This window comes from Dietzia maris (assembly GCF_036287335.1).
Lineage (GTDB): Bacteria > Actinomycetota > Actinomycetes > Mycobacteriales > Mycobacteriaceae > Dietzia > Dietzia cinnamea.
The window spans coordinates 1,822,573-2,741,254 of sequence record NZ_CP143053.1 but is presented as its reverse complement, the minus strand read 5'-3'; the positions used below and the strand labels follow the sequence as shown (position 1 = coordinate 2,741,254).

Here is a 918,682-nt window from a genome sequence, read left to right as displayed (position 1 = left end):
TGGGTGATGCCGATGATGTCCGGGCTGGCCAGCGGATTGCGGGTGAGCGCGCAGAACAGCGCGCCCGACGTCGCCAGAGCCGCGCCCACCGCCAGCGCGACCAGCGCCCGGGGCAGGCGGCGTTCGTGGATGAAGAAGTTGGTGGTGCGGTCGGGTGCGTCGCCGAGCAGGGTCGCCACCGCGTCGGGGACCGAGATGATGAACTCGCCGATCACCAGCGAGGCGGCCACGAGTATGACGACGACGACGGCGAGGATCGCAGTGACCCACGCAGTGCGCAGGTGCAGCCGCACCGAGAATCGGCCGGCGGCGAGGAGGCGTTCGTCGCTGGGCAGGGCTGTTGCGGGGCGCGGTGCGGTTATCGTCATGCGACACCCACCCGTCGGCCCGCGGCCAGGTACGCCACCAGCAGCGGCGCGCCGATGAACGCCATGACCACGCCCGCCGGGGTCTCCGAGCCGCTCGCGATCACGCGGCCGACCACGTCGGCCACCAGCAGCAACGCCGGGGCCACCACAATGGACAGCGGCACCACCCGGATCAGGCTCGGGCCGACGAGACCGCGGACGAGGTGGGGCACGACCAGTCCCACGAAGCTGATGGGGCCGGCCAGCGCCGTGGCGGTCCCGGCGAGCAGTGCGACGGCGACGAGCGACCACACCCGCACCCACCCGGGGCGCACGCCCAGCGCCACCGCCGAGTCGTCGCCCAGGGCGAGCGCGTCCAGGCCGCGCAGGAGCAGCAGGGCGATCACCGCGCCCGCGACGACGAGCGGGATCACGCCGGTGACCTCGTCGATCGACCGCGCAGTGAGCGAGCCGACTTGCCAGAAGCTGTACGCCTGCAGGACGGTCTCGTCCAGCACGACGAACGTTTGGCTGAGACCGGACAGCACCGCTGCCAGCGCGACGCCGGCCAGGGTGAGCCGAACAGGGGAGGACGCCGCGAGCGCCGAGGTGCTGAGCAGGAGGATGATCGCGGACGCCACACCGGCGCCGGCCAGTGCGAACCACACCGTGGAGGCCAGGCCGAGGCCGCCGGTGAGCGTCGCTCCGGCGACCACCCCCAGCGCGGCGCCGGCATTGACGCCGAGGATTCCCGGGTCGGCGATCGGATTGCGGGTCATTGCCTGCATGAGCGCCCCGGACGCGCCGAGCGCCGCACCGCACACCAGCCCGAGCACGGTCCGGTTGGCCCGCAGTTCGCCGACGATCCCCACCACGCTCTGCGTGCCCTGGCCGAGCAGCGCACCCACCACCTCGGCGGGCGGGATCGGGCGGGCACCGATAGCGAGGCTGGCCACGACCGCGGCCGCCAGGGCCAGGACGGCCACGATCAGTCCGGGGAACAACCCGGCTCCGCGGCGGGGCTGCTGGCCAGCGCTTGCTGCCGGGGCGGCTGCCCGGTCGGCGGCCGGCACCGCGGGCCGTGCGTCGGCGTCGGAGTCGGGGAGAGGTCGTGGGGCCACGGTGGAACCCTAGACCAGACTCATTGTTAGGTGAGCCTTGCCTGTGTGGTTTGATCTGTAGTCATGACCAGAATCTCACGCCGGCGCCGCTCGGTGCCCGCCCTGATCGCCATGGCCCTCGCCTCTGCGGTGGCTCTGTCCGCGTGCTCCGGCAGCAGCGACACCGCCGAGGCACCTTCGGACGAGGCCTATACCGTCACCCACGCGATGGGCGAGACCGTGATCGACGGGACGCCCGAGAGGGTCGTCGTCCTCGACTCTCCGCACCTCGACGCGCTCGTCGCGCTCGGCCACACGCCCGTCGGGATCACCGAGTCCGGCGCCGGCTCCGGCGCCCCGCCGTACCTCGGTGACGTGGACGCCGAGATCGTGGGCCTGACCTCCGAGCCCGACATCGACGCGATCGCCGCCCTTGCCCCTGACCTCATCATCGGCGCCAAGGTCCGCCACGAGGCCATCTACGACGAGCTCTCCGGCATCGCCCCCACCGTGTACTCCGAGAACTCCGGCACCGACTGGCAGGAGCAGGCGCGGATCACCGCCGCCGCCGTCGGTGAGGACGAGGAGATGGAGCAGCTCATCGACGACCTCGACACCCACATCGCCGAGGTCGGCGAGCAGGTGGGCGCCGAGGGCACCACGCTGTCGATCGTCCGGTTCCGCCCGGACAACTTCCGCCTCTACGGACCCGAGACGTTCTCCGGCTCGATCCTGTCCCAGATGGGCTTCGACCTGGGCGAGCGCGAGTGGAACGAGTACTCCATGGCCGAGCTCTCCCCGGAGCTGTACGAGCAGATCACCGGCGACGTCGTGTTCTTCACCAACCCCGGCGGCGACCCGTCGGCGACGACCATGGCGACCGTGACCGGGCTCTGGGGCGACCTGCCCGCCGTGAAGTCCGGCCAGACCTACGAGGTCGAGGACGAGACCTGGATGGTCGGCATCGGCGTCCTGGGCGCCGGCGAGATCCTCGACGACGTCCAGGAGATCCTGGGCTGATGCGCCCCACCTCCCTCGACCGTGATGCCCGCGCCGGCGCCCAGCTCGAGCGCGGGCGCGGGCTCACGGTGGAGGGGGCGCGGCTCGCGTACGAACGGCGCGTCGTGGCCACCGACCTCGACCTGGAACTGCCCGAGGATGCGTTCACGGTGATCGTCGGCCCCAACGCCTGCGGCAAGTCCACGCTGCTCAAGGCCCTGGCTCGCGTGATCGCTCCCGGCGAGGGACGGATCCTGCTGGACGGACACGATCTGCACCGGCTGCGGACCAAGGCGGTCGCCCGCCGGATCGGGCTCCTGCCGCAGGGCGCCGTCACTCCGGAGGGGATCCGGGTCGACGACCTGGTGGCGCGTGGCCGGCACCCGCACCACAGCCCACTACGCCAGTGGAGCCGCGCCGACGACACCGCCGTGACCGCCGCGATGGCCTCCACCGGGGTGTCCGATCTGGCGACCCGGTTCGTCGACGAACTCTCCGGCGGCCAGCGCCAACGCGTGTGGGTCGCCATGCTGCTGGCCCAGGAGACGCCCATCCTCCTGCTGGATGAGCCCACCACCTACCTCGACATCGCGCACCAGTACGACCTGCTGGACCTGCTCCGAGACCAGCACGAGAGCGGTCGCGCGGTGATCGCCGTGCTCCACGATCTCAACCAGGCCGCCCGCTACGCGACGCACCTGGTCGTGATGAAGGACGGCCGCGTGGTGGCCACCGGCGCCCCGGCCGAGGTCCTCACCGCCGAGCTGGTGGAGCAGGTTTTCGGGCTCCCGTGCCTGATCGCCGCCGACCCGGTGACGGGAACGCCCACCGTGGTGCCGCTCGATCGGCGCAGGCGGAGCTGATCGCACCGCTACGCTGACCGGACCTCATCCGCTCACCCTGGGAGATTCATGTCCGCACTGCGCACGTCCATGGCTGCTGTCGGTGCCGCGATCGCGGCAGGCGTTGCGGGAAGTCTGATCGGCGCGGCGCCCGCCACCGCACAGCCGGCCGCCCCGCCGATCCCGCGGGGTATGCCGCAGGTGGTGACCGATGTGCTCGGCCCCCGGGACCCCGGGTTCTGGAACCCGGCGGTGAACGGCACCCGCGTCCTCACCCCGGTCGAGCCTGGTGTCGAGGTGGCGTGCGCGACGGGCTTCGAGCCGGTGATCTCGTGCTCGACGCTCGACATGCGCGACTTCACGCCGCAACGCAGCCTGGGGTTCATCGACGTGCCCACGCTCGGAGGGCCCGCACTGCGGATGTGGTTCGACTATCCGCGGTGGGGCGACGGCTCGACCGGGGACGTGAACCGGCGGGTGATCGAGTGGTGGGAAAGCAGGAACTGACGTCACCGACGGCGACTGACCCGCCGCAGACAGTCGTACCCGGCCCTACCGGTCGGGCTTGAGGCCGTTCTCGATGCCCCACGCGACCGCCTGCGCGCGCGTGGCCACGTCCATCTTCCGGTACGCCGAGCGCACGTAGGTTTTCACCGTGTTGAGCGAGAGGTAGCACTGCTCGGCGATCTGCTCGTTGGACAGCCCCTGCACGATCAGGCTGACCACCTCGGCTTCTCGGTGTGAGAGGCCGGCCTCCTTGGCGGGCCACTTGTCGGGACCCATGATCGGCAGGCCCGCTCCCGTCAGGGTGACGCGCTTGCCGGCGGCGATCTGCTCGATGCCACTCACCAGCTCGGGAGCGGTCAGGGACTTGGACAGGAACCCGTGGGCGCCCGCGTCGAGGCTGTCGCGCACCGCGGCCGGGTCAGAGGTGAACGAGTAGACGGCGACCGCCGCGATGGTCGGATCCTGCAGGAGCTTCTCGAGGCGGTCGTCCTTGCCCAGGGACGAGGCGAAGGAGTCGTATAGGGCCACGTCCACGGTGGCCGATCCGCTGGAGACCAGGTCCTTCTCCACCATCTCGATCCGGTCGGAGTAGGGGGCGAGAAAGGCGTTGACGCCGGCGACGACGACGAGGTAGTCATTGACCACTGTGACCTTGATCGGCATCCGCAGATCTTAGCAACGGGCTCTGAACGGCCACGCCCTGCTAATACACCCCTAGGGGTGAAGTGTGCCCGGGTGGACCCGGGAGACAATTCGACGTTGATCTTCCGCCATCTGCGACAGGAGCACGAGTGCCACGGTTCAGGAATCTGAAACCCACATCGGAGTTCTGGGCCTGGAGGGACGACGGAGCGTGCGTCGGCGACCCCGATCTTTTCTACAGTGCCGAGGACGAGCCGAAGGGCGTGCGCCGTCGCAAGGAGAAGGCGGCCAAGGAGATCTGCGCCCGCTGCCCGGTCCTCGAAACGTGCCGCAAGTTCGCGATCGAGGCGGGCGAGCTCTACGGCGTCTGGGGCGGGATGACCGAACTCGACCGGCACAAGCTGGCCGGGCGGCAGCGGACCGGCTGAGACTCCCGCCCCCGCCCCCAGTGGAGTGACCGTCGCGCGCTACGGCGGCATGCGCCTGAAAAGCCCCGGATCAGTGCGGCGATGGTGCGCTGATTATCACGCCGGATCAGGCCCGACAACTGATAACCAGATGAGCGCTGGGCCCACGATCCGCGCCAGGCGCGTCGATAGGTCGCACCTGCTCACGTTGTCCCAGGACGGGTCACGGAGAAGTCAGTGTCTGTGACCACTCGACGAACAGCGGGCGCCGGACGGGCAAGGGCTCGCGTATCTGGCGCGCGGGCGCCGAATCTCGTGTGCACGGCCCCCACACACCGGGCGCGCGGACCCCGCTAACGAAGAATGTCCCGGGCCATCGACGAACGATGATCCGGGACATTCACTCTGAGCGGATGACGAGATTCGAACTCGCGACCCTCACCTTGGCAAGGTGATGCGCTACCAGCTGCGCCACATCCGCATCGCATTCCGGCCCGCCGGGGCGTTCCGTGCTGCGAGAAAGAACAATAGCGCACGCCGTGGAGCGGTTCCACGCGGGGTCCCCGAGCGCGCCGGACGGGGTCCTCGAGCGCGTCGGACGGGGTTCACGATGGGGCCGATCGCGGGCCCGACCACGGCTGCGCTGCGCCCGCACCGCCCCGGATGTCGAAATCCGGCGGACGGTTCCGTCCCCCTCGTGAAGCGACCACACTGGGTCGCACAGCGTGAGGAGGACCATCATGGCCAAGTACCTGTTGCTCAAGCACTATCGCGGCTCGGCGCCGGAGGCGCCCACCTATCCACCGCTGGGCGAGTGGGCGCCCGAGGAGATCTCCGCGCACTTCGAGTACATGGAGGATGTCGCCAACCGGCTTCGAGAGAGCGGGGAGTACGTGGACTCCCACGCACTGTCGGAGTCGGGGACGTGGGTGCGGTACGACGGCGAGGGCAAGCCCCCGCTGACCGACGGCCCCTTCGCCGAGACCAAGGACCTCATCGCCGGCTGGATGATCATCGACGTGGCCGACTACGACCGTGCGGTCGAGCTGGCCGGCGAGCTGTCCGCGGCACCCGGCCCCGGCGGCGCGCCGATCCGGGAGTGGCTCGAACTGCGGCCCCTGCTCGCGGCGCCCACGGAGATGGAGGACTGACCGATCGTGGCCGGGCACGATGCCGTGGCCGGGCCCGGCTCACCGTCCGGCCTGGACCTGCGGGCGCTCATCCCGCAGGTGATCGGCGTCCTCGTCCGCCGCGGAGCCGACTTCGCCGCGGCCGAGGACGCCGTGCAGGACGCCCTCGTCGAGTCCCTGCGCAGCTGGCCCGCCGACCCGCCACGCGATCCCCGGGCCTGGCTGATCGCCGTGGCGTGGCGCAGGTTCCTCGACGCGGCCAGGTCGGAGTCGGCCCGTCGGCGCCGCGAGGGCCTGGCGACGGCGGAGCAGGCGGTGACCTCGTCGTCGTCGTACTTTCCGCTCGTCCCACGCGACCGGGGTGACCGGGGTGACCCACGCGACCGGCGCGACCGCGACGACACCCTCTGGCTCTACTTCCTGTGCGCGCATTCGGCGCTGTCGATGCCGTCGGCGATCGCGATGACCCTGCGCGCGGTCGGCGGCCTGACGACGCGGCAGATCGCGCGGGCGTTCCTCGTCCCCGAGGCGACCATGGCGCAGCGCATCAGCCGCGCCAAGCGCACGCTGGCCGGCCAGCGGCTCGACCGGCCCGGCGACGTCGCGACCGTCCTGCGCGTGCTCTACCTGGTGTTCAACGAGGGCTACACCGGTGAGGTCGACCTGGCCGCCGAGGCACTGCGCCTGACCCGGCAACTGTCGGCGGCGATCGACCACCCCGAGGTGCGTGGGCTGCTGGCGCTGATGATGCTGCACCACGCGCGCCGGGCGGCGCGGTTCGGGGGCGACGACGACGAGCTCATCCCCCTCGCCGAGCAGGACAGACGCCTGTGGGACGCGGACGCCATCGCGCAAGGGACCGCGATCCTGCAGGCGGCGCTCGCGCGCGATCAGCTGGGGGAGTACCAGGCGCAGGCCGCGGCGCTGGGTGGGCGACGGTCAGCGGGGCCCCTCCGGCCGCCGGCGTAGCCGCACACACTCTGGCGTCTGCGCGCAGCCGCTCCTGCGGATGGCGTCTCGCTCCCGGGGCTGCGCTCCCGCGCGGGCGCGCACCTGCGCAGCCGCTCCTGCGGATGGCGTCTCGCTCCCGGGGATGTGCGCGAATTCCGCAGCCGCCTCTGGCCATGGCGTCTGGCCTGCGCTTCGGGGCGCGCGAGACGCCATGGCCGGAGGCGGCTGTGCAGCGGTCGGTGGTCCGCTCATCCGGCCCGGCGTAGCGTGCGGGCATGACCGATTCCCAGCAGACCCCGAGCAGCGACAACGGACAGCGGAGCGGCGATTCCGGTGGCGAGACCCTTGGCGCCCCGGTCCCCGAGGGGCGGGCGACCGGCGGTGGGTCGCTGCAGCGTGACCCCGACGACTGGGTCACCGGCGACGAGCCCATGACCGAGGCGCAGAAGAGCTACCTCGACACCCTGGCCCGCGAGGCCGGCGAGGAGCTCCCGGCGACGCTGACCAAGGCGGAGGCGTCCGAGCACATCGACCGCCTGCAGAAGGGCAACCCGCGCACCGACCAGTCGTAGGCGTCCCGAACCGTGGAGCACCGCGTCCGGACGGCACCGACGCGGTGCTTCGTGGATTCACGAGTGCGCGAAGGCTAATGCGGCTAACATTGTTGGTGGCCGTCAGGTGTGTACTCCTTGGCGGCGTCTACGTGAAGAGGGTGCGAGGGGCGGGCCCGCACGAGTCGCCCGAGTCACGCAAGTGGGTCTCGCCCCGCGGGCTGAACAGGTTGTAAAATTCCGCCCAGAAGGCGGGTGGTCGCGATGACTGTTCAGAATCGGGTGATGTCGCAGAAGGCCGTGTCGGGAGACCGCGCGGAGCGTGCGCTGCGAGAGCTCGACGACCCGCTGTTCGCCGACATCGTCGTGAAGGAAATGCGTCGGCGCAGCTCGTTCACCGGCGTCGCCGGGCAGGTCGACGGGACCCTGCAGGCCGCGCGTTCCCGGGCCCGGGGTCCGCTCCGCGGGCCGGCCGGCGCGCCCGCCAACAGCCGCCGGTCCGTGATCCCCTGCGTACCGCGAAGCGCCGCGTTGCAAGTGCCCCACGTCTGCTCGTACGAGGCGGGCGAGATCCTCATCCAGCGCGGCGTCCTGCCCGACTCCGCGCCCACCGATGCACTGCGGACCTTCGCCCGCCAGGGCCGGTTAATCGTTCTGCGCGGCGACCGCAGGTGGGTCTACCCGCGTTTCCAACTCGACCACTTCGACCCCCGTAGGGCGGACGACATCGTCGCAGTGGTCAACCGGATGCTCGACGCCGGGCACGCCCCGGAGGCCGCCACCGTGTGGTGGACCACGCCGACCAGCTCGCTGCCCGGGCGGCGCGCGCCCATGGACCTGCTGGGTCAGGATCACACCGCGCTCCGCGAACTGGCTGCGGCCTACGCCGCCGGCACGGAAGTCTGAGCACGACTTCTGTTGTCGGCGGGGAGGTCTGACCGCGCTCGACCGGATCGGATTGCCGCAGGTCCGGGGGTGAGGCCGGCCGCTCGCGGACGCTCCGACCTGCCGCCGCTCCCTACACTGCCCACATGATGGTTCTCGCCGCGTCGCCTCCGATCGACCCCTCCGCCGGGTACGACGGGTTCATCGGTTGGGTCCTCACCCTCATGGAGACCCTCGGCGAGCTCGGCGTCGGTATCGCGATCCTGCTCGAGACCTTCCTGCCGCCCATCCCGTCCGAGGCCGTCCTGCCCGGCGCCGGGTTCCTCGCCTACGACGGCCGGATGAGCTTCTGGCTGGCCTGGGCGGCAGCGACCGCGGGTGCGCTGCTCGGCGCGTGGATCTGGTACGTCGTGGGCGCGGCGCTCGGCCGGGACCGCACCCGCCGCCTCGTCGGCCGCATCCCGCTGCTGGACCACGACGACTTCGACAAGTCGGAGGCGTTCTTTCAGAAATGGGGCGGTGTCGCCGTGCTGGTGGGACGCTGCGTACCCCTCGTGCGGTCGTTCATCTCCATCCCCGCGGGCATCGAGCGGATGTCGTTCGCCCACTTCAGCGCCTACACGCTCCTCGGGTCCGGCGTGTGGAACGCCATCTGGATCGGCGCCGGATACCTCTTCGGCCCCGCCATCAAGCCCGCGCTCGAGCAATGGAGCGGAGTGTTGTCCAACGCCGTGCTGGCGGTGATCGCGATCGCCTTCGTGTGGTTCGTGGTCAAGCGCGTGCGCCGACTCTCGCGGACGGCGGCCGCGGAGAAGGAGTCGGTCGGTAGCGACCACTGAGACGCGACCGCAGGTGGGCCGGACCGGCCCAGCGAGCGTTCCGGGGGCGGTGCGAGCGCGATCGACCTCGTCGTCGTCGCCATGTCCATCCGGTCGGGACGGCGCTCCGAATCCCTCGTGGCCGCCGGGACCACCGACGCGGCCCCTGACGCCACCCGCGGACGCGGCGTACGTTGGGCCACACCCGCACCACACGACCAGAGGAGATCGCCCATGTCCGATGCGCTCTACACTGTCGAGGCCCTGTCGACCGGCGGCGGCCGGGACGGCCACGTGGCCACCGCCGACAAGGCCGTGGACCTGACCATGGCCCCGCCCGAGGAGCTCGGTGGCTCCGGCGAAGGCAACAACCCTGAGCAGTTGTTCGCCGCCGGGTACGCCGCCTGCTTCCACTCCGCCCTGAAGAGTGCGGCCAGGCAGAAGAAGGTCGAGATCGACGGCTCGTCCGTCGGCGCACGGATCTCACTGGTGCGCTCGGGCGAGGAGAGCATCGACCTGGCCGTGCAGCTCGAGGTGATCATTCCCGGCCTCGAGGCAGAGCAGGCCGATGAGCTGGCCACACTCGCCCACCAGATGTGCCCCTACTCGCGCGCCGTCGAGGGCAACATCGAGGTCAACGTCTCGGTCGGCGAGGACTGAACGCCACCGTCTCGCGGGAGCGTGTCAACAAAATGCTTTTCTCAGCAACGGCGCTGAGCTGGCGTTGCTCGGACGGTCGGCGTCGTCCAGCAGATCCGGGAAGTCACGGGGGACCTTCCATACGGAGCACATCGATCAGACACGGCATCGTCCTTCTGGCCGGCTCGATCGGCCTGGCTACCTCAGCGTGCAGCACCGTCGGGGCCGAGTCCTCGGACAAATCGGAGATCGCGGCCCCGCCGCCGCCCGCATCGCAGATCGCCGGCAAGCAGCCGGTCCTCGGCGTCGACATCGTGCAGGGCCTTCAGGAACAGCCCGTCGACGTGAACGTCCACGACGACCAGGGCGTGTCGGTGACGTTCCGCGAGATCACGGTCGCCGTCGGTACCAGCACGGGGAGGCACTGCCATCACGGTCAGCTCATCGCCGTGGTGAAACAGGGCGAGATCACCCACTACTCCGACATCTTCCCCGGAGGCAAGCGCACCTACCGGGCGGGGGACTCGATAGTCGAAGGCGCCGGTTACACGCATGAAGTGCGGAACCAGGGCACCGAGGACGTCGTCCTCATGGTGACGTACGTGACCCCGGTCGGGAAGCCGATCGTCGAAGAGGACCTCTCGCAGTGTGAGTGACGGTGGGATCAGCGGTGGATCTGGCCGTCGTCGACCTTGATGACCGTCCCGGTGACCGCGTCCGAGGCGTCGGAGACCAGGTAGAGCAGGGTCGAGTCGAGCTGATCCTGACGACCGATGCGCTTGCGCGGGAAGCCCGGGGCGATGTCGCCCATCCGCGAGAGCATGCCGTCCATCATCTCCGACTCGAACGCCCCCGGCGCGATCGCGTTGACGTTGATGAAGTTGCGGGCCCACTCGACGGCGAGCGTCTCCGTCATCCGGTTCACCGCCGCCTTGGTGGTGGCGTACAGGGCGGCGGCCTCACCGGCGTAGTGGAATGAGTTCATCGACGAGATGTTGACGATCCGGCCCGGCGACCCGGCCGCGATCAGACGACGCGCCACCCCGGTCGCCATGAGCCACGGGCCCCGGATGTTGGTGTCCAGGACCGCGTCCACCAGCTCGAGCGGCATCTTGTGCGCGCGCTGCGCGTCCGGAATGCCCGCGTTGTTGACGAGGATCTGCGGCGTGCCGTACTTCTCGGTGACCTCGCCGAGGCAGTCCTCGATCGACGCCGCGTCCGCCACGTCTAGCCGGACGCCGTGAGCCGTGCCCCCGCCCTCGGTGATCGACCCGACGACCTCCGCGATCCGCTCGGTGCGACGTCCCGTCACGATCACCGTCGCGCCAGCCTCGGCCAACACGTGGGCGAAGCGGGCGCCGAGTCCGGCGGTCGATCCGGTGACGATGGCGACACGTCCGGCGAGGTCGACAGCGGTCATGGTGGGCTCCTTCTGGGCGGGTCGGTTGGCTGGGCGGCTGGGTTGGCTGGTCGGCGGGCTGGGTGGCGGGCCTGGATGCGGGCCGGCGCGCGGGTTATGGGGCGGGCTGCCGGTCAGGTGAAGAGGTCGGGCAGCCCGTCGGAGATACGGTCCGAAAAGTCCGGTTCCTCCTTGGCGAGGAACGCCGAGACCCCGGCGCGGATATCGGCGGACCTGCCGCGGGTGTAGATCCCGATCGACTCCGCGCGGTGCGCGACCTCCGGGTCGGGTGCGCCGAGCATCCGCCACATCAGCTGCCGGGTCAGTGCCGCCGACACCGGAGCCGTACCTCGGGTCATCTCGCGCGCGATCTCGATGGCGCGGGGGAGCACCTCATCGGCGGGGAGCAACTCCCGGACCAGGCCCCGCTCCAGTGCTTCGGTCGCCGGGATGGTCCGGCCACCGACCGTCCACTCGACCGCCGCGGAGATGCCCACCACGCGGGGCAGGAACCACGTCGAACACGCCTCCGGAACGAGCCCGCGGCGGGTGAAGACGAAGCCGAACCTGGCGTTCTCCGCCGCGATGCGGACGTCGGTCGGGAGGGTCATGGTGACGCCGACCCCGGCCGCCGATCCGTTGATCGCCGAGATGATCGGCTTGGTCATCCGATAGATCCGCAGCGCCACCTGACCGCCCGTGTCCGGTGGCGCGGCGCCCGTGTCGGCATCGGGTTCCGCGACGAATGTGTCCTCGCCACCCGAGAGGTCCGCCCCGGCGCAGAACGCCCGACCCGTGCCGGTGAGGACGACGGCGCGGACGTCGTCGTCGGCGTCGCAGGCGTCCCGGGCGGCGATGATGTCCGCCAGGTTCTGCGACGTCACCGCGTTGAGCTTGTGTGGTCGGTTGAGCCGGATGACGGCGATCTCGTCGTGGCGCTCGAGAACGACCTCCGGCTGCGCGGAGTCGGTGCCGGCGGCCTGGTCAGGCGAGGTCTGCATATGAGCGGACGCTACCCGGGATAGCAGACCGGTAGGTCCGAACCGGATGCGAACAATGCGGGCGACGTCGCGGCCCCGGGTGAGTGCTGATCGGGATGTTGCTGTCGTAGACGCATGTCAGGCTGAGTGCATGGACGAGCCTTACACCACAGCAGGAATCACTCTCGCCGACATGCGAACCGGGCCCTTCGTCCCCGGTCGCAACGCCGACGCACACGCTTTAGCGCTGAAGAAGAGCCACCTGCGGGACCCTCATGTCGCGGCGGTCAACGCGCTGGCGGATGCGATCGCGGACGCGGAAGGCATCGATCGCGGGTCGGTACCGTACGTGGACCCGCAGCTCGGCGGCGTCGAGGCCCGGGTCCTGGTGCTGCTCGACAATCCCTCGACCAAGGCGGAGGCGGGTACCGGTTCCGGTCTGCTCAGTCTGGAGAACGACGACCGGACAGCGAGGAACTGCGCGGCCTTTTACAACGACCTCGAACTGGCACCGGGTCTCTTCGTGCACTGGAACGTAGCGCCCGCACCGATCGCCGGAGTTAAGAACGGCGGTTCGTCACCCGACGAGCGCGAACGCGGCGCTGCCTGGTTGCGTGAACTCGTCGACCTCCTTCCGGACCTCCGGGTGGTCTTGCTCATGGGCGAGCACGCTCGGGACGGGTGGAAGCGCACCGGGCTCTCGCTGCCCGGGTTGCATATCCCGGAGGACGTCCCTCATCCGTCGCAACGCGGACTCAACAACCGTGAAGGGAGGGTCAGATTGCGGCGAGCGCTTCTCGAAGTCGCTGAGGTCGTGGGTGGGAAGAGGCCTGTCGCGAGTAGCGACACCGGACAAGGCACCTCGCCGGATCCGACCGTCGCCCCAGCCATGGCCGAGTCGCTGGTGTGGGCGTGGTGGCCCACGTTCGAGCACTACTGCGCGCCGGGGTCCTCTCCCCGGGGAGTCTCGTCAGACTTCAAGACGATTGAGCGTGCGATCGATCACTCCGAACTCCCGACAGGGAAGTGGGGAGTTATCGCGCGACGGTCAGGACCCGACTGGACTATCGTCGCCCGCCGGAAGAACGGCAGGACGGTCGACCTCGCCGACTACCAGGCCGTCAAGTACGACGGCGCGCGTAACGGTGGCTCGCGCGGCAACCTGGGCCCCGTCCCGCCAGGCCACGAGCTCACGATGCGCACGCGCGACCTCGACACATGACGCGTCGGTGAACCCCCCTGCGGGCAAACCCCGCAGGGGCGGACGCGGCCAGTCGGCCGAGTCCGGTCCCAGCGAGGCCTCGGGCGTGGAAGCTCTCGTCGTCGCCCCGTTCTTTCCCCGTGGGCGGCTCTACCGTCCGAGTCAGAGCATCTGCCGCAGCATGTACGGCAAGATGCCGCCGTGCTGGTAGTACGTCTCCTCCGCCGGGGTGTCGATGCGAACCTTCGCGGTGAACTCGATCGCGTCGTCGCCCTCGCCCGCGCGGACCGTCACCTCGCCCGGGACGGAATCCTGGCCGTCGAGTCCGGTGATGGAGAAGACCTCGTCGCCCTTCAACCCGAGGCTCGAAGCGGACTCGCCCTCGGGGAATTGCAGCGGCAGGACGCCCATCCCGATGAGGTTCGACCGGTGGATCCGCTCGAACGATTCCGCGATCACGGCCCTGACCCCGAGGAGCTTCGTGCCCTTGGCCGCCCAGTCGCGCGACGAGCCGGAGCCGTACTCGGCGCCGGCGATGACGACCAGCGGCACGCCCTCCTCGGCGTAGCGGATCGACGCATCGTAGATGCTGGTCTGCTCGCCGCTGGGGAAGTGGGTCGTGACGCCGCCCTCGGTGCCGGGCGCCAGCTGGTTGCGCAGACGCACGTTCGCGAAGGTGCCGCGGATCATCACCTCGTGGTTGCCGCGCCGCGACCCGTACGAGTTGAAGTCCGCCGGCTCGACGCCCTGCTCCTGTAGGTACTTCCCGGCGGGCGAGGAGGCCTTGATGGCACCGGCCGGAGAGATGTGGTCGGTCGTCACCGAGTCGCCGAGAAGCGCCAGCACGCGGGCGCCAGTGATGTCGCCGATGGGCTCCGGCTCTGCGGACATGCCGTCGAAGTACGGTGGCCGCCGGATGTACGTGGAGTCCTCGTTCCAGTCGAACTTGTCGCCCTCCGGCACGCTCATCCCGCGCCAGTTCTCGTCGCCCGTGAAGACGTCGGCGTAGCCCTTGGTGAACATGTCGGCCTCGAGGTTGGCGTCGACGACCTCCTTGATCTCGGCCGAGCTGGGCCAAATGTCGCGGAGGTAGACCGGCTCCCCGTCGGAGCCGGTCCCCAACGGGTCCTCGAGCAGGTTCTTTCGCATGGTCCCGGCGAGGGCGTAGGCGATGACCAGCGGTGGGGACGCCAGGAAGTTCATCTTGACCTCGGGGTGGATGCGCCCCTCGAAGTTGCGGTTGCCGGACAGGACCGCCGCGACGTTGAGGTCCTTGTCGTTGACCGCCTTACTGACGGCCGGCGTCAGAGGCCCAGAGTTGCCGATGCACGTCGTGCAGCCGTACCCGACCAGGTCGAAGCCCAGCTGCTCCAGGTACGGGGTGAGGCCGGCCCGCTCGTAGTAGTCGGTCACCACGCGGGAGCCGGGGGCCAGGGTCGTCTTGACCCACGGTTTGGGCGCGAGTCCCTTCTCGACCGCCTTCTTGGCGAGCAGTGCCGCGCCGATCATCACCGAGGGGTTTGACGTGTTGGTGCACGAGGTGATCGCCGCGATGACGACGTCCGCGTGGTCGACGGTCACCGGGGAGTCGCCGCCGAGTAGGACCTCCGCCGGATCACTGGGCCAGCCGAGCTTGGCGTTGGCGGTGAGCTGCTCCTCGGAGTAGTGGCGCGGCGGCTCGTCCGTCGCCGTATCGGGATTGAAAGCGATCGGGTCGCTGGCCGGGAAGGTGTCCTCCGCGGCGTCGTCCACGCTGCCGGGCCGCCCCCCGGACCGTTCCTTCTCCTCCGCGAGGTTGCTGATGACCACGGCCGGCGCCTCGCTCAGCTCGATCCGATCCTGCGGGCGCCGGGGACCCGCGATCGACGGCTCGACGCTCGTCAGGTCGAGCTCGATGACCTGGGTGTACTCGGCCGGATTGTCCGGGTCGTGCCAGAGCCCCTGCTCCTTGGCGTAGACCTCGACCAACTCGATCTGCTCCTCGGACCGGCCGGTCAGCCGCAGGTAGTCGAGCGTCTCCGAGTCGATCGGGAAGATCGCGCACGTCGCCCCGTACTCCGGGCTCATATTGCCGAGCGTGGCCCGGTTGGCCAGCGGCACGCTGGAGACGCCGGGTCCGAAGAACTCGACGAACTTGCCGACCACGCCTGTCTTGCGCAGCAACTCCGCGACGTGGAGGACCAGGTCCGTCGCGGTCGTGCCCTCCCGCAGTTCACCGGTCAGCTTGAGTCCGATGACCTCCGGGATGAGCATGCTCATCGGCTGGCCGAGCAGAGCCGCCTCGGCCTCGATGCCGCCGACGCCCCAGCCCAGCACGCCGAGGCCGTTGACCATCGGTGTGTGCGAGTCGGTGCCCACCAGCGTGTCCGGGTAAGCCTGGATCATGCCCTCGGTGCCCTCGCGGGTGAAGACGACCCGGGACAGGTACTCGAGGTTGACCTGGTGGCAGATGCCCGTATTCGGCGGGACCACGAGGAAGTCGGCGAACGACTCCTGCGCCCACCGCAGGAGCTGGTAGCGCTCCTGGTTCCGTCCGAACTCGAGGTCGGCATTGACCTGGAAGGCGTCCGGACGGCCGAAGACGTCGGCGATGATCGAATGGTCGATCACGAGCTCACCGGGGATCAGCGGGTTGATCTTCTTGGCGTCCCCGCCCAGATCGGTGATCGCGTCGCGCATCGCGACCAGGTCGACGACGCACGGCACTCCGGTGAAGTCCTGCATGAGGACGCGGGCGGGCGTGTACTGGATCTCCCGATCCACCTGATTACGGGGATTCCACTGCTGGAGCGCCTCCACCTGCTCGGCCGTCACCACGCGGCCGTCCTCGTTGCGCAGAAGATTCTCCAGCAGGATCTTCAGGCTGTAGGGGAGTGGTACCTCGGCGGAGACGCGGTCGAGTCGGTAGATCTCGTAGTCGACGCCTCCGACTGCAAGCGCGTCTCGCGAATTGAAACTGTTGACACTCATGATCGGCCCCTTCCTTAGATGGCGCCGATGGAGCCGTGCGAGTGAGGGGCTCACCGGCGTTGAGCCCGACCCTACCCCTGTCGATGAGAAGTTATAAGCCGTCACGCGTTCCGCGGAGCGGGCCGAGAACCGCAGTCGCGAAGTCGGTCCCGAACGGCTTTCGCGGCCGCTTTCATCCGTCAGCGTGGCGGTCCGGCGGCGGGACGTTCCGAGCGATGGCGGGAGCGCGCGCGGCCGAACAGCGGCTCGAGCTCTGCGTCCTCATCCGGGGTCGCGATGCGGAACGGCGGCTCGGCCGGGGTCGGGAGGCTCCGCCGGTCTTGCCCGCGCGTCGCCCTCAGGCTCGCCACGACCGACACGGTGAGGATCGTGGCGATGACGGCCAGCGAGAGCGGGGTCGGGATGTAGTAGACGTCGATCTTCAGCAGCATCTTCACGCCCACCCACATCAACACCAACGCCAGGCCGAGCTTGAGGTACACGAACCGATGGACCAGATCGGCGAGTAGGAAGTACATCGCGCGCAGCCCCAGGATCGCGAACGCGTTGGCGGTGAAGACGAGGAACACCTCGTCGGTGACGGCGAAGATGGCGGGAATGGAGTCGACGGCGAACACTATGTCAGTCGTCTCGACCAGCACGAGCACTGCCAGCAGGGGAGTGGCCATGATCAGTCCGCCCTTGCGGACCAGCAGTCGCTGTCCGTGGAAGGTGTCGGTCATCGGCACGAACCGGCGGAACGCCCCGAGGACCCTGGACTGGTCGGGGTTGAGGTGCTCGTCGCGCTGACGGATCATGCGGAAGCCCGTGTACAGCAGGAACGCGGCAAAGATGTAGAGCACCCAGGAGAAGTTGGCGATCAGCACTGCGCCGCCGGCGATGAAGATCCCGCGGAAGATCAGAGCGCCCAGCACACCGAGGAACAAGACCCGGTGCTGGAACTGTGGGGGCACCGCGAAGTGGGCGAAGATGATCGCCCAGACGAAGACGTTGTCCACGGCCAGGGACTTCTCGATGAGGTAGCCGGCGAAATACTGTTGGCCGAAGTCAGCGCCCCAGACGGCCCAGACGATCGCGCCGAAACCGACTCCGAGCGCGATCCAGACCGCCGACCACGTGGCCGCTTCCTTCACGCCGATGACGTGTGCCCGGCGGTGTGCGACGAGGTCGATCGCAAGCATCACGACGATGAAGGCGATGACGGCGAACCAGAGCCAGAGCGGGGTGTCCATAACGGGGACCTTTCGATCAGTGGGTGATCGAAGGTCTCTCCCGGCCACTGACGATGTGTGGCCCGCTCCGCCGGGCCCGGGGCCGTAGTGACGACGATGCGTGTGAGGGATACTCCCCTTCTGGTGGAGTCAGAGTAGCGGAAAAGACGAGTCGCGCGCAAAGGTGGCCGCCGATCAACCGGGGGGCCGGCGTGAACGCGCGGCCCCCCCCGATGCCGGTCGGCCGGGAGTCAGACGACCTCGTCGTCGTCGCCTTCAGAGTCGCCGTCGTCGTCGGGTAGTTCGATAGCCTGCTCCGCGACGTCCGCCGGGTCGGCCTCGCGGAAGGGGTCGTCGACGGTCACCTCGGGCTCGTACTCCTCGGGAGCGGTGACCGAATCAGGGCCCGGGGTGTACTCGTCCGGGTCGATGGGGTTCTCGGTGATCATCTCGTCCTCCTCGTGGCGTGGGGGCGCGTGGACCTCCACGTCTAGCAGCCTCTCGCCGGCCGCGCCACTGGACAGCGCGTCGGACCGCGCGAGGCAGCGGTCGACCCAGGCGTGCGGGAGGACTTCCGTGCGCTGGCCGGGGCGCGTCAGGAGTTGGCGATCGCCAGGATGATCCACACCGGAAGCCAGAGCCCGAACGTCACTATCGTCAGGACCAGGTGCAGGGCGTGGTTGACCCGCTTCGCCGGGGCACCGTGCACGTAGACGGCCTGTTGCATCGGCGGGTAGCCGAACTGCTGCGGGTACGGGCCCGGTCGGAACTGCGGAGGGGGCACGTGCAGGTGTTGCGGGATGTACGGGTCGCCGTACCCGTACGGCGAGGGTGCCCCGTACGGCGCGGCCGGCGGCATGCCGTAGGGGAAACCGCCCTCGTGGGCCAGCGGCTCGACCGGTCGCGCGAACGGCGGGCGCTCGGTAGGGAACTGCTCCGCCGGGTACGACGCCGTGGGGAACTGCTCGGTGGGGTTCAGATGGTCCGGCAGCGCCGAGCGGCCCCGGTCGTCGTGGCCGTCCTCGGTCCACGGCCCGTCCTGCCGCCGCGGGTACTGCTCGTTCATGGTGACTCGATTCGAGACTCGGGGCCGGGTGGGACTCCCACCAACATAACCCCCACCGCCGCATGTCCACGCCGTGCGGACCGAAGATCCGGGTCGGGATCAGGGTCACCCCGACCCACGTCACGCGAGTCTCGGGGGGACACCCCCCGGTCACCGACTCATCCCGACGCGGAAGGACTCCGAATCCCTGACGGTCACCTGGATGCTGCCCCTCGCACGACTCCTGAAAGCCCCTCCTGGGAGGGCGAGCTCGTCGTCGTCATCCACGCCGCCCGGTGAGCGCGGAGATGGCGCCCGCGGCCGCGGTGTGCGGACCGGCGTGTGCTACCTGTGGCGCACCGACGGCACCGGCGGGGGACTGACCCCCTGCTGGACGCACACGGTCGACCCCTCCAGGAGCACGCGCTGTAAGCCGTTCGCGCAGCGGTTCCGCTCCGCCCGCGCCGGTCAGCCGATCGCGGCGAGGAGATCAGCGCACGCCTTCTCGCACCGACGGCACGCCTCGGCGCACAGTCGGCAGTGCTCGTGCATGTCGGCGTGCTGCTCGCAGTCGTCGGCGCAGGCCGCGCAGGCGGTCCGGCACGCCACCAGCTGCGCCTTGACCACCTCGAGGTTGCTGCCGGTGCGGCGGCTGAGCAGCGCTGCGGTGGCGGCGCAGACGTCGGCGCAGTCGAGATCGGTGCGGATGCAGTCGCGCAGGTCAGCGACCGACTCCTCGCCCAGGCAGGCGTCCGCGCATGACGAGCAGATCGTCGCGCACGCTGCGGACGCCTCGAGGGCCTCTGCGAGCAGCTTGACGTCGAGCCCGTCGGTCGGATTCGGATGGGACCTGATCATCTCGGAAGTGCTCATGCGCCCACGCTACCGTTGTGAGCAGCTGTGACAAGGTCCGAAATCGCGGTGGAATCCGCGAGATGAGGAGTGCGAGTGAAGCTGGCGAACTCGCCGAAGGGCTTTCGCGCCCGACGCGGCCGCCCGCCGACGGTCGCACGCCCTGTTGGCCGAGGCATTCGTCCGGCGGTAACGGAGACTCGATCGTGTCGTCGGGCATGCGGGGTTCGCCGGCAGGCACCGATTCGCACCTCGGCGAGGGGCGCGTGGAAGGCGATCAGTCGAGGTCGGGGCGTCGGCGATTGCGCTTGATTTCGGCGCGTCGACGTTCGCGCTGGAGTCGTCGGCGGCGCGAGCCGAGGGTGGGCCTGGTCGGTCTCCTGGGGGCCGGCGGCGCCACGGCGTCGCGCAGCAGGTCGGCGAGTCGCTGCCGTGCCGTAGCGCGGTTGCGCCGTTGGGAGCGGTTCTGCTCCACGGCCACGGTGAGGACGGAGCCCGACAACCTCGCGGCGAGCGCCTGAAGCGCCCGGGTGCGCTGAGGCTCGTCCAGGGCCGTCGTCGTGGCGAGATCGAGGCTGAGCTGGACCCGCGAATCGGCGGTGTTGACGTGCTGCCCGCCCGGGCCCGACGACCGGGAGAACCGCTCGAGCAGTTCTCCGGTCGGGATCACGAGACCGCGGGAAGCGCCGGGCCCCGGGGGGACTCGCAGGTCGTCCATGACGTCAGTGTCCCGCATAGGGGCGCGGGACGGTGGGCCGACTGGGCCGCACCTGGCCTCACCGGACTCCCGGGCGTGCGGCGACACTCAGGGGTCGGGCTGCTCCACGTCCAGCGTGCTGGTTTCGTCGGCCAGCCGCGGCTCGACGCGTCTGTCCGGGTGGAAGCCGGCCTTGTCCGCGTAGAACGCGCGGATGCGGTCCATGTCCGCCGCGACGTCGCCTGTCAGCTCGATCGTGGGCCCCAGCCCGGTCGTCATGGTGGCCCGATCGACGTACCCGAGCGTCACCGGGAGGCCCGTCTCCCGCGCGATCCGGTAGAAGCCGGACTTCCAGCGTGAGTGCCCACTGCGCGTGCCGTCCGGCGTGATGACCAGGCAGAACGTTTCTCCGGCGTGGACCTGCCGGACCATGTCCTCCACGACCCGGGCCGGGCTCCCGCGGTCCACGGCGACCCCGCCGAGCGCCCGCATGAGCGGCCCGCGCCAGCCGGAGAAGAGGCTGGCCTTGCCCAGCCAGTGAACGTCGATGCCCAGACGCCATGCGATGCCGAGCATCAATACGAAGTCCCAGTTGGACGTGTGTGGGGCGCCGAGGAGGATCGTCGGTCGATCCGGGCCGGGGCTGGTGGACAGCGTCCAGCGGCTGAAGCGCCAGAAGAGGCGAGCGGCAAGGGAACGGATCACCCCGCCACCCTAGGTGAACGAGGGGGCGCGGGCTGAGGGATGAGGCTGCGGGGTTCGCGGCGGTGACGGCGAGTTCAGCGCTCGCCGGTGACGACCCTGGCCAGCAGATCGGCGAGGCGTTCGTCGATGCCGTCGCGCTCGGACTCGGGGATATCGAGCGCGTCGAGCAGGGCCCCGCGCAACACCGGCCACCCGTAGACGGCAGTGAACGCCAGTAGCAGCTCGACGTCACCGGCCGGCGGGGGAGAGCTCATCCGGCGCAGCGCGGCGGCCGGCCGCTGGGAGGGATCTAGCATCGGCGGGAACGCGGCATCGCGGTCCAACGCCAGCCATGCCAACAGCCTGCTGATCTCCGGGCGTGAGGAGGCGCCGAGCAGCATCCCGCGCACGGCCTCGCCAGCGTCGTCGAGGTTCTCGAGTCGCGCCGCGCCGAACCGCACCGCGTCCTGCATCACCGCGGTGATCAGCGCGTCCTTACGGCCGATGTGCCGGTGGATGAGCCCGAGGTTCACCTGCGCCGCGTCCGCGATGTCGCGCAGTGGGACGTGTGGCCCGCGCTCCGACAGCAGTCGACGGGCCTCGCGCAGGACCGCCGAGCGGACCTCGTCGCGACCGGTCGGGCGGGCATCGGCGGCGTTCTTCCCGGTTTCCATTCCCGGACTGTACACAATTGACTACAGTCTGGGGGAGCGCGCGATCCGTGCGCCCCCACCCGTGCGAAAGGCCCTCATGACCACCACCGGCCGCCGCGACGACATCGACGCCATCAAGGCCCTCAAATACCGCTACCTGCGCTGCGTCGACCTCCGGCTGTGGGACGAGCTCGCCCAGACCCTCGCGCCCGAGGTCACCGCGTCATACGGCAAGCGCCTGAGCTACACCGGCCGAGACGAGGTCGTGGCCGGGCTGCAGCAGCAGATGACCGACGGTGTCATCACCGAGCACCAGGCCCACCACCCCGAGATCGAGATCGACGGCGACACCGCCAGCGGCCGCTGGTACCTGCAGGACCGGGTGATCGTGCCCGAGTACGACACCTTCATCTTCGGCAGCGCCTTCTACGACGACGCCTACGCCCGCGTCGACGGCCGCTGGGTGATCACCCGCACCGGTTACACGCGTACCTACGAGGCCATGATCAACCTCAAGGACGTGCCCAGCTTCCGGCTCAACGACAACCACCTGGCCCCCGCCGACGAGAAGTGACGGCGGCGCAGACCTCCCGGATCGACAGCGCAGCCGACGGCCGTGACGGTGACGAGTGGACCTGATCGTCATCGCCGCCCTGTGCGTGGCCGCAGCCTCGGTGATCGGCGGCGCCACCGGGTTCGGCACCTCGCTCATCGCCACGCCGCTCATGCTCACCGCGAGCATCGGCCTCGCGGAGACGGTGGTGGTCAACCTGGTCGTCGCGCTCATCACCCGCGTGGGCGTCACCGTGCAGTTGCGCGAGCACATCGACTGGCGGCGCGTCGCCGTCTTGGGTTCGGCGTCCGTGCCCGGGGCCTGGCTGGGCGTGCAGACCGTCACGCTGCTCCCGGATCAACACCTCAAGCCGGCCGCCGGCGCGATCGGCGGGTACTTCTCCACCACCACCTCGCTGAACGGCCCACCCGTCGTCCTGCTGCTGGGCCGCGCGAAGATCCCGCCGCTGAGCTTCATCGCGGACCTCGCCGGCTACTTCGTCATCACGAGCATCGTCTCGCTCGCGCTGCTGTGGTCGGGCACGGGGATCGCGTTGCCCGGCCTGTGGCCGCTCCTCGCGGCGTGCGTCGTCGCGGGGATCACGGCCAACCAGCTGGGCATCGCGATCGCCCGACGCCTGCCCACCCACCTGTTCCGCTCGGCCGTGATCGTCCTCGTGGTGATCGCAGGCCTGCTCACCATCGTCACCGCGTGAGTGTCACCCGCCCGTCACCGCACGACCCACCCGTCACCGCACCACCCACGGAGGACCCCATGACCGACACACCGCAGAGCCCCGCAGACCAGAGCCCCGCGAACCAGAACGCCCCGGCCCAGGACACCTCGACCCGCCTGGCCGGCAAAGTCGCCATCGTCACCGGCGGCGGGCAGGGCGTCGGCCGCGGTATCTCGCTCGGCCTCGCCGAGTCCGGCGCCGCCGTCCTGCTGGTCGGCCGCAAGATGCACAAGCTCGAGCGCGTCGCCGAGGAGATCCGTGCCGCCGGCGGCACCGCCGAATGCCTGGCCACCGACATCACCGCCGAGGACGCCCCCGAGACCATCATCTCCACTGCAGTCGAGCGACTCGGCGGCGTCGACATCCTCGTCAACAACGCCAACATGGCCATGCCCCTGCCGCTGTCCGACTACCCGGACGACGACTTCCGCACCGCCTTCGAGGGCGGCCCCCGCGTCACGCTGAGCCTCATGAAGCTCGCCCGCCCCGAGATGGCAGAGCGCGGCGGCGGCACCGTCATCAACCTCGTCACCTCCGCCGCCGTGCGCTGGGACGCCGCCAACTACGGCATCTACGCCGCCGTGAAAGAGGCGGTCCGCGCCCTGACCCGCGCCGCAGCCTACGAATGGGCCGCCGACGGCATCCGCGCCCTCAACGTGGCGCCCCACGCCCACAGCCCCGGGCTCGACTGGTGGATGGACAACAACCCGGAGGAGGCCGCCGAGTTCATCGCCGGCATCCCCGCCGGCCGGGTGGGTGACCCCGTCGCCGACATCGGCCGACCCGTCGCCTGGCTCTGCTCGGCAGAGGCCTCGTATCTGACCGGCGCGACCATCCCGCTCGATGGCGGGCAGTCGCGCTGGGGCTGACCTCGTCGTCGTCGCCGTCGTCCCCCGACCCGCCCCCCCGGGCGCCTGACGCCCCGCACCGAAAGGCCCCCGCCGTGACCGACACCCCCGCCGCCGCCGGCGGCACCGACACCCCCGTCGCCCCGAGCGGCACCGACACTCCCGTCGCCCCGGGCGGCTCCGATGCCGCTGGCCGCGATGCGCTCGCCCTGGCCGCCGACATCGCCTCCGGAGTCACCGCCGCCGCCGAGGTGCTCGAGGACGCCATCGCGCGCATCGAGGCCCTCGACCCGCAGCTGAACGCGATGGTCGCCACGCGCTTCGACGCCGTCAGGGCCTCGACATCCTCGGCGGCCTGCTCTACGGCGCCAGGGTCTCCATCACCGTGGGTATCGGCGGCGTCGTCATCGGTGGTCTGATCGGCGGCACGCTCGGTCTCATCGCCGGCTACAAGGGCGGCTGGGCCGACCGCGTCGTGTCCATCATCAGTGACGTGCTGCTCGCGTTCCCGTCCCTGATCCTGCTCATCGCGATCGTCACGGTCCTCGAGCCGACACTGCTCAACGTCACGCTCGCCCTGGGCGTCATGGTGGTGCCCTCGTACCCGCGACTCGTGCGCGCCAACGCCATGAGCTTCGCAGGCCGCGAGTTCGTCACGGCCGCCCGCTCGCTCGGCGCCGGCGAGATCCGCATCATGCTGCGCGAGGTGGCCCCGAACATCGTGGCGCCCGTGCTGTCCTACAGTTTCATGCTGGTCGCGGTGCTCATCGTGGCCGAGGCGTCGCTGAGCTACCTGGGACTGAGCATTCCCCGCCCCGAACCGACCTGGGGCAACATGATCAGCGCCGGCCAGCCCGACTTCGAGCGGTATCCCTACCTCGTAGGTATCCCGGCGTTCGTGCTGTTCCTCACCGTCCTGAGCTTCAACCAGCTGGGCGAGGCGGCCGGCCGCAAGTGGAGCCCCGGCGCGGCCAAGACCTGATCCGAACCGCCGGCCCGCCGGGGCCGGCCGACGCGGCCGTGACGCAGTCGGTCGAGGATGAAGGCGTAGAGGAGTGGGTCCGATGGAGCGGACGAACGAGGTCCCGGACGACGCCGGGGCGAACGGCGCCTCCCAGAGCAGGGACGCCAAGACGGCGATGATCGAGATCGCCGAGAAGCTGATCGGGGAACGCGGCCTCGACCGCGTGTCGATGCGCGACGTCGCGACGGCCGCCGGGCAACGGAACAACTCGGCGGTGCAATACCACTTCGGGGGCCGGGACGGGCTCATCCGGCAGGTGCTGCGGCGCAGGCTGACCGCCCTGGACTCGGTGCGGCAGCAGCGGCTCGCCGAGATCGACGAGCACGGCCTGGGCACGGACCTCGCCTCGCTGGTGCGGGTCCTGTTCGAGCCGATCGTCGAGCTGTTGCGGGCGTCGCCGGACGCCACCCACTACGCGCGCTTCCTGCAGCGGGTGGGTCCGGTGATGGGCCCCGAGGCGCCGGAGGTGCGGCTGCGCACGGCGACCGACGACGTGGTGGTGCGGCTCATCGACGTGTGTTCACACCTGCCGCGGCGGGTGGCGTTCGAGCGGATCGATCTGGCCACGCAGATGTTCACCGGCGCGCTGGCGGTCTACGAGGACCGTCGCGACGCCAGCAGCACGGTGGTCAACACCGACTTCGAGAAGGTCGTGGCCCACCTCTACGACATGGTCGAGGCGGCGCTGCGGGCCGGGCAGGGTGCGGCCGGTCCAGGCTCACACGTCGCGAACGCAGCGGAAGCCGAGGTTGGCGGTCGCTGACCCGGCCGTATTGGCCGACCGTGCCGCCACCCGGTAGCGGTAGCAGTACGAGTCGTGGCACAGGTAGGACCCGCCGCGCATCACCCGCCAGGTGTCGCCGTCCGGGGCAGGGTCCGCGGCGGTGGCCGCGGCACGGTCCGGGTCGGGGCCCCCGCCCGGGAGCGGGCCCCGCGGGTCCTCGCGTGGTGAGACCGCGTAGTAGCCCGGGTCGAACACGTCCGCGCACCACTCCCACACGTTGCCGACCATCTGGTGCAGCCCGTAGCCGTTGGGGCGGTACGCCCGCACGGGCGCGGTCGTGAGGTGGCCGTCGTCCAGCGTGTTGTGCGTGGGGAACCGCCCCTGCCACACGTTGAGGTTCCAGCGCCCCCGCGGGGTCAGCTCATCGCCCCACGGGAAGCGGGCCCCGGCCAGGCCGCCTCGGGCCGCGAACTCCCACTCCGCCTCGGTGGGCAGGCGCGCGCCCGCCCAGTCGCAATAGGCCGTCGCATCGTTCCAGGACACCTGGACGACCGGGTGGTTCTGCAGTCCCGTGATGGAGGACCGGCGGCCCCCGGGATGCCGCCAGTCCGCCCCGCGCACGGCCACCCACCACGGCGTCGTGTCGAGCCGGTGGAGGACGTCACCGGGGGCGGCCTCGACGGCGAGGTGGAACACCGGGGACACCCCCACGCGCTCAGCCTCGGTGACGTACCCCGTGTCCTTGCAGAACGTGGCGAACTGCGCGTTGGTCACCGCGCACTCGTCCATCCGGAACGCGCGGACGCTCACCTCGTGCACCGGCAGCTCGCCGTCGTCGGGATACCCCTCGTCGAAGTGGTCGCCCATGAGGAAGGTGCCCGCGGGCACCACCACCTGCCGCCGGGGTCGGTCCGCGCCCCGCCCCGCGGTGCTGCGGCCCTCGCGGCCGCGGGTCGACTCCCGGGACCGCGTGGCCGGACGGTCCGGCTCCTGCTGCCCGGGCGGGCCCGCCGGTGCGCAGCACGAGCTCGTCGTCGTCCTCGTCGTCGTCATCACGGTCGTCCCTCCGCGCTCACACCGGTGACCACCTCGGACAGCAGCGCGGCCATCCGGTCGTCCACGTCCGCGCGCTCGGCGGGCGGGATCTCCAGGACGTCGAGGATCTGGTCGCGCAGCACGGGCCAGGCGTAGATCACCGTGAGCGCGAGGGCGAGGTGCAGGTCCCCGGCGGGCGGCGGATCGGTCATGCGGGCCACCGCGCGGGCGGGGCGGGTCGAGGCGTCGAGGAGCGGGCGCGCCACCGAGTCGGGGTCCAGCGACAGCCACACCAGGAGCCGGCTGAAGTCCGGGTTGGCGGTGGCCCCGGTGAGCATCGAGCGGACGGCCCGGCCGGCGTCATCGTGCTCGGCCACCCGGGCGGCGCCGTGGCGCAGCCCGTCCTCGAGCACCGCTGCCAGCAGGTCGTCCTTGTTGCCGATGTGCCGGTGGATGAGGCCGAGGTTGACCCCAGCCGCCTCGGCCACCAGGCGCAGTGGCGCACGTGGTCCGCGGGCGGCGAAGACCCGTCGGGCCGTGCCCAGGACGGCGCGGCGGACGGCGTCACGGCCGACGGGGCGATCTGGTGTGGGGCGTTCCATGGACACGACTGTAGACGAACGTCTACAGTCTCGATAGGTCCGGCTGTAGACAGATGTCTACGGTCGCTGCCGACTCCCGCCCACCGCCCGCGCACCGCGGCCACGAGAGGAACCCCCATGCAGGTCACCATCGGCGATCACCAGATCGAGTTCGGTCCCAAGCGCCTCCGGCTCCGTGCCGACGATGCGCCGCCCGCCACCTACGAGCACATCGGCGTGCGGCCGGTCACGCCGTTCATCGGCGCCGACATCGAGGGCGTGGACCTCGCCGCCCCGACGCCCCAGCAGATCGCCGAGCTCAAGACCACGCTCCTCGAACGCAAGGTCCTCTTCTTCCGCGACCAGCAGCACCTCACCGCCCACCAGCATCGCGACTTCGCCGCCCACTGGGGCGAGCTGGAGGTCCACCCGATCCTCGACCAGGGCGGGATCCCCGAGGTCGTCCGGTTCGACCGCGGCCAGGACAACCCGGGCATGGAGAACATCTGGCACGTCGACGTGACCTGGAAGGATCGCCCGCCCCTGGGCTCGGTGCTCCGGGCGATCGAGGTGCCCGACGCCGGCGGCGACACCCTCTGGTCAGACATGGGCAACGCCTACGACGCCCTGCCCGACGACATCAAGGAGCGGATCGACGGGCTCACCGCCACGCACGACTTCACCCCGTCGTTCGGCCTCGGGATGACGCCGGACAAGCTCGCGCAGATGCAGGCGCAGTACCCGCCGCAGCACCACCCGGTGGTCCGGACGCACCCGGAGACCGGCCGCAAGCTGCTGTTCGTCAACAGCCTCTTCACCACCGAGATCGACGGTGTGGATCCCGTCGAGGGGCGGGAGCTGCTCCGGCGGCTACTGGACCAGGTGAAGATGCCCGACTTCCAGGTCCGCCTGCGCTGGGCGCCCGGCACGGTCGCGTTCTGGGACAACCGCGCCACGCAGCACTACGCGTGTAGCGACTACTTCCCGAACCGACGCGTGATGGAGCGCGTGGCGATCGTCGGGGACGTGCCGGCGTGAACGCGTGCCCTGACGACCCGAGCCTCGACCGCCACGTCCTGCCGGTCCGCCGACTCGCGCCCCGCGTCGCGGCGGAGGTGGACCGGCGCCACCAGCAGGATCCCTTCCCGGGGGTCGAGCAGGTCCGGCCGCCGGAGTCGGCGCCCAACATCCTGCTCGTCATGCTCGACGACGTGGGCTTCGGCACCTCGTCCGCCTTCGGCGGGCCGACGGCGAGCAGGTCGGGCAGGGACGCATCGCCGTGACGGCCCCAGCGATGTTCAGCATGAACGAGACGCTGGACATCGGCCGCAGTCGCGGCAGCGCGGTGAGCACCGCCTACGAGGGGGCGTTCCTGGTCCGGGGAGCGACCCTGCACCACGTGCGCGTGGACCTGCAGCGCGGCAGCGAACTGCCGCGGGCACGGAGGGAGAGCATCGAGCTGGCGACGCACTGAGCAGCGCGGGGTCGGCGGGCGTGGCGAAGGGCGCGTCCGGCCGCGCCCGCCGACCCGGGCACGCCCGCCGGCTCAGACGCGTCCGCGCAGGAGCTTGCGGAAGTACACGACGGGCTGGACGAACCGGTCGAACGCGTACGTGATCCGCCGTGGGACGGTGACGTCGATCCCGCGCACTGAGGGGGCTGGCCGACCGTCCCGGTCGTGCTCGTCGAGCACCAGTCGGTTCCTGCTCACGGCGACGGGGATGACCGTGTAGCCGTCGTACTCCCGTAGCGCCCCACCGTCGCGGGCGGCGCGGAGATTGTCGGCCACCACCCCGACCTGCGCGCGCAGTGCGCCACCCGACGGGCGGGTCCCGACCGTCGCGGCGTCACCCAGGCCCCACACCGTGTCGACGCGCGAGTGGCGCAGGGTGCCCGGGTCGACATCGACCAGGGCGGCGACGTCGTCGGTGGCGAGCCCCGAGTCGGCGACGAACCGGGGCGCACGGGTGTGCGGGGTGACGTAGGCCAGGTGGACGTCCTCGATGGCCGCGGGCGTCGGGCCGTCCACCGACACCGTGCGGGCGTGGTGGTCCACGGAGTCGACGCGCGACTGCTCGTGAACGGTGATGCCGTACTGCTCGATGAACGGGCGCAGCCTCCGATCGGCGTGCTCGAGCCCGAGGAGCCCGCGGAACGGGGTCACGAGATGCACATCGATACGGTCGAGGACGCCCTCGCGCAACCAGCGGTCACACGCCAGGAACATCGCCTTGAGCACGGTCCCACCGCAGGAGGCGGGTTCGGGCGGAACCGAGAACACCACCGTGCCCTCACGGACGCGGACCAGGGCGGCGCACGCCCGGCCAGCGTACTCGGGTACGTGCGCGGACACCGCCCACCCGTCGACGTAGCCCTCCCGCAGTCCCGGGATCGCGTCCCAGTGCGGTGTCAGGCCGGGGCACAGCACGAGGTCGCGGTAGCCGACGGTGGCTCCCGTGTCGAGGGTGACCGTGCGTTCGGCCGGGTCGACACGGGTCACCGCCCGGGGGAGGAGCTCCACGCCGTCGGGTACGACGGTCGCCATCGGTCGTTCGTACCGGGACATACGGGCCCGCCCGGCCGCCGCGTAGTTGAGCATCGGTCGGTACCGGTGCACGGGGCTCGGGTCGATGAGCGCGACGCTGTGTAAGCCGTCGCGCCTGAGGCGGGCGGCCAGGGAGACCCCGGCGTTGCCCGCCCCGACGATCACTGTGTCGAACGCGGCGGGCATTGCGTCAGAACACTTCGAACGCGTAGCCGACGAGGCCGATGACGACGAGGAGGACGACGACGGCGATGACCGCGATCCACACGTAAGCGCTCTTGTTGCCCGGCTGGGGTGTCGGGCTCTGCTGTTCCGTCGGGCCCTGCTTGCTGGTGGCGCTGTCCGACTGCAACGAGGTGGAGTCGGAGTCCGGCGTGATGCCGGCTGGGGCCGCGCCGTGGCTGTCCACGTCGGGGCTCTGCGCGGGGTCGGGGTCTGACGGTCGGGCGTTGGCCATGAGGCACCTCTCGATCGACTGGAACCCACACGTTAGGGGCTCGTCGCATGGCCTTCCACCGGTCTACCACCCGTGAGCACCACGACCCCCGGTCCGGCGCCCGCCGCGAGGGCACCCAGGACGTCCGCCACCGACCAGGCGGTGATCGCGGACGTGCGGCCGCCGGAGTCGGGGTCGACGGAGTTCTCGAACTGCAGCTCGTAGCGGCCCACCGGCGACTCCCACTCGACGACGTGGCGGGTGCGTCCGACGTCCGGGTCGGCGACCACGATCACCTCGGTCCGGTCCAGGCCGAGGGTGGCCAGCGCGAGCGCGACGGACGCGTTGGAGGTGCGCGGGAAGCCGAGCGCCGCCCGGCGGGCCGAGCCGCGGAACACCTCGCGAGGCTCGGTGAGCTGCTCGTCGACGTCCAGGGCCGTGGGGCGCTTGATCGTGTAGTGGCGGACCGTGGCATCGGAGGCCCCGGCGCGGGCGGCCGCCCCGAGGACGTCGAGTCCCCCGATGGCCCCGGCCGGTACGAGCACACGACCGGTGTCCGGTCCTCCGGCGAGGAGGTCTCGGGGGTCGTCGTGGCGGGCGAACACGCCGCACGAGCACACCACGATGTCCGTGCCGGTGGCGGTGACCCCCGGGATGTACTCCGCCGCCGCGTCGACGCTGCCGGCCTCCACCACCACGTCGGCCGCGTCGACGGCGGCCTCGATCTCGCTCTCCGTGCTGCTCGAGCGGAGCACCGCGCCGAGCCTCGCACCCGGGACCCGGCCCTGCTCGAGCGACTCGATGACGGCGCCGCCGATCGCGCCGGCGCCGACTACGGCGACCTGCAGTTCCGCGGGTGTCGGTCGGGTCGGGGACGAGGGGAGAGGGGGCATGGTCCTGACCGTACCCAGCCACGAACGGGCCCGCTCTTCTGTGAAGCCGTGAACCGGATCGGAGATCAGACGAGCTGGACGTCGTCGCCTTCGCGGATCGTGCCCGGAGTGAGAGCGCGCAGGTAGGCCTCGTCGACGGCGAGGCGCCGGTAGTGCTCGTGGTGGTCCGCCGGCCGGCGCGGATGCAGGCTGACCCGACGACCCAGCGCGGCCGAGAGCAGCTCGTGCACCCGGTCGTCGTCGCTGCACATCGACTTCACGGGGTAACGCCACAGCTCCGAGACCGTTCCCACTCGCATGAACGCCACCTTGGATAGCGCGACTTATCGAGGTGACGGACCTGATGTTGTCCGCGACCACCGGGACTGTCACCCTGGGGATCAGAGCCCCGGCCCGGGGCCTCCGGAAGAGGGGTGCCGTACCCGGTGTGCGACAAGACGGCCCGCAGGAGGCCGTCATGGCATGGGTCGTACTCGTTCTGTCCGGAGTTCTCGAGGCCGTGTGGGCCAGCGCGCTCGGCCGCTCGGAGGGGTTCACGCGGCTGTGGCCCTCGGTGGTGTTCGGCGTCGCGCTTGTCGTGAGCATGGCCGGTCTGGCCTACGCGATGCGCGAGCTGCCCGTGGGCACCGCGTACGCGGTGTGGGTCGGCATCGGTGCCTCGCTGACCGCCGTCTACGCCATGGCCACCGGGGCGGAACCCGCCTCTACGATGAAGGTGCTGTTCCTCGTCATGATCATCGGCGGTGTGGTCGGGCTCAAGGCCGTCCGCTGATCCGCTGGCCGTACACGATGCACCGCATGATGTCGGAGTGCGGTCGTACGGTGGGGTGAACAGCATCCGAGCTCGCCGCCAGGCCGAGTCCAACCGGAAGGTCTCACCTCACCATGACCGCCATCAGCACAATCGACCGCGGACCGCGCGTGGTCGCCCGCAGCGTGACCGTGAACGCGCCCGCCGACGAGCTGTTCGCCCTCCTCAACGACCCACGCAAGCACGGACTCGTCGACGGGTCCGGAACGGTCCGCGACAACGTCCGGGGGCCGACCACCCTGCGCCCCGGTGCCAAGTTCACCACCGCGATGCGCATGTACGGCGTGCCGTACCGCATCACCTGCACGGTCACCGAGCACCGCGACACCCCGGTGGAGAAGGTGATCGAGTGGGCGCACCCCGCAGGTCACCGGTGGCGCTGGGAGTTCACCCCGGCCGGCGACGGGAAGACGAAGGTCGTCGAGAGCTTCGACAACCGGCCGTCCAAGCTCGGCAGGTTCTTCGAGATCGTGGGTATGTCCGAGCGGAACGCGGCGGGCATCACGGAGACGCTGTCTAAGCTGGCGGCGAGGTACGAGACCGCTGGATGACCACGGGATGACCACCACCGAGCGGATCGACGTGGTCACCGCTCGCCCTGTCGGCTGGTGATCTATGGTGGTCGGCGACACGGGGTGCTGCCCGCCCGGGCGGCTGAGATCACACCCGTCGAACCTGATCTGGGTCGTTCCAGCGAAGGAATGTCGATACGGCACCCGCCCCACCGCAACGGGGCTCCCGGTGCCGTCGCCGATCCGCCGCGCCCTGCGCAGTCGAGGAGCGGAGCCGCATCGTCACCCTCGCCGGGACCACCGGGAAGTGAGTGGCAATGGATATCGGCAACAGCATGCGGATAGACGAGCAGGTCGTCCTCGTCACCGGCGGCGCCCGCGGGCTCGGCGCGGACATCAGTCGCGCCTTCTCCAGAGAGGGCGCTCTCGTCGTCGTCAACTATCACCGCAGCGAGTCGGCCGCCGCCGACCTCGTCCGTGAACTCGGCGAGGACCGCACCGTCGCACTCCGCGCCGACGTCACCGACGACGAGGTGCACGCCCTCGTCGACGCCGCCCGTCGCCACTTCGGCGCGCCCGTCACCACGGTCGTCAACAACGCGCTGGTCGATTTCGAGTTCAACGGTGACGCCCGCCCGCGACCCGAGACGCTGACCTGGCGCGACTTCGACTCGCAACTGCGCGGCGCCGTGAAAGCCACCCTCGCCACCACCCAGGCGACGCTGCCGGGCATGCGGGAGGTCGGCTTCGGACGGATCGTGAACATCGGCACCAATCTGTTTCAGCACCCCGTCGTGCCGTACCACGACTACACCGCAGCCAAGGCCGCCGCGCTGTCGCTGACCCGGACCCTCGCCACCGATCTGGGACCGGACGGCATCACGGTGAACATGGTCTCCGGCGGTCTGCTGCGCACGACCGCCGCGAGCGCCGCTACGCCTGAAGAGGTGTTCGACCTCATCGCCTCGGGGACGCCGCTGCGGCGCGCGATCACCCCGGCCGAACTCGCCGACGCGGTGTTGTTCTTCGCCTCCCCGTGGGCACGCGCCGTGACCGGGCAGAACCTCATCGTGGACGGGGGACTGGTCAAGGGGTGAGGCGCGGCGGCGCCGATCGCACGGAGGGCGCGCCCTCACACCCGCGCGCCCGCGCGCCCGCGCGCCCTCACACGTGCGCGCCCGCGCGCCCGCGCGCCCTCACACGTGCGCGCCCGCGCGCCCGCGCACCTTCACACGTGCGCGCTCTTGCCGGTGCCGGTCGGGTGGGGGAGGCTGGAGTCATGCAGTTCCCCTCGGTGGTCTTCTCGCGGACGGCCGAGGGCCGCCGGATCGCCGAGGCCGAGGCCGCTGTCGCCGAACTCGACCAGCGCCTCGCCGAATGGGACGAGCAACGAGCCCTCCTCGCCGCCGACGACCTCGGCAGCGACCCGCACCGGCACGTCCCGCGAACCTGGCCCGCCGTCGCCGAGTCCGCGGCCTCCGCCGCCGGACGCCTCGCGGCTCCGCTGTCACCCGCGGCGCTGGAGGCCGAACGCTCCGAACTCCGATGGTCGGGCGTGGGCAAACTGATCGGGGCCGGCCTCTCGGCGGCGGTGCTCCTGGCTGTCCCGCTGACGCTCGTCCTCAACGCGGTGATCTGACGTGCCGCTGATCCTCGCGCTGGTGGTGTTCGCGGTCCTCGCCGGTGTGGTCGCGTGGATCGCGTCGACCGGATGGCTCGTGCGCTCCGGACTGGAGGACCTCGCCCGCCACCGTCGGCTCAGCCGGGGGACCGACCCGGCGCAGCTCACCGCCGAGCGCGCCGTCGACACCGCGCGGCGCACCCACGCGCTGGCCTCCGAGGCGCTCGCCGCGACCCTCGACCGCTGGTATGAACTCCGCTCCACGCTCGGCATCGGCACCCCGCTCGAAGCCGAGTACCCCGCCGTGAGGGACGCCCTCGACGGCGACCCCGCGTTCGCCCGCCTACTGGAGCGGGCGAACGACGCCCTGGTCGACAGCACCACCGACCGTCCGAGCAGAGTGGCCGACCTTCTCGCAGAGGCCGCCCGCCTGGACGCGCTGACGCTGGCCGTGCGCGACCGCATCTATCGGGCGAGACGCGCGCCGTGACCGGGCAGAACCTCATCGTGGACGGGGACTGGTCAAGGGGTGAGCCTGTCATGCCTTCCGAAATCCGCTACTCCGCTTCGGATTCCGCTACTCCCGTGGAGGTAGCGGATCCGCAGGCGGAGTAGCGGATCTCGAGCGGGGCGGGCCGACTGCCCGTCGTGCGGGCTCCCAGATCAGGGGGTGCCGGTGCCCTCGTCGGCGGCGGGGGAGGTGTTGGTGCCGCCGTCGTTGATCTCGAAGCGGGTCCACTTGCCGTCCATGTCGACCTCCATGGCGTACCCGAGCGCGTCGTCGGGGACCTCGACCGTCTTGAACCAGTCGTACGCCTTGGTGTCGTCAGCGAACTCCTTCTCCTCGATGACGTTCTGGTCGGGGTCCACTACGCGGTAACGGGGCATGCTTGCTGCTCCTTCGAATCGATGGAATCCGGTCGTATCCGCAGTGTGGGTGATCCGGCGTCATCTCGCATCCGGTCAGGACGCGTACGGTCGGAATCCCCGACGTCTCAGGAGGCCTGCCGTGACCACCGATCCCAACGCCCAGCCGCTCGTCGACCCCAGCACAAAGTACGAGGTCGACATCCCGATGCAGTCCCAGCCGGTGCCGGGGCTCGCCTCCGAGCTTCAGCCGCCGGCCGATCACGGTGAGACGTCCTACATCGGTCACGGGAGGCTCACCGGCCGACGCGCGCTCATCACCGGCGGAGACTCGGGCATCGGTCGCGCGGTGGCGATAGCGTACGCGCGCGAAGGGGCCGACGTGGCGATCGGATACCTGCCCTCCGAGCAGTCCGATGCGGACGAGGTCGCCCGGTTGGTCCGCGAGGCCGGCCGCACCTGCGTCCTGCTGCCTGGCGACGTCGGAGACGAAGAGGTGGCGCGGGGGATCGTCCGTGACGCCGTGGCCGGGCTCGGGGGCATCGACGTGCTGGTGCTCAACGCCGCCCGGCAGACCTACGTCGAGAACCTCGAGGACCTGAGCTCCGAGCAGTGGGCGGAGACCATGAACGTCAATATCTCGGCGCCGTTCTGGATGATGCAGGAGGCGCTCGGTCATCTGCAGCCGGGGGCGAGCGTCATCTTCACCTCGTCGGTTCAGGCGTACACCCCGTCGCCGGGCTTGGTGGACTACGCGACCTCCCGGGCCGCGGTCAACACGATGTCCAAGGCGCTGGCGCAGCAGCTCGCGCCGCGGGGGATCCGCGTGAACGCCGTCGCGCCGGGCCCGTTCTGGACCGCGCTGCAGGTGACGGGCGGGCAGAAGCCGGAGAAGCTGCCGTACTTCGGGCAGAAGAACCCGCTCGGTCGGCCGGGGCAGCCGGTCGAGATGGCCGGCGCGTACGTGTACCTGGCCTCGGAGGAGTCGTCGTACACGACCGGCAACACGCTCTCGGTGACCGGCGGCGCGCCCACACCCTGACGCAGCCGCCCGGCCACAGCCGCGCGCTGGGATGGCGTCTCGCGTCTCACGATGCGCCGGGACCACAGTCGCTCAGCCACAGCCGCCCGCCGGGATGGCGTCTCGCGCGCACCGAAGGGTGGGCGAGACGCCATGGTGAGGAGCGGCTGCGGGCTGGGTGGGCAGCGGCGGGAGCGAGACGCCATCGGCGGGAGCGGCTGCGGCAGGCCAGCCACACAGCGGCGGGAGCGGCTGCGGCAGGCCAGCCACACAGCGGCAAGAGCGACTGCCGGCTGACGCACCGACGCGCGCCGCCCAGGGGGTGAGGCGACGCGCGTCGGGGGGAGGAGCCGATCACCGAGAAGGCGGGGGCGCCGTCCCGCGGGGTCGACCGGCTCCGGTCTGTGGGGGTTGTGGGAGATCAGGAGTCGTGGATGATCACGCCGCGCATGATCTTCCCGGCCTGCAGATCCTGGTAACCCTGGTTCACCTGGTCGAGCGTGTACGTGGTGGTGATGAGTTCGTCGAGCTTGAGCTTGCCCTCGTCGTACAGCCGCAGGAGCTTGACGATGTCGTACTGCGGGTTGGCGGAGCCGAAGAGCGTGCCGGTGATGGTCTTGCCGAACAGGGCCATCATGGTGCCGCTGACCTGCACGGTCTTGTCCGTCATGTTTCCCAGGCCGGTGATGACCACCCGGCCGCCCTTGCCGATCACGTCGAACGCGTCGGAGACGACCTGCTCCTCGACGGTGCCCACGAGGATCAGCGCCTGGTCGGCCATCTGACCCCAGGTGAGCTTCTCGACCTCGGCGTGGGCCTCGGCCGCACTCGCGAACGCGTGGGTCGCGCCGAACTTCAGCGCCTCGTCGCGCTTGAACTGCACTGGATCCACCACCACGACGTGGCGGGCGCCCGAGTGGACGGCGCCCTGGACCGCGTTGATGCCCAGGCCACCGATGCCGTAGATCACCACGGTGTCGCCCTGACGGACGCCGCCGGCGTAGACCGAAGTGCCCCAGCCCGAGGGCACGCCGCAGCCCACGAGCACGGCCTTGTCCAGCGGCAGCCAGTCGTCGACCTTGACCACCGAGTGCTGCGAGATGACCGAGCGTTCCGAGAAGGTGCCGAGCATGCACATGGCGCCGAAGTCCTGCCCGCCGGAGTGGAAGCGGAAGGTGCCGTCGGGCATGTGGCCGTCGAGGATCGTGGCGCCCATGTCGCACAGACTCTGCCGGCCGGTCGAGCAGTAGCGGCAGACGCCGCAGTTGGGGATGAACGAGCACACCACGTGGTCGCCGGGCTTGACCTTGGTGACGCCCTCGCCGACGGCTTCGATGATCCCGGCGCCCTCGTGACCGCCGACGATCGGGAAGCGGGGCGGCAGTGAGCCATCGGACAGGTGTAGATCCGAGTGGCACAGGCCCGCGGCCGTGTACTTGATGAGCACCTCGCCGGGGCCCGGGTCGTCCAGGTCGAGCTCGATGATCTCGAACGGCTTGTGGGTGTCGAACAGTACGGCGGCCTTGGTCTTCACGGTGGTGGTCCTTTCGGGGGCGTGCGGGAAGGGGACGGTGCGGGAACGGCGACGGTGTGGGAAGGGGGGGACTCCGGCGTCCCCGGAGTGGTCACGGGGACGCCGGGTCCCGGTCTGGGGGTGGTCCGGTCTGGGCGGGCCGGTCGGGTCAGAGCTGGATGTTGACCGACCGGGTCTGGGTGTAGAGGTCGAGCGCGCCGGCGCCGAGCTCGCGACCCCACCCGGACTGCTTGAACCCGCCGAACGGCATGGCGGTGTCGAAGCCGTTGTACTGGTTCACCCACACGGACCCGGCCTGCAGGCGGCTGGCGACATGGTGGGCCTTGGACAGGTCCTTGGTCCAGACGCCGGCGGCGAGCCCGTACATGGAGTCGTTGGCCTGGCTGACCGCGTCGTCGACGTCGGAGAACCGCAGGGCGGCCACGACGGGGCCGAAGATCTCCTCCTTCACGACCCGGTCCTCGGGCTTGACGTCGACGAACACCGTGGGCTGGATGAAGTAGCCGGTGTCGCCGTGGCGGGCGCCGCCGGTCAGGGCTCGGCCGCCGTCCTCGATGCCGGCGCGCAGGTAGTAGGAGACCTTGTCGAACTGGTCCTGGTCCACGACGGGCCCGAGCACCGTGTCGGGGTCGAGTCCGTGGCCGATGGTGGCCTGGGACGCGGCGTCGGCCACGGCCTGGGTGAACTCCTCGTAGATGGAGTCCTCGACGTAGAGGCGGGTGCCGGCGGTGCAGGTCTGGCCGTGGTTGAACATCCACGCGGCGACCGACCCGGCCACGGCGGCGTCCCAGTCGCAGTCGGCGAAGACGATGTTGGCGCTCTTGCCGCCCAGCTCGAGGGAGACCTTCTTGAGGTTGCCCTTGGCGGCGTCCACGATGAGCTTGCCGACCTCGGTGGAGCCGGTGAAGGCGACCTTGTCCACGTCGTCGTGGCCGGAGATGGCGGCGCCGGCGTCGCCGAAGCCGGTGATGATGTTGACCACGCCGTCGGGCACGCCTGCCTCCTGGCAGATCTCGCCGAGCAGGAGGGCGGTGAGCGGGGTCTGCTCGGCCGGCTTGAGGACGAGGGTGTTGCCGGTGGCCAGGGCGGGGCCGAGCTTCCACGCGGCCATGAGCAGCGGGAAGTTCCACGGGATGATCTGCCCGCACACGCCCACGGGCACGCGCTGGGTGTAGGCGTGGAACTGCTTGTCACCGGCGAACGGCATGGACACCGGGACGGTGGAGCCCTCGATCTTGGTGGCCCAGCCGGCGTAGTAGCGGAACACGTCCGCGGCCCAGGCCACGTCGGCGGCGGTGGCGATCGCGACGGACTTGCCGTTGTCGAGCGCCTCGATCTGACCGAACAGTTCGGCCTTGGCGTCGAGCAGGTCGCCGATGCGCCACAGGATCTGCTCGCGCTCGCGCGGCTTCATGGTGGCCCAGGCGCCGTCGTCGAAGGTGCGGCGGGCGGCGGCCACCGCGCGGTCCACGTCCTCGGGCCCGCCGTGGGCGACCCGGGTGATCTCGGCACCGGTCGCAGGGTCGTGGGTGGCGAAGGTGCGGCCGTCGGCGGCGTCGACCCACTGTCCGCCGATGAGCAGGCGATGCGGGCGGGCCAGGAAGTCGCGGGCCTCGGCGCCCAGGCGCTCGTCGACGTGCGCGCCGGAGTCGGTGCCCGAGCCGGTGTCGCGGGAGAGTGTGCCGGTCATGTTTACCTCCGAAGATCCGACCGCCTCGGTTGTGAGGCCGATCACAACTCATCCTGGGGGTGCGTCCGCCCTCCGGAGTGTTCAGATTCTGGACACGCAGGTGGACACGGTGGAGGACGGCGGGCGCCGTGTGCGCGTCAGGACAGCCCGAACTCCCGCATCCGGGCGTACAGCGTGGTCCGGCTGATCCCCAGCCGCCGGGCGGCCCGCGAGCGCACCCCGCCGCACTCGGTGAGGGCGGCGACGATCGCGTCGTACTCCCCGCGGGCCAGCTCTCCGGGCCGTGGCGGGCGCGCCGAGCGGGACCGCGACGGCAGCGCGTCCACGTCGAGGGTCGCGGCGCACTTCTGCTCGAGCCGGGTCAGGCAGTCGCCGAGGACCGCACGCAGGGTCACCAGGCCGTTGGGCAGGTCGAGCACGCAGGCCGCCTCCACGAACCGCGCCGTCACCGTGGGTGGCCGCATACCGCGCCGCGCGGCCAGGTCGGCGACCATGCGGCGGACGATCTCCTCGCCCTCGGTGCCGCGCTCGTGCAGGGGGCGGACCTCTGTCCGCCGGTCGCACAGGTCGAGTATCGCCGTCACCGCGGGGCGCGGGTCGTCGCGACTGGTGACGACGACGAGGTGGTCTCCGGCCGATTCCATGCGCGCGGCCAACCGGCGCAGATCGGCGTCGTCCAACAGGTCGATGTCGTCCAGGATCACCGGCCCGGAACGTTCACGGAGTGCGGGCGCGACCATCTCCCGCCATGCCGTCGCGGCGTCGTCCGCCTCGGCGAGCCGGAGATGGCGGGCCCCGGGGCCGGCGATCGCCCTCGCCGTCGTCGACCTCCCCGACCCCGACGGGCCCCGGACGGCGTGACTCCGCACCACCGTCGCGGGGGCGGCGACGACGATCCGGGGCGCGAGCGTGGGCGCGGGTGTGGGCGCGGGCGCGGGCGTGGGCGCACCGGGCGACTCGGGGAACGTGAGGTCCAGCAGGTGCCCGCGGCGCCCCACGCGGCTGGTGGCCACCCCCACGGTGCCCACCGACAGCTCGACGGCCTCACCCATCTCGTCGCGCTCGACCAGTCGGCGGAGGGTGACGAGGTCCCTGGAATCCAGTCGCTCCAGGCTCGAGTGCGAGGCCAGCACCACCTCGTCCCCGAACGCGCACGTCGCGGTGTCGGAGGAGCGGGTGCGCTCGACGAAGCGGCGCCACAGTAACCGGTCGTCCGCGCGGGCGGTGTCGACGTAACGGGCCTCGATGTCGGACACGACCTTCCGGACGAAGGGCGCGAACAGTCGGGATGCGTCCGCGGTCATGCCCGTGAGGTTGACCGCGCCCACCAGGCGTCGGGTGAGCGGGTCGATGATCGGGTGGCCGTAGCAGACGAAGTCGCGCAGGACCTCGGCGAAGTGCTGCTCACCGTGGATGAACACCCCGGCCCGCGTCTCGAGCGCCGTGCCGATGCCGTTGTTGCCCAGGGCCTCCTCCGTGAGCGTGGCGCCGTCGTCGACGCCCCGCCGGAGCAGCATGCGGGAGATCCGCGCGTTGTCGCGGGCCGTCCTGATGACCCGGCCCTCGCGATCGGCCAGCACGAGGCTGGCGCCGGTGTCCCGCAGGACGGTGTCGAGCCCGTCCATCACCGGGCGCGCGGCCTCGGTCAGGCGGTGGGAGCGGGCGGCCCGCGGGTCGGGCGCCCCCGGCCGGGCGCTCTGCGGGGTCAGGCCGCTGAGCTCGGACCGACGCCACGCCAGGTCCAGCGGGTCCGCATCGGGCGAGGGGGGCGGGTGGGCGGTCCGGGGCACGATCACCTCCGATAGGGCAGGGAATGTGATCCACATCATACGGCCGCGCTGGCGAACGTGCCGCCACGGCAGACCGGGGCCCCGCGGCCGGGGTGGGGGGAGCCGTCAGGAGCGGCTCGCCGCGTGGGCCGGGTGGACGAGGTGGGAGGGGAGGGCGGCCGTCCGCGCCGCGGGCGGACGCGAGGCGAGGCGGGCGGAGACGTCGGCCGCGCACTCCGTCACGGCCTCGACAGCCCGGGAGACCGCACGGCCCGTCATCCGGCGACCCGGGGCGACGGCCACGGACCCGACCGCCCGCCCGTCGGCCCGCAGCACCGGTGCCGCCACCGAGGCCACGGCCAGGTCCGCGGCGCCGCCGAGTTCGGCGTCGGTCACGTCGATCTCCGAGAGTTCGACGAACAGCTCGGACACGCGGTCGCGGACCAGGGCGCCGATGCCGGAGGTCTCCAACGAGTCGGCCATCCGAAGCAGCTCGCGGCGGGCGGGGGTGAGCCGCTCGATGGACCAGCCACGTCGCGCGATCTGCGGGAGCACCACCTCGAGCCGGTCGCGCGCGGCGGTGGTCAGCCCCGCCGCGTCGGCCAGCCACTGACGTTGCTCGCCCAGGGGTAGTCGGGCCGCCAGCTCGCGGGCGAACGGGGCGCGCACCGGCACCACGTGGCCGACGGGCAGCGCCTCCCGGGAAGCGGTGCGCATGCCGGCGCCGACCGAGTCGACGACCTCGGCCATCCCGTCGCGGACCTCGAACACCACCGCCGCGATCCCGGTGGCGTCCGCCAGGGCCTCGAGCGGCTGGCGCGCGGCCCGGACCAGGTCGACCTCCGTGGCCAGCGCCGCGCCCACCTCGCGCAGTGCCGGCCCGGCCCGCCACCCGGCCCGCGTCTTCTCCGCCCACCCCTGGGCGTCCATCTCCGCGAGGACCGCGTGGAGGGTGGATCGGCTGGCCCCGGTCAGTCGCGCGATCTCTGACAGGGGCAGGGGCGGGCCGTCGGTGGCGAGCGCCTGGAGAACCGAGATCACCCGATGGGTCGGCTCGTGTCGCATATGCGGCATCTTATGTCGAATAGCCGACGATCCGGGGGTGATTGGCCTCACCGAGATGGAAATCCGGGCGGGGCGGGCGCAGGATGGGGCGGACGCCCGAAGGTAGACAGACCTGTCTGCCCCGCTGTCCGGTCCGCCGGGCCAGCCCACGACACTGGAGGTCGCATGACGACGAGGTCGGCGGTGACGCTCTCGCATCTCGACGCGCTCGAGGCGGAGTCCGTCCACATCTTCCGCGAGGTAGCCGCGCAGTTCGAACGCCCGGGGATGCTCTTCTCCGGCGGCAAGGACTCGGTGGTGATGTTCCACCTCGCCCGCAAGGCCTTCTGGCCCGCGCCCATGCCGTTCCCGCTCATGCACGTCGACACCGGGCACAACTTCGACGAGGTCATCGAGTACCGCGACCGCGTGGTCGCCGAGACCGGCGTCCAGCTGCTCGTCTCCCACGTCCAGGACGACATCGACGCCGGCCGCGTGGTCGAGGACACCGGGGTGGGCGCGAGCCGCAACCGCCTCCAGACCACCGCCCTGCTGCGCGGGATCCAGGAGAACCGCTTCGACGCCGTCTTCGGTGGCGCCCGCCGCGACGAGGAGAAGGCCCGCGCCAAGGAGCGCGTCTTCTCCTTCCGCGACGCGTTCGGCGCCTGGGACCCGCGCGCGCAGCGGCCCGAGCTGTGGAAGCTCTACAACGGCAAGCATCGCAAGGGTGAGCACATCCGCGTGTTCCCGCTGTCCAACTGGACCGAGCTGGACATCTGGCAGTACATCGAGCGCGAGGACATCGACCTGCCGCCGATCTACTACGCCCACGAGCGCGAGGTCATCGAGCGCGACGGCATGCTCCTCGCCAAGACCCGCTTCCTGGAGACGCTGCCGCACGAGGAGGCGCGCACCGAGCTCGTGCGTTTCCGCACCGTCGGCGACGCCACCTGCACGGGCTGCGTCGAGTCCGACGCCGCCGACAACGCCGCCGTCGTCGCCGAGGTCGCGGGCACCCGCGTCACCGAACGCGGCGCCACCCGCGCCGATGACCGGATCTCCGAGGCCGGCATGGAAGACCGCAAGAAGGAGGGCTACTTCTGATGAGCACCCCCACCACGGACACCGCGCCGGCCACCGCCGAGAGCGCGGCCGACCAGTTGCAGACCATGGCCGAGCACGCGCAGCTCCTGCGCATCGCGACCGCCGGCTCCGTCGACGACGGCAAGTCGACGCTCATCGGCCGACTGCTGTTCGACTCCAAGGGCATCTTCGAGGACCAACTCGCCTCCATCGAGGCCACCTCCGCCAAGCGCGGCGACGAGTACACCGACCTCGCGCTGCTCACCGACGGGCTGCGGTCCGAGCGCGAGCAGGGCATCACGATCGACGTCGCCTACCGCTACTTCTCGACCCCGCGGCGCAAGTTCATCATCGCGGACACCCCGGGCCACGTGCAGTACACGCGCAACATGGTCACCGGTGCCTCGACCGCGGACGTGGCGATCATCCTCGTCGACGCCCGCAAGGGAGTGCTCGAGCAGACCCGCCGCCACGCCTTCCTGTCCGCACTGCTGGGCATCCCGCGCCTGGTCGTGGCGGTGAACAAGATGGACCTCATCGACTACGACGAGGCCACGTTCGAGGCGATCCGCGCCGAGTTCACCGACTTCGCCGCCAAGCTCGAGGTCCACGACGTCACCTTCGTGCCGCTCTCGGCGCTCAGGGGCGACAACGTCGTGGAGCGGTCGGACGCCATGCCCTGGTACACGGGCCCGGCGCTGCTCGACCACCTCGAGAACGTGCACATCGCCTCGGACCGCAACCTCACCGACGTCCGGTTCCCGGTGCAGTACGTGATCCGCCCCCAGCGCGCCGACGGGTTGGATCACCGGTCCTTCGCCGGGACCGTCGCGGGTGGGATCATCAAGGTCGACGACGACGTGGTGGTCATGCCGTCCGGTCGGCAGTCCACCGTCAAGGCGATCTGGGGCCCGGGCGGAGTGGAGCTCGACGAGGCCGCCGCTCCCGCCGCGGTGACGATCGCGCTCAACGACGAGATCGACATCGTCCGCGGCGAGATGATCGCCCGGCCCGGCAACCGGCCGCACCAGGGCACCGAGCTCGAGGCCATGGTCTGCTGGTTCGCCGACGACACGACCCTCGAGACCAACAAGCGCTACATCGTCAAGCACACGACGCGCGAGACCAAGGCGATCGTGACGGGGATGGAGTACCGGCTCGACGTCAACACGCTGCACCGTGACCCCGACTCCACCGAGCTCCAGCTCAACGAGATCGGGCGCATCGGGCTTCGGACGCAGACGCCGCTGATGTACGACCCCTACCGTCGCAACCGCGACACGGGCGCGTTCATCCTCGTGGATGAGATCACCGGGAACACGGTGGGTGCGGGCATGATCATCGGGCCCGCCACCACCGGGTCCAACGTCGTCTGGCACGCCGGGGCCGTCCAGCGCGGCGACCGCGGCCAGGGCCGCACCCTGTGGCTGACGGGCCTGTCGGGCTCGGGCAAGTCGACCATCGCCTCCGAGGTCGAGCGTCTGCTCATCGAGTCCGGTCATCCGGCGTACATCCTCGACGGCGACAACCTGCGTCACGGCCTCAATGCCGACCTCGGGTTCTCGGCCGAGGACCGGGCGGAGAACATCCGCCGCACCGCCGAGGTGGCGGCGCTGTTCGCCGATGCCGGCGTCGTCGTCATCTGTTCCCTCATCTCGCCCATGCGCGCCGACCGGGACGCGGCGCGCCAGGTCCACGCCAAGGCCGACCTGCCGTTCACCGAGGTGTTCGTGGACACCCCGCTGGCCGAGTGCGAGGCCCGCGACCCCAAGGGCCTCTACGCCAAGGCGCGCGCGGGCGAAATCGCCGAGTTCACCGGCGTCTCCGCGCCGTACGAGCCGCCGCTGACCCCGGACCTGCACATCCGTCCCGAGGACGGCACCGCAGAAGAGGTCGCGCAGCGGATCCTCAGCTCCATCCTGGGAATCTGAGCCGGTGCCCGAGGCCCTGTGGACCTACGACTCGCTCGGCCTGCTGGTCGTCAGCGCCGTCATCGGCGTGGTGATCGGCCTGACGGGGATGGGCGGCGGCGCACTCATGACGCCGGCGCTCATCCTCGTGGGCATCCCACCGACGGCGGCCGTCGCCAACGACCTGGTTGTCAACGCGGTCAACAAGGTCGTGGGCGCGGGCGTGCACTGGAGGCACGGTAAACCCAATCTCAAGATCGCCCTCTGGCTGATCATCGGCTCGGTGCCGACGGCGTACCTCGGCGCGTGGCTCGTGCACGCGTTCGGTGCCGAGGACGTGCAGGGGATGCTGAAGAAGGCCATCGGCGCGACCCTCATCGTGGCGTCGACGGCCTACTTCCTGCGGGCGTTCTTCGAGATGTCCGGGCGCATCCGCACCGGTGACGATCCGGACCCGCCGGTCAAGCCGGTGCTCACGCTGCTCGTCGGCGTGATCGGCGGACTGATGGTGGGCATCACCTCGGTGGGCTCGGGCACCGTCATCATGATGTGCATCATGCTGCTCTACCCGACGCTCGCCGCGCTGCGGCTGGTGGGTACCGACCTCGTGCAGGCGGTCCCGCTGGTCATCGCGGCCGCGATCGGGCACGTCATGGTGACCGGCGTCGACTGGAATCTGCTCGTGCCGCTGCTCATCGGCGGGGCGATCGGCACGTTCTTCGGCTCCAGGTTCGCCGGGCGCGTGCCGGGTGGGCTCATCCGCCGCGGCATCACGATCGTGCTCGCCGTGACGGCCTCGGCCATGCTCGGCGCCTCGCCATTGTTGATCGGAATCATCACGCTGGTGCTGGTCGTGGGCGGCCCGTTGGTCTGGAAGGCGCTCGTGCGCCGGTTCTCGGTGCACCTCGACCGGCCGGCGGTGCAGCAGCCCGGGGCGTCGACTCACGCCTGAGCCGGGCATCGCCGGGCCAGCCGCACCCCTACCCGCAGCCGCTCCCCGGGATGGCGTCTCGCGCGCACCAGATGCGCAGCCGCTCCCCGGGATGGCGTCTCGCGCGCACCAGATGCGCAGCCGCTCCCCGGGATGGCGTCTCGCGCGCACCGCGGGGTGGGCGAGACGCCATGGCGAGGAGCGGCTGTGTTGTGGGCGGGCAGGGGCTGGGGCGAGACGCCATCTTCAGGAGCGGCTGCGGTACGGAAGCTGTGCGCGGGCGTACCGCGGGGCGGGCGAGACGCCATCTTGTGGGGCGGCTGCCCATTGGGCCGGTTCCGGCTGCGCATCGGGCTAGTGCCGACTGCGCATGGGCCGGTGCCGGGCTGCGATGCGGGCCGTGGGTCGAGCGGTGTCTAGCGGGGCTCCCAGGCGTCGGTGTCCAGCGTGAGCTCGTGAACCTCTCCCGGCAGGTGCCCGGCGGCCAGGTCGGCGATCGTCACCGCGTCCATCACCCGGCGCAGCGCCGCCCGCGACGCGATCCACACGTGCTGCAGCACCGCCGCGCGCTCGTTGTAGACCACCGCCTCCGGCCGGACGTCGTAAACGCTGACCAGTGGCCCGTCGACGGCCCGCATCACGTCGGCGACCGTGATCTCGCCGGCGTCCCGGCCGAGGAACCACCCACCGGTCTTGCCGCGACGGCTGGCGACCAGGCCCGCGCGACGCAGGTCCGAGAGGATCGCCTGGAGGAAGCCGTGCGGGATGTCCTGCAGCCGCCCCAGTTCCTCCGCGCTGACCGGGCTGTCCCTCGGGTCGCGGGCGGGGTCGTCGCTGCGGGCCGCCGCGAGTTCGACGAGCGCACGCAACGCGTAGTCGGACTTGGCGGTGACCCTCATGGGACACAGTCTCCCAGAGCCCCCGCCTCGGGCGAGTGGGGAGTGGCGTGGGAGAAGTGGCCGGGGTCGGCGTGAGCTACTCGGTCGACCGTCCAATTGGACGAACGACCAAGTGGCACCGCCAGGGAGACAGGCATTGTGCGCGCTCACATCTCAGGCGCGAACGGGAGCCTGTCCCGCGCTATCCGTGGGGGCGGGGCGGTCGGAGGTGCTGAGCTCGTCGTCGTCGCCCCGGCTTCTCCTCTCGGCGAGAACGGCCCACGCGATCAGTCCGAACCAGACGGCGACCAGGGCGAGGAGGATCGGGTTGGTGGCCGCGGACGGCACCTCGGCCCAGAGCAGCAGGGTGCGCGCGTTGGTCACCACGATGAGGCCGCCGGCTGCGGTGCCGAGCACGCGCGCGGGCAGGTGCTTGACCAGCCACGCGGCAAACGGCGCGACGATCACGCCGCCGACGAGTAGCGCCAGCGCGTAACCCCAGTCGATCCCGGCGGCGCCCAGGCCGAGGAGAAAGCCGAGCGAGCCGCCCACGGCCACCACGAACTCCGAGGTGTCGATCGAGCCCACGACCTTGCGGGGTTCGACCCGGCCCGACGACAGTAGCGAGGTCGTCCCGACCGGGCCCCACCCGCCGCCACCGAGCGAGTCGAGCGTCCCGCCGACGAGGCCGAGGGGGACGAGGAAGCCCGTGCGAACGCGACCCTTGAACTCGGGGCGTCGGCCGCCGAGCGCGAGGAAGCGGTACAGGACGTAGAGGCCCAGCGCGAGAAGGATGACGCCCACGACCGGCTTGGCCACGTCGGCCGGGAGGCTGCTGAGGATGGTGGCGCCGGCGAACGCGCCGATCGCGCCCGGGACGGCGAGGATGCGCACGATCCGCCAATCCACGTTGCCGAGTTTGTGGTGGGAGAAGCCCGACGCGAGGGTGGTGCCGATCTCGGCGAAGTGCACGGACGCCGACGCGGCCGCGGGTGCGATACCGGCCGCGACCAGCAGCGTCGTGGAGGTGACCCCGTAGGCCATGCCCAGGGAGCCGTCGATGAGTTGGGCTATGGCGCCGACCATGCCGAGCACGATGAGAGTCTTCACGGGCATCCCTTTGAGGTAGTGGGTTGATTAAGTCGAGTAAAACAGTAGACATAACGGTGCGGCCTTGTCTAGACCGATCTGTCTGTTCGCCCGACTCCGCCGTCGCCCCGCGGGGTCGGAGCCGGTCGGTGCGATGCAAACGCATGACACCACTTCCGCCGATAAGAGATTTGTGACAATATAGGCGGACCGCGCTGGCTAGGGGGCCGGCGCCATGCTCGAGGAGACCCATGAACGAGGTCGGAGAGCGCGTGTGCTTTGTCGAGGAGACCGCAGACGGGGCCATCTGGGGTTGCCAGCGCTGCGGGGCCCGGAGCGGCACGTTGCCGTCACGGGGGGCGGCCCGGGTGGCGGCCGACGCGCATCGTTGCCCGGATCAGCCCGCCCGCGTGGTGCGCGAGTACGGACACGGTCGGCGCAGGGGACTCCGGTCGCGCTGGCGGTGATCCTCCTAGTCTGGAGGCCATGACCTCCGCCACGCGCACCCCGGACCAGCAGCTCGCCGTCGACCTCGCCACGGACGCCGGCCGTCTGCTGGTGGAACTGCGGTCCTCCGGGCCCACCGGGCGTACGCTCGGCGACATCGGCGACCGCCGGGCCAACGAGCTCCTGCTCGAGCGGCTCGCCGACGCACGTCCGGAGGACGCCGTCCTGTCCGAGGAGTCCAAGGACGATCTCTCCCGCGTGGACGCCGACCGCGTGTGGATCATCGACCCCGTCGACGGCACCCGCGAGTACGGGCTCGGCGACCGCCCCGACTGGGCCGTGCACGTGGCGCTGTGGGAGCGCGACGGCGACCCTGCGACATCACGACTCACCGCAGCCGCGGTCGGGTTACCGGCGCTCGGGGTGGTGTGTGGGGTCGACGACGACGAGATCTACGCCGCACCCGTGGGCAACGGCGGGGTGCACGGGGGAGGCCTTCTTCCCCCTCGTACGGGCTCCCGGCCGAGGATCGTCCTCTCGGCCTCCCGCCCGCCCGCGTTCGCCCGTGCCGTGGCCGGCGCGGTGGACGGGGACCTGGTGCCGTTGGGCTCGGCCGGCGCCAAGGCGGCTGCCGTCGTCCGCGGCGAGGCCGACGCCTACATCCACGCGGGCGGGCAGTACCAGTGGGACTCCGCGGCCCCTGCCGGGGTCGCACTGGCCCGCGGGCTCGTGGCGGTGCGGATCGACGGCTCCCCGCTCGAGTACAACGTCGCGGAGACCTACCTGCCTGACCTCGTCGTGTGCCGCGCCGACCTCGCCGACGCGATCCTCGGTGCGATCGCCGACACCGACCCGGCCTGAGTCGCAGCGGCTACGGCAGTCGCCGGACGTCGACCGCGCCGCCGCGGCGCAGCCCCGCCAGCGCGCCGAGCAGGGTCCGTCTGCGCAGCGGTGGTGACGAGCCGGACCGGCCCGCGACGATCGCGTCGATCACCTCGCGCAGTGCCTCGTCCGCCGCGACCGTGGGGCGCCAGCCGAGTTCCGCGCGGGCGCGGGTGGTGTGCATGAGCGGGGCGCCGAACGCCAGATCGACCCATCCGATGCTGACCGGCTGGAGGTGCAGCAGCCAGCTGATGTGGACGAGCTGACGCAACACGCGATAGGGCAGGTGTACCGGCCGCGCCCGGAGCGACCGCGCGGGAGTGAGCGCCGGAGTGAAGTAGCGGAGCAGACCCGAGGCGGCCTCTGCGTGAACGATGAAGGCGGGCCGGATGCGGGCGATGGTCGGGGTGCCGGGATGGTTGCGCTCGTGCCGGTCCAGCAGTTGTTCCGCGGGTGCGGCACGCCCGCCAGTCGGCAGGCGCGTACGAGAGGTCGACGCGATGCCAGGAGGCACCGCTGTACGGAGGGGTGGCGGGTGGGATGCGGCGACACAGGCCCACCACGTCGTGGCCGTCGGCCAGCAGCCTCCGCACCAGCGGGGTGCCCACGTTGCCGCTCGCGCCGGTGACGACGATCCGCATCCGGCGGGCCGGGGAATCTGGCTCCGGGTTCTGCGTCATCGCCCCATGGTCGGATACGCGAATGGGCTTCGCATCCGGACCGCGTCGGCACCCGGTCGCGGGACGACGGCCCGGCCCCGCGGGGGCGGGGCCGGGCCGTCTACTCGGCTTTCCGGCAGGCGTTCATCACCGCGCCCCGCCGGCCGGATCTCAGGAGTTGTCGATGACCAGCGCGCCGGCGATGGCGGCCATGAACGCGTCCTTGGCCAGGGACATGCCCTCCTGGCTGGGGCGAATGCCGTCGGACTCGGTCATGTCCGGGTTGCGGAAGTACATCGCCAGCAGGCCCGCCGAGAAGACGCCGAGCGCCGCGCCGGCGATCCGGCGGGGTACCACCGGGGTGAGCAGCGCGGCACCGATGCCGATCTCCGAGTAGGCGACGAACTTGCCGAAGGTGTCCGGATCCATCTGGTTCACGGCGGGCACGCCCGTGGCGGCGAAGCCCTGCAGGCCCTGCGCGGCCTCGGTGGGCATCCCCCGCTTGCTCAGGCCGGAATTGAGGACGAAAGCGCCGGTGACGCCGCGGAGGATCGCGTTGGACAGGCTCATCGGTTTCTCCTTTGATCGTTGTCGCGTGTGCGTTCGTGCACCACTTTGGTGACGTGACACCGAACAGGGTAGCCCACCGAGTCCGGACGCCACATCACAGGGGAGCCACGGTATCCCTCGGCGCTCCCGAGCGCACGGCCGCGCGCGTCCGCGACGATGCGGGCCGCGACGCGGATGCGGAACGCCCCCGGTGGTGCGAGAGTCTGAAGATATGAGTACGACGAGTCGCAATATCACCAACAAGCCCGGGTCGGATGCCGACCCCGATCACGGTAAGCCCGAGTCGCCCACCAAGCTCACCGGTGGCGCCTGGAAGGTCGGCCTCAAACGCGCCGCCGGGGAGTTCTCCAAGGACAACTGCACCGACCTCGCGGCATCGCTCACCTACTTCGCCGTCCTGTCGCTGTTCCCGGCACTTCTCGCCGTGGTCTCCCTGCTAGGCGTGTTCGGTCAGGGGCAGGCCACGGTCGACGCCGTGATGAGTCTCGTCGAGGGCTCGGTACCGGAGCAGACCCTCAACGAGCTCCGCGGGCCCATCGAGGGCCTGGTCAACACCCCGGCCGCCGGGATCGCCCTGATCACCGGTGTTCTCGGCGCCCTCTGGACGGCCTCCGGGTATGTGGGCGCCTTCGGTCGCGCCATGAACCGCATCTACGAGGTCGAGGAGGGGCGCCCCTTCTGGAAGCTCAAGCCCATGATGATCCTGCTCACCGCCGTGTTGCTGATCCTGGTCGCCCTGGCCGGCGTGATGTTGGTCGTCAGCGGGCCGATCGCCGAGTGGGTGGGTGACCTGATCGGCCTCGGCTCGACAGCGGTCACCGTGTGGGGCATCGCCAAGTGGCCGGCGCTGGTCCTCATCGTCGTCGTCATCCTCGCGGTCCTCTACGGGTTCGCCCCGAACGTCAAGCAGCCCAAGTTCCGCTGGATCTCGGTCGGCGCGGTGGTCGCCCTGGCGGTGTGGGGGCTCGCTACTGTCGGCTTCTTCTTCTACGTGTCCAACTTCGGCAGTTACAACGCCACCTACGGTTCGCTGGCCGGCGTCATCGTCTTCCTGCTGTGGCTGTGGATCACCAACAACGCCTTCCTGTTCGGTGCAGAGGTCGACGCCGAGATGGAGCGTGCCCGCGAGCTCCAAGCCGGCATGCACGCCGAGGAGAACATCCAGCTCCCGCCGCGCGACACCACCGCCAGCGACAAGGCGGCCGAGAAGCAGCAGAAGGCCATCGACGAGGCCGCAGACGTCCGGCGCGAGGCCCAGGCGGAGCAGGCCCGCAACCGCGACTGACCCGCCCGGCCCGGTGCGCCTGCGTTCGGTCAGGTTGTCGCCTGCGTTCGGCCCGCCCGCGCACCCGGTCCGTCACGCGCGCGCATCCGCTCCTGGCGATGGCGTCTCGCTCCCGCGCATGTACGCGACATCTGCAGCTGCTCCCGGGCATGGCGTCTCGCACACCCCGCGGTGCGCGCGAGACGCCATGCCCGGGAGCGGCTGTGGGCGGGCAGGCGAAATCGGGCCACGGGTCCGCCGGCTTCGGGCCTGCCGACCCCGGGCGGGCAGGTTCGCGGCGAGGCTGGCGCGGGACGGGTCGACAGCGACCACAATCGGGGTATGACTACTTCGGACCGGCCCGCTGCCACCATCCGCAGAGGACTGCGCACCGTTCGCATGGTGCTCGTCCGCTCGGTTGCTGAGTTCCTCCGCGACCGCGGCCCAGACCTCGCCGGTTCGCTCACCTACTACGGCGTCCTCTCGCTGTTCCCGGCGGTGCTGGTGGTGGTGTCGTTGCTCGGCGTTTTCGGGCAGGGCTCCAGAACGGTCGATGCGGTGATGGACATGCTCTCCGACGTCGCGCCGCCGGAGGTGCTCGATCCCGTCCGCGAGCCGGTCGAGGCGTTGGTCACGACCCCGGCCGCGGGCACCGCGCTCATCGTGGGTACGGCGGTCGCGCTGTGGTCGGCGTCGCGATACGTGCGGGCGCTCGGCAGAGCCATGAACGCGATGTTCGGCATCGAGGAAGGGCGGCCGCCGTGGCGACTGCTGCCCGCTGGTCTCGCGCTGACCGCTCTGCTGGTCGTCCTGGTCGCCATCGGCGGGGTGGCCCTGGCGTTCAGTGGCCCGGTGGCGGAGACGGTGGGCGGCTGGATCGGGCTCGGGAGCACGGCGCTGGCCGTGTGGGGAGTGGCCAAGTGGCCGGCTGCCGTGGTCGCAATGATCTTGGCGTTGGCGATCCTCTACCGGTTCGCGCCCAACATCTCCGGGCGCCCTTTCTCGTGGGTATCACTGGGGGCCGCGGCCGCGTTGGCGATCATGGGCGTCGCCACGGCCGGTCTGAGCTTCTTCGTCTCCAACTTCGGCAATTTCAACCGTGTGTACGGCTCGCTGGCCGGCGTCATCGTCTTCCTCCTGTGGCTATGGCTGGTCAACATGGCCGTGGTCTTCGGGGTGCGACTCGACGCAGAGGTGCTGAGGGTCCGGCAGCTGCGATCCGGCATCGCGGCCGAGGAGGTCATCCAGGTGACGCCGCGTGACACCCGGGCTTGCGAGTGGAAGAACCGCCGCCGCGAGAAGATGGTCGCGGAGTACCGGACGCTCCGGCGCGAGCGCGATGACGAGACCCGTCGCGACGGCGACACGACTCCCGACGACGAGGCAGGCGCCGATGGCGAGTCGACCGATCCGCCGCCGAGCGCGATCGCCGGGGCCGGCGGAGAGCAGCGCCGGGCCGAGTAGGGTGCGGGGCTGACCGCCGGCCGAGGAGCCCGCGATGACCGAGAACCGGCCAGCGCCCGACCTGCCCGCGATGACCGAGAACCGGCCAGCGCCCGACCTGCCCGTCCCCGAGGCCCCCACCACCGACGGCGTGCCGGAGATCTGGCGCCTCGACCATCCCGAGCACGGGGTCCTCGAGTTCGCGGTGGGCTCGCCGGAGGAACTCCGCACCGTCGACCCCGGGTACCCGCAGCGGAAGCCGCCGAAGAAGGGTGCCACCCCAGCGGCCGTCGCATCCCCGGGGTGTGCCCTGCTGCGTGACGGCGAGGTGGTCGCGCGCGCCCGGCAGATCAGTGACCGGCGCTTCTCGCTCACCGCGGACCCGCCGAAGCCGGGCGAGCACACCACCGCGCCGCCGATCTCGAGCCCGCGCATCCAGGTGCGCACGAACATGCTCCACACGGCGGTCCGCCAGGTGACGTTCCGCGAGGGCCGCGACGTCGTGCACTTCGACCCGCCGCCCGGATCCGCCGCCGAGGCCCGGCTGGAGGCGATCGCGTCGACGCCGTCGAAGCGCGCTGTCTACCCGGTCGCGGCGGGCATCGGCAGGTCGGGGTGGGCGATCGCGATGATCGTGCTGCTGCCCCTGATCGGCCGCCTCCTCGAGCCGGTGCTCGACTGGATCCTCGAGCGCATCCCGGACATTGACATCCCGTGGCCGGAGTTCTCCCTGCCGAGCATTCCGTGGCCGGACATCCCCTGGCCGGACATCACGTTGCCGTCGATCACCCTCCCGGAGATCTCGGTCCCGGGATGGGTGGAGTTCCTGATCGAGTACAGCAAGGTGTGGGTGCCGTTGCTGGCGGGCGTGGCGTTGGCGGTGGTGGCGGTGCGGCAGTCGCGCAGGTCGCGCGAGACCAAGTGTCGCTGGGCGGCAGGGCACCCGCCTTCGCAGGGCGGCGACGAGTCGTCGGGCGGCGGTCCGGCCGGGCGGTAGGGTTGTGCCCATGCGCCTCGTCGTCACCGGGGGAGCCGGGTTCATCGGCGCCAACTTCGTCCGCTCCGTCGTCCGCGAGTACCCGCAGGCCCACGTCACGGTGCTCGACTCCATGACGTACGCCGCCAATCGCGCGAACCTGGACGGGCTCCCCGCCGACCGGGTCCGGCTGGTGGAGGCGGACTGTGCGGACGCCGCGATCACGGACCGGTTGGTCTCCGAGCTGACGGGGCCGCGCGACGCGGTCGTGCACTTCGCGGCGGAGAGTCACAACGACAACTCGCTCGCCACGCCGTGGCCGTTCGTGCACTCGAACATCGTGGGCACGTACACGATCCTCGAGGCCTGCCGGCGCCACGACGTGCGCCTGCACCACGTCTCGACGGACGAGGTCTACGGGGACCTGGAACTGGACGACCCGGCCACGTTCACCCCGGCCACGGCGTACAACCCGTCGAGTCCGTACTCGGCGACCAAGGCGGGCGCGGACATGCTGGTGCGCGCGTGGGTCCGCAGCTTCGGGGTGCGCGCCACGATCAGCAACTGCTCGAACAACTACGGGCCCTACCAGCACGTGGAGAAGTTCATCCCGCGGCAGATCACCAACATCCTCGACGGTAGGCGGCCCCGCCTCTACGGCAGTGGAGCCAACGTGCGGGACTGGATCCACGTCGATGACCACAACTCCGCGGTCCTGCGCATCCTCGAGGCGGGCGAGCCGGGACGGACGTACCTCATCGGCGCCGACGGCGAGCGCTCCAACCTCGAGGTCATGCGGATGATCTGCGAGCTCATGGGCGTCTCGGGCACCGGCGGTGACCCGGGGTTCGACCACGTCACCGACCGCCCGGGCCACGACCTGCGCTACGCGATCGACGCCTCCGCCACCCGGGAGGAACTGGGCTGGGAGCCGCAGCACACGGACTTCCGCGAGGGCCTGCGGCAGACCATCGAGTGGTACGCCGCTCACCGCGACTGGTGGGAGCCGGTCAAGGAGCGGGTCGAAGCGACGTACGCCCGAACGGAGAAGGTCCTGTGACGGCGGGGGTGACGCGGTGAAGGGCATCGTCCTGGCCGGTGGCAGCGGCACCCGGCTGCGGCCGCTGACGTTGGCCACGAGCAAGCAGCTGGTGCCGGTGTACGACAAGCCGATGATCTACTACCCGCTGTCCACGCTCATGCTGGCGGGGATCCGCGACGTCCTCGTCATCACCACTCCCGAGGACGCCCCGCAGTTCCGGCGGTTGCTGGGCGACGGCAGCCAGTTCGGCATCACGCTGAGCTACGTCGAGCAGGCCGCTCCGGAGGGCCTGGCGCAGGCGTTCGTGCTGGGCGCGGACCACATCGGCGACGAGCCGGTCGCGTTGATCCTGGGCGACAACATCTTCTACGGCCCCGGCATGGGTACGCAGCTGCGCCGGTTCGCCGACCTCGACGGCGGCGCGGTGTTCGCCTACCGGGTGGCCGATCCGAGCCGGTACGGGGTGATCGACTTCGACGCCGACGGCCGCGCGATCAGCCTCGAGGAGAAGCCTGAGAACCCGTCGTCGGACTTCGCCGTGCCGGGCCTCTACTTCTATAGCGCGGACGTGGTGGACGTCGCGCGCGGGCTGGCCAGGTCGGCGCGCGGGGAGTACGAGATCACCGACATCAACCGGCACTACCTGGAGCAGGGCCGCCTGCAGGTCGAGGTGCTGCCGAGGGGTACCGCCTGGCTGGACACGGGCACCCACGATTCGCTGCTCGACGCGGGGAACTACGTCCGGACCATCGAAGACCGGCAGGGCCTGAAGATCGGCTGCCCGGAGGAGGTGGCGTGGCGGATGGGATATATCGACGACGACGAGCTCACCGATCGCGCGCACGCCCTGCAGAAGTCGGGGTACGGCCGGTATCTGCTGGATGTCCTACGCCGGGAGAAGGGGCGGAGACTGTGAACGCCGACGACGAGGGCGCCGCCGCCCGCCGGGACGCGCTGCCGCGCGTGCTGGTCACCGGCGGGCGCGGACAACTGGGTACGCACCTGCGGCTGGCCCACCCGGGCGAGGTGCTCGCGCCGGGCCGCGACGAGCTGGACATCACCCGGGCGGAGTCCGTGGCCGGGTATCTGGACCGTCACCAGCCGGCGGTGGTGATCAACGCGGCCGCGTACACCGACGTCGACGGCGCGGAGACCGACGAGTCGGGGGCGCACCTGGTCAACGTCGAAGGGCCGCGGATCCTCGCCGAGGCGTGCCGGGAACGCGGGCTGCGGCTGGTGCACGTCAGCACCGACTACGTCTTCTCCGGCGAGGTGCCGCGCGGCCGCGGCGGGGCGGGGCGGCCCGATCCCGCGACCGCGCCGGCGCTCGAGCCGACCGACGCCACCGACCCGGCCACCGTGTACGGCCGCACCAAGCTGGCCGGCGAGCACGCCGTCCTGGCCGCCCACCCCGAGGCGACGATCCTGCGCACGTCGTGGCTGTACACCGGGCCGGAACGGGAGCGGTGGGCGATCCCGGGCGGAGACTTCGTGGCGACCATGGCCCGACTCGAACGGGAGCGGGACGAGGTCAGCGTGGTCGACGACCAGTGGGGCTCACCCACGCACGCGCCCACGCTGGCGGCGGCGATCCTCGAGATGCTCGCCCGCGAGGCCGCCACCCGAGAGGCCGCCACGCACCACGCCGCCGGCGAGGCCGCCGCGCACGCGGGCACCGGAACCGACACCGCCGCTCCCGCCGTCGACAGCCCTGGGGTCGACACCCGTGGCCTCGTCCTGCACGCCGCCGGCGCGGGCCGCGCCACCTGGTACGAGGTCGCGCGCCGCACGTTCGCCTACCTCGGCGCCGACCCCGCCCGCGTCCGCCCCTGCACCACCGCCGACTTCCCCCGGCCCGCCCCGCGACCCGCGTTCTCGGTGCTGTCCGGGCGGGCCTGGGCGGCCGCCGGCCTGACGCCGCTGCCGGACTGGGACGACAGCCTGCGCGTCGCACTCGGAGCCGGGCCCGGGTCCAGGGGAGGGGACACCTCGTCGTCGTCACCCACACCGCGGTGACCCCGCGCCTCCACCGCCGATCCCGCCGCCGCGCCGTCCGCCGGGTCGCGATCGGCGTCGGCGCGGCCGTGGTCGTCGCCGCGCTCGCCCTCACCGCCTGGGGCGCGTTCCTCCTGCAGCCCCACGGCGACGAGCCGGTGCGCGCCGACGCGGTCGTCATGCTCGCCGGCGCCGACGACGGCCGACACCTCTACGCCCGCGACCTCGTCGAGGCCGGCTACGCCGACACCCTGCTGGTGAGCAACCCCGGCGGCAACTCCGAGACCGTCGCCCGCCGACTGTGCACGGGCATCGCCCGCCCCGCCGACGCCGAGGTGGTGTGCTTCTCGCCCGAGCCGCGGACCACGTGGGGCGAGGCGCTGACGGTGGACGCGATCGCGCGGGCCCGCGGGTGGGAGCGCGTCCTCGTCGTCACCAACCGCCCCCACACACTCCGCGCCGGGACGTGGATGCGCAACGCCACCGACCTGGACGTGCGGATGACGCCCATCGACCGGGTCGACCGCGCGATGCTGCCCGTGCACCTGGTGTGGGAGGTCGCCGGGTGGATCAAGGGCCGCGTCAACGGCCACTGGTGACGCGGGGTCAGGCGCTCTGGGACCGCATCGACGACGGCACCGCGATCGGCGCGCGCGTGGTGAGCCGCGGCGACGTCAGCCCCTCGTGCGCGCGGGCGATCCGACCGAACACGGCGCTGCGGTCCATCGGCCGGTGCGGCAGATCCAACGCCCGCCGCACGTCCGACGGCACGAGGCTCGCGGCCGCGTCGACCACCGTCGTACACGACCGGTGCGCGGTCACCGAGTTCTCCGACACGCCCCGGCACACCCGGGCGGTCTCCCGCAGCCGACGCGCCGCGCGACGCCCGGCGACAGTGGCGCGAGCGCGGCCACGCGCGCCCCGCAGCAGCTGCTCGAGCTCGCGCACGGTGGTGGGGAAGGCCCGCGCGCCCTGCAGCCGGGCCAGGCCCGCCCACTGGCACACGTACCGGTCCGACTCGGCCGGGGTGAGCGGCCGACCCGAGAACCGCTGGAACGCCGCGAGCAGCGCCCACGCCAGGGCGGCCTGCGCCCACTCCACCAACGCCGGGTCGGAACCGTAGTAGTAGTCCCCGTGCTCCGTGGTGCCGTTGAACGAGCTGCGGTCGCGGTGCGCGTGCTCGATCGTCACCATCGCGTCGTCGACGGTGCCGAACGTCGAGATCTCCACCAGGTCGTGCAGGTAGTCGTCCATCGTCCACGGGTTCTCGTCCGCACCGCACGCCACCATGACCGAGGCGTACGCGGGATCGGCGGACAGCATGAGCAGGCCGGTCGTGATGCCGATCGGCGTGGACGCGTCGCCGTGGACCCGCCAGATGGGGTCGCTCGACTGGAACCAGCGGGGGCCGGGGATGTCGAGGATCGAGCACACCGGCGAGTCCGCCGTACCGCGTGGAACTAGTGGGCATCTCCGTTAGTTCGTCGGGGGTCATGCTGCGCGGAGGGTGCCGTCGTTGTTGAGGCGGTCGAGGTGGCGGTTGAGGTCGTCGCGGGTGTACTTCCAGCCGAACGGTTCGGCGCTTCGGTTGTAGCGATCCTGGAACGCGAGGATGCGTGCGGCGAGATCGTCGAGGTCTGCGAAGTCGCCGGTGGCGATGGCTTTGCGCTGCAGGATCGAGAAGTAGATTTCGACCTGGTTGAGCCACGAGGCGTGCACCGGAAGGTGCACCAGGACCGCGTTGGGAAACGCATGACGCATCCGGTCTTTCGAGGCCTGACCTGCGTGGGATGAGCCGTTGTCGACGACCCAGAACACTCGCTTCGCGGATGCGTATGGCTCTTGGGTCATCACCTGCTCGACCAGTTCGGTGAACGGGGCGATCCCTGTCTTGGGTGCGGTCATCCCCATCACGCGGGCCTGGTGGACGTCGTAGGCGGCGAAGTAGGCCAACGTCCCACCGCGGCGGTACTCGAACTCCACGCGCCGCGGCTGACCGGGCCTGGCGGGAGTCTCGGCGTGACGGCGTTTGAGGGCTTGGAGCTGTGATTTTTCGTCCGCACTGATGACGTACTCATCGTCGCCGAGAGCAACGCCGTTCCATCGGCGGTGGTACAGGTCCAGCACCCGGGCGGCCTTGGCGGCGAAGTCCGGGTCGCGGGGGAAGATCCACGATCGGTGCTGCCACGGCTTGATCGCATCTGCGGCCAGCCAGCGCCCGATCGTCGACGGCGCCACGGGCCTCACCAGCCCTGTGGCCACGGCGTGGGCTCTCAACTCGGCGGCCGACCATCGGGTCAGCGGCAGACCGTGGTCAGCCGGACGCGTACACGCCAGCGCTTTGACCTGGGCGACCTCGACGGGGGTGAACACTCGCGGTCGTCCCGAGCGGGGCCGATCTTTGAGCCCCTCAAGGCGCTCGAGACAGAAGCGATGCCGCCACTGGCGCACCGTGTCCTGACATACCCCGACCTCGCGGGCGATCGCAGCGTTGGCGTCACCGTCGGCGGCGGCGAGGACGATCCGGGCTCGCAGTACGTCACGGTGAGCACAGCGGGCAGCGTTCGCGCGGCGGGTCAACGCGTCGCGTTCCTTGGCGGTGAGGACGACGATATCGGCGCTGGTGGGAGGCATATCCATTTCTGACCCATCCAGCGGCGCCCGCCGAGCCGCCACGCCGGAACACCCCGAAAGCCGAGGGCGAAAACTGGTGGAGGCGATGATGGAGATCATGGCCAAGATCCCCGAGTCGACCCAGACCTCATTGCGACAGAAGTTGCTGGCCCGCGCTGCCGAACGGTGGCCCCAGATCCAGGCCCTGCACACCCGTTACCGGGCCGGATTCGCCTACATCGATGCCACCTTGACCGACGGGGACGAAGTCAAGCTCTGCCGGCTGCGCTACGCCGGATCAGCCAGCCAGTGGGGTTTTGCGATCTACCGCGCCAGCCACGACGACTACCAGCAAGCCGCCCTGCCAAACGGATGGCCCTCAGGCACTCCCGCAGAAGCCCTCGACACCGCCTGCGGCCTCTATCTCGGCGACCCCACCGCCTGGCTCACCGACCCCCGACGAACTAACGGAGATGCCCACTAGTGGGCATCTCCGTTAGTTCGTCGGGGGTCATGCTGCGCGGAGGGTGCCGTCGTTGTTGAGGCGGTCGAGGTGGCGGTTGAGGTCGTCGCGGGTGTACTTCCAGCCGAACGGTTCGGCGCTTCGGTTGTAGCGATCCTGGAACGCGAGGATGCGTGCGGCGAGATCGTCGAGGTCTGCGAAGTCGCCGGTGGCGATGGCTTTGCGCTGCAGGATCGAGAAGTAGATTTCGACCTGGTTGAGCCACGAGGCGTGCACCGGAAGGTGCACCAGGACCGCGTTGGGAAACGCATGACGCATCCGGTCTTTCGAGGCCTGACCTGCGTGGGATGAGCCGTTGTCGACGACCCAGAACACTCGCTTCGCGGATGCGTATGGCTCTTGGGTCATCACCTGCTCGACCAGTTCGGTGAACGGGGCGATCCCTGTCTTGGGTGCGGTCATCCCCATCACGCGGGCCTGGTGGACGTCGTAGGCGGCGAAGTAGGCCAACGTCCCACCGCGGCGGTACTCGAACTCCACGCGCCGCGGCTGACCGGGCCCGGAGGGAGTCTCGGCGTGACGGCGTTTGAGGGCTTGGAGCTGTGATTTTTCGTCCGCACTGATGACGTACTCATCGTCGCCGAGAGCAACGCCGTTCCATCGGCGGTGGTACAGGTCCAGCACCCGGGCGCCCCTTGACGGCGAAGTCGGGGTCGCGGGGAAAAATCCATGACCGGTGCTGCCACGGCTTGATCGCATCTGCGGCCAGCCAGCGCCCGATCGTCGCCGACGCCACGGGGCGCACCAGCCCTGTGGCCACGGCGTGGGCTCTCAACTCGGCGGCCGACCATCGGGTCAGCGGCAGACCGTGGTCAGCCGGACGCGTACACGCCAGCGCTTTGACCTGGGCGACCTCGACGGGGGTGAACACTCGCGGTCGTCCCGAGCGGGGCCGATCTTTGAGCCCCTCAAGGCGCTCGAGACAGAAGCGATGCCGCCACTGGCGCACCGTGTCCTGACATACCCCGACCTCGCGGGCGATCGCAGCGTTGGCGTCACCGTCGGCGGCGGCGAGGACGATCCGGGCTCGCAGTACGTCACGGTGAGCACAGCGGGCAGCGTTCGCGCGGCGGGTCAACGCGTCGCGTTCCTTGGCGGTGAGGACGACGATATCGGCGCTGGTGGGAGGCATATCCATTTCTGACCCATCCAGCGGCGCCCGCCTAGCCGCCACGCCGGAACACCCCGAAAGCCGAGGGCGAAAACTGGTGGAGGCGATGATGGAGATCATGGCCAAGATCCCCGAGTCGACCCAGACCTCATTGCGACAGAAGTTGCTGGCCCGCGCTGCCGAACGGTGGCCCCAGATCCAGGCCCTGCACATCCGTTACCGGGCCGGATTCGCCTACATCGATGCCACCTTGACCGACGGGGGCGAAGTCAAGCTCTGCCGGCTGCGCTACGCCGGGTCAGCCAGCCAGTGGGGTTTTGCGATCTACCGCGCCAGCCACGACGACTACCAGCAAGCCGCCCTGCCAAACGGATGGCCCTCAGGCACTCCCGCAGAAGCCCTCGACACCGCCTGCGGCCTCTATCTCGGCGACCCCACCGCCTGGATCACCGACCCCCGACGAACTAACGGAGATGCCCACTAGTGGTGACATGCACACACCCCGGGGTAGTGACGCCGCCCGAGGGGGGCGGCCGGATGGGTCCTGTCGCAGACTCTAGCGCCCAGCCGCGCGCCAGAGAAGAAAAGACGGAGGGATCGCTGAGGAAATCCCATGAACGACCGACACACCGCTTACATCTAGGCTGGGCGGCGCACGCCACACGCATTCCGACCCCGAGGAGACGGCCGTGACCGCCACCCCCCTTCCCGCCCCCCGCACCGGCCCCGTCGTGCCCGACCGCTTCGCCGGACGCACCGCCCTCGTGACCGGCGCCAGCCGGGGGATCGGCCTGGGCATCGCCCGGCGACTCCTCGCCGAGGGGGCGTCCGTGGTCATCACCGCCCGCGGTCAGGAGGGGCTCGACGCCGCCGTCGCCGAGCTCGGAGCGTCCGACCGGGTGCTCGCCGTGGCGGGGAAGAGCGACGACGAGGAGCACCAGCGCGAGGTCGTGGCCCGGGCCGAGCAGACGTTCGGGCCGATCGATCTGCTGGTCAACAACACCGGGATCAATCCGGTCTACGGCCGCACCGTCGACATCGACCTCGCCGCGGCCCGCAAGATCACCGAGGTCAACGCCCTCGGCACCCTGTCCTGGACGCAGAAGGTCTACCACTCCGGGCTCGGCGAGCGCGGCGGCGCGGTGGTCAACATCGCCTCCATCGCCGGCCTCGCCCCGTCGCCCGGGATCGGCTGGTACGGCGCCACCAAGGCGCTCGTCATGCGCCTCACCCAGGAGCTCGCCGTGGAGGTCGGCCCGTCGGTGCGCGTGAACGCCGTCGCACCGGGCGTGGTCAAGACCCGGTTCGCCGAGGCCCTGTACGAGGGCCGCGAGGAGGCGATGGGCGCCGCCCTGCCCACCGGCCGCCTCGGCGTGCCCGACGACATCGCCGGCCCCGTCGCGTTCCTGCTGTCCGACGACGCCCACTGGATCACCGGCCAGACGCTCGTCGTGGACGGCGGCGCCCACATCGTCGGCGCCGGGCTGCAGGGCTGAGGCGGGCCGCACATGACCTCGATCCAGGAGTACTGCGCCTCCACCGGTCGCGCCCTCGAGGCGAGCCCGCCCATGGCCGTCGCCGCCCAGCCGCTGACCTGGGTGGACAGCCCGCCGTGGCAGCGCATCGAATCGCCCGAGCCGTCCGCGGTGATCTACGTGGACCCGGGCGCCCACCGCGACGGCTTCTCGCCCAACGCCGTGGCGACCTGCGCCCGCGTCGCCCCGGCGATGGACACCGAGCAGGCGGTCGAGATGATCGTCGCCACCGCCGACGCCCTCGCCGACTGGACCCCGCTCGAGCAGGTCGCCGGCGAGGGCGACGAGTCCGCCGGGGCCGTCACCAGCATCTATCGCTACCTGCGCGGCACCTACACCGCCGAGCCGGGTGAGATGGCCACCTCGAGCCTGATCGTGGGATGGAGCGACGACGAGGCCACCTATGTCTTCCAGTTCGTCGTCACCGGGTGGCGCGAGGACGCCTCCGTCCACGACGACGCGATGAGCTGCCTGCTCATCGGCGAGTGGACGGCCGGGCAGATCGTCGACGCGATGCGCGGATAGGGTGGTCGGCGCCGCGGGTGGGCAACCCGCGCCGGGCAGTGCCCGCGCTGGTGGGCGCGGCGCGGAGACGGGTCACGATCGACGAGGGGAAGGCGGGACGGACGTGCAGCTGCGCGAGCTCAGTGTGACGGGGGCATGGGAGATCACCCCGCGCCAGATCTCCGACGACCGCGGGGTCTTCCACGAGGCCTTCACCGACCCCGCCTTCCGCGAGATGACCGGCCACCGCTTCGACCTCGCGCAGGTCAACGTGTCCGTCTCCGGAGAAGGCGTCCTGCGCGGCCTGCACTACGCCGAGGTACCACCCGGGCAGGCGAAGTACGTGCTGTGCCCGTCCGGCACCGTCTTCGACGTCGTCGTGGACGTCCGCGTGGGCTCGCCGACCTTCGGCGAATGGGCCGGCGTCCTGCTCGACTCCGTCGAGCAACGGGCCGTCTACATCCCCGAGGGCGTCGCCCACGGATTCCTGGCCCTCGAACCGCAGTCCACCGTGATGTACTTCTGCTCGGAGGGCTGGCGGCCCGGCGCCGAGCACGTCATCGACGCCTTCGATCCGAAGATCGCGATCGACTGGCCGCAGATGGCACTCGACGGCACCGCGATCGAGCACGTCATGAGCGACCGCGACCGCGACGCGCCGAGCCTGCTCGACGCGGCCGCCGCCGGGCGACTGCCGCAGTGGGACGCCTGCCGCTCGCACGTCGAGCGGTTGCGCGACGCCACCCCCCGTGTCGACGCCGAGTGGCGCCCCGCCGAGGCCTGACCTACCCTCGGCGGTCTGCCCCCGCCGACCCGCGCACCCACGACTCGTGCATTGTCAACCTATGCACCGTCGACTTGTGCACCGTCGGACCGTGCGCTGACGGCGCGGTGGGCCGGCCGATATCCATCCGACGATCGAGGAGATCCCCATGTGCTACCCCGTCACCTGCCCCGTCTGCGGCAAGACCACCTGGGAGGGCTGCGGCGAGCACGTCGACCAGGTCAAGGCGGCCGTGCCCGCCGAGCAGTGGTGCGACGGACAGCACCGCGCCGCCGCCAACTGATCGTCGTGGGCTCTCCGGGCCGGGCCGGCGTTGGCGTGAGCTGATCCGGCGGGGCCCGGCCGGCGTGCTGATCTCTCGGACTCGGCCCGACCGCGCCCACGGGGGCGTCCTCGCCCGGTCCCGGCCCGCGCGCGCCGATCGGACGGTAGAACCGGGGGAGGTACCCCTCACCCCTGACGGAGGCCCCCAGTGAGCACCCCGTTCGTCCTCGTCGAGAACACCGGCCCGATCGCCCGCGTCACGCTCAACCGGCCCGAGCGCCGCAACCCGCTGTCCCTGCAGATGATGCGGGAGGCCACCGCGGCAATCCGCGCACTCGGCGACGATCCCGACTGCCGGGTCGTCGTACTCACCGGTTCCGGGCCGGCGCTCTCGGCCGGGCACGAGATCAGCGAGATGGTCGAGCGCACTCTCGAGCAGGAGCGTGAGGTCTTCTCGGTCTGCGTCGACCTCATGGAGAGCATCCAGGCCATCCGCCAGCCCGTGATCGCCGAGGTCCAGGGACACGCGGTGGCGGCCGGCTGCCAGCTCGTCGCGACCTGCGACCTGGCAGTCGCCGTCGACACCGCCCGCTTCGGCACCCCCGGCGTGAAAATCGGTCTGTTCTGCTCGACGCCCATGGTGGCGGTCTCCCGGAACATCGGCCGCAAGCGCGCCATGCAGATGCTGCTGACCGGCGAGACGATCGACGCGACCACCGCCGTCGAATGGGGGCTGATCAACGAGTCGGTTCCCGCCGACCGGCTGCGCGCCCGCGTGGACGAGCTCGCCACGCGGATCGCCGACGCGAGCCCGCTGACGCTGGAGATCGGCAAGCAGGCCTTCTACCGGCAGATCGACCTGCCGCAGGACGAGGCCTACCGCGAGATGGCCGAGACGATGGCCACCAACGCCGTCACGTGCGACGCGCAGGAGGGGATGAGCGCGTTCCTCGAGAAGCGCACACCGCAGTGGCGCGGTGAGTGAGCCGTAGCGTCGCGCGCGGCCGCTGCCGCGGGGTCGTGGCTCGCGTGACTCCGCCCCGCACCTGCGGCTAGTGGGCATCTCCGTTAGTTCGTCGGGGGTCATGCTGCGCGGAGGGTGCCGTCGTTGTTGAGGCGGTCGAGGTGGCGGTTGAGGTCGTCGCGGGTGTACTTCCAGCCGAACGGTTCGGCGCTTCGGTTGTAGCGATCCTGGAACGCGAGGATGCGTGCGGCGAGATCGTCGAGGTCTGCGAAGTCGCCGGTGGCGATGGCTTTGCGCTGCAGGATCGAGAAGTAGATTTCGACCTGGTTGAGCCACGAGGCGTGCACCGGAAGGTGCACCAGGACCGCGTTGGGAAACGCATGACGCATCCGGTCTTTCGAGGCCTGACCTGCGTGGGATGAGCCGTTGTCGACGACCCAGAACACTCGCTTCGCGGATGCGTATGGCTCTTGGGTCATCACCTGCTCGACCAGTTCGGTGAACGGGGCGATCCCTGTCTTGGGTGCGGTCATCCCCATCACGCGGGCCTGGTGGACGTCGTAGGCGGCGAAGTAGGCCAACGTCCCACCGCGGCGGTACTCGAACTCCACGCGCCGCGGCTGACCGGGCCTGGCGGGAGTCTCGGCGTGACGGCGTTTGAGGGCTTGGAGCTGTGATTTTTCGTCCGCACTGATGACGTACTCATCGTCGCCGAGAGCAACGCCGTTCCATCGGCGGTGGTACAGGTCCAGCACCCGGGCGGCCTTGGCGGCGAAGTCCGGGTCGCGGGGGAAGATCCACGATCGGTGCTGCCACGGCTTGATCGCATCTGCGGCCAGCCAGCGCCCGATCGTCGACGGCGCCACGGGCCTCACCAGCCCTGTGGCCACGGCGTGGGCTCTCAACTCGGCGGCCGACCATCGGGTCAGCGGCAGACCGTGGTCAGCCGGACGCGTACACGCCAGCGCTTTGACCTGGGCGACCTCGACGGGGGTGAACACTCGCGGTCGTCCCGAGCGGGGCCGATCTTTGAGCCCCTCAAGGCGCTCGAGACAGAAGCGATGCCGCCACTGGCGCACCGTGTCCTGACATACCCCGACCTCGCGGGCGATCGCAGCGTTGGCGTCACCGTCGGCGGCGGCGAGGACGATCCGGGCTCGCAGTACGTCACGGTGAGCACAGCGGGCAGCGTTCGCGCGGCGGGTCAACGCGTCGCGTTCCTTGGCGGTGAGGACGACGATATCGGCGCTGGTGGGAGGCATATCCATTTCTGACCCATCCAGCGGCGCCCGCCGAGCCGCCACGCCGGAACACCCCGAAAGCCGAGGGCGAAAACTGGTGGAGGCGATGATGGAGATCATGGCCAAGATCCCCGAGTCGACCCAGACCTCATTGCGACAGAAGTTGCTGGCCCGCGCTGCCGAACGGTGGCCCCAGATCCAGGCCCTGCACACCCGTTACCGGGCCGGATTCGCCTACATCGATGCCACCTTGACCGACGGGGACGAAGTCAAGCTCTGCCGGCTGCGCTACGCCGGATCAGCCAGCCAGTGGGGTTTTGCGATCTACCGCGCCAGCCACGACGACTACCAGCAAGCCGCCCTGCCAAACGGATGGCCCTCAGGCACTCCCGCAGAAGCCCTCGACACCGCCTGCGGCCTCTATCTCGGCGACCCCACCGCCTGGCTCACCGACCCCCGACGAACTAACGGAGATGCCCACTAGCCGCTCCCGCCGATGGCGTCTCGCTTCTCGCGATGGCGTCTTGCTCTTGCGGCCGTTGCGCGTCCGCTCCCGGCGATGGCGTCTCGCTCCTACGGCAGTGGCGCATCCGCTCCCGCCGATGGCGTCGTGCTCTGGGGGATGTACGCCACGGGCATCGACGCTCCTGTCCATGGCGTCTCGCCTGCCCGCCGGGCGGAGCGAGACGCCATGGTCGCGCGCGGCTGTGGTGGGCCGCTGAGCCGGGCGTGGTCGAGCGGACGCAGGCGCCAGGAGAGGAGAGGCGACCTCGCCGCCGACTAGGATCGACGCATGGCGCTTTCCGTGATGACGGTCTGTACAGGCAACATGTGTCGCTCCCCGCTGGCCGAGCGGCTGCTGGCCGCACGCACCGCCGCGGTCGGACTCGACGTGACGGTCGACTCCGCCGGGACCCGCGCCGCCAACGGAGCGGAGATCCACCGCGAGACCCTGCGGGTGCTGCAGGGCTACGGCGGTGAGGGCGACGGGTTCGCGTCGCGGCTGCTCACCACCAACCTGCTCGCCGGGAGGGACCTCGTCCTCACCGCGACCCGCGCACACCGCGACGCCGTCCAGGAGCTCGCGCCCCTGCTGTGGAAGAAGACCTACACGCTCCTCGAGGCGGCGCGGCTGGCCGACTCGGACGAGTCCGTCACGCTGGCGGGACTGTCGCGCGCGCGGCTGAACATCAACACTGACGATCCAGCGCTCGACGTGGAGGACCCGATCGGGCGGGAACCCGAGGTGTTCGACCGCACGGGCGCACAGATCAGCGACGCAGTGGACTCCATCGTCCGCCTGCTGGCGCGCAGCTGAACGAGGCGCCTCACGCGGTCCGCGCGACCGGTGTGTCGTCGTCCCGCCCGCGCCCGTGGGGCGTCAGGGGTCCAGCGGTTTACGACGGTCCAGTTCCCGTAGGAATTCCGGATCGTCGTCGGGAGCGATGACGCGCGGGGGTGCCGACCGTGAGCCCGGCCCGAAGGCCCGCCACAGCAGGATCGCCACTGTCACCACCCCGATGAGTGCGAAGAGCCAGATCACTCGAACCTCCTTTCCACCACGATACGTATCCTGGAGACCATGAGCGAGCGAGACGAATCAACACACCCCACGGACGGGTCGACCATGCCGGCCACCACCCCGAAGGGGAGCTCGCCCGGTGCCCGCCTGGCCCGGAACATGGTCTTCTACACGATTGTCCGGCTGCTGTTGGTGCTGGCGCTGACCCTGGTGATCATCGGGCTCGGCGCCCTCGCCGGGGTGCAGATCCCGGTCCTGGTCGCGGCGATCATCGCCGTGGTGATCGCGCTGCCGCTGTCGATGGTGCTGTTCAGCCGATTGCGCGCGCAGATCAACTCCGGCATCGCGGAGGTCGACGCCGGGCGTCGCGAAAAACGCGAGGACCTGCGGCGGCGCATGAACGAGGCCTGAGCCCACCCCGGAAGGGGGCAGGCACGGCGGGGAGCGCGGTGCCGGGCGGGCGTGTCAGCTGCGCGGGCCGCCCGGCCAGAACGACCCCGGCCAGCGGAAGCCCGGGATGCGGACGGAGCTCCGCGGCTCGCCGGAGGCGTCCGACCCCGCGGACCCCAGCGATCCGGAATCGCGGGTCGGCGGGACGGACGTCTGCGGAGCCGGCGGCTGCAGTCGACTCCTATCCGCCTCCGTCGGAACGGAGGTCGGGTCGGACGAGCGCGTCGTAGGGGGCTCCGCCCCGCCCGGAACGCTCGGGTCGGGCAGCCCGGGCTCGCTCTGGCCCGGCTCGGTGCCGCCCGGTTCGGTCCCGCCGGGTCCGGTGGTGGGCGGAGGTGACGTCGGCGTCGTCGCACCGGGTGAGGTCGTGGTGGAGCCGGGCTCGTCCGTGGCCGGTGTGCCGCTGTCCGGATCGTCGGTGCCGGGCGCGTCCGGCCGATCGGTGGTCGTCTCGTCATCGCGAGTGTCACGGTCATCGATTCGCTCGGTCTCGAGCGGATCGATGTCGGTGCGCGGCTGGGCGGGTGTCCATTGCTCACCGGTCGGCTGAGCTGTCGCGGTCTCGCTCGGGGGAGCGTAGGTGCCGGCCTCCTCATCGGGGACGTACAACGCCCCGGGCGCCGGCTGGACCCCGATGTAGTAGCGGCTCAGGCAGTGATCGGTGACGTCCTGGGACCCGTCGGTGAAGATGGTCATTCCCGGGGTGCCCCCGTCGGCATCGGTCGCACACCGGGCGATGAACTTCCCCGACTGCTCTTCGCGGTCCGTCGTCGCGGTGGGCGACGTCAGTTCGATCGCGGGCGCGGAGCGTGGCCCCTCCGAAAGCACCTGCGGTTCCGGCTGCGCGCACGACGCCGCAACCAGCGCGATTGCGCCGGCGGAGAGGAGCACCCGATTTCGCATAACGATAGTGTCTCAGTTCTGTCAAAGGATGGCCACCGGATGAGGGCGGCGGGGTCGATTTCGCAGGTGATCAGCTCGTCGTGACCCTGGTACGGACAGCGCCCAGGGCTGCGACACCGGCCGCGAGGAGTGCGGCGAGCACTCCGCCGACCCCCACCATCACCAGATCGGACACGGGCAGGTTCTCGTTACCGCCCACTCCGGCGGCGCCGGTCAGTCCGCGGAAGACACCGCCGATCCCGCCACCGGCACCGGTCAGGGCCTCCGCTCCCGCGGAGCCGAAGGCCGCGCCCAGCACCACGCCCAGGGCGGCCGCGCACACCGCGACCAGCAGCGTCTCCAGGACCAGCATGAGCCAGACACCGGTACGGGTCACGCCCACGCCGCGCAGCAGCGCGATCTCCCGCGTCCGCTCCCGGACGGCGAGCGTGAGGGTGTTGGCCACGCCGACCAGCGCCAGGGCCACCGCCACCGCCAGCAGCAGCGCACTCGACGTGAGGACGGTCCGGACGGACGTGGCGATCTGCTCGCGGGAGGCGAAGCTCTCGGTGACGGCCAGGTCGGGAGCGGCGTCCACCACGGCCGAGCGCACGTCCTGCAGGGCGGCGTCGAGCTGCTCGCCCTCCAGGGCGTCGTCCATCCGCAGCCACAGCTCGGTGCGGGGCACGAACTGGCTCGGCACCTCCACGCCCTCAGGCCAGGGCGAGCCGTCGGGCAGTTGCGCCACGGGCCAGGCCGGCACGCTGTCCGGAGCGGCGAGGGCCCACTGGTCGCTCGTCCGGCGCACCACGAGGTCGCGGCCGTCGTCGTCGGAGAAGAACGTGAACCGGACGGTGTCGCCGTCGCGGGCGTCCGCGGCCACGGGGGAGGACTCGGGCAGCACGATCTCGCCCGGCCCCGGCAGCACCACGTCGCGGCGCATGACCTCGCGGATGCGGTCCGGGTCGGCAACCCGCAGCACCGTGCGCCTGCCCTGCGGGTCCTCCGCGTACATGTCCGTCACGACGAGCGACTCGGCCACACCCCGGGTGTCGGCCAGGGTCTCGGGCAGGCCGACGGGCAGGAGACCGTCGGGCGCGGTCACGGCCACGTCCAGGGGGACCCGGTCGACGAGGCGGGCCTGGATCGCGGGCCCGAGCAGTGCGATGCCGGTGACCATCGTCGCGGTGAGCGTCACGCCCACGAGGACCGCGGACGAGGTGGCGGCGGTGCGCCGCGGGCTGCGGGCGGTGTTGCGCGCGCCGAGGAGCCCCACCGGGCCGAGCACTACACCCACCACCGTCCCGAGCGCGCCCAGGAGGGTGGGCAGGGCCCCGGCGGCCACCGCGAGGACGCCGAGGAACGCCAGGACCCCCCACGCTCCGGCGGAGACCACGTCGCGCGCGGCCACCGCGTCCGACATGGAGTGCCAGCCGAACGCCGCCAGCGCCGCGCCCACCACGACCATCGCGAGTCGCCGCCACCACGGGTCGGGTCGCACGTCCGCCGGGCGCATCGCCTCGAGTGGACTGCCGGAGGTGGCCCGCCACAACGACGGCAGCGCGGTGAGTACGGTGACGCCCATGCCCACCGCGGCGGCGAGCAGGTACGCGCGGCCGGGCACGGTCACCTCCTGCAGCGGGATGGTCACCCCGAGCCGCGGGGCCTCCCGGGACGCCAACGAGACCGCGAACCGGCCCAGGGCCAGCCCGGCCGCGGTGGCCAGCGCGCCCACCGCCAGCGCCTCGGCGATGCCCGAGACACGTAGCTGCAGCCGAGAGGCGCCCAGGCACCGCAGCAGCGCCGTCTCGCGCACGCGGGCGGCGAACACCACCGCGAAGGTCGTCCCGATCACTAGCGCGGCCACGGCCACGGCCAGCACGGTGAACGCCAGCAGGGCGCGTGTGTAGACGTCGCGACCGCCCATGAACGACTCGGCGAGCGCGTCGGCCTCGGCGGCGCCGGTGGACACCTCCACCGCGGACGTGCCGGGCACGTCGGCCAGCCGCCGTTCGATCTCCGCGGCGAGTGCGGCGTCGGGCACGGTCCCGTCGGAGGCCACGCGCACGTCCCCGCCGGCGCCGTTCGGCGCCCACTGCTGCACCTGCTCGTCGGTCGCGTACAGCGGGAACGCCGACTTCATGTCGGGCTGCCCGGCCAGGTCGAACAGGCCCACCACCGTGACGGGGGCGGGGTCGCCGCCGCCGGTCGGCTGTACCTCGAACGTGGCGCCCACCGGCAGGTCCGCGTCCGCGCGGATCGCCACCTCGCCAGGAGTGGCGGGAAGCCGCCCGTCCGCCAGCGGCTGCCAGCGCAGGCCGTCGTCGGTGGCGAGCGTTGTCGTCGTCGTCATCTGTTGGGCGCGACCCTCCACCCGGACCCGCACGTAGGTCTGCGCGTCCACGGTCACCGCACGCACGCCCGGCGTGGCGGCGATGGCCTCCAGGCCGAGCCGCTGTGATTCGGCCGCCTCCTCCCGCGCGGCCTCGCTGCCGGCGGAGGTCCGGTCGCCGAGGTTCTGCACGAGCACCGCGGTGTTCTCATAGCGCATGCCGAAGGTGGCGTCGGCGCTCGCCGCCATCGTCCGCAGGACGCCCACGGAGGCGAGTACGAACGCCACGGCCACCGCGATCGCCAGCAGCGTCCCCAGGTAGCGGCCCGCGTGGACGCGCAGCTGACCGAGGACCAGGCGGGCGCTCACGCGGTGGCCGGCCGGCGACCGGCGATCGAGCGCATGGCCGCGTCCACGGCCTCGGCGGTGGGGGACGTCACCTCGTCGGCGATCCGGCCGTCGGCCAACACCAGCACCGTGTCGGTGTGGGCGGCCGCGTGCGCGTCGTGGGTGACCATGACGACCGTCTGCCCGGTCTCGCGCGCGCACGCGCCGAGGAGCCCGAGCACGGCCTCGCCGGACTCGGAGTCGAGGTTGCCGGTGGGCTCGTCGGCGAAGACCACGTCGGGGCGGGGCAGCAGGGCGCGCGCGATGGCCACCCGCTGCTGCTGACCGCCTGACAGCTCATGGGGTCGGCGCCTGAGGAGGTCCCCGATCCCCAGCTCGCCGACCAGGGTGTCCAGGCGCGCACGGTCGGGTCGGCGGAACGCCATCCGGACGGGCAGCACGATGTTCTCCCGCACGGACAGCGCGGGCACGAGGTTGAAGGACTGGAACACGAAGCCCACGCGGGTGCGTCGCAGTCGGGTGCGGCCGGCGTCGCGCAGGCGCGTGACCTCGGTGGACCCGATCGTCACGGTGCCGGCGTCGGGGGTGTCGAGGCCCGCGAGGCAGTGCATGAGGGTGGACTTCCCGCTGCCGGAGGGGCCCATCACCGCGGTCCAGCGGCCCTTGTCGAGGGCCACGTCGACCCCGTCCAGCGCCCGCACCGTCACCCGCCCGTGGGAGTAGGTCTTGCGCAGGCCCTTGGCCCGGATGGCGATCTCGGGGGGTGGGGTCACGTGGGTCCTTCCGTCGCGGCTGGCGTCCGAGAGGTGAGTGTAGGGATCGCCGCGGCGCGCTGAGAATGTCTGTGGCTCGTGTGACTGATGTGACGTACGATGCGTGTGTGACTGGGCCTGGCCCGGTCGTGCCCAGCTCCCGGACGACAAGGTGACCTCATGTTCCAGCGACGCTCGCACCGCACCGCCCCCCGTTCCCGCACGCTCGCCCTCGGTGGCGCCCTGGCCGCGCTCGCCGTGGTCGGTGGCGGCACGGTCGTGGCCGTGACCGACCCGACCGCCGTCGACGCCGGCGACATCCAGCTCGCGCAGAACGCCACCGATCAGGCCGCTGCGCAGGAGATGCCGCTCGGGACGCCCGTGAACCTCGACCTCGAGCCCGTCGTGGCTCGCGCGGCCGGCGGCGCCATCCCGGCCGGCACCACCATCCAGGTCACCGGCCTGCCCGACGGCCTCACCCAGGACGGCTGGGTCATCTCCGGCACGCCTACCCGCGCCGGGGAGTACGAGGTCCTCGTCACCGTGTCCAACGGGGCGCTGTCCCAGTCGCAGAAGGTCGCCATCACCGTCGTCGACGGCGCCGGGGCGGCCGGGCAGGCTGCAACCACCGACGGCGCCGGGGCGGACGCGGAGGGGGAGACGGGTCCCTCCACCACCGAGCCGTCCACCACCGCCGACGAGCCCACCACGGACGAGGCCACCACCGACGACGCCCAGCCCGATCCCACCCTCTCGGCGGCCCCCGGCGATCCGAGCCTGGCCGACAGTGCCCCCGGAACGGAGAACGAGGACGGCGACGACGGCGAGGCCGGCACCAGCCCGGACGTGTGCTCGGTCCTCGGGGACGGCGAGATGGACGGCGCCTCGCTGGCCCAGCTGCTGCCGCTGGTGACCGGCGACCAGGACGGTGCCTCGTCGGGCCTCGTCCTGATGCTGGTCAACGCGGTCGTGGGGCTGCTGCCGTCCGTCCTCGGCGACAGCGGGTCGCTCGAGGGGATCGGGTCGGTAGGGGAGATGCTCTGCACGATCTCGCCCGAACTGCTCGGCGGCCAGTCCGCCGGCGCCACCGGCGACGACGCCACCACCGGTGGGGCCGCGGCCACGACCGGCGCGGCCACGACCGGTGGGACGACGACCACCGCCGGGCAGGCGGCCGGTGCGACCGGCCTCGCCGCCGACCCCACCGCCCTGCTGGGGCTCCTCACCACGGGGGCGGGCAGCCTCGGACAGTGACGCCCGCCGCGCCCGGGGCGATCTCCACCCCGGGCGACGGTCTCCGCGTTACAGTTCTCCCGTCGACGTCCGGCGCCCTGGAGGGGGACGCGGGGGTTCGACCCCGTCCGCCGTCGTCGAAGAGGGTTCATCACACATGTTCACCCGCAAGGCCGTTACCGTCTCCGCCGCCGCGTTCGCGCTGGTCGCCCTCTCCGTCCCCGTCGTCAACGCGCAGGGTGACGGAGCGGCGCCCGACGGGGCGGGTGCGGGCAGCATCCCGCCCGGCAGCCTCAAGTCCGAAGGTCTCGATGCCGGGAGCCTGTCCGACGGCTCCGCCGACGTCGGGGGTGACGACGACGAGGGCGGCAACGGCGGGGAGGACGGCGACGCCCCGGGCGACGGGTCCGGCTCGCCGGACAGCGGCTCTCTGGGCAGCCTCGAGGGCGTCACCGGCGAGGACTCGAGCGTCGGTGATCTGACGCCGGAGTCGGACGCCGTCTGCGAATTGCCCGCGCTGGGCGGTTCGGTGGCCAAGTTCTATCCGCTGTTCGGGATCGACGGCGTGCCCACCGGGGTCCTCGACCTCATCACCACCGCCCTGGACTCCTTCCCCAACCTGCTCGACGTGGTCGCGGGCGAGGGCGGCGGAACGGCGTCGCTCGAGCAGACCGGATCACTCGCAGAGGGGCTGTGCGACACGTTCCTCGGAGGCGAGATGGTCCTGCCGCCGGTCACGGTGATCGTCGACGGCGCCGGTAACCCGATCAGCACCGTCACCGGCACCACCACTCCCAGCAGCTCCGCCGTCACCTCCACCCTGACGGCCGCCTCGGTGTCCGCCGGCGAGGACGCCGACGACGCGGGCGCCGAGGCCTCCGGCGCCGCCGCTGCGGCCGCGACCCCGGGCGAGCCCGCCGTCGCGCCGGTCCCGACCTCCGTGCCCGTTCCCTGATGGCCTGACACCCCGAGTTCGCCGCGGCGGCCCGATCCCGACACCGGGATCGGGCCGTTCGTCATTTGCGGTGTGGCGCCGGGGAGTACGGGCCGGATAAACGTCCGCCCATGGCCGGGCTGATACCCAGGGGGGTGTGTTACCGGTGTGGTTTGTGTGTTGTGAGTGACTTATGTGACAGCAGTAGACAGTTGGTGTGCATGTGGTTAGAGTGGCACGCGTAATGGTCTGCGCTCCCGTTCCGGGGAGTGAGCGATCTGAACCCCTCCGGAAGGAACCAGCCGATGCGTGCTCGCCTCGCCCGTCCTCGTCGTATCGTCCGGGGTCGCCTCGTCGCCCCCGTCGCAGCAGCTGCCGCGGTCGCTCTCGTGGGCGGAGTCGTCGTCGCCGCTCCCGACGCCCCGACCGTCCGCGGCGACGTCCAGACCGTCGCCGGCTCGTCGTCCTCGGCGTCCCCGCTGATCGTGAGCGGTTTCACCGCCGGTGGCGCGGAGTTCTCGTTCGATATCCAGGAGCTGGCCAGCGGCGTGTATGCCGGGATCGAGATCGAGAACGTCGTGGGGCTGCCCGAGGGGCTGACGTACGCCGACGGCGCGATCTCGGGTCAGGCGGCGGTCGGCGGCACGTACGAGCTCACCGTCATCGGCAAGGTCAACGGCGCCCCCGTCAGCATCCCCGCCACGCTTGTGGTCAACAACGCCGACGGCACTGCGCCCACCGGCGCCTCGGGTGGTTCGACGGCAGCGGTCGAGGGCAGCCTCGGTGGCGGTCAGGTGGAGGCCGGCGGTCAGGTCACCACGGGCTCCGACGGCACCGACGCGATCCTCGGGGCCGTCGCGGGCATCGTTTCCGCGCTCGGCGGCGACGCCGGCTCGGTCACCGAGCTCGCGACCGGCTCCACCGGTCAGGGCGGGGTCACCCCGGAGAACCCGGGCGCCCCCGAGGGGCCGACCGGCCCGCTGGGCAGCGCCGCGAACGGCGAGCTCGGCCTCGGCAGCCTGTCGAACGGCGCCCCCGAGACCCCGGGGACCGAGACGCCTGATGCGGAGACGCCCGCCCCCGGTTCGCTCGGCCTCCCGGGCTCCTCGGCCACCGCCGAGGGTGAGGCGACCGGCGGCATCGACACCTCCAGCCTGGGCCCGCTGGCCCCGCTCGGCTCGTTGATCGACGCCGGCACCGAGACCGGATCGACCGCCGACGGCGGCACCCAGCCCACCGGGTCCACGACGACCGGCGGTACTACCACCGGAGGCGAGCTGACCACGGCCGCCGAGCTGACCGGCGGCGGCGAGATCACCATCCCGGGCTCGTCCTTCCCCGCCGACACCGGCTCGCTCGGTGCCCTGGCCCCCGGTCTGGCGCTCACCGGCGCGGCCATGCTCGGCCTGGCGGGGCTGACCATGGCCCTCAACGGCGGGTCCTCCACCCCGGGCTCCACGGCGATCCTGCCGGCGCTGCCCGGGTCCACCACCACGGGCGCGACCACGAACGGCGGCTCGTCCGGCTCGACCGCCCCGACCGTGGCCGCCGGTGCTCCGCGCACCGTGCAGGCGCCCGGCCCGACGGTCGCGAACGGCCGCGGCTGACCCCGGAAACTCCCGGCGGTCGCGCAGGCCGCCGGTGACCACGTCCACCCCGGGGCCCTCTCACATCTTGAGATGGCCCCGGGGTGACGTGCTTTGGTGGGTTACCGTGGGTCAGCCGCGAGTCCGCGGCGGTGTCCACGAAAGGCCTGTATGCGTATCTCCCGTCCTGTCATCGCTTCCGCCGTCGCACTCGCCGCCATGGCCGCGGTCGGGGCCGCGTCAGGACAGGCGGAGGCACCCGACACCACGCCCGTCGTCGTCGAGGCCACCGACGTGGCGCCCGCCGCCCTCCCGTCGCTCACTCTGCGGGTGGGTGAGTACATGGAGCGCCGGGTCAGTGACTACGTCACCCCGCCGCCCGGCGCCTCGATCCAGTTCCAGGGACTACCGCCCGGGCTGACCTATGACCCGACCACCACCGCGATCAAGGGCACGCCCACCACCGCGGGCGTCTACAACCCCGTCGCGACCGCCTACATCTTCGGCGTCCCGGTTCGTACCGAGACCACGCAGGTGACCGTGACCGGAGGCAGGGGAGGCGGAGCCGCGCCGGCCCCTGCACCGGCGCCCGCCCCCCGTCCGGCACCCGCGCCCGCACCGGTCGCCCCGCCGGCGCCGGGCACGATCAACATCGCCGACATCGACGGGCTGCCCCTGCCCGAGCCCGTCAAGGACGCGCTCCGCGGTGCCGCCCTGGCGATCAACGACGGCATCCAGAACGCCTGGAACGCGGTCCCCGCCGGCTCGCTCGGCAAGTAGACCCTGCCGGGCCACGCACCGGCCCACGGACGACGGCGGCGGCCGGCCCCCGGTGAAGGGGATCGGCCGCCGTTGTTCGCGCGGGGCGCGTCTACAGCGACGCGATCACGAAGCCCGCGCTCACCAGGACACTCCACGCGAGCATCGCCATCCCGGCCGTCGCGAGTGCCGGGATGAGGTCGGCGCCCGTGGCCCGCGCCCGCACCGGGCCGTTGGCCTTCCACGCCACGGGCAGTGCGAGCAGCCCGAGCAGCGCCCACCAGGTCGCCGGGATCAGCGCGAGGGTCGCCAGCAGCGGGACCAGCAGCTCGAGCACGGCGTGCAGGCCGCGCGTCCGCGAATCACCCAGGCGCACGGCGAGCGTGATCTTGCCGGCCTCGGTGTCCGAGGGGATGTCCCGCAGGTTGTTGGTGAGGTTGACCGCGCACGAGAAGCTGCCCACCGCGACCGCGGCGACGACCGCGTACCAGGTCACCGACCCGAGCTGGGTGTACTGCGTTCCGATCACCGCGACCAGCCCGAAGAACACGAACACCGCGACCTCGCCGAGCCCGCGGTACCCGTACGGGGTCTTCCCGCCCGTGTAGAACCACGCGGCGAGGACGCACGCCACGCCCACCAGGATGAGCCACGGCTGCGAGGTCGCGCTGAGCACGAGCCCGGCCAGACCACCCAGGCCGAGGAAGCCGAATGCGGCCCGCTTGACCGTCGCGGGGCGGGCCGACCCGGAGCCCACCAGGCGCAGAGGACCGACGCGGTCGTCGTCGGTGCCGCGGACGCCGTCGGAGTAGTCGTTGGCGTAGTTGACGCCGATGATGAACGACCACGCCACCACCAGCGCGAGCAGCGCCTGCCACCACACGAACCCGCCCGCGAGCGCCGCGGCCGCCGAGCCGACGAGCACGGGCGCGAACGCGTTGGGCCAGGTCCGCGGGCGCGCGCCTTCCAGCCAGTGGGAGAACGTGGCGCCACCGGGCCCGGCGGCGGCGTCGGCGGCGGAGGGTGCGGGGTCGGTCTCGCGGCTCATTCCCCGATTGTCCCATCGACGAACCCGGCCGCGACGCCGCGCCGGTCGACCTTGCCGCCCGGCAGCACGGGCAGCGCGTCGAGCACCGCCACCCGCGCCGGGGCCGCGTGCTCGCCGAGGACTCCGGTGACGTGCCGACGCAGCTCGTCGGCCGTGGCGGTCGCGCGCAGGGTCACCGCCGCGACGGGCCGGGTCCCCAGCCGGGCGTCCGGGATCCCGACGACGACGACGTCGACGACCGCGGGATGCCTCCGCAGCGCGTCCTCCACGGTCTGCGGGAGGAGCGTCAGCCCGCCCACGCTCAACGCCTCGTCCAACCTGCCCAGGACCCGGAGCCTGCCGTCCGGGCCGATCTGCCCCGCGTCGTCAGTGCGGAACCACCCCGCCCTGGCGAACGCCGGATGATCAGGGGCGTTCCGGTATCCCTCGGCGAGCTGCGGGCCCGCCAGCCAGACGCGGCCCTCGTCGTCGTCGACCTCGACCCGTACCCCCGGCAGCGGTGCGCCGTCGTACACACACCCGCCCGCTGTCTCGCTCATCCCGTACGTCCGGATAACGCGGACGCCGGCGTCGGCGGCGCGCGCGAGGAGTTCCGGCGCGGCCGCCGCGCCCCCCAGCAGGACGGCGTCGAGCGCGGCGAGGGCCTCGACCGCCGCGGGGGAGCCCTCGTCGAGGACCTTGGCCAGCTGGCCCGGCACGAGCGAGGTGTACGCCCGGTCGGCAGCGCGCCCGGCCCCCGCGCTCGTCCCCGCCCGGCACGCGTCCACCGCGGCGGGCAGCGTCTCGGGATCGAACCCGCGCGTCACGTCCACGACCACCGGCTCGTGACCGGCGCGCAGGGACCGCAGGATCACCTGCAGCCCGGCGATGTGATGCGCGGGCAGCGCGAGCAGCCACCGGCCGGGCCCGCCGAGCACGGTGTCGGTCGCCGCGGCCGAGGCGGCCAGCGCCTCCGCCGAGAGCATGGCGCCCTTGGGCGTCCCCGTGGAGCCGGACGTGCTCACCACCAGGGCGACGCGGTCGTCGATCGGCTCGCCGGGGCGCTGACTGTCGGCGAGGATCCGGGTGCGCGGGGGGTCGTCTGCGGGCACCGGCAGCAGGGCGGGCCCGCGGTCGGCGAGCATCTCCTCCAGAGCGGGGAGGACCTCGGCGACCGCCGGGCCGCCGGGGACGGGCAGGGTGCGCAGCTCGCGGGAGGCGGGGGAGTCGGCCATGACCAGACGGTTCGCGCGCGTCAGTAGTAGTAGGGGTAGTCGTCCCAGTTGGGCTCGCGCTTCTCGAGGAACGCGTCGCGGCCCTCCACGGCCTCGTCGGTCATGTACGCCAGGCGCGTGGCCTCGCCGGCGAACACCTGCTGGCCCATGAGGCCGTCGTCGGTGAGGTTGAACGCGAACTTCAGCATCCGCTGCGCGGTCGGGGACTTGCCATTGATCTGCCGCGCCCACTCGATGGCGGTCGACTCCAACTCGGCGTGATCCACCACCCGGTTCACGGCACCCATCTGGAACATCTCCTCGGCGGTGTACGGCTGGCCGAGGAAGAAGATCTCGCGCGCGAACTTCTGGCCCACCTGCTTGGCCAGGTACGCGCTGCCGTAGCCGGCGTCGAACGAGCCCACGTCGGCGTCGGTCTGCTTGAACCGGGCGTGCTCCCGCGAGGCCAGCGTCAGGTCGCTCACCACGTGCAGCGAGTGCCCGCCGCCCGCGGCCCAGCCGTTGACCAGGCAGATCACGACCTTGGGCATGGTGCGGATGAGCCGCTGCACCTCGAGAATGTGCAGGCGCCCGCCCTCGGCCTTCACGCGCGCCTCGTCCACCTTGTCCGCCGTGGCGCCGGCGACGTCCGAGTCGTGCTCGGTGGAGTACTGGTAGCCGGAGCGGCCGCGGATGCGCTGGTCCCCACCGGAGCAGAACGCCCACCCGCCGTCCTTCGGGCTGGGCCCGTTGCCGGTGAACAGGACGGTGCCCACGTCGGGGGAGCGGCGCGCGTGGTCGAACACCCGGTACAGCTCGTCCACCGTGTGCGGGCGGAACGCGTTGCGCACCTCGGGCCGGTCGAACGCGATGCGCACGATCCCGTTGACACGGCCCTCGCCGACGTGCCGGTGGTACGTCAGGTCGGTGAGGTCGACGCCGCTGCGGAAGCCCTCGACCTCCCGCCACTGCGACGGATCGAAGGGGTTGGCGGTCTCGTCCTGCGCGGCGCTGCCGGAACGGGTGCTGCTCTGCTCGGTCATGGCTCCGACGTTAGCGTGGACCCATGACATCCGTACCGGGCCCCGAGTCGATCGACGATCTGCTCGCGCGCGTCCACGTGGTGGCCCTGCCGATGCGGGTGCGGTTCCGCGGCGTCACCGAGCGCGAGCTCGTGCTGATCGACGGGCCCGCCGGGTGGGGCGAGTTCGGGCCGTTCGGGGAGTACCACGATCGCGAGGCCGCCCACTGGCTCGCCTCGGCGATCGAGATGGCGTGGCAGGGCCCGCCGCCGCCCGTGCGTTCGCGGGTCGCGGTCAACGCCACGGTCCCGGCGGTGTCGGCCGGCGAGGTCGGCGCTATCCTCGACCGCTTCCCGGGGTGCATGACGGTCAAGGTCAAGGTGGCGGAGAAGGGGCAACAGCTGGTCGACGACGTCGCCCGCGTCGCCGCCGTCCTGCAGGCCCGGCCCGGCGCGCGGGTGCGGGTCGACGCCAACGGGGCGTGGTCGGTGGCGGAGGCCGCCCACGCCGTGCGGGTCCTCGACCAGGCGGTGCGTGCCGCCGACGTCTCCCGCACCGGTCCGGTGTCGTTGGACGGGCCGGGCCTGGAGTACGTCGAGCAACCGTGCGCGACCGTCGACGAGCTGGTGGAGCTGCGGGAGCGCCTCGCCGCCGACGGCGTGCACGTGGACGTGGCCGCCGACGAGTCCATCCGCCGCGCCGAGGACCCCCTACGCGTCGTTCGGGCCGGGGGCGCCGACCGGGCGGTGGTCAAGGTCGCGCCGCTCGGTGGCCCGCGGCGTCTGCTGGCCGTGGCCGCCGAGCTCGGGGTGCCGGTGACGGTGTCCAGTGCGCTCGACTCGGCGGTGGGGGTCGCCGCTGGCGTCGCGGCTGCTGCCGCCCTTCCGGGTGTCGGCGCGGGTGGCGGGCCCGGGGGCGACGACGACGAGATCCCCGCCGCAGGTCTGGGCACCGGCGGGTTCTTCGTCGAGGACGTCGTCGACCCGGGGGTCTTCGTCCTGGAGGACGGGCATCTCCCGGTCCGCCAGGTGGCCCCGGACCCGGCGCGGATGGAGAACCTGCGTATCGGCGGCGAGCGGCGCGACTGGTGGCTGGATCGCATCCGCCGCTGTTACGGACTTCTCTGAACCAGCCGTGCTGGGCAAACCCGTCCGCCGGCTTGTCGGCAGCAGCTCCGGGCCCGGCCTGCGCGCAGCCGCCCGCCGGCTTGTCGGCAGCGGCCCCGGGCCCGGTCCCCACACAGCCGCTCCTCGCCATGGCGTCTCGCGCGCACCGCGGGGTGTGCGAGACGCCATGCCCAGGAGCCGCTGCAGAAATCGCGTGCATCCGCGGGAGCGAGACGCCATCCCCGGGAGCGGCTGCGGGGCGCGGCCTGGGGCGAGACGCCATGCCCAGGAGCGGCTGCAGAAATCGCGTGCATCCGCGGGAGCGAGGCGCCATCGCCGGGAGCGGCTGTGGGAGTTGCTAACTCGGCTGTGGTGCGCGGCTTGGGGCGAGACGCCATGTCGGGGAGCGAGGCGCCATCCCCGGGAGCGGGATCACGCGACGCGGCCCGGACCCCGGCCGAGGGACTCCTGAATCCTCATCGCCTCGCGGATGACCGGCACGACCCGGCCGCACTGATAGTCCTCCCACTGCCACCGCCGGACGATGTTGCCCAGAGATTCGATGTCGTTCTGCCGTCTCTTCTCGTCGCGGAGCTTCTTGCGGACGTCGACCTCGTCGTCGTCGATCCCGTACTTCCCCGTCCCGTCGGCCTCACCGACGAGCCCCCACTCCTCCCAGTACATGTCCACGAAGGCCGACGTCCCGTCCGAGAGGATGAACTCCCGTTGGAGCTCGGGCATCGGCAGACCGGCGCGACTGATCATCACCCTGCTGGCCGACTCGAGGACCGACTGGGCGCCCGCGTTCGCGAACGCCACCACGGCCCGGGCTCTGGCGATCCCCACCCGGCCGGCGGCGGCCTCGAGTTCGACCGCCAGATCGGTCGGGCTGCACAATTCGCGACGCAACGCCTCGTCCGCCGCACACACCGCGCCGGTGAAGGGACTCGTCCGCGCGACATCGACGATCGTCCGCGCCGGAGCGGTGACCGGGATGCCGTCCACCTCGACCACGGCGTCCGCGAGATCGAGATTGTGGCAGATCGTGCTCCTTCCGCGCCTGCTCCCGCTGCCGGGTCGATGCCTGGTGGTGGTGACCCGCCGGGTGTCCATCTCGTGGACGGGCAGACCGTGGAGGACGAGCGCCGAGGTATGCGACAGGGCGGTCCCGGGGCCGACGCTCTTCGCCGCGGCCCGCGATCTCATCTCGAGCATCGCCTCGGCCTTGTCGGGACCGGTGGGGAGTTCCGACGCGAGCGTGTAGATGCCGTGGCGGACGCGGTAGAGCTGACCGGTGCGTTCCGCGTGCTCGCGCGCTCGGCGACTATAGCCACGGGCGAGGAGCTCGGCCGCGGTGATGACGACTGGACGGGACTGATCAGTGCTCATGGGCAGGCAGTATTGCCGTGACGGGCCGGCCGTTCCCGTCGCGGAGGCCGGTTCTGCGCCCGGCCTGTGGAGAGGGGCGGGGCTGTGAGTTTCCGGCGGCTGCTGGGCCGCGGTTGTTCATGGCAGTAGCTGGAAGCGGAGCCGTTGTCAGGCGCTGGCAGCTGCCGCTGATCCAGCCGGAGCACCAGCCGCCCGCCGCCATGGCGTCTCGCGCGCACCGCGGGGAGGGCGAGACGCCATTGCCGGGAGCGGCTGCCCCGTGGGCCGCGGCTGCCGGCGGGGCTGGATAGGAACGGGAGCTCCGGACCTACTTCCGCGGCCGCGGCAGCTCTCGCGTGCCTGGGGCGTAGCCCCACTGGTGGCGGCCGAGCCGGGAGGGCGGCAGAAGGATGTCGAAGTCGGGGAGTCCGTCGTCGGCCATGATCTCCTCGTCGGCTGTCACGCTCACCACGCGACCGAGCAGCATCGCGCTGGTGCCCAGGTCGATCACGTCGTGACGCACGCACTCGAACGCGATCGGGGCCTCCGCGACCCGCGGCGGGGAGACGATGTCCGACGGATCGGCGGTCAGCCCCTGCATCTCGAACTCGTCGACCTCCGGCCCGACGGGTGCCGACGTGGCGTTCATCGTCTCCATGAGCGACTCGGTGCCGATGTTCACCACGAACTCGCCGGTCTCCATCACGTTGCGGTACGTGTCTTTGCGGCCGATAGATGTCACGGACAGGATCGCCGGATCCGCGCACGCGACGGTGAAGAACGAGTACGGCGCCAGGTTGAGCACTCCGTCAGCCGAGACGGTCGACACCCACGCGATCGGCCGCGGCGCGATCGAGGCGGTGAGCAGTGCGTAGAAGCCCTTGGCGGGTGGGTCGTCCGGCGCGTGCACGATGCGCATCCGCCCATTGTGCCGCCGGGTGCGGCCATTGCGCGGCGGCGGATGTCATCACTGTTCTAGCGTGAGCCGCGAGGCGCCCCGCGCTCGAGGAGGCGGGCACCCGGCGAGCGGGAGGAACGGAGCCATGGCGGCGACGGACGGTGCAACGGGCAGCGTGGCGGGCAGTGCGACAGGGGGAAAGACGGACGGGGTGCGGATCCCGCTGCGGGACCAGCTCTGGCTGCTGATGGACCGACCGGACAACCTCATGTACATCAACTCGCTGATGTGGTTCTCCCGCGTGCCGGACTGGGACGCCGTCACAGAGGCGATCCGCACCCGCATGGTCGAGCCGTACCCGGTGTTCCGTCGGGTGGCCAAGCGCAGGGGTCGTCGGTGGTACTGGGTCGACGACCCCGACTTCGATTTGTCGAACCACCTGGTCCACCGGCGTCTGCCCGAACCCGGCGGACGCGCGGAGGCCGAGGCGCACGTCGCCGAGCAGATGGGCGTGCCGCTCCCCGGCGGCAGTCCGCTGTGGCGGGTCGAGTTCATCGAGGGGTACCACCCGGACGGCGCGGAGGATGACGGCGCGGAGGACGAGGGCGCGGCCGAGGAGGGCGCGCTCATCCTGTTCCGCGTCCAGCACGGGGTGGTCGACGGGGTCCGGCTCACGCAGCTGGTCCTGGACCTGTGCGATCACGAGGACGACACCCCGCCGCCCTCGGTCGGCCGCGACCTGTCGCCCCGGACGAAGGGTGTGCTCGGCGCGATGAGCGCGGTCGGAGGGGTCGGCGCCGACGTGGCCAAGGACTCGTTCGGCATCGCCCGCGGGGTGACCGGTGCAGTCCTGGGGCTCCCGGAGACGCTCGGCCGGCTGACCCGCGACGTGCTGGCTCCGGGTCGCCGACTCTCGCGCGTGCCCACGCGCGCCGTGGAATCCCTGACCGACGCCATCGGTCCGACCAATCGCATGGCCAACACCTACCGCTCGGTGTTCCGGCTGCTGTTCGAGCCGCGGTCCGCCGACCTTCCGTGGAGCGGCAAGGTGCACCGCGAGAAGAAGGTGGCGTGGGTCTCCGGTCTGGACCTCGCGGCGATCAAGGAGGTGGCGAAGTCGCACGACAGCACCGTCACCCCGGTGATGATCGCCGCCGTGTCCAAGGCGTTGACCGGGTATCTCGACGCCCATGGAGACCGCCGTGTCTCGGATATCAACCTCATGGTCCCGGTGTCGGTGGGCTCGGGCGACGACGAGGCGGGAGAGCTGGGCAATCACATCACGCTGGTGCTCATGCGGTTGCCGCTGGGGATCGACGACCCGGAGGAGCTGCTCGGCGCGATCACCACCTCGATGACGCGCGTGCGGTACTCGCTCGAGCCGCACGTGACGTTCGCGACGATCCTCACCGTGGCCGCGGCGCCCGGACCGGTGGCACGGGCGGTGATCGACCTGTTCGCCAACAAGACCGTCGGTCAGCTCACCTCGGTGCCGGGTCCGGTCGGCCCGGTCTCGTTGGGCGGGTCGACCGTCGACGGCATGCTCGGGTGGGTGCCGATGAGCGGCGACCAGGCGCTGGGGATCTGCATCTTCAGCTATGACGGCACGGTGACGGTCGGGATCGCCACCGACGCCGAGCTCATCCCCGAACCGGGCGAGGTCGCCGGCCGGATCGAGGAGCAGTTCGCGGAGCTCGCGGGCGGTGCCGGGGAGACTCCGCCCGCGTAGACGGCCGCCGCGGAGCCCCTGGCGGCCACCGCGCCGCCCCCGTCACCACTGCGGCGCGGGCACCTCGGGATGGGCGGCGAACCACTGCCCGATGTAGGACATGTCGATCTGCTGGTCCTCGGCGATCAGCTCGTACATCGTCCGGCCGTCGATCGCCTCTCGCAGGATGTCGGCGTGACCGGAGTGTCGCGCGATCTCGTTGAGCGCGTGGAGGGCGGCCCAGCGCCCGTTGAAGGCGGGCAGCCCCGGCGGGAACCACGGCATCTCCTCGGGCACGGGAACGGGCGCGTCGAGGTCGGCCGCGCGCAGGTGGGCGAGTCCGGCCGCGCACCGCCGGTCGTACTCGGCGAGGATCTCCTCGGCGGTGGCATCGGGGTCGACCCGGTTCACCGCCTCGGCCCAGGCGAACTGCTCGGGCAGGGACCGACCGGTCTCGGGCGCGTTCGGCGCGGCGGCCGCGCGGCCGAGCCAGCCCTCCGCGACCTCGCCGATGTGCAGGATCAGCCATCCGAGCGTCAGTTCGCTGGAGGGCAGCGGTCGTGCGTGCAGTTGGTCGGCGTCCAGGCCGTGGACGATCGACCGGGCGTTGACCAACGCGACGTCGATCCACTCGAGCAGGTTCTCGCGCTCGGTGGGGCAGGTGGCGGGGAACAGTGGCATGACGACTCCTCGGTGTGTGTGGCGGGCGGCGCGTTCGAACGGATCAGTGGGTGTGCGCGTACACGTCGCGCAGGAGGCACATCTCGGCGCCGTGGTGGATGACCTCGCGGTTGATGTGCAGGACCAGGGCGGCCATGGGGTACTCGGCCCACGGGCCCTCCGCCTCACCGATCGGCCGGGCGAGCGCCTCGGCGTCGAGCCCTCGCACGCCGTTCATCCAGGCGGCGTAGGTGAGGTCGAGCTGGGCCAGACCGCCGGCGGCGTCGCCGGCGTAGGTGTGGGTCATGTAGTCGTGCGGGGGGCCGCCGAAGTGGGAGTGCCACCGGGCGCCCAACACGCCGACGACGAGGTGGCCGATCCGCCACGCGATGGTCGTCAGCGGCGCGGGCACGGGTTCGGGGAACTCGAAGTCGATGGTGTGATCGCCTGCTCCGCCCTGCATCGGTGCCCGGCTGGTGCCCCGCGGACGCACGTCCCAGGTCCGCTCGTCGGGCGCGGGCGAGAAGTGGTACTCGTCGTCGGTCATCCCCTCGAGGCGCGGGCGGAGCTGGGTGGTCCAGTGTCGGTCCATCTGGTCGACGAGCTGGTCGGTCCAGTCGAGGGTGTGGGTGGCGGTCATGGCTTTCTCCTTGCGAGGTCGGCTGCGGACAGCGTCGCACCCCATCCGGACAGTTCCGGTCCGCTGGCCGTGGAACACTTCCGTCATGACGGATGACCCGGCGACGAACGGGGGCTCGCGATGAGCGAGGACCGGATGCCCACCACCCAGCGCGTGTTGTGTCTGCTGGACCTGCTGCAGCGTCGGTCGGTGTGGACGGGCGAGGAGTTGGCGGCGGAGCTGGGCGTGACGACCCGCTCGGTCCGCAGGGACGTGGACCGCCTGCGGGACCTGGGCTATCCGGTGGAGTCCGAGCGCGGTGCGGGCGGCGGCTACCGGCTGGGATCGGGTCGTCGCCTGCCGCCGCTGCTGCTCGACGACAGGGAGGCGGTGGCCGTCGCGATCGCCCTGCGTCTGGCGGCCGGCGGCGCGGTGGCGGGGGTCGGGGAGCACGCCCTGCGCGCGCTGACCAAGCTGGACCAGGTGATGCCCGGCCGCCTGCGGGAGCGGGTCGCCGACGTCACCGAGTCGATGGTCGCGGTCGCCGGCGCGGACACCCCGGTGGAGCCGGGTCTGCTGCTCGACCTGGGCCACGCGGTGCGGGGCACGGAGCAGGTGCGGCTCGACTACCGCGACCGCGCGGGGCGGGAGACCGAGCGGCGGGTGGAGCCGTACCGGATCGTCGTGCTGGGCCGGCGCTGGTACCTGCTGTGCTTTGATCTCGAGCGCGCGGACTGGCGCACGTTCCGGCTGGACCGGATCCGCGCGGTGCACCGCAGCCGGTGGCGCTTCACGCCGCGCGCCGACGTGCCGGACCCGGCGGCGCACGTCCAACACGCGGTCACCGCGGCGCCCTACTCGCACGTGGCGCGGGTGACGGTGTTCGCGCCCTCGGAGGAGGTGGTCGAGCTGTTCCCGCCCATGTACGCCACGGTCACCGAGCTGCGCCCCGCGGAGCACCCGGACGGCCCGGCGTGTCGGCTGGAGGCCGGGGCGGCCGACCTCGACGTGCTGGCGTGGTACCTCGCCAGGCTGCCGGGTGAGTTCGTCGTGGAGTCGCCGGAGGCGTTGCGCGAGACGCTGGCGGCGATGGGTGGGCGGCTCACGGATGCGGCGGGGCGGTCGACCTCGCCCGACTAGGCTGGGGGCGATGACTGCCACGCCGAGCAACCCCAGTACCGCGCAGGCCCGTGTCCTGGTGGACGAGATGGTCCGCCACGGGATCACCGACGCGGTCCTGTGCCCGGGTTCGCGCAGTGCCCCGCTCGCCCTCGCGCTGGCCGCGGCGGAGCGGGCCGGTCGGATCGCGTTGCACGTGCGGATCGACGAGCGCGGTGCCGGGTTCACGGCGCTCGGACTCGCGCTGGGCTCGAAGCGGCCGGTCCCCGTCGTCGTCACCTCGGGCACCGCGGTCGCCAACCTCCATCCGGCGATGGTCGAGGCGGCCCATTCCGGCGTGCCGGTGCTGGCGCTCACGGCCAACCGTCCGCCGGAACTGCGGGGGACCGGCGCCAACCAGACCATCGACCAGGTGGGCCTGTTCGGTCCGCACGCGCGCGCGGTGATCGAGCTCGGCGCGGCCGGCGACCCCGTCACCGAGCACCGCCACTGGCGCTCCGCGATCGGCCGCGCGATCCTCACGGCCACCGCGGCCGCGGACCCGGGCCCGGTGCAGGTGGACATCGCGTTCCGCGAGCCGCTGGTGCCGGGCGAGGGCGACGAGGAGTTCGTCCTCGGTGGCGGCCCAGGGGGGTACGACGACGAGGTGGACCCCGGCGACGGCTCCCGCGGTCTGCCGGAGGGGCGCCCGGGCGGTCGTCCGTGGGTGCAGCGGGCGGGCGCGGGGGTCGATTCCGCTCCCGCCGCCTCGGCGGTGGCGGTGGACCTCACGCGGCCCACGTTGGTCGTCTCGGGGGTGGGGGCGGCTCCGGTCTCCGGGCTGGTGGGCGTCCCGACGGTCGCCGAGCCCGGGGCGCCGGTCCCGCTGCATCCGGTGCACCCGCTGGCGATATCGTCGCTGCGGCCCGAGCAGGTGGTGGTCACCGGCCGGCCGACGCTGCACCGCTCCGTGACGCGGTTGCTGGCCGACCCGGAGGTCGACCTGGTGATCCTCGACGCGGGCCCGCGCTCGCCCAATCCCACGGGCAGCGCCGCCGAGCTCGCCGACTCCGTGCTCACCGGCTGGGGGGTCGAGCGGTCGTGGACCGAGACCACCGCCCGTGCCGACGCCCACGCCCGCGCGGCCGTCGACCGGCTGCTCGACGAGCACCTGGACGCGGGCGCCCCGACGGGCCTACACGTGGCCCGCGCCGTGGCCCGCGGCGTGCGGGCCGGGGACAACCTCGTGGTGGGCGCCTCCAACGCCGTGCGGGACCTGTCCTTCGTGGGGCCGATCGACCCCGACGTGTCCGTGTACGCCAACCGCGGCGCCTCGGGGATCGACGGGACGGTGTCCACGGCGATCGGTGTCGCGCTGTCGGCGCCCGGTCGCACCGTGGCGCTGCTGGGTGACCTCACGTTCCTGCACGACATCTCGGGGCTGCTGCTCGGTCCCCGTGAGCGCCACCCGTCGGATCTGCTCATCGTGGTGGCCGACGACGACGGTGGCGGCATCTTCTCCCTGCTCGAGCAGGGCGATCCGCGGCTGGCCGCCGACTTCGAGCGGGTCTTCGGCACCCCGCACGGCGCGAACCTCGGTGCGATCTGCGCGGGCGCCGGGGTGCCGTTCACCGACACCGATCCCGCCGGGCTCGAGGCGATCCTCGCGCAGCCGTCGGTGCCGGTCGCGCACCACGACATCGTCCCCGAGGGCCTGCGCGTGGTGCGGGTGGGCACCGACCGGCAGGGCCTGCGTGAGCTGCACGCGGCCCTGCGCTCGGAGGCCGTCGAGCCCGGGGCCTCGGCGCCCGGTACCACCGCACCCGGCGGCGCGGGGTCCGGCGCGACCGGGCCCGGGGCCTCGGACCCCGAATGACCACGGGCACCGTCTCCGCGCGTCGGGCCCGTCGCGCGGTGTACGCCCGGCAGGGCGTGCGGGTGGTGGCGGCGGCCGCGGCGGCGTTCTCCGTGCTCACGGCCGTCCTCATCCTGCTGGCGTGCTTCGTCAACGACCAGCGCATCGACCGGGACATGGGCAGCGCCACGGCCACCGTCACCGAGGTCACCGACCGGCGGGCCGCGGTGGAGTTCGACGCCGGCGGCGGCCGGACGGTGCGCCCGGTGACCGGCGTCTTCTACCCGACGGGCCTGGTGGAGGGGCAGCGCGTGCAGGTGGAGTTCCGCCGCGCCAACCCCGACCTCGTCCGGGTCTCCGGCCGCAGCTGGACCGTCGCCGTGGTGCCCGCCCTGTCGGTCCCGGCGGTGGTCGTGCCGCTGGCCGCGCTCGCCTACGCCGCCGCGTCACCGGGGGTTCACCGGGCGATTCCACGAATTCCCCGCACCGACCCGCGCTGATCACCGGCCCGTGGCCGGGCCGGGCGACAGTGAGGGCGTGCGCGTAGCCATCGTCACCGAATCGTTCCTGCCGAACGTCAACGGCGTCACCAACTCCGTCCTGCGCGTGCTGGAGTACGCGCGCCGACACGGCCACGACTGCCTCGTCGTCGCCCCCTCCGACCAGGTCGGCTTCTGGCAGGGCGCGGCCGGTGCCGTGCAGGCGCACCCGCTCGTCAGCGCCGTCTCGCCCTACCTCGGCCGGCCGGCGTCCGACGGGCCCGACCCCGACCACCACCTCGGTTACCCCGTCCACCGGGTCACGGCCGTGCGGGTGCCGGCGGTGTCCTCGCTGCCGGTCGGGGCGCCCAGCCCCAGCGTGTACAACGCCCTGCGCGACTTCGCACCCGACGTGGTGCACCTGGCGTCCCCGTTCGTGCTCGGCGCCGCCGGTGCCGCCGCGGCCCGCGCCCTGGGCGTGCCCTCGGTGGCGGTGTACCAGACCGACGTGGCCGGCTTCGCCGACGCCTACGGGATCGGCGTCCTCGCCGACGCCGCGTGGGCCTGGACCCGGGCGATCCACGCGACCTGCGACCGCACCCTCGCCCCGTCGACCGCGGCGATGGAGGACCTGGCCGCCCACGGCGTCCCACGCCTGTACCGGTGGGGGCGGGGCGTCGACGCCGAGCGGTTCTCGCCCACCCGGCGCAGCGCGGCCCTGCACCGGCTGTGGTCCCCGGACGGGCGGCCCGTCGTCGGATTCGTCGGCAGGCTCGCGCCGGAGAAGCGCGTCGAGCGCCTCCGGCCACTGGCCGACGGTTCCGGCCCGGGCGGCGACGTCCGACTCGTCGTCGTCGGCGACGGACCCGACCGCCCCGTACTCCAGGCCGCCATGCCCCACGCGGTCTTCACCGGCGAGCTCCACGGCGAGGCCCTCGCGCGTGCCTACGCCACGCTCGACGTGTTCTGCCACCCCGGCGAGTTCGAGACGTTCTGCCAGTCCATCCAGGAGGCCCACGCCTCGGGCGTGCCGGTGATCGGCCCGGACGCCGGCGGCCCGCGCGATCTCGTGCAGGCCGGCGTCAACGGCGTCCTGCTCGACCCGGGCCGGTACGCCGCCGAGGTCTCCGCGGCCCTCGACGCCGTGCTCGCCGACCGCGATCGGCTGGCCGCCGCCGCCCGCGCCACCGTCGCGGGGCGCACCTGGGACGCCGTCTGCGGACAGCTGTTCGACCACTACGCCGCCGCCGGCGCCCGCTCGTCCACGGGCCGCGTCGGCTCCTCCGCGGGCCGGGTCCGCGTGGGCCTCGGCCGGGCCGGGTAGCGTCGGGGGCGTGTCCCGCGCCAATCTCGACAAGCAGCCCCGCGACGTCGCGTCGATGTTCGACGGCGTCGCGAAGCGCTACGACCTGACCAACACGATCCTGTCCGGAGGCATGGACCACGTGTGGCGGCGCCGGGCCCGGTCGCTGCTCGCGCCGCGGCCGGGGGAGCGGATCCTCGACCTGGCCGCCGGCACCGCCGTGTCGACCGTCGAGTTGGCCAAGTCCGGCGCGTGGTGCGTGGCCGCGGACTTCTCGCTCGGCATGCTGCGCGCGGGCGCGGGTCGTGACGTGCCCAAGGTCGCGGGCGACGCGATGAAGCTGCCGTTCGCCGACGCCTCCTTCGACGCCGCGACCATCAGCTTCGGCCTGCGCAACGTCCAGGACACCGCCGCCGGTCTGCGGGAGATGGCGCGCGTGGTCAAGCCGGGTGGGCGGCTGGCGGTGGTGGAGTTCTCCACGCCAGTCTTCCCGCCGTTCCGTGCGCTCTACATGAACTACCTCATGCGGGCGCTGCCCAAGATCGCGACGAGCGTGTCCTCCAACCCGGACGCGTACGTCTACCTGGCCGAGTCCATCCGCGACTGGCCGGACCAGCAGGCACTGCTCGAGATGGTTGAGGCCAGCGGCTGGGAGCGCTGCAGCGTCACTAACCTCACCGGCGGCATCGCCGCGATCCATCTGGCCCGCCGCCCCGCCTGACGCCGTCCGCGCCCTCGGTCCGCCGGCGGAGGCCGTCCGCCCGGGGTGCGGCGCGCTGTCAGTCGGCGAAGAGCGGGCGCCGGTCGAGCCTGCGGGCCACCGACCCGGCCGCCCGCCACGCCCGCGCCACCACGTCGCGGTCAGAGTCCGCCACCGTGTTGGACATGCAGCGCACCGCCGCAGTCATCAACGTCTGCGAGCGCATCCCCACCGGGCCGGCCATCGGCAGGAACCGCGGGTAGGTGAGCAACCGGGCGGCGTCCCGGGCGATCGCGAACGCCTCGCCGTACGTCCGCCGCAGCACCTCCGGCCACGCGTGCGTGAGCGGCTCGGTGCGGGCATCGACGCCGCCCGAGCCCGTGCCGTGGCCGGCGAGGATCAGCTCGGCGAGCAATCTTCCGCCCTCGAGTGCGTAGTCGATGCCCTCGCCGTTGAGCGGGTTCACGCACGCCGCCGCATCACCCACCGCCGCCCAGTTGCGACCCGCCACCCCCGACACCGCGCCGCCCATCGGCAGTAGCGCCGACGTCACCGCCCGCGGCTCACTCTCCAACGCCCAGTCGTCGCGAACGCTACGGGCGTAGTGCCGCAGCAGCTCCTTGACGGCCACGTTCGCCGGGCGCGCCGACGTCGCCAGCGCCCCCACCCCGAGGTTGACCTCGCCGTCGCCGAGCGGGAACACCCACCCGTAGCCGGGCTGGATGGCACCCGCCTCGTCGCGCAGCTCGAGATCGGACCCGATCCACGGATGGTCGTGCCGAGCGGATCCGACATACGACCGCGCCGCCACGGCGTAGACCGTGTCGCGATGCCAGGTGCGACCCAGCAGACGACCCACCGGCGACCTCACGCCATCGGCCACCACCAATGTCCGGCACTCCACGCGATCGTCCCCGGCCAGGACGGCGGCCACCTCGTCGTCGTCGCCCCTCTCCACGCCCGTCACCCGAACGCCGTCGTGCACCACCGCGCCGGCCTCGACCGCCGCCTGCCGCAGCCGGTCGTCGAACACCGTCCGCCGCACCGCCGACCCCGTGCCGCCGTGCTCGCCCGCCGGCCACGGCACCCGCCGCTCGTGGCCGAAGCCCCGCAGTTCGAGGCCGCGGATGGTGATCCGGTCCCGCGCCCAGCCGCCCAGGCCCAGCCGGTCCACCTCGAGCATCGCCCGCGGCGTCAGGCCGTCCCCACACGTCTTGTCGCGCGGGAACTCCGCGGCGTCGAGCACCGTCACCTCGCGACCCGCCCGCGCCAACCACGTCACGGTCGCCGCCCCCGCCGGGCCACAGCCCACCACGAGGACATCGGTCGAAGAGGGAAGACGCCGCCGGGACTCCATACGCACCATGGTGGCAGGTCGGCGGGCGCGACGGTCGCCGGCACCTCGGGCGGGGTGGGGTGCCGCAGCCGCCGGGCCGGGACCGTAGTCTGTCGGGAAGGGCCGGTCGATGCCGACCCGCACCAGGCGACGAGGACGAGTGGGGATGTCGAGCGATTCAGTGACGACCGGCACCGCGGACACGGCGACGGACCACGTGGTGGCCGGCGTGGACGTCGGTGACGCAGACCTCGCCGCCGCCCTGCGAGGGCGACTCGACGAGGTTGAGAAACTGCTGGTCAGCCGGCTCGAGAGCGGCGAGGACTTCCTCTCCGAGGTCGCCCTTCACCTCGTCACCGCCGGCGGCAAGCGCTTCCGGCCGATCGTGACCCTCCTCGCCGGCGAGATCGGGCCCGAGCCCGACCACGAGCGCCTGGTCAAGGCCGCCGTCGTCTGCGAGATGATCCACCTCGCCACCCTGTACCACGACGACGTCATGGACGAGGCCAGCATGCGCCGCGGCGTCGAGTCCGCCAACAGCAGGTGGGACAACTCCACCGCGATCCTCGCCGGCGATTTCCTCTTCGCCCACTCGTCCATGCTGCTGGCAGACCTCGGTCCCGCCGCCGTCCAGCTCATCGCCCAGACCTTCGCCGAACTGGTCACCGGGCAGATGCGCGAGACCGTCGGGCCCGGCGTCGGCGGCCGCGACGAGGACGCAGCCCAGCACTACCTGCGCGTCATCTGGGAGAAGACCGGGTCGCTCATCGCCGCCGCCGCCCAGTTCGGAGGCGAGTACTCCGGCGCGACCGGCGAGCAGATCGCGCGGCTGCGCAGGTTCGGCGACGCGGTGGGGATCGCGTTCCAGATCGCCGACGACATCATCGACATCGCCTCCCCGTCCGCCGAGTCCGGCAAGACCCCCGGCACCGACCTGCGCGAGGGCGTGCACACCCTGCCGATGATCTACGCGATGGAGGCCGGCTCGCCCGACAGTCCGCGACTGCGCGACCTGCTGGCCCAGCCGCTCACCGACGACGCCGAGGTCGCGGAGGCGTTGGAGTTGCTCCGTGTCTCCGACGGCATGCGACGCGCGCGGGCGACGCTGGAGAAGTACGTCGACGACGCCATGGCCGAGCTCGACGCCCTGCCCGCCGGCCCCGCCAACGAGGCGCTGCGCCGACTGGTGCGCTTCACGGTCGACCGCGTCGGCTGAGCTGCCGCGGCGGCTGAGAGACCGCGGCCGGCGCTGACCGGGCGTGTGCGTGCGGCGGTCCGCGTGCGGCGGTCCGCGTGCGCGGCCGGTGCAGCGCAGCCGCTCCCGGGCCTGGCGTCTCGCTCCCGGCGATGCACGGCCCGTGGACAGCCGCGCGTCACGATGGCGTCTGGCCTGCCCGCCGGTGCGCGCGAGACGCCATCGCGAGGGGCGGCTGTCGGGCGGGATGTGCGGGATGAGCGAAGCGCGCCGGATTCGCCTCTGAGCGGTCCAGCGGGCAGTTCCGTGGCGGGGGTTGTGGCACGCGACGGCCCGAGAGGGCGTTACTACTCGATACGGTCGTAACCACTGCGATTTTAGGTCGTAGCCATCTCGCTCCGAAGGCCGATTCAGCACGATGACTACCACCAATTCCTGGATGGTGACGACCACACTGCAAGGGCGGGCGAACAGGCGCTGTCGCGGGCCGGTGGTGCGGCGGCGGGGCTGCGGCGCGGCGGGCCGGGTCAGCCGCGCGGGTAGAGCACCACCTGGGTGGCCTTGACGACCAGCGTGACGGGCACGCCCGGCCCGAGCGCGAGTTCGGCGGCCGATCGCGTCGTGATCTCCGCGTCGACCCGCTGGCCGTCCCGGAGTTCCGCGGTCACGCGCGTCAGCGCCCCGGCCGGAGCCAACGACACGACGCGGGCAGGCCACGCGTTCCGCGGGCTCGCGGCAGGCGAACGCGCGGACGCAGGGCTGGCTGGGCCGAGGAGACCGGCGGGAGCGGCAGGGCCGGCCGGGCCCGGATCCGAGACTGACGGGGTGTCGGCGGGGGCGGCGTGCACGGCCACCGCCCGCGGATCGACCGTCGCCACCGCCCGCACCCCGCTCCGCCAGCCGGTGGCGGCATTCGCGCGGATCCCGGCCACGGCGTCGCCTCCGGGGGTGCGTACCTCGTCGTCGTCGACGATCCCCTCCACCAGTGAGACGCCGGCCAGTCGCGCGGCGAAGTCCGACGCCGGGCGCGACAGGACCTCCTCGACCGTGCCCGACTGGGTGGCGCGGCCGGAGAGGACGACGACGACATCGTCGGCCAGCGCCCACAGGTCGAGCGGATCGTGGGTCACCATGACCACGGCCCGGCCGGTGAGCCGATCGGCGAGGAGGCGCCGGATCTCCGGGGCGACCTCCACGTCCAGTGCGGCCAGCGGCTCGTCGAGCAGCACGAGTTCCGGGTCGACGGCCAGCGCGCGCGCGAGCGCCACTCGCTGGGCCTGCCCTCCGGACAGTTCGTGCGGGCGGCGGCCGGCGAGGTCCGCGCAGCCCACGGCCTCGAGCTCGGTGCGGGCGCGGGCGAGGGCGTCGCGCCTGCGGACGCCGCGGGCGCGGGGGCCGTACGCCACGTTGTCGAGAGCGGTGAGGTGCGGCAGCAGGCCGGGACGCTGCTCGAGCGCGACGACGCGGCGACGGTGCGCCGGCACATGGGTGCGGGGCGAGCTGACGACGCGGCCGTCGAGGCGGACCTCGCCCGAGTCGGGGCGCAGGTGCCCGGCGAGCAGGGACAGCGCCGTGGACTTGCCCGCGCCGTTGGGTCCGACGATCGCCAGGCGGCGGCCGGCGGGGACGGTGAGTCGGAGGTCGACGTCGCGGGCGGTGACCCGGCAGGCGAGCTCGGCGGCAGGCGCGGCGGCAGCCGCGGCGGGGGACGGGTCAGTCACGGCCCGACACCGCCCGGCGGGCGACCAGCGCCGAGAGCACCATGAGCACCGCCGCCACCGCGATGAGGACGACGGCCAGGGCGAGGGCGGTCTCGGTGTCGGTCTCGCGGCTGAGATAGATCTCCAGCGGCAGGGTCCGGGTGGTGCCCTGCAGGGAGCCGGCGAAGGTCAGGGTCGCGCCGAACTCGCCGAGCGCGCGGGCGAACGACATCGTCGCCCCGGCGACCAGGGCGGGCAGGACGAGCGGCAACGTCACGGTCGCCAGGACGCGGGACGGGGAGGCGCCCAGCGAGGCGGCCGTGCGCTCGAGCCGCGCGTCCACCGACCGCAGCGCGCCCTCCAGCGCCACCACGAGGAACGGCATCGCCACGAAGGTCTGCGCGATCACCACGGCCGCGGTCGTGAACCCGACCTCGACCCCCAGCACTGACAGATGCCGGCCCACCACGCCCGTGCGGCCGAACGTGATGAGCAGCGCCAGGCCCGCCACGACCGGGGGCAGCACCATCGGCAGCGCCGTCACGGTCCGGGCCACGGCCGCCAGCGGCCCACCACTTCGGGACAGCAGCACGGCCAGCGGGGTCCCCAGCAGGACGCACAGCACGGTGGAGAGCGCACACGTGCGCAGGCTGAGCCACACGGCGTCGCGGGCGGCCTCGGAGGTCAACAATTCGGGGACCCGGGTCCACGGCACGCGCACCGCCATCCCGGCCAGCGGCAGGGCCGCCACCAGCACGGCCACCGCGGCGGCGACGAGCAGCCACCGGGGAAGCGGCGGCCGGGTCACGGCGGGCCGAACCCGTGCTCGGCCAGCACCGCACGCCCGGCGGGACCCGTGACGGCGTCGACGAACCGGCGGGCGGGCCCGGAGTCCGCAGCGCGGTCGACGACGGCGATCGGATACACGTTGGGCACGGTGTCGGCCCCGGCGATCGGGACCTGCTCGACCCGGTCGGCGGCCGCGAGCGCGTCGGTGACGTAGACGATCCCGGCGTCGGCCTCCCCCGAGGCGACCTTGCCGCGCACGTCGGTGACCGCGGACTCCTCACTCACGGGACGCAACTCGACCCCGGCCGCCTCGGCGAGCTCCCGCGTCGCGGACCCGCACGGCACGCCGTCCGCGCAGACGACCACCCGGGCGCCGTCCAGGGACGCGTCGAGCCCGGTTATCCCCGCGGGATTGCCCGGCGGGGTGATGAGCGTGAGCACGTTGGTGGCGAAGGGGGCGGGGTCGCCGGAGACCAGCCCGGCGTCGACGGCACGGTCCATGGTCGCGACGTCCGCGGCGGCGAACACGTCCGCGGGGGCGCCGCCGGCGAGCTGGTCGACCAGGCCGTTGGACCCGCCGAAACTCAGCCGGATCGACACACGGGGCTCGGACCTCTCGACCTGCTCCGCGATCTCCGTGAACGCCCCGCTCAACGAGGCGGCGGCGAACACGGTCAGGTCGCCGCCCTCGTCGTCGTCGCCACCGGACGCGCACCCCGCGAGCAGGGACAGGCCCACCACGGCGACCATCGCGGCGGCGCGGCACTGGCGGCCGACCGCGCCCGGGGAGCCCACGGCCCGGCCGATCAGCGGTAGTTGGTGAACTGCAGCGCCACGTCGAAGTCGGCGCCCTTGAGCAGCGCGATGCACTCCTGCAGGTCGTCGCGCTTCTTGGACGACACGCGGATCTCCTCGCCCTGGATCTGCGCCTTGACGCCCTTCGGCCCCTCGTCGCGCAGGAGCTTGGTGATCTTCTTGGCGTTCTCCTTGTCGATGCCCTGCTTGAGCGACCCGACCAGGCGGTAGCCCTTGCCCGACGCCATCGGCTCGCCCACCTCGAGGGCCTTCATGCTCAACCCGCGGCGCACCAGCTTCTCGATGAACACGTCCTTGGCGGCCAGGACCCGGTCCTCGGAGTTCGCGGTGATCTCGACGGCGTCCTCGCCCTTCCACTCGATGGCGGCGTCGGTGCCGCGGAAGTCGTAGCGGGTGCCCAGCTCCTTGGCGGCCTGGTTGAGGGCGTTGTCGACCTCCTGGCGGTCGAACTCCGAGACGATGTCGAACGAGGACTCCGAGGCCATGGGCGCACTCCTGACGTAGGGGGTGGTGAACCGACCAGGCCAGGCTACCCGCCCCGTCGGACCACCCCTGACCACCCCGATTTGGCACCCGGGGGCGTGTGCGTTGTATCGTGTCGTAGCGCCCTTGAGGGTGCACGCCAGATTGCCCGAGCGGCCAAAGGGAGCGGATTGTAAATCCGTCGGCTTATGCCTACGTTGGTTCGAATCCATCATCTGGCACGCGAGACCCTGCCACAAGCGGGGGTCTTCGTGCATTTCGGGGCACGTCGCGCGCACATCCGTGAAAATGTGGGCACGCGCGGCTCCGGTGACACGTCCCCGACCCGTCACGCCGCATCTCGTCGAGCAGAATCGAGGTGAGACGTATCCACGACGGCCCCGGCTCCGAACAACCCGACATGACACTCGTTTCGATGACCGCCGCCCATCGGATCACCGCCCGCGCGCTGCCGCCCGGACTGGGGCGGGGGGTGGACGACTGGCTCGGCGACCTGGGACGGACCACGCGCGCCGGCAAGGGCATGCGGTCCACCCTGTTCGACGTCGTGTACACCACCACCGGCGGGTGCGACGAGGCCGTGCGCGCCGCCGCGGGCCGGGCCCTCGAGCTGCTGCACGAGGCGTTCCTCGTCCACGACGACCTCGCCGACGGGGACGACCACCGCCGCGGCCAGCCGAACCTGCAGGGCCGCACCACGGCGCGGGCCGCCGAGCGCGGACTGCCCGCCGAGTCGGCCGCGCACCTGGGAATGGTCGGCGGGCTGCTCGGCGGGGACCTGCTGCTCGTGGCGGCGATGTCCGAGTTCGCGCGCCTGCCCGTCCCCGCGCCGACGCTGCACCGTGTGCTGGACGAGGTGCACCGGGCGGTCGTCGCGTCGGTGGCGGGGGAGTACGCCGACGTCCACGGCGCGTCGGAGGACGCCCCCGCCGGGTGCGAGCGGGCGCTGGCGATCGGCACGGCCAAGACCGCCGCCTACTCGGTGTGCCTGCCGCTCGTGCTGGGCGCGGTCCTCGCCGGCGCGCCCCGGGAGATCGTCGACCCGCTGCGGGAGACCGGCCGCCACCTCGGCACCGCGTACCAGGTGGTCGACGACGTGCTGGGCGTGTTCGGCGACCCGGCCGTGACGGGCAAGTCCAACTCCGGCGACCTCGTCCGCCGCGCGCCGACCGTGCTGCTCGCGTACGCGCGAACGACCGGGGCGTGGCCGCGGATCGACGCCGCGCTCAACCGGTCCGACCCCGACCCGGACACCGCGCGCGAGCTGCTGCGCGAATGCGGCGCGCGGGAGTACGCCCTGGGGATCGCGGAGGACCTCGTCACCGCCGCCCGCGCCGCCCTGGACTCGCCGGCCGTACCGCCGGCCGTCCGCGAGGCGCTCGAATCGCACCTGGCCACCGCCCTGGAGAGGACCCGATGACCCAGCAGAGCCCGCACGCGGAGTTCACCGAGGCGGCACGCCGCTGCAGCGAGGTGATCCTGCGCCGGTACTCGACGTCGTTCGCGCTGGCGTGCCGTCTGCTCGCGCCCGCGACCCGCCCGCACGTCGCGGCGATCTACGCGTGGGCGCGTGTGGGTGACGAGGTGGTCGACGGCGCGATGGACGACCCGGTCGCCGCGCGGGAGCTCATCGCGGAGGCGCGGCGCCGCACGCACCGCGCGATCGACCGGGGCCTGGACCCGGATCCGGTGACGCACGCGTTCGCCGACACCGCGCGTCGGTTCGGGATCGACGCACGCCTGGTGGACCCGTTCTACGACTCGATGGAGGCCGACCTAGAGGTCACCGAGCACACCGAGGAGTCGCTGCGCCGGTACATCCACGGGTCGGCGGAGGTGATCGGGGAGATGTGCCTGCGGACGTTCGCCGGAGGGGGACTGGGTGACGACGACGAGATGGCCGCGGGAGCGCGCGCACTCGGTGCGGCGTTCCAGAAGGTGAACTTCCTCCGGGACATCCGGGAGGACTCGCTGGAACTCGGTCGCAACTACCTGCCGGGTCGGGACCCGCGGGCCCTGACGGAGGAGGACGTGCGCGAGCTGGCCGACGACGTGGACGCGGACCTGCGCGTCGCGCGGGCGGCGATCGACCGGATCCCGGGCCGCGACCGCCTGGCGGTGGCGGCAGCGCACGACCTGTTCGCCGAGCTCAACGACCGCATCCGCGCGGCGGGCGCGGCGGGCGTGAGCGCGGGCCGGGTGCGGGTGCCCGATCCGGTGAAGCTCGTGGTGTTCGGGCGGGCCGCCGCGGGCCGCGGCCGGGCGGCTGCCGGCCGTGGCGGCGCCGCGCACGGCGGCCCGGTCGGCGACGGGGCGGTGGCGCGATGAGCCCCCGGCACGCCCCGGACGGGCCCGTCGTGGTGGTGGGCGGCGGCATCGCCGGCCTGGCCACCGCCGCGTTGCTCGCCCGCGAGGGCCGCGACGTCACCCTGGTCGAGGCCACCGATCAGGTCGGTGGCCGCGCGGGCAGCTGGTCGGCCGGCGGGTTCCGCTTCGACACCGGGCCCTCCTGGTACCTCATGCCGGAGGTGTTCGACCACTTCTTCCGACTGTGCGGCACCTCCGCCGACGAGCAGCTGGACCTGGTGCGCCTGGACCCCGGGTACCGCGTGTACTTCGAGAACCGCCCCGAGTCGGTCGACATCCGCTCGGATCGCGCGGCCTCGACCGCCTTGTTCGAGTCGCTCGAGGCCGGCGCCGGACGGGTGCTGGGGAAGTACCTCGACTCGGCGCGCACGACGTACGACCTGGCGCTCAAGCGGTTCCTCTACACCAACTTCACGTCGTACCCGGCGCTCGTGCGCCCGGACGTCGTGGCCCGGGCCGGCAGCCTGGTGGCGAGGCTCGTGCAGCCGCTGCATTCGTACGTGTCGCGGCGCTTCTCCGACCGGCGCATCCAGCAGATCCTCGGCTATCCGGCAGTGTTCCTGGGCTCCTCGCCGTACCTGGCGCCGTCGATCTACCACCTCATGAGCCACCTCGACCTCACGGACGGCGTCCTCTACCCGCGGGGCGGGTTCACCGAGGTGATCGCCGCCGTGCGCAGGGTGGCCGAGGAGCAGGGGGTGCGCATCCACACGGGCACCGAGGCGATCGAACTGGTCACCACATCCGCCGGCGCCGCCGGGCGTGGGGGCGGCCGGGCGCGCCCCCGTGTGCAGGGGCTGAGGGTGCGCGACCGGGAAGGGGCGGAGCGGACGCTGCCGGCCGGCCTCGTCGTCGGCGCCGCCGACCTCCACCACCTCGAGACCCGGTGGCTCCCGGAGGACCTCCGCACGTACCCGCAGAAATACTGGGACGCCAAGACGCCCGGGCCGGGCGCGCTGCTCATCCTGCTCGGCGTGCGCGGCGAACTGCCGCAGCTCGCACACCACACCTTGCTGTTCACCGACCGCTGGGAGGAGGGGTTCGACGCGATCTTCGGCGACGACCCGCACATCCCCGACCCGGCGTCGCTCTACGTCTGTCGACCCAGTGCCACCGACACCGACCCGGCAGCCGGGATCGCGCCGGAGGGCCATGAGAACCTCTTCGTCCTGGTCCCCATCCCCGCCGACCCGTCCCTCGGCCACGGCGGGGTGGACGGGGCCGGTGACGCGGTGATCGAGGCCGCCGCCGACCGCGCGATCGCCCAGATCGCCGAGTGGACGGGCGCCGACGACCTCGCCGAGCGGGTCGTCGTGCGGCGCACCATCGCGCCCGCCGACCTCGAGGCCGACCTCGGCGCCTGGCGCGGCACGGCGCTGGGGCCCGCGCACACGCTCGCGCAGAGCGCGTTCTTCCGTACCCGCAACCTGAGCAAGCACGTGGACGGCCTGTTCTACGCGGGGGCCTCGACGATCCCCGGAATCGGCCTGCCGATGTGCCTCATCAGCGCCGAGCTCGTGCTCAAGCACGTCCGCGGGGACACGAGCACGGCGCCCGTGGCCGAGCCCGGCGGGGGCACGGTGTTCGATCGGGCCGCCGCCGGCGGGGGCGCGGCGTCGGGCGGGGGCACGGTGTTCGAGCGGTGATCGGGTTGGCGTACCTGGCGGTCCAGGCCATCTCGTTCGCGGGCATCCTCGTCATCGACCACCGCTGGAAGCTCGCGGCGTTCCGCGCCCCGGCGGCCACCGCGCTCGCCGTGACCGCGTCGGTGGCGCTGCTGCTGACGTGGGACGTACTCGGCGTGCGCAGCGGCGTGTTCTTTCGCGGGCAGACCGACTTCATGACCGGGCTGCTCGTGGCGCCGGAGATCCCGCTCGAGGAGGTCGTGTTCCTGGCGTTCCTGTCGCACCTGGCGCTCGTGTGCGCGACGGGTGTGGTGACGGCGGTCGAGCACGTCTCGGCGCGGCGCGCGGGGGAGCGCCAGTGAACATCTACTCGACCATCAACTTCACCATGGCCATCCCCGTGGTCGCGGCGGCGCTCATCGCCCTGTGGCGCCTGCGCGGCGACGACCGGCGGCGCTGGCTCATCGGGGTCGGCGGCTCGCTCGTGGTGCTGCTCGTCCTCACGGCGATCTTCGACAACATCATGATCGCCGCCGGGCTCGTGGCCTATGACGACGCCCTCACCAGCGGCATCCGCCTCGGCGTGGCGCCGATCGAGGACTTCTCCTACGCGATCGCCGCGGCCGTGTTCGTGCCGTCGGTGTGGTTCACGCTCACCGCCCGGCCTCGCGCGCTGGCGGCGGGCCGGGCCGCCCCGAGCTCCGCGGCCGCCGCCGTCGGGGGCTCGCCAGCGGCCGCTCCCGGGGGTGGCGCCGTGGTGGGTGACGCGCCGGGACGAGGCGGCGACGACGACGAGGTCCGCAGCCCCGGCCGGCCCGCGCCGCCCGGACTGCTCACCACCCTCTTCTGGTCGTCCCGCCCGGTGTCGTGGGTGAACACCGCCGCCCCGTTCGCGCTAGCGTACTTCCTTGCGACGGGTGGGTTCGACCTGCTGGGCGTGATCGGGACGGTCTTCTTCCTGGTGCCGTACAACCTCGCGATGTACGGGATCAACGACGTCTTCGACTACGAGTCCGACCTGCGCAACCCCCGCAAGGGCGGCGTCGAGGGCGCGGTGCTCGACCGCTCCCTGCACACGCCCACTCTCGTGGCGTCCGCGGTGACGACGGTGCCGTTCCTGGTCTACCTCGCGGTGGTCGGGACGCTGGAGTCGTCGCTGTGGCTGGCGGCGAGTGCCTTCGCGGTGATCGCCTACAGCGCCAAGGGGCTGCGGTTCAAGGAGATCCCGTTCCTCGATTCGGTGACGTCGGCGTTCCACTTCGTGTCCCCGGCAATCGTCGGCTGGACCATCGCCGGGGCCGAGCTCAGCGGCGGCGTGTGGGCGTGCCTCATTGCGTTCATGCTGTGGGGCGCGGCCTCGCAGGCGTTCGGGGCGGTACAGGACGTGCGCTTCGACCGCGAGGCGGGCCTGAAGTCGGTCGCCACCGTGCTCGGCGCGCGGGCCGCGGTGTGGTTCGCGCTGGCATGCTACGCGGCCGCCGTGTTGGTGCTGCTGATAGCGGCGCCGTGGCCGGCCTCGGGGGCGGCGTTCGCGATCCTGCCGTACCTCGCCACGGTGGCCGCCTACGGGCGGGTCACCGACGCCACGGCCGAGGCGACCAACGAGGGCTGGAAGCGCTTCCTGGTGCTCAACATGCTCGCGGGCTTCTGCGTGACGCAGTTGATCCTCTGGTCGGTGCTCGTCTGGGCGTGAGCCGGGCGGGCAGTCCGGCAGCGCGTGTGCTGGCGGAGTGCTCGAGCCGTTGGAGCCGCCCGCCCCCGCCCGCCCCGCTGTGGCCGGCGCCGCGCCGGATCAACGCTGGACGCGCTCCAGCCACCGCTGCGACGGCGGGCTCGTGCGCCAGTTCCGGAAGATCGTGCGGAACGCCCGCGAGAAGCGACGGCGCATCGCGGCGGGGTCGTCGAACGGCCTGGCCGAGATGCCCACGGCGAGCGAACGGTCCACCCACAGCCGGTCGCGGGCGCCGAACTGGAACGACAGGTCGATGTCATCGTGCAGTTCCGGATCGGTGCGGTCGACCCCGTCGCGGACCCGCTCCCACGCGCTGCGGCGCATCGCCAGGTTCGAGCCGAACAACACCGGGTGGGCCATCGCGGAGCCGACGGACAGGAAGAACGCGTCCATGTAGAGCAGCTTCGCCGCCCGGGCACGCCACCCGATGAGCCCGATGAACTCGCCCGGCCCCGAGACCGCCACGAGCTCGGTATCGGCGGCGAACGCGGACTCGATCCGTGCCAGCCAGTCGGGGCCGGGGCGGGAGTCCGCGTCGAGTCGGGCGATGACGTCGCCCGTCGCCGCGTCGTAGCCGGCGGCGGCCGCTGCGGGGATGCCGCGCACGGGCTCGTCGACCACGCGGGCACCGGCGGCCCGCGCCACCGCGACGCTGTCGTCCGAGCAGCCGTTGTCCACCACCACGACCTCGTCGGGGGCCCGTGTCTGCGCGGCGAGCGCGGCCAGGCAGCCCTCGAGCTCGCGGGCGTCGTCGAGAACGGGGATGACCACGGAGATGCGCACCCGCCCATCCTGCCAGCGGCCGTGCCGGGCCACCCTGCAGCGGTCCCGTGGCCGTGCCGTGGCCGTGTCCAAACGGACTGCGGATCGGGCCCCCGACCGGCCGATTTGTGCCGCGTTCGACGGTGTGTGTAATCTGCTAAAGGCTTCAGCGCCGAGCGGTTGGGAGATCAACCGCAGAGCGTAGCCCGCCCCCTTAGCTCAGTCGGCAGAGCGTTTCCATGGTAAGGAAAAGGTCGTCGGTTCGATTCCGACAGGGGGCTCGCACTGTGCGGGGCGGCTCGATCGCCCGACTGGCAGGGCATGCCGGTGTAGCTCAGCTGGTTAGAGCGCACGACTCATAATCGTGAGGTCGGGGGATCGAGTCCCCCCACCGGTACTCTCAACACGAAGGCCGCCCGCGTACTGCGGGCGGCCTTCGTCGTATGCCTCACCTCTCCGGGGCCCGGTCTCGAGCTCGCGAGGTGGTCACACGCTGCCGCATCACGCCCTGACCGTCGCCTGATCCCCGATTCCGAGGTCGAGGCTCTTTCCCCGTCGCGGCGTCCCCGCCCCGCCCTTCGCGAGGGTGGGTCGCAGGAGCAGCATGGCGATCGCGATCACCGCCAGTACCGACACCTCGTGGACCAGCATGCCGACCGACATGGTCACCCCACCCAGGAACAGCCCCGCCAGCAGGGCGGCCACGGTCATGAGCGCGATAGCGATGTTGACCCGCATTGTCCGGACGGTGCGCTTGGCGAGTCCCAGCGCATACGGCAGGCGGGGGAGGCGGTCGGCCATCAGCGCGATGTCGGCGGTCTCGATCGCGGCGGGCGATCCGGCGGCCCCCATCGCCACGCCGATGTCGGCCAGTGCCAGCGCCGGGGTGTCGTTGACCCCGTCGCCGACCATGGCCACGGTGTGACCGCGGGATTGCAGCTCCCTCACGATCTCGACCTTGTCCTCCGGCATCAGCTCGGCGCGGATCTCGTCGACCCCGAGTTCGGTGCCGACGTTGCGGGCGACCCGCTCGGCGTCCCCGGTCGCCATGACCACGCGGATCCCGGCGTCGTGCAGGGCGCGGATCGCAGCCGGGGCATCGTCCCGGATGGTGTCGGCCACCGCGACGATGCCGACGGCCCGGCCGTCGACCCCGACGAACATCGCGGTCCTGCCCTGTTCGTTGAGCTCGAGGATCCGTGCGTTGTCAGGTCGGTGGTCGAGCAGATCCGCGGAGCCCACCGAGACCACACGGCCGTCCACCTCGGCGCGGATGCCCTTGCCGGCGACGGGCGCGGCAGCCTCGACCAGGTCGACCTCCAGTCCGGCCCCGCGGGCGCCCGAGATGATCGCCTCTGCGAGCGGGTGCTCGGACGCGGTCTCTGCGCGGGCAGCCAGCAGGAGGACCTGTTCACGGGAGTAGTCGTCGTCAAGTATGTCGACGTCGGTCAGCACCGGTCGGCCGTTGGTGAGGGTGCCGGTCTTGTCGACGACGACGGCGTCGACCCTCGCTGAACTCTCGAGGTACTCGCCGCCCTTGATGAGGACGCCGTCCTTGGCGGAGCGGCCGATGCCGGCCACGATCGAGACGGGGATCGAGATCACCAGGGCGCCGGGGCAGCCGATCACCAGCAGGGTCAGCGCCAACTCGATGTTGTCCATGGTGGCGACCAGCGGCCAGGGGAGCAGACCCACGATCAGCGCCGCGAGCATCACCGCCGGGGTGTACCAGCGGGAGAATCTCTCCATGAACGTCTGGGTGCGGGCCTTGTCGTCCTGGGCGTCTTCGACGCGGTGGACGATCCGGGCCAGAGTGGTGTCCGCCCCGATGCCGATGGCCTCGACCCGCAGGACTCCCGAGCGTAGCCAGGTTCCGGCGAATACCTCGGCACCCTCGGACTTCTCCGCCGGGACGGACTCGCCGGTGATGGTGGCCTCGTCCACTCCGCCGTTGCCGGAGATGACGCGGCCGTCGACGGGGACCTGCTCGCCGTTGCGCACCACCACGATGTCGCCGGGTTCGAGTTCCCACACCTCGACGGTCTCCGGTTCCCCGTCACGCAGGACGGTGGCGGTCTCGGGCGCGGAGTCGACCAGGTCGGACAGCGCCCGCCGGGTGCGGTTGAGGGTCGCCCGCTCCAGCGCCTTGCCGAGAGCGAACAGGAAGGTGACCGCCGCCGACTCCCAGTAGTTGTCGATGAACATCGCGCCGACGGCCGCGACCACGACGAGCAGGTCGATCGAGATCATCCGGACGCGCAGTGCCTGGACCGCCGAGACGGCGATCCGGTAGCCGGCCACGACGGCGGCGGCGATCATCAGCCCGTCCGCGACCGTCTCGGCCGAGGTCAATCGACCGACCAGCCACGACGCGATGATGAGCAGACCCGAGGCCGCGACCACGCCCCATGTCCCCCGTGACTTCAACATTGCCTGTTCTCCTCTTCTGACGTGCGGCCGGTGGTGGGTGTCAGAACGCCGACGGCTTGACCGCGTAACCGACCTCGGCGACTGCTGCGACCAGATCCCGCACGGAGACGACTCCCGGGTCGTAGTCGACCAGTACCCGTCCGGAGGCGAACTTGACCTCGGCGGACTCGACGCCGTCCAGGCCGTTCAGTTTGTTCTCGATCTTCGCGATACACGACGGGCACGAGAACTCGTCCGAGCGGAGGACGATGCTCTTGATCTGTTCGCGGACACTCATGGTGATCCCTCTCCTTCGAGGCTGTGGTTCTTGCACGTTCCCTACGTGCACCACTGACGTTAGAAGGAGGGGGAGCGGACTTCCTTGACCCCGGTCAATCAACGAAAAACTCGAGGTGAGCGGCTAGTTGCCGTCGATCACACGATCGAGTGCGGTGCGGTCGAGGATCGACACCCATTCGCGGCCGGAGTCGATGATGCCCGCCTTCTTGAGGCGAGCCATCACGCGAGAGGCGGACTCGACCGTCGTGCCGGCGAGTCCCGCGATGTCGTCGCGTCGCAGTCGGACCTGGAGCAGGCTCGAGCCGTCGCTTTGTCTACTGCCGAGTTTGTCGTCGAGGTACCGCAGCACCGAACCGACCCGCTGTTCCACCGGTCGGGTGGCGTGCCGGATCTCCCGCTCGCGCGCCTGCTCGAGGCGCTCCTGCTGCTGCAGCAGCACCGCCAGCGCGAAACGGGGGTGGTTCCCGACGACCTCCGCCAGGGCCTCGGCGGGGAGGAACAGCGCACAGGTGGTCTCCATCGCCCAGGCCGAATCCATCGCGACGGCGGTCTCGGTGCGCAGCGGGCCCACGGGATCGCCCGGGGCGGCGATGTCGACCGTGATCTCGTTCCCCTCGACGGTGTCACGGGTGACCCGTACGCGCCCCGAGACCACCAGGTATGAGCCGTGGACCTCATCCCCGGCGATGATCAGCGGATCGCCCTCCGCCCAGGACCAGGCGGACAAGTGTCTGTCCAGGGCACGGTGTTCGGCCGGGGTCAGACTGCCGGTAAGCGGGGACTCGGCCAGGACCTGCAGCCGGGTCTCCTCCGAGCAGGAGTGGGGATGGGCGCAGTTGCGCCGGACCGGGTTGCGGGCCATGACCGGGTCTCTTCTCGTGGCGGTCGGTTCAGTCCGGCGAATGGAGCCGGGAGGAGACGACGCGGAAATCGCCCGCCCGAGCGAGGGCGCGGTCGATGATCTCCGGGTCGGGGCGGACGGTGTCGACGTGTTTGACCACGAGCTGCGCGTGCTGGCCCGCGGTGATCTCGAAGGTGGCCTGGCCGAGGCCGTGGTCGGCGAAGATGTCGTACAGCGTCTGCAGCGCCTTCTTGACGTCCTTGTCGGTCCGGACCCCGCTGACCTCGAAGCGGCACGACACGATCTCGGGCACGTCAGATCCTTCCGTTGAACGCCTGGAGTGCGGAGTCCTCGCGGGTTCCGCCCCGGCCGTCACCGTAGTCGGCGTAGTCGCCGATCCACCGGATGGAGCGGACCCACTTGACGTGTTTGTATCCGTGGTTGGACTCCGCCCGCAGGCGTGCCGGGGCGCCGAGGTGGGTCTCCACGGGGTGCCCGTTGCGCTCAAAGGCCAGGATCGTGTCGTCCTCGTAGACGGTCTCGAGGTCCAGGACCGCGTAGAACGGCTCCCTCGGCCGGTTGTCGTACATCTTCTGCGCCAATCCGTAGGAGTCGATCAGCACGTAGTTCGCACCCTCGGGCCTGGGGCCGAGCAGCTCGAGCAGGTCGCGCAGACGCACCCCGGTCCAGCGGGATGTGGCGGACCAGCCCTGCATGCAGGTGTGCACGGCCACGTAGGAGGTGCGCGGGAGCTCCGCGAGATCGTCGAGGCTCAGGGTTCTCGTCGCGCCCGAGAGGTCGTCGCCGATGGTCACGGTGTAACCCGACCAGTCGTCCTCCCGGGCCGCCACCCACTCGGGTGACTCGTCCGCGGTGGGCGGTAGGCCGTTGGTCCAGTGGAATTCCGAGATGTCCTCGTCGGTGTAGGTCGTCTGTCGGCTCATCCGCGGCCGCAACCGGTTGAGGAATATCCGCCGCCCGATCTCGCTGACTCCGGCGGTGAACCGCTGCGCCCGGGCCCGGTCGGCCAGTGACCAGTAGCTCAGCGCGATCCAGAACGCCACCACCGCGACGATGGTCGCGATGGTGATGGTGAAGGCCTGCGCGGCGCGTGAGGTGTCGGTGGTGCCGAACACCATGTGCACCAGGTTGTGTTCGGCGTGCACGAGGAATACCAGGCCGACGTGCATGACGATGAACGCCGTGATCAGGACCATCAACAGGAAGTGCAGCGATCGGGCTCCCTGGTGTCCGCCCCAGAGCTTGACGTACCCGGGGAACCGCGAGCGGACCGCCGGCGCCATGGCCACGCCGGTGAGGATGAGCAGCGGGGCGAGGAGGAAGACGACGGCGGTGTAGGCGAGCATCTGGGCGGCGTCGTACGGGTCGAAGTGCTCGATCGCGGGAGCCCGGAGCCCGATATACATCCGGATCGACTCCCAGGCCTGCGGGAAGACGTCCCACGAGGTGGGGATGATCCGACGCCACAGCCCGGTCGCGAACAGCAACACCACGTAGATCAGACCGTTGAGTACCCACAGCATCACTGAGATCCCGTGCCAGTGCCGTCCGAGCCCGATGTTCTCCCGGCCCGGTAACCCGATGAGCGGGGACAGCGACTTCTCGTCCATCAGGGACGTGTAGACGCCCTCCTCCTTCGGCAGCCTGCGGCGAGTGAAGCGCAACCACTCGGTTCCGGGCTTGCAGTCGTTGCGCCACCACAGCCGCGGCATCGAGGACAGGATCTCCCAGCCCGAGCGCAGCAACATGCCGATCAGGATGAAGTTGATCAGGTGCGAGGCTCGCAGCCACAGGGGGAAGTCGGGATTGATCACGTCCTGTCACACTCCAAAGGTCGAGCGCGGGTACATGGCCTCCACGTCCGTCACCACGTTCACCAGATACGGCACGTCGCTGGCGAACGCGCGATCCAGGGCCGGACCGATCTGCGCGGGATCCGTCACCATCTCGCCGGCACCGCCCAGCGCGCGCACCACCTCGTCGTACCGGGTACGCGGAGCGAGGTCGGCGATCACGTCGTAGCCGTACAGCATCTGCATGGGCCCCTTCTCCAGCCCCCATGCCCCGTTGTTGCCCATGATCATCACCACGGGCAGCCGGTGCCGCACGAGCGTGTCCACGTCGATGAGCGAGAACCCGGCGGCGCCGTCGCCGAGCAGCAGCACCACCTGGCTCGAGGGGCGGGCTATCCGGGCCGCGATCGCCGCCCCCAGGCCCGCGCCGAGGCAGCCGAACGGGCCGGGGTCGAGCCAGTTACCGGGCCGGGCGGGATCGATGAACCTGCCGGCGTAGGAGACGAAGTCACCGCCGTCGCCGACCACCACCGCGTCCTCCGCCAACCGCGGCAGCAGTTCGCCGTAGATCCGCGCGGGGTGGATCGGGTCGGCGGCCGCGGAGAACAACTCGAGGTCCGCGGTGTGGGCGGCGTCGGCCTTCTCCCGCAGCGCTGTCGCCCACCCGCCCCAGTCCGGACGCCGCGCGCCGGTCCGGACCTTCCGCTCGACGGAGCTGACCAGCGCGTCCAGCACGAGTTCCAGGTCCCCCGCGGTCGCGACGGCGGGCGAGGCGTGATGGCTGAGCTGACCGGGGGAGTCGGCGATGTGGACGACGGTCGCGGGCGTGGCGCCCTCCTTGCCGCCGAACACGCCGTAGCTCAGCCGGAAGTCCAGGGGCGTACCCACGACGATCACCACGTCGGCCACGCCGAACGCCATGCCGCGGGCCTTGCCCACGAGCAGCCGGTGGCCGGCGGGCACGATGCCGCGGCCCATCCCGTTGGGGATCACCGGCAGCCCGAGCGTCTCCACGCAGCGCAGCGCCGCGTCCTCGGCGCCGTCCGCCCACACGTCCGAACCTAGCACTAGCACCGGCCGCTCCGCGCCCAGCAGCAGGTCGGCGATGCGGTCGACCGCGTCGGTGTCGGGGAGGCGGTCGGTACCCGGGGAGTGGTCCGGCCCGGGTCGCACGGAGGTGCACCGGTCGAAGAAGTGGTCCATGTGCACGTCGAGGAACGCGGGCCCGCGGTGCGCGGTGCGGGCGGCGGTGAACGCGCGGTGCGTGGCGGCGGCGATGTCGGCGGTGTCGCGCGCGGTCTCGGCGGACACGGTCACCGGCGCGACGACGGGCACGTGGTCGAACTCCTGGAGGCTGCCCGTGCCCCAGCGCCCGGCCGGGGCGCGTCCGCCGATCACCACCATCGGCGCGCCGGAGAAGGACGCCTGGGCCATCGCGGACACCCCGTTGGTGACGCCCGGCCCGGCGGTGAGCACGGCCAGCCCGGGGGAGCGGGTGAGCTTGCCGGTGGCCTCGGCGGCGAACGCGGCGGTCTGCTCGTGCCGCACGTCCAGCAGTGCGATGCCGTGGTCCTCCTTCTCCGCGGCGTCGTACATGGGGAACACGTGCGCGCCGGACAGGGTGAACATGGTCCGTACCCCGTGGGCGGCCGCGACCGCCGTGGCATGGGACCCGCCGTGGCCCTCCACCGGCGTCACCGCGCCGGGCGCCCGTCCGGACCGCTCGCTCGACTCGTCATGGCTCACGCCGCACCTCCTGCTGGACTGCCCTCACCGTAGGAGGCCCCACCCGCTCGCATGGGCGGTTCCGCGCACACGCCCTCGGGTAGCGTCAGGGGCTGTGAGCACAGACAACGCTGATGACCTCGTCGTCGTCGCCGATCCCGTCACCGTGACCGACGCGGTGGTGTCACGGTTCGCCGAGGCCGTCGGCGCGCCCGCCGGTCAGGTCCCCGCGACGCTGGCCGCCGCCCTGACCGCCCCGGTCCAACGCGCGGTGATGGAGCACCCCGCGCTGCGCATCGACCTCGCGCGGACCCTCCACACCGCCCAGTCGAGCGAGCACCACCGGCCGATCCGGGTGGGTGACGTCCTCACCGCCACCGCGACGGTCACCGGCGTGCGGTCGGCGCGTGGCGGGCGCATGATCGGCTTCGACACGGTGCTGCGCGACGCCGATGGCGAGCCCGTCCAGACCCTGACCAGCGCGTTGCTCACCGCGGAGGTGGAGGCGTGACCGGGCCGGAGGAGACGACCGGGCCGGAGGGCACGACCGGGGCGACGGGGGCGACGACGACGAGTCCCGCGGCCGGCGACGCCCTGCCCCCGCGGACAGTGCCGGTCCGGCGGGAGGACCTGCGTCGCTACGCCGAGGCGTCGGGGGACCACAACCCCATCCACCTCGACGACGGGGCCGCCCGCGCGCTCGGTCTGCCCGGTGTGGTGGCGCACGGGATGCTGACGTCGGCCCTGGCGATCGGGGTCGTCGCCGAGTGGGCCGGGGGCGCCGACCGCGTCCTGGCCACCTCGTTCCGGTTCGCCGCGCCCGTGGTGGTGCCGGCCGACGCCCCCGCGCTCCTGGAGGTGGCGGGGACGGTGAAGAAGGTCGCCGAGGACGGCTCGAGCGCCGACGTCGCGCTGGTCGTCACCAGCGGCGGGGCCAAGGTGTTCGGCAAGGCGATCGTCACAGTCGCGCTCGGGGACTGAGAGGTCCGGGGGAGCCGATTTCGGGGCGCCGGGGCGGCTGTCGTACACTGAGATGCCCGACCGAACGTGGTCGCGACCCGAGCTGCCCCCGGGCAGTCGCCGACACTGTAGAGTCGAGGCGACCGTGCGGTCCGCTACGCGGGACGGTACGGGTGGTCGGGAAACCGGCCGAAGGGGCGTAGCTCAACTGGCAGAGCAGCGGTCTCCAAAACCGCAGGTTGCAGGTTCAAGTCCTGTCGCCCCTGCACTTCCCCGCAAGCCAGACGACCCGGAGGTAGCCGCGTGAGCCAGGATCGCGACGACGACGTCGACACCCGCGGCGCTCGCGACTCCGAGGCCGCCGCCGTTCCCACGGGTAAGGCCGGTCGTGGTGACACGGCCGTGGCGGGCCGGGTCCGCACGGACGCGGACAAGCCGGAGGACACGCGGACCGCCCGCGCGAATCCCTTCCAGTACCTCAAGCAGGTCGTCGAGGAGCTGCGCAAGGTCATCTGGCCCACGCGCAACCAGATGGTCACCTACACCATCGTGGTGTTCCTGTTCCTCATCTTCATGACCGCGCTCGTCTCGGGCGTCGACTTCGGCGCGGGCAAGCTCGTCGAGCTCGTCTTCGACCGCTAGAGACCTGCCGCTGAAGGTCCGGGGTGAGATCCGGACCGCCGACTTCGAGAGGACCGCATTTTCCGTGAGCGACATCGATCAGAGCCCCGGGGCCGAGGACGCCGAGCAGGCCGCCGCCGAGCAGGCCGCGAGCGAGGCCGACGCGGTGCCCGGTGACACGACCGCGGATCCCGCCGAGTCCGTCGACGCCGGGCCCACCGATCCCGAGGCCGAGGACGAGACCGTCGCGGCCGGCGCCGAGCTCGACCAGGACGCCGCCACCGACGCCGAGCCCACCGAGCTCGACGAGGACGTCGAGGGCGACATCGTCGAGGAGGGTGACGAGGACGTCGCCGAGGCCGAGCTAGACGAGTCGGCCCTGCAGAGCGACGATGCCCCGGCCGAGGAGGCTCCGGCCGCGCCCGCGATCGACCCGGTCATCGCGTTCAAGCGCCAGCTGCGCAAGCTGCCCGGCGACTGGTTCGTCATCCACTCGTACGCCGGGTACGAGAACAAGGTGAAGGCCAACCTCGAGACCCGCGCCGTCACCCTCGGCGCCGAGGACAAGATCTTCCAGGTCGAGGTCCCGGTGGAGGAGTACACCGAGGTCAAGAACGGTCAGAAGAAGACCGCCAACCGCAAGGTCCTGCCCGGCTATGTGCTGGTGCGCATGGAGCTCGACGACGAGTCGTGGGGCGTCGTGCGCAACACCCCGGGTGTCACCGGCTTCGTCAGCGCGACCGGTGGCCAGGGCGGCAGCCCCACCCCGCTCTCCCTGAGCGACGTGGCCAAGTTCCTGGCGCCCAAGCCGGAGAAGAAGGGCGCCGCCGACGGCGACGCCGGGCTGGTTCCGCAGAACGTCGAGGTCGAGTTCGAGGTGGGCGAGTCGGTCACCGTCATGGACGGCCCGTTCGCCACCCTGCCGGCGTCGATCTCCGAGGTCGACCCGGCCGCCCAGAAGCTCAAGGTGCTCGTGTCGATCTTCGGCCGCGAGACCCCGGTCGAGCTCGGCTTCAACCAGGTCGAGAAGATCGACTGACCCGCAGCGACCTCCGGCGACCCGCCCCGCGCCCAGCGTGGGGCGGGTTCGTCGTCTCCGCACCGGAGGTGTCCAGGGGAGCGGTCCGCGCCCACGATTAGTCGTTGCGTGCGTGCAACACGTAAACTCTCCTAGGTTGCGCTTGTGTCGCCGCATGCCCGCCTCACGGTGGGACGGCGGGGACGGGGTGCACACGACAGTCGGCCTCCCGCGTGTACAGCGCGGTGCCGAGATCCAGTCGAAGAATCAGGAAGACGATGCCTCCGAAGAAGAAGAAGGTCTCAGGGCTCATCAAGCTCCAGATCCAGGCCGGCGCTGCCAACCCGGCCCCGCCGGTCGGCCCGGCTCTGGGTGCCCATGGTGTCAACATCATGGAGTTCTGCAAGGCCTACAACGCCGCCACCGAGAACCAGCGCGGAAACGTCGTGCCGGTCGAGATCACGGTCTACGAGGACCGGTCGTTCGACTTCAAGCTGAAGACGCCGCCGGCCGCCAAGCTCCTCCTCAAGGCCGCCGGCCTGCAGAAGGGCTCCGGCACGCCGCACTCCGCCAAGGTCGGCAAGGTCACCATGGACCAGGTTCGTGAGATCGCGCAGACCAAGCTGGAGGACCTCAACGCCAACGACATCGACCAGGCCGCGAAGATCGTCGCCGGCACCGCACGTTCCATGGGCATCACGGTCGAGGGCTGACCTCCACCCCCAAGCACTGCGTGGGAGGGCAGCTCAGGCCCGAACCACACCCGACCGCCGCGTGAGTGACGCGGCAGGAATGGATGAGACATGAGCAAGAACAGCAAGGCCTACAAGGCCGCCGCTGAAAAGGTCGACCGCACCAAGCTGTACTCGCCTCTGGAAGCCATGGCCCTGGCCAAGGACACCTCCTCGACGAAGATGGATGCCACCGTCGAGGTCGCCATGCGACTTGGCGTCGACTCCCGCAAGGCGGACCAGATGGTCCGTGGCACCGTGAACCTTCCGCACGGTACCGGTAAGACCGCCCGCGTGATCGTCTTCGCCGCGGGCGAGAAGGCCACCGAGGCCGAGGCCGCCGGCGCCGACGCCGTGGGCTCCGACGACCTCATCGAGCGCATCCAGGGCGGCTGGCTCGACTTCGACGCAGCGATCGCCACCCCGGACCAGATGGCCAAGGTCGGCCGTGTGGCCCGCGTTCTCGGCCCGCGTGGTCTCATGCCCAACCCCAAGACGGGCACCGTCACCATGGACGTGACCAAGGCCGTCAACGACATCAAGGGCGGCAAGATCACCTTCCGCACCGACAAGGCCAACAACCTGCACTTCATCGTGGGCAAGGCATCCTTCACGCCGGAGCAGCTCACGGAGAACTACCAGGCCGCGATCGACGAGATCATGCGCCTCAAGCCGTCCTCCTCCAAGGGCCGCTACCTGCAGAAGATCACCATCTCCACCACGACCGGCCCCGGCATCCCGGTCGACACGCAGGCGATCTCGAAGCTCCTCGAGGCCGGCACCGACTCGGAGTGAGCTAGGAGCGTGGGTCAGTAACACGCCAGTTCAGGTCCGCTGATGGGGCGGGTTCGGCGGGATAATTGTCGTCATGGGCGAGGAAGGGTTGTTCGCCGCCGAGGAGTTCCGCGTCGAGCGGGCTGACCGGCAGGGCGAGGTCGAGCCGGTGGGCGCAGGCAAGACATTTCGGGCGTTCGACCCGGGCCAGGGGTTGTTGCTGCCGCCGTCGCTGGATGACTGGCTTCCGGCCGATCATCTGGCACGGTTCGTGGCGGATTTGGTCGATGAGCACCTGGATTTATCGCGGATCTACGTCTCCTACCAGGAGGGGCGCGGGGCCCCGCCGTACGATCCGCGGTTGATGGTGCGGTTGCTGATCTTCGGCTACACCACGGGGGTGCGCTCCTCCCGCGGGATCGAGAAGGCGTGCACCGACATCGTCGCTTTCCGGTGGTTGGCGGTCGGGGCGGCCCCGGACTACCGCGCGATCGCCAGGTTTCGCAAGAGGCACCTGGCCGCGCTGGGCAGCCTGTTCTTGCAGGCGTTGGCGTTGTGCCAGGCCGCCGGGATGGTCACGCTTGGACAGGTCGCGCTGGATGGGACGAAGCTGCGGGCGAACGCCTCCAAACGCAAGGCCATGTCGTACGCGCGGCTGACGGACAAGGAGAAGGTACTGGCCCAGGAGGTCTCCGATCTGCTGGCCGCCGCCGAGGCCATCGACAAGGCCGAGGACGCCAAGTTCGGCAAGAACCGGCGCGGGGACGAGCTGCCCGATGAGCTGGCCCGCCGAGAGTCTCGCCTGGTCAAGCTGCGCCAGGCCAAAGCTGCTCTGGAAGCCGACGCCGCCGCCGATGCGGCGGAGAAGGCTGAGGCTAAGGCCCGCGGTAAGGGCGAAGACGAAGACACCGTCGCGCAGAAGGCCGCTGAGGCCGCCGAGCGCGCCACGCCCAGGCCGAAGGCCCAGCGCAACTTCACCGACCCGGAGTCGAAGATCATGCTCACCGGGGACGGGTCGTTCGCTCAGTGCTACAACGGCCAGGCCGTGGTCGATGCCGCCCATCAGATCATCGTGGCGGCCGAGGTCAACGACTGTGCCGCCGACGTCGGCAACCTCATCCCCATGACCGAGCAGGCCATCAGCAACACGGGGCAGGCCCCGAAGCAGATGCTCGCCGATGCCGGGTACTGCTCAGCCGCGAACCTCGCCGCCTCCGCCGAGATCACCGGCGAGCAGGGCACCGAGTTCTTCATCGCCACCGGACGACAGCGCAGCGGGGAACCGGCGCCGATCGCCCCCCGGGGACCGATCCCGGCCAGCGCCACGGACAAGCAGCGCATGGCCCGCAAGCTCGCCACGAAGAAAGGCCGAGCGGTCTACGCCCGGCGCAAAGCGATCGTCGAACCGGTCTTCGGACAGATGAGCACCCTGCAGAACGGCAAGCAACTCCTGATTCGCGGTCTGGACGCCGCCCGCGGTGAATGGCTACTGCTCGCTGCCTGCCACAACCTGCGAAAGCTCCACGGTCATATCGGCGCCACCGGGCTCGGCGGCCTCCAGATCGCCTGAACCGGCAGGCCCGGGCGACCTACAGGCTGACCCGCGGACTGAACGCCATCACCGCGGCTTCGCAAACCGAATACCTGGCCGCCAGTGACGCCGGCCCGAGCGCAACGCTCTCACGCACTCCGCCGTACTCTCGGCGCGCTTCGAGCCATTACTGACCCATGCTCCTAGCCAGCTCGGCCGAAGGCCCCGCGACCGGAATCCCCGGCGCGGGGCCTACCGCTTTTCCGGATCCGCGCCGTCCTCGCGCTCCTGATCCGTCGGGACCCCTGATGCGCGTCCGAGGCCCGGCGGTGCGTTCAGTACGCGACGCGGACCGCGAGGCCCCTCCGCTTGATCCGGGCGGAGAACTCGGCGACTGTTCCGCAGTCCTCGCCGTCGATCTGGAACGCGGCCGGCTTCTCGAGGATGCGCGCGATGACACTCACGCCCTGGCGGAAGTCCACCGGGCGGGTCTCGTGACGCTCGGGCTCGTGGGACGAACCGCCGCCGCGGCGCAGCGCGCTGAGGCGGTGGCGGACGGTGTGTTGCGCGAGGACCGCGCCGGCCTTGGCCCACCCGATCGCGCCCTTCGCGCGCAGGGCCATCACGTCCAGCAGGCCGTCGTCGATCACCGCGTCCGGCAGCAGTACCATCCCCGCCTGCAGCATCCCGCAGTTCGCCACGAGCAGGGTCCTCGCGCGGGTCTGGATCCGCGGGCCGTCGTCGAGGGAGTAGTCCACCCTGATCCTGTGGCCGCGCAGCAGGGTGGAGGCGAAGGCGCCCACGTAGGCGAGCCAGCCCACCCGCGCCTTGAGGTCGTCGTCTGTGCCGGCGATCATGTCGGCGTCCATCCCGGCACCGAGCATCACCAGGAAGACGTCGTCGTGGGAGTCGCCCTCGCCGTCCGTGTAGCGGACCTCGCCGATGTCGATGGCGCGGCTGCGTCCGGTCATGGCCACCCGCAGCGCGCGGTCGACGTCGTCCAGGGGGATGTCGAGATTCCGGGCCAGCAGGTTGCCGGTGCCGAGGGGAACCACGCCCATCGGCACCGTGGTGCCGATCAGTCCCTGTGCGACCGAGCGCACGGTGCCGTCGCCGCCGCACGCGATCACCAGCCCGGCGCCCTGCGCCGCCGCCTCGGCGGCCTGACCGGTGCCGGGGTCGTCCTCCGTGGTCTCGAGGAAGACGGGGTCGGTCCACCCGTGCCGGGACGCCCGTGCCGTGGCGCGACGGCGCACCTCGTCGACTCCGACCTTGGTGGGGTTATAGACGACGGCGAGGCGGGAGGAGGCTGGAGACACGGGACCAATCTGTCAGAAAGCCGGACCTGCCGCCATTCGCGGCCGGCCCGGGCGATTTGGTATGCGGCGTCCGCCGCCTATACCCTTGGATCCGAAGTTTGAACGCTCGGAGGTCCAGGCTCCCGGGCGCCTGATCAAGTTTCACCGAAGACCGCAGGTCGCCACTCCCGCCGGGGGTGGTCGAAGGGTCCGGGAGCGCCCGGACGGCCCGCGCAGGAGAACACCGGTCAGCGTAGACGACAGCGCGCCCGCGGGCCCGCCTCCTCCGCGCCCCGTGCCACCTGCGCACGGGGCGTTCGTGTCTCTCCCGGGCGAGATGATGCAGAAAGGAGGCGAAACATGGCAAAGCCCGCAAAGGTCCAGGCCGTCGAGGAGATCAAGCAGCACTTCCAGAACTCCTCCACCGCCGTGGTCACCGAGTACCGCGGACTCTCCGTTCCCCAGGTGACCGAGCTGCGCAAGACGCTGGGTGACGCGGCCACGTACACCGTGGCCAAGAACACCCTGGTCAAGCGTGCGGCCGAGGAAGCCGGAGTCGAGGGTCTCGACGACCTCCTGTCCGGCCCCACCGCCATCGCGTTCGTCACCGGTGAGGTCGTGGACGCCGCCAAGGCGCTCAAGAACTTCGCCAAGGACAACAAGGCGCTCGTCATCAAGGGCGGCGTCATGGACGGCGCCCCGCTGTCCGCCGACGAGCTCGACAAGATCGCCGAGCTCGAGTCCCGCGAGGTCCTGCTCGCGAAGATGGCCGGTGCCCTCAAGGGCAACCAGGCCAAGGCCGCCGGCCTGTTCAACGCGCCCGCCTCGCAGCTGGCACGTCTGTTCGCGGCGCTCCAGGACAAGAAGAACTGATACACCCCACCTGCTTCCGGGCCGTCTGACGGCACCGGGACCAACAGAAAGGACGCCACCATGGCGAAGCTCAGCAACGACGAGCTGCTCGAGGCCTTCAAGGAGATGACTCTTCTCGAGCTCTCCGAGTTCGTGAAGCTGTTCGAGGACACCTTCGAGGTCACCGCGGCCGCTCCGGTCGCCGTCGCCGCCGCCGGCGCCCCGGCTGCCGGTGGCGAGGCCGCCGCCGAGCAGGACGAGTTCGACGTCGTCCTGGAGTCGGCCGGCGACAAGAAGATCGGCGTGATCAAGGTCGTGCGCGAGATCGTGTCGGGCCTGGGCCTCAAGGAGGCCAAGGACCTCGTCGAGTCCGCCCCCAAGGCGATCATCGAGAAGGCCGACAAGGAGGCCGCCGAGGCCGCCAAGACCAAGCTCGAAGAGGCCGGTGCCACCGTCACCCTCAAGTGACCTGACGCACCACCGTCCACAGGGGCGGCCCGGCGACATCGCCGGGCCGCCCCTGCGGCGTCTGTACGACCGGCACATCCCCACGCCCGCGAGCACTCTCGACGATCCGAGCGGAACACTTTTCCGGGTCATGTAACAAAGCACGCCTACGGAGCGGTAGTTTACAGTGACCGTGGCCACAGATGATGGCTGCAGTGAGGAGTGGTTGACGTGGGTGTCGAGGTTTCCGTCGAGGGTCTGACCAAGTCCTTCGGTTCGCAGAAGATCTGGGAGGACGTCACGTTCACCCTCCCCGAGGGTGAGGTCAGTGCGCTCCTCGGCCCGTCGGGCACCGGTAAGTCCGTCTTCCTCAAGTCGCTCATCGGCCTGCTGCGGCCCGAGCGCGGCAAGATCATCATCGACGGCACGGACATCCTGCAGTGCACCGCCAAGGAGCTCTACGAGATCCGCAAGCTGTTCGGCGTCCTCTTCCAGGACGGCGCGCTGTTCGGCTCCATGGACCTCTACGACAACGTGGCGTTCCCCTTGCGCGAGCACACCCGTAAGTCCGAGTCCGAGATCCGCGACATCGTCATGGAGAAGCTGGAGCTCACCGGTCTGACCGGTGCCGAGGGCAAGCTGCCGGGCGAGATCTCGGGCGGTATGCGGAAGCGGGCCGGCCTTGCCCGCGCGCTGGTGCTCGACCCGGAGATCATCCTCGTCGACGAGCCCGACTCGGGCCTGGACCCGGTCCGCACGACCTACCTCGCGCAGCTGTTGATCGACATCAACGCGCAGATCGACGCCACGATCCTCATCGTGACGCACAACATCAACCTCGCGCGCACGGTCCCCGACAACCTGGGCATGCTCTACCGCAAGAACCTCGTGATGTTCGGCCCGCGCGAGGTGCTGCTCACCAGCGAGGAGCCGTCGGTCCGCCAGTTCCTGCGCGGGTCGAAGCTCGGGCCCATCGGCATGTCCGAGGAGAAGGACGACGCGCAGATGCGCCAGGAGCAGGCCCACGCGGAGGCCGGTCACAACGACGGCTCCCCGGGCGAGGACGAGGTCAAGGGCGTCCCGCCGCAGATGCAGCCGACCCCCGGTAGCCCGCAGCGTCAGGGCGAGCTTCGCCGCGAGAAGCGGGTCGCCGAGATGCTCGACACGCTGCCGCCCGAGGCCCAGGAGGCCATCCGGGCGGAGTGGGCCGCCCGTGGGCACGGCAACGGACGCTCGACCGCCCCCGCCCACGCCCAGGAGTCCGCGCCCGCGGAGTCGGCCCACGCCGCCTCCGCGACCACCGCCGCGGAGCCCGCCACGACCCCCGCACACGCCGCCACGCCGGGAGGCGCGAGCCCCTCGGGGCTCGACGACCACTACGGTTCTGATCAGAACTGAGGCGGGAGAGGCCGGGGGAGAATAGATGGCGGAGGGCACGACCCAGCAGCCAGAGAGAAGGACCGGGGTGTCGCCGTCGGACGTCGGCGGCGGCGTCCGCACCGCGTTCGGCGAGGCCGGCAAGGTGTTCCGGCTCTTCCTCGAGGTGCTGCGGGGCATTTTCAGGCGACCGTTCCAGTTCCGTGAGTTCATCGGGCAGTCCTGGTTCATCGCGTCGGTGACGATCCTGCCGTCGGCGCTCGTGGCGATCCCGTTCGGCGCGGTCGTCGCGATGCAGACGGGCTCGCTGGTCCAGCAGCTCGGGGCCGAGGCCTACACCGGGGCCACTGGCGTCCTCGCCGTCGTGCAGCAGGGGGCGCCGCTGGTGACCTCACTGCTCATCGCCGGTGCGGCGGGGTCCGCGGTCGCCGCCGACCTCGGCGCCCGCACCATCCGCGAGGAACTCGACGCGATGCGGGTGCTGGGGATCGACCCGGTCCAGCGGCTCGTGGTCCCTCGCGTGCTGGGCATGATGCTGATCGCCGTCCTGCTCAACGGACTCGTCTCGATCGTCGGCATCGCCGGCGGCTACGTGTTCAACATCCTGCTGCAGGGCGGCACGCCCGGCGCGTACCTCATGTCGTTCGGAGCGCTCGCCCAGCTGCCCGACTTCATCATGTCGTCGCTCAAGGCCCTCGTCTTCGGGCTCATCGCCGGAGTCGTCTCGTCATACTGCGGTATGAATCCCAAGGGCGGTCCCAAGGGGGTCGGCGACGCCGTCAACCTGGGCGTGGTCCTGACCTTCCTCCTGCTGTTCTTCGCCAACCTCATCCTCACGGCGATGTACCTGCAGATCGTCCCGCCGAAGGGGTCGTAGATGGCGATCCACACCGACGTCGGTCCCACCCGGGCCCGGATCCGGGCCATGATCCGTGGTCCCATAGCCTCGTTCGACTCGCTCGGCGACCAGCTCGCCTTCCACCTGCGCGCGATCCGGTGGATCCCGCAGACGATCGTCCACTACCGCAAAGAGGTCCTGAGGCTCATCGCCGAGGTGACCTTCGGCGTGGGCGTGCTCGCCGTCCTCGGCGGGACCATCGGCGTGATCGTCATGATGAGCGGTTTCACCGGCGTGGTCGTGGGGCTGCAGGGCTACGCCGCCCTGGACCAGATCGGCAGCTCGGTGCTCACCGGCTTCCTGTCGGCCTACGTCAACACCCGTGAGGTCGCACCGCTGGTGGCCTCACTCGCGCTGTCCGCCACCGTGGGATGCGGGTTCACCGCCCAGCTCGGCGCCATGCGCATCTCGGAGGAGATCGACGCCCTCGAGGTGATGGCGATACCCAGCGTGCCGTACCTGGTGACCACCCGGATCATCGCCGGGTTCATCGCGGTCATCCCGCTCTACGTGGTCGGTCTGCTGTCGTCCTACCTCGCCACCCGGGGCGTCAACACGATGGTCCAGGGGCAGTCGACGGGCTCCTTCGACCACTACTTCCATCTCTTCCTGCCACCCGAGGACGTGATCTACTCCTTCGTCAAGGTGATCATCTTCGCGTTCGTCCTCGTGATGATCCACTGCTACTACGGGTTCACCGCCACCGGCGGGCCCGCCGGCGTGGGCGTCGCGGTCGGCCGAGCGGTGCGCACCACGATCGTCGTGGTGGCCATCCTCAACTTCTTCGTCGGACTCGCCCTGTGGGGCACGACCACGACGGTGCGGGTGGCCGGATGAACGAGACGTCATCGACACGCAAGCGACTCCTGGCGACCCTGTTCGTCATCATCGCCGTGGCGTTCGTCGCGACCACGATCGCGATCTACAACCGCGCGTTCACCGCGTCCGACAGCGTCACCATGGTCACCGACGACATGGCCTACTCGCTGCCCGTGGACGCCGACGTCAAGGCCCGCGGAGTCCTCGTCGGACGGGTCTCCGGGGTCGAACCCGACGGCGACCTGGTGCGCGTGAACATGGAGTTCGATCCGGACTTCATGGGTCAGCTCCCGGCCAACATCAGCGGCAGGCTCCTGCCCAAGACGCTGTTCGGCGAGCGCTACGTGGACCTCGGCTTCCCCGACCAACCGACGGGCGCGCTCGAACCCGGCGACACCATCGAGCAGGACACCCGGGGCAACGCGGTCGAGCTCGGCCGGGTCCTCGACGGGTTGCTGCCCGTGCTCGAGGCCGTTCCCCCGCAGAAGCTCGCGGGCACCCTCGGTGCGCTCAACCAGGCGCTTGCCGGCCGCGGCGACGAGATCGGGGCGAGCCTGGTGGAGATCGGCCAGGTCTTCGAGGGCATCACCGAGGAGATGCCCGCCCTGGAGTCCGGACTGCAGGACCTCGCGACCTTCTCCCAGACGTACTCCGAGGCGCTGCCGGATCTCATCCACGCCCTCGACGCCCTGCGGACCACCGGCGACACGGTCATCCAGCGGCGCACCGACATCGCGGACGGACTGCAGCGCATCAGCACCTCCGCCGACGTGCTCACCGGGTTCCTGGCGAACAACCGCACCGACCTCATCGCCCTGGCGGCCGACTCGCGGACCTCGCTGGAGTACCTCGCCGAATACTCGCCGGCCCTGCCGTGCACCGTGGAGAACTTCATGGTCGCCCTGGACCGTTCCGATGCGATCCTCGGTGTGGGGGACCCGCACCCGGGCATCCGGGTGACCATCGAGGTGGTGAACCCGAAGGGGCGGTACGTGCCCAATCAGGACGAGCCGCGGTTCTTCGACACGCGAGGCCCGCGCTGCTACGAACCGGCCCAGGAGCCCGACATCTTCCCCATGGCCCCCGGCGGGGCGATCGCCGACGGCTCCTTCCAGCCGCCGTCGCGTAACCCCGGCCCGCAGAGCATGCCGACGTTGCCCAACCCGCTCGACCTCGACGGTCCGGTCCCGTCGCTCCGGACCAGGGGCTCCGTCCCCGCGGCGCCCGGACGCGCGGTGCCCGAGCAGCCGAACCGGCCGTTCCCGTCGACCGTGACCGCCGGACGGGACGCGGACGTCATGGCCATGGCCTACGCCGGGTCCCCGCTGGAGACCGACACCGTCCGGACGGTCTACGGCGTCGCCTCCGCCCGTGACGCCGCCGAGATCCCGGGCTGGGTCGGTGCCCTCGGCGCCCCGGCGCTGCGCGGGACGGAGGTGGCGTTCGAGTGAAGACCAAACTCAGAGCGCTGTTCCGCGGGGGCCTGCTGTCCTCGTTCGTCAAGCTCGTCATCTTCATCGTGGTCACCGGACTGCTGTCGACGATCCTCGCCACGACCATCCGCGGCGGTACGCGCGAGGACGGCACCGAGTACTCGGCGATCTTCTCCGACGCGACCATGGTCGAGGAGGGCGACGACGTCCGGATCGCGGGCGTGGTGGTGGGTCACGTGACCGGCTTCGAGATCCACGAGCGCGACCAGGCCAAGGTGTACTTCACCCTCGCCGGTGACCGCACCCTGCCGGCGAACGTGCACCTCACCCTCCGGTTCCGCAACATGATCGGCCAGCGGTACATGAACATCTCGCGCGAACCGGGGCCGGTTCAGCCGACGCTTCCCGAGGGCACCACCATCCCCATCGAGAAGACCTCGCCCGCCGTCGACCTCACCGCCCTGTTCAACGGCTTCCGGCCGCTGTTCACCACCCTGCAGCCCGAGGACGTCAACGCCCTCGCCGACTCGCTGGTGCGCGTCCTGCAGGGCGAGGGCGGCACGGTGACGAACCTCGTCCGTCAGACCGGCCAGCTCACCAACCACCTGGCCGACCGCGATCAGGTGATCGGAGAGGTCATCGACAACCTCACCAGGGTCCTGGAGACGATCAACGAGCGCGACGTCCAGTTCCAGCAGCTCGTGGTGACCACCAGGCAGCTCGTCGAGGGACTGGCCGCCGAGCGGGACGCGATCGGCGGTTCGCTCGAGTCGATGGCCGATCTGACGTCCTCGGCCGAGAACGTCGTCACCGCGACGAGGCCGGCCGTCACCGAGTCGCTCGACCATCTCAAGCTGGTCACCGACGACCTCGCCGACAACGAGGACAAGCTCAGCGAGGTCCTCACGAACATGCCGCTCAATACCGACAACCTCATCCGGATGGGTTCGTTCGGTTCCTGGTTCCAGTTCTATCTGTGCGGCGCCGACCTCGTGCACGGCCCGGGAAACAACGTGCCGAACCTACTGCCCAGCGGAGGACCCACCCTCAACCACGTCCTGTACACCAACGTCGCACCGCGATGCCATGAAGGAGGGATCCCGTGAGCAGGCGCACGCCGGGCGAGCCCCGGTTCGGAAACGCCACCATCGGGGCGATCGGCGTGATCACGATCCTCGTGCTCACGCTCGGCTCCTTCCGACTGGACGCCCTGCCCATCGTCGGGGCGGGGCCCAAGTACGAGGCCTACTTCTCCGAGGCGGCGGGTCTCACCGGCGGCAACGAGGTCCGCGTCGCCGGCATTAAGGTGGGCGTGGTCACCGACGTCGAGCTCGAGGGCGACAAGGTGCTCGTGGGCTTCCGGGCGAAGGACGCGTGGCTCGGCGACGACACCCGGGCGAGCATCCAGGTCAAGACCGTCCTGGGGCAGAAGTTCCTCGCGCTCGACCCCGCGGGAACTGGCGAGCTGGACCGGTCCGAACCGATCCCGCTCGAGCGGACGGTGGCCCCGTACGACGTCGTCACGGCGTTCTCCTCCGCGGCCGAGACGCTCGACGAGATCGACGACGTGAAGCTGGCGGAGAGCCTGGACACCCTCACCGACGCGATGCAGGCCTCACCCGAGGAGTTCCGCGGCGCGGTCGACGGCGTCGCGCGGCTGTCCCAGACCATCTCGAGCCGGGATGCCGAACTGCGCCAGCTGCTCGAGGCGACGCGGACGAGCTCGCGGATCCTCGCCGAGCGCAACGACGACTTCCGCCGGCTCATCATCGGCACCGGTCAGCTGCTCGGCGAGCTCAACGAGCGCGCGGAGACCCTCAAGCTGGTCCTGGCGTCGACCCGGGGCCTGTCGAGCGAGCTGCGGCTGTTCGTGGCGGACAACGAGGCGAAGTTCGGCCCGACCCTCGACAGCCTCGACTCCGCGCTGGAGATCCTCACCGACCACGAGGAGGACCTCAAGAAGTCCATCCACAACCTCGCGCCCTTCTACCGGCTGTACGCCAACATGCTGGGCACCGGTCGGTGGTTCGACTCCGTGGTCACCAACCTCATCCCGCCGGGAGCGCCGGAGCCGCCCTTCTACCCGGGCGCCCGGACGCCGGCCCGACAGAGTGGGATCAAGTGATGCACAAGAAGCTGCCGTACTGGCTGGTGGCGCTGCTCCTCGTCGTCGTCGTCGCGGTCGTCGCCGTCACCTACCTCGCGGTGACCCGTCTCGGGCGCACCACCATCACCGCGACGTTCCCGTCCGCGGTGGGCGTCTCCGAGGGCACCGACGTCCGGATCCTCGGCGTGACCGTCGGATCGGTCGAGGAGGTGACCCCCATGGGTGACACCGTCGAGGTGCGACTCCACGTGCGCCGCGGTATCGACATCCCCGCCGACGCCAAGGCCGTCCAGGTCACCCCCTCGGTGATCCCGGACCGCAACATCCAGATCGTGCCCGCGTACTCGGGCGGCCCGACGATGGAATCGGGCGCGCACATCCCGATCGAACGGACGGCGACGCCCGTCGAGGTCGACAAGCTGTACGCGTCGGTCAAGGACCTCACCGAGGCCCTCGGCCCCGACGGTGCGAACCGCGACGGTGCCCTCGACCGCTTCGTCGCCACCTCCGCCGACACCCTCGCCGACAACGGCGCCGCCCTGGGGCGCTCGATCGACGAACTGTCCCGCGCCGCGACCACGCTGGCCGACTCGAGCCAGGACATCAGCGAGACCGTGGTCAACCTGCAGTCCTTCGTCACCATGCTGGCGGAGAACGACGCGCAGGTGCGCGAGTTCAACTCCCAGATGGCCTCCTTCAACCAGACGGTGGCCGGGCAGCGCGAGGATCTCCAGGGTGCGCTGGGCGAACTGAGCTACGCGTTGGCCGACGTCGCGCGGCTCGTGCGGGACAACCAGGACGTGATCCGCAGCAACGCCGACCGCCTGGTGACGATCAGCCAGATCACCGCCGACCAGCGGGACGACCTCGAGGAGATCCTCAAGACCGCGCCCCTGGCGCTGGCCAACCTCATCAACGCCTACGACGCGGAGTCCGGCACCCTGTCGATGCGGCCGAACATCCCCGAGAAGCAGAATCCGGCCGGGATCCTGTGCCAGATCATGAAGCTGGGCCGGCTCAACCCCGGCAACGAACTGTTCCAGGAGCTGGACAACCTCCGTCGCGCCGACATCCAGGCGTGTGAGGCGCTCGCACCCCAGCGCAACCAGGAACTGCGCACGTCCAACCCCGACCTGCCGCTGGGCATCCTCGCCGGCGAGATGAAGCAGTCCATCCCGGTGCCGGGAACGGTCGAGGGCAACCGCGGGTGGCCCATGACGCCCGCCTCGGAAGGAGGACGGGGATGAGGCGACACCTCACCTCGGCGGCCCGAGCGGGCCGCGCGCTGGGCGCGGCCGCCCTCGTCGCGGCCGTGGCCGCCGGCTGTTCCATGAACCTCGAGGACTACACGCTGCCCGGCGGCGCCGACGTCGGTGAGGACCCCATGGAGGTCTCCATCAGGTTCGACGACGTGCTCGATCTGGTGCTGCAGTCCACCGTCAAGGTCAACGGACTCGACGCCGGGCGCGTCACCGGGATCTCGCTGGCCGAGGACGGCTGGACGGCCCAGGTCGACATCGTCCTGCGGGACGACCTGGAGCTGCCCGCCAACACGGAGGCGTCCATCCAGCAGACCAACCTCCTGGGCGAGAAGTTCGTCCAGCTCACCCCGCCGGAGGACGAGCCGCCCACCGGTCAGCTCGCGGACGGGGACGTCATCTCCACGTCCAACACCCGGACCGCCACCGACATCGAGCAGGTCCTCGGCGCCCTGTCGCTGCTGCTCAACGGCGGCGGGGTCGACCAGCTGCAGCCGATCGTCGCCGAGCTGCGCAAGGCCACCGACGGCCGCGAGGACGGACTCACCGAGACGCTCCGGTCCGCCGACGAGCTCATCTCCGGGCTCAACCGGCAGCGCGACAGCATCACCGCCGCGCTCGAGGGCGTCAACCTCATGACCGCCCGGGCCAACGACCAGCGCGAACAGATCCAGGCCGCGCTCGACGAGCTCCCCGCCGGCGTCGCGGTCCTCGAGGAGCAGCGGCCGCAGCTGGTGGAGATGCTGCGCCGCATCGACGCCCTCGGCCAGGTCGGGTCCGACATCCTGCTCACCAGCCGCGAGGACCTCATCGCCGACCTGCGCGCCCTCCGGCCCGTGCTGCAGTACCTCGGCGAGTCCACGCCGGACCTCATCGAGCTCACCGGCTTCGTGCCCACGTTCCCGTTCCCCGACTCGTCGATCCGCTCGACCATCGGTGGCTCGGCCAACGTGTTCCTGTCGATCGACGCGACGATCTCCGAGACACTCCGCAACCTCGGGGCGAACCAGGGCGACCCGGTTCCGCTGCGTCCGACCACCACCCGCGGGCCGTACAACGTCGACCCCGGCAACCCGTGGGAGGGCGACAACGGCCCGGACCGGAGGACCACCATCGTGCTGCCGTTGTTGCCGGTACCGCCCGTCATGGACCGGGCCGTCGAGCCCAGGCCCGCGCCGGGGACCTCGGAGTTCTCCGAGAACTACCTGCCCGAACCAGGGGAGCCCGGATTCCGATGAGCAAGACACTGAGAACCCAGCTCATCGCCTTCTGCGTGATCGCAGCGGTGGGCATCGCCTACGTCGGCGCCAACTACGTCCGACTGCCGTCCCTGCTGGGGATCGGGCAGTACAAGGTCTACCTCGACCTGCCGGACACCGGCGGCGTGTTCACCAACGCGGCCGTCAACTACCGCGGGACCGCCGTCGGGCGCGTGGGAGAGCTGACTCTTACAGACGACGGGGTGCGCGTCGAACTCGACCTCGACTCCAGCGCCCCGGGGATCCCCGCCGACACGGTGGCCGTGGTCGCCAACCGCTCGGCGATCGGCGAGCAGTACGTGGACCTCAGGCCCAACAGCTACACCGAGCCGCACCTACAGGACGGCGACGTCATCTCGGCCGGGAGCGAGGCGCTGCCCGTGCGGGTCGAGGACCTCCTGGCCTCGGTCGACGACCTGTCCCGCTCGGTCCCGCTGGACGACCTCGAGGTGATGGTCGACGAACTCGGCGACGCCTTCGAGGGCCGCGGGCCACAGCTCCAGCGGCTGTCGGACTCGCTCATCCGCCTCTCCGAGGAGGGGATCCGCACGATGCCGCAGCTGCAGGCGCTCATCCGGGACGGGGCGACGGTGCTCGACACCCAGGCCGATCAGTCCGGGGAGATCATCTCCTTCTCGCGTGACCTGCGCACCGTGACCGAGGCCCTGCGGGACTCCGATTCGGACCTCGAGCGGCTCATCACCACCGCCCCCGAGTTCGCCGACGAGACGCGCGCACTGATCGACAACTCGGGCGAGCCACTCACCCGGGCGGTGGGCAACCTGTCCACGACCATGAAGACCGTCGACCCGCTGGCGCCGTCGTTCGTGGTGCTGCTGCAGTTGCTGCCCGCACTGTCCGCGGGCGGTCTGTCCGTGGCACCGGGCGACGGGACCATCCACTTCGGTCTGGTGCTGGAAATGGACAACCCCACACCCTGTACGCAGGGCTACGAAGGGACCTACGAGATCATCGAGCAACTCAAGGCGCAGGACCCGTCCTTCGACCCGCAGGAGCAGAACTTCCCGCCCAACTACGAGGCGCGCTGCACGGTGCCGTTCGGCAGCCCCACTGCTGTCCGCGGGGCCGACCGGGTGGAGTACGCACACCCCGATGTCCCGCAGCCCTGGGACAGTAAGCCGAAGATCGACCCGGACCGCCTCAACCTGTCCGTGGCCGCAGAGCAGCTCGCCGTCCTCCAGGGGCTGATCCCACGGTGACGGGGCGACCGGGCGATCACCCGTCAGGACGCCCGTCCGGTACCGTCGCCGCCATGAGTTCGCAGGAGACGAACGAGGACCCCACGCCCGCCGCGGCCGACCGCACGAGGGCCGGCGTCCCCGTCTGGATGGCCGTCGTGGCCGTCCTCGTGTTGGTGGCCGGGCTCGCGGTCCTCGGAGTCGGGGGGACGCGATACCTCCAGGCGCGGTCCGCGCACCAGGTGGCGCAGGAGCGCGAGGAGGTCGCCGAGACGGCCGCGCAGGTGATCATCAACGCGTTCAGCTTCGACCACCGCGACGTGGACCGGTCGCTCGAGCAACTCGCCGCCGCCTCGACGGGCGATTTCCTCGCCGAGCAGGAGCAGTGGGCGCAGGACGTGCGCACGCGCGTGGTGGAGCAGAAGGCGGTCACCACGGCCACCGTCTCCCACACCGCGGTCGCGACCCTCGACCGGGACGCCGGCGACGCCGCCGTGCTGGTCGTGTTCACCGCGCACTCCGAGCGCGAGGGCCAGGACGACATCACGGGCCGGCAGGCCATGCGCGTCGACCTCACCCGTGTGGACGGGCAGTGGAAGGCCGACGCGGTCAACCAGGTCGGCGTGACCGTCCCCGTCGGTCAGTCCAGCGCCTCGGTGCAGGACCTGGCGGTGCCCGAGGAGGGCGCCGGCGAGCAGGGAACCGACGGGCAGGGAGACGGCGAGCAGCCGGCCGACGAGGACGCGGGCGCGGCGAGGGAGACCGACGACGCGCCGGAGGCGGGGGAGACCACTCCGGCGCCGACGACCACCGCCGGCCGATGACGAAGGGCGGGAAGAACTGATGCCACCCATCAAGAGAACCCAGAAGCAGGCCACCCCGCAGGCCCGGCGACGCCTCGCCGGCCACTCCGGGCCGGTCCGGCCCGCGACCACCGCCGGGACCGCGGACCCGGCCACGGAGGACTCGCAGGACGCGGCGACGGGCGGCGACACGGGGGAGCGCACGCCTCGTCGTCGTCGTCCCTCCGGGGTCGTCCTCGCGTCCGCCGCCGTGGCGGTCGGCCTGGTCGCCGGCGCCACGGGGGCGTTCCTGGCGACCGAACCCGGCGTCTCGGTCGAGAACCGCGCGTTCGTGGACCAGCAGGCCACCGACGAGGTCCTCGCCGCCGCGACGACCAACGTGCAGCGGCTGGTGGCGATCGACCACGAGAAACTCGACGAGTACCACGCGTCGCTCGGCGAGTTCCTCACCCCGGGGCTCGTGGAGGAACTCGAGCGGAACTGGCCCGCGCTGAGGGACAGCTACGAGCAGACCGCGACCACCGTCGACGCGCTCGTCCGTGAGGCGGGCCTGTCCTACCTGCATGGTGACAAGGCCGAGGTCCTGCTGGTCCAGGACGTGTCCATGAGTCGCGACGGCGCGGCCGCGGGCAGCACCAGCGGCACGTACCTCGTCGGTCTCGACAAGGTCGACGGCGTGTGGAAGCTGTCCAGGATCCCCGACCTCCCCTCCTGACGGCGCCTGCGCGAGCACCGATCCGAGACCCGACCGAGTCTGATCCTTGACGAACGGGCTTTCACCCGTCACCCTTTAGGAGCGTCGGGCGTGATCCACACCGCCCGGGCGCGACGTCCCGACCGGGGGCCGATGAGGCGAGAGCCACGAGGGCAACCAGCGCAGAGACGGACGACGCGCCGTGTATATGAGCAGCCTCCGGGGCTTTCCCGTCGAAGGCTGGACTTCGTCGCCGCCTTCCGCTAGATTAGGTCGTTGCGCTGGCTGCTATTTGCCCACTCGTCCGTCCGTGACGGCTCGTCCCCGGTTTCCCGGGCGATTTCCGAGCCTTCCATCCGGCCGCGGACCTGGGGGGATAACCGTCGGCGGACCGCTCGCAGATACATCTGTGGTCACCGCCCGTGGTGATCACGTGAGGTGCTGGAAGGACCCATCTTGGCAGTCTCCCGCCAGACCACGTCAGTCTCCACCGTTCCCGGTGCGCCCCGGAGAGTCTCGTTCGCGAAGCTCTCCGAGCCGTTGCCGGTCCCGGGGCTGCTCGACCTCCAGACGGAGTCGTTCGAGTGGTTCATCGGTTCGGAGGAGTGGCAGCAGAGGGCCGCCTCGCGCGGTACCACGAACCTCGAGGGAGGTCTGGAGTCCATCCTCAAGGAGATCTCCCCGATCGAGGACTTCTCCGGCTCCATGTCCCTCTCGTTCTCGGAGCCGTACTTCGAAGAGGTGAAGGCGTCCCTCGAGGACTGCCGCGAGAAGGACCGCACGTACGAGGCGCCCCTGTTCGTCACCGCGGAGTTCGAGAACACCGAGACCGGTGAGATCAAGTCGCAGACCGTCTTCATGGGCGACTTCCCCATGATGACCGACAAGGGCACGTTCATCATCAACGGCACCGAGCGGGTCGTCGTGTCCCAGCTCGTCCGGTCGCCGGGCGTGTACTTCGACCGTTCACGCGACAAGTCCACGGAGAAGGACGTCCACTCCGTCAAGGTCATCCCGTCGCGTGGCGCATGGCTCGAGTTCGACGTCGACAAGCGCGACACCGTCGGCGTGCGCATCGACCGCAAGCGTCGCCAGTCGGTCACCGTGCTGCTCAAGGCGCTCGGCTGGACCACCACCGAGATCAAGGAGCGCTACGGCTTCTCCGAGATCATGATGTCCACGCTCGAGAAGGACACGGTCGAGGACACCGACCAGGCCCTGCTGGAGATCTACCGCAAGCTGCGTCCGGGCGAGCCGCCGACCCGCGAGTCCGCCGAGGCCCTCCTGGAGAACCTCTTCTTCAAGGAGAAGCGCTACGACCTGGCCCGCGTCGGCCGCTACAAGGTCAACCGCAAGCTCGGCCTGCCGGATCCCGAGGGCGACGCCACCACCACGCTCACGCGTGAGGACATCGCCGCGACCATCGAGTACCTCGTGCGCCTCCACGCGGGCGAGACGAGCATGCAGGTCGCCGGTGGCCGTGAGGTGCCGGTCGAGGTCGACGACATCGACCACTTCGGCAACCGTCGTCTGCGCACCGTCGGCGAGCTCATCCAGAACCAGGTCCGCGTCGGCCTGTCCCGCATGGAGCGCGTCGTCCGCGAGCGCATGACCACGCAGGACTCCGAGGCGATCACCCCGCAGTCGCTGATCAACATCCGGCCCATCACCGCGGCGCTCAAGGAGTTCTTCGGAACTTCCCAGATGTCGCAGTTCATGGACCAGAACAACCCGCTGTCGGGCCTGACGCACAAGCGTCGCCTCTCGGCGCTCGGGCCCGGCGGCCTCTCGCGTGAGCGCGCCGGTCTCGAGGTCCGCGACGTCCACGCCTCGCACTACGGCCGCATGTGCCCGATCGAGACCCCCGAGGGTCCCAACATCGGTCTCATCGGTTCGCTCTCGGTGTACGCCCGCGTCAACCCGTTCGGGTTCATCGAGACCCCGTACCGCCGTGTCGTCGACGGCGTCGTCACCGATCAGGTGGACTACCTGACCGCTGACGAGGAGGACCGCTACGTCGTGGCGCAGGCAAACTCGGAGATCGACGCCGAGGGGCGCTTCGTCGAGGACCGCATCCTCGTCCGCAAGAAGCACGGCGACGTCGAGGTCGTCGAGGCCGGCGACGTCGACTACATGGACGTCTCGCCGCGGCAGATGGTCTCCGTCGCCACCGCGATGATCCCGTTCCTCGAGCACGACGACGCCAACCGTGCCCTCATGGGTGCGAACATGCAGCGTCAGTCCGTCCCGCTCGTGCGCTCGGAGGCGCCGCTCGTCGGCACCGGCATGGAGCTGCGTGCGGCCGTCGACGCCGGCGACGTCGTCGTCAACTCCAACCCGGGCATCGTGGAGGAGGTCTCGGCCGACTTCATCACCGTGATGGACGACGATGGCGGTCGCCAGACCTACCGGCTGTCCAAGTTTGCGCGCTCCAACCAGGGCACCTGCTCCAACCAGAAGCCGATCGTCGACGAGGGCGACCGCGTCGAGGCCGGCCAGGTCCTCGCCGACGGCCCCTGCACCGAGAACGGTGAGATGGCGCTCGGCAAAAACCTGCTCGTGGCGATCATGCCGTGGGAGGGCCACAACTACGAGGACGCGATCATCCTCTCGCAGCGCCTGGTGGAGGAGGACGTGCTCACGTCCATCCACATCGAGGAGCACGAGATCGACGCCCGCGACACCAAGCTGGGCGCCGAGGAGATCACCCGGGACATCCCCAACGTCTCCGACGAGGTCCTCGCCGACCTCGACGACCGCGGCATCGTGCGCATCGGCGCCGAGGTCCGTGACGGCGACGTGCTGGTCGGCAAGGTCACCCCGAAGGGCGAGACCGAGCTGACCCCGGAGGAGCGCCTCCTGCGCGCGATCTTCGGTGAGAAGGCGCGCGAGGTGCGCGACACCTCGCTCAAGGTGCCCCACGGCGAGTCCGGCAAGGTCATCGGCGTGCGCGTGTTCTCGCGTGACGACGACGACGACCTGCCCCCCGGCGTCAACGAGCTGGTGCGCGTGTACGTGGCGCAGAAGCGCAAGATCCAGGACGGCGACAAGCTCGCCGGCCGCCACGGCAACAAGGGCGTCATCGGCAAGATCCTCCCCGCCGAGGACATGCCGTTCCTGCCCGACGGCACGCCGGTGGACATCATCCTCAACACGCACGGCGTCCCGCGCCGTATGAACATCGGTCAGATCATGGAGACCCACCTCGGCTGGCTGGCCAAGGCGGGCTGGGAGGTGCCGCGCGAGGCGGACGGCTCCCTGCCCGACTGGGCGACCAAGCTGCCGGAGGAGATCCACCACGTCGAGCCCGGAACCAACACCGCCACCCCCGTCTTCGACGGCGCGGCCGACACCGAGATCACCGGTCTGCTCGGCTGCACCCTGCCGAACCGTGACGGTGAGCGGATGGTCAAGGCCGACGGCAAGGCGACGCTGTTCGACGGCCGCTCCGGCGAGCCGTTCCCGTACCCCGTCGCAGTGGGTTACATGTACATCCTCAAGCTGCACCACCTGGTGGACGACAAGATCCACGCCCGCTCGACCGGTCCGTACTCGATGATCACCCAGCAGCCGCTCGGCGGTAAGGCCCAGTTCGGTGGCCAGCGCTTCGGTGAGATGGAGTGCTGGGCGATGCAGGCCTACGGCGCGGCGTACACGCTGCAGGAGCTGCTCACGATCAAGTCCGACGACGTCGTGGGCCGCGTGAAGGTCTACGAGGCGATCGTCAAGGGCGAGAACATCCCCGAGCCGGGCATCCCGGAGTCCTTCAAGGTCCTCCTCAAGGAGCTGCAGTCGCTGTGCCTCAACGTCGAGGTGCTCTCCAGCGACGGCCAGGCGGTCTCCCTGGGCGAGGGTGACGACGACGACCTCGACCGCACCGCCGCGAACCTCGGGATCAACCTCTCACGCGACGAGTCCTCGGCGGCCGACGAGCTGGCCCAGTAGGCGGGAGGGCGGCAGCCGCCGCCCCGCCCCGCACCCGACAGATTCGAGTTCCACCACGGCGGGCCCCACCGGCCCCACCCCGCGAGGGGCCCGCCATCATCCCACCCGGGAAAGGACGCCTACGTGCAGGACGTCAACTACTTCGACGAGCTGGTCATCAGCCTCGCGACCGCCGAGGACATCCGTAACTGGTCCTACGGCGAGGTCAAGAAGCCGGAGACCATCAACTACCGCACACTCAAGCCGGAGAAGGAGGGCCTGTTCTGCGAGAAGATCTTCGGCCCCACCCGGGACTGGGAGTGCTACTGCGGCAAGTACAAGCGCGTGCGCTTCAAGGGCATCATCTGTGAGCGCTGCGGCGTCGAGGTGACCCGCGCCAAGGTGCGTCGTGAGCGTATGGGCCACATCGAGCTGGCCGCGCCCGTCACCCACATCTGGTACTTCAAGGGCGTCCCGTCGCGTCTGGGTTACCTCCTGGACCTCGCGCCCAAGGACCTCGACAAGATCATCTACTTCGCCGCCTACGTCATCACGGGCGTCGACACCGAGCTGCGTCACAACGAGCTCAGCACCCTCGAGGCCCAGGTCCTCGAGGAGCGCAAGATCATCGAGGACGAGCGCGACTCCGACATCGAGGCCCGCGCGCGCAAGCTCGAGGCCGACCTCGCCGAGCTCGAGGCCGAGGGCGCCAAGGCCGACCAGCGCCGCAAGGTCAAGGACGGCGGCGAGAAGGAGATGAAGAAGATCCGCGAGGCCGCCCAGCGTGAGCTGGACCGCCTCGAGGAGATCTGGAACACCTTCGTCAAGCTCGACGTCAACCAGATCATCGTCGACGAGGGCATCTACCGCGAGCTCGAGGACCGCTTCGGTGAGTACTTCTCCGGCGGCATGGGCGCCGAGGCGATCCAGGCGCTGCTGGAGAACTTCGACCTCGAAGCCGAGGCCGAGTCCCTGCGCGAGATCATCCGCAACGGCAAGGGTCAGAAGAAGATCCGCGCCCTCAAGCGGCTCAAGGTCGTCTCCGCGTTCCTGCAGTCGGGCAACCACCCGGCCGCGATGGTGCTCGGTGCCGTCCCGGTGATCCCGCCGGAGCTGCGGCCGATGGTCCAGCTCGACGGTGGCCGCTTCGCCACCTCGGACCTCAACGACCTCTACCGTCGCGTGATCAACCGCAACAACCGCCTCAAGCGACTGATGGACCTCGGCGCGCCCGAGATCATCGTCAACAACGAGAAGCGGATGCTGCAGGAGTCCGTCGACGCGCTGTTCGACAACGGCCGCCGCGGCCGGCCGGTCACGGGGCCGGGCAACCGCCCGCTCAAGTCCCTGTCTGACCTCCTCAAGGGTAAGCAGGGCCGGTTCCGTCAGAACCTGCTCGGCAAGCGTGTCGACTACTCGGGCCGTTCGGTCATCGTCGTCGGTCCGCAGCTCCAGCTGCACCAGTGTGGTCTGCCCAAGCTCATGGCGCTCGAGCTGTTCAAGCCGTTCGTCATGAAGCGGCTCGTGGACCTCAACCACGCGCAGAACATCAAGTCCGCCAAGCGGATGGTCGAGCGTCAGCGCGACCAGGTGTGGGACGTGCTCGAAGAGGTCATCGCCGAGCACCCGGTGATGCTCAACCGTGCGCCCACGCTGCACCGTCTCGGCATCCAGGCGTTCGAGCCGCAGCTCGTCGAGGGTAAGGCCATCCAGCTGCACCCGCTCGTGTGTGAGGCCTTCAACGCCGACTTCGACGGTGACCAGATGGCCGTGCACCTCCCGCTGTCCGCGGAGGCGCAGGCCGAGGCGCGCATCCTCATGCTCGCGTCGAACAACATCCTGTCGCCGGCGTCGGGTCGTCCGCTCGCCATGCCGCGACTGGACATGGTCACGGGCCTGTACTACCTGACCCGTCTGGACGAGGGTGCCGAGGGCGCCTACGAGCCCGCCACCGACGACGCGCCGGCGACCGGCGTGTACGCGACCCCGGCCGAGGCCATCATGGCCGTCGACCTGGGTGTGCTCGACATCCACGCCCCGATCCGGGTCCGGATGACGCAGCAGCGCCCCAGCGCCGAGATCGAGGCGGAGCAGTTCCCCGAGGGCTGGACCCCCGGGCAGGAGTGGCTGGCCGAGACCACGCTCGGCCGCGTCATGTTCAACGAGCTGCTCCCGGCGGACTACCCGTTTGTTAACGAGCAGATGCCGAAGAAGCGTCAGGCCGTCATCATCAACGACCTGGCCGAGCGCTACCCGATGATCGTCGTGGCGCAGACGGTGGACAAGCTCAAGGACACCGGCTTCTACTGGGCCACCCGGTCGGGTGTCACGATCGCCATGTCCGACGTGCTCGTGCCGCCGGCCAAGAAGGAGATCCTCGCCTCGTACGACACCAAGGCCGCGCGCCTGGAGTCGCAGTACGACCTCGGCAAGATCACCGACGAGGAGCGCAAGAGCGACCTGGTCAAGCTCTGGCAGGAGGCCGCCGACGAGATCGGCCAGGCCATGGAGGCCAACTACCCGGACGACAACCCGATCCCGACGATCGTGAAGTCGGGCGCGGCGGGCAACATGACCCAGATCCGGTCGCTGGCCGGCATGAAGGGCCTGGTGACCCGTCCGAACGGCGAGTTCATCCCGCAGCCCATCAAGTCCTCGTTCCGCGAGGGCCTGACGGTGCTCGAGTACTTCATGAACACGCACGGTGCGCGTAAGGGCCTGGCCGACACCGCCCTGCGTACCGCCGACTCGGGCTACCTCACCCGTCGTCTCGTCGACGTCTCCCAGGACGTCATCGTCCGCGAGACCGACTGTGGCACCAGCAAGGGCGTGGAGACGACGATCGCCCGTCCGATCATGGACGCCCAGGGCAATTCCACGGGTGTTCTCGAGCGCGACGAGCACGTCGAGACCTCGACGTTCGCCCGGACGCTCGCGGAGGACGCGGTCGACGCGAACGGCACGGTCATCGTGTCGGCGGGCACCGACCTGGGTGACCCGACCATCGAGGCGCTCATCAACGCCGGCGTGGAGAAGGTCAAGGTCCGCTCGGTGCTGACCTGCACCACCGGCACCGGCGTCTGCGCGACCTGCTACGGCCGCTCGATGGCGACCGGCCAGCTGGTCGACATCGGCGAGGCCGTCGGCATCGTCGCCGCACAGTCGATCGGTGAGCCCGGTACCCAGCTCACGATGCGTACGTTCCACCAGGGTGGCGTCGGCGACGACATCACCGGTGGTCTGCCGCGTGTGCAGGAGCTGTTCGAGGCGCGCGTGCCCAAGGGCAAGGCGCCGATCGCCGAGGAAGCGGGCCGGATTCGCATCGACGAGGAGGAGCGCTTCTACACGATCACGATCGTGCCCGACAACGGTGCGGACGAGATCGTCTACGAGAAGCTCTCCAAGCGTCAGGGCCTCGCCCACATCACCCTCGACGACGGCTCCTCGCGGCCGATCGCCGACGGCGACCATCTCGAGCGCGGTCAGGCCCTCCTCGAGGGCCCGGCCGACCCGCACGAGGTGCTGGCGATCCTCGGCCCGAACGGTGTCCAGAAGCACCTCGTCGACGAGGTGCAGAAGGTCTACCGCTCGCAGGGCGTGTCGATCCACGACAAGCACATCGAGGTCATCGTCCGCCAGATGATGCGCCGCGTGGCAATCAACGAGTCGAACAGCACCGAGTTCCTGCCGGGTGCCCTGGTGGAGCGTGCCGAGCTCACGGCGGAGAACCGCCGCGTGCTCACCGAGGGCGGTTCGCCGGCCTCGGCGCGCCCGGTCCTCATGGGCATCACCAAGGCCTCGCTCGCCACCGACTCGTGGCTGTCGGCGGCCTCCTTCCAGGAGACCACCCGCGTCCTCACCGACGCCGCGATCAACAAGCGGTCGGACCGGCTCGTGGGCCTCAAGGAGAACGTCATCATCGGTAAGCTCATCCCGGCGGGTACCGGTATCAACCGCTACCGGAACTCGACGGTCGAGCCCACCGAGGAGGCCCGCGCCGCCGCCTACTCCATCCCGGACTACGGCGACGGCTTCTACGGCCCCGAGGACGGTTTCGGCGACGCCACCGGCGCGTCCGTCCGCCTCGACGACCTGGGCTACTGATCGGCTGGCGCGGCAGGATCGCCGCCGCGCCCAGCCAGTCTCACCGGACCCCCGAGCACCCCGCGTGCCGGGGGTCCGGTGTTTCGGCGGGTCGGCTGCCCGGCCGCGTCCTTGCTGTTGGGGAACGTGTTCTAGACTTGCCCGATGTGCCCGTCGCCACTCACGGCAGTCGCGACGGCGGGGCCGATGACCGTAGAAGGAGGCGATCGATCGTGCGGATCGCGTTGCTCTCGTACAGGAGCAAACCCCACGGCGGCGGGCAGGGTGTCTACGTACGCCACCTGAGCCGTGAGCTGGCGGCACTCGGCCACACCGTCGAGGTGTTCTCCGGTCAGCCGTACCCCGAGCTGGACCCGGGGCCCACGCTGACGAAGGTGCCGAGCCTGGACCTGTACAACGACGCGAACCCGTTCCGTACGCCGCGTCCCCGCGAGATCCGGGATCTCATCGACGTGCTCGAGGTGGTCACGATGTGGACCGCCGGGTTCCCGGAACCGCGGACGTTCAGCCTGCGGGCCGCGCGCACGCTGAAGGACCGGCTGGACGACTTCGACGTGGTGCACGACAACCAGTGCCTGGGCTCGGGCCTGCTGGACCTGGAGAAGGCAGGCTTCCCCGTGGTGGCCACCGTGCACCATCCCATCACCCGCGATCGCGCGCTGGCCATGAAGGAGGCCCCGCTCCGCAAGAAGATCACGACGTGGCGATGGTTCGGCTTCCTCGGCATGCAGATCCGCGTCTCCCGCAGGCTGCAGGAGATCATCACGGTCTCCGGCAACTCGGCGGAGGACATCGCGGGGGACTTCGGGGTCGACCCGGACCGGATCGTCACGATCCCGCTGGGTGTCGACACCGACCGATTCCACGACGGGCGGCGTCGCGAACCCGGCCGTCTGGTGTGCGTGGCGAGCGCCGACCAGCCGCTCAAGGGTGTCCCCGTCCTGCTGCGCGCGCTGGCGAAGGTGCGTGAGGAACACCCGGGCGTCCGCCTGACGTTGATCTCCAAGCTCAAGCCGAAGGGCGAGGCGTCGCGCCTGCTCGACAGGTTGAGGTTGCGCGATGCGGTGGACCTGGTGTCCGGGGTCGACGACGACGAGCTCGCCGAACTCGTGGGGTCCGCCGAGATCGCGGTCGTGCCGAGTATGTACGAGGGGTTCTCCCTCCCGGCGGTGGAGGCGATGTCCAGTGGCTGCGCCCTCGTGGCGACCCGGGCCGGCGCACTGCCGGAGGTGGTCGGGACGGACGACTCGGCGGCCCGCCTGGTCGAGCCCGGGGACGTCGACGCGCTGGCCCGGGAGATCAGTGCGCTGCTGTCCGATCCCGCCGAACGGGACCGGCTGTCGAAGGGTGGCCGCGCGAGGGTGATGGAGCGTTACAGTTGGGCGGCCGTCGCCCGCCGGACCGTCGAGGTCTACGAGGCGGCGATCGCCCGGGTCCGCGGCGAGGCGCTGCCGGACCTGTCGGCGGGGCCGGTCCTCGGGCCGGATCAGGCCGAGATCGACGAGCACGTCACCGACGACGCGCCCGAGGTGCTCCCGGAATCCGGTGAGTACGACATCCGTGAGCAGGAGGACGCCGCATGCTGACCGCTGACTTCGACCGTCTGGGGGTCACCCCGGGCATGCGAGCCATCGACGTGGGGGCCGGCCTCGGCCGCCACACGTTCGAGCTCTACAGGCGTGGGGCGGACGTCACCGCGTTCGACCAGAACGCCGACGAGATGCAGCAGGTCTCGGACATGCTGGCGGCCATGGAGGCCGAGGGTGAGGGTCTGCCCACCTCGAAGGGCGAGGCCGTCACCGGCGACGCGCTCGACATGCCGTATGAGGACGCGACGTTCGACCTGGTGCTCATCTCCGAGGTGCTCGAGCACGTGCCGGAGGACACGAAGGCGATCGCCGAGCTCGTCCGCATCCTCAAGCCCGGCGGGGTCGCCGCGGTGACCGTGCCGCGGGAGTGGCCGGAGAAGCTGTGCTGGAAGCTGTCGGACGCCTACCACTCCAACCCCGGCGGCCACTGCCGGATCTACACGGCCGAGGAGCTGGGCTACAAGCTCCGTGCCGCGGGCCTCGAGGTCACGGGTACCGGTTACGCGCACGCCCTGCACGCGCCCTACTGGTGGCTCAAGTGTGCGGTGGGCACGGAGAACGAGGATCATCCGCTGCCCAAGGCGTACCACAAGCTCCTCGTGTGGGACCTCATGAAGGGTCCGTGGATCACGCGCACCGCCGAGAAGGTGCTCAACCCGGTGATGGGCAAGTCCATCGTGTTCTACCTGCGCAAGCCCGCGGAGGCCTGATCGTCCGTGCAGTCACACAACAACGGTGTGTCCCGCCCGGGGCCGGTGACCGTGGGGATCGGTGACCGGCCGGTGCCCAGCGTGCCGGGCGTCCTCGACGCCGACGCGGTCCGGGCCACCGGCGAGTGGATCGCCTCGGTCCAGAAGCCCACCGGCGAGATCCCGTGGTTCACCGGTGGGCACACCGACCCGTGGGATCACGTCGAGTCGGCGATGGGCCTGTCCGTCGCCGGGCAGTGGGAGGCCGCGGAGCGGGCCTACGGGTTCCTCCGTGACACCCAGCGGACCGACGGGTCGTGGCCGGTGAAGTGGGAGGACGGCCGGGTGGTGGACTCCGACGTCGACTCCAACTTCTGCGCCTACGTCGCGGTGGGCGTCTGGCACCACCACCTGGTCACCGGGGCCCCGGGTTTCCTCGAGTCGATGTGGCCGACCGTGCGGCGCGCGCTCGACCTGGTGCTGACGTTCCAGGGACCGGAGGGGCAGATGTGGTGGGGCGCGGGCCCCGAGGGTTTCTGCGAGGAGGCCCTGGTCACCGGGTCGTCGAGCGTCCACCACTCACTGCGCTGCGGTGTCGCGATCGCGGAGGAACTGGGGGAGACGGCGCCGGACTGGGACGCGGCAGCCGACCGGCTGGGCCACGCCCTGCGCGCGCACCCGGAGCTGTTCACGCCCAAGGACGAGTTCTCCATGGACTGGTACTACCCGGTGCTGGCCGGCGTCATGGTGGGGGAGCAGGCGCAGGCCCGGCTCGACTCCCGCTGGGACGACTTCGTGGTGGACGGCCTCGGCATCCGCTGCGTCGACCACCGTCCGTGGGTCACGGGGGCGGAGACCTGCGAGCTGGTGCTCGCGCTCGAGGCCGCGGGTCGGCACGAGCAGGCGCTGCAGCAGTTCACCCACATGCAGCACCTGCGGGACGACGACGGTTCGTACTGGACGGGCCTCGTCTTCGCCGACGGCAAACGGTGGCCCGTCGAGCTGAGCACGTGGACCGCCGCGGTGATGCTGCTGGCCGCCGACGCGTTGTCGCGCACCACGCCGGGCAACGAGATCTTCCGGTACGTCTCGGACCACACCATGCAGCGTCTGCGGTCGCATCCGGGCGACCCCGCGGACTGTGCGCCGGGCGAGACCTGCCCGACCGCCGTCGTCGTGCGCTAGCTAGTCTGTCGGCACGCCACCGCTGGACACCTGTCTGATCAGGTGTCGGCGCAGGTGGCGACCCGGACGAGGGAGTGCGTATGGAATTCGGACTGACGCTGTTCACGAGCGACCGGGGTATCCGGCCACACACCGCGGCGCTCGCCGCTGAGCGGACGGGCTTCTCGGCCTTCTACGTGCCCGAGCACACGCACATCCCCGTGCGACGCGAGGCAGCGCACCCGGGCACCGGGGGCGCCGAGCTCCCCGACGAGCGCTACGGCCGGACCCTGGATCCGTGGGTCGCGCTGGGCGCCGCCGCGGCGGTGACCTCGACCATCCGGCTGGGCACGGCCGTGTCCATCCCGGTGGAGAGCGATCCCATCACGCTGGCCAAGACCATCGCCTCCGTCGACCACCTCTCCGACGGCCGGGCCGTCCTGGGCGTGGGCTACGGCTGGAACCTCGACGAGATGGCGGATCACAACGTCCCCCCGGGTAGGCGCCGCACGATGTTGCGGGAATACCTCGAGGCCATGCGGGAGCTGTGGACGGAGGACGAGGCCGAGTACCACGGCGAGTTCGTCGACTTCGGTCCCAGCTGGGCCTGGCCCAAGACCGCCCGGAAGCCCGGCCCGCTCACGCTGGTGGGCGCGGCGGGGAACGAGAAGAACCTCAAGTGGATCTGCCGCAGCGCCGACGGCTGGATGACCACGCCCATCTCCCAGGACATCTCCGGCAGCGTGCGCAGGCTGCGCGAGCTGTGGGCGGAGGCCGGGCGGGAGGGCGAGCCGTACATCGTCGTCCTCGACCGCAAGCCGGTGCCGGAGAAGATCGAGGCCTACCGCGAACTCGGCGTGCACGAGCTCGTCTACGGCACCCCGGACCGGTCCGAGGAGGAGGTCCTCGGCTACATCGACCGACTCGCCGGCAAGCTCGGCCTCGGGGCCACGGTCTGAGCCGTCGGTGGCGCCCCACCCGGTCCGGTTCCGCCGGTACCGTCGTGGTATGGACCACAGTGATTCCGCCGCTCCCGTCGTCGTCATCACCGGGGCGGGCGGTGGCCTCGGCGCCGCCACGGCCGCGCTCTACGCCGGTCGCGGCTGGCGGGTCGTCGCGGTCGACCTGACGGCCCCGCCCGGCGCGACGGGGATCACGCCCGTCGCCGCCGACGTCACCGACCCCGACTCGCTCTCCGCACTGGCCGACCGCGTGCGGGCCGACTTCGGTCGACTCGACCTCGTCGTCACCTTCGCGGGGGTCCTGGGGATCGGCCCGCTCGCCGAGACCGACCCGCAGCGTGTGCAGCACGTGCTCGACGTGAACGTCATGGGCACCGTCCGCACCGTCCACGCTCTGTGGGACCTGTTGCGTGAGACCGGCGGACGGGTGGTGCTCATCAGTTCCGAGACCGGCCCGCAGCACGGGATGCCGATGAACGGCGCCTACGCGATGAGCAAGCACGCGATCGAGGCCTACGGTGACGCCCTGCGCCGCGAACTGATGTTCCTCGGGATGGACGTCGTCCTGGTCCAGCCGGGCCCGTTCCGCACCGGCATGACCGCCTCCATCCGGCGCCGCTTCCAGGAATCGACCGTGCCAGGCTCGCCGTTCGCGGCCATGGCCGCGGTGATGGGCGAGATGGCCGCCGGGGAGGACGACAAGGCCACCGACCCGTCCGTGCTCGCCGAGGCCGTGTGGCGGGCCGGCACCACCGCCCGGCCGCGTCACCGCTACGCCGTGCGCTGGGAGCTGACCCGCCGCCTGCTGGACCACCTGCCGGTGCCGCTGGTCGACAAGGCGCTCGTCCTGGCGCTGGGCGGGAAGATCAACGCCCGGAAGCTCGAGATGCGGCGGCAGGAGGCCGATGCCCGCGAGCAGATGCGGGAGGTGGCCGAATGACCAATCTCGACCCCCGGCCCGAGGAGATCGAGTGCGAGGCCGGCGGCGCGCCCGACGGGTCACGGCCCGGCGGCGCCGCCGTGGAGATCATCACGGCCCGCGACGTCCCCCTGGGCGGACCGCGAGCGATGACCGTCCGCCGGACCCACCCGCAGCGGCAACGGTCCCTCATCGGCGCCTTCTGCTTTGTCGACCACTACGGGCCCGACGACGTCTCCCTCAGCGGCGGCATGGACGTCCCCTCGCACCCGCACACCGGCCTGCAGACCGTGAGCTGGCTGTTCGAGGGCAACATCACCCACCACGACTCCGGCGACAACCACGCCGTCGTGAGGCCCGGGGAGGTCAACCTCATGACCGCCGGGTCGGGCATCTGCCATACCGAGGTGTCGACCCAGGACACCACCATGCTGCACGGAGTGCAGCTCTGGACGGTGCTCCCCGAGTCGCACCGCGAGGTGGGCGGCCGCGGGTTCGACCACTTCGTGCCCGACACGGTCCATCTCGAGGGCGGATCGATGCAGGTCTTCATGGGGTCACTGATGGGCTCGTCGTCGTCGGTCTCCACCTACACGCCCCTCGTCGCGGCGGAGATCCGGCTCGACCCCGGCGCCGAGCTGACCCTCGACGTGGACCCGGAGTTCGAACACGACCTGCTCGCGGACAGCGGCGACCTCACGCTCGAGGGGGTGCGCGTCGCGGTGACCGAACTCGCCTACACGGGCGTCGGTGAGACCACGCTGACCATCCGCAACACCGGGTCGACGCCCGGACGCGCGGTCCTCATCGGTGGCACGCCGTTCTCCGAGGAGATCATCATGTGGTGGAACTTCATCGGGCGGACGCACGACGCGATCGCCCGTTACCGCGAGCTGTGGGAGGCCGGCTCCGACCGCTTCGGCCGCGTGGACGGCTATATCGGCCACGACCCGCAGGGTCTGACCCGGCTGCCCGCGCCCGCACTGCCCAACACCACGCTCAGGCCGCGGGTCAATCCCGACCCGCGCGCACGGACCACCGAGTAGGGGAGGACACCGATGACCGAGTACACCGACAGCAGCGGCACCACCGTGACCGTGGAGCGCTCCGACTCGCGCGAGGCGTTCGAGATCCGGGACGCCTCCGGCGAGGTCGCCGGCCACGCCGACTTCCGCGATATCGGCGGGGAGCGCATCTTCCACCACACCGTGGTCGGGGAGGAGTTCGGGGGCCGGGGTCTCGGTACCGCGCTCGTCCGCGGAGCGGTCGAGGCGACCCGCGACGAGGGGGTGACGATCGTCCCCGTGTGCTCGATGGTGGAGGGGTTCCTCGGCAAGAACGCCGACGAGTTCGCGGGGGCGTACCGTGACGCCACCGACGACGACCGCGCCCGGGTCGGCGCGGAGGACGGCTGACGTGGGGGTCCCGCAGCTGGACCGGACCCAGCGCGAGGTCTACAAACAGCTCGTCCGCACCGCCGTCGCGTCCCGGCAGGCGTCCCGCGAGGCCGGGCTGGAGGAGGCGCTGCTCGAACTGGTCAACGTGCGCGTGTCGCAGATCAACGGCTGCGCGGCCTGCCTGGCCACCCACGTCCCCGCCGCCCGCGAGGCCGGGGTGTCGCAGGGGCGGCTCGACCTGCTGCCCGCATGGCGAGAACTCGACGCCTTCGGCGACGCCGAGCGGGCGGCGTTGCGCCTGGCCGAGACGTTGACACGCCTGGACGACGTCGACGAACGCGCTGCCGCGACGGCGGCCGCCGCCGACCACTTCTCCGACGAACAGCTCTCGGCGCTGGAGTGGACGATCGTGCTCATCAACGCCTTCAACCGGGTGTCGATCGCCAGTCACCACCAGCCGGGTATCGAGGACTGAGCCGGCCGCCGGCCCCGGGCACGGAGACCGCCGCCGCCCGGGGACGGCGCCGCAGGCCCGGGCGGGTGGTCAGCGAGAGGCGACCGGCACCATCGCCGCCCGGTCGGAGCGCACGATCTCCTTGCCGAACGGGAAACACGTCACCGGGATGAGCTTGAGGTTCGCCCACGCCAGCGGCAGCCCGATGATCGTCACCGCCTGGGCGAGCGCCGTGGCGACGTGGCCGATCGCCAGCCACAGTCCGGCAACCAGGAACCAGATGACGTTGCCGACCGTGCTCGCCCCACCGGGCCGGCCCCGGTCGACGACCTCGCGGCCGAACGGCCACAGGACATAGGCGGCGATCCGGAAGCTCGCGACCCCGAACGGGATCGTGATGACGAGGAGGCACGCCAGGATCCCGGCGAGCACATAACCCAGGAACAACCACACGCCCGCGGTCACCAGCCAGATGATGTTGAGGATCGCGGTCAGCACGGAACGCATACCGGCCACTGTAGGTCGGAAGCGGAAGTCGCGTCACAGGGTTACGGTGGGCGATGTGAGCGACAAGCCGGACGTCAGGACCCTCGGCGAGCTGCGCGCCGCCGGTTACACCAGCCGCACCCTCCGCGAGGAGCTGCGCGAGAACCTGCTCGCGGCCCTGGCCGCCGGGCGCGACCCGTGGCCCGGGATGCACGGGTTCGACACCACCGTGATCCCGCAGGTCGAACGCGCCCTCATCGCCGGGCACGACATCGTGCTGCTCGGTGAGCGAGGGCAGGGCAAGACCCGACTCCTGCGCACCCTCGTCGGGCTGCTCGACGAGTGGTCCCCCGTCGTGGCCGGCTCCGAACTGGGGGAGGACCCGCTCGCCCCCATCACCGACCCGACCCGCGAGCGGATCGCCCGCGAGGGCGACGCGCTGCCCGTCGAGTGGCGCCACCGCACCGAGCGGTACGTGGAGAAGCTCTCCACCCCGGACACGTCCGTGGCCGACATGATCGGCGACGTCGACCCCATGCGCGTGGCGGAGGGCCGCCGCCTGGGCGACCCGGAGACCATCCACTACGGACTCGTACCTCGCGCCAACCGCGGGATCGTGGCGCTCAACGAGCTGCCCGACCTGGCCGAGCGTATCCAGGTCGCGCTGCTCAACGTCATGGAGGAGCGGGACGTCCAGATCCGCGGTTATGTGCTCCGCCTGCCGCTGGACGTGCTGGTCGTGGCGTCGGCGAACCCGGAGGACTACACCAACCGCGGGCGGATCATCACCCCCCTCAAGGACCGGTTCGGCGCGGAGATCCGCACCCACTACCCGCTCGATCTGGCCGACGAGATCGAGGTCGTGCGGCAGGAGGCCGAACTCACCGCCGAGGTGCCCGACGCCCTCATGGAACTGCTCGCCCGCTTCACCCGCGAACTGCGCACCTCCGACTCGATCAACCAGGCCTCTGGGGTGTCGGCGCGTTTCGCCATCGCCGGCGCGGAGACCGTCGCCGCGGCGGCCCGCCGGCGGGCCGCCGTCCGCGGGGCCGACGACCCCGGCGAGGCGGTGGCCCGGCTCGTGGACCTCGACGTCGCCGTGGAGGTCCTGCGCGGCAAGATCGAGTTCGAACCCGGCGAGGAGGGGCGCGAATCCGAGATCCTGCGGTACCTGCTCCGCACCGCGACCGTGGACGTGGTGCGCGGGCTCTTCCGCGGCATCGACATGGCCCCGCTCGTCGAGGCGTTCGACGGCTCGGTGACCCTGACCACGGGGGCGAGCGTCACGGCCGCCGAGTTCCTGGCCGCACTGCCCGAGCTGTCCGTACCGGGGCTGTACGACGAGATCGCCGACCGGGTCGGCGCCACCAACGCCGGCCAGCGGGCCGGTGCGATCGAGCTGGCGCTGGAGGGGCTGTACCTCTCGCGGCGCCTGTCCAAGGAGACCGGGGACGGCGCCGCCGTCTACGGCTGACACGTCCCGGTGGCCACGCGGCCGCCGGAGCAGGAGGTGCGCGATGCCGCGACCAGAACCCCGCGCCCGCTACGGACGCTACGTCGGCGGGCCGGACCCGCTCGCGCCCCCGCTCGACCTGTCCGAGGCACTCGACGCGGTGTCCGAGGGCGTCATGGCCGGCTACTCGCCCGAGCAGTCGATGCGCGAGTTCCTGCGCTCCGGCGGCCGCGACCACACCGGGCTCGACGAGCTCGCCGGGCGCGTCCACCGCCGGCGGCGTGAACTGCTGAAGGGCCACCGACTGGGCGGCACCCTCGACGAGGTGTCCAAGCTGCTCGACGAGGCGCTGCTCGCCGAACGCGGGCAGCTCGCCCGCGACACCGAGATGGACCCCATGGACCGCACCCTGCGGGAGATGACCATCGAGAACCTCCCCGACAGCCCGGCGGCCGCGGTGGGGGAACTCAAAGACTATGACTGGGCCTCGCCCGACGCCCGCGAGGCGTACAAGCGGATCCAGGACCTGCTGGGTGCCGAGGCCCTCGACGCGCGGTTCGCCGGCATGAAGCAGGCGCTGGAGAACACCACCGACGCCGACCGGGCGGCGGTGTCCGAGATGCTCTCCGACCTCACCGACCTGCTGGACAAGCACGCCCGCGGGGAGGACACCGACGAGGACTTCCGCGAGTTCATGGACAAACACGGTGATGCGTTCCCCGAGCAGCCGCAGAACGTCGACGAGCTCATCGACACCCTCGCCAAGCGCTCGGCCGCAGCGCTGCGGATGATGCGCTCGATGACCCCGGAGCAGCGGGAGGAGCTCATGGCCCTGTCGCAGCAGGCGTTCGGCTCCCCCGAGTTCTCCGAGCAGCTCGGCAGACTCGACGGATTGCTTCAGACACTGCGACCCGGGGAGAACTGGGACGGCTCCGAGGACTTCGAGGGCTCCGAGGGGCTGGGCATGTCCGAGGGGACGGCCGCGATGGCCGAACTCGGCGACCTCGACCGCCTGGCCGAGCAGCTGTCCCGCAGCGACCGGTCGCCGCTGTCCGAACTGGATCTGGAGGCCGTCGCCCGCACCCTCGGCCGCGAGGCGGCGGTGTCCGTTCAGACCCTGGCCCGTCTCGAGCAGGCCATGCGGGACTCGGGCTACCTCAGCCGCCGGTCGGACGGCGACCTGCGACTGTCCCCGGCCGCGCTCCGCAAACTGGGCAGGTCGCTGCTGCGGGACGCCGCCCGCCGGCTGTCCGGCCGCTCGGGCGCGCGGGAGACCCGCGCATCGGGGGCGGCGGGCGACCAGACGGGGTCGAGCCGGGCGTGGGAGTTCGGCGACGTCGAGTCGTGGGACGTGCCGCGGACGATCGGTAACGCGATCTCCCGCATCGCCGCCGAGGGCGGTGACCCCGCCGGCGGGGTCCGGCTCCTGCCCGAGGACATCGAGGTCCGCGAGACCGAGGCCCGGACGCAGGCCGCGGTCGCGCTGCTCGTGGACACCTCGTTCTCCATGGCGATGGAGGGCCGCTGGGTGCCGATGAAACGCACCGCGCTCGCCCTGCATCATCTGGTGAGCACCCGCTTCCGGCAGGACCGGCTCCAGCTCATCTCGTTCGGGCGGTTCGCCCAGTCCCGCACGATCGAGTCACTGTTGTCACTGGACGCCCAGTACGAGGCCGGGACGAACCTGCACCACGCGCTGCTCCTGGCGGGGCGCTTCTTCCGCGAGCACCCGACCATGCAACCGGTCCTGCTCATCGTCACCGACGGCGAACCCACCGCGCACCTGCTCAGTGGCGGCGAACCCTGGTTCGCCTACCCGCCGGACCCGGACACCATCCGCACGACCGTCGACGAACTCGACAGGGTCGCCCGGTTCGGCGCGCAGACCACGTTCTTCCGCCTGGGCGCGGACCCCGGCCTCTCGCGGTTCCTCGACGCGCTGGCCCGGCGGGTCGAGGGCACCGTGGTGGCGCCGGAAGTCGACGACCTCGGGGCCGCCGTGGTGGGGCGGTTCCTGCACACACGCCGCGGCCGCCCGGGCTCCGGTGACGCGTGGAACGCGGGCGGCCGCTGGGCCGTGTGACCCCTCTCAGGGCATCGGCGCGCCGACCTCGCCGGAGTCCCGGCGCAGGACACGCAGCGAGTCCACGGCGGCCACCTCGGTGAACTGCCCGGACTCCAGGGCACGGCAGTAGATCTCGTACGGCGGGCGACCGCCGTCCTCGGGGTTCGGGAACACGTCGTGGATGAGCAGCGCTCCGCCGATCTTCACCCACGGGGCCCAGCCGGAGTAGTCGGCCTGCGCGGCCTCGGAGGAGTGGCCGCCGTCGATGAAGACGAACGACGCGGGAGTGCCCCACACCCGGGCGACCTGCCGGGAGCTGCCCACCGCGGCGGTCACCACCTCGTCCAGACCCGCGTCCCACATGGTGTGACGGAAGGCGACCAGGGTCTCCAGGCGCCCGGTGTGCGGGTCGACGAGCGAGGTGTCGTGGTACTCCCAGCCCGGCTGGTGCTCCTCGGACCCGCGGTGGTGGTCGACGGTGACGATGCTGCCGCCGGTCACGCGCGCGGCCGCGCCGAGGAACACCGTCGAGCGGCCGCAGTAGGTGCCGATCTCCACGCCCACGCCGTCGCCCAGGTACTCGCAGGCGATCTCGTAGAGAGTCGTGCCCTCCTCCAGTGGCATGAAGCCGGGGGCCGCGAGTGCGACGGCGAGCAGCGAGGGTTCGATCTCGGGTGCGGTCATGACTGTCAACCTAGCGCCCACCCCTCGGCCCTCGGTGCGGCGGGCGGCCTTGCGGGCGCGGCGCTCACGCCGTTGTCGTCGCGGTCAGCGCAGCGCCTCCTCGCGGAACTCGCCGGGGAAGTCCACCGACGGGCCGTTGCCCGACTCGCCCCGCCGGAGTTCCACCCGCCGGATCTTGCCCGAGATGGTCTTGGGCAGGTCCGTGAACTGCAGCCGGCGGATCCGCTTGTAGCCGGCCAGGTGGGTGCGCGAGTACTCGAAGATCTCCCGCGCCGTGTCCTCGTTCGGCTCCCAGTCCCCGGCCAGGACGACGAACGCCTTGGGCACGCTCAAGCGCACCGGGTCGGGGGAGGGAACGACTGCCGCCTCGGCCACGGCCGGCTGCTCGAGCAGGACCGACTCGAGCTCGAAGGGCGAGATCCGGTAGTCCGAGGACTTGAAGACGTCGTCGGTGCGGCCCACGTAGGTGATGTAGCCGTCCGCGTCCCGGGAGCCCACGTCGCCCGTGTGGTAGAAACCGTCGGCGTACGCGGCGGCGGTCCGCTCGGGGTCGCCGTGGTAGCCGACCATCAGGCCGAGCGGCCGCGGGTCGAGGCGCAGGCAGATCTCACCTTCGGCCCCGTCGCCGGTGACCTCCTGCCCCGTGGCCGGGTCCACCAGTGCCACCTCGAAGCCCGGGCACGGCCGGCCCATGGAGCCGTCCTTGATGGGCTGGCCGGGGGTGTTGGCGATCTGCACGGTGGTCTCGGTCTGGCCGAAGCCGTCGCGGATGGTCACGCCCCACGCGTCGCGCACGCGGCCGATCACCTCGGGGTTGAGCGGCTCACCGGCGCCCACCGCGAGGCGGGGCGGGACCTGCAGCTGGGTGAGGTCGGCCTGGATGAGCATCCGCCACACGGTCGGCGGGCAGCACAGGCTGGTCACGCCGCAGCGGTCCATCTCGCGCATCATCGCCGTCGCGTCGAAGCGGGAGTAGTTGTAGATGAACACGCACGAGCCGGCGATCCACGGGGTGAAGACGTTGGACCAGGCGTGCTTGGCCCAGCCGGGCGAGGAGACGTTGAGGTGGACGTCACCGGGCTGCAGGCCGATCCAGTACATGGTCGACAGGTGACCGGCGGGGTACGAGGCGTGCGTGTGCTCGACGAGCTTGGGCTTGCTGGTGGTGCCGGAGGTGAAGTACAGCAGCAGGGTGTCGTCGGCGTGCGTGGTGTGGCTGGGCTCGAAGTCGGGGGAGGCGTCCATCGCACCGGCCAGATCGGTCCAGCCCTCGGGCGCGCCGCCGGCGGCGCCACTCACGTCGGCCCCGCCGACGGGGCCACTCACGTCGGCCCCGCCGACGGAGATGCGCTGGTAGTCGCCGGAGATGGCGGAGAACCGGTCGGCCAGTTCGGCGCGGGCGATCACGTGCTTGATGCCACCGCGGGCGATCCGGTCGCGCAGGTCACCCTCGGCCAGCAGGGTGGTCGCGGGGATGACGACGGCGCCGAGCTTGATCACGGCGAGCATGACGTCCCACAGCTCCACCTGGTTGGCCAGCATGAGCAGGATGCGGTCGCCGGGCTCCACTCCGTGGTCGCGGAGCCAGTTGGCGGTGCGGTCGGAACGGATGCGCATCTCGTCGAACGAGTACTTGGCCTCGGTGGGTGCACTGCCACCGTCGTGCTCCTCGACGATCCACAGCGCGGGATCGTCGTTGCCCTCGGCCTGGACGTCGAACCAGTTCAGCGCCCAGTTCCACTCGTCCAGCTCGGGCCAGGCGAAACCGTCCCGGGCCCCCTCGTAGTCCTGCGCGTGGGCCTGGAGGAAGTCGCGGGCGGCGCGGAACCGGACGGTGGCCTCGGTGGGCAGCGGGGACATGGGTACTCCTGTCGACGGACGTGCCAGTTGTGTAGTGAGTCAGCTCACAGTAGGTCCGTCGTCCGCGGTGGCGGTACACCCGAAAGGGGAGGGTGCGAGCCCGGGTGGCGCCCCGATATGGATTACTAGGAGTTGCAAGTATAGGGTGATGGACATCACGGGAGAGGGGCGCTGGGCAACCCGGCCCAGGCGACCCCGCTGACGAAGGGACGGTCATGTCGGATCTCAGGCAGGTCGAGCACTACATCAACGGCGCGCGCGTCGCGGCCACGGGCGGCCGCACCCAGGACGTGCTCAACCCGAGCACGGGGAAGGCGCAGGCGGTCGTGCCGCTGGCCACGACGGCCGAGGTCGACGACGTCATCGCCAAGGCCGCCGCCGCGCAGAAGGCGTGGGCCGCGCAGAACCCGCAGAAGCGCGCCCGCGTGCTCATGCGGTTCGTCGACCTGGTCAACCAGAACATGCAGGAGCTCGCGGAGCTCCTGGCGATCGAGCACGGCAAGACGACCCCGGACGCGAAGGGCGACATCCAGCGCGGCCTCGAGGTCATCGAGTTCGCGATCGGCATTCCGCACCTGCTCAAGGGCGAGTACACCGAGAACGCCGGCACCGGCGTGGACGTCTACTCGATGCGCCAGCCGCTCGGCGTGGTCGCCGGCATCACGCCGTTCAACTTCCCGGCCATGATCCCGCTGTGGAAGGCCGGCCCGGCCATCGCGTGCGGCAACGCGTTCGTCCTCAAGCCCTCCGAGCGCGACCCGTCGGTGCCGGTCCGCCTGGCGGAGCTGTTCACCGAGGCCGGTCTGCCGGACGGCATCTTCCAGGTGGTGCACGGCGACAAGGAGGCCGTGGACGCCATCCTGAACAACGACACGATCCAGGCGGTGGGCTTCGTCGGCTCGACCCCGATCGCGCAGTACATCTACGAGAACGCGGCCCGCACGGGCAAGCGCGCGCAGTGCTTCGGTGGCGCCAAGAACCACGCGATCATCATGCCGGACGCGGACATGGACCAGGTCGCGGACGCCCTCGTCGGGGCCGGTTTCGGCTCGGCCGGTGAGCGCTGCATGGCCATCTCGGTGGCCGTGCCGGTCGGCGAGGGCACCGCCGAGAAGCTGATCGAGAAGCTCCTGCCCAAGGTCAAGGAGCTGAAGGTCGGCCACAGCCACGACCCGCAGTCCGACTACGGCCCGCTGGTGACCCCGGAGTCCAAGGAGCGAGTGCTCGACTACATCTCGCAGGGTGCGGACGCGGGCGCGGAGGTGCTCGTCGACGGCCGCGGTGTGGGCGCGTACACGGACTCCTTCAACGGCGAGGACATCTCGGGCGGCTACTTCGTCGGGCCGACCCTGCTGGACAAGGTCACGACCGACATGAGCGTGTACACCGACGAGATCTTCGGCCCGGTGCTCTCCATCGTCCACGCCAAGGACTTCGAGGAGGCCCTCGCGCTTCCCAGCGACCACGAGTACGGCAACGGCGTGGCCATCTTCACCCGTGACGGTGACGCGGCTCGCGAGTTCGTCTCCCGCGTCGAGGTGGGCATGGTCGGCGTGAACGTCCCGATCCCGGTGCCGATCGCGTACCACACCTTCGGCGGCTGGAAGAAGTCCGGCTTCGGCGACCTCAACCAGCACGGCCCGGAGTCGATCAAGTTCTACTCCAAGGTCAAGACGGTCACGCAGCGGTGGCCCTCGGGGATCAAGGACGGCGCCGAGTTCGTCATCCCCACGATGGACTGACGCCTACCGGGCGTAGGAGAGGAACTTCGATGTTCACGCTTGATGACGACGACAAGGTCATCGTCGACGCCGCACGCGAATTCTCGGACAAGCGGGTCGGGCCCATGGCGCAGGAGTGGGACGAGACCCACCACTTCCCGAAGGACGTCCTGCGCGAGGCCGCCGGGATGGGCATGGGCGCGATCTATGTCTCGGAGGACGTCGGGGGCAGCGGGATGCGTCGCCTGGACGGTGTCCGCATCTTCGAGCAGCTCGCGCGGGGGTGTCCGTCGGTGGCGGCGTACCTGTCGATCCACAACATGTGCGTGTGGATGGTCGACGAGTTCGGCACGGACGAGCAGCGGCAGGAGTGGATCCCGCGGCTGGCCTCGATGGAGCTGTTCGCGAGCTACTGCCTGACCGAGCCGGGCGCCGGTTCGGACGCGGCGGCGCTGCGGACGAAGGCGGTGCGGGACGGCGACCACTACGTGCTCACCGGGACCAAGCAGTTCATCTCCGGTGGCGGGCAGTCGGACGTCTACCTCGTCATGGCGCGGACCGGGGACGCCGGCCCCAAGGGCATCTCGGCGTTCCTGGTCCCTGCGGACTCCGAGGGGCTGAGCTTCGGCGCGGACGAGCGGAAGATGGGCTGGAACGCGCAGCCCACCGCGCAGGTGATCATGGAGGGCGTGCGCGTGCCGACCGCCAACCTCATCGGCGGTGCGGATTCCGGCGGGGAGGGGCTGGGCTTCACCATCGCCATGCGCGGTCTCAACGGCGGCCGCATCAACATCGCGGCCTGTTCGCTGGGCGGCGCGCAGGAGGCCTATGCGCGGGCGGTGGCCCATGTGCGGGACCGTGAGGCGTTCGGTGGGGCGCTCATCGACGAGCCGACCATCCGTTTCACCCTCGCGGAGCTGGCCACCGAGCTGGAGGCCAGCCGGCTGATGTTGTGGCGGGCGGCGGCGCTGGACGCCAAGGAGCCCGACCACGTCGAACTGTGCGCCATGGCCAAGCTGTTCGTCACCGACCGCTGCTTCGACATCGCGGACCGGTCGCTGCAGCTGTTCGGCGGCTACGGATATCTATCCGAGTACGGAATCGAGAAGATCGTGCGGGATCTGCGGGTCCACCGCATCCTTGAGGGCACGAACGAGATCATGCGTGTCGTCGTCGGCCGGGCCGTCGCCGCTCGCGGACTGGGAGCGTAGTAGATGAGCAACGTGGACACGAGCAAGCCGACCGTGGCGTTCCTCGGGCTGGGCAACATGGGCGGGCCGATGGCCGCCAATCTGGTCGGGGCCGGTCACGAGGTCCGTGGCTTCGATCCGGTCGAGGCCGCGCAGCAGACCGCCCGTGAGGCCGGGGTGACGGTGTGCGGGTCGCCGGCCGAGGCGGTGCAGGGCGCCGCCGTGGTCATCACGATGCTGCCCAACGGGGAGCTGGTGACCTCGACCTACGCTGACGTGCTCGGTTCCGCCGAGGCGGGCACGCTGTTCATCGACTCGTCCACCATCTCGGTCGACGACGCCCGCGCGGTCCACGAGCAGGCGGTGTCGGCCGGGATGCTGCAGGTGGACGCCCCCGTCTCGGGCGGGGTCAAGGGCGCCACCGCCGGCACCCTGGCGTTCATGGTCGGTGGTGAGGACGAGGCGTTCGCGGCCGCGCAGCCGGTCCTCGAGCCGATGGCGGGCAAGATCATCCACTGCGGCGGCGCCGGTGCGGGCCAGGCCGCGAAGGTCTGCAACAACATGGTTCTGGCCGTGCACCAGATCGCGATCGGTGAGGCGTTCGTCCTGGCGGAGCGGCTGGGGCTCGAGCACCAGGCGCTGTTCGACGTCGTCACCGGGGCGACCGGCAACAGCTGGGCGCTGCACACCAACTGCCCGGTGCCCGGCCCGGTCCCGACCTCGCCGGCGAACAACGAGTTCAAGCCCGGGTTCGCCACCGCACTGATGAACAAGGACCTGGGCCTGGCGCTGGCCGCGCTGGAGAGCACCGGGACCGTGGCGCCGCTCGGCGCGGCGGCCGCGGCACTGTACGACGAGTTCGCGCAGGACAACGGCGACAAGGACTTCAGTGCGATCATCACCAGCATCCGCGACTCCGCGCGGAGCTGACCCGTCAGTACGAGGAGAGTTGCCATGACCACCCTCCGGCCGAGTGATTCGGACGCCGTCCTGGGCGCACTGCGCAGGGCCCGACAGGAGTCCGGGCTCCCGATCGTCTTCGCGGGGGAGGGGAACGGCGAGACCGCCCAGCTCAGCCGGTTCATCGGCGCCCGGACCACCTCGATGCAGGGTCTGCAGGTGGCCAAGGGGCGCGGGCTCGGCGGTCACGTCATGGCGTCCGGGCGACCGGCGACGGTCCGCGACTACGAGGACTGCTCCGGGATCACCCGGCATTACGCCGAGGCGGTGGGGCAGGAGGGCCTGCGGGCCATCATCTCGGTTCCGGTGATGGTCTCCGGCGTCGCGCGCACGATCCTCTACGGGTCGGCGCGCGTGGCCACCCAGCTCGGCGACCACGTCACCCGGACGTTCAACTCGGTGGCCGCCGAGCTGGCCTCGGAGTTCCGGGTCCGCGACGAGGTCGACCGTCGACTGCGCATGGCCGATGTCGCCGCCGCCGAGCACACGGTCGGCCTGGAGGCCTCGGATCGTGAGCAGCTGCGGGTGCTGCACGGTGAGCTGCGCGCGATCGCCGCGGAGCTGGGCGACCCGGCGCTGCGTGACAGGCTGCTGGCAGCCGGGTCGGCCCTCGCCGGGGTCGGGCGCTCGCCTGACGTCGGCGAGGTGCCGGCCTCCGCCAAGTCGGTGCTCTCGCCCCGGGAGATCGACGTCCTCGCGCAGGTGGCGCTCGGGTTGTCCAACGCGGAGGTGGGCGCGCGGTTGTCGCTCTCGCCGGAGACGATCAAGGCGTACCTGCGCAACATCGGCACCAAGCTCGGGACGCGGTCGCGAATGGAGTCGGTGGCCCGGGCGAGGCTGCTCGGCTTCCTGCCCTGACCCGCCCCCGCCGTACCTCCGCCGCCCGCCCCGCCGTCGCGACGGCGGGGCGGCGGCGCGGCTCTACGTCGTCGCGGTCTGCGGCTCCTGCCACGTCACCCGCACGCCGGTAGCGGGTCGGGTGAGCATGTGGGTCCACGGGAACGTCATGTCGTCGGGATCCCGACTGATGCGCACCTCGGGGCGGCACAGGGCGGCCACGGTGGCGGACAGCGCGGTCACGGCGATCTTCTCGCCGGGGCAGCGGTGGCCCGTGCGCACCCCGGCCCCGCCGTGGGGGATGAACGCCTCGAGCGCCTCGGCGTCGTCGACACCCATGAAGCGCCCGGGGTCGAAGGTGGTGGCGTCGGGCCAGTGGTTGGGGTCGGTGTCGGTGCCGAGGAGATCGAGCAGGACGAGCTGGTTCTTGCGGACCGGGCAGCCCTGGACCTCGAAGTCCGTCGTGGCCAGGGCGGGCAGCATGGGAACGAACGGATAGACCCGGCGGACCTCCTGGGCGAACGCCACGGCCTCCGGGATGTCCGTGAGCCGACCGGTCGTTGACGCCGCCTCCCGGATCCGGTCCGCCCACCGCGGATGCTCGGCGAGGGCGACCGCCGCGAACGCGGCGAACCGGGCCACCGCCACGGTGGGTCGGGTCAGGTTCTGCAGTTCCACCGCCGCGGTGCGGTCGTCGACGGGCGCGCCGTTCTCGTCGCGCAGGTCCGCCATGGCCGACAGGACGGAGCCGGGCTCGGCCCGCAGGTCGTCAGAGCGCACCGCGCGGATCAGTCCCGTGGCCCAGCGGTCCAGTCGCACGCGCTCGAACTCCGCGACCGGGTTGGTCGCGACGCGCCCGAACGTGTCGAGCAGCCGGCTCATCTGCCGTGCGCGACGGTCGGCCTCCGGCGGCGTGAGCGGCAGCCCGGCCCACCGGAACGCCGCCCGGCCGAACGCGGTCGACGTGTCGTCGTAGACGGTGCCGCCGCCGCTGCGCGCCCACCGGTCGAGCATCTCCTCGAGCTCGTCGGCCACCAGCTGAGCGAACCGGGCGACCCGGTCGTCGTCGTAGGCCATGTCCGCGAGCGCGTTCTTCCGAGCCGCGTGCGCGCGGCCGTCGAGCTTGTGGACGGAGCCGGGGCCGAACAGCGGCAGCCGGATGAACGACGGCATGGCCCCGTCTCGCTTGACCTTGTCGGCGTCGTAGAAGGCGCGGACGCCGTCGATGCCCCGCAGCAGCACCGTGCTGCGGCCCATCAGCCGGAGGCGGACCGGGGTCTGCGACTCGGGGGAGACGCCCGCCCGCTGACGCACCCGGGAGGCGAACAGATAGCCGGAGCGGAGGAAGTCGAGGGACTGGTCACCCATTACTCGGGCGGTGGGTCGGGTCATCGGGCGCTCTCCTTCGTGCTCGGGTGGGAACTCGCGGTCGGCGTCCCGGCCACACTAGAGCGACTCGCGCCGACGCGCTTCCGGTCGCGACCGCAGCGCCTCCATCAGGTCGTCGAGCATGTCGTCGGACGGCCGGTCGTCGGCGCGTCGGTGGGCGGTGGCGCGGCCGTCGGGGGACAGGCACCAGCGCCACCAGTGGTCGAGAACGGTTTCACCGGGGCCGGGGGCGCCCAGGCCGTCGGCGGTGAACGCGTCCGCGCCGGGGGCGCCCGCGCCGAGGTCGTCGGCGCCGACGACCGCCGGCCAGTCCCACGCGGCGGCCTGCGCGGACACCTTGCCGCCACCGCTGATCGGGTCGATCGCCAGTGCGGGCACACCGGCCTGCAGGGCCAGCACGAGTCCGTGCATCCGCATCGTCACCACGGCGTCCATGCGGGCGATCACCGAGCTCACCTGACCGGGCGTCGAGGGCAGTCGCCAGTCGCGGGGGTCGAGTCGGGTCTCCAGCGGGAGCAGCGCCGCGTCCAGGCCACCCAGCCAGTCGGTGAGTGCGCCGATCACGGCCTCGTGGCGCCGCCGGTCGCCGTACTCCTGTTGGCCACCGGTCAGGTACACCCCGACGACGGGCACCGCCGGTGGCGGGACGTGTGTGGCCAGGTCGGGTCGCGCGGTCGAACCGGGGGCGTCGCGGGCGATCACGGCGTCGAGCCGGTCGAGCAGTGGATCGGCGTGGTCCACGACGCTGACGCCGACAGCGATCCGTCGGCAGCGGGGGAAGCGGTCCAGCATCTCGACCGCGGCGTCGCCGCTGGCGGGGCCGCAGACGAAGACCACGTGGGTGTAGCGGGCGGGGTCGACGTCGTCGAGGCGGAGGCCGCCGGGCGGGCACATCACCGCGCTCCAGGCGGTGTCGTGACCGATCCCGTCGGCGGTGAGGCGACGGGCCACCGCCTCCATCGCCAGGACGTCGCCGGCCGTGGCCTCGCCGTGCAGGGGACTGGACCAACCGACGATGAGTACGCGCACCCCGTCGAGCCTGCCCGACGCGGCTCCGCCCCGCCAGCCCCGGCTCGTCGGGCTAGCCTCGGGCCGGTGAACACCAACGTGACCGTCGTGGTGGCCTCGAGGAACCGGCGAGAGGACCTCAGGGCCACCCTGCCCCGCCATGACGCGCCCGTGATCGTCGTGGACAACGCCTCGGACGACGACTCGGTGGAGGTGTGCCGCGCCGCGGGCGACCACGTGAGTGTCATCGCGTCGCCCGAGAACCTCGCCGCGAGGGCCCGCACCGTCGGTGCGCGGGCGGCGCGGACCGAGCTCGTCGCGTTCGCCGACGACGACTCGTGGTGGGAACCGGGCTCCCTCGAGCGGGCGGTGCGGCTCTTCGCCGAGTATCCGCGCCTCGGCCTGGCCGCCGGCACCATCCTCGTGGGGCCGTCGAACGAGCCGGACCCGATCAACGCGGTCCTCGCCGACTCGCCCCTGGGCACCGCACCCGACGCCCCGGGCCCGGCCCTGCTGGGTTTCGTCGGATGCGGTGCGATCGTCCGCCGCGACGCGTTCCTCGGGGTGGGCGGGTTCGACGACGTCATCCGTTTCCCCGGCGAGGAGGAGCGGGTCGCCCTCGACCTGCACGACGCGGGCTGGCAGATCTGTCACGTCCCGGACCTCGTGGCCCACCACCACCCGTCGCCGGTGCGGGACGCGCCGGGGATCCGCCGGGCCGGCCTCACCCGCAGCCGGCTCCTCACCGCGGTCCTCCGGTTGCCGGCGGGCGCGGTCGCGGGTGAGGTCGTGGACGGGATGCGCAGCGCGGACGGACGGAGAGGGCTCCTCAGCGCGGTGCCGCGGATCCCCGCCGCACTCGCGGCGCGCCGGGTCGTCGGGGAGCCCACCCTGCGCGCGCGGGGGCGGCTCCGCGCGGCGGACGACGGGTAGAAGCCCCACAGGGGACGCGTGGACGCACACGGGAGAGGAGAGTCGGATGAGCAGCGTACCGGAGCCGGAAGGTCGGGATCCCAGGGTGAGCGTGGTGATGATCACCTGGAACCGCCGCGAGGAGGCGCTCGCCGCTCTGGACCGGCTGGCGGAGCTGCCCGAGCGCCCGGAGGTCATCGTCGTCGACAACGGCTCCACCGACGGCACCGCGGACGCCGTCACCCGCCAGCACCCGGGCGTGCGGCTCATCGCCAGCCCCACGAACCTCGGCGCGGTCGGCCGCAACCTCGGGGTGGACGCGGCGACCACCCCCTACGTCGCGTTCTGCGACGACGACACGTGGTGGGATCCGGGTTCGCTGCGCGCCGGTGCGGACGCCCTCGACGCGCATCCGCGGCTGGGCGTGGTCACGGCGCGGATCGTCGTGGAGCCGGGCGGTGAGGACGACCCGATCGTGCCGGAGCTGGAGAACTCGCCGGTGCGCGGCCCGGACTGGCTCCCCGGGCCGGCGCTGGGCAGCTTCCTCGCGGGGGCGAGCATCGTCCGGGCCGAGGCCTACCGGGAGGTCGGCGGCTTCCACGAGCGTCTGTGGCTGGGGGGCGAGGAGGAGCTGCTCGCGGCCGACCTCGCCGCCGCCGGCTGGGAGCTGTGTTACCTGCCCGAGATGACCGTGCACCACCAGGCGTCGGTGCTGCGCGATCCGCATCTGCGCCGCCGTCACGGCATCCGGAACACCCTGTGGTTCACGTGGCTGCGCCGGCCGCTGCCCGCCGCGCTCCGGCGTACGCGGGACGTCCTCGCGGGCGCGCCGCGGGATCGGGTCACCGCGGCGGGGGTGCTCGACGCCCTCCGCGGCGCGGCCTGGGTGGCGAGGGATCGGCGGGTCCTGCCACCGCACGTCGAGGCGCGTTTCCTGGCCCTCGAGGAGAGCCAGAAGTCCAGCGCGGCAAGGCGCTACGAGAGCTGAGGCTTCGCGCGTTCGGTGGCCACTTCCCCCCGATCGGGCCTAAGGTCGCGCCATGATCGTCTTGGGAGTAAATGCCACCTTCCACGATTCGTCCGCCGCGCTGGTCGTCGACGGGCGAGTGGTCGCCGCGGCTGAGGAGGAACGCTTCTCCCGCCGCAAGCACGCCAAGCGGCCGGTGCCGTTCTCGGCGTGGGAGCTGCCGGAGCTGTCGATGCGCTGGTGTCTCGAGGAGGCCGGCATCACCGCGGCGGATCTGGACGCAGTGGGGTACGCCTTCGACCCCGAGCTGGCGGCGCTGCAGCCCGACGACCCCTTCGACCCGGTGCGCATCGACTACGTGCGGCGCGCGCCGGAGTTCCTCGCCGAGGCGCTGCCCGGGCTGGACCCCGACCGGGTGCGGTTCGTCGAGCACCACGTCGCGCACGCCGCCTCCGCCGCCCTGGCCGGGCCGCACCGCACGTGTGCGGTCCTGGTCAACGACGGCCGAGGGGAGCGGCACTCCCAGCTCGCGGGGCATTACCGCGACGGCGAGCTGGAGATCTGTCACCGCCAGGACCTGCCCGATTCGCTGGGCCTGTACTACGAGTCGCTCACCGAGCACCTGGGCTTCCTGCGCTCGAGCGACGAGTTCAAGGTGATGGCGCTGGCCTCCTACGGCGAGCCGCGGTTCCTGCCGGAGCTGCGTGAGAGCCTGCACGCGAACCCGGACGGGGGGTTCACCGCGCGCGCCCCGGAGTGGGAGCGGTTCGCGCCCCGCCGCGTCGACGACGGGACGTGGGGAGGCGTGCACGCCGACCTCGCCGCGTCGGTGCAGGCCGGCGTCGAGGAGGTGCTGGTGGAGAACGCCCGGTGGCTGCACCGGCAGACGGGGGAGCGGGTGCTCACCATGGCGGGCGGGACCGCGCTCAACTGCGTGGCCAACACGCGGATCTGGCGCGAGGGGCCGTTCGACGAGGTGTGGGTCCAGCCGGCGTCCGGCGACTCCGGCACCGCCCTGGGGGCGGCGCTGCACCTGGCGCGCGAGCAGGACGAGCTCGCCCCGGGTGCCGTGGACCCCGCTGCGGGGCGTGGATGGGACGACGACGAGCTGGCGCAGTGGCTGACCGCGGCCCGCGTGCCCTTCACCACCCCGGATGATCTGGTGGGCGAGGTGGCCGATCTGCTCGCCGACGACGGTGTCATCGCGTGGTTCGACGGGCGTAGTGAGTTCGGTCCCCGGGCGCTGGGCCGCCGGTCCCTGCTGGCCAACCCGACGCGGGCCGCGAACGTCGAGCGGCTCAACGACGTCAAGGGGCGCGAGCAGTTCCGGCCCGTGGCCCCCATGATCCTCGCCGAGCGCGCCGCCGACATCGTCACCGACGGCCCGCTGCCGAGTCCGTACATGTTGTTCGTGCACACCGTGCGGCCCGAATGGCGGGACAGGTTGCCCGCGGTCGTGCACACCGACGGCACCGCGCGGGTCCAGACCGTCTCCGACGCGGACACGCCCAGGGTCGCCGACCTGCTGCGCGCCTTCGAGGCGCGGACAGGCGTCCCGGTTCTGGTCAACACGAGTCTGAACACGGCCGGCCGACCCATGGTCGACGATCCCCGTGACGCCCTCGAGTTGTTCGGGTCGGCGCCGGTCGCCGCGCTCGTGCTCGGCCCGCACCTCGTGCGCCGCGCGGACTTCGTGGTCGGCGGTGACGCATGAGCCGAGCCCCCCGCTGGGCGATCGTCGTGCCCACCATCGGTCGACCGTGCCTGCAGGCGATGCTCGACTCCCTGGCCGCGCAGCGGACCGACGACACTCACCCGGCACCCGTGGAGGTCGTGCTCGTCGATGACCGGCCGGGACGGGTCGACCCGCTGACGGCGAGCCTGCCGGGAGTCGACTGGCCGCTGCGGGTCGTCCGCGGCTACGGGCGCGGGCCCGCCGCCGCCCGCAACCGTGGCTGGCGGGCCACGCACGAGTCGGCCCCGGAGTGGATCTCCTTCCTCGACGACGACGTGATCCTGCCCGACGGGTGGCTCTCCGGGCTCGTGGACGACCTCGCGGCGTGCGGCCCGGACACGGGTGCCACGCAGGCCTCGATCCGCGTGCCGCGTCCGACGGATCGCCCGCCGACGGACTGGGAGCGCAACGTCGCCGCGCTCGAGGGTGCGGACTGGGCGACCGCGGACATGGCGTACCGCCGTGCGGCCCTCGAGCAGGTGGCGGGCTTCGACGAGCGGTTCCCCCGGGCCTTCCGCGAGGACGCCGATCTCGCGCTGCGGGTCCGCCGCGCGGGCTGGTCGCTCGCCCGTGGTGCGCGGCACATCATCCACCCCGTGCGCCCGGCCGACGACGGGGTGAGCCTGCGCCTGCAGGCCGGCAACGCCGACGACGCCCTCATGCGGAGGCTGCACGGCCCGCGCTGGCGCGAGGTGGCACAGGCCCCGGGCGGCGGATTCGGCTATCACGTGGCCACCGTGGCCGGGGCGCTGGCCGCCACGGGTGGCGCCGCCACGGCGGTGGCCGCGGGCGCGTGGGCGCGCACCGCCCCCGCCGCGGGCCTCGCGACCGGGACCGATGCCGGCGCCGCCCGCGCGGCCTGTACCGCCCGTGTGGCTGGCGCGGCGGCCGGAGTCGGTGCGCTGGTCTGGGCGGGCCTCACCGCTCGTTTCCTGGCCATCCGGCTCGGACCCGGGCCCCGACCCGGCCACCCGGAGTTCCGGGCCGAGCTGCGCCGGATGGTCCCGACCTCCCTCACCATCCCGTTCGCGGCGGTCCGCCACCGGATCGACGGGTGGCGACGCCACCGTGACGCGACACCGTGGCCGCCGACGCCCCGCGCGGTGCTGTTCGACCGCGACGGCACCCTCGTGCGGGACGTGCCCTACAACGGGGACCCGGCGAAGGTCGAGCTCATGCCCGGCGCCCGCGAGGCCGTCGACCGGGCCCGCGCCGCCGGCCTGGCGGTCGGCGTGGTCTCCAACCAGTCCGGCATCGCCCGGGGACTGCTCGACGAGGCGGCGGTCCGCGCGGTCAACGCCCGGGTCGACGAGCTCGTCGGCGGGATGGACACCTGGCGGTACTGCCCGCACGGACCGGAGGACGGGTGCGGCTGCCGCAAGCCCGAACCCGGTCTCGTCACCGGCGCCGCCGCCGACCTCGGAGTCGACCCGCGTGAGTGCGTGGTCATCGGGGACATCGGCGCCGACGTCGAGGCCGCCCTGGCCGCACGCGCCCGGCCGGTCCTCGTGCCGACCCCGGTGACCCGGCCCGAGGAGGTCCGCGACGCCCCGTGCGTCGCCCCCGACCTGCTCACGGCGGTGGGGGAGGTGCTGCGCTGATGGGACGCACCCTGGCCGTCCGGCTCGACTCCGACGGCGACGTGCTGCTCTGCGGCCCCGCCCTGGCCCTGCTCGCCGAGACGGGCGACGAGGTGGACCTGCTGGTCTCCTCCCAGGGCCTCGCGGCCGCCGGGCTCCTCCCGGCGGTCTCCGAGGTGCTGGTGTACGACGCCCCCTGGTCGGGCTTCCGTCCGCCGCCGGTCGACCGCGCCGCCACCGCGGACCTGGTCGAGCGGATCGCGTCCGGCGGCTACGACCGGGCGGCGGTGTTCACCTCGTTCCACCAGAGCCCCCTGCCGATGGCGCTGCTGCTGCGGCTGGCCGGGGTGCCGTTCATCGCCGCCGCCAGCGTCGACTACCCCGGTTCTCTGCTCGACGTACGCGTCCGCCGCGACGACCCGCCCGGCGGCGGGCACGAGGTCGAGGCCGCGGTCGAGATCGCCGTCGCGGCCGGCGCCCGGCGGCCTGACCGGATCCCCGGCCTCGCCGTGCGACACCCGCTCCCCGACGTGACCGATCTGCTCCCGGGCGACGGGCGCGACCTCGTCGTCGTCCACCCCGGCGCCTCCGTCCCCGCCCGGTCGCTCACGCCCGCCCACGCCGGGCGCATCGTCGCGGCGCTGCGCGACGCCGGGTACCTCGTCGCGGTCACCGGCGGCCTCGGCGAGCGTGACCTGGTCGCACGGACCCTCGCCGCGTGCCCCGGCAGCACCGGCGGCGACGTCCTCGACCTCGCCGGTCGCACCGACCTAGCGCAACTGGCTGCGGTGCTCGAGAGCGCGGCCGTCGTCGTCGTCGGCAACACCGGCCCCGCCCACCTGGCCGCCGCCGTCGGCACCCCCGTCGTCTCGCTGTTCTCCCCGGTGGTCCCCGCCGACCGCTGGGCGCCCTGGGGCGTGCCCGTGCGGCTCCTCGGCGACCAACACGCGCCGTGCCGCGACACCCGCGCCCGCGAGTGCCCCGTCGACGGGCACCCGTGCCTGACCGGCGTCCCGCCGGACGAGGTGGTCGCCGCCGTCACCGGACTCGCCACGGAGTGGAGGGCCCGATGCGCATCCTGATCTGGCACGTCCACGGCTCCTGGACCACGTCCTTCGTCCAGGGGGACCACGAGTACCTCGTGCCCGTCCTGCCGGACCGGGGCCCCGACGGCCGCGGCCGCGCGCAGACGTGGGACTGGCCCGCCTCGGTGTCCGAACTCGACCCCGGGCAGCTGCGCGAGCAGGCCTCGGACGGCGGGATCGACGTGGTCATCCTCCAACGCGCCCACGAGGTCGACCTGCTTCGCGAGTGGACGGGACTGCGGGCCGGCGTCGACGTGCCGGCCGTCTACGTCGAGCACGACACCCCCCGCGAGCACGCGGCCGGGTCCCGGCACCCGATGGCCGACCAGGACCGGGTGCCCGTCATCCACGTGACCCGCTTCAACCGCATGATGTGGGACTGCGGATCCGCGCGCACCGGCGTGGTCGAGCACGGCATCGTCGACCCGGGGCGGTCGTGGACGGGGGAGGACGCCAGCCTCGCTGTCGTCGTCAACGAACCGGTACGCCGTGGCCGCATCGCCGGCACCGACCTCGTCGTGGACCTGGGACGTCAGGTCCCCCTCCACGTCTACGGCATGGGGATGGACGAGCTCGCCGAGCTCGCGCCGCACCTCGCGCCGACGCTGCACGAGAACCCGCCCCAGGCAGAACTGCACCGCACGCTCGGCCGGCACCGCGCCTACTTCCACCCGTACCGGTGGACCAGCCTCGGCCTGGCCCTGCTCGAGGCCATGACGCTCGGCATGCCGGTCCTGGCGCTGAGCACCACCGAGGCGCCCCACGCGGTGCCGCCCGAGGCCGGCCTGCTCAGCAACGACCCCGACGAACTGCTCGCGCGCGCCCGGGACTGGCTCCACGACCGCGACGCCGCCGCGGCGGCCGGTGCCGCCGCCCGGGACCACGCGCTGCGCCACTACGGACTCGGCCGCTTCCTCGCGGACTGGGACACCGTCCTGCAGGAGGTGACGACATGAGGATCGCCCTGGTCTCGGAACACGCGAGCCCCCTGGCCGCACTCGGGGGGGAGGACGCCGGCGGGCAGAACGTCTACGTCGCCGAGCTGGCGACCGGCCTCGGCGCGCGGGGCCACGACGTCACCGTCTACACCCGCAGAGAATCGGCCTCGGCGCCCGAGACGATCCAGCTCGCCGAGCGGGTGCGGCTGGTCCACGTCACCGCCGGCCCCCCGGCACCGCTGCCCAAGGACGAGCTCGCCCCCTACATGGACGAGTTCGGGCGCGCGCTGGCGCGTCACTGGCTCTCCGACGGCGTCCCCGACGTCGCACACGCCCACTTCTGGATGTCCGGGCTGGCCGTGCAGCGCGCCCGGCAGACGGTCGACGTGCCCTTCCTCCAGACGTTCCACGCCCTCGGCGTGGTCAAGCGGCGCCACCAGGGTAGCGCCGACACCAGCCCGCCCGGCCGCCTCGCCGACGAGGTCGCGCTCGCGACCGGGGCCGACGCCGTCACGGCCAGCTGCCGCGACGAACGCCGCGAGCTCGTCGACCTCGGCGCCGACCCCGACCGTATCCACGTCATCCCCTGCGGGGTCGACCTCGAGCTGTTCCACCCCGACGCCCACCGGACGCGCGCGGATCACCTGCCGCCGCGCCGCGACGGCCACCGACGGATCGTCTCCCTCGGCCGGATGGTGCCCCGTAAGGGCATCGACCACGCCATCCGCACGCTCACCTCCATCCCCGACGCAGACCTCGTCGTGGCCGGCGGGCCCGACCGTGCGGAACTCGACCGCGATCCCGAGGCCGTGCGGCTGCAGGCGCTCGCGCGCGAGCTCGGGGTCGACGACCGGGTGACCTTCACCGGGCGGCTCGACCGCCCGGACGCCGCCGCTCTCCTCGCCTCCGCCGATGTCGTGGTGGTGACCCCGTGGTACGAACCCTTCGGCATGGTCCAGCTCGAGGCCATGGCGTGCGGCCGCCCCCTCGTCGGCACGGCCGTGGGCGGGCTGCTCGACTCCGTCGACGACGGGGTCACCGGGCTACTCGTGCCACCCGGCGACCAGGCCGCCGTCACCCGCGCGGTGACCGAGCTGCTCGACGACCGCGACCGCGCGGAGGCCATGGGCGTCGCCGCGCGCCGCCGGGTCGAGGCGCTCTTCTCCTGGGACGGCGTCGTGGACGCGACCCTCACCGCCTACGCGGACGCCGCGCGGACGGCCGCCCCCCGCACGGCAGGGGACGCGGCCCCCGCCAGCGGGTGGCTCGAGTCGCACCTCGGGGGACTGCGTGCGGCGCTCGACGACGTCGCCCGACACGGGCCCACCCTCGACCGGTGGGCGGGCCGGCTCACCTCGCGCCTGCTCGCGGGCGGGAGGCTCCTGGCCGCCGGCAACGGCGGCAGTGCGGCCGAGGCCCAACACTTCACGGCCGAGTTCGTCGGACGGTTCATCGAGGACCGGCGTCCCGTCTCCGCGATAGCCCTGACCTCCGACCTGTCCGGACTCACCGCGATCGGCAACGACTACGGCTACGCGGAGGTCTTCGCCCGCCAGGTCGAGGCGCACGCCTCGCCGGGTGACATCCTCGTACTGCTGTCCACGAGCGGCACCAGCGAGAACGTCATCGCCGCCGCCCGCCGGGCGCGCGAGCGCGGCGTCACCACATGGGCCCTCACCGGAGGCGGACCCAACCCGCTCGAGGAGGAATGCGACGAGTCGATACGGGTCGCCTCCTGCAACACGGCGGTGATCCAGGAGTGTCACCTGGTGCTCCTGCACGCCCTCGCGGCCGCCGTGGACACGCGGCTGCCCCGGAGCCGAGAGGTGGACAATGCACGCTGACCCCGTGGCCGTCGTCGGAGACGTCGTCCTCGACCGTGACCTCGAGGGCACGTCGACCAGGCTGTGCCCTGACGCCCCCGTCCCCGTCGTGGACGCCGATCACACGCGCGTGAGTCCCGGCGGCGCCGGGTTGGCGGCGCTCATGTGCGCGCGCATCGACCGCGTGCCCCGCGTCCGGCTCGTCGCGCCCCTGGCCGACGACGCCGCCGGGGAGACGCTGCGCTCCGAGCTCGCCGACATCGACGTCCGTGCGCTCGGGCACGAGGGCGGCACCCGCACCAAGACCCGTATCCGGGCCGGCGGCCAGACGCTGCTCCGCGTGGACGACGGCGGGCCGGCCACCCCGCGCGACGTCGACCCCGCCGGGTTGGCCGACGCGCTGGCCGGGGCGGTCGTGCTCGTCAGTGACTACGGCGCGGGGACCACCCGCGACCCGGCGGTGCGCGCGGGGCTCGAACAGGCCGCGCGGGACGGCGACGTGATCTGGGACCCGCACCCCCGGGGCGGGCCGCCCGTGCCCGGGTGCGCGGTCGTCACCCCGAACCTGGCGGAGGCCCTCGACGCGGCGGGCGCCCTCGGCCTCGACGCCGACCCGGAACGGCCGGGCGACCTCGCCCGTGCGCTCCGCCGCGCGTGGGAGGCCCGTGCCGTGGTCGTCACCGTCGGCTCCGAGGGCGCCTGGCTCGCCGAGGGGGACGACCTGAGGCAGATCCCGTCCGGCGGGCGCGAGGCCGGCGACCCGTGCGGCGCCGGTGACCGCGTCGCGGCGTCGATCGCCGCGTCGTTGAGCCGGCGGGAGTCGGCGGCCACCGCGGCGGCCCGGGCCGTGGCCGACGCCTCCAGGTGGGTGGCGGAGGGTGGCGCCGCGGGGTTCCGCGGCCGGGGCAACCAGCCCGCCCCGAGCACCCTCGACGGCTTCGCCCACCGCATCGCCCGCACCCGCGAGGCGGGCGGGGTGATCGTCGCGACCGGCGGCTGCTTCGACGTCCTGCACGCCGGACACGCGCAGTACCTGCGGGCCGCCTGTGAGCTGGGCGACCTGCTGGTGGTCCTGCTCAACTCCGACGCCTCCGTACGCAGGCTCAAGGGGCCCGGCCGGCCGGTCAACCCGGTCGCCGACCGGCGCGCGCTGCTCGAGGCGCTGGCCAGCGTCGACGCCGTGGTGGTGTTCGACGAGGACGACCCGCGTGAGGCACTGGACACACTGCGGCCCGACGTCTGGGTCAAGGGCGGTGACTACCGCGTGGCCGACCTGCCGGAGGCGCCGCTCGTCCACAGCTGGGGCGGCCGGGTCGAGATCCTCCCGCTCCTGTCCGGTCGGTCCACGACCTCGATCCTCGATCGGATCAGCGATGCCGGTTGAGCCGTACACCGCCGAGGCGCTCCGGGCGGCCGGGGTGCCCACGCACGTCGACGTCGCCCGCGAGGAGCCGTGGGCGGTGCGGCCGGAGGACATCGGATCCGGAGACGTGCTCGCCCTCCGTGCCCTCGGGATGGGGGACGCCCTCACCGGCATCGCCCCGCTGCGGGGCCTGCGACGTCTGGCACCGGGGTCCCGGCTCGTGCTGGCGGCCCCCGCAGGGGTCGGCGGGTGGCTGGCGCGCCTGGGCGTCGTCGACGCGGTACTGCCGACCCCCGGCCTGGTCCCGCTCGGGCCGATCCGCGGGGGACAGATCGCCGTGGACCTGCACGGCAACGGCCCGGCCAGTCGCGGCCTCCTCACCGCCACGGACCCCGGCCGCCTCATCGGGTTCGACTGCCCGGAGGTGGGGCACGCCGGCCCGCCCTGGCGCCGTGACGAACACGAGGTCCACCGGTGGTGCCGCCTGGTGAGCGACGCCGGCGGACCGTGCGGCCCCGAGGACCTCCGCCTCACCGACCCCGACCCCGACCCCGCCCGCGCCGACCGCTCGCCCGGCGGATCATCCGGCCGGGCACCCGGGGGGCCGGTCGTCGTCCACCCCGGCGCCGCCGCGCCCGCACGACGCTGGCCGGTCGGGCGGTGGGCGGCCGTCGCGCGCGTGCTGGCCGAGGACGGTCACCGCGTGGTGGTCACCGGCTCGGCCGACGAGGCGGAGTTGACGGCCGAGGTCGCCGGGCCGACCCCCGGCGCGACCGACGTCGGGGGAGCACTCGACCTCGACGCCCTGACCGACCTCGTCCGCGGGGCCGCACTCGTCCTCAGCGGGGACACCGGCATCGCTCACCTCGCGACGGCGCTGGCCACCCCGTCGGTGGTCCTCTTCGGCCCCGTCCCGCCCCGCTGGTGGGGCCCGCTCATCGACCCTCATCTGCACCACGTCCTGTGGCACGGCGACCCGGACGCCGACTCGTGGGGCGACCCCCACGGTGACGTCGTCGATCCACGACTGGACGCCGTGCGGACCGACGAGGTGCTCGGATCCGCCTTCGACCTACTCAGCCACGACACGGGGAGGACCACATCATGACCCGAACCATCACACGGGCCGTCGTCACCGGAGGCGCCGGTTTCCTCGGCAGCCACCTGTGCACCGAACTCCGCCGCCGCGGCGTCGAGGTCGTCGCCCTGGACAACTTCCTCACCGGCACACCGGACAACCTCGCGCACCTCGCCGCGGATACCGGGTTCCAGTTGATGGAGCGTGACGTCACCGACTACGTCCACGTCCCGGGCCCGGTCGACCTCGTCCTGCACTTCGCGTCCCCGGCCTCGCCGATCGACTATCTCAAGCTACCCATCCACACCCTCCGGGTGGGGTCGCAGGGGACACACAACGCCCTGGGCCTCGCCCGCGACAAGGGCGCCCGGTTCGTCCTGGCCTCGACCTCCGAGGTGTACGGCGACCCACTCGTACACCCGCAGCCCGAGACGTACTGGGGCAACGTCAACCCGGTCGGCCCCCGCGGGGTGTACGACGAGGCCAAGCGGTACGCCGAGGCGCTCACCGAGGCCTACCGCACCACCCACGGAGTCGACACGGCGATCGTGCGCATCTTCAACACCTTCGGCCCCCGCATGCGCCCGCACGACGGGCGGGCGATCCCGACCTTCATCCGGCAGGCGCTGCGCGGAGAGGAACTCACCGTGGCCGGCGACGGGTCCCAGACCCGGTCGGTGTGCTTTGTCGACGATCTCGTGCGCGGGATCCTCGCGTTGGCCGAGTCGGGCCACGCGGGGCCGATGAACATCGGCAACCCCAACGAGCTCGAGGTGCTGCGCATCGCCCGCGACGTCATCGAAGCGGTCGGCTCGTCCTCGCGGATCCGGTACATCGACCGCCCCGTCGACGACCCGCAGGTCCGGCGCCCGGACACCGCGCTGGCGACCGAGGCGCTCGGCTGGGAGCCGGCCGTCCCGTGGGCGGACGGTCTCGCGCGCACTGTCGAGTGGTTCCGGACCAGGACACCGCACGAGCTCTCCGCACCCACCGCGTGAGCCAGATCACCCACCCTCCACTTTCGGGTGTATGAGGGTGTGGCAGTCATCACATACCTTGTCCGTCAATCGACGTTCACGCGTCGGGGACCACAGCGCCGGGACTCCACCCGGCGGCCCCTCACAGGACTTGGAGTTGTCTTGACTGCCACGAACCTCCCCGCGGGCGATCCGGCGCCGTCGCCGGATCAGCCCCCGGCCACCCAGAAGACCTCGCTCGCGAAGGTCGCCGCGGCCTCCTCGATCGGCACCACCATCGAGTGGTACGACTTCTTCATCTACGGCACCGCCGCGGCCCTCGTCTTCCCGACCCTGTTCTTCCCGGATCAGAACCCCGCCACGGCGACCCTGTCGTCCTTCGCCACGTTCGCCGTCGCGTTCTTCGCGCGGCCCGTCGGCGCGGCGGTCTTCGGGCACTTCGGTGACCGGATCGGTCGCAAGCGCACGCTGGTCTGGACGCTCATGATCATGGGCGTCGCGACCGTGTTCATCGGCCTGCTGCCCGGCTACGACACCGGGGCCTTCGGGGCGTTCGAGAACGGCATCGGGATCCTCGCGCCGACCCTGCTCGTGGCGTGCCGCTTCTTCCAGGGCTTCGCCGTCGGCGGTGAATGGGCCGGTGCGACGCTGCTCACCGCCGAGTACGCACCCAAGGGCAAGCGCGGGCTGATGGGCATGTGGCCCCAGCTCGGCGTGGCCTTCGCCTTCTTCCTCTCCTCGGGAACCTTCCTGCTGTTCTCCCTCATCGCCGGCGACGGCGCGGACATCAACAGCCCGTTCATGCAGTACGGCTGGCGCATCCCGTTCCTGCTGTCCGCCGTCCTGGTCCTCATCGGCCTGTGGATCCGCATCTCGGTCGAGGAGACCCCCGTCTTCAAGCAGGACCGCGCGCGTGCCGCCACGGAAACCGCGCCCCGGACGCTGCCCTTCGCCGATGCGATCCGCTTCCAGTGGAAGGAGATCCTCATCGCCGGTGGCGCGCTCACCTCGCTGTTCTCGCTCTTCTACATGGGCACCTCGTTCCTGACGAACTACGCCACCAAGAACCTCGAGCACCCGCGGCCGTTCGTCCTGGGCATGGGCATGCTCGCCGCGCTGATCTTCGGTGCCGCCATCGCGGTCTCCGCCATCTACTCCGACCGGATCGGACGCAAGAAGGTCATCGGTACCTCGGTCGCGCTGGCCGTGATCTGGACGCTGTTCGTGTTCCCGATCCTCGACACCGGTTCGCCGATCGCGTTCGCCCTGGTCCTGTTCGTCACCCTCATCATCTTCGGCATCGCCTACGGCCCGGCCGGCGCCCTGCTCCCCGAGCTGTTCCAGGCCCGCTACCGCTACACCGGCGCCGGGCTCGGCTACAACCTCGCAGGCATCCTCGGCGGTGCGCTGCCGCCGCTGGCCGCCGCCGCGATGGTCGCCGAAGGCAACACGCTCGGGGTGGGCATCATGCTCTCGCTGCTGTCGGTCATGTCGATGCTGTGCGTGTGGCGCATGACCGAGTCGAGCAAGAACGACATGGACGCCGACGCGGAGATCACCGCCGACCGCGTCCTCGCCGCCGAGGTGCCGTGATCCGCACCCGGTGAGAGGGGCTCCACGCCCGGAGGACCCCGCCACGACCCGCCGCGCCCGGCCCCACCCGAGAGGGGGCCGGGCGCGGTGTCGTGCGCCCGGCCGTACACGCGGGGCGCGGACGCGTGTGGTTCGTCCCGGCCACCCGCGCGGGACCCGGGGTCAGAAGTCGCCGGCGGACCGGCGCAGGGAGGCGATCGCGTCGATGAGGGCCACCTGCTCGTCGGGGCTCATCCCCGGGTCGGCGAACACGCCGGCGTTGAGCGCCGCGGTCGCCTCGGCCACCACGCGCCGACCGTCGTCCGTGATCTCGACCAGCGTGGTGCGGCCGTCGGTCGGGTGCGGGCGACGTTCGACCAGGCCCGCGTCGAGCAGGCGCTTCATGGCGCTGGTGACGCTGGTGACGTGTACCTGGAGGCGCTCCGACGCCTTGGTGATGGGCAGTGCCCCGGAACGCGAGAACGCGAGCAGCCGCAGGAGCTCGTAGCGGGGGAACGACAGGTTCCAGGGCCTGAGGGTCTCCTCGACCCGGGCGAGCAGGATCTGGTGCGCGCGCATCACCGACGTCACGACGGTCATGCCCTGCGCGGCGTCTGCCCATCCCTCGCGTTCCCAGTTGGCGCGTGCCTGGTCGATGCGATCGGGGATCGGGGTGGTCCTGGGGGGCAAGGGCACACTCCTGGAGGGCACGACGGTCGGGCGGTCAGGAGAGTCTATCCGCCCGACGGGTCCGCGCAGGGAGGACCTGGCACGTCCGCGCCGGCGGGGTCCGGCGCACGTGCGCCCCACCATGTTGGGGGGACCGCGGCGATCCGGCGACGCGGGTTCGCGGTGTGACCGACGCTATGGTCACCGCATGAGATCTGCTGTCCAGCAGTCGGGAACGACTTTCGACCCGGCGCGTATCCGTCATCCGCACTTCCGGGACCTCGTCACCGACGCCGCCACGGCCGTCTCCCGCATCGAGGACGGCGACACCGTCGCGATCAGCGGGTTCGCCAGTGCTGGCACCCCCAAGGCGTTCGCGCCGGCGCTCGCCGAGCGGATGCGGGCCGTCCGCGCGGCGGGCGGCCGGCTCCGCGTCAACCTGCTCACCGGCGCCTCGGTGAGCAACGAGGCCGAGGCGATGCTCGCGGAGGTCGACGGCGTCGACCTCCGGATGCCGTACCAGAGCGAGCCCACCGCGCGGCGGGCGATCAACGAGGGCCGCGTGGACTACGTGGACATCCACCTCTCGCACGTCGCGCAGCAGGTGTGGGAGGGCTACTACGGGAACGTGGACGTCGCCGTGGTCGAGGTGGCCGCGGTGACGGACGACGGCAAGCTCGTCCCGGCGATGTCCGTGGGTAACAACAAGACCTGGCTCGATGTCGCGGACAAGGTGATCCTCGAGGTGAACTCGTGGGTGCCGCTGGGCGTCGAGGGCATGCACGACGTCTACTACGGCACCGCGCTGCCGCCCGAGCGTCGGCCGATCATGCTCACCCGTCCCGACGACCGGATCGGACAGGCCCATCTGGAGGTCGACCCGGCCAAGGTGATCGCCGTGGTGCCCACCGACCGGCAGGACTCCGCGAGCGCGCTCACCGAGCCCGACGAGATCAGCCGGGCCATCGCCGGGCACGTCGTGGAGTTCTTCCGTCACGAGGTCGAGCGCGGGCGTATGCCCGCGGGCAGCCTCCTCCCGCTGCAGGCCGGGATCGGCAACGTCGCCAACGCCGTGCTCTCCGGATTGGAGGCCGGGCCGTTCGAGAACCTGACCTGCTACTCGGAGGTCATCCAGGACTCCATGCTGCGGCTCATCCGCGAGGGCAAGGTCGCGCACGCCTCGGCCACCTCGCTGGCCCTGTCGCAGGCGGGTCTCGAGGAGCTGGTCGACAACATCGATCTCTACCGCGATCACATCACGCTGCGCCCGCAGGAGATCAGCAACCACCCGGAGATCGTCCGGCGTCTGGGCATCATCGGGATGAACGGCATGCTCGAGGCGGACGTGTACGGCAACGTCAACTCGACCCACGTGTGCGGCACCCGGATCATGAACGGGATCGGCGGTTCCGGCGACTTCACCCGTAACGGGTACGTCTCCATGTTCCTGAGCCCGTCCACCGCGAAGGGCGGTGCGGTGTCGGCGATCGTGCCGATGATCCCGCACGTCGACCACACCGAGCACGACGTCCAGGTGATCGTCACCGAGCACGGGCTGGCCGACCTGCGCGGGCTCAGCCCCCGCAAGCGGGCCCGCCTCGTCGTGGACAACTGCGCCGACCCGGCGTACCGGCCGCTGCTCCACGATTACCTCGACAGGGCGAACGCCCGGCCCGACGCCGGCAACACGCCGCATATGCTCGAGGAGGCGTTCTCCTTCCACACCCGTTTCGCCGCGACGGGAAGCATGCTGGAGTAGAGGAGCACCATCCCGACAGACGCACCCGGAGGATCGATGACGACCAGCCCGAGGCCCCTACGCATCGGCAACGTCTCCGCGTCGCGGACCGATCGTTCCAGCGCGACTGCCGAGTTCCTCGCGGCGGCGTCCATCGACGTCCTCGCTCTGGACATGCTCTCCGACGAGGCGGTCGAGGCACTCGCCGAGCAGCGGGCGGCGGGCGGCCCGGGTTACGAGCGCGCCGCCCTCGTGCAGATCGGCGAGTGCCTCGACCGCCTCGTCGCGGGCCGGGCCGGCGAGGACGGTGCCGGCGGGAACCGGGCCGGCGAGGGCGGGGCCGGCGGGGTCCGGATCGTCACCAACGCGGGTGCGCTCGACCCGGCCGGCCTCGCCCGCGAGCTGCGGGCCCTGGCCGCGGACAAGGGCGTGGAGCTCGCCGTGGCCCACCTCGATCCCGGCGAGGTGACCGACCGGGCGTCCGCGCTCGGACTCGGTGACGTCGACGTGGCCACCGTCCGACACGGTGCGTTCGGGATCGCCCGCGCGCTGGCGGCCGGCGCCGTCGTCGTCGTCACCGGGCGCGTCAGTCGCGAGGCCCTCGTCGCCGGCGCCGCGGCGGCGCACCACGGCTGGACCCCGTCCGCCCTCGACGCCCTCGCCGGCTCCGTCGCGGTGGGGCACGTGCTCTCCGGTGGCCCCGGCGCGACGGGGGTCGTCGACTCCACCACCGACGTCACCCGCACCACCGACCCCGTCACCGGCGGGTACCCGATCGCCGAGATCGCCGACGACGGCTGCTCGGTGATCACGCGGCACCCGTCGGCGTTCGGCTCGGTCACCGTCGGCACCGTCACCGACCAGCTCCTCGACGGCGTCGCCGGCGCCCGGTACGCGGCGCCCGACGTCGTCCTGCGGCTCGACTCCCTCCGCCTGGCGCAGGAGGGCACCGACCGCGTCCGCATCAGCGGCGCCCGCGGTGAGCAGGCGCCGCCGGTCGTCGCGGTGGTGGGCATGAGCCGGGGCGGCCAGGGCGGCGCGGACGGCCGTCGCCCCGCCCGGGTGGCCCGCCCGCTGCCGCAGGACGAGTCCGGGCACACGGTCGTGCTGCCCGACGGCGAGCGCGTCCGGGTCCCCGTGCCGCGCGAGACCGCACCGATCGGACCGGGGGAGCTGCCGGTTCCGTGGTCGGCGGGCGCCGTCCCGGGCGGGGAGCCCGTCACCGCGACCCTGGGGTCGGTGGCCGGCGTCCGCCGCGGCGTCGTCGGACGCGGGGTCAACATCGCGGTGTGGACGTGGGACGACTCGGCCTTCGCCTGGCTCGCGGAAGAGCTCACCGCGGAGCGCTTCCGCCAGCTCGTCCCCGGGCTGGAGGGCATGGACACCAGGCTGTACCTGCTGCCCAACCTCCGCGCGGTCAACCTCGTGGCGCGTCCGCCGCGCGGTGAGGCGCTGCGCCCGGGGCTGGGTGCCGACCTCGCCGCGGCGCGACTGGAGATCCCCGGCGAGCTGCTCGAGGTCGGCCCCTAGGAACCGGCGCCGCCCCGGCCGTCAGGCGAGCGCGCGCAGCTCGACCTTGCGGATCTTGCCGGTCGCGGTGCGGGGGATCGAGTCCACCACCACGACGTCGCGCGGTCGGTGCGACGAGGGGAGCCGCTCGGCACCGAACTCCCTCACCGAGGCCTTGAGTTCGTCCTCGGCCGGGGCGTCCTCGGCGGGCACGACCACCGCCACGACCAGCTCGCCCCACGTCGGGTCGGGGCGCCCGACGCAGGCCACCTCCGCGACATGCGGGTGGTCCATGAGGACGCGCTCGACGTGCAGTGACGAGACGTTCTCACCGCCGGACTTGACGATGTCCTTGACGCGGTCGGAGAACCACACCACGCCCTCGTCGTCGATGCGCCCCAGATCGCCCGAGTGCAGGCGCCCGCCCACGAACGCCTCCGCGTTGGCCCGCGGGTTGTTCCAGTAACCCTCCATGACGGTCGGACCGCGGTAGACGATCTCGCCGTCGGTGCCGGCCGGCAGCAGTTCGTCGGTGCCGGGTTCGGCGATCCGGTTCTCGGCGATCGGGGTGGGGTAGCCCCACGAGTCGGACTTGTCCGGGTTGAGCTCGGGCCACTGCATGACGGTGGCCGGCGTGCACTCGCTCATCCCCGAGGCCAGCACCATCCGCGCGTCGGGGAGCGCGGTCTCGAGGCGTCGGCGCATCTCCTCCGACATCGGGGCCATGGCGTAGAGGAGGAACCGGACCGAGGTCAGGTCGAGTCCCCGGTCGGTGCCGTCGGCGAGCGCCTCCAGCATGAGGGGCAGGCCCACGAGGTGCGTGGCGCGGACGCGGGCGACGGTGTCGGCGTACCCGACGGGGTCGAACCCCGGCAGCAGGTGCACCGTCGCGCCCATGGTCACCGCGGACAGCAGGACGCCGTTGAGGCCGGCGGTGTGGAACAGGGGGAGCGGGCACACCGTGACGGACGGCTCCGCGCCCCAGTTCAGGCCGAACACCGCGCCGTTGCCCAGGGCGGCGACGGTCACCGCGAGGTGGGACGTGAGGACGCCCTTGGGGCGGGAGGTGGTCCCGGACGAGTAGAGGCACTGGACGACCTGGCGGTCCGCGATCACGGTGTCCGGGTTGGAGTCGTCGTCGGCCAGCAGGTCGTCCCAGCCGATCAGCGTGGGTCCGTCGGGCGCGGCCTCGAGTCCGTCCGGGACCCCGCCGACGACGACGAGGGTCTCGACGCCGGGGATGGCGGCGGTCGCTCCGAGGACGAGCTCCGCGAGTGAGCCGTGGACGACGACGATGCGCGTCCCCGAGTCGGTCAGGGCGTGCGCGATGTTCTCGAGCCCGGACAGCAGATTGACGGGCAGCGAGACCATCCCGGCCTTGGCGGTCCCGAAGTAGGTGGCGACGAACTCCCGGCAGTTCGGGGAGAGGATCGCGACCGGTTCGGACTCGCGGATGCCGTGCTCGACCAGCCCGTGCGCGAAGCGGTTGGCGGCGGACTCGAGCTCGAGATACGTCCACGAACCGGTCTCGTCGGTGAGGGCGGTGCGGTGAGAGAACGTGGCGGCCGCGCGGGTGGGGATGTCCCCCACGGAGCAGCGGCGGGCGAGGGCGTGGTCGGTCGGGTCGATGCCGGTGGGGTCGAGTCGCACGATGTCTCCAGGGGCTCGGGGGAGGGGTGAGGGGAACGCGTGTCTGTGACACGGGTCACCGTATGTCAGGCTCGCAGAGGTCCGGCGGGAAAGCAAACAATCACGCTTGCTTTTTTTGCGGCGAGGTGTCATCGTGATCACATGACGAACCCCGAGACCTCCGTCACAGAGGACCCGCACGCGGCCCTCGCCGCGCTCAACACCCGACTGGACGAACTCGTCGAGTGCGCGGGCGCCGACGGCTGGAACACCGACACGCCGGCCGCGGGCTGGGATATCGGCATGCAGATCGCCCACCTGGCCTGGACCGACGAGGTCTCGGTCACCGCGATCCGCGATCCGGACGCCTTCCGGTCGGTCGTCGAGAGGGCCGAAGCCGACCCGACCGGGTTCGTCGACGTCGGCGCCGCCGAGATCGCGGCCACCGGCCGCGACGTGGTCCTCGCGCGCTGGCGCCTGGCCCGCGGTGAGCTCGCCGACGCTCTCGAGGCCGCGGACCCGGGGGAGAAGATCCCGTGGTTCGGGCCGCCCATGCGTCCCAGGTCGATGACCACCGCGCGGATCATGGAGACCTGGGCCCACGGGGTCGACGTGGCCGACGCGCTCGGCGTCCCGGTCGACTCCGACCCGGCGTTCGTGGGAGCCCTCCCGCACGTCGCCCGGCTGGGGTGGAAGACCCGCGCCTTCGCCTACATGATGAACGGCCTCGAGGCCCCTGCCTCCGAGGTGTACGTCGGGCTCACGCGGGCCGACGGCACCGTCGTCGAGTTCGGCCCCGCCGACGCCGAGCAGCGTGTCACCGGGCCGATCCTCGACTTCTGCCTGCTGGTCACCCAGCGCGTCCACCGCGAGGACACCGCCCTCGAGGCGGTCGGCGCGGACGCCGAGGAGTGGCTGCGCATCGCCCAGGCCTTCGCCGGCCTCCCCGGCGGCGGCCGGGAGAAGGGGGCGCGGGCATGACCGGGTCCACCACGCCACCGCCCCTGCGCGTGGGGCCTGAGTCGACGGTGCCTCCGCTGCGCGTCGGCAACATGTCGGGGTTCTACGGCGACCGCATCTCCGCGATGCGCGAGATGCTCGCCGGCGGCGAGCTCGACGTCCTCACCGGCGACTACCTGGCCGAGCTGACCATGCTCATCCTGGGACGCGACCGGCTGAAGAGCGCCGAGCTCGGCTACGCCAAGACGTTCCTCCGCCAGCTCGAGGACTGCCTCGGGCTCGCGCTCGAGAAGAACGTGAAGATCGTCGCCAACGCGGGCGGCCTCAACCCGGCCGGACTGGCCGACGCCATCCGCGAGCTGGGTACGCGCCTCGGACTGTCACCGGTCGTCGCGTACGTCGAGGGTGACGACCTCATGTCCAGGGTCTCCGAACTCGACATCCCGGCCGACGCCGGCGTCCCCGTCACCGCCAACGCCTACCTCGGAGCGTTCGGCATCGCGCGCTGCCTCGACGCGGGCGCGGACATCGTCGTCACCGGTCGCGTCACCGACGCCTCGGTCATCGTGGGGCCGGCCGTCAGCCACTTCGGGTGGGGCCGCGACGACCTCGACGCGCTCGCCGGTGCCACGGCGGCGGGCCACGTCATCGAGTGCGGCACCCAGGCCACCGGAGGCAACTACGCCTTCTTCAACCGCGGCGAGATCGCCGACCCGGTGACCCCCGGGTTCCCGATCGCGGAGATCTCCGCCGACGGCACCTCGATCATCACCAAACACGCCGGCACGGGCGGCGCCGTCACCGTCGGCACCGTCACCTCGCAGCTGCTGTACGAGGTCACGGGTGCGCGCTACGGCGGTCCCGACGTCGTCACCCGCCTCGACACCGCCGTCGTGGAGCAGGAGGCCACCGACCGCGTCCGCATCTCCGGAGTCGTCGGCGAGCCCGCCCCGCCCTCCACAAAGGTGTCCGTGACGTGCCTCGGCGGATTCCGCAACGAGGTCACGTTCCTGCTCACCGGCCTCGACATCGCCGACAAGGCCGCCCTGGTCGAGCGGCAGTTCCGCGCCGGCCTCGAGCGGGAACCCGCCCAGCTCGACTTCCGTCTGCACCGGACCGACCACCCCGACGCCGACACCCAGGCCGCCGCGACCGCCATGATGACCATCGTCGCCTGGGATCCGGACGCCGACGTGGTGGGCCGGGCGTTCTCCGACGCCGCCGTCGCGATGACGCTGTCCAGCTACCCCGGGGCCACCCCGAGCGGACCGCCCGGCCGCGGCGGACCGTACGGCGTCTACATCCCCGCCTACCTCCCGCAGACCGAGGTGCCGCACGTCGCCGTGTTGCCCGACGGCACCCGCGTCGACATCGAGCCGCCGCAGCGGACGCAGGAGATGGGCGACGGCCACGCCTCAGACGGACTCGGCGCCGACGGGGCCCCGCTCGACGCCTACGTCCCGCCCTCCGGCCCCGTCCGCCGCCGCCCTCTCGGCGACGTCCTCGGCGCCCGCTCGGGAGACAAGGGCGGCACGGCCAACATCGGACTGTGGGCCGGTGACGAGGAGGCCTACCGCTGGATGCTGGCCACGCTCACCGTCGACGAGTTACGCCACCTGCTGCCCGAGGCCGCCGACCTGCCGATCGAGCGCTACGAGCTGCCGCGCCTGCACGCGGTGAACTTCGTCATCGACGGACTCCTCGGCAAGGGCGTCGCCCACGGCTACCGCTGGGACCCGCAGGCCAAGGGCCTGGCCGAGTGGCTGCGCTCCCGACACGTCGACATCCCCGACTCCCTCACCGCCCCAGTGCCCACCGCCCCAGTGCCCACCACCGCCGATGCCGCCCGCGCGGCCGCCGAGGAGAACGCGTGACCATCCCACGCAGTACGGCCCCCGCCGCCCCACGCAGCACCGCCCCCACCGTCCCACCCCACGCACCAGGGGACCCCTGGTACACCGACGAACGTCTCGCCCTGCGCGACACCACGACCCGCTTCGCCGAGCGCGAGATCCTGCCGCACCAGGACGAGTGGGAGGCCGCCGGATCGATCCCCCGCGACCTGCACCGCGCGGCCGGGGACCTCGGCCTGCTCGGCGTGTCGTTCCCGGAGGAGGTCGGCGGCGGCGGGGGAGACATGCGCGACTCGATCATCGTGTGCGAGGCCCTCCACGAGGCCGGCGTGTCCGGCGGGGTCTTCGCCTCCCTGTTCACGTGCGGCATAGCCACCCCGCACCTCGCCCAGTCCGGACGCCCCGACCAGATCGACCGGTGGGTCCGGCCCACCCTGGCCGGCGAGATGATCGGCTCCCTGGCCATCACCGAGCCCGGCGGGGGCTCGGACGTCGGGCACCTGACCACCACCGCGCGCCGGGACGGCGACCACTTCGTGGTCAACGGGGCCAAGACGTACATCACCTCCGGCACCCGCGCCGACTTCGTCGTCACCGCGGTCCGCACCGGGGGCGACGACCTACCCGGTGCGTCCGGCGTCAGCCTCCTGGTCATCCCCACCGACACCCCGGGATTCCACCGATCGGCCCCGCTGGAGAAGCTGGGCTGGCGCGCCTCCGACACCGCGGAGCTGACCTTCACCGACTGCCGGGTGCCGGTCGAGAACCTCGTCGGCGCCGAGAACGACGGGTTCGCCCAGATCGCCATCGGCTTCGTGGGCGAGCGGATCGCGCTGGCCGCCCAGGGCTACTCGCACGCCCAGCGCTGCCTCGACCTCACCCTGGCCTGGGTCCGCGAACGCGAGACCTTCGGCCGCCCGCTGCTGTCGCGCCAGGCCGTGCAGAACACGGTCACCGAGATGGCCCGCCGCATCGACGTGGCCCGCACGTACACGCACCGCTGCGCCGACCTCGCCGTCGCCGGGCACGACGCCATCGCCGAGGTCTGCTTCGCCAAGAATACCGCCGTCGAGTGCGCCGAATGGGTCGCCAACCAGGCGGTGCAGCTCTTCGGAGGTCTCGGCTTCATGGCCGAGTCCGAGGTGAGCCGCCAGTACCGCGACGTCCGACTCCTCGGCATCGGCGGCGGCACCACCGAGATCCTCACCACCCTCGCCGGACGACGTTTGGGGTACACGGCATGACCATCCTGCGGTCCACACTGGACACCACGAGCGCCGAGTTCGGCGCAGCGAGAGAGGCCATGGAGGGCAAGCTGGACCAGCTCGCCGCCGACCTCGAGCCGGCGCTGGCCGGCGGCGGCGAGCGCAAGGTCGCCCGCCACCGCGAGCGCGGCAAGTTCACCGCCCGCGAGCGGATCGACATGATCCTCGACCGCGAGTCCCCGTTCCTCGAACTGTGCGCGCTCGCCGCGTGGGGGTCGGACTTCCAGACCGGCGCCTCCGTCGTCGCCGGCATCGGCGTGGTCTCCGGCGTCGAGTGCCTGCTCATCGCCAACGACCCCACGGTCAAGGGCGGCACCTCCAACCCGTGGACCCTGCGCAAGATCCTGCGACTCAACGACGTCGCCATGAAGAACCGGCTCCCGGTCATCAGCCTCGTCGAGTCCGGCGGCGCCGACCTGCCCACGCAGAAGGAGGTCTTCGTCCCGGGCGGCGGCCTGTTCCGTGACCTCACCCGGCTGTCGAAGGCCGGCATCCCCACCATCGCCGTCGTGTACGGCAACTCCACCGCCGGCGGCGCGTACGTGCCCGGCATGAGCGATCACGTCGTCATGATCGAGGAGCGGTCCAAGGTCTTCCTGGCCGGCCCTCCGCTGGTCAAGGCCGCGACCGGGGAGATCGCCGACGAGGAGACTCTCGGTGGCGCCGACATGCACGCGCGGGTCTCCGGGCTCGCCGACCACCTCGCCGTCGACGAGTCCGACGCCGCGCGCATCACCCGCGGCATCGTCCGCCGCCTGGGCTGGACCAAGGCCGGGCGCGCACCGCGCGCCGACGTGGTCGAGCCGCTCTACGACGCCGACGAGCTCCTGGGCATCGTGCCCGACGACCTCAAGATCCCCTTCGACCCGCGCGAGATCATCGCCCGCATCGTGGACGGCTCGGACTTCGACGAGTTCAAGCCCCTCTACGGCGCGAGCCTGTGCACCGGGTGGGCCGAGATCCACGGCTACCCGATCGGCATCATCGCCAACGCCCGCGGCGTGCTCTTCAGCGAGGAGGCCCAGAAGGCCACGCAGTTCATCGAACTGGCCAACCGCTACGACACCCCGCTGCTGTTCATGCACAACACCACGGGCTACATGGTCGGCTCGGAGTACGAGCGCGGCGGCATCATCAAGCACGGCGCCATGATGATCAACGCGGTCTCCAACTCCGAGGTCCCGCACCTGTCTCTCATCACGGCCGCGTCCTACGGCGCCGGCCACTACGGGATGTGCGGCCGCGCCTTCGACCCGCGGTTCCTCTACTCCTGGCCCAGCGCCAAGTCCGCGGTGATGGGCGGCCAGCAGCTCGCCGACGTCGTCACCTCGGTGGCGGCCGCCGCGTCGGCCGCACGTGGAGAGGAGATGGACCCCGAGACCGTCGAGGGGCTCAAGGCGGCGATCGCCGACCAGATCGAGTCCGAGTCGTTGCCGGCGTTCCTGTCCGGGATGCTCTACGACGACGGCGTCATCGACCCCCGAGACACCCGGACGGTGCTGGGCCTCAGCCTGTCCGCGATCCACTCCGGAGAGGTCGCCGGAACCGACCGCTTCGGCGTCTTCCGGATGTGAGGAACGAGACCATGAGCACCACACCCATCACGTCCGTCCTGGTGGCCAACCGCGGCGAGATCGCCCGGCGCGTCCACCACACCGCCCGCGCGCTCGGGATGAGCACCGTCGCCGTCTTCTCCGACGCCGACGCGGACGCGCCCCACACCCGCGAGGCCGACGCCGCCGTCCGCCTGCCGGGCAACACCCCGGGAGAGACCTACCTGCGCGGCGACCTGGTGATCGAGGCCGCGAAGGCCGCCGGCGCCGACGCCGTCCACCCCGGGTACGGCTTCCTGTCCGAGAACGCCGGGTTCGCCCGCGCCGTCATCGACGCCGGCCTGACCTGGGTCGGCCCACCCGTCGCCGCCATCGAGGCGATGGGCTCGAAGATCGAGGCCAAGAAGATGATGGCCGGCGCGGGCGTGCCGATGCTCACCGACCTCGAACCCGCCGACGTCACCGCCGACATGCTCCCCGTCCTGATCAAGGCCTCCGCCGGTGGCGGTGGTCGTGGCATGCGCGTCGTCCGCACCCTCGACTCGCTGCAGGACGAGATCGCCGCCGCGCAGCGCGAGGCCGGGTCGGCCTTCGGTGACGACGCGGTGTTCTGCGAGCGCTACCTCGAGCGCGGCCGGCACATCGAGGTCCAGATCATGGCCGACGCCCACGGCACGGTCTGGGCGGTCGGGGAGCGCGAGTGTTCCATCCAGCGCCGACACCAGAAGGTCATCGAGGAGGCCCCCAGCCCGCTCGTCGATCGCACCCCCGGCATGCGGGAGAAGCTCTACGAGGCGGCGCGCAGCGCCGCCGCCGCGATCGGGTACACCGGCGCCGGCACCGTGGAGTTCCTGGCCACCGACGACGGCGAGTTCTTCTTCCTCGAGATGAACACCCGCCTCCAGGTGGAGCACCCGGTCACCGAGGCCACCACCGGTCTGGACCTCGTCGCCCTCCAGTTCGACGTGGCCGCAGGCCTGCCGCTGCCGTCCGCCGAACCGCCGGCCGCCCACGGATGGTCGCTCGAGGCGCGCCTGTACGCCGAGGACCCCGCGAACGACTACGCGCCCGGGTCGGGGACCCTGTGGGCGCTCGACGTTCCGGGCGTCTCCGCGCGGTTCTCCGGGCCGCACCGCCCGGGAATCCGCCTGGACAGCGGTGTCGAACCGGGCCCCGACGGCGCCCTGATCGGCGTGCACTACGACCCCATGCTGGCCAAGGTGATCTCCTACGGACGCACCCGCGCCGAGGCCTGTGCCTCCCTCGCCGGGGCACTGTCCCGCGCGAAGGTCCACGGCCTGACCACCAACCGCGCGCAGCTCGTCCGCGTACTGCGTCACCCCGAGTTCATCGCCGGCAACCTCTCGACCGCGTTCCTCGACGATCACGGCACCGAGTCGCTGGCCGCCCCGCTCGCGGACCCCGAGGCGGTGCGGATCTCCGCCCTGGCTGCCGCGGTCGTCTCCGGCACCGCCGATCACCTCGCCGGACCGGTGGCTCGGGCACAGCCCGGGTTCCGCAACGTCGGTCGCACCCTCCAGAAGCGCACGTTCCGGATCGGCGAGGACGAGCTCGAGGTGAGCTACCTCCGCGACCGCTCGGGCCCCCGTCCGGACGGTGAGCTCGCCGACGTCGTCAGCATCGAGGACGTGTCCGCCGACTCCGCCGTCCTCGCGATCCGGGGGGTGCGCCGGGTGTTCACCGTGGCGCGCTACGAGACACCCGGCGCCGACACGGTCGTCGAGGTCGACTCGCCGCTCGGCCCCGTCTCGCTCACCGAGCCGCCCCGGTACACCGACCCGGCCACCGAGGTCGCGGCGGGGTCCCTGCTCGCACCCATGCCCGGCGCGGTCATCCGGGTGGCCGTCTCCGTCGGGGACACCGTCACCGCAGGCCAGCCCCTGTTGTGGATGGAGGCCATGAAGATGGAACACACCATCGCGGCCGCCGTCGACGGAGTCGTCACCGAGCTCCCCGTGGAGGTCGGCACCCAGGTCGAGTCGGGAACGGTCCTCGCCGTCGTCACCGAACCCGGCACCCACACCGACAGCACCGACGCCACCACGCAGGAGTAATCACGATGACCGACGTCTCACAGATCCCCAACCCCGTGATCGACACCGACGAGCAGGCCCAGCTCCGGAAGGTCGCCTACGACCTGGGCTCGCGCTACGGGCTCGAGTACATGCGATCCAAGTCCGACGCGGGTGAGACCACAGACGAGCTGTGGACCGAGGCCGGGAAGCTCGGCCTGCTCGGCGTGAACCTGCCCGAGGAGTACGGCGGCGGCGGCGCCGGGATGACCGAGCTCTCGATCGTCGAGGAGGAGCTCTCCGCCGCCGGCGCCGGGCTGCTCATGATGGTGGTCTCTCCGGCCATCAACGGCACCATCATCTCGCGGTTCGGCACCGAGGAGCAGAAGAAGCGCTGGCTGCCCGGCATCGCGTCGGGCGAGACGATCACCTCGTTCGCGATCACCGAACCCGACGCCGGGTCCAACTCGCACGCCATCACCACGACGGCCCGTCGCGACGGCTCCGACTTCCTCATCTCCGGCCGGAAGACGTACATCTCCGGCGTCGACCAGGCCGACGCGATCCTCGTCGTGGCGCGCCTCGAGGGCTCCACCTCCGGTCGGCTCGAACCGGCGTTGTTCATGGTCCCCACCGACGCGCCCGGCCTCGAGCGGACGCACATCCCCACCGAGGTCCGCACGCCCGAGCGGCAGTTCCAGCTGTACTTCGACGACGTCCGCGTGCCCGCCGAGGCGCTCATCGGCGACGGCGACACCGCCCTGCTCATGCTGTTCGCCGGCCTCAACCCCGAGCGCATCATGGCCTCCGGGATGGCGTGCGGTACCGCGCGCTTCGCCCTGGACCGGGCCGCGAAGTACGCCAACGAGCGCGCCGTGTGGAAGACCCCCATCGGCGCGCACCAGGGTGTCGCCCATCCTCTCGCGCAGTGCAAGATCGAGCTGGAACTCGCGCGGCTGATGATGCGCAAGGCCGCCGCCCTGGTCGACGCCGGCCGCGACGACCTCGCCGGGGAGGCCGCGAACATGGCCAAGTACGCCTCCGGAGAGGTCTCGGCCCGCTCGGTCGACCAGGCCATCCAGACCCTCGGCGGCAACGGACTGTCGGTCGAGTACGGCCTGGCGGGGATGCTCGCCGCGTCCCGGCTGCCCCGGATCGCGCCCGTCAGCCGGGAGATGATCCTCAACTACGTCGCCCAGCATTCGCTCGGGCTGCCGAAGAGCTACTGAGGGGCGTGACATGAGTGACCAGGCGATGAGTGATCGGACCATGAGTGATCAGGCCGGGGCCGGTCGGTCCCTGGTGCGCTACGAGGTCTCCGGCGGTGCCGCCCGCCTCACCCTCGACTCGCAGCACAACCGGAACGCCATCTCCACGGCTCTCGTCGAGCAACTCCATGCCGCGCTCGATCGCGCGGCCGGCGAGGACGCCGCCCGGGTGGTGGTGCTCGGGCACGCGGGCGGCACGTTCTGCGCCGGGGCGGACCTCTCGGAGGCCTCGGCCGCCGGTTCGGAGAGCACTCCGGAGGAGCAGGCGGCCGAGCGGACCCGGATCTTCCTGAACCTGCTGCGGGCGATCGTGTCCCATCCCAAACCGGTGATCGCGGCCGTCGACGGACACGTCCGTGCAGGCGGGATGGGACTGGTGGCGGCATGCGACTTCGCGCTGGCCGGCCCGGCCTCGACGTTCGCACTGACCGAGGTCCGCCTCGGTCTCGCCGCGGCCATGATCTCGGTACCGCTGGCGGCGCGCGTGAACTCGCGTGACCTCACCCGGGCACTGCTGACGGGCGAGAAGTTCGATGCCGCCCATGCACGGGCGATCGGGCTGCTCTCCGAGGCCGTGGAGGACCTCGACCCCGCCGTCGACGAGCTCGTCGCGGCGTTCAGGCCCTGCTCACCACAAGGCCTCGAGGAGAACAAGGCCCTGCTCAGCGCACCATTGCTCGCCGAGTTGGACGCCCGGGGCGAGGACCTGGCGGGCATCACGGCCCGCCTGTTCGGTACCTCCGAGGTCGCCGAGGGGATGACGGCGTTCCTGGAACGCAGACAGCCCTCCTGGGCAGCAGAGTCGGAGTAGGTTGGGCTGTGACACTGGTCACGTGACCGGTGTCACATCACCCTTTCTCGCTCATCACCCTTTCTCATCCGAGGAGACACGAATGCGCACCAAGGCCGCCATCATCCGGGAGCCGAAGCAGGACGGCTGGGAGATCGTCGACGTCGACATCGACGATCCCAAGGCCGGGGAGGTCCAGATCAAGCTGGCAGCGTCAGGCCTCTGCCACTCCGACGAGCACCTGCTCACCGGCGATCTGCAGTTCGAGTCCTACCCGATCATGGGCGGTCACGAGGGGGCCGGCGTGATCACGAAGGTGGGGGAGGGGGTGATCGGACTCGAGGAGGGCGATCACGTCGTCCTGGCCTTCATCCCCGCCTGTGGGACCTGCCCGCCCTGCTCCGAGGGGCTGCAGAACCTCTGCGACAACGGCGCCGGCCTGCTCAGCGGGCGGGCGATCAGCGACGGCGGGTACCGGGTCCACACCGCGGACGGGACCGACGTCGCCACCATGTGCGTCCTCGGCACCTTCGCGCCCCACGTCACGGTGCACCAGTCGTCGGTCATCAAGATCGAGAAGGACATCCCCCTCGACAAGGCGGCCCTGCTGGGTTGTGGCGTGTGCACGGGCTGGGGATCCGCCACGGAGATCGGCGGCGCCAAGGAGGGCGACATCGTCGTGGTCGTCGGCGTGGGCGGCATCGGCATCAACTCCGTGCAGGGCGCGGCGGCCGCGGGCGCCCGCGCCATCGTCGCGGTCGACCCGGTCGAGTTCAAGCGGGAGAAGGCCGTGGAGTTCGGCGCGACCCACACCTGCGCCTCGATGGACGAGGCGATGGGGCTGGTGGGGGAGATCAGCTGGGGCCGCATGGCCGACCTCGTCATCCTCACCATGGGCGTCGTCGAGGGCAAGGACCTGCTCCCGGGGCTGCTGCTCACGGGTAAGGGGCGGCGGTGCGTGGTGGTGGGGCTCGGCGACATGAACGCGGTCGACGCCCAGATCTCGATCCTCGACCTGGCGATGCAGCAGAAGACCCTGCAGGGGGCTATCTTCGGCGGCACCGGTCCGCGCAAGCAGATCCCACACCTGCTGCACCAGTACCGGGCGGGCAACCTCAAGCTCGACGAACTCATCACCAAGACCTACCGGCTCGAGGAGATCAACCAGGGCTACCAGGACATGCGTGACGGCAAGAACCTCCGCGGTGTGATCATCTACGACGAGCAGGACTGGTAACAGGAGGACCGATGACGGCACCAGAGCAGCGCGCGCCAAAGCAGGACCGCAGCCGCATCACGCGGGAGCGACTGCTCGGTGCCTCCATCGACCTCCTCGCCACCCAGGGCTGGGCGGCCACCACCGTCGGGGCGGTGGCCGCCGCCGCCGGCGTCTCACGGGGCGCCGCCCAGCACCACTTCCCGACCCGCGAGGACCTCATCACCGCCGCGCTCGGGCACATGATCGAGGAGCGCATCTCCGACGTCCGACGTGGCGGACTCGACCTGCCCGAGCCCGGCCCCGAGCGCACCGTGGCCGTGGTGGGTTTCATCGTCCAGCACTACACCTCGGATCTGTTCAAGGCCGCCCTGCACGTATGGACCGCCGCGGCGAGCGATCCGGCGCTCCGCGACAGGGTCCTGCCCCTCGAGAACCGCATGTCCCGCGAGGTGCTGGCCATCGCCGCGGCGGCACTCGGCCGCGACGCCGGCGACGTCCGCGTGCGACGCGGGCTCCAGACCACCCTCGACCTCGCCCGCGGGCTCGGCCTCGCCGACGTCCTCTCGGATGACTCCGAGAGACGTGAGAAGATCGTGCGGTTCTGGGCGCAGACCCTCGACGGCGTCCTCGCGGAGACCCCCGGGTCGCCGGCCGGGGACGTCGCTAATGCCTCATTTTGACCGCCACTCCTTCCGGCGGTTACGCTTCACCATCGTGCTCGCAGTATGCGAGCTGGAGGATCGTGCCCTGTAGGCCAGCGAGAGCGGCTGACGAGGTCGCCCGTGCGCGGCGACAGGTGCGCGAGAGTCCGGATACGAGCCATGTCCCAGAGACCGGTGGTCGCCCCCGACGGAGGCCGCCAGCTAGAGAAAGTCGGTTCATGCCAACCATCAACCAGCTGGTCCGCAAGGGCCGCCAGGACAAGAAGTCGGCGACGTCGACGGCTGCCCTCAAGGGCTCGCCTCAGCGTCGCGGCGTGTGCACCCGCGTGTACACCACGACCCCCAAGAAGCCGAACTCCGCGCTCCGTAAGGTCGCCCGAGTGCGCCTGACCAGCGGCGTCGAGGTCTCCGCCTACATCCCCGGTGAGGGCCACAACCTGCAGGAGCACTCGATGGTGCTCGTGCGCGGCGGTCGTGTGAAGGACCTCCCGGGTGTCCGTTACAAGATCATCCGCGGCTCGCTCGACACCCAGGGTGTGAAGGACCGCAAGCAGGCCCGCTCCCGCTACGGCGCCAAGAAGGAGAAGTAATGCCTCGTAAGGGTCCCGCCCCGAAGCGCCAGCTCATCAATGACCCGGTCTACGGGTCGCCGCTGGTCACGCAGCTCGTGAACAAGATCCTCCTCGACGGCAAGAAGACCACCGCCGAGCGCATCGTCTACTCGGCGCTCGAGATCTGCCGCGAGAAGACCGGGACCGACCCGGTCATCACCCTCAAGAAGGCCCTGGACAACGTCCGCCCGGCCCTCGAGGTCCGCTCCCGTCGTGTCGGCGGCGCCACCTACCAGGTGCCCGTCGAGGTCCGCCCCGGTCGTTCGACGACCCTGGCGATGCGCTGGCTGGTGACCTTCTCCCGGCAGCGTCGCGAGAACACGATGGTCGAGCGCCTGGCCAACGAGATCCTGGACGCCTCCAACGGCCTGGGTGCCGCGGTCAAGCGTCGCGAGGACACGCACAAGATGGCCGAGGCCAACCGGGCGTTCGCGCACTACCGCTGGTGATCCGGTGGGGCCGTGGCCGGGGCGGCGTCGATGACGACCCCCCGGCCAGGGTCCCGTGGTCACCCGCCGGGTGGCATCATTGAACAAGGCCCGTACCGGCCGCACCGAGTGCGGGTACCGGCAGTAACACCGACCCGGTTCGGACGGTCGACACCGACCGCACGGGCCACCGACGACTCACAATCGGGAGAATCCGTGGCACAGGACGTGCTGACCGACCTCAACAAGGTCCGAAACATCGGCATCATGGCGCACATCGACGCCGGTAAGACCACCACGACCGAGCGCATCCTGTTCTACACGGGTGTCAACCGCAAGGCCGGCGAGACCCACGACGGCGCGTCGACCACCGACTGGATGGAGCAGGAGAAGGAGCGCGGCATCACGATCACCTCGGCCGCGGTGACCTGCTTCTGGAACGACAACCAGATCAACATCATCGACACGCCGGGTCACGTCGACTTCACCGTCGAGGTCGAGCGCTCGCTCCGCGTGCTCGACGGCGCCGTCGCCGTCTTCGACGGCAAGGAGGGCGTCGAGCCCCAGTCCGAGCAGGTCTGGCGCCAGGCCGAGAAGTACGACGTCCCCCGCATCTGCTTCGTCAACAAGATGGACAAGCTGGGCGCGGACTTCTACTACACGGTCCAGACCATCATCGACCGTCTCGGTGCCAAGCCGCTGGTCCTGCAGCTGCCGATCGGTGCCGAGGACCAGTTCGACGGCATCGTCGACCTGCTCACCATGAAGGCCCACGTCTGGCCGGGCAAGACCGAGATCGGTTCCGAGGCGCAGATCCAGGACATCCCGGCCGAGCTCCAGGAGAAGGCCGAGGAGTACCGCGAGAAGCTCCTCGAGACCGTCGCCGAGAGCAGCGAAGAGCTCATGGAGAAGTACTTCGGCGGCGAGGAGCTGACCCTTGACGAGATCAAGGCGGCCATCCGCAAGATGACCGTCAACTCCGAGGTGTACCCCGTTCTGTGCGGTTCCGCGTACAAGAACAAGGGTATCCAGCCGATGCTCAACGCGGTCATCGACTTCCTCCCGACCCCGCTCGACATCGGTGAGGTCCACGGCCACAAGGTCGGCGACGAGGAGACCGAGATCCTGCGGAAGCCGTCCAAGGACGAGCCGTTCTCCGCGCTGGCGTTCAAGATCGCCGTGCACCCCTTCTTCGGCAAGCTCACGTTCGTGCGCGTCTACTCGGGTCGGATCGAGCCGGGTGCCCAGGTCGCCAACTCGACCAAGGGCAAGAAGGAGCGCGTCGGCAAGCTCTTCCAGATGCACGCCAACAAGGAGAACCCGGTCGACGAGGCCGTGGCCGGCAACATCTACGCCTTCATCGGACTCAAGGACACCACCACCGGTGACACGCTGTGCGACCTGAACAACCAGGTCGTCCTCGAGTCGATGACGTTCCCGGACCCGGTCATCGACGTCTCGATCGAGCCCAAGACCAAGGCCGACCAGGAGAAGCTGTCGACCGCCATCCAGAAGCTCGCCGAGGAGGACCCCACCTTCTCCGTGCGTCTGGACGAGGAGACCGGTCAGACGGTCATCGGCGGAATGGGCGAGCTGCACCTGGACGTCCTCGTGGACCGCATGAAGCGCGAGTTCAAGGTCGAGGCCAACGTCGGTAAGCCGCAGGTCGCGTACCGCGAGACCATCAAGGGCTCGATCGACAAGTACGACTACACCCACAAGAAGCAGACCGGTGGTTCCGGTCAGTTCGCGAAGGTGCAGATCGCGCTGGAGCCCCTCGACCAGGAGGCCGTCGAAGAGGGCTCGACCTACGAGTTCAGCGACAAGGTCACCGGTGGCCGCGTGCCCAAGGAGTACATCCCCTCCGTGGACGCCGGCATCCAGGACGCGATGCAGTACGGCATCCTCGCCGGGTACCCGATGGTCAACGTCAAGGCGACCCTGGTCGACGGTGCGTACCACGAGGTGGACTCGTCCGAGATGGCGTTCAAGGTCGCGGGCTCGATGGCCTTCAAGGAGGCCGCCCGCAAGTGCCAGCCCGTGATCCTGGAGCCGCTCATGGCCGTCGAGGTCGTGACGCCCGAGGACTACATGGGTGACGTCATCGGCGACCTCAACTCCCGCCGCGGCCAGGTCAACGCGATGGAGGAGCGCTCCGGCGCCCGCGTCGTGAAGGCCAACGTGCCGCTTTCCGAGATGTTCGGCTACGTCGGCGACCTCCGGTCGAAGACGCAGGGCCGGGCGAACTACTCGATGGTCTTCTCCCACTACGCCGAGGTTCCGGCGAGCGTGGCCAAGGAGATCATCGCCAAGGCGACCGGCGAGTGACCGGTACGGCTCCGGTGCGTCTGTGAAGGTGCACCGGGGCCGATGCCGGCGGCGCACGGTCGAACCTCCGGGTGGCCGCCGGTTCGTGCCTCACGGCACGATGAGTAAGATCAGACCCCACACAATGCAGTGCCCACCTCGACGGGTGGGGACAGACCAGTCCAGGAGGACAACAAGTGGCGAAGGCGAAGTTCGAGCGGACGAAGCCGCACGTTAACATCGGCACCATCGGTCACGTCGACCACGGTAAGACCACCACCACCGCGGCCATCACCAAGGTTCTGGCGGACACCTACCCCGAGCTCAACGACGCCTTCGCGTTCGACGAGATCGACAAGGCGCCGGAGGAGAAGGCTCGTGGTATCACGATCAACATCTCCCACGTCGAGTACCAGACCGAGAAGCGTCACTACGCGCACGTCGACGCCCCCGGTCACGCCGACTACATCAAGAACATGATCACCGGTGCCGCCCAGATGGACGGCGCGATCCTGGTCGTGGCGGCCACCGACGGCCCGATGCCCCAGACCCGTGAGCACGTGCTGCTCGCCCGTCAGGTCGGCGTTCCCTACATCCTCGTCGCTCTCAACAAGTGCGACATGGTCGACGACGAGGAGATCCTCGAGCTCGTCGAGATGGAGGTCCGCGAGCTGCTGGCCTCGCAGGAGTTCGACGAGGACGCCCCCGTCGTGCACATCTCGGCGCTGAAGGCGCTCGAGGGTGACGAGAAGTGGGTCCAGGCCGTTCGCGACCTCATGCAGGCCTGCGACGACTCGATCCCCGATCCCGAGCGTGAGACGGACAAGCCGTTCCTCATGCCCGTCGAGGACGTCTTCACGATCACCGGTCGTGGCACCGTCGTCACCGGTCGTATCGAGCGTGGCCAGATCAACGTCAACGAGGACGTCGAGCTCATCGGTATCCGTGACAAGGCCACCAAGACCACCGTCACGGGCATCGAGATGTTCCGTAAGCTGCTCGACTACGGCGAGGCGGGCGACAACGTCGGTCTGCTGGTCCGTGGCCTCAAGCGCGAGGACGTCGAGCGTGGCCAGGTCGTCATCAAGCCGGGCGCCTACACCCCGCACACCACGTTCGAGGGTCAGGCGTACATCCTGTCCAAGGACGAGGGCGGCCGTCACACGCCGTTCTTCAACAACTACCGCCCGCAGTTCTACTTCCGTACCACGGACGTGACCGGCGTCGTGACCCTCCCCGAGGGCACCGAGATGGTCATGCCGGGCGACAACACCGAGATGAGCGTCGAGCTCATCCAGCCGGTCGCCATGGACGAGGGCCTGCGGTTCGCCATCCGTGAGGGTGGCCGCACCGTCGGCGCCGGCCAGGTCACCAAGATCATCAAGTGATCGAGTGATCCCGCGGCGCGGGTGAGCAACCCGCACCACGTGTGAAGGGCGTCCCACCGCGAGGTGGGGCGCCCTTCACGCATTTCGTGGGAGGCGGTGGGGCGGCGTCGATCACCTACGGCGGCCGAGGATGCTCATGGCCACGGACAGGCCGACCGCGGCGACTCCCGCGAACGCCGTCACCGCGACCGCGGCGACCTGCTCGGCGCTGGCGCCGTGATCGGCGCGACCGGTGCCGATGACCCCGTGTCGCCTGTCCACCTCCTCGAGAGCGCGCAGGAGCGCGTCGGGGTCACCTCCCTTGTCGGGATGATGGCGGAGGACCGCCTGCCGCCTGTCCCTTCGATAGGCGACAGGGTCGCGGGGTTCACGTCGACTGTTCACGGGCAGCTCTCCTAGGCGCGGACGGGGTCGCTGATCTCCCCGACGGTACCCAAGTCGGGGCGCGCGCCGTGGCGCCGTCCGGGACGACACGGCGTGGGCGTCGGATGGCCGGGGCGCGCCGATTTTGCCCCCGGCGACGATGTACTGCATACTGGTCAAGTTGCCCGGACAAGGCGGCGTCTGCGTATGGGTCCTCACGGATCGGTTCGTGGTGCCGGGTTGGTCGGGCGAGCACGACAAGGGCGGGTGAGCGATCACCCGCCGGAAAAGCGGGAGGGCGACACGCCCGACCGCGTGGACGCTTCGTGACATGTCAACAGCGGCAGCGGATCGGTCCGCCGTCATCCTCGCCTCGCGCGAGTGGGCGGTATCCCGTCCTCTGGAGGTCTCGTAGTCGTGTCATGTGCGTGCACGGGGGAGCCCTCCACGACGGGCACCGATGCACGAGACCGGGTTATCGACGGTCTGACGGTGTCACGTATGACAAGCGAACACAGCAGTGTCCCCGCGCGGCGAGGGCGCTCACGACAGCCGCCTTCATGGGCGGGAGGAGAAGAGGACGAAGTGGCGGGACAAAAGATCCGCATCCGGCTCAAGGCCTATGACCACGAGGCCATCGACGCCTCGGCGCGCAAGATCGTCGAGACGGTGACCCGTACGGGTGCTCGTGTCGTCGGCCCGGTGCCGCTGCCCACCGAGAAGAACGTCTACTGCGTCATCCGCTCGCCGCACAAGTACAAGGATTCGCGTGAGCACTTCGAGATGCGTACCCACAAGCGGCTGATCGACATTCTCGACCCCACGCCGAAGACCGTGGACGCGCTCATGCGCATCGACCTGCCTGCCAGCGTCGACGTCAACATCCAGTGACCTCCGACCGCGTAGCGGTCAGCAAGCAACGTGCAGCGGAGACAGTGAACAGATGAGTAACACCGAGATCAAGGGCATCCTGGGCGCCAAGCTCGGCATGACCCAGGTCTTCGACGAGAACAACCGGGTGGTCCCGGTGACCGTCGTGAAGGCCGGGCCGTGCGTCGTGACCGGGATTCGTACCGAAGAGAACGACGGCTACAACGCCGTCCAGATCGCGTTCGGCGCGGTCGACCCCCGCAAGGTCACCAAGCCGGTCGCGGGTCAGTTCGAGAAGGCCGGGGTCACCCCGCGCCGCCACATCGCCGAGATCCGCCTCGACAACGCCGAGCAGGCCGCCGGCTTCGAGATCGGCCAGGAGATCGGCGCCGACGTGTTCGAGGACGGCGCCTTCGTCGACGTCACCGGCACGTCGAAGGGCAAAGGTTTCGCCGGCACCATGAAGCGCCACGGCTTCGCCGGCCAGGGTGCCTCGCACGGTACCCAGGCCGTGCACCGTAAGCCGGGTTCCATCGGCGGCGCCTCGACGCCCGGCCGCGTCTTCAAGGGCAAGGCCATGGCCGGCCGCATGGGCAACGAGCGTGTGACCACCATGAACCTCAAGGTCCACAAGGTCGACGCCGAGGCCGGCGTCCTCCTCATCAAGGGAGCCATCCCGGGTCGCAACGGCGGCCTCGTGATGGTCCGTTCCGCTGTGAAGGGCGGTGCGCGCGCATGACCTCGACGGAGAACACCGTGAACCTCAAGCTGGATGTCCGTACCCCGGCCGGCTCGACCGACGGCTCGGTCGAGCTCCCCGCCGAGATCTTCGGCGTCGAGCCCAATCTGCCCCTGATGCACCAGGTCGTGGTGGCGCAGCTCGCCGCGGCGCGGCAGGGCACCCACTCGACCAAGACCCGCGGCGAGGTCAGCGGCGGCGGTCGTAAGCCGTTCCGCCAGAAGGGCACCGGCCGCGCCCGTCAGGGCTCGACCCGCGCTCCCGCCTACACCGGCGGCGGTACGGTCCACGGCCCCAAGCCGCGTGACTACTCGCAGCGCACCCCCAAGAAGATGAAGGCCGCCGCTCTCCGTGGCGCCCTGTCCGACCGGGCCGCCAGCGAGCGCATCCACGTGGTCACCGAGTTCGTCGAGGGCCAGAAGCCGTCGACCTCCGGTGTCCGTGACTTCCTCGGCACCCTGTCCGACCGGAAGAAGTTCCTGATCGTGGTCGGTCGTGAGGACCTCGCCGCATGGCGCTCCGCCGCCAACCTCGATCATGTCCACCCGATCGCTCCGGATCAGCTCAACACCTACGACGTCCTGAACGCCGACGACGTCGTGTTCTCGGTCGAGGCTCTGGACGCGTTCGTCACGCAGGCGAGCCGTTCGCTCGCCGGCAAGGCTGCGAAGGAGGCCGACAAGTGAGCACCGTCGCCGATCCCCGGGACGTGATCCTCGCCCCGGTCGTCTCCGAGAAGGCCTACGGCCTGCTCGAGCAGGGCGTGTACACGTTCCTGGTGGCCCCGGACGCCAACAAGACGCAGATCAAGATCGCCATCCAGGAGATCTTCGGCGTCACGGTGGAGTCTGTGAACACCGCTAACCGTCAGGGCAAGCGCAAGCGCGCCCGCACCGGGTACGGCCAGCGCAAGAGCACCAAGCGCGCCATCGTGACCCTCGCGGCCGACAGCAAGCCCATCGAGATCCCGGGTCTGACCGCCTGACGGCGGGAAGAGTTAAGGACGAGAGAACCTCATGGCTATCCGCAAGTACAAGCCCACGACCCCCGGTCGTCGCGGCTCGAGCGTCTCGGACTTCGCCGAGATCACCCGCTCGACGCCCGAGAAGTCGCTGCTGCGCCCGCTGAGCAAGACCGGCGGCCGCAACGGCCACGGCCGCATCACCACCCGTCACAAGGGCGGTGGGCACAAGCGCCAGTACCGCGTCATCGACTTCCGTCGGAACGACAAGGACGGCGTGCTCGCCACCGTGGCGCACATCGAGTACGACCCGAACCGCACCGCGAACATCGCGCTCCTGCACTACGCGGACGGCGAGAAGCGCTACATCCTCGCCCCCCGCAACCTCAAGCAGGGCATGAAGGTCGAGTCGGGCGCAGGCGCCGACATCAAGACCGGCAACAACCTGCCGCTCCGCAACATCCCCGCCGGCACGATCGTGCACGCGGTGGAGCTGCGCCCGGGCGGCGGCGCCAAGATGGCCCGTGCGGCCGGCGCCGGTATCCAGCTGCTCGGCAAGGAGGGCGCCTACGCGTCCCTGCGTATGCCGTCCGGTGAGATCCGCCGCGTCGACGTGCGCTGCCGCGCCACGATCGGCGAGGTCGGCAACGCCGAGCAGGCCAACATCAACTGGGGTAAGGCCGGCCGTATGCGGTGGAAGGGCGTCCGCCCGACCGTCCGTGGTGTGGTCATGAACCCCATCGACCACCCGCACGGTGGTGGCGAGGGCAAGACGTCCGGTGGACGTCACCCCGTCAGCCCGTGGGGCCAGCCCGAGGGCCGGACCCGCAAGCCCAACAAGGCGAGCGACAGCCTCATCGTCCGTCGCCGTCGCACCGGTAAGAAGCGCTAAGGAGGGAAACTAGGATGCCTCGTAGTCTCAAGAAGGGTCCGTTCGTCGACGAACACCTCCTCGCGAAGGTGGACGTGCAGAACGACAAGGGCACTCATCAGGTCATCAAGACCTGGTCGCGTCGCTCGACGATCCTGCCCGATTTCATCGGCCACACGTTCGCCGTCCACGACGGCCGCAAGCATGTGCCCGTGTTCGTGTCCGACTCGATGGTGGGTCACAAGCTCGGCGAGTTCGCGCCGACGCGCACGTTCAAGGGGCACATCAAGGACGATCGGAAGAGTAAGCGTCGATGAGCACTGACACCCAGAAGAACGAAGCGCAGGCCGAGCAGAAGCTCACCGCCCGCGCCACCGCTAAGTTCGTCCGCGTGACGCCCATGAAGGCGCGTCGCGTGATCGACCTGGTCCGGGGCAAGGACGCCTCTGACGCGCTGGACATCCTGCGGTTCGCCCCGCAGGCCGCCAGCGAGCCGGTCGCCAAGGTTCTGGCGTCGGCTATCGCGAACGCCGAGAACAACCTGGATCTGGATCCCCGGACCCTGGTCGTCACCACGGCGTACGCCGACGAGGGGCCGACCCTGAAGCGGTTCCGTCCGCGCGCCCAGGGCCGGGCCTTCCGCGTGCGGAAGCGCACGAGCCACATCACCGTCGAGGTGACCAGCGTGCCCGAGAAGGCCGGGTCCGGCCGGGGACGTCGTAACCAGGGAGGTGCCCGCTAAATGGGACAGAAGATCCATCCGCACGGCTTCCGTCTGGGCATCACCTCGGACTGGACGTCCAAGTGGTTCGCCGACAAGCAGTACGCCGACTACGTGTCCGAGGACATCAAGATCCGCCAGCTCCTGTCGAAGGGCATGGAGCGGGCCGGCATCTCGGGCGTGGACATCTCGCGTACCCGTGACCGGGTCCACGTGGACATCCACACCGCCCGTCCCGGCATCGTGATCGGTCGTCGTGGCGCCGAGGCCGACCGCCTGCGTGGCGAGCTCGAGAAGCTCACCGGCAAGCAGGTCCACCTCAACATCCTCGAGATCAAGAACACCGAGGCCGACGCCCAGCTCGTTGCCCAGGGCATCGCCGAGCAGCTGTCCAACCGCGTGGCCTTCCGCCGCGCGATGCGCAAGGGCATCCAGTCCGCCATGCGCCAGCCGCAGGTCAAGGGCATCAAGGTGGTCTGCTCGGGTCGTCTCGGCGGTGCCGAGATGTCCCGTTCGGAGCGCTACCACGAGGGTCGCGTCCCGCTCCACACCCTCCGTGCCGAGATCGACTACGGCGCGTACGAGGCCAAGACGACCTTCGGTCGCATCGGCGTCAAGGTGTGGATCTACAAGGGCGACGTCGTGGGCGGTCGCCGCGAGTCCGACCAGTACGCCCAGTCCAGCAACCGCGGTGGCGCTGACCGTGGCCCGCGCCGCGAGCGTGGTGCCGGCCGGCCCCGTCGCTCCGGCGCCCAGGGCACCACGGCCACCAGCACCGAGACCGGCCGCGCCGGCTCGGCTGCCCCGGCCGAGGCGCCCGCAGAAAACAAGGAGGCCTGACCGTGCTGATCCCGAAGCGCGTCAAGCACCGCAAGCAGCACCACCCCGGCCGCAGCGGTGCGGCCAAGGGCGGCACCAAGGTGACGTTCGGTGACTACGGCATCCAGGCCCTCGAGCCGGCGTACGTCACCAACCGTCAGATCGAGTCCGCTCGTATCGCCATCAACCGCCACATTAAGCGTGGCGGCAAGGTCTGGATCAACATCTACCCGGACCGTCCGCTGACCAAGAAGCCCGCCGAGGTCCGCATGGGCTCCGGTAAGGGTTCGGTCGAGTGGTGGGTCGCCAACGTCAAGCCGGGACGCATCCTCTTCGAGATGTCGTACCCGAACGAGGAGACTGCTCGCGAGGCGCTTCGCCGCGCGCAGCACAAGCTCCCCTGTAAGACCCGCATCGTGACCCGGGAGGAGCAGTTCTGATGGCTAGTGGAACCACCGCCCCCGAGCTGCGCGAGCTCGACGCGGAAGCGCTGACCGCGCGTCTGCGTGAGGCCAAGGAAGAGCTGTTCAACCTGCGCTTCCAGATGGCCACCGGTCAGCTGACCAACAACCGTCGCCTGCGTGTCGTCCGTCACGACATCGCTCGCATCTACACCGTCATGCGCGAGCGCGAGCTCGGGCTGTCGGCGGCGCCGGGTGATGCCAAGTGAGTGACAAGGAAGCAGTTGTGACTGAGTCCAACGAGAACACCGAGCGCAACAGCCGCAAGGTGCGGATCGGGTACGTCGTGTCCGACAAGATGGAGAAGACCATCGTCGTCGAGCTCGAGGACCGCGTGAAGCACCCGCTGTACGGCAAGATCATGCGTCGTACCGAGCGCGTCAAGGCGCACGACGAGACCAACACCGCCGGTGTCGGCGACCGCGTGCGGATCATGGAGACCCGCCCGCTGTCCGCCTCGAAGCGGTACCGCCTCGTGGAGGTCCTGGAGCGCGCCAAGTAGGTCCGCCCCGCTCCACACGAGCAACCCGCCCCTGGGATTCCCGGGGGCGGGTTGTTCGCATTTGTCACATGAGTAGACGCTGATACGACGGGGAACGTACTGTGTCATCGGCCCGGGTACGGACCGGAGCCTCACACACGACAGCGACATCGCCCAGCCAGGACAGGACGCCACATGACCGTACGAGTGGATATCCACCAGCGGAAGGAAGTGCGAGCCGGGGCCGCCCGCGGATTGCGCGCCCTCGCCGCGTCGGCAGCCGCGGTGGCTCTGATCGCCGGCGGGGCCGTGCCGGCCGCCGCGCAGAGCCCCGACGCCGGATCGATCGGGCCGGGGTCCGTCGACCCTGCGTCCCTGGCGCCGAGCGTCGTGCCCGGGAGCCTGTTCGGGGTCCCGTCGCTGAGTATTGCCGCCTCGACCCATCTCGGCGCGCCGATCCCGTTGACGGGCGTCCTCGGATCACTCGCGGACGCCGGGTCCGGGGATTTCGCTCGGCCCGGCAGCTCGCTGCCGCCCGGGCAGCCGATAGCGGTCCGCGACAAGTCGATCACCCGGTCCGAGGTGCGGAGCATAGATCCGCTCTTCCCCGCGTCCCCACACGAGGTCGACGGGCGCGCCGAGGTCTGGACGGTCACGTCGGCGACGATGCAGCGGGTCGTGCGGGTGGAGGTCTACCGCGCTCCCGCGGGCGTCGACGCCCCCAACGTCTACTTCCTCGACGGTGTGGGCAGCGAGTCACCCTCGGGCTGGAGCGGCGGCATGGGCTGGGGCGATCCGGCCGTGCGCGACCTCGACGTCAACGTGATCGCGCCGACCGGCGCTCCGTCATCGATGTGGTCCGACTGGCGGACCGACGATCCGGTCCTCGGCCCCAACAGCTGGGAGACGTTCCTGACCGAGGAGCTGCCGCCGCTGCTCGAGCAGGGTCTCGAAGGCACCGCCGACGGGCTCGCGCACAACGGGGACTGGGGCGTGTTGGGCGTCTCGATGGGGGCGGCGTCGGCGCTCCACCTGGCCAACACCACTCCTGAGATGTTCGGCGGGGCAGGGGGAGTCTCGGGCGCCTATTCGACGCTGGACGAGCTCGGGTACCAGTACGCCCGTCTGACCGTGGCCGCCCGCCACGGTGATGTGACCAACATGTGGGGGCCGCGCGGATCGCAGGCGTGGGAGGACCACGACACCGTCGCCGACCCCAGCGGGCTCGCCGGACAGTCCGTGTTCCTCAGTGCCGCCACCGGCCTCGTCGGATCGACCGAGCTGGGGTACTTCGGGAGTAACGAAGTCGTGCTGCTCGACGGCCACATCCTCGAGAAGGGGTCCTACGAGAGCACCCGCGCGCTCGAGGGCGCACTGCGCGGGGTCCCAGATGTCGATCTGCAGGTCGTCTACATGGACGCCGGTATCCACAACTGGCCTACCTTCGTCCCGCAGATGCTTCCGGGGCTGCAGCACATCCTCTCCGGGCTCGATGCCGCCGTTCCCAACTCCCGGGCCACGACCGGGGGACTGGCGGACCGCGGACACGGCCCGGTCGGCTCGCTGGGCTCGGCCGGGTCCTCCGGCGCTACGGGCTCCGCCGGGTCTTCCGGCTCGGCCGGCTCCTCCGGCTCGCTCCGCATGGAGGGCGCGGGGTCGGTGGGGTCGGGCGGCAACTGACCGGGATTTGGGCCACGCAGGGGCAGCACCCTACACTGGAACAGTTGCCCGAGCTGGCGCGTACGTTTCGCGCGCCCGGGCGGCATGACCGCGTGTGTCGGGTCGGTATCCGGCACACATCGAACAGACCTGGTCAGGAGAACCATGATCCAGCAGGAGTCGCGGCTGAAGGTCGCCGACAACACGGGTGCCAAGGAGATTCTCTGCATCCGCGTTCTCGGCGGCTCCAAGCGTCGCTACGCGGGCGTGGGCGACATCATCGTCGCCACCGTCAAGGACGCCATCCCCGGCGGCAACGTCAAGAAGGGTGAGGTCGTCAAGGCCGTCATCGTGCGCACCGCCAAGGAGCGCCGTCGCCCGGACGGGTCGTACATCAAGTTCGACGAGAACGCCGCCGTCATCATCAAGAACGACAACGACCCGCGTGGCACGCGCATCTTCGGGCCCGTCGGCCGCGAGCTGCGCGACAAGAAGTTCATGCGCATCGTCTCGCTGGCTCCGGAGGTGCTCTGACATGAAGGTTCACAAGGGCGACACCGTGCTCGTCATCTCGGGCAAGGACAAGGGCGCGAAGGGCAAGGTCATCCAGGCCTTCCCCGCGCAGGAGAAGGTCCTCGTCGAGGGCGTCAACCGCATCAAGAAGCACACCTCCAACTCGGCTGCCGAGCGTGGCGCCTCCTCCGGCGGCATCGTCACCCAGGAGGCCCCGATCCACGTGTCCAACGTGATGGTCGTGGACGCCGACGGCACCCCGACCCGGGTCGGAATCCGCACCGACGAGAACGGCAAGCGCGTCCGTGTCTCGCGTAAGACCGGGAAGGACCTGTGACCATGACCGATACCGCTCTTCCCACCGGCTACACCCCGCGCCTCAAGGCGAAGTACCGTAGCGAGATCAAGCCGGCGCTGAACGAGACGTTCGAGTACGCGAACGTCATGCAGATCCCGGGCGTCGTCAAGGTCGTCGTCAACATGGGTGTCGGTGACGCCGCTCGCGACGCCAAGCTCATCAACGGCGCGATCAACGACCTCACCCTGATCACCGGCCAGAAGCCGGAGGTCCGTCGGGCCCGCAAGTCCATCGCGCAGTTCAAGCTGCGTGAGGGCATGCCCATCGGCGCGCGCGTCACCCTCCGTGGCGACCGCATGTGGGAGTTCCTGGACCGTCTGACGACCGTCGCCCTGCCGCGTATCCGCGACTTCCGCGGCCTCTCCGGCAAGCAGTTCGACGGCCACGGCAACTACACCTTCGGTCTCAACGAGCAGACGATGTTCTACGAGATCGACGTCGACAAGGTCGATCGTCCGCGCGGCATGGACATCACGGTCGTCACCACCGCGACGAACGACGAAGAGGGCCGAGCGCTTCTCAAGCACCTCGGTTTCCCCTTCAAGGAGAACTGATCCTCTCCTGACAGGCCGGACCGGCCGTCCTCGCCGGGGCACCGCATCGCGGGTTCCCGGCGACGGGCAGACGGCCCAGTCGTCTGGTCGTGAGCAGTGAGAAGAGCACTGTGAACGGCGGGACACCCGAGCGCCCCACGGGGAGCCGGATCCCATACAAGAGAACATTCGCACTCTTCGTGATAGGCCCACGGCGTTCGCGGGCGGCCCACAGGTCGCCGGACGGGCGTGTTGCATGGGAACCGTTACGAGAAAGGAACATGGTCCATCCATGTCGATGACCGATCCCATCGCGGACATGCTGACGCGTGTGCGTAACGCCAACTCGGCGTTCCACGACACCGTGTCGATGCCGCATTCCAAGCTCAAGGGCAACATCGCGGCGATCCTCAAGCAGGAGGGTTACATCGCCGACTACGCCGTCTCCGACGCCGAGGTGGGCAAGAAGCTCACCATCGATCTGAAGTACGGCCCGTCCCGCCAGCGGAGCATCCAGGGCATCAAGCGCATCTCGAAGCCGGGTCTGCGCGTGTACGCCAAGTCCACCGAACTGCCCAAGGTCCTCGGCGGACTGGGCGTCGCGATCATCTCGACGTCCCAGGGGCTGCTCACCGACCGTCAGGCGAACAACAAGAAGGTGGGCGGGGAAGTCCTCGCCTACGTCTGGTAAGGGGGCGACGAAATGTCACGTATCGGCAAGGCTCCGATCACGGTCCCGTCCGGTGTCGACATCAAGGTCGACGGCCAGACCATCACGGTCAAGGGCCCCAAGGGTGAGCTCACCCAGGTGCTGCCCGAGCCCATCTCGGTGACAGTCGAGGAGGGCACCATCACGGTGAACCGTCCCGACGACCACCGCGACAACCGCTCCCTGCACGGCCTCTCCCGCTCGCTGGTCAACAACATGGTCGTGGGCGTGACCGAGGGGTACAAGCAGGACATGGAGATCTTCGGCGTCGGTTACCGCGTCGTGGCCAAGGGCTCGGACCTCGAGTTCGCCCTCGGTTACTCGCACCCGGTGCCGGTCGCCGCCCCGGCGGGCATCACGTTCGCCGTCGACGGTGCGACCAAGTTCTCGATCTCCGGTATCGACAAGCAGCAGGTGGGCCAGATCGCCGCCAACATCAAGCGACTGCGGAAGCACGACCCGTACAAGGGCAAGGGCATCCGCTACGCCGGCGAGCAGGTCCGTCGCAAGGTCGGAAAGACGGGTAAGTGATCATGAGCAGCACCAAGAAGCGTTCCCCGCTGGGAACCGACGCCTCGACCGCACGTCGCGAGGGTCGCGCCCGGCGCCATTACCGCCTCCGCAAGAAGGTCTCCGGCACGCCGGAGCGCCCGCGGTTGGTCGTCAACCGCTCCTCGCGCCACATCCACGCCCAGATCGTCGACGACCTGGCGGGCCGCACGCTCGCCGCCGCGTCGACCATCGAGGCCGATGTGCGGTCCCTCGAGGGCGACAAGAAGGCCCGCAGCGCGAAGGTCGGCCAGCTCCTGGCCGAGCGCGCCAAGGCCGCCGGCATCGACGCCGTCGTGTTCGACCGTGGTGGCAACAAGTACCACGGTCGGATCGCGTCGCTCGCCGACGCCGCCCGCGAGGGTGGGCTGGAGTTCTGATGATCAACACCACTGCACTGACCGCGAATGGAAGGACCGTCTGATGCCGGGACGTCAGCGTCGTGACGGCGGAGGCAACGGACCCGCCGCAGACAACAAGAACACCAACGACAACGCTCAGGGGCGCGGCGGCGACCGCGGCCGCGGGCGGGGCCGCGACGACCGTCGTGGCCGCCACGACGACGAGAAGTCGCAGTACATCGAGCGCGTCGTCACCATCAACCGCGTCTCCAAGGTCGTGAAGGGCGGTCGGCGTTTCAGCTTCACCGCGCTCGTGATCCTCGGTGACGGCAACGGCATGGTCGGCGTCGGCTACGGCAAGGCCAAGGAAGTCCCCGCGGCCATCCAGAAGGGCAACGAGGAGGCCCGGAAGAACTTCTTCCGCGTCCCGCTCATCGGCTCCACCATCCCGCACCCCATCCAGGGTGAGGCCGCCGCCGGCGTCGTCATGCTGCGCCCGGCGTCCCCGGGTACCGGTGTCATTGCCGGTGGCGCCGCCCGCGCCGTGCTCGAGGCCGCCGGCGTCAACGACATCCTGTGCAAGTCGCTCGGGTCGGACAACGCCATCAACGTCGTTCACGCGACCGTGGCCGCCCTCAAGGGTCTGCACCGCCCGGAGGAGGTCGCGGCCCGTCGCGGCCTGCCGATCGAGGACGTCGCGCCCGCGGGCATGCTCCGCGCGCGTGCCGGACAGGGGGCCTGACCATGGCGAACCTCAAGATCACCCAGGTCCGTGGGACCGTCGGGACCAAGAAGAACCAGCGGGACTCCCTGCGTACGCTCGGCCTCAAGGGCATCCGGAAGTCGGTCGTGCGTGAGGACAACGCGCAGACCCGGGGTCTCATCAACGTCGTGAACCACCTCGTCGTGGTCGAAGAGACGGAGTGAGAATGACCATCAAGTTGCACCACCTGCGTCCCGCGCCGGGCGCCCACACCGACAAGATCCGCGTTGGTCGCGGTGAAGGCGGCAAGCGGGGCAAGACGGCCGGCCGCGGTACCAAGGGCACCAAGGCGCGTAAGAACGTCCCCGCGGCGTTCGAGGGCGGCCAGATGCCGATCCACATGCGGCTCCCGAAGCTCAAGGGCTTCAAGAACCGCAACAAGGTCGTTTTCCAGGTCGTCAACGTGTCCGACATCCAGCGGCTGTTCCCCAACGGCGGCGAGATCGGCGTGGCCGAGCTCGTCGACGCGGGCGCTGTCCGCAAGAACCAGCCGGTCAAGGTTCTCGGTGACGGGGAGATCTCCGTCGCCGTCACCCTGACCGTCGACAAGGTCTCCGCGTCGGCCAAGAGCAAGATCGAGGCCGCCGGCGGAAGCGTGTCGGAGGCCGGGGCCTGATCCCCGGCAGGCCCGTCGAGGGCCGCTGAGGTGCGCAGGGGTCGGGTCCGAGAGTCTCGGATCCGGCCCCTGCCCTCGTCTTGATAGAGTTTTCCCGTTGTGCGCTCCGGGCCCGGCATCCGCCGTGCGGTCCATCCGACCCGCTCCCGGCGCATCTGCTTTCGACGACCGGCGGCCCACGGCCGACCACGACCAGGAGGACATGTGCTCTCCGCACTCGCGTCCGCGATCAAGGACCGGGACCTGAGGAAGAAGATCCTCTTCACCCTCGGGATCATCATCCTCTACCGGATCGGCGCGCAGATCCCGTCGCCCGGCGTCGACTACCCCAAGCTCCGCGGGTTGCTTGACACTGCGATGACAGGGGAGAACGCGCAGCTGTACTCGCTGGTCAACCTGTTCTCCGGTGGCGCGCTACTGCAACTTTCGGTGTTCGCGATCGGCATCATGCCGTACATCACCGCGAGCATCATCGTGCAGCTGCTCACCGTGGTCATCCCTCATTTCGAGCAGTTGAAGAAGGAAGGACAGTCGGGTCAGGCGAAGATGACGCAATACACGCGTTATCTCACCATCGCCCTGGCGGTCCTCCAGTCCTCGGGCATCGTCGCCCTCGCCGACCGTGGACAACTCCTGGGTAACGGCCAGTCCGTCCTCATGGACAACGAGATCATCACGCTTGTCACCATCGTGATCGTCATGACCGCGGGTGCCGCCCTCGTGATGTGGTTCGGCGAGCTCATCACCGACCGCGGCGTCGGCAACGGCATGTCGCTGCTCATCTTCGCCGGCATCGCGTCCCGCATCCCCGCCGAGGGCGTGAACATCTATCAGAACTCGTCGACCATGAAGTTCGCCGCGGTCATGTTCGCGGTGGTGCTCATCGTCGTCGCCGTCGTCTTCGTCGAGCAGGGGCAGCGGCGGATCCCCGTCCAGTACGCCAAGCGGATGGTCGGTCGCCGTCAGTACGGCGGGACCTCGACCTACCTGCCGCTGAAGGTCAACCAGGCGGGCGTCATCCCCGTGATCTTCGCGTCGTCGCTCATGTACGTGCCGATCCTCATCACCCAGCTGGTGCAGGGCCCCGAGCCGTCGGGCGACGGGTTCTGGCAGCGCTACGTGATGCAGTACCTCCAGAACCCGTCGAGCTGGGGCTACATCGTCCTGTACTTCGCCCTCATCATCTTCTTCGCGTACTTCTACGTGGCCATCCAGTTCGATCCGATGGAGCAGGCCGAGAACATGAAGAAGTACGGCGGCTTCATCCCGGGGATCCGGCCCGGCCGTCCGACCGCCGAGTACCTGGGCTACGTCCTCAACCGGATCCTGCTCTTCGGCTCGCTGTACCTCGGCCTCATCGCCGTGCTCCCGAACATCTTCCTCGACATGGGCAGCGGGGGTGGCGACATGCAGAACATGCCGTTCGGCGGCACCGCCGTGCTCATCATGGTCTCCGTGGGCCTCGACACCGTGAAGCAGATCGAAGCCCAGTTGATGCAGCGCAACTACGAGGGCTTCCTCAAGTAGCCGCGGCCTCGTCCGAGCAACCCCACTGTAGAAAGGCTGGTCCCCACCATGCGTCTCGTCCTCCTCGGCCCTCCCGGTGCCGGTAAGGGAACCCAGGCGGCTCTGTTGTCGGAGAAGCTCGGCGTGCCCCACATCTCGACCGGTGACCTCTTCCGTGCCAACATCTCCCAGGGCACCGACCTGGGCAAGGAGGCGAAGGGCTACATCGACGCGGGCAACCTGGTCCCCGCGGAGGTGACCAACCGCATGGTCAAGGCCCGGATCGCCGAGCCCGACGCCGAGGAGGGCTTCCTGCTCGACGGGTACCCGCGCAGCGTCGCGCAGGCGGACGCCCTCAAGGAGATGCTCTCCGAGGCGGGGTGCTCCCTCGACGCGGTGCTGGAGTTCAAGGTCGACGACGACACGGTGGTCCAGCGGATGCTCGCCCGTGGTCGCGAGGACGACACCGAGGACGTCATCCGGAATCGCATGTCCGTGTACCGGTCCGAGACCGCCCCTCTGCTCGAGTACTACGCGGGCGACGTCAAGAGCATCGACGCCGTCGGTGAGGTCGAGGAGATCAACGCCCGCGCGCTCGCCGCGCTGGGTCGCTGACGCCCGCCGTGTTCGGCCGGTCGCGCAAGGGCGTCGTCACCGCCCGCACAGCGGGGGAGCTGGACGCCATGGAGGCGGCGGGCCGCATCGTCGGCCGCACGCTCATCGCGGTCCGGGACGCCGCCGTCCCGGGCGCGACGACAGGCGACCTCGACGAGGTCGCGGAGCAGTTGATCCGCGAGTCCGGCGCCATACCGTCCTTCAAGGGCTACGAGGGCTTCCCGGGTTCCATCTGTTCCTCGGTCAACGAGGTCGTGGTGCACGGGATCCCCGGACCGGACACGGTGCTGCGCGACGGCGACCTCGTCTCGATCGACTGCGGCGCCATCCTCGAGGGATGGCACGGTGACTCGGCGTGGACGTTCGGCGTGGGTTCTCTCGCGCCCGATGTCGCCGCCCTCAACGACGCGACGCGTGAGGTCCTCGAGGAGGGCATGCTCGCGATGCTCCCCGGGAACAGGCTGACCGACGTGTCGCACGCACTCGAGGTGGCCACCCGGCGCGCCGAGGAACGGCACGGCGTGGCCCTCGGGATCGTCGATGGTTTCGGCGGCCACGGTATCGGCCGTGAGATGCACGAATGGCCGTTCCTCGCCAACGAGGGCAAGCCCGGTAGGGGACCGCGCCTCCAGGAGGGTTCGGTCCTGGCGATCGAGCCGATGCTGGTTCTCGGCGGAGAGACCGACACGCGGACCCTTTCGGACGACTGGACGGTCGTCACGGTCGACGGCTCGCCGGCCTCGCACTGGGAACACACCGTCGCCGTTACCGCCGACGGTCCGCGCATCCTCACGCCGCGGCCACTCGGCTGAGGCGGGTCGTTCCGCGCCTCGGAGGGCGCAGGCCGGCCCGGGGGCCGGCCACGGACGACCGCGGTCGGGTTAGCATGTTCTCTCGGTTCAGATCGGCCTGAAAGGTCAGGGCATGCCCATACCCGTCCGCGTTCCCCGAGAACTCCCCACGTCGGTGCGTCCCGCGGTCGCGGTCCTGGTGATGCTCTCCCTCGTGCTGGCGCAGGCCCTGCTCGTACCGCAGGGAGCCGCCGCACAATCCGTGGCGGAGGGCGGCGCGGGGTCGATCGCGGAGGACCCGCAGCCCGGACCCTTCTACCACGCTGACCCGCAGGCGCTCGCGGATGCGGCGCCGGGCCGGGTCATCAACTCCAGGACCGTGACGATGCCGGTCTTCCTCGGGTACGGCGTCACCGAGATCGCGTACCGGTCCACGGACACTCGGGACCGGCCGCTGCTGGCCACCGCGACCGTGGTCCGACCCCATCACGCCCGCCCCGACGGCCCGGTCCTGAGCTACCAGCACTACCTCAACGCGTTGGGGCAGCGGTGTGCGCCCACCGAGACCCTCGTGCACCCCACCCTCGAGACCTTGCAGGACAACGCCATGGTCTTCCTCCGGTCCCGTCTGGACCAGGGCTGGACCGTCATCATCCCGGACCATCTGGGACCCAAGGTCGCCTACCCGGGGGGACAGCTGTCCGGGCGCATCGTCCTGGACGGCATGCGGGCGGTGCGGGATGACCCTCGTTTCGATTCCCGGAACAGCCGGTTCGGCGCGCTGGGGTACTCGGGGGGCGGCATCGCCAGTGCCTGGGTCTCGCTCCTGCACGACGACTACGCCCCCGACGTGAACCTGGTGGGCGTTGCGCAGGGCGGCGTCCCGACGGACATGACCACGATGGCGCGGATGATCGGCAACCAGCCGCACCCGGCGTTCGGGTTGGCGTTCGCCGCCGCGGTGGGGATGGCCCGTGAGTACCCGGAAGCGATCCGTCTCGAGGAGAAGCTCACCCCTGACGGTTGGCATCTCTACCAACAGCTGAAGGGCCGGTGTACCGCAACGCTGCTGACCTTCGGCGCGTTCCGGTCGGTCCCGATGGTCCTGCGTGGCGGCGACCTCATGGCGGAGGAGGGGCTCATGCGCGCATTCGCCGAGAACAGCGTCCGCCTCAGTCCGGATGTGCCGCGGGTGCCGGTGTTCATGTGGCATTCCGGCACCGATCCTCTCGTGCCGTTCTGGGACGCGGAGGAGACGGCGAAGCGGTACTGCCGCGAAGGTGCGCCGGTCACCTGGGAACCCGGCCTGGCGCCCGAGCATCTGTTGGGCGCGGTGGAGAAGCTCCCGGCGGCCATGAACTGGCTGCAGCAGCGGTTTGAGGGCGCCCCCGACGGTCGCGCCTGCTACGTCTGACAGGTGGCCGGGCGGGCCGGTTCGTCGTGATTGGCGCTGACCAGCGACCTCGCGTAGGCTTATACGTCGGTGTGCCCACCAGCGCACCACAATCCGGTAGACGTCATCCGGGGAATCGTGGAGGACCGTAACCAGCATGGCAAAGAAAGACGGAGCCATCGAGGTCGAGGGCCGTGTCGTCGAGCCGTTGCCGAACGCAATGTTCCGCATCGAGCTCGAGAACGGGCACAAGGTCCTCGCCCACATCAGCGGGAAGATGCGGCAGCACTACATCCGCATCCTCCCGGAGGACCGCGTCGTCGTGGAGCTCTCGCCCTACGACCTGACGCGTGGTCGGATCGTCTACCGCTACAAGTAAAGACGCTCAACTCCCCGTACCAGCCGCCGCCTCCGCGAAAGGGGTCGGCGGGTTCGTACCCCCGGTTGCGGAGGCCGGGGCCCCGGACGGTTGCTCATCGAGAGATGACCATCCGGATCGGGGACGGTCGGGGAGCAGACCTACCGCACGACGAAAGAGATACGCCACATGGCACGCCTTGCCGGCGTCGATCTCCCACGCGACAAGCGCATGGAGATCGCGCTCACCTACATTTTCGGCATCGGTCGCACCCGGTCGCTGGAGATCCTGGAGCGTACGGGTATCAGCCCCGATCTGCGCACCAAGGACCTCTCCGACGAGCAGCTGACCGTCCTTCGTGACGACATCGAGGGCAACTACAAGGTGGAGGGTGACCTCCGCCGCGAGATCCAGGGCGACATCCGCCGGAAGATCGAGATCGGTAGCTACCAGGGACTGCGTCACCGTCGTGGACTGCCCGTCCGTGGTCAGCGCACCAAGACCAATGCCCGTACCCGTAAGGGTCCGAAGAAGACCGTCGCCGGAAAGAAGAAGTAATGCCCCCCAAGTCACGCGCTGCGGGCCCGAAGAAGACGGGCCGTCGCAAGGATAAGAAGAACGTGCCCCTGGGCCAGGCCCACATCAAGAGCACGTTCAACAACACGATCGTCTCGATCACCGACCCGTCCGGTGGCGTCCTCGCATGGGCGTCCTCCGGCCACGTCGGCTTCAAGGGCTCGCGTAAGTCGACGCCCTTCGCCGCCCAGCTCGCCGCCGAGAACGCGGCCCGCAAGGCGCAGGAGCACGGCGTCAAGAAGGTCGACGTGTTCGTCAAGGGCCCCGGCTCGGGACGTGAGACCGCGATCCGCTCCCTCCAGGCCGCCGGCCTCGAGGTGGGCACGATCTCCGATGTCACCCCCCAGCCCCACAACGGCTGTCGTCCGCCCAAGCGGCGTCGAGTCTGAGCCGGAAGGAACGCACTAGACCATGGCACGTTACACCGGCCCCGTCACCCGCAAGTCCCGCCGTCTCGGCGTGGACCTCGTGGGTGGAGACACCGCATTCGAGCGTCGGCCCTTCCCGCCCGGTCATCACGGCCGTGCGCGGATCAAGGAGTCCGAGTACCGCACCCAGCTGCAGGAGAAGCAGAAGGCCCGCTTCACCTACGGCGTGATGGAGAAGCAGTTCCGCCGCTACTACGAGGAGGCCAACCGCCGCGCCGGTAAGACCGGTGAGAACCTCCTCCAGATCCTCGAGTCGCGACTGGACAACGTCGTGTACCGCGCGGGTCTCGCGCGGACGCGCCGCCAGGCCCGTCAGCTCGTGGCGCACGGCCACTTCCTGGTCAACGACCAGAAGGTGACCATCCCGAGCTACCGCGTCTCGCAGTACGACATCATCGATGTCCGTCCCAAGTCCACCAAGATGGACTGGTTCGAGATCGCCCAGGAGACGCTCGGTGAGCGTCCCGTCCCGGCGTGGCTGCAGGTCGTCCCCACGACCCTGCGGATCCTCGTCCACCAGCTCCCCGAGCGCGCCCAGATCGAGGTGCCGCTGCAGGAGCAGCTGATCGTCGAGCTCTACTCGAAGTGATCTGTCCTCCCTCGTCGCCGGGCGGGCCGCACACCGCGGCCCGCCCGGCGACGGTGGGTTCCCACGGCGTCAAATAGCGGGCGCCGAGAATCGAAAGAGGTAGCACATGCTCATCTCCCAGCGGCCCACCCTCACCGAGGAGGTCGTCTCCGAGAACCGCTCGCGGTTCGTGCTCGAGCCCCTCGAGCCCGGTTTCGGCTACACCATCGGCAACTCGCTGCGGCGCACGCTGCTGTCGTCCATCCCGGGCGCGGCCGTGACCAGCATCCGCATCGAGGGCGTCCTGCACGAGTTCACCACCGTGCCGGGTGTCAAGGAGGATGTCACCGACATCATCCTCAACCTCAAGGGCCTGGTCGTCTCGTCCGTCGAGGACGAGCCGGTCACCATGTACCTCAAGAAGCAGGGGCCGGGTGCCGTCACCGCCGGTGACATCGTCCCGCCCGTCGGCGTCGAGGTGCACAACCCGGACCTGCACATCGCCACTCTCAACGAGAAGGGCCGTCTGGAGATCGAGCTGGTCGTCGAGCGTGGCCGTGGCTACGTGCCCGCCGGGCTCAACAAGGACGCGGGCCACGAGATCGGCCGGATCCCGGTCGACTCGATCTACTCGCCCGTCCTCAAGGTGACCTACAAGGTCGAGGCCACCCGTGTGCACCAGCGCACCGACTTCGACCGCCTGGTCCTGGACGTCGAGACCAAGAACTCGATGACCGCCCGGGACGCCCTGGCGTCCGCCGGCAAGACCCTCGTCGAGCTGTTCGGCCTCGCCCGTGAGCTCAACGAGGAGGCGGAGGGCATCGAGATCGGGCCCAGCCCGGCCGAGGCCGACCACATCGCCGCCTACGGCATGCCCATCGACGACCTGGACCTGTCGGTCCGGTCCTACAACTGCCTCAAGCGCGAGGGCGTCCACACGGTGGGCGAGCTCGTGGCGCGCAGCGAGTCGGACCTGCTCGACATCCGCAACTTCGGCCAGAAGTCGATCGACGAGGTCAAGGTCAAGCTCGTCGAGCTGGGCCTGTCGCTCAAGGACGCGCCCCCCGGATTCGATCCCGCCTCGGTCGCCGGCTACGACGCCGAGACCGGGACGTGGACCGACGAGGGCGGCGAGGATTACGCCGAGACCGAGCAGCTCTGACGAGCGGCCGGAAAACCATTCCTAGGAGAATCTGATGCCCAAGCCCAAGAAGGGCGCCCGCCTCGGCGGATCCGCCGCCCACCAGCGGCTCATCCTCTCGAACCTGGCCACCCAGCTGTTCGAGCACGATGCCATCCGCACCACGGAGACCAAGGCGAAGCTGCTGCGCCCCTACGCGGAGAAGCTCATCACCAAGGCCCGCCGCGGCACGCTGGCCGACCGTCGTGAGGCCGCCAAGGTCATCCGCGACAAGGACGTCCTGCACAAGCTGTTCGCCGAGATCGGCCCGCGTGCGGCCAACCGCGACGGTGGCTACACCCGGATCGTCAAGCTCGAGAACCGCAAGGGCGACAACGCGCCCATGGCGATGATCGCGCTCGTCACCGAGGAGCTCGCCTCCGCCGAGGCCTCCCGCGCCACCCGCGCCGCCGCCTCCAAGGCCGCCGCCGCGCCGGCCGCCACCGAGTCGACCGACGACGTGACCGCCGAGGCCGAGGCCAACAGCCCGATCGCCGACCAGGTCGAGGCCGCCGACGACGCCCAGGTGGACGCCGCCGAGGAGACCGCCGAGGCCGTGTCCGAGGACGCGACCCACGCCGAGGGTTCGGACGCCGACAAGGCCTGATCCGCCCCGGCACGCGATGCAGGGCCCCGTCACCGCACCCGCGGAGACGGGGCCCTCGTCGTACGCGCCGGCGGTCAGAGCACGTCGGCGACCGCCTCGGCCATCGCCCGGTGCCCGGCCGCCGTGGGGTGCATCGGGTGCGAGGCGGTCTCGATGCCGGTGAAGTCGGTGTAGCGCCGGGCCGCCGGCGCGCAGGCGTGGCGGCTCGCGGCGTCGTCGGGCAGGACCGCCTCGGCGCCGGCGCGGTCCGCCGCGTCCACGACGACCCGGTTGATCCGCTCCGTGACGGACCGGGTCCAGTCCACGTCGCCCGGGCTCATCCGCGCCACGAAGTCGCAGCCTCCGCGCTCGGGAACCAGCGGGAGGTACGCGGTGGTGACGATCGTGGCGTCGGGCGAGCGCTCCCGGATGCCGGCGTACACGGCGTCCAGTCGGTCCGGCAGCCCGGCCAACGCGTCCGAGGTGACCTCGTCCAGCCGCTCGCGGCAGGGCGCCCCGTCGGCGACGCGGGGTGCCCGCACCACGCAGCCCACGATGTCCCCGAACCCGATGTCGTTTCCGCCGATCGACAGCGTCACCAGGTCCGTGTCCGCGGTGAGGGCGTCGAACTGCGGCGGGGTCCCGGCGATCTGGGGCGCGGTCATGTCGACCGTCCGCGCGCCGCCGCAGGTGACGTCGACGAACTCGCCCGGCCCGATGTCGCCGGCGAGCAGTGCCGGGTAGTTGCGGGTGGAACGCAGGCACGCCTCCGGCCCGCTCGTGGGGGCGTCGGTCGGCCCCAGGGCGGCGAACGAGTCGCCCAGCGCCACGTACCGGGTCACGACGGGACCGGGCCGTTCCGTGGCGTCGGTGGGCGCGGGAGGGGACGCGACGGGCGGGGCCTCGTCGTCGTCCCCGGAACAGGCCCCCAGCGCGAGGGCGAGGGCCACCCCGGCGGCGAGGAGCGCGGCGTCGTGGGGGCGGCCGCGCAGGGCGCGGCGCGGGGGACGGACCGACGGGGCGGACGGCCCCGGTGCCGGCCGGGACGGGGACGACGGCGACGACGACATGGACCCATCGTGCCGGACCGGGCGGCGGCGGGCTGGTGTGGCGGGCGCGCGCGGGCGTGGTCTAGCGTCTGTAGGCCGTGAGCACCCGCCGGATCCGCCTCGACGTCGCCTATGACGGTACCGACTTCTCCGGGTGGGCGCGTCAGCCCGGGCTGCGGACGGTGTGCGGGGTGCTCGAGGCCGAACTCTCCACGGTCCTGCGCCACCCCGTCGTGCTGACGGTCGCCGGACGGACCGACGCCGGGGTACACGCCCGCGCGCAGGTCTGCCACCTCGACGTGGATCCGGCGTGGCTCGACCAGCGTTCGCTGGGCGGGCGCCCCGAGGCGCTGGTGCGCAGGCTCGCACGGCTGTTGCCCGCGGACATCGCGGTGATGGACGCCCGCTGGGTGCCGGACGAGTTCGACGCCCGCTTCTCCGCCCTGCGCCGACACTACGAGTACCGCCTCACCACCGCGCCGTGGGGCGCCGAACCCACCCGCGCCCGCGACACGGCGGCGTGGACCCGCACCGCGGACCTCGAGGCGGTGCGCGCGGCCTCGGAGCGATTGCTGGGCCTCCACGACTTCGCCGCGTTCTGCCGCCGCCGCGAGGGCGCCACCACCATCCGGGAGCTGCAGCGCTTCGAGTGGCGGACCGAGCCGGATCCGCGCGGCGCCGACGCGCCAGGTGCGGCCGAGGTGTGGGCGGCGTCGGTGAGCGCGGACGCGTTCTGCTGGTCGATGGTGCGCAGCCTCGTGGGCGCCGTGATGGCCGTGGGGGAGGGCCGGCGCAGCCTCGAGTGGATCAGTGGGTTGCTGGCCGAGACCGAGCGGTCCTCCGCGGTCCCCGTGGCGCCCGCGTGCGGGTTGTCGCTGATCGGGGTCGACTACCCGGCCGACGACGAGCTCGCCGCGCGTAACCTCGTCACGCGCGAGGTGCGGCCGGGCCCCGCCGGCGGCGCGGCGGGGTGCTGCGGAGGATAGCCGCACAGAGCGGCGAGGCGGGGGTCAGGGGGGTCAGCCGCGCGCGGCGTCGAGGATCGGGCCGAGCGCGAACAACATCACCATCGACCACGCGACGTGCGTGATCGCCGGCCCCAGGACACCGCCCGTCGCGCGCCGCTGGAGCGCCGTCACGACACCCACGATGACGGCCGCGAGCACCAACAGCGGGATCCCGGCGGTGGCCGTGACCGCGGCGTACACGACGGTGGTGGTGAGGACCGGCCGCACGCGTGAGGCCGCCGAGTACACCGCGCCGCGGTGGAAGCACTCCTCGGCGACCCCGTTGACCGCCGTGAGGACCGCGACGAGCGCGAGGTTCCCCACGGTCGCGTGGGCGAGGAGCGCGTCGACCGGGTCGCGGAGCGGCTCGATGCGCGCCACGACGAGGGCTCCCAGGCAGAACACCAGCGCGAGCGCGGCGGCCGTGAGCACCGACGACAGCACCGGTCGGCGCGGGCGGTACGGCTCGCAGCCCACCCGGATCGGGCCCGAGGCGAACGCGCCGGTCAGCCACACCGCGGCGAGGAGGGCGGTGGCGGGGTAGAAGAGGGCGTCCCCGGCGGGGATCCGGAGCGCCCACGCGCCCACCGCCGCGCCGACGACGAGGGTGACGACGACGACGAGGACGCGCCGCCGGGACGGGTGCGACGGCGCGGTGTCCATGTCACCGGTCCGCAGCGCCCGCAGGTACCGACCGGTGGGCGTGTCCCGGTCCCGCTGTCCGGACGTCACGGCCGGGATCGCGCGCGCCCGAGGGTGGGCGGGCGGACCCCGGCCCAGTCGGCGTCGGACGGCAGCAGGCGTGCGGGATCGCCGAGCGGATCCGCGCCCTCCCACAGGGGTGGCCGCGCGGGACCGTGCGGCACCCGGAGCGCCTCACGCAGGGCGTCGCGGTAGGTCGTGCGCCCGCCCGGCGGGGGACCGAGCACCTCGTCGGCGTCGTCGACGCCCACCACGGCCTCGCACCGCAGTGACTCCACGAGCGGCTTGGCCAGGCCGGTGTCGAGCGGTGTCACCAGTCCCAGCCACAGCGCCGACAGTTCGGGGGTGAGCACGGGCACCGGGACCATGAGGCGACGACGCAGGCCGGCCTCCTCGGCGAAGACCTGCATCATCTCGCCGTAGGTGAGCACGTCGGGTGCGCCCACGTCGATCGCGCGGCCGCCCGCGAGGTCGCCCTCGAGCGGGCGCGCGGTGGCGGCGTCGAGGTAGTGGACCACGTCGCGCACGGCGATCGGCTGGATCCGGTTGTGCACCCACCTGGGCGTGACCATCGCCGGGAGCCGGGTGGTGAGGTGCCGGATCATCTCGAACGACGCCGAGCCCGACCCGATCACCTCCCCGGCCCGGATCACGAGCGCCGGCACGGAGGAGGCGAGCATGATGTCCGCGACCTCGGCGCGCGAGCGCAGGTGCGGGGACAGGTCGTCGTCGTCCTCGGGATGCAGCCCGGACAGGTGCACGATGCGCCCGACGCCCGCCTCCTCGGCGGCGCGGACGAACTGGTCGGTGGTCTCGCGCTCCTCCCGTTCGAAGTCCCTAGAGCCACCCATCGAGTGCACGAGGTGGCACGCCACGTCCACCTCCTGCAGCGCCGCGAGCAGCGCGTCGGTGTCCCCGAGCCCGCCGGAGCGCACGGTCACCTCGTCCCGCCACGGCACGTCGTCGAGTCTGGCGGGGGTGCGCGCGAGCACGGAGACCTCGGCGCCGTCCGCGAGGAGCCGGGGCACGAGCCGCGATCCGATGTACCCGGTCGCGCCGATCACGAGCACCCGCCGGTCGTGCCGCGCTCCGGAGGACAGCCCGGCCAGGTCCTGGGAGGAGGTCATGGCCTCGACCCTGCCACCGTCGCCGCCCCCTCGCACCCGCTCCACGATCGGCCTTCTGACCTGTCCGGGTGTGTCGGCGCGGGCGCGATCGGCGGGTTATCCGGATACTGGGGGAGACAGGCACTCACGGACCGCGGCCACGGGAGGAGAACACATGGCGATTCGCGCGGCTCGACCCCGGCAGCTCTCGCGATCGCTGGACTTCTCCGGCGTGCGCATCGAGACGGCCCGCCTGCGATCGGACCGGGCCATCACCACCTTCTGGCGCTGGTGGTCGGCGGACGGCAGGCGCCGGGCCACCGCGGCGATCGACTCCGGCGACACCGGGCGGGTGGTCCCGGAGATCAGTTCGCTCATCGAGGCCATCGACCCGGGCCTGTCGTGGGAGTTCGTCCCGGGCTGCGAGGACGTGCCCCACCGGCTGACCGTGACCGCGGCGGGAGTACCCGAGCTGCGGGGCGCCGCCCGTCGGTGGCTGGCCGCCGCGCCGCGGGCCGACGAGACGTGGTCGTTCGCCGACCTGCGTGAGCCGGTCCGGGGCTGCGCGATGTACTTCCGCGATCACCGGCTGGGGTTCGACGACGCCGAGGCCGTGGTGGACCTGGGGCTGTCCCGGGCCGACGTCACCGTGCACCACCCGGCGTTCACCGCGCTGACCGGGGCCGATTCGTCGATCGCCGCCTACCTCCTGCTGGACGCCCTGTGCGGGGAGGAGCAGGTGGAGACGTGGGTCGGGCTCATCAGGGCCAACGCCACCGCGCCCGGCGTCGACGCGGTCCCGCTCGCCGACCTGCCCCGGATCCTGCGCGAGCTCGCCGCGGACAACACCGACGAGCTGGGTGACCCGGCGTGGCAGATCCTCCACGGGGACACCGACCGTGGCCCGCTCGTGGCCGTCGTCCGCGTCCCGCTGGTCGCCCTGTCGGCGCCGGAGTTCGACCGCCACGTCGCCGTCCACGTGCCGTACACGGACGTCGAGGACGGGGGCCTGCCCGGCTCGCGCTCGCTGCCCGGCCTGCGGGACCTCGAGGACCACCTCGTCGAGCGCCTCGAGGGCAACGGCGAGTGCGTCGGGGCGGAGAGCTGCGACGGCCGCCGTCTGCTGCACTTCTACGTCGACTCCACGACCCCAGCCCACGAGCAGCTGCGCGTGGCGGCGTCGGGCTGGGATCAGGGCGAGGTGACGGTGACCGTCACGGATGATCCGGGCTGGCGGAAGGTGCAGCACCTGCGGGTGTGAGCTCGCCCGGCACGGTGAGGGGGCCGACGAACGCCTCCTCGCCGGGACCGGCCACCACCGAGACGCGGCGGGACTCGCCCGCGCGCGGCTCGACCGAGATCCACCCGTCGATCCGCCCGTCCAGCACGAGGTCCGGAGGGGCCGCGGTGTCCGCGTGCCGCTCGCCCCGCAGGTCCCAGTCGGCGTCGACCCGGATGACGGTGGGCGGGGTGACGTCCGGACCGCCCGGCCCGGCGAGGGCGTCGATGCGCCCCTCGGTCAACGGACCGTCGACGTCCCACATCACGGCGTCGACCGGGGCTCCCGCATCGGAGGCGTCGGGCTCGACGATCCGGTAGCGGGACTCGTCGCCGATCGCGGTCAGCGGCCGCCACCGGTCGGGGACGTCGGTGACCACGGCGACCCGGTACCCGGCCGCGACCGCGCGGAACGCGACCTGTCGACAGACCGCGGGTCGCGCGGCGAGCAGCACCGATCGCAGGTGCGGGCCGGCCAGCTGGACCGCCGCCGCGCCCCCGGTGCGTGTCGCGCCGAGGATCTGCCCGCAGCCGTGCGCCGGCGGCGCGAGGGCGGCGAGGTCGTCGACACGTCGCCGGGCCAGGGACCCGGCGACGGCCACGGGCATCTCCTCGCCGGGGACGGGCAGGACGCCCGCCGACGGCAGCCGATGGCAGGTGTCCGCGGTGGTCGGCAGGACCCGCTCGGCCACCGCCTCCGCGGCCACGCCGGTCAGGCCCACGGTGGTCACCACGTCCACCACGTCGTCGCGGCCCTCCACGCGCCGCAGGCGGAGCACCTCGGTGACGCGCGCGGCCCGCACGGTGGTGAGCCCGTCGATGACCGCGCGCGGGTCGGCGGACGGGCGCACCACCACCCCGACGCCCGGCTCCGGGTCGGCCTCGGCGTCCAGGTAGAGGCCTGCGAGTCCGGCCGCGTCGAGGACCCGGCACGGCGCCCCGTGGTGCACCAGCGACCGGCGCAACCGCTCGGTGGCCACCGTGACCACCTGCTCGAGTGAGCCGTCGGCCCGTCCGGCGGGCCCCAGCGCGAGCCGTGCGAGGTCGAACCGCAGCAGCAGGTGGACGCGCCGGTGCGAGATCAGCGCGAGCGGGCCGACGAGCGCGTCGTACACCTCGCCGTCGTCACCCGTCGCGGCGCGGCGACCGTCGACCACCACGTCGATCCCCTCGAGACGCACCCCGCCCTGCTCGAGCTGGCGTGCCACCACCGCCAGCGGGAGGCGGACGCCACGATGCGCGGCCGGGTCGTCGCGCCCCACCTCGGTGGTCACGAGCGCGCCGGCCGAGATCTCCACGGCGGTCGTCACCACCCGCTCGCCCTCCACGCATCCGACGGGGGAGCGGTCCGGGGCGACGAGGTCCACCACGTCGACGGGCCGCTGACGCGCGGTCCCCGGGCGAGCCAGCACCGGACGGCCGCCGCGGCGCGCGGTGATCACGGCGGCGACGAGCGCGACCGCCAGGAACTGGGCCCACGGTTGCGCCTGCGGCGGGCAGACCACGGTGAGAACGACCGTCGCCACGAGCGCGGCGACCAGCCCGGCCAGGGTGGGAACCGCCGTCATCCACGCGCCCCCTTCACGCCTGTCGCGAGCTCTCGGGCGCGTGCGGACGGCGCCCCGGATGACCGGCCACGGGGGCCGGATCCTGGCGTACCCTACCCCCGGTGCCCCCGGCCGCGGGGGTCCCACATCCGTGGAAAGGGGGCCGCGCCGGTGCCGCTCAAGCCGACGACCAGGGCGCAGGTGGACGGCCACCGCTTCCTCGCGCGCCGGGCCCGCCACGCCGTGGTCTCCCGCGACGTCCGGATGTTGCACGACCCGCTCAGGCGTCAGTCGACGGGGCTGACGATCGGCGCGGTCGCGGCGGTCCTCGGTGTGGCCGGCGCCGCGGTGTTGGCCCTGTTGGACCCCGCCCCGGACGTCGGCAGCACGACGATCATGGTCGGGCGGGACTCCGGGCAGATGTACGTGCGCGCCGGCCAGACGGTGCACCCGGTGCTCAACCTCGCGTCCGCGCGGCTCGTGCTGGGCGAACCCGCGGAGCCGCGGACCGTGCGCGACGCCGACATCGCCGGCACCCCGCGCGGCGGCCTGCTCGGCATCCCCGGGGCACCGTCGGCGTTACCCGGTCACCGGGACGCCGAGGCGGCGGCCGCCGTGTCGTGGACGGTGTGCGACGAGGTCGTCGACGCCGACCGCGGCCGCCCGCGCGTCGCCGGCACCAGCATCGTCGCGCGGGAGGACGCGGACGCCGGGGCGGCGCCCGGGCGCGAGACGGGCCCGGACGAGATCGTGCTGGCGGACCAGGACGGCACCGGCTGGCTGCTCCGCGACGGCACCCGCGCGCGCATCGACCTCGGGGACGGCGACCTGCTGGAGATCCTCGGCCTCGGCGGGGTCGACCCGCGTCCGGTCACCGCGGCCCTGGTGGACCCGCTGCCGGAGGTGGACCCGGTGCGCCGGCCGGTGATCGAGATGGCGGGCGAGCCGGTCGACTACGGACTCGACGGGCTGCGGATCGGCCAGGTGTTCACCGTGGAGACGGCCACGGGGACGCGGACCCATGTCGCGCTGGCCGACGGCGTGCAGGAGGTCGGACCGGTGCTCGCGGACGTGATCCGGTCCACCGCGACGGTGGGGGCGGTCGCGCAGGTGCCGCCGGACCGGATGGGCGTGCCGCGGTCGGTGGCGCTGGATGTCGAGGCCTTCCCCGGCGAGCGCCCGACGGTGCTGGAGACGTCCGCCTCGCCGGTGCTGTGCGTGCGCGACGCGGGTGGGCCGGGCCCCGCCGCGCGCCGGGTGTCACTGGTGGCGGGCGCGCCGACTCCCGGACCCGGGGAGGCGCGGGCGGTGGCCGGCGCAGACGGCGGGGGCCCGGCGGTCGACGCGGTGGGCGTGCCGGGCGGCGGGCTGCTCGTCGCGGCGACGGGGCGGGGCACGACGACGCGCACCGCGGTCACGACGATCGTGGCCGACACCGGGGTGCGGTTCGACGTCCCCGACGCGCCGACCGCGGCGGTGCTCGGCCTGGGTGGCGCGCCGGTGCCGGTGGACACCGCGATCCTCGACCGTCTCCCGGCCGGGCCGCGCCTGGACCGCGGGTCGGCGCTGGTCGCGCGGGACGGTTCGGAGCTGGAGCCGGTGGGTCAGGACGACGCGACGCGCTGACCCGGGCGCGTGGCGGGCGTCGGCCCGCGACGGGTGGCAGGTCCGCGACGGGCGGCGGGGCGCCGTCAGTCCGCGCGGGGGTGCCGGCCGCCGCGGCGCCCGGCGTCGCGGGGCCCGGCGGCGCGGGGCGTGTGACGGTCCGGCGCGGTGTCGCGGGACCCGAGCAGGGTGACGACGACGAGGGCGATCGCCCCCAGGGTCAGCGCGCCCGCCGCCACGCCCGCGCCGGCGCCCGCACCCGGTGGGCCGGGGTCGGGCGGGGGAGCGGCGATCGTGGTGGTCGACGGGGCGGGCCGGCCGGCTCTGCGGACGCCGGTCACGGCGGCAACCGGGTCCACCACCCCGTGGCCGATCGCATGGTCGTGCCCGCCCGCGGCGGGGATCGCGGTGTCCTCGATCCGGGCGATCACCTGGCGCGCGGTGAGCCCGGGATGGGCCTGACGGACGAGCGCGGCGGTGCCGGCGACGAACGGCGCGGCGAAGCTGGTGCCGCTGATCGGGGTGCGAGAGCCGTCGCCGGCCACGACGAAGTCGGACACGCCCGCGCCGTCGGCGCCCACGGACCGCAGCCCCACGGCGGGCGCGGCGACGTCCACCCACGGGCCGCGCAGCGAGAACTCCGCGGGGGCGCCGTCCGCGTCGACGCCCCCGACGGTGAGCACGTGGTCGTCGTACCAGGCGGGCGAGGCGATCGTGAGGACGTCGTCCCAGCCGTCGTCGCCCGGTACCGACGGGTCGGCCGCGGGCGGGTTCTGCTCGCCGCACGCCTCGCCGACGTTCCCGGCGGCGGCGACCACCACGACGTCGTGGTCGACGGCGGCGTAGCGGATCGCGCCGCCGAGGGTGGCGTCGGCGAGCACGGTGCCCGCGGGGACGCAGGCGACCTCGGAGATGTTGATGACCCCGGCGCCGGCGTCGACGGCGGCCCGGATCGACCGGGCGAGGGTGGACAGGGTGCCGACCCCGGCGCCGACCGTCGGGCCGCCCGGGCCGGGGCTCTGGGCGCGGAGGACGCTGCTGGACTGGCGGATCGAGACGATCTCGACGCCGGGCGCGATGCCCGAGTGCCCGGTGGCGTCCTCGGTGGCCGCGAGCACGCCGGCCACGAGCGTGCCGTGGGCGTCGCAGTCCTCCGTGCCGTCCCGGCCGGGCACCACGTCACCGGCCCCGCGGACCCGGGGCAGCCGCGGCCCGGGGTTGACCCCGGTGTCGATGACGGCCACGACCTGCCCCTCCCCGCGGCCGTGGATCCACGCGTCGGCGAGCTCGGCGGCGGTCGCGGAGGCGGGCGGGGCGGTCGGGTCGAGGACGGCGGCTGTGGTGCGGCACGGGCCGTCCAGGCGCAGCGGCCCGGACTCCAGCCCCGAGCCCTCGGGGACCGGGCCGTCGATCGACGGGCGCTCCACCGCGGACGCGGCGGGCATCCCGGCCGGGTTGGCGAGCAGCTGACCGGCCACCACCGCGGCCACGGCTGCCGTGGCCGCCGCCCGCCGGACGGCACGGACCGTCATCGCTGGCGGACGAGGGAGTAGACCTCCATGGCACCCACCGCGAGGGGGACGATCGCGCAGAGGGCGACGGCCTCGACCACGCCCACGGCCCGGAGTGCGCCGGGGGAGAGGTCGACATGCGGGAGGACCGACGCGGCCACGACGACCGCCGCGGCGACGGCCACCGCGGCCGGGACGACGACCCCCACCGGCGAGTCGACGGTCACGCCCGCGCCCACCAGGACGCCGGCGGTGAGCACGAGCGCCGAGACGAGCAGCACGGCCGTGTGGACCCGGTCGGCGTAGCCCAGCCCGCGGAGCACCAGCACGACGATGAGGACGAGCGCCATCGGAGCCGACCAGCGGGTGGTGTCGCCGTCGCCGGTCAGGGACGTCAGCGATCCGGCCGTGCAGACCGCGCCCGCCGCGGCCAGCAGGCCGGTGAGCCAGGACCGCGAGGTGAGGAACCGGTGCCGGAGCACGTCCGGCGTGGGCAGGGGGCCGCGGGCGCGACCGCGCACGTCGTGGTCGATGTCCTCGAGGTCTCCCGCCTCCACGTCCTCGCCCGGGGCGGGCACCGGCGGGATGGGGATCCGGGCGGCCCAGACGGCGATCCGCGGGGCCGCGGTGAGCAACAGGAGCCCGACGAGCACGGCACCGGCGCCCACCGCGGGGGCCGGCGTCGGGGTCGTCGCCGCCACGAGCGCACCGACCGCGCCCGTCGCGAGCGCCACGCACGCCGCGAGGTACCCGGCGGCGGTGTCGTAACCGCGGGCCGGCCCCGGGCGGAAGACGGTCGATCGGAGCACCCCGGCGAGGACCGCCCCGGCCGTGAGTCCGCCCAGGAGGTGCCCGGCGCCGACGGGAGGGCCACCCACGGTGGTCCCCGCGAGCACCGTGAAGCCCACCGCACACGCACCCGCGACGGCGTCCGCGGACCCGGGGACGGGGGCGCGACGCAGGGCGAGGGCCGCGGTGAGGCCGAGCAGCGCGAGCAGAACCGACACCAGCGGGGTCGTGAGCCCGCCGTCGAGCCACCACTGCCGGGTCGCCGCCACCGCGGCGGCGACCGCCACGACAGCGGTCGCGGCGGTCGCGGTGGTGACCGCGTCGCGGCGGCCCCACGAGGCGGAGCGGGCCACGTCCGGCTCGGTCAGTCCCTGCAGGACGTCGTCGAACAGCGGGGCGGGCGTCGGCACCGGGCGGTGGTCCAGCACGAGGATCTCGCCGTCGTGGACGCGCTGCTGGGCGAGGGTCTCCGACACGGCCAGCGGGCCGCCGGCCAGTCGGGACAGCTGCCAGGACCCGCCGGTGCCGCCGCCCATCCGGGCGTCGACGTCCACCCCCGACGCCGGACCCGCGGCCGCGCGGATGTGGTCGCGGACGAGGTCCACGACCTCCGGGATCACCGCGACCAGCTCGAGGTGGGCGGGCAGGCTCAGGTCCACCCGGGTGGATCGGCACACCACCGACACCCGGCGCTGGTCCAGGGGCTCGACGCCCGCGGCGACGCCCCTGATCTCACTGTCCGCCGACATCCCGCCGACCTCCCGCTCGCTCCCGGTTGGTGCCCCCGCCAGGACGTGTACTGCCCTAACATCGCCACCCGATACGCCGATCATTGTCGGGGTGGGAGGGCGCTCGTGGGGGCCCCAACTCCCGGCGGCGCGCCGCGCGCCCGGCGGCAGTGGAGAGGACGATCGCTGGTGACGCACACGGGTGCCGCTGATGGGTGACGTGGTGTTCGCGCGCGCCGAGAAGCTCGACGCCCCGCCCACGCCCGGCGGCCAGATCGCGCTGCAGGCGCCGCCCGCCCTGCCGCGGCCGACCCCGCGTCCGCTCATCCAGATCGTCCTGCCCATCGTGTTGGTGGTGGCCGTGGGCGGGATGGTCGTGGTGATGATGCGCACGGGGATGATGCGCAACCCCATGTTCATGCTCTTCCCGGTGATGATGGCCGTCTCGGCGGTGGGCATGCTCGCCGGCACGCTGACCGGCGGGAACAAGACCGCCGAGACGGACGAACTGCGCAAGGACTACCTGCGCTACCTCGGCCAGACCCGGGACACCGTCCGTGAGACCGCGGCCGCGCAGCGGGCGGCCGCCCTCTGGCGCCACCCGGATCCCGTCGAGCTGCCCGCGCTCGTCGGTACGCCCCGCATGTGGGAGCGCGACGAGTCGGACCCCGACGACCTCACCGTCCGCGTGGGCCCCGGCCGCCAGTCGCTCGCGACCCGGCTCGAGGCCCCGGACACCGGCCCCGTCGACGACCTGGAGCCGGTGTCGGTGGTGAGCATGCGGCGCTTCGTCCGCGTGCACTCGGTGGTCGACGACCTGCCCGTCGCGCTGGAACTGCGCGCGTTCGCCGCCCTGTCCCTCGACGGCGACGTCGAACTCGTACGCGCCGCCGTGCGCGCCATGATCGCCGGCCTCGTGGTGGCCCACGGTCCCGACCGGGTCCGCGTCGCGGTCGCCGCGAGCGAGGGCGACGCCCGCCGGGCGTGGGAGTGGCTCAAGTGGCTCCCGCACCACGAACACCCCGTCTACACCGACGGAGGCGGGCGGGTCCGGCTCACCGAGTTCTCGCTCGCCGGGGTCGAGTCGATGCTGGGGACCGACATCTCGGACCGTCCCGCCTTCTCCCCGAGCGCGGCCGGTGTCCCGGGGCGGGCCCACCTCGTCGTCGTCGTCGACGGGGTCGGCGTCACCGGCGCCGAGCGTCTCCTGGCCGAGGACGGTCTCGACGGCGTCACCGTGCTCGAGGTCTCCGGCAGCCGCGCGGGGCAGCTGCGCGACCTCGCGCTGCGCCGCGGCCTGTGCATCCGGGTCGGCGACGACCGCGTGGCGCGCGTCCGCACCGAGGCGGGGGAGGAGGAGGTCGCGCGGGTCGACGCGATGAGCCCGCCGGAGGCCGAGCGCCTGGCCATGGCGCTGTCCCGGTACCGGCCCGCCGACACGGTGACCCACGCCGACGGCTCCACCTCGACCCGCCGCGCGCCCGGCCTGCCCGACCTGCTGGGGATCGGCGTGGCCACCCAGGTCGACCCGGCGGTCGCGTGGCGGCGCCGCGGCGAGCGCGACCGGTTGCGCGTGCCCGTGGGCGTCAGCCCCGACGGCGCGCCCGTCGAGCTCGACCTCAAGGAGGCCGCGCACGGCGGCATGGGACCGCACGGGTTGTGCATCGGCGCGACCGGGTCCGGCAAGTCGGAGTTCCTGCGCACCCTCGTGCTGGGTCTGGTCGCCACCCACGACCCCGATTCGCTCAACCTCGTGCTGGTGGACTTCAAGGGCGGCGCCACGTTCCTCGGGCTGGAGCCGCTCGCGCACGTCGCCGCGGTCATCACCAACCTGCAGGCCGAGATCACCATGGTCGACCGCATGCGGGACGCCCTCGAAGGGGAGCTCACCCGGCGCCAGGAGGTGCTCCGCGCGGCCGGCAACTACTCGAACGTGGCGGAGTACGAGGCCGCCCGCGCCAAGGGCGCGCCGCTGGATCCGCTCCCCGCACTGGTGATCGTGGTCGACGAGTTCTCCGAGCTGCTGTCCTCCAAGCCCGAGTTCGCCGAACTGTTCCTCACGATCGGACGGCTCGGGCGCTCCCTGCACATCCACCTGCTGCTCGCCTCCCAGCGCCTCGAGGAGGGGCGGCTGCGCGGACTGGACAGCCACCTGTCCTACCGGATCGCCCTCAAGACGTTCTCGGCGACCGAGTCCCGCACCGTCCTGGGCGTGACCGACGCCTACCACCTGCCCGCGACCCCGGGCGCCGGCTACCTCAAGGTGGACGCCGGCGACCCGGTGCGGTTCGACGCCGCCTACGTCTCCGGCCCGTGCACCGAGGACCGCCGCCTCGACGGTTCCACGGTGGCCACGGTCGCCGCCCGCGCGGCGGTGCGGCCGTTCACCGCCTGGTACATGCCGGTGCCGACCCCACCGGTGGTGGTCGGAGGCGACGACGACGAGGACCTCGTTCCCGGCGACGCCGCGGACGCCGACGGCGCGGGGGAGTCGGCGAGCCTGCTCGACGTCCTGGTGGGCCGACTCGCCGGGCACGGCCGACCCGCGCACGAGGTGTGGCTGGCCCCGTTGGGGGAGGGCGCCCCGCTGGACTCGGCCGTGGGCACCGAACCGACGGGCACCGAACCGACGGGCACCGAGCCGACCGGCTCGGACCCGGCGGGGGCCGCGATCGCGGCCGTCCGGCCGGTCGGGCTGCGGTTCCCGCTCGCCGAGGTGGACCTGCCGTTCGAGCAGCGCCGCGACACCTGGTACGTGGACCTGTCCGGGGCCGACGGCAACGTCGCCGTCGTCGGCGGAACCCGCTCCGGCAAGTCGACGACGCTGTGCACCCTCGTGCTGTCCGCGGCCGCGACCACCGAGCCCGACCGGCTGTCGGTATACGTCGTGGACCTCGGCGGCGGACTGCTGCAGTCGGTCGCGGACCTGCCGCACGTGGGCGGGGTCGCCCGCCGCGGTGAGGAGGAGAGGATCCGGCGCACGATCGCCGAGGTGGACGCCGAGCGTCGCCGTCGCGAGGCCGCCTTCCGTGAGGCGGGCATCACCTCCGTCGACCAGGCGCGCCTCCGGGTCGTCGAGCGGAACGGGCGCCCCGTGACGGAATACCCCGACGTCCTGCTGGTGCTCGACGGGTGGCAGGCCCTGCGCACCGAGTTCGAGGACCTCGAGGCCGTGGTCCTGGGCTTGGCCGCGGACGGGCTGTCCTACGGCATCCACGTGGTGCTGTCCGCCTCCCGCTGGGCGGACCTGCGGCCGGCGCTGCGCGACGCCCTGGGCACGAGGGTCGAGCTGCGGCTGGGCGATCCCACCGACTCCATGATCGACCGGCGCGCGGCGATGACGGTCCCGGCCGCCCCGGGGCGGGGACTCACCCGCACCCGCGATCACATGCTGGTCTACCAGCCCCGGCTCGACGGTCGGGTCGACCCGGAGGGCATGGCCGACGCGACCGCCGAGGCCTCGCGTCACCTCGCCCGGCGGTGGCGCGCCCGGGTGGGCGACGTCGGCGCCGCCCCCGTCCGGATGCTGCCCGAGGTGCTGCCCTACGCGCAGGTCGCGAGCCTGGCCCGTCCCGACGCCGACGGTCGTCGCACCCGCGTCCCCCTCGGCGTGGACGAGGTCGACCTCACGGTGGTCTACGCCGACCTGGAGGGCGACCCGCTCATGCTGGTGCTGGGCGACTCGGAGTGCGGGAAGACCTCCCTTCTGCGGTCGCTGTCCCGCGGGCTGGTCGCGGGGAACACCCCCGAACACGCCAAGCTCATCGTGGTGGACTACCGGCGCACGATGCTCGGCGAGGTCACCGGGGACCACCTCGCTGGATACGCGCCCACCGAGACGGCCCTCGTGCCCATGGTCGAGCACCTGGCGCAGGTCCTCGAGGAGCGCATGCCCGGCGCCGACGTCACGGCCGAGGAGCTGCGCGCGCGGTCGTGGTGGAGCGGACCCAGGATCTACCTCCTCGTCGACGACCTCGACCTCGTCATCACGGGCGGGGGCAACCCGCTGCAGCCCCTGGCGCGCTTCCTGCCGCACGCCCGGGACATCGGCCTGTCGGTCGTCCTGGCCCGGCGCAGCGCCGGCGCCTCGCGCGCGCTGTTCGACCCGTTCGTCGCCCGGATCCGCGACCTGGGCGGCGCGGGTCTCGTCATGTCCGGCAGCCGCGAGGAGGGGCCGCTGCTCGGAGGGGTGCGACCCGGCCCGCTGCCCGCGGGGCGGGGACGGCTCGTCACCCGCGACGGCGGCGTGCGGCTGGTCCAGACCGCCCTGTCCGAACCGTGACCGACGCGCGCGCGGCGACCCTGGCCGTGGACCTGTCCTGCTCGGGGCTGGCCGTCGCGGCGGCGTCCGCCTCGGCGGTGCTGTCCCCGGTGGTCGCCCCCGCCTCCGTCCTCGCCGGCCTCGACGGATCGGCGCTCCCGCCCGGTGGCGACCGCATCGAGTGCTCGGATCGGGCCGACGAGGCCGCCGCCCGCTTCCCGGCCCGGTGCCTCGCGGACCCCGTCGCCCACGCGCACCGCGACCGCGTGGACGTCGCCGGCCTCTCCGTGCCGGTCTCCGAACTCCTCGCGGCCCCCGTCGCGCGCGCACTGCGCTGGGCCGGGGCCTCAGCCGGCGACAATGACGGTGACGGCGACGCCGCCGTGCTGGTGGTGCCCAGCGACTGGGGGACGAGCCGCACCACCCGGCTCGTGGCCGCCGCCGGGGACGTGGGGGTCGCCGCCCGCGTGGTCCGCTCAGCCCTGGTCACGGCCGAGGCGCTCCCGTCGTCGTCGGCGCGCTGGGCGGTGTGCGTGGAAGCCTCCCGCACACGCACCACGGTCTCACTCGTCGAACGTGCGCGCGGCGGACTGACCCTGGTCGACCGCGCCGTGGTGCAGCGCCGCGACCCGTTCCGCGACACCGCCGCCGACGACGAGGTGCCGCGCATCCTCGACGCGGTCACCGGCCTGCGGCGCCGGCGGCGCGAGGCGGCCACCGGGTCCGCGGAGGTCCTCGTGCGCGGACGGGTCGCCGAGCGGGTCGTGGACGCGTGCGACCGGGCCCGCCTGCTGTCGTTCGTCGTACCCGAGGTCGCGCCGGTCGAGGCGGCGGCCCGGCTCTACGCCACCTCCTGACGAGCCCGACGGAGATTTTCCCGATCCCGTGGAACCGAACGACCTCCCGGCCGCGTCGAACACTGTGACGGACCCAGAAGGGGAGTCCGCAGCGACCACAGGGGAGGACGAGATGACCGGGTTCAACACCCACATCGGGACCATGGACACGGCGGCCAGGAGGGTCGACGACGTGAACCTCGAGATCGACCGGCTGCTCGGTACCGTGCGGGACTCGGTGTCCCAGCTCGGCGGCTCGGTGTGGCGCGGCGCCGCGCAGGCACGCTTCACCCAGATCATGACCGAGTGGCAGCAGCAGAGCGCCAAGCTCAACAACGCCCTCGCCGGGATCTCGGAGACGATGCGGACCAACAGCTCGTCGTTCGACGCCGCGGACCAGGACTCGGCCGCCCTCATCACCCGGGCCGGCGGCACCGGCCCGCTCAACCTCTGATCGCCGACACCACCACCACCGGAAGGGACCGTCATGACCTCTGGACAGATCACCTACAACCACGGCCCGATCGAGGCCCTCGTCGGTCAGGTCGCGCAGGCGTCCACCAGCCTGCGCACCACTCTCGACGACCTCGAGGCCTACCTCGCCCCGCTGGTCGCAGAGTGGGAGGGTGACGCCGCGGTCGCCTACCAGGCGCACCAGAACGACTGGGACCAGGCCGCGGCAGCGCTGCAGGCGATGCTCGCCGAGATCTCCCGTGCCGCCGCCCAGGGCAACCAGGGCATGGCCGACGCGGATCGTCGTGCCGCCCAGGGCTGGGGCTGACCGACCGGCCCCGACAGCCACGTCCGACCTCCTGCGACCCCGTCCCGCACCACTGCGGAGGCGGGGTCGGGGCGCACCGACCGGATGCACCGGTCCGACCCGCCGCCTACCGCCGCGGGACACGACCGGGCACCACCACCGGCCGCCGCGAGAAGAGGGAGGACCGCATGTACGTCACGCACGACCCGTCCACCGGTCGGACCGACCGCGCATACGAACAGATCCGCGACGTCGACGGCGTCCTGGACACCGTCACCGGGGGATTCGCCACCTGGCGCGCCACCGACCTGGCCGAGCGGGCCCGCATCCTGGTGGCGATCGCCGACGCCTTCGACGAGCACCGCGAAGAACTCGGTAAGGCGATCACCACCGAGATGGGCAAGCTGCCCGACCAGGCGCAGGGCGAGGTGGAGCTCGCGGCGTCGATCTACCGCTGGTACGGCGAGCACGGTCCCGCCCTCCTGGAGCCCGAGTCGCTGGACGTGCCCGAGGCGCGTCTCAACCGGGTCACCTACGAGCCCGTCGGGCCGCTGGTGGGGATCATGCCGTGGAACTACCCCTACTACCAGGTCGCCCGGTTCGCCGCGCCCAATCTGCTGCTCGGCAACACCGTCGTGCTCAAGCACGCCAGCATCTGTGCCCGGTCGTCCGCGGCCATCGAGAAGGTGCAGCGCGCGGCGGGCCTACCCGAGGACGTCTTCGTCAACGTCTACGCCTCCAGCGACACGGTCGCCGAGATGATCGCCGACCCCCGGATCAAGGGCGTCTCCCTCACCGGGAGCGAGGGAGCCGGCGCCGCGGTGGCCACGGTGGCCGCGGAGAACCTCAAGCCCAGCGTGCTGGAACTCGGCGGGTCCGACCCGCTCATCATCCTCGACGCGGACGACCTCGACGAGCTCACCGAGACCGTGGGACGGGCACGGCTGTCGAACTGCGGGCAGGCGTGCAACTCGCCCAAGCGGATCTTCGTTCCGTCGCAGCTCGAGGACGACTTCCTCGGTCGGCTGAAGAATCTCTACGAGGAGCTGACCGTCGGGCCCGCCGCCGACGAGGGCACCGAGCTCGGGCCACTGTCGTCCGAGGACGCCCGCGACGGCGTCGTCGAGCAGGTCGAGACGGCCGTGCGGCAGGGCGCGACGCTCGTCACGGGCGGCGCGGCGATCGACCGGCCCGGCGCGTTCATGCAGCCCACCATCCTCACCGGTATCACCGAGGAGATGGACGCCTACCGCGAGGAGATCTTCGGCCCCGTCGCGATGGTGTACACCTACGACTCCGTCGACGAGGCCGTGCGCATCGCGAACGACACCCACTTCGGGCTGTCCGGATCCGTGTGGGGGACAGACACCGAGCGCGCCTCCGAGGTGGCGGAGCGTCTCGAGGTGGGCATGGCCTACGTCAACGAGCACGGCACCACCATGCCGGGGCTACCGTTCGGCGGCGTGAAGCGCTCCGGGTACGGGCGTGAGCTGGGCCGATGGGGCCTGACCGAGTTCGCCAACGTGCGGCTCCAGCGCGTCAGCTGAACAGATCTGTCTATTCTCGAGGGGCGTACCCCATCGAAAGGACGAGACATGACGACTCCGCTCACCGTGAGCCCCGAGTGGCTGCACGACCACCTGGGTGAGGCCGACCTCGTCGTCGTCGACGCCACCACCCACCTGACCGCCGACGCGGACGGTACCCCGCGCCCGGTCTCGGGCCTCGAGACGTACCGGCCCGAGCACATCCCCGGTGCCCTCTTCGCCGACCTGCTCGGCGACTTCGCCGACCCGGGCAGCCCCCTGCCCGCCACCGCGCCGGATCACGAGCGCTTCGCGGCCGCCGCGAGCGGGCTCGGCATCGGGGACGGCGCGACCGTGGTGGTCTACGACCAGCATGAGGGATTCTGGGCCACCCGGTTCTGGTGGCACCTGCGCTTCGAGGGCTTCGACGACGTCGCGGTCCTCGACGGCGGCCTACCGGCGTGGAAGGCCGCGGGCTACGAGGTCACCGACGAGATCGCGGTGCCGACGCCGCGCACCTTCACGGGCGTCCGTCGGCCGGAGCTGATCCGGTCCACCGAGGACGTGGCCGCAACCCTCGACGACGAGAACACGATCCTCGTCAACGTCCTCGACGAGGCCACGTACCGCGGCGACGTCGACTCGTACGGTCGCCCCGGCCACATCCCCGGCAGCATCAACCTGCCGGTGGCCCGCCTCCGGAACCCTGAGACCGGCAGGCTGCGTCCGCTCGAGGACCTGCGGGCCGAGTTCGAGGCCGCCGGGCTGCTGGACGAGGACCGCACGGTCGTTACCTACTGCGGCGGTGGCATCGCGGCCACCGGAGTCGCCCACGCGCTGGCGCTGGCCGGCCGCGAGGACGTGGCGGTGTACGACGGTTCGATGACCGCGTGGGCCGGCGATCCCGACCTGCCGCTGGTCACCGGCGACTCACCCCGCTGACCGAACCGACCAGCTGAACGACCCGGAGCGACGACAGGGCCCCGACCGCATCGCGGCCGGGGCCCTGTCACGTCCGCGACGAGCCAGGTACCCGAGGCTTCCGTCAGCGCGCGACGGCGTACGCCTGCGCGAGCCGGGCGATCTTCTGCGCGCGGGCCAGGCGCGGCAGGTCCGACCCGTCGTGGCAGCGCTCGCCGCCGTTACCGAGTTCGTCGATGACCGACTCGGCCCACGAGACGTCCGCGGCGGAGGGGGAGAGGACCTCGTTGATGTACGGCGCCTGGTCGACCCGGAGACACAGCTTGCCGGTCATGCCCATCTCGACGGCGTGCTCCGCCGCGTCCATGAGCACGCGGGTGTCGTTGGAGATGGTCGGCCCGTCGATCGGAGGGGCCACGCGCGCGATCCGGCTGGCCACCACGAACTGCGAACGCGTGTAGGCCAGGGCGATCTGGGAGGACCCGATCCCGGTGTCACGTCGGTAGTCCCCGACGCCGAACGCCAGGCGCACCACCTGGTCGGTCTTGGCGATCTCCGCCGCCTGTGCCAGGCCGTCCGCGGACTCGACCAGGGCGACGATCGGGGTGCCCTCGGCCAGGCGGGACGCGGTGAGGGCGACGTGTTCGGCGTTCTCGGTCTTGGCCAGCATCACGCCGTCCAACCCGGGGCAGTGACCCAGCGCCATGAGGTCCTTCTCCCACTCCGGGGAACGGACGTCGTTGATGCGGATCCACGCGTGGTTGCCCGCCTCGAGCCACTGGCGCACCTCGCGGCGCGAGCGCTCCTTCTCGGACTGCCGCACCCCGTCCTCCACGTCGAGGACGACCACGTCCATCTCGGAGTTCACGGCGTCATCGAACAGTTCGGACTTGTCCGCGGGCAGCAGAAGCCACGAACGGGCGATGGTCGGTGGGATGGTCGACTGGGGGCTCACGGGTACCGGTCATCCTTTGGTCGTTGGGGCGTCGGAAGGCGCTGGCGCGGCCTCCCCACGATACGTCGACGAGCCGGGTACGGCTCCGGCGAACCGGACCTCAGACGTCCGCGGCGGTGACGAGTTGGACGAGGTTGCCGCAGGTGTCGTCGAGGATCATCGTCCACACCGGACCCGCCTCGGTGGGCGGCTGCACGATCCGCGCGCCCCGTTCCTGCAGCTCGGCATGCGCCCGGTGGATGTCGTCCACCTCGAACTGGGCGGCGGGGATGCCGTCGGCGTGCAACGCGGTGGCGTAGGCCCGGGCGGCGGGGTGCTGATCGGGCTCGAGCAGCAACTGGGTACCGTTCGGGTCACCCGGGTCGACCACCGTGAGCCAGCGGAAGTCGCCTGCGGGGAAGTCGTGTTTGAGGACGAACCCCAGGACCTCGGTGTAGAAGGTGAGCGCACGCGACTGGTCGTCGACGTGGACGGAGGTGATGGCGATGCGGGGCATGGCACGACGGTAGGCGCCTCGGAGCCCGCCGGCATCCGATCCGAGCGAGCGCGATCCCATTGATGACAGAGGCTGTCCGCATACCGGCTCGGGGCTGTTGACTCCGCCAGAGGCGAGGGCCACCCTTTGAGAGTGAGTATCCGATCCAGCTCCGCACCGGCGATCGAGGCCGAACACCTCGTCAAACGATTCGGCGACTTCACCGCCGTCGACGACATCTCCTTCTCCGTCCCCACGGGGTCGGTTCTCGGACTGCTCGGCCCCAACGGCTCGGGCAAGACCACCACCATCCGGATGATGACCACTCTGAGCCCGCCGACCTCGGGAACCGCGCGGGTCGCCGGCCACGACGTCGTCGCCGAGCCCGCCCAAGTCCGCAAGAAGATGGGGCTGACGGCCCAGTCGGCTACGGTGGACGAGCTGCTCACCGGGCGGGAGAACCTCCGCCTGATCGGCGACCTCTACGGGCTGCCGAAGAAGGCGGTGAAGGCGCGGGCGGACGAACTGCTCGAGAAGTTCTCGCTCACCGATGCGGCCACCCGCGTCGCCAAGAGCTACTCGGGCGGGATGCGGCGCCGCCTCGACCTGGCGGCCAGTCTCGTCGCGGCCCCGCCGGTGCTGTTCCTCGACGAGCCGACCACCGGTCTGGACCCGCGGTCGCGCAACGAACTGTGGGACGTGCTGCGCGGACTGGTCCGTGACGGCACCACGCTGTTGCTCACCACCCAGTACCTCGACGAGGCCGATCAGCTCGCCGACCGGGTGATCGTGATCGACCACGGACGCGTCATCGCCGAGGGCACGCCGCTGCAGCTCAAGGACCGCTCGGGGGCGGCCAGCCTGGTGATCACTGTGTCGCGCCCGGAGGACGTCGACGAGGCCGCGCGGGTGTTGACGACCCGCATCGCCGACTTCCACGTCGACCGGGACGCGCGCCGTCTCACCGCGCCGTCGGAAGGTGTCTCCGCGCTCGCGGGCATCGCCGCGGCGTTCACGGAGGCCGGTATCGAGCTCGACGACATCGGCCTGCAGCGCCCGAGCCTGGACGACGTCTTCCTCTCGTTGACCGGACGCAAGGCGGAGGACCCCCGGCTCGAGTCCGCCGGGGACGGGGCCGCCGAGTCCGAGACCGACGGACCCGAGACACACAGATCCGAGACCGCCAGAGCCGAGACCGCCGGTCTCGGGACCACTGAGGAGGAGCACCGGGTATGAGCACCGTCGCGGACCCCGCCGTGGGGACCACCAGCGCGGACGGCTTCGTCGTCCCTGCCCGCCCGGACGGCCCCTCGTTCGGCCGGCAGGTCTCGGCGCTGGTACGCCGCAATCTGTTCCACATCCGGCGGCAGCCGGAGAACCTGGCGGACGTCACCATCCAGCCGGTGATGTTCGTGCTGCTGTTCGCGTACGTCTTCGGCGGCGCGATCGCCGTGGCGGGCGGGGTGAACTACCGCGAGTGGCTGCTGCCGGGGATCATGGCGCAGACCATGGCGTTCTCGTCGTTCGTCGTGGCGTCGGGGCTGTGCAACGACCTCAACAAGGGCATCATCGACCGTTTCCGGTCGTTGCCCATCCAGCGGGCGTCCATCCTCATCGCGCGGAGCGCGTCGAGCCTCATCCACTCCTCGATCGGGGTGGTGGTGATGTCGTTGACCGGGTTGATCGTGGGGTGGCGGATCCGTTCGAACCTCCTCGACGCCCTGCTGGGCTACGTCGTGCTGGTCGGGTTCGGGTTCGTCATGATCTGGATCGGGATCGTCGTGGGGTCGCGGCTGAAGACGATCGAGGCGGTCAACGGGGTCATGTTCACGACCACGTTCCCCATCACCTTCCTGGCCAACACGTTCGCCCCGCCGGAGTCGATGCCGGACTGGCTCCGGGTCTTCGCGGAGTGGAATCCGCTGTCGTCGGTGGTGCAGGCGATGCGCCAGCTGTGGGGCAACGCCCCGGCCGTGGGGCCGGAGGCGGCGTTACCGCTGCAGTACCCGCTGCTCTCGTCACTGCTGTGGATCGTCGGCCTGACCGTGCTCATCGCTCCGATCGCGATCCGGGCCTTCGACGCCCGCACCCGCGACTGACGCGCTCCGGGCGAGCGGCTCGCCCTCCGCGGCGGCGGCGAGTTCGCGCAGTGCCTCGAGGTGACCGGCGAAGGCCTTGCGTCCGGCGCGGGTGAGGGCCAGCCACGTGCGCGCGCGCCCGGTTGGGGCGGCGGCTTTGGAGGTGGTGGCGTAGCCGGCGTCGGTGAGGACCTTGAACTGCTTGGACAGGACCGAGTCGGCGACGCCGAGTTCGTCCCGGATGGTGCCGAACTCCATCGACTCAACGGGGGCGAGCAGGGCGCAGATCCGCAGCCGGTGGGGGGCGTGGATGATGTCGTCGAACCGGGCGGCGGCGCGCCTGGCCATCATCGACGCGCCTTCGGGAGGGCGGCGGCGCCGGTGCGGATCTCCTCACGCATCGCGCTGTCGACGCGGCGGCCCAGGACGATCGTGGCGATCAGGGTGACGGCGGCGAGCAGGACGGCCAGCCAGACGGGGAGCGCCCGGCCCGAGGCGGTGGGGATGAGCGAGGACCCGGTCACCACCAGCACGATCACCGCGTAGGCGAACCACCACTTGCGGGAGGTGGGGCCGAGGTTGCGCATGTCGACCCACAGGCCGGTGGTGCGCTGGTAGGCCCCGACCAGCAGGCCGATGCCGATCGCCCCGCCCAGGGAGACCACGAGGCGGACGATGTTGTGGAGGTCGAGAGCGCCCACCAGCATGATCGCGGCGAGGATCGCGCCGAGGGCGGGGTGGTACCACCACGGGGTGGTGAGCCTGTCGGCCACGGAGCGGCGGGCCGAGTCGACGTCGGCGAGGGCGGCGGCGGGATCGTACGGCGGAAACGCGTTATTTTCCATGACGGAAACGATAGGGGTCTCTTTCCGTTTCCGCAACGGAAAAACTAAAGTGGTCCAGGCTCACGTCTTCTTCTTGGGCGAGACCCGGATCGTGATGCTGCCGACCACGGGCTCGACCCCCGCGTCGTCGACGAACCGCAGCGGGACCTCGACGTCCTGCCCGGTGGTCATCGACGCGAAGTCGGGCAGCTCGGTCCATTCGGCCGTGACGGTCATCCCGCCGGTCGACTTCGCGGGGTAGCGCACGTTCATGCCCACGGGGATCCAGCGGTGGGTCGCGGGCACGGTGGCCTCGGCGAGCATCCCCATCGCCATCTCCGCGAGGTTGCACGCGGCGATCACGTGGAAGGTGCCGATGTGGTTGCGGTTGCCCCACCAGCCCGGCCCGCGCACGACGCAGCGTCCGGGCCGGAGCTCGGTGACGTGCGGGTACGCGGTGCGGAAGTACGGGGCCTTGAGGCTCACCGCCGCGCTGAACAGGCGGGACCCGAACGGCAGGCGGGTGGCGGTCTTCCACAGGCGGTAGGTGGAGGTGTCGGCGGCGGGGCTGGGCGAGGTATCGGTCACGACGACGAGGTTACCCGTCGGTAAGTTGTCCCGCGGCCACCGGGGCGCGCGAGTGCCCACCTCGTCAGGCCAGTATCTGCGTCCCGCGGCGCAGGAGCTCGTGGAGGCGATCCTGGTCCGCCCCGGGCTCGGCCACCCACAGGCGGTAGGCGGACAGCGCTATCCCGAGAGCAGCGTGCGCGGTGGCGGCGGGCACGAGGTCGTCCACCGTCTCGCCCCGCCGGTCAGCGACGAATCCGGCCACGGCCCGCCGCCAGTCGGCGTACACGAGCGTCGAGTGGGCCTGGAGTTCGTCCACGCTTAGGAGGAGGCGCATCCGGAGACGGTGGACCTCGGTCTGCGACGGCGGGAACGTGTTGAACGCGATGAGGGCGTCCACCAGCGCGTCGCGCAGCGGCGTGTCCTCCGGGACGCCGGCCAGGTGCCCCAGCATGAGCTGGATCTGCTCGTCGAACTCGCCCCACGCTATGGCGGCCTTGCCGGGGAAGTAGCGGAACAGGGTGCGCCGCGAGATGTGGGCGGCCTCGGCGATCTGGTCGGCGCTGGTCGCCTCGTAACCCTGGCGCGCGAACAGGTCGAGGGCCACGTCGACGATCGACGCGCGGGTGGTCGACGGGCGACGTCCGGGCGTCCGTCCCGAGGTCATTCCCGTCGTTCCCATGACACTAGAGCCTAGATCAGTGATCCTTGCCACTGGCACCAAGTGCCAATATGATTCGGGTCTCACCACGCCCGTGGTGGGGTTCCCGTAGTTCCGGAGGGAAGGACGCGAGATGGACAACGCGCAGAACACCGAGGTCGTGCTGGAGGAGGCCCTCATCGAGGAGGTCTCGATCGACGGCATGTGCGGGGTCTACTGAGATGACCTCCGCAGCAGCGCCGGCCGGCGCCGGGCAGACGGCCGCCCCGGCGGCATTCGATCTCGACGCCGGCTGGCGCCTGCACCCCGGGGTGGCGCTTCGGCCCGAACCGTTCGGGGCCCTGCTCTACCACTTCCACACCCGCAAGCTCAGCTTTCTCAAGTCGCCGACCATCGTCGAGGTGGTCCGCACGCTCGCGGACCATCCCACCGCCCGCGCCGCGTGCGCGGCAGCGGGGGTGCCGATCGACGACCCGGGCACGGCCCGGCTGTACCTGCACGCGCTCGGCCAGCTCGCCGCCTCGCGCATGATCGAGGAGATCTCATGACCAGCATGCTCGACCGCCCGGCCACGTCCGGCGCGGCGCCCACCACCGCGGCGCCGGCTCCCGTCGGCCGACTCGTGGACCAGTTCGAGCGCGGGCTCGACGCGCCGATCTGCCTGACCTGGGAGCTCACCTACGCCTGTAACCTCTCGTGCGTGCACTGCCTGAGCTCCTCGGGCAAGCGCGATCCGCGGGAGCTGAGCACCGAGCAGTGCAAGGCGATCATCGACGAGCTGCAGAAGATGCAGGTCTTCTATGTCAACATCGGCGGCGGCGAGCCCACGGTCCGCTCGGACTTCTGGGAGCTCGTCGACTACGCCACCAGCCACCAGGTGGGCGTGAAGTTCTCCACCAACGGCGTGCGGATCGACGAGAAGGTCGCCCGGCGCCTGGCCGCGAGTGACTACGTCGACGTGCAGATCTCCCTCGACGGCGCGACCGCCGAGGTCAACGACGCGGTCCGCGGCCCGGGTTCGTTCGACATGGCCGTGCGGGCGCTGCAGAACCTCAAGGACGCCGGCTTCACCGACGCCAAGATCTCGGTGGTCGTCACACGCGAGAACGTCACCCAGCTCGACGAGTTCAAGGCGCTCGCCGACCGCTACGACGCCACCCTGCGCATCACGCGACTGCGTCCGTCCGGTCGCGGTGCCGACGTGTGGGACGACCTGCACCCGCTGCCCGAGCAGCAGAAGGACCTCTACGACTGGCTGGTCGCGCACGGCGAGAACGTGCTCACCGGCGACAGCTTCTTCCACCTGTCCGCGTTCGGCGACGGCCAGGGTTCGCTGCCGGGTCTGAACCTGTGCGGCGCCGGCCGCGTGGTGTGCCTGATCGACCCGATCGGGGACGTCTACGCGTGCCCGTTCGCCATCCACGACAACTTCCTCGCCGGCAACGTCGTCGCCGACGGCGGGTTCGAGTCGGTGTGGCAGACCTCGGAGCTGTTCCGCGAGCTGCGCGAGCCCCAGTCCGCGGGCGCGTGCGGGTCCTGCGGGTTCTACGACAGCTGCCGCGGCGGCTGCATGGCCGCGAAGTTCTTCACCGGCCTGCCGATGGACGGCCCGGACCCCGAGTGCGTCCAGGGCCACGGGGAGGGCCTGCTCGCCGCCGAGCGCGCCATCCCGGCCCCGTCGCAGGACCACTCGCGCACCAAGGGGCTGGCGGCGCGCAAGCAGCCCGCCGGCCCGGTGCCGCTCACGCTCATCACCACCCCGCCGCGCCGGCCCACCAGCCTGTGCGACGAGTCCCCGATCTGACCGCGCGTCCCGAGCCGATCCGCGGCCCCCGGACCGAATCCCGTAGGAGGAACCCCCACCGTGTCCCGTCTGTCCAAGATCGCCGAGGCCAACCCCTGGCGGCAGAACCCGTGGTTCGAGTCCGTCGCCGAGGCACAGCGTCGAGCGAAGAAGAAGCTGCCCAAGAGCGTGTACATGGCGCTCGTCGGTGGCAGCGAGGCGGGCGTGACGATCCGCGACAACATGGACGCGTTCTCCGAACTCGAGCCGAAGCCGCACGTCATCGGCGCCAAGCAGGACCGCGACATGGCCACCACGGTGATGGGTCAGCCCATCAGCCTGCCGGTGATGATCTCGCCCACCGGCGTGCAGGCGGTCACCCCGGACGGGGAGGTCGACGTCGCCCGTGCGGCGGCCGCCCGCGGCACGGCGATGGGCCTGAGCTCGTTCGCCTCCAAGCCGATCGAGGAGGTCATCGCGGCCAACCCGCAGACCTTCTTCCAGGTGTACTGGCTGGGCGGCAAGGAGCAGGTCCTGCGCCGGCTCGAGCGGGCCAAGGCCGCCGGTGCGGCCGGGGTCATCCTCACCACGGACTGGTCGTTCTCGATGGGACGGGATTGGGGGAGCCCGGCCATCCCCGAGACCCTCGACGCCGGGGCGTTGATCACCCTCGCCCCGCAGATCGCCGTGCGGCCGCGCTGGGCGGCCGAGTGGGCCCGCGACGTGGTGGTCAACAAGCGCTTCCCGGACCTGACGACCCCGAACCTGGTCGACCGGGGCGAGAAGGGGCCCTCCTTCTTCGGCGCCTACGGCGAGTGGATGAACACCCCGCCGGCGACGTGGGAGGACATCGCCTGGGTCGTGGAGAACTACGACGGCCCGGTCATGCTCAAGGGCATCACCCGCATCGACGACGCCAAGCGGGCCGTCGACGCCGGGGTCACGGCGATCTCGGTGTCCAACCACGGCGGCAACAACCTCGACGCGACCCCCGCCTCGATCCGCTGCCTCGCGCCGATCGTCGACGAGGTCGGCGACCAGGTGGAGGTGCTGCTCGACGGCGGTGTCCGCCGCGGCTCGGACGTCGCCAAGGCGCTCGCGCTCGGCGCCCGTGCCGTGATGATCGGCCGCGCCTACCTCTGGGGCCTGGGCGCCAACGGGCAGGCCGGCGTGGAGAACGTCCTCGACATCATGCGCTCCGGTCTGGACTCCAGCCTCATCGGACTGAGCAAGTCGTCGATCTCCGAACTGAACCGCGACGACTACGTCATCCCCGAGGGCTTCATGCGCCGCCTCGGCGCCTGATTCGCCACCACTCCACGAGAACCCAGAGAAAAGGACACCTCCTCCATGGGAGATCTCGACGGCAAGGTCGTCTACATCACCGGCGTGGCCCGCGGCCAGGGCCGCAAGCACGCCATCCGGTTCGCCCGCGAGGGCGCCAAGATCATCGGCCTCGACCTGTGCGCGGCGCCGTCCGAGTACGTCAAGTACCGGACCGCCACCGAGGATGACCTGGCCGACACCATCGAGCGCGTCGAGGCCGAGGGCGGGCAGATCTACGCCGAGATCGGGGACGTGCGGGACCTGGCGTTCCAGCAGGACCTCGTCGCGCGCGGCGTGGAGCGCTTCGGCGGGCGTCTGGACGTGGTGATCGCCAACGCCGGTATCTGCAACTGGGGCAAGGTGTGGGAGCTCGACGAGCAGCAGTGGCAGGACACCATCGACATCAACCTCACCGGGTACTGGAAGACCCTCAGGGCCACGATCCCGCACATGCTCGACGCGGGCAACGGCGGCTCGATCATCCTGGTCAGCTCCGTGGCGGGCCTCAAGGCCATGCCGGTGCAGTCCCCGTACTCGGCCTCGAAGTACGGCGTGGTGGGCCTCGCGCAGACCGCCGCCAAGGAGCTCGGTGAGCACGGCATCCGGGTCAACACGATCCACCCCTACGGCGTGCGGACGCCGATGGGTGCCGAGGACCCCGACGCGCTCGAGGTGTTCAACAACATGCCGCAGTTCATGCCGCACTTCACCCCGATCCTGGGCATGGGCATGGCCAGCACCGACGACATCTCCGACTCGGTGATGTTCCTCGCGTCGGACGCCTCGCGAACCATCACCGCCTCGACCTTCACCGTCGACATGGGCGCGATCAAGGTCTGACCCGACATGACGGGCGCGACCGGCGCGGACGGACGGCCGGGCGGCGGCGTGCTGGCGGTGCTGCCACTCGGGGCCACCGAGCAGCACGGTGCGCACCTGCCGCAGGAGACCGACACCCTCCTCGCGGAGGCCGCGGCCCGCGCCGTCGCCGACGCGGCGGCCGGTGCCCCGGCCCCCGCGGCGACCGGCGACACCGTCCGCGTGCTCCCGGCCCTGGCCTACGGCTCGAGCGGGGAGCACCAGTCGTTCGCGGGGACCGTCTCCATCGGGACCGGGGCGCTCGCCGAGGTGCTCCTCGAGCTGGGCAGGTCCGTGTCCTCGTGGGCGGACCGACTGCTCGTGGTCAACGGTCACGGCGGCAACGTCGACGCCCTCCGCCGCGCGGTCCCGCGGCTGCGCAGCGAGGGCCGCGACGCCGCCTGGCTGTCCTGCCGCACCGCCGAGGACGCCCGCGACACCCACGCCGGGCACGCCGAGACCTCGCTCATGCTGCACCTGCACGCGGACCTCGTCCGCATCGATCTCGCGACCCGGGGCTGTGTCCGGCCGCTGCCGCAGATCCTGCCCGCCGTGCGCGACGGCGGGGTCGCCGCGGTGAGCCCGTCCGGTGTCCTGGGGGATCCCACCACCGCCACGGCCGCGGACGGCGAGCGGCTGTGGGGTTCGCTGGTGGCCGACGCCCGCGCGCGCCTCGACGGGTGGCGGCCGGGCGACGACGGGATGCTCCGATGACGCCCTCCGGACACCGCGCACCCGCCACCGACCGGCCGCACGTGTTGCTCGACCGCCGGACCCGGATCCTGCGACGCGGCGGCGTCGTGCGCGTCCTGGGCGGCGACCCGGTCACGCTCATCACGCCCGCGCCGTCGGTGGCGGGCCTCCTGGACGGGGGCCGGGCCGTCGCGACGGACACGCCCGCGGGGGCCGCGCTCGCCCGCGCTCTCACCGATCGCGGGATGGTCCATCCCGCCGGCCCGGTGTCGGCGGACCGCCCGCTGGACGGCGTCGCCGTAGTGGTCCCCGTCCGTGACGACGCGGACGGGGTCGCCGCCCTCGCGCGGGCCCTCGCCCCCGAACTCGCGCGCGGCGTCCACCTCGTCGTCGTCGACGACGGCTCCACCCCGCCGCTGACGGTGCCTCTCAGTCCCGCGCGGGCCCCCGATCCGCCCGTCACCGTCCTGCGCCACGACCGCTCCCGCGGCCCGGCGGCCGCGCGCAACGCCGGCACGTCCGCGGCGGTCGCTTCCGGCGCCGAGGTGGTGGTGTACCTCGACGCCGACGTCCTCCCGCTGCCGGGCTGGCTCGACATCCTTTTGGCCCGACTCGACGATCCGCTGGTCGCGGCGGTCGCGCCGCGCGTCGTCGCCGCCGAGCCCGGCCGGTTCTGGGTGCGCGGCTACGAGACGGCGCGTTCGGCGCTGGACATGGGGCCTGAGCCGGCGCGGGTGCGGCCGCGCACGCGCGTGGCGTACGTGCCCAGTGCTGCTCTCGCGGTCCGCCCCGACCGGCTGCCCCCGGTCCCCGCGGGCGGGGGCGAGGGGCCGTTCGACGAACGCATGCACGTCGCGGAGGACGTGGACCTGTGCTGGCGCATCGACGACGCCGGGGGCCGGGTCCGCTACGAGCCCGCCGCCCGCGTCGCCCACCGGCACCGCACCGGGCTGCGCGCGCTGCTGACCCGCCGCGCCTACTACGGGCGTGGAGCCGCGCCCCTCGCCGCGCGCCACGGCGCCGACGTCGCGCCCGCCGTCGCCGCGCCGTGGTCGCTGGCCGTGGCGGCCGGGGTATGGAGCGCGAGCCCGCTCGGCACGGTGGTCGCGCTCGGCGCGGTGGCCAGGGCGTGGTGGCGGACGCGCGCGCTGACCGGCGACGGACGCGCGGCCGCCGAGCTCGTCGCCCGCGGCGCCGGGGCCTCGATCAGGCAGCTGCCGGAGGCGTTACTACGCCCGTATGGGCCGGTCACCGCGACCGCGCTGGCGCTCACCGCCGGGTCGCGGGGCCGGATCGCGCGGGCGCTGCGCCGGCGCCTCGCGGTCGCGGCCACCGCGGAGGGGCTGTGGCACTGGTGGAGCGCGCGGGAACCGGGCCGATGGCCGGCCGACGAGCCTGTCGGGCACGTCCTGCTGCACCGCCTGGACGACCTGGCCTACGGCGTGGGGGTCTGGCGCTCGGCGGTGGCAGAGCGTTCCCCGGCCGCCCTACGCCCGGAACTCACGCGATGACCGGCGGTTCGGGCGGCGACGCCGATGTCGTCGTGGTCGGGGCTGGCGCCGCCGGGTGCGTGGTGGCCCGGCGGCTCGCCGACGCCGGCGCGGACGTCCTGCTGCTCGAGGCCGGCACGGCCGCCGCCTCCCCGCGCGCGGGCCTGCTCGACATCGGCCCCGACTCCCGCGTGGTCGCGCGCCACCCCGCCACGCTCGGGGACGCGGCCCTGGAGCTGCCCCGCGGCCGGACGCTCGGCGGGTCGGGCGCGGTGAACGGGGGGTACTGCGCGCCGGCCCGGCCGGCGGATCTCGAGGCGTGGGGACCGGACTGGCCCCGGCGCTACGCGGTGGGGATGGCGCGCGCGGCCGAGCGTCTGTGCCCCCGCCTGGCGCCGATGGGGCCGGTCGCCTCGTGGGTCGCCGCCGCGTTCCCCGGCCGCGTGTCGGCCGTCCCGCAGGCGCGCAGCGGGGGGCGGAGGGTGACGGCGTCCGACGCGTGGGACCCCGCCGGCGCGGGCGTACGGGTGCGCACCGGCGCCGCCGTGCGCGAGCTGTCGTGGGCTGGCGGGGCGGGCGGGGCCGGTGGGGGAGCGGGGGACGTCCGGCGGTGTGTGGGCGTGGTCCTCGACGACGACGAGGAGATCACCACCCGCCAGGTGGTGCTGTGTGCGGGGACGATCGGGACGACCGTTCTCCTCCTGGGCTCCGGCATCGACCGGGCCGGCGGGTGCCCCGTCGGCCGCGAGGTGCAGGAGCATCCCGAACTGTTGCTGGACGCGCCCGCGGACCCGGCCGCCGGGGCCGGCGCCGGGCTCGGCACGGGGGCTGACGCGGGGGCGGGCGCCGGGCCCGACGCGGCCGGCGGGCTGCCGCCCCTGCTCTCCCACGTGGCGCGGCTCGCCCTCCCTGTGCGGGAGCGCGGGTGGGTGCCGGAGATCGAGGTGCGCCCCTACGCGGTCCCGATGCACCGCGTGATCCCCGGCCTCGGCGAGGTGCCGCACCGTGTCGGGGTGGCACTGATGAACCCCGTCGGACGGGGGCGGGTGCACGCCGACGGGAGCGTGGACCTCCCGGACGACCCGCGCGACGCGACGGCGCTGGCCGAGGCGACGGCGTTCGTGGCGGAACGCCTGGCCATCGACGGCGCCGTCACCCGCTCGACCTCCCACCACCTGTCGGGCGCGGCGCGGATCGGGGAGGTGTGCGACGACTCCGGTCGGGTGCTCGGGGTGGAGGGAGTGCGGGTGGCCGACGCGTCGGTCCTGCCGTCGCTGCCGCGATGCGGTCCGTATTACACCGTCCTGGCGGTGGCCGAAGACCTCGCCGCGCGGATGGTCGCCGAGCGGGCGTGGTAGAACACAGATAGAACACGTTCCGCCGAGAGGGTGGGCGACGGCCCGGGGGGGCACGCACATGCCGAGTACTGAGACCACCGTCGAGCCACAGCAGTTCGCGGTCGAGCGCGAGGACGGCGTCCGACTGGTCGGCGAGGTGTGGGATCCGCACGGGCCGGACGGCCGGCCCACCGAGGCGGTCGACGAGATCCTCATGCTCCACGGCGGTGCGCAGACCCGCCACGCCTGGAGCCGGGCCTCCCGCCGCCTGGCCGCCGAGGGTTACCGCGTCACCGCGATGGACGCGCGCGGACACGGGGACAGCGACTGGGACCCGGAGGGTGACTACGACATCCATCGCCTCGCCGCCGATCTCGAGGCGATCGTCGCAGAGCGGTTCCCCGAGCGGCGTCCGGTCGTCGTCGGCGCGTCACTCGGCGGGATGACCGCGATGCTCTCGCTGGGCACCGGAAAGGACGTCGCCCGCGCGCTCGTCCTGGTCGACGTCACCCCCAGACTCGAGGCCAAGGGCGTCGAGAGGGTGGGGGAGTTCATGCGCTCCGGGTTCAACGGGTTCGCGAGCCTCGAGGAGGCCGCGGACGCGATCGCCGCCTACCAGCCCCACCGCAAGCGGCCCCCGAACCCAGAGGGGCTGCGCAAGAACCTGCGGCTGCGCGAGGACGGGCGGTGGCACTGGCACTGGGACCCCCGCTTCGCCGGCAACGCCTCGGCCGACAACACCGAGATCGGCAACGCCTTCTTCGAGGAGCTCGTCCCGAAGATCACGCAGCCCACCCTGCTCATCCGCGGGTCGGCCTCGGACATCGTCAGCGACGAGTCCGTGCAGCATCTGCTCGAACTGCTCCCGCACGCCCACACCACCGAGGTCGCCGATGCCGGTCACATGGTCGCCGGCGACGACAACGCCGTGTTCCTGGACCAGCTCGAGTGGTTCCTGGCCGAGGTACTCGACTCGCCGCCCCTCCGCTGAGTCGCGGGCGGACCGCGACGCGGGGGTGTCCGGGGAATAACCCCACTCCGTGTACGTTGCCCTGGATGAGCGGCCGTCGATACCCAGACGGGTATCGGTGGCCGGGGAATCTCGTCGTCGGCCCACGCGATCCGTAGGCTGGCGACGAGCAGACGGGTCGAGAGTCGCCCCGTACGCGCAAGGAGGGCATTCGTATGAGCACCGTCGACATCACGACCGCCGAGTTCGAGAAGACCGTCACCGAGAACGACATCGTCCTGGTGGACTTCTGGGCCGAGTGGTGTGGCCCGTGCAAGGCCTTCGGCCCGGTCTACGAGAAGGTCTCGGGCAAGAACCCCGAGGTGACCTTCGCCAAGGTCGACACCGACGCCGAGCAGCAGCTCGGCGCGATGCTGCAGATCCAGTCGATCCCGACGCTCATGGCGTTCCGTGAGGGCATCGCCGTGTTCCGTCACTCGGGTGCGATCCCGGAGCAGGCCCTGGACGACCTGGTTGAGCAGATCAAGGGGCTCGACATGGACGAGGTCCGCAAGGCCGTCGAGGAGGCACAGGCCCAGCAGGGCGACGCGCAGGTCTGAGACCCCGCACGGGCCCGGGACCCCGGGTCCGCACCGCGCTCCCTCCGGGGCGAGAACACGTTCTTGTAGCCACCCCACAGATGTCAGTACCGGGGTTAGTGTGACGAGAACACGTTCCAGTGACGGGGATCACCCCGCCGCGCCCGGAGGGAGTCGCAGTGAAGACCAAGGCCGTAATCGCCCGTGAGCTCGGTAAGCCGTTCGAGATCGTCGAGGCCGAGCTCGACGGGCCCCACTTCGGTGAGGTGCTGGTCAAGTGGAAGGTCGCCGGCCTGTGCCACTCGGACCTGCACATGCGGACCGGGGATCTGCCCGGTCGGCTCCCGATCGTCCTGGGGCACGAGGGCGCGGGCGTGGTCGAGGCCGTCGGTGAGGGCGTCACGCACGTCCAGCCCGGTGACCACGTGGTGGGCTCGTTCATCCCCGCCTGCGGCAAGTGCCCGGCGTGCGCCCGCGGCATGTCCAACCTCTGCGACGGCGGACTGAACGGCACGTTCGGCGTCATGGCCGACGGCCGGTACCCCTTCGCCCTGGACAACGGCGAGACCGCCGGCGCCATGTGCACGCTCGGGACGTTCTCGCAGTACACCGTCGCCAACATGAACTCGGTGGTCAAGATCCAGGACTGGATCCCCTTCGAGGTCGCCGCGCTCGTCGGCTGCGGTGTCACCACGGGGTGGGGCTCGGCGGTCTACTCCGCCGACGTCAAGGCCGGCGACACCGTCGTGGTCTTCGGCATCGGTGGCATCGGCATCAACGCGATCCAGGGGGCCAAGCACGCCGGCGCCCGCTTCATCCTCGCGATCGACACCGACGAGACCAAGCTCGCCAAGGCCAAGGAGTTCGGCGCCACCCACGTCTACACGGACGTCGAGCAGGCCAAGGCCGAGCTGCCCGGGATGACCTGGGGCCTCATGGCGGAGAAGGCCATCATCACGATCGGCGTGGCCGACGCCAAGGTCACCGCCGACGCCGTCGACATGGTCGGTAAGCGCGGCGTCGTGGTGCTCACCTCGATGGGCGGCCTCGACAACCAGTCGATCAACCTCACCGGCCTGTTCGTCTCCCAGTACGAGAAGGTCATCAAGGGATCGCTCTTCGGGTCGGCCAACGCGTTCCACGACATCCCCAACATCCTGCGACTGTGGGACGAGAAGCAGCTCAAGCTCGAGGAGCTCGTCACCCACCGCTTCACCCTCGACCAGGTCAACGAGGGCTACGAGATGATGGAGGCGGGCGGCGAGGGCATGGTGCGCGGCATCATCGTCCACGAGGACTGACCACGGTGGCCCGCGCTCCGGGCCCACACGCACCCCGCGGGTTCGCCGGCGCAGTCGGCGGGCCCGCGGGGTCTCGCGTTCCGGGCCCTCCCACCGGGCATCCGGTCGCTGGGTAATCTGTGGCCATGGATCCGGAGCAGGACAACGACCCCAGAGCACTGGCCCAACGGCGACTGGAGGCGATGGTGGGGCGCGGTGAGCTCTCGCTCGCCGAGTTCTCCGACCGTGCAGCCAAGATCTGGGCGGCCACCTGCCCCGCCGAACTAGAGGTCGCCCTGAGCGGACTGCCCGCCGATCCCGACCCGGCCGCCCCACCCGCCGCGCACCGCGCGGGCCCGCCCGCCTCCCGACCCGGCGCCGCCATCGTCGTGGACGAGGGCCAGAAGACCACCTCGATCTTCGACACCCTCAAGCGCGAGGGGCGGTGGATGCTACCGGACGACTACCGGCTCACCTCGTGGATGGGGGAGATCTACCTCGACGCCCGCGAGGCCGTCGTCGACCGCCCCCGCACGCACCTCCAGCTGGACCTGTGGGCCGCCAACGCCCGGGTGCTGCTCCCGCCGGGCGTCTCGGTCACGATCACCGGGAACCGGACGATGACCGATCTCAAGATCGACGAGGGACGCTACGAGGTCCACGGCGGCCCGCACCTCGACATCGAGATCAACGGCTTCATGGCCACCGCCAAGATCAAGATCCTCGCCGCGGGGGAGAAGATCCCCAAGACGTGGAAGTGGTTCTAGCGCTCCCGGCGACGCCACACGGTATGCCGGTGCCGCACCTCGTCGTCGTACCCGTCGACGCGGCTCCGCGGATCGGTGATCCACTCGCCGACCTCCACCCGCTCCCACGCCGCGTCCAACGTGGGCGCCAGCACGGTCCCGGGCGCGTCGGCGTCGATCTCGGTCACCAGGCACTCGTCGGCCGCGTGCAGCGCGGCGGCGTAGACCTGACCGCCGCCCATCACGACCGCGTCGAGGCCCGCCGAGGCCAACGCGGCGTCCACTGACCCGGCGCGCTCGGCGCCGTCGGCCGCCCACCCGACGTCCCGCGTGCACACGATGTTGCGGCGCCCCGGCAGGGGGCGGAAGCGCTCCGGCAGGGAGTCCCACGTCGCGCGGCCCATCACCACGGGACGCCCGACGGTGGCCTGCTTGAAGAAGGCCAGGTCCTCGGGGATGTGCCACGGCATGTCCCGGCCGTCACCGATCACCCCGCCGCGGGCCTGTGCCCACACCATCCGCACCGCCACGGCGCCGGCTCAGACCGCGACCGGGGCCTTGATGCCCGGGTGGTGCTCGTAGCCGACGACCTCGAAGTCCTCGAACCGGTAGTCGAAGATCGACTCCGCCTTCCGCAGTCGCAGCTCCGGGTACGGGTACGGCTCACGCTCCAGCTGGGTGCGCACCTGCTCGAGGTGGTTGTCGTAGATGTGGCAGTCCCCGCCGGTCCAGATGAACTCGCCCACCTCGAGGCCCACCTGTTGGGCGACCATGTGTGTGAGCAGGGAGTACGAGGCGATATTGAACGGCACGCCCAGGAAGAGGTCGGCGCTGCGCTGGTAGAGCTGGCAGCTGAGCTTGCCGTCGGCCACATAGAACTGGAACAGCAGGTGACACGGCGGCAGCGCCATCTGCGAGAGTTCGCTGACGTTCCACGCGCTGACGATGTTGCGCCGCGAATCCGGATCCGTACGCAGCAGGTCCACGGCCGCCGCGATCTGGTCGATGTGCCGGCCGTCCGGGGTGGGCCACGACCGCCACTGGACGCCGTAGACCGGGCCGAGCTCGCCGGCCTCGTCCGCCCACTCGTCCCAGATGCTCACACCGTGGTCCTGCAGCCACCGCACGTTCGAGTCACCGCGCAGGAACCACAGCAACTCGTAGGCGACCGACTTGAAGTGGACCCGCTTGGTCGTGAGGAGGGGGAAGCCGCGGGACAGGTCGTAGCGCAGCTGGTGGCCGAACAGGCTCCGCGTGCCCGTTCCCGTGCGATCCGCCTTCGGGGTGCCCTCTTCCAGGACGAGCCGGAGCAGATCCTCGTACGGGGTGGGGACGGTCATGAGGCGGAGTCTACTGAAATTCCGGGGGCCGACCCACTCTGCTCACGTCGACCCACTGGAGCTCACACCGACCAGCCCGCCGTGGCGGCCAGCACCTTCTCCGTGAGATCCGGCCGACACACGAGGATGTCCGGGGAATGGGCGTCGGACTTGTTGAACTCGATCGGCGAGCCGTCGGGCCGGGACGCGTGCAACCCGGACGCCAGCGCCACCGCGACCGGAGCGGCCTGGTCCCACTCGTACTGCCCGCCGGCGTGGAGATAGACATCGGCGTCGCCGAGCAGCACCGAGAGCATCTTGGCCCCGGCGGAGCCCATCGGACGCACGCGCAGCCCGAGCTCGTCGGCGATCTCGTGCACGCCGGCCGGCGGGTTGTTGCGGCTGATCACCATCGTGCCGGAGGGCGGCCCGTCGACGTGGTCGACCTGATCCGACCGGAACACCCGGCCCGAGTCGGGCAGACCCACCGAGGCGAGGGCGGGACGGCCGTCCACCACCAGCGCCACGTGCACCGACCAGTCCGAGCGGCCGGTCGAGAACTCCTTGGTCCCGTCGATCACGTCGATGATCCACACGCGCGACTTGTCCAGGCGGCTCAGGTCGTCGGTGACGCCCTCCGACAGGGTGCCGTCGTCCGGCCGGTGCACCGCGAGCACCTCGTCGGTCCAGCTCTGGGCGACCTCGTTGGCGACCCGCGCGAGCGACCGCCCGTGCAGCAACCCGCCGGCCCGGGTGCCCCGGACGATGTCCCCGATGCCCGTGGCGAGGTGGTAGGCCAGGTCGTGGTCGCTGAGTTCGCGCATGCCCTCACTCTACGGAGCAGTCGGCGCGTGGCGGCTTGTGTCGTAGGCGTAGGCCATCATGAGTTCATGCCCGCCGCCCTGGACCGGTTCCACCCGGCCACCGCCTCCTGGTTCCGCGGTGCGTTCGACGCGCCCACCGCAGCCCAGGAGGGGGCGTGGACCGCGCTCGCCGGCGGATCGCACACCCTGGTCGTGGCGCCCACCGGCTCGGGCAAGACCCTGTCGGCGTTCCTCGCCGCGCTCGACGGTCTGCTGCTGGGCGACCGGGACGGCGCGCCGGACCCCGGACCCGGCACCCGAGTCCTCTACATCTCGCCGCTCAAGGCCCTCGCGGTGGACGTCGAGCGCAACCTGCGCGCGCCGCTCGCGGGGATCGCCCGCGAGGCCGCGTCGATGGGGGTGCCGACGCCGGACGTCACCGTCGGGATCCGCACCGGTGACACCCCGCCGGACGAGCGTCGCCGCCAGCGCGCTCGGCCGCCGCACATCCTCGTGACCACCCCGGAGTCGCTGTTCCTGCTCCTCACCTCCGCTGCGCGGGAGACCCTCGCCACGGTGGACACGGTCATCATCGACGAGATCCACGCGGTCGCCGGCAGCAAGCGCGGGGCGCATCTCGCTCTCAGCCTCGAGCGGCTCGACGAGCTGCTCGATACACCCGCGCAGCGGGTGGGGCTGTCGGCGACGGTGCGGCCGCACAGCGAGGTCGCCCGCTTCCTCGCGGGGGAGCGCCCCACCACGATCGTGGCGCCCGGGTCGGACAAGGGCTTCGAGCTGTCGGTTCGCGTGCCGGTGGAGGACATGGCGGACCTGTCCTCCTCGGCCCCGGAGGTCACCGCGCCGCCCGGCACCCCGGGTCAGGGCTCCATCTGGCCGCACGTGGAGCGTCAGGTCGTGGACCTCGTGACCGCCCACCGTTCGACCATCGTGTTCGTCAACTCCCGGCGCCTGGCCGAGCGGCTCACCGCGAGGCTCAACGAGATCTACGCCGAGGACACCGACCCGGGCTCGCTCCCCGAGCCCCCCGCCCGGCCGCCCGCGCAGCTCATGGTGCCGTCGGAGGTCTCGCGCGGGGCGCCGCCGGAACTGGCCATGGCCCACCACGGGTCGGTGTCCAAGGAACGCCGGGCGATCATCGAGGACGCACTCAAATCGGGCCGGCTCCGCGCGGTGGTGGCGACCTCCTCGCTCGAGCTGGGTATCGACATGGGAGCGGTGGACCTGGTCGTGCAGGTCGAGTCCCCGCCGTCGGTGGCCTCGGGACTGCAGCGCGTGGGCCGCGCGGGCCACCAGGTCGGCGAGGTCTCACGGGCCGTGGTCTACCCCAAGCACCGCGCGGACCTCGTGCACAGCGCGGTGACGGTCGAGCGGATGCTCGCGGGCGCGATCGAGGAACTCACGGTGATCGCCAACCCGCTCGACGTGCTGGCGCAGCAGACCGTGGCCGCGTGCGCGCTCGAGCCCATCGACGTGGAGGAGTGGTTCTCGGCCGTCCGGCGCACCGCCCCGTACGCCGGTCTGCCGCGGTCGGCGTTCGAGGCCACCCTCGACATGCTCGCCGGCAAGTACCCGTCCGCGGATTTCGCGGAGCTCAAGCCGCGCCTGGTGTGGGACCGCGACGCCGGCACCCTCACCGGCCGGCCCGGCGCCCAGCGACTGGCCGTCACCTCCGGCGGCACGATCCCGGACCGCGGCCTGTTCGGCGTGTTCATGGTGGGGGAGAAGGCCACCCGCGTCGGCGAGCTGGACGAGGAGATGGTCTACGAGTCGCGGGTCGGTGACGTCTTCGCGCTCGGGGCCTCCAGTTGGCGTGTCGAGGAGATCACCCACGACCGCGTATTGGTCTCGCCCGCGCCCGGCGGCACCGGCCGACTGCCGTTCTGGCTGGGCGACGACCAGGGCCGTCCCGCTGAACTCGGCCGCGCCCTCGGCGGGTTCCTGCGCGAGGTGTCGGCCGGGTCGGAGGCGGAGGTCACGGCGCGCCTCGACGCCGCCGGCCTCGACACCTACGCCGCCGCCAACCTGCGGCGGTATCTGGCCGATCAGCGCGAGGCGACCGGCCACGTGCCCAGCGACACGACCCTGGTCGTGGAGCGGTTCCGCGACGAGGTCGGGGACTGGCGGATCGTGCTGCACTCGCCGTTCGGCGCGCGCGTGCACTGGCCGTGGGCGGAGGCGGTACGCGCCCGGCTGGCCGCCGCGCACGGCTTCGACGCGGTGCCGGTGGTGTCCGACGACGGCATCATCCTCCGGGTCCCCGACACGGGTGACGACGGCGAGGGGGGCGCGCGCCCGGGAGCCGAGACGTTCGCGATCGGCGCGGAGGAGGCGGTCGATCTGGTGACCCGGCACGTGGGCGGGTCGGCGCTGTTCGCCTCGCGCTTCCGCGAGTGTTCCGCACGCGCCCTGCTGTTCCCGCGGCTGGATCCGGGCCGGCGGGCCCCGCTGTGGCAGCAGCGTCAGAAGTCCGCGCAGCTGCTCGACGTCGCGCGGAGGTATCCGGACTTCCCGATGATCCTCGAGGCGGTGCGCGAGTGCCTCCAGGACGTCTACGACGTGCCCGCGCTCGAGCGGCTGCTGGGGGAAATCGAGTCGCGCACAGTGCGGATCGTCGAGGTGGACACGCCCGGCGCCTCGCCGTTCGCGCAGTCGCTGCTCTTCGACTACGTCGGCGCCTTCCTCTACGAGGGCGACTCCCCGCTCGCCGAGAAGCGGGCCGCCGCGCTGAGCATCGATCCCGGCCTGCTCGGTCAGCTGCTGGGCCGCGTCGAGCTGCGCGAACTGCTCGACGTGGAGGTGCTCGACTCGATCGAGCGACGCCTGCAGCACCTCGAGCCCGAGCGCGCGGCGCGCGACGCGGAGTCGGTGGTCGACCTTCTCCGGCTGCTCGGTCCGCTCACCGTCGACGAGATCACCGCACGGTCCGCCGATCCCGACGCGGTCCCGGGCTGGCTCGACGACTTGGCCCGGACGTGGCGGATCGTGCCGGTGGAGCACTCCGGCCGCAGCTGGTGGGCCGGGGTCGAGGACGTGGCCCGGCTCCGCGACGGCCTCGGCGTCCCGCCTCCGCCCGGTGTGCCGTCGGCCTTCCTGGGCGATGTCGACGACCCGCTGGGTGAGCTGATCCGCCGCTACGCACGCACCCACGGCCCCTTCTCGGTCGAGGCGGTCGCCGAGCGATTCGGACTCGGCGTGGCGGTCGTACGCGGCGTGCTCGACAGGCTCACCTCCTCCGGCACGCTGCTGGCCGGCGAGTTCCGCCCCGGCACTACGGGACCCGAGTGGTGCGACGCCGAGGTGCTGCGCCACATCCGCCGCCGATCGCTGGCGGCGCTGCGCTCGCAGATCGAACCGGTGTCCCACTCCGCGCTGGGCCGCTTCCTGCCCGGGTGGCAGAGCCTGGGCTCGGGCGCCGAATCCGGCGTCGACGGGTTGCTCGCGGTGATCGAGCAACTCGACGGGCTCGCGCTTCCCGCCTCCGCCCTCGAACCGCTCGTCCTGGCGCCCCGGGTGAGCGACTACTCCCCGGCGATGCTCGACGAACTCCTGGCCGGGGGAGAGGTCATCTGGAGCGGGCGCGGACGTGCCGGAGCCCGCGACGGCTGGGTCTCCCTGCACCCGGCCGATTCCGCCGGCGCCACCCTGCCCCTGGAACGACCGCAGCCGGAGGGGCCGGTCCACCTCGCCGTCGTCGACTCCCTGCGCGGCGGAGCCCTGTTCTTCCGCGACATCGTCCCCGCGGTCAAGAACGCCCTCACCGACCCCGCCCCCTCCGACCCCGCGCCCGCCGTCACCGAGGCCGCGGTGCGCGACGCCCTCTGGGACCTCGTGTGGGACGGGGTCGTCACCAACGACACGCTCGCACCGCTGCGCGCGGTGCTCGCCGGCGGCGGCTCCTCGGGGTCGGGGACCGCGCACCGGTCGCCCCGCGCCTCCGCCCGCCCACGTCGCGCCAGGTTCGGCCGCACCGCGATGGCGCAGCTCAACGGCGCGGTCGCGGCGGGGACGAGGACGCCACCCGTGCTGGCGGGCCGCTGGTCCCTGGTCCCGGAGCCGATCACCGACGCCACGCTGCGGGCGCACGCCTGGGCCGAGACCCTTCTGCTGCGCCACGGCGTCGTCACCCGGGGCGCGGTCGAGGCCGAGGAGATCCCCGGCGGGTTCGCCGCCGTGTACAAGGTATTGGCGCAGATGGAGGACTCGGGCCGCTGTCGCCGTGGGTACTTCGTCGACGGCCTCGGCGCAGCGCAGTTCGCGGCCGGCAACACGATCGACCGCCTGCGCACGTTCGACGACACCGCCGACGACGCCCACTGGCCCTCCGGCACCGACGAACCCTCGGTCCGGGTCCTCGCCGCCACCGATCCCGCCAACCCCTACGGCGCCGCGCTGCCCTGGCCGGCCGCCGCGCCCACCGGTGGCGGCGCGGCGGGCGGAGGCGACGCGGCAGGCGTGGGCGGTTCGGGTCACCGGCCCGGCCGGAAAGCCGGCGCGCTCGTGGTGCTGGTCGACGGGATCTGCGTGCTTTTCGTCGAACGCGGTGGACGCACCGTCCTCGTCTTTGACGACCGCACCGGAGCGGTGCCTCTCGCCGCCGGTGCGCTCGTCGACGCCGTCCGCTCGGGAGCGGTCGGCTCGTTGACCGTCACCACGCTCGGCGGAGAGCCCGTGCACGGCTCGCCGCACGCCGCCGCGTTCGAGGCCGCCGGTTTCGGTATCACACCCAAGGGACTGCGAATCCGACGCTGACGCCCTTGAGGCCCCACGCCCGATTAGTTAGAATATGCGCATTGGTGCATATATGGGGGGGTCGTCGGATGGGAGTCGGTCACGCGCACGGCACGCGCGGCGGTCACGGCCCGGGGCACACCCACGCCCGTCCCGCCGGACATGCCGGTGGACGCCACCGCGCCAGGCTGGCGATCGCGTTCGCGCTGACGGCGGCGTTCTTCGTCGTCGAACTGGTCGCCGGCCTGCTCTCCGGCTCCCTCGCCCTGCTCTCCGACGCCGGTCACATGGGGGCCGACGTCGTCGCGCTCGGCGCGGCTCTTCTCGCGACGATCATCGCCACCCGCCCCGACCACACCGGCCGGCGGACGTTTGGCCGCTACCGCGTGGAGATCTTCGCCTCCGGTCTCGCCGTGCTCATCATGCTCGGAATGGGCGTGTACGTCCTGGTCGAGGCGCTCGGCCGCGTCGGCTCCGATACGCCCGTCGCCACCGGGACGATGCTCCTCGTCGGCGTGCTCGGCCTGGTCGTCAACGTCATCTCCCTCCTGCTGCTCCGTAGCGGATCCGACGAGAGCCTCGCGGTACGCGGCGCCTACCTCGAGGTCCTCGCCGACGCCGCCGGGTCGGTCGGGGTGATCGCGGCCGCGCTGCTGATACGCACCACCGGGTCGACGGTCTGGGACCTCGTGGTGGCCGTGGCGATCGCCGTGTTCATCGTGGTCCGCGCGGTGGCGCTCGGCCGGCAGGTGCTCGCCGTCCTGGCCCAGCACGCCCCGGCCGGTGTCGAGCCCGCGGCGGTCGAGGCCCAGCTCGGCGATCTGCGCGACGTGAAGGAGGTGCACGACCTCCATCTCTGGACTCTCACGTCCGGGATGGACGTGGGGACCGTCCACCTGGTCGTCGCCCCGGACGCGGACCACGCCGAGGTGCTTGACGACGCCCGACGTGTCCTGTTCGACGAGCACGGGATCGAGCACGTGACCGTGCAGATCGAGACCGCCGGCGTCGGCGGCTGCCGCGAACTGGGGTGGTGAGCCGTGCCCGAGGGAGACACGGTCCACCGCGCGGCCGCGCGGGTCCACACCGCACTCGCCGGGCGGTCCCTGGACAGGGCCGAGCTCCGGGTGCCGAGGTTCGCGGCGGTCGACCTGCGAGGTAGGACCGTGGAGGCGGTCCGGTCGCGGGGCAAGCACCTCTTCGTCGACATCGGACCGGACGACCAGGGGCGCGACCCGGTCACCCTCCACCTCCACCTCAAGATGGAGGGCCGGGTCCTCGTGCTCCGCGCCGGGGAGCGGTGGCGGTTCCCTGCACATACCGCCCGCCTCGTGCTGCGCGCGGGCGACGTCGAGGTGGTGGGGACCGAACTCGGTTTCCTGCGCGCCCTGTCGCCCGCGGAAGCCGACGAGGCCGTCGAGCACCTCGGGCCCGACCTCCTCGGTGCCGACTGGGATCCGGCGGCGAGCGTGGCCGAGGTCGTGCGACGCATCGAGGAACGTCCCACCCGCACTATCGGCGAGGCGCTCCTCGACCAGCGCAACCTCGCGGGCATCGGCACCGTCTACCGCGCCGAATTGTGTTTCGTGCGGGGAGTGGACCCGCGCGATCCCGTCGAGACGGTCCGGGACCTCCCGGCGATGGTGAAGCTCGCGCGCAAGATGTTGGTGGCCAACTCCGACCGTGTCGTCAGGGTGACCACCGGCGAGACCCGGCGCGGCCGCGAGTTGTGGGTGTACGGCCGCGACGGCAAGCCGTGCAGACGGTGCGGGACCGAGGTGGAGACCTTCCGCCTCGGCGGCCGCGCGAACCCCGACGAGCCGAGCGATTCGCTCGATCGCATCGCGTACCGTTGCCCGTCCTGCCAGCCGCGACGTGCCACACTGGGCGCATCGCCAACGGAGGAGAACTCGTGACCGACCGCAAGACGATCCTGATCACCGGCGCCAGTTCCGGACTCGGCGAGGGTATGGCCCGCCGCTGGGCGGCGCAGGGGAAGAACCTGGCACTGTGCGCGCGGCGTCTCGACCGCCTCGAGGAGCTGCGCGCCGAGTTGGTGGCCGCCAAGCCGTCGATCACCGTCGCCGTCCGCGAGCTCGACGTGGCCGACGCGGATGCGGTGGAGCGGGTCTTCGGCGAGCTGGACGCCGAGCTCGGCGGGATCGACCGGTTCGTGCTCAATGCCGGGCTGGGCAAGGGAGCTTCGATCGGCACGGGCAAGGCGCACGCCAATCGCGAGACCGCGATGGTGAACGTGATCGGCACTCTCAACCAGGCCGAGGCGGCGACTGAGCTGCTGCTCGCCCGCGGTGAGGGACACTTGGTGTTCATCTCGTCGGTGAGCTCGCTGCGGGGGATGCCCAAGGCGCAGAACACGTACGGCGCCACCAAGGCGTTCGTCTCGGCCCTGGCGCAGGGGATGTACGCCGAGCTCGACAGCGCCGGCAGCCGCATCAAGGTGACGGACATCCTGCCCGGTTACATCCGGACGGACATCAACCGATCGGTGAAGACGGCGCTGATGACGGAGTTCGACGAAGGCGTCGATGCGCTGGTCAAGACGATCGATGCGGAGCCTGTCCGCGCGCTCGTCCCGGCCAAGCCGTGGAAGGCGATCGGCCCGCTGCTCACGCTGCTTCCGGAGAAGGTCAGCCGTCGCTTCGTCTGAGGTCGCCAGGTCGCCGCGGCATCACCTCGGGCTCGCACTTCCTCCCGCCTCAGAAGGGTGGTGGTGGTTGGAGGAGTTCGTCGAGGTGCTCGTGGAGGGCGTGGAGGATGGCTTTTTCCAGGGCGCTGTCGGTGGGTTTGTTGCGTTGCCACCAGCGACTTGCCTCGGCTGGGGTCACCCTCCCGCGCGGGGCCGGGGCCGGGCTCGAGTCCGGGGTGGTGGGGTCGGGTGCGGGCGCGCTGCCGGTGGGCGTATCCGCGGCCTCAGGTGGCGGCGTGGTCGACTCGGCTGCGTTGCGGGCGGCGGTGCGGGCGCGTTCGCGGGCCAGGCGTTGGGCGCGGCGGGCGAAGTAGGTCGCCTCGTCCAGGACCCCGGCCCCGTAGACGGGGCTGGGGTTGCGGCGTTGCTGACGGCCCCAGGCCTCGGCCTCGTCGCGTTGGTGCTCGCGCCGATGCTGGGCCAGCGGCCCGTCGGGGCGGGTGAGCATGACGGTGCCGTCGGGGGTGGTCACGATCAGGGTGCCGTCGGGTTGGAGCTGGTAGGTCCAGTCGGAGAAGGTTTTGAACCGGTGATGGCGCCGGCACTGGGCCACCAGATTCGCCTCCACCGTCTGGCCGCCGGCGGCGGGGTCGGCATGATTGAACGGCACCACATGATCCAGATCACAGTCATCGGCGGGGATCGCGCACCCGGGGTGGCGGCAGGTGCCGTCGCGGAGCCGGACCCGGCGCGCCAACTCGGCGCTCGGCCGGTATCTCAGGGCCGCGCTCGCCTCGTCGGCGGCGCCGATGCGGGGATCGACCTGCTCGAAGGTGGCCCCATCCGAGGTGGCGAGCATCTCCATCAGGGTCTGCAGGGCCGCCTCGCCGGTGCGGGTGAACTCCACCCGCGCCCCGTGTTCGTCGCGGCCGTTGTCTCCGGTGGCGATGACGGTGACCTTCGGCCGCAACACCGGCGCCTGACCGGTGCCGCCGGTGGCGGGCGCGCTCGCGCCGCCGTCAGCGCCGTCGGTGGTGGTGTCGGGGTGGGTGGGGGTGTCGCCGCAGATCAGGGACATCAGGGCGTCGGCGCGGCGTTCTGCCTTGGAGTAGTTCGGCTCCGGCTCAGGCCCGTCCGGGGCGGCGGCCGTGTCGTCGTCGGCGGCCTGGTGTTCGGCGACGCGTTGGTCGAGGGCTTCGGCCAACACGGCGGCTTCCTCGGTGGCCAGCAGGGCGGAGACGCTGGACATGCCGTCGACGCCCTTGCCGATGCGCACCCCGCGGGTGCGGCTGGCGTCTTCTTTGCGCAGCCGGATGGCGTCGGGGTCGTGGCGGCCGATGACGGCGTCGACCTCATCGCGCAGGGCCTTGTCGCCCAGGCGGATACCGGCGGCGACACCGTTGAGGTAGTCCTCGACGACCTGGCGCTGGACCTGCTCCAACACGTCCCCGCGGACGGTGGCCATCTGCCGGGCCAGCAGTTCGGCGACGCGTTGTTCCATCAGTCCGGCGGCCATGGCCTCGAGGATGGCCGGGTAGCGGGTGTGCAGTTCCCAGGAGAAGGACAGCATCTTCTCCGCGCGCCTGGCGGAGATGGACATCGCCGCCACCACATAGCCGGCCGCGGCGACGAGCCCGTCGACGACGGCGTGGCCGGGGCGGGCCTCGTGGCTGCCGTCGATACCGTGGCCGTACTCGCGCCAGCATTCCTGCAGCAGCGCGTAGCAGGCGACCAGGCGCTGCGCGGCCGCGCGGTTCTCCGCCGCCCACCCGGCCCGCGCCGCCGCCGTCAACCCCGTCAACGCCGCCGGGCCGGACGAGCCGGCAGGGTCGGATGAGCCTGCAGAGCCGGACGAATCGGCAGGGCCGGCAGGGGACGCGGGGCTGCCGGCCGTGCGCTCGGAATCGCCGTCCATGCCCCACCCCCTGTGGTCGACTGTGCGGCCGCACCGCGGCCGTCTCGAATACATGTTCTATCCTACGTCCACGTGTTCGACACCACAAGGGGTACGTGTCAGTCGAAGGCGGCGACAGTGCGTCGGGAGATTCTGGGCGGTGACGAGGGCCGACGGCCAACAGGGGAGAGGGTTCGCGGACTCGCGGCGCGGCGCGGGACACGCCGGTGCGAGCCGGGGTCGCCCGGGGTGAAGAGCTGGGCGGTGGTGGCGCCGGCCGGGCCCACGTCAGCGCCGGCCGAGCCGCCGTCAGCGCCGCCCGCGGGCCTCTCGGTAGATCTCGACGAGTGAGTCCGTGGAGGAGTCGAAGCCCGGCTCGGGGTGGGTCTCGGCGGTGAGGGCGGAGAGCAGCTCACCGGCCTGCGCCTTGCCCAGCTCCACGCCCCACTGGTCGAACGCGTTGATGCCCAGGATCGCCGCCTGGGTGAACACGACGTGCTCGTACAGCGCGATGAGCTGGCCCACGACGCTCGGGGACAGGGACGGCGCGAGGATCGTGGTCGAGGGCCGGTTGCCGGGCATGACCTTGTGCGGGGCGAGGGCGGGATCGACGCCGTCGGCGAGAACCTCCTCCTCGGTCTTGCCGAAGGCCAGCACCCGCGACTGGGCGAAGAGGTTCGCCATGAGCATGTCGTGCATCGAGACGGGTCCCGCCGCGCCGGGGACGTCGGCGTCGAGGTCCGCGGCCGGCCGCGCCACGCCGATGAAGTCGACGGGCACGAGCTGGGTGCCCTGGTGGAGCAGCTGGAAGAAGGCGTGCTGACCGTTCGTGCCGGGCTCGCCCCAGTAGACCTCGCCCGTCGGGTAGGTGACGTCCGAACCGTCGAGGCGCACGGACTTGCCGAGGGACTCCATGGTGAGCTGCTGCAGATAGGCGGGGAACCGGTGGAGATCCTGAGCGTAGGGGATGACGGCCTTGGACTGCGCGCCGAGGAAGCACGTGTACCAGATCCCCAGCAGGGCCATGAGGACGGGCGCGTTGTGCTCGGGCGCCTCGGTGGCGAAATGCAGATCCATGGTGTGGAAACCCTCGAGCATCTCGATGAACGCCGGCGGGCCCGCCGTGATCATCACCGACAGCCCGATCGCGGAGGACACCGAGTAGCGGCCGCCGACCCAGTCCCAGAAACCGAACATGTTGTCCGGGGCGATGCCGAAGTCGGCGACCTTGTCCGCGGCGGTCGAGACGGCGACGAAGTGAGAGGCGATCGCGTCCTCCGACCCCAGGGCCTCGATGAAGTGCCGCCGCGCCGCATGCGCGTTGGCCATGGTCTCCTGCGTCGTGAACGTCTTGGAGGCGACCACGACCAGCGTGGTGGCCGGGTCGATCTCGGCGAGGGTGGCGGTGAGGTCCGCGGGGTCGACGTTCGAGACGTAGCGCGCGCGGATCCCGGCGGTCTGGAGATCGCGTAGCGCGGCGTCCACCATCACCGGGCCGAGGTCCGAGCCGCCGATGCCGATGTTGACCACCGTGTCGATCCGCTCGCCCGTGTACCCGGTCCACTCGCCCGAGCGGACGCGGTCGGCGAGATCGGTCATGCGCGCCAGGACCGCGTGGACGTCGGCCACCACGTCGGAGCCGTCGACGACGAGCTCGGCATCGGCCGGGAGCCTGAGCGCCGTGTGGAGGACGGACCGGTCCTCGGTCGTGTTGATGCGGTCGCCCCGGAACATTGCCGCTCGCTGCGCCGGAAGCCTGGCGGCGTGGGCCAGTTCGGTGAGGGCGTGCAGGATCTCGTCGGTGACCAGGTGCTTGGACAGGTCCACGTGCAGGTCGCCCGCCGTGACCGACATCCGGCGACCGCGTTCGGGATCGGCGTCGAACAGTTCGCGCAACGTCACCTCGCCGATCGAGGGGACCAGACCCTCGACCGCTGCCCACTGCTCCGTCGTGCTGATGTCGGTCATGGCTGCGAGATTAGCCGGGAATACGAACGCGCTGCCCACTGTTCAGGGGATGTGACCCCCGTAACTCCAGCCGATTCTGCACCGGCCTTCCCCATCGCCTCCTCTGTTACCGCGCAGGCCGAGCGCCTCGTCGCACTCCGCGTGCCGGAGTTCGCCGGGATCGGTGCCGATCAGCTGCGGGACCACGCCCGCGCGTTGGCCGCCGGACCCGGTGACGGGCGGATCGGTGGCGGAGCCGTGCTGGCCGTCCACCCCTCACTCCTGTCGGCCGCGCGACTGGCGGCACTCATGCGCCGCGACGGGAGGGCGGGCTTCGTCGTCGTCGACATGACCGACCTCGCCGACTTCACACCCACCGACGACATCACCCTCCCCGACGCGCCGCTGTACCTCCTCGACGACGTCACCCGCGGCGACGACATGCTGGACTGGACCCCCACCGACGCGCACGCGGCTCTGACCGCCCGCGGACGCACTCCGCTGACCGTCTCCGAGGGGATCAGCTGGGTACTGCAGCAGCCCGACGCGTTCGAGCCGGGCGCGTGCTTCATGTGTATCGGCTCGCGCAAGCCCAAGCCGACCGGCGGACTGGACTCCCGCACGCCCGCGCTGTGGATCAGCGGCGGCACCGGCCGCGACGGCAAGGAGAACAAGGGCGCGCCCAAGGTGGGGTGGTGCTGGGCGGGCAACCACCACACCTGGCTGGGCTTCGCGTCGACGTCCGGCAGGCGGGGACCGGTTCAATAGGCGGGTCGCCTAGTACCCCAACCGGCCGCGGCCCAGGCGGAGGAGCATCCCGGCGAGCGTCTGGCCCTCCTCGCCGAGGGATGCGAAGCGCTCGTAGACCTTGAGCTCGCGCGTGTGCACGAGCTTGGTGCCGCCCGACTGCATACGCGTGCGGCCGATGCGGCGCGAGATCTCGCTACGGCGCTGGATGGCATCCAGGATCTCGGCGTCCAGACGGTCGATCTCCAGACGCAGTTCCTGGATCTCGGCCTCGGACAGCGGATCGTCGGTGCCGGCGGGGTCGGTGCTCATGGAGCGAATTATCCCACTGCACCCCGGAGCGGCCGAACAACCGTCTAATGTTTGCGCCCGTGGAAGAATTCAACACGTTTCTCGCCGACATCGGATCGGTGATCTGGGGGCCGTTCGTCCTCATCCCGCTGCTGCTGGGCACCGGCCTGTTCCTCACCGTCCGACTGCGGGCGTTGCAGTTCCGCAAGCTCGGCCCCGCACTGCGGCTCGGCCTGCTCAAGCGGCACGACAGCGGCGGCGAGGGCGACATCTCGCAGTACCAGGCGCTCACCACGGCGCTGGCGGCCACGGTCGGCGTCGGCAACATCGTCGGCGTCGCCACCGCCATCGCGCTCGGCGGGCCGGGGGCGCTGTTCTGGATGTGGATCACCGCGCTCGTCGGCATGGCGTCCAAGTACTCGGAGGCGTTCCTGGGCGTGCGGTTCCGCGTCACCGACGCCCGCGGCGAGCAGTCCGGCGGCCCGCAGTACTACCTGCACCGCGGGTTCGCCGAGATCTTCGGCCGATCAGGTGCCAGGGTCGGCCTGGTCCTGTCGATCGTGTTCGCGGTGTTCGCCGTGCTGGCCAGCTTCGGCATCGGCAACATGACGCAGGGCAACGCCGTGGCGACCCAGCTGGAGAACTCGTTCGGCGTCTCCCACGTGACCACCGGCATCGTCCTCTTCGTCCTCACGGGCGCCGTCCTCCTCGGCGGCATCAAGGCCATCGGGCGGGTGACCGCCGGGTTCGTCCCGCTCATGATCCTGCTCTACATCATCGGCGGGCTCGTGGTGCTGGTCGTCAACGCCGATCAGATCCCGGCCGCGTTCGGCCTGATCTTCTCGGACGCCTTCACCGGAACCTCGGCGGTCGGCGGCTTCGCCGGCTCGGCGATCCTGTACGCCATCCAGATGGGTGTCGCGCGCGGCATCTTCTCCAACGAGTCCGGCATGGGCTCGGCGGCGATCGCGGCCGCGGCAGCCCGCACCACCCACCCGACCCGGCAGGGCCTGGTCTCGATGACGCAGACGTTCATCGACACCATCATCGTCGTCACCTTCACCGGCCTCGTCCTGGTCACCACCGGGGTGTGGCAGGGGGGCGGTGACAACGCGGGCACGATGACCGCCGACGCGTTCGCCTCCACCATCCCCGAGGGCGACAAGCTCGTCGCGGTGTCCATCGCGTTCTTCGCCTTCTCCACGATCCTCGGCTGGTCGTACTACGGCGAGCGGTGCATGGAGCGACTCGTGGGCGCGCGCGGCGTCATCCCGTACCGCATGGTCTTCACCTGCGTGGTGTTCATCGGCGCCGTCACCGAGCTCGAGGTGGTGTGGAACTTCGCCGACGTGATGAACGGGCTCATGGCTATCCCCAACCTCATCGGCCTGCTCGTCCTGTCCGGGCTGATCGTCCGCGAGACGCGTCACTACCTGGACAACGACCCGCGTCTCGACGCCACCGCCTCGCAGGTCGAGGAGTTCATGGGGGCCCGCACGCGCTGACCCCGGGCGGTGTCGGACCGGGTGGGTAGATTGGACCCACGATGACCGACACCGCTTCCGCCCCCGCCCGCCAGCACTCGCCCCACTCGCCGCTGCTCGACGGGCTCAACCCCCAGCAGGCCGCCGCGGTCACCCACCGCGGCGGCCCGCTGCTGATCGTCGCGGGCGCGGGGTCGGGCAAGACCAGCGTGCTCACGCGGCGGATCGCCTACCTGCTGGCCGAGGGCGGCGCCCACCCGGGGCAGATCCTGGCCATCACGTTCACCAACAAGGCCGCGGCCGAGATGCGCGAGCGCGTCGCGGCGCTGGTCGGCCCGCACGCCGAGCGGATGTGGGTGGCCACCTTCCACTCGATCTGCGTGCGCATCCTCCGGGCCCAGTCGGCGCTGCTCGGGACCCGCAACTCGAACTTCACGATCTACGACTCGGACGACTCCCGGCGGCTGCTGGGGATGATCGCCAAGGAGCAGCAGCTCGAGGTCAAGAAGTTCACCCCGCGCATGCTCGCCTCGGCCATCTCCAACCACAAGAACGAACTGCGCGACCCGGCCGAGGCCATGGACCGGGCGCTCGAGGACTCGGATCGCACCGCGCAGACCGTGGCGGCCGTGTTCACCGAGTACCAGGCGCGGCTGCAGGCGGCCAACGCGTTCGACTTCGACGACCTCATCGGCGAGACAGTCGCCCTGTTGCGCGCGCACCCCGAGGTCGCCGCGTACTACCGGCGACGCTTCCGCCACGTCATGGTGGACGAGTACCAGGACACCAACCACGCGCAGTACGTCCTGGTCCGCACCCTCGTGGGCGGCGCGGAGGGGGACGACGACGAGGTGGGCGTCCCCCCGGCCGAACTCTGCGTGGTGGGTGACGCGGATCAGTCGATCTACGCGTTCCGCGGGGCCACGATCCGCAACATCGAGGACTTCGAGCACGACTACCCGGATGCCCGTTCCATCCTGTTGGAGCAGAACTACCGGTCCACGCAGACCATCCTGTCGGCCGCCAACGCCGTGATCGCGCGGAACGCCGGGCGGCGCGAGAAGAACCTGTGGACCGCCGAGGGCGCCGGCGAGCTGCTGGTGGGGTATGTCGCGGACAACGAGCACGACGAGGCGCGGTTCATCGCCGGCGAGATCGACCGGCTGGTGGACTCGGGCGAGGTGTCCTACTCCGACGTCGCGGTGTTCTACCGGACCAACAACTCGTCCCGCGTGATCGAGGACGTGTTCGTCCGCCTGGGCCTGCCCTACAAGGTCGTGGGCGGGACCCGGTTCTACGAGCGCAAGGAGGTGCGCGACGTGGTCGCCTACCTCAAGGTGCTGAACAACCCGGACGACGCGGTGGCGATCCGGCGCATCCTCAACACACCGCGTCGCGGCATCGGCGACCGGGCCGAGGCGTGCGTCGTGGTCCACGCCGAGCAGCGCGGCATCGGCTTCGCGCAGGCCCTGCGCGACGCGGCGGAGGGGAAGGTCTCGCTGCTGCCCACGCGTTCGGTCAAGGCGATCGCCGGGTTCGTCGAGATGCTGGACGACCTGCGCGGACGCCTCGACGGCGACGACCACGCCGGCGGGCACGACTCCGCGCCCGACGTGGGTGCGCTCGTGGAGGCGGTGCTCGAGCGCACCGGCTACCGCGCCGAGCTGGAGGCGTCCAACGATCCGCAGGACGCGGCGCGCCTCGACAACCTCAACGAGCTGGTGGGCGTGGGCCGGGAGTTCTCGTCGGAGGCCGCGCTGCAGCGCTCAGCGCGTGAGCAGGGCTTCGTCGAGGAGGCCGACGCGGACGCCGACCTGGACGAGGGTCTGGCCGAGCCGGGGTCGCTGGCGGCGTTCCTCGAGCGCGTGTCGCTGGTGGCCGACGCGGACGAGATCCCCGACGACGACCAGGGGCAGGTCACGCTCATGACCCTGCACACCGCCAAGGGCCTGGAGTTCCCGGTGGTGTTCCTCATCGGCATGGAGGACGGACTCTTCCCGCACATGCGGGCGCTGGGCGATCCCGCGGAGCTGTCCGAGGAGCGGCGGCTGGCCTACGTGGGCATCACCCGCGCCCGCCGGCGGCTGTACCTGACGCGGGCGATGATGCGCTCGTCATGGGGCCAGCCCATGACCAACCCGGGGTCGCGGTTCCTGGAGGAGATCCCCTCCGAGGCGATCGAGTGGCAGCGCGAGGAGCCGGCCGGCGGCGCCGGGTTCGGGGATGACGACTCGTACGCCCCGCGGCGGCGCTTCGGCGGCGGCTCCGGTGGCTACGGCTCGGGTGGATACAGCTCCGGCGGATATAGTTCCGGCGGCGGCTCCGGTGGACGCTCGCCCGGGATCCCGCGCGCGAAGCCGTCAGCTCCCGCGCTGGAGTTGGCGCCGGGTGACCGGGTCACGCACGACAAGTACGGCCTCGGCAAGGTGCTCTCCTGCGACGGCAGCGGGCCGCGCGCCACGGCGACCATCGACTTCGGTGCCTCCGGGAAGGTGCGGCTCATGCTCATCGGGGGCGTACCCATGCAGAAGCTCTGAGGCGGGCGGGAGCTCAGACGCGGAAGGGGCCGAGCGCCGCGGCGGGCTACGCGGATGCGTCCGCCCACTCCGCCCGGAACACCTCGTGGGGGATGCTGTCGGACCACGGGCCGCGGGCGAGCATCGCGGCGAGTCTGCCGATCTCGTCCGCTGACATCGCGCCCCGCTCCGCCTCGACGGCGACGGCGGTGTGTTCGTCCACGCGGTCGATGTAGGGCCGGTCGCCGGGCGTCGCCGCGACCAGACACGGCCGGGTGCGGAAGGTCGTGAACCGTTGGTGGGGGAGCAGGTCGCGGAGGACGTCGGCCGCCTCCTCGATGTCCGCCCGGTTGCCGCCGGAGCGGACCCACTCCGCCGTCTGGGCAGCGGTCTCGAGTCGGGTGTCCAGCAGGCTGGAGCCCGAGAGTTTGAGGTACCACCGGCCGTCCGGGTACGGGCGCGGGGCCATGACGATCCCGCCGTAGAGGCGCTCACCGTCGCGGTACTTCAGCAGCATCATGGTCGGCATGTTCAGGCTTCCCGGGTCCTCCACCTCAGCGAGGACGACGGTGGCGCCGAACGCGGAGAGGGCGAGGGGGCGCGGGAGGAGGCCGGTCATGGTGGTCGCCGCCCCGGTGGCCAGCACGACCTGGTCGGCTGTCCACGTGTTACCGGCTCGCCCGGTGAGGCGGACTCCGTCATCGGCCCTCCGCATCGAGACGATCTCGTCACGGAACAAGTGGGCGCCGTCCAGACAGGCGGCGGTGAGTTCCGCCCGGACCAGCGCCCGTGGGTTGAGGATGTACGCGTCGGGCTGGACGAGCGCGACGTGACCGGGCTCGAAGCGCAGGTCGGGGTAGTGGGCCTCGAGGCCCTCCTCGTCGAGTTCGTGCACCGTCACCCCGAGGTCGCGAGCGTTGGCGGCGAGGAGGTCGCGGTCGAACCACGTCGAGGCCGAGCCCGCGCCGAGGTTCTCGGGCATCACGGTGACGGAGTGGGTGGGCGTCGTGAAGTCGATGGCCGTCCTCGCGTGTAGGGCGTCGAAGCGGCGGATCGAGCGCATGGTGAGCATCGAGGTCATCAACGGCACCTCGAGGACGTGACAGAGTCGGCCCTCGTCGTAGTAGCCCGCCCAGGTCCCCTCGTGGCCTTCGGGCGTGGCGGGTTCTTCGGGGCCGACGATCGCGACGTCGACGCCCTGTTCTGCCAGGTGGCGACCGGTCGCGGCGCCGATCGGGCCCGCGCCGACCACGACGACGTCATGATGATTCGTGTCCACGTGAGCGTGTTCCCCTCCCGGAGCAGCGGTGACCTGCCCGAGTGGAGCATGACATGCGTCAGATCAAAAAACTCAGGGGTGTCGACAAGAGTGTGTAAACTCTTTTATTGTTCGAGCGGGGGCGGAGGTGCGGCCGGGTGGGCACCACGAACGGGCGGGTACGGGTACGGGCAGGTGGGCGCAGCGAGAAGGTGCGTCAGGCGGTGGGGGAGGCGACGCTCGGCTTCCTGGAAGAGGGGCGACTGACCTTCAGCATCGTCGACGTCGCGGCGCGGGCGGGCGTGGGTCGGCGGACGGTCTACCGGTGGTGGCCGACGCGTCACGATCTGCTCGTCGAGGCCCTGCGGACCCATGTGCGGCGGGCGCCGGTCGTCGAGGCCGCCGGCTCATGGGAGGAGAACCTCCGGGCGCTCGCGCACCGGCTCGCGGAGTTCGCCGCCGGGCCGGTCGAGGTGGCGATCGCCGCGATCATGGCGGGCGGCCAGCATCCGGAGTTCAACCAGGCTGTGCTGGATCAGTGGCGGCCGGCGATCGAGTCATGGCATCGGCTGGTGCACGTCGCCGCGGAAAGGGGCGAGGTCGCGGAGGGGCTCGACCCGCGCACGGTGGTCGACACACTTCTCGTGCCGATCGTCTTCACGCCTCCTGCTCACCGGAACGCGGGCCCGGTAGCGCCGTAGGGGCCGGGCAGTGGTGGCGGGTGTGCTCAGCTGCCGAGCGAGCCGTGGGCGTGGTCGTGGGAGCCGCCGGCGAGGCTGCCCGCCGCCAGGTCGAGACCGTGCTGGGCCAGCCACATGACCGGGTCGACGTAGTCCTTGCCGCCGTTGACCAGGACCTCGAAGTGCAGATGGGTGCCGGTCGAGAACCCGAGGTTGCCCATGCCGGCGATCTTCTGGCCGGCGTACACGCGCTGGCCTTCCTGGACGTCGAGCGTCTCCATGTGCCCGTAGACCGTCATCGTCCCGTCGTCCGACATGATGCGGATCCAGTTGCCGAAGCCCTGAGCGGGCCCGGCGTCGATCACCACGCCGTCGGTCGCCGCGAGGATCGGGGTGCCGTTGACGTTGGCGATGTCGATGCCGTTGTGCATCGCCCCCCAGCGCATCGCGTACGGCGAGGTGAACGCACCGAACGCGGGGAGGGAGATCTTCGGACGTCGGGCCTGCTCCTCGGCGATCTCGCGCTGGGCGTTGATCTCCGTGCCGGCGTAGAGCATGGCCGACTGGATGTTCTCGGTGCCGGCGTCCTCGACGGAGGCGGGGACCACGACGGGCTCGGGCGCCGACGGGGTCGCCGGTGCGGAGGTGCCGGGCGCAGCCGGGCTCGTGGTGGCGGGGGCCGGCTCGCCGTTGGCCAGCAGGGCGATGTCGCCGGCCTCGGCCGAGTGGGTACCGGTAGCGTTGAGCGCGGAGCCCGCCGAGGCGGCGGAGACCGCCGCGCCCGCGGCCACGGCCAGGACGGCGGCGCGACCGCGCAGGGCGGTCGGCGGCGCGGGCATCCGGTGGCGGCCGACGCGATGTGCACCGGCCGGAGGGACGACGACGGGAGTCGCTGCTACTTCCTGATGCGACTCTCTCACCGTGGTCGTTTCCCCTCTGTCGTCGCGCCGTGATCTTTTCGTGATGAACGTCGTCCAAGGTAACGGACAGGCAACGGCCCCGCAAGGCAGTGGCGGCTCGCCGGGGGAGGGGTGCATCACACCGGTGTGACTCGTGTGGCCCCGGGGGCTCGAAGGCCCGCGAGGGGGCCCAGTGACCGCGCGGGCCGCGCGGGGGCTGCGACGCACTGTGATTCAATGCACATGCATACCCCCGGGGTGCGACGGGCGACACACCGCGCGCCTAGGATGAGGCAGGACTCGGCTTTACAACAGGGCCGGGCGAATCTACCCACGTCAAGATGGTGAGCTGATGGATCTCTTTGAATACCAGGCAAAGGCTCTTTTCGCGAAGCATGACGTGCCCACCACCCCGGGGCGCGTCGCGGACACCGCGGAAGAGGCCGAGAAGGTCGCGGCCGAGATCGGCAAGCCTGTCGTCGTCAAGGCGCAGGTGAAGGTCGGTGGCCGTGGCAAGGCCGGCGGCGTCAAGCTGGCGGAGGATGCCAAGGAGGCTCGAGCCCGGGCCGAGGACATCCTGGGCCTGGACATCAAGGGCCACATCGTCAAGAAGCTGCTGGTCGCCGAGGCCAGTGACATCGCGGAGGAGTACTACATCTCCTTCCTCGTCGATCGCGCGAACCGCAACTACCTGGCCATGTGCTCGGTCGAGGGCGGCGTCGAGATCGAGCAGGTCGCCGAGGAGTCCCCGGACCGCCTCGCCCGGATCAACATCGACCCCACGGTCGGTGTCGACGTGGCCAAGGCCCGCGAGATCGCGAAGGCCGGCCACCTGCCGGAGGAGGTGCTGGACGCCGCTGCGGTGACCATCGCCAAGCTGTACGAGGTCTTCGTCAAGGAGGACGCCACCCTGGTTGAGGTCAACCCGCTCGTGCGCACGCCGAACGACGAGATCCTCGCGCTCGACGGCAAGGTGACGCTGGACGAGAACGCCGAGTTCCGTCACAAGGACACCTTCGCCGACTTCGCCGATGCGGGCACCACCGATCCGCTCGAGCAGAAGGCCGCCGAGAACGACCTCAACTACGTCAAGCTCGACGGCGAGGTCGGCATCATCGGCAACGGCGCCGGCCTGGTCATGTCGACCCTCGACGTCGTCGCCTACGCGGGCGAGAACCACGGTGGGGTCAAGCCCGCCAACTTCCTCGACATCGGTGGCGGCGCCTCGGCCGAGGTCATGGCCAACGGCCTCGACATCATCCTCGGTGACGAGCAGGTCAAGAGCGTCTTCGTCAACGTCTTCGGCGGTATCACCGCCTGTGACGCGGTGGCGAACGGCATCGTCAAGGCCCTGGAGATCCTGGGCGACGAGGCCAACAAGCCGCTCGTCGTGCGTCTGGACGGCAACAACGTCGAGGAGGGTCGCAAGATCCTCGCCGAGGCGAACCACCCGCTCGTCACCCTGGCCGACAACATGGACTCCGGCGCCGACAAGGCCGCCGAGCTGGCCGCCAAGTAAGAAACAGAGGACCTTACACACATGTCGATCTTCCTCAACAAGGACAGCAAGGTCATCGTCCAGGGCATCACCGGCGGCGAGGGCACCAAGCACACGGCCCGCATGCTCGCGGCCGGCACCCAGATCGTCGGCGGCGTCAACGCCCGCAAGGCCGGCACCACCGTGTCCCACAAGGACGCCGACGGCAACGACATCGAGCTGCCCGTCTTCGGTTCGGTGAAGGAGGCCATGGAGGCCACCGGCGCCGACACGACGATCCTGTTCGTGCCGCCGCCGTTCACCAAGGACGCCATCATCGAGGCCGTGGACGCGGAGATCCCGCTCGCCGTGGTCATCACCGAGGGCGCCCCGGTCCTGGACACCGCCACCGCGTGGAACTACAACCTCGCCAAGGGCGGCAAGACCCGCATCATCGGCCCCAACTGCCCGGGCATCATCACGCCGGGTGAGTCGCTGGTCGGCATCACCCCGGCGAACATCGCCGGCAAGGGTCCGGTCGGACTCGTGTCCAAGTCGGGCACCCTGACCTACCAGATGATGTACGAGCTGGCCGACTACGGCTTCTCGACCGCCATCGGCATCGGCGGCGACCCGATCATCGGCACCACGCACATCGACTGCATCGAGGCCTTCGAGAACGACCAGGAGACCAAGGTCATCGTGATGATCGGCGAGATCGGCGGCGACGCCGAGGAGCGTGCGGCCGACTACATCAAGGCCAACGTCACCAAGCCGGTCGTCGGCTACGTCGCGGGCTTCACCGCCCCCGAAGGCAAGACGATGGGTCACGCCGGCGCGATCGTGTCCGGCTCGGCCGGCACCGCGCAGGCCAAGAAGGAGGCCCTCGAGGCCGCGGGCGTGAAGGTCGGCAAGACGCCGTCCGAGACCGCCCAGCTCGCCAAGGAGATCCTCGACGCCATGTGACCACCCGCGGCGGCCCCGTGAGGGGTGGCCGTGCGTGAGCGTTCCCGCGACCCCCGTCATCCCCGGATGGCGGGGGTCGCGGCGTGCCGGGGGTGGGCATGTCGGACCGGCTCTCTACGGTGGTCAGCGTGAGCCCCCCACGCGTCATCCGCCCCGCCGCCCGACGGTCTCCCGCGGGCGCCCGTTCGCTGCTGTGGACGGCGGCGGCTGCGGCACTTCCCGTCATCGTCACCGTGCTCGTGTTGGCCGCCTCGACCCTGGGCGTGCTGGTGTTCACCTCCGACGGGTTCGACTCGTTGTTCGCCGTGGTCGCCGTGGAGTGGTTGGTGCTCAACCGCGTCCCGCTGGTGGTGGACACCATCGAGTTGGGATTCCTCCCGCTGCTGCCGCCGGTGCTCTACGCGGCGGTGTTGGCGCGTCAGACCCGCGCGGTGCTGGCGGACGTGGAGCAGCCGGGCGCGCGCGAGGCCGGAGCGGCGGTGGCCGGCGTGACGGTGGCGGGTCTGCTGCTCACCGGTCTGGCGACGCTGCTCGTGGGCTCCGCGGCGTCGGACTTCGCGGTGCGGGAGTCGTCCCTGCCGTCGGCGCTGGGGTGGACGGCGGCCGTGGCGATCGCCGGGGCGGGCCTGGGGGTGTGGCTGTACTTCCGGCGCGACCTGCGCGAGGTCGTGCCGCTGTGGGTCCGCGGCGGCATCCACCTCGGAGCGGCGTTCGTCGCCGCGGCCTGGGCGGTCGCGACCCTGCTGGTCCTGGTCGGCCTCGTGGCGGCGTGGGAGCCCGTCGCGGCGGCGCTGGGGATCGGTAAGGACCTCGTGGGGACGGCGGCGCTCACCGCGATCTCGGCGGCGTATCTGCCCAACGTGGTGATCGGCGCCGCGTCCCTGCTCGTGGGCGGGGAGGCGCATCTGGGCCAGGCCTCGTACAGCGTCTTCGCTGTGTCGCGCGGCCCGATGCCGGAGGTCCCGCTGGCTGCCGTGCTGCCCACCACCACCCCGCACTGGGCGGTGCAGGGGCTGTTGCTGGTGACGGTGGTCCTGGCGGCGGCGTTGGCGCGGTCGGTGGCGCACTGGTTCCGGACGACCGGCGACGCGGTGAAGGCGGCGTGGCTGGCCGCGGCGATCGTGGCCGTGGTCATCGCGGTGAGCCCGGTCGTGGCCGGGGGCGAGCTCGGTGTGCTCGGCACGGTGGGCACGGGGTCGCTCATCGCGGCGGGCATGGGTCTGTTGTTGTTCGGCATCATCGGGTCGGCGACCATCGCCCTGTCCCTGGCGGGCCTGACGCGACGCCGGGAGCGCGCGGAGAGCGAGCTCGAGCGTCGCCGCCGCCGTGCGGGGACGGTGTCCGACGGCGTGATCGCCCCGGCCGGCGTCGGCGGGGACGACGACGCCCGGGAGGGCGACGACGACGACGAGGTCGATCCCCTCGGAGCCGACACGGATCACTCCGAGGGCGCGGCGGCCGACCTCGTCGGGGCTCCGGATACCGACACCGCGGTGGAGACGGACCCGCCATCGGGTGCGGCAGCCGAGGACCCGCCTGTCGCGGACGAGACGGAAGACGAGCAGGAAGGGGAGACGGCAGGGGAGTCGAGTGAGGAGCCGGGGCCCGCTGAGGAGCCCGACGCCGAGCCCGCCGCGGACGATTCGGCCGGTCTGCCTGACGAGGAGCCGAGACCGGCCGACTAGACTGTCCTGACGAGGCCCGCGCGACCGGCGGGCCGCCGGATCGACGGGCGGGAGCGCAGCAGGTGGCGGGTACCGAGTCCTCCGGCGACGGGTCCTGCGGGATCGTGCTGCTGGCCTCCGGCTCCGGCACCCTCGCCCAGAGTGTCCTCGACGCCGCCGCGGCGGGCGACTGCCCGTACCGCGTCATCGCGCTGGTCTCCGACCGCGCCTGCGAGGCCGTCGCCCGCGCCGACCGCGCCGGCGTACCCACCGCCGTCATCCGTCCCGGAGACCATCCCGACCGCGCCGCCTGGGATCTCGCCCTCGCCGAGGCCGTGGGACGGTTCGCGCCCGACTGGGTCGTGTCGGCCGGGTTCATGCGCATCCTCGGCGCGGAGTTCCTGGGCCGCTTCGCCGACCGCGTCGTCAACACCCACCCCGCGCTGCTGCCGTCGTTCCCCGGCGCGCACGCCGTCCGCGACGCGCTCGCCTACGGGGTGCGGGTCACCGGCTGCACGGTGCACCTGGTCGACGCCGGGGTCGACACCGGCCCGGTGATCGCCCAGCGCGCTGTCGAGATCCTCCCCGACGACACCGAGCCCACCCTCCACGAACGCATCAAGGTCGTCGAGCGCGAACTGCTCGTCGACGTCCTCGCGGCCGCCGCCCGCGGCCTACTCCACATCGAAGGTCGAAAGGTGCACCTGAAGTGACCGACTCCCGCAGGCCCGTCCGCCGTGCCCTCATCAGCGTCTACGACAAGACCGGGCTGGAAGAACTCGCCCGGGGGCTCGCCGACGCCGGGGTCGAGATCGTCTCCACCGGCTCGACCGCCCAGCGCATCGCCGACGCGGGGATCGCCGTGACGCCCGTCGACGCGCTGACCGGGTTCCCGGAATGCCTCGAGGGTCGGGTCAAGACCCTGCACCCGCGGGTCCACGCCGGCATCCTGGCCGACACCCGCAAGCCCGAGCATCTCGAGCAGATCGAGGACCTCGGCGTGCACCCGTTCGAGCTCGTCGTCGTCAATCTCTACCCCTTCACCGACACCGTCGCCTCCGGCGCCGACTACGACGCCTGCGTGGAGCAGATCGACATCGGCGGCCCCTCGATGGTGCGCGCGGCGGCCAAGAACCATCCCTCCGTCGCGGTCCTGGTGGACCCCGCCGGGTACGGCGAGGCGCTGGAGGCCGTCGCCGCGGGCGGGTTCACCCTCGAACAGCGCCGCCGCCTCGCCGCCGCCGCCTTCCGCCACACCGGCGCCTACGACGTGGCCGTGGCCACGTGGATGACCGAGCAGACGTCCGGCGAGGACGAGGGCTACCCGGTCTGGCAGGGCCAGAGCCTCGACCTCGTGGCCACCCTCCGCTACGGCGAGAACCCGCACCAGAGCGCCGCCCTCTACACCGACGCCGCGGCCGCGCCCGGGCTCGCCCAGGCCCGCCAACTGCACGGCAAGGAGATGAGCTACAACAACTACGTCGACGGCGACGCCGCCTGGCGCTCGGCCTTCGACCACGCCGAGCCGTGCGTCGCGATCATCAAGCACGCCAACCCGTGCGGCATCGCGATCGACGCCGACATCGCCGCCGCCCACCGCGCCGCCCACGAGTGCGACCCCGTCAGCGCGTTCGGCGGCGTCATCGCGGCGAACCGCGAGGTGACGGTGGAGATGGCCGAGCAGGTCGCCGAGATTTTCACCGAGGTCATCATCGCCCCGTCCTACGCCGACGGCGCCGTGGAGATCCTCCAGCGCAAGAAGAACATCCGGATCCTCGAGGCGCAGCCGCCCGCCGGCGAGGAGGTCGAGCGCAAGCAGATCTCCGGCGGCGTGCTCGTGCAGCAGCGCGACGCCCTCGACGCCGACGGCGACGTCGTGGCCGGCTGGACCAAGGCCTGCGGCGACGACGCCGACGAGCAGACCCTCCGCGACCTGCTGTTCGCGTGGCGGGCCTGCCGCGCGGTCAAGTCCAACGCCATCCTGCTCGCCCAGTCCGGCGCCACCGTCGGCGTGGGCATGGGTCAGGTCAACCGCGTCGACTCGGCGCGGCTCGCCGTGCAGCGCGCGGGGGACCGGGTCACCGGGGCGGTCGCCGCATCCGACGCCTTCTTCCCCTTCGCCGACGGCCTCGAGGTCCTCGCCGACGCCGGCGTCCGCGCGGTGGTCCAGCCCGGTGGCTCCGTGCGCGACGCCGAGGTGATCGAGGCCGCCGAGAAGGCCGGCATCACCATGTACTTCACCGGTGCCCGGCACTTCTTCCACTGAGATGGCGGGCACCGGCGCCGCGGGCAACGGGGCGGACGACGGAGGGGTGGTCGGCGGGGGAGCCGGTGCGGCTCCGCTGACGCCACGCGCGCAGGCCAAGGCGCGGCGGCGGGGGGAGATCCTCGCCGCCGCCGCCCGGCTCATGGCGCGCCGCGGATTCCACGCCGTGCGCCTCGACGACATCGGTGCCGAGGTGGGCATCTCCGGCCCCGGCATGTACCGCTACTTCTCCTCCAAGGAGGACGTACTCGCCGAGATGCTGCTCGACATCTCCCGGCGGCTGCGCGACGGCGGTCGCGCGGCGGTGGAGCGCGGCGGCGACCCGGACCGGGTGCTCGACGCCCTGCTCGCCGTCCACGTCGATTTCGTGGCCACCGAGCCCGACCTCATCAGCGTGCAGTTCCGTGACCTGGGCTCGCTGCCCGCCGCACCGAGGCACGAGGTGCGGACCCTGCAGCGCGAGTACGCCGAACTGTGGGTCGACGCCCTCGTACGCCTGCGGCCCGAACTGTCCTCCACTCAGGCGCGCGCGCACGTCCACGCGGTGTTCGGGCTGCTCAACTCGAGCCCGCGCCTGCCCGCGATGGCCGAGGCCGACCTGCGCGCCGTCCTCACCACGATGGCGTCGGCGGCCCTGCGGTCGTGACCGCGGGGTGGGGAGCGGCGGCGGGTCGGGCGTCAGCCCAGGGCTGCCCGGAGGCGGGCCAGCTCCTCGCGGTAGCGCTCGACGTTCGCCAGTTTGACCTCCTCGTAGCCGCGGACCATGTCCGGTAGCTCGGCCAGCGCCACCGCGGTGCCGCGCCAGGTCGCGTCCCGGCCCGCGGGGCCGGCTCGCCGCAGGTCGTCCACGAGCTCGTCGACCAGGGTGCGGTACTCGTCCAGCAGCTCCCGCTCGACCCGGCGGACCCCGGCGTAGCCGAAGACGTCCAGCGGCGTGCCGCGCAGGCGCTTCATCCGGGCCAGTGCCCGCATCGCCGGCATGGCCTTCGGCCCGAGCGAGATCTTCTTCTTCATCCCCAGAGCGCGCAGCGCCGGCGGGTGGAGCTGCAGCCTGGCCACCGCTCCCTCGCCCCAGTCCTCGTCCAGTTGTGCGGCGAACTCCGGGTCGATCGCCAGGCGGGCGACCTCGTACTCGTCCTTGTAGGCCATCAGCTTGAACAGGTTCCGCGCCACCGCCAGGGCGAGCGGCTCGGGCGCCGGGCCTGTCGGGGTGCCGTCCTGCAGTGACCCGTCCTGCAGTGACTCGGCGTCGCGCACCGCCTCCACCCGCCGGACGTAGTCGGCGGCGTACGCCTCGTCCTGGTAGGCGACGAGCTCGTCGACCCGCCGGGCCACCACGGCGCGCAGCTCGTCGGTCGCCTCCGCGCCGAGCCCGGCGAGTACCCGCCCGGCCCCGGGGGAGGGCTGGTGCGTCCCGGAGGTGGCCGCGGTCGCCGGGCGGTGGAGCGTGTCGAGCAGCGCGGACAGGGCCTGCGGGTCCGCGACGGCCTGCCGGCCCCGGCGGAACGCCTGGAGGTTCGACTCGACCGCGACGCCGTTGAGTTCGACGGCCCTCTCGATCGATTCGGCCGAGATGGGCAGGGCCCCGCTCTGGTACGCCGCGCCCACCATGAACATGTTGGCCGTCTGCGTGGAGCCGAAGAGCTTCTCCGTGAGCTCGCCCGGGTCCAGGTAGATGCCGCGTGCGGAGGCCCGGTCGATGGCGGCCTGGATGTCCGACGTGGCGGGGTAGTGCTCGGAGGTGTCGATCACCATCTTCCCGGTGGGAATCCGCGTGGTGGACACGACCGCCGTCGTGCGATCGGGGTGGGCGACCTTGAGGTGCTTGTCGTCGGCACCCACGAGCCCGTCGCAACACAGGTAGAGATCGCAGTCCCCCGCGCCGATCTTGGGGGGCTGCTCCACGGGCGTCCGCGAGACGCGGACGTCGGAGACGACCGCGCCGCCCTTCTGCGCGAGGCCGGTCATGTCGAGGGTCCTGGCCGAGTTGCCGTCGAGCACGGCCGCGGTGGCCAGCACCGCCGAGACGGTGACGATCCCGGTCCCGCCGATGCCCGTCAGCCGCAGCGAGAATCCGCGCTCGGCGTCGATGTCTGCGCGCTCGGGTTCGGGCAGCTCCGCCGCGTCCAGGGACGGCGCGGTGGCCACCCGCTCGGTGCGGGCCCCGGGCACGACGGTCACGAAGGCGGGACAGTCACCCTGCAGACACGAGAAGTCGAGGTTGCACGTCGACTGGTCGATCTGCGTCTTGCGCCCGAACTCGGTGTCGACCGGGTGCACGGACAGGCAGTTGGACTTCTTCCCGCAGTCGCCGCACCCCTCGCAGATGCGCTCGTTGATCACCACGCGCTGATCCGGCGTGGGGTAGTCGCCGCGCTTGCGGTGGCGGCGCTTCTCCGCAGCGCAGTACTGGTCGTGGACCAGCACCGTCACACCGGGCACGGCGGCGAGCTCCTGCTGGACCTCGAGGGTCTCCGTGCGGTCGCGGACCTCCACACCGCGCGGCAGTCCGCGGGCCCTCGTCGCCTTGACGTCGTCGGTGGTGACGACGATCTTCGCGACCTTCTCCGCCTGCAGCAGGCGCAGGATCTCGGGCAGGCTCATCTCGCCGACCGGGTCCTGCCCGCCGGTCATGGCGACCGTGCCGTTGTAGAGCAGCTTGTAGGTGATGTTGTCCCCGGAGGCCACCGCCGCCCGCAGCGCGAGTGACCCGGAGTGCATGAAGGTGCCGTCGCCGACGTTCTGCACCATGTGCCGCTCGTCGAGGAACGGCGCCATCCCCGTCCACTGGATCCCCTCGCCGCCCATCTGGGTGACGCCGGTGACGTGGCCGACCTGCTGCTCGTCCATCATGAGCACCATCGCGTGGCAGCCGATCCCGCCGCCGACGAGAGTCCCGTCCGCGACCTTGGTCGAGCTGTTGTGCGGGCAGCCCGAGCAGAAGTACGGGGTGCGCGACGCGGCGAGGGGCAGCGCGATGCGGGTGCGGACGCGCCCCGGGCCGTCGAGCCAGGCGCTGGCGGAGGCGATCCCGTGGACGGTGCCGAGCCGCTGCGCGAGGCCGCGGGTCACCGAGTCAACATCGAGCTCGCCGAAGCGGCTGAACAGGGTCGACCCGTCCTCGTGGGCCTTGCCGACGACGTTGGCCACCCCGGGCTTGCGGAACTGGATGTCGCGGATCATGGTCTCGATGAAGTCGCGCTTCTCCTCCACGACGATCACCTCGTCGAGCCCGGACATGAACTCGTCGAGGATCGTGCGCTCGAGCGGGTAGATCATTCCGAGCTTGAGGATCCGGATCCCTTGTCGGCCCAGCTCGTCGTCGCCGATCCCGAGTCGGCGCAGCGATTCCCGCACGTCGAGGTAGGTCTTGCCGGCCGCAACGATCCCGATCCGGTCGTCGGCGGTCGACTGCACGACCCGGTTGAGCCGGTTGAGGCGGGCGTACTCCAGGGCGCGGGGGAGGCGGATGGTGAGCTGGTTCTGCTCGAGCTCCATGAGGTTCGAGCCGAGGAGGTGCCCGGAGGGCACGTGCGGACTGGTGCCGAGATCGCCGTAGACGGGCAGGATCCGGTCGGGGTCCACGAGCGCGGTCGACGAGGCGTCCGCCACGTGCGCGGAGATCTTCAGCGCCGACCAGAGCCCAGAGACGCGGGAGAGGATCGCCGCGTGCACGCCGAAGTCCAGGACGTCCTGCGAATCGGCCGGGTAGAGGGTGGGCATGTAGAGGTCGGCGAGAGCGAGCTCGGAGGCGCACGGCACGGTCGAGGACTTGGCCCCGGGGTCGTCGCCCACCATCACCACGGCGCCCCCGTTCGGATCGGTGCCGATGAGGTTGGCGTGCCGTAAGGCGTCGGTGGCGCGGTCCAGGCCCGGCGCCTTGCCGTACCAGTAGCCCACCACGCCCTGCAGCGGGGCGCCGCGGGTGTGGGCGGTCGCGCGCAGGGTGCCGGTGCGCCGTGCCAGTTGCGAACCCATCACCGCCGTCGCGCCGGCCTCCTCGTTGAGGGCCGGACGGTGCACGATGTCGAACGGGTCGAGGAACTCCGCACGCCGGGCCAGCTCGAGGTCGTAGCCGGCGAGAGGGGATCCCTCGTAGCCGCTCACCAGGCTCGCGGTGAGCAGGTTCTGGCGCCGGTCCAGCCGGGCACGGTCGCGGACCGTCCTTACGAGCGCCTGGATTCCCGTCAGGTAGATGGTGCCGCTCTCGCGCGTGTAGCGGTCGGAGAGGGAGAACGATCCGGCGTCCGCCCGGCCGAACCGGGGGAAGTCGTCGTGGGTGCCGCTCGAGGGGCCGAGAAGAGAGGTCATGATCAACACCTGGCCTGTGTGACGTCGTGGGTCTCTCCCTCAGGCTAGGACGGAATGTGAGGCGCGTCACGCGGTCATCGATCGGGCGCACACTCTGCACAACCGGAAGCGTCGGTTCCTGTACTAACTGGGCCAGTTGCCCTCTCGTCGTCGTCTACCGTGGACACATGGAACACGCACCCCAGTTGGACGATACGGACCGACGCCTCCTCCGGGTGGTCATGGCCGACCCCCGGGTCGGCGTGCGCGAGTTCTCCCGACGGCTCGGGGTGGCCCGGGGCACCGCGCAGGCGCGGCTCGACAAGCTGGAGGCCCGCGGCGTCCTCGCCTCCTGGGCGCCCCGGCTGGACCCCGCCGCCCTCGGCTACCCGCTCGGCGCGCTGGTCCACATCCAGCTGGCGCAGGCGGAGCTCGAGTCGACGTGCGCGGGCCTGGCGGAGGTCCGCGAGGTGCTCGAGGTCATGAGTGTGGCGGGGGAGTTCGACCTCGTCTGCCGCGTGGTGGCCCGCGACCACGCGCACCTCGAGGAGGTGTTCAGCGCGATCATCTCGACCCCGGGGGTGCTCCGCACGCGCACCGAGGTGATCCTGCGCCAGCGCGTGGGGCCGCGCGCCACGCAGCTCCTCGGCGACTGAGCCGCGGGGCGAGCGAGCACCCGCCCGCGCGCCATGCTCAGCTCGCCGGGGTATCCCGTCGCAGGACCAGGTAGGCCAGGGCGCCGGCGAGCACGGCGATGACCGTCAGGTAGGCGCTCCCGCTGAGGACGGTCTGCGCCGCGAACCACTCGGCGATCCGCGGCCAGCCGATGTTCTGCACGGCCAGCAGCAGCGCGACGGCGAGGCCGGCGATGACGGCGATCACCGCGGTCCAGAACCCGATGAGGGACAGGCGCCGGAACGCCGCGGCCGCGAGGAAACCCACCAGCATCACGGCGAGGGTCAGCGTCCCGGCCAATAGGCCCGCACCCGCCAGGCCGTGACTGCCGGTCATGAACGGCAGGTCGAACTGGTAGGCGTGGATGCCGAACCCGTCCGTGGCCCGCTCGATCGCGGTCCCGGCCACGAAGGCGACGCCGAACGCCGCCGACACCACCGCGAACGCCAGGTAGGCGCCGAGGACGAACGTGCGCCGGCTGAAGCTCAACGCCATCGCGAACGGCATGGTCTGGGTGACCGTGTAGGCGGCCATGAATCCGAGCGTCCAGATCGCGGACTGGGCGGCTCCGCTGTACATCGGTTCGCCTGCCGTGCGGCCGTCGGCGATCGCGGCGATCCAGAACGTGATGCCCACGGACACCGCCCACGACAGCAGGAAGACCATCACCGGCACCACGACGAAGTTGCTTCGCACGATGAACTGGAGCCGGAACGCGGACAGGATCCGTGAGGAGGTGGCGGACGGCGTGGTGGTGCCGGTGGAGGCGGCGGCCTCGGCGGTGGCGGGCATCATGACGAGACCTCCGAGCTGGGTCCGGTGGTGGTGACGGCCGGGGCGTCGGGCCCCGGTCGGGTCGGTGACGGTGGTGGCGGTGAGGAGGGTGACGACGAGGACGACGACGAGGTCGACGACGACGAGGCGCCCGCCGACGTCAGGTGGACGATCAGCTGCTGGAGCGAGACGGGCAGGACCTCGACGCCGTCAGCCCGCGCGCGCTGGTCCTCGAAGGGGTCCTCGGGCTGGCCCGGGGCCCGCAGGACGGTCGCCCGGAGGGTCCGCCCCATCGACTCGGAGTGGAGCACCTGCCGCGATCCCGCCAGCGAGCGCACGGCGTCGGCGGGGCCGACCAGCGTGACCGCCCGCCCGCGCAGCGACTCGACGGGCTCGTCGAGCAGGATCCGGCCCCGGTCGATCACCACCACGTTCTCGAGGAGGTGGGCGAGCTCGTCGATGAGGTGCGTGGACAGGATGATCGTGCGGGGATGCTCGGTGTAGTCCTGCAGGAGACGGTCGTAGAACAACTGGCGGGCGACCGCGTCGAGGCCCATGTAGGGCTCGTCGAAGAAGGTGACGTCCGCACGCGAGGCGATCCCCAGGATCACCGCGACGGCGGAGCGCTGTCCGCGCGACATCTTCTTGATCCGCGTCCGGGCGGGGACCCGGAAGTCCTCGGCGAGGCGCTCGGCGAGGTCGGCGTCCCAGTTGGGATAGGCCATCGCCGCGGCCTTGAACGCGTGTCGGGCGAAGGAGTCCTCGATGTAGCGCTGGTCCTCGCGGACGAAGCAGATGCGGGGGAGCACCTGCTCGTTCTCGTGGGGACGCAGGCCGAACACGCGGACGTCGCCCGCGCTCGGCCAGTCCTGGCCGGAGGAGATCGACATGAGCGAGGTCTTGCCGGCGCCGTTGCGTCCCAGCAGGCCGTGGATGACTCCTGCCTCAAACGAGACGGTCACGTCGTCGAGGGCCGTGGCGTCGCGGTGATGGCGCGAGAGACGGGTGATGTCGATGGCGTTGGTCATTGCGCCCTCTCCTTGGGTGGGCTGGGGTGTGCGGCGGAGCGCGGGAACGTGTCGGGGTGCGGGTACGTGTCAGAGTTCGGGTAAGCGACGGTGCGCGGGTAGGCGGCGCGGACCATGTCGACGATCTCCTCGACGTCGAGCCCGATGGCGCGGCCCTCGGCGACCATCGCGGCCACCACGTCGTCGGTGAACCGCTGTCGTCGTTCCGCGTGCAGGAGTTCGCGGGCCCCGGGCGTGACGAACATGCCGAGTCCGCGGCGCTTGGTCAGGATGCCGCGGTCGACCAGGAGGTTGATCCCCTTGGCGGCCGTCGCCGGGTTGATGCGGTGGAAGGCGGCGAGTTCGTTCGTGGACGGCGCACGCTCGCCCTCGGTGAGAGAGCCGTCCAGGATTGACGATTCGATCTGCTCGGCGATCTGCACGAAGAGCGGTCTGCCGTCGTCCACCTGGGCGTCCCCTCGGGTTGGTGGGTTAGTTACTTAACTAGTGAACCACTTGACCTGCGCCGACGTCAATGGTCGCTTCGGCTGTCGTTGCGGGGGCGGGGCCGTGGCCGCGGGGCGGGGCTGTGGCCGCGGGGCGGGGCTGTGGCCGCGGGGCGGGGCTGTGGCCGCGGGGCGGGGCTGTCAGTCCCAGATGCGGGCGAAGGGGTGGGCCGCCTCGTACTCGGAGGCCAGCTCGAGGAGGACGCGATCGTGCCCGCGGCGTGCCGAGAGGTGAACGCCGATCGGCATGCCGTCCGGTGCCCGGCCCGTGGGCAGCGACACGGCGGGGGAGCCGGCGACGTTCTGCAGCGGGGTGAAGGTGACCCAGTCGGAGACCCGCTCGAGGTGGGTCTCGAACGGTTGGTCGGCGTCCAGGTATCCGACCTCCGGGGTCTCGTGCGCAACCACCGGGCTGAGATAGAGGTCGAGGTCACCGAAACTCGCGTCGAACCGGCGGCGAACTCTGGCCAGCCGCGCGAGTCGGAGGGGCAGGGTCGGCAGGTTCCGCCTGGCCATCGCGGCCAGTCCGAGGGTGAACGGGTCGAGCCGGTCGTGGGCGAACAGCGGGTCGAACAGGCGCGTCCCGCCCGCGGCGGTGCTCAGTGCGAGTAGTCCCCAGTAGGCGATGAAGTCGTCGCGGAACGACGCGGCGACGGGCGCGCCCACGGGGAGGATCTCGTGCCCGAGCGCGGTCAGTCTCTCGGCGGTCTGCCGCAGCACCGCGAGGCCCGCGGCGTCGGTCGGCCCGCCGGCAGGGCTGGTCTCGACCAAGCCGATCCGCAGGCGCCGCCGCGGCGCGTGATGGACGTGGCCGATCGGCGGGACGCCGACCGGGCGATACGCGGACTCGAATGCCGTGAGGAAGGCGACGGTGTCCCGCACCGACCGGGTCACGACCGACTGGGAGATGAGCTTGACGGGCATGGAGGCGGAGAACGACTCGTCGGGGTGCCGACCTCTGCTCGGCTTGAAGCCGACGAGCCCGGTGACCGCGGCCGGGATGCGGATCGATCCGCCGCCGTCGTTGGCGTGGGCGATCGGCAGCGCGCCGGCGGCGACGAGCGCCGAGGACCCGCCCGAGGATCCGCCGCTGGTCCGCCCGGTGTTCCACGGGTTCCGGGTGACCAGCCCGCCCTGTCTCTCGGTGGCGGCGGTCCAGCCGAACGGTGGCATCGCGGTGGTCCCGACCGGGTTGAGTCCCGTCGCTCGGAACAGCGGCGCGTAGGGGCCGTCCCGCAGGGCCGGGGTGGCGGGCACCGCGAGCGAGCCCATCCGCATGGGTGAACCGGCCACCCGGACGGCGTCCTTGAACGCGCTCGGGACGCCGGCCAACGGGGCGGACAGCTCCGAGGAATCGTGCCGGGCGGCCCGCGCGCGGGCGCGGTCGAAATCGGTGTGGACGAGAGCGCCGAGCGCGGGGTCCACAGTTGCGCAGCGATCGATCGCCGCCTCGAGGAGTTCGGTGGGCGAGACCTCGCGCCTGCGCACCCGTTCGGCCAGGGCCGCGGCATCGTCGTAGCCGAGCGCGTCGTCGCGGAAGGCGTGCAGTCGCCGTGGGCCGGCGGACGGGTCCGCTGCCGGATCGGCCGTGTCTGTGGCGTCGCTCACGCCCCCACAGTAGGGCGGTGCGGGCTGGAATATCGGGTCCACCTCTTGACAGATCCCGCGCGGCCGTGGATCTTAGGAGGAGCTAACTAAGGCAAGGGTCACCTAATGCGGTACTCGCATCAGGATCCGAATTTGGAGGTCTCATCGATGGCAGCGCACCCGATCGTGTCGAATCCGGTCACCACGGGCGCGCGTCGTCTACTCGACGGATCGGGCGTCGCCACCGTCGCCGTTCGCGGCACCAAGGATCGCTCGGACGTCATGGTCTCGGCGGGGCATCGCTGGATCGGGGAGGGGACGATCGTCGTCACCGGGACCCCGGCGCCCTGGTCCGGCCTGATGGTCGCGCCCGGCGACTCGGTCGAGGTCGTGGTGATGATCGACGAGTTCGCCCCGATCGTCGAGGCCAAGGTGCACGTGGCGAGCCTCTACGGCTTCGGGGTTGCGCGCGCCGCCCGCCAGGGCGAGGGGTGGATCGTCGAGATCGAGATCGAGCTCGGGGAGGTCAACGTGCGCCGGCTGGGGCATGAGGGCACGGTCGACGCGGCCCATCTGGACACGGTCCCGTCGGACCCCCTGGCATGCGAGACGCCCGGTCTCGCGGACGAGATCCGGGCGCGCTTCGGCTCCGACCTGGCGATGCTGGCCGGGTCCGGGGACCCGGCGCAGCCGCCGTATGTGTTGGGCGTCGATGCCGACGGTCTGCATCTGCTGACCGCCCTCGGCACCGATGCCGATGTCATCCACCTGCCGTTCGTGACCCGGGCGGAATGCGTCAACGACGTCGTCCGCGAGATGGGTCAGTACGTGGCCCGCGCCAGCTGAGAGGCGATTCGCCGGCGCGGCATCACGCTGATCAGGCCGGGGTGTAGGTGAGGCAGTCGGCGGTGTCGGCGCCGGCGCCGATCTTGACCGACTCCGCGGAGCAGAGCAGGTCCTTGTTGTAGGTGCACTCGACGCGCTGGCAGGCGCCCACGTGAGCACTCGCGGTGGGCAGGCCGCCGCGGACGTCCAGCGAGATGAAGGTGCCGCACTCGGCGTGGTCGGGGGCGCCCGCCACGGTGATCGCGCCCGCGTTGCAGCTCTGGTCGCTGTTGAACGAGCACGCGGTGACGGTGCAGGTGCTGATTCCGGTGAGAGTGGCCATGACGATCGCTCCTCGTGTGGCTGTGGCTGGGCGGTATGCCTCAGAGTCAACACCGAACGGCGCGGGCTTGCAAGCAAGTTGAGGCTGTGCTAAGTCAGGCAAGCCTAAACTCTCTACCTGCACGTATGCGCCCGATGGCATGGTTTCCGGCTCGCCGCAGTCGCGTCGTGGGGTGTCGTCGTCGGGGCCGGTTGCCCCTCGTCGTCCGGCCGGAACTCGCCGCCGCGCTGCCGGTGGGCTCGCAACGGATGCGGCCGCTCCCGCGCATGGCGTCTCGCCCCTCTTCATGGCGTCTCGCCCGCGCCCCTGCCGCGCCACGCTTGGCATTCGCTCCCGTGCCTGGCGTCTCGCTCCTCTCCATGGCGTCTCGCTCGCGCTCCCGCCGCGCCGCTCCTGGCATCCGCTCCTGTGCCTGGCGTCTCGCCCCTCTCCATGGCGTCTCGCTCTTGGCGTCCGCTCCCGCGCATGGCGTCTCGCTCCTGCGGATGCACGACTGGGGCATAGCCGCCCCTCGGCATGGCGTCTGGCCTGCGCATCGGTGCGCGCGAGACGCCATGGCCGCGCGCGGCTGTATCCGGGCTGGCGGCGCCGCTGCGTCTGTACCGGCGGCGCGCGGCTGAGTCTGCGTTGGCGGCGCGCGACCGGGTCTGCATCGGCGGCGCGCAGCTGTCCCGGCGGCCGGCCGGGTGTTCCGGAACGGCTGCCGCCGGCTCTGGACTTTTGTGAGCCGCGGCACTATCGTCGTTTTCAGTTAATCCGACTTAACTGAAAGGGAGCGGCGCTGATGACTTCCGCGACCACCAATCGCCAGGCCCACGAGGAACTGCTCGCCGACCTCCGCGAGCGCCTCGAGCGGGCCGCGCAGGGCGGCGGGGAGAAGGCCCGCGCGCGCCACCTCGAGCGGGGCAAACTCCTCGCCCGGCAGCGCGTGGACGTCCTGCTCGACCCGGGCAGCCCGTTCCTCGAGCTCTCGCCGCTGGCCGCCGAGGAGATGTACGGCGGCAAGGCGCCCGCCGCGGGTGTCGTCGCCGGGATCGGGCGGGTCTCGGGCCGTGAGTGCCTGATCATCGCCAACGACGCGACGGTCTCCGGCGGCACCTACTACCCGATGACCGTCAAGAAGCACCTGCGCGGCCAAGAGGTGGCGCTGGCCAACAACCTGCCGTGCATCTACCTCGTGGACTCGGGCGGGGCCATGCTGCTGCAGCAGGACGAGGTCTTCCCGGACCGCGACCACTTCGGCCGGATCTTCTACAACCAGGCCACGATGTCCGCCAAGGGCATCCCGCAGATCGCCGCGGTCATGGGCTCGTGCACCGCGGGTGGCGCCTACGTGCCGGCGATGAGCGACGAGGCCGTCATCGTCCGCAACCAGGGCACCATCTTCCTCGCCGGACCGCCGCTGGTGAAGGCCGCGACGGGGGAGGAGGTCACGGCCGAGGAGCTCGGCGGCGGCGACCTGCACGCCAAGACCTCGGGCGTGGTGGACCACCTGGCCGACGACGACTACGACGCACTGATGAAGGTCCGCGAGATCGTCGCCACGTGCCCGCCGGCCCCCGAGCCGGACTGGGAGGTGCTCGAGCCCCGCGAGCCCGCGCGCCCCCAGAGCGACCTCTACGACCTCGTCCCTGTCGACTCCCGTAAGCCGTACGACGTGCGCGACATCATCGGCACGATCGTCGACGGCGGCGAGTACACGGAGTTCAAGGAGAACTACGGCACGTCGATGGTCACCGCGTTCGCCCACATCCACGGGCACCCGGTGGGGATCATCGGCAACAACGGCGTCATCTTCTCCGAGTCCGCGCTCAAGGGCGCGCACTTCATCGAACTGTGCGACCGCCGCAAGATCCCGCTGGTCTTCCTGCAGAACATCACGGGCTTCATGGTGGGCCGCCAGTACGAGGCCGGGGGCATCGCCAAGAACGGCGCCAAGATGGTCACCGCGGTCGCGTGTGCCCGGGTGCCCAAGTTCACCGTCGTCGTCGGCGGGTCGTTCGGCGCCGGCAACTACTCGATGTGCGGCCGTGCCTACTCGCCGCGCTTCCTGTGGATGTGGCCCAACGCGCGCATCGCCGTGATGGGCGGCCCGCAGGCGGCGGACACCCTCGCCTCGGTGCGTGCCGCGCAGGTGACCAAGGCGGGAGGGGAGTGGACGGACGAGCAGCAGGCCGAGTTCACCGCCCCGATCCGCGAGCAGTTCGACGAGCAGTCGACGGCGTACTACTCGACGGCCCGCCTGTGGGACGACGGGATCATCGACCCCGCCGACACCCGTACCGTCCTCGGCCTGGCCCTCGCGGCCGCGGCCAACGCCCCCCTCGAGCCGGTCAACAACGGCGTCTTCAGGATGTGAGCAGCGCCATGTCAGAGAAACTGTCACAGAAACTCCACACCGTCCTGGTGGCCAACCGGGGTGAGATCGCGTGCCGCGTGATCCGCTCGCTGAGGGCAGCCGGGATCCGTTCGGTCGCCGTCTACTCCGATGCCGACGCCGACGCGCTACACGTGCGCATGGCCGACGCCGCGGTCCGCCTGGGACCGGCGCAGGCCACGCAGTCCTACCTCGACATCGACAAGGTCATCGACGCCTGCCGCCGCACCGGCGCGCAGGCTGTGCACCCGGGCTACGGCTTCCTGTCGGAGAACGCACGGTTCGCCCGCGCGCTCGACGAGGCTGGCCTGATCTTCATCGGGCCGCCGGCGTCGGCGATCGAGACCATGGGTGACAAGATCACCGCCAAGGCGGCGGTGTCCGAGCGCGACGTGCCCACCGTGCCGGGGATCTCCAGGCCGGGACTGACCGACGACGAGCTCATCGCGGGCGCGGAGGAGGTCGGCTACCCGGTCCTCGTGAAGCCCTCTGCGGGTGGAGGCGGCAAGGGGATGCGCCGCGTCTCCGATCCCGCCGAGCTGCCGGCCGCGCTCGAGTCCGCCCGGCGGGAGTCCGCGGGCGCATTCGGCGACGACACGCTGTTCCTCGAGCGGTTCGTCGACACCCCGCGCCACATCGAGGTGCAGGTCCTGGCGGACACCCACGGCAACGTCATCCATCTGGGTGAGCGTGAGTGCTCGCTGCAGCGGCGCCACCAGAAGGTCATCGAGGAGGCGCCCAGCGCGTTGCTCGACGAGGCGACCCGCGAGCGGATCGGTCAGGCGGCGTGTGACGCGGCGCGGTCGGTGGGTTACGTGGGCGCGGGCACTGTCGAGTTCATCGTCTCGGCCCACGCCCCGGACGAGTTCTTCTTCATGGAGATGAACACCCGCCTCCAGGTCGAGCACCCGGTCACCGAGATGGTCACCGGCGTGGACCTCGTCGGTTGGCAGGTGCGCATCGCCGCGGGCGAGGAGCTGACGCTGCGCCAGTCCGACATCACCCTTACGGGACACGCGATCGAGGCGCGCGTGTACGCCGAGGACCCGGCGAGGGGCTTCCTGCCCACCGGCGGCACGGTGCTCGGCCTCGAGGAGCCGTCCGGGGACGGGATCCGCGTGGACTCCGGGCTGCGGGTCGGCACGGTCGTCGGCAGTGACTACGACCCCATGCTCGGGAAGGTCATCGCCCACGGCGCCGACCGGGTCGAGGCGCTGGCCCGGCTCGACGCCGCGCTGGCCGGGACCCACGTGCTGGGCCTGCGGACGAACATCGACTTCTGCCGCTTCCTCCTGTCCCGCCCCGAGGTGATCGCGGGGGACCTCGACACGGGTCTGCTCGATCGGTCGGTCGACGGCTACGTCGCGACCCCGGCGCCCGAGGGAGCGCTGGTCGCCGTGGCGATGCACCGGACCGAGGAGCGGTGGGCCCGGGTGCCCGCGCGGCGCCGCGGTCCGTGGGACGTGCCCAACGGCTGGCGGATCGGCGGCCGGGCGGAGGTGTGGACGCGGCTCGATTCCGGGGCCGGCTCCGAGGCCGTCACCGTGGGACTGAAGGGCACGCCCGACGACGCCGAGGTGACCATCACCGACGCGACCATCGGTTCCACCGAGGAGCCGAGGGTCGCGGCCCGCCATCACGCACGGGTCGCGCGCGACGGCGCCGCCCTGCGGCTGACGGTCGACGGCACGCAGCAGCGATGGACCGTCGTGCGCTCGCGTGACCCGAAGGCGTCGGACACGTTCTGGGTGGCCGGCGACGGCGGCACCTGGGATCTGCGGCTGCTTCCGCTGATCGACTCCCGGATCCACGACGGCGGCGCGGCGGACGGCCAGATCCTCAGCCCCATGCCCGGCTCGGTCATCGCCTGCTTCGCCTCCGACGGCGACGAGGTCACGGCCGGGCAGAACATCCTGGCCGTCGAGGCCATGAAGATGGAGCACTCGCTCACCGCGCCGATCGACGGGGTGGTCCGGGTGCATGTCACCACCGGCGAGCAGGTGCCCGCCGACCACCTGCTCGCGACCGTCGAGCCCCACCCCTCCACTGATGAATCCGAAGGAGCAGGCGATGCCTGAGTTGGAAGAGCACTACGCGGACCTCAAGTCGACGGTCGCCGACTTCGCCGACAAGGTGGTCGCCCCGGCCTCCGCCGAGCACGACCGCAATCACACCTTCCCGTACGAGGTCGTGGCCCAGATGGGCGAGATGGGCCTGTTCGGCCTGCCCTTCCCCGAGGAGTTCGGCGGGATGGGCGGCGACTACTTCGCGTTGGCGCTGGCCCTGGAGGAACTGGGCCGCGTGGACCAGTCCACGGCCATGACCCTCGAGGCCGGCGTGGGACTGGGCGCCATGCCCATCTACCACTTCGGCACCGACGAGCAGCGCGAGAAGTGGCTGCCCGACCTGGCCGCCGGCCGGAAGCTGGCCGGGTTCGGCCTCACCGAGCCCGGCGCGGGATCGGACGCCGGCGCCACCAAGACCACCGCCAAGCGGGACGGCGACGAGTGGGTGATCAACGGCAACAAGCAGTTCATCACCAACTCGGGGACCGACATCACGTCCCTGGTCACCGTCACGGCAGTGACCGGCACGCGGGACAACGGCAAGAAGGCCATTTCGACGATCATCGTCCCGGCCGGCACCCCCGGCTTCACCGCCGAGCCGGCCTACGACAAGGTCGGCTGGAACTCCTCGGACACCCACCCGCTGACGTTCGCCGACGCCCGCGTGCCGGTGGAGAACCTGCTCGGTGAGGAGGGCCGCGGGTACGCGAACTTCCTGTCCATCCTCGACGAGGGCCGCATCGCGATCGCGGCCGTGGCCACGGGCGCTGCGCAGGGCTGCGTCGACGAGTCGGTGAAGTACGCGCGTGAGCGCGAGTCGATGGGCCGCAAGATCGGCGAGTTCCAGGCCATCGCGTTCAAGATCGCCCGCATGGAGGCCCGCGCCCACACGGCCCGCTGCGCCTACCACGACGCCGCGCGCCTCATGCTGGCCGGCAAGCCCTTCAAGAAGGAGGCCGCCATCGCCAAGATGGTCGCCTCGGAGGCGGCCATGGACAACGCCCGCGACGCCACGCAGATCCACGGCGGTTACGGCTTCATGAACGAGTACCCGGTGGCGCGGCACTACCGCGACTCGAAGATCCTCGAGATCGGCGAGGGCACTACCGAGGTGCAGCTCATGCTCATCGCCCGGGGGCTCGGGCTATGAGTGAGGCGCGTAAGGAGATCGTCCAGCGCGGCCTGTGGTTCGAGGAGTACGAGGTGGGCACCGCCTACCTGCACCGCCCGGGCCGCACGATGACCGAGGCGGACAACGTCCTGTTCACCACGCTGACCATGAACACGCAGGCGCTTCACCTGGACGCGGCGTGGGCTGCCGAACAGCCCGGCTTCGGCGGCCAGCGGCTCATGAACTCCATGCACACGCTGTCCACGCTGGTCGGCCTGTCGGTCGCGCAGCTCACCCAGGGGACGATCGTGGCCAACCTCGGTTTCTCCGAGGTGAGCTTCCCCAAGCCGGTGCTGCACGGCGACACGCTCTACGCGGAGACCGTCTGCACGGACAAGCGCGAGTCGAAGTCGCGGCCGGGCGAGGGCATCGTCACGCTCGAGCACATCGGCCGCAACCAGCACGGCGACATCGTGGCGCGCGCGGTCCGCAAGACCCTCGTGCGTAAGCGGCCGGCGGGGGAGGAGACGGCATGACCCCCGCCCCGACCTGGATCCCGCCCGGGCCCGCGCTGCTGTTCTGCCCGGCCGACCGGCCGGAGCGCTATGGCAAGGCCGCCGACCGGGCGGACGTGGTGATCCTCGACCTCGAGGACGCCGTCGCGCCGGCCGACCGCCCGGCGGCCCGGGACGCGCTGCGGGCCTCGGCGCTGGATCCCGAGCGCACGATCGTGCGCGTCAACCCGGTGGGCACCGAGGACCACGCGGCCGACCTCGAGGCCGTCGCCGGGACCGCGTACCGCTGCGTCATGCTCGCCAAGAGCGAGTCGGCCGCGCAGGTGACCGACGTTCACACCGCGACCGGGGCGGCGGTCCTCGCGCTCGTGGAGACGCCGCTCGGCGTGGTCCGCGCCGAGGAGATCGCCTCCGCGCCCGGGTGCACCGGGATGATGTGGGGCGCCGAGGACCTGCTCGCCGCGATGGGCGGCTCGACCAGCCGCTTCTCGACCGCCGAGGCGGGCGGCCCCCGCGTGGCGGGCGAGTACCGCGACGTGCCGCGTCACGCCCGCGCGCGGGTCGCGCTCGCCGCGGCCGCGTTCGGTCGGTGGGCGGTGGACTCCGTCCACCTCGACATCGCCGACGAGGCCGGTCAGCGCGCCGAGGCCCTCGACGCCGTCGCGCTGGGGTTCGCGGGTACCGCCTGCATCCATCCGTCCCAGGTGGCGGTGGTGCGACAGGCCTACGCGCCCGACGACGACGAGGTGGCCTGGGCCCGGAAGGTACTCGCCGCCGCGGAGCACAACCAGGGCGTGTTCCAGCTGGACGGTCGCATGGTCGACGGTCCCGTCTTCCGCCAGGCCGAGGCGACGATGCGTCGCGCGGCCGCCGCCACCGAAGTGACAACCCCCCGGGCCTGATCCGGCCCCGCCCCCGAGGAGCACCGAGATGACCACCTCAAGTCTCGATTCCACCCCACTCGACCCCGCGCTGTCCCACACGCGCGGGGAGACCGACGTCCCTCTCCTCACCCAGACGATCCCCGAGAACCTCGCGGCGACCGTCGAGGAGTTCGGCGACCGCGACGCGCTCGTCGACGTGCAGGCCGGTCGGCGCTGGACCTACAGCGAGTTCCTCGCCGACGTGCGCCGGCTCGCCTCGGGCCTGCACCGTCTCGGGATCCGCGCGGGGGACCGGGTGGGGATCTGGTCACCCAACCGGTGGGAGTGGGTGATGGTCCAGTACGCCACCGCCGAGATCGGCGCCGTGCTGGTCAACATCAACCCGTCCTACCGCGTCCACGAGCTCGAGTTCGTCCTCAAACAGGCCGGGATCAAGGCCGTGATCGCGGCGCCGCAGTTCAAGGACTCGGACTACACCGGGATGCTCGCGCAGGTGCAGCCGAACTGCCCGGACCTCGAGCTGGTGGTGCTCTTCGGCGACGAGGAGTGGGAGTCGATGGTCTCCGGTCCCACCGACGCCGACGTCCTCGCGGAGATCCGGGCGGGGCTCACGAACCACGACCCGATCAACATCCAGTACACGTCCGGCACGACGGGGTTCCCCAAGGGGGCGACGCTCTCCCACTCGAACATCCTCAACAACGGGTACTTCGTCGGTGAGCTCATCAACTACTCGGAGGTCGACCGGGTGTGCATCCCGGTGCCCTTCTACCACTGCTTCGGCATGGTGATGGGCAATCTCGCGTGCACCACCCACGGATCGTGCATGGTCATCCCGGCCCCCGCGTTCGACCCGGTCGCCTCGCTTAAGGCGGTGGAGCAGGAGAAGTGCACGAGCCTGTACGGCGTGCCGACGATGTTCATCGCCGAGCTCGCGCTCGAGGACTTCGACTCCTACGACCTGTCGACGCTGCGCACCGGCATCATGGCCGGCTCGCCGTGCCCGGAGGCCACCATGCGCCAGGTGATCGACCGGATGAACATGGAGGAGGTGTCGATCTGCTACGGCATGACCGAGACCTCGCCGGTGTCCACGCAGACCCGCGCCGACGACTCGCTCGACCGCCGGGTGTCCACCGTGGGCCGGGTCGGCCCGCACCTGGAGATCAAGATCATCGACCCCTCGACCGGGGAGACGCTGCCGCGCGGGGAGGCCGGCGAGTTCTGCACCCGGGGCTACAGCGTCATGCTCGGGTACTGGGAACAGCCCGACAAGACGGCCGAGGCCATCGACGAGGCGGGGTGGATGCACACCGGCGACATCGGGGAGATGGACGCCGACGGGTACGTGAAGATCACCGGCCGCATCAAGGACATGGTGATCCGGGGCGGCGAGAACATCTACCCGCGCGAGGTGGAGGAGTTCCTCTACACCCACCCGGACATCCTCGACGCCCAGGTGATCGGTGTGCCCGACCCCAAGTACGGCGAGGAACTCATGGCGTGGGTCCGGCTCAAGCCGGGCCGCGACGACCTCACCGCCGAGGAGGTCCGCGAGTTCGCCACCGGCAAGCTCGCGCGGCACAAGATCCCCAAGTACGTCCGCGTCGTGGACGAGTTCCCCATGACCGTCACCGGCAAGGTCCGCAAGGTCGACATGCGCAAGACCGCCGTCGAGATCCTCGGTATGGCCTGACGGCCCCGCCCGACTCACCCAAGGAGTGCGTGAATGTCCAGCAAACTCATGACCGCGGCGGAGGCCGTCGCGGACATCCCCGACGGGGCGTCGATCGCCGCCGGCGGGTTCGGCCTGTGCGGGATCCCGCAGATTGTCATCGAGGCGCTTGCCGCGCGTGACGTGGGGGACTTCGAGGTGTTCTCCAACAACGCCGGCGTCGACGGCAAGGGTCTGGGGATCCTGTTGGAGACCGGCAAACTGCGGCGGATCGTCTCCTCCTACGTGGGGGAGAACAAGGAGTTCGCCCGGCAGTACCTGTCCGGTGAGCTCGAGGTGGAGCTCACCCCGCAGGGCACCTTGGCCGAGCGGATGCGGGCCGGTGGCTCGGGGATCGGGGCGTTCTACACCCGCACGGGCGTGGGCACGTTCGTCGCCGACGGCGGCATGCCGTGGAAGTACGACTCCGACGGCGGCGTGGCCGTGGCGTCCCCGCCCAAGGAGACCCGCGAGATCCGCGGCGAGACGTACGTGCTCGAGCAGGCGATCGAGGCGGACTACTCGCTGGTGCGGGCCGCGGTGGCCGATCGCAGCGGCAACCTGCGGTTCCACCTCACCGCCCGCAACTTCTCGCCGCTGGCCGCGATGGCAGGGCGTGTGTGCATCGTCGAGGCGGAGGAGGTCGTCGAGGTCGGCGAACTCGCGCCCGACGACATCCACCTGCCCGGCATCTTCGTCCACCGACTGGTCGAGCTGACCCCGGAGCAGGTCGCGCAGACCAAGTGGATCGAGAAGATGACCACCAACCCGCCCTCGGAAGGACAGCGCTGATGAGCACCGCCGCCACGCCGGAGTCCACCCCCGCCCGGCTGGGCCGGGACCGCAAGGCCATGGCCGCCCGCGCGGCCCTGGAGCTGGAGGACGGCCAGTACGTCAACCTCGGGATCGGCCTACCGACCCTGGTGCCGAACTACGTGCCCGAGGGGGTGACGGTGACCCTGCAGTCCGAGAACGGGCTGCTGGGCATCGGGCCGTACCCGCACCCCGACCATGTCGACCCGGATCTCATCAACGCCGGCAAGGAGACCGTCACGACCCTGCCCGGGTCGGCGATCTTCGACTCCGCGATGAGCTTCGGCATGATCCGCTCCGGCAAGATCGACGTCGCGATCCTCGGGGCGATGGAGGTCAACCCGGCCGGGGACATCGCCAACTGGATGGTGCCCGGGGCGATGGTCAAGGGCATGGGTGGCGCGATGGACCTCGTGGTGGGCGCGCGCCGCATCGTCGTGGTCATGGACCAGGTCGCCAAGAACGGCTCGTCGAAGATCGTCTCCGAGATCACCCTCCCGCTCACCGGCCTGGGCTGCGTGGACCGGATCATCACTGAACTCGGTGTCTTCGACCGCGACGCCGACGGGCTCACGCTCATCGAACTGGTCGACGGCGTGACCCTCGAGCAGATCACCGCCGCCACCGACGCCCCGTTCCGGGTGGCCGACCACCTGACGTGACGACGCCACCGCACGGGGAACCGCACACCGGGCCCCCGCCCGGACGTGCCCCACGCGGCCACAGCGCGCCCGGACTGTGGACCACACCGGTCCGCGGCCGGGTGGCGCTGTCGGCGTTGGCGTGGGTGCTCGGGTACGTGGTCGCCCTCGTCGTCGTCGTCATCCTGGGACTCCTGGCCGTGCGCGCGACGGGCGCCGGCCGACCCGAGCCCGCGAGCCTCGCCCTCGTCGTCCTGGCCGGCACCGCGGTGGCCGCGCTCGTCGCGGTGCGGGTCCATCTCCTCCGACGCCGGGGACTCGACTGGGCGGACGTGGGGCTGCGGCGGCCGGACCGCTCGCCGTTGCATCTGGCGTGGCAGATCCCGGCGGTGATGGCCGCCGGCGTCGCCGTGTCGATGCTCGTGCTCGTCCCGCTGGGCGCCGGGCCGGGCGAGGCGGACGACACCGGCGGAGACGCGATCGCTGACTTCATCGCCGGCGGGCCAGTCCTCGCGGTGCTCGGACTGCTCACCGTGGCTGTGCTGGTCCCCGTCGCGGAGGAGGTCGTGTTCCGCGGTGTCGTGCTGCCCGCCGTGCGCGCGAGGCTGCGGGCCGGCGCCGGCATCACGCTCGCGGGGGCGGTCTTCGCGGTCGTACACATGGTGCCGCCCGCGCTGCCGTACCTGCTCGTCGTGGGGATCTCCCTGTGCGCGATGGCGGAGTGGTACCGCTCGATCGTGCCCGGGATGGTGCTGCACGGCGTGAACAACGCGACCGTGTTCGCCGGGGTGCTGGCCGCGGCCGGCGCCGCCTGATCGCGGGTGGGCGCCGTCAGGCCAGGAGCGCGGAGACGAGCAGCAGGACGGGCAGGGCGCCGAGGGTCGTCAGCACCGCGGAGTCGCGGGCCAGCAGCGTCCCGTGGCCGTAGCGGGTGGCCACCACCAGCACGTTCTGCGCGGTGGGGAGCGCGGCCGCGACGACGACGGTGAGGAGTTCGTGGTCCCGCATGCCCAGCATCCAGGCACCGATCGCGTACGCCAGCACCGGGTGGGCGATGAGCTTGAGCGCGCTCGCGAGGAAGATCTCCCGGCGCGGGGAGGCGCCGGCCTCGAGGACCTTGACGCCGTAGAGCGACATCCCGAACACCAGCAGGGCGCCGGGCACGGAGATCTGGCCGACGAGGTGCACCGGCTCCAGAAGGGAATCGGACGGCGTCCAGGGCAGCGCGGCCACGACGACGCCGGCGAGCGCGGAGAGGACGATGGGCGACCTTACCGACTGGAGAAGCGCGCCGAGTGCACCGCCCCCGCTTTCCGCGCCCTCCGCGCGGGCGGCCCGCTCCAGCACCGCGATGGCGATCGGCTGCAGCACCACCACCTGGAAGAGCAGCAGCGGCATGACGAAACCCAGGTCGCCGAGGACGTACAGGGCGATCGGGATGCCGAGGTTGGCCGAGTTGACGTAGCCGGCGGACAGCGCGCCCACCACCAGGTCGGCGGACGGGCGTCTCAGCCAGAGCCGGGCGATCGCCATATAGAGCACGGCGATGATGATCGCCGACACCGCGGACACCACGAACACGCCGGTGAACACCTGGTCGAGGGTGGTGCGGGCGAGGGAGTCGAACAACAGCGCCGGCGTCGCCACGAAGAAGACGAGCCGGTTGAGCACCAGGCGAGCGTCCGTGCCGAGGACGAGGGTCCGGGCGAGCAGCCAGCCCAGCGCGACGAGCGCGACGATGACGGCGAAGCCGTTGAGGACGCCGGCCACTGGTGGACTCCTAGATCAGGGGAGGGGCGGTAACGCCGATCGGGGTCGTGCGCTCCTTCTCGAAGAGGAGACACGACCCCGATCGGGTTGCTGTTGTCCGGTCGGCGGCTAGACGCCGCGGGCGGGACGGGCGGTTCGGTTCGACCGCGCCGAGCGGTGACTCAGCGGCTGGTGAACGGCAGCAGGGCCATCTCGCGGGCGTTCTTGACCGCGACGGCGACCTGACGCTGCTGCTGCGGCGTGAGGCCGGTGACGCGGCGCGAACGGATCTTGCCGCGGTCGGAGATGAACGTGCGGAGGGTGTTGACGTCCTTGTAGTCGACCGTCTCGATACCCGCGACCTTCAGCGGGTTCTTCTTGGGTCGACGGCCCTCCTGGGCACGGATCTTCTTGGACGGGGTGCTACGTGCTTTAGCCATGGTTACCTACTCACCAGCTCGACTTCGTGACACCGGGGAGCTCGCCCCGGTGGGCCATCTCGCGCATGCGGACGCGGGAGAGGCCGAACTTGCGGATGTAGCCGCGCGGGCGGCCGTCGGCGACGTCGCGGTTGCGCACCCGCACGGGCGAGGCGTCACGCGGCATCTTGTTGAGAGCGGTCTGGGCCTCGAGACGGGCCTCGTCCGTGGTCTCCGGGTTCTTGATGATTGCCTTGAGCTCGGCGCGGCGCTCGGCGAACCGGGCGACCTTGGCCTTGCGCTGCTCGTTGCGCGCGATCTTGGACTTCTTGGCCACGGGTCAGCGCTCCTCTCGGAATTCGACGTGCTTACGGACGACCGGGTCGAACTTCTTGAGGACGATGCGGTCCGGGTTGTTACGACGGTTCTTGCGGGTCACGTAGGTGTACCCGGTGCCGGCCGTGGACTTCAGCTTGATGATGGGGCGGATGTCGTTACGGGCCATCTCAGATCTTCTCCCCACGGGCACGGATGCGGGCCACGACGGCCTCGATGCCATCGCGGTCGATGGTCTTGATGCCCTTGGTGGAGACGGTCAGCGTGACGCGACGACCCTCCGAGGGCAGGAAGTAGCTACGACGCTGGATGTTCGGGTTCCAGCGACGGTTGGTCCTGCGGTGTGAGTGCGAGACGGACTTGCCGAAACCCGGCTTCCGTCCCGTTACCTGGCAATGCGCCGACATGGCGTGGTTCTCCTTCCGCCCCGTCCATCGGTGGCGCGCGGCGGGGTTCGCGTCCCGACACGGCCTGAGCCGTGCGGGGGGCGTACCGCCACGTCGCGAACACCGTGAGGGGCGATAGCAAACGTGCAGACAACAGCGATGGTCTAGTTTACGGCCCGACCGCGCGAAACGGTAATCGGCACGTCAGCGCCGCATTCGGTGCCCGGAGGCGCCATCGCGTGACGCTCGAATTGGGTGCCCGGCCATCCTACGGGTACGATCTTTCGATGCGTGTGCTGACACCGGAATCCCCGGTTCGGCCACTGGCACTTGCGCGCCCCTGCCGGGGCGAGCGCCAGACCCACAGACTTCTACCGAGCTAGAGGGATCCAGTATGAAGAACGACATCCACCCCGACTACCACCCGGTGGTCTTCCAGGACTCGGGCACGGGCACCAAGTTCCTCACCCGTTCCACCGCGACGAGCTCCCGCACGGTCGAGTGGGAGGACGGTCAGACCTACCCGCTCATCGTCGTGGACGTGACCAGCGAGTCGCACCCCTTCTGGACCGGTGCGCAGCGCGTCATGGACACCGCCGGCCGCGTCGAGAAGTTCCAGCGCCGCTACGGCAACCGCGCCCGTCGCGCCAAGTGAGACGCGGGGCGTCCGCGCCCCGGTACACCTCCTAGACCCCGAGGACGATAACCATGGCAGTTCCCAAGCGCCGCCTCTCGCGCGCCAACACCCACTCCCGCCGCTCCCAGTGGAAGGCCGACAACGTCGCCCTCCAGGAGACCAAGATCGACGGCCGCCCCGTGGCGCTGCCGCGTCGGCTGGTCAAGGCCGCCAAGCTCGGCCTGATCGACCTCGACCGCTGAGTCGCCCCTGAGCGCTGACAGTCGAGTACTGCGGCGCTGACAAGCGCCGCACGCACACGCCGGTCACGAGCCCGGCAGGTCCCCACGGGCCTGCCGGGCTCGTCGGCGTATAACCACCTGCCTGAGGCTTCCTCAGCCGGGTTTCAGCCGGGTGGGCGAGACTTTCCTCTATGAAGATCCTCGTGGTGGACGACGACCAGGCCGTACGCGAATCGCTCCGGCGTTCCCTCACGTTCAACGGTTACGACGTGGAGTTGGCGGGTGACGGGGTCGAGGCGATCGAGAGGGTCGACGCCGACCGGCCGGATGCCGTGATCCTCGACGTCATGATGCCGCGTCGCGACGGCCTCGAGGTCTGCCGGATCCTGCGCAGCCGCGGCGACGATCTCCCCGTGCTCATGCTCACCGCGCGGGACGCGGTATCCGAGCGTGTCGCCGGCCTGGACGCCGGTGCCGACGACTACCTGCCCAAGCCCTTCGCGCTCGAGGAGCTCCTGGCCCGCCTGCGCGCCCTGCTGCGTCGTCGCGGTCCCGACGCCGAGGAGGTGGACGAGGTCCTGGAGTTCGAGGACCTGCGCATGGATCTGGCGACCCGTGAGGTCAGCCGGGGCGAGCGTCGTATCCAGCTCACCCGCACCGAGTTCTCCCTGCTCGAGTTACTCATGCACCACCCGCGTCGGGTGTTGACCCGCAGCCACATCCTCGAGGAGGTGTGGGGCTACGACTTCCCGACGTCGGGTAACGCGCTCGAGGTCTACATCGGCTACCTGCGCCGCAAGACGGAAGGCGAGGGTGAGAGCCGGTTGATCCACACCGTCCGCGGTGTGGGGTACGTGCTGCGCGAGACGCCGTAGTGCCGGCCCGCGCGATGCGGACGGGAACCGCTCCGATCTCGCTGCACCAGCGGGTCACCCTGCTGGCCGCGAGCTCGGTGGGGGTCGCGGTGGCCCTGATGGCCGTCGCGGCGTACTTCGTCGTGTCGGGGTCGATGTACAGCGACGTCAACAGTCGGCTGAAGCAGCAGGCCGATCAGTTGGTGAACAGTCAGCTGGCGTCCGAGTTCGCGCTGCAGTCCCGCAGCACCCTGATCGCGCTCCGGGCGTTCAATCCGAACCTGGACGCGCAGATCGTGGCGCCGTCGGGCGTACGTACCGCGACCGGCGAACCGTTCCAGATCGGCGGTCCGGAGATCTCCGTCGTGCGCGGGGAGTCCGACTCGAGTCTTCGGACCTCGAGCGGCAAGCAGATCTACGCGGTCGCCGTCCGGGACGGGTCCACGCTCATCCTCGCGCAGGATCTCGGCCCCACGAGGGCGGCCCTCAACCGTCTGGCGATCGTGCTCACGCTGGTCGGTGCGGCCGGTATCGCGCTCGCCGCGGTGGCGGGAACGGCGGTGGGGCGGACCGGGCTCGCGCCGGTCGCCCGCCTGACCAGGGCGGTGGAGCGCATCGCCCGGACGGACGACCTGCGGCCCATCCCCGTGGCCGGTGACGACGAGATCGCGCGCCTGACGAGCAGCTTCAACCAGATGCTCGTCGCCCTGGGGGAGAGCCGCGAGCGCCAGGCGCGCCTCGTGGCGGACGCCGGGCACGAACTCAAGACCCCCCTCACGAGCCTCCGGACGAACGTCGAGTTGCTCATCGCCGCCAGTCGCCCGGGCGCACCGTCGATCCCGGATGCGGACAGGCGATCCCTCGAGGAGGACGTCGTAGGGCAGATCTCCGAGCTCAGCCAGCTGGTCGGGGATCTCGTCGAACTCGCCCGCGAGGACTCCGGCGAGGTCGAGTTGGAGCCGGTCGCGGTGTCCGAGGCCGTCGAGCGCGCGCTCGAGCGGGTGCGCCGCCGCCGCCATGATGTGGAGTTCGACGTCGAGTTGAGGCCGTGGTACTCGTACGGCGATTCGGCGGGGATCGAGCGGGCGGTGCTCAACGTGTGCGACAACGCAGCCAAGTGGAGTCCCGCCGGCGGCACGGTGACGGTGCGGATGCGGCCAGTGTCCGACGCGGTGATGGAGCTGACGGTGTCGGATGAAGGGCCCGGTATCCCCGAGGAGGACAGGGAGCTCGTGTTCGAGAGGTTCCACCGATCCAGCGAGGCACGCGGCATGCCGGGGTCCGGTCTGGGTCTGGCGATCGTCCGCCAGGTGACGACCCGACACGGCGGGACCGTGGAGATCGGTGACGCCGAGGGTGGTGGCGCGCAGGTGCGCCTCACCATCCCCGGCAGTGAGCAGTTCCCCAACTGACGGGCGCCGGTGCCGTCGCTGCCGCCCACAGTGGGCCGTCCGGCCCGGGTGGGTTTCAGCGGACGCACAGCGCGGTTCAGCGGACGCACAGCGCGGTCAGGGACGATGGGGGCCATGGAGAACGAGAACGGTCGGGGCCCGGGCGACCGGGGCCCCGGAGACGAATGGGCGGCCGGATCGGCCGCAGGCCTCGGCAGATCCCCTCAGTGGCCAGCGGGACAGAACCCGTACACGGGCCGCGGCCCGTATCCCGGCCGGTACCCGTACGGAGAGCAGCGTCCAACCGGACCCGGCGGACCGGCCGGGCCCGGCGGTCAGGCTGGCCCGGCCGGAGCGGCTGGTCCTCCTCAGGGGTGGGGCGACGACGCCCGCGCCACCGCCGCGTTCCCTCCGCAGCAGCCGCAGCCGGGTCAGGCGGGCCCCGCGGGACCGGGAGCGCCGACGGGCGCAGCCTTCCCTGGCGGACCGGAGCACGTGGGCGGCGAGCTCGGGTCGGCGTCGCGCAAGGCCGGTAAGGGGCTCGTCGTGGCCGGCATCGTGGCCGCGATGCTCGTCTCGGGCGGACTCGGCGGCTGGATCGGCGCGACGGTGGCCGGTGGATCGGGAGAGGGGCTGTCCTCGCCGATCAGCGCCACCCAGCCGGTGAGCCAGGCGCCGGACGGCACGGTCGAGGCGGTCGCCGACAAGGTACTGCCGAGCGTCGTCTCGATCGACGTGCGCTCTCAGACCGGGCGGGGCGAGGGGTCCGGGGTCGTGCTCACCGCGGACGGGCTCATCATCACCAACAACCACGTGATCGCGATGGCCACCGCCGGCGGCTCCATCCAGGTGCGCTTCGATGACGGCTCGAAGGCACCCGCGAGCATCGTGGGCACCGACCCCGCGACGGACATCGCGGTCATCAAGGCCGAGGCGCCCCGCCCGCTGACGCCGGTCGCGCTCGGTACGTCCGCCAACCTGAACGAGGGGCAGGCCGTGGCCGCCATCGGCTCGCCGCTCGGGCTGTCCGGGACTGTCACGACCGGCATCGTCTCGGCACTGGAGCGCCCGGTGCGGGCCGGTGGCGCGCAGTCCGATCAGAGCACGGTGATCGACGCGATCCAGACCGACGCCGCGGTGAACCCCGGCAACTCCGGTGGCGCCCTGGTGAACATGAACGGCGAGCTGATCGGCATCAACTCGGCCATCGCGTCGCTGGGCTCGGGCAACTCGGGCTCGATCGGGCTGGGTTTCGCGATCCCGGTGGACCAGGCCCGCCGGATCGCCGATCAGATCATCAAGCAGGGCTTCGCCACCCGGGCGGTGCTCGGGGTGACGGTGAGTGACTCCCCGGCCGGAGACGGCGCGCTGGTGCGGTCGGTCGAGCCCGGCGGCCCGGCGGACCGCGCGGGCATCGAGGAGGGCGCCATCGTCACGCGCGTGGGCGAGCGGCTCATCGAGAACGGTGACGCGCTCGTCGCGGCGATCCGGTCCCGCGCTCCGGGGGAGACGGTGTCCGTCACCTATGCTTCTCGTGAGGGCGAACCGCCGAACACCGTCGACGTTGCACTGGGAGAGGCCAGATGAGCACCAGATTCGATCCGAGGGCCCTGCCCGGAGGCCGCAAGCTCCCCACGAACGTGGACTTCGACCCGACGGCCGTAGAGCCGCCGGAGCCGGCGATCGCCGGCCGTGCGATGGTCGTGGTGGTCACGGACCGGATGCCGGAGCGGGAGGACTTCATCGGTCCACTGGTCACCGAGCTGCTCGAGGAGGAGGGCTTCCTCGTGGGCGGGGTCGTCGGCGTGGCGGCCGACGAGTCGGAGGTCCGCAAGGCGCTCGAGACCGCGGTCGTCGGCGGGTTCGACTTCGTCGTCACCATCGGCGGGACCGGCGTCGGCCCCCGCGACATCACGCCGGAAGTCACCGAGGAGATCCTCGACCAGCGACTGCCCGGCATCGCCGAGGCCATCCGCTCGTCCGGCCTCACCGCGGGCGCCGTCGACTCGATCGTCTCCCGCGGGCACGTGGGCGTCTCCGGCAGCACGGTGGTCGCGAACCTCGCGCCGAGCCGGGCCGCCATTCGCGACGGGATGGCCACGCTGTGCCCGCTCGTGTCGTACGTGGTCGCGCAGCTGTCGGGCTTCGACGGTCTGTGACCGGCTCGCGGGACTCCGACGGCGATCGGCGGGCCGGCACCCGGGGGAGCACTCCCGATAGTGCCGACCGCCGCGCCGCGGACCGCAGGCGCATCGACGAGGTGTTCGGCGAGACGCTGCCGGAGACCACCTCAGACGAGGCGCGCGGGAGAGACACCCGACTCCGGGACGACTGGTGGCGCGAGCAACGCCCGCCTCACCACGACTGAACCGGTCCCTCCACGACCGACCTCGTCCGCCGCTCCGGCAGCGCCCGCCACATCGTCTACAGGGCACGCGGCCGCTGCCGGATGTGCCCCTTAACGCTCCGCCGCTCCACCGCCGGGGCGGTGCCGTCAGGACTCGTTGGCCGGGTTCTCGGGGTCGGAAGGGTGCGCGAGCGGCCGCCCGGCGAGCAGGTCACGGATCTCCACGAGGAGTTCGTTGTCCGTGGCGGGGGCCTCGATGCCCTTCCGGCGAGCGGCGGCCTCCTTCATCTTGTTCATGGGTCCCACGAGCACGAAGTAGATGATGGCGGCGATGAGCAGGAAGTTGATGACCGCCGAGATGAGCGCCCCGAAGTCCATCAGTGTCTCGGGGTTGTTCTCCAGGAGCTGGACGGCGAAGCCGATCTCCTTGTCGCCGCCGAGCAGCGCGATGAGCGGGTTGATGATCGCGCTGGTGAACGCGTCGACGATGGACGCGAAGGCGGTGCCGATCACGACGGCCACGGCCAGGTCGATCACGTTGCCCTGCATGATGAAATCGCGGAAACCCTTGAGCATCGCTCGCCCCTGTCAGATGTAGTCACCGTGCTGCCGAATCGGCACGGAGAATATCAGCAGGACGCGCCACCGTGGAATACCTCGCGCGGCCGCTCAGCCGTGCACGACGACGGCGAGCGGGTTCGTGGCGGCCGTCGCGGCGAGGTGGGCGGCGAGGTCCTCGGGGACTTCGACGAGAACGGAGCGGGCGCCCGACCGTCCGGCCGGGGTGTCGCGTACCCGGGCCGCGCGCGCGACGACGAGATCGGGCGCGGCGGCGTGAGCACCGGGGTCGTGGGCGTCGGCGTCGATCGTCGAGACGAGGTCGACGAGGTCGCCGGGCTGCAGCAGGTCGGCCACGGCGGGATCGGCGAGGGCGACGGGGACGACCCGCACGGGTAGCGCCGGGCCGCCGTCTGCGGCGGTGACCGAGGCCGCGGCGTCGGGCTGGGGACCGGTGGTCTCCGCGGGTTCGGACCGGCCGACGAACGGTGCTGCCACCACGAGCGCGGCCGCGAACGCCATCCGGGCCGTGCGTCGCCGCCGCCACCGCCCGGGCGTGGTCACCGAGGCGATGGTGCGGCGCATGGGATCCCCCGTCGGTCGGCGCGCCCGCGGCGCGATCAGCGATGCCGCCGTCGCCCGGCGGTGTCGGTCAGACCGTAGCCGCGCGCGACAGGCGACGGCCGCGCCGCGAGCGCCTACGCGAGAGACCTGTGGAGGCGGACGGGGGTGTGGAGAAACGCCGCGTCACGGTCGTGGGGTCGGGAAGCAGCGGGGGCCCGAGCGCGGGGCCGGGGGGAATAGCGGGCTCAGACCGTGAACCGTCGCGAACACAGCCGCTACCCGCCATGGCGTCTCGCCCACCCCGAAGAGCGGGCGAGACGCCATCCCCGGGAGCGGCTGCGTTGCGGGGTGTGCAGGCGCGGGAGCGAGACGCCATCCCAGGAGCGGCTGCGTTGCGGGGTGCGCAGGCGCGGGAGCGAGGCGCCATGCCCGGGAGCGGCTGCGCTCCGGGTGCGCAGGTGCAGGGGCGAGGCGCCATGCCCGGGGGCGGCTGCGTTGCGGGTGCGCAGGTGTAGGGGCGAGACGCCTTCCCCGGGAGCGGCTGCGTTGCGGGTGTGCCGGCGCGGGAGCGAGGCGCCAGGCCGGTTACGACGACGAGGACGACGACGAGCTGGCCGAGCCCGAGGAGGAGCCGGCACCGGCTGTGGCGCTCGAGCCGGAACCGGACCCCGATCCCGAGGACCCGGTGGGCGAGGACCCGCCGCTCGACGAGCCGTTCGACGAGCCGCCGTTCGAGGAGCCAGACCCGGACGAGGCCGAGCCGGACGAGCCGCCCTCGCCGGCGCCGCGGCTGTCCGTGCGGTAGAAGCCGGAGCCCTTGAAGACGACACCGACCGTGTTGAAGAGCTTGCGCAGGCCGCCGTTGCACTGCGGGCAGACCGTCAGCGAGTCCTCGTCGAAGGACTGCTGGATGTCGAAGGCGACGTCGCAGTCGCGGCACCGGTAGGAGTAGGTGGGCATCTGGCCTCCCGAGACGTATCGGATTGTGATTGGCACTCTACTCCGGCGAGTGCCAAGTTCCGAAGTCGAGAACCCCGTCCGGCGTGATCACGCCGTGTACGGGGCGGTCGTGGGCCTCGGCGGGGATGTGCTCGAGGACGTTCTCCGTGTCGGCCAGCGCGAGGAGTCGGGTGCGGGGACCGGCCAGTGCGAGCGAGCGGTCGTAGTAGCCGCCGCCCCGCCCGAGCCGCGTGCCGGAGCGGTCGACGGCCACGGCCGGCACCAGCACGAGATCGGCGTCGGCGATGCGCTCGGGTCCCTCCGGCGGTGCCGACGGCACGAGGATGCCGAACCGGCCCCGAACCAGATCCGCCGGCCCGGCGTACGCCGCCCACTCCACCGGGCCGCGCGCCGGGGAGACGGGCAACAGTACCCGCGCACCGCGGCGCGCCAGCTCCTCCGGCAGACCCCGTCCGCCGGCCTCGTCGTCGTCGGGCACGTACGCACAGACGACCATCCCCGCGGTGACGATCCGCGCCAGGTGGTCGAGGATCGCCCGGTCACGTCGGACACGCACCGGCGCGGGCACGGCGGCGCGGCGCGCGAGGACCTCCCGGCGCAACCGTGCCTTCACGGTGGCGTCGGTGGTGGGCCCCGCGCCGACGTCGGGGTCGTCCTGCGACATGAGCCACAGTCTGCCGCGCGTGGCGTCACACGTGGGTGCCGGGTACGCGGTCTAAGGTGGTCGCCATGACGTCCGACACCTCACCCGCGCCGCAGTTCCGGACCGCCGTCGTCCCGGCGGCCGGTCTCGGGACCCGGTTCCTGCCCGCCACCAAGACGGTGCCCAAGGAGCTCCTGCCCGTCGTGGACACGCCGGGGATCGAGCTCATCGCCGAGGAGGCCACCGAGGCGGGGGCCGGGCGGCTCGCGATCGTCACCTCCGAGCGCAAGGTCGGCGTGATGGCACACTTCGCCGAGGACACCGTCCTCGAGGACACGCTCGAGGACCGCGGCAAGGACGTCCTCCTGCATAAGGTCCAGCGCGCGCCCGGGCTCATCGAGGTCGTCGACGTCCGTCAGGACGAGCCCCTGGGGCTGGGACACGCGATCGCGCAGGTCGAGTCGGTGCTCGGCGACGAGGAGCAGGCCGTGGCGGTGCTGCTGCCGGACGACCTGGTCCTGCCGTTCGGGATCCTCGGTCAGATGAACGCCGTCCGCGCCGAGCGCGGCGGCAGCGTGCTGTGCGCGTTCGAGGTGGACCCGGACAACGTCTCCTCCTACGGCGTGTTCGAGGTGGAGGACACCGACGACCCGTCGGTGAAGAAGGTGCTCGGCATGGTCGAGAAGCCGGCCGCCGAGGACGCGCCCTCCAACCTCGCCGCGGCCGGGCGGTACGTGCTCGACCGCGCGATCTTCGACGCGCTGCGCCGGACCGAGCCGGGCGCCGGCGGGGAGATCCAGATCACCGACGCGATCGACCTGCTCATCGACGAGGGCCACCCCGTGCACGTGGTGGTCCACGACGGCACCCGCCACGACCTGGGCAACCCCGGCGGCTACATCAAGGCGTGCGTGGACTTCGCGCTGGACAACCCGGCGTACGCGGACGACCTCCGCGAGTGGCTCTCGGGCCGACTGGGGTCGTAACCCCTTTTCCACTGGTGAGGCGGGTCCGCTCGCGCGGGTGACGGGTACGGGAAAGGAGCACCTGGTGCGCTCCGTCGAGGAACAGCTGGCTCTGGTGACGGCGGCCGCGGTCGCCCCGCGCCCCGTGCGCGTGGCGATCTCCGAGGCGCAGGGTCTGCTGTGCGCGGAGGAGGTCGTGGCCGAGCGCCCGCTCCCGTCGTTCGACCAGGCCGCGATCGACGGCTACGCGGTGCGTAGCGTCGACGTCCGGCCCGACGGCCCCGGCGACCGCGGCGGTGACGCTCCGGACGGCCCCGTCGCCCTGCCCGTGGTGGGCCAGATCTCCGCCGGCTCCCGCCAGCCCATCCGGCTGCAACCCGGTCAGACCGTGCGCGTCGACACCGGCGCGCCGCTCCCGACCCTCGCCGACGCCGTCCTGCCGGTGGGCTGGGCCACCCCCGACGGCCGACAGATCGTCCCGACCCGCACCGTCCGCACCGGTGACTACGTCCGCCGCATCGGCGACGACGTCCAGCCCGGCGACGTGGCCGTCCGCGCCGGCAGCATCATCGGTCCCGCCCAGGTCGGCCTTCTCGCCTCCGTCGGCCGCGCCAAGGTGCTCGTGCACCCCAAGCCGCGGATGTCGGTCATCTCCGTGGGCGACGAACTCGTGGACGTCGACGGTCGACCCGGCACCGGGCAGGTCTACGACGTCAACTCCTACGCCCTCACCGCCGCCGGCCGTGACGCCGGTGCCGACGTCCACCGGGTGGGCATCGCCAGCACCGAGCCGTCACGACTGCGTGAGGTGCTCGAGGGTCAGCTCGTCCGCAGCGAACTCGTCGTGGTCTCCGGCGCCGCCGGCGGAGAGGCCACCACCCGGATCCGCCAGGTCATGGCCGAGCTCGGGCAGATCGAGGTCAACCGCGTCGCCATGCACCCCGGGTCGGTGCAGGGCTTCGGCCGGCTCGGTCGCGACGAGGTCCCCACCTTCCTGCTGCCGTCCAACCCGGTGAGCGCGCTGGTGGTCTTCGAGATCATGGTGCGGCCCCTCATCCGCATCGCGCTGGGCAAGCGTCAGCCCATGCGCCGCACCGTCCGCGCCCGCACGGTGGCGCCGATCTCGTCGGTCGAGGGGCGTCGCGGCTACCTGCGCGGGCAGCTCATGCGCGACACGGACACGGGCGAGTACCTGGTCCGCGCCCTCGGCGGTGCCCAGGGGTCCTCGACGCACCTGCTCGCGTCGCTCGCGGAGGCCAACTGCCTCGTCGTGATCGATCCCGGCGTCACCGCCGTGAGGGCGGGTGACGAGGTCGACGTGATGTTCCTCGCCCAGCGGGGGTGAACCGGGGCGTGAGCGGCGTGTGGGACGCGTTGACCGCCGACACGGCCGCCCACCCCGGGTGGCCCCTCGAGGCGGGGCCGCTGCGCGTGCCCGCGGGCGTCGTCACCCTGAGGCCGGTACGCCGACGGGACGCGCGCGCCTGGTCGGCGCTGCGGCTGTTCGAGCGGGACTACCTCGAGCCGTGGGAGCCGACCGTCGAGGGCCGGTGGCACGAGAACAACTCCGCGCGCGCCTGGCCTCCCATCCACGCCCAGCTCCGGCGCTACGCCCGCGCCGGGGCGACCCTGCCCGCCGCCATCGAGCTCGACGGCCGCTTCTGCGGGCAGCTCACCGTGGGCGGCATAGTGCGCGGCGCCCTGCACTCCGGGTGGATCGGCTACTGGGTCGGCCGCCCGTTCGTCGGCGGCGGGGTGGCCACCGCGGCGCTGGCACTGGGCGTGGACCACGCCCTGGGGCCGGGTGCTTTGCACCGCGTGGACGCGACCGTCCGGCCGGAGAACACGGCCAGTCGCGTGGTGCTCGAGAGGTGCGGATTCCGCGAGGAGGGGCTGCTGCGGCGCTACCTCCACGTGGACGGCGCGTGGCGCGATCATCTCCTGGTCGCCCGCACCCGCGAGGAGCACGGCCGGGGCGCGGTGGCGGCGCTCGTCGAGGCCGGCCGGGCCCGGCGCGCCTGAGGATGTCCTGAGCATCGTGACCTGCGGCGCGCCGCCGCTTCACGGGGCTCGCGCGCCGTTACGGTTGGATCCTCACCACGACGTCCCGAGTCGGGGTAGACGCTCGAGGAGGCCTGATCGATGTCGAGCTCGCTGCTGATCATCCTGCTGGTGGTGGTCTGGCTGTTCGTCCTCGCGCCGCTGCTCATCCGGTCGCGCAATCCCATCCGCCGCACCGGTGACGCGCTGGCGCAGACGCGCACGCTGTACTCCGGCGGCTCCGGCCGCCTGGTGCCCAGTCGTGGGCGGGCCGCGGCCGACCCCGTGCAGGCCGAATCCGAGGAGTCGGTCTTCGGGCTGCCGACCGGGGCGGGCGCGACGGACGCCGAGCTGCTCGACACCGAGACGTGGGAGCACCTGCTAGAGCAGACCCTGCGCCGCGAGGCCGCGGGCCGCCGTGGCGAGGCCGTGCGCCGCGCCATGGAGGAGCGGCGCGCCGCCGCGACCGGGGGCGAGCGTGTCCACGGCGACGAGCAGGCCTCGGAGGAGATCACCTCGGAGATCCCGGCGGTCGTGGTGGCGGACGAACGCGACGCGGTGCGCGCGGTGGCCGCCGTGTCGGAGCGGAGCGCGTCGGCCGTGGCCACCGATGTCGGTGACGTGCGCGTGGACGACGCCGGTGTGGACGCGGACGAGGACGCGCGTCGGCCCGTGGTCGTCGACGGCGAGCTGGTCGAACGCTCCGCGGGGGAGCGGTCGGCCGGGTCCACGGGTCATGCCGAGGACGCGGCGGGCATCGACGAGGAGGCCGTGCTCACCCACCGCGGTCGTCGGCGTCCGGCCGAGCCCGAGGTGGAGCTCACCGACGCCGATCTGGACTTCGCCGAGCGGCGTCGTGGGCGCGGGGCCTACGACCCGATGGCGGACCGTCAGGCCGCCGAGCAGCGCGCGCACGCCCGGCAGCGCACGGCCCTCATCCTGGTAGGCCTCTCGGTGGTCGCCGTGGTCCTGGCCCTGCTCACCGTCCCGGCGGTGTGGTGGTTCGCCGGCGGCTCCGTCCTGCTGCTCGCGGCCTACCTCACGTACCTGCGTCGTCAGGTGAAGCTGGAGGAGAGCCTGCGCCGCCGCCGCATCGAGCGCCTGCGTCGCGCCCGGCTGGGCGTGGAGTCCCGCGAGGACGACGAGCTGTCGATCGTGCCGCCGCGGCTGCGCCGGCCCGGCGCGGTGGTGTTGGAGATCGACGACGAGGACCCCGCCTTCGACGTGCTCGACACCTACCGCGAGGACCTGGACACCGACCCCGGTCACCACGCTCAGCGGCGTCATCACCGCGAGCCGCTGCGGCGCGCGGTGGGCTGATCGGACCCCCGATTTGGTCGGCTGCCCGACCATGCTGGTAAGGTGTTCCACGCTGCTCGAGAGGGCGGCACAGCCTCTTGGAAGAGTTCGGAAGAGGGGCATCGCGGCCCGCGAGGGCGGCGAGGGGCTATAGCGCAGTTGGTAGCGCGTCTCGTTCGCATCGAGAAGGTCAGGGGTTCGATTCCCCTTAGCTCCACAAAGTTGAGAGTATCGATGCCTGCCCCGCCTGAGTGCGGGGCATGTTCGTTTGTGGGGAATCTGGCTCGGGGACGTCGGTGTTGGCATGGGCGAGGACGCTGGCGGCGGGCTCGGCAGGGACGACGCTGATTCTCGTGCTGGTCGACGATGATGCGGTCAAACAGGGCTCGATTGAGGATGCAGCCTTCAGCGGGTTCGCATTAGTTGTCGAGACCGCCGAGGTCGGTGAGCAGGTCGCGAATCTCGTCGCGACCGTCTCGGCACTGTATATGTGGCCGTCGTGGTATCGAGACATCTGGTGATCTAGGTGTGGCCGGTGTGAATGCGTTCCTGCTCACTTCTGAGGAGGTCCAGCGGGATCGCGTCGGCGTAGTGGGCCAAACGAGCTTCAGTCGTTCTGCGTCGAGCATGTCCTTCTGGGGTCCGAGGAGCTACCGTTGGTCGACGCTTGCGGCTTCGAGCTGGTCGAACACTCGGTGCAGCACGTCCTGTAGCCGTTCGGTCGCTCGACCTGATCCTGCGCCGCGACGGTGTTGGCGGGGCGCAAGGCGACGTGTCCGAAACGGGTCATGGTGGCACCGAGGCGTTCCTCGATGATGTCGGACATGGTGCCTGCCTGAAGAGGTTATACACCGGTCGTCTGATCGACAGCGTGTCCTGCGTGCCGCCGTGATGAGTCAGCTGGGCGGTAGCGAGTTGGTCGAGTGGCTGCCGCAACGACCGCACCCCGGCCAACAGTTCGCCCAGGATCGAGTCCGTGTAGGCCGGTGCTCCATCGCACGGCTGGCGTCTGCGAGGCCGCGCAGCGCTTCGTGTGCCTCAATGGGACCGCGGCGAGGATCGGTATGGGTCGGCATGGGGCCTCCTCAAACGGGCGAATCTTGGAGGCGCCCTGTCGCGTCCCTGCAGCGGTGTCAGTGCTTAGCCGTACCGTTGTGGCTATGGCCTATGTTGCGAATGTACTGCGCGTGATGATCGCGTCTCCGTCAGATACCGCTGAAGCTCGGGACGCGGTCGAAGCTGCGGTCTACGGGTGGAACGACGCGAATGCCCGCAACAAGCAGGTCATCCTGCAGCCCTGGCGGTGGGAGACGTCATCGGTGCCTCAGCTGGGTGACCACCCACAGTCGCTCATCAACGCTCAGGGCGTGGACGACTCCGATGTCGTCTTCGCGCTCTTTGGCAGTCGGCTTGGCTCTCCCACGCCGGGCGCGGTCTCTGGAACGGTCGAGGAGATCGAGCGCGCCGTAGAGCTGGGCAAGCCCGTTCACCTGTACTTCTCGACAGCGCCGCTGCCCACCGACGTTGACACGAAGCAGTTGGAGGGGCTGCGGGCGTTCAAGCGACAAATCCAGGACCGAGGTCTGCTCGGCGAGTTCAGCAACGTGTCCCAACTCGAACATGAGGTCTGGAAGGCCATCGAGTTCGACATCGCGAACCTCGACTTGGGCGTACCGGTGCTGAACCGGCCCGCCGGCGGGGTCCAGTTCCAGGTACAGCCGCAGCAAGAGCGCGAGATCCGGGACTATGACAAGAAGGGCAAGCCTCGCTACAAGACCCGCCACTGGATCGACGTGACGAACACCGGTGATCAGGACGCAACAGATGTCACCTTCGACGCCGTCGGCGAGAACCCCGGCATTTTCGTCCTCAGCTATGCCACGCCCACGACCATCCACGCCGGTCAGACCCGCCGCGTCAATGTCGAACACATGATGGGTGGCGATGATCCTGATATTCTGCGCATCCGCTGGACCGAGAACGGAGAGGCCAGAGAACGCGAGTTCCATGTTGGCTGACTAGTCTCGGAGGCGCCCGAATGACTTTCAGTTCTCCGACAGGCCACCGTTCAATCTCGAACGCGAGGTGGCAGCACGCCAGCGACCTCACGTTCGCAGACGACGTGGCACGAGAAGCTGCAGGCGCCCCAGATGCCGTCGAGGAATGTATGCAGCGCGGCGTCCCTCGCGAGTTGCCCTCTTCGCCAGCCGCAAGCGCTGCCTAGGAATTGCCCTGGAGCGCGTCCTGGATCCGCTCGTCGATGAGATCCAGACGCTTCATGCCCCAGCGTCCGTACGTCGAGGTTTCCGAAGACGTCGTCCCAGGCCGCGTCTGATGGCATAGATCGAACCTACTTAGAGTGAGGGGCTGAGGCGTCATGAACGAACGACATCAGCGGTCACTTCCTGGCGCGGTAGCGGCAGCGCAGCGCGCTCCAGGCGCCCAGACGACGCGACACGAAGGATCCCCCGGACTAGGGGCGATACGGTACGCGCAAAGTGATGTCAGAGGTGGCTGGCAGAATCACGCGCATGGCTGACCAGGACTGGCCGGACCTCGAGTCCGTGCGTGAAGAAGCAGGGCTGCACCTCCACTGGCAGGGGCGACGCTCCTACAAGTCGCAGGTGCCTGCCCCGCGCGTGCTCGAGCGGCACGATGAACTGTCGTTCCAGCCCGATGACGGTAGCAACCTCGTGATCGAGGGCGACAACCTACAGGTGATGGTGTCGCTACGATCGCAGTACTCGGAGTCCTTCGACGTCATCTATATCGATCCGCCATATAACCGTGGGGGCAACGACTTCCGCTACAGCGATGCACGTTTCCAAGACCCAGATGCTGACGGAAGCGACGCCGTCTACGTGTCCAACGTTGATGGAGGTCGGCACACCAAGTGGCTCAATTACATGGCACCGCGTCTGGTCGCTATGAAGTCGCTGATGGCCGAAAACGGCGTGATTTTTATCTCAATCAACGACATCGAGCTCGGTCGTCTCCTGATGCTCATGGATGAGATATTTGACGAGAAGAACCGTATCGGTGTCATCACCTGGCGAGGTTCGGCCGACAACAACCCATCTCGTATCCAGATCGAACACGAGTACATCGTTTGCTACGCGAAGAACATCACTCATGTCCCGAAAGTGTGGACTTCCCCCGCTGACGAGATGCGCGATGTTCTCCTCGAGCGCTATGAGGAGTTAGTCGCTTCCGAGCTTGAAGGTACTGCTCTTGCCAAGGAATGGGCGTCGATGGTTCGCGCCAACGGTCGAGATTCTCTGGGCAGGCTCGCTCGTTACACGCATCTCGATGAGCATGGCCCCTATCAGGTTGCGTACCGAGTCCATAACCCGAAGAAGGGTGGCTACCAGTACGGTGTCACAAAAAAGGGCGTAGTGGATAAGCCGACAGCTCGGGGCTCGTACCGGATGCCGGCGAACGGGTATCGCTTCCCGCCGCAGACGATGCAGCGGTACATTGACGAAGGTTTGGTCGTCTTCCCGAAGCGACTCGATCAAATCGTCCAAATGAAGGACTATCTCAAGGACTTCCGCGGTACGTTGCGGAGCGTAATCGATCTGGATGCGCGGGCAGGAAGCTACCGGCTTAAGCAACTGTTTGGAGAGGACTTTGACGGCTTCCGCTACGCCAAGCCTGTCGAACTCATCGAGCTTCTCGTCGGTGCTGCCGGTTCGAAGGACGCCTTAGCCCCGCTGATTCATGGGGCGTGATGGAGTCGGGTTTCTACGGATGTTGTGTCCGGCGGGTCGTGTAGACGTGTTTGGGCGCCGGCTGGCGCTGCCGGTGGGCGGGTCTCCGGGTGGTGCTGTCGTGGGTGGGCAGGTGGGGTCAGGCCGGTTTGGGGATCGCGGCGATCGTGTGGAACACCGCTTCGATGGCGGTGGCCCAGGGCCAGGTCTCGGGGATTTTGACCCGTCTACGTCGGCTGCTGCGGGTCAGTAGGGCGGCGACGTGGAGGAAGCGGTAGCGCATCGCTTTGGGCTCGCACGCTGCGAGGATGGTGGCGGCGCCGGTGCAGGCCAGCATCCGGGTCCAGGCGACGAGGTCGGCGGCGATCATCACCGCCACCAGCCATGCCTGGTTGAGAGCGAACTCTCGCGAGGGAAGCCTGCCCAGGCCGGTGTCTTTGGCGTGGCGGATGCGGTCCTCGACCCGGGCGTGAGCCCGATGCCTGGCCTCGAGGAACTGCAGTTGACCGGTGGCGGTGTTGGTGACGAACGCCTGGTAGCGCCACCCGTCGAGTTCCTCGAACATCGACAACTGGGCGCCGGGGTGGGGCCGCTCGCGGCGTACGATGACCCGCATCCCGTCGGGCCACTTGGCGAGCATCCTGGGCGGCAGCAGTCCAGTCAGCTCGGCGATCTCCGCGCCCGGCCTCAGGTCGCCGTCTTGATTCACCGCTGGCCCCCACGCGGTGTCGGGGGCGATCGCGATGGCCCGGCGGATTCCGGCGGTGATCGAGAAGCCGACCGAGTACTCCACCCGCCGACCACGGATCCGATTCTGCTCGGAGATCCACTCCAACAGGTCATGGGAGGCGCCGGCGCCGTCGGATCGGATCAGCACATCACGCCGATGGGCGGCGGGAATCTGGGCGATGGCTTGCCCCAGGACGTCGATGTGGTCGGCCGCGGTGTTCGACCCCGCGTTGCCCGGCCGCAAGCTCGCAGCGAGGAACTCTTCTGTGTTGTCGCACCACACGCCGATCGGGTGGTAGCCGAAGGTGCGCTTGTAGGTCGGCGCGCTCTGTTCTTTCTCGCTGTGGGTGACCACGATGGTGGCGTCCACATCGAGCACGACCGTGTCCCCCAGATCCCGGCCCGCGCACTTGGAGGCCGGCACCCCGCCGGGCAGCTGGGACCACACATGCCGCCGCGTACGGGCCCGCGCGACCTGGATCTTTTTGCGTTTACCAGCGGTGACCTCGTCCAGGGCGCGCCACACCGTCGGAGAGGAGGCGACCGGACCCAGGACAGTGGATTGGTGGCGCAGGACGCGGATGTCGGCGATGGACGTGCCGCCACCTGTGAGCATCACCGCGACATCGGTCAACACCCTGCCACGGTCATGGATCGGGATGGATCGGCGCTGCGCCATGGCCCCCGACAGCTCGGCGGTCAGGCCGACGCGATCAGCCAGAAGACGCGGCGCGATGACCCCGGCATGAGCAATCACCCCGACATCCTCGACGGAGAACGACAGACCAGACGACCACGAAGTACGCTTCACCTACCGAGTGCTTTCTGCTTGAGGATCAGGAACCTTAGACAAGTCCCAGTTTCCCCTGTTCAGGAAGCACTTCGGTCTATTTTCACCCAGCGATCCGCAGATCCCCGTGAACTACCGGGGCTAGACTCCCTAGTGGTCACCTACTGTGGTGCGGTCCTGCTGAGGCTGCTGAATATACTCGTTGGCGATGCACCAGACATCACACTCTCACTGGGTTGGCCCGCTCCGGAAGGTCTGCCCGTGGATCAGGATCGGTTAGCTGGTCGCCTGGTATTTGACGCTTCACTGTCCATTCTGCATTTTCCCGTTGACGCGGTCAATCACGTCTGCCGGTTCTCTGACCCCGTGGCGTATCGACTCGCTATCAGTGACTTGCAGCGAAGGCTCGACGAGCGGAGTAAAATCGCCTCGTATTCGGACAAGGTGAGACGTCTGATAGAGAAGCGTCCCGCAGATTGTGGAAGTCAGTGGATTGCAGACGAACTCTCCATCTCTACGAGCACACTTAAGCGGCGCCTCTCTGAGGAAGGGATGACCTATCGCGGACTGCGCCAGTCGGTCATTCGTGAGTACGCGATTCTTCGTTTACTGGACGGATCTGTGTCCGCGAGCGAGATCGCCACGGACCTCGGATATAGCGACCTCGCCAGCTTTTCACACGCTTTCAAGCACTGGACCGGCCACCCGCCGACGGGGTTCCGTCGTAGGTAGCGCTGCCACTTGGTTGACTCGTACAGGGCAACTGGCAATGCACGGTGCCTTCAGCTTCGCCCTTTCTTTGGGCGTGGCGTTCAATAGCTTCAGGCTCCGCCGACACCCTCGACGTATTCGGGCCTGGTGCTCGCGGCGGTGAGTTTGGCCTAAGCCCTCGAGTTTCTCTGTGACTGCAAAAAGTGTTCAACCTCGACCACGATGAACAGGGCAGTGGCAGTAATAACAGTGCGGCCCTCTGCATCCTCCATCGTGGACTTGAGGTCCAATTTCCGGCCATCGCGAGACCGAACTGCAGCGCGCAGGATGTACGGGGTGTCGAGTAGTGCTGGCGCAAGATACTCGAGCTCGAGACGGCGCGTCACGGCGAGCTCGCCGACCGAATACAGCAAGAAGCCGAAGAGGTCGTCAATCACGGTCGCTACCGCGCCGCCGTGTGCAATGCCCGGTGCCCCGACGTGGCGCTGGTCGAACTGGTGGTGTGCGACGACGCCGTCTCCGTCACGCCGTACCGAGAGGAAGTGACCATTCGGGTTCTCTGGTCCACAGCCAAGGCAGTTGGGGTGGTGGGGAGGAAGCTCGGAGGAACCGGATTCCATGTGAGTATTCGCTCTTCTGAGGGCCAGTCATATCGGGCCTGGGAGCCAGCGGCGGCTTGACGCGTTGGACGCCGTCGGAGCCACCGTTATTCGGCTTCAGAGCCACCTTCTTAGGCTCCTCCCGCTGGGTGTAACGGGCACCTGGCGGAAGGAGCGGTTCCCAATGGTAAGGAAGATCAAGGCGAAACTCGTCTTGCAGTTACGGGCCGAAGGCCTGTCCGGGCGGGCGATCGCGGCCTCGCAGCAGATCTCGCGCAACAGCGTCGCGGCAGTACTGGAGGCCGCCGATGCCGCCGAGCTCAGCTGGGACGACGTCGCAGACCTACCGGACGGCGAGGTGTACTCGCTGTTGTTCCCCGGACGGGGTGAGCACGACAGCGTGTTCGCCGAGCCCGACTGGGCCGAGGTGCATCGGGAGATGGCCCGGGTCGGCGTGACGATGAAGCTCCTGCACGGCGAGTACACCGACCTCTGCGCCAGTTCGGGCTCCCCGGCGATGGGCTACGACCGGTTCTGCAAGCAGTACCAGCAGCACGTGCAGGTCGCCGGGTTGGCCTCTCGGGTCGGGCACAAGGCTGGGCAGACCGTCGAAGTGGACTGGTCTGGCCCGACGATGCACCTGACCGATCCCGTCACTGGCGAGGCGAGGCGGGTGTATCTGTTCGTTGGGTGCCTGCCGTTCTCCCGCTACGCCTTCGTCGAACCCACCCTGGACATGAAGCAGGACACCTGGCTGCGCGCTCACGTGGGGATGTTCGAGTTCTTCGGCGGCTCGGTCCCGCGGATCGTGCCGGACAATCTCAAGACCGGCGTGATCACCCATCCCCGTGAGGGCGAGATCGTCCTCAATGACGCCTACCGGGAGATGGCGGCGCACTACTCGGCCGCGGTCCTGCCGGGCCGGGTGCGCAAACCCAAGGACAAGCCGAGCGTGGAGAACACCGTCGCGCACGTGGCCACCTGGGTCATCGCCGCCCTCCGGACGCGGCAGTTCGCGACGCTTCCGGAGCTCAAGTCGGCGATCGCCGACCAGCTCGAGGCGTACAACGCCGAGCCGTTCCAGAAGCGAGCTGGCTCGCGGACCAGTGTGTTCACCTCCGAGGAGAAGGAGCTGCTGCGGCCGCTGCCGGCCACCGGGTACGAGATCAGCCGCTGGTTCTACGGCCGAAAGGTCGGACGCAACGGCCACGTGTCGTTCGCCCGCAACTACTACTCCGTGCCGTACCCGCACGTGGGCGCCAAGGTCGACCTGCGCATCACCGAGTCGATGCTGGAAGTGCACCGCGGACACCAGCGGCTATCGAGCCACGTGCTGCTGCCCGAGACCGTGGTCAACGAATACCGCACGAGCGATGCCGATCTGCCGGACGGGCCGAAGTACCGGCAGTGGGACCAAAGCAGAGTCCGTGAATGGGCCGAACGAGTCGGCCCCTCGGCGCTGGTCGTCACCGATCGGATCTTCGAATCGGTGCCCGTCGCCGAGCAGGGCATCAACCCCGCTCTGGCCGTCTTGCGGTTGACCCGCCGCTATTCAGCGGAGCGGGTCGAGGCCGCGTGCCGGATCGCGTTGGCCGGGCCGATCCGCTCCCCGCGGTACGCCCACCTGCGCCCGATCCTGGAAACCGGGCAGGACAAACCCACCCCACCGGCCGGGGATCCGCCCGCGGAGGCCGGCGGCTACGTGCGTGGAGCCGACTACTACGCCGCAGGAGGTGCCCGATGACCCGGCTCGACCCAGAGACCCGCCGCAAGCTGCGCGAGATGGGCGCCACCGCGCTGCTGGAGGCGTTCGAGGCCCGCGATGAAACCCTCATGCTCGGCATGGGATTCGAAGACCAGGTCAAGATCGTCGTCGACGAGGCCCACTCCACGTTCACCCACGCCAAAGTCGAGGGCCTGATCCGGCGAGCCGGCCTGCGCTATCCCAACGCCGACCTCAGGCGGCTGGACATGCTCCACGAGCGCGGCCTGGACCAGGGCGTGATCGCCCAACTGGGCACGGGCTCGTTCATCGACCGGCACCAGAACGTCGTCTTCCAGGGCTTCACCGGCTCCGGCAAGTCCTACCTCGGGTGCGCCCTGGCCAAGCAAGCCTGCACCCACCGAATCCGGGCGCACTACATTCGGATGCCGGACCTGGCCGAGACGTGGGCGCTGGCGCAAGACAAGCCGAACGGCAAGACGACGTTCCTGAAAAAGTACGCCGCCTTCACGCTGCTCGTACTCGACGAATGGCTACTCGACCCGCCCGACGAGGGCATGCGCAGCATGCTGCTCGAACTCCTCGAGCGCCGCTACGGACACGCCTCCACCGTGTTCTGCACCCAGTACGCCCAGAAAGACTGGCACCAGCGCCTCGGCTCCGGGGTTCACGCCGACGCCATCATGGACCGCATCGTCCACAACACCCTCTGGATCGAAACCGGCACCTTCAACATGCGAGAACACACCGCCGTGAACTAACCGGTAGGAGCGGCCCGAGAGAGCCGGTGGCTCCCACCCCATCGGCCACCGGCTCTCAAAGTCAATAACGGTGGCTCCCAACCTCAATATCCAGTGGCTCCCAAACCCTCAAATACTCATCCATGCGCGTGAACGAGGCCACCCAGTTGTCGATATCGGTACCTATCGGCTCGCCGGCCTTGTCGCGAAATGTGTCCATGTCCAGACCTTCCTGTCGATGAAGTTGTGCTGGGTGCGATACCTCGGCTTGTGGCGACGGAGATATCGCCGACACCCGTACGTCCGACCCGTGACCCAACCTCCACCTGGCGTCCAAGGGGCCGGGAGGCCGATGCGGGTGGCCTGAACAACTGGCTGCCGACGGCGCGATAGTCAGGTCGACAAGGCCGACTGAGCCGGGACACCTTGTACTGTACGAACATACAGTAAGCGGTACCGACGTATAGTCTAGTTTGGGGGCTCTTCCGGATCCGGAGTGCGTAGCGGGGATGCTGCGGTGATGCGGTGAGGCACAAGATGTAGGGGTCCTGGGGGTGTGAGGATTGCGGTTCCTACACCTGCACCCAGAACCACCCAGGACCCGCTTTGAACGCTACCGCCAGCCTGCTTGCCGACACCATCTGCCGCACCGTCGAGCTCGGGGTCACCATCACCGACGCCGCGGTGGCCGACGAGTTCACGCACCTGTTCTGCTCCCCGGTCACGCTGGACCCGGTGTGCGCCGACTGCGGGACGGAGGGGAGGCTGCGTGACCACGTCCAGCGGAAGGTCACGGATCTACCGATCGTCGGCCATCCCACCAGACTGCACGTACGCATACCCCGCTTCACCTGCGACAACATCGAATGCGAGACGCGGATTTTCCAGCAGCGGATGCCGGCGTTGGCTAAGCCGCGGGCCAAGACCACCCGCCGCTGCAGCCGCTGGATCCTGCAGCGCCTGGCGATCGACCGCACCAGCGTGTCCGCCGTCGCGAAGGCCCTCGGGCTGGGCTGGGACCTGGTCAACGACCTGGCGGTCACCGAGACCCGCGCCATGGTCTACGACCAGCCCGGACACTTCGACGCGTCCGCATTCTCGGGGTCGATGAGCACAAATGGAAGCACGTCCGCGGCGACGGCACGTCCTCATTCGTCACCGTTCTCGTCGACCTCACCCCGGTCGTGGACGGCACCGGCCCGTCTCGTCTGCTGGACATGATCCCCGGGCGCTCGGCGAAGGTCCTCACCGAGTGGCTCAACGCCCGCGACCAGGCTTTTCGAGACCGAGTCAAGGTGGTCACGATGGACGGATTCGCCGGCTACCACACCGCCGCCGCCAAAGCCGTCCCCGAAGCACGCACGGTGATGGACCCATTCCACGTCGTGCACCTGGCCGCCGACAAGCTCACCGTGTGCCGCCAACGCATCCAGCAGGCCACCACCGGACACCGGGGACGGACCGGCGATCCGCTGTACGGCATCCGCCGCACCCTGCGCACCCGCGCTGAGCTACTGACCGACAAGCAGAAGGTCCGCCTGTTCAAGGCGTTCACCGCCAATGACGCGCACGCGGCGGTGGAGGTCACCTACAGCGTCTACCAGCGACTCATCGCCGCCTACGAGGCCTCGGGCAAGCGGGAGGGCAAGATCGCGATGTACAAGCTCCTGCGCTCGATCCGGGCCGGGGTGCCCACCGAACTGTGGAGTGTTCCCGCTAAAGTGGCCACTGCAATTAAGCGGCGAGTTCGTATATGTCTCTGAATCCTAGTTCAAACTCGGCTGGTGTCAAATAGCCCAGTGTGGAATGTCGTCGGGCCCTATTGTAGTACTCCTCAATCCAGGTGAATGTGCTCTTTTTGAGTGCTTTTAGAGTGGGCCACGGGCGCGTGTGAATGAGTTCCTTCTTGTAGCTCGCGAAGAATGATTCTGCGACCGCGTTGTCGAAACAAATGCCAGTGCGCCCCAATGATCGTCGGATATTGTTTTTCGTGCAGTACTTATCGAAGTCGGTGGACGTGTATTGAGTTCCGCGATCGCTGTGGAATATGACTTTTCCGGGTGGTCGACGACGAGCGATGGCCATGTCCAGTGCGTCGGTGACCAGCTCGGTTCGCATGTGGTCGGCCACGGCCCATCCGACGACCATCCGGGAGTGCAGATCGATGACGGTGGCCAGGTACGCCCAGCCGTTCCAGGTCCGTACGTAAGTAATATCGCCGCACCATTTGGTGTTCGCCTCGGCCGCCGTGAAGTCGCGGCCGATGAGGTCAGGTGCCCCAACGGGGCTGTCTCCGGCGACGGTGGTGCGTTTCCACGCCTTCGGGTGGCGGCCTTCCAGACCTGCGACCTTCATGAGCCGCCACACCCGCTTGTGCGAGACCCGGTGGCCGCCGGCGGCGAGTTCCGCACGCATGCGCCGAACGCCGGGACGGCCGTTGAGGTGCTCGTAGTGGTACTCGATCAGCGCTGTTAACTCGTCGTCTCGGAGGTCTCGAGCTGAGCGCGACTTGCCGCGCCACTTGTAGTAGCCAGAAGTCGATACGCCGAGTTGAGCACACATGAACGTGACCGTATATGAATCGGATTCAGCCCAGTCCGCGATAGCCGCGAATTTCACCGCGGGTCTTTCGCGAACCAGGTCGCTACTTTTTTTGCGAACTCCACCTCCATCCGGGCGTGCTTCACTTCTTCGCGAAGGCGCTCGAGTTCCGCCCGCTCGTCCTCATTCAACGGGCGGTCAGACTCACCGTTTCCCTCGTCTCGAGTCTTCTTCACCCATTTCCCCAACGTCATCTCGTGAACGCCGATACTGCGTGCAACTTCGGCGATCGCACGGCCATCATCGATGACCAAACTTACCGCGTTGGCCTTGTACTCGGCAGTGAAGCTCCGACGAGTAGATCCCATAATCCGCTCCCTCTATCTTGGGGGAACTCACCGCTCATCTCCGGGTGTCCACCAGAGCGGGAACGGTCCACTGCCCGAGCTCGCCCAGCTGGGCCGGTCGCTATGGAAGCGGCACCGCGAGATCCTCGCCTACTTCGACGTGGGCGCCTCCAACGGCCCCGTCGAGGCCATCAACGGACGCCTCGAACACCTCCGCGGAATCGCCCTGGGCTTCCGCAACCTCAAGCACTACATCTTGCGGTCACTGATCCACTCCGGTCAGCTTCACGACCGGATCAATGCACTCTGATTCCGGAAGGGCCGGATAAGGGGCTCTTCGCATCTGAGTGTGGGGTCAGGTCCGTAGCCCGCCGGCGATGAGGAGCATCCGCAGGCGGTAGTTGTCGCGGTTGCGGTAGCCGCGGGCCAGGCGCCGGTGGAGTTCGATGAGGCCGTTGATCGCTTCGGTTCCACCATTGTTGGATCGGTCAGTGGTCCAGTAGGCGAGGAAGGAGTCCTTCCACTTGCGAAGAGTGCGGCCGAGGCGGGCGATCTCTGGGATCGGGCAGGACGGCAAGGTCGCGAGTATCTTCTCCGCAGCGCTGCGCCCGGCTGGCAGGTCTTTATGGTGGTAGGCCTGTCGGAGTTCGTGGGCGATCTGCCAGGCGAGGAACAGTTCCTCGTGCCGGGGGTCGGCGGCCAATGCGTCATTGAACCGTCGCCACTGCCGCTCGGTCAGCCGTGCCGGGTCGCAGCGGATGATGGTGCGGATCCCGTAGAGCGGGTCGCCTTTACGTCCGCGGTGGCCGCAGATTTGCTGCTGCAACCCGGCAGTGGTGCTCGCTTGCTGCGTTCGCCGACTTGCCTACAATGGGTCACCCATCCCCAGTTCCCCCGCCGCTTTGCGCATGTGAGAGATGGCATGGCCTTCGTCGCGGGGAAGCGTCGCGGCGAGTTCATTGACCCGTCGCCAGCGATCGAGCGTCGATCCGTCGCTACGGCCGGCCGCAGCCAGAGCCGACCACGTGTCCGCGCAGCGCAAGAGCGCAGTTCCGGCCTTCGCCATCTCCGCGGACTCCGTTAGCCGGGCCACGTCGCCACAGAACTGTGCCTGCAACCGGCGGAACAGGCCGCCGCCCGTGCCTGCCTTCTCTACAAAGGCGTGGAGAGAACGCAGCGCGATGTCCAGTTCCGGTTCGGGCATGAGCCCCGGCCACCGGTCGACATCCTCGGCGAAGACCGTGACTCCACTGATCCCGGCAGCGGCAACGGCATCCGGCGGTAGCACCGACGCGTCCGGAATAATCGCGGTTGTCGCCGCCTGCATGTTTTCGACCGAGGCCACGAGGGCCGAAGCCGCAGTCTGGCGGAGATCGGGCAGGATCTGGGGCCAGTTCACGAAGTACGTGGTGTGCCTCGTGGGCACGGGGAACGATCGGGACGCGCGCGCCCGCGCAAGAGCCTCGTAGGGGACTTTCTGCATCTCGGCTCGGTCGTTGTCCACCACGAAAGCCGTCTCGGTGTCGTCTTCGTAACCGATCACGACGATGTCGTGCCGACTCATCTGAAGGCGGACATTGAGGTAGGGCAGCTCAGAAATGTCGGCCCACATCAGCACGGGACGGCCTTGCTGGAGTTCGCGGCGGACCCAGCCCCAGCCGGTCTCGGGATCGTCGGTTCCCCGAACGTCGACCTCTGCACCCAGCCTGGCGAGAAGGTCGACCTCGAGGTCGCTGCTACGCCCGACGAAGTAGATGGGAGGGGCGAGACCCGGTGCCCGCAGGTAGGTGAAGCCGAGACCACCGCCCATTCCGAAGACCAGACCTTCGCTCGGCACCTCGTCCCAGCCCAGACCGGCCCACTCCAGGAGGTCTCTCAGCGCTCCGGAACCACAATGCCCTGCCTGACGGTGGGGATAGTCCAGTAGGACTCGTCGCGGCTCTGGATGACGGGTAGGGACCTCGACTGACATGACATCTCCTGAATCGGCGTCGCAGCAATCTGCGCGGTTTCCGGTTGGACGGGCATGCGGTTACGTGACTATACATTCGTTCATGCAGGCATGTACCTACCTCAGCGGTCCATCGAAAGGATCCTTCGTTCCTGCGCCGCCCGCCGAGTGATAGCTCAAGAAATGCGCTGGGCGAGGCAGCCCCGGGCGTCCGCCAGACAATCACCACCGCTCTCCTCCACGAGCCGGCGGCCGGGGGGTTCAGTCTGGGAGATGGCCGCGTGCCGGTCGTCCTGCCCCGGCACGACAACCTCCTCCACTCGACCGCTCCCGGCGCGGTGCCCGGAACGCAGGTAGCAGTCCGCCACGACCGTGATCAGCGCGGACTCGGCCCGCTTGCGGCGCTCGAGCAGCCACTCGGGGAAGTAGCTGCCCAAGCGCAGCTTCGGGACGGCGACATCAACGGTGCCGACCCGCGTATCCAGGGGCCGGTGGCGGTAGCCATTGCGGTGGTTGGTGCGCTGCTCCGAGCGGGCGTTCCACTCGGCGCCGCAGACGGCATCGGCGTCCGCGGACAGCAGGGCGTTGATCATGGTCTGCTGCAGCTCACGCATCAGATCTGGAGACGCCTCTGTGAGGGCTTGGCCAAGCAGGCCTGCCGGGTCGACAATATGGGGTGCGGTCATCGTGATGACTCCTCGAGGATTCTTTGGAAGGTTGACTCGATGGATCACACGGTGGCCGCTCTACATCCGTCAACGACACGGATGTCGGAGACGATCTCGGCCACCGAGTTACACCACTCTAACCCCGCTGATTCACGGGCCGGTGTGACTGCTGCTGTCGGGTGACGGCGGGCTTGTTTTCGCGTGTGGGCGTGCGTGTGTGCCGGCTGGCGCTGCCGGTGGGCGGGTCTCCGGGTGGTGATGTCGTGGGCGGGCAGGTGAGGTCAGGCGGGTTTTGGGATCGCGGCGATCGTGTTGAACACTGCGACGATGGCGGTGGCCCACGGCCATGTTTCGGGAATCTTCACGCGCCGCCGCCGGCCACTACGGACCAGTCGGGCTGCCACGTGAAGGAAGCGGTAGCGCAGCGCTTTGGGCTCGCACAAGGCCAGAACTGCGGCGTCGCCGGTGCAGGCCAGCATCCGAGTCCACGCCACCAGATCTGCGGCGATCATCACCGCCACCAGCCAAGCCTGGTTGAGAGCGAACTCCCGCGAGGGAAGCCTGCCCAGGCCGGTGTCTTTGGCGTGGCGGATGCGGTCCTCGACCCGGGCGTGAGCCCGATGCCTGGCTTCAAGAAACTGCAGCTGGCCGGTGGCGGTGTTGGTGACAAAAGCCTGGTAGCGCCATCCATCGATCTCCTCGAACATCGACAACTGGGCGCCGGGGTGGGGCCGCTCGCGGCGTACGATCACCCGCATCCCGTCTGGCCACTTTGCGAGCATCCCGGGAGCGAGGAACCCGGTCAGCTCCGCGATGTCGGCCCCGTCGCGGATGTCCCCGTTGGGGTTGAGCGCTGGTCCCCACGCGGCTTCGGGGCAGGTCGCGATGGCCCGGCGAATCGGGGCAGTGATAGCGAAGCCGACCGAGTACTCCACCTGTCGACCACGAACGCGGTTCTGCTCGGTGATCCACTCCAGCAAGTCGTGGGAGGCGCCGGCACCGTCGGAGCGGATCAGCAGATCACGCCGATGACTGGCGGGGATCTGCGCGATGGCCTGGCCCAGGACGTCGATGTGGTCGGCAGCGGTGTTCGACCCGGCGTTGCCCGGGCGCAAGCTCGCGGCGAGAAACTCTTCTGTGTTGTCGCACCACACGCCGATCGGGTGGTACCCGAACGTGCGCTTATATGTCGGAGTTGCATGTTCCTTCTCGCTGTGGGTGACCACGATGGTGGCATCCACATCGAGCACGACCGTCGATCCCAGATCCCGACCCGCACACGCCGATGCGGGTACTCCGCCGGGCAGTTGGGACCACACGTGCCGCCGCGTGCGGGCACGCGCGACCTGGATCTTCTTGCGCTTGCCGGCAGTGACCTCATCGAGTGTGCGCCACACCGTCGGCGCCGAGGCGACCGGGCCCAGGGCCCCGGATTGGTGGCGCAGGACGCCGATGTCGGAGATGGACTCGCCGCCATCGGCGAGCATCACCGCGGTGTCGATCAGCACACGGCCGCGGTCGTGGATCGGGATGAATTGTCGGCGAGCCATGGCCCCTGACAGCTCGGCGGTCAGACCGACCTGATCAGCCAGAAGTCGAGGCACGATGGCCCCGGCGTGGGCGATCACCCCGACACCATCAGCAGTAACGGACAGACCGGCCGACCACGAAGTACGCTTCACCTACCGAGTGCTTTCTGCTGGAGAACATGGAACCTTAGACAAGTCCCAGTTTCCCCTGCTCAGGAAGCACTTCGGTCTATTTTCGCCCAGCGATCCGCAGATCCCCATGAAACACCCAGGTTAGTGCTCGATGCGTTCGCAGGTAGCGGTACGACCGGTGATGCGGTGATGCGCTTGAACCAGCGGGACGATGGTCGACGCCGGTTCGTGCTCATTGAGGAAGGCACCGAGGAAGATCCGTATGCGCGCACCCTGGTGGCCCCGCGGCTGCGTGCGGCGATCGACGCGGACGGCTTCGACTCCGGCTTCGCCTTCTTGACCGCCGGAGCGCAACTCGACCGCGAGGCGATCCTCAGCCTTGAGAAGGACAAGATCACGGCGGTGATCTGTCAGACCGATCGTTCAGGAACTCGGGCGGGCATCAAACGTATCGACGGCAAGAAGTGGGTCATCGGATCAAACCAGCGGGGCGAGGCGCTCGCTCTCGTGTGGCGAGGGGTGACGAACAGTCAAGTGAACGCAGAAGTCATCAACGAGGCGCTCATCGAGGCTAAGGAGCTTGGTCTTAAGACCCCGATCCGTATGTACGGAACTACCTGCAACATCAGCGAAACGCGGTCGTTCGTCTTCTGTCAGATTCCGGATGAGATCTTAGCTGCGCTGCAGATCGAGGAACTGGAACCCGATGAGTCGGTCAGCGACCTTCAGGGGGTGCCGGTCTCGTGAGCAACTCGCTTCGCCTGTTCGAGTTTCAGGAAGCTGCCGCGAATCAGATTGCGGAAGCTGCTTCCGACTGGATTCAGTACTACGCGGAGGATGGCCCACTCTTCTTCGGGAAGACGCCGATCCCGTTTATCGGCCACCTGAAGGCGGTAACTGGTGCCGGCAAGACGCCGATATTGACGAAGATCGTTCGCGATCTGAGCCCTGCGATCGTACTGTGGACGTCGAAGTCCAGCGCCGTTGCCGACCAGACCTACCGAAACCTCAACGGCAAGTATTCTCACCTCCTCCCGCCGGATACGCGCGTAGTTCGCGAGCGACCGAGCAAGTCGGAGTGGGAGGAGCTGATCGAGTCGACCTCCGGCCTGACTATCTGGGTGACGACGGTTGGCTCCTGGAACGAGGCCGAGTTCGCTGATTCCGAGGGCAGCGAAACCGCTCGACTCAACATGCATCGACCCCACAAGGATTGGGGCGGTGACCGTTCACCCTGGGATCAGCTTCGTTCCGACCCGCAGCGGCCGCTCTGGGTGGTCTACGACGAGAGTCATAACCAGACCGTGACGCAGCTCGAGCAGCTTATTGGGTTGCGTCCGGTGGGCTTCCTGCTCGCCTCCGCTACGCCGCCAACTGGCGGCCAGTTCGACAGCTTCGCTGAAGTCGTCGCCAACGATTCGCGCGCCAACGAGATTGCGGTGCGTGGCCGGTACCAGGTGCAAACCCGTGATGTCGTCGAGAACCAGCTACTCAAGCACACCATCATGGTGGAGAACTACGATTCCGACCCGGATCAGTTGCTTGACGCCACCGTGGCTCTCCACAAGGAGTTGACCGAAGCCGCCCTCGCTGAGGGAGGACCGCTCAACCCCAAGGCCCTCTACATCGTTGAGCGATCAAATCCCGCAAAAGACGAGATCGTTTCCCGGCCGGTAGCGATCTGGGAGCATCTCCGCGGCCGCGGAGTACCCGCTGAAGAGATCGCCATCTATACGCAGACCCGTGTCATCCCCGATGATGCCGTTCGTGTTTCCTCGCTCGCAGAACTTCAGCCCCATCACACGCACATCATCTGCAATCGAGCGCTGCAGGAGGGGTGGGATGACCCGGAGGCCTACATCGAGTACTTCGATGACGAGTCGAACTCGTATGTGCGTATCGCTCAGGTGATTGGACGAGCGCTTCGCCAGCCTGGTGCGCGCCACTACGAGGATGACCGCCTCAACACTTCGACGCTCTTCGTGCGCGTTCCAAACCGAACGTTCGAGGGCATCGTGGAGGGGTTGAAGGCGGAGCTGGCACTATATGCGATCGATGAGACGAACCCAGCTGCCAACCCGTCGATACGTCTGAAGACCCGTAAACAGCCGCTTCCCGATGTGCCGGTAAAGCGCGATGCGGTCGGGCAGATTTCACTTCCTCAGTACCAATTGGGGGAAGCGGAGTTGGAGGACGAGAAGAAGAAGGTCGAGACGATGTCTCGCCAGCCCTTTGCAGACGAGGATCTGCTCGCACGGGGTCGCAAGAGCATCCAGAAGATCTCGCTCCGGGGCGAAGATGACGCGACCCGTTACGAACAGATCGCAGCGAGTATGCGTCGGAAGAACGGCGAGTACCTCCGCCGTCGTGTGCAGATGAGAAGTCGTCACTGTGCTCACCTCCTCGAGCCGGAGTTGTTTACTGGCCCAGCGTTCGACCAGTGGTCGTGTTCGGGGTCGGCTGCGCAGCTCCTACTGTCGGAGCGTGCCGACGCGATCGTGGAGGCGTTCGAGGCGACCGTTGAACTCGTGCAGAACAAGATCCATGGCGAGGAGACATGGGCGCCGTCAGCTCACACTCCGACGGTCGACAAGTACTATTCGTTCGAGAACGCTGTGCATGCGAAGTACGCCCAGAATCAGTTCAACAACGAAGAACTTGAGTTTGCGCGAGCGCTCGACTCTCTTTGCCGTGGCTTCTGGATGCGTAACCCGACGCGCGGAGACGGATACGGAATTCAGCTGCCGGTCAAGGTGGGTTCGTCAACGACGTTCTACCCGGACTTTCTCTGGTGGACCAACGATATCTGTATCGCGATCGATCCAACAGGAAAGCACATCCTTGAGGAGAAGGTTCGAGGCAAGCTTCTGACGATTGATGACCCGAAGATCGCGCTCCTCACCAAAGGGAAGGTCTCCAGCGACTTTAGGTCGATATCCGATACAGACGGATACACGTTGGTACGTCCACGCAGAACCCGGGCTGCCGCCCCAGAGTATGTGAACACCATCGTCGATGCATTGAACCGTCTTGCCCCTGAAAGCAGCGATATGAGCAGTGCCGCCGAAACGGCCAGCGCCTGAGGTCGCCTCGCGGGGAGGGCTAGCGGAGGCCTGTCGGAACTTGCCCCATCGCTGGCGCGGTTGGTCGCGAGCCACAGGATTATTCGGAGGCGTGCCTGTCCACACGCCGCGGAGACCGCAGAGCTGCTCGACATCACGGCCCCGGAGGACCAGGACCGCCCGCTGCCTCGCCGGCAGCCGCTGGATCGCCGCGACGGAGGCGAGCCGCACCCTCTCGTTGGCGAGGAGGCGCGCCTCGGGATCCCAGCCAGCGGTGTGGTCGAGCCGAGTGTCGGGGATCGGCTCGAGCCACGGTGTCTCGCGTGAGCCCTCCCGGCCGAGGTCAGCCGGAAGTTCTCGTCGCCCGCGCTGCTCCGCCGCCGTCAGGCAGCGGTGCGTCACGATCCGGTACAGCCAGGCCCGGAAGTACCCCTGCTCCCGGTACCCGGGCAACCCGAGCCAGGCGCGGGTCAACGCTTCTCGGAGGCAGTCCTCCGCCTCGGTGGTGGAGCCGAGGAGCCGGTACCCATGCACGAGCAATTCGTCGTAGTAGGGTCGCACGAGCGTGGCGAACGCGTCCTCGTTGCCGAGGCGCGCCCGCTCGACCAGATCAGCGGTGTCGCCGCCCATAGTCGGTGCAGTGTACCGCCGCCACGTACCGCCGGACCAGCGGCGACGTCGCTGTTGACGACACCCGGGAAGGGATCCGGATGTGGACGGCGGCACGGGACTCGGGACGCCGGCGGAGTGCGGATGCGGCTTCGGGGAGGTGCGGGGTGGCACATCGAGACCACGGGGCGGCCGGTCGTGTCCCCGGGATCCGAGTGCGGTTCTCGGCGGACCCCGCTGACGTCGTGGCGTTGGCCTCCGACCCCTCACGATGGCGCGAATGGGCCGGTCCGCTGCCGATCTGGCGCTCCCACCGGCGTCTCGGTGCCCCCACGGTTCGGGCGCTTCCCGACGGCGGCGGAGAACTCGAGTGGAGTCTGCCGGCGCAGTCCGCCGCTGTGCTGCCGCGGCCGGTCCTACGGGCGGGCCTCTCACTGCTCGCGCGGCGGCTCGTCGCCGAGGCGGACCGGCGGATCGCCGTCACCCGCCGGCCCAGCCTGTCGTCCCGGTTCCAGCGCGCCGGGCTGCAGCTGGTCGTGCGGCCCGTGCTAACCATCGCGCCCTTCGACGAGAAGTGGATCCGGGCGTTGCGGGCGGTCGCGACGACCGCCTCCCGTGCGACGGGGGCGCGCCGGCGGACGCGGCCCGCGCACGGTGCGCCGGTGCCGGGTCTGTGGATCGACGGGGCGGACGACGCGCCCGGCCTGCTCGTGCTGCACGGGGGCGGCTATGTCGCCGGCTCGCCGGACACGCACGCCACCATGGCCAAAGCGCTCGCCCGCCTCACCGGCACGACCACATATGTGCCCGACTACCGGCTGGCGCCCGAGCACCGGTACCCGGCCGCACTCGACGACGCGGAGGCCGCGTTCCGGCACCTCGCCGAGCGCGTCGGCGGCGCCGAGAGGGTCGCGATCGCCGGCGACTCGGCGGGCGGCGGCCTCGCGCTGGGACTGCTCGACCGTCTGCGCGGGTGCGGCGAGCGGCCGGCGGCCCTGGCCCTGATCAGCCCGTGGGTCGACCTCACCGAGCCCCTCGGCGGGGAGCGATCCGGTGGCGCCCTCGATCCGCTCACGCCCCCGTCCATCGCCGCCGACTGCCGCGACGCCTACGCGGGCGACACCCCAGTCGACGACCCGGGGATCTCCCCGGCCCGCCGGCCACTCGACGCGAGCGCGCCGCCGGTCGCGATCGTCTGCGGGGGAGACGACTTCGTGGTGGACGACGTCCGCGCCTTCGTCGACGCGAGCACCGCGCGGGGAGCGACCGTCGACCTGCGGGTGTGGCCCGGGATGGTCCACTGTTTTCCCGTGGTCGCCGGGACGCCCGAGGGCGCGTCGGCGCTCGCGGTGCTGGCCGGACACATCGCGGCCGCGCTGCGGAGTCCCCGCGGGGAGTAGGCCCCGGCGGCGCGGCCGAGGGCGACCGGAGCGCGAGGGGGCCGGCCCGTAGACTTCTCGCGGCGACCCGGCCGGGTCGGGGAGGGGAGCGCGCCGATGCCGGGTACCGCGGGTGGATGGCCGTACCTGGCCGCGGCGATCGTCTGCGAGGTCGCGGGATCGCTCGCGCTCAAGGGCGCGTTGGACCGGCCCGCGCTCTACGTCGTGGTGGTGATCGGCTACCTCGGCGCCTTCGTGTTCCTCGCCCGGACCCTGAAGGCGGGGCTGCCGCTGGGCGTGGCCTACGGCATCTGGGGAGCCACCGGGGTCGCGCTCACCGCCGGTCTGTCCGCGCTGATCTTCGCCGAGCCACTGACCCCGCTGACGGGGGCCGGTATCGCGGTCATCATCGCCGGCGTCCTGTGCGTCGAACTCGGATCCCAGCGCGCTCGCGCCCGGGCGGCAGGGGCCGCGTGATGGCATGGGGTTACCTCGTCGTCGCCATCTGTTGTGAGCTCGCGGCGACCCTCTCCCTCCGCAAGGCCGTCGACGACGCCCGGTGGTACGCCGCCGTCGCTCCCGGGTACCTGATCGCGTTCGTGTTCCTGTCCCTCACGCTGGCCGCCGGCATGCCGCTCGGCGTGGCCTACGGCATCTGGACCGCTGCGGGCGTCGCGCTGGCCGCGGTGCTCAGCCGCCTGCTGTTCCGCGAGCCGCTCACGCCGATGATGGGTGCCGGGATCGTCCTCATCGCCTGCGGCGTGCTGCTCGTCGAACTCGGCGCGGACGTGCAGTAGCGGTTAGGAGACCCTATGCCCCGCAGGTAGGCGGGGTGAGCGCCCGACACCCGCCGCGAAACGTGCACGCGCTGTGCATAAGCGCAGGCCAAGGCCGTGACAGCGCTACTAGAACGGGTTACAGTCTGCGCATGACTCTCGCGCCCGGAACACCCGCCCCCGACGTCTTCAGCCCCGGCAGCATCGGCAACGTGACGCTGCGGAACCGCATCGTCAAGGCCGCCACCTTCGAGGGCCGGTGTCCACGTGGGCGGATCACCGACGAGCTCATCGAGTTCCACACCGAGTACGCCCGCGGCGGGGTCGGGATGACGACCGTGGCGTACCTCGCGACGTCCCCCGAGGGCCGCACCGACAAGCACCAGTACCACTGGGGCATGGACGACGGCGGGATGCTGCGCAAGCTCACCGACTCGGTCCACAACGAGGGTGCAGCGATCTCCGCCCAGGTCGGCCACGCCGGCGCGGTGGCCAACGGTGCCTCCAACGGGATGACCCCGCTCGGTCCGTCGCGCATCCCGGCGCCCACCGGCCTGGCCATCACCAAGGCGTGCACCCCGGCTGACATCGACCGGATCGTCGAGGACCACGTCCGTGCAGCGCGCGGTGCGTACGAGGCCGGTTTCGACGCCATCGAGGTGCACTTCGGTCACAACTACCTCGTCAGCGAGTTCCTCAGCCCGCGGCTCAACCGCCGCAAGGACGAGTACGGCGGGTCGCTGGAGAACCGCGCCCGCTTCGCCCGCCGTATCGGCCGCGCCATCCGTGACGCCATGGGCGACAAGATCGCCGTCACGATGAAGCTCAACATGGACGACGGCGTGCCCGGTGGCTTCTGGATCGACGAGGCGCGGCAGGTCGCCCGGTGGCTGGAGCAGGACGGCTCGGCCGACGCGCTGGTGATGACCGTCGGCAGCTCCCTGCTCAATCCCATCTACCTGTTCAAGGGCGACGCGCCGCTGGAGGAGTTCGCCGCCACCCAGCCCCCCGTGATCAAGATGGGCATGAAGGTCGTCGGACCGAAGATGTTCAAGGAGTACCCCTACACCGACGCGTACATGTTCGACGACGCCCGCCAGATTCGCGAGGCCGTCGACCTGCCGATGATGCTGCTCGGCGGCATCGTCGACCGCCCGTCCATCGACAAGGCGATGAACGCGGGCTTCGAGTTCGTCGCCATGGGCCGCGCTCTGCTGCGCGAGCCCGACTTCCCCAACAAGCTCAGGGAGGACGAGCGTCGCCGCTCGCTGTGTGTCCACTGCAACCGGTGCATGGCCACCATCTACAGCGGGAGCCGATGCGTGCTGCGCGAGTACGTGCCGCCGATCCCGCCGCGCGGGGGCCACGACACGCTCCAGGCGACCAAGCTCACGCCGCAGGTCTGAGAGAGCAGGTTGGAGAGGAGGGCTGAGAGAGGGGACGCGCCCGACCGACACCGCCTCGACGGCACCCGCGGCCCGCTACGGTTGGCACATCAGGCGGTCCGCTGCCGACGACGCGGGCCGGGACAGGGGAGCAGATGTCGAGGCGACGCATCAGGGAGTACAGAGGCAAGGTCTGCGTGGTGACGGGCGCGGCCAGCGGGATCGGCCGGTCGACGGCGATCCGACTCGCCCGTGAGGGAGCCAGGCTCGTCCTCACCGACCGCGACGCCGACGGACTGGCCTCGGTCGAGCAGGCTTGCCGCGACGCGGATGCGCCCGTCCTGGCCGCCGAGGCGCTCGACATCACCGACCACGACGCCGTCCTCGGTTTCGGCGAGCGCGTCATCGCCGCGCACGGGGCCCCCGACGCGGTCTTCCACGTCGCGGGCAACTCGGCATGGGGACGGCCCGACCTGCTCGAGCACCGGGTGTGGCGGTCGATGGTCGAGGTCAACCTCATGGGCACCGTCCACGTGGTGGAGGCGTTCGTGCCGGCCATGATGACGGCCGGCAAGCCCTCGGCCCTCGCCCTGGTCTCCTCGGCCGCCGGACTACTCGGACTGCCGTGGCACGCCGCCTACAGCGCCGCCAAATTCGGCATCCGCGGGATCGCCGAGGTACTGCGCTTCGACCTGGCGCCCTACGACATCGGGGTGCACCTGGTCTGCCCCGGCGGCGTCGACACCCCGCTGGTCGAGACCATCGAGATCGCGGGCGTCGACCGCTCCACCCCTGAGGTCGCCAGGACCGTGGACCAGTTCCGGCGTCACGCGGTCACCCCGGACGAGGCGGCCGAGAAGATGCTCGAGGGGGTGCGCAGGGGCCGCTACATCGTCTACACCTCGCCGGACGTCCGCGTGGGGTTCGCGGCCCAGCGGTTCGCCCCACCGCTGTACAACCTGGCGATGACGCTGCTCAACCGCCGGATCACCAAGGTCGGACAGGGCATCCTCCCGTGAGGGGGATGGAGACCCTCCGCGACGCCGCCATCCTGCTGGCCCGCGTGGGCATCGGCGTGGTGTTCGTCGCGCACGGGTGGCAGAAGTTCTTCACGCTCGGGTTGGCGCGGGTGGGGGAGCAGTTCGCGGGCTACGGCATCCCGCAGCCGGAGATCACCGCGGCGATCGTCGCCGGGGTCGAACTCGTGGCCGGGGTCGCACTCGTCGCCGGCCTGCTCACCCCGCTCGCGGGGATCCTCCTCGGCGTGGACATGGCCGGCGCCCTGTACTTCGTCCACGCCACGCACGGGCCGTTCGTCACGCAGAACGGCTGGGAGCTCGTCGTGGCGCTCGGCGTGGGGGCGCTGCTCATCGCCGCCGTGGGCGCCGGGAGGTTCAGTACCGACAGGGTGCTGGGCGGCTGACGCCGGCCGGGTGCTCACTCGGCCGCCATCGCCCGCATCGCCGAGACCGGCAGGCCCTCGGGGTAGGGCGCGTCGATCCCGGCCTCGTCGAAGGCGTTGCGGATCCGGCGGCGCAGCTCCCGCTCGGTGGCCCACTGCGCGTTGGCCTGCGTCACGGCGGTCATCCGCAGCGACCAGAAATCCGCGTCCAGTGCGTTGACGCCCTGCAGCTCCGGCCCCGAGATGAGGTTCGAGGCGATGGGCTCCTCGGCCGCCGCCTGCTTGGCGGTCTCGATCGCCACGGTGCACGCCCGGTCGACGTCGGCGGTGTAGGACACGGGGATCTCGAGGAACGCCACGCCGAAGTCCTGGCTGTAGTTGCCGACGCGGGCGATGTCGCCGTTGCGGCAGTACCACAGCGTTCCGTGCAGGTCGCGCAGCGAGGTGATGCGCAGGCCGACGTGCTCGACGGTGCCCTCGGCCTCGCCGAGGTCCACCCAGTCGCCGACGCCGTACTGGTCCTCGAAGAGCATGAACAGTCCGGACAGGAAGTCGCGGACGAGGGTCTGGGCGCCGAAGCCGAGGGCGACGCCCACGATCCCCGCGGAGGCGATGAACGGCGCGACGTTGACGCCGAGGATCGCCAGGGTCTGCAGGACCACCCAGACCAGGACGACGAACGACACGAGCGACTTGAGTACCGAGCCGATGGTGGCCATCCGCTGGGCCCGCCGCTGCGCACGGCGCTGCTCGGCCCGGACGTGCTCGGCGTCGCGGCGGCGGTCGTGCCTTTTCAGCCTCGCGGCGGTGAGGCCACCGCTCTCGTCCGCGCTGACCTCACCGTCGTGGCCGTCCGGGTCGTGCGCCGACCCGGCCTCGTCGTCGCGCCGGTCGGCCCTCTCCTGACGGCGTCGCCGCCACGCGGAGACCGACCCGTCTCGGGAGGGGGCGGTGACCCGGTCGATGCCGCGGTGCAGCAGCAAGCGCACCACCAGGGCCAGCACGATGTAGATGGCGATCGTGACCGGTTTCTCGACCAGCCACTGCTGGGTCACGTCGCTCATCGGGAGATCGGCGAAGGGAATGGGTAGCTCGTTCACTCCCGCGACGCTACTGACGGCCCACCCGGCCCGTCACCACGAAATGGGGGCCCGGGCGCGATGCACAGCCGCTGCTCAGGACGGCCTGGGCGGGCCGAGGCGGCCGGTCAGCGCCAGGACGGCAACCAGAGCTGGAGATTCCATTCGGTCTGCGTGATCGGCAGCCCCGCGAGGATCGGCAACATGTAGATGAAGTTCACGATCACCAGCGCGAGGTACACGCTCACGATCCCGCGCCCGATGAGCTGCCGCTGGCGGGAGTCGGTGGCGCTGCCGGCGATCTCACCGAGCGCGAGCGCGATGAGCATGACGAAGAACGGCACCATGACGGAGGCGTAGAAGAAGTACATCTGCCGGTCGTGCTGGAAGAACCAGGGCAGATACCCGGCCATGTAGCCGACCAACGGGAAGGCGTAGCGCCCGTCGCGGGAGACGACCGCGCGCCAGAACGCCCACGCCAGCACAGGGATCGCCAGCCACCAGATCGCGGGAGTACCGATCAGCATGATCGCGCGGACGCACGTGGTCTCACCGCACCCGACCACGTCCTCGCCCTGCTCGACGTAGTAGAGCATCGGCCGGAGGCTCATGGGCCAGGTCCACGGCTTGGACTCCCAGGGGTGCCGGTTGCCGGCGGACGTGGTCAGCGAGGAGTGGAAGTCCAGGACCGACGACTGGTAGTACAGCCACGACTGCAGCGCGTCGGGTAGCCAGGTGTCGGCGACCTTCTCGGGGACGGCGTGCCGGTACACGGAGTTCTCGCCCGCGAACCACGGGAGCCACGTGAACAGGTGCAGTAGCGCGGGCCAGATCACCAGGGTGAGGAAGGCGGGCACCGCGTCGCGCACCAGCGCGCCGGCGAGCGGGCGGTGGATCCCGTAGCGGCTGCGCAGGGCCCAGTCCCAGGCGACGGTCATGAGGCCGAAGAAGGCGATGAAGTACAGGCCGGACCACTTCACGCCGAGCGCGAGGCCGAGCATCACGCCGGCGGTGAAACGCCACCAGCGGAACCCCAGGCGGGGGCCGAGCTCGGACAGGTGGAGCCGGCCCTCGACGGCGGCGCGGTGCATGCGACCGCGCATCTGGTCGCGGTCCACCAGCAGTGCGCCGGCGGCGGCCACGACGAAGAGCACCTGGTAGATGTCCAGCATGCCGATGCGGGAGGTCACGAAGGTGACGCCGTCCAGGCACAGCAGCAGGCCGGCGACGAACCCGAGCTGGGTGGAGCGGGTCAGCCGCCGGGTGATGCGCATGACCATGAGCACCACGAGCACCCCCGCCAGCGCGGCGGTGAACCGCCAGCCCATGGGGGTGTAGTCGAAGAGCAGCCCGCCGAGGGACTGGATCTGCTTGGCGACGGGCGGGTGGACGACGAGGCCGTAGGCGGGGTTCTCCTCGATGCCCAGCCGGGCGATGTCGTACGACTGCGGCGCGTAGTGCTTCTCGTCGAAGACCGGGGTGCCCTTGTCGGTTGCCGAGGCCAGTCCCCAGAACCGCGAGACGAACGCCAGGACCAGGATGACGCCGGTGACGATCCAGTCGCGGGCCGTGTCGACCGGGCCGGTGTCGGGGGCGGGCAGCGGACGTCCGGGGGACCGCACGCCGGGGGTCGAGGTCACGAGCCGAGCATAGTGTGGCCCCCGCGCCGCCAGGGGACACGCCTCACCCGGCGGATAGGGTGGTCGGCATGACGTCCGGACGTGTCGTGTTGGCGGCCACCCCCATCGGGAACCCGGGTGACGCCTCGGATCGCCTGCGCGACGTGCTGGCCACGGCGGACATCGTCGCCGCGGAGGACACCCGGCGGCTGCGGTCGCTCGCGACGGCCCTGGAGGTCACCATCCGCGGCCGGGTGATGAGCTTCTTCGAGCACAACGAGGCGGGCCGCGTGCCCCAGCTGATCGACCGCGTGCGCGCGGGCGACACCGTGGCCGTGGTGACCGACGCGGGCATGCCGGCGGTGTCGGATCCCGGGTATTCGCTGGTGGTGGCGTGCATCGAGGCGGGCCTTCCGGTGACGTGCCTGCCGGGGCCGTCGGCGGTGACCACCGCGCTGGTGCTCAGCGGCCTGCCGGTCGACCGCTTCTGCTTCGACGGGTTCCCGCCGCGGCGGGCCGGCCGCCGCCGGACCTGGTTGGCGCGGCTGGCGGCGGAGGAGCGCACGTGCGTGTTCTTCGAGTCCCCGCACCGGCTGGCCGACACCCTCGCCGAGGCCGCGCAGGTGCTCGGCGCGGACCGCCGGGCGGCGGTGTGTCGCGAGCTGACCAAGACGTACGAGGAGGTCCTGCGCGGCACGCTCGGCGAGCTCGCCGAGCGCACGGCGCCCGGTGTCCTGGGGGAGATCGTCGTGGTGGTGGCCGGGGCGGACGCGGCCGACTCCGCCGCGACGCTCGAGGACCTCGTGGAGATCGTCGAGGAGCGGGTCGAGGCGGGGGAGCGGCTCAAGGACGCGTGCGCGGCGGTGTCGGAGGGGTCGGCGGTGACCAAGCGGGAGCTGTACCAGGCCGTCCTCGACGCGCGCGGCTGACGGGCCCGACCCGCCGCTCCCCCCGCCTGGCGCCCTCCGCTCAGCCCACCCAGGGCGCGTCGCCGCCGCCCCACGTGAAGGCGGCCTTGTGCACGCACTCGTCCCACTCGGCGTCGGGGTCGGAGTCGATCGTGATGCCGCCGCCCACCCCGAACTCGCAGCGCCCGTCGGGGCCGATCTCGAGGGTGCGGATGGCCACCGACAGGTCGAGCACGCCGGGCCCGGCCAGGCCGATCGCGCCGCAGTGCAGGCCGCGGGCGCGCGACTCCCACCCGGAGATGAGCTCGCGCGCCCGGAGTTTGGGCGTGCCGGTGACCGAGGCGGGCGGGAACGTCGTCTCCACCAGCTCGTCGTGGGGCACGCCGGTGCGCGCGGCGACGGTGGACACGAGGTGCCACACGCCGGGCGCGGGGTGCACGGCGAGCAGTTCGGGCACGGTCACGGTCCCGAGGTCCGCGGTCCGTCCGAGGTCGTGGCGGACGAGGTCGACGATCATGATGTTCTCCGCGACGTCCTTGGTGGACGCGCGCAGCAGGGCCGGATCGGCGTCCAGCGGCAGGGTGCCCTTGATGGGCGCCGAGCGCACGTCGCGTCCGCGGCGGGTCAGGTACGTCTCCGGCGACAGCGAGACGACCGCGCCCCACTCGCCGGCCAGGTACGCCGCCCGCCGGGCCCGCGTCCGCCGCCACAGGGCGCTGAACAGCGCGATCGGCTCGCCGTGCAGGCGGCCGTCCAGCCGCGTGGACAGGCAGGCCTGGTAGATCTCGCCGGCCCTGATCGCCTCGAGGCAAGCCGTGACCGACGCCCGGTGCGCCTCCCGATCCGGTGCGTCCCAGTCGAGGGTGGGGACCTCGTCGTCGTCGCCCCCTCCCCCCGGTCCGGGGGCGAGCTCGCGCGCGTCGGGGACCGTGCCCCGCGCGGTCCACCGGCCGTCGCGGCCCAGGACGAGCACCCCGTCGGCGCGCCCGGAGACCGCCTCGGGCAGGAGTCGCCGGGCGCCGGCGGGGACGTCGGGGTAGGAGCGGAAGCCCAACGTGAGGCCGGGGTCGGCGTCGGTGCCGGGGGAACCGTCGGCGCGGGGGGTGGTGTCGGGGTCGACGACGACGAGGGCATCGGTCCCGAACGCGTCGGCCGGGGCGACAGGAGCCAGTCTTGCCGACGGGGCGATCACCGCGGCCGCGCCCAGCCAGTCCCCGAGGAACGCGGCCGGTGGCGGCAGGCCCTCGCGCTCGGCACGGCGCGCGCAGGCGTTCAGGACTCTGAGCGGATCCGGCGGCATCTCCGCCCACGTGTGCACCCGTCCAACCTGGCAGATCGCCCGCGGCGAGGTGGAGCCGGGGGCCGGGTGAAAGGGAGTTTAACCCTCCCTCGGGTCAGATCCGTGCTAGGCCTGTCAGGGTGACCACCAACGACGAGAAGACTCCATCTCCTCCGCCCTCCGATCCCCCCGTGGCCGGCGACGCCGTGTTCCCGCGGGGCCTCAGCCTGGGCGTGTTCGTCCCCGCGCTCGTCCTGGTCGGCGCGGTGCTCGTCTGGGGCCTGGGCTTCACGGACTCCTTCCAGGCGGCGGCCACCGCCGCGTTCGACTGGACCGCCCGCAGCGTGGACTGGCTGTTCGTGGGCGCGGCGACCATATTCGTGGCATTCGTGCTCTGGCTGGCGCTCAGCAAGTACGGCAACGTGCGCCTGGGCGGTGACGCCGAGCGGCCGCAGTTCCGCACCACCAGCTGGATCTCGATGATGTTCGCCGCCGGCATGGGCATCGGCCTGATGTTCTACGGCGTGTCCGAGCCGCTGAGCCACTACATCGACACCCCGCCCGGCGCCCGCCCCGGCGTGACCACCGCGATGGCCACCACCACCTTCCACTGGACCGCCCACGCGTGGGCGGTGTACGCGGTGGTCGGGCTGGCCCTGGCGCTCACCGCCTACCGCTACGGCGGGCGGCACCTCATCTCCAGCGCCTTCGTCCCGCTGATCGGGCCGAAGCGCGCGCTGGGCTGGCAGGGAAAAGTCCTCGACATCCTGGCGATCTTCGCCACCGTCTTCGGCACCGCGGCCTCCCTGGGTCTGGGTGCGCTGCAGATCCGCGCGGGTCTGGCCGAGACCGGCACCGTCTCCGCCGAGAGCGCGGCCGTCGCCGTGGGCATCATCATCGTCCTGGGCCTGTGCTTCGTGGCCTCGGCGGTCTCCGGCATCGACCGCGGCATCCAGTTCCTGTCCAACACCAACATGGTCCTCGCCGTGGCCCTGGCGCTCTTCGTCCTGGTGGCCTCGGGCTCCGCGGTGTTCATGCTCGACCTCGTTCCCACCTCGCTGGGCGGGTACATCGGCACCTTCTTCGACATGGCCTCGCGCACCGGCGCGAGCGTCGACGGCACGGCCGGTGAGTGGCTGTCCGGCTGGACGGTCTTCTACTGGGCGTGGTGGATCTCCTGGTCGCCCTTCGTCGGCATGTTCCTGGCCCGCATCTCGCGCGGCCGCACGATCCGCGAGTTCGTGATCGGCGTGATGATCGTGCCCAGCGTGCTGAGCATCCTGTGGTTCTCCATCTTCGGCGGCGCCGCCCTGGACCTCGAGCTCAGCGGGCGCAGCATCTACGGCGACGGCGACTCGACCCTGCAGCTGTTCGCCCTGTTCGGCGAACTGCCGTTCACGACCATCCTGTCGTTCGTCGCGATCGTCCTCATCTCGATCTTCTTCATCACCGGCGCCGACTCGGCCTCGATCGTCATGGCCGGCATGTCCGAGAACGGCGCGGAGGAGCCCAAGCGGTGGCTGGTCGTGCTGTGGGGCGGGCTCACCGCCGCCGTCGCGATCCTCATGCTGCTGCCCGGCCTGCGGGAGGGTGAGCCGGAGACCGCGCTCAACAGCCTGCAGAACCTCACGATCATCGCCGCGTCCCCGTTCGTGCTGGTGCTGGGCGCGCTGTGCGTCGCGATCGTCAAGGCGCTGACCAGCGACCCGTTCATCACCGAGAAGGTCTACCTGCTGCCGAGATCGGAACGCCGCCGCCGCGACAAGCGGCTGTTGCGGGCCGATCGGGAGGCCGCGGCGCCGACCGCCGCTCCAGCCGCCGCCGCGGACCCGGGTGCCGCTTCCGCCGGATCCGGCGCGGCTCCCGCCGCCGGGGGGGACCTCCACCTCCGGTGACGGGTCCACCACCACCTAGTCTGTAGGTATGGCGAAGACAGTCCTCACCGCGGTCGCATGGCCGTACGCGAACGGCCCCCGACACATCGGACACGTCTCGGGGTTCGGGGTGCCGTCGGACGTCTTCTCGCGCTACCAGCGCATGGCCGGCAACGACGTCCTCATGGTCTCGGGCACCGACGAGCACGGCACCCCGCTGCTCGTGCAGGCCGAGAAGGAGGGCGTGCCCGTCCAGGAACTCGCCGATCGCTACAACCGCGTGATCGTCGACGACCTGGCCGGGCTCGGCCTGAGCTACGACCTGTTCACCCGCACCACCACGCGGAACCACTATGCGGTGGTGCAGGAGCTGTTCCGCGGGCTGCACCGCAACGGCTACATGGTCGCCAAGACCACCACCGGCGCGGTGAGCCCGTCGACCGGGCGCACCCTGCCGGACCGCTACATCGAGGGCACCTGCCCGATCTGCGGCGACGACGGCGCGCGCGGCGACCAGTGCGACAACTGCGGTAACCAGCTCGATCCCGCGGATCTGAAGAACCCGCGCTCGCGTATCAACGGCGAGACGCCGAAGTTCATCGAGACCGAGCACTGGTTCCTCGACCTGCCGGCGCTGGCCGACTCGCTGGGGGACTGGCTCAAGGGGCGAAAGGACTGGCGGCCCAACGTCCTGAAGTTCTCCCTCAACCTGCTCGAGGACCTGCGCCCCCGCGCGATGAGCCGCGACATCGACTGGGGCATCCCCATCCCCGTGGACGGCTGGGCCGACCGCGGCGACAAGAAGCTCTACGTGTGGTTCGACGCCGTGGTGGGGTACCTGTCCGCGTCCATCGAGTGGGCGTGGCGCTCCGGCGAGCCCGAGGCGTGGCGCAAGTGGTGGACCGACCCCGAGGCCGTGTCCCACTACTTCATGGGCAAGGACAACATCACCTTCCACTCCCAGATCTGGCCGGCCGAGCTCATCGGCTACGACGGCCGGGGCGCCCGCGGCGGCGAGCCGGGAGCGCTGGGCGCGCTCAACCTGCCCACCGAGGTGGTCTCGAGCGAGTTCCTCACGATGTCCGGGTCCAAGTTCTCGTCCTCGCGCGGCGTCGTGATCTACGTGCGGGACTTCCTGGCCGAGTTCGGCCCCGACGCGCTGCGCTACTTCATCGCCGTGGCGGGGCCGGAGAACCAGGACACCGACTTCACGTGGGACGAGTACGTGCGCCGCACCAACGCCGAGCTCGTGGGCGGCTGGGGCAACCTCGTCAACCGCACCGTGTCCATGGCGCACAAGAACTTCGGCGAGATCCCGCGGCCCGGCACCCTCACCGACCTCGACGCCGAGCTGTTGCGCGACGCCGAGTCCGCTTTCGCGACCGTCGGCGCGCACCTCGAGCGCTCCCGGTTCAAGGCCGGCGTCACCGAGGCCATGCGGATCGTGGGCGCGGCGAACCGCTACATCGCCGCCACCGAGCCGTGGAAGCTGGCCAAGGAGCCCGAGCAGCGCGAGCGCCTGGGCACCGTCCTGCACACCGCCCTGCAGGTGGTCTCCGACGCCAACACCCTGCTCACCCCGTACCTGCCGTCCGCCGCGCAGCAGATCCACGGCGCGATCGGCGGGCAGGGCGTGTGGGCCGCCGCGCCAGAGGTCCACGAGGTCACCGACGACATGCCGGTCGAGCTCGTCGGCGAGGGGCTGCCCGCCGCCGGCCGCACCTATCCCGTGATCATGGGCGACTACGCCGCCGAGCAGGCCCGCTGGGGACGCACCGATATCGCGCCCGGCACGCCGCTGGCCAAACCGAGCCCGCTGTTCGCCAAGGTCGATCCCGAGCTGGCCGAGACCGGCCCGACCTGGGCGCCCATCCAGCACCCGACCGACGGTGGGGAGGGCTGAGCGCCCGCCATGGGTAAGCGTAAGTCCCGCCCGACCCCTGTCCTGCCCGAGGCGCTGCCCGGGCTCGTCGACGCGCACACGCATCTGTACTCCTGCGGGCACCGCACCGCCGACGAGGTGCGCGCGGCCGCCGACCGGGCCGCGCTCGCCGGCGTCGCCGCCATGGTGACCGTCGGCGACGACCTCGCCGAGTCCGAGGCCGTCGTGGCGGCCGCCGAGGCCGACGATCGGGTGTACGCCGCCGTCGCCGTGCACCCCACCCGCGCCCGCGAGGCCACCGACCCCGAGCGCGGCGAGCAGGTCCGCGCGCGCCTGCGCGAGCTCGCCGCCCACCCCCGCGTCGTGGCGGTGGGGGAGACCGGCCTCGACCACTACTGGGTGGGGAAGATGGACGACTGCGCGGACCCAGCCGAGCAGGAGGAGTCCCTGCGCTGGCACGCCGGGCTGGCCGCCGAGCTGGGCAAGAGCCTGATGATCCACAACCGCGAGGCCGACGCCGACCTCATGCGCGTCCTGGGCGAGGTCGCCGGCCCGGACTCCGGCATCCCGCACGTCATGCTCCACTGCTTCTCCTCGCCGCTCGACGTCGCGGAGCAGGCACTCGAGCGCGGGTACGTGCTGTCCTTCACCGGCAACGTGACGTTCAAGGCCAACGAGCACCTGCGCGAGGCCGCCCGCCTGGCGCCCGCCGGGCAGCTGCTCGTGGAGACCGACGCCCCCTACATGGCCCCCGAGCCGTTCCGGGGGGCACGCAACGAGCCCGGTCTGGTGGGGTACACCGCCCGGGCGATCGCGGCGGTCCGCGGGCAGTCGCCGGAGGAGTTCGTCGCCGAGGTCGCCGACACCGCCCGCGCCGTCTTCGGCCTCACCCTCTGACCCGTACGCTCGGCGGGGCCCGTGTGACTCGAGGTACGAACGGGACTCCCGGGGACCGTGTAACGAAACGTGACCTGAACACCTTGTCGTCGTCGTCACATCAATGCACGTCAGGGGGTGGCGCGTTGCCGACGCTCCACCGCCTCGTTACGCTACCGTGATGAAACGCGGACGGCCGTACGGTCGTTCACGGGCGATACGAGGAGAGAACCGACCAGTGGCTGACGACGCACGGACCGACACCCCCACGGGCGCCCGACCCGACGGGACGCGGGGCCTGCTCGACCCCATCCACCGCCTCCACGGATCCCGCTCCACCATGTTGCGGCTGTCCGTGGCCGGGATGCTCACCACCCTCGTCGTGGGCGGTGTCGCGGCGCTGGACCAGCGCACCACCTACACCCTCGAGGTCGACGGCTCGCCCGTCGAGCTCGTCACCTTCAGCTCCGACGTCCACGCCGCCCTCGAGGAGGCCGGCTACAGCGTCGACGAGCGTGACGTCGTGATCGCGCCCGACGACCGGCTCGGCGACGGTGACACGGTCACCCTCCTGCGCGCCCGTCCCGTCACCCTCGAGGTCGACGGCCGCAGCGAGCAGGTGTGGACCACCGCCACCACCGTGGCCGACCTCGTCTCCGAGCGCGGCGACATCCCGCCGCGCAGCTACGTCACCCCGCGCATCGACACCGACGTCCCGCTCGACGGCGCGACCGTCTCCGTGGTGACCCCGCGCGAGCTGCTCCTGTCCGACCACGGCGGCCCGGCCACCCCGTTCGCCTCCCCGGGCGACACCGTCGGGGAGTTCCTCGAGCGCGCCGGCATCACCCTCGGCCCGCAGGACACCGTCTCCCCGCCCGCCGACGCGCCCGCGGAGCCCGGCACCGCCGTCACCATCACCCGCGTGGCCGTGGCGACCGAGACCGCGGTCGAGCCCTACGACGCGCCCGAGCAGACCGTCGAGGACCCCGAGGCGTTCGAGGGCGAGCGCACCGTCACCGAGCCCGGCACCCCCGGCGAGCGCGAGGTGCACTACACCGTCACCCGAGTCAACGGCGTCGAGACCCAGCGCGAGCGCAGCGCCGAGAACGTCCTCACCGAGGCCCGCCCCGCGGTCGTGCGCGTCGGCACCAAGCCGCGCCCGGCCGTGCCCGAGTCCTCCCGCGGCGGCGTGTGGGACTCGATCGCCGCCTGCGAGTCCGGCGGCGACTGGGCCATCAACACCGGCAACGGCTTCTCCGGCGGCCTCCAGTTCCACCCGCAGACGTGGATCGGGCACGGGGGCGGCCAGTACGCGCCGAGCGCCCACCTCGCCACGCGCGAGCAGCAGATCGCGATCGCCGAGAAGGTCCAGGCCTCGCAGGGCTGGGGAGCCTGGCCCGCCTGCACCGCGAAGCTGGGACTGCGCTGACCGGTCCGGACGCGACCTTCCGCGGGGAGGCCGAGCCACTCGGTCCGCAGGAGGTGCGCGCACTCGCCGCCGAGCTGGGCGTCACGCCCACCAAGACGCTCGGGCAGAACTTCGTCCACGACGCCAACACGGTCCGCAAGATCGTCACCGCGTCGGGCGTGGGCCGCGACGACACCGTGATCGAGGTCGGCCCCGGCCTCGGGTCGCTGACGCTGCCGTTGCTCGACGCCGCCGGACGCGTGGTGGCCGTGGAAATCGACCCGGTCCTCGCCGCGCGGCTGCCGCGCACGGTGGCCGAGCGGGCGCCGCGGCTGGCCGAGCTGCTCACCGTCGTGGGCGCCGACGCCCTGGCCGTGTCCGCCGCCGACCTGGGCGAGCCGTCTCCCACCGCGCTCGTGGCGAACCTGCCGTACAACGTGTCGGTGCCCGTGCTCCTGCACCTGCTCGCCGAGGTGCCCACCCTGCGCACGGCGCTGGTCATGGTGCAGCTCGAGGTGGCCGACCGCCTGGCCGCCGCGCCCGGCTCCCGCGTGTACGGGGTGCCCAGCGTCAAGGCCGGGTTCTTCGGCACCGTCCGCCGCACCGGAGTGGTGGGCCGCAACGTCTTCTGGCCCGTGCCCAACGTCGAGTCCGGCCTCGTGCGCATCGACGCGTACCCCGAGGCGCCGTGGGACCTGGGCGCCGAGCATCGCCGGCGGGTGTTCGCCGTGGTCGACGCCGCGTTCGCGCAGCGGCGCAAGACCCTGCGCGCCGCGCTGTCCGGCTGGGCGGGCTCCGGCGCGGACGCCGAACTCGCCCTCACCGAGGCCGGGGTCGACCCGCGGGCCCGCGGCGAGCAGCTCACCACCGCCGACTTCGTGCGCGTCGCGGCGGCGGCGGCGCGGCTCGGGATCGGGCCGGGGCACCGCGAGCCGTAGGCTGGTGGTCATGCCCCGCGACGTGTTCACCCCCGACGGCGCGCGCGCCGTGACGGCCGTCGCCCCCGCCAAGATCAACCTCCACCTGGGCGTCGGCGACGCCCGCCCAGACGGCTTCCACGACCTGCTCACCGTCTATCGCGCCGTGGACATGTGGGAGCGGGTCACCGTGTCGTTCATCGGAGACGGCCCGGGGCCGGGCGCCGCAGGACGCGGTGGCGCGTCCGGCGCCGGGGCGCGCGGTGCGGGACCCGACGACGACGAGATCACCGTCACCGGGCCGGGGGCCCCGCAGGTGCCCACGGACCGGACCAATCTCGCCGCCCGGGCGGTCGATCTGCTCCGCGAGGAGGCGGGGGCGGACGCCCGGATCGCCATCCGGATACACAAGGGCGTCCCCGTGGCCGGCGGGATGGCCGGCGGGAGCGCGGACGCCGCGGCCGCCCTGGTGGCCACGGACCGGCTGCTCGGTCTGGGACTCGGCCGGGCGGCGCTGGAGGAGCGGGCCGCGCGGCTGGGCAGCGACGTGCCGTTCTGTGTGCGCGGCGGGACCGCGCTGGGAACCGGGCGCGGCGAGAAGCTCGCGACGCTGCTGCACGCGCGTGCCGAGCAGCACGTGGTGGTGGCACTCGCCCACGGCGGACTGTCCACCCCGACGGTGTTCGCCGAGCTCGACCGGCTCCGCGCCGAGCGGTCAGTGCCGCGTGCGGGCGGCGTCGAGTCGCTCGTCGAGGCCCTCGCCGGCGACGACCCCACCGCCGTCGCCGCCCTGCTGGCCAACGACCTGGAACCCGCCGCGCTCTCCCTGCGGCCCGCCCTGCGCAAGACGCTGCGCACCGGGCAGGAGGCCGGCGCCCTGCACGGAATGGTCTCCGGCTCCGGTCCCACCTGCCTGTTCTTCTGCTCCGACCGCGACCACGCGATCGCCGTGGCCGCGGAGATCAGCGAGTCCGGCGTCGCCCGCGAGGTACGCGTCACCCGCGGCCCGGTCGGCGGCGCCCACATCATCAGCGACGACCCGTCCGGCGTCACCGGCCCCTGCGTCGACCCCACAGGAAAGTAGAGATGGCCCCCACCAACCTCATCAACCTCGAGCAGGGATCGATCTCCTTCGGCATCCGCCAGGTCCTCGACAACGTCTCCCTGGGCGTCAACGCCGGCGACCGCATCGGCGTCGTCGGCCTCAACGGTGGCGGCAAGACCACCCTCCTGGAGATCCTCACCGGCGTCGCCGAACCGGACTCCGGGCGCGTCTCCCGCGTCTCGGGCCTGCGGATGGCCGTGGTCACGCAGCGCACCGAGCTCGCCGCCGACACGGTGGGGGAGGCCGTCGTCGGCGGGCTCGGGCTGGCCGTCCACGAGTGGGCGGGGGACGCCCGCGTCCGCGCGGTCCTCGACGGCATCGGCATCCACGACCTGGGGCTCGAGACCCCCGTCGCGGACCTGTCGGGCGGCGAGCGACGGCGGGTGTCGCTGGCCGCGGCGCTCGTGCAGGACCTGGATCTGCTGGTCCTCGACGAGCCGACCAACCATCTCGACGTCGAGGGCGTCCAGTGGCTCGCGGACCACCTCGTCGGGCGATCGAGCGCGCTCGTCGTCGTCACCCACGACCGGTGGTTCCTCGACACGGTGGCCACCCGCACCTGGGAGGTCGTCGACGGCCGCGTCGAGCAGTACGAGGGCGGCTACAACGACTGGGTCTTCGCGCGCGCCGAGCGCGACCGGCAGGCCGCCGCCACCGAGTCGCGGCGGCAGAACCTCATGCGCAAGGAGCTCGCCTGGCTGCGCCGCGGCGCCCCCGCCCGCACCTCCAAGCCCCGCTACCGCATCGAGGCCGCCGAGGCGCTGATCAAGGACGTGCCGCCGCCGCGCGACTCCCTACAGCTGTCGAGCTTCGCGGCGCGGCGGCTGGGCAAAGTCGTGGTGGAGCTCGAGGACGCGCGCCTCGACGCCCCCGACGGCCGGACCCTCGTCGACGATCTCACCTGGCGGCTCGCGCCCGGCGAGCGCATCGGCCTGGTCGGCGTCAACGGCTCCGGCAAGACCACCCTGCTGCGCGCCCTCGCGGGGGCGGCTCCGCTGGCGGCCGGCCGGCGCAAGGAGGGCAAGACCGTTCGCATCGGCTGGCTCAAGCAGGAGCTCGACGACCTGCCGCTCGACCAGCGCGTGCTGGAGGCGATCGAGGACGTCGCCACCCGCGTGGCGTTCGGCAGGGACGAGCTCACCGCGTCGCAGCTCGCCGAGCGGCTCGGCTTCTCGCCCGCCCGCCAGCGCACGCCCGTCGGTGACCTGTCCGGCGGGGAGCGGCGGCGGCTGCAGCTCACGCGGGTGCTCATGGACGAGCCCAACGTGCTGCTGCTCGACGAGCCCACCAACGACCTCGACATCGACACCCTGCGGCAGCTCGAGGACCTGCTGGACGGCTGGCCCGGCACGATGGTCGTGATCTCCCACGACCGCTACCTCGTCGAGCGCATCTGTGACTCCGTATGGGCGCTGTTCGGCGACGGCCGGCTGACCAACCTGCCGCGGGGGATCGACGAGTACCTCGAGCGCCGGCGCGCCGCCGGGGCGGCGGGGGACTCGGGGAAGGTCGGTCGCGAGTTGTCCGCTGGCTCCGCGTCCTCGCCCGCCGCCAGCGGATCGGGTGCGGGTTCGGCGTCGGGCTCCGGCGGCGGCTCCGGCTCGGCGACCGGTGCGGGCAGCGCGGGCTCCGGCTCCGGTTCGGCGGCCGGCTCGGGCGGCTCGGCTAGCGCGGGCGGTGCGGTCGGCGCGGGCTCGGGGCTGAGCTCCGCCGAAGAGCGCGCGCTGACCAAGGAGATGTCCAAGATCGAGCGCCAGATGGGCAAGCTCGACTCCCGCGAGGCCGAGCTCCACCGCGAGATGGCGGCGGTGTCCGAGGGTGCCATGGACACCGAGAAGCTGGCGGCCCTCGATCGCGAGCTCAAGGATGTCTCGGCCGAAAAGGACGCGCTCGAGGAGCGGTGGATGGAGCTGGGCGAGCAGCTCGAGGGCTGAGCCCGCCCGCCGTCCGCCAACTTTGCTGTAGCTACTGCGAAATCAGGGCCGGGATTTCGCAGTAGCTACACCAAAATCGGGTTAGTGGTGGGACGCGGGCCGGGGACGACGGCCGGGGAGGTGAGCATGCGGGTGCGCGGGCGAACATTCCGCGCCTCGGGCATGTGGATGGTCGTCGTCTCTGTCCACAGCAGCGCTCGCAGCCGGGTCAGGACGGGCCGAGCGGGTCGACTATGAGCACGTGCCAGCACCTCGAACCGGAGATCCGTTCCTCGGCAGCGACGCCGTCTCGTCGGGTCGGCTGACTCCCTATCAACTGCGGACGACCCAGCGTCGACTCTTTCCCGACGTGTATATCGATGCCGCGGTTCCTCTGCGGGCTCGAACACTGGTGGCCGGGGCGTTCCTATGGGCGCCCGCGGAATCGGTGATCGGCGGGCTCGGTGCGGCGTTGTTCCATCGCGAGCGCTGGTATGCGCGGGAAGCGGTGAGTCGGTCGATCGACGTGTACTCGGCGGGGACACCGCGCGCGACGACCGGCGTGCGCATCCGCAGACTGACCCGGGAACTGCCGACGGAGCACGTGGTCACCGTCGGCGGAATCCGGGTCACCTCTGCCGCACGGACCGCGGTGGACGTGGCGCGCTGGGAGTGCGACGACGACATCGCGATCGCCAAGATCGACGCGATCTGCAACAGGGCTGGGATCGACGTGGACGCCGTGGCAGCAGCGGCAGAGCACATGAAAGGGCTGCACGGGGTCCAGCGCGTGCGCGATCTCCTCCCGTTCTGTGACAGGCGGGCGGACTCGCCGCCGGAGACCAGACTCCGTTTGATGCTCGTACGCGGCGGCCTGCCGGCGCCGACCCCGCAAGTGGTGATCTACAACGAGTACGGGGAGAAGATCGCGACAGCCGACCTGGCGTACGAGGGGCAGAAGGTCGCGATCTTCTACGACAGTGAACTCCACCGCGAGAAATCCGCCTGGGAGTTCGACGCGTGGGCGAACGCAGAACTTCTCGAACTCGGATGGGTGCCGCTTCGGGTCACCGCCCAGATGATGCGCCACCCTCCGATGCTCCTCAGGCAGGTCCGGGCGGCTCTCATGCGGCAATCGCGGCAGACGTGAAGAGCACAGAGGGGTGGTCTGACATCTGCCGCCGCGCGAGGGGTGAGTGAGCCGCGAGGCAGCGATTCCGGTAAGCCCCCTGGAGCGAGCTGAACGGTGCCCTGCCCCCGAGGTTTGGTGGCACCACTGCGAAGTAGCCGGTCGATTCTCGCAATGGTGCCGACAAAGCTTGGGGCGGGCGGCGCAATGGTCGGCGGGCTACATAACGCTCGACGCGCGGCGAGGGGCCGGTGAACGGCGGCGGGTTCGAGCAGTGATCAGCCGGCGGCGGAGTGGATCGCCTCCAGGAGGGCGTCGGTGTCGGTGAGGTTCGGCAGGACGGTGTGGGCCCCGGCGGCGGCGAGGTCGTCCGCGGTCACCCGACCGGTCGCGACCGCCACGCAGCCGGCGCCCGCGTCGAGCGCGCCCCTGACGTCATGGACGTGATCGCCCACGACCACCGCGCGCGCCGGTGACACGTCGAGCCCGCGATCCGCGGCCGCGGCGACCGCCTCCCGCACGAGGTGGGCACGGTCGGCGTGGTGGTCACCGAACGCGCCGAGGTCGGGGTCCGGCAGCCCGTTGAACCCGCAGAGCCGCAGCTTGAGCAGTGCGGTCCGGCGCATGTTGCCCGTGACGATCCTCTGGTGCAGCCGCGGGTCCGCGGCCAACGCGGCGACCGCCTCGTGGGCTCCGGGCAGGGGACCGCCCCCACCGGCCAGGAGATCGCCGGAGAAGGTCTCGCACCGCCGGGCCACGGCGTCCATCAGGGAGGTGACCACCTCGTCGTCGTGCCCGCTCATCCCGTTCAACTCGAGCAGGTCGGTGAGGATCGCGCGGTCGGTCCGCCCGGCGAACGACGCGCCGAGTACGGGCTCGCGACCCAGGAAGTCGGCGAGGGTCGGTGTGATCATGCGGGCGCCGAAGCCGACCGGGTCGAGCAGGGTGAGGTCGAGGTCCCACAGGACCAGCACGGCGGTCACGCCTCGCCCGACCCCGCTCCGCCCGGCCCGGCGCCCGGCCCCGCTCCGCCCGGCCCGGCGCCCCACGCCGCACCGTCCCGGCTCGCGCCGTCCGACCCCGCCTTCGTGAACGTCTGCATCAGCGGCGCGAGCCAGGTGGTGAGGAAGGCGCGCAGGTCGTCGTCGGAACGGGCGGCGGGCGAGTCGAGACACAGGACGGACCAGCCGACGTGCATGCCGACATCGGCGACGAGGTCCAGTCTCCCGGCCAGCTCGGGGAAGCGCTCGGCGGCGGGGGCGAGGAGCGCCATGCAGTACTCGTGGGTGCGGGCGGCCGCGCCCGGGTCGAACATCGGGTTGGCGCCGCCGCCCAGCGCGAGCACCCGCAGCAGGGGGTCACCGAGGACGCGGTTGCGGCCCTCCACCGCGATCCCCACGATCAGCTCGAGCGGCGAGTCGGAGTTCTCCAGCAGGTCGGCGAAGGCGCCGGTCAGCATGGTGAGCCGCTCGGCGACTGCCTGGGAGACGAGTTCCTCGCGGGAGCCGAAGATGGAGTAGATGGTCTGGCGGCTGACATTCGCCTGCTTGGCGACCGCCGCGATCGTGACGCCGCCGAAGCCGGCCCGCCCGATCACTTCTCGGGCGGCTTCGAGGATCGAGTCACGGGACCGCATCTTCTTACCTTAGAAGACAAAGTCGACGTCGCGTCGCACGATGCGGTCGAGAGACCTCTCGGCGTCGATCGGCCCGGTGAATCGGGTGGCCGGGTGGCCACGGGTCCGTAGGATCGTGCCCATGAGCGACAAGAAGTCGTCGGGCAAGGGCGGCGCCAAGAAGAAGGACCGGCTGCCGAGCGGGCTGGAGAAGCTACCGAAGAAGGCCTACGAGTCCGAGCTGAAGCGGCTGCAGGCCGAGCTGGTCGAGATGCAGGCGTGGCTGCGCGAGACCGGCAACCGGCTGGTGGTCGTGTTCGAGGGCCGCGACGCCGCGGGCAAGGGCTCGGCGATCAAGCGCATCACCCAGTACCTCAACCCCCGGCACGCCCGGGTGGTGGCGCTGCCCGCACCGACGGAGGTGCAGCGGACCCAGTGGTACTTCCAGCGCTACATCGAGCACATGCCGGCGGCCGGGGAGATCGTGATCTTCGACCGGTCCTGGTACAACCGGGCCGGCGTCGAGAGGGTGATGGGCTTCTGCACGACCGACGAGTACCGGCGGTTCCTCCACCAGGCCCCGATCTTCGAGCGGCTGCTGGTCGAGGACGGGATCATGCTCCGCAAATACTGGTTCTCGGTGTCCGACGAGGAACAGGAGCGCCGCTTCCGCTCGCGGCACTCCGACCCGATGCGCCGCTGGAAGCTCTCGCCGATGGACCTCGAGTCCATCACGCGGTGGGAGGATTACAGTCGGGCGAAGGACGAGATGTTCATCCACACCGACATCCCCGAAGCCCCGTGGTTCACCGTCGAGTCTGAGGACAAGAAGCGGTCGCGGATCAACGTCATCTCGCACCTGCTGTCCACGGTGCCGTGGGAGCAACTCGAGCCGCCGGAGCTGGAGATCCCCGAGAGGCCGGAGGGCTCAGGCTACGAGCGCCCGCCGCGCGAGGAGTTCAAGTACGTCCCCGACGTGGCCGCGCGTCTGCTGAAGGGGTGAGGTCGCCGGGGCGTGGGGGGGCATTGAGGTAGGATTTCCTAGTATCTGCGGGTCGGTCGGCGCGCGGCCTGACACACTGGGGCCATGAGTGAATACGTCATCTCCCGGCGCGAAGGCCGGATGCAGCACATCGTCCTGGACCGCCCCAAGGCCCTGAACTCGCTGGATCTGCCCATGTGTAGGGCGCTGCACACGGCACTCGACGAGGCCGCGCAGGATCCGGGTGTGGAGGCCGTGGTCACCACCAGCACGTCCGAGAAGGCGTTCTGCGCGGGCGGTGACATCCGAGCGCTGCGGGACGCGGCGGCGTCGGGGGATCACGCGGCCAACCGGGAGTTCTTTTCGGAGGAGTACGAGATGGATCTGGCGTACCACACGCACCGCGTGCCGACGGTGGCCGTCATCCACGGCGTGGCGATGGGCGGCGGCCTGGGCATCTCGATCAACGGCTCGCATCGCGTGGTCACCAAGAAGGTCATGATGGCGATGCCGGAGACCGCGATCGGCTTCATCCCCGACGTCGGCGCGAGCCACTTCCTGCCGCGCCTGTGCGGCGGCGGCGCGCGCGGCCTGGCGGTGGCGATCTACCTGGGCACGACGGGCGTGCGGATGAACTCCGCCGACGCCCTCTACACCGGTCTGGCGACGGACCTGATCGACGACGACGAGCGCAACGCCTTCGTCGACGCCATCGGTGCGAACGGTCTGCCGGAGGCGCTCCGGAGGTTTGGTCTCGAGCGCTCCGCAGCGGGGGAGTCGGCTGTCGAGGCGCGGATCGAGCGGATCGAGGACGTCTTCTCCCGCGGGACCGCGCAGGAGATGATCGCGGCCCTGGAGTCCGGCGAGCAGGACGAGTGGGCCACGGAGACGCTCGGCATGCTGCGCTCGCACTGCCCCACGTCGATCGTGGCGACCATCGAGCTGCTGCGTGCCGGTGCCGAGGCAGCGGACCTGCGGGAGTGCCTGGACAATGAGCTGGCGTTGGGCGCGTGGATCACCGCCCGACCGGACTTCGTCGAGGGTGTGCGCGCCGTGGTGATCGACAAGGACCGCAACCCCACCTGGGATCCCGCGGATCTCGACGCGGTGGACGTCGACGGGATCCGGGCGGCGCTGGCCGGGAACTGACCCGGCTACTCTGGGCGGCGTCCGGCGCGCTGGGCGCCGCCCACGAGGAGGACCATGACCACGACCGGTGACAGCCCCGCGACGTCAGCACCTCACGAGGAGCCCAAGGGCTGGGGCATCGCGGGCGTGACCGTCGTGTCACTCGCCGCCGCGGTCGTGGTCCTCTGGGGGATATCGGAGCACGCGAGCCTGCTGATGCCGGCGTTCCTGGCGCTGAACCTGGTCATCGCCGCCCAGCCCCTGCAGCGGCTGCTGCAGCGGGCAGGGCTGCCCCGCTGGGGGGCGATGATCATCGTCCTGCTGGTGCTCTACCTGCTGCTGGCCGCGCTGGTCGGGATGCTCGTGTGGGCGTTGTGGGTCGCCGCGGAGGAGATCCCGCAGTATCAGGACAAGTTCGTCGCCCTCTACGAGCAGAGCCTCGAGCTGCTCGGCGGGTTCGGCGTGAGCCAGGACCAGGTCGCGTCGAGCCTGCAGGGTGTCCTGGACCCGGGGACCATTATCGGCACGGTCCAGAACGTCGCAGGCCAACTGTCCGCAGCCGGCGGTCAGCTCACCGTCCTGATCATCGCGCTGACCTTCCTCGTGTTCGACATCCCCGGCATCTTCCGCCGCCGGGCGGCGATCGCCCGCCAGCGGCCCCGGTTGGCCGACGCCCTGGGCTCGTTCACCGACGGGGTGAAGTCGTACTGGATCGTCTCCACGGTGTTCGGGCTCATCGTCGCGGTGATGGACGCGGTCGCCCTGTGGATTCTCGGAGTGCCGCTCGCCCTGGTGTGGGGCGTGCTCGCCTTCGTCACCAACTACATCCCGAACATCGGCTTCGTGTTGGGCCTGGTGCCGCCGGCGCTGTTCGCGCTGCTCACCGGCGGGCCGGGCGATGCCATCTGGGTGGTGGTGATCTACAGCGCCATCAACCTCGTGATGCAGAGCTTCATCCAGCCCAAATTCACCGGTGACGCCGTCGGGCTCACGCCCACCGTGACGTTCCTGTCGTTGGTGTTCTGGTCGGCGGTCGCCGGCCCGCTCGGTGCGATCCTCGCGGTCCCGCTCACGCTGATGGTCAAGGCGTTCCTCGTGGACGCGGACCCGCGGATGGGGTGGTTCTCGACGTTCCTCACGACACCGGACGCGGACGGCCGGCGGGGGAGGCGCCGCGCGGAGAGGCTGGACGCCGCCGCCCGCTGACCGGGCCTCGTCTAGCGCTGCCGGCGATCTGTCGCCCGCCCGCCTGCTTCGGCGAGTGGTCGCATATGCCGCCCTGGGTGGCGCGCCACCTGGGAAGACGTGGGCGGGTGTGACCGCTCGCTGTCGGGCGGAGGGCTGGCGCGCAGGCGCGCACGCGGACCCGGCCCGGAGCGGGTGCTGCGTCGCCGCTACCGTTCGCTCATCGGGCCTCGTCGCCGGTCTCCGCTGCCTACCTCCCGCCCGCCCCGACGCCGCCTGCTTCGGCGAGTGGTCGCAGATGCCGGCCTGGGCGGCCCGCCGCCTGGGAAAACGTGGGCGGGTGTGACCTCTCGCCGTGGGGCTGTGCGTAGGCGCGCGGGTGAGCGTTCGGGTCCTGGCCCTGGTGCGCGCGTGGGGGCCGATCAACGCGGCACGCGGGCCGGGGTGCGCGGCGGGAAGCACGCGGGCGCGGCGGAAGCCCGTGGTGCGCGTCGAGCTCGGCGGCCGTCGGGTCGCTAGTGGGCATCTCCGTTAGTTCGTCGGGGGTCATGCTGCGCGGAGGGTGCCGTCGTTGTTGAGGCGGTCGAGGTGGCGGTTGAGGTCGTCGCGGGTGTACTTCCAGCCGAACGGTTCGGCGCTTCGGTTGTAGCGATCCTGGAACGCGAGGATGCGTGCGGCGAGATCGTCGAGGTCTGCGAAGTCGCCGGTGGCGATGGCTTTGCGCTGCAGGATCGAGAAGTAGATTTCGACCTGGTTGAGCCACGAGGCGTGCACCGGAAGGTGCACCAGGACCGCGTTGGGAAACGCATGACGCATCCGGTCTTTCGAGGCCTGACCTGCGTGGGATGAGCCGTTGTCGACGACCCAGAACACTCGCTTCGCGGATGCGTATGGCTCTTGGGTCATCACCTGCTCGACCAGTTCGGTGAACGGGGCGATCCCTGTCTTGGGTGCGGTCATCCCCATCACGCGGGCCTGGTGGACGTCGTAGGCGGCGAAGTAGGCCAACGTCCCACCGCGGCGGTACTCGAACTCCACGCGCCGCGGCTGACCGGGCCTGGCGGGAGTCTCGGCGTGACGGCGTTTGAGGGCTTGGAGCTGTGATTTTTCGTCCGCACTGATGACGTACTCATCGTCGCCGAGAGCAACGCCGTTCCAGCGCCGGTGGTACAGGTCCAGCACCCGGGCGGCCTTGACGGCGAAGTCGGGGTCGCGGGGAAAAATCCACGACCGGTGCTGCCACGGCTTGATCGCATCTGCGGCCAGCCAGCGCCCGATCGTCGCCGACGCCACGGGGCGCACCAGCCCTGTGGCCACGGCGTGGGCTCTCAACTCGGCGGCCGACCATCTGGTCAGTGGCAGACCGTGGTCAGCCGGGCGCGTACACGCCAACGCTTTGACCTGGGCGACCTCGACGGGGGTGAACACTCGCGGTCGTCCCGAGCGGGGCCGATCTTTGAGACCCTCCAGGCGCTCGGTGCAGAACCGATGCCGCCACTGGCGCACCGTGTCTTCGCACACCCCGACCTCGCGGGCGATCGCAGCGTTGGCATCACCGGCAGCGGCCGCCAGGACGATCCGGGCTCGCAGTACATCGCGGTGCGCACAACGAGCAGCGTGCGCGCGGCGGGTCAGCACGTCGCGTTCTTTGCCGGACAGGATGACGATAACGGCGCTGGTGGGAGGCATGTTCATTTCTGACGCACCCAGCGGCGCCCGCCAAGCCGCCACGCCGGAACAAGCCGAAAGTCGAGGGCGAGAAACGGCGGCGGCGATGATGGAGACCATGGCCAAGATCCCCGACTCGACACAGACCTCACTGCGACAGAAACTCCTGGCCCGCGCTGCCGAACGGTGGCCCCAGATCCAGGCCCTGCACACCCGCTACCGGGCCGGATTCGCCTACATCGATGCCACCTTGACCGACGGGGACGAAGTCAAGCTCTGCCGACTGCGCTACGCCGGATCAGCCAGCCAGTGGGGTTTTGCGATCTACCGCGCCAGCCACGACGACTACCAGCAAGCCGCCCTGCCAAACGGATGGCCCTCAGGCACTCCCGCAGAAGCCCTCGACACCGCCTGCGGCCTCTATCTCGGCGACCCCACCGCCTGGATCACCGACCCCCGACGAACTAACGGAGATGCCCACTAGGAGCGTGGGTCAGTAACACGCCAGTTCAGGTCCGCTGATGGGGCGGGTTCGGCGGGATAATTGTCGTCATGGGCGAGGAAGAGTTGTTCGCCGCCGAGGAGTTCCGCGTCGAGCGGGCTGACCGGCAGGGCGAGGTCGAGCCGGTGGGCGCAGGCAAGACATTTCGGGCGTTCGACCCGGGCCAGGGGTTGTTGCTGCCGCCGTCGCTGGATGACTGGCTTCCGGCCGATCATCTGGCACGGTTCGTGGCGGATCTGGTCGATGAGCACCTGGATTTATCGCGGATCTACGTCTCCTACCAGGAGGGGCGCGGGGCCCCGCCGTACGATCCGCGGTTGATGGTGCGGTTGCTGATCTTCGGCTACACCACGGGGGTGCGCTCCTCCCGCGGGATCGAGAAGGCCTGCACCGACATCGTCGCTTTCCGGTGGTTGGCGGCCGGGGCGGCCCCGGACTACCGCGCGATCGCCAGGTTTCGCAAGAGGCACCTGGCCGCGCTGGGCAACCTGTTCTTGCAGGCGTTGGCGTTGTGCCAGGCCGCCGGGATGGTCACGCTTGGACAGGTCGCGCTGGATGGGACGAAGCTGCGGGCGAACGCCTCCAAACGCAAGGCCATGTCGTACGCGCGGCTGACGGACAAGGAGAAGGTACTGGCCCAGGAGGTCTCCGATCTGCTGGCCGCCGCCGAGGCCATCGACAAGGCCGAGGACGCCAAGTTCGGCAAGAACCGGCGCGGGGACGAGCTGCCCGATGAGCTGGCCCGCCGAGAGTCTCGCCTGGTCAAGCTGCGCCAGGCCAAAGCTGCTCTGGAAGCCGACGCCGCCGCCGATGCGGCGGAGAAGGCTGAGGCTAAGGCCCGCGGTAAGGGCGAAGACGAAGACACCGTCGCGCAGAAGGCCGCTGAGGCCGCCGAGCGCGCCACGCCCAGGCCGAAGGCCCAGCGCAACTTCACCGACCCGGAGTCGAAGATCATGCTCACCGGGGACGGGTCGTTCGCTCAGTGCTACAACGGCCAGGCCGTGGTCGATGCCGCCCATCAGATCATCGTGGCGGCCGAGGTCAACGACTGTGCCGCCGACGTCGGCAACCTCATCCCCATGACCGAGCAGGCCATCAGCAACACGGGGCAGGCCCCGAAGCAGATGCTCGCCGATGCCGGGTACTGCTCAGCCGCGAACCTCGCCGCCTCCGCCGAGGTCACCGGCGAGCAGGGCACCGAGTTCTTCATCGCCACCGGACGACAGCGCAGCGGGGAACCGGCGCCGATCGCCCCCCGGGGACCGATCCCGGCCAGCGCCACGGACAAGCAGCGCATGGCCCGCAAGCTCGCCACGAAGAAAGGCCGAGCGGTCTACGCCCGGCGCAAAGCGATCGTCGAACCGGTCTTCGGACAGATGAGCACCCTGCAGAACGGCAAGCAACTCCTGATTCGCGGTCTGGACGCCGCCCGCGGTGAATGGCTACTGCTCGCTGCCTGCCACAACCTGCGAAAGCTCCACGGTCATATCGGCGCCACCGGGCTCGGCGGCCTCCAGATCGCCTGAACTGGCAGGCCCGGGCGACCTACAGGCTGACCCGCGGACTGAACGCCATCACCGCGGCTTCGCAAACCGAATACCTGGCCGCCAGTGACGCCGGCCCGAGCGCAACGCTCTCACGCACTCCGCCGTACTCTCGGCGCGCTTCGAGCCATTACTGACCCATGCTCCTAGTCGGCGGGTTCGTCGGCGTCGACGCGCGTGAAGGTGCCCAGGCCGTTGGCGTCGAGTAGCTCCACCGTGACGGTGTCGCCCTCGAAGGTCACGCTGCCCCTGGACCCGCGCGGCCAGTTCTCGCCCACCGGGCTCACGGCGAACGCGTCCCCGTCCCAGTGCTCGAGTGGCCAGACCAGCGGGCCCGGTCCCACGGCGAGCGCGAGCTCGGGGCCGGATGCCCCGATGGCGGCGCCCGAACCATCCGCGGCCCCGTCGGCCCCGTCGGCCCCGTCGGCCCCGCCGTCCGCGTCCTGCGCGACGCGTCGGACCTCGATCTCTCCGAAGTAGTCATTGCGGTAGAGACCCAGCAGCTCCTCGGCGGGCCGGGGCGGTGCCGGCGCGGACGGCTGGCGCGTCGACACCAGATCGCCCACCGGGTCGAGCAGCGGGCCGAACTGCTCGGTGTAGAGCTCGCGCCACTCCAGCGCCGGGTCCCCGTACTGCGCGTAGTCGGCGAACCGGGCGTTGATCGTCTCCGCCACCCCCGTCGGCGCGGCGTTGGTCAGGGTGATGATGCCTAGATCCAGGGACGGCATCATGAGCATCGCCGTGCCCGCGCCGAGCGCGAACGCCCCCGAGTGGCTCCACTGGACGCGGCCCGAGGAACTCGTGCCGATGTTGAAGCCGTAGCCATAGCTCCCGGTGCGGTCCGCCGCGGCCTGCGGGGGCGCGGACACGGACTGCGGGGTCAGAGCCTCCCTGAGTGCCTCGGAGGGGACCACCTGTGCGCCACCGGGGCCCTTGCCGTCGTCAAGGACCATGGACATCCACCGCGCCATGTCCGTCACTGACGAGCTCAGGCCCCCCGCCGGGGCCTGGGCGTCGGGGTCACGCGCGGGGTCCGCCGGGATCCACTCGCCGGACGACTCGCCCGACTCGGCGGCCGGCGCGCGCACGTGACCCACGGCGCGGTTGCCGCGGTCGAGCAGCTCCTCGTAACTGAACGAGGTGTCCGACATGCCGAGGGGGTCGAAGAGACGCTCGCGGCCCAGCTCGGCCCACGGGGTGCCCGCCGCCGCGGCGACGGACTCGGCCCCCGCGGTGAGCCCGAAGTTGGTGTACGCGTACGACGTCCGGAACGGCTCGAGCGGCAGGTGGCGCAGGCCGTGCAGGATCGCGGGCCGCTCATAGCCGAGGTCCTCGAGGTCGTCGCCCGCGTGCTCGGGCAACCCGGAGCGGTGCGCGAACATGTCGCCCACGGTGACGTCCTCGGTGACCCGGGGGTCGGAGAGCGCGAACCACGGCAGGTGCTCGCGGACGGGGGTGTCCCAGCCGACCTCGCCCGCGGCGCTTTCGGCGGCCACGACCGTCGCGCTGACCGACTTGGAGATCGAGGCCAGCGGGAACACGGTCCGCGCGTCGACCTCCTCCCCGGTCTCGGTGCTGCGCACGCCGAAGCCCTCGGCCAACGCGACCTCACCGCCGTGGACGACCGCCACCGCGGCGCCCGGCACGCCCGAGGCCTCGAGTTCCTCCTCGGCGATGTCGGTGACCTTGCCGATCGCGTACTCGATGCGGTCCTCCGAGACCTCGAGCCCGGAGTACGCCGCCGGGCTCTGGCCGGGCACGGGGTCCGGAAGGGGGGTCCCGCACGCGGAGGCGGACAGCGTGAGGGCGGCGCCGAGGGCCGCGACCATCAGCGGGCGCCGCGTGGGGCGCGGGACCCGACGTGAGGGGGCGCCTCGGCGCGGGCGGGGCGGAACCGAATCCGTGAGCACCCCCTCAGATTAGCCCCCTGACGGCGGCGGATCGTGCGGGCGCGCGGTCGCGGGTGCGGGCCTCCGATCGGCCCGGGCGCGGGACCGGGAGCGGGACCGGGCGCGGGCGCGTCGCCAGAGCGCGAACGCCAGCACCGCCACGGCGAGGATCACCGCGCCGTCGACGACCGGGTTCGCCAGGGCCGCGCTGCGGTGCTGGATCCAGGCCTGCGCGCCGGTGGGGAGGAGCTCGGGCATCGTGATGAACCCGTTGGTCGCCCAGAACAGCACCCCGATCGCCGCGATGAGCAGCCCGGTGATCACGCTCGTGCTGTGGAGGTCACGCCCGAACACGGTGACCGTGCGGCCGCGCAGGAGCGTGCGGGTGCGGGCGCCGATCCGATGCCACAGTCCGGCGAGGACCAGCAACGGGACGACCATGCCCGCCCCGTAGATCGCGAGGAGCGTGCCGGCGGTGACGACGTCGCCCTGCGCGGCCGCCAGGGTCAGGACGGCCCCCAGGATGGGTCCCGCGCAGAAGCCGGCCACGCCACTGGCCGCGCCGAGAAGCGCGGTCTTGACCAGGCCCGCGCGCGCGGCCGCCCGGCTCCGGAGGGCGTCCGCCCCGGGCAGCATCCGCGCGGCGTCGAATCCGAATCCGAGCGCCTGGGCCAGGCCCAGCGCGATGAGCAGCACCGACGCGGCGATGATGACGGTCTCCCGATGCGAGACGAACACGCTGCCCACCGCACCCGCCCCGACGCCCAGGGGGACCAGGATGACCAGCAGTCCGGCGTAGAAGACCGCCCCGTGCAGCCACAGTCGTGGACCCGAACCGACGGTCGAGGCGAAGAAGGCCGGCAGCAGGAGCGCCCCGCACGGGCTGAGCAACGCGAGGATCCCGCCGACGAACGCGCTGAGCAGGCCGACGTCCACGCCGTCACCCGCCGCTGGAGTCGAGGGCCGACTGGTACGCCTCGAGGAAGACCTCCGGTGGCTGCGCGCCGACCAGCGGCTTGCCGCCGAGCAGGAAGACGGGGGTCGCCATGGCCCCGTGGTCGATGCCGAGTTGCTCGTTGCGCGCGATCTCCTCCTCGGCGGCGGGGGAGGTCATGTCGGCGGCGAACCGGTCGGTGTCCAGTCCGAGGTCGCCGGCCAACGCCACGAGGCCCTCCCGGGACAGCTCGTCACCCGAGCGGATCCGGCCGTCGGCGAACAGGGCGTCGTGGTAGTCCCAGAAACGGTCCTGGGCGGCGGCGGCGAAGGAGGCCATCGCCGCCCGCCTCGAGTCGGGTCCGTAGACGTTGACGTCGCGCCACTCGATGCGCAGGTCCCCGATCTCGGCCCGGTCGACCATCGAGGGCAGCGTGTCGCGGCTCCACTGCGCGCAGAACGGGCACTGGTAGTCCGAGAACACCACCAGTCCGACCGGCGCGTCGACGGGTCCGAGCGCGAACGGGTCCGCGGGGTCACGCCGTTCGGCGTGGGAGTAGTCGGGCTGCTGCTGGATCTGCCCGCTGTCCTGCCCTGCGGCCGTCGCGCTGTCGCCTCCGAACGACGTGCGCCACATCGCCACGACGAGCAGGACCAGGACGCCCAGCACGAGCACGCCGGGGATGGTGCCCACGGGCAGCCGGGAAGACCTCGGGGGGTGTGACATGGGAGCTTCTCGTCAGATGGGGAGGGTGGTGTCGCTGATCGCGAAGTCGCGGAGCCAGCCGATGAACAGCGCCCACGCGCCGCTGACCAGCAGCAGGCCGACGACGATGAGCATGACGCCACCGAAGATCTGGATGGCGCGCGTGTGCCGGCGCAGCCACCCCACGGTGCGCAGCGCCCGGGTCGATCCGAACGCCACCACCACGAACGGCAGCCCGAGCCCGAAGCAGTACGCCACGATGAGCAGCACGCCGCGCGTGGCGTCGAGGCCGGTGCCGGCGGCCACGGAGAGCGCGGCCGCCAGCGTCGGGCCCAGGCACGGCGTCCACCCGAGCGCGAACACGCCGCCGAGCAGCGGGGCGCCGAGCCAGGTGGACAGGGCCTTCGGCTGCAGGCGTGTGTCCCGCTGGAGGACCGGCACCGCCCCGATGAACACGAGCCCCATGAGGATCGTGACCACCCCGCCGAGCCGCTGCAGCAGTTCCTGCTGGGGGGCGATGTACTGCACCGTACCGAGGACCATGGCCGAGAGCAGGACGAAGACGGTGGTGAAGCCGCCGACGAACAGCAGGGAGGCCGCCACGACGCGTCGCCTGCCGGACCGCTGCTGGCGCCTGGCCTCGAGGGTGAGGGTGCCGGCCTCGGCGCGGCGTCTCTCCGCGGCGGCGACGGTGGTGGCGGGTCGTTCCGCGCCCACGACCCCGGCCAGGTAGGCGAGATAGCCGGGTACCAGCGGCACGACGCACGGGGACGCGAAGGACACGAGGCCGGCGAGGACGCACGCGCCGAGCGCGAGCAGGATCGGTCCGGACGCGGCGGTCTGTTGGAACGTCTCACCGATCGACTGGGCGAGCAGCGCGGTGGCGTCGCCGCTCACTGCGTCTCACCGCGAGTCGGGCTGATCGTCGACGGCATGGTCACCGTGGGGAAGGGCAGGTCGGGGCCGGGGGACGGGCGCGCGCGGCGGGTCCGGGCGACCAGCCATCCGGCCAGTGCGACCGCGAGGACGATGAGGACGACGACGAGATCGGGGATTCGATTCGCCCAGCCGAGGACGCTCCCCTCGAGTTCGGCCTGGGTACTCGCGCCGAGGAGACCGGTCAGCTCGGTGGTGCCGGCGGTCACCAGCAGGAGGACGCCCACCGCGACGGTGAGGGCGCCACCGATGAGGCCGGTCCAGGTGTTGCTCCAGCGTCCGATCTTCACTTCGCGCGGCCGGACGAGGTTCCGGACGGCGGGGAAGCGTCCCCACAGGAGCGAGAGGACGAACAGTGGCAGCGCCATCCCTGCGGCGAAGACCAGGACGATGATCCCGCCGGACAGTGGCGTGCCGGAGACGGCGGCCACGGTGAGGACGGCGCCGAGCAGCGGGCCCGCGCAGACGCCGGCGAGCCCGTAGACCGTGCCGAGGGCGTAGACGGCCGTCATCGAGGTGCCCTCGGTGTTGGTCCCCCGTCGCAGGAACGGCACGGGGACGTTGAGCAGCATGAGGAGGCCGAGCACGATCACGAGGACGGAGGCCACGGTGACGAAGGTGAACCGGTGCTCGTTGACGAAGGCCCCGAGCGTCCCGGCGAGGACGCCGAGGGGGACGAGCGTGGTGGCCAGGCCCAGGTAGAAGACGCCGGTGCGGGCGAGGAGCTCCCGCGGGGCGGCGAAGGCGTAGGAGAAGAACGCGGGCAGCAGCATCGCCGAGCACGGGCTGAGCAGGGTCAGGACGCCGCCGAGGAACGCTCCGAGTAGTCCGATGTCCACGGCTCACTCCACCGCGGCGAGGGCGTCGTCCAGGTAGGCCCGGAAGTTCTCAAGGGGCTGTGCGCCCGACATGGCGATCTGGCCGGCGACGAAGAACGGGACGGCGGTGACGCCCAGCTGCTGTGCGGTCCGGGTCTCGTTCTCGGCCTGCGCACGCACGCCCGGGTCGTCGAGGTCGGCGCGGAACGCGTCCATGTCCGGCATGTCGACCTGCTCGGCGAAGTCGATGAGGACGTCACGGGTGAGGTCGGGATGGCCGCTGTCGGGGGCCGCGTCGAAGACGGCGGTGATGTAGTCGACGTACTTGTCCTGGTTCGCGGCGGCCTGCGCCGCGATCTGGGCGTCCTCGGACTGCTCGCCGAAGTAGGCGACGTCGGTGAACTCGATGCGGACCCTGCCGGTGTCGACGTACTCGTCGATGAGGGTCGGGAGCGTGTCGCGGCTGAAGGAGGCGCAGAACGGACACCGGAGGTCGATCCACTCGGTCAGGACCACCGGGGCGTCGACCGCGCCGATGGCCTTGGGGTCGTCGGCGTCGCGCCGGACGAAGTCCATGTCCCCACCGGCCTGTGCGTCGGGTCCGGCGGTGTCGCCGGAGGCGGAGGCCGTCTCGGCCGCGGCAGGGGCCCCCGACGTCGGGGACTGCCCGGGCAGCATCTGGGCCACGACGACGACCGCGAGGAACGCGACCACCGCCCCGAGGACGCCGTTGAGGATTCTCGAGCGCCGGTACTTCCCCTCGAGGGTGTGGCGGGAGGTCGCTGGGTCGGTTGTCACAGGGGGAGTCCTTCTCGTCGCGGGGGCCGGTAACCGGATCGACTATGACACATAGTCGACTATCGGGGTTAGTTGACTATGTCGGATAGTCGGTTGTGGCATGATCGGGGACCATGCAGCGCATCTCGTGGACTCTCGCGTCGGTCCGACAATCCGTGGACCTGGCGGCCCAGGGGCTGCGGACCCTCTCGCCCCGGCAGTGGGGCGCCGCCGCGGTGGCGACCGTCCTGTTCGGGGGCCTGCTGGGCCTGGCCACCGTCCTCATCCCCAATTCCTTCTTCGTCCGCGAGATCCCGCCGGTCTGGTGGAACTACCCGGTCTGGATACTCACCTCGGTGTTCTCCGGGTTGCTCTTCGCGACCTATGTCCGGGACGGCAGGCCCGAATCCGGGGGAGCGTCCGGCTCGGAGACGCCCGCGACGGGTGGGCCGGACGGCGCCGAGGACCGCCGGACGAGTCGCGTCGGCGTGGTCGGCGCCTTCCTGGCCTGGTTCGCGGTCGGCTGCCCGGTGTGCAACAAGTTCGCGCTCCTGGCGCTGGGCTACTCCGGCGCGCTCACGTGGTTCGCGCCGGTGCAGCCCGTGTTGGCCGTCATCGCGCTGGTCCTCACCGCGGTCGCGCTGGTCGTGCGGCTGCGGGGCCGGGTCGCCTGCCCGCTTCCGCGGGTTCGCGTGGCCGAGGCGGTGGGATGAGCGCGCGGCGGAGCGCCCGGCAGGACGCGCCGCGCCTGGGCGCGCTGGAGACCCAGGTGATGGATTTGCTGTGGGACCACGGGCCGTCCACCGTCCGGGGGCTCATCGACCGACTCGACGGCGAGCCGGCCTACACGACCATCGCCACGGTGCTGACCAACCTCCAGCGCAAGGGCCTGGTGTCCACGAGTAAGGACGGCCGGTCGACCGTGTACGGGGCGTGCACCACCCGAGAGGAGCACGTGGCGACACTCATGACGCACGCGCTCGGAGGTAGCCGCGACCGTGCGGCGTCGATCCTGCACTTCGCGCAGAGCGTCCCGGACTCGGACCTCGAGCTACTCCGCGACTACCTGCGCCAGCGTGACGGGAGCGACGCGCCGTGACGGCCGTCTACGTGCTGATCACGCTCGTGTTCGCGGGTCTGCTGCTGCCCGCTGTCGCCGGGCCCCGCGTCCTCCGCAGCGCCGCGCCGGTCCTCATGCGGATGCCGCGCGTGGCGGTGGGGCTGCTCAGCTCCGCCGTGGTCTTCTGGACCCTCGCCGCGTTGTCGGTGGGTCCGTTGCTCGCCTGGGTGGTCACCGGCCCGGACCTGCTGCCCGCGGACGCGGCGGCCGTGTGCAGCCGGTGCCTGGCCGCCGCCGACCCGTTCGGCCTGGATCGCATCGATACCGCCGTGCCGGTGGCCCTGCTGCTCGTCGTCCCGGTCGCGGTCTCCGTGGCCCACGCCGTCAGGGTGGCGCTCGAGGCGCGGCGCCGCCGGAGCACCACGCTGCGCACGGCCGCGCTCTACCGCCACCGGGGAGTGCCCGCGCGGCTCCACGGCCACGCGGTCCGACTGATCGACGACGCGCACCCGTTCGCGCTCGCGCTTCCCCGGCGGCACGGCGGCATCATGGTCTCCACGGCCGCCGTCGAGCTGCTCTCGGACGAGGAACTGGGGGCGGTCCTCGCGCACGAGGACGCCCACCTGCGGCAGCGGCATCACGCGGTCTCGACTCTGGTCTCCACGCTCACCACCGGGCTGCGGTGGGTGCCGCTGTTCGCCGCAGTGGAGGACGCCCTCGGGCACTATCTGGAGATCGCCGCGGACGACGCCGCGCGCCGGACCGCCGGTACGACCGCGTTGGCCGGCGCACTGCTGACGCTCGGTCGGTACGGCCGACACCGTGATCACAGCGGCGAGGAACTCGCGGGGGCGTTGCACGCCCTGGGGCCGGACCGCATCCGGCATCTGGTCCAGCCGGCCAGCGGGTCGAGGGGCGTGGCGGCGGCGGTCGCCACGGCGTTCTGCCTCACCTCGCTGGCGATGCTCGCCGCCGCGGTCCACGTCCCCTACGTGATGGCCGTGATCACCGGCTGCTACTGAGGCGGGCCCGCTCCCAGTTGGCCGTCCACGCCTCGGCGCCGCCCATGAGCTGGCGCTCCAACTCGGCGCGGTCGGGCCCGGCGCGGTGGAGCACGTCGGCGGTCCAGTCGGCGTACAGGCCGTACTGGGCCACGCCGTCGATATTGAGGTCATAGACGCGGTCGCCGAACCTCCAGCGGTCCATCACCTCGCCGCTGGGCGCGGTGAACGGGTAGACGAGCGGATCGGTCGCTGCGCTCGGGCGGGGTTCGGCCAGCGCCGCGAGGCCGTTGACGTCCGAGCCCCACCCGTACCCGTCGAAGGGCCGGATCGCGCCGACCGTGTTGGTGCGCCACTGCTCGAGGAAACCCACCTCGAAGTTCTCGGTGGCGTCGGCGGGCCAGGCGAACGCGGCGACGAACCCGCCCTGCTCGTGCACCCGGCGCGTGTTGCCCTGCGTGGCCCAGGCGTGGTCCACGACGAGGCCGGTGTATCCGGCCTCGGCGGCCATGTCGAGCGCGCGGTGGGCGGTCTTGACGCCCATGTGGTCGATGTTGATGACCATGCCGCGCGCCATCATCCCGCGGATCGCGTGCTCGCCCAGCGCCGTCAGCCCGCGCACGTTGCACAGCGGCGCGTCCGGGTAGACGGGCAGGGCCGCGCCGGCGGGCGCGCCGGAGGACGCCGCGGCGAGTCCGTCGGCGACCGGCGTGCTGGCCAGCGGCTGGGCGTGGTCGGCGTCGGGGCCGGCGCACGGCTCGGTCTCCCAGAACCGCTGGGTGCCGAGCTTGTTGCCGATGTTCACCGCGAGCCCGGCGAGCTCCTCGTCCATGCGCGCCCCACCGAGGGCGTTGTCGAACTTGTGGACCGGGAAGACCGTGGAGACGCCCCACGAGGCGAACTCGTCGAGGCCGCGGTCGATGTCCTCGGGAGTGCACATCGGCGCGTCGTCCACGACCCGGCACCCGAACGGTTCGGAGGCCTCCACGCCGAGCGTCACGGCGAGCTTGCCCTCGGCGGCGATCGCCCGGACGTCTTCGGGGGAGCGCGCGATCCGGAACCAGCCCCGCCCGGGCCCGCCGTGCTCGGCGTCGATGTGCGCCTCCATGCGGTTCAGGTAGTCGACCTGGCTGCGCAGCTGCTCCATCTCGTCGCACGAGGTGCGGGCGGGGACGCCGAGCCCGACGAGCGCCTCGCACAGCACCCGGTTGGCCACGAGGTGGTTGGTGAGCACGCGGAGTCCGCCGCGCCACGCCCGTTCAATACCGCTGTAGTGGGCCTGTTCGTGGAGCTGCGAGTCGTGCGACGGCCACTGCGCGAACGTCGGGAACCCCTGGTTACCGCCGGGCAGGTCGGTGCCGCCGAGCACGGATTCGAGCAGGGCGAAGTGGCCGGTGCCGGAGTGCGTCGAGCAGTCGGCCAGGGCCTCGGCGATGCCGCCCGGCGCGAACGGCTCGCCGCACCGCAGGCCGCCGCCGAAGGCCTGGGAGGCGGTGATGTGCGCGTGGGCGTCGACCATGCCGCGGATGGGCGGAGCGCCGCCCGGCACGGCGGCGCGGGCCTGTCCGCCGCCGGAGATCCCCGCACCGAGGGAGGTGGTGACGGCGGTGGCGAGGGCGACGACGAGGACGACGACGAGAGCCGCCGGCGCCCCCGTCGTTCGCCGGCCGGGATGGGCGGGTCGGGCCGAGGGATCTGACTGCGCCGTCATGGCCCGACACTAGCCCTGCCGCCCGGCCTGACGAGGGCGTTTCGTCAGCCGGGCGGCTGCCATCCGGTCAGAGCTGGCGGGCGACCTCCGAGGCGACGAGGTCGAGGTGGTCGAGGTCGGACATGTCGAGCACCTGCAGGTAGATGCGGCGGGCGCCGATCTCGGAGTAGCGGCCGATCTTCTCGACCACCTCCGCCGGGGTGCCGGCCGCCCCGTTGGTGCGCAGTTCGTCGACCTCGCGGCCGATGGCGTCGGCTCGGCGGGCGATCTCGGCCTCGTCGCGTCCGCAGCACAGGACGAGCGCTGCCGAGCGGATGATCTCCTCGGGGGCCCGGCCGCGTTCGGCGCAGGCCTCGTCGACGCGTCGGTACTGGGTCGCGACGGTGTCGACGTCGGCGAAGGGCACGTTGAACTCGTCGGCGAACCGTGCGGCCAGCGCGGGGGTGCGCTTCTTGCCGTGGCCGCCGACGATCACGGGCGGCGGCGACTGCACGGGCTTGGGCAGGCCGGGGGAGTCGAGGAGATCGATGCGCTTGCCCCGGACCGTGAGGGTGTCGCCGGCGGGCGCGGACCACAGCTGCTCGAGCGCGCCGAGGGTGTCCTCGAGCAGGTCGAACCGCTCGCCGAGCGGAGGGAACGGGATGCCGTACGCGGTGTGTTCGTCCTCGTACCACCCGGCGCCGAGGCCGACGTCGAGTCGGCCGCCGGACATCTCGTCGACCTGGGCCAGGGAGATCGCCAGGGGGCCCAGGTGCCGGAACGTCACCGAGGTCAGCAGCGTGCCGAGCCGGATGGTGGACGTCTCCCGGGCCAGGCCGGCGAGCGTGAGCCAGGCGTCGGTGGGGCCGGGCAGGCCGCTGACGTCGCCCATCTTGAGGTAGTGGTCGGAGCGGAAGAACGCCTCGTAGCCGAGATCCTCGGCGGCGCGGGCGACGGCGAGCTGGTCGGCGTACGTCGCGCCCTGCTGGGGTTCGACGAAGACGCGGAGGGACACGCGGGAATCACTAGGCATGGGTCCAGCTTGCCCTCGGTCCGCGGCTGCGCGCCAACCGCGACCCGTTCAACAGCGCCAACCAGCCTGCCCGGCCAGCAATCCACCCACCAACCGCCCGACGACCACCCGACAGCCCCGCCCGACCTCCAGATTTGGTCGTAATCATCGAGCCGAATCCGCCACTTCGCCTCGATGGCTACAACCATTCCCGAGACGATTACGACCATTGCAGCGCGCCGGGGTGGGCAGGCTGCGGAGTTGCCGCGAGTGCCCGGCCCGGGCGGTGTGCCGCGTGTGCGAGGAGCGCGGGGCTAGTTGGTGTCGGCGACGAGCGGCTCGATGGTGAGGTGCTCCATCTCCTTGGTGATGTACTGCAGGCGCCACTTGTCGCCGAACAGGGCCAGCAGTTCGCCGTCGGTGCGCTCGAACACCTCGACACCGCGCTGGCGGCCCAGCTCGTCCGCGGAGTCGGCGTCGGTCCGGCGCGCGATGGTGTACGGCAGGTTGTCCACGACCACCTCGACGTTGAACTCCGCCTTCATGCGGGCGGTGACCACCTCGAACTGCATCGGCCCGACCGCCGCCATCACCGGGTTGGCGTCGCCGCGCGTGTCGTTACGCAGGATCTGCACGACGCCCTCGGCGGCGAGCTGGTCGATCGCCTTGCGGAACTGCTTGTACTTGCCCAGCGACTGCGCACGCACCACCGCGAAGTGCTCGGGCGCGAACTGCGGGATGGGCGGGAACTGCACTTTCTTGCCCGTGTAGAGGGTGTCACCGGGCGCCAGGGCGGTGGCGTTGACCAGGCCCACGACGTCGCCGGGGTAGGCGGTCTCGACGGTGGACCGGTCGCGGCCGAACACGGTGAGCGCGTACTTGGTGGTGAACGGCTTGCCCGTCTGCGCGTGCTGGACCACCATGCCGCGCTCGAACTCGCCGGAGACCACGCGCATGAAGGCCAGGCGGTCGCGGTGCGCGGCGTCCATGCCGGCCTGCACCTTGAACACCACGGCCGAGAACGGGTCGGTGGTCTGCCGCGGCTCACCGGAGACGGTGGGCCACTCCCGCGGCGGCGGCGCCAGCTCGACCAGCGCGTCGAGGATCTGGTGCACGCCGAAGTTGAGCATCGCGGACGCGAAGATCACCGGGCTGGTCTCGCCGGCGAGGTACAGCTCCTGATCGTGGTCCTGGCCCATCGCGGACAGCAGCTCGGACTCCTCGACCGCGGTCTCCCAGACGTCGCCCTCGCGCTGGGCGGCGGTGTCCGGGTCGTAGTGCTCCTCGGGCGCGATGGTCGAACCGCCGGCGGTGCGGGTGAAGTGGACGTACTCCTCGGGCGCGCCGTCCTCACCGCGCCGCAGGAGGCCGCGGTAGTCACCCGCGATGCCGACCGGCATGTAGAGGGGCGTGGGGACGAGGCCGATCTGCTCGGTGATCTCGTCGAGCAGCTCCAGCGGCGCGCGGCCGGGGCGGTCCCACTTGTTGATCACCGTGATGATCGGCAGACCGTTGTGCTTACACACCTGGAACAGCTTGAGCGTCTGCGGCTCGAGGCCCTTGGCCGCGTCGATGAGCATGACCGCCGCGTCGACGGCCGTGAGGACGCGGTAGGTGTCCTCGGAGAAGTCGGCGTGGCCCGGGGTGTCGACCAGGTTGATGACGTATGGATCGTCGGCGTCCGAGCCCTCGGGGGCGTACGTGAACTGCAGTGCGGTGGAGCTGACGGAGATGCCGCGGGCCTTCTCCATCTCCATCCAGTCCGAGACCGTGGAACGGCGGCCCGACTTGCCGTGCACGGCGCCCGCCTCGGTGATCACCCGGGCGTGCAGCGCGAGCGCCTCGGTCAGCGTCGACTTACCGGCGTCGGGATGGGCGATCACGGCGAACGTCCTGCGGCGCGCGACCTCGGACGCGACGTCCCCGGCGGTGTCCGCACCCGAGGCGTGTCCGCCCGTTCCGGTGTCCTCGGCGGTCTCGGTCACGCGTACTCCTCACAGCAGTCGACGGCCCTCGTCGTCGTCACCCAGGGTACGTCCGCCCTCGTCCGCGCACCGAATCCGCCCACGTCACCCCCGTGCCCGGCGGGGCCAGTGAAAGGCGAGGTCAGACGTGGCGCGCAGCGCGGCGGCGATGCGGCTCCTCCGGCACCGGCGGCCCTACCGGGGCGCGGACCCGGGCGCGGGCATCGAACGAGTACTGTTGTCGCCGTTCACATCTCGCGGTGCCGCCGCGGAGCGGTAACGGTGAGCGGCTAAGAGCCCGATTATCTAGGCAGGTGCCGTAGCCGGAGAGTGTCGGACCCGGCCGCTACGGTGCGCGGAACAGAGATCAGGGACGAGCCGAAGGGGGATGGGGAAATGGGGGAGGACGACAGTCACCATCCGGTGAGCGAGGGGGGCCGGGGGCAGTGGGAGGAGCGCAGGGGGGCGCTCCGCCGGTTGCTGCCCGCGGTCGAGCGGCTGCGTGGGCTCCGCGAGGCCGGGCGGCCCGGCGGCGCGTGGGCGGCGCACCGGTCGCTGCTGCGCTATCCGGGTGTCGAGGACGACGCCCGGGCGGTGATGGCGGCGTTCGACGGGGGCGTTCTCACGCGGCACGGGAGGAGCTGACGCGGGCGCTCATCACGTGGGTGGCCCGGTCCGAGCGCTTCGAAGGGGGTGGGATGGCCGAGGCGCTGAGGGAGGGCACGCTCGTGGCGCTGCTCGATCGGCTGCGGGAGCTCTACTACCTGTGATCGTCGGGCCGCAGCGCCGCCAGGTAGCGGCGCGTGAGCCGGTCCTGCTCTGCCCGGGCCAGGGGTGCGCCGAGCCTGGCGAGCAGGGTGGCGTGCGCGGACTCGGCGGTGATGGTCAGCGACACGGCGTCGGTGGCGGGGTCGCGCCGCACGAGGAAGCGCTCCCATCCGCGTTCGGGATGACCGGGCAGGGCGCGGTAGGTGAAGCCGCGCGCGTCGGGCCGGTCGGTGACCTCGGTGACCTCGCACGGTGCGGTGAGTCGGAGCCACGCCGCGGGGCCCGTGCGGGGCCGGAGTGTCACCGTCCGGCCGGGGGTGGCGGGTCCGTCGGCGACGACGACGAGACCGGCGCGACGATGCATCTGCCAGTCCATGAGTTGGTCGCCGGCGCGGTCGAAGAGGGCGGCCCCGGAGCCCAGGTGGGCCTCGCGCTCGAACCGCCGGATCCGGCTCACGCCGAGTGGACCTGGTTCTGGGCGGTCTCCAGCCCGTGCTTGAGGAGCAGTTCGACGGCGTCGGCGGCGTCCTGGACGAGGAACGGCACGTCGGGCTGCTCGAGCTTGGAGAAGCGCTTGAGGACGAAGTCGGCCACCGCCATCCGGCCCGGCGGGCGGCCCACCCCGGCGCGGACCCGGATGTAGTCGCGGGTGCCGAGCGAGCTGGACACCGAGCGCAGGCCGTTGTGGCCGCCCTCGCCGCCTCCCCGCTTGAGTCGGACCTGGCCGAAGTCGATGTCGATCTCGTCGTGGATGACGATCACGTCGGTGGGGGCCACGGAGAAATACTTGGCCACCGCCGCGACCGGGCCGCCGGAGAGGTTCATGTAGCTGCGGGGGCGGGCCAGCACGACGGGCGTGTCGGCGAGGCGCGTCTGGGCGATCTCGCAGTTGGTCTTCTTGTGGGTGGAGAAGCTCGCCGGCATGGGCAGCGCCCGGGAGGCGAGTTCCTGCAGGACGTCCCAGCCGATGTTGTGGCGGGTGCCCTCGTAGTCGGGTCCGGGGTTGGCCAGGCCCACCACGAGTGTGGGGCCGGACGGCTGGTCGGCGGTAGTCACGCGCCCATGATCCCAGACGCCGGGTGGGGGCTCATATCCGCAGTTCGGTGCGGGCGGTGCCGAGCACGGCGGCGGTGAGGGCGTCGAGATCGGGGGACTGGAGTTTCCAGTGCTGCCAGTACAGGGGTACGTCGAGTGGGCGATCCGGGGAGACCTCGACGATCTCCCCGGAGACCAGCCACGGCGTGGCCAGTTGTTCAGGGATGAGGCCCCAGCCCAGCCCGGCGACGATCGCGCGGACGTGGTCGTGCGAGCTGGGGATGAAGTGCCGGGGCCCGGTCGGCTCGCGTCGGGCCAGTCGGCGGTAGTGGTGGTTCTGGTGGCCGTCGCTGCGGTCGAAGTCCACGATGGGGGCCCGCCCGAGCGCGGCGGTCGTCGTGCCCTCCCGCAGGTGCCGGGCCACGAACCCCGGGCTGGCGCAGGCGAGGTACCGCATCGACCCCAGCGGGAGTGCGCGGCAGCCCTGGACCGGGCGCGACTGGCTGGTCACCGCGGCCATCACCTCGCCGCGGCGCAGGAGCTCACTGGACAGGGACTCGTCCTCGCGGCGGATGTCGAACACGACGCGGCCGCCGTCGTGGACCTCGGTCATGGCGTCGAGGAACCAGGTCGACAGGGAGTCGGAGTTGCACGCCACGGCCAGGACGACCGGGTCCTGCCCGGAGCCGAGATCGTCGAGCTCCCCGGCCAGCGATTCTTCGAGGTGCAGCATCTGCCGGGCCGTGCGCAGGACGGTCTCGCCGGACTCGGTGGCGGTGATGGGGCGTTCGCGGCGCACGAGGATGCGACCGGCGGACTCCTCGAGAGCGCGGATCCGCTGGGACACCGCGGACTGAGTGATGTGCAGGTGCGCGGCGGCGGCCTCGAACGAGCCGAGATCGACGACGGCGACGAGCGTGCGGAGCTGGTCCAGCTGGAGCGCGTTCATAAGTACAGCTGATGCTAGTGCAGAAACTGTAGTCGCACTACTAATGGACGCGTGCCTAGATTGAGGGTGTGACAACCACTTCCACTCTCTTCATGGGCGCAGGTATCGGACTCGGCCTCATCGCCGCCGTCGGCGCGCAGAACGCGTATGTGCTGCAGCGCTCGATCCGCGGGGACGTGTCGATGGTGCCGATCGTCGTGTTCTGCGTGCTCTCCGAGGCAGCGCTCATCCTGCTCGGGGTGGCCGGGGTGGGCGCGCTCATCGAGACGGCGCCGGGTGCGCTGACGGTGATGACGTGGATCGGCGTGGCGTTCCTCGTGGCCTACGGGACGTTCGCGGCGGTCCGCGCGATCCGCCCGGGCGAGGGGCTGCGGGCCGACGGCACCGGCCGCGTCCCGTCGACGATGGGGGCGGTGGCGGCGTGCGCGGCGTTCACCTGGCTCAACCCGCACGCCTATCTGGATTGTGTGGTGTTTCTCGGCACGCTCGCCAACCAGCACGGGGCGGAGCTGCGATGGGTCTTCGCGGCGGGGGCGTTCCTCGCCGGCGCGGTGTGGTTCTCGCTCATCGGCTTCGGCGGTAAGGCTCTGCGCGGGCTGTTCTCCAGGCCCGGGGCGTGGCGGGTGCTCGACGGGGCGATCGCGGTGATGATGTTCGTCCTGGCGGTGGGGCTCCTCCGCGGCTAGTCCGCGAGCCCGCCGGTCCCCCGGCAGCCGCGCTCAGCCAGCCCCCGCGGCCCCTCGCAGCCGCGCCCGGCCTCTCGCAGCTGCCCCGCGGCACGCCCCTCGCAGTCGCCCCCGCGGCCCGCCCGCCGGCCATTCGGCCGTTAGCAGAGCCCTCCGCGGCCGGCCCCTTTACAGCCGCGCGCGTCGATGGCGTCTCGCGCGCACCGGCGGGCAGGCGGGACGCCATGCCGGGGAGCGAGGATGGGGTGTGGCGTGCGGGCGCGGGAGCGAGACGCCATCCGCAGGAGCGAAACGCCATCGGGGGGAGCGGCTGCGCGAGCAGGAAATAGGGAACGGGCCCGGGACGACACAGTGGTCGTCCCGGGCCCGTGACCTGTTCGCCGTTACTGCACGGCGGTGGGGGATCAGCCCTCCTCGGCGGCCTTCGCGGCGTCCTCGGCGGCCTCGCCCTGGGGAGCGGACTCCTCGTCGGCCTCGAGGTCGGCGCTCGACGGGGCCTCGATGACGTTGACGAGCAGCGTCTCCGGGTCGGAGATCAGGGTCGCGCCGGAGGGCAGCTGCACGTCGGCGGCGGTGATCTGGGTGCCGGCCTCGACGCTCTCGACGGAGACCTCGAGGTCCTCGGGGATGTTGGTGGCCTCGACCTCGACCTCGATGACATCGGCGTCGGTGGTGACCAGGGTGCCGGGGGCGGCCTCGCCGGTGACGAGCACGGCGATCTCCACGACGACCTTCTCGCCCTTCTTCACGACGAGCAGGTCGGTGTGCTCGATGACGCGGGTCAGCGGGTGGATGTCGATCTGCTTGGGCAGTGCGAGCTGCTCCTCGCCCTCGATGTCGAGGGTCAGCAGGGCGTTGGTGCCGTTGTGGCGCAGGATGGCGGCGAACTCGAGCGCACCCAGCAGCAGGTGGCGGGGCTCGGTGTGGTGGCCGTACAGCACCGCGGGGACCTGGCCCTCGCGGCGGGCGCGACGGGAGGCGCCCTTGCCGAACTCGGTCCGGACGGCGGCGGCGATCTTGTTCTCAGACATGCGATGACCTCTGTGTGGGTATTTCGGGCCCGGCGCGAAGCGCACCCGAGGCCGAGACCAGAGGTGATCGCGTCGATAACGGAGCGGCCCTTGCGGGTCCTCCCTCGCCGAGATGACCCGACCAGCCTAGCGGCGCCGGGGGTTCGCACCCAAATCGGACGAGCCGGGTCGGGCGGGAGGTTCACATCGCGGGGGAGCCGACGGCGAGACCCGGAATGCGCGGGACCCGCCGCCCCTCGGAAGGGAACGGCGGGCCGGGGTGCGCGTGGGGTGCCGGTGTTCGTCAGGCGCGACGCGGGCAGGGTGGTGTCAGAGGATCTCCTCGACCTCCGCCGTGGGGCGCGCGAGGCGGGTGCCCTTGTCGGTGACGACGAAGGGCCGCTCGATCAACCGCGGGTGGGCGACCATCGCGGCGAGGAGCTCGTCATCCGAGGCGTCGATCAGGCCGAGCTCGGTGAACTCCGCCTCCTTGACGCGGACGGCCTGCCGCACCGTGAGCCCGGCGTCCGCGATGAGCGTGCGCAGTTCCTCGACCGTCGGCGGGGTGTCGAGGTACTTGATGATCGTCGGCTCCACGCCCCGCTCCCGCAGCAGCTCGAGAGCCTGCCGCGACTTGGAGCAGCGGGGGTTGTGGTAGATCGTCGCGTCCATGGTCGCCCCTACGCGGAACCGTTGAACAGGCTGGTCACCGAGCCGTTCTCGAAGACCTCGTGGATGGTCCGGGCCAGCAGCGGCGCGATGGACAGCACGGTGAGGTTCTCGAAGCGCTTCTCCGGCGGGATCGGCAGCGTGTCGGTGGTGATGACCTCCTTGGCGCCGCAGGAGGCGAGGCGCTCGGCGGCCGGGTCGGAGAAGATGCCGTGCGTGGTGGCGATGATGACGTCGCCCGCACCGGCGTCCTTGAGGACCTTGACCGCGCCGGCGATGGTGCCGCCGGTGTCGATCATGTCGTCCATGAGCACGCAGGTCTTGCCCTCGACGTCACCGACGACGCGGTTGGACTTGACCTGGTTGGGCACGTTGGGATCGCGGGTCTTGTGGACGAACGCCAGCGGGGCGCCGTCGAGCGCGTCGGCCCACTTCTCGCCCACCTTGACGCGGCCGGCATCGGGGGAGACCACGACGATGTTGTCGGTGCCGTAGTGCTGCCGCACGTAGTCCGACAGCTGACCCTGGGCGTGCATGTGGTCGACCGGACCGTCGAAGAAGCCCTGGATCTGGTCGGTGTGCAGGTCGACCGTGATGATCCGGTCGGCGCCGGCGGCCTTGAGCAGGTCGGCGATGAGGCGGGCCGAGATCGGCTCACGCCCGCGGTGCTTCTTGTCCTGGCGCGCGTACGGGTAGAACGGCAGGACCGCCGTGATCCGCTTGGCGGAGCCGCGCTTGAGCGCGTCGATCATGATGAGCTGCTCCATGATCCACTTGTTCAGCGGGGCAGGGGCGCTCTGCAGCACGAACGCGTCGCAGCCGCGGACCGACTGTTCGAAGCGGACGAAGATCTCGCCGTTGGCGAAGTCCCGGGCAGTCTGCGGGGTGACCTCGACCCCCAGCTCTGCGGCGACCTGATCGGAGAGCTCGGGGTGCGCGCGCCCCGCGAAAAACATCAGGTTCTTCTGGTTGTCGATCCACTCGCTCACTGCGTGAGTCCGTCCTTCTGGGAGTCGTTCCGGGCACGACGGGCGGCCTCGGCCGAGCCGGAATCCGGCCGGTTCTTGATCACCCAGTCGTCGATGTTCCTCTGCCGTCCTCCGGACACCGCGAGGGCGCCCGGCGGGACGTCGTCCTTGATCACGGTACCCGCGCCCGAATAGGCCCCGTCTCCGACGGTCACCGGTGCGACGAACATGGTGTCCGAACCGGTGCGGCAGTGATCGCCGATCACTGTACGGTTCTTGTTCACGCCGTCGTAATTGACGAACACGCTCGACGCCCCGATGTTGGTGTGCTCACCGATGGTCGCGTCCCCCACATAGGTCAGGTGCGGCACCTTGGTGTTGGCGCCGATCGTCGACTTCTTGACCTCGACGAACGTACCGATCTTGCTGTTCGCACCGAGGTCCGCGGCGGGCCGCAGATACGCGAACGGGCCGACCTCGGCGCCAGCCCCGACTGTGGCGCTCACCGCATGTGAACGCACGACCGTGGCACCCTCGCCGACGGTCGTGTCCTGCAGGGTGGTGTCGGGGCCGATGGTCGCGCCGTCGTGGACGACGGTCGCGCCCGCCAGGTGCGTGCCGGGCAGGATCGTCACGTCCCGTCCGATCTCCACGCCCACGTCGAGCCACGTGCTGGACGGGTCGACGATGGTCGCCCCGGCGCGCATGGCCGACTCGCACAGACGGCGGTTCATCTCACCGGCCAGCGCGGCCAGCTGCACACGGTCGTTGACGCCCGCCACGAGGTCCGCGTCCTCGACGCGGTGTGCGCGGATGAGTCCGTTGGCCTGCCGGGCCAGCTGGATGACGTCGGTGAGGTACAGCTCGCCCTGCGAGTTGTCGGTGCTCAGCTGTCCGAGCTTGTCCCGCAGGACCTGCGCGTCGAACGCGTAGATGCCCGAGTTGACCTCGCTGATCGCCTTCTCGTCCTCCGAGGCGTCCTTGTGCTCGACGATCCTGAGCACCTCGCCGTCGTCGTTCCTCACGATGCGGCCGTACCCCGTGGGGTCGGGCGCCGTCGACGTGAGCACGGTGACCGCCGCCCGTGGCCGCATGTCGTGGCGGCTCACCACCTCGCGCAACGTCTCGGCGTCGAGCAGCGGGATGTCGGAGGTGGTCACGAGGACCGTGCCGGAGAAGTCGGCGGGCAGCCCCGACATGCCGGCCGCGACCGCGTCACCGGTGCCCTTCTGCTCCTCCTGGACGGCCGTCGACACGGGCACCCCGAGGTCGGCCGACAGCTCCGCCACCGCGGCCGAGACCTGCTCGCGCTGGTGCCCCACCACCACGACGACCGCGTCCGGCTCGATCCCCGCCGCGGCGTGCAGGGCGTGACCGAGCATGGTCCGCCCGCACACGCGGTGCAGCATCTTGGGAGTGGCGCTCTTCATCCTGGTGCCGGAGCCGGCGGCCAGGACGATGACCGCGGTCTGGGGGCGATCGGTCTGCGGTGTCGTCATCAAGTCTCCTCGGGCGTGGCAGCGCCGTGTGGGGGATAGGTGGCTGCGCAACATCTGCGCAATCGCCATCGGTTTTGTGCACGTTCCGTCCGAGGATAGAGGGTGACTCCGACCAATCGAACCGTCTCGGGAGACGAGTAGCCTCACCCGGCGTGTCAGTTCTCAGGCGGCAGCTCGCCGATACCCGGCCCCTGCGGCAGCCGGACTTCCGCAGACTGTGGCTCGCCAACATCGTCACGGTCATCGGCGCGCAGCTGTCCATAGTCGCGGTGCCGCAGCAGGTCTTCGAGATCACCCGCAACTCCGCCTATGTCGGCCTCACCGGCGTGTTCGCGCTCGTGCCGCTCATCGTGTTCGGCCTGTGGGGCGGGGCGCTGGCCGACGCGTTCGACCGGCGCAAGCTGCTCATGATCACCACCACCGGCCTCATCGCGACCGCCGCGCTGTTCTGGTTGCAGGCCGCCGCCGGGAACCAGAACGTATGGCTGGTGATGGGGCTGCTCGCCGTGCAGCAGGCGTTCTTCGCGGTCAACCAGCCCACCCGGTCGGCGATCATCCCGAAACTCGTCCCGTCCGACCAGTTGGCCTCCGCCTCCGCGCTGAACATGACCGTCATGCAGTTCGGCGCGATCGTCGGGCCGCTCTCGGCGGGCATCCTCATCCCGGTGCTCGGGCTGGAGTCGCTGTATCTCCTGGACTCGGTCGCGCTCCTGGCGACGCTCTATGCCGTCTACCGGCTCCCACCCCAGCCGGTGTCGGGGGAGCGTCCCTCGGTCGGGCTGCGGTCGGTCATCGACGGGTTCGCCTACCTGGCCACCCGCCGCATCCTGCTGGCCTCGTTCCTCGTGGACATCATCGCCATGGTCTTCGGCATGCCGCGGGCGCTGTTCCCGCAGATCGCGACCGAGTCCTTCGGTGATCCCGCGACCGGCGGGACCGCGCTCGGGTTGCTGTTCGCAGCGATGAGTGTCGGCGCCGTGTTGGGCGGCGTGTTCTCCGGCTGGATCCCGCGCGTGCGACGGCAGGGCCTGGCGGTGCTGGTGTGCGTGGCGCTGTGGGGTCTGGCGATGGTCGCATTCGGCGTGTTCGTCGGCGCGGCCTCACCCGAGGGCTCGGCCTGGTGGTTGTGGCTGGCGCTGGCGGCCCTCGCGTTCGGCGGTGCCGTGGACATGGTCTCGGCCGCGTTCCGTCAGGCCATCCTGCTCGAGTCGGCCACGGACGAGATGCGCGGTCGGCTGCAGGGCGTGTTCATCGTCGTGGTGGCCGGCGGACCGCGCATCGGCGACGTCGCCCACGGCGTGGCGGCGGCGTCGGTGGGCACCGCGGTCGCAGCGGCCGGCGGCGGCGTGCTCGTCGTGATCGGGGTGGTGATCTGCGCGGTCGCGTTCCCGGCGTTCCTGCGCTACACCGTGCGCAGCGCGGTCGAGCGGGGCGCGAGGGGCTAGCCCAGGAACGACACCCGGTCGCCCGGGGACGCCGCCTCACATCCGGCCGCCAGCGCCCGGACGACGCCGGCGAACTCCGTCAGGCCGATGTGCATCCGGCCGCCCTGAAGCCCGTGCCTCTTGACGCCCATCTCGTCCCCGCTCACCACCACGTCCGCCAGCGGCATCAGCCGGGGGCGTGCGGTGTTGACCCACGGCCACCGCTGCCCGGATTCGACGCCGATCTGCTCGGAGACGAACTCCGGATCGTGCGCGGGCTCGTCGAGGACCTCGAGCACCCCCACGCATCCGCCTTGCTCCTTGGAGTAGAGCAGTACCAGATCGCCGGGCGCGAAGCCCGGGCGGTTTCCGGAGTGGGACGAGAACCAGCCATCCGGGTCCCAGTCGCGCGGCTCCGGCGTCCCGTCGACGGCCTTGATCCAGAGGCCGGCATCGGTATCACGCGCGTCACCGAGGATCTGCTCCACGACGGCGGCCAGATCCTGGTTCGAGAGCTCACCGGGGGTGTGGGAACCCCGAGGCGGGCGGGGCAGGGAATCCACCTGCTTTTGGAGAGCGGTCAGCTTGTCGGCTCCGACGTCCGACCCCTCATCCCACCACTCGTCGAGGATCCGTTGGACTCTCCGTACCTCGGACCGGGGCAGCCTGACCGCCAGCTCGCGGTTCGAGGGCTGCGCGAATCCGAGTCCGGCGTTGGTGAGGTTGCCGGATCCGACCATCGCGAACCGACGGCCCACCACGAACGCTTTTGCGTGCAGACCGGTGCAGTTCCGAATCTCGACCCCGGCGTCGAGCAGTAGGCCCAGCCCGGCGATCGAGAGGTACCCGCCCGCAGCCGCATGGGCATCGAGGCGGGTGAGGAGGTACCAGTAATACTCGGAGTCGGCGGCTCTGGTCGCCAGCTCCTTGGCGACCGCGTAGGAGAGGAACGGACTGGCCAACGTGACCTGCCCGGGGTCGGCGTCGAGCGCCTCGTAAAGTTCCGAACCCATCTCGTCGACGATCACGGCGGTCTCCTCGGGTCCTGTCGGTGTGTCCTCCCAGCCGGGAGCGCCGGGGAAGTCCATCCCGGGGTTGAGCGCCCGGACGGATTCGAGCTCTGCGGTGTAGATCCGTCCGTCGTCGCCGATGAGATCGCAGACGGAGGCGGGCCCGTCCCACGCCGGGGTCGGCGCGTCCTTTCCCGGGAACAGTAGGCGGCCCATGACCAGACGCCCCGCGGTCAGCAGGGCGGGGTGGGCACCGCCCCCCACCCGTGCGGAGGCCGCAAGCCGGGCGCGGACGCGCTCGTCCGGACCTGCGTCGGGGATCCGCGGAAAGTAGGAATCCTCCTCGGTCCACCACTGCCCGCAGTCGGGGCGAACTCCTCGGGTACCGCTGGAGGAGCGCACCCCGCGACCGTGTACCCCGGGAGTATCGGTAGTACCGGCATGCCCCAGATGATCCGGTGGGTGCGCATGGCGGAGCAGCAAGGGCACGGCGGACGATTCCGTCCGATGAGATCGTCCAGCGCGGCCGGAAGCGGGGCGTGCAGGAGATCGTGGCAGGACTCGCACACCTCGATCGACGTGGCGTGCTCCTCGGGAACGCGGCGGACGAGGATGTGGGTTTCCAGCGGGACGCCGTCCGCCTCGCAGAGCGGGCACCCGTACTCGAGGAGGTGGCCTTCCGGATTCCGCGGCGTACGGCAGGCCTCCGGCTCGAGCTTCCTCCATGGGGTCGGTGATGCGGCCTCCGCCGCGACGGCGTCCAACACCTCCCCGGCGCGCGGTGAGGCGACGGTGCCCGGGAGAGCGGGGAGCGGGTGGCCGAGTCGCCGCTCGACCGCCAGCAGGGAGACCCCCGAGGGGAACAGCTCCACCGGGTCGAGGTCGAGCCCGTCCTCGTTCTGCGGCCCCTCGATTAGCAGGTCCCACCCGACGACGGCCGGCTGGTCACCGCCGGCCACGTGGAGGATCATCTCGCCGGGCACGCAGCCATCCGGGAAGTCCCAGTCGAGATCGTCGACGTCTACTCGGTCGTCACCGGTCAGGACCGGTAGGGCGGCCGAGCCCGGGGTGATCAGCGAGAGGTGCAGCCGCTCCGGGCCGCGGGAGGTGTCCACACCGGTCATCAGTTCTCAGCCTCTCGTCGGTCGGGGCCCGCGGCGGGACCGCCCGCCGTGACGAGAGCACAGCACCCTCGTACGACATCCGGGGTGTCCACCTCCGCCGGGCGACCGGAGGGCAGGACTAGACCGCCGGGTACTGCGTGCCCTTGAGGAACCGCGCGAGATGCACCGCATTGGACGAGAGCGTGGTGATGGTCGAGGCCACGGCGGAGGGCGTCTCGTCGAGGTCCTTGTAGTCCTTGGGGTTCATCGCCTCGTGGTTCCAGTAGGTGCCGCCCTGGGCGGGGATCGTGAACCCGATGTCGTTGAGCCCCTGGAACGTGTCGGCGACGATCTTGTGCGCGCCGTCCTCGTTGCCCACCACCGAGACCACGGCGACCTTGCCGAACATCGCCGGCCGGCCCTCGTCGTCGGTCGCGGACAGTTGCGCGTCCAGACGCTCCAGCACGCGCTGCGCGATGCTCGACATGTGACCGAGCCACGTCGGCGTGGAGAAGACGAGGATGTCGACACCCCGGATCTTCTCGAGGATGGCGGGCCACTGGTCGCCGTCGCCCATGTCGTCGTCGACACCCGGGCGCACGTCGTAGTCGGCGACGCGGACGGTCTCACCGGTCACGCCGTGACCGGCCAACTCGTCGAGGATCTGCCGGGCGATGAGGTCACTGCTCGACTCGGCGGGAGAGGCCTTGAGCGAGCACACCAGTGCAAGGGCTTTCAGGTCCGTGTCCATGCCGCGCACGGTAGACCCACCCCGCCCGCCGGACAACCGCTGTCGCGGGTCCGCTACCAGACCGGTGGAGCGTGTCGGAGGCGACCCCTACGGTGGGGGCCACTCACGGACCGACGAGTGGAGAGGACACGCGTATGAGCACGGACAGGACGGTGGCCGACCTCGTCGTCGAACGACTGGTGGCCTGGGAAGTCGAACGGATCTACGGATACGCCGGGGACGGCAACAACCCCCTGCTCGGCGCGTTGCGCCGTTCCGACATCGCCCCGGCGTTCGGGCGCGCGCGGCACGAGGAGTCCGCGGCGTTCATGGCGGTGGCCGACGCCAAGTACTCGGGCGCCGTCGGCGTGGTGACCTCCACCCAGGGTCCGGGCGCGATGCACCTCATCAACGGCCTGTACGACGCCAAACTCGACAGCGTGCCGGTGGTGGCCCTGGTCGCGCAGCAGCACACCAGCGTGCTCGGCTCCGGCTATCAGCAGGAGATCAACCTCGGTGACGTCTTCTCGGACGTGGCCGGGCCGTACCTGCAGACCGTCGCGTCGGCCGAGCAGGTGCCGTTGGTGCTCGACCGGGCGTTCCGGTCCGCGCTCACGCACCGGACCCCGGTGGTGGTGATCCTCCCGCACGATGTGCAGAACGCGCCCGCGCCGGAGTTGGGGGACGACCTCGACCAGGAGCACGGGGTGGTGGTCACCGCTCCCGAGTGGACCCACGGGGTCACCACGCCGCGTGACGACGATGTGGCGCGCGCGGTGGACGTGCTCGACGCGGGGGAGCGGATCGCGATCCTCGCCGGGCGCGGTGCGGCCGGGGCACAGGCCGAGCTCATGGAGTTGGCCGACCGCCTGGGCGCCGGCGTGACGATGAGCCTGCTGGGTAAGCCGTACGTCGACGAGTCGTCGCCGCTGGTGGGTGGGACCATGGGGCATCTGGGGACGACGGCGAGCGCGCGCATCCTCCAGAACTGCGACACCCTCTTGATAGTCGGATCGAACGACCCCTGGACCGAGTTCTACCCGACACCCGGGCAGGCGCGGGCCGTGCAGATCGACCTGGACCCGGTACACCTGGCGAACCGGTACCCGATCGAGGTGGGCCTGGTCGGCGATGCCGCGCTCGCGCTGCGTGAGCTGCTCGGGCGGGTAGCCGAGAAGGACCGCTCCGCCTGGCGTGGCGACGTCGAGACATGGGTGCGGCAGTGGCGGGAGATCTCCCGGATGCGCTCAGAGGTGCCCACACGCGGACTCAACCCCGAGCTGGTCGCCCGGCGACTGGCCGACCACATACCGCACGACGCGCGCCTCGCCGTGGACGTGGGCAGCAGTGTCTACCACTACGTGCGGCAGATGGATCTGCCCACCTCCGTGCCCGCCCACCTGTCGTCGACGCTGGCCTCGATGGGCTGCGGCATCCCGTACGCGATCGCCGCCAAGGCCGCCGCACCCGCCAAGCCGGTGGCCGTGCTGGCCGGCGACGGCGCGGTGCAGATGCTCGGTATCAACGAGCTGATCACCGTGGCCGAGGCGTGGCCCGCCTGGGAGGACCCGACCATGGTGATCGTGGTGCTCAGCAATCGCGATCTGGCCGAGGTGAGCTGGGAGCAGCGGGAGAGCGAGTCGCAGCCGCGGTTCGCGCGCTCCCAGGAGGTGCCGGAGTTCGACATGGCCGCCTACGCCGAGCTGCTCGGCCTGCGGGGGATCCGGGTCGAGGAGCCCGACCAGCTGGTGCCGGCGCTGGAGGAGGCGTTCTCCGCGGACCGGCCCACGGTCATCGACGCGATCACCGATCCGGACGTCCCGCTGCTGCCGCCGTTCCCGCACGGCCGCGAGATGCTCGAGTCGATGCGCACCGGCCTGCAGGCCGAGGGCGCCGCAGGCGAGCACGCCCTCGAGCTGCTGGAGACGTACGCACGGATGGAGGAGGAGCGGTTCACGTGACGGGGATGAACGGACCAGGCCGACCCGACAACGACCCGGCGTTCCGGCCCGATGCCGAGGTGGAGCGCAGGCCGCGCCGCTCGCGCCAGCCCGCGCTGACGGTGCTGGCAGTGGTGGCGATCCTGCTGCTGGTTCTGGCGGTGGGGATCTTCGGCGGCATCTTCTAGGCGGAGGCCGACTGGGCAGCGGCTACGTGTTCATCCCACCGCGGGGGAGTAGGAGCGCTGCGACACCCATCGCGGTCCGTTCTCTGAGTACATCGCGGATACGCGAAAATGCTCAGCGAGCGTGTGCCTCTGCCTAACATCTGGCGCACCCATGAAAGGTCCGATATGCGCTCTGCTCTTTTCGCTGCGGCGGCGGCCGTCCTGGTTCTTGCCGGATGTTCCGCTCAATCCGACTCGGAATCCGAAGCGCTGCCCACGCCGATCACCTCGAGTTCGGCTCCGGCTGGGCCCGCTGAAGTACCTATCGCTCTCGGGGAGGTGTTCACCATCAGCGGGCCGAGTTACACCGCTGACGTCACGATCGAGCGAGTATTCGTTCCCGGGGCCTGCAGTGGGGCACCGGACGACTCTGTTGCCATTCAGGTCGATGTAGACGTGAAGTCCGGCGACGGGACCCGGAAAGTACTTAATACGGGCACGATCCGCGAACGCACGCGCGACGGCTACATCGAGAAGGAGCGGACGATCTCGCGGAGTTGCGGCGATATTGACGAGCTCGACGCCGTGAACGTCCAGACCGGTGACAAGTATCGAGGAGTCGTCTGGCTCAAAGACGACGTCGACCCTGAATCCGAGCTGCTGATCAACGCTCCGACTGGTGGCGGGCCGATTACCGAAGTCTTCGTGTTGAATCTGAGCGACATCGAGATAGCAACAGACGCCCCGGCGCCACCAGCCGACGACGAACCTACTGCGCCGACAGCGGCCGCTGTACCGACAACGGCGGCGCCGACGGTCGTCGAGTGCCTGTTCGGGACCCCCGGGCCGTCTCGCATGTCAGACGGGACGATCCAGAACACCGAGTTCTGTGCCAATCAGCCGGGTGCAGCCGAGAGTCGATACCTGGAATCGAACTGCTCGGACATGGCGTGGCGTCAAGAGATGGGTTTCGAGGGCGACCGTCTGTGCGGGTCGTCCCTCTTTGAGGATGGAGCATTGGGCGGCAACTAGTCGGCTGGACTGATGAGAAGGTCCGCGTCCGACAACGCGCTGGCTTCCAGGAGTCATCCTCCGCGCGACCCGCGGCACCTTCACGTGCGCGGCGAAGGTCGGGAGTGCTCGAGCTCCCCCGCCAGGACTCGAACCTGAAATGCCTGAACCAAAATCAGGAGTGTTGCCAATTACACCACGGGGGAACGGCCCGCGCGCGGGCCACTCCCCAGTCTGGCATACGAGCACGGCCCCACTGTCGCCTACCTGTTCCCGGATGGGTGGCCTGGCCGCTAGCAGCCCACACGGGGGAGTCCGACCCCTGATCGGTCGGCCGCGTTCAATGCTCCGACTAGGCTTTTCCGTCGAGGGAGGCGACACCACATGACAGGTCAGTCGGAAATGACGCCGGCGCCGCGTACCAGGATGTCAGCGGCGAAACGCCGGCAGCAGTTGGTCGAGGTGGGCCGCCGGATTTTCGCCGAGTACGGTTACGACGCGGCCACTGTCGAGGAGATCGCGTCGGTCGCAGGCGTGTCCAAGCCGGTCGTCTACGAGCACTTCGGCGGCAAGGAGGGCCTGTACGCGGTGGTGTGTGACCGCGAGCTGGCCTATCTGGGTGCCGAGATCACCGAGGCGTTGGAGGGCGAGGGGTCGCGCCGCCGCATCGAGCGCGCCGCGATGGCGCTGCTTCGCTACGTGGAGGAGCGCACCGACGGGTTCCGGATCCTGGTGCGTGATTCGTCGCTGAACAACGGTGGCTCGTACTCGACGCTGCTCAACGATGCCACGGCCAGTGTCACCTACATCCTCGAGGAGGAGTTCGTGGCCCGCGGGTTCGACCCGGTCACCACGAACGTCTATGCCCAGGCCCTGGTCGGCATGGTCTCCGGCACCGCGCAATGGTGGCTTGATGAGCGCACTCCGCCCAAGGAGGAGGTGGCCGCGCATATCGTCAATCTCTGCTTCAACGGCCTGTCGCACCTCGATCCCGCGCCGTCGCTCGAGTCAGGTGTCATGGCGAAGTACTCCAGCCGCAGTCATCCGGCCGGCGACTCGGCCGGGCGCGATCTGCGCCCGGGGCCGGCTCGGCCCTGAGCGCACCGTAAGTGACGCGGGCCCGTGAGCGCACGTGAGGTCCCCGGTGAGTCCGCCACCCTCTGCGAGGCACCGGCCGAGAAGAACAGGGCCCGCCGGAAAGAACGAAGCCCCCGCGGCCCTCGAATAGCGGGCAGCGGGGGCATTCGTGTCGGCAGGTTCGGCAGTCACGGCCTGCCGGAACGGTCGGCCCGAGAATCAGACTTCGTCGGCCACCGGGGCGCTCGAGAGCTTGGCGGCATCACTGCGTAGACGGAACGAGACGGCGATCATGATCAAGCCGACGATCACGCCGAACCAGCCGGCGAACGGCAGGAAATTCTCGATGGTCGACGGCCCGAACAGCGCCAGGCCGAGTCCCACCACGGCGATCACAACGCCGACCGCACCCATGATCCACGCGTTGGCGACGACGGTCCGGAGGGTGGACGCGCCGTAGACCAGCAGCGCACCGGAGGCGATCAGCCAGATCGCGAAGAGCAGCACCAGCGCGGTCACGGTGATCGACGGCCAGAACAGCACGACCAGGCCGAGCACGATGAAGAGCGCGCCGCCTCCGATGAACAGGCTCGACGAGCCGCTGTGTCCGCGCAGCCCCAGGCCCGTGGTGATGGTCATAGCGCCGTCTGCGATCGCGAACGCCGCCACGAGGAACACCGCGAGAATGAGGCTCGAGCCGGGGGCGATCAGCGCGGTGATGCCGAGTACGAGCGCCAGGACACCGCGGATCAGCTGGACCCACCAATTTCGGGTGAGGGACGTGATCATTGTTTCCACCTCTCTGTCAGCGGGCTCTCGGCCCGTACGCCTAGAGATCATGCCCGCACTTCGGATTTGCGGCAGTCCACTGTGAGGCATTGGACTCTAATAGGTATCCGCCGGTGTTCGTGGGTGCCAGCAGCGCGCGCCAGCGCCTGCAGGTGGCCGCCGACGCCGACGGGGTGCAGGGCGAGGGCCGCCGGATCAGAGGTTCGCGAAGAAGTCCGCCCAGTAGAAGTCCCAGAACGCCCACAGGATGACGCCCGCCACGGCGAGGAACCACACGACCACCGGGACGAGGTGCCACTGCTGCAGAGTGCGCACCCAACGGGCCGCCGTGAGCTTGGCCAGCACGTGCAGCAGCGTGTACCAGAACATGGGGATGGTGGTGGCCCACACGACCATGCACCACGGGCACAGCACCTGGATCTCGAAGATGGACTGGAACGCCAGCCAGTGCACGAACCCGGCGGCGAACGTCAGACCGAGCAGCGCGCCCACCCAGTACCAACGGGGGAACCGCACGCCGGAGGCGGCGGCGACGCCGATCGCGATCACGATGCCGTACCCGACGAGCCCGATGAACGGGTTGGGGAAGCCGAACGCCGCGCCCTGCTCCGAGTTGATGACGCTCTTGCAGCTCATGAGGATGGAGAAATTGCACGCGGGCGTGTAGTCCGGGTTCTCCAGCAGCCGGATTTTGTCCAGGCTGAGCTGGAACGACGCGACCAGCGCGATGGCCGAGCCGATCGCCAGCAGCACGCCGATCCACCGGTCGGTGAACACCCGCGAGCCGACGATCGTCGCGCCGGCGTCCGGTCCGTCGTCGCGGGGGCCGGGGGCGATCGTCACCGGGGCGGCGGGCTCGCCGGGAGCGGTGTCGCCCGCGGCTGGCCCGGGGGTGTCCCGTCCGGCGTTCCCGGCGGCGGCGTCTGTGGTCTCGCGCATACGCACAGGCTACCGGGGCCGCCGCGCCGTTAGAGTGGGAGATCTGGCACACCGGCCCGCCTGTCGTGCCCCGCCGCGCACCGCCGGTCCGATCACGGCCGACCTGCGCGTGCCGTGCGCCCGCGCCCGCCCAGACCGAGTCCGACCACCTCGCCCCGACCCTGAAGGACCCTCACGCGTGACCTCCACCGCCCCCGCCGTCACCTCCACGACCGCCGCGCTGTCCGGTCTGGCCGGTGCGGTCATCTCCAACCCGGCGCTGGCCGACCTGCGCGCGGGCCTGGACCGCGACACCGCGGTGGTGCGCGCGCCGGAGTCGCTGCGCCCGTTCCTGGTGGGCGCGCTGGCCGAGCGCGCGCCGCTGCTGGTGGTCACCGCCACCGAGCGCGAGTGTGAGGAACTCGCCGACGAACTGTCGGGGATGTACGACGGCGAGGTGGCGCAGTTCCCGAGCTGGGAGACGTTGCCGCACGAGCGTCTGTCGCCGGCGGCCGACACGATCGGTCGCCGCCTCGAGGTGCTGTCCGCCGTGATGGCCGGACGGGCGCCGAGGATCATCGTCGCGGCGGCGCGATCGGTGGTGCAGCCCATCTCCCCGGCGGCCGCCCGCCGCGAGCCCGTGCGCCTGACCCGGGGTGACGAGGTCGACCCGACCGAACTCATGGCCCGCCTGGCCGAGTTCGCCTACACCCGCGAGGACATGGTCGCCCGCCGCGGCGACATCGCCGTGCGCGGCGGCATCGTGGACGTCTTCCCGACCACGGCCGACCACCCGCTGCGCATCGAGTTCGACGGCGACGAGATCGCCGAGATCCGCGAGTTCTCCGTCGCCGACCAGCGCTCGCTGCCCGACGGGGAGGTCGAGCAGGTCGTCCTCTACCCGTGCCGCGAGCTGCTGCTCGACGACGACGTCCGCGCCCGGGCGGGTCAGCTGGCCGCCGAGCACCGCGCCAACCCGACGCTGGCCGAGCTCCTGGACTCGTTGGCCGAGGGCATCCCGCGCGACGGCATGGAGGCCCTGACCTCCGTGCTCGTGCCGGGCGAGATGGCCACCCTGCCGATGCTCATGCCGGACGACACCCGCGTCGTGGTGTGCGACCCCGACAAGGTGCGCCGCCGCGCCGCCGACCTCGCCTCGGCGGGCCGGGAGTTCCTCGAGGCCTCGTGGACCGCCGCGACCATGGGCGGCGACGCCCCCGTCGACAGCGAGACCCTCGACCTGTCCGGCTCGGGCTACCGCACGTTCTCCTCCGTGCGCGAGGAGGCCACCGAGGCGGGCCGCGCCTGGTGGCAGCTCGTCCCGCCCGGATTCCTCACCGACCCCGAGGACGGCCTCGTGGTGACCGTCGAGGCCGGCGATCCGCCCGCCCCGCGCGGCAAGGACTCCGAGATGGAGGCCATGTTCGTGCGGCTGCGCGCGCTCGTCGGCGCCGGCGGCCGGGCCGCGATGGTGGTCCCCGGCCACGGCACCGTGGCCCGCATCCTGGAACGCCTGTCCGAGGCCGAGGTCCCCGCCACCGCCGCGCAGGCGGGATCCGAGCCCGCCGACGGACTCGTGTCGGTCTACGAGGCGGTCCTGCACGCCGGGTTCGCGCTCACCGGGGGCGCCGACGGGGCGTCCGGCGACCTCGTCGTCGTCTCCGAAACCGACCTCACCGGCAACCGACTCGGTTCCACGGCGCGCCCCAAGGCCCGCCACTCCAAGCGCCGCAACCAGGTCGACCCGCTCGCCCTCAAGGCCGGCGACCTGGTCGTCCACGACCAGCACGGCATCGGCCGGTTCGTCGAGATGGTCGAGCGGCAGGTGCGCGGCGGCGACGGCTCCTCGCGGCGCGAGTACCTGGTGATCGAGTACGCGCCCGGCAAGCGCGGCGCGGCCGGCGACCGGCTCTACGTGCCGATGGAGTCGCTCGGCCAGCTCAGCCGCTACGTCGGCGGCGAGGCACCGACGCTGTCCAAGATGGGCGGTGCCGACTGGCAGAACACCAAGCGTAAGGCCCGCAAGGCCGTCCGCGAGATCGCCACCGAGCTCGTCCAGCTCTACGCCAAGCGGCAGTCCGCGCCCGGCCGCGCCTTCGGCCCCGACACTCCGTGGCAGCGCGAGATGGAGGACGCGTTCCCGTTCACCGAGACCGTCGACCAGCTCAGCGCGATCGAGGAGGTCAAGGCGGACATGGAGAAGTCCGCCCCCATGGACCGCGTCGTGGTGGGCGACGTCGGCTACGGCAAGACCGAGGTCGCCGTGCGCGCCGCGTTCAAGGCCGTCCAGGACGGCACCCAGGTCGCCGTACTCGTGCCCACGACGCTGCTCGCGCAGCAGCACCTCGCGACGTTCACCGAGCGCATGAACGGCTTCCCCGTGACCATCAAGGGGCTCAGCCGCTTCACCTCGGACGCCGAGGCCAAGGAGATCCTAAAGGGCCTGGCCGACGGGACGGTCGACGTGGTGATCGGTACTCACCGCCTGCTCGCCACGGGTGTGCGGTGGAAGAACCTCGGCCTGGTGATCGTGGACGAGGAGCAGCGCTTCGGCGTGGAGCACAAGGAGCACATCACCTCCCTGCGCACCCACGTCGACGTGCTCACCATGTCCGCCACGCCGATTCCGCGCACGCTCGAGATGTCGCTGGCGGGCATCCGCGAGATGAGCCAGATCCTCACCCCGCCCGAGGAACGGCTGCCCGTGCTCACGTACGTGGGCGCGTACTCGGACAAGCACGTCGCCGCCGCCATCCGGCGCGAGCTGCTGCGCGAGGGGCAGATCTTCTACGTCCACAACCGGGTGCGGACCATCGACTCCACCGCCGCGAGGATCCGGGACCTCGTGCCCGAGGCGCGCGTGGTGGTGGCGCACGGGCAGATGGGGGAGGAGCAGCTCGAACAGACCGTGGGCGGGTTCTGGAACCGCGAGTACGACGTGCTGGTGTGTACGACCATCGTCGAGACCGGCCTGGACATCTCCAACGCCAACACGCTCATCGTGGACCGCTCCGACCAGCTGGGCCTGTCGCAGATGCACCAGCTGCGCGGGCGCGTGGGCCGGTCGCGCGAGCGCGGGTACGCCTACTTCCTCTACGACCCGGAGAAGCCGCTCACCGAGACCGCCTACGACCGGCTCGCCACCATCGCGCAGAACAACGACCTCGGCGCGGGCATGGCCGTGGCGATGAAGGACCTCGAGCTGCGCGGCGCCGGCAACGTGCTGGGCGCCGAGCAGTCGGGCCACATCGCGGGCGTCGGGTTCGACCTCTACATCCGTCTGGTCGGTGAGGCGGTGGAGGCGTACCGCGCGATCGCCGACGGCGAGAAGGTCGAGGTCGAGGAGGAGCTCGGCGAGATCCGCATCGAACTGCCCGTCGACGCATTTATCCCGCCCGACTACGTCGACGGCGACCGGCTGCGGCTCGAGGCCTACCGCAAGCTCTCGCAGGCGCGCGAGCCCGGCGACATCGACGCCGTGGTGGAAGAGCTGCTCGACCGCTACGGCCCGCTGCCGGCGGAGGCCCGCCGCGTGGTGTCGGTGGCGCGGCTGCGGCTGGTCGCGCAGAAGTACCGCGTGCGCGAGATCGTCCTGGCCGGGTCGCGCCTGCGCGTGGGCCCGCTTGACCTGCTGGACTCGCAGCAGATGCGGCTCAAGCGCATGTACCCGGCTGCCCAGTACCGGGCCACGCAGAAGACCGTCCTGCTCCCGCTGCCGAAGGCGGCAGGCGCACGCGCGGGTGCAGGCGGCGAGAAGGCCCGTGACGACGAGATGCTCCAGTACGCCGCCGACTTCCTCACCGCCATGGCCGGCGACCCGGAGGGCTCGAACCCGGTGATCCAGCCCGAGACCGCGCCGGCGCGATGAGCCCGGGCGGCGGGGACTCGGGCGGCGCGGCGCGCGGCCACGGAAGCCCCGGCGGCCCCAGTGGCCCCGGCGGCGCCCGCGGCGCCCGCGATCCCCGCCGAGAAGGGGATTTCGCACGAGTCCACTCGACCGATACGGGCGAAACCCTCTTCTCGACGGGCGGCGGGGACCGGCTGGCCGAGGCAGTGGAGGTGATGGCCCGGATCCGCCGCGACGGCCGGTGGGAGTCCGCCCAGACCCACGCCTCGCTCCTGCCGTACCTGCTCGAGGAGTCGTGGGAACTGGTGGACGCCGTGGCCGACGGCGACCGCGATGAGCTGGTCTCCGAGCTCGGTGACCTGCTGCTTCAGGTGTTGTTCCACGCGGCGATCGCCGCCGAGCACCCCGAGGAGCCGTTCGACGTCCAGGACGTGGCCGGCGCACTGCTCGACAAGCTCCGCCGCCGGGCGCCGTACTGGTTCACCGACGGATCCGGTCGTGGGCCCGGGGCCCTCGATGCCGCCGAGCAGGATCGCCTGTGGCAGGAGGCCAAGGCCGCCGAGCGCGCCGGCCGCCCACCGCGCGGCGTGGTCGAGGGGATCTCCTGGGGCATGCCCGCGCTGGCGCTGGGGCAGAAGGTCCTGGAGCGCGTCCGCTCGGCCGGGATCCCCGACGACCTCGTGCCCGCCGGGATGCGGGTCGTCCACGTCGACGCCGTGGGGTTGTTTCACGCCACCGACGCCGCCACCGCTACCGCCACCGCCGATGCCGACGATGCGACCGACGCCGGCGGTTCCGGCTCGGCGGAGGTCGAGTACCGACGGGTGGTCCGCGACTTCGCCGGGGCCGTCCGCGCCGCGGAGTCGCGTCTGCCCATGCCTGCGGCCGAGGCGGGAGCGGACGACTGGCGCGCCGCCTGGCCCTACCGCACCGACCAGCACTGATCCGCTCGTAAGCTCACACTTAAGTTGACGCCGCTCCGTTCGCGGAGCGAACGCCTGCCGACCGCAACTGCTGCCGCCCGGCCCGGCGCCATCGGCGCAGGCAGGGGCCGCAATTTTTGCATTCGTCCGCAACTTTCTGGCCATCCGTGACCGGGGAACTTTCATCCACAACGTTCCCTGAGCATCCCCCACGCCACCGGGCCCGTTTGGGGTTTCCCTCCATCCCGACGCGGGATCCTGGGCCGTCGAAGGGTGGGGAGCGGGCTCCATTTTGGACCTCCCGACAATGCCTCTCACCTTGGCGATTCTCAGTTTCCCGTCAGGGTTCTCTATGCTGGGCCCGTTGTTCTGACAATAAAAGAGAGAAAGGCAGATATGGATTTGCTCGGCTCTCCCGCGCTGAGTGCGACTGCGCTTGTATTGCTACTGCTGCTGTTCTACGGCGGCACCATGGTCATGTCCATGCGGATCGCTCGCAAGGACGAGAACGCTGACAACTACATGACGGCCGGTCACCGGATCGGATTCGGTATCTCGGCCGCGTCGATGACGGCCACCTGGATCTGGGCCTCGTCGATGTACGCCTCGGTCAACTCCGGCTACCTCTACGGTGTGTCGGGACCGATCCACTACGGGCTCTGGGGTGCCCTGATGATCCTGTTCATCTACCCCTTCGGTCGACGCATCCGTAAGGTCGCGCCCCAGGCTCACACCCTGGCCGAGGTCATGTTCGCGCGCCACGGGCGCTCCTCCCAGCTGATGCTGGCCGGCTCCAACATCCTGGGCTCGGTCATCTCGCTGACGTCGAACTTCATCGCCGGTGGCGCCCTGATCGCCATGCTCAGCCCGTTCAGCTTCATGCAGGGCATCATCGTGATCGCCGCCGGTGTGCTGCTCTACACACTGTGGTCCGGCTTCCGCGCCTCGGTGCTCACGGACTTCGCCCAGGTGCTGGCCATGCTCGGCGCGGTCATCATCATCGTGCCGTCGATGTTCTTCTTCCTCGGCGGTGTCGAGGTGTTCTCGAGCGGTGCGGCCAACCTCACCCCGCAGCAGAGCAACTTCTTCTCCTCGGACGCGTTCCTCAACCAGGGCGCGCCCTACATCGCGGCCGTGCTGGCCTACGCGATCGGCAACCAGACGATCGCCCAGCGACTGTTCGCGGTGCGCGAGGACCTGATCAAGCCGACGTTCATCACGGCGACGATCGGCTACGGCGCCACGATCATCGGCATCGGCATGGTGGGCGTGCTCGCCCTGTACGCGGGTATCGATCCCGTGGACGGCGACCCCAACAACATCCTGCCGCAGGTGGCCGCCGAGTACCTGCCGGGCGTCCTGGTCGCGGTGTTCTTCATCATGATCATCGGTTCGCTGTCGTCGACCGCGGACTCCGACCTGTCGGCCATGTCGTCGATCGCCATGACCGACGTCTACGGACAGAGCCTGCGCAGCAAGGGCAAGGTCCCCAATCCGCGCACGATGCTCATCGTGGGCCGGCTCACGATGGTCGTCGCCACCGCTGCGGCGCTGGTGTTCGCCAACATCCGCTTCAACATCCTCGACCTGTTGGTCTTCGTGGGTGCACTCTGGGGCGCCCTGGTATTCCCGGTGATCGCGAGCTTCTACTGGAAGAAGGTCACCAACATGGCCTTCACCGTGTCCGTGCTCGCGGCGCTCGCGGTGTTCCTGCCGACCCGTTTCGGTGCCATCCCGGACAGCGGCGTGCTCGCGTACGGCATCGAGGCGCTGGCGGTGATCGGCGTGGGCGTGGTGCTCGGGCTGATGGTCTTCGGGTTCTTCGGCCTGCGCCCGGCGCTGGTCGTCGGCGCGATCGCGGCCCTGGGCAGTGCGCCGTTCATCTTCGGCTTCCTGCGTGACTACGACACCCTGACCGCTTCGCTCGTGGCGTACGCCGTGAGCACCATCGTCTGTGCCGCGATGTCCTTCCGTAGCTCGATGGACTTCGACTTCGCCAAGATCGCCGCCCGCACCGCCGACTACGACACGGCGGAGTCGGCGGAGGCCCTCGAGGCACAGTCCGACGACGACGGCCGCGACCAGAACGTCCGAACCGATGACGACGACGACCTCGTCCGCGTCTAGGAAGGAAGGCAGCTGACAATGACACCGATCCTTCTCACGATCTACGTCCTGATCTGGCCCGTCATCGTGGCCGGCGTCCTCGCCGTCCTCGTTCGTGGCTTCGTCAAGGAGGCCGCCGAGGCCAGGCGCGAAGGCGACCCGATCATCTAGGTCGCCACAGAGCCGGCCCGATGCAGTGCTGGCCCGCCACAGAGCTGGCCCGTTGCAGAGCAGAGCCCCCGGTAGGCAGTCGCCGACCGGGGGCTCTTCTCATGCCCGAACCACGACCGCGCCGAGAGCGAGCATCACCCCGGGCGCGAGTCTCAGGCCAGGAGCGCGGCGTCGACCTCGTGCCACGAGCTGGCGCCGCTCAGCGACATGGTGAGGTCGATCTCGGCGAGCAGGTTGTCGAGCACCTCGCCGACGCCGTGTTCGCCGGCGATGGCCAGGCCGTAGACGTGGGGCCGGCCGATCGTCACCGCGTTCGCGCCGCACGCCATGGCCTTGACGACGTCGGTGCCGTTGCGGACGCCCGAGTCGAGCAGCAGTGTCGGCTCCGGGCCGACCGCCTCGCGGATCGCCACGAGGGCGTCGAGGGTGCCGATCGACCCGTCGACCTGGCGGCCGCCGTGGTTGGACACCATGACCGCGTCGACACCGGCATCGAACGCCTGCCGGGCGTCATCGGGGTGCAGGATGCCCTTGAGGACGATCGGCAGCCTCGTCCGGTCCCGCAGGGTCGCCAGGTGGTCCCAGCTCAGTGCCGGGTTGGAGAACGTGTCGAGGAACGTCTGCACGGCGGCACGGGTCTCGGGGGCGCGCAGGTTCTCCCGCGTCGAACCCGGGTGGTTGCGCGCCATCTCGAGCAGCGTCAGCGCCGCCTGCGGGGTGACCTTGACGGCATCGGCGTCCGCGCTGGCGCCCGCCGCGGCCTCGCGGTCGACCCGCTCGGCGACCAACTGCCGGAAGCGCGGGTCCGAGGTGTACTGCGCTATCCCGACGCCGCGGGTGAACGGCAGCGAACCGAGGTCGAGGTCCCACGGCCGCCAGCCCAGCGTGGTGGTGTCGAGGGTGACGACCAGGGCGCCGGCGTCGATCGCCTCGGCGCGGGCGATGAAGCTGTCGACCAGCTGCTCGTCGCTGCTCCAGTACAGCTGGAACCAGCGGGGGCTGTCCTGCATCGCGGCGGCCGTCGCCTCCATGGGCGAGGAGCCCTGCGAGGAGAAGATGTACGGCAGTCCGCGCCGGGCGGCGGCCCGGCCGACCATGACGTCGGCGTCGCGACGAATGAGTCCGGCGGCGCCGATCGGGGCCACCAGGACGGGCGCGGGGAGCGTCTGCCCGAGCACCGTGGTGGAGATGTCGCGCCGGGAGGTGTTGCGAAGCATGCGCGGCACCAGTCGCCGGCGGTCGAAGGCCTCGCGGTTGGCGGCCATCGTCTGCCCCGAGCCGGCGCCTCCGTAGACGTAGGCCCAGGCCTTTTTGCCGCCGGGTCGTCGCAGGAGCGCGCGGCGGGCGGCGGCTTCGAGCTTCTCGGCGCCGGTCGGTACCGCGGGGGTGATCCCGGAGACTCCGGAGCGGTAGATGATGTTCTGGCGCGCGCGGCCGAGGGTGTCTGTGATGGGGGTCACGAAGTCTGCCGTCATAGCCGTGAGCGTACTGAGGCCTTCGTCGCGTGCGCGGAGGAGGTGCTGCCCGGCGGGTCTACTCCGCGCGTCCGTCGGGCCGGTCGGACCGGTCCGCGCTGTCGACGGGCCGACGGACCATGGCGGTCGAGGACTGACCGGGCAGCGTCGGCACGGAGCCCACTGCCTCGAACCCGAACCGCTCGTAGAGGCGACGGCTCGCCGGGGTGGTGGATTCGAGGAACGCCAGCGGGTTCGCGGAGTGGTCGACGACCCTCAGGCGGTGCTCCAGCAGTGCCGATCCGACGCCCTTGCCGCGGGCTCGGGGACCGGTGCCGATGTCGCGGATGTACCAGTGCGGTTCGGTGGGCCGGTAGGCCTCGATCTGGAGGGTGTGCCGGGCACCGCGGCCCAGGGGGAGCCGGCCCAGCGTCCACAGGGCCGCACCGGAGATCGCTCGCCGGGCGGTCCCCAGAGCGCCGGGGGCGGCAGGGTGCTGCCACAGGACCGCTCCGACGACACGGCCGTCGTCCATCGCGACGTCGACCCACTGGGGGTGTCGCCGCACCCGGCGGAGGTAGTACGAGGTGAGTTTGGTGTGCCGGGTCTCGTCCTCGGGCAGCGTGACCGACCATGCGGGGTCGTCGCGGAACGCGTCGCTGAGGATGCGGGCGATCGCGGGCGCGTCGGCACGCGTGGCGGTTCGGACGGTGACCATGGGCGGGCTCCTGGCGGGTGCGGGTCGGGTGCGGCGTCGGGCTCTTACGTCAGGTGCGCCGTGGTCAGACAGGTGAGGTCGTCGTCGCCGGTGGCGATCGGCACCGTCGAGGACTTTCCGTCGTGCTCGACGGTGAGGGTGCCGGTGAGGTCGCGGGGGAGCCACAGGCCGACGAACCCGTTGTCGTAGGCCGTGCGGGTCTCGTCGACGACCGTCCGCCCCGTCTCGTCGGTCACGGTGATGTCGACGGGCTCGCCGGCCATCTCGCCGCGGCAGGTCGTCAGACTGTGGAAGAGACAGTCATGGGTCTGGTCCTCGTAGGGCGCGACGGACAGGTAGAACTGCTCGTCCGGCATCGGCAGGGTCGCGATGGAGCCGCCGGCGGTGTCGGTGAGGACGAGCTCGGTCGGCTGGACCGAGGCGAGGAGGGTGGTGGGGCGCTCGGCGACGGGCATCGTGTCGAGGTGCTCGATCACCCCGCGGGCGTCCATATCGGCCAGCCCGTACTGGTCGAGGATCTCGACCGCCGCGACCTGGCTCGCCTCGGCCTGGTTCTGACCACTGTGGTCTTGTCCGCCCTGGTTCTGCGCGCTCTGGTTCTGCCCGCTGGGGCTCTGGTCCGCCTGGTCCGATTGTGTGGTGCCACAGGCGGAGAGGGTGAGCCAGCTCGCGGTGACGACCGCGGCGAGGGCCCGGCGACGCAGTCGAGGGGTGGTGGTCATTGCTGGGCGGGCTCCTTGTCGGGTATCACGCTGTCGGGTATCACGCCGTCGGGTGTCGCGTGGCCGGTCAGGCCTCACATCGCGGCGAGCATCTCACGCATGCGCGCGATCTCCTGCTGCTGGGTGTCGATGATCGACCGGGCCAGGGCGACGGTCGGCGGGTAGGTGCCGTCCGCCACCTCCCCCTGTGCCATGTCGATGGCGCCCTCGTGGTGGGCGATCATCTGCTCCAGGTACAGCCGCGCGGCGTCGGTGCCCTCGGCGTCGAACAACTGCTGGAGCTCGTCGGCGGAGAGCATGCCGTCCATCATCGACATGTCGTTGCCCATCACGGGCATGCCGCCGCCACCGTGGCCCCGGTGGCCGTCGCGCGGGCCGGGCGGTTGTCCCCACTGGTCGAGCCAGGTCGTCATCTGATCGATCTCGGGAGCCTGTTCGGCCTTGATCTTCTCGGCGAGGGCTGTGGTGTCGGCGGGGATGTCTGATTTGGCCAGGATGATGTCGCTCATCTCGATCGCCTGCTCGTGGTGCGGGATCATCATCCGCACGAACATGACGTCGGCGGCCGAGCGCTCACCCTCATCGGCGGGAGCGTCGGCGCCGGGATCGGCCGGGGCGTTCGTGCCGGACTCCGCGCTGGCGTCGGCGGAGGTGCCGGCCGGGGCAGCCGCGGTCGCGGTGTCGTCCCCGCCCCCGCTGCATGCGGTCAGGGCCAGCGCGGACGCGGTCACGGCGGCGGAGACCAGGAGCGTCGTGCGGGTCATGGCGGGTGTCCTCTCCTCGGGGATCGGCAGGCGTGCTCAGCCCAGGGTATGCAGAACCGCGAGTCCGAGCGCCCCGCACGCGGCGGCGACGAGCAGGGAGGCGAGCGTGCCGATGATGAATCGCTCGCTCACCGCGGGGTTCTCGCGGATCTCGGGGTAGCGGCCGAGGGCCTTGATGGCCACGACCACCGCGGCGAGCTCGAAGCGCCCGGCGAGGATGGCGGCGGTGAGTCCGACGCGTTCGAGGATCCCGATCCACATCCCCCCGCGCAGGACCTCGCGGACAGCCGGGGCGGGATCGTCTCGTCGGCGCATCACCGGGGTTCGCGCGTCACCGCTGACCTCGATGGTCGGGGGTTCGGGCACCCGTGCCGAGCGCAGGACGAGCGACGCGATGGGCGAGCCGAGCGCGGCGGAGGCGATCAGGCTCAGCGCGACGACGATCGCGACCAGGATCCAGGCGGGCCAGCTGCTCATCGGTCGGCCTTCCCACGCGCGCCGTTCGTGGCCTTACCGCGTTGGCCGCTCGCCGGGCTGCCGGCCCCGCCCACGGCCGCGTCGTGTGCGCCGCCGAGCAACCGGTCGAGCACGGGGTACGCGGCGCGCTCCTCGCGGATCTGCGACAGCCGCAGCGCCCCGGTGACCGAGGCGGGCGTGATGCCCAACTCCTCGGCGGCGGCGACCTGGGTGGGGGAGCGGTCGACGGCGTCCACCACCCGCCACTGCGCGTCGGTGCGTCCGAGCACGAGTGGCGCCACCAGTGCCCATACCGCCTCGCAGTCGGCGGCCCACGCCGTCGCCGAGCCGCGGTCGTCCCGCGATCCGGGGTCGCCCGGCACCCGTATGGCCACCGAGCCGGGGAGGCCCTTCGCGGCGTCGACGGCGTCGCGGGCGGCGAGGTAGGCGTCCCCGCGACCGGCCCTGGTCCCGGAGGAGTAGGACTCGTCGTCGACCTCCCCCGCCCCGACACCGCAGTGCCAGTCACCTTCGCGCAGGGCGACGAGCAGCGCCGACCGCACCGCGGCAGGGTCGTCGAGCAGGCCCTGGACCTCGTCGCCGGCCGTGCGCTCGAACGCGGCCGCGGTCGGGATGCCGCCCAGGGCGTCGAGCAGGGCGGGCACCCGGTCCGCGCTGCTGCGGCTGCGACGCTGGTCGATGGTCACCACGTACATGAGGCGATGGTGCCACAAAGTCAAAAATGAGGCGAAAAGACCTAATACCTCCAAGTTAGGCGATGTTGCCTAATGCTGTGGAGGGACTTGCCTACCGTCGCGGCGTGCATTGTCCTTGGGGAAGTGGGCATCCAGTCTCGATGCCGACTCCCCGGGGCGGAAGCGCTGCCGATGTCCGAGGCACAATCTAGAGTCTCAGCGATGTTGTCTCCAACTACTGACGCAGGAGCCCGCTGAAAATGATGGAAACGATCCAGATTACTTACGAAGTTCCTAGCGCGATCGCTAGGGGGTTAGCGTCGGGCGAGCTCAAGACGCTTGGAACGGCGGCAGTCCGAAACAGAACTGCCATTGCTGCGCACATTCGAGAAATAGGGATGGAAGTCGGCGGTCAAGACGAGGCGCTGGGGAAGCTGATCGCAAAGGGGCTCAAAGACCCGCGCGTCGTTGTAGGCGGCATCAGCATCCTGGCAGTGGCCGCTGTGGGAGGCGGGGCGATCCGTTGGGCAGCGAACCGAAAGCGCGCGGCCGCCGAACTCGAGGTTCCGGAACCGGTGAGACGTTTCAACACTTCGTTGGGCGCCTATGTGGACTCGATTGGCAAGGGGGCCCTGGATGCCCAGCTGATCTCGCGCCTGCTGGAGGACTTGGACTCGTTCAGGGACCACATCGCGAGGGGCGAGATAGCCGACTACGCCACGGCGGACGTCTCAGAAGAGTTGGTCGCAGCAATCGCGGACTATACGAGCAAGCTAGCGAAGGCCAACTCCGTCGAAGTCTCAGCGATCGAAACTCGGAATTCTGAGCCGGTGGGGGCGCAGGTGTTGGACCTGCGTAGCTACTTAGTCACCCAGCAGAAGATCTTCTCCGGCCGAAGAGAATTAGCGTAACCTCCTCGTCCAAATTGTGAGCAAGACGAATGCCGCTCGCCGTCAATCCGGTTCGAACTGGATGCCGCCATTCGACCTACGCCGTAGTCGCGGGCCTGCCGATGTCGGGGCGGGCGTCGCCGAAGGTCTCCTTGCGCTCGCGGTCGCGGACCCGCTCGCCCCACGCGTCGAGCCGGGCGCGGCCGAACGGCGTGCGGTAGCGCAGCGTGTTGAGCGCGACGAGGTAGGCGTGGGCCCACGGCGGGCGGACGGGCAGGCCGAACTCGCGCATCGACTCGCGGCCCAGCAGGACGGTGAGCATGCTCAGTAGTCGCTCGTGGCCGACGCGGGCGCGCAGGCGGGGGAAGGGGCCGCTGCGATGCCGCGTGCGCTGCGCCTCGACCAGCGCCTGAGTGAGCTGCGGGCCCGCCTCGGACAGCCCGGCCTGCGCGAGGAGGATGTGGTAGTTGATCCGGTGGCGCTCGCTCTCTCGCTCGACGAGGAAGTCGTCGTCGACGCCGAGCAGCCACCCGACGTAGCGCCACACGTGCATGACGTCGGCCGAGTCCTGGCGGCTCACCGGCACGCCGAGCGTTCGCACGCCCAGCAGGACGACGGCGTCGAACAGGCCCAGGGTGGCGGCGAGGTCGCTCTGGTTGATGGGCAGGCCCCAGCGGCCCGTGTCCCAGCGGGGCTCCATGGCGTGGTTGACCACCGCGTGCATCGCCCGCACGTGGCCGGTGAGCCGCCACGCCTCTCCGCCCGGCCGCAACCCGTCGGGGATCGAGAGCGACATGGTCCAGTGGCTGGTCTCGGCCAGTCGCCGCAGGGTCGTGTTGCCGGTGAGGCCGCCGGTCGCCACGAGCAGGTCGGTGGGGCCGCCGAAGCGGTAGCCGCCGATGAGCGAGAGCTGCAGCAGGATGTCGGCGGCGTTCTGGCCCAGCCGCAGGTACACCTTTTGGCCGCGCTCGATCTTCTCCCAGTCGACCCAGTCCGGGGTGTCCTCGAGCCGGGCGATGTACTCGCGCAGGACGGCCGGGGCGTCGCCGGGTAGTCCGGCGGTGCCGGTGGTCAGAGCCTCGTCGAGCTGGCGCCGGCTCACCGCGCCGGGCTCGCCCGAGCGCAGGCGCATCGCGGCCGCCAGCCTGTTGCCGAGCTCGTCGCGCTCGAGGTAGGCGCGGCCGAGGCGGTCCATGAGCTGCTCGTCGACCTCGTCCACGCGCGCGACGGCCTTGAGCGTTCGGCCGATGCGGCGCGATCGGTCCTCGGCCTCGCGGAAGCGCGTGGGGTACGGCGAGGTCGCGGTGGGGGCATGACGTTCAGGCGCTGCGGTCATGACACGACTATGACGCGAGTATTTACTCGCATACAATTCGCGTTTATGAGAAGGGTGCCCCAGCAGGCCAGATCTCGCGCGATGGTCGAGCGGATCGTGGAGGCGGCTCGCGTCGTGCTCGTGCGCGACGGCTACGAGTCCTTCACCACCAACCGGGTGGCCGACGAGGCCGAGGTGAGCCCGGGGTCGCTGTACCAGTACTTCCCCGACAAGTCGGCGCTGGTCACGGTGGTGATGGATCGCTGGTCGGCGGAGATCTCCGACCGGGTGGCCGCCTCACTCGCGGCCTCCGGCCCGGTCGATGTGCAGGACCCGGACGCGGTCCGCGGGATCGCCGATGCGCTGCTGTCCGCCTTGGAAGCAGACGCCGGGCTGCTGCGGATCGTGTGGGAGGAGCTGCCCGCGGTGCGGCATCGGGCCGCGCAGCACGCGCTGGAGACCCGGGTCCGCGAACTGCTGGCGGTGTACCTCTCCGCGGCCGGCCTGCGCTCGACGGATCCGGCGGCCCGGGCCTGGGTGATCGTCATGGCCGTGGAGAACATCGCCGTCCGCTGGGTGCTCGACCGGCCCGCCATCAGCCGCGACGCCCTGCTCGACGAACTCACCGCGCTCGCCGGCGGCTTCGCGGCGCGTGGCTGAACCGCCGCGGGCTGCGGGGCCCGACCAGCGTGGTTGATATCACGCCCGCGCTGCGCCGGATCAGGGGATACCCTGACGCGCTGCGGAACCGGGCTCCGGCAGGATGGCAGGCGATGCCCACCCTGACCCCCCGCACCACCGCGAGTCTCGCGGGCCTGCTCGCGGCCGTGCTCTTGTCGTCGTCGTGCTCGTACGAGGCCACCCGCCCCGCGCCGACACCCATCCCCCCGGGCATCCCGCCCGCGCCGGGGGTCCCCGTGCCGACGATCGACATCAATGCGCCCGGTCGCACCTCCGACCAGCTGCGGGAGTGGGCGGCCGGCATCAACGAGCCGATGAACATCCCCGTCGCCGCGCTCGCCGCCTACGGCAACGCCGCCGAGACCATGCGGCAGACCCGGCCCGAGTGCACCCTCGCCTGGACGACGCTCGCCGGGATCGGGCACGTGGAGACGCGGCACGGCCGGTACCGCGGGGCGATGTTGAACGACGACGGCTACGCACTGCCCCCGATCATCGGGATTAAACTCGACGGATCGCCGGGTTTCGCCGACATCCCCGACACCGACGGCGGGCGCTGGGACGGCGACACCGAACACGACCGCGCCGTGGGACCCATGCAGTTCATCCCCGAGTCGTGGAACAAGTACGGCCGCGACGCCAACGGTGACGGCGTGGCCGACCCCAACCAGATCGACGACGCCGCCGTGTCCGCCGCCCGCCTGCTGTGCGAGACCGGGGGAGACCTCTCGGTGGCCGAGAACTGGCAGCGGGCGATCCTGGCCTACAACGCGTCCGGCGAGTACGTCATGAACGTCCGCGACGCCGCCGCCGCGTACTCGGTGGGGACGACCGCGCCGTAGACCGTCACCCGGCGGGTCCGGCATGACCCCGGCCTCGTGGTGGACGCACCCGTCGAGGGTGATGTTGATCGAGTAGCGCAGTGGTCTCCTCTCACCGCTCCCCGTGCAGGCCTGAGACGTTGAAATCTGGCACCGCCGTCCGGTGAGGTCGACGACGAAATCGGCCGCTGGCATAGAGTCGTCGGGGCCCCTGGGCCGGCCTCACCCACCCTGGGCCGACCTCACCTACAGCGGGAGTCGCACACCTATGTCAGCACCGACGTCTCCATCGGCTCGGCCGCGCCGCCGCGCCGCGGACTCCCCGGGCGGGCCCGCCCCGACCACGGCCAACGGGCTTTTGCTCCGCGCGGTCGGCCGCCGCCGGCACCTGTGGGCGCCCGGGCTGGTGCTCATGACGCTGTGGCAGCTGTGCGAGGCGCTGGTGCCCATCGCGATCGGCGTGATCGTGGACGCCGCGATCATCCCGCTGGACCGCTGGGCGATGCTGTGGTCGGTGGTCGGCCTCATCGGGCTGTTCACCGTGCTCAGCCTGGGGTACCGCTTCGGCGCGCGGATGAGCAACCGCGCCCTGCAGGAGGAGGCCCACGACCTGCGCGTGGAGGTCACGCGGGTGCCGCTGACCCGCCGCCGCGCGATGGACGGCGCCAGCTCCGGTGACGTGCTCTCGGTGTGCTCGGCCGACGCCGACGTGGCCGCGTTGGTCTTCCGGCAGATAGCGCTGGGCGGGTCGGCGGTGATCGGGATCGTGGGGATCTCGGTGTATCTGCTGTGGACCGACTGGGTGGTGGGGCTCATCGTGCTCATCGGCGTGCCGCTCAGCCTGGTGCTGGTCGCCCTGCCCAGCCGCGCCATCTCCCGCCACAGCACCGCGCAGCAGGCCGCGATCGGCATGGCGAGCAGCCGCGCCACCGACATCATGGCCGGTCTGCGCGTGCTCAAGGCCGGCGGCGGCGAGCGCTGGGCGGCCGAGCAGTACCGCGCCGCCTCCGAGGACGCGGCCGCCGCAGGCATAGTCACCGCCGAGCGCTCCGGGCGCGTCCAGGGCATCGGCTCGCTCGGCATGGCCGTGGTCCTGGCGCTGGTCCTGCTGGCCGCCGGCTACCGCGTGATCCAGGGCCAGATGGAGATCGGCACGCTCGTCTCCGTGGTGGGCGTGGCCGTGTTCTTCGAGGAGCCCGTCCGGATGATCACCCAGATGGTCGCCGTCTTCGCCCGCTCCCACGGCGCCGCGCAGCGACTGGTCGATCTGCTGCAGTCCGCGCCGGTCGACGACTCCGGCGCCGAGGTCCCCGCCGGCGCCGAGCTGCGCGTGGAGGGCCTGGCGCTGCCCGACGGCCGCGCGTTCGACCTGGTGGTGGCCGAGGGCGAGGTGGTCGCGCTTGTCGCCGATCAGCCGGCCGCCGCCGATGCCGTCACCCTGGCGGTCGCCGGTCACGGCGACGGGGCCGACGCCGTGCGCGTCGGTGGTCGCCGCCGCAGCCAGCTAGCCCCCGCGATCGCCGAGCACCTGGTGGCCGCGCCGCACCGCGTGGACCTGTTCGTGGGTACCGTCCGCTCGAACATCACCATGAGTCACGACGACGACGAGGAGCCCATCTCCGAGGCGGTCCTGCAGGCCTCGGCGGTCGCGGAGATCCTCGAGAACCTCCCCGACGGCCTGGATCACGCGGTCCGGGAGGGCGGCCGGAACCTGTCCGGGGGCCAGCGACAGCGGATCGCGCTCGCCCGGGCCCTGCACGCCGATCCCGACATCCTGGTCCTGCATGAGCCGACCAGTGCCGTCGACGCCGTCACCGAGTGGGGGATCGCGCAGGCTGTGCGCCGCCTCCGGACGAGCCGGCCGGGCCAGGCCACGCTCGTCGTCACTTCGTCGCCGCCGTTCCTCGCCACCGCCGACCGGGTGGTCCACCTGCCCCGCAGCGGCGACGTGCGCACGGGCACCCACCTCGAGCTGCGCGAGGCGTCAGCCACCTACCGGACGGCGGTCGACCGATGAGCAGCGGCGAGCCCGGCACCATCACCTCCACCGACGCCGCCGTGCCCGAGAGCGCCGCCCAGGCCGGCGGCCCCGACCGGCACGACCAGGCTGGCGTCACGGCGGCGCTTCCCCTGGCCAGCGGCCGCGAGTCGCTCGCCGTGCTGTGGCCACTGCTCCGCGAGCGCCGCGGCTACCTGCTGCTGGTGGCCGTGGCGGGCCTCGTCGGCGCGGTCGCAGGCCTGGTGGCGCCGTGGGTGATCGGCCGACTGGTCGACGTCCTGCCCGGCAGCGACGACTACTCCGCCGTGTGGGCGGCGGCGGGCGCGATCGCCGTGGCCGGCGTGGTGGGCGCGGGCTGCACGTGGGCGGGCCAGGCGTGGCTGGCCCGTCTCACCGAGCCGACCGTGGCGCGCCTGCGGGAGATGGTCATGGACCGCTCCCTTCGCCTGGGCGCCGCGCAGATGGAGACCACCGAGACCGGCGATCTGGTCTCGCGCGTGGCCGAGGACGCCCGCGAGATCAGCCAGGCCGCCACCGCCGTGATCCCGCCGGTGGTGCAGTCGCTGTTCACGGTGGTCGTCTCCGGCGTCGGCCTGGCCACGGTCGACTGGCGACTCGGCCTCGTGGGCCTGGTGGCGCTGCCCATGTACTGGACGACGCTGCGCTGGTACCTGCCCCGGTCGGGCCCGATCTACGCCGCCGAGCGTGCCGCGTTCGGCACCCGCGCCAGCCGACTGCTCGGCGGGATCACCGGCTCGCGGACCCTGCACGCGTACGACGCCCAGGACGCCGAGCTGCGCCGCATCACCGCCGCGTCGGCGCAGGCGCGGGACCTGTCGATCCGGGTGTTCTACTTCGTCACCCGCGCCTTCTCCCGCAACAACCGGGCCGAGGTCACGGTCCTCGGACTGCTGCTGGTCGTGGGGTTCTTTCTCGTGGACGCCGACATCATCACCGCCGGCGCCGTGACCACCGCCGCGCTGCTGTTCCGCCGGCTGTTCAACCCCATCGGCGCGCTCGTCGGAATGGTTGACCAGGTCCAGTCGGCCGGCGCCTCGCTCGTGCGGATGGTCGGCGTCATCACGATGCCGGTGCCCGAGCGCACCGCCGCTCCCGAGCCCGGCCCGCTCGAGCTGGCCGGCGTCTCCCACTCGTACGGCGAGTCTTCCCCCGGCGGGGCCGCCCCTGCCCTCATCGACGTGGACCTCACCCTGGCCCCCGGCGAGGTCGTCGCGGTGGTCGGCTCGACCGGCGCGGGCAAGAGCACGCTGGCCCTGGTGGCGGCCGGAACCCTGACGCCGTCGGGCGGCAGCGTCCGCATGGGCGGGGTCTCACTGACCGAGGTCGACCCGGTGGCCCTGCGCCAGCGCATCACGATGGTCTCGCAGGAGGTGCACTCCTTTGCCGCGACGATCGCCGAGAACGTGCGGGCGCCCCGCCGCGAGGCCCCCGAGGCCGAGGTCCGCGCCGCCCTGCGGACGGTGGGCGCCGACTGGGTGGACGACCTGCCCGACGGCATCCACACGGTCATCGGCGAGGGCGGCCACCCGCTCGATCCCATGCAGTCCCAGATGCTCGCCCTGGCTCGCGTCGAGCTGGCCGACCCCGATGTGGTGATCCTCGACGAGGCCACCGCCGAGGCCGGGTCCGCGGGGGCGCGCCGCCTCGACGACGCCGCGGCCGCCGTCCTGCGCGAGCGCGCGGGCCTGGTGGTGGCGCACCGGCTGAGCCAGGCGGTGTCCGCCGATCGAATTCTGGTGATGGAGCACGGCCGGGTCGTGGAGTCCGGCACGCACGACGAGCTGCTGCGGGCTGACGGTCGCTACGCCAAGCTGGCAAGGGCGTGGTTCGGGGTGTGAGGTAGCGGCGGCCGCGCCCCGACCACCGCCACGCAAGGTGACCCCGTGGCGTCCCCACCGATCCGCCCCTTGGATTGCGTCTTGCCCTAGGAACTCCTGGAGCAAGACGCAATCCGAGGGGCGGATTGTCGCGAGCTAGGAGGGCGCCGCGAGGCGGGTAGCTGGCATATCCGCCCGCTCTGCCGGGCCCGACCGAAGACAGTCACCCCGAGCCGGCAATGACGTCGATCGGGATGCCCATCGACCCGGGCGTGAGCAGCCCGATGCCACCGCCGATTGCCGACAGCGCGTTGAAGCCGCCGACGCCGATCAGCGCGCCACGCACCAGCCGGGCGGGAATCCACGGGTCACTGTCGGTCATGGCGCGAAGGTACCCACTGCGCACCTGTCCGTCGGGGGGTGAGGTCGGCGCGCGGGGGAGAGGCGCCGACGGCGTTGACGACGACACTGACGACGACGACAACGCCCGCCGCCCCGCCGCGCCTCTACCGGGCTTTCGTTTCGCACTACCACCCGGTGGGTCGCTCGCTCACCGATTTCTCTCCCCTCGGGAAGGCACGTCCGGGTAGGTGACGGGTTCGACGATTCGCACCCGGCTGTGCGCTGAGTCACATAGGTTTCGAGTAGCTGACACCTGTCAGCTACTCGAGTCGCGCCCGGCGCCCACCCCTCAGAAGAACCGATGAGACGCATTCCCACCGCCGCCGCTGCCCTGGCGATCACCGCCCTCGCCCTGTCCGCGTGCGGTTCGAGCGAGGCCGATCCCGCTGCGGCGGCCGATCGGGACACGCTGACGATGCCCGCCGACGACGCCCGGTGCACCGAGAACAAGGCCGGCGGCACCATCACGATGGGCACCTACGTCATGCTGCCGTCGTTCTCGCCCGGCCAGGGACAGGTGGGCGTGCGGGGTGGCGCGGAGTCGGCGGCCGTCTACGACCGGCTCGTGCGCTGGGACGCCCGGACCGAGACGTTCGAGCCAAAGCTCGCCGAGTCGCTCGAGAGCTCCGAGGATCACACGGTGTGGACGTTGACGCTGCGAGAGGGCGTGACGTTCTCCAACGGCGACCCGCTCACCGCGCAGGACGTGGCCTTCACCATGGGCCTGCACAAGGACCCGGCGACGCGCTCGACGGCGATGACCGACGTCCAGCAGATCGAGCGGACGCGGGTCGTCGATCCGTTGACCGTCGAGTTCACGCTCGCCGAGCCGTGGTCCACGTTCCCGGTGCTGCTCGCCGGGTCGGCGGGCGAGGTGATCCCCGAGAAGGCCTACACCGAGGCGGGTCCGGAGAAGTGGGCCCGCGAGCCGGTGGGCGCCGGGGCGTTCACGCTCGCCAGCTACACGCCCAATCAGGAGATAGTGCTGGAGCCGAATCCCGACTACTACGGCGGCCCGGTGTGCCTCACGCTGAGGTTCATCCAGATCCCCGGCTCGCAGTCCACGCTCGAGGCGTTCCAGAACGACGAGGTGGAGGTCGCGTTCCTGCGCGGGTCCAAGTTCGCGGACATGGCCCGCGAGGCCGACGCGCAGGGCTACGAGGAGATCACCAGCGCGGGCCGGTTGATCTACATGAACAACGGGGCAGCGGGGTACGACGGGATCCTCACCGATCAGCGCGCACGCCGGGCCGTGACGCATGCGATCGACAGGGAGCTGCTGCTCGGCCGGCTGGGCGACGATCCGGCCCAGGCCACGTCCGCGCTACTGGCCGACTCGTCCCGCTTCTTCGACGGGCAGGAGGGGCCCGCGCTGGATGTCGAGCGTGCGACCGAGCTGGTCACCGAGCTCAAGCAGGAGACCGGCTGGGACGGCTCGCTCACGCTGCTCGTGTCCGACGTGCCGGAGAACCGCGAGGCGGGGATCGTCATCAAGGCGATGCTCGACGCCGTCGGCTTCGACGTGACGGTCGAGGTAGCACCGGCCTCGGCGGCGAGCGCGCGTCAGTTCACGGGCGACTACGAGATGGCCATCGGCGGCTTGGCCACCTCCGACGCCGACCCGGCCTCCACGCTGGCGAGTTCGCTCATGCCGGGCGGCGCTCTCAACGTGTCGGGCGTGGACGATCCCGCGTTCGCGGACGCCATCTCCACGCTCAAGGCCGCCCCGGACGTCGACTCGCAGAAGAAGGCCTACACCGACCTGCAGGAGGTCCACAACGAGGTGGCGCCCTACGCGGTCCTCGGCAACGGCGTCGAGCTGGTGACGATCGACGAGTCGGTCAGGGGCATCAGCCCGACCACCTCCTCGACAATGCTCTTCGACGGCGCGTTCATCGAGGAATAGGCGCTCGCCGAGGAGTGGGCGCTTGCCTCGCAGTAAGCGCTTGCCAGAGGAGTGGCCGACCGCCTGAAACAGACCGCCTTAGCCGAGTTCCTCAGCCAGTTTCGCGGCGGGGATCCAATCGATACCGAAGACCCGGGCCACCTCGGAGAAGGTGGACGCGTCCGCGTCGGTGCTGGTCGCCGACGCGATGAGGCGGGACAGCATGACCGTCCCGGCTCGTTCCTCGATCGTCCCCGCCGCTGCCAGGAGCGACCAGGAACAGACCTGGTGGTTCCGGTGCGCGCGGCCCATTGTCTGCTCGGCCAGAAGACCGCTGTAGCGGGCCTGGTGGAAGAAGCCCCTCCGCGGGGTGTCGGTGGCGAACGTCCCGTCGGCGAACTGCTCGCCTGCCTGCAGGTTGATCGCGGTGGGCGTGTTGAACACCACCACCGGCGCCTCGCCCCGCTGAAAGCGCATGCGCTCGGCCTCGGCCTCCGGATTGGAGCCGTAGATCCGCGCCACCGGGATGCCGTCCGCCTCGAGCATCTCGGCCACCGGATGCGCGGCGGTGGACACCATCTCGGTGGCGATCAGCACCTGGTAGCCGCGGGCGAGTTCGGCCTTGGCCGCGGCCACCGTGTGCTCGACTCGGATCATGGACGCCTTCTGACGCAGTCGCACCAGGGCGGCCAGTCCGCGGGCGACGTTGTTGCCCGTCCGGGCCAGCTGCATCTCGCGCTGGAAATCGCCCCACTCCAGCTCGTAGACCCGCCACTGGTCCGGGGTCAGCTCCACCAGGTCCACGTCGAAGGGCGGCGGCCCCCACGGCGCGGACCGGGTGAGCATGAGCGGCGGATCGTGCCGCAGCAGGATGTCGCGCACGTCGCTGATGGCGGCCTGCTGCGTCTGCAGCGACTCCTTGGCCTCCGCGCTCCACGTCCACTTCCCGTAGGAGGGTTCCAGGGGCACGCCCCGGTCGGCCAGCGCTCGACCGAAGTCCGCCCACTGGGCCGGCGGATCTCCGTGTACCTGGGCGTACAGCGACGACATGTAGCCCCATTCGCCCGGGTGATGCCCCGGGGTGGCGGTGATCGTCAGGACGAACGGGGCATTCTCGTGCGGTGAGTCCATGCGGGTCAGTCGCCGCATGTAGCTCGTGCGCTTGCTGTCGTGTCGGAACTGGTGGGCCTCGTCGATCACCGCGACATCGACCTTGAGCCGTGGCCGCACGTTCCGGGCCATGAGTTTGCTCAGGCTGTCGGAGGACATGATGATCCAGCGCAGGTCGTCGTCTCCCAAGGCGGCAATGGTGCGACGCCATGACGGGATGGTGATGCGGGCCGGCCGGTCCACCGTCACCAGGATCGTGCGGGCGCCGCGCATCGTCGCGATGGCCTTCGCTGCGGCCACCGCCACCAGCGTCTTACCGGTGCCCACGTCGTTCGCAAGATGAACCTGCCGGAACCCGTGCTCGGCGGCAGTGGCGATCGCGTCCACATCCGCGCGTTGCTCCGGGCGCAGCGTCATCGGCGCGGCGGTCGCACCCGGGCCCGTGCTGCCGTTGAGCTCGTCCTCCCGCCACCGCAGGTAGGAGTACGGCTTGCTGGCGTAGGGCTCCAGCGCCGCGGGCAGCGAAGTGCCGACGTAGGCGTGCGCCGTGAGCGACTTGTAGTAGGTGACCCCGGCCGGCATCCCGCCGCCCAGCCCTCCCCACGGGAGCTCCAGCAGCCACACCCGCTGGCCGGGCGGGATAGTCGGAACCGCCATCGCCGCGCTGGGCCGCTTCTTGGCCGACGGGGCGCGTTTCGAGCTCGACCTGCGCCTGGTCGTGCCCGACCGTGTGGACCGGGTCGCCATCAGACGCCGCCGCCATTGCGGGCGGTGACGAGGGCGGGTGAGTCCACGGCGTTCTCCTGGCTGGTCCTGACGGGGTCGGGCCCACTGTAGGGGCCGGGTACGTCACCACCGGGGTCAGGCGGCCCGGGACGCAGAAGGGGAGGGGAGGTGGCCGGGGCTGGGCGCGTGTCCGACGGTCAGCCCGGCGCCTCGGGTTCGGCGATGACGACGACGACATCGACGCGCCGCGGCCGGATTTCCAGTTGCCGGCCAGCGCACTTCAGCAGGCCCTAGGAGACTGCTGAACAAGGCGCTATTGGGGTTGGCGGTCGTGTGAGCGGCGGGCCCGGGCGTCACCGGTGGGATGGCGAGCGGCGTTTTAGGTGAGCACTCTGGGTGCGACGACCGAGGGCCTTCGGTCCACTTGATGTGATTATGCGCGGTCTCACCGGCCATCGGCGAGAGGCGGCTCCCCTAACTGCTGGTCAGGCCAGGGCCCAAGCTCCGTTCTGGTGGGTCAGGCCCATGGCTAGCAGTCGACGTAGGTTGAGGGCGGCGGCGCGGTGGTGGAGCCAGCTGTTGTTCTTATCCACCCCGCGATAGGGCACTCGTCGGGCGCCTCGGGTGAGCCAGGCGATGGAGCGCTCCACCATCGGGCGATGCTGCCGGTAGGTGGCCCGGAAGTCCTCGCCCTGTGCGCGCTGGCGGTGCTGGCGTTGCAGCACATGGTGCTCGCCCAGCAGCACCGAGCGGCCGGATTGTGAGGTGGTGCACCGCTGGCGCAGCGGACACTGCCGGCAGGCCGCACCGAACTTCGCCCGGCCCTGCGGCGACACTGTCCGCGTGACATCAGCCGGGCAGGTCAACGTGTTTGCCGCGGCATCGAAGGTGAAGTCATCCAGACCAAACCCGCCCTCCACAGCGGGCCTGGTCGGCCAGGGTTTGACCAGGGGCAGCCACTGCTTTCCGGCGAGGGTGGCCAGCATGTCTCCGGTGGCGTACGCCGAGTCTCCGAGCACTTCAATGTGTTCGACGTCTGTAGTGGTGGGATCTGTGGTCACCAGGTCCGCACCGACGGCGGCGTCGGAATTGTCCGGACCGCTGGCCCGAGTCAGCCGGGCCGCAGTGGTCAGCCCGGTATCGGGTTCGACCACGATGTGGGCTTTGAACCCGTCCTGGCGACGCTGCTGGGTCTTGTGCGCGTGCCGGGCATCGGGGTCCACGGTAGAGATCACCCGGTCCGGGACGGTGCGGCGGGCGATGCGCCACCGGCCGTCGGTGCCATCGGAATCCTCGGCGGGCTCGACGTCCTGGCCGGCGACCAATGCCAGCAGCGCCACCGCCTCGGCTGGTCTGCCGCCGGCGGCGGTGATCGCCTCAACATCCAGAGCCTCAAGCAGTGCCAGAGCGTCTGCGACCAGGGCCGAGACCAGCTCGTCCCGGGCGGCCTGGTCATCCCAGGCGATACGCGGCTTACCGGCCTCGGAGTAATCGTGCCCGCACACCGCCGCCAACCGGGTGCACTCGGAGGCGATCAGCTCTTTCGCGCCGGGCACTTCGCGGCCGACCCGCCTGATCTGGGCGATGAGTTGGGTGATCGTGTCCTGACGGGCCACCGCATCATCCAGAACCGTCGAGTCCAGTGCGCGGCGGGTCTTAGTCTTGACCGCTCCGGTCTCGGCGATGACCTGGCGCACCACCTCGAAGATCCGCTGCGGATTCTCGCTGGCGGCCAGCCGGCGCCGCCAGTAAGTCAACGTCGACGAGTCGAAGCCCTTGGCATCGACCGCGTACCCGCACGCGGCCTTCCACCGCAGGTCAAACGTCAACGCATCCACGGCCTCCCGGTCGGAGTGCCCAAACAGAGCCTGAAGCACGATGACCGAGGCGATCACCTCCCCCGGGATCGACGGCCGGCCCCGGCCCGAGGGAAACAGATCGGCGAACAACTCCGCCGGGAACAAGCGGTCCCGATGCTCGGCCAGCAACGCGAACACGCTGCCGGGCTCGAGCAGATGCCCCGCCACCGACTCCACATCCAGCAACTCACGCTGCCGATCCCACTCACCCTGCATGAACCAAGTATTTCAGGCCCGGGTCACCCCGCGGGGCGGACACCCTGATTGTTCAGCAGTCTCCTAGCCGGACTGTGCAAATTGGCATATTCTGCCAACAGAGGTGATGTGTATGCCAACGCGGAACGTCGTTCTCGGTCAGCAGCAGCACGAACTAGTTGATCGGCTGGTGGCATCAGGGCGCTACCAGAACGCGAGTGAGGTCTTGCGCGAAGGGCTCCGGTTGCTGGAACGTCGGGACGCTGAGGACGCAGCCAGACTCGCCGCACTTCGTGCAGCTGCCGATCAGGGGTGGGCTGACGTCGCGGCGGGTCGCTATGTGGATGTCGATGACGCGGGTCTTGACGAACTCATCGCAGACATCGGAGCACGGGCTGTGGCCGACGGTCGATCACCCGGCTGATGGCGACGTTTCGACTCTCAGAGAGCGCACGCGACGATATCGCATCGATTTTGTGGTGGTCGTTCGAGCAGTTCGGTGACCAGGCCCGTAAGCGGTATGAAGCGCTGATCGTTGCCGCAATCAGGGATGCAGCGTCTGCCTCGGACGTTCCCGGACTGGTTGAGCGACCGGAGCTCGGCGACGGGGTCGTATCGTGGCACCTGTCGAACAGCCGCGGTCGATCAAGCGGTGGATGGACGTGTCGGCCGGCCCCGGCACTTTCTCGTCTGCCGCTTCGACGGGGGCGTTCTCGTGGTCGGCAGAGTTCTCCACGACGCGATGGACGTGGGCCAGCACGTCGATCCGGCACACGATTGGGATTGAGCGGGGACGGCAGAGGAACCGGCGTGGCCGAGAGCGCTTCAGCCCAACCCCCGGCGCCGCCTCGGCACGCCGCGGAGAGGCTCGTGGAACAATGGGCCGCGGACTGCGCCCGCCCACGCGGCGCCGGCCACGCACACGAACCCACGAACTTCCCCCAAGGAGCACAGATGGCGCTTATCGAGCAGGTCGGAGCCCGGGAGATCCTCGATTCGCGAGGCAACCCCACCGTCGAGGTGGAGGTGCTTCTGGACGACGGCTCGTTCGGCCGCGCCGCCGTGCCCTCCGGCGCGTCGACCGGCGCCCACGAGGCCGTCGAGCTGCGTGACTCCGACGAGCGCTACCTGGGCAAGGGCGTCACCAAGGCCGTCGAGGCCGTCCTCGACGTGCTCGCCCCCGCCGTGATCGGCATCCCGGCCGAGGACCAGCGCCTCGTCGACGAGGCCCTGCTCGACGCGGACGGCACGCCCAACAAGTCGACCGTCGGCGCCAACGCGGTCCTGGGCGTCTCGTTGGCCGTGGCCCGCGCCGCCGCCGAGTCTGCCAACCTCGAGCTCTACCGCTTCATCGGCGGCTCCAACGCGCACGTCCTGCCCGTGCCCATGATGAACATCCTCAACGGTGGCGCCCACGCCGACTCGGGCGTCGACGTCCAGGAGTTCATGATCGCCCCCATCGGCGCCCCGACCTTCCGCGAGGCCCTGCGCATGGGCACCGAGGTCTACCACCACCTCAAGACCGTCATCAAGGACCGTGGCCTGTCCACCGGCCTGGGCGACGAGGGCGGGTTCGCCCCCTCCGTCGAGTCCACGACCGCCGCGCTGGACCTGATCGTCGAGGCCATCGGCAAGGCCGGCTACGAGCTGGGCACCGACGTTGCCCTGGCCCTGGACGTGGCCGCCACCGAGTTCTTCTCCGGCGGCAAGTACCACTTCGAGGGCAAGCAGCTCTCCGCCGCGGAGATGGCCGACGTCTACGCCGAGCTGGTCAACAAGTACGCGCTCGTCTCGATCGAGGACCCGCTCGACGAGGACGACTGGGACGGCTGGAAGACCCTCACCGACATGATCGGCGACAAGGTCCAGCTGGTCGGCGACGACCTCTTCGTCACCAACCCGCAGCGCCTGGCCGACGGCATCGAGAAGGGCCTGGCCAACGCTCTGCTGGTCAAGGTCAACCAGATCGGCACCCTCACCGAGACGCTGGACGCCGTGGACCTGGCCCACCGCAACCGCTACGCCTCGATGATGTCGCACCGCTCGGGCGAGACCGAGGACACGACCATCGCCGACCTCGCCGTGGCCTGCAACTGCGGCCAGATCAAGACCGGCGCCCCGGCCCGCTCGGAGCGCGTGGCCAAGTACAACCAGCTGCTGCGCATCGAGGAGATGCTCGGCGACGCCGCCCGGTACGCCGGTGCGGGCGCGTTCCCGCGCTTCAAGGCCTGAGTAGTCGAGAGGAGGGCTCATGGCTCGCCCACCGCGCCCCTCGGACCGCCGGGGCGACGGCCGCGATCGCGCGTCGTCCCGGCGGCCGGGGGAGGCGTCGGGGCCCATCCGCCGGACCCCGCAGCGGGGCCGCACGCGCGGTGAGTCCTCCCTCGACCCCACCCGCCGGGAGCCGCCCCGCCGGCGGACGCCGAGCCGCGAACGCGACCGGCCCGTCCCGGCGTCCGCCCGCTCCGGCAGGATCGGCATCACCGCGCATCCGGAGGCCCACCGTCTCACCACGCGCACGGACCTGTCCGACACCCTGTTGGGCCCGCGGAACTACACACCGCGGCGGATCGGGCTCCTCGCCGTCGTCGCCATCATCCTCCTGGTCACCGTCTCGTTCCCGCTGCGCAACCACTATCAGTTCCTGCGCGACGAGAAGGCCGTGGCGCAGGAGCGGGCCGCGCTCGAGGCGACGATCGCCGAGCTCGAGGCCGAGCAGGAGCTGCTGTCCGACCCGGCGTACATCGAGCAGCAGGCCCGCATCCGCTTCGGCGCCGTGAAGCCGGGGGAGACTCCGTACCGGGTGTCCATGGTGGATCCGGTGGAGCAGGCGGCGGCCGAGCAGCGGGCGGCGGAGATCGCGGCGCTGCCGTGGCAGACGCGGGTGTGGCGGTCGATCTCCGAGCCGACCGCGCCGATCATGCCGGAGGACTCGGCGCTGCTCGAGGGCACGTCCATCCCCGGCGGGCCCGACACCCCGGCCGTACCGGTCGTCCCCGACGGCGTGCCCGGCGGTGACGACCCCGCCGCCCCCATCCCGGGCGGCGTCCAGGAACAACCACAGGAGAACCCCTAGCGTGAGCGCCGAACAGAGCGTGTCCAGCGAAGACCTCGACGCGATCGCCGCCCAGCTGGGCCGGCCGCCGCGCGGGGTGCTGGAGGTGTCCTACCGCAGCCCCGACGGCAAGCCCGGCGTGGTCAAGACCGCGCCGCGCCTGGAGGACGGCACCCCGTTCCCCACGCTGTACTACCTCACCGATCCGCGGCTCACCGCCGAGGCGAGCCGTCAGGAATCCGCGGGGATCATGAGGGGTATGACGACGAGGTTGGGCGCAGAGCCCGAGCTGGCCGCGAACTACCGCGAGGCTCACGAACGGTATCTGGCCGAGCGGAACGCGATCGAGGACCTGGGCACGGACTTCAGCGGTGGCGGCATGCCCGAGCGCGTCAAGTGCCTGCACGTGCTCATGGCGTACGCGCTGGCGGAGGGGCCGGGCGTGGTCCGGCTGGGCGATGAGTCCGTGGCGCTGGCCTGCGAGGCCGGGTTGCGCGGCACCGCCCTGCCGTCCGACTGGCCCACGCCCGAGGAGCTGGGGATCCCCGACTACCTCGCTATGGACGAGCAGTGACCGCTGCTGTGCGAGTCGGGGCGATCGACTGCGGCACCAACTCCATCCGGCTGCTCGTCGCCGAGGGCGTACCGGGCGAGCCCGGGTTGACCGACGTAGTGCGCGAGATGCGGATCATCCGGCTCGGGGAGGGCGTCGACGCGACCGGGCGGCTGTCCGAGGGCGCGATCTCACGCTGCCGCACCGCGCTCGCCGACTATGCGGCGACCATGGCCGAGCTCGGCGTGCAATCCGTGCGCATGGTGGCCACCTCCGCCACTCGGGATGCGGCGAACAAGGACGAGTTCTTCGGCATGACCGCCGAGGTGCTGGGTGCTCACTTCCCGGGCGCGTTGGCCGAGGTGATCTCGGGGCAGACCGAGGCCGAGCTGACCTTCGCCGGCGGGGTGTCCGACCTCTCGCCTTTTGATGGGCCATTCGTGGTGACCGACCTCGGCGGCGGGTCCACGGAGATCGTGGTGGGCGAGCTCGTCCGCGGCGAGGTACGTCTGCTCGGGGCGCGGAGCCTGGACATCGGGTGCGTGCGGATCACCGAGCGGGTGCTGCACTCGGACCCGCCCACGGCTGACGAGATTGCTGAGGCTCGCGCGGTGGTGTCGCAGGCGCTGGCGGAGGCCGGCGACGTGCCGGTGGGTCGCGCCGCCCGCTGGGTGGGCGTGGCCGGGACCTTCACCACGATGAGCGCGCTGGCCCAGAATCTGGGGGAGTACGACCCGGAGCTGATTCACGGCAGCGTCATCTCGCTGGACCGGATGCGTGAGGTGTGCGACCGCCTGGTGGCCTCGTCGGTGACCGAACGCCGCAGCATGGGACCGATGCACCCGGGCCGCGCGGACGTGATCGGTGGGGGAGCGATCGTGGTCCAGGCGTTGTGTGATGAGATGTTTGAGCGCGCGGGGTTGTCCGAGCTCACGGTGAGTGAGAAGGACATCCTGGACGGCATCGCGATGTCGGTGCTGACGCGCCTGGCCGGTTAGCTCGGCCCGGCGCCCTGCGCGCCACCGGTCCCGCTGCGGCGGAGCCGGTAGGCCCCCATAGCCCAATTGGCAGAGGCAGACGGCTTAAAACCGTTTCAGTGTCGGTTCGAGTCCGACTGGGGGCACGGGCAGCTTTCGCTTGTCACCGGCGACCTACTCTTTCACCGAGGTGAGCCTTCACCCTCGGGTCAGGTCGAGAGCCTCTTTCAGGCCGGGGTGCACCCGGAAGGAGTTTGCCGACGGGTCGAAGCGCGCGCGCGGATCCTTGTAGCGCCAGATCCAAGCAGATCCACCGCCGCGCCCACCAGGCTTTAGGTAGCTGACTACTGAGAACTCGAACAAAGTTGACATTGCAGAATTGGTTGGTTCTACTACCGCTAAGTCTCGCAATTGCAGATTTGACTCAAACTGGGCTAGCGTGAACTGCTCGGTGCCGATGGATTTCAGCACCTCAAGATATGTATTGAAATTTGGAGAGTGCTTTGCAACTTCGTCGTCAAGTTCTCTCAATAGGTAGTCTGAGTATTCTTCTCGCGCCTCGTGGACGCTCGAATTTGTGAACTGGCTACCATCCAAGCCCGATTTGTGCGCGTCCAGCACAGTATTGCAGAATTTGATCATGTCTCGGGGGCGGAGAAAAGTGCGGTCGCAGATGTGCTTATATTTGTTCTGTCGACTCGGCATTTCCTTGGTCTCATCAAACACGTCACTCCAGTTGACGAGGTCGTCGTCCCCGGCTTCGGCGAGCGCGTTTGTAAATCGTTTCTCCATTAGCTCCTTGAGCGTAGGGCTACTGCCGGAGTCTGACCAGACCACTCTCGTAGAGTAATTCTCGGCTATTTTATTCTTATCTTCGAATTGCAGGTCTTCGAATATGTCATCTCGCAGGAATACGGCGGGGCAGAAGTTCTTTCCGCTGTGCCTACCCTGTATAAAGAGATCTCGTGCCGCCATTATCAATCCGGAAAGCCTTGCGGAGTAGGACGCGTCATCTGGGTCGAATCCGAGATCAAGTTGGTCGAAACAGATAAAGTACGACAGTGTCGGATTGAGTGCGCTCATCACTGTCGAGGCGAGAGTTCGGTTCACATCTTGGATGTGGATCGGAAGATCTCGCACTCGGATGCGTGCGATGTCGCCTGCCGCTGCCCCTAGGCTCAGGCGCCCCTTTACCTGGAGCACTCGCTCGGGAGAAAACAGCTGGGTCATGTCTGGATTTCGAGAACCGTAAGAATCAACCATAAAAGCCTCGAGCCGGGCGAGGCTCTCATGGGCCTCTTCGCTCCAGGGCTGGCTTCCATCTTGGTTTAGGAGAATTTTCGAAACGGCAATTAAGATTAAGTATTTCCAACTGTGAATGTACCTTCTCTCGACTGGTACTCCGGTTTCTTCCTGGAGCTTGTGGTGCGCCCACGGGTAGTCGTCGAATGAGTAGCCAAAAGAAAATTGGTCGAAGGACTGCTCGGTAATTATCCGCTTGTAAATAGCCGTTTTTCCGGCCCCTTTTCGGCCAAGAACCAAGAAACGTCGTTGGGCTTTCAGTTCAAGGTATGCAGGATGGTCCTCAAAGCAATCTCGAAGCAGTTCATCGGCGTCCGCATCGATGGCTCCAAAGGAGTCTATCTGGACCAGTTCTTTCATTCGGTCTCCTAGGTGCGAGGTTCACTTTCTCGGAACGTGCGATGGCCCCTGCGCGTCGGCGGCAATGACTCGTCGCCGCTGTGCTCTTAGACTAAACCTACTGAGTAGATGTGGGGGACGACTGGAGCTCCCCGCGCGGAAAGCCTTTCACTCTGAGCATCTCCAGCAGCGGCTATGAAGACGGAATGTCCGAGGCCCCAAGGGGATGGGTAGCCGTCTTGTAAGACCGCATCTGGTCGAGGAGTCGCAGCGCGTCCGCACGCTTGAGCACTTCGTGGTGCCTGTCGTTGAACGCGTTGCGAAGGCATCCGAAGCAACTGGTCTCTAGGCCGCAGTCGCAGTTGTCCACCCGCTTGTACGCCTCGTCCAGCACAGTGGTGATGTGCTCGGTGATCTTTCGCGCCGCGCCTGCCCCACCGGGGACCGTGTCATAGAGAACTATCGATCGGGTGCGCTGAGACCAGGAAAGCGTGGCGTCGATGTCATCTCTCGAGATCTCCAAGCCCTCCGATGCTCCCTCCAGGAGGGCGTACATCAGCGAGTGCATGGCGTCCGAGTTCGCGTCGACGAGGCCGCGGGGGACGATCTCTGCGGTGTCTGTTTGATACCTGTGACCGAGCGCGACCAATTCGAAGCTGCCCTTGCAGTCGGCACCGGTGAGCGGGTTGGTGTGCGTGGTCGACCTATCGCCCATGTGCGGCTTGGCCCAGCCGCAATTGCTACACACTCGATACCCGGCGCCCTTCCCTTCGGAGAGGACGACCATCTGGGCACGCACTCCCGAGGTGGCCGTGGTGGTGGCCGTGCCGCCGATGAGCTGGACCTGAGAGATCGAGTCCCCCGGGTATTCGACATACGACGAGCCGACAGTCCCTCGCGAGGGAGGCGCAGATCCGACGGGGTCGGGAACGGGATCTGCGACGAAACCCCACTCGGGGATGATGAACTTTTTGATCGCCTTACTACTGAACTCGGCGTCGCAGACCGTGCAGGTGGGATCCGCGCCCTCCAGCGTCAGGCCGGTCTGGAAGGCGCCACAGCTGGGGCAGACCCTGTACTCGTGCCGGACGAACGCCTTACCGGGCTTCTTGGCCACGGCGCGGGACGTCCAGAGTTTGCCGGCAGCCACGACCTGATTGCCCGGTGCGTAGTCGAGGATGGCCAAGGCGAGATCGCGATCCAGCTCGAGCTTCTGTCCGGCGGGATCGGGCGAATGGTTGGTGCGCAGGCCGACAGTGTCGACCGGGAACCCGTACTTGGGAAGGATGTTCTTCTGTGCCAGCACGGCGAGGGTCTGGCGGCTCTCCACCGTGCGCAGGGTCCGGTCCAGCAGGCTCGCGTACTTGTAGTTCTTCTCGGCCGCCGCGTTTTCCTGAAGCTCGGTGAGCTGCGACCGCTCGAGACGGAGCTCTTCGGCCACGGTCTCGAACCGCTCGATCAGGTGACGGACCCACCCGTCGTCGGCCACTCCGAGTTCTTCGTGGAGCTCGTCGGGTACCACGCGCGCCACTGCGTCGGCGAGGTGCGACGGAACCGGGGTGAGGAACGGCTCGATCTGCCGCCATGCCTCGTCGACCGAGTTTTCGGCGCAGAGGAGGTCAGCGACGTGGGGGAACTCCCGTCCGTAGCTCTCGAACTGCTTCCGCAGGAAGTCGGCGAGCACGATCGAGTGGATGTGTCTCCGGGCGATGCGCTCGTTGTCGATCGGGACCCACGGTACCCGCATGATGCCGCTGATCATGTCCGTGGGGTCCTGGAAGCGGGCGAGGTCACGCGGCCGCCGCTGAGCGTAGGTGGTGACGAAGGCGGCGGAGTCGGACCGTCGTCCCGCCCGGCCGGCCCGCTGGACATAGTTCGCGGTGCGTGGCGGCATATTGCGCATCACCACTGCCTGCAGGTCCCCCACGTCCACACCGAGCTCAAAAGTAGTGGAGCATGAGAGCACGTTGATGTCGCCCCGGATGAATCGGTTCTGGATCTCTAGCGCTTCCTCTGCAGTCCATTGCGCCGTGTGTTCGCTGGCGGACATGGGCGCGAGCGCCATGGACCGGTAGAGGTGCCGGTAGTGGTTTTCTTCCTCGTCGAGTGACGGGATCGGGGCAGTTTCAAGCACACCGTCGCAGTTCAGCGTCGGGCACACCTCTAGTGCGTTGTGGGCGGTACGCGACCGGCAGACGGAGCACCGCCACCACCGTGTTGCGATACCGGGCCTAAGGTCGATCATCCGGTGATCGAGCTGCCTTGTGCCCACGGTAGGCGTGTTGTCCTTGAGCCAACCGAGTCCGTTTCCGCGACTTCCGGCCGGGCCGAGAACCAGCCACAGCCTGTCGAGAAACTCGCGGGCCTGGTCGCGCTTGCCGACCTTCTCCAGGACACGTTCGAGGTAGTTGAGCCGCTTGTTTGTGCCGCGGGTGGGAGCCCAAGACAGTTGCTTGCGCCGACGGTCGGAACCATCGGAGCGCATAGAAATCACAACATTGCGCGGGGCGAACAATTCGTCGGTGGCGTCGACCCCGTCGGGCATGGTCACTGCACCCTGGCGTCGGACCATCGCCGCCAGCTGCTGCAGGACAGCTCGCGCGCCTTCGGCACCGAGCGCCTTGACGAGGGGCGGAGGAAGCTGGGCACCCTCCGGCAAACGCATGCTCACATGGAGCAAGCCCAGACCTTCCAACGATTGACGGGTGTCTGTGCCGATGAGATCGGACATGAGCCACGTGGCTACGGCCCGGTCGGTGTGTCGCTTGGAGTCTGTCGCTTCGAAGAGGTGCGCCTTGCGTCCCACGGGCACGGCGTCGGCCACCAGGTCATCGATAGTGGCCGCCCCGTCTCGGTAATACGGGGAGTCGATGGTCTGGGTGAGTAGGCGACGCTGGACCAGCCGGGAGTAGGTGCCGTTGAGGTATGGGGCGGCGTACGCGGCGGCCTGCCTGGAGTCGCTGAACATGAGGAGCTTGCGGCCCTGTCCGACCAGGTCCCGCGACTCGTCTTGAGCGATCGGAAGTTGCTGATACAGCGACGTGGTGACCACCGCAGCCGGCGCGTCGCTGCCGAGATCGAGACGCCGGATCAGGTGGTTCTTCTGCGCCCCGCAGTGGATGCACGTCGACAGTCCGGCCTTACTAGTGTGCAGGTCGAAGATCGGGCGGATGGTGCCCTTGCCGCATCCGGAGTGGCAGGCGGTGACCTGGCTGTCGGAAAGGGCCCCGCAGCCGGTGCACAGCCAGGTGGCGGAGGTGTCGAGTCGCTCCTCCTCAGCGGCGAGGACCGAGTCGTCCTCGTCCTCCACGACGTCGGCGGAGTCGAGAAGGGCGAACCACCGTGCGTGGTGGGATCGCCCGGTGACGGGGGTCAGCCGGTCGTCCTCGACCTGTCCGGCGAGGTGCACGGTCCCGCACGAGGTGCAGGTGGCGAATTCGAACATCGCTGCCGCGCACGTCGGACACTCCTCGTGCCTGGCCAGGGCTACGTGGGGTCCGGTTTCGGACAGGCAGGCGAAGGCACCTTCGGTGGCGCGGACGAAGAAGTGGTACCGGGCGGACAGCACCGGGTGCCCGTTGTCCGCCTTCACCCGGCCGCCCAATCGAACGAGGGTCTCGAGAAGCCGCTCGGCTTCCGGGTGATCCGGCCAGATTTGCCTGGCCAGAACGAGGATGTCGACGGGGCCGTCGGCGAGCGCGGCACGCAGAGTGACGACGTGAAGTTCGTGGTCGAGTGCCTCACCGGCGCTCGACATGCCTGAGAGCTCGACCAGCCGGTCCAGGTCGGGGCCATCGTCATGTCCTCCGAATCCCCAGTCGTCGGTGGGGCCGGCCACCACATCGAGGAGCTGCTCGGGAGTGAGCTCCCAGGTGGCGGCGTCCGGGGAGGCGATCCGCACCGCGTGGACGACATCCTGCCGGGCGGGATCTGACGAATACTCAAAATTGGCGTTGAAAAGTTCCGAGGCGAAGGTGGTCACCTCTGAAGGCTCACCGTCGAGGGAGGCCGAGGTGGCGATGTACTGGAGTCGATCGTACGGGGCGACGCGATCCTTGAGCCGACGAAGCAGCATGCCGACCTCGGCTGCCTGGGCGCCGTCGTAGACGTGGGCCTCGTCGAGAGCCACGAACCGCCAAGTCTGGGAGCCGTGGTTGGCGAACAACTCGATGTCCCGGGGCCGCAGGAGAAGATACTCGAGCATCGCGTAGTTGGTGAGGAGGATATGCGGGGGCTCGGCCTGCATCTCCTCGCGGCTGAGCTTCTCGTTCGGCAGGAGTGGCTCCCCGGGGTGCAGGGACCGGAAGTGTCGCTGGGCATCCTTCGCGGTGTGCTTGGTCTCGCCGGTGTAGCGGCCGAAGGTGATCTCAGGGACGTCCGCTAGAAGTGCCCGCAGTCGTTTGAGCTGGTCGTTGGCGAGGGCATTCATCGGGTAGAGGAGCAAGGCCCTAACCCCGGGGCCGAGGGTTCCCGCGGCCTTCTCCGCCATGAGGTGGTTGAAGATGGGCAGCAGAAAGCTCTCGGTCTTGCCCGAGCCGGTACCGGTCGTCACCACCACGTTGCGGCCGGCCACGACCTTCCGGATCGCGTTCTCCTGGTGCGCGTACAGCGGCCTCTCCAAAGGCAGCTGGGGGCCGGCCAGGCGCGTGAACGTCGGATCCAGCACGCCCTCGTCAATGAGATCGCTCAGTGATTTGCCCGGGGCATAGGGCGGCGTCGTTTCGAGGAGCGGCCCCTTGGTGAGGTCGCGCGATCTGCCCACCTCGCCCACGAACTCCTCGCGAAGACTCGCATCTTTCGGGTGGAGGATCGTGGTGAGGTACCGCTTGTACGTCGTCTCGATGGACCGGGCGGTGATCAGCGGGTCGAGGATGTCGGTCACTGTTCTCCTAAGGGGTTGACGATGAGATCGACGATGTCCTCGTCGGTCATAGAGCCGAATGCGGAATAGGGATTGCGTTTACGGTCGGGCAGTGTCATCCGGGTGACCAGGGCCTCCGCGACGAGTAGATCGATCATTGTCTGTTGGGGCTCCCGTGCGGCGAACCAGGCCCATGCCGTGTCCGTGCCCGGGGGCGGGTCCAGTCGGATTTCGTCTGCGGCAGCCAGACGGGCGTAGAGGCAGAAGGTCAGACTGGCGAACGGCGCGTTGGCCCAGGGGTGCTCGTTGGTGACGTTCCCCAGCTTCCGGGTTCGGGCGGTCACCGCCCGCCAGAGGACTCCGAAGCGTTTGACCTCGCCTATTGGTGGGAAGCGCCCCTCCAGCAGCACGCCGTAGAACTCTCGGAGCCTGTCGATCTCCGAATCCTTGTTCCGGAACAGGGCGCGGTAGGCGTCGTACCTGGAGGCCGCGTCGGTGAGTCCCCCGGGAACCAGTCGTTTGGTGTCAAGGACTCTGCTCACCTCGTCGGGCTGGTTGCTCCGTAGAACCAGCTCCGCGTCGAGGGACGCCGAGATTGCCAGCGGATCACTCCCGGTCTTGAGGATGTCGATCAGGGTGTGTCCGCCCACGCCTTGGAGGCGGTTCCGCAGCGCCATGCGCTCTTCCACGCTCGCGGCGGGGACGTCGGCGATGGTGATGAGGACGTCGAGCCAGGGCTCCGAGGAGAGCGCGGTGCTGGCGGCCCTGGCCAGCAGGTCCTCGCGGCCGTAGGGCTTGAACGAGTGGAAGACCAGGCCGGATCGGATGAAGAGGGCGAGCTTGTCGGAGGAGTCCAGTGGTGCGGCGGCCAGGGACAGTGCAGCTCGGCGGGGAGAGTTGCCGAGCAGCCGGGACAGTTGGCGGAATCGCTGATCGTCGCCGGCCTCGAGTCCGCGGGCGAGCAGGCCGAGCGTGGACCACACCTCCGGGCGTGTGGGGTCGATGTCGTCGGTACCGGCCAGGCCGAGGAGGAAGCGGGACAGCCCACGCGTCGCGGGGTCAGTGAAGTCGCCCGGTCGGGAGAACCGAACGCTGTCTCCGGACGGCAGGGGCGAGGGCGGAACGGGGTCCCAGTCGTCGTGGACGGCGGGGGCGATCCGCAGGTCACCCACCTCTCTGGCGGACGCGGGTAACGACGCCTTGCCTCTGACGAGTGGCACGGTGAGGACCGGGCTCCAGGGGCGGGCGACCTTCCAGATGTGGACTGTCGTGTCAGGGTGCAGGTTGCGTCCCCGGACCACGATCTCGTCCTCCTCGATCGTGATCCTCACGTCTGCGGCGACGGTGTGGAACCGGATGATCGGAGCCGCGTAGGTGCCGTCGGGGTACTTCAACTGGAGCACCACTTCACCGGACTGGGCCTGGCGAGCGGCCCCGGCGAGGCGATCCGCGGTCATGGTCTGAACGCCGCCGCGGGACCGGGAGGCGAACTCCTCCCTCGCTCGTACCGAACCGGTGTGGTCACGGACCTCTGACACCACGTCGATGTCCTCGGGTATCCCGCGGACGGCGAGAACCGCTCCCGTGAAGTCGTCCGGGCGACGCCCGATCTGCCTGTCGCTCCATGAGGGAACGCCGCCAACCGGTGTCATCCGGAATTCCATCCGCGGGGGCCGGACGGTGACCATTTCGGAGGCTGCTCCCCGACGGATGCGGAGTGGCCGCTTGGAATCGTCGGGACCGAAATGCAAGTTCGGGTCGAGCACCACCAGCGTCGGGTCGTCGGACCAGACCGTGGCGGTGACCTCGGTGAGTCCGTTGTCGGTGGGAATGCGGAGCGTGTCGTCATAGAAGATCTCCAGCCCTTCGGCGACGAAGACGCTCGTCTCGAACCTCGCGCCGAAGGGTCCCGTGACACGCACGTCGAAGCGGCCGAGCTGCGCGGGTTCCTCAGCGAACAGGGGAACCTCGCCGCCGTCCGGAGAGATGTAGTCGCCCTGGACGACCCATTCGGTGGCGCCGGCTCGCCGATACCGGATCGTCCACGTCGCCTCGGACCCGCCGAGGGCGGGCAGCACGATCCACGGACGGGCGTGAAGGACGGGGAGCTTCTCACTGAACACCCCGGGGAGAACGGGGAGCGGGTCGTCGGGTTCGTCGAAGAGAGCAGGAAGCGCCTGGCTGCCCACCGGGAGGTCGCTTACCTCGCCCTGGGAGGTCCGGGTCCGCAGCGAGGTGGTCTCTGTGAGATCCCACTGGCGGATGGTCCAGCCGGCCCAGCCCAGGGGCGCGCCGAACTCGTCGATCACACGGGGTGCGTGGGGATGCTCGCCCAGAACGGTGAGATCGCCCGGCAGGACCGTGAGCACTTCCGACCTGGGCAGGCGTGCGGTGTCCGGGATGTGTTCGCCCTGTGTGGTGAAGAGGATGAGTGGCTTGGACGCGTCGTACAGACGGAGTTCGATCGGGTGCGCCAGGGAGGGATGCGTCACCACGACACGGCGGGTGGGGTGTTCGAGGGGGACCTCGACTGAGCGATCACTACTGAACTTCTCGGCGGCGACCCGCACCACGTGGTTGTCCAGCGTGACGGTCCACGGAGCTGAGGTGTGGCTCGACGGGGCCGGGATCCGCACCACCATCGAATCGTCGGCCTCCAGGTGGAGGGTGGGCGAGAGCCGCGACCTGCGGCGCTGAGAGCGGACCGATCCGGAGACGTCCGCATCCTGGAGCGCCCGACGGAGTGGATCGACGAGCAACTCGGGCAGGGATGTCTGGTCGGTGGTGAGTGTGGAAGCGTCGGCGGCTGGGTTCTCGGCGATCTCGGCCACGATGCGGGCCATCTCGCTCAGCAGCTCGGCGCCGCGTGCTCCGCTGTAGCGGACGAAGTTCCTGGTGGGGTAGTCCAGGCGCTCGAAGACGTGCTCCTGTCCCGGCTGCCGCACCCAGTCGACGAAGGGCTGGGTGTCACGTGAGGAGACCGAGCCGATGTAGGTGCTGAGCACCTCGATGAGTCGGCCCGCACTGGCCGCCGGGGTGCCGGCATGGATCGCGAGTCGCTGGACGTGACTGGACTTCGACAGGCCTTCGATCGGGTCCAACCCGAATCTCTCCAGCAGTGGGAGGACGAGGTGCCGGAGGTGATTCTCGTCGTTGTTGCCGTGCTCGACCTTCAGTCGGCCCCAGTACCGGTCCCAATAGGTGTTGTCCTCCAGACCGATGGACGCCATGCCCACCAGGGACATGAGCGTGGCGGCGGGAAAGTGGTGGGCGATCTGGGCGACGGTGGTGCCCCGCCCGCGGGACAGGCGGTAACGGTCGCCGTACACGTCCAGGAGGACGTCGAGTTCCAATGCGGACAGGTCGGTGTCGACAGCGAGCGTGGACTCGGCCAACCTGTCGCGCAGCGTGGCTTCCCACGCGTCGAGGTCGTCGTCCGACGTCAGGCCGAGTCCCGAATGTTGGCTACCGGATGCGGGGGTGGTGTGCTCGTGCGGGCGGATCGTGGTGGTGTCGGCGTCCGTCGAATCCTCGTCCGCGGGTGGCGTGACCGCCTGGGTAGGTCGAGGGAGAACCGGCTCGCCGCCGGTGGGCGCGCCGCCCTCCTCCAGGCCGGTCGATGGGGAATCGACTGTCGAGGTCGAGGTACCGGGGTGGAGATGACCAACGTTCTCGTCCGGCGACGGTTCCCTCTGCGGTGCGGGATGATCAGTCTCGCTGGAGAGGTCTCTCACGTCGTGACCGAGGAGCTCCGCCGCCTGTGCGAGGGTCACGTCGAGCAGCCCCAGCCGCCTGCGCAGCTGCGGGTGCGTGGAGAGGGCGACCTTGCCGTCCGGGGAGATGAGGGTCTCCAGCCAATGCCGCATCTCCGGGGAGTCCGCGGCCTCACGCGCCTCGGTGACGGCGGCCTCAAGGATCGTGTCGAGGTCGTCCTGGAATTCCCGTCTGACGTACGCGTTCGCGGCGTCGGCGTCGCCGCCTCCGAGCCGTATGTCGATGAGTGCGTAGAACCTCTCGGGCGGGAGCGCGAACACCGCACTGCTCACCGCCCGCAGAACGGGATCCCGGGGCCAGGTGGGTTCGGGCACCGCCGCGGCCGCGGCGTTGACCTGGGCGAGGGTGCGGTGAAGTCGTCGTCCGTCGGCTCGCGTGAGCGGGGTGGTGACGTCCTGAGAGGGCCGGACGGCGAGGGCAGCGAACGTCACCGGTGGTTTCGCGGAATCCAGCACCAGCCCGAACTGGGACGGGATGAGCGGATAGAGCTCGCCGAGTGCCGCGTCGCCGGCCACCCGGAACGCCGAGGCCAGTTCGAGCACCGTCTCGACGCGATCCGCCGGCGAGGTCTCGGCGATGAGCGTCTCGCCCGATACCGGGACGTGGTCTGCGACCTCGTCCCAGAAGGGGAACGCGAGCCGCCAGGTGTACGTGCCGGTGCTGCTCGCGTCTGTCACGATGCGGAGTCCTCCGTGGAGATGCCGGGTAGGAGTGTGGACGGCTGGGCCCCGGTGGTGACGACGAGCTGATCGCGGGCCCGGGACGCGGCCACGTAGAGCAGGGACCGTTCACGCCTGCGCAGGTGCTCCTGGTCCTCGTCGGTCAGTCCGTGGCGGACGGGCGCGGGGACGGTTCCCTCGCTCACGCGGGCCAGCACGACGTGGGTGAACTCCATCCCCTTGGACGAGTGCATTGTGGTCACGTGCACCCCCGAGCCCTCGCCGGAGCTGATCTCGATGCCGCGGGACTCAAGCCCGTCGATGATCCGGTCCACGTCCCGACGATTGTGGGTGAGCACACCGATCGACGCCTTGGGGTTCTCGGCCAGCCAGGAGCGGATGTGACCCTCAGCGATGTCGAGCTCGCCACGGAGGTTGTCGGCATGGCCCACCTGCGGCGCGGGACCGCTGCGGGCCGAGCGGTAGCCGGTGAGATTCTCCGACTCGCCGTCGGTGTCGACGAACGTCTCGCCGGCGAGGATACCCATCGCGAACCGCAGGTTCTCGTCGGTGGTGCGGTAGTTCAGGGTGAGCCGCGAGGCCCGGCCGCGGATGTTGATCCCGTAGTGAGACAGCACGGTGGGACGGCCGTAGATCCGCTGGTGGCCATCCTCGGCGATAAACAGGTCGTTCGGGCCCTCCGCGACGAGCGCCCGCAGCAACCGCCAGTGACCGACGTGGAAGTCCTGAGCCTCGTCCACCACCACGTGGTCCAGCAGCCGACCCCCGCCAGCGACGGCAATCCCGTCGAGTACGGCGGCGGCGAGGCACCCGAGGACCTGGAAGGTCTGCTTGTTCTCGCGACGGGTGATGGCGAGGTAGGACTCGATCGCCGACCACACCGCGGTGCGGGCCTTCCGGTTCAGAGGCGTGCCCCGTCCGCCGCGGTCGCCCTTGAGGTAGCCGACCTTGGTGGTGATGCCCTGCGCCAGGACGACGGTCTCCAGCTCCCCACGGAGAAACTCGGGGGTCGCGGTGGAGCCCTCCGGCTGCACCGCCGCCCGCTCGACGGCCTCGAACCACAGCTCGCGCTCGTCGTGGTCGCTCAGCGGGGAGGGGACCGAGGAGAGGGACTGGCCGATGACGGCGGGCCCGGCGGCAGCGAGTTGGGCGGGTGTGGCCCGGTTAAGCACAGTCATGGCGGTCTGGTCGATACCGGCTACGGCCACGCCGTCGCCACCGATGGCCGAGGCACGGGGCAGGCCGGCGTCGAGGATCTTGAGCTGCGCCGAGAGCGACGCCGCCAGGACCCGGGTGAAGGTGGTGAGCAGCACCCGAGGGGTGGCGGTGTCGGCTGCGTACTCGGCGGGGGCGCCGGTGAGCGATCGGGTCGCCAGGGCGCGGGTACGGTGCAACGCCACCACGGTCTTGCCGGTGCCCGCGCCGCCGGAGACCCGGTAGGCGCCGTTGCGGTAGCGGGTCGCCAGCACCTCCTGCGAGGGGTGCAGGAAGGTGGTCCACGCCTCGAAGTCACCGTTCTCGATGATCTCGCGCATGATGTCGGTCGAGTCGCCGCCGCTGCCGAGGAACGTGAACTGCATCCGCGCGGCCGGGGCGGTGACCGCGCGGATGAACTCGTCGGTGTCGTCGTCGGACACCTCGGCGTCGTTTGCCGTGGCGCCGAGCCGCAGCTCGTCGCGGACCTGGTCGAGGGAGTAACCCACCGCCAGCCCGAGGAGGGCGTCGCGTTCCCACGGGGCTGCCGCCTCGAGTGCGGCCTCGAGTTCCGACAGGGTCGTGGACGCCAGCGCCGGACCGGAGACGGCGGGGTCGATCCCCAGTTCGCGTGCGAGGACGTCGGCGTCGATCCCGTTCGCCGCGAATTCGGGGGTGGGGTCCTCGACCACCGCCGCGGCCGGGGCCGCCTCAGCCGGTGTCGACGCCTCGGTGCCAGCACCGGCCTCCGTCTCCGCGCCCCCGGTCGCGGCCCCATCCTCAGTTACCTGCCCGGCCTTGGCCGCGGCCTCGAGTGCGGCGGCCTTCTTGGCCTGCTCGGCGGCCAGCTTCGCGTCGAGCGCCGCGGCCTGCTCGCGGACGAGGGTGAGCACACCATTGACCGGGTTGACCCGGAGCTGCATGGTCGCGGCCGAGTCGTAGGCGTCGTCGTGCGGGTAGGTGCCCACATAGACGTAGTGGGTCTCGGCGCCGCCGTCGATCTTGAAGACCAGGGCCCGGAACTTGTCGTTGACCCGCACCGACCGGATGCGACCGTCCACGGCGTTCTTGATGGGCTCCACGTGCGCGCCTACTGCGGTGTCGTCGGCCTGCAGCTTGGAGAGCATGTCGAACACGCGCTTGCGCAGAGAACCGTCGAGGTTCTCCTTCTTGTTGATCAGCGTGATGGTCGCCATCTCAAGCCCTCTCTTCGCTGCGTTGTGCCAGCGCGTCCCTGACCGCCGCGGCCGCGGCCTGGGGGTCCCCGTTCTCGATTCCGGCGTCGATCACGGTCCAACCCGCCTCGGCGATCGGCCGGACCTTATCCGACGACTGCGACACGAACACCGCGATCCGCGCGTCCGGCCAGGAGACGTTGGCGATCACGCCTTGGACCTCCTCGCCGTAGTCGGGCAACGGCACGTCCAGCTCGGCCAGCGCCCGGATCAGCGCGCTCTCGACCTCGGCGTCGGGGTCGTCGGGGTCGATCTCTTCGGCGAGCCCGCGCCACGGTTCGGGCAACTCGTCGACACCCGGATCCTCCGAGCCGTCGGCGTCGCCCGCAGTGGGGGCCCCGGCACCCGGATCGGCCACCGACACCCCGCCGGCCGCCGACTCCGCACTTTCCGTCTCGACAGCCCCGGCCCCCTCCGACTCCGCGATCATCGCCTTCAGCTCGGCCTCGATGTCCTCGGCCCGTGCCACGCCGCGCCGCGTCCCGATCGCCGTGTTCTGTCCGCGCAGCGAGAGTAGGTTGGCCACGCGCAGCCACCACTGCCAGTCCTCGCGGTATCCGTCGCTCGCCACGGCACGGTCGGAGTCGTCGATCACCAGCTCGGCGTTCAGTGACGACGGCTGGCGCGGATGCCCGTGCACCACGAGCTGCGCGAACCGCCGGGCGTGCTCGGACCGCGCCTTGACGCGGTCGCCGGTGGCGAACCAGTACGCGGCACTCGCGTGGCCGACGTTCCGCCACACGTCGGGCGTGGGATCGGTGAGGATGCGCGCGAGCACGCTCACGGGGTCCTTGGCGGCGTCGTTGAGGCGCCCCGGGGAGATCCCCAGCGGCGCCGCGAAGGCTTTGACGAAGTTCTGGTGTTCCCACGTCGCCGGCGGCCCGGCCGAGTCGTGTTCCTCGAGGTCGGCGTATGTGATGGCCCAGGGGATCCAGCCCAGGTCGCGAAGCGCGGAGCGCTTGCTGGCGTCGTCGTCGACCCGGTTGTGCACGGGGCTGGCGTGGTAGGTGTAGCCGTCGGTGTAGACGGCGAACCTCATCTGGTGCGGGTCGTCGGCCTCGAGTACGTAGTCGGGCGTCGTCCCGGCCTCGTGGATGTGGTTCTGGGCCCGGAGCATCCAGGTCAGTCGAGAGCCGGGCATGCGGATCCGCAGGGCGGTGTACTTGCCGTCGGGAACGGTGGTGATGGTGCCGCCCGCGGCCTCGAGGGATGTCCGCAGTGCGTGCCGGAAGCGCACCTCCAGCGCGGAGTCGCCCTCGGTGTCGATCGTCTGGGTGGTGACCACCGTCCAGTCGTCGCGTGTCGGTTCGGCGTCGTCGTCTTTGTCCGCCCCGTGTAGGAGAGCGAGCAGCGCGCTCTCCGCGGCGGCGCGGGAGGTGCGGTCGGCCTCACCGCCACTGGCGTGGGCCAGCAGGCAGCGCGGGCAGGCAAGCCGGTTCTCATCGGCGCAGGAGCAGTCGCGCACGGCGAGGTAGGCGGTGTGGAGCAGGTCCCACACGCGTTCGGGCGTGGTGAAGTCCGCCAGGTAACCGGTGCCGCCGGGCACGGTGTCGTGGAGCAGGAGAGCGGGGGAGGGCTTGCCCACCTGGGGGACGGTGACGGTGGCCACGTCGAGGTGGCTGGGGTCGCCGCCCAGGACCCGCCGGAAGCCGAGCCGCAGCGCAGCGGTGAGGCTGGGCAACACCATGGTGTCGTACGTGGACACCGCGGGTGGGAGGTAGAGCAACACACCTTCGGTGGACAGGGCTCGGCCCAGGGAGACGTGGACGCTGGGTTCCTCGGACGCGGTGGTGTGGGGGCACCAGGGGCGGTGGTCGCGGCGGCTGTTGGCGCCGGCCTCGGAGTCGAGGTGCCCGCAGTAACCGCACACCCGGAACTGGGGCGCAGACGGTTGGGTGCCGCCGATGAGCCGGGTGCTCCCGGCACCGGTGCCGAGGTTAATCCACCGGATGTCGGCGCGTCGCAGGTAGCGGGCGCCGAACCCGTTGTTGTCCACGAACCAGGCGGGGGCGGCGTCGGGGGGGTCCCAGGCGAGGGTGCGGGCCACGGAGTAACGACGACGACGACGTTCGTCATGCCGTTCGTCGACGGTGGCCGAGTCGCGCATGACCTGCGCGGACACCGTACGCAGGGGCACCACGTCGAGCACCTGGTCGGTGTCGGCGAACCCGGCGGCCCCGCACGCGGGGCAGGAGCCGGGGCCGGTGCCGGCGACCTCGGTGCGGGCGTAGCTGCAGGCGGGGCAGACCCGCCAGCGTTCCACGGCGTCGCCGTCGGCCCCCATGGCCACGGCCGAGATCTCGATGCGCATCCGATCGGCGTAGAAGGAGTTCCCGGGGGCGAGTTCGGTCAGGGCCGAGGAGATCGATCGGGTGAACGTCGCCGAGGTCGCGTCGAACTCCATGGTGTCGGGGTCGTACGTGGTGATGGATGCCTGCAGGTCCACGGTGTCGTCGAGGAGCTGGTATCCGGGCAGCAGCCCGTAGCGTTCGAGTGCGCCGATCCAGTACTCGTCGCGCTGGGCGGTCTTCTGGGCCACGGTGGCCTTGCGGGAGGCCTGGGCCGCGCGCAGGTCGTCTTTCTCCTGATCGGTGGCGCCGGGGCTCTCGGCGCGTTCGCGGAGGCCGTCCAATACCGCGTCCAACGCGTCGAGCCGGGAGGACAGCTCGGCGTAGTCGGTCCGCCAGCGGTCGCCGGCGAGTTTGAGGCTCGAGTCCAGCGTGACCGGGGCCGGGTCACCGTCGGCGGTGATGCCCGTGGCCCACTCCCGCAGGTCGCGGGCGGCGGCCTCGCCCACGTGCGAGCCGAGGCTGGCCAGGAACCGGTCAAGCATCGCCGGGGCCCGCTCCGGCAATTCCTTGCGCAGGAGGGCAAGGAACGAGCCGGGGTGCGAGGAGAACACAGCCCGGGCCCGCGTGTCGGTGGGGTGGATCCCCTCCAGCACCAGGCTGTCGATCGCGTGGGCGATGAACTGCCTGCGCAGGATCTCCGCGGCCGAGAGGAACGCCGCCGGGGGCTGGACGCTCCCGTTGATGAATGAGAGCGGGTCATGGACTACTGGCAGAGCGGCACCGCGGCCCTGGACCAGGGCCACTACGAGTGAGTTGCCGGTGAGGCGTCCCGCGCGGCCCACGCGCTGCACGTAGCTGGCCACGGAACCGGGCAGCGAGGAAAGCATCACCGAGGACAGGTCACCGATGTCGATGCCCATCTCCAGGGTGGGGGTGGCCACCAGCACGTTGGGGGCGCCGGGGGCGTCGGAAGCAGACTTGAACTGGGTCTCGATCAGCGCCCGCTCGGCGGGCTGCAGCAGGCCGGTGTGTTCGCGCGCGACCACCGAGCGGCTGTCGCGGGAGTGGTAGAGGCGCCGGTAGTAATTGCGGGTGTCGATCTGCTCCACCCTCAGATGCCCGGAGCAGTCCACGGTGAGGCACGGGGCGCCCTCCACCACGTCGCGGACCGGGGCGGCCGCGGGGGTGGCGTTGTGGCACACGTCGCATCGCAGCTCGGCGGGCTCGGCCTCGGTGGTCACGAGGATGCTCGCCGGATCGAGCGCGTAGATGGTGGCACCGGATTCGGTGGTCACCGCCTCGAGGTGCGCGTCGGCGGCGAGGTTCTCCATGAGGGTGGCCACCAGCTTCTGCGCGGTGTCGGGCGTGACGCCCAGGTGGCGGGCGGTCCATCGGGCGTACCAGGAGCGGTTGCTGGCCACCGCATCCGTGCCGTCGCGGTAGCGGTCCTTGGCCAGGGTGGATCCCACGCGCGGGAAGGTGGGCCAGCCACCCACCGGGAAGCCGGGCACCCCGCGGGCGCGGGCGCGGCGGTTGGTGAGGTGGAAGGTGTTGCCGTCGGTGCTCAGATACGTGGCGAGCCACGGGTGGTTGATGCCGCCGCGCTGGCGGATGCGCTCCACGATGATCCGCGCCCACGCCTCCAGGTCGGTGTCCCACGGCTCGGCCTCGGTGAGGGTGGACTGCACGGCGAGGGAATCCCAGACCCGGCGCGCGGTGACGAGCAGAGTGGCGGAGGGGATGTTCACGCTGGGGACGGCGGTCCCCGTCAGGGCTAGCGTGCGGCCGACGGTCGAGCGGAGCCCGAACTCCAGGCACAGGTCGAACAGCACCCTCTCCCGCACCCGCCGCGAGGCGCTCCGGCGCTGCGCGACCGTGGCGGACGAGTCCCAGAACGCGGTGAAGGTGGCTCGCTCCACGATCGACGGGTGCAGCAAGTGGTAGCGCTCGACCGGGCTCTCGGCGCCGGACACCACGTCGCGGGCCAGGTCGTCGAGGAACGCCTCGCCACCGTCGAGGGCGGTGGTGATGGCGGTGCGTAACGCGAAGGCGTGGGAGCGGGCCTGGACGAATCCCGCGCGATGGGAGGCGTCCTGGACCGAGTCGCTGAACACCAGGGTGCGCTTGTCGGCCGGATCCAGGCCGCGGAGGCCGAAGAGGTTGGACAGGGCCACCGAGAGCAGGGTGGCCACCGCCGAGCCGATGAAGCGGATGGAGTCGCGGGTGCCGCAGGCCGGGCAGGTCCGGCGCTCGGAGTTCTCCTTGGCCGCCAGTCCCGTGTGGAGCAGCACGGGGACAATGCGATCGTCCTGTTCCGAGGCGTCGTGGGCGTCGGCACCGTGCAAGGTGGCCTGGGTGGGGTCGAGCCACATGAGCGAGGTGCCCGAGTCGCGGGAGACCCGCACCTGGGACAGGGGCAGCTCGGCGTCGTGTGCGGCGCTGACCTCCTGGTCCGCGGCGATGAGGGCGCGGTTGGCCGAGGGATCGTTCACCGACTGGCGCCTGATCGCCGCGGGTTCGAAGACCGGCTTCTCGGTTCCGGATTCGAAGGCGGTCATCCAGCCGGCCCGGCCGCAGTGACGGCAGTAGATGGCGGGGAGGTAGTCGCGATCACCGAACCCGTGGTCCTCGCGCGAGGCCGCGGCGGCGAGATCCGGCCCGTCGTCGTGCCAGTGGAAGGCGACACGGGACTGGACGGCGCGGTCGAGGCGCGACAGCTCGCGGACCCACAGATGGGCCTCGATGCTGGGCAGCCGGCGACCGGCGTTCGGGTCTGCGGCGGTGATCTCCGCCCGGACGTGACTCATCGCCCCCAGAACGTGGACGAGGAACGCCTCGGCCTCCGCCGGGCTGCGCCCGTGATCGGCCGGCAACACTGCGGCGGTCAGATCGGTGATGCTCACCGCGCGGGAGGAGTGGGCTAGGATGCGGGCGGTGAGTTCGTGACGGCGAAGCGCCTCCACTGCATCGCCCAGCTCCGCGTCGGGAGTGAGACCCCAGACGCGGGTCGCGACCTCTGAGTAGGTGGCCTCCGCCGGGGCGTCGCCCGACTCGATCCGATCCCGAATTGCCTGGTCGAGCTCGGCCATCACCGCGCGCGAGACAGCGGTTTCCACCGGGATACGCCCTTCGGCGTCCAGCCCGGTCCATTGGTCCACGGTGAGGCGGGACTCGATGAGGACGGATTCCGAGGGGAAGTCCTCGCCGAACACGGTGGCGGCGAACGTCCGGACGGCGGTGGCGTCGCCGTCGTCGCCGAGGGTGGCCGAGGTGGCCACGGGGGTGATCCGACCTAATGGCCGGGCGCGGTCGGCCTCCGTGCGGGGGACGGGGGAGGTGGTGGCAGCGTCGAGGTGGGCTCCCACCACCAAGCCGAGCCGACGCAGCAGCAGCGCCACGTCGGTGCCCTGTGCGCCGTCGTAAGTGTGGAACTCGTCCAGCACCACGTACTGCAGTCCGGCGGCAGAGATGCGCCAGATGTCGGCGTCCTCGGCACGGAGTAGAAGCTGGTCGAGCATCTTGTAATTGGTGAGCAGCAGGTCCGGCGGGTCTTCGCGCATGGTGGCGCGGTCGGTGATGAGCCCGGCCTCGCTCACGGTGGTGCGCCCCGATCCGGAGGCCTCACCCGTGTACAGGCCCGCGGTGATCCCGGAGAGTGCCGGTTCGGTGGTCAGCAGCCGGGTGAGACGCTCGGCCTGGTCGGTGGCCAGGGCATTCATCGGGTACAGCAGCAGAGCTTTAACCCCCCGGACGCCCTGGGCGCGGGCGCGGCGGGCGTGATCAAGCACCGGGTAGAGGAAGGACTCGGTCTTACCGGAGCCGGTGCCGGTCACCACCAGGGTGGGGTCGGGACGCCGCCACGGCTCGGCCGAGTCTGGCGCGGGCTTGCTCGACAGGCGGGCGAAGACCTGCGCCTGGTGGACGTACGGGCGGAACGGGAAGTTGGTTGGCGTCCAGTCCAGATTGTCGATGGCACCGTCTGCGGCGGGAGTGAACGGCATGCGAGTGCGCACATACGGGCCGTGGAACATGCCCGTGCTGGCGCTGGACACGAAGTCCGTGAGCGCGGAGAGCGTTGCCTTGTCCGACAGAGCGAACGTAGTGGAGAGAAACTCGCCGATTCCATCCTTGAGCTGCTCGGCGGCCTGCAGTGGGAGGAGCGCGCTCACCGGAGCGTCCCTTCGGCCAGCTCACGCTCGAACCGCTCGTAGGCGGCCCGCATGTCGGTCTCGCGGTCGAGGGTCCGGAAGGGGTACTCGAACACGTAGGTCGCACCGGACTGGGGGTGCGTCCAGGTCCGCTCGTCTACGCTCAGCTCCTGCCCGGGCCTGAGCTTGCGTTCAAGTTGAATGATTTCGTTTCGAACTTTGCGCCCGTTTGAATCGAACAGGATGCGCGACTCGTTTCTTGCAAGTTTCGAGAAATGGCTCCTGAATAGATTGCACAGGTCATCAATTCCTACGCCGAGGGAAATTGCGACGAGAACGTCAACTGAAATTTCAGCTTTTCGCCTCTCTTCGGCTGCTCGAAGCGGTATTTCCTTGCTCCACTTGGTGCCAGTGCATTCCTCCCAAAGAGGAGCATACGCTTCTGTCAAGCAGTTCAGTCGAAGGAAGTGGCTGGCCGCCAGCTCTAATGCCTCGCTTTCGATATTGAAGTGCATCCTCCCGATCACTTCGTTATAAATGTTCAGTATGCCGAGTGATCTTAATTGAAAATCAACCAGCAGGCTGGAAGCTGCCGTGGCGATGAGTACATCTCTCTTGGTGTCTAGGGTTGTTGCAGAGTGCATCCCATTTATGTGCCCGGCTAAGGGGGGTATGAGTGCAATGAAAAGGGTGCGGGCACTATCATTTGCTGCCATTGTCCGCCATGCGAGCCGGAATCGATCCCTGATATCCTCTGCGGCAGTTCCGTTCTTGCCCTTCGGGAACGAATTATTGTATGACAGTAAATTGGATGTTGGTCGGTATGAGACGCCGGGGATGAAGTGATCGCCGATAGCTTCCAGGTCAACCTCGAGCATTCGCTCGCGACCGTTTGGTCCTAATACAGGATACTTTGAGAGAGGGTTGGAGTTCGATATGTGTCGGCCAAGAAGAATTACGTCTTTCCAGGTGGCCGGGATGTGATATTCGGTTTCGAAGAAGCCCTTCTTCTTATCTATCGACTCATCCCAGCATCTCGACGCGTAAAGTCGGAAATTGTCGATTGATTCAAACGATGAAACTGCCGACAATAAGCGATTCTCTAGATTCGATGTGGTGTAGACCATTCGCGAGTCTAGAATTGGGGTGGCGCTCTCTTCGAGAAGTTTGTGCCAAACCTCAATATTTTCAGTCCGGATGGTGGAAATGCGATCCCGATGAGGTCGGAGGGCTTCGGTTGACGCTTCTGGGCCATGGCCGGGAAGGGGGCCTGTGCCATCGTGACTTATGGAATCAATAACCGTCTTTGGGTGAACTAAGTTTGACGCGTTTAGGAATGTTGGCTCACTAAGCTTGGAACCGTAGATATGAATTCCGTAAGTTCGAGACTTTCCAATATCGAATAGTTGGAGATCGTTATTGAACTTCCAATGACGACGCAATCGGAGGTAAGATGCTCGTCTTAGTGGAACGGCATCCTTTTCTGTTAGATGAGATTCGGGGTGGATGAGGGTGACGATTCCGGCGTCGCCGGCCGAGCGCCATGCTCGCTGAATGAACGCCCGATAGAGATCCGGCTGTTGACCAGTGAGCAGCGGATACTGTGTGGTGTCGTTGAGGTACTTGGACGTTACAACTGTTTCTGCAATTCCTGTAGTAAACGTGTCCACAGCCCCGGACCGGGTCACCGTAAGTTCGCGACGCTCAGCCTTGGCGGCTTGAGTTGGCTTGTGAGCGAGAATCCACCAGGGATCGGACTCGCCCCAGAGCGCATCTTCGTCAGTGCGGGGCCGCACCCAGGGCGGGTTACCCACTTGGAGGTCGAAGCCGTCGGCGGCGAACACGGTGGCGAAGTCCAATTCCCAGTGGAAGAAGCCCTGGTCGCGAGTAACCTGCTCACAGACTGATAGCCACAGATGGTTCGCCAGGACGGTTTCGACCGGCTTCTCTCCCGCGAAGACTCGGTCGAAGTCCTCGGCTTGGTCGATCTGCTCCCAGGTGAGATTTGCACCCAGAACTATCTGCCCCTCCCCGGGGGCCCGGCGTCCGCGGCCCTTCGGGGTGTCCGAGTAAGCGCGCCCGAGGAGAGCTTCCAGACCGCCGATCCACTGTTCTAGAGTCGGTGGTTCGACCTTTTCTCCCGCGACGGTCACGTTGGCCTGGGTGAGCGGCCAGAACCACAGCGCGCACCACGCGTCCATCGCCAGCCGGAGGCGGCGGAATGCGCTATCGCGATCAGCGAACGACCTCTCGATCTCCGCCCGAGGGACCGGGTTGATTGGAGCGGTGAGCTCGGCTCCGTAGACATCGATCTCCCGCCGCACCTGGTCCTCGGCGATACGCATTCTCACGAGCGACAGTTGCCACAGCTTCTCCGCGCGCTCGGCAAGGTCCGTCAGCCGCTGCACCTGGGTCTTGGTGGGCTTGGCGGTGATCTGCTTACGCCACGCCTTGAGCTCCTTCTGCGCTTCTCCAACGTACGGCGCGAGGTCCTTGGCATCTGCGGCGGCGCCCCAGCCGGCGGCGGGCAGGAGGAAGTGGTGGATGCGTCCGCGGACGGCCGGATCGAACCCGGACTCGTCGTCGACTGCCGCCGCGAGGGCACCCAGCGGGGCATCCTGGGGTTCGGCGGTGAGCCACTGCTTCTTCTCCACCTGGGTGGGGGAGTAGGTGGCCCGCCGGGCGCCGATCAGCGAGTTGCCGCGGCGCAGGTGAAGGCCGAACCACGGGGCCTTGAGCCCCGGGGTCATGGTGTCCAGCCACAGGGCGATCTCGGCAAGCTCTACGGCCGTGGCATTGAGGTCCACCCCATATACGCGGTGCAGGGCCAGGTAGGCCTTGACCTTCTGCAATTCGGCGGTCCGCTGCTCCGGATCGATCTCCGTGCCCAGCTCTCGTTGACGGCGCTTCAGATAGAGCTCGGCCAGCTGGCGGACGGCCTCCACGGCGAACGCGCCCGAGCCCATCGCCGGCTCGCAGATGGACAGCGTGAGGATGTCCTCAGCGCGATCGATCCGGCCCGTGGCATCGAGTTCCTCGATGGCCTGGCCCACCACGAACTCGCTGAGCACCTGCGGTGTGTAGAACGAGGCTGACCGCTCCCGGTCGCGCGAGGACTGGCGGAACACGAACGACCCGCGCGGGTGCCGCACCCACTCGTCCTCGCCCGTCACCGGGTTACGACGAACCACCCGGTCGGAGGCCGAGACCTCCAGCGAGTCGTCGTGGTTCACCACCCACGAGCCCTTCGAGTCGTCGCCCCCGCGGGCGACCTCCCACAGGTCCTCGGTGGCGATGAAGCCTGTGTAGGACATCAGGCCCTCGTACACCTGCCCCAGCTCGGTCACCCCGAGCGTGGCGTAGGAGATGAACCCGCGGTCCTTGCCCGGCTGCTCGGGGGTGAGCAGGAGGTTGCCCAACACCCGGTACAGGGCCATGTTGGACAGCTGCACCTCGTCGATGAACGCGGTCGCCACCGGCGAGAACAGATCCGCCGAGAGCTCGTTGAACTCCAGCCCCGGCGCCACGCCCGGTTCGTCCACGGGATGGTGGCCGCCGTCGACCAGCCGGAACAGGAGCGCCAGCGAGTCGTAGAGGTAGGTGCCCTGTTCCTCGCGCGGGGTGGCCGGCGGGGTGAGGATCTGGTCCCGCAGCCGGGTGAGCCCGTAGCCGTCGTCGTACTCCGTCGATCCCACCGGGAGGATCCGTAGCTCCGGCGACGCCTCGGCGAACAGCAGGAACAGGATCCGATACAGGTACCGCAACGACTGACGAGCCAACACCTGCCCGTCCACGTCCTCCACGGACAGCCCCCGCGCCCGGCGGCGGTCCAGGACGTCGTTGGCGATGATCTCGATCGACTCCCGCACCGCCCCGCGCAGTGACTCGGAGACCTTGACCGAGTGCTGGCGCGAATCCTCCAGCGTCTCGGTCCACCAGACCGTTCCGTCGGGGCGACGCTCGAGTGACTCGCGGCAGACCGCCGCCGCCACGCGCTCGATCTCGCCGCCCGATCTGGTGTCGCCGCGCTCGAGGGCAAGCAGCAGGTCCACCGCGAGGAACCGGCCCAGCGGCCACGACTCCCGCTCGGCCAGCAGGAACCACCGGCCCGCCAGCGCCGCCACGAACGCCGGCGGCGCGTCGGAGACGAACAGCTCGCCCACGGCCTTGCCCACGGCCGCCTCCACCGGCTTGCCGTCGGCCGACACTTCGCCGAGCACGGGCGCCGACCGCAGGTCCTCCACCGTGTCCACCGGGGCGGCCTCCAGCAGCACCACGCCGTCGCCGGCCCACGCCTGCGCGTGCCACGTGGTCTCCCCGCGCATCCACGAATGGTCGCCGGGTGTGCCGTACCCCAACGCCCGGCGCAGTTCGGCCCGGTCCTCCTCGGACGCGGGCAGGGCCTCCTCGCCCTCGTCACCGGCGGAGAGTTGCGAGAGCGACACCAGCAGCGACTGCCGCGCCGAGGTCAGGCGCTTGAGCGGGGCCACCGCCCCGTCGCCGGCGTCCTGCTTCCAGCCCTTGACCAGTGCCCGCACCCGGGCCAGGTAGGACTGCTTGGTCTCGTCGGTGGTGAGGTAGTGCTCGCTGATCCACTCGTCGACGTTGACGATCGCGCTGTCGGCGGCCATGTCAGCTGTTCTCCTGCGAGGTGGTCGGGGCGGACGTGTCCGCGATGGGATGGTCGAGGGGGACGACGACGAGGAGGGGCCGCACCAGCCGCTGCTCCGGCCGGAGTTGCTCGGCGAGCTCGGCCTCCTCCTTCACCCGCCGGGACAGGGTGGTCAGGCGGGCACTGCTGATCAGCTCATCGGCCTGGTTCTCCCACTCGTGGGAGCGTTCGCGCCAAGCGGTGATGCGGCGGTCGGCCTCGGCGCCGGCCTGAGCGAAGACGGCCTCCAGCGAGCCCGTGGTGGACTTGACCGCCCGGGGGATCAGGGTGGAGAGCTCCGCGGCGTCGGCCACAGGGCCGGGGTTGGTGGCGCCGACGGCGAGGCCGATCTCCGTCAACCAGGCGTACGGGTCCTCGATGGGCTCCGCGGCGGCCAGCTCGGGGGCGGGGAACTCCACGGCGGAGAACGCCCGGGTCACCACCTGACCGCGGCGGTTCATCAGCGTGCCGATCACCAGGACGGTGGGGCAGTCCACGCGGCCGCGGACCGCGGGTACCTCCTGGCGCGCCATCGACGCCAGTGCCCGGTCCGCAGCCCAATCCGAGACCGGGTGCAGCGGACCGAGGAAGTGGGCGATCGGCCACGTGGTCTCCGAGGCGCCCTCGCGGGCCTCCGCCAGCGATTGCTTGCCGCGGTTCACCGACGTGGCCAGGATCAGCTCCTTCCGGACCCGGCGTGCGCGGACGTAGTCCTCCGGCAGTAGGTCAAGCCGTCGGGCCAGGTCATCGGTCGGTTCGAGCTGGGCGGTGTCGTTGGCGTTGCGACGCCATGCCACGCCCCCGCGGGCCCTGGGGAACTGCGGTTCGTTGTGGAACGCCTCGGTGAGCGCGTCCTCGAGGTAGTCCACCTCCGACTCGTACACGCTGTAGCGGCGCGCCTGCGTCGCCGCCGAAGCGCCGGACTCGTCAGTGCTGCTCATCGAGATCTGTTCGAGGAAGGCGTCGATGTCGTCGAAGTCCAGCTCGTCGTCGTCATCCACCTCCCCGGCCGCGGCGAGGACATCCTCGGGGCGACGCACGGCGTCCTCGAAGTCCTTCTTGCCCGCCAGCACCTCGCGGATGGTGTCCTCCTCGCGGGCTTCCGAATGCGCGCCCATGAGTGAGGCCACGTCGCCGAGCTGCGAATGGGCCTCGTACTCGCGCTCCATGAGCCGGGTGAGGACCTGCAGGTCGCCGGGCGCGGCGTCCTCGGGCGGATCCAACAGCAGCGTGGTGATGACCGGGGGCGTGCGCTGCCCGTAGCGGTCCACACGGCCGTTGCGCTGTTGGATGCGGATGAGCGACCACGGGATGTCGTAGTGCACCAGGTGATGGCACTGGGTGTGCAGGTTGACGCCCTCCGAGGCCACGTCGCCCGTCACCAGGACGCGCAGGGGGCTCGACGCGCGCTTGAAGCCGTCCACCAGGTCCATCTGCTCCTGGTCGGACAGCCCGCCGTGCATCACCGCGACCGCGTCCGACTTGAGCTTGAGGTCCTTGGCCAGGTTCTCCGCCAGCCAGTGCAGGGTCCGCACACGCTCGGAGAAGATGACCACCCGCTGCTCGCTGCGCGGGGAGATACCGATCTCGCGGAGGTAGGACAGCAGTCGCTGGTATTTGGCGCTGGAGGCCGGTGTGACCTGCTCGGCCAGCTCCTGCAGGCGGTCCAGGGCGGCGAGCTCGACGGGGTCGGACGCGTTCTTACGGCGGTTTGTCACCGACTCGATCAGCGCGGCGGGGGAGGAGAGGTAGGCCTTGGCCAGGGTCCACGGGAACAGGCGGTTGTCGCCCGACGGAGGCTGGACGCCGGGGCGGGTCCACGTGTCGCGGAGCTCGCGGGCGAGCGCGGTCTCCTGCGGTGAGGCCGGCACGAGGATGTTGTTCGGCTCGGCGCGCACGGCCCATTTCGAGCCCACCTCGTCGTCGACCTCCGGGCTGTGGCGGTGTCGGCGGATGATGAGCGGCTGCAGGTCGCGGGGGTTGATGGTGCCGTCCGGGCCGACCGCCGTGGGGTCGAGCAGACGGATGAGTTCCGCGAAGCTCTCCGCGCGACCGTTGTGCGGAGTAGCAGAGGCGAGGATGAGCGCCTCCGTGGTGGGGGCGAGGAGGCGGGCGAGCTCGTTGTTCTGAGTGGCCGAGTTGGTCGCGTTGTGGACCTCGTCGATCACCACCGCGTCCCACCGCACCCGCTCCAGCTGTGCGCGGTACTTGGCGGACTTGAGCGTGTCGATCGAGACGATCACGCGGGGGAAGAACGTGAAAGGGTTGCGCGTGGCCGGCAGCGTGCGGCGCACCTTCTGAATGCCCATCGAATCCAAGCGGACCAGCGGAATGGCGAACCGGGTCCACAGCTCCTGCTGCATCTGCTCCAGCACGTGCCGCGGGGTGACCACCAGGATGCGCTCGCCGCGGCCGCGGCGGATGAGTTCCGCGAGGATCATGCCGATCTCGAGTGTCTTACCCAGGCCCACCGCGTCAGCGATGAGCAGGCGCGGGCGGAGCGTCTGGTTGGACAGCGCCTTGCGGACCGCGCTGAGCTGGTAATCGAGGTGATCCGCCAGCATCTGAGTGGAGACCACCAGGGACTCGTCGTACAACGGCACCGGGGTGCGGCGCAGCGTGGACTCGAGCCACAGGCGCGAGCGGCGGTAACCGGGGGAGGGGTCCGCCACGACGGTCGACTTGCTGGGATCCAGCGGCGTCACGTCGTCCAGGTCGGTGTAGAAGGTCGCCGTGGTGTCGCGAACGTAGGGGCTCACTCCGCGGACCTTGAGCAGGTAGGCGTCGCCCTCCGCACCGGGGGTGCTGGCCGCACGCTCTACGGCTGTGACGAGCCACTCCTCGTCGCGAACCACCACTGTGACGCCCGGGGCAAAGGGGACCTGGCCTGTGGGAGTGGGTTGGGAGACGGCAATACTGCTCACAGGTGGGCGTCCTTCGTAGTGCACTCGGTTAAGGAACCTCTGAGGTTAGCGATGCTCACCGCGTCGCGCACGCGAACATGGACATGTGTCAGGCTGCGCACGTTCCGAGGAGTGTATTGACTGAACTTAGGGTTCAAGAAGGCGGAAGGCGTGCTGAAGGGCGACCCTCGTGGACAGAGAATGTCAGCCCCAGAGCTGAATCGGCAGCGGGGCCCGTTGTGGCGTGAGGAAGGTGGGTCGGCGCCATGGACCGCAACTGCCGGGGGCCGACTCCTACCGAATTGACTCGATCCGAACGAACCCGTGCAGGTCCTTAAGTTCATTCTCGAGTGATTCACGATCGTTGGAATTGATGATCATGGATCCGAACGTAAATACGCAAAGGAACTTCAACTTACTCCCAACGTCTAACAAGCTGTACAGCAGCCAACGGAGGAATGGGACAGGCGCAGACCTTGGGGCGTTCCCCAGTCTCGACAGAGTTGTCTTTGGGTCCTGAGCTGCGAGCGATAATACGGGTCTCCGTGGTGATCGGTCAGGATTCGTGTCAGTTCAATGGAGCCTGGCAGACAAGTGGGCGGCCTTAGCCGAGGGGCGGCTGTGGACTGCGAGCAAGGCCTTATGCGACCCCTGGGATCGAGGCTCGCCGGCATCCGTTGAGACGGTCGGCCAACCCTCGGGTAAGCATGAGGCGACGCCCGGTGGCTCACCATGACGGGATATCGACCCGAATGGTGACGGGAGACGAGACTTCCCCGGTCGGCTGAGCGGATTACGCGCCCCCACTCCCTCGCCCCGCCGCGGCCTCATCACCCCCCACTCCTAGACTGTCCCCCCGGCGCACGAGCCGCCGTCACCGACATTCCATCCACCGCGAGGAGTCCCACGTGGAGTACGCGCAGATCGAGGCGCTGCGCGAGCGGCATCCCGCCTGGCGGATGCTGCGCGCCACGCACGCGCCGCTGCTGCTCACGGTGTTGGGCCGGTTCTTCGTGGAGGAGGGCCGCGGGGCCAGCCCGGAGGGGCAGCTCGTGGCGGCGCTGGACGACCAGCTGTACGCGATCAACTCCCAGGATCCGCAGAACCCGCGCTTCGTGCGCACGGCCGCGGAGTACCTCGCCGACTGGGCCGCGCCCGAGTCGGGCTTCCTGCGTCGCTTCTACCCGCTGGGCGCCGACGAGATCCACTACGACGCCACCCCGGCCCTGGAGAAGGCCTACGCCTGGGTGCAGGGGCTGGCCGAGCAGTCGTTCGTGGGTACCGAGTCGCGCCTTCAGACCGCGGTGGACCTGCTGCGTCAAATCGCGCAGGGCACTGAGTCCGACCCCGCCAAGCGTCTGGATCAGCTTGAGCGCCGTAAGCAGGACATCGAGCAGGAGATCGACCAGCTCCGCCAGGACCCGCAGTCCGGCCTGCTGGACCGTACTGCGGTCCGCGAGCGCTACCAGCAGTTCGCCACCACCGCCCGCGAGCTGCTGGCCGACTTCCGTCAGGTGGAGGAGAACTTCCGCGCCCTGGACCGCTCGGCGCGCGAACGCATCGCCACGTGGCAGGGCAGCAAGGGCGAGCTGCTGGCCGAACTCGTGCACGGCCGCAGCATGATCGACTCCTCCGACCAGGGCCGCAGCTTCCAGGCGTTCTACGACCTGCTGCTGTCCACCTCGGGCCAGGAGGAGCTGTCGATGCTCCTGGATCGCATGACCGGCATCGAGGAGATCGGCGCCGACCGCCGCCTGCGCACCGTCCACCACAGCTGGGCCGAGGCCGCCGAGCGCACCCAGAACACCGTCCGCAGCATCTCCGAGCAGCTGCGCCGCTTCACCGACGACCAGGTGTGGCTGGAGAATCGCCGCGTGCTGGACCTGGTGCGCCAGATCGAGACCACCGCCCTACACGTTCGTGACGGGGAGCTGCCGGGCTTCGGCCTGGAGCTGGAGGAGACCAGCATCGACGTCGCCCTGCCCACGGATCGCCCGCTGTTCACCGTGCGGCCGGCCTCGGAGGTCAACAGCGACCTGGAGCCGGTCGAGGCCGAGGAGGTGGACACCTCCGTCCTGGCCAACCAGGTCGTGGTGGATCCCGCGCGCCTGGCCACCCGCATCCGCGCGCTGATCCCGGTGCACGGCACCGCGCGGCTGGAGGACATCATCTCCCTGTACCCGCTCCAGCACGGCGCGGCGGAGATCGTCGGCTACCTGGCGTTGGACGAGGACGATCTCGAGGTGACCACCCACGAGCATGAGGAGACCGTGATCGAGTACCACGAGGCAGGCAGGCCCATGCGCGCGACGATGCCGCGGGTGGAGGTCACCCGCCGATGACCGCCTCCGGATCCAGCACCTCCGACCATGCCGTCGGGGACCGTGTCACCACCGGCCGTGTCACCCCCGAGCGCGCCGTGGCGGTCAGCGCCATCCGCCTCATGCAGGGTGTCGTGTACCAGGAGTCCGACGCCTGGGACGACCTGGTGCGTCACCAGGGCGCCGTCCGTGACCACTTCGCCGTCGTGGGACTCGAGGTTGTTGTCGACGACGACGAGGGCTACGCCTACCTGCGGACCGCTGACACCCCGGAGGGCGAGAACGCTCTTCCCCGCGTCATCCGGCGACGAACGCTGACGTACGCCGACAGTCTCTTGCTGGTTCTCCTTCGGAAGCGCCTGGCCGAGTTCGAGTCGGCCGGTGATCCCGGGCAACTGGTACTCACCCACGACGAGATCGTGGAGATGATCCAGCTCTTCCTTCACCGCAGCACCGACGAGGCGCGCGAGCAGCACCAGATCGACGCCTCCATCAACCGGCTCGTGGGCATGGGTTTCCTGCGCCAGCTTAAGGACCGCAAGGGGGAGTGGGAGGTGCGCCGCATCCTCAAGGCCTACGTGGACGCCGAGACGCTCTCGGACTTCTCGGCCAAGCTCGCCGAGTACGCCGACGCGGGCGCCGCGGACGAGAGCACCGCCGGCGCCGACGCGGCCGAGACCCATGACAGCGCCCACCACGCGAGCGAGGACATCTGATGACCAGCGGCCTGTTCTCCTCGGTGGAACTCGGCAGCGGCGAGCGCCCCGGCTTCCGCCTGGCCCGCCTGGAGGTGCTCAACTGGGGCACCTTCGACTCCCGGGTATGGAACCTCGAGCCGGCGGGGGAGACCCTGCTGCTCACCGGCGACATCGGCAGCGGCAAGTCCACCCTGGTGGACGCGGTGAGCACGCTCATGCTGCCCTCGCACCGGATCGACTACAACAAGGCCGCCGGCGCCTCCCGCAAGGAGCGCACTCTGCGCTCGTACGTGGAGGGCCACCACAAGACCGAGCGCAACGAGGCCACCGGCAGCGTCCGCTCGGTGGGCCTGCGCGACGGGCACTCGTACTCGGTGATCCTCGGCGTCTTTCGCAACGAGGGGTACGGCGAGGAGGTCACCCTCGCGCAGGTCTTCCAGCAGCAGGAGGCCACCGGCCAACCGTGGCGGCGCTTCATCACCGCCGACCGGGCGCTGTCCATCGACCCGGACTTCACCGGCTTCGGCTCCGACCTCGGCGCCCTCATCACCCGCCTGCGCGAGGGCGGCGCCGTGGTGGACAAGGACTTCCCGACCTACGGCCGCGCCATGCGCCGCCTGCTGGGCATCCGCTCCGAGCAGGCCATGGAGCTGTTCCACCAGACCATCTCCATGAAGTCCGTCGGCGACCTCAACGAGTTCGTCCGCACCCACATGCTCGAACCCGTGGACGCCTCCGCCCGCATCGAGGGCATCCTGCGCCACTTCGAGGACCTCACCCGCGCCCACGACGCGGTGACCCGCGCCCGCACCCAGCTCGCTGCCCTCGAGCCGCTGGTCGAGCAGATCCACACCTACGATTCCGCCCTCGCCCGCCGCGAGCGGCTTCGCGAGGAACGCCTGGCGATCCGGCCCTACTTCGCCGAACTGCGCCTCGCGCTGCGCCAGGCCGAGATCGACACCCTCACCACCGAGGTGGCCTCCGCCAACACCGAGGTCGTGCGCCTGCGGGAGAAGGCCAGGGAACTGGCCACCGAGCGCGAGGCCCTGGTCACCGCGCGCGCCGAATCCGGAGGAAACCGCATAGGCGACCTCGAGCGCGACGCCACCGCCGCGCGCGAGCAGCTGGACGAGCGTCGTCGTCGTCGGGATCGTTTCACCGACGCGGTGACCCGCGCCGGCCTGGACCCCGTCACCGACGAGGCGGCCTTCGCCCGGCTGCCCGAGGCGATCGCCGCACGTGAGGCGGAGCTGGACTCCCACGGCGTCGACCTGGCCACCCGCTACAACGCGCTGGTCATGGAACACGGCGAGCGCAAACGGCAGCTGCGCGAGGTGCAGGAGGAGCTGACCGGCCTGACCGGGCGGACCAGCAACCTGCCCACCGAACAGCTGCAGGTGCGCGCGCAGCTGTGCGACGAGCTCGGCCTGGACGCCTCCGAGCTGCCCTACGCCGGCGAGCTGATGGACATCGCCGCCGAGCACGCCCAGTGGCGCGGCACCGCGGAACGCGTCCTGCGCGGATTCGCCCTGTCCCTGCTCGTGCCGCAGGAGCACTACGCCGCCGTGGCCGACTGGGTGGACTCGCGCCGTCTCACCTCCCGCCGCGCCGACGGCCGCGAAGTGGGCGTGCGGCTGGTCTACGAGCGGGTCCCCGAGAAGCACGTCCCGCTGCAGCGGCCCCAGACCGACGGGCTGCTGCTCGCCGACACCGTGGAGATCGCCGACTCGCCGCTGCGCGGGTACCTCGCCAAGGAGCTCTACGCCCGCGCCGACCACCTGTGTGCGCAGACCATGGAGGAGTTCCGCCGCGCCGACCGCGCCGTGACCGTGCAGGGGCAGGTCCGCTCCCGCAACCGGCACGTCAAGGACGACCGCAGCTCCACCACCGACGCGCGGAACTGGGTGCTGGGCTGGCGCAACGAGGACAAGGTCGACGCCCTGCGCGCGCGGTGCAGCCGTCTCGAGGCCGAGGTCGGCGAGCTGGCCACCCGCCTCGACGCCGCCACCGCCGAGCAGAACGACGCCGGCCAGGCCCGCACCGCCCTGGTGCGGTTGGCCGAGTACCCGTCCTGGCGCGACCTGGACTGGGCCGAGGCCCAGCAGCGCGCCGACTCCGCCGAGGCCGAGCGGCAGCGGCTGGTCCGCGGCAGCGACGAGCTGTCCGAGATCGACCAGCGGATCGCCGACCTCGACGCCCGCGCCGCCACCGTGGCCGACGATGAGCGGGAGCTGTCCGACCACCGCAGCCGCTGGCAGAGCAGCATCGACCACGAGCAGCGCCAGATGCTCCGGGACCAGCGGGTGATCGACGAGCTGGACGAGGCCCTGCTCGAGTCGGCGCGCGAGGTGTACCCGCGGCTGCGCGAGCGGCTCGGCTATGGCGAGGACCCGGGGGCCGAGCTGGCCCAGACCGCCGACGAGGCGCACTCCGCCGAGGTGGCCCTGTCGGATGCGATCGATGCGGACGTCGAGCGCGCCCAACGCGAACTCAACGGCCTCACCACGCGGATCCACCAGGCCATGGCCGAGATCCGTCGCACCTGGCCGGAGCAGACCAAGGAGATGGACGCGGCCGTGGCCGCCCGCGCCGAGTACGTGCGGTTCCACGCCCGACTGGCCGACGACGACCTCCCGCGGTTCGTCGACGAGTTCGAGAGCCAGCTGCGCAAGAACACCATCCGCGAGCTCGCCGGCTTCCACAACTGGCTGCTGCGTCAGGCCGACGACATCGGGCAGAAGATCGAGAAGACCAACGAGGCGCTGGGCGCGATCGACTTCAACCCGGGCCGGTTCGTGCGCCTGGACTGTGAGAACACGGTCAACCAGGAGGTGCGCCAGTTCCGCGCCGACCTACGCGGCGTCACCGACGACGCCTTCGGCGGCGACGGGCAGTACTCCGAGAGCCGGTACGAGCAGGTGCGCGCCATCCTCGAGCGGCTCCGCGGCCGCGAGGGCCACAGTGAGTCGGACCGCGCGTGGCGCTTGCGGGTCACCGATGTGCGCAACTGGTTCACCTTCTCCGCCTCCGAACGCGACCGCGAGACGGACCGGGAGTTCGAGCACTACCGCGACTCCGACGGCAAGCCAGGCGGGCAGAAGGAGAAGCTGGCCTACACCATCCTCGCCGCCTCGCTGGCCTACCAGTTCGGCCTGGAATGGGGAGCGGCCAAGGCGCGCGACTTCCGGTTCGCGGTGATCGACGAGGCGTTCGGCCGCGGCTCGGACGCCTCCACCCGCTACGCGCTGGAGCTGTTCGCCAAGCTCGGCATCCAGCTGCTCATCGTGACCCCGCTCCAGAAGGTGCACGTGATCGCGCCCTACGTGCGGACGATCGGCTACGTGGACAACGTGGAGGGCCGCTACTCGCGGCTCGTGCAGATGACGACCGAGGAGTACCAGAAGCAGAACGGGCTGGGCTGAGGGGCGGCCCGTGAGGGCCGATCTCAGTCAGTTCGTCGCGCGCTATCTGGCCGTCGGCGGCAGTAGGTTGGCTTTCATGGCCCCACGTCAGAGCGACTCGGCAGTCCAGAGGGATGCCGAGATCGCGATCGTCGACGCCCTGGCGACCAAGCTCAAAGTGGCGCTGGTCCGTGGGGGATCGCTGACGCTCAGCGGGGGAGTGCGCATCCACCTCGACGCTCGGAGCGAAGACGGGAAGTTCGCGGTGGAGGCGTACGCGCGACAGGGAAGGCTCAAGGGCGGCCAGCTCAAGAAGATCGCCCAGGACGTTCTGAAGCTCGCGCTACTTCGGAGCGAACCGGACTACAGCGACGTTCGGCCGATCATCGTGTTCGCGAGCGAGGAAGCGCGGTCGTCGATCACCGGCTGGGTCAAGCATGCCGCCAGCGCCTTCGGCGTCGAGCTTCACGTGGTCGACATCGATCCGGGTCTACGCCACGCCATACTCGCGACCCAGCGTCGGCAGAGGATGGTCAACGTCGACCTGACGGCCGTGGCAGACGACCTCACCATTGACGAATGAGACGGGTCGCCCACCGCCCGAATGATCATGGCCGATTCCACGGACTTTCCCTGTCGCGGAGAATCCACGAGCCGAAGGCGCGTCAGGGCGTAGCTGAAGGCCCACGCGCCGAAACTATCGCTGACCTGGACAAACGGCCGCGATTTGGCTTTGCAGACAGGCCCGTGTAACTTTATCGGAGCCGCCAGGGAGCGGGGCCGGAACGAGAAGGACCGGCTCGGCGAGTTGGGGGCGGGCCAGAGTGGGAAGTGGTTCACCCGGTTTGACTGGGGTGGGCGAGTGGCTTACTCTGTAGAAGTTGCCTCGAAAGGGGCAGCGAGCCCCGCGAGTCGGTGACTGTGAGGTCGTCGGTGAGCGGTGTGTGGGTGTTGTTTGAGAACTCAACAGTGTGTTTTGTTTGTGATAGTGCCAAATTTTTTGTTTGGTTGCGACCCTTTCACATCCCTGTCGTGGGGGTCGCGTTTTTGTGGAACAGCCAGTTTTGGTTGTTCTGTTGCTTGGATTGTGCTTTTCTAAAGTGCTGAGAAGCTTTTATGGAGAGTTTGATCCTGGCTCAGGACGAACGCTGGCGGCGTGCTTAACACATGCAAGTCGAACGGTAAGGCCCTTCGGGGTACACGAGTGGCGAACGGGTGAGTAACACGTGGGTAATCTGCCCTGCACTTCGGGATAAGCCTGGGAAACTGGGTCTAATACCGGATATTCAGCTTTCACCGCATGGTGGGGGTTGGAAAGTTTTTCGGTGCAGGATGAGCCCGCGGCCTATCAGCTTGTTGGTGGGGTAATGGCCTACCAAGGCGACGACGGGTAGCCGGCCTGAGAGGGTGATCGGCCACACTGGGACTGAGACACGGCCCAGACTCCTACGGGAGGCAGCAGTGGGGAATATTGCACAATGGGCGAAAGCCTGATGCAGCGACGCCGCGTGGGGGATGACGGTCTTCGGATTGTAAACCCCTTTCAGTAGGGACGAAGCGCAAGTGACGGTACCTGCAGAAGAAGCACCGGCCAACTACGTGCCAGCAGCCGCGGTAATACGTAGGGTGCGAGCGTTGTCCGGAATTACTGGGCGTAAAGAGCTCGTAGGCGGTTTGTCGCGTCGTCCGTGAAAACTCGGAGCTTAACTCCGAGCTTGCGGGCGATACGGGCAGACTTGAGTACTACAGGGGAGACTGGAATTCCTGGTGTAGCGGTGAAATGCGCAGATATCAGGAGGAACACCGGTGGCGAAGGCGGGTCTCTGGGTAGTAACTGACGCTGAGGAGCGAAAGCATGGGTAGCGAACAGGATTAGATACCCTGGTAGTCCATGCCGTAAACGGTGGGCGCTAGGTGTGGGGTCCTTCCACGGATTCCGTGCCGTAGCTAACGCATTAAGCGCCCCGCCTGGGGAGTACGGCCGCAAGGCTAAAACTCAAAGGAATTGACGGGGGCCCGCACAAGCGGCGGAGCATGTGGATTAATTCGATGCAACGCGAAGAACCTTACCTAGGCTTGACATATACAGGACGACGGCAGAGATGTCGTTTCCCTTGTGGCTTGTATACAGGTGGTGCATGGTTGTCGTCAGCTCGTGTCGTGAGATGTTGGGTTAAGTCCCGCAACGAGCGCAACCCCTGTCTCATGTTGCCAGCACGTTATGGTGGGGACTCGTGAGAGACTGCCGGGGTCAACTCGGAGGAAGGTGGGGATGACGTCAAATCATCATGCCCCTTATGTCTAGGGCTTCACACATGCTACAATGGCTAGTACAGAGGGCTGCGATACCGTGAGGTGGAGCGAATCCCTTAAAGCTGGTCTCAGTTCGGATTGGGGTCTGCAACTCGACCCCATGAAGTCGGAGTCGCTAGTAATCGCAGATCAGCAACGCTGCGGTGAATACGTTCCCGGGCCTTGTACACACCGCCCGTCACGTCATGAAAGTCGGTAACACCCGAAGCCGGTGGCCTAACCCCCTTGTGGGGAGGGAGCCGTCGAAGGTGGGATCGGCGATTGGGACGAAGTCGTAACAAGGTAGCCGTACCGGAAGGTGCGGCTGGATCACCTCCTTTCTAAGGAGCACTCACCACACTGTTGGTGTGGTCAGAGTCTGGTGCCGGCCTGCGGTCCCGAATGTGGATCGGGCTGGCCGCTCATTGGGTGGAACACTATCGCGCAGGATCTCGCCTGGATCCGATCCGGTGAGCTCAGGGCTCACTCGGTGTCGGGGAGCGAGGGTCCGGGACGAAACACACTGTTGGGTGTCTGAAACAACACCGTCTGACCCGCAGAGCGGGTTGGGTTGTTTCTGGTGGCACTGATTCCCGATACATCCTGTTGCGCCCTACGGGGCCGGGGTGTGGGTGGGGTTGGTGTGTGTTGTTTGAGAACTGCACAGTGGACGCGAGCATCTTTAATTGTTTGTGAATGTAAGTGTGTAAGAGCACACGGTGGATGCCTTGGCACCAAGAGCCGATGAAGGACGTAGTAGGCTGCGATAAGCCTCGGGGAGCTGCCAAACGAGCTGTGATCCGAGGGTGTCCGAATGGGGGAACCCAGCACGCGTGATGGCGTGTTACCCGCATCTGAATACATAGGGTGTGTGGAGGGAACGCGGGGAAGTGAAACATCTCAGTACCCGCAGGAAGAGAAAACAATAGTGATTCCGTCAGTAGCGGCGAGCGAACGCGGAGGAGGCTAAACCGCATGCGTGTGATACCCGGCAGGGGTTGCGTGTGTGGTGTTGTGGGGCGCGATGTCCTTGGTTCTGCCGGACCGGGCGCTGATTGACCGTGGGTTAGGGGAACGACTTGGAAGGGTCGGCCGGAGAGGGTGAGAGTCCCGTACCTGAAAACTGCGCGGCGGGGCGATTTGTGTACCCAAGTAGCAGCGGGCCCGTGAAATCTGCTGTGAATCTGCCGGGACCACCCGGTAAGCCTGAATACTCCTTGGTGACCGATAGCGGATTAGTACCGTGAGGGAATGGTGAAAAGTACCCCGGGAGGGGAGTGAAATAGTACCTGAAACCGTGTGCTTACAATCCGTCAGAGGCTTTTAGGGCTGATGGCGTGCCTTTTGAAGAATGAGCCTGCGAGTTAGTGGTATGTCGCGAGGTTAACCCGTGTGGGGTAGCCGTAGCGAAAGCGAGTCCGAATAGGGCGATGTTAGTGGCATGCTCTAGACCCGAAGCGGAGTGATCTACCCATGGCCAGTGTGAAGCGACGGTAAGACGTCGTGGAGGCGCGAACCCACTTAGGTTGAAAACTGAGGGGATGAGTTGTGGGTAGGGGTGAAAGGCCAATCAAACTCCGTGATAGCTGGTTCTCCCCGAAATGCATTTAGGTGCAGCGTCCCATGTTTCACCTCGGAGGTAGAGCTACTGGATGGCCGATGGGCCCTACAAGGTTACTGACGTCAGCCAAACTCCGAATGCCGAGGTGTGAGAGTGCGGCAGTGAGACTGTGGGGGATAAGCTTCATAGTCGAGAGGGAAACAGCCCAGATCGCCGGCTAAGGCCCCTAAGCGTGTACTAAGTGGAAAAGGATGTGGGATCGCTGAGACAGCCAGGAGGTTGGCTTAGAAGCAGCCATCCTTGAAAGAGTGCGTAATAGCTCACTGGTCAAGTGGTCCTGCGCCGACAATGTAGCGGGGCTCAAGTACACCGCCGAAGCCGCGGCACTCACACGTATATCCTCCTCCGGGCAGGTGTGTGGGTGGGTAGGGGAGCGTCGTGTGGCCATAGAAGCGCCGGAGTGATCCAGGTGTGGAGGCCACACGAGTGAGAATGCAGGCATGAGTAGCGAATGACGAGTGGGAAACTCGTCCGCCGGATGACCAAGGGTTCCTGGGTCAAGCTAATCTGCCCAGGGTGAGTCGGGACCTAAGGCGAGGCCGACAGGCGTAGTCGATGGACAACGGGTTGATATTCCCGTACCCGTGTATGCGCGCCCATGGTGAATCAGTGATACTAACCGCCCAGAACCACCGAGACGGTCTTCGGACCGCGTGGTGGGGATGCGCGGGACCTGATCTGGTAGTAGCCAAGCGATGGGGTGACGCAGGAAGGTAGCTGGGCCAGTCAGTGGTTGTACTGGTGTAAGAGTGTAGGCCGTGACAACAGGCAAATCCGTGTCACACATAAGGCTGAGACTTGATGCGTACCCGTTGTGGGGAATTCAGTGATCCTATGCTGCCGAGAAAAGCCTCTAGTGAGTTCATACACGGCCCGTACCCCAAACCAACACAGGTGGTCAGGTAGAGAATACCGAGGCGATCGAGAGAACTGTGGTTAAGGAACTCGGCAAAATGCCCCCGTAACTTCGGGAGAAGGGGGACCACGCCCGGTGAACACCCTTTGCGGTGGGAGCTGGGGGTGGTCGCAGAGACCAGAGAGAAGCGACTGTTTACTAAAAACACAGGTCCGTGCGAAGACGTAAGTCGATGTATACGGACTGACGCCTGCCCGGTGCTGGAAGGTTAAGAGGACCGGTTAGCCGCAAGGCGAAGCTGAGAATTTAAGCCCCAGTAAACGGCGGTGGTAACTATAACCATCCTAAGGTAGCGAAATTCCTTGTCGGGTAAGTTCCGACCTGCACGAATGGCGTAACGACTTCTCTGCTGTCTCGACCACAGACTCGGCGAAATTGCATTACGAGTAAAGATGCTCGTTACGCGCGGCAGGACGAAAAGACCCCGGGACCTTTACTATAGCTTGGTATTGGCGTTCGATTCGGTTTGTGTAGGATAGGTGGGAGACTGTGAAGCATGCACGCCAGTGTGTGTGGAGTCGTTGTTGAAATACCACTCTGATCGTATTGGACGTCTAACCTCGGCCCATGATCTGGGTTAGGGACAGTGCCTGGTGGGTAGTTTAACTGGGGCGGTTGCCTCCCAAAGAGTAACGGAGGCGCCCAAAGGTTCCCTCAGCCTGGATGGCAATCAGGTGTTGAGTGCAAGTGCACAAGGGAGCTTGACTGTGAGACTGACACGTCGAGCAGGGACGAAAGTCGGGACTAGTGATCCGGCACCGGCATGTGGAAGCGGTGTCGCTCAACGGATAAAAGGTACCCCGGGGATAACAGGCTGATCTTCCCCAAGAGTCCATATCGACGGGATGGTTTGGCACCTCGATGTCGGCTCGTCGCATCCTGGGGCTGGAGTAGGTCCCAAGGGTTGGGCTGTTCGCCCATTAAAGCGGCACGCGAGCTGGGTTTAGAACGTCGTGAGACAGTTCGGTCTCTATCCGCCGCGCGCGTAAGAAACTTGCGGAAGGCTGTCCCTAGTACGAGAGGACCGGGACGGACGAACCTCTGGTGTGCCAGTTGTTCCACCAGGAGCATCGCTGGTTAGCTACGTTCGGAAGGGATAACCGCTGAAAGCATCTAAGCGGGAAGCCTGTTCCAAGATGAGGTTTCTCACCACCTTCGCGTGGTTAAGGCCCCCCACAGACCATGGGGTTGATAGGCCGGAACTGGAAGCGCAGCAATGCGTGCAGGTGACCGGTACTAATCGGCCGAGGACTTACACACAAACAAGTCAACGAAGAATCGCAACGCGTCCACTGTGCAGTATCTGAAACAACACACCCACACCCCACGGTGTGGGCCTTGTTTCACAGAGTTACGGCGGCCATAGCGGCAGGGAAACGCCCGGTCCCATTCCGAACCCGGAAGCTAAGCCTGCCAGCGCCGATGGTACTGCACTCGCGAGGGTGTGGGAGAGTAGGACACCGCCGAACACAACTTCACAAAGCCGGAACCCCCGAACCCACCGTTCGGGGGTTCCCGCCATCTCACCCACCCGACTGCCGGACCGAACCTGACCGGAGTCGCGATCGGCTCCCTGGAACCGCCGCAGCGGCAGAGCGCGCCCCCGCAGCCACCGCCCACCGGTCCGCGCCCGCTCACCTCGTCGTCGTCGCCCGTAGCACGTCCCCCGCGCGGCGAGGGAACTCCCTCCCACCTGGATTCCCCACAAAGTTCTGACACGCGTCAACACGGGCGTATTCTCACTACCGTGACTACCCGCACCTCTTTCCCCCGTCTCACCTCGCCGGGCCGGATCGGCCCCATGGAGACCCCCAACCGCATCGTCCTTCGGGCCATGGACATGAACGTCTCCGAGGACGGTGAGATCGAGCAGCGGGAGATCGACCACTACGTGGCCCGCGCGGCCGGGGGAGCGGGCCTGATCATCACCGGCGCGTGCGCGATCGCGTTCCCCGTCGGCGCCGCCTCGCTCAAGGAGCCGGGCCTGTCCGACGACAAGTACATCCCCGGCCTCAAGGCCCTCGCCGACGCCGTGCACGCGGCCGGCTCCAAGCTCTGCCCTGACTTCCACAAGTTGACGCTGTTCTGCTGGTTGGGATTCCGGTTTGCGCTGGTAGGGCGAGTTCTGTGCTGGCGTTTGTGACACTAAACGGCCCGGTAGTTTGGGCGTGTGGGGCTGAAATTTCGGAAGGTGCCGACGGGGTCGGGGGCCACGGGCGTGCAGTTGGTCGAGTGGGTCGGCGGCCGGTTGGTGGTGCGCGAGCACCTGGGTTCGGCTCACACCCCCGGCGAGTTGGCGGCATTGATCGAGGTCGCCAAGCAGCGCATTCAGGGCGATCAGCAGGCGTTTGACCTGGAGTTGAGCGATCACGGCGGGGCGGTGATCGACGTGCCGGCAGCGACGGCCGCGCGGATCCAGCAGTCCACGGCGCGGATCTTGTGGCAGGGGTTGACCGGTACGTACTCCAGGCTCGGCTTCGACGTGGTTGGCGATACGGTGTTCCGCGACCTGGTGCTGTGCCGTGTGGTGGAGCCGACCAGCAAGTTGGACTCGGTTCGGGTCCTGGCCGAGTTGGGGACCAAGCCGCCGCACGTCAATACGCTCTACAACTGTCTACAGCGAGTGGTCGGCCGGGACTACCGCAGCCTGATCGCCACCGCATGTTGGGCCCACGTCACCCGCACCGGCGGCCCTGGCGTGGCGTTGGTGCTCTACGACTTGACCACCTTGTACTTCGAGGCCGAGAAAGAAGATGACCTGCGTAAAGTCGGCATGAGTAAAGAGCGCAAGGTCGACCCGCAGATCACCGTGGGCCTGCTGGTGGCCCGGGATGGGTTCCCGCTGGACGTGCACGTCTTCGAGGGCAACAAGGCAGAGACCAAGACGCTAATCCCGGTCATCACGGCCTTCCAAGAGCGCCACCAGATCAGGGACATGGTCGTGGTGGCCGATGCGGGAATGCTGTCGGCGGCCAACCTCAATGCGCTGGAGGACGCGGGCCTGTCGTTCATCGTCGGCTCCCGCACTTGAAAAGGCGCCCAAAGAGCTCGAGGACCACTTCGGCCGCCGCGGCAACGCAATCGCCGACGACGGCGTCGTGGAGCTGATCCGCCCCATGGGACAGGGCCGGGACCGGCGCGACCGGCGGGTGGTGTGGCACTACAAATGGGAGCGGGCCAAACGAGACCGGCGGACGCTGAACGCGCAGATTGACCGCGCTCAACGCGTCGCCGACCGGGCAGAGCCACTCAAGAAGCAGCGGTTCGCCCGTGGTCACCGACCAGAAGGTGATCCTGGACGAGGTCTCGATCCAGCGGGCCCGAGAATCTGCAGGTTACAAGGGGTACGTCACCAACATCGCGTCGGAGGTCATGGACGGCCATGCCGTCGTGGCGGCCTATCACGATCTCTGGAAGGTCGAGCAGTCCTTCCGTATGGCCAAGGCTGACCTGAGGGCGCGCCCGATCTTCCACCGCACCCGCGACGCGATTGAAGCTCACCTGACCGTCGTGTTCGCCGCCTTGGCAGTATCCCGGCACCTGCAAGATGCCACCGGCATGTCGATCAAGAAGATCGTCACCACCCTGCGGCCCCTGCGCACGGTCACCGTCGCCATCGGCGATCACGAAATGCTTGTCGAACCCACAATCCCGGACGCCGCGCGAGCCGTCATCGACGCGATCAACGCAGGGTGACACTAAAACTTGTGGAAGTCAGGTCTGCGTGCAGTCCACCCACCACGGCAAGGTCGCGCGCGTGGATGTGGCGGGTGGCCGCCCGGTGATCGCCCCCAACGAGCCGGACTACAGCTACGACATGTCCGCGTTGGCCGACAGCACCCCCGAGGAGCTCGGCAAGATGGGCGCCGCCACCGCCGGCAAGCAGATGGTCTACAAGGAGATGGACTACTCCGACGACATCGCGCGGCTCATCGACACCTGGGCCGACGCCGCCGAGCGGATCGCCAAGGCCGGCGCCGACGCGATCGAGATCCACGTCGCGCACGGCTACATCCTCGGCGTGTTCCTCAACAAGCGCGACAACCAGCGCACCGATTCCTACGGCGGGCCGCTGGTCAACCGCGCGCGGCTGGCGTGCGAGGTCATCACCGCCGTCAAGGAGCGCGTGGGGGACAAGCTGGCCGTGCTGGTGCGCGTGTCCGGCGAGGAGTACGGCCAGGAGGGCGGGCTCGAGCTGGACGAGGCGATCCTGGCCTCGCAACTGTTCGAGAAGGCCGGCGCCGACGCCATCCACGTCACCGGCTGGGGCCGCAACCCCTTCGACAACTTCACCGACGGCCCCCTGCCCGACACCATCGGCGCGTACCTGGACAATGCCGCCGCCGTGAAGAAGGCCGTGTCGATCCCGGTCATCGCCGTGGGTCGCATGCTGCCCGAGGTGGCGGAGAAGGCGATCGACGACGGCAAGGTGGACTTCGCCGCCATGGGCCGGCAGCTGCTCGCCGATCCGGACCTGCCCAACAAGCTGGCCACCGGGCGGCGGTCCGAGGTCCGGCCGTGCATCAACTGCTACCTCTGCGTGGCCGAGAACTTCTTTGACGACACCCCCTTCTGCGCGGTGAACCCCGCGCTGGGTAACGAGAAGCTCCTGCCGCTCACGCCCGCGCCGAAGCGCGAGCACGTCGTGGTGGTGGGCGCCGGACCCGCCGGGCTCGAGGCCGCGGTGGTCCTCACCGAGCGCGGGCATCGCGTGACCGTGCTGGACAAGGCCGACCGGCTGGGCGGCACCATGTGGTTCTCCACCCTCACCACGCCGGACAACGAGCCGCTGATCCGCTTCTTCGCCGCCGAGATCGACCGGCTGGGCATCGACGTGCGCCTGAACACCGAGGCGACCGTGGAGATGATTCGTTCGCTCGGCGCCGATCGGGTGATCGTGGCGACCGGTGCCAAGCGTCCCGCCCCGGCCATCCCGGGCGGCGACCTGCCGCACGTGCACACCGGCGATTCGCTCCGCAACACCATGCTGGGCACCGCCACCGCCGACGAGGCCGGGCTGTTCCTGCGCCTGGTCGGGCGGCTGGGCAAGCTGTCGACGATCACCAAGCGGCCGGCGTGGATCCGTAACCTCACCAAGATCGCGCTGCCGATGGGCAAGAACGTCGTGGTGATCGGCGGGTCGCTGGTGGGCCTGGAGCTGGCCGAGTTCCTCGCCGAGCGCGGGCGTCGCGTGACCCTGCTCCACGAGTCGCAGCAGCTGGGCCTGCCGCTGGCGATGCCGCGCCGGTGGACCGCGGTGCGGCACGCCAAGGAGCACGGCGTGGACATCCAGCGCCGCGTGTCGGTCACCCGCATCACCGAGTCGGGCGTGGAGTGGACCGACGCCAAGGGCAACGCCAAGTCCGCCGCGGCCGACATGGTGATCTACGCCGACGGCACCATGGCCGCCGCGCCGCTGGCCGATGAGCTGCGCGCTGCGGGCATCGACTGCGAGGTCGTGGGCGACGCCGGCGAGGTGGGCTACATCCACGGCGCCATTCACTCGGCGTTCACGGTCGCGCCGGTCGGCTGCGCGATGCCGGGGCGCGGACTGCGCCGCGAGAGAGGTCGCCTCGGGTCGATACCGGTCCGCCAGCGAGGTCGTACAGGCCGGCCTACGACTACTCGAAGACCAACAGACGCGGATGGCCTCACTGTGGAGCGCACTCGCTAACGGAGAAGCAAGCGGAACTCCGGAGCCCTTCGACTTCGACACGTTCGTCGCAGCAAAGGGGTGATGACGGGCCCTGAACGACCGAAGACCGCCCGGCGAACCGGGCGGTCTTCGTGATTCCGGCGGGTCAGGCCAAAACCGCTTCGCCCCTCTGGCGATCCGCAGACCTGCCCAGCGTGCAACGGTCCTTTAGTCCGAGCAGGCACACCGCCGCGGCCGCGGCCAGGATCACGACGACGCCGAGGATGATCGGCCCGGAGGGGAACGGCAGCTCCTGCGAGAGAACGAACGCGCCCATGAGCAGGACGAAGACCCCGAAGCCCTTCCGCAGCGCCCGCTCCGGGACCACGGAGGTGAGCCGGATGCCGACGAAAGAGCCGGCGATGGCGGCGGCCGTGACGGCGGCGACGAGTGGCCAGTCGAGGCTGACCGACGTGAGGTAGCCGCCGAGACCGGCGAAGGACTTCATCGCGATGACGAGCAGGGAGGTGCCCACAGCAGCCGTCATCGGCAGACCCGCCAGGAGGACGAGGGCCGGCACCACGAGGAAGCCGCCGCCCGCACCGACCAGGCCGGTCGCGGCGCCCACGACGAGTCCGTCCAGGAGGATTCGCCAGAGCGGGTGGTGGTGCGTCTGGCTATGCCCGTCACGGTCCTTGCGGCCCCTGATCATCGCGCCGGCGGTGGCGATCATCATGAGCGCGAAGGCGATCATGAGGAGGGTGCCGGGGATGTAGCCACCGGCCAGGCCGCCGAGGAACGCGCCGACCATCCCGGCCGCGCCGAAGATCAGGCCCGTGCGCCACCGGACGTTGCCCTTGCGGGCATGTCCGATGAGGCTGACCAGCGAGGTGGCGCCCACGACGAACAGTGAGGTCGCGATGGCCTCGCGGGGGTCGAGCCCTCCGATGTAAGTGAGCAGGGGGACCACGAGGATGGACCCGCCCCCGCCGAGAAGTCCCAGGGACAGGCCGACCAGGACGGCCAGGGCCACGACGACGATCGTGGTGATCTCCATGGAGGGTGCCTTTCTCCGGCGGGGGCGCCGGGGTCGCGGGCGGGGTGGTGGGTCAGGACCGGGTCGGCAGCGAGTCCAGGACGGTGCCGAGCCCGGGCTCGTCGGCCGGGCGGTTCCACGGCATCTTCGACAGCGCGGCGGCCATGGCGCACGAGTTGCTCGCGGCGGAGTAGGTCAGCCCCGCACCGATCGCGCCGGCGAGGTAGGCGAACTTCGGGGAGATGAGCTTCGAGGCGGTGACGCCGACCAGGACCAGCGAGCCGGCGGCCATGCGGACCTGCCGGTCCATCGCCCAGACGCCCTTGCTCCGGACGACCTCGCCGCCGGCGGACTCGTAGCCGGCGATCCCGCCGTCGAGCACGGTCACCGAGTCGCGGTCCACGCCCACAGCGCTGAGCCGCTCGCACGCCTGGCGGGCGCGGTTGCCGGACTGGCAGATGAGGACGACCTGGCCGGGGAGCCGCGAGGCGAACTCCTCGCCGTGCTCGGCGAGCAGCGGTAACGGCACGTTGTAGGAGCCGCGGATGTGGACCGAGGCGTACTCGGCGCCGGAGCGCACGTCGACCACGGTGGGCGGGGTGCCGCTGCTCATCGCATCGCGGAGCTCGGCGGGGGTCATGGTCGGGGTGCTGGTGAGAGTGGATGACACGGGTGATTCAGACCTTTCGGGTGAGGTGCCTGGATGTGGCGGTGGGGCGCCGACGGTGGCGGGGGCCGGACGGACGGTCCGGCCCCCGGGGTGTGCGGGTGTGGTCAGACGGCGGCGAGGTTGCGCTCGGCCCAGGCGTTGTAGCTGCCCTCGAGCTCGACGACGCGGTATCCGGCTCGCCGCAGGGCGCTGGCCGTGACCGAGTTGCGGACGCCGCTCTGGCAGTAGGTGACGATCGGACCGTCGGTCGGCAGTTGGTCGAGGTTCCACAGGACGCGGCCGCCACTGAGTTGCTCGGAGCCCGGGATGTGGCCGTCCGCGTGCTCGGTCTTGTTGCGCACGTCCAGCACCATCGCCGCGTCGAATGTGGCGAGGTCGTCGGGCCCGATCATCTCGGGGGTCGTCATCGGCAGCCCGTCGAAGCTGGTGGTGTAGCCGGTGACCGTGTCGATGCCCACCCGGATCATGTGGTCGCGGTACCGCTCGGCGGTCTCCTCGTCCTCGGCGAGGACGACCAGGGGTGTGTCCTCGCGCTCGGGGTCGTAGACCCACGCGCCGTACGAGGCGGCCTTGTCGACGCCGGGGACGTTGAGGGCCCCGGGGACGGTGCCGGTGTGGACCTCGTCCTGGTCGCGGGTGTCGACGACGACGAGGTCGTTCTTCTCGAGCGCCTCGGCCAGCTCTCCGGTGCCGAACCGGCGGAGGGGTGCCAACGCTCCGAGGATCGCCGGGCCCTCCTTGTTCTGCCGCTTCATGCGGCCGAAGTAGGCGTGCGCGTCAGGTTGGCCCTCGAGCATCTCGTCGATGAAGCCCTGCTCGTCGTCGCGCTCGACGTAGTCGGCCCACCAGGCGAACCGGCGCTCGTAACCGACGGTGGTCGAGGGCAGCGCGCCGAGTGCCTTGCCGCACGCGCTGCCCGAACCGTGGCCCGGGAACACCTGGACGTGGTCCGGCAGCGAGACGAAGGACTCCTTGAGGCTGCGGAAGATCTGTGAGGCGCCTTCGAAGCGGGTGTCGACCCCACCGGCGGCCTCGTCGAGCAGGTCCGGTCGGCCGAGATCGCCGGCGAAGACGAAGTCGCCGGTCAGCATGTAACCGGGGGAGTCGGCGAACGCCCCGTCGGTGACGAGGAACGATAGGTGCTCGGGCGTGTGTCCCGGGGTGTGGACGGCCTCGACGGTGATGTTGCCCAGCGTGAGCTGGTCACCGTGGTGCAGGCGCTCGGCCTCGAAGCCGTACTGCCAGTCCGTGCCGCCCTCGCCGGACACGTAGATGGTCGCCCCGGTCGCCTCTGCCAGCTCGCGGGTGCCGGACAGGTAGTCGGCGTGGATGTGGGTCTCGGTGACGGCGGTGATCGTCATGCCGTGGCGGGCAGCCAGCTCCAGATACTCGTTGATGTCGCGGCGGGCGTCCACCACCATCGCCTCGTTCTTCGCCTGGCAGCCGATGACGTACCCGGCCTGGGCGAGGTCCTCGTCGTAGATGCGCTCGAGAAGCACGGTGCTCTCCTTGTCGATCGGGGTCCCGGTCTCGGGGTGTGCCCCGAACATACATACCCCGGGTGGTATATGCAACATGCCCCGGGGGGTATGCGGCGAGCGGGCGGCAGGGGGTGGCGAGCGACGTACAGGGGCTGGAGCGAGACACCCCAGGGGGTATAGACTGTGGTGACTTCTCGCCGATTACAGGGGGCCCGATGCAACTCGACACAGTCGAACTGGCGCCGACACTCAACCGCCTCAAGCGCGCACAGGGCCAGCTCGCCGCCGTCGTGCGCATGATCGAGGACGGCCGCGACTGCAAGGACGTCGTCACTCAGCTCTCGGCTGTGTCCAAGGCTCTGGATCGGGCAGGGTTCGCGATCATCGCGAGCGGCCTCGAGCAGTGCCTGACGAACCCCGACGAGACCCTGGACAAGAAGGACCTGGAGAAGCTGTTCCTCTCCCTGGCCTGACCCACCGCAGCCCTACACTTCCGGGCCAGGGACACCTCAACGCCGTCGAAGAGATATCGAAGGAGTCGGTCATGACCTACACCCGCACTGTGACTGTCGACATGCCCTACGAGCAGGCCATGGAGCGCACGCGCGCGGCCCTGGCGGAGCAGGGCTTCGGCATTCTCACCGAGATCGACGTCAACGCGACGTTCGCCGCCAAGCTGGGTGACGAGGCCGCGGACAAGGTGGGCGCCTACACGATCCTCGGAGCCTGCAATCCCGGCCTGGCCAGCAAGGCCCTGGCCGCCGAACCGGAGCTCGGCGCCCTGTTGCCGTGCAACGTCGTGGTGCGCCGCGGAAAGAACGCCGAGCAGACGACCATCGAGGCCATCGACCCGCAGACCATGGTCCAGCTCAGCGGCAGTCCGCAGGTGCGGGAAGTCGCCGACGATGCCGACGTGCGACTGCGTGCTGCGCTGTCGGCGATCAGCGACGCCGCCGCCGGCAGCTAGCCCGGGCGCGCCGTACCCTCGCCGTGTCGGCGGCCTACTGGTAGCCCTCAGCGGCCGGGCGCGGCGGGTACCCTAGGCGCATGACGAGCACCGCCCCGACTCCTGAGTCTCGCGTACTGCGCGAGCTGATCGAGGCGCGTAGTGATGAGTTTCGAGCCCTGCTCGCAAAGTACTCGGCGACCAGGCCGAGACTGTTCGGCTCAGTCGCCCGCGGCACGGCCCAAAGCGAAAGCGATGTTGACATCGTGGTCGACATGGACCCGGCCGACGGCAATCTTCTGATGCGGGCTTCTGGATTGATGGAGGAAGTCCGAACGCTCTTCGGCCGCGATAACATCGACATCTTTCCAGCCCAGCTGCTCAAACGTCCGATCTCCGACGCTGCGATCCGCGACTCCGTGGCGATATGACTCGCGAGATCGATCGGCGCATCGGCGACATCCTGCAGGCGATTGATCGCTGCCGGAGGTACGTTGCCAGCCTCGATCATGAGAACATAGATCTCGTCTTCATGGCGGAGGACGCCATCGAGCGCAATCTGCAGATTATCGGGGAGGCCGCGAACCACCTGCCTCCTGCGATTAGGGACGCGCATCCGGAAATCGCTTGGCCGCAGATTCGCGGGTTCCGCAACATCCTTGTTCACCAGTACTTCGGCGTCGAGACCGACGTGGTTCGCGACGTGGTGATGACACACCTGCCTCCACTGGCCCAGGCCTTGAGACCTCACGCGCCCGAGCAAGATCGACGCGCCGGCACCGGCCTCGACGATTGATTCGTCCCACAGAGCCCGCCTCAGACCACGAGCCCGGCCGTGCGCTGGTAGCCGCCGGCGCCAGGATCGAAGGCGCGGTAGTGCTGCCAGCTTCCAGAGAAAATGTCGGTCATGTGCGCCTACCGTGAAGGCGTGGACATCGCGGAACTTCTGGAGCTCGAGCACCAAGGGTGGTCCTCGTTGTGCGACCGCTCGGGGGCCGCCTTCTACGGTCGCCTCATGACTCCCGACGGGGTGATGGTCCTGGCCCACGGTCAAGTACTGGACCGTGCGGAGGTGGTCACCTCCCTCAACGACGCGCCGCCGTGGCGGACCTACGAGATCAGCGACGAGCGCCTCGTCGAGCTCAACGACGACGCGGTCGCGCTGGTCTACACAGGGCGGGCGTCCCGCGGTGACGGCGACGAGTTCCACGCACTGATGTCCACCGTGTACAGGCGCCGTCACGGGCGGTGGCGGTTGGCGCTCTACCAGCAGACACGCATCCCACCCACCGGGTGATCCTGCGGTGTCAGCAGTCCACGCCCTCCAGTCGTAGGCACGCCGGCGGGAGCTCTTGGTCAGGTCCGTAACCATCGGCCGAGTCCGGGTCGAACGTCGGCCTCGGGTGCGTCCGCCAGTACTCTTCGGCGAACTGCTGGTTGTACGCCTCCTGATCGAAGGTCTGAACGGGCGGCGGCGGGACATAGGTAGCCAGCATCTGGTTCTGACACGTCTGCGTCCACCCGGATGTGCCATCGGTGAAGAACGTCGTACCGGTCTGGTGGTTCGCGGTGCCGCACGACGCGATCTGCTTTCCCAGGCAGTGGGGGCTCTCGTGGCCGGGCGCCCCTGGTACCCGACGGCCCCGCACGTGTCGGCGGCCGGCCCTGCTGCCGTCGGGCTCGGCGGCGGTTCGCTGGAGCTGGCGGTGGTGGACGTCGATTCGGTGGAGCTGGCTGTCGTCGACGCCTGCACGGTGGTGGTGACGGTAGCCGGCGTGGGCGCCGGATCGTCTGCGCTGCAGGCGGCGAGGAGGAAGATGATCGCGGCGAGAGCGGCGAGTGCCGCAGCGATGCGAGAGTGCATATCGAGCCTCACGAGGAAGCGCGTGACTCCCTCCGGTTGAGGAGGCCGGCGCGCGGGGTGGTGGGAGAATGTTAAACCCGTTACCACGCGTTCGTCGCCACAATGAGGCACTGAACCACGGCAGTCATCGCTACGGCCGGAGCTCGATCAACTGCCGCGTCGCGCGGGTCATCGCCACGTACCGGTCGACCGCTCCGGTGATGCCCGAGTCGGTGTCGCCCGAGCCGAAGGACCCGGGATCGACGACGACGACGAGGTCGAACTCCAATCCCTTGGCCTCGGCCGGGGTCAGTGTGCGGACGCGGTCCGAGAAGGCGAACGTGCTGGTGGCAGGGCGTGGCGTCGCGCAAGTGTGCGCCGCCATGGGGGTCTTGCCGCAAGCCCCCCTACCAGCTACAAGCTGAGAGTGGGAGGGAGTTCGAGGGCCGTGAGGTCGGCTTCGGCGCACGCCCCCTGAGACAATGGCCCCGTGCCCACTCACCGCGCCACCGACCTCGCCCCGACGACCGTCGAGTGGCGCGAGAACGACACCGACCGCACCGCGGCCTGGCGCTCCGAGAACGGCGCCCCCGCACCCCGACGCATCGTGGTGATCCACGACGACATCGCCGCGGACAAGGCCTTCAAGATGATCCGATCGGGCACGGCGCTGCTGTGGCGGGGCGACTTCCAGAACGCCCGCCAGCTCATGCGCGCGCTCGACCGGCGCCTGGGCAAGCGCGCGTCGGGGGCGCCGCAGGGCTCCGATCCCGGCGCGATCTTTCACGCCAACCGCAGGGCCCGCGCCGAGCGGGCGACCATCCTGGGACGGATCCTCGTCCCGCTGGAGCCCGACTACTCGATCAGCCTGCGGCGGGCGCCCGACGTGCGCGACGCCTGCGTGCACGCCTATGGCCCACCGCCCGGCGGCGCCGAGGAGGCGTCGGGTGGGTCCGACGAGGTCGGCGGGACGCGGGGCGGGGAGACGCTGGTCTCGCTGCCCGAGGTGCTGGGTGTGATCAGCGCGTACGAGTGGCACCGCAGCGGCATCGAGATCGCGGCGCTGGGCGCGCGCTTCCACCCCGCCTACGGCGTCTTCGCCCCGACCCGCGACGAGTACATCGACCTCGTCGCCGACGCCGGGTGGCCGCCGGGCGTCGACCAGCCGGTCGTGTGGGATATCGGCACCGGCACCGGGGTGCTCGCCGCGGTCCTGGCCCGGCGTGGTGCCCGGGCGGTGGTGGCGTCCGACATCAACCCGCGCGCCGTGCAGTGCGCGCGGGGCAACGTGCGGCGGCTGGGGTTGGAGGACCGCGTCACCGTGACGCGCGGCGACCTGTGGCCCGGGGGCGACGACGACGAGGCGGGCCACCGCTCCGGGCGTGCCGACGTCGTGGTGTGCAATCCGCCCTGGATCCCCGGCCGGCCGACCTCGGCCCTGGAGCAGGGGATCTACGACCCGGACTCCGACCTGCTCCACCGCTACCTGGCCGAGCTGCCGGAGCACCTCACGCCGCAGGGGGAGGGGTGGCTCATCCTGTCCGACCTCGCCGAGCACCTGGGCCTGCGCACGCGCGACGAGCTGCTCGCGCGAGTCGCCGACGCGGGCCTGACGGTGGTCGGGACGCACGAGACGACGCCTCGGCACTCTCGCGCTGCCGACACCGCCGACCCGCTGCACGCCGCCCGCGCTAAGGAGCGGACTGTCCTGTGGCGGCTGGCCGCGCGGGGCTCCAGTCCGAGCGCCGCAGCGCGCGGGTAGCCCCGATGAGGAACCCGGTCGCAAGCAGGGGCGCGGTGTGCATGCCCGGGGTTCGGCGCGGTGTCCTTTTCGGATGGCTCAGTCGGGCTGCGTGGTCGAGGCGGCGCCCTCATCGTGCGGGGTCGTGGAGGCCGTGGGTGTCGACGTGGCGCTCGTGGGGGTCGCGGCCTCGGAGTCCCGCGATTTCTGCCAGGGCCACCGGCCGGAGAGCTCCAGCTCCAGTGACCAGCTGAGGAACGTCCGGATCACGACGATCGCCGCCAGTACCGCCAGGAACTCCGCGCAGTCTCCCTCCGGGGCTCCGCGAGTCCTGTTCCCGCACTCGCGCGTCCGCCCACACATCTGATATCCCGGAAGGGTAGATCAGTCCCGATCCCCAGGAGAGAGATCATGATCCCCACCGGTTCGCTCGAGAATCCGCTGCGCTTCATCTTCGGCCCAGGGCCGGGGGAGGCGGCCTGCATGGCCCTGACCCCGGAGTGCATGGGCTGGCTGCCCTACCTCGCGGCGAGGTTCGGCATCGGGTCCTGACGGGGCCTGCCGATCGGGTCCTGACGGGGCCTATTTTTTGGTGTAGTCACTGCGATTCGGCGGGAACTTTCTCGCAGTAGCTACACCAGAGTTCGAGGCGGGGCCGCGGGCGGGCATTCCGGCATCACACCACCGCCCGGATGCGCTGCCGCATCGGCCTGCGCTGCGAGAATGGTCCATCCCGCCAGCGTGAGCCCGGTCGAAACGTGCAGAAAGGCAGCGTAGGGCAGAGGGGCAGCGTATCCGGCGGCACTCGCGCTGGCTCTCTGCAGAGATCGCCCGCCCGGGCGAGAGCTGCGCCCGGAGTTCAGGCCTCCCGCACCCCCTAAGACGGTACGACGACGCTGGTCAGCGGCGCAATCTCTTGATCAGGACGCGCGGTGTAGCGCTTCGGACACCCCGAGTTCGCGGAATCGGCCCGGGGTCAGGCCGGTGGTCCGGCGGAACGCCGCTCCGAACGCGCTGGCGGAGCTGTACCCGACCCGCGCGGCCACCACGTCCACAGTCATCCCGCGGCCCATGAGCAGCGCGGCCTGCTGAGCGCGGAAGACCGCCTGCCAGGCGCCGAAGCTCAACCCCGTGTCCGCGCGAAAGGCCCGGGTGATGGTCCGCTCGCTCACGCCCAGCCTCGCCGCCCACTCCGTCAGCGAGCGCGTGTCGCCCGGGCTGGCCTCGAGTGCGGTGACGATCGGCCGGAGGAGTTCCGAACCCGGACGCTGCACGAGCAGAGCGTGCGGGGACGGCTCGAGTAGGTCGAACACCATCTGCTCGGTGAGCTCGCGCGAGCGGGCCTCAAGCGACTGGTCGACCAGTCGCTCGAGGAGCAGGGTGAGCAGGGGTGTCATCTCCACCGCGACGGGCCCGCCCGGCAGCGGCGAGTCGGTACGCGGGTCGACGTGAGCCGTGCGGTACCACGTGCCCGCAGGTGCGGTCGCCGAGTGCAGCACGCCGGCGGGGATCCACAGGCCGACGGACGGGGTGATGGTCCAGGTGCGGGCGCCGATGGTCGCGGTCGACGCGCCGGCGCGGTTCCACAGCAGCTCGTGCGTGGGATGCGAATGCGGCTCCCACACCGGCAGCGTCCGCGTCTCCACGGGCTCCAGGGTAGACCTGTTGCCGGGCGGGTCCGGCGGTCGGACGCGCTGGACGGACCCGCGGCTGCGCGGCGAGGGGAGGGGCATGCGCTCGAGCGTGGACTGGATGGAGCGCCACCAGGTGGCGCTGTACCTCGCGGGCCTCGTGGCCGGCGGGATCGTCGGCCTCCTCGTACCCGCGGTGGCCCGCCCGGCGGAGTTCGCGATCCAGCCGGTGCTCGCGCTGCTGCTGTACGCGACGTTCCTCGGGATCCCGTTCGGCGACGTCGGCCGGGCCCTGCGCGACCGCCGCTTCCTCGCGACCATCGGCGTGGTCAACTTCGTCCTGGTCCCACCCATCGTCTGGCTGCTCTCGCGCGTCGTGGCCCACGACCGCGTGCTGCTCGTGGGCGTGCTCTTCGTCCTGCTCACGCCGTGCATCGACTACGTCCTCGTGTTCTCCGGACTCGCCGGTGCCGACACACGGCGGCTGCTGGCGGCCACGCCCCTGCTCATGCTCGCCCAGATGGTCCTGCTGCCGCTGTACCTGTGGGCGTTCCTCGGCGCCGAGTTCGTCGACGCGGTGGACCCCGGCCCGTTCGTCGAGGCGTTCCTCCTCCTCATCGCGCTGCCGTTGGCCGCCGCGGCGCTCACCCAGCGCGCGGCCCCCGGTCGCGCTGCCGGCCCGGTCGGCGCCGCCGGTCCCGTCGCCCGGGCCGCCGGCGCGGTCGAGCGGGGAGCGGTCTCCGCGATGGTCCCGCTCATGGTCGCCACCCTCGCCCTGGTCGTGGCCTCCCAGATCGCCGCGGTCAGCGAGCAGCTCGGCACGCTGACGCTGGTCGTGCCGGTGTACGCGGTGTTCTTGGCCGTCATCGTGCCCGTGGGCGTGCTCGCCGGGCGGCTGGCCGGACTCGATGTGCCCGGCAGGCGGGCGATCGCCTTCAGCGGAGCTACCCGCAACTCGTTGGTGGTCCTCCCGCTCGTGCTGGCACTGCCGGCGGAGTTCGAGATGGCGCCCCTCGTCGTCGTCACCCAGACCCTCGTCGAGCTCGTCGCCATGGTTCTCCTGGTCCGCCTGGTCCCGCGGCTCGTCCCGGAGGTATCTCGCATCACGTGAGGCGGCGCGCCGGACGAACGTTCAAGTACAGTGCGAGGGTTCCCGTGCGCGGCTTCCCGGCGCCGGATTCTGCTCTCTTCTCACACCGCGATCCCAGAGGACGACCGTGACGTCTGAAGTCTCCGCCAACCCCAACGCCGCCGCGCCGACCGCTCCAGAGGCCTCGCCGCCGCTGCCCGCCGCGACCGTGCGCCTCGTCGCCCTGCTCGTCGGCGCCGCGTTCGTGGTGATCCTCAACGAGACCATCATGTCCGTGGCGCTACCCGAGCTCATGGTCGAGTTCGCGGTGACCGCCGCGACCGCGCAGTGGCTCACCACCGCCTTCATGCTCACGATGGCCGTGGTCATCCCGTTCACCGGGTGGCTGCTCGTCCGATTGCCGCTGCGGATCGTGTTCGTCATAGCGATGAGCACGTTCACCGGCGGGACGCTGTTCGCCTCGTTGGCCGTGGTTTTCCCGATGCTGGTCGCCGGCCGGGTCGTGCAGGCCGTCGGCACCGCGATCATGATCCCGTTGCTCATGACGACCGTCCTCAACGTGGTGCCGGCCGACCGTCGCGGCCGCACGATGGGAGTCATCTCCATCGTGATCGCCGTCGCGCCCGCGATCGGTCCCACGGTGGGCGGTCTCGTCCTCGAGGTCCTGAGCTGGCGGTGGATGTTCTGGTCGGTCCTGCCCATCGGGATCGTGGCGCTCGTCGCCGGCGCAGTGCTCATCCGCAACGTCACCGAGCCGCGCCCCATCCCGCTCGACGTCCTCTCCGGCGTGCTCTCCGCCATCGGCTTCGCCGGACTCATCTTCGGTCTCAGCTCGATCGGCGAGGCCGCCAGCGGCAATGCCCTCATCTCGCCGTGGATCCCCGTCGGGATCGGCGCGGTCGCCCTGGCGGTATTCGTGTGGCGCCAGCTCGCGCTCAAGGACTTCGCACTGCTCGACGTGCGGGCCTTCCGCTTCGGGGCCTTCACCGTGAGCCTCGTGCTCATGCTCGTCTCGATGATGTCACTGTTCGGCACCCTCATCCTGCTGCCGATGTACATGCAGCAGGTGCTGGGCACCAGCACCCTGAGCTCCGGGCTCGCCCTCCTGCCCGGCGGCCTGATCATGGGTGTCCTCGGCTGGTTCGTCGGTCGCGCGTTCGACCGGATCGGCCCGCGCCCCCTCATCATCCCCGGCTCGATCCTGGCTTCCGCCGGCCTGTGGGGCATGTTCACGACCTTCTCCGACGACAGTTCGTTGGCCCTCGTCATGACGTGGCACATCGTCCTCAGCGTGGGACTGGCGTTCCTGTTCTCGCCGCTCATGACCTCCGCGCTCGGGTCGCTGCCGCCGCACCTGTACTCGCACGGTTCCGCACTGCTCAACACCCTGCAGCAGGTAGCGGCAGCCGCCGGGACCGCGCTCTTCATCACCGTCATGACGCTGGGGATCGTGTCCGGTGCCGAATCCGGACTGGGGGACGCCGCGGCGCAGATGACCGGAGTGCACAACGCGCTGCTGCTCGGTGCGGTCATCTCGCTCATCCCGGTCATCGGGGTGTTCTTCGTCCGCAACAGCGCCCAGACCGAGGGCCCCGCGACAGCGCCCGCGTCCGCGCACTGACCCGTGTGAGCTGCGTCATATGATGACGCCATGAAGGTCGATCTGACGGTCCTGGCGATCCCGGCGTTCGTGGCGTCGATGGCGGCCGAGTACGCCTGGCAGAAGCGCAACCCGGCGCCCGACCGGCGGGCCGGCGACTACGAGTTCGCCGACACCATGGCCAGCCTGTCGATGGGCGTCGGGAGTCTGATCGCGCCGTACATCACCGACAGGCTCCTGGCGCCGCTCACCCCGCGGACCGGCCGCTATGCCAAGGCGCTGATGGGCTTCTCCCTGGCCTCGGCCGCCGTGGCCACCGCCGGGGACGTGCTCCGGCGACACCGCGGGTCTGGCCTGCCCGAGGCGGGAACCTTGTCGTCGTCGTCATCGTCGTCGGCACTGCCCGACGGCGAGGGCGGGGCAACACCCGAGCGCGACGCCGCGATCCCGCCCGCACTGCGCCGGATCACCGGCGGGTCGGCGGTGTCCGCCGTCGCGTCCACGGTGGTCATGGTGTCAACGCTGTGGAGCGCCCAGACCGCCAGCTCGGTCCTGTTCCGCCGGTCCCCGCTGGACCTGGGCTCGGGACCGCTCGCGTACGCGGTGGGCATCCTCGGGTGGGACTTCCTCTACTACTGGAACCACCGCTTCGACCACGAGAGCCGCTGGCTGTGGGCCATGCACGTCGTCCACCACTCCAGCGAGCGGTACAACCTCTCGACCGCGCTGCGCCAGCCGGTGGCCGAGGCACTGACCATTTACGTCCCGTACGGGCTGCTGTCGCTGCTGGGCGTGCGGCCGGCGATCGTGCAGGACGCCCGCGCGGTGAACCTGATCTACCAGTTCTGGGTCCACACCGAGGCCATCCGGACGATCGGGCCGCTGGAGAAGGTGCTCAACTCGCCTTCGCACCACCGCGTGCACCACGGCAGCAACCGCCGCTACCTCGACCGCAACCACGGCAGCATCCTCATCATCTGGGACCGCCTGTTCGGCACCTACGAGCCGGAGGGCGAGGACGTGGTCTACGGGCTCACCACCAACATCAACTCCTATAACCCGCTGCGCATCGCCTCGCACGAGTGGATCGCGATCGCCCGCGACGTCTTCCGCTCGGAGACGTGGAGCGACCGCGTGGGGTATCTCGTGCGCGGGTCGGGCTGGGCCGGGGCGCGGCAGAGCTAGCCAGGGGGCGGGCTGGGCTAGGAGACTGCTGAACAAGGCGCTATTGGGGTTGGCGGTCGTGTGAGCGGCGGGCCCGGGCGTCACCGGTGGGATGGCGAGCGGCGTTTTAGGTGAGCACTCTGGGTGCGACGACCGAGGGCCTTCGGTCCACTTGATGTGATTATGCGCGGTCTCACCGGCCATCGGCGAGAGGCGGCTCCCTAACTGCTGGTCAGGCCAGGGCCCAAGCTCCGTTCTGGTGGGTCAGGCCCATGGCTAGGAGCGTGGGTCAGTAACACGCCAGTTCAGGTCCGCTGATGGGGCGGGTTCGGCGGGATAATTGTCGTCATGGGCGAGGAAGGGTTGTTCGCCGCCGGGGAGTTCCGCGTCGAGCGGGCTGACCGGCAGGGCGAGGTCGAGCCGGTGGGCGCAGGCAAGACATTTCGGGCGTTCGACCCGGGCCAGGGGTTGTTGCTGCCGCCGTCGCTGGATGACTGGCTTCCGGCCGATCATCTGGCACGGTTCGTGGCGGATCTGGTCGATGAGCACCTGGATTTATCGCGGATCTACGTCTCCTACCAGGAGGGGCGCGGGGCCCCGCCGTACGATCCGCGGTTGATGGTGCGGTTGCTGATCTTCGGCTACACCACGGGGGTGCGCTCCTCCCGCGGGATCGAGAAGGCCTGCACCGACATCGTCGCTTTCCGGTGGTTGGCGGCCGGGGCGGCCCCGGACTACCGCGCGATCGCCAGGTTTCGCAAGAGGCACCTGGCCGCGCTGGGCAACCTGTTCTTGCAGGCGTTGGCGTTGTGCCAGGCCGCCGGGATGGTCACGCTTGGACAGGTCGCGCTGGATGGGACGAAGCTGCGGGCGAACGCCTCCAAACGCAAGGCCATGTCGTACGCGCGGCTGACGGACAAGGAGAAGGTACTGGCCCAGGAGGTCTCCGATCTGCTGGCCGCCGCCGAGGCCATCGACAAGGCCGAGGACGCCAAGTTCGGCAAGAACCGGCGCGGGGACGAGCTGCCCGATGAGCTGGCCCGCCGAGAGTCTCGCCTGGTCAAGCTGCGCCAGGCCAAAGCTGCTCTGGAAGCCGACGCCGCCGCCGATGCGGCGGAGAAGGCTGAGGCTAAGGCCCGCGGTAAGGGCGAAGACGAAGACACCGTCGCGCAGAAGGCCGCTGAGGCCGCCGAGCGCGCCACGCCCAGGCCGAAGGCCCAGCGCAACTTCACCGACCCGGAGTCGAAGATCATGCTCACCGGGGACGGGTCGTTCGCTCAGTGCTACAACGGCCAGGCCGTGGTCGATGCCGCCCATCAGATCATCGTGGCGGCCGAGGTCAACGACTGTGCCGCCGACGTCGGCAACCTCATCCCCATGACCGAGCAGGCCATCAGCAACACGGGGCAGGCCCCGAAGCAGATGCTCGCCGATGCCGGGTACTGCTCAGCCGCGAACCTCGCCGCCTCCGCCGAGGTCACCGGCGAGCAGGGCACCGAGTTCTTCATCGCCACCGGACGACAGCGCAGCGGGGAACCGGCGCCGATCGCCCCCCGGGGACCGATCCCGGCCAGCGCCACGGACAAGCAGCGCATGGCCCGCAAGCTCGCCACGAAGAAAGGCCGAGCGGTCTACGCCCGGCGCAAAGCGATCGTCGAACCGGTCTTCGGACAGATGAGCACCCTGCAGAACGGCAAGCAACTCCTGATTCGCGGTCTGGACGCCGCCCGCGGTGAATGGCTACTGCTCGCTGCCTGCCACAACCTGCGAAAGCTCCACGGTCATATCGGCGCCACCGGGCTCGGCGGCCTCCAGATCGCCTGAACTGGCAGGCCCGGGCGACCTACAGGCTGACCCGCGGACTGAACGCCATCACCGCGGCTTCGCAAACCGAATACCTGTCCGCCAGTGACGCCGGCCCGAGCGCAACGCTCTCACGCACTCCGCCGTACTCTCGGCGCGCTTCGAGCCATTACTGACCCATGCTCCTAGCAGGCGACGTAGGTTGAGGGCGGCGGCGCGGTGGTGGAGCCAGCTGTTGTTCTTATCCACCCCGCGATAGGGCACTCGTCGGGCGCCTCGGGTGAGCCAGGCGATGGAGCGTTCCACCATCGGGCGATGCTGCCGGTAGGTGGCCCGGAAGTCCTCGCCCTGTGCGCGCTGGCGGTGCTGGCGTTGCAGCACATGGTGCTCGCCCAGCAGCACCGAGCGGCCGGATTGTGAGGTGGTGCACCGCTGGCGCAGCGGACACTGCCGGCAGGCCGCACCGAACTTCGCCCGGCCCTGCGGCGACACTGTCCGCGTGACATCAGCCGGGCAGGTCAACGTGTTTGCCGCGGCATCGAAGGTGAAGTCATCCAGACCAAACCCGCCCTCCACAGCGGGCCTGGTCGGCCAGGGTTTGACCAGGGGCAGCCACTGCTTTCCGGCGAGGGTGGCCAGCATGTCTCCGGTGGCGTACGCCGAGTCTCCGAGCACTTCAATGTGTTCGACGTCTGTAGTGGTGGGATCTGTGGTGACCAGGTCCGCACCGACGGCGGCGTCGGAATTGTCCGGACCGCTGGCCCGAGTCAGCCGGGCCGCAGTGTCAGCCCTGGCGGCGGTTCGTCACGGCACAGCGGGCGCTGTCGATCAGCGCGGACTTCTCGGACTTCGGCTCCGACCTCGGCGACCTGGTCAAGCGTCTGCGCGCCGGCGGGGCGAGCGTGGAGAAGGACTTCCCGGCCTACGGGCGCACCATGCGGCGGCTGCTGGGCATCCGCTCCGAACAGGCCATCGAGCTGTTCCACCAGACCATCTCCATGAAGGCGGTCGGGGACCTCAACGACTTCGTCCGCGTCCACATGCTCGAGCCGGCCGACGCAGACGAGAAGGTGGACAAGATCCTCGCCCACTTCGAGGACCTGACCAAGGCCCACGAGGCCGTGCAGCGTGCCCGCGCGCAGCTCGACCTGCTAGGCCCGCTGGTGGAGTCGGCGCAGAAGTACGACGCGGCGGTGGCGGCGCGGACCTCGCTGCAGGAGGAATCCGTGGCCGTGCGCCCGTTCTTCGCCGACCTGCGCATCGCACTGCGCACCGCGGAACGGGAGCGACTCCGGGCGGAGATCGCCGGTGCCACGGCGGACCTGGAGCGGATCCGCGGCGAGCAGGCCGCACTGACCGTGGAACGGGACGAGCTGATCGAGGCCAAGGCCCGGGCCGGCGGGGACCGCATCGGAGAACTGGAGCGCGAAGCCCGGGAGGCGCGCGCTGCGGCCGAGGACCGACGTCGCCGTCGTCAGGGGTTCGACGCGACGGTGACCAACGCCGGCCTGGGCGAGGTGTCCGACGCCGGCGGCTTCGCCTCCCTGGCCACCGAGGTGGAGCGGCGGCGCGCGGAGCTGGAGGCGGAGGCCGCGGAGATCCAGGAACGGCATCGTGCCGCCGTACTGGACCACGGGCGGCGGAACACCGAGCGCAGGGAGATCGCCGAAGAGCTCGAGGAGCTGGCGTCGCGGCGCAGCAACCTGCCTCGGGAGCAGCTGCAGGTGCGGGCCGAGCTGTGCGCAGACCTCGGGATGAACGAGGACGAGTTGCCGTTCGCCGGCGAGCTGCTCGACGTGGCGGAGGAGAACGCGGTCTGGCGCGGCGCGGCCGAGCGGGTGCTGCGAGGTTTCGCACTCTCGCTGCTGGTGCCACAGGGTCGATACGCGGATGTGGCCGGCTGGGTCAATGGTCGGCACCTCACGGCGCGGCACGGCGACGGCTCCAGGGTCGGCGTGCGGCTGGACTACCTGCGCGTCCCCGAGCGGCACGTGGCGCTCCAGCGACCCGACGCAGCCGGACTGCTGCTGGCGGACACCATCGAGATCGCCGAGACACCCTGGCGCGACTACCTTCGCACCGAGCTCTACAGGCGTGCGGACCACCGGTGCGCCGAGTCGATCGAGGAGTTCCGGGCAGCCGACCGCGCCGTGACCAGGGAGGGCAGGTGCGCTCGCGGGAGCACCACGTCAAGGACGACCGGCGGCGCGTGGACGACCCCCGCGGCTGGGTGATGGGCTGGCGTAATGCGCGCAAGATCGAGGCGCTCACCGCGCGGCGGGAGGAGCTCACGGAACTGGTGGCCGAACTCGCCGAGGTCGTGGACGAGCTCGCCGACGTGCAGCGGGTGGTGACCGGCCGACTGCAGGCTCTGGCGACGCTGGCTGCCTACGACTCGTGGCGGGACCTGGACTGGGCCGAGGCGCTACAGCGGGCCGAGGCGGCGGAGGCCGAGCGCGCACGATTACTCGACGGCAGCGACGAGCTGGCGGAGATCGAGCGGCGCATGGAGGAGGTGGGCCGGCGCCTGGGCGAACTCACCGACCGGGAGCGTGAGCAGGTGGGCGCCGTGAGTCGTCTGAAGACCCGCGAGGCGCACGAAGCCACGCAGATCCAGCGCGACGGCCGCGTGCTGGCCGAGCTCGAGGCGGCCCAGGCCGGGGCGCTCGACGCCGCGCGTGCGGTGTTCCCGCGGATCGAGGTCCGGCTGGGCTCGGTCCCCGCGACTGCCGACGACGCGACCGACGCCGAGTCCCGGATCCGCGACGCCGTGGCAAGAGAGACCGAGTCCACGCAACGCGAGATCAACGGGCATACCACCGGCCTGCTCCAGCGGATGGGGGAGGTCCGCCGCCGGTGGCCCGAGCAGACCACCGAGATGGACGAGTCGGTGGAGGCCCGCGGTGAGTACGTGCGCTTCCACGAACAGGTGGCGGGCGACGACCTCCCGCGCTTCGAGGGCGAGTTCGCCCGGCAGCTGCGTACCAACGCGATCCGCGAACTGGGCGCGTTCAACAGCTGGCTGCAACACCAGGCCGCCGAGATCCGGGAGAAGCTGGACCGGATCAACGAGGCGCTCGGCGCGATCGACTTCAACCCCGGCCGGTATGTGCGACTCGACCCCGAGAACACGGTCAACCAGGACGTCCGTGACTTCCGCGCCGACCTCCGCGCCGTGACCGACCACGTCCTGGGAGAGGACGAGCAGTACTCCGAGGCGCGCTACGAGGAGGTGCGACGCATCCTCGAGAGGCTCCGAGGCCGCGAGGGCCACACCGAGACCGACCGCACCTGGCGGGCCCGCGTCACCGATGTCCGCAGCTGGTTCACCTTCTCCGCCACCGAACGCGACCGCGACACCGACGAGGTGTGGGAGTTCTACCGCGACTCGGACGGCAAGTCCGGCGGCCAGAAGGAGAAGCTGGCGTACACGATCCTCGCGGCCTCGCTGGCGTACCAGTTCGGGCTCGACTGGGGCGTCGACAAGGCCCGCGACTTCCGCTTCGCCGTGATCGACGAGGCCTTCGGCCGCGGCTCCGACGCCTCCACCCGCTACGCCCTGGACCTGTTCGCCAAGCTGGGCCTCCAGCTGCTCATCGTGACCCCCTTGCAGAAGGTGCACGTGATCGCCCCGTACGTGCAGGCGATCGGGTTCGTCAACAACATCGAGGGGCGCTATTCGCAGGTGGTCACCATGACCACCGAGGACTACCTCGAGCAGAGCGGCCGGTCATGATGCCCACCGCCCCGCGCCGCTGGCGCACGCCCGCCGACATCTGCGCCGCCGTCGAGCGGCGCTGGAAGGACGGGTCGCTCCTGCGGGCCCACGCGCGGGGCGAGGCCTTCCCCGTCGTCGACCTCCCCCTGAACGGGCCGCGGGCAGGTGAAATCGGGGACCGGCTCGGCGAGGTCGAGGAGTGGATGACCTCTCTCGAAGTCGGCAGCCGCGCCGGCACCCGCTACGGGCTCGTCCACACCGAGGTCGGTGGGCGAGCTGTCGGGCGCAACCGCCTTCCCGCCCGGGCCGTGATCGGCGATTTTGCGCAGGCCTGGGCGCTCCTCGGAGTCCGAGACGACGTGGCGGCCTACGAGGGCATGCTCGCCGCCGCGGACGAGGAGAGCAACCCCGCGGTCCGCGCCTGGCTGCTGGCCAAGCCGCTCACCGCGCTCCGTTACGCGCCGGAGTGGCCGCAGATCCTCGCCGCCTATCACTGGCTCAGCGCAGCCCGCGACAGCGGCAGGTACCTCCGGCAGATCGACGCGCCCGGCGTGGACACGAAGTTCGTGGAGAACCGCCGCGGCGTGCTGGCCGCGCTGCTCGGGGTGTCCGGCACAGCCGCCGGGTTCCTCCGCGACCTCGGCCTGGCGGTCAAGCCGGAGTACCTCCGACTGCGCGTCGCCCCAGGGCTGCTCGACCTGCCGGCGACCGAGCTGTCCCTGCGGTGCGAGGAGCTGCCCGGGCTCGACCTGCCGATCCGCACGGCGGTGATCGTGGAGAACGAGGTCACCTACCTCACCGTGCCCGTGCCCGGCGACGGTGTGGTGATCCGGGGCGCCGGTTTCGACGTGGCCCGCCTCGGCCGCTGGCCCGCGCTTGCCGGGGCCGAGGTGCATTACTGGGGCGACCTGGACACGCACGGCTTCGCGATCCTGCACCGGCTCCGCGCCCACCTGCCCCGGGTCTCGTCCTTCCTCATGGACGAAAAGACCCTTCTCGCGCACCGCGACCGGTGGGGCAGCGAGTCCGCGCCGACGCACGTCGCGCTCGGACTACTGACGCCCGCCGAGGCCGCGGTCTACGACGACCTGGTGACCGACCGCCACGGCGAGAGGATCCGGCTCGAGCAGGAGCGGATCGACTGGGCGTGGGTGCTCGGCCGACTTCCAGGCTCGCGACACGGCCCTTAGCGGGACTGGGTCGCGTGGTTTCCACCCTCGGTGATCATCCTGACGATCAGAGCCGTCATGAGGTCCTTCTCGCGCGGGTCGCTCATGGCGACCAGAAGTGTGATCGCCGCGAGCGCGTTGTTCGAGATCGCCGGACTGCCCCGGGCGCGGTCGAGGATCCCGTTGCGTTCCAGGAAGGTGACGAACAGCGCTGCCGCACTTCGCTTGTTCCCGTCGGAGAGCGGGTGGTCCTTGACCACGAGGTACAGGAGATGGGCGGCTTTGTCCTCGACCGTGGGGTACAGGTCCTGCCCAGCGAAGCTCTGATAGAGGGCGGCGAGGATGCCGTCCAGTGCGTCGCCACGCTCGTTGCCCAGGAGCCGGTCCTCAGGGAATTGGAGCGCGACCCGGTCTATGACCCGACGAGCCTCGTCCAGCGTGAGCGTCCATTCCGGCACGGCACTCGGTGCCGGGTCGAGGCAGCCCTCGTCGTAGTCCCGCAGAAGCGTGAGCCCAGGAAGATAAGCGGCGAGAACGTCAGCGACACCCGCGACCAGCGCGTCATCGGAACGGGCCAGGATCTGCACGACGGAACCAAGTTGCTCCAACCTCCGGGAGTTCAGCGTGTATCCCTGGACAAGATGCTCTCGCAGACGTGCAGTCGCCCACATCCGGAACCGAGTGGCCGTGCGGCTCTTGACCCGGTATCCGACGGAGATGATGACGTCGAGATTGTAATGAGACACGTCACGAGCGACCCGCCTCGGGCCCTCGAGTCGAACCTGTCGGAATTTCCGACAGGTTGCTTCTTCGATGAGCTCGCCCTCGTCGTAGACATGCTGGATGTGCTCCACGATGTTCGTCCGCGAACTCTGGAACAGCTCGGCAATCTGCTGCTGACTGAGCCAGACGGTGTCCGCCTCGAACGTCACCTCGACGGCGGGCAGGCCGTCTTCTCGCTGGTAGAAGAGTATTTCTCCGGTGCGCTCAGTGCTCATGTCCCGCATCATTCCACGACGGTCGGACACCGCTGGCTCCAGTCAGTCCAGCACGAACTCCCACTCGATCCAGCCGCGCCCGCGGCGCCCGTCGGAGGCGGCGAAGTCCGCCATGGCGCGCACGAAGTGGGCGACCCTGCCCTCCTCGGAGACCAGCAGGATGTTGCCGTAGGCCAGCGGCTCCACGGTGAAGCTCAGGTCCACGTCCGCGAGCGTGAACTCGGCGCGGGTCAGGCGGCCGTCGCCGTCGTACTCCTCGATGCTCGACCCCTCGCCGAGCTCGGTGATCGCATCGCCCTTCTGGACGTAGCCAAAGGCGAAGGGCATGTCGCGCGTCACCACCGAATGGACCTTGGTCCCGGCGGTGAACCCCTCGCCGTCATCGAGCCGGAAGGCGTTCCACATCCACGGCAGCCCCCACCAGTCGCGGTTGGCCCACGAATGGTCGCGCTGACCGTCGCCGGCAAAGGGGACCTCCTCGCCGTCGATCGTCACGGTGCCGGTGACGCGGCACGGCATCTCGTAGCGGGTGGTCACGGTCCACTGGTAGTCGATGCCGTCGGTGACCCACGTCAGCTCGGCGCGCACCCGGGTGGGCGTGCCGGGCTCGCCGCGCAGGATCGCGCCGGGGTCCGGGTAGGTGTGCGCGGTGCCGTCGACGACGACGCGATACGTCCGTAGAGGCTCGACGGTCTCGAAGGTGGCTGTGTAGTCGCCGGCCTCCACGGTGTACGTCAGCCCCTCGCGGACCGGCAGCGGCGCCTGCGGATCGGACAGGATGATCGACGGCATCCCGGGACGGACGATCGCGGCGGGGGAGCCGCTGCTGCTCGAGGTGGAGACCCTGGGCTTCGTGCCCCTGGCCCAGGGCTGCGGCTACGTGGGCGACACCCGCTGGACGCACGGGCAGTGGAAGGGCCGCGGCTGGTCGGAGTCGGTGGAGTACGACCTCACCGCACCCGAGCACGTCTCGATGTTCCCCTACGGCGTGCTCGACCACATCGCCCGCGCCCGGCTCGGCAGCGACGAGGGCTGGGGCATGTTCGAGCACGCCTCCATGGGCCGCCACGACCCCTCCGGTTTCCGCGACTACCTGCACATGGCGGAGTGAGGGGCCGGGGCGCACTGAGGGCCGGAGGCGGGACGTTTCCTGAGAAATCATTGACCATCGGGAACATCCGTCAACTCCGGCGCGTTCCACATGTACGAGTGATTCGTCGGTGACCCGGCGGGGACTCTCGATACCGACCTTCCCCGACAAACTCGAAGGGACCTCGATGCGCAGCAGCAGCAACCCGGTCTTCAGCTCACTGTCCGAATCCAGTGCGCGCGGAGCCACCCAGTTCGGCGGCGCCAACCGCGCCGCGTTCCAGCAGGGCCAGTACGGCCAGCCGGGCTTCGGCCAGCCGGGCTACGAGCAGGGCTTCGGTGCGCCGCAGGCCCGAGCCGACATGCGCCCCATGACGATCGACGACATCGTCACCAAGACCGCCGTCAGCCTGGGCTTGCTCAGCGTCGTCGGCCTCGTCGCCTTCTACTTCGCCTCCCTCAACCCGGGACTGACCCTCCCGCTGCTGCTCGTCGGCGGCCTCGGCGGCTTCGTCGTGGTGCTCATCGCCACCTTCGGTAGGAAGATGGACTCCGCGCCCATCACCCTGACGTACTCGGCGCTCGAGGGCCTGTTCGTCGGCGCCGCCACGTTCCTCTTCACCGCGGGCCTCGACGCCGGCGGCGTCCTGGGCGCGGTCGGTAGCGCCATCCTCGGCACCATCGGTGTCTTCGTGGGCATGCTGTTCGTCTACAAGACCGGCGCCATCCGCGTGACCCCCAAGTTCACGCGCTTCATCACCGCCGGCATCGTCGGTGTCCTGTTCGCCGCGCTGGGCAGCATCGTCCTGAGCTTCTTCACCGGCGGCAGCAACCCGCTGTACGACGGCGGCCCGCTCGCCATCGGCTTCTGCCTCCTGTGCATCGGCCTCGCCGCGTTCAGCTTCCTGCTGGACTTCGACAACGCCGATCGCCTCGTCCGTGCAGGCGCCCCGGCCACGATGGCGTGGGGCGTGGCCCTGGGCCTGGTCGTGACGCTGGTCTGGCTGTACATCGAGATCCTGCGCCTCATGAGCTACTTCCGCGACTGACAACCCGGTCGGCACGCACCCCGCGCGCAGCGCGTCCGCGGCCCCGGCACCCTGCCCCAGGGAGGCCGGGGCCGCGGCGATTCTGGGGTCGGGGAGGCCGTCCCGCGGTGGTTGTGCACCCCTTTCGTCGCCTGGCGCCGGGGTTGTGCATCCGTTATGTCGTCGAACGGAAGCGCAACCGGGCGGGGTGCCGACGAATCGGAAGCACAACTGCCAGAAGCCCCCTGGCCGGACGCGCTCGACCGGCGACCGGCGGAAGCGACCCCGTCGTGGCCGCTCGCGGAGTAAAGTAGCGCCCCGTCACATCCCGCGACGAGAGGAACTCACCATGATGCCCACGCGTCCGACCGGCCCCCTCGGCGGCTTCCTGGCCGACCTGTTCGACGCCGCCGTCACCGGCCTGGCCGCCGCGAGCTCGGCTGTCGGGAGCGACTTCGAGCAGGTCGTGTACGACAACGCGTCGGTGGGGATCGCCCTCATCCCGTTCGCCGTGGGCAGCGGCCTGCTGGACCAGGCCGGTATCTGAGACGGCACGGCCCACATCCGCGCGACCGGACAGACGACGAGCCCCGCACCTGCTCAGAACAGGTGCGGGGCTCGGGCGTACCGCCCGCGGGGGATCAGCTCAGGCGCTCGAGCACCATCGCCATGCCCTGGCCGCCGCCGACACACATGGTCTCGACGCCGAACTGCTTGTCCTCGGCCTGCAGGTTGTTGATGAGCGACGCGGTGATGCGGGCGCCGGTCATGCCGAACGGGTGGCCGAGCGCGATGGCGCCGCCGTTGACGTTGAGCTTGTCCTCGTCGATGCCCAGCTCGCGGGCGGAGCCGAGCACCTGGACGGCGAACGCCTCGTTGATCTCGAACAGGTCGATGTCGGAGATCGACTTGCCGGCGATGCGCAGGGCGTTCTTGACGGCCTGGATCGGCCCGAGGCCCATGATTTCCGGCGACAGGCCGGACACGCCGGTGGAGACGACGCGCGCGAGCGGGGTGAGACCGAGCTCCTTGGCCTTGGTGTCGGACATGATCACCAGGGCGGCGGCGCCGTCGTTGAGCGGGCAGCAGTTGCCGGCCGCGACGGTGCCGTCGGGACGGAAGACCGGCTTGAGCTGCGAGATCTTCTCGTAGGTGGTGCCGGGGCGCGGGCCGTCGTCAGCGGTGACGACGGTGCCGTCGGGCATGGTCACAGGGGTGATCTCGTTGGCGAAGTGGCCACGCTCGACGGCCGCGACCGCGCGGTTCTGCGACCGCACACCCCAGTGGTCCTGCTCCTCGCGGGTGATGCCGGTGATCTGGGCGACGTTCTCGGCGGTCTGGCCCATCGGGATGTACACGTCCGGCAGGACTCCCTGGTCACGCGGGTCGGTCCACACGTCGGCGCCACCCTCGGCGCGCTGGGCGGTGCGGGCCTCGGCGTCGGCGAAGATCGGGTTGTGGGTGTTCGGGATGTGGTCCGAGGTGCCGTACTGGAAGTTGGAGACGGTCTCCACACCGGCGGAGATGAACACGTCGCCCTCGCCGGCCTTGATCGCGTGCAGCGCCATGCGGGTGGTCTGCAGCGACGACGAGCAGTAGCGGTTGACGGTGGTGCCGGGGACGGTGTCCATGCCGGCGAGCACCGAGACGACGCGGGCCATGTTGAAGCCCTGCTGGCCGCCGGGCAGTCCGCAGCCCAGCATGAGGTCGTCGACCTGGGCGGGGTCGAGCTCGGGCACCTTGGCCAGTGCCGCCTTGACCATCTGGGCGGTGAGGTCGTCCGAGCGGATGCCCACGAGGGAACCCTTGTTGGCGCGCCCGATGGGGGAACGGGCGTAAGAGACGATCACGGCTTCCGGCATGGAAGGCTCCTTCGTGTCTGGTGGCTGCTTCGTGTGCGGCAGGTGAGGGTCAGGTCTGGTCGGTCGGTTCGCCCGGGTGGGGGTCGTCCCGGGTGAGGCGTGCCAACCGGAGGATCCGGCTCCGTCGCCGGAGGGTGTCCGCGGCCTCGCGGGCATCCCCCGTGCTCTCCGGATCGGCGTCCACGTCCTCATTATGCAGGAACGCGTTTTCGCCCTCGTCGCCCGTGTCCTCGTGGGTGCGGACGAAGTCGGTGAGGCGTTTGGTGAGGCGGGCGACCACGGACTCACGGTGTTCGGCAGGGCCGGAGGCGTCGGCCGGTTCGGCGGCCTCGGCGGCGACGTCCGCGGCCTCGAGTGACGCGGCGGCCTCGGCGGCATCGTGCGGCAGATGCTCCTCGGGCACCTCGTCCCACACGCCCAGCGCCACACACACCGCGGGCAGCAGCAGGCCGGCGGCGAGCTCGTAGCCGGCCGAGTTGGGGTGGAAGCGGTCGGGGGAGAACAGGCTCTCGCCGCGGCGGTGGAACTCGGGGGCCAGGGTCTCGGCCAGCGACACCGGAACGCCCCCGGCCCGGCGGACCTGCACGGCCTGCGCGGCGGCCAGTCGCCGGCTGAGCGTGGCCATGACCGACCGCAGCGGCTGCGGCACCGGCTTGATGATGCCCAGGTCCGGACACGTGCCCACCACGACGTGGGAACCGCCATCACGCAGAGCCTGCACGGCCTCTCCGACGCGGCGGGCCGACGGGCCGATCGCGTTGCGCGAGGTGATGTCGTTGCCGCCGATGAGGATCACGGAGATGTCCGGCCGACCGTGCGCGACCTGCATCGCTTCGACCTGCCCCGCCAGCCCCTTGGAGGTGGCGCCGACGATCGCCTTGATGCTCAACCGGACGTCCCAACCGGCCTCCTCGGCGAGACCGCGGGCCAGCAGGACACCCGGTAGTTCGTCGGGAGAGTCGGCGCCCAGCCCGGCGGCCAGCGAGTCGCCGAAGATCATCATGTGGACGTCGCACGTCATGCCCGGCCGCCACGGATCTGGAGACGCCGCCCCGGGGCGGTACAGCCCGTCGCCGTCGTAGGGGCGGGAGGTGGGCTTCGGGATCACCCGACGGGCGATCCTGGCCTGCTGCGCGAGCACCTCGTACGCGCCGCGATACGCGCCGACCGTCCCCACTGCGGCCAGCGCGAGACTCACCACGAGTCGGCGGGCGGGATCATCGGCGTCGCTCATCTGGCGTGTCGTCTCCCTTCCGTGCGGTGGCGGGCGGCGGGTGCACACGCGAGGGCGCGCGCGTGCTCGGCCAACTCGACGATAGCCCGACGGCTGTCGGCGGGGCCGCCGGAGAGGTCGACGGGGTACTCGACGATCGAGATGTCCGTGTGCACGATCCGCCGCGGCTGAGGAGAATCGTCACGCCGCTGGGCGGGATACACCAGGTACGCGCGGTCGACGCCGAGCGCCGTGCAGGCGGCCAGCAGCCGGTAGTGCTCGGCCGCGCGGGTCCGGCGGTCCGTGGGATAGGTCGGTACGAACGTGGCGACCGGCTCGCCGTCGACCTCGAACACCAAGCCGGTCCGCACGGAGATGTGGTCACCGTCCCCCGCGGCGGCGCGGTGACGGCCGGACGAGGTGTCACCGTCGGCCTCGGTACCCGAGTCCAGATTGACGACGGGGTTGTGCAGCAGCCGCCCGCCCCGCCCGTCGAGGGCGGCGGTCAGCTCGGCCTCCACGTACCGTTCGAACAGCTCCGGCATCTCGGTGACGAACGCCGCCGACGCCGCATGGCCGTCCTCGACCTCCACGGAGATGCGCCGCACGATGCGGTCCGCGAGCGACAGCGCGTCCTGGAACCGGGCGTTGAGCCGGCTCGGCGTCCACGCGGGCACGGGCGCGCCCTGACCGATGAGCGAGGCGTCGGACAACCTGGCATCGACCATGGCGAGCCGACGGCGGGTCGCGTCGGGCAGCTCGGGCAGGAACTGCAGGCGGTGTGCGGCCGTGCGCAGGATGCGGTTCTCGGCGATGTCCGGCGTGAACTCGGAGTATGTGACCTCGAGCGGGATGGTCATGCCCGGATGGCGGCGGATCTGGTCGCCGAGCCGGATCCTGCCGCGAACGGTGGTCAGCGCCTCGTCGACCCTGCGGTACCCCCGCAGCAGCCCGGCGGCCAACGCCTGGTGCGCCAGCCGGGCCATCGACTCGGCGACGGAGGACCACAGCTCGTCGTCGTCCCGCGCCTGGACCGCCGAGGACAGGAACGCGTCGTCGGCCGCGTGATCCAGCAGGAAGAACAACTGCGTCAGCCCGAGGCTCGCGGCGGGCAGGACCCGCACGGACAGGCCCTCGACCCGCACCGACCCCACGGCACCGCTGGGGATGAGCCGCCACGTGTCGCGGCCTGCGGGCAGGACCTCCACCAGCCCGGTCTGCGACAGGTGCTGCGCGCCCTCCCAGCTCAGGGTGACGAGCCTGCCCCGACGGTCGAACTCGTCGAACTCCAGGGACATCAGCTCGGACGCCCCCGGACCCGTCGAGGTCGCGGTCACGCCCGCCCGATCTTGCGGCGCAGCGCCGCCAGGCCGAACCGCTCGTGGACCTCGGCGCGGGTGAGCCGCCCGTAGTAGTGCTCCTCGAGGAGCGGCAGCAGGTCGTACCGCCAGATCGCCTCGAGGCCGCCGGGCTCGGTGGCCTGGTCCTTCATGAAGTACGACGGCCCGATCCGCAGGTCGCGGTCGGAGTCGTCGATCTCCGAGTTGAGCGCCTCGAGCAGCTCCGCCGGCTCGGTCGACGCGCCGCGTGCCTCTAGGTGACGGCGCAGCACACCGGCGACCGGCGGGGTGTCGGGGTGCAGTTCCATGAACGCGAAGCGGCGGCGGATGGCCGCGTCGACCATGGCGATCGAGCGGTCCGCGGTGTTCATGGTGCCGATGATGAACAGGTTGCGCGGCAGCCGGAACGACGTGTCGGGGGAGTACTGGGGCAGGACCGTGCGGTCGCGGTACTCGAGCAGGAAGTACATCTCGCCGAACACGCGAGCGAGGTCGGCGCGGTTCATCTCGTCGATGATGAGGAAGCTCGGGTGCTCCCGGCCCGACTCCGACGTCGCGCGCGCGGCCTGCCGACGCAGCGGGCCGGCCTGCAGCGCGAAGCCCGGCTGACCGGATTCGGTGAGGGTGGGGCGGTAGCCCTCGAAGAAGTCCTCGTAGGCGTAGCTCGGGTGGAACTGCACCAGCTGGACGCGGCTCGGGTCGTCGGGACCGGCGAGGAAGCGCGCGAGCTCCTGGGCGAGATACGTCTTGCCGGTACCGGGCGGGCCGTAGAACACGATCTGCTGACGCTGCTGCAGCGTGTCGACGATCTCCTGCAGTTCTTTGCGCGGCATGTGCAGGCCGTCGGCGAGCTCGTCGGTGACCTCGGGCAGCGTGGGCACCGCGCCCGCGGCGGGGGCCTCCGCGACCTGCGACTCGGTGGAGTGGCGCCCCGGGTGCATGGCCGAGAGCAGCGCGTCGAGCCCGTCGGTGAGGTCGACGACCGTGCCGGGCTCGCCGATCAGCTCGGACAGGGGGCTCGGCAGGGACTCGAGATCGAGGGTGACGGCGCTCCACAGCACCGACCGCTCGAGCTGCTGCCCGCCGTCCTCGACGTACCCGAGGTCGTCGGTGAGGGTGCCCAGGTGCAGCTTGGCGTCGGCGACGGTGGCCACCACGTCCTGCGGGCTCATCCGGGACAGGAACGTGTGCAGCTCGGCGGTGAGCTGGAAGCGCGCCTGGTAGTCAAGGTGCGGGTAGCCCTGCTCGACGGCCTGGGAGACCTCTAGCCGGCTGGCGTGGGCGGGGATACGCGGCAGGTGGGAGGCGGGCAGCGCGATGCGGTTCTGCGCGACCCACTGCCCGGACTGGCCGACGCCGCCCCTGCCGGGTCGCACGAGCCACGCGCGGCGGGAGTGGTCGTCGCGGTGCCGCTGCCACTGGTTGGCCACGGAGCCGCGGTACCAGTCCACGGGCTGACCGAGCTGCGCGGACAGCACCTCCGAGATCCGGTGGAGGTCCTGGTCGATGTCGAGCTCGTCGATACCGGACGGCCCGCCGATGAGGTCGGCGAACGCGTCGCGGATCCGTGTCTTGTGCTCGTGCTTGACGATCGGCTGGAAGTAGCCGGGCCACACCAGGTACTGGAGGCTGTAGCGGATGGCCCGCCAGTCGCCGGGCGTCGAGCGCGCGGCCCGCTGGAACTCCCACGGGTCGGACAGGGCCGCGTCGCGGACGGAGGCGTCGAGCTCGGCCCAGTGGATGATGAACGAGCACAACCAGCGCAGGTGCTCCCGCATCTGCACGTTGAAGCCCAGGCCGCCGGTCAGCGGGCCCTTCTCGGTGAGGACGTCGTCGAGGTCCGCGGGGATCTCCGGCGCCTCGTCCATCCAGGACAGCACGTCGCGGACGCGGCCCCGCTTGAGGCGCGCGGTGACGGTGCTCAGCGGAAGTTGCTGGATGTACAGCAGCTCGGCGGCCAGCAGCACCACCGGCCGCGGGGCGCCCTCGAGCTGGTCGTGCAGCGCCTGCATGACCGGGGAGCGGGTCGACCCGGACGCCGCCGTCCCGGTCGTGCCCGCCCCGCCGCCGGCGCCGGCCGCGTCGTCCGCGGGGTCGGCGTCCAGGCGGCGGGCGAGCTCCTCCGCGACCTCGGGGGTCCAGGTGTAGAGATCGTCCTCGAAGGGTGACTGGCCGGTCCGGAGTGCCGGACCCAGGACCCTCGCTGCGGCCGCCTCGATCGTCGGGGCAGGGCCGTGGGGCCTGTCCTGGGAACCGTCTGACACGTTGGAACTCCTGCTACGCCGGCGCTGAGTCGGGCGCGTCTGGGCGACCCGACATTCGTGAAGAACCTACCACCGGGGTCTCCACGGAGCAGGTCAGCTCTGGTACGGCTCCGCGGTCACGACGGTGACGGAGACCTTCTTGCCGTTGGGGGCGGTGTACTCGCGGGTCTCGCCGTTCTTGGCGCCGAGCACGGCCTTGCCGAGCGGCGAGTCGGGCGAGTAGATCTCGAGGTCGTCCTTGCCGGAGCCCTCGCCGCGGGTGCCGATGAGGAAGGTCTCCTTGGTGTCCTCGTTGCCGTTGTAGTACGCGCGGACGACGGAACCGATGAGCGCGACGCCGGACTCGGTGGGCGTCTCGCCGACCTGGGCGTTGGCCAGCAGGTCGTCGATGGTGCGGATCCGCGCCTCCTCCTGGCCCTGCTGCTCGCGCGCGGCGTGGTAGCCGGCGTTCTCCTTGAGGTCGCCCTCCTCGCGCCGTTCGTTGATCTCGGCGGCGATGACCGGACGGTTCGCGATCAGCGCCTCCTTCTCGGCCATGAGGCGGTCGTACGAGTCCTGGGTCAGCCAGTGGACCTGGGTGTCGTTCGCCATGAGCGCACTCCAATCTGTTCGCGTGCGTGAGTTAATAAAAACACGGCCCCGCGGAACCGGAGCCGTGCTGAAGCGCCAATACTAACACAGACACCGCCGCGCCAGGGCGGCGGTCGGTCGGGTTCGCAGGCGCTCTACCTGCGCAGGTAGTCGGGGACGTCCTCGCCGCAGCCGTAGACGTCGGCGATGAACGCACGGTCGGTGGTGAACACCGACGCGGTGATCTCGACGGTGCCGTTCTCGGACGGAGGAACGTAGACCTCACGCCGGCCCAGCTCGCCCTTCGACTCCTCCTGTGCGCGGATGATGCAGTACGCAGGCGTGCCCGGCTCCTCGCGCGTGACGGTGAACGTCAGGTCGACCCGGCCGGAATCCACGACCTCCACGCCGGTCGCCTCGCCCGAGATGTCGGGCGTCTGGTTGAGGCGGTACATCGTCACCACGCCGGCCACCAGCAGGGCGCCCACGAGCAGGACGAGGAGAACCGCGACGACCTTGCCGGCCAGGCCCGAGCCGCGGTCGGCGTCGGCGTACCGGTCGGCGGGCGGCCCCACGGGGCGCTGCGACGGGGCGTCCGACCTCGGCTCACTCATGGGGGCCAGGGTATCCGGGCGCGTCGGCGACGACGGTCGGGGGTCCACCGGGGCACGGGCCGGGGGCACGCCGCGCGACGACGCCCATAGAATGGTGCGGTCCTCCACCTACTCGAGAAGAACGGCAGGTGCACCCGATGGCCGGTCTGCGGCTGATGGCGGTCCACGCCCACCCCGACGACGAGTCGTCCAAGGGGTCGGCGACCATGGCCAAATACGTCGCGGAGGGTGTCCACGTGCTGGTCGAGACGTGCACCGGGGGAGAGCGGGGCGACATCCTCAACCCCGCGATGGATCGCCCGGACATCGTCGCGGATCTCCCAGCGGTGCGCGTGCGCGAGATGGCGCGCGCCGCCGACATCCTGGGCGTCGACCACCACTGGCTGGGCTACGTGGACTCGGGGCTGCCCGAGGGGGATCCGTTGCCGCCCCTGCCGGAGGGGTGCTTCGCCCTGGCCGACGACGACGAGGTCACCGAGGCCCTGGTCCGCAGGATCCGTGAGTTCCGGCCACACGTGATGATCACCTACGACGAGAACGGTGGTTATCCCCACCCGGATCATCTGAAGGTGCACTCGGCGTCGATGGCCGCCTACGAGGCCGCCGCGGACCCCACCCGGTATCCGGACGCGGGCGAGCCGTGGGCCATCGCGAAGGTCTACTACACGCACGGCTTCCCCAGGCGCCGCCTCGAGCTGCTCGACGAGGAGCTCTACGCCCGCGACGGCGTCCGCCACTTCGACGAGTTCCTGTCCCGCTGGAAGGACCGTCCGGACGTGATGGAGCGGGTGACCACCCGGGTGGAGTGCGCGGACTACTTCGAGCAGCGCAACTCGGCCCTCCTGGCGCACGCCACCCAGATCGACCCCAACGGCTGGTTCTTCGCCGCGCCGGTGGAGATGCAGCAGCGGGTGTGGCCGACCGAGGAGTTCGAACTGGCAGCCAGTCGGGTGGGCTTTCCTCAGCTCGGTGAGGGAGAATACGAGACAGACCTCTTCGCGGGAGTCGACCCGTCGGTCGAGCTCCCTGTCGGACCGAGCACGAGTGAGGACCCGAGATGATCACCCTGGGACCGGACGTCCAGATCCTGGCGTACGAGTCGGCGATGATCTTCGCTCAGAACCAGTCGCCCGGCACCCCCGGGTACAACGACAACCCGGTCGGTCCGGAGTTCGGGAAGGCCTCGCCGCTCGGCATCCCCCTCGTGCTGTTGCTGCTCATCGCCACGGTCCTGCTGGTGCGCAACATGAACAAGCACATCAAGAACCTGCCGGAGAGCTTCGACGTCGAGAACCCGGCGCCGGACCAGCTCGCCGACGAGGGCACCGACCGCTCGGGAGTGATCGGTGCCCCCGGTAGCGACGAGGTGGGCGACCCGCGCTGACGTCCCGCGGCGTCAGGCGGGCCGGCCGGGTGCCCGGTGCCGCTGCCGGTTCAGCGTCCCAGGAGATCGCCCATCGGGACGAAGTCGCTGAACTCGTCGTCGTCGCCCCGTCGTCCCCGCTTGTCATCCGCGCGCGTCGGCTCGACCGCGCCGGCGGTGACCCCCGCGAACCGCAGCATGTAGTCGCCCAGTTCGGTCCCCACCCGGACGGCGCGCGTCCGTAGCGAGTTCTCGTCGCCCGCGGTGGACACGGCGCCGAAGTCCTCGGCGGCCGCGAACACGGTGGTGGGCACGACGTCGGCCTTGAGGTAGGCGAACATCGGCCGCACCGCGTAGTCGACCGCCAGCGAGTGCCGCGCCGTGCCGCCGGTCGCGCCGAGCGCCACCGGCACCCCGGCGAGGGTGCCCGGCTCGATGACGTCGAACAGCGACTTGAACAGGCCCGAGAACGACTGGTTGTAGATGGGCGTCACCGCGATCAGCCCGTCCGCGCGGCCGATCGCGTCGATCGCCGCGCTCAGCTTCTCGCCGGGGAAGCGGGTGAACGTCGCGTCGACGACCTCGTGGGCCAGCTCGTGCGCCTCGAGTACCGTCACCTCGACGCGCTGCCCGTGGCGGGCGAGGGCGTCGCGGGTGGCGGAGGTGAGGTGGTCGGCGAGCATCCGCGTGCTGGAGGGAACGGAGGTTCCGGCGGCGACGACGACGAGGTTGAGCGGCCGCTCGTCAGGGGCGGTGTGGTCGGTCAGGTGCTCGGAGCTCACTTGGACTCCTTTCCGGCCGGCGCTTCGGCGAGGCGGGCCTGGGTGCGGCGGTTGCGGGCGAGCGACTCCTGCTGTGCCCGCTGCCCGCCCTCGGCGGTGAGGCCCGTCCAGTTGTCGCCGGTGCCGAAGCGGTAGGCGTCGGAGTAGGCGGGCTCGCCGGCGGCGGCCAGCTCGGCGTCACGGGCGGCGACCCGCGCGGCGTGCGTGGGGCCGTCCGGCACGTGGGCCGGGCGCAGCGCGTCGAGCTCACGGCGGAGGGTGGGGACGATCTCGGTGCCCAGGATCTCGATCTGCTCGAGCACCGTCTTGCGCGGCAGGCCGGCGTGGTCGACGAGGAACAGCTGGCGCTGGTAGTCGCCCACGTGCTCGCGCATCGTCATGTAGCGGTCGATGATCTGCTGCGGCGAGCCGACCGTGAGCGGGGTCTGCGCGGTGAAATCCTCGAGCGACGGGCCGTGGCCGTAGACCGGGGCGTTGTCGAAGTAGGGGCGGAACTCGTTCACGGCGTCCTGGCTGTTGGCACGCGCGAAGAACTGGCCGCCCAGTCCGACGATCGCCTGATCAGCCGAGCCGTGGCCGTAGTGCTCGTAGCGGCGGCGGTACAGCTCCACCATCTGCTTGGTGTGGTGGATGGGCCAGAAGATGTTGTTGTGGAAGAAGCCGTCGCCGTAGAAGGCGGCCTGCTCGGCGATCTGCGGCGAGCGGATCGAGCCATGCCACACGAACGGGGCGACGCCGTCCAGCGGGCGGGGCGTCGAGGTGAACTGCTGGAGCGGCGTGCGGAACTTGCCCTCCCAGTCCACCACGTCCTCGTGCCACAGGCGGTGCAGCAGCTCGTAGTTCTCGATGGCCAGCGGCAGGCCCTGGCGGATGTCCTGTCCGAACCACGGGTACACCGGGCCGGTGTTTCCGCGGCCCATCGTCAGGTCGACCCGGCCGCCGGACAGGTGCTGCAGCATGGCGTAGTCCTCGGCGATCTTCACCGGGTCGTTGGTCGTGATGAGGGTGGTGGCCGTCGAGAGGATGATCTCGCTCGTGCGACCCGCGACGTAACCCAGCGTGGTGGTGGGGGAGGACGTGACGAACGGCGGGTTGTGGTGCTCACCCAGCGCGAACACGTCCAGGCCCACCTGCTCGGCCAGGGTCGCGTACTCGACTATCGCCTCGAGCCGCTCGTGCTCGGTGGGTATGCGCCCGGTGGTGGGGTCCGGGGTGATGTCCGCGATGCTGAAAATTCCGAACTGCATGGTGGTTCCTCTCGTTGTCGATACGCCCAGCCGTGTGTCGATGCGCCCAGCGTACGTTGCTGACATGTCAAACAAAAGGGGGTCCGGCCGTATTCCCCCTCATCCGGCGGTGCCGTGGCGACCCGCGCGCTGCGTCCGCCTACGCGCCGCGCTTCGCGCTCGCACCGCGACTCGCAGCCGCTCCCGCCCCTGGCGTCTCGCGCGCGGGAATGTTTGCCGACCGCTACAGCCGCTCCCGCCCCTGGCGTCTCGCTCCCGCGGATGCTCCCAAAACTCGCAGCCGCCCCTCGACATGGCGTCTCGCACCCGCCGCGGTGCGCGCGAGACGCCATGGAGAGGGGCGGCTGTGCGCCCGCCGGCAGTGGCCGCAGGAGGGTAGGGCCTGAAGGGTCAGGTGTGCGAGCAGGAGTTCATCCGCGCGAGCGCACGCCGGACCGGGGCGGCGGATTCCGGGGGCGATGCGGTCTCTGCTATGGTCGCTGTCATGTCGATCGCTCGCGCATATTGGCGCTTTATGTGGGCTCCGGGTGGAGCCCGCGCCGCGAGCGCACGCGTCCGCTAGACGGATCGTCGACACCCGGAGCCCAGAGGCGGTGACCACCATGGTCGCCGCCTTCCGCCTTTCAACAGCGGCGGATCCGGGTGCGACATGGGCACCGAAGAGGATCACGGCACCCGGCCCGCCACCACCGATTCGTCAGGAGCGACCGCCGTGACCATCACCGCCGAGAACCCCACCCAGACCGCCGACAGGCGCGTCCTGTCGTACTCACCGCTGCCGACCCCGACCGAGATCCTCGGCGAGCTCCCGCTGGGGCAGGCCCGCGAGGCGCTGGTCGAGCGGAGCCGGTCCGAGATCGCCGACGTGCTGGCCGGCCGCGATGACCGCCTGCTCGTCGTGGTGGGCCCCTGCTCGGTCCACGACACCGACGCCGCACTCGACTACGCCGGTCGGCTGGCCCGGCTCGCCGAGGAGACGGCCGAGGACCTGCTCATCGTCATGCGCGTGTACTTCGAGAAGCCGCGCACGACGGTCGGCTGGAAGGGCCTCATCAACGACCCCGCGCTCGACGGGAGCTACGACATCCCGCGCGGCCTGCGCACCGCCCGCAAGCTGCTGCTGGACGTGCTCGACCTCGGACTTCCCGTCGGCACCGAGTTCCTCGAGCCGACCAGCCCGCAGTACATCGCCGACGCCGTCTCCTGGGGTGCGATCGGCGCCCGCACCACGGAGAGCCAGGTGCACCGCCAGCTCGTGTCGGGCCTGTCCATGCCGGTCGGCTTCAAGAACGGCACCGACGGCGAGGTCCAGGTCGCGGTGGACGGGTGCCGGTCCTCGGCGGCGGGACACGTGTTCTTCGGCACCGACGCCGACGGCCGCGCGGCGGTCGTGGAGACGGCGGGCAACACGGACTGTCACGTGATCCTGCGCGGCGGCACCCGCGGGCCGAACCACGACGCCGAGTCCGTCGCAGCCGCGGTCGCGGCCGTGGGCAAGGTCGGGCTGCCGGGTCTCGTGATGGTCGACGCCAGCCACGCCAACTCGGGCAAGTCGCACGAGCGCCAGGCCGAGGTCGTGGCCGAGTTGGCCGAGCGCATCGGCGGGGGAGAGCAGGGCATCTCCGGGCTAATGATCGAGAGTTTCATCGAGCCCGGCGCCCAGTCCGTCGAGGCCGAGGAGCTGGTCTACGGGCAGTCCGTCACCGACGCCTGCATGGGATGGGACACCACCGCCGAGGGGCTGCGTGCCCTCGCCGCGGCGGTGCGCGCCGGCCGACGGAACTGACTCCCGCCGGCCGACGGAGCCGAGCGCGCAGCGGGTCAGGGGCACCACAGAGGAGGCGGTGCCGCGCGGTACTCTTTCCCGCGTGGCCACCTCCCCCCTGTACAAGTTCTACGAGTCCCGACTGCGGTCGTCGCTCGAGGGCAAGAGGCTGCCGCGGCACGTCGCCGTGATGTGCGACGGCAACCGCCGGTGGGCCAAGGAGGCCGGGTTCACCGACGTCGCGCACGGCCACCGGGCCGGCGCGGTGAAGATCGCCGAGATGCTGGGCTGGTGTGACGAACTCGGCATCGACGTCGCCACCATCTACCTCCTGTCCACCGAGAACCTCGGCCGCGACGCCGACGAGCTCGGCGAACTGCTGCAGATCATCGCCGACGTCGTGGACGAGATCACCAGGCCGGAGCGCAACTGGGAGGTCCGCATCGTCGGGCGACTGGAGCTCCTGCCCGAGTGGCTGGCCGATCGCCTGCGTCACGCGGAGCAGGTGAGCACCGGCCGACCGGGCGTCAAGGTCAACGTGGCGGTGGGCTACGGCGGGCGGCAGGAGATCGCCGACGCGGCCCGTGAACTGGTCGAGCAGCTGATCGACGAGGGCCGGACGGGCGCGGACCTCGTCGACGGGATCACCGTCGAGGGCATCGGGGAGCACCTCTACACGTCCGGGCAGCCCGACCCCGACCTCGTGATCCGCACGTCCGGCGAGCAGCGCCTGTCGGGCTTCCTGCTGTGGCAGAGCGCGTACTCGGAGATCTGGTTCACCGAGGCCTACTGGCCGGCGTTCCGCCGCGTGGACTTCCTGCGCGCACTCCGCGAGTACAGCGCCCGCAACCGCAGGTTCGGGCAGTGAGCACTGCGGCGAGCACGCCGGCGGGATCCGCCGTGCCCGCGTCGTTCACCGTCCGTGCCGTGTGCGTGGTCGACCAGCTGCTGGCCGTGCCCGGCCGGGTCGGCGTGACGGCGATCGACAAGCGCCCGGTCGAGGGCCCGGTCCAGGTCCGCGAGTACGGCCTCCACGGTGACGTCCAAGCCGACCGCAAGCACCACGGCGGCGTGTGGAAGGCCGTCTACCTGCTCTCCGACTCCGACGTCGAGCAGTGGGAACCCGAGTTCGGCGGCCCGATCCCACCCGGCTATTTCGGCGAGAACCTCCGCGTCACCGGGATCGACACCTCGCAGCTGCAGATCGGCACCGTGCTGGAAGTGGCCGCTGTAGGCGCCGCCGGCGCGGGCGGCACCGCCGGGGCTCCCGCCCTGCGCATGGAGGTGACCACGCCGCGCATCCCGTGCCAGACCTTCGCCCACCGTGTCGGGAAGCCGCGGTGGGTGCGTCGCTTCACCGAGGGCGGGCGGCCGGGCGCGTACGCGCGGGTGCTCGCCCCGGGTCCGGTCGGGGCGGGCGACGAGATCCGGGTGGTCAGCGAGCCCACGCACGGTGTCACCATCGGGAGGGTGCTGTCCGGGGTCGACGACGACGAGGTCAGCCGCCTCCTCGCCGAGTACGACCTCTCCGAGCTCGCACCGAGCCTCGTCCGGAAGCTGGATCCGGCCACAGACGACCGCCCGGTCGACGCGGACTGAGACAACGCCGGCCGGCCGGATATGGGACGCTGATCCGCATGGGACTCCTCCGGCGATACCGGGCGACCGGTGCAGACCTGCCCTTCGGCGATCCGCTCCGCGCGCACGGCGTGGCCATGGAGGGGTACTTCCTCCGGATCACGGACCGCGAACGCGGGCGCGTGGCCATCGCGCTCATCGGGGTCAACCGGGGACCCGACGGGCACTGGGCGACGCTCGGCCTGGCCTCCGACGAGGTGATGATCCCGCTCGAGGCCGGTGGCGCCCGCCGGCCCGGTGACGGGGACTCCTCGTCGTCGTCCTCCGCGGCGGTCTCCACGCTCCGCCTCGCCGCCGCGCCGCACGGGTGGGCCGACCCCTCGCGCATCGGCGCCCGGTCCGGCGGACAGTTCGAGTACCGCCGCGACGGCATCCACGTGGACATGGGGGAGGGCGCGCGGCTCCACGTGGACATCACCGACCCCGTTGAGTGGCCGCATCGCGCCGTCGGCGGCTCGAGCGTCTTCCAGTCCGTCCCAGCGCTCAACCAGTACTGGCACCCGTGGCTGCTCGGCGGGCGCGCCAGCGGGTGGGCCGAGCTCGACGGCCGGCGCTGGGACTTCGACGACGCCGAGGTCTACGGCGAGAAGAACTGGGGCGCGGAGGGCTTCCCCGACTCCTGGTGGTGGGGGCAGGCGCAGGCGTTCTCCGAGCCCGACACCTGCGTCGCGTTCGCCGGCGGTCAGATCCACTCCGGCCCGCTGCGCACCGAGGTCACCGCGCTCGTCGTGCGGCTCCCCGGCGGGCGCGTCGTGCGGCTCGGCAACCCCGTGGTCTCGCCCGTACGTGCCGACGTCACCGACAAGAGGTGGGAGCTCGAGGGACGCGGCTACGGCTGGGACATCCGCGTCAGCGGCCGCTCGCCGCTCGACCGCGCGCACGTCCTGCCCGTGCCGCTGCCGTCGGAGAATCGCAACTCCGCGGGGTCGATCGAGCACCTGACCGGGGAGCTCGAGGTGGAGGTACGACGGCGAGGGCGGCTGGTGTGGTCGGATCGCAGCTGGCTGGCCGCGCTCGAACACGGAGGTCTCGACCGGGCCGAGGCCGAGCTGCGGAGGCGCGGCGTGCCGGAGGGGGAGACGGGCGCGCCGCCGGTGTAGGCGAGGTCGGGGAGTGCGCGCGGGTCGCTGCCTCAGATCTTCCGCAGGCGCAGCCGCTGGATGGAGTGATCCGAGTTCTTGCGCAGTACCAGCGTGGCACGCGGCCGGGTGGGGAGGATGTTCTCCACGAGGTTCGGCCGGTTGATCGAGTTCCAGATCTCGCGCGCGGCCAGGCGCGCCGCGTTGTCGGACAGGTCGGCGTAGTGCGCGAAGTGCGACCCCGGGTTGGAGAACGACGTGCTGCGCAGTTCGAGGAACCGCTCGATGTACCACTGCTCGATGTCCTCGATCCGCGCGTCCACGTAGAGCGAGAAGTCGAACAGGTCCGAGACCATGAGCCGCGGGCCGGTCTGCAGGACGTTGAGGCCCTCGACGATGAGGATGTCCGGCCGCTGCACCTCGATGTGCTCACCCGGCACGATGTCGTACTTGGTGTGTGAGTAGACCGGCGCGCGGACCACGGGCGCCCCGGACTTGACCTCGGTGACGAAGCGCAGCAGCGCGCGGCGGTCGTACGACTCCGGGTACCCCTTGCGGTGCATGAGCCCGCGACGCTGGAGCTCGCGGTTGGGGTAGAGGAACCCGTCGGTCGTCACCAGGTCGACCCGGGGGTGCGAGTCCCAGCGGGTGAGCAGCGCGCGCAGCACACGGGCGGACGTGGACTTGCCCACCGCCACCGAGCCGGCGACCCCGATCACGAACGGCATCGGTGCGTCGACGGTCTCGCCGAGGAACAGGTTGGTGGACTGGAACAGCCGCTGACGTGCGGAGACCTGCAGGTGGATGAGGCGGCTGAGCGGGAGGTAGATCTCCGCGATCTCGTCCAGGTCGAGGTGTTCGCCCAGGCCGCGGAGCCCTTCGAGATCCTGCTCGGTGAGGACCATGGGCATCGCACGCCGCAGCCGCCGCCAGCTCCGGCGGTCGAACTCCACGTACGGCGTGTAGTCGCCGGCATGTCTGCTCACGGGTTCCGATTGTGGCAGGTGGCCACGGGGGAGAGGGTGTCAGGGTGCGTGGCACTAGACTGACGACGACGACGAGACGAGCCGTGGCCCACACGATTCGTACGAAGCGAGAAGCCCACGCGCGAGGAGCAACGATGACCGACCCGAACACCGACGTGTTCTCCGCCTCCCTGTCCGAACTGGATCCGGAGGTCGCCGAGGCGATGGCCGGCGAGCTGGCCCGTCAGCGGGACACGCTCGAGATGATCGCGTCGGAGAACTTCGTGCCGCGCTCGGTGCTGCAGGCGCAGGGCTCCGTGCTCACCAACAAGTACGCCGAGGGCTACCCGGGACGCCGCTACTACGGCGGGTGCGAGCACGTGGACGTCATCGAGAACCTGGCGCGCGATCGCGCCAAGGAGGTCTTCGGCGCCAAGTACGCCAACGTCCAGCCGCACGCCGGGGCCCAGGCCAACGCCGCCGTGCTCATGGCGCTCGCCGCGCCGGGCTCCAAGATCATGGGGCTGTCTCTGGCCCACGGTGGGCACCTCACGCACGGCATGAAGCTCAACTTCTCCGGCCAGCTGTACGAGGTCGCCGCCTACGAGGTCGACGCCGAGACGATGCTCGTCGACATGGACGCCGTCCGTGAGATGGCGCTGGCAGAGAAGCCCGACGTCATCATCGCCGGCTGGTCGGCCTACCCCCGGACGCTGGACTTCGCGAAGTTCCGCGAGATCGCCGACGAGGTCGGCGCCAAGCTGTGGGTGGACATGGCGCACTTCGCCGGTCTGGTCGCCGCGGGCCTGCACCCGAGCCCCGTCCCGCACGCCGACGTCGTCTCCACGACCGTGCACAAGACGCTCGGCGGGCCGCGTTCCGGCATGATCCTCACCAACGATCTCGAGCTGTTCAAGAAGCTCAACTCCACCGTGTTCCCGGGCCAGCAGGGTGGGCCGCTCATGCACGCGATCGCCGCCAAGGCCACGGCCATGAAGATCGCCGGCACCGAGCAGTTCCGGGAGCGGCAGCAGCGCACCCTCGAGGGCGCGAAGATCCTCGCCGAGCGGCTCACCGAGCAGGACTGCAAGGACGCCGGCGTCTCGGTCCTCACGGGCGGTACCGACGTCCACCTCGTGCTGGTGGACTTGCGCGACTCGGAGCTGGACGGCCAGCAGGCCGAGGACCTGCTGCACGAGGTCGGCATCACCGTGAACCGTAACGCCGTGCCGTTCGACCCCCGGCCACCGATGGTCACCTCCGGCCTGCGGATCGGCACGCCCGCCCTGGCGACGCGCGGCTTCACCGCAGACGACTTCCGTGAGGTCGCCGACATCATCGGCGCCGCCCTCGCCGCGGGTAAGAACGCCGACGTCGCCGCCCTGCGCGAGCGCGTCACGGCGTTGGCCAGGTCCAAGCCCCTCTACGAGGGCCTCGAGGACTGGACGATCCTGGGCTGAGGACTCCGAGACACACGACGACAGGCGGGGGTCGATGACCGACGAGAGCGCGGGCATCGGCCCCCGCCTGCGCGTGGGATACGTTCCCGGCGTGCAGCCCGACAAGTGGCTCACCCGGTGGCGCGAGCGCAACCCCGGAGTGCCGATCACGGCACGACGAGTGGGGGACCCGCAGCCGGATCTGGCACGGTCTGCCGGCGACGACGGGTTCGACGTGATCTTCCTCCGCGAGGCCGATGATGCGCCGCGGTCTGCGCCGCCGGGACTCCTGCGGATCCCCCTGTACACCGAGACCATGGCCGTGCTCGCCGGGAAGGACCACGAGCTCGGGGCGTTCGACTCGTTGAGCGTCGAGGAGCTCGAGACCGAGCGCTGGCTCGATCCGGTCGACGCGGTCACGGCGACGCCGGAGGAGGTGTCCGCCGCCGTCGACCTGGTCGCGGCCGGGGTCGGGCTGCTCGCGCTGCCGCTGCCGTACGCACGGTCGCTGAGTCGTCGGGACGTGGTGGCCCGGCCGCTCGAGGGCGTCCCGGCCACGCGCATGGGCGTGGCGTGGTCGCCCGCCAGGGAGGGCGACGAGCTCATCGACGAGTTCGTCGGGATCGTGCGGGGCCGAACGGCATCGACGTCGCGGGGTGCGGGGGAGCCGCCGCGTGAGAAGCGCAAAGCCCGCGAGAAAACGGCGGCGAAGGCGCGGGCGCGCGCCGAGCGCGGGACGCGGCCAGCGGAGCGGGGCATGTCCCCAGCGAGGGGTAAGCGGCGGCGCTGACCGCCGCTGGTCAGCGGGCTGTCGCCCCGACCATCCGGCGGGCGAACTCGACGTGGCGGCAGACGACGTCGTCAGCGCTCAGGGGCCCGTCGGGTCGGTACCAGTTCGCGATGGAGACGCACAGTGACGCGATCGCCCGCGCGGCGTCCTCGGGGAACTCGCAGGCGAAGTCGCCGGACTCGACGCCCGCGCGGATGGCGTCCTCGATCATTTTCTGCTGGGCGTCGCGTTGACTGACGTGATGGGCGCGCACTTCCGGCTCCATGCTGCGCATCTCGGTGGAGGCGACGAACGCCTGGTCGCGCCGGGCCATATGGAAGCGGGCCAGACATTCCACCACGTTCTCGAAGCGGGTCACCGGATCGTCGCCGGCGTCGTCGGCGGCAGCGGCGGTGTTGGCGAGCATCTCGGCCATCGCGGTGTCGACCAGAGCGGCGAGAATCGCCTGCTTGGAGCGGTAATGGTGGTACAGGCCGGGCACCGACAGCCCGGCGGCCTCGGCGATCATCCGGATAGATGCCCCGTGGTAGCCGTGGCGCGCGAACACGCCCAGCGCGGCGCGTAGGGGAGGGGAGAGCGCGTCGTCTCCGAATTCGCGCCAATCCGCCGTGGTCGCGATCTCCTCGCTCATCTCCATCACCCTATAACCGCCCTCCGCTTGACACCCAATGTGGTGTAAGCAACACTATGACACACCGAGCGATCGCTCGGTCGGCTACGTCGGAACCGGCGCTGACGGGAGGAGCGAGATGAGTCAGAGCGACCCGCGACCATGGCGGGAGCTGTACCGTCCAGGGCTCGACGAGAGCGCGGTCGCGCGACGATCGAGCCTGGTCGAGGCGTGGCGCGAACGCGTCACCGCGGCGCCGGATCGGGCGGCGATCGCCTACTTCGACACCGAGCTGTCCGCGACCGAGGTCGACGAGATGTCCGACGCGCTCGCCACCGCGCTCCAGGTCCGCGGCGTGGCGCCGGGCGACCGGGTGGGCATCCACCTGCAGAACATCCCCCAGTACGCACTGGCGATGCTCGCGCTGTGGAAGATCGGCGCCGCTGCCGTGGTGCTCAATCCGATGTACTTCGGGCGCGAGCTCCGGCTCCCGGTCGCCGACTCCGGTGCCGTGGGGATCATCGCCACCGACCGGGACGTGCCCGCGGTCCGGGAGGCCGTCAGCGGCACGGACGTGGCCTGGGTCGTCAGCACCAGCGAGCGGGATCTGCAGACGAGGAACGACCCCCGAGCGTTCGGCGACGAGCAGCCGGCGGAGCCCTCCGCGGACGGGGACCTCGTGGACCTCATCCGCCGGTTCGAGGGGCGCACGCCGGAGCAGGTCACGGTCACGCAGGACGATCTGGCGCTGCTCACGTACACGTCGGGCACGACCGGGCCGCCGAAGGGCGCCATGAACTCGCACGGCAACGTCGTCGCGGTCGCCCGGAGCTTCGCGGACTTCGTCGACGTGGCGCCGGGCGACGTCGTCCTGGCCATCGCGCCGCTGTTCCACATCACCGGCGCCGTCATCAACGCCACGCTCGCCCTCATCGGTGACGCGACGCTCGTCTTCGCGGGCCGGTTCCGACCCGAGGTCATGCTGGACGCGTTCCGTGAACACGGCGTCACGTTCACGATCGGTTCCATCACCGCGTACAACGCGCTCATGCGCCTGGACGACGCAGGGCCGGAGCACTTCGCCGCGGTCAAGACCCTCTACAGCGGTGGTGCTCCCATCCCGCCGTCGACGGTCGAGCGGTTCGCCGAGCGGTTCGGGCACTACATCCACAACGGCTACGGCATGACGGAGACGACCTCCGGCGTGATCGCCGTGCCGCCCGGCCTGCGGGCGCCGGTCGACGCCGCGAGCGGCACCCTGTCCATCGGTGTGCCACTGCCGGGGATCGACGCCGAGGTCGTCGACGCGGACGACACCCCCGTCGCGCCCGGCGAGCAGGGCGAACTCGTGCTGTCCGGGCCGCAGATCGTCTCGGGCTATTGGCGCAATGAGGCCGCGACCGAGTCGACCATGCCCGGCGGGCGTCTGCACACCGGTGACGTCGCCGTCATGGACGCGGTCGGGTGGGTCTACCTCGTCGACCGGCTCAAGGACCAGATCAACGCCTCCGGCTACAAGGTCTGGCCGCGCGAGGTCGAGGACGCTCTCTACGAACACGACGCCGTGTTCGAGGCCGCTGTCGTCGGCCTGCCCGACGAGTACCGCGGGGAGAAGGTCGTCGCGTTCGTCTCGCTCAAGGCCGGCGGTACCGCCACGGAGGACGAGCTGATCGCGTTCGCCGCCGCTCGGCTCGCCGCCTACAAGCGACCGGCCGAGATCCACCTCGTCCCCGAACTTCCCAAGACCCAGACCGGCAAGATCCGCCGTCGCGAGCTCCGAGACGCGCATGCCCCCGACCAGCCCTGACCACGCGCCCCGAACCTCCCCTCACACCGAAGGACACTGACATGGCCGAGGCCACCCTGAACCCCGGCGACAACGGCGCCATTACCGCCGACGCCGCACCACCCGTGCAGACGGCACGGGGAAACCGCAGCAGCATCCGGTCCCTGGCCGCCAGCACCACCGGGCAGCTGTTCGAGTGGTACGAGTGGACCGCCTACGCGGTCTTCGCGCCCTACATCGCCGCAGCGATGTTCAACAACGACAACCCGGTGTCCGCGCTGCTGGCCACCCTCGCCGTCTTCGCGGTCGGCTTCCTCATGCGCCCCCTCGGCGGGATCGTCTTCGGCCGGATCGCCGACGTCAAGGGACGCAAGTTCGTCCTCATCACCACCATGCTCATGATGGCCGGCGCGAGCCTGCTCATCGGCCTGCTGCCGACCTACGGAGCGCTCGGGATCGTCGCCTCCGGCCTGCTGCTGCTGTGCCGCATGGTCCAGGGCTTCGCACACGGCGGTGAGTCGGCGACCGCCTACAGCTACGTCGCCGAGATCGCGCCCCCGCACCGTCGCGGCATGTGGGGCAGCCTCGTGTTCGTCGCCATCATGGGCGGCACCGTGATCGCCTACGGCATCGGCGGCGGCATCACCGCCGTGCTCTCCGAGTCCGCCGTCGGCGAGTGGGGCTGGCGCGTGCCGTTCCTACTCGGCGCCGTGTTCGCGCTGTTCGTGCTCTACCTGCGCCGCGGCATGGAGGAGTCCGACGTCTTCGACAAGGCGGCGGCCGAGGCCGAGGCGTCGGGCACCACGGTCACGTTCTCGCGGCGCAAGCTGGCCGGCGCGATCGCCCTCGTCGTGGCTATGGTCTCCGGCATCACGGTCGCGCACTACACGTGGAGCTCCTACGCGTCGACGTTCGCCATCACGCAGCGCGACATGGACTCCGAGTCCGCCTTCTGGATGATCTTCGCCAGTCAGCTCATCGCGCTGGGCACCCTGCCGCTGTGGGGTCTGCTCTCGGACCACATCGGTCGCCGCCCGGTGATCTTCATCTTCGGTGTGGGCACCATCATCACCACGCCGGTGCTGATGGGGATGATCGACGAGCGTCCGTGGACGCTGTTCGTGGCCTCTCTCATCGCGATGACGCTCGTCGCCGCCGCCGGGTCGATCCTGTCCTCGTTCATGTCCGAGGCGTTCCCCACAAAGATGCGCACCGCCGGGATCGGGTTCGCCTACTCCCTGTCGGTCGCGGTGTTCGGCGGCAGCGCCCCGTACCTCAACGCCCAGTTCATCGAGTGGGACCTGTACTGGATGATCAGCGCATACATCATCTTCCTGTGCGTCTGCACCATGGTCGCGACCGCCTTCATGAAGGAGACCCGGGGTCACGACCTGCACCGGGTCGGCCAGCACTGACACGGCGCCTCCGACCCACGCAGCCCAGGACTGCTCCGAACCGTTCACCCGGCCGCCCATCAACAGCGAGGATCGAACTCCATGACCCCATCATCGTCAGAGGCCACCGGCCTGTCGCTCGACCAGCTGCTCCGCCCCGACATCGTGGGTCCGAAGATCGCCGAGGCCACCGGCGACCGGGCGTGGACCGACTTCGACGCCGAGCTCATCGCCGGCGGCAAGTCGAACCTCACGTTCACGCTCCGCTCGGACGCCGGTGAGCTCATCCTGCGGCGGCCGCCCACGGGGAAGCTCCTGCCGAGCGCCCACGACATGGGCCGCGAGGCGCGCATCCAGCTCGGACTCGCGGACACGGACGTGCCGGTCGCGAAGGTGGTACTCAACGAGACCACCGGTGACGACCTGGGCGTGCCGTACTACGTGATGGAGAAGGTGGTCGGCCACGTCATCCGTGACGTGCTACCGCCGGGCTTCGCCGAGTCCGACGACGACAAGGCGGCCATGGCCGACGCCCAGATCGACGCCCTGGTCGCGCTCCATGCCGTGGACCAGGACGCCGTGGGCCTGTCCGATCTCGGACGCCCGGAGGGTTATCTGGAGCGACAACTCCGACGCTGGCTGGGCCAGTCGGAGAAGTCCAGTGCCTCCGTCCGGGCCGAGCGCCTGCCCGACCTGGCGGCGCGTCTCGGCGAGAGCATGCCCACCTCGCCGTCGTCGCGGATCATCCACGGTGACTACCGCCTGGACAACTACGTCGTCGACCCCGACGACCCCGGGCGCATCAAGGCGATCCTCGACTGGGAGCTGTCCACCCTCGGTGACCCCGTCGCCGACCTGGCGCAGACCGTCCTGTACTGGGGCGATCCCGACGGGCCGACGGTGCCGCTCATCCCCACCATCACCACCGAACCCGGGTGGCCGGGGCCGCAGCGCCTCCTCGACCGGTACTGCGACGCCACCGGCACGGACCCGTCCCACATGCCCTGGTACCTGGCGTTCGCCACGTTCAAGTTCGCCGCCATCGCGCAGGGCGTGGCCACCCGCTCCGAGGCCGGCGACATGGCCGGACAGGACTTCGGAGACATCGGCCCGCAGATCCGCGAGCTGGTCGACCACGGCCACTCGATCCTCGACTCCCGGAAGGGGACCACGTGATGACTGATCCCACCCCCGGCGCCTCCGATCCCGGTGCGCCGGCCCCCGTCGACCCGCGCACGGGACCGCAGTCGGCGGTGCCCGTTCTCGACCGCTTCCGGCTGGACGGCCGCGTCGCCGTGATCACCGGCGCGTCCTCCGGACTCGGGGCGGGATTCGCCCGCGCGCTGTCCTCGGCCGGCGCCACCGTCGTGCTCGCCGCCCGGCGCCGGGACCGGCTCGAGGCGCTCGCAGACGACCTGCGTGCGTCCGGCGGCACCGCGATGACCGTGGCCTGCGACGTCGCGGACCCGGAGGCCTGCGCGGCGATGGTCCGCGCGGTGATGGACGCGCACGGGCGCATCGACATCCTGGTCAACAACGCCGGTCTCGGCACCGCCGTGCCCGCCCTCAAGGAGACGCCCGAGCAGTTCCGCGGCGTGGTGGACGTCAACCTGAACGGCGCCTACTGGGCGGCCAAGGAGTGCGCGGCCGTCATGGGGCCCGGCTCGAGCATCGTCAACGTCGCCAGCGTGCTGGGACTGACCGCCGGCTTCGCGCCCCAGGCCGCGTACTCCGCGACCAAGGCGGCCGTTCTCGGCCTGACCCGAGACCTGGCGCACCAGTGGGGCAGCCGCCGCGGCATCCGCGTCAACGCGCTCGCCCCCGGGTACTTCGCCTCCGAGATGACCGACGAGATCCCCGAGAAGATGCTCGCCGACATCACCGGCAGCACCATCTTCGGGCGGCTCGGACTGCAGCCCGAACTCGACTCAGCGCTGGTCTTCCTCGCCTCCGACGCCTCGTCCTTCATCACCGGCGCGACTCTCGTGGTCGACGGTGGCATGACCCTGCACTGACCGCGTCCGCGCCGACAACCTTTACAGGAGTAGAAACAATGGAATTCGCTCACAGTCAGCGCAGCCTCGAGCTGCAGGAGAACATGTGGGAGTTCATGCGGGAGCATGTCTTCCCGGCCGAGCCCGTGTGGTCCGCGTACCTGCGCGAACACGGCGACAACGCCTACCCGCCGATCATGGAGGACCTCAAGGCCGAGGCCCGCCGCCGCGGCCTGTGGAACCTCTTCCTGCCCGAGTGGTCGGGCATCTCCAACCTCGAGTTCGCCGCCGTTTCGGAGATCACGGGATGGTCGCCCGTCATCGCCCCCGAGGCGATCAACTCGCAGGCCCCCGACACCGGGAACATGGAGACCTTCCACCTGTTCGGCACCGATGAGCAGAAGGCCAGGTACCTCGAGCCGCTCAAGGAGGGGAAGATCCGCTCGGCGTACGCCATGACCGAGCCCGATGTCGCCTCCTCGGACGCCACCAACATCCAGACCGTGATCCGCCGCGAGGGCGACGAGTACGTTATCAACGGCCGCAAGTGGTGGATCACCGGCATCGCCGACACCCGCTGCGAGATCCTCATCGTCATGGGCAAGACCGACCCCGACGCCGAGACCCACCGTCAGCAGTCCATGGTCCTCGTCCCGCGCGACACCCCGGGCCTGCGGATCGAGCGCAATCTGCCCCTCTTCGGCTACCAGGACCAGCACGGGCACTGTGAGCTGGTGTTCGACAACGTGCGGGTGCCCGCTTCGAACCTGCTCGGGGAGGAGGGGGCCGGCTTTGCGATCGCCCAGGCGCGCCTCGGACCGGGCCGCATCCACCATGCCATGCGCGCCATCGGGATGGCCGAGCGGGCGCTCGCGCTGATGGTGGACCGCGCCAAGTCGCGCCACGCGTTCGGCGGGTCGCTGGCGAGCCAGGGCGTGGTGCAGGAGCACATCGCCAACTCGCGGATCGAGATCGACCAGGCGCGCCTGCAGGTCCAGCACTGCGCGTGGATGATCGACACCGTCGGCGCCAAGGAGGCCCGCTTCGAGATCTCGGCCATCAAGGTCATCGCGCCGCAGGTCGCGTGCGCGGTCATCGACCGGGCCATCGAGGTCTTCGGCGGCGCCGGCGTCTCCGACGACACCCCGCTCGCGTACTTCTACGCCTGGGCGCGCGCCCTGCGGATCGTCGACGGCCCGGACGCGGTCCACCGCCGCACGATCGCGCGAGGCGAACTGAAGAAGACCCCGCCGTACATCGGATAACCCTAGGCTGTCCTACCAGTAGCCGGGGCGACCGGCACCGGGGGACGCACGAGAGAGAAGGAAGAACCTACATGGGTGCAGTGATAGTGGAGGCCGTGCGTAGCGCGGTGGGTAAGCGCAACGGCGGCCTGGCCGGGGTGCACCCGGCCGACCTGTCGGGCGTGGTGCTCAACGGGCTCGTCGAGCGCGCGGGGATCGACCCGGCGGTCGTCGAGGACGTCATCTGGGGCTGTGTGACGCAGGCCGGTGAGCAGGCCGGCGACATCGCCCGGACCGCTGCCCTGTCCGCCGGGTGGCCCGAGACGGTCAACGGCGTGACGATCGACCGGCAGTGTGGGTCGTCACAGCAGGCGCTGAGCTTCGCTGTCGCGGTGGTCGAGTCCGGCTACCACGACGTGGTCGTGGCCGGCGGCGTGGAGTCGATGACCCGCGTGCCGATGGGCTCGCACGTGTCGTCCGATTCGTTCCCCTACGGGCAGCAGTTCATGGACCGGTACAACGGCATCGCGCCCAACCAGGGCGTGGGCGCCGAGATGATCGCCGAGCGGTGGGGCTTCTCCCGCACCCAGCTCGACGAGTTCGCCGTGGCCTCGCACGAGAAGGCCGCCGCCGCCCAGGACGCCGGCTTCTTCGCCGGGCACATCGTGCCGGTGACCACCCCGGACGGCGTGTTCGACACCGACCAGGGCATCCGCCGCGGCAGCACCGTCGAGGCACTGTCCGGGCTCAAGACGCCGTTCAAGGAGGATGGCGTCATCCACGCCGGTAACGCCTCGCAGATCTCCGACGGCTCGGCGGCAATCCTGGTGATGAGCGAGGAGGCGGCCGCGAAGTACGGCTGCACCCCGCTGGCGCGCGTGCACACCGCGACCCTCGCCGGCGACGATCCGGTCATCATGCTCACCGCGCCGATCCCCGCCACGGCCAAGGCGCTGACCAAGTCCGGCCTGTCGATCGACGACATCGGGGTGTTCGAGGTCAACGAGGCCTTCGCCTCCGTGCCGATGGCGTGGCTGGCCGACACCGGCGCGGACCCGGCCAAGCTCAACCCGAACGGCGGCGCGATCGCCCTCGGGCACCCGCTCGGCGGCTCCGGCGCGCGTATCTTCGCCGACCTGGTCCACCACATGAAGGACGAGGGCATCAAGTACGGCCTGCAGACGATGTGTGAGGGCGGCGGCCAGGCCAACGCCACCATCATCGAACTGCTCTGACCGGCTCGATCAGCGCTACCCGACCCCCGGCCCCCGCCACGACGGCGGTGGGCCGGGGGTCGCTGCGTGTGCGGGTCATCCGGCGTGCGCGCGGTACCCGGCGGCCGCCGCACCGCCTATTGCCGTTCGCCACCATCCAGAAGACGATTTCGCCTGTGTCGACCGAGTAGATCTGTGCGAAAGGCTCTTCTCGACGCGTGAGTTCAGTCGCCGGTGAGGACGATGGCGCGCCCGAGCACCTCGCCACGGTCGAGCGCCTCGTAGGTCCGCGGCGCCTCGGCCATCGGGACACGCCGCGAGATGACCTGGCCGAGGTCCAGCTTGCCGGCGGCCAGCAGGCGGATGAGGGCGGGGACGTCCTGTCGGGCCCGCGCTCCGTACGAGCCCTTGATCTGGATCTTCCGACGGACGATGCGCGCCAGGTCCGCGTCCAGCGACGTCCCGGCCGACGGGATGCCCACCACGACGACGCGCCCGCCCTCTCTGGCGACCTCGGTGGCTTGGCGGGTCGTGACCGCGGAGCCGAGCGCCTCGAATGCCGCGTCGACGCCCCGTCCGCCCGTGATCTCCATGACGGCGGCCGTCGCGTCGGTCTGCGCCGAGTTGATGGTGTGGGTGGCGCCCATACGGCGGGCGAGCGCGAGCTTGTCGTCGTCGACGTCGATCGCGATGACCGATTCCGCGCCGCTCACCGCGGACAGCTGGACGATGTTCTGGCCGACGCCGCCGACCGCCACCACCGCGACCGACTCCCCGGTGCGGACATCGCCGACGTTGCGGACCGCCCCGTATGCGGTGAACATCGAGCACCCGAGGATCGCCGAGTCGGTCAGGTCCAGTTCCTCGGGGAGGGGGAACACGGCCGTGGCCGGGGTGACGCTGTACTCGGCCAGCCCGCCCATGGAGTACATGGACAGCGGTTCGCCGGAGGCCCGGCGGAGCCGGCTCTCGCCGTCGTACAGGGTGCCCCGCAGCCGGTTGTACTCGAAGAACGTGGAGCAGATGTCCTCCATGCCGCGCGCGCAGTTCTCGCAGTAGCCGCACGGCATGATGAACGAGCCGACCACGCGGTCGCCGGGGCGAACGGTGGTGACGCCGCGGCCGACCTCGGCCACGACGCCCGAGATCTCGTGGCCGAGCACGCCGGGGAGCGGGAATCCGACCTCGCCCTTCATGACGTGGAGGTCGGTGTGGCACACCCCGCAGGCGTGGTTGTGCACGAGGACCTCGCCCTCGCGGGGTTCGGGGATCGGGATGTCCTCGATCACCAGCGGGGATCCGGTCTCGACACACACGGCGGCCTTCATGGCGCCGACTGTACTCAGGCGCCGGCGCCCACCTCAGCAGATCCGATGGCACTCAGGGGCGGATGAAGCTCCCCGCTAACGATGATCATAGTTGGTAGCATCCAGGCGACGCGCTGGAAGCGGCGGAAGGCGGGCGATGAACACGACGGTGGCGGACCCGGAGGTCTCCGGGGACGATTTCGCGGACATCCTCGCGACCACGCGCGACTACATCCGCACGGTGGTGCTGCCGCGTGAGCAGGAGATCGCGGACGCCGACGAGGTCCCGGCGGACATCCGCACGGGGCTGGCCGACCTGGGCCTGTTCGGTTACGCGATACCGCAGCGCTGGGGCGGCCTGGGGTTGGACCTGACCCAGGACGTCGAGTTGGCGATGGAGTTCGGGTACACGACCCTCGCGATGCGGTCCCTGTTCGGTACCAACAACGGGATCGCCGGGCAGGTGCTGGTGAACTTCGGGACGGACGAGCAGAAGGCGAGGTGGCTGGGGCCGATCGCCTCCGGGGAGGTGATCGCGTCGTTCGCCCTCACGGAAGACGGCGCGGGGTCGAGCCCAGCGGGGCTGACCACTAGGGCGGTGCGCGACGGAGCCGACTGGGTGATCGACGGGACCAAGCGTTTCATCACCAACGCGCCGCTCGCCGGCCTGTTCGTCGTGTTCGCCCGGACCCGCCCCGCCGACGCCGACGGCACCGGCATCGCCGTCTTCCTCGTCCCCGCGGACACGCCGGGCGTGACGGTGGGGCCCAAGGACGAGAAGATGGGTCAGGAGGGTGCCTGGACCGCCGAGGTCAGCTTCCAGGCCGTCCGCGTACCTGACGATGCGTTGGTCGGCGGTGACGAGGACACGGGCTACCGGGCCGCGATGACCTCGCTGGCGCGGGGCCGCGTGCACATCGCCGCGTTGGCGGTCGGTGCCGCGCAGCGCGCATTGGACGAGTCGCTCGCGCACGCCTCCACCGCAACCCAGGGCGGGACGGTGATCGGTGAGTTCCAACTGGTACAGGCGATGTTGGCGGATATCCAGGTGGGCGTGATGGCGGGTCGCGCGATGGTCCGCGAGGCCGCCGCGAAGTATCACTGTGGTGAGGACCGCCGGATCGCCCCGTCGGCAGCCAAGCTCTACTGCACCGAGATGGCCGGTCGGGCCGCCGACCTGGCCGTCCAGATCCACGGTGGCAGCGGGTACATCCGCGGCGTCTTCGTCGAGCGGATCTACCGGGACGTCCGGCTGCTGCGCCTGTACGAGGGGACCAGCGAGATCCAGAGGCTCATCATCGGTGGCGGCCTCGTCCGGGCGGCCACGCGGGCGGCGGGTAGCCGGTGACCGCCGCGGGGTCGGTGGGTGGTTCGCCCGACTCGGCGGAGCGGGCCGACAGTCCGGACCGGTTCGGTGTGCCGGCGGCGCGGCTCAACGACGTCGCCGGGCTGATCGAGCACCCGCAGCTCGAGGCCCGGAACCGCTGGCGCGAGGGGGAGACCCCGGCCGGCCCGGTCCGCGGACTGCTGCCGCCGATGACGTTCTCGGACGTCGAACTGCCGATGGGACGCGTGCCGGCGCTGGGCGAACACACCGAGGCGATCCTGGCCGAACTGGCCGGGGCACTGGACGAAGGGGACACATGATGGGACTGCTCGAGGGTCGGACCGCGGTCGTCACGGGGGCCGCGCGCGGGATCGGGCTGGAGATCGCCCGGACGTTCATCGCGAACGGGGCCCGGGTGGTGATCGGAGACATCGACGACGAGGCCGGCACCGCGGCGGTCGCCGACCTGGGGGGCGAGGACAACGCACGGTACGTGCACTGCGACGTGCGGGACGGCGCCGCGGTCGAGGCGATGATCGACGTCGCCGAGGAGGCGTTCGGGCCGCTCGGGGTGTTCGTCAACAACGCCGGGGTCACCCGCGACGCCACGATGCGCAAGATGACCGAGGAGCAGTTCGACGACATCATCGCCATCCACCTCAAGGGAAGCTGGAACGGCACCCGCGCGGCGGCGGGGCGCATGCGCGGCCACGGGGGCGGGGCGATCGTCAACATCTCCTCGATCTCCGGGAAGGTCGGGCTGGTGGGCCAGACCAACTACTCGGCGGCCAAGGCCGGGATCGTCGGACTGACCAAGGCCGCGGCCAAGGAGGTCGCCTTCGCGGGCGTGCGCGTCAACGCCGTCCAGCCCGGGCTCATCCGGACCGCGATGACGCTCGCGATGCCCGAGCACATCTGGGAGGAGAAGATGGCCGAGATCCCCATGGGGAGGGCGGCCGAACCGAGCGAGGTCGCGCAGGTGGTGCTGTTCCTCGCCAGCGACATGTCGAGCTACATGACCGGCACGGTCCTGGAGATCACCGGCGGTCGGCACATCTGACACCGCGCCGCGCCCGTCACCAGGCGAGGTCCCATCGGATCGGCTGCTCCAACGCCGCGCGGAACTTCTTCTTCAGATAGTGGTGGTGGTCCGTGATGTGCTGCGCCATGAGGTCGTGGGCCGCCACGGCGTCGCGGTCGGCGATCGCCCGGTAGATGTCCTCGTGGATCGCGCACGTGTGATCGCGCTGTCGCTTCGGGTAGGCCACCCCCATGGATGCGCCCGCCAGGATCCCGAGCAGCGCGTCGAAGAGATAGCCGAACAGGACGTTGCCCGACCCCCACGCGATGAGGGCGTGGAACCGCTCGGAGTCGTCGGTGAAGTACTCACCCCCCTCGGCCCCCTCGCGCGTGGCCTCGACGTTGAGGCGGAGCTCCTCCAGCGCCTCGCGGCTCATCCGCGCGGCGGCGAGCCTCGCTATCGACGGCTCCATCGCCGCCCTCGCCTCCATGATCGTGGAGAACGGGGCGTTCTCGAACTGCATGAGCAGGCTCAACGCGGCGGCGAGCGTCCCGCCGTCGGGCTGCTGGACGATCGGGCCGCCACCCGGCCCGGGTTTGAGGGTGATCGCCCCCTGGAGCTCCAGGTACCGCAGGGACTCCCGCAGCGTGCCCCGGCCGACGCCGTACTCCTCCAGCATGAGGTGCTCGGGCGGCAGCCGGTCACCGACGGTGTTGCCGCGCCGGGCGATGTCCTCGACGATCCGCTTCGCCACCAGTAGCGCCGTCTTCTGCGGACGCGAGACCCCGCCGGGCCCGCGCTGCGCATCGCCTGTCGTATCCATGTGCACCATCATCCTGCCTTCACGGCATGAGGACCGTGAAGGCCCAGTCCAGGACCTCCGCGTCGCCGTCGGGTCGGTGAGCACGCACCCGGGCGCGCAGGTCGAGTGCGGTGCCGCCGCCCTGGAGCGGCTCGGCGGTTCCCACCTCCAGCTCGCTGGACAGGGTGTCGCCCTCGCGCACGGGACCGGTGTGATCGCAGGACCGCCACCCGAGCACCGTCAGCATCGCCGGGAGGGCGCGCGTGGCCTGGGACAGCGCGAGGCCGATCGTGTGTCCGCCGTAGACGAGCCGCCGGCCGCCGGACACCCGCTCGTCGTGGTGGGTCTCCGCGATGTTGAGCGTGAGCCGGGCGAGTTCGGGCGCGCCGGTGACGACGTCCGCGCTCGAGCCCAGGACGGTGCCGGGCGCGGGGAGCGGATCGCCGGCACCGGGCACCGCGTCCCGATAGGCCGCCACGTCCCACCCGTCGGGCGCGGTCCACGGGCCGGGGTCGGAGGTGCCGATCGTCGACAGGTCGTCGGCGTGGTCGACGCGCTCGGGGTCGACGTCGGGGGACAGGGGGAGCATGGCGCAACGGTGGAAGTCCAGGACGGTCCGGCCGTGCTGGTCGGTGGTGGTCATCCGCAGCGCCGCCAGCCCGGTGGCCGGACGCCCCGGCCGCGGGGTGTTGCGCTTGAGGCCGACCACCTCGGTGCGCGTGGCGAGGGTGTCGCCGAGGTGCGGGTGGCGGTGGAACCTCAGCCCTCGGTAGAACAGGTTGGCCTTGACGCGCTGCGTCACGACGGTCGACTGGCCTATCGCGACGTCGGTGACGAGGCCGGGATGGGCGACGGGGCCGCCGGTGACCGCGGCGCCCAGCTGACGGTCGAGGGGGAGGCGGAGGCGGTCACCGAGGACGGCCTGGTGGGCCGCGGCCACGCCGTCGGTGAGGGTGAGCGCCGGCGCCCGGTCGAAGACCATGCCGCGCTCGAGATCGTCGAAGAACGGCCCGCCCGCGTAATCGATGCGCATGATTATCGACTATAGCGGTGCGGGTGGGGAGGATGGCGGGGGAACGCCGCAGCCGGCGGCGGGCGACGTGCGGCGGGGTGACCGCGGTGACGTGACGACGACGAGGTGGGACAGGTGCCGGAACTGAACGACGAAGAGTCCTACCTCGTTGCCACGGTCCGCCAGTTCATCGACCGTGAGGTCAAGCCGTCGGCGCGCGAGGTGGAGGACGCCGACACCTACCCCGAGCGCTGGATCGAGCAGATGAAGCAGATCGGTATCTACGGGCTCGCGGTGCCGGAGGAGTACGGCGGCATGCCGGTCTCCATGCCGTGCTACGTCCGGGTCACCGAGGAGCTGGCCCGCGGGTGGATGTCGTTGGCCGGGGCGATGGGCGGTCACACCGTGGTGGCCACGCTCCTGGCGCAGTTCGGGACCGAGGAACAGAAGCGGACCCACCTCCCTCGCCTGGCGACCGGCGAGATACGGGCGACGATGGCGCTCACCGAACCGGGCGGAGGATCCGACCTGCAGAACATGTCGACGGTCGCCCGCACCGACGGGAACGAGCTGGTCATCACCGGCGCCAAGACGTTCATCACCAACGCCCGTCGCTCGGGCCTCATCGCGCTGCTGTGCAAGACCGATCCGGAGGCGACCTCGCGCCACCGGGGGATGTCGATCGTGTTGGTGGAGCACGGCCCCGGGTTGACGGTCTCCCGTGACCTGCCCAAGCTCGGCTACAAGGGCGTCGAGACCTGCGAGCTCGCATTCGATGGGTACCGGACACCCGCGGACCGCGTGCTCGGCGGCGAGCCGGGCCGCGGCTTCGCCCAGATGATGAAAGGGCCTCGAGACGGGCCGCATCCAGGTCGCCAGCCGGGCGCTGGGCGTCGCGGCGGCGGCGATGCAGATCGCGCTGGACGCGGTCCGCATCCACGGCGGGTACGGCTACTCGACCGAGTTCGACATCGAGCGGTACTTCCGGGACGCCCCGCTGATGATCGTCGGCGAGGGGACCAACGAGATCCAGCGCAACGTCATCGCCTCGCAGTTGGTGGCGCGGGGTGGCCTGGGATGAGGAGAGGACGGATATGAAGGTATTCGAGGGACTGGACCAGGTCGAGGCGGCCGTCGGCCAGCACATCGGCTACAGCGAGTGGATGGAGATCACGCAGGAGCGCGTCGACGCGTTCGCCGACGCGACCGGGGACCACCAGTGGATCCACGTCGACCCCGCGCGGGCGGCGGAGGGGCCCTACGGCACGACCATCGCCCACGGTTACCTCACCCTGTCGCTGTTGCCGGTGCTCGGTAACCAGGTCATGGACATCCGCGGGTTCTCGATGATGATCAACTACGGGCTCGGCAAGGTGCGGTTCCCCGCGCCCGTCCCGGTGGGATCCCGGATCCGGGCCGGCGTCGAGCTGACCTCACTCGACCGCAAGCCCTCCGGCGCCCAGCTCACCACGCTCGTCACGGTCGAGATCGAGGGCGGCGACCGGCCGGCGGTGGTCGCCGAGGCCATCCGCCTCATGGTCGAGTGACGGACCGCAGGCGGGAGGACGCGCGGTGAACCCGCGGATGACCGAGGCCCTGGCCGACGTCGTGATCTGCGAGCCGGTACGCACGGCGGTCGGGCGCAGGCACGGCGTGTTCGCGCCGCTGCAGGCCGCCGACCTGGCCGCGGCCGCGATCACCGGTCTGCTCGAGCGCACCGGACTCGGCACGGCCGACGTCGACGACGTGATCCTCGGGCAGTGCTACCCCAACGGCGAGGCCCCCGCGATCGGCCGGGTCGCCGCACTCGACGCCGGCCTGGACATCAGCACACCGGGGATCCAGATCGACCGCCGCTGCGGTTCGGGCCTGCAGGCCGTGCTGAACGCGGCGATGCAGGTCGCGGTCGGGGTCAGTGACGTGGTGATCGCCGGTGGTGCCGAGTCGATGTCGAACAGCGAGTTCTACTCGCTCGGGTTGCGTGGGGGCGTCCGCGGCGACCGGGTCGAGTTCATCGACCGCATCGCCCGCGGCCGCGTGACGTCCGGTGGTCGCGATCATCCCGTCCCCGGCGGGATGCTAGAGACCGCCGAGAACCTCCGCGCCGAGTACGCGATCTCCCGGGAGGAGCAGGACGAGCTGGCCGCCGAGAGTCAACGCCGGGCGATCGCGGCGCAGGACGCAGGGGTCTTCGACGAGGAGATCGTGCCGGTGCGGGTCCGGCGGGCGAAGGAGGACCTCGTCGTCGTCGACACCGACGAACACCCCCGGCGAGGCGTCACGGCCGAGTCCCTCGCCGCGCTACGGCCCGTCCGATCGCGCGTCGACCCCGAGGCGACGGTGACGGCCGGCAACGCCTCGGGGGAGAACGACGGCGCCTCGGTGTGCGTGGTCACGACCCGGCGTCGCGCGGCGGAGCTGGGCCTGCGCGCGTTCGTCCGGCCGCTGGGATGGGCGGTCTCCGGCGTGCATCCCGCGCGGATGGGGATCGGCCCGGTCCCGGCCACGGCCGAGCTGCTCGGGAAGCTCGACCTGAGCCTCGCGGACTTCGACCTCATCGAGCTGAACGAGGCGTTCGCCGCCCAGGTGCTCGCGTGCCTGCGGGAGTGGGAGGCCGACCACGGCTTCACCACCGCTGACCGCGCGCGGCTCAACGTGCACGGGTCGGGAATCTCGCTCGGGCACCCCATGGGCGCGACCGGGACGCGGGTCCTCACCACCCTGGCGCGGGAGCTCGACCGGCGAGACGGACGGTTGGCGCTGGAGACGATGGGTCTCGGAGGAGGCCAGGGCCTCGCGGCGGCGTTCGAACGGGTGTGAGGGCCGCGGGCGGGGCCCGGAGTCGGCGGCCCGGAGGCGGCGGACGCGGAAGGCCGCGGAGAATTCACGTCGACTTAACTACAGCGATGTGATTCGGGGCGTAGCGTCGGGGCCAACGGTCGGTGGGGAAGCCGACCGTCGGGAGGCCCAGCCGATGATCGTTTTCCGCGATCGGGAGGGGGCCGGCACCCGGCCCTGTCGTCTCCGGACGACCTGGGCCGACCGGTCCATCCCGACACGACCGCGGGTGCCGCGGTCCAGGAGCGCGCCGTGACCGACACCGTCCGTACCTACGTCCTCGACACCTCGGTTCTGCTGTCCGACCCGTGGGCCGTCACCCGCTTCGCCGAGAACCGGGTGGTCCTACCCATCGCGGTGATCGGGGAGCTCGAGGCCAAGCGCCACCACCCCGAGCTGGGCTACTTCGCCCGCGAGGCACTGCGGCTTCTAGAGGACCTGCGCCTGCGCCACGGCCGCCTCGACGGCGACCTGCCCGTCACCGACACCGGCGGCACCCTCCGGGTCGAGCTCAACCACACCGACCAGTCGGTCCTGCCCGCCGGGTTCCGCGACACCGGCAACGACTCCCGGATCCTCGCCTGTGCGCTCAACCTGCGGGCCGAGGGCGACGACACCGTCCTCGTCTCCAAGGACGTCCCGCTCCGCGTCAAGGCGGGCTCGGTGGGACTGCCCGCGGACGAGTACCACGCGCAGGACGTCGTCCTCACCGGCTACAGCGGCGTCTCGGACCTGCCCGCCACCCAGGAGCTCGTAGACACCCTGTTCTCGACCGGCGGTGTCTCACCGCTCGCCGCCCGCGCGGCCGGCCTCGACGCCGAGACGCCCGTCCACTGCGGGGTGCGGGTACAGACCGACTCGTCCTCCGCGTTGGCCCGTGTCACCGACGACGGCGGCCTCAGGCTGGTCCGCGGCGACGTCGAGGTCTTCGGCCTGCGGGGCCGCTCGGCCGAGCAGCGTATCGCGATCGACTGCCTGCTCGACGAGTCGATCGGCATAGTCTCGCTCGGTGGCCGCGCCGGCACCGGCAAGTCCGCCCTCGCCCTGTGCGCCGGGCTCGAATCCGTGCTCGAGCGACGTCGACATCGCAAGATCGTCGTCTTCCGGCCCCTGTACGCCGTCGGCGGTCAGGAACTCGGCTACCTCCCGGGCAGCGAGTCGGAGAAGATGTCTCCCTGGTCGCAGGCCGTGTTCGACACCCTCGAGGGGCTCGTCAGCGAGAACGTGATCGACGAGGTGATGGATCGCGACATCCTCGAGGTGCTGCCACTGACCCACATCCGGGGCCGCAGCCTCCACGACTCGTTCGTGATCGTCGACGAGGCGCAGTCGCTCGAGCGCAACGTCCTGCTCACCGTGCTGTCCCGACTGGGCACCGGATCGAGGGTCGTGCTCACCCATGACGTGGCGCAGCGCGACAACCTCCGGGTCGGCCGGCACGACGGGATCCAGGCGGTGGTGGAGAAGCTCAAGGGCCACCCGCTGTTCGCCCACATCACGCTCAGCAGGTCCGAGCGCTCGGCCATCGCCGAGCTCGTCACGACCATGCTCGAGGAGTTCCAGCCGGACGCCTCGGTCGGTGCGCTGCGGCGCATCCACGCCGCCTGAGGCGGGCGGTCGGGGACCGGGCCCGCCCCTCGGGGCGAGGAATCCAGCGGAGAGAGGACGGCAGCGGCGCAGGGCCCGGGCGGAGTCGCCGGGGCCCTGCGCCTGTGTCCGGGTGCGGTGGCGGCGGGTCAGCGCTCGCGATCGAGACCCGTCATCCCGAGGACGTCGAGACGACGGTCGAGCTCCTCCTCGGACAGCGGGTCGGGGACGAAGCCCAGCGCGATGACCGCCTCGCGGATGGTCAGCCCCTCGGCGAGGGCGTGCTTGGCGACGCGGGCCGCCTCCTCGTAGCCGATCGCCGAGTTCAGCGGCGTGACGATCGAGGGGGAGGACTCGGCCAGACGGCGCATGCGGTCGACGTCCGGCTCGATGCCGTCGATGCACCGCTCGGCGAACAGGGTCGACGACGTGGACAGGATCCGGACCGACTCCAGCACGTTGCGGGCCATCACGGGGATGGCGGTGTTCAGTTCGAAGGCGCCGCTCGCGCCGGCCCAGGCGACCGCGGCGTCGTTGCCGACGACCTGGGCGGCGACCTGCGCGACCGTCTCGCACAGCACCGGGTTGACCTTGCCGGGCATGATCGACGACCCGGGCTGCAGGTCCGGCAGGTGCACCTCGGAGAGCCCGGTCATGGGGCCGGACCCCATCCAGCGGATGTCATTGGCGATCTTGGTCAGCGAGACCGCGACCGTGCGCAGTGCGCCCGACAGCTCGACGAGCCCGTCACGGGCGGCCTGGGCCTCGAACGGGTCCACGGCCAGGCGGAGCTCCTCGAGACCGGTGAGGGAACGCAGCTCCTCGACGACGGCGGAGCCGAACCCGTCCGGGGCGTTGAGCCCGGTGCCCGCTGCGGTGCCGCCGATCGGCAGCTCGCCCACGCGGGGCAGGGTGCCGCAGACACGCTCGATGCCGGCCCGGATCTGGCGGGCGTAGCCGCCGAACTCCTGACCGAGGGTGACGGGGACGGCGTCCATGAGGTGCGTGCGGCCGGGCTTGACCACGTCGCGCCACTGCTCGGCCTTCGACTCGAACGACTCCGCGAGCACGCCGAGGGCCGGCACGAGGTCGGCGATCACGACCTCCGTCGCAGCGACGTGCGTGGCCGTGGGGAACGTGTCGTTGGACGACTGCGACATGTTCACGTCGTCGTTCGGGTGGACCGTGACGCCCTCGGCCGCGCAGAGCGAGGCGATGACCTCGTTGGTGTTCATGTTGGAGCTCGTGCCCGACCCCGTCTGGAACACGTCGACGGGGAAGTGGTCGTCGACCTCGCCCTCGGCGATACGGCCGGCGGCCGCGACGATCGCGTTGACCTTCTCCCGGTCGAGCAGCCCGAGGCGCCCGTTGACGGTCGCGCAGGCGGACTTGAGCAGCCCGAGCGCGCGGATCTGCGTCCGCTCGAGGCCCCGGCCCGAAACGGGGAAATTCTCCACGGCGCGCTGGGTCTGTGCACGCCAGAGGGCGTCGACCGGGACCCGGACCTCGCCCATCGTGTCGTGTTCGATACGGAATTCAGTCTGATCGGCCATGGGGCCAGACTAGGCGCGCCCGCCGGGCCGTGCAGGAACTACGGCGCGGGCCCGGCGAGCGCGGGTGCCGTCAGCGGGCGTCGGCGGCCTGGCCGTAGTCGACGGCCGAGAACTCGCGGAGCTTCTCCATCTTGTGACGGCCCTCGACGTGGCGGACCGTGCCGGACTTGGACCGCATGACCAGGGACCGGGTGACGGCGCCGTTGGAGCGGTAGCTCACGCCCCGGACCATGTCGCCGTTGGTGATGCCGGTGGCGGCGAAGAAGCAGTTGTCGCCCTTGACGAGGTCGTCGGTGCCGAGGATGGCGTCGACGTCCAGGCCGGCGTCGACGGCCTTCTGCCGCTCCGCGTCGTCCTGCGGCCACAGCTGGCCCTGGATCTCGCCACCCATGCACTTCATGGCGCACGCGGTGATGATGCCCTCCGGCGTACCGCCGATGCCCATGAGCATGTCCACCGAGCTGTCGTCGGAGGCCGCCGCCACGCCGCCCGCGACGTCGCCGTCCATGATGAGACGGACCTTGGCGCCGGCCGCACGGATCTCGGCGATGAGCTCGGCGTGGCGGGGCCGGTCGAGCACGCACACCGTCATGTCGCCGACGTCGATGTTCTTGGCCTCGGCCACCGACCGGATGTTCCACTCGGTGGACCTGGACAGGTCGATCCGGCCGACGGCGTCCGGGCCGACCGCGATTTTGCGCATGTAGAACACCGCCGACGGGTCGAACATCGCGCCGCGCTCGGCGACCGCGATCACGGCGATCGAGTTGGGGCGACCCTCCGCCATGAGGCGGGTGCCGTCGATCGGGTCCACGGCCACGTCGACCGCCGGCCCGTCACCGGTGCCGACCTTCTCGCCGTTGTAGAGCATGGGCGCCTCGTCCTTCTCGCCCTCACCGATCACCACTGTGCCGTCCATGTCGACGGTCGAGATGAGCTCACGCATGGCGTCGACCGCGGCACCGTCGCCACCGTTCTTGTCGCCCCGGCCCACCCAGCGCCCGGCGGCGAGAGCGGCGGCCTCGGTCACACGGACCAGCTCCATGGCGAGGTTACGATCGGGGCGCTTGGCGTCTGACATAGGTGGTCTGGCTCCTCGGAGGCGGGCGCGGGCGCGACGGGGTCACGCGCGTGCGGCGGGTTGTCGGCGCTCATTGTTCCACCTCCGCCACCGGGCCGGGGCCCACGCACCGGAGTCGCCCCGGGTGGGTGGGATACTCACAGGCGTGGCCGAGGCGAAACCGAGAATCCTGCAGGGCAACCGCGACATGTTCTGGTCGGTGGTGGTGCTCATGGTCATCTGCGGACTCTTCGCCGGTGTCGCCGGACTGTGCACCTTCAGCCCGTCGGGCCCCGAGCAGGGGCAGATCCCGCAGTTCGACGCCGACGCGTCTTTGCGCCAGGACGCCCGCAGCCTCGAGTACCCGATCCGCTCGCCCGAGGTCCCCGCGGACTGGACCGCCAACTCCGGCCGCGTCCAGGGCTTCGCCGGCACCACCTCCAGCCACGTCGGCTGGGTGACCGGCGAACGCAGCTACGTCGAGCTCGTCCAGTCCGACGCACCGGAGGACGCGTTCCGCTCGCTGAACGGCGGCCCGCGGCCCGAGCGCACCATGGTGCCGATCGCCGGGCGGGAATGGACCGTCCTCACCGGCGACGACGTCCGCCCCGTGTGGGTGCTAGACCTCGACGACGTCCGCGTGGCCGTGACCGGCTCGGCGCCCACCGATCAGTTCGAGACGCTCGCCGCCGCCGTCCAGGACGCGGAGCCGCTCCCCGCGCAGTGATCGCCCGCGCGGGGAGGTGAGCCTTCCCGCATGACCGGGCGGCGGGCTCAGCCCCGGGCGGCGCCGCCCTCGTCGTCGTCGCCGAGGACCGCGTCGATGCGCGCACGGGCGCCGTCGAGATGCTCGGTGCACCGCGCGGCGAGTTCCTCGCCCCGCTCCCACAGGGCGAGGGAGGCGTCCAGGTCCTGGCCGCCGGCCTCGAGGATGCGGACCACCTCGATGAGCTCGTCGCGGGCCTGCTCGTAGCCCAGTTCGGAGACGGGGGTCTGCTCGTCGGACATCAGGACTGCTCCTCGGGGGTGTCGGACTCGGGGGTGTCGGACTCGGGGGTGTCGGTGGTGTGCGACCCGGTGGTGGTCGGCGCGGGGGCGGCGGTGCGGCCGGCGGCGGGCGTCGACCCGAGCACCGCCGCGGACAGGGCGCCGTCGGAGACCCGGATGCGCAGCTGGGAGCCGGGCGGGGCGTCGGCGATCGACGACACCACCCGGCCGTCGTGCACCCCGGCCACCGACTGGACCACCGCGTAGCCGCGGGCGAGGGTGGCCGCCGGGCCCAGGGTGGTCAGGCGCGCCGACAGGTGGCCGAGCGACGTGGACTCCGAGTCGATGATCCGGGTGATGTCGCGCCGCGCGGCCCGCAGCGCCTCGGCGACGACCTCCGCGCGCGAGTCGACGATCCCGTGGGGGTTCGCCATGCACGGCCGGGACCGCACCGCGGCGAGCTGGTTGCGCTCGCGCTCCACCCAGCCGCGCAGGGCCCGGGCGGTGCGGGCGCGCGCCTCGGCGATGCGGCGCCGCTCCTCGACCACGTCGGGGACGACGCGCTTGGCGGCGTCGGTGGGCGTGGCGGCACGCAGGTCGGCGACGAGGTCCGACAGCGGGGAGTCGGGCTCGTGTCCGATCGCCGAGACGACCGGCGTGCGGCACCGCGAGATCGCGCGGATCAACGCCTCGTCGGAGAAGGGGAGGAGGTCCTCGACGGAGCCGCCGCCGCGGGCGAGGATGATGACGTCGACGACGGGGTCCGCGTCCAGCTCGGCCAGCGCGTCGAGGATCTGGGGCACGGCCGACACGCCCTGCACGGCCGTGTTCCGCACGGCGAAACGCACGTCCGGCCAGCGGCCACGGGCGACCTCGACCACGTCGCGCTCGGCGGCGCTCGCCCGGCCCGTGATCAGACCGACGCACGTCGGCAGGAACGGCAGCGGTCGCTTGAGGCGGGGATCGAACAGACCCTCCGCCGCCAGGGCCTGCTTGAGCCGCTCGATGCGCGCCAGCAGCTCGCCCACGCCGACCGGGCGGATCTCCGAGACCTGGAGCGAGAACGAGCCGCGGCCCGTGTAGAAGCGCGGCGTGCCGCGCACCACGACCCGGCTGCCCTCCGTGACCGGGACGGGTGACTCGGAGATGAGCCGGGGCGGGCACGTCAGCGTCAGCGAATTGTCGACGGACGGGTCACGCAACGTGAGGAAGGCCGTGCGGGTGCCCGGGCGCAGACTCAACTGGGTGATCTGACCCTCGACCCACACCGCGCCCAGGCGGTGGATCCACGCGGCGATCTGGTCCGAGACGACCCGGACCGGCCACGGTGACTCGGGGCTGCTCGGGGTGCCGGGGGAGGAGGCGCTCACGCGTCGCGGGGGGTGACGCGGCCCGTCGGCACGTCCGGATCGTCATCGTCGTCACCGCCGCCGCGGGGCGCCCGCGACGAACCGTACACCCGGTAGGACACGTCGAGGACCTCCTCGGTCTCGTCCTCGTCGAACGTCGCCCACTCCGGCTGATCCGACCGGGCGGGGAAGACCGAGGCGAGCACCCTGTCGCCCTTGACGGCCAGGTCGGTGAGGGTCTGCCCCGCGTGCAGGTACGACTGCACCAGGCCGCCGGCGACCCGCACGGGCACGCCGGGCAGCGTGGACACCGCCTCGATCGCGCGGCCGGGCAGGGCCACGACGCGCTCGGCCGCGGTGGCGGCCAGACCGATCGAGGCACGGGTCAGAAACAATGGTCGGAGCATGCGGACCTCTCTGCCGGGGGGCGTGCGGGAGGCGTAATGGTCGAAATCCAGTATGAACCGTACCCTGGTGACATGACCGAGCAGACCGACATGATCGCCGAACCGGCAACCAAGCGGGTACTACTCGCGGAACCGCGCGGCTACTGTGCCGGCGTCGACCGAGCCGTCGAGACGGTCGAGAAAGCCCTGGAGAAGCACGGGGCGCCGCTGTACATGCGCAAGGAGATCGTCCACAACAAGTACGTGGTGGAGTCCTTCACCAAGCGTGGGGTGATCTTCGTCGACGAGACCGACGAGGTGCCCCAGGGCGCGAATCTCGTGTTCTCCGCCCACGGGGTCTCGCCCGCGGTCCGGGAGAGCGCCAAGCAGCTGGAGCTCACCACCTTCGACGCCACCTGCCCGCTCGTGACCAAGGTGCACACCGAGGTCAAGCGCTTCGCCCGGGAGGGCTACCAGATCCTGCTGGTCGGCCACGAGGGCCACGAGGAGGTCGAGGGCACCGCCGGCGAGGCGCCCGACGTGGTGACCCTGGTCGACGGGCCGGACGCCGTCGACACCCTCGAGGTGCCGACGGACACGGAGAAGCTCATCTGGCTGTCCCAGACCACGTTGAGCGTGGACGAGACCATGGAGACGGTCCGCCGCCTCAAGGAGAAGTACCCCACGCTCATCGACCCGCCGTCCGATGACATCTGCTACGCCACGCAGAACCGCCAGAGCGCGGTCAAGGCGATGGCGCCCCAGTGCGATCTGGTGATCGTGGTGGGTTCGAAGAATTCCTCGAACTCCGTGCGGTTGGTCGAGGTGGCCCTCCAGGCCGGCGCGGATGCCGCCCATCTGGTGGACTACGCCGACGAGATCGACCTGGCGTGGCTCGAGGGGGTCACCACCGTGGGGGTGACGTCCGGCGCGTCCGTTCCGGAGATCCTCGTCCGCGGGGTGCTCGAGCTCCTCGACGAGCACGGGTACAGCGATGTGTCGACCGTCAAGACCGCGCAGGAGACCATCACCTTCGCCCTGCCCCGCGAGCTGCGGATGCCGCAGAAGGCCTGACCCGACCGCCCGCTCCCCGCGGGCCGGAGGGCACTCACCGCCCCGGTACGCCCCGCCTCAGCGGCGGGCGTGTGCCGGGGCGGTGCGCTGGATATAGGGGGCCGCCGGCCGCGCGGGCCGCGGCTCCAGAACGAACGCCCGGATCAGGGCTATCGCGATGACGACGACGGTCGTGGCGACCATCAGGGGGAACCGGGTCGCCAACGGCAGTGCGACCGAGACGATCTGCGTCCGCGAGAACACGTCCGCGCCCGAGCCCGCCCCGGAGATCACGTAGACCAGCGGCACCAGCAGCGTCATGATGATCGGCGGCTGGACCGCGGCCACGAACAGCGAGCGGCGCGAGATCGCGAGCACCGACACCACGCACCCGAGGACGAACGCGACGGTGAACCCGACGCCGAGCTCGCCCGAGACCGAGTCGATGGCCACGCCGGTCAGCGTGATGGCCACCGCCAGCAGGACCGCGGTCCAGGCGGGCAGCCCGCGCATCGAGGAGACCACGGACCTCTCGTCCGCGGGCACCCGGCCACTCCTGCGTCTACTCACGGAAGATGACTCTAACCGCCCAGCCGACGGGCGAGGAAACGGCCGAAACGACGCAGCGGACGGGGCTTGGCCGCCTCCTCTCGCGGGGATGGCCGCGTGCCGGTGACCGCCATCGGGTCGGTGATGCCGGGTTCGGGCGGGAGCTGATCCGATAACGGCGGAGCGGCGAGGCCGGCGTCACCGCCCACCTCGTCGTCGTCACCCGTCGCGGCGACCCCCGCACCACCCGGCGCCGACGCGGCGACGGCCGCCGTGCGCGCTCCGGGCGTCGCCGAACGCGGCGGGGCGATGTCCGGCCGTTCGTCGATCATCCCGGCCATGATCGCGGTGCTGCTCTTACGGAGCGGAGCGAACCGCGAGCTGGACATCTCCCCGAGCCAGGCCGTCAGGCGGCCCTCGTCGGTCGCGGAGGCCAGATCGGAGGCGGTGACGTCGCCGGTGCGCAGATCGATCTGCTCGTTGATATACCGGATGACCACCGCGGCCACGGCGAGGATCGGCACCGCGAGGAACGCGCCGATGATGCCGAAGAGCGTGCTGCCCGCGGCCACACCCAGGAGGATGACGCCCGGATGCAGGTTCATGGCGCGCGACTGCAGGATCGGCTGGAGGACGTTGCCCTCGAGCTGCTGTACGGCGATGATGACCACCAGGACGATGATCGCGGTGGTGAACCCGTTGGCCACCAGCGCGATGAGCACGGCGAGCGCTCCGGCGGTGAACGCACCGACGATGGGGATGAAGCCCGCGATGAAGGTGATGACCGCCAACGCCCACGCCAGCGGTACGCCCAGGATCACGAGCGCGAGGCCGATGAGCACGGCGTCGACGAACGAGACGATCGCCTGGGCGCGGATGAAGCCGCCCAGTGTGTTCCACGCCCGGGTGAGGACCTCGGTGAGGTGGCGGCCGGCGGTGCGGCCGGTGTTGCGACGCACGAACGGCAGGAACCGCGGCCCGTCCTTGATGAAGAAGAACGTGAGCACCAACACCAGGACCAGGGTGACGACGAACGATCCCACCGCGCTGACTCCGGTGAACACGCCGGACGCGATCTGGTCGCCCCGGTCCTGCAGCGTCGAGCTGAGCTGGTCCAGCAGGCGGTCCAGCTGCTCGTCACGGATGTTGAGCGGCGGCCCCCGCAGCCAGTCCCGGACCTCGGTGATCGCCTCGGACGTCTGGTCGGCGAGCTGCACGCTCTGCTCCACGATCGACGGGGCGATCAGTGCGATGACGCCGGTCAGCAGCCCCAGGGAGCCGATGATCGACAGCATGGCGGCCAGGCTTTTGGGCACCTTGTGCCGCACCATCCAGCCCGTCACGGGCCACAGGACGGTGGAGATGATCAGCGCCAACAGGATCGGCAGGATCCCCACCCACAGCGCGCCGCCGATCCGCGAGATGAGCCATCCCGCGACCAGCAGGATGGCCAGGCGCAGGGCCCAGTCGGTGACCCATCGCCCACCCAGGCCGATGAGTACGGACCGGTCGACGTGCTGTTCCTGATCCTCGACGGGGGGATGCGGCTTCGGCTCGTCGCTCATGGGAGTCATCTTGTCAGAGGCCGCGTCGGTGCGCTCCCTGTGACGGCCCGACGGCCGCGGGGGAGGGCCGCAGGCCGCGGTCCGTAGACTGTGGCCTCGTGAGCCTCACCCTCGGAATCGTCGGACTGCCCAACGTCGGTAAGTCGACCCTGTTCAACGCCCTGACGAACAACGACGTCCTCGCGGCGAACTATCCGTTCGCCACCATCGAGCCCAACGTCGGCGTGGTCGACCTGCCCGATCCCCGCCTCAACCGACTCGCCGAGATCTTCGGCTCCGAGCGGATCCTGCCCGCCGTCGTGTCGTTCGTCGACATCGCGGGCATCGTCAAGGGCGCCAGCACCGGCGAGGGCATGGGCAACAAGTTCCTCGCCAACATCCGTGAGGCCGATGCCATCTGCCAGGTCGTGCGCGTCTTCGACGACCCGGACGTCATCCACGTGGACGGCAAGGTCGACCCGATGGCCGACATCGAGGTGATCGCCACCGAGCTGATCCTCGCCGACCTGGAGACCATCGAGAAGGCGCTGCCGCGGATCGAGAAGGACGCCCGCAAGGACAAGTCGCTGGTGGCGCAGCTCGAGGAGATCCGCAAGGCCCAGGCCGTGCTCGAGGACGGGCGCACCCTGTTCAAGGCCCAGGACGAGATCGACCGCGGCCTCCTGCGCGATCTGCACCTCATGACCGCCAAGCCGTTCCTCTACGTCTTCAACGCCGACGAGTCGGTGCTGACGAGCGACGAGCGCAAGGCCGAGCTCAGCGCCGCCGTCGCGCCCGCCGACGCCGTGTTCCTCGACGCCAAGGTCGAGGCCGAGCTGCAGGAGCTCGACGAGGACGACGCCATGGAGCTGCTCGAGTCGATCGGCCAGACCGAGCCCGGCCTGAACGCGCTCGCTCGCGCAGGCTTCCACACCCTCGGGCTGCAGACCTACCTCACCGCCGGCCCCAAGGAGTCGCGCGCCTGGACCATCCGCAAGGGCGACACCGCCCCCAAGGCCGCCGGCGTCATCCACACCGACTTCGAGAAGGGCTTCATCAAGGCCGAGATCGTCTCGTTCGACGACCTCGACGCCGCCGGCTCGATGGCCGCGGCCAAGGCGGCCGGCAAGGTGCGCATGGAGGGCAAGGACTACGTCATGGCGGACGGCGACGTGGTGGAGTTCCGCTTCAACGTCTGAGATCGCGCAACGGTGGCGGGGCCGCGGGTACCGGGAGCACCGGCGGGTCAGGCCCGTCCGCGCTGGTCCACCGGTCGCTCGCGGTAGTCGCGCCAGGCCCGACGCGCATTGTCGCGGGTTCCGGTCGGGTGAGTCTCGTGCCACGCGCGGGTGAACCGGTTGTACTCAAACTGCGAGTCGATCGGCTTCGCGTCCCGCCCGCGGGTCGATCGATAGTGATCGAGTGCGTCCTGCATCGTGTGCGTTCCGTCGGTTCCGGCGAAGAAGGCGCGCATCTCGGCATCGAAGCTGAAGTGAGCTCCCACCTGCTCGACGAACCACGCCCGGACGACCTGGCTGCACCGCTGGCCCCGCGGTATGACCGTCTGGAGCGTCAACGGGCCGGCGAGCTGAGCTCCCGCGGAGCGCGCGGGCGCCGGTGGCTCGTCGAAGAGGGCGCCGTCCAGCGCCGCCGCGATTCGGCGGGTCAGCAGGTCCTTCCCGCCCGTCGCCCTGACGCCGAGTCTTCTGGCGGCCCCCGGCCTGACATCGAGCAAGAACGGTCAAGCCGAGGGCGCCCCGTTCCACTGATAATCACAGCATGACCGCACGACGCCCGGGACGAGATCGCATCCGCGAGCTGCTCGACGCCGTTCTCGCCGAGCACGAAGGCGGCGCAGTCCTGAACACGCTCGCGGCGGACGCCCACTCGTCGTCGTTCCACTTCAGTCGTCAGGTGAGCCGGGCGGCAGGAGAAGCGCCGGGGGCGATGCGGCGGCGTGTCCTCCTCGAGCGCGCGGCCTGGGAGATCCAAGGAGGACGCAGCGTCACCGATGCGGCGTTCGCAGCGGGATACGACTCGGTCGAGGGATTCTCGCGCGCGTTCTCGCGGGCGTTCGGGTGCCCTCCTGGCGCCATGCCGCCGCGACACGACCGGGGCCACTGGCTGCCTGCACCGAACGGCATCCATTTCCACTCCCCGACGGTGCTCTACGTCGACGCGGGACGGGAGATCTCGGCCGGCGACGTCGTCGCCTTGATGATCCGGCACGACCTCGACGACACCGCCGCGGTGCTCGCCGCCGCCGAGGGGGTTGACGACGACGAGTTCCGGCGCGAGAGGTTGCCGGGACACAGGGTGCTCGAGTGGGCGGGTGACGAGACGACGCTCGCGAACGTCCTGCACCACCTGGCCTTGGACAAGCTGCCCTGGCTCGCGTGCATCGAGGGGGAGGACGAGCCGGACCTCGGCGTGGAGGACGACGTCGCGAGTCTCCGCAGGCGGCACTCCGAGATCGCCGCGCGGTGGCTGGCCATGACACGCAATGTGGAACGCCGTGGCGCGTGGGGCGACCGGGTGGTCGACGCGCTCTGTGACCCACCCGAGTCGTTCCTGCTGTCGCAGATCGTCGCCCACACCCTCACGTTCTCGGCCCACCGCCGCCAGCTCGCGCGCTGGATGCTCGCGCAGGCCGGCGTCGACATCAGGCACCTCGATCCCGACCCGATCATGTGGCACCGCCGCGCCTCAGGAGGACTGTCATGACCCGCTACCGCTACTACACCGCCACGACCCTCGACGGATTCCTCGCGGACGACGACCACTCGCTGGCCTGGCTGTTCAAGCAGGACATCGACGAGAACGGGCCGGGCAGCACCGACGCGTTCCTCACGGAGGTGGGGGCGCAGGTCATGGGTGCGTCCACGTACGCGTGGGTGCTCGAACACGACCGTGACTGGTTGCCCGAGATCCCCACGTTCGTGTTCACCCACCGGGAGCTGGAGGCGGTGAATGACCACGTCTCCTTTGTCGCGGGCGCCCCGTCCGATCATCGGGAGACACTCGAGTCCGCGGCCGGTGGCCGCGATGTGTGGGTGATGGGTGGCGGCGGGCTGGCAGCCGAGTTCGCCGGGGCGGGGATGCTCGACGAGGTGGTGGTCTCGATCGCGCCCGTGACCCTCGGTTCGGGCAAGCCACTCTTCGGCGGCGCGTTCGACCTCGAGCTGAAGGGGTGCGATCGCAACCGCGACTTCGTGGTTGCCCGGTACAACGTCCGGGGATCTCTGTCAGACTCGTGAAGGTCGGCCCGTACCGCAGGCGGCAGCGCAAGAGGTCCAGCGTCGCCGGGGAGCGCGGAGCCGGTCGCGCAGACGGAGAGGGGAGCCAGTGACTGTTCTACGCGAGGTGACCGGTGTGATCGCTGCGGGCCTTGGCGGCGCCCTGCTCGCCAACGCCGTGCCGCACACGGTCAAGGGAATGACCGGCGAGCGGTTCCCGACGCCCTTCGCCACGCCCCCGGGAGTCGGGTTGTCCCCGCCACTGCACAACGTGGCCTGGGGCGTGCTCAATCTCGCGGCGGGTGGCGCGCTGGCACGCCGCGTGGGATCTCCGAAGGACAGGGCCGCTGCAGCCACCGGCGGCGTCGCCATAACATTCGTCCTCGCGCACTACTTCGGCGGCCTCGACCTCTCCGGAGATCGGGCGGGGCGCTGACCGGAGTGCCGCGGCGGTCGTTGGTGGCCCGGGGTCGTGGCGGTCGGGGGCATCGCATGCAGGGCGGGGTCGGCGCTCGCAGACCCGGCCCGATCCGTCAGGCGTGAGAGGTGACGAGCTCCTCGCGGACGAGGCGTGTTCCAGCGCTGAGTGCGCTGAGCTTCGCGAGTGCGACGTCCCGCGACAAGGGCGCCATGCCGCAATTGGTGCTCGGCAGGAGCTTGTCCGCGTCCACGAACTCAAGCGCGCTGCGGAGCGTGTCCGCGACCTCCTCAGGAGTCTCGACCTTCTCGCTCGCCACGTCGATCGCCCCGAGCATGACCTTCTTGCCGCGCAGTAGCCCGACCAGGTCGATCGGGACGCGGGAGTTATGGGACTCCAGCGAGATGATGTCGATACCGGACTGCTGCAGGAGGGGGAACGACTCCTCGTAGTGCCGCCACTCCGAGCCGAGCGACGCCTTCCAGTCGGTGTTGGCCTTGATCCCGTAGCCGTAGCAGATGTGGACGGCGGTCTCGGCGCGCAGGCCTTCGACCGCGCGTTCCAGGGCCGCCACGCCCCAGTCCTTGAGCTCGGCGAAGTAGACGTTGAAGGCGGGCTCGTCGAACTGGATGATGTCGACCCCCGCGGCCTCCAGGTCTCGCGCCTCCTGGTTGAGGATCGCCGCGAACTCCCACGCCAGCGCCTCGCGGCTGGAGTAGTGGCGGTCGTACAGCGTGTCGATCATCGTCATGGGCCCGGGGAGAGCCCACTTGATGGGCTTGTCGGTCTGCTGCCGCAGGAACGTCGCGTCGTCCACGAAGACCGGCTTCTCGCGGCTCACGGCGCCCACCACGGTGGGCACGCTGGCGTCGTAGCGGTTCCGGATGCGCACGGTCTCGCGCTGCTCGAAGTCGACCCCGTCGAGATGCTCGATGAAGGTCGTCACGAAGTGTTGCCGGGTCTGTTCGCCGTCGCTGACGATGTCGATGCCGCGATCGCTCTGCTCCTTCACGGCGATACGCAGCGCGTCCTGCTTACCTTCGATCAGCTCGGGGCCCTCCAACCTCCAGGGCGACCAGAGGGTCTCCGGCTGTGCTAGCCACGACGGCTTGGGCAGGCTGCCGACGGTGGTGGTGGGCAGGATCGGGGACATGATCGACTCTCCTCTGGTGCTCATCCGACGAGCACCGGGTAGCGGGCGGCCCACTGTTCGAGCTGCGCTCGGTGCGGCTTCATGAGGGCTTCCTCCGTGAACCTGCCCTGCGCCTTGCCGAGCCGGTTGCGCTCCTCGCGGTCGTACACGATCGGGGTGGGCGAGAAGTCGCCGTGATCCAGGGTCGGGCGGTAGACGTCCGCGGCAGGGGAGTGAGCGTTGTAGATCTCCGGACGGTAGATCTTCTGGAAGGTCTCCATCACGCTGATGGTGCCGATGAGCTGCAGGTCCGTGTAGTCGTGGAGCAGGTCACCGCGGAAGTAGAACGCGAGCGGCGCGACGCCGCCCGGTGGCATGAAGTACCGGACCTCCAGCCCCATCCGGGCGAAGTACTCGTCGGTCAGCGAGAAGTCGTCCTGCTGGTACTCGGTACCGAGGACGCGATGGTGGTGTCCGGTCCGGCGGTAGGTCCGGCTCGTCGACACGCTGATGCAGATAACCGGCTCCGCGGAGAAGCGCTCCCGGTACGCCTCCGAGGCGACGAAGCGCTGAAAGAGTCTGCCGTGCAGGTCGCCGAAGTCGTCGGGCACGGTGAACTCAGCGGTGTTCTCGTTGGCCGCCGGCAGGAGAACGCTGAAGTCGTAGTCCCGGACGTAGGACGAGAAGTTGTTCCCCACGATGCCCGGGTGACGCTCACCGGTGTCCCGGTCGAGGATCTGGACGTCCAGGACCTCGATCAGCGGGAACCGCTGGCTCTCGCCTGCCGAGGTGAACTGCAGATCCGCGGACACGATCTCCAGCTCGACGGTGTAGCGGTCCCGGCTCGGGTCGTGCCGGCCGGCGAGTCCGTTGAACCGGTCGTCGATCATGGCGAGGGCGCGGCGGAGGTTCTGCCGGCGGTGCTCGCCCCGTGCCAGGTTGGCGAAGTTCGTGGTGGTGCGGGAATTCTCCGACGGTGAGTAGTCCTCGTCGAAGCGGGTGGTGGTGATGCTGAACGCGAAGTCGTCCGACATGTACATCCAATGCGGGTCTCGATCGGCCGGGCTCGGCCTTGCGGAAAATCTGTGCCCTCATCCTGCAGCCCCAGTTCAGGCATCGGGTAACTACCGTTTGCTATGCGTCTCTATAGTCTGTGCCTATGGGCAGGGCATCCAGGGGCATCACGCTCCAACAGTTGGAGTACTTCATCGAGGTCGCGGCGGAGGGGTCGATCACGGGCGCGGCGGAGCTCCTCTACGCCGCCCAGCCGACCATGTCCGCCGCGATGAAGGACCTCGAGTCCAGGGTCGGGCGCACGCTGCTCTCGCGGTCCGCCCGGGGTGTGACGCTGACCGAGGAGGGTGCGGAGTTCCTCGGCTACGCCAGACAGGTCGTCGAGCAGATGTCCCTGCTCGAGCAGCGGTATCTCGGCCAGCCACCGTCCCGCCGACTGCTCGGGGTCTCCGCGCAGCACTATTCCTTCGTGGTCGAGGCGTTCATCAGGATGGTGCGGTCCGCTGACGTGGAGCAGTACGAGTTCTCTCTTCGCGAGACGCGGACCTGGGAAATCATCGAGGACGTCCGGACGCTCCGGAGCGAGGTGGGCATCCTGTACCGCAACGACTTCAACCGGAAGGTCATCGACAAACTCCTGCGCGATTCCGGTCTCGTCTTCCACCCGCTCTTCGCGGCGGTCCCGCACATCTTTATCTCGAGGAAGAACCCGTTGGCCGCCCGCGAGCGGGTCACGCTCGGTGACCTGACCGACCTGCCCCGGCTCACGTTCGACCAGGGGGCGAACAACTCGTTCTACTTCGCCGAAGAGATCCTCTCCACCCTGTCGAGCAAGCGGGAGATCCGGGTCGCCGACCGCGCGACCATCTTCAATCTGATGATCGGACTCGACGGGTACACCATCTCGACCGGCATCATCAGTGACGACCTCGACCCGGAGATCGTGGCGATCCCGCTCGACGTGGACGAGAGCATCGAGATCGGCTGGATCAGCCACTCCGGCATTCCGCTCACCGAGCAGGCGCTGCGCTACCTGGCCGAGGTACGGGCCGTCGTCGCGGACTACGGAATCGACCTACTCGACTCGCCGTGACGCGGGTCGGAGTCTCGGCTTACTGTTCAGCGCTCGTCGCCTACACCACCGCGTGACCGGCCCGCTGGTTCTCCACAGGCGAGCCGAAGCCGGATCCTTCATCCACAGGCGGCCGCGCACGAGCTTCTCAGCACGTCGCTCTCCGCGATGCTGGGCTCATGGGAATCCGTTACTACGCATATGCCTTCGACGCCGACGCCACCCAGGGCGTGCTCGCCGACCCGCGCGCCTACATCAGCGCCGACCCCTTGGCGGATGCCTGGGGTTTTCCGCCCGGGTCCACGGTCGCCGCGACCGACTTTCGACAGGGCCCTCGGGAGGAGGACATGCTCTACCTGGACAAGGCGTGGAGAAATCTGCAGTTGATGACGTCACCGTCTGATCCGACTGACGAACCCCGCCCGGCGTATCGCATGTTCGAGGGCGACGTGACGCCGCTCGCGAACTGGGAAGGGTGGCTGCCGTGGGTTCGGGCGATCCCGCCAGAGGACGTCGCCCCGATCGCCGATGATCTGGACACACTCACCCGTGCGGACTTCGTTCCCTGTCTGCCCCCTCGTGACGGAGATGAGCCGGGCAACGAGTCGGAAGCGGAGTACGTGGACCACTACGTGAACCGGACGAGACGATTCCTCCGCGGACTCGAAGAGTCCGGCCGGGGCTTCGCGTACCTGATCGGGTAGCGGGGAGCACGGCTTCCCCGGGCCGACCGTCGTGCCCGGGGAGTCGTGCAGGCTGCGCCGCAACATTCACCCCGCGGCTACGCTTCCCGCGTGACCACATTCCTCGCCCCCGGGACATCGATCGACGTCATCGAGTGCCCCGAGATCCCGTGACGAGTGCTGCGTCCGCGCCGAGGATAGTGCGGAAGGTCGTCGGGTACGTCGTCCACGAGGGGCGGTTGCTGGTGTTCACGCATGACGGGTTCCCGCTCGTCGAGGTTGGCGTCCAGGTGCCCGCCGGGACGATCGAGCACGGGGAGTCCCCCGAGGAGGCGGCTGTCCGTGAGGTCGCCGAGGAGACCGGGATCCGTGCTCGCGTCGTCCGTTCGCTCGGCACGGAGCGCTACGACATGCGGCCGTCGAAGCCCGAGATCCACGAACGGCACTTCTTCCACCTCGAGCCCGAGGACCTGACGTTCCCCGAGCGTTGGCCGGCCGGCGAGCCGAGGCCGTCGGGCGGCGGCGAGCGTCAGGAATGGACGTGCTTCTGGATCCCGGTGGAGCGGGCTCATGTCCTGTGCGCGGGGTGCGGCGCGCGTGTCGGCGAACTCGCCGTCACCGCCGGACGCCGGCGGTGGTGACGGTGGTGCGTCGCGTGCTGGTGGTGGGGAGTTCCGGTTCGGGTAAGACGACGACGGCGAGGCGGATCGCAGGCGAGCTGGGTGTTCCCCACATCGAGCTCGACGCGTTGCACTGGGGGCCTGACTGGACGGCCGCGACTGCGGGGGAGATGCAGGAGAGGGTGCGTGAGGCCATCCGCCCGGACGCCTGGGTGGTGGACGGAAACTACCGGTCCAAGATCGGCACGCTCGTGTGGGATCGTGCGGACACCGTCGTCTGGGTGAGCCCGCCCCGCCCGGTCGCGGTGTGGCGCGCGCTGACCAGGACGATCCGCCGTGTCGCGACCGGGCAGGAGCTGTGGAACGGGAACCGCGAGCGCTGGTCGTCGCTGATGTTCTGGCGAGGAGAGGAGTCGCTTCTCTGGCTCGCGTGGGCGCTCTATCCCCGGACCAGGGATCGTTACGAGGCGGCCATGAGGGACCCGGCGAACGGTCACCTCCGGATCCACCGGGTGCGCACGGCGCGCGAGGTGGACCGCGTCATCGCGGCGTGGAAGTCCGGCCCCGGCGCATGACAGTCGTGGCTCGCGGGGAAGTTGCCGAGGTCGCCGCACTCATGGATGGTGAGGTCATGAGTTTCACCGTGTACCTGTCCGGCGAGATCCACACCGACTGGCGTGACCAGATCCGGAGCGGCGCGACGGCCGCAGGCCTCGATGTCACCTTCACCGAGCCGGTCACCGACCACCCGGCGAGCGATGCCGCGGGCGACCACCTCGGCGGGACCGAGAACCCCTTCTGGCGAGACCACCAGTCGGCGAAGGTCAACGCGATTCGTACGCGTACGTTGATCGAACAGAGCGACCTGGTGGTGGTGCGCTTCGGGGAGAAGTACAAGCAGTGGAACGCCGCCTTCGACGCCGGCTACTGCGCGGCCCTGGGCAAGCCCTACGTGACGCTCCACGATGCGGAGATCGTCCACCCGCTCAAGGAGGTCGACGCGGGGGCCCAGGCCTGGTGCACGACCACGGACCAGGTGGTGGAGATCCTGCGCTACGTGCTCGAGGCGTGAGTCCGGCGGCGCCCACGACGGTTGAGGTGCGGTCGCCGTGGGCGTGAGGGGCCGGCCCCGGCGTCCAGCCCCGCTGCGGGGTCGGCGACCTACGAAGCAGGATCTCGCCGCCTTCGCCGACCTGCAGGAGGACGGCGTCGACGACGTCCTGCCGGCCGACCCCGGCGCGTTGCGGCTCCTCATCGTGGGCATCAACCCCGGCCTGTGGACCGCGGCCGTCAACGCGCCCTTCGCGCGGCCCGGCAACCGTTTCTGGCCGTCCCTCCATCGCGCCGGACTCACCGATGACCTCGTCGACGCCACGACCGGACTCTCCGACGCGGACGAGGAGAAACTCCTCGCGGCCGGCATTGGGATCACCAACCTCGTCGGACGCGCCACGGCGCGGGCGGACGAGCTCTCCCGCGAGGAGCTGCGGGAAGGCGGGGCGCGTCTCGCGGAGCGCGCGGGCACACTCCGCCCGGGCGTCGTGGCCATCGTCGGGATCACCGCGTTCCGAGCCGCGTTCTCCCGCCCCGGTGCGACCACGGGAAGGCAGGACGGCACGACACTGCCCGGGTGGCCGGAGGACGTCGAGCTGTGGGTCGTGCCGCAGCCCAGTGGGTTGAACGCCCACGAGACCGTCGACTCGCTCGCCGAGTACTGGCGCCAGGTGTGGGCTGCGGTGCAGGCGCGCGCGCCGCACCCGGGGCGAGTGGATGGCGGCGCTCCAGCGGAAAGCTGATCCGTCCACCAGCGGTATCCTGGTGTCTCGAGACGGACCGGGAGGGCGACGATAGCTGTGGTGTTACAGGTGAACTTTCCGATGCGAGGCCCCTGGGGCGCGGAGATGGCGGAGGCGTTCCGCGGGCTGGCGGAGTCGATCAACACCGAGCCGGGATTTCTCTGGAAGGTGTGGATCGAGGACGAGTCGGCCGGCCGGTCCGGAGGGATCTACCTCTTCGACACGCGCGAGAACGCCGAAGCCTATGTCGCGATGCACACCGAGCGTCTCGCCGGGTTCGGGATCACCGAGGTGAGCGCGACCTTCTCGGACGTCAACGAGCCCCTGAGCACGCTCAACCGCGCCAGGCTGCCCTGAGCCCGCCGAAATGACGTCACAGCGCGCGGCAGGCGGCCGGCCCCCGCCCGCCCGCCGTCTGACCGCGCCGACCCCCGTCCCGGCCACGACCACGGTCTCGCGACCGGCCGCCACCATTGTCGTCGATGAAGGGCACGCCGGCCGTCGGCTGGACAAGTTCCTGCGATCCCAGCTCAGGGGTGTGCCGGCGGGGCTGCTGTTCAAGCTTCTGCGCCAGGGCAGGCTGCGGGTGAACGGTCGCCGAGCCGAGCAGAACTACCGGCTCGCCGAGGGCGATGTGATCGACCTCCCCGCGATGCAAGCCGGGGCCCCCGCCACGGCGCGGAGTCGCGGTCCAGGCTGGACAGCGCGAAGGTCTGCGACGGCCCGATCACCAGGGCGGTGGCCAGGACGGCCGGGATGTAGAGCAGGCCGAAGAGCAGGATCGCCGAGTACCCGGCGGCGATGCCGACGCCGGTGACGAAGACCGCCATCACGAGGAAGCCGAGCGGGATCGACCAGCGGCCACCGTGCCGGTCGAACAGGCGGCCGGCCACCGGCCCGGCGACCACGGTGAGCAGGATGCCCGGCGCGAGGGTGAGCGAGGCACCCAGCGGCGAGATGCCCTGAGCCGCCTGCAGGAACAGCGGGATCACGACGTTCATCGCGAAGACGAACACCAGGCCCAGCATGGTCATCGACACGCCGAGGACGAACGCGCGGTTGGAGAACGGTCGCATGTCGATGAGCGGGTGCGCGATCCGACGCTGACGGACGACGAACACCCACAGAGCGGCGAGGCCGATGACCGCCGAGAGCGCGGCGTAGACCGGAGCACCGCCGAACGCGGCCGAGATGCCATAGAGGATGCCGACCAGGCCGACCGCGACGAGCAGGAACGACGGGATGTCCAGTACGGGGCGGCCCAGGTCAGCCACGGTGCGCAGCGCGATCGCGCCCGCGATCAGGACGAGCAGGGTCAAGGCGCCGAAGACCCACAGCAGGGTGGTCCACGGGGCGAACGTCAGCAGCACACCGGAGAGCACGATCGCCAGGGAAGGCCCCAGGGTGGTCATCGCGGCCATGATGCCCATGTTCAGCCCGAGCTTCTCGCGGGGCGAGACGGCCAGCGTGATGTTCATGCCGATCGGGGTGAGCAGACCCGTCCCGATGGCCTGGAGCAGGCGGGCGATCAGCAGTACCTCGAAGGACGGGGCGAGGGCACCCACAATCGAGCCGATGACCATGACCGCGACGACCGAGACGAACAACTGCCGGGTCGGGAAGCGGTGGTACAGCACGTTTGAGACAGGGACGAACACGGCGGCGACCAGCAGATACCCGGTGGTGAGCCACTGCACGGTGTTCACGTCGACGCCGAAGTCGTTCATGATCGGCGTGAAGGCGACGTTGAGGAAGGCCTCGTTGAAGGTGGCGAGGAACGCCGCGGCGGCGGCGACCGCGATCATCCAACCGGCACGGCCGGGGACAGGCGCAGGGGCAGTATGGGATCAGGACAAGGAGTCTCCTGACGTCCGGCGGGTGGGGTTGATCGACCGTGCCGTGTCAGAAGGTCCCTGCGTGGACCCTCGCGTGTCGTGTCATCGATGCTTGAGTACGGCTGTGAAGCCGACGAACGAAGCTATCACGATTCCGCGTCGTCGCGTAAGCGCGTCCGGGTGATGGACCGGTTCATGGGGGCCCTGCGGGTCCGCCACCCCGTACCTGGCCGGGACGGGCCTACGGGCTGCCCTGTTAGCCTGACCAGGACATTCGCCGATCCGTCGAGGAGTATCACCGTGGAACTGAGCATGGACAAGGGCAACCGGTTCGTCGAGGAGACGCAGTCCCCGGAGTCGGCGGCGGCATGGAAGCAGCAGCTGGACGAGTTCGCGCCCGGGGCATCCGACTGGGTGGTCGGCGCGGTGTTCGGTGGAACCTACCAGCGGGACGGCCTGGAGCTCCGCGATCGCCAGATGCTCAACATGGCCGCCCTGGCCGCGATGGGCGGGACAGAGCCGCAACTCACCGGCCACATCAAGACGGCCATCGATGCGGCCGGGATGAGCCGGGAGCAGGTGGCGGAGTGCTTCGTGCACCTGATGCCCTACATCGGCGTGCCCAAGACGCTGGCCGCGATGCGCTGCATGAAGGCCGCGCTCGACAGCTGAACATCTTCTCTGGACGTCACTCCTACGTGGCGCCCGCCCACCCCGGCGGCGGGTCGATCTCCTCCGTGCCGCAGCGCCAGCCGGAGTGGAAGTCCTCGAAGGCAGACGGGGGAGCGCCGATCTCCTCGGCACGGTGCCTCATCGCGGCGAACCAGCGGCAGTAGTCGGCATCGTTGAAGTACCGCACCTGGCTCGGGGAGCCGAGGCCGCGCAGGATCTCGTCCGCCACGTCCCGCGCGCTCGTGCGGATCGAGACGGTGAGGTCCCCGACGTGGGGGAAGGCGCCCTCAGTGGCCCGGAACACCGCGTCGTCGTCCCTGGGTGGGAGATCCACCCCGTTCGGGAGGTTGTCGGCGGTGGTGACCTCTAGTCGCCAGTAGCCGACGGGACCGAAGTACGGCAGGGCGCGGATGCCGGCGAACCCCCGGTCATGGAGATCCTCCACCGCGGCGAGCAGGAGTGGCCACACGTGTCGTGGGGCCGGGTAGTCGGTCGCGTCGGAAACGTCGGTCTCTCGATTCTCCCGGGAAATGGCGCACCGCACCCCGGGGCGGGCCCGGGGTGCGGTGCGGCTGCGGCGTGGAAGTCAGCCGGAGATGCTCGCGAGGGCGGCGTTGAACGTCTCGCTCGGACGCATCGCCTCCTTCAGCTTGTCGATCGCGGGCTGGTAGTAACCGCCCAGGTCGACCGGCTTGCCCTGCACCTCGAGGAGCTCGCCGAGGATGGTGTCCTTCTCAGCGTCGAGCTTGCCCGCCAGCGGCGCGAAGTGGGCCGCCAGGTCTGGGTCGTCGGACTGCGCGGCCAGCTCCTGGGCCCAGTACAGCGAGAGCCAGAACTGGCTGCCCCGGTTGTCGAGCTCACCGGTCTCCCGCGACGGGGACTTCCGGTTCTCCAGCAGTTTGCCGGTAGCGGTGTCCAGCGTCCGGGCCAGGATCGCGGCCTTGGGGTTGTCGTACTTGCGTCCGACGTCCTCGAGGCTGGCGCCGAGCGCGAGGAACTCGCCGAGCGAATCCCAGCGCAGGTGGTTCTCCTCGACGAGCTGCTGCACGTGCTTGGGCGCGGAGCCGCCCGCGCCGGTCTCGTACAGGCCGCCGCCGGCCATCAGCGGCACGATCGACAGCATCTTGGCGCTGGTTCCCAGCTCGAGGATGGGGAACAGGTCGGTGAGGTAGTCACGCAGGATGTTGCCGGTGACCGAGATGGTGTCCAGGCCACGCCAGGCGCGCTCGAGGGTGTACCGCATGGCGCGCACCTGGGACATGATCTGGATGTCCAGGCCCTCGGTGTCGTGCTCGGCGAGGTACTTCTTCACCAGGGTGATGAGGTTGTTCTCGTGCGGCCGGTACGGATCGAGCCAGAAGACGGCCGGCATGCCCGAGGCGCGGGCGCGGTCCACGGCGAGCCGGACCCAGTCGCGGATCGGCGCGTCCTTGACGGTGCACATGCGCCAGATGTCGCCCGCCTCCACGTTCTGGGAGAGCAGGACCTCGCCGGTGGCGGCGTCGACGATGTTGGCCACACCGCCGTGCTGGACCTCGAAGGTCTTGTCGTGGCTGCCGTACTCCTCGGCCTTCTGCGCCATCAGGCCGACGTTGGGCACGGTGCCCATGGTCCGCGGGTCGAACGCCCCGTTGGTCTTGCAGAAGTTGATGATCTCCTGGTAGATCCGCGCGAACGTGGACTCCGGGATGACGGCCTTGGTGTCCTTCTTACGGCCGTCGGCACCGTACATCTTGCCGCCGATACGGATCATCGCGGGCATGGAGGCGTCGACGATGACGTCGGAGGGGGAGTGGAAGTTGGTGATGCCGCGGGCCGAGTCGACCATCGCCAGCTCCGGGCGCGACTCGTGGCAGCGGTGGATGTCCTCGATGACCTCCTCCTTCTTGGAGGTCGGCAGGGACTCGAGCTTGTCGTAGAGATCGCCCATCCCGTTGTTCACGTTGACGCCCAGCTCGTCGAAGAGCTCGCCGTGCTTGGCGAACGCGTCCTTGTAGAACACGCGGACGGCGTGACCGAACACGATCGGGTGGCTGACCTTCATCATAGTGGCCTTGACGTGGAGCGAGAACATGACGCCCGTCTCCTTGGCGTCGTCGAGCTGCTCCTCGTAGAAGTCCAGGAGCGCCTTCTTGCTCATGAACATCGAGTCGACGACCTCGCCGGCCTCGAGCGGCACGGTCTTGAGGACATGGGTCTCGCCGTCCGGGGTCACGATCTCCATGCGGGCGTCGCAGGCGCGGTCCAGGATGATGGACTTCTCGCCGGCGTAGAAGTCGCCGTGGGTCATGTGCGCGACGTGGGTCTGCGACGCCATCGACCACTTGCCCATGGAGTGCGGGTTCGCCCGCGCGTACTCCTTGACCGCCTTCGGCGCGCGCCGGTCGGAGTTGCCCTGGCGCAGCACGGGGTTCACCGCGCTGCCGAGGCAGGAGCCGTATCGCTCGGCGATCTCCTTCTCCTCGGGCGTCTTGGGGTCGTACGGGTAATCGGGGAGGTCGTACCCCTTCTCCCGGAGCTCGGCGATCGCAGCGGTGAGCTGCGGCACCGAGGCGCTGATGTTGGGCAGCTTGATGATGTTGGTGTCGGGCTCCTGGGTCAGCCGACCCAGCTCGGCCAGGTTGTCGGGGACGCGCTGCTCCTCGGTGAGCCGCTCGGGGAACGCGGCGAGGATGCGGGCGGCCACCGAGATGTCACTGGTCTCGACGCCGATACCGGCGGGCGCTGCGAAGGTGCGGAGGACCGGGAGGAACGCCTCGGTCGCGAGCCGCGGTGCCTCATCGGTGAGGGTGTAGATGATCTTCTGGGGACCTTGGGTCATGGATGTCGACTCTTCTCGTTTCGGGCTGATCGTGTTCTTGTGGAACTGCGCCATCTGGCCGCCCACCATCATCCCCCGGGTCGGACCGACGGTGTCGGAGCCCCCGGCGGGACGATGGACGCCCCGTTCCGTGCGTACGGCCCGGGAATCGAGGCGGCCTCCCCTGCAGTGTGGTCCAACTGGCGCTCGCTCGCCGGGTTTCCCGACGTCGCCCACCCCGGTCGGGCCCGTTCTAGGCCGGGTCCGGGGCGCTGTCCACGGCGGTCGCCCGCCGGCCGGCGGACCAGGCGGTCCATAGTCGGTGGTAGATCCCGCCGTGGGCGACGAGGTCGTCGTGGGTGCCGCGCTCGACGATCCGTCCGGAGTCCATCACGAGGATGGTGTCCGCCCGAGAGGCCTGATCGAGCCGGTGGGCGATCACCAGGGCGGACCTGTCGCGGGTGACCTCGTCGGCCGCACGCTCCAGCGCCTCCGCGCCCGCCGAGCCGGCCTCGGCCGTGGCCTCGTCCATGACGATGACGGCCGGATCGAGCAGGAGGACGCGGGCCAGGGCCAGCTGCTGCGCGGCGACCGGATCCAGTTGGAGCCCGCGCGCCCCGACGACCGTGTCGAGCCCCTCCGGCAGCCGCTCGAACCACGCGGTGGCGTTGACCCGGCGCAGCGCGTCGAGCAGCTCGTCGTCAGTGGCCTCCGGTCTGGCCAGGGTGAGGTCCTGGCGCAAGGTCCCCGAGAACACATGGACCTCCTGGCTGACGGTGGCCAGACGGGCGATGCGCTCGCGGTCGGACAGCGACGACACCGGGTGGCCGTCGACGAGCACCTCGCCGGCATCCGGGACCAGGAGGCCCGCCAGTAGAGCGGCAACCGTCGTCTTGCCGGCGCCCGACGCACCGACGATCGCGACGGTCCGCCCCGGTTCAATGGAGAAGCTGATGTCGCGCACCGCCCACGAGCCGCCGTAGCTGAAGCTCACACCGCGCAGCTCGACCCGGCCCTGCGGCGGCTCGGCACCGCTGTCGGGCACCGGCACGGGCGGGTCCACCACCACGCCGACGATCCGGGACAGCGACGCGTAGCCCGACTGGACCACGTCTAGGATGCGCATGAAGGTCATGAGCGGACCCCGCAGGCGGATGATCATGAGCACCGCCCCGGTCACCGCGCCCACGGTGAGGGCGCCGGTGGCGACGAGGTGGTAGCCCACCGTGAGAGCGATCGCGAGCATGAGGAACTCGCCCACCAGCATCCAGACGTTGAGCACGAGCATCGTCGTGCGGGCCCGGATGCCCTTGCGCACCACGTCCCAGGAGGCGTTGGCGATCCGGTTGTGCATCCGGCCCTCGAGCGAGAACGCGCGTACGGTCGCCCGGCCACGGATGGCCTCGAGGACCCGTCGCGCCCGCTCGGCCATCGCCGCGCGTTCCGCGGCGTAGCGGCCCGGGGCCTTGCCGAGGTACCGGCGCGCGGCGACGTAATAGAGGGGCGCGACTACGAGGGGGACGACGAGGAACTGCCAGTCCAGGGCGAACAGCGCGATCACGGTCGCCACGACCGTCAGGGCCGAGGTGGACAGCGTCGGGACGGTCTCGGTGACCGCGGAGGACAGTTCGGCCACGTCATCGGTGGACCGGCTGACGAGGTCGCCGGAGCCCGCGTCCTCCACCCGGTGGGTGGGCAGTCCGAGCGCGGTGCCGACCATGTCCTGGCGCAGGTTGGCGATCACCCGCTCGGACAACCGGGCCACCAGGTAGAAGCCGGACGCGCTGAGCGCCGCGCCGCCGACGGCCGCGACCAACAGCAGTCCGCCGATCTGCCACAGTGCCCCCCCGCGCTCACCGGAGACCAGGTCCACGATCCGGCCCATCAGCTGGGGGATGAGCACGCCCGCGGTTGCCCCGAGACTCAGCAGGATCAACGCCACCACCAGCCACCGCCGGGCGTGGCGGACCCGGGAGAGCTGCCGGGCCACCTCGCGACGGACCTGGCCCGCAGAGGCGACTGGGAACCGGAGGGCGGTGTCGGTCTTCACGGGTCGTGTCGAACTCGTCGTCGTCATCCCTCGGCCCCCACGAGCAGCCCCTCGGCGGTCTCGCGCAGCTGCCGCGCGCTCAGCCGCGCGTCCGCCACGGCGTTCCACGCCGGCGCCTGGCTGACGACGATCGTGGTCTTCCCGGCCCGCTCCCGGGCGATGTTGTCCGCGAGGTTCTGCTCGGTCACCGAGTCCACCGCGGTGGTGGGGTCCTGCAACACGAGCACCTCCGGGTCGAACGCGACGGCGCGGGCGAGGGCGACACGCTGCCGTTGGCCACCCGAGAGCATCCGCCCGCTCTCACCGACCCGCTTGTCGGGGCCGTCGGGGATGTCGTCGCAGCAGGCGACCCGCAGGGCGTGTTCGGCCACCGCGCGATCGCGGTGGACGTTGTCCGCCACGCTGCCGTCGAACAGGTCGGCGGCGTGGGGCACGACCGCCACCCGCGTGCGGGGCAGAGACTCGAGGAGGCGGATCAGCTCGGAGTCGGTGCCGTCGACGACCGTCAGGCCTGACGGAAGGGCGCGGATGAACCGCTCCGTGGTGGCGGCGTCGGCCTCCGAGATGCGCTCGAAGTCCGCGCCGAGCACCTCCCGTATCCTCCGGCCGGACGCCTCCGCCGACGCCCAGCGGGAGGCGATGTTGCGGCCGAACATGGTCATGGGGACCACGAGGAACTGGGTGAGGCCGACCACCGTGATCAGCTCGCCGATGGTGACGTGCCCGGCGAGCGCCAACGCGCCCGCCGCGATGCCGAGCGTGGACACGAAGACGGCCCCGGTCGCCTCGGTGACGCCGTTGAGTCGTGCCTCGGCGGCGTCGGCGTGAACGGTCTTGAGGTAGGCGTCGTCCGACACCTCGTCGTAGCGCTTCCGGACGGTGACGATGGCACCCAGGCCCTTGAGGATCCGCAACCCCTGCACCACGTCGGTCGCGGTGGCCGCGGCCTGGGCGATGGCCTGCTGACGCGCCACCGACCGGCGCTGCAGCGGCCGCGCCACCCGGAGCGCCACGATGACCAACACCGGGCCGCCGACCAGGGTGGCCAGGCTCAACCACGGGTTGATCGTGAACATCATCGCCGCGCCGTATGTGATGGCCGCCGCCTCGGCGACGGGCATCACGGTCATCATGACGATGTCCCCGACGCGCGTGGTGTCCGACGAGGCGATGGACAGCAGGCCGCCCGCGGTGCGTTCCCGGCCCGCGAACCCGCGCGGGTCCTGGATGCGGTCGGTGACCGCGGTGCGAAGGTCGTGGCTGACGAGCTGCTGACTGCGGACCAACATGAAGCGGGCGGTCCAGTTGGCGACCATCGCCACCAGGAACACGCAGGCGAGCGCGCCGATCCAGAGCCAGAGCCGGTTCAGGCGGCCGGTGGCGATCGCGTCGTCGACCGCACGGCCCACGACGACGGGGGTGAGCCCGTTGCAGAGGAATCCCACGGCCATGCCGCCGGAGGCGATGAAGCTCCAGGGACGCTGGGACAGCGCCACCTTGAGTGTCCACCGCGGTGAGTCGACGGCGGGCAGCTTCGACCGGCGGCCGCCCGGCCCGGGAAGCGCCGAGTAGTCGACGATGCTGCCCGTTCCCGGGGTCTGTGAGTTGTCGGGCACGAGGGTCGATGTTACCGGCGGGATGCCGGGTCCCTGTCATCCGCGAGCGGCGGTCAGAGGCCGCTCATCCGGCCGCGCCCCGCCCGCTCACGCGCCGCTCACTCGGCCGCGCGCCGGCCCGCTCACGCGCGGCTCCCGTTGCGCGCGGCGCGGCCACCGACAATCTCCACGGTGTCCACGTCCGCCACCCCCAGCGCCAGGAGCGCCTGTCCCGTGGCGTCCAGCTCGTCCTCGATCGTCCGCAACCAGCCCCGCACCACCTTGTCGGGGAGGCGGCGCCTCGCGGACAGTCCGACGACGAACCCGGGCGACGCGATGGCGGGAAGGACGGCCATCGCGTCGCGGCGCTCGTGCGACGTGCACAGCCAGTCCACGTCGCTGATGAGGATGGGGGCGGGGAGGCCGACATCGTGTTCGTCGCACGGGAGGATGAGCATCGTGTTCCGGCCGCGGTCGTGGTGACCGATGACGAGGTCGATCACGCCGGCGGCGAGCGGGGCGTCGTCGAGCGGGAGTGTGTTCCAGTTGTCGGGGAGGTCCTCGAATCTCATGCCCCGAGTCTCGGCGGGCCCGAAGTTCGGCGACAGCCCCGCGACGCGTTCTGTGGAGCCGCCGGAACGCCCTGTGGACAGCGGAATCCGCGGGAACCCGGTGGCGGCCGGAAGCGTCTGGTCAGGACTCGTGCCGGAACCCCACCTTGATGGTCACCTGGTAGTGGGCGACAGTGCCGCCGTCGAGCTTGCCGCGGACGGACTGGACCTCGAACCACTCGAGGTTCCGCAGGGTCTTGGACGCCTCCGCGACCGCGTTGGCGATGGCCTGGTCCGTTCCGTCCGGCGAGGAGCCGACGATCTCGGTGACGCTGTAGACGTGGTTCATGGTGACCTCCGGGGTACGCGTGCCGGTGTGTGATGCGGGTCACTCTACGGTGATCCGCGGGCCGGGCCACCGGCGTAGGGTCGGGGGACGAAAGCCCACGCTCTGAGGAGGATCGAGATGCCCGACGTACGCGCACGAGCAACCACGCTGGCCGAGCTCCATCAATCGGGTGAACTGGCCGTTCTGCCGACCGTGTGGGACACCTGGAGCGCCAGGGTCGCCGCCGACGCCGGCTTCAAGGGCCTGACGGTGGGTAGCCACCCCGTCGCCGACGCCATCGGCAGCGCGGACGGGGAGAAGATGGACTCCTCCGAGTACCTGCGCGTGGTCAAGCGCATCACGGACGCGGTGTCCGTCCCCGTCAGCGCGGACGTCGAGTCCGGCTACGGTCTCGACCCTGCCGAGTTGATCACCCGCCTGCTCGAGGCCGGCGCCGTCGGCGCGAACATCGAGGACGTCGTACACCGCGAGGGCAAGCGCGTCCGCGACCGTCAGGAGCACGCCGACTACATCGCCGCCGCCCGCCGCGCGGCCGATGACGCCGGGGTCCCGTTCGTCATCAACGGACGCACCGATGCCGTCAAGCTGGGGACGGACGTCTTCCCGGACCCGGTGGCGGAGGCCGAGGCCCGCATCACGCTCATGGAGGATGCCGGAGCGCGATCTGTGTACCCGGTGGGCGTGACGAGCGCCGACCAGCTGACGCGTCTCGTGCAGGCGGTGACGATCCCCGTCAACGCGACCGCCCATCCGGTGAAGGGACACGGCGCCGGCGACCTGGCGGCCCTCAAGAAGCTCGGCGTGCGCCGGGTGTCCTTCGGCCCGCTCTGGCAGATGTGGCTCGCCGAGGTCTCCACGGACCGGTTCGCCGACTGGCTCCCCGCGAACGGCTGACGTCGCCGACCTAGCCCGATCCGGCCGCGGGCCCGCCGGGACGGTGAGACGGTGGAGGTATGGACACGCCTCCCGAACCCTCGCTGCCGGACACCAAGGACTGGACGACCGTACTCGAGTCGGGCTGCGACGAGTGCGGCTACCGGCCTCACGACCCGGCCACCACGAGCGACCGTCTGGCGTCCGCCCGCGACCGGTGGCTCGCCGTCCTGCGGCGGCCCAGGGTGGAGCGGCGACCGTCGCCGCGGGTGTGGTCGCCGCTGGAGTACGCGGGCCACTGCCGTGACCTCATCGAGGTCCTGGGGGACCGCATAGAGGCGATGCTCGACCGCGCCGAGCCGACGTACGACGACTTCGACGGCGAGGCGGCGGTCGTCGAGCACGGATACTGGCGCAGCAACCCGGCCGATCTCGCGCACCGACTCGACGCCGCCACCTCCCGGACGCTGCAGATCCTAGACCGCGTCGGCCCCGCGGATCGTGACAGGACCGGTCGACGCGGCGACGGCTACGTGTTCACCATCGCCTCCCTGTGCCAGTACATCGTGCACGACGTCGAACACCATCTGGGTGACGTCGACGGGTGAGAACAGCCGACGTCGACGGGTGAGAACGCGCGGTTCGGAGTCTCCCGCGCGGGGCCTCGGGATAGTTTCCTTACCGGAGGCCGTATACGCCGGTAGAGGTCGGCCCGAGGACGCACCCGATGAGACGGATCTTGCACGACACGGCCGACCAGCACACCGATAAGCACACCGACCGCGGACGGCGGGTACTCGGCGCCCTTCTTGCCCTGGCGTCCGTCGCCCTGGGCGTGGTGTTGATCCTCGTCCACCTCGGCATGCCGGTGATGGTCACGCTGGCGGGGGTGGGACTCGTCGTCGTCGGATTCGCCACGGTCACCGGCGTCGACGGTGCCGGCCACTCCGGGCGGTGGACACGCATCGCGATAGGGCTCGCCGCCGTCGTGGCCGGGATCGTGGTGCTCGCGTGGCGCACGGCGAGCATCCGCACTCTGCTGTGGGTGATGGTCGCCGCCCTGGTGGCGCACGGGGTCCACACCGTCGCCGCGGCCTGGCGCGGCAGCGCCGACCGGCGGGTGGCCGGCCTTTTCAGCGGCGCCGCGGCGATCCTGCTGGGCCTGTTGTGTCTGGTGTGGCCGGTGCTCGCGATCGAGCTGATCCGCTACGCCGTGGGTGCGTGGCTGGTGTTCGTCGGGCTGCGCGGGCTGATCGAGCTCGTCGTGGAACGTCCCCGCGCCCGCATGCGCGCAGGCCGCGAACGTGTGGGCAGGTGGGCGAGGACGGCGGCGGCGGTCGTGGTGTTCCTGCTCGTACTCGCCCTGGCGATCGGCAGCGCGGTCCTGTTCAGGGGTGACGACCGGCCCGAACCCGACGCCTTCTATACGGCGGTAGAGTCGCTGCTCGACGAGCCCGGGGTGCTCCTGCGCGCCGAAACCCTCACTACCGGCGTGCCGGACGGCGCCGACGCCTGGCGGATCCTCTACACGACCACCCGGCCGGACGACACGGTGACGGTGGCCAGCGGTGTGGCGATCGCGCCGGCCGACCGGGGCGGCGACGAGCTGCCCCTGCTGAGCATCGCCCACGGGACGGCGGGCATCGTGCCGCGCTGCGCCCCGTCCATGAGCCCGACCCCGTTCGCGGACGGCGCCGCCGCCGCCCTCGAGCAGATGGTCACCGAGCACGGGTGGGCCGGCGTCATCTCCGACTACGTGGGCCTGGGCACGGCCGGCATGCACCCATACCTGGTGGGGCGGGCCGAGGCGCGCAACGTGCTCGACGCCTCCCGAGCCGCGCAGCAGCTCGACGGGCTGGACCTGAGCACCGACACCGTGGCGTGGGGCCACTCGCAGGGCGGTCACGGAGCGCTCTGGACCGGGCAGATCGCCGGTGACTACGCGCCCGAGCCGACACTGCGCGGGATCGCGGGCATGGCGCCGGCCAGCGACCTGTACCGGCTGGCCGACGAGGACAAGGACAGTGTCGGCGGAAAGACCGTCTCGGCCTACATCGCCACGTCGTGGAACGAGATCTACCCGGAACTCGACCTGTCCGGCCACCTCAACCCGGGCACGGCGCACGGCGTGGAGAAGATCTCTGACCTGTGTTTCAACGAGAAGGACGTCATCGCCGCACTCCTGCGCGGGACGCAGATCCCCGAGCAGGTCTTCCCGGACTCGGTCCTCGAGGGCGGGCTCGGCGACCGGCTGCGGGAGAACTCGCCGACCGGCCCGTGGCCGGCGCCCGTCCTCGTCGCGCAGGGCCTGGCCGATCCGCTCGTGACGCCGACGATGCAGGAGAACTGGGTCGCCGGTCGGTGCGCCGCGGGCGATCCTATCGACTACCGCACCTACCCGGGGCTGGACCACATGGGCCTGGTCGCCGCCGACTCGCCGCTCACGCCGCAGTTGGTGCAGTGGACCCTCGACCGCTGGGCCGGTGCGGCGCCCACGCCGACCTGCTGACCGCCCAGCGGCGTCACGCACCTGACGTTCCGGCGGCGCCGCTGACGGGGGCGTGCGCCAGGGACCGGCGCGTGACGAACCGTCGGGGCTCGCCGGTGACGGGGTCGGTGAACAAGAGCTCGCGGGCGAGGAGCTGCAGCGGCAGGTCGGGGTCGTCGGGGGCCTCGGGCAGCAGGTCGGGATAGCGCCGGTCGCCGAGGATGCCGATCCCCAGCGCGGCGAGGTGCACGCGCAGTTGGTGGAGCCGCCCCGTGCGCGGCCGTAGGAGAGTCTGGACGACGGGCCGCCCCGAGGCGCTGTGCCCGGTGCCGAGCACGTCGACGAGGGTCTCGGAGTTGGGCGGTAGGTCGGGGTGGAGGGTGACGCGCAGCTCGCCGCGCCGCGACCGGATGTGCGCCCGGTGGGTGACGGGCACCGGGTGGCCGCCGAGGGTCGGCGCGGCCGGGTCCCATCCGGATGGGCGCGCGGAGACGGCCTCGTAGACCTTGGTGACCTCTCGCCGCTCGAACATGGACTGGTAGGCACCGCGGGTGTCGGCGCGGGCGGAGAACATGACCACCCCGGCGGTCTCGCGGTCGAGGCGGTGGATCGGCGTGATGTCGTCGTTGCCCAGGCGGGTGCGCAGCCGGACCAGCGCGGTCTCGCGGAGGAAGTGGCCGGAGGGGGTGGTGGGGAGGAAGTGCGGTTTGTCGACGACGACGAGGTGGCCGTCCCGGTACAGGATCTCCTCCCGGTGGGGCAGGGCGGGCTCGTCGGGCAGGTCGCGGTGGTACCAGACGAACTCGTGCGTGCCCAGCGGGGTCTCGTGGTCGATCGCCCGGCCGTCGGCGCCGACGATCTCGCCGGCGGAGACCCGGCGCCGCAGCTCGCCCGGGTCGAGGTGGTCGAACCTCGCCTCGATGTACTCGGCGATGCCCGCCCACGGGCCGTCGGCGGGGACGCGCAACCGGGTGGGGCTGACGCCGTCCCGGACCGGTAGAGGCGGCGGTGCGGGCACGGTCACACGTCCTGTCCGGTGACCGCCCGCGCCGGCAGGAAGTCGTTGTCGAGAAGGCTCGGGACGTACATGATGTGCTCGGGCCCGACCCCGGCGCGGCGGACGACCGCGGAGAAGAACACCCGCGCGGCCCGCAGACACTCCACGCACTGCTGTCCGACCGGCGAGTGTTGATCCACGGGAGGATCGTGTCACGGTTGCGACCGGTCCGCAGCGGGCCGCGCGCCGAATAGGGTGGAGGTCGCCCGGCAGGAGCGTTGCGGAGGCGAGAACGGTGTGGGGTGGGGAGATGGCGCAGCGCGAGGCCGGGTCGGACTCCGCCACCGAGCCGTCGGCGGGGACCCGCCGCGGGTCGGCCCGGTGCCCGCGCCCGGCCTGCACGTCATGACGTGGAACATCCGGCGGCCGGTGCCCGCTGCGCTCACTCGGCCGGCGGACCGGTGGCATCACCGGGCGCCGCGCGTGCGGGCGCTTCTCACATCCGAGCGGCCGACCGTTCTGTGCGCGCAGGAGGTGGCCGCCCGACAATTCGCCACCGTGCTCGAGGCCCTCGGCCCGGGCTACGACCACGTCGGTCGCGGCCGCTCGGCGGACGGCGGGGGAGAGGCGTGTCCGATCTTCTTCGACGCGACCCGTCTCGAGCTGCTGGGCTGGGAACAGTCCGCCCTGTCGGACACGCCTCACCCTGCCGGGTCGGTGTCCTGGGGCAACCTGTTCCCCCGGGTGATGGTCGAGGTGCACCTTCGCGACCGGGTCACCGGTCACGACCTGCTGGTGGTCAACACACACCTCGACCCGCTGTCCGGCCGGTCCCGGCTGCGCTCCGCCCGTGCCCTCCTGGAGGTGGTGGCCGCACGGGGCCTGCCGGCCGTCGTGACCGGGGATCTCAACGCGGGATCGTCGAGCCCGGCCGTGCGCGCACTTTCCTCGGAGGGGACACTGGTGGACAGTTGGCGGGTCGCCCGAGCCCGGCACAGCGAGCAGTGGGGCACCTACGCCGACTACCGGCGGCCGCGACGGGATGGCGCCCGGATCGACTGGATACTCACCACTCCTGACCTCGCGGTCACCGACGTCGCGATCAACCCGCTCCGCCACGAAGGCGGGTGGCCCTCGGACCATCTCCCGGTGCACGCCGTGGTGCACCCGACCGGTCCGGACGACGAGGCGCACAATGGGCTGCGAGACGGGACGCGAAAAGAGGGAGGAGCCCGGCGGACGTGATCGACGACTTCCTGCGCCCCGCCGGGAGCGCAGCCCAGAGGGTGGCGGACGCCCTGCGCGTGCTGGGCGTCCTCAGCGTGGCCTCGGCTCTGCTGTTCCACGGGCTCACCGACGCCGCCATCGTGGCCTTCGCCCTGCCCGGGCTCATGCTGCCCCGGTTCCTCGGCATGCGCGCCTGGGCGGACGCCGCCGTGTCGGCCACGCTGCTCGTGGCGGCGTGGAGCAACGTCGTGGACCTCTACCGAACCGTCTGGTGGTGGGACATCCCGATCCACTTCTTCGTGGCCGGCGCCCTGTCGGTGGTGGCGTACGTGTTCTGCGCACACCGCGGGATCGTGCGGGCGCCGGGTGCCCGCGGGTTCACCGTCACCGGCGCGGTCGTGCTCACCACGGCGTTCGGGCTCGCGCTGGGCGCGATGTGGGAGATGGTGGAGTGGTTCGGCTACGCCTACCTCGCAGACGAGATCTACGTGACCTACGAGGACACCGTCGGGGACTTGGCGGCGGGCGGACTCGGCGCGCTGCTCGCCGGCGTGCTCATGGCCCGTGGCCCAGAGTTGCTGCTCCCCGCGACCACGCTGCCCGCCCGGCCGGCGCCCGCCTACCGGCACAGGTAGGTCTCGGCCCGCCCGTCCCCGGCGCGAGCTGCGCCGTTCGCGACGAGAGCCGGCCTCGTCGTCGTCGCCGTACCCGCGCAGACGCGAGGCGCGGCCCACACCACCATCGCGATCCAGAAGAGGGAGACGAGTTCGGTCGAGTAGGGCTCCGCGGCCGGGCCGGCAGGCGGTGTCGCCCGGCGTGGCGGCACCGGGTGACCGTGGGCGTTCGGCCCGCCGTGCCGCCCGTGCCAAGGTGGAAGCCATGACCTCCTCGCCGTGCACCCGCTCCGACGGTGACCCCCGCGCCCTGCCGGGGTTCCGGCGCACCTACGCGCCCGGCCGACTCACGCTCGGCCTGGGGTTCCCGATGCGGAGTCGGACCGACAGCGACGACGTCCACGACCCGGCGGCCCAGGTGCGCCTCGCCCGGGCCGCCGAAGCCGGCGGGTTCGCCGCCCTCTACGTCCGTGACATCCCGCTGCGCGTGCCGTCCTTCGGCGACGTCGGTCAGGTCTACGATCCGTGGATCTACCTCACCCACATCGCCGCCCACACTTCGCGGATCGCGCTGGGCACCGCGGGCATCGTCCTGCCGGTGCGGCACCCACTGCATGTGGCCAAGTCCGCGGCCAGCGTCGACCGGCTGTCGGGCGGACGGTTCCTGCTGGGATTGGCGTCCGGCGACAGGCCCGAGGAGTTCCGCGCGTTCGGCCTCGAGCAGGGCGAGCGCGGTGAGCGGTTCCGCGAGAACCTCCGCGTGATGACACACGCGCTGACCACCGAGATGCGCGGGATCCGGTGGTCCGGCGGATGGATGCACAGCGCCGACGTGGTGCCCAAGCCCACCGCCGCGTCGGTCCCGGTGATCATGATCGGATCGTGTCAGCAGAGCGTGGCCTACCTCGCGGCGCACGGGGACGGGTGGATGACCTACCCGCGCGACTTCGACGCCCAGCGGCGCACCGCCGCGCAGTGGAGGGACGCGGTGGCCGCCGCCGCGGCCGGCGATGAGAGGCGCGACGGCGAGAGGAACGACGGCGAGGTGTTCAAACCCTTCGCGCAGTCGCTGCAGATCGACCTCGCGGAGGACCCGGATGAGTCCGCCTCCCCGATCAGCTTCGGTTTCCGGATCGGCCGGCGCAGGCTGGTCGACCACCTCGAGGACCTGAGGGGGATCGGGGTCAACCACGTGCAGCTGGGCCTGGGGGCCTGCCGGCGCCCGGTCGGCGAGGTGATCGCCGAGCTGGCCGAGTACGTGGTGCCCCACTTCCCGGCCCACGCGCACTAGGGTCGCCGGACTCACCGGAGCGGCTCCTGTTCGTCTTCCTGCGGGCGAGCGTCCGCCGGCGCGACGAGGGGCCGCGCTTCTGCCACACTCGGGGGTCACGACGGCGGGTCCCGGTCGACCCGCCGCGAGCGCCGATGAGGGAGGCCCCGTGGGGATCTCGATACTGTGGTTCCGCCGCGACCTGCGACTGTCGGACCATCCGGCGCTGCTCGCGGCAGTGGAGGCGGGGGACGAGGTGCTGCCCGTCTTCGTCCGCGACCCCGCCCTCCTGTCCCGGGCCGGGGCGCGAGCCGACCGAATGGCGGCCTCGATCGCGGCGCTGTCGGGCGACATCGGCGGAGCGCTGGTCGTGCGAACCGGCGACCCAGCCCGCGTCATCCCCGGGCTGGCCGCGCTCACCGGTGCGCGCGAGGTGCACGTCAGCCGCGAGTCCACGCCCTACGGGCGGCGGCGGGACGGACGGGTGCGGGCCGCGCTCGAGGCCGACGGCCGCCGGCTGGTCGAGACGGGATCGCCGTACGCCGTAGGGCCCGGTCGCGTTCTCAACGGCAGTGGCCGTCCGTACCAGGTGTTCACCCCCTTCTCGCGCGCGTGGCGCGAACACGGGTGGCCCGAACCCGGGCGACCGCCCCGGGACGTCCCCTGGGCGGCTATGCCCGCCGGGGAGCTCCCCGGAGACGACGGTGACGGCTGGGGACGCGACACGGCGGGTGGCGCGGTTCGCGGTGCGGCCGGAGACGCGGGGGAGGCCGCGGCACTCGCCCGGTGGCGGGCCTTCCTCGAGGACGACCTCGAGCACTACGGACAGCAGCGCGACCGACCCGATCTGGACACCACGAGCCGCCTGTCCGCGCCGCTGAAGTACGGAGAGATCCACCCGCGCACGATCCTCGCCGACCTCGCGGCGCACCCCGCCGCCGACGGCGAGGGGGCCCGCCGCTTCGTCACCGAACTCGCGTGGCGGGAGTTCTACGCCGACGTCCTGTGGCACCAGCCCCGGTCCGCCTGGAGAGACCTGCGTGACGCCCTCTCCGGCATGCCCTACGACCGGGGCCCCGAGGTGAACGACCTCGTCGAGGCCTGGCGACGGGGCCGGACGGGCTTCCCGTTCGTCGACGCGGGCATGCGTCAGCTCGTCGCGCAGGGGTGGATGCACAACCGCGTCCGGATGGTCACCGCGAGTTTCCTGGTCAAAGACCTCCACGTGTGGTGGCCGGTCGGCGCCCGGCACTTCCTCGACCACCTGCTCGACGGCGACCTCGCCTCCAATAACCACGGATGGCAGTGGGTGGCCGGCACGGGGACGGACGCCTCCCCGTTCTTCCGCGTCTTCAACCCGGTCACCCAGGGGCAGCGCTTCGACCCGGACGGTGACTACATCCGTCGGTGGGTCCCGGAGTTGCGGCATCTACCCGGGGCGGCCGCGCACGAGCCCTGGCGGTGGCCCGACGGGCACGACCACGGGTATCCGGAGCGGATCGTCGACCACGCCGAGGAGCGTCTCGAGGCGCTGCGCCGGTACGACGTCGTCAGGAACGGCTCCCGATGAACGGGCGGGTTGCGGGCGGCGCCGAGGCCCGCGGGTGTGGAATCCCCGGCCCGATCGGTGGTCTGTCGGGCCGCGGCGGAGGGGCCGACCGCGCAGCTGGGCCGACAATGCCTAGGCTGTGCGCATGAGCTCCGGAACCGACATGCCTCGCCCAGGACACGCGGCCACCGGCCGCGAGGCCGACATCAAGCCCCGAAGCCGCGACGTCACCGACGGGCTCGAGAAGACCGCCGCCCGCGGGATGCTCCGCGCGGTGGGTATGGGCGACGACGACTGGGTCAAGCCGCAGATCGGTGTGGCCTCCTCGTGGAACGAGATCACCCCGTGCAACCTCTCGCTCGACCGGCTGGCCAAGGCCGTCAAGGAGGGGACTCACGCCGGAGGCGGTTACCCGCTGGAGTTCGGCACCATCTCGGTGTCCGACGGCATCTCGATGGGCCACGAGGGGATGCACTTCTCGCTGGTCTCGCGTGAGGTGATCGCCGACAGCGTCGAGACCGTCATGAGCGCCGAGCGGCTCGACGGCTCCGTGCTGCTCGCCGGCTGCGACAAATCCCTGCCCGGCATGCTCATGGCCGCCGCGCGGCTGGATCTGGCGAGCGTGTTCCTCTACGCCGGGTCCACCCTGCCCGGCTTCGCCAAGCTCTCCGACGGAACCGAGAAGCAGGTCACCATCATCGACGCCTTCGAGGCCGTCGGAGCCTGCTCGCGCGGTCTGATGAGCCGCGAGGACGTCGACACCATCGAGCGGTCCATCTGCCCGGGCGAGGGCGCATGCGGCGGCATGTACACCGCCAACACGATGGCGAGCGCCGCCGAGGCGCTGGGCATGTCCCTGCCGGGCAGCGCGTCGCCGCCGGCCCCGGACCGTCGGCGCGACGACTACGCCAAGGCGAGTGGCGAGGCCGTGGTCGAGCTGCTGCGGAAGGGCATCACCGCGCGCGACATCATGACCAAGGAGGCATTCGAGAACGCGATCGCCGTCGTCATGGCCTTCGGCGGGTCCACCAACGCGGTCCTGCACCTGCTCGCGATCGCCAGCGAGGCCGAGGTCGAACTCACCCTCGACGACTTCGCCCGCATCGGCGCCACGGTCCCGCACCTGGCCGACGTCAAGCCGTTCGGCGCGCACGTCATGACCGACGTCGACAAGATCGGCGGCGTCCCCGTGGTCATGCGGGCGCTGCTCGACGCCGGTCTGCTCCACGGTGACTGCCTCACCGTCACCGGCCGCACCGTGGCCGAGAATCTCGCCGACATCGCCCCGCCCGACCCGGACGGCAAGGTGCTCCGCGCGATGTCCGAGCCGATCCACCCGACCGGCGGGATCACGATCCTGCACGGGTCACTCGCTCCCGAGGGCGCAGTGGTCAAGTCCGCCGGCTTCGACTCCGATGTCTTCGAGGGCACCGCCCGCGTCTTCGAGCGCGAGCGCGCGGCCATGGACGCCCTCGAGGACGGGACCATCACGGCGGGCGATGTCGTCGTGATCCGCTACGAGGGTCCCAAGGGCGGCCCCGGCATGCGTGAGATGCTCGCCATCACCGGTGCGATCAAGGGCGCCGGCCTGGGCAAGGACGTCCTGCTCATGACCGACGGGCGCTTCTCGGGTGGCACCACCGGGCTGTGCGTCGGCCACATTGCCCCGGAGGCCGTGGACGGTGGACCGATCGCGTTCGTGAAGGACGGCGACCGGATCCGACTGGACGTCTCGCAGGGGGCCCTCGAGCTGCTGGTGGACGAGTCCGAACTGCGGTCCCGGCGCGAGGGGTGGGAGCCCCTGCCGCCGCGCTACACCCGCGGCGTCCTCGCCAAGTACTCGAAGTTGGTGCAGTCCGCCTCGACGGGCGCCATCTGCCGCTGAGGCGGGCCGACCATTCGCCCCGAACCGCTCTTCCTCTCGAGGCGGCGCATCTCGGTGTCGGAGCTACGGGCGAGACCGCGTCGTCCGCCGCGACCCCGGGGCGCTCAGGTGGTCCACCGCGTCGGTGAGCCTGGCGTCATCGAGGTCGGCGAGGAGGACCCTGTGATCGCGGCCCAGGATCGCTGCGGTCGGTTCGGTCAGTCCAGGACGGTGCCGTCCTCGAGGTGGGAGAGTGAGCCGCCGTCAGGGCGCTCCCCGGTGGCGAGGTAGACGATGCGGTTGGCGATGCTCACGGTGTGGTCGGCGAAGCGCTCGTAGTAGCGAGCCAGCAGTGCCAGGTCGACCGCGCTGACCGATCCGTGCGGCCAGTCCTCCGAAGAGATCTCCTTCATGAGGTCTGCGTGGAGTTGGTCCACGGCCTCGTCGTCGTCGTCGAGAGTCCGCGCCTTGTCGGCGTCGTGGTCGCTGAGCAGGGTCGTGAGCTGTCGGGCCATCTCGCCGTCGCGGCGGGCCATCTCGCGGATGACAGGGACGACGGGCTCGGGAACGACCGCCTGCGGATGCCGGCGGCGGGCCACTCGTGCGATGTGGCCGGCGAGCGCGGACATCCGGGTGAAGTGTTCGACGATGTAGATGCCCGAGACCACCTGGCGGAGGTCACCGGCGACAGGCGCCTCGAGCAGGAGGAGTTCGAAGGCGTGCTGCTCGCTCACATCTCGGAGGTCCTCCAGTTCAGCGGCGCCGTCGATCACCTCTGTGGCGGCGACCTCGTCAGAGTCGAGCAGGGCGGCGGTGGCGCGCTCGAGCAACCGGGTGTTGGTCTCGCAGAAGCGGATCAGCTGGTCCTCGAACTCGTCGAGCTTGGATCGGAAGACAGTACGCATGACACGACTGTAGTTGTGCTGCCGGGTCCCCGGCTCTCCGTTCTCCGAGTGTTCACCGCAACGCCCTCTGGAAAGGGGGGAGCCCGCCCGGGAATAGTTAGACAGAACAGTCTGTTCTCTCTACCGTGGGGCACGACGACGAGCTGACGCCCCGGAAAGGAACACTTCTGATGACCCTCTTCCTCTACGAGGTCACCCCCTCGGCGGAGCAGCAGGCCGACCCGTCCGCGCTGATCGATTCCCTCGCCTCGACCCTCGCCGGGTCCGGCGCCGAGGTCATCGAGACCCAGGTGACCAAGGGCGCCTCCCGCGTCTTCACCGTCATCGAGCTCCCTGACGACGAGAACGGTGCCTGCTCCGTCGAGGCGCCCGCCCTGGACGCGTCCGCGATCGGCGCGGCGGAGGTCACCGAGCCCGCGCAGGTGCGCCTCGTGGGCACCGACCTCGAGACCATCAAGGCGGCCCGACCCGAGGCCGGCTACCTGGTCGAGTGGGACATCCCCGCCGAGATCGACATGGACACCTACCTCACGCGCAAGAAGGAGAAGTCCCCGAAGTACGCGGAGATCCCCGAGGTCTCCTTCCTGCGCACCTACGTTCGTGAGGACACGGACAAGTGCCTGTGCTTCTACAACGCCCCGGACACCGACGCCGTCGTCCGCGCGCGTGAGATCGTGTCCACCCCCATCTCGCGTCTGCACGAGCTGGCATGAGCCACTCCGCGACCGACACCATCACCCACGACCTCGGGGCTCCCAGAGCCCGGCTCGCCGCCGGTGAGTTCGGCAGCGTCGACGTGGCGGGTCTCGTCGCGGTGATCGACTCCGTCGCCGCACGCGCCTCCGCGCTGGACCGGAACGAGGCGGATCTGCGTCAGGACATCGCCGCACTCGCCGACCTCGGCCTCTTCGACGTGGACCGCACGCCGGTCTCCGTCGCCGCCGCGGTCATCGAGGCGGTGGCCACGGAGAGCCTGGCCGTCGCGTTCGGCGCGTGGGCGCAGCGGATGACCGCCGCCTACCTGCGGCACTCGGCCGACCGCTCCGACGCGGCGGCCCGGACCTACCGGGCCGTCGCGGACGGCGGCCGGCCCGGCGTCACCGGGATGGCCGCAGCCCAGCGACAGGTCGTCGGACTGGGCAACGTCCCGATCTCCGCGACGAAGGTCGACGGTGGTTACCGGATCGACGGGCCGATCGCCTGGGCGTCCAACGTCTACCCGGACAGCACGATCGTTCTCGCGGCCAACACCGAGGACGGGCGCAGCCTGGTCGTCGCCTTCGACGCCTCCGCGCCCGGCGTGGAGATCCGCAACGCTCCGGATCTCCTGGCACTCAACGCCACCGCCTCGACGATGATCGGACTGGACGGCGTGATCGTCCCCGACGAGCAGGTGCTCGGCGAAGACCTCGCCGACTTCCTGTCCGGCGTGCGCCCTCAGTTCCTGGTCCTCCAGGCCGCGTTCTGCTCCGGCGTGGCCGCCCGGGCGCTGACCGAGGCCGAGGGGCGGCTCGAGGGACTCGGTGCCTTCTACTCGGACGAGCACACCGATCTCGCCGCTCGACATGCGCATATGCATTCCGAACTTCATCGACTCGGGTCGGCACCGCACGAGGCGTCGCTGAAGGATCTTCTGCTCCTGAGACTCGACGGGGCTGAGATCGCGCCGGCAGCGACCCGGCTCGAGGCCGTCCTCTGCGGGGGGATGGGGTACGCCCAGGCGGCTCCGGCGAACCGTCGCATGAGGGAGGCGGCGTTCCTCCCCGTGCAGTCGCCCTCCCAGTCCCAGCTGCGGTGGGAGCTCGACCGGCTCGGGGTCGCGCCGTGACGGCCGGGGTGCTCGAGAAGCCAGTGGCCGTCAGCGTCACGGGTCTTCAGCACCGGTTGCCCGGTGGTCGGCCGTTGTTCACCGACCTGGATCTGCAGGTCCGGTCCGGCGAGTCGCTCGTCCTCCTCGGTCCGTCCGGCGTCGGTAAGTCCACCCTCCTCCGGCTCCTGGCGGGGCTGGAGCAACCGGCCGGCGGGGAACTCCGCGTCGGTTCGGGCGGCACCGGAAGCGGTGGCCACTCATACGCCGTGGTCTTCCAGAAGCCGCTGCTGTATCCGTGGCTCACCGTGCGGGAGAACGTGGCGCTGGGCGGCCGGTTCCGCGCCCTGCGAGGCCGCGTCGACGCCCGACACGTCGATGGCCTCCTCGACCATTTCGGCATCGCCGAGCTCGCCGACTCCCGCCCGGATGAGATCTCGGGCGGGCAGGCGCAGCGGGTCGCGGTCGTCCGTGCCGCGGCGACGCGCCCGGAGATCCTCCTCCTCGACGAGCCCTTCAGCGCACTCGACCCGGTCACCCGGGCTGATTCGCAACGGTGGCTCGTGGGTGTGACCGCCGACCTCGGGGTCACCACGGTGATGGTGACGCACGACGTGGACGAGGCACTCGTCGTGGGCTCCCGCATCGCCCTGCTCGGCTCGTCAGGCCGCGTGCAGCAGGAATGGACGAACCCCTCTCACGGCGTCACTGATTCGGATCAAACGTTGCGCGACAGCATTCTCGCCGCCTACCGGACCGCCTGACCTCCGCTACGATGTCTGATTCTCCCGGGGCCCGAGGCCCCCTTCTCGACCGGCGGGCTCTGCTCAGGGCCGGCGGCGCACTCGCCGTCGGGGCGAGCGCGGTCGGCGGTGCCGCGGCACTCGGCTCACTGGTCACGGCGGCGACCGCGCCGCGGGGTGTGGCCACCGAAGACCTCCGGATCGGCTACCTGCCGATCACCGACGCCGCGCCTCTGCTCATCGCACACGGAGACGGGTACTTCGATCGGCAGGGGCTCCTCGTCGGTCGACCGGTGTTGTTCCGGTCCTGGTCGTCGCTGATGGAGGCGTTCCTCACGCGTCAGGTGGACCTCATCCACCTCCTCATGCCCTCGGCCGTCCAGCTCCGGTACGTGATCGGTGCGGACGTCAAGGTGGTGAGCTGGAACCACACCGGCGGCGGGGCCATCACGGTCGCGCCGAACGTGACGGAGATCGGCCAACTCGCCGGCACGCAGGTGGCGATCCCCGGCTGGTGGTCGATCCACAACATCCTGCTGCAGCGCGTATTGCGTGCCCACGGGCTCACTCCCGTGGCGCGACGGGCCCCGAGCCGGTCGGAAGGCACCGTCGAGCTCGTCGTCATGGGGCCGTCGGACATGATCCCGGCGCTCGCCACCGGCTCCATCTCGGCTTTCACCGTCGCCGACCCGTTCAACGCCGGTGCGGTCGCGCAAGGCGTCGGTTCACTGTACATGCTGCTCGATCAGGTGTGGCGGGATCACGCCTGCTGCGTCACGGTCGTACACCAGGAACTCATCGACAGTCGTCCGGACACCGTCCAGGCTCTCGTCGACGCCGCCGTGGCGGCGCAGCTCGGGATCACCGCGGATCGCTCCGCGGCCGCCGCGATCCTGTCCGGAAAAAGCTATCTGCCGCAGCCGCCCAAGGCAGTCGACGTGGCCATGACCGGTACCGTGCCCGACCCGACCGGCGGGCCGGCGCGCAACCGGATCGACTTCCACCCCTATCCGTATCCCAGTTTCACCGCCGAACTGGTGAGGCAGATGCGGACGACGGTCGTCGACGGGGAGACCCGCTTCCTCGACGGCCTCGACCCCGCGGGCGTTCACCACGAACTCGTCGACGACAGGTTCGTCCGCACCACGATAGCCCGCCACGGCGGGCCCGCCGCCCTCGGCCTCCCCGCCTCGCTGACCCGACACGAACGGCTGATCTAGATGACGCGCACCGACCCCACCTCGGACCCGGGCACCGACCCGGTGGCGGCCGACCCGATGATCGCCGGGCCCGGTGCCCCCGGGGTCGGAGCCACCAGCGCCGCCGTGAACCGGAGATCGGACGAGCCGGTGTCCCCGAGCGCTCGCCGGAGCCGCCGGGGTACCGGGGGAGGGGGTCTCGCGGCTCGCTGGGGCGCCGGAGTGGTGGGCCTGCTCCTGGGCCTCGCGGTCTGGGCTCTTCTCACCTCCGGCCTCGTCACCGATGATCCGGTGATCGGAGGCATGTCCCCGGCGGAGACGTGGTCCGGGTTCGGCGACCTGCTCGAGCGTGGGGTGTTGGTCTCCGATGCCGCGGTCAGCCTGTACCGGCTGGTCGCCGGGCTCGCGACGGCCGCTCTGCTCGGTGTCCCACTCGGTCTGTGGCTCGGCCTGCGTCGGCGCGCCGAGGCGGTCGCGGGCCCGCTCGTCCAGTTCCTCCGGATGATCTCTCCGCTGTCGTGGGCGCCTGTGGCGATCGCGGTCTTCGGGATCGGCAACGAGCCGGTGATCTTCCTCGTCGCCGCGGCGGCTATCTGGCCGATTATGCTCTCCACCTCGTCCGGCGTCCACGCGATGGACCCGGGTTATCTCGACGTGGCCCGGACGATGGGCGCCAGCGGGTGGGAGCGACTGACGCGGGTCGTCATCCCGGCGGTGAAACCGGCGATTCTCGGGGGCATTCGACTCGCCCTCGGGACAGCGTGGATCGTGTTGGTGCCCGCGGAGATGCTCGGCGTCCGCTCGGGGTTGGGCTACCAGATCCTCAACGCCCGCGACCAGCTGGCCTATGACCAGGTCATGGCGGTCATCCTGGTCATCGGCGTGCTGGGGTTCGCGCTGGATTCGCTGTCCCGGCTCCTCCTGCGGGAGCGCACCGCGCGCTGACGCGCGGCCCCGGCGGTGGCCGGTGCAGGTGCGGGCGCAGGGGTCATACCCGGCGCAACTCCGAGCGCAGGTGGTGCGTGAGGGGTACGCCCACGGCGGCCATCGCGAAGGTCGTCACCATCCGGTCGCCGGCGATCTCGTATCGGCGACGGGTGGTGACGACCTCCTTGGCGGTGGCACTGCCCACGACGCGCGAGTCGAACTCCACCACCACGGTGTCGGCTTCGGCGACGACCGTGCCCTCGCACAGTTCGGCCTGCCCGGTGGGCTGGGCGAGGACGAACTCGGCCACGCCGTCACGGGGCGCTCGGAGGTACCCCGTCTCGGTGTGCATGGGCGAGCCGTTCGGCGCCCATGTCCGCTGTATGTAGTGGAGGAACGGCTTCCCGACATCCGTGAACGTGAGCTCCTCCGTGTACGAGAAGTCATCGATCGTCGGGTACGTCCCCGCGCCGTCGCCCTTCCAGGTGCCGAGGAGTGCCGCCAGGGGCGCGAGGTTCGGGGCGAGCGTCGATGCGGGATCCATGGCCGTGAGACTAGGCCACGGCCGGGCCCGCGGGGATCTCCGTGCCGGGCTGTCGCCGCTCGCCGGGCTCGGGGCGACTGCTGATCAGCCGTCCCAGACCGGGTTGCCGTCCTCGTCGAGCCCCAGTCCCTCGCTCGGCGTGTGCTCGGTGATCGAGCCCGAGTGCATCAGATGACCCACCGGCAGCTCGTGGACGGTCGCCACCACGTCCGCCACGATCCTGCGGTGGCAGCGCCACCACACAGACTCCGAGCACATCACCGCGACCCGCCGCTCGCGCGCGTCCGCGACGACTCGGGCGAGGGCCTCACGGAAGGCGGGGTCGCGGGTCCAGGCGCTGTACGCCCTGAACGCCCCCACACGCCACCAGGTGTCGGGCGACCGGCGTCGTTGTTCTGCGTTGAGGTGTCGGCGCCCGCCGAGGTCCTCCTCCCAGCGGTAGTCGATGCCGGCCTCGCCGACGATCTCGGGCACGGCACCCTTGGCCGCCGCCTCGTTCGCGCGGCTACCGGGGAACCGCCGGATGTCCACGAGGAGCTCGACTCCGGCGCCTCGGAGCAGGCGGGCGAGTTCGTCGCGGTCGAGTCGGCCGTGTCCGACGGTGAGGAGCATCAGCGATCGGTCTCCCGCCCCGTCTCCTCGGGTGCCCTCGGGTCGCCGCCGCCGGCACGAGCCGCATCACCGTGCGCGGAATCGCCGCCGCCGCGAGCCGCATCGCCGTGTTCGTCATCGGATCCCCGCCGCGGGATCAGGTGCATGACCGCGACGATCACCGCGCCCACGGCGAGTCCGAACACGAGGGCGCACGCCGTGTCGACCAGCCATCCGAGCACGGCGCCCACACCGGCGACGCCGGCCGCTGGCTCCGCAAGGACGTGCACGAGGTGGTACGGCGCGGTCACGCCGAGCTCGTCGAGGCCCACGAGGAGGATGTGACCGCCGACCCACAGCATCGCGAGCATGCCGACGAACGAGATCACCTCGAGGACGGTCGGCATCGCCTTGACCAAGCCGCGGCCGAACCGCTGGACCCCCGGGGAGTCCTTACCCGCGAGGTGCAGCCCGACGTCGTCCATCTTCACGATCACCGCGACGACGCCGTAGACGAGCGCGGTGATCCCCAGGCCCACCACGACGAGGATGATCGCGCGCGACCAGAACGACTCGGAGGCGACTTCGTTGAGGGCGATCACCATGATCTCGGCGCTGAGGATAAAATCGGTGGTCACCGCGCTGCGCACCATCCGCGCCTCGGCCTCGGGGCCCTTCTCCACGACGGGCGCGGTCTCCTCGTGGTGACCCGAGACGCGCTCCCACACCTTCTCGGCGCCCTCGAAGCAGAGGTAGAGGCCGCCGAGCATGAGGATCGGGGTGAGGAGCCACGGGACGAACTGGCTGAGCAGGAGCGCGAAGACGATGATGATCGCCTTGTTGCCCAGCGATCCGAGCGCGATCTTCCGGATGATGGGCAGTTCGCGGGACGGATCGACGTCGCGCACGTACTGGGGCGTGACGGCGGTGTCGTCGACCACCACGCCCGCGGCCTTGACGCTGGCCCGACCCGCGGCGGCCGCGACGTCGTCGGCACTGGCGGCGGCCATGCGTGCGAGTACAGCGACGTCGTCGAGCAGGGCGGCGAGTCCACCGGCCATGGAAGACCTCATTTCGGGCGGGCGGGCATGACCCCGCGGACGGGTCCGACCGCGAGGCCGGGTCGTCCCAGGGTAACGCTCAGTCCCGGGGCGTCGAGGACCCAGCGCAGCGTGGGGGTCGCGGGCGTCGTAGCGGTGCCCGCGGTGACCGGTGCCCACGACCGTGCGGCGCGAGGTATCGTCGGGACGATGTCACCGCACGACCGCGTCCTGTTCGACCGCTCTCGCCTCCGGGGGGTGGTCGGGGTCGTCGGGGTCCTGGGGACGTTGGTGGCCATCAACCTCACCGCGAATCTGGCGCAACTGCCGTACCGCGAGTGGATCGTGCCGCTGGCCGTGCTCATGATGGTCGTGGTGGTCAAGGCCCGCGGCATGCACTGGGCCGAATTGGGCCTGTCCGTGCGCCACATGCCGCGCGGACTGGCGTACGGCCTCGCCGCGACCGTGGCGGTGGCAGTGGTGGTGACGGCCGGGTGCCTCATCCCGGCGACCAGCCCGTTCTTCCTCTCCGAGCGCTACTCGGACCTGCGGATGGCGGTGTTCTCGGCGCTCGTGCTCATCCCGCTGATGACCGTCCTGCCGGAGGAGTTCGCGTTCCGGGGCGTCCTGCAGGGTGCCCTCGAGCGCACCTTCGGCACCACCGGGGTCTTCGTGATCGGCTCACTGGCGTTCGGTCTGTGGCACGTCACGTCGTCGTTGGGCCTGACGGCCGGCAACGCCGGGCTGGCCGAGGTCCTGGGAACGGGGCCGGTCGGTCAGCTGGCCGGGATAGGCCTGGCGGTGACCGCGACGTCCGTGGCGGGCGCGGGATTCATCTGGATCCGCCGCCGCAGCCGGAGCCTGCTCGCACCGATCGGCCTGCACTGGGCGTTCAACGCCGTCGGCGCGCTGGCGGCGGCGCTCACGTGGCGCGCCCTGGCCGGCTGAGAATCGCCCACGCGGCCACCACGGCGATCGTCGCGCATGTGCCCATCACCGCGAGCATGGGGACGGCCGAGTGCGGTCCGGCGAGCCCGGTCAGTGGCGAGACCACCGCGGCCAGGCTGAACTGGGCGGCGCCGAGCAGTGCCGACCCGGCGCCGGAGTTGCCGCCGGTGGCCTGCATGGCCAGGGCCACCGCGTTGGGCAGGACCGTGCCGATCGACAGAGTGAGCACGATGAACCCGACCGTGACCGGCGCCAGCGAGAGGGTGCCGGCGGGGGAGAGGGTGACGACGACGACGAGGAACACGATCGCCACGACCATGCCCACCACCCCGGTGCCCATGAGCTTCTCCGGTGCGAACCTGCCCACCAGCCGCGCGCCCGCGAGGTTCGACACGAGGATGCCCAGTGCGTTGACGGTGAAGGCGATCGCGTAGGCGGTGGGCGACAGGCCCACCATGTCCTGGTAGATGAACGGGCTGGCCGAGATGTAGGCGAACAGGACGCCGAAGGTGAACACGAACACCGACACACGGGCGGCGAACGGCCCGTGCGTGGCCACGGCCCGCATGCCGGAGAGGGCCGCGCGCACGCCGCCGGCGCGACGGTCCGCGGCCGGCAACGACTCGGGCACGGCCACGGCCACGCCGACGGCCGTGACGGCGGCCAGTGCGGCGAGCAACCAGAACACGCCCCGCCAGCCGCCGAAGGGCACCACCGCGCCGCCGACGAGCGGGGCGATCACCGGGGCGACGGACTGGATGGCCATGAGCGTCGCGAACGCCTTGGCCACCCCGTCGCCCCGGCCCACGTCGACGATCACGGCCTTGGCCAGCACGACGCCGGCGGCGCCGAAGAAGCCCTGGGCCACCCTCCCGGCCAGCAGCACCCAGATCGCGGGGGCGAGTGCGCAGACGACGGCCGCGAGTGCGGTGCCGATCGCGCCCGCCAGGAGGAGGGTCCGGCGGCCCGTCCGGTCCGAGATCGGGCCGATCACCAGCTGGCCCAGCGCCAGCGACACCATGAACGCCGTGAGTGTGAGTTGCGCGGTCGAGGCGGTGACCCCGAACTCGTCGACGATCAGCGGCAGCGCCGGCAGGTAGGTGTCGGTGGCGAAGGGGCCGATCGCCCCGGTGAACGCCAGCGCGACGAGCATCGTGGCCGGGACGCCGCCGGCGGTCGGGGGAGGTGTCGGGGAGGGGGCGGACGTCACGACTGGACGATATCGGCGCCGTGAGCGCCGGGCCCGCCCGGGTCAGTCGGTCTCGACCTCCGCGACCCCGTCGAGGTAGGTGATGACGCCTCCCTCGAACGTGGAGATCCAGCCGCCGTCCGTGGTCGCCTCGTCCGCCGTGGGGAAGCCGAGATCGCCCGCCGGGCCGCCCGCCTCGCGGTAGGCGGCGAGGATCTCGCCCTGGACGACGAATGGGCGGCCCCGGGGAGTCAGGACGATCGCACCCCGTTCGAAATCGACGACCGAACCACCCTCCACCTCCGTAGCGGGCCCCGTCACCCGGCCGAGCATGCCCTGCTCGCCACCGAGTTCCTCCCAGCGCTGTGCCACCGCCGCCGGGATGTCGACCGGGGAGCCCGCGGACCCGGGTACGGGGGTGGAGCTCGTCGTCGTCGCCGTCTCCGCCGTCGTCACCGCGGTCGGTGACGCCGGCGCGGCGGAGTCCCCACCGGTGGGGCCGTCGGCGGACGAGCAGGCCACCAGGGTGGCGCCGGTGACCGCGGCCAGGGCCAGAGGGGCGAGGATACGCGTGATCCTGTCCATGGCGCCGATCCTAGTCGCCCGTGCCGTAGTGGGACCGTGGCCGAAACCGCAACGCCGAACGGCTTTCCCGGCTGAGGCGCACCGGCGCACACTGAAGGGCACCGCCGGGGCCCCGCGTCTCCGGCACCGCGGAGGGGAACACGATGGCCCAGATGAGCACCTGCCTGTGGTTCGCCACCGAAGCGCAGGAGGCCGCCGAGTTCTCACGCCTCCGGAGTACACGGACGCGGTATCCCTCGAGATCCGGTGCGACACCCAGAAGGAACTGGACCACTACTGGAACCGACTCCTCGCCGGCGGCGGTCGGGAGGTCCAGTGCGGCTGGCTCATCGACCGATACGGGGTCCGTTGGCAGGTCACCCCGCACATGCTCTACGACCTGGCCCGCGGCGACGACCCCGAGGCGGCGCGACGCGCGTTCACCGCGATGATGAGCATGGTCAAGCTCGACGTCGCCACTCTCGAGGCCGCCGCCCGCGGGGACTGAGCTGCGCGGACGACGGCCGGGAGGACGGATCAGAGCCCGGGGCGCTTGCCGATCGTCAGCGTGACCTCACCGGTGTGGGCGAAGAAGTCCTCGCCCTTGTCGTCGACCACGATGAACGCGGGGAAGTCCTCGACCTCGATCTTCCACACCGCCTCCATGCCGAGTTCCTCGTACTCGATGATCTCGACGTGCTTGATGCAGTCCTGCGCCAGGCGAGCGGCCGGGCCGCCGATCGAGCCCAGGTAGAAGCCGCCGTACGTCGCGCACGCGTCGGTGACCTGCTTGGAGCGGTTGCCCTTGGCCAGCATGACCATCGAGCCGCCGGCGGCCTGGAACTGCTCGACGTAGGAGTCCATCCGTCCGGCCGTCGTGGGGCCGAAGGACCCCGACGGCATGCCCTCCGGCGTCTTGGCCGGACCCGCGTAATACACGGGGTGGTCCTTGAGGTACTGCGGCATCTCCTCGCCCGCGTCCAGGCGCTCCTTGATCTTGGAGTGCGCGATGTCGCGCGCCACGACCAGCGGACCGGTCAGCGAGAGCCGCGTCTTGACCGGGTGCTTGCTCAGCTCGGCCAGGATCTCCGGCATCGGCCGGTTGAGATCGATCCTCACCGCCGCGCCCTTGCCCGTGCCGGACACGCCGTCGGTCGCGGCGTCGAGCTCCGCGTCGGTGGTGGCCGGCAGGTACTGCCCCGGGTTGAACTCGAGCTGCTCGAGGAACACGCCCTCCGGGGTGATCTTGGCCTTGGCCTGACGGTCGGCGGAGCAGGACACGGCGATCGCGACGGGCAGCGAGGCCCCGTGTCGGGGCAGCCGGACCACGCGCACGTCGTGGCAGAAGTACTTGCCGCCGAACTGTGCGCCGATGCCGATCTGCTGGGTGAGCTCGAAGACCTTCTCCTCGAGATCCGTGTCGCGGAATCCACGACCGGTCATCGCGCCCTCGCGGGGCAGCTCGTCGAGGTAGTGCGCGGAGGCCAGCTTGGCGGTCTTGAGCGCGAACTCCGCCGACGTGCCGCCCACGACGATCGCGAGGTGATATGGCGGGCACGCGGCGGTGCCGAGGGAGCGGATCTTCTCCTCGATGAACTGCATCATCCGCTCGGGGTTCAGGATCGCCTTGGTCTCCTGGTACAGGAACGACTTGTTGGCCGACCCGCCGCCCTTGGCCATGAAGAGGAACTTGTAAGCGCATCCGGATCCGGGCGTGGTGTTGGCGCCGATCTCGATCTGCGCGGGCAGGTTGGAACCGGTGTTCTTCTCGTCCCACATGGTGAGGGGCGCGTTCTGCGAGTAGCGCAGGTTGAGCCGGGTGAACGCGTCGTAGACGCCGCGGGCGACCGCCTCCTCGTCCGGGCCGGGGGTCAGCACATGCTGGCCGCGTTCACCCTTGACGATGGCCGTGCCGGTGTCCTGGCACATGGGCAGCACGCCGCCGGCGGCGATGTTGGCGTTCTTCAGCAGGTCCAGCGCGACGAACTTGTCGTTGTCACTGGCCTCGGGGTCGTCGAGGATCTTGGCGACCTGCGCGAGATGGTCACTACGGAGGTAGTGGGAGATATCGTGCATCGCCGTCTCGGTGAGCAGGCGGATGGCCTCGGGGTCCACCTTGAGGAACGTCATGCCGTCGGGGCCCTGCACTGTCGAGACGCCCTCGGTGGTGAGAAGGCGGTACTCGGTGGTGTCCTCCCCGACGGGAAGAAGGTCCTCGTAGAGGAAGTCGGCCATCGACGGCTCCTGGGTGTGCAGGTGGATGATCTGCGTCCCAGGATAGTTGCCGGATCATGCTGGTCGGAATCGGGTGTGGATCAAGGGCACGAACCGGTAACCGCCGTGCTCGCTGATCTCGAGGTCGGCGCCCGATCGCCGCACCCGGTGCATCCGGTTCGCCCACGGCGCGACCATGATCCCGTTCTCGCCGAGCTGGCCGACGAGCTCGCGGGGGAGGTCGTCGGCCATCGCGGAGACGAGGATGCGGTCGAACGGCGCGTGCCCGGGGAGGCCGAGTGCCCCCGGTTCGGCGTGGTGGACATGGACCCACGGTTGGTCGATCGCCTCGCGGGAACTTTCCACCAGCTCCGGGACGAGTTCGACGGCGCGGACCTCCGAGTCCGGCCCGCCGAGCTCGCCGAGGATCGCGGAAGTCCATCCGCTACCGGACCCCACGTCGAGCGCCCGCATACCGGGGAACGGCTCGAGGAGGGTCAGCATGTCCGCCACGGTGGACGGTTGCGAGTTGGTCTGCCCGTACCCGATCGGCAGCGGAGCGTCGAGGGCGTGGTCTCCGACGACCTCCGGCGGGAGGAAGCGACGGCGGTCCTGGGCGCGCATCGCCGCCGCGATATCCGGGACGCTCACGGCGACACCCCCGCGGTCGGTCGCTTCGGTCAGGCCTCGCCGAGGACCCGGGTCTCGCCGTCCGGGTCGAGCTCGTCGATCTCGTCGCGGGGCTCTGGCGAGACCCCCTCGTCCTCCGGCTCCGGGCTGTCGACGTCCGGACGCTCGGCCGCGAGCTTGTCGTCGAGGTCGTGGTTCTCCTCGATCGGCTTCCACGTCTCCGGCGGGTCGACGGTCAGGTCCTCGTTGTCCGTGGTGATGACGTCGGCGTCGAGACCCTCGCTACCGTCGAGCGTGTTCTCGTCGTAGTCACCGTCGGTGTCCTGGTCGTACTGTCGTTCGGTCATGACTCTGATTGTCCTGAATCCGGGGCCTTCCCGCATCCGGTCTCCTCGATGCCGCCGGGCGGGACGCACCACGGTCGCAGGGTTCGAGGAAGAGGCGTGGTGCGTGTTAAGTGAGGCAAGCCATACTTTCAACTTGCCTATCGATGATTCGTGCGGTTAAGGTGAGGCTAACCTTCCGAACTATCCCTGGAGTGACATGAAGCGATTCCCCAAGATCGCCGCCGCAACGGCAGCGATCGCGTTGACCGGTGGCGCGCTCACTGCGTGCGGCAGCTCGGACGCACAGTCCGCCGGCGCCGAGGGGGAGGGACCGACCCGGGTGGTGCTCACGAGTCACGCGGCGGCCGACACCCTGGATGCGCTCGACCTGGAGGATCGGGTCATCGGTCTGGTGAAGACCGGAGTCTTCCCGGCGGCGTTGGACGTGTACGCGGGAGACGAGTACACGGACATCGGCAGCCTCAAGGAGCCGAAGATGGACGTCATCGCCGAACTGGGACCCGACCTGATCCTGTTCGGTAACCGCACCCGGGAGATGGAGCCGGAGTTCGCGAAGATCTCCGACCAGGTGATCGCCGGAGATCCGGACACATCCGACACGATCGCGTCGAACCGCGCCAAGGTCGAGGAGATCGCGGCGCTGTTCGGAGCCGAGGACAAGGCTGTCGATGAGCTCGCCGAGATCGACGAGATGGTGGCCGAGACCCGGGCCAAGGCGGAGGGGGCGGGCACGGCCCTCGTCCTGATGACGTCCGGCGGCAAGGTGACCGGGTACGGACCGGGCTCGCGCTTCGATCTGATCTTCAACGAGCTCGGGATGTCGCCTGCAGGTGAACTCGAGGCGGAGGGCAGCCACGGTGCCCCGCTCAGCTGGGAGCAGATCGCCGAGCTGAATCCCGACCACGTCTTCGTCATCGATCGGGACGCGGCGATCGGTGCCGAGGGTGAGGCCGCCGCGGCCCTGCTCGACAACCCGCTCTTCAACCGGACCTCGGCTGCGGTCAACGACAACGTCCACTTCCTGGACGGCCAGAACTGGTACCTCGTCGGGGGCGGGCTCGGCGTCCTCGAGTCGATGATCGACGAGATCGACTCCGCCGTCTCCTGACGGTAGGCAGCCACCGCAGATGACGACGACCCTGGCCGAGCGCCGACCGCAGCGTTACTCGCTGTGGCCGGCGCTCGGCGTCGCCGCGCTCGTGATCTCGCTCGTGGCGAGCGTGTTCGTCGGCGCAGCGGACATCACCGTGTGGGACGCCCTCACGGGTGGACTCACCGAAGCGCACCGTGTGTACCTCGTCGAGGCCCGCCTCCCGCGTACCGCTGCTGCCGCCCTCGCGGGGGCGTCGCTGGCGATCGCGGGTCTGCTCATGCAACTGCTCACCCGAAACCGGTTCGTCGAGCCGTCGACCGCCGGAACCGTCGAGTCCGCCGGGCTCGGCCTGGTGGTGGTGGCGATCATCGCGCCGGGTGCACCGATCGTTGCCAAGATGCTCGTGGCCATGGTGTTCGCCCTCGCCGGGACCGCCCTCTTCCTCGCCTGCATCCGGCGGGTACCGGTGTCGGATTCGTTCGTTGTCCCACTCATCGGCATCATGCTCGGGTCCGTGATCGGTGCCGTCGCGGCTTTCCTGGCCCTGTCCCGCGATCTGCTCCAGATGCTCAACTCGTGGATGCTCGCCGACTTCTCCGCGGTCCTGGCGGGGCGGTACGAATTGCTGTGGCTGGTGGGAGTGCTCGGCGTCCTCGCCTACGTCGCCGCGGACCGATTCACTGTCGCGGGTCTGGGCGAGGACGTTTCGACCGGCCTCGGACTCGACCACAAGACCGTGGTCGGCGCCGGGATGGCCATCGTGGCCGCGGTCGCGGCGGTCGTGGTGGTCACCGTCGGCGCACTTCCGCTGCTCGGGCTCGTCGTGCCCAACGTGGTCTCCCGCCTGGTGGGCGACGACGCCCGCCGTGGCCTGCCGCTCGTCGCGCTTCTCGGTGCGGTCACGGTCCTGGTCTGCGACATGGTGGGTAGGTCGCTCCCCGGGTTGTTCGCCGGTGGTGCCCCCGGCGCCGGCGAGGTACCCGTGGGCACGATAGTCGGGATCCTCGGCGGCGCCGTGTTCCTCGCCATGATGCTGCGGGGGGTGCGCAATGCCTGAGAACGCCATCCTCGTCGCGCCGCCGAACAGTCTGTCCCGGGGACGGACCCGGGCCGAGGCCGACCACCGGCGACGGTGGATCGTGACGCTCGTGTGCGCCGCACTGGCCGTCGTGGCCCTCGTGGCCCTCGTGCTCTCCGGCCTACCGGGCACCGTCGGCTCCAAGGCGTGGACCTACTCTCTCGACCGCCTATCGCGTCACGCCGTGGCGATCGTCCTGGTCTCGGTCGCGGTCGGGGTCTCGACGGTGCTCTTCCAGACCGTCACCGGCAACCGGATCCTCACGCCGGCACTGATGGGATTCGACTCGCTCTACCTGCTCATCCAGACGATGCTTGTGTTCTTCATGATCCCGCGCGACGCGGCGGTGATCGGGGGACTGACGAGCGGTGGTCTGGCGGGGTTCCTCGGCCAGACCGCGATCATGGTGGTCGCGTCGACGTCGTTGTACCTGTGGCTTCTCGGGGGCCGCAAGACCGACATCCACCTCCTGCTTCTGGTGGGCGTGGTGTTCGGGGTCTTCTTCCGCTCGGCGTCCACGTTCTTCCAGCGTCTGCTGGACCCGGCGGCCTACCTTCAGGTCCAGGACGCGATGTTCGCGAGCTTCCGCGGGGTTCAACTCGACGTGCTCGCGGCCTGCGGGGCCATCGTGGTGGCGGGCGTCATCGTCGTGGCGGTCCTCGGTCGCCGGCTCGACGTGATGCTTCTGGGGCGCGACCCCGCCGTCGCGCTCGGCGTGAACCACCGACGGGTCACGATCGTGGTCCTCGTGGTGGTCTCCTTCCTCGTCTCGGCGTCCACCGCCCTGATCGGTCCCGTGATGTTCTTCGGGCTCATCGTCGCCAACGCGGCGTACGCGCTACTCGGCACCACACTGCACCGGTACACCCTGCCGGTGGCCTCTCTGCTGGGTGTGATCGCCCTGGCGGGCGGCGAGATGGCCCTCGGCGCTCTCGGCGTCGAGTCCGCGCTGAGCATCGTCATCGAGTTCGCCGGTGGTCTCCTGTTCCTGTTCCTGCTCCTGACCAACCGCGCACGCTGAAAGCGAGGCACGACATGTCCCTTCTCCCGTTCCGACGCCGCGGCGACCGATCCGGTGACGCCCGGTGGGCGGCCGGGTGCGGCATCGAGGCGCGGTCGGTGTGCTCCTCCTACGGTGACACCCCGGTTCTCCACGACGTCACGGCGTGTTTCGCGCAGGGCGGCGTCACGTCGCTCATCGGTCCCAACGGTGCGGGCAAGTCGACTCTTCTCGGTGTCATGAGCCGCCTCCAGCCAGCGGATTCCGGAACAGTGCTCGTCGACGGGGTCGACGTGTCTGTCAACGGGGGACGTGAGTTGGCTCGCCGCCTCGCCGTGCTCCGTCAGGAGAACGCCGTCTCCATCCGGCTCACGGTGCGTGAACTCGTGGGGTTCGGACGATTCCCCCACAACGGCGGCCGCCCCGGTCCGGACGACGCCGAACACATCGACTACGCACTGGGGGCGATGGAACTCGAGGACCTCGCCGACAGGTATCTCGACGAACTGTCGGGCGGCCAGCGTCAGCGCGCCCACATCGCGATGGTGCTGGCGCAGGACACGGACTACGTCCTGCTGGACGAGCCGCTCAACAACCTCGATCTCCGGCACGCCACCGCGATCATGCGACTGCTGCGTCGCACCGCGGCGGAGCGGGCGAAGACCATCGTGCTCGTCATCCACGACATCAACATCGCCGCCGCGTACTCCGACCGGATCATCGCCATGAAGGACGGCCGGATCGTCTCCCACGGTACCCCGGCCGAGATCATGCGGACAGACGTCCTCAAGGCGGTCTACGACATGGAGATGCAGGTCGCCGAGGTCGCCGGACGTCATGTGGCTCTGTACTTCGACGGAGAAGAAGCCCCGGACGCGCGCGGCGTGGCGATGTCGACGGCCTGAGCCCGGCACGGGTCTCCCGGCGACCAGTAGGTGCGTCAGACCGCCCCGGCTACAGTGTCGTTCTCAGAGGTGGCGGGGATCCCGCCCCCGCCCGGAAAGGAGTCCCCGCATGGCGCCGCTGTCCGTGGTCACGATCGTCCTCGCTGGTGGCGCGGGATCCCGCCTCCGCGCTCTCACCCGGGACAGGGCCAAGCCGGCCGTGCCCTACGGGGGCGGATACCAGCTCATCGACTTCCCGTTGAGCAACGCGGCCAACTCGGGCCTGAGAGATGTCTGGGTGGTCCAACAGTTCCACCCGGTGTCACTGGGTTCTCACCTGCGCAGCGGCCGTCCGTGGGATCTCGATCGTCTGGAGGGGGGACTGCTCGTGCTGCACCCGTCGCAGGGCACCGGCCGCGACGGGTTCCACTCGGGGACGGCCGACGCTCTGTGGAAGCAGGTCGGACCGCTGCGCGAAGCGGCTCCCGAGGTGACCGTCGTGGTCAGCGCCGACGCGGTGTACCGCCTCGACTACGACCGTCTGGTCCGCGACCACCTGGAGTCCTCCGCGGAGGTCACCATGGTCACCACCCGGGTCGATCCCGGGGACGCCGGGCGCTACGGGGTGGTTCGCGTGGCCGACGACGGCACGATCACCGACTACGCGTACAAGCCCGACGACCCGGCCACCGACCTCATCTGCGCGGAGATCTTCGCCTTCGACACCGCCGCCCTGATCCGCTACCTCGAGAAGGCGCACGCGGACGCCGCCGCCGACGGCGATGACGGGGACGGCGCCGACATGGGCGACATCGGCGACAACGTCCTTCCGGCGATGGTCGGGGCCGGGCGGGCCCGGGAGTGGCGCCACGACGAGTACTGGCGCGACGTGGGCACCGTCGAGTCGTACTGGGCGGGGCACATGGATCTGCTCGGCGAGCCTCCCGCGTACGAGCTCGACGTCCCGGGCTGGACGTTGCGGACCGCCTCGACGTTCAGCGGACCGGCCAGGACGGGCCCGGACGCCCGGCTGACGACGTCGCTGGTGGGTCACGGCGCGGTCGTGTGCGGCGTCGTGGAGCATTCGGTCATCGGTTCCGGAGTCGTCGTCGAGGAGGGCGCCCGGGTCCGCGACAGTGTGATCCTGCCCGGCGCCGTGGTGCGTTCCGGGGCGCGGGTGGAGACCGCGGTCGTCGACGCCGGGGTCGAGGTGCCGGCCGACGCGCGCATCGGGGAGCCGCAGCCGGGCGCCGACGAGTCCACGGTGCGGGTGGCGCTGTTGGGCTCCGCGCCCGACGGCGCACGGCCGTCCGGCTTCACGCTGGAGGCGGGGGAGCTGGATCCGCCCGACGACGACGAGGACTCCAGCGTCTGACGTGGGCCGGACGCCGGGTGGGTCGGGACCTGCCGGCTCGATCCCGCCGGGGACGGCCGGCGCGGCGCTACGCTCGTGCCATGCGATTCGGTCTCTTCCTGCCCCAGGGCTGGCGCCTCGATCTGGTCGACGTGCCGGCCGACCGCCACTGGCCCGTGATCTCCGATCTCGCCGCCCGAGCCGACGCCGGCCCGTGGGAGTCGGTCTGGGTCTACGACCATATGCACACCTCGCCCCTGACCTCGTCCGAGGCGACCCACGAGGCGTGGAGCCTGATGTCGGCGCTCGGCGCGGTGACCTCGCGGGTGCGGCTCGGCCAGATGTGCACGTGTCTCGGGTACCGCAACCCGGCGCTGCTCGCGAAGATCGCCGCGACGGTCGACCACATCTCCGGTGGCCGGGTCGAGATGGGGATCGGCGCGGGGTGGTACGAACACGAGTGGCGCGCGTACGGATACGGCTTCCCGTCCGCCGTTGACCGTCTGGGGATGCTCGACGAGGGCGTGCGCATCATGCGTGAGGCGTGGGCGCAGGGCGTCGTCTCGCTGGAGGGCGAGCACTACCGCGTGGACGGGGCGATCGTGCAGCCGCGGCCGCTGCAGCCGGGCGGCATCCCCGTCTGGGTCGCGGGCGGGGGAGAGCGCAAGACCCTGCGGATCGCCGCCCGGTACGCCGACTACACGAACTTTGACGGCACCCCCGACGGTTTCGCCCACAAGGCGGAGGTCCTGCGAGGGCACTGCGCGGACCTGGGCCGCGACCCGTCGGCGATCACCATGACGGCCAACTACAACGTGGCCATCGGCGAGACGGAGAAGGAGGTCGCCGACCGGCTGGCGTCACTGCGCGACCGCATGGCCCGTCACGTGGGCGCGGACGAGGCGGATCGTCAGCTGGGGGCTTACCGGGGCCTGCCCGGCGTCGGGACGCCGGGGCAGATCGTCGACAAGCTCACCGCGCTGCGGGACCTGGGTATGGACTACGGCATCTTCTACTTCCCGGAGATCGCGACAGACACCTCGGGTCTCGAGCTGTTCGAGCGAGAGGTCGTCCCGGCGTTGAGCTGAGACCCGGTGGTGCCGGGGCCCCGGCGTCGCGCTGACCCCGACCACCGAGAGCAGGTGCCCGCGATGAGGACGGTCGAGTACGAGGAGCTGCCCGCGGAGGCGGTCCTCGACCACGTGACGCCGGGGATGCACGTCATCTCGCCGATACAGAACGCCGCGCCCCCGGCGCTCCTGCGGGCCCTGGACGCCGGGGCGGACGGATTGACGGACGTCACGGTGCACCACATGGACCCGTGGGAGTCGCTGCCCTTCATGGAGGGGGCGTATCCCGGTCGGCTGCGCCACGTCGACTACTTCCTGGGGCCCGGTTCGCGGAAGAACTTCCACGAGGGCCACTGCGACCTCATTCCTGTGGACTTCGCCAAGATCCCGGCCACTCTGCGCGAGTTCAGTCCCCCCGGTCTGGCGATCACCACCGTGTCGGAGATCGACGAACACGGCTTCTTCTCGATGGGCACCAACGCCGACTACGTGGCCTCGTTCATCGGGCAGGTGCCGTTTTTCGTCGAGGTCAACGCCAACATGCCGCGGACCTTCGGCCGCAACCACATCCACATCTCGCAGGTCGTGGGGGTGACCCGCAATGACGTACCGCTGATCACCACCGAGCCATCGGTGCCCGGCGAGATCGAGAACGCGATCGCCGACCGGATCGCCGAGCGCGTCCCCGACGGCGCGTGCCTGCAGCTCGGCGTGGGGAAGTTGCCCAACGCGTTCCTCTCACGGCTGACCGGTCACAAGAACCTCGGCATCCACACCGAGGCGCTCTCCGATGGCGTCATGGACCTCGTCAACGCAGGCGTGATCGACGGTTCCAGGAAGACCGGCCGCCCCTACAAGCACGTCACGACCTTCGCTGTCGGCTCCCAGAAGCTGATGGACTGGCTGCACAACAACCCATCGGTGGCGATGCTGCCGGTGGACATCGTCAACGACCCGCGGGTAATCGGGCAGGAGCACAACCTCTACTCGGTCAACGCGACGAGCGAAGTCGATCTCTACGGGCAGGCCGCCTCCGAGACGATCGCCGGCCGGTACTGGTCGGGCGCGGGCGGGCAGGCGGATTTCGCCCGGGGCTGCACCTTCTCGCCGGGAGGGCACGGCTTCATCGTCACCCCCTCCCAGACCTCCAAGGGGATCAGCCGCATCACCCTCTCCCTCACGCCGGGCAGCCCGGTCACCACCCACAAGAACATCATCGAGAACGTGGTGACCGAGTACGGGATCGCGTCGCTGCGCGGCAAGTCCGTATCCCAGCGAGCCGCCGCGCTCATCGACGTCGCGCACCCGGACCACCGCGAGCGGTTGAGCCGCGAGGCCAGGGAGGCGGGCCTGCTGCCCCGTACCGTGCATTAGTCACCGAGAAGTCGCGGCGCGGAACAATGAGCCGATGAACGTCATCCTGACCGGGATGGGGCTGTCCGCCGCCGCCCGCACCGTCGCCAACACGGGGCCCGCAGGTGCCGCCGCGCCCGTCCCGTCCTCGGTCGAGGACGTGTCGGCGCTCGGTCTGAGTCTGGTGGCGATCTCCGCGCCGATCATGGTCCTGGTGGCACTGCTCGTGATCTTCTCCGCCATCGGGTACGCATGGTGGGCGTTGGCCCGGCTCCGGCGCCGGAGCCGGGGCGGCGGCACGTGAGTGATCCGGTGGCGCCGCGTTGTGACCGGAGTTACGGTCCGGACGTCAGTGACCCCAACTACGGAGGCACCCATGGATCCCGTCATCTGGATCATCATCGCGGTCATCGCGGTGATCCTGATCGTCGTGCTCGTCGCGGTAGCAGTCAAGAGCAGGAACAAAAAGAAGCTCGCCGAGGCGGCCGAGCTCCGGCGGGACGCACGCGAGCGGGAGGCGCAGCTGGAGCAGAAGCGCTCGGTCGTCGAGGAGCACGAGCATCGCGCGGGCGCGGCCGAGCAAGAGGCCAAGGCGAAGGCCGCCGAGGCCGATCGTCTGCGTGCCGAAGCGAACGACCACCGGTCCACCCTCGACGATCAGCGACGCGATGTTCGTTCGATGGAGAACCGGGCCGACCAGCTGGACCCCAAGAACCGAGCTGACGACGTGGTCGGTGGTAGCCGCCACGACGACCGCCACCGCGATGACGGACGGGGCCTCGGCGACCGTGGCCGCGACGACCGGGCCCTGGATGATCGTGGCGTCGACGACCGCGGTCGCGGCGGTGGCGCCGGTGGCGCAGTAGTCAGTCCGGGCGCCGCCGGGGTCGCGTCCAACCGTGCCGATGATCGCCACCAGGACGCCGGGTGGACGGACCGCCAGGTCGGCGGTGACGATCTCCGCCACGGTGATACACGTCAGGACTACGCACAGCAGGGCCGGGCCCAGCACGGCCCCGAGAAATCGGGAAGCACACAGCAGGACTATGCCCGGCAGGGCATGGACCGTGACACCCAGGCCCGCGGTGGTCTGGACCACGACCGCACCGATCTCGCCGGCCACGACGCGACGGCGGGCGGCGGTGTGCGTCGGGACGCCGGGGCGACCGGCGGTGGACGACACGCGATGGCCGACGATCGTGAAGGCCCGGGCCACGACGGCCGTGGCGCCGACCGGGCGGCCCACCCCGACCGCACGGGCCATCCGGACGAGAAACCCGGCATCGTGGACAAGCTCCTCGGCCGGAGCGACCGCGACGACCCGCGTCGCTAGGCGCAGGCGACCGATAAGCGAAAAGGCCCCGTGGGATTCGATCCCACGGGGCCGACGCTTGTGTGTGTGGGGGTCAGGCGTTGCTTCGCGCGGTGACCGCGGCCCCGACCTTCTCGCCGAAGAGCGGGCCGTAGAGCGCGCCGGCGATCAGGGCGCCGATGATCGGCGCCACCCAGAACAGCCAGAGCTGGCCGGGCGCTCCGTCACCGTGGAAGAACGCGACGGCGGTGGAGCGGGCCGGGTTCACCGAGGTGTTGGTGACGGGGATCGAGATGAGGTGGATCAGCGTCAGCGTGAGGCCGATCGCGGCGGGGGCGAACCCGGCGGGGGCGCGGTGGTCGGTGGCGCCGAGGATCACCCACACGAACACCGCGGTGAGCACGATCTCGATGACAAGTGCCGAGAGGAGGCCGTAGCCGTCGGGGGAGTTCGCCCCGTAGCCGTTCGCCGCCATGTTGCCGGCCGCGGACCAGCCGTCCTTCCCGCTGGCGACGAGGAAGATCACGGCGCCGGCGACGAGGCCGCCCACGACCTGGCTCACGATGTACAGCGGCGCCTTGGCCCACGGCAGGCGTCCAGCCGTGCAGGCACCGACCGTGACGGCCGGGTTGAAGTGCCCGCCGGAGATATGGCCGAGTGCGTAGGCGCCGGTGAGGACGGTGAGGCCGAAGGCCAGGGAGACGCCGAGGTAGCCGATGCCCACCTGGAAGCTGGTGTCATCGACCGAGGCGATCTGCTTGGCGGCGAACACCGCGCTGCCGCAGCCTCCCAGGACGAGCCAGAAGGTGCCGAGGACCTCGGCGGCGACGACGGACGTCGTGGACGGCGTTCTCGTGGATGAGTCGGACACTTCAGGTGACCTCCGATCAGAGCACTCCCGGGTCGGAAGAGCGACGGCACGGGAACACGACCCCGCGTCCGGGAATGCTAGTCCGGCCGACGGGGCCTGTCCACGCCATCTCCAGCGGGTCAGGAGAGGATCTCGGGCACGGCTTCGCCGGCGGTGGCCCGGACGTGGACGGTCACCGCGGGCGCCAGGCCTGAGGGGCCGGGATTGACCTCCACGACGGGTATGCCGGCCTCGGCGGCGAGGTCGGGGAGCGAGGCCGCAGGGTGGACCAGCCCGGAGGTGCCGACGACGAGGACCGCGGCAGCCCTGTCGATCGCGGCTACCGACTCCTCCCAGGGGCCCGGGGGGAGCATCTCCCCGAACCACACGATCCCAGGTCTGGCCCGGCCGCCGCAGGCGATGCAGTGCGGGGGTGCGAGACGGCCGACGGCCGCCACGGGTGGCGGGCCCACGTCCATCGGCGTTCCGCAGGTGTCGCACCGGTGCGAGAAGAGGCTGCCGTGCACGTGGTGCACGACCGGGGAGCCTGCGCGTTCGTGCAGGTCGTCGACGTTCTGAGTGACGACGATGACGTCGCGGCGCTCCGCGGCGCGGGCCACCGCGAGATGGCCGGCGTTCGGCTGGGCGTGGGAGATCAGGTTCTCCCGCCAGCGGTACCAGGCCCACACCGTGTCGCGGTCGCGCGCCCACGCCTCCGAGGTGGCCAGCGCGGCGGGGTCGTAGCGTTCCCACAGTCCGGTCTGCGCGTCACGGAACGTGGGCACATCGCTCTCGGCGCTCATCCCGGCGCCGGAGAGGACGACGAGAGACCCGTCACCGGCGAGGGCGAATCGGGCCTCCCTGAGGTCGTGCGCAGTGATCACCTGACGTGCGCGGTCCCCACAGTGGGGAAGGCGACGCAGTTGGAGGTCCCGCCGTTCTCGAGGTTTGTGGTGACCCCGCCCTGCAGGAGCATGAGCACCTGCCCGGGGCCGGTGTCTGCGACCCCGTTGATGGTGGCCGGGCCGCCCTCGTTGAGGCCGTTGTATCCCAGGACGGTCGTGCCGCGACGGCCGTTGTTGATGTTGAACCAGTCGACGGTCATGGGCTGGGCCTGCTGGGCGGCGACCCCTTCGGTGCCCAGCGCGGTGAAGATGAAACCGAGATGACCGGGCGCTATGCCGGGCAGCGGGAGGTCGGCGGGGCCGGGCACCGCGGTCGCGGCGCCCACGGCGGTCTGCTCCCCGCCGATGCAATGCTGCATGATGGTCGGGTAGGCGAACTGCGCGAGGACCGGCCCGTTTTCCGGCAGCGGCGTGCCGGGTTCGCCGGTGCCGCGGAAGAAACCGACGAGACGGGCGATGGTGCCGCGGGTCTCCTCGGGGATCCACTGCTGCGCGGCGAGGTCCTCGATCGCCTGGAGGACGGGCTCGGTCGGGCGCCCGAGCTCGTCGAGCGACTGGGCGCCGGCGGTGGCGGGGGCGGCTAGCCCCAGCACGACGGCGGCGGCGGCTCCGAGGCCGAGGGTCTGAAGCGAGGTCCTGAGCGAGTGGCGGGTCACTGGCGAGTCCATTCTTCGGCAGGGGCGGGCGGACCGGTCGGCGGCCGACCGGGCGACCGCTCGATGTTCTCACAGTGCCCCCGTATCGGGGACACGCGGAGCCGGATTGGCGAGCTTGCTGGGTCTGATGTTACAGATGTTGTGCGTGATGTAAATAACATCGCGCGCGCACGGACGGCACCGGCGGAGGTCGGGATAGCGGCGCCGCGCCGATCAACGGGTAAAGTGGTCACGCAACGCGCGCTCGACCGGACGCGCTTGTGGATCACGCGGGAGACCCCGCCGATTCCCGCGCCACGCGCCCCGGCGGCGACCCCAGCCGCCTCGGCGCCGAAAGCCTCCGAGGGAGAACCCAGCGTATGGCCCAGACCGAGTTCCGTAACGTCGCGATCGTCGCGCACGTCGACCACGGCAAGACGACCCTCGTCGACGCGATGCTGCGCCAGTCGGGCGCATTCGACGAACGCGCCGAGCTCGTGGACCGCGTGATGGACTCGGGGGACCTGGAGCGCGAGAAGGGCATCACGATCCTCGCGAAGAACACCGCAGTCCGCCGCCCGGGCGCGGGTTCCGGCGGTGCCGATCTCGTCCTCAACATCATCGACACCCCCGGCCACGCCGACTTCGGCGGTGAGGTCGAGCGCGGCCTGTCGATGGTCGACGGCGTCGTGCTGCTCATCGACTCGTCCGAGGGTCCGCTGCCCCAGACCCGTTTCGTCCTGCGTAAGGCGCTCGCCGCGTCGCTGCCGGTGATCATCGTGGTCAACAAGACCGACCGCCCGGACGCCCGCATCGACGAGGTGGTGGAGGAGGCCCAGGACCTCCTGCTGGACCTCGCCTCGGACCTCGAGGACCCCGATGCCCAGGCCGCCGCCGAGCGCGCCCTCGAACTCCCCGTCGTGTTCGCCTCCGGTCGCGCCGGCAAGGCCTCCACGACCCAGCCGGCCAACGGCCAGGAGCCGGACGCCGAGAACCTCGACGATTTCTTCTCGCTCCTCTACGACGTCATCCCCGCCCCCCGTGGCGACGCCGACGCCCCGCTGCAGGCGCACGTGACGAACCTCGACGCGTCCAACTTCCTCGGCCGCATCGGCCTGGTCCGCATCCACAACGGCCGCCTCCGCAAAGGGCAGCAGGTCGCGTGGATCCACCATCTGCCGAACGACGAGACGGAGACCAAGTCGGTCCGGATCTCCGAGCTCCTCGCGACCGAGGGCGTCGAGCGCGTCCCCACCGAGGAAGCCGTGGCCGGCGACATCGTCGCGGTGGCCGGTATCAGCGACATCATGATCGGCGACACCCTCGCGGACCCGGAGAACCCGGTCGCGCTGCCCGCCATCACCGTGGACGAGCCCGCGATCTCCATGACCATCGGCGTCAACACGTCCCCGCTCGCCGGACGCAACGGCGGCACCAAGCTCACCGCACGGATGGTCAAGGCGCGCCTCGACCAGGAGCTCGTGGGCAACGTCTCCCTCAAGGTGCTCGACACCGAGCGTCCCGACGACTGGGAGGTGCAGGGCCGCGGTGAGATGGCGCTGTCCATCCTGGTCGAGACGATGCGCCGGGAGGGCTTCGAGCTCACCGTGGGTAAGCCCCAGGTGGTCACCAAGCGCATCGACGGCAAGGTCCACGAGCCGATGGAGCACATGACCATCGACGTGCCCGAGGAGTACCTCGGCGCGGTCACCCAGCTCATGGCCGCACGCAAGGGTCGCATGGAGCAGATGAGCAACCACGGCACCGGGTGGGTCCGGATGGAGTTCCTCGTCCCGGCCCGCGGCCTGATCGGCTTCCGCACGACCTTCATGACCGAGACGCGCGGCTCCGGCATCGCCAACTCCGTGTCCGCCGGCTACGAGCCGTGGGTCGGGGAGATCCGTTCGCGGCACACCGGCTCCCTCGTGGCCGACCGCGCGGGCAAGGCCACCGCGTTCGCGCTGCTCGGCCTGGCCGATCGCGGCGACTTCTTCATCGAGCCCGGCTCCGAGGTGTACGAGGGCGTCGTCGTGGGGGAGAACCCGCGCTCCGAGGACATGGACGTCAACATCACCAAGGAGAAGAAGCTCACCAACATGCGCTCGGCCACCTCCGACGCCACCGAGACGCTGCAGAAGCACCGCAACCTCTCGCTCGAGGAGGCCATGGAGTTCTGCGCCGGCGACGAGTGCGTCGAGGTCGGCCCCGACGCGATCCGCGTGCGCAAGGTCGCGCTCACCGCGACCGAGCGCGCCAAGGCCCGCAGCAAGGCCAAGTCCCGCGAGCAGCAGTCCGTCAGCTGACGCAGGTGAGGCCGTGAGGACGACGGGGGTGTACGCGCGCCGGCGGGCATCCGCCGTACTGGGCGCCGCGCTCGCCCTCGTCGTCGCCTCCGGCTGCGTCGCCGACCCCCCACCCCCAACGGTCGTGGGCGACGACCGCACCGACGGCACGGCCGTCAGTCTCACGGACGGCGGCATCCTCCTCGCGCTCGACCGTGTCGAGGCGGGGTTCAACCCACACCTCCTCGCCGACCAGGGTGCGGACACCGACCTCGTCGCCTCGCTGCTGCTCCCCAGCGCGTTCGTCCCCGGCGTCGACGGCGAGCCCGTCCTCAACCGCGACCTGCTGCTGTCCGCGGCACCGCTGCCGGACGCCCCAGAGACCATCCGCTACACCATCGATCAGCAGGCCCAGTGGTCCGACGGCGTCCCGGTGGCGGCCGAGGACTTCGAGTACCTGTGGCGGCAGATGACCGGTCAGCCCGGCGTAGTCGACCCCGCCGGTTACGAGCAGATCGTCGACGTGCGCTCCGGCGCCGGCGGCAAGGTCGTCGACGTCGTCTTCGAGTCCGTACCCGCGCACTGGCGGTCACTCTTCCAGCACATGCTGCCCGCGCACATCCTCAAGGGTGCCCCCGACGGTTTCCAGGGCTCGATGGAGGCGCTGCCGGTGATGAGCGCGGGGCCGTTCATGATCCGTGCGGCCGACATCGGCCGTGGCGAGATCGAGTTCGTCCGCAACGACCGCTACTGGGCCGGGGCCCCGGAGATCGAGCAGATCGTCGTCCGCCGCGCCACCGGCCCCGGCCAGCTCGGGGCGGCCCTGCGTGACGGTCCGGGGTCGATGGCCCTGGTCTCCGCGACGCCGGTGGCCAGGGACGTCTCCGAGACCGTCCCCGGGGTGACGGGCACGCCGTTGGCCGGCACCGCCCAGCTGGAGCTGGCGTTCAACACCGTCGCCCCGACCGTGTCCGAGCCCGCGGTCCGTCGCGCCGTCGCCGCCGCTCTCGACCCGCAGGTGATCGGGCGGGTCGTCACGGGGGAGGCGCGGCCCGAGGTGACATCCCATCCTTTCCCGGCCGGGTCCGCCGTGACCACGACCGCCGATCCCGCGCTGACCGAACGCGCGCTGACGGGAGCCGGTTTCGCCCTGACCGGTCCGCGCTGGCAGCGCGACGAGGTCCCGCTCTCCCTCACGCTCGGCGTCGAGGCCACCGACGACCGCGCCGTGACCGCCGCGTACTCCGTCGCCGACCAGCTGCGCGGCGCCGGGATCGGCGCCCGGGTGTGGGAACTCGGGTCGACGGCTCTGTACGCCGACGCGTTGCCGCACGGTCTGGTCGACGCCGTCGTCGGCTGGCAGAGCACCGACGGGCAGCCGGAGCTCGCCGCCGTCTCCCGCTTCGCCTGCGCCCCGGCCGCTCCCCGACCGGGATCGGGGGCGTCCGCGTCCGCGTCCACGTCCGGCTCGGCCACGTCGGAGGAGGCGACCACGACACCGGCCCGGCCCCGCACGACCGTGCCGAGCCTGTCCCCGCCCGAGCCGGACACCGGCCGGAGCCGCCAGCGCCGCACCACCGACACGACCGTGAGCGCCGGCGCGACCAGTACCGCCCCGACCTCCCCGCCCCGGACGATCGGCCGGGACGCCACCGCCCGCGCCTCCGACGTCTCCGGGATCTGCGATCCCGTGCTCGACCGCGCGTTGGGCGTGTCCGGCGGGGACGCATCGGCACCGACGGCCACACCCGATCTGGTCGCCGCGGGAGAACGCGTCGCCGACCTGGCGCTGCGTGTGCCGCTCGTGCGCCCCACCCTGCTGCTGGCCACCGACGGGGTCGACGTGAGCGGGTCAGGCACCGATCCCGACGGCGGGGCACAGGCCACGCGTCCGGTCACCGACGTCTTCGACACCGCACGCACCTGGAGGAGGACCGGATGACCCCGACGCCCGCGACCCCGGCCGCGGACGGGCTGCGCGCCCTGTTCGTGCACGCTCATCCCGACGACGAGGCGATCACCACCGGTGGCACGATCGCCGCGCTGGTCGCGGCCGGCGCCGAGGTCCGCGTGATCACCTGCACCCTCGGCGAGGAGGGGGAGGTCCTCGGAGATGCGTTGTCCGGGCTCGTCGCCGACCGCGCCGACCAGCTGGGCGGGTACCGGATCGGAGAACTCGGGATCGCGCTGCGCGCCCTCGGCGTGGACCGGACCCGATTCCTCGGCGGGGCCGGCCGTTGGCGGGACTCGGGGATGTCCGGCACGCCGTCGGCCCACCATCCGCGCGCGTTCGTCCGGTCCGGTGACGAGGCCGTCGCCGAGATGGTGGCGGTCCTCGACGACGTCCGGCCCCACCTCGTCGTGACCTACGACCCCCGTGGCGGGTACGGACACCCGGACCACATCCGCGCCCACGAGGTGGTGCACGCCGCGATCGAGGAGTCCGCCCACCGGCCCGACCGGGTGGCGTGGACCGTCACCGCGCGCTCCGAGCTCGACCGCACGCACCCCGAGCCGCCCGCCCACCTCCGTCACGCCGAACCGGAGGAACTGCCCTCCGTGCCGGACTCGCGCCTCACCCACCGCGTCCCGCTGGACGACGCGGACTACGCCGCCAAGCTGGAGGCCCTCACCGGGCACGCCACCCAGCTCGAGCTCGTGCCCGGGCCCGAGGGGGAGCCGTGGTTCCTCGCCCTGACCAACGGCGTCCTGCAGCCCGTCCCGCAGGTGGAGTGGTACATCGCCCACGACCGGTCCGGCGACGACGGGCCCTACGTCACATGCCAGCCCGGCTCGGCCCGTCTGTTCGACGGCCTCCGCGGGGACGCGTCGTGACCGCCGCGGCCGGTGCGGCCGGTGCGGCCGCCGTGCCCACGGTTACCGACCCGGTCCGCCCGGCCCGGCCCGCCTCGGCGGTCGAGTTCGGGGTCGCCCTGGTGCTGCTGGCGATCGGCGCGGCGGCCAGCTGCGTGCTGGCCTCGGCATGGCTGACGATGTACCTGGGCCCCGTGCCGATGCCCGTCAGCGTGCTGGCGGCGGGCGCCTGGTCGCTGTTCCTGGTGCGCGTCGCCTCGACGTGGTCGGACCGGAGGATCGTCGCGGCGTTCCCCGCCCTGGTGTGGATCCTCACGCTCGTCGCACTCGAACTGGGCCCGGGCGGCGACATGCCGGTGCCCGTCGGCCTGCGCGGTCTGGCGCTGCTGGTCTTCGGCGGCCTCATCCCGCTGTGGGTGGCCACCCTGCGGGTCTCACCCGCGCCGGACCCCCAACGACGGTGACACGCGGCCGCCCGGGTCGGCGTCGTGGTGCCAGACGTCGGTGATGCCCGGCGTCAGCGCCTCGGCCAGCGCCCACGCCTCGTCGGCATCGATGTCCATCACGGAGTAGACGCCGTTGCCGGCCGGGGTCGCCGCCGCCACCGTCGCCACGCCCGCCGAACGCTGGAAGACCGACTGGGTGACGGTCCATCCGATGATCCCGTCGGCCTCGAGGATTGTCCGCTTGGCGGTCCACGACCCGTGCGAGGTGACGAGCATCCCCGGCAGGAGTGCGTGCCCGAGCATGCGGATGCGGTCCGCCGCGAGCAGCAGGAAGAGCACGAGCGCGGCCGGGATTCCCCACTCCACCCAGATGTCGGCGGACGGGCCGGAGTCGATCCGCACGAGCACGATCAATCCCGCGACGATCCAGAAGGGCAGCAGGCCGCGCGTGATGCGACGCCGCGCCGCCTTCCACGGGTGACGACGCAGCGGGACGGTCACCGGCGTCGGGTCCCCGAGGATGCGGATCGCCACGCGGCGCACGTCCTTGATCGGTGCCTGCGGCAGCAGCGTGGACGCCGTGGCACCCTTCTTGGTGCCCGTCATGATCGGCTCGAGGCGGCCGCCCCCGAGCATCCGCAGGTACACCGGCAGGCGCATCTCCACGCCGCGCAGGCGGGCCTTGTCCAGCGCCTGGTGCTTACGGCGCAGGACACCGTTCTGCACGTAGAGCAGCTGGCCGTGGTCGGTGAGCGCGTACTTGCCGTAGCGGATCGCGTAGGTGATGACCGCCAGCACCCCGGCGACCGCCCAGATGGCGACGCCCTTGCCCACGAACGCCCACGGCTGCCCCAGCGAGTCCAGCCAGGCGATGGTGCCCTCGACCACCGCGAGGTCCATGATCCGGTCGTGCATGTCGCCCATCTGCCACGTGATGAGCCACAGGGAGAACAGGACGCCGAACCCGATGAAGGAGAACGGGGCGAACCGGGCCCACGTGACCTTCCACTGCGCGATGTCCTCGCCGTACTTCGACCCCCACTGGACCTCGTCCTCCTCGGAGAGGGAGGGATCCAGCGCCCGCCGGTGCTTGAGCAGCTCGTCGCGCAGCGGCTCCACGAGCGCCGTGTCGATCGCGTCGAGGCGGAACCGCTCGGCGTCCGACTTACCCGAGTCCGCGCGGCCCGTGCCCACCTCCACGATCGAGACCCTCAGGACCCGGTGGAACAGGTCGGACTCGGTGTCCACGCTGCGGATCCGCTGCCGGGCCACCGTGACGACCTGGCGGCTGAAGAAGCCCTTGCGCAGGATGATGTGCGTGCGGCCGACCTGGTAGCTGGTCGAGAGCCACCGCAGCACGCCACCGAGGATCACCATCGAGACGATGACGATCTCGAACCAGTAGTTGCTCCGGTTGGAACCCAGCCAGAGGGAGACGAGGAACAGCGGCAGGAGGCGGGTGAGCATCCCGAGCGGATAGACGAGCAGCATCCGCCACGACAGGCGCTCCCACGGCGCCTCCGGGTCGACCTTCTCCGCCGCCGCGGGTTCGTCGGCCGCCAGGACCTCCTCCGCCGGTCCCGCCTCCGGGGCGGTGGCGGTGTCGACGGGGGAGCGGCCCTCGTCGTCGTCGCCGTCAGGTCGTCCCCCCGCGCCGGGCGCGGTCACGTCCCGTCCCCCGCGTCCAGGTTGGCGATCGCGATGAGGTGCTGCGCCAACGCCTCGGCGTCCGCGAGGTTCAGGCCGCGGATCTGCACCGTCCCCTGCGCGGAGGCGGTGGTAGCGTTGACCGTCGCGAGGCCGAACCAGCGCTCGAACAGCGTCCGCGTGGTGTACACGCTCTGCAGTCGCGCCAACGGGGCGATGCGGAACTGGGTGGTCCACCACCCCTGGCGCGAGCACACCGCCGTGTCCGACACGTCCCACCGGGCGACCAGGTAGCGCCACCACGGCGCCACGACGATGCCCATGAACGCCAACGGCACCGTCACGCCCAGGGCGACCCAGTTCCAGAAGCCCATGACGTTGTCACCCCAGTAGAACCAGGCGACCTGCAGGCCCGCGAGGACGGCCCACGACCAGATCCCCTCGATCACGAACAGCAACGCGGTCCGCTTCTCGATACGGTGCCGCGGCGCGGTCACCAGCACCCGGTTGGAGGTGAGCAGGGCGTCACCGGCGTCCGGAACGACGTCGGGGGAGCCGCCGTCGTCGGCCGGACGGGGCTCGCGGAGAGCGTGGGCGCCCCCCTGGCCGGGCGCCGCGGAGGAGACCAGGGGGTCCCCGTTCGTGCGGAGGGGCACTGCGTGATCGGGCATGGCGACAACAGTAACGCCAGCCTGGCGCCGGTAAGCCCGTGACCACCGTTGGAGCACCGCTCCGCTCTCGCCGCCGCCGCGGTGGGGCATCATCGCGGGTATGGATCCCGCCGTGCCGCCCGCCGATCCCCAGCCCACGCCGTCGGCCATGCGCCGCGCCCTGCGCCGCGCCGCCGACGGCCTCACGCTCGACGTGACCGAGGCCGCGGTGCTGCTGGCCGCGCGGGGCGGGGACCTGGACCGCCTGATGGCCCTGGCCGCCGCGCGTCGGGACGCGCGTCTGGTCGACGAGGGACGCCCCGGCGTGGTGACCTACTCGCGCAAGGTCTTCGTCCCGCTCACCCGCCTGTGCCGGGACCGGTGTCACTACTGCACGTTCGTCACCGTGCCGGGCAAGCTCCGCGCGGCCGGACAGGGCATGTTCCTCGACCCCGATGAGGTCGTGGAGCTGTGCCGCCGCGGCGCGGAGGCCGGTTGCAAGGAGGCGCTGTTCACCCTGGGGGACCGGCCCGAGGAGCGGTGGCCCGAGGCGCGCGAGTGGCTCGAATCGCGCGGCTTCTCCTCCACGCTGGACTACGTGCGCGCCATGGCGATCCGCGTGCTCGAGGAGACCGGCCTGCTGCCGCACCTCAACCCCGGCGTCATGAGCTGGGCGGAGCTGTCGCGGCTCAAGCCCGTCGCGCCGTCGATGGGCATGATGCTCGAGACCACGGCGACCCGCCTGTTCACCACCCCGGGCGCCGCCCACCACGGCAGCCCCGACAAGGACCCGGCCGTGCGGCTGCGGACCCTCACCGATGCCGGCCGCCTCGCGGTGCCGTTCACCACGGGGATCCTCGTGGGGATCGGGGAGAACCGCACCGAGCGCGCCGAGAGCCTGCTGACGCTGGCCGGGCTCGCGCGCGAGTTCGGCCACCTGCAGGAGGTGATCGTCCAGAACTTCCGCGCCAAGCCCGACACCGCGATGCGCTCGGCCGACGACGCCGACCGGGACGAGTTCCTCGCCGCGATCGCCGTGGCGCGACTCGTGCTGGGGCCGCGCGTGGCCGTGCAGGCACCGCCCAACCTCGTCGACCGGGGTGACGTGCTGGCGCTGGTGGACGCCGGGGTGGACGACCTGGGGGGCATTTCGCCCCTGACCCCTGACCACGTCAACCCCGAGCGGCCGTGGCCGCACCTGGACGAGCTCACCGCGGACCTCGCCGCGCGCGGGTGGACGCTCACCGAGCGCCTCACCGCCCATCCGCGCTACGTGGGCGGGGGAGACGCCTGGATCGACCCGCGGGTGGCGGGCCACGTCCGCGCCCTGGCCGACCCGGCCAGCGGGTTGGCCGTGTCGGGCGACGACGACGAGGTGGTGCAGCCGCAGGGACGGCCCTGGCAGGAGCCCGACGACGACTGGGACTCGAGCGGACGGACCGATCTGCACACGGCGATCGACTCCGAGGGCCGCAATACGGACACCCGGTCGGACATCGGCGAGGCCTTCGGCAACTGGGACGTCATCCGGGCCCGCGCGGCGGAGCTCGGGGCCGCGGCGCTGGTCCCCGAGCGGGCCGACGCCGAGGTCGTGGCCGCGCTGCGCGCCGCCGAGGCGGACCCCGCCGGCCTCACCGATGAGCAGTACCTCGCGCTGGCCACCGCCACCGGGGACGGCCTGGCGGCCGTCGCGGGGCTCGCCGACCGGATCCGCGCCGACGTGGTGGGGGACACCGTCACCTACGTGGTCAACCGGAACATCAACTTCTCCAATATCTGCTACACCGGCTGCCGGTTCTGCGCGTTCGCCCAGCGCAAGGGTGATGCCGACGCGTTCTCGTTGTCCGCCGCCGAGGTCGCCGACCGGGCGTACGAGGCGTACGTCACCGGGGCGTCCGAGGTGTGCATGCAGGGTGGGATCGACCCGGACCTGCCCGTGTCCGGCTACGCCGACCTCGTGCGCGCGGTCAAGGAGCGGGTGCCGTCGATGCACGTCCACGCCTTCAGCCCCATGGAGATCTCCAACGGCGCGTCGCGCTCCGGGGTCGGCGTACGCGAATGGCTCACCGAGCTGCGGGCCGCCGGTCTCGACACCATCCCGGGCACCGCCGCGGAGATCCTCGACGACGAGGTCCGCTGGGTCCTCACCAAGGGCAAGCTGCCCGCCGCCGAGTGGATCGACATCGTCACCACCGCTCACGAGGTGGGCCTGCGCTCGAGCTCGACCATGATGTACGGCCACGTCGACACGCCCCGCCACTGGGTGGCGCACCTGCGGACCCTGCGTGGGATCCAGGAACGCACCGGCGGGTTCACGGAGTTCGTGCCGCTGCCCTTCGTGCACCGCAGCGCCCCGTTGTACCTCGCCGGGGCCGCCCGTCCCGGGCCGACGCGCGAGGAGAACGTGGCGGTGCACGCGTTGGCGCGGATCATGCTGCACGGGGCCATCGACCACGTGCAGACCAGCTGGGTCAAGCTCGGCGTGGCGGGCACGCGGACGATGCTGCGGTCGGGCGCCGACGACCTGGGCGGCACCCTCATGGAGGAGACCATCTCGCGGATGGCGGGGGCGGAGAACGGCTCGGCCAAGTCGCCGGCGGAGATCGAGGAGATCGCCACCGGGATCGGTCGCCCGGCCCGCCGGCGTGACACCCTGTACGGGCCCGCGCCGCGCCCCGTTCACGTGGCGGTCGTCACATAGCCGGAACCGCGCGTGGGGCGGCTTCGGCATCGGAGTGTGTCGTGGCATACGATGCTGGCCATACCGCTACGAGGAAGGTGGCTGACGTGACCTACACGATCGCAGAGCCGTGCGTCGACGTGATGGACAAGTCCTGCGTCGAGGAGTGTCCGGTCGACTGCATCTACGAGGGGGGACGGATGCTGTACATCCACCCCGACGAGTGTGTCGACTGCGGCGCGTGTGAGCCGGTCTGTCCCGTGGAGGCCATCTTCTACGAGGACGACGTCCCGGACGAGTGGACCGAGTACAACGCCGCGAACGCCGACTTCTTTGTCGAGCTGGGTTCGCCGGGCGGGGCGGCCAAGGTCGGCAAGGTCGACTACGACGTGCCGTTCATCAAGGCACTCCCGCCCATGAACCAGGAGTGAACCCGGTGGTGTCGCGCCCGGAGCGTCGACCGCCCGGGCGTGCGCTCCCGGTGTTCCCCTGGGACACCCTCGCCGAGGCGCGCTCCCGCGCGGCGGCTCACCCCGACGGGCTCGTCGACCTCACGGTCGGCACTCCCGTCGACCCGGTCGCCCCGGTCATCCGCGAGGCGCTCGCCGTCGACGCGGCCGAACCCGGTTATCCCACGACCGTCGGCACACCCGCACTGCGGCAGGCCGCCGTGGGCGCCCTCGCACGGCGCTACGGCGTCACCGGCCTGACGACCGACGCCGTCCTGCCCGCGATCGGCACCAAGGAGCTCATCGCCGGGCTTCCCTCACAACTCGGCCTGGGCCCGGGCCACACGGTCGTCGTGCCGGAGGTCGCCTACCCGACCTACGAGGTGGGGGCCCTGCTCACCGGGGCCACGGTCGTGCGCGCGGACTCGCTCACGCAACTCGGACCGTCGTCGCCGACGCTCCTGTACCTCAACTCGCCGTCCAACCCGAGCGGCAAGGTCCTCGGCGTGGACCATCTGCGCAAGGTCGTGGGCTGGGCACGCGACCGCGGTGTGATCGTCGCCTCCGACGAGTGCTACCTCGGCCTGGTGTGGGAGGGGGAGGCCCCCTCGATCCTCGACCCGCGCGTGTGCGACGGCGACCACACCGGGCTGCTGGCGCTGCACTCGCTGTCCAAGACCTCCAACCTGGCGTCCTACCGGGCCGGGTTCGTCGCCGGCGACCCCGCCCTGGTGGCGGAGCTGCTCGCGGTGCGCAAGCACTCCGGGCTGATGATGCCGCTGCCGGTGCAGTCCGCGATGGCGGTCGCCCTGACAGACGACACCCACGAGGACGAACAGCGCGAGCGGTACCGGGCCCGCCGGGCGCGTCTGCGGCCGGCGGTGGAGGCCGCGGGCTTCCGGATCGACCACTCCGAGGCCGGGCTCTACCTGTGGGCGACCCGCGACGAGCGCTGCCGGGACACGGTGGACTGGTTCGCTGAGCGCGGCGTGCTCGTGGCGCCGGGCGAATTCTACGGCCCCGCCGGTGCGCGGCACGTGCGCATCGCACTCACCGCCACAGACGCGACTGTCGACGAGGCCGTGCGCCGGCTGGCCTGACCGCCCGGCCCGGGCCCCCGCGTCCTGCACAGCACATCGAGAAGACGGCTCCGCACACATCGCCCGAGTGGGGTGTGCGGAGCCGTCTTGTCGTTGCGGGACGCGTCTCTAGTCGTTGGCGTGCAGATCCGCGTTGAGCTCGACGCCCTCGCGCTTCCACGGAACGGCCTCGACCGCACCGGAGACGGAGTTGCGGCGGAACAGCAGGTTGTCCATCCCGGACAGCTGACCGGCCTTGACCGGCTCGCGCTCCGCCCAGGCCCCGGCGCGGACGTCTACCTTGGTGCCGGCGGTGACGTAGAGACCGGCCTCGACCACGCAGTCGTCACCGAGCGAGATGCCGACGCCCGAGTTGGCGCCGAGGAGGCAGCGCTCGCCGATCGAGATGGTCTCCTTGCCGCCCCCGGAAAGGGTGCCCATGATGGAGGCCCCGCCGCCCACGTCGGAGTCCGCTCCGACGACGACGCCCGCGGAGATGCGGCCCTCGACCATCGACGCGCCCAACGTCCCGGCGTTGAAGTTGACGAAGCCCTCGTGCATGACGGTGGTGCCCTCGGCCAGGTGCGCGCCGAGGCGGACGCGATCGGCGTCGGCGATCCGAACGCCCGACGGGACCACGTAGTCCACCATGCGCGGGAACTTGTCCACTCCGTACACGGTCACCGGGCCGCGGGCGCGGAGCCTGGCCCGGACCGACTCGAAGCCCGGGACGGCGCAGGGGCCGAAGTTCGTCCACACGACGTTGGTGAGCTTTCCGAACAGGCCGTCCATGTTCGCGAAGTGCGGTCGGATGAGGCGATGGCTGATCAGGTGGAGGCGTAGGTAGGCGTCGTAGGCGTCTGCCGGTGGTTCGGTGAGGTCGGAGATCTCGACCCGCACGGCCACCCGCTCGACCCCGCGGTCCTCGTCCGGCCCGGTCAGGGACGCGAGCTCGGCGGGCACCTCGTCGCCGGACAGGACGGCGTGACCGCTCGAGGAGGCGGCGCCCAGCTCCGGTTCGGGGTACCACACGTCGAGGACGGTGTGGTCGGACGTCAGGGTGGCGATTCCGGTGGCCACGGCTCCATGTGCACTCATGGCCCCGATGCTAGCGGTCCGCCCGGACGCACACCGGTCACGGTCGAGTCGCACACCGGGCCAGGGCAACTAGGGTGGAGACCGTGACCGCCGCCCTCGATCTGACCGCCGACCCGGTCGACCTCACCCGTGCCCTGGTCGACATCCCCAGCCCCTCGCGGCAGGAGGACGCGATCGCCACGGCCGTACACGCCGCGCTCGAGTCGACCGTCGCGGCCTTCACCGGCCCGGCCGCGGGGCGGACGGAGGTGATCCGCGACGGCAACCGGGTCCTCGCCCGGACCCGACGCGGGCTGCCGGGCCGGGCCGTGCTGGCCGGGCACCTCGACACGGTGCCGCTCGCCGACAACGTCCCCTGCCGGGTCACCAGCGAGGCCGACGAGCAGATCCTGCACGGCTGCGGGACGGTCGACATGAAATCCGGGGACGCGGTGTTCCTCCACCTCTTCGCTCTCCTGGCGGACAGCGAGGACCTGGTCCACGACCTCACCCTCGTGCTCTACGACTGCGAGGAGATCGAGGCGACGGCCAACGGCCTCGGTCACCTGGAGCGCAGCCACCGCGACTGGCTGGTCGGTGACGTCGCGATCCTCGGTGAGCCCACCGGCGGACTGATCGAGGCCGGGTGTCAGGGGACCCTGCGGATCCGGGTCCACGCCCGCGGTGTGCGCGCACACTCGGCGCGCAGCTGGCTCGGCGACAACGCGGTGCACCGCCTCGCGCCGGTGCTCGGGGCGCTCGCGGCCTACGAGGCCCGGTCGGTGGACATCGACGGCTGCGTCTATCGCGAGGGGTTGCAGGCGGTGCGGATGTCGGCGGGAGTCGCCGGCAACACCGTGCCGGACGAGGCGTGGCTCGACGTCAACTTCCGTTCGGCCCCGGACCGGGACACGGACGCCGCCCTCGCGCACGCGCTCGACGCCCTCGGACTCGCCGGGCTCCCCCGGGTGGAGACCGGCGAGGTCCCGCCGACCGAACCGGGGCTGTACTGGGAGTTGACCGACCTGTCCCCGGGCGCGCTGCCCGGGCTGAGCGCCCCCGCGGCGGCGGACCTCGTCCGCGCGGCCGGCGGGCGGGTCCGCGCCAAGTACGGCTGGACCGACGTGTCCCGGTTCGCCGCACTGGGGATCCCCGCGGTCAACCTCGGACCCGGCGACCCCGGACTGGCGCACAAGCGCGATGAGCACTGTCCCGCCGTCCAGATCACCGAGGTGACCCGGACTCTGCGCGACTACCTCACCACCCCGGGCTGAGACGGCGCCGGGCCCCGCCCGAGCCAGGGTCCCGCGCCGCCGCCCGACTCACCAGAGCACAGAAGGAGACACGGCCCATGGCCCCCAACGACCCGGTCCACATGCGTGGACCCGTCCTCGTCCGTCGAGAGAAGGACGGCGAGCGCACGACCACAGACCAGCGACTGTTGGACAAGAACCAGGACACCGACTGGCTGCACACCGACCCGTGGCGGGTCCTGCGCATCCAGAGCGAGTTCGTCAACGGCTTCGGCGCCCTGGCGGAGTTGAGGGACGCGGTCAGCGTGTTCGGTTCGGCCCGCACCCGGCCCGGTGACCCCGCCTACGAGCAGGCGGTGGAACTGGGCCGCGCATTGTCCGAGGCGGGCTACGCGGTGGTGACCGGCGGCGGCCCGGGCCAGATGGAGGCGGCCAACAAGGGCGCGTGGGAGGCCGACGGTCAGTCGGTCGGACTGGGTATCGAGCTCCCCCACGAGCAGGGCATGAACCGGTGGGTCGACCTCGGTCTGCACTTCCGGTACTTCTTCATCCGCAAGACGATGTTCGTCAAGTACACGCAGGCGTTCGTGTGTACGCCGGGCGGATTCGGCACCCTCGACGAGTTCTTCGAGGCCATCACCCTGGTCCAGACGGACAAGATCACCCGGTTTCCGATCGTGTTGTTGGGCGTGGACTTCTGGTCCCCTCTCGTGGACTGGATCCGCGGCACGCTGGCCGAACAGGGCATGATCTCGGCGTCCGACCTCGAGCTGTTCCTCGTGACCGACTCGGTGCCCGAGGCGGTGGAGTTCATCCGCGAGGCGCACCACCGCGCCGCACTGACGTCCGAGCAGCGGGAGGACCTCATCGGCGAGGAGCACCGCGGGGTCGAGCGCTGATGGCGCCGGTCCCGAACCGTCGGGTGTGCGTCTACTGCGCGTCCTCGACCTACGACCCGCGCCTGCTCGAGATCGCGACCGAGGTGGGCGACGCGATCGCCCGCCGGGGCTGGTCGCTGGTCTCGGGCGGTGGCAACGTCTCCATGATGGGCGCGCTGGCCGAGGCGGCCCGCGGGGGCGGCGCCCGGACGGTCGGGGTGATCCCCGAGGGGCTGCGGGTGCGGGAGGTCGCCGACACGGCGGCCGACGAGCTCGTCGTCGTCACCACCATGCGTGAACGCAAGCGGGAGATGGAGGAGCGCTCGGACGCGTTCCTCACGTTGCCCGGGGGGATCGGGACCATGGAGGAGATGTTCGAGATGTGGACCTCGGCCTCGCTGGGGTTCCACCACAAGCCGGTCGTGCTCTACGACCCCATCGGGTTCTACCGCCCGCTCCTCGACTGGGTCGACGGGCTGGCGGAGGCCGGGCTGGTCAAGCCGGCGGCGCTGGACCGCCTGGTGGTGCGCGACGATCTCGACGCTGCCCTCGACGCCTGTGGAGGGCGCAGGTGACCACGCCCGGCGACTCGCCCGCCACCCAGCCCGCCAACCAGCCCGCCACCCAGCCGGGCCCCGCTCCCCGGCCGGTCGTGGCACCCACTCTGTGCGGTCGGCCGGTGCCGGTGGACCGCCCCCTGGTCATGGCGATCGTCAACCGCACCCCCGACTCGTTCTACGACCGCGGCGCGACGTTCACCGATCCCGCGGCGATGCGCCGCGTCGACGAGGTCGTGGCGGCGGGGGCCGACGTCCTCGACATCGGCGGCGTCAAGGCCGGGCCGGGGGACCTCGTCGACGTCGACGAGGAGACCCGCCGGGTCGTACCGTTCGTCGAGGCGGTGCGCGGGCGGCACCCGGACGTGCTCATCTCGGTGGACACATGGCGCGGTGAGGTGGCGCGGCGCGCGCTCGCGGCCGGGGCGGACGTGGTCAACGACACGTGGGCGGGCCACGACCCCGGGGTGCTCACCGCGGCCGGGGAGGCCGGCGCGGGCTTCGTGTGCTCGCACACCGGAGGCGCGGTGCCGCGGACGCGCCCGTTCCGGGTGGGGTACGCCGACGTGGTCCGTGACGTCGTCGAGGAGCTCACGTCCGCGGCCGAGCGGGCGCTGGCCGCGGGGGTGCCGGCCGACGGCGTCCTCATCGACCCGACCCACGATTTCGGCAAGAACACCTTCCACGGGCTCGAACTGCTCAGGCGGATGGACGAGATCGTGGCGGTGGGATACCCGGTGCTCATGGCCCTGAGCAACAAGGACTTCATCGGCGAGACCCTGGACGCCGGGGTGGACGACCGCGCGGAGGGCACGCTGGCGGCCACGTCGGTCGCCGCCTACCTCGGCGCACGGGTGTTCCGCACGCACGACGTGCCGGGCACGCTGCGCGCCCTGGAGATGGTCGCGTCGATCGTGGGCACCCGCCGACCTGCGCGGACTGTACGCGGTCTGGCCTGACCCGTGTGGGAGACTGGGCGCGGCGGTCGTCACTACAGGAGGGGAGCGCGATGCTCACCATCGTCGTCTACGTGGTCGTGACGCTGATCGTGGCCTCGGGCCTGTTCGCGCTGTCGCTGCTGGTGTTCGGGCGTTCGGAGTTGCTGCCCGCAGTGGAGGCGGGCCACACCGTCACCCGCCTGCCGCAGGGCCCGCTGTCCGGGGATGATATCCGGGCGGTACGCCTCGGGGTGTCCGCGCGCGGGTACACGATGGCCGAGGTCGACTGGACCCTGGAGCAGGCCGCGCTGGAGATCGACAGGTTGCGGGCGCGGCTCGGGGAGACCGCCGTCGGTGACGGCGCGCCCGTCGGGGCGGACGGCGGCGCGGTCGGCGGGGTGCGTGGTGCGGACGGTCGGTCTGCTACGACGTCCGAGTCGGGCCGGACGCGCTAGAATCTGTTGTATCCACTGGAGCAGTACCGATCGTGGGCACGGGCGCCCGGCAGGGCGCGCCCCGCGGACTAGGACGAAGGGAATCGACCTGATGGCGGCTATGAAGCCCAGGACCGGTGACGGACCGATGGAAGCGGCCAAGGAGGGCCGCGGGATCGTCATGCGCGTCCCTCTCGAGGGCGGCGGTCGACTGGTCGTCGAGCTGACCCCCGATGAGGCCAAGTCGCTCGGCGAGGAGCTGACGCAGGCCACCTCTTGATCGATCGTCCCACCGATGCCGGCGCATCCGACCCTTGTGGCGGATGCGCCGACTCATGTCACCGGAAGGTACCGCCGATGTCCGATGTCCCCAGCCGCCCCCTGCCCGCGGTCCGTGTCGCGTCCGGTGAGGTCCCCGCGGCAGCGCGGCCCGTCGTGGTGCGTCGTCCGGAGGCCGGCCGGGTGACGCGCGGCCTGGCCCGTGAGGTCAGTGTGACCGTCCGTGACGGGCGTGCCGTGCTGGAGGTGGAGGTCGACGGGTCGACGCCGCGTTCGGGCTGGTCGGGCGCCGTGGACCACGGGTTGGGGCATCGCCGCGCGGGCGCGGCGCTGGCGCGTCACCTCCGCGAGGCCGGGTCCGTCGAACCGGTGGCGGTCTCGGTGCCCGGCGAGGTCCCGACAGACCGGGTGGCGGACGTGGTCCTGGGCTACCTGTTGGGGGCGCGCGGCCAGGACGTGTTCGCGGCCGACCCCGCGCCGGTGGCGCCGGAACTCGTGGTGGTGGTCACCGCGGGACCGGGAGGGGGCGACGACGACGAGGAGCGCGTCTGCCGTGAGGTGGCGACGGCGGTGGAGGCCGCGCGGGCGACGGCCGCGGCCCGCGATCTCGCCGGCGCCCCCTCGGACCGGAAGACGCCGGAGTGGCTGGTGGGGCGGATGGCCGGGGCGCTGCGCGCCGCTGGGATGCGCGCGGACGTCCTCTCGGGTGGGGATCTCGTCTCCGGCGGGTTCGGCGGCGTGCTCGCGGTGGGCGGTGGCTCGGCGAACCCGCCGGCCGTTCTGGTGGCCCGTCGCCCCGGCCCGGGCCCGCGGGTGCTGCTGGTGGGCAAAGGCATCACGTTCGACACGGGCGGGATCTCGGTGAAACCGGCCGACGGCATGCACCTCATGCGGACCGACATGGCGGGCTCGGCGGCCGTCGTGGCGGCGGCGGAGGCGTTCTGCGCGGACACCGCGCCCGCGTACACGGGAGTGGATCTCACGGTGGTGGTGCCGTCGGCGGAGAACATGCTCTCCGGTTCCGCCTACCGTCCGGGCGACGTCGTCACCCATGTGGGCGGGACGACCTCCGAGGTCACCAACACCGACGCGGAGGGCCGGATGGTCCTGGCCGACGCATTGGCTCACGGCATCGCCGAGTGCGACCCGGAGGTGGTGATCGACGTCGCGACGCTCACCGGCGCGATGAAGGTGGCGTTGGGGATGCGGACGGGTGCGGTCATGGCCACCGACGACGATCTCGCCGACCGGGTCGCCGCCGCGGGGGCGAGGGCGGGGGAGCGGTGGTGGCGGCTCCCGCTCCCCGACGATCTGCGTCCGGCGGTCCGCTCCGACGTCGCCGACCGCCGCCAGGCACCGAAGGGACCGGGCGCCATCACCGCGGCGCTCTTCCTCGAGGGCTTCGTCGACGGCCGCCCGTGGGCGCACCTCGACATCGCCGGGCCGGCCCGCTCTCCCGAGGAGATCGACGAGGTCGGGCCCATCGCGACGGGATTCGCCACCCGCACGCTGCTCGGGTTGCTCCGCGACCTCGCGGATCGACCGCGGGCGTGACCCCCGGACCCGCCCTCCGACGGATCGTGCCCCTGTTGCGCTGCCCGTTCTGCGGGGAGGCGATGCGGGCGACCGACCAGGGCGTCACGTGCGGTTCCGGGCATCCGTTCGACCGGGCCCGCCAGGGGTATCTCAGCCTCTTCGGCCCCCGGGGTCGGCGCTTCCCCGGGGACACCGCCGATCAGGTCGCGGCCCGCGACCGGGTGCTGTCCTCGGGGCTCTTCGACGGGGTCCTCGACGCGCTGGCGGCGGTGGCCCGTGACGCCCTCGGGGCGGGAATCCCGGACCGCGACGGCATGGGGGCGGGGACCCCGGCCCGTGACGCCCTCGGTGCCGGGGCCCCGACCGGGCCCGCCGCGCGCCGCGTCGTCCTCGAGGCGGGCGCGGGAACCGGCCACTACCTCGCCGGGGTGCTCGACGCCGTCGGCCGACACGGCGACGGCGCCGACGTGGTGGGGATCGGCACGGAGATCTCGGCGGCGGCAGCCCGGCGGCTGGCCCGCGCGCACCCGGCGGTGGCCGCGGTGGTGGCGGACACGTGGGACGGCCTCCCACTCGCGGACGGCTGCGTCGACCTCGTGCAGGTGGTCTTCGCACCCCGCAATCCGTCGGAGTTCGCGCGTGTGCTGCGCCCGGGCGGGACGCTGGTCGTCGCGGTGCCCGGGGAGGGGCACCTCGAGCCGCTGCGGTCGGCCGGGGGACTGCTCGAGCCGGCGCCGGACAAGGCCGCGAGACTCGACTCCGAACTGGCGGCAGCCTTCGAGCCGGGCCCGGTCCGCGTCGTCGACCAGCGCACCGAGGTGCCCGCGGCGGTCGCCGTCGACCTCGCGCTCATGGGGCCCAGCGGGGTGCACCTCGACCGGTCACGGCTGGAGGCCGCCCTCGGCGCCGACGACCGGCCGGTCCGGCTGCACGTCGAGGTGCGCTCCTACCGCGTGCCGCTGGGCGACCGCCGCTACTGACGATCCGGGCGTGCGGGCGTGCGGGCGCACCGGGCGGCCGCCGTCGGCACGGCGCTACAGCAGCGAGGAGTACATCCGGTGGGTCTGCTCGGCGATCGCCTGCCACGAGAACCGGGACACGGCCCGCTCCTTGCCGGCCCGGCCCATCCGCGCCGCCCGCTCGGGATCCGCGATCAGCTCGTTGACCGCCTCCGCGAGCCCCCGCTCGAACGCCCCGGTCGCCGACTCGTCGTAGTGGACGAGGACGCCCGTCTCGCCGTCGACGACGACCTCCGGTATCCCACCGACGTCGGAGGCCACCACGGCGGTGTCACACGCCATGGCCTCGAGGTTGACGATGCCCAGCGGCTCGTACACCGACGGGCACGCGAACACCGTCGCGGCGGACAGGATCTCGATGACCTCCTCGCGCGGCAGCATGTCGCGCAGCCAGAAGACCCCGTCCCGTGCCGCCCTGAGCTCGGCGACCAGTGACTCCATCTCGGCCGCGATCTCCGGGGTGTCCGGCGCGCCCGCGCACAACACCAACTGGGCGTCCGGGTGGAAGTCGCGGGCGGCCCGCACGAGATGCGGCACGCCCTTCTGCCGGGTGATCCGCCCGACGAACGCCACGATCGGACGGTCCGGGTCGACCCCGTGGCGCCGCAGTACCGAGTCCTCCCCGGAGAACGTCTCGACCGGCGCCCACACCGCGGTGTCGATGCCGTTGAGGATCACGTGGATGCGGCCCGGCTCGACCTCGGGGTAGACACGCAGGATCTCGTCCTTCATCCGGGCGCTCACCGCGACCACGGCGTCGGCGTTCGCGAACGCGTTGCGCTCCGACCACGACGAGACCCGGTAGCCGCCTCCCAGTTGCTCGGCCTTCCACGGCCGGCTCGGTTCGAGCGAGTGCGCCGACACCACGTGGGGGACGCCGTAGAGCTGACCGGCCAGATGCCCTGCGAGCCCCGTGTACCAGGTGTGGGAGTGGACGATGTCCGCCCCCTCGGCCGCGACGGACATCCGCAGGCCGGCGGACAGGGTCTGGATCGCGGGATTGGCGTCGGGCCCCAGCTCCGGGTCGGGGCGGAACGCGCGGGCGGTGTCGCGGTCCGCGCCCATGCACAGCACGTCCACGTCGCACAGCGGCCGCAGGTTGGCCACCAGTTCGGTCACGTGTACCCCGGCCCCGCCGTAGACCTCCGGCGGGTACTCCCTCGTCATCATCGCTACTCGCACACCGGCCAAGGTAGTCGCTCGGGCCCCCGCCCGAGGCGTGCCCGGTGAACGCCGCCCGTCGCCGGGGTGACGACCGGGCGCGCGACGGGGGTCAAAGCGCCCGTTGCCCCGTGGCGGGTCGCGCGGAGTCGATACGGTGGGGTCGTGAGGAACCAGCCGCATGTCCTAGCAATCGTCCTCGCCGGCGGCGAGGGCAAGCGACTCTTCCCGCTCACGGCGGACCGCGCGAAACCCGCCGTGCCGTTCGGCGGGTCCTACCGGCTCATCGACTTCGTGCTGAGCAACCTCGTCAACGCCGGGTTCATGCGCATCTGCGTCCTCACCCAATACAAGTCGCACTCCCTGGACCGCCACATCGCGCAGGTGTGGCACATGCGGGGCATGGGCGGCGAGTACGTGGCCCCCGTGCCGGCCCAGCAGCGGCTCGGGCCCCGCTGGTACACGGGTTCGGCCGACGCGATCCTGCAGTCGCTCAACCTCGTCCACGACGAGAAGCCCGACCACATCGTCGTCTTCGGCGCCGACCACGTGTACCGCATGGACCCGCGCCAGATGCTCGACCACCACATCACCACCGGCGCCGCGGTGACGGTCGCCGGGATCCGTGTCCCCCGCGACGAGGCGTTCGCCTTCGGCTGCATCGACGCCGGCGAGGACGACATCATCCGCGGCTGGGTGGAGAAGCCCTCCGACCCGCCCGGCACCCCCGACGACCCGGACGCGACCTTCGCGTCGATGGGTAACTACATCTTCACCACGGACGCGCTCATCGAGACCCTGAGGGCGGACGCCGAGAAGCCCGACTCCTCCCACGACATGGGCGGCGACATCATCCCCGCCCTGGTGGAGCAGGAGCGCGCCTACGTCTACGACTTCGCCCGCAACGACGTGCCCGGCGAGACCGAGCGCGACCGCGGCTACTGGCGCGACGTCGGCACCATCGACGCGTTCTACGACGCCCATATGGACCTCGTCTCGGTCCACCCGGTGTTCAACCTCTACAACGACCGGTGGCCCATCCGCACCCAGCAGGACAACCTGCCGCCCGCGAAGTTCGTCAACGGCGGGATGTCGCAGGAGTCGATGGTCGGGGCGGGCACGATCATCTCCGCGGCCACCGTGCGCAACTCGGTCGTGTCCAACAACGTGGTCGTCGAGGACGGCGCCGTGGTCGAGGGCAGCGTCCTCATGCCGGGGGTGCGCATCGGCCGCGGCGCGGTCGTGCGCAAGGCGATCGTCGACAAGAACTGCCACATCGGCGACGGGGACCTCATCGGCGTCGACCACGAACGCGACCGGAAGCGGTTCCCCATCAGCGCGGGCGGGGTCGTCAGCGTCGCCAAGAACACCGTCACGTCCCTGCCGGGCTGATCGCCGGGCGCGCCGGGCGGCGTGACGGGTCAGAGCGTGACGGGTCAGAGCGTGACGACGGTGAGCCCGGCGCCCACCGGCAGGAGCGTCACGTGGGCGTGCTCCGGGAGGTCCGTGTCCTCCGGCAGGGGCGCGTGCTCGCCGATGAGCACGAGCGCCCCGCCGGAGCGCAGCAGCTGGTGCGACCGCGAGATCAGGCGCGTCACCGAGTGGGCGGGGACGTCCGCGACCACCAGGTCGTATGCGCCGTCGGTGAGCTTGTCCGCGACCTCCAGCGGGCGGGCCGCGATGTAGCGCGCCGCCGAGGAGGGATGACCCGCCCCGCGGACCGCGGCCCGCGCGGCGTCGAGGTGGTGCGGATCCTCGGTGATGCACGTGACCACGGCCCCGGACCCCTGTCCCGCCGCCGCGAGGATCGCGAGTGCGGGGACACCCGGCGCCGGCGTGATGCACACCGCGGCGCGGGTGCCGTTCAGCCGGGCGATCATCCGGATGGCCTCCGCGGTCGGGGCGTCCGGTGAGGGCGCACCCAGTTCGTCGGCCTCGGCGCGGGCCGGGGCGTAGAGGGAGTCGTCGACGAGGGCCGCGCTCCGGTGCGCCAGCCCGTCGGCTCCGGAGCGGTCGGTGGCGGGGAGATCAGAGGAATCGGACACCCGAGCAGCGTATCGCCGCGGACCGGCGCAGCGGCGACCAACGCGCGGTGACCGGATCGGTACAAAACTCTCAGTGCGATCTCAGTACGCGTATACCGTGAGGACAGACCGGTAGGGGACAGTGGTCAGACGTCGCGCCACGAGGGCGCGAACCACCACCGCGCGGGGACACGCCCCGCGCCGGAAGGCGGCGGCAGCGCATGTACTCACGAACCGTGCACGGGACGACGATCGCCCCGGTGGCCCCCGACGAGTCGGCAGGCACCGCACGATTCGACTCGACCGGCGACGCGGCGGACATGCCCACCTGGTCCCAACTGGTCGCCCAGCACGGTGACCGGGTCTACCGCCTCGCGTTCCGACTCTGCGGCAACGCCCATGACGCGGAGGACATCACGCAGGAGGCGTTCATCCGCGTCTTCCGGTCCCTCGACCGCTACAAGCCCGGGACCTTCGAGGGGTGGATGCACCGGATCGTCACCAACCTCTTCCTCGACATGGCCCGGCGACGCTCGCGCATTCGCTTCGAGACCCTGCCCGAGGACGCCGAACGCGTCCCCGGGCGCGAGCGGAGCCCGGAGCAGGTCCTGGCCGACGAGACGTTCGACCCGGTGCTGCAGGCGGCGCTCGACAACCTGACCCCGGAGTTCCGGGCGGCCGTCGTCCTCAGCGACATCGAGGACCTCAGCTACGAGGAGGTCGGCCGCATCCTCGGGGTGAAGATGGGTACCGTCCGCAGCCGTATCCACCGCGGCCGCGCCGCCCTGCGCGCCGAGCTCGAGGCCGCCGGGGTCACCGGAGCGCACCAGCGGTCCAGCTGAGCCGCCGCGTCCGACGGCGGGAACAGCGGAGCCGTTTCGGACGTTGACCCATCGAGATCGGGCGGGACACCGCCCCGCAGGCCGACGGTCGGGAGGGCGTGGCGTGGATCGACATCGTCACGGGCGCGGCTCCGCGCCCGAGTTCAGGTTGTCGCAGACGTCCGCGCGGGAAGTGGTCGGCCGGACCGGGCCGCCGCGGACGCGGGAGCACTTCCTGTCCACCGACCACCTCTCCATCGAGGCCGCGGCAGCGTACGTCGACGGCCGGCTGCCCGAGGCCGGCCAGTCCCGCGCGGACGCGCACCTCGCCCGCTGCGCCAACTGCCGCCGCGAGGTCGAGGGGCAGCGCGAGGCGCGCCACGCGCTGCGGGGCTCGGGACCCATCCACATGCCCCGCGAGCTACTCGAGCGACTACGCAACCTGGACGATCTGACCGTGGCCGCTCACGGGCCAGCCGACGACCGGGACGGGACGCCCGCCCCCGCGGAGGCGTCCGCGACCGCGTGGGCGAGGCTGCTTCGCCGGCTGCGGCGACGCGGCCGTTAGGGTGGGCCGGGTGGAGGACCAGAGTGGCGTGCGCGGGGCGACGGGGCGCGACGAGGAGCCGGACCGCCCCCTGCGCGAGCCGGCACCCATCCACCGACCGGCCGTCGATCCGGACGTCGTCGCCCTGTTCTCCCGCCCCGAGGGCGTCTCCGGTGGATTCGACCCCACCTCCGCCACCGGCGCCGTGGGCAGCGCCGACCCGGGCGTCGTCCGTGACGCCGATCCCGCACTGGCGCAGGCGTTCGGCCCCGGCCCGGAGAGCCCCCGGGGTATCGAACGTCATCCGGAGTGGCAGGACGAGGCCGCCACGCCCCCGGCGCGCACACCCGACCCCTGGCGTGACCCGCAGGCCCCGGTCGGTCTCGGCGCTCCCGCCGTGGCGGCCACTCCCGAGCCGCGCCCCGTCGACCTGTCCGGTGCGGACGAGGCCCCACCGGCCCGGCTCTCGCTCTCCGAGGCGCTGTTCGAGCGCCGACTGAGCAGGCGGGCGCTGGCCGGGGCGATCGCGGCCGTCGCCGTCGTCGCCCTCGCCGGCGGTGCCATCGGCGCCGTCGTCGCCGATTCCGCCCGCGTCCTCACCACCTCGACCGTCCGCATCGCCGACGCGCCGGACAACGTCCTGCGCCCCGACAATCCGGTCGGCGAGGTCGCACGGCGGGTCCAACCCGCCGTCGTCAACATCCAGGTCTCCACCCCGTCGGCCCGCGGGGAGGGCTCCGGCATCGTCATCGACCCCCAGGGATACATCGTCACCAACAACCACGTCGTCACCATGGACGGTGCCGCCGACCGCGCCGACATCGACGTCATCTTCCCCGACGGCTCCCGCGCCGCGGCGGAGATGGTCGGCCGCGACCCCGCCACGGACCTGGCGGTCCTCAAGGTCGAGGACGTCCAGAACCTCACCGTCGCCACCCTCGGAAACTCCGACGACGTCCAGGTCGGCGAGCAGGTCATCGCGATCGGATCCCCGCTCGGACTGGCGCGGACGGTCACCGAGGGGATCGTCTCCGCGACCCGGCGGCCGATCGCGCTGGGGGAGTCGACCTCCGACGGCGACGTGGTGATCGACGCCATCCAGACCGACGCCGCCATCAACCCCGGCAACTCCGGCGGGCCGCTCATTGACGGCACCGGGGCGGTCATCGGGATCAACACCTCGATCTTCACGCAGTCCGGCGGATCCATCGGCCTCGGCTTCGCGATCCCCGTCAACGACGTCCGCGACATCGCCACCTCACTCATGACCGAGGGGTCGGTCCGACACGCGACGATCGGGGTCAACGCCCGTAAGGCGGACAACGGCGCGGTCGAGGGCGCGGAGATCGTCAACGTGCGCGAGGGATCGCCCGCCCAGTCCGGCGGACTACGCGAGGGCGACGTCGTCACCCGCGTCGGGGAGCGACGGGTGCGCTCGTCCGACGAACTCGTGGTGGCGGTCCGCCGCGCCGGTGCGGACGTCGACGTCCCGGTCGAGGTCATCCGCGGCGGATCACGCGTCGAGCTGACCGTCCGTCCCACGCTCGGCTGAGCCCGGGGGTCACCCGCGCAGGTCACGCTCCCGCTCGCGCGCGCCACGACGTATCCTGACTGCGATGTTCACAAACGTGGGGTGGTCCGAGCTCCTGGTCCTCGGGGTGATCGCACTGGTCGTCCTGGGGCCCGAGCGTCTGCCCGAGGCCGCCCGCTGGCTGGCGTCCGCGATCCGCAAGGTCCGCGAGTTCGCCAGCAACGCGCAGCAACAGCTCAAGGACGACTACGGGACCGACTTCGAGGAGTTCCGCGAGCCGCTCAAGCAGCTCAACGACCTGCGCGGCATGAGCCCCCGCGCCATGGTCACCAAGCACCTGCTGGACGGCGACGACTCCCTGTTCACCGGGGACTTCGGCGCCGCCGCTCCCGCTGGAGGTGCCGCCGTCGCGGGAGGCGCCGGCGCGGCCGGCTCCGCGGGCGGCGGGACCGCGGCCGAGCCGCGCCGCTCGACCCGCCCGCCGGCCACCACCCCGCCCGCGGCCGGCCGGGACGCGGACGCCCCCGGCGACACGGCGCCGGCGTCCGGTCCGGTCTGGGACCTCGACGCCACCTGAGGTCGGACGTCGGGTGGGCTATCGCCCGCCCGGAGGCGGTAGGCGACCCCGCCCGGGGGCTGTAGGCGACCCCGCCCGGGGGCGGCGGGGCGTGACGCCCCGCCGGCCATCCGAGATGCCGGTCCGTCAGAGGTGACGTGTGGTGTCGATCCCCAGGTTCATCCCCGCCAGGCCCCGGGGTCGCACGGCCAGGCCGTCAGCGATCTCGCGGTACGCGCGCCCCGACGGTGACTCGGGCTCGGCCAGGACGATCGGCGTGCCCTCGTCCCCGTGCTCGCGCACGGCCTGCTCGAGCGGCACCTGACCGAGGAGCTTGACGGGTGCGCCGACCGAGCGGGACAGGTTGGCCGCGACCTCCGCGCCGCCGCCGGTACCGAACACGTCCATGCGGGTGCCGTCGGGCAGCTCCAGCCACGACATGTTCTCGATGACACCGGCGATCCGCTGACGGGTCTGCAGCGCGATCGACCCCGCGCGCTCGGCGACCTCGGCGGCCGCCTGCTGCGGAGTGGTGACCACGAGGATCTCCGCCGACGGGATGAGCTGGGCGATCGAGATGGCCACGTCGCCGGTGCCCGGGGGCAGGTCCATCAGCAGGACGTCGAGGTCGCCCCAGTACACGTCGGCGAGGAACTGCTGCAGGGCCCGGTGGAGCATCGGACCACGCCAGACGACCGGGGTGTTGCCCTTCGTGAACTGCGCGATCGAGATGACCTTCACGTCGTGCGCCACGGGCGGGAGGATCATCTGCTCGACCTGGGTCGGCCGGGCGTCGGTGCCGAGCATCCGCGGGATCGAGTGCCCGTAGATATCCGCGTCGAGCACGCCCACGGACAGGCCGCGGGACGCCAGCGCCGTCGCAAGATTGACCGTCGCGGTGGACTTGCCCACGCCGCCCTTGCCCGAGGCGACCGCGTAGACCCGGGTGAGGTTGCCGGGTTGGGCGAACGGGATGACGGGTTCCGCCGCGTCACCACGGAGGTGCTTGCGCAGTTCGGTGCGCTGCTCGTCGCTCATGACGTCGAGCTCGACGGCGACCTCGCCGACGCCCGGGACGTCGGACACCGCCGAGCGGACGCGGTCGCTGATCGTGTCCTGCATCGGACACGAGGCGACGGTCAGGTAGATGCCGACATCGACGCGGCCGGTCGCGGGGTCCACCTCGACGCCCTTGACCATGCCGAGCTCGGTGAGCGGCTTGCGGATCTCCGGATCGTCGACCTTGGCCAGTGCGGCGCGGATCGATTCTTCGCTGGGTGCACTCATGATGCCCCGAGTCTAGGGGTCGCGGCACCCCGTGACGATTCAGGCCGGGGGCGGCGGCACGCAGAACGGCGGGATACAGGGCAACTCGATGACCGGCAGGCCCGGGATGGCGGGCGGCGCCGGCGCCGGGGCGGGCGCGGCGGCCGGGGACGACTCCGTCGTTGTCGGCGTCGGCGCCGTCGACGGCGCCTCGGTCGCGGGAGACGTCGGCGCCGCCGGCGGGGCGACCTCCGTGCAGCCGGGCACCGGCGGTTCCGCCTCTCCGGGCTTCGCGGGCTCCGGCGCGGCGGTCGGCTCGCCCTCCCAGCCCTCGGGGCAGCGCTCCGGTGGCCGCGGGGGCTCGACCGTGGGCTCCGGTCGGTGGATCTCCGGCAGATCGGAGGGCAGCGGGAAGGCGTTGACCGCGTAGCCGTGCGCCCACGCGTTGACGTTGGCCACGTACGCCAGCGAGTTGTTGTAGGCCAGGATCGCGCGGGTGCGGGCCGCCGGGTCCGCCATCGACCCGCCCTGGTTGCACAGGAGCGTCGCCGCGGACAGGGCACCGTCGTAGATGTTGTTCGGATCGGCCACGCCGTCGTCGTTGCCGTCGCGCCCGAGCGTCGCCCAGGTCGACGGGATGAACTGGACGGGTCCGACGGCACGGTCGAAGTCGGGGTCGCCGTCGAATCTGCCGCCGTCGGTGTCGGTGATGACGGCGGTGCCCGGCAGGGAGCCGTCGAGTCGGGGGCCGACGATCCGGCCGATGGTGTTGCCGCGCACGTCGAAGAGCCCGCGGCCCTGGTTGGACTCGACCTGACCGATCCCGGCGAGGACGGTCCAGTCCATCTCGCAGGCGGGGCGCTCCGCGTTGAGCCGCTCCGTCGCGCGGTGGTAGGCGTCCAGGGCGATGCCCGGGATCCCGAGCGGTCCGTCGGGGATCGTCGCCGGCTCGATGTGCGCGGCGCCGGGGTCGACCGGCGGCTCCGGGATCTGCTCCGAGGTGGTGGGGTCGGTGGTGGGAGGGGGCGGCGTCGTCGCGGGAGGCGGCTCCGGCGAGTACTCGGCCAGCGGCGTGATGTCAGGTGCGGCGGGGCGGCTCGTGTCGATCGTGAGCCCGACCGCGGCGAGGACCGTGATGGCTCCGACGGTCACGGCTGCACTGGTGAGCACCCGGCGGTCTGCAGTGTGCGCGATTCGGCGCAAGATTCTCCCCCTACGACGTAACGGACGGCGCCACGGCCGTGCACCGCCCCCGCGACGCTTCGTCTGGGGCGAGGTTACCCCCGGCCCCTGTCGTCTGGATCGGTTTTCCCGCCATCGGCGTTACCGCCGCCGGTGGAGAGCCCGGCCAGCATCGTCTCGATCCGTTCCACGGAATCCCGCAGGTCGTCGAGCTCGCGGCGCAGGTAGTCACGCGTGACGGTCTCGCCCACCGACAGGCGTACCGACGCGAGCTCGCGGGCGAGGAATTCCGTGTCCGCCTTGGTCTGGGTGGCCCGGAGCCGGTCCTCCTTGACGGACTCCTTGTCGCGGTCCTCCTGACGGTTCTGCGCGAGCAGGATGAGCGGCGCGGCATAGGCGGCCTGGGTCGAGAACGCCAGGTTGAGGAGGATGAACGGATACGGATCGAACCGCAGCGCCACGACCGCGACATTGATGACGATCCACACGATCACCACGACCGTCTGGATGAGCAGGTACATCCCGGTGCCGAAGAACCGGGCGACGGCCTCGCTGTACCGGCCGACCGCGTCGGAGTCGAAGCTGATCCGGGGTCGGCGGGACGTCATCGGGGTGGACAGCGACGACCTCACGGTGGGTTCGGTCATCGCGCCGTCTCCGTGTCGTCGTGCAGGTCCATGTCCCGCCAGTCGTCGGGCAGGAGGTGATCCAACAGGTCGTCCACCGCGACCGCTCCGAGGAGGTGCCCTTCGTCGTCGACTACGGGGCCGCACACCAGGTTGTAGGTGGCGAAGAAGCGGGTCACCGCGTCCACCGAGTCGGTGGGGCGCAACGCCGACAGGCTCGTGTCGACCGTCTCGGCGACCATGGCGGACGGGAGCTCGCGCAGCAGCGCCTGGATGTGGACGCAGCCCAGGTACTTGCCCGTCGGGGTGGCCGTGGGAGGGCGGACGACAAAGACGAGGCTGGCCAGAGCGGGACTGAGGTCGGGGTTGCGACAGTGCGCGAGCGCCTCCGCCACCGTGGTCTGCGGCGAGAGGATGATCGGTTCGGGCGTCATCAACCCGCCGGCCGTGTCGGCGTCGAAGGTCAGCAGGCGCCGGACGTTCGACGAGTCCTCGGGGTTCATCCGCTCGAGATACGACTCGGCGTCCTTCTCGGGGAGCTCGCCGAGGAGGTCGGCCACGTCGTCGGGGTCCATGGCCTCGAGAACGTCCGCCGCACGCTCGAGTTCCAGCCGGGTGACGATCTCGGTCTGCTCGTCGTGGGGGAGCTCCTGCAGGATATCGGCCAGCCGTTCGTCGTCGAGGGTGCGCGCGACCTCGAGTCGACGCACCTCAGGCAGTTCGCGCAGGGCGATGGCGACGTCCGCCGGACGGAGGTCGGCGTACTGCTCGACCAGGCTCTCGGCGCCGTGCTCAGGGGTGCCGATCGCGTCGTCCAGGCCCCTGATGCGGTTCCACGGGTGGATCGACACCTCCCCGCGCCGACCGAGGGGGGAACGCCCGCGGCGCTCGCGGACGGCGAGCCGCGACACGAGCCAGTCCCGCGAGCGTTGGCGTTCGATCTCCACGTCGACGACCTGGTACCGGGTCGGGCGGTCCGGGTTCCCGGAGCGCTCGCCCGCGGGCTGGTCGCGCTCGACGCCGATGACCGAGTCCACGAGGGCGCCCAGGACGAGATTCTCCCCGGGCCTGGACTGGAACCGGTGCAGGTTGATGGTGCCCGACACCAGCGACACCGACCGCGGATCGATCGAGGCGACCCGGAGCATGGGCACGAAGATCCTGCGCCGCGTGGGTAGCTCGACGACCAGCCCGATGACCCGCGGGGGTTTGTGCCCGGAGCGCATCGTCACCACGACATCCCGGATGCGTCCGATGTCGTCCCCGTCAGGGCCGATCACGGGCAATCCGGCTAGCCTGGCGACGAAGGCCTTGTTGAGGTTCGCCATGCAGACCAACCTAGTCACCGACAGGCGGCGCCCGCCCGCCGTACCGGACGTAAGGGAGTGCCACCCACGATGACCGCAGCCCCCCACGCGACAGCCGCGCCTTCGGAGGACGCCGCCTCGGCGATCGCGGACCTGCGCGCCCGGCCACGGCGCACGGTCCTCGCCGTGCCCGGCAGCAGTGTGAAGATGATCGACAAGGCGCGGGGACTGCCAGTGGACGAGGTCTTCCTGGATCTCGAGGACGCGGTGGCCGGCCCGGCGAAGGAGGAGGCGCGCGAGAACGTCGTGGCCGCTCTCGGCCGGGGTGGGTTCGCGGCGCCCACCGTGGTGGTGCGCGTCAACGCCTGGGACACCGAGTACACGGTCCGCGACGTCACGGAGGTCGTCGGTCGGGCGGGTGCCCACGTCGACGCACTGCTGCTGCCCAAGGCGCGGACCGCGGCGGAGGTCGCCGCGCTCGACCTCGTGCTGACCCAGGTGGAGAAGGCCGCGGGCCTGCCGGTCGGTCACATCGGGATCGAGCCGCAGATCGAGGACGCCCTCGGTCTGACCAACATCGACGCGATCGCGACGGCCAGCCCGCGGGTGCTCACGCTCGTGTTCGGTCCCGCCGACTTCATGGCCTCCATCGGGATGCGCACGCTGACGGTGGGGGAGCAGCCGGACGGGTACGCCCCGGGCGACGCCTATCACCACGTGTTCATGACGATCCTGGTGGCCGCCCGCGCGCACGGCCTTCAGGCCATCGACGGTCCGTTCCTCAGAGTCCGCGACGAGGACGGTTTCCGCCGCGCGGCGGCCAGCACCGCCGCCCTCGGGTTCGACGGCAAGTGGGTCCTGCACCCCGCGCAGGTCGACGCGGGTAACGAGGTGTTCAGCCCGCGTCAGGACGAGTTCGACAAGGCCGAGGCCATCCTCGAGGCCTACGCGCGCTCGACCTCGGTGGAGGGCGGCGCCCGCGGTGCGGTGATGTTCGGTGACGAGATGCTCGACGAGGCCAGCCGTAAGATGGCGTTGGTCGTCTCCGCCCGTGGCCGTGCGGCCGGGATGACCGTCTCGGATCGGGACCCCGCCGGGAACGAAACGGAAGGACGGACCTCATGACCACTCCCGTGAACCCGCGGGGCGCGCGCGCCCGGGGCGCCCAGACGCCGGGTCTGCCCACACCGCCCACCGGGTGGGTCGTCGGCTCCTACCCCACGTACGCGCAGGCCCAGGCGGCGGTCGATCACCTCGCCGACGAGGACTTCCCCGTCCACGAGGTCACGATCGTCGGCGTCGATCTCATGCAGGTCGAGCGGGTCACGGGCCGACTCACCTGGCCGAAGGTCCTGCTGGGCGGGCTGGCGACCGGCGCGTGGCTCGGCCTGTTCATCGGCCTGCTCCTGGGCATCTTCACGCAACCCATGTGGGGCGTGGTGCTGACCGGTCTGGTCGGCGGCTCCGTGTTCGGCGTCGTCTCGGCGTCGCTGTCCTACGCCGCGACCCGCGGGAAGCGGGATTTCGCGTCCACCTCCCAGCTGGTCGCGGGCCGCTACGACGTCCTGTGCGAACCCGCCAACGCCGAGCGGGTGCGCGACGAGCTCGCCCGGCTCGGGCTGAAGTAGTGCTACCGGGAGGCCCTGCGGACGGGTCGACGGTTCCGGCGGCGGTACGCGCTCACCTGGAGGAGCGCTACGGACCGGAGCCGCAGGAGGCGTCGGTGACGTTCCTCGGCACCGCGCCGATCCGGATCCTCCGGTTCGTGGACTTGGAGAGCGGTGTGGTGCGGTACGTCTCGCTGGGGTGTTCGGCCGAGCCGATGGGGGATCCGTCGGCGCTCGTGCCCGATCCGACAGCGCCGCGCGCGGAGCTGAGCCTCGTGCTCCGGGGCGGTGTGGACGGCGTGGTGCGCGCCCTGGCCGTGCTCGCGGCCGCGCCCGCGGTGGAGGGACTGGTCTTGTCCGAGGGCGCGCTGATCGACCTGGGCGAGCCGCTGTGGCCCGGCGCGGCGTTCACCGCCGTGGTGCTGCGTGCCCCCGAGATCCCGGACGTCGAACTGCCGGGTGACGCGGCACCCGTCCGGGTGTTCCGGGCCGTGCCGGTCACCCACACGGAGGCGGCGTGGGTCCGTATGAAGGGTGCGGCCGAACTCGAGGAGGCGTGGGCGGAAGCCGGGATCGACGTCACCGATCCCGCCCGGTCCGCCGTGAACCCCGGCCTGACCCGCTGACGGACGGCCCGTCGACTCCGGACGGCGACCACGTGGGGCCTCGGCGTGACGGCGCCGGGACGGTTCTGGGACACTGTCGGACGAGATGTCCGCGCTGACGGGTGCGGTCGGTGTGAGGAAGGACGTGGTCGGGTGCTGCGGACGGTGGGGCGGCCCGGGAGGCGCGCGGTGGCGCTCGCGGGTGTGGTGGCGATGGCTCTGTCCGGCTGTCAGGCGCAGTCGTCGATCGTGCCGGCGCACCGGGACGACCCGGTGGCGGTGATCGAGACGGCCTCGTTCGGTGAGGCGGAGATCGTGGGCCACATCTACGGCAACGCGCTGGTACGGTCCGGCTCGCGGGTGACCGCGCGACCCCAATCCGGGACCCAGGCGGAGGTCGTGGAGTCCGTCGTCGCGGGAGACGCGACCTTCACGGTGGGATTCACCGGTGAGCTCCTGGGAGCCTTCGACCCCGGTGCGACGGCGACCGAGGGGGACGAGGTGTATGCCGCGATGATGGCCGCGCTACCGGAGGGGGTCACCGCCGCGGACCCGGCACCCGCCGAGGACGCGCCGGTGTACGTGGTCACGCGCAACACGTCGGAGACCCGGGGATTGCGGACGATGTCCGACCTGGCCGGTCGGTGCGGTGACCTCACGCTCGGCGCGAGGCAGGAGGCCCTCGCTGACGGCGACCTGGCCGCCGCCGTGGGAGAGACGTACGACTGCGGTTTCGGCCGTCGGATCCCGTTGGGGCCGAATCCTCGTGCGGTGTTCGACGCCCTGCGTGCGGGGGAGATCGGCGTGGGGTTGGTCCAGTCGGCCGACCCGGTGGGCCTCCCCGAGGACATCGTGACACTGGACGACGACGAGAACGCGGTCCGCGCCCAGAACCTGGTGCCCGTCTTCCGCAAGGGCTCGCTCTCGGAGGACCAGTTGAGTCTGATCAACCGGATCAGCGGAGAGCTGACCACCGACGACGTGCGTGAGCTGCTGCTGGGTGTGGAGTTCGGGACCTCAACCCCCGTCGCCCTGGCCAACTACTGGTTGGACTCGCACGGGTACTGACCGGCCCGGCGGCGGCGCGCCGCATAGGAGAACGGGGCCCGGCCGCCGATGGCGGCCGGGCCCCGTTCCCGGTTCGGGTGGGTCAGGCGAACGCCTCGTCCACCAGAGCCTTCTGCTCGACGGCGTGGACCTTGCTCAGGCCGGTCGAGGTGGCGGCCATCGGGCGACGGGAGACCCGCTTGAGCGGCGGGAAGTCGTCGATCCGCTCCGGCAGTTCGAGCGCGAGGAAGCTCCACGCGCCCTGGTTGGCCGGCTCCTCCTGGACCCAGCGGACCTCGGTGAGGTTCGGGTAGTGGTCCAGCGCCTCGCGCATGCGGCGGTGGGGGATCGGGTAGAGCTGCTCGAGGCGGACGATCGCGATGTCGTCGCGGCCCTCCTTCTCCTGGCGGGCGGCCAGCTCGTAGTAGAGCTTGCCGGACACCAGCAGCATGGTCTTGACCTTGCCCGCGTCCCTGGACCCGTCCGCGAACGTCGGATCGTCGAGGACGGACCGGAACTTGCCGGAGGTGAAGTCCGCGATCGCGCTGACGGCCTTCTTGTTGCGCAGCATCGACTTGGGCGTGAACACCACCTGCGGCCGCTTGATGCCGTCGGTGGCGTGGCGGCGGAGGAGGTGGAAGTAGTTCGCCGGGGTCGACGGTTGGGCGACGGTCATCGAGCCCTCCGCACACAGCTGGAGGAACCGTTCGATGCGGCCGGACGTGTGGTCCGGGCCCATGCCCTCGTGGCCGTGGGGGAGCAGCAGGGTGACCGAGGACTTCTGGCCCCACTTGGCCTCACCGGACGAGATGTACTCGTCGATGATGATCTGCGCACCGTTGACGAAGTCGCCGAACTGCGCCTCCCAGAGCACGAGTGCGTCGGGGTCGCCGACGGAGTAGCCGTACTCGAAGCCGAGGCCCGCGTACTCCGTGAGCGCCGAGTTCCACACCTCGAAGCGGCCCTCGGCGTCCTCGAGGTTCTGCAGCGGGGAGTAGGGCTCGGAGGTGGTCTTGTCGACCACCACCGCGTGCCGCTGGGTGAAGGTGCCGCGCTGCGAGTCCTGGCCGGCCAGGCGGACGGTCTTGCCTTCACGGACGAGCGAGCCGAGCGCGAGGAGCTCGGCGAAGGCCCAGTCGACGTTGCCGTTGTAGGCCATCTTCTGGCGTGCCTCGTACACCGGCTTCACGCGCGGGTGGATGTGGAACTCCTCCGGCAGGCTGCCGAAGGCGTCGCCGATCGCGTGGATGACAGACTCGTCCACCGCCGTCACCAGGCGCTTGGGCAGCGGCTGGTTGGGCAGGATCGACTCGGAGGCCTTGACCGGGTGTTTCTCGAGTTCGCGGACCTCGTTGAAGACGCGCTCGAGCTGGCCCTGGAAGTCGCGCAGGGCGTTCTCCGCCTCCTTCTCGGTGATGTCGCCACGGCCGACGAGATCCTCGGTGTAGGACTGGCGGACGCTCTTCTTACCGTCGATCACCTCGTACATCCGCGGCTGGGTCATCGACGGGTCGTCGGCCTCGTTGTGCCCGCGACGGCGGTAGCAGACGAGGTCGATCACGACGTCCTTCTTGAACTGCTGACGGAAGTCCATCGCGAGGCGGGCGACGCGCACACACGCCTCGGGGTCGCCGCCGTTGACGTGGAAGATCGGCGAGCCGATCATCTTGGCGACGTCCGTGGCGTACTGGCTGGAGCGGCCGGCCTCGGGGGCGGTCGTGAACCCGATCTGGTTGTTGACCACGATGTGGATCGTCCCACCGGTGCGGTAACCGTCGATCTGGGAGAGGTTGAGCGTCTCGGCGACGACACCCTGGCCGGCGAACGCGGCGTCACCGTGCAGCATGAGCGGCACGACCGGGTACTCGGCGCGCCACTCCGGGTCCTCGATGAGGTCCTGCTTGGCGCGGACGATGCCCTCGAGAACCGGGTCGACCGCCTCGAGGTGGGACGGGTTGGCCGTGAGCGAGACCTTGATCTCGTTCTCGCCGAACATCTGGTACTGGATGCCTTCGGCGCCGAGGTGGTACTTCACGTCGCCCGAACCGTGCGCGGCCGAGGGGTCCATGTTGCCCTCGAACTCCGTGAAGATCTGGCGGTAGGGCTTGCCGACGATGTTCGCCAGCACGTTGAGGCGACCGCGGTGCGGCATGCCGATGACGACCTCGTCCAGGCTGAACTCGGCGGCCTCGTCGATGACCGCGTCCATCATCGGGATGACGGACTCGGCGCCCTCGAGGGAGAACCGCTTCTGACCCACGTACTTGGTCTGCAGGAAGGTCTCGAATGCCTCGGCGGCGTTGACCTTGGACAGGATGTACTTCTGCTCGGCGACGGTCGGCTTGTCGTCGACCCCCTCGATGCGCTCCTGGATCCACTGGCGCTGTTCGTTCTCGAGGATGTGGGTGTACTCGATGCCGATCTTGCGACAGTAGGCGGCGCGCAGCGCGGCCAGCACGTCGCGCAGACGCATCTTGTCCTTGCCGACGAATCCACCGACGGAGAACCTGCGGTCGAGGTCCCACAGGGTGAGCTCGTGCGAGTTGACGTCGAGATCCGGGTGGAAGGTGCGGCGCCGCTGCGCGTGCTTCCCGTCGAGTGGGTCGATGTCGGCCATGAGGTGGCCGCGATCGCGGTACGCGGCGATGAGCTCCAGGACGCGGGCGTCCTTGTCGACGCGGGGATCGGTGATGTCCTGGCGCCACCGGACGGGCTCGTACGGGATGCCGAGGGCGTCGAAGATCTCGTCGTAGAACTCGTCCGCGAGGAGCAGGCGGTGGATCTCACGCAGGAACTCGCCGGACTCCGCGCCCTGGATGATCCGGTGATCGTAGGTCGAGGTCAGTGTGGTGATCTTGCCGACGGCGTTGTTGGCCAGCTGCTCCTCGCTGGCACCCTGGAACTCGGCGGGGTACTCCATGGCGCCCACACCGAGGATCGCGCCCTGACCCACGGTCAGACGGGGCACCGAGTGCACGGTGCCGATACCGCCCGGGTTGGTCAGCGAGACCGTGACGCCCGAGAAGTCGTCCATCGTCAGCTTGCCCTCGCGGGCGCGGGCGACGATGTCCTCGTAGGCGTCGAGGAAGCCGCGGAAGTCGAGCGCCTCACAGTTGCGGATGGCCGCGACGACGAGCGAGCGACCGGCCTTGGTCTTCATGTCGATGGCCAGTCCGAGGTTGATCCCCGCCGGGGTGACGGTGTGCGGCTTGCCGTCGATCTCCTCGTAGTGGTTGTTCATATTCGGGTACGCCTTGATGGCCTGCACCATCGCGTACCCGATGAGGTGGGTGAAGGAGATCTTCCCACCGTGTGTGCGCTTGAGATGATTGTTGATGACCATCCGGTTGTCGATCATCAGCTTGGCCGGGACCGCGCGGACGGAGGTCGCGGTCGGCAGTGAGAGCGACGCGTTCATGTTCTTGACGATCACGTTGGCCGCACCGCGCAGCGCCTTGGTCTCCGTCTCCTGCGGAGGGGTGTACTGCGGACGGGAGGGCTTGCCGACCGCCGGCGTATCGGGTTTCCTGCGTGTCTCCGGGGTTCCCGAGGGGGCGGGTACGCCCTGTCCCCGCGCCTTGCGACGCGGGGACGCGTCGGCGTCCGGCTTGGCCGCGACGTCCTTGGCGGACGCGGTCGGCGTCACATCGTCCACAGTCAGATCCGCGGCCTTCTTCGTCTTCTTCTCCGCCGAGGACCCGGTCTCGGCCGGGGCGGTCGCACCCGTCGCCTTGGCCGACTGCTTCGACGACGCTCGGGTCTCACCGCCGGACCGCGCCCGGTCTTCGGCTCCGTCCGTTCCGCGCGGGGCTGTGCCGTTGGTGGAGCCGGACCCGGTGGAGGAGGCGGCCTCCGGGTTGGCCTTGAAGAATTCGTGCCAGGACTCGTCCACCGAGGACGGGTCCTGGGCGAACCGCTCGTACATCTCGTCTACGAGCCACTGGTTCTGTCCGAACTGTGAGACGTTGTTGCTCACGATCTTGTGGTGCCTCTCTGATTCTGTGGTGGGTTTCACACGTCAATGGGTCCAGGCTAGACCGTCTGCCCGATCGGGGCTTTCCGATCTCACCTGACAGGGGGATGCCACTCGCCCGTCACCGTGGGTTCACACGGTGGGCCGGGTCGTCTGTTCATACGGTGGGCCACTCCTTCGGGGACGCGCCGAAGGTCGCGTCGGCGGTCTCCACGACCGTCCTCCCGAGTCGCCGGTTTCCCCATCCACCGACCGCGGCCCCGAGCCCGGCGGGCGCGAGTTTGCCCACGGCCAGCCCGGCGCGCTTGACGGCGAACTTGCGGGCGAAACGACTCAGCATGCGGCGGTTGATCTCCTTGAGGCCCGGCACGTGCAGCGACCTGCTCGCCAGCGAACCCGCGCCGCCGGACGGCCCGACCGCGTTGGCGAGGATCGCCGTGCCGGACGCCCCGAGCATCACGGTCATGACCAGGAGTTCCTCGTGCTCGCCCTCTCGGACGTCGATACCGTGCACCTCCGCCACCGCCATCGTGTAGAAGGCGGCCGCCTCCAGAAACACCAGAGATTCTGCTCCCACCGCGCCGATCGCGACGACCGTGCCGATGCCGGGAACGGCGGCGGCGGCGCCCACGGCCGCTCCGGATGCGGTGACGGCGGTGAGGAATCGGCTGTCGAGACGTTCACGGATCCGCGCGGGCGACTCGTCGGGGTGCGCGCGACGGAGCTGGCGGACATAGGCGCGGGCGGCGCCGGCCTGACCTCGGATAGCCCGGCGCAGGGCTGCCGTCACCACCCCCGCTGCGGGACCGGAGGCTTCGGCGGGGACGCGGTCGGGCACTGGTCACTCACTCCTGGGGGTCGTGGCGGGCGGTCGGCTCGGGCCGCTCGGACCACCACGGTACGCAACCCGGGGCGGGGCGCGCCTTAGGGCAGTACACGCTCGGTGTACTCGTTGCCGAAGAGCCGATCGGGGTCGAGTCGGTCGCGCACCGAGACGAAGTCGTCGAAGCGCTCGACCATCGTCGACAGGTCCGCGGCGGTCCGGGTGTGCATTTTGCCCCAGTGCGGTCTCCCGCCCGATGCGAGGAAGATTGACTCGGCCAGCCGGAACAACTCGGTGTGGTCCATCCGGTGGTACTGGTGGACGGCGATGTAGCACACCTCGCGGTGGTGCGCCGTGGACATCCACACGTCGTCGGCGGCGGCGAACCGCACCTCCACGGGGAACGGCGTGACGACGCCGGACCGATCGATCGTGTCTCGCAGATCGCGCAGCACGCTGGAGGCCGCTCCGAGGGGTACCGCGTACTCCATCTCGCGGAACCGCACGCGCCGCGGCGACGCGAACACGCGGTAGCCGCGATCCGTGAACCCGCGGGCGGTGAGCGCCCGTGAGGCGAAGCGGTTGAGCCGGGGTGTCAGGGTGGGCCTGCGCGTCGCGGCGCGGCACAACGCGTCGAACGCCTCGTTGGCCAGGAACTCGTCGCTCACCAGCTCGCGGACACGGCCCACGGGGCTCAGCTCAGTGTCCCCGGGTAAGCGGGTGTTGCGCTTGACGGTGATCGCGTCGGTGTGCGGGAACCAGAAGAACTCGGCGTGGTCGGCGGAGCGGGCGAATCCCTCCAGGTCCCGCAGTGCCGCCGAGAGCGTCCACGGGCGTTCCTCGGCCCGCAGGGCGAAGGCGGGCACGCACCGGATCGTCATCTTGGTGATGACCCCCAGGGCTCCGATCCCGAGACGCGCGGCCTCGAAGACCTCCGGATGCGAGGTCGGCGAGCAGGAGAGGACGGACCCGTCGGCGGCGACGAGCTGCAGTCCGACGACGGTGGCGGGCAGCCCGGGCGCTCCGCACCCGGTTCCGTGGGTCCCGGTGGACACCGCGCCGGCGAGCGACTGCTCCGCGAAGTCCCCGAGGTTCTGCTGCGCCAACCCGAGTTCCCAGAGCAGAGGGCCCAGCCGGTGCAGGCGGGTCCCGGCCCAGACCGTCACGTCGGCGCCGTCGACCCGGCCGGCCGCGTCGCGGGTCGGCACGATCGACTCGATGCCGGTCAGGTCGTCAAGGGATACCAGGACCCCGTCGGTCGCCGCGGCCGGCGTGAAGGAGTGCCCGGCGCCCACACACTTGACCCGGTCACCACGCTCCGCGGCCGCGGTCACCACGTCGCTCACCTCGGCGACTGTCGTGGGCGCCCGCCGATCCGACGGGGTCGCCAGCACGTTGCCAGCCCAGTTCTGCCAGGGGGACACCGAGGTCGTCATGGCTGGAGAGAGTACCCGCGGGCGGCCGGACCGGGAGCCGTCCTGGACAATCGACCTGAATAGATGACGGAGGCCCGGACGGCCGGGGGAGCAGAGGCCTGTTATCGGTGTCTACTCCCTCCTCGCCGTCGTACCATGGACGGGTGACCAGACGACTACCTGCCGATCAGCGCCGGGCGCAGCTCCTCCGGGCCGCGCTGGAGATCGCCGAGCACGACGGCCTCGGGGCGGTGACCGTGCGAGGCGTCGCCGAGCGTGCCGGCGTCTCCCTCGGTGTCGTCCACTACTGCTACACCGACAAGGAGGAACTCCTCCGAGAGGTGATCGGCGCTGTGAACTCCGAGGTGCACCAGGCCGCCAGGGCCTTCGTGAGCGTCGACTTCGATTCGGGCGCCCGCGGGACGGAGGGCCTCCGCCGCCGGCTGTATGAGGCGATCGACCTGATCTGGGCGGTCATCTCCGCGTCGCCGGATCGGCAGTTGCTCACCTACGAGATCGTCTCGTACTCGTTGCGGACGCACGGTTTGCCGGAGGTGGGGCTGGCCCGGGACCAGCAGGAGTCGAACGAGGCGATCGTGCGCTCCCTCCTGGAGCGCACCGCCGAGTCGGCCGGCGTGCGGTGGGGCATGGGCCTGGACGACATGGTGCGGGTGGTGTTGTCGATCATCACCGGCATCAGCCTGCGGTGGCAGATCTACCGGGACGACGACGAGGCCAACGACCTGCTGCACCGTGCGGTCGACCTCGTGGTGCGGGACGCGCGGCCCGCCGACGGTGCGTAGCCCGGCCCGGGCCCATGAGCTCGGAGTCGTCGGCGCCCTGGACGCCGCGACAGCCGACATCGACGCGCCGCTCGCCGCGCTGCACCTGCCGAGCCTGCGGGCGAACCTGCGGGATCTGCGCCGGCGGGCCGGTGGCACCAGGATCCGCGTCGCCAGTAAATCGGTGCGGTCGCGTGGGGTGCTCCGCGAGGTACTCGGGTCGGACCTGCTCGGGGACGAGGCGGTCCGTGGCGTCATGGCGTACTCGCTCTCCGAGGCGCTGTGGCTCGTCGACTCGGGGTGCGACGACGTTCTCATGGGGTACCCCACCGTCGACCGCGCGGCGCTGGGCCGCCTCGGTGCGGATGCGGCGGCGCTCGACGCCGTGACCCTCATGGTCGACCACCCGCGGCAGCTGGAGATCGCCCGCGAGGCCGGGGCGGGCGACGCGCGGGTGTGCATCGACGTCGACTCGTCGCTGCGGTTGGGTCCGGTCCACCTCGGGGTCCGGCGATCCCCCCTCCGCGGCCCGGAGGACGTGGCACCCCTGGTGCGTCACGCCACCGGCGAGGGGTTCCGTGTGGTCGGCTCGATGTTCTACGAGGCGCAGGTCGCAGGGGTGCCGGACGACGTCCCCGGGGTCGGTGTGGTGAAGCGGCTGTCGATGCGGCGGCTCCGCGGGGTCCGCAGTTCGGTCGCCGAGGTCATCGCGGACATCACCGGTCAGTGGCCGGAGATCGTCAATTCCGGCGGCTCGGGGTCGGTCGCCGAGAGCGCTGCGGCTCCCGCCGTCACCGAGGTCACCGCCGGTTCGGGCCTCTACGTGCCGGGGCTGTTCGACGCCTACCGGTCCTTCACGCCACGGCCGGCCCTGATGTTCGCACTGCCCGCCGTGCGGAGGCCCGGGCCCGGACTGACCACGTTTCTCTACGGGGGCTACGTCGCCTCGGGCGTACCGGGCGGCGATCGCCTGCCCGTGCCCGTCGCGCCGGCGGGGTTGCGATACCTCGGCCGGGAGGGCGCCGGAGAGGTCCAGACGCCCGTGCGCGGGGAGGTGGCCATCGGCGGGCGTGCCTGGTGGAGGCACGCCAAGGCCGGTGAGCTGTGCGAGCGGTTCGACACGCTGCACGTGGTGGACGAGACTGCTGACGGGCCCGCCCTCGTGGACCGCTGGCCCACCTACCGTGGTGAAGGGAAGTGTTTCGGATGACCGACGCCCACGAGATGACCGACGAGGCCCGGGAGCGGATGCGCGCGGAGGCCGTCTCGATCACGGCCGACCTCGTCGCCATCGACTCGACCAACACCGGTGATCCCGCGACGATCGGCGACGGCGAGACCCGTGTCTGTCTACGGATCGCCGAGTACCTCCGCGAGGTCGGCATCGACAGCGAACTCGTGGAGTCGGTCCCGGGCAGGGGAAGCCTGTTCGCGCGGATGGAGGGTGAGGATCCGCACGCAGGTGGTCTCGTCGTGCACGGTCACGTCGACGTGGTGCCGGCGGTCGCGGAGGACTGGTCCGTCCCGCCTTTCGCGGGGGAGATCCGGGACGGGTGGCTCTACGGCCGCGGGACCGTCGACATGAAGAACATGATCGGCATGATCCTGGCCGTGGTGCGCCACTACCGCCGCGAGGGGATCGTCCCCCGTCGCTCCCTTCTACTCGCCTTCTTCGCCGACGAGGAGGCGGCCGGCATCATGGGCGCCAAGTGGATCGTCCGCGAACGCCCCGAGCTCTTCGACGGCATGACCCAGGCGCTCAGCGAGGTCGGCGGATGGTCGGTGCCCGTGGCGGGACGTCGTCTGTACCCCATCGCGATCGCCGAGAAAGGCGTGGCCTGGGCGAAGGTGACCGCGCACGGTGCTGCCGCACACGCGTCGCGCCCCACGCCCGACAACGCCGTCGCGGCCATCGCCGGTGCGGTCCACCGCGTCGCCGGCATCGACTTCCCGGTGGAACCCACCGAGGCCAACACCGCGCTGGCCGCGGCGGTCGGCCGAATCGCCGGCGGCAGCGGGGACGTCGCGGAGCTGCCGGACCGCCTCGAGGTCCTCGGCCACTTCGGCCCGCTCGTCGCCGCCTCCTTGTCGCACACCGCGTCGCCGACCGTCCTGTCCGCCGGGTACAAGACCAACGTCATCCCGACCGAGGCGCACGCCGAGATCGACTGCCGTGTCCTGCCCGGCGGCGAGGAGACGTTCCGCGCGGAGGTGGAGCGGGAACTCGGGCCCGACGTGTCGGTCGAGTGGATCTGGCAGCCGCCCATCGCGGCTCCGGCGGACGCCCCCCTGGTCGACGTGATCGGCGAGGCCGTCCGAGAGTCGGATCCGGACTCCCTGGTGGTGCCCTATCTCCTGCCCGCCAGCACCGACAACAAGCATCTCTCCGAGCTGGGGATCGACGGATACGGCTTCGTCCCGCTGCGTGTGCCCGACGAGTTCGACGTGTTCGGGCACTTCCACGCCGTCGACGAACGGGTGCCCGTCGACGCGCTGCACTTCGGTGCTGACGTGCTCGCGCGCGTCCTCCGATCGGCGTGAGGGGCACGACGCAGGACCGCGACGCCGCGCGGTCCTCGCCGCGACCCCGCCTGCCCGCGGACATCTGGGTCCTCGTCGTGGCCGCGTTCGCGGTCGCGATCGGGTACGGACTCGTGGCGCCGGTGCTGCCGCAGTTCGCCCGCGACTTCGACGTGTCGGTCGCGGCCGCCTCGGTCGTGGTCAGTGCCTTCGCCTTCTTCCGCCTGGTGTTCGCGCCCGCCGGTGGGTTCCTCGTGGACAGGATGGGGGAGCGCTGGGTCTACATGACCGGCCTGCTCATCGTCGCGGTCTCCACCCTGGCGACCGGCCTGGCGCAGTCCTACTGGCAGCTGCTGGTCTTCCGCGGCCTCGGCGGTCTCGGGTCCACGATGTTCACCATCTCCGCGATGGCGCTGTTGACCAGGCTCTCACCGCCGGGCGAGCGGGGACGGATCGCCGGGCTGTACGCGACCGCGTTCCTCATCGGCAACATCGGCGGGCCCGTGCTGGGCGGACTGCTGGCGGAGTTCGGGATGCGCGTCCCGTTCTTCGTCTATGCCGGGACCCTGCTCGCGGCGACCGGCGTGGTGGCCGTGTTCCTACGCGGCGGCCGTCGACGCTCACCCGATGACGACTCCCCCGAACAGGAGTCGTTGCTCGTCGGCGAGGCGTTGCGTCACAGCGGCTACCGTGCCGCGCTGATCTCCAGTTTCGTCAACGGCTGGACCTCGTTCGGCGTCCGTGTCGCCATCATCCCGTTGTTCGCCGCGGCCAATTTCGACGCCGGTGCCGGCATCGCGGGCACGGCGTTGGCGTCCTTCGCCGTGGGCACGGCCTCCGTGGTCTCGGTGGCGGGCAGACTGTCGGACCGGTTCGGGAGGCGGCCGATGGTGATCACCGGTCTCGTCGTCTCCGGCGTCACGACCATCGCCCTGGGATGGTGCGACACGGTTCCTCTCCTCGTCGCGGCGTCGGTGGTGGCGGGCATGGGCGCGGGGATCCTCAACCCGGCACAGCAGGCGGCCGTTGCGGACGTCATCGGCGCGGACCGCGCCGGCGGCAAGGTATTGGCCACGTTCCAGATGGCGAGTGACTCCGGGGCGATCCTCGGCCCCGTGGTCGTGGGCCTGGTGGTGGACCGGCTGGGCTACGCGACGGGTTTCGCGGTCTCCGGCGTCCTCCTCCTGGCGGCGGTGGTGCCGTGGGCCGTGGCCAGGGAGCCCCGGCAGACGGCCGACAGGGTGGCCGCGGGGGAGTGACCTGCGCAAGCCGTGTCGCTCAACGGACCTCGCAGGCCGTAGCATGTAAGGCCTCATGGACAACAACGACGAGGACCGTACCGCCACCGCCGGCGACGAGGTCGACACCGACGCCAGCACTCCCGAAACGCCCGTAGCCGCGCCCGCCGGAGCCCGCGACGACGCCCCCCACGACGAGGCTCCCGCCGAGGACGCCGCGGTCACCTTCGCGGACATGGGGCTCGCGCCCGCCGTCGCGAAGGCGGTCCGGGACGTCGGCTACGAGGTGCCGTCCGCCATCCAGGCGGCCACCATCCCGCTCGTCCTCGAGGGACGGGACGTCGTCGGGCTCGCCCAGACCGGTACCGGCAAGACGGCCGCGTTCGCGCTGCCCATCCTCTCGCTGATCGACCCGTCGGTGAAGAGCCCCCAGGCCCTCATCCTGGCGCCGACCCGCGAGCTCGCGCTCCAGGTCGCCGAGGCGTGCGTCACCTATTCCGCGGGCATGCCCCAGGTGAACGTCCTGCCCATCTACGGCGGTCAGGCCTACGGTATCCAGCTCTCGGGTCTCCGGCGGGGCGCGCAGATCATCGTCGGCACCCCCGGGCGGGTCATCGACCATCTCAAGAAGGGCACGCTTGATCTTTCCGGCCTGCGGCACCTCGTCCTCGACGAGGCGGACGAAATGCTCGCGATGGGCTTCCAGGAGGACGTCGAGCGAATCCTCTCGGACACTCCGGAGAGCACCCAGGTCGCGCTGTTCTCGGCCACGATGCCGTCCGCGATCCGACGCATCTCGCAGAAGTACCTCACCGATCCCACCGAGGTGAAGGTCGCCTCGAAGACGTCGACGGCGCCGACCATCCAGCAGCGCTACGTCCTGGTCAACCACCGTGACAAGCTCGACGCCCTGACCCGCATCCTCGAGGTCGAGGACTTCGACGCGATGATCATGTTCGTCCGGACCAAGTCGGCGACGGAGGAACTCGCCGAGCGGCTGCGCGCACGTGGCTTCTCCGCCGCCCCGATCAACGGCGACATCCCCCAGAATCTCCGCGAGCGCACCATCGAGGCGCTCAAGGACGGGCGTACCGACATCCTCGTCGCGACCGACGTCGCCGCCCGCGGCCTCGACGTGCCGCGTATCAGCCACGTCGTCAACTACGACATCCCGCACGACACCGAGTCGTACATCCACCGCATCGGCCGCACGGGTCGCGCCGGCCGGAGCGGGCACGCACTGCTGTTCGTCACCCCCCGCGAGCGTCGACTGCTGTCCCAGATCGAGCGCGCGACCCGGCAGCCGCTCACGGAGATCCAGCTGCCCAGCGTCGACGACGTCAACGAGATGCGGATGGCCAAGTTCGCGCAGTCGATCACCGAGAGCCTCGACGACCCCAACATCGCGCTGTTCCGCCGGCTCGTGGAGGAGTACGCGTCCGAGCACTCGGTCTCGATGGCCGACATCGCGGCCGCACTGGCCACCCAGTCCCGCAACTCGGACGAGTTCCTCATGCGTGAGCCCGAGCGTCCCCAGCGGCGTGAGCGGCAGGACGACCGCGGGGGCGACCGTCGCGACCGTCCCGCGCGGAACTTCTCCGACGGGCCGCGGCCGTCGCGCTCGGGCAGGGACATGGCCCAGTACCGGATCGCGGTGGGCAAGCGGAACAACGTCAAGCCCGGTTCCATCATGGGTGCGTTGGCCAACGAGGCCGGCCTCAGCGGGGGCGACATCGGGCGTATCTCGATCCGCTTCGATCACTCGATCGTGGAACTGCCCGCCGGCCTTCCCTCGGATCAGCTCGAGTCCATGAAGGGCATCCGCGTCGGCGGCGCTGAGATCGACATCCGCCCCGACAGCGGTGCGCCGGCGGGGCGGCCCTCCTCGTTCCGGGACGACCGCGGCGGGAAGCCGCGCGGGGGCGGCCACCGGCGCGACGACCGGCGTGGTTTCCGCCGAGGGGACGACGACCGTCGCGGCGGCGGAGGGTTCCGCGGGCGTTCCGGGGGCGGGCAGGACCGCTACTGACACGGATTCCCGCGGGGAGTCCGTGTCGACACCGGCCTGCCGCCTCACCGCCCGGCCGGACACCGGCGGGCGGCGTCGGCGAGCGCCGCGTGATCTGCCTTCGTCACGGGTAGCCCGTAGACCGTCGCCGCCGTGAGGTACCGGGACGCGTAGAAGCAGTGACGGGCCGGGTCCGGCGGGAGCCAGTCGGCCGGGGTGGAATCGCTCTTCCCGGTGTTGACCGCGGCGGTGACGGCCAGCAGATTGTGGTCGACATCGTTGGCGAAGGCGGCACGCTGGCTCGAGGGCCAGGCCGACGCGCCGAGGTCCCACGCCGCCGACAGTGGGTACACGTGGTCGATGTGGATCCCGCGGAGCCCGGTGACGCCCACGTCGACGGTCCTCCCGGTGTACGGGTCGACGAGGACGCCACCGGCCCGCTCGCATGGCGAGCCGGGTACCGGGGTCCCCCCGCGCAGGTCACGCGCCAGGACGTCGTGGCGGGTCGAGCACCCGTTGCCCGACCCTGGCGCCTCGGTCGTGTCACTCCAGGCGGGCCCGAACACGCAGGCGGATGCACCGCTGCACTCGCGGTCGTATCCGGGCACCGGCTCGCGGGCGTCCACCACGCGCACCGTCTCGAGCAGAGCCAGGACCGACTGCCTCGGCGGGCTACCGGGCGCCGAGTCGGGCGGCTGGCCGAGGCGGGCGACGACGATCGCCGCCACGACGACCGCCGACGCGAGCGCCAGTGCCCGCGGTGCGAGGGGCGGGACCACCCTCGCGCGTGCCGTGGTGCGCCGTCGCCGCGGCGGCCACGGGCCCGCCGCCGCCCGCGCCGACGACCACTGCCGCACTCTCCGGATCACGGACCGATCCTGACACCGACCCCGGGGCCCGCCGCCCGCGCACGAGGTTGCGGCGGTCGGCCTGTGGAGAGGGACGGCCCTGTGGAGCACCCGCGCGTCGTCTCGGGGGCGTGCGCCCGGAGCCGTGTCGGACCGGCGTGCTTACATGTGGGCGTGACCCCGACGCCAGCCCCCCGCCTCCACGCCGTGTGGCAGTCAGGGGTCATCGGCCTGTGGTGCGAGACGGGCCTGCGCCGGCCCGGTTCGATTGCCCCCGCGTCGTCGGTGACCGCGGTCGGGAGGGCCGGGGCCCCGCGGGACGTAGTGGAGTTGCTCGGCGGGTTCTCGCTCACCCACCGGATCGCGGTGCGGGTGCCCCTCGAGGGTCGGGTCCGTCCGGCGACCGTCCCGGGGATCCGCGTCTCGGTGGCCACGGCGGTGGACCTGTGCGGGATGACGGACGTCGCCGAACACTGGGTCGGCCCGGGGCTACGGGCGCTCGCGGCGCTCTCCGCCGGTGTGGCGGCCTTCGTCCGCGCCGGCCACGTCGTTCCGACGATGTCGCGGTCGGACGGCGCGTGGAACGCCTCGTGGGCGCTCGCGGCCTCGCCCGTCGTGTCGGCGTGGGCCGCGGAGAGTCTGAGCCGGTGCCACGGTCTGGTGTCGGACCGCGAGGATCTCGACCGGCTGCTCGCGGCGCTGGCGGATCAGCACGCCCGGATGGCCCTCGCGCCGCTGGCCGCCGACCGGCGCAGCGTGCTGGGCTCGGCCCTGATCGTCGGTGGAGAGGTGACCTCGGGTGGCCACGCGCTGGCCGAGGCGATCGGGGAGTTCGGACGCGCGGCGGCGGCGAGAGACGTCGAGGTGGTCTTCCGCGTGGTGGAGCCGTCCGGGGAGGCGGACGTCGACGGTGACGGCGTCGGTGATGCCGACCGGGACGGAGTCGGTGATGCCGGGCGGGGCGCCGAGCCCGGGGCGGGCGTCCACGGGGACGAGAGGACCGGTGGTGCCGTCGACGCGGAGGTTCTGTGGCGGCTGGAGGTCTTGGTGCGCACGGGCACGGACACCTTGCGCCCGTTCTCCGACCTGCCGGACACGACCGCGGTCGGCGACGCCGTCCGCGATGTCGTCGACCGCGCGGTGCGCTGCTGGCCGCCACTGGGACGCGCCGTACCGGCGCTCGACGGCCAGGACCTCCTCCTCCCCACCGAGCTGGTGGTGCAGCTCGTCGACGAGGGGGTCGAGGCGCTGCGCGGGCGGGGCGTCGAGGTGCTCCTGCCACGGGCGTGGACCAGGGTGCGGACCGCCGTGCGCGTCACCGTCGCGGAACCCGGCACGGAGAACGTCGACTCCGGTCGCCGCCTGGGGCTGGACCAGCTGGCGGACGTCAACTGGGAGATGGTGGTCGACGACGTCCCCCTCGACGCCACCGAGGTCCGGATGCTCCTGGACGCTGCCTCGGACCTCGTCAAGCTCCGCGGTCAGTGGGTCCGTGCGGATCCGGGGGCGCTCCGGCGCGCGGCCCGCTTCCTCGCGGCCAGGCGTGGCGGGCGGGTCACCGCACCGGCTCTCGCCGCCGCGATGATGTCCGAGGAGGCGGAGGGCGTCGAGATCGAGGCGCCCACGACCCTCGACTGGATCCCCTCGTCGTCGTCGATGCCCGTCGACCTCCCGGCGTGGTTCGTCGCCACCCTCCGTCCCTACCAGCTCGAGGGCGTGCGCTGGCTGACGTCGCTCGCCCGCGCGGGTGTCGGCGCCGTCCTGGCCGACGACATGGGGCTCGGCAAGACCATGCAGGTTCTCGCTCTCACCGCCTCCGAGCACGCCCGGGGCGTGCTCGGCCCCACCCTCGTGGTGGCGCCTCTCACCCTGGTCGCCACCTGGGCGCGCGAGGCAGCGACCTTCGCCCCGGAGCTGACGGTGCGCGTCCACCACGGCCCCTCACGTGAGCGGGGCGACGACGCGGCCGGGCGGCTCGGTGCCGCCGACCTCGTCCTCACGTCGTATGGCACCGCTTCGCGTGACGCCGAGCTCCTCGCCGCGGTGCCGTGGCGCCGACTCGTCGCCGACGAGGCCCAGACCATCAAGAACCCCTCCACCTCGGTCGCCCGCGCGATCGTCTCGATCCCGGCGGAGCACCGTATCGCCCTTACGGGCACGCCGGTCGAGAACCGGCTGGACGAGCTGCGGGCGGTACTCGACTTCGCCAACCCGGGTCTGCTCGGGTCGGCGAGCACGTTCCGCGCGCGTTTCGCGGTGCCCATCGAATCGCACCGCGACGAGGCCGCGGCCTCGCGGCTGCGGGCCCTGGCCGCGCCGTTCGTGCTGCGTCGCCTCAAATCGGATCCCAGGGTGGTCGCCGACCTGCCGGACAAGCTGCACATCCGGGTCGACGCGCCACTGACCCGCGAGCAGGCGACCCTGTACCAGGCGGTCGTCGAGGACATGATGGAGCAGGTCAAGGAGTCGGAGGGGACCGCGCGCAAAGGCGCGATCCTCGCCGGGCTCACCGCGCTCAAGCAGGTGTGCAACCACCCCGCCCACTACCTCGGGGACGGGTCCGCGCTCCTGCGCGGCGGCCGCCATCGCTCAGGAAAGCTCGCCGCCCTCGATGAGGTCCTCACGGAGATCCTGGACGCGGGCGAGAAGGTCCTCCTGTTCACGCAGTACCGCGCGTTCGGGGACCTCATCCTGCCCCTGCTCGAGCGACGGGCGGCCAGCTCGGTGCCGTTCCTCCACGGTGGCGTCACGGCGGCCGGTCGGGCGCAGATGGTCGAGGAGTTCCAGAGCGCGCAGGGACCGCCGGTGATGCTGGCGTCGCTGCGCGCGGGCGGGACGGGTCTGACGCTGACGGAGGCCAATCACGTCGTGCACCTGGACCGGTGGTGGAACCCGGCGGTGGAGAACCAGGCGACCGACCGTGTGCACCGGATCGGTCAGACGCGGCGGGTCCAGGTCCGCACTCTCGTCGCGCCCGGGACGGTCGAGGACCGCATCGACGAACTGCTCGAGGCCAAGCGGGACCTCGCCGAGCTGACGTTGGGCCCGCTCGCGGGCGCGCTGACCGAGCTCGCCGACGCCGATCTCGCCGCGCTGGTGGAGCTCACCGACGAGGGGCGGGACGAGGAATGAACGGCGGCAAGGGCATCCGCGCGAGGGCGCGCGCGGGCGCGTTCGGCGGGCACATGTGGAGCCGGCGGTGGACGAGCGACCTCGAATCCGGGGTCACCCGCGGCGAGGCGTACCTCGCGCGGAAGGCCGCGCGCGCCGACAGGGTGCTCTCGCTGGAGCACGCGGGCCGGTCCGTGCGCTGCGACGTCGACGGCAGCCGACCCGAGCCGTTCACCGTCGAGTTCACCTTCGCCCCCCTCGACTCCGCGGACTCGGACGCGCTCCGCACCGCCCTGAGACGCGAGGAGGGCGGTGTGCTCGGAGCGCTCGCGGGGAACTTCTCCGACACCGTCGGGTTCCTCCTCCTCCCGGCGGTCCACGGCGACACCGCCTACTCCTGCCGGTGCCCCGTCCAGCCCGGGCCGTGCCTGCACGTATTGGCGGCCGCGTACATCATGGTCGAGTGGTGGGACGCCAGGCCGGACGTCATGTTCGCGCTGCGGGGCCTGAGCGCCGAGCACCTCGGCGCCGTTCTGAGGGGAGGTGACGACGACGAGGTGTCCGTCGACGTCGAGGAGGCGCTGTGGGGGACCGAGCCGGTCCTGCCGACGGTGCCGTCCCCGGAGCCGGCCGGACTCGAGGACCTCCTGGACGCGCCCGTGACCCGCAGACTGGCCGCCGCGACGACCAACGACCCCCTCGAGCAGCTGCGGGTCGTGGCCGATCTGGAGGACTTCCTCGACGCGTTCGGCAGGGACCGACCGCGGTGAGCGGGCCCGCGTCGGCCGTCGTTTCGGACCGGCGTCCTACGATGCGGCCATGACCACCCCACGGGACGGCGAGACGATCCGATTCCTGCATTCCGCCGACTGGCAGCTCGGCATGACGCGGCGATTCCTCGGAGACGAGTCGCAGGCCGTCTACACCGCCGACCGGCTGGCCGCCGTGGAGGCGCTCGGCACGCTTGCGGCCGAACACGGGGCGCAGTTCATCGTGGTGGCCGGCGACGCCTTCGAGGACAACGCGGTGCCGCGCTCGGTCGTCCTGCGCGCGGTCGAGGCCTTGGCGGCGTTCCCGGTGCCGGTGCTGGTGCTTCCCGGCAACCACGATCCGCTGGACGTGTCGTCGGTGTTCCGGTGCAGGGACTTCGCGCCGGCGGTCGAGGGCGGCGGCGTCGTCGTGCTCGACGGCACCGGACCGGTCGAGGTCGTGCCCGGCGTCGAGGTCGTGGGCGTCCCGTGGACGTCCAAGCGGCCGGATCCCTCCCGACTGCCGGCGTTGCTGGACTCCCTGGAGCCGACGGACGGTCTGCGTGTCCTGGTCGCCCACGGGGGGACGGACGAGATCTACGGAGGTCACTCGCCGTCGGTGGAGGCGATCGCGGTCGCCTCCCTGGAGGAGGCCATCGGGTCGGGTCGGCTGGACTACGTCGCGCTCGGCGACCGGCATTCGGTGACCAGGGTGGGCTCCGGTGAACGGATCTGGTTCTCGGGCAGCCCCGAGACCACCGACTTCGACGATGTGGAGACCGACTCGGGCCACGCCCTGCTCGTCGAACTCTCCCGGGCCGCGACCTCGTCGCAGCGGGGCGCCTGCACGGTCACGCCGCTGCGGACGGGACGATGGTCGTTCCACGCGGTCGACGCCCGGATCGACACGGACGCCGATCTCGACGCCCTGGCGGAGCGGATCGAGGCGATGGACGACAAGCCGCGGACGGTGCTCAAACTCGGACTCACGGGCACGGTCGGGGTCGCTCTCCGGGCGCGGATCGACGACCTGCTGGAGACGTGGGACGCGCTGTTCGCCGCCGCCTATCTGAGACAGTCCCGGACCCATCTGGTCGTCCGGGCCGAGGACACGGACTTCACGGACCTGGTCGACGGGTACGCGGGCCGCGCGGTCGCGGATCTCGTCGCAATGGCCGGGTCCGGCGGGGCCGAGGCCGAGGACGCGGGCCACGCCCTCAGTCTGCTGTACCGACTCGTGGACGGAGGAACGCGATGATCCTGCACCGACTCATGCTCGAGGACTTCCGAGGGGTGGTCCGCGAGGAGGTCGAACTGGAACCGCGCGGCGTCCTGGTGATCGAGGGGCCGAACGAATCGGGCAAGACCAGCCTCATGGACGCCCTGGAGATGCTCCTCGAGCACAAAGCGTCGTCCGGCCGCGCGGAGATCAAGGCCGCGAGCCCCGTGGGCAGGGACGTGCCGGTGGTGGTGGAGGCCGAGTTCACGGTCGACGGGCAGCGGATGCGGTACCGCAAGGAGTTCGTCCGCGGAAAGCGGACGTCACTCGAGTTCGCGGGTTCCACGCGCCCGGCGCTGAGCGGTGACGACGCCCACGACCACGTCCGCGACCTGCTGGACCGCCAGGTGGACCGGTCGCTGTGGAAGGCTCTGCGGATCGCGCAGGACGAACCACTGGGTCAGGTGGACGCGGCCAAGGGGATGGGCTCTCTGCGCCGCGCCCTGGACGCCGCCGCGGGCGGAGAGGACCCCACGGGTGACGACTCGCTGATGGACCGCGTCGCGGAGGAGCGCAACCGCTACCTGACGGCCCGCCGCGGCGAGCCGACCGGCGAGCTCGCGCGTTCGGAGACGCGGCTCGCCGAGGCCCGCGCCGCCCTGTCCGAGGCGCGGGCACGCCACGCCGAGCTCGACGCCGCGGTAACCGATCACGAGGCTCAGGCGTCCGTCCACCGGGCGCGGCAGGAGTCGCTGACCACGCTGCGCGCGGAGGTCGACAGGCTGGAGGCCGCCGGCCGCGTGGTGGACGAGCTGCGCCGTGCCCGTGCGGCCGCCGACGCCGAACTCGACCGCGCCGTGGCCGCGCACGACGCCGCGTCCGGCGCGCTGCGGGAGCGGCGGGCACTCATCGCGAGGGCCGAGGACGAGCAACGCCGGCACGACGACCTGTCTGCGGCCACGGCAGTGGCCGCAGAGCGGATGGCGCCGGCGCAGGCCCGGGCCGACCGCGCCCGCGCCGAACTGGAGGCAGCCGAGGAACGCGTGTCCCGTGCCCGGGCTCGACTCGACGCCGTCCGGGCGGAGGAGGAACGGGCGCGGAGGCGTGCTGATCTGGAGGGGATCGAGCGCCTGCTGCGGACGCTGGAGACGCTCGGCGAGGAGTTGCGGGGCAAGGAGGCCGACCTGGCCGCGATCGCGGTTCCCGACGGCGCCGTCGAAGCCTGTCGCCGTGCCGAGGACGCGCTCCGGCAGGCCGTCGCCCGGAGTGCGGCCAGCGCGCCCAGGGTGGAGATCGCCGGTGAGGGCGACGTCCGCGTGGCGGGGGAGAGCCTCGATGCGGGGACGGGGTGGACCCGCGACATCGTCGAGGAGACGGTCTTCGAGGTGGGCACGGTCTCCCTCACGGTCGTCCCCGCGGGCGACACGGAGGCGGTCAGGCGGGAGGAGAACGCCGCCCGCGCCGAACGTGACCGGCTCCTCGCCGACCTCGGCGTCGACTCCGTCGAGGAGGCGGATCTGCGTGCACGACGCGCCGAGGGCCTCCGGGCCGAGGTCGCCGCGTTGAGGCGTCGGCGGGCGGACCTGCTCGGCGCCGACACCCCGCAGGATCTCGAGGACCGGCGCGCCGACCTGCGGGCCCTGCTGGCAGACGCGCCGGAACCGGCGGCCGAGGAGGAAGGCGGGCCGGCGGCACCCGACGCCGACGGGGCCGGGGACCCGGCGGAGGAGACCGCGAACGCGGAACAGGCGCTCGCACGATGCCGGGCCGACGACCGCGCCGCGGATGTCGAGGCCGCGACCCTCAGGACCGAGCACGCGACCAAGGCGGCGTTGGCCGCCGAGGCCGCCGGACGGCTCGGCGAGTGCAGAGACGCGCTCAGCGCCGCGAGGGAGGCGGTCTCCGACCGGGACCTGGAGGAGGCTGAGGCGGAGACACGCGAGCACGCACAGTCGGCGCGGGATAAGGCGCAGCAGGCCAGGGCCGCGCTCGAGGACGCGCTCGCCGATGCACCGCCGGACCTGCTCGAGAACGCGCGGGCCTCACTCGCCACACTCGCGGCGGAGGAACGCGACTCCGCCGCGGCGGTGGCCACGGCGCTCGGTCGGGTCAACGCGATCGGCGACCAGGGACGGCTCGAGGCGGTCGCCACTGCGGAGCGCGAGCTGAACGCGGCGGAGCGGGAGAACGCCGCCCTCTGGCGTCGGGCCCGCGCGGCGGACCTACTCCACCGAACGCTCGTCGCCCGGCGCTCCGAGGCGTTGCTCGCCTATCAGGAGCCGTTCCACCGTGCGGTCGTCGAACTGGGGTCGCTCGTCTACGGGCGGGACTTCGACGTCCGGCTCGGTGAGGACCTGACGATCCTGTCCCGGCGGATCGGAGATGTCACAGTGGATTACGAGTCACTGTCCGGTGGAGCGCGGGAGCAGTTGGCGGTGATCGTCCGGATCGCGTGTGCGCGTCTTGTCGGGGACGACGGCGTCCCGGTGTTCCTCGACGACACCATGGGTTACACCGACCCGACACGCAGGCTCACCATGGGAGCGGTCATCGCCGCGGCCGCGGCGACCTCACAGGTGATCGTGCTCACGTGCGACCGGGCGCGCTTCGCCGGCATCGGTGGGGCCCGGACGCACGTGATGCAGCGATCGGGTGCGTCCAACGGGTGAACGCGGACTGATCGAGTGCGGGTGGCGGGGTAGAGCCTGGACACTCGGCGAAGGAACGTCGTGCTGTAATAGTCACATGAGTCAAACACGCTGGTTGAGCGACGATGAGCAGCGCATGTGGCGGCGGTACCGCGACGCCAATCAACTGCTCGAGCTCGCGATGGAACGGCAACTCCAGCGTGACGCCTCGATGTCCCAGTCCGACTACTCGGTACTCGTGAGCCTCAGCGAGGGCAGCGAGCAGGGTTTGCGTGCTCGTGAACTCGGCGCAGCGCTGGGCTGGGACCGCAGCCGGGTCTCCCACCAGGTCCGTCGGATGGAGGGGCGCGGCCTGGTCTCCAAGGGCGAGTGCCCCGAGGACGGTCGCGGCACCGTCGTCACCCTGACCGAGGCCGGCGCCCAGGCGATCGCCGCCGTGGCCCCCAAGCACGTGGAGAAGGTCCGCGAGTTGTTCATCGACGAGCTCACGCCCGACGAGGTCGGAATCCTCACCGACATCTTCGAAAGGGTCGTGCAGCGCGTCGGGAAGGTAGACGGCATCACCTTGCCGCGGTGACGCCACGGTGACGCCGCGGCAGGGCGCTCATCAGGTGCGCCGCCCACCGGCCCGGCGATTGCCGCGTTGCTCCCGGCGCCCGCCCCGGATAAGTGACAAGCCCTCTCCCTGTCCTGCGTCTGTGCAGGCGGGAGAGGGCTTTCCGTCGTGCCCCCGAAGGGAATCGAACCCCTGACCTTTGGTACCGGAAACCAACGCTCTATCCCCTGAGCTACGAGGGCGGGATACCGACCCGCATGGGCCGGAGGCTGTCTCGTGGACCCGCGTGGCGGATCCGGTCGAACAGCGAGACTGATCGTAGCACCGGGCCCGGGCGGACACCGCATCGGGTGTCCTCCGGCCGGGCGACCGGCGTGCCCACGGGCTCCGATTCCCGGCTCGACGTGCCGACATCTAGGATGGGCAGACGTGACTCCCGCCGACCTCGCCGCCGTCATCCGCGCCGCCCTCATCGCCGTTCTCACCGAGCGCGGCGCCGACACGTCGGTCGTTCCGGAGACGGTGACCGTCGAGCGGCCCCGCAACCCCGAACACGGCGACTACGCGACCAATGTCGCGCTGCAGCTGGCCAAGAAGATCGGGTCCGCACCGCGGGACCTCGCACAGGCGCTCGCGGACGCGTTGGCGCAGGATCCGGGCATCGCATCGGCGGAGATCGCCGGTCCCGGTTTCCTCAACATCCGGCTCGACTCCGGTGCGCAGGGCTCGCTCGTCGCCACCGTGCTCGAGAAGGGGGAGCGGTACGGCTACGGCGACGCGATGGCCGGCCGACGGGTCAATCTCGAGTTCGTCTCCGCGAACCCCACCGGCCCCATCCACCTGGGCGGCACCCGGTGGGCGGCCGTCGGTGACGCGCTCGGCCGCGTCCTGGAGGCCTCCGGAGCCGAGGTCACCCGCGAGTACTACTTCAACGACCACGGTGCCCAGATCGACCGGTTCAGCCGCTCGCTGGCCGCTGCTGCGCGTGGGGAGGAGACCCCGGAGGACGGGTACGCCGGGGCCTACATCCAGGACATCGCCGCGCAGGTGATGACCGCGCATCCGGGTGTCCTCGACATGCCGGAGGACGAGGCGCTGGAGACCTTCCGCGCGGCCGGGGTCGACCTGATGTTCTCCCACATCAAGAACTCGCTCGCCGAGTTCGGCACCGTCTTTGACGTCTATACCCATGAGAACTCCATGTTCACCTCGGGCGCCGTTGACCGGGCGATCGAGACGCTCAAGGGCAACGGCAACCTGTACGAGTCCGAGGGCGCGTGGTGGCTGCGTTCCACCGCGTTCGGGGACGACAAGGACCGTGTCGTCCTCAAGTCCGACGGCGACGCCGCCTACATCGCCGGCGACATCGCCTACTTCCTCGACAAGCGCGAGCGTGGATTCGACCTGTGCATCTACATGCTGGGCGCCGACCATCACGGGTACATCGCACGACTCAAGGCGGCCGCCGCGGCGTTGGGCGACGACCCGGCGACGATCGAGGTGCTCATCGGCCAGATGGTCAACCTCGTGCGCGACGGCGAACCGGTGAAGATGAGCAAGCGGGCGGGCACGGTCATCACGCTCGACGACCTCGTGGACGCGATCGGTGTCGACGCCGCGCGCTACGCGCTGATCCGCTCCTCGGTCGACCAGACCATGGACATCGACCTGAAGCTGTGGACGTCGGCGACCAACGACAATCCCGTCTTCTACGTTCAGTACGCGCACGCCCGTCTGTGTTCGCTCGCGCGTAACGCGGCCGACCTCGGGGTCACCACGGAGGGCGCGGACCTGGCACTGCTGGTCGAGGACCGCGAGGGCGCCCTCATCCGCACCATCGGCGAGTTCCCCCGGGTCGTCGCCAGCGCCGCGGACCTGCGCGAGCCGCACCGCGTCGCGAGGTACCTCGAGGAACTGGCCGGCGCTTACCACCGCTTCTACGACACCTGCCGGGTCCTGCCGATGGGCGACGAGGAGCCCGGGCCCCTGCACGAGGCCCGGCTCGCGCTGAGCTCGGCGACCCGGCAGACGCTGGCCAACGGCCTCCGCCTCATCGGCGTCACCGCCCCGGAGAGAATGTGAGCGCGCATCCCGCGGGCACCCGACACGAGGTCCCGCACGCCCCCGGTATCGCCGAGCGGCCCGCCGACGCCGACGACCTCATGGCGCTGGCCCCGTCGGTCTGGCCGCGGGGCGCACGTCGACGCGACGACGGCGTCGTCGAGATCGCCGGCGTGCCGGTGACCGACCTGGCCGCCGAGTTCGGCACGCCGCTGTTCGTGATCGACGAGGACGACTTCCGGTCGCGCTGCCGCGAGATGGCCGACGCGTTCGGGGGAGCGGATCGCGTGCACTACGCGTCCAAGGCGTTCCTCACCACCGAGACGGCCCGATGGGTCGCCGAGGAGGGACTCAGTCTCGACGTCGCATCGGGGGGCGAGCTGGCCATCGCCCTGCGGGCGGGCTTCCCGCCGGAGCGGATCACCGTGCACGGCAACAACAAGTCGGCCGACGAGCTGCGGTACGCCGTGCGCAGCGGCGTCGCCCACGTGGTGATCGACGCGATGTCGGAGATCGAGCTGCTGGACAGGATCGCCCGCGAGGAGGGTGTGGTCCAGGACGTGTTCATCCGCGTCACCGTCGGCGTCGAGGCCCACACCCACGAGTTCATCGCCACCGCGCACGAGGACCAGAAGTTCGGTTTCTCTCTCGCCGGCGGCGCGGCGATGGAGGCGGTCCGCGCCGTCTTCGCCGCGTCGCACATCCGGCTCACCGGCCTGCACAGCCACATCGGTTCGCAGATCTTCGACATCGACGGCTTCGAGCTCGCGGCCCGCCGGGTCATCGGACTCCTGCGCGACATCGTCGACGAGTTCGGCACGGAACGCACCGCTCAGCTCGATCACCTCGACCTCGGCGGAGGACTGGGGATCAGCTACGTCCCCTCGGACGATCCGCCTCCTGTGGCCAGGCTCGCCGCCTCCCTCCGCGAGATCGTCGAGGGCTTCGCGCGTGACGCGCGGCTGACCCCTCCGACCCTGGTCGTCGAGCCCGGCCGCGCCATCGCCGGTCCCGGGACGGTCACCGTGTACGAGGTCGGTGTGGTCAAGGACGTCGACCTCGCCGGGGGCGAGCAGAGGCGGTACATCAGCGTCGACGGCGGCATGAGCGACAACATCCGCACGGCCCTCTACGACGCCGTCTACGACGCCCGGCTCGTGGGGCGCGCCTCGAGCGCCGAGCCGGTCGTGTCCCGGCTCGTCGGCAAGCACTGTGAGAGTGGTGACGTGGTGGTCCGCGACCTGTGGATGCCGGAGGACGCCGGCTCCGGCGACCTGGTGGCCGTCGCGGCCACCGGCGCGTACTGCTACTCCATGTCGAGCCGTTACAACCTGATCGGGCGTCCCGCGGTGGTCGCGGTGCGCGACGGGCGGGCACGACTGATGCTGCGCCGTGAGACCCTGGACGATCTGACGAGCCTGGAGGTGGGACAGTGAGCGACGTAACCGCGTCGGGTGTGCGACCCGTGGGAGTGGCGGTGCTCGGGATGGGCACCGTCGGAACCGAGGTCATCCGCTACATGACCGAGAACTCCGAGGCGTTGGCTGCCCGCATCGGGGCACCCCTGGCCCTGCGCGGCGTCGCCGTCCGCGACCTGACCAAAGACCGCGGGCTGGACCCAGATCTGCTCACCGCGGACCCGGCGTCGCTCGTCTCGCGCGAGGACGTCGACATCGTCGTCGAGCTCATGGGCGGCATCGACCTCCCACGTCCGCTCCTGCTCGAGGCGCTGCGCCACGGTAAGGCCGTGGTGACCGCGAACAAGGCGCTGCTCGCCGAGTACACCGACGAGCTGGCCGAGGCCGCGGACTCGACGCACACCGACCTGTACTTCGAGGCGGCCGTCGCCGGCGCGATCCCCGTCATCGGACCCCTGCGTCGGTCGATGGCCGGCGATCAGGTCGAGCGCGTGGTGGGCATCGTCAACGGCACCACCAACTACATCCTGTCGGAGATGGGCTCGACCGGCGCGGACTACTCGGAGACGCTCGCCGAGGCCTCCCGGCTGGGCTACGCCGAAGCCGACCCGACCGCGGACGTCGAGGGCTACGACGCGGCGGCCAAGGCCGCCATCCTCGCCTCGATCGCCTTCCACAGCCGCGTGACCGCCGGGGACGTCTACCGCGAGGGCATCTCGCGCATCTCGCCCGACGATTTCGAGTCCGCGCGTGACATGGACTGCACCATCAAGTTGCTGGCGATCTGCGAGAAGCTGCGTCAGAGCGACGGCTCGGAGGCCGTCTCGGCGCGCGTGTACCCGGCCCTGCTACCGAACAGCCACCCGCTGGCGGCGGTCAACGGCGCGTTCAACGCGGTCGTGGTGGAGGCCCAGGCGGCCGGTCGCCTCATGTTCTACGGTCAGGGCGCGGGCGGCGCGCCCACGGCGTCCGCCGTACTCGGTGACATGGTCGCGGCCGCACGCAACAAGGCCGGCGCGGGCCGTGCGCCCGGGGAGTCGACGTACGCCGCCCTGCCGGTGGCGAACATGGACGAGATCTCGACCCGGTACCACGTGCGCATGCGCGTCGCGGACAAGCCGGGTGTGCTCGCGCAGGTGGCCACCGAGTTCTCCACGCACGGGGTCTCGATCGCCCAGGTCCGGCAGACCGAGGTCGAGGTGCCCGACGCCGAGGCCGAGGACGTCGAGCCGACCGCCGAGATCACCGTCCTGACGCACCTGGCCACCGAGCGCGCTCTGGCGGACACCGTCGCCGCGCTGTCGGACCAGGACGCGGTCACCGCCATCACCAGCGTCATCCGTCTCGAGGGAGTGGACACCGAATGAGCAACACCCACCAGCCCGTGCACCGCCGGTGGCCCGGCCTCATCGAGGCCTACCGCGATCGCCTGCCGATCGGTTCCGACTGGGAGCCGGTGACGCTGTACGAGGGTGGCACCCCGCTCATCCACGCCACCCATCTGTCCGCGGTGACCGGGTGCGAGGTGTACCTCAAGGTCGAGGGCCTCAACCCGACCGGTTCGTTCAAGGATCGCGGCATGACCATGGCGGTCACGGACGCGAAGGCACGGGGCCAGAAGGCGGTGCTGTGCGCGTCGACGGGTAACACGTCGGCGTCCGCGGCGGCGTACGCGACCCGGGCAGGCATGGGCTGCGCGGTGCTCATCCCGCAGGGCAAGATCGCCGCCGGCAAGCTCGCCCAGGCGGTCATGCACGGCGCGACCATCATCCAGGTGGACGGCAACTTCGACGACTGCCTGGAGTTGGCGCGCAAGACCACCGCCACCTACGCGGAGATCGGGCTCGTCAACTCCGTGAACCCGGTGCGTATCGAGGGGCAGAAGACCGCGGCGTTCGAGATCGTCGACGTCCTCGGCCGGGCGCCCGACCTGCACTTCCTGCCCGTCGGCAACGCGGGCAACATCACCGCGTACTGGAAGGGCTACACCGAGTACAACGCCGACGGCGTCATCTCGTCCCGGCCGCGGATGATGGGTGTGCAGGCCGCGGGTGCGGCACCGCTCGTCGACGGCGCGCCGGTCAAGGATCCGGAGACCATCGCCACCGCCATCCGGATCGGCGCCCCGGCGTCGTGGGACGGGGCCGTGGCGGCGCGGGATGAGTCCGGCGGGACGTTCCGCAAGCGCACGGATGAGCAGATCCTCGAGGCGTACCGCACGGTCGCCGGCAAGGACGGCGTCTACGTCGAGCCCGCCTCGGCCGCGTCGGTGGCGGGCCTGCTCGACGCGCACGCGAACGGCGAGCTCGAGGCCGGGCAGACCATCGTGTGCACGGTGACCGGTAACGGTCTCAAGGACCCGGACACGGCGCTGCTGGGCATGCCCGAGGTCGAGCCCGTGCCGGTGGACCCCTCCGCGGTGGCCGGCGCTCTCGGTCTGCAGTGAGCGCCGTGGACGGTTCCGGCCCGGAGGTCTTCGGCAGTTCAGGCGGGCGCATCCTGCCCGTCGGCCGGACGGTGACGATCGAGGTCCCCGCCTCGAGCGCGAACCTCGGGCCAGGGTTCGACGCGCTCGGTGTCGCGCTCGGCCTGTACGACACCATTACGGTGACCGTCATCGCCTCGGGTCTCGAGCTCGAGGTCTCGGGGGAGGGCGCCGGCCAGGTGCCGGAGGACGCCTCGCACCTGGTGGCCAAGGCCGTCGAGGCGGGTCTCCGGGCGGGCGGTGTCGGAGCGCCGGGCGTCCGGATCTCGTGCTCCAACTCCATCCCGCACTCGCGCGGTCTCGGATCGTCGGCCTCGGCCGCGGTCGGGGGACTGGTGGCGGCGAACGGACTGATGGACGGTGCGCTGTCCACCGACCATCTCGTGCAGCTGGCGAGTGAGTTCGAGGGTCACCCGGACAACGCCGCCGCGAGTGTCCTGGGCGGCGTCGTGGTCTCGTGGACCGAGCGGTCGTCCGACGGCGTCCACTACCGGGCCGTGCGCATGGAGGTCGACCCGTCGATCGTGGCGACCGTGCTGGTGCCGTCGGAGACGTCCTCGACCGCCCAGACCCGGGGCCTGCTGCCGGCGACCGTCCCACACGAGGACGCGGCGTTCAACGCGAGCCGCGCTGCGCTCATGTCGGTCGCCCTGGCCTCCCACCCCGAGCACCTGCTGGCCGCGACGGAGGACCGGCTGCACCAGTCGTACCGCGCGCCGGCCCTGGTCGGCACCACCGAGTGGGTCACCCGGCTCCGCGAGCGCGGGCTGGCCGCGACGGTTTCCGGTGCGGGCCCGACCGTGTTGGTGCTCGGCACCGGCGCGCTCCCCTCGGATCTGCGGGAACTGGCCGAGCGGCAGGGGTGGACGGTCCGGGACCTGGAGATCGCGGACGGCGCCCGCGTCGTGGCGGCCGGCTGACCGGCGTCAGCGCGGCGCGATCGTCGTGACCTGGTATTCGCCCGCGGCGTGGCGGGCGCGGATCCGGATCTTGTCGAACTTCCCGACGGTGGTCTGGGGGATGTTGTCGACGAACGCCCAGTGATCGGGGCGTTTCCACGGCTCGACGAGCCCGTCGAGCCCGTCCCACAGCGAGCGGGCGGTCGCGGTGGCGCCGGCCTTGAGACGCACCAGCACGAGGGGCCGGTTTCCCCAGCGCTCGTCGGGCACGCCGACGACGGCGACCTCCGCGACCCGGTCGTCGCGCAGCACCGCGTGCTCGAGTTCGACGGTGGAGATCAGCTCGCCGCCGGAGGCGATGATGTCGTCGACCCGGTCGACCACGTCGAGGTAGCCCCTCGACGAGATGGTGCCCACGTCGCCGGTGCGGAGCCATCCGTCGACGAACCGGTCGGACGCCTCGTCCCCGAGGTATCCGGCGGTGACCCACGGTCCGCGGATCTGGAGTTCGCCGGCGGACCACCCGTCGTTCGGCTGGACTCGGTCGCCGTCTACGAGGCGCGCCTCGACGCCGGCGGGGAACCTGCCCTGGCCGAGCATCTGTGCGCGTCGGTAGGTGGCCGACGAGTGCGGGTCCGGGCGCGCGAACGCGGCGATCGGGCTGGATTCGGTGAGGCCGTAAGCCTGCATGATCGTGACGCCGTGGCGCTTGACGAACGCGTCGAACAGCGCCTCGGGCACGGGGGAGCCGCCGACGAGGACCTCGCTGAGGTGGCCGACCTGCTGGGGGTTCGTCTCGAGGCGCTGGAGGAGTCGTTGGAGGGTGGCGGGTGTGGTCGCCATCTTGTTGGGTCGGTAGGTGGCGAGAAGTCCGGCGACGTCTGCGCCGGTGCTCATGACCTTCCCCGGGCGCGGCCTGGCGGTGATGATGCCCGCGCCGGACATGAACGCCGCGTAGGGGAGTCCCCACGCCATGACGTGGTACATGGGGATGGTGGTCAGGACGGTGTCGCCGCTGCGTAGCGCCGCGCTCTCGGCCATGCACATCTGCATGGAGTGGAGCCAGATGGACCGGTGGGTGTAGGCGACGCCCTTGGAGGCGCCTGTGGTGCCCGAGGTGTAGGCGATGGCCGCCGCGGAGCGTTCGTCGAGTTCGGGCCACGGGTAGGTGGTGGGTTGCCCGTCGAGGAGGGCCTCGAGGGCGTGGACCTCGGCGCGCATGTCGCCGGGGGCGGAGGGGACGGCGGCGTCGACGACGACGAGGTGGCGCAGTGTCTCGACCTGTGCGGCCACGGCGTACGCCGAGGGGAGCAGTTCGGGATCGACCACGACGACCTCGACCCGGTTGTCCCTCAGGACGGAGAGGATGAAGTCCTCCGAACGGTGGATGTTCACGGGGAATGCGACGGCGCCCATGGCGGGCAGCGCGAACATGAGCTCGACGACCTCCGTGCGGGCGCCGGAGAGAATGCCCACCACGTCGCCGGGGCGCACGTCGAGGCCGGCGAGCGCGTGTGCGGTGGCGGCGGCCCGCGAGGCTACGACGTCGAAGCGGACGGGCCGTGGCTCCAGATCTCCGACGAATCCGGTGACGGTGGAACCGCCGTGTCGTTCGGCGGCGTGCTCGAGTATGCGGGAGACGAGCAACGGCGTGTCCGCCATGGTTCCGAACACGGTCACCTCCACCTCGTGCGCCCTTCGGTGTGGTGTACGTTACCGGCCCGGGAGACCGCCCCCTCGCGCCGGTCGCGACCCGCGTGAGGGGGATGTGCACGAGATCGGCATCCGGGTAGTATGCTGTACCTCAGTCACGGGCGCTCGGTCGTCCCCGCGTCCCGAGTCATCCCACTTCCATTCCCGCCGCTACAGGTCGGTACGACGTGGGTCGGTCTCGGTCGGAGCGGCCGATCGGCGAGTGACGTACAGGGATCCCCCGCATCGGGCGGTTCTCCCCTCGCGTGGATCCCCCTCAGACGAAAGATCCGTGCCCGGCCATTGTGCCGGTGCGGAAGGCCCACGTGGCCACCCCGGGACGCCGAGTCCGCTTCCCGGACACCTGCTCGATGCGAGGCGGAACACACCGCCCCGGCCCCGGGCCCAGAAAGGATCCTTGTGACCTCGACGGACACCACTTCCACCCCTCCCCAGGGTGCCGCGCTGTCGGCGATGCGACTGCCCGAGCTCAAGGCACTGGCGCAGCAGATGGGCCTCAAGGGCCTGTCGGGTAAGCGCAAGGGCGACCTCGTCGCGATGATCGAAGGCGCGCGAGGCGGCCGCCCCGCTCAGTCCGACGCACCGCGCCGTGCCGAGACCCCGCGCGAGGCAGAGACCCCGCGCCAGGCAGAGGCCCCGCGCGAGGCAGAGGCCACGAGCCGGGCCGACGCGCCGGAGCAGGCGGACGTGCCCCGCCGCGAGGAGCCGCAGGCGCCGTCCGAGTCCCCCTCGGCAGATGGAGCGGCACCGTCGACCGGCACGGGTCGCCGGGGACGCGGCAACCGCGCGGACACCGCGGGGGAGAAGGCGCGCAACGGCGGCGACGGCGGCGACTCCGCACCGGCGGGCGACGAGGGCGGCTCCCAGGGCGACGGACGGGCCCAGGGCGAGCGGTCGCGCCGCGAGGACGGCAACCGCGCTGGTCAGAGGCAGGGACGCGGGCAGCAGAACCGCGACCAGGACACCCGTGACCAGCAGGGCGGCCGCAACGACCGCGGCAACCAGGGCGGCCGGAACAGCCAGGGTGGCCGCAACGACCAGGACGGCCAGGGCAACCGGAACGGCCAGGGCAACCGGAACGACCAGGGCGGCCGGAACAACCAGGACGGCCAGGGCAACCGGAACGACCAGGGTGGCCGCAACAACCAGGACGGCCAGGGCAACCGGTCCGACCAGGGCAGCCAGGACGGCGGCGACAACGGCCCCCGTGGCGACGGCCAGAACCGCGACGACGACGGCGGGGGCCGCGGTCGCCGTGGTCGCCGCCGCCGCGAGCGCAATCGTGGCGGCAACCGCCCGGCCGAGGGTGAGACCGAGGTGCGGGAGGACGACGTCCTCCAGCCGGTCGCCGGCATCCTCGACGTCCTCGACAACTACGCGTTCGTCCGCACCTCCGGCTACCTCGCCGGCAACAACGACGTCTACGTGTCGATGAACATGATCCGTCGCTACGGGCTGCGTCGCGGTGACGCGATCACCGGCGCGGTCAAGATGCCCCGGGACGGGCAGTCCGACGGTCAGCACGACGGTCCGGGCGGTGGCCAGGGTGGCGGCCGCGGTGGCGGACAGGGCGGGAAGAACCGGGCGAAGTTCAATCCGCTCGCCCGCATCGACACGGTCAACGGCAGCCCGGCGGACCAGGCCCGCCAGCGTCCGGAGTTCTCCAAGCTCACTCCGCTGTACCCCAACCAGCGGCTGCGGCTCGAGACGGAGAAGAACATCATCTCCACCCGCGTGATCGACCTGATCATGCCGATCGGCAAGGGGCAGCGCGCCCTCATCGTGTCGCCGCCGAAGGCCGGTAAGACCACGATCCTGCAGAACATCGCCAACGCGATCGCCACGAACAACCCTGAATGCCACCTCATGGTCGTCCTCGTAGACGAGCGACCGGAGGAGGTCACCGACATGCAGAGGTCGGTCAAGGGCGAGGTCATCGCCTCGACCTTCGACCGTCCGCCGTCCGACCACACGCAGGTCGCCGAGCTCGCGATCGAGCGTGCGAAGCGGCTGGTGGAGCTGGGCCAGGACGTCGTCGTCCTCCTCGACTCGATCACGCGTCTCGGTCGCGCCTACAACAACTCGTCCCCGGCCTCGGGGCGCATCCTGTCCGGTGGTGTCGACTCGACCGCCCTATACCCGCCCAAGCGGTTCCTCGGCGCGGCACGCAACATCGAGAACGGCGGGTCCCTGACGATCATCGCGACCGCGATGGTCGAGACCGGCTCGGCCGGTGACACCGTGATCTTCGAGGAGTTCAAGGGCACCGGCAACGCCGAGCTCAAGCTGGACCGTCGGATCGCCGAGCGCCGGGTCTTCCCCGCCGTCGACGTCGGCCCCTCGGGCACCCGCAAGGAGGAGCTGCTCATGAGCCCCGAGGAGGCGGGCATCATGCACAAGCTCCGCCGGGTGCTCTCGGGTCTGGACACCCACCAGGCCATCGACCTGCTCATGTCGCAGCTGCGCAAGACCAACACCAACTACGAGTTCCTGTTGCAGGTGGCCAAGACGACGCCCACGCTGCCGCAGGACGAGGAGTGACCCAGGGCGCGGGACGGTCGCCGTCCTCGATCGACGACGTCCTGTCCGAGTACGGGGGCCTCGAGGCGCAGCTGTCCGACCCGACGTTGCACGAGGACGCGGCCGCCGCGCGCCGGGTCGGCAAGAGGTTCGCCGAGTTGACCCCGATCGTGCAGTGTCACCGCGCGCTGGTCTCAACCCGCGACGACGCCGCCGCGGCCCGCGAGCTCGCGGGGGACGACTCGTCGTTCGCCGAGGAAGCCGACCGTCTCGACGCCGAGGCCGCCGAGCTCGAGGCACGACTGGCGGATCTCCTGGCGCCCCGCGACCCGCACGACGCCGACGACGTGGTCATGGAGATCAAGTCCGGCGAGGGCGGTGAGGAGTCCGCGCTGTTCGCAGCCGACCTGGCCCGCATGTACACGCGGTACGCCGAGAAGCACGGGTGGATCGTCGAGGTCCTCGGCGTCACCGAGTCCGACCTCGGCGGCTACAAGGACGCGTCGTTCTCCATCCGCTCCCGCCAGCCGTCGCGCGACGGGGTCTGGTCGCGGCTGAAGTTCGAGGGTGGCGTGCACCGCGTTCAGCGGGTGCCCGTCACCGAGTCGCAGGGACGTGTCCACACCTCGGCCGCCGGGGTGCTGGTCTTCCCGGAGCCGGAGGACGTCGGCCCCGTGGAGATCGACGAGTCGGATCTGCGGATCGACGTCTACCGCTCGTCCGGCAAGGGCGGGCAGGGCGTCAACACCACGGACTCCGCAGTGCGCATCACCCACCTGCCCACCGGCACGGTCGTCACGTGTCAGAACGAGCGCAGTCAGTTGCAGAACAAGCAACGCGCCCTCCAGGTGCTCGCCGCGCGGCTCCAGGCCGCGGCGGAGGAGGCCGCCGGAGCGGAGGCAGCGGAGGGCCGGGCCAGCCAGGTCCGCACCGTCGACCGCTCGGAGCGCATCCGCACCTACAACTACCCGGAGAACCGCATCGCCGACCACCGGGTCGGGTTCAAGGCCCACAATCTCGACGCCGTGCTTGACGGCGACCTCGACGCGGTGCTCGACGCCCTCGCCGCCGAGGAGCGCCGTCGCCGCATGGAACAGGCCTAGCCCGTGGAAGGCTGCTGACGTCGTGGATCCCCGCCCCGCCCCGGCCGCCGAGGTGGTGCGCTCGGCCACCCGGACGCTACAGGCGGCCGGTGTCGACTCGGCACACGTCGAGGCGCAGCTCATCTGCGCCCACGTCCTCGGCATCGACCGCGGCCGACTCATGATCGCCGATGACCTCGACGCCACGGCGGTGGCCGAGGTCGAGCGCATCGTGGCCGCCCGCGCGCGGAATCGGACGCCCCTGCAGTACCTGCTGGGCCGTGCGGCCTCGGGTCGGCTCGACCTGGCCGTGGGGCCCGGCGTGTTCATCCCGCGCCCGGAGACCGAACTGCTCGTCGAGTGGACCCTCGCCGCGCTGCCCGCGCCCGCTCCCGCGCCCGGACCCGGACCGGTGGTGGTAGACCTCTGCGCCGGCAGCGGCACGATCGCGTTGGAGATCGCCCACGCCCGGCCGGATGCAAGCGTGCACGCCGTCGAACTGCACGACGCGGCCCTCGAGTGGCTCCGCCGCAACGCGGACGAGCGGGCGGCGGCGGGGGACACCCCCGTCGAGGTCCACCACGCCGACGCCACCGATCCCGAGACCCTCGCGCACCTGCGGGGCCGGGTCGCGGCCGTCGTGTCCAACCCGCCGTACATCCCCGTGACCGACGACCTACCCGCCGAGGTCCTCGCGCACGAGCCGGCCACCGCGCTGTTCGGGGGAGGGGACGGCCTCGTCGTCGTCGTCCCCCTCGTCGACCTCGCGGCCGCGCTCCTCGCGCCCGACGGCCTCCTCGCCGTCGAGCACGACGACACGACCGGCGACGCGGTCGCCGCGGTGGTCTCCGCGGAGGGGGGTTTCGGTACCGTGGAGCAGCACACCGACCTCGCCGGTCGGCCGCGGTTCGTCACCGCGAGGCGACTCGACGCGCGCCGCGGCACCGTCGGCGACCACGGTGACACCCACGACGACGACGAGGTCGTCACGAGCGCCCGGAAGGGGACCACCAGGTGACCATCACCTACGACTGCACCGAGGACACCGGCCGCGAGGTCGGCCTCAGCTCCGCGGCCGGCGCCCTGCGCGCGGGCAGGCTGGTCGTCACCCCCACCGACACGCTCTACGGCATCGCCGCCGACGCCTTCGACCCCGACGCCGTCAACCTGCTGCTGTCGGCCAAGCACCGCGGCCCCGACATGCCCGTCCCCGTCCTGGTCGGATCGTGGGAGACCATCGACGGCCTCGTCGTGAGCACGCCCGCCCCCGCCCGCGACCTCATCCGCGCCTTCTGGCCCGGCGGGCTGAGCCTCATCGTCCACCAGGCGCCGTCGCTGAACTGGAACCTCGGGCACACCCGCGGCACCGTCATGCTGCGCATGCCGCTGCATCCGGTGGCCATCGAGCTCCTCCGGGAGGTCGGCCCGCTCGCGGTGTCCAGCGCCAACGTCTCCGGACAGCCGCCGGCGACGACCGTCGCCCAGGCGCGCGAGCAGCTCGGCGACTCCGTCGCCGTGTACCTCGACGGCGGTCCCTGCGCGATCGGGGCCCCGTCGACGATCGTCGACATCACCGGGGCCGCGCCGCGCATCGTGCGAGAGGGCGCAGTGACCGCGGAGCGCGTCGGAGAGGTCCTCGGCATCGACCCCGCGGCCCTGCGCGGCTGAGCCGTGGGCATCGGGATCCCGTTCCGGGAGCTCCTGCTCATCGGTGTCACCGCCGGCCTCGTCACCTTCGTCGTGACCGGGCTGGTCAGGGGAGTGGCGCCCGCGATCGGCGGGTTGGCGTACCCCCGTGAGCGCGACGTGCACGTCGTGCCCACCCCCCGGCTGGGCGGGGTCGGCATCTTCACGGGGATGCTCGTCGCCGTCTACCTCGCCGCCCAGCTCCCCGCCCTCAACAGGGCGTTCCCGCCCTTCGCGCCCGACGTCGAGGCCACCATCATCGCCGGAGGCGTGATCGTGCTGGTGGGGATCGTCGACGACATCCTCGGCCTCGGTGCCGTCACCAAACTCGCCGGTCAGGCCGCGGCCGCCGGTGTCCTGGTCGCCATGGGCGTGTCGTGGACCCTCGTGTACCTGCCGTTCGGCGACGGCAACATCCTCGTCCTGGATCAGCTGCAGGCCGGGCTGCTCACCGTCGTCTTCACGCTGGCGATCGTCAACGCGATGAACTTCGTCGACGGGCTCGACGGGCTCGCCGCCGGACTCGGCGCGATCGCCGCGCTCGCCATCTGCGTGTTCTCCGTGGGGATCATGCTCGACCAGGGCGGAACGGTAGGCGCCTATCCGCCGGCGCTCGTCACCGCCGTGCTCGCGGGCGCGCTCCTCGGCTTCCTGCCCCACAACTTCCAGCCCGCGCGCATCTTCATGGGCGACTCCGGGTCGATGCTCATCGGGTTGGTGCTCGCCGCGGCCTCCACCAGCGCGTCCGGGAAGATCTCGCAGAGCCTGTACGGGCCGCAGGAGATGATCGTGCTGCTCTCGCCGGTGATCGTCGTGGCCGCGGCGATGTTCGTGCCCGTCCTGGACCTCGTCATGGCGGTCGTCCGCCGCGTCGGGGCGGGGCGCAGCCCGTTCGCGCCCGACAAAATGCACCTCCACCACCGCCTCCTCGCGTTGGGGCACTCCCACCGCCGTGTCGCCCTCGTGATCTACGCGTGGGTCTCGCTCATCGCCTTCGGCGCCGTGGGCGCGACGATGCTGCCCACCGAGGTGATCGTGCCGCTCGTCGCCGCCGGTCTGCTCTCCGTGCTGGCCGCGACCCTGGTGCCGCGCCTCCGCAGCTCCCGGGCGCAACACCACGCGGGAGGCGGGACCGCATCCGGCTAGGCTGCACGGCATGACTGATGCGCCCGCACCCGACGACCGTCCCGCCGAGAGCCCGCACACCGCCGCGTTGCGCAAGGCGGTCCGGTTCGGCGTCCTGGCCCTGGCTGTACTCGCCGTCATCAGCGCGATCGTCTGGGCGCTCGTCGACGGTCTGCCCGGGTTGTGGGGCGCCCTGATGGGCGCCGGGATCGGCGGGGCGTTCGTCCTCGCCACCGCGATCGTCGTCATCGCCACCGCGCGCTCCGCGCCGCAGACCACCGCAGCGGTCGTGCTGGGCACGTGGCTCCTCAAGCTCCTGGTGGCGATGGGCGTGGTCGCCGCCCTCGCGCAGTTCGATTTCTACTCGCACACGGCCTTCGGCGTGACGATCATCGTCGCACTGGTCGTGGTGCTCGCGGGGGAGACGTGGGCCGTGCTCAAGGCCCGGACGCCGTACGTCGAACCCACCGTCCCCTGAGGGGTGCCCCTGCCGTCACGGACCGAGACCGGGGTGTTACTCTTTACGACGGTGAGACGAGCACGTCACCGGGCTGCCACGTGGCCTGACGACGTTCGCGCGCTGACCCGATCCGGCCGCGAACTCCGGGCCGCTCATACCGAACGCGCTGGGGCGCCCGTCGCCCGACACGACCAGGGGAGAACACACTGAGTACCACGCTTCTGGCCTTCAAAGGCGAGTTCCACCCCCCGAACATCGACAAGGAGTTCTTCCCTGCCGAGCAGTGGTTGACGGACTTCGCCGGCGGTGCCTTCACCCTCGACCGCCTCATGCTGGTCCGACTCCTCATGGCGGTCGTTCTCCTCGCGTTCCTGGTGATCGCGATGCGCAACCCGAAGCTGGTGCCGCGGGGCGTCCAGAACGTCGCGGAGATCTGCCTCGACTTCGTCCGGGTGCACATCTCGGAGGAGATCCTCGGCAAGGAGCAGGGTCGCCGCTTCCTCCCGATCATCGCGACGATCTTCTTCGCGGTGGTGGCGATGAACCTGCCGGCCATCATCCCGGGGCTGAACATCTCCCCGAACGCCCGGATCGGGTTCCCGCTGGTGCTCGCCCTGCTGGGCTACGTCACCTTCATCTACGCGGGATCCAAGCGCTACGGCTTCGGACGCTTCATCAAGGCGAGCGTCGTGATCCCCAACCTGCCGCCGGCCCTGCACCTGCTGGTGGTCCCGATCGAGCTCGTCTCGACGTTCATCCTGCGCCCCGCCACGCTGACCATCCGACTCATGGCGAACATGCTCGCGGGGCACCTGATCCTGGTGCTGCTGTTCAGCGCGTCGAACTTCTTCTTCTGGCAGCTCAACGGCTGGACGGTCCTGTCCGCCGGCATCTCCCTGCTGTCCGTCGCGTTCACGCTCTTCGAGCTGCTGGTGATCTTCCTGCAGGCCTACATCTTCGCGCTGCTGGTCGCCGTCTACATCGACAGTGCGCTCCACGCGGAGAACCACTAGTACCCGGGCCCCCAGGCCTGACACGACCACCCGTCAATCAGACAACCCACGTCCGACCGGGGCGGAACCACCCGCCCCGGCCATCTGAAAGGGAAACCCCATGGACATCGTCACTCTCGCCCAGGCCGCCGAGCAGAACGTCACCGGCTACGGCGCGATCGGCTACGGCCTCGCCGCCATCGGCCCCGGCATCGGCATCGGCATCCTCGTCGGCAAGACCGTCGAGGGCATGGCCCGTCAGCCCGAGATGGCCGGCACCCTCCGTACCACGATGTTCCTCGGCATCGCCTTCACCGAGGCGCTCGCCCTGATCGGTATCGTCGCCGGCTTCCTGTTCTGATCGACGACACACCGACCTCTTAGGGACGCACCATGAACAACGTCATCGCCATCTTGGCGGCCGAGGGGGAAGCACTCCCCCTGGAGGAGAGCCCCAACCCGCTCATTCCTCCGCTGTATGACATCGTCTGGTCGCTCATCCCGCTCGCCGTCATCCTCTGGCTGTTCTGGAAGTTCATCCTTCCGAAGTTCCAGCAGGTTCTCGATGAGCGAGAGGAGCGGATCGAGGGCGGTCTGCGTCGTGCCGAGCAGACCCAGGCCGAGGCGAAGGAGGAGCTGGCCAAGTACAAGGCACAGCTCGCCGAGGCGCGCAGCGAAGCGGCCAAGATCCGCGACGACGCGCGAGCCCAGGGCCAGCAGATCCTCGCGGACATGAAGGCCGAGGCGCAGGCCGAGAGCGACAGGATCGTCGCCGCCGGCAACCAGCAGCTCGCGGCCCAGCGTCAGCAGATCGTCGCGGAACTGCGTTCCGATCTCGGGCGTCAGTCCGTCGATCTGGCCGAGCGGCTCATGGGTGAGCAGCTGTCGGACTCCGTCCGTCGCTCCGGCACCATCGACCGCTTTCTGGCAGACCTCGACCGGGTCCCCGGCGCGGGCAAGAACTAAGGGAAGTGGAGTCCATGCACGCAGCGAGTCGCGACGCGCTCGACCAGACCCGTGAGGCACTGAAGTCCGCCCTGGCCGCCGACCCGGCCGGCGGGGCGACCGGTGCGAAGGTGGGCCAGGAGCTCTTCCAGGTCGTCGACGTCCTGGAGGACAACCGGTCACTCCGGGTCGCCGTGGCCGACACGTCCGCCCCGGTGGAGGCCCGCCAGGACCTCGTGCGCGGGGTCTTCGGGTGGAAGGTCGACCAGACCACGCTCGACCTCCTGCTCGCTGCGGTGTCCCGGGACTGGTCCAACCCGCGTGAACTGCGGGCGGGCCTGATCCTGCTGGGCCGCGAGGCGCTCCTGCGCTCCGCGGAGCAGCAGGGCCAGCTCCAGACGGTCGAGGACGAGCTGTTCCGGCTCGGCCGCATCGTCGCCGGCGACGCGGAGTTCGAGCAGGCCCTCGCCGACAAGACCGCGCCGGCGGACGCCAAGCGGGCCCTGCTCGCCCAGGTGCTCTACGGCAAGGTCACCGCGGTCACCGAGGCGCTGGCCTCCCAGGCCGTCGCCCGGCCGGCCGGGATGCCCGCGGACGACTTCATGGAGATCTCCCGGCAGGCCGCGGAACTGCGCGGCCGCGCCGTGGCCGTGGTGACGAGCGCGGAGCCCCTGACCGAGCAGCAGACCGACGACCTCCGTGGCCGGCTCGCGTCGATCTACGGCCGCGAGCTGGCCATCCACAACGACGTCGATCCCGCCCTGCTGGGCGGGGCGGTGGTCCGCGTGGGTGACGAGATCATCGACGGCAGCGTGGCGGGTCGCCTGGACGCGTTGCGGCGCACCCTGCGCTGACCGGTTCGACCGGTCGAACGACGAGCTGCGGTCTCCAGTGGTCGAGGCTCGGCACACACCTATAAAGCACATCCCGACTTTGAGAGCAGGAATGACATGGCGGAGTTGACGATCTCCTCCGATGAGATCCGCAGCGCGATTGCGAACTACACCTCGACTGTTTCGACCGACGCGACCAAGGAAGAGGTCGGCGTCGTCGTCGACACCAGTGACGGCATCGCGCACATCAGCGGTCTCCCCTCGGCGATGGCCAACGAGCTGCTGGAGTTCCCGGGCGGCATCCTCGGCGTCGCGCTGAACCTGGAGGACCGCGAGATCGGCGCGGTCATCCTCGGCAACTTCGAGGAGATCGCCCAGGGCCAGGAGGTCCGTCGCACCGGTGACGTCCTCTCCGTGCCCGTCGGCGACGGCTTCCTCGGCCGCGTCGTCAACCCGCTCGGCCAGCCGATCGACGGCCTCGGCGACATCGAGTCGGAGGACACCCGCGCCCTCGAGCTGCAGGCCCCCTCCGTCCTCGAGCGCCAGCCGGTCGAGGAGCCCATGCAGACCGGCATCAAGGCGATCGACGCCATGACGCCGATCGGCCGCGGCCAGCGTCAGCTCATCATCGGTGACCGCAAGACGGGCAAGACCGCCGTCTGCATCGACGCCATCCTCAACCAGAAGGCCAACTGGGAGTCGGGCGACAAGACCAAGCAGCTGCGGTGCATCTACGTCGCGGTCGGCCAGAAGGGCTCCACCATCGCGGGCGTCAAGGCGACCCTCGAGGAGCACGGCGCGATGGAGTACACGACCATCGTCGCGGCCCCGGCCTCCGACTCCGCCGGCTTCAAGTGGCTCGCCCCGTTCACCGGCTCGGCCATCGGCCAGCACTGGATGTACCAGGGCAACCACGTCCTCGTGGTGTTCGACGACCTGTCGAAGCAGGCCGACGCCTACCGTGCGATCTCGCTGCTGCTGCGTCGCCCGCCGGGCCGCGAGGCCTACCCGGGTGACGTCTTCTACCTCCACTCCCGCCTGCTGGAGCGGTGCGCCAAGCTCTCGGACGAGATGGGCGGCGGCTCGCTGACCGGCCTGCCGATCATCGAGACCAAGGCCAACGACGTCTCGGCGTTCATCCCGACCAACGTCATCTCGATCACCGACGGCCAGGTCTTCCTCGAGTCCGACCTGTTCAACCGTGGTGTGCGGCCGGCCGTCAACGTCGGTATCTCCGTCTCCCGAGTCGGCGGCGCCGCCCAGACCAAGGGCATGAAGAAGGTCTCCGGCTCGCTGCGTCTCGACCTGGCCGCATACCGCGATCTCGAGTCGTTCGCGACGTTCGCCTCCGACCTCGACGCCGCCTCCAAGGCCCAGCTCGAGCGCGGCCAGCGTCTGGTGGAGATCCTCAAGCAGGACCAGAGCTCGCCGGTGGCCGTCGAGGACCAGATCGTGTCGATCTACCTCGCGGGCGAGGGCTTCTACGACAGCGTCCCCGTCGAGGACGTGCGTCGCTTCGAGAACGAGCTCCTCGAGCACCTGCACCACGCCGCCTCCGACGTCTACGAGCAGATCGCCGGCGGCGCCGCGCTGTCCGACGACTCGATGTCCACCCTCAAGGCCAAGACCGACGAGTTCAAGGAGGGCTTCGTGGCCTCCGACGGCTCGCGGGTCGTCAACGAGCCCGAGGCCGAGGCGCTGTCCGAGGACGAGATCGACCGCGAGACGCTGACGGTCACCAAGAAGAAGAAGGCCTGAGGCCTCGCGATGACAGCCATCCGATACTCGGGCGAGAGGAGCGTGATCTGAGACCATGGCCAACCTGCGCGAACTCCGCGACCGGATCAAGTCGGTCAACTCGACGAAGAAGATCACCAAGGCCCAGGAGCTGATCGCCACCTCGCAGATCTCCAAGTCCCAGGCACGGGTCGCCGCGGCGAAGCCGTTTGCGGACCAGATCACGGCGATCCTGACCGACCTCGCGAGTGCGTCGTCGATCCAGCACCGCATGCTCAACGAGCCCGAGGATCCCAAGCGGTCCGCGGTCCTCGTGGTGACCTCCGACCGTGGCATGGCCGGCGGCTACAACCACAATGTCCTCAAGGAGGCCGCCGAGCTCATCGCGTACCTCGAGGGCGAGGGTCGCGAGGTGGACATCTACGTCCTCGGCAACAAGGGCATCGTCTACTACACCTTCCGGGAGATCCCCCTCGCCGGTTCGTGGTCCGGGCACTCCGAGAAGCCCGACTACCAGGAGGCCCGGCCGGCCTTCCAGCTCCTGTCGAAGGCGTTCGCTGTCGGCGGCGAGGACTCGTTCGACGCCGCGGAGTTCCTCGGTGAGGATCACCAGGGCGGCACGACCCGTAAGGGCGTGGACGAGGTCCACATCGTCTACACCCGGTTCGTCTCCATGCTGACCCAGACGCCCAAGGCGCGGCGGTTGGCGCCGATCGAGACCCAGGTCGAGATCGAGGAGCTGGACCTGGGCGAGGACTACATGGACTCCCCAGAGGCCGAGTTCAAGCCCGAGGTCACCTTCGAGCCGGACGCCGACACCCTGCTCGACAACCTCCTCCCGAGGTACATGTCGACCCGGGCCTTCGCCGCACTGCTCGAGTCGGCGGCGTCGGAGTCGGCGGCCCGTCGTACGGCCATGAAGTCGGCGACGGACAACGCGACCGACATCGTCGAGGGCCTCAGCCGTGAGGCGAACCAGGCCCGTCAGGCACAGATCACCCAGGAAATCAGCGAGATCGTCGGCGGAGCCGGTGCGCTCGCCGCGAGCGCAGGAAGTGACTAGACAATGACCACAGCTGTAACCGATCAGAGCACGACGGGCACGGCCGGTCTCACCGGCCGGGTCTCCCGCGTCCTGGGCGCGGTCGTCGACGTGGAGTTCCCGCGCGGCGCCCTCCCGGCCCTCTACAACGCCCTCACGGCCGAGATCACCCTCCCGGCCGTCGCCAAGACGGTGACCTTCGAGGTCGCCCAGCACCTCGGTGACAACATGGTGCGCTGCATCTCGATGCAGTCGACCGACGGTCTCGTCCGCGGTGCCGAGGTCGTCGACTCCGGCAAGCCGATCTCGGTGCCGGTCGGCGATGTCGTCAAGGGCCACGTCTTCAACGCGCTCGGCGACTGCCTCGACGCCCCCGGCACGGGCCGGGACGGCGAGCAGTGGGGCATCCACCGCGAGCCGCCGGCCTTCGACCAGCTCGAGGGCAAGACCGAGATCCTCGAGACCGGCGTGAAGGTCATCGACCTGCTGACCCCGTACGTGAAGGGCGGCAAGATCGGCCTGTTCGGTGGCGCCGGTGTCGGCAAGACCGTTCTCATCCAGGAGATGATCACCCGTATCGCGCGTGAGTTCTCCGGTACGTCGGTGTTCGCCGGCGTCGGCGAGCGCACCCGTGAGGGCACCGACCTCTTCCTCGAGATGGAGGAGATGGGCGTTCTCCAGGACACCGCCCTGGTGTTCGGTCAGATGGACGAGCCGCCGGGGACGCGTATGCGCGTCGCCCTCTCGGCCCTGACGATGGCCGAGTACTTCCGCGACGTGCAGGGCCAGGACGTCCTGCTGTTCATCGACAACATCTTCCGTTTCACCCAGGCCGGTTCCGAGGTCTCGACGCTGCTGGGCCGTATGCCGTCCGCCGTCGGTTACCAGCCGACCCTGGCGGACGAGATGGGTCAGCTGCAGGAGCGGATCACCTCGACCCGCGGGCGCTCGATCACCTCGCTGCAGGCGATCTACGTCCCCGCGGACGACTACACCGACCCCGCGCCGGCGACCACGTTCGCCCACCTCGACGCCACCACGGAGCTCTCCCGCTCCATCGCGTCGAAGGGTATCTACCCGGCCGTGGACCCGCTCACCTCGACCTCCCGCATCCTCGAGCCCGGCATCGTGGGCGAGGAGCACTACCGCGTCGCGCAGGAAGTCATCCGGATCCTCCAGAAGTACAAGGAGCTCCAGGACATCATCGCGATCCTCGGTATGGACGAGCTGTCCGAGGAGGACAAGGTCACCGTCCAGCGGGCCCGTCGTCTCGAGCGCTTCCTGGGCCAGAACTTCCTCGTCGCCGAGAAGTTCACCGGCCAGGTCGGCTCGGTCGTGCCGCTGTCCGAGACCATCGAGGCCTTCGACAAGCTGTGCAAGGGCGAGCTCGACCACCTGCCCGAGCAGGCGTTCAACGGCATCGGCGGTCTGGACGACGTCGAGAAGGCCGCCAAGAAGCTCTCGGGGAAGTGACCGTAGACAATGGCTGACATCGAAGTCGAGTTCGTCACGGTCGAGCGCCGCTTCTGGTCCGGTACCGCCACGATGGTGGTCGCCAAGACCACCGAGGGCGAGATCGGCATCCAGGCCGGGCACGAGCCGCTGCTCGGCGAACTGGACGCCGGTGGCACCGTGACCGTCTACACCGACGAGGGCAAGAAGGTCGCCGCGGTCCAGGGTGGCTTCCTCTCGGTCACCGCCCACAAGGTCAGTATCCTCGGTGAGGCGGCGGAGTGGTCCGACGCGATCGACCGTTCCGCTGCCGAGAAGGCGCTGTCCGAGGCCGGCGACGACGCCGCCGCCGCCGCAAAGGCCCGGGGTCGCCTCCGCGCCATCGAGAAGGCCGGCGCCTAAGTCGACCTCCGGCCCGACCGGCACCCCCGGCCGCGGCCACCGGAAGGAGTTGAGCAGATTGACGGCTCCCATCGAGATCGTTCTCGGTGTCGTCGTCCTGCTCGTCCTGATCCCGGTGGTCGCGGCCGCGGTCTATCGTCTGGTGGTCGTCCGACGGAACTCCACGTCGGTCCTCGTGCGCAGGACGGGGGAGGAGTCGTGGCGATACGGAGCGGTCCGGTACTCCGATACCGACGTCGCCTTCTACCGCCTGGGCAGCGTCCGGTTCGGAGCCGATGTACGGCTCGACCGTCGGAGTCTCGCACTGGGGGCGCGACGACAACCGACCGGTCCCGAGCTCGACGTGGCCGAGGAGGGCGAGGTGATCGTGCCCTTCTCCGGGACCGATCCCGGGGGCTCCGTCGTCGAGGGTGAGCTGTGCCTCGCGCCCGCCGAACTGACCGGATTGCTCGCATGGGTCGAGGCCTGTTCGACCGAGCAGATCCGGCCCCGGCGTCCCCACCGCTGACGCCCCGGGACCGCGCTCTCGGTCCGCTGCCCGCTCCCAGCGGTTCACTGCCCGTATCCAGGAGGAATCCTTGCGTCTCGTCGTCGCCACCTGTCAGGTCGACTACGTGGGCCGTCTCACCGCGCACCTTCCCATGGCGCCGCGCCTGCTGCTCGTCAAGGCGGACGGCTCGGTCAGCGTCCACGCCGACGACCGGGCGTACAAGCCGCTCAACTGGATGACGCCGCCCTGCTCGCTTTCCGAGCAGGAGCACCCGGAGAACCCTGATCACGTCCTCTGGATAGTGGAGAACAAGTCAGGGGAGCAGCTGCGGATCACCGTGGCCGAGGTGCACCACGAGTCCCAACACGAACTCGGCGTGGATCCGGGTCTCGTGAAGGACGGCGTCGAGGCCCACCTCCAGGAACTGCTCGCGGAGCACATCGAGACCCTTGGCCCCGGGTACAGCCTCGTGCGCCGCGAGTACATGACCGCCATCGGGCCGGTCGACATCCTCGGCCGTGACGCCGACGGTGTGACAGTGGCGGTGGAGATCAAGCGTCGTGGCGAGATCGACGGCGTGGAACAACTCACGAGATACCTGGAGCTGCTCAACCGCGATCCGCTGCTCGCCCCGGTGACCGGGATCTTCGCCGCACAGGTCATCAAGCCGCAGGCCCGCACCCTCGCCACTGACAGGGGAATCCGCTGCGTCACCCTCGACTACGACACTCTCCGCGGCATCGAGTCCACTGACCTACGGCTCTTCTGAGCTAGGCAGATGCCCAGGAGACACCGGCGCGGCGGCGGCGAACGCCCCGCGCCGCGGCGGGACGGCCTCGGCGGTGGCGCGCTCGAGTCCGGCCCCGCCGGCGATCCCGATCAGTACCACGTCCGGCGGATCCCGGCGGCACGGGCTACGAAGGACTACAGGTGCCCGGGCTGCGACCACCTCGTCACCGTGGGAACACCTCACGTGGTCGCCTGGCCGGACCGGCCGGGCGGCGACGACGAGCGACGGCACTGGCACGCCGGATGCTGGGCTGGCCGCCTCCGTCGTGGCCTCACCCGTCGCTGGAGCTGAACCCCGGTTCCGGCGGCAGCTCGAACACGTCGTCGCCCTCGGTGCCGGGGACGGGTTCGAGCCTCGCGCGGATCGCGGTGAGATCGCCGACCACACGCAGCCGGAGGTCCCGTAGCTCCTCGACGTGCGCGCGTGCCCGCGCCGTGACGGCCCTCGCCTCGTCGCGGGCCCGGTCGACGATCCGTCGCGCCTCCTCGTGCGCCTCACGGCGCGTCGCGTCGGCGGCGGCGACCGCGGCGTCGTGGCGCTCGCGCTCCTCTCGCAGCGACTCGCTGCGGCGCAGATCCGACGCGAGTCGGAAATCCTCGTCGATCTGCTCCCGACGACGGGCGGCCTCCTCGTCGAGCGCCCGCGCCTGCCGCTGGGCGGCGCGGACGATCTCCTCCGCCCGCGTGCGGGCCGCGGCGAGCACGACGGTGTGTTCTGTCCGGACGGCCGCGGCCCGGGCGCGGACGTCCGACAGTTCGGCGGCCGCGGTCTCCCGGAGTCTCCACGTCTCCTCGTCGGCCTCGGTGCGGACGCGATCCGCGGCCGAGAGGGCGGCGTCGCGTATGGCCGCGGCCTCTGCGGTGGCGAGCGAGAGCATGGTGGACAGGCGATCCGACATCTGGTCGCTGGTGACCGGCGCCCGTCCCAGCTCCGCGACGCGGGACTCCAGCTCGCGCACGCGGTCGTGTGCCCGCCCGGCCTCTGCAGCGGCCCGGTCGGCGCGCGCGACGGCGGCGTCGCGGTCAGCGCGCAGGAGTTCCGTCTCGGCCTCGAGGCGGGAGAGGGCGGCCGTCACCTGCTCGCGGTCGAAACCCCTGCGCACCACCGCGAACGGCTCGATGGTCGCCGGGGGTGTGTGCATGCTCGACATACCCCCACCCTAGCCGCGGGCGCGGCCGTCGCGCCTAGGAGACTGCTGAACAATCAGGGTGTCCGCCCCGCGGGTTGACCCGGGCCTGAAATACTTGGTTCATGCAGGGTGAGTGGGATCGGCAGCGTGAGTTGCTGGATGTGGAGTCGGTGGCGGGGCATCTGCTCGAGCCCGGCAGCGTGTTCGCGTTGCTGGCCGAGCATCGGGATCGCTTGTTCCCGGCGGAGTTGTTCGCCGATTTGTTTCCCTCGGGCCGGGGCCGGCCGTCGATCCCGGGGGAGGTGATCGCCTCGGTCATCGTGCTTCAGGCTCTGTTTGGGCACTCCGACCGGGAGGCCGTGGATGCGTTGACGTTTGACCTGCGGTGGAAGGCCGCGTGCGGGTACGCGGTCGATGCCAAGGGCTTCGACTCGTCGACGTTGACTTACTGGCGGCGCCGGCTGGCCGCCAGCGAGAATCCGCAGCGGATCTTCGAGGTGGTGCGCCAGGTCATCGCCGAGACCGGAGCGGTCAAGACTAAGACCCGCCGCGCACTGGACTCGACGGTTCTGGATGATGCGGTGGCCCGTCAGGACACGATCACCCAACTCATCGCCCAGATCAGGCGGGTCGGCCGCGAAGTGCCCGGCGCGAAAGAGCTGATCGCCTCCGAGTGCACCCGGTTGGCGGCGGTGTGCGGGCACGATTACTCCGAGGCCGGTAAGCCGCGTATCGCCTGGGATGACCAGGCCGCCCGCGACGAGCTGGTCTCGGCCCTGGTTGCAGACGCTCTGGCACTGCTTGAGGCTCTGGATGTTGAGGCGATCACCGCCGCCGGCGGCAGACCAGCCGAGGCGGTGGCGCTGCTGGCATTGGTCGCCGGCCAGGACGTCGAGCCCGCCGAGGATTCCGATGGCACCGACGGCCGGTGGCGCATCGCCCGCCGCACCGTCCCGGACCGGGTGATCTCTACCGTGGACCCCGATGCCCGGCACGCGCACAAGACCCAGCAGCGTCGCCAGGACGGGTTCAAAGCCCACATCGTGGTCGAACCCGATACCGGGCTGACAGTGATGATGTGTGTAGTGGTTCTTCGGGCGGGTCTGACTCACGGGCTGACCGTCGCGGTGGCTGACTAGAAGCGGATTTGTCGGCCCGCTCGGGGGATCGCTACGCACGCGACCGGACGGGCGTTTGTGACCTCATAGGAGCTTGGTTCAGAAGCCCCGCCACTGTCTTGTCCGCCCGCCTGGCCGGCGCGTGCTGCCCCACCGGGATCAACGAGAAAGGCAGCAGTGACCATGATGTCCGATCAGCACGTGCATGTCATCGCCGGAGTGGATACGCATGGCCAGACCCATCACGCGGCGGTGATCGACTCCCTCGGGCGGCATCTGGCCGACCGAGAGTTCCCGGCCACGGGTTCCGGGTACCGGCAGCTACTTTCATGGCTCGGCGGCCACGGCACCGTGCAGGCCGTTGGGGTCGAGGGCACCGGTGCCTACGGCGCCGAGCTGTCTCGGGTGCTGGCCCGGGCCGGACTATCGGTGGTCGAAGTCGACCGACCCGACCGCAAGACCCGGCGGATGAAGGGCAAGTCCGACCCGATAGACGCCTATGCCGCTGCTACCGCGGTCGCCTCCGGGCGTGCCACTGGCGTGCCGAAGACCCGCGACGGGATCGTGGAGGCCGTCCGGGCCTTGCGTGTGCCTCGGCGCTCCGCGGTCAAGGCCCGTACCCAAGCGATCAACCAGGCCAGGCAGCTGGTGATCACCGCTCCGGAGGAATTGCGAGCCCAGTTGCGTGGCCTGCCCGCCCGCGAGCTGGCCGCAGTCTGCGCCCGGTTCCGTCCCAGCGACCTCGCTAGTCCCCTCGGCGCGACCAAGGCGGCACTACGCATTCTGAGCCGCCGGATCCTGGCACTGAGTGAGGAGATCGCCGACCTCGACGTCGAGCTGAAAGCCCTGACCGCGCAGACGGCTCCGACCCTGATGAACCGCATGGGCGTGGGACCTGACGTCGCCGGGCAGCTTCTGGCCACCGCGGGCGACAACCCAGACAGGCTGCGCTCCGAAGCGGCGTTCGCGCACCTGTGCGGCGTGGCCCCGATCCCTGCCTCTTCAGGACGACGAGACCGACACCGACTCAACCGCGGTGGCGACCGGGCCGCGAACCACGCCCTGCATACCATCGCACTGAGCCGCATGCGATGGGACGAACGCACCCGCTCCTACGTTGACCGACGAACCGCGCAAGGCCTGTCCAAGAAAGACATCATGCGCTGCCTCAAACGCCACATCGCGCGCGAGATCTACCATGCCCTGATCAACGACCTACAGGCTCGCGACCCCGCCACCAAAGCACCGACCACCGCCGACCTCGCCAAAGCCGCTTGACATCCATAGGAGCATCCACTGCGGCCCGGCTGACTCGGGCCAGCGGTCCGGACAATTCCGACGCCGCCGTCGGTGCGGACCTGGTGACCACAGATCCCACCACTACATACGTCGAACACATTGAAGTGCTCGGAGACTCGGCGTACGCCACCGGCGACATGCTGGCCACCCTCGCCGGAAAGCAGTGGCTGCCCCTGGTCAAACCCTGGCCGACCAGGCCCGCTGTGGAGGGCGGGTTTGGTCTGGATGACTTCACCTTCGATGCCGCGGCAAACACGTTGACCTGCCCGGCTGATGTCACGCGGACAGTGTCGCCGCAGGGCCGGGCGAAGTTCGGTGCGGCCTGCCGGCAGTGTCCGCTGCGCCAGCGGTGCACCACCTCACAATCCGGCCGCTCGGTGCTGCTGGGCGAGCACCATGTGCTGCAACGCCAGCACCGCCAGCGCGCACAGGGCGAGGACTTCCGGGCCACCTACCGGCAGCATCGCCCGATGGTGGAACGCTCCATCGCCTGGCTCACCCGAGGCGCCCGACGAGTGCCCTATCGCGGGGTGGATAAGAACAACAGCTGGCTCCACCACCGCGCCGCCGCCCTCAACCTACGTCGCCTGCTAGCCATGGGCCTGACCCACCAGAACGGAGCTTGGGCCCTGGCCTGACCAGCGGTTAGGGGAGCCGCCTCTCGCCGATGGCCGGTGAGACCGCGCATAATCACATCAAGTGGACCGAAGGCCCTCGGTCGTCGCACCCAGAGTGCTCACCTAAAACGCCGCTCGCCATCCCACCGGTGACGCCCGGGCCCGCCGCTCACACGACCGCCAACCCCAATAGCGCCTTGTTCAGCAGTCTCCTAGGGCGTGTCTCCCATAGTTGAGTGTTGACTCGCGAGACCGTGGCCGGATGGGACAGACGAAGTCACGTTTTCGCCAGTTCACCGATGAGCAGTGGGCACGGATCGAGCCCCTGCTGCCCTCGAACGAAGGACGGCAGGGGCATCCGTTCCGCGACAATCGCAAGGTCGTCGAGGGCATCATCTACCGCTACCGAGCAGGAATTCCCTGGCGGGACCTGCCGCGGGAGGAGTTCGGGGCCTGGCAGACGGTCTGGAAGCGTCACGCCCGCTACGCCCGAGACGGCACGTGGGACCGAGTCTTGCAGGCCATCCTTGCCGAGGCCGATGCGGCCGGAAAGATCGACTGGAACGTCTCGGTAGATGCCACCATCTGCCGAGCCCACCAGCACGGCACAAACACAACGCGCCCTGATCAGGACACAGGGGGCACGATCGAATCACAAGAACCGCCCCTTCCTGGACTGTGAACCTGCAGGTCACGGCATTGGCCGCTCCCGCGGCGGGCTGACCACCAAGATTCACAGCGCCGTCGACGGTCGCGGCCGGCCGCTGGCGAGTGTGGTCACCGGCGGCCAACGACACGACGGCGCGATGCTCGAACAGGTCTTGGCCGACATCCACGTCCCGCGCCCTGGCCGGGGCAGGCCTCGCACCCGTCCCGACGCGGTGATCGCCGACAAGGCGTACTCGTCCGGCACGATCCGCCGCCAGCTCCGCGCCCGTGGAATCACCGCGGCCATCCCCGAGAAGAGCGACACCATCGCCTCCCGCAAACGCCGAGGCTCCCGCGGTGGCCGGCCTCCGAAACTCAACGCCGACCTCTACAAAGACCGCAACGTCGTCGAGCGATCCTTCGCGCTGGCCAAGCAGTGGCGAGCTCTGGCCACCCGATACGACAAACTCGCGATCACCTACCGCGCCGCCGTCACGCTCTGCGCAATCCTGACCTGGCTACGCCAATTAGGAGACACGCCCTAGTAGGTTTCAGGCCGATACGCTGCTCCGCGCCGGGTCGGACAGTCGTCCCCGATTCGGTACGGATAGTCCGGGTAGAGGGCGTCGATCCGCGGATTGTCTTCGGGCGTATCGAAGGTCTGGCCGAACGTTGCCACCCATTTGCCACTGTCGGCGTGATAGGTCCACGCGGTGACCTCGCGGATGCGCTTCACGGTCCCGCCCACCGCAATCGTCATGGGCTCCAACGCCGCACGAACCGCCGCGCCAACTTTCCAGTACCCGGCGTCCGCCTGCTCCTGTTGGCGCTGGTCGACTTCTCCGTACGGCCGCCCGTCGGGGTCCTTGTACGTACGGCCAGAACGCGAGATCACCGGAAACGGTCGCCCCTGCTTTGCCTGACGTCGGAGCTGTGTTGATCGGTGAGGCTCTGCCGGCGGCATTCCGTGCTGCCTGAGTAGCTCAACTTGCTCCGGAGAAAGAACAGCATGGGTTCTGTGCACGGCTTCGTTCTGTGACATGGCGTCACGGTAAAGCACACAGCATTGCGGCGCAATAGTTTGCACGGTCCGCACGTGGTCTCTCATCACCTTGGATGTGGAAGCAGACCGAATGAGAGGCGATCGCCGGTAGCCGCGGCAGGCAGTGGCCGTGATCGAACGCTGACGTAGTGCCACCATTTCAGACGTGAGTCAACGTCCCCGGCAGTCGAAACCGGGACGGACTGCCCAGCTTTTCGAGCGACCGGCCCTCCACAGGCCCATTGTGTTAGGGACGTGCTTCGGATAGCAGAGTTCTGATGATCGGGTAGCGCGAGTATGAGCATCGGATAGCGGGGCCGGTCCTCGTGTGCTCGTGTCGGTTCTACGCGTGGCAACTGGGCTGCGCGTGGATCCGAACAGGAGGCACGGGTGACTGATTACCGATTGGTGATGTCGCTACTGCTGCAGGACAGGTCCTACCGGGACATCGAGGCGATCGCGGGCTGCTCGCACCGCACGATCGCCAAGGCGAAGAAGGTCTGCCACGAGCACGGGGTGACCGCCACCAGCCAGGTCGAGGCGCTCAGCGGCGAGGAGATCGACGCCTTGTTCACCGATGGGCGCAAGACGCCGTCGGCGGAGTTCGTCGCCTTCGACGTGGCGGCTGCCGTGAAGAAGCGCACGGGCAAGAACAAGCTGCCGCTGCGGGTGCTGTGGGCCAACTACCTCGACACTGACGGCACGCCGGGGCAGCGGCACTACAGCTATCAGCGGTTCTGCCAGATCGTCGGCGAGTACGTCGAGGTCAACGAGCTGACGATGCGGATCACGCATGTGCCCGGGCACACGATGCAAGTCGACTGGGCGGGCACGAAGATGGCCATCTTCGATCCCGTCACCGGCACCAAGACCACGGTGTCGGTGTTCGTGGCGTCGCTGCCGTACTCGGGGATGGTCTTCGCCTGCGGCTGCCTGGACGAGAAGATGCCCAGCTGGCTCGACGCGCACTTGCAGGCGTTCGAGTACTTCGGCGGCGCGGCGCAGGTGATCGTCCCGGATAACGCCTCGACGGCGTCGAACCAGATCGCCCGCGGTGACCGGGCCCGCGAGGTCAACCGTGAGTATCGGGATTTCCTCGAGTACCACCGCACCGCCGCGGTGCCCACCAGACCAGTCCGCCCAAAGGACAAGGGCAACGTCGAGGCCGGGGTGAAGGTGGTGACCAACTGGGTGATCGGACGGCTGGCCGATCGGCGCTTCGCCAGCCTGGACGATCTGAATGAGGCGATCGCCGCCGAGGTCGAGTCGATCAACGACCGGATCCCGTTCCGGGGCCAGAAGACGAGCCGGCGGGAGCTGTTCACCGAGCACGAGAAGTCCGAACTGATCGCTCTGCCCGAGGCCCGCTGGCAGCCGGTCATCTGGAAGAAATCCAAGGTCAACCGGGATTACCACGTGGAGATCGCCACGGTGAAGTACTCGGTGCCCTACACCTTCGCCGGCCAGCACGTCGATGTGAAGATCACCGGCCCCACACTCACGGTCATGGCTGGCGGCGAGGTCATCGCCTCCCACACCGTCTCCGGTATGCGGCATTCCTTCGTCACCGATCCCGACCACGTGCCCGCTCCGCATCTGCAGACCTCGGACCTGTGGTCGCGGGCGTACTTCGTGCGCCAGGCCCACAAGATCGGGCCGAACACCGTCGCCGCGATCAGCGAGGTCCTCGATCGTCAGCGGATCGAGGCGCAGGGCTACCGCTCGTGCCAGAACATCCTCGCCCTGGCCCGCGGCGACAACAAGCAGCTCCTCGAGCGGGCCTGCGGCCAACTCGTCTCCGAGACCTCCCGCCGGGCGATCAGCTACACCGCCGTCAAGCAGCAGCTGGCCGCACTGCGGGCCCAGGCCGCCGCCCGGCCCACCACCACGCAGCCGGCGGTGGCGGCTACGACGGACCGGCTGGAGCCGCCGCCGGGTCGGCGAGATACCACCGGGGCGCATCTGGCCGGGCCTGAGCAGTTCAGCCTCGCCGCCCTCACCAGCGCTCCCAACGACTCAAACCGGGAGGCCGGTCGTGACTGATCGTCATCTCACCGACGCCGACATGCCGCTGTTCACGCAGCTGCGGATGACCGCGTTCGGCCAGACCGTCATTGACCTGGCCAACGATCCCGCCTGCGACGAGTGGACCTTCTCGGAGAAGATCTTCCACGCCCTGGACAAAGAGATCACGGCCAGGCAGGAACGCCGGACCCAGAAACTACTCAAGGCCTCCAGATCGCCAAACCCTGACGCCTGCGTAGAAGAGATTCGCTACCTGCCTGACCGCAACGTCAACCGCGAGCTAATCGCACGACTTTCCAGCTGTCAATGGATCGACGCCACTCGCAATCTCGTCGTGCTCGGCCAATCCAGCGTGGGCAAGACCTACCTCGCCCAGGCGCTTCTCAATGCCGCGTGCCGAAAGTACTACACCGCGAGGTTCTTCCGGCTCGACGACCTGGCCAACCGGCTCGCCGTGCTGGAGCCGACCTCGCAGCGCAGGCTGGACTTCCTCACTGATCTGCACAACTGCGACCTGCTAGTGCTGGACGATTTCCTGACCACGCCGGTGGCCCCGCACACCGCGGCGGAGCTGCTCAACATCCTTGCCGCCCGGGAAGGGCGGGGCTCGACGCTGGTGACCTCGCAGTTCGACCCGCCCGATTGGTACAAGTCGCTCCAAGACGCGGTCATCGCCGAATCGATCCTCAACCGGATCGTCGCCGGCGCCGAGATCATCGCCCTCGACGGCCCGAACATGAGACGACACCTCGCCACGGCAACGCCATAGCGGCCCAGCGGTCGGACGGGTGAACTCCGCTATCCGATGCCCGTCCGACCGCTACCCGATCATCAGAACCGCGCTTTCCGAAACGCGTCCCAAACACCATTGCAGCGATTCATCAACCTGGCTGGTGGGTCATCAACACCGAAGTGCCCCTGCTGATGTGAGGTCTTTTTTTCCCATTGTTTGCTGTGCGCACCCACTGACGGTGTTAGCGTCCGCAATGTGAGCATCAGTATCTTTGCTGTTGTGCTCACCCCTCCGCCACCTAGTCGATCAGGAGAAGACACATGAAAGCTCGTATCGGTGTGGTAGGGGCGACTGTCGCCACCATGGCAGCGCTCCTGGCGCCAACTGCCGCCGCACAGACCGGAAGCCTCGACACTCTCAGCAGCAACTCCGCCAACCCCACCACGGCGATCGACAGCGCGACCGAGAAGGCCGCCCTGGACGCTTACGCCAACCTCGACACCGAGGCGGCCCGAAAGGCAGATCCGGCAGGGTATGATCGGCGCCTCTCCAAGCTGTCGTCGAGCCCCGCGATGACGACGTTCCTCAATCGGTACTCGGTCGACCCGCAAGGGGAGCTGGACCGACTTGCAGCCCTCATGGACGAGAACGCGATCGACACTTTCCTCACCAAGACCGCCGGAAAGTACCTCGTCCCCAACACTGACGGGACCGGTGGATACCGACTCGTCTCCGAACTTCCCCCCGAGCCGAACAAGCAGGATGGACCGTTGCAGCCCGCTGCAACTTGCTGGAAGTCCTTCGTCGGTATCGGAGCATTCACCTGGGTGACCGGCTTCCACTGCGCCCTGACCGGGGTGCTCACTTTCCCCTGCCTCTGGATCGCCGCAATCGCCGGCGACAACATCAACTGGGACCGCTACTGCTGATGCGAATCGCCGCCGCACTTCTCACTAGCCTCATCGTCGGCCTCGTCGCCTACGCGCTGATCGTGCTTGTCAGCCCCAACCAGGAACCCTCAGAGACAATTAGAGTCGCGCTATGCGCGGGTGTCGTGATCGCCGACTTCGTGGTGGGAGCTGGGGGACGAGTCCGAACCGGCTCGTGGTCCGGTGGACTATTCGGAGCCCCATCGAATCAGCGCGAGAGTGACAGCGAGTAAGCATCGGTTCGACCTACCGCTTTGAGGCGCGGGCGGCCCGAAAGCAACCCGGACTGACCGCGCCTCGATGTATCACCTTCCCGGAGTCGAACATCCGCCAGTTGTCGAGTTCTCACAATGAGTCGCAGCCTTGGACATGAGAGGCATCGTCGATCAACCACCCGGCCCGGACTGCCCCAGCTCGCGAGGTCTCATAACTCACCTCAAGATGCATCTAGGGTGTGTCTCCCAATCGGCGTAGCCAGGTGAGAATTGCGCAGAGTGTGACGGCGGCGCGGTAAGTGATCGCGAGTTTGTCGTAGCGGGTGGCCAGCGCTCGCCATTGCTTGGCCAGTGCGAAGGAACGCTCGACGACGTTTCGGTCTTTGTAGAGGTCAGTGTCGAGTTTCGGGGGTCGGCCACCGCGGCTGCCGCGGCGTTCGCGAGCGGCGATGGTGTCGCTTTTCTCCGGGATGACAGCGGCGATACCGCGACTGCGGAGCTGGCGGCGGATCGTGCCAGACGAGTAGGCCTTGTCTGCGATCACCGCGTCGGGGCGGGTGCGGGGTCGGCCCTTGCCGTGGCGTGGGACGTGGATGTCGGCCAGGACTTCGGCCAGCATCGCGCCGTCGTTTCGTTGCCCACCGGTGATCACGTTCGCCAGCGGTCGGCCGCGGCCGTCGACGGCACTGTGAATCTTGGTGGTCAGCCCTCCTCGCGAGCGACCGATGCCATGACCTGCGGGTTCACAGTCCCGGAAGGGCCGGTTCTTGTGATTCGACCCTGCCCCCTGTGTCCTGCTCAGGGCGCGTTGTATTTGTGCCGTGCTGATGAGCGCGGCAGATGGTGGCGTCGACCGAGACGTTCCAGTCGATCTTTCCGGCTGCGTCGGCATCGGCCAGGATCACGTGCAGGATGCGATCCCAGGTCCCGTCCCGGGCGTAGCGGGCGTGACGCTTCCACACGGTCTGCCACGCACCGAACTCCTCGCGAGGTAGGTCCCGCCAGGGAATACCTGCTCGGTAGCGGTAGATGATCCCCTCGACGACTTTGCGATTGTCGCGAAACGGATGCCCCTGCCGCCCTTCGTTCGAGGGCAGCAGGGGCTCTATCCGCTCCCACTGCTCGTCGGTGAACTGGCGAAATCGTGACTTCGTCTGTCCCATACGGCCACGGTCTCGCGGGTCACCGCTCAGCTATGGGAGACACGCCCTAGGAGGCTGCTGAACAATCCGGGTGTCCGCACCTCGGGTTGGCGGGGCGCCTGAAATACTGCGTGTATGCAGGGTGAGTCGGATCGGCAACGGGAATTGCTGGATGTGGAGTCGGTGGCGGGGCATCTGCTCGAGCCCGGCAGCGTGTTCGCATTGCTGGCCGAGCATCGGGACCGGTTGTTCCCGGCGGAGTTGTTCGCCGACCTGTTCCGGTCGGGTCGGGGCCGGCCGTCGATCCCGGGTGAGGTGATCGCCTCCGTCATCGTCTTGCAAGCCCTGTACGGCCATTCGGACCGTGAGGCCGTGGATGCGTTGACGTTCGATCTGCGGTGGAAGGCTGCCTGCGGGTACGCGGTCGATGCGAAGGGCTTTGACTCGTCGACGTTGACCTATTGGCGGCGCCGGTTGGCGGCCAGCGAGCGTCCGCAGCGGATCTTCGAGGTGGTACGTCAGGTCATCGCCGAGACCGGGGCGGTCAAGTCCAAGACCCGCCGGGCACTGGACTCGACGGTGCTGGACGATGCGGTTGCCCGTCAGGACACGATCACCCAGTTGATCGCCCAGATCCGTCGGGTGGGCCGCGAGGTCCCCGACGCCAAAGACCTCATCGCCAGCGTGTGCACCCGCCTGGCCCAGGTGACCGGCCACGGATACGAGACGGCGGGCAAACCACGTATCGCGTGGGACGACCAGGCCGCCCGCGACGAGCTGGTCTCCGCCCTGGTAGCCGATGCGTTGGCACTGCTGGAGGCTTTGAACGTCGAGGCGATCACCGCCGCTGGTGGCAGGCCGGCCGAGGCGGTCGCTCTCTTGGCGTTGGTGGCCGGTCAGGACGTCGAACCGGCCGAGGATTCCGATGGCACCGACGGGCGGTGGCGCATCGCGCGCCGTACCGCCCCGGATCGGGTGATCTCCACTGTCGATCCTGATGCCCGGCACGCGCACAAGACCCAGCAGCGTCGCCAGGACGGGTTCAAAGCCCACATCGTGGTCGAACCCGACACCGGCTTGACCACCGCGACCCGGCTGACCCGGGCCAGCGGCCCGGACAATTCCGATGCCACTGTCGGCGCGGACCTGGTCACCACAGATCCCACCACTACAGACGTCGAGAACATTGAGGTGCTGGGCGATTCGGCGTACGCCACCGGAGACATGCTGGCCACCCTCGCCGGAAAGCAGTGGCTGCCGCTGGTCAAACCCTGGCCGACCAGGCCCGCTGTGGAGGGCGGGTTTGGTCTCGATGACTTCACCTTCGATGCCGCGGCAAACACGTTGACCTGCCCGGCTGATGTCACGCGGACAGTGTCGCCGCAGGGCCGGGCGAAGTTCGGTGCGGCCTGCCGGCAGTGTCCGCTGCGCCAGCGGTGCACCACCTCACAATCCGGCCGCTCGGTGCTGCTGGGCGAGCACCATGTGCTGCAACGCCAGCACCGCCAGCGCGCACAGGGCGAGGACTTCCGGGCCACCTACCGGCAGCATCGCCCGATGGTGGAACGCTCCATCGCCTGGCTCACCCGAGGCGCCCGACGAGTGCCCTATCGCGGCGTGGACAAGAACAATAACTGGCTCCACCACCGCGCCGCCGCCCTCAACCTACGACGCCTGCTCGCCATGGGGCTGACCATGGAGAACGGGACCTGGGCCCTGGCCTGACCCAGTAACCAGGGCCTCATGAACCTCCCTGCTGCAGGCCGGTCAGCCACACGAGGACCACAGGCGGGCGCATCGCTCCCAGTCGCCGTACCCAGAGCGCTGACCTGAATCGCCGCTTGACGGCCCACCGAGACCGATCCGCAAGCCGCTCACACCACCGCAACCCCCAATGGCGCCTTGTTCAGCAGCTTCCTAGGAGCATGGGTCAGTAATGGCTCGAAGCGCGCCGAGAGTACGGCGGAGTGCGTGAGAGCGTTGCGCTCGGGCCGGCGTCACTGGCGGCCAGGTATTCGGTTTGCGAAGCCGCGGTGATGGCGTTCAGTCCGCGGGTCAGCCTGTAGGTCGCCCGGGCCTGCCAGTTCAGGCGATCTGGAGGCCGCCGAGCCCGGTGGCGCCGATATGACCGTGGAGCTTTCGCAGGTTGTGGCAGGCAGCGAGCAGTAGCCATTCACCGCGGGCGGCGTCCAGACCGCGAATCAGGAGTTGCTTGCCGTTCTGCAGGGTGCTCATCTGTCCGAAGACCGGTTCGACGATCGCTTTGCGCCGGGCGTAGACCGCTCGGCCTTTCTTCGTGGCGAGCTTGCGGGCCATGCGCTGCTTGTCCGTGGCGCTGGCCGGGATCGGTCCCCGGGGGGCGATCGGCGCCGGTTCCCCGCTGCGCTGTCGTCCGGTGGCGATGAAGAACTCGGTGCCCTGCTCGCCGGTGACCTCGGCGGAGGCGGCGAGGTTCGCGGCTGAGCAGTACCCGGCATCGGCGAGCATCTGCTTCGGGGCCTGCCCCGTGTTGCTGATGGCCTGCTCGGTCATGGGGATGAGGTTGCCGACGTCGGCGGCACAGTCGTTGACCTCGGCCGCCACGATGATCTGATGGGCGGCATCGACCACGGCCTGGCCGTTGTAGCACTGAGCGAACGACCCGTCCCCGGTGAGCATGATCTTCGACTCCGGGTCGGTGAAGTTGCGCTGGGCCTTCGGCCTGGGCGTGGCGCGCTCGGCGGCCTCAGCGGCCTTCTGCGCGACGGTGTCTTCGTCTTCGCCCTTACCGCGGGCCTTAGCCTCAGCCTTCTCCGCCGCATCGGCGGCGGCGTCGGCTTCCAGAGCAGCTTTGGCCTGGCGCAGCTTGACCAGGCGAGACTCTCGGCGGGCCAGCTCATCGGGCAGCTCGTCCCCGCGCCGGTTCTTGCCGAACTTGGCGTCCTCGGCCTTGTCGATGGCCTCGGCGGCGGCCAGCAGATCGGAGACCTCCTGGGCCAGTACCTTCTCCTTGTCCGTCAGCCGCGCGTACGACATGGCCTTGCGTTTGGAGGCGTTCGCCCGCAGCTTCGTCCCATCCAGCGCGACCTGTCCAAGCGTGACCATCCCGGCGGCCTGGCACAACGCCAACGCCTGCAAGAACAGGTTGCCCAGCGCGGCCAGGTGCCTCTTGCGAAACCTGGCGATCGCGCGGTAGTCCGGGGCCGCCCCGGCCGCCAACCACCGGAAAGCGACGATGTCGGTGCAGGCCTTCTCGATCCCGCGGGAGGAGCGCACCCCCGTGGTGTAGCCGAAGATCAGCAACCGCACCATCAACCGCGGATCGTACGGCGGGGCCCCGCGCCCCTCCTGGTAGGAGACGTAGATCCGCGATAAATCCAGGTGCTCATCGACCAGATCCGCCACGAACCGTGCCAGATGATCGGCCGGAAGCCAGTCATCCAGCGACGGCGGCAGCAACAACCCCTGGCCCGGGTCGAACGCCCGAAATGTCTTGCCTGCGCCCACCGGCTCGACCTCGCCCTGCCGGTCAGCCCGCTCGACGCGGAACTCCTCGGCGGCGAACAACCCTTCCTCGCCCATGACGACAATTATCCCGCCGAACCCGCCCCATCAGCGGACCTGAACTGGCGTGTTACTGACCCACGCTCCTAGTGCTGGTCGGAGGCGGGCTCGACCAGCTCGAGCAGCACGCCGCCCGCGTCCTTCGGGTGCACGAAGTTGATGCGGGAATCGGCCGTGCCCCGCTTGGGCGCGGGGTACAGGACCCGGACGCCGCGGCCGGTGAGGTGCTCGGTGATCGCGTCGATGTCGGTGACACGGACCGCCATCTGCTGGATACCGGGCCCGTTGCGGTCGATGAACTTGGCGATCGTCGAGGTCTCGTCGAGCGGTGCCAGGACCTGGAGGAGGGCGCTGCCCTCGGGGCGACCGGGCGATCCGAGCATCGCCTCGCGCACGCCCTGCTCCTCGTTGACCTCCTCGTGGAGGTTCTCCATGCCCAGGTTGTCGCGGTACCAGGCCACCGCGGCGTCGAAGTCGGGCACCGCCACGCCGACGTGGTCGATCGCCACGACGAGCTCGGAGGGCAGCAGGGGTTGGCCGGTTGGGGTAGTGGTCATACCTGCCACGTTATCCGTTCCCCCTTCCCGGTAGTTTGGCCAGTACAGTCGTTTCCCCTCGATCGGAAGGTGTCCCATGACCGCCGACCCCACCCGCACCGTCATCGTCTCCGGTGCCCGTACCCCGTTCGGCCGCCTGCAGGGAGGCCTGTCCTCCCTGTCCGCTCCCGAGCTGGGCGGCATCGCGATCCGCGCCGCCCTCGAGCGCGGGAACGTCCCCGCCGAGGCCGTCGACCAGGTGATCATGGGTCAGGTTCTGTCCGCCGGTAACGGTCAGATGCCCGCGCGGCAGGCGTCGCTCGCGGCCGGTATCCCCAAGCGCGTCGACGCGCTGAACATCAACAAGATGTGCTTGTCCGGGCTCACCGCCATCGCGCTCGCCGACCAGGCGATCCGCTCGGGCCACTCCGAGGTCGTCGTCGCGGGCGGCCAGGAGTCCATGTCGCAGGCCCCGCACCTGCTGCCCAAGAGCCGGGCCGGCTACAAGTACGGCTCGATCGAGGTCCTGGACCACATGGCCTTCGACGGCCTGCACGACGTGCCGACGGACCAGCCGATGGGCGCGCTCACCGAGGCCCGCAACGTCGAGCTCGAGATCACCCGTGAGCACCAGGACGAGTTCGCCGCGATCTCCCACCAGCGCGCGGCCGCCGCCGCCGCGGAGGGCCGGTTCGCCGACGAGATCGTGCCGGTCACGGTCAAGGGCCGCAAGGGCGAGACCGTGGTGGACACCGACGAGGGGGTGCGCCCCGACTCAACGCCCGAGTCGATGGCCAAGCTCAAGCCTGCCTTCTCCAAGGACGGCACCATCACGGCCGGATCGTCGTCGCAGATCTCCGATGGTGCCTCCGCGGTGATCGTCACCAGCGCCGCGCGCGCCGAGGCCGAGGGCTGGACCGTCCTGGCCGAGATCGTCGGGTACGGGACGGTCGCCGGCCCGGACTCGACGCTTCAGCACCAGCCCGCCGACGCGGTGCTGGACGCCTGCAGGCGTGCGGACATCGATGTCAAGGACATCGACCTGTTCGAGTTCAACGAGGCCTTCGCCTCCGTCGGGCTGCACTCGACCCGGATGCTCGAGCTCAGCTCGGACCAGGTCAACGTCAACGGCGGGGCCATCTCCATCGGCCACCCGATCGGTGTGTCCGGTAACCGCGTCGTCCTCACGCTGGCGCTCGAGCTCGCCCGGCGGGGCGGCGGACTCGGCGCGGCCGCGCTCTGTGGCGGCGGCGGCCAGGGTGACGCCCTGCTCATCCGGGTGCCCGCGGCCGGCTGACACCCCCGTCCGGGCATCGTGGAAGGATCGGAGACGTGACGAGACCAGGTAACCGACCCCCGTCCGCCGCCGAGCAGAAGCTCGCGGCGTCGCTCGCCGGCGCCGTCGATCTCTCCGGCCTGAAGAAGCGAGCCGAGACCCGCCGGGACGCGGCCGCCCCCGGTCGCGCCCCGGGTCAGGGCGGTCCGCCGCAGGACGGGGGGTCGCGGGTGCGGGTGGAGGTGGACGAGGCCTCCTTCGAGCAGGAGGTCCTCGTCCGCTCCGCCCAGGTGCCGGTGATACTCGAACTCGTGTCGCAGCGGGCGCCGACCGCGCTGACGGCGACGCTGGCGGCCCTGGCCGAGGAGGCCGGGGGCCAGTGGGTGCACGCGACGGTCGACGTCGACGTGGCTCCGGGCATCGCGCAGGCCCTCCAGGCGCGCGCGGTGCCGACGGTCTACGCCGTCGCGGCCGGGCGGCCGCTCGCGGACTTCGAGGGCGAGCAGCCCGAGGACGCCCTCCGCCAGTGGCTCGCGGCCGTGCTCCGCGCGACCGAAGGCAAGCTGAGCGGGCCGGCCCCGGAGACCGGGGAGACCGAGCCGGACGAGGCGTCGGATCCCGAGCGGGACGCCGCGGAGGAGGCGTTGGCAGAGGGGGATCTCGCGGCCGCCGAGGAGCGCTTCACCGCGCTCGTGGACGCGCGCCCGGGCGATCACACGCTCGTCGAGGCGCTGCGGTACGTCCGGGCGGCGCGGCGCGTGTCGGAGGACGCGGACGCGGGCGAGGGTGCGGTGCCCGAGGCGCTGCGGGCCGCGGACGCGGCGCTTGTGGCCGGCGAGTACGAGACCGCCTTCTCCGGGTTGGTCGGCGCCGTCCGCGTCACCACCGGCGACGACCGTGCCGCCCTGCGTGCGAGGCTGCTCGAGCTCCTCGACGCGCTGCCGGCGGATGATCCGCGGGTGCTGGCCGCGCGCCGCGACCTGGCGAGCGCCCTGTACTGACGCATCACCGGTGGCCCCGCGTCGGGCCGCCGGTGCCCCGCGTCGAGCCGTCGGCGGGCCCCTGCCCGGGGCCGCCGACGGCTCTCCGCTATCCGGTGGGGGTGTGGCGGAACCACACGGTCGCGCGGGAGCCGACCGTGATCGCGGCGGAGTAGGGCCGCCCGTGGTGGGAGATCTGCTCGGCGTGGACGCCGCCGTAGTTGCCGGCGCCGGACCCCTCGTAGGCCTCGGCATCCGTGTTGAGGATCTCCTCCCAGTACCCGCCCTCGGGGAGGCCGATGCGGTAGTCGCCGAGAGGCGCGCCGGAGAAGTTCACGACACACGCGATGGTGCTGCCGTCGTGGTCGGTCCGCAGGAACGACAGCGTGTTGTGCTCGGAGTCGTTGGCGTCGATCCACGAGAAGCCCGAGGGGTCGTCGTCGAGCGCCCACAGACCGGGGTTCTCGGCGTAGCGGGCGTTGAGGTCGCGCACGCAGTCGCGGATGCCGCGGTGGTACTCGCCCTCCCAGCCCTCGAGGTCGTCCCACGCGACCCCGCGCTCGGCGTTCCACTCGGTGGTCTGGCCGAATTCCAGTCCCTGGAAGAGGAGCTTCTTACCGGGGTGGGCCCACATGTAGGCGTAGAGGCTGCGGATCCCGGCGGCGCGGTCCCACGAGGAGCCGGGCATGCGCTCCCACATGGAGCCCTTCCCGTGGACGACCTCGTCGTGGCTGAGGGGGAGGACGAAGCGCTCGCTCCAGGCGTACATGAGCGAGAAGGTGATCTCGCCGTGGTGGTAGCCGCGGTAGATCGGGTCCAGGCCCACGTACTGGAGGGTGTCGTTCATCCAACCCATGTTCCACTTCATGGAGAAGCCGAGGCCGCCGGTGTAGGTGGGGGCGGTGACGCCGCCCCACGAGGTGGACTCCTCGGCGACGGTGAGGACGCCGGGGTGCTTGCGGTGGACGGTGGCGTTGACCTCCTGGAGGAACGAGATGGCCTCGAGGTTCTCGCGGCCGCCGTGGATGTTGGGCGTCCACTGTCCCTCGTCGCGGGAGTAGTCGAGGTAGAGCATCGAGGCGACGGCGTCCACACGGAGGCCGTCGACGTGGAACTCGTCGGCCCAGTACAGGGCGTTGGCGACGAGGAAGTTGCGGACCTCGCGCCGGCCGAAGTCGAACACGTAGGTGCCCCAGTCGGGCTGTTCGCCGCGCCGGGGGTCGCCGTGCTCGTACAGCGGGGTGCCGTCGAACCGGCCGAGGGACCACTCGTCCTTGGGGAAGTGCGCGGGGACCCAGTCCACCAGGACGCCGATGCCGAGTGAGTGCAGGTGGTCGATCACGTAGCGCAGGTCGTCCGGGGAGCCGAACCGGCTGGTGGGGGCGAAGTAGCCGGAGACCTGGTAGCCCCACGAGCCGCCGAACGGGTGCTCGGCGACGGGCATCAGTTCGACGTGGGTGAACCCGGTGGAGAGGACGTGCTCGGCGAGTTGGTGCGCGAACTCGCGGTAGTCGAGTCCGGGCCGCCAGGAGCCGACGTGGACCTCGAGGATGGTCATGGGGGAGCGCGAGTGGTCGCGGGTCGCGCGGGCGGCGATCCACTCGTCGTCGTTCCACTCGTAGGCGGAGGTGAACACCTTCGACGCGGTGGCGGGGGGCACCTCGGTCGCGACGGCCATGGGGTCGGCGTGGTCGACGGTCCGCCCGTCGGCACCCCGGACGCGGTACTTGTAGACGGCGCCGTCGCCGACGTCGGGGACGAACAGTTCCCACACGCCGGAGGAGCCGATCGAGCGCATGGGCAGCGCCACGGGGTTCCAGCCGCAGAAGTCGCCGACCACGCTGACGCCGCGGGCGTTGGGCGCCCACACGGCGAAGGACGTCCCGGTGACCGGCCCGCCGGGGGAGTCGTAGGTGCGGACGTGCGCACCGAGCACGTCCCAGAGGCGCTCGTGGCGTCCCTCACCGATGAGGTGCAGGTCGACCTCGCCCAGGGTCGGCAGGAACCGGTAGCCGTCGGCGACGGTGCGGGTGTGGCCGTCCGCGTAGGCGACGCGGTAGCGGTAGTCGGGCACTTCGGCCTCGGGCAGCGCGGCCTGGAACAGGCCGTCGGAGACGGGCTCCATCGGGACCGTCCGGTCACCGAAGTCGATCTCGACGGACACCGCACCCGGCTGCATGGTGCGCACGACGGAACCGTCTCCGTCGCGGTGCGTCCCGTACACCGAGTGGGGATCGTGGTGGGTGCCCGCGCGCAGCCGACCGAGCACCTCGTCGGTGAGAGGCGTGGGATGCGGGGCGGCGGCCGGAGCGGGGCTCGCGGCCGGCCCGGGTGTCGCGGGTGCCGCCGGGGATGACGGCGACGACGACGAGGTCTTCTCCGGCCGGCGCCGGGCGGTCGCGGGGTCCTGCTTCTTGTGCTTTCCCATGGTCGTTCGCCTCAATCCACGGTGTGCGTTCGGTAGGACAGTTCGACCCTACGTGCTTCGGAGCAGGGTGGGATCGAGACGATGTGCGCGACCGCGGACCACGGCTCGAGCCGGATGTAATTGCTCGACCCCCAGTGGAACTCGGTGCCCGACACCTCGTCGCGGACGCTGAACCGGGCGTCGTCGTCGTAGCCGAGCGCCGCCATGTCCAGGTGCAGGGTGCCCTCCTGCGCGCCGAGGGAGTCCAGGGTGACCACGGTCAGGACGGTGTCGCCGGTGGCGGGATCGATCTTGGAGTAGGCGAGGATCTGGTCGTTGTCGACGTCGTGGAAGTGCAGGGTCCGCAGCTGCTGGAGCGCGGGGTGCTCGCGCCGGATCCGGTTGAGCGCGCGCAGCCAGGGCGCCAGCGACTGTCCGGCGGCCTCGGCGGCCGCGAAGTCGCGGGGCCGCAGTTCGTACTTCTCCGAGTCGAGGTATTCCTCGCTGCCCTCGGCGACCGGCTGCCACTCGTAGAGTTCGTAGCCCGAGTACACGCCCCAGGCGGGCGAGAGGGTCGCGGCGAGGGCGGCGCGGATCGCGAACATCGCCGGGCCGCCGCGCTGGAGCGACTCGTGCAGGATGTCCGGGGTGTTGGTGAACATGTTGGGCCGCGCCTCGTCGACGTGGGCCAGCAGCTGCTCGCAGAACTCGACCAGATCGGCCTTGCTGGTCTTCCACGTGAAGTACGTGTAGGACTGCGAGAACCCCCGCTTGGCGAGCCCGAACAGCCGGGCCGGTCGGGTGAACGCCTCGGCGAGGAACAACACGTCGGGCTCGGTGCGCTTGACCTCGCTGATGAGCCGGTTCCAGAAGTCGGCGGGCTTGGTGTGCGGGTTGTCCACACGGAAGATCCGCACGCCCAGTGAAGTCCAGTGCCTGACCACGCGCAGCACCTCGGCGTAGATGCCCTCGGGGTCGTTGTCGAAGTTGATCGGGTAGATGTCCTGGTACTTCTTGGGCGGGTTCTCGGCGTAGGCGATGTGTCCGTCGGGCAGGACGGTGAACCACTCCGGGTGCTCGGCGGCCCACGGGTGGTCGGGCGCGCACTGCAGCGCGAGATCGAGGGCCACCTCGACGCCGCGTTCGCCCGCGTACTCGACGAGACGCCGGAAATCCTCGGTCGTACCGAGGTCGGGGTGCACGGCGTCGTGGCCGCCGTCCCGTGAACCGATGGCCCACGGGGACCCCACGTCGTCCGGGTCGGGGGTCAGTGTGTTGTTGCGACCCTTGCGGTTGATCTCCCCGATGGGGTGGATGGGCGGCAGGTACACCACGTCGAACCCGAGGTCGACCGCGTGGTCGACGTACGCCCGCGAGGTGGCGAACGTGCCGTGGACGGGTCTGCCCTCGGCGTCCCAGCCGCCGGTGGATCGGGGGAAGAACTCGTACCAGGAGCTGAACTGAGCCTCGCGGCGATCGACCCACACCCGGTGGGTCTGCCCCACGGTGACCAGTTCGCGCACCGGGTCGGTGGCGAGCGCCGCGGCGACCTCCGCCGACAGGGCGCGCTCCGTGCGGGTGGCCGCGTCTCCGTCACCGCGCAGCGCGTCGGCGGCCCCCGAGAGGAGGGCGGCGCGGTCGGTCTCCCCCGCGGTGGTGGCCCGGGCGACCGCGAGGTCGAGCACGCGTGCGCCCACCTCGAACTCGTTGCCCAGCACGTCGGCGTCCTGACCCGCGTCCATCTTCTTGATGATGCCGCTGCGCCAGGTGGCGAAGGGGTCGGACCAGGCCTCCACGCGGAACGACCACATGCCGGGCACGTCGGTGGGCAACAGGGCGTGCACGGTGTCGGGTTCGGTACCGGGCGCCATCGTGGTGCGCGAGGAGAGGCCGCCGGGTCGGCGTACCACGAGGCTGGCGGACAGGGCGTCGTGCCCCTCCCGCCAGACGACGGCCGAGATCGGCAGTATCTCGCCGACCACCGATTTCGACGGGAACCTCCCGCAGGAGACGAGGGGACGGACCTCGTCGATGGCAAGACGGTCGTTCACGTCGGTGCTCCTTCCGGCTGCGGGTCGGCGCCGCGAAGTGGCGACGTCCGTCACCGTCGACGCTAGCGAAGTCGGGCCGATCCTTCAGGGCCGTCATCTCCGGTTAACCCGCGCGAGTCGTGTTCCTCCGCACCCGGGGCCGCGATAACCGGTTAGATGGGCGTCGTGAGCACCGCCATCGACATCGACCCCGACCTCGTCCTCGACCTGCGTGACGTCTCGCTCCGGCGGGACGGCAAGCCCCTCGTGGGGCCACTGACCTGGCAGGTCGAACTCGACGAGAGGTGGGTGGTGCTCGGCCCCAACGGTGCGGGTAAGACCTCGCTCCTGAGGATCGCCTCGGCGTTGGAGTACCCGAGCACCGGCACAGCCGTCATCCTCGGTGAGCAGCTCGGTCGGACGGAGGTGACCGAGCTGCGCAGCCGGGTCGGCCTGTCGTCGGTCGCCGTCGCGGGCCGGATCCCCGGCGACGAGGTGGTGAGCGACCTCGTCATCTCCGCCGGGTACTCGGTCCTGGGCCGCTGGCGGGAGAGGTACGACGAGCAGGACTTCGACCGCGCCGCCGACACCCTGGAGTCGATCGGCGCCGAACATCTCGCGGACCGGACGTGGGGCACACTCTCGGAGGGCGAGCGCAAGCGCGTGCTCATCGCGCGCGCCATGATGACCGACCCCGAACTGCTACTGCTCGACGAGCCGGGCGCCGGGCTGGATCTCGGCGGCCGCGAGGACCTCGTCGCCCGGCTCGGGGACATGGCCATGGACCCGGACGCCCCCGCGACGGTCCTGGTGACCCACCACGTCGAGGAGATCCCCCCGGGATTCACCCACGCCATGCTGCTGGCGGAGGGTGAAGTGACCGCCATGGGGCTCATCGACGACGTGATCACCTCCGGGAACCTCAGCCGGGCCTTCGCGCAGTCGATCACGGTCGACGCGATCGACGGCCGCTACTTCGCCCGCCGTGCCCGCCGATCGGGCCGGCACCGACGGGCGTGACCGGCGTGGCGGGCGCGAATGGCGGCGGCGGGGACACCCACGCGGGATACGCGCCGGACTCCGTCCCGATCCGTGAGGCGGCGACGGTCGCGCTGATCCGCGACGCCCGGGTCGGCGGGGGAGTCGAGGTGTTCCTGCAGCACCGCGTGTCGACGATGCAGTTCGCGGCGGGCATGTCGGTGTTCCCCGGCGGCGGGGTGGAGCCGCGCGACTACCACGGCACGCGGTCCTGGCGGGGGCCCGCGCCGCGGTGGTGGGCCGAGCGGTTCGGCATCGACGAGGGCCGCGCCGCCGCGGCGGTGCGAGGGGTCGCGCGCGAGCTGTTCGAGGAGACCGGCGTCCTGCTCGCCGAGCCGGCGGAACCCACCCCGCGCCCGACCACGCCCGCGGCCGTGCCCCCGGCGTCGCCCGGCGTCGCCGAGCGGCGCGCGCTCGACGCGGGGCACGGGGACCTCGACTCGCTCCTGGCCGCCCACGACCTGGTGCTGTCCGCGCACCTGCTGCGGCCGTGGGACCGCTGGACGACCCCGATCGGTCCGCAGCGGCGCTACGACACACTGTTCTTCGTGGCCGCACTGCCGGAGGGGACGGAACCGGACGGCGGGACGAGCGAAGCACGGGCCGCCGAGTGGATCCGCGCCGACGACGCGGCCCAGGCCGGCATCCTCGGCCACCTGGGGATGCTCCGGCCGACCCTCGACGTGCTGTCCGACCTCGCGGGAGCCGCGGACGTCGCCGAGGTGCTGGCCACCGAACGGGCCATCGCGCCCGGCGGGAACTAACCTTGCGGCGGTGACCCCCGAGGACCTCGACTTCCTGCGCACCGACGCCGGCCGCGACCTGATCGAGCTCGCCGCCGGGCTCGACTGGTCGCGGGCCCACGTCGTGTCCTCGACGGCGACCGTGCGCCGCGCGGACGCCGAGCACGCGGCCGCGGCGATCGACGTCGTCACCGCCCGTGCCCGCGCGCACGGCCGGATCCGCGGGGCGGGGGCGATGCTTCTCACCGACGAGGCGGTGCAGCAGGCCACGGCCTGGCCCGTCGCCGCCCTCCGCGCCGAACGCCTGGCGGGCCGGGACGTCCACGACGTGACGTGCTCGGTCGGCGCCGAGCTCACCGAGCTCGTCCGCACGGCCGGCCGCGTGATCGGCTCGGACCTCGACCCGGTGCGCGCGCGGATGGCCGCCCACAACGTCCCCGGGGCGCTGGTGTGTGTGGCGGACGCGCTCGCGCCGCCGAGCCGCGACGCCGTGCTGGTGGCCGATCCCGCCCGCCGCGCCGGGGGACGCCGCATCCACGACCCGGCGCAGCTCAGCCCACCGCTGCCGGACCTCCTCGCCGTGGCCACGGACCGCGACCACGTCATCAAGTGCGCGCCCGGACTCGACACCTCCGCCCTCGGCCACGAGGGCGAGGTCGAGCTGGTCTCCCTCGACGGCTCGGTACGCGAGGCCTGCCTGTGGTCGTCGGGCCTGGCCGGGGGCGTACGGAGACGCGCGACGGTCGTGCGCACCGCCGCCGCCGGGGCGCCGGGCCCGTGGGGACCGGCGCGCCTGACCGCGGACGGTGTCGCCGTGCACGTGGAGGAGGTGACCGACGGCGACGACGACGAGGTCGCCGCCCACCCCGAACCCGAGCGGTTCATCGTGGACCCGGACGGGGCGGTCGTCCGGGCGGGGCTCGTGCGGCACTGGGCCCGCAGGCACGGGCTCCGTCAGCTCGACCCGCGGATCGCGCACCTGACCGGCCCGCGGATCCCTCCGGGCCACAGCGGGTTCGAGGTGCTCGAGCGGTGTCGGCTGGACCGCAAGCAGCTGCGTCGCGCCCTGCGCGCGCGGGACTGCGGGTCGCTGGAGATCCTCGTGCGCGGCGTCGACACCGACCCGGACGTGCTGCGTCGCTCGCTGTCGCTGTCGGGGTCGCGGCCGCTCGCGCTGGTGGTCACCCGCATCGGCACGTCGGCCGTGGTGTTCGTGTGCGGGCCCCGGACCCGGGCCACCGGGGATCAGCCGAACATGTAGACCGCGCCCATCGCGGTCGTCAACGCGATCCGACCGTCCGAATCGACGCTGAGCCCCGACACGGGACCCGACGCCGCGGGCACCTCGAGCCGGTGGACGGTCCGCCCGTCGCCGCCGTCGAGCACGTGTACGGCGATGCCGGGCTCGCCGCCGCCACCGCCCGCGCGCACGGCCACGATCACCTGCCCGTCCGGGGTCGCGGCAGGGTTGGTGAGCTGCTGCAGATCGTCCCGGCGCCAGACCTCGCGGCCGGTCCCGTCGACCGGGCGGACGGCCACCACGGGCGCCGGGCCCGCGTCGTCGTCGTGCTCGTCGTCGGGACCCCTCCACACGGTCGTCGTGCGGCCCGCGGTGACGAGGGTGCCGTCGGGCAGCAACGCCGGCGAGGCGTCCGGGCGGTACCCGACCGGCACCGACCACAGTTCGGCGCCGTCGGCCGCCCGGTACGCGGCGAGGGCGCCGTCCGCGGCGTGCACGTAGACCTCGTCCCGGTCACCCGACAGGACCACCGGCACGCCCAGCCGGCCCTCGGTCAGAGGGACGCGCCACAGGACCTCCAGGGCGGGCGCGTCGTCACCGACCAACCGCACGGCGACCAGCTCCGGCTCCGCCGCGCCCGGCGTCCACGCGGTGAGGTACGCCGTGGCCGCGTCGGTGTCCACGGCCGCGGCCGCCGGCACCGGGCACCCCCGCGCGCCGGTGGCGCACCACGGCAGACCGTAGGCCGGATCGTCCGTCACGACGTCACCGGTGAGACGCAGCTCGGGGGTGACGTCCAGACCCGTGTGGGCGTTGACGACACGCGCGACCCCGAGGTGGGAGACGAGCAACAGGTGGCGGTTGTCCATCAACGTCACGGTGGTCGGCACGCCGCGGGTGGCGGCGAACCACCGGTTCTCGCCCTCGGCGGCCACCGCCGCGACCCCGCCGTACGCCGGGACGAACAGCGAACCGCGCCCGTCGACCGTCGCCGTGATGCGCGGGCCGTCCGTCGGCATACGGGAGCACCACCGCTTGCGGCCGTCGTCGGCGGTCAGGGCGAAGAGGTTGCAGCCGCGCTCGGAGACCGTCGCCTGGAACGACGTGCCGATCCCGTCGGAGGAGGCCACCCCGATCGCCGGGGCGCCCAGCGTGCGCGACCAGAAGAGCTCGGGGGAGTCCGACACCCCGGCGTGCGCCCGCGACGAGTTCGGCGGGCCACCGGCCACCGACGACCAGCTCGCGGCCTGGCCGAGGCGCGCGCCCCCGCTCGGCGTGTCCGACGCGCAGCCCGAGACCACGCCCAGGGCGAGCCCGGCCACGACCAGGGACCGCACGGTGCGCGGTAACGATGCCGGTGCCACAGGTCCCCCCGTCGAAAGAGTGATCAGGGCGTAAGCGTAGTCCGAGCGCCCGGCGACCCAGGGGTACGCCCGGGGGAACCGCTACTCGCGGAGCGCGCTCCGCCGATACCGTGACGACACTCACCCTGCCCGCGAGGGCACCAGCCCCGGCCCCGGCCCGACGGAAGGCGGACACCCCGATGACAGCGAACTCCGGACTCGACACCGCGCTGACCCCGCTAAGCTTCCTGGAGAAGGCCGCGCGCGTCTCACCCGACGCGACCGCGGTGGTGGACGGCCCGCGGCGCCAGACCTACGCCGAGTTCGCCGACCGGGCCACCAGACTTGCCTCGCTGCTGAAGATGCGCGGCGTCGCGCGCGGCGACCGCGTCGGCGTCCTCGCCCCCAACTCCGCGGAGGCCCTGCTCGCCCAGTTCGCCGTCCCGCTGGCCGGCGGAGCCGTGGTCGCACTCAACACCCGTCTGGCCCCGGCCGAGATCGCCTACATCGTCGACCACGCCGGCATCGAGGTGCTCATCGCCGACGCCGACCTGCTCGCCGGCCTGGGCGACGAGGTCCCCGACGCGCTGCGGCTGCTCCTCGTCGCGCCCGACGCCGACGGCACGCAGCCCGACGCGTCCCGCTTCGGCCCGCGTGCCGAGGCCCTCGAGGAGGGCCTCGCGAACGCCTCGCCGCAGCCCGTGCCGTGGACCGTCGCCGACGAGGACTCCGTCATCGCCGTCAACTACACCTCCGGCACGACCGGTCGCCCCAAGGGCGTCATGTACACCCACCGCGGCGCCTACCTCAACGCGCTCGGCGAGATCATCACCCAGGACCTCGACGCCGACTCGCGGTACCTGTGGACCCTGCCGATGTTCCACTGCAACGGCTGGTGCACCACCTGGGCGCTGACCGGTGCGCGGGGCACCCACGTGTGTCTGCGCGCCGTCCGCGGGGAGGACATCTGGAGACTGTTCGACGACGAGGGGATCAACCGCCTCGCCGGTGCCCCCGCCGTGTTGAGCACCATCGCGGACGACCCGGCCGCCCGGCCGATCGAGGGGATCCGCATGATCACCGCCGGGGCGCCGCCCTCGCCGACCATCCTGCGCCGCTTCGAGGAGCTAGGGATCGACGTCACCCAGGTGTACGGCCTCACCGAGACCTACGGCCCCTTCACCGTGTGCACCCCGCAGCCCGGCTGGGCCGATCTCGACCCCGACGAGCGTGCCGGCCTCAAGTCCCGCCAGGGCGTCGCGATGATCCACGCCGACACCGTGCGCGTGGTCGAGCGGACCTCGCCCGGGGAGACCCGTCTGATCGACGTGCCCGCCGACGGCGTGACGATGGGCGAGGTCGTGATGACCGGCAACGGCGTCATGAAGGGCTACTTCAACGACCCCGAGGCCACCGCCGCCGCGTTCGCCGGGGGCTGGTTCCACTCAGGTGACCTCGGCGTGATGCACCCCGACGGATACGTGCAGCTGCTCGACCGCGCCAAGGACGTGGTGGTCTCCGGCGGCGAGAACATCTCCACGATCGAGGTCGAGCAGGCGATCGTCTCCCACCCCGACGTCGTGGACTGCGCCGTGGTGTCCATGCCCGACGAGAAGTGGGGCGAGCGGCCCAAGGCCTACGTCGTGGTGCGGCCGGGGTCGCAGCTCGACGAGGCCGGCGTGATCGAGCACTGCCGCACGAAGATCGCCCGCTACAAGGTCCCCGGCGCGGTGGAGCTGACCGAGGCGCTGCCCCGGACGTCCACCGGCAAGGTGCGCAAGAACGAACTGCGCGACGCCGCGTGGGCGGGCTGGGAGAAGCGGATCAACTGAGGCGGGCGAACCCGGCCCCGCCACCGTGGTGCCGGTGCCGTTATTGTGTCAGGTAGGACCACAATCCGGTGCGCCCGGTCATGACGGGGGCGCACCCCGCCCCGACTCGCAGGAGGTCGACGCAGGCCCATGACGAACATCGTCGTACTGATCAAGCAGGTTCCCGACACCTATTCCGAGCGCAAGCTCTCGGACGGGGACTACACCCTGGACCGCGAGGCCGCGGACGCGGTCCTGGACGAGATCAACGAGAAGGCCGTCGAGCAGGCGCTCCAGATCAAGGAGGCCAACGGCGGCGAGGTCACCGTCCTGTGCGCCGGACCGGATCGCGCCACCGAGGCCATCCGCAAGGCCCTGTCGATGGGTGCCGACAAGGCGGTCCACCTCAACGACGAGGGCCTCCACGGTTCCGACGTCGTCCAGACCGCGTGGGCCCTGGCCAACGTGCTGGGCACCATCGAGGGCACCGAGCTGGTCATCGCCGGCAACGAGGCCACCGACGGCCGCATGGGTGCCGTCCCGGCCATCCTCGCCGAGTACCTGGGCCTGCCCCAGCTCACCCACATGCGCACCCTCGAGATCGCCGACGGCGTGGCCCGGGGCGAGCGCGAGACCGACGAGGGCATCTTCGAGGTCGAGGCCTCCCTGCCGTGCGTCGTGTCGGTCGGCGAGAAGATCAACGAGCCGCGGTTCCCGTCCTTCAAGGGCATCATGGCCGCCAAGAAGAAGCCGGTCGAGGTCCTCACCCTGGCCGACGCGAACGTCGAGGCCGGCCAGGTCGGCAAGGACAACGCCGCGTCGACCGTGACCTCCTCCGCCCCCAAGCCGCCGCGTGCGGCCGGTGAGAAGGTCGTCGACGAGGGCGAGGGCGGCAACGACATCGCCAAGTACCTCGTGTCGCAGAAGCTCATCTGACGCGAGCTCACCCCGACCGACTCATCACAGTCTTTTTCAAGGAGAACCCACCATGGCTGAAGTCCTCGTCGCGGTCGAGCACGTCGACGGCGAACTCAAGAAGGTCACCAACGAGCTGCTGACCGCCGCCCGCGCGCTCGGCGAGCCGTCCGCCGTCGTGTTCGGCGAGACCGGCACCGCCGCCGCGCTCACCGACGCCCTCAAGGAGGCCGGCGCGGAGAAGATCTACGTCGCCGAGGGCGACGCGGTGCAGAACTACCTCGTCACCCCCAAGGTCGACGTCCTGGCCGGCCTCGCCGAGCAGGGCGCCGCCGCGATCGTCCTGGCCGCCACCTTCGAGGGCAAGGAGGTCGCGGGTCGTCTCGCGGCGCGCACCGGCTCGGGCGTCCTCACCGACGTCATCGAGATCCGCGAGGACGGCTCCGCCGTCCACTCGATCTTCGGTGGCGCCTACACCGTCGAGGCCACCGTCTCCGGCGACACCCCGATCTACACGGTCCGTCCCGGCTCCGTCGAGGCGTCCCCGGCCGCGGGCGCGGGTGAGGTCGTCGAGGTCCAGGTCCCCGAGCCCGAGAACGCCGCGAAGATCATCTCGCGCAACCCGATCGTCGGTGGCGACCGCCCCGAGCTCACCGAGGCGACCGTCGTCGTCTCCGGTGGACGCGGTGTCGGCTCGGCCGAGAAGTTCGAGGAGGTCGTCGAGCCGCTCGCCGACTCCCTCAAGGGTGCGGTCGGCGCCTCCCGCGCCGCCGTCGACTCGGGCTACTACCCGGGCCAGTTCCAGGTCGGCCAGACCGGCAAGACCGTGTCGCCGCAGCTGTACATCGCCCTGGGCATCTCCGGCGCCATCCAGCACCGCGCCGGCATGCAGACGTCCAAGACGATCGTCGCGGTGAACAAGGACGAGGAGGCCCCGATCTTCGAGATCGCGGACTACGGCATCGTCGGCGACCTGTTCAACGTCGCCCCGCAGCTCACCGAGGCCATCAACGCCCGCAAGTGAGCCCCGCACACCGTGTCTGACGGACGCGACCCGGACCCCGGCACCCCTGCGGTGCCGGGGTCCGGCGCATCCGGGCGTATCCTTGCCTGCGATATGCCCACCTTGCGCCCCGTGCACTATCTGGACCACGCCGCGACCACCCCGATGCGTCCGGCGGCCGTCGCCGCCTACGCCGAGGCGGCCTCGGTGGTCGGCAACGCCTCCTCGCTCCACGGCTCCGGTCGCCGCGCGCGGCGACGCGTCGAGGAGGCCCGCGAGTCGCTCGCCCACCACCTCGGGTGTCGCCCCTCGGAGGTGGTGTTCACCTCCGGCGGCACCGAGTCCGACAACCTCGCGATCCTCGGCCAGGCCGCCGCGCACGACGGCGACCTCGTCGCCGTCGGCGCCACCGAGCACCACTCCGTGCTCGACGCCGCAGCCCATCTGGCGACCGGGCGCGGGGGAGAAAAGGAGATCCGGCTCCTGCCCGTCGACACTCGCGGCGCCGTCGTTCCCGACACCGTCCGCGAGCTCGCCGAGGAGGCCGGCCCCCGCCTCGCCCTCGTCGCAACGATGCTGGCCAACAACGAGATCGGTACCCTCGGCGACGTCGCGGCGGTCGCCGGCCACGCCCGCGCGGTCGGCGCCGCGGTCCACACCGACGCCGTCCAGGCCGTGGGGCACGTGCCGGTGGACTTCGCCGCCCTCGGCGTCACCTCGCTGAGCCTGTCCGCCCACAAATTCGGAGGCCCGCTCGGGGTGGGCGCCCTGATCCTCGACCGGGGCGCCGAGTGCGTTCCGATCGGCTTCGGCGGCGGGCAGGAGCGCGATCTGCGCTCCGGGTCGGTGGACGTCCCCGGTGTCGTCGCCATGGCCGTGGCGCTCGACGAGGCCGTCCGCGAGATGGAGACCGAGACGCGGCGGCTGACCGCGCTGCGGGACCGGCTGATCGACGGCGTGCTCGCCGCGGTCCCCGGTGCTATCGCCAACGGGGGCGGCGAGCGCCTCCCGGGGATCGCCAACATCACCTTCCCCGGATGCTCCGGGGAGTCGCTCATCCTCCTGTTGGACGCCGCCGGGATCGAGTGCTCGACCGGCTCCGCGTGCACCGCCGGGGTCGCCGAGCCCAGTCACGTCCTGCTCGCCCTCGGCGCCGACGACGCCTCGGCCCGGAGCAGCCTGCGGCTCAGCCTGGGGTACACGACGACGGAGGCCGACATCGACGCCGCGATCGCCGCCCTGGGCCCCGCCGCCGACCGCGCCCGCGTCGCGGGCCTCGGCCTGGCCCGCGCCGGGGTGAGCGCATCATGAGAGTGCTCGCCGCGATGAGCGGGGGAGTGGACTCCGCCGTGGCCGCCGCCCGAGCCGTTGCCGCCGGCCACGAGGTCGTGGGCGTGCACCTGGCCCTCAGCAGCGATCCGGCGACCCTGCGGACCGGATCCCGGGGCTGCTGCTCGCGCGAGGACGCCGGAGACGCACGCCGCGTCGCCGACCTGCTGGGGATCCCCTTCTACGTCTGGGACTTCGCCGAGCGGTTCCGGGCCGACGTCATCGACGACTTCGTCGAGTCCTACGCCCGCGGGGAGACGCCCAACCCGTGCCTGCGCTGCAACGAGCGCATCAAGTTCGAGGCGCTGCTCGAGCGCGGCATGGCGCTCGGGTTCGACGCCGTCGCGACCGGACACTACGCGCGGCTGTCGACCGAGGAGCTCCCCGACGGCTCCCGCCGACCCGTCCTGCGCCGAGCGGTCGACGCGGCCAAGGACCAGTCCTACGTCCTCGGCGTGCTCACCCCCGAGCAGCTCGCCCACTCGATGTTCCCGCTGGGAGCCTCGCTCAAGTCGCAGGTCCGCGCCGAGGCGGAGGCGGCGGGCCTGCCGGTGGCCACTAAGCCCGACAGCCACGACATCTGCTTCATCCCGTCCGGCGACACGCGTGCGTTCCTCGGTGCCCGCATCGGGGTGCGCCCCGGCGCGGTCGTCGACGCCGACACCGGTGACGAGCTCGGCCGCCACGACGGGATCCACGGGTTCACCATCGGCCAGCGCAAGGGGCTCGGCGTGCAGGGACCCGCGGCCGACGGCCGCCCCCGGTACGTCACCGCGATCGACGCCGACAGCGGCACGGTCACCGTCGGCGGTGCCGCTCACCTGCTGTCCGTCGCCATGACGGCCACCTCGCCGTACTGGCTGGTCGACGACGACATCCGCGAGACCGACTGCCACGTCCAGATCCGCGCGCACGGCGAGGCCACCCCGGCCCACGTCCGGCGCATCGGGGACGGAGCGGACGCCACTCTCGAGATCACCCTGCACGAGCCGGTCCGCGGGGTCGCGCCCGGGCAGGCCGCCGTTTTGTACCGCTCCGAGCCCGACGGCGACCGCGTCCTGGGCAGCGGCACCATCTCCGCCTCCCGCCCGGCGACGGAGGCGGTGTGACGCCGGAGGCGGGCCCCGCTCCGTCCAGCACCGGGCCCGGCCCGATGCCCGGCACCGATCCCCGCGAGGCGGCCCGCGTCGTGATGGGGGAGTGCCACTCCCTGCCGTTCCTGCCGGAGTTGCCGGACCGGGGACCGGGCGCGGACGCGATCGGCCGCACCCTCGCGACGCTCGCCGACCTGCCCACGGACGTCACCCCGCGCGGGTGGCGACTCGCGGATTCGCCGGGCCGTCTCGCCCGGCGGGCCGCAGACCACCTCGACCGGGACGGCGACGCCCTCGAGGAGGCCGACGAGCTGGCGAGGGACCCCGAGGAGGTCCCCGAGCCCGGCCGTCGTCGGCTCCAGGTGCGGATCGTGGGCCCGTGGTCGCTCGCGGCGCAGGTGGAACTGCCCGGCGGGATGCCGGTCCTGTCGGACCGCGGTGCTCGACGCGACCTGGCGGCCTCCCTCGGCGAGGGCGCGGGAGCCCTCGCCGCCCGGTTCGCGAGCCGACTGCGCGCGGGCGCCCGCGTCCTGCTCGACGAGCCACTGCTCTGGAAGGTGGCCGCCGGGACGGTGCAGTCACCCAGCCGTCTCGACCCGATCGCGGCCGTCCCCGCGGACCAGCTCGCCCTGTCGCTGTGCCGCTTCGGGGACGCCCTGCGCCGCGCCGGCGCCGCCGAGGTCATGGTGCGTGTCCCCGTGACATCGGATCCCGGCGCTCCGCCGGTCTGGTCCGTCATCGCCGAGCCGCCCCGGGGCGAGACGCCTCTCGACGGCGCGTGCCTAGCCGCCTCACCGCTGTACTCCGCGCGGTCACACGCCGCCCTCGACGCCGCCGGCACCCTGCTGGGGGATGGCCGCACCCTCCAGTTGGAGGGTCTGCCCGGTGCCGGCGGGCCGCCGCTGACCTCCACCGAGGCCGAACGGCCCGCGGCGGAGGTGTTGGCACTGCTCGACCGGCTCGGGGCGCCACCCCAGTCGGGCCTGCCCTTGACCGTGCTCACTCCGACGGCTGACGAGGTCGTCGCGGCCTCCGGGGCCGCCGCGGCACTCCGCGGAGTCAGACTCGTCGCGGACACCGCTCCCCGCATGGCCGAGTGACCGACCGGGCCTACACGGTCGCCATCGGCCACAGGGTGCTGACGTCGGACGCGTCCTTCCCGCAGCGTTCGAGGTAGGCGGCGAAGTCCCGCTGGCGGGCCTCGTGCCACCGGGCCTGCTGGGCGTTGGACTCGCGCCAGTCACAGCCGGACAACTCCTGTTGCGTCCCCAGCATCTTCCACGCCAGGCGCGCGGCCGCGAGCGCGTCCGCGGCCGCCTCGTGCGCGGCGTCGAGGCGCACCCCGTGCTGACCGCACAGCGCCTCCAACGTGCGCTTGCCCTTGCGGAAGGGATCGACGGCACGGTCGACGACATACGGATCGATGACCGGGCCGGCCACCTCGAAGGTCGGGTGCCACCGGCGCAGGATCGTCAGGTCGTAGCACGCGTTGAACACCACGAGCGTGCGGCCGTCGCGCCATCCCTGCCGGATGGCCTCCACGGTCTCCGCGATGACCTCCGCGTGGGGCCTACCGTGTTCCCTCGCGTGGGCGGTGGTGATGCCGTGGACATCCGTCGCCCCCTCGGGGATCTCGATACCGGGATCGGCCAGCCAGTTCCGTTCCCTCTTGTGCGGCCCGTCGATCTCGATGAGGGCCGAGGTCACGACGTGGGCCGTGCGCGGGTCGGGACCGGTCGTCTCGAGGTCGAAGGCCAGCAGGCGGTTCCGGTCGATGGTGACGGGGAGCGTGATGTCGTTGGTCATGGGCTCACCGTAGGCCAGCGCTCCGACACCGCGGAGGCGTCGCGGCCGCGTGCGACATAACCTGTCACTGTGAGCCAAGCGAGCGACAGCACCGAGCCCGTCGGCACCGGGGACATCCCGCCGGAGATCCGGCAGGAGTGGACCGAGCTCGCGGAGACCGTCCGCGACCATCAGTTCCGCTACTACGTCAAGGACGCGCCGATCGTCTCCGACGCCGAGTTCGACCGGCTCTTCGGGGAACTGCAGGCGCTCGAGGAGAAGTACCCGGCACTGCGTACCGCCGACTCGCCCACGCAGTTGGTCGGCGGTGGGTTCTCCACCGACTTCGCCCCGGTCGAGCACCTGGAGCGGATGACCAGTCTCGACAACGTCTTCTCCGAGGAGGAGCTGCGCGACTGGGTCGCCTCCGCGGTCGAGCAGGCCGGTGTGCCCGAGGACCGGCTGCCGTTCCTGTGCGAGGTGAAGATCGACGGCGTGGCCCTGGATCTGGTCTACCGCGACGGGAAGCTGGTCAGCGCGGCCACCCGCGGCGACGGGCGGACCGGTGAGGACGTCACCCTCAACGCCCGCACGATCGAGGACATCCCGGTCACCCTCACCCCGACGCCGGACCGGCCGGTGCCTTCGCTTCTGGAGGTCCGCGGGGAGGTCTTCTTCCGCCTCGAGGACTTCGCCGAGCTCAACGCCCGGCTGGTGGCCGAGGGCAAGGCGCCGTTCGCCAACCCCCGCAACAGCGCCGCCGGGTCGCTGCGGCAGAAGAACCCCGCCATCACCGCCCAACGTCGTCTCGGCATGTACTGCCACGGGCTCGGGGCGGTGGAGGGGGCGACGTTCGAGAGTCTCCACGACGTCTACCTCGCCCTGGCGGACTGGGGCCTGCCGGTCTCACCGCACACCGCGCCCGCGACCGGGGTCGAGGAGGTGGTCGAGCGGATGCGGTACTGGGGTGAGCACCGCAGCGACCCCGAGCACGAGATCGACGGACTCGTCGTGAAGATCGACGACCGCGCCGTCCAGCGTCGCCTCGGCCAGACCTCCCGGGCCCCGCGGTGGGCGATCGCCTACAAGTACCCGCCCGAGGAGGTCATGACCGAGCTCCTCGACATCCGGGTCTCCGTCGGCCGGACCGGGCGCGTGACCCCGTTCGCCTACATGGAGCCGGTCCTCGTCGCCGGGTCGACGGTCTCGCTCGCGACGCTCCACAACCAGACCGAGGTGATCCGCAAGGGTGTGCTCATCGGCGACACGGTGGTGATCCGCAAGGCCGGCGACGTGATCCCCGAGGTCCTCGGCCCCGTGGTCGAGCGCCGCGACGGGACGGAGCGAGAGTTCGTCTTCCCCGAGCGCTGCCCCGAATGCGACACCGTCCTGGCCCCCGCCCGTGAGGGCGACGCCGACTGGCGATGCCCCAACCAGCGGTCGTGCCCCGCCCAGTTGCGCGAGCGGCTGTTCTACCTCGCCTCCCGCAACGCGCTGGACATCGAGGCACTCGGATATGAGGGCGCGTCCGACCTCCTCGCCAGTGGGGTGCTCGAGAACGAGGCCGGGCTCTTCGATCTCACCGAGGCCGACCTCCTCCGCACGCACCTCTACACCCGTATTGAGAAGGCGACGCGGAAGCAGATCGAGGAGGGGGCCGAGCCCGAGCAGGTCGTGCTCACCGAGAACGGACGCAAGCTGCTGGCCAACCTCGCCACCGCGAAGGACCGGCCGCTGTGGCGGGTCCTCGTCGCCCTGTCGATCCGACATGTCGGCCCCACGGCGGCGCGGGCCCTCGCGACCAGGTTCGGGACGATGGAGGCCATCCGCGCGGCATCCGAGGAGGAGCTGGCCGAGACCGACGGCGTGGGTCAGACGATCGCCGCGTCGGTGGTGGAGTGGTTCGGCGTCGACTGGCATCGCGAGATCGTCGACCGGTGGGCGGCGGCCGGCGTCTCGATGGCCGACGAGCGGGACGAGTCGATCCCGCGCACGCTCGAGGGGCTGACGATCGTCGCCACGGGCTCCCTCGAGGGCTTCACCCGCGACGGCATCAAGGAGGCCATCATCGCCCGCGGCGGAAAGGCCTCGGGGTCGGTGTCCAAGAAGACCGATTACGTGGTGGTGGGCGACAACCCGGGCTCGAAGGCGGCGAAGGCCGAGGAGCTGGGTCTGACCATCCTCGACGAGGCGGGCTTCGTCGAGCTCATGGAGAACGGGCCCGCCCCGGCGGGAACCGCGGATCCGGACACTGAGGACGTCGACCGGTGACGATAGGGACGCCCCTCGTCCAGTTCCCCTGGCCGCTGGTCTTCGGAGGGGTCGTCGGGTTCGCACTCGCGCTGGTGGCCTCCCGCCTCGGCCGGCCGGGTGGGGGACCGGTGGACGTCGTCGGAACGCTGGCGGCCGCCGTCGCAGGGGTGGCAGCCGGAGCGTTCGTCGGCCTGCTGGGTCTCTGGGGCGCCGGGATGTCGAACCCGATCGCCTGTCTCTACTCGTGTGAGGAGGGGCTGCAGTTCCTGTCGAACGAGCAGTTCCGGCAGATCAAGCTCATGACCGACCTCGCGTGGATCCTCCCGGCGGTCGCCCTCGTCTCTGCCGCGATCGCGGTGACGACGCGCCTCAGCCGGCGTGCAGCGAGCGCAGAATCCCCGTGAGGTAGCCGAGACGGGCGATCTCCGACGGCCGGAACGACGGGCCGCCGGGCCGACCGACCACCAGGACGTGCCCGGCGTTCAGGGGCGCCGCCGCCAGCGCGGTGTCCATCGCCGTCCATTCGGCCGGGACCTCGTCGTCGTCATCCAGTGCGGTGACGCGAGCCAGGCCGCAGACGACGGGGACCTCGCCCCCCTCCCACATCGGCGCGGACTCCCCGCGCGCCACCAGCCGACACGTCGCGTCGCCGGTCACCTCCAGCACCAGCGCCCAGCCGACGCGCAGCGCGGCGGGGATCTCGTCGGCGAGCATCTGCGCGGCCCCGGCGCCCGCCCCGGCGACCGCGTCGATCAGCTCGAGCTCGCGATGGGCGTCGAGGATCCCGCCGAACGGACGCAGGGAGTCCACGACCACGCCGTCGAGCCGCTCGGCGGCCGTGATGAGGGTGTCGGGGAAGGTGCCGTGGGGGACGTCCACGACGATGTCGTCGACCGCGACACCGTCGAAACGGTCCACGACGTCGAGGCTGACGATGTCCGCGTCAACGGTTCCCAGGGCCACCGCGAGGGAGCCGAGGCTGCCCGGTCGGTCGGGCAACATGACGCGGAGGAGATAAGACATGACGCCCATTGTGCCGCACCCCCGCGGCCTGACTAGGCTGGGCCGGTACCGACCACGCCACGGAAAGGGGCAGGCACGTGACCTCGATCTCACGCGGGGACGTCGCGCATCTGGCCAGGCTCTCCCGCCTGGAACTGAGCGACGCCGAGCTGGATTCGTTCGCACAGCAGCTCACCGACATCCTCGACCACGTGCAGGCCGTCTCCGAGGTCGCCGCGGACGACGTCCCGGCGATGAGCCACCCCACCGCGATCACCAACGTGTACCGGGACGACGTGGTCGCCCCGGGTCTGACCCCGGAACAGGCGCTCGACCAGGCCCCGGCCTCCGACGAGCAGCGCTTCGAGGTCCCGCAGATCCTGGGAGAGGACGCATGACCGAGCTCACCACCGCCACCGCCGCCGAGCTGGCGGGCCGGATCGCCGCGCGGGAGGTGTCCTCGGAGGAGGTCACCCGTGCGCACCTGGACCGGATCGACGAGGTCGACGGCGAGATCAACGCCTTCCTGCACGTGGGCGCCGACGAGGCCCTCGCGGCGGCCCGGGACGTCGACTCCCGCCTGGCCGCCGGTGAGGCGCTCGGCCCGCTGGCCGGCGTGCCCATCGCCCTGAAGGACGTGTTCACCACCACCGACGCGCCCACCACGTGCGGCTCGCGCATGCTCGAGGGGTACCGCTCGCCGTATGACGCGACCGTGACGGGCCGGCTGCGGGAGGCGGGTATCCCGATCCTCGGCAAGACCAACATGGACGAGTTCGCCATGGGGTCCTCCACCGAGAACTCGGCCTACGGGCCCACCCGCAACCCGTGGGACCCCAGCCGTACGCCGGGCGGGTCGGGCGGCGGATCGGCCGCGGCGCTCGCGTCCCACCAGGCCCCGCTCGCCATCGGCACCGACACCGGTGGGTCGATCCGCCAGCCCGCCGCGCTCACCGCGACGGTCGGCGTCAAGCCCACGTACGGCACCGTCTCGCGCTACGGCCTCGTGGCCTGCGCCTCCTCGCTCGACCAGGGCGGGCCCTGCGGCCGCACCGTCGAGGACACCGCCCTGCTGCACCAGGTGATCGCCGGGCACGACCCGCGCGACTCCACGAGCCTCGATGTGGCGATCCCGGATGTCGTCGCGGCCGCCCGCGAGGGCGCGAAGGGCGACCTGACCGGGCTGCGCGTCGGCGTGGTCTCGGAGTTCTCGGGGGAGGGCTACCAGCCCGGCGTCGAGGCGTCATTCCGCGCCGCGGTCGACACCCTGCGAGAGCTGGGCGCCGAGATCGCCGAGGTCTCCTGCCCCAACTTCCGCTACGCCCTGCCCGCCTACTACCTCATCCTCCCGTCCGAGGTCTCCAGCAACCTCGCGCGCTTCGACGCGATGCGCTACGGCCTGCGGACCGGCGAGGGCTCGGCCGACCAGGTCATGGCCGCGAGTCGCGAGGCCGGCTTCGGGCCGGAGGTCAAGCGCCGCATCATGCTGGGCACCTACGCGCTGTCCGCCGGCTACTACGACGCCTTCTACGGCCAGGCGCAGAAGGTGCGCACGCTCATCGCGCGCGACTTCGACGCCGCCTACGAGAAGGTGGACGTCCTCGTCTCGCCCACCACGCCGACGACCGCGTTCCCGCTGGGGGACAAGGTCGAGGACCCGGTCGCGATGTACCAGTTCGACCTGTGCACGCTGCCGCTCAACCTCGCCGGGCACTGTGGCATGTCCGTGCCGTCCGGTCTGGTCGACGGTCTGCCCGCGGGCCTGCAGATCATGGCGCCGGCGCTCGCCGACGACCGCCTCTACCGGGTGGGCGCCGCGTACGAGGCCGCGAGAGGCGCGATAGCGTGACCACGGTCCCCGAGCGGGACGCCTGGAAGGCCCTCGCGGCCCTGGTCATCGGGTTTTTCATGATCCTGGTGGACCAGACGATCGTCGCCGTGGCCACCGACGCGTTCGTCACCCAGCTCGGTGCCAGCACCAACCAGGTGATCTGGGTGACGAGCGCCTACCTGCTGGCGTACGTGGTCCCGCTGCTGTTCACCGGGCGGCTCGGGGACCAGATCGGGCCGCGCACGGTCGCGATCGCCGGCCTGGTGGTGTTCACCGGGGCCTCGCTGTGGTGCGGCCTCGCCCCGAACGTCGAGATGCTCATCGTCGCCCGGGTGTTCCAGGGCGTCGGTGCCGCGCTCCTGACGCCGCAGTCGCTGAGCGTGATCACGCGCGTCTTCGCGCCCGAGCGCCGCGGTGCGGCCATGGGCACGTGGGGTGCCGTGGCCGGGATCGCCTCGGTGGTCGGCCCGGTGTTCGGCGGCGTGCTGATCGACGCCTTCGACTGGCGGTGGATCTTCTTCGTCAACATCCCGTTCGGCGTGCTCGCCGTGGTGCTGGTGTGGCTGTGGGTGCCGGTACTGGAGACGCGCACGCGCTCTTACGACGTGCCCGGAATCGTGCTGTCGGCGATCGGCATGTTCCTGCTGGTGTTCGGCATCCAGCAGGGCGAGTCGCACGGCTGGGGCGGAACGACCGCGGCGCTGATCGTGGCCGGCGTCGTGGGGCTCGCCCTGTTCGTGTGGTGGCAGTCGCGCGTGCGTACCGAGCCACTGGTGCCTCTACGGTTGTTCCGCGACCGCAACTTCTCGATCGGCACGTTCGGCGTGTCGACGATCGGGTTCGTCACCGCGGGGACCATGGTGCCGCTCATGTTCTACCTCCAGGGGGTCAAGGAGCTGACCCCGACACGGGCCGGGCTCATGCTGCTGCCGATGGCCCTGGTCGCCGGTGTCCTCGCGCCGGCCGTGGGCCGGTGGGCCGACCGCCTGGACCCGCGGATCTTCACGGGCGTCGGGTACTTCTCCTTCGCGATCTCCCTGTTCTGGCTGGCGCTGGTGATGGACTCGCAGACGCCGGTGCTCGTCCTGCTCGGCCCGATCGCTCTGATGGGGGTGGCCAACGGGTGTGTGTGGGCGCCGACGTCTTCCACCGCCATGCGCCGCCTCGAGCTGGCCTCCGCGGGAGCCGGGTCGGGTGTGTACAACACCACTCGTCAGGTCGGCGCAGTGCTGGGTTCCGCCGCGATCGGCGCGCTCATGCAGGCCCGCCAGGTCGCGCACGGGGACATCGGACAGGCGGTCGCTGACTCGATGTTCCTCCCCGCGGTGGTCGTCCTTCTCGGCGGCCTCGCCACGATGGCGTTCAAGACGGGCGATCGGTCGCCCGCGGAGCCGTCGACCAGCCCGGCGAGGTGACCCGCTCGGCGAGGTGACCGGCGCGGCGAGGTGACCCGCGCGGCGGGAGGCCGTGCGCCCCTAGACTGCGGGGGAACCGAGAGGAGCTCGACGTGCGTATAGGTGTCCTCACCGCCGGCGGCGACTGCCCGGGCCTCAACGCGGTGATCCGCGCCCTGGTCCGCACCGCCAACTCCGAGTACGACTCGCCGGTCCTGGGCTTCCAGGACGGGTGGTCCGGCCTGGTGGAGGACCGTGCGGTCCCATTGTTCGACGACGAGGGCATCGACCGGATCCTGCTCCGCGGTGGCACGATCCTCGGGACCGGCCGACTCAACCCGGACGTTCTGACGGCCAGCCTCCCGGAGATCCGTCGGACGCTCGAGAGGCACGCCCTGGACGCCCTGGTGGCGATCGGCGGCGACGGGACGCTCAAGGCCGCCCGGTGGCTCACCGAGAACGGAATCCCGGTCGTGGGCGTGCCGAAGACCATCGACAATGACGTCGGCGGCACGGACTACACCTTCGGCTTCGACACGGCCGTATCGATCGCCTCGGACGCCATCGACCGTCTGCACACGACAGCCGAGTCCCACGAGCGGGTCATGCTGGTCGAGGTGATGGGCCGCCACGCCGGGTGGATAGCTCTGCACGCCGGACTCGCCTCGGGGGCTCACATGATCGTGATCCCCGAGGTCCCGTTCGACATCGACTACGTGTGCAAGGTGATGAAGCGTCGCTTCCAGATGGGGGAGGCCTACGGCATCTGCGTGGTCGCCGAGGGCGCGACGCCCGTCGAGGGCTCCGGGATGACCCTGCGCGAGGGTGGCACCGACCAGTTCGGACACGAGGTCTTCACCGGGGTCGCCGACCAGATGGCGACGGCGATCCGTGAACGCATGAACCGCGACGTCCGCACCACGGTGCTGGGCCACATCCAGCGGGGTGGCACGCCGACCGCCTACGACCGCAACCTGGCGACGCGGTTCGGGGTGCACGCGGCGCACGCCGTGCACCGCGGGGATTTCGGCCAGATCGTGGCGTTGCGCGGGGAGTCGATCGCGATGGTGCCGGTCGAGGAGGCCGTGTCGGTGCTCAAGACCGTTCCGGAGGACCGCTACCGCGAGGCCGCCTGCCTCTTCGGCTAGATTGTTCGGCATGGAGTTCACCGAGGTCGTGTCACGTTTCGATCCCGTCATGGGTATGGAGGTGCACGTCGAGCTGCACACCAACACCAAGATGTTCTGCGGGTGTCCGACCGCGTTCGGGGCCGAGCCCAACACGCAGGTGTGTCCGGTGTGCATCGGCCTGCCGGGCGCGTTGCCGGTCGCCAATCGGCAGGCGGTGGAGTGGGCCATCAAGATCGGTCTCGCGCTGAACTGCTCGATCGCGCCGTACAGCCGGTTCGCGCGGAAGAACTACTTCTACCCGGATCAGCCGAAGAACTACCAGATCTCGCAGTACGACGAGCCGATCGCCCACGATGGTTACCTCGACGTCCAGCTCGAGGACGGCTCCACCTGGCGCGTGGACATCGAGCGCGCCCACATGGAGGAGGACACCGGGAAGTCCACGCATGTGGGCTCGGCGACCGGACGCATCCACGGCGCCACGCACTCGCTGCTGGACTTCAACCGTGCGGGCGTGCCGCTCATCGAGATCGTGTCCAAGCCGATCGTCGGGGCGGGGGAGCGGGCCCCCGAGATCGCGCGCGCCTACGTGTCGGCGCTGCGTGACCTTCTCAAGAGCCTCGACGTGTCCGACGTCCGGATGGATCAGGGGTCGATGCGCTGCGACGCGAACGTCTCCCTGATGCCCAAGGGCGCCACCGAGTTCGGCACCCGCACCGAGACCAAGAACGTCAACTCCCTGCGCAGCGTCGAGATCGCGGTGCGCCACGAGATGTGCCGCCAGGCGGACGTACTGACGTCGGGCGGCGAGGTCGTCCTGGAGACCCGGCATTTCCACGAGTCGGACGGCACGACGACCGCCGGTCGCCCGAAGGAGTCGGCCGAGGACTACCGCTACTTCCCCGAGCCGGATCTGGCGCCCGTCGAGCCGACGGAGGAGCTCATCGAGTCGATCCGCGCGACGCTGCCGGAACTGCCGTGGGTGCGTCGGGCGCGCGTGCAGGCGGACTGGGGCGTGTCGGACGAGGAGATGCGCGATCTCGTCAACGCCGGCGCCCTGGACCTCATCCTCGCCACTGTCGATGCCGGCGCGCCGCCCGCCGAGGCCCGGTCGTGGTGGGTGTCCTACCTGACGCAGCAGGCCAACAAGAGGGGCGTCGAACTGGACGCCCTCGCCATCACGCCGACGCAGTTGGCGCGGGTCATCGAGCTGGTCGCCGAAGGCAAGCTCACCAACAAGCTGGGCCGACAGGTCGTCGACGCGGTCCTCGACGGTGAGGGCGAGCCCGATCAGATCGTGGCGGACAAGGGCCTCGAGGTGGTCCGCGACGACTCGGCGCTCCAGAAGGCCGTCGACGATGCGCTCGCCGCTCAGCCGGACATCGCGGACAAGATCCGCTCCGGCAAGGTGCAGGCCGCAGGCGCGATCGTCGGTGCGGTCATGAAGGCCACCCGCGGCCAGGCGGATCCGGCTCGCGTGAAGGAGTTGGTGATCGCCGCCTGTAGCTAGGCGGTACAACCGGCTACTCCGTCGGTCGTCCCTCACGTCCGGACCTCGCCCCGCCGATCAGGCAGGGCGGGGTCCGTCGCGTTCGGCGCCGGGTGGGTTGGTGAGGTGGCCGTCGTCGGCGATGAGTCGGTCGAGGTGTTGGTGCCAGCGGTGGTCGAGGATGCGGTCGCGGGCGTGGGCCAGGGGGCCGTGGGGTCTGGTGTGGTGTTCGTGTCCGGTTTCGGTGATGATGGTCAGCTCGCCGAGCGGTCCTGGTCGGTAGGCGCAGTGGCCGAAGGTTTTCTCCCGGTGGTGTTTTCGGCACAGGCACACCAGGTTCCATTCGGCGGTGGGCCCGCCCAGCTCGGGGCGTTGGTGGTCGAAGGCGATGACATGGTCGATCTCACAGTCGTGGGCATCGACCGTGCACCCCGGGTGGCGGCAGGTGCCGTCGCGCAGGCGGATGCGTTCGGCCAGGGCCGGGCTGATGCGGTACTTCAGCGCCGCCTCGGGGGTGTCCTCGGTGCCCGGTTGCGGGTCCAGCAGTTCGAACCGGACCTTGGCGTCGCCGCCGGAGAGCAGTTCCTCGCAGAGCCAGTCGAAGCTGGCGTAGGCGCCGGTGACGAACTCCACGCGGTTGGGCAGGCCCTGGGCGATGCTGTTGATCACCGAGATCCGGATCGGCTGATCGGTGCCCCACGAGGCCCCCAACGGCGCACGACCGGCGGCACTGTCGTCGGCGTCGGAGCCGGTGCCGGTGGCGGCGTCGGTCCCGGTGCCGGTGGCGGTGCCGGTGGTGGCGGTGCTGCCTGCGGTGGCCGGGCCTGCCGCACTGTCGTCGCCCGGGTTGTCGCCCGAGTGATCGCCCGGGTGCTCGGGCAGGGGGTCGGCGATGTCGGTGGTGTTGGGATCGCCGAGGGCGACCAGGGCGTCGGCGCGCAGTTGGTTACGGGTGCGCGGGTGGCCGGTGTCGGCGGCGGCGCGGGCGGCGGCGTCGATGCGGCGGCGTAGTTTCTCGGCATCGCCGGAGGGCAGGTGGGCCCACATGCTGGTCATGCCGTCGCGTTCGGGGCGGAACCGCACGGTGCGCTGGTCGGCGGCCGCGTCGACGGCATCACCGGCGCCTTGGGGGTCGTGGCGCTCGCGGGAGGCGTCGACGGTGGTGTCCAGGGCGGTGCGGCTGGGCCGGTGACCGCCGGCCAGGTCGCGGGTCAGGCGGGCCACGACATCGGATTCGACACCACTGATGATGTCGTCGGGAATGCCGGCCAGGCGGCAGGCGGCGTCGATGGCCAACTGCTCGGGCAACAGCCCGCGCTCGACGGCCTCGCGCAGGCGCGGCAGGCGGGTGTGGATCTGCACGCCGGCGGTGACCAGGTGGCGGGCGTGCCAGCCGGTCAGGGCCATCGCCGCGGCCAAGTGGTGGCGGGCCCGGTCGGCCGGGTCCAGGCGGGCGTGCGCGGGACGGGTATCGGTGCCGGGCTCGCCGTGGGCGGCCTCGTCCAGCGCCTTGAAACTCTCGACCAGCAGGTGTGCGGCCTGCAGCCGGGTGGCTCCGGCCAGGTTCTGCGCCAGCGTCACCGACCGCGCCACCTCGCTCAGCGCCGAGGCGTCCAACGACTCCAACGGCTCGTCCACCGCGCGCAGCGCCCCGAGACCGAACGCCCTCGCCGTCGTCGTCGTATCCAACCCCGTCACCCCCTGCAGCGCCGCGCCATCACTCGAACATGAGAACGAGCCTACCGGGCGGGTCGAGATCGCACAAGCGTTCGAGTAGGACTCACATGCGGGCGTCCCGGCCACCACCGGAGTCGGGCAGGATGACCGCCCGGTCGTCAGTCGAGACAGGGGAGCCGCCGGCTTTGTTGGTGGTCCCGGCCAGGAGGATGCCCTCGCCGACCACGGTGAGGCCGGTGAGCCGCCCGTAGCGCCCCTCCGCGAGGGCCTCGGGCTGACCACGCGCGGCACCGCCGGCGGTCTGCAGGGTATCGACCCGCTCGGCGTCCGGGAGCGCGATCGCCAGCGTCCCCTCGCCGGCCGCGCACCCACCCGCCGAACGCTGGTCCGGCCACGTCCACACCATCCGACCCGGGGCGCGGAGTGCGGCACCACGGTCGGTCACCGTGGAGAGATACAGCTCGTCGTCGTGGACGCACAGCGCCTGGATGCCGCCCAGATCGCGCGCGATCACCTCGGGTCGCTCGGCGCGACCGATCCCCGTGAACGACGGGAACCGCACGAGCTCCGAACCGACGCCGACGGTGAGGATGTCCGCGACGAACGCGAGGCCGCCGCTCTCAGCAGGGGCGAGCTCCGCCACCGTGCGGGGAGCGTCGCCGCGCGCCAGGCGCTCGACGCGTGTGGGTCCATCGCCGACGACGAGGAGATACACCAACCGGTCCTGGGCGAAATCCGGGGACGGCGCGACCGCGGCCACCCGACCGCCCCGCGGATCCACCCGCCCGAACTCCTCCGGAACCGCGTCCGGCGAGACGATCCGCACCGCACCCGTCGACTCCGCGACCAGCGCCCCGTCACCCAGACCGGCCACGGCGACGGCCGGACCCAGACACGTGGCGATCACAGCGGGATCAGGGTCCACGCACGGTCCGGTCTCAGGGGCCGGTTCGGGCTCGCCGGAGGGCGAGGTCGGCGGGGGAGTCGGAGATCCGGGCGCACTCGGCGGCGGCGCGGCCCCCGCCCCCGGACCCGGGGCCGGCGTGAACGGGGCCTCGAGGCGATCGTCGAACCTCGCGCAGCCCGACACCGCGACGGCGAGCGCCAGGACGAGCGCGAGCGATCTCATGCCGACCAGAGTACGGCGCGCCGTGTCCTACGGGTCCCCGCGGCGGCCCCGGCCTACAGTCGAGAGGTGACTTCCTCAAAGCGCGGTGACGACGACGCCCGTACAGAGATCATCCACGACGTCGACTACCCGCTCGACGTGCCCGGCACCAAGGGTCCGGGGCCGGGTGCGGGAACGGGCGCGAGCGGCGGGACGGGGGACACCGCCACCACAGCGTTCCCGGCCGCCGGGCGCACCGACTACTCGCAGTTCTCCGAGTCGGGTGGATACGACATGTCCGCGCCGTTGCCGTTCGGCGAGCAGCCGACCACCATCGCGCCCGCCCCCCGCGACGATATCGGCAGGCGCGGGACCATCGACCTCGGACTGTTCGTCCTCCGTTTGGCGGTGGGCGTCCTGCTGGCGATGCGCGGCCTGCAGAAGCTCGCCGGGCTGTTCGGCGGCCCGGGGATCGACGGGTTCGCGGAGACGCTCGCCGACTCCGGTTTCGACATGGCCCGCGCGCTGGCGATCGCCGGTGGCGCCGTCGAACTCGTCGCGGGGGTCATGCTCGTCGTGGGGCTGGCCACGCCCATCGCCGCGGCCGGCCTCCTCGGGATCGTCGGGCTCGGCATCGCGGTCCGGTTGACCGGAGCGGACCCCATTCCCGTCCTCAGCGACACCTCGCGGGGACTCGAGCCGTCGATCCTCTACGCCGCGGCGCTGCTGACGCTGCTCTTCACCGGACCCGGGCGGTGGGCCGCCGACCGCAAGTGGGGATGGTCGCACCGCCCGAGGTTCAGCGGGATCGTCTGGCTGGTGATCGTCGTCGTGCTGGCCGGCGTCCTGTGGTATTTCCTCAACGGCACCTACCCGTTGACGTCGTCCGCCGACAGCGCACCGATCACCGCGGGCTGACCGCGCCGGTCGCTGCGGGCCGACCGCTCGTCGGCGGTCGGCCCGGATCCGCGATCAGTCCGGCAGGATCCGGACGGCGCCCTTGTCCGCCGACGACGCCATCGAGGCGTACGCGCGCAGGGCGGTCGAGACCTTCCGGTCCCGGTTCGCAGGCCGCCACGGTAGCGGTCCCTTCTCCTCCCGGCGGCGGGCCAACTCGTCGTCGTCCACCTCCACCGAGATGGACCGCGTGGCCACGTCGATCGTCACGATGTCGCCGTCACGCACCAGGCCGATCGGGCCGCCCGAGGCGGCCTCGGGCGCGATGTGGCCGATCGACAGCCCCGAGGAACCGCCCGAGAACCGACCGTCGGTGATGAGAGCGCACTTCGTGCCGAGGCCCGCGCCCTTGATGAACGCGGTCGGGTGCAGCATCTCCTGCATCCCCGGGCCGCCGGCCGGCCCCTCGTACAGCACCACCAGGACCTCACCGGCCTGCAGCGTCTTGTTGAGGATCACCGACACCGCCTCCTCCTGGGACTCGACCACCCTGGCCGGACCCGAGAAGTGGAAGTTCTCCTCCGACACGCCCGCGGTCTTGAACACCGACCCGTCGGGCGCGATGTTCCCGCGCAGCACGACGAGGCCGCCCTCTGCGGTCGCGGGGTGCTCCACCGAGTGGATGCAGCCGCCCACCGCGTCGGTGTCGAGCGACTCCCAGCGGTTGTCCGTGGAGAAGGGCTCGATCGTGCGCACCCCGCCCGGGGCGGCGTGGAACAGCTCGACGGCCTTCTCGGTGGCCGTGCCGCTGCGGATGTCCCAGTCGGCGATGTACTGCTCGAGCGACGGGGAGTGCACCGAGTGGACGTCGGTCTCCAACAGGCCACCGCGGTACAGCTCGCCGAGGATCGCGGGGATGCCCCCGGCCCGGTGCACGTGCTCCATGTAGTAGTCCGAGTTCGGGGCGACCTTGGCCAGGCACGGCACCCGGCGGGAGACCTCCTCGATGTCGTGCAGGTCGAAGTCGACCTCGCCCTCCTGCGCGGCGGCGAGGATGTGCAGCACCGTGTTGGTGGAGCCACCCATCGCGACGTCGAGGGCCATCGCGTTGGTGAAGGCGGACTTGGTGGCCACCGAGCGGGGGAGCACCGAGTCGTCCTCGTCGCGGTAGTAGCGCGTGCACAGGTCCACGATGAGGCGACCCGCCTCGGCGAACAGCTCGCGGCGCGCACTGTGCGTGGCCAGCGTCGAGCCGTTACCCGGTAGGGACAGCCCGAGGGCCTCGGAGAGGCAGTTCATCGAGTTGGCGGTGAACATGCCCGAGCACGACCCACACGTCGGGCAGGCCGATCGCTCGATGGCGTCCAGATTCTCGTCGTCGACGGCGGAATTCGCCGAGGCGGAGATCGCGGTGATGAGGTCGGAACCCGCCTTGACGACGCCGTCGACGACCACCGAGAAGCCCGACTCCATCGGACCGCCCGAGACGAACACCGTGGGGATGTTGAGCCGCATGGCCGCGTTGAGCATGCCCGGCGTGATCTTGTCGCAGTTGGAGATGCACACCAACGCGTCCGCCGTGTGGGCGTTGACCATGTACTCCACCGAGTCGGCGATGATCTCGCGGCTGGGCAGCGAGTACAGCATGCCGGCGTGTCCCATGGCGATGCCGTCGTCGACGGCGATGGTGTGGAACTCACGCGCCACGCCGCCCGCCGCCGCGATCTGCTCCGCGACAATCTCGCCCACGTTCTTCAGGTGGACGTGGCCGGGCACGAACTGCGTGTAGGAGTTGGCGATCGCGATGATCGGCTTGCCGAAGTCAGAGTCCGTCATACCGGTCGCACGCCAGAGGGCCCGGGCCCCCGCGGCGTTGCGTCCGGCGGTACTGGTTCGTGACCTCAGGGGCGGCATGGGACCTCGATCCGGTTCGAAGGAGAACGGGCGGCCGGAGGGGCTGCACCCGCAGGGCGTTCCGGACGCGCCGACGGCGGCGCCCCGGACTGGCCGTGACCTCCCCACGATACGCCCCGGTGCGGGTTTACTCTTCTCACGGTCGGCCGCCAGGCCCGCCCGCCCACGACGAGAGGGGGATGGACATGAGCGACTCCGGCCACACCGGCGGGATCCGGGAGTTCGTCTCGCACTCCGCAGGGGCCGTCGCGGTCGTCTGCGGCCTGTTCTTCCTCCTGGCCTTCATGTACATCGGCGGCACCGCGGACCCGCAGGCCCACGCCCGACACATCCCTGTCGCGGTCGTGAACGAGGACGAGGCGGCGACGCTCGAGACCCCGGTCGGCCCGCGACGGATCGACGTCGGCACCCGCATCACGGCGGGGCTCATCCAGAACAACGACTGGGGAACCGTCCGGCTGCACATGGTGGACTCCGCCACCGCGGAGGCCGGGCTGCGGGACGGTACGTACTTCGGCGCTCTGCGGATACCCGCCGACCTCAGCGAACGGGTCGTCGGGCTGGTCGAGGCGGCCGCGACGGAGGCGGGTCGGAGCGGGCCGGTGCCGGGCCGCGCCCGCGTGGAGATGCAGTACTCACCGCGGGTGTCGATCGTCTCCGGCCAGGTGATGAACACGATGGCCGACCGGATGCGGGAGTCGTTCCGGGAGCGTGTCGGGCCGGGTCTGGTGGAGGACGCCCAGCTCCTCGCCGGGGCAGAGGGCGGGACGGTCGACGCGGCCGCGGAGCTCGCGCTCGGCGACCCGATCCGGGTCGACGTCACGGCGTGGAACCCGTTGCCGGCGGGCGTCTCCAACGCGTCGCTGCCGATGTTCTACGCGCTGGTCGTCATCCTGGCCGGGTTCACCGGCGCGATGATCATCTCCGCGCTGTTGGACGCCCGGCTCGGGTTCATCCCGCTGGAGATCGGGCCGTTCGCCCATCACGTCCACGTGGCGCCGTTCGGTCGGGTCCAGACTCTCGTACGGAAGTGGGCGGTCACGCTGGTCACCGCCCCGCTGGTGTCGGCTCTGTGCCTGTGGGTGGCGGACATCCTCGGCATCAGCGGGTACGACCCGTGGCACATGTTCTGGTTCTCGAACCTCGTGATCGTGGCGGTGGGGGTCTGCGCGCACACCATCATCGCCGCGATCGGCAACGCCGGACTGCTGGTCAACCTCGTGCTGTTCGTGGTGCTCGGGATCCCCACCTCGGGTGGGGCGACGCCCACGCAGATGCTGCCGCCCGTCTTCGTCGCCATCGGCGACCTGCAGCCGATGCACCAGGCATATCTCGGCCTGCGCGCGATCATGTTCTTCGACTCGGACTGGGAGGCCGGGCTCGGTCACGCCGTGTGGGTGCTCGGCGCCTGGACGGTGGGCGGCCTCGTGGTGGGCATCGCGGTCACCCTCGTGTACGAGCGCATGGGGATGCGCCGACAGGCCGTGGCCGACCGGGTGCCGGCCGGCCGGGGAGGATCAGGGCTGCTCGGGTCCGGGCGCGGAGTAGGGGTCGCGGATGCGGCCCCGGCTGGCGGCGGACAGGCGCGGAAGGTCGTGGAACGACACGCCGCCCATCGGTAGGGAGTCGTCCGAGGTCGTCACGAGCCGGGCGAAGCCCTTCTTCGGGAACATCACGCCCTTCACCTCGTCCCACGGGACCGAGCGCCGGGAGCGCCAGGTCGACAGGTGCACTCCGCGCTCGTCGAGCCGGGTGCGGGTCCTGGCCACCCACCAGGCGAAGGCCACCGGGATCAGCACCAGCCAGCCGAGGGCGAGCGGGTAGGCCGCGACGGGCCAGAGGATCGCCACGACGAGGATGGCGATGACGATGTAGGACATGGGGTTGACGCGGAAGAGGGCGCGGTCGCGCGGGGTCGACTCCGGCACGGGGGCTCTGAATGGGGCGCTCATGATGTCCTCTAGTCTCGCACGGTCCACTATGTGGGATCGGTGTTCCACGAGTTGACGCTTCGGACGGCCGGGGCCTAGTCTGGGCCGCGTGAACACCTGGAACGGTCTCGTACTCGGCCGGCGCGTCGGCGCCTGAGCCGCAACCTGGCTTTCCCCCGACGCGCACCCTCGCCGGCCCCATGTGGCCGTCGGGGGTTTTTTGTTGCCAGGTTCCACCGGTCCCACCGGACCGGGTGAGGCGACGAACGACAAGCTCCACGACCAGCATGAAGGACAGTTGAAGTGAGCGCACCAACGGCACAGCCCGGACCCCGTCCGGGCACAGACCAGAAGGCCCGCCCGGCGGCCCCCGAGCGGATGACGGGCGCGCAGGCCGTCGTCCGGTCCCTCGAGGAGATCGGCACCGAGGTGGTCTTCGGCATTCCCGGCGGGGCGATCCTGCCGGTCTACGACCCGCTCTACGACTCGGCCAAGGTCCGGCACGTGCTCGTCCGGCACGAGCAGGGTGCGGGCCACGCCGCCACCGGTTACGCCCAGGCCACCGGCCGGGTCGGCGTCTGCATGGCGACCTCGGGGCCCGGTGCCACCAACCTGGTGACGCCGCTCGCGGACGCACAGATGGACTCGGTTCCGGTCGTGGCGATCACCGGCCAGGTGGGGACCTCCCTCATCGGCACGGACGGCTTCCAGGAGGCCGACATCTCCGGCATCACGATGCCGATCACCAAGCACAACTTCCTGGTCTCCCACGGCGACGACATCCCGCGGATGATCGCCGAGGCGTTCCACATCGCCCAGACGGGCCGTCCGGGTGCCGTGCTGGTGGACATCCCCAAGGACGTCCTCCAGGGCGAGATGACGTTCTCGTGGCCGCCGGAGATGAAGCTCCCCGGCTACCGGCCCGTCACCAAGCCGCACGGCAAGCAGATCCGCGAGGCCGCCCGGATGATCGCGCGGTCGACGCGACCGGTGCTGTACGTCGGCGGCGGCGTCATCAAGGCGGACGCCTCGGCGGAGCTCATGGCGCTGGCCGAGCTGACGGGCATCCCCGTCGTCACCACGCTCATGGCCCGCGGGGCGTTCCCGGACTCGCACCGGCTGCACTACGGCATGCCCGGCATGCACGGCACGGTCGCCGCGGTCGCCGCGCTGCAGCGCTCCGACCTGCTGGTGACGCTCGGGGCGCGCTTCGACGACCGGGTCACGGGCCGCCTCGACACGTTCGCGCCCGACGCGAAGGTCATCCACGCGGACATCGACCCGGCGGAGATCGGCAAGAACCGTGCGGTCGACGTGCCGATCGTCGGCGACATCAAGGAGGTGCTGGTCGAGCTCGTCGAGACGCTCCGCGGTGAGCGGGAGTCCGGGGCACTGGACGCGCCGTCCGCGTGGGTCGGCGAGCTGGACGAGATCCGGGACGAGTACCCGCTGGGGTACGCGCCGCAGTCGGACGGGTCCCTGTCGCCGGAGTACGTCATCGAGCGCCTCAGCGCGGCCGCCGGCCCCGACGCGGTGTACTGCGCGGGCGTGGGGCAGCACCAGATGTGGGCGGCCCAGTTCGTCAAGTACGAGAAGCCACGCACGTGGCTCAACTCGGGCGGCCTCGGCACTATGGGCTACGCGGTGCCCGCCGCGATGGGCGCCAAGTTCGGCCGTCGGGACGCCGAGGTGTGGGCCATCGACGGCGACGGCTGTTTCCAGATGACCAACCAGGAGCTGGCCACCTGTGCCATCGAGGGTGCGCCGATCAAGGTCGCGCTCATCAACAACGGCAACCTCGGCATGGTCCGGCAGTGGCAGACGCTGTTCTACGAGGAGCGCTACTCGCAGACCGACCTGTCGACGCACTCCATGCACATCCCCGACTTCGTCAAGCTCGGCGAGGCGCTGGGCTGCGTGGCGCTGCGCTGCGAGCGGGCCGAGGACGTGGACGACGTGATCGCCAAGGCGCGCGAGATCAACGACCGGCCGGTGCTCATCGACTTCATCGTGGGCAAGGACGCCCAGGTCTGGCCGATGGTCGCGGCCGGGACGTCCAACGACGAGATCATGGCGGCCCGGGACATCCGGCCGCTGTTCGACGACACCGACTCCGCGGCGGACGAGGCCACGGAGATCCACGAGGTGACCGAGCGGATCGACGCCGCCGTCATCGCCGGCCAGGAGGAGGATCAGTGAGCGCGCGTTCCCACACCCTGAGCGTGCTGGTGGAGGACAAGCCCGGCGTGCTCGCGCGCGTCGCGTCGCTGTTCTCCCGGCGCGGGTTCAACATCGAGTCGCTGGCCGTGGGCCCGACCGAGACCGTCGGGTTGTCCCGCATGACGATCGTGGTCAACGTCCAGGACTTCCCGCTCGAGCAGGTGACCAAGCAGCTCAACAAGCTGGTCAACGTCATCAAGATCGTCGAGCAGGACCCGGCCGGTTCGGTGGCCCGCGAGCTCACGCTGGTCAAGGTCCGGGCCGACGCCACCAACCGCGGGCAGATCGTGGAGATCGCCAGCCTGTTCCGTGCGCACATCGTCGACGTCTCGCCCGAGTCGCTCACGCTCGAGGCGACCGGCACGCCGGACAAGCTCGACGCGCTGTTGCGAATGCTCGACGGCTACGGCATCCGCGAGATCGTCCAGTCCGGGATGGTCGCGCTCGGACGCGGTCCCAAGTCCATCACCACCACTCGATAGTCTCGACCAGTAACCCGGTTTCGACTTACCGATAACAAACGAAGGGAATCCACCATGGCAGTGGAGATGTTCTACGACGATTCGGCGGACCTGTCGCTGATCCAGGGCCGCAAGGTCGCCGTCATCGGCTACGGCTCGCAGGGCCACGCGCACTCGCTGAGCCTGCGCGACTCCGGTGTCGAGGTCGTGATCGGCCTGCGCGAGGGCTCCAAGTCCCGCGAGAAGGCCGAGGAGGCCGGCCTCAAGGTCATGACCGCGTCCGAGGCCGCCAAGTGGGCCGACGTCGTCATGCTGCTCGCCCCCGACACCTCGCAGGCGCAGATCTACGCCGACGACATCGAGCCCAACCTGAACGACGGCGACGCGCTGTTCTTCGGCCACGGCCTCAACATCCACTTCGGCCTCATCAAGCCGGCCGAGAACGTCACCATCGCGATGGTCGCGCCGAAGGGCCCCGGCCACCTCGTGCGTCGTCAGTTCGTCGACGGCAAGGGCGTCCCGGCGCTCATCGCCGTGCAGCAGGACCCCAAGGGCGAGGGCGAGGCGCTCGCGCTGTCCTACGCCAAGGCGATCGGCGGCACCCGCGCCGGCGTCATCAAGACCACCTTCAAGGACGAGACCGAGACCGACCTGTTCGGTGAGCAGGCCGTGCTGTGCGGAGGCACCGAGGAGCTCGTCAAGACGGGCTTCGAGGTCATGGTCGAGGCCGGGTACGAGCCCGAGCTGGCCTACTTCGAGGTGCTCCACGAGCTCAAGCTCATCGTGGACCTCATGTACGAGGGCGGCATCGCCCGCATGAACTACTCGGTGTCCGACACCGCGGAGTTCGGCGGCTACCTCTCCGGCCCGCGCGTCATCGACGCCGGCACCAAGGAGCGCATGAAGGAGATCCTCGCGGACATCCAGAACGGCGAGTTCACCAAGCGCCTCGTGGCCAACGTTGAGGGCGGCAACAAGGAGCTCGAGGCGCTGCGCAAGGAGAACGCGGAGCACCCGATCGAGGTCACCGGCCAGAAGCTGCGCGACCTCATGAGCTGGGTCGACCGTCCCATCACGGAGACCGCCTGAGTGTTGCGGAAGCATCTCGTGTGAGGCCCCTGTAGGGTCCACCGGGATCGATTCCCGACAACTTTAGGAGGACCGCCGTGCGTCACATCAACCGAGGTGTGGGTGCGGCGGTCCTCGCCTTTTCCCTGGCCGCCACGACGGTGGCCTGTGGGTCGACGGAGGACGGTGACGCCCCGGGGATGCGGGCGGTCGAGGCGGACGGGGTCCGGATCGCCACCGACGCCGACGGCTCGGGTGTGGAGGCCACGCGACTGCTGGTGGAGTCCGCGCCGGTGGTCGTGGTGGCCGCGCCGGACGAGGCCGCCCAGGCCACCGCAGCGTCGGTCGCCGTGGGCCTGCGCGCCCCGATGCTCACCGCCGTTCCGGGCGGCGAGGCGGGCCTGGCCGACGAGGTGTCGCGACTCGGCGCCGAGCGGGTGCTCCGGGTCGGCGCGGTGTCGTTCGGATACGACGACGGCGAGGTGGTCGATTCCCCGACCGACCGGCCGGGGCTCGAGGAGCTGACCGGGATCACCTTCGATTCCGAGCTGGAGGTCCCCGGCGACCGGATCGACGACGTCACGGTCCACCAGTCACCCGGCGCGCCGGCGCTGATGACGATCGGCGGTCCGAACACCGCGGGCGGCGGCGCGGATGCCGCCGGAGGCGGCGAGGGTGCGGCAGAGCCGTTCGAGCCGGGTGCACCCGCATGGGACGGCGACGACGCCCCGAGCGTGCTCGTCCACGACCGGACCCCCGTCGCATCGATCGCGACGGCCGTGGCCGCGGGTGCGGCGGTGTCCCACCTCCGGGCACCGGATCCCCGGGTCGACGGCGGGTCGGTCGAGGCAGTGCGGGACGCCGACGCGGTCTACGCACTCGGCCCCGGGTGGGGGACCGAGCAGGAGCTCGGCGATCGCGTCGAGACCGCCCGCACGGTGCCCGAGCTCCCGGGCGGCGGGCAGCTCATGTTCCCCGGGCGTCGCTTCGTGGCCGCCTACGGCTCGCCCATCACCCCTGCGCTGGGCATCCTCGGCGAGCAGGGCCCCGCCGAGAGTGTGGCGCGTGTGCAGACTCTGGTCGACCAGTACCAACCCTTTTCGCCGGAACCGGTGGTCCCGGCGTTCGAGATCATCGGGACGGTCGCCGCGGGCGGACCGGGAGCCGACGGCAACTTCACCAACGAGTGGGACCCGGAGATCTTCGTCCCGCTCGTCGACGCGATCACCGAGGCCGGCGGGTACGCGGTGATCGACCTGCAGCCGGGGATGGCCGACATGGTCGACCAGGCGAAGATCTTCGAGGACCTGCTGCGCCGGCCCGGCGTAGGGCTGGCGCTGGACCCCGAGTGGAAACTGAAGCCGGGCCAGCAGCCGGGCGCGCAGATCGGGTCGGTGGACGCCGAGGAGATCAACCGGGTGATCCACTGGCTGGCGGACCTGACCCGCGACAGCGGGGGACCGCAGAAGCTGCTCATCCTCCACCAGTTTAGCATGGCCATGATCAGCAACCGCGACCGGATAGACACCTCCCGCGCGGAGGTGGCGATCGCCCTGCACGCGGACGGCCACGGCACGCCGCAGCTCAAGATGGAGACGTGGGACGTCCTGCGCAGCGGGCTCTCTCCCGACATCTGGATGGCCTGGAAGAACTTCTACGACGAGGACACGCCCACGTTCACGCCCGAGCAGACGATGGCCGTGCGGCCGCGCCCGTGGTTCGTGTCCTATCAGTGACCCGGCAGACCTGCCCGAGGTGACGTCGCCGGCGAGGTGGTCAGCGGCCGAGGATCCGGTCCGCCACGTGCCGGCCGGCCATCCCGTGCACGCCGGGCCCGGGCGGCGTGGAGCCCGAGGCGTGCCAGACGCCGGGGACGGGCGTGGCGAACGGGTCGACCCGCGGCACCGGGCGCGCGACCAGACCCCGCAGGTCCACCCGTCCCGCCGCGATGTCCCCGCCGGCGTTGTTGGCGTTGTGTTCGGCCATCCGGTCCGCGGGCGTGCAGTGGGTGGCGAGTACGACGTCGCGCACTCCCGGTGCGACCTCCTCCAGCGCGGCGAGCACCTGCTCGGTCTGGTCGCGGCCGGAGTAGGCGGGGACGTGGGCGTAGGTCCACAGTGGCCGCCGGCCGTCCGGGGCGATGCGGCCGGGGTCGGTCACCCACGGCTGCGAGACGAGGATCATCGGGCGCTCGGCGTGGCGGCCGGCGGCCACCTCGCGCTCGGCGACGGCCAGCGCCTGCGAGTCCCCGCCCAGATGAACGGTGCCCGCCCGGGCGAGGCGCTCGTCCCGCCACGGCACAGGGCCCGATAGGACGAGGTCGACCTTCGCGGCCGCGCCGCCCATCGGCGCCTCCATGAGCTTCCGTGCGCGGCGCGCAACGGCGGGTGACGGCGATGACGCCAGCAGGATCCGGCCGAGGATCCTCGACGAGGTGTTGAACACCACGTCGCGGGCGTCGAGTCGCGCGAGCGAGTCGACGGTGACGCCCGTGTGGATCTCGCCCCCCGCGTCCCGCACGGCATCGGCCAGGGCAGCCGTGATCGCGCCGCTGCCGCCGACGGGCAGACCCCATCCGCGCGGGGAGTGCAGCAGCGCGCCCAGGACGAGCCCGACGCCCGTCGCGGCCGGGGACGTCAGCGGGGTGATGGCGTGGGACGAGATACCGGACAGCAGCGTCCGGCCGTCCGGGCCGAGAGGATCGGCGACCCCGCCGCGGGGATGCGCCCGCAGGAAGGCGCCGGCGAGCGCCGCCGTCGCCGCCACGGGCGGGATCGAGCGCTGATCGGACAGGGCGGCCGCGACCACGTCCTCGGCGCGGCGGCCCAGCGGGCCCATCACGCTCCACCACCGGTCGGCCTCCTCGCGCGAACCCAACCCCTCGGCGAGGGTCGCGGGGGAGGGGCCGGACGGCACGACGATCGCGTCCCGGCCCGGCAGGGCGTGCCCGAGCTGCACCGCGGGCACGGCCAGCTCGACGCCGTGGGCCGCCAGGTCGAAGTCGCGGAAGAACGGCGAGGCCCCCGCCATCGGGTGCACGGCCGAACAGGGGTCCACGAACAGGCCGTCGGCGAGATCGTCCGGGATGTCGCCGGCGACGTCGGACATCGGCAGAGTCCGGCAGCCGCCGCCGATGGTGTCCTGCGCCTCGAGGACCACGACCTTCCGCCCGGCACGCGCGCACATCACGGCCGCCGCCAGACCGCTCGGGCCCGAGCCCACCACGACGACGTCCGCGCGCACGATCCCGGCGGCGCTCACCCGAAGACCGCCAGGCCGTAGGTGCGGCGCAACTGTTCCAGTAACTCCTCCTGCGCCCGGGCCTGTTCCGCGAGACCCCGCAGCAGCCGGCCGGTGTCGTGGACGCCGAACTCGTCGTCGTCGTCACCGCCGGGCGCCGGGTCGTCGGCGACCCACGACGCCGCGAGCAGCTCCCACATCGAGCGCTTGGCCACCACCAGGGTGCGGAGCGTCTCCAGGACGGCGAGCCGCGCCAACGGATCGCGCAACACCGGTCCCACGGGCAACGCGGCGAGCGTCACCACGGACGACGCCCTGAGGAGTCCGCGACCCGGCGCGCCCCACGGCGACAGGCGCCGCAGCAGAGCCGCGGCGGTGTCGATCTCCCGGTCGAACTCCGCGCGCAGCGGCACCAACCGCACGCGGTCGGCCGGCTCCACGGCGCTGATACAGCGGTCGAGGATGCTGCGGCCCACGGCCGCGCCGTACAGGTGCGCCCGCAGATACGTCGCCACCGCCGTCGCGCCCCGCGCCGGCGCCACCACCGGCAACCACGGGTCAGGGAATCGGACCGGGGACGGTGTCGACCGGGGGCTGCGGGGCATCAGGGCTTTCCGTTCGTCGCGCGGCGGTGTGCTCGTCGGTGTGTTCGTCGGCGTGCCCGTGCCACGACGGCGGCCGGATGGGGCGCGACCGTCGGGCCGGACTCCCCGCCACGGTAGGCGGCCCGGGCCGCACCGGCCACTGATCGACGGCGGTGACAGGTGGCCTAGACTGGCCCTGACCGTTTTGACACCGAGGAGATCCCACTGTGACAGCATCCGGACGTCCCGTCGTCCTCATCGCCGACAAGCTCGCCCAGTCGACCGTCGACGCGCTCGGCGACGCCGTGGAGGTCCGCTGGGTGGACGGCCCGGATCGTCCGAAGCTCCTCGAGGCCGTCGCCGACGCCGACGCCCTGCTCGTGCGCTCCGCGACGACCGTCGACGCCGAGGTGCTCGCCGCCGCGCCCAACCTCAAGATCATCGGCCGCGCCGGCGTGGGCCTGGACAACGTCGAGATCCCCGCCGCCACCGAGCGCGGCGTCATGGTGGTCAACGCGCCCACCTCCAACATCCACTCGGCCGCCGAGCACGCCGTCGCGCTGCTCATGGCCGCCTGCCGCCAGATCCCCGCCGCCGACCGGACGCTGCGCGAGCACACCTGGAAGCGCAGCTCCTTCAACGGCGTCGAGCTGCTCGGCAAGACCGTCGGTGTCGTGGGCCTGGGGCGCATCGGGCAGCTCGTGGCCCAGCGCCTGGCGGCGTTCGAGACCCACATCATCGCCTACGACCCCTACCTGCCGGCCGCCCGCGCGGCGCAGCTGGGCATCGAGCTCGTGGACATCGACGAGCTGGTCTCCCGGGCCGACATCATCACGATGCACCTGCCCAAGACCAAGGAGACCGCCGGCCTGTTCGACGCCGCGCGTCTCGCCCGTGCCAAGGACGGCGTCGTGATCGTCAACGCCGCCCGCGGCGGCCTCATCGTCGAGGACGCCCTCGTCGACGCCCTGAAGTCCGGCAAGGTCCGCGCCGCCGCGCTCGACGTGTTCGACACCGAGCCCTGCACCGACTCGCCGCTGTTCGAGCTCGAGAACACCGTCGTCACCCCGCACCTGGGCGCCTCCACCGCCGAGGCCCAGGACCGCGCCGGTACGGACGTCGCGCGCAGCGTCCTGCTCGCGCTCCGCGGCGAGTTCGTGCCCGACGCCGTCAACGTCTCCGGCGGCCCGGTCGGCGACGAGGTCGCCCCCTGGCTCGACCTCGTCCGCAAGGTCGGCCTCATTGCCGGCCACCTGTGCCCGGGCGTGCCCACCACCGTCAACGTCGAGGTCGCCGGCGAGCTCGCCGCCGAGCAGGTCGACGTCCTCGGCCTGGCCGCCCTGCGCGGCCTGTTCTCCGCCATCACCGACGAGCCGGCCACGTTCGTCAACGTCGGCCAGATGGCCGAGCAGCGCGGCGTCACGCACTCGGTCGAGACCCGCAGCGAGTCCAAGTCCTACCGCAGCACGGTCACCGTCACGGCCGTCGCGGCCGACGGTTCCACCGGGAAGGTCACCGGGACCCTCTCGGGCCTGGACCAGGTGCAGAAGATCGTCCGGATCAACGAGCGTGGCTTCGATCTGCGCGCCCAGGGCCAGAACCTCTTCGTCCACTACTCCGACCGCCCGGGTGTGCTCGGCAAGGTGGGCTCGATCCTCGGCGGCGAGGGCATCGACATCCAGGCCGCCGCCCTGAGCCAGGACGCCACCGGTGAGGGCGCGTCGCTCATCCTGCGCGTGGACCGTGCGGTCGCCGAGCCGACGATCGACCGGATCGTCTCCGACCTCGGCGCCACCGCCACCCAGATCAACCTCGACTGACGAGCAGCAAAGGAATCCACACCGTCATGAAGCTCGCAGTCATCCCCGGAGACGGCATCGGCGTCGAGGTCATCGCCGAGGCGCTCAAGGTCCTCCACGCGCTGGTGCCCGACGTCTCCACGACCGAGTACGACCTCGGGGCCCGCCGCTACCTGCGCAACGGCGAGACCCTCACCGACGCCGACATCGCCAGCCTCAAGGAGCACGACGCCATCCTGCTGGGCGCCATCGGCGACCCGCGCTCCGTGCCGGCCGGCGTGCTCGAACGCGGCATGCTGCTCCCGCTGCGGTTCGCTCTCGACCACCACGTCAACCTCCGTCCCTCGCGGCTGTTCCCGGGCTCGGCCACGCCGCTGAAGGACCCCGGTGAGATCGACTTCGTGGTGGTGCGCGAGGGCACCGAGGGCCTCTACACCGGCAACGGTGGCGCGATCCGCGTCGGCACCCCGCAGGAGATCGGGACCGAGACGTCGGTCAACACCCGCTTCGGCGTGGAGCGCGTCGTCCGCGACGCGTTCGCCCGCGCGCAGGTCCGCCGCGGCAAGCTCACGCTGGTCCACAAGACCAACGTGCTGGTCAACGCCGGTGGCCTGTGGCAGCGGACGGTCAACGAGGTCGCGCCCGAGTTCCCGGGTGTCGAGGTGGACTACTGCCACATCGACGCCGCGACCATCTACCTGGTCACCGACCCCGCGCGCTTCGACGTGATCGTCACCGACAACCTCTTCGGCGACATCATCACCGACCTCGCCGCGGCCGTCACCGGCGGGATCGGCACCGCGGCGTCCGGCAACATCGACGCCTCCGGCACCAACCCGTCGATGTTCGAGCCCGTCCACGGTTCGGCTCCGGACATCGCCGGCGAGGGCACGGCCGACCCGACCGCGGCCATCCTGTCGGTGGCCCTACTCCTGCGCCACCTCGGCAAGGAGGACGAGGCCGCGCGCGTCGAGGCCGCCGTCGAGGCCGACCTCGGTTCGCGCGGCGACGCACCCGTCGTCACCTCCGAGGTGGGCGACCGGATCGTCGCCGCGGTCAGCGCCTAGCCCGGACCGCCTCCCCGGCGTCGGCACGCCGGGACCCGTCCCACCCCGACGGCCCGCGGGTGTGAATCGCGTGAAGCGATCACACCGCGGGCCGTCGGCGTCCACAGTGGAGGCGTGGACGTGGAACTGGCCGAGGTGCGCGACTTCCTCGCCCGCTGCGCACCCTTCGACGCGCTGCCGTCGGAGCAACTCGACCGGCTTCCCGCCCTGCTGTCCCAGCGGTACCACCGCCGCGGCTCGGTGATCATCGAGCCGGGGACGCCGAACGACTACCTGCACATCATCCGCACCGGCGCCGTCGAGGTGTGCGATCCCGACGGCACCCTGCTGGACGCGCGCGACGAGGGCGACTGCTTCGGCTACTCGACCCTCACCGAGTCCCGCCTGTCGCGCTACCTCATGGTCGCCTCGGCGGACACCCTTCTCCTCGAGATGCCCCGCGAGGTGTTCGACGAGCTGGCCGCCGGGCATCCCGCCCTGCGCGCCTTCTTCGGCGCACGCAGCGACCGCATCCGCCAGGATCTGGCCTCCGTCCGCGTCGCCGCGTCCGGCGGCGACGCCCTCGGCACGCCGGTGGGGGAGCTGCTCACGCGGGACGCGGTCACCGTGGGGCCCGACACCCCCATCCGGGAGGCCGCACAGATCATGACGAGGGAGCGGGTGTCGGCGCTGGTGGTGGTCGAGGCCGGGCGCGTGGTGGGGATCTTCACCGACCGCGACCTCCGCGCGAAGGTCGTCGCCGTGAGCGGGGACCCCGAGGCCCCGGTCGCGACCATCATGACCCCCGACCCGGTGACGGTGGACGCCCACACCCGGGCGTTCGACGCCACGCTGCTCCAGATGGACCGCGGGGTCCACCATCTACCCGTGTGCCAGGACGGGGCGCCGATGGGGATGGTCACCACGAGCGACCTGCTCCGGCTCGCACAGGCCGACCCCGTCTACCTCGCCGCGCGGATCTCCCGCGCCCCGGACGCCGATACGGTCGCCCGGCTGGCGGAACGGCTCCTGCCGCTGATCGGTGAATTCGTGCGGCGCGGGACCGCACCCCAGGACATCGGTCGGGTCATCACCGCCACCGCCGACGCCGCCACCCGGAGACTGCTCGCCCTGGCCGAGGCCGACCTCGGTCCGCCGCCCACCGACTACTGCTGGGTCGGACTCGGCTCGCAGGCCCGCGGGGAACTCGGCGCCTCCAGCGACCAGGACAACGCCCTGATCCTCGACGACGCCGCCGACACGGTCCCGGGCGCCCACGACTACTTCGCCGCACTCACCGACCAGGTCTGCGACGGCCTGGACCGGGCGGGCTTCCCGCGGTGCCCGGGCGACGTGATGGCGAGCAACCCGCAGTGGCGACGAACCGCGTCCGACTGGGAACGACGGGTGCGGGACTGGGTGGGCGCGCCCGACCCCGAGGCCGTCCTGAACAGTCAGGTGTTCTTCGACATCCGCGCCGTCCACGGGGCCGAGCGTCTGGTGGACCGGGTCCGCTGCGAGATGCTCTCCAGATCCCGGGGGAGCCGGCGGTTCCTCGCCCACCTGGCACGGATCGCCTGCGACTGGCAACCGCCCCTCGGGTTCTTCCGGGGCCTTGTGGTCGCGCGCCGGGGGGAGTACCGCAACACGCTGGACATCAAGGCGGGCGGCATCGCACCCGTCGTCCAGATTGCCCGGCTGCACGCGCTGTCGGCCGGGCTGTCGGAGGTCTCCACGCTGGGCCGGCTCGAGGCCGCGGCGGCCGCCGGGGTGCTCGCCCGGACGGACGCCGAGAACCTCGCCGGCGCGATCCGATTCCTCAGGGGTCTGGCCTACCGCCACCACGCGCGCCAGATCGCCGAGGGACTCGACCTGGACAACCACGTCGACCCGTCGAGCCTCGGCACGATGGACCGCCACCGCCTGCGGGCGGCGTTCCGCATCATCGCGGCCGCGCAGTCCGCGTTGGCCATCCAGTACCGGGTGGGGCAGATGTGACGGGACTGGGCAGACTGACGTCGGCCGCCCGCCGGCGGCGCGCGGCGCGTCGGGTGCCCGACGGCCCGCTCGGCGCCTTCCTGCGGACACCGCCGCCGGGCCCCGCCACACCGCTCGACGAGGTGCGGTTGTTGGCCGTGGACGTGGAGACGACGGGACTCGACCCACGACGTGACCGGGTCGTGTCGGTGGGATTCGTCCCGGTCGACGGGGACCGGATCGTGCTGCGCGGGGCAGGCTCGATGGTGCTGCGGTCGGACGGCCGGTCGGGGGACGACGGCGGGGTGGGCCAGAGCGCCACCGTGCACGGCCTCACCGACGACGATGTGGCGCACGGGTCCGGGGTCGCGGAGGTGCTCGACCGGGTGCTCACCGCCCTGACCGGACGCGTCCTGCTTGCGCACTACAGCACGATCGAGGTGGACTTCCTCGGCGTGCTGTGTCGGCGCGTGTACGGGGTACGCCCGCCGCTGGAGGCCGTCGACACACTCGAGTTGCAGCGACGGATCCTCGGCGGAGGGATCGACATGGGGTTCACGGCGGATCCCTCGCCCGACGAGCTGCGCCTGTGGGGTGCCCGGGGACGCTACGGGCTTCCCCGGTACCGCGCGCACGACGCGGCCGTCGACGCGCTCGCCTGCGCTGAGCTGTACCTCGCACAGGTGGCCGAGCTCCGCGACCGTGGGGCACGCGTCCTACGTGACCTCCGTACGCCCTAGGATCGCGGTATGCGTCTCGCCCGTATCGCCCATCCGCAGGGGTTCGCCTTCGTCGAGGTCCGTGGGGACATCGCCGACCCCTCCTCGCTGACCTGTGCCGAGATCTCCGAGCACCCGTTCGGTACCCCCGAGTTCACCGGCCGGGAGTGGCCGTTGGCCGACGTGCGTCTCCTCGCGCCCATCCTGGCGTCGAAGATCGTGTGCGTCGGCAAGAACTATGCCGACCACGCCGAGGAGATGGGATCGCCGGCGCCCGCCGAGCCGTTGATCTTCCTCAAGCCCAACACCTCGGTCGTCGGCCCCGAGGCGGCCATCGCGTACCCGCCGAGCTCCGAGCGGGTCGACCACGAGGGCGAGCTCGCCGTCGTGATCGGGCAGCCGTGCCGCGACGTCGCCGCCGCCCGCGCGCACGAGGTCATCCTTGGCTACACCTGCGCGAACGACGTCACCGCGCGCGACCAGCAGCTCTCCGACGGACAGTGGACGCGGGGCAAGGGCTACGACACCTTCTGCCCGCTCGGTCCGTGGATCGTCACCGACCTCGACCCCAACGGACTCGACGTCCGCACCACCCTCACGCACGAGAACGGGACCAGCGAGCTGCGCCAGGACGGCAACACTTCACAGTTCATGCACACCGTCGGCGAGATCATCGAGTACGTCAGCCGGGTCATGACCCTGTTGCCCGGGGACGTCATCCTCACCGGCACCCCGGCAGGCGTCGGGGCGATGCTGCCCGGTGACCGCGTCACCGTGGAGATCGAGGGCATCGGTGCGCTGACCAACCCGGTCGTCGACAGGTAGCCCACCCGCGTGCCGCCGGGCTCCACCCCGGCGGCCTAGGCTGCGCCGGGGCGGGCCCGGCCTCCGGTGGCCTACGCGGCGCCGACCGCCCGCAGGACTGTCCGCAGCTTGGCCCCGGTCTCCGCTACCTCGTCGTCGGGCTGGGAGTCGGAGACGAGCCCGCCCCCGGCCCAGGCGACGGCCCCGGCGCGGTCCGCGTCGATCTCGACGCACCGGATGGTGACCATCCAGTCGCCGTCACCGCCGGAGTCGGACCACCCGACCGCACCTGCGTAGAACCCCCGGTCGCCCTCGATCCCCGCGATGAGGCGGCGGGCCGCGTCCGTCGGCGTCCCGCACACCGCGGGGGTGGGGTGGACGGCCAGGGCCAGGTCCAGAGCGGTGGTCCTGGGGTCGGCGATGCGCCCCCGGATCCGGGTCCCGAGGTGCCACATCTCCCGGGTCGACGTCAACGAAGGGTGCTCGGGGATCTCCAGGTCGGTGCACACCGGCCCGAGTGACCGGGCCAGCGAGTCCACGACGAAGGCGTGCTCGGAGGCATCCTTCCCGGAGGCCCGCAGCGCGCGGCCCGCGGCCTGGTCGGCGGCGGGGTCAGCGGAACGGGGCGCGGATCCGGCCAACGGGTGGCACTCCACCAGGTCACCCCGGCGACGGACGAGCAATTCGGGACTGGAACCCACCAGGACGCGGCCCGAGTAGCGACCGCCGGCGGGGGAGAGGTCGACGAGATACCCGTCGGCCGAGGGGCTCGAGTCGATGAGGGCGGCGCACACCGCGTGGGGATCGATCGGCTCGTCCGCCGCTAGTCGCACCGCGCGGGCCAACACCACCTTGTCGAATTCACCGGCGCGCACGCCCGCGATCGCGGTCGCGACACGCGCCCGGTGCTCTGCCGCCGTGGGCACCTCCTCGGCGATGTGGGCGCGGGTCCGCATCGCGCGGAAATACGCAGGCGGCTCGAGCGGGCCGTCGGTGCGCACCACGACGTCGGGCTCCACGAGCGCGGCCGGTGCGTCCGGCTCGAAACCGATCGCACCCACTACGAGTCCGCAGGAGCCCGAACGAAGGGCCAGTGCGGCGTCGGCGGGATCGGTGAACGCGGCGAGGGCGCCCTGCGTGCGCAGCGAGCCGGTCGGCCGCGAGAGCAGGAAGTCCGGGGCTGTGACTGGTCGTCCGACGTCGGGGTGGAGCCCTGACGCCACGGCTCGCCTCCCTCGACTCGGTTCGGTCCGTGGGGCGCCGTCCTGCAGGCGCCTGCCACGGGTACCCGCTGATCCTAGGCCGGTCCTCGACGGGGGTGCGAGCCGGGACCGTCTCTAGGATGGGCCTCATGACAGCCTCCGATGTCCGCGTCCGCTTCTGTCCGTCGCCCACCGGCACACCCCACGTGGGGCTCGTGCGGACGGCACTGTTCAACTGGGCGCACGCCCGGCACACGGGTGGGACGTTCGTCTTCCGGATCGAGGACACCGACGCCGCGCGCGACTCCGAGGAGTCCTACCAGGCGATCCTCGACGCGCTGCGGTGGCTCGGATTGGACTGGGACGAGGGGCCCGAGGTCGGCGGTCCGTACGCGCCGTACCGCCAGTCGGAGCGGCGTGAGTTGCACCTCGACGTCGTGCGCCGGCTCATCGATGCGGGGGAGGCCTACGAGTCCTTCTCCACCCCCGAGGAGGTAGAGGCCCGGCACCGGGCGGCCGGACGCGACCCCAAGCTCGGCTACGACGGGTACGACCGCGACCTCACCGAGGAGCAGAAGCAGGCCTTCCGCGACGAGGGTCGCGGAGCGGTGATCCGCCTGCGGATGCCGGACGAGGACCTGTCCTGGAACGACCTCGTCCGCGGCGAGACGACCTTCAAGGCCGGCACGGTCCCCGATTTCGCGCTCACCCGCGCCAACGGGATCCCGCTCTACACGCTGGTCAACCCCGTCGACGACGCCCTCATGAAGATCACGCACGTCCTGCGCGGCGAGGACCTGCTCAGCTCCACCCCGCGGCAGATCGCCCTGTACCGCGCCCTCGAGCGCATCGGCGTGGCCGACGGTGTGCCCGAGTTCGGTCACCTGCCGTTCGTCATGGGTGAGGGCAACAAGAAGCTCTCGAAACGCGACCCCGAGTCGGACCTCTTCCTGCACCGGGACCGAGGCATGCTGCCCGAGGGCCTGCTCAATTACCTGGCGCTGCTCGGGTGGGGCCTGTCAGAGGACCGCGACGTGTTCTCACTCCAGGAGATGGTCGACGCCTTCGACGTCCGGCAGGTCAACGCGAACCCGGCCCGCTTCGACCAGAAGAAGGCCGACGCGATCAACGCCGAGCACATCCGGCAGCTGCCGACCGACGAGTTCGCACGGCGTCTGCGCGAGTACCTCGTCGCCCACCCGGCCCAGGACGGACTGACGCTGCCGGAGGACTTCGACCAGCAACGGTGGGCGGTCGTGGCGGAGTTGCTACAGACCCGCATCGTGGTTCTGTCGGACGCCTGGAAGCTGATCCGCTTCCTGCTGGTGGACGAGTCGGAGTTCACGGTGGACCCGCAGTCCGCGGCCAAGAACCTCAAGCCCGGGTCGCGTGAGGTCGTCGACGCGGCGATCGCCGCCCTCGGCTCTCTCGAGAAGTGGACGGCGCCCGCCATCGAGGCCGCGCTGTCCGGGGCCCTGGTGGACGGCCTGGGCATCAAGCCGCGCAAGGCCTACGGCCCGGTCCGGGTGGCGGTGACGGGTTCGCACATCTCGCCCCCGCTGTTCGAGTCCATCGAGCTGCTCGGCCGTGAGGCGACGCTGTCCCGTCTGCGCTCGGCACCGGTCGCCGGCTGATGAGAGCGGCCGCGCCCGTCGACGGATGACGGGCGTGGCCGAATCCAGCCGTCGAAGAAACGAGGCCACTGACCAGGCGATTTGCTATTCACCCACAGAGGTTTGGTAGTCTCTTCGAGGTCGCTGAAGAGCGGCGGAGAAGTGAAAATAGTGGCCTATGGTGTAATTGGCAACACAGCTGATTCTGGTTCAGCCGTTCTAGGTTCGAGTCCTGGTAGGCCAGCGGAGTGCTCCACGCGAGTGCTCACAGCGGATCCCCTGTGGATCCGTGTCCTAGCCCCCGTCGTCTAGCGGCCTAGGACGCCGCCCTCTCACGGCGGTAGCGTGGGTTCGAATCCCATCGGGGGTACACCGTGACGACGCCCGGAGCACATCGCTCCGGGCGTCTTCCGCATTTCGGGCGGCATCGCTCAGCTTGAGGCGGGCGCCCGCCTCGAGGACCGTCCCCGCGCCCGCAGCCGGACGAGGTCGCGTGCGTGGGCGTCCAGGGCGTGGTCCTCGGCGGACACGGGGGACCACCGCGCGACCGGGGTGGGGCGCCCGTCCGCGCCCAGGGCGGCGCAGACGGTGAGGCAGTGCGTGCTGAGCGTGCGGGCGGACGAGGTGGCCGCCCCGGAGCGCACGTGCACGGAGACGTGCATGGTCTCGTGGCCGGTGTGCAGCAGGCGGGCCTCCACCTCCACCACGTCCCCGATCCGTACCGGATGGTAGAAGCGCACCCCGCCCGCGTACACCGAGGTACACGGGGTACCCGACCACTGGGCCGCGCACAGGTTCGCCGCGTCATCGATCCACGCCATGATCCGTCCACCGTGGGCGTTGCCTCCCCAGTTGACGTCCGAGGGGGCGGCGAGCAGGCGCAGCGTCGATCGCGGGGCGGTGCCGGCCTCGGAGTAGACCTGCTGCGCCATCGCGCGCTCGATGTCCTTGCGCAGCCCGATGCGCATGACCGCCTCGTCGGACTCGTGGATCTCCAGGCTCGAGGCGGGCCGCCAGGCGGGGACCGGGGTGGGCGCGCCGTCGCGGACGGCGATGAAGACGACCAGGCACTCGGCGCAGTGCCGGTACCCGGTGCGTGCGGGATCGCAGGCGCGGACGTCGCACTGGATGTGCATGGAGGAGGTGCCCGTGTGCACGAGCCGGGCGGACACCTCCACGAGGTCCCCGGAGGCGATCGGGCGGGAGAAACGGACGTTGCCGACGTAGGCCGTGACGGCGTACCCACCCGACCATCCCGCGGCCAGCGCGTAGGCGGCCTTGTCGATCCACTCGAGGATGCGGCCGGTATGGACCTGGGTACCCGTCCCGACGTCGGTCGGGGCGGCCAGGAACCGCAGCACGGTCTGGTGGGAGGCGGTGTGGTCGGGAGCGGTGAGGTGAGGCGTGGTCACTCGTCGGACGCTAGTGACGCCGCGTGACGGGGCCGTGTGTCGTGCGTACGGATCCCGTGTCGGACTCCTCACCCCCGCGCCGGCGCGCGGTGAGCGCGGGCACGGGGGTGAGGGGGTGAGGGCGGCGGACCGCGGTCGGGGCGGGCGCACCGGTGCGTGCGCCGCGGGCACGGTCAGTCGACCGTCTCCTTGAGGGTGTCCTCACGGACGAATAACAGCAGCACGGTCGCCACGAGGATGAGCGGGACGACCATGTGGTAGATCGGCACCAGGGCGTCGTTGTACGCCCCGACGATCGCGTCGTGCAGCGGGCCCGGCAGCCCGGCCAGGATCTCGGGGCTCATGGAGTTGGCGCCCGCACCGTTGGCGAAGGTCTCGGCGACCCGGGCGCCCTCGGGGCCTAGGAGCATGGGTCAGTAATGGCTCGAAGCGCGCCGAGAGTACGGCGGAGTGCGTGAGAGCGTTGCGCTCGGGCCGGCGTCACTGGCGGCCAGGTATTCGGTTTGCGAAGCCGCGGTGATGGCGTTCAGTCCGCGGGTCAGCCTGTAGGTCGCCCGGGCCTGCCAGTTCAGGCGATCTGGAGGCCGCCGAGCCCGGTGGCGCCGATATGACCGTGGAGCTTTCGCAGGTTGTGGCAGGCAGCGAGCAGTAGCCATTCACCGCGGGCGGCGTCCAGACCGCGAATCAGGAGTTGCTTGCCGTTCTGCAGGGTGCTCATCTGTCCGAAGACCGGTTCGACGATCGCTTTGCGCTGGGCGTAGACCGCTCGGCCTTTCTTCGTGGCGAGCTTGCGGGCCATGCGCTGCTTGTCCGTGGCGCTGGCCGGGATCGGTCCCCGGGGGGCGATCGGCGCCGGTTCCCCGCTGCGCTGTCGTCCGGTGGCGATGAAGAACTCGGTGCCCTGCTCGCCGGTGACCTCGGCGGAGGCGGCGAGGTTCGCGGCTGAGCAGTACCCGGCATCGGCGAGCATCTGCTTCGGGGCCTGCCCCGTGTTGCTGATGGCCTGCTCGGTCATGGGGATGAGGTTGCCGACGTCGGCGGCACAGTCGTTGACCTCGGCCGCCACGATGATCTGATGGGCGGCATCGACCACGGCCTGGCCGTTGTAGCACTGAGCGAACGACCCGTCCCCGGTGAGCATGATCTTCGACTCCGGGTCGGTGAAGTTGCGCTGGGCCTTCGGCCTGGGCGTGGCGCGCTCGGCGGCCTCAGCGGCCTTCTGCGCGACGGTGTCTTCGTCTTCGCCCTTACCGCGGGCCTTAGCCTCAGCCTTCTCCGCCGCATCGGCGGCGGCGTCGGCTTCCAGAGCAGCTTTGGCCTGGCGCAGCTTGACCAGGCGAGACTCTCGGCGGGCCAGCTCATCGGGCAGCTCGTCCCCGCGCCGGTTCTTGCCGAACTTGGCGTCCTCGGCCTTGTCGATGGCCTCGGCGGCGGCCAGCAGATCGGAGACCTCCTGGGCCAGTACCTTCTCCTTGTCCGTCAGCCGCGCGTACGACATGGCCTTGCGTTTGGAGGCGTTCGCCCGCAGCTTCGTCCCATCCAGCGCGACCTGTCCAAGCGTGACCATCCCGGCGGCCTGGCACAACGCCAACGCCTGCAAGAACAGGTTGCCCAGCGCGGCCAGGTGCCTCTTGCGAAACCTGGCGATCGCGCGGTAGTCCGGGGCCGCCCCGGCCGCCAACCACCGGAAAGCGACGATGTCGGTGCAGGCCTTCTCGATCCCGCGGGAGGAGCGCACCCCCGTGGTGTAGCCGAAGATCAGCAACCGCACCATCAACCGCGGATCGTACGGCGGGGCCCCGCGCCCCTCCTGGTAGGAGACGTAGATCCGCGATAAATCCAGGTGCTCATCGACCAGATCCGCCACGAACCGTGCCAGATGATCGGCCGGAAGCCAGTCATCCAGCGACGGCGGCAGCAACAACCCCTGGCCCGGGTCGAACGCCCGAAATGTCTTGCCTGCGCCCACCGGCTCGACCTCGCCCTGCCGGTCAGCCCGCTCGACGCGGAACTCCTCGGCGGCGAACAACCCTTCCTCGCCCATGACGACAATTATCCCGCCGAACCCGCCCCATCAGCGGACCTGAACTGGCGTGTTACTGACCCACGCTCCTAGCTCGGCAGCGGCCGCGGGGACGCGCTCGCCCATGAGGTCGGCGAGCCGGCTGACGAACAGCGAGCCGACGATGGCCGAACCCATCGTGCCGCCGATCTGGCGGAAGAAGTTGTTGGACGCGGTCGCGGTGCCGACCATGGTGATGGCGAACGCGTTCTGGACGATCAGCACGAGCAGCTGCATGCACAGGCCGAGTCCGAAACCGAACACGAAGAGCACCACGCCGAGGTGGACGAGGGTGTCACCGGCCTGCAGCGAGCCGATGAGCCAGAGCCCGACGGCCATGATGAGCGTGCCGACGACGGGGTACCACTTGTAGCGGCCGGTGCGGCTGACGATGTTGCCGACGACGATGGAGGTGCCCATCATGCCGATCATCATGGGGATCATCATGAGGCCGGCCGCGGTGGGGCCGAGACCGTGGACCATCTGGATGTACGTCGGCAGGTAGGCCATGCACCCGAACATCGCGACGCCGATCAGGAGCCCGGCGGCGGTGGAGACCGAGAAGTTGCGCTCGGCGAACAGTGTCATCGGGATCAGCGGGTGAGGGGAGCGACGCTCGACCCGGACGAAGGCCACGGCGCACACGAGGAACAGCGCGCCCATGCCGAGGATGACCGGGTCGGTCCAGTCGTAACGGTTGCCGCCCCACGACGAGAGGAGGATGAGTGCGGTGGTGCCGATGGCCATGAGCACCGTGCCGGGCCAGTCGGTGCGGCGTCCGCTGCCGCGGTTGGGCAGGCGCAGCCAGACGACGGCCACGACGAGGGCGATCAGACACACGGGGAGGTTGAACCACAGCGCCCACCGCCAGCCGGGCCCCTCAGTGAAGAATCCGCCGAGGAGCGGGCCGAGGACGGAGGACAGCCCGAAGACGGCGCCCATGACGCCCATGTACCGGCCGCGCTGCCGGGCGGGGACGACATCGGCGACGATCGCCTGGGAGAGGACCATCAGGCCGCCGCCGCCGAGCCCTTGGACCGCGCGTGCGGCGATGAGCAGATCGATGTTCCACGCCAGCGCGCCGAGGAGGGAGCCGGCGGAGAACAGCAGGATGGCCGTGACGAAGAGGGGTTTGCGCCCGATCTGGTCCCCGAGCTTGCCGTACACGGGCAGCCCGATCGTCATGGTGAGCAGATAGACGGTGATGACCCAGCTCATGCGGTCGACGCCACCGAGGTCGGCGACGATCGTCGGCAGCGCGGTGGCGAAGATCATCTGCCCCAGGGACACGATGAGCATCCCCAGCAGCAGCGAGGTGAACACCAGCGGGACGTTGTGCGTCGTCGGCGCCGGGGCGGGGGAGCGGTCGGCACCGGGCGGTGCCGCGGTGGTGCGGAGGTCTGTCTCACTCATGCGGGATCCCGTCGGTGGTGGTGGTGGCGGCGGTGGAGGGCTCGCCGACGAGCACTGCGAGTTGGCGCAGGGCGGTGGCGCAGTCGGCGTGGAGGTCGTCGAAGGAGGCGGAGTCGCGGTTCAGCCAGGTGGCCATGCCGAGGTTTGCCGAGGCGGCGACGAGCGCGACGCACGCGCGCGCCTCGGCCTCGGCGCTCACCCCGGGCAGGCGGCGCAGCCGCGGATGCCGGTCGAGGTGGCAGGACACGAGGTCCACGAGTTCGATCTGGAACCGGTACGAGGCGGTCATCCGCGCAGCACCGAGCTGCGGCTCGGCCCGGAAGATGTCACGCCGGCGTTGGACGAGCATGGCTGTCTGCTCCCTGTCCGCGATGCGGGTGGCCGCGAAGCCTGCGAGAAAGACCCGCATCAGCGCGCGTGGGACGTCCGGATCGACCCCGTCAAGGAAGTCTTCGCGCTCGGCCTCGGGGACGTCCTGCGGGCTGGCGCCGATGACCGCGGCCTCCTTGGAGGCGACGTAGTTGAAGAACGTGCGCTTGGAGACCTCGGCGGCCGCGCAGATCTGGTCGACCGTCACCGCGTCGTACCCGTGCTCGAGGACCAACGCGGTGGCGGCGTCCTCGATGGCGAGGAGGGTCGCGCGGCGCTTCCGGTCGCGCAGGGAGTCGTCACGCCGAGCGTCCGCACGAGGGGGAGCGTGGGGGGCCTGCAGGGAGGCGTCGGGGGGAGAGCTCACGGAGGAATCCTAACGGAAAAAGTAGACCGAGTGCATCTTTGTACCGGGTGAAGTCTGCCGCGCGCCCCGATTTGGTTCCGCGTCCACCTGTCGGCTACTGTGGTGGAGCAGCGAGCAAGGCCCCCGTCGTCTAGCGGCCTAGGACGCCGCCCTCTCACGGCGGTAGCGTGGGTTCGAATCCCATCGGGGGTACGAGGGAGGCCGTCCCGGTTCGTCACTGACGAGCCGGGACGTTCCGCATTTCGGGGTGCGTGCGAAGATCACCGCGTGACCTCGCGCCGTGACCTGTTCCGCCTCGCCGTGGGGGCCGGCCTGTCCCTCGCCGCACTCGGTGCGTGCGGCGCGGAGAAGGGGGCGACGACGACGAGCCCGTCCGCCACCCCGACGGACCCGCTCGCCCCTCCCGAGCCGGTCCGGACACCGACGCCGGACGCGCCGCCGCGCCGTCTCCTCGCACTCTCCTCGGCCGATCTCGACGTCCTGCACGCGCTCGACCGCGAGCCGGAGGCCGCGTGGGCGGTCGACGGCACGGGACCGCGGCCGTGGCGTGGGCGACCCGCCCCGCCGCGGCCGGAATGGGACGGCCCGGGGCTGCCCAGTCTGCGGTCCCTGCTGCCGTTCGGTGTCGACGCCTTCGTCCTGGCCGCCGCGGACGTCACCGGCGACCAGCTACGCGGGTACGAGCGCCTGGCGACCGTGATCGTCGACCCGCAGGGTCGACCGGGCTGGCGGGACCACCTCGACCTCGTGGCCGACGCGCTCGACCGCGATCCCGGACCGGCGACCGCCACCGCCGAGGAGGCGCTCGACGCGTGGGCCCGGGGTCAGCGTCGGCTCGGGGTCGAGGCCCTCGCCGTCGTCGTCGGCACCGGCGCCCGGCCCGACACCCCCGTCGCCACCCTCGCGGCGGACTCGCCGCTCGGCGCGGAGATCCGCGCCCTGGGGTTCGAGGTGGACGCGCGGGCCGAGCCCCGGCCGTACCGCGAACTGCGGCGTCCGGGCGTCCAGGTGGTGCGGGTCGATCCCCGCGACGACGACCTCGTCGCGGCCGTGCGCCAGCCCAGTGTCTCGAGCCTGCCGTGGGCGTTGGACAGGCTCGTCCGCGGGCGACGGCCCGCCTGAGGTCGGCCGCGTGCCGGTAGGCCGCCCTACAGCCGCTTGTGGATCGCGTCCGCCGCGGTGAGCAGGTCGGCGGCCCACTTCACGCCCGGTCGGCGGCCGATGCGGTCCACCGGACCGGAGACCGAGATCGCCGCGACCACGGTGCCCGTCGAGTCCCGGATGGGCGCGGAGATCGAGGCCACGCCCGCCTCCCGCTCGGCGACGGACTGCGCCCAGCCACGCCGGCGGACCTCCGCCAGCTGGCGTTCGGTGTACGTGGCGTCGGTCAGGAGCGCGCGCTGCGTGGCCGGGTCGGCCCACGCGGCGAGGACCTTGGCCCCCGAACCGCGGCTCATGGGCAGGACCGCACCGACGGGCACCGTGTCCCGCAGGCCGGTCGGCGGCTCGGCCGAGGCCACGCAGATGCGGCGGTCGCCGTCCCGGCGGTAGACTTGGACGCTCTCCTCGGTGATCTCGCGCAGCCGCGGCAGCACCGAGGAGGCGGCGTCGGCAAGGGAGTCGGAGACGTGCGCCGCGAGTTTGGCCAGTCCGGGCCCGAGGCTCCACACCCCGGCGTCGTCACGGGACAGCAGTTGATGGATCTCCAGGCCCACCGCGAGGCGGTGCGCGGTGGCGCGCGGCAGTCCCGTCCGCTCGCAGAGGTCGGCCAGGACGCAGGGCTGCTCGGCCACCGCGTGCAGCACCGTCATCGCTTTGTCGAGGACCCCGATCCCGCTATACTGTCTCACAGTTCGACTATATCGTCCTACATGGTGAGAATCCATCAGAGGCTCATCCGGGATGTGACTGGAGGCGTGATGACTGAGACCGTGACCGGTGGAACGCGCCCGCGGACCCTGGCCGAGAAGGTCTGGGACGACCACGTGGTGGTCAGCGGAGAGGGTGAGGGCGAGTCCCGGGGGCCCGACCTCATCTTCATCGACCTCCACCTCATCCACGAGGTCACCAGTCCTCAGGCGTTCGACGGACTCCGCCTGGCCGGCCGTCAGCTCCGCCGCCCGGACCTCACGCTGGCCACCGAGGACCACAACGTGCCGACCGACATCGTCGGCGGCGCCGTCAACCTCATCGCCGACCAGACCTCGCGCGTCCAGATCGAGACCCTGCGCCGCAACTGCGAGGAGTTCGGTGTCCGGCTGTACCCGATGGGCGATCTCGACCAGGGGATCGTCCACGTCGTGGGCCCCCAGCTGGGCCTGACCCAGCCGGGCATGACGGTGGTGTGCGGCGACTCGCACACCTCCACCCACGGGGCGTTCGGGTCCATCGCCATGGGTATCGGTACCTCCGAGGTCGAGCACGTCATGGCCACCCAGACGCTCAGCCTGCGGCCGTTCAAGACGATGGCCGTGACCGTCACCGGCGAGCTGCAGCCGGGCGTCACGGGCAAGGACCTCATCCTCGCCGTCATCGCCCAGATCGGCACCGGCGGGGGGCAGGGTTACATCATCGAGTACCGCGGCGAGGCCATCGAGAAGCTCTCGATGGAGGCCCGGATGACCGTCTGCAACATGAGCATCGAGGCCGGCGCGCGGGCGGGCATGATCGCGCCCGACCAGACCACCTACGACTACCTGCGCGGCCGTCCGCACGCGCCCACGGGCGACGAGTGGGACGAGGCCGTGCGGTACTGGGAGAGCCTGCGCACCGACGACGACGCGGTCTTCGACGCCGAGGTCGTGATCGACGGCTCGGCGCTCACCCCGTTCGTCACCTGGGGCACCAACCCCGGTCAGGGCGTTCCGCTGGGCGCGTCCGTCCCGGACCCGGAGTCGTTCACGGACGAGAGCGCGCGGATCGCCGCCGAGAGCGCCCTGGAGTACATGGACCTGCGGGCCGGCACCCCCATGCGCGAGGTGCCCGTCGACGTCGTGTTCGTCGGGTCGTGCACCAACGGCCGCATCGAAGACCTGCGCACCGTCGCCGAGGTCATCGACGGGCAGAGGATCGCCGACGGCGTGCGGATGCTCGTCGTGCCGGGCTCCATGCGGGTGAGCCAGCAGGCCGAGCGGGAAGGCCTGGACCGGGTGTTCACCGAGTTCGGCGCCGAGTGGCGCCAGCCGGGCTGCTCCATGTGCCTGGGCATGAACCCCGACTCGCTGCTGCCCGGCCAACGGTGCGCGTCCACCTCCAACCGCAACTTCGAGGGACGCCAGGGCAAGGGTGCGCGCACTCACCTCGTCAGCCCGTCGGTCGCCGCGGCCACCGCGGTGCTCGGGCACCTCGCCTCACCCGCCGATCTCGAGCCCGCGAAGGGGGCCTGACACCTCATGGAGCCGATCACCACCCACACCGGCATCGGCGCCCCGCTGCGCCGCTCCAACGTGGACACCGACCAGATCATCCCCGCCGAGTATCTCAAGCGCGTCACACGCACCGGGTTCGAGGACGGCCTGTTCTCCTCCTGGCGGGCGAACGAGCCGGACTTCGTCCTCAACCGCCCGCCGTACGACCGCGCCTCCGTCCTGGTCGCCGGGCCGGACTTCGGGACGGGCTCGTCGCGGGAGCACGCCGTGTGGGCCCTCATGGACTTCGGCTTCCGCGTGGTCGTCTCGTCCCGCTTCGCCGACATCTTCCGCGGCAACTCGGGTAAGTCCGGCCTCGTGGCCGCCCGGGTCGAGCAGGAGAACGTCGAGCTCCTGTGGAAGGTGATGGACGAGCGACCGGGTATCGAGCTCACCGTGGATCTGGTCACCCGCACGATCACCGCGGGCGATGTCACCGTACCGTTCGACATCGACGACTACACGCGCTGGCGGCTCATGGAGGGGCTCGACGACATCGGCCTCACGCTGCGGCGCGCTGACGATATCGAGGCGTTCGAGAGCCGGCGGCCGGCGTTCAAACCGGTCACCACGCCCCGCTGACCGACGCGCGTCAAAAATGTTTCGGAGTCACCTCCGAATTGACCCCCGCCTGGCCCGGCCGTGTGATTATGCTTATATTCATTCCGTGCGGTTGCGAAAGCCGCGCACGCATACTCAGCCGAAGGGGGATCCCCACGTGAACAAAGCCGACCTGATCGCCGAGCTGGCGGACCGGATGGGCGGAGACCACCAGCTCGCGACCGAGGCGCTGGAGAACACCCTCGACATCATCGTGCGGACGGTGGCGTCCGGGGAGTCCATCACCATCATGGGCTTCGGCATCTTCGAGAAGAAGGCACGTGCGGCCCGCGTCGCGCGCAACCCCCACACCGGGGAGTCGATCCCGGTCCCGCCGACCTACTCGCCGGTGTTCCGGCCGGGTCAGTACTTCAAGTCCGTCATCCAGGGCACCGAGACGCTGCCCGAGGGCCGGCTCGCCGCCAAGCGGTCGAGCTCGCATCAGTCGTTCGGCGGCCTGCACGCCAACGGGGTCGGCCTCCGCGACAAGGTCAGCTGAGCCGCCCGGCCGCGGTCGGGCCCGGGCGGCCCGGTGACGGGGCCGCACGCGCCTCAGAACAGCGGCAGGGGGCTCGGGTAGTAGTCGGCGTGGACCACTGTCCCGCCGTCGAACCCCAGCACCCACACGCCGGCCTTCTTCGTGGACGCGTCGCCCACGTCGAGGCCGGCCGGCCCGGCCAGATCGCGGACCATCCCGGGGATGGCTGTGCCCTGCGAGGACACCGCGGCGATCCCCTCGGCGCCGGCGATCCGGGTCAGCCGTGACACGGCCGCGACGGGATCGTCGAGGTACGCCTCGTCGCTCAGCGCCGGCTCGGTCGAGATCGACGCCCCGAGCTCGTCGGCCAGCGGCGCGAGCGTCTGCTCGCACCGGACGCGAGGCGCGCTGTGGAGACGGGTGACACCGAACGCCCGCAGCATCGGCGCCAACATCTCGGCCTGCACCCGGCCGTTCTTCTCCAGCGGCCTCAGGTCGTCGTTACCGCTCCACTCGCTCCGGCGCCCCGCCTTGGCGTGCCGGACGAGCAGCAGGACCGACCGGGCGCGCGGCGCGTCGTCGAAGCGGGTGAGGATCTTCCGGTCGAGCGGGTAGGAGACGAGGCACTTGGCCTCGTCCACGGGCACCCAGCGGATCTCGTCGACCTCGGAGTTGGGGTGGAAGTCACCGCCGGTGGCCAGCGCCGACCAGTAGGTGACCTCTTTACGGGTGTTCTCCTTGAGGGGGTAGGCGGTCGTCCCGATCCGGGAGCGCAGCTCGGCGGCGAAGCCCGTCTCCTCCTCGATCTCGCGCACAGCGGTGACCGGCAGTGCTTCTCCGGCGTCGACCTTGCCCTTGGGGAGCGACCAGTCGTCGTAGCGCGGTCGGTGGACGACCGCACACAGCGGCGAATCGCCGTCCATCCGGTACAGGACCGCTCCGGCGGCCGGGACCACGCGGACCCTGGATTTCCCAGGCTTCGGGCTCATCGGTTACGGAACCCCGCGTGCTGGGAGGCCATTCGCTCCTGGTGATCGACCGAGTCGCCCCAGTCCTCCGGCGCCGGCATGCGTCGCCAGGTCGCGTCCGGCTGGAGGTGGAAGCTGCGGGTCGCCGGGTCGAGCGCCGAGTCGAAGATGCGGTGGATCTGCTCCTTGAGGCGGGGGTCGGTGACGGTGACCATCACCTCGACCCGGCGGTCGAGGTTGCGGTGCATCATGTCAGCGCTGCCGATGAACACCTCGTCCGCACCACGGAAGTGCAGGATCCGCGAGTGCTCGAGGAAGCGGCCGAGGATCGACCGGACGTGGATGTTCTCGCTCAGGCCCGGGACCCCGGCGCGGAGTGAACAGATGCCGCGCACCACGATTTCCACCGGCACGCCGGCCTGGGAGGCCCGGTACAGGGCGTCGATCACCTGCTCGTCCACCAGCGCGTTGGCCTTGAGTCGGATGCCCGCCTCGTGACCGTCCTCGACCAGGGCGATCTCGCGGTCGATCCGCTCGATGATGCCGGAGCGGATCCCCTCCGGCGCCACCAGCAGACGGCGGTATTTGCTCACGTTGGAGAACCCGGTGAGGTGGTTGAACAGGTCCGTCAGGTCCGACACGACCTCCTCGTCGGCCGTGAACAGCCCCACGTCCTCGTACAGCCGGGCCGTCTTGGGATTGTAGTTGCCCGTGCCGATGTGCGCGTACCGCTGGAGCCGGTCGCCCTCCTTGCGCACCACCAGGCAGGTCTTGCAGTGAGTCTTCAGGCCGAGCAGGCCGTAGACGACGTGGACGCCGGCCTGCTCCAGCTCGCGGGCCCACCGGATGTTGTTCTGCTCGTCGAACCGGGCCTTGATCTCCACCAGCGCGACCACCTGCTTGCCGGCCGCCGCGGCGTCGACGAGCGCGTTGACGATGGGGGAGTCACCGGAGGTCCGGTACAGGGTCTGCTTGATCGCCAGGACGTCCTCGTCCGCGGCGGCCTGCTCGATGAATCGCTGCACGGTCGTGGCGAACGAGTCGTAGGGGTGCTCGACGAGGACGTCGCACTCCTGGAGCGAGGCGAAGATGTTGCGGGCGGTTTCCCGCTCGCCGAAGGCCGGGGGAGTGGCCGGGACCATGGGCGGGTCCTTGAGGTCGGGCAGGTCCAGTCCGTGGATCTGCCACAGGCCGGTGAGGTCGAGCAGACCGGAGAACCGGATGACGTCGGCGGAGTCGACGTCGAGTTCCCGCTGCAGGATCCGCAGCATCCGCGGGGTCGTGTCCTCCGCGATCTCCAACCGCACCGCCGACCCGAACCGGCGGCGCGCCAGTTCGCGCTCGAGGGCCTGCAGCAGGTCCTCGTCGCGGTCCTCCTCGACCTCCATGTCCGCGTTGCGGGTCACCCGGAAGACATGGTGTTCGACGACCTCCATGCCCTGGAACAACTCGCCCAGGTGGGCGGCGATGATGTCCTCGGCGGGGACGAACGAGTACTCGTCCGGTCCGCCGCGGTCCACCCGGACGAAGCGCGGGACGTTGTGGGGGATCTTGACCCGGGCGAAGTGCTCCTGGCCCGAGTCGAGGTCGCGGATGATGACCGCGAGGTTGAGGCTCAGGCCCGAGATGTACGGGAACGGGTGCGCCGGGTCCACCGCCAGTGGGGTGAGCACCGGGAAGATCGAGTTGCGGAACAGCTCCGCCAGCGAGAACTTCTCGTCCGCGGTGAGGTCGGACCACGGGAGGATCCGGATGCCGTTCGCCTCCAGCTCCGGACGGATCTCGTCGCGGAACAACCGGGTCTGCTCGTCGCACAGCTCGCGCGTGCGCAGACTGATCCGCCCGAGCTGCTCGGCGGGCGTCTGGCCGTCCGCGGAGCGGACCGACAGCCCGGTCTTGTCACGTCTCTTGAGGCCGGCGACGCGCACCATGTAGAACTCGTCCAGGTTCGAGGCGAAGATCGCGAGGAACTTGGCCCGCTCCAGCAGTGGGAGGCCCTTCTCGCCGGCCAGCGCGAGCACGCGCGCGTTGAAGTCCAGCCAGCTCAGTTCACGGTTGAGATAACGGTCACGGGGCCGGGGCAGTTCCTGGAGGGCGTGCTGTTCTACGGTCACGGCACCATTGTGGCCGATACCCCGTCCGCGTGTGTCGCATGCCGTGTCGAGGGGTCGCGCAGCGCCCCGGCCGTGGCGGCGCCGACGTCACGGGCCGAGAGGGTGGCGAGATCGGCAGGGATGTCGACGTCCCGGCTCGCCGCGGCGAGATCGGCCGCCACGCCGACGGTCACGGCCCCGCCCGCGCGGAACCGGGCCGCGGAGTCGGGGCCGAACCGGCACACCCGGGAGTCGGGCGCGCCCGTCCAGAACGCCATCGTCGTCCCCGCCCCGCGATGGTCCGCGACCGTCGAATGGGGATGCCGCTCGGCGGAGGCGAGGATGCGCGCGAGGTGATGCGGGCGGAGCTCGGGCAGATCGGCGGCGACGACCCCGACCGGTCCGGGGACGCCGGCGAGCGCGGCCGTCAGGGCGGCGTTGAGGGGATCGACGTGGGAACGGGGCAGAGAGGGCTCGGGGACGAACTCCGCGCCGACCCGGGCCGCCAGGTCCCGGACGAGCGGATCGGCGGCCGAGACGACGCGGACCCGACCGACACCGGGGGCGGCGAGGCAAGAGCGCAGCACGTCGGTGGCCATCGCCAGCACCAGGGCTTTCCGCCCGGCCGACGGCAGAGCCGGGTCCAGGCGACTCTTCGCGCGGTCCAGCGCCTTGACGGGGACGACGATCGTCCAGCCGTCAGTGCCGGTCGCGCTGCCCTCAGCTGTGCTCATCGACCGCCATCCTGCCAGTCGCGCCTCGGCGGCGTCCCGCGTGGGTAGCGTTTGCCGGGATCCACCGCGGTCGGCGGGCAGGGACGACGAGGGCCGGGAGGCGAAGATGGCGCGGATCGCGGTGATGGGAGCGGGGTCCTGGGGGACCGCGGTCGGCAAGGTGCTCGCCGATGCCGGGTCCGAGGTCGTGATGTGGGCGCGCCGCGAGGAGGTGGCGGCGGACATCAACGGCGCGCACTGCAACCCGACCTACCTGCCCGACATCGTGCTGCCCGCGAGCGTGTCGGCGTCCACCGATCCCGCGGAGGTCCTCGAGGGCGCCGAGGAGGTCGTGCTCGCCGTGCCCTCGCAGAGCCTGCGCGGCAACCTCGAGACCTGGGTCCGGTCCTTCGAGCCCGACGCCGGCGTCATCTCGTTGGCCAAGGGCATCGAGACCGGCACCCTCATGCGCATCAGCGAGGTCGTGGCGGAGGTCGTCGGTCTGCCGGAGTCCCGCATCGCCGCGCTGTCCGGCCCGAATCTCGCCCGCGAGATCGCCGAGGGACAGCCCGCCGCCACGGTGATCGCGTGTTCGGACGAGGAGCGGGCCGCGCGCCTCCAGGACGCGTTCTCCACCCCGTACTTCCGGCCGTACACCAACACCGACGTCGTGGGATGCGAGATCGGCGGCGCCACCAAAAACGTCATCGCGTTGGTGTGCGGGATCGCCACCGGGATGGGCCTGGGGGACAACACCATGGCCACCCTCGTCACGCGGGGGCTGGCCGAGACCACCCGGCTCGGGGTGGCGCTGGGGGCCAACCAGATGACGTTCGCCGGGCTGGCCGGGCTGGGCGACCTCGTGGCCACCTGCACCTCGCCGCTGTCGCGCAACCGGACCTTCGGGGAACGGCTGGGCCGCGGCGAGACCCTCGAGCAGGCGCAGCGGGCGACCAACGGCCAGGTCGCCGAAGGGGTCAAGTCGTGCACCTCGATCCGCGAGCTGGCCCGGCGGGCCGGGGTCGAGATGCCGCTCACCGAGGCCGTCCACGAGATCTGCCACGAGGGCGGCGACGCCGTGGAGGTGGCGGTGCGCCTCATGAGACGCAGCACCAAGCCCGAGTAGCCTCGGCCCGGTGAATCGCATCACCGTCGCAGTCCTCTACGGTGGCCGCAGCTCCGAGCACTCCGTGAGTTGCGTGTCCGCCGGTGCCGTCATGGGTCACCTCGACCGCTCCCGCTACGAGGTGATCCCCGTCGGCATCACCGAAGCCGGGGCGTGGACCCTCGGCTCCGACGACACGGCGGACCTGCGCATCGCCGACCGGATCATGCCCGTGGTCGACGCCGGCCGTCCGCGGGTGGCCCTCGGACTGTCCACCGACGACCGCGGCGTGCTGCGGTTCGCCGACGGCGACCGGGCCGGGCAGGAGATCGCCCGGGTGGACGTGGTCTTCCCGGTCATGCACGGCACGCACGCCGAGGACGGGACCATCCAGGGGCTGCTGGAGCTGTCCGGCATCCCGTACGTCGGGCCGGGTGTGTTCGCCAGCGCCGCGGGGATGGACAAGGAGTTCACCAAGGTCGTGCTGGGCGCGGCCGGGCTCCCGATCGGCCGTCAGGTCGTCCTGCGGCCCGGCACCGCGACGCTCTCGCCCGCCGACCGCGACCGTCTGGGGCTGCCGCTCTTCGTCAAGCCGGCCCGCGGCGGTTCGTCCATCGGCATCACCAAGGTCTCTCGGGCGGCCGACCTCGACGCCGCGATCGCCGAGGCCCGCCGCTTCGACGAGAAGGTGATCGTCGAGGCTGCGATCGTCGGCCGCGAGATCGAGTGCGGCGTGTTGGAGTACCCGGACGGCCGGGTCGAGGCGAGCCTGCCGGCCGAGCTGCACATCCCCGGCGAACCGACCGGGGTGGAGGGCGAGACGGAGGGCGACGCCTTCTACGACTTCGACACCAAGTACCTCGACGACGTGACGACCTTCGATCTGCCCGCCGACCTCCCGGCGGAGCAGACCGAGCAGCTACGGACCCTGGCGGTCGAGGCGTTCCACGCCCTCGACGCCCGCGGCCTCAGCCGCGTGGACTTCTTCGTCACCGCCGAGGGGCCGGTGATCAACGAGGTCAACACGATGCCGGGATTCACCCCGATCTCGATGTACCCGCAGATGTGGGCGGCGACCGGGGTCGACTACGAGAGCCTGCTCGACACCCTGATCCGCACCGCGATCACCCGCGGCTGACCTCAGGGCGCGGTGGGGCCCTGCCGAGGGGCGTCGTGGCGCCGTCGGGCGTGTCAGCCCACCGGGGCCGGGTCCGGCTCGACCTCCTCGAGCACGGCGGTGATGGCGTCGGACAGGTCCTGGATCGGGCCGGTGCCGCTGCCCTCGGGCAGGGTCACCGCCACGTACTGCGGGCGGTCGACGGCCACCCAGGTGGAGGCCGTGACGGCCGGATCCGGATCGGGCTCGTTGAACCACTGCACGCCGTTGACCGCCTGCAGCGCCACGCCGACCGTGAACGTCGGCGGGGCCGGCATCCCACACCGCACGATGACCGGCTCGGCGTCCGGCATCCGGTACGCGGCCGTCCCCTCGGGCGCCGGCTCGACCAGCGCCACCCGGGCGGCGTCGCCGAGCGACTCCGGCAGCTGTTCGATCAGGGCGACGCACTCCTCGGACCCCGCGCCCGGGGCCGGGATGGCGACGGCGGCCACCGGCTCGCTCGCGGCCTCCTCGGCCGCCTCGTCGCCGATGCCGCGCACCATCACCAGCACCACCGCCAGCATCGCGAGGGGGATGACGACGGCGAGCGCCACCACGATCTTCGAGACCGGCGCCGCGGACGCGGTGCCCGCATCCCTCGGTCCGGCGTCGTACCGGTCGGCCGGATCCGAATCCCTCGAAGCCACGTCGCGTCGTCCTTCCTCCCACGGCGACCGGCCCGGGGCGCGGCCGCTAGCCTGACGGCAACGCTACAGACCCACGCCGGAGCTCCCGGCGTGGGACTCCACGGGGAAAGGGGTGGCCGCCGTGTCGGACCGGGCCGGGACCTGGATGCATGCGGTCAGCCCCGACCGGGATCTGACCGTCGCACGGGCGGGGGAGGCGGCGGTTCTCGCCGTTCTCAGCGGGCCGGGCGACGGCCACCCGGACGATCCCGTGGGCAACGGGGACGACGCGGCGGTGCTGGGGCCGGCGGAGGCGACGGTGGTCACCACCGACATGCTCGTCGAGGGCACCCACTTCCGACTGGACTTCACCGGCTGGGCCGACCTGGGGCGCCGGGCGGTGGCCCAGAACGTCTCCGACGTCCTGGCGATGGGCGCCGACTGCACCCGGGTGCTCGTCGCCCTCGCCGTACCCGCCGGGACGACCATGCGGCAGATCGAGGACCTCGCCGCGGGGATCCACGGGGAAGCCGCCCGATCCGGTGCCGTCGTGGTGGGCGGCGATCTCACCAGGGCCGACCTCGTCGTCGTCGGCGTCACCGCGCTCGGCACCCTCCCGCGCGGCGCGCGACCACTGCGGATCGACGGCGCGCGGCCCGGGGACACCGTCGCACTCACCGGGACCCCCGGGCGCTCGGCGGCCGGCCTCGCCCTCCTCCTCGCCGGACACCCACACGGACCTCTACAGCAGTCGCACCGCGTCCCGGTGCCCCCGGTCGGGCTCGGGACCGCGGCGCGCCTCGCCGGCGCCCGGTCCCTCACCGACGTCAGCGACGGCCTGCTGCGTGACCTGTCGGGCCTGGCGCGCGCGTCGGGCGTAGCTGCCGATCTCACCATGGACGCGCTCCCCGTCGACCCCCTCCTGTACGAGGCCGCCGGGGCGCTCGGTGCGGCCGACCCCGACGCGCAGGTCACCGACTGGGTGCTCGACGGCGGCGAGGACCACGGCCTGCTCGGCACCTTCCCGCCCGGGGTCGCCCCGCCGGCCGGGTTCACGGTGATCGGCACCGTCCGGGCCGGTGAGCCGGGGCGCGTCACCCTCGACGGCGAGCCGCGGGTCCCCGGGGGCTGGGACTCGGCGCGGGGCGCGAACTAGGGTGGACGCATGGCCGTCTACGCACTCGGAGACCTCGAACCCGATATCGCCCCCGACGCGTGGGTGCACCCCGACGCGGTGGTCATCGGGCGGGTGACCCTCGGGCCCGGCGTCTCCGTGTGGCCCACCGCCGTGCTCCGCGGGGACTACGGGCGCATCGAGGTCGGCGCCATGTCCAACATCCAGGACGGCACCATCGTGCACTGCACGGCGACCGACGCGACGATCATCGGTGAGCACTGCGTGGTCGGGCACAACGCCCACATCGAGGGCGCGACCATCGGCGACCGCACGCTGATCTCGTCCGGGTCGATCGTTCTCAACGGCGCCGTCATCGGCTCGGGCGCCGTCGTCGCCGCGGGATGCCTGGTGCCCCCGCGGTTCGAGCTGCCCGACCGCCGCATGGCGATGGGCATGCCCGCGAAGATCCGGGAGGGCCACGAGGTCGACCCCGCGATGCTCGAGGGCAACACGCAGATGTACCACGACAACGCCATGCGCTACCGCGCCGACCTGCGACGCCTCGACTGACCGGTGAGCACACGACGCGCCCCCGCGCCGCTCGCCGACCTCCTCGACCCCGGCTGGGCGGAGGCCCTGGCCCCGGTCGAGGAGCGGATCCACCGGATGGGCGACTTCCTCCGCGCCGAGAACGCCGCCGGCCGGGGCTTCCTGCCGGCCGCCGACCACGTCCTGAGGGCGTTCACCCAGCCGTTCGACGACGTCCGCGTGCTCATCGTGGGCCAGGATCCCTACCCCACGCCCGGCCATCCGATCGGACTGAGCTTCGCGGTCGAGGCGGACGTGCGCCCGCTGCCACGCAGTCTGGTCAACATCTACCGCGAGTACACCGACGATCTCGGGCTGCCGGCCCCCGCACACGGTGACCTCGGCGCGTGGACCCGGGCGGGGGTGCTGCTCCTCAACCGGGTGCTCACCGTGGCCCCCGGCGAACCCGCCTCCCACCGCCGCAAGGGCTGGGAGGAGATCACCCAGCGGGCGATCGAGGCGCTCGTCGAGCGCGAGCGACCCATGGTGGCGATCCTGTGGGGGCGTGACGCGCAGTCACTGACGCCGATGCTCGGCGACACCCCGGTCATCGCCTCTGCGCACCCCTCACCCCTGTCGGCGTCGCGGGGCTTCTTCGGCTCCAGGCCGTTCAGCCGCGCGAACGAGGAGCTCCGTCGACTCGGCGTGGAGCCGGTCGACTGGAGTCTCCCCGACGAGCCCTGACAGGCGTAGAGGCAGACCGTTTCCGGCGGGCCGGCCGGCCGGCCCGCCCTGCCGCGTCAGCGCCCGCCGAACTCCGGTGTGCGCTTGGCGACGAAGGCATCCACGCCCTCCACCCCGTCGGGGGAGACCGCCAGGCGGGCGATGGAATCCCGCTCGGCGTCGAGCTGCTCGGCGAGCGTCGCGGACTCCGAGGCACGGAGCAGGGCCTTGGCGGCCGCGTGGGACTCGCGGGGCCCGGCGGCCAGGCGCACGGCCAGCTCGCGCGCGGCCTCGCGGACGTCGCCCTCGACGAACGTTGTGAGCAGGCCCAGCTGGTACGCCCGCGCCCCGTCCATCGGCTCGTTGCCGACGATGAACGCCCGCGCCGCCCCCTGGCCGATCGCGCGGGGCAGGCGCCATGACATCCCGCCGTCAGGGGACAGGCCGATTCCCGGGTAGGCCGCCAGCAGTCGGGTGTCGGGGCCACCGACCGAGAAGTCCGCGGCCAGGACCAGCGAGGCTCCGGCGCCGGCCGCCCACCCCGCGACGGCGGCGACGATCGGCACGGGGAGCTCGTCGAGCTGACGGACGACCGCGTGGAGACGGTCGGCGAGCTCACGCACGTGCTCCGCGCGGTCGGGGGCCGCGGCGAAGCCCGGGACGTTGCCGCCCGCGCAAAAGTTCGCCCCCAGGCCCACCAGGAGGACCGCGCCGGCCTCGATATCACCCGCGAGCAGGGCGCGCAGCGCGACCGACGCCTGGTCGACCGCGTCGGAGTCCAGCGAGTTGCCCTTGCCCTCCAGCGAGATCGGGAGCGTGAGTACGCCCTCGGAGAGGGTGACGAGCGGGGTGTCGGCGAGGTCGAAGGTCATCGTGCTGCTCCCGGGTCGTATCGGCCGTCTCGGCTAGTCGGACGGCTGTCGAGTGGTGAGGGTACTAGGCTTGGCCGCGCCGGCCGGGAGTTGCACCACAGGGGTGGTCGTGTGGTGAGGAGGGGTGATGACGCAGGAGTCGACACATGTCGAGGACCGTCCGTCGACCCTCGACGCGCACGGACTGCTCACGTGGGCGCGGCGGTCGGTCGAGATGCTCGCCCTCCATCGCGAGGAGATCAACGCCCTCAACGTCTTCCCGGTGCCCGATTCGGACACCGGGACAAACCTGCTCTACACGATGCGCGCAGCCGTGGACCGTGCGGAGGGTGAGGACGCGTGGATCGCCGAGGGCGGCGGCACGGCGGGCGCCCGCGAGATCGCGGTCGCGCTCGGCCACGGCGCGGTCCACGGGGCGCGCGGCAACTCCGGGGTGATCCTGTCCCAGGTGCTCCGTGCGGTCGGTGAGGCGGCGACCTTCACCGTCGTCGACGCCTCGACCTACCGCCGGGCCCTGCGCACGGCGGTCACGCTCGTCGACCACGCGTTGAGCGACCCCGTGGAGGGAACCATCGTGACGGTCCTGCGCGAGGCCGCCTCGGCGGCGGGTCGCTCCTCGGCCCACTCGCTGGTCGAGGTGGCCCGCGCGGCGGCGGACGCCGGTGCGGGGGCCCTGGACCGCACCACCGCGCAGCTGCCGGCGCTGCGCCGTGCCGGGGTGGTCGACGCCGGCGGCCGGGGCCTGCTCGTCCTGCTCGACGCGATGGTCGAGGTGCTCACGGGACAGACGCCCGAGCGGCCGGAGTACTTCACGCCGTCCGAGCCCGCCGCCGCGGCGGCCGCGGTCGCGGCATCCGGTGGAGACGGCCGGCCCGGCGGCGCGGGAGCCGGTGAAACCTGCGACGCCGAGGGCGTCGGGCGCGGCACGCGCTACGAGGTGATGTACTCGCTGACCCACTCCGACGACGCGCGCGCCGACGAGCTGCGGTCGGCACTCCGGATGCTCGGCGACAGCGTGGTGGTGGTCGGCGACGGCGGCTCGGACGTCAACGCCAGGTGGGCGGTCCACGTCCACACCGACGACATCGGCTCGGCGATCGAGACGGCGCTGCCGCTGGGCCGAGTCACCGAGATCAGGGTCACGGACATGCTCGACCCGACCGGGGACGGCGGCCGGGACGCATCCGCCGACGACGCCGCGGGCGCGGGTACCGGCGGCGCCGCCCGGCGCGGCGGTGCCGGCGGCGAGCCGGGGGTGCGTCGTGTGGTGGCCGTCGTCCCGGACGGCCCGCTCGCCGAGCTGTTCGCGGGCGCGGGCGCCGCGACCGTCGACCCCGGCGAGGACGGGGAGGGTGTGGTCGACGCCGTGCTGGCCGTGGAGGCCGACGAGCTCCTCGTGCTGCCCAACGGGGAGCTCTCGCGCGACCGGATCAGCGCGCTCGACGCCGCCCTGCGGGACGCCGTCGGCCACGCGTTGATCCTGCCGACGGGATCGGTGGTCCAGGGGCTGGCCGCGCTCGCCGTGCACGACCCCACCACGACCCTGTCCCTGGACGGGTTCTCGATGGCCGACGCCGCGGCGGGCACCCGGCACGCGCACCTCGTCCGCGCCGAGCAGGACGCCCTCACCCTGGTCGGCCGGTGCGCGGCGGGCGACCTGCTCGGCGTTGTCGGCCACGACGTGGCGCTCATCGAAACCGACGCGGTCGAGGCCGTGTGCGCGCTGGTCGCCCGGATGCTGTCCGCCGGCGGGGAGCTCGTCACGGTGTTGTTCGGAGACGAGTACGACGAGGCGGCGACCGAGTCGGTGCTGTCCAGGCTGCGCAGCGCGCACCCCGACATCGAGGTCGTCGGCTACGCCGCGGGCCCGGGGCGGGCGCTGGCGCACGTCGGGGTCGAATGACGACGCTCGCCACCACGGACACGCCCCTGGTCGAGGTGCTCGACCCCGGGCTGGCGGAGCGGATCACCACGGCGTTCGGCCACCGGACCGTCGGGGACCTGCTGCACACCCTGCCGCGGCGCTACCGCCAGCACGGGCAACGCTACGACAAGCGGCAGCTCGTCGACGGCGAGCGCGTGACGGTCATCGGCACGGTCACCACGGCCCGGACGAGGACGTACCACACCAAGAAGGGCCAGCCCCGGGAGATGCTCACGCTCACCGTGGAGGACGGCGACACGGAGTTCCGGGTGGTCTTCTTCGCCGGTCGTAGCATCAAGTACCTGCTCCCGGTGGGCACCCTCGCCATGTTCGACGGCACCGTGTCGCATTTCCGTCGCGCGCCGGACCTCAAGCACCCCGAGTTCCTGGTGCTGCGGCCGGTCTCCGGGCAGGGCGGGCAGCTCAAGGGATCGGGTGACCTCGCGGCGCTGGCCCGGCTCGCGGCGGAGATCGACGCCGAGGGTGGGCCGAGCCTGTTCGACCGCCCGCTGCTGCCCGTCTACGCCGCGAAGGAGGGCGTCACCTCCTGGGATCTGCTCGGCGCGGTCGTGACCGCGTTGCGGGCCCTGGTGCCGGTGGTCGACCCCCTGGACGACACCGTGCGCTCGGCGGCGGGGTTGATGGGGCTGGACGAGGCGCTGCGCAAGGCCCATCTGCCCGAGAACGCGCGGGAGAAGGACCACGCGGGCCACCGGCTGCGCTTCGACGAGGCGCTCGCCCTGCAGCTGCTGCTCGGCGCGCGGCGCCGGTTCGTCGCGCGGGACCCGGCGCCGGCGAGCCCGGTGCGCGACGACGGTATCCGTGCGGCGATGGGCGCCCGCATGCCGTTCGAGCTCACCGACGGACAGAAGGCCGTGCTGGAGGAGATCTCCGCCGACCTGGCGCGGGACGAGCCCATGAACCGGCTCCTGCAGGGTGAGGTCGGCTCGGGCAAGACCGTGGTCGCGCTGCTCGCGATGCTGCAGGTGCTCGACGCCGGACGGCAGTGCGTCATGCTCGCCCCCACCGAGGTCCTGGCGGTCCAGCACCACCGGTCACTCACGGCGATGCTCGGTGACCTCGGCGAGCGCGGTCGGCTGGGCGCCGCCGACGAGGCCACCCGCGTCGTGCTGCTCACAGGGTCGATGTCGACCGCCCAGCGGCGGGCGGCCCTGCTCGACATCGTCACCGGTGAGGCGGGGATCGTCGTGGGCACCCACGCCCTGATCCAGGACTCGGTGGACTTCTTCGACCTGGGCCTGGTGGTGGTGGACGAGCAGCATCGCTTCGGGGTGCGCCAGCGTGACCGCCTGCGGTCCAAGGGCCGCGCCGGCATGGTGCCGCACCTGCTGGTGATGACCGCGACCCCCATCCCGCGGACGATCGCCATGACGGTGTTCGGCGACCTGGAGGTCTCCGAGCTCGACGAGCTCCCCGGGGGTCGGCGTCCGATCTCGACGTCCGTCGTGCCCGCACGCGAGCGGCCGGCGTGGTTGGCGCGGGCGTGGGAGCGGGTGCGCGAGGAGGTGGCCGCCGGCCACCGGGCGTACGTGGTGTGTTCCCGCATCGACGCCGACGACGGCAGGTCCGACGACGCGACGAAGGGGGACGACGACGAGGGCGGCGACAGACCGCCGTTGGTCGCCGCCGTGGATCTGCACGAGTACCTGTCCACCGGCCCGCTGGCCGGGCTGAGAATCGGCCTCCTGCACGGCCGGCTCCCGTCGGAGGAGAAGGACGCCACCATGGCCGATTTCGCCGCGGGCCGCCTCGACGTGCTCGTGTCCACGACCGTCATCGAGGTCGGTGTGGACGTCCCCGAGGCCACGGTCATGGTGGTGATGGACGCCGAGCGTTTCGGTGTGAGCCAGCTCCACCAGCTGCGCGGTCGGGTCGGCCGCGGCGGGCTGCCGGGTCTGTGTCTGCTCGTGACCAACTCCCGCGCGGGGAGTCGGTCCATGGAGCGGCTCGACGCGGTCGCCGCCACGACCGACGGGTTCGTCCTGGCCCAACTGGACCTCGTCCAACGGCGCGAGGGGGACGTCCTGGGGGACGCGCAGTCCGGGGCGCTGTCAGCGCTACGGCTGCTGTCGGTGGTCGACGACGGCGACGTCATCGAGATCGCCCGCCGCCACGCCGAGGAGATCCTCGAGGCGGACCCGGGGCTGCACCGGCACCCCGCGCTCGCCGAGCGGGTCCGCCGACTGGCCGGCTCCGAGGAATCCGACTACCTGTTCAGATACTGACTCGACGGGAACCCCAATGACCCGCATCATCTCCGGCCGCCTGCGCGGGCTGTCGATCATCGTGCCGCCGGCCGGGACACGGCCCACGACCGACCGGGTCCGCGAGGCGCTGTTCAGCGCCATCGAGAGCCGGGTGGACCTCGACGGCGCCGCCGTCCTCGACCTGTTCGCCGGCTCCGGGGCGCTCGGGCTCGAAGCCCTGTCCCGGGGAGCCGACACCGCGTGGTTCGTCGAGGAGAACCCCCGGGCGGTGGCCTGCCTGAAGAAGAACACCGCAGGGGCCTCGTCGTCGTCCCCCTCCCTGCGCACCACCGTCAGACGGGCGGCCCTCCCGGCAGCCGTCGAGGGCGACTGCCCCGTGCCCGGCGGGTTCCACCTGGTCCTGGCCGACCCGCCGTACGAGCGCTCGGCCGTGCTCGACGAGCCGGTCCTGGGCGCTCTGCTCGAGGGGGGCTGGCTCGCGGAGGACGCCCTGGTGGTGTGGGAGCGCTCGAAGCGGGACCCCGCCGTGCGCTGGCCCGCCGGCTACGACGTGATCTTCGAGCGCACGTACGGGGAGACCACGATCGAGATGGCCAGGCCGGTTGATACGGTCGCCCCATGATGACCGTCGTGTGCCCAGGCTCCTTCGACCCGGTGACCCTCGGGCACCTCGACATCATCCGCCGCGCCGCGGAGCTGTTCGACGACGTGATCGTGTGCGTGGTCGCCAACCCCAACAAGCAGGGCACCTTCACGATCGACGAGCGCAAGGCGCTCATCGACGAGGTGTGCGCGGACATGCCCGGCGTGCGGGTGGACAGCTTCTACGGACTGCTCGTGGACTACTGCCGGGACCAGGGGGCGACGGCCGTCATCAAGGGCCTGCGCGACTCCACCGACTACGACTACGAGCTGCCGATGGCGCACATGAACCGGTCCATCGCGGGCGTCGACACCGTCTTCCTGCCGACGAGGGCCGACCTGGCGTTCGTGTCGTCGTCGCTGTGCCGCGAGGTCACCCGGCTCGGCGGCGACGTCTCGCATCTGCTGCCGGAGCCGGTCGCCGTCGCGCTGCGGCAGCGCCTGGGCTGAACCGTCGCGCTGCGGGAACGCCTCGGCCGAAATCGCCCGACCACCGGACACACCGCCGCCGCACCGGCCCGCCGCCGTGTGTTGCGGGCACACTGATGGGACGAATGAGACGATCCGGTGAAGGGACGAGCGTGTACCGAGTGTTCCAGGCCCTCGACGAGCTGAACGCGATGATCGAGGACGCCCGCAGTCTGCCCATGACCGCGAACTGTGTGGTGCCCCGGCACGAGTCCCTGCTGTTGCTCGACGACATCCGCGACTCCTTCCCCGGTGAACTCGACGACGCCCAGGACGTGCTGGACCAGCGCGACCGGGTGCTCGCGGAGGCCGACGCCACCGCCCGCGAGACCATCGCCGCCGCGGACGCCGAGGCGGACCGGACCCTGCGCGACGCCCGCGAGGCCGCCGACGCGATGCTCGCCGACGCCAAGTCCCGCGCCGACCGCATGGTCGCCGAGGCCACCGCGCACGCCGACGGGCTCGTCGGCGACGCCCGTGCCGAGGCCGCCGAACTGCTGGACCGGTCACGCCGGGACGCCGAGTCCACCACCACCCGCGCCCGCGCCGAGGCCGACCGGCTGGTCGAGCAGGCCAACATCCTCTACGACCGCACGATCACCGAGGCCCGCCAGGAGCAGCAGCGCATGCTGTTCGAGTCCGAGGTCGTGCGGATCGCCGACGAGGAGGCCGCCCGCGTGCGCGACGCCGCCCACGCCGAGAGCGAGCGTCGGCGCGAGGAGTGCGACGCCTACATCGACGAGAAGATGGCCCGCTTCGAGGAGTTCCTCGGGTCGACGCTGCGCACCGTCGCCCGCGGCCGCGAGGAACTGCACGGTGTCGCGCCCACCGCGCGGCGCGATCCGGCCGCCCGCAGGGGCACCCGTGACGACGAGCGCTTCGGCGACGGGTACGGGGACTACTGAGTCAGGCGGGTAGTCTGCTGGGCGTGTCCACCACCTCCCGCACCCCCCGCCACGGCCGCCCGGCCGCCGATTCGCTCGTCCTCGACACCCGCGTGCTGTCCCGCACACCCGGCGCGATGGAGCCGGTGCGGCGCGCCGCCGTGCTGCCCTCCGACATCGGCGTCGAGCTCATCCGGATCCCGAGCGGGTCGCAGGTCGAGCTGGACCTCATGATGACGTTCGTCGACGAGGGTGTGCTGGTCACCGGGGCGGTCAGCGGCCGGGCCGACGTCGAGTGCGCGCGCTGCCTCGGTGAGTTCACCACCGACGTCGCCGTCGAGTTGACCGAGATGTACGCGACCCCCGGGACCGCCGCGGCCGACGGCGCCGAGGAGGACGAGGTGCGCCTGCTCGACGGCGAGCTGATCGATCTCGAACCGGGCCTCGTCGACGCGTTCGGGCTCGAGTTCCCCATGTCGCCCACGTGCACCGACTACGGACACGACGAGTGCGTGAACCCCGAGACGCCCGCCCCGGACGGGGTCTCCGGCGAGGAGACCGGCCGCATCGACCCGCGTTGGGCCGGACTGGCGGAGAAGTTCGGCATGACCGATCCGGCCGACACCGACGGGGACCGCGCGTGACCGACCAGCCCTCCGCGCTGGACGCCGTCCTGGGCGTGGCCCTGCCCGCCGGCCTGGCGACCCAGGCGCTGACCCACCGCTCCTACGCCTACGAGCACGGGGGGCTGCCACACAACGAGCGCCTCGAGTTCCTCGGCGACGCCGTGCTGGAGCTCGTCGTGACGGAGTACCTCTACAACGCGTACCCGGATCGCCCCGAGGGCGACCTGGCCAAGATCCGCGCGAGCCTGGTCAACACCTACGTCCTGGCCGACATCGCCCGCGAGCTCGGCGACGGCGGACTGGGCCGGCACCTGCGGCTCGGCCGCGGGGAGGAGCTCACCGGCGGTCGGGACAAGCACTCGATCCTCGCCGACACCCTCGAGGCGGTGTTCGGGTCGGTCTACCTCACCCACGGCCTCGAGACGGCCCGCGGCCTGATCGAGAAGATCATCGGCGACCGCCTGACGGTCGTGCCCCATCTGGGCGCGGCGTTGGACTGGAAGACCAGTCTGCAGGAGAAGTGCGCGTCGCTCGGCCGGCCCAAGGCGCGGTACGAGATCACCTCGACGGGACCGGATCACGACAAGACCTTCGCCGCCGTGGTGTTCGTCGGCGACGACTCGCTCGGCGAGGGCACCGGCCGCACCAAGAAGGAGGCCGAGCAGAAGGCCGCCGAGCAGGCCTGGGCGGCCCTGGACGGGACCACGGCGGACCGGACCGCCGGCTGACGTGCCCGAACTTCCCGAGGTCGAGGTCGTCCGCCGGGGACTGGCCGATCACGTCGTGGGCCGCACGCTCGTCTCCGTCGAGGTCACCGGGGCGCGCACGGCCCGCCGCCAGCCCGGGGGCGCGGCCGAGATCGTCGCGCGGCTGACCGGGCGTACCGTCAGCGGGGCGCGGCGGCGCGGCAAGTACCTGTGGCTCACCCTCGACGGCGACGACGCGGCCGGTGCGGACTGCCTCCTGGTCCACCTGGGCATGAGCGGTCAGATGCTCGTCACGGGTGCGGGCGCACCGCCGGTGCGCCACCTGCACGCCCGGGCCGTCCTCGACGACGGCAACGAGCTCCGGTTCGTCGACCAGCGCACGTTCGGCGGGTGGACGGTCGTGCCGCTGGCCGGGGCCCGCGACGGCAGCGGGGTGCTGCTGCCCGCGCCGGCCGCGCACATCGCCGCGGACCCGTTCGAGTCCGCGTTCGATCCCATCGCCGCCGCCCGGGTCATCCGACGCCGCGACACCGAGATCAAGCGACTCCTGCTGGACCAGACTGTCGTGTCCGGCATCGGCAACATCTACGCCGACGAAGCGCTGTGGCGCTCCGGCCTGCACGGGCGGCGACGATCCGGCGCGGTCACCCTGCGCGCCGTCACCGGCGTCCTCGAGCACGCGCGCGCGGTGATGGCCGACGCCCTCGAGGCCGGCGGCACGTCGTTCGACGCGCTGTACGTCAACGTCAACGGCGCCTCCGGGTACTTCGACCGGTCGCTCGACGTCTACGGCCGCGCGGGCCTGCCGTGCAGCCGCTGCGGGACCGCCGTCGTGCGCGAGGACTTCATGAGCCGGGGCTCGCACTTCTGCCCCGTGTGCCAGCCCGCGCCCCGCCGCCGGAGCGGGGCGCGTCGGCGCCCGGTCGTACGATGACCGCATGACCCAGACGCCTCAGCCCGCACCTCAGGATCCCGCACCCGCCGCCGGGGACGCCCCCGCCCCGGGCACCGGCCCGGAGCTCCGGGTCGACCGGATCGGCACCCGGCGCTACGTGGGCACCTCCTCGCGCGGGGCACGGGTCGAGATCGGGTCGGCCGATGTCGAGGGCGTGTTCACCCCGGGCGAGCTGCTGAAGATCGCTCTCGGTGCGTGCACGGCCATGGCGTCGGACTTCACCGTCTCCCGCCGGCTCGGTGACGACTACGCCGCGACGGTCCGCGTCTCCGGCGACGCCGACCGCGAGAACGAGCGCTACCCGCGCCTCGAGGAGACCTACGAGCTCGACCTGTCGGGCCTGGACCCGGCGATGGTCGACCGCGTGCTCGACATGATCCGCCGTTCGGTCGACGCCACGTGCACCGTCGGCCGGACGATCACCGCGGGTACCGAGGTCGCGCTGCACTTCGAGACCGGGCGCGATCCCGAGTGAGCGCCCCGGGACGGGACCCGGTCCGCCTGGTCGCGTGGGTGCACGGCCACGTCCAGGGGGTGGGCTTCCGCTGGTGGACGCGCAGCCGCGCCCTCGAACTGGGCCTGAGCGGGTACGCGGCCAACAAGCCGGACGGCCGCGTCCACGTGGTGGCCGAGGGCGACGAGGCCGCGTGCTCCAGCCTGCTCGAACTCCTCCGCGGTGGCGACACCCCCGGACGCGTGGACCTCGTCGTCGACACCTACGAACCGGCGCGAGGCGGACTGACGGGATTCGTCGAACGCTGACCTAGGATCGACTCCCGTGTATCTCAAGTCGTTGACGCTCAAGGGCTTCAAGTCCTTCGCGGCGCCGACGACCCTGAAGTTCGAGCCCGGCATCTGCTGCGTCGTCGGCCCCAACGGCTCGGGCAAGTCCAACGTCGTGGACGCGCTGACGTGGGTCATGGGTGAGCACAGCGCCAAGACCCTGCGCGGCGGGAAGATGCAGGACGTCATCTTCGCCGGCACCGCCGGGAAGCAACCGCTCGGCCGCGCCGAGGTCACGCTCACCCTGGACAACTCCGACGGGGCCCTGCCGATCGACTACGCCGAGGTCTCCCTGACCCGCCGGATGTTCCGCGACGGGGCCGCCGAGTACGAGATCAACGGCGACCGCGCCCGCCTCATGGACGTGCAGGAACTGCTGTCGGACTCCGGCATCGGGCGCGAGATGCACGTGATCGTCGGTCAGGGCAAGCTCGCCGAGATCCTCGAGTCCAAACCCGAGGAGCGACGCGCGTTCATCGAGGAGGCCGCCGGTATCCTCAAGCACCGCCGCCGCAAGGAGAAGGCGCAGCGCAAACTCGCCGGGATGCAGGGCAACCTCGACCGGCTCACCGACCTCACCACCGAACTGCGACGCCAGCTCAAGCCGCTGGGGCGACAGGCGGAGGTGGCGCGGCGGGCGCAGACGATCCAGGCCGACCTGCGCGACGCGACGTTCCGGCTGGCCGCCGACGACCTCGTCACCCGCCGGCGCGAGCTCGCCGACGCGGAGAGCGTGCGCGCCCGCCTGGCCGACCGGGTCGCCGAGGCGGTCGACCGCCGGGACGAGCTGGCCCGCGCCGCGGCGGAGACCCAGGCTGAGCTCGACAGGCTCACCCCCGAGGCCGACGCCGCCCAGCAGCGGTGGTTCGCCCTGTCGACCCTGGCCGAGCGGGCCCGCGCGACCGCCCGTATCGCGTCCGACCGCGCCCGTTCGCTCGCGGCCGAGGTCGCGGTCCATCACGGCACGGATCCCGACGCGCTCGACCGGCAGGCCGAGCGCGCCGCAGCGCACGAGCAGGACCTCGCGGGCCAGGTGGAGGCCGCCGCCGACCGGGCCCGCCGCGCGACGGAGGCGCTGGGCGCGGCCGAGGCGGCGCTCGCCGCGCTCGAGGCCGAGCACCTTCGGGCGGTCCGTGCGATCGCCGACCGGCGGGAGGGCGTCGCGCGCCTCGCCGGCAAGGTCGAGACGCTCGCCGCGCGCGTGGAGTCGACCGAGGCGGAGATCGCGCGGCTGGACGCCGAGGTAGCCGCCGCCCGCGCCGCCGTGGCCGACGCCGAGACCGAGTTCGACGCCGTGCACGCCCGGATCGGCGCCCACTCCGAGAGCGAGCGCACCCTCGACGAGCACCTCGGCCGCGCGGAGCGCGCCCACCTGGCCGCCCGGGCGCGACTGGCCGAGCTGCAGCGCCTCGAGCGGGAGGCCGATCAGCGGATCGCGCGGTTGGCCGCACGCATCGAGACCCTCGAACAGAACAAGGGCGCCGGTGACGGCGCCGACTGGGTCGTGCGGCACCTCGGCGCGGACGCCGTGGCGGGCACGGTGGGGGAGTCGCTCGGCGTGCGCGACGGCTGGGAGCGGGCGATCGGTGTGGCGCTCGGCCCCGCCGTCGACGCGGTGGTCGTGGACGCCCGCGTGGACCGCGGGGAGGTGCTCGCCGCGCTGCGCGAGGCCGACGCCGGCCGGGCGGGGCTCGTGGGCCGCGGCGAGCCCGGCGGGGACTACCGCCTCGAGGTGGACCTCGTCGACGGCGCCCGGTGGGCCCTGGACGTGGTGGACGTGCCCGAGGACCTGGTCGCCGCGGTGACCGCCCTGTTGGTGGACGTGGTCGTGGTCGACGACCTGGCCGCCGCCCACGCGCAGGTCGGCGCGGACCGGCGCGTGCGCGCGGTGACCCGGGACGGGGAGCTCGCCGGCGCGGGGTGGACCGTCGGTGGCTCGGCGTCCGGGCGCACGGGTCTGGAGATCCAGTCCGCGATCGACGCCGCGGTCGCCGAGCGTGACTCGGTCCGCGCCGAGATCGAGACCACCCGCGCCGAGCTGGCCGGCGCCGAGGCGGAGGACGCCGAGCGCGCCGACCGGTACGCGGAGACCCTCGCCGCGATCGGGGAGTCCGACGCCGCGATCGAGGAGATCTACGCCGAGCTCGCCCGCATCGGGCAGCGGCGTCGCCGCGCCGAGGCGGACGTACGCCGCCTCGAGCAGTCGCGGCGCATCGCCGTGGACAAGCTCGACGCCGCGCGCGCCGAGCACGCCGAGCTGTCCGACCGGTTGGTCCGGGCGGGTGACGACGACGACGAGGTCAGTGCGCCCGAGGACGACGGTCGGGTCGCGGCGCAGGCGGAGGTGGCGGCAGCCCGGGCCGCCGAACTGGAGGCCAGGCTCGCGCACCGCTCCGCCGAGGAACGGGCCGCCGGCGTCCGCGGGAAGTCGGCGTCCCTGCGGCGGGCCGCCCAGGCTGAGCGCGAGTCCCGTGCCCGCGCGGCCCGGGCGGCGGCCGAGCGCCGGCGGGGAGCCGAGGTCGCCGGGGTGGTGGACGAGCTCAGCGGGCGACTGCTGGCACGCCTCGACGAGCTCATCGCCGCCGCCTCGGCGGAACGCGACCGGCTGGGGGCCGCGCGCGCGGAGGCGACCGCCCGGGCCACCGCCCTGCGCGGCGACCTCACGGCGGCGGAGTCCGAGGTCTCACGGCTCGGAGACGCCGCCCACCGCGACGAGATCGTCCGTGCCCAGCTCGAGGTCAAGGTCTCGGAGCTCGAGGCGGCGGTGCTCGAGCGTCACGGGATCGAACCGGAGGCGCTGGTCGCCGAGTACGGGCCCGACGTGGACCTGCCGCCGTCCGCGCTGGAGATGTCGGAGTACGAGGCGGCCCGCGAGCGCGGGGAGGACGTGACCCCGCCGCCGCCCATGCCGTTCGTGCGGTCCGAGCAGGAGCGACGCCTCAGGCGGGCCGAGAAGGACCTGGCCACGCTCGGCAAGGTCAACCCGCTCGCGTTGGAGGAGTTCGCCGCGCTCGAGGAACGCTACGCGTTCCTGTCGACCCAGCTCGACGACGTGAAGAAGGCCCGCGCGGACCTCGAGGGGGTGATCGACGACGTCGACGACCGGATCGAGCAGATCTTCACCGAGGCGTGGATCGACGTCGAGCGCGAGTTCCGCGACGTGTTCTCGGTGCTGTTCCCGGGCGGCGAGGGCCGGCTGGTGCTCACCGAGCCCGACGACATGCTCGCCACCGGCATCGAGGTGGAGGCGCGGCCGCCCGGGAAGAAGGTGAAGCGGCTCTCGCTGCTGTCGGGCGGCGAGAAGTCGCTCACGGCGGTGGCGATGCTGGTGGCGATCTTCAAGGCCCGACCCAGCCCGTTCTACGTGATGGACGAGGTCGAGGCCGCGCTCGACGACACCAACCTGCGGCGGCTCATCGGGCTGTTCGAACAGCTCAGGGAGACCAGCCAGCTCATCGTCATCACCCACCAGAAGCCCACCATGGACGTGGCCGACGTGCTCTACGGCGTGTCGATGCAGGGCGACGGCATCTCCAAGGTCATCTCCCAACGCATGCGCTGACTCCTCGCGGAGGCCCTGCGGTGTCGGATTCGGCATCATGGGGTCATGCCTCAGAGAGAACTGTTCATGGACCCCAGTCTGGCGCGCGCGGCGCGCGCGTTGTGCCTCGTCTCCACCAAGTTGGTGGCGCTGCGCTCCGGACTGGACGAGCAGCGGATCCGCGAGTACGAACGGGGAGTGGGCGCACTCGACGCGGCCGAGGTGCAGGCGTTGACCGACGCCCTGACCTACTTCGGCGCCCGGTTCATCCCGGAGAGCGACCGAGGGGGAGTGGGTGTGCGTCGCAAGTTCACGCGGACCAAGGTCGAGATGATCGACACGTGGGAGGCAGAGGGCGGCCCGGTCGGGGAGGACGACGTCTAGGTCACGGACGGCCCGGTCGTCGCCCGAGTGCGACGTGCCGGCCTCCGTGCACGTGCCCGAGGCGTCGCCGCTCGCTCACGAGCGCCGGAAGACCGCCCGGAGCCGTTCACGGTTGACCACGCCGATCGCCCGCAGCGGGATCCCCGCCGGGCACACCCGCGAGCACTCCCCGTAGAGCGAGCAGGGACCGAACTCCTCGTCGGCGGCGCTGCCCATCTCGCGGGCGCGGGCCGCGCGGTCGGCGCCCGCGACGGGCATGAGGGCGAGGTGCCCGAGTTTGGCCCCCACGAACAGGTTGGCCGAGCCGTTGGGGCAGGCCGCCACACACGCCCCGCACCCGATGCACGCCGCGAAGTCCAGCGCGGTCTCCGCCGTGTCGTGACCCTGAAGGGTCGAGTCCGCGTCCGGGGCGGCGCCGGCCGGGATTCCCACATGGGCCGCGGACTCGACGACCCCGTCCAGAGCGGACCGGTCCACCACCAGATCGCGGATGACGGGGAACACGGCGGCGCGAAGCGGTTCGATGCGCAGGGTGTCCCCGTCGGCGTAGGGGGTCAGCCGCTGGTGACACGACGGGGTGTTCTCCGCGGGACCGTGCGGGCGACCGTCGACGGTGACGCCGCAGGCCCCGCAGATGCCCTCGCGGCAGTCGGAGTCGAACGCCACCGGTTCGATGCCCGCGTCCACCAGGTCGCCGTTGAGGACGTCGAGCAGCTCCAGCACACTCATCTCCGGCCGTGCGTCGCGGACCTCGAACTCCTCGTACCGTCCGGCCTCGTGTGGCCCGGACTGCCGCCAGATGCGCAGGGTCAGTCTCATCGGTAATCCCTCGCGGTGGGGGCGACCGCCGAGAACTCCAGCGGTTCGGCGTGTCGGGTGAAGGACCGGGGCCCGCCACGGTCATCGCCCTCGGAGGCCCAGGCGGAGGTGAAGGCCCACCGACGGTCGTCCCGCCGGGCCTCGCCGTCGGGCGTCTGGTGCTCGTCGCGGAAGTGGGCGCCGCACGATTCGTCCCGGTCCAGCGCATCCACGCACATCAGTTCCGCCAGTTCGAGGAAGTCGGCGACCCGCCCGGCCAGTTCGAGCACCTGGTTGAGGTGACCGCCTGTGCCCGTGACCCGCAGGTCGGTCCAGAACCGGGTCCGCAGGTCACGGATGCGCTCGATCGCCCGGGTCAGGCCGTCGGCCGTCCGTGTGACGCCGCACCCCGAGTAGAGGATCTCGCCGAGCTCACGGTGGAAGTGCTCGGGCCCGGTCGAGCCGCCCACCGCGAGCAGGTTCCGCACCCGCGACCGGGCGCGGGCCACGGCGGTGACGACCACCTCGTCGTCGTCGCCCGGTAGGTCGTCCCCGAGGCGGGTGGCCAGGTGCGCCGGCACCGAGTAGGGAAGGGTGAACCACCCGTCGACGCTCGCGCTGAGCAGGGAGTTGGCGCCGAGCCGGTTCGCGCCGTGATACGCCCAGCCGCATTCGCCGCCGACGAACAGGCCGGGGATCGACGTCTGCAGGTCGAAGTCGCTCCACAGCCCGCCCATCGTGAAGTGGCACGTCGGCGCGATGCGCATGGGTACGGCGTACGGGTCCTCGCCGGTGGCGTGGGCGTACATCTCGAACAGGTTGCCGTAGCGCTCGGTGATCGTCCCCCGGCCGTCGCGGGCCAGGGCGTCACGGAAGTCCAGGTAGACGGAGTTGCGGCGTGGCCCCACCCCTCGCCCGGCTCGGATCTCGGCGGTGATCGCCCGGGAGGCCACGTCGCGGGGCACGAGGTTGCCGAAGGCGGGATAGCGGCGCTCGAGGAAGAAGTCGCGGTCGGCGTCCGGGATCTCACCGGGCGGCCGGTCGTCGCCGTCGTGGAGCGGGACCCAGACGCGGCCGTCGTTGCGCAACGACTCGCTCATGAGGATCGTCTTGGCCTGCCAGTCGTTGTCCTTGGGCAGCGCGGTGGGATGGAACTGCACGAACGACGGTGAGGCGAACAGGGCCCCCCGCTGGTGCGCGCGCCACACCGCCGACGCGTTGGAGTGGATCGCCAGCGTGGAGTCGTGGAAGACGGTCCCGTAGCCGCCGGTCGCGAGGACGACCGCGTGCGCGGTCTCGGCCCGGATGTGGCCGGACACCAGGTCGCGGACCACCACACCGTGGCACCCCGAATCGTCGACGACGAGGTCGAGCATCTCGTGGCGGGTGTGCAGCGTGACGGCGCCGGCATGGATCTGCCGCTGCAGGGCCGAGACGCCCGCGATCTGGAGTTGTTGGCCGGTCTGCCCGCGGGAGTAGTACGTGCGCGAGACCTGCACGCCGCCGAAGGACCGGGTCGACAGGACGCCGCCGTACTCACGTGCGAAGGGGGTCCCGATGGCGGAGAAATGATCGATCACCCGCGCGGATTCCTCGCCCAGCCGGAAAGCCTCGGCCTCCCGCCCACGGAAGTCCCCGCCCGAGACGGTGTCGGCGACGAACCGGGCCACCGAGTCGCCGTCCACCCGGCGGCCGCGGGCGGCGTTGATCCCGCCCTGGGCGGCCACGGAATGCGCGCGCCGGGCGGCGTCGTGATAGGTGAACGCGGTGACCCGGTAGCCGAGTTCGCCGAGGGCGGCCGCCGCGCCGGCCCCGGCCAGGCCCGTGCCGATCACCACCACGTGGAAGTGGCGGCGGTTGGCCGGCGCGACCAGTCGGTAGGCGTCGCGACGCCTCGCCCAAGCGGAGGCCGGGTCGCCCCCGGGTGTGCCGGAGCTCAGCACGTGTCCCTGTCGGGCGTCGGGGACGAGGACGGGGGGCGGTGTGAAGGTCACGTCAGCCACCCGGCCTGGACCGCGATAGGGATCGCGGCGTTGCCCAGCAGCACGGCCACCGCGGCGATCCCGCCCACGGTCGTGATCACCGCCCGGCTCCGGACGCCGGTCACCCCCAGGTCGCCGGCCGCCGTGCGGACCCCGTGGGCGACGTGCAGCGCCAGCAGCGCCATGGTGATGCCGTAGAAGGCCGCGACCCAGGGCCGCGAGAAGCTGGCGACCAGATTGGCGTACGCCGAACCGGGCTCGAACGCCTCCGACGCGACAGGGGCGGCGCCCGTGGTCATGTCGAGGACGTGGAAGACGACGAAGAGCAGCAGCACCACTCCGGTGAGCAGCATCGAGCGGGCGCCGAACGAGCCCGCCGTCAGCCCCGTCCGCCGGCGGTGCGGGCCCGCGGACGCGTGGGAGCGCCGAACCAACACCACCGCGCACCAGACGTGCGCCACCAGACCCAGGACCAGCACGACGCGCAACGCCCACAGGACGCCCTCGTGGGGGACGAGGGGGTACAGCAACGTCCGCAGCCACGCGGCGTAGGCGTCGAAACCCGACGCCCCGCCGAACACCTTGAGGTTACCGACCATGTGCGCCACCACGAAGCCGGTGAACAGCAATCCCGTCACCGCCATGATGGTCTTGGCGAGCCAGGTGGGCAGGGCCGGGGCCCGGCGGAGGGGGCGCCGGCGTACGGACGTACCCCCTGGCTGGGCGGCGAGCTCGACCACGTGGGCTCCTCCCCGGACGACGACAGGCGCCAGTCTAGGTCCGCCACAGCCCCCCCGGGACCGAGATGGCGACGGGTGCGGTCGGCCATACTGGGCACCGTGACTACCACCACCTGGATCATCATCGCCGTCGCCGCGGTGCTGCTGCTTGCCATCATCGCCCTCGTCGTGGGTCTGCAGCTGCGCAAGAAGCGACAGATCTCGCTCACCAGGGCCGCCGAGCGCAAGGAGCTCACCCGCGAGGAGCGCTCCGGCAACTATCAGGCCGGGACGGGGTTCTCGTTCGCCCAGGGAGGGGGCGGCGCCACGGCGGCCCCGCCCAGGGAGCCGGTGCGCCGTGACCCGACGCCGCGGGAGGACCTGCCGCCGGCGACACCGGCCCCACGGCCCCCCGCGCCGCCGTCCGCTGCGACGGGGGCGGCCCCCGCCGCCGAACCCGCCGCCGAACCCACGGCCGCCCCTGCGACCGCGCCGGACACCGCGCCCGAGACAGCCGTCCCCGCGCCCGAGCCGGACGTCGATCCCGGCCCGACCGAGGCCACCGAGGTCGTCGAGCCCGCCCCGGTCGAGCCCGTCGTGGTCCCGCCCGAGGTGCCCGACGAGGAGATCCCGGCGCCCCCGGAGACGGTGACCGGGACCCCGGAGCCGGTCGCCCCGGTCGAGCGCATCGACCCGGCCGCCGGCCGCCTCGACCGCCTGCGGGGCCGCCTCGCGCGGTCGCAGAACACTGTGGGCCAGGGCCTGCTGGGTCTCCTCGGCGCCGGCGATCTCGACGAGGACGCCTGGGAGGAGATCGAGGACACGCTGATCATGGCCGACCTCGGTTCGGCCACCACCGAGCTCGTCGTGGACCGCCTGCGGGCGGAAATCGCCACCCGACAGGTCCGCACCGAGGCCGAGGTGCGCGATCTGCTGCGGCAGACCCTCATCGACAACCTCCACCCCGAACTCGACCGCTCGCTGCGTGCGCTGCCGAACGACGGGACGCCGGCCGTCCTCCTCGTCGTCGGCGTCAACGGCACCGGCAAGACCACCACAACCGGCAAACTCGCCCGCGTCCTCGTCGCCGACGGTCGCGAGATCCTCCTCGGCGCGGCGGACACGTTCCGCGCCGCCGCGGCGGATCAGCTCCAGACCTGGGCCGAGCGGGTGGGCGCCGAGGTCGTCCGCGGCAAGGAGGGCGCCGATCCCGCCTCCGTCGCCTTCGACGCGGTGACCCGCGGGGTCGAGACCGGCGTGGACGCCGTGCTCGTGGACACCGCCGGTCGGCTCCACACCAAGACCGGGCTCATGGACGAGCTCGGCAAGGTCAAACGAGTGGTGGAGAAGAAGACCCCGGTCGACGAGGTGCTGCTGGTGATCGACGCCACCACCGGACAGAACGGGCTCATGCAGGCGCGCGTGTTCAAGGAGGTCGTCGACATCACGGGGGTCGTGCTGACCAAGCTCGACGGCACCGCCAAGGGCGGGATCGTCTTCCAGGTCCAGCACGAGCTCGGTGTGCCGGTCAAGCTCGTCGGACTGGGGGAGGGCGCCGACGACCTGGCGCCGTTCACCCCCGAGGCGTTCGTGGACGCCCTGCTCGGGACGTAGTCCCGGTGCGGCCGGCCGCGACACACAACCGGAACCGGGGCCCGCCGCGTGTAACCGTCAGGAAACACGCGCGGACAACCACCGCAACACGGCAGCGGAAACCTCTACAGGCGACCGGGGAGCGAAAAGACGCTCACCACGCGATGAAACGAGGAGGACCGCACCGTGATAGGTGACAGTGTCGCGTTGCTCGCCCAGGAGGCGACGCCGGAGTTCGATACGGGAGACACGGCCTGGATGCTCATGGCGGCATCCCTGGTCCTGCTCATGACGCCCGCCCTGGCGCTCTTCTACGGCGGCATGTCCCGGCAGAAGTCGGTACTCAACATGATGATGATGTCGTTCGGCACCATGGGGCTGATCGGCGTCATCTACCTGCTGTGGGGCTGGTCGATGTCCTACGGCAGCCAGTCCGTGGCCGGACTGTTCGCCAACCCCTTCGAGATGTTCGGACTGTCCGGCGTGATCGGGGACGCGAGCGGCTGGATGATGTCCGGCTCGGGCGCCTACCCGGCGGTCGTCGACGTCGCCTTCCAGGTGACGTTCGCGATCATCACCGTGGCGCTCATCTCCGGCGCGATCGCCGAACGCGTCCGGTTCGGCACCTGGCTCGCGTTCGCCGGGCTGTGGGTCACCCTCGCGTACTTCCCGCTCGCCCACATGGTGTGGGGCGGGGGACTGCTCTCCCACTCCGACAGTGGTCTGGCCGCCATGATCTTCGGGACGGTCGACGACGGCGAGGGCGGTCTGACCGCCGCCGTGGGCCCCGTCGACTTCGCCGGTGGAACCGTCGTGCACATCAACGCCGGCGTGGCCGCCCTGGTGCTCGTCCTGCTCGTCGGCAAGCGGCTCGACTTCGGTCGCACCGCCTTCCGCCCGCACAGTCTGCCCCTGGTCATGCTCGGTGCCGCGCTGCTGTGGTTCGGCTGGTTCGGGTTCAACGCCGGTTCCGCGTTCGGTGCCAACGGCACCGCCGGCCTGGCCTGGGTCAACACCACCGCCGCCACCGCCGCCGCGATGCTGGGCTGGCTCCTGGCCGAGCGTATCCGCGACGGGCACGCCACCAGCCTCGGCGCGGCCTCCGGCGTCGTCGCCGGCCTGGTCGCCATCACCCCCGCCGCCGGGTCCGTCCACCCGCTCGGTGCCATCGCCCTCGGCGCGATCGCGGGCGTGCTGTCCGCCCTCGCCGTGGGCCTCAAGCACCGCTTCGGCTACGACGACGCGCTCGACGTGGTGGGCGTCCACCTGGTCGCCGGCCTGTGGGGCACGATCGCGATCGGGCTGTTCGCGACCGGCACCTTCGACACCGCCCCCGGGATCTTCTACTCCGGCGAGGGATGGAAGCTCCTCGTGGTCCAGATCGTGATCGCCGTCGCGGCGCTCGTGTTCACCGCGGTGATGACCGCGATCGCCTGGGCGATCTGCCGCCCCCTCGGGTGGCGGATCGACAAGGCAGACGAGCAGGCCGGCATCGACGGCGCCCAGCACGCGGAGACCGCGTACGAGCCCTCCACCAGCGCGCTCATCCGCTGACCCGATCACCTCGAAAGGAACCACGACATGAAGCTCGTGACCGCGATCGTCAAGCCGTTCACGCTCGACGACGTCAAGGCCGCCCTCGAGCAGGCCGGCATCCACGGACTGACCATCAGCGAGGTCCAGGGCTACGGCCGCCAGAAAGGCCACACCGAGGTCTACCGCGGCGCCGAGTACGCCGTCGACTTCGTCCCGAAGATCCGGGTCGAGGTGGTGGTCGACGACGACACCGCCGGGGCGGTCGTGCAGCTGATCGTCGACGCGGCCCGCACCGGCAAGATCGGCGACGGCAAGGTCTGGGTGACCGCCGTCGAGAGCATCGTCCGTGTCCGCACGGGCGAGGAGGGCGTCGACGCCATCTGAGCGGCCCCGCCCGTTCACCCACGCACACCCCGCTTCCGCGCGCGGGTCGTCCCCGACGGGGACGGCCCGCGCGCTCTCGTGCGCGCCTGCTCCGTGCGGGGCCGTTCACAGAAGCGAAACACGCCCGCCCCGGCGGGGTGACACGGGCGCGGGACTCTGGATCCGACGGACGTGGGGAAGGGGAGAGGGATGACGGCGACGGCTGACGGCGAACGTGCCACGGCACTGCGGGCCGGACGCGCACGGATCCTCTCCGCGCGACGCGAGGATCTACCGGCCGCTGCGCTACGGGCCGCCCTCTGCGAGCTCTACGAGATGGAGTTGGCGAGGCTCGCCGAGGAGGCCGGCGTCGACCCGGGCTCCGGATTCGCCCTCATCGCGTTCGGCGGACTCGGTCGCAGGGAGGTCCTGCCACATTCCGACCTCGACCTGGTGCTCGTGCACGAGCGCCGCACCGACCGCGACGTGAGCGAGCTCGCCGACGCGCTGTGGTACCCGCTATGGGACTCCGGGGTGGGCCTCGACCACAGCGTCCGCACGGTCGACCAGTGCCTCGCCGTCGCCGCGGCTGACGTCTCGGTGGGCCTGAGCCTGCTCGACGCGCGGGTGATCGCCGGCGACGCGGATCTCGGTGCTCTGGTCGTCGACGGTGCCCGCCGCCAGTGGCGTGACCAGATCGCCTCCCGCTTCGACGACCTCGTCGCCGCGGCCGCGGCCAGGCGCCACCGCGCCGGCGTCATCGCCCACCGCAGCGAGCCGGATCTCAAGAACGGTGTCGGGGGGCTGCGCGACGCACAGCTCGTCACCGCCCTGGCGCTGGCGCACCTCAGCGACGGCCGGCCGGTGGTGCCCGGGGGGATGGCCGCCGCGCACCGGCTCGTGCTCGACGCCCGCACCGAGCTGCACCGGGTCGCCGGACGAGCCCGCGAGGTGCTACACGCGGAGTACGGCGACGAGGTCGGCCGTGCCCTCGGACTCGGTGACCGGTTCGACCTCGCCCGTGCCCTCAGCGACGCCTCCCGCACGATCGCCTTCACCGCCGACCAGGCGATCCGCGGATCGTGCGCCACCCTGTCGACGCGGGGACTCACCGGGCTGCTGAGGCGGTCCCCGGTCCGCCGGCCGCTGGACGACGGCGTGGTCGAGCACGCGGGCGAGGTGGCGCTGGCCCGTGGCGCGCGCGTCGAGGAGGAGCCCTGGCTACCCCTGCGCGTGGCGGCCGCCGCCGCGCGCTTCTCCCTCCCGGTGGCGGGGTCCACCCTCGGCGTCCTGGCCGAGCGCAGCCCCGCCCCCGACGGCCGCTGGCCCGCGGAGGCGCTGTCCGACCTGCTGGTCCTGCTGGGCTCTGGGGAGGCGCAGATCCCCGTTCACGAGGCCCTCGACCGTTGCGGACTGTGGGAACGCCTGCTGCCGGAGTGGTCCGGCGTGCGGGATCTGCCCGCCCGCGAACGCACGCACGTCTACACCGTCGACAGGCACCTCGTGCAGACGGCGGTCGAGGCGTCGCGGCTCACCACCTCGGTCGCGCGGGCCGACCTCCTGCTGCTCGCGGCGCTCCTCCACGACCTCGGCAAGAGCCGCGTGGGCGACCACAGCGAGAACGGCGCGGTGATGATCCGGCCGATCGCCGAGAGGATGGGGTTGAGCGTGCGCGACACCCAGACCCTGGAACGACTGGTCCGACACCACCTCCTCCTCGCGAGGACCGCCGCACGCCGCGACCCCTCCGACCCGGAGACCGCCCAGTTCGTCCTCGACACCCTGGACTGGGACACGGTCGCGCTGGACGTGTTGGCCGCGCTCACCGAGGCCGACTCGATCGCCACCGGACCGACCGTGTGGTCGGCGGGACGGGCCGGCGTGCACACGGCGCTCGTCGCGGCGTGCCGCGCCCAGGTGGGACCCCGCCCGGCCGCCGTCGAGGCCCCGACGGTGCGGGCGTCGAGACGGCACGGTCCCCCCGACGTCGTCGTCGACCTCCGTGCGGCGGGCACGGGCACCACACACGAGGTCACCCTCGTGGCCCCCGGTGCCGGAAGGTCATTGGCGGTGGCTGCGGAGGTCCTCGCCGCCCACCGACTGGAGATCGTCGACGCGGAGATCGACCTGCGGCCGCCCGGAGGGATGCGCGCGAGGATGACCGTCTCCACGCGGTTCGGCGACCCGGTGGACGCCCGCGTGCTCCGGCAGGACCTGCGACGGTCGATCGACGCCGGCCTGCCGGGATCGCTGCGCGCGGCCCTCGCCCGCGGCGAGGCCGTGCCCATCGGTCCCCCGCGGGCCAGATCCTCGGTCCTCGTCGGGCACCGCTCCGACGCGGACGGCGTGATGATGGAGGTCCGCGCCGAGGACCGACCCGGGCTGTTCGCCCGGATCGTCTCCGCGATCCTGCAGACGGGCGCCCGGATCGACTGGGTGGTGGTCCGCACCAGGGGTGCCGCGGTCGAGGACGTGTTCGCCCTCTCCGGTCCGGGTGCGGTCCTCAGCACGGCCGGTCAGGTCGAGTCACTGCTGCCGGGACACGAGCCCGCGACGCCCGTCGTCGCGCGTGCCGATACCCTGTGATCAGTCGTCGCCGACGACGCCGGGACGCGCGCGCTCCCGGGACGCGAACCAGGGAGCTGTTGCCGTGTTCGAATCCTTGTCCGACCGTCTCACAGGGGCGCTCAAGGACCTGCGCGGAAAAGGTCGGCTGAGCGACGCCGACATCGACGCGACGGCCCGCGAGATCCGACTCGCGCTGCTCGAGGCCGACGTCGCACTGCCGGTCGTTCGCGCCTTCATCTCCCGGGTCAAGGAACGGGCCAAGGGCGCCGAGGTCTCCGAGGCGCTCAACCCCGCCCAGCAGGTCGTCAAGATCGTCGACGCCGAGCTCACCGCCATCCTCGGTGGCGAGGCCCGCCGGATCGAGTTCGCCAAGCAACCACCGACGGTGATCATGCTGGCCGGCCTCCAGGGTGCGGGTAAGACCACGCTGGCGGGAAAGCTCGCGTACTGGCTCAAGGGCCAGGGGCACACGCCGCTGTTGGTGGCGTGCGACCTCCAACGCCCGGGCGCGGTCGACCAGCTACGCATCGTCGGTGAGCGCGCCGGAGTACAGACCTTCGCCCCACACCCCGGCACCTCGGTCGGCGGGGACGGCGCGGAGATCGGCGTCCAGGAGCCGGTGTCCGTCGCGCAGCGCGGGCTGGCCCACGCACGCGCCAAGATGCACGACGTCGTGATCGTCGACACCGCCGGCCGCCTCGGCATCGACGAGGAGATGATGGCCCAGGCCCGCGGCATCCGCGACGCCGTCCAGCCGCACGAGACCTTCTTCGTCCTGGACGCCATGATCGGTCAGGACGCGGTGGTCACCGCCGAGGCGTTCCGCGAGGGCGTGGGCTTCACCGGCGTCGTGCTCACCAAGCTCGACGGCGACGCGCGCGGCGGCGCCGCGCTGAGCGTCCGCGAGCTCACGGGCACCCCGATCATGTTCGCCTCGGACGGCGAGAAGCTCGAGGACTTCGACGTCTTCCACCCGGAGCGCATGTCGAGCAGGATCCTCGGCATGGGCGACGTCCTCTCGCTCATCGAGCAGGCGGAGACGGTCTTCGACGCCAAGGAGGCCGAGAAGACCGCCGCCAAGATCGGCTCCGGCGAGCTCACGCTCGAGGACTTCCTCGACCAGATGATGATGATCCGCAAGATGGGTCCCATCGGGAACCTGCTCGGCATGCTGCCCGGCGGCAAGGACATGAAGGCCGCCGTCGGCGACATCGACGAGAAGCACCTCGACCGCATCCAGGCGATCATCCGCGGCATGACCCCCGAGGAACGCGCCGATCCCAAGATCATCAACGGATCCCGGCGTCAACGCATCGCCAACGGCTCGGGCGTCACCGTCACCGACGTCAACCAGCTCGTCGACCGGTTCTTCGAGGCGCGCAAGATGATGAGCCGGATGGCCGGCCAGATGGGGATGCCCGGTGCCGGGCGAAAGAACCAGCGCAAGGGCAAGAAGGGCAAGGGGAAGGGCAAGGGGCGCGGCCCCACGCCGCCGAAGAACCGCGGCATGATGCCCGGGATGCCCGGGATGCCCGGGATGCCGCCCGGGGGCATGCCGGACCTGTCCCAGATGCCGCCGGGCCTGGACCAGCTCCCGCCCGGCCTCGAGGGCATCGATCTGGACAACCTCAAGTTCCCCAAGAGGTGACCCGACGGCCCGTGTGCACCGATTGGTGCGCGCGGGCCGGGCGTGTCTAGACTGGACCGCTGGACGCCGTCACCGGTGGGTCCCCACGCGGGGGTCCGGGCCGAACGGCGGTCACCCGGAAGGCGAAACCGGACCCCGCGAGCAGCGCGGGCGTCGCTGAATCGCCATGTGACCCACTACAGGAAGTGAGACGCGCTCATGGCCGTCAAGATCAAGCTCACCCGACTCGGCAAGATCCGCAACCCGCAGTACCGGGTCGTCGTCGCCGACGCCCGTACCCGCCGCGACGGTCGCTCCATCGAGACCATCGGCCTCTACCGCCCGAAGGAGGAGCCGAGCTTCATCCAGATCGACTCCGACCGGGCCCAGTACTGGCTCGGCGTGGGCGCCCAGCCGACCGAGGCCGTCGAGCAGCTGCTCAAGATCACGGGCGACTGGCAGAAGTTCAAGGGCATCGAGGGCGCCGAGGGCACCCTGCGCACCCCGGAGGCCAAGCCCTCCAAGCTGGACCTGTTCAACAAGGCGCTCGAGGAGGCCCAGGGCGAGCCGTCCGCCGAGGCCATCACCGCCAAGCGCAAGGCCGACAAGGCGAAGAAGGCCGAAGAGGCCAAGAAGGCCGAGCAGGAGGCCGCCGCGTCGACCGACTCCGCCGAGGGTGAGGCCGCGTCGGCTGACGCCGAGACCGCCGAGGCCTGAGACAGATGAACGACATGGTCGTCGACGCCGTCGACCACCTCGTCCGCGGCATCGTGTCGGATCCCGACGCCGTGTCCGTCCGGTCGAGTGGTGGTCGGCGCGGCACCGTGATCCGGGTGGCGGTCGCGCCCGAGGATCTCGGCCGTGTCATCGGGCGGGGCGGTCGAACCGCGTCCGCCATCCGGACGATCGTCTCCGCCGTCGGGGGAGAGGGCATCCGGGTCGACGTGGTCGACACCGACCGCTGATCCCACCCCGTACGCGCCGACAACCGGAGGACCTGACACACCATGGAGCTCGTCGTGGGCCGCGTCGTCAAATCGCACGGCGTCCGCGGCGAGCTCGTGGTGGAGGTCCGTACCGACTCGCCCGAGGAGCGCTTCGCCCCCGGCGCGCGGCTCACCGGCCGCGTCGGCAAGGGGGACCGCGCCACCGACCGTGACGTCACAGTGGAAGCCGCCCGGAGCCATTCCGGGCGGCTTCTCGTGCGCCTGGCCGGTGTATCCGACCGCGACACGGCCGACGCGCTGCGCGGCATGCTCCTGCTGGTCGACTCCGCCGAGCTCCCCGATCCAGAGGACCCGGACGAGTACCACGATCACCAGCTCGTCGGGCTCCGGGTCCTCGACACCTCGGGCGCACCGCTCGGCGAGGTCACCGAGATCGTCCACACCCCCGCCGGTGAGCTCCTCGGGATCCGACTGACCGACGGTGCCGACGCGCTCGTGCCCTTCGTCACCGAGATGGTCCCCGAGGTGGACGTCCCCGGTGGGACGTGCGTCATCGACCCACCGGAGGGGCTGCTCGACCTGGGCACGTCGTGACCGGGCCCGCCGCCGAGGAGCGGCGCGGGCCGATCATGCGTCTCGACGTCGTCACCGTCTTCCCCGACTACCTCGCCCCGCTCCGGCTCGCCCTCCTCGGTCGCGCCGTCGACCGGGGCATTATCGAGGTCGGCGTCCACGATCTGCGCGCCTGGACCCACGACGTGCACAAATCCGTCGACGACACCCCGTTCGGCGGCGGGCCGGGGATGGTGATGCGGCCGACGGTGTGGGGCGTCGCGCTCGACGACCTAGTTCCCCAGACCGACACCGGGCTGACGACCGGGCCGGCCGCCTCGGATCCGGACTCCCGGCCCCTGCTGATCGTCCCGACCCCCGCCGGGCGGCCCTTCTCCCAGTCCGACGCCCACAGGTACGCCCGCCGCCGTCGGATCGTGTTCGCGTGCGGCCGCTACGAGGGCATCGATCAGCGCGTGGTCGACGAGGCCTCCGAGCGCATGGACGTCGAAGAGGTCAGCATCGGGGACTACGTCCTGATCGGAGGCGAGGTAGCCGTCCTCGTCATCGCGGAGGCCGTGGTACGCCTCCTGCCCGGTGTGCTGGGGAACCGGCGTAGTCACGAGGAGGATTCCTTCTCCGACGGTCTCCTCGAGGGACCGAGCTACACCCGCCCCGAGATATGGCGCGACCGCCCGGTGCCCGACGTCCTCAAGAGCGGCGATCACGCGAGGATCGCACGCTGGCGCCGCGACGAATCGCTGCGGCGGACCGCGGAGAGGCGCCCGGACCTCCTGGGCGGGGCCCCGCTCAGCGCCGCCGACCTGCAGACCCTGGCCGAGCTGGGCTGGGAACCGCCAGAGGGTTGATTTGGGCCACCCCCGGCGGGGATGGCACACTAGCGAGGTTGACCTTTCGGGCGCACGCGCGCCCGGGGACGGTCGCGCTGATCCGGGGCACGAACCGGTCGACCCGCCTGACGGCGGGCGCCAGGGTCCTCTGTCCTCATTCCTGACATGCAAGGAACACAATGAACACTCTCGACTTCATCGACAACAAGTCCCTCCGGGACGACATCCCGGAGTTCCGTGCCGGCGACACGCTCGACGTGCACGTCAAGGTCATCGAGGGCTCCAAGGAGCGCATCCAGGTCTTCAAGGGCGTCGTGATCCGTCGCCAGGGCGGCGGCGTCCGCGAGACCTTCACCGTCCGCAAGGTCTCGTTCGGCGTCGGCGTCGAGCGCACGTTCCCCGTGCACTCGCCCAACATCGACCGCATCGACGTGCTCGTGCGTGGCGACGTCCGCCGCGCCAAGCTCTACTACCTGCGTGAGCTCCGCGGCAAGGCCGCGAAGATCAAGGAGAAGCGCTGAGCGCATAGAGCGCGTCGGACTCGACCGCCGTCAGCGGTGCGGGATCGACTACGCTCATCCGGGTGAGCAGCACCGACACGCCCGGACACGACACCGCCGAGCCGGGGCCCCGTGATCACGGGGCCCCGGCTCGTGGCGTCGAGAAGAAGGGCCAGCCCTGGTACATCGAGATCCCGCTGCTGGTGGTGATCGCCCTGGCCCTGGTGTTCGTCTTCCAGACCTTCGTCGGTCGCGTCTACCAGATCCCGTCCGAGTCCATGGAACCCACGCTGCACGGCTGCGCGGGCTGCACGGGCGACCGGATCTTCGTCGACAAGATCAGCTACCGGTTCGGTGATCCCCGGCCCGGCGACGTGGTCGTCTTCGAAGGGCCCGAGTCGTGGAACGAGGGGTACCAGTCCATCCGTTCGGACAACCCTGTCATCCGCACCCTCCAAAACATCGGCGGAGTGATCGGCATCGTCCCGCCCGACCAGAACGACATGGTCAAGCGCGTGATCGCGGTGGGCGGGCAGACGGTGGGGGGATGCGCGCCGGACGGGTCGCTCCTCGTCGACGGTCAACCCCTGGACGAGCCCTACCTCAACGAGGACCCGTCGCCCGCCCGTAACCCGTTGAACTGCGCGTTCGGTCCCGTCACGGTCCCCGAGGGCAACTACTGGGTGATGGGCGACAACCGCGGCAACTCCGCGGACTCCCGCTTCCACATGGGAGACGAACACCAGGGCACGGTGCCGGCGGAGAACATTATCGGCAAGGTGCAGGCGATCATCCTCCCGTTCGACCGGATCGGGACGGTCTCCTCGCCGGACATCAGCGCGGGGTGACCCGGGCACGCCCCGACCGGTCGCGACGGCACCGCCTGCTGCCCACCCGGGCGCGGGTGACCCGCAGGGACGGCCGGCTCGCGCTGGAGGCCGCGCTCACCCGACGGGGGCTGGGTCCCGTCGCGGGCGTCGACGAGGCCGGCCGCGGTTCCTGTGCGGGACCGCTCGTCGTGGCGGCGTGTGTGCTCGGTGACCGGCTCCACCCGGAACTCGCGGACCTGGACGACTCCAAAAAGCTCACCGCCGCGGCCCGCGCCCGGCTCCACGACGCGGTCCTGCGGCGCGCGAGGGCTGTCTCGGTCGTCGTGATCGAACCGGATCGGATCGACGCGCGCGGGATCCACCGCTGCAACATCGAGGGGATGCGTCGGGCGGTCGCCGCCCTGGACCCGCGACCCGGGTTCGTCCTGACGGACGGGTTCGCGGTCGACGGTCTCGGGTGCCAGTCCACGGCGGTGATCGGGGGTGACGCGGTGGTCGCATCCATCGCCGCCGCGAGTGTCCTCGCGAAGGTCACGCGCGATCGGATTATGGTGGACCTCGACTCGCGGTACCCGGGCTACGGCTTCGCCGCCCACAAGGGGTACAGCACCACGGGTCACGCCAGGGCGATCGAGCAGCTCGGTCCCAGCGACATCCATCGGATGTCGTACGCCAACGTCCGTCGCGCCGCGCAGGCGCATTCGAGGAGCAGCACGAGATGAGCGCCGAGGATCTGGAGAACTACGAGACCGAGATGGAGCTCTCGCTATATCGCGAGTACCGCGACATCGTCGGTCAGTTCACCTACGTCGTCGAGACGGAGCGGCGCTTCTACCTCGCCAACGCCGTCGAGTTGATCCCGCGGTCCGCCGACGGGGAGGTGTACTTCGACGTACGTATGTCCGACGCGTGGGTGTGGGACATGTACCGACCTGCTCGTTTCGTCAAGTACGTGCGCGTCCTGACGTTCAAGGACGTCAACATCGAGGAACTCGACAAGCCCGAACTGCGCCTGCCGGAGTAGCCACCGGCCCGGTTCTCCACAGCCCGATCCGCCTCCACAGGAGACCCCCGGCCCGGTCCGCGACCAGCGGATCGGGCCGTCGTCGTCGGGCAGGGTGTGCCCCGGCGGACCCGGACGGGCCGGGCCGCCGGGAGGACGGCGATGACAGGGGACGGGGTGGGACGCGCCAGGGGCGGCGAGGACCAGCGGGTGCGGACAGGTCGGATCGGGGAGCAACACGCGGCGGGCCTGCTGGAGGCCCGCGGTGCGGTGGTGATCAGCCGGAACTGGCGGTGTCCGGTCGGGGAACTCGATCTGGTGGTCCTGGACTCCGCGGGCAGACTGCGATTCGTCGAGGTGAGGACCCGCACCGGTAGGGGTTTCGGCAGCCCGGCCGAGTCCGTCACGGGGAAGAAGCGCCGGCGCCTGCGCCTGCTGGCCGCCCACTGGCTGGCGGAGCACCCGGGTCGCTGGCGTCAGGTCTGCTTCGACGTGGTCGGGGTGGATCTGGCCGATCCCTCACGGCCCCGGCTCGAGTTGTTCGAGGACGTGATGTAGCCGTGGCGCTCGGGCGGACGTGGGCGGTGACCCTGCACGGGGTGGGCGGTCAGATCGTCGAGGTCGAGGCGGACGTGGGACGCGGGCTGCCGGGGGTGAGCATCGTGGGGCTGCCGGATTCGGCGGTGCTGCAGGCCCGGGAGCGGATTCGGGCGGCGGTGATCAACAGCGGACTGTCGTGGCCAGTGGGCAAGGTCGTCTTGTCCCTGTCGCCGGCGGGTCTGCCCAAGCGGGGCTCCGGTTTCGACCTGGCGCTCGCGGTGGGGACCCTCACCGCGTCCGGGGAGCTGCCCGCGTCCTGCTTCGACGGCACGCTGCTGGTGGGTGAGCTCGCCCTGGACGGGCGGGTCCGTGCGGTCCGTGGGGTCCTTCCCGCGGTGCTCGCCGCCCGGGACGCCGGGCTGCCCCGCGCGATCGTTCCGAGCGCCAACCTCGCGGAGGCCCGGCTGGTGCGGGGAATCGACTCCGCGGGCGTGGACTCGCTGGCGATGCTCGGGGTGTGGAGCCGTGGTGGCGGGGCGCTGGTGTCGGACGCGCCGGCCGCGCGTGCCGTGGGCGGGCGGCCCCGCGAGGACCTCGCCGAGGTGCACGGCCAGGACGACTGCCGTCGGGCGGTGGAGATCGCGGCCGCCGGCGGGCACGCCCTTCTCCTCCGCGGGGCGCCGGGGACAGGCAAGACGATGCTGGCGCGTCGACTGCCCGGCCTCCTGCCGGATCTGGGGGAGTGCGAGGCGCTCGAGGCCACGGCCGTCCACTCGGTGATGGGCAAGCTCGCCCCGAGGGATCCGCTGCTGCGTCGGCCGCCGTTCGTCGCCCCGCACCACTCGGCCTCGGTGGCCTCGTTGGTGGGGGGCGGGAACAACGTCGCGCGTCCGGGGGCGGTGACGCTCGCGCACCGTGGGGTGTTGTTCCTCGACGAGTGCGCCGAGTTCCCCGCCCGTGTGCTCGACAGCCTGCGCACCCCGCTGGAGGACGGGGAGGTGAGGATCGCCCGCCGGGACGGTATCTCGGTCTATCCCGCGCGATTCCAGTTGGTGATGGCCGCCAACGACTGCCCGTGTGGCAGCGCGCGCCCGGACGCGTGCACCTGCACGCCGGACGCGCGGCGGAGGTACGGCCGCTCGCTGACGGGCCCATTGCGGGACCGCATCGATATCGCGGCCCGCACCCTGCCGATCGGATCGGATCTGTTCGCGGTCGGGGAGGTCGAGGACACGGCCGCGGTACGCGCCAGGGTGGCCGCGGCGCGCGCGGCAGCCGCCGAGAGGTGGGCCGGGTGCCCGGACGCGGCGGGCGCCCGGTCCAATGCCGAGGTACCCGGGCGCGTGTTGCGCTCGGTGTGGGGGCTCGATCGGAGCGCGGTGCAGCCGCTCGACCGCGCGCTCGCCCACGGGGTGCTGTCCGCGCGGGGCGTCGATCGATGCCTGCGCCTGGCGTGGACGGTCGCCGACCTGGACGGGGCGACCGTGCCGCGTGAGCCCCATGTGGCCGAGGCGTTGATGCTGCGAGGAGAGGACTGATGTCGGTGGGCGAGCAAGAGGCCGTGGCGGTGCCGTGGGACGTCCGCGAGGCGTACGCGTATCTGGGAGCGGTCACCGAAAGACCGACCGCGCAGGTGTGGGACCTGGTCGACTCGGTCGGTCCGGTCGCCGCGCGGGACCTCATCCGGGCCGGGCGGGCGGGCGAGACGCTGAACGCCCAGGCCGAGTCCCGTCGCGAGCACGTGGACGGGGCGGCCCTTCTCGACTCGGCCGCGACCGTGGGTGCCCGCCTGGTGGTGCCGGGCGACCCGGGCTGGCCGGGATACGCGCTCGCGCCACTCGACCGGCCACGCGGGCGTCGCCGGGACGGCACGGGCGGGGTGCCCACCGCGTTGCGCCCGCTCGGGTTGTGGTGGCGGGGGCCTGCCGACCCGGCGACGGCGCTGGGGAGGTCTGTGGCGGTGGTGGGCACCCGGGCGCCCACGCCGTACGGCCGGACGGTGGCCGCGGATCTGAGCGCCGGGGCCGCGGCGGAGGGGTTCACGGTGGTCTCGGGAGGCGCGTTCGGCATCGACGCGGCCGCGCACCGCGCTGTGCTCGGGGTGCGCGGCACGACGATCGCGGTCCTGGCCGGGGGCGTCGACCGCCTGTACCCGCGCGGCAACGACGGCCTGCTCCGTGAGGTCGCGGAGACAGGCGCGGTCATCTCGGCGCAGCCGCCGGGAACCGGGGTGACGCGGTACCGGTTCCTCGACCGCAACCGCATCATCGCGGCGTTGACGGGCGCGACGGTGGTGGTCGAGGCGGCGGCCCGCAGCGGTGCGCTGAGCACGGCGGCGTGGGCGGCGGCCCTCGACCGGCCGGTCGGGGCCGTACCGGGTCCGGTCACCTCGGTCGCGTCGGTCGGGTGCCATCTCCTCCTCCGGGACCGCGGGGCGGTGCTGATCGGACGCACGGCGGACGTGGTCGAGCTGGCCGGAGCGATGGGGGAGACGGCGCCGCCGCCGGCCCGGGAGGCCACGTCGTGGGACGGGCTGGACGACGTGACGCGGCGCATCCTCGAGGCGCTCCCGACCTCCGGAGGGGCCGCACCCGCGGAGGTCGCCAGGTCGGCCGGGATCGCGGCGGCCACGGTGCGGGCCGTACTCGGTCGGCTGATGTCCACGGGCGCGGCCGTGCGCGGCCCGGAGGGCTGGCGCAGATCCGGCGACGGCGGGATGCAGCTCAGCCTGCCGGTCTCCTGAGTCGGGCCCCGCGCCGGGTGGTTGCGTGCCCGTCGAAGGGGCGCGACAATCGGTGTCCATGGGACGGATGCGCACTCGTGAGGACGATGGGGAATCGCTGTCCGTTCACCTCGAGGAGGTGCTCGACGACTACGTCGCGCACCTCCTCACCGGCAGGTCTCGCTCCGAGGCGACCGCCCGGTCCTATCGATCGGACGTCCGCGGACTGCTCGGCCACCTCGCGGCGGGCGACGGCGGGCCCACCACCGGCCCGGAGCTCGGAGCCGCGCTGACCCTGCCCGCCCTGCGGGGCTGGCTCGCCGCCCAGGTGGCCGCCGGAGCCGCGCGGTCGACCGTCGCACGCCGGGTCGCGGCGGCGCGCTCGTTCAGCACGTGGGCGGCGCGCACCGGGCTGCTCCCGACCGACGTCGCGGCCAGACTGGAGGCTCCGCGCGCCCGACGGCACCTGCCCGAGGTCCTCGACGCCGCCCAGGCGGGCGAGACCATCCGGACGAGCGAACTCGGCGCGGCCGAGGGCGACCCCCTCGCCGTCCGCGACCGCCTCGTGGTGGAGCTGCTGTACTCGTGCGGCATCCGGGTGGCCGAACTGTGCGGCCTCGACGTCGACGACGTCGACGCGGAACGGCGACTCCTCCGCGTGATCGGCAAGGGCGACCGCGAGCGTGCCGTCCCGTACGGGGCGCCCGCCGACCGGGCACTGCGCGCCTGGCTCGACACCGGCCGACCGGCCCTGACGAACGCCCGCTCGGGGCCGGCCCTCCTTCTGGGTGCCCGCGGCGGACGCCTGGACCCTCGGGCGGCCCGCAGGATCGTCAACGAGGTCAGCGAGGCCACGCCGGGCGCGCCCCGCGTCTCGCCCCACGCGCTGCGCCACAGTTCGGCCACGCACCTGCTCGAGGGCGGCGCGGACCTGCGACACGTCCAGGAGCTGCTCGGGCACTCCACGCCGGCGACCACCCAGATCTACACGCACGTCTCGGCCGAGCGCCTCCGCGCCGCCTACCGCGGAGCCCATCCCCGCGCCTGATCGGGTCGCCGCCGCCGCTTCTCAGCCGACGCCGTCGCCGGGCAGTGTGGGCTTGAGACGTATCGGACGGTGGGTGGCGGCCAACAGCGCGAGCGGATCGACGTAGTCGTCGTCGTCACCGGACGGGCCTCCCGAGGCCACCCGCGCGCCCCAGTGCAGACACGCCACCACCGGACACCCGGGGTGGCCGGCGAGGAGTCGGCCGATCCGCGCACCCGCGGCGACGACGTCCCCGGCGCTCACCTCGGCGGCGACCGGTTCGTACGTCGTGCGCAGCCCGCCGCCGTGGTCGATCGACACCACCGGCCGCCCGGCCACGGCGCCTGCGAAGGACACCGTCCCGTCGGCGGGGGAGAGGACGGGTGAGTACGGCTCCGCGGCCAGGTCGACCCCGCGGTGGCCGGGTAACCACCGCCGCGCCGGAGGGTCGAACGGGGTGACCACCGACAGCGGGCCCGGCACGGGGCCGACCATCGCCGGACGTGGACCGACCGACACGGCGCCCGCGGACGTCACCGAGGCGGAGGGCACCGAGGCGGAAGGCCCCGAGGCGGGCGGCACGGAGGCGGGCGGAGCGGCGGAGGCGAGGGGCACGACGACGAGGACGACGACGAGCGCCGCGGTCACGACGCCGGCGGGCGCCCCGTCGCGTCCACCCCGTCCGCGGGACCTGATCATCGCCACGCCACGAGTGCACCGCACCGGCCCGCCCACCGCCAGGGGCGGCGCGCCGGTTGTGGACAGGGTGGACGACCATCCCCAGGGTCAGGCGACCGGTGGCGAGAGGCCCGCCTTGGCTGTGCGGGGCCGAGGGGATATGCTCTCCCGTGCGGTCGACTCTCGTCGATCGACTTCGCGTGTCCTGCGGCGACCCGGTCAACGGCGCCGCATCCGGGCCCCGGGGCTGCAGAAGAGCCCCGGCCTTCCCGGACGTCGGACCAGCAGGTGCCCCCGTATACAGGGGGTCCGGCCCGGCGCGGACACCAGGGCCCGCCGCCGCCCGGCGAGTGGGCACAACCCGATACGTACCAGAAAGCGAGGACGAGGGCCTCGCGGTCCGGCTGCTTTCAAGCCGGACGAGCCCTCAACCCATCATGGCAGTCATCTCCATGAAGCAGCTGCTCGACGCAGGCGCCCACTTCGGCCACCAGACCCGCCGCTGGAACCCGAAGATGCGTCGGTTCATCTTCACCGACCGCAACGGCATCTACATCATCGATCTGCAGCAGACCCTGACGTACATCGACCAGGCGTACGAGTTCGTCAAGGAGACCGTCGCCCACGGCGGCACCGTCCTGTTCGTCGGCACCAAGAAGCAGGCCCAGGAGGCCATCGCCGAGGAGGCCGCCAAGGTCGGGATGCCGTACGTCAACCAGCGTTGGCTGGGTGGCATGCTCACCAACTTCCAGACCGTGCACCAGCGGCTCCTGCGGCTCAAGGAGCTCGAGTCGATGGAGCAGACGGGTGGATTCGAGGGTCGCACCAAGAAGGAGATCCTCATGCTCACGCGCGAGAAGAACAAGCTCGAGCGCACGCTCGGCGGTATGCGTGACATGAGCAAGGTCCCCTCCGTGGTGTGGGTCGTCGACACCAACAAGGAGCACATCGCCGTCGGCGAGGCCCGCAAGCTGGGCATCCCGGTCGTCGCGCTGCTCGACACCAACTGTGACCCGGATGTCGTCGATTACCCGATCCCGGCGAACGACGACGCCATCCGTTCGGTCACCGTGCTGACCCGCGTCATCGCCTCCGCCGTCGCCGAGGGCCTCAAGGCCCGCTCGCAGGCCGGTAAGGCCACCGGCGAGGAGGCCGAGCCGCTCGCCGAGTGGGAGACCGAGCAGCTCGACCAGGTCACCGGTGGCGCCACCAGCGAGGGCGCCGAGGCGCCCGCCGCGGACGTCACGGGCACCGACTCGCCGGCCGCCGAGGCCCCCGCGGCCGAGGTCCCCACCGAGGCCCCGGCCACCGAGGCCTGATCAGTACCACCAGCTCGAGCGCCATCGGGCCCGGCCGCCCACGATCCCCCAGGGGATCTTCCGGGGGCCGGGCCCGAGGTGTCGGAAGCGGTGGGCAGCCGTCCCCGGACGCCCCGACGTCTAGGGTGGAGACGATCTCGCCCGCCGACCGACTCTTCAACACCTTTCCCGACAGATCACGAACCCCTTTAAGGAGGGTCGCCCCACAATGGCGAACTACACCGCTGCCGACGTCAAGCGTCTGCGTGAGCTCACCGGCTCCGGGATGATGGACTGCAAGAAGGCCCTGGAGGAGACCGACGGCGACTTCGACAAGGCCGTCGAGGTCCTGCGCATCAAGGGCGCGAAGGACGTGGGCAAGCGCGCCGAGCGCACCACGGCCGAGGGCCTGGTCGCCATCAAGGACGGCGTCATGATCGAGCTCAACTCCGAGACCGACTTCGTCGCCAAGAGCGCCGAGTTCATCGCGCTCGCCGACAAGATCGTCGACGTGGCCGCCTCGCAGGGCATCTCGGACCTCGACGCCCTCAACGCCGCCGAGCTCGACGGTGCCACCGTCGCCGACGCCGTCGTGTCGTTCTCCGCCAAGTCCGGCGAGAAGCTGGTCCTGCGCCGCGTGGGCAAGCTCGACGGCCCGGTCGCCGTCTACCTGCACAAGCGCTCCTCCGACCTGCCGCCCGCCGTCGGCGTCATGGTCGCCTACTCGGGTGAGGGCGAGGCCGCGGAGTCCGCCGCGCGCGCCGCCGCGATGCAGATCGCCGCGCTCAAGGCCCAGTACGTCTCCCGCGACGAGGTCCCCGCCGACATCGTCGCCAAGGAGCGCGAGATCGCCGAGGCCACCGCCCGCGAGGAGGGCAAGCCGGAGCAGGCCCTCCCGAAGATCGTCGAGGGACGCCTCAACGGCTTCTTCAAGGACGTCTGCCTCCTCGACCAGCCGTCGGTCACCGACAGCAAGAAGACTGTCGGCGCCCTGCTCGACGAGGCCGGCGCGACGGTCTCGGCCTTCCTGCGCTTCGAGGTCGGCCAGGCCTGATGCGGCCCTGACCCGTCACGACGGGTCCCACGCGACGGCGGCACCCGGAATCCCCGGGTGCCGCCGTCGGCGTCTGTCGGCCCGGGTGTCCCCACGCCCGGCGGGCTGCGGTGTGGAGGCAGGGGCGATAGGGCAGAATGAACGCGGTCCCACCATGGGCCGCACGCCACCCCGACGAGACCCCGTCGGGGGCGTTGACGCGCGATACGGGCTCGATCCGCCCGGGACGAGGAGAACGATGACCGACCCGCGGGACGGCTACAGGCGAGTGATGCTCAAGCTGGGCGGCGAGATGTTCGGCGGCGGCGGCGTGGGTATCGACCCGGATGTGGTCCAGTCGGTCGCCCGTCAGATCGCCGAGGTGTCCCGCACGGGGGCGCAGATCGCAATCGTGATCGGGGGAGGCAACTTCTTCCGCGGCGCCCAGCTGCAGCAACGCGGCCTGGACCGCGCCCGCAGCGACTATATGGGGATGCTGGGCACCGTGATGAACTGCCTCGCCCTTCAGGACTTCCTCGAGCAGGAGGGCGTCTCCACGCGCGTCCAGACCGCCATCCACATGGGGCAGGTCGCGGAGCCGTACATCCCGCTGCGCGCCGAGCGGCACCTGGAGAAGGGGCGTGTCGTGATCTTCGGCGCCGGCATGGGCATGCCCTACTTCTCGACCGACACCACCGCGGCGCAACGCGCGTTGGAGATCAAGGCCGACGTGCTGCTCATGGCCAAGGCCGTCGACGGGGTGTACTCGGACGACCCGCGCACGAACCCCCGCGCCGAGCTTTTCACCCGCATCGAGCACCGCGAGTGCCTCGAACGCGGATTGAAGGTGGCCGACGCCACAGCGTTCAGCCTCTGTATGGACAACAACATGCCCATCCTGGTCTTCAACCTCCTCACTGAGGGCAACATCGCTCGTGCAGTGGCCGGTGAGCAGATCGGGACCCTGGTCAGCAGCTCTGACTGAAGCAGCTCTGACCGGAGCAGCCCGGACCGACCCGCCCGCCACCGGACCACAGCCACCGACGAGAACGAAAAGAGACGCACATGATCGACGACACTCTGCTCGAGGCCGAGGAGAAGATGGAGAGGGCACTCGAGCACGTCCGTGACGAGCTCGCCTCCATCCGCACCGGCCGAGCCAACCCGGGCATGTTCAACCGTGTGCTCTGTGAGTACTACGGGACGCTCACCCCGATCACCCAGATGTCCAGCATCACCGTCCCCGAGCCGCGGATGCTGATCATCAAGCCGTACGAGATGTCGCAGATCGGCCCCATCGAGAACGCGATCCGCAACTCGGACCTCGGCGTCAACCCGACCAACGACGGGCAGGTCCTGCGCGTGACGGTGCCGCAGCTCACCGAGGAGCGGCGTCGTGACCTGGTCAAGCAGGCCAAGGCCAAGGCCGAGGACGGCCGGATCGCGGTCCGCGGCGTCCGTCGCAAGGCGATGGACGAGCTCAAGCGCATCCAGAAGGACGGCGAGGCCGGCGAGGACGAGGTCACCGCCGCCGAGAAGGAGCTCGACAAGCTCACCCAGCGCTACGTCGCCGATGTCGACGACCTGGTCAAGGTCAAGGAAGGCGAGTTGATGGAGGTCTGACCTCCCACCCCGATCCGCCCTTCACAGTCGAGGAGTACGCCGTGGACACCGCTCCCCCCGGACCGCCCGGGCCCACCGCCGCGGCCGCCGCACCTCCGTCGCGCGCTGGCCGGGACCTGACCCGAGCCATTCCCGTCGGGGTCGGCCTCGGCGCGCTCGTGATCGCGAGCATCGCCTTCACCCCCCGCGCCTGGTACATCGTCGCCGCGGGAGCAGTCGCGATCGGCACCTGGGAGGTGTTCAAGCGTCTGCGCCAGGCGCGGTTCCGGCTCCCGCTGATCCCGCTCCTGCTGGGCGGCCAGGCGACGGTGTGGGCGGGTTTCCTCAGCGGGGCGGAGGGCGCCTTCGCCGCGTTCGCCGTGACCACCGTCGTGGTGCTGGTGTGGCGACTGCTCATGGGCGGGTTGACCACCGCGCCGAAGAACTACATGCGGGACGCCTCGGTCGCGGTGTTCGTCCTGGTGTGGATCGCCGTCCCGGGCTCGCTGGGCGCCATGCTGTCCGACGGAGAGTTCGGGGCGCAGCGGGTCGTGGCGCTCATCCTGCTGGTCGTGTGCTCGGACGTCGGTGGCTACGTCGCAGGGGTGCTGTTCGGCAGACACCCGATGGTCCCGGCGATCAGCCCGAAGAAGTCCTGGGAGGGTTTCGCGGGGTCGCTGCTGTTCGCCACGGTCGGCGGCGCCACCGTCGTGGCGACGATGTTCGACGACAGCGTCTGGAAGGGGATCCTGCTCGGCGTCCTCACCGTGTTCACCGCGACGCTGGGCGACCTCGTCGAATCGCAGGTCAAGCGGGACCTCGGCATTAAGGACATGGGGACGATGCTGCCGGGCCACGGCGGTTTCATGGACCGCCTCGACTCCGTGCTGCCCACCGCCGTCGTCGTCTGGGTCGTCTTCACCTACGTCGTGCCCACCTGAGCGGCCGGGCCCGTATGGGCCGGCCGCGGGACCGCCCGGGCCGACGGCGTGGGGAGCCGCCGGCCCGACGTGGTCAGTGCGCGCGGGCCGAGAGCTTGCGGGCCTTGCGCGCGCGCATCCGCAGCTGGAGGATCCGGAATCCGGCGAACAGTGCCATGATGAGCGCCCCGGCGATCGCCGCCAGGAGGATCAGCACCCCCAGTGGGAGACTGAACTCCCACCCGAGGTAGCGGACGTCGGTCGAGGTCGTGTTCTGCGCGATGAAGATCAGCAGCAGGACCGTCACCAGTGCGCCCAGGACGAGACCGACCCATGCCGATCCCAGGAGGCCGCCGGCGGTGTCGGGGTAGACGTCATCCCCGCTTGCCCGGCCCGGTCGTGGACTGTCGGTCGCCCCGTCCAGGGGGGCCGGCGCCGAGTCGCCGGCATCGGATCGCCCGGCGGGTATCGCGCCCGACGCGTCGCCTGCGCCCGGATGATCAGGGTCGACGGGATCGTGTGATCGTGTGGCCATAGCAGAACTGTATGTGCTCATCTCCCCGGGCGGCACCGTTGGCGGTGTGTCCTGCGCGTTCGTTTCTGACAGAATGGCCGAATCATGGCTGATCCTCTTCCCCTCGTCTTTGACGCCCCCCGACGCGGGCTGCCCCCGCGCCACTTCGCCGACCTCGACTCCGACGGCCGAGCGGTGGCGATGGGTGACCTCGGGGTTCCCTCGTTCCGCGGGAAGCAGCTGGCGAACCAGTACTTCGGGCGGCTCGAGGCGGACCCGCGCGAGATGACCGACCTCCCGGCCGATCTGCGTGACCGGGTGGGGCAGGAACTCTTCCCGCCGCTCACCACGTCGCTGCGTCACGTCTCCGCGGACGAGGGCACCACCCGCAAGACGCTGTGGAAGCTGCACGACGGCTCGCTGGTGGAGAGCGTGCTCATGCGCTACCCGGATCGGGCGACGGTGTGCATCTCGAGCCAGGCCGGCTGTGGCATGGCGTGCCCGTTCTGCGCGACGGGTCAGGGCGGCCTCCAGCGGAATCTGTCGACGGCGGAGATCCTCGAGCAGGTCCGCGTGGCGGCGCGGGCGCTGCGGGACGGCGAGATCCCGGGGGGACCGGGGCGCCTGTCGAACGTGGTGTTCATGGGGATGGGTGAGCCGCTGGCCAACTACAAGCGCGTCCTCGCCGCGGTCCGCGGGATCATCTCGCCCCCGCCGTCCGGTTTCGGGCTCTCGCAGCGGTCGGTGACCGTGTCGACGGTCGGGGTCGTCCCCGCCATCCACAAGCTCGCCGAGGAAGGACTCCAGGTCACCCTCGCCGTGTCGCTGCACACCCCCGACGACGAGCTCCGCGACACCCTGGTGCCGGTGAACAACCGGTGGCCGGTGACCGAGGTGATGGACGCCGCCCGCCACTACGCCGACGCCACGGGCCGGCGCGTGTCCATCGAGTACGCGCTGATCCGCGATGTGAACGACCAGGTCTGGCGTGGGGAGATGCTCGGTCGGCTGCTCGCGCAGCGGCTCGGACCCATGGCGCACGTCAATCTCATCCCGCTCAACCCGACCCCGGGGAGCGAATGGGACGCCAGCCCCCGCCACCAGCAGGACGCCTTCGTCGCGGCCGTGCGCGCTGCCGGCGTCTCCTGCACCGTCCGCGACACCCGCGGGTCGGACATCGACGCCGCGTGCGGCCAGCTGGCGGCCGAGGGCTGATCGCCTCACCGACGAGAAGGGCCGCCACCGCTCCGGGGAGCGATGGCGGCCCTTCGTCATGGTCCGCCCGTCGTCAGTGCTTGGCGGGAGCGACGCCCTCAGGGTTCCGGGCTGCCTCACCGGTCGCGACAGCGCTGGCCGCGGCGTAGTGGTGAGCGGAGACCTCGTGGATCCGGCTCTTCTTGAGGGTGTCGTCCTTCTTGGGACGCAGCGAGATGACCATCCAGATGGCCAGGAACGCGGCGATGCTCACCAGCCAGATGTTCTCGACCCGGCCGATGTGGTTCCCGAAGAGCATCGCCAGGAGGAACAGGACGAAGAACCCGCCCACGGCGACGCCGACCATCCTGCTGTGCTTGTGCCAGCCCCAGGCGACCGAGGGCTCGTCCACGGAACTGATCCCGTTGACGACGATCTCCCTGCTGGTGTGGTGTCCGTCAGCGCTCATGCTCCCCGGTTCTCCTCACGGCTCGCTGGCAGCCCTGCGGGCCGCCGACATCGTGCCCAGTTTGTCACACCGCGTTCTCAGGTCGACGCCTAACCCGCCGCGGGAGGCCCCGAGGGGGTCGTCCGATGCGGCACACACGGCCGTCGGCGTGGACAATGGCGGGGTGACCACGCGCGTTCTCGTCCTCGGCAGTACCGGCTCGATCGGGACCCAGGCACTCGAGGTGACCTCGCAGGCCGGCGCCGACCGCTTCGAGGTGGTCGGTCTGGCCGCCGGTGGTGGCCGCGTCGATCTCCTCGCGGAGCAGATCCGCACGACCGGTGCGCGCTTCGTCGCGGTGTCGGACCCGACCGCGGCAGGGCGAATCGGCTCGGCGTTCCCGGACGTGACGGTCCTGTCCGGCCCGTCCGCGGCGACGCGACTGGTGGACGCGGTCGAGTCGGACGTGGTGCTCAACGGCATCGACGGGTCGAGGGGACTGGGGCCGACCCTCGCCGCCCTGCGCTCGGGCGCCCGGCTCGCTCTGGCCAACAAGGAGTCGCTCGTCGCCGGGGGCGCGCTCGTCACGGGGGCGGCCGCGCCGGGGCAGTTGATCCCGGTGGACTCGGAGCATTCCGCGATGGCGCAGTGCCTGCGTGCGGGCGCGAGCGACGAGGTGGCCTCGCTGGTCCTCACCGCGTCCGGTGGCCCGTTCCGCGGTCGGACGCGCGCGGAGCTGGCCGACGTCACGGCCGAGGAGGCCCTGCGCCACCCCACGTGGGCGATGGGCCGGATGATCACGCTCAACTCGGCGACGCTGGTCAACAAGTCTCTCGAGCTCATCGAGGCGCACCTGCTGTTCGGGGTGCCCTACGACCGGATCGACGTCACGGTCCACCCGCAGTCGGTGGTGCACTCGGCCGTGACCTTCGTCGACGGCGCGACGGTGGCCAAGGCGTCGCCGCCGTCGATGAAGCTCCCGATCGCGCTGGCCCTGGGCTGGCCCGACCGCGTCCCGGGTGCGTCGACGCCGCTGGATTTCACCCGCGCGCACACGTGGACGTTCGAGCCGGTCGACACCGGGACCTTCCCCGCTATCGAGGTGGCCCGCGCGGCCGGCGAGTCGGGTGGCCTGCGCACGGCGGTGTTCAACGCGGCCAACGAGGAGGCCGCGCCGGCGTTCCTCGACGGTCGGATCCGGTTCACGGACATCGTGGACGTGGTGGCGGAGACCGTCGGCGCCGCGGACGAGTGGTCGTCTGATCCGCGGGATCCCGACGACGTCGCGGCGGCGGAGTCCTGGGCGCGGCGGCACGCCGCGGCCATCGTCACGGGCCTGGAGGGCTGAGTCGTGCTGATCGTCGGGATCGTCCTGTTCGCGCTGGGGATCATGGTGTCGATCGTGCTCCACGAATACGGGCACATGAGGGTGGCCCTGTGGTCGGGGATGAAGGTGCGCCGGTTCTTCGTGGGCTTCGGCCCGACCCTGTGGTCGGTGCGGCGGGGCGGGATCGAGTACGGGCTCAAGGCGATCCCGCTGGGGGGCTTCTGCGACATCGCGGGGATGACCGCGTACGACCGGTTGCCGCCGGAGGACGAGCCGAAGGCCATGTGGCGTCAGGCGTGGTGGAAGCGCGTCGCGGTGCTGCTGGCGGGGCCGTTCATGAACATCGTGCTGGCGATCGCCCTCTTCTACACGGTCGCCCTGGGGTGGGGGCTGGCCAACCGGGACGTCCAACCGATCCCGACCGACCGGGTCGCCGCGGTGGTCGGTGACACGTGCGCGGGTGCGGACGACTGTGGCATCGGCGTGGGCCCCGCCGGTGAGGCGGGGATCCTCCCGGGCGACCGGATCACCGCCGTCGACGGGGTCCCCGTGGTGAGCTGGGCCGACCTGTCGGAGGTGGTGTCGGCGCGCCCCGGCGAGACCGTGCCGGTGGCGTTGGAGCGGGACGGGGAGGAGGTGACGACGACGACGAGGTTGACCTCGTCGACCGTCGACGGTCAGGAGCGGGGAGCGCTCGGTGTCCGGCTTTCGGAGGACGGGATCCCGCAGGAGATCCTCGATGACCCCGCGTATCAGACCGTCAACACCTATGACGCGCTCTCCGCGGTGCCCGCGACCTTCGTCTTCACCGGCGAGATGGTGGAGGCGACCGTCGAGGGGCTGATCTCGTTCCCGGCGAAGATCCCGGCCGTCGCGGCGTCGATCTTCGGTGCGGAGCGGGCCGAGGACTCGCCGGTGTCAGTGGTCGGAGCCAGCTACATCGGCGGACAGGCGGTCGAGCAGGGGCTGTGGAGTCTGTTCCTGCTCTTCCTGGCCGGGCTCAATCTCTTCCTCGGCGCGTTCAATCTCGTGCCGTTGACGCCGTTCGACGGCGGCCACATCGCGGTGGTGTTCTACGAGAAGATCCGCGACGCGGTGCGGAGGCTGCGCGGTCTGGCCCCCGGCGGCCCGGCCGACTACGAGAAGCTGGCGCCGCTGACGATGGCGGTGTTCGTCCTGCTGATCGGCGTGTCCGCGATCGTCATCACCGCCGACTTCGTCAACCCGATCCTGCTGCCGGGCTGAGCCGACCCACACCCACCTCGCCCCCGTCGCCGGTTACCCGGATAATGGCGGTCGGGACTCGTGGGCACCCGGCCCGCAGCCCCTACGGAAGGCCTGTTGTGAACGACTCATCCTCGATCCCGGTCGGACTGGGTATGCCCGACGCACCGCCGCCGGTGCTGGCGCCGCGGCGCAGAACCCGGCAGCTGTACGTCGGCCCGGTCGGCGTGGGCAGTGATCACCCGGTTTCGGTCCAGTCCATGACCAACACCAAGACGCACGACATCAACTCGACGCTGCAGCAGATCGCCGAGCTCACGGCGTCCGGCTGCGACATCGTGCGCGTGGCCTGCCCGCGACAGGAGGACGCCGACGCGCTGTCGACGATCGCCCGCAAGTCGCCGATCCCGGTGATCGCCGACATCCACTTCCAGCCCAAGTACATCTTCGCGGCGATCGACGCCGGGTGTGCGGCGGTGCGCGTCAACCCGGGCAACATCAAGGAGTTCGACGGGCGCGTCAAGGAGGTCGCCAAGGCGGCCGGTGACGCGGGCATCCCGATCCGTATCGGCGTCAACGCGGGCTCGCTGGACCCGCGGCTGCTGGCCAAGTACGGCAAGGCCACGCCCGAGGCGCTCGTGGAGTCCGCCGTATGGGAGGCGTCCCTGTTCGAGGAGCACGGGTTCGGTGACATCAAGATCTCGGTCAAGCACAACGACCCGGTGATCATGGTCGAGGCGTACCGACAGCTCGCCGCCCAGACCGACTACCCGCTGCACCTCGGCGTGACGGAGGCGGGCCCTGCGTTCCAGGGCACCATCAAGTCCGCCGTCGCGTTCGGCGCGCTGTTGGCCGAGGGCATCGGCGACACGATCCGTGTCTCCCTCTCGGCCCCGCCGGCCGAGGAGATCAAGGTCGGCGCGCAGATCCTGCAGTCGCTCAACCTGCGACCGCGGAAGCTGGAGATCGTCTCGTGCCCGTCCTGCGGTCGCGCGCAGGTCGACGTGTACAAGCTCGCCGAGGAGGTCACCGCCGGCCTCGAGGGGATGAGCGTTCCGCTGCGCGTGGCCGTGATGGGTTGCGTGGTCAACGGACCGGGCGAGGCGCGTGACGCCGATCTGGGTGTCGCCTCGGGTAACGGCAAGGGGCAGATCTTCGTCAGGGGCGAGGTCATCAAGACGGTGCCGGAGGCGGCGATCGTGGAGACCCTCATCGAGGAGGCCATGCGGATCGCCGACGAGATGGGCGAGACGGTGGGGGAGGCCGCCGAGGGCCAGGGCCCCCAGGTCAAGGTCACGCGATAGGCCGTGACCGACACGGCTGCGCCGGACACCGGGATCGGTGGGTGCCGGGAGGTCGGCCCGGGCGAGTCCCGGGCCGTGTCCGATGTGCTGGCGTCCGATCCGCTGGTCGCGGCGCCCGCCGCGGAGAAGTTCGCGACGTCGGGCGTGGTGGCCGGTGCGGACGGGCGGTTCCTCACCCTCGGCGGTCCCGCGCGGTCGCTGGTCTTCGTCGGCAGCTCCGTGCTGCCGCTGCGCGGTGACGACGCCGATCACCGCGCGCTCGGCCGCGCGGTCGCCGGCCTCGGGCTCGGTCCCATGTCCGTCCACGGTCGGCGGGAGCAGGTGGCCTCCCTGTGGCCGGCCCTCCGTGACGCCTGGGGGGAGGCCAGGGAGTACCGGGACCAGCAGTACCTCATGACGCTGGAGCGCCCGGTGGATCCCGCCATGATTCCCGACGGGATCCGTCCGGCCACCCTGGAGGAGTTCGAGCCGGTTCTGGCGGCCGCCGCGGCCATGTATCGCGAGGAGCTGCGCGCCGACCCGTTCGCCGTGGGAGCGGGGATCCCCTTCCGTCGTCGCGTCGCCCGCTCGTTGGCGCGGGGACGGACCTGGATCGGGCTCGACCGGGGCGAGGTGGTCTTCAAGGCCGACATCGCCGCTCTCGCCCCGCGGGTCGCGCAGATCCAGGGCATATGGGTCCACCGGGACAAGCGGGGCGCCGGTCTCGGATCGGGGGGGACGGCCGCGGTGTGCGCGGCGCTCCGGTCCCACGGGCTCACGCCGTCGCTCGTGGTGAACGGGTCCAATGTCGCCGCCCGCGCCGCCTACCGCCGCGTCGGCATGACCGACGCCGTCGACTACGCGACGGTCCTGCTGTGATCGGCACGGCCGCCGCCGCGCGGGCCCGACCCCGAGCGGGGTACCGCGGCCACCGCGGCTTCGGCCCGGGTCGGGCGCTGTGGGACAGTGGACCGGAAGTCGGATCGTGAGCTCGGATTTCTCGAATCGCACGGAGGGTAGGACGGCGATGGACAGGACAGCGACGGTGATCACCGGACACGGCGCCTCGCGGGGGAGGGCCGCGTGAGCGTTCCCGCCCCAGCCACTGGGCCCGTCACCACTGCGCCCGCCACCACTGCGCCCGTCACGACTGCGCCCGTCACCGGGGCGCCGGTCGGCGGTGCCGTGACCGATCCGGGTTTCCGGTCGCAGCGTGGAGCCGACCGGGTCATGCGACGCCTCCTCGGTATCCACGAGATCGACAGGAAGGCCGGCTCGGGCGCGCACCGGGCGTTCCGGATCTCCGTTCTCGTGTCCGCCGTGCGCTGCCTCATCACGTACCTCGCGATCCCGATCCTCGTGCCGCTGCTCAGCTTGTCCGGGTGGGTGGCGGCCCCGGTCGGCATCGCGCTGTGCGTCATCGCCGTGGTCAACGGAGTGGTGAGCGTGCGGCGTTTCTGGGCGTCCGACCACGCCCGGCGCTGGACCTACACCGCCTTCATGGGCGTCGTGTTCGTCATCCTCGGCGTGGCCATGGTCTCCGAGTTGAGCCGGTTGGGGGTGATGTGATGGATCCGCGACAGAACCCCGACACCGGGGCCGAGCAGGACGACCGGGTGGAGCCCGACGAGACCGGCCGGTCCCCGGGCGGCGACGTGCTCACCATGTGCCTCTTCGGGGCCATGGTGATCATCGCCTCGATCTGTTTCGTCATCTGGTGACCCGCCGCCCCCGCCCGTGAGCACCGGCGGGGCCGGTCGGCTCGACGCGGCCTATCCTGGTGGTATGACCACCTCCACCCGCCATCCCCTCGTCCCCGGTGATCCCACCCCGATACGGACGGTGCCCGACTCGATCCCGCGTCCGGAGTACGTGTGGCGCGACCGCGTCGACGAGGCCAACGGCGAGGCGTGGGTGCAGCCGCCCGAGGTGATCGACGCGATGCGCGTGGCCAGCAGGATCGCGGCGGACGCGCTCGTCGCCGCCGGCGAGGCCGTCGCGCCGGGCGTGACCACGGACGAGATCGACCGGGTCGTCCACGAGTACCTGTGTGACCACGGGGCCTATCCGTCGACGCTGGGGTACAAGGCGTTCCCCAAGTCGTGCTGCGTCTCGCTCAACGAGGTCATCTGCCACGGCATCCCGGACACCACGGTGATCCGGGACGGAGACATCGTGAACGTGGACGTGACGGCCTATATCCAGGGCGTGCACGGCGACACGAACGCGACGTTCCTCGCCGGCGAGGTCAGCGACGAGGTGCGACTGCTGGTCGAGCGGACCGAGGAGGCGATGAACCGCGGGATCAAGGCCATCCGCCCCGGACGCGAGGTCAACGTCATCGGTCGCGTCATCGAGTCCTACGCCCGGAGGTTCGACTACACGGTGGTCCGTGAGTTCACGGGTCACGGCGTCGGGCCGACCTTCCACAACGGTCTGGTCGTCCTGCACTACGACGACCCGTCGAGGACCGAGGTGCTCGAGCCGGGCATGACGCTGACCGTCGAGCCGATGATCTCCCTCGGCGGCCCGGGATTCGAGGTCTGGGACGACGACTGGACCGTGACGACCGCGGACAAGGCGTGGACCGCTCAGTTCGAGCACACGGTCGTCGTGACCGAGGACGGTTATGAGATCCTCACCCTGCCCTCCGGCTCCTGACCCGCCCGGACCGGGATATGGACGGTCGTCCCGATGCGGCCTCGAGCGTGGACACGACAGTGCATACTGTCCAGCATGATCGACTCGCCCCGTGGACCCGTGGACCAGATCGACCTGTTGGTGGTGGGCGCCGGTTTCGGCGGTATCGCCATGGCCGACCGTCTCCTGCGCGAGGGGCGGGGCCGCGACTTCCTCGTCCTCGAGGCCGCCGACGAGGTCGGCGGGACCTGGCGCGACAACACGTACCCGGGCTGCGCCTGCGATGTGCCGACGGCGTTGTACTCGCTGTCCCGTCACGCCCACCCCGGGTGGTCGCACTCGTTCGGACGCCAGCCCGAGATCCACTCCTACCTGGTGTCGGTCGCCGACCGTATAGGCCTACGTGAGCGGCTCGTCACGTCGTGTGAGGTGACCGCGGCGAAGTGGGACGCGACCGAGGGGACGTGGGTCGTCGACACCAGTCGCGGGCAGGTGCGGGCGCGTCACCTCGTGGCGGCGACGGGCGCTCTCTCCGCACCGTCGGTTCCCCGTCTCCCGGGACTCGACTCGTTCGAGGGGGAGGTGTTCCACTCCGCCCGGTGGCGACACGACATCCCACTCGAGGGCAAGAGGGTCGCGGTGGTGGGCACCGGGGCCTCCGCCGTGCAGTTCGTCCCCGAGATCGCGGGGACCGCCGAGCACGTGACGGTGTTCCAGCGGACCCCCGGGTGGATCCTGCCCCGGCTCGACCGTCCGATCTCCGAACGCCGGAAGAGGCTGTACCGGCGACTGCCGCTCCTGCAGAAGCTCGTCCGCGGCCGGATCTATCTGGGGCGCGAACTGTATGTCGTCGTGTTCACCCGCGCGCAGTTCCTGCTGCGCTTCTTCGAGTGGTTCGCGCGGTTCTACCTCTTCCTCAAGGTGCGGGATCGCCGCGTGCGCAGAGCGCTCACCCCGGACTTCTCGATCGGCTGCAAGCGCGTCCTGCTCACGAGCCACTGGCTCCCCGCGCTGACGCGCCCCGATGTGTCGCTCGTCCCCGGAGCGGCGTCCGCGGTCACGCCCCGGGGCCCGGTCGCCGACGACGGGACCGAGCACCCGGCGGACGTGATCATCTTCGGCACCGGGTTCCAGCCGACCGAGCCGCCGATCTCGAAGGTGATCACCGGAGCCGACGGCCGCACGCTCGCCGAGCACTGGGACGGCAGCCCGCGTGCCCACAACGGAGTCACGGTCGCCGGTTTCCCCAACCTGTTCCTGCTCTACGGACCCAACACGAATCTGGGGCACTCGTCGATCGTGTACATGCTGGAATCGCAGGCCGGGCACGTCCTGCGCCTGGTCGACCTGGCGGAGCGGTCGGGGAGCGGGACGATCCAGGTGCGGGCCGAGGTGGAGCGGGCCTACGCCGATCGCATGGACCGCGAGCTGGCCCACACGGTGTGGAACCAGGGCGGGTGCTCGAGTTGGTACATCGACTCGCGCGGCCGGAACTCGCTGCAGTGGCCGACGTTCACGTTCCGGTATCGCGAGCAGGTCCGCGTCGTGGATCCGGAGGACTTCGTCCTCACCTGACCGCGTCGGCCGCGGACTAGAAACCGCGGTCGGGGAAGTCCAGCCCGAGGAGCGCGTTCTCGACCACCTCGGCCATCGCCGGATGGATCCAGTACTGACGCCGCGCGAGATCGGGCACCGTGATCTCGAACTCCATCGCCTGGATGAGGATCTGGATCAGCGACGGCGCGTGGGCACCCATGATGTGGGCGCCGAGCAGGAGGCCGGTCGCCCGGTCGGCGATGAGCTTGCAGCAGCCGACCGAGTCCTCCATCGCCCAGCCGTAGGCCACGTCGCCGTAGTCCTGGGTCTTGACGGTCACGTCGTACCCCGCGGCCCGCGCCTCCGACTCGGTGAGGCCGACCGACGCGATCTGCGGCCACGTGAAGACCGCGTACGGGACGTTGCTGTGGTGGAACGGGTGCAGATCGTCGGGGTGACGCAGGTTGTGCCCGAGCACGCGCTGTTCGTGGTTGGCGACGTGCTTGAGCTGGAACGGCGAGCTCACGTCGCCCAGCGCCCACACCCCGTCGGCGGTCGTGCGGCCGTACTCGTCCACCCGGACCCGGGCGCCGTCCATCTCCACCCCGGCGGAGTCGAGCCCGAGCAGATCGCCGTTCGGCGTGCGCCCGGTCGCGACGAGGAGCGCGTCGCCCGAGCAGCTCGAGCCGTCCTCGAAGCTGATCTCCACGCCCCGACGGTCCTCACCGGTCGCGGTCATGCTGGTGATCTCCTGACCGAGTCGCACGTCCCAGCGACGCCCGGCCGCGGCGGTGAACCGCTCCGCGAGTTCGCGGTCGAGATGCTTGAGCAGCACGTCGGAGCGGCCGATCACGGTGACCTCCACACCGAGGGAGGAGAAGATGTGTGCGAACTCGCAGGCGATGAAGCCGGATCCCTGGATGACGATGGACTTCGGCAGCTCCGGGATACGCATCACGTCGTCGCTGGTGTGGTAGGCCACGCCGGCCTCGGTGACGATGTCGGGGATCGACGGACGGCCGCCGGCGGCGATGACGACGGAGTCGGCGGTGATGATCTCCCCGGTACCGGTGTCGATCGTGCGCGGCCCGACGAACCGCGCGTGACCGTCGTACACCGTGATGTTGTCGCAGCGGTGACGCCGGTAGTCCTCGCCGCTGGCGGCGATGGGGTCGATCCGGCGTTCGAAGACCCGCGAGACGATGTCCGGCCACCGGACGCCGTCAAGCGTCGAGTCGACCCCGTAGGTCGACGAATGGGTGACCGAGGTGGCCGTGTCCGCCGCGTAGACGAACATCTTGGTGGGGATGCACCCGACGTTGAGGCAGGTGCCGCCGAACGTCCCCTTCTCGCAGATCGCGACGGACTTGTCGGCGAACGACTCGTCGACCAGCGAGTTGCCGCTGCCCGTGCCGATGACGACGAGATCGAAGTGGCGCGAGGGGGTCTGTGTCATTGCGGTCAGGACTCCTTGGGGTGTGCGGACAAGGTCTGGTCGAGCCAACGCCCGAGATGATCAAAGACCACCTCGAGCACGTCGGCGCGGGAGAGGAAGACATCGTGGCGGGCGCCGTCGACGGCGACGTCCGTGACGTCCGCGGAGACGCGATCGGCGAACCGTTGCATCGACCGGACGTCGAGGATGAGATCCGTGTCGACGTCGATCTCGCCGCCGCGGGACCTCGTCCCCACCGACGATGCGGTCGAACGCAACAGCAGCACAGGCAACGGCAGACCGACGCCGGCCTGCAGGCGGCGCTGGGCGCGGCGTACCGCGGCGAGCCACCCGGCGCGGACACCCACCCCTCCGGGGGGTTTGAGGGTGGTGTCGAAGTGGAAATCACCGTCGTGGTCGACGTGGGTGCTGATCACGTACCGGTCCGACGTGGGCAACGGCAGCCGGTAGAACGGGCGGACCGAGCCCAACGTCCGGATCACCGGATCGAGCACGGCCCGGGCGCGCTCCGGCACGTCGAGCTGGAACCAGGGGGAGTTCAGCACCACTCCCACGACGGGCTCCAGCGCGGACCGGTCGCGACGCCGCGCCAGCCACAGGGGGACCACCAGGCCACCCGTGGAGTGCGCGAACACGAACACGGGCACGCCCGGGTGCTCGGCGACGATCACCTCGAGCGCCTGATCCAGCTCGTCGTCGTACCTCTCCAGGTCCGTCGTGAAATGGGGCGTCACACCCTCCCGCCTCGACCGGCCGCACTTGCGCAGGTCGATGCCGTACGTCGCCATCCCCCGCGCGGCGAGGAACTCGGCCAGGTGCGTGTGGAAGAAGTAGTCGGACAGTCCGTGGACCACGAGAACCGCGGCGTCCGGCCGGAACGGCGCGTCCTCGTGCCGCACCAGGGTCGCCGAGATCGGCCCCTCGCCGTCCGGATCGGTCCCGAGCGGGAGTTCGCGCCGACGATAGGACGGGCCCAGCAGATCGGGGATCCATCGCGGGTCGTCTCCGTGGGCGGCGGGATCGGGGGAGTGCGGCGACACGACGACCACCCTAGTCCGGTGTGCCGCGGCGGCGTCCCCGTGAGTAGGCTTGTAGCCCTGTGGGCGCGGGCCCCCGAGGGACCGCCCCGCGTCGACGTGAGATTCGGGTCCACGACCAATGAGCGAGGGTAGCCGGTGACTTCAGACCAGGTGGCAAAGCACGGAACGACGGATGTGGCGCTCATCGGCGCGGGCACCATGAGCGCGACCCTGGGGGCGTTGCTGCGTCGGCTCCAGCCGGACTGGGACATCCAGGTCTTCGAGCGGCTCGAGGGCCCCGCCATGGAGTCCTCCGACGCGTGGAACAACGCCGGTACCGGCCACTCCGCCCTGTGCGAGCTCAACTACTCGCCCAAGACCGCCGACGGCGACGTGGACATCACCAAGGCCGTGAACGTCAACGAGAAGTTCCAGGTCTCCCGCCAGTTCTGGTCCTACGCGGTGGAGAACACCATCCTCGGCGACCCGACGGAGTGGATCCGTCCCGTGCCGCACATGAGCTTCGTCGCCGGCAAGGACGGCCAGGACTACCTGCAGAAGCGGTACGACAAGCTCGCCGGACACCCGCTGTTCCCGGGCATGAACCACACCACCGACTTCTCCGAGCTGGAGCGGCTCGTCCCCCTCATGGCGAAGGGCCGCTCGCCCGAGCAGCCGTTCGCGCTGAGCCACTTCTCCAACGGCACCGACGTCAACTTCGGCGCCCTCACCCGTCAGCTGGTCAAGTACCTCACCCGCACGGGCACCGAGGTGCACTACCAGAACCAGGTCAAGGACCTCGAGCGCAACACCGACGGGACGTGGCGCCTCACGGTGGCCAACCGCCACACGGGTGACGAGCGCACCGTCGACGCCAAGTTCGTGTTCGTCGGCGCGGGCGGCGGTGCCCTGCACCTGCTGCAGAAGTCCGGCATCCCCGAGATCAAGGGCATCGGCGGATTCCCGGTCGGCGGCCAGTGGCTGCGCTGCACCAACCCCGAGCTCGTCGAGCAGCACCAGGCCAAGGTCTACAGCCAGGCCTCCGTCGGCGCGCCCCCGATGTCCGTTCCGCACCTGGACACCCGCGTCATCGACGGCAAGAAGGGCCTGCTGTTCGGTCCCTTCGCCGGCTGGACCCCCAAGTTCCTCAAGATGGGCAGCTTCCTCGACCTGCCGTCGAGCATCCGGCTCGGCAACCTCCTGCCCATGGCCAACATCGGTCTCACCGAGATGAGTCTGGTCAAGTACCTCATCACCGAGCTGGCCAAGAACCACGGCGCACGCGTCGAGTCCCTGCGCGACTTCGTCCCGTCCGCGCAGGAGGGCGACTGGGAGAAGGTCGTCGCCGGCCAGCGGGTGCAGGTGATCAAGCCCAACGGTCGCGGCGGCACCCTGGAGTTCGGCACCGCCGTGGTCAACGCCGCGGACGGGTCCATCGCCGGCCTGCTCGGCGCGTCGCCCGGCGCCTCCACCGCTGTCGACGCCATGGTCGACGTGCTCCAGCGCTGTTTCCCGAGCCGGTTCGCCGAGTGGAAGCCCGCGCTCGAGGAGATGATCCCGTCGCTGGGTCGCAAGCTCGCCGAGGAGCCGGCGCTGTTCACCGAGCAGTTCGAGCGGTCCACCCGGACACTCAAGCTCGACCAGAAGGTCTGATCGACCGGCGCCGTCGCGCCGCCGTCCCGACGCCCTCATCCCCCGGCCGCCTCCTCGACGAGGCCGGGGGATGAGTCGTCTCACACGGCCCGGGTCGACGACCGGGACGCCGCCGACGGCGGATAGGATCGGGGCATGATCCGGCCAGTGAACCCGTACCCCGTCGGCCTGGACCTCGAGGGCCGTCGCGTCGTGGTGATCGGCGGTGGATCCGTGGCGCAACGCCGCGTCCCCGTGCTGCTCGAGGCCGGCGCGGTCGTCCACCTCATCAGCCCGGAGGTCACGCCCACTCTCCAGGGGCTCATCGACGCGGGCCGTGTCTGGTGGGAACCCCGCGAGTACCGGACGGGGGATCTCGAGGGCGCGTGGTATGCGGTGGCCGCGACCAGGAACTCCCTGGTGAACGCCCGCGTCGCCGCAGAGGCGGAGCAGTACCGTACCTTCTGCGTCCGCTCCGACGCCGTCACGTCCGGCACAGCCGTGACCCCCGCCGTCGTCCGGCGGGGGCAGATGCTCGTGTCGGTCCTCACCGGTGACCGCGACCGGACCGCCGAGGCGCGCGACGTCGTCGCGAAGGCCCTCGACGAGGCCGGTGCCGAGGCCCCGGAGGTCGACGAATCCCTACGCGGGACCGTCGCCCTCGTCGGAGGGGGGCCGGGGGCGGACGACCTCATGACGGTCCGTGGGCGCCGACTGCTCGCCCGCGCCGACGTGGTGGTCGCCGACCGGCTGGCCCCGCAGCGTCCGCTCGCCGAACTACGCGCGGACGTCGAGATCGTCGACGCAGCGAAGATCCCGTACGGCCGCGCGATGGCCCAGGACGCGATCAACGAGGTACTCGTGAGCCGGGCGCGGGCCGGGAAGTTCGTGGTGCGGCTCAAGGGCGGCGACCCCTTCCTCTACGGACGTGGCTTCGAGGAGGCCCAGGCCTGCGCGGAGGCCGGGATCCCGTGCACGGTCGTGCCGGGCGTGTCCAGCGCGCTCGCCGTACCCGCCCTCGCGGGCATCCCCGTCACGAACCGCGGGATGACCCACGAGCTGACCGTCGTCTCCGGACACCTCCCCCCCGGGCACCCGGGGTCCCTCATCGACTGGGAGGCGCTCGCACGGATGCGTGGCACGCTCGTCGTGCTGATGGGCGTCAAGAACTCGCCGGCGATCGCCGGGTCGCTCATGGCCGGCGGCCGGTCGCCCGAGACCCCGGCCGCGGTGGTCGTCGACGGCAGCCTCGAGGGCCAGTCGACATACCGTTGCACCCTCGGCACCCTGGCCGCGACCCTCGACGAGCACGAGGTGCGGCCGCCGGCCATCGTCGTGATCGGCGACGTCGCCGGCCTCCCACAGGTGCTCGCCGCCGACTGACGCACCCGGTCGCGCCCGCGGCGCCGCGGTTCCGCGCCGACCTCCGGCATGATGGCGTCGTGGGCACACCCAAGAAGATCGGCTTCCTGTCCTTCGGACACTGGATGGACCATCCGGACTCCGCGGTCCGGTCCGCCTCCGACGCGTTGCTCCAGAGCGTCGAGCTCGCGGAGGCGGCGGAGGAACTCGGCGCGGACGGCGCGTACTTCCGGGTCCACCACTTCGCCCGCCAGCTCGGGACCCCCGCCCCGTTGCTCGCGGCCGTCGGCGCCCGGACCCGTCGGATCGAGATCGGTACCGGCGTGGTGGACATGCGCTACGTCAATCCGCTCGGATTCGCCGAGGACATCGCTGCTGCCGATCTCCTCGCCGGCGGGCGCGTCCAGCTCGGGGTCTCCCGTGGATCGCCCGAGCAGGTGATCGACGGCTGGCGCTACTTCGGTTTCCGGCCCGGGGAGGGGGAGACGGACGCGGACATGGCCCGCCGCCACACGGAGGTCTTCCTCCGGGCGGTCGAGGGCGCGGCGTTCGCCGAACCCAATCCGCGTCCGATGTTCCCCAACCCGCCGGGGCTCCTGCGCATCGAGCCCCACTCCGAGGGCCTGCGGGAACGCATCTGGTGGGGCGCCGCCTCCGACGCGACCGCCCGGTGGGCCGCCTCGACGGGGATGCACCTCATGTCCTCCACCCTGAAGGCGGACGAGTCCGGAGAGCCGCTGCACGTCCAGCAGCGCCGGCAGATCGAGGCGTTCCGGGAGGAGTGGGCGCGCCACGACCACGGTTTCGCGCCGAGGGTCTCGGTGTCCCGGTCGATCGTCGCCATCACCTCCGACGCCGACCGGCGCTACTTCCTGGGCGGCGGGCAACGCGGAGATCAGTTCGGGGACATCGAACCGGGCCTGCGTGCGGTCTTCGGCCGCTCGTACGCGGCCGAGCCCGAGGAGCTGGTCGAACAGCTCCGGGCCGACGAGGCGATCAGCGCGGCCGACACCCTGCTCGTGACCGTTCCGACCCAGCTCGGCGTCGACTACAACGCCCACCTGCTCGAGTCGATCCTCAACCATGTCGCGCCGGAGCTGGGCTGGCGCTGATCCCCGCCGGGTGACGGTGGCCCGCCCGGGGAGGCCTGCCCGGGGGCGATGCCCCGTGCGGGGTCGTCGGCTCAGGGGGCGGTGACCATCGTGACGACCGAGTCGGACTCGTGCTCGACCGTGTGGCCGGCACGACGTGCCACCCGGAGCAGCGAGGCGACGTCGTCCATCTCCGCCCGCGACGTCGCGAGGGTCCGCGCGAGCAGCCCCTTGTGGAACTTGGAGAAATGGGAGACCACCTTGCGGGTGCCGTCCGGATACTCCGTGACCACGTCGACCGTCACCGCGCCCGGGACCGGACCGAGCTGGTGGTAACCGCCCGAACGCAGGTCCACGACGAGGTCGTCGGCCCACGCCGCGGTGGCGGCGGTGAGCGACGGCTTCCACACCGAGCGAAGCGTCCCCAGCCCGGGCAGTTTCGTCGCCGCGGAGAGCCGGTAGTGGGGGATCGGGTCGGAGGCGCCGACGAGGCCGAAGAGCGCGGAGCCGATCCACAGGCGTGCCTCGGCCCGTGATCGCGCCGCGCCGCTCAGCGACGGCTGGTCGAGCGCGTCGTAGAGGACGCCCGTGTACCGGCTCAACGCCGGGGCGGTGGGGGACGACCACAACTGCGCGTTCAGCTCGACCTCGCCCGAGAGTCGCTCGCTCAACCCCAGAGCGGCGCGCGCGGCCTCCGGGTCACCGGTGCACAGGGAGACCAGCGACTCGACGACCATCTTCCGTGTGTCGCCGAGAGACGGTAGCGAGAGCGCCGTGAGATCGAGCGGGGCACCGGAGCCGCCGATGGACTTCGTCTCGGAAGGCGAGAGGAGGATACGCACCCGGCAGAGGCTACCGTCGGGCCGGTCCGGCACCCCCGGCGGCTACTCTGGATCACCGTGATCACGCGCCTGTCCCACCTGTTCCTCCGCACCCTCCGCGACGACCCGTCGGACGCCGAGGTCCTCAGCCACAAGCTGCTCGTCCGCGCCGGCTACATCCGCCGCGTCGCGCCCGGTGTGTACTCCTGGCTCCCGCTGGGGCTGCGCACGCTCAGGCGGGTCGAGCAGGTGGTCCGCGAGGAGATGGACGCCTTCGGCGCCCAGGAGATCAGCCTGCCCGCGCTCCTGCCCCGCGAGCCGTACGAGACCACCGGCCGGTGGACCGAATACGGTCCGGCCCTGTTCCGCCTCAAGGACCGCAAGGGCAACGACATGATGCTCGGGCCCACCCACGAGGAGCTCTTCACGCTCACGGTGCAGGGCGAGTACTCGTCGTACAAGGACCTGCCGGTCACCCTGTACCAGATCCAGACCAAATACCGCGACGAGGAGCGGCCCCGCGCCGGAATCCTGCGCGGCCGCGAGTTCGTGATGAAGGACTCCTACTCCTTCGATGTCGACGACGCCGGGCTCGAGCGCTCGTACCGGGCGCATCGTGACGCGTACCAGCGGATCTTCGACCGACTGGGCATCGAGTACGTCATCTGTGCGGCCACGTCCGGCGCGATGGGCGGATCGGCGTCGGAGGAGTTCCTCGCGGTGTCGGCCGCCGGAGAGGACACGTTCGTGCGATCGACGGACGGAGCGTACGCGGCCAACGTCGAGGCCGTCGTCACCCCCGCGCCCCCCGCACGTCCGCTGGAGGGCCTGCCCGAGGCGACCGTCCACGACACGCCCGACACCCCGACCATCGACTCGCTGGTCGCGTGGGCGAACTCCGCCGGTCTCGGCCGAGAGATCGGCGCCGCCGACACGCTGAAGAACGTGATGCTCAAGGTGCGCCGCCCCGGCGAGGAGTGGGAGCTCCTGGCGGTGGGCCTGCCCGGCGACCGTGAGGTGGACATGAAGCGGGTCGAGGCCGCCCTCGAGCCCGCCGAGGTCGCGATCCTGGAGGAAGCCGACTTCGCCGCCAACCCCTTCCTCGTCAAGGGGTACATCGGCCCCCGGGCGCTCCGGGACAACGAGGTCCGGTACCTGGTCGATCCCCGGGTGGTCGAGGGCACCGCATGGATCACCGGCGCCGACGAGCCGGGCCGCCACGTCGTGGACCTGGTGTGCGGGCGCGATTTCACGCCCGACGGGACGATCGAGGTCGCCGAGGTCCGCGAGGGCGATCCGGCACCGGACGGTCACGGCACCCTGACGCTCGCCCGGGGTATCGAGATCGGCCACATCTTCCAGCTCGGCCGCAAGTACACCGATGCCTTCGGGTTCGACGTGCTGGGGGAGAACGGAAAGCCCGCACGCGTCACGATGGGCTCGTACGGGATCGGCGTCTCGCGCCTGGTCGCCGTCCTCGCCGAGCAGTTCGCCGACGACAAGGGCCTCGTCTGGCCCGCGGAGGCCGCGCCGGCCGACGTGCACGTGGTGATCGCCAACAAGGACCAGGCCGCGATCGACGGGGCGGCGACCCTCGTGGAGGCGTTCGACCGGGCGCGACTCGAGGTCCTCTTCGACGATCGCAAGGCCTCACCGGGCGTGAAGTTCAAGGACGCCGAACTCATCGGCGTGCCCTGGGTCGTCGTGGTGGGTCGCGGCTGGTCCGAGGGGACGGTCGAGCTCCGCCACCGCGCCACCGGCGACGTCACCCAGGTGGCGGTCGACGGCGCCGCGGAGGAGATCATCCGGCTCATCGGCGCCGGGCGCTAGGTCCGTCAGGCGGAGGGCGGGAACCCTGGCAACGCCTCGAACGGGGCGCCCGGGACCAACGTCCTCCACCGAGCGAGCTGCACCGCCGCCGCGCTGAGGGCGTCCACGCAGAACCGGCGTGTCTCCGGCGAGTCCGAGCGGCCGAGCTCCACCCGCCACGCCTCACAGCAGTCCGACTCCAGTCGGATGGCCAGGAGGACCGGGGAGGACGGGGTCTCCGGTCCCATGAGGTACCCCGCCGGGGCCGGCGGGGATCCCGGCCACAGTCGTTCCGCCTCGTCGCGGCGGGCCCGGTGGGCGGCCAGTTCGCGCCGGACGGCCGCGCGGATACTCGCGTCGGCGCGGGAGAGGACGAGACCGTACCCGTAGACCGCGGCGTCCTCCGCCGCCAGCCCGACGGCCCGGGTCATGCGAGCACCACCTCGGCGGCGGCCGTGCACGCCGCGGAGACGGCACCGGCGATCTCGGCGCGGTCCCCGTCGCTCTCCGCCGCGACGTCCGCGGCCAGCGCCGCGTCCGCACGCAACCTGGCCCGAACCTCGTCGACGGGCGGGCACACCGGGGGCGGGGGAAGTGTCGCCGGCTCCTCCTCGCCCTCGCCCTCGCCCTCGCCCTCGTCCGCGGTGTCCGTCAGTCCCGCGAGCGCGTCGGCGTGCATCCGACGGGCGTCGGCGATCCGGCGCAACGCACCGACGCGGTCCCCGTGGATGGCGTCCGCGGCCGCCAGCTCCCGGGCGTCGCGGACGGCGGCGTCGATCAACGGGATCAGCGGGTCCGGACGGTCGACGACCGCGGGCAGTGCGCAGCCTCCGGCGACCGCGAACCCGGTGACGCCGATGGCCGCGCCCACGAATCGACGGCGGGAGAGGACGACGGGGGCGGAATGGGGCACTCCGACATCCTGCCAGGGCTCGGAGGTGGGGGCGTCGAGGCGGTACAGTGATGCGGCCCGTCCGCGTCCCGGACGGGTTCCCCGGCCCGCACTCCAGGAGCACAGTGATCGTCCCCGAGCCCGACAGGGCCCACATTCTCAGAGCGGTATCCGACCGCGGCCTCGACCTCGAGGACATCCGGGAGGACGCCCGCTCGTCCGCCTGGCGCGTGACGATCGTCGTGGACGGGGACGCCGGGGTCTCACTCGACGACCTGGCCGATCTGTCGAGCGACCTCGATCCCCTCGCCGAGGGATGGGGCGGGCCCGACCGACCGGTGACTCTCGAGGTGACCAGCCGCGGGGTCGACGCACCCCTCGAGCAGCCGAGGCACTGGCGTCGGGCCCGTGGGCGCCAGGTGGATCTCACCTACGTGCGGGGCGCGAAGGGCCCGGCACGCGGACGGGTCGGCGACCTCGACGAGGCCGCGGGGGTGGTCCGCGTCGTGTCCGGGGCGGGCCGGGACAAGAAGGTGGTGCCGGTGGCGTTGGACGAGGTGGCCCACGCCGTGATCCGGGTCGAGTTCCGGCCCGCCCCGCAGGACGAGCTGGACCTGCTGTCGGAGCCGGGGGAGCCCGGTCGTGGCGCGCGAGAAGGAGAAGACCGTTGAACATCGACATGGCAGCGCTCAACATGCTGTCCCTGGAGCGCGAGATCCCGCTGGACGATCTCGTGCAGACGCTGGAGAACGCGCTTCTCACCGCCTACAAGCGCACCGACGGGGCGCACCGCGTGGCCCGCATCGCGCTGGACCGCAAGGCCGGCACCGTCGCCGTGCTGGCGGCCGAGGTCGACGAGGACGGCAACCGCATCGGCGAGTACGACGTCACCCCCTCCGACTTCGGGCGGGTCGCGGCCGCGACCGCACGCCAGATCATCCTCCAGCGCCTGCGTGAGGCGGAGACCGATCGCATCTACGGCGATCTCGTCACCCGGGAGGGCGAGGTCGTCAGCGGCGTCATCCAGTCGGACTCGCGGGCCAACGCCCGGGGGATCGTGGTGGTCCACATCGGACCTGAGAACGGCGGCACCGAGGGCACGATCGCTCCCGCCGAGCAGGTGCCCGGCGAGAGCTACCGGCACGGCGACCGCATCAAGTGCCACGTGGTGGGTGTCCACAAGGGCCCGCACGGCGCCTCGGTGTCCCTGTCCCGAACGCACCCGGATCTCGTCCGCGGGCTCTTCGCACTCGAGGTCCCCGAGATCGGCGACGGTTCGGTGCGCATCGCGGCGATCGCAAGGGAGGCCGGGCACCGCACGAAGATCGCGGTCGAGTCCACCATCTCCGGTCTCAACGCCAAGGGTGCGTGCATCGGCCCCAACGGCGCACGCGTCCGTGCCGTGATGGCGGAGCTGAACGGCGAGAAGATCGACATCGTCGACTACGACGATGACCCGACCGTGTTCGTGGGGAACGCCCTGTCGCCAGCGAAGGTGATCTCGGTCACCGTCGCGGACGAGCAGGCGAGGGCGGCCCGGGTCGTCGTGCCGGACTACCAACTCTCCCTGGCGATCGGTAAGGAAGGGCAGAACGCCCGCCTGGCACACCGCCTCACCCAGTGGCGGATCGACATCCACAGCGACGCGGAGTGAGGCCCGTCGGCCACCGCGCCACGCGGTCGGGCGCGCCGTTCGTGTCGACACAGCATCTTCTGTAGACTGATCAGTTGTCACAGTGACTTCACGTTCACCCGCCCCCACGGGTCGGGCGGCGAGAGACCGAGGTGGCCGTATGTCGGGTCGTCAGGATCGGCGGACAGACGCCATCGAGGCCGGGGGTCCCATCCGGACCTGCGTCGGTTGTCGTGGCCGGGATAATGACTCCCGGCTACTGCGGGTCGTCCACGATCCGCGGACGGCGGCGCTCTCGCCCGATCCACGCCGGCGGGCGGTGGGACGAGGAGCCTGGGTGCACCGCGACGAGCGGTGCATCGCGACAGCACTCGACCGCAAGGCCTTCATCAGGTCGCTGCGGGTCGCCGGGAACGTGTCCCAGGACGCGATCTCGGAGGTGCTCGAGGCCTTACGCCCCGGGCACGACACCACCCGTCGGCCGTACGGCCCGGCGGGGGAGCACAAGAAGAGGAACGGACCAGACACGATGAGCACACCGTGAAGCTCCAGCGATGAACGTCCATCGAATGTAGACCGAGGTCGCGCGGCCAGCCCTGCCGTGAGACCTCGCAGTGAGGAGAGCAGTGGCAGGCAAGCCCCGGGTACACGAACTGGCCAAAGAGTTCGGTATCACCAGTAAAGAACTTCTGACGAAGCTCCGCGATCAGGGAGAGTTCGTCAAGTCCGCGTCGTCGACGCTGGAGGCACCGGTCGTCCGGCGCCTGCGCGAGGCGCACGCACCGGCCGGAGGTGGCGACAACGCCGCACCGGCGTCCAAGTCCGGCGGTGGGTCCGCACCCAAGCCGGGCGCACCGTCCAAGCCCGCCCCGGGCCCGCGTCCGGGTGCGACCCCGCGGTCCGCGGCGCCCGACGCGGCGCCGAAGCCGTCGGCCGCGCCCACCCCGGGCGCCAAGCCCGCGGCACCGGCCCCCAAGCCCGCCGCGGGACCGACGTCGGGCGCCAGGCCCGCCGCGGGACCCACGCCGGGTGCCAAGCCCGCCGCACCGGGTCCGAAGCCCGGCTCGCAGCGTCCCGCCCAGGGCGCGACCCCGGGCGCAGCGGCGGCGGCGTCCCGCCCGGCTCCCGGCCCCCGTCCGGCCGGCCCGAAGCCCGGGCCCAAGACGCCGCGCGTGGGTAACAACCCGTACTCCAGCGGCACCACGCCCGCCCCGCGCCCGCAGGGCGGCCCCCGCCCGGGTCCCGGGCAGGCCGGTCCGCGTCCGGGTGGCGCACGTCCGGCGCCGGGCCAGGGTGGTCCCCGTCCCCCGCAGCGCCAGGGTGCTCCGGGCCAGGGCGGCCCCCGTCCCAGCCCCGGCAACATGCCGCCTCGTCCCAACCCCGGTCAGATGCCGGGGCAGGTCGCACGGCCCGCAGCGGGCCGCGGTCGGCCCGGTGGCCCCGGCGGACGTCCCGGCGGCGGCGGCTTCCGCCCCGGCGGTGGCGGCGGTGCCCCGGCAGCGGGCGGCGGTGGCTTCCGCGGTCGGCCCGGTGGCGGCGGGCGCGGTCGCGGCGGTGCCGCGGGCGCGTTCGGTCGTCCCGGCGGTGCCCCGCGCAGGGGTCGCAAGTCGAAGCGGCAGAAGCGTCAGGAATACGATTCGATGCGGGCACCGGAGGTCGGCGGCGTCCGGCTCCCCGACGGTCGTGGGCAGGTCCTGCGGCTGGCTCAGGGCGCCTCGCTGAGCGACTTCGCGGACAAGATCGACGTCAACCCGTCGCAGCTGGTCCAGGCGCTGTTCAACCTGGGCGAGATGGTCACCGCGACGCAGTCGGTCACTCCGGAGACCCTCCAGCTCCTCGGTGAGGAGATGGGGTACAAGGTCCAGATCGTCAGCCCCGAGGACGAGGACCGCGAGCTGCTCGAGTCCTTCGACCTGTCCTTCGGCGAGGACGAGGGCGGCGAAGAGGACCTCGAGCGTCGTCCCGCGGTCGTCACCGTCATGGGTCACGTCGACCACGGCAAGACCCGGCTGCTCGACAGCATCCGGTCCGCCAAGGTCGGCGAGGGTGAGGCCGGCGGCATCACCCAGCACATCGGTGCCTACCAGGTCACCGTGCCGGTCGACGACGTCGAGCGCACGATCACCTTCATCGACACCCCGGGTCACGAGGCGTTCACCGCCATGCGTGCCCGCGGCGCCAAGTCGACCGACATCGCGATCATCGTGGTGGCGGCGGACGACGGCGTGATGCCGCAGACGGTCGAGGCGATCAACCACGCGCAGGCGGCCGACGTGCCGATCGTCGTGGCGGTCAACAAGATCGACAAGGAGGGCGCGCAGCCCGACAAGATCCGTGGCCAGATGACCGAGTACGGCCTCGTGCCGGAGGAGTACGGCGGCGACACCATGTTCGTCGACATCTCCGCCAAGCAGAACCTGAACATCGATTCGCTGCTCGAGGCCGTCGTCCTCACCGCGGACGCGGCTCTGGACCTGCGGGCCAACCCGGACATGGACGCCCAGGGCGTCGCGATCGAGGCGCACCTCGACCGCGGTCGTGGCCCCGTGGCCACCGTGCTCATCCAGCGCGGCACGCTGCGGGTCGGCGACTCGATCGTCGCCGGCGACGCATACGGTCGTGTGCGCCGCATGGTCGACGAGCACGGCCAGGACGTCGAGGAGGCGACCCCGTCGCGTCCGGTCCAGGTCATCGGTCTGACCAGCGTGTGTGGCGCCGGCGACACCCTGATGGTGGTCGACGAGGACCGCACGGCCAGGCAGATCGCCGATCGACGCAATGCGCGTAAGCGCAACGCGATGGCCGCGCGCAGCCGTCGCCGGATCAGCCTCGAGGACCTGGATTCGCACCTCAAGGAGACGAGCCAGCTCAACCTCATCATCAAGGGCGACAACTCCGGTACGGTCGAGGCCCTCGAAGAGGCCCTCATGGGTATCGAGATCGACGACGAGGTGCAGCTGCGGGTCATCGACCGCGGTGTCGGCGCCGTCACCGAGACGAACGTCAACCTGGCGGCGGCGTCCGACGCGGTGATCATCGGGTTCAACGTCCGCGCGGAGGGTAAGGCCACCGAGATGGCCAACCGTGAGGGCGTCGACATCCGGTACTACTCGATCATCTACCAGGCGATCGACGAGATCGAGAGCGCGCTCAAGGGCATGCTCAAGCCGATCTACGAGGAGAAGCAGCTCGGTCAGGCGGAGATCCGCCAGATCTTCCGCTCCTCCAAGGTGGGCAACATCGCCGGTTGTATGGTGCTCGACGGCATCATGCGGCGTAACGCCAAGGCGCGGCTCATACGCGACGGCAACGTGGTCGTGGAGGAGATGACCGTCTCCTCGCTGCGCCGCGAGAAGGACGACGTGACCGAGGTCCGCGAGGGCTTCGAGTGCGGTCTGACGGTGACGTACTCCGACATCAAGATCGGCGACGTGATCGAGACGTACGAGCTCGTCGAGAAGCCGCGCGACTGACGTCGCAGAGCACACCGTGGGGGCGGGTTCCGTATCGTACGGACCTGCCCCCGCGGTGCGCTCGTCAACACGTGACCGCCCAGCGGTCGCACCATGTCAAGGAGGATCGCCATGACCGGCAAGGGACGCGCGGGACGGCTCGGCAAGCGGATCGGTGAGATCGTCGCGACGGCCATCGAGCACGAGATCAAGGATCCGCGTCTCGAGTACGTCACCATCACCGACTCGCGCATCACCGCGGACCTGCGGGTCGCCACCCTGTACTACACGGTTCGGGGCGAGACCCTCGACGAGGAGCCGGACCTCGAGGCCGCGGAGGCGGCGTTGACCGCCGCGCGGGGGCGTCTGCGCACGATGGTCGGCCGGCAGACCGGGGTCAAGTTCACCCCGGAGCTCACGTTCGTGCTCGACTCCGTGCCCGACGCCGCGCGGCACATGGAGGAACTCCTCGCCAGGGCGCGGGCCAGCGACGAGCAGGTCCGTCGTGCGGCCGAGAACGCGCGTCCGGCCGGTGACGAGGACCCCTATCGGAAGCCGGAGGAGGACCGACCGGAGGACGACGACCGGTGACCACGGCGGTGGACGCCGCGGGGGCGGCGGACGTGTTGGGGCGGCACCGCGAGGTGACCGTGCTCTGTCACGTCCGCCCGGACGCCGACGCCCTGGGCAGCTCCTGCGGTCTGGCCCGGGCGCTGCGCGCGGTCGGCGTGACCGTCCACCATTCGTTCGACCCCGGCGTGGTCCCGGACGCGCTGCGCGCCATCCCGGGCACCGACCGGGTGATCCCGCTGTCCCGGGTGCCCGCCCACGGCGGCCTCGTGGTGACCCTGGACTGTGCGAGCCCCGACCGGGCCGGGGCCTGGGAACGGCTGGCCGAGAGCGCCTCCGAGGTGCTGGTGGTCGACCACCACGGATCGAACCCGGGTTTCGGATCGCACATGTATCTCGACCCGACCGCCGCGTCGACCGCCTCGCTCGTGTTGGAGGTGCTCGACGCCGGCGGCTACGTCGTCGACGCCGACATCGCCACCAGTCTCTACGCCGGTCTCGTCACCGACACCGGGTCCTTCCGGTGGGGCGGGTCGGACGCGCACGAGACCGCCCGCCGCCTGCTCGAGGCCGGAGCGGAGTCGGAGGAGCTCGCGTACGACCTGCTCGACGCCCGTTCCTTCACGTGGCTGCGGGTCCTGGGTGAGCTGCTCGCCACCGTCCGTCTGGACGTCGACGCCGTGGGGGGCCGGGGCGCGGTCTGGCTCGCGGTCCCGTACGAGGTGATCGCCGGGGCGGACGACGACGACGTCGAGTCGCTCGTGTCCCATCTGCGGGGCGTCCGCGAGGCACGGGTGGCGGTCCTGCTCAAGGAGTACCGGCCGGGGGAGTGGGCCGTCTCGCTGCGCTCCCGGGGTGACGCGGACCGCGAGGCGATCGACGTCTCGGTCGTGGCCGGGGCTCTGGGCGGCGGCGGACACCCGTCTGCGGCCGGCTGCACCGTCCGCGGTGACCTCGACGCCGTGAGTGCGAGGCTCCGTGAACTCCTCGGCTGACGCCGCGCCCACCGCGCCGCGGTCGGCGGCGCGGCCGGAGCCGGAGCCGGCGCCGGAGGTCGGGGTCGGGGCGATCGGCCGACGCCTGTGGTCCATCGCGCTGCCCGTTCTGCCGGTCCTGTCGGCCGAGCCCGTCTACCTGTTGGTCGACGGCATCATCGTGGGCCGACAGGGCGCGGACGCGCTCGCGGCCCTCGGGGTCGGCGCGCTCGTGCTGCTCGTGCTGGGCACCCAGATGAACTTCCTGTCCTACGGGACCACCGCCCGGTCCGCGCGGCTGCACGGCGCCGGTCGGCGCGCTGATGCGGTCGCCGAGGGCGTGCAGGCGACGTGGATCGCCCTCGGCGTCGGAGCGCTCGTGGTCGCCGCGGTATCGGCGCTGATGGGCCCGCTCACCCGCGCCCTCGCCGCCGACGCCGAGGTGGCCGCGGGCGCCGCCGAGTGGCTGCGGGTGGCCGTGTGGGGTATCCCGTGCATCCTCGTCGCCTCGGCCGGCCACGGATGGATGCGCGGCGTCCAGCGCCTGCGCACCCCGCTCGTGCTGGTGGCCGTCGGGATCGGCGTGTCGACCGTCGGGTGCGTGGTGCTGGTCCCCGGACTGGGACCCGCGCCGGAGATGGGTCTGGTCGGCAGCGCCTGGTCCAACCTGGCCGGTCAGCTGCTCATGGCGGGCGGCTTCCTCACCGCGTTGGTCCTCGAGCACACGGGTTCGCTGCGTCCCCGCCGGGCCGTCATCGTCAGCCAGCTGCGGATGGGCGTCGACCTCGTCATCCGTACCGCGTCATTCCAGATCACCTTCGCCGTCGCCACCACGGCCGCCGCCGCGGCGGGCGTCAACTCGCTCGCCGCCCATCATCTCGCGCAGCAGTTGTGGTCGCTGTACTCGCTCGTCCTGGACTCCGTGGCCATCGCCGCGCAATCGCTCGTGGGCGCCGCCCTGGGCGCCGGTCTGGCCGCGCACGGTCGGGCGTTGGCCCGGGCCGTCGTCGTGTGGTCACTCGGTCTGGGGGTCGCGCTCGCCCTGGTGACCGTGCTCTTCCGCGAGCCGATGGCCACCCTGCTGGCCGGCGACGCCGGGGTGGCGGACCGGCTGGTGGTGGCGCTGATCGGCATGGCGGTCGTCGTCCTGCCGGCCGCGGTCGTGTTCGGCCTCGACGGGGTCCTGCTCGGGGCCGGGGACGCGGCGTACCTGCGCACGAGCACGGTGATCGCCGCGTTGTGCGGGTTCCTGCCCGTTCTCCTGGCGACCCGGCACTTCGGGTGGGGCCTGACGGGGATCTGGTGGGGGATGGGGGTCTTCGTGGGGATGCGCCTCGTCGCCGTGGGGATGCGGGTGCGCGGTGACCGGTGGGTGGTCCTCGGCGCGCGCACCCCGGGGGCCGCCGGAGCCGGCGCGGAGGCCGCCGGATGACCGCGGGTACCGGCGCGGAGGCGGGACCGTCGCTGCGGGCGGTGTCCGACCTGCACGTGGGGCACCGCGGGAACGCCGACGTGGTGGACGACCTCCAGCCCGGCCACCCGGGCGACTGGCTGATCGTGGCCGGAGACGTCGCGGAGAAGACCCGCCACGTGGTGGACGCCCTGGAGCGTCTGGCGGCCCGGTTCGAGCGCGTGATCTGGGTGCCCGGCAACCACGAGTTGTGGATCGGGCGCGATGACGAGGGGATCACCTCCACCACGAAGTACGACCGGCTGGTGGAGGCGTGCCGGGCGATCGGCGTGGACACCCCCGAGGACCCCTACCCCCTGTGGACCGGCCCCGGCGGGCCGGCGTGGGTGGTGCCGATGTTCCTGTTCTACGACTACAGCTGGACCCCCGTGGCGGGGCAGGCCCGCGCGGAGGCCCTGGCCGGGGCGCGCGAACGCCGGGTGGTGGCGTCCGACGAGTTCCTCATCGACCCGGGCCCGTTCGGCGACGCCGTGGCGTGGTGCCGGGAGCGTCTCGTGGCCACCACGACCCGGCTGGCGCGCCTCGACCCCGCCCACCCGACCGTGCTGATCAACCACTGGCCGCTGCTGCGCGAGCCCACGCGCGTACTACGCCACCCCGACTTCGCGCTGTGGTGCGGGACCGAGCAGACGGCCGACTGGCACCGCCGCTACCGGGCGACCGCGTGTGTCTACGGGCACCTGCACATCCCGCGCACGACCGTGCACGACGGCGTGCGCTTCGAGGAGGTCTCGCTGGGCTACCCGCGGGAGTGGGGGGCCCGGGGGCGTCCGGAGCCGCTGACACGCCAGATCCTGCCCGCCCCGGACGCGCCGCAGGTGCGGTGGGTGCGCGGCGGCGACGGCATGCCGCGGCTCGCCCGGCCCGGGGAGAGCGCTCCGGAGCTCGAGGAGGAGCGGTGATGGCCGATTCGTTCCCCGGTGATCTGTTCCCCGACGACGTGGCGGTGGTGACCGACACGGAGCTCGGCATGGACGACGCCGCCCTGCTGGCGTCGTTGTACCCGGTGGAGGTCGAGCAGATCGGTGCGGCGGTGGAGCGGCGGCGGGTCGACTTCGCCGGGGCGCGGGCCTGTGCGCGGGCGGCCATGACGCGGCTCGGGGTGCCGCCCGGTCCGGTGCTGCGGGGCGTGCGGGGCGTACCGGTGTGGCCCACGGGCCTCGTGGGCACGCTGACGCACACCGACGGTCTGCGCGCGGCCGCGCTGGCCCGGGCCGGTCGGGTGCGATCAGTGGGGTTGGACGTCGAACGGCACGAACCGCTCGCCGACGGGGTGCTCGAGGCGGTGTCGCTGCCGGAGGAGGCGGCGTGGGTGCGCGCCGCGCGCACGGAGATGTCGTCCGTGGCGTGGGACGCGCTGCTGTTCACCGCGAAGGAGGCCACGTACAAGGCGTGGTTCCCGCTCACCCACCGGTGGCTGGGGTTCGCCGACGCGCACATCACCCTGGTCCCCGACGGGGACGACGACGAGGTGGTCCGGGGCACGCTCGTCTCGCGGATCCTCGTCGACGCGCAGACGGTGGACGGCGGCCCGGACGCGACCGAGTTCCACGGCCGCTGGGCCGTCCGGGGCGGCCACGTGGCCTCGGCGATCGTGCTGCGGCCCGCGGGTGTCGATAGCGTGGGGCCGTGACGCCGCGCAGACCCGACCCCCGTCCCGCCCCCGAACCCGGCCTGGTGGTCGTGGACAAGCCCGGGGGGATGAGCAGCCACGACGTGGTGGCGCGACTGCGCAGGTTCTTCGGCACCCGCAAGGTCGGACACGCCGGCACCCTCGACCCCATGGCCACGGGTGTGCTCGTCGTGGGCATCGAACGCGCCACCAAGATGCTCGGCATGCTCGCGCTGGAGACCAAGTCCTACGAGGCGACCATCCGCCTCGGCGAGACCACGACCACCGACGACGCCCAGGGGGAGACCACCGCGACCGTGGACGCCTCCGCGGTGACCGACACCGCGATCGACGCGGCCGTGGCCGACCTGACGGGGGAGATCGACCAGGTGCCGTCGGCGGTCAGCGCGATCAAGGTCGACGGGAGGCGGGCCTACGACAGGGTGCGGGCGGGGGAGGAGGTCGAGCTCCGGTCCCGGCGGGTCACCGTCTCCCGGTTCGACGTGCTCGAGCGGGTCCGCGCCGGGGCGGTGATCGACCTCGTCGTCGTCGTCGACTGCTCCATGGGGACCTACATCCGCGCGCTCGCCCGTGACCTCGGCGCCGCGCTCGGCGTCGGGGGCCACCTCACGGCGCTGCGCCGGACCCGGGTCGGACCGTTCGGCCTCGATGTCGCCCGCACGCTCGACGAGCTGGAGGCCGCGCCGACCCTGTCCCTCGACCTCGACGCGGCCGCCCTGGCCGCGTTCCCCCGCCGCGACATCGACGCGGACGCCGCCGAGGGGCTCCGCCACGGACGGTGGCTCGAGGCCCGGGGTGACACCGGCGTCGTCGCCGCCGTGGGCCCGGACGGTCGTGTCGCGGCGCTGGTCTCGGAGTCCGGACGCCGCGCCGCTCCGGTCGTGGTCATGCGCCCGGCGGGGCTGTGAACCCCGCGCGTAAGGTGGTCGCCGTGCAGCTGTGGCGGACGTTCGACGAGATCGTGATCCCCGACGGCGGGACCTCCGTCGCCCTCGGGGTGTTCGACGGACTCCACCGGGGGCACCGCGCCCTCGTGGACCGCGCGGTCGGAGCGGGTCGCGAACTCGGTGCCAGCCCGGTGCTGGTGACCTTCGACCCCCATCCCGTCGAGGTCGTCCGGCCGGGCACGCACCCGTCCGTCCTCACCCCCCTCGCCCGGCGCGCCGAGCTCGCGGGGGGATTCGGCGTGGACGCCGTCTTCGCGCTGCCCTTCGACCGCGAGATGGCCTCGTGGGAGCCCGACGAGTTCGTGGACCGCGTCCTCGTCTCCGGGCTCCACGCCCGCGCCGTCACCGTCGGTCGCAACTTCACGTTCGGTCGCAGTGCCGCCGGCACCCCCGAGACGATGCGTGCCCTGTGCGCGGAGCGGGGGATCGCGTGCGAGGTGGTCGACCTGCTGGAGTCCGGCGGCGAGACCGTCTCCTCGAGTCGGATCCGGCGCCTGCTGTCGGAGTCCGACGTCGCCGCCGCCGCGGAGATCCTCGGCCGCCCCCACCGCGTCTCGGGCGTCGTCGTGCACGGCGCCGGGCGAGGGGGTCGGGACCTGGGCTACCCGACCGCCAATCTCGACCTGCCCGAGCACACCGCGGTCCCCGCCGACGGCGTGTACGCGGGCTGGTTCACCGTCCTCGACGACGGCCCGGTGGACGGGTCGATCGTCCCGGGGCGCCCGTACGCGTCCGCGATCTCCGTCGGCACCAACCCGACGTTCGGGGACGCCGCGCGCAGTGTCGAGGCGTTCGTGCTGGACGAGTCCGCCGACCTGTACGGCCGGACGGCGGCCGTCGACTTCGTCGACCACGTGCGCGACATGGAGAAGTTCTCCTCCGTGGACGAGTTGCTCGTGGCGATGGACCGCGACGTCCGACGCACCCGCACCGTGCTCGGGGCCTGACCGCGCCCGAATTGGGACCGCCGCCCCCGGCTGGTAACGTAGCCGGTCGGCCCTGCTGCGGTCCGCGGCGGCGGTGGCCTCACATTTTCGCGGACTGGAACAACCAGGAGTCATCATGGCGCTGAGCACCGAAGAGAAGAAGGCCGTTCTGGCCGAGTACGGGGTCCACGAGACCGACACCGGGTCCCCCGAGGCCCAGGTCGCGCTGCTCACCCGTCGCATCCAGCAGCTTACCGAGCACCTCAAGACCCACCAGCACGACCACCACTCGCGTCGTGGCCTGCTGCTGCTGGTCGGCCGTCGTCGTCGGCTGCTCAAGTACATCGCCAAGGTCGACATCGCGCGCTACCGCTCGCTGATCGAGCGCCTCGGCCTGCGCCGCTGACACCGGCCCGCCCGGACCCGTCGACGATCCCCGCCCTCAACGTGAGGGCGGGGATCGTCCGCATCCGGGCGGCGCGGCTTCCCTCGCGTCGGGGGGCGGTGCCCGCGCGCCCCGGTGACCCGGGCGTTTATCCCTGATAGCCTCAGGTGCAGCCGGTGCGCACGTGCCGGGGTGGTCGACAGGTCCGATTGGCGGTCCTCGGTAGTGGCCGCCGGAACCCGACGCACGCGGGGTCGTTGAGAGCCGCGTGAGTGCCGTTCCGGCCGCTTCGATCGAAGGCCGAGGTCGTACCGGGACCCCCTTGACACGTGACCGGCGGCCCCGGCGGACCCGGATCCGCCGCGAGGCCCCATCGCCCCCGATACGACAGGAAACACATGTCACAGATCACGGCCGTCGAGATCGAAGACGGCGTCTTCGAATCCGTCGCGACCATCGACAACGGCGACTTCGGCCGCCGCGAGGTCCGTTTCGAGACCGGCCGGCTGGCCAAGCAGGCCGCCGGCTCGGTCGTCGCCTACCTCGACGACGACACGATGCTGCTGTCCGCAACCACCGCGGGCAAGCACCCCAAGGACCACTTCGACTTCTTCCCCCTGACGGTGGATGTCGAGGAGCGGATGTACGCCGCCGGCCGCATCCCCGGCTCGTTCTTCCGTCGTGAGGGTCGCCCCAGCACGGACGCGATCCTCACGTGCCGTCTCATCGACCGGCCGCTGCGCCCGACCTTCGCGGACGGTGTCCGCAACGAGGTCCAGGTCGTCGTGACCGTCATGAGCCTCGATCCCAAGGACCTCTACGACGTGGTGGCCATCAACGCCGCCTCCGCGTCCACCCAGCTGTCCGGGCTGCCCTTCTCGGGTCCCGTCGGCGGCGTGCGCGTCGCGCTCATCCCCACGGCCGCCGACCCGGCCGGCCAGTGGGTCGCGTTCCCGACCTCCGAGCAGCTCGAGGGGGCCGTGTTCGACATGGTCGTCGCCGGCCGCGTCGTCGGCTCGGGTGACGACGCGGACGTCGCGATCATGATGGTCGAGGCCGAGGCCACCGACAACGTCATCGAGAAGATCGCCGGCGGCGCACAGGCGCCCACCGAGGAGGTCGTCGCCCAGGGGCTCGAGGCCGCCAAGCCGTTCATCGCGGAGCTGTGCGCCGCCCAGCAGGCACTGGCCACCGCCGCGCCCGGGACGCCGCGCGAGTTCCCGCTGTTCCCGCCGTACGCGGACGACGCGTACGCCGCCGTCGCCGAGGTCGCGGAGACCAAGCTCGCCGACATCATGCGCATCGCGGACAAGCAGGACCGCGAGGTCGCGACCGACGAGCTCAAGGCGTCCGTGCTCGACGAGCTCGCCGACCGCTTCGCCGACCGCCTCGGCGAGATCGGTGCCGCGTTCAAGTCGCTGACCAAGAAGATCGTCCGCCAGCGGATCCTCACCGACCACTTCCGGATCGACGGCCGCGGCGTGCGCGACATCCGCGCGCTGTCCGCCGAGGTCGAGGTCATCCCGCGCGCCCACGGATCCGCGCTGTTCGAGCGCGGCGAGACCCAGATCATGGGCGTCACGACGCTCGACATGGTCAAGATGGCCCAGCAGATCGATTCGCTCGGGCCCGAGACCAGCAAGCGCTACATGCACCACTACAACTTCCCGCCGTACTCCACCGGTGAGACCGGCCGCGTGGGCTCGCCCAAGCGTCGCGAGATCGGCCACGGCGCGCTCGCCGAGCGTGCCCTCATGCCGGTGCTGCCCAGCGTCGAGGAGTTCCCCTACGCCATCCGCCAGGTCTCCGAGGCGCTCGGGTCCAACGGTTCCACCTCCATGGGCTCGGTGTGTGCGTCGACGCTGTCGCTGCTCAACGCCGGCGTGCCGCTCAAGGCGCCCGTCGCCGGCATCGCGATGGGCCTCGTCTCCGACGAGGTCGACGGCGAGACCCGCTACGTGGCCCTCACCGACATCCTCGGTGCCGAGGACGCGTTCGGCGACATGGACTTCAAGGTCGCCGGCACCGGGATGTTCGTCACCGCGCTGCAGCTGGACACGAAGCTCGACGGCATCCCGTCAGAGGTCCTGGCCGGTGCGCTCACGCAGGCCCGTGAGGCCCGCCTGACCATCCTGGACGTGATGGCCGAGGCGATCGACGAGCCGGACGAGCTGAGCCCGCTCGCGCCGCGCATCATCGCGATCAAGGTCCCCGTCGACAAGATCGGCGAGGTCATCGGGCCCAAGGGCAAGATGATCAACTCGATCACCGAGGAGACCGGCGCGTCCGTCTCGATCGAGGACGACGGCACCGTGTACATCGGCGCCACCGACGGCGAGTCGGCGCAGGCCGCGATCGACAAGATCAACGCCATCGCCAACCCGCAGCTGCCCAAGGTCGGCGAGCGGTTCCTCGGCACCGTGGTCAAGACCGCGCCCTTCGGCGCGTTCCTGTCGCTGCTGCCGGGCCGTGACGGCCTGGTCCACATCTCGAAGCTCGGCGGCGGCAAGCGCGTCGGCAAGGTCGAGGACGTGGTGAACGTCGGCGACAAGATGCAGGTCGAGATCGCCGACATCGACAACCGCGGCAAGATCAGCCTCGTGCCCGTGGGCGAGGACTCCGACAACGGCTCCGACGCGGACGCCGGCGGCGACGACTGATCCCGTGCCCGGCGCCCCCGGAGGGGCCCGGGCACATCCGAGGCACGCACCCCGCGCGGGGTGCGTGCCTCGTTCGTTCGAGCCGCGAGAAGCAGACCGACGATGGAGGGCCGTGAACCCAGAGATCCGCGTGGACCGGACGATCCCCGGCGTCAGAGTGGTGACCGAGGAACTCCCGTGGTGCCACACCGCCGCGGTCGGCATCTGGATAGGCGCCGGGTCGGCGGACGAGGGCCCCGACGAGCACGGCGCGGCCCACTTCCTCGAGCACGTCCTGTTCAAACGCACGACCACCGCGTCCGGGCGCGAGCTGTCCGAGCGGATCGACCTGCTCGGGGGCGACCTCAACGCCTACACCGGGCGCGAGCACACGTGCTACCACGTCCAGGTCCCCGCCGAGGGGCTGGACACCGCCGTCGACGTCCTGGTGGACGTGGTGGCCAACGGGTCCTGCGACCCGGAGGACGTCGAGGTGGAGCGCGACGTGGTGCTCGACGAACTGGCGGGTCGGGCGGACGATCCGGAGGACCTCGCGTGCGAGCTGGTGGCCACCGCGGCCCTGGGACGCGATCCGCTCGCCCGCCCGGTGATCGGCACGGAGGAGTCGGTCGAGGCGCTCGACACCGACACCCTCAGAGCGTTCCACCAGCGCATCCTCGGCTCCGGAGACGTCGTGGTGGCGGCCGCGGGACGCATCGACCACCACGCGCTCGTCGCCCGGATCGCCTGCGGACCGCTGCCCGTGGCGGTGGCGCGGAGTCTCCCCGGCGCGGATGCTCCCGCCCGGCCGGGCGGGAGCCCGCGGTCCATCGTCACGGCTCGCGGGCGGCTCGCCGTCGACCGCGCTGACCCCGGCTGGGCGACCGCTCCGGTGTTGGTCGGCGAGGACGAGGACTCCGAGCAGGCACTGCTCGCGCTGGCCCGCCGCACCCCCGCGCGGGGTCACGGCGACCGAGCGGCCGCCCAGATCGGCACCGCGGTCCTGGGCGGCGGGCTGAGCTCGCGCCTGTTCCAACGGATCCGGGAGGAGCTCGGTCTGGCCTATACGGTCTACGCCGGCATGGACCAGTTCCACCCGACCGGGCTGCTCACCGTGGTCGCCGGCTGCCCCGTCGACCGCGTCGGATCGCTGCTCGGGGAACTCGGCGACGTCGTCGACGGGATGCGCACGGCGCCGCCCTCGTCCGACGAGGTGGACCGTGCGATCGGGCACCTCACGGGCTCCATCAGGCTCGGCCTGGACGACCCCCTGTCCCGGATGACGCGGATCGGACGACACCTGCTCGACCGCGACCGGGTCGTGACGGTCGAGGACTCCGTGGCCCGGCTGCGGCGGGTCACCGCCGGTGAGGTCGCCGACTACTGGGGCGCCGAGTCCGCACCCTGGTGCCTGGCCGCCGTCGGACCCGGCATGCCGGACGACGGCGCGGCGGGATTGCTCGCGCGCGTCGGCGGATAGTCTGGGGAGGACGACGATGACCACGGAGGAGACGATGACGGTGACGAAGGTCGGGGTGCTCGGGGCACGCGGCAAGGTGGGTTCGGCGATCTGCGAGGCCGTTCGCGCGGCCGGGGACCTGGAGCTCGTCGCCGAGGTCGACCAGGGCGACCCGCTCAGCGCGCTCGTCGACGCGGGGGCCGAGGTCGTGGTCGATTTCACCCATCCCGATGTGGTCATGGGCAACCTGGAGTTCTGCGTCGCCAACGGCATCCACGCCGTGGTCGGCACGACCGGGTTCACCGACGAGCGCCTCGAGGCCCTCCGCGGTTGGCTCGCCGACAGTCCGGACACCGGGGTGTTGGTCGCACCCAACTTCGCGATCGGCGCGATCCTCATGATGAGGTTCGCCGTGCAGGCGGCGAAGTACTTCCCGTCCGCCGAGATCATCGAGCTCCATCACCCGAACAAGGCGGACGCGCCGTCCGGCACCGCGTACCGCACGGCCGCCATGATGGGCGCCGCGCGGGCCGAGGCGCGGCTCGGTCCGTCGCCGGACGCGACCTCCACCGCGCTCGACGGTGCCAGGGGAGCCGACGTCGACGGCGTCCGCGTCCACTCCGTCCGGCTGACCGGCCTGGTCGCGCACCAGGAGGTGCTCCTCGGGACGCAGGGGGAGACCCTGACGATCCGTCACGACTCGCTGGACCGGTCCTCGTTCGCCCCCGGCGTCCTGCTGGGTGTCCGCTCGATCGCCGGAGCCCCGGGGCTGACCGTGGGACTCGACGCCTTCATGGATCTGTAGGTCGCCCACAGTGGACAGAGTCGTCAAACCCCTGGTCATGGCCCTCACCGCGGCGGGCCTGGTGGTGGCCTTCCTCTACCTGCTCTACCTGGGGTGGTCGATGTTCCGCGCCTCGGAGCACCTGTCCGTCCGTGGTCTCGGGGTGGGGATCCTCCTGCTCGCCGTCGTCGGGGCGTGGGCCACCTGGGCGATCGTGCGCAACGGGCTGGAGCTGCAGAAGATCTCGGCCGCGGCCGCCGCCGAGGGCGTGGAGCTGGACCTCACCGGGCTAGACCGGCGCCCCTCCGGCCGTCTCGAGCGTGACGCGGCCGACGAGCTGTTCGACCGCGTCAGCGCCGAGTACCAGGCGGCGCCGGACGACTGGCGGTCCACCTACCGTCTCGCGCGCGCCTACGACCACGCCGGTGACCGCGTCCGGGCGCGGGAGATGATGCGCACGGCCATCTCGCTGCACGAGGCCGAATCGGCGCCGGGAGGGGACCCGCGATGAGCACCGTGTTGCTCGTCCACCACGCGCCGTCGCCGCGGCTGCGTCGCATCCTGGAGGCCCTCGAGACCGGGCTCGCCCATCCGGAGCTGGAGGGCATCGCGGTGGAGTCGGTACCCGCCCTGGCCACCACCGACGACCACGTCCTGCGAGCCGACGGCTACGTCCTGCTCACCCCGGCGAACTTCGGGTACATGTCCGGTGCGCTCAAGCACTTCTTCGACCGCACCTATTACACCTGCGAGGGCGCGGTCTCCGGCCGCCCCTACGCGTTGTGCGTGCACGGCGACAACGACACAGCGGGTGCGGTCACCTCCGTCGAACGCATCACGACCGGCTGGGGCCTACGTGCCGTGGGCCCGGCCGCACAGCTCACGGGCGAACCCACACGCGAGGACCTCGACGCCGTCGCCGAGGTCGCGGCCACGGTCGCCGCACACCTGCTCGGCTGAACCGCCGGGCGCACCACGTCACCACGAGGAGACCCATCATGTCCGAGCTCGTCCGGCGGCAGGTCCGCATGGTCGCGCACACCGAGTTCCTCCCACCCGACGAGGTCGGCTGGGAGACCGACGCGGAAGGGGGGTCCGCGCTCGCGGAGTTCGCCGGCCGGGCGTGCTACCAGAGCTGGGACAAGCCCAACCCGCGCACCGCGACCAACGCGGGGTACCTCCGTCACATCCTCGAGGTGGGGCACCTGTCGGTGTTCGAGCACGCCAGCGTGACCTTCTACATCACCGGTATCTCACGATCCTGTACCCACGAGCTGATCCGGCACCGACACTTCTCCTACAGCCAGCTCTCCCAGCGGTTCGTCCCGGAGCACGACTCGAAGGTCGTCCCGCCCCCGGCGATCGCCGACGACCCGGAATTGGTCGAGATCTTCCGCCGGGCCACCGACGCCTCACGCGACGCCTACGCGGAGATGCTCGCGAGGCTCGAGGAGAGGTTCGCGGACGTGCCCAACCCGATGTTGCGGCACAAGCAGGCCCGGCAGGCGGCCCGGTCGGTGTTGCCGAACGCCACCGAGACCCGCATCGTCGTGACCGGCAACTACCGCTCGTGGCGGCACTTCATCGGGATGCGCGCCACCGAGCACGCCGACACCGAGATCCGGGGCCTCGCGATCGACGTCCTGCGGCAGCTGCGCGAGGCCGCGCCGGCCGTGTTCTCGGACTTCGAGATCGCCACCCTCGAGGACGGATCGGAGATCGCGGTCAGCCCGTACGTGCTCGAGGGATGAGCACACCCGCCGGGTCGGAATCGGGATCCGGACCAGGCTGCGGGTACCCTGGGAGACCATGACACACGTGACCACCGGGGGGCCGACACCGGCCGGTAGTGGCCGGGCCCCCGCCGAGACAGGGCGCCCGGCGCCGTTCGGCACGGTCGTCACGGCGATGGTGACCCCGTTCGGGGCCGACGGCTACGTCGATCTCAAGGCCGTCGCACGTGTCGCGCGACATCTCGTGGACTCCGGATGCGACGGCCTCGTCGTGTCCGGGACCACGGGCGAGTCGCCCACCACCACCGACGCGGAGAAGATCGCGGTCCTCGAGACCGTCCTCGCCACTGTCGGGGACAGGGCGACGATCGTCGCGGGCGTCGGGACCTACGACACCGCGCACTCCGTGCACGCGGCCCGACAGGCCGCGGCCTCCGGGGCGCACGGACTGCTCGTCGTGACCCCGTACTACTCCAAGCCCACCCAGGCGGGCCTGGACGCCCATTTCCGCACCGTCGCCGACGCGACCGACCGGCCGGTGATGCTCTACGACATCCCCCCACGGTCGGTCGTCCCGATCCAGGCGGAGACGCTGATCGGTCTGTCCGCACACCCGAACATCGTGGCCGTCAAGGACGCGAAGGGTGACTTCCACGACGCGGTCACCGTCATGTCGCATTCCGACCTCATCTACTACTCGGGGGACGATCAACTCAACCTCCCGTGGCTCGCCGTCGGGGCGAGCGGCTTCGTCAGCGTGATCGGCCACGTGGCCGCGCCGCGTCTGGTCGAGCTACGCCGCGCGTTCCTGTCCGGAGACATCGAGACGGCCCGCCGGATCAACCTCGGACTCCTCCCGCTCTTCGACGCCCAGCGGGCGCTCGGGGGCGTGTCGATGTCCAAAGCAGCACTAGAACTTCTCGGGATCCCGGCCGGTGTGCCGCGACTCCCGCAGTTACCACCCACCGACGAGCAGCGAGGGGCCCTCGAGGCACTGCTGCTCAGAGCAGGAGTCACCAGATGACGGAAAGTTCCTCCACCGGCCGCGGACGCGGCCGTACCCGACGCGCCGCGGGCCGCCCCTCGGGCGAGCCGGCGCCCACCACCGCGGTGCAGTTCACCGAGCCGATCCCGGCCGCGGACACCCCTGCCGCCGAGTCGGCACCGACCCGATCCGGCAGGGACAAGGCTCAGCAGGACAAGAGCCAGCAGGACAAGGGCCAGCGCGGCGGCCAGCTGGGCAGGTCCGACCAGGGCAACGGCGGCCAGAACAAGGGCGGCCAGAACAAGGGCGAGCAGGACAAGGGCGGCCAGAGAAAGGCCGACCAGGGCAGGGCCCAGCAGGACTCGTCCAGGGGCGGCTCACGGGGTCGCGGTCGCGGTTCCGCCTCCGGCGGTCAGGAGGGTAGCGGCCAGAAGTCGGGCGGCCAGAAGCCCGCTGGTCAGAACGGCGGGAACCAGGACTCCGGCGGTCAGAACGGCGGACGCGGGCGCGGCGGCCGCAACCGGGGCCGCGGACGCGGCGACACGTCGACGGCCGAGTTCGGCGGGGTCAAGACCATGCAGGGCGGCGACATGACCGTGCGCATGCCCCGCCCGCCCAAGCCCCGGAAGGGCGCCCTGCGGATCGTCGCGCTCGGCGGCATCTCCGAGATCGGCCGCAACATGACGGTCTTCGAGTACGACTCGAAGTTGCTCATCGTGGACTGCGGCGTCCTGTTCCCGAGCTCGACCGAGCCCGGAGTCGACCTCATCCTCCCGGACTTCGGGCACATCGAGGACCGCCTGGACCAGGTCGAGGCGCTCGTCCTCACCCACGCCCATGAAGACCACATCGGGGCGATCCCGTTCCTGCTCAAGCTGCGCCCCGACATCCCCGTGGTGGGCTCCAAGTTCACCCTCGCGCTGGTGGCGGCCAAGTGCCAGGAGCACCGCATCAAGCCGGTGTTCCGCACGGTCGACGAGTCCAGCGTCAGTGACCTCGGCAAGTTCCAGGTCCGCTACTTCGACGTCAACCACTCGATCCCCGAGTGCCTGGGCGTGGTCATCAAGGCCGGCGACAACACGGTGATGATGTCCGGCGACATCAAGCTCGACCAGCTCCCCACCGACAAACGCCCAACCGACCTGCCCAAGATGTCGAGGTTCGGCGACGAGGGTGTCGACCTGCTGCTCCTGGACTCAACCAACGCGACCACGCCGGGCATCAGCCCCTCCGAGTGCGGAGTCCGGCCCGCCCTGCAGCGGCTCATCGCCGACGCGCGCCAGCTCGTGGTGGTCGCCTGCTTCGCCTCCAACGTCTACCGCGTCCAGTCCGTAGTCGACGCGGCCGCCGCCACCGGCCGCAAGGTCGCGCTGACCGGTCGGTCGATGCTCCGCAACATGGAGATCGCGCTCGAGATGGGGCTCCTCACGGATCCGGACAGGGTTCTGGTGGACATGGACACCGCCGCCAAGCTGCCCTCCGAGAAGGTCCTCGTGATGACCACCGGTACGCAGGGTGAGGCCATGGCCGGACTCTCGCGGATGGCCCGCCGCGAGCACCGGCAGATCAACCTGTCAGAGGGTGACACCGTGCTGTTCTCCTCGTCGATCGTCCCGGGCAACGAGGAGTCCGTCTTCGGCGTTCAGAACGGACTGTCGCAGATGGGCGTGAACGTGGTCACCAGTCGCGAGGCGGACATCCACGTGTCCGGCCACGGGTACTCCGGCGAGCTGCTGTTCATCTACAACGCCGTTCGCCCGAAGAACGCCATGCCCGTGCACGGCGAGTGGCGGCACCTGCGGGCCAACAAGGCGCTGGCGATCGCCACCGGCGTGGCCGAGGAGAACGTCGTCCTCGCCCAGAACGGCGTGGTGGTGGACCTCGTCGACGGCAAGGCCTCCGTGGTGGGCCAGGTGCCGGTCGGCAACCTGTACGTAGACGGCCTGTCCACCGGCGACATCGGGGACACCGTGCTGGCGGATCGCACGGCCCTGAGCGAGGACGGCTTCATCGTCGCCACCGTCGTGGTGGACCCGCGCACGGGACGGCCCGTGAGCAAGCCGCAGATCATCGGCAAGGGCTTCACCGACGAGCCGGGCGCGCTGGCCCCGGTGGTCGAGCTGGTGGAGAACGCGCTGTGGGATCTCGCCGGCGAGGGCGAGACGGATCCGTACCGGATCGCCCAGGCGGTCCGTCGCGCCGTCGGCCGCTGGGTGTCGGAGAAGTGGCGCCGCAAGCCCATGATCGTGCCGACCGTCATCACGTCCGCCGTAGCCGAGGTCTGAGACCGTGGGTCCCGACCGTCCGAGCCTGGCCCAGCGGGAGCGGAGCGCTCTCGTCGAGACGATGCGCGCCGTCGGGCCGGACGCCCCCACGCTGTGCGAGGGATGGACGACAAGGGACCTGGCCGCCCACCTCGTCGTACGAGAGGGGCGGCCTGACGCCGCGGCCGGGGTCGTGGTCCCCGCGTTCGCGGATCGGCTCGAGCAGATCCGGCTCCGTGAGGCCGAGAGACCGTGGGAGGAGCTCCTGTCCGCGATCGCCGCGGGCGCGCCGTGGTACTCGCCGTTGCGCTACGCGGACCGCGTGGCCAACACGGCCGAGTACCTGGTCCACCACGAGGACGTCCGACGCGGCGGACCGGGGTGGACCAGGCGCGGGTTCGACCTCGAGGACCTCGAGCGGGTCTGGACGCTGGCCACCACCGTGGCGCGCACGTTCCTCCGCAAGGTCGACGCCCGCGTGGATCTGCGCACCCCTTCCGACATCGGCTCCGCGAAGATCGCACCGGTCTCGACGGGCGCCGCGTTGGCGCCCTTGGTGAGCGTCTCCGCCGATCCGGTCGAGCTGCTGCTGTGGGCGTTCGGTCGAGACGAGGTCGAGGTCGACTTCTCCGGAGCGCAGCGGGGGATCGACGCGCTGCGGGCCGTTCCGCGAGGCCTGTAGAAGAGCCCCCCGCCCGTGTGGCTGCTGTTACCGGTGGTGCCTGAGACGATAGAGTGACGGTCATGGCATCCACCTCGAGCACGCGATCCTCCCGTGCCCCCGGCGGCCGACGTCCGGCTCCGACATCGGGAGCGAAGCGATCGACCACGTCCACCTCGTCGTCGTCACGGGGTGGCGGTTCCCGGCGTGGAGCGGTGGTCTCCACGCCCAAGAAGGGCACGCGTGGCGGCGCGCGGACGGCATCCCCGGCGCCCGAGCGGACCTCCGGTGCGTTCGGCGCCGTGGGCCGCGGCCTGCGCGGGGGATGGTCGGCGGTGGCCAAGGGAGTCGGGCACGGTGTCCGTGGCCTCGGAGGAGGGGACGACGACGACAAGGTGATCCCTCCGCACCGCCGGGACGGCCTCGGGCTCGTCCTCATCGGCATCGCTATCGTCTTCGCCGGCGCCGTGTGGTTCGGCGCGGCCGGGCCGGTCGGGGACTGGATCGACACCGGGATCCGCACGATCGTCGGCACCCCCGGCGCGTTGCTACCCCTGCTGCTGGGCGGGTGGGGCGTGCTCGTCATGGCGCGTGAGCCGCGACCGGACGTGCACTCGCGCTGGCTGGTCGGCGCCACTATCACCGCTCTGGGCGTCCTGGGCCTGTGGCACCTCGGCTCCGGCTCGCCGACCGATCCGGGCGGCGTGCGCTCCGGCGCCGGCGTCCTCGGCCGGATCGTGGGCGGCACGCTCGAGGCCGGGTTGTCGGTGTTCGTCGCCGTCCCGTTGCTCGTCCTCCTCGTGGCGTTCGGCGTCCTCGTGATCGTGGGTAGGCCGGCTCGCGAGATCCCCGGCATCGTCCGTGGCTTCTTCGGCTGGGACGGCAGTGGCGACATCGTCGACCACGACTACGACGACGCCGAGGGGGACTGGGACGACGAGGCGACCACCGCGTATCCGATCGCCGAGACCACGGGGCAGGAGGACTCCGGGCGTGCGGCCACGCGGCGCAGCTCGCGGCGGCGCGTCGCCGCCTGGTCCGACACCCCCACCACGGGCGAGACCGTCGAGATGCCGCGGGCCTCTCGCGGCGCCACACAGGCACGGGACACCTCCGACGCGGACCTCCCCGGTGACGGCGCGACGCTCGACGACGAGACCCCGGCGCCGACCCGCACCCGGCGCGCCCCGCGCCGGACCGAGGTCCTGCCGGCCGGCGAGGACCCGGCGGCCGACCCCACGTCGGCGGCCGACCCCGCGGCCCGTGCCGCGGCGGAGGAGGCCCCCACCCGAGTGGCATCACCGCGGACCTCCGCACCCACGCCCGCGGCCCGTGCGTCCGCGCCCGCCCCGGTGACGCCCGCGGTGGACACCTCGGCCGTGCCGCAGACCAACACGCCGTCGACGCACACGGCCGCCGAGAGCGACACGGAGCGGCTCTCCTCGCAGACCCAGCTCCTCAGCGGCATCGACTACGCGCTGCCGCCGGTCAGCCTGCTCACCGCCGGCGACCCGCCCAAGGCGCGGAGCGAGTCCAACGACCAGATGATCGAGGCCATCCAGGGCGTTCTCGAGCAGTTCAAGATCGACGCCGCCGTCACCGGTTTCACCCGCGGCCCGACGGTCACCCGCTACGAGGTGGAGCTCGGACCGGGCGTCAAGGTCGAGAAGATCACCGCACTGCACCGCAACATCGCGTACGCGGTGGCGACGGACAACGTGCGACTGCTCGCGCCGATCCCCGGCAAGTCCGCCGTCGGTATCGAAGTGCCCAACCTCGACCGCGAACTCGTCCGGCTCGCCGACGTCCTCACCGACCCCAAGACCGCGAGCAAGCACAACCCCATGCTCATCGGTCTGGGCAAGGACATCGAGGGCGACTTCGTCACTGCCGACCTCGCCAAGATGCCGCACCTGCTGGTCGCCGGCTCGACCGGCTCCGGTAAGTCGAGCTTCGTCAACTCGATGCTCGTGTCGCTGCTCACGCGCGCCACCCCGGACGAGGTCCGTCTCATCCTCATCGACCCCAAGATGGTCGAGCTCACGCCGTACGAGGGCATCCCGCACCTCATCACGCCGATCATCACGCAGCCCAAGAAGGCGGCCGCGGCCCTGGCGTGGCTCGTGGAGGAAATGGAGCAGCGCTATCAGGACATGAAGTCCACGCGGGTACGGCACATCACCGACTTCAACGAGCGCGTGAAGTCCGGGGCCATCACCGCGCCGCCCGGCAGCGAGCGGGTCTACCGCCCGTACCCGTACATCGTGGCCGTCGTCGACGAGCTCGCCGACCTCATGATGACCGCACCGCGCGACATCGAGGACGCGATCGTCCGCATCACCCAGAAGGCGCGCGCCGCCGGCATCCACCTCGTGCTGGCCACGCAGCGGCCGTCGGTCGACGTGGTCACCGGCCTGATCAAGACGAACGTGCCGTCGCGGCTGGCGTTCGCCACCTCGTCACTGACGGACTCGCGCGTCATCCTCGACCAGGCGGGCGCCGAGAAGCTCATCGGTATGGGTGACGGCCTGTTCATCCCGATGGGCGCCTCCCGCCCCATCCGTATGCAGGGCGCGTTCATCACCGACGAGGAGATCCACGAGGTCGTCGACTACGCCAAGAACCAGGCCGAGCCGGAGTACGACGAGTCCATCACCGCCGCGAAGGACGACGGCAAGAAGGACATCGACTCCGACATCGGGGACGACCTCGACGACCTGCTCGCCGCGGTCGAGCTCGTGGTCTCGAGCCAGTTCGGCTCCACCTCGATGCTCCAGCGCAAGTTGCGCGTGGGGTTCGCCAAGGCGGGCCGCCTCATGGATCTCATGGAGTCCCGCGACATCGTGGGCCCCTCGGAGGGGTCCAAGGCGCGCGAGGTCCTGGTCAAGCCCGAGGAGCTGGCGTCGGTGCTGTGGATGATCAAGGGCGGGACCCCGCCCGAGGACGATCCCGGCGAGCAGCCCGCCGAACTCGACGCGCCGGCCGAGACGCCGGTCGGATAGCGGTCAGGAGAAGGCGCCGAAGACGGGCCTCCACTCCCGCACCGTGATCTCCGAGACCATCCCGCGTAGGCAGTGGGGGTCGTCGTTCACGAGGGAGCGCGCGGCCTCGTCGTCGTCGGCCTCCACGAGCAGCAACGCGCCTGAACCGTCGACGAACGGTCCCACGGACCGGATGGCGCCGGCGGTGACCTGCGCGTCCAGCCACTCACGGTGGGCGGGTTTGTTGGCCTCGCGCTCCTCGCTCTGGGCGGCCTCGTAGCGGTAGGTGACGGCGAACAGCGGCATGGGTGGCTCTCCCTCGGGGGTCGGCGGTGACGGGCGGGGGTGCGCCCGGGGCCAAGGGTATTCCCCGGGGTCTCGCTAAGGTGTGGGGGTGACTGCTTCCACGCGCGAGGACGGCCGCCCGGCCGCCGACGTCCCCGTTCTCAACATCGCGAACGTCCTCACCGTGCTGCGGATCCTCCTCGTGCCCGTCTTCGTCGTGATGTTCTTCGTCGCGGGCGCCCAGGAGCCGTGGTGGCGGGTGGGCGCGTTCGTCGTCTTCGCCGTGGCCATGCTCACCGACTACGTGGACGGCTACCTCGCGCGGCGGCTCGGCCTGGTGACCGACTTCGGCAAGATCGCCGACCCGATCGCGGACAAGGCGCTCATCTCCGCCGCACTCATCTCGCTGTCCCTCGTGGGCGAGCTGTTCTGGGCGGTGACCGTCGTGATCCTCGTCCGCGAGGTGGGTATCACGCTCTGGCGCCTGTTCGGCGTCGACTACGTGGTGGCCGCCAGCAAGGGCGGCAAACTCAAGACCGTGACCCAGACCCTCGGCGTGGGAATGCTCATCCTGCCGCTGCCGCACTGGGTGTGGCCCGCCGAGTGGGTCGTCATGGGCATCGCCGTGGCGCTGACCGTGTACACGGGCGTGGACTACCTGGTCAAGGCCAGGCGGGCCGCGCTCGTGCGGAGCTGAGACCGGTATGGACGCCGTACCGCCGTCGCCGGACACCGCCCCACCGTCACCGGCCGCCGCGGCGGCCGTCGCCGCGCTCCGCGACCGCGGGTGGACGCTGGGCACTGCCGAGTCCCTCACCGCCGGGTTGCTCGCCGCGACCGTCGCCGAGGTTCCTGGCGCGAGTGCCGTGCTGCGCGGGGGACTGGTCGTCTACGCGACCGCCCTCAAGCACGAGCTCGCCGATGTGCCCACCGACGTCCTCGAGCGCCACGGCGCGGTGTCCCCGGAGACCGCACGCGCCCTCGCCACGGGCGCGGCACGACGCTGCGGGGCGGAGGTGGGCGTGGGACTGACCGGCGTCGCCGGGCCCGACACCCAGGAGTGCAGACCGGTGGGCACCGTGTACGTGGGCCTGACGACCCCGGACCGCGCGGCGTGGTCGGTGCCGCTGTCCCTGTCGGGCGGCCGGTCCGCGATCCGCCGCGCGGCCTGCGAGTCGGCGTTGGCGCTGGTCGTCGCCGCGGCCGGTGGGGATACGGGGGGCGACGACGGCGACGGGAACGAATCCGGGAACTGACGCGTTGTACCGAGTGATGCCGAACATCCAGATGACCACACTGCCCCGACCGGACCAGCCCGGAGCGACTCCGCTGCTGCGCGAGACCCTCGGTACCGTCCTGCGCGGGCTTCGCGGGGAGACGGGTCGGACCCTGCGTGACGTGGCCGACGCCGCGCGGGTCAGCCCGGGCTATCTCTCCGAGATCGAACGCGGCCGCAAGGAGGCCTCGAGCGAGCTCCTCGCCTCCATCTCGGGGGCGCTCGACGTATCCCTGGGCGAGATCCTCATCCGCGCCGCGCTCGAGGTCTCGCCTCCCGGGACCCTCGCGGAACCCGTACTCGCGGCCTGACAGTGCCGCCGCGTCGCCCGGTGGTCGCACACGGGCGTCGTTCGGTACCGTGGAACAGACCCGTCGTCCGAATCGGCAGAAGGACACTACGCAGCGATGGCCAATCCGTTCACCAAGGCATGGCGCTACCTCATGGCGTTGTTCGATTCGAAGATCGACGAGAATGCTGACCCCAAGGTTCAGATCCAGCAGGCGATCGCCGACGCGCAGCGCCAGCACCAGCAGCTCTCGCAGCAGGCCGCGGCGGTGATCGGCAACCAGCGTCAGCTGGAGATGAAGCTCAACCGGCAGCTCGCGGACATCGAGAAGCTCCAGGGGTCGACCCGCCAGGCGCTGCAGATGTCCGAGCAGGCGCGCAACAACGGCGACATGCAGAAGGCCACCGAGTACGAGAACGCCGCGGAGGCGTTCGCCGCGCAGCTCGTGACCGCCGAGCAGAACGTCGAGGATCTCAAGGGTCTTCACGACCAGTCGCTCCAGGCCGCCGCGCAGGCCAAGAAGGCCGTCGAGCAGAACGCCATGGTTCTGCAACAGAAGGTCGCCGAGCGCACCAAACTGCTCAGCCAGCTCGAGCAGGCCAAGATGCAGGAACAGGTCAGCGCCTCCCTGCAGTCGATGTCGGAGCTGTCGTCGGGCGGCAACACCCCGAACCTCGACCAGGTCCGCGACAAGATCGAGCGTCGCTACGCCAACGCCCTCGGCTCCGCCGAGCTCGCGCAGAACTCCGTGCAGGGCCGGATGCTCGAGGTCGAGCAGGCGTCGACCCAGATGGCCGGTCACAGCCGCCTCGAGCAGATCCGGGCGTCGATGAAGGCCGAGGGCGGCCAGCTCGGCCAGGGCTCCGGTGCCGCCGGTCAGATCGGCCAGGGCCAGTCCCAGCCGGCCACCCCGCCGCAGCAGCAGGCGCAAACCGAACAGCAGTGATTTCTGGGCAACGGGCCGTCGGCGAGCGTGCCGGCGGCCCGTTGTCGTCCGCAGGGGAGGGTGAGACGTGACGCTGACCGAGTTCCAGGCACGCACGGTCGAGGCGTTCGGTACGCTGCGCGCCGACCATCTGGTGCGCTCGCACCACCTGGCGGCGTGCGGCGGTAGGACCGCACGCGAGGCAATCGACGCGGGGGAGTCCGTCAAGCGCGTGTGGCTCGCACTGTGCGACGAGTTCGAGGTGCCCGAGCATCTGCGCTAGGCGGATCCGCGGGGCGTGTCCCTCGACCTCGAACACCCGTTCGGCTACACTCAAGGGTATGTGATGGCGGGTCCACCGTCCACAGGGATCCACAGGGCGTGCCTCCTCCACAGGGGGAGGTCGCCGGATACGGCGCGAGGGGTTCGTGTCGTACCCGGCAGCTAACGTCCGCGAGTGAAGACCACACAGACCGATCGGCCGGAGGCCGGGGGTCGGACCGAGAACGGAGCATGAGATGGCAGGCAAGGCCAAGGCGGGCTCGAGCAAGCCCGGAGCCGCCCAGAACCGCGAGCAGGCGCTGGAGCTGGCTCTGGCGCAGATCGACAAGGCCTACGGCAAGGGCTCCGTCATGCGGCTGGGCGATGACACCCGGCCGCCGGTCCAGGTCATCCCGTCGGGCGCGCTGTCGCTCGACGTGGCACTGGGCGTGGGCGGGTTCCCCCGGGGCCGCGTCGTGGAGATCTACGGCCCGGAGTCCTCGGGTAAGACCACGGTCGCGTTGCACGCCGTGGCCAACGCCCAGGCGGCCGGAGGCATCGCGGCGTTCATCGACGCGGAGCACGCGCTCGACCCGGAGTACGCCCGCAAGCTGGGCGTGGACACGGACAATCTCATCGTCTCGCAGCCCGACACCGGTGAGCAGGCGCTGGAGATCGCGGACATGCTGGTCAAGTCCGGCGCGATCGACATCCTCGTGATCGACTCCGTCGCGGCGCTGGTGCCGCGTGCGGAGATCGAGGGCGAGATGGGTGACAGCCACGTCGGCCTGCAGGCCCGGCTCATGAGCCAGGCGCTGCGCAAGATGACCGGCGCGCTGCACAACACCGGCACCACCGCGATCTTCATCAACCAGCTGCGCGAGAAGATCGGTGTGATGTTCGGTTCGCCGGAGACCACCACCGGCGGTAAGGCCCTCAAGTTCTACGCGTCCGTCCGTCTGGACGTCCGCCGCATCGAGACCCTCAAGGACGGCGCCGACGCGGTCGGTAACCGCACCAAGGTCAAGGTCGTCAAGAACAAGGTCGCACCGCCGTTCAAGATCGCCGAGTTCGACATCCTGTACGGCGAGGGCATCAGCCGCGAGGGCTCGCTCATCGACATGGGTGTGGACAACGGCTTCATCAAGAAGTCCGGCTCCTGGTTCACCTACGGTCAGGACCAGCTGGGCCAGGGTAAGGAGAACGCTCGCCGCTACCTCAAGGACAACCCGTCGGTGCGGGACGAGATCGAGCGGAAGATCCTCGACAAGCTCAACATCGGTGCGGGCGCGGAGATCGCGGAGATCGAGGCGGAGTCCGATGAGGACGCTCCGATCGACGTGGTGCCCGTCGACTTCTGATGCCGGGCCGCTCCACGCGGTCGGGCCGGTCCGGCGGGCCGGGCCCGGCCGGCGGGGGCATCGACGCGGACGGGTTGCGCGCCGCCATCGCCGCCGTGGAGTCGCGGCCCTCGAGCACCGCGGACCTTCCCCCCTTGGCACCGGAGGCGCACGAAGCCGCCACGTCCGCCCTGCGGCTGCTGCGACATCGGCCGCGCAGTGAGCACGAACTCCGTCAGCGGTTGATCGCCAAGGAGTTCGCGCCGTCGGCCGTCGACGAGGCGCTCGATCGCGTCCGTGCGTGGGGCCTGCTCGACGACGCCGAGTTCGCCGCCGAGTGGGTCCGCGGACGCCGGCGCCGCCGCGGCCGCTCGCGCGGGGCGCTCGAGCGGGAGCTGCGCGACAAGGGCGTGGCCGAGGGACACATCGCGAACGCGGTGGCCGATATCGACGAGTCCGACGAGCGTCGGCAGGCGACTGAACTCGCGCGCGCCCGGCTCGGCAGACGCCCGGCCGCCGCGCTCTCCGGGCCCGAGGCGCAGGGCGAGCGGCGGCGGCTCGTCGCATTCCTCGCCCGGCGGGGTTATCCCACGGGGTTGGCGATGTCCGTCGTGGACGCCGAATTGGCGGCCCACGCCTCGCCCTGAGTACCCTGGCCTGCGTGGATTCTCTCGTGACCGACCTGCATCCGGCGGCGGAGAACGCCCCCGCCGAGGGCGTGGACCGCCGCACCTACCAGGTGCGCACCTTCGGATGCCAGATGAACGTCCATGACTCCGAACGGCTCTCCGGGGTGCTCGACGCCGCCGGCTACGTGCCCTTCGAGGGCGACGCCGACCCGGCCACCGGCAGCCTGCCGGACCTCGTTGTGTTCAACACTTGCGCGGTCCGTGAGAACGCCGACAACCGGCTCTACGGCACCCTCGGCCATCTGCGGCCGTGGAAGGACGCCAACCCCCGACTACAGATCGCCGTCGGCGGATGCCTGGCGCAGAAGGACAAGGACGCCGTCGTCTCGCGGGCGCCGTGGGTCGATGTCGTGTTCGGCACCCACAACCTCGGGCACCTGCCGACCCTCCTCGACCGCTCCCGGCACAACGAGCGGGCCGAGGTGGAGATCGCCGACTCCCTGCAGCACTTCCCCTCGACCCTGCCGGCGACCCGTGACTCCGCCTACGCCGGCTGGGTCTCCGTCTCCGTCGGCTGCAACAACACCTGCACGTTCTGCATCGTGCCGTCCCTGCGCGGCAAGGAGGTGGACCGCCGCCCCGGCGAGGTCCTCGCGGAGATGCAGGCCCTCGCCGACGAGGGCGTACTCGAGGTGACGCTGCTCGGCCAGAACGTCAACGCCTACGGACGGTCGTTCCACGACCCCGACGAGCCGTCCGACAAGGGCGCGTTCGCCAAGCTCCTCCGCGCGGCCGGCCGGATCGAGGGCATCGAGCGGATCCGCTTCACCTCGCCCCACCCCGCCGAGTTCACCGACGACGTCATCGAGGCCATGGCCTCCACCCCGACCGTCTGCCCGCAACTGCACATGCCGCTGCAGTCCGGCTCCGACCGCGTCCTGCGCGCCATGCGGCGCTCCTACCGCTCCGAGCGCTTCCTCGGCATCATCGATCGCGTCCGCGCGGCCATGCCGCACGCCGCCATCACGACCGACATCATCGTCGGCTTCCCCGCTGAGACCGAGGAGGACTTCCAGGCGACCCTCGACGTCGTCGAGAAGGCCCGGTTCTCCAGTGCCTTCACCTTCCAGTACTCGCCCCGCCCCGGCACCCCGGCGGCCACGATGGAGGACCAGATTCCCAAGACCGTGGTCCAGGAGCGGTACGAACGGCTCATCGCCCTCCAGGAGCGGATCACCCTGGAGGAGAATCAGGCGCAGGTCGGGCGCGTCGTCGAACTGCTCGTCACCGCCGACGAGGGCCGCAAGGACGCCGCCACCGCCCGCATGACCGGCCGTGCCCGCGACGGTCGCCTCGTGCACTTCGCGCCCGTCGGAGAAGCCGCCGACCGGGTGCGCCCCGGCGACGTCGTCACCACCCGCGTCACCGCCGCCGCCCCGCACCACCTGCTCGCCGACGACGGTGTCCTCAGCTACCGCGCCACGCGCGCCGGGGACCGCCACGAGGAGGGCCGCAAGCCCGAGACGCCACCGATCGGCGTGGGGCTGGGGCTGCCCACCCTGCGCCGCGAGACCGCCCCCGCCGCCACCATCGAGAAGGGATGCCCCACGTGAGCACCGACGACGACCGACGCGACCCTATCGCAGGGATCATGGAGGTCACCCGCAACGCGGAATCGGAACTGCGCTCGAAGGACCGCATCCTCGGACGCACGCTCGTGATCGGCCGGGCCTACCTCGCCTCGGCCGTCCTCATCGTGCTGCTCGCCGCAGCGCTCGCGCTCCCGCACAGCGACGGCGTCCGCGGATTCGACGTCCTGTTCTTCACCGACGTGGCCCGCGAGCAGTACACGTCGCTACCGTCCCACCTGTTCGTCCTCCTGTACTCGGTGGGCACCATCGTCTTCGGCGCCGTAATGATCCTGACGCAGAAGTGGTGGGCCGCCGGCATCGCGTGGAGCACGGCCTGTGTGGCCGCCGTGTACGGCGTGCTGGCGATCTGGCTGCGCCAGTCCGGCCGCGGGCCCAACGCGGACTTCCAGGACTTCGGCGGGCCGGGCTTCGGCCTCTACCTCAGCGAACTGCTCGTGCTGGCGCTGGTCGCCACCCTCGCCGCGGTGCTGTGGTCGCGGACTCCCGAGCAGCGACAGCTGGAAGAGGACGCGCGGCACGGCGACGGGGCCTGACCACACCCGCGTAGACGCCGGGAGCCCGGCCGGGGTCACCGGCCGGGCTCCCGGCGTCTGTTCGTGCCACCGTCAGCGGGTGTCGACCGCCTTCTCCGCGGCCTCGGCCCACTCACGCCACTGCGCGGCCTGCGCACGCGCACTCTCGGCGTCCCTGACCTTGCCCGCGGCGTCCGCCTTGGCGGCCTGCTCCTCGAAGTCGCGGACCCGGTCCCAGAACTGGCCGGCACGCGCCTTGGCCTCAGGATCCGTGCGGCGCCACTCGGTGTCCGCCGCGTCCGCGACCGCCTTCTCCAGCGCACGGATACGACCCTCGAGGCGACCCATCTTGTCGCGCGGGACCTTGCCGATCTCCTCCCACCGGGCCTGCAGGTCCCGCAGCGCGGACCGGGCGGCGGCCAGATCGGCGGCCGGGTCGATCCGGCCCTCGAACTCGGCGAGCAGAGCCTCCTTGGCCTCGGCGTTCGCCTCGAACTCCGCGTCCCGCTCGGCGGCCGCAGCATGCCGCGCGTCGAAGAAGGAGTCCTGGGCGGCCTTGAACCGCTTCCACAGCGCGTCGTCCGCCTCACGCGGTGCGCGGCCCGCGGCCTTCCACTCGTCCATCAGCTTGCGGAAGGCCGTCGCCGTGTCGTTCCAGTCGGTCGACCCGGACAGCGCCTCCGCGCGCTCGACGAGTTCCTCCTTGACACGCTTCACCGAGGCCCGGTTGCGATCCAGCTCCGCGAAGTGGGAGCCGCGCCGGCGGTTGAACGCCTCGCGCGCCTTGGAGAAGCGCTTCCACAGCGCGTCGTCCGTCTTGCGGTCGATCCCGCGGATCGTCTTCCACTCCTCGAGGATGTCCCGGAGACGGTCACCCGCGGCCTTCCACTGGGTCGAGGACGCGCCGATCTCCTCGGCCTCGGCCGCCAGGGCCTCCTTGCGGGCGATCGCGGCCGCACGTTGCTCGTCCTTGCGCTGACGGGCGCTGGCCTCGACCTCCGTGGACCGTTCGATCACCGCCGCCAGACGCGCCGCGAGCGAATCCAGATCGCCCACGGCCGCGGCGGTCGGGATCTGCGCCGCGAGCGCCTCGGCCGAGGCGCGGGTCTTGCGCGCGTCCTGCGGGTGCGATTCCAAACGCGTCTCCAGCAGGGACACCTCGGCCGCCAGGTCGTCGAAACGGAGCCCGAAGTGGGCCAGCCCCTCCTCGGGAGCCCCCGCCTGCCAGGAGCCCACCTGGCGCTCACCGTCACCGGTGCGCACGAACACCGCGCCCGTCTCGTCGACCCGACCCCACTGTGACGGGTCGGAACCGCGCGTCGTCCGGACATCGGTCGCGGGAGCGGGCCGCGGAGCCACCTTCCGGGCGAGCGCCGCGGGCGACGGTGCGCCCGGCCGTGGCCCGGGTCGCGGACCCGGTGCCGGGGTCGCCCCGCCGTCGCTCGCTCCGCCCGTGGCGGTGGGTGACTGCTCGGTCATCTCGTCCTCATTTCCTTCTGCCGCGTGCCACGGCACCGTCGCCGGGATCGCACCGGACGTCGCCTCGCCGCCCCGGCTCGGACCGGCGCGGCATCCTCCTAGTGTGTACCAACCGTCGCGCGGGTGTCCGCCGTATCCCCGGGTACGCCCCACCGGGCCCACCCGGCGTCACGGGGCGGCGTCCTGCGACGGTGTCGTACGCGGTCAGTAGGGTTTCGAGGTGTGAACACGTCAGTCGTCCTGGTCCCCGGTGCACCCGCGCTCGTGCCCGTGCTCTCCGGGAGCGCGGCCGCCGACTCCGCACGCCAGGTGGACGAGATGGTCCGCGTGCTCCGGCGTGCCGCGGAGGACGCGACCGCGGTCAGGGTCGTGGGCGCGGACAGCGGCGGACGCTCACTGGGCGACGTCCGCTCGACGCTCGCCCGGTGGGGGGCCGACGTGCCGGTCGGACGGCCCGGTGCCCCGCCGGCGCCGCACGAGGCGGTTCCCGATGCCGCGCTGATCGCGTGGTGGCTGCTGGACCGCGCACAGATCGGCCTGACCAGGGGCTTCACCGGCGTGACCGGGCCCTCGCCCACCACGCCGCAGGTCGCGGCGGACGACCTCGTCGTCGTCGTCGCCGACGGACCCGCCTCCCTCGCGCCGCGCGCCCCCGTCCCCGAGGACCCGCGCGGCGTCGCCCTGGACGCCCGGCTCGGCCGGTGGCTCCGGGACCCCGGCGAGCTTCCCGACCACGGGGCGGCCGTCGCCGAGGAGATCGGGTGGTGGAGCCGTCCCGCCTGGCTCGTCCTCGCCGACCTCGTGGGCGGGCGCGCCGCGCGAGAACGGCTGTCCTGGGCGCCGTTCGGTGTCGGCTACCACTGCGGGTGGTGGTCATGACCGGCCCGGCCCCCGTCGCCGTGATCGGGCCCACGGGCACCGGCAAATCGGAGCTCGCGCTGGATCTGGCCGAACGCCTCGGCGGTGAAGTCGTCAACTGCGACGCGATGCAGCAGTACCGCGGCATGGACATCGGCACCGCCAAGCTCAGGCCCGAGGAGCGTCGCGGCATCCCGCATCACCGACTCGACGTCCTCGATGTCACCCACACCGCGAGCGTCGCCGACTTCCGCGATGAGGCCGAGCGGGAGATCGCCGGGATCCGCGACCGGGGACACGTGCCGATCCTGTGCGGTGGGTCGATGATGTACATCCAGGCGCTCGTGGACGGGTGGAGCATCCCCGACACCGATCCCGAGGTGCGTGCTCGCTACGAGCGGCGGCTGGAGGAGATCGGCGTCCGCGCCCTGCACGACGAACTCGCACGGGTCGACCCCGAGGCGGCGCGGACCATCCTGCCCACCGACCCGCGGCGCACCGTCCGCGCACTGGAGGTCGTCGAGCTCACGGGGCGGCCGTTCTCCGCGTCCCGACCGACCATCGGCGAGCCGCGATTCGGCACCCGTCTGATCGGCCTGCGGTGCGCGCTGCCCGAGCTCGACGACCGGCTGGCCGCCCGGACCTCGACGATGTTCGCCGACGGGCTCGTCGAGGAGGTGCGGGGCCTCGTCGGAGTCGGGCTCCTCGAGGGCGTCACGGCCCGCCGGGCGATCGGCTACGCCCAGGTCCTCGACGAGATGGACGACGCCCTGCGCATCGACGACGACGGGCTGGCCCGTGCGGAGGAGCGGACGGTCATCGGCACCCGCCGCTACGTCCGCCGTCAACGGTCCTGGTTCGGCCGCGACCACCGGATCCGGTGGATAGACACCGACACCCGCGACCGGGCCGACGACGCCCCGCGCCCGCTGGACGCGGCGCTGCGGATCCTGGGGGAGGGATCCCGATGACCGCGCCCGGCGGCGGGCGGTCCCGCGTCCAGTCCGTCGACCGCGCGTTCTCGCTGCTCGACGCCCTGTGCCGCCGCGGCGGGCGCGCCAGCCTCGGTGAACTGGTCGCAGACACCGGTCTGGCCGCCGCGACCGTCCACCGGCTCTGCGGCACCCTCGCCGAGAGCGGACACCTCCGCCGTGACGCCGGCCGCGGCTACCTCCTCGGCCCCCGCCTCCAACGGATCGGGGACGCGGCCGAGCGCGCGACCGCCGCGTGGGCGGAGCCCGTGCTGCGGGCCGTCGTCGAGGGCACCGGGGAGACCGCCAACCTCGCCGTCCGGGAGGGCGACGGTGTTGTCTACCTCGCCCAGGTGCCCTCGCCCCACTCGATGCGGATGTTCACGGAGGTGGGGCGGCGCGTCGAGGTCCACTGCACGGCGGTGGGCAAGGCCCTCGTGGCGGGCGATGACGACGCCGAGATCCGCGCCATGTTGGAACGGGCCGGCATGCGCCGCTACACCGATTCGACCCTCGTCGAGGTCGGTGCACTGATCGAGCAGATCCACGAGGTCCGACGCCGGGGCTTCGCCACCGACGAGTCCGAGCAGGAGGAAGGGGTGCGGTGCGTGGCCATCGCCGTGGGCACGGGCGACGCCGCGTTCGCGATCTCCGCGTCCGGGCCCGAGGCCCGGTTCACCCGGGACCGCAGGGACGCCGCCGTCGACATCCTCAGGGCCGCGGTGGAGGGCCTCCTCGGCTGACCGACCGTGCCGGCGTGGCGCCGTCCCGATACAGGAAATCCGCTACCCCCGGCCCGGATTCGCTACCTCTGCAGGGGTAGCGGATGCCGAGGGGGAGTAGCGGATTCCCGCAGGGGTCAGAGCCCGTTGGCGGTCTTGAACTCGCGGCGACGGCGGTGCAGGATCGGCTCGGTGTAGCCCGACGGCTGCGTGGTGCCCTCGAGGATCAGCTCGCGGGCAGCCTGCCAAGCGATTGAGGACTCGACGTCCGGCGCCATGTTCCGGTAGGCGTCGTCGCCCGCGTTCTGCTTGTCGACGACCTCGGCCATACGGCGCAGCGAATCTTCCACGAACTCTGCCGTGACGATGCCGTGGCGGATCCAGTTGGCCAACAGCTGCGAGGAGATCCGCAGGGTGGCTCGGTCCTCCATGAGGTTCACGTCGTGGATGTCCGGCACCTTCGAGACGCCGATACCCTGCTCGACCCAGCGGACGACGTAGCCCAGGATGGTCTGGCAGGAGTTGTCGACCTCCTCCTTCTTCTCCTCGTCCGACCAGTCGGTGTTCGGGGCGAGCGGCACCGTGAGGATGTCGTCGACGCTCGCGCGACGACCGCCGGCGAGGAGCTCCTCCTGGCGGGCCAGGACGTCGACGCGGTGGTAGTGGGTCGCGTGGAGGGTCGCACCGGTCGGCGACGGGACCCAGGCGGTGTTGGCGCCGGCCTGCGGCTGGCCGATCTTCTCGGCGAGCATCTCCGCCATGAGGTCGGTCTTCGCCCACATGCCCTTGCCGATCTGCGCGCGGCCCCGCAGACCACACGCCAGGCCGGTGTCGACGTTGAAGTCCTCGTAGGCGTTCATCCAGCGCGCGGACTTCATCTCGCCCTTGCGGATCATCGGCCCGGCTTCCATGGAGGTGTGGATCTCGTCGCCGGTGCGGTCGAGGAACCCGGTGTTGATGAACACGACACGCTCCGTCGCCTCCGCGATGCAGGCGGCGAGATTCACCGACGTGCGGCGCTCCTCGTCCATGATGCCGACCTTGAGAGTGTTGGTCGGCAGGCCGAGGAGCTTCTCGACGCGGCCGAACAGCTCGGTGGTGAACGCGACCTCGTCGGGCCCGTGCTGCTTGGGCTTGACGATGTAGATCGACCCGCTGCGGCTGTTGCCGCGCTCGTTGCCCTCCGCGATCCCGTGCATGCCCGCCAGCGCGGTGATCAGCGCGTCGAGGATCCCCTCGGGGAGCTCGTTGCCCTCGGCGTCCAGGACCGCGGGGTTCGTCATGAGATGGCCGACGTTGCGGACGAACAGCATCGAGCGCCCGTGGAGGCGGACCTCCCCGGAGCCGTCCGGAGAGGTGTAGACGCGGTCGTCGTTGAGGACGCGGGTGAACGTCTTGCCGCCCTTGCTGATCTCCTCGGAGAGGTCACCCTTCATCAGGCCGAGCCAGTTGCGGTAGCCGAGCGTCTTGTCCTCGGCGTCGACAGCGGCGACGGAGTCCTCGAAGTCCATGATCGTCGTGACGGCGGACTCGAGGACCACGTCCTTGACGCCGGCCGCGTCCGTCGAGCCGATGGGGGAGTCCGGGTCGATCTGGATGTCGATGTGCAGGCCGTTGTTGCGCAGCAGCACCGAGGAGGGGCTGGCGGTGTCCCCGAGGTAGCCCACGAACTTCTCCGGGTCGGCCAGCCCGGTGGTCGCGCCGTCCGCGAGCGTGACCTGCAGCGTGCCGTCCACGACCGCGTACCCGGTGGTCCCCACGTGGCTGCCGGAGGCCAACGGCGCCGCGTCGTCGAGGAACTCACGTGCCCACTCGATCACCTTGTCGCCACGGACCTTGTTGTAGGAGTCGCCCTGTTCGGCGCCGTCGGTCTCGGGGATGGCGTCGGTGCCGTAGAGGGCGTCATAGAGCGAACCCCAGCGGGCGTTGCCGGCGTTGATGGCGAACCGCGCGTTGGTGACCGGCACCACCAGCTGCGGACCGGCGACGGTCGCGATTTCCGCGTCGACGTTCTCCGTGGTGACCGAGACCGACTCGGGCTCGGGCACGAGGTAGCCGATCTCCCGGAGGAACTCCTTGTACGCCGCCTGGTCGATCGGCGCCGGGTTCTCGTGGTGCCACGCGTCGATCTTCGACTGCAGCTCGTCCCGCACCGCGAGCAGCTCGCGGTTCCGGGGGGCGAGGTCGGCGAAGATCTCGGAGGCACCGGCCCAGAACGCGTCGGGGTCGACCCCGGTGCCCGGGATCGCCTGGGTGTTGACGAAGTCGTAGAGGACCTCGTCGACCTGGATACCGCCGACGGTGATGCGTTCGGACATCGATGCTCTCCTCAGGTAGGGGATCGTTCTCCCGACCGACTCTAATGTCCTCGTCGTGGCGCTTCATCCGCTATTTCCGCAGTGCGGAACGCCGGTCCGCCGCTAGTACGATCGCGACATGACTCCGGACCACAACACGCCGACGGCCACCGACGGCATCGCCTTCATCAAGGGCCACGGCACCCTCAACGATTTCGTGATCCTGCCCGATGACCACGCCGAGCTCGACCTCGACGAGACGCTGGTCCGCGCGCTCTGCGATCGACGCGGCGGGATCGGTGCCGACGGGATCCTCCGGATCGCCACCGCCGGCGCCCTCGTCGATCGCGGGGTCCTTCCCGCGCTACCGGACGGGGTCGACCCCGCGGACTGGTTTATGGACTACCGGAACGCGGACGGTTCGATCGCCGAGATGTGCGGCAACGGAGTCCGGGTGTTCGCCCACGCTCTGGTGGCCACGCACCGGGCCGACATCGGAACGATCGCCATCGGCACGCGTTCCGGGCCGCGGCCCGCGACGATTGTGTCCCGCTCCGGCGACGACGCCACGGTCCGGGTCGACATGGGCGAGCCGCGACTGCTCGGACTCTCCTCGGCAGAACTCGGCGGCCGCACCTTCGCGGGCGTGGCCGTCGACATGGGTAACCCCCACCTGGCCTGCGTCGTGCCCGGGCTGGACGCCGCGGCTCTGGCCGCCCTGCCGGTCGCCGACCCCCCGACCTTCGATCGCGACTTCTTCCCACACGGTGTCAACGTGGAGATCGCCACGCCCCTGACCGGGGGCCGGGTGACCATGCGCGTGCACGAACGGGGAGCGGGGGAGACGATGTCATGCGGGACCGGCATCGTGGCGACGGCGGTCGCCGCACTGGCCGACGCCGGACGCGGCAGCGGAGACGTCGTCGTGGCGGTACCGGGCGGGGAGGTCGAGGTCCACCTGGCCGACGGCGGTTCGACCCTCACCGGTCCGTCCGCGCTCGTCGCCAGCGGCCGGTTCCACGGCGGTGCGTATCACACGCCCGCATACGCGACACACGCGGCCCCGATGTGAGATGATGCTGGGGAATGACTATTGATCACACGGCCGTTGAGCGGCCGACACGCGACCTCGATCCATCCATCGGCGAACTGCAGCTCGAGGAGAGATCCTCGCTGCGCCGGGTGGCGGGTCTGTCAACCGAACTCCAGGACGTCAACGACGCCGAGTACCGCCAGCTCCGACTGGAGCGGGTCGTACTGGTCGGCGTGTGGACCGAGGGGTCCGCAGCCCAGGCGGACGCCGCGATGGCGGAGCTCGCCCAGCTCGCCGAGACGGCGGGCTCCGAGGTCTGCGACGCTCTCATCCAGCGCCGCGACAAGCCGGACGCGGCGACCTTTATCGGCTCGGGAAAGGTGAGCGTTCTCAAGGACGTCATCGCCGCGACGGGTGCCGACACCGTCATCTGCGACGGTGAGCTCACCCCGGGTCAGCTCCTGGCGCTGGAGAAGGCGGTCAACGTCAAGGTCATCGACCGGACGGCGCTGATCCTCGACATCTTCGCCCAGCACGCGACCAGTCGCGAGGGCAAGGCGCAGGTCTCCCTGGCGCAGATGGAATACATGCTCCCTCGTCTCCGCGGGTGGGGTGAGTCGCTCTCCCGCCAGGCGGGTGGCCGGGCCGGCAGCAACGGTGGCGTCGGCCTCCGTGGCCCCGGTGAGACGAAGATCGAGACGGACAGGCGCCGCATCCGCGAGCGGATGGCGAAGCTGCGTCGCGAGATCAAGGGCATGAAGCAGTCCCGCGACACCAAGCGCTACCGCAGGCGTGCCACGCCCGTTCCGTCGATCGCTATCGCCGGATACACCAACGCCGGCAAGTCGAGCCTGCTGAACCGGATCACCGGCGCCGGCGTCCTCGTACAGAACGCGCTGTTCGCCACCCTCGATCCCACCACCCGCCGCGCCGACCTCCCCGACGGGCGATCGGTCGTGTTCACCGACACGGTCGGCTTCGTCCGGCATCTGCCCACGCAGTTGGTCGAGGCGTTCCGGTCCACGCTGGAGGAGGTGGTCGACTCCGAGCTGCTACTCCACGTCGTGGACGGTTCGGACGCGTTCCCCCTTCGTCAGATCGAGGCGGTCCGCAAGGTGATCAACGAGGTGGTGGAGGAGCAGAACGCCGAGCGCCCCCGCGAGTTGGTGGTCATCAACAAGATCGACGCGGCCGACCCGGTGGTGCTCACCGAGCTGCACCACGCCCTGCCGGACGCGGTATTCGTCTCGGCGGCCACGGGGCAGGGTGTCGACGAGCTGCTCGAACGGATCATGCAGATCGTGGCCTCCGGTGACATGGAGATGACTCTAGAGGTCCCGTACACGCGGGGTGACGTGGTCGCACGGGTCCACACCGAGGGTGCGGTCGTCGAGGAGGAGCACACCGACCGTGGCACTCGCCTGGTCGTGCGGCTGCCCGCCTCGGTGGCCGGTGAGCTCGGCGAATTCGTCTCGGACAGCAGTACGCGCGACGGGGCCGCCTGACCGGCCCCTGCGACGACGACGCCGCCTGACCCGATCGATCCCGGGCAGGCGGCGTCGTCGTCGAGGGCCGGTTCAGAGCTTGCGGAACACCGTGACGACCTTGCCCAGGATTGTGGCGTGCTCGCCCGGGATGGGACTGAAGGACGGGTTGTGGGGCAGGAGCCAGACCCCCGTGGAGTCCTTGCGGAAGGTCTTCACGGTCGCCTCACCGTCGATCATCGCGGCGACGATATCGCCGTTGTCCGCTACGTTCTGCCGCCGCACCACGACGTAGTCACCGTCGCAGATCGCCGCGTCGATCATCGACTCACCGACCACCCTGAGCATGAACAGGTCCCCGGACCCGACGAGGTCGGTCGGGAGGGGGAAGACCTCCTCCACGGCCTGCTCGGCCAGGATGGGGCCACCCGCAGCAATCCGGCCGAGGACCGGGACGTAGACGGGCTCGACCGCTCCGCTCGGACGACGGACCTCGCTGGTCGGCGACCGGCGACCCCGGGCCTTCTGCCCGGGCACCCCGTGGACGTCGACAGCCCGCGGCTTGTGCGGATCCCGGGTCAGGAACCCCTTCTTCTCCAGGGTCCGCAGCTGATGCGCTACCGACGACGTCGATTGCAGGCCCACCGCGTCCCCGATCTCGCGGATGCTCGGCGGATAGCCGCGCTCCTTGACCGTGTCGTGGATGTGCAGTAGCACGCTCTTCTGTCGGTCTGTCAGTGAGTCGAAGTCGGGCTTCGGCATCTCGGGTCCCTTCGGCGAATGGATGTTCGACGTCGTCATCTGTGTACACCCTATCGCCCCTCAGCGGGGAGCGCCACACACACGTTCGAAGTTTTTCGTCGCGGAATGGTGACCTTGTCGGAGTCGCGTGATACAACTCTAGGCGTATCGGGATTCGAACAGACGTACACAGAAACCCATACGGTTGTGCGAATCCGCTTCGCACACCGTATCGAGCAGGGAGTGGACATGACCATTCTGGAGATGCACTCGCACACCGACTCCACCGCGCGCTGGACGGAGATCTGCGCGGCAGAACACCGCGCTCCCGCACCGAGCGCGGACGGTGTCCGCCGGGATCCCGACCGGTCCGGTGAGCGTCAGACCCGTGGGCGTACCGGGACCCGACCCGGCGCGCGGCCGGTGGGCCGTCGCGACTCCGCCTCGCCCAACCGCGGCGCCTCCGCCGACCGGGTCGCCACCCTCGCACCGGCGCCCTCCCGCACACCGGCTCCGCGGCGGATCGTCCAGGCCCGCCCGGTGGCGTCCGACAGTGTGCGCGCCTGCCGCGTCGAGTCGTCGGCTCCGACCCGTGTCGTCGATGACGTGCCCGCCTGGGCACTCTTGGCCTGCGGCATCGCCTTCGGGATACTCATGCTCCTGGCCGTGGCGTTCCTCGGCGGGCCCGCCTACGCGTGACCGGCGCACCTGCCTCCTAGAATGAGTCGGGGACGGTGGTCAATCGTCCCCGCGTCCCGTGGTCCACGTCCCGGGAGGCGTGAAGTCCGGTCGACGAAGGGCCACACGGGAATGTACTGCCCTACATGCCACAACGAGGACTCCCGGGTGATCGACTCACGATCGGTCGACGAGGGTCAGGCCATCCGGCGCCGCCGGGAGTGCCCGGAGTGCGGGCACCGGTTCACGACGCTCGAGACGCCACTGCTGACGGTCCTCAAACGCAACGGTGTCACCGAGGCCTTCAGTCGCGACAAGGTGGTCCGGGGAGTTCGCCGCGCCTGCCAAGGCCGGTCCATCGATGAGGACGCCCTGCGGCGCCTCGCCCAGCAGGTGGAGGACACCGTCCGCGCTCGCGGCGCGTCCGAGGTGCCCGCCCACGAGATCGGTCTCGCGATCCTCGGCCCCCTCCAGGACCTCGACGAGGTGGGCTACCTACGCTTCGCCTCCGTCTACAAGCAGTTCAGCTCGGCCGACGACTTCGAACGCGAGATCATCGCACTCAGAGACCGCCGCGCGAGCCGCTGAGCCGCCGCGCGAACGTCTGACCCGCCGGGCGCTCAACGCCGGGCGCGGGGAGCGAGCGCGTTCGCGACCGCCTTGTCGATGCGCTCGGCCGACACCGGGCGGGCCGTGCCGAGGGACTGGGCGAACAACCCCACCCTGTATTCGGCCAGCAACCACCGCAGCTCGCGGGTCGCGCGCGCGCCGCCGGGCCGACGCCGCAGAGCCGCGCACGCCTCCTCGACGGTCTCCTCCGACCGCGCCAACCGGGCTGTCAGTTCCCGATGTCGGGCGGGGGACTTCTCCGCGAGGTCGAGTCGGACACCGACCGCCTTCACGTGCCGCTCCAGGTGCGGCAGCACGTCGACCGGATGACGCGCCAGGAAACCCTTACCCACCAGGAACTCCAGTGACGGTCTCACCGCCTCGGCGACCTCGGCCGGGGCCTCAGCCACACGCACGGACACCTCCTGCGCCGCCACCAAGGCGGGCACGACCGTCGAGATCGCCGATGCCACGGCCCCCGGCACCTCCGCCCTGGCGGCGTCCCGCAGTTCGGTGAACTCCGCCACCGTCAACACCGGCACGCCCTTACGTCGGGCGATGATGCGGCCGCACGCCGCCAGGGCGGCGTCCGAGACCAGTGCCTCGACGCCCCCGTGCGGGTACTGGGTCAGGGCCAGTCGCTGCTCGACCGGGCGGCCTCGCAGGATCGAGGAGGCGGAGACGAGGTCAGACGAGATGAGCGTGAGGACCGCCGACGCCTGCCTGGTCCGGCGTTCCTCCTCCGTCGCGCACGCGACCCGGTGGATGCCGTCCGCATCGACGCGCAGGGCGGGGTAGACCGTCACCTCCACACCGTCCACCGTGCCGGTGACCGACGGGGCGAGATCTCCGATGGTGTCGGCACTCCACTGGCGGAACGGCCCGTCGTCGGGCACGAGCCGGGTGTTGAGGGTGTCGCGCACCTTGTCCTGCAAACGCGTCCGCAGCGCCGCCAAATCCGTTCCGGACGCGACGACCTTCTCGCCGTCGACCACCTCGAACCGCACCCGCAGGTGATCGGGGAGCTGCGTGGGGTCGAACTCCCGCGGGTCGACCGTCGTCCCGATCCGCGCGGACAGCGCCTGTGCCAGGGCCACCGGCAGAGGAGCGGAGCGCGGGGTGACGTCGCGGGCGAGCAGAGCGGCGTACTCCACGGGCGGCGAGCAGAGCCGCCGGAGGTACTTGGGAAGGGTGCGCAGCATCTCCGTGTAGAGCTCTTCGCGGAGACCGGGGACCAGCCACTCGAAACCGGCGGTGGTCACCGAGGACAGCTGGGGTAGCGGGATGCGGACGGTGATGCCGTCGGCGTCGACGCCCGGATCGAACTCGTAGCGCAACTCGAATCGGCGGTCGCCCTGCTGCCAGAACGGCGGGAAGTCGCCGGCGTCGGGGGCGGCCTCCGAGGTGCGGATATCGGCGGGGGTCAGCCGGATCGAGTCCGGATCGCGGTGGCCGCGCTTCTTCCACCACGACTCGAGGTGACGGCCGGAGGTGATGTCGCCGGGGAGCCGCTCGAGGTAGAACGCCACCAGGGCCTCGTCGTCGATCACCAGGTCACGGCGACGGCTGCGGGTCTCCAGCTCCCTCGCCTGCGCCACGGCCTCGGCGTTCTCACGGATGACCGGCACGCGCGTGTCGAGGCGGCCCTCGACGATCCCGTGGCGGACGAGCATCTCCCGCGCCAGGGGAGCGTCCACCCGGGACAGCAACACGCGGCGTGCCTCCACGACCGTCAGGCCCAGCAGAAGGACCTTCTCGTAGGCCATGGCGGCGCCTCGGGCGTCCGACCAGTGCGGCTCGGAGTACTGGGTACGGGTGAGGTGGCCCCCGAGCTGCTCGATCCACGCGGGGTCGATTCGCGCCACGTCGCGGGCCCACAGCCGTGAGGTCTCCACGAGCTCAGACGCCATGACCCATCGGGGTGGCTTACGGGCCAGGTCCGAGCCGGGAAAGATCTGGAAGCGGATGCCGCGGGTGCCCCGGAACTCGCGGGCGTCCTCGTCGCGCATGCCGACATTGGTGAGCAGGCCGGTGAGGATCGCCTTGTGCAGGTCGTCCTCGGAGGCCTGGCCGGAGGGCGGGTGCCAGCCGCGTTCGCGGCACATGCTCCGCAGCTGGGCGTTGAGGTCCTGCCACTCGCGGATGCGCAGCCAGTGCAGGTACTCCGCCTTGCACATCTTGCGGAACGCGCTGCCGGAGAGCTCGCGGCGCTGTTCGGTGAGGTAGCGCCACAGGTTGAGGTAGCCCAGGAAATCGGACGTCTTGTCGGTGAAGCGACGATGGAACTGGTCGGCCTTGTCCCGCTCCTCCGCGGGCCGCTCGCGGACGTCCTGCACCGTCAGGGCGGCGACCACCACGAGCACGTCTCCCAGCGCCCCGTTGCGGTGGCCCTCCACCACCATCCGGGCCAGTCGGGGGTCGAGGGGGAGCGCGGCCATGTCGCGGCCCACCTCGGTCAGGTGCGGGCGTTCGTCGTCGTCGACCGTCAACGCCCCCAGCTCGGTGAGCAGGGTCATGCCGTCGCGGACCGCCTTGCGGTCCGGCGGCTCGACGAACGGGAAGTCGTCGACGGGACCGAGATCGAGGTCCGCCATCGACAGGATCACCGAGGCGAGGTTGGTGCGCAGGATCTCGGGGTCGGTGAACTCCGGTCGTGCCTCGAAGTCCTCCTCCGAGTACAGGCGGATGCAGATGCCGTCGGCCACGCGACCGCATCGCCCGGCCCGCTGCGCGGCGGAGGCCTGGGAGATCGGTTCGATCGGAAGTCGCTGGACCTTGGTACGGGTGGAGTACCGCGAGATGCGCGCCAGTCCGGTGTCGACGACGTAGCGGATGCCGGGGACGGTCACCGAGGTCTCGGCGATGTTGGTCGACAGCACCACCCGGCGGGTGGAGTGGGCGCGGAAGGCGCGCTGCTGCTCCGCGGCGGTGAGGCGCGCGAACAGCGGGAAGATCTCCGTGTTGCGGAATTTCCGGCCACGCAGCACCTCCTCGGCGTCGCGGATCTCACGCTCGCCCGAGAGGAAGACCAGAACGTCGCCGTCGTCCTCGCGCAGCAGTTCCGCCACGGCGTCGGCGAGCGCGTCGAGGGGGTCGAGGTCGATCACCCGGTCCCCGTGCTCGACCTGGAGCGGCCGGTAGCGGATCTCCACGGGGAAGGTACGTCCGGAGACCTCGATGACCGGGGCGGGGCGACCGTCGGGGCCCGCGAAGTGGCGGGCGAACCGTTCGGGGTCGATGGTCGCGGAGGTGATGATGAGCTTGAGGTCCGGGCGCCTCGGGAGAATCTGCTTGAGGTAGCCCAGGAGGAAGTCGATGTTGAGACTGCGTTCGTGTGCCTCATCGATGATGATCGTGTCGTAGGCGTGGAGCAGCCGGTCGCGGCGGATCTCCGCGAGCAGGACGCCGTCAGTCATGAGCTTGACCGAGGTGTCGGGTCCGGTGCGGTCGTCGAAGCGCACGGCGGAGCCGACGGGGCCGCCGATCTCCACGCCGAGTTCGTCCGCGATCCTCTCGGCCACGGACCGGGCGGCGAGGCGCCGCGGTTGGGTGTGGCCGATCATGCCGCGCACGCCGCGCCCGAGCTCGAGGCAGATCTTGGGGATCTGGGTGGTCTTGCCCGAGCCGGTCTCGCCGGCGATCACGACCATCTGGTTCTCGCGGATGGCCTCCGCGATCTCGTCCTTGCGCGCGCTGACGGGGAGCTGCTCGGGGTACTCGGGAGCGGGGATCGCCTCGGCGCGCCGCCGGACGCGCTCGGCGGCCTCGTCGACGCGGCGGGCCAGGTCGTCGAGTTGGTCGGCGCGGGCCCGGCGGATCCGGGGGCGGAGCCGGTGCGCGTCGAGGGTGCCGACCTCGTCGAGCCGGACGAGCAGATCGTGGCGGGCCCGGCGGAGCTCGGGTGGGGCTGAGGTGGACGACGGCATGGTGCCCGCCAGGATATCGGCACCCGGACCGGGTCGGCCGGACGGCGTCGTCAGTCGCCGGCGGCGTCGCGCCTGGCCTGGATCCGCGTGTAGCGCTCGTGGAGTCGTTCGCGGATCTCGTCCGGCTCGTAGGAGCGGCGGCGCCGTTCGGACCTGGCGGCGAGGATCCCGGAGGCCGCGACACCCGCCAGTCCCGCCGCACCGATCATCTTGAGCCACTGTCGTCCCCGGGGAGCCATGTAGTCGAGCCTAGGCCGACCGGCCGGGCCGCCCTGGCAGGATCGCCCCATGGACATCGACACCGTGCCGCTGGCCGCGGCGGCCGACCGTACGCGCACCGGCGACCTGTGGCTGTTCCGCGGCCGGACGACGGCGGACCGGCTCATCCAGACGCTGACCAACGCGCCGGTCAACCATGTGGGCGTCGCGGTGGTGCTCGAGGACATGCCGCCCCTGCTGTGGCACGCGGAGATGGGCAGGGCGCTGCCGGACGTGTGGACGGGCCGCCGCCAGCGCGGGGTGCAGTTGCACGACCTCGAGGCCGCGGTGCGTCAGTGGACGGGCCCGTACGGGCAGCGGGCGTGGTTCCGGCAGATCTCACGGGAGGTCGGGACGGAGCAGGAGGAGGCGCTGTTGGAGACGATCGCGCGCCTGGACGGCGTGTCGTTCCCGTCGGCGGGTCGCCTCACCGCGCGGTGGGCGCGGGGACGCTGGGCGTCGCGGGGCCGGCGGTCGTCGGGCGGAGTCGTGGCCGGGAGGCCGGGGGTGGCGTCGGGGGACGACGACGAGGTGGGCGGCGGCCGGCTCCTGGACCTGATCCCGCGGCGCGGGCGGGTCTCGCCCGGTCCCGCGATGCGCATGGAGGCGGCCTACTGCGCGGAGGTCGTGGGCCTGACCCTGGAGGCGATGAGCGTGCTCCGGCCCGCCGGGGACGCCAGTTGGTACGACCCGGGGAGGTTCTGGAGCGGGGACGACCTGCCCCTGGCGCCGGGCTGGGACTACGGGCGGGAGATCGCCGTGACGGTCAACCCCCCAGGATCGCCTCGCTGACGTCGGCCTCGACCGCCTCGGGGGCCACCACGAGCAGTTCGTCACCGGGCTCGAAGGGCACGTCGGGCTCGGGGACGATCACCCGCCCTCCTCGCAGGATCGCCACGAGCGCGGCGTCGCGGGGGATCCGAACGCGGGACACGGGGCGCCCGGCCAGTGGGGTCTGCGGGGGCAGGGTCACGCTGACGAGGTTCGCGCCGCCGCGACGCAGCGTCATGAGCCGGACGACGTCGCCGACGGACACCGCTTCCTCGACGACCGAGACGATGAGTCGGGGGGTGGAGACCGCCACGTCGACCCCCCAGCGGTCGTCGAAGAGCCACTCGTTGCGGGGGTCGTTGACCCGGGCCACGACGCGGGCGACCGCGAACTCCGTCTTGGCGAGCAGGCTCACCACCAGATTGGCCTTGTCGTCCCCGGTCGCGGCGACGACGACGTCGGCCTCTTCGATACGGAGCCGCTCGAGGACGCTGAGCTCGCACGCGTCACCGACCTGCTGGTCGGCGTCCTCGACCGGGTCGGCGGAGAACACGCTGGGACGCTTGTCGATCAGGGTCACCGTGTGGCCGCCCGCGAGCAGTTCCCGGGCGATGGACCGTCCGACGACCCCGGCGCCGGCCACGACGATCCGCATCGAGCTGGTGCGGAACGCCCGGGACGGGGCGTCGGCGAGCAGGCCGGAGCCGTCGGCGTAGTCGTCGACGGTGGGGTCGGGAGTCGGGTCAGGCATCGGAGGGGCCTCGCTGCAGCAGGTCCTCCAGGCCGCGCACCGCCTCCGAGGGCAGGGTGAGGTGGACGACGTCGTCGGACTGGACGAGCGTGTCCTCGTCCGGGATGCGGCATTCGCCGAAGCGGGTGACCGCGGCGACGCGCCCACCGACCTCCGCGGCGAGCCGGTCGACGGGCAGGCCCACCCATCCCGGCGGTGCGTCGAGGGCCACGAGGGAGACCCTGTCGGTCTGGTCTCGCCACTCCACCGGACTCGTCCCGGCGGTGACGTACCGGACGAGCCGGCCGGTCGCCCAGGGGACGGTGGTGACGGTCGGGATGCCCAGACGTTCGTAGACCTCGGCGCGACCGGCGTCGTAGATGCGGGCGATCACGCGCTCGACACCGAAGGTCTCGCGGGCCACACGGGCCGCGATGATGTTGGAGTTGTCCCCGGAGGACACGGCGGCGAACGCGTCGGCGCCGACGAGTCCGGCGTCGGTGAGCACCGCTCTGTCGAAGCCCTGGCCGGTGACGGTCTGACCGCCGAACCGTTCGGGCAGTCGGGCGAAGGCCGCGGGGTCGCGGTCGATCACCACCACCGCGTGGCCGGCGGCGTCGAGCTCGGCGGACAACGCCGCCCCGACGCGGCCACAGCCCATGACGACGACCCTCATCGCGAGTCCCACTCCTCACGGCGCACCCTCGTGCCCCAGGGACGTCACGCTACTCACATCCGCGGATGCTGTCCGCCGCGGCGCGCGGGTCCTACGATGTGTCGGTGTCCAGGATCTCCAGGGTCTCCGTGGGAGCCAAGCGCCTGTTGGTGGGGCGCCCCTTCCGCAGCGACACCATCGGCACGATGCGCCTGCGCAAACGGATAGCCCTGCCGGTGTTCGCCTCCGACGCGTTGTCGTCGGTGGCCTACGCCCCGCAGGAGATCTTCCTCGTGCTGTCGATCGCCGGGATGTCGGCGATCGCGTTCACCCCGTGGGTCGGGGTGGCGGTCGCGTTCGTCATGGTCGTCGTCATCGCCTGTTACCGGCAGAACGTCCACGCCTACCCGTCGGGGGGCGGTGACTACGAGGTGGCCACGGTCAACCTCGGTCCCCGCGCCGGCCTCGGGGTTGGTGCGGCGCTGCTCATCGACTACGTCCTCACGGTCGCCGTCTCGATCTCCGCCGCGGCGGCGAACATCGGCTCGGCCATCCCGTTCGTGCAGTCCCACGCCGTCTTCTTCGCCGTACTCGCGATCGCAGGACTCGCCGCGCTCAACCTCCGGGGGATCCGGGAGTCCGGGGCGATGTTCGCGGTGCCCGTCTACGCGTTCCTCGCGTCCATGATCGCCCTCATCGTGTGGGGCCTGGTGCAGGTCGAGGTCCTCGGCCGCGACCTGCGCGCGGAGTCGGCGGGGTTCGACCTCGTCCCCGCGGAGGGCGCCGAGGTGACCGGCCTGGCGCTGGCGTTCGTCGTGGCCAAGTCCTTCGCCTCGGGCTGCGCCGCGCTCACCGGTGTCGAGGCCATCCACAACGGGGTGCCGGCCTTCCGCAAGCCCCGCGCCCGCAACGCGGCGATCACCCTCACGATCCTGGGCGTGCTGTCGGTCTCTTTCCTGCTGGGCCTCATCGCGCTGGCGCGCAGGCTCGGGGTCCGGATCGCGGAGAACCCGGCCACCCAGCTCGTCGGCGCCCCGGAGGGGTATCAGCAGAAGACGATGATCGCGCAGCTCGCGGAGCCGGTCTTCGCCGGGCTGCCGATCGCGTTCTACGTCGTCATGGTCGTGACCGCGACCATCCTCGTGCTGGCGGCCAACACCGCGTTCAACGGCTTCCCCGTGCTGGCGTCGGTCCTGGCCCGCGACAAGTACCTTCCCCGGCAGCTCGCCACCCGCGGCGACCGGCTCGCATTCTCCAACGGCATCGTGCTCCTGGCGATCGCGGCGATCGCGCTGGTGATCGCGTTCGACGCCCGGGTCACGGTCCTCATCCAGCTGTACATCGTGGGTGTCTTCGTGGCGTTCACGCTGGGCCAGCTCGGGATGGTCCGCCACTGGACACGGCGGCTGCAGCACGAGGAGATCCCGGCGGTGCGTCGGCGGGCTCGCCGGTCGCGGGCGGTCAACGCGGTCGGGTTCGGCCTCACCTCGGGTGTCCTCGTCATCGTTATGTCCACCAAGTTCTTCTCCGGCGCCTATATCGCCGTCCTCGCCATGGTGGCGGTCTTCGGCGTGATGAGGCTCATCCACCGGCACTACGACGCGGTGGCGCGTGAACTGGACGACTCCTCCCGCGAGGTCGTGCTGCCCAGCCGCACCCACTGCCTCGTCCTGGTCTCCAAACTGCACCTGCCGACCCTGCGGGCCCTCGCGTACGCCAGGGCGACCCGCCCGGACACCATCGAGGCCCTGACGGTGAACATCGACACCGCCGAGACGCGCACCCTCGTCAGGGAGTGGGAGAGCCGGGGCATCTCCGTTCCGCTCAAGGTCGTCGAGTCCCCGTACCGTGAGATCAACCGCCCGGTCGTGGACTACGTCAAGCGGCTCCGGGACCAGTCGCCGCGGGACGTGGTGATCGTGTACATCCCGGAGTACGTGGTGGGCCACTGGTGGGAGCAGCTGTTGTACAACCAGAGCGCGCTGCGCCTCAAGACCCGCCTGCTCTACGAGCGTGGCGTCATGGTCACCAGCGTGCCGTGGCAGCTGTCGTCCTCGCGTGGCCGGGCGGAGCAGGCCCGCAATGAACCGATCGTCGGGCGTTTGGGCGGACCGGAGGCGAGATGACACACGAGCACACGACCGACTGGACGGGCCGCGTCCTGCGGCTGGAGGTGGCCGGCCCGGCGCACGGCGGTGAGTTCGTCGCCCGGCACGAGGGACGGGTGGTGTTCTGCCGTGGCGGCATCACCGGGGAGACGGTCGACGTCCTGGTCGAGGACGACCCGGGCCGCGCCTTCTGCCGCGGCACCGTGCAGTCGGTGATCGACGTGTCCCCGCACCGGGTGGAGACCGCCTGCCCGGCGGCCGCCGCCGGAGCCGGGTGCTGTGATTGGAGCCACATCGAACCCGCCGCGGCCCGCGGCTTCGCCGGCCGGATCCTCGCCGAGCAGGCAGTCAGGATCGGCCGGATCGACCCGCGCGCCGACGAGATCCCGGTCGAGGCCCCCGCGGGCGACGCCACCGCGACAGGGTGGCGCACGGTCGCCCGGTGGGTCACCGGCCCGGATGGCCGTCCCGGCGTCCGTCGGGCGCGGTCGCGGGACCTCGTGATGGAGCCCTGCGTCCAACCCGATCCGCGCATTCTCGACGCGGTGACCGTCGCGGACGTGGGCCCCGGACGCGAGCTCCTCGGGCTGCTCGGTGACGACGGGACGGTCCACGTCGCCCACCGGCCCGCGGTGCGTGACGAGCCCCGCGGGCAGGGCTCGCGCGCGCGTCGATCCGCCGCGACCCGGGCCCGGGCGCGGCGCTCCCGGGCGGCGGACTGGGAGTTCGTCACCGGCGGACCCGACGTCGTGCGGCGCGTGGGGGAGCGGGAGTGGCGGTTGCCCCCCGAGGCCTTCTGGCAGGCCCACCGCAGCGCGGCGACCCACTACGCGTCGGCGGTCCGCACGGCCGTGGCGCAGGCCCCGGGACTTCCGGACGAGCCCGTCGTCTGGGACCTCTACGGGGGCGCCGGACTGTTCGCCGCGGCCGTGCGGGAGGCCGTTCCGGGCGCGGACGTGACGGTGGTGGAGTCGTCCTCGGCCTCGCTGGGGGCGGTGTCGACCACCTCCGGATCCGGCGACCCGGACACGGCGTCCGCGGCCGGCCCGGGAGTGCACACGGTGCGCTCGAGGGTCGAGACGTTCCTCGAAGACCACGCGTTGGACGCCGACGCCCGCCGGGCGCCCGACGTCGTCGTGCTCGACCCGCCGCGCGGGGGCGCCGGCATCCCCGTCATGCAGCGCCTGGCGGAGGTGGCCCGGTCACGGATCGTCCACGTCGGTTGCGACGCCGCGAGTCTGGCCCGGGACGTCGGCGCGCTCGTCGCGGCCGGGTGGACGCTGACGGACCTGCGTGGCGTCGCTGCGTTCCCCGGTACCCACCATGTCGAGGGGATCGCGGTGCTGGATGCCCCGGTCGCGCGCTGAACCGCCACGGCGGTCGGCGGCCGACCGACCGACCGCGGGCGAGCCGGCGGGCCCTCAGCCCGTAGACTGGCGATTCGACCCATCGGGGTGTCGGACAGGGAAGGGGCAGTCGACAGCAATGAGCGTGCTCGATCAGGTGAACGGCCCCTCGGACCTCAGGGGGCTCGGACCCGACGAGTTGGGCCGGTTGTGCGGCGAGATCCGCGAGTTCCTCATCCGCAAGGTCGCTGCCACGGGCGGGCACCTCGGACCCAACCTGGGCGTCGTCGAGCTGACGGTCGCCCTGCACCGCGTGTTCGACTCGCCGCGCGACCCCATCGTCTTCGATACCGGGCACCAGTCATACGTGCACAAGATGCTCACCGGGCGCCGGGATTGCTTCGACGGCCTGCGCACCCGCGGGGGCCTCTCCGGCTACCCGTGCCGGGCGGAGAGCGAGCACGACATCGTCGAGTCCTCGCACGCCACCGCGTCGCTGTCGTACGCGGACGGGCTCGCCAAGGCCTTCGCGCTGCGTGGCGAGCGCGACCGGACCGTCGTCACCGTGATCGGGGACGGGGCGATGACCGGTGGCATGGCGTGGGAGGCCCTCAACAACATCGCGGCCGCGAAGGACCGGCCCATGGTGATCGTCGTCAACGACAACGGGCGATCGTATTCACCGACGATTGGCGGTCTCGCCGAGCGGCTGGGTGCCCTGCGTCTGCAGCCCGCGTACGAGAAGGCGATGGACCGGACGAAGAGCGCCCTGACCGCCCGCAAGGATGTCGTCGGCAAAGCGGTCTACTCGGTACTGCACGGCATCAAGGCCGGCGTCAAGGACGTCGTGTCTCCCCAGGAGCTGTTCGCCGACCTCGGCCTCAAGTACATGGGTCCGGTCGACGGGCACAACCTCGCCGCCACCGAGGCGGCACTCCGACTCGCCAAGGACTTCGGGGGCCCGGTGGTGGTCCACGTGGTCACCCGCAAGGGCATGGGCTACGTCCACGCGGAGAACAACGAGGCCGATCAGATGCACGCCACCGGGGTGATCGACCCCGAGACCGGCAAGCCGCTGTCGACCTCGTCGTCCGTCGACTGGACCTCGGTGTTCTCCGAGGAGCTCTGCGCGATCGGCACAGAGCGTGACGACGTCGTGGCGATCACCGCCGCGATGGCGGGGCCCACCGGGCTCGCGGCGTTCGGCGAGCGGTTCCCCGATCGGATGTTCGACGTCGGTATCGCCGAGCAGCACGCGGTTGCCTCCGCGTCCGGGCTGGCCCTGGGCGGGATGCATCCCGTGGTGGCCGTCTACTCGACCTTCCTCAACCGGGCCTTCGACCAGCTCCTCATGGACGTCGCCCTCCTCCGTCAGCCCGTGACCCTGGTGCTGGACCGTTCGGGCGTGACCGGCCCCGACGGCGCCAGCCACAACGGGATGTGGGACCTGTCGCTCACCGGCATCGTCCCCGGCGTGCGGGTGGCCGCGCCGCGCGATGCGCTCACCCTGCGCCAGGAGCTCCGCGAGGCCGTGGCCGTCGACGACGGCCCCACTGTCGTGCGCTTCCCCAAGGGCTCCGTGGGCGAGCCCGTGCCGGCCCTGGCCACCTCCGAGGACGGCGTGGACCGCGTTCACGGCCCGGGTGATGCCGAGGTGCTGGTGGTGGCCGTGGGCCCCATGGTCGCTCCGGCCGTGGCCGCGGCCCGCGCGCTCGAGGCCGAGGGGATCTCCGTGGACGTGGTCGACCCGAGGTGGGTCTACCCCGTGCCGGCGTCGATCGTCGAGTCCGCCCGCGGCCGCCGCCTGGTGGTGACGGTCGAGGACAACGGACTCCACGGCGGAGTCGGGTCCGCGGTCTCGGCCCGCCTGGACGGTGCCGCGGTGCAGTGCGACCGTATCGCACTGGGCATCCCGCAGGAGTTCCTCGACCACGGCTCCCGCGCAGAGATCCTCTCCGAGGCCGGCCTGACCGCGGAGGGGATCGCCGAGAGCATCAGGGCCCGCCTGGCACTGTGACCGCGGCCCGGCCGACCAGGCGGGTCAGCTCTCCGCCCGGAACCGGCGCACCGCCTCGAGCAGGGGGCCGGTCGTCAACTCGATCTGCCACTCGCGTGCTTCTTCCTCACGCAGAACCTCATGGAGCAGTTCGGCGTCGTCGGCGGGAGTGGTGGTTGCCGCACGCCAGACCCACAGCCGCAGTGTCGAAGGCTTGAGGAGCAGCCCCTGGTCGATGCCCAGGTCGTCGGCGAGAGCGGCGATCGCCTCCCGCGCGACGTCCAGGAGCGCGGCGGCCTCTGGCTCGTTGCGCTTCCAGGACGCGTGCGGGGGATGCTCGGCGGGCGGCCCCTGACGTGACGGCAGGTCCTCGCGGCCGAGCCCGTCGGCCCATTCCAGTGCGGCCAGCCATTCGCCGACCAGGCGTCTGCGTTGCGGGCCGTCGAAACCGTCGATCGCCAGTAGCGCGGACCGGCTGGTCGGGCCTACCCGTGCGGCCTCGATGACGGCGGCGTCGGCCAGCAATCGCTTGGGGGCGATGTCCCGCTCGGCGGCCACGCGGTCGCGGGCCATCCACAGCTCCCGCGCGCGGGCCAGCTGGCGGGCGTCGCGCAGACTCGACAGGCGCGTCAGACGTCGCCAGGGGTCGGCGGCGGCCGGGGCCGGGACCGAGTCGACGAGGTGCCGACACTCCGCCTCGAACCACTCACGGCGGCCCAGGGCGTCGAGTCGGGGCAGCACCTCGTCCGCCAGTTCGTGGAGTAACAGCACGTCGTAGGCCGCGTAGTCGAGCCACGCGGCGGGCAGCGGCCGGCGGGACCAGTCCGCGGCCGAGTGCGCCTTGGCCAGCCCGATCCCGAGGTGCTCGGAGATCATGGCGGCGAGGTTGACCCTCTCGATCCCGAGGAACCGGCCGGCGAGCTCGGTGTCCACCAGCGACGTGGGATGGATGCCGAGCTCGCGGAGGGACGGCAGGTCCTGGCTCGCGGCGTGGAACAGCAGCGGCCGCTCCGAGAGGACGGTGGCGAGCGGTCCGACGGTCCGGCCCGGGGTCTCCGGGTCCACGAGCAGGGCGGGCTCGCCGGGGACGCGGAGCTGGAGGAGGAACGCGCGCTCGGAGTAGCGGATCCCGGAGGCGCGTTCGACGTCCACCGCGATCGGCTCGGACGACGCGTCCAGGGCGTCGACGACCGCACCGATTCCGGAGAGGTCGTCGATGAACTCGTACTCGGCAGGGGGAGGCGCCGCCCCGGGCGGGGTCTCGCCGCGGCGGCGCCCGCTCACGCCCGTCCGTGCAGGGACGTGACCCCGACGGGCGGCAGGCCGGCGGCCTGCGCCAGGGTCTTGCAGAACGCCGACGCGTGGCCGGTGAGGTCCGGCTCGAGGGCCGTCCACGACGCGCGCAGCTCCAGCTGATGGGCCTGCGGGGGGCCGGCGATGTCGCCGTAGCGGACGGAGGCCGTGCTGGTGACGGTCCCGCCGAGGGCCGTGTACGGTCCGGCCTCCTCGTCGAGCGCCTCGGTCAGCCAGCTCCACGCCACCTGCGGCAGGAGCGGATCACCCGCCAACGAGGCCTCCATGTCCGCCTGGATGTACGCGACCAACCGCAGGGTGCCGTTCCACGCGTCGTCGCCTGACGGGTCGTGCAGCAGGATGAGCCGGCCGAACGCGTCGCCGTCGGAGAATTCCGGCACGTCGTCGCCCCGGGGCGGGAGGATCTCCACACCGAGGGCGTGACTGTAGGGCGCCAGTCGCTGCGGCGGGCGGATCGGGCCGACCGAGATCTCGGGGCGGACCTCGAGCCGCGACAGCGACTCGACCGCCGCCCGGAAGACCTCGGGCTCGCCGTCATTGACCGATGTGCTCACAGGTCGTCACGCTAGCGACCACCGCCACGGGCGTGGAAGAGGCGCGCCGTCACCTGGCCGGGTGGGCAGACCGGCCCCGGCGGTCACTTCATGGGACGATGGAGGCGTGTTGAACTCTGATGCGTCCTCGTCCCCCCTTCCCGGCGGCGCCCCCGGCGCCGGAACCACCGAGCGGGTGGCCGTGGCCCCGGGCCGTCGCGCCGGGACCGGCCCCTACCTCGACGAGGTGACGGGCAGGGGCGGGTCGCACACGCCGGTGTGGTTCATGCGCCAGGCGGGACGGTCCCTGCCCGAGTACAAGGAGGTCCGGGGCGGCTCGACCATGCTCGAGGCGTGCTTCGACCCGGAGATGACCTGCGAGATCACGCTGCAGCCGGTGCGCCGTCACGGCGTGGACGCGGCGATCTTCTTCTCCGACATCGTCATCCCCCTGGCCGCGGCCGGCGTGGACATCGACATCGTCCCGGGGACCGGTCCCGTGGTGGCCGAGCCGATCCGCGACGAGTCCGACGTGGCCGCGCTGCCCGAGCTCACCCCGGACCGACTGGAGGCCATCGAGGAGGCGGTCCGGCTCATCACCGCGGAGCTCGACCCGGCCGTGGCCCTCATCGGCTTCGCGGGCGCGCCCTTCACCCTGGCCTCCTATCTCATCGAGGGCGGCCCCAGCCGCAACCACGAGCACACCAAGTCGCTCATGTACTCCCGCCCCGAGGTGTGGAACGCGCTGATGGGCAAGCTCGCCGACCTCACGACCGTGTTCCTCCGCGCGCAGATCGGGGCGGGCGTCGACGCGATCCAGCTCTTCGACTCGTGGGCCGGGGCGCTGACCGAGCGGGACTACCGCTCTCTGGTCCTGCCGCATTCCACGCGCATCTTCTCCGACGAGGTCATCTCCTCGGTACCGCGCACGCACTTCGGCGTGGGCACCGGCGAGCTGCTCGGCGCCATGAGTGAAGCCGGCCCAGAGGTGGTGGGCGTGGACTGGCGCATCCCACTCGACGACGCCGCCGCCCGGGTGCCCGGCAAGGTCCTGCAGGGCAACCTCGACCCGGCGATGCTCTTCGCCGACCGCTCGGCCCTGGACGGCGAAGTCCGGCGCATCCTCGAGGAGGGGCGCCGCGCCCGCGAGGCCGGCTCCGCCGGGCACGTCTTCAACCTCGGCCACGGGGTCCTGCCCGCGACCGACGCGGGTGCCGTGACCCACGTGGTGGAGCTCGTCCACGAACTCTCCGGCAAGTGACGGAGACGTCGCCGCGGGTCGTCGTGGTGGGGGGCGGCCTCAGCGGACTGACGGCCGCCTACCAGCTCTCCCTGGAGCTCCCCGACGCCCACGTGACCGTCCTCGAGGCGTCGGCGTCACCCGGGGGAGCGCTGCACACGGTCGACTTCCCGTCGGGGCCCATGGAGCTCGGTGCGGAGGCGTTCATCGCCCGCCGCCCCGAGGCCTCACAGCTCGTCGTCGAACTCGGCCTCACCGACTCGCTGCGCCACCCGGGCCCGCTCGGGCCGGCCATCCTCACCGGCGGGCGCGCGGTCCCCATGCCGCGCGGGACCCTCATGGGTCTGCCGTCGGACGTCGACGCCCTGTCGGAGGTGCTCGGCCCCGCCGAGCGGGAAGTCGCCGCGCGCGAGGCGGATCTGCCGCTCGCGTGGGAGCCTGGCTCGGACGTGTCCCTGGGCGCCCTGGTCGCCGAGCGGTTCGGCCCCGCGGTCGTCGCCCGGCTCGTCGATCCCATGCTCGGCGGGGTGTACGCCGCCCCCAGCAGCGGGCTCGGCCTGCGCCAGGTCGTGCCCGGGCTCGCCGAGGCGCTCGATCGCGGCGCACCCAGCCTCACCGCCGCCGCCCGCCAGCTCACCGGCACCCGCACGCCCGGCGCGGTGTTCGCCACTCTCGACGGCGGCTATCGCGTCCTCGTCGACGCACTCGCCGCCGCCTCCGGCGCCCTGATCCGCACGGGCGCGAGGTGCACCTCCCTGCGTCGCGAGGGCAACGGATACACGCTGGCGGTCGCCGGCGACCGCGGGTCGTGGACCGAGAACACGGACCTCGTCGTCGTCGCCGTCCCTGTTCGCCACGCCGCGCCGCTTCTCACCGCCGCCGGCGGCCTCGACGCCGGGGAACAGGCGCTGTCCGGAATCCGCACGGCCTCCTCGGCCGTCGTCGCGCTCGAGGTCGACCGCTCGACGAACCTCCCGGAGCGGTCCGGAATCCTCGTCGCAACCGACGAGCCGGTGCCGTTCAAGGCCATGACCTTCACGAGCCACAAGTGGCCCCACCTCGACACCCGCCCCGGTCACCTGGTGCGGGTGTCGTTCGGGCGACTCGACGACGACGAGGTGCTCGCCTCCGACGACGCCGCCCTCACCCGGATGGCCGGGTCCGCGCTGGGGGGACTGTGCGGCTCGGTGCCGACGATCCTGCACTCGCGGGTGCGCCGCTGGACGGACGCACTCGCCGAGATCGGCCCCGGTCACGACGCCCGGATCGCCGGGGTACGGGCCGAGCTGGCCGAGCGGCTACCCGGCGTGGAGCTCGTCGGCGGGGCGACCGAGGGCGTAGGGGTACCCGCCTGTATCGGGTCGGCACGGGCCGCGGCCCGTCGGCTGGCCGCGAAGTGGCAGGATTGAGCCATGGCACGCCTCGACTACTCCAAGCTCAACTCCACCCTGCGCTACCTCATGTTCTCGGTCTTCACCGTGACGCCCGGGCAGCTCGGAGACGACCGGGACGCGGTCGCCGCGGATCTCGAGACCTTCCTCGCCCGCTACGAGGGCACGGACGTCGTGGTGCGCGGACTGTACGACGTCTCCGGCCTGCGCGCCGAGGCCGACTTCATGTTCTGGACCCACGCCGAGCACATCGAGGACCTGCAGCGGTTCTACAACGACTTCCGACGCACCACCCTGCTCGGCCGGGCCAGCACGGCGTTCTGGTCCAACACCGCCCTGCACCGGCCCGCCGAATTCAACAAGAGTCACATCCCCGCTTTCCTCGCCGAGGAGGAACCGGGAGCGTACATTTCCGTGTACCCGTTCGTGCGTTCCTACGAGTGGTACCTGCTGCCCGACGAAGAGCGGCGCCAGATCCTCGCCGAGCACGGTCGCGCCGCCCGCGAGTATCCGGACGTCCGCGCGAACACCGTGCCCGCGTTCTCGCTGGGTGACTACGAGTGGATCCTCGCCTTCGAGGCGCCGCAGCTCGACCGCATCGTCGATCTCATGCGGATCATGCGCTCGACCGAGGCCCGTCGCCACGTGCGCGAGGAGATCCCGTTCTTCACCGGGCCGCGCGTCACGGCCGCGCAGCTCACCGCGTCCCTGCCGTAGGGTCCACGCTCACCCGACAGAGCGCGGAAAAGGGGCCGGCCGGAACTGATCCGGTCGGCCCCTTTCGCGCGTGTCGCGCTCAGCCCTCGGCGGGCTCGAGCGTCAGGCTCACCGAATTGATGCAGTATCGCAGGTCGGTGGGCGTGCCGTAGCCCTCGCCGGCGAACACGTGTCCCAGGTGACCGTGGCAGTTGGCGCAGATGACCTCGGTGCGGGTCATGCCGAGCGAGGTGTCCTCGCGCTCGATGACCGCGTCGCCGGCCAGCGGAGTGAAGAACGAGGGCCAGCCGCAGTTCGACTCGAACTTGGCGTCGCTGCGGAACAGCTCCGCACCGCAGCCGCGGCAACGGTAGACGCCCTCGGTCTTGGTGTCGTTGTACTCGCCCGTGAAGGGCCGCTCGGTCCCGGCCTGCCGCAGGACCTGGTACTCCGCCGGGGTGAGGCGGCGGCGCCACTCGGCGTCGTCGAGGGTGAAGTCGGGCTGGGGGGTGTGGCTGTCGGTGGGCTTGCTCATGCCCGCAGGTTACGCCGCCGCGGCAGCCGGTGCGATCCGCTCGTGGCGGCTGGGGTCCGAGCGGCGCCACAGGAGCACCACCAGGACGGTGGCCAACAGCAGCAGCCAGCCGAGGGTCGGGTGCGCGAACTCGAGCAGCCGCCCGTAGTACGGCCAGCGTGTCGACTCCCAGAAGTCGAGTGTGAAGAACCCGTAGGCGGCGAGCCACGCCGGCCAGGTGCGCACCAGGGACCTGTCGAGCACCACCGTGAGCATGATGGGGATGAGCATCATGGAGTAGTACATCTGGCCGAGGGTGGAGACGAGGAACACACCGGTGAGGACGACGCCGGAGGTGGTGGCGAGCCACAGCACCTCGTGGTTGTGGCGGTACTCGAGCAGCAGCCACACCGCCAGCAGCGTCGCGGCCACCACGAGGATCCGCGCGACCAGGATGAGCGGCTCCGGGACCCCGTAGTACAGACCGAGCCCCGCGAGCGAGCTGTTGTAGTAGTCACGCACCTCGCCCATGTAGGCCAGTGTGGTGTCGAGGTAGCTGCGGGCGTCGACGGTCAGCGCCCAGCCGGCGGCCATGGCCACGGCGGGGATCGCGGCGGCCGTGACGAACGGTTGCCACTGCCTGCGGATGAGCGGCAGCACGAGTAGAGGCGCCAGCATCGGTTTGATCGCGAGCGACAGGCCGATGGCCACGCCGGCCCACCACAGGCGCCGGCGGTGCAGGAGGTACAGGAACGCGACCTGGCAGAGGAAGATCACGCCGTTGACGTTGGTGAACACCAGCGTGTTGGTCACGGCCTCCGTGCAGAACGCGGCCAGCAGGATCGCGGGGGCGGCGAACGACCGGACGTCCAGGTCGAACAGCCGCATCAGCAGCCACAGCGCGGCGATGATCGCGGCGGTGTTGAGGCCGATGAACAGCCAGCGGGCGAGCGTGTAGTTGTCGATCATCCCGAACGGGGCCAGCATCAACGTCCCGCTGGGGGCGTAGAGGTAGTGCGGCTGGACGGTCAGCAGGTTCTCGGCGTACACCGGCTCGCCGGCGAGGAACCGCCTGGTGGCGGCGTAGACCGTGCCGAAATCGTTGGTGATCGAGCCGTTGACGGCCCGGATCAGGACACGGTGGATGACGGTCATGATCGCCAACGGCCACAACACGTGGGCAAGGACGCGGGGCACGGTCATCGTGTTTCGGGTGGGCAACGGCACGTCAGGCAGGGTACCGCCTGGCCCTCCGGGGTCGGGCGAGGCGCTCCGGTCGGTCAGGACGGGCAGGCGGCGGAGTCCTCGGCGGTGTCGGGGTCGGCCAGGAATCCGGTCACCGCGGTTCGGGCGCACCCGGAGTGCAGGATCACCCGCGACCCGGGCGCGCCCCAGGTGAGCGTGCGGACGTCGGTGGCGCCGGCGGCGGTGAGCGCGGCGACGGACGGTTCGACGGCGGCGGCGCCGGCGACGGGGTCGGCGATCCCGCCCAGGAGCAGGACCGGGACGTCGGCGGGCACGCTGACCGGGGCCTGCCCGGGGACGGGCCAGGTGGAGCATGCGGACAGCTGCGCGGCGAGGATCTCCCCGAACGGCGGGGTCCCGGCCCACTCGGTGCTCAGTTCGTCGACGCGGTTGACCGGCACGCGGCGTGACAGGTCGGAGCACCCGGCCACGTACGGCAGGGAGGTCCCGGACAGTTCTGTGGCGCGGTCGCGGACGCTGTCGGGGGTCTCGTCGGGCGCCGCGCTCACGAGGTCGCCGAGGATCACGTCGCCCGGGGACGGGGCGCCGGCGGAGGCGCCGGACAGGTCGGCCAGCGCGGAGCGGACGACGTCGGACAGCAGGGCTGCGGCCACGGTCGCGCCGGGGTCGCGGGCGCGGTCGAGGGCCCGGGCGATCGCGTCGACCTTCTGGTCGGCGTCGCCGGGTCCGCACTCCGGCCGCGTGCACGAGGCGGCCCAGAGCCGCAGCGCGGAGTCGGAGCCGTCGAGGGCGGCGCGGGCGGCGGCCTCCTGGTCGCCGTCGGCGGGGGCGGGCGAGTCGACGACCAGCGTCGACAGACGGCCGGGGTGGGCGCTCGCGTAGGCCAGGGCGGTGCGGGCGCCGGTGCCGATCCCCAGAACGGCGAGTCCGGGGACCCCCCATTCCTGCCGGAGCCGTTCGAGGTCCTCGGCGGCGCCCGCGGCGCCGAAGTCCAGTTCGCGGCCCTGGAGCTGGTCGGTGCAGGACTGCGCGGTGTCGGCGAGGGCGCCGCGCACCTCGGGGGAGGTGGGGTCGGTGCCACGGTCCGCCAGCCCGTCGAGTGTGCGCCGGGCGGGGAAGGACAGGCACGCTCCGGCCGCGCCGGACCGGCCCCGATGGTCGACGACGACGAGCGGCCGGGAGTCGGTGAGTTCGGGGCCGGCGGAGGCGAGCCGCGCCGTGAGGCTGTCGGGTGAGGTCTCGGGACCGGCGACGACGACGAGGGGCGCGGCGTCGTCCGGGGTGCCCGTCGCCGTGAGGCGCAGGACGGGCGTGTCCCCGAGCGTCGAGCACTCGACGGTGGCCTCCTCCGGCATCCCGCGGGCCCGGTCCGCCGCGCAGGGTGTCCAGGTGAGGTCGGAGCGCGGTGCGAGCCACTCCGGGCGGTCCGCTGTCTCCCGGCCGGTACCGCCGTCGGCGTCACGGCCCGGGCCGTCGCCGGTGGCCAGCCGCGGGCCCGTGGCGGGCAGAGGCGCGCAGGCGGCCGCCGCCACCGCGATGGCGGCCAGCACGGCACCGAGCGCGCGCGTCAGCCGGTCGCGGCACCGGGGAGCCGGGTGGTCTCCGCCGCGGGTCACCCGGCCGCCCCGTCGACGACCCATCGCGTGTAGAGCCCGCCGCGTGGGCAGGTGAACGCGGCGGCGACCCGCATCGGCACCCTGCTGGTGCCCGGGCCGCTGGCCAGCGGCGTGCGGTCGCCTCCGACGACGAGCTGCGGCGTGACGGACAGCACCAGCTCGTCGACCGCGCCCTCTCGGAGGAACGTGCCGAGGAGTCCGGGGCCACCCTCGAGGGCCACCTCGGACGCCCCGAAGTGGGTGGCCAGCGACCGGACCGCCGCGCGCAGCGGCCCGGGGTCCAGCACGTGGACGGTCACCCCCTGTCGGCGGGCGGCCTCGAGGCGGTCGCCGGGGACGCCGTGCGCGGCGACGACCTGGACGGCGTCCCCGAGGGGAGCGCAGTGCTCGATCAGCCGGTCGGGGATGCTGCGGCTGAACACCAGGACCACCGGCGGGGGACCGGGGCGACGGTCCGCCCAGGCGTCGGCGATCCCGGCGGGGCCGTATCCCTCGGTCAGGGCCGTGGCGGAGCCCACCATCACCAGGTCGGCGCGGGCGCGCATGGCGTCGTAGACGAGTCTGTCGGTCGGGGTGCCGAGCCCGCCGCTGCGTCCGTCGACGGTCGTGCTGCCGTCGACCGTGGAGATCATCACCGCCCGGATGCGGGGCAGGGCGAGATCGGGCTCCGGCTCCAGCGCCTCCCAGAGGGCGTCCAGGCCCGCGGGGTCCTCGTCGATCACGGTCAGCCGTGTCGTGTGCACCGCGGACTCCTTCCGTTCTGACGTCGGGTGCCCCCACGATAGGCTCTGCGTATGGTCTCTCGCCTCGTTGACGTCACCCCGGTGGTCCCCGCCGACCAGCTCGTGGCCCAGATGGTGCCGCCGTCGATGTTCGACGACGTCAGCTTCGACTCCTACATCCCGGATCCGGCACAGCCCTCGCAGGCCGCCGCGGTCAAGGCGTGTCGGCGGTTCGCGGAGGAGGTCAACGCCCGGCGAGCGCCCAAGAAGGGCCTGTTCGGGCGGCGCCCCAAGGCCGTCCAGGGCACCGGCATCTACCTCGACGGCGGGTTCGGTGTGGGCAAGACCCACCTGTTGACCTCGATCTATCACAACTGCCCGGAGCCCAAGGCGTTCGGCACGTTCGTCGAGCTGACGCATGTGGTGGGTGCGCTCGGCTTCAACCGCGCGGTCGAGGAGCTCTCGGGCCACTCCGTGCTGTGCATCGACGAGTTCGAGCTCGATGACCCGGGCGACACCATGCTCGTCTCCCGCCTGCTAGCCGAGTTGACGACGGCCGGTGTCAGTGTGGCGGCAACGTCCAACACCCTGCCCGAGCAGCTGGGGGAGGGGCGCTTCGCGGCGAAGGACTTCATGCGGGAGATCCGCAAGATGTCGGGCATCTTCGAGTCCATCCGGGTGGACGGTCCGGACTACCGGCACCGCAACCTGCCGCCGGCGCCGGAGCCGATGACCGACGAGGACCTGCGGGCGGACGCCGAGGCGGTCGACGGCGCGACCTTCGATGACTTCGACGAGCTGTGCCAACACCTGTCGACCCTGCACCCCTCCAAGTACAACCGCCTGGTCGACGGGGTGAACCGTGTCTGCCTGAGCGGGGTCAAGCCGCTGCCGGACCAGTCGATCGCGCTGCGGCTCGTGGTGCTCGCGGACCGTCTCTACGACGCCGGCATCCCGGTGCGGAACTCGGGCGACAAGCTCGACGCGATCTTCACCGAGGAGATGATCGCCGGCGGCTACAGGAAGAAGTACCTGCGGGCGACCTCGCGCCTCCTGGCGCTGTCCCGCTTCGAGACCGTCGGCGGCTGATCGCCGGCCGCAGCCGCCTGATTCGCGACCGCAGCGCCGCGGCGCGCCCGGTGACGGCGACTCGCCCGACCCGCCCGGGTTCTCGACCCGCGACGTCGCTTATCGGATCACCCGCCACCCATCGGCCTCCGCGCCGCCTATCTGCCTACGCGCCACCCTGCATCACGCGCCACCTATCCGATAGCGCGACGCCTACGGGATCCCACAGGTGGCGCGTGGGCAGATAGGTGGCGTTGCCACAGCCGGGCATCGCCAGGACGGCCTATCCCGAAGGAGCGCTCGAGGACCGGGATCGTCCGGCCGCGGCAGCGCGGCTCAGAAAGAGCGCGATTCAGAGAGGCAGTTCGTAGACGACATCGGTGTTGGCGACGCCGCCCACGTCAAAAGTCCGGTTCCCGCGGGGCTCGAAGCCGTGCTTGACGTAGAACCTCCGGGCCCGCGCGTTCGCGACGTTCGTGGCCAGCCAGAGGCTCCGCACACCCGACCGTCGGCTCCGCGACGTCACGTCGTCGAGCATCCGGGACGCGATCCCTGCGCCGTGGTGGTCCGGGTCGACGTAAAACTTGCTGATGCCCGTCGTGGGGCGGTGGACGATCTGCGCTGCGCAGTCGGGATCCATCGCGGTGCCCTCGACGAGCAGTACGTATCCCACAATCGCGCCGCCGGGTGCGCGGCACACCAGCACCTCGTGGTCCGCGGACTCCGTGTATGCCCTGAACGCCTCCTCACTGAGGTGCTCGGCGATAAAGGCGCCGATCACCTCGGCGTCGAGGTCGGGCGGGCACGCCAGCGGGAACGTACGGGCGGCCAGTTCCGAGAGGGGGCGGAGGTCGGCCTCTACGGCCTCGTCGAGTCGCGCGGTCACCCGGCCAGCCTAGGGACAGCGTTCACGCGTGCAGATGGAGGCTCTCGTCCTCACGTACCCCGCGGATGACATACCGCTCGATGTCGTCGCCACCGCCGAGGACGAGTGTGACCTCATAAGAGCCGGCTGCTGTCCGGTGGAAATCGGCGAGGACCCCGGTGGTGTGACGGAAATCGACGACGCGGCCGCGCATGCTCGCCACGTCGGCCCGGCCGACCGTCGTCGAATGGTGAAGTCGGGGCGTGGCAGTCATGCCACCATCATCCGTGATGGATATCACATACGAGGAACGGTCAGATACCGGTACGACGGCGATCCGCCCGGAGGCAGCGAGGCCCGCGGGCACGTCCCGAAGTGCATCACTCCGCCCGCCGGCGCGTCAACGCAGAAAGCCCCGGCCGGGGGCCGGGGCTTTCCTGTGGTGCGCGATACTGGGATTGAACCAGTGACCTCTTCCGTGTCAGGGAAGCGCTCTCCCGCTGAGCTAATCGCGCGGGTTCTGCGCCCGGACGAGTCCGGACGTAGAGGTGGAGACGGGAATCGAACCCGTGTTGACGGCTTTGCAGGCCGCTGCCTCACCACTCGGCCACTCCACCGCAAAGGTATCGAGCCTGGTGAGGACGTCCTGGCTCCTCGATCCCTCCGAGCGGATGACGGGATTCGAACCCGCGACCCTCACCTTGGCAAGGTGATGCGCTACCAGCTGCGCCACATCCGCATCGCTTCCCGGCTCGCTGTTGCTCACCGCGTTGCGAGAATGAACACTAGCCGACGGGTTCGGCGGAACACAAATCCGGGTCCGTAAATGCGTGATGAACTGGGCAGATGTCCGAAATCGGCCGTCCCTTAGCCGCTTCCGGGAATCGCGCACGCGGCCCGATCGGCAAACGTGGAGAGCGACGATCTCCGCGAACGCGGCGCCCCCGCCGTTCCCGCAGCGAACGCGCCTGCGTGTCCGCCGAGCGGTCACACCTCTACGCGGTTACCGAGATCGCGGCTCAGGGTTCGCATCGTTCGTGACCACTCGACCGTCGGCCGCACCGCCGGCGACGGAAGCAGCGCGGAGGCGGCGAAGCGCGGAGGCGGCGAGGCGCGAGGGAGCACGGAGGCCGCTAAGCTAAGCCGAGGCGGATGCGACGCGGGAGCAACGTAGGAGCGAAACGCTGGGCCCGGGCAAGGCCCGAGCTGGACGGGAGCTGGGCGGGAGCGAGGATGCGGACCCCGAATTGGGCGCCGGGCCGGGGCTTGCTACAGTGTTCCGGTGCCGAGCGAGAGAGCCCGGCGACATGCGGTCCTATAGCTCAGCGGAAGAGCGCTCCGTTCACACCGGAGAGGTCACTGGTTCGAACCCAGTTAGGACCACAATCACGACAGAAGCCCTCCCGGACATCGGGAGGGCTTCTGTCGTTGCCGGGGTTGATCGAGGCGCGGGAGCAGCAGGAGCGCCCGGCGGCGACGGGTCAGCCGGCGTCGGATGCGGCCTCCGCGCCGGACTCCAGTGCCTGCTCGAGCACCTCCACGGGCTGCGCACCGCTCACCGCGAGCCGGCCGTCGAACACGAAGAACGGCACCCCTCGGATCCCGAGGCCCCGCGCGGTCTCCACGTCGCGCCGGACCTCATCGGAGAAATCATCACCGGCCAGCACCCGGTCCACCGCGTCGACGGGCAGGCCGGCGTCGACACCGATACGCCGCAGCACCGCGGGGTCCGAGATCACCTGACCCTCGGAGAAATGGGCGCGGCGCAGGCCCTCGTCCACCTCGTCCGCGCGTCCGTGCTCGGCCGCCAGCGCGGCGAGCCGGTGAGCGTCGAACGTCGAGCAGACCCGCGCCGACCGCCAGTCGAACTCCAGGCCCAACTCGCGGAATCGGGCGGCCATCTGCTCCTGACCGGCCTCGGCCTCGGCCCGGGACATCCCGTACTTGCGCGCGAGCATCTCGACGCTGGTCTCACCCGGCTCGTCGCCCGTGACGCGGGGTGCCGTCGGATCCAGTTCGTACGCGCGCCACGCGACCTCGACCTCGGTGTCGGGATGCTCGGCGCGGAAGGACTCCAACGCCGCCTCCAGGTGCCTTTTGCCGATCCAGCAGAACGGACAGATGACGTCGGACCAGATGTCGATGCGCATACCCGGGTGCAACGCCCCGGCGAGGTCCGGGATTCCGAGGGGGCCCGGGTAGCATGGACCGGCCCGGTCCCACGTTCGGACCGCGGTGTCAGCCCGGGCGGCCCGTCGCCGCCCGACGTCCACTGCCGAGGAGATCGTCCCCCGTGTCCGAGAACCGCATGCCTCAAGCCGATGTCGACGCGACGGGTGCGGCCACCGTGACCACCGTCATCCCGGCCGGTGAGCCGGCGGGCAAGATCCTCGCCGAGCGCGAGCTCCAGTCGCGCAGCGGGCCGGAGACCATCGTCGTGGTGCGCGACCCGGAGGGCACCCTTCGGGATCTGTCGTGGGCGCCGGAGGCGGACACCGAGGTCGAGCTCGTCCGCGCCGACACCGAGGACGGCCGGTCGGTGATCCGACACTCGTGTGCGCACGTGCTCGCCCAGGCCGTGCAGGACAAGTTCCCCGAGGCCAAGCTCGGCATCGGGCCGCCGATCGAGAACGGCTTCTACTACGACTTCGACGTCGCCGAGCCCTTCACCCCCGAGGACCTCAAGGACCTCGAGAAGCGGATGAAGAAGATCATCAAGGCCGGTCAGCGCTTCTCGCGCCGCGAGTACGCCTCGCTCGACGAGGCCCGGGCCGAGCTGGCCGGCGAGCCGTACAAGCTCGAGCTCATCGAGGACAAGGGTCGAGCGGACGCCGGCGACGAGAGCGGCGCCGAGGCGCTCGAGGACTCCGAGATCATGGAGGTGGGCGCGGGCGCACTCACCGCGTACGACAACCTCAACCCCCGGACCGGTGAGGTCATCTGGTCCGACCTGTGCCGCGGGCCCCACACCCCGACCACCAAGTTCATCCCCGCGTTCACGCTCACCCGCTCATCGGCCGCCTACTGGCGGGGCGACCAGAGCAACGCCGGCCTCCAGCGCATCTACGGCACCGCGTGGGAGAGCACCGAGGCCATGGACGCCTACCTCGACCGACTGGCCGAGGCGGAGAAGCGCGACCACCGGCGGCTCGGCACCGAGCTCGACCTGTTCAGCTTCCCCGACGAGATCGGTTCCGGTTTCCCGGTGTTCCACCCGCGCGGCGGAATCATCCGCAACGAGATGGAGCAGCACTCCCTCAGGCGCCACCTGGCCGCCGGCTATTCGCTGGTCAACACCCCACACGTGACCAAGGGGGATCTGTTCCGCAAGTCGCAGCACCTGAGCTGGTACTCGGAGGGTATGTTCCCCCCGATGGTGCTCGACGCCGAACACGACGCGGACGGCAACGAGACCAAGCCGGGGCAGGACTACTACGTCAAGCCCATGAACTGCCCGATGCACAACCTCGTCTTCGACTCCCGCGGTCGCTCGTACCGTGAGCTGCCACTGCGGATGTTCGAGTTCGGCACCGTCTACCGGTACGAGAAGTCGGGCGTGATCCACGGGCTCACCCGCGCCCGCGGCTTCACCCAGGACGATGCGCACATCTACTGCACCGAGGAGCAGATGGAGGGCGAGATCGCCTCCGTGCTCTCGTTCATCATCTCCCTCCTGCGTGACTACGGTCTCGACGACTTCTATCTGGAACTGTCCACCAAGGACCCGGAGAAGTACGTCGGCGGCGACGAACTGTGGGAGCGGGCCACCGAGACCCTGCGCCGCGTGGCGACGAATTCCGGGCTCGAACTCGTGCCGGACCCGGGCGGGGCCGCCTTCTACGGTCCCAAGATCTCCGTGCAGGCACGTGACGCGATCGGCCGCACCTGGCAGATGTCGACCGTGCAGCTCGACTTCAACCTGCCCGAGCTGTTCGATCTGACCTACAACGCCGCCGACGGGACCAAGAAGCGCCCCGTCATGATCCACCGCGCGCTCTTCGGCTCGATCGAGCGGTTCTTCGCCGTGCTCCTCGAGCACTACGCAGGCCTGTTCCCCGCGTGGCTCGCGCCCGTGCAGGTGGTGGGCATCCCCGTCGCGGAGGCGCACGAGAAGCACCTCGAGGACGTGATCGACGAACTGCGCGGCAGGGGCATCCGAGCCGAGCTCGACACGTCCGACGAGCGGATGCAGAAGAAGATCCGCAACCACACCACCGGCAAGGTCCCGTTCATGCTGCTGGCCGGCGACCGCGACGTGGAGGCCGGCGCCGTGAGCTTCCGGTTCCCCGACGGCACCCAGCTCAACGGTGTCTCGCGCAACGCCGCCATGGACAAGATCGCCTACTGGATCAACTCGCGCCGCAACGACGTGCCCACCGCGGAGCGCGTGTGACGTCCGGGGACTCGGTGCCGACCGAGGAATACCGCCAGTTCGGCGTGGGCGAGGACCGTCTCCAGCTGCTGTGGGCGCCCTACCGGATGTCCTACATCGCGGAGACCCGCCCGGAACCCGCCGAGGGGATGACGGGGGAGCCGTTCCTCGACATCCCCCGGATGAGCGACGAGGACGGGCTGGTGGTCGCCCGGGGCGACCATGTCTACGTCGTACTCAACCTCTTCCCGTACAACCCGGGTCACGCCATGGTGGTGCCGTACCGCAAGGTGGCGAACCTGGAGGACCTGGACGACGACGAGTCCCGTGAGCTGATGTCCTATACGCAGCACCTGATCCGGGTCGTCAAGGCGGTCTCGGCACCCGATTCGTTCAACGTCGGGCTTAACCTCGGCGGCGCGGCCGGCGGGTCGCTGTCCGACCATCTGCACCAACACGTCGTCCCACGCTGGATCGGGGACGCCAACTTCATTACGGTGACCAGCGGCACCAAGGTACTGCCGCAGCTCCTCCGTCAGACACGGCAGCTGCTCGCCGAGGCGTGGTCCACCACGGGGTCCCCGGCTACCGTGCCCGGGTCGACCACACCTTCTAGGTAAGCGGGGGGACGAATGCTCAGCGAGTACGGAAGGTCGGGGGTCACCCGGGTGACGCACCCGTTCGCGACGCTCCTCGTCCGGGCGGGCGTCACGGCCAACGGCATCACCCTGACGGGGCTCGTGCTGACCAGCGCCGCGGCCGTCGCCCTGTTCGGCAACGGACTGCTCGTCGCGGGCGCGATCGTCATCGCGTTGTGCACCCTGCTCGACCTGGTCGACGGCGCCGTCGCGCGTGCCGGCGGCGGCGGATCGCCCTACGGCGCCCTGGTCGACGCGGTGTCCGACCGGGTCGCGGACGGCGTGATCCTGTCCTCCCTGCTGTGGTGGCTCGTCCACGCCGAGCCCGACAACCGCTACGCCCTCGTCATGCTCCTGGCCTGCCTGGTGCTGTCACAGGTGGTGTCCTACTCCAAGGCCCGCGCGGACGCCGGCGGCCTGCGTACCCCCGGCGGGCTCATGGAGCGCGCGGACCGGCTGGTGCTCATCCTGCTCGGCGCCGGGCTCGAGGGACTGGGTGTCCCGTGGGCCCTCGAGGTCGGGCTCACCGCCGTCGCGGTGGGCAGCCTCGTCACGGTCGTCCAGCGGGTGTGGGGCGGGCGCACCGACTACCTCCGGCGCGTGGCCCACGAGGACGTCGCCACCGCACCGGCCACGGGGCCGGGAGACCGATGAGCGACGTGCCCGAGCGCCTGTCCGACCTGGGCTACGCGGCCGGGTGGGCCGTGGTCCGGGCCCTCCCCGAAGGCCTGGCGCGGGCGCTCTTCCGCACGGGCGCCGACATCGCCGCCCGTCGGCAGGGCCCCGATTCCCAGCTGCGCAGGAATCTCGCCCGGGTCCTCGGCGTCGCCCCGGCGGAGGTCCCCGACGAGCTCATCCGCGACTCCTTCCGGTCCTACGCCCGGTACTGGCGGGAGGCGTTCCGCCTGCCGTCCATGGACCGCGAGGCCGTCGCCCGCGAGATGGACCGCACCATCGACGGGATCGAGCACCTGGACGCGGCTCTCGCGCAGGGGCGTGGCGTCGTGGTGGCGCTACCCCACTCGGCCAACTGGGACCTCGGTGGCACCTGGCTCGCGCGGCGGTACGGCGGGTTCGCCACGGTCGCGGAACGCCTCAAGCCGGAGTCGCTCTACCAGCGCTTCCTGGACTATCGCGAGAGTCTGGGGTTCACCATCTACCCACATACGGGCGGACCCACCCCACCGCTCGACGCGCTGCGGGACTACCTCGCCGGAGGCGGCATCGTCGCTCTGCCGGGGGAGCGGGACCTGCGCCGGACCGGTGTGCCCGTGACGTTCTTCGGCGAGACCACCCGCATGCCCGCCGGGGCCGCCAGGCTCGCGGTGGAGACCGGCGCACCGTTCCTCGTGGCCCAGTTCTGGTACGACGGCCCCGACACGATGCGCGTGCGGGTCACCCCGCCGATAGACGTCTCCGGGGGAGTCGAGCCCGCCGTCCAGGCGATGGCCGATCTGTTCGCCGAGGGCATCGCCCGCCACCCCGCGGACTGGCACATGCTGCAGCCCCTGTGGCTCGACGACCTGTCGGCCGAGCGGCGAGAGCGGATCGAGGGCTGATCCGGCCGTGCGTATCGGCATGATCTGCCCCTACTCCTTCGACGCCCCCGGCGGAGTACAGGCCCACGTCGTGGACCTCACGGAGGAGCTCCGCCGTCGCGGGCACACCGTCCGCGTCCTCGCGCCGGGCAGCCCCGGCAGTGCCCCGGTCTCCGGTATGACGCTGACCGGGCCGGGCGTCCCGATCCCGTACAACGGGTCCGTCGCCCGGCTCAGCTTCGGGCCCGCGACCTGGCGAGCGACCCGGCACTGGCTCCGCGAACAGCCCCTCGACGTGCTGCACATCCACGAACCCAACGCCCCCGGGGTCGGCATGTTCGCTCTCGCGATGTGTTCGGGCCCCATCACGGCGACCTTCCACACCTCCACCACCGGGTCGATGATCCTCGACGCCGCGGACGGCGTCCTGGCGCCGCTGCTCGAGAAGATCCGTGGCCGCATCGCCGTGTCGAGCCTGGCCCGCCGCTGGCAGATGGAGGCCCTGGGCTCCGACGCCGTGGAGATCCCCAACGGTGTCGACGTGGGCGCCTTCAGCGACGTCGACACCTCAGGGGAGCCGACCGACGCCCCGACCGTGACGTTCCTCGGCCGTTACGACGAGCCCCGGAAGGGGATGGGGGTCCTCGCCGCCGCGCTGCCGGCCGTCCTGCGCGAGGTGCCGGACCTGCGCCTGCGGATCATGGGCGACGGCGACGAGCACGCCCTGCGGGCACGGCTGCCCGCCGGTCTGGACGTGGAGTTCCTCGGCCGCGTCGACGACGCCCGCAAGGCCGCCGTCCTGGCCGCCGCCGACGTCTACTGCGCCCCCAACACCGGCGGCGAGAGCTTCGGCATCGTCCTCGTGGAGGCCATGGCCGCCGGCACCGCGGTCGTCGCCTCGGACCTCGACGCGTTCCGCCGGGTCCTGCGCGACGGGGAGTGCGGAGAACTCGCGGCGGTCGGGGACGCCGACGCCCTCGCCGGCGCCCTCAAGGCTGTCCTGACCGACCCCGCCCGCCGGGCCGAGCTGTGCACCAGTGGCAGCGAGGCCGTCCGGGAGTACGACTGGCCCGTCGTGGCGGACCGGGTGATCCGCGTGTACGAGACGATCCGCGCGCCGGGGGAGACGCTCCGTGTCCGTTGAGCTGATCGTCCTCGTCGTCGTCGTCGTTCTCGTCGCGGCCCTGGCCGCTGCCCTGCTCGGCGCCTACCTCACCGCCCACCGGCTGGACCGGCTGCACATCCGCACCGACCTCGCCCGCGCCGCGCTGGCCGGCGCCCTGGAGCGGCGCCACGCGGTCGCCGCCGCGGTCGCGCGTGACCTCGCCGACCGCGACCCACCGGGGGCCTACCGCCTGTTCCACGCGCTGGCCCGCGCCCGAGCGCATCCCCCGGACGCCGTCGCCGGGCCCGACCCGGCGCCCCAGCCGCCGCCGCGCCGGAGGACCGACCGGGCCGACGACGACGAGCCCGGCGAGAACGCAGAACTGGCCGAGAACACGCTCGGCATGATGCTGGCCGCGCTCGACGTGGAGGCACTGCCCGTCGACCTCGCCAGCGAACTCGAGGACGCCACCGACCGCGTCTCCATGGCCCGCCGCTTCTACAACGACGCCGTGCGGGACACCCGAGGTCTGCGCGAGCAGACCGCCGTCCGCGCCCTCCGACTGGCCGGCCGGGCCCCCATGCCCGACTACGTCGAGCTCGTCGACGCCCCGCCCCCGCGCGCCTGACCCACCCGGGCGGGACGGCGGTTGGGGAACGGAGGTGAGGGCGACCTACACTGGTAGGCCTGAACACGTCGTCTGAGCCAGGAAAGGCCAATTTCGTGAGCGAGCCGCAGTCGAGCGAGAACACCACCGGAACAGCCCGCGTCAAGCGGGGCATGGCCGAGATGCTCAAGGGCGGCGTCATCATGGACGTCGTCACCGCCGAGCAGGCGAAGATCGCCGAGGACGCCGGTGCCGTGGCCGTCATGGCCCTCGAGCGTGTTCCCGCCGACATCCGCGCCCAGGGCGGCGTCGCTCGCATGAGCGACCCCGACCTGATCGACGGCATCATCGAGGCCGTCTCGATCCCGGTGATGGCCAAGGCCCGCATCGGCCACTTCGTCGAGGCCCAGATCCTGCAGGCACTCGGCGTGGACTACGTCGACGAGTCCGAGGTCCTCACCCCGGCCGACTACACCAACCACATCGACAAGTTCGCCTTCACCGTGCCGTTCGTCTGTGGCGCGACCAACCTCGGCGAGGCGCTGCGCCGCATCACCGAGGGCGCGGCCATGATCCGCTCCAAGGGTGAGGCCGGCACCGGCGACGTCTCCAACGCCACCACCCACATGCGGTCGATCCGCCAGCAGATCCGCAAGCTCCAGAGCCTGCCGGAGGACGAGCTGTACGTGGCGGCCAAGGAGCTGCAGGCCCCGTACGAACTCGTCAAGGAGGTCGCGGAGAAGGGCAAGCTCCCCGTGGTGCTGTTCACCGCCGGCGGCATCGCCACCCCCGCCGACGCCGCGATGATGATGCAGCTCGGCGCCGAGGGCGTCTTCGTCGGTTCCGGCATCTTCAAGTCCGGCAACCCGTCCGAGCGGGCCAAGGCGATCGTCAAGGCCACCACCTTCCACGACGACCCGGAGATGCTCGCGAACATCTCCCGCGGCCTCGGCGAGGCCATGGTCGGCATCAACGTCGACGACATCTCGGAGCCCCACCGGCTCGCCGAGCGGGGCTGGTGACCCGCCGGTGGCGAAGATCGAGGACATCCTCGACCTCGAGCGGATCGACCGCGACCTCTACCGGGGCCCCGCGATCCGCACCCATCTCCAGCGCACCTTCGGCGGACAGGTGGCCGGTCAGACCCTGACCGCCGCCGTCCGGACCGTGGACTCCGACAAGCACGTCCACTCCCTGCACGGGTACTTCATCCGCCCGGGGATCCCGGACGTGCCCACCGTCTATCAGATCGACCGACTGCGGGACGGGCGGAGCTTCGCCACCCGACGGGTCACCGCCATCCAGGAGGGCGAGCCGATCTTCACGATGTCGGCCTCGTTCCACCTGCGCGACCAGGATGGGATCGAGCACCAGGACCAGATGCCCCGCGTCGTCGACCCCGAGGAGATCCCCGTGCCCTCCGTCGACGACCTGGATGAGGTCCACCGCGTATTCGTCGACGAGTGGGCCCAGTGGGACATCCGGTTCGTCCCGCGTGACGGGATGCCGACCAGTTCCGCGCTGGCCGCGCAGCAGCGGGTGTGGTTCCGGTGCGTCGACACCCTCCCGGACGACGCGAACTTCCACGTGTGCACGCTGGCGTACATGTCCGACATGACCCTCCTGGGGTCGGCCAAGATCCCGCACCCGGACGAGCCGACCCAGGACGCCTCGCTCGACCACGCCATGTGGTTCATGCGTCCGTTCCGGGCCGACGACTGGCTGCTCTACGACCAGACGTCCCCGTCCGCCTCCGGGGGGCGTGCCCTGACCCAGGGGCGGATCTTCGACCGATCGGGCCGACTCGTGGCCGCCGTGACCCAGGAGGGACTGTCCCGGCGACTCAATCCCGGGGCGCAGTCGTTCCCCGTGGACACCTCCGGCTCCACGTCCGTGTCGTGACCGGACCCGCACCGACGATCGGTGTCCTCGCCCTGCAGGGTGATGTCGCCGAGCACCTGTCCCACCTCGAGGCCGTCGGCGCGCGGGCCGTCCCCGTGCGCCGACGGTCCGAACTGGACGCGGTGGACGGCCTGGTCCTACCCGGTGGCGAGTCCACCGCCATGAGCCGGTTGATGGACGTCCACGAGATGTATGAGCCCGTGGCCGAGCGGATCTCCGACGGCATGCCCGTCTACGGGTCGTGCGCCGGCATGATCCTGCTCGCCTCGGATGTCCTGGACACCCGGGCCGACGCGACCTGGTTCTCCGCGATCGACATGACGGTCCGCCGCAACGCCTTCGGACGGCAGGTCGACTCGTTCGAGGCCGACCTCGTCGTCGACGCCCTCGGCGCCGACCCGGTACGCACGGTGTTCATCCGCGCGCCGTGGGTCGAATCGGTCGGCTCCGACGTGCAGGTCCTCGCCGAGGTCCGCGCCTCCGACGGCCGAGACCACGTGGTCGCGGTGCGTCAGGGCAACGCCCTGGCCACGTCGTTCCACCCGGAGGTCACCGACGACGTGCGCGTCCATCGGTACTTCCTCGACATGGTGCGGCAGACGACCTCGTAGACTGGGCGTTCAGCGGGCCTCGAGCGCAGCCCCGCGCCGGGCCGCCGGACGGCGGGACCCGGTCCCCAGACCCCCGGAGGGCGGAACATCAATGGCAGGCCATTCCAAGTGGGCCACCACCAAGCACAAGAAGGCGGCGATCGACGCCAAGCGCGGCAAGCTCTTCGCCAAGCTCGTCAAGAACATCGAGGTGGCCGCCCGCACGGGCGGCGGTGACCCCGCCGGAAACCCCACTCTCTACGACGCCATCCAGAAGGCGAAGAAGAACTCCGTCCCGGCCGACAACGTCGAGCGCGCCCGCAAGCGCGGCGCCGGCGAGGAGGCGGGCGGCGCCGAGTGGGAGACCATCATGTACGAGGGCTACGGCCCGAACGGCGTGGCCATGCTCATCGAGTGCCTGACCGACAACCGCAACCGGGCCGCCGGCGAGGTGCGCACGGCGATGACCCGCAACGGCGGCAACCTGGCCGACCCCGGCTCCGTCGCGTACCTGTTCGCCCGCAAGGGGGAGATCGTCCTGGACAAGGGCGAGCTGACCGAGGACGACGTCCTCATGGCCGTTCTCGATGCCGGAGCCGAAGAGGTCAACGACCTCGGCGAGCAATTCGAGGTGGTCTGCGAGCCCACCGACCTGGTCGCGGTGCGCACCGCCCTGCAGGAGGCCGGGATCGACTACGAGTCCGCCGAGTCGGGGTTCCGCGCCTCGGTCGAGGTGACCGTCGACGCCGACGGTGCCGCAAAGGTCTTCAAGCTGATCGACGCGCTCGAGGACTCCGACGACGTACAGAACATCTACTCGAACATGGACGTCCCCGAGGACGTGCTGGCGAGCCTCGACGCCTGACGGCCGACCCCGCTGGTAGGGTCTCGAACGTAGGTTCTACCACCGGTCGAGGAGAGGTCGCAGATGCGCGTCATGGGTGTGGACCCGGGGCTGACCCGGTGCGGGCTCGCCCTCATCGTGACCGCCCCGGGTCGCGCGGTCACGGCGCTCGACGTGGACGTGGTGCGCACGACCTCCGACGAGCCGCTCGAGCGGCGCCTGCGGGCCGTGCACTCCGTGGCCGACGAGTGGATGGAGATCCACCGCCCGGACGTGGTGGCCATCGAGCGCGTGTTCGCGCAGAACCAGGTCTCGACCGCCATGGGTACGGCTCAGGCGGCGGGTGTCGTCGCGCTGGCGGCGGCCTACCGGGAGATCCCCGTGGCGTTCCACACCCCGTCGGAGGTCAAGGCGGCGATCACCGGTAGCGGGCGCGCGGACAAGAAGCAGATGACCCTCATGATCACTCGCATCCTGGGTCTGCAGAAGCCGCCGAGCCCGGCCGACGCCGCGGACGCGCTCGCCCTGGCCGTGTGCCACAGTTGGCGCGCGCCCATGCAGGGTCGGGTGGCCTCGCTCAATGCCCACGTCGCCCGCTCGCGGGCCGGCTTCGAGGCGAAGGTCGCGGCCGCCAGGGAAGCGGCGGCATCGGACGGGACCGGGCGGCGCGACCCGGCCGCCGACCAGGAACGCGCCCGGGCGGCCGCCCGGGGCATGGCGCGGACGAAAGGAGTGCGCTGGTGATCGCCTCGATCCGGGGGACGGTGGCCGAGATCGGCCTGGACCGCTGCGTCGTGGAGACCGGAGGCGTCGGTGTCCTCGTACACGCGACCCCGGCCGCGCTCGCGGGACTACGGCGCGGCGCGGAGGGCATGCTCCACACCGAACTCGTGGTCCGCGAGGACTCGCTCACCCTCTACGGTTTCGACTCCGTCGACGCGCGGCAACTGTTCCTCACCGTGCAGACCGTCTCCGGCGTCGGACCTCGGCTCGCGCTGGCGATCGTCGCCACACTCGAACCCGAGGCCCTCATCCGCGCACTCGGGACCGGGGACGTCAAGGCGCTGACCCGGGTACCGGGCGTCGGCAAGCGCACTGCCGAGCGGATGGTCCTCGAGCTCAAAGACAAGGTCGGCCCGGTGCCGGACGGTGACGCGGCGACCGCCGTGGGCGGGACCGGGCGCGCGCCGGCCGCCACCGAGGTGGCCGACGCCCTGGAGGGCCTGGGCTTCTCCGCCGCGGAGGCCGAGAAGACCGCCACCGCCGTACTGGACTCACAGCCCGACCTCGACCCCGCGCAGGCGCTGCGCCTGGCCCTCAAGTCACTCGGTAAGCGCTGATGACCGGTCAGAACGGCATGACGGGAGGCGGCGCGGACGCCGGGGACGGCCACGAGGCGGAGCTCTCGGCCTCGCTCACCCCGTTCGACACCGACGTCGAGGGCGCGTTGCGGCCACGCAGCCTCGGGGAGTTCATCGGGCAGGAGACCGTCCGCGAGCAACTCGATCTGGTCCTCACCGCCGCCACCCGCCGCGGAGTAGTACCCGATCACCTGCTCTTCTCCGGACCGCCGGGGCTGGGCAAGACGAGTCTGGCCATGATCGTGGCCGCCGAGCTCGGCGGTTCGCTGCGCATCACGTCCGGCCCGGCCCTCGAGCGCCCCGGGGATCTCGCCGCGATGCTCTCCAACCTCATCGAGGGCGACGTACTGTTCATCGACGAGATCCACCGCATCGCCCGGCCGGCCGAGGAGATGCTGTACCTCGCCATGGAGGACTTCCGGATCGACATCATGGTGGGCAAGGGGCCCGGGGCCACGTCGATCCCGCTGGAGATCGCCCCGTTCACCCTTGTCGGAGCAACCACGCGCTCCGGCGCGCTCACCGGTCCACTGCGCGACCGATTCGGGTTCACCGCGCACATGAACTTCTACACCGACTCCGACCTCGCCCGGATCGTCACCCGCGCGGCCGAGATCCTCGCCATCCCCGTCGACCCCGATGCCGCCCTGGAGATCGCCGGTCGCTCACGCGGAACACCCCGGATCGCCAACCGACTGCTGCGGCGGGTCCGCGACTTCGCCGAGGTACGAGCGGACGGCCGCATCACCGTGCCCGTCGCGCGCGCGGCCCTGGAGGTCTACGAGGTCGACGAACTGGGGCTCGACCGTCTGGACCGCGCCGTGCTGCGCGCGCTGCTCGTCCAGCACGAGGGCGGGCCGGTGGGCCTGAGCACGCTGGCCGTGGCGGTGGGGGAGGAGTCGACCACCCTGGAGGAGGTCTGCGAGCCCTTCCTCGTCCGCGCGGGCCTGCTCGCCCGGACCCCCCGGGGACGCATCGCGACCGCCGCGGCGTGGGACCACCTCGGGCTCACCCGCCCCGACAAGACGCCCTCCGAGCCGATGCTCCCGGTCGAGGTCGACCGGGGCCCCGGCGCGCGCGGCTGACCCCCGGGCTGGCATCCTCGGACGGGACCGTCCGTAGCCCGGACCCGACCCACCGGACCCGGAACCCGCGGGTCCACATCAGGAGGACCCCCATGGGACTGGAACTGCTGCTGCCGTTGATGATCATCGTGCTGCTCGTGCTGATGTTCATGCAGAGCTCGAAGCAGCGCAGGGCGATGAAGGAACTGCGGAAGATGCAGGAGTCCCTCGCCGCGGGGGACCACGTGCTCACCACCTCCGGCCTGCACGCCACCATCGTCGGCGTAGACACGGACACCCTCGAGCTGGAGATCGCGCCCGGGATCCGCACCCGCTGGGACCGGCGCGTCATCCGGGAGAAGTTCGACACCTCCGCCGCGCCGGAAACCGGATCGGGGACCGACGCGTCGGGTTCCCGGTAGTCGACTACCGGCGAGTAGTGTAGTGGGGCCGCCCAGCCGGAGGCCTCAGACGAAGACCGAGAGAGATCACCTGTGTCGCCAGTACGTTCTCGAGGCGCCGACGCCCGCCCCAGACCCTGGGCGCTGCTGTCCAGCTTCTTCCTGGTGCTGTTCATCCTCTTCCTCGCCGCGTTTGCCGTCGCGGACAGGGGGCTGACCCCGAAACTGGGGATCGACCTCCAGGGCGGAACCCGTGTCACGCTCATCCCCAAGGGCGATCCCGACGAGGCCGACCTGCGGCTCGCTCAGGACATCATCCGGGAGCGCGTCGACGGCCTCGGCGTCGCAGGGACCACCGTCGTCATCGAGGGCAGCAACATCGTCCTCACCGTCCCCGGCGAGGACTCCAGCCAGGCGCGCGACCTCGGCACGACGTCCCAGCTGACCATCAGGCCGGTGCTCGAGGTGCAACCCGTCGCGGAGGGGGACCGTGAGCCGGTGCCCGCCGACAAGGGCGATCGCGAGGCCGTGGCCGCCGCCGTCGAGGAGGCGCGCGCGGAACGTCAGGGCGAGCCCGCCGAGCTCATCCAGAAGCTACCCACCTTCCGGTGCCCCGAGCGGGACGTGCTCGCGGGCTTCGACGACCCGGCGCAGGCTCTCATCGCCTGCGGGGAGGGAGCCAAGTACGTCCTCGGTCCGGTGCCGCTGCTCGTCGGTGAGCCCGAGGACGGGCAGCGACTCGACGGTCAGCAGATCGTCAAGGACTCCGTGAGCCACGGTTTCAACCAGCAGGCCGGCAAGAACGAGGTCTCGTTCCGTTTCAACGCCGGTCCCGGCGAACAGGGCAGCGCCACCTGGTCGCGCCTGACGCAGGAGAACCTCCAGCGTCAGATCGCGATCCTCCTCGACGGCGAGGTGATCAGCGCCCCCGTCGTGCAGGGCGTCACGCCGGTCGGGTCCGCGACCTCCATCACCGGTGACTTCACGATCGACGAGGCGGCCTCACTCGCCGCAAACCTGCGCTACGGCGCGCTGCCCATCTCCTTCGAGGACCCCAACGTCGACAACGTCCCGGCCTCCCTCGGGCTCGCCTCCCTCGAGGCGGGACTACTCGCCGGCGCGATCGGCTTCCTGCTGGTGCTGGCCTACTCCGCGTTCTTCTACCGCCTGCTCGGCGTCCTCGCGTTCGTCTCGCTGCTGCTGTCCTTCCTGCTCACCTATGTCGTCCTGGTCTTCCTCGGCTACACGGTCGACTACAGCCTCGACCTGGCCGGGATCGCCGGCCTGGTGATCGGCATCGGTATGACGGCCGACTCCTACGTCGTGTTCTTCGAGCGGATCAAGGACGAGTTGCGCGACGGGCACCGGTTCAGATCCGCCGTGCCCCGGGCCTGGAAGAGCGCCGGCCGCACCATCGTCACCGGCAACATGGTCAGCCTCATCGGCGCCGTCGTGCTCTACCTGCTCGCCAGCGGAGAGGTACGCGGCTTCGCCTTCACTCTCGGCCTCACGACCGTCATGGACGTGTTCGTGGCCTTCACCGTGACCTGGCCGCTCGTCTACCTGGCCTCGACCCGGCCCCTGTTCGCCAAGCCGTCGGCCAACGGGATGGGCCGGATGGAGAACCTCCAGGCGGCCGCCGCCGAGCAGCGCCGGCTCGACCGACAGGCCGAGAAGGAGACCGAGGAGACCGCGGATCGCGGGGTCACGGCGACCATCCGCGGCCCGGGCGGCGACACGCTCACCGAACCCCGGACCGACCGACCCGCCACCGACGAGGAGGAGGGCCGATGAGCACTCCCACCAGCACCGCGACCGAGAGCGGCGCCCCGGCCGGCGCGCCGACCGGCAGTCTGTTCACCCGGCTCTACACCGGTACCGGCGCGTTCGGCATCGTCGCGAACCGACGCAAGTTCTACGTGCTGACCGTGGTCATCGTCGCCATCTGCCTCGCCAGCATCATCTTCCGCGGCTTCAGCTTCGGCATCGACTTCACCGGCGGTACCAAGCTCTCCATGCCCGCGGGCAATCACGACCAGGACCGCGTAGCCGCGGTCGTCGAGGAGGCCATCGGCGAGGAGCCCCAGACGGTCCAGGTCGTCGGCGCGGGGGCCGCGCGGATCGTCGAGGTCGAGACCCGGTTCCTCACCAGTGACGAGATCCGCGCCGCCAAGAACGCGATGTTCGAGGAGTTCCAGCCCGTCACCTCGGACGGGGTCGCCTCGGTCGAGGCGATCGGCGACTCCGCCCGCAGCGAGAGCTGGGGTGGTCAGGTCACCAAGAACGCGCTGATCGCCCTCGGCGTGTTCCTCGTGATCGTCTTCGGCTACATCGCCTTCCGCTTCGAATGGCAGATGGCAACGGCCGCGATCGTCGCGCTGCTGTTCGACGTGGTGACCACCGCCGGGGTCTACTCGATCATCGGCTTCGAGGTCACTCCCGCCACGGTCATCGGCCTGCTGACGATCCTCGGTTTCTCTCTGTACGACACGGTGATCGTGTTCGACAAGGTCGAGGAGAACACGCGGGGCATCAGACACACCGCCACACGGACCTACGCCGAGGAGGCCAACCTCGGCGTCAACCAGACTCTCATGCGGTCCATCCACACCACCATCATCGGTGTCCTGCCGCTGCTGGCGCTGGTCGTGATCGCCGTGTGGATCCTCGGCGTGGGTACGCTGCTGGATCTCGCCCTGGTCCAGATGGTCGGCATCGTCACCGGCACCTTCTCCTCCGTCTTCCTCGCGACGCCACTGCTGGTGTCGTTGAAGAACCGTGACCCCGACATCCGACGCCAGACCGCCAAGGTCCTGGCCCGACGCGAGAAGGCCGAGGCCATCGCATGACCGACTCATCCGTCACCCACGTCTCACCGACCATCAGCTCCTCCGTCGAGCGTCTGATGCGCCGCGTCGAGGACTTCCCGTCCGCGGGCGTCCAGTTCTGCGACCTCACGCCCGTGCTCGCCGACCCCGACGGCTTCGACGCCGTCGTCCGCGGGCTCATCGCCGGTCACGAGATCGGCACCGTCGACTACGTCGCCGGCCTCGACGCGCGCGGCTTCCTGCTCGCCGGAGCCGTCGCCGTGCGCCTCCACACCGGCGTCCTGGCCGTCCGGAAAGCGGGCAAGCTACCGCCGCCCGTGCACTCGCGCTCCTACGAGCTCGAGTACGGCGCCGCCACGCTCGAACTGCCCGCAGACGGGCTCGACCTGCGCGGCAAGCGGGTCCTCGTCGTCGACGACGTCCTCGCCACCGGTGGCACCCTCACCGCGGCGGTCGGCCTGCTGGAGGACTGTGGCGCCGTCGTCGCCGGACTGTCCGTCGTTCTCGAGATCCCCGGCCTCGGCGGCCGGGATAGACTGGCCGGCACACCGCTGACCTGCCTCACGGTCGCGTGACCCCCGGCCGCTCCTGACGGCCCGACACTGCAGGGAGGAGCCGGAGATGACGCAGCACCAGAACCCCGCCGGCAACCCCGACGGGGGCGGCCCCACGGGTAAGAAGGCCACGCCGCAGCCCACCACCCAGCCGCTGCCGGTGATCCCCGGCTCCCGGCCGTCCGCCGGACGCCGGGTCCGGGCGCGGTGGGCGCGTCGACTCACCTCCGGTCTCACGGTCACCTCCACCCCCGCGGTCCTCGAACCGCTCGTCCGCGTCCACCGCATCCACCACGCCAAGGCGGATGTGGGGCTCCTGGCGCGCGCCTACACTCTCGCCGAGCGCCAGCACGAGGGCGTGTACCGCAAGTCCGGCGACCCCTACATCACCCACCCGCTGGCGGTGGCCACCATCTGCGCGGAGATGGGCATGGACACCACCACGCTCGTCGCCGCCCTCCTGCACGACACGGTCGAGGACACCGACTACTCGCTCGAACAGCTCGAGGCGGACTACGGGGGAGAGGTCGCCCACCTGGTGGACGGCGTCACCAAGCTGGACAAGGTCGACTTCGGCGAGGCCGCCGAGGCAGAGACCATCCGCAAGATGATCATCGCCATGGCGCACGATCCCCGCGTCCTGGTCATCAAGGTGGCCGACCGCCTGCACAACATGCGGACCATGCGCTTCCTGCCACCGGAGAAGCAGGTCAAGAAGGCCCGCGAGACCCTCGAGGTGATCGCCCCGCTCGCGCACCGGCTCGGAATGGCCACCGTGAAGTGGGAACTCGAGGACCTGGCCTTCGCGATCCTCGAACCGAAGAAGTACCAAGAGATCGTCCGGCTGGTGGCCGACCGCGCACCCAGCCGTGACGTCTACCTCAACACCGTGATCAACCGGGTCAAGGCCGACCTGGAGAAGGCCAACATCCAGGCCCGCGTCGAGGGACGGCCGAAGCACTACTGGTCGATCTATCAGAAGATGATCGTCCGCGGTCGCGAGTTCGACGAGATCCACGACCTCGTCGGCATCCGCGTCCTGTGCGACGACGTGCGGGACTGTTACGCGGCGATCGGTGTCGTCCACTCAACCTGGAAACCCATGCCGGGCCGGTTCAAGGACTACATCGCCCAGCCACGCTTCGGCGTCTACCGCTCCCTGCACACGACCGTGATCGGGCCGGACGGGAAACCTCTGGAGATCCAGATCCGCACGCACGAGATGCACCGCAACGCCGAGTACGGCATCGCCGCGCACTGGCGGTACAAGGAGACCCGCGGCAAACACAACGGCGACCCCGCCGAGGTCGACGAGATGGCGTGGATGCGCCAGCTCCTGAGCTGGCAGCGCGAGGCCGCCGACCCGGGGGAGTTCCTCGATTCCCTCCGTTTCGAGATGACCAGCAAGGAGATCTTCGTCTTCACCCCCAAGGGCGACGTGATCAACCTGCCGGTCGGCGCGACCCCCGTGGACTTCGCCTACGCCGTCCACACCGAGGTCGGCCACCGCTGCATCGGCGCCCGGGTCAACGGCAAGCTCGTCGCCCTCGAGCGCCCGCTCGAGAACGGCGAGGTGGTGGAGGTCTTCACCTCCAAGGACCCCAACGCGGGACCGAGCCTGGACTGGCAGAAGTTCGTGGTCTCCGGCCGCGCCAAGAGCTCGATCCGGCAGTGGTTCGCCAAGGAGCGCCGCGAGGAGGCTCTCGAGCGCGGGAAGGACCTCATCACCCGCGAGGTCCGTCGCGGTGGCGTCCCCGTCCACCGGGTGTTCTCCAACGAGTCGATCGCCGGCGTCGCCCGCGAACTCGGCTTCACCGATGTCACCGCCCTGTACACGGCGATCGGCGAGAACCACGTCTCCGCCAAGACGGTGGTCGGGCGTCTCGTCGCGGCCCACGGCGGCGTCGACGAGGTCACCGAGGAGCTCGCGGACCGGTCGCGGGACAAGACCATCACCCCGCACCGCCCCACGCCCGCGGGCGCCGGCGTCCTCGTCGGAGGCGTGGAGGACGTCCACGCCAAGCTCGCCCGCTGCTGCACACCGGTGCCCGGCGACGAGGTCCTGGGCTTCATCACCCGCGGCGGCACGGTGAGCGTCCACCGGACGGACTGCACCAACGCCACGGACCTCCATCGCGAACCCGAGCGGTTGGTCAAGGTCGAGTGGACGCCACAGCCGGGGTCGCTGTTCCTCGTGGCCATCCAGGTCGAGGCGCTGGACCGGCACCGGCTCCTGTCCGACGTCACCAAGGTGCTGGCTGACGAAAAGGTCAACATCCTGTCCGCGTCGGTGCAGACCGCAGGTGACGACCGGGTCGCGATCTCCCGGTTCACATTCGAGATGGCCGACCCCAAGCATCTGGGCCACGTCCTCAACGCGGTCCGTCGGGTCGAGGGCGTCTTCGACGCCTACCGGATGACGTCCAACTCCTAGGCCCGGCGAGCGCCGGAGCCGCACGAACGACTTCGCCCCGGCCGGATGGCCGGGGCGGTGTCGTCCAGGTCGCGATCCGGGCGGGCCCGGGCCGGGTCACTCCTCGGGCAGACCCTCCTGCGCGTCGACCGTGACCTTCTCGATCTGGACCGGACGCTTGGGCGCCTGGTAGTCCTCGCTCATCGGATCGTTGCTCTTGATCCCGCCCTCGGCGATCCGGTCCAGGACCTCGAGCCCCGACTCACCGATGGTGCCCATGACCGAGTACTCGGGCGGGAGCATGGAGTCCTCGTAGACGAGGAAGAACTGGCTGCCCGCACTGTTCGGCGCCTGGGACTTGGCCATGGCGACCGTGCCGCGCGGGTAGACCGACATCCCGGAGCCGTCCTCCGCCACGGGGAGATCGGTGGGCGGCTCGTCGACGATGGAGTAGCCGGGACCCGAGAGGCCGGTGCCGGTCGGATCCCCGCACTGCAGCACGGAGAGCTCGGCGCCCTCCTCACCGATGGTCAGGCGGTGGCACTCGGTGTCGTCGAAGTAGGACTGCTCGGCCAGATGGACGAAGCTCTCGACGTTGCAGGGGGCCCCGGCCCGGTCCAGCTCGAGCGGGATGTCCCCGGCGTTGGTCGCGATGGTGATCTGTGCGGTACCCCGGCGGGGCTGGTCGCCGCTCGGCGGCTCCACCTCGCGCCTGGTCTCCTCGATCTCGTCGATCTGCTCGTTGAAGCGCTCGGCCTCTTCGACCACCTCGGGGCCCTGGTCCTCGAACTGCGCGGGATCGACCTTCTCCATGGGGGTCTCCGCCGGGTACTCGCAGGTGACCCAGTTGGCCGCGTACTCCTCGGCGCGCGCCTGCTCGGTCTTGTTCCAGACCACGACCCCGACGATCCCCAGCAGGACCACCACGACGACAGCGGCGCCGGCGATCTTGAGCTGCTTCTCGCGGCGAGCCTGGGCCTCCATCTGCTCGCGCAGGCGCTGGCGCGCCTCGGCTCGGCGTTCCTGGTTGGTGGACACTGACCCTCCTGGGGACCTGGACTAGGCTGGAACGGTCGGCCGGATCGACTCGCCGGGTCTCCTCACGGAGGCCCCGGGGACGGTCCGGCCCAGGGTCCTTGTCTACCAGGTCGGGCAGAGTCGATCGCACACCACTCCGGTGTCGGACCGCGTTGACCCGACGCCGCGCGCCAGGCGCCGTGGATTGTCGAAGAAAGGGAGTACGGGACGTGCAGATCGTCGGTTTCCCCGCCGGGATGTTCCAGACCAACTGCTACATCGTGTCCGACGACGCGGGGGACTGCGTGATCGTGGACCCGGGCCAGGACGCCGAGGAGCAGGTGCGCCGCCAGGTCTCGGAGGCGGGCCTGCGGCCGCGTGCGGTGCTGCTCACCCACGGTCACCTCGACCACATCTGGAACGCCCGGCAGGTCGCGGACCACTACCGCGTCCCCGCCTACATCCACCCCGACGACCGCCCGATGCTGTCTGATCCCGGCAAGGGCCTGTCGCTCGACCTGTCGGCCATGCTCAAGGACATGACGTTCACCGAGCCCGCCGAGGTCGTCGAGGTTTTCGACGGCGACACCCTGCGGTTCGGGTCGATGACCTTCGACGTGGACCACGCCCCCGGCCACAGCCCCGGTTCGGTGTCCTTCCGGATCACCGTGCAGACCGAAGAGGGACCGCGGATGGTGGTCCTCGGTGGCGACGTACTGTTCCAGGACGGGGTCGGCCGTACCGACCTGCCGGCGGGGGACACCGAGGTGCTCATGCAGTCGATCGCCAAGAAGTTCCTCGTCCTGGATGACGACGCGGTGGTCCTGCCCGGACACGGCCCGTCCACCACGATCGGTCGCGAGCGCCGGTCCAACCCCTTCCTGCGCGACCTCTAGACCGACCGGCGCCCCCGCCCCCTATCTGACCCGAGGACTTTCCCTGTGACCGGCACCGAGAAGAAGACCGCCCTCAAGGCCCCCAAGGGCGTGCCCGACTACGTCCCCCCGGCGTCGGCCGGGTTCGTCGCCGTCCGCGACGCGATCACCACCGCCGCCCGGCGCGCCGGCTACGGCCACATCGAGCTGCCGATCTTCGAGGACACGGCGCTGTTCGCCCGCGGGGTGGGCGAGTCCACGGACGTGGTCTCCAAGGAGATGTACTCGTTCGAGGACAGGGGCGGCCGCAGCGTCACGCTGCGGCCCGAGGGCACGGCGGGGGTCATGCGTGCGGTGATCGAGCACGGGCTGGACCGCGGACAGCTGCCGGTCAAGCTCTGTTACGCCGGGCCGTTCTTCCGGTACGAGCGTCCGCAGGCCGGCCGCTACCGGCAGCTCCAGCAGGTCGGGATCGAGGCCATCGGGGTGGACGACCCCGCCCTCGACGCCGAGGTGATCGCCGTGGCCGACGAGGCGTTCCGGTCGCTCGGCCTGACCGGCTTCCGCCTCGAGCTCACCTCGCTCGGCGACGAGACGTGCCGCCCGCAGTACCGCGAGCGGCTGCAGGCGTTCCTCGCCGGCTTGGATCTCGACGAGGCGACGCGTGAGCGCGCGCGGATCAACCCGCTGCGCGTGCTCGACGACAAGCGCCCCGAGGTGCGTGAGCAGCTCGAGGACGCGCCGCTGATGATCGATCACCTCTCGGACGCCAGCGCCGAGCACTTCGCGACCGTGCGGGCGCACCTGGACGCGCTCGGCGTGCCGTACACGGTCAACCCCCGCATGGTCCGCGGCCTGGACTACTACACCAAGACGACCTTCGAGTTCGTTCACGACGGCCTCGGTGCGCAGTCCGGGATCGGCGGCGGAGGGCGCTACGACGGGTTGATGGAGCAGCTCGGCGGTCAGGCCCTGTCGGGCATCGGCTTCGGGATCGGTGTCGACCGCACGGTGCTGGCGCTGCAGGCCGAGGGGATCGATCCGGCGGCGCAGGGGCGGGTCGACGTGTACGGCGTCGCGCTGGGGGCGGCGGCCAAGGCGGCGATGGTTCCGGTCCTGGCGGAGTTCCGCCGCAACGGGCTGCGGGCCGACATGGCGTACGGCGACCGGGGGATGAAGGGCGCGTTCAAGGCGGCGGACCGGTCGGGCGCGGCGGTCACGGTCGTCATCGGCGAGAACGAGCTCGAGACCGGCACCGCGGTGGTCAAGACGATGTCCACCGGCGAGCAGGAGCCGGTTCCGCTCGAGGCGATTCTCGGGCACGTCACCCGGGCCGTCGGGCGCTGACTCCTCCCGCGCGTCAGAGCTGCGCGCGGAAGGTGTCGCAGGCCTGCACGGAGCCCTGCTCGTAGCCGGTGAGGAACCACTGCCTGCGCATCTCGGACGAGCCGTGGGTCCACGAGCGGGGGTCGACGCGCCCGCCTCCGGTGCGCTGGATGTGGTCGTCGCCGATGGCCTCCGCGGTCCGGACGATCGCATCCACGTCCTGCGGGGTCAGGCTCTCCAGTAGCGGCGGGCCGCCGTCGGGCGCCGGTGTGGAGGTCGCGTAGTGGGCCCAGAGCCCCGCGTAGCAGTCGGCCTGGAGCTCGACGCGGACCGCTCCGGAGGACGGGCCCTGCGGGTCCTGCTGCGAGCGTCGGATGTCGCCGAGCATGGTCTGCAGGTGGTGGCCGAACTCGTGCGCGACGACGTACATCTGCGCCGCGCCGGAGGGCGGTCCGCCGAGCTGCCCCACGAGGACGCTGTCGAAGAACGAGGGGTCGATGTAGACGGTCTGCCCGGCGGGGCAGTAGAAGGGGCCGATGTCGGAGGAGGCGGCACCACAGCCGGTGTCGACGGCGCCGCTGAAGACGGTGGTCCGGGGCTGGACCCAGCTCATCCCCACCTGATCCGGCAGCTGGATTGTCCAGACGTCCTCGAGGCTCTCGGTGGTGGCGACGATGCGGCAGATCGTGTCGGAGTTGGCCTGTTGCAGGTCGCACTGGTCGATGTGGGCCTGGAACTGCTGCGCGGAGTCGGAACCCTGTTCCTGCGCGCCGGTGGGACCGGTGTCCAGGCCGAGCTGGCCCGGGTCGACACCGAGGAACAGGGCGATGAGGACGACGGCGAGGCCGCCGACCCCTCCGCCGACCGCGATCCCCCGGCGACCTCCCCTGCCTCCGCCGGAGACTCCGCTGGTGTCGAGCCTTCCGCCTTGCCGAAACGTCATGATCTCCGCCTTCCGGGTGGTGCGTCGCCCGGTCTGTCGTGGACGTAGACTGTTCCCCGTCCGAGCCCGTGGCGGGCCGTGGGGTCGTCCCGTCGGTGCTCACGCTCAGGCGATCACACCACACTTTCCCCGACGAGAGGACCACCGCAGTGCTGCGCACCCATTCCGCCGGCCAGCTCCGAGCCGCCGACGCCGGTGACACCGTCACCCTGGCCGGCTGGGTGGCACGCCGCCGGGATCACGGCGGTGTCATCTTCGTCGATCTGCGCGACGCCTCGGGCGTGTGCCAGGTGGTCTTCCGTTCCGAGGACGTGGCCGAGCGCGCCCACCGCCTGCGCAACGAGTACTGCGTGGCGGTCACCGGCGTCGTCGACCGTCGTCCGGAGGGATCGGAGAACCCTAACCTCGCCTCGGGCGAGATCGAGATCGACGTCACGTCGTTCGAGGTCCTGGGTGAGGCGGCGGCGCTGCCGTTCCAGCTCGACGACGAGGTGGGGGAGGAGGCACGTCTGCGTCACCGGTACCTCGACCTGCGCCGCGAGGGTCCGGGCGCGGCGCTGCGGCTGCGGTCGAAGGTCAACGCCGCGGCCCGCGGAGTCCTGGCCCGTCACGACTTCGTGGAGATCGAGACCCCCACCCTCACCCGCTCGACCCCGGAGGGTGCGCGCGACTTCCTCGTGCCGGCCCGCCTGCAGCCGGGTACGTTCTACGCCCTCCCGCAGTCGCCGCAGTTGTTCAAGCAGTTGCTCATGGTGGCCGGGATGGAGAAGTACTACCAGCTGGCCCGCTGCTACCGCGACGAGGACTTCCGCGCCGACCGGCAGCCGGAGTTCACGCAGCTCGACCTGGAGATGAGCTTCGTCGACCAGGACGACGTGATCGGCGTGGCGGAGGAGATCCTCACCGAGGTGTGGGCCACCGCCGGTTACGAGATCACCACGCCGATCCCGCGGATGACGTACGAGGAGGCGATGCGCCGGTTCGGCTCCGACAAGCCGGACCTGCGGTTCGACATCGAGCTCGTCGAGTGCACGGAGTTCTTCGCCGACACCCCGTTCCGGGTGTTCAAGGCGCCGTACGTCGGCGCGGTCGTCATGAAGGGCGGGGCGTCACAGCCGCGTCGTCAGCTCGACGCCTGGCAGGAGTGGGCCAAGCAGCGCGGCGCCAAGGGACTCGCGTACGTCCTCGTCGGTTCCGACGGCGAGCTCGGCGGCCCGGTCGCCAAGAACCTGTCGGACTCCGAGCGGGCGGGCATCGCCGCCCACGTCGGCGCGGAGCCGGGTGACTGCATCTTCTTCGGCGCCGGCGCGGTGAAGTCCACGCGGGCCCTGCTCGGCGCGGCCCGCGGTGAGATCGCCGCCAAGCTCGGCCTCATCGACCCCACCAAGTGGGCGTTCACCTGGGTCGTCGACGCCCCGATGTTCGAGCCGGCCGACGACGCCACGGCCGCCGGTGACGTGGCCGTGGGGTCGGGTGCCTGGACCGCGGTGCACCATGCGTTCACCTCGCCCAAGCCCGAGCACCTGGACACGTTCGACACCGATCCGGGCTCGGCGCTCGCCTACGCGTACGACATCGTGTGCAACGGCAACGAGATCGGCGGCGGCTCGATCCGTATCCACCGCAAGGACGTCCAGGAGCGGGTGTTCGGCGTCATGGGCATCTCGGCCGACGAGGCGCAGGAGAAGTTCGGCTTCCTGCTCGACGCCTTCTCCTACGGCTCCCCGCCGCACGGCGGCATCGCGTTCGGCTGGGATCGCATCTGCGCCCTGCTGGCCGGGACCGAGTCGATCCGCGACGTCATCGCGTTCCCCAAGTCCGGCGGCGGCGTCGACCCGCTGACCGATGCGCCGGCGCCGATCACGGCGCAGCAGCGCAAGGAGTCCGGCATCGACGCCAAGCCGGTGCAGCGCGGCCAGGCCGCCCCGTCCGGGGCCGCAGCCGAGTAGTCGGCCCCACCCCGCCCTGCCCCGCCCCCGAATCCGCTACTCTCCTGCGCGATTCGCCGCGCTACCCGGAAAAGAACGGAAAACGGTAGCGAATGTGACGGGGGAGTAGCGGATTTCCGTCATATCGGGGTCTCAGAGGTGGAACGCCTCGAGCGCGGGCCGCCCGTCCATCCCGGAGTGGCCGAGCCCGAACAGCCGGGACACCGTCGGGGCCACGTCGAGGGTCCGGACAGGCCGGTCGACGACCTGCCCGCGGCGGACGATCCGGTGCCCACCGCCAATGAAGAACGGGATGCCGAGCGTGACCTCGTGCCCGTGGTTCCCCGGGATCGGGTTGGAGAACGGGGTGGGGTCGGAGAACCGCCATCCCGGGTGACACGTGGCCACGAGGTCGCCGCCGCGCTCGCCGAGGTCGAGCTCGGCCGGGTCGTAGAGGCGGTTGACGCCGGGGAGCGCGCCGACCACCTCCCGCAGGCGCGCCAGTGCCGCGTCGCGTTCACCGGCGGGGCCGAGGTAGGCGAACGTGTCGGCCCCCCCGTTCTGGGCGATCCCGAACCGGCCCCGCAGCGCCGGGTCGGCGTCGATCGCCCCGGCCGCGCTGATGAGGCGCAGGGGCTCCGACCAGTCCATCCCGTGGTCGGCCAGGACGATGAGCACGGAACGTTCCCAGCGCCCGGTGGCGCGGAGGAACTGCTCGAGGTCCCAGAGCTTGTGGTCCGAGTTGAACACCGCCTGGTTGCGGGCTAGTCGGAGCGAGGTCCCCGACAGGTCCATGTGGCCGAAGCGGTCCATGTCCCCGAGGTTGACGAACGTCATCCTCGGGGCGTGGTCGGTGATGGTCCGCTTGAGGGCCTCGACGGTGAACCAGTCGAGCGAGTGGTCGGTGATCGGCACGAGCGGGAACGGCGCCCACTGCACGCTGGCTCGGCCGCCGAACAGGCCGTGGAGGTAGTCCTTGCTCAGCACGCTCGCGGTGGTGAGGCCGGCCTCGGTCCGAATGCGGTCCAGGACCGTGGCGGCCCGCAGGTCGTCGGGCCGGTCGAGGGTCCGCTCGTCCCCGATCGCGTGGTCCCAGATGGCGTTGGCGGGCACCCCGTTGCGGTGGGGGAGGACGCCGGTGACCATCGCGGCGTGGTTGGGCAGGGTCTCGGCGATCATGATCGACGACGCATCGGTGAACCGCGTGCCCTCGGCTGCCCAGCGGTGCAGTGTCGGCGCCTGCGCGGCGTTCAGTTCGTCCGGTCGCATGCCGTCGGTGACGATCACGTAGACGTCGAGGTCGTCGGCGACCGGCCGTACCGGGTTCGCCCACACGGGGGCGGGTTCAGCGAGCAGGGTCACCCCGACGGCGCCCGCTGCGGCGACCATGCCGGCGCCGGCGAGCGCCTCACGACGGGTGAGGGTGGGTCCGTGGGTGGGGTGGTCGTCGCGGCACATCGGGTGGGACCTCCGGGGGTCGTGGCACGGGGTGGTGTCGTGGGGTGGTGTCGTGGGGTGGCGGCCTGAGGTAGTGGCCCGGGTGGCGGCGGCGTGCCCCCGCCGGGGAGGTGGCAGACCTGAGTTCCAGACAACCCGACGACGACGAAGGCCGCGGTCACTTCCGCGGATCCGTCGCCGGATGTTCACCCGGGGTTCGCTGTCGGGGCCCGCCGGTAGCCTGGGGGCGTGACCGAAGACGCTGGGCTGTTCGCCGCCGGGGACGCGGGCGGCGCCGGGCCCGTTCCTCCGGCGTCGGCGTCCGTGGACCCGGGCGCCCCGTTGGCGGTCCGGATGCGGCCGCGGACGCTGGACGAGGTGATCGGCCAGGAGCACCTGCTGCGCCCCAATTCGCCGCTGCGGCGGCTGGTGGAGGGGCGCGGGGGCTCGTCGGTGATCCTCTACGGCCCTCCGGGGACCGGGAAGACGACGCTCGCCAATCTGGTGGCCAGCACGTCGGGTCGACACTTCGTCGCCCTGTCGGCGCTCAGCGCCGGGGTCAAGGACGTCCGCGCGGTGATCGACGACGCCCGCACCCGGCAGGTCCACGGTCAGCGCACGGTCCTGTTCATCGACGAGGTGCACCGGTTCTCCAAGAGCCAGCAGGACGCCCTGCTGGCGGCGGTGGAGAACGGCATCGTCCTGCTCGTGGCCGCGACCACGGAGAACCCGCACTTCTCGGTCATCGCGCCGCTGTTGAGCCGGTCGCTCATCGCCGAACTGCAGGGCCTGGACGACGCCGGGGTGGCCGCCGTGCTGCGGCGCGCGGTCTCCGACGAACGGGGGCTGGCGGGGCGGGTCGAGCTCACCGACGCGGCGGCGGAGGACATCGTCCGGCTCTCGGGAGGGGACGCGCGGCGCAGCCTGACGATCCTGGAGGCCGCGGCCGGGGCCGCGGCGGACGGCGTGGTGACGCCGGAGATCGTCGAGCTCAGCCTGGACGCGGCCCCCGTGCGCTACGACCGTGACGGCGACCAGCACTACGACGTCACGAGCGCGTTCATCAAGTCCATCCGCGGGTCCGACGTGGACGCCGCGCTGCACTACCTGGCACGCATGCTGGTCGCGGGGGAGGACCCCCGGTTCATCGCCCGGCGGCTCATGGTGCACGCGAGTGAGGACATCGGCATGGCCGACCCGACCGCGCTGCTGTCCGCGAGCGCGGCGGCGGAGATCGTCCAGAAGGTCGGCATGCCGGAGTGCCGGCTCGCGCTGGCCCAGGCCACCATCCACCTCGCGACCGCCCCCAAGTCCAAGGCGGTGATCGCGGCCATCGACGCCGCCATGTCCGACGTCCGCGCCGGTGGCGTCGGCGAGGTGCCCAAGCACCTGCGGGACGGCCACTACGCCGGGGCCAAGGGGCTCGGCAACGGGGTGGGCTACCGGTACCCGCACAACGCGGCGCCGGGGGTCGTGGCGCAGCAGTACCCGCCCGACGAGCTGGTGGGGCGGGACTACTACGAGCCCGGGCCGCACGGCCACGAGCGCGAGCTGTCCGCCCGGGTCGACAAACTCCGCCGGATCATCCGGGACTGAGGCGCGCCCGGGGGCCACGCCGGGACGGGCTCCAGGGGACCCCCGCGGCAAAGCCTGGCCAAATCCTGAGAACTGTGTGAAAGTCATATTTCCTGCCTGAGCAGGCAGGATGTTGTGTCCACATCAGCATTCGGAGGTTCTCATGTTCACCGGTCTCGCCAGCATCTTCTCGACGCTCGTCGGCGTCGCCACCTCGGTCGGCGTCTGGGGCACCGGGGCGCACAGCCTCGGCCTGCTGCCGCAGGAGGCCTTCATCACCGCCGCCAACTTCGGCATCATCCTGCCCCCGATGCCGCGCTGACCGACCCTCTCGCCGCACACGGCCAGCCCGGGCGCCCCTCCGCCGGACCGGTGGAGCGGGCGCCCGCGTCCCTTCCGGGTGGCGGCCCCTCGTCGTCGTCGTCGGGACCACGTCCCCAGCCCGGCGGCCCCTCACCCCGCCCGCAGCGCATCCCGGCCCGCCCCACCTCGTTCCCGGGCGCCGACCCGCGCGGCGGTAGTCTTGACTCTCGCCCGACACCACCCGTAGACGACCAGTGAGGCCCCCTGTGCAGACCCATGAGATCCGGCGC

846 protein-coding genes, 16 tRNA genes, 3 rRNA genes, 16 pseudogenes and 2 riboswitches (2 of these 883 running past the window's edge) are annotated in these 918,682 nt (G+C 71.0%); of the genes and pseudogenes, 592 read left to right on the top strand and 289 right to left on the bottom strand.

Annotated elements, in window-relative coordinates:
- Positions 1–368 carry the start of a FecCD family ABC transporter permease gene (locus VYL96_RS12755; RefSeq protein WP_061229162.1) on the bottom strand. It extends 691 nt beyond the left edge of the window, so 368 of the gene's 1,059 nt are visible here — the first part of the coding sequence; its start codon is at positions 366–368; its stop codon lies beyond the left edge, outside the window.
- On the bottom strand, positions 365–1,468 hold the full coding sequence (locus VYL96_RS12750) for a FecCD family ABC transporter permease (RefSeq protein ID WP_232303073.1): 1,104 nt from the start codon (positions 1,466–1,468) through the stop codon (positions 365–367). The genes VYL96_RS12755 and VYL96_RS12750 overlap by 4 nt, the downstream gene beginning before the upstream one ends.
- A 63-nt stretch (positions 1,469–1,531) precedes the next feature.
- Between VYL96_RS12750 and VYL96_RS12745 the strand changes: the two genes are divergently transcribed.
- Genes VYL96_RS12745 through VYL96_RS12735 form a run of 3 tightly spaced genes read left to right on the top strand, consistent with a single transcriptional unit; the run spans position 1,532 to position 3,795 of the window.
- Positions 1,532–2,467 (top strand): ABC transporter substrate-binding protein, encoded by a 936-nt coding sequence (locus VYL96_RS12745; RefSeq protein ID WP_061229161.1) that lies wholly within the window; start codon positions 1,532–1,534, stop codon positions 2,465–2,467.
- Entirely contained in the window at positions 2,467–3,309 is an 843-nt protein-coding gene (locus VYL96_RS12740) for an ABC transporter ATP-binding protein (RefSeq protein ID WP_061229160.1), read from the top strand. The genes VYL96_RS12745 and VYL96_RS12740 overlap by 1 nt, the downstream gene beginning before the upstream one ends.
- 48 nt (positions 3,310–3,357) lie before the next feature.
- Complete coding sequence (locus VYL96_RS12735; protein WP_061229159.1) at positions 3,358–3,795, top strand: hypothetical protein; 438 nt, start codon at positions 3,358–3,360, stop codon at positions 3,793–3,795.
- A gap of 45 nt (positions 3,796–3,840) precedes the next feature.
- On the opposite strand, the gene VYL96_RS12730 is transcribed toward VYL96_RS12735, so the two are convergent.
- Positions 3,841–4,458 carry a response regulator transcription factor gene (locus VYL96_RS12730; protein WP_061229158.1) on the bottom strand — a complete coding sequence of 206 codons (618 nt, stop codon included), beginning with the start codon at positions 4,456–4,458 and terminating at the stop codon, positions 3,841–3,843.
- Between the two features lie 128 nt (positions 4,459–4,586).
- Between VYL96_RS12730 and VYL96_RS12725 the strand changes: the two genes are divergently transcribed.
- Positions 4,587–4,865: a WhiB family transcriptional regulator gene (locus VYL96_RS12725; RefSeq protein WP_007634069.1), complete on the top strand. Its 279-nt coding sequence runs from the start codon at positions 4,587–4,589 to the stop codon at positions 4,863–4,865.
- Between the two features lie 387 nt (positions 4,866–5,252).
- Here VYL96_RS12725 and VYL96_RS12720 read toward each other — a convergent pair.
- Positions 5,253–5,325, bottom strand: a tRNA-Gly gene (locus VYL96_RS12720).
- A 259-nt stretch (positions 5,326–5,584) separates the two neighbouring features.
- On the opposite strand from VYL96_RS12720, the gene VYL96_RS12715 reads away from it, so the two are divergent.
- The 7 genes from VYL96_RS12715 (at position 5,585) to VYL96_RS12685 (ending at position 10,474) form a co-directional block, all read left to right on the top strand.
- A complete protein-coding gene (locus tag VYL96_RS12715) occupies positions 5,585–5,995 on the top strand; it encodes a YciI family protein (RefSeq protein ID WP_061229157.1) in 411 nt (136 codons plus the stop codon).
- Between the two features lie 6 nt (positions 5,996–6,001).
- Positions 6,002–6,943: an RNA polymerase sigma factor gene (locus VYL96_RS12710; RefSeq protein WP_375545260.1), complete on the top strand. Its 942-nt coding sequence runs from the start codon at positions 6,002–6,004 to the stop codon at positions 6,941–6,943.
- Positions 6,944–7,200: 257 nt separating this feature from the next.
- Positions 7,201–7,497 carry a DUF3072 domain-containing protein gene (locus tag VYL96_RS12705; RefSeq protein ID WP_131886031.1) on the top strand — a complete coding sequence of 99 codons (297 nt, stop codon included), beginning with the start codon at positions 7,201–7,203 and terminating at the stop codon, positions 7,495–7,497.
- Positions 7,498–7,740: 243 nt separating this feature from the next.
- Complete coding sequence (locus VYL96_RS12700) at positions 7,741–8,382, top strand: hypothetical protein (protein ID WP_131886030.1); 642 nt, start codon at positions 7,741–7,743, stop codon at positions 8,380–8,382.
- Positions 8,383–8,507: 125 nt separating this feature from the next.
- Entirely contained in the window at positions 8,508–9,200 is a 693-nt protein-coding gene (locus VYL96_RS12695) for a DedA family protein (RefSeq protein WP_131886029.1), read from the top strand.
- A 213-nt stretch (positions 9,201–9,413) separates the two neighbouring features.
- Positions 9,414–9,839 (top strand): organic hydroperoxide resistance protein, encoded by a 426-nt coding sequence (locus VYL96_RS12690; protein WP_131886028.1) that lies wholly within the window; start codon positions 9,414–9,416, stop codon positions 9,837–9,839.
- 293 nt (positions 9,840–10,132) lie between these two features.
- Entirely contained in the window at positions 10,133–10,474 is a 342-nt protein-coding gene (locus VYL96_RS12685) for a cupin domain-containing protein (protein WP_165928502.1), read from the top strand.
- An 8-nt stretch (positions 10,475–10,482) separates the two neighbouring features.
- Here VYL96_RS12685 and VYL96_RS12680 read toward each other — a convergent pair whose 3' ends face one another.
- A complete protein-coding gene (locus VYL96_RS12680) occupies positions 10,483–11,238 on the bottom strand; it encodes an SDR family NAD(P)-dependent oxidoreductase (RefSeq protein WP_131886026.1) in 756 nt (251 codons plus the stop codon).
- A 113-nt stretch (positions 11,239–11,351) separates the two neighbouring features.
- Positions 11,352–12,218 carry an enoyl-CoA hydratase-related protein gene (locus tag VYL96_RS12675; protein WP_131886025.1) on the bottom strand — a complete coding sequence of 289 codons (867 nt, stop codon included), beginning with the start codon at positions 12,216–12,218 and terminating at the stop codon, positions 11,352–11,354.
- A gap of 172 nt (positions 12,219–12,390) precedes the next feature.
- On the opposite strand from VYL96_RS12675, the gene VYL96_RS12670 reads away from it, so the two are divergent.
- Positions 12,391–13,419, top strand: coding sequence for a uracil-DNA glycosylase family protein (locus VYL96_RS12670; protein WP_329437572.1), 1,029 nt, complete (start codon positions 12,391–12,393; stop codon positions 13,417–13,419).
- 141 nt (positions 13,420–13,560) lie between these two features.
- Here the strand turns inward: VYL96_RS12670 and acnA are convergent, their stop codons facing one another.
- The 8 genes from acnA to VYL96_RS12630 all read right to left on the bottom strand — a co-directional run bounded on the left by acnA (position 13,561) and on the right by VYL96_RS12630 (position 21,531).
- Positions 13,561–16,368 (bottom strand): aconitate hydratase, encoded by a 2,808-nt coding sequence (gene acnA, locus VYL96_RS12665; protein ID WP_131886024.1) that lies wholly within the window; start codon positions 16,366–16,368, stop codon positions 13,561–13,563.
- Positions 16,369–16,547: 179 nt separating this feature from the next.
- On the bottom strand, positions 16,548–17,600 hold the full coding sequence (locus tag VYL96_RS12660; protein ID WP_131886023.1) for a TerC family protein: 1,053 nt from the start codon (positions 17,598–17,600) through the stop codon (positions 16,548–16,550).
- 230 nt (positions 17,601–17,830) lie between these two features.
- Positions 17,831–18,028, bottom strand: coding sequence for a hypothetical protein (locus VYL96_RS12655; RefSeq protein ID WP_243699732.1), 198 nt, complete (start codon positions 18,026–18,028; stop codon positions 17,831–17,833).
- A 146-nt stretch (positions 18,029–18,174) separates the two neighbouring features.
- Complete coding sequence (locus VYL96_RS12650; protein WP_131886021.1) at positions 18,175–18,645, bottom strand: hypothetical protein; 471 nt, start codon at positions 18,643–18,645, stop codon at positions 18,175–18,177.
- Positions 18,646–19,092: 447 nt separating this feature from the next.
- On the bottom strand, positions 19,093–19,497 hold the full coding sequence (locus VYL96_RS12645) for a four-helix bundle copper-binding protein (protein ID WP_109149213.1): 405 nt from the start codon (positions 19,495–19,497) through the stop codon (positions 19,093–19,095).
- 256 nt (positions 19,498–19,753) lie between these two features.
- Positions 19,754–20,194, bottom strand: coding sequence for an alternative ribosome rescue aminoacyl-tRNA hydrolase ArfB (gene arfB / locus VYL96_RS12640; RefSeq protein WP_131886020.1), 441 nt, complete (start codon positions 20,192–20,194; stop codon positions 19,754–19,756).
- A gap of 87 nt (positions 20,195–20,281) precedes the next feature.
- Positions 20,282–20,878 carry a 1-acyl-sn-glycerol-3-phosphate acyltransferase gene (locus tag VYL96_RS12635; RefSeq protein WP_131886019.1) on the bottom strand — a complete coding sequence of 199 codons (597 nt, stop codon included), beginning with the start codon at positions 20,876–20,878 and terminating at the stop codon, positions 20,282–20,284.
- A gap of 74 nt (positions 20,879–20,952) precedes the next feature.
- A complete protein-coding gene (locus tag VYL96_RS12630) occupies positions 20,953–21,531 on the bottom strand; it encodes a TetR/AcrR family transcriptional regulator (protein WP_131886018.1) in 579 nt (192 codons plus the stop codon).
- A gap of 76 nt (positions 21,532–21,607) precedes the next feature.
- On the opposite strand from VYL96_RS12630, the gene VYL96_RS12625 reads away from it, so the two are divergent.
- From VYL96_RS12625 to VYL96_RS12600, 6 genes are all read left to right on the top strand, one after another.
- The gene (locus tag VYL96_RS12625; protein ID WP_131886017.1) at positions 21,608–22,084 is read left to right on the top strand and encodes a nuclear transport factor 2 family protein; all 477 of its coding nucleotides are present in this window, start codon (positions 21,608–21,610) and stop codon (positions 22,082–22,084) included.
- Between the two features lie 55 nt (positions 22,085–22,139).
- Positions 22,140–22,778 (top strand): sulfite exporter TauE/SafE family protein, encoded by a 639-nt coding sequence (locus tag VYL96_RS12620; RefSeq protein WP_131886016.1) that lies wholly within the window; start codon positions 22,140–22,142, stop codon positions 22,776–22,778.
- 59 nt (positions 22,779–22,837) lie between these two features.
- Positions 22,838–23,668 (top strand): SDR family NAD(P)-dependent oxidoreductase, encoded by an 831-nt coding sequence (locus VYL96_RS12615; RefSeq protein WP_131886015.1) that lies wholly within the window; start codon positions 22,838–22,840, stop codon positions 23,666–23,668.
- Positions 23,669–23,742: 74 nt separating this feature from the next.
- Positions 23,743–24,066 (top strand): hypothetical protein, encoded by a 324-nt coding sequence (locus VYL96_RS12610; RefSeq protein ID WP_207913577.1) that lies wholly within the window; start codon positions 23,743–23,745, stop codon positions 24,064–24,066.
- Positions 24,033–24,629 (top strand): ABC transporter permease, encoded by a 597-nt coding sequence (locus VYL96_RS12605; protein ID WP_243699731.1) that lies wholly within the window; start codon positions 24,033–24,035, stop codon positions 24,627–24,629. Before VYL96_RS12610 ends, VYL96_RS12605 begins: the two co-directional genes overlap by 34 nt.
- Before the next feature lie 82 nt (positions 24,630–24,711).
- Entirely contained in the window at positions 24,712–25,434 is a 723-nt protein-coding gene (locus tag VYL96_RS12600) for a TetR/AcrR family transcriptional regulator (protein WP_131886014.1), read from the top strand.
- On the opposite strand, the gene VYL96_RS12595 is transcribed toward VYL96_RS12600, so the two are convergent.
- On the bottom strand, positions 25,390–26,262 hold the full coding sequence (locus VYL96_RS12595; RefSeq protein WP_456237604.1) for a formylglycine-generating enzyme family protein: 873 nt from the start codon (positions 26,260–26,262) through the stop codon (positions 25,390–25,392). The genes VYL96_RS12600 and VYL96_RS12595 overlap by 45 nt on opposite strands.
- Positions 26,263–26,447: 185 nt before the next feature.
- Positions 26,448–27,032, bottom strand: a complete 585-nt coding sequence (locus tag VYL96_RS12590) for a TetR/AcrR family transcriptional regulator (protein ID WP_243699730.1) — start codon at positions 27,030–27,032, stop codon at positions 26,448–26,450.
- 117 nt (positions 27,033–27,149) lie between these two features.
- Here VYL96_RS12590 and VYL96_RS12585 point away from each other — a divergent pair, with 117 nt between their 5' ends.
- Genes VYL96_RS12585 through VYL96_RS12575 form a run of 3 tightly spaced genes read left to right on the top strand, consistent with a single transcriptional unit; the run spans position 27,150 to position 28,485 of the window.
- Positions 27,150–28,049: a TauD/TfdA dioxygenase family protein gene (locus VYL96_RS12585; protein WP_131886011.1), complete on the top strand. Its 900-nt coding sequence runs from the start codon at positions 27,150–27,152 to the stop codon at positions 28,047–28,049.
- On the top strand, positions 28,046–28,294 hold the full coding sequence (locus VYL96_RS12580; RefSeq protein WP_131886010.1) for a hypothetical protein: 249 nt from the start codon (positions 28,046–28,048) through the stop codon (positions 28,292–28,294). The genes VYL96_RS12585 and VYL96_RS12580 overlap by 4 nt, the downstream gene beginning before the upstream one ends.
- 20 nt (positions 28,295–28,314) lie before the next feature.
- Positions 28,315–28,485, top strand: coding sequence for a hypothetical protein (locus VYL96_RS12575; RefSeq protein WP_329437556.1), 171 nt, complete (start codon positions 28,315–28,317; stop codon positions 28,483–28,485).
- Between the two features lie 72 nt (positions 28,486–28,557).
- Here VYL96_RS12575 and VYL96_RS12570 read toward each other — a convergent pair whose 3' ends face one another.
- The 4 genes from VYL96_RS12570 to VYL96_RS12555 all read right to left on the bottom strand — a co-directional run bounded on the left by VYL96_RS12570 (position 28,558) and on the right by VYL96_RS12555 (position 31,184).
- Positions 28,558–29,742 carry an NAD(P)/FAD-dependent oxidoreductase gene (locus VYL96_RS12570; protein ID WP_131886009.1) on the bottom strand — a complete coding sequence of 395 codons (1,185 nt, stop codon included), beginning with the start codon at positions 29,740–29,742 and terminating at the stop codon, positions 28,558–28,560.
- A 4-nt stretch (positions 29,743–29,746) separates the two neighbouring features.
- Positions 29,747–30,013 (bottom strand): DUF6480 family protein, encoded by a 267-nt coding sequence (locus tag VYL96_RS12565; protein WP_061915464.1) that lies wholly within the window; start codon positions 30,011–30,013, stop codon positions 29,747–29,749.
- A 32-nt stretch (positions 30,014–30,045) separates the two neighbouring features.
- Positions 30,046–30,885: an aspartate dehydrogenase domain-containing protein gene (locus VYL96_RS12560; protein ID WP_131886008.1), complete on the bottom strand. Its 840-nt coding sequence runs from the start codon at positions 30,883–30,885 to the stop codon at positions 30,046–30,048.
- A 65-nt stretch (positions 30,886–30,950) separates the two neighbouring features.
- Positions 30,951–31,184: a hypothetical protein gene (locus VYL96_RS12555; protein ID WP_131886007.1), complete on the bottom strand. Its 234-nt coding sequence runs from the start codon at positions 31,182–31,184 to the stop codon at positions 30,951–30,953.
- A gap of 81 nt (positions 31,185–31,265) precedes the next feature.
- Positions 31,266–31,332: riboswitch (guanidine-III (ykkC-III) riboswitch) on the top strand.
- Between the two features lie 10 nt (positions 31,333–31,342).
- Here VYL96_RS12555 and VYL96_RS12550 point away from each other — a divergent pair.
- From VYL96_RS12550 to VYL96_RS12530, 5 genes are all read left to right on the top strand, one after another.
- The gene (locus VYL96_RS12550; RefSeq protein ID WP_131886006.1) at positions 31,343–31,657 is read left to right on the top strand and encodes a DMT family transporter; all 315 of its coding nucleotides are present in this window, start codon (positions 31,343–31,345) and stop codon (positions 31,655–31,657) included.
- Between the two features lie 113 nt (positions 31,658–31,770).
- Positions 31,771–32,247, top strand: a complete 477-nt coding sequence (locus VYL96_RS12545; RefSeq protein WP_131886005.1) for an SRPBCC family protein — start codon at positions 31,771–31,773, stop codon at positions 32,245–32,247.
- A 70-nt stretch (positions 32,248–32,317) separates the two neighbouring features.
- Positions 32,318–32,415, top strand: a riboswitch (TPP riboswitch).
- A gap of 128 nt (positions 32,416–32,543) precedes the next feature.
- On the top strand, positions 32,544–33,305 hold the full coding sequence (locus VYL96_RS12540) for a 3-oxoacyl-ACP reductase (protein WP_131886041.1): 762 nt from the start codon (positions 32,544–32,546) through the stop codon (positions 33,303–33,305).
- Positions 33,306–33,487: 182 nt separating this feature from the next.
- Positions 33,488–33,847, top strand: coding sequence for a hypothetical protein (locus tag VYL96_RS12535; RefSeq protein ID WP_131886004.1), 360 nt, complete (start codon positions 33,488–33,490; stop codon positions 33,845–33,847).
- A gap of 1 nt (position 33,848) precedes the next feature.
- Positions 33,849–34,319, top strand: a complete 471-nt coding sequence (locus tag VYL96_RS12530) for a hypothetical protein (RefSeq protein ID WP_061230092.1) — start codon at positions 33,849–33,851, stop codon at positions 34,317–34,319.
- Positions 34,320–34,492: 173 nt separating this feature from the next.
- Here the strand turns inward: VYL96_RS12530 and VYL96_RS12525 are convergent, their stop codons facing one another.
- Entirely contained in the window at positions 34,493–34,717 is a 225-nt protein-coding gene (locus VYL96_RS12525) for a hypothetical protein (RefSeq protein WP_007627087.1), read from the bottom strand.
- Positions 34,718–34,838: 121 nt separating this feature from the next.
- Between VYL96_RS12525 and VYL96_RS12520 the strand changes: the two genes are divergently transcribed.
- Entirely contained in the window at positions 34,839–35,738 is a 900-nt protein-coding gene (locus VYL96_RS12520; protein ID WP_131886003.1) for an SDR family oxidoreductase, read from the top strand.
- Between the two features lie 400 nt (positions 35,739–36,138).
- Here the strand turns inward: VYL96_RS12520 and VYL96_RS12515 are convergent, their stop codons facing one another.
- From VYL96_RS12515 to VYL96_RS12500, 4 genes are all read right to left on the bottom strand, one after another.
- Positions 36,139–37,251: an NDMA-dependent alcohol dehydrogenase gene (locus tag VYL96_RS12515; protein WP_131886002.1), complete on the bottom strand. Its 1,113-nt coding sequence runs from the start codon at positions 37,249–37,251 to the stop codon at positions 36,139–36,141.
- 148 nt (positions 37,252–37,399) lie between these two features.
- Complete coding sequence (locus VYL96_RS12510; protein ID WP_243699729.1) at positions 37,400–38,941, bottom strand: aldehyde dehydrogenase family protein; 1,542 nt, start codon at positions 38,939–38,941, stop codon at positions 37,400–37,402.
- Positions 38,942–39,078: 137 nt separating this feature from the next.
- Entirely contained in the window at positions 39,079–40,737 is a 1,659-nt protein-coding gene (locus VYL96_RS12505) for a helix-turn-helix domain-containing protein (RefSeq protein ID WP_243699728.1), read from the bottom strand.
- Between the two features lie 99 nt (positions 40,738–40,836).
- On the bottom strand, positions 40,837–41,775 hold the full coding sequence (locus tag VYL96_RS12500; RefSeq protein WP_131886001.1) for an IclR family transcriptional regulator: 939 nt from the start codon (positions 41,773–41,775) through the stop codon (positions 40,837–40,839).
- 165 nt (positions 41,776–41,940) lie between these two features.
- Here VYL96_RS12500 and cysD point away from each other — a divergent pair, with 165 nt between their 5' ends.
- Genes cysD through VYL96_RS12485 form a run of 3 tightly spaced genes read left to right on the top strand, consistent with a single transcriptional unit; the run spans position 41,941 to position 45,699 of the window.
- The gene (gene cysD, locus VYL96_RS12495; RefSeq protein ID WP_108848031.1) at positions 41,941–42,858 is read left to right on the top strand and encodes a sulfate adenylyltransferase subunit CysD; all 918 of its coding nucleotides are present in this window, start codon (positions 41,941–41,943) and stop codon (positions 42,856–42,858) included.
- Complete coding sequence (gene cysN, locus VYL96_RS12490) at positions 42,858–44,768, top strand: sulfate adenylyltransferase subunit CysN (protein WP_131886000.1); 1,911 nt, start codon at positions 42,858–42,860, stop codon at positions 44,766–44,768. Before cysD ends, cysN begins: the two co-directional genes overlap by 1 nt.
- Before the next feature lie 4 nt (positions 44,769–44,772).
- The gene (locus VYL96_RS12485; RefSeq protein WP_131885999.1) at positions 44,773–45,699 is read left to right on the top strand and encodes a sulfite exporter TauE/SafE family protein; all 927 of its coding nucleotides are present in this window, start codon (positions 44,773–44,775) and stop codon (positions 45,697–45,699) included.
- 395 nt (positions 45,700–46,094) lie between these two features.
- Here the strand turns inward: VYL96_RS12485 and VYL96_RS12480 are convergent, their stop codons facing one another.
- On the bottom strand, positions 46,095–46,577 hold the full coding sequence (locus VYL96_RS12480) for an RrF2 family transcriptional regulator (RefSeq protein WP_061229346.1): 483 nt from the start codon (positions 46,575–46,577) through the stop codon (positions 46,095–46,097).
- Positions 46,578–46,730: 153 nt separating this feature from the next.
- Positions 46,731–47,666 (bottom strand): sulfite exporter TauE/SafE family protein, encoded by a 936-nt coding sequence (locus VYL96_RS12475; protein WP_131885998.1) that lies wholly within the window; start codon positions 47,664–47,666, stop codon positions 46,731–46,733.
- A 230-nt stretch (positions 47,667–47,896) separates the two neighbouring features.
- Between VYL96_RS12475 and VYL96_RS12470 the strand changes: the two genes are divergently transcribed.
- A complete protein-coding gene (locus VYL96_RS12470; RefSeq protein ID WP_139019082.1) occupies positions 47,897–48,112 on the top strand; it encodes a hypothetical protein in 216 nt (71 codons plus the stop codon).
- A 19-nt stretch (positions 48,113–48,131) separates the two neighbouring features.
- Positions 48,132–48,953, top strand: a complete 822-nt coding sequence (locus VYL96_RS12465; protein ID WP_131885997.1) for a 3'(2'),5'-bisphosphate nucleotidase CysQ — start codon at positions 48,132–48,134, stop codon at positions 48,951–48,953.
- Positions 48,954–48,963: 10 nt separating this feature from the next.
- Here the strand turns inward: VYL96_RS12465 and VYL96_RS12460 are convergent, their stop codons facing one another.
- The 3 genes and pseudogenes from VYL96_RS12460 to VYL96_RS12450 form a co-directional block, all read right to left on the bottom strand.
- Positions 48,964–49,488 carry a Rossmann-fold NAD(P)-binding domain-containing protein gene (locus tag VYL96_RS12460; protein ID WP_243699736.1) on the bottom strand — a complete coding sequence of 175 codons (525 nt, stop codon included), beginning with the start codon at positions 49,486–49,488 and terminating at the stop codon, positions 48,964–48,966.
- A 34-nt stretch (positions 49,489–49,522) separates the two neighbouring features.
- Positions 49,523–49,615: pseudogene (locus VYL96_RS12455) on the bottom strand (NAD-dependent epimerase/dehydratase family protein); the annotation flags it as partial.
- Between the two features lie 189 nt (positions 49,616–49,804).
- The gene (locus VYL96_RS12450; RefSeq protein ID WP_131885996.1) at positions 49,805–50,203 is read right to left on the bottom strand and encodes a hypothetical protein; all 399 of its coding nucleotides are present in this window, start codon (positions 50,201–50,203) and stop codon (positions 49,805–49,807) included.
- 211 nt (positions 50,204–50,414) lie between these two features.
- Here VYL96_RS12450 and VYL96_RS12445 point away from each other — a divergent pair, with 211 nt between their 5' ends.
- The 7 genes from VYL96_RS12445 to VYL96_RS12415 all read left to right on the top strand — a co-directional run bounded on the left by VYL96_RS12445 (position 50,415) and on the right by VYL96_RS12415 (position 57,522).
- The gene (locus VYL96_RS12445) at positions 50,415–51,488 is read left to right on the top strand and encodes a YihY/virulence factor BrkB family protein (RefSeq protein ID WP_131885995.1); all 1,074 of its coding nucleotides are present in this window, start codon (positions 50,415–50,417) and stop codon (positions 51,486–51,488) included.
- Positions 51,489–51,809: 321 nt separating this feature from the next.
- Positions 51,810–52,931, top strand: coding sequence for a YihY/virulence factor BrkB family protein (locus VYL96_RS12440; protein WP_243699727.1), 1,122 nt, complete (start codon positions 51,810–51,812; stop codon positions 52,929–52,931).
- 34 nt (positions 52,932–52,965) lie between these two features.
- Entirely contained in the window at positions 52,966–53,907 is a 942-nt protein-coding gene (locus VYL96_RS12435; protein WP_165928501.1) for a hypothetical protein, read from the top strand.
- A gap of 10 nt (positions 53,908–53,917) precedes the next feature.
- Positions 53,918–54,946: a dTDP-glucose 4,6-dehydratase gene (gene rfbB / locus VYL96_RS12430; protein WP_131885994.1), complete on the top strand. Its 1,029-nt coding sequence runs from the start codon at positions 53,918–53,920 to the stop codon at positions 54,944–54,946.
- Positions 54,947–54,962: 16 nt separating this feature from the next.
- Positions 54,963–55,844, top strand: a complete 882-nt coding sequence (rfbA, locus tag VYL96_RS12425; protein WP_131885993.1) for a glucose-1-phosphate thymidylyltransferase RfbA — start codon at positions 54,963–54,965, stop codon at positions 55,842–55,844.
- Entirely contained in the window at positions 55,841–56,944 is a 1,104-nt protein-coding gene (locus VYL96_RS12420; protein ID WP_243699726.1) for an SDR family oxidoreductase, read from the top strand. Before rfbA ends, VYL96_RS12420 begins: the two co-directional genes overlap by 4 nt.
- Positions 56,941–57,522, top strand: a complete 582-nt coding sequence (locus tag VYL96_RS12415) for a YdcF family protein (protein WP_131885992.1) — start codon at positions 56,941–56,943, stop codon at positions 57,520–57,522. Before VYL96_RS12420 ends, VYL96_RS12415 begins: the two co-directional genes overlap by 4 nt.
- Before the next feature lie 7 nt (positions 57,523–57,529).
- On the opposite strand, the gene VYL96_RS12410 is transcribed toward VYL96_RS12415, so the two are convergent.
- Positions 57,530–58,357: an oxygenase MpaB family protein gene (locus VYL96_RS12410; RefSeq protein ID WP_131885991.1), complete on the bottom strand. Its 828-nt coding sequence runs from the start codon at positions 58,355–58,357 to the stop codon at positions 57,530–57,532.
- A gap of 57 nt (positions 58,358–58,414) precedes the next feature.
- On the bottom strand, positions 58,415–59,557 hold the full coding sequence (locus tag VYL96_RS12405) for an IS630 family transposase (protein ID WP_329437521.1): 1,143 nt from the start codon (positions 59,555–59,557) through the stop codon (positions 58,415–58,417).
- Between the two features lie 85 nt (positions 59,558–59,642).
- Between VYL96_RS12405 and VYL96_RS12400 the strand changes: the two genes are divergently transcribed.
- The gene (locus tag VYL96_RS12400; protein WP_329437518.1) at positions 59,643–60,020 is read left to right on the top strand and encodes a hypothetical protein; all 378 of its coding nucleotides are present in this window, start codon (positions 59,643–59,645) and stop codon (positions 60,018–60,020) included.
- Between the two features lie 27 nt (positions 60,021–60,047).
- Here the strand turns inward: VYL96_RS12400 and VYL96_RS12395 are convergent, their stop codons facing one another.
- Together VYL96_RS12395 and VYL96_RS12390 are read right to left on the bottom strand one after the other, a co-directional pair.
- Complete coding sequence (locus VYL96_RS12395; protein WP_329437533.1) at positions 60,048–60,683, bottom strand: transposase; 636 nt, start codon at positions 60,681–60,683, stop codon at positions 60,048–60,050.
- Positions 60,631–61,191: a helix-turn-helix domain-containing protein gene (locus VYL96_RS12390; RefSeq protein WP_329437531.1), complete on the bottom strand. Its 561-nt coding sequence runs from the start codon at positions 61,189–61,191 to the stop codon at positions 60,631–60,633. Before VYL96_RS12390 ends, VYL96_RS12395 begins: the two co-directional genes overlap by 53 nt.
- 85 nt (positions 61,192–61,276) lie before the next feature.
- Between VYL96_RS12390 and VYL96_RS12385 the strand changes: the two genes are divergently transcribed.
- From VYL96_RS12385 to VYL96_RS12360, 6 genes are all read left to right on the top strand, one after another.
- Positions 61,277–61,654 (top strand): hypothetical protein, encoded by a 378-nt coding sequence (locus tag VYL96_RS12385; RefSeq protein ID WP_329437529.1) that lies wholly within the window; start codon positions 61,277–61,279, stop codon positions 61,652–61,654.
- Positions 61,655–61,859: 205 nt separating this feature from the next.
- A complete protein-coding gene (locus VYL96_RS12380; RefSeq protein WP_207913615.1) occupies positions 61,860–62,666 on the top strand; it encodes an SDR family oxidoreductase in 807 nt (268 codons plus the stop codon).
- A 12-nt stretch (positions 62,667–62,678) separates the two neighbouring features.
- Positions 62,679–63,230 carry an LpqN/LpqT family lipoprotein gene (locus tag VYL96_RS12375; protein WP_108848012.1) on the top strand — a complete coding sequence of 184 codons (552 nt, stop codon included), beginning with the start codon at positions 62,679–62,681 and terminating at the stop codon, positions 63,228–63,230.
- Between the two features lie 103 nt (positions 63,231–63,333).
- A complete protein-coding gene (gene rfbC / locus VYL96_RS12370; RefSeq protein WP_131886688.1) occupies positions 63,334–63,993 on the top strand; it encodes a dTDP-4-dehydrorhamnose 3,5-epimerase in 660 nt (219 codons plus the stop codon).
- Positions 63,994–64,141: 148 nt separating this feature from the next.
- Positions 64,142–64,276: a DUF8730 family Cys-rich protein gene (locus tag VYL96_RS12365; protein ID WP_007632323.1), complete on the top strand. Its 135-nt coding sequence runs from the start codon at positions 64,142–64,144 to the stop codon at positions 64,274–64,276.
- Between the two features lie 189 nt (positions 64,277–64,465).
- Complete coding sequence (locus VYL96_RS12360; protein ID WP_007632325.1) at positions 64,466–65,242, top strand: enoyl-CoA hydratase; 777 nt, start codon at positions 64,466–64,468, stop codon at positions 65,240–65,242.
- Positions 65,243–65,340: 98 nt separating this feature from the next.
- On the opposite strand, the gene VYL96_RS12355 is transcribed toward VYL96_RS12360, so the two are convergent.
- Positions 65,341–66,483 (bottom strand): IS630 family transposase, encoded by a 1,143-nt coding sequence (locus VYL96_RS12355; protein ID WP_329437521.1) that lies wholly within the window; start codon positions 66,481–66,483, stop codon positions 65,341–65,343.
- 85 nt (positions 66,484–66,568) lie between these two features.
- Between VYL96_RS12355 and VYL96_RS12350 the strand changes: the two genes are divergently transcribed.
- Both VYL96_RS12350 and VYL96_RS12345 read left to right on the top strand, forming a co-directional pair.
- Positions 66,569–66,946 carry a hypothetical protein gene (locus tag VYL96_RS12350; RefSeq protein WP_329437518.1) on the top strand — a complete coding sequence of 126 codons (378 nt, stop codon included), beginning with the start codon at positions 66,569–66,571 and terminating at the stop codon, positions 66,944–66,946.
- 309 nt (positions 66,947–67,255) lie between these two features.
- Positions 67,256–67,780: an arsenate reductase/protein-tyrosine-phosphatase family protein gene (locus tag VYL96_RS12345; protein WP_131886221.1), complete on the top strand. Its 525-nt coding sequence runs from the start codon at positions 67,256–67,258 to the stop codon at positions 67,778–67,780.
- 63 nt (positions 67,781–67,843) lie between these two features.
- Here VYL96_RS12345 and VYL96_RS12340 read toward each other — a convergent pair whose 3' ends face one another.
- The gene (locus VYL96_RS12340; RefSeq protein ID WP_165928520.1) at positions 67,844–68,005 is read right to left on the bottom strand and encodes a hypothetical protein; all 162 of its coding nucleotides are present in this window, start codon (positions 68,003–68,005) and stop codon (positions 67,844–67,846) included.
- 39 nt (positions 68,006–68,044) lie between these two features.
- Here VYL96_RS12340 and VYL96_RS12335 point away from each other — a divergent pair, with 39 nt between their 5' ends.
- Complete coding sequence (locus VYL96_RS12335; RefSeq protein WP_207913587.1) at positions 68,045–68,395, top strand: DUF4229 domain-containing protein; 351 nt, start codon at positions 68,045–68,047, stop codon at positions 68,393–68,395.
- Between the two features lie 54 nt (positions 68,396–68,449).
- On the opposite strand, the gene VYL96_RS12330 is transcribed toward VYL96_RS12335, so the two are convergent.
- The 3 genes from VYL96_RS12330 to VYL96_RS12320 all read right to left on the bottom strand — a co-directional run bounded on the left by VYL96_RS12330 (position 68,450) and on the right by VYL96_RS12320 (position 72,769).
- Positions 68,450–69,337, bottom strand: coding sequence for a hypothetical protein (locus VYL96_RS12330; protein ID WP_236885607.1), 888 nt, complete (start codon positions 69,335–69,337; stop codon positions 68,450–68,452).
- Positions 69,338–69,407: 70 nt separating this feature from the next.
- Entirely contained in the window at positions 69,408–72,017 is a 2,610-nt protein-coding gene (locus tag VYL96_RS12325) for an FtsX-like permease family protein (protein WP_131886222.1), read from the bottom strand.
- Positions 72,014–72,769 (bottom strand): ABC transporter ATP-binding protein, encoded by a 756-nt coding sequence (locus VYL96_RS12320; RefSeq protein ID WP_131886223.1) that lies wholly within the window; start codon positions 72,767–72,769, stop codon positions 72,014–72,016. The genes VYL96_RS12325 and VYL96_RS12320 overlap by 4 nt, the downstream gene beginning before the upstream one ends.
- A 159-nt stretch (positions 72,770–72,928) precedes the next feature.
- On the opposite strand from VYL96_RS12320, the gene VYL96_RS12315 reads away from it, so the two are divergent.
- The 4 genes from VYL96_RS12315 (at position 72,929) to VYL96_RS12300 (ending at position 77,281) form a co-directional block, all read left to right on the top strand.
- Positions 72,929–74,002, top strand: coding sequence for a hypothetical protein (locus VYL96_RS12315; RefSeq protein WP_131886224.1), 1,074 nt, complete (start codon positions 72,929–72,931; stop codon positions 74,000–74,002).
- Positions 74,003–74,138: 136 nt separating this feature from the next.
- Positions 74,139–74,936 carry a hypothetical protein gene (locus VYL96_RS12310; RefSeq protein ID WP_131886225.1) on the top strand — a complete coding sequence of 266 codons (798 nt, stop codon included), beginning with the start codon at positions 74,139–74,141 and terminating at the stop codon, positions 74,934–74,936.
- A 284-nt stretch (positions 74,937–75,220) separates the two neighbouring features.
- Positions 75,221–76,522: a hypothetical protein gene (locus VYL96_RS12305; protein ID WP_236885606.1), complete on the top strand. Its 1,302-nt coding sequence runs from the start codon at positions 75,221–75,223 to the stop codon at positions 76,520–76,522.
- 150 nt (positions 76,523–76,672) lie between these two features.
- On the top strand, positions 76,673–77,281 hold the full coding sequence (locus VYL96_RS12300; protein ID WP_207913588.1) for a hypothetical protein: 609 nt from the start codon (positions 76,673–76,675) through the stop codon (positions 77,279–77,281).
- A 91-nt stretch (positions 77,282–77,372) separates the two neighbouring features.
- Here the strand turns inward: VYL96_RS12300 and VYL96_RS12295 are convergent, their stop codons facing one another.
- The 3 genes from VYL96_RS12295 to VYL96_RS12285 are packed head-to-tail and all read right to left on the bottom strand — an operon-like array spanning position 77,373 to position 80,544.
- Positions 77,373–78,308 carry a 1,4-dihydroxy-2-naphthoate polyprenyltransferase gene (locus tag VYL96_RS12295; protein WP_131886226.1) on the bottom strand — a complete coding sequence of 312 codons (936 nt, stop codon included), beginning with the start codon at positions 78,306–78,308 and terminating at the stop codon, positions 77,373–77,375.
- Positions 78,305–79,522 carry an o-succinylbenzoate--CoA ligase gene (gene menE / locus VYL96_RS12290; protein ID WP_131886227.1) on the bottom strand — a complete coding sequence of 406 codons (1,218 nt, stop codon included), beginning with the start codon at positions 79,520–79,522 and terminating at the stop codon, positions 78,305–78,307. The genes VYL96_RS12295 and menE overlap by 4 nt, the downstream gene beginning before the upstream one ends.
- A 20-nt stretch (positions 79,523–79,542) precedes the next feature.
- Positions 79,543–80,544, bottom strand: coding sequence for a 1,4-dihydroxy-2-naphthoyl-CoA synthase (locus VYL96_RS12285; protein ID WP_131886228.1), 1,002 nt, complete (start codon positions 80,542–80,544; stop codon positions 79,543–79,545).
- 23 nt (positions 80,545–80,567) lie between these two features.
- Between VYL96_RS12285 and VYL96_RS12280 the strand changes: the two genes are divergently transcribed.
- A complete protein-coding gene (locus VYL96_RS12280) occupies positions 80,568–81,650 on the top strand; it encodes an o-succinylbenzoate synthase (protein ID WP_131886229.1) in 1,083 nt (360 codons plus the stop codon).
- A 411-nt stretch (positions 81,651–82,061) separates the two neighbouring features.
- On the opposite strand, the gene VYL96_RS12275 is transcribed toward VYL96_RS12280, so the two are convergent.
- Both VYL96_RS12275 and VYL96_RS12270 read right to left on the bottom strand, forming a co-directional pair.
- Positions 82,062–83,018 (bottom strand): type IV toxin-antitoxin system AbiEi family antitoxin, encoded by a 957-nt coding sequence (locus VYL96_RS12275; RefSeq protein WP_131886230.1) that lies wholly within the window; start codon positions 83,016–83,018, stop codon positions 82,062–82,064.
- Positions 83,019–83,325: 307 nt separating this feature from the next.
- Positions 83,326–83,916, bottom strand: a complete 591-nt coding sequence (locus tag VYL96_RS12270; protein WP_131886231.1) for a flavin reductase family protein — start codon at positions 83,914–83,916, stop codon at positions 83,326–83,328.
- A gap of 124 nt (positions 83,917–84,040) precedes the next feature.
- Between VYL96_RS12270 and VYL96_RS12265 the strand changes: the two genes are divergently transcribed.
- Entirely contained in the window at positions 84,041–85,624 is a 1,584-nt protein-coding gene (locus tag VYL96_RS12265; RefSeq protein WP_243699763.1) for a WS/DGAT domain-containing protein, read from the top strand.
- Between the two features lie 42 nt (positions 85,625–85,666).
- Here the strand turns inward: VYL96_RS12265 and VYL96_RS12260 are convergent, their stop codons facing one another.
- A complete protein-coding gene (locus VYL96_RS12260) occupies positions 85,667–86,284 on the bottom strand; it encodes a DinB family protein (RefSeq protein ID WP_131886232.1) in 618 nt (205 codons plus the stop codon).
- Between the two features lie 43 nt (positions 86,285–86,327).
- Positions 86,328–86,903 (bottom strand): DinB family protein, encoded by a 576-nt coding sequence (locus VYL96_RS12255; protein ID WP_109149267.1) that lies wholly within the window; start codon positions 86,901–86,903, stop codon positions 86,328–86,330.
- Between the two features lie 120 nt (positions 86,904–87,023).
- On the opposite strand from VYL96_RS12255, the gene VYL96_RS12250 reads away from it, so the two are divergent.
- Genes VYL96_RS12250 through VYL96_RS12230 form a run of 5 tightly spaced genes read left to right on the top strand, consistent with a single transcriptional unit; the run spans position 87,024 to position 92,338 of the window.
- A complete protein-coding gene (locus VYL96_RS12250; protein ID WP_131886233.1) occupies positions 87,024–88,022 on the top strand; it encodes a helix-turn-helix transcriptional regulator in 999 nt (332 codons plus the stop codon).
- A gap of 10 nt (positions 88,023–88,032) precedes the next feature.
- Positions 88,033–89,856, top strand: coding sequence for a 2-succinyl-5-enolpyruvyl-6-hydroxy-3-cyclohexene-1-carboxylic-acid synthase (menD, locus tag VYL96_RS12245; RefSeq protein WP_131886234.1), 1,824 nt, complete (start codon positions 88,033–88,035; stop codon positions 89,854–89,856).
- Positions 89,853–90,335 carry a DUF3592 domain-containing protein gene (locus tag VYL96_RS12240; RefSeq protein ID WP_131886235.1) on the top strand — a complete coding sequence of 161 codons (483 nt, stop codon included), beginning with the start codon at positions 89,853–89,855 and terminating at the stop codon, positions 90,333–90,335. The genes menD and VYL96_RS12240 overlap by 4 nt, the downstream gene beginning before the upstream one ends.
- Before the next feature lie 37 nt (positions 90,336–90,372).
- Positions 90,373–91,638, top strand: a complete 1,266-nt coding sequence (locus VYL96_RS12235; RefSeq protein WP_131886236.1) for a glycosyltransferase family 4 protein — start codon at positions 90,373–90,375, stop codon at positions 91,636–91,638.
- A 10-nt stretch (positions 91,639–91,648) separates the two neighbouring features.
- On the top strand, positions 91,649–92,338 hold the full coding sequence (locus VYL96_RS12230; protein WP_007630702.1) for a demethylmenaquinone methyltransferase: 690 nt from the start codon (positions 91,649–91,651) through the stop codon (positions 92,336–92,338).
- Between the two features lie 58 nt (positions 92,339–92,396).
- Here VYL96_RS12230 and VYL96_RS12225 read toward each other — a convergent pair whose 3' ends face one another.
- Positions 92,397–93,674 (bottom strand): geranylgeranyl reductase family protein, encoded by a 1,278-nt coding sequence (locus VYL96_RS12225; RefSeq protein ID WP_243699764.1) that lies wholly within the window; start codon positions 93,672–93,674, stop codon positions 92,397–92,399.
- A gap of 145 nt (positions 93,675–93,819) precedes the next feature.
- Between VYL96_RS12225 and VYL96_RS12220 the strand changes: the two genes are divergently transcribed.
- Positions 93,820–94,869, top strand: coding sequence for a polyprenyl synthetase family protein (locus VYL96_RS12220; protein ID WP_061228440.1), 1,050 nt, complete (start codon positions 93,820–93,822; stop codon positions 94,867–94,869).
- 506 nt (positions 94,870–95,375) lie between these two features.
- On the opposite strand, the gene VYL96_RS12215 is transcribed toward VYL96_RS12220, so the two are convergent.
- The 4 genes from VYL96_RS12215 to VYL96_RS12200 are packed head-to-tail and all read right to left on the bottom strand — an operon-like array spanning position 95,376 to position 98,638.
- A complete protein-coding gene (locus VYL96_RS12215) occupies positions 95,376–96,569 on the bottom strand; it encodes a sulfate/molybdate ABC transporter ATP-binding protein (protein ID WP_131886238.1) in 1,194 nt (397 codons plus the stop codon).
- Positions 96,562–97,356: an ABC transporter permease gene (locus VYL96_RS12210; protein WP_131886239.1), complete on the bottom strand. Its 795-nt coding sequence runs from the start codon at positions 97,354–97,356 to the stop codon at positions 96,562–96,564. The genes VYL96_RS12215 and VYL96_RS12210 overlap by 8 nt, the downstream gene beginning before the upstream one ends.
- Positions 97,353–98,132 (bottom strand): molybdate ABC transporter substrate-binding protein, encoded by a 780-nt coding sequence (gene modA, locus VYL96_RS12205; protein WP_131886240.1) that lies wholly within the window; start codon positions 98,130–98,132, stop codon positions 97,353–97,355. The genes VYL96_RS12210 and modA overlap by 4 nt, the downstream gene beginning before the upstream one ends.
- Before the next feature lie 11 nt (positions 98,133–98,143).
- Complete coding sequence (locus VYL96_RS12200) at positions 98,144–98,638, bottom strand: YajQ family cyclic di-GMP-binding protein (RefSeq protein WP_007630882.1); 495 nt, start codon at positions 98,636–98,638, stop codon at positions 98,144–98,146.
- Positions 98,639–98,774: 136 nt separating this feature from the next.
- Between VYL96_RS12200 and VYL96_RS12195 the strand changes: the two genes are divergently transcribed.
- From VYL96_RS12195 to VYL96_RS12170, 6 genes are all read left to right on the top strand, one after another.
- Positions 98,775–98,857 (top strand) — tRNA-Tyr (locus VYL96_RS12195).
- Positions 98,858–99,051: 194 nt separating this feature from the next.
- On the top strand, positions 99,052–100,056 hold the full coding sequence (locus tag VYL96_RS12190) for a polyprenyl synthetase family protein (RefSeq protein WP_243699765.1): 1,005 nt from the start codon (positions 99,052–99,054) through the stop codon (positions 100,054–100,056).
- Positions 100,053–100,964 carry a phytoene/squalene synthase family protein gene (locus VYL96_RS12185; protein WP_131886242.1) on the top strand — a complete coding sequence of 304 codons (912 nt, stop codon included), beginning with the start codon at positions 100,053–100,055 and terminating at the stop codon, positions 100,962–100,964. Before VYL96_RS12190 ends, VYL96_RS12185 begins: the two co-directional genes overlap by 4 nt.
- On the top strand, positions 100,961–102,649 hold the full coding sequence (gene crtI, locus VYL96_RS12180; protein WP_131886243.1) for a phytoene desaturase family protein: 1,689 nt from the start codon (positions 100,961–100,963) through the stop codon (positions 102,647–102,649). Before VYL96_RS12185 ends, crtI begins: the two co-directional genes overlap by 4 nt.
- A complete protein-coding gene (locus tag VYL96_RS12175; RefSeq protein ID WP_131886244.1) occupies positions 102,646–102,990 on the top strand; it encodes a lycopene cyclase domain-containing protein in 345 nt (114 codons plus the stop codon). The genes crtI and VYL96_RS12175 overlap by 4 nt, the downstream gene beginning before the upstream one ends.
- On the top strand, positions 102,987–104,321 hold the full coding sequence (locus VYL96_RS12170) for a C(50) beta-cyclic carotenoids biosynthesis protein LbtBC (protein WP_131886245.1): 1,335 nt from the start codon (positions 102,987–102,989) through the stop codon (positions 104,319–104,321). The genes VYL96_RS12175 and VYL96_RS12170 overlap by 4 nt, the downstream gene beginning before the upstream one ends.
- A 99-nt stretch (positions 104,322–104,420) precedes the next feature.
- Here VYL96_RS12170 and VYL96_RS12165 read toward each other — a convergent pair whose 3' ends face one another.
- Positions 104,421–105,143, bottom strand: coding sequence for a glycosyltransferase family 2 protein (locus tag VYL96_RS12165; protein WP_131886246.1), 723 nt, complete (start codon positions 105,141–105,143; stop codon positions 104,421–104,423).
- A gap of 187 nt (positions 105,144–105,330) precedes the next feature.
- Between VYL96_RS12165 and VYL96_RS12160 the strand changes: the two genes are divergently transcribed.
- Positions 105,331–105,403 (top strand) — tRNA-Thr (locus VYL96_RS12160).
- Positions 105,404–105,445: 42 nt separating this feature from the next.
- A tRNA-Met gene (locus tag VYL96_RS12155) sits at positions 105,446–105,519 on the top strand.
- Between the two features lie 104 nt (positions 105,520–105,623).
- Here the strand turns inward: VYL96_RS12155 and VYL96_RS12150 are convergent.
- The 6 genes from VYL96_RS12150 to VYL96_RS12125 form a co-directional block, all read right to left on the bottom strand.
- Entirely contained in the window at positions 105,624–107,549 is a 1,926-nt protein-coding gene (locus tag VYL96_RS12150) for a heavy metal translocating P-type ATPase (RefSeq protein ID WP_081470562.1), read from the bottom strand.
- Positions 107,550–107,592: 43 nt separating this feature from the next.
- Complete coding sequence (locus tag VYL96_RS12145) at positions 107,593–107,829, bottom strand: heavy-metal-associated domain-containing protein (RefSeq protein ID WP_007631771.1); 237 nt, start codon at positions 107,827–107,829, stop codon at positions 107,593–107,595.
- Positions 107,830–107,952: 123 nt separating this feature from the next.
- Positions 107,953–108,693, bottom strand: coding sequence for a Crp/Fnr family transcriptional regulator (locus VYL96_RS12140; RefSeq protein ID WP_131886247.1), 741 nt, complete (start codon positions 108,691–108,693; stop codon positions 107,953–107,955).
- 28 nt (positions 108,694–108,721) lie between these two features.
- Entirely contained in the window at positions 108,722–108,985 is a 264-nt protein-coding gene (locus tag VYL96_RS12135; RefSeq protein ID WP_007631774.1) for a hypothetical protein, read from the bottom strand.
- Position 108,986: 1 nt separating this feature from the next.
- Positions 108,987–110,507, bottom strand: a complete 1,521-nt coding sequence (locus tag VYL96_RS12130; protein WP_007631776.1) for a molybdopterin-dependent oxidoreductase — start codon at positions 110,505–110,507, stop codon at positions 108,987–108,989.
- A gap of 6 nt (positions 110,508–110,513) precedes the next feature.
- On the bottom strand, positions 110,514–112,184 hold the full coding sequence (locus tag VYL96_RS12125; RefSeq protein ID WP_063971930.1) for an acetolactate synthase: 1,671 nt from the start codon (positions 112,182–112,184) through the stop codon (positions 110,514–110,516).
- Between the two features lie 142 nt (positions 112,185–112,326).
- Here VYL96_RS12125 and hadA point away from each other — a divergent pair, with 142 nt between their 5' ends.
- From hadA to VYL96_RS12085, 8 genes are all read left to right on the top strand, one after another.
- Positions 112,327–112,722, top strand: coding sequence for a (3R)-hydroxyacyl-ACP dehydratase subunit HadA (gene hadA, locus VYL96_RS12120; protein WP_063971823.1), 396 nt, complete (start codon positions 112,327–112,329; stop codon positions 112,720–112,722).
- Positions 112,719–113,192, top strand: a complete 474-nt coding sequence (locus tag VYL96_RS12115; protein WP_131886248.1) for a MaoC/PaaZ C-terminal domain-containing protein — start codon at positions 112,719–112,721, stop codon at positions 113,190–113,192. The genes hadA and VYL96_RS12115 overlap by 4 nt, the downstream gene beginning before the upstream one ends.
- A gap of 172 nt (positions 113,193–113,364) precedes the next feature.
- A tRNA-Trp gene (locus tag VYL96_RS12110) sits at positions 113,365–113,437 on the top strand.
- Positions 113,438–113,474: 37 nt separating this feature from the next.
- Positions 113,475–113,813: a preprotein translocase subunit SecE gene (secE, locus tag VYL96_RS12105; RefSeq protein ID WP_109148710.1), complete on the top strand. Its 339-nt coding sequence runs from the start codon at positions 113,475–113,477 to the stop codon at positions 113,811–113,813.
- Positions 113,814–113,877: 64 nt separating this feature from the next.
- On the top strand, positions 113,878–114,831 hold the full coding sequence (gene nusG / locus VYL96_RS12100) for a transcription termination/antitermination protein NusG (protein ID WP_131886249.1): 954 nt from the start codon (positions 113,878–113,880) through the stop codon (positions 114,829–114,831).
- A 257-nt stretch (positions 114,832–115,088) separates the two neighbouring features.
- The gene (gene rplK, locus VYL96_RS12095; RefSeq protein WP_061228429.1) at positions 115,089–115,523 is read left to right on the top strand and encodes a 50S ribosomal protein L11; all 435 of its coding nucleotides are present in this window, start codon (positions 115,089–115,091) and stop codon (positions 115,521–115,523) included.
- A 90-nt stretch (positions 115,524–115,613) separates the two neighbouring features.
- Positions 115,614–116,336 carry a 50S ribosomal protein L1 gene (gene rplA / locus VYL96_RS12090; protein ID WP_131886250.1) on the top strand — a complete coding sequence of 241 codons (723 nt, stop codon included), beginning with the start codon at positions 115,614–115,616 and terminating at the stop codon, positions 116,334–116,336.
- A 73-nt stretch (positions 116,337–116,409) separates the two neighbouring features.
- A complete protein-coding gene (locus VYL96_RS12085) occupies positions 116,410–117,885 on the top strand; it encodes an IS1182 family transposase (RefSeq protein ID WP_329437490.1) in 1,476 nt (491 codons plus the stop codon).
- 296 nt (positions 117,886–118,181) lie between these two features.
- Here the strand turns inward: VYL96_RS12085 and VYL96_RS12080 are convergent, their stop codons facing one another.
- Complete coding sequence (locus tag VYL96_RS12080) at positions 118,182–119,165, bottom strand: diacylglycerol/lipid kinase family protein (protein WP_131885321.1); 984 nt, start codon at positions 119,163–119,165, stop codon at positions 118,182–118,184.
- Positions 119,166–119,504: 339 nt separating this feature from the next.
- Between VYL96_RS12080 and rplJ the strand changes: the two genes are divergently transcribed.
- From rplJ to VYL96_RS11965, 23 genes are all read left to right on the top strand, one after another.
- The gene (rplJ, locus tag VYL96_RS12075; protein ID WP_061228426.1) at positions 119,505–120,017 is read left to right on the top strand and encodes a 50S ribosomal protein L10; all 513 of its coding nucleotides are present in this window, start codon (positions 119,505–119,507) and stop codon (positions 120,015–120,017) included.
- 60 nt (positions 120,018–120,077) lie between these two features.
- On the top strand, positions 120,078–120,464 hold the full coding sequence (gene rplL / locus VYL96_RS12070) for a 50S ribosomal protein L7/L12 (RefSeq protein WP_061228425.1): 387 nt from the start codon (positions 120,078–120,080) through the stop codon (positions 120,462–120,464).
- Between the two features lie 210 nt (positions 120,465–120,674).
- On the top strand, positions 120,675–121,841 hold the full coding sequence (locus VYL96_RS12065; RefSeq protein WP_131885320.1) for an ABC transporter ATP-binding protein: 1,167 nt from the start codon (positions 120,675–120,677) through the stop codon (positions 121,839–121,841).
- 25 nt (positions 121,842–121,866) lie between these two features.
- Positions 121,867–122,697, top strand: a complete 831-nt coding sequence (locus VYL96_RS12060) for an MlaE family ABC transporter permease (protein ID WP_061228423.1) — start codon at positions 121,867–121,869, stop codon at positions 122,695–122,697.
- A 48-nt stretch (positions 122,698–122,745) separates the two neighbouring features.
- On the top strand, positions 122,746–123,555 hold the full coding sequence (locus VYL96_RS12055; RefSeq protein ID WP_174521533.1) for an MlaE family ABC transporter permease: 810 nt from the start codon (positions 122,746–122,748) through the stop codon (positions 123,553–123,555).
- Entirely contained in the window at positions 123,552–124,988 is a 1,437-nt protein-coding gene (locus VYL96_RS12050) for an MCE family protein (RefSeq protein WP_131885319.1), read from the top strand. Before VYL96_RS12055 ends, VYL96_RS12050 begins: the two co-directional genes overlap by 4 nt.
- On the top strand, positions 124,985–126,076 hold the full coding sequence (locus tag VYL96_RS12045) for an MCE family protein (protein ID WP_131885318.1): 1,092 nt from the start codon (positions 124,985–124,987) through the stop codon (positions 126,074–126,076). Before VYL96_RS12050 ends, VYL96_RS12045 begins: the two co-directional genes overlap by 4 nt.
- Positions 126,073–127,095 (top strand): MCE family protein, encoded by a 1,023-nt coding sequence (locus tag VYL96_RS12040; RefSeq protein ID WP_131885317.1) that lies wholly within the window; start codon positions 126,073–126,075, stop codon positions 127,093–127,095. Before VYL96_RS12045 ends, VYL96_RS12040 begins: the two co-directional genes overlap by 4 nt.
- Positions 127,095–128,324, top strand: coding sequence for an MCE family protein (locus VYL96_RS12035; protein ID WP_131885335.1), 1,230 nt, complete (start codon positions 127,095–127,097; stop codon positions 128,322–128,324). The genes VYL96_RS12040 and VYL96_RS12035 overlap by 1 nt, the downstream gene beginning before the upstream one ends.
- Entirely contained in the window at positions 128,321–129,574 is a 1,254-nt protein-coding gene (locus VYL96_RS12030) for an MCE family protein (RefSeq protein WP_131885316.1), read from the top strand. The genes VYL96_RS12035 and VYL96_RS12030 overlap by 4 nt, the downstream gene beginning before the upstream one ends.
- Complete coding sequence (locus VYL96_RS12025) at positions 129,571–130,815, top strand: MCE family protein (RefSeq protein WP_131885315.1); 1,245 nt, start codon at positions 129,571–129,573, stop codon at positions 130,813–130,815. Before VYL96_RS12030 ends, VYL96_RS12025 begins: the two co-directional genes overlap by 4 nt.
- A 53-nt stretch (positions 130,816–130,868) precedes the next feature.
- Positions 130,869–131,618, top strand: coding sequence for an Rv1363c family protein (locus tag VYL96_RS12020; RefSeq protein ID WP_236885166.1), 750 nt, complete (start codon positions 130,869–130,871; stop codon positions 131,616–131,618).
- 19 nt (positions 131,619–131,637) lie between these two features.
- Positions 131,638–132,312, top strand: a complete 675-nt coding sequence (locus tag VYL96_RS12015; RefSeq protein ID WP_131885314.1) for a hypothetical protein — start codon at positions 131,638–131,640, stop codon at positions 132,310–132,312.
- A gap of 417 nt (positions 132,313–132,729) precedes the next feature.
- Positions 132,730–136,236, top strand: a complete 3,507-nt coding sequence (gene rpoB / locus VYL96_RS12010; RefSeq protein WP_131885313.1) for a DNA-directed RNA polymerase subunit beta — start codon at positions 132,730–132,732, stop codon at positions 136,234–136,236.
- Between the two features lie 123 nt (positions 136,237–136,359).
- A complete protein-coding gene (locus VYL96_RS12005) occupies positions 136,360–140,319 on the top strand; it encodes a DNA-directed RNA polymerase subunit beta' (protein WP_131885312.1) in 3,960 nt (1,319 codons plus the stop codon).
- 212 nt (positions 140,320–140,531) lie between these two features.
- Entirely contained in the window at positions 140,532–141,905 is a 1,374-nt protein-coding gene (locus tag VYL96_RS12000) for a glycosyltransferase family 4 protein (protein ID WP_131885311.1), read from the top strand.
- A complete protein-coding gene (locus tag VYL96_RS11995) occupies positions 141,899–142,618 on the top strand; it encodes a class I SAM-dependent methyltransferase (RefSeq protein ID WP_131885310.1) in 720 nt (239 codons plus the stop codon). Before VYL96_RS12000 ends, VYL96_RS11995 begins: the two co-directional genes overlap by 7 nt.
- Before the next feature lie 57 nt (positions 142,619–142,675).
- Entirely contained in the window at positions 142,676–143,782 is a 1,107-nt protein-coding gene (locus VYL96_RS11990; protein WP_243699616.1) for a prenyltransferase/squalene oxidase repeat-containing protein, read from the top strand.
- A gap of 80 nt (positions 143,783–143,862) precedes the next feature.
- The gene (locus VYL96_RS11985; RefSeq protein ID WP_131885308.1) at positions 143,863–144,720 is read left to right on the top strand and encodes an LLM class F420-dependent oxidoreductase; all 858 of its coding nucleotides are present in this window, start codon (positions 143,863–143,865) and stop codon (positions 144,718–144,720) included.
- A 49-nt stretch (positions 144,721–144,769) separates the two neighbouring features.
- Positions 144,770–145,663, top strand: a complete 894-nt coding sequence (locus tag VYL96_RS11980) for an SDR family NAD(P)-dependent oxidoreductase (RefSeq protein ID WP_131885307.1) — start codon at positions 144,770–144,772, stop codon at positions 145,661–145,663.
- Positions 145,660–146,688: a pirin family protein gene (locus VYL96_RS11975; RefSeq protein ID WP_131885306.1), complete on the top strand. Its 1,029-nt coding sequence runs from the start codon at positions 145,660–145,662 to the stop codon at positions 146,686–146,688. The genes VYL96_RS11980 and VYL96_RS11975 overlap by 4 nt, the downstream gene beginning before the upstream one ends.
- Before the next feature lie 12 nt (positions 146,689–146,700).
- Complete coding sequence (locus tag VYL96_RS11970) at positions 146,701–147,057, top strand: GNAT family N-acetyltransferase (RefSeq protein WP_131885305.1); 357 nt, start codon at positions 146,701–146,703, stop codon at positions 147,055–147,057.
- Between the two features lies 1 nt (position 147,058).
- Positions 147,059–147,514, top strand: a complete 456-nt coding sequence (locus VYL96_RS11965) for a carboxymuconolactone decarboxylase family protein (protein ID WP_070722421.1) — start codon at positions 147,059–147,061, stop codon at positions 147,512–147,514.
- A gap of 69 nt (positions 147,515–147,583) precedes the next feature.
- Here VYL96_RS11965 and VYL96_RS11960 read toward each other — a convergent pair whose 3' ends face one another.
- Positions 147,584–148,000 (bottom strand): YccF domain-containing protein, encoded by a 417-nt coding sequence (locus VYL96_RS11960; protein WP_131885304.1) that lies wholly within the window; start codon positions 147,998–148,000, stop codon positions 147,584–147,586.
- Between the two features lie 46 nt (positions 148,001–148,046).
- Between VYL96_RS11960 and VYL96_RS11955 the strand changes: the two genes are divergently transcribed.
- Both VYL96_RS11955 and VYL96_RS11950 read left to right on the top strand, forming a co-directional pair.
- Positions 148,047–149,453 (top strand): sigma 54-interacting transcriptional regulator, encoded by a 1,407-nt coding sequence (locus VYL96_RS11955; protein ID WP_207913537.1) that lies wholly within the window; start codon positions 148,047–148,049, stop codon positions 149,451–149,453.
- Between the two features lie 43 nt (positions 149,454–149,496).
- Positions 149,497–151,515, top strand: coding sequence for a vWA domain-containing protein (locus VYL96_RS11950; protein ID WP_131885302.1), 2,019 nt, complete (start codon positions 149,497–149,499; stop codon positions 151,513–151,515).
- Between the two features lie 6 nt (positions 151,516–151,521).
- Here VYL96_RS11950 and VYL96_RS11945 read toward each other — a convergent pair whose 3' ends face one another.
- Positions 151,522–152,181, bottom strand: a complete 660-nt coding sequence (locus VYL96_RS11945; protein ID WP_007631668.1) for a class I SAM-dependent methyltransferase — start codon at positions 152,179–152,181, stop codon at positions 151,522–151,524.
- 84 nt (positions 152,182–152,265) lie between these two features.
- Positions 152,266–154,041 carry an AMP-binding protein gene (locus tag VYL96_RS11940; protein WP_131885301.1) on the bottom strand — a complete coding sequence of 592 codons (1,776 nt, stop codon included), beginning with the start codon at positions 154,039–154,041 and terminating at the stop codon, positions 152,266–152,268.
- A gap of 215 nt (positions 154,042–154,256) precedes the next feature.
- Here VYL96_RS11940 and VYL96_RS11935 point away from each other — a divergent pair, with 215 nt between their 5' ends.
- Genes VYL96_RS11935 through VYL96_RS11920 form a run of 4 tightly spaced genes read left to right on the top strand, consistent with a single transcriptional unit; the run spans position 154,257 to position 158,770 of the window.
- Positions 154,257–155,783: a CoA-acylating methylmalonate-semialdehyde dehydrogenase gene (locus VYL96_RS11935; RefSeq protein ID WP_007631640.1), complete on the top strand. Its 1,527-nt coding sequence runs from the start codon at positions 154,257–154,259 to the stop codon at positions 155,781–155,783.
- A gap of 29 nt (positions 155,784–155,812) precedes the next feature.
- On the top strand, positions 155,813–156,973 hold the full coding sequence (locus tag VYL96_RS11930) for an acyl-CoA dehydrogenase family protein (protein WP_329437467.1): 1,161 nt from the start codon (positions 155,813–155,815) through the stop codon (positions 156,971–156,973).
- 3 nt (positions 156,974–156,976) lie between these two features.
- Entirely contained in the window at positions 156,977–157,882 is a 906-nt protein-coding gene (mmsB, locus tag VYL96_RS11925; RefSeq protein WP_131885299.1) for a 3-hydroxyisobutyrate dehydrogenase, read from the top strand.
- A gap of 24 nt (positions 157,883–157,906) precedes the next feature.
- Complete coding sequence (locus VYL96_RS11920) at positions 157,907–158,770, top strand: LuxR C-terminal-related transcriptional regulator (RefSeq protein WP_131885298.1); 864 nt, start codon at positions 157,907–157,909, stop codon at positions 158,768–158,770.
- Positions 158,771–158,833: 63 nt separating this feature from the next.
- On the opposite strand, the gene VYL96_RS11915 is transcribed toward VYL96_RS11920, so the two are convergent.
- Both VYL96_RS11915 and VYL96_RS11910 read right to left on the bottom strand, forming a co-directional pair.
- A complete protein-coding gene (locus tag VYL96_RS11915; protein ID WP_131885297.1) occupies positions 158,834–160,141 on the bottom strand; it encodes a cytochrome P450 in 1,308 nt (435 codons plus the stop codon).
- A gap of 54 nt (positions 160,142–160,195) precedes the next feature.
- Positions 160,196–161,167, bottom strand: coding sequence for a polysaccharide pyruvyl transferase family protein (locus tag VYL96_RS11910; RefSeq protein WP_131885296.1), 972 nt, complete (start codon positions 161,165–161,167; stop codon positions 160,196–160,198).
- Positions 161,168–161,233: 66 nt separating this feature from the next.
- Here VYL96_RS11910 and VYL96_RS11905 point away from each other — a divergent pair, with 66 nt between their 5' ends.
- The 11 genes from VYL96_RS11905 to VYL96_RS11855 all read left to right on the top strand — a co-directional run bounded on the left by VYL96_RS11905 (position 161,234) and on the right by VYL96_RS11855 (position 175,197).
- Entirely contained in the window at positions 161,234–162,079 is an 846-nt protein-coding gene (locus VYL96_RS11905; protein ID WP_131885295.1) for a glycosyltransferase family 2 protein, read from the top strand.
- A 46-nt stretch (positions 162,080–162,125) separates the two neighbouring features.
- On the top strand, positions 162,126–163,046 hold the full coding sequence (locus VYL96_RS11900; protein ID WP_131885294.1) for a glycosyltransferase family 2 protein: 921 nt from the start codon (positions 162,126–162,128) through the stop codon (positions 163,044–163,046).
- A 52-nt stretch (positions 163,047–163,098) separates the two neighbouring features.
- Positions 163,099–164,739, top strand: a complete 1,641-nt coding sequence (locus VYL96_RS11895; protein ID WP_131885293.1) for a carbamoyltransferase family protein — start codon at positions 163,099–163,101, stop codon at positions 164,737–164,739.
- A complete protein-coding gene (locus VYL96_RS11890; protein ID WP_131885292.1) occupies positions 164,736–166,361 on the top strand; it encodes an HAD-IIIA family hydrolase in 1,626 nt (541 codons plus the stop codon). The genes VYL96_RS11895 and VYL96_RS11890 overlap by 4 nt, the downstream gene beginning before the upstream one ends.
- Entirely contained in the window at positions 166,361–167,422 is a 1,062-nt protein-coding gene (locus tag VYL96_RS11885) for a glycosyltransferase family 9 protein (protein ID WP_131885291.1), read from the top strand. Before VYL96_RS11890 ends, VYL96_RS11885 begins: the two co-directional genes overlap by 1 nt.
- Complete coding sequence (locus VYL96_RS11880; protein WP_131885290.1) at positions 167,410–168,381, top strand: glycosyltransferase; 972 nt, start codon at positions 167,410–167,412, stop codon at positions 168,379–168,381. The genes VYL96_RS11885 and VYL96_RS11880 overlap by 13 nt, the downstream gene beginning before the upstream one ends.
- The gene (locus tag VYL96_RS11875; protein WP_131885289.1) at positions 168,378–170,207 is read left to right on the top strand and encodes a glycosyltransferase; all 1,830 of its coding nucleotides are present in this window, start codon (positions 168,378–168,380) and stop codon (positions 170,205–170,207) included. The genes VYL96_RS11880 and VYL96_RS11875 overlap by 4 nt, the downstream gene beginning before the upstream one ends.
- Positions 170,197–171,570, top strand: a complete 1,374-nt coding sequence (locus VYL96_RS11870) for a PfkB family carbohydrate kinase (RefSeq protein WP_131885288.1) — start codon at positions 170,197–170,199, stop codon at positions 171,568–171,570. Before VYL96_RS11875 ends, VYL96_RS11870 begins: the two co-directional genes overlap by 11 nt.
- On the top strand, positions 171,560–172,657 hold the full coding sequence (locus VYL96_RS11865) for a glycosyltransferase family 9 protein (RefSeq protein ID WP_165928444.1): 1,098 nt from the start codon (positions 171,560–171,562) through the stop codon (positions 172,655–172,657). Before VYL96_RS11870 ends, VYL96_RS11865 begins: the two co-directional genes overlap by 11 nt.
- Positions 172,654–173,625 (top strand): NAD-dependent epimerase/dehydratase family protein, encoded by a 972-nt coding sequence (locus VYL96_RS11860; protein ID WP_131885287.1) that lies wholly within the window; start codon positions 172,654–172,656, stop codon positions 173,623–173,625. Before VYL96_RS11865 ends, VYL96_RS11860 begins: the two co-directional genes overlap by 4 nt.
- A gap of 141 nt (positions 173,626–173,766) precedes the next feature.
- Entirely contained in the window at positions 173,767–175,197 is a 1,431-nt protein-coding gene (locus VYL96_RS11855) for an MFS transporter (RefSeq protein WP_131885286.1), read from the top strand.
- A gap of 162 nt (positions 175,198–175,359) precedes the next feature.
- On the opposite strand, the gene VYL96_RS11850 is transcribed toward VYL96_RS11855, so the two are convergent.
- A complete protein-coding gene (locus VYL96_RS11850) occupies positions 175,360–175,866 on the bottom strand; it encodes a MarR family winged helix-turn-helix transcriptional regulator (protein ID WP_063971868.1) in 507 nt (168 codons plus the stop codon).
- 187 nt (positions 175,867–176,053) lie between these two features.
- Here VYL96_RS11850 and VYL96_RS11845 point away from each other — a divergent pair, with 187 nt between their 5' ends.
- On the top strand, positions 176,054–177,604 hold the full coding sequence (locus tag VYL96_RS11845) for a succinyl-CoA:acetate CoA-transferase ScpC (RefSeq protein WP_063971869.1): 1,551 nt from the start codon (positions 176,054–176,056) through the stop codon (positions 177,602–177,604).
- 36 nt (positions 177,605–177,640) lie between these two features.
- Positions 177,641–179,113, top strand: a complete 1,473-nt coding sequence (locus VYL96_RS11840) for an acyclic terpene utilization AtuA family protein (protein ID WP_131885285.1) — start codon at positions 177,641–177,643, stop codon at positions 179,111–179,113.
- Positions 179,114–179,134: 21 nt separating this feature from the next.
- On the opposite strand, the gene VYL96_RS11835 is transcribed toward VYL96_RS11840, so the two are convergent.
- Positions 179,135–180,742 (bottom strand): class I adenylate-forming enzyme family protein, encoded by a 1,608-nt coding sequence (locus tag VYL96_RS11835; protein WP_131885284.1) that lies wholly within the window; start codon positions 180,740–180,742, stop codon positions 179,135–179,137.
- Between the two features lie 141 nt (positions 180,743–180,883).
- Here VYL96_RS11835 and VYL96_RS11830 point away from each other — a divergent pair, with 141 nt between their 5' ends.
- The 13 genes from VYL96_RS11830 (at position 180,884) to tuf (ending at position 197,058) form a co-directional block, all read left to right on the top strand.
- A complete protein-coding gene (locus tag VYL96_RS11830; RefSeq protein ID WP_131885283.1) occupies positions 180,884–181,702 on the top strand; it encodes a TIGR03084 family metal-binding protein in 819 nt (272 codons plus the stop codon).
- Positions 181,699–183,555 carry an acyclic terpene utilization AtuA family protein gene (locus VYL96_RS11825; RefSeq protein WP_131885282.1) on the top strand — a complete coding sequence of 619 codons (1,857 nt, stop codon included), beginning with the start codon at positions 181,699–181,701 and terminating at the stop codon, positions 183,553–183,555. Before VYL96_RS11830 ends, VYL96_RS11825 begins: the two co-directional genes overlap by 4 nt.
- Positions 183,552–184,778: an acyl-CoA dehydrogenase family protein gene (locus tag VYL96_RS11820; RefSeq protein ID WP_279432741.1), complete on the top strand. Its 1,227-nt coding sequence runs from the start codon at positions 183,552–183,554 to the stop codon at positions 184,776–184,778. Before VYL96_RS11825 ends, VYL96_RS11820 begins: the two co-directional genes overlap by 4 nt.
- Positions 184,775–186,373 carry an acyl-CoA carboxylase subunit beta gene (locus VYL96_RS11815; protein WP_131885281.1) on the top strand — a complete coding sequence of 533 codons (1,599 nt, stop codon included), beginning with the start codon at positions 184,775–184,777 and terminating at the stop codon, positions 186,371–186,373. Before VYL96_RS11820 ends, VYL96_RS11815 begins: the two co-directional genes overlap by 4 nt.
- Positions 186,374–186,384: 11 nt before the next feature.
- A complete protein-coding gene (locus VYL96_RS11810) occupies positions 186,385–188,427 on the top strand; it encodes an acetyl/propionyl/methylcrotonyl-CoA carboxylase subunit alpha (protein ID WP_131885280.1) in 2,043 nt (680 codons plus the stop codon).
- 5 nt (positions 188,428–188,432) lie between these two features.
- Positions 188,433–189,614: an acyl-CoA dehydrogenase family protein gene (locus tag VYL96_RS11805; protein ID WP_131885279.1), complete on the top strand. Its 1,182-nt coding sequence runs from the start codon at positions 188,433–188,435 to the stop codon at positions 189,612–189,614.
- A gap of 40 nt (positions 189,615–189,654) precedes the next feature.
- On the top strand, positions 189,655–190,464 hold the full coding sequence (locus VYL96_RS11800) for an enoyl-CoA hydratase family protein (protein ID WP_070720670.1): 810 nt from the start codon (positions 189,655–189,657) through the stop codon (positions 190,462–190,464).
- Positions 190,465–190,546: 82 nt separating this feature from the next.
- Entirely contained in the window at positions 190,547–191,680 is a 1,134-nt protein-coding gene (locus VYL96_RS11795) for an NDMA-dependent alcohol dehydrogenase (protein ID WP_131885278.1), read from the top strand.
- Positions 191,681–191,691: 11 nt separating this feature from the next.
- A complete protein-coding gene (locus VYL96_RS11790) occupies positions 191,692–192,342 on the top strand; it encodes a TetR family transcriptional regulator (protein WP_131885277.1) in 651 nt (216 codons plus the stop codon).
- 200 nt (positions 192,343–192,542) lie between these two features.
- Entirely contained in the window at positions 192,543–192,914 is a 372-nt protein-coding gene (gene rpsL / locus VYL96_RS11785; RefSeq protein ID WP_007628148.1) for a 30S ribosomal protein S12, read from the top strand.
- Positions 192,914–193,384, top strand: a complete 471-nt coding sequence (gene rpsG, locus VYL96_RS11780) for a 30S ribosomal protein S7 (protein ID WP_007628146.1) — start codon at positions 192,914–192,916, stop codon at positions 193,382–193,384. The genes rpsL and rpsG overlap by 1 nt, the downstream gene beginning before the upstream one ends.
- A gap of 195 nt (positions 193,385–193,579) precedes the next feature.
- Positions 193,580–195,691: an elongation factor G gene (gene fusA / locus VYL96_RS11775; RefSeq protein ID WP_131885276.1), complete on the top strand. Its 2,112-nt coding sequence runs from the start codon at positions 193,580–193,582 to the stop codon at positions 195,689–195,691.
- Positions 195,692–195,867: 176 nt separating this feature from the next.
- On the top strand, positions 195,868–197,058 hold the full coding sequence (gene tuf / locus VYL96_RS11770) for an elongation factor Tu (RefSeq protein ID WP_007628137.1): 1,191 nt from the start codon (positions 195,868–195,870) through the stop codon (positions 197,056–197,058).
- Between the two features lie 111 nt (positions 197,059–197,169).
- Here tuf and VYL96_RS11765 read toward each other — a convergent pair whose 3' ends face one another.
- Entirely contained in the window at positions 197,170–197,442 is a 273-nt protein-coding gene (locus VYL96_RS11765; protein ID WP_007628135.1) for a hypothetical protein, read from the bottom strand.
- Between the two features lie 564 nt (positions 197,443–198,006).
- Here VYL96_RS11765 and rpsJ point away from each other — a divergent pair.
- The 31 genes from rpsJ to rplQ all read left to right on the top strand — a co-directional run bounded on the left by rpsJ (position 198,007) and on the right by rplQ (position 217,407).
- Entirely contained in the window at positions 198,007–198,312 is a 306-nt protein-coding gene (gene rpsJ, locus VYL96_RS11760; protein ID WP_003938093.1) for a 30S ribosomal protein S10, read from the top strand.
- Positions 198,313–198,364: 52 nt separating this feature from the next.
- Complete coding sequence (gene rplC, locus VYL96_RS11755; RefSeq protein WP_063971881.1) at positions 198,365–199,030, top strand: 50S ribosomal protein L3; 666 nt, start codon at positions 198,365–198,367, stop codon at positions 199,028–199,030.
- Positions 199,027–199,716: a 50S ribosomal protein L4 gene (gene rplD, locus VYL96_RS11750; RefSeq protein ID WP_131885275.1), complete on the top strand. Its 690-nt coding sequence runs from the start codon at positions 199,027–199,029 to the stop codon at positions 199,714–199,716. The genes rplC and rplD overlap by 4 nt, the downstream gene beginning before the upstream one ends.
- Positions 199,713–200,015, top strand: coding sequence for a 50S ribosomal protein L23 (rplW, locus tag VYL96_RS11745; RefSeq protein WP_131885274.1), 303 nt, complete (start codon positions 199,713–199,715; stop codon positions 200,013–200,015). The genes rplD and rplW overlap by 4 nt, the downstream gene beginning before the upstream one ends.
- A gap of 31 nt (positions 200,016–200,046) precedes the next feature.
- Positions 200,047–200,883, top strand: coding sequence for a 50S ribosomal protein L2 (rplB, locus tag VYL96_RS11740; RefSeq protein ID WP_131885273.1), 837 nt, complete (start codon positions 200,047–200,049; stop codon positions 200,881–200,883).
- A 14-nt stretch (positions 200,884–200,897) separates the two neighbouring features.
- The gene (gene rpsS, locus VYL96_RS11735; protein ID WP_007628126.1) at positions 200,898–201,179 is read left to right on the top strand and encodes a 30S ribosomal protein S19; all 282 of its coding nucleotides are present in this window, start codon (positions 200,898–200,900) and stop codon (positions 201,177–201,179) included.
- Positions 201,176–201,604, top strand: coding sequence for a 50S ribosomal protein L22 (gene rplV, locus VYL96_RS11730; protein ID WP_007628124.1), 429 nt, complete (start codon positions 201,176–201,178; stop codon positions 201,602–201,604). The genes rpsS and rplV overlap by 4 nt, the downstream gene beginning before the upstream one ends.
- Positions 201,605–202,423 (top strand): 30S ribosomal protein S3, encoded by an 819-nt coding sequence (gene rpsC, locus VYL96_RS11725; RefSeq protein WP_131885272.1) that lies wholly within the window; start codon positions 201,605–201,607, stop codon positions 202,421–202,423.
- A 2-nt stretch (positions 202,424–202,425) separates the two neighbouring features.
- Positions 202,426–202,842, top strand: a complete 417-nt coding sequence (gene rplP, locus VYL96_RS11720; protein ID WP_007628120.1) for a 50S ribosomal protein L16 — start codon at positions 202,426–202,428, stop codon at positions 202,840–202,842.
- A complete protein-coding gene (gene rpmC, locus VYL96_RS11715; protein ID WP_007628118.1) occupies positions 202,842–203,072 on the top strand; it encodes a 50S ribosomal protein L29 in 231 nt (76 codons plus the stop codon). Before rplP ends, rpmC begins: the two co-directional genes overlap by 1 nt.
- Complete coding sequence (gene rpsQ, locus VYL96_RS11710) at positions 203,069–203,365, top strand: 30S ribosomal protein S17 (protein WP_174521529.1); 297 nt, start codon at positions 203,069–203,071, stop codon at positions 203,363–203,365. Before rpmC ends, rpsQ begins: the two co-directional genes overlap by 4 nt.
- Before the next feature lie 174 nt (positions 203,366–203,539).
- A complete protein-coding gene (locus VYL96_RS11705) occupies positions 203,540–205,024 on the top strand; it encodes an alpha/beta hydrolase (protein WP_243699614.1) in 1,485 nt (494 codons plus the stop codon).
- Positions 205,025–205,168: 144 nt separating this feature from the next.
- Complete coding sequence (gene rplN / locus VYL96_RS11700) at positions 205,169–205,537, top strand: 50S ribosomal protein L14 (RefSeq protein WP_007628112.1); 369 nt, start codon at positions 205,169–205,171, stop codon at positions 205,535–205,537.
- A 1-nt stretch (position 205,538) separates the two neighbouring features.
- Positions 205,539–205,853, top strand: a complete 315-nt coding sequence (rplX, locus tag VYL96_RS11695) for a 50S ribosomal protein L24 (RefSeq protein ID WP_007628110.1) — start codon at positions 205,539–205,541, stop codon at positions 205,851–205,853.
- A gap of 2 nt (positions 205,854–205,855) precedes the next feature.
- Complete coding sequence (gene rplE, locus VYL96_RS11690; protein ID WP_043566766.1) at positions 205,856–206,428, top strand: 50S ribosomal protein L5; 573 nt, start codon at positions 205,856–205,858, stop codon at positions 206,426–206,428.
- Between the two features lie 271 nt (positions 206,429–206,699).
- Positions 206,700–207,098 (top strand): 30S ribosomal protein S8, encoded by a 399-nt coding sequence (gene rpsH, locus VYL96_RS11685; protein WP_007628106.1) that lies wholly within the window; start codon positions 206,700–206,702, stop codon positions 207,096–207,098.
- 12 nt (positions 207,099–207,110) lie between these two features.
- Positions 207,111–207,647, top strand: coding sequence for a 50S ribosomal protein L6 (gene rplF, locus VYL96_RS11680; protein ID WP_131885271.1), 537 nt, complete (start codon positions 207,111–207,113; stop codon positions 207,645–207,647).
- A gap of 2 nt (positions 207,648–207,649) precedes the next feature.
- Complete coding sequence (gene rplR / locus VYL96_RS11675; RefSeq protein WP_007628102.1) at positions 207,650–208,045, top strand: 50S ribosomal protein L18; 396 nt, start codon at positions 207,650–207,652, stop codon at positions 208,043–208,045.
- A gap of 43 nt (positions 208,046–208,088) precedes the next feature.
- Positions 208,089–208,748: a 30S ribosomal protein S5 gene (gene rpsE, locus VYL96_RS11670; RefSeq protein ID WP_007628100.1), complete on the top strand. Its 660-nt coding sequence runs from the start codon at positions 208,089–208,091 to the stop codon at positions 208,746–208,748.
- Between the two features lie 2 nt (positions 208,749–208,750).
- Positions 208,751–208,933 (top strand): 50S ribosomal protein L30, encoded by a 183-nt coding sequence (rpmD, locus tag VYL96_RS11665; protein WP_007628098.1) that lies wholly within the window; start codon positions 208,751–208,753, stop codon positions 208,931–208,933.
- A gap of 2 nt (positions 208,934–208,935) precedes the next feature.
- On the top strand, positions 208,936–209,385 hold the full coding sequence (gene rplO / locus VYL96_RS11660; RefSeq protein ID WP_007628096.1) for a 50S ribosomal protein L15: 450 nt from the start codon (positions 208,936–208,938) through the stop codon (positions 209,383–209,385).
- 204 nt (positions 209,386–209,589) lie between these two features.
- Positions 209,590–210,912, top strand: a complete 1,323-nt coding sequence (gene secY, locus VYL96_RS11655) for a preprotein translocase subunit SecY (RefSeq protein ID WP_131885270.1) — start codon at positions 209,590–209,592, stop codon at positions 210,910–210,912.
- Between the two features lie 48 nt (positions 210,913–210,960).
- Positions 210,961–211,506 carry an adenylate kinase gene (locus VYL96_RS11650; RefSeq protein WP_070720647.1) on the top strand — a complete coding sequence of 182 codons (546 nt, stop codon included), beginning with the start codon at positions 210,961–210,963 and terminating at the stop codon, positions 211,504–211,506.
- Positions 211,507–211,514: 8 nt separating this feature from the next.
- Complete coding sequence (gene map, locus VYL96_RS11645) at positions 211,515–212,318, top strand: type I methionyl aminopeptidase (protein WP_131885269.1); 804 nt, start codon at positions 211,515–211,517, stop codon at positions 212,316–212,318.
- A gap of 112 nt (positions 212,319–212,430) precedes the next feature.
- Complete coding sequence (locus tag VYL96_RS11640) at positions 212,431–213,711, top strand: lipase family protein (RefSeq protein ID WP_131885268.1); 1,281 nt, start codon at positions 212,431–212,433, stop codon at positions 213,709–213,711.
- A 136-nt stretch (positions 213,712–213,847) separates the two neighbouring features.
- On the top strand, positions 213,848–214,069 hold the full coding sequence (infA, locus tag VYL96_RS11635; RefSeq protein ID WP_005140011.1) for a translation initiation factor IF-1: 222 nt from the start codon (positions 213,848–213,850) through the stop codon (positions 214,067–214,069).
- A 168-nt stretch (positions 214,070–214,237) separates the two neighbouring features.
- Positions 214,238–214,606 carry a 30S ribosomal protein S13 gene (rpsM, locus tag VYL96_RS11630; protein ID WP_061228302.1) on the top strand — a complete coding sequence of 123 codons (369 nt, stop codon included), beginning with the start codon at positions 214,238–214,240 and terminating at the stop codon, positions 214,604–214,606.
- Entirely contained in the window at positions 214,606–215,013 is a 408-nt protein-coding gene (rpsK, locus tag VYL96_RS11625; protein ID WP_043566757.1) for a 30S ribosomal protein S11, read from the top strand. Before rpsM ends, rpsK begins: the two co-directional genes overlap by 1 nt.
- 22 nt (positions 215,014–215,035) lie before the next feature.
- Positions 215,036–215,641, top strand: coding sequence for a 30S ribosomal protein S4 (rpsD, locus tag VYL96_RS11620; RefSeq protein ID WP_007628084.1), 606 nt, complete (start codon positions 215,036–215,038; stop codon positions 215,639–215,641).
- A gap of 106 nt (positions 215,642–215,747) precedes the next feature.
- The gene (locus VYL96_RS11615; RefSeq protein ID WP_131885267.1) at positions 215,748–216,782 is read left to right on the top strand and encodes a DNA-directed RNA polymerase subunit alpha; all 1,035 of its coding nucleotides are present in this window, start codon (positions 215,748–215,750) and stop codon (positions 216,780–216,782) included.
- Positions 216,783–216,816: 34 nt separating this feature from the next.
- Positions 216,817–217,407, top strand: a complete 591-nt coding sequence (rplQ, locus tag VYL96_RS11610) for a 50S ribosomal protein L17 (RefSeq protein WP_131885266.1) — start codon at positions 216,817–216,819, stop codon at positions 217,405–217,407.
- Positions 217,408–217,481: 74 nt separating this feature from the next.
- Here the strand turns inward: rplQ and VYL96_RS11605 are convergent, their stop codons facing one another.
- The gene (locus tag VYL96_RS11605; protein WP_131885265.1) at positions 217,482–218,456 is read right to left on the bottom strand and encodes an SGNH/GDSL hydrolase family protein; all 975 of its coding nucleotides are present in this window, start codon (positions 218,454–218,456) and stop codon (positions 217,482–217,484) included.
- A 77-nt stretch (positions 218,457–218,533) separates the two neighbouring features.
- Here VYL96_RS11605 and truA point away from each other — a divergent pair, with 77 nt between their 5' ends.
- Positions 218,534–219,421, top strand: coding sequence for a tRNA pseudouridine(38-40) synthase TruA (truA, locus tag VYL96_RS11600; RefSeq protein WP_131885264.1), 888 nt, complete (start codon positions 218,534–218,536; stop codon positions 219,419–219,421).
- Between the two features lie 33 nt (positions 219,422–219,454).
- On the opposite strand, the gene VYL96_RS11595 is transcribed toward truA, so the two are convergent.
- A complete protein-coding gene (locus VYL96_RS11595) occupies positions 219,455–220,174 on the bottom strand; it encodes a CPBP family intramembrane glutamic endopeptidase (protein ID WP_243699613.1) in 720 nt (239 codons plus the stop codon).
- Entirely contained in the window at positions 220,171–221,271 is a 1,101-nt protein-coding gene (locus VYL96_RS11590; protein ID WP_165928443.1) for an NAD(P)H-binding protein, read from the bottom strand. The genes VYL96_RS11595 and VYL96_RS11590 overlap by 4 nt, the downstream gene beginning before the upstream one ends.
- A gap of 154 nt (positions 221,272–221,425) precedes the next feature.
- Between VYL96_RS11590 and VYL96_RS11585 the strand changes: the two genes are divergently transcribed.
- The gene (locus VYL96_RS11585) at positions 221,426–222,511 is read left to right on the top strand and encodes a DUF695 domain-containing protein (RefSeq protein WP_131885263.1); all 1,086 of its coding nucleotides are present in this window, start codon (positions 221,426–221,428) and stop codon (positions 222,509–222,511) included.
- On the opposite strand, the gene VYL96_RS11580 is transcribed toward VYL96_RS11585, so the two are convergent.
- On the bottom strand, positions 222,465–224,096 hold the full coding sequence (locus tag VYL96_RS11580; protein WP_131885262.1) for a type VII secretion EccE family protein: 1,632 nt from the start codon (positions 224,094–224,096) through the stop codon (positions 222,465–222,467). The two genes, VYL96_RS11585 and VYL96_RS11580, sit on opposite strands and share 47 nt — an antisense overlap.
- A gap of 150 nt (positions 224,097–224,246) precedes the next feature.
- Between VYL96_RS11580 and eccB the strand changes: the two genes are divergently transcribed.
- Positions 224,247–225,701: a type VII secretion protein EccB gene (eccB, locus tag VYL96_RS11575; protein ID WP_131885261.1), complete on the top strand. Its 1,455-nt coding sequence runs from the start codon at positions 224,247–224,249 to the stop codon at positions 225,699–225,701.
- Between the two features lie 65 nt (positions 225,702–225,766).
- Here eccB and mycP read toward each other — a convergent pair whose 3' ends face one another.
- Positions 225,767–227,212 carry a type VII secretion-associated serine protease mycosin gene (gene mycP, locus VYL96_RS11570; protein WP_131885260.1) on the bottom strand — a complete coding sequence of 482 codons (1,446 nt, stop codon included), beginning with the start codon at positions 227,210–227,212 and terminating at the stop codon, positions 225,767–225,769.
- Entirely contained in the window at positions 227,209–228,729 is a 1,521-nt protein-coding gene (eccD, locus tag VYL96_RS11565; RefSeq protein ID WP_131885259.1) for a type VII secretion integral membrane protein EccD, read from the bottom strand. The genes mycP and eccD overlap by 4 nt, the downstream gene beginning before the upstream one ends.
- A gap of 190 nt (positions 228,730–228,919) precedes the next feature.
- On the opposite strand from eccD, the gene eccCa reads away from it, so the two are divergent.
- From eccCa to VYL96_RS11535, 6 genes are all read left to right on the top strand, one after another.
- Positions 228,920–232,990 (top strand): type VII secretion protein EccCa, encoded by a 4,071-nt coding sequence (eccCa, locus tag VYL96_RS11560; RefSeq protein ID WP_131885258.1) that lies wholly within the window; start codon positions 228,920–228,922, stop codon positions 232,988–232,990.
- Positions 232,987–233,826, top strand: coding sequence for a hypothetical protein (locus tag VYL96_RS11555; RefSeq protein ID WP_131885257.1), 840 nt, complete (start codon positions 232,987–232,989; stop codon positions 233,824–233,826). Before eccCa ends, VYL96_RS11555 begins: the two co-directional genes overlap by 4 nt.
- A 112-nt stretch (positions 233,827–233,938) precedes the next feature.
- A complete protein-coding gene (locus VYL96_RS11550) occupies positions 233,939–234,259 on the top strand; it encodes a WXG100 family type VII secretion target (RefSeq protein ID WP_007628508.1) in 321 nt (106 codons plus the stop codon).
- A gap of 33 nt (positions 234,260–234,292) precedes the next feature.
- Positions 234,293–234,586, top strand: a complete 294-nt coding sequence (locus VYL96_RS11545; RefSeq protein WP_063971898.1) for a WXG100 family type VII secretion target — start codon at positions 234,293–234,295, stop codon at positions 234,584–234,586.
- A gap of 167 nt (positions 234,587–234,753) precedes the next feature.
- The gene (locus VYL96_RS11540) at positions 234,754–236,112 is read left to right on the top strand and encodes an NAD-dependent succinate-semialdehyde dehydrogenase (protein WP_131885256.1); all 1,359 of its coding nucleotides are present in this window, start codon (positions 234,754–234,756) and stop codon (positions 236,110–236,112) included.
- A 48-nt stretch (positions 236,113–236,160) separates the two neighbouring features.
- Positions 236,161–237,033: a sulfurtransferase gene (locus VYL96_RS11535; protein ID WP_131885255.1), complete on the top strand. Its 873-nt coding sequence runs from the start codon at positions 236,161–236,163 to the stop codon at positions 237,031–237,033.
- Between the two features lie 103 nt (positions 237,034–237,136).
- On the opposite strand, the gene VYL96_RS11530 is transcribed toward VYL96_RS11535, so the two are convergent.
- A complete protein-coding gene (locus tag VYL96_RS11530; RefSeq protein WP_131885254.1) occupies positions 237,137–237,967 on the bottom strand; it encodes an HpcH/HpaI aldolase/citrate lyase family protein in 831 nt (276 codons plus the stop codon).
- 100 nt (positions 237,968–238,067) lie between these two features.
- Positions 238,068–238,463, bottom strand: coding sequence for a VOC family protein (locus tag VYL96_RS11525; protein WP_131885253.1), 396 nt, complete (start codon positions 238,461–238,463; stop codon positions 238,068–238,070).
- 132 nt (positions 238,464–238,595) lie between these two features.
- Between VYL96_RS11525 and VYL96_RS11520 the strand changes: the two genes are divergently transcribed.
- Positions 238,596–239,678, top strand: a complete 1,083-nt coding sequence (locus VYL96_RS11520) for an efflux ABC transporter ATPase subunit, DrrA-related (RefSeq protein ID WP_131885252.1) — start codon at positions 238,596–238,598, stop codon at positions 239,676–239,678.
- Positions 239,675–240,541, top strand: coding sequence for an ABC transporter permease (locus VYL96_RS11515; RefSeq protein ID WP_063971904.1), 867 nt, complete (start codon positions 239,675–239,677; stop codon positions 240,539–240,541). Before VYL96_RS11520 ends, VYL96_RS11515 begins: the two co-directional genes overlap by 4 nt.
- On the opposite strand, the gene VYL96_RS11510 is transcribed toward VYL96_RS11515, so the two are convergent.
- The 4 genes from VYL96_RS11510 to VYL96_RS11495 all read right to left on the bottom strand — a co-directional run bounded on the left by VYL96_RS11510 (position 240,461) and on the right by VYL96_RS11495 (position 242,593).
- Positions 240,461–240,871 carry a transcriptional regulator gene (locus VYL96_RS11510; RefSeq protein WP_243699612.1) on the bottom strand — a complete coding sequence of 137 codons (411 nt, stop codon included), beginning with the start codon at positions 240,869–240,871 and terminating at the stop codon, positions 240,461–240,463. The two genes, VYL96_RS11515 and VYL96_RS11510, sit on opposite strands and share 81 nt — an antisense overlap.
- Complete coding sequence (locus VYL96_RS11505) at positions 240,868–241,365, bottom strand: hypothetical protein (protein WP_131885251.1); 498 nt, start codon at positions 241,363–241,365, stop codon at positions 240,868–240,870. The genes VYL96_RS11510 and VYL96_RS11505 overlap by 4 nt, the downstream gene beginning before the upstream one ends.
- A 60-nt stretch (positions 241,366–241,425) precedes the next feature.
- The gene (locus VYL96_RS11500; RefSeq protein ID WP_131885250.1) at positions 241,426–241,932 is read right to left on the bottom strand and encodes a hotdog fold domain-containing protein; all 507 of its coding nucleotides are present in this window, start codon (positions 241,930–241,932) and stop codon (positions 241,426–241,428) included.
- A 64-nt stretch (positions 241,933–241,996) separates the two neighbouring features.
- Positions 241,997–242,593, bottom strand: a complete 597-nt coding sequence (locus VYL96_RS11495; protein ID WP_243699611.1) for an acyl-CoA-like ligand-binding transcription factor — start codon at positions 242,591–242,593, stop codon at positions 241,997–241,999.
- A 112-nt stretch (positions 242,594–242,705) separates the two neighbouring features.
- On the opposite strand from VYL96_RS11495, the gene mftA reads away from it, so the two are divergent.
- From mftA to VYL96_RS11435, 12 genes are all read left to right on the top strand, one after another.
- On the top strand, positions 242,706–242,792 hold the full coding sequence (gene mftA, locus VYL96_RS11490; protein WP_063971908.1) for a mycofactocin precursor MftA: 87 nt from the start codon (positions 242,706–242,708) through the stop codon (positions 242,790–242,792).
- Position 242,793: 1 nt separating this feature from the next.
- Positions 242,794–243,120: a mycofactocin biosynthesis chaperone MftB gene (mftB, locus tag VYL96_RS11485; protein ID WP_131885249.1), complete on the top strand. Its 327-nt coding sequence runs from the start codon at positions 242,794–242,796 to the stop codon at positions 243,118–243,120.
- Positions 243,117–244,376: a mycofactocin radical SAM maturase gene (gene mftC / locus VYL96_RS11480; RefSeq protein WP_131885248.1), complete on the top strand. Its 1,260-nt coding sequence runs from the start codon at positions 243,117–243,119 to the stop codon at positions 244,374–244,376. Before mftB ends, mftC begins: the two co-directional genes overlap by 4 nt.
- Positions 244,377–244,436: 60 nt before the next feature.
- Complete coding sequence (mftD, locus tag VYL96_RS11475; protein WP_131885247.1) at positions 244,437–245,660, top strand: pre-mycofactocin synthase MftD; 1,224 nt, start codon at positions 244,437–244,439, stop codon at positions 245,658–245,660.
- Positions 245,661–245,705: 45 nt separating this feature from the next.
- Positions 245,706–246,521 (top strand): mycofactocin-coupled SDR family oxidoreductase, encoded by an 816-nt coding sequence (locus VYL96_RS11470; RefSeq protein ID WP_131885246.1) that lies wholly within the window; start codon positions 245,706–245,708, stop codon positions 246,519–246,521.
- A 6-nt stretch (positions 246,522–246,527) separates the two neighbouring features.
- Positions 246,528–247,253, top strand: a complete 726-nt coding sequence (gene mftE / locus VYL96_RS11465) for a mycofactocin biosynthesis peptidyl-dipeptidase MftE (RefSeq protein WP_131885245.1) — start codon at positions 246,528–246,530, stop codon at positions 247,251–247,253.
- Positions 247,250–248,743: a mycofactocin biosynthesis glycosyltransferase MftF gene (mftF, locus tag VYL96_RS11460; RefSeq protein WP_131885244.1), complete on the top strand. Its 1,494-nt coding sequence runs from the start codon at positions 247,250–247,252 to the stop codon at positions 248,741–248,743. Before mftE ends, mftF begins: the two co-directional genes overlap by 4 nt.
- Complete coding sequence (gene mftG / locus VYL96_RS11455) at positions 248,740–250,080, top strand: mycofactocin system GMC family oxidoreductase MftG (protein ID WP_131885243.1); 1,341 nt, start codon at positions 248,740–248,742, stop codon at positions 250,078–250,080. Before mftF ends, mftG begins: the two co-directional genes overlap by 4 nt.
- Before the next feature lie 58 nt (positions 250,081–250,138).
- Positions 250,139–251,050: an alpha/beta fold hydrolase gene (locus VYL96_RS11450; RefSeq protein ID WP_131885242.1), complete on the top strand. Its 912-nt coding sequence runs from the start codon at positions 250,139–250,141 to the stop codon at positions 251,048–251,050.
- A gap of 194 nt (positions 251,051–251,244) precedes the next feature.
- Positions 251,245–251,628 (top strand): thioredoxin, encoded by a 384-nt coding sequence (trxA, locus tag VYL96_RS11445; RefSeq protein ID WP_063971916.1) that lies wholly within the window; start codon positions 251,245–251,247, stop codon positions 251,626–251,628.
- Between the two features lie 158 nt (positions 251,629–251,786).
- Positions 251,787–252,908 (top strand): NDMA-dependent alcohol dehydrogenase, encoded by a 1,122-nt coding sequence (locus VYL96_RS11440; protein ID WP_063971917.1) that lies wholly within the window; start codon positions 251,787–251,789, stop codon positions 252,906–252,908.
- Between the two features lie 125 nt (positions 252,909–253,033).
- On the top strand, positions 253,034–253,654 hold the full coding sequence (locus tag VYL96_RS11435; RefSeq protein ID WP_131885241.1) for a DUF1707 domain-containing protein: 621 nt from the start codon (positions 253,034–253,036) through the stop codon (positions 253,652–253,654).
- Here VYL96_RS11435 and VYL96_RS11430 read toward each other — a convergent pair.
- From VYL96_RS11430 to VYL96_RS11420, 3 genes are all read right to left on the bottom strand, one after another.
- On the bottom strand, positions 253,651–254,163 hold the full coding sequence (locus VYL96_RS11430; RefSeq protein ID WP_279432740.1) for a dihydrofolate reductase: 513 nt from the start codon (positions 254,161–254,163) through the stop codon (positions 253,651–253,653). The genes VYL96_RS11435 and VYL96_RS11430 overlap by 4 nt on opposite strands.
- Positions 254,164–254,172: 9 nt before the next feature.
- Entirely contained in the window at positions 254,173–254,973 is an 801-nt protein-coding gene (locus VYL96_RS11425; protein WP_131885239.1) for a thymidylate synthase, read from the bottom strand.
- Positions 254,974–255,035: 62 nt separating this feature from the next.
- Entirely contained in the window at positions 255,036–255,776 is a 741-nt protein-coding gene (locus VYL96_RS11420; RefSeq protein WP_131885238.1) for a 3'(2'),5'-bisphosphate nucleotidase CysQ, read from the bottom strand.
- A 66-nt stretch (positions 255,777–255,842) separates the two neighbouring features.
- Here VYL96_RS11420 and VYL96_RS11415 point away from each other — a divergent pair, with 66 nt between their 5' ends.
- The 4 genes from VYL96_RS11415 to VYL96_RS11400 all read left to right on the top strand — a co-directional run bounded on the left by VYL96_RS11415 (position 255,843) and on the right by VYL96_RS11400 (position 263,172).
- Complete coding sequence (locus VYL96_RS11415) at positions 255,843–260,525, top strand: ATP-dependent helicase (protein WP_131885237.1); 4,683 nt, start codon at positions 255,843–255,845, stop codon at positions 260,523–260,525.
- A gap of 68 nt (positions 260,526–260,593) precedes the next feature.
- Positions 260,594–261,541 (top strand): cation diffusion facilitator family transporter, encoded by a 948-nt coding sequence (locus VYL96_RS11410; RefSeq protein WP_131885236.1) that lies wholly within the window; start codon positions 260,594–260,596, stop codon positions 261,539–261,541.
- Positions 261,542–261,544: 3 nt separating this feature from the next.
- Positions 261,545–262,420 carry a DNA-formamidopyrimidine glycosylase family protein gene (locus VYL96_RS11405; RefSeq protein ID WP_131885235.1) on the top strand — a complete coding sequence of 292 codons (876 nt, stop codon included), beginning with the start codon at positions 261,545–261,547 and terminating at the stop codon, positions 262,418–262,420.
- Positions 262,417–263,172, top strand: coding sequence for an SDR family oxidoreductase (locus VYL96_RS11400; RefSeq protein WP_131885234.1), 756 nt, complete (start codon positions 262,417–262,419; stop codon positions 263,170–263,172). Before VYL96_RS11405 ends, VYL96_RS11400 begins: the two co-directional genes overlap by 4 nt.
- A gap of 49 nt (positions 263,173–263,221) precedes the next feature.
- Here VYL96_RS11400 and VYL96_RS11395 read toward each other — a convergent pair whose 3' ends face one another.
- Together VYL96_RS11395 and pgi are read right to left on the bottom strand one after the other, a co-directional pair.
- On the bottom strand, positions 263,222–265,066 hold the full coding sequence (locus tag VYL96_RS11395) for an HNH endonuclease signature motif containing protein (RefSeq protein ID WP_329437393.1): 1,845 nt from the start codon (positions 265,064–265,066) through the stop codon (positions 263,222–263,224).
- A 288-nt stretch (positions 265,067–265,354) separates the two neighbouring features.
- Positions 265,355–267,013, bottom strand: coding sequence for a glucose-6-phosphate isomerase (gene pgi / locus VYL96_RS11390; protein ID WP_131886118.1), 1,659 nt, complete (start codon positions 267,011–267,013; stop codon positions 265,355–265,357).
- Between the two features lie 51 nt (positions 267,014–267,064).
- On the opposite strand from pgi, the gene VYL96_RS11385 reads away from it, so the two are divergent.
- On the top strand, positions 267,065–267,760 hold the full coding sequence (locus VYL96_RS11385; protein WP_243699750.1) for a DUF5701 family protein: 696 nt from the start codon (positions 267,065–267,067) through the stop codon (positions 267,758–267,760).
- 9 nt (positions 267,761–267,769) lie between these two features.
- On the opposite strand, the gene VYL96_RS11380 is transcribed toward VYL96_RS11385, so the two are convergent.
- A complete protein-coding gene (locus VYL96_RS11380; protein ID WP_131886117.1) occupies positions 267,770–268,051 on the bottom strand; it encodes a chorismate mutase in 282 nt (93 codons plus the stop codon).
- Positions 268,052–268,110: 59 nt separating this feature from the next.
- On the opposite strand from VYL96_RS11380, the gene VYL96_RS11375 reads away from it, so the two are divergent.
- Together VYL96_RS11375 and VYL96_RS11370 are read left to right on the top strand one after the other, a co-directional pair.
- The gene (locus VYL96_RS11375; RefSeq protein ID WP_456237599.1) at positions 268,111–269,535 is read left to right on the top strand and encodes an alanine/glycine:cation symporter family protein; all 1,425 of its coding nucleotides are present in this window, start codon (positions 268,111–268,113) and stop codon (positions 269,533–269,535) included.
- Positions 269,536–269,576: 41 nt separating this feature from the next.
- A complete protein-coding gene (locus tag VYL96_RS11370; RefSeq protein ID WP_131886115.1) occupies positions 269,577–272,051 on the top strand; it encodes a UvrD-helicase domain-containing protein in 2,475 nt (824 codons plus the stop codon).
- Between the two features lie 46 nt (positions 272,052–272,097).
- On the opposite strand, the gene VYL96_RS11365 is transcribed toward VYL96_RS11370, so the two are convergent.
- Positions 272,098–273,309 (bottom strand): NAD(P)/FAD-dependent oxidoreductase, encoded by a 1,212-nt coding sequence (locus VYL96_RS11365; protein ID WP_131886114.1) that lies wholly within the window; start codon positions 273,307–273,309, stop codon positions 272,098–272,100.
- A 137-nt stretch (positions 273,310–273,446) separates the two neighbouring features.
- On the opposite strand from VYL96_RS11365, the gene VYL96_RS11360 reads away from it, so the two are divergent.
- Positions 273,447–273,989, top strand: coding sequence for a TetR/AcrR family transcriptional regulator (locus tag VYL96_RS11360; RefSeq protein WP_131886113.1), 543 nt, complete (start codon positions 273,447–273,449; stop codon positions 273,987–273,989).
- A 26-nt stretch (positions 273,990–274,015) separates the two neighbouring features.
- Here VYL96_RS11360 and VYL96_RS11355 read toward each other — a convergent pair whose 3' ends face one another.
- A complete protein-coding gene (locus VYL96_RS11355; protein ID WP_131886112.1) occupies positions 274,016–274,807 on the bottom strand; it encodes a M23 family metallopeptidase in 792 nt (263 codons plus the stop codon).
- A 412-nt stretch (positions 274,808–275,219) separates the two neighbouring features.
- Here VYL96_RS11355 and sucC point away from each other — a divergent pair, with 412 nt between their 5' ends.
- The 6 genes from sucC (at position 275,220) to VYL96_RS11325 (ending at position 281,886) form a co-directional block, all read left to right on the top strand.
- A complete protein-coding gene (sucC, locus tag VYL96_RS11350) occupies positions 275,220–276,386 on the top strand; it encodes an ADP-forming succinate--CoA ligase subunit beta (protein ID WP_131886111.1) in 1,167 nt (388 codons plus the stop codon).
- 21 nt (positions 276,387–276,407) lie between these two features.
- The gene (gene sucD, locus VYL96_RS11345; protein WP_131886110.1) at positions 276,408–277,310 is read left to right on the top strand and encodes a succinate--CoA ligase subunit alpha; all 903 of its coding nucleotides are present in this window, start codon (positions 276,408–276,410) and stop codon (positions 277,308–277,310) included.
- Positions 277,311–277,438: 128 nt separating this feature from the next.
- A complete protein-coding gene (locus VYL96_RS11340; protein WP_243699749.1) occupies positions 277,439–278,995 on the top strand; it encodes a cell division protein PerM in 1,557 nt (518 codons plus the stop codon).
- A 62-nt stretch (positions 278,996–279,057) separates the two neighbouring features.
- Positions 279,058–279,687, top strand: a complete 630-nt coding sequence (purN, locus tag VYL96_RS11335; RefSeq protein WP_131886109.1) for a phosphoribosylglycinamide formyltransferase — start codon at positions 279,058–279,060, stop codon at positions 279,685–279,687.
- Positions 279,684–281,240, top strand: coding sequence for a bifunctional phosphoribosylaminoimidazolecarboxamide formyltransferase/IMP cyclohydrolase (gene purH / locus VYL96_RS11330; RefSeq protein WP_131886108.1), 1,557 nt, complete (start codon positions 279,684–279,686; stop codon positions 281,238–281,240). The genes purN and purH overlap by 4 nt, the downstream gene beginning before the upstream one ends.
- 1 nt (position 281,241) lies before the next feature.
- Positions 281,242–281,886, top strand: coding sequence for a TetR/AcrR family transcriptional regulator (locus VYL96_RS11325; RefSeq protein WP_131886121.1), 645 nt, complete (start codon positions 281,242–281,244; stop codon positions 281,884–281,886).
- Between the two features lie 32 nt (positions 281,887–281,918).
- Here VYL96_RS11325 and VYL96_RS11320 read toward each other — a convergent pair whose 3' ends face one another.
- Complete coding sequence (locus tag VYL96_RS11320) at positions 281,919–285,551, bottom strand: indolepyruvate ferredoxin oxidoreductase family protein (protein WP_131886107.1); 3,633 nt, start codon at positions 285,549–285,551, stop codon at positions 281,919–281,921.
- Between the two features lie 167 nt (positions 285,552–285,718).
- Here VYL96_RS11320 and VYL96_RS11315 point away from each other — a divergent pair, with 167 nt between their 5' ends.
- Entirely contained in the window at positions 285,719–286,186 is a 468-nt protein-coding gene (locus VYL96_RS11315; protein ID WP_043567295.1) for an Lrp/AsnC family transcriptional regulator, read from the top strand.
- 37 nt (positions 286,187–286,223) lie between these two features.
- On the opposite strand, the gene VYL96_RS11310 is transcribed toward VYL96_RS11315, so the two are convergent.
- The 4 genes from VYL96_RS11310 to VYL96_RS11295 form a co-directional block, all read right to left on the bottom strand.
- Positions 286,224–287,000: a hypothetical protein gene (locus VYL96_RS11310; RefSeq protein ID WP_131886106.1), complete on the bottom strand. Its 777-nt coding sequence runs from the start codon at positions 286,998–287,000 to the stop codon at positions 286,224–286,226.
- On the bottom strand, positions 286,997–288,007 hold the full coding sequence (locus tag VYL96_RS11305; RefSeq protein ID WP_131886105.1) for an ATP-binding cassette domain-containing protein: 1,011 nt from the start codon (positions 288,005–288,007) through the stop codon (positions 286,997–286,999). The genes VYL96_RS11310 and VYL96_RS11305 overlap by 4 nt, the downstream gene beginning before the upstream one ends.
- Positions 288,004–288,453 (bottom strand): GntR family transcriptional regulator, encoded by a 450-nt coding sequence (locus tag VYL96_RS11300; RefSeq protein ID WP_131886104.1) that lies wholly within the window; start codon positions 288,451–288,453, stop codon positions 288,004–288,006. The genes VYL96_RS11305 and VYL96_RS11300 overlap by 4 nt, the downstream gene beginning before the upstream one ends.
- A gap of 180 nt (positions 288,454–288,633) precedes the next feature.
- A complete protein-coding gene (locus VYL96_RS11295) occupies positions 288,634–290,100 on the bottom strand; it encodes an amidase (protein WP_131886103.1) in 1,467 nt (488 codons plus the stop codon).
- A gap of 147 nt (positions 290,101–290,247) precedes the next feature.
- Here VYL96_RS11295 and VYL96_RS11290 point away from each other — a divergent pair, with 147 nt between their 5' ends.
- Positions 290,248–290,925, top strand: coding sequence for a hypothetical protein (locus VYL96_RS11290; protein ID WP_131886102.1), 678 nt, complete (start codon positions 290,248–290,250; stop codon positions 290,923–290,925).
- Positions 290,926–290,956: 31 nt separating this feature from the next.
- On the opposite strand, the gene VYL96_RS11285 is transcribed toward VYL96_RS11290, so the two are convergent.
- Complete coding sequence (locus VYL96_RS11285; RefSeq protein WP_007629396.1) at positions 290,957–291,247, bottom strand: DUF1540 domain-containing protein; 291 nt, start codon at positions 291,245–291,247, stop codon at positions 290,957–290,959.
- Positions 291,248–292,031: 784 nt separating this feature from the next.
- Between VYL96_RS11285 and VYL96_RS11280 the strand changes: the two genes are divergently transcribed.
- From VYL96_RS11280 to VYL96_RS11240, 9 genes are read left to right on the top strand one after another with little or no spacing between them, the layout of a single operon-like run.
- Positions 292,032–293,606: a carboxyl transferase domain-containing protein gene (locus VYL96_RS11280; RefSeq protein WP_070722303.1), complete on the top strand. Its 1,575-nt coding sequence runs from the start codon at positions 292,032–292,034 to the stop codon at positions 293,604–293,606.
- 8 nt (positions 293,607–293,614) lie between these two features.
- Positions 293,615–295,702 carry an acetyl/propionyl/methylcrotonyl-CoA carboxylase subunit alpha gene (locus VYL96_RS11275; protein WP_131886101.1) on the top strand — a complete coding sequence of 696 codons (2,088 nt, stop codon included), beginning with the start codon at positions 293,615–293,617 and terminating at the stop codon, positions 295,700–295,702.
- Complete coding sequence (locus VYL96_RS11270) at positions 295,695–296,840, top strand: acyl-CoA dehydrogenase family protein (protein ID WP_070722298.1); 1,146 nt, start codon at positions 295,695–295,697, stop codon at positions 296,838–296,840. The genes VYL96_RS11275 and VYL96_RS11270 overlap by 8 nt, the downstream gene beginning before the upstream one ends.
- Complete coding sequence (locus tag VYL96_RS11265; RefSeq protein WP_131886100.1) at positions 296,837–297,337, top strand: MaoC family dehydratase; 501 nt, start codon at positions 296,837–296,839, stop codon at positions 297,335–297,337. Before VYL96_RS11270 ends, VYL96_RS11265 begins: the two co-directional genes overlap by 4 nt.
- On the top strand, positions 297,334–298,218 hold the full coding sequence (locus VYL96_RS11260) for an HpcH/HpaI aldolase/citrate lyase family protein (protein WP_131886099.1): 885 nt from the start codon (positions 297,334–297,336) through the stop codon (positions 298,216–298,218). Before VYL96_RS11265 ends, VYL96_RS11260 begins: the two co-directional genes overlap by 4 nt.
- A gap of 28 nt (positions 298,219–298,246) precedes the next feature.
- Entirely contained in the window at positions 298,247–299,896 is a 1,650-nt protein-coding gene (locus VYL96_RS11255) for an AMP-binding protein (RefSeq protein WP_131886098.1), read from the top strand.
- A gap of 33 nt (positions 299,897–299,929) precedes the next feature.
- Positions 299,930–300,706 (top strand): CoA transferase subunit A, encoded by a 777-nt coding sequence (locus tag VYL96_RS11250; protein ID WP_131886097.1) that lies wholly within the window; start codon positions 299,930–299,932, stop codon positions 300,704–300,706.
- A complete protein-coding gene (locus VYL96_RS11245) occupies positions 300,706–301,389 on the top strand; it encodes a 3-oxoacid CoA-transferase subunit B (RefSeq protein ID WP_131886096.1) in 684 nt (227 codons plus the stop codon). Before VYL96_RS11250 ends, VYL96_RS11245 begins: the two co-directional genes overlap by 1 nt.
- Entirely contained in the window at positions 301,386–302,183 is a 798-nt protein-coding gene (locus VYL96_RS11240; protein ID WP_329437366.1) for a CPBP family intramembrane glutamic endopeptidase, read from the top strand. Before VYL96_RS11245 ends, VYL96_RS11240 begins: the two co-directional genes overlap by 4 nt.
- 16 nt (positions 302,184–302,199) lie before the next feature.
- Here VYL96_RS11240 and VYL96_RS11235 read toward each other — a convergent pair whose 3' ends face one another.
- The 5 genes from VYL96_RS11235 to rpmB all read right to left on the bottom strand — a co-directional run bounded on the left by VYL96_RS11235 (position 302,200) and on the right by rpmB (position 304,279).
- Positions 302,200–303,138 carry an AEC family transporter gene (locus tag VYL96_RS11235; protein WP_131886095.1) on the bottom strand — a complete coding sequence of 313 codons (939 nt, stop codon included), beginning with the start codon at positions 303,136–303,138 and terminating at the stop codon, positions 302,200–302,202.
- 161 nt (positions 303,139–303,299) lie between these two features.
- Positions 303,300–303,557 (bottom strand): 30S ribosomal protein S18, encoded by a 258-nt coding sequence (gene rpsR / locus VYL96_RS11230; RefSeq protein WP_007632792.1) that lies wholly within the window; start codon positions 303,555–303,557, stop codon positions 303,300–303,302.
- A 10-nt stretch (positions 303,558–303,567) separates the two neighbouring features.
- Positions 303,568–303,873: a 30S ribosomal protein S14 gene (rpsN, locus tag VYL96_RS11225; protein ID WP_007632790.1), complete on the bottom strand. Its 306-nt coding sequence runs from the start codon at positions 303,871–303,873 to the stop codon at positions 303,568–303,570.
- Positions 303,874–303,876: 3 nt separating this feature from the next.
- The gene (gene rpmG, locus VYL96_RS11220; protein WP_007632789.1) at positions 303,877–304,041 is read right to left on the bottom strand and encodes a 50S ribosomal protein L33; all 165 of its coding nucleotides are present in this window, start codon (positions 304,039–304,041) and stop codon (positions 303,877–303,879) included.
- Position 304,042: 1 nt separating this feature from the next.
- On the bottom strand, positions 304,043–304,279 hold the full coding sequence (gene rpmB, locus VYL96_RS11215; RefSeq protein ID WP_007632788.1) for a 50S ribosomal protein L28: 237 nt from the start codon (positions 304,277–304,279) through the stop codon (positions 304,043–304,045).
- Between the two features lie 373 nt (positions 304,280–304,652).
- Between rpmB and VYL96_RS11210 the strand changes: the two genes are divergently transcribed.
- The 6 genes from VYL96_RS11210 to VYL96_RS11185 all read left to right on the top strand — a co-directional run bounded on the left by VYL96_RS11210 (position 304,653) and on the right by VYL96_RS11185 (position 309,520).
- Positions 304,653–304,913, top strand: a complete 261-nt coding sequence (locus VYL96_RS11210) for a type B 50S ribosomal protein L31 (RefSeq protein WP_007632787.1) — start codon at positions 304,653–304,655, stop codon at positions 304,911–304,913.
- Positions 304,914–304,966: 53 nt separating this feature from the next.
- Entirely contained in the window at positions 304,967–305,137 is a 171-nt protein-coding gene (rpmF, locus tag VYL96_RS11205) for a 50S ribosomal protein L32 (RefSeq protein ID WP_007632786.1), read from the top strand.
- Between the two features lie 170 nt (positions 305,138–305,307).
- Positions 305,308–305,991, top strand: a complete 684-nt coding sequence (locus VYL96_RS11200) for a response regulator transcription factor (protein ID WP_007632785.1) — start codon at positions 305,308–305,310, stop codon at positions 305,989–305,991.
- A gap of 14 nt (positions 305,992–306,005) precedes the next feature.
- A complete protein-coding gene (locus VYL96_RS11195) occupies positions 306,006–307,382 on the top strand; it encodes a HAMP domain-containing sensor histidine kinase (RefSeq protein WP_231888982.1) in 1,377 nt (458 codons plus the stop codon).
- 474 nt (positions 307,383–307,856) lie between these two features.
- Complete coding sequence (locus VYL96_RS11190; RefSeq protein ID WP_243699746.1) at positions 307,857–308,948, top strand: S1C family serine protease; 1,092 nt, start codon at positions 307,857–307,859, stop codon at positions 308,946–308,948.
- Positions 308,945–309,520, top strand: coding sequence for a MogA/MoaB family molybdenum cofactor biosynthesis protein (locus VYL96_RS11185; protein ID WP_061229037.1), 576 nt, complete (start codon positions 308,945–308,947; stop codon positions 309,518–309,520). Before VYL96_RS11190 ends, VYL96_RS11185 begins: the two co-directional genes overlap by 4 nt.
- Positions 309,521–309,855: 335 nt before the next feature.
- Here the strand turns inward: VYL96_RS11185 and mscL are convergent, their stop codons facing one another.
- The 4 genes from mscL to VYL96_RS11165 form a co-directional block, all read right to left on the bottom strand.
- Positions 309,856–310,284, bottom strand: coding sequence for a large conductance mechanosensitive channel protein MscL (mscL, locus tag VYL96_RS11180; RefSeq protein WP_131886093.1), 429 nt, complete (start codon positions 310,282–310,284; stop codon positions 309,856–309,858).
- 93 nt (positions 310,285–310,377) lie between these two features.
- Complete coding sequence (locus VYL96_RS11175; RefSeq protein WP_131886092.1) at positions 310,378–310,851, bottom strand: hypothetical protein; 474 nt, start codon at positions 310,849–310,851, stop codon at positions 310,378–310,380.
- Positions 310,852–311,415: 564 nt separating this feature from the next.
- Entirely contained in the window at positions 311,416–311,790 is a 375-nt protein-coding gene (locus VYL96_RS11170) for an FmdB family zinc ribbon protein (RefSeq protein ID WP_131886091.1), read from the bottom strand.
- A gap of 37 nt (positions 311,791–311,827) precedes the next feature.
- Positions 311,828–312,454, bottom strand: coding sequence for a 5-formyltetrahydrofolate cyclo-ligase (locus tag VYL96_RS11165; protein WP_131886090.1), 627 nt, complete (start codon positions 312,452–312,454; stop codon positions 311,828–311,830).
- A gap of 65 nt (positions 312,455–312,519) precedes the next feature.
- Between VYL96_RS11165 and VYL96_RS11160 the strand changes: the two genes are divergently transcribed.
- From VYL96_RS11160 to VYL96_RS11135, 6 genes are all read left to right on the top strand, one after another.
- Entirely contained in the window at positions 312,520–313,419 is a 900-nt protein-coding gene (locus VYL96_RS11160) for a UTP--glucose-1-phosphate uridylyltransferase (protein WP_106384922.1), read from the top strand.
- Between the two features lie 64 nt (positions 313,420–313,483).
- Positions 313,484–314,743: a molybdotransferase-like divisome protein Glp gene (gene glp / locus VYL96_RS11155; RefSeq protein WP_106384921.1), complete on the top strand. Its 1,260-nt coding sequence runs from the start codon at positions 313,484–313,486 to the stop codon at positions 314,741–314,743.
- Between the two features lie 17 nt (positions 314,744–314,760).
- The gene (locus VYL96_RS11150) at positions 314,761–315,420 is read left to right on the top strand and encodes a GNAT family N-acetyltransferase (RefSeq protein WP_131886119.1); all 660 of its coding nucleotides are present in this window, start codon (positions 314,761–314,763) and stop codon (positions 315,418–315,420) included.
- 120 nt (positions 315,421–315,540) lie between these two features.
- On the top strand, positions 315,541–316,758 hold the full coding sequence (gene sepX / locus VYL96_RS11145; protein ID WP_131886089.1) for a divisome protein SepX/GlpR: 1,218 nt from the start codon (positions 315,541–315,543) through the stop codon (positions 316,756–316,758).
- A 123-nt stretch (positions 316,759–316,881) separates the two neighbouring features.
- A tRNA-Ala gene (locus VYL96_RS11140) sits at positions 316,882–316,954 on the top strand.
- Positions 316,955–317,090: 136 nt separating this feature from the next.
- A complete protein-coding gene (locus VYL96_RS11135; protein WP_165928508.1) occupies positions 317,091–317,258 on the top strand; it encodes a hypothetical protein in 168 nt (55 codons plus the stop codon).
- An 86-nt stretch (positions 317,259–317,344) separates the two neighbouring features.
- Here the strand turns inward: VYL96_RS11135 and VYL96_RS11130 are convergent, their stop codons facing one another.
- Positions 317,345–317,563 carry a hypothetical protein gene (locus VYL96_RS11130; protein WP_131886087.1) on the bottom strand — a complete coding sequence of 73 codons (219 nt, stop codon included), beginning with the start codon at positions 317,561–317,563 and terminating at the stop codon, positions 317,345–317,347.
- Positions 317,564–317,897: 334 nt separating this feature from the next.
- Here VYL96_RS11130 and VYL96_RS11125 point away from each other — a divergent pair, with 334 nt between their 5' ends.
- Together VYL96_RS11125 and VYL96_RS11120 are read left to right on the top strand one after the other, a co-directional pair.
- A complete protein-coding gene (locus tag VYL96_RS11125; RefSeq protein WP_063972860.1) occupies positions 317,898–318,755 on the top strand; it encodes a DUF4062 domain-containing protein in 858 nt (285 codons plus the stop codon).
- 513 nt (positions 318,756–319,268) lie between these two features.
- The gene (locus VYL96_RS11120) at positions 319,269–320,468 is read left to right on the top strand and encodes a site-specific DNA-methyltransferase (RefSeq protein WP_165928507.1); all 1,200 of its coding nucleotides are present in this window, start codon (positions 319,269–319,271) and stop codon (positions 320,466–320,468) included.
- Between the two features lie 118 nt (positions 320,469–320,586).
- Here VYL96_RS11120 and VYL96_RS11115 read toward each other — a convergent pair whose 3' ends face one another.
- A complete protein-coding gene (locus VYL96_RS11115; RefSeq protein ID WP_039867814.1) occupies positions 320,587–321,987 on the bottom strand; it encodes an IS1380 family transposase in 1,401 nt (466 codons plus the stop codon).
- On the opposite strand from VYL96_RS11115, the gene VYL96_RS11110 reads away from it, so the two are divergent.
- The gene (locus VYL96_RS11110; RefSeq protein ID WP_329437338.1) at positions 321,922–322,698 is read left to right on the top strand and encodes a helix-turn-helix domain-containing protein; all 777 of its coding nucleotides are present in this window, start codon (positions 321,922–321,924) and stop codon (positions 322,696–322,698) included. The two genes, VYL96_RS11115 and VYL96_RS11110, sit on opposite strands and share 66 nt — an antisense overlap.
- 149 nt (positions 322,699–322,847) lie before the next feature.
- On the opposite strand, the gene VYL96_RS11105 is transcribed toward VYL96_RS11110, so the two are convergent.
- On the bottom strand, positions 322,848–323,297 hold the full coding sequence (locus VYL96_RS11105) for a PaaI family thioesterase (protein ID WP_329437336.1): 450 nt from the start codon (positions 323,295–323,297) through the stop codon (positions 322,848–322,850).
- Positions 323,298–323,460: 163 nt separating this feature from the next.
- Between VYL96_RS11105 and istA (VYL96_RS11100) the strand changes: the two genes are divergently transcribed.
- Both istA (VYL96_RS11100) and VYL96_RS11095 read left to right on the top strand, forming a co-directional pair.
- Positions 323,461–325,020: an IS21 family transposase gene (istA, locus tag VYL96_RS11100; RefSeq protein WP_131886702.1), complete on the top strand. Its 1,560-nt coding sequence runs from the start codon at positions 323,461–323,463 to the stop codon at positions 325,018–325,020.
- Positions 325,017–325,760, top strand: a complete 744-nt coding sequence (locus VYL96_RS11095) for an ATP-binding protein (protein WP_131886703.1) — start codon at positions 325,017–325,019, stop codon at positions 325,758–325,760. Before istA (VYL96_RS11100) ends, VYL96_RS11095 begins: the two co-directional genes overlap by 4 nt.
- A gap of 61 nt (positions 325,761–325,821) precedes the next feature.
- On the opposite strand, the gene VYL96_RS11090 is transcribed toward VYL96_RS11095, so the two are convergent.
- Entirely contained in the window at positions 325,822–325,959 is a 138-nt protein-coding gene (locus VYL96_RS11090; RefSeq protein WP_329437332.1) for a hypothetical protein, read from the bottom strand.
- Positions 325,960–326,345: 386 nt separating this feature from the next.
- Here VYL96_RS11090 and VYL96_RS11080 point away from each other — a divergent pair.
- Positions 326,346–327,442: pseudogene (locus VYL96_RS11080) on the top strand (ISL3 family transposase); the annotation flags it as partial.
- 31 nt (positions 327,443–327,473) lie between these two features.
- Here the strand turns inward: VYL96_RS11080 and VYL96_RS11075 are convergent.
- Positions 327,474–328,358, bottom strand: coding sequence for an IS3 family transposase (locus VYL96_RS11075; RefSeq protein WP_206680893.1), 885 nt, complete (start codon positions 328,356–328,358; stop codon positions 327,474–327,476).
- A complete protein-coding gene (locus tag VYL96_RS11070) occupies positions 328,355–328,594 on the bottom strand; it encodes a transposase (RefSeq protein ID WP_231887311.1) in 240 nt (79 codons plus the stop codon). Before VYL96_RS11070 ends, VYL96_RS11075 begins: the two co-directional genes overlap by 4 nt.
- A gap of 124 nt (positions 328,595–328,718) precedes the next feature.
- Between VYL96_RS11070 and VYL96_RS11065 the strand changes: the two are divergent.
- Positions 328,719–328,937 (top strand): annotated as a pseudogene (locus tag VYL96_RS11065) (transposase); the annotation flags it as partial.
- A 45-nt stretch (positions 328,938–328,982) separates the two neighbouring features.
- On the opposite strand, the gene VYL96_RS11060 reads toward VYL96_RS11065, so the two are convergent.
- From VYL96_RS11060 to VYL96_RS11045, 4 genes and pseudogenes are all read right to left on the bottom strand, one after another.
- Positions 328,983–329,453 carry a transposase gene (locus VYL96_RS11060; RefSeq protein ID WP_228549380.1) on the bottom strand — a complete coding sequence of 157 codons (471 nt, stop codon included), beginning with the start codon at positions 329,451–329,453 and terminating at the stop codon, positions 328,983–328,985.
- Positions 329,454–329,492: 39 nt separating this feature from the next.
- Positions 329,493–330,599: a BtrH N-terminal domain-containing protein gene (locus tag VYL96_RS11055; protein ID WP_067478094.1), complete on the bottom strand. Its 1,107-nt coding sequence runs from the start codon at positions 330,597–330,599 to the stop codon at positions 329,493–329,495.
- A 329-nt stretch (positions 330,600–330,928) separates the two neighbouring features.
- A pseudogene (locus tag VYL96_RS11050) lies at positions 330,929–331,264 on the bottom strand (transposase); the annotation flags it as partial.
- A 263-nt stretch (positions 331,265–331,527) separates the two neighbouring features.
- On the bottom strand, positions 331,528–332,928 hold the full coding sequence (locus VYL96_RS11045; protein ID WP_067476669.1) for an IS1380 family transposase: 1,401 nt from the start codon (positions 332,926–332,928) through the stop codon (positions 331,528–331,530).
- A 123-nt stretch (positions 332,929–333,051) separates the two neighbouring features.
- Between VYL96_RS11045 and VYL96_RS11040 the strand changes: the two genes are divergently transcribed.
- Together VYL96_RS11040 and VYL96_RS11035 are read left to right on the top strand one after the other, a co-directional pair.
- Entirely contained in the window at positions 333,052–333,654 is a 603-nt protein-coding gene (locus tag VYL96_RS11040) for a site-specific DNA-methyltransferase (protein WP_207913605.1), read from the top strand.
- A complete protein-coding gene (locus tag VYL96_RS11035; protein WP_063972844.1) occupies positions 333,651–335,990 on the top strand; it encodes a DEAD/DEAH box helicase in 2,340 nt (779 codons plus the stop codon). Before VYL96_RS11040 ends, VYL96_RS11035 begins: the two co-directional genes overlap by 4 nt.
- Before the next feature lie 351 nt (positions 335,991–336,341).
- Here the strand turns inward: VYL96_RS11035 and VYL96_RS17295 are convergent.
- Positions 336,342–336,599 (bottom strand): annotated as a pseudogene (locus tag VYL96_RS17295) (sigma factor); the annotation flags it as partial.
- 146 nt (positions 336,600–336,745) lie between these two features.
- Here VYL96_RS17295 and VYL96_RS11030 point away from each other — a divergent pair.
- The 6 genes from VYL96_RS11030 to VYL96_RS11005 all read left to right on the top strand — a co-directional run bounded on the left by VYL96_RS11030 (position 336,746) and on the right by VYL96_RS11005 (position 341,541).
- The gene (locus tag VYL96_RS11030) at positions 336,746–337,978 is read left to right on the top strand and encodes an alpha/beta hydrolase (protein ID WP_243699800.1); all 1,233 of its coding nucleotides are present in this window, start codon (positions 336,746–336,748) and stop codon (positions 337,976–337,978) included.
- Between the two features lie 96 nt (positions 337,979–338,074).
- A complete protein-coding gene (locus VYL96_RS11025; RefSeq protein WP_131886496.1) occupies positions 338,075–338,434 on the top strand; it encodes a DMT family transporter in 360 nt (119 codons plus the stop codon).
- Positions 338,434–338,754, top strand: a complete 321-nt coding sequence (locus VYL96_RS11020) for a DMT family transporter (RefSeq protein ID WP_131886497.1) — start codon at positions 338,434–338,436, stop codon at positions 338,752–338,754. Before VYL96_RS11025 ends, VYL96_RS11020 begins: the two co-directional genes overlap by 1 nt.
- Positions 338,755–338,885: 131 nt before the next feature.
- The gene (locus tag VYL96_RS11015; RefSeq protein WP_131886498.1) at positions 338,886–340,139 is read left to right on the top strand and encodes an NADH:flavin oxidoreductase; all 1,254 of its coding nucleotides are present in this window, start codon (positions 338,886–338,888) and stop codon (positions 340,137–340,139) included.
- A gap of 134 nt (positions 340,140–340,273) precedes the next feature.
- Positions 340,274–341,137 (top strand): SDR family oxidoreductase, encoded by an 864-nt coding sequence (locus VYL96_RS11010; RefSeq protein ID WP_131886499.1) that lies wholly within the window; start codon positions 340,274–340,276, stop codon positions 341,135–341,137.
- Between the two features lie 5 nt (positions 341,138–341,142).
- Complete coding sequence (locus VYL96_RS11005) at positions 341,143–341,541, top strand: DoxX family protein (RefSeq protein ID WP_131886500.1); 399 nt, start codon at positions 341,143–341,145, stop codon at positions 341,539–341,541.
- A gap of 14 nt (positions 341,542–341,555) precedes the next feature.
- Here the strand turns inward: VYL96_RS11005 and VYL96_RS11000 are convergent, their stop codons facing one another.
- Together VYL96_RS11000 and VYL96_RS10995 are read right to left on the bottom strand one after the other, a co-directional pair.
- The gene (locus VYL96_RS11000) at positions 341,556–342,584 is read right to left on the bottom strand and encodes a mechanosensitive ion channel family protein (protein ID WP_165928536.1); all 1,029 of its coding nucleotides are present in this window, start codon (positions 342,582–342,584) and stop codon (positions 341,556–341,558) included.
- 143 nt (positions 342,585–342,727) lie between these two features.
- Positions 342,728–344,239 (bottom strand): dolichyl-phosphate-mannose--protein mannosyltransferase, encoded by a 1,512-nt coding sequence (locus VYL96_RS10995; RefSeq protein ID WP_131886502.1) that lies wholly within the window; start codon positions 344,237–344,239, stop codon positions 342,728–342,730.
- Between the two features lie 68 nt (positions 344,240–344,307).
- Here VYL96_RS10995 and rsmI point away from each other — a divergent pair, with 68 nt between their 5' ends.
- Positions 344,308–345,147 carry a 16S rRNA (cytidine(1402)-2'-O)-methyltransferase gene (gene rsmI, locus VYL96_RS10990; RefSeq protein ID WP_070721021.1) on the top strand — a complete coding sequence of 280 codons (840 nt, stop codon included), beginning with the start codon at positions 344,308–344,310 and terminating at the stop codon, positions 345,145–345,147.
- 40 nt (positions 345,148–345,187) lie between these two features.
- Here the strand turns inward: rsmI and VYL96_RS10985 are convergent, their stop codons facing one another.
- A complete protein-coding gene (locus tag VYL96_RS10985; protein ID WP_131886503.1) occupies positions 345,188–346,444 on the bottom strand; it encodes an aminodeoxychorismate synthase component I in 1,257 nt (418 codons plus the stop codon).
- A gap of 152 nt (positions 346,445–346,596) precedes the next feature.
- Here VYL96_RS10985 and VYL96_RS10980 point away from each other — a divergent pair, with 152 nt between their 5' ends.
- The 8 genes from VYL96_RS10980 to VYL96_RS10945 all read left to right on the top strand — a co-directional run bounded on the left by VYL96_RS10980 (position 346,597) and on the right by VYL96_RS10945 (position 357,530).
- Complete coding sequence (locus VYL96_RS10980; protein ID WP_131886514.1) at positions 346,597–348,300, top strand: BCCT family transporter; 1,704 nt, start codon at positions 346,597–346,599, stop codon at positions 348,298–348,300.
- Positions 348,301–348,328: 28 nt separating this feature from the next.
- Entirely contained in the window at positions 348,329–350,182 is a 1,854-nt protein-coding gene (metG, locus tag VYL96_RS10975; RefSeq protein WP_131886504.1) for a methionine--tRNA ligase, read from the top strand.
- A gap of 9 nt (positions 350,183–350,191) precedes the next feature.
- Positions 350,192–351,058: a TatD family hydrolase gene (locus VYL96_RS10970; RefSeq protein WP_131886505.1), complete on the top strand. Its 867-nt coding sequence runs from the start codon at positions 350,192–350,194 to the stop codon at positions 351,056–351,058.
- 217 nt (positions 351,059–351,275) lie between these two features.
- Positions 351,276–352,466: a resuscitation-promoting factor gene (locus VYL96_RS10965; RefSeq protein ID WP_131886506.1), complete on the top strand. Its 1,191-nt coding sequence runs from the start codon at positions 351,276–351,278 to the stop codon at positions 352,464–352,466.
- A complete protein-coding gene (rsmA, locus tag VYL96_RS10960; protein WP_061913923.1) occupies positions 352,463–353,383 on the top strand; it encodes a 16S rRNA (adenine(1518)-N(6)/adenine(1519)-N(6))-dimethyltransferase RsmA in 921 nt (306 codons plus the stop codon). The genes VYL96_RS10965 and rsmA overlap by 4 nt, the downstream gene beginning before the upstream one ends.
- Before the next feature lie 10 nt (positions 353,384–353,393).
- On the top strand, positions 353,394–354,446 hold the full coding sequence (locus VYL96_RS10955) for a 4-(cytidine 5'-diphospho)-2-C-methyl-D-erythritol kinase (protein ID WP_131886507.1): 1,053 nt from the start codon (positions 353,394–353,396) through the stop codon (positions 354,444–354,446).
- A gap of 2 nt (positions 354,447–354,448) precedes the next feature.
- Positions 354,449–356,401 (top strand): ABC-F family ATP-binding cassette domain-containing protein, encoded by a 1,953-nt coding sequence (locus tag VYL96_RS10950; RefSeq protein WP_131886508.1) that lies wholly within the window; start codon positions 354,449–354,451, stop codon positions 356,399–356,401.
- A gap of 349 nt (positions 356,402–356,750) precedes the next feature.
- Entirely contained in the window at positions 356,751–357,530 is a 780-nt protein-coding gene (locus VYL96_RS10945) for an endonuclease domain-containing protein (protein ID WP_131886509.1), read from the top strand.
- Positions 357,531–357,787: 257 nt separating this feature from the next.
- Here the strand turns inward: VYL96_RS10945 and VYL96_RS10940 are convergent, their stop codons facing one another.
- Positions 357,788–358,492: an HAD hydrolase-like protein gene (locus tag VYL96_RS10940; protein WP_131886510.1), complete on the bottom strand. Its 705-nt coding sequence runs from the start codon at positions 358,490–358,492 to the stop codon at positions 357,788–357,790.
- Entirely contained in the window at positions 358,489–359,145 is a 657-nt protein-coding gene (locus VYL96_RS10935; protein WP_131886511.1) for a TetR/AcrR family transcriptional regulator, read from the bottom strand. The genes VYL96_RS10940 and VYL96_RS10935 overlap by 4 nt, the downstream gene beginning before the upstream one ends.
- 121 nt (positions 359,146–359,266) lie before the next feature.
- Between VYL96_RS10935 and ppk2 the strand changes: the two genes are divergently transcribed.
- From ppk2 to VYL96_RS10920, 3 genes are all read left to right on the top strand, one after another.
- Positions 359,267–360,127, top strand: a complete 861-nt coding sequence (gene ppk2 / locus VYL96_RS10930) for a polyphosphate kinase 2 (protein WP_131886512.1) — start codon at positions 359,267–359,269, stop codon at positions 360,125–360,127.
- An 84-nt stretch (positions 360,128–360,211) separates the two neighbouring features.
- The gene (locus tag VYL96_RS10925) at positions 360,212–361,255 is read left to right on the top strand and encodes an enoyl-CoA hydratase/isomerase family protein (RefSeq protein WP_063972826.1); all 1,044 of its coding nucleotides are present in this window, start codon (positions 360,212–360,214) and stop codon (positions 361,253–361,255) included.
- Positions 361,256–361,309: 54 nt separating this feature from the next.
- Entirely contained in the window at positions 361,310–362,440 is a 1,131-nt protein-coding gene (locus VYL96_RS10920) for an AI-2E family transporter (protein ID WP_131886513.1), read from the top strand.
- Positions 362,441–362,965: 525 nt separating this feature from the next.
- Here the strand turns inward: VYL96_RS10920 and VYL96_RS10915 are convergent.
- On the bottom strand, positions 362,966–364,108 hold the full coding sequence (locus VYL96_RS10915) for an IS630 family transposase (RefSeq protein ID WP_061917901.1): 1,143 nt from the start codon (positions 364,106–364,108) through the stop codon (positions 362,966–362,968).
- On the opposite strand from VYL96_RS10915, the gene VYL96_RS10910 reads away from it, so the two are divergent.
- Positions 364,107–364,571: a hypothetical protein gene (locus VYL96_RS10910; protein ID WP_254425955.1), complete on the top strand. Its 465-nt coding sequence runs from the start codon at positions 364,107–364,109 to the stop codon at positions 364,569–364,571. The two genes, VYL96_RS10915 and VYL96_RS10910, sit on opposite strands and share 2 nt — an antisense overlap.
- 68 nt (positions 364,572–364,639) lie before the next feature.
- On the top strand, positions 364,640–366,115 hold the full coding sequence (locus VYL96_RS10905) for an IS1182 family transposase (RefSeq protein ID WP_329437300.1): 1,476 nt from the start codon (positions 364,640–364,642) through the stop codon (positions 366,113–366,115).
- Between the two features lie 164 nt (positions 366,116–366,279).
- Here the strand turns inward: VYL96_RS10905 and VYL96_RS10900 are convergent, their stop codons facing one another.
- The 6 genes from VYL96_RS10900 to VYL96_RS10875 all read right to left on the bottom strand — a co-directional run bounded on the left by VYL96_RS10900 (position 366,280) and on the right by VYL96_RS10875 (position 372,213).
- On the bottom strand, positions 366,280–367,962 hold the full coding sequence (locus VYL96_RS10900) for a serine hydrolase domain-containing protein (RefSeq protein ID WP_131886125.1): 1,683 nt from the start codon (positions 367,960–367,962) through the stop codon (positions 366,280–366,282).
- Positions 367,963–368,052: 90 nt separating this feature from the next.
- Entirely contained in the window at positions 368,053–368,958 is a 906-nt protein-coding gene (locus VYL96_RS10895; protein ID WP_131886126.1) for a cytochrome c biogenesis CcdA family protein, read from the bottom strand.
- 4 nt (positions 368,959–368,962) lie between these two features.
- On the bottom strand, positions 368,963–369,682 hold the full coding sequence (locus tag VYL96_RS10890; RefSeq protein ID WP_165928511.1) for a DsbA family protein: 720 nt from the start codon (positions 369,680–369,682) through the stop codon (positions 368,963–368,965).
- 12 nt (positions 369,683–369,694) lie between these two features.
- The gene (locus tag VYL96_RS10885) at positions 369,695–370,558 is read right to left on the bottom strand and encodes a cytochrome c biogenesis CcdA family protein (protein WP_131886128.1); all 864 of its coding nucleotides are present in this window, start codon (positions 370,556–370,558) and stop codon (positions 369,695–369,697) included.
- Positions 370,555–371,436: a cytochrome c biogenesis CcdA family protein gene (locus VYL96_RS10880; RefSeq protein WP_131886129.1), complete on the bottom strand. Its 882-nt coding sequence runs from the start codon at positions 371,434–371,436 to the stop codon at positions 370,555–370,557. Before VYL96_RS10880 ends, VYL96_RS10885 begins: the two co-directional genes overlap by 4 nt.
- Before the next feature lie 3 nt (positions 371,437–371,439).
- The gene (locus tag VYL96_RS10875) at positions 371,440–372,213 is read right to left on the bottom strand and encodes a DsbA family protein (protein ID WP_131886130.1); all 774 of its coding nucleotides are present in this window, start codon (positions 372,211–372,213) and stop codon (positions 371,440–371,442) included.
- A gap of 113 nt (positions 372,214–372,326) precedes the next feature.
- Between VYL96_RS10875 and VYL96_RS10870 the strand changes: the two genes are divergently transcribed.
- From VYL96_RS10870 to VYL96_RS10860, 3 genes are read left to right on the top strand one after another with little or no spacing between them, the layout of a single operon-like run.
- Entirely contained in the window at positions 372,327–372,905 is a 579-nt protein-coding gene (locus VYL96_RS10870; protein WP_131886131.1) for a hypothetical protein, read from the top strand.
- On the top strand, positions 372,902–373,291 hold the full coding sequence (locus VYL96_RS10865) for a BlaI/MecI/CopY family transcriptional regulator (protein WP_131886132.1): 390 nt from the start codon (positions 372,902–372,904) through the stop codon (positions 373,289–373,291). Before VYL96_RS10870 ends, VYL96_RS10865 begins: the two co-directional genes overlap by 4 nt.
- Complete coding sequence (locus VYL96_RS10860) at positions 373,288–374,274, top strand: M56 family metallopeptidase (RefSeq protein ID WP_131886133.1); 987 nt, start codon at positions 373,288–373,290, stop codon at positions 374,272–374,274. The genes VYL96_RS10865 and VYL96_RS10860 overlap by 4 nt, the downstream gene beginning before the upstream one ends.
- On the opposite strand, the gene VYL96_RS10855 is transcribed toward VYL96_RS10860, so the two are convergent.
- From VYL96_RS10855 to VYL96_RS10845, 3 genes are all read right to left on the bottom strand, one after another.
- Positions 374,258–375,964, bottom strand: coding sequence for an amidohydrolase family protein (locus VYL96_RS10855; protein ID WP_243699753.1), 1,707 nt, complete (start codon positions 375,962–375,964; stop codon positions 374,258–374,260). The genes VYL96_RS10860 and VYL96_RS10855 overlap by 17 nt on opposite strands.
- 67 nt (positions 375,965–376,031) lie before the next feature.
- Positions 376,032–376,976 carry an LLM class F420-dependent oxidoreductase gene (locus VYL96_RS10850; RefSeq protein ID WP_131886134.1) on the bottom strand — a complete coding sequence of 315 codons (945 nt, stop codon included), beginning with the start codon at positions 376,974–376,976 and terminating at the stop codon, positions 376,032–376,034.
- A 293-nt stretch (positions 376,977–377,269) separates the two neighbouring features.
- On the bottom strand, positions 377,270–378,940 hold the full coding sequence (locus tag VYL96_RS10845) for a peptide chain release factor 3 (protein ID WP_131886135.1): 1,671 nt from the start codon (positions 378,938–378,940) through the stop codon (positions 377,270–377,272).
- Between the two features lie 402 nt (positions 378,941–379,342).
- Between VYL96_RS10845 and VYL96_RS10840 the strand changes: the two genes are divergently transcribed.
- Both VYL96_RS10840 and VYL96_RS17290 read left to right on the top strand, forming a co-directional pair.
- The gene (locus tag VYL96_RS10840; RefSeq protein ID WP_131886136.1) at positions 379,343–379,564 is read left to right on the top strand and encodes a hypothetical protein; all 222 of its coding nucleotides are present in this window, start codon (positions 379,343–379,345) and stop codon (positions 379,562–379,564) included.
- A 20-nt stretch (positions 379,565–379,584) separates the two neighbouring features.
- Positions 379,585–379,689 carry a DUF6508 domain-containing protein gene (locus tag VYL96_RS17290; RefSeq protein ID WP_243699754.1) on the top strand — a complete coding sequence of 35 codons (105 nt, stop codon included), beginning with the start codon at positions 379,585–379,587 and terminating at the stop codon, positions 379,687–379,689.
- On the opposite strand, the gene VYL96_RS10835 is transcribed toward VYL96_RS17290, so the two are convergent.
- The 3 genes from VYL96_RS10835 to VYL96_RS10825 are packed head-to-tail and all read right to left on the bottom strand — an operon-like array spanning position 379,680 to position 381,671.
- Positions 379,680–380,144, bottom strand: coding sequence for a DUF1990 domain-containing protein (locus tag VYL96_RS10835; protein WP_131886137.1), 465 nt, complete (start codon positions 380,142–380,144; stop codon positions 379,680–379,682). The genes VYL96_RS17290 and VYL96_RS10835 overlap by 10 nt on opposite strands.
- Complete coding sequence (gene pth / locus VYL96_RS10830; protein WP_131886138.1) at positions 380,141–380,743, bottom strand: aminoacyl-tRNA hydrolase; 603 nt, start codon at positions 380,741–380,743, stop codon at positions 380,141–380,143. The genes VYL96_RS10835 and pth overlap by 4 nt, the downstream gene beginning before the upstream one ends.
- 31 nt (positions 380,744–380,774) lie before the next feature.
- Complete coding sequence (locus VYL96_RS10825; protein ID WP_131886139.1) at positions 380,775–381,671, bottom strand: LysR family transcriptional regulator ArgP; 897 nt, start codon at positions 381,669–381,671, stop codon at positions 380,775–380,777.
- A gap of 68 nt (positions 381,672–381,739) precedes the next feature.
- Between VYL96_RS10825 and VYL96_RS10820 the strand changes: the two genes are divergently transcribed.
- Positions 381,740–382,357: a LysE/ArgO family amino acid transporter gene (locus tag VYL96_RS10820; RefSeq protein ID WP_131886140.1), complete on the top strand. Its 618-nt coding sequence runs from the start codon at positions 381,740–381,742 to the stop codon at positions 382,355–382,357.
- Between the two features lie 404 nt (positions 382,358–382,761).
- Here the strand turns inward: VYL96_RS10820 and VYL96_RS10815 are convergent, their stop codons facing one another.
- The 4 genes from VYL96_RS10815 to glmU form a co-directional block, all read right to left on the bottom strand.
- Positions 382,762–383,388, bottom strand: coding sequence for a 50S ribosomal protein L25/general stress protein Ctc (locus VYL96_RS10815; RefSeq protein WP_131886141.1), 627 nt, complete (start codon positions 383,386–383,388; stop codon positions 382,762–382,764).
- Between the two features lie 309 nt (positions 383,389–383,697).
- Entirely contained in the window at positions 383,698–384,039 is a 342-nt protein-coding gene (gene arsC, locus VYL96_RS10810; RefSeq protein ID WP_063972815.1) for an arsenate reductase (glutaredoxin), read from the bottom strand.
- A gap of 8 nt (positions 384,040–384,047) precedes the next feature.
- Positions 384,048–385,025 carry a ribose-phosphate diphosphokinase gene (locus tag VYL96_RS10805; protein ID WP_007630089.1) on the bottom strand — a complete coding sequence of 326 codons (978 nt, stop codon included), beginning with the start codon at positions 385,023–385,025 and terminating at the stop codon, positions 384,048–384,050.
- Complete coding sequence (gene glmU, locus VYL96_RS10800; protein WP_131886142.1) at positions 385,022–386,503, bottom strand: bifunctional UDP-N-acetylglucosamine diphosphorylase/glucosamine-1-phosphate N-acetyltransferase GlmU; 1,482 nt, start codon at positions 386,501–386,503, stop codon at positions 385,022–385,024. The genes VYL96_RS10805 and glmU overlap by 4 nt, the downstream gene beginning before the upstream one ends.
- Positions 386,504–386,655: 152 nt before the next feature.
- Between glmU and VYL96_RS10795 the strand changes: the two genes are divergently transcribed.
- Positions 386,656–387,948, top strand: a complete 1,293-nt coding sequence (locus VYL96_RS10795; RefSeq protein WP_131886143.1) for an MFS transporter — start codon at positions 386,656–386,658, stop codon at positions 387,946–387,948.
- Here VYL96_RS10795 and VYL96_RS10790 read toward each other — a convergent pair.
- The 3 genes from VYL96_RS10790 to VYL96_RS10780 all read right to left on the bottom strand — a co-directional run bounded on the left by VYL96_RS10790 (position 387,945) and on the right by VYL96_RS10780 (position 390,791).
- Positions 387,945–389,153 (bottom strand): phospholipase D-like domain-containing protein, encoded by a 1,209-nt coding sequence (locus tag VYL96_RS10790; protein WP_165928512.1) that lies wholly within the window; start codon positions 389,151–389,153, stop codon positions 387,945–387,947. The two genes, VYL96_RS10795 and VYL96_RS10790, sit on opposite strands and share 4 nt — an antisense overlap.
- 17 nt (positions 389,154–389,170) lie before the next feature.
- A complete protein-coding gene (locus VYL96_RS10785) occupies positions 389,171–390,061 on the bottom strand; it encodes a hypothetical protein (RefSeq protein ID WP_165928513.1) in 891 nt (296 codons plus the stop codon).
- A gap of 118 nt (positions 390,062–390,179) precedes the next feature.
- Positions 390,180–390,791 carry a flavodoxin family protein gene (locus tag VYL96_RS10780; protein ID WP_131886145.1) on the bottom strand — a complete coding sequence of 204 codons (612 nt, stop codon included), beginning with the start codon at positions 390,789–390,791 and terminating at the stop codon, positions 390,180–390,182.
- A 134-nt stretch (positions 390,792–390,925) separates the two neighbouring features.
- Here VYL96_RS10780 and VYL96_RS10775 point away from each other — a divergent pair, with 134 nt between their 5' ends.
- The 3 genes from VYL96_RS10775 to VYL96_RS10765 all read left to right on the top strand — a co-directional run bounded on the left by VYL96_RS10775 (position 390,926) and on the right by VYL96_RS10765 (position 393,909).
- Entirely contained in the window at positions 390,926–392,731 is a 1,806-nt protein-coding gene (locus tag VYL96_RS10775) for a thiamine pyrophosphate-requiring protein (RefSeq protein ID WP_131886146.1), read from the top strand.
- Positions 392,728–392,898: a hypothetical protein gene (locus tag VYL96_RS10770; protein ID WP_156482616.1), complete on the top strand. Its 171-nt coding sequence runs from the start codon at positions 392,728–392,730 to the stop codon at positions 392,896–392,898. Before VYL96_RS10775 ends, VYL96_RS10770 begins: the two co-directional genes overlap by 4 nt.
- Positions 392,899–393,216: 318 nt before the next feature.
- A complete protein-coding gene (locus VYL96_RS10765; protein WP_131886147.1) occupies positions 393,217–393,909 on the top strand; it encodes a hypothetical protein in 693 nt (230 codons plus the stop codon).
- A gap of 113 nt (positions 393,910–394,022) precedes the next feature.
- Here VYL96_RS10765 and VYL96_RS10760 read toward each other — a convergent pair.
- Positions 394,023–394,094 (bottom strand) — tRNA-Gln (locus tag VYL96_RS10760).
- Positions 394,095–394,314: 220 nt separating this feature from the next.
- On the opposite strand from VYL96_RS10760, the gene VYL96_RS10755 reads away from it, so the two are divergent.
- A complete protein-coding gene (locus VYL96_RS10755) occupies positions 394,315–394,986 on the top strand; it encodes a TetR/AcrR family transcriptional regulator (protein ID WP_061229823.1) in 672 nt (223 codons plus the stop codon).
- A 198-nt stretch (positions 394,987–395,184) separates the two neighbouring features.
- Here VYL96_RS10755 and VYL96_RS10750 read toward each other — a convergent pair whose 3' ends face one another.
- Together VYL96_RS10750 and VYL96_RS10745 are read right to left on the bottom strand one after the other, a co-directional pair.
- On the bottom strand, positions 395,185–395,754 hold the full coding sequence (locus VYL96_RS10750) for an HdeD family acid-resistance protein (protein WP_131886148.1): 570 nt from the start codon (positions 395,752–395,754) through the stop codon (positions 395,185–395,187).
- Positions 395,755–395,949: 195 nt separating this feature from the next.
- Complete coding sequence (locus VYL96_RS10745) at positions 395,950–396,693, bottom strand: vitamin K epoxide reductase family protein (protein ID WP_131886149.1); 744 nt, start codon at positions 396,691–396,693, stop codon at positions 395,950–395,952.
- Between the two features lie 178 nt (positions 396,694–396,871).
- Between VYL96_RS10745 and mfd the strand changes: the two genes are divergently transcribed.
- The 4 genes from mfd (at position 396,872) to VYL96_RS10725 (ending at position 403,719) form a co-directional block, all read left to right on the top strand.
- On the top strand, positions 396,872–400,540 hold the full coding sequence (gene mfd / locus VYL96_RS10740) for a transcription-repair coupling factor (protein WP_131886150.1): 3,669 nt from the start codon (positions 396,872–396,874) through the stop codon (positions 400,538–400,540).
- A gap of 194 nt (positions 400,541–400,734) precedes the next feature.
- Positions 400,735–401,463 (top strand): MazG nucleotide pyrophosphohydrolase domain-containing protein, encoded by a 729-nt coding sequence (locus tag VYL96_RS10735; RefSeq protein ID WP_243699755.1) that lies wholly within the window; start codon positions 400,735–400,737, stop codon positions 401,461–401,463.
- Between the two features lie 375 nt (positions 401,464–401,838).
- Positions 401,839–403,569, top strand: coding sequence for a sodium:solute symporter family protein (locus VYL96_RS10730; protein ID WP_131886152.1), 1,731 nt, complete (start codon positions 401,839–401,841; stop codon positions 403,567–403,569).
- 18 nt (positions 403,570–403,587) lie between these two features.
- Positions 403,588–403,719, top strand: coding sequence for a putative transporter small subunit (locus VYL96_RS10725; RefSeq protein WP_096907137.1), 132 nt, complete (start codon positions 403,588–403,590; stop codon positions 403,717–403,719).
- 152 nt (positions 403,720–403,871) lie between these two features.
- Here VYL96_RS10725 and VYL96_RS10720 read toward each other — a convergent pair whose 3' ends face one another.
- The 6 genes from VYL96_RS10720 to VYL96_RS10695 all read right to left on the bottom strand — a co-directional run bounded on the left by VYL96_RS10720 (position 403,872) and on the right by VYL96_RS10695 (position 408,549).
- Complete coding sequence (locus VYL96_RS10720) at positions 403,872–405,194, bottom strand: alpha-hydroxy-acid oxidizing protein (protein WP_131886153.1); 1,323 nt, start codon at positions 405,192–405,194, stop codon at positions 403,872–403,874.
- Between the two features lie 58 nt (positions 405,195–405,252).
- A complete protein-coding gene (locus tag VYL96_RS10715) occupies positions 405,253–405,891 on the bottom strand; it encodes a GNAT family N-acetyltransferase (RefSeq protein ID WP_131886154.1) in 639 nt (212 codons plus the stop codon).
- A gap of 44 nt (positions 405,892–405,935) precedes the next feature.
- Positions 405,936–406,613, bottom strand: a complete 678-nt coding sequence (locus VYL96_RS10710) for a CueP family metal-binding protein (RefSeq protein WP_207913581.1) — start codon at positions 406,611–406,613, stop codon at positions 405,936–405,938.
- Between the two features lie 74 nt (positions 406,614–406,687).
- Positions 406,688–407,377 (bottom strand): DUF305 domain-containing protein, encoded by a 690-nt coding sequence (locus tag VYL96_RS10705; RefSeq protein ID WP_131886155.1) that lies wholly within the window; start codon positions 407,375–407,377, stop codon positions 406,688–406,690.
- Between the two features lie 36 nt (positions 407,378–407,413).
- Positions 407,414–407,854 (bottom strand): hypothetical protein, encoded by a 441-nt coding sequence (locus tag VYL96_RS10700; protein ID WP_131886156.1) that lies wholly within the window; start codon positions 407,852–407,854, stop codon positions 407,414–407,416.
- Positions 407,851–408,549: a hypothetical protein gene (locus VYL96_RS10695; RefSeq protein WP_131886157.1), complete on the bottom strand. Its 699-nt coding sequence runs from the start codon at positions 408,547–408,549 to the stop codon at positions 407,851–407,853. Before VYL96_RS10695 ends, VYL96_RS10700 begins: the two co-directional genes overlap by 4 nt.
- A gap of 242 nt (positions 408,550–408,791) precedes the next feature.
- Between VYL96_RS10695 and VYL96_RS10690 the strand changes: the two genes are divergently transcribed.
- Positions 408,792–409,439, top strand: a complete 648-nt coding sequence (locus tag VYL96_RS10690; RefSeq protein WP_329437262.1) for a hypothetical protein — start codon at positions 408,792–408,794, stop codon at positions 409,437–409,439.
- Positions 409,440–409,515: 76 nt separating this feature from the next.
- Here the strand turns inward: VYL96_RS10690 and VYL96_RS10685 are convergent, their stop codons facing one another.
- Positions 409,516–410,754, bottom strand: coding sequence for an oxygenase MpaB family protein (locus VYL96_RS10685; protein ID WP_131886159.1), 1,239 nt, complete (start codon positions 410,752–410,754; stop codon positions 409,516–409,518).
- Positions 410,755–410,799: 45 nt separating this feature from the next.
- On the opposite strand from VYL96_RS10685, the gene VYL96_RS10680 reads away from it, so the two are divergent.
- The 4 genes from VYL96_RS10680 (at position 410,800) to VYL96_RS10665 (ending at position 416,093) form a co-directional block, all read left to right on the top strand.
- Positions 410,800–411,393 (top strand): TetR/AcrR family transcriptional regulator, encoded by a 594-nt coding sequence (locus tag VYL96_RS10680; RefSeq protein WP_243699756.1) that lies wholly within the window; start codon positions 410,800–410,802, stop codon positions 411,391–411,393.
- 113 nt (positions 411,394–411,506) lie between these two features.
- Positions 411,507–412,256: a lytic transglycosylase domain-containing protein gene (locus VYL96_RS10675; protein WP_131886160.1), complete on the top strand. Its 750-nt coding sequence runs from the start codon at positions 411,507–411,509 to the stop codon at positions 412,254–412,256.
- A gap of 391 nt (positions 412,257–412,647) precedes the next feature.
- On the top strand, positions 412,648–414,252 hold the full coding sequence (locus tag VYL96_RS10670) for an ABC transporter transmembrane domain-containing protein (protein WP_329437256.1): 1,605 nt from the start codon (positions 412,648–412,650) through the stop codon (positions 414,250–414,252).
- A complete protein-coding gene (locus VYL96_RS10665) occupies positions 414,249–416,093 on the top strand; it encodes an ABC transporter ATP-binding protein (protein WP_131886162.1) in 1,845 nt (614 codons plus the stop codon). Before VYL96_RS10670 ends, VYL96_RS10665 begins: the two co-directional genes overlap by 4 nt.
- 202 nt (positions 416,094–416,295) lie before the next feature.
- Here VYL96_RS10665 and VYL96_RS10660 read toward each other — a convergent pair whose 3' ends face one another.
- On the bottom strand, positions 416,296–416,454 hold the full coding sequence (locus VYL96_RS10660; RefSeq protein WP_165928515.1) for a hypothetical protein: 159 nt from the start codon (positions 416,452–416,454) through the stop codon (positions 416,296–416,298).
- A gap of 321 nt (positions 416,455–416,775) precedes the next feature.
- Here VYL96_RS10660 and VYL96_RS10655 point away from each other — a divergent pair, with 321 nt between their 5' ends.
- Positions 416,776–418,380: an ABC transporter substrate-binding protein gene (locus VYL96_RS10655; RefSeq protein ID WP_131886163.1), complete on the top strand. Its 1,605-nt coding sequence runs from the start codon at positions 416,776–416,778 to the stop codon at positions 418,378–418,380.
- Between the two features lie 78 nt (positions 418,381–418,458).
- On the opposite strand, the gene VYL96_RS10650 is transcribed toward VYL96_RS10655, so the two are convergent.
- Together VYL96_RS10650 and VYL96_RS10645 are read right to left on the bottom strand one after the other, a co-directional pair.
- Positions 418,459–420,126: a DEAD/DEAH box helicase family protein gene (locus VYL96_RS10650; protein WP_243699757.1), complete on the bottom strand. Its 1,668-nt coding sequence runs from the start codon at positions 420,124–420,126 to the stop codon at positions 418,459–418,461.
- A gap of 554 nt (positions 420,127–420,680) precedes the next feature.
- Positions 420,681–422,270 (bottom strand): IS1182 family transposase, encoded by a 1,590-nt coding sequence (locus VYL96_RS10645; RefSeq protein WP_033098515.1) that lies wholly within the window; start codon positions 422,268–422,270, stop codon positions 420,681–420,683.
- 106 nt (positions 422,271–422,376) lie between these two features.
- Here VYL96_RS10645 and VYL96_RS10640 point away from each other — a divergent pair, with 106 nt between their 5' ends.
- The 6 genes from VYL96_RS10640 (at position 422,377) to VYL96_RS10615 (ending at position 426,980) form a co-directional block, all read left to right on the top strand.
- Positions 422,377–422,673, top strand: coding sequence for a type II toxin-antitoxin system ParD family antitoxin (locus VYL96_RS10640; RefSeq protein WP_314034823.1), 297 nt, complete (start codon positions 422,377–422,379; stop codon positions 422,671–422,673).
- Between the two features lie 530 nt (positions 422,674–423,203).
- Positions 423,204–424,481: a phosphopyruvate hydratase gene (gene eno / locus VYL96_RS10635; RefSeq protein ID WP_131886445.1), complete on the top strand. Its 1,278-nt coding sequence runs from the start codon at positions 423,204–423,206 to the stop codon at positions 424,479–424,481.
- Positions 424,482–424,500: 19 nt separating this feature from the next.
- Positions 424,501–425,325 (top strand): FtsB family cell division protein, encoded by an 825-nt coding sequence (locus VYL96_RS10630; protein WP_131886444.1) that lies wholly within the window; start codon positions 424,501–424,503, stop codon positions 425,323–425,325.
- A 1-nt stretch (position 425,326) separates the two neighbouring features.
- Positions 425,327–425,878 carry a DUF501 domain-containing protein gene (locus tag VYL96_RS10625; RefSeq protein WP_131886443.1) on the top strand — a complete coding sequence of 184 codons (552 nt, stop codon included), beginning with the start codon at positions 425,327–425,329 and terminating at the stop codon, positions 425,876–425,878.
- A complete protein-coding gene (locus tag VYL96_RS10620; RefSeq protein WP_131886442.1) occupies positions 425,875–426,855 on the top strand; it encodes a Ppx/GppA phosphatase family protein in 981 nt (326 codons plus the stop codon). The genes VYL96_RS10625 and VYL96_RS10620 overlap by 4 nt, the downstream gene beginning before the upstream one ends.
- A gap of 51 nt (positions 426,856–426,906) precedes the next feature.
- A tRNA-Leu gene (locus VYL96_RS10615) sits at positions 426,907–426,980 on the top strand.
- A 52-nt stretch (positions 426,981–427,032) separates the two neighbouring features.
- On the opposite strand, the gene VYL96_RS10610 is transcribed toward VYL96_RS10615, so the two are convergent.
- The 7 genes from VYL96_RS10610 to VYL96_RS10580 form a co-directional block, all read right to left on the bottom strand.
- On the bottom strand, positions 427,033–428,496 hold the full coding sequence (locus VYL96_RS10610) for a P-loop ATPase, Sll1717 family (RefSeq protein ID WP_131886441.1): 1,464 nt from the start codon (positions 428,494–428,496) through the stop codon (positions 427,033–427,035).
- Positions 428,497–428,668: 172 nt separating this feature from the next.
- Positions 428,669–433,357, bottom strand: coding sequence for a DEAD/DEAH box helicase family protein (locus VYL96_RS10605; RefSeq protein WP_131886440.1), 4,689 nt, complete (start codon positions 433,355–433,357; stop codon positions 428,669–428,671).
- On the bottom strand, positions 433,354–437,787 hold the full coding sequence (locus VYL96_RS10600) for a hypothetical protein (RefSeq protein ID WP_131886439.1): 4,434 nt from the start codon (positions 437,785–437,787) through the stop codon (positions 433,354–433,356). Before VYL96_RS10600 ends, VYL96_RS10605 begins: the two co-directional genes overlap by 4 nt.
- The gene (locus tag VYL96_RS10595; RefSeq protein WP_131886438.1) at positions 437,784–440,180 is read right to left on the bottom strand and encodes a 3'-5' exonuclease; all 2,397 of its coding nucleotides are present in this window, start codon (positions 440,178–440,180) and stop codon (positions 437,784–437,786) included. The genes VYL96_RS10600 and VYL96_RS10595 overlap by 4 nt, the downstream gene beginning before the upstream one ends.
- Before the next feature lies 1 nt (position 440,181).
- Positions 440,182–446,679, bottom strand: a complete 6,498-nt coding sequence (locus tag VYL96_RS10590) for a DEAD/DEAH box helicase (protein ID WP_131886437.1) — start codon at positions 446,677–446,679, stop codon at positions 440,182–440,184.
- Positions 446,676–451,289, bottom strand: coding sequence for an Eco57I restriction-modification methylase domain-containing protein (locus VYL96_RS10585; RefSeq protein WP_131886436.1), 4,614 nt, complete (start codon positions 451,287–451,289; stop codon positions 446,676–446,678). Before VYL96_RS10585 ends, VYL96_RS10590 begins: the two co-directional genes overlap by 4 nt.
- Before the next feature lies 1 nt (position 451,290).
- Positions 451,291–454,233, bottom strand: a complete 2,943-nt coding sequence (locus tag VYL96_RS10580) for a DEAD/DEAH box helicase (RefSeq protein WP_131886435.1) — start codon at positions 454,231–454,233, stop codon at positions 451,291–451,293.
- 887 nt (positions 454,234–455,120) lie between these two features.
- On the opposite strand from VYL96_RS10580, the gene VYL96_RS10575 reads away from it, so the two are divergent.
- The 11 genes and pseudogenes from VYL96_RS10575 to VYL96_RS10520 form a co-directional block, all read left to right on the top strand.
- A complete protein-coding gene (locus tag VYL96_RS10575) occupies positions 455,121–456,554 on the top strand; it encodes a DUF3375 domain-containing protein (RefSeq protein WP_131886434.1) in 1,434 nt (477 codons plus the stop codon).
- A complete protein-coding gene (locus VYL96_RS10570; RefSeq protein WP_131886433.1) occupies positions 456,551–457,249 on the top strand; it encodes a DUF4194 domain-containing protein in 699 nt (232 codons plus the stop codon). Before VYL96_RS10575 ends, VYL96_RS10570 begins: the two co-directional genes overlap by 4 nt.
- Positions 457,249–460,653 (top strand): ATP-binding protein, encoded by a 3,405-nt coding sequence (locus VYL96_RS10565; protein ID WP_131886432.1) that lies wholly within the window; start codon positions 457,249–457,251, stop codon positions 460,651–460,653. The genes VYL96_RS10570 and VYL96_RS10565 overlap by 1 nt, the downstream gene beginning before the upstream one ends.
- Positions 460,654–460,663: 10 nt before the next feature.
- Entirely contained in the window at positions 460,664–461,215 is a 552-nt protein-coding gene (locus tag VYL96_RS10560; protein ID WP_131886431.1) for a hypothetical protein, read from the top strand.
- A 530-nt stretch (positions 461,216–461,745) separates the two neighbouring features.
- A 16S ribosomal RNA gene (locus VYL96_RS10555) occupies positions 461,746–463,265 on the top strand.
- A gap of 355 nt (positions 463,266–463,620) precedes the next feature.
- Positions 463,621–466,721 (top strand): 23S ribosomal RNA (locus tag VYL96_RS10550).
- Between the two features lie 92 nt (positions 466,722–466,813).
- Positions 466,814–466,930, top strand: a 5S ribosomal RNA gene (gene rrf / locus VYL96_RS10545).
- Together the 16S, 23S and 5S rRNA genes form the textbook arrangement of a ribosomal RNA operon.
- A 278-nt stretch (positions 466,931–467,208) precedes the next feature.
- Positions 467,209–467,604, top strand: coding sequence for an oxidoreductase (locus VYL96_RS10540; RefSeq protein ID WP_407935061.1), 396 nt, complete (start codon positions 467,209–467,211; stop codon positions 467,602–467,604).
- A 27-nt stretch (positions 467,605–467,631) separates the two neighbouring features.
- A pseudogene (locus VYL96_RS17285) lies at positions 467,632–469,157 on the top strand (IS1634 family transposase).
- A 13-nt stretch (positions 469,158–469,170) separates the two neighbouring features.
- Positions 469,171–470,982, top strand: a pseudogene (locus VYL96_RS10525) (FAD-dependent oxidoreductase); the annotation flags it as partial.
- Between the two features lie 43 nt (positions 470,983–471,025).
- Positions 471,026–471,199 (top strand): annotated as a pseudogene (locus VYL96_RS10520) (type II toxin-antitoxin system ParD family antitoxin); the annotation flags it as partial.
- Positions 471,200–471,262: 63 nt separating this feature from the next.
- Here the strand turns inward: VYL96_RS10520 and VYL96_RS10515 are convergent.
- The 3 genes from VYL96_RS10515 to VYL96_RS10505 form a co-directional block, all read right to left on the bottom strand.
- On the bottom strand, positions 471,263–472,153 hold the full coding sequence (locus VYL96_RS10515) for a sulfite exporter TauE/SafE family protein (protein WP_131886625.1): 891 nt from the start codon (positions 472,151–472,153) through the stop codon (positions 471,263–471,265).
- Between the two features lie 52 nt (positions 472,154–472,205).
- Positions 472,206–472,802, bottom strand: a complete 597-nt coding sequence (locus VYL96_RS10510; protein ID WP_243699824.1) for a rhodanese-like domain-containing protein — start codon at positions 472,800–472,802, stop codon at positions 472,206–472,208.
- Positions 472,803–472,906: 104 nt separating this feature from the next.
- Positions 472,907–474,301 (bottom strand): MBL fold metallo-hydrolase, encoded by a 1,395-nt coding sequence (locus VYL96_RS10505; RefSeq protein WP_131886627.1) that lies wholly within the window; start codon positions 474,299–474,301, stop codon positions 472,907–472,909.
- 197 nt (positions 474,302–474,498) lie between these two features.
- Between VYL96_RS10505 and VYL96_RS10500 the strand changes: the two genes are divergently transcribed.
- The 5 genes from VYL96_RS10500 (at position 474,499) to VYL96_RS10480 (ending at position 476,526) form a co-directional block, all read left to right on the top strand.
- Positions 474,499–474,756, top strand: a complete 258-nt coding sequence (locus VYL96_RS10500; protein ID WP_131886624.1) for a metal-sensitive transcriptional regulator — start codon at positions 474,499–474,501, stop codon at positions 474,754–474,756.
- A gap of 71 nt (positions 474,757–474,827) precedes the next feature.
- Positions 474,828–475,250: a DUF302 domain-containing protein gene (locus VYL96_RS10495; RefSeq protein ID WP_131886623.1), complete on the top strand. Its 423-nt coding sequence runs from the start codon at positions 474,828–474,830 to the stop codon at positions 475,248–475,250.
- Positions 475,251–475,330: 80 nt separating this feature from the next.
- Positions 475,331–475,660: a nucleotidyltransferase family protein gene (locus tag VYL96_RS10490; protein ID WP_131886622.1), complete on the top strand. Its 330-nt coding sequence runs from the start codon at positions 475,331–475,333 to the stop codon at positions 475,658–475,660.
- Positions 475,657–476,025 (top strand): HepT-like ribonuclease domain-containing protein, encoded by a 369-nt coding sequence (locus VYL96_RS10485; RefSeq protein ID WP_131886621.1) that lies wholly within the window; start codon positions 475,657–475,659, stop codon positions 476,023–476,025. Before VYL96_RS10490 ends, VYL96_RS10485 begins: the two co-directional genes overlap by 4 nt.
- A 111-nt stretch (positions 476,026–476,136) precedes the next feature.
- Complete coding sequence (locus VYL96_RS10480) at positions 476,137–476,526, top strand: nuclear transport factor 2 family protein (RefSeq protein WP_165928546.1); 390 nt, start codon at positions 476,137–476,139, stop codon at positions 476,524–476,526.
- Between the two features lie 10 nt (positions 476,527–476,536).
- Here VYL96_RS10480 and VYL96_RS10475 read toward each other — a convergent pair whose 3' ends face one another.
- A complete protein-coding gene (locus tag VYL96_RS10475) occupies positions 476,537–476,725 on the bottom strand; it encodes a hypothetical protein (RefSeq protein WP_082767857.1) in 189 nt (62 codons plus the stop codon).
- A gap of 210 nt (positions 476,726–476,935) precedes the next feature.
- Here VYL96_RS10475 and VYL96_RS10470 point away from each other — a divergent pair, with 210 nt between their 5' ends.
- Positions 476,936–477,133 carry a hypothetical protein gene (locus VYL96_RS10470; RefSeq protein ID WP_131886619.1) on the top strand — a complete coding sequence of 66 codons (198 nt, stop codon included), beginning with the start codon at positions 476,936–476,938 and terminating at the stop codon, positions 477,131–477,133.
- A gap of 90 nt (positions 477,134–477,223) precedes the next feature.
- On the opposite strand, the pseudogene VYL96_RS10465 reads toward VYL96_RS10470, so the two are convergent.
- A pseudogene (locus VYL96_RS10465) lies at positions 477,224–477,415 on the bottom strand (hypothetical protein); the annotation flags it as partial.
- 147 nt (positions 477,416–477,562) lie between these two features.
- Between VYL96_RS10465 and VYL96_RS10460 the strand changes: the two are divergent.
- Positions 477,563–478,834 carry a methyltransferase gene (locus VYL96_RS10460; protein ID WP_131886618.1) on the top strand — a complete coding sequence of 424 codons (1,272 nt, stop codon included), beginning with the start codon at positions 477,563–477,565 and terminating at the stop codon, positions 478,832–478,834.
- A 78-nt stretch (positions 478,835–478,912) separates the two neighbouring features.
- Here the strand turns inward: VYL96_RS10460 and VYL96_RS10455 are convergent.
- Positions 478,913–479,107: pseudogene (locus tag VYL96_RS10455) on the bottom strand (DUF1622 domain-containing protein); the annotation flags it as partial.
- Between the two features lie 117 nt (positions 479,108–479,224).
- Between VYL96_RS10455 and VYL96_RS10450 the strand changes: the two are divergent.
- On the top strand, positions 479,225–479,365 hold the full coding sequence (locus tag VYL96_RS10450) for a hypothetical protein (protein WP_007633571.1): 141 nt from the start codon (positions 479,225–479,227) through the stop codon (positions 479,363–479,365).
- Between the two features lie 368 nt (positions 479,366–479,733).
- Here the strand turns inward: VYL96_RS10450 and VYL96_RS10445 are convergent, their stop codons facing one another.
- Positions 479,734–480,459, bottom strand: coding sequence for a helix-turn-helix transcriptional regulator (locus tag VYL96_RS10445; RefSeq protein WP_243699823.1), 726 nt, complete (start codon positions 480,457–480,459; stop codon positions 479,734–479,736).
- Positions 480,460–480,544: 85 nt separating this feature from the next.
- Here VYL96_RS10445 and VYL96_RS10440 point away from each other — a divergent pair, with 85 nt between their 5' ends.
- The 4 genes from VYL96_RS10440 to VYL96_RS10425 all read left to right on the top strand — a co-directional run bounded on the left by VYL96_RS10440 (position 480,545) and on the right by VYL96_RS10425 (position 486,122).
- Positions 480,545–481,555 (top strand): arsenic resistance protein, encoded by a 1,011-nt coding sequence (locus VYL96_RS10440; protein WP_131886616.1) that lies wholly within the window; start codon positions 480,545–480,547, stop codon positions 481,553–481,555.
- Between the two features lie 106 nt (positions 481,556–481,661).
- Positions 481,662–483,155, top strand: coding sequence for an MDR family MFS transporter (locus VYL96_RS10435; protein ID WP_131886615.1), 1,494 nt, complete (start codon positions 481,662–481,664; stop codon positions 483,153–483,155).
- Positions 483,156–483,185: 30 nt separating this feature from the next.
- Positions 483,186–484,319: a sterol desaturase family protein gene (locus VYL96_RS10430; protein ID WP_131886614.1), complete on the top strand. Its 1,134-nt coding sequence runs from the start codon at positions 483,186–483,188 to the stop codon at positions 484,317–484,319.
- 327 nt (positions 484,320–484,646) lie between these two features.
- Positions 484,647–486,122: an IS1182 family transposase gene (locus tag VYL96_RS10425; RefSeq protein ID WP_329437208.1), complete on the top strand. Its 1,476-nt coding sequence runs from the start codon at positions 484,647–484,649 to the stop codon at positions 486,120–486,122.
- Between the two features lie 48 nt (positions 486,123–486,170).
- Here VYL96_RS10425 and VYL96_RS10420 read toward each other — a convergent pair whose 3' ends face one another.
- A complete protein-coding gene (locus VYL96_RS10420; RefSeq protein WP_329440160.1) occupies positions 486,171–486,872 on the bottom strand; it encodes a transposase in 702 nt (233 codons plus the stop codon).
- 131 nt (positions 486,873–487,003) lie between these two features.
- Between VYL96_RS10420 and VYL96_RS10415 the strand changes: the two genes are divergently transcribed.
- From VYL96_RS10415 to VYL96_RS10405, 3 genes are read left to right on the top strand one after another with little or no spacing between them, the layout of a single operon-like run.
- Positions 487,004–488,335 (top strand): hypothetical protein, encoded by a 1,332-nt coding sequence (locus tag VYL96_RS10415; RefSeq protein WP_243699636.1) that lies wholly within the window; start codon positions 487,004–487,006, stop codon positions 488,333–488,335.
- Positions 488,269–489,837, top strand: a complete 1,569-nt coding sequence (locus VYL96_RS10410; RefSeq protein ID WP_243699637.1) for an SbcC/MukB-like Walker B domain-containing protein — start codon at positions 488,269–488,271, stop codon at positions 489,835–489,837. Before VYL96_RS10415 ends, VYL96_RS10410 begins: the two co-directional genes overlap by 67 nt.
- A complete protein-coding gene (locus VYL96_RS10405) occupies positions 489,834–491,009 on the top strand; it encodes a Wadjet anti-phage system protein JetD domain-containing protein (protein WP_236885292.1) in 1,176 nt (391 codons plus the stop codon). The genes VYL96_RS10410 and VYL96_RS10405 overlap by 4 nt, the downstream gene beginning before the upstream one ends.
- Here VYL96_RS10405 and VYL96_RS10400 read toward each other — a convergent pair.
- Both VYL96_RS10400 and VYL96_RS10395 read right to left on the bottom strand, forming a co-directional pair.
- Complete coding sequence (locus VYL96_RS10400; protein WP_329437205.1) at positions 491,006–491,998, bottom strand: virulence RhuM family protein/type II toxin-antitoxin system death-on-curing family toxin; 993 nt, start codon at positions 491,996–491,998, stop codon at positions 491,006–491,008. The genes VYL96_RS10405 and VYL96_RS10400 overlap by 4 nt on opposite strands.
- Positions 491,999–492,028: 30 nt before the next feature.
- On the bottom strand, positions 492,029–492,778 hold the full coding sequence (locus tag VYL96_RS10395; RefSeq protein WP_131885487.1) for a DUF7064 domain-containing protein: 750 nt from the start codon (positions 492,776–492,778) through the stop codon (positions 492,029–492,031).
- On the opposite strand from VYL96_RS10395, the gene VYL96_RS10390 reads away from it, so the two are divergent.
- The 3 genes from VYL96_RS10390 to VYL96_RS10380 all read left to right on the top strand — a co-directional run bounded on the left by VYL96_RS10390 (position 492,765) and on the right by VYL96_RS10380 (position 494,650).
- The gene (locus tag VYL96_RS10390) at positions 492,765–493,097 is read left to right on the top strand and encodes an Rv3169 family protein (protein WP_131885488.1); all 333 of its coding nucleotides are present in this window, start codon (positions 492,765–492,767) and stop codon (positions 493,095–493,097) included. The two genes, VYL96_RS10395 and VYL96_RS10390, sit on opposite strands and share 14 nt — an antisense overlap.
- 166 nt (positions 493,098–493,263) lie before the next feature.
- Positions 493,264–494,124 (top strand): Bax inhibitor-1/YccA family protein, encoded by an 861-nt coding sequence (locus VYL96_RS10385; RefSeq protein ID WP_131885489.1) that lies wholly within the window; start codon positions 493,264–493,266, stop codon positions 494,122–494,124.
- Between the two features lie 328 nt (positions 494,125–494,452).
- Positions 494,453–494,650, top strand: a complete 198-nt coding sequence (locus VYL96_RS10380; protein ID WP_131885491.1) for a hypothetical protein — start codon at positions 494,453–494,455, stop codon at positions 494,648–494,650.
- Positions 494,651–494,744: 94 nt separating this feature from the next.
- Here the strand turns inward: VYL96_RS10380 and VYL96_RS10375 are convergent, their stop codons facing one another.
- From VYL96_RS10375 to VYL96_RS10350, 6 genes are all read right to left on the bottom strand, one after another.
- Positions 494,745–495,965 carry an acetyl-CoA C-acetyltransferase gene (locus VYL96_RS10375; protein ID WP_131885493.1) on the bottom strand — a complete coding sequence of 407 codons (1,221 nt, stop codon included), beginning with the start codon at positions 495,963–495,965 and terminating at the stop codon, positions 494,745–494,747.
- A 49-nt stretch (positions 495,966–496,014) separates the two neighbouring features.
- On the bottom strand, positions 496,015–497,199 hold the full coding sequence (locus VYL96_RS10370; protein ID WP_131885494.1) for an SGNH/GDSL hydrolase family protein: 1,185 nt from the start codon (positions 497,197–497,199) through the stop codon (positions 496,015–496,017).
- Positions 497,196–498,515: an McrC family protein gene (locus VYL96_RS10365; protein ID WP_243699638.1), complete on the bottom strand. Its 1,320-nt coding sequence runs from the start codon at positions 498,513–498,515 to the stop codon at positions 497,196–497,198. The genes VYL96_RS10370 and VYL96_RS10365 overlap by 4 nt, the downstream gene beginning before the upstream one ends.
- Positions 498,512–500,782 carry an AAA family ATPase gene (locus VYL96_RS10360; protein WP_131885496.1) on the bottom strand — a complete coding sequence of 757 codons (2,271 nt, stop codon included), beginning with the start codon at positions 500,780–500,782 and terminating at the stop codon, positions 498,512–498,514. Before VYL96_RS10360 ends, VYL96_RS10365 begins: the two co-directional genes overlap by 4 nt.
- 93 nt (positions 500,783–500,875) lie before the next feature.
- Complete coding sequence (greA, locus tag VYL96_RS10355) at positions 500,876–501,373, bottom strand: transcription elongation factor GreA (RefSeq protein WP_007630145.1); 498 nt, start codon at positions 501,371–501,373, stop codon at positions 500,876–500,878.
- A gap of 134 nt (positions 501,374–501,507) precedes the next feature.
- Positions 501,508–501,966 (bottom strand): DUF4307 domain-containing protein, encoded by a 459-nt coding sequence (locus VYL96_RS10350; protein ID WP_131885497.1) that lies wholly within the window; start codon positions 501,964–501,966, stop codon positions 501,508–501,510.
- A gap of 137 nt (positions 501,967–502,103) precedes the next feature.
- Here VYL96_RS10350 and mca point away from each other — a divergent pair, with 137 nt between their 5' ends.
- Both mca and VYL96_RS10340 read left to right on the top strand, forming a co-directional pair.
- A complete protein-coding gene (mca, locus tag VYL96_RS10345; RefSeq protein ID WP_131885499.1) occupies positions 502,104–503,027 on the top strand; it encodes a mycothiol conjugate amidase Mca in 924 nt (307 codons plus the stop codon).
- Positions 503,024–503,350 (top strand): hypothetical protein, encoded by a 327-nt coding sequence (locus tag VYL96_RS10340; RefSeq protein WP_007630142.1) that lies wholly within the window; start codon positions 503,024–503,026, stop codon positions 503,348–503,350. Before mca ends, VYL96_RS10340 begins: the two co-directional genes overlap by 4 nt.
- A gap of 50 nt (positions 503,351–503,400) precedes the next feature.
- Here the strand turns inward: VYL96_RS10340 and VYL96_RS10335 are convergent, their stop codons facing one another.
- On the bottom strand, positions 503,401–504,111 hold the full coding sequence (locus VYL96_RS10335) for a CE1759 family FMN reductase (protein ID WP_131885500.1): 711 nt from the start codon (positions 504,109–504,111) through the stop codon (positions 503,401–503,403).
- Positions 504,108–505,358, bottom strand: a complete 1,251-nt coding sequence (locus VYL96_RS10330) for an LLM class flavin-dependent oxidoreductase (RefSeq protein WP_131885502.1) — start codon at positions 505,356–505,358, stop codon at positions 504,108–504,110. The genes VYL96_RS10335 and VYL96_RS10330 overlap by 4 nt, the downstream gene beginning before the upstream one ends.
- A 649-nt stretch (positions 505,359–506,007) precedes the next feature.
- Here VYL96_RS10330 and VYL96_RS10325 point away from each other — a divergent pair.
- From VYL96_RS10325 to VYL96_RS10310, 4 genes are all read left to right on the top strand, one after another.
- On the top strand, positions 506,008–507,144 hold the full coding sequence (locus VYL96_RS10325) for a 3-deoxy-7-phosphoheptulonate synthase (RefSeq protein ID WP_407935060.1): 1,137 nt from the start codon (positions 506,008–506,010) through the stop codon (positions 507,142–507,144).
- Between the two features lie 82 nt (positions 507,145–507,226).
- The gene (locus VYL96_RS10320; protein WP_061230071.1) at positions 507,227–507,991 is read left to right on the top strand and encodes an isoprenyl transferase; all 765 of its coding nucleotides are present in this window, start codon (positions 507,227–507,229) and stop codon (positions 507,989–507,991) included.
- Entirely contained in the window at positions 507,988–508,722 is a 735-nt protein-coding gene (locus VYL96_RS10315; RefSeq protein WP_243699639.1) for an MOSC domain-containing protein, read from the top strand. The genes VYL96_RS10320 and VYL96_RS10315 overlap by 4 nt, the downstream gene beginning before the upstream one ends.
- 38 nt (positions 508,723–508,760) lie before the next feature.
- The gene (locus tag VYL96_RS10310) at positions 508,761–509,861 is read left to right on the top strand and encodes a tocopherol cyclase family protein (protein WP_131885504.1); all 1,101 of its coding nucleotides are present in this window, start codon (positions 508,761–508,763) and stop codon (positions 509,859–509,861) included.
- 32 nt (positions 509,862–509,893) lie between these two features.
- Here the strand turns inward: VYL96_RS10310 and coaA are convergent, their stop codons facing one another.
- Positions 509,894–510,826 (bottom strand): type I pantothenate kinase, encoded by a 933-nt coding sequence (gene coaA / locus VYL96_RS10305; protein ID WP_007631281.1) that lies wholly within the window; start codon positions 510,824–510,826, stop codon positions 509,894–509,896.
- A gap of 134 nt (positions 510,827–510,960) precedes the next feature.
- On the opposite strand from coaA, the gene glyA reads away from it, so the two are divergent.
- The gene (gene glyA, locus VYL96_RS10300; protein ID WP_131885506.1) at positions 510,961–512,265 is read left to right on the top strand and encodes a serine hydroxymethyltransferase; all 1,305 of its coding nucleotides are present in this window, start codon (positions 510,961–510,963) and stop codon (positions 512,263–512,265) included.
- A 34-nt stretch (positions 512,266–512,299) separates the two neighbouring features.
- Positions 512,300–513,034 (top strand): LysR family transcriptional regulator substrate-binding protein, encoded by a 735-nt coding sequence (locus VYL96_RS10295; protein ID WP_131885507.1) that lies wholly within the window; start codon positions 512,300–512,302, stop codon positions 513,032–513,034.
- Positions 513,035–513,044: 10 nt separating this feature from the next.
- Here VYL96_RS10295 and VYL96_RS10290 read toward each other — a convergent pair whose 3' ends face one another.
- The gene (locus VYL96_RS10290) at positions 513,045–513,671 is read right to left on the bottom strand and encodes a TetR/AcrR family transcriptional regulator (protein ID WP_407935083.1); all 627 of its coding nucleotides are present in this window, start codon (positions 513,669–513,671) and stop codon (positions 513,045–513,047) included.
- Between the two features lie 112 nt (positions 513,672–513,783).
- Here VYL96_RS10290 and VYL96_RS10285 point away from each other — a divergent pair, with 112 nt between their 5' ends.
- The 6 genes from VYL96_RS10285 to VYL96_RS10260 all read left to right on the top strand — a co-directional run bounded on the left by VYL96_RS10285 (position 513,784) and on the right by VYL96_RS10260 (position 521,297).
- Positions 513,784–515,451 carry a class I adenylate-forming enzyme family protein gene (locus VYL96_RS10285; protein ID WP_243699640.1) on the top strand — a complete coding sequence of 556 codons (1,668 nt, stop codon included), beginning with the start codon at positions 513,784–513,786 and terminating at the stop codon, positions 515,449–515,451.
- Between the two features lie 41 nt (positions 515,452–515,492).
- Positions 515,493–516,845 carry an MFS transporter gene (locus VYL96_RS10280; protein WP_207913549.1) on the top strand — a complete coding sequence of 451 codons (1,353 nt, stop codon included), beginning with the start codon at positions 515,493–515,495 and terminating at the stop codon, positions 516,843–516,845.
- A gap of 81 nt (positions 516,846–516,926) precedes the next feature.
- Positions 516,927–518,000 carry a phosphotransferase family protein gene (locus VYL96_RS10275; RefSeq protein ID WP_061227585.1) on the top strand — a complete coding sequence of 358 codons (1,074 nt, stop codon included), beginning with the start codon at positions 516,927–516,929 and terminating at the stop codon, positions 517,998–518,000.
- Positions 518,001–518,077: 77 nt separating this feature from the next.
- The gene (locus tag VYL96_RS10270) at positions 518,078–518,839 is read left to right on the top strand and encodes an SDR family NAD(P)-dependent oxidoreductase (RefSeq protein ID WP_061227671.1); all 762 of its coding nucleotides are present in this window, start codon (positions 518,078–518,080) and stop codon (positions 518,837–518,839) included.
- Between the two features lie 38 nt (positions 518,840–518,877).
- The gene (locus VYL96_RS10265) at positions 518,878–520,083 is read left to right on the top strand and encodes an acyl-CoA dehydrogenase family protein (RefSeq protein ID WP_061227586.1); all 1,206 of its coding nucleotides are present in this window, start codon (positions 518,878–518,880) and stop codon (positions 520,081–520,083) included.
- A 71-nt stretch (positions 520,084–520,154) separates the two neighbouring features.
- Positions 520,155–521,297 carry a thiolase family protein gene (locus VYL96_RS10260; protein WP_061227587.1) on the top strand — a complete coding sequence of 381 codons (1,143 nt, stop codon included), beginning with the start codon at positions 520,155–520,157 and terminating at the stop codon, positions 521,295–521,297.
- A 203-nt stretch (positions 521,298–521,500) separates the two neighbouring features.
- Here VYL96_RS10260 and VYL96_RS10255 read toward each other — a convergent pair whose 3' ends face one another.
- Positions 521,501–522,604 carry a zinc-binding dehydrogenase gene (locus tag VYL96_RS10255; protein WP_061227588.1) on the bottom strand — a complete coding sequence of 368 codons (1,104 nt, stop codon included), beginning with the start codon at positions 522,602–522,604 and terminating at the stop codon, positions 521,501–521,503.
- 136 nt (positions 522,605–522,740) lie between these two features.
- On the opposite strand from VYL96_RS10255, the gene VYL96_RS10250 reads away from it, so the two are divergent.
- From VYL96_RS10250 to fabG, 3 genes and pseudogenes are all read left to right on the top strand, one after another.
- Entirely contained in the window at positions 522,741–523,931 is a 1,191-nt protein-coding gene (locus VYL96_RS10250; protein ID WP_131885510.1) for an acyl-CoA dehydrogenase family protein, read from the top strand.
- A 65-nt stretch (positions 523,932–523,996) separates the two neighbouring features.
- A pseudogene (locus tag VYL96_RS10245) lies at positions 523,997–524,230 on the top strand (CoA transferase); the annotation flags it as partial.
- The gene (fabG, locus tag VYL96_RS10240; protein ID WP_061227591.1) at positions 524,230–524,970 is read left to right on the top strand and encodes a 3-oxoacyl-ACP reductase FabG; all 741 of its coding nucleotides are present in this window, start codon (positions 524,230–524,232) and stop codon (positions 524,968–524,970) included. The pseudogene VYL96_RS10245 and the gene fabG, both read left to right, overlap by 1 nt.
- A gap of 16 nt (positions 524,971–524,986) precedes the next feature.
- Here the strand turns inward: fabG and VYL96_RS10235 are convergent, their stop codons facing one another.
- Both VYL96_RS10235 and VYL96_RS10230 read right to left on the bottom strand, forming a co-directional pair.
- Entirely contained in the window at positions 524,987–525,754 is a 768-nt protein-coding gene (locus VYL96_RS10235) for a FadR/GntR family transcriptional regulator (RefSeq protein ID WP_243699641.1), read from the bottom strand.
- A 19-nt stretch (positions 525,755–525,773) separates the two neighbouring features.
- Positions 525,774–526,766 carry a MaoC family dehydratase gene (locus tag VYL96_RS10230; RefSeq protein WP_061227592.1) on the bottom strand — a complete coding sequence of 331 codons (993 nt, stop codon included), beginning with the start codon at positions 526,764–526,766 and terminating at the stop codon, positions 525,774–525,776.
- Positions 526,767–526,880: 114 nt separating this feature from the next.
- On the opposite strand from VYL96_RS10230, the pseudogene VYL96_RS10225 reads away from it, so the two are divergent.
- The 4 genes and pseudogenes from VYL96_RS10225 to VYL96_RS10210 all read left to right on the top strand — a co-directional run bounded on the left by VYL96_RS10225 (position 526,881) and on the right by VYL96_RS10210 (position 531,191).
- Positions 526,881–527,826, top strand: a pseudogene (locus VYL96_RS10225) (acyl-CoA dehydrogenase family protein).
- Between the two features lie 13 nt (positions 527,827–527,839).
- The gene (locus tag VYL96_RS10220) at positions 527,840–528,292 is read left to right on the top strand and encodes a MaoC family dehydratase (protein WP_061227593.1); all 453 of its coding nucleotides are present in this window, start codon (positions 527,840–527,842) and stop codon (positions 528,290–528,292) included.
- 49 nt (positions 528,293–528,341) lie between these two features.
- Complete coding sequence (locus VYL96_RS10215; protein WP_243699647.1) at positions 528,342–529,565, top strand: acetyl-CoA C-acetyltransferase; 1,224 nt, start codon at positions 528,342–528,344, stop codon at positions 529,563–529,565.
- 270 nt (positions 529,566–529,835) lie between these two features.
- On the top strand, positions 529,836–531,191 hold the full coding sequence (locus VYL96_RS10210; RefSeq protein WP_061227594.1) for an RNA 5'-3' helicase PhoH2: 1,356 nt from the start codon (positions 529,836–529,838) through the stop codon (positions 531,189–531,191).
- A 128-nt stretch (positions 531,192–531,319) separates the two neighbouring features.
- On the opposite strand, the gene VYL96_RS10205 is transcribed toward VYL96_RS10210, so the two are convergent.
- Both VYL96_RS10205 and glpX read right to left on the bottom strand, forming a co-directional pair.
- Positions 531,320–532,723, bottom strand: a complete 1,404-nt coding sequence (locus VYL96_RS10205; protein ID WP_061227595.1) for a class II fumarate hydratase — start codon at positions 532,721–532,723, stop codon at positions 531,320–531,322.
- Between the two features lie 70 nt (positions 532,724–532,793).
- On the bottom strand, positions 532,794–533,804 hold the full coding sequence (glpX, locus tag VYL96_RS10200) for a class II fructose-bisphosphatase (protein WP_061227596.1): 1,011 nt from the start codon (positions 533,802–533,804) through the stop codon (positions 532,794–532,796).
- A 145-nt stretch (positions 533,805–533,949) separates the two neighbouring features.
- On the opposite strand from glpX, the gene VYL96_RS10195 reads away from it, so the two are divergent.
- Complete coding sequence (locus tag VYL96_RS10195) at positions 533,950–534,510, top strand: DUF4245 domain-containing protein (RefSeq protein WP_061227597.1); 561 nt, start codon at positions 533,950–533,952, stop codon at positions 534,508–534,510.
- Between the two features lie 47 nt (positions 534,511–534,557).
- Here the strand turns inward: VYL96_RS10195 and VYL96_RS10190 are convergent, their stop codons facing one another.
- The 3 genes from VYL96_RS10190 to VYL96_RS10180 are packed head-to-tail and all read right to left on the bottom strand — an operon-like array spanning position 534,558 to position 536,514.
- Positions 534,558–534,791 (bottom strand): exodeoxyribonuclease VII small subunit, encoded by a 234-nt coding sequence (locus VYL96_RS10190; RefSeq protein ID WP_061227598.1) that lies wholly within the window; start codon positions 534,789–534,791, stop codon positions 534,558–534,560.
- Positions 534,791–536,140, bottom strand: a complete 1,350-nt coding sequence (gene xseA / locus VYL96_RS10185; protein WP_061227599.1) for an exodeoxyribonuclease VII large subunit — start codon at positions 536,138–536,140, stop codon at positions 534,791–534,793. The genes VYL96_RS10190 and xseA overlap by 1 nt, the downstream gene beginning before the upstream one ends.
- Entirely contained in the window at positions 536,137–536,514 is a 378-nt protein-coding gene (locus tag VYL96_RS10180) for a hypothetical protein (RefSeq protein ID WP_236885286.1), read from the bottom strand. The genes xseA and VYL96_RS10180 overlap by 4 nt, the downstream gene beginning before the upstream one ends.
- A gap of 84 nt (positions 536,515–536,598) precedes the next feature.
- Here VYL96_RS10180 and VYL96_RS10175 point away from each other — a divergent pair, with 84 nt between their 5' ends.
- Positions 536,599–537,579: a 4-hydroxy-3-methylbut-2-enyl diphosphate reductase gene (locus VYL96_RS10175; protein ID WP_061227601.1), complete on the top strand. Its 981-nt coding sequence runs from the start codon at positions 536,599–536,601 to the stop codon at positions 537,577–537,579.
- 57 nt (positions 537,580–537,636) lie between these two features.
- Here VYL96_RS10175 and VYL96_RS10170 read toward each other — a convergent pair whose 3' ends face one another.
- A complete protein-coding gene (locus tag VYL96_RS10170; RefSeq protein ID WP_243699642.1) occupies positions 537,637–538,128 on the bottom strand; it encodes a DUF6542 domain-containing protein in 492 nt (163 codons plus the stop codon).
- A gap of 11 nt (positions 538,129–538,139) precedes the next feature.
- Positions 538,140–539,672 (bottom strand): AI-2E family transporter, encoded by a 1,533-nt coding sequence (locus tag VYL96_RS10165; RefSeq protein ID WP_131885512.1) that lies wholly within the window; start codon positions 539,670–539,672, stop codon positions 538,140–538,142.
- A 98-nt stretch (positions 539,673–539,770) separates the two neighbouring features.
- Between VYL96_RS10165 and ychF the strand changes: the two genes are divergently transcribed.
- The gene (gene ychF, locus VYL96_RS10160) at positions 539,771–540,850 is read left to right on the top strand and encodes a redox-regulated ATPase YchF (protein WP_061227603.1); all 1,080 of its coding nucleotides are present in this window, start codon (positions 539,771–539,773) and stop codon (positions 540,848–540,850) included.
- 47 nt (positions 540,851–540,897) lie between these two features.
- Here the strand turns inward: ychF and VYL96_RS10155 are convergent, their stop codons facing one another.
- Positions 540,898–541,386 (bottom strand): DUF6434 domain-containing protein, encoded by a 489-nt coding sequence (locus VYL96_RS10155; protein WP_061914302.1) that lies wholly within the window; start codon positions 541,384–541,386, stop codon positions 540,898–540,900.
- 44 nt (positions 541,387–541,430) lie between these two features.
- Here VYL96_RS10155 and VYL96_RS10150 point away from each other — a divergent pair, with 44 nt between their 5' ends.
- From VYL96_RS10150 to VYL96_RS10140, 3 genes are all read left to right on the top strand, one after another.
- A complete protein-coding gene (locus VYL96_RS10150; RefSeq protein ID WP_131885514.1) occupies positions 541,431–542,375 on the top strand; it encodes a helix-turn-helix domain-containing protein in 945 nt (314 codons plus the stop codon).
- On the top strand, positions 542,372–542,908 hold the full coding sequence (locus VYL96_RS10145) for a dihydrofolate reductase family protein (protein ID WP_131885516.1): 537 nt from the start codon (positions 542,372–542,374) through the stop codon (positions 542,906–542,908). The genes VYL96_RS10150 and VYL96_RS10145 overlap by 4 nt, the downstream gene beginning before the upstream one ends.
- Positions 542,909–542,996: 88 nt before the next feature.
- On the top strand, positions 542,997–543,323 hold the full coding sequence (locus VYL96_RS10140) for a hypothetical protein (protein WP_207913551.1): 327 nt from the start codon (positions 542,997–542,999) through the stop codon (positions 543,321–543,323).
- A gap of 97 nt (positions 543,324–543,420) precedes the next feature.
- Here VYL96_RS10140 and VYL96_RS10135 read toward each other — a convergent pair whose 3' ends face one another.
- Together VYL96_RS10135 and VYL96_RS10130 are read right to left on the bottom strand one after the other, a co-directional pair.
- Positions 543,421–544,458 carry a methionine synthase gene (locus tag VYL96_RS10135; protein ID WP_061227607.1) on the bottom strand — a complete coding sequence of 346 codons (1,038 nt, stop codon included), beginning with the start codon at positions 544,456–544,458 and terminating at the stop codon, positions 543,421–543,423.
- A 20-nt stretch (positions 544,459–544,478) separates the two neighbouring features.
- The gene (locus tag VYL96_RS10130; protein ID WP_061227675.1) at positions 544,479–545,471 is read right to left on the bottom strand and encodes a putative oxygenase MesX; all 993 of its coding nucleotides are present in this window, start codon (positions 545,469–545,471) and stop codon (positions 544,479–544,481) included.
- A gap of 125 nt (positions 545,472–545,596) precedes the next feature.
- Between VYL96_RS10130 and VYL96_RS10125 the strand changes: the two genes are divergently transcribed.
- The 8 genes and pseudogenes from VYL96_RS10125 to VYL96_RS10090 form a co-directional block, all read left to right on the top strand.
- Entirely contained in the window at positions 545,597–546,544 is a 948-nt protein-coding gene (locus VYL96_RS10125; RefSeq protein ID WP_131885518.1) for a LysR family transcriptional regulator, read from the top strand.
- Between the two features lie 158 nt (positions 546,545–546,702).
- The gene (locus tag VYL96_RS10120; protein WP_007631358.1) at positions 546,703–547,227 is read left to right on the top strand and encodes a DUF1877 family protein; all 525 of its coding nucleotides are present in this window, start codon (positions 546,703–546,705) and stop codon (positions 547,225–547,227) included.
- Positions 547,228–547,406: 179 nt separating this feature from the next.
- Positions 547,407–547,847 (top strand): NUDIX hydrolase, encoded by a 441-nt coding sequence (locus VYL96_RS10115; RefSeq protein WP_131885583.1) that lies wholly within the window; start codon positions 547,407–547,409, stop codon positions 547,845–547,847.
- 2 nt (positions 547,848–547,849) lie between these two features.
- Positions 547,850–548,401, top strand: coding sequence for an AAA family ATPase (locus tag VYL96_RS10110; protein WP_329437154.1), 552 nt, complete (start codon positions 547,850–547,852; stop codon positions 548,399–548,401).
- A gap of 56 nt (positions 548,402–548,457) precedes the next feature.
- A complete protein-coding gene (locus VYL96_RS10105; RefSeq protein WP_131885522.1) occupies positions 548,458–548,898 on the top strand; it encodes a YtoQ family protein in 441 nt (146 codons plus the stop codon).
- A 37-nt stretch (positions 548,899–548,935) separates the two neighbouring features.
- Positions 548,936–549,622: a mismatch-specific DNA-glycosylase gene (locus VYL96_RS10100; protein WP_007631365.1), complete on the top strand. Its 687-nt coding sequence runs from the start codon at positions 548,936–548,938 to the stop codon at positions 549,620–549,622.
- Positions 549,623–549,679: 57 nt separating this feature from the next.
- The gene (locus tag VYL96_RS10095) at positions 549,680–549,979 is read left to right on the top strand and encodes a monooxygenase (RefSeq protein WP_329437151.1); all 300 of its coding nucleotides are present in this window, start codon (positions 549,680–549,682) and stop codon (positions 549,977–549,979) included.
- A gap of 10 nt (positions 549,980–549,989) precedes the next feature.
- Positions 549,990–550,202 (top strand): annotated as a pseudogene (locus VYL96_RS10090) (hypothetical protein); the annotation flags it as partial.
- Here the strand turns inward: VYL96_RS10090 and VYL96_RS10085 are convergent.
- Complete coding sequence (locus tag VYL96_RS10085) at positions 550,180–551,427, bottom strand: MFS transporter (RefSeq protein WP_329437148.1); 1,248 nt, start codon at positions 551,425–551,427, stop codon at positions 550,180–550,182. The pseudogene VYL96_RS10090 and the gene VYL96_RS10085 sit on opposite strands and share 23 nt — an antisense overlap.
- A gap of 330 nt (positions 551,428–551,757) precedes the next feature.
- Here VYL96_RS10085 and VYL96_RS10080 point away from each other — a divergent pair, with 330 nt between their 5' ends.
- Entirely contained in the window at positions 551,758–552,129 is a 372-nt protein-coding gene (locus tag VYL96_RS10080) for a carboxymuconolactone decarboxylase family protein (RefSeq protein ID WP_131885525.1), read from the top strand.
- Between the two features lie 22 nt (positions 552,130–552,151).
- On the opposite strand, the gene VYL96_RS10075 is transcribed toward VYL96_RS10080, so the two are convergent.
- The 6 genes from VYL96_RS10075 to VYL96_RS10050 all read right to left on the bottom strand — a co-directional run bounded on the left by VYL96_RS10075 (position 552,152) and on the right by VYL96_RS10050 (position 559,474).
- Positions 552,152–552,574: a hypothetical protein gene (locus tag VYL96_RS10075; protein ID WP_131885527.1), complete on the bottom strand. Its 423-nt coding sequence runs from the start codon at positions 552,572–552,574 to the stop codon at positions 552,152–552,154.
- 141 nt (positions 552,575–552,715) lie between these two features.
- The gene (locus VYL96_RS10070; RefSeq protein WP_007631378.1) at positions 552,716–554,950 is read right to left on the bottom strand and encodes an NADP-dependent isocitrate dehydrogenase; all 2,235 of its coding nucleotides are present in this window, start codon (positions 554,948–554,950) and stop codon (positions 552,716–552,718) included.
- A 232-nt stretch (positions 554,951–555,182) separates the two neighbouring features.
- A complete protein-coding gene (locus VYL96_RS10065; protein ID WP_131885529.1) occupies positions 555,183–557,006 on the bottom strand; it encodes an ABC transporter ATP-binding protein in 1,824 nt (607 codons plus the stop codon).
- Positions 557,003–558,595, bottom strand: coding sequence for an ABC transporter transmembrane domain-containing protein (locus VYL96_RS10060; protein WP_131885531.1), 1,593 nt, complete (start codon positions 558,593–558,595; stop codon positions 557,003–557,005). Before VYL96_RS10060 ends, VYL96_RS10065 begins: the two co-directional genes overlap by 4 nt.
- A 122-nt stretch (positions 558,596–558,717) precedes the next feature.
- Positions 558,718–559,146: a hypothetical protein gene (locus VYL96_RS10055; RefSeq protein ID WP_063972020.1), complete on the bottom strand. Its 429-nt coding sequence runs from the start codon at positions 559,144–559,146 to the stop codon at positions 558,718–558,720.
- Between the two features lie 121 nt (positions 559,147–559,267).
- On the bottom strand, positions 559,268–559,474 hold the full coding sequence (locus tag VYL96_RS10050) for a dodecin (protein ID WP_131885533.1): 207 nt from the start codon (positions 559,472–559,474) through the stop codon (positions 559,268–559,270).
- A 117-nt stretch (positions 559,475–559,591) separates the two neighbouring features.
- Between VYL96_RS10050 and VYL96_RS10045 the strand changes: the two genes are divergently transcribed.
- From VYL96_RS10045 to VYL96_RS10035, 3 genes are all read left to right on the top strand, one after another.
- Positions 559,592–560,368 carry an isocitrate lyase/PEP mutase family protein gene (locus VYL96_RS10045; protein ID WP_131885542.1) on the top strand — a complete coding sequence of 259 codons (777 nt, stop codon included), beginning with the start codon at positions 559,592–559,594 and terminating at the stop codon, positions 560,366–560,368.
- A 59-nt stretch (positions 560,369–560,427) separates the two neighbouring features.
- On the top strand, positions 560,428–560,955 hold the full coding sequence (locus VYL96_RS10040) for a DinB family protein (RefSeq protein WP_131885544.1): 528 nt from the start codon (positions 560,428–560,430) through the stop codon (positions 560,953–560,955).
- Positions 560,956–561,074: 119 nt separating this feature from the next.
- The gene (locus tag VYL96_RS10035; RefSeq protein ID WP_131885546.1) at positions 561,075–562,856 is read left to right on the top strand and encodes a lipase family protein; all 1,782 of its coding nucleotides are present in this window, start codon (positions 561,075–561,077) and stop codon (positions 562,854–562,856) included.
- Positions 562,857–562,869: 13 nt separating this feature from the next.
- Here the strand turns inward: VYL96_RS10035 and VYL96_RS10030 are convergent, their stop codons facing one another.
- Both VYL96_RS10030 and VYL96_RS10025 read right to left on the bottom strand, forming a co-directional pair.
- Positions 562,870–563,859, bottom strand: coding sequence for a pseudouridine synthase (locus tag VYL96_RS10030; protein WP_131885548.1), 990 nt, complete (start codon positions 563,857–563,859; stop codon positions 562,870–562,872).
- On the bottom strand, positions 563,856–564,032 hold the full coding sequence (locus VYL96_RS10025; RefSeq protein WP_007629969.1) for an HAD family hydrolase: 177 nt from the start codon (positions 564,030–564,032) through the stop codon (positions 563,856–563,858). Before VYL96_RS10025 ends, VYL96_RS10030 begins: the two co-directional genes overlap by 4 nt.
- A 205-nt stretch (positions 564,033–564,237) precedes the next feature.
- On the opposite strand from VYL96_RS10025, the gene VYL96_RS10020 reads away from it, so the two are divergent.
- The 5 genes from VYL96_RS10020 (at position 564,238) to ilvD (VYL96_RS10000) (ending at position 570,377) form a co-directional block, all read left to right on the top strand.
- A complete protein-coding gene (locus VYL96_RS10020; RefSeq protein WP_131885584.1) occupies positions 564,238–565,077 on the top strand; it encodes an endonuclease/exonuclease/phosphatase family protein in 840 nt (279 codons plus the stop codon).
- Positions 565,074–565,694: a DUF2238 domain-containing protein gene (locus VYL96_RS10015; RefSeq protein ID WP_131885550.1), complete on the top strand. Its 621-nt coding sequence runs from the start codon at positions 565,074–565,076 to the stop codon at positions 565,692–565,694. The genes VYL96_RS10020 and VYL96_RS10015 overlap by 4 nt, the downstream gene beginning before the upstream one ends.
- Before the next feature lie 244 nt (positions 565,695–565,938).
- On the top strand, positions 565,939–566,964 hold the full coding sequence (locus VYL96_RS10010; RefSeq protein WP_131885554.1) for an LLM class oxidoreductase: 1,026 nt from the start codon (positions 565,939–565,941) through the stop codon (positions 566,962–566,964).
- Positions 566,965–567,118: 154 nt separating this feature from the next.
- Positions 567,119–568,513, top strand: a complete 1,395-nt coding sequence (locus VYL96_RS10005; protein WP_207913558.1) for a cryptochrome/photolyase family protein — start codon at positions 567,119–567,121, stop codon at positions 568,511–568,513.
- Between the two features lie 124 nt (positions 568,514–568,637).
- On the top strand, positions 568,638–570,377 hold the full coding sequence (ilvD, locus tag VYL96_RS10000; protein WP_243699645.1) for a dihydroxy-acid dehydratase: 1,740 nt from the start codon (positions 568,638–568,640) through the stop codon (positions 570,375–570,377).
- Positions 570,378–570,574: 197 nt separating this feature from the next.
- On the opposite strand, the gene VYL96_RS09995 is transcribed toward ilvD (VYL96_RS10000), so the two are convergent.
- Positions 570,575–571,261 (bottom strand): phosphate signaling complex PhoU family protein, encoded by a 687-nt coding sequence (locus tag VYL96_RS09995; protein WP_131885558.1) that lies wholly within the window; start codon positions 571,259–571,261, stop codon positions 570,575–570,577.
- A 170-nt stretch (positions 571,262–571,431) separates the two neighbouring features.
- Here VYL96_RS09995 and VYL96_RS09990 point away from each other — a divergent pair, with 170 nt between their 5' ends.
- Genes VYL96_RS09990 through VYL96_RS09970 form a run of 5 tightly spaced genes read left to right on the top strand, consistent with a single transcriptional unit; the run spans position 571,432 to position 575,955 of the window.
- Positions 571,432–571,974, top strand: a complete 543-nt coding sequence (locus tag VYL96_RS09990) for a DUF4242 domain-containing protein (RefSeq protein WP_131885560.1) — start codon at positions 571,432–571,434, stop codon at positions 571,972–571,974.
- Positions 571,971–573,089, top strand: a complete 1,119-nt coding sequence (locus tag VYL96_RS09985) for an acyl-CoA dehydrogenase family protein (protein WP_243699646.1) — start codon at positions 571,971–571,973, stop codon at positions 573,087–573,089. The genes VYL96_RS09990 and VYL96_RS09985 overlap by 4 nt, the downstream gene beginning before the upstream one ends.
- A 56-nt stretch (positions 573,090–573,145) precedes the next feature.
- The gene (locus tag VYL96_RS09980) at positions 573,146–573,832 is read left to right on the top strand and encodes an ABC transporter ATP-binding protein (RefSeq protein WP_375544732.1); all 687 of its coding nucleotides are present in this window, start codon (positions 573,146–573,148) and stop codon (positions 573,830–573,832) included.
- 11 nt (positions 573,833–573,843) lie between these two features.
- Positions 573,844–575,031: an ABC transporter substrate-binding protein gene (locus tag VYL96_RS09975; protein ID WP_131885562.1), complete on the top strand. Its 1,188-nt coding sequence runs from the start codon at positions 573,844–573,846 to the stop codon at positions 575,029–575,031.
- On the top strand, positions 575,032–575,955 hold the full coding sequence (locus tag VYL96_RS09970; protein WP_329437124.1) for an ABC transporter permease: 924 nt from the start codon (positions 575,032–575,034) through the stop codon (positions 575,953–575,955).
- Positions 575,956–575,998: 43 nt separating this feature from the next.
- On the opposite strand, the gene VYL96_RS09965 is transcribed toward VYL96_RS09970, so the two are convergent.
- From VYL96_RS09965 to VYL96_RS09955, 3 genes are all read right to left on the bottom strand, one after another.
- Positions 575,999–576,481 (bottom strand): heme-binding beta-barrel domain-containing protein, encoded by a 483-nt coding sequence (locus tag VYL96_RS09965; protein ID WP_131885564.1) that lies wholly within the window; start codon positions 576,479–576,481, stop codon positions 575,999–576,001.
- Positions 576,482–576,565: 84 nt separating this feature from the next.
- Positions 576,566–577,093 (bottom strand): DUF488 domain-containing protein, encoded by a 528-nt coding sequence (locus VYL96_RS09960; protein ID WP_131885566.1) that lies wholly within the window; start codon positions 577,091–577,093, stop codon positions 576,566–576,568.
- Positions 577,093–578,133 (bottom strand): DUF808 domain-containing protein, encoded by a 1,041-nt coding sequence (locus tag VYL96_RS09955; RefSeq protein ID WP_131885568.1) that lies wholly within the window; start codon positions 578,131–578,133, stop codon positions 577,093–577,095. Before VYL96_RS09955 ends, VYL96_RS09960 begins: the two co-directional genes overlap by 1 nt.
- 189 nt (positions 578,134–578,322) lie before the next feature.
- On the opposite strand from VYL96_RS09955, the gene VYL96_RS09950 reads away from it, so the two are divergent.
- Positions 578,323–579,060: a CPBP family intramembrane glutamic endopeptidase gene (locus tag VYL96_RS09950; protein ID WP_131885570.1), complete on the top strand. Its 738-nt coding sequence runs from the start codon at positions 578,323–578,325 to the stop codon at positions 579,058–579,060.
- Here the strand turns inward: VYL96_RS09950 and VYL96_RS09945 are convergent.
- Complete coding sequence (locus VYL96_RS09945) at positions 579,035–580,270, bottom strand: multidrug effflux MFS transporter (protein ID WP_232303017.1); 1,236 nt, start codon at positions 580,268–580,270, stop codon at positions 579,035–579,037. The two genes, VYL96_RS09950 and VYL96_RS09945, sit on opposite strands and share 26 nt — an antisense overlap.
- Positions 580,271–580,312: 42 nt before the next feature.
- Entirely contained in the window at positions 580,313–580,834 is a 522-nt protein-coding gene (locus VYL96_RS09940) for an LGFP repeat-containing protein (RefSeq protein WP_007632510.1), read from the bottom strand.
- Between the two features lie 166 nt (positions 580,835–581,000).
- On the opposite strand from VYL96_RS09940, the gene VYL96_RS09935 reads away from it, so the two are divergent.
- Positions 581,001–581,321: a VOC family protein gene (locus VYL96_RS09935; protein WP_007632512.1), complete on the top strand. Its 321-nt coding sequence runs from the start codon at positions 581,001–581,003 to the stop codon at positions 581,319–581,321.
- A gap of 29 nt (positions 581,322–581,350) precedes the next feature.
- On the opposite strand, the gene VYL96_RS09930 is transcribed toward VYL96_RS09935, so the two are convergent.
- From VYL96_RS09930 to VYL96_RS09920, 3 genes are read right to left on the bottom strand one after another with little or no spacing between them, the layout of a single operon-like run.
- Complete coding sequence (locus VYL96_RS09930) at positions 581,351–583,048, bottom strand: fumarate hydratase (RefSeq protein WP_061227627.1); 1,698 nt, start codon at positions 583,046–583,048, stop codon at positions 581,351–581,353.
- A gap of 54 nt (positions 583,049–583,102) precedes the next feature.
- Positions 583,103–583,678, bottom strand: coding sequence for a protein-L-isoaspartate O-methyltransferase family protein (locus tag VYL96_RS09925; RefSeq protein WP_232303016.1), 576 nt, complete (start codon positions 583,676–583,678; stop codon positions 583,103–583,105).
- 29 nt (positions 583,679–583,707) lie between these two features.
- The gene (locus VYL96_RS09920; protein WP_007632519.1) at positions 583,708–584,004 is read right to left on the bottom strand and encodes a hypothetical protein; all 297 of its coding nucleotides are present in this window, start codon (positions 584,002–584,004) and stop codon (positions 583,708–583,710) included.
- A gap of 196 nt (positions 584,005–584,200) precedes the next feature.
- On the opposite strand from VYL96_RS09920, the gene VYL96_RS09915 reads away from it, so the two are divergent.
- The 9 genes from VYL96_RS09915 (at position 584,201) to VYL96_RS09875 (ending at position 593,169) form a co-directional block, all read left to right on the top strand.
- Entirely contained in the window at positions 584,201–585,112 is a 912-nt protein-coding gene (locus VYL96_RS09915) for a siderophore ABC transporter substrate-binding protein (RefSeq protein WP_007632520.1), read from the top strand.
- A 19-nt stretch (positions 585,113–585,131) separates the two neighbouring features.
- Complete coding sequence (locus tag VYL96_RS09910; protein ID WP_007632521.1) at positions 585,132–586,154, top strand: ABC transporter permease; 1,023 nt, start codon at positions 585,132–585,134, stop codon at positions 586,152–586,154.
- The gene (locus tag VYL96_RS09905; RefSeq protein WP_007632522.1) at positions 586,147–587,196 is read left to right on the top strand and encodes an iron chelate uptake ABC transporter family permease subunit; all 1,050 of its coding nucleotides are present in this window, start codon (positions 586,147–586,149) and stop codon (positions 587,194–587,196) included. Before VYL96_RS09910 ends, VYL96_RS09905 begins: the two co-directional genes overlap by 8 nt.
- Positions 587,197–587,210: 14 nt before the next feature.
- On the top strand, positions 587,211–588,080 hold the full coding sequence (locus tag VYL96_RS09900; RefSeq protein WP_007632524.1) for an iron ABC transporter ATP-binding protein: 870 nt from the start codon (positions 587,211–587,213) through the stop codon (positions 588,078–588,080).
- A gap of 109 nt (positions 588,081–588,189) precedes the next feature.
- Positions 588,190–589,434 carry a glucose-1-phosphate adenylyltransferase family protein gene (locus tag VYL96_RS09895; RefSeq protein WP_165928457.1) on the top strand — a complete coding sequence of 415 codons (1,245 nt, stop codon included), beginning with the start codon at positions 588,190–588,192 and terminating at the stop codon, positions 589,432–589,434.
- An 80-nt stretch (positions 589,435–589,514) separates the two neighbouring features.
- Positions 589,515–590,501 carry an LLM class F420-dependent oxidoreductase gene (locus VYL96_RS09890; RefSeq protein ID WP_131885574.1) on the top strand — a complete coding sequence of 329 codons (987 nt, stop codon included), beginning with the start codon at positions 589,515–589,517 and terminating at the stop codon, positions 590,499–590,501.
- A gap of 63 nt (positions 590,502–590,564) precedes the next feature.
- A complete protein-coding gene (locus VYL96_RS09885) occupies positions 590,565–591,857 on the top strand; it encodes an acetyl-CoA hydrolase/transferase family protein (RefSeq protein WP_007632529.1) in 1,293 nt (430 codons plus the stop codon).
- 34 nt (positions 591,858–591,891) lie between these two features.
- Complete coding sequence (locus VYL96_RS09880) at positions 591,892–592,140, top strand: DUF4126 family protein (protein ID WP_007632531.1); 249 nt, start codon at positions 591,892–591,894, stop codon at positions 592,138–592,140.
- A gap of 72 nt (positions 592,141–592,212) precedes the next feature.
- Positions 592,213–593,169 carry a hypothetical protein gene (locus VYL96_RS09875; protein ID WP_061227629.1) on the top strand — a complete coding sequence of 319 codons (957 nt, stop codon included), beginning with the start codon at positions 592,213–592,215 and terminating at the stop codon, positions 593,167–593,169.
- A 73-nt stretch (positions 593,170–593,242) separates the two neighbouring features.
- On the opposite strand, the gene aqpZ is transcribed toward VYL96_RS09875, so the two are convergent.
- The 3 genes from aqpZ to VYL96_RS09860 form a co-directional block, all read right to left on the bottom strand.
- A complete protein-coding gene (gene aqpZ / locus VYL96_RS09870; RefSeq protein WP_061227630.1) occupies positions 593,243–594,019 on the bottom strand; it encodes an aquaporin Z in 777 nt (258 codons plus the stop codon).
- A gap of 119 nt (positions 594,020–594,138) precedes the next feature.
- Complete coding sequence (locus VYL96_RS09865; protein ID WP_007632538.1) at positions 594,139–594,882, bottom strand: SIR2 family NAD-dependent protein deacylase; 744 nt, start codon at positions 594,880–594,882, stop codon at positions 594,139–594,141.
- Positions 594,879–595,559 carry an Rv1157c family protein gene (locus tag VYL96_RS09860; RefSeq protein ID WP_007632545.1) on the bottom strand — a complete coding sequence of 227 codons (681 nt, stop codon included), beginning with the start codon at positions 595,557–595,559 and terminating at the stop codon, positions 594,879–594,881. The genes VYL96_RS09865 and VYL96_RS09860 overlap by 4 nt, the downstream gene beginning before the upstream one ends.
- Before the next feature lie 359 nt (positions 595,560–595,918).
- On the opposite strand from VYL96_RS09860, the gene typA reads away from it, so the two are divergent.
- Genes typA through VYL96_RS09840 form a run of 4 tightly spaced genes read left to right on the top strand, consistent with a single transcriptional unit; the run spans position 595,919 to position 601,098 of the window.
- On the top strand, positions 595,919–597,841 hold the full coding sequence (typA, locus tag VYL96_RS09855; protein ID WP_061227631.1) for a translational GTPase TypA: 1,923 nt from the start codon (positions 595,919–595,921) through the stop codon (positions 597,839–597,841).
- A gap of 13 nt (positions 597,842–597,854) precedes the next feature.
- Positions 597,855–599,762 carry an ABC transporter substrate-binding protein gene (locus VYL96_RS09850; protein ID WP_232303015.1) on the top strand — a complete coding sequence of 636 codons (1,908 nt, stop codon included), beginning with the start codon at positions 597,855–597,857 and terminating at the stop codon, positions 599,760–599,762.
- The gene (gene mshB / locus VYL96_RS09845) at positions 599,759–600,655 is read left to right on the top strand and encodes an N-acetyl-1-D-myo-inositol-2-amino-2-deoxy-alpha-D-glucopyranoside deacetylase (protein WP_061227633.1); all 897 of its coding nucleotides are present in this window, start codon (positions 599,759–599,761) and stop codon (positions 600,653–600,655) included. The genes VYL96_RS09850 and mshB overlap by 4 nt, the downstream gene beginning before the upstream one ends.
- Positions 600,652–601,098 carry a hypothetical protein gene (locus VYL96_RS09840; RefSeq protein WP_232303014.1) on the top strand — a complete coding sequence of 149 codons (447 nt, stop codon included), beginning with the start codon at positions 600,652–600,654 and terminating at the stop codon, positions 601,096–601,098. Before mshB ends, VYL96_RS09840 begins: the two co-directional genes overlap by 4 nt.
- On the opposite strand, the gene VYL96_RS09835 is transcribed toward VYL96_RS09840, so the two are convergent.
- Both VYL96_RS09835 and VYL96_RS09830 read right to left on the bottom strand, forming a co-directional pair.
- Positions 601,069–602,748 (bottom strand): PH domain-containing protein, encoded by a 1,680-nt coding sequence (locus VYL96_RS09835; protein ID WP_061914284.1) that lies wholly within the window; start codon positions 602,746–602,748, stop codon positions 601,069–601,071. The genes VYL96_RS09840 and VYL96_RS09835 overlap by 30 nt on opposite strands.
- Positions 602,745–603,398, bottom strand: a complete 654-nt coding sequence (locus tag VYL96_RS09830) for a PH domain-containing protein (protein WP_043568524.1) — start codon at positions 603,396–603,398, stop codon at positions 602,745–602,747. Before VYL96_RS09830 ends, VYL96_RS09835 begins: the two co-directional genes overlap by 4 nt.
- 100 nt (positions 603,399–603,498) lie before the next feature.
- Between VYL96_RS09830 and VYL96_RS09825 the strand changes: the two genes are divergently transcribed.
- The 3 genes from VYL96_RS09825 (at position 603,499) to dapC (ending at position 607,606) form a co-directional block, all read left to right on the top strand.
- A complete protein-coding gene (locus VYL96_RS09825; RefSeq protein ID WP_007632555.1) occupies positions 603,499–606,078 on the top strand; it encodes a bifunctional FO biosynthesis protein CofGH in 2,580 nt (859 codons plus the stop codon).
- 86 nt (positions 606,079–606,164) lie between these two features.
- Complete coding sequence (gene fdxA, locus VYL96_RS09820) at positions 606,165–606,488, top strand: ferredoxin (protein ID WP_007632557.1); 324 nt, start codon at positions 606,165–606,167, stop codon at positions 606,486–606,488.
- 5 nt (positions 606,489–606,493) lie between these two features.
- Complete coding sequence (gene dapC, locus VYL96_RS09815) at positions 606,494–607,606, top strand: succinyldiaminopimelate transaminase (RefSeq protein WP_217354149.1); 1,113 nt, start codon at positions 606,494–606,496, stop codon at positions 607,604–607,606.
- 108 nt (positions 607,607–607,714) lie between these two features.
- On the opposite strand, the gene dapD is transcribed toward dapC, so the two are convergent.
- Positions 607,715–608,683 (bottom strand): 2,3,4,5-tetrahydropyridine-2,6-dicarboxylate N-succinyltransferase, encoded by a 969-nt coding sequence (gene dapD / locus VYL96_RS09810; RefSeq protein ID WP_061227636.1) that lies wholly within the window; start codon positions 608,681–608,683, stop codon positions 607,715–607,717.
- Positions 608,684–608,766: 83 nt separating this feature from the next.
- Here dapD and dapE point away from each other — a divergent pair, with 83 nt between their 5' ends.
- From dapE to VYL96_RS09770, 8 genes are all read left to right on the top strand, one after another.
- Positions 608,767–609,936, top strand: coding sequence for a succinyl-diaminopimelate desuccinylase (gene dapE / locus VYL96_RS09805; protein ID WP_061227683.1), 1,170 nt, complete (start codon positions 608,767–608,769; stop codon positions 609,934–609,936).
- A 77-nt stretch (positions 609,937–610,013) separates the two neighbouring features.
- Complete coding sequence (locus tag VYL96_RS09800; protein ID WP_061227637.1) at positions 610,014–610,814, top strand: LOG family protein; 801 nt, start codon at positions 610,014–610,016, stop codon at positions 610,812–610,814.
- Positions 610,814–611,368, top strand: a complete 555-nt coding sequence (locus VYL96_RS09795; protein WP_061227638.1) for an LOG family protein — start codon at positions 610,814–610,816, stop codon at positions 611,366–611,368. The genes VYL96_RS09800 and VYL96_RS09795 overlap by 1 nt, the downstream gene beginning before the upstream one ends.
- 128 nt (positions 611,369–611,496) lie before the next feature.
- Positions 611,497–612,309 carry a dihydropteroate synthase gene (gene folP, locus VYL96_RS09790; RefSeq protein WP_165928459.1) on the top strand — a complete coding sequence of 271 codons (813 nt, stop codon included), beginning with the start codon at positions 611,497–611,499 and terminating at the stop codon, positions 612,307–612,309.
- Positions 612,310–612,359: 50 nt separating this feature from the next.
- Positions 612,360–612,743 carry a DivIVA domain-containing protein gene (locus VYL96_RS09785; protein ID WP_061227639.1) on the top strand — a complete coding sequence of 128 codons (384 nt, stop codon included), beginning with the start codon at positions 612,360–612,362 and terminating at the stop codon, positions 612,741–612,743.
- A 91-nt stretch (positions 612,744–612,834) separates the two neighbouring features.
- Entirely contained in the window at positions 612,835–613,002 is a 168-nt protein-coding gene (locus VYL96_RS09780) for a DUF3117 domain-containing protein (RefSeq protein WP_007629831.1), read from the top strand.
- Between the two features lie 77 nt (positions 613,003–613,079).
- Positions 613,080–614,555, top strand: coding sequence for a leucyl aminopeptidase family protein (locus tag VYL96_RS09775; RefSeq protein WP_061227640.1), 1,476 nt, complete (start codon positions 613,080–613,082; stop codon positions 614,553–614,555).
- On the top strand, positions 614,552–615,517 hold the full coding sequence (locus tag VYL96_RS09770) for a putative RNA methyltransferase (RefSeq protein WP_232303184.1): 966 nt from the start codon (positions 614,552–614,554) through the stop codon (positions 615,515–615,517). The genes VYL96_RS09775 and VYL96_RS09770 overlap by 4 nt, the downstream gene beginning before the upstream one ends.
- A gap of 54 nt (positions 615,518–615,571) precedes the next feature.
- On the opposite strand, the gene glgA is transcribed toward VYL96_RS09770, so the two are convergent.
- Positions 615,572–616,738 carry a glycogen synthase gene (glgA, locus tag VYL96_RS09765; RefSeq protein ID WP_174521502.1) on the bottom strand — a complete coding sequence of 389 codons (1,167 nt, stop codon included), beginning with the start codon at positions 616,736–616,738 and terminating at the stop codon, positions 615,572–615,574.
- A gap of 144 nt (positions 616,739–616,882) precedes the next feature.
- On the opposite strand from glgA, the gene glgC reads away from it, so the two are divergent.
- Complete coding sequence (glgC, locus tag VYL96_RS09760) at positions 616,883–618,109, top strand: glucose-1-phosphate adenylyltransferase (protein ID WP_007629839.1); 1,227 nt, start codon at positions 616,883–616,885, stop codon at positions 618,107–618,109.
- Positions 618,110–618,153: 44 nt separating this feature from the next.
- Here the strand turns inward: glgC and VYL96_RS09755 are convergent, their stop codons facing one another.
- Positions 618,154–618,762, bottom strand: coding sequence for an O-methyltransferase (locus tag VYL96_RS09755; RefSeq protein WP_061227641.1), 609 nt, complete (start codon positions 618,760–618,762; stop codon positions 618,154–618,156).
- A 200-nt stretch (positions 618,763–618,962) separates the two neighbouring features.
- Here VYL96_RS09755 and sigE point away from each other — a divergent pair, with 200 nt between their 5' ends.
- From sigE to tatB, 4 genes are all read left to right on the top strand, one after another.
- Complete coding sequence (gene sigE, locus VYL96_RS09750) at positions 618,963–619,583, top strand: RNA polymerase sigma factor SigE (RefSeq protein ID WP_061227642.1); 621 nt, start codon at positions 618,963–618,965, stop codon at positions 619,581–619,583.
- A 103-nt stretch (positions 619,584–619,686) separates the two neighbouring features.
- The gene (locus VYL96_RS09745; RefSeq protein WP_061227643.1) at positions 619,687–620,130 is read left to right on the top strand and encodes an anti-sigma factor family protein; all 444 of its coding nucleotides are present in this window, start codon (positions 619,687–619,689) and stop codon (positions 620,128–620,130) included.
- 10 nt (positions 620,131–620,140) lie between these two features.
- Positions 620,141–621,661 carry a S1C family serine protease gene (locus tag VYL96_RS09740; RefSeq protein WP_232303183.1) on the top strand — a complete coding sequence of 507 codons (1,521 nt, stop codon included), beginning with the start codon at positions 620,141–620,143 and terminating at the stop codon, positions 621,659–621,661.
- Positions 621,662–621,725: 64 nt separating this feature from the next.
- Complete coding sequence (gene tatB, locus VYL96_RS09735; RefSeq protein ID WP_061227644.1) at positions 621,726–622,217, top strand: Sec-independent protein translocase protein TatB; 492 nt, start codon at positions 621,726–621,728, stop codon at positions 622,215–622,217.
- A gap of 126 nt (positions 622,218–622,343) precedes the next feature.
- Here the strand turns inward: tatB and VYL96_RS09730 are convergent, their stop codons facing one another.
- From VYL96_RS09730 to VYL96_RS09715, 4 genes are all read right to left on the bottom strand, one after another.
- Positions 622,344–623,483: an Mrp/NBP35 family ATP-binding protein gene (locus tag VYL96_RS09730; RefSeq protein WP_007631677.1), complete on the bottom strand. Its 1,140-nt coding sequence runs from the start codon at positions 623,481–623,483 to the stop codon at positions 622,344–622,346.
- Positions 623,484–623,522: 39 nt separating this feature from the next.
- A complete protein-coding gene (locus VYL96_RS09725; RefSeq protein ID WP_061227687.1) occupies positions 623,523–624,614 on the bottom strand; it encodes a lytic transglycosylase domain-containing protein in 1,092 nt (363 codons plus the stop codon).
- A gap of 125 nt (positions 624,615–624,739) precedes the next feature.
- Entirely contained in the window at positions 624,740–625,291 is a 552-nt protein-coding gene (locus VYL96_RS09720) for a DUF1003 domain-containing protein (protein WP_061227645.1), read from the bottom strand.
- Entirely contained in the window at positions 625,288–626,598 is a 1,311-nt protein-coding gene (locus VYL96_RS09715) for a magnesium transporter MgtE N-terminal domain-containing protein (RefSeq protein ID WP_007631682.1), read from the bottom strand. The genes VYL96_RS09720 and VYL96_RS09715 overlap by 4 nt, the downstream gene beginning before the upstream one ends.
- Before the next feature lie 12 nt (positions 626,599–626,610).
- Between VYL96_RS09715 and VYL96_RS09710 the strand changes: the two are divergent.
- The 4 genes and pseudogenes from VYL96_RS09710 to VYL96_RS09695 all read left to right on the top strand — a co-directional run.
- Positions 626,611–627,702 (top strand): annotated as a pseudogene (locus VYL96_RS09710) (HpcH/HpaI aldolase/citrate lyase family protein); the annotation flags it as partial.
- Entirely contained in the window at positions 627,699–628,205 is a 507-nt protein-coding gene (locus VYL96_RS09705) for a YflT domain-containing protein (protein ID WP_061227646.1), read from the top strand. The pseudogene VYL96_RS09710 and the gene VYL96_RS09705, both read left to right, overlap by 4 nt.
- Positions 628,205–628,810: a suppressor of fused domain protein gene (locus VYL96_RS09700; protein WP_082767582.1), complete on the top strand. Its 606-nt coding sequence runs from the start codon at positions 628,205–628,207 to the stop codon at positions 628,808–628,810. The genes VYL96_RS09705 and VYL96_RS09700 overlap by 1 nt, the downstream gene beginning before the upstream one ends.
- Positions 628,811–628,942: 132 nt before the next feature.
- Positions 628,943–629,857 carry a glycine betaine ABC transporter substrate-binding protein gene (locus VYL96_RS09695; protein ID WP_232303100.1) on the top strand — a complete coding sequence of 305 codons (915 nt, stop codon included), beginning with the start codon at positions 628,943–628,945 and terminating at the stop codon, positions 629,855–629,857.
- A gap of 82 nt (positions 629,858–629,939) precedes the next feature.
- On the opposite strand, the gene VYL96_RS09690 is transcribed toward VYL96_RS09695, so the two are convergent.
- The 3 genes from VYL96_RS09690 to VYL96_RS09680 form a co-directional block, all read right to left on the bottom strand.
- Entirely contained in the window at positions 629,940–633,812 is a 3,873-nt protein-coding gene (locus VYL96_RS09690) for a multifunctional oxoglutarate decarboxylase/oxoglutarate dehydrogenase thiamine pyrophosphate-binding subunit/dihydrolipoyllysine-residue succinyltransferase subunit (RefSeq protein ID WP_174521503.1), read from the bottom strand.
- A gap of 154 nt (positions 633,813–633,966) precedes the next feature.
- Positions 633,967–634,647: a YbdD/YjiX family protein gene (locus VYL96_RS09685; protein WP_061227648.1), complete on the bottom strand. Its 681-nt coding sequence runs from the start codon at positions 634,645–634,647 to the stop codon at positions 633,967–633,969.
- Between the two features lie 86 nt (positions 634,648–634,733).
- Positions 634,734–636,068, bottom strand: coding sequence for an FAD-linked oxidoreductase, L-gulonolactone oxidase family (locus tag VYL96_RS09680; protein WP_061227649.1), 1,335 nt, complete (start codon positions 636,066–636,068; stop codon positions 634,734–634,736).
- Positions 636,069–636,211: 143 nt separating this feature from the next.
- Here VYL96_RS09680 and VYL96_RS09675 point away from each other — a divergent pair, with 143 nt between their 5' ends.
- From VYL96_RS09675 to VYL96_RS09655, 5 genes are read left to right on the top strand one after another with little or no spacing between them, the layout of a single operon-like run.
- Positions 636,212–636,850, top strand: a complete 639-nt coding sequence (locus VYL96_RS09675; RefSeq protein WP_061227650.1) for a TetR/AcrR family transcriptional regulator — start codon at positions 636,212–636,214, stop codon at positions 636,848–636,850.
- Positions 636,843–638,039, top strand: a complete 1,197-nt coding sequence (locus tag VYL96_RS09670) for an alanine racemase (RefSeq protein WP_174521504.1) — start codon at positions 636,843–636,845, stop codon at positions 638,037–638,039. Before VYL96_RS09675 ends, VYL96_RS09670 begins: the two co-directional genes overlap by 8 nt.
- Positions 638,036–639,370: a M20/M25/M40 family metallo-hydrolase gene (locus VYL96_RS09665; RefSeq protein ID WP_061227651.1), complete on the top strand. Its 1,335-nt coding sequence runs from the start codon at positions 638,036–638,038 to the stop codon at positions 639,368–639,370. The genes VYL96_RS09670 and VYL96_RS09665 overlap by 4 nt, the downstream gene beginning before the upstream one ends.
- On the top strand, positions 639,367–640,608 hold the full coding sequence (locus VYL96_RS09660; RefSeq protein WP_082767584.1) for an MFS transporter: 1,242 nt from the start codon (positions 639,367–639,369) through the stop codon (positions 640,606–640,608). The genes VYL96_RS09665 and VYL96_RS09660 overlap by 4 nt, the downstream gene beginning before the upstream one ends.
- Positions 640,609–640,663: 55 nt before the next feature.
- Positions 640,664–642,616 carry a DEAD/DEAH box helicase gene (locus VYL96_RS09655; RefSeq protein WP_061227653.1) on the top strand — a complete coding sequence of 651 codons (1,953 nt, stop codon included), beginning with the start codon at positions 640,664–640,666 and terminating at the stop codon, positions 642,614–642,616.
- A 44-nt stretch (positions 642,617–642,660) separates the two neighbouring features.
- On the opposite strand, the gene VYL96_RS09650 is transcribed toward VYL96_RS09655, so the two are convergent.
- Positions 642,661–643,374, bottom strand: a complete 714-nt coding sequence (locus VYL96_RS09650; protein WP_082767585.1) for an HNH endonuclease family protein — start codon at positions 643,372–643,374, stop codon at positions 642,661–642,663.
- Between the two features lie 243 nt (positions 643,375–643,617).
- Here VYL96_RS09650 and VYL96_RS09645 point away from each other — a divergent pair, with 243 nt between their 5' ends.
- The 5 genes from VYL96_RS09645 to VYL96_RS09625 all read left to right on the top strand — a co-directional run bounded on the left by VYL96_RS09645 (position 643,618) and on the right by VYL96_RS09625 (position 651,747).
- Complete coding sequence (locus VYL96_RS09645) at positions 643,618–646,575, top strand: DEAD/DEAH box helicase (RefSeq protein WP_061916050.1); 2,958 nt, start codon at positions 643,618–643,620, stop codon at positions 646,573–646,575.
- Positions 646,572–647,324: a hypothetical protein gene (locus tag VYL96_RS09640; RefSeq protein ID WP_061227654.1), complete on the top strand. Its 753-nt coding sequence runs from the start codon at positions 646,572–646,574 to the stop codon at positions 647,322–647,324. The genes VYL96_RS09645 and VYL96_RS09640 overlap by 4 nt, the downstream gene beginning before the upstream one ends.
- Positions 647,325–647,373: 49 nt before the next feature.
- Positions 647,374–648,561: a metallophosphoesterase family protein gene (locus VYL96_RS09635; protein ID WP_061227655.1), complete on the top strand. Its 1,188-nt coding sequence runs from the start codon at positions 647,374–647,376 to the stop codon at positions 648,559–648,561.
- Positions 648,558–651,191, top strand: a complete 2,634-nt coding sequence (locus VYL96_RS09630; protein ID WP_061916042.1) for an AAA family ATPase — start codon at positions 648,558–648,560, stop codon at positions 651,189–651,191. The genes VYL96_RS09635 and VYL96_RS09630 overlap by 4 nt, the downstream gene beginning before the upstream one ends.
- Positions 651,192–651,267: 76 nt before the next feature.
- Positions 651,268–651,747, top strand: coding sequence for a MarR family winged helix-turn-helix transcriptional regulator (locus VYL96_RS09625; protein ID WP_063935426.1), 480 nt, complete (start codon positions 651,268–651,270; stop codon positions 651,745–651,747).
- Positions 651,748–651,895: 148 nt separating this feature from the next.
- On the opposite strand, the gene VYL96_RS09620 is transcribed toward VYL96_RS09625, so the two are convergent.
- Positions 651,896–651,968, bottom strand: a tRNA-Arg gene (locus VYL96_RS09620).
- 187 nt (positions 651,969–652,155) lie between these two features.
- Between VYL96_RS09620 and argS the strand changes: the two genes are divergently transcribed.
- Genes argS through thrB form a run of 5 tightly spaced genes read left to right on the top strand, consistent with a single transcriptional unit; the run spans position 652,156 to position 658,610 of the window.
- Positions 652,156–653,808, top strand: a complete 1,653-nt coding sequence (gene argS, locus VYL96_RS09615) for an arginine--tRNA ligase (RefSeq protein WP_061227658.1) — start codon at positions 652,156–652,158, stop codon at positions 653,806–653,808.
- Positions 653,805–655,223, top strand: coding sequence for a diaminopimelate decarboxylase (gene lysA, locus VYL96_RS09610; protein ID WP_061916039.1), 1,419 nt, complete (start codon positions 653,805–653,807; stop codon positions 655,221–655,223). Before argS ends, lysA begins: the two co-directional genes overlap by 4 nt.
- Positions 655,220–656,572 (top strand): homoserine dehydrogenase, encoded by a 1,353-nt coding sequence (locus tag VYL96_RS09605; RefSeq protein ID WP_061916036.1) that lies wholly within the window; start codon positions 655,220–655,222, stop codon positions 656,570–656,572. The genes lysA and VYL96_RS09605 overlap by 4 nt, the downstream gene beginning before the upstream one ends.
- Positions 656,569–657,651, top strand: a complete 1,083-nt coding sequence (gene thrC / locus VYL96_RS09600) for a threonine synthase (RefSeq protein ID WP_061227661.1) — start codon at positions 656,569–656,571, stop codon at positions 657,649–657,651. The genes VYL96_RS09605 and thrC overlap by 4 nt, the downstream gene beginning before the upstream one ends.
- Positions 657,648–658,610, top strand: coding sequence for a homoserine kinase (gene thrB, locus VYL96_RS09595; protein WP_007628485.1), 963 nt, complete (start codon positions 657,648–657,650; stop codon positions 658,608–658,610). The genes thrC and thrB overlap by 4 nt, the downstream gene beginning before the upstream one ends.
- A gap of 6 nt (positions 658,611–658,616) precedes the next feature.
- Here thrB and VYL96_RS09590 read toward each other — a convergent pair whose 3' ends face one another.
- The gene (locus VYL96_RS09590; RefSeq protein ID WP_232303098.1) at positions 658,617–660,269 is read right to left on the bottom strand and encodes a long-chain-fatty-acid--CoA ligase; all 1,653 of its coding nucleotides are present in this window, start codon (positions 660,267–660,269) and stop codon (positions 658,617–658,619) included.
- Positions 660,270–660,701: 432 nt separating this feature from the next.
- Here VYL96_RS09590 and rho point away from each other — a divergent pair, with 432 nt between their 5' ends.
- The 17 genes from rho to VYL96_RS09505 all read left to right on the top strand — a co-directional run bounded on the left by rho (position 660,702) and on the right by VYL96_RS09505 (position 676,149).
- A complete protein-coding gene (rho, locus tag VYL96_RS09585) occupies positions 660,702–662,843 on the top strand; it encodes a transcription termination factor Rho (RefSeq protein ID WP_082767588.1) in 2,142 nt (713 codons plus the stop codon).
- Positions 662,840–663,925: a peptide chain release factor 1 gene (gene prfA, locus VYL96_RS09580; protein WP_061227663.1), complete on the top strand. Its 1,086-nt coding sequence runs from the start codon at positions 662,840–662,842 to the stop codon at positions 663,923–663,925. The genes rho and prfA overlap by 4 nt, the downstream gene beginning before the upstream one ends.
- A gap of 22 nt (positions 663,926–663,947) precedes the next feature.
- On the top strand, positions 663,948–664,922 hold the full coding sequence (gene prmC / locus VYL96_RS09575) for a peptide chain release factor N(5)-glutamine methyltransferase (protein ID WP_061916034.1): 975 nt from the start codon (positions 663,948–663,950) through the stop codon (positions 664,920–664,922).
- Positions 664,919–665,572 carry an L-threonylcarbamoyladenylate synthase gene (locus VYL96_RS09570; RefSeq protein ID WP_007627629.1) on the top strand — a complete coding sequence of 218 codons (654 nt, stop codon included), beginning with the start codon at positions 664,919–664,921 and terminating at the stop codon, positions 665,570–665,572. The genes prmC and VYL96_RS09570 overlap by 4 nt, the downstream gene beginning before the upstream one ends.
- A 3-nt stretch (positions 665,573–665,575) precedes the next feature.
- A complete protein-coding gene (locus VYL96_RS09565) occupies positions 665,576–666,736 on the top strand; it encodes a glycosyltransferase family 4 protein (protein ID WP_061916031.1) in 1,161 nt (386 codons plus the stop codon).
- Between the two features lie 10 nt (positions 666,737–666,746).
- Entirely contained in the window at positions 666,747–667,193 is a 447-nt protein-coding gene (locus VYL96_RS09560; protein ID WP_007627626.1) for a Cg1360 family ATP-synthase-associated protein, read from the top strand.
- Positions 667,194–667,462: 269 nt separating this feature from the next.
- Positions 667,463–668,188 (top strand): F0F1 ATP synthase subunit A, encoded by a 726-nt coding sequence (gene atpB / locus VYL96_RS09555; protein WP_007627624.1) that lies wholly within the window; start codon positions 667,463–667,465, stop codon positions 668,186–668,188.
- Positions 668,189–668,288: 100 nt separating this feature from the next.
- Positions 668,289–668,528: an ATP synthase F0 subunit C gene (locus VYL96_RS09550; RefSeq protein WP_007627622.1), complete on the top strand. Its 240-nt coding sequence runs from the start codon at positions 668,289–668,291 to the stop codon at positions 668,526–668,528.
- Between the two features lie 32 nt (positions 668,529–668,560).
- Positions 668,561–669,133 (top strand): F0F1 ATP synthase subunit B, encoded by a 573-nt coding sequence (locus VYL96_RS09545; protein WP_007627620.1) that lies wholly within the window; start codon positions 668,561–668,563, stop codon positions 669,131–669,133.
- A gap of 14 nt (positions 669,134–669,147) precedes the next feature.
- The gene (locus tag VYL96_RS09540; protein ID WP_007627619.1) at positions 669,148–669,966 is read left to right on the top strand and encodes a F0F1 ATP synthase subunit delta; all 819 of its coding nucleotides are present in this window, start codon (positions 669,148–669,150) and stop codon (positions 669,964–669,966) included.
- A gap of 96 nt (positions 669,967–670,062) precedes the next feature.
- Positions 670,063–671,703, top strand: coding sequence for a F0F1 ATP synthase subunit alpha (atpA, locus tag VYL96_RS09535; RefSeq protein WP_007627617.1), 1,641 nt, complete (start codon positions 670,063–670,065; stop codon positions 671,701–671,703).
- 55 nt (positions 671,704–671,758) lie between these two features.
- A complete protein-coding gene (locus VYL96_RS09530; RefSeq protein ID WP_131885575.1) occupies positions 671,759–672,745 on the top strand; it encodes a F0F1 ATP synthase subunit gamma in 987 nt (328 codons plus the stop codon).
- Positions 672,746–672,748: 3 nt separating this feature from the next.
- Positions 672,749–674,197, top strand: a complete 1,449-nt coding sequence (atpD, locus tag VYL96_RS09525; protein ID WP_007627613.1) for a F0F1 ATP synthase subunit beta — start codon at positions 672,749–672,751, stop codon at positions 674,195–674,197.
- Between the two features lie 9 nt (positions 674,198–674,206).
- Positions 674,207–674,578, top strand: coding sequence for a F0F1 ATP synthase subunit epsilon (locus tag VYL96_RS09520; RefSeq protein ID WP_007627612.1), 372 nt, complete (start codon positions 674,207–674,209; stop codon positions 674,576–674,578).
- 58 nt (positions 674,579–674,636) lie between these two features.
- Positions 674,637–675,086, top strand: coding sequence for a DUF2550 family protein (locus VYL96_RS09515; protein ID WP_007627611.1), 450 nt, complete (start codon positions 674,637–674,639; stop codon positions 675,084–675,086).
- Positions 675,087–675,156: 70 nt separating this feature from the next.
- The gene (gene nucS / locus VYL96_RS09510) at positions 675,157–675,837 is read left to right on the top strand and encodes an endonuclease NucS (protein ID WP_007627610.1); all 681 of its coding nucleotides are present in this window, start codon (positions 675,157–675,159) and stop codon (positions 675,835–675,837) included.
- Positions 675,838–675,846: 9 nt separating this feature from the next.
- The gene (locus VYL96_RS09505) at positions 675,847–676,149 is read left to right on the top strand and encodes an Rv1322 family protein (protein WP_083961741.1); all 303 of its coding nucleotides are present in this window, start codon (positions 675,847–675,849) and stop codon (positions 676,147–676,149) included.
- Here the strand turns inward: VYL96_RS09505 and VYL96_RS09500 are convergent.
- Complete coding sequence (locus VYL96_RS09500; RefSeq protein WP_232303097.1) at positions 676,130–677,008, bottom strand: coiled-coil domain-containing protein; 879 nt, start codon at positions 677,006–677,008, stop codon at positions 676,130–676,132. The genes VYL96_RS09505 and VYL96_RS09500 overlap by 20 nt on opposite strands.
- Positions 677,009–677,109: 101 nt before the next feature.
- Here VYL96_RS09500 and VYL96_RS09495 point away from each other — a divergent pair.
- The 4 genes and pseudogenes from VYL96_RS09495 to VYL96_RS09480 form a co-directional block, all read left to right on the top strand.
- A pseudogene (locus VYL96_RS09495) lies at positions 677,110–678,114 on the top strand (transposase); the annotation flags it as partial.
- A 177-nt stretch (positions 678,115–678,291) separates the two neighbouring features.
- Positions 678,292–679,383, top strand: coding sequence for an IS110 family RNA-guided transposase (locus tag VYL96_RS09490; protein WP_198150851.1), 1,092 nt, complete (start codon positions 678,292–678,294; stop codon positions 679,381–679,383).
- Positions 679,380–680,042 (top strand): transposase, encoded by a 663-nt coding sequence (locus VYL96_RS09485; protein WP_329437035.1) that lies wholly within the window; start codon positions 679,380–679,382, stop codon positions 680,040–680,042. Before VYL96_RS09490 ends, VYL96_RS09485 begins: the two co-directional genes overlap by 4 nt.
- A 241-nt stretch (positions 680,043–680,283) precedes the next feature.
- A protein-coding gene (locus tag VYL96_RS09480) for an IS5 family transposase (protein ID WP_375544743.1) occupies positions 680,284–681,214 on the top strand; the annotation gives its coding sequence in 2 pieces (ribosomal slippage) (positions 680,284–680,667 and positions 680,669–681,214; 930 coding nt in all).
- Here VYL96_RS09480 and VYL96_RS09475 read toward each other — a convergent pair.
- Positions 681,211–681,711: a hypothetical protein gene (locus VYL96_RS09475; RefSeq protein ID WP_153038723.1), complete on the bottom strand. Its 501-nt coding sequence runs from the start codon at positions 681,709–681,711 to the stop codon at positions 681,211–681,213. The two genes, VYL96_RS09480 and VYL96_RS09475, sit on opposite strands and share 4 nt — an antisense overlap.
- Before the next feature lie 390 nt (positions 681,712–682,101).
- On the opposite strand from VYL96_RS09475, the gene istA (VYL96_RS09470) reads away from it, so the two are divergent.
- The 3 genes from istA (VYL96_RS09470) (at position 682,102) to VYL96_RS09460 (ending at position 685,398) form a co-directional block, all read left to right on the top strand.
- Positions 682,102–683,754 carry an IS21 family transposase gene (gene istA, locus VYL96_RS09470; protein ID WP_259828226.1) on the top strand — a complete coding sequence of 551 codons (1,653 nt, stop codon included), beginning with the start codon at positions 682,102–682,104 and terminating at the stop codon, positions 683,752–683,754.
- Complete coding sequence (locus VYL96_RS09465; RefSeq protein WP_007633699.1) at positions 683,747–684,505, top strand: ATP-binding protein; 759 nt, start codon at positions 683,747–683,749, stop codon at positions 684,503–684,505. The genes istA (VYL96_RS09470) and VYL96_RS09465 overlap by 8 nt, the downstream gene beginning before the upstream one ends.
- A 326-nt stretch (positions 684,506–684,831) precedes the next feature.
- Entirely contained in the window at positions 684,832–685,398 is a 567-nt protein-coding gene (locus tag VYL96_RS09460; protein ID WP_061917924.1) for a hypothetical protein, read from the top strand.
- Positions 685,399–685,845: 447 nt separating this feature from the next.
- Here VYL96_RS09460 and VYL96_RS09455 read toward each other — a convergent pair.
- Positions 685,846–686,776, bottom strand: a pseudogene (locus tag VYL96_RS09455) (IS5 family transposase).
- Positions 686,777–686,890: 114 nt separating this feature from the next.
- Here VYL96_RS09455 and VYL96_RS09450 point away from each other — a divergent pair.
- The gene (locus VYL96_RS09450) at positions 686,891–688,480 is read left to right on the top strand and encodes an IS1182 family transposase (protein WP_204649355.1); all 1,590 of its coding nucleotides are present in this window, start codon (positions 686,891–686,893) and stop codon (positions 688,478–688,480) included.
- 360 nt (positions 688,481–688,840) lie between these two features.
- Here VYL96_RS09450 and VYL96_RS09445 read toward each other — a convergent pair whose 3' ends face one another.
- Both VYL96_RS09445 and mce read right to left on the bottom strand, forming a co-directional pair.
- Positions 688,841–690,316 (bottom strand): IS1182 family transposase, encoded by a 1,476-nt coding sequence (locus tag VYL96_RS09445; RefSeq protein ID WP_061917889.1) that lies wholly within the window; start codon positions 690,314–690,316, stop codon positions 688,841–688,843.
- Positions 690,317–690,384: 68 nt separating this feature from the next.
- Positions 690,385–690,855, bottom strand: coding sequence for a methylmalonyl-CoA epimerase (gene mce, locus VYL96_RS09440; RefSeq protein ID WP_007627608.1), 471 nt, complete (start codon positions 690,853–690,855; stop codon positions 690,385–690,387).
- 76 nt (positions 690,856–690,931) lie between these two features.
- Here mce and VYL96_RS09435 point away from each other — a divergent pair, with 76 nt between their 5' ends.
- Both VYL96_RS09435 and VYL96_RS09430 read left to right on the top strand, forming a co-directional pair.
- Positions 690,932–692,131 carry an acetyl-CoA C-acetyltransferase gene (locus VYL96_RS09435; RefSeq protein ID WP_007627606.1) on the top strand — a complete coding sequence of 400 codons (1,200 nt, stop codon included), beginning with the start codon at positions 690,932–690,934 and terminating at the stop codon, positions 692,129–692,131.
- Positions 692,132–692,166: 35 nt separating this feature from the next.
- Positions 692,167–693,111, top strand: coding sequence for a tetratricopeptide repeat protein (locus tag VYL96_RS09430; RefSeq protein ID WP_007627604.1), 945 nt, complete (start codon positions 692,167–692,169; stop codon positions 693,109–693,111).
- An 88-nt stretch (positions 693,112–693,199) separates the two neighbouring features.
- On the opposite strand, the gene glgB is transcribed toward VYL96_RS09430, so the two are convergent.
- Both glgB and VYL96_RS09420 read right to left on the bottom strand, forming a co-directional pair.
- A complete protein-coding gene (gene glgB, locus VYL96_RS09425; RefSeq protein ID WP_232303152.1) occupies positions 693,200–695,518 on the bottom strand; it encodes a 1,4-alpha-glucan branching protein GlgB in 2,319 nt (772 codons plus the stop codon).
- 11 nt (positions 695,519–695,529) lie between these two features.
- Positions 695,530–697,548, bottom strand: a complete 2,019-nt coding sequence (locus VYL96_RS09420; protein WP_061229422.1) for a maltotransferase domain-containing protein — start codon at positions 697,546–697,548, stop codon at positions 695,530–695,532.
- 156 nt (positions 697,549–697,704) lie between these two features.
- Between VYL96_RS09420 and VYL96_RS09415 the strand changes: the two genes are divergently transcribed.
- From VYL96_RS09415 to VYL96_RS09405, 3 genes are read left to right on the top strand one after another with little or no spacing between them, the layout of a single operon-like run.
- The gene (locus tag VYL96_RS09415) at positions 697,705–698,547 is read left to right on the top strand and encodes an ABC transporter ATP-binding protein (RefSeq protein ID WP_061229421.1); all 843 of its coding nucleotides are present in this window, start codon (positions 697,705–697,707) and stop codon (positions 698,545–698,547) included.
- 5 nt (positions 698,548–698,552) lie between these two features.
- Positions 698,553–699,329, top strand: coding sequence for an NUDIX hydrolase (locus VYL96_RS09410; protein WP_061229424.1), 777 nt, complete (start codon positions 698,553–698,555; stop codon positions 699,327–699,329).
- A gap of 10 nt (positions 699,330–699,339) precedes the next feature.
- The gene (locus VYL96_RS09405) at positions 699,340–700,569 is read left to right on the top strand and encodes a THUMP-like domain-containing protein (protein ID WP_061229420.1); all 1,230 of its coding nucleotides are present in this window, start codon (positions 699,340–699,342) and stop codon (positions 700,567–700,569) included.
- Here VYL96_RS09405 and VYL96_RS09400 read toward each other — a convergent pair.
- Positions 700,554–701,912 carry a BamB-related PQQ repeat family beta-propellar protein gene (locus VYL96_RS09400; protein WP_198150792.1) on the bottom strand — a complete coding sequence of 453 codons (1,359 nt, stop codon included), beginning with the start codon at positions 701,910–701,912 and terminating at the stop codon, positions 700,554–700,556. The two genes, VYL96_RS09405 and VYL96_RS09400, sit on opposite strands and share 16 nt — an antisense overlap.
- A 179-nt stretch (positions 701,913–702,091) precedes the next feature.
- Here VYL96_RS09400 and VYL96_RS09395 point away from each other — a divergent pair, with 179 nt between their 5' ends.
- The 6 genes from VYL96_RS09395 (at position 702,092) to VYL96_RS09370 (ending at position 709,143) form a co-directional block, all read left to right on the top strand.
- On the top strand, positions 702,092–703,723 hold the full coding sequence (locus VYL96_RS09395; RefSeq protein WP_061229418.1) for an AMP-binding protein: 1,632 nt from the start codon (positions 702,092–702,094) through the stop codon (positions 703,721–703,723).
- A 129-nt stretch (positions 703,724–703,852) separates the two neighbouring features.
- The gene (locus VYL96_RS09390; protein ID WP_061229417.1) at positions 703,853–704,638 is read left to right on the top strand and encodes an electron transfer flavoprotein subunit beta/FixA family protein; all 786 of its coding nucleotides are present in this window, start codon (positions 703,853–703,855) and stop codon (positions 704,636–704,638) included.
- 52 nt (positions 704,639–704,690) lie between these two features.
- Positions 704,691–705,641 (top strand): electron transfer flavoprotein subunit alpha/FixB family protein, encoded by a 951-nt coding sequence (locus tag VYL96_RS09385; RefSeq protein WP_061229416.1) that lies wholly within the window; start codon positions 704,691–704,693, stop codon positions 705,639–705,641.
- 93 nt (positions 705,642–705,734) lie between these two features.
- The gene (locus tag VYL96_RS09380; RefSeq protein WP_061229415.1) at positions 705,735–706,931 is read left to right on the top strand and encodes a cysteine desulfurase family protein; all 1,197 of its coding nucleotides are present in this window, start codon (positions 705,735–705,737) and stop codon (positions 706,929–706,931) included.
- A complete protein-coding gene (gene mnmA / locus VYL96_RS09375; protein ID WP_061916904.1) occupies positions 706,928–708,058 on the top strand; it encodes a tRNA 2-thiouridine(34) synthase MnmA in 1,131 nt (376 codons plus the stop codon). Before VYL96_RS09380 ends, mnmA begins: the two co-directional genes overlap by 4 nt.
- Complete coding sequence (locus VYL96_RS09370) at positions 708,055–709,143, top strand: uroporphyrinogen decarboxylase/cobalamine-independent methonine synthase family protein (protein ID WP_232303153.1); 1,089 nt, start codon at positions 708,055–708,057, stop codon at positions 709,141–709,143. The genes mnmA and VYL96_RS09370 overlap by 4 nt, the downstream gene beginning before the upstream one ends.
- 10 nt (positions 709,144–709,153) lie before the next feature.
- Here the strand turns inward: VYL96_RS09370 and VYL96_RS09365 are convergent, their stop codons facing one another.
- Positions 709,154–709,849 (bottom strand): exonuclease domain-containing protein, encoded by a 696-nt coding sequence (locus VYL96_RS09365; RefSeq protein ID WP_061916907.1) that lies wholly within the window; start codon positions 709,847–709,849, stop codon positions 709,154–709,156.
- 69 nt (positions 709,850–709,918) lie between these two features.
- On the opposite strand from VYL96_RS09365, the gene ligA reads away from it, so the two are divergent.
- Positions 709,919–712,099, top strand: coding sequence for an NAD-dependent DNA ligase LigA (ligA, locus tag VYL96_RS09360; protein WP_061916912.1), 2,181 nt, complete (start codon positions 709,919–709,921; stop codon positions 712,097–712,099).
- Positions 712,096–712,485, top strand: a complete 390-nt coding sequence (locus tag VYL96_RS09355) for a hypothetical protein (RefSeq protein WP_061229411.1) — start codon at positions 712,096–712,098, stop codon at positions 712,483–712,485. The genes ligA and VYL96_RS09355 overlap by 4 nt, the downstream gene beginning before the upstream one ends.
- Here the strand turns inward: VYL96_RS09355 and VYL96_RS09350 are convergent.
- Positions 712,451–713,104 (bottom strand): ACT domain-containing protein, encoded by a 654-nt coding sequence (locus VYL96_RS09350; RefSeq protein WP_043569170.1) that lies wholly within the window; start codon positions 713,102–713,104, stop codon positions 712,451–712,453. The genes VYL96_RS09355 and VYL96_RS09350 overlap by 35 nt on opposite strands.
- A gap of 77 nt (positions 713,105–713,181) precedes the next feature.
- Between VYL96_RS09350 and gatC the strand changes: the two genes are divergently transcribed.
- The 5 genes from gatC to gatB all read left to right on the top strand — a co-directional run bounded on the left by gatC (position 713,182) and on the right by gatB (position 718,948).
- Complete coding sequence (gene gatC / locus VYL96_RS09345) at positions 713,182–713,481, top strand: Asp-tRNA(Asn)/Glu-tRNA(Gln) amidotransferase subunit GatC (protein WP_061229410.1); 300 nt, start codon at positions 713,182–713,184, stop codon at positions 713,479–713,481.
- Positions 713,478–714,932, top strand: coding sequence for an Asp-tRNA(Asn)/Glu-tRNA(Gln) amidotransferase subunit GatA (gatA, locus tag VYL96_RS09340; RefSeq protein ID WP_061229409.1), 1,455 nt, complete (start codon positions 713,478–713,480; stop codon positions 714,930–714,932). Before gatC ends, gatA begins: the two co-directional genes overlap by 4 nt.
- The gene (locus VYL96_RS09335; protein ID WP_061229408.1) at positions 714,929–716,329 is read left to right on the top strand and encodes a DHA2 family efflux MFS transporter permease subunit; all 1,401 of its coding nucleotides are present in this window, start codon (positions 714,929–714,931) and stop codon (positions 716,327–716,329) included. Before gatA ends, VYL96_RS09335 begins: the two co-directional genes overlap by 4 nt.
- Before the next feature lie 92 nt (positions 716,330–716,421).
- Positions 716,422–717,456, top strand: coding sequence for an ATP-dependent 6-phosphofructokinase (locus tag VYL96_RS09330; RefSeq protein WP_061229407.1), 1,035 nt, complete (start codon positions 716,422–716,424; stop codon positions 717,454–717,456).
- Between the two features lie 10 nt (positions 717,457–717,466).
- Positions 717,467–718,948, top strand: a complete 1,482-nt coding sequence (gene gatB, locus VYL96_RS09325; protein ID WP_007634005.1) for an Asp-tRNA(Asn)/Glu-tRNA(Gln) amidotransferase subunit GatB — start codon at positions 717,467–717,469, stop codon at positions 718,946–718,948.
- Positions 718,949–719,005: 57 nt separating this feature from the next.
- On the opposite strand, the gene VYL96_RS09320 is transcribed toward gatB, so the two are convergent.
- Both VYL96_RS09320 and VYL96_RS09315 read right to left on the bottom strand, forming a co-directional pair.
- Positions 719,006–720,625: an HNH endonuclease signature motif containing protein gene (locus VYL96_RS09320; protein WP_375545742.1), complete on the bottom strand. Its 1,620-nt coding sequence runs from the start codon at positions 720,623–720,625 to the stop codon at positions 719,006–719,008.
- A gap of 82 nt (positions 720,626–720,707) precedes the next feature.
- Complete coding sequence (locus VYL96_RS09315; RefSeq protein WP_061914429.1) at positions 720,708–721,733, bottom strand: PQQ-dependent sugar dehydrogenase family protein; 1,026 nt, start codon at positions 721,731–721,733, stop codon at positions 720,708–720,710.
- Positions 721,734–721,799: 66 nt separating this feature from the next.
- Between VYL96_RS09315 and VYL96_RS09310 the strand changes: the two genes are divergently transcribed.
- Entirely contained in the window at positions 721,800–722,630 is an 831-nt protein-coding gene (locus tag VYL96_RS09310; protein ID WP_061914426.1) for a DoxX family protein, read from the top strand.
- Between the two features lie 54 nt (positions 722,631–722,684).
- Here VYL96_RS09310 and ilvD (VYL96_RS09305) read toward each other — a convergent pair whose 3' ends face one another.
- Positions 722,685–724,523 carry a dihydroxy-acid dehydratase gene (ilvD, locus tag VYL96_RS09305; protein ID WP_061914424.1) on the bottom strand — a complete coding sequence of 613 codons (1,839 nt, stop codon included), beginning with the start codon at positions 724,521–724,523 and terminating at the stop codon, positions 722,685–722,687.
- 185 nt (positions 724,524–724,708) lie between these two features.
- On the opposite strand from ilvD (VYL96_RS09305), the gene VYL96_RS09300 reads away from it, so the two are divergent.
- On the top strand, positions 724,709–726,145 hold the full coding sequence (locus VYL96_RS09300; protein ID WP_232303025.1) for a YhgE/Pip domain-containing protein: 1,437 nt from the start codon (positions 724,709–724,711) through the stop codon (positions 726,143–726,145).
- Here VYL96_RS09300 and VYL96_RS09295 read toward each other — a convergent pair.
- Positions 726,041–726,475 (bottom strand): PH domain-containing protein, encoded by a 435-nt coding sequence (locus VYL96_RS09295; protein WP_082767816.1) that lies wholly within the window; start codon positions 726,473–726,475, stop codon positions 726,041–726,043. The two genes, VYL96_RS09300 and VYL96_RS09295, sit on opposite strands and share 105 nt — an antisense overlap.
- A 282-nt stretch (positions 726,476–726,757) precedes the next feature.
- On the opposite strand from VYL96_RS09295, the gene VYL96_RS09290 reads away from it, so the two are divergent.
- The 4 genes from VYL96_RS09290 (at position 726,758) to VYL96_RS09275 (ending at position 731,939) form a co-directional block, all read left to right on the top strand.
- Positions 726,758–728,653: an acetolactate synthase large subunit gene (locus VYL96_RS09290; protein WP_083961657.1), complete on the top strand. Its 1,896-nt coding sequence runs from the start codon at positions 726,758–726,760 to the stop codon at positions 728,651–728,653.
- Positions 728,650–729,156 (top strand): acetolactate synthase small subunit, encoded by a 507-nt coding sequence (ilvN, locus tag VYL96_RS09285; protein ID WP_061914416.1) that lies wholly within the window; start codon positions 728,650–728,652, stop codon positions 729,154–729,156. Before VYL96_RS09290 ends, ilvN begins: the two co-directional genes overlap by 4 nt.
- Before the next feature lie 54 nt (positions 729,157–729,210).
- Positions 729,211–730,224, top strand: coding sequence for a ketol-acid reductoisomerase (gene ilvC, locus VYL96_RS09280; protein WP_061229706.1), 1,014 nt, complete (start codon positions 729,211–729,213; stop codon positions 730,222–730,224).
- A 77-nt stretch (positions 730,225–730,301) separates the two neighbouring features.
- The gene (locus tag VYL96_RS09275; protein ID WP_061914414.1) at positions 730,302–731,939 is read left to right on the top strand and encodes a hypothetical protein; all 1,638 of its coding nucleotides are present in this window, start codon (positions 730,302–730,304) and stop codon (positions 731,937–731,939) included.
- Between the two features lie 40 nt (positions 731,940–731,979).
- Here VYL96_RS09275 and VYL96_RS09270 read toward each other — a convergent pair whose 3' ends face one another.
- Both VYL96_RS09270 and VYL96_RS09265 read right to left on the bottom strand, forming a co-directional pair.
- Positions 731,980–733,464 carry a phytoene desaturase family protein gene (locus VYL96_RS09270; protein WP_165928510.1) on the bottom strand — a complete coding sequence of 495 codons (1,485 nt, stop codon included), beginning with the start codon at positions 733,462–733,464 and terminating at the stop codon, positions 731,980–731,982.
- On the bottom strand, positions 733,461–734,048 hold the full coding sequence (locus VYL96_RS09265; RefSeq protein ID WP_061914412.1) for a hypothetical protein: 588 nt from the start codon (positions 734,046–734,048) through the stop codon (positions 733,461–733,463). The genes VYL96_RS09270 and VYL96_RS09265 overlap by 4 nt, the downstream gene beginning before the upstream one ends.
- A gap of 206 nt (positions 734,049–734,254) precedes the next feature.
- Between VYL96_RS09265 and serA the strand changes: the two genes are divergently transcribed.
- From serA to VYL96_RS09240, 5 genes are all read left to right on the top strand, one after another.
- A complete protein-coding gene (gene serA / locus VYL96_RS09260) occupies positions 734,255–735,847 on the top strand; it encodes a phosphoglycerate dehydrogenase (protein WP_007627150.1) in 1,593 nt (530 codons plus the stop codon).
- 26 nt (positions 735,848–735,873) lie between these two features.
- On the top strand, positions 735,874–736,893 hold the full coding sequence (locus tag VYL96_RS09255; protein ID WP_061914410.1) for a 3-isopropylmalate dehydrogenase: 1,020 nt from the start codon (positions 735,874–735,876) through the stop codon (positions 736,891–736,893).
- 114 nt (positions 736,894–737,007) lie between these two features.
- A complete protein-coding gene (locus tag VYL96_RS09250) occupies positions 737,008–738,870 on the top strand; it encodes a DUF294 nucleotidyltransferase-like domain-containing protein (RefSeq protein ID WP_061914408.1) in 1,863 nt (620 codons plus the stop codon).
- On the top strand, positions 738,867–739,589 hold the full coding sequence (locus VYL96_RS09245; RefSeq protein WP_061914406.1) for an exonuclease domain-containing protein: 723 nt from the start codon (positions 738,867–738,869) through the stop codon (positions 739,587–739,589). Before VYL96_RS09250 ends, VYL96_RS09245 begins: the two co-directional genes overlap by 4 nt.
- Positions 739,590–739,598: 9 nt before the next feature.
- Positions 739,599–740,393, top strand: coding sequence for a fumarylacetoacetate hydrolase family protein (locus VYL96_RS09240; RefSeq protein ID WP_061914404.1), 795 nt, complete (start codon positions 739,599–739,601; stop codon positions 740,391–740,393).
- A 71-nt stretch (positions 740,394–740,464) separates the two neighbouring features.
- Here the strand turns inward: VYL96_RS09240 and VYL96_RS09235 are convergent, their stop codons facing one another.
- Positions 740,465–741,595, bottom strand: coding sequence for an isochorismate synthase (locus VYL96_RS09235; protein ID WP_061227791.1), 1,131 nt, complete (start codon positions 741,593–741,595; stop codon positions 740,465–740,467).
- Between the two features lie 128 nt (positions 741,596–741,723).
- On the opposite strand from VYL96_RS09235, the gene gltX reads away from it, so the two are divergent.
- The 3 genes from gltX to VYL96_RS09220 all read left to right on the top strand — a co-directional run bounded on the left by gltX (position 741,724) and on the right by VYL96_RS09220 (position 743,557).
- Positions 741,724–743,208 carry a glutamate--tRNA ligase gene (gene gltX, locus VYL96_RS09230; RefSeq protein ID WP_061227790.1) on the top strand — a complete coding sequence of 495 codons (1,485 nt, stop codon included), beginning with the start codon at positions 741,724–741,726 and terminating at the stop codon, positions 743,206–743,208.
- 151 nt (positions 743,209–743,359) lie between these two features.
- A tRNA-Gln gene (locus VYL96_RS09225) sits at positions 743,360–743,431 on the top strand.
- A 53-nt stretch (positions 743,432–743,484) separates the two neighbouring features.
- Positions 743,485–743,557 (top strand) — tRNA-Glu (locus tag VYL96_RS09220).
- 61 nt (positions 743,558–743,618) lie between these two features.
- Here the strand turns inward: VYL96_RS09220 and VYL96_RS09215 are convergent.
- The 5 genes from VYL96_RS09215 to VYL96_RS09195 all read right to left on the bottom strand — a co-directional run bounded on the left by VYL96_RS09215 (position 743,619) and on the right by VYL96_RS09195 (position 748,810).
- Positions 743,619–744,599 (bottom strand): acyl-CoA thioesterase, encoded by a 981-nt coding sequence (locus VYL96_RS09215; protein ID WP_084374703.1) that lies wholly within the window; start codon positions 744,597–744,599, stop codon positions 743,619–743,621.
- A gap of 173 nt (positions 744,600–744,772) precedes the next feature.
- Positions 744,773–745,009 (bottom strand): hypothetical protein, encoded by a 237-nt coding sequence (locus VYL96_RS09210; RefSeq protein WP_243699752.1) that lies wholly within the window; start codon positions 745,007–745,009, stop codon positions 744,773–744,775.
- A 158-nt stretch (positions 745,010–745,167) separates the two neighbouring features.
- Entirely contained in the window at positions 745,168–746,643 is a 1,476-nt protein-coding gene (locus tag VYL96_RS09205) for an IS1182 family transposase (RefSeq protein ID WP_329436936.1), read from the bottom strand.
- A gap of 30 nt (positions 746,644–746,673) precedes the next feature.
- On the bottom strand, positions 746,674–748,074 hold the full coding sequence (locus VYL96_RS09200; protein ID WP_243699582.1) for an MDR family MFS transporter: 1,401 nt from the start codon (positions 748,072–748,074) through the stop codon (positions 746,674–746,676).
- Complete coding sequence (locus VYL96_RS09195) at positions 748,067–748,810, bottom strand: TetR/AcrR family transcriptional regulator (protein WP_084374701.1); 744 nt, start codon at positions 748,808–748,810, stop codon at positions 748,067–748,069. Before VYL96_RS09195 ends, VYL96_RS09200 begins: the two co-directional genes overlap by 8 nt.
- A 119-nt stretch (positions 748,811–748,929) precedes the next feature.
- Here VYL96_RS09195 and VYL96_RS09190 point away from each other — a divergent pair.
- Positions 748,930–749,002 (top strand) — tRNA-Glu (locus VYL96_RS09190).
- A gap of 75 nt (positions 749,003–749,077) precedes the next feature.
- Positions 749,078–749,932, top strand: a complete 855-nt coding sequence (locus tag VYL96_RS09185) for a TroA family protein (RefSeq protein WP_061227788.1) — start codon at positions 749,078–749,080, stop codon at positions 749,930–749,932.
- A 26-nt stretch (positions 749,933–749,958) separates the two neighbouring features.
- Here the strand turns inward: VYL96_RS09185 and VYL96_RS09180 are convergent, their stop codons facing one another.
- On the bottom strand, positions 749,959–750,660 hold the full coding sequence (locus VYL96_RS09180; RefSeq protein WP_061227787.1) for an IclR family transcriptional regulator: 702 nt from the start codon (positions 750,658–750,660) through the stop codon (positions 749,959–749,961).
- A 69-nt stretch (positions 750,661–750,729) separates the two neighbouring features.
- Here VYL96_RS09180 and leuC point away from each other — a divergent pair, with 69 nt between their 5' ends.
- The 3 genes from leuC (at position 750,730) to VYL96_RS09165 (ending at position 753,316) form a co-directional block, all read left to right on the top strand.
- The gene (gene leuC, locus VYL96_RS09175; protein WP_061227786.1) at positions 750,730–752,196 is read left to right on the top strand and encodes a 3-isopropylmalate dehydratase large subunit; all 1,467 of its coding nucleotides are present in this window, start codon (positions 750,730–750,732) and stop codon (positions 752,194–752,196) included.
- Positions 752,197–752,202: 6 nt separating this feature from the next.
- Positions 752,203–752,799 (top strand): 3-isopropylmalate dehydratase small subunit, encoded by a 597-nt coding sequence (leuD, locus tag VYL96_RS09170; protein ID WP_061227785.1) that lies wholly within the window; start codon positions 752,203–752,205, stop codon positions 752,797–752,799.
- Positions 752,800–752,935: 136 nt separating this feature from the next.
- Positions 752,936–753,316, top strand: a complete 381-nt coding sequence (locus VYL96_RS09165; protein WP_061227784.1) for an HU family DNA-binding protein — start codon at positions 752,936–752,938, stop codon at positions 753,314–753,316.
- Positions 753,317–753,369: 53 nt separating this feature from the next.
- On the opposite strand, the gene VYL96_RS09160 is transcribed toward VYL96_RS09165, so the two are convergent.
- Genes VYL96_RS09160 through cofC form a run of 3 tightly spaced genes read right to left on the bottom strand, consistent with a single transcriptional unit; the run spans position 753,370 to position 757,090 of the window.
- A complete protein-coding gene (locus VYL96_RS09160; protein WP_061914400.1) occupies positions 753,370–754,284 on the bottom strand; it encodes an NUDIX hydrolase in 915 nt (304 codons plus the stop codon).
- Positions 754,281–756,377, bottom strand: coding sequence for an RNA degradosome polyphosphate kinase (locus tag VYL96_RS09155; protein WP_061227782.1), 2,097 nt, complete (start codon positions 756,375–756,377; stop codon positions 754,281–754,283). Before VYL96_RS09155 ends, VYL96_RS09160 begins: the two co-directional genes overlap by 4 nt.
- On the bottom strand, positions 756,374–757,090 hold the full coding sequence (gene cofC / locus VYL96_RS09150; RefSeq protein WP_061227809.1) for a 2-phospho-L-lactate guanylyltransferase: 717 nt from the start codon (positions 757,088–757,090) through the stop codon (positions 756,374–756,376). Before cofC ends, VYL96_RS09155 begins: the two co-directional genes overlap by 4 nt.
- Positions 757,091–757,196: 106 nt before the next feature.
- Between cofC and VYL96_RS09145 the strand changes: the two genes are divergently transcribed.
- Together VYL96_RS09145 and VYL96_RS09140 are read left to right on the top strand one after the other, a co-directional pair.
- Positions 757,197–758,195, top strand: a complete 999-nt coding sequence (locus VYL96_RS09145) for an NAD(P)H-dependent glycerol-3-phosphate dehydrogenase (protein WP_007633229.1) — start codon at positions 757,197–757,199, stop codon at positions 758,193–758,195.
- Between the two features lie 10 nt (positions 758,196–758,205).
- Entirely contained in the window at positions 758,206–759,312 is a 1,107-nt protein-coding gene (locus VYL96_RS09140; protein WP_061227781.1) for a D-alanine--D-alanine ligase family protein, read from the top strand.
- 53 nt (positions 759,313–759,365) lie between these two features.
- Here the strand turns inward: VYL96_RS09140 and VYL96_RS09135 are convergent, their stop codons facing one another.
- On the bottom strand, positions 759,366–759,980 hold the full coding sequence (locus VYL96_RS09135; RefSeq protein WP_061227780.1) for a DUF3515 domain-containing protein: 615 nt from the start codon (positions 759,978–759,980) through the stop codon (positions 759,366–759,368).
- Positions 759,981–760,092: 112 nt separating this feature from the next.
- On the opposite strand from VYL96_RS09135, the gene thiL reads away from it, so the two are divergent.
- From thiL to VYL96_RS09120, 3 genes are read left to right on the top strand one after another with little or no spacing between them, the layout of a single operon-like run.
- The gene (gene thiL / locus VYL96_RS09130; protein ID WP_232303024.1) at positions 760,093–761,115 is read left to right on the top strand and encodes a thiamine-phosphate kinase; all 1,023 of its coding nucleotides are present in this window, start codon (positions 760,093–760,095) and stop codon (positions 761,113–761,115) included.
- Between the two features lie 9 nt (positions 761,116–761,124).
- Positions 761,125–761,646 carry a gamma carbonic anhydrase family protein gene (locus VYL96_RS09125; RefSeq protein ID WP_007633234.1) on the top strand — a complete coding sequence of 174 codons (522 nt, stop codon included), beginning with the start codon at positions 761,125–761,127 and terminating at the stop codon, positions 761,644–761,646.
- A 3-nt stretch (positions 761,647–761,649) separates the two neighbouring features.
- Positions 761,650–762,348, top strand: a complete 699-nt coding sequence (locus VYL96_RS09120; RefSeq protein ID WP_061227779.1) for a uracil-DNA glycosylase — start codon at positions 761,650–761,652, stop codon at positions 762,346–762,348.
- Between the two features lie 56 nt (positions 762,349–762,404).
- Here VYL96_RS09120 and VYL96_RS09115 read toward each other — a convergent pair whose 3' ends face one another.
- The gene (locus tag VYL96_RS09115) at positions 762,405–763,199 is read right to left on the bottom strand and encodes an enoyl-CoA hydratase/isomerase family protein (RefSeq protein WP_061227778.1); all 795 of its coding nucleotides are present in this window, start codon (positions 763,197–763,199) and stop codon (positions 762,405–762,407) included.
- A 127-nt stretch (positions 763,200–763,326) separates the two neighbouring features.
- Here VYL96_RS09115 and VYL96_RS09110 point away from each other — a divergent pair, with 127 nt between their 5' ends.
- The 12 genes from VYL96_RS09110 (at position 763,327) to VYL96_RS09055 (ending at position 776,341) form a co-directional block, all read left to right on the top strand.
- Positions 763,327–765,102, top strand: coding sequence for a fatty acid kinase ATP-binding subunit FakA (locus VYL96_RS09110; RefSeq protein ID WP_061227777.1), 1,776 nt, complete (start codon positions 763,327–763,329; stop codon positions 765,100–765,102).
- Positions 765,099–767,369: an ATP-dependent DNA helicase RecG gene (gene recG / locus VYL96_RS09105; protein ID WP_061227776.1), complete on the top strand. Its 2,271-nt coding sequence runs from the start codon at positions 765,099–765,101 to the stop codon at positions 767,367–767,369. Before VYL96_RS09110 ends, recG begins: the two co-directional genes overlap by 4 nt.
- A gap of 16 nt (positions 767,370–767,385) precedes the next feature.
- Entirely contained in the window at positions 767,386–767,973 is a 588-nt protein-coding gene (rsmD, locus tag VYL96_RS09100) for a 16S rRNA (guanine(966)-N(2))-methyltransferase RsmD (RefSeq protein ID WP_061227775.1), read from the top strand.
- On the top strand, positions 767,970–768,443 hold the full coding sequence (gene coaD / locus VYL96_RS09095) for a pantetheine-phosphate adenylyltransferase (RefSeq protein WP_061227774.1): 474 nt from the start codon (positions 767,970–767,972) through the stop codon (positions 768,441–768,443). Before rsmD ends, coaD begins: the two co-directional genes overlap by 4 nt.
- A 131-nt stretch (positions 768,444–768,574) precedes the next feature.
- Positions 768,575–769,366: a DivIVA domain-containing protein gene (locus VYL96_RS09090; RefSeq protein WP_061227773.1), complete on the top strand. Its 792-nt coding sequence runs from the start codon at positions 768,575–768,577 to the stop codon at positions 769,364–769,366.
- A 23-nt stretch (positions 769,367–769,389) separates the two neighbouring features.
- Complete coding sequence (locus VYL96_RS09085; RefSeq protein ID WP_061227772.1) at positions 769,390–769,989, top strand: YceD family protein; 600 nt, start codon at positions 769,390–769,392, stop codon at positions 769,987–769,989.
- Positions 769,986–770,699, top strand: coding sequence for a ribonuclease III (gene rnc / locus VYL96_RS09080; RefSeq protein ID WP_061227771.1), 714 nt, complete (start codon positions 769,986–769,988; stop codon positions 770,697–770,699). Before VYL96_RS09085 ends, rnc begins: the two co-directional genes overlap by 4 nt.
- A gap of 1 nt (position 770,700) precedes the next feature.
- Complete coding sequence (mutM, locus tag VYL96_RS09075; protein ID WP_131885044.1) at positions 770,701–771,612, top strand: bifunctional DNA-formamidopyrimidine glycosylase/DNA-(apurinic or apyrimidinic site) lyase; 912 nt, start codon at positions 770,701–770,703, stop codon at positions 771,610–771,612.
- A gap of 4 nt (positions 771,613–771,616) precedes the next feature.
- Positions 771,617–772,108, top strand: a complete 492-nt coding sequence (locus tag VYL96_RS09070) for an OsmC family protein (RefSeq protein WP_174521507.1) — start codon at positions 771,617–771,619, stop codon at positions 772,106–772,108.
- Complete coding sequence (locus VYL96_RS09065; protein WP_061227769.1) at positions 772,105–772,395, top strand: acylphosphatase; 291 nt, start codon at positions 772,105–772,107, stop codon at positions 772,393–772,395. Before VYL96_RS09070 ends, VYL96_RS09065 begins: the two co-directional genes overlap by 4 nt.
- 16 nt (positions 772,396–772,411) lie before the next feature.
- Positions 772,412–775,978 (top strand): chromosome segregation protein SMC, encoded by a 3,567-nt coding sequence (gene smc, locus VYL96_RS09060; RefSeq protein ID WP_061914399.1) that lies wholly within the window; start codon positions 772,412–772,414, stop codon positions 775,976–775,978.
- A gap of 45 nt (positions 775,979–776,023) precedes the next feature.
- Entirely contained in the window at positions 776,024–776,341 is a 318-nt protein-coding gene (locus tag VYL96_RS09055) for a helix-turn-helix domain-containing protein (RefSeq protein ID WP_243699581.1), read from the top strand.
- A gap of 75 nt (positions 776,342–776,416) precedes the next feature.
- Here VYL96_RS09055 and VYL96_RS09050 read toward each other — a convergent pair whose 3' ends face one another.
- Genes VYL96_RS09050 through VYL96_RS09040 form a run of 3 tightly spaced genes read right to left on the bottom strand, consistent with a single transcriptional unit; the run spans position 776,417 to position 779,765 of the window.
- Positions 776,417–777,160, bottom strand: a complete 744-nt coding sequence (locus VYL96_RS09050) for a succinate dehydrogenase/fumarate reductase iron-sulfur subunit (RefSeq protein WP_131885043.1) — start codon at positions 777,158–777,160, stop codon at positions 776,417–776,419.
- Positions 777,157–779,133: a fumarate reductase/succinate dehydrogenase flavoprotein subunit gene (locus tag VYL96_RS09045; protein ID WP_131885042.1), complete on the bottom strand. Its 1,977-nt coding sequence runs from the start codon at positions 779,131–779,133 to the stop codon at positions 777,157–777,159. The genes VYL96_RS09050 and VYL96_RS09045 overlap by 4 nt, the downstream gene beginning before the upstream one ends.
- Entirely contained in the window at positions 779,130–779,765 is a 636-nt protein-coding gene (locus tag VYL96_RS09040; RefSeq protein WP_131885051.1) for a succinate dehydrogenase cytochrome b subunit, read from the bottom strand. The genes VYL96_RS09045 and VYL96_RS09040 overlap by 4 nt, the downstream gene beginning before the upstream one ends.
- Before the next feature lie 195 nt (positions 779,766–779,960).
- Here VYL96_RS09040 and ftsY point away from each other — a divergent pair, with 195 nt between their 5' ends.
- The 17 genes from ftsY to VYL96_RS08955 all read left to right on the top strand — a co-directional run bounded on the left by ftsY (position 779,961) and on the right by VYL96_RS08955 (position 796,520).
- Entirely contained in the window at positions 779,961–781,454 is a 1,494-nt protein-coding gene (gene ftsY / locus VYL96_RS09035) for a signal recognition particle-docking protein FtsY (protein ID WP_067717986.1), read from the top strand.
- 237 nt (positions 781,455–781,691) lie between these two features.
- Positions 781,692–782,987 carry an ammonium transporter gene (locus VYL96_RS09030; RefSeq protein ID WP_131885050.1) on the top strand — a complete coding sequence of 432 codons (1,296 nt, stop codon included), beginning with the start codon at positions 781,692–781,694 and terminating at the stop codon, positions 782,985–782,987.
- 27 nt (positions 782,988–783,014) lie between these two features.
- Entirely contained in the window at positions 783,015–783,353 is a 339-nt protein-coding gene (locus VYL96_RS09025) for a P-II family nitrogen regulator (RefSeq protein ID WP_061227763.1), read from the top strand.
- A gap of 189 nt (positions 783,354–783,542) precedes the next feature.
- Positions 783,543–785,918, top strand: a complete 2,376-nt coding sequence (locus VYL96_RS09020) for a [protein-PII] uridylyltransferase (RefSeq protein WP_131885041.1) — start codon at positions 783,543–783,545, stop codon at positions 785,916–785,918.
- 64 nt (positions 785,919–785,982) lie between these two features.
- Positions 785,983–787,548, top strand: a complete 1,566-nt coding sequence (gene ffh / locus VYL96_RS09015; RefSeq protein WP_061227761.1) for a signal recognition particle protein — start codon at positions 785,983–785,985, stop codon at positions 787,546–787,548.
- Positions 787,549–787,746: 198 nt separating this feature from the next.
- Positions 787,747–788,244, top strand: a complete 498-nt coding sequence (rpsP, locus tag VYL96_RS09010) for a 30S ribosomal protein S16 (RefSeq protein ID WP_061227760.1) — start codon at positions 787,747–787,749, stop codon at positions 788,242–788,244.
- Between the two features lie 5 nt (positions 788,245–788,249).
- The gene (locus VYL96_RS09005) at positions 788,250–788,492 is read left to right on the top strand and encodes an RNA-binding protein (RefSeq protein ID WP_007632879.1); all 243 of its coding nucleotides are present in this window, start codon (positions 788,250–788,252) and stop codon (positions 788,490–788,492) included.
- Between the two features lie 42 nt (positions 788,493–788,534).
- On the top strand, positions 788,535–789,068 hold the full coding sequence (rimM, locus tag VYL96_RS09000; protein ID WP_007632877.1) for a ribosome maturation factor RimM: 534 nt from the start codon (positions 788,535–788,537) through the stop codon (positions 789,066–789,068).
- Positions 789,069–789,103: 35 nt separating this feature from the next.
- Positions 789,104–789,895: a tRNA (guanosine(37)-N1)-methyltransferase TrmD gene (gene trmD / locus VYL96_RS08995; protein WP_061227805.1), complete on the top strand. Its 792-nt coding sequence runs from the start codon at positions 789,104–789,106 to the stop codon at positions 789,893–789,895.
- A 161-nt stretch (positions 789,896–790,056) separates the two neighbouring features.
- The gene (gene rplS / locus VYL96_RS08990) at positions 790,057–790,398 is read left to right on the top strand and encodes a 50S ribosomal protein L19 (protein WP_007632870.1); all 342 of its coding nucleotides are present in this window, start codon (positions 790,057–790,059) and stop codon (positions 790,396–790,398) included.
- Positions 790,399–790,460: 62 nt separating this feature from the next.
- Entirely contained in the window at positions 790,461–791,225 is a 765-nt protein-coding gene (gene lepB / locus VYL96_RS08985) for a signal peptidase I (RefSeq protein ID WP_007632868.1), read from the top strand.
- Positions 791,226–791,260: 35 nt separating this feature from the next.
- The gene (locus VYL96_RS08980) at positions 791,261–791,929 is read left to right on the top strand and encodes a ribonuclease HII (RefSeq protein ID WP_187701610.1); all 669 of its coding nucleotides are present in this window, start codon (positions 791,261–791,263) and stop codon (positions 791,927–791,929) included.
- A complete protein-coding gene (locus tag VYL96_RS08975) occupies positions 791,926–792,231 on the top strand; it encodes a DUF2469 domain-containing protein (RefSeq protein WP_007632861.1) in 306 nt (101 codons plus the stop codon). The genes VYL96_RS08980 and VYL96_RS08975 overlap by 4 nt, the downstream gene beginning before the upstream one ends.
- Positions 792,232–792,372: 141 nt before the next feature.
- A complete protein-coding gene (locus tag VYL96_RS08970) occupies positions 792,373–792,768 on the top strand; it encodes a YraN family protein (RefSeq protein WP_061227758.1) in 396 nt (131 codons plus the stop codon).
- A gap of 2 nt (positions 792,769–792,770) precedes the next feature.
- Positions 792,771–794,288: a YifB family Mg chelatase-like AAA ATPase gene (locus VYL96_RS08965; RefSeq protein WP_061227757.1), complete on the top strand. Its 1,518-nt coding sequence runs from the start codon at positions 792,771–792,773 to the stop codon at positions 794,286–794,288.
- On the top strand, positions 794,288–795,493 hold the full coding sequence (gene dprA, locus VYL96_RS08960; RefSeq protein WP_007632857.1) for a DNA-processing protein DprA: 1,206 nt from the start codon (positions 794,288–794,290) through the stop codon (positions 795,491–795,493). Before VYL96_RS08965 ends, dprA begins: the two co-directional genes overlap by 1 nt.
- A 67-nt stretch (positions 795,494–795,560) precedes the next feature.
- The gene (locus tag VYL96_RS08955) at positions 795,561–796,520 is read left to right on the top strand and encodes a tyrosine recombinase XerC (RefSeq protein ID WP_061227804.1); all 960 of its coding nucleotides are present in this window, start codon (positions 795,561–795,563) and stop codon (positions 796,518–796,520) included.
- Positions 796,521–796,541: 21 nt separating this feature from the next.
- Here VYL96_RS08955 and VYL96_RS08950 read toward each other — a convergent pair whose 3' ends face one another.
- Positions 796,542–797,198: a murein hydrolase activator EnvC family protein gene (locus tag VYL96_RS08950; protein WP_061227756.1), complete on the bottom strand. Its 657-nt coding sequence runs from the start codon at positions 797,196–797,198 to the stop codon at positions 796,542–796,544.
- Between the two features lie 416 nt (positions 797,199–797,614).
- On the opposite strand from VYL96_RS08950, the gene rpsB reads away from it, so the two are divergent.
- The 5 genes from rpsB to VYL96_RS08925 all read left to right on the top strand — a co-directional run bounded on the left by rpsB (position 797,615) and on the right by VYL96_RS08925 (position 802,051).
- Entirely contained in the window at positions 797,615–798,496 is an 882-nt protein-coding gene (gene rpsB, locus VYL96_RS08945) for a 30S ribosomal protein S2 (protein WP_061227755.1), read from the top strand.
- Between the two features lie 208 nt (positions 798,497–798,704).
- Entirely contained in the window at positions 798,705–799,529 is an 825-nt protein-coding gene (gene tsf, locus VYL96_RS08940; RefSeq protein WP_061914382.1) for a translation elongation factor Ts, read from the top strand.
- Positions 799,530–799,767: 238 nt separating this feature from the next.
- A complete protein-coding gene (pyrH, locus tag VYL96_RS08935) occupies positions 799,768–800,493 on the top strand; it encodes a UMP kinase (protein WP_061227753.1) in 726 nt (241 codons plus the stop codon).
- Positions 800,494–800,573: 80 nt separating this feature from the next.
- Positions 800,574–801,131 carry a ribosome recycling factor gene (gene frr / locus VYL96_RS08930; RefSeq protein ID WP_007626804.1) on the top strand — a complete coding sequence of 186 codons (558 nt, stop codon included), beginning with the start codon at positions 800,574–800,576 and terminating at the stop codon, positions 801,129–801,131.
- Between the two features lie 41 nt (positions 801,132–801,172).
- On the top strand, positions 801,173–802,051 hold the full coding sequence (locus VYL96_RS08925; RefSeq protein ID WP_131885040.1) for a phosphatidate cytidylyltransferase: 879 nt from the start codon (positions 801,173–801,175) through the stop codon (positions 802,049–802,051).
- A gap of 73 nt (positions 802,052–802,124) precedes the next feature.
- Here VYL96_RS08925 and VYL96_RS08920 read toward each other — a convergent pair whose 3' ends face one another.
- Positions 802,125–802,565, bottom strand: a complete 441-nt coding sequence (locus tag VYL96_RS08920; protein ID WP_131885039.1) for a LapA family protein — start codon at positions 802,563–802,565, stop codon at positions 802,125–802,127.
- Between the two features lie 84 nt (positions 802,566–802,649).
- On the opposite strand from VYL96_RS08920, the gene rlmN reads away from it, so the two are divergent.
- On the top strand, positions 802,650–803,759 hold the full coding sequence (gene rlmN, locus VYL96_RS08915) for a dual-specificity RNA methyltransferase RlmN (RefSeq protein WP_007626793.1): 1,110 nt from the start codon (positions 802,650–802,652) through the stop codon (positions 803,757–803,759).
- A 73-nt stretch (positions 803,760–803,832) separates the two neighbouring features.
- Here rlmN and VYL96_RS08910 read toward each other — a convergent pair whose 3' ends face one another.
- Positions 803,833–804,207, bottom strand: a complete 375-nt coding sequence (locus VYL96_RS08910) for a DUF2631 domain-containing protein (protein ID WP_007626791.1) — start codon at positions 804,205–804,207, stop codon at positions 803,833–803,835.
- A gap of 163 nt (positions 804,208–804,370) precedes the next feature.
- Between VYL96_RS08910 and dxr the strand changes: the two genes are divergently transcribed.
- The 8 genes from dxr (at position 804,371) to VYL96_RS08870 (ending at position 812,235) form a co-directional block, all read left to right on the top strand.
- Positions 804,371–805,534, top strand: a complete 1,164-nt coding sequence (gene dxr, locus VYL96_RS08905; protein WP_061227749.1) for a 1-deoxy-D-xylulose-5-phosphate reductoisomerase — start codon at positions 804,371–804,373, stop codon at positions 805,532–805,534.
- A gap of 3 nt (positions 805,535–805,537) precedes the next feature.
- Positions 805,538–806,758, top strand: a complete 1,221-nt coding sequence (locus VYL96_RS08900; protein WP_256386794.1) for a M50 family metallopeptidase — start codon at positions 805,538–805,540, stop codon at positions 806,756–806,758.
- Between the two features lie 134 nt (positions 806,759–806,892).
- Complete coding sequence (gene ispG / locus VYL96_RS08895) at positions 806,893–808,041, top strand: flavodoxin-dependent (E)-4-hydroxy-3-methylbut-2-enyl-diphosphate synthase (RefSeq protein ID WP_174521509.1); 1,149 nt, start codon at positions 806,893–806,895, stop codon at positions 808,039–808,041.
- Positions 808,042–808,044: 3 nt separating this feature from the next.
- The gene (locus VYL96_RS08890; RefSeq protein WP_061227747.1) at positions 808,045–808,899 is read left to right on the top strand and encodes a GNAT family N-acetyltransferase; all 855 of its coding nucleotides are present in this window, start codon (positions 808,045–808,047) and stop codon (positions 808,897–808,899) included.
- 351 nt (positions 808,900–809,250) lie between these two features.
- On the top strand, positions 809,251–809,589 hold the full coding sequence (locus VYL96_RS08885) for a hypothetical protein (RefSeq protein ID WP_061227801.1): 339 nt from the start codon (positions 809,251–809,253) through the stop codon (positions 809,587–809,589).
- Positions 809,589–809,741 carry a hypothetical protein gene (locus VYL96_RS08880; RefSeq protein WP_156482527.1) on the top strand — a complete coding sequence of 51 codons (153 nt, stop codon included), beginning with the start codon at positions 809,589–809,591 and terminating at the stop codon, positions 809,739–809,741. The genes VYL96_RS08885 and VYL96_RS08880 overlap by 1 nt, the downstream gene beginning before the upstream one ends.
- 64 nt (positions 809,742–809,805) lie before the next feature.
- On the top strand, positions 809,806–810,681 hold the full coding sequence (gene map, locus VYL96_RS08875) for a type I methionyl aminopeptidase (RefSeq protein ID WP_061227746.1): 876 nt from the start codon (positions 809,806–809,808) through the stop codon (positions 810,679–810,681).
- Between the two features lie 75 nt (positions 810,682–810,756).
- Positions 810,757–812,235, top strand: a complete 1,479-nt coding sequence (locus VYL96_RS08870; protein ID WP_061227745.1) for a flavin-containing monooxygenase — start codon at positions 810,757–810,759, stop codon at positions 812,233–812,235.
- Positions 812,236–812,251: 16 nt separating this feature from the next.
- Here VYL96_RS08870 and mtr read toward each other — a convergent pair whose 3' ends face one another.
- Together mtr and VYL96_RS08860 are read right to left on the bottom strand one after the other, a co-directional pair.
- Positions 812,252–813,652 (bottom strand): mycothione reductase, encoded by a 1,401-nt coding sequence (mtr, locus tag VYL96_RS08865; RefSeq protein ID WP_007626772.1) that lies wholly within the window; start codon positions 813,650–813,652, stop codon positions 812,252–812,254.
- A gap of 5 nt (positions 813,653–813,657) precedes the next feature.
- On the bottom strand, positions 813,658–814,692 hold the full coding sequence (locus VYL96_RS08860) for an alpha/beta hydrolase (protein ID WP_231889045.1): 1,035 nt from the start codon (positions 814,690–814,692) through the stop codon (positions 813,658–813,660).
- A 135-nt stretch (positions 814,693–814,827) separates the two neighbouring features.
- Between VYL96_RS08860 and mqo the strand changes: the two genes are divergently transcribed.
- From mqo to VYL96_RS08845, 3 genes are all read left to right on the top strand, one after another.
- Complete coding sequence (mqo, locus tag VYL96_RS08855; protein WP_081470475.1) at positions 814,828–816,324, top strand: malate dehydrogenase (quinone); 1,497 nt, start codon at positions 814,828–814,830, stop codon at positions 816,322–816,324.
- Positions 816,325–816,459: 135 nt separating this feature from the next.
- Entirely contained in the window at positions 816,460–817,686 is a 1,227-nt protein-coding gene (gene cobA, locus VYL96_RS08850; RefSeq protein ID WP_131885038.1) for a uroporphyrinogen-III C-methyltransferase, read from the top strand.
- Positions 817,687–817,790: 104 nt separating this feature from the next.
- The gene (locus tag VYL96_RS08845; RefSeq protein WP_131885049.1) at positions 817,791–818,777 is read left to right on the top strand and encodes an LLM class flavin-dependent oxidoreductase; all 987 of its coding nucleotides are present in this window, start codon (positions 817,791–817,793) and stop codon (positions 818,775–818,777) included.
- Positions 818,778–818,848: 71 nt separating this feature from the next.
- On the opposite strand, the gene VYL96_RS08840 is transcribed toward VYL96_RS08845, so the two are convergent.
- Positions 818,849–819,598 carry a YaaA family protein gene (locus VYL96_RS08840; protein ID WP_043566037.1) on the bottom strand — a complete coding sequence of 250 codons (750 nt, stop codon included), beginning with the start codon at positions 819,596–819,598 and terminating at the stop codon, positions 818,849–818,851.
- 57 nt (positions 819,599–819,655) lie between these two features.
- On the opposite strand from VYL96_RS08840, the gene VYL96_RS08835 reads away from it, so the two are divergent.
- The gene (locus VYL96_RS08835) at positions 819,656–821,407 is read left to right on the top strand and encodes a proline--tRNA ligase (protein ID WP_063973494.1); all 1,752 of its coding nucleotides are present in this window, start codon (positions 819,656–819,658) and stop codon (positions 821,405–821,407) included.
- Between the two features lie 5 nt (positions 821,408–821,412).
- Here VYL96_RS08835 and VYL96_RS08830 read toward each other — a convergent pair whose 3' ends face one another.
- Together VYL96_RS08830 and VYL96_RS08825 are read right to left on the bottom strand one after the other, a co-directional pair.
- Positions 821,413–821,817 carry a ferritin-like domain-containing protein gene (locus VYL96_RS08830; protein ID WP_007632920.1) on the bottom strand — a complete coding sequence of 135 codons (405 nt, stop codon included), beginning with the start codon at positions 821,815–821,817 and terminating at the stop codon, positions 821,413–821,415.
- Positions 821,814–822,299, bottom strand: a complete 486-nt coding sequence (locus VYL96_RS08825; RefSeq protein WP_063973496.1) for a hypothetical protein — start codon at positions 822,297–822,299, stop codon at positions 821,814–821,816. The genes VYL96_RS08830 and VYL96_RS08825 overlap by 4 nt, the downstream gene beginning before the upstream one ends.
- A 104-nt stretch (positions 822,300–822,403) precedes the next feature.
- Here VYL96_RS08825 and VYL96_RS08820 point away from each other — a divergent pair, with 104 nt between their 5' ends.
- The 22 genes from VYL96_RS08820 to VYL96_RS08715 all read left to right on the top strand — a co-directional run bounded on the left by VYL96_RS08820 (position 822,404) and on the right by VYL96_RS08715 (position 847,796).
- The gene (locus VYL96_RS08820) at positions 822,404–822,949 is read left to right on the top strand and encodes a ribosome maturation factor RimP (protein WP_063973625.1); all 546 of its coding nucleotides are present in this window, start codon (positions 822,404–822,406) and stop codon (positions 822,947–822,949) included.
- Positions 822,946–823,932: a transcription termination factor NusA gene (nusA, locus tag VYL96_RS08815; RefSeq protein WP_063973497.1), complete on the top strand. Its 987-nt coding sequence runs from the start codon at positions 822,946–822,948 to the stop codon at positions 823,930–823,932. The genes VYL96_RS08820 and nusA overlap by 4 nt, the downstream gene beginning before the upstream one ends.
- A 139-nt stretch (positions 823,933–824,071) precedes the next feature.
- On the top strand, positions 824,072–824,455 hold the full coding sequence (locus tag VYL96_RS08810) for a YlxR family protein (protein ID WP_082904572.1): 384 nt from the start codon (positions 824,072–824,074) through the stop codon (positions 824,453–824,455).
- Positions 824,456–824,537: 82 nt separating this feature from the next.
- The gene (gene infB, locus VYL96_RS08805; RefSeq protein WP_131885037.1) at positions 824,538–827,384 is read left to right on the top strand and encodes a translation initiation factor IF-2; all 2,847 of its coding nucleotides are present in this window, start codon (positions 824,538–824,540) and stop codon (positions 827,382–827,384) included.
- A gap of 111 nt (positions 827,385–827,495) precedes the next feature.
- The gene (gene rbfA, locus VYL96_RS08800; protein WP_007632708.1) at positions 827,496–827,954 is read left to right on the top strand and encodes a 30S ribosome-binding factor RbfA; all 459 of its coding nucleotides are present in this window, start codon (positions 827,496–827,498) and stop codon (positions 827,952–827,954) included.
- Positions 827,951–828,928 carry a DHH family phosphoesterase gene (locus VYL96_RS08795; RefSeq protein WP_061227735.1) on the top strand — a complete coding sequence of 326 codons (978 nt, stop codon included), beginning with the start codon at positions 827,951–827,953 and terminating at the stop codon, positions 828,926–828,928. The genes rbfA and VYL96_RS08795 overlap by 4 nt, the downstream gene beginning before the upstream one ends.
- Positions 828,912–830,339 (top strand): MATE family efflux transporter, encoded by a 1,428-nt coding sequence (locus VYL96_RS08790; RefSeq protein WP_231889046.1) that lies wholly within the window; start codon positions 828,912–828,914, stop codon positions 830,337–830,339. Before VYL96_RS08795 ends, VYL96_RS08790 begins: the two co-directional genes overlap by 17 nt.
- On the top strand, positions 830,336–831,280 hold the full coding sequence (locus tag VYL96_RS08785) for a metallophosphoesterase family protein (protein WP_131885036.1): 945 nt from the start codon (positions 830,336–830,338) through the stop codon (positions 831,278–831,280). Before VYL96_RS08790 ends, VYL96_RS08785 begins: the two co-directional genes overlap by 4 nt.
- Positions 831,280–832,011, top strand: coding sequence for a 4'-phosphopantetheinyl transferase family protein (locus VYL96_RS08780; RefSeq protein ID WP_131885035.1), 732 nt, complete (start codon positions 831,280–831,282; stop codon positions 832,009–832,011). The genes VYL96_RS08785 and VYL96_RS08780 overlap by 1 nt, the downstream gene beginning before the upstream one ends.
- Positions 832,008–832,919, top strand: a complete 912-nt coding sequence (truB, locus tag VYL96_RS08775; protein WP_131885034.1) for a tRNA pseudouridine(55) synthase TruB — start codon at positions 832,008–832,010, stop codon at positions 832,917–832,919. Before VYL96_RS08780 ends, truB begins: the two co-directional genes overlap by 4 nt.
- Positions 832,920–832,942: 23 nt before the next feature.
- Positions 832,943–833,905, top strand: coding sequence for a bifunctional riboflavin kinase/FAD synthetase (locus tag VYL96_RS08770; protein ID WP_174521505.1), 963 nt, complete (start codon positions 832,943–832,945; stop codon positions 833,903–833,905).
- A gap of 115 nt (positions 833,906–834,020) precedes the next feature.
- A complete protein-coding gene (gene rpsO / locus VYL96_RS08765; protein WP_007632724.1) occupies positions 834,021–834,290 on the top strand; it encodes a 30S ribosomal protein S15 in 270 nt (89 codons plus the stop codon).
- A gap of 377 nt (positions 834,291–834,667) precedes the next feature.
- A complete protein-coding gene (locus VYL96_RS08760) occupies positions 834,668–836,929 on the top strand; it encodes a polyribonucleotide nucleotidyltransferase (protein WP_061227731.1) in 2,262 nt (753 codons plus the stop codon).
- Positions 836,930–837,041: 112 nt separating this feature from the next.
- Positions 837,042–838,388: a M16 family metallopeptidase gene (locus tag VYL96_RS08755; RefSeq protein ID WP_061227730.1), complete on the top strand. Its 1,347-nt coding sequence runs from the start codon at positions 837,042–837,044 to the stop codon at positions 838,386–838,388.
- Between the two features lie 34 nt (positions 838,389–838,422).
- A complete protein-coding gene (gene dapB, locus VYL96_RS08750) occupies positions 838,423–839,172 on the top strand; it encodes a 4-hydroxy-tetrahydrodipicolinate reductase (protein ID WP_061227797.1) in 750 nt (249 codons plus the stop codon).
- A gap of 10 nt (positions 839,173–839,182) precedes the next feature.
- Positions 839,183–839,662 carry a hypothetical protein gene (locus VYL96_RS08745; RefSeq protein ID WP_061227729.1) on the top strand — a complete coding sequence of 160 codons (480 nt, stop codon included), beginning with the start codon at positions 839,183–839,185 and terminating at the stop codon, positions 839,660–839,662.
- A complete protein-coding gene (locus VYL96_RS08740; RefSeq protein ID WP_007629933.1) occupies positions 839,659–840,111 on the top strand; it encodes a flavodoxin family protein in 453 nt (150 codons plus the stop codon). The genes VYL96_RS08745 and VYL96_RS08740 overlap by 4 nt, the downstream gene beginning before the upstream one ends.
- A gap of 38 nt (positions 840,112–840,149) precedes the next feature.
- Positions 840,150–840,902 (top strand): FAD-dependent thymidylate synthase, encoded by a 753-nt coding sequence (gene thyX, locus VYL96_RS08735; protein ID WP_007629931.1) that lies wholly within the window; start codon positions 840,150–840,152, stop codon positions 840,900–840,902.
- A 58-nt stretch (positions 840,903–840,960) separates the two neighbouring features.
- Positions 840,961–841,908, top strand: coding sequence for a 4-hydroxy-tetrahydrodipicolinate synthase (dapA, locus tag VYL96_RS08730; RefSeq protein WP_043567479.1), 948 nt, complete (start codon positions 840,961–840,963; stop codon positions 841,906–841,908).
- A complete protein-coding gene (locus VYL96_RS08725; RefSeq protein WP_061227728.1) occupies positions 841,905–844,154 on the top strand; it encodes a ribonuclease J in 2,250 nt (749 codons plus the stop codon). The genes dapA and VYL96_RS08725 overlap by 4 nt, the downstream gene beginning before the upstream one ends.
- Positions 844,155–844,158: 4 nt before the next feature.
- On the top strand, positions 844,159–844,815 hold the full coding sequence (locus tag VYL96_RS08720) for a TIGR03085 family metal-binding protein (protein WP_082767596.1): 657 nt from the start codon (positions 844,159–844,161) through the stop codon (positions 844,813–844,815).
- 62 nt (positions 844,816–844,877) lie between these two features.
- A complete protein-coding gene (locus tag VYL96_RS08715; protein WP_082767608.1) occupies positions 844,878–847,796 on the top strand; it encodes a DNA translocase FtsK in 2,919 nt (972 codons plus the stop codon).
- A gap of 3 nt (positions 847,797–847,799) precedes the next feature.
- Here the strand turns inward: VYL96_RS08715 and VYL96_RS08710 are convergent, their stop codons facing one another.
- Complete coding sequence (locus VYL96_RS08710; protein WP_061227727.1) at positions 847,800–848,081, bottom strand: YciI family protein; 282 nt, start codon at positions 848,079–848,081, stop codon at positions 847,800–847,802.
- Between the two features lie 88 nt (positions 848,082–848,169).
- Here VYL96_RS08710 and pgsA (VYL96_RS08705) point away from each other — a divergent pair, with 88 nt between their 5' ends.
- The 9 genes from pgsA (VYL96_RS08705) to VYL96_RS08665 all read left to right on the top strand — a co-directional run bounded on the left by pgsA (VYL96_RS08705) (position 848,170) and on the right by VYL96_RS08665 (position 854,965).
- The gene (pgsA, locus tag VYL96_RS08705) at positions 848,170–848,757 is read left to right on the top strand and encodes a CDP-diacylglycerol--glycerol-3-phosphate 3-phosphatidyltransferase (RefSeq protein WP_061227726.1); all 588 of its coding nucleotides are present in this window, start codon (positions 848,170–848,172) and stop codon (positions 848,755–848,757) included.
- Between the two features lie 7 nt (positions 848,758–848,764).
- Positions 848,765–849,316 carry a nicotinamide-nucleotide amidohydrolase family protein gene (locus tag VYL96_RS08700; protein WP_061227725.1) on the top strand — a complete coding sequence of 184 codons (552 nt, stop codon included), beginning with the start codon at positions 848,765–848,767 and terminating at the stop codon, positions 849,314–849,316.
- Positions 849,317–849,347: 31 nt separating this feature from the next.
- Entirely contained in the window at positions 849,348–849,647 is a 300-nt protein-coding gene (locus VYL96_RS08695) for a helix-turn-helix domain-containing protein (RefSeq protein WP_371412126.1), read from the top strand.
- A gap of 96 nt (positions 849,648–849,743) precedes the next feature.
- Entirely contained in the window at positions 849,744–850,571 is an 828-nt protein-coding gene (locus VYL96_RS08690; protein WP_061227723.1) for a PspA/IM30 family protein, read from the top strand.
- 67 nt (positions 850,572–850,638) lie between these two features.
- Positions 850,639–850,833, top strand: coding sequence for a DUF3046 domain-containing protein (locus VYL96_RS08685; RefSeq protein ID WP_061227722.1), 195 nt, complete (start codon positions 850,639–850,641; stop codon positions 850,831–850,833).
- Positions 850,834–851,068: 235 nt separating this feature from the next.
- A complete protein-coding gene (gene recA / locus VYL96_RS08680) occupies positions 851,069–852,172 on the top strand; it encodes a recombinase RecA (RefSeq protein WP_007627535.1) in 1,104 nt (367 codons plus the stop codon).
- Positions 852,172–852,798 (top strand): regulatory protein RecX, encoded by a 627-nt coding sequence (locus VYL96_RS08675; RefSeq protein ID WP_061227721.1) that lies wholly within the window; start codon positions 852,172–852,174, stop codon positions 852,796–852,798. Before recA ends, VYL96_RS08675 begins: the two co-directional genes overlap by 1 nt.
- Before the next feature lie 26 nt (positions 852,799–852,824).
- A complete protein-coding gene (miaB, locus tag VYL96_RS08670; protein ID WP_082767595.1) occupies positions 852,825–854,393 on the top strand; it encodes a tRNA (N6-isopentenyl adenosine(37)-C2)-methylthiotransferase MiaB in 1,569 nt (522 codons plus the stop codon).
- Positions 854,381–854,965: an Rv2732c family membrane protein gene (locus VYL96_RS08665; RefSeq protein ID WP_061227719.1), complete on the top strand. Its 585-nt coding sequence runs from the start codon at positions 854,381–854,383 to the stop codon at positions 854,963–854,965. Before miaB ends, VYL96_RS08665 begins: the two co-directional genes overlap by 13 nt.
- A gap of 72 nt (positions 854,966–855,037) precedes the next feature.
- Here VYL96_RS08665 and VYL96_RS08660 read toward each other — a convergent pair whose 3' ends face one another.
- Positions 855,038–856,423 carry a DUF349 domain-containing protein gene (locus tag VYL96_RS08660; protein WP_131885032.1) on the bottom strand — a complete coding sequence of 462 codons (1,386 nt, stop codon included), beginning with the start codon at positions 856,421–856,423 and terminating at the stop codon, positions 855,038–855,040.
- Positions 856,424–856,645: 222 nt separating this feature from the next.
- On the opposite strand from VYL96_RS08660, the gene VYL96_RS08655 reads away from it, so the two are divergent.
- The 3 genes from VYL96_RS08655 to VYL96_RS08645 are packed head-to-tail and all read left to right on the top strand — an operon-like array spanning position 856,646 to position 858,995.
- Positions 856,646–857,302 carry a class III extradiol ring-cleavage dioxygenase family protein gene (locus tag VYL96_RS08655; protein ID WP_061227717.1) on the top strand — a complete coding sequence of 219 codons (657 nt, stop codon included), beginning with the start codon at positions 856,646–856,648 and terminating at the stop codon, positions 857,300–857,302.
- A complete protein-coding gene (miaA, locus tag VYL96_RS08650) occupies positions 857,299–858,252 on the top strand; it encodes a tRNA (adenosine(37)-N6)-dimethylallyltransferase MiaA (protein WP_061227794.1) in 954 nt (317 codons plus the stop codon). The genes VYL96_RS08655 and miaA overlap by 4 nt, the downstream gene beginning before the upstream one ends.
- The gene (locus VYL96_RS08645) at positions 858,249–858,995 is read left to right on the top strand and encodes an IclR family transcriptional regulator (protein ID WP_061227716.1); all 747 of its coding nucleotides are present in this window, start codon (positions 858,249–858,251) and stop codon (positions 858,993–858,995) included. The genes miaA and VYL96_RS08645 overlap by 4 nt, the downstream gene beginning before the upstream one ends.
- Before the next feature lie 116 nt (positions 858,996–859,111).
- Here VYL96_RS08645 and VYL96_RS08640 read toward each other — a convergent pair whose 3' ends face one another.
- Positions 859,112–861,292: a malate synthase G gene (locus VYL96_RS08640; RefSeq protein WP_061227715.1), complete on the bottom strand. Its 2,181-nt coding sequence runs from the start codon at positions 861,290–861,292 to the stop codon at positions 859,112–859,114.
- Positions 861,293–861,410: 118 nt separating this feature from the next.
- On the opposite strand from VYL96_RS08640, the gene dapF reads away from it, so the two are divergent.
- Entirely contained in the window at positions 861,411–862,343 is a 933-nt protein-coding gene (dapF, locus tag VYL96_RS08635; protein WP_061227714.1) for a diaminopimelate epimerase, read from the top strand.
- A gap of 14 nt (positions 862,344–862,357) precedes the next feature.
- Entirely contained in the window at positions 862,358–863,809 is a 1,452-nt protein-coding gene (hflX, locus tag VYL96_RS08630) for a GTPase HflX (protein ID WP_061227713.1), read from the top strand.
- Positions 863,810–863,881: 72 nt separating this feature from the next.
- Here hflX and lexA read toward each other — a convergent pair whose 3' ends face one another.
- Complete coding sequence (gene lexA, locus VYL96_RS08625; RefSeq protein ID WP_043566147.1) at positions 863,882–864,550, bottom strand: transcriptional repressor LexA; 669 nt, start codon at positions 864,548–864,550, stop codon at positions 863,882–863,884.
- 228 nt (positions 864,551–864,778) lie between these two features.
- Between lexA and VYL96_RS08620 the strand changes: the two genes are divergently transcribed.
- Positions 864,779–865,228 carry a hypothetical protein gene (locus tag VYL96_RS08620; RefSeq protein ID WP_063973517.1) on the top strand — a complete coding sequence of 150 codons (450 nt, stop codon included), beginning with the start codon at positions 864,779–864,781 and terminating at the stop codon, positions 865,226–865,228.
- 111 nt (positions 865,229–865,339) lie between these two features.
- On the top strand, positions 865,340–865,795 hold the full coding sequence (nrdR, locus tag VYL96_RS08615) for a transcriptional regulator NrdR (protein WP_007626979.1): 456 nt from the start codon (positions 865,340–865,342) through the stop codon (positions 865,793–865,795).
- 32 nt (positions 865,796–865,827) lie between these two features.
- Here nrdR and hrpA read toward each other — a convergent pair whose 3' ends face one another.
- Positions 865,828–869,742 carry an ATP-dependent RNA helicase HrpA gene (gene hrpA, locus VYL96_RS08610; protein ID WP_061227712.1) on the bottom strand — a complete coding sequence of 1,305 codons (3,915 nt, stop codon included), beginning with the start codon at positions 869,740–869,742 and terminating at the stop codon, positions 865,828–865,830.
- A gap of 50 nt (positions 869,743–869,792) precedes the next feature.
- Positions 869,793–869,981 (bottom strand): hypothetical protein, encoded by a 189-nt coding sequence (locus VYL96_RS08605; RefSeq protein ID WP_061227711.1) that lies wholly within the window; start codon positions 869,979–869,981, stop codon positions 869,793–869,795.
- A 49-nt stretch (positions 869,982–870,030) separates the two neighbouring features.
- On the opposite strand from VYL96_RS08605, the gene VYL96_RS08600 reads away from it, so the two are divergent.
- Entirely contained in the window at positions 870,031–870,792 is a 762-nt protein-coding gene (locus tag VYL96_RS08600; protein ID WP_061227710.1) for a hypothetical protein, read from the top strand.
- Here VYL96_RS08600 and VYL96_RS08595 read toward each other — a convergent pair.
- Together VYL96_RS08595 and VYL96_RS08590 are read right to left on the bottom strand one after the other, a co-directional pair.
- Positions 870,767–871,426: a potassium channel family protein gene (locus tag VYL96_RS08595; protein WP_061227793.1), complete on the bottom strand. Its 660-nt coding sequence runs from the start codon at positions 871,424–871,426 to the stop codon at positions 870,767–870,769. The two genes, VYL96_RS08600 and VYL96_RS08595, sit on opposite strands and share 26 nt — an antisense overlap.
- A gap of 88 nt (positions 871,427–871,514) precedes the next feature.
- Positions 871,515–872,177, bottom strand: coding sequence for a potassium channel family protein (locus tag VYL96_RS08590; protein WP_061227709.1), 663 nt, complete (start codon positions 872,175–872,177; stop codon positions 871,515–871,517).
- Between the two features lie 65 nt (positions 872,178–872,242).
- Here VYL96_RS08590 and VYL96_RS08585 point away from each other — a divergent pair, with 65 nt between their 5' ends.
- The 3 genes from VYL96_RS08585 (at position 872,243) to dxs (ending at position 877,627) form a co-directional block, all read left to right on the top strand.
- On the top strand, positions 872,243–874,282 hold the full coding sequence (locus VYL96_RS08585) for an APC family permease (protein ID WP_131885031.1): 2,040 nt from the start codon (positions 872,243–872,245) through the stop codon (positions 874,280–874,282).
- The gene (locus tag VYL96_RS08580; protein WP_061227708.1) at positions 874,279–875,631 is read left to right on the top strand and encodes a class I SAM-dependent RNA methyltransferase; all 1,353 of its coding nucleotides are present in this window, start codon (positions 874,279–874,281) and stop codon (positions 875,629–875,631) included. Before VYL96_RS08585 ends, VYL96_RS08580 begins: the two co-directional genes overlap by 4 nt.
- Before the next feature lie 118 nt (positions 875,632–875,749).
- On the top strand, positions 875,750–877,627 hold the full coding sequence (dxs, locus tag VYL96_RS08575; RefSeq protein WP_061227707.1) for a 1-deoxy-D-xylulose-5-phosphate synthase: 1,878 nt from the start codon (positions 875,750–875,752) through the stop codon (positions 877,625–877,627).
- A 24-nt stretch (positions 877,628–877,651) separates the two neighbouring features.
- Here dxs and VYL96_RS08570 read toward each other — a convergent pair whose 3' ends face one another.
- Positions 877,652–878,890, bottom strand: a complete 1,239-nt coding sequence (locus tag VYL96_RS08570; protein WP_061227706.1) for an HRDC domain-containing protein — start codon at positions 878,888–878,890, stop codon at positions 877,652–877,654.
- Entirely contained in the window at positions 878,887–879,474 is a 588-nt protein-coding gene (locus VYL96_RS08565) for a DUF3000 domain-containing protein (RefSeq protein ID WP_007627671.1), read from the bottom strand. The genes VYL96_RS08570 and VYL96_RS08565 overlap by 4 nt, the downstream gene beginning before the upstream one ends.
- Before the next feature lie 106 nt (positions 879,475–879,580).
- Between VYL96_RS08565 and hemE the strand changes: the two genes are divergently transcribed.
- Genes hemE through hemQ form a run of 3 tightly spaced genes read left to right on the top strand, consistent with a single transcriptional unit; the run spans position 879,581 to position 882,801 of the window.
- Complete coding sequence (gene hemE, locus VYL96_RS08560) at positions 879,581–880,714, top strand: uroporphyrinogen decarboxylase (RefSeq protein ID WP_061227705.1); 1,134 nt, start codon at positions 879,581–879,583, stop codon at positions 880,712–880,714.
- A complete protein-coding gene (hemG, locus tag VYL96_RS08555; protein WP_131885030.1) occupies positions 880,711–882,102 on the top strand; it encodes a protoporphyrinogen oxidase in 1,392 nt (463 codons plus the stop codon). The genes hemE and hemG overlap by 4 nt, the downstream gene beginning before the upstream one ends.
- Positions 882,103–882,105: 3 nt before the next feature.
- Positions 882,106–882,801 (top strand): hydrogen peroxide-dependent heme synthase, encoded by a 696-nt coding sequence (gene hemQ, locus VYL96_RS08550; protein WP_061227703.1) that lies wholly within the window; start codon positions 882,106–882,108, stop codon positions 882,799–882,801.
- 79 nt (positions 882,802–882,880) lie between these two features.
- Here the strand turns inward: hemQ and msrB are convergent, their stop codons facing one another.
- The 4 genes from msrB to VYL96_RS08530 are packed head-to-tail and all read right to left on the bottom strand — an operon-like array spanning position 882,881 to position 886,859.
- Positions 882,881–883,315, bottom strand: a complete 435-nt coding sequence (gene msrB, locus VYL96_RS08545; protein WP_061227702.1) for a peptide-methionine (R)-S-oxide reductase MsrB — start codon at positions 883,313–883,315, stop codon at positions 882,881–882,883.
- Positions 883,316–883,324: 9 nt separating this feature from the next.
- A complete protein-coding gene (locus VYL96_RS08540) occupies positions 883,325–884,521 on the bottom strand; it encodes a glycosyltransferase family 87 protein (RefSeq protein ID WP_232303085.1) in 1,197 nt (398 codons plus the stop codon).
- Positions 884,522–884,574: 53 nt separating this feature from the next.
- Positions 884,575–886,116, bottom strand: coding sequence for an alpha/beta fold hydrolase (locus tag VYL96_RS08535; protein ID WP_243699578.1), 1,542 nt, complete (start codon positions 886,114–886,116; stop codon positions 884,575–884,577).
- On the bottom strand, positions 886,113–886,859 hold the full coding sequence (locus VYL96_RS08530) for a dihydrofolate reductase family protein (RefSeq protein ID WP_131885029.1): 747 nt from the start codon (positions 886,857–886,859) through the stop codon (positions 886,113–886,115). The genes VYL96_RS08535 and VYL96_RS08530 overlap by 4 nt, the downstream gene beginning before the upstream one ends.
- A gap of 51 nt (positions 886,860–886,910) precedes the next feature.
- Here VYL96_RS08530 and zapE point away from each other — a divergent pair, with 51 nt between their 5' ends.
- Entirely contained in the window at positions 886,911–887,927 is a 1,017-nt protein-coding gene (gene zapE, locus VYL96_RS08525; protein ID WP_063973528.1) for a cell division protein ZapE, read from the top strand.
- Positions 887,928–888,258: 331 nt separating this feature from the next.
- Here zapE and VYL96_RS08520 read toward each other — a convergent pair whose 3' ends face one another.
- From VYL96_RS08520 to VYL96_RS08500, 5 genes are all read right to left on the bottom strand, one after another.
- The gene (locus VYL96_RS08520; protein ID WP_131885028.1) at positions 888,259–888,792 is read right to left on the bottom strand and encodes a GNAT family N-acetyltransferase; all 534 of its coding nucleotides are present in this window, start codon (positions 888,790–888,792) and stop codon (positions 888,259–888,261) included.
- A 22-nt stretch (positions 888,793–888,814) separates the two neighbouring features.
- Entirely contained in the window at positions 888,815–889,045 is a 231-nt protein-coding gene (locus VYL96_RS08515) for a hypothetical protein (RefSeq protein WP_131885027.1), read from the bottom strand.
- Between the two features lie 166 nt (positions 889,046–889,211).
- Positions 889,212–889,286: transfer RNA gene (locus VYL96_RS08510), tRNA-Val, on the bottom strand.
- A 31-nt stretch (positions 889,287–889,317) separates the two neighbouring features.
- Positions 889,318–889,388: transfer RNA gene (locus tag VYL96_RS08505), tRNA-Cys, on the bottom strand.
- A 49-nt stretch (positions 889,389–889,437) separates the two neighbouring features.
- Positions 889,438–889,510 (bottom strand) — tRNA-Gly (locus VYL96_RS08500).
- 572 nt (positions 889,511–890,082) lie between these two features.
- Here VYL96_RS08500 and VYL96_RS08495 point away from each other — a divergent pair.
- A tRNA-Val gene (locus VYL96_RS08495) sits at positions 890,083–890,154 on the top strand.
- A 98-nt stretch (positions 890,155–890,252) separates the two neighbouring features.
- On the opposite strand, the gene VYL96_RS08490 is transcribed toward VYL96_RS08495, so the two are convergent.
- Positions 890,253–890,921, bottom strand: a complete 669-nt coding sequence (locus VYL96_RS08490; protein ID WP_243699577.1) for a DsbA family oxidoreductase — start codon at positions 890,919–890,921, stop codon at positions 890,253–890,255.
- Positions 890,922–891,079: 158 nt separating this feature from the next.
- Here VYL96_RS08490 and thrS point away from each other — a divergent pair, with 158 nt between their 5' ends.
- The 18 genes from thrS (at position 891,080) to VYL96_RS08400 (ending at position 909,009) form a co-directional block, all read left to right on the top strand.
- Positions 891,080–893,164, top strand: coding sequence for a threonine--tRNA ligase (gene thrS / locus VYL96_RS08485; protein ID WP_043566477.1), 2,085 nt, complete (start codon positions 891,080–891,082; stop codon positions 893,162–893,164).
- Positions 893,161–893,763 (top strand): ATP adenylyltransferase, encoded by a 603-nt coding sequence (locus VYL96_RS08480; RefSeq protein WP_007627695.1) that lies wholly within the window; start codon positions 893,161–893,163, stop codon positions 893,761–893,763. The genes thrS and VYL96_RS08480 overlap by 4 nt, the downstream gene beginning before the upstream one ends.
- Positions 893,764–893,775: 12 nt before the next feature.
- Positions 893,776–894,435 (top strand): phosphatidylinositol phosphate synthase, encoded by a 660-nt coding sequence (gene pgsA, locus VYL96_RS08475; protein ID WP_050797115.1) that lies wholly within the window; start codon positions 893,776–893,778, stop codon positions 894,433–894,435.
- Complete coding sequence (locus VYL96_RS08470; RefSeq protein ID WP_007627698.1) at positions 894,432–895,340, top strand: phosphatidylinositol mannoside acyltransferase; 909 nt, start codon at positions 894,432–894,434, stop codon at positions 895,338–895,340. Before pgsA (VYL96_RS08475) ends, VYL96_RS08470 begins: the two co-directional genes overlap by 4 nt.
- 7 nt (positions 895,341–895,347) lie before the next feature.
- The gene (locus VYL96_RS08465; protein ID WP_061228690.1) at positions 895,348–896,463 is read left to right on the top strand and encodes a glycosyltransferase family 4 protein; all 1,116 of its coding nucleotides are present in this window, start codon (positions 895,348–895,350) and stop codon (positions 896,461–896,463) included.
- Positions 896,453–897,052, top strand: coding sequence for a LemA family protein (locus VYL96_RS08460; RefSeq protein ID WP_061228689.1), 600 nt, complete (start codon positions 896,453–896,455; stop codon positions 897,050–897,052). Before VYL96_RS08465 ends, VYL96_RS08460 begins: the two co-directional genes overlap by 11 nt.
- Positions 897,053–897,147: 95 nt before the next feature.
- The gene (gene pdxS / locus VYL96_RS08455) at positions 897,148–898,053 is read left to right on the top strand and encodes a pyridoxal 5'-phosphate synthase lyase subunit PdxS (RefSeq protein ID WP_061228688.1); all 906 of its coding nucleotides are present in this window, start codon (positions 897,148–897,150) and stop codon (positions 898,051–898,053) included.
- Positions 898,054–898,060: 7 nt separating this feature from the next.
- A complete protein-coding gene (locus VYL96_RS08450; protein WP_061228687.1) occupies positions 898,061–898,933 on the top strand; it encodes an acyl-CoA thioesterase in 873 nt (290 codons plus the stop codon).
- Positions 898,930–899,544 (top strand): pyridoxal 5'-phosphate synthase glutaminase subunit PdxT, encoded by a 615-nt coding sequence (gene pdxT / locus VYL96_RS08445; protein WP_061228686.1) that lies wholly within the window; start codon positions 898,930–898,932, stop codon positions 899,542–899,544. The genes VYL96_RS08450 and pdxT overlap by 4 nt, the downstream gene beginning before the upstream one ends.
- A 91-nt stretch (positions 899,545–899,635) precedes the next feature.
- A complete protein-coding gene (locus VYL96_RS08440) occupies positions 899,636–900,388 on the top strand; it encodes a YebC/PmpR family DNA-binding transcriptional regulator (protein WP_061228685.1) in 753 nt (250 codons plus the stop codon).
- Positions 900,389–900,451: 63 nt separating this feature from the next.
- On the top strand, positions 900,452–901,111 hold the full coding sequence (locus VYL96_RS08435; protein ID WP_061228684.1) for a crossover junction endodeoxyribonuclease RuvC: 660 nt from the start codon (positions 900,452–900,454) through the stop codon (positions 901,109–901,111).
- Positions 901,108–901,707, top strand: a complete 600-nt coding sequence (gene ruvA, locus VYL96_RS08430) for a Holliday junction branch migration protein RuvA (RefSeq protein WP_061228683.1) — start codon at positions 901,108–901,110, stop codon at positions 901,705–901,707. The genes VYL96_RS08435 and ruvA overlap by 4 nt, the downstream gene beginning before the upstream one ends.
- A complete protein-coding gene (gene ruvB / locus VYL96_RS08425; protein ID WP_371412125.1) occupies positions 901,707–902,813 on the top strand; it encodes a Holliday junction branch migration DNA helicase RuvB in 1,107 nt (368 codons plus the stop codon). The genes ruvA and ruvB overlap by 1 nt, the downstream gene beginning before the upstream one ends.
- A 92-nt stretch (positions 902,814–902,905) precedes the next feature.
- A complete protein-coding gene (yajC, locus tag VYL96_RS08420) occupies positions 902,906–903,214 on the top strand; it encodes a preprotein translocase subunit YajC (protein ID WP_131885025.1) in 309 nt (102 codons plus the stop codon).
- Positions 903,215–903,358: 144 nt separating this feature from the next.
- On the top strand, positions 903,359–904,987 hold the full coding sequence (gene secD, locus VYL96_RS08415; RefSeq protein WP_061228681.1) for a protein translocase subunit SecD: 1,629 nt from the start codon (positions 903,359–903,361) through the stop codon (positions 904,985–904,987).
- A complete protein-coding gene (gene secF / locus VYL96_RS08410) occupies positions 904,984–906,042 on the top strand; it encodes a protein translocase subunit SecF (RefSeq protein WP_061228680.1) in 1,059 nt (352 codons plus the stop codon). Before secD ends, secF begins: the two co-directional genes overlap by 4 nt.
- Positions 906,039–906,596: an adenine phosphoribosyltransferase gene (locus VYL96_RS08405; protein ID WP_007626297.1), complete on the top strand. Its 558-nt coding sequence runs from the start codon at positions 906,039–906,041 to the stop codon at positions 906,594–906,596. Before secF ends, VYL96_RS08405 begins: the two co-directional genes overlap by 4 nt.
- Before the next feature lie 46 nt (positions 906,597–906,642).
- Positions 906,643–909,009 carry a RelA/SpoT family protein gene (locus tag VYL96_RS08400; RefSeq protein ID WP_061228679.1) on the top strand — a complete coding sequence of 789 codons (2,367 nt, stop codon included), beginning with the start codon at positions 906,643–906,645 and terminating at the stop codon, positions 909,007–909,009.
- Between the two features lie 96 nt (positions 909,010–909,105).
- On the opposite strand, the gene VYL96_RS08395 is transcribed toward VYL96_RS08400, so the two are convergent.
- Positions 909,106–910,026, bottom strand: coding sequence for a peptidylprolyl isomerase (locus tag VYL96_RS08395; protein WP_061228678.1), 921 nt, complete (start codon positions 910,024–910,026; stop codon positions 909,106–909,108).
- Between the two features lie 209 nt (positions 910,027–910,235).
- Here VYL96_RS08395 and VYL96_RS08390 point away from each other — a divergent pair, with 209 nt between their 5' ends.
- Both VYL96_RS08390 and hisS read left to right on the top strand, forming a co-directional pair.
- A complete protein-coding gene (locus tag VYL96_RS08390; protein WP_061228677.1) occupies positions 910,236–910,901 on the top strand; it encodes an MBL fold metallo-hydrolase in 666 nt (221 codons plus the stop codon).
- Positions 910,902–910,946: 45 nt separating this feature from the next.
- Positions 910,947–912,227 (top strand): histidine--tRNA ligase, encoded by a 1,281-nt coding sequence (gene hisS / locus VYL96_RS08385; RefSeq protein WP_061228676.1) that lies wholly within the window; start codon positions 910,947–910,949, stop codon positions 912,225–912,227.
- A 13-nt stretch (positions 912,228–912,240) separates the two neighbouring features.
- On the opposite strand, the gene ypfJ is transcribed toward hisS, so the two are convergent.
- Positions 912,241–913,149, bottom strand: a complete 909-nt coding sequence (gene ypfJ / locus VYL96_RS08380) for a KPN_02809 family neutral zinc metallopeptidase (RefSeq protein ID WP_061228675.1) — start codon at positions 913,147–913,149, stop codon at positions 912,241–912,243.
- 149 nt (positions 913,150–913,298) lie between these two features.
- Here ypfJ and aspS point away from each other — a divergent pair, with 149 nt between their 5' ends.
- Positions 913,299–915,098 (top strand): aspartate--tRNA ligase, encoded by a 1,800-nt coding sequence (gene aspS / locus VYL96_RS08375; RefSeq protein WP_061228674.1) that lies wholly within the window; start codon positions 913,299–913,301, stop codon positions 915,096–915,098.
- Between the two features lie 132 nt (positions 915,099–915,230).
- Here the strand turns inward: aspS and VYL96_RS08370 are convergent, their stop codons facing one another.
- Entirely contained in the window at positions 915,231–916,535 is a 1,305-nt protein-coding gene (locus VYL96_RS08370; protein WP_061228673.1) for an alkaline phosphatase family protein, read from the bottom strand.
- A 228-nt stretch (positions 916,536–916,763) separates the two neighbouring features.
- Between VYL96_RS08370 and VYL96_RS08365 the strand changes: the two genes are divergently transcribed.
- The 3 genes from VYL96_RS08365 to alaS all read left to right on the top strand — a co-directional run.
- Positions 916,764–918,110, top strand: coding sequence for a replication-associated recombination protein A (locus VYL96_RS08365; RefSeq protein WP_371441656.1), 1,347 nt, complete (start codon positions 916,764–916,766; stop codon positions 918,108–918,110).
- 142 nt (positions 918,111–918,252) lie between these two features.
- Positions 918,253–918,411: a hypothetical protein gene (locus tag VYL96_RS08360; protein WP_007626311.1), complete on the top strand. Its 159-nt coding sequence runs from the start codon at positions 918,253–918,255 to the stop codon at positions 918,409–918,411.
- A 247-nt stretch (positions 918,412–918,658) separates the two neighbouring features.
- Positions 918,659–918,682, top strand: partial view of an alanine--tRNA ligase gene (gene alaS / locus VYL96_RS08355; protein WP_061228672.1) — the start only. The gene runs 2,637 nt beyond the window's last position; the window shows 24 of its 2,661 coding nt (coding positions 1–24); its start codon is at positions 918,659–918,661; its stop codon lies off the right edge, out of view.

Coding starts and splice junctions, on each gene's coding strand:
- VYL96_RS12745 (WP_061229161.1), top strand. CDS start 1,532: ATGACCAGAATCTCACGCCGGCGCCGCTCGGTGCCCGCCCTGATCGCC.
- VYL96_RS12740 (WP_061229160.1), top strand. CDS start 2,467: ATGCGCCCCACCTCCCTCGACCGTGATGCCCGCGCCGGCGCCCAGCTC.
- VYL96_RS12735 (WP_061229159.1), top strand. CDS start 3,358: ATGTCCGCACTGCGCACGTCCATGGCTGCTGTCGGTGCCGCGATCGCG.
- VYL96_RS12730 (WP_061229158.1), bottom strand. CDS start 4,458: ATGCCGATCAAGGTCACAGTGGTCAATGACTACCTCGTCGTCGTCGCC.
- VYL96_RS12715 (WP_061229157.1), top strand. CDS start 5,585: ATGGCCAAGTACCTGTTGCTCAAGCACTATCGCGGCTCGGCGCCGGAG.
- VYL96_RS12705 (WP_131886031.1), top strand. CDS start 7,201: ATGACCGATTCCCAGCAGACCCCGAGCAGCGACAACGGACAGCGGAGC.
- VYL96_RS12700 (WP_131886030.1), top strand. CDS start 7,741: ATGACTGTTCAGAATCGGGTGATGTCGCAGAAGGCCGTGTCGGGAGAC.
- VYL96_RS12695 (WP_131886029.1), top strand. CDS start 8,508: ATGATGGTTCTCGCCGCGTCGCCTCCGATCGACCCCTCCGCCGGGTAC.
- VYL96_RS12690 (WP_131886028.1), top strand. CDS start 9,414: ATGTCCGATGCGCTCTACACTGTCGAGGCCCTGTCGACCGGCGGCGGC.
- VYL96_RS12680 (WP_131886026.1), bottom strand. CDS start 11,238: ATGACCGCTGTCGACCTCGCCGGACGTGTCGCCATCGTCACCGGATCG.
- VYL96_RS12675 (WP_131886025.1), bottom strand. CDS start 12,218: ATGCAGACCTCGCCTGACCAGGCCGCCGGCACCGACTCCGCGCAGCCG.
- VYL96_RS12670 (WP_329437572.1), top strand. CDS start 12,391: ATGCGAACCGGGCCCTTCGTCCCCGGTCGCAACGCCGACGCACACGCT.
- acnA (WP_131886024.1), bottom strand. CDS start 16,368: ATGAGTGTCAACAGTTTCAATTCGCGAGACGCGCTTGCAGTCGGAGGC.
- VYL96_RS12660 (WP_131886023.1), bottom strand. CDS start 17,600: ATGGACACCCCGCTCTGGCTCTGGTTCGCCGTCATCGCCTTCATCGTC.
- VYL96_RS12655 (WP_243699732.1), bottom strand. CDS start 18,028: ATGATCACCGAGAACCCCATCGACCCGGACGAGTACACCCCGGGCCCT.
- VYL96_RS12650 (WP_131886021.1), bottom strand. CDS start 18,645: ATGAACGAGCAGTACCCGCGGCGGCAGGACGGGCCGTGGACCGAGGAC.
- VYL96_RS12645 (WP_109149213.1), bottom strand. CDS start 19,497: ATGAGCACTTCCGAGATGATCAGGTCCCATCCGAATCCGACCGACGGG.
- arfB (WP_131886020.1), bottom strand. CDS start 20,194: ATGGACGACCTGCGAGTCCCCCCGGGGCCCGGCGCTTCCCGCGGTCTC.
- VYL96_RS12630 (WP_131886018.1), bottom strand. CDS start 21,531: ATGGAAACCGGGAAGAACGCCGCCGATGCCCGCCCGACCGGTCGCGAC.
- VYL96_RS12625 (WP_131886017.1), top strand. CDS start 21,608: ATGACCACCACCGGCCGCCGCGACGACATCGACGCCATCAAGGCCCTC.
- VYL96_RS12615 (WP_131886015.1), top strand. CDS start 22,838: ATGACCGACACACCGCAGAGCCCCGCAGACCAGAGCCCCGCGAACCAG.
- VYL96_RS12600 (WP_131886014.1), top strand. CDS start 24,712: ATGGAGCGGACGAACGAGGTCCCGGACGACGCCGGGGCGAACGGCGCC.
- VYL96_RS12595 (WP_456237604.1), bottom strand. CDS start 26,262: ATGGGCGACCACTTCGACGAGGGGTATCCCGACGACGGCGAGCTGCCG.
- VYL96_RS12590 (WP_243699730.1), bottom strand. CDS start 27,032: ATGGAACGCCCCACACCAGATCGCCCCGTCGGCCGTGACGCCGTCCGC.
- VYL96_RS12585 (WP_131886011.1), top strand. CDS start 27,150: ATGCAGGTCACCATCGGCGATCACCAGATCGAGTTCGGTCCCAAGCGC.
- VYL96_RS12575 (WP_329437556.1), top strand. CDS start 28,315: ATGAACGAGACGCTGGACATCGGCCGCAGTCGCGGCAGCGCGGTGAGC.
- VYL96_RS12570 (WP_131886009.1), bottom strand. CDS start 29,742: ATGCCCGCCGCGTTCGACACAGTGATCGTCGGGGCGGGCAACGCCGGG.
- VYL96_RS12565 (WP_061915464.1), bottom strand. CDS start 30,013: ATGGCCAACGCCCGACCGTCAGACCCCGACCCCGCGCAGAGCCCCGAC.
- VYL96_RS12560 (WP_131886008.1), bottom strand. CDS start 30,885: ATGCCCCCTCTCCCCTCGTCCCCGACCCGACCGACACCCGCGGAACTG.
- VYL96_RS12555 (WP_131886007.1), bottom strand. CDS start 31,184: ATGCGAGTGGGAACGGTCTCGGAGCTGTGGCGTTACCCCGTGAAGTCG.
- VYL96_RS12550 (WP_131886006.1), top strand. CDS start 31,343: ATGGCATGGGTCGTACTCGTTCTGTCCGGAGTTCTCGAGGCCGTGTGG.
- VYL96_RS12545 (WP_131886005.1), top strand. CDS start 31,771: ATGACCGCCATCAGCACAATCGACCGCGGACCGCGCGTGGTCGCCCGC.
- VYL96_RS12540 (WP_131886041.1), top strand. CDS start 32,544: ATGCGGATAGACGAGCAGGTCGTCCTCGTCACCGGCGGCGCCCGCGGG.
- VYL96_RS12535 (WP_131886004.1), top strand. CDS start 33,488: ATGCAGTTCCCCTCGGTGGTCTTCTCGCGGACGGCCGAGGGCCGCCGG.
- VYL96_RS12525 (WP_007627087.1), bottom strand. CDS start 34,717: ATGCCCCGTTACCGCGTAGTGGACCCCGACCAGAACGTCATCGAGGAG.
- VYL96_RS12510 (WP_243699729.1), bottom strand. CDS start 38,941: ATGACCGGCACACTCTCCCGCGACACCGGCTCGGGCACCGACTCCGGC.
- VYL96_RS12500 (WP_131886001.1), bottom strand. CDS start 41,775: ATGCGACACGAGCCGACCCATCGGGTGATCTCGGTTCTCCAGGCGCTC.
- cysD (WP_108848031.1), top strand. CDS start 41,941: ATGACGACGAGGTCGGCGGTGACGCTCTCGCATCTCGACGCGCTCGAG.
- cysN (WP_131886000.1), top strand. CDS start 42,858: ATGAGCACCCCCACCACGGACACCGCGCCGGCCACCGCCGAGAGCGCG.
- VYL96_RS12480 (WP_061229346.1), bottom strand. CDS start 46,577: ATGAGGGTCACCGCCAAGTCCGACTACGCGTTGCGTGCGCTCGTCGAA.
- VYL96_RS12470 (WP_139019082.1), top strand. CDS start 47,897: ATGAACGAGGTCGGAGAGCGCGTGTGCTTTGTCGAGGAGACCGCAGAC.
- VYL96_RS12465 (WP_131885997.1), top strand. CDS start 48,132: ATGACCTCCGCCACGCGCACCCCGGACCAGCAGCTCGCCGTCGACCTC.
- VYL96_RS12450 (WP_131885996.1), bottom strand. CDS start 50,203: ATGAGCCTGTCCAACGCGATCCTCCGCGGCGTCACCGGCGCTTTCGTC.
- VYL96_RS12445 (WP_131885995.1), top strand. CDS start 50,415: ATGAGTACGACGAGTCGCAATATCACCAACAAGCCCGGGTCGGATGCC.
- VYL96_RS12440 (WP_243699727.1), top strand. CDS start 51,810: ATGACTACTTCGGACCGGCCCGCTGCCACCATCCGCAGAGGACTGCGC.
- VYL96_RS12435 (WP_165928501.1), top strand. CDS start 52,966: ATGACCGAGAACCGGCCAGCGCCCGACCTGCCCGCGATGACCGAGAAC.
- rfbB (WP_131885994.1), top strand. CDS start 53,918: ATGCGCCTCGTCGTCACCGGGGGAGCCGGGTTCATCGGCGCCAACTTC.
- VYL96_RS12405 (WP_329437521.1), bottom strand. CDS start 59,557: ATGCCTCCCACCAGCGCCGATATCGTCGTCCTCACCGCCAAGGAACGC.
- VYL96_RS12400 (WP_329437518.1), top strand. CDS start 59,643: ATGATGGAGATCATGGCCAAGATCCCCGAGTCGACCCAGACCTCATTG.
- VYL96_RS12390 (WP_329437531.1), bottom strand. CDS start 61,191: ATGCCTCCCACCAGCGCCGATATCGTCGTCCTCACCGCCAAGGAACGC.
- VYL96_RS12385 (WP_329437529.1), top strand. CDS start 61,277: ATGATGGAGATCATGGCCAAGATCCCCGAGTCGACCCAGACCTCATTG.
- VYL96_RS12375 (WP_108848012.1), top strand. CDS start 62,679: ATGACCTCGATCCAGGAGTACTGCGCCTCCACCGGTCGCGCCCTCGAG.
- VYL96_RS12365 (WP_007632323.1), top strand. CDS start 64,142: ATGTGCTACCCCGTCACCTGCCCCGTCTGCGGCAAGACCACCTGGGAG.
- VYL96_RS12355 (WP_329437521.1), bottom strand. CDS start 66,483: ATGCCTCCCACCAGCGCCGATATCGTCGTCCTCACCGCCAAGGAACGC.
- VYL96_RS12350 (WP_329437518.1), top strand. CDS start 66,569: ATGATGGAGATCATGGCCAAGATCCCCGAGTCGACCCAGACCTCATTG.
- VYL96_RS12345 (WP_131886221.1), top strand. CDS start 67,256: ATGGCGCTTTCCGTGATGACGGTCTGTACAGGCAACATGTGTCGCTCC.
- VYL96_RS12335 (WP_207913587.1), top strand. CDS start 68,045: ATGAGCGAGCGAGACGAATCAACACACCCCACGGACGGGTCGACCATG.
- VYL96_RS12330 (WP_236885607.1), bottom strand. CDS start 69,337: ATGCGAAATCGGGTGCTCCTCTCCGCCGGCGCAATCGCGCTGGTTGCG.
- VYL96_RS12315 (WP_131886224.1), top strand. CDS start 72,929: ATGTTCCAGCGACGCTCGCACCGCACCGCCCCCCGTTCCCGCACGCTC.
- VYL96_RS12310 (WP_131886225.1), top strand. CDS start 74,139: ATGTTCACCCGCAAGGCCGTTACCGTCTCCGCCGCCGCGTTCGCGCTG.
- VYL96_RS12305 (WP_236885606.1), top strand. CDS start 75,221: ATGCGTGCTCGCCTCGCCCGTCCTCGTCGTATCGTCCGGGGTCGCCTC.
- VYL96_RS12300 (WP_207913588.1), top strand. CDS start 76,673: ATGCGTATCTCCCGTCCTGTCATCGCTTCCGCCGTCGCACTCGCCGCC.
- VYL96_RS12295 (WP_131886226.1), bottom strand. CDS start 78,308: ATGAGCCGCGAGACCGACCCCGCACCCTCCGCCGCCGACGCCGCCGCC.
- menE (WP_131886227.1), bottom strand. CDS start 79,522: ATGGCCGACTCCCCCGCCTCCCGCGAGCTGCGCACCCTGCCCGTCCCC.
- VYL96_RS12285 (WP_131886228.1), bottom strand. CDS start 80,544: ATGACCGAGCAGAGCAGCACCCGTTCCGGCAGCGCCGCGCAGGACGAG.
- VYL96_RS12280 (WP_131886229.1), top strand. CDS start 80,568: ATGACATCCGTACCGGGCCCCGAGTCGATCGACGATCTGCTCGCGCGC.
- VYL96_RS12275 (WP_131886230.1), bottom strand. CDS start 83,018: ATGAGCACTGATCAGTCCCGTCCAGTCGTCATCACCGCGGCCGAGCTC.
- VYL96_RS12270 (WP_131886231.1), bottom strand. CDS start 83,916: ATGCGCATCGTGCACGCGCCGGACGACCCACCCGCCAAGGGCTTCTAC.
- VYL96_RS12265 (WP_243699763.1), top strand. CDS start 84,041: ATGGCGGCGACGGACGGTGCAACGGGCAGCGTGGCGGGCAGTGCGACA.
- VYL96_RS12260 (WP_131886232.1), bottom strand. CDS start 86,284: ATGCCACTGTTCCCCGCCACCTGCCCCACCGAGCGCGAGAACCTGCTC.
- VYL96_RS12255 (WP_109149267.1), bottom strand. CDS start 86,903: ATGACCGCCACCCACACCCTCGACTGGACCGACCAGCTCGTCGACCAG.
- VYL96_RS12250 (WP_131886233.1), top strand. CDS start 87,024: ATGAGCGAGGACCGGATGCCCACCACCCAGCGCGTGTTGTGTCTGCTG.
- menD (WP_131886234.1), top strand. CDS start 88,033: ATGACTGCCACGCCGAGCAACCCCAGTACCGCGCAGGCCCGTGTCCTG.
- VYL96_RS12240 (WP_131886235.1), top strand. CDS start 89,853: ATGACCACGGGCACCGTCTCCGCGCGTCGGGCCCGTCGCGCGGTGTAC.
- VYL96_RS12225 (WP_243699764.1), bottom strand. CDS start 93,674: ATGGAGTCCCGGCGGCGTCTTCCCTCTTCGACCGATGTCCTCGTGGTG.
- VYL96_RS12220 (WP_061228440.1), top strand. CDS start 93,820: ATGTCGAGCGATTCAGTGACGACCGGCACCGCGGACACGGCGACGGAC.
- VYL96_RS12200 (WP_007630882.1), bottom strand. CDS start 98,638: ATGGCCTCGGAGTCCTCGTTCGACATCGTCTCGGAGTTCGACCGCCAG.
- VYL96_RS12190 (WP_243699765.1), top strand. CDS start 99,052: ATGACCGCCGCCCATCGGATCACCGCCCGCGCGCTGCCGCCCGGACTG.
- VYL96_RS12185 (WP_131886242.1), top strand. CDS start 100,053: ATGACCCAGCAGAGCCCGCACGCGGAGTTCACCGAGGCGGCACGCCGC.
- crtI (WP_131886243.1), top strand. CDS start 100,961: ATGAGCCCCCGGCACGCCCCGGACGGGCCCGTCGTGGTGGTGGGCGGC.
- VYL96_RS12145 (WP_007631771.1), bottom strand. CDS start 107,829: ATGAGTGTCCGCGAACAGATCAAGAGCATCGTCCTCCGCTCGGACGAG.
- VYL96_RS12140 (WP_131886247.1), bottom strand. CDS start 108,693: ATGGCCCGCAACCCGGTCCGGCGCAACTGCGCCCATCCCCACTCCTGC.
- rplK (WP_061228429.1), top strand. CDS start 115,089: ATGCCTCCGAAGAAGAAGAAGGTCTCAGGGCTCATCAAGCTCCAGATC.
- rplA (WP_131886250.1), top strand. CDS start 115,614: ATGAGCAAGAACAGCAAGGCCTACAAGGCCGCCGCTGAAAAGGTCGAC.
- VYL96_RS12085 (WP_329437490.1), top strand. CDS start 116,410: ATGGGCGAGGAAGGGTTGTTCGCCGCCGAGGAGTTCCGCGTCGAGCGG.
- rplJ (WP_061228426.1), top strand. CDS start 119,505: ATGGCAAAGCCCGCAAAGGTCCAGGCCGTCGAGGAGATCAAGCAGCAC.
- rplL (WP_061228425.1), top strand. CDS start 120,078: ATGGCGAAGCTCAGCAACGACGAGCTGCTCGAGGCCTTCAAGGAGATG.
- VYL96_RS12060 (WP_061228423.1), top strand. CDS start 121,867: ATGGCGGAGGGCACGACCCAGCAGCCAGAGAGAAGGACCGGGGTGTCG.
- VYL96_RS12055 (WP_174521533.1), top strand. CDS start 122,746: ATGATCCGTGGTCCCATAGCCTCGTTCGACTCGCTCGGCGACCAGCTC.
- VYL96_RS12050 (WP_131885319.1), top strand. CDS start 123,552: ATGAACGAGACGTCATCGACACGCAAGCGACTCCTGGCGACCCTGTTC.
- VYL96_RS12035 (WP_131885335.1), top strand. CDS start 127,095: ATGCACAAGAAGCTGCCGTACTGGCTGGTGGCGCTGCTCCTCGTCGTC.
- VYL96_RS12030 (WP_131885316.1), top strand. CDS start 128,321: ATGAGGCGACACCTCACCTCGGCGGCCCGAGCGGGCCGCGCGCTGGGC.
- VYL96_RS12025 (WP_131885315.1), top strand. CDS start 129,571: ATGAGCAAGACACTGAGAACCCAGCTCATCGCCTTCTGCGTGATCGCA.
- VYL96_RS12020 (WP_236885166.1), top strand. CDS start 130,869: ATGAGTTCGCAGGAGACGAACGAGGACCCCACGCCCGCCGCGGCCGAC.
- VYL96_RS12015 (WP_131885314.1), top strand. CDS start 131,638: ATGCCACCCATCAAGAGAACCCAGAAGCAGGCCACCCCGCAGGCCCGG.
- VYL96_RS11995 (WP_131885310.1), top strand. CDS start 141,899: ATGCTGACCGCTGACTTCGACCGTCTGGGGGTCACCCCGGGCATGCGA.
- VYL96_RS11985 (WP_131885308.1), top strand. CDS start 143,863: ATGGAATTCGGACTGACGCTGTTCACGAGCGACCGGGGTATCCGGCCA.
- VYL96_RS11980 (WP_131885307.1), top strand. CDS start 144,770: ATGGACCACAGTGATTCCGCCGCTCCCGTCGTCGTCATCACCGGGGCG.
- VYL96_RS11975 (WP_131885306.1), top strand. CDS start 145,660: ATGACCAATCTCGACCCCCGGCCCGAGGAGATCGAGTGCGAGGCCGGC.
- VYL96_RS11970 (WP_131885305.1), top strand. CDS start 146,701: ATGACCGAGTACACCGACAGCAGCGGCACCACCGTGACCGTGGAGCGC.
- VYL96_RS11960 (WP_131885304.1), bottom strand. CDS start 148,000: ATGCGTTCCGTGCTGACCGCGATCCTCAACATCATCTGGCTGGTGACC.
- VYL96_RS11950 (WP_131885302.1), top strand. CDS start 149,497: ATGCCGCGACCAGAACCCCGCGCCCGCTACGGACGCTACGTCGGCGGG.
- VYL96_RS11945 (WP_007631668.1), bottom strand. CDS start 152,181: ATGACCGCACCCGAGATCGAACCCTCGCTGCTCGCCGTCGCACTCGCG.
- VYL96_RS11940 (WP_131885301.1), bottom strand. CDS start 154,041: ATGTCCCCGCTGCCCACCGAGGCCACCGTCCGGTTCCGCGCCGCCCGC.
- VYL96_RS11935 (WP_007631640.1), top strand. CDS start 154,257: ATGTCGGATCTCAGGCAGGTCGAGCACTACATCAACGGCGCGCGCGTC.
- VYL96_RS11930 (WP_329437467.1), top strand. CDS start 155,813: ATGTTCACGCTTGATGACGACGACAAGGTCATCGTCGACGCCGCACGC.
- mmsB (WP_131885299.1), top strand. CDS start 156,977: ATGAGCAACGTGGACACGAGCAAGCCGACCGTGGCGTTCCTCGGGCTG.
- VYL96_RS11920 (WP_131885298.1), top strand. CDS start 157,907: ATGACCACCCTCCGGCCGAGTGATTCGGACGCCGTCCTGGGCGCACTG.
- VYL96_RS11915 (WP_131885297.1), bottom strand. CDS start 160,141: ATGACCCGACCCACCGCCCGAGTAATGGGTGACCAGTCCCTCGACTTC.
- VYL96_RS11900 (WP_131885294.1), top strand. CDS start 162,126: ATGAGCAGCGTACCGGAGCCGGAAGGTCGGGATCCCAGGGTGAGCGTG.
- VYL96_RS11895 (WP_131885293.1), top strand. CDS start 163,099: ATGATCGTCTTGGGAGTAAATGCCACCTTCCACGATTCGTCCGCCGCG.
- VYL96_RS11890 (WP_131885292.1), top strand. CDS start 164,736: ATGAGCCGAGCCCCCCGCTGGGCGATCGTCGTGCCCACCATCGGTCGA.
- VYL96_RS11885 (WP_131885291.1), top strand. CDS start 166,361: ATGGGACGCACCCTGGCCGTCCGGCTCGACTCCGACGGCGACGTGCTG.
- VYL96_RS11880 (WP_131885290.1), top strand. CDS start 167,410: ATGCGCATCCTGATCTGGCACGTCCACGGCTCCTGGACCACGTCCTTC.
- VYL96_RS11875 (WP_131885289.1), top strand. CDS start 168,378: ATGAGGATCGCCCTGGTCTCGGAACACGCGAGCCCCCTGGCCGCACTC.
- VYL96_RS11870 (WP_131885288.1), top strand. CDS start 170,197: ATGCACGCTGACCCCGTGGCCGTCGTCGGAGACGTCGTCCTCGACCGT.
- VYL96_RS11865 (WP_165928444.1), top strand. CDS start 171,560: ATGCCGGTTGAGCCGTACACCGCCGAGGCGCTCCGGGCGGCCGGGGTG.
- VYL96_RS11860 (WP_131885287.1), top strand. CDS start 172,654: ATGACCCGAACCATCACACGGGCCGTCGTCACCGGAGGCGCCGGTTTC.
- VYL96_RS11845 (WP_063971869.1), top strand. CDS start 176,054: ATGAGATCTGCTGTCCAGCAGTCGGGAACGACTTTCGACCCGGCGCGT.
- VYL96_RS11840 (WP_131885285.1), top strand. CDS start 177,641: ATGACGACCAGCCCGAGGCCCCTACGCATCGGCAACGTCTCCGCGTCG.
- VYL96_RS11830 (WP_131885283.1), top strand. CDS start 180,884: ATGACGAACCCCGAGACCTCCGTCACAGAGGACCCGCACGCGGCCCTC.
- VYL96_RS11825 (WP_131885282.1), top strand. CDS start 181,699: ATGACCGGGTCCACCACGCCACCGCCCCTGCGCGTGGGGCCTGAGTCG.
- VYL96_RS11815 (WP_131885281.1), top strand. CDS start 184,775: ATGACCATCCTGCGGTCCACACTGGACACCACGAGCGCCGAGTTCGGC.
- VYL96_RS11810 (WP_131885280.1), top strand. CDS start 186,385: ATGAGCACCACACCCATCACGTCCGTCCTGGTGGCCAACCGCGGCGAG.
- VYL96_RS11805 (WP_131885279.1), top strand. CDS start 188,433: ATGACCGACGTCTCACAGATCCCCAACCCCGTGATCGACACCGACGAG.
- VYL96_RS11800 (WP_070720670.1), top strand. CDS start 189,655: ATGAGTGATCAGGCCGGGGCCGGTCGGTCCCTGGTGCGCTACGAGGTC.
- VYL96_RS11795 (WP_131885278.1), top strand. CDS start 190,547: ATGCGCACCAAGGCCGCCATCATCCGGGAGCCGAAGCAGGACGGCTGG.
- VYL96_RS11790 (WP_131885277.1), top strand. CDS start 191,692: ATGACGGCACCAGAGCAGCGCGCGCCAAAGCAGGACCGCAGCCGCATC.
- rpsL (WP_007628148.1), top strand. CDS start 192,543: ATGCCAACCATCAACCAGCTGGTCCGCAAGGGCCGCCAGGACAAGAAG.
- rpsG (WP_007628146.1), top strand. CDS start 192,914: ATGCCTCGTAAGGGTCCCGCCCCGAAGCGCCAGCTCATCAATGACCCG.
- rplC (WP_063971881.1), top strand. CDS start 198,365: ATGAGTAACACCGAGATCAAGGGCATCCTGGGCGCCAAGCTCGGCATG.
- rplD (WP_131885275.1), top strand. CDS start 199,027: ATGACCTCGACGGAGAACACCGTGAACCTCAAGCTGGATGTCCGTACC.
- rplB (WP_131885273.1), top strand. CDS start 200,047: ATGGCTATCCGCAAGTACAAGCCCACGACCCCCGGTCGTCGCGGCTCG.
- rpsS (WP_007628126.1), top strand. CDS start 200,898: ATGCCTCGTAGTCTCAAGAAGGGTCCGTTCGTCGACGAACACCTCCTC.
- rplV (WP_007628124.1), top strand. CDS start 201,176: ATGAGCACTGACACCCAGAAGAACGAAGCGCAGGCCGAGCAGAAGCTC.
- rpsC (WP_131885272.1), top strand. CDS start 201,605: ATGGGACAGAAGATCCATCCGCACGGCTTCCGTCTGGGCATCACCTCG.
- rpmC (WP_007628118.1), top strand. CDS start 202,842: ATGGCTAGTGGAACCACCGCCCCCGAGCTGCGCGAGCTCGACGCGGAA.
- VYL96_RS11705 (WP_243699614.1), top strand. CDS start 203,540: ATGACCGTACGAGTGGATATCCACCAGCGGAAGGAAGTGCGAGCCGGG.
- rplN (WP_007628112.1), top strand. CDS start 205,169: ATGATCCAGCAGGAGTCGCGGCTGAAGGTCGCCGACAACACGGGTGCC.
- rplX (WP_007628110.1), top strand. CDS start 205,539: ATGAAGGTTCACAAGGGCGACACCGTGCTCGTCATCTCGGGCAAGGAC.
- rplE (WP_043566766.1), top strand. CDS start 205,856: ATGACCGATACCGCTCTTCCCACCGGCTACACCCCGCGCCTCAAGGCG.
- rpsH (WP_007628106.1), top strand. CDS start 206,700: ATGTCGATGACCGATCCCATCGCGGACATGCTGACGCGTGTGCGTAAC.
- rplF (WP_131885271.1), top strand. CDS start 207,111: ATGTCACGTATCGGCAAGGCTCCGATCACGGTCCCGTCCGGTGTCGAC.
- rplR (WP_007628102.1), top strand. CDS start 207,650: ATGAGCAGCACCAAGAAGCGTTCCCCGCTGGGAACCGACGCCTCGACC.
- rpsE (WP_007628100.1), top strand. CDS start 208,089: ATGCCGGGACGTCAGCGTCGTGACGGCGGAGGCAACGGACCCGCCGCA.
- rpmD (WP_007628098.1), top strand. CDS start 208,751: ATGGCGAACCTCAAGATCACCCAGGTCCGTGGGACCGTCGGGACCAAG.
- rplO (WP_007628096.1), top strand. CDS start 208,936: ATGACCATCAAGTTGCACCACCTGCGTCCCGCGCCGGGCGCCCACACC.
- VYL96_RS11650 (WP_070720647.1), top strand. CDS start 210,961: ATGCGTCTCGTCCTCCTCGGCCCTCCCGGTGCCGGTAAGGGAACCCAG.
- VYL96_RS11640 (WP_131885268.1), top strand. CDS start 212,431: ATGCCCATACCCGTCCGCGTTCCCCGAGAACTCCCCACGTCGGTGCGT.
- infA (WP_005140011.1), top strand. CDS start 213,848: ATGGCAAAGAAAGACGGAGCCATCGAGGTCGAGGGCCGTGTCGTCGAG.
- rpsM (WP_061228302.1), top strand. CDS start 214,238: ATGGCACGCCTTGCCGGCGTCGATCTCCCACGCGACAAGCGCATGGAG.
- rpsK (WP_043566757.1), top strand. CDS start 214,606: ATGCCCCCCAAGTCACGCGCTGCGGGCCCGAAGAAGACGGGCCGTCGC.
- rpsD (WP_007628084.1), top strand. CDS start 215,036: ATGGCACGTTACACCGGCCCCGTCACCCGCAAGTCCCGCCGTCTCGGC.
- VYL96_RS11615 (WP_131885267.1), top strand. CDS start 215,748: ATGCTCATCTCCCAGCGGCCCACCCTCACCGAGGAGGTCGTCTCCGAG.
- rplQ (WP_131885266.1), top strand. CDS start 216,817: ATGCCCAAGCCCAAGAAGGGCGCCCGCCTCGGCGGATCCGCCGCCCAC.
- VYL96_RS11605 (WP_131885265.1), bottom strand. CDS start 218,456: ATGTCGTCGTCGCCGTCGTCCCCGTCCCGGCCGGCACCGGGGCCGTCC.
- VYL96_RS11590 (WP_165928443.1), bottom strand. CDS start 221,271: ATGACCTCCTCCCAGGACCTGGCCGGGCTGTCCTCCGGAGCGCGGCAC.
- VYL96_RS11585 (WP_131885263.1), top strand. CDS start 221,426: ATGGCGATTCGCGCGGCTCGACCCCGGCAGCTCTCGCGATCGCTGGAC.
- VYL96_RS11580 (WP_131885262.1), bottom strand. CDS start 224,096: ATGACGGCGGTTCCCACCCTGGCCGGGCTGGTCGCCGCGCTCGTGGCG.
- mycP (WP_131885260.1), bottom strand. CDS start 227,212: ATGACGGTCCGTGCCGTCCGGCGGGCGGCGGCCACGGCAGCCGTGGCC.
- eccD (WP_131885259.1), bottom strand. CDS start 228,729: ATGTCGGCGGACAGTGAGATCAGGGGCGTCGCCGCGGGCGTCGAGCCC.
- eccCa (WP_131885258.1), top strand. CDS start 228,920: ATGGGTGACGTGGTGTTCGCGCGCGCCGAGAAGCTCGACGCCCCGCCC.
- VYL96_RS11550 (WP_007628508.1), top strand. CDS start 233,939: ATGACCGGGTTCAACACCCACATCGGGACCATGGACACGGCGGCCAGG.
- VYL96_RS11545 (WP_063971898.1), top strand. CDS start 234,293: ATGACCTCTGGACAGATCACCTACAACCACGGCCCGATCGAGGCCCTC.
- VYL96_RS11540 (WP_131885256.1), top strand. CDS start 234,754: ATGTACGTCACGCACGACCCGTCCACCGGTCGGACCGACCGCGCATAC.
- VYL96_RS11535 (WP_131885255.1), top strand. CDS start 236,161: ATGACGACTCCGCTCACCGTGAGCCCCGAGTGGCTGCACGACCACCTG.
- VYL96_RS11525 (WP_131885253.1), bottom strand. CDS start 238,463: ATGCCCCGCATCGCCATCACCTCCGTCCACGTCGACGACCAGTCGCGT.
- VYL96_RS11515 (WP_063971904.1), top strand. CDS start 239,675: ATGAGCACCGTCGCGGACCCCGCCGTGGGGACCACCAGCGCGGACGGC.
- VYL96_RS11510 (WP_243699612.1), bottom strand. CDS start 240,871: ATGATGGCCAGGCGCGCCGCCGCCCGGTTCGACGACATCATCCACGCC.
- VYL96_RS11505 (WP_131885251.1), bottom strand. CDS start 241,365: ATGGAAAATAACGCGTTTCCGCCGTACGATCCCGCCGCCGCCCTCGCC.
- VYL96_RS11495 (WP_243699611.1), bottom strand. CDS start 242,593: ATGGGAACGACGGGAATGACCTCGGGACGGACGCCCGGACGTCGCCCG.
- mftA (WP_063971908.1), top strand. CDS start 242,706: ATGGACAACGCGCAGAACACCGAGGTCGTGCTGGAGGAGGCCCTCATC.
- mftB (WP_131885249.1), top strand. CDS start 242,794: ATGACCTCCGCAGCAGCGCCGGCCGGCGCCGGGCAGACGGCCGCCCCG.
- mftC (WP_131885248.1), top strand. CDS start 243,117: ATGACCAGCATGCTCGACCGCCCGGCCACGTCCGGCGCGGCGCCCACC.
- VYL96_RS11470 (WP_131885246.1), top strand. CDS start 245,706: ATGGGAGATCTCGACGGCAAGGTCGTCTACATCACCGGCGTGGCCCGC.
- mftE (WP_131885245.1), top strand. CDS start 246,528: ATGACGGGCGCGACCGGCGCGGACGGACGGCCGGGCGGCGGCGTGCTG.
- mftF (WP_131885244.1), top strand. CDS start 247,250: ATGACGCCCTCCGGACACCGCGCACCCGCCACCGACCGGCCGCACGTG.
- mftG (WP_131885243.1), top strand. CDS start 248,740: ATGACCGGCGGTTCGGGCGGCGACGCCGATGTCGTCGTGGTCGGGGCT.
- VYL96_RS11450 (WP_131885242.1), top strand. CDS start 250,139: ATGCCGAGTACTGAGACCACCGTCGAGCCACAGCAGTTCGCGGTCGAG.
- trxA (WP_063971916.1), top strand. CDS start 251,245: ATGAGCACCGTCGACATCACGACCGCCGAGTTCGAGAAGACCGTCACC.
- VYL96_RS11435 (WP_131885241.1), top strand. CDS start 253,034: ATGGATCCGGAGCAGGACAACGACCCCAGAGCACTGGCCCAACGGCGA.
- VYL96_RS11425 (WP_131885239.1), bottom strand. CDS start 254,973: ATGACCGTCCCCACCCCGTACGAGGATCTGCTCCGGCTCGTCCTGGAA.
- VYL96_RS11420 (WP_131885238.1), bottom strand. CDS start 255,776: ATGCGCGAACTCAGCGACCACGACCTGGCCTACCACCTCGCCACGGGC.
- VYL96_RS11415 (WP_131885237.1), top strand. CDS start 255,843: ATGCCCGCCGCCCTGGACCGGTTCCACCCGGCCACCGCCTCCTGGTTC.
- VYL96_RS11410 (WP_131885236.1), top strand. CDS start 260,594: ATGGGAGTCGGTCACGCGCACGGCACGCGCGGCGGTCACGGCCCGGGG.
- VYL96_RS11395 (WP_329437393.1), bottom strand. CDS start 265,066: ATGGACGGCGATTCCGAGCGCACGGCCGGCAGCCCCGCGTCCCCTGCC.
- pgi (WP_131886118.1), bottom strand. CDS start 267,013: ATGACCGACATCAGCACGACGGAGCAGTGGGCAGCGGTCGAGGGTCTG.
- VYL96_RS11380 (WP_131886117.1), bottom strand. CDS start 268,051: ATGAGCACCGACCCCGCCGGCACCGACGATCCGCTGTCCGAGGCCGAG.
- VYL96_RS11370 (WP_131886115.1), top strand. CDS start 269,577: ATGACCGACACCGCTTCCGCCCCCGCCCGCCAGCACTCGCCCCACTCG.
- VYL96_RS11355 (WP_131886112.1), bottom strand. CDS start 274,807: ATGCCCGCGCCGCCGACCGCCCTGCGCGGTCGCGCCGCCGTCCTGGCC.
- sucC (WP_131886111.1), top strand. CDS start 275,220: ATGGATCTCTTTGAATACCAGGCAAAGGCTCTTTTCGCGAAGCATGAC.
- sucD (WP_131886110.1), top strand. CDS start 276,408: ATGTCGATCTTCCTCAACAAGGACAGCAAGGTCATCGTCCAGGGCATC.
- VYL96_RS11325 (WP_131886121.1), top strand. CDS start 281,242: ATGGCGGGCACCGGCGCCGCGGGCAACGGGGCGGACGACGGAGGGGTG.
- VYL96_RS11320 (WP_131886107.1), bottom strand. CDS start 285,551: ATGACCTCTCTTCTCGGCCCCTCGAGCGGCACCCACGACGACTTCCCC.
- VYL96_RS11315 (WP_043567295.1), top strand. CDS start 285,719: ATGGAACACGCACCCCAGTTGGACGATACGGACCGACGCCTCCTCCGG.
- VYL96_RS11310 (WP_131886106.1), bottom strand. CDS start 287,000: ATGATGCCCGCCACCGCCGAGGCCGCCGCCTCCACCGGCACCACCACG.
- VYL96_RS11305 (WP_131886105.1), bottom strand. CDS start 288,007: ATGACCAACGCCATCGACATCACCCGTCTCTCGCGCCATCACCGCGAC.
- VYL96_RS11290 (WP_131886102.1), top strand. CDS start 290,248: ATGGCAGCGCACCCGATCGTGTCGAATCCGGTCACCACGGGCGCGCGT.
- VYL96_RS11285 (WP_007629396.1), bottom strand. CDS start 291,247: ATGGCCACTCTCACCGGAATCAGCACCTGCACCGTCACCGCGTGCTCG.
- VYL96_RS11280 (WP_070722303.1), top strand. CDS start 292,032: ATGACTTCCGCGACCACCAATCGCCAGGCCCACGAGGAACTGCTCGCC.
- VYL96_RS11275 (WP_131886101.1), top strand. CDS start 293,615: ATGTCAGAGAAACTGTCACAGAAACTCCACACCGTCCTGGTGGCCAAC.
- VYL96_RS11270 (WP_070722298.1), top strand. CDS start 295,695: ATGCCTGAGTTGGAAGAGCACTACGCGGACCTCAAGTCGACGGTCGCC.
- VYL96_RS11265 (WP_131886100.1), top strand. CDS start 296,837: ATGAGTGAGGCGCGTAAGGAGATCGTCCAGCGCGGCCTGTGGTTCGAG.
- VYL96_RS11260 (WP_131886099.1), top strand. CDS start 297,334: ATGACCCCCGCCCCGACCTGGATCCCGCCCGGGCCCGCGCTGCTGTTC.
- VYL96_RS11255 (WP_131886098.1), top strand. CDS start 298,247: ATGACCACCTCAAGTCTCGATTCCACCCCACTCGACCCCGCGCTGTCC.
- VYL96_RS11250 (WP_131886097.1), top strand. CDS start 299,930: ATGTCCAGCAAACTCATGACCGCGGCGGAGGCCGTCGCGGACATCCCC.
- VYL96_RS11245 (WP_131886096.1), top strand. CDS start 300,706: ATGAGCACCGCCGCCACGCCGGAGTCCACCCCCGCCCGGCTGGGCCGG.
- rpsR (WP_007632792.1), bottom strand. CDS start 303,557: ATGGCTAAAGCACGTAGCACCCCGTCCAAGAAGATCCGTGCCCAGGAG.
- rpmG (WP_007632789.1), bottom strand. CDS start 304,041: ATGGCCCGTAACGACATCCGCCCCATCATCAAGCTGAAGTCCACGGCC.
- rpmB (WP_007632788.1), bottom strand. CDS start 304,279: ATGTCGGCGCATTGCCAGGTAACGGGACGGAAGCCGGGTTTCGGCAAG.
- VYL96_RS11210 (WP_007632787.1), top strand. CDS start 304,653: ATGAAGAACGACATCCACCCCGACTACCACCCGGTGGTCTTCCAGGAC.
- rpmF (WP_007632786.1), top strand. CDS start 304,967: ATGGCAGTTCCCAAGCGCCGCCTCTCGCGCGCCAACACCCACTCCCGC.
- VYL96_RS11200 (WP_007632785.1), top strand. CDS start 305,308: ATGAAGATCCTCGTGGTGGACGACGACCAGGCCGTACGCGAATCGCTC.
- VYL96_RS11195 (WP_231888982.1), top strand. CDS start 306,006: ATGCGGACGGGAACCGCTCCGATCTCGCTGCACCAGCGGGTCACCCTG.
- VYL96_RS11185 (WP_061229037.1), top strand. CDS start 308,945: ATGAGCACCAGATTCGATCCGAGGGCCCTGCCCGGAGGCCGCAAGCTC.
- mscL (WP_131886093.1), bottom strand. CDS start 310,284: ATGCTCAAGGGTTTCCGCGATTTCATCATGCAGGGCAACGTGATCGAC.
- VYL96_RS11175 (WP_131886092.1), bottom strand. CDS start 310,851: ATGCGCCGCACCATCGCCTCGGTGACCACGCCCGGGCGGTGGCGGCGG.
- VYL96_RS11170 (WP_131886091.1), bottom strand. CDS start 311,790: ATGCCCACCTACTCCTACCGGTGCCGCGACTGCGACGTCGCCTTCGAC.
- VYL96_RS11165 (WP_131886090.1), bottom strand. CDS start 312,454: ATGTCGCAGGACGACCCCGACGTCGGCGCGGGGCCCACCACCGACGCC.
- VYL96_RS11160 (WP_106384922.1), top strand. CDS start 312,520: ATGACGTCCGACACCTCACCCGCGCCGCAGTTCCGGACCGCCGTCGTC.
- sepX (WP_131886089.1), top strand. CDS start 315,541: ATGTCGAGCTCGCTGCTGATCATCCTGCTGGTGGTGGTCTGGCTGTTC.
- VYL96_RS11130 (WP_131886087.1), bottom strand. CDS start 317,563: ATGTCCGACATCATCGAGGAACGCCTCGGTGCCACCATGACCCGTTTC.
- VYL96_RS11125 (WP_063972860.1), top strand. CDS start 317,898: ATGGCCTATGTTGCGAATGTACTGCGCGTGATGATCGCGTCTCCGTCA.
- VYL96_RS11120 (WP_165928507.1), top strand. CDS start 319,269: ATGGCTGACCAGGACTGGCCGGACCTCGAGTCCGTGCGTGAAGAAGCA.
- VYL96_RS11110 (WP_329437338.1), top strand. CDS start 321,922: ATGAGCAATCACCCCGACATCCTCGACGGAGAACGACAGACCAGACGA.
- VYL96_RS11105 (WP_329437336.1), bottom strand. CDS start 323,297: ATGGAATCCGGTTCCTCCGAGCTTCCTCCCCACCACCCCAACTGCCTT.
- istA (WP_131886702.1), top strand. CDS start 323,461: ATGGTAAGGAAGATCAAGGCGAAACTCGTCTTGCAGTTACGGGCCGAA.
- VYL96_RS11095 (WP_131886703.1), top strand. CDS start 325,017: ATGACCCGGCTCGACCCAGAGACCCGCCGCAAGCTGCGCGAGATGGGC.
- VYL96_RS11090 (WP_329437332.1), bottom strand. CDS start 325,959: ATGGACACATTTCGCGACAAGGCCGGCGAGCCGATAGGTACCGATATC.
- VYL96_RS11055 (WP_067478094.1), bottom strand. CDS start 330,599: ATGTCAGTCGAGGTCCCTACCCGTCATCCAGAGCCGCGACGAGTCCTA.
- VYL96_RS11025 (WP_131886496.1), top strand. CDS start 338,075: ATGCCGGGTACCGCGGGTGGATGGCCGTACCTGGCCGCGGCGATCGTC.
- VYL96_RS11020 (WP_131886497.1), top strand. CDS start 338,434: ATGGCATGGGGTTACCTCGTCGTCGCCATCTGTTGTGAGCTCGCGGCG.
- VYL96_RS11015 (WP_131886498.1), top strand. CDS start 338,886: ATGACTCTCGCGCCCGGAACACCCGCCCCCGACGTCTTCAGCCCCGGC.
- VYL96_RS11010 (WP_131886499.1), top strand. CDS start 340,274: ATGTCGAGGCGACGCATCAGGGAGTACAGAGGCAAGGTCTGCGTGGTG.
- VYL96_RS11005 (WP_131886500.1), top strand. CDS start 341,143: ATGGAGACCCTCCGCGACGCCGCCATCCTGCTGGCCCGCGTGGGCATC.
- VYL96_RS11000 (WP_165928536.1), bottom strand. CDS start 342,584: ATGAGCGACGTGACCCAGCAGTGGCTGGTCGAGAAACCGGTCACGATC.
- rsmI (WP_070721021.1), top strand. CDS start 344,308: ATGACGTCCGGACGTGTCGTGTTGGCGGCCACCCCCATCGGGAACCCG.
- metG (WP_131886504.1), top strand. CDS start 348,329: ATGGCGAAGACAGTCCTCACCGCGGTCGCATGGCCGTACGCGAACGGC.
- VYL96_RS10970 (WP_131886505.1), top strand. CDS start 350,192: ATGGGTAAGCGTAAGTCCCGCCCGACCCCTGTCCTGCCCGAGGCGCTG.
- VYL96_RS10955 (WP_131886507.1), top strand. CDS start 353,394: ATGCCCCGCGACGTGTTCACCCCCGACGGCGCGCGCGCCGTGACGGCC.
- VYL96_RS10950 (WP_131886508.1), top strand. CDS start 354,449: ATGGCCCCCACCAACCTCATCAACCTCGAGCAGGGATCGATCTCCTTC.
- VYL96_RS10935 (WP_131886511.1), bottom strand. CDS start 359,145: ATGCGGTCCCGTGACTCGATCCTCGAAGCCGCCCGAGAAGTGATCGGG.
- ppk2 (WP_131886512.1), top strand. CDS start 359,267: ATGAGCGACAAGAAGTCGTCGGGCAAGGGCGGCGCCAAGAAGAAGGAC.
- VYL96_RS10925 (WP_063972826.1), top strand. CDS start 360,212: ATGAGTGAATACGTCATCTCCCGGCGCGAAGGCCGGATGCAGCACATC.
- VYL96_RS10920 (WP_131886513.1), top strand. CDS start 361,310: ATGACCACGACCGGTGACAGCCCCGCGACGTCAGCACCTCACGAGGAG.
- VYL96_RS10910 (WP_254425955.1), top strand. CDS start 364,107: ATGTTCATTTCTGACGCACCCAGCGGCGCCCGCCAAGCCGCCACGCCG.
- VYL96_RS10915 (WP_061917901.1), bottom strand. CDS start 364,108: ATGCCTCCCACCAGCGCCGTTATCGTCATCCTGTCCGGCAAAGAACGC.
- VYL96_RS10905 (WP_329437300.1), top strand. CDS start 364,640: ATGGGCGAGGAAGAGTTGTTCGCCGCCGAGGAGTTCCGCGTCGAGCGG.
- VYL96_RS10900 (WP_131886125.1), bottom strand. CDS start 367,962: ATGGTCGCGGCCCTCGGCGCCGCCCTCACGCTGTCCGCCTCCGCGTGC.
- VYL96_RS10890 (WP_165928511.1), bottom strand. CDS start 369,682: ATGTCACACCCCCCGAGGTCTTCCCGGCTGCCCGTGGGCACCATCCCC.
- VYL96_RS10870 (WP_131886131.1), top strand. CDS start 372,327: ATGCAGCGCATCTCGTGGACTCTCGCGTCGGTCCGACAATCCGTGGAC.
- VYL96_RS10865 (WP_131886132.1), top strand. CDS start 372,902: ATGAGCGCGCGGCGGAGCGCCCGGCAGGACGCGCCGCGCCTGGGCGCG.
- VYL96_RS10855 (WP_243699753.1), bottom strand. CDS start 375,964: ATGACGGCGCAGTCAGATCCCTCGGCCCGACCCGCCCATCCCGGCCGG.
- VYL96_RS10850 (WP_131886134.1), bottom strand. CDS start 376,976: ATGCCTAGTGATTCCCGCGTGTCCCTCCGCGTCTTCGTCGAACCCCAG.
- VYL96_RS10825 (WP_131886139.1), bottom strand. CDS start 381,671: ATGAACGCGCTCCAGCTGGACCAGCTCCGCACGCTCGTCGCCGTCGTC.
- VYL96_RS10815 (WP_131886141.1), bottom strand. CDS start 383,388: ATGTCTGAGAACAAGATCGCCGCCGCCGTCCGGACCGAGTTCGGCAAG.
- arsC (WP_063972815.1), bottom strand. CDS start 384,039: ATGGACGCGACGATCTACCACAACCCCCGCTGCTCCAAGTCGCGGCAG.
- glmU (WP_131886142.1), bottom strand. CDS start 386,503: ATGACGACACCGCAGACCGATCGCCCCCAGACCGCGGTCATCGTCCTG.
- VYL96_RS10790 (WP_165928512.1), bottom strand. CDS start 389,153: ATGGGCCGCCTACTGTTCCCGGGAAAGGACGCGCCGACCCCGGCGTGG.
- VYL96_RS10785 (WP_165928513.1), bottom strand. CDS start 390,061: ATGACCGGTGTGGACACCTCCCGCGGCCCGGAGCGGCTGCACCTCTCG.
- VYL96_RS10780 (WP_131886145.1), bottom strand. CDS start 390,791: ATGGACACGGACCTGAAAGCCCTTGCACTGGTGTGCTCGCTCAAGGCC.
- VYL96_RS10775 (WP_131886146.1), top strand. CDS start 390,926: ATGAGCACGGACAGGACGGTGGCCGACCTCGTCGTCGAACGACTGGTG.
- VYL96_RS10755 (WP_061229823.1), top strand. CDS start 394,315: ATGTCAGCGGCGAAACGCCGGCAGCAGTTGGTCGAGGTGGGCCGCCGG.
- VYL96_RS10750 (WP_131886148.1), bottom strand. CDS start 395,754: ATGATCACGTCCCTCACCCGAAATTGGTGGGTCCAGCTGATCCGCGGT.
- VYL96_RS10745 (WP_131886149.1), bottom strand. CDS start 396,693: ATGCGCGAGACCACAGACGCCGCCGCCGGGAACGCCGGACGGGACACC.
- VYL96_RS10735 (WP_243699755.1), top strand. CDS start 400,735: ATGGCCCGGATCCGCCGCGACGGCCGGTGGGAGTCCGCCCAGACCCAC.
- VYL96_RS10730 (WP_131886152.1), top strand. CDS start 401,839: ATGGATTTGCTCGGCTCTCCCGCGCTGAGTGCGACTGCGCTTGTATTG.
- VYL96_RS10725 (WP_096907137.1), top strand. CDS start 403,588: ATGACACCGATCCTTCTCACGATCTACGTCCTGATCTGGCCCGTCATC.
- VYL96_RS10720 (WP_131886153.1), bottom strand. CDS start 405,194: ATGACGGCAGACTTCGTGACCCCCATCACAGACACCCTCGGCCGCGCG.
- VYL96_RS10715 (WP_131886154.1), bottom strand. CDS start 405,891: ATGGTCACCGTCCGAACCGCCACGCGTGCCGACGCGCCCGCGATCGCC.
- VYL96_RS10710 (WP_207913581.1), bottom strand. CDS start 406,613: ATGACCACCACCCCTCGACTGCGTCGCCGGGCCCTCGCCGCGGTCGTC.
- VYL96_RS10705 (WP_131886155.1), bottom strand. CDS start 407,377: ATGACCCGCACGACGCTCCTGGTCTCCGCCGCCGTGACCGCGTCCGCG.
- VYL96_RS10700 (WP_131886156.1), bottom strand. CDS start 407,854: ATGAGCAGCTGGCCCGCCTGGATCCTGGTCGCGATCGTCGTCGCGCTG.
- VYL96_RS10695 (WP_131886157.1), bottom strand. CDS start 408,549: ATGTACGTGGTGACCATCGACCAGCGTCGCAGCCGCAGCAGCGCGGAC.
- VYL96_RS10690 (WP_329437262.1), top strand. CDS start 408,792: ATGGAAACGATCCAGATTACTTACGAAGTTCCTAGCGCGATCGCTAGG.
- VYL96_RS10685 (WP_131886159.1), bottom strand. CDS start 410,754: ATGACCGCAGCGCCTGAACGTCATGCCCCCACCGCGACCTCGCCGTAC.
- VYL96_RS10680 (WP_243699756.1), top strand. CDS start 410,800: ATGAGAAGGGTGCCCCAGCAGGCCAGATCTCGCGCGATGGTCGAGCGG.
- VYL96_RS10675 (WP_131886160.1), top strand. CDS start 411,507: ATGCCCACCCTGACCCCCCGCACCACCGCGAGTCTCGCGGGCCTGCTC.
- VYL96_RS10670 (WP_329437256.1), top strand. CDS start 412,648: ATGACGCTGTGGCAGCTGTGCGAGGCGCTGGTGCCCATCGCGATCGGC.
- VYL96_RS10665 (WP_131886162.1), top strand. CDS start 414,249: ATGAGCAGCGGCGAGCCCGGCACCATCACCTCCACCGACGCCGCCGTG.
- VYL96_RS10660 (WP_165928515.1), bottom strand. CDS start 416,454: ATGACCGACAGTGACCCGTGGATTCCCGCCCGGCTGGTGCGTGGCGCG.
- VYL96_RS10655 (WP_131886163.1), top strand. CDS start 416,776: ATGAGACGCATTCCCACCGCCGCCGCTGCCCTGGCGATCACCGCCCTC.
- VYL96_RS10650 (WP_243699757.1), bottom strand. CDS start 420,126: ATGGCGGTTCCGACTATCCCGCCCGGCCAGCGGGTGTGGCTGCTGGAG.
- VYL96_RS10645 (WP_033098515.1), bottom strand. CDS start 422,270: ATGCAGGGTGAGTGGGATCGGCAGCGTGAGTTGCTGGATGTGGAGTCG.
- VYL96_RS10640 (WP_314034823.1), top strand. CDS start 422,377: ATGTGTATGCCAACGCGGAACGTCGTTCTCGGTCAGCAGCAGCACGAA.
- eno (WP_131886445.1), top strand. CDS start 423,204: ATGGCGCTTATCGAGCAGGTCGGAGCCCGGGAGATCCTCGATTCGCGA.
- VYL96_RS10630 (WP_131886444.1), top strand. CDS start 424,501: ATGGCTCGCCCACCGCGCCCCTCGGACCGCCGGGGCGACGGCCGCGAT.
- VYL96_RS10610 (WP_131886441.1), bottom strand. CDS start 428,496: ATGAAAGAACTGGTCCAGATAGACTCCTTTGGAGCCATCGATGCGGAC.
- VYL96_RS10595 (WP_131886438.1), bottom strand. CDS start 440,180: ATGGCGACCATCACGCTGATCAACAAGAAGGAGAACCTCGACGGTTCT.
- VYL96_RS10585 (WP_131886436.1), bottom strand. CDS start 451,289: ATGGCCGCCGACAGCGCGATCGTCAACGTCGACGAGTGGATCAGCGAG.
- VYL96_RS10570 (WP_131886433.1), top strand. CDS start 456,551: ATGACCGCCTCCGGATCCAGCACCTCCGACCATGCCGTCGGGGACCGT.
- VYL96_RS10565 (WP_131886432.1), top strand. CDS start 457,249: ATGACCAGCGGCCTGTTCTCCTCGGTGGAACTCGGCAGCGGCGAGCGC.
- VYL96_RS10515 (WP_131886625.1), bottom strand. CDS start 472,153: ATGGAGATCACCACGATCGTCGTCGTGGCCCTGGCCGTCCTGGTCGGC.
- VYL96_RS10500 (WP_131886624.1), top strand. CDS start 474,499: ATGCAACTCGACACAGTCGAACTGGCGCCGACACTCAACCGCCTCAAG.
- VYL96_RS10495 (WP_131886623.1), top strand. CDS start 474,828: ATGACCTACACCCGCACTGTGACTGTCGACATGCCCTACGAGCAGGCC.
- VYL96_RS10490 (WP_131886622.1), top strand. CDS start 475,331: ATGACGAGCACCGCCCCGACTCCTGAGTCTCGCGTACTGCGCGAGCTG.
- VYL96_RS10485 (WP_131886621.1), top strand. CDS start 475,657: ATGACTCGCGAGATCGATCGGCGCATCGGCGACATCCTGCAGGCGATT.
- VYL96_RS10480 (WP_165928546.1), top strand. CDS start 476,137: ATGTGCGCCTACCGTGAAGGCGTGGACATCGCGGAACTTCTGGAGCTC.
- VYL96_RS10475 (WP_082767857.1), bottom strand. CDS start 476,725: ATGCTGGCTACCTATGTCCCGCCGCCGCCCGTTCAGACCTTCGATCAG.
- VYL96_RS10450 (WP_007633571.1), top strand. CDS start 479,225: ATGATCCCCACCGGTTCGCTCGAGAATCCGCTGCGCTTCATCTTCGGC.
- VYL96_RS10440 (WP_131886616.1), top strand. CDS start 480,545: ATGCGCTCGAGCGTGGACTGGATGGAGCGCCACCAGGTGGCGCTGTAC.
- VYL96_RS10430 (WP_131886614.1), top strand. CDS start 483,186: ATGAAGGTCGATCTGACGGTCCTGGCGATCCCGGCGTTCGTGGCGTCG.
- VYL96_RS10425 (WP_329437208.1), top strand. CDS start 484,647: ATGGGCGAGGAAGGGTTGTTCGCCGCCGGGGAGTTCCGCGTCGAGCGG.
- VYL96_RS10405 (WP_236885292.1), top strand. CDS start 489,834: ATGATGCCCACCGCCCCGCGCCGCTGGCGCACGCCCGCCGACATCTGC.
- VYL96_RS10400 (WP_329437205.1), bottom strand. CDS start 491,998: ATGATGCGGGACATGAGCACTGAGCGCACCGGAGAAATACTCTTCTAC.
- VYL96_RS10390 (WP_131885488.1), top strand. CDS start 492,765: ATGATCGACGGCATCCCGGGACGGACGATCGCGGCGGGGGAGCCGCTG.
- VYL96_RS10395 (WP_131885487.1), bottom strand. CDS start 492,778: ATGCCGTCGATCATCCTGTCCGATCCGCAGGCGCCGCTGCCGGTCCGC.
- VYL96_RS10385 (WP_131885489.1), top strand. CDS start 493,264: ATGCGCAGCAGCAGCAACCCGGTCTTCAGCTCACTGTCCGAATCCAGT.
- VYL96_RS10380 (WP_131885491.1), top strand. CDS start 494,453: ATGATGCCCACGCGTCCGACCGGCCCCCTCGGCGGCTTCCTGGCCGAC.
- VYL96_RS10375 (WP_131885493.1), bottom strand. CDS start 495,965: ATGCCGGAAGCCGTGATCGTCTCTTACGCCCGTTCCCCCATCGGGCGC.
- VYL96_RS10370 (WP_131885494.1), bottom strand. CDS start 497,199: ATGAGCGACGCCGATGATCCCGCCCGCCGACTCGTGGTGAGTCTCGCG.
- greA (WP_007630145.1), bottom strand. CDS start 501,373: ATGGCGAACGACACCCAGGTCCACTGGCTGACCCAGGACTCGTACGAC.
- VYL96_RS10350 (WP_131885497.1), bottom strand. CDS start 501,966: ATGAGTGAGCCGAGGTCGGACGCCCCGTCGCAGCGCCCCGTGGGGCCG.
- mca (WP_131885499.1), top strand. CDS start 502,104: ATGGCCGGTCTGCGGCTGATGGCGGTCCACGCCCACCCCGACGACGAG.
- VYL96_RS10340 (WP_007630142.1), top strand. CDS start 503,024: ATGATCACCCTGGGACCGGACGTCCAGATCCTGGCGTACGAGTCGGCG.
- VYL96_RS10330 (WP_131885502.1), bottom strand. CDS start 505,358: ATGCAGTTCGGAATTTTCAGCATCGCGGACATCACCCCGGACCCCACC.
- VYL96_RS10325 (WP_407935060.1), top strand. CDS start 506,008: ATGGGCACCGAAGAGGATCACGGCACCCGGCCCGCCACCACCGATTCG.
- VYL96_RS10310 (WP_131885504.1), top strand. CDS start 508,761: ATGGGACTCCTCCGGCGATACCGGGCGACCGGTGCAGACCTGCCCTTC.
- glyA (WP_131885506.1), top strand. CDS start 510,961: ATGACCGACCCGAACACCGACGTGTTCTCCGCCTCCCTGTCCGAACTG.
- VYL96_RS10295 (WP_131885507.1), top strand. CDS start 512,300: ATGACCGACGAGAGCGCGGGCATCGGCCCCCGCCTGCGCGTGGGATAC.
- VYL96_RS10290 (WP_407935083.1), bottom strand. CDS start 513,671: ATGGAGATGAGCGAGGAGATCGCGACCACGGCGGATTGGCGCGAATTC.
- VYL96_RS10285 (WP_243699640.1), top strand. CDS start 513,784: ATGAGTCAGAGCGACCCGCGACCATGGCGGGAGCTGTACCGTCCAGGG.
- VYL96_RS10280 (WP_207913549.1), top strand. CDS start 515,493: ATGGCCGAGGCCACCCTGAACCCCGGCGACAACGGCGCCATTACCGCC.
- VYL96_RS10275 (WP_061227585.1), top strand. CDS start 516,927: ATGACCCCATCATCGTCAGAGGCCACCGGCCTGTCGCTCGACCAGCTG.
- VYL96_RS10265 (WP_061227586.1), top strand. CDS start 518,878: ATGGAATTCGCTCACAGTCAGCGCAGCCTCGAGCTGCAGGAGAACATG.
- VYL96_RS10260 (WP_061227587.1), top strand. CDS start 520,155: ATGGGTGCAGTGATAGTGGAGGCCGTGCGTAGCGCGGTGGGTAAGCGC.
- VYL96_RS10255 (WP_061227588.1), bottom strand. CDS start 522,604: ATGAAGGCCGCCGTGTGTGTCGAGACCGGATCCCCGCTGGTGATCGAG.
- VYL96_RS10250 (WP_131885510.1), top strand. CDS start 522,741: ATGAACACGACGGTGGCGGACCCGGAGGTCTCCGGGGACGATTTCGCG.
- fabG (WP_061227591.1), top strand. CDS start 524,230: ATGGGACTGCTCGAGGGTCGGACCGCGGTCGTCACGGGGGCCGCGCGC.
- VYL96_RS10235 (WP_243699641.1), bottom strand. CDS start 525,754: ATGGATACGACAGGCGATGCGCAGCGCGGGCCCGGCGGGGTCTCGCGT.
- VYL96_RS10230 (WP_061227592.1), bottom strand. CDS start 526,766: ATGCGCATCGATTACGCGGGCGGGCCGTTCTTCGACGATCTCGAGCGC.
- VYL96_RS10220 (WP_061227593.1), top strand. CDS start 527,840: ATGAAGGTATTCGAGGGACTGGACCAGGTCGAGGCGGCCGTCGGCCAG.
- VYL96_RS10205 (WP_061227595.1), bottom strand. CDS start 532,723: ATGGCCGATCAGACTGAATTCCGTATCGAACACGACACGATGGGCGAG.
- glpX (WP_061227596.1), bottom strand. CDS start 533,804: ATGTCAGACGCCAAGCGCCCCGATCGTAACCTCGCCATGGAGCTGGTC.
- VYL96_RS10190 (WP_061227598.1), bottom strand. CDS start 534,791: ATGTCCGACGAGCAGACCCCCGTCTCCGAACTGGGCTACGAGCAGGCC.
- VYL96_RS10175 (WP_061227601.1), top strand. CDS start 536,599: ATGACCGAGCAGACCGACATGATCGCCGAACCGGCAACCAAGCGGGTA.
- VYL96_RS10165 (WP_131885512.1), bottom strand. CDS start 539,672: ATGAGCGACGAGCCGAAGCCGCATCCCCCCGTCGAGGATCAGGAACAG.
- VYL96_RS10150 (WP_131885514.1), top strand. CDS start 541,431: ATGACCGCACGACGCCCGGGACGAGATCGCATCCGCGAGCTGCTCGAC.
- VYL96_RS10145 (WP_131885516.1), top strand. CDS start 542,372: ATGACCCGCTACCGCTACTACACCGCCACGACCCTCGACGGATTCCTC.
- VYL96_RS10135 (WP_061227607.1), bottom strand. CDS start 544,458: ATGTCCCCGATCCTGCCCACCACCACCGTCGGCAGCCTGCCCAAGCCG.
- VYL96_RS10130 (WP_061227675.1), bottom strand. CDS start 545,471: ATGTCGGACGACTTCGCGTTCAGCATCACCACCACCCGCTTCGACGAG.
- VYL96_RS10125 (WP_131885518.1), top strand. CDS start 545,597: ATGGGCAGGGCATCCAGGGGCATCACGCTCCAACAGTTGGAGTACTTC.
- VYL96_RS10120 (WP_007631358.1), top strand. CDS start 546,703: ATGGGAATCCGTTACTACGCATATGCCTTCGACGCCGACGCCACCCAG.
- VYL96_RS10105 (WP_131885522.1), top strand. CDS start 548,458: ATGAGTTTCACCGTGTACCTGTCCGGCGAGATCCACACCGACTGGCGT.
- VYL96_RS10085 (WP_329437148.1), bottom strand. CDS start 551,427: ATGATCGCGGTCGCCGCCGCCGCGGCGTTCCTCGCCACCTTCAACGAG.
- VYL96_RS10070 (WP_007631378.1), bottom strand. CDS start 554,950: ATGACCCAAGGTCCCCAGAAGATCATCTACACCCTCACCGATGAGGCA.
- VYL96_RS10065 (WP_131885529.1), bottom strand. CDS start 557,006: ATGACGACGACGAGTTCGACACGACCCGTGAAGACCGACACCGCCCTC.
- VYL96_RS10055 (WP_063972020.1), bottom strand. CDS start 559,146: ATGAGATTCGAGGACCTCCCCGACAACTGGAACACACTCCCGCTCGAC.
- VYL96_RS10050 (WP_131885533.1), bottom strand. CDS start 559,474: ATGAACCACGTCTACAGCGTCACCGAGATCGTCGGCTCCTCGCCGGAC.
- VYL96_RS10045 (WP_131885542.1), top strand. CDS start 559,592: ATGCCCGACGTACGCGCACGAGCAACCACGCTGGCCGAGCTCCATCAA.
- VYL96_RS10040 (WP_131885544.1), top strand. CDS start 560,428: ATGGACACGCCTCCCGAACCCTCGCTGCCGGACACCAAGGACTGGACG.
- VYL96_RS10035 (WP_131885546.1), top strand. CDS start 561,075: ATGAGACGGATCTTGCACGACACGGCCGACCAGCACACCGATAAGCAC.
- VYL96_RS10020 (WP_131885584.1), top strand. CDS start 564,238: ATGACGTGGAACATCCGGCGGCCGGTGCCCGCTGCGCTCACTCGGCCG.
- VYL96_RS10010 (WP_131885554.1), top strand. CDS start 565,939: ATGACCTCCTCGCCGTGCACCCGCTCCGACGGTGACCCCCGCGCCCTG.
- ilvD (WP_243699645.1), top strand. CDS start 568,638: ATGAGCTCCGGAACCGACATGCCTCGCCCAGGACACGCGGCCACCGGC.
- VYL96_RS09995 (WP_131885558.1), bottom strand. CDS start 571,261: ATGCGTACTGTCTTCCGATCCAAGCTCGACGAGTTCGAGGACCAGCTG.
- VYL96_RS09990 (WP_131885560.1), top strand. CDS start 571,432: ATGACCCTCTTCCTCTACGAGGTCACCCCCTCGGCGGAGCAGCAGGCC.
- VYL96_RS09985 (WP_243699646.1), top strand. CDS start 571,971: ATGAGCCACTCCGCGACCGACACCATCACCCACGACCTCGGGGCTCCC.
- VYL96_RS09975 (WP_131885562.1), top strand. CDS start 573,844: ATGTCTGATTCTCCCGGGGCCCGAGGCCCCCTTCTCGACCGGCGGGCT.
- VYL96_RS09970 (WP_329437124.1), top strand. CDS start 575,032: ATGACGCGCACCGACCCCACCTCGGACCCGGGCACCGACCCGGTGGCG.
- VYL96_RS09965 (WP_131885564.1), bottom strand. CDS start 576,481: ATGGATCCCGCATCGACGCTCGCCCCGAACCTCGCGCCCCTGGCGGCA.
- VYL96_RS09960 (WP_131885566.1), bottom strand. CDS start 577,093: ATGCTCCTCACCGTCGGACACGGCCGACTCGACCGCGACGAACTCGCC.
- VYL96_RS09955 (WP_131885568.1), bottom strand. CDS start 578,133: ATGGCCGGTGGACTCGCCGCCCTGCTCGACGACGTCGCTGTACTCGCA.
- VYL96_RS09950 (WP_131885570.1), top strand. CDS start 578,323: ATGTCACCGCACGACCGCGTCCTGTTCGACCGCTCTCGCCTCCGGGGG.
- VYL96_RS09940 (WP_007632510.1), bottom strand. CDS start 580,834: ATGGACAGGATCACGCGTATCCTCGCCCCTCTGGCCCTGGCCGCGGTC.
- VYL96_RS09930 (WP_061227627.1), bottom strand. CDS start 583,048: ATGGCCGACTTCCTCTACGAGGACCTTCTTCCCGTCGGGGAGGACACC.
- VYL96_RS09920 (WP_007632519.1), bottom strand. CDS start 584,004: ATGACCGAACGACAGTACGACCAGGACACCGACGGTGACTACGACGAG.
- VYL96_RS09915 (WP_007632520.1), top strand. CDS start 584,201: ATGAAGCGATTCCCCAAGATCGCCGCCGCAACGGCAGCGATCGCGTTG.
- VYL96_RS09910 (WP_007632521.1), top strand. CDS start 585,132: ATGACGACGACCCTGGCCGAGCGCCGACCGCAGCGTTACTCGCTGTGG.
- VYL96_RS09905 (WP_007632522.1), top strand. CDS start 586,147: ATGCCTGAGAACGCCATCCTCGTCGCGCCGCCGAACAGTCTGTCCCGG.
- VYL96_RS09900 (WP_007632524.1), top strand. CDS start 587,211: ATGTCCCTTCTCCCGTTCCGACGCCGCGGCGACCGATCCGGTGACGCC.
- VYL96_RS09895 (WP_165928457.1), top strand. CDS start 588,190: ATGGCGCCGCTGTCCGTGGTCACGATCGTCCTCGCTGGTGGCGCGGGA.
- VYL96_RS09890 (WP_131885574.1), top strand. CDS start 589,515: ATGCGATTCGGTCTCTTCCTGCCCCAGGGCTGGCGCCTCGATCTGGTC.
- VYL96_RS09885 (WP_007632529.1), top strand. CDS start 590,565: ATGAGGACGGTCGAGTACGAGGAGCTGCCCGCGGAGGCGGTCCTCGAC.
- VYL96_RS09880 (WP_007632531.1), top strand. CDS start 591,892: ATGAACGTCATCCTGACCGGGATGGGGCTGTCCGCCGCCGCCCGCACC.
- VYL96_RS09875 (WP_061227629.1), top strand. CDS start 592,213: ATGGATCCCGTCATCTGGATCATCATCGCGGTCATCGCGGTGATCCTG.
- typA (WP_061227631.1), top strand. CDS start 595,919: ATGGCCCAGACCGAGTTCCGTAACGTCGCGATCGTCGCGCACGTCGAC.
- mshB (WP_061227633.1), top strand. CDS start 599,759: ATGACCCCGACGCCCGCGACCCCGGCCGCGGACGGGCTGCGCGCCCTG.
- VYL96_RS09830 (WP_043568524.1), bottom strand. CDS start 603,398: ATGCCCGATCACGCAGTGCCCCTCCGCACGAACGGGGACCCCCTGGTC.
- VYL96_RS09825 (WP_007632555.1), top strand. CDS start 603,499: ATGGATCCCGCCGTGCCGCCCGCCGATCCCCAGCCCACGCCGTCGGCC.
- dapD (WP_061227636.1), bottom strand. CDS start 608,683: ATGAGTGCACATGGAGCCGTGGCCACCGGAATCGCCACCCTGACGTCC.
- VYL96_RS09800 (WP_061227637.1), top strand. CDS start 610,014: ATGGCCCCCAACGACCCGGTCCACATGCGTGGACCCGTCCTCGTCCGT.
- VYL96_RS09795 (WP_061227638.1), top strand. CDS start 610,814: ATGGCGCCGGTCCCGAACCGTCGGGTGTGCGTCTACTGCGCGTCCTCG.
- folP (WP_165928459.1), top strand. CDS start 611,497: ATGGCGATCGTCAACCGCACCCCCGACTCGTTCTACGACCGCGGCGCG.
- VYL96_RS09785 (WP_061227639.1), top strand. CDS start 612,360: ATGCTCACCATCGTCGTCTACGTGGTCGTGACGCTGATCGTGGCCTCG.
- VYL96_RS09780 (WP_007629831.1), top strand. CDS start 612,835: ATGGCGGCTATGAAGCCCAGGACCGGTGACGGACCGATGGAAGCGGCC.
- VYL96_RS09775 (WP_061227640.1), top strand. CDS start 613,080: ATGTCCGATGTCCCCAGCCGCCCCCTGCCCGCGGTCCGTGTCGCGTCC.
- sigE (WP_061227642.1), top strand. CDS start 618,963: ATGTACTCACGAACCGTGCACGGGACGACGATCGCCCCGGTGGCCCCC.
- tatB (WP_061227644.1), top strand. CDS start 621,726: ATGTTCACAAACGTGGGGTGGTCCGAGCTCCTGGTCCTCGGGGTGATC.
- VYL96_RS09730 (WP_007631677.1), bottom strand. CDS start 623,483: ATGAGTGCACCCAGCGAAGAATCGATCCGCGCCGCACTGGCCAAGGTC.
- VYL96_RS09720 (WP_061227645.1), bottom strand. CDS start 625,291: ATGACCGAACCCACCGTGAGGTCGTCGCTGTCCACCCCGATGACGTCC.
- VYL96_RS09715 (WP_007631682.1), bottom strand. CDS start 626,598: ATGGCGAACCTCAACAAGGCCTTCGTCGCCAGGCTAGCCGGATTGCCC.
- VYL96_RS09705 (WP_061227646.1), top strand. CDS start 627,699: ATGACCACTCCCGTGAACCCGCGGGGCGCGCGCGCCCGGGGCGCCCAG.
- VYL96_RS09680 (WP_061227649.1), bottom strand. CDS start 636,068: ATGACGACCTCGGTGTCCCCCTGGCAGAACTGGGCTGGCAACGTGCTG.
- VYL96_RS09665 (WP_061227651.1), top strand. CDS start 638,036: ATGACCGACGCCCACGAGATGACCGACGAGGCCCGGGAGCGGATGCGC.
- VYL96_RS09655 (WP_061227653.1), top strand. CDS start 640,664: ATGGACAACAACGACGAGGACCGTACCGCCACCGCCGGCGACGAGGTC.
- VYL96_RS09640 (WP_061227654.1), top strand. CDS start 646,572: ATGAACGGCGGCAAGGGCATCCGCGCGAGGGCGCGCGCGGGCGCGTTC.
- VYL96_RS09635 (WP_061227655.1), top strand. CDS start 647,374: ATGACCACCCCACGGGACGGCGAGACGATCCGATTCCTGCATTCCGCC.
- VYL96_RS09630 (WP_061916042.1), top strand. CDS start 648,558: ATGATCCTGCACCGACTCATGCTCGAGGACTTCCGAGGGGTGGTCCGC.
- VYL96_RS09625 (WP_063935426.1), top strand. CDS start 651,268: ATGAGTCAAACACGCTGGTTGAGCGACGATGAGCAGCGCATGTGGCGG.
- thrC (WP_061227661.1), top strand. CDS start 656,569: ATGAGCAACACCCACCAGCCCGTGCACCGCCGGTGGCCCGGCCTCATC.
- VYL96_RS09560 (WP_007627626.1), top strand. CDS start 666,747: ATGACTGATGCGCCCGCACCCGACGACCGTCCCGCCGAGAGCCCGCAC.
- VYL96_RS09550 (WP_007627622.1), top strand. CDS start 668,289: ATGGACATCGTCACTCTCGCCCAGGCCGCCGAGCAGAACGTCACCGGC.
- VYL96_RS09545 (WP_007627620.1), top strand. CDS start 668,561: ATGAACAACGTCATCGCCATCTTGGCGGCCGAGGGGGAAGCACTCCCC.
- VYL96_RS09540 (WP_007627619.1), top strand. CDS start 669,148: ATGCACGCAGCGAGTCGCGACGCGCTCGACCAGACCCGTGAGGCACTG.
- atpA (WP_007627617.1), top strand. CDS start 670,063: ATGGCGGAGTTGACGATCTCCTCCGATGAGATCCGCAGCGCGATTGCG.
- VYL96_RS09530 (WP_131885575.1), top strand. CDS start 671,759: ATGGCCAACCTGCGCGAACTCCGCGACCGGATCAAGTCGGTCAACTCG.
- atpD (WP_007627613.1), top strand. CDS start 672,749: ATGACCACAGCTGTAACCGATCAGAGCACGACGGGCACGGCCGGTCTC.
- VYL96_RS09520 (WP_007627612.1), top strand. CDS start 674,207: ATGGCTGACATCGAAGTCGAGTTCGTCACGGTCGAGCGCCGCTTCTGG.
- VYL96_RS09505 (WP_083961741.1), top strand. CDS start 675,847: ATGCCCAGGAGACACCGGCGCGGCGGCGGCGAACGCCCCGCGCCGCGG.
- VYL96_RS09500 (WP_232303097.1), bottom strand. CDS start 677,008: ATGTCGAGCATGCACACACCCCCGGCGACCATCGAGCCGTTCGCGGTG.
- VYL96_RS09490 (WP_198150851.1), top strand. CDS start 678,292: ATGTCCGATCAGCACGTGCATGTCATCGCCGGAGTGGATACGCATGGC.
- VYL96_RS09475 (WP_153038723.1), bottom strand. CDS start 681,711: ATGTCACAGAACGAAGCCGTGCACAGAACCCATGCTGTTCTTTCTCCG.
- VYL96_RS09460 (WP_061917924.1), top strand. CDS start 684,832: ATGGCAGCGCTCCTGGCGCCAACTGCCGCCGCACAGACCGGAAGCCTC.
- VYL96_RS09450 (WP_204649355.1), top strand. CDS start 686,891: ATGCAGGGTGAGTCGGATCGGCAACGGGAATTGCTGGATGTGGAGTCG.
- VYL96_RS09445 (WP_061917889.1), bottom strand. CDS start 690,316: ATGGGCGAGGAAGGGTTGTTCGCCGCCGAGGAGTTCCGCGTCGAGCGG.
- mce (WP_007627608.1), bottom strand. CDS start 690,855: ATGACCACTACCCCAACCGGCCAACCCCTGCTGCCCTCCGAGCTCGTC.
- VYL96_RS09435 (WP_007627606.1), top strand. CDS start 690,932: ATGACCGCCGACCCCACCCGCACCGTCATCGTCTCCGGTGCCCGTACC.
- glgB (WP_232303152.1), bottom strand. CDS start 695,518: ATGGGAAAGCACAAGAAGCAGGACCCCGCGACCGCCCGGCGCCGGCCG.
- VYL96_RS09415 (WP_061229421.1), top strand. CDS start 697,705: ATGGGCGTCGTGAGCACCGCCATCGACATCGACCCCGACCTCGTCCTC.
- VYL96_RS09395 (WP_061229418.1), top strand. CDS start 702,092: ATGACAGCGAACTCCGGACTCGACACCGCGCTGACCCCGCTAAGCTTC.
- VYL96_RS09390 (WP_061229417.1), top strand. CDS start 703,853: ATGACGAACATCGTCGTACTGATCAAGCAGGTTCCCGACACCTATTCC.
- VYL96_RS09385 (WP_061229416.1), top strand. CDS start 704,691: ATGGCTGAAGTCCTCGTCGCGGTCGAGCACGTCGACGGCGAACTCAAG.
- VYL96_RS09380 (WP_061229415.1), top strand. CDS start 705,735: ATGCCCACCTTGCGCCCCGTGCACTATCTGGACCACGCCGCGACCACC.
- mnmA (WP_061916904.1), top strand. CDS start 706,928: ATGAGAGTGCTCGCCGCGATGAGCGGGGGAGTGGACTCCGCCGTGGCC.
- VYL96_RS09365 (WP_061916907.1), bottom strand. CDS start 709,849: ATGACCAACGACATCACGCTCCCCGTCACCATCGACCGGAACCGCCTG.
- VYL96_RS09350 (WP_043569170.1), bottom strand. CDS start 713,104: ATGTCTTATCTCCTCCGCGTCATGTTGCCCGACCGACCGGGCAGCCTC.
- gatA (WP_061229409.1), top strand. CDS start 713,478: ATGACCGAGCTCACCACCGCCACCGCCGCCGAGCTGGCGGGCCGGATC.
- gatB (WP_007634005.1), top strand. CDS start 717,467: ATGGAGTTCACCGAGGTCGTGTCACGTTTCGATCCCGTCATGGGTATG.
- VYL96_RS09315 (WP_061914429.1), bottom strand. CDS start 721,733: ATGAGATCGCTCGCGCTCGTCCTGGCGCTCGCCGTCGCGGTGTCGGGC.
- ilvD (WP_061914424.1), bottom strand. CDS start 724,523: ATGCCGCCCCTGAGGTCACGAACCAGTACCGCCGGACGCAACGCCGCG.
- VYL96_RS09300 (WP_232303025.1), top strand. CDS start 724,709: ATGAGCGACTCCGGCCACACCGGCGGGATCCGGGAGTTCGTCTCGCAC.
- VYL96_RS09295 (WP_082767816.1), bottom strand. CDS start 726,475: ATGAGCGCCCCATTCAGAGCCCCCGTGCCGGAGTCGACCCCGCGCGAC.
- ilvC (WP_061229706.1), top strand. CDS start 729,211: ATGGCAGTGGAGATGTTCTACGACGATTCGGCGGACCTGTCGCTGATC.
- VYL96_RS09265 (WP_061914412.1), bottom strand. CDS start 734,048: ATGCCCCGCAGCCCCCGGTCGACACCGTCCCCGGTCCGATTCCCTGAC.
- VYL96_RS09255 (WP_061914410.1), top strand. CDS start 735,874: ATGAAGCTCGCAGTCATCCCCGGAGACGGCATCGGCGTCGAGGTCATC.
- VYL96_RS09240 (WP_061914404.1), top strand. CDS start 739,599: ATGCGTCTCGCCCGTATCGCCCATCCGCAGGGGTTCGCCTTCGTCGAG.
- gltX (WP_061227790.1), top strand. CDS start 741,724: ATGACAGCCTCCGATGTCCGCGTCCGCTTCTGTCCGTCGCCCACCGGC.
- VYL96_RS09210 (WP_243699752.1), bottom strand. CDS start 745,009: ATGCTCCTAGGCCCCGAGGGCGCCCGGGTCGCCGAGACCTTCGCCAAC.
- VYL96_RS09205 (WP_329436936.1), bottom strand. CDS start 746,643: ATGGGCGAGGAAGGGTTGTTCGCCGCCGAGGAGTTCCGCGTCGAGCGG.
- VYL96_RS09200 (WP_243699582.1), bottom strand. CDS start 748,074: ATGAGTGAGACAGACCTCCGCACCACCGCGGCACCGCCCGGTGCCGAC.
- leuC (WP_061227786.1), top strand. CDS start 750,730: ATGACTGAGACCGTGACCGGTGGAACGCGCCCGCGGACCCTGGCCGAG.
- leuD (WP_061227785.1), top strand. CDS start 752,203: ATGGAGCCGATCACCACCCACACCGGCATCGGCGCCCCGCTGCGCCGC.
- VYL96_RS09160 (WP_061914400.1), bottom strand. CDS start 754,284: ATGAGCCCGAAGCCTGGGAAATCCAGGGTCCGCGTGGTCCCGGCCGCC.
- cofC (WP_061227809.1), bottom strand. CDS start 757,090: ATGAGCACAGCTGAGGGCAGCGCGACCGGCACTGACGGCTGGACGATC.
- VYL96_RS09145 (WP_007633229.1), top strand. CDS start 757,197: ATGGCGCGGATCGCGGTGATGGGAGCGGGGTCCTGGGGGACCGCGGTC.
- VYL96_RS09125 (WP_007633234.1), top strand. CDS start 761,125: ATGGCCGTCTACGCACTCGGAGACCTCGAACCCGATATCGCCCCCGAC.
- VYL96_RS09115 (WP_061227778.1), bottom strand. CDS start 763,199: ATGACCTTCGACCTCGCCGACACCCCGCTCGTCACCCTCTCCGAGGGC.
- VYL96_RS09110 (WP_061227777.1), top strand. CDS start 763,327: ATGACGCAGGAGTCGACACATGTCGAGGACCGTCCGTCGACCCTCGAC.
- recG (WP_061227776.1), top strand. CDS start 765,099: ATGACGACGCTCGCCACCACGGACACGCCCCTGGTCGAGGTGCTCGAC.
- rsmD (WP_061227775.1), top strand. CDS start 767,386: ATGACCCGCATCATCTCCGGCCGCCTGCGCGGGCTGTCGATCATCGTG.
- coaD (WP_061227774.1), top strand. CDS start 767,970: ATGATGACCGTCGTGTGCCCAGGCTCCTTCGACCCGGTGACCCTCGGG.
- VYL96_RS09070 (WP_174521507.1), top strand. CDS start 771,617: ATGACCCAGACGCCTCAGCCCGCACCTCAGGATCCCGCACCCGCCGCC.
- VYL96_RS09055 (WP_243699581.1), top strand. CDS start 776,024: ATGCCTCAGAGAGAACTGTTCATGGACCCCAGTCTGGCGCGCGCGGCG.
- VYL96_RS09050 (WP_131885043.1), bottom strand. CDS start 777,160: ATGAGACTGACCCTGCGCATCTGGCGGCAGTCCGGGCCACACGAGGCC.
- VYL96_RS09040 (WP_131885051.1), bottom strand. CDS start 779,765: ATGGCGGTGACGGGATTGCTGTTCACCGGCTTCGTGGTGGCGCACATG.
- VYL96_RS09030 (WP_131885050.1), top strand. CDS start 781,692: ATGCTCATGGCGGCATCCCTGGTCCTGCTCATGACGCCCGCCCTGGCG.
- VYL96_RS09025 (WP_061227763.1), top strand. CDS start 783,015: ATGAAGCTCGTGACCGCGATCGTCAAGCCGTTCACGCTCGACGACGTC.
- VYL96_RS09020 (WP_131885041.1), top strand. CDS start 783,543: ATGACGGCGACGGCTGACGGCGAACGTGCCACGGCACTGCGGGCCGGA.
- rpsP (WP_061227760.1), top strand. CDS start 787,747: ATGGCCGTCAAGATCAAGCTCACCCGACTCGGCAAGATCCGCAACCCG.
- VYL96_RS09005 (WP_007632879.1), top strand. CDS start 788,250: ATGAACGACATGGTCGTCGACGCCGTCGACCACCTCGTCCGCGGCATC.
- rimM (WP_007632877.1), top strand. CDS start 788,535: ATGGAGCTCGTCGTGGGCCGCGTCGTCAAATCGCACGGCGTCCGCGGC.
- trmD (WP_061227805.1), top strand. CDS start 789,104: ATGCGTCTCGACGTCGTCACCGTCTTCCCCGACTACCTCGCCCCGCTC.
- rplS (WP_007632870.1), top strand. CDS start 790,057: ATGAACACTCTCGACTTCATCGACAACAAGTCCCTCCGGGACGACATC.
- VYL96_RS08975 (WP_007632861.1), top strand. CDS start 791,926: ATGAGCGCCGAGGATCTGGAGAACTACGAGACCGAGATGGAGCTCTCG.
- VYL96_RS08970 (WP_061227758.1), top strand. CDS start 792,373: ATGACAGGGGACGGGGTGGGACGCGCCAGGGGCGGCGAGGACCAGCGG.
- dprA (WP_007632857.1), top strand. CDS start 794,288: ATGTCGGTGGGCGAGCAAGAGGCCGTGGCGGTGCCGTGGGACGTCCGC.
- VYL96_RS08955 (WP_061227804.1), top strand. CDS start 795,561: ATGCGCACTCGTGAGGACGATGGGGAATCGCTGTCCGTTCACCTCGAG.
- VYL96_RS08950 (WP_061227756.1), bottom strand. CDS start 797,198: ATGATCAGGTCCCGCGGACGGGGTGGACGCGACGGGGCGCCCGCCGGC.
- rpsB (WP_061227755.1), top strand. CDS start 797,615: ATGGCAGTCATCTCCATGAAGCAGCTGCTCGACGCAGGCGCCCACTTC.
- tsf (WP_061914382.1), top strand. CDS start 798,705: ATGGCGAACTACACCGCTGCCGACGTCAAGCGTCTGCGTGAGCTCACC.
- pyrH (WP_061227753.1), top strand. CDS start 799,768: ATGACCGACCCGCGGGACGGCTACAGGCGAGTGATGCTCAAGCTGGGC.
- frr (WP_007626804.1), top strand. CDS start 800,574: ATGATCGACGACACTCTGCTCGAGGCCGAGGAGAAGATGGAGAGGGCA.
- VYL96_RS08920 (WP_131885039.1), bottom strand. CDS start 802,565: ATGGCCACACGATCACACGATCCCGTCGACCCTGATCATCCGGGCGCA.
- rlmN (WP_007626793.1), top strand. CDS start 802,650: ATGGCTGATCCTCTTCCCCTCGTCTTTGACGCCCCCCGACGCGGGCTG.
- VYL96_RS08910 (WP_007626791.1), bottom strand. CDS start 804,207: ATGAGCGCTGACGGACACCACACCAGCAGGGAGATCGTCGTCAACGGG.
- ispG (WP_174521509.1), top strand. CDS start 806,893: ATGCCCGACGCACCGCCGCCGGTGCTGGCGCCGCGGCGCAGAACCCGG.
- VYL96_RS08885 (WP_061227801.1), top strand. CDS start 809,251: ATGCGACGCCTCCTCGGTATCCACGAGATCGACAGGAAGGCCGGCTCG.
- VYL96_RS08880 (WP_156482527.1), top strand. CDS start 809,589: ATGGATCCGCGACAGAACCCCGACACCGGGGCCGAGCAGGACGACCGG.
- map (WP_061227746.1), top strand. CDS start 809,806: ATGACCACCTCCACCCGCCATCCCCTCGTCCCCGGTGATCCCACCCCG.
- VYL96_RS08870 (WP_061227745.1), top strand. CDS start 810,757: ATGATCGACTCGCCCCGTGGACCCGTGGACCAGATCGACCTGTTGGTG.
- mtr (WP_007626772.1), bottom strand. CDS start 813,652: ATGACACAGACCCCCTCGCGCCACTTCGATCTCGTCGTCATCGGCACG.
- cobA (WP_131885038.1), top strand. CDS start 816,460: ATGATCCGGCCAGTGAACCCGTACCCCGTCGGCCTGGACCTCGAGGGC.
- VYL96_RS08845 (WP_131885049.1), top strand. CDS start 817,791: ATGGACCATCCGGACTCCGCGGTCCGGTCCGCCTCCGACGCGTTGCTC.
- VYL96_RS08830 (WP_007632920.1), bottom strand. CDS start 821,817: ATGACCCGGGCCGTCGGGCTGGCGGCGGAGGACGCCGCGGTCTACGGG.
- VYL96_RS08810 (WP_082904572.1), top strand. CDS start 824,072: ATGTCGGGTCGTCAGGATCGGCGGACAGACGCCATCGAGGCCGGGGGT.
- rbfA (WP_007632708.1), top strand. CDS start 827,496: ATGACCGGCAAGGGACGCGCGGGACGGCTCGGCAAGCGGATCGGTGAG.
- VYL96_RS08785 (WP_131885036.1), top strand. CDS start 830,336: ATGACCGCGGGTACCGGCGCGGAGGCGGGACCGTCGCTGCGGGCGGTG.
- VYL96_RS08780 (WP_131885035.1), top strand. CDS start 831,280: ATGGCCGATTCGTTCCCCGGTGATCTGTTCCCCGACGACGTGGCGGTG.
- rpsO (WP_007632724.1), top strand. CDS start 834,021: ATGGCGCTGAGCACCGAAGAGAAGAAGGCCGTTCTGGCCGAGTACGGG.
- VYL96_RS08760 (WP_061227731.1), top strand. CDS start 834,668: ATGTCACAGATCACGGCCGTCGAGATCGAAGACGGCGTCTTCGAATCC.
- dapB (WP_061227797.1), top strand. CDS start 838,423: ATGACGGTGACGAAGGTCGGGGTGCTCGGGGCACGCGGCAAGGTGGGT.
- VYL96_RS08740 (WP_007629933.1), top strand. CDS start 839,659: ATGAGCACCGTGTTGCTCGTCCACCACGCGCCGTCGCCGCGGCTGCGT.
- thyX (WP_007629931.1), top strand. CDS start 840,150: ATGTCCGAGCTCGTCCGGCGGCAGGTCCGCATGGTCGCGCACACCGAG.
- dapA (WP_043567479.1), top strand. CDS start 840,961: ATGACACACGTGACCACCGGGGGGCCGACACCGGCCGGTAGTGGCCGG.
- VYL96_RS08725 (WP_061227728.1), top strand. CDS start 841,905: ATGACGGAAAGTTCCTCCACCGGCCGCGGACGCGGCCGTACCCGACGC.
- VYL96_RS08715 (WP_082767608.1), top strand. CDS start 844,878: ATGGCATCCACCTCGAGCACGCGATCCTCCCGTGCCCCCGGCGGCCGA.
- VYL96_RS08710 (WP_061227727.1), bottom strand. CDS start 848,081: ATGCCGCTGTTCGCCGTCACCTACCGCTACGAGGCCGCCCAGAGCGAG.
- VYL96_RS08700 (WP_061227725.1), top strand. CDS start 848,765: ATGGACGCCGTACCGCCGTCGCCGGACACCGCCCCACCGTCACCGGCC.
- VYL96_RS08695 (WP_371412126.1), top strand. CDS start 849,348: ATGACCACACTGCCCCGACCGGACCAGCCCGGAGCGACTCCGCTGCTG.
- VYL96_RS08690 (WP_061227723.1), top strand. CDS start 849,744: ATGGCCAATCCGTTCACCAAGGCATGGCGCTACCTCATGGCGTTGTTC.
- recA (WP_007627535.1), top strand. CDS start 851,069: ATGGCAGGCAAGGCCAAGGCGGGCTCGAGCAAGCCCGGAGCCGCCCAG.
- VYL96_RS08675 (WP_061227721.1), top strand. CDS start 852,172: ATGCCGGGCCGCTCCACGCGGTCGGGCCGGTCCGGCGGGCCGGGCCCG.
- VYL96_RS08665 (WP_061227719.1), top strand. CDS start 854,381: ATGCCCCACGTGAGCACCGACGACGACCGACGCGACCCTATCGCAGGG.
- VYL96_RS08660 (WP_131885032.1), bottom strand. CDS start 856,423: ATGACCGAGCAGTCACCCACCGCCACGGGCGGAGCGAGCGACGGCGGG.
- miaA (WP_061227794.1), top strand. CDS start 857,299: ATGACCGGCCCGGCCCCCGTCGCCGTGATCGGGCCCACGGGCACCGGC.
- VYL96_RS08645 (WP_061227716.1), top strand. CDS start 858,249: ATGACCGCGCCCGGCGGCGGGCGGTCCCGCGTCCAGTCCGTCGACCGC.
- VYL96_RS08640 (WP_061227715.1), bottom strand. CDS start 861,292: ATGTCCGAACGCATCACCGTCGGCGGTATCCAGGTCGACGAGGTCCTC.
- dapF (WP_061227714.1), top strand. CDS start 861,411: ATGACTCCGGACCACAACACGCCGACGGCCACCGACGGCATCGCCTTC.
- hflX (WP_061227713.1), top strand. CDS start 862,358: ATGACTATTGATCACACGGCCGTTGAGCGGCCGACACGCGACCTCGAT.
- lexA (WP_043566147.1), bottom strand. CDS start 864,550: ATGCCGAAGCCCGACTTCGACTCACTGACAGACCGACAGAAGAGCGTG.
- VYL96_RS08620 (WP_063973517.1), top strand. CDS start 864,779: ATGACCATTCTGGAGATGCACTCGCACACCGACTCCACCGCGCGCTGG.
- nrdR (WP_007626979.1), top strand. CDS start 865,340: ATGTACTGCCCTACATGCCACAACGAGGACTCCCGGGTGATCGACTCA.
- hrpA (WP_061227712.1), bottom strand. CDS start 869,742: ATGCCGTCGTCCACCTCAGCCCCACCCGAGCTCCGCCGGGCCCGCCAC.
- VYL96_RS08605 (WP_061227711.1), bottom strand. CDS start 869,981: ATGGCTCCCCGGGGACGACAGTGGCTCAAGATGATCGGTGCGGCGGGA.
- VYL96_RS08600 (WP_061227710.1), top strand. CDS start 870,031: ATGGACATCGACACCGTGCCGCTGGCCGCGGCGGCCGACCGTACGCGC.
- VYL96_RS08595 (WP_061227793.1), bottom strand. CDS start 871,426: ATGCGGATCGTCGTGGCCGGCGCCGGGGTCGTCGGACGGTCCATCGCC.
- VYL96_RS08590 (WP_061227709.1), bottom strand. CDS start 872,177: ATGAGGGTCGTCGTCATGGGCTGTGGCCGCGTCGGGGCGGCGTTGTCC.
- VYL96_RS08585 (WP_131885031.1), top strand. CDS start 872,243: ATGCTGTCCGCCGCGGCGCGCGGGTCCTACGATGTGTCGGTGTCCAGG.
- VYL96_RS08580 (WP_061227708.1), top strand. CDS start 874,279: ATGACACACGAGCACACGACCGACTGGACGGGCCGCGTCCTGCGGCTG.
- dxs (WP_061227707.1), top strand. CDS start 875,750: ATGAGCGTGCTCGATCAGGTGAACGGCCCCTCGGACCTCAGGGGGCTC.
- hemQ (WP_061227703.1), top strand. CDS start 882,106: ATGGCACGCCTCGACTACTCCAAGCTCAACTCCACCCTGCGCTACCTC.
- msrB (WP_061227702.1), bottom strand. CDS start 883,315: ATGAGCAAGCCCACCGACAGCCACACCCCCCAGCCCGACTTCACCCTC.
- zapE (WP_063973528.1), top strand. CDS start 886,911: ATGGTCTCTCGCCTCGTTGACGTCACCCCGGTGGTCCCCGCCGACCAG.
- VYL96_RS08515 (WP_131885027.1), bottom strand. CDS start 889,045: ATGACTGCCACGCCCCGACTTCACCATTCGACGACGGTCGGCCGGGCC.
- VYL96_RS08490 (WP_243699577.1), bottom strand. CDS start 890,921: ATGCGCATCGACATCTGGTCCGACGTCATCTGTCCGTTCTGCTGGATC.
- thrS (WP_043566477.1), top strand. CDS start 891,080: ATGCCTCAAGCCGATGTCGACGCGACGGGTGCGGCCACCGTGACCACC.
- pgsA (WP_050797115.1), top strand. CDS start 893,776: ATGCTCAGCGAGTACGGAAGGTCGGGGGTCACCCGGGTGACGCACCCG.
- VYL96_RS08470 (WP_007627698.1), top strand. CDS start 894,432: ATGAGCGACGTGCCCGAGCGCCTGTCCGACCTGGGCTACGCGGCCGGG.
- VYL96_RS08440 (WP_061228685.1), top strand. CDS start 899,636: ATGGCAGGCCATTCCAAGTGGGCCACCACCAAGCACAAGAAGGCGGCG.
- VYL96_RS08435 (WP_061228684.1), top strand. CDS start 900,452: ATGCGCGTCATGGGTGTGGACCCGGGGCTGACCCGGTGCGGGCTCGCC.
- ruvB (WP_371412125.1), top strand. CDS start 901,707: ATGACCGGTCAGAACGGCATGACGGGAGGCGGCGCGGACGCCGGGGAC.
- yajC (WP_131885025.1), top strand. CDS start 902,906: ATGGGACTGGAACTGCTGCTGCCGTTGATGATCATCGTGCTGCTCGTG.
- secF (WP_061228680.1), top strand. CDS start 904,984: ATGAGCACTCCCACCAGCACCGCGACCGAGAGCGGCGCCCCGGCCGGC.
- VYL96_RS08405 (WP_007626297.1), top strand. CDS start 906,039: ATGACCGACTCATCCGTCACCCACGTCTCACCGACCATCAGCTCCTCC.
- VYL96_RS08400 (WP_061228679.1), top strand. CDS start 906,643: ATGACGCAGCACCAGAACCCCGCCGGCAACCCCGACGGGGGCGGCCCC.
- ypfJ (WP_061228675.1), bottom strand. CDS start 913,149: ATGACGTTTCGGCAAGGCGGAAGGCTCGACACCAGCGGAGTCTCCGGC.
- VYL96_RS08370 (WP_061228673.1), bottom strand. CDS start 916,535: ATGTGCCGCGACGACCACCCCACCCACGGACCCACCCTCACCCGTCGT.
- VYL96_RS08360 (WP_007626311.1), top strand. CDS start 918,253: ATGTTCACCGGTCTCGCCAGCATCTTCTCGACGCTCGTCGGCGTCGCC.